Source organism: Neptunomonas japonica JAMM 1380, from assembly GCF_016592555.1.
GTDB classification, from domain to species: Bacteria; Pseudomonadota; Gammaproteobacteria; order Pseudomonadales; family Balneatricaceae; genus Neptunomonas; species Neptunomonas japonica_A.
Window position 1 is genome coordinate 2,601,720 of the sequence record NZ_AP014546.1, and the last position, 922,746, is coordinate 3,524,465.

The 922,746-nt window shown below is 43.8% G+C and carries 867 protein-coding genes, 19 tRNA genes, 3 rRNA genes, 3 pseudogenes and 3 riboswitches (2 of these 895 running past the window's edge); of the genes and pseudogenes, 315 read left to right on the plus strand and 577 right to left on the minus strand.

From position 1 onward, the window contains the following. The 12 genes from NEJAP_RS12165 to NEJAP_RS12220 form a co-directional block, all read right to left on the minus strand. Nucleotides 1–470, minus strand: the 5' portion of a protein-coding gene (locus NEJAP_RS12165; RefSeq protein WP_236590917.1) for a DUF3833 domain-containing protein. It extends 82 nt beyond the left edge of the window; the window shows 470 of its 552 coding nt (coding positions 1–470); the start codon lies at nt 468–470; its stop codon lies beyond the left edge, outside the window. Then, a complete protein-coding gene (locus tag NEJAP_RS12170; RefSeq protein ID WP_201347498.1) occupies nt 433–1,035 on the minus strand; it encodes a DUF2878 domain-containing protein in 603 nt (200 codons plus the stop codon). The genes NEJAP_RS12165 and NEJAP_RS12170 overlap by 38 nt, the downstream gene beginning before the upstream one ends. 81 nt (nt 1,036–1,116) lie before the next feature. Beyond that, the gene (locus NEJAP_RS12175; RefSeq protein ID WP_201347499.1) at nt 1,117–3,489 is read right to left on the minus strand and encodes an MFS transporter; all 2,373 of its coding nucleotides are present in this window, start codon (nt 3,487–3,489) and stop codon (nt 1,117–1,119) included. A gap of 26 nt (nt 3,490–3,515) precedes the next feature. Continuing rightward, nucleotides 3,516–3,776 (minus strand): hypothetical protein, encoded by a 261-nt coding sequence (locus NEJAP_RS12180; RefSeq protein ID WP_201347500.1) that lies wholly within the window; start codon nt 3,774–3,776, stop codon nt 3,516–3,518. Between the two features lie 102 nt (nt 3,777–3,878). After that, nucleotides 3,879–5,468, minus strand: coding sequence for a BCCT family transporter (locus NEJAP_RS12185; protein ID WP_201347501.1), 1,590 nt, complete (start codon nt 5,466–5,468; stop codon nt 3,879–3,881). Nucleotides 5,469–5,697: 229 nt separating this feature from the next. Next, nucleotides 5,698–6,507, minus strand: a complete 810-nt coding sequence (locus NEJAP_RS12190) for an electron transfer flavoprotein subunit beta (protein ID WP_201347502.1) — start codon at nt 6,505–6,507, stop codon at nt 5,698–5,700. Further along, on the minus strand, nt 6,497–7,789 hold the full coding sequence (locus NEJAP_RS12195; RefSeq protein ID WP_201347503.1) for an electron transfer flavoprotein subunit alpha/FixB family protein: 1,293 nt from the start codon (nt 7,787–7,789) through the stop codon (nt 6,497–6,499). The genes NEJAP_RS12190 and NEJAP_RS12195 overlap by 11 nt, the downstream gene beginning before the upstream one ends. Beyond that, nucleotides 7,789–9,735, minus strand: a complete 1,947-nt coding sequence (locus NEJAP_RS12200; protein WP_201347504.1) for a (Fe-S)-binding protein — start codon at nt 9,733–9,735, stop codon at nt 7,789–7,791. The genes NEJAP_RS12195 and NEJAP_RS12200 overlap by 1 nt, the downstream gene beginning before the upstream one ends. A 195-nt stretch (nt 9,736–9,930) precedes the next feature. Further along, on the minus strand, nt 9,931–12,006 hold the full coding sequence (dgcA, locus tag NEJAP_RS12205) for a dimethylglycine demethylation protein DgcA (protein ID WP_201347505.1): 2,076 nt from the start codon (nt 12,004–12,006) through the stop codon (nt 9,931–9,933). A 172-nt stretch (nt 12,007–12,178) separates the two neighbouring features. Continuing rightward, on the minus strand, nt 12,179–12,709 hold the full coding sequence (locus NEJAP_RS12210; RefSeq protein ID WP_201347506.1) for a 4-vinyl reductase: 531 nt from the start codon (nt 12,707–12,709) through the stop codon (nt 12,179–12,181). 98 nt (nt 12,710–12,807) lie between these two features. After that, entirely contained in the window at nt 12,808–13,785 is a 978-nt protein-coding gene (locus tag NEJAP_RS12215; RefSeq protein WP_201347507.1) for a dipeptidase, read from the minus strand. Between the two features lie 270 nt (nt 13,786–14,055). Next, nucleotides 14,056–15,291: a GlxA family transcriptional regulator gene (locus tag NEJAP_RS12220; RefSeq protein ID WP_201347508.1), complete on the minus strand. Its 1,236-nt coding sequence runs from the start codon at nt 15,289–15,291 to the stop codon at nt 14,056–14,058. A gap of 490 nt (nt 15,292–15,781) precedes the next feature. Between NEJAP_RS12220 and NEJAP_RS12225 the strand changes: the two genes are divergently transcribed. Continuing rightward, the gene (locus NEJAP_RS12225) at nt 15,782–16,012 is read left to right on the plus strand and encodes a VF530 family DNA-binding protein (protein ID WP_201347509.1); all 231 of its coding nucleotides are present in this window, start codon (nt 15,782–15,784) and stop codon (nt 16,010–16,012) included. Between the two features lie 55 nt (nt 16,013–16,067). Here NEJAP_RS12225 and NEJAP_RS12230 read toward each other — a convergent pair whose 3' ends face one another. The 5 genes from NEJAP_RS12230 to NEJAP_RS12250 form a co-directional block, all read right to left on the minus strand. Next, the gene (locus NEJAP_RS12230; RefSeq protein ID WP_201347510.1) at nt 16,068–16,520 is read right to left on the minus strand and encodes a c-type cytochrome; all 453 of its coding nucleotides are present in this window, start codon (nt 16,518–16,520) and stop codon (nt 16,068–16,070) included. Between the two features lie 228 nt (nt 16,521–16,748). Next, the gene (htpG, locus tag NEJAP_RS12235; RefSeq protein WP_201347511.1) at nt 16,749–18,689 is read right to left on the minus strand and encodes a molecular chaperone HtpG; all 1,941 of its coding nucleotides are present in this window, start codon (nt 18,687–18,689) and stop codon (nt 16,749–16,751) included. Between the two features lie 90 nt (nt 18,690–18,779). Continuing rightward, nucleotides 18,780–19,232: a PaaI family thioesterase gene (locus NEJAP_RS12240; protein WP_201347512.1), complete on the minus strand. Its 453-nt coding sequence runs from the start codon at nt 19,230–19,232 to the stop codon at nt 18,780–18,782. Continuing rightward, nucleotides 19,232–19,708, minus strand: a complete 477-nt coding sequence (locus NEJAP_RS12245; RefSeq protein WP_201347513.1) for a PaaI family thioesterase — start codon at nt 19,706–19,708, stop codon at nt 19,232–19,234. Before NEJAP_RS12245 ends, NEJAP_RS12240 begins: the two co-directional genes overlap by 1 nt. Further along, nucleotides 19,705–20,430, minus strand: a complete 726-nt coding sequence (locus tag NEJAP_RS12250; protein WP_201347514.1) for a DUF599 domain-containing protein — start codon at nt 20,428–20,430, stop codon at nt 19,705–19,707. The genes NEJAP_RS12245 and NEJAP_RS12250 overlap by 4 nt, the downstream gene beginning before the upstream one ends. Before the next feature lie 58 nt (nt 20,431–20,488). Here NEJAP_RS12250 and NEJAP_RS12255 point away from each other — a divergent pair, with 58 nt between their 5' ends. Continuing rightward, on the plus strand, nt 20,489–21,400 hold the full coding sequence (locus NEJAP_RS12255; protein ID WP_236590918.1) for a DMT family transporter: 912 nt from the start codon (nt 20,489–20,491) through the stop codon (nt 21,398–21,400). Nucleotides 21,401–21,475: 75 nt separating this feature from the next. On the opposite strand, the gene luxS is transcribed toward NEJAP_RS12255, so the two are convergent. Then, nucleotides 21,476–21,988 carry an S-ribosylhomocysteine lyase gene (luxS, locus tag NEJAP_RS12260; RefSeq protein WP_201347515.1) on the minus strand — a complete coding sequence of 171 codons (513 nt, stop codon included), beginning with the start codon at nt 21,986–21,988 and terminating at the stop codon, nt 21,476–21,478. 160 nt (nt 21,989–22,148) lie between these two features. After that, nucleotides 22,149–23,654, minus strand: coding sequence for a protein adenylyltransferase SelO (locus NEJAP_RS12265; protein WP_236590919.1), 1,506 nt, complete (start codon nt 23,652–23,654; stop codon nt 22,149–22,151). Between the two features lie 177 nt (nt 23,655–23,831). Between NEJAP_RS12265 and NEJAP_RS12270 the strand changes: the two genes are divergently transcribed. After that, nucleotides 23,832–24,155, plus strand: a complete 324-nt coding sequence (locus tag NEJAP_RS12270; RefSeq protein ID WP_201347516.1) for a DUF3301 domain-containing protein — start codon at nt 23,832–23,834, stop codon at nt 24,153–24,155. 34 nt (nt 24,156–24,189) lie between these two features. On the opposite strand, the gene NEJAP_RS12275 is transcribed toward NEJAP_RS12270, so the two are convergent. Next, on the minus strand, nt 24,190–24,723 hold the full coding sequence (locus tag NEJAP_RS12275; protein ID WP_201347517.1) for an immunity 22 family protein: 534 nt from the start codon (nt 24,721–24,723) through the stop codon (nt 24,190–24,192). Nucleotides 24,724–24,783: 60 nt separating this feature from the next. Then, a complete protein-coding gene (locus NEJAP_RS12280; protein WP_329610958.1) occupies nt 24,784–25,383 on the minus strand; it encodes a paraquat-inducible protein A in 600 nt (199 codons plus the stop codon). A gap of 153 nt (nt 25,384–25,536) precedes the next feature. On the opposite strand from NEJAP_RS12280, the gene NEJAP_RS12285 reads away from it, so the two are divergent. The 3 genes from NEJAP_RS12285 (at nt 25,537) to glpD (ending at nt 29,036) form a co-directional block, all read left to right on the plus strand. After that, nucleotides 25,537–26,754: an AAA family ATPase gene (locus NEJAP_RS12285; protein WP_201347518.1), complete on the plus strand. Its 1,218-nt coding sequence runs from the start codon at nt 25,537–25,539 to the stop codon at nt 26,752–26,754. A gap of 16 nt (nt 26,755–26,770) precedes the next feature. Further along, a complete protein-coding gene (locus NEJAP_RS12290) occupies nt 26,771–27,442 on the plus strand; it encodes a hypothetical protein (protein WP_201347519.1) in 672 nt (223 codons plus the stop codon). 67 nt (nt 27,443–27,509) lie between these two features. Continuing rightward, nucleotides 27,510–29,036, plus strand: a complete 1,527-nt coding sequence (glpD, locus tag NEJAP_RS12295; protein ID WP_201347520.1) for a glycerol-3-phosphate dehydrogenase — start codon at nt 27,510–27,512, stop codon at nt 29,034–29,036. A 28-nt stretch (nt 29,037–29,064) separates the two neighbouring features. On the opposite strand, the gene NEJAP_RS12300 is transcribed toward glpD, so the two are convergent. Further along, nucleotides 29,065–30,537 (minus strand): AAA family ATPase, encoded by a 1,473-nt coding sequence (locus NEJAP_RS12300; protein ID WP_201347521.1) that lies wholly within the window; start codon nt 30,535–30,537, stop codon nt 29,065–29,067. Nucleotides 30,538–30,593: 56 nt separating this feature from the next. Further along, nucleotides 30,594–31,508: a YiiX/YebB-like N1pC/P60 family cysteine hydrolase gene (locus tag NEJAP_RS12305; RefSeq protein WP_236590921.1), complete on the minus strand. Its 915-nt coding sequence runs from the start codon at nt 31,506–31,508 to the stop codon at nt 30,594–30,596. A gap of 148 nt (nt 31,509–31,656) precedes the next feature. On the opposite strand from NEJAP_RS12305, the gene NEJAP_RS12310 reads away from it, so the two are divergent. Next, nucleotides 31,657–32,136: a retropepsin-like aspartic protease family protein gene (locus NEJAP_RS12310; RefSeq protein ID WP_201347522.1), complete on the plus strand. Its 480-nt coding sequence runs from the start codon at nt 31,657–31,659 to the stop codon at nt 32,134–32,136. A 48-nt stretch (nt 32,137–32,184) separates the two neighbouring features. Here NEJAP_RS12310 and NEJAP_RS12315 read toward each other — a convergent pair whose 3' ends face one another. The 10 genes from NEJAP_RS12315 to sdhC form a co-directional block, all read right to left on the minus strand. Next, the gene (locus NEJAP_RS12315; protein ID WP_329610902.1) at nt 32,185–33,354 is read right to left on the minus strand and encodes an MFS transporter; all 1,170 of its coding nucleotides are present in this window, start codon (nt 33,352–33,354) and stop codon (nt 32,185–32,187) included. Nucleotides 33,355–33,441: 87 nt separating this feature from the next. Then, nucleotides 33,442–34,314: a succinate--CoA ligase subunit alpha gene (gene sucD, locus NEJAP_RS12320; protein WP_201347523.1), complete on the minus strand. Its 873-nt coding sequence runs from the start codon at nt 34,312–34,314 to the stop codon at nt 33,442–33,444. Between the two features lie 2 nt (nt 34,315–34,316). After that, entirely contained in the window at nt 34,317–35,483 is a 1,167-nt protein-coding gene (gene sucC / locus NEJAP_RS12325; RefSeq protein ID WP_201347524.1) for an ADP-forming succinate--CoA ligase subunit beta, read from the minus strand. A gap of 143 nt (nt 35,484–35,626) precedes the next feature. Further along, entirely contained in the window at nt 35,627–37,066 is a 1,440-nt protein-coding gene (gene lpdA / locus NEJAP_RS12330) for a dihydrolipoyl dehydrogenase (RefSeq protein WP_201347525.1), read from the minus strand. Nucleotides 37,067–37,104: 38 nt separating this feature from the next. Next, nucleotides 37,105–38,307: a 2-oxoglutarate dehydrogenase complex dihydrolipoyllysine-residue succinyltransferase gene (odhB, locus tag NEJAP_RS12335; protein ID WP_201347526.1), complete on the minus strand. Its 1,203-nt coding sequence runs from the start codon at nt 38,305–38,307 to the stop codon at nt 37,105–37,107. A gap of 52 nt (nt 38,308–38,359) precedes the next feature. Further along, on the minus strand, nt 38,360–41,191 hold the full coding sequence (locus NEJAP_RS12340) for a 2-oxoglutarate dehydrogenase E1 component (protein WP_201347527.1): 2,832 nt from the start codon (nt 41,189–41,191) through the stop codon (nt 38,360–38,362). A gap of 271 nt (nt 41,192–41,462) precedes the next feature. After that, complete coding sequence (locus NEJAP_RS12345; RefSeq protein WP_028469193.1) at nt 41,463–42,167, minus strand: succinate dehydrogenase iron-sulfur subunit; 705 nt, start codon at nt 42,165–42,167, stop codon at nt 41,463–41,465. A gap of 12 nt (nt 42,168–42,179) precedes the next feature. Next, entirely contained in the window at nt 42,180–43,952 is a 1,773-nt protein-coding gene (sdhA, locus tag NEJAP_RS12350; protein ID WP_201347528.1) for a succinate dehydrogenase flavoprotein subunit, read from the minus strand. Between the two features lie 3 nt (nt 43,953–43,955). After that, on the minus strand, nt 43,956–44,303 hold the full coding sequence (sdhD, locus tag NEJAP_RS12355; RefSeq protein WP_201347529.1) for a succinate dehydrogenase, hydrophobic membrane anchor protein: 348 nt from the start codon (nt 44,301–44,303) through the stop codon (nt 43,956–43,958). After that, nucleotides 44,297–44,674, minus strand: a complete 378-nt coding sequence (gene sdhC / locus NEJAP_RS12360; protein WP_201347530.1) for a succinate dehydrogenase, cytochrome b556 subunit — start codon at nt 44,672–44,674, stop codon at nt 44,297–44,299. The genes sdhD and sdhC overlap by 7 nt, the downstream gene beginning before the upstream one ends. A gap of 438 nt (nt 44,675–45,112) precedes the next feature. On the opposite strand from sdhC, the gene gltA reads away from it, so the two are divergent. Then, a complete protein-coding gene (gene gltA / locus NEJAP_RS12365; protein WP_201347531.1) occupies nt 45,113–46,390 on the plus strand; it encodes a citrate synthase in 1,278 nt (425 codons plus the stop codon). A 72-nt stretch (nt 46,391–46,462) separates the two neighbouring features. On the opposite strand, the gene NEJAP_RS12370 is transcribed toward gltA, so the two are convergent. The 3 genes from NEJAP_RS12370 to recQ are packed head-to-tail and all read right to left on the minus strand — an operon-like array spanning nt 46,463 to nt 49,806. Then, nucleotides 46,463–47,236 (minus strand): hypothetical protein, encoded by a 774-nt coding sequence (locus NEJAP_RS12370; protein WP_236590922.1) that lies wholly within the window; start codon nt 47,234–47,236, stop codon nt 46,463–46,465. 33 nt (nt 47,237–47,269) lie between these two features. Further along, a complete protein-coding gene (locus NEJAP_RS12375) occupies nt 47,270–47,686 on the minus strand; it encodes a YqaA family protein (RefSeq protein WP_201347533.1) in 417 nt (138 codons plus the stop codon). Then, on the minus strand, nt 47,686–49,806 hold the full coding sequence (gene recQ / locus NEJAP_RS12380) for a DNA helicase RecQ (RefSeq protein ID WP_201347534.1): 2,121 nt from the start codon (nt 49,804–49,806) through the stop codon (nt 47,686–47,688). The genes NEJAP_RS12375 and recQ overlap by 1 nt, the downstream gene beginning before the upstream one ends. Nucleotides 49,807–49,916: 110 nt before the next feature. Between recQ and NEJAP_RS12385 the strand changes: the two genes are divergently transcribed. Further along, entirely contained in the window at nt 49,917–50,504 is a 588-nt protein-coding gene (locus NEJAP_RS12385; protein WP_201347535.1) for a YecA family protein, read from the plus strand. A 66-nt stretch (nt 50,505–50,570) separates the two neighbouring features. Here the strand turns inward: NEJAP_RS12385 and alr are convergent, their stop codons facing one another. From alr to NEJAP_RS12400, 3 genes are all read right to left on the minus strand, one after another. After that, nucleotides 50,571–51,647, minus strand: a complete 1,077-nt coding sequence (alr, locus tag NEJAP_RS12390; RefSeq protein WP_201347536.1) for an alanine racemase — start codon at nt 51,645–51,647, stop codon at nt 50,571–50,573. Nucleotides 51,648–51,682: 35 nt separating this feature from the next. After that, nucleotides 51,683–52,069: a RidA family protein gene (locus tag NEJAP_RS12395; protein WP_201347537.1), complete on the minus strand. Its 387-nt coding sequence runs from the start codon at nt 52,067–52,069 to the stop codon at nt 51,683–51,685. Nucleotides 52,070–52,144: 75 nt separating this feature from the next. Next, nucleotides 52,145–53,398: a D-amino acid dehydrogenase gene (locus tag NEJAP_RS12400; protein WP_201347538.1), complete on the minus strand. Its 1,254-nt coding sequence runs from the start codon at nt 53,396–53,398 to the stop codon at nt 52,145–52,147. Nucleotides 53,399–53,526: 128 nt separating this feature from the next. Between NEJAP_RS12400 and NEJAP_RS12405 the strand changes: the two genes are divergently transcribed. Beyond that, entirely contained in the window at nt 53,527–53,994 is a 468-nt protein-coding gene (locus NEJAP_RS12405; RefSeq protein WP_201347539.1) for an Lrp/AsnC ligand binding domain-containing protein, read from the plus strand. A 109-nt stretch (nt 53,995–54,103) separates the two neighbouring features. Here NEJAP_RS12405 and NEJAP_RS12410 read toward each other — a convergent pair whose 3' ends face one another. Further along, nucleotides 54,104–56,083, minus strand: coding sequence for a methyl-accepting chemotaxis protein (locus NEJAP_RS12410; RefSeq protein WP_201347540.1), 1,980 nt, complete (start codon nt 56,081–56,083; stop codon nt 54,104–54,106). A gap of 267 nt (nt 56,084–56,350) precedes the next feature. On the opposite strand from NEJAP_RS12410, the gene folX reads away from it, so the two are divergent. Both folX and folM read left to right on the plus strand, forming a co-directional pair. Continuing rightward, nucleotides 56,351–56,716, plus strand: a complete 366-nt coding sequence (gene folX, locus NEJAP_RS12415) for a dihydroneopterin triphosphate 2'-epimerase (protein WP_028469179.1) — start codon at nt 56,351–56,353, stop codon at nt 56,714–56,716. 10 nt (nt 56,717–56,726) lie between these two features. After that, complete coding sequence (gene folM / locus NEJAP_RS12420; RefSeq protein WP_201347541.1) at nt 56,727–57,452, plus strand: dihydromonapterin reductase; 726 nt, start codon at nt 56,727–56,729, stop codon at nt 57,450–57,452. A gap of 17 nt (nt 57,453–57,469) precedes the next feature. Here folM and NEJAP_RS12425 read toward each other — a convergent pair whose 3' ends face one another. After that, complete coding sequence (locus NEJAP_RS12425; RefSeq protein ID WP_201347542.1) at nt 57,470–58,072, minus strand: MBL fold metallo-hydrolase; 603 nt, start codon at nt 58,070–58,072, stop codon at nt 57,470–57,472. A gap of 230 nt (nt 58,073–58,302) precedes the next feature. Here NEJAP_RS12425 and NEJAP_RS12430 point away from each other — a divergent pair, with 230 nt between their 5' ends. The 3 genes from NEJAP_RS12430 to NEJAP_RS12440 all read left to right on the plus strand — a co-directional run bounded on the left by NEJAP_RS12430 (nt 58,303) and on the right by NEJAP_RS12440 (nt 61,192). After that, the gene (locus NEJAP_RS12430; RefSeq protein WP_201347543.1) at nt 58,303–59,019 is read left to right on the plus strand and encodes a YebC/PmpR family DNA-binding transcriptional regulator; all 717 of its coding nucleotides are present in this window, start codon (nt 58,303–58,305) and stop codon (nt 59,017–59,019) included. 312 nt (nt 59,020–59,331) lie between these two features. Continuing rightward, the gene (locus NEJAP_RS12435) at nt 59,332–60,528 is read left to right on the plus strand and encodes a L,D-transpeptidase family protein (protein WP_201347544.1); all 1,197 of its coding nucleotides are present in this window, start codon (nt 59,332–59,334) and stop codon (nt 60,526–60,528) included. Nucleotides 60,529–60,619: 91 nt separating this feature from the next. Beyond that, nucleotides 60,620–61,192, plus strand: a complete 573-nt coding sequence (locus tag NEJAP_RS12440) for a YcbK family protein (RefSeq protein ID WP_201347545.1) — start codon at nt 60,620–60,622, stop codon at nt 61,190–61,192. A gap of 209 nt (nt 61,193–61,401) precedes the next feature. Here the strand turns inward: NEJAP_RS12440 and NEJAP_RS12445 are convergent, their stop codons facing one another. From NEJAP_RS12445 to NEJAP_RS12480, 8 genes are all read right to left on the minus strand, one after another. Then, nucleotides 61,402–61,872, minus strand: coding sequence for a hypothetical protein (locus NEJAP_RS12445; protein ID WP_201347546.1), 471 nt, complete (start codon nt 61,870–61,872; stop codon nt 61,402–61,404). 262 nt (nt 61,873–62,134) lie between these two features. Next, the gene (locus NEJAP_RS12450; RefSeq protein ID WP_201347547.1) at nt 62,135–62,809 is read right to left on the minus strand and encodes a DUF2161 family putative PD-(D/E)XK-type phosphodiesterase; all 675 of its coding nucleotides are present in this window, start codon (nt 62,807–62,809) and stop codon (nt 62,135–62,137) included. Nucleotides 62,810–62,897: 88 nt separating this feature from the next. Continuing rightward, the gene (locus NEJAP_RS12455; RefSeq protein WP_201347548.1) at nt 62,898–63,296 is read right to left on the minus strand and encodes a VOC family protein; all 399 of its coding nucleotides are present in this window, start codon (nt 63,294–63,296) and stop codon (nt 62,898–62,900) included. A gap of 90 nt (nt 63,297–63,386) precedes the next feature. Beyond that, complete coding sequence (locus tag NEJAP_RS12460; RefSeq protein ID WP_201347549.1) at nt 63,387–64,547, minus strand: sterol desaturase family protein; 1,161 nt, start codon at nt 64,545–64,547, stop codon at nt 63,387–63,389. A 28-nt stretch (nt 64,548–64,575) separates the two neighbouring features. Further along, on the minus strand, nt 64,576–65,571 hold the full coding sequence (locus NEJAP_RS12465; RefSeq protein ID WP_201347550.1) for a hypothetical protein: 996 nt from the start codon (nt 65,569–65,571) through the stop codon (nt 64,576–64,578). Between the two features lie 79 nt (nt 65,572–65,650). Next, entirely contained in the window at nt 65,651–66,061 is a 411-nt protein-coding gene (locus NEJAP_RS12470; RefSeq protein ID WP_201347551.1) for a hypothetical protein, read from the minus strand. Between the two features lie 225 nt (nt 66,062–66,286). Next, complete coding sequence (locus tag NEJAP_RS12475) at nt 66,287–66,523, minus strand: hexameric tyrosine-coordinated heme protein (RefSeq protein ID WP_201347552.1); 237 nt, start codon at nt 66,521–66,523, stop codon at nt 66,287–66,289. Nucleotides 66,524–66,601: 78 nt separating this feature from the next. Then, nucleotides 66,602–67,015, minus strand: a complete 414-nt coding sequence (locus NEJAP_RS12480) for a GFA family protein (RefSeq protein WP_201347553.1) — start codon at nt 67,013–67,015, stop codon at nt 66,602–66,604. 144 nt (nt 67,016–67,159) lie between these two features. On the opposite strand from NEJAP_RS12480, the pseudogene NEJAP_RS12485 reads away from it, so the two are divergent. Then, nucleotides 67,160–68,310 (plus strand): annotated as a pseudogene (locus tag NEJAP_RS12485) (IS110 family transposase). Nucleotides 68,311–68,746: 436 nt separating this feature from the next. Here the strand turns inward: NEJAP_RS12485 and NEJAP_RS12490 are convergent. Further along, nucleotides 68,747–69,181: a hypothetical protein gene (locus NEJAP_RS12490; RefSeq protein WP_201347554.1), complete on the minus strand. Its 435-nt coding sequence runs from the start codon at nt 69,179–69,181 to the stop codon at nt 68,747–68,749. Between the two features lie 50 nt (nt 69,182–69,231). On the opposite strand from NEJAP_RS12490, the gene NEJAP_RS12495 reads away from it, so the two are divergent. After that, a complete protein-coding gene (locus NEJAP_RS12495; protein WP_201347555.1) occupies nt 69,232–70,275 on the plus strand; it encodes an IS110 family transposase in 1,044 nt (347 codons plus the stop codon). A 462-nt stretch (nt 70,276–70,737) separates the two neighbouring features. On the opposite strand, the gene NEJAP_RS12500 is transcribed toward NEJAP_RS12495, so the two are convergent. The 6 genes from NEJAP_RS12500 to NEJAP_RS12525 form a co-directional block, all read right to left on the minus strand. Continuing rightward, the gene (locus NEJAP_RS12500; RefSeq protein WP_201347556.1) at nt 70,738–71,631 is read right to left on the minus strand and encodes a hypothetical protein; all 894 of its coding nucleotides are present in this window, start codon (nt 71,629–71,631) and stop codon (nt 70,738–70,740) included. A 78-nt stretch (nt 71,632–71,709) separates the two neighbouring features. After that, nucleotides 71,710–72,414 carry a hypothetical protein gene (locus tag NEJAP_RS12505; RefSeq protein WP_201347557.1) on the minus strand — a complete coding sequence of 235 codons (705 nt, stop codon included), beginning with the start codon at nt 72,412–72,414 and terminating at the stop codon, nt 71,710–71,712. 103 nt (nt 72,415–72,517) lie between these two features. Next, entirely contained in the window at nt 72,518–73,174 is a 657-nt protein-coding gene (locus NEJAP_RS12510; protein ID WP_201347558.1) for a hypothetical protein, read from the minus strand. A gap of 347 nt (nt 73,175–73,521) precedes the next feature. Then, complete coding sequence (locus tag NEJAP_RS12515) at nt 73,522–74,541, minus strand: LLM class flavin-dependent oxidoreductase (RefSeq protein WP_201347559.1); 1,020 nt, start codon at nt 74,539–74,541, stop codon at nt 73,522–73,524. Nucleotides 74,542–74,582: 41 nt separating this feature from the next. Further along, on the minus strand, nt 74,583–75,164 hold the full coding sequence (locus NEJAP_RS12520) for an ACP phosphodiesterase (protein ID WP_201347560.1): 582 nt from the start codon (nt 75,162–75,164) through the stop codon (nt 74,583–74,585). A gap of 14 nt (nt 75,165–75,178) precedes the next feature. Then, nucleotides 75,179–76,570, minus strand: a complete 1,392-nt coding sequence (locus NEJAP_RS12525) for a PLP-dependent aminotransferase family protein (RefSeq protein WP_201347561.1) — start codon at nt 76,568–76,570, stop codon at nt 75,179–75,181. Nucleotides 76,571–76,694: 124 nt separating this feature from the next. Here NEJAP_RS12525 and NEJAP_RS12530 point away from each other — a divergent pair, with 124 nt between their 5' ends. The 5 genes from NEJAP_RS12530 to NEJAP_RS12550 all read left to right on the plus strand — a co-directional run bounded on the left by NEJAP_RS12530 (nt 76,695) and on the right by NEJAP_RS12550 (nt 83,105). After that, nucleotides 76,695–77,408, plus strand: coding sequence for an alanyl-tRNA editing protein (locus NEJAP_RS12530; protein WP_201347562.1), 714 nt, complete (start codon nt 76,695–76,697; stop codon nt 77,406–77,408). Next, on the plus strand, nt 77,405–78,016 hold the full coding sequence (locus NEJAP_RS12535) for a LysE family translocator (protein ID WP_201347563.1): 612 nt from the start codon (nt 77,405–77,407) through the stop codon (nt 78,014–78,016). Before NEJAP_RS12530 ends, NEJAP_RS12535 begins: the two co-directional genes overlap by 4 nt. Before the next feature lie 203 nt (nt 78,017–78,219). After that, nucleotides 78,220–79,239, plus strand: a complete 1,020-nt coding sequence (gene mtnA, locus NEJAP_RS12540; RefSeq protein ID WP_201347564.1) for an S-methyl-5-thioribose-1-phosphate isomerase — start codon at nt 78,220–78,222, stop codon at nt 79,237–79,239. Between the two features lie 81 nt (nt 79,240–79,320). Next, on the plus strand, nt 79,321–82,188 hold the full coding sequence (gene rapA / locus NEJAP_RS12545; RefSeq protein ID WP_201347565.1) for an RNA polymerase-associated protein RapA: 2,868 nt from the start codon (nt 79,321–79,323) through the stop codon (nt 82,186–82,188). A 35-nt stretch (nt 82,189–82,223) separates the two neighbouring features. After that, entirely contained in the window at nt 82,224–83,105 is an 882-nt protein-coding gene (locus NEJAP_RS12550) for an EamA family transporter (protein WP_201347566.1), read from the plus strand. Between the two features lie 73 nt (nt 83,106–83,178). Here the strand turns inward: NEJAP_RS12550 and NEJAP_RS12555 are convergent, their stop codons facing one another. From NEJAP_RS12555 to NEJAP_RS12585, 7 genes are all read right to left on the minus strand, one after another. Beyond that, entirely contained in the window at nt 83,179–83,847 is a 669-nt protein-coding gene (locus NEJAP_RS12555; protein ID WP_201347567.1) for a hypothetical protein, read from the minus strand. Between the two features lie 88 nt (nt 83,848–83,935). Next, complete coding sequence (locus tag NEJAP_RS12560; protein WP_201347568.1) at nt 83,936–84,346, minus strand: phnA protein; 411 nt, start codon at nt 84,344–84,346, stop codon at nt 83,936–83,938. Between the two features lie 8 nt (nt 84,347–84,354). After that, the gene (locus NEJAP_RS12565) at nt 84,355–84,900 is read right to left on the minus strand and encodes a 1,2-dihydroxy-3-keto-5-methylthiopentene dioxygenase (protein ID WP_201347569.1); all 546 of its coding nucleotides are present in this window, start codon (nt 84,898–84,900) and stop codon (nt 84,355–84,357) included. Nucleotides 84,901–84,934: 34 nt separating this feature from the next. Further along, entirely contained in the window at nt 84,935–85,612 is a 678-nt protein-coding gene (gene mtnC, locus NEJAP_RS12570; protein ID WP_201347570.1) for an acireductone synthase, read from the minus strand. A 76-nt stretch (nt 85,613–85,688) separates the two neighbouring features. After that, the gene (locus NEJAP_RS12575; protein ID WP_201347571.1) at nt 85,689–86,297 is read right to left on the minus strand and encodes a methylthioribulose 1-phosphate dehydratase; all 609 of its coding nucleotides are present in this window, start codon (nt 86,295–86,297) and stop codon (nt 85,689–85,691) included. A gap of 558 nt (nt 86,298–86,855) precedes the next feature. After that, nucleotides 86,856–87,104, minus strand: a complete 249-nt coding sequence (locus NEJAP_RS12580) for a DUF1059 domain-containing protein (protein ID WP_201347572.1) — start codon at nt 87,102–87,104, stop codon at nt 86,856–86,858. A 94-nt stretch (nt 87,105–87,198) separates the two neighbouring features. Next, on the minus strand, nt 87,199–87,984 hold the full coding sequence (locus NEJAP_RS12585) for a phosphotransferase (RefSeq protein WP_201347573.1): 786 nt from the start codon (nt 87,982–87,984) through the stop codon (nt 87,199–87,201). Nucleotides 87,985–88,030: 46 nt separating this feature from the next. After that, a riboswitch (TPP riboswitch) is annotated at nt 88,031–88,129 on the plus strand. On the opposite strand from NEJAP_RS12585, the gene thiB reads away from it, so the two are divergent. The 3 genes from thiB (at nt 88,125) to NEJAP_RS12600 (ending at nt 91,316) form a co-directional block, all read left to right on the plus strand. Then, nucleotides 88,125–89,099 carry a thiamine ABC transporter substrate binding subunit gene (gene thiB / locus NEJAP_RS12590; RefSeq protein WP_201347574.1) on the plus strand — a complete coding sequence of 325 codons (975 nt, stop codon included), beginning with the start codon at nt 88,125–88,127 and terminating at the stop codon, nt 89,097–89,099. Its footprint overlaps the riboswitch before it by 5 nt. Then, nucleotides 89,099–90,724 (plus strand): ABC transporter permease subunit, encoded by a 1,626-nt coding sequence (locus tag NEJAP_RS12595; protein ID WP_201347575.1) that lies wholly within the window; start codon nt 89,099–89,101, stop codon nt 90,722–90,724. The genes thiB and NEJAP_RS12595 overlap by 1 nt, the downstream gene beginning before the upstream one ends. Then, entirely contained in the window at nt 90,717–91,316 is a 600-nt protein-coding gene (locus NEJAP_RS12600) for an ATP-binding cassette domain-containing protein (protein WP_201347576.1), read from the plus strand. Before NEJAP_RS12595 ends, NEJAP_RS12600 begins: the two co-directional genes overlap by 8 nt. A 56-nt stretch (nt 91,317–91,372) precedes the next feature. Here NEJAP_RS12600 and pyrC read toward each other — a convergent pair whose 3' ends face one another. Beyond that, a complete protein-coding gene (gene pyrC / locus NEJAP_RS12605) occupies nt 91,373–92,413 on the minus strand; it encodes a dihydroorotase (RefSeq protein ID WP_201347577.1) in 1,041 nt (346 codons plus the stop codon). Nucleotides 92,414–92,600: 187 nt separating this feature from the next. Between pyrC and NEJAP_RS12610 the strand changes: the two genes are divergently transcribed. Then, the gene (locus NEJAP_RS12610; protein WP_201347578.1) at nt 92,601–93,710 is read left to right on the plus strand and encodes an HD-GYP domain-containing protein; all 1,110 of its coding nucleotides are present in this window, start codon (nt 92,601–92,603) and stop codon (nt 93,708–93,710) included. Nucleotides 93,711–93,787: 77 nt separating this feature from the next. On the opposite strand, the gene NEJAP_RS12615 is transcribed toward NEJAP_RS12610, so the two are convergent. The 4 genes from NEJAP_RS12615 to NEJAP_RS12630 all read right to left on the minus strand — a co-directional run bounded on the left by NEJAP_RS12615 (nt 93,788) and on the right by NEJAP_RS12630 (nt 98,417). After that, a complete protein-coding gene (locus tag NEJAP_RS12615; RefSeq protein WP_201347579.1) occupies nt 93,788–95,374 on the minus strand; it encodes an ABC-F family ATPase in 1,587 nt (528 codons plus the stop codon). A gap of 280 nt (nt 95,375–95,654) precedes the next feature. Next, nucleotides 95,655–95,861 carry a cold-shock protein gene (locus NEJAP_RS12620; protein ID WP_028469444.1) on the minus strand — a complete coding sequence of 69 codons (207 nt, stop codon included), beginning with the start codon at nt 95,859–95,861 and terminating at the stop codon, nt 95,655–95,657. 320 nt (nt 95,862–96,181) lie between these two features. Then, nucleotides 96,182–97,288: an adenosylhomocysteinase gene (locus NEJAP_RS12625; protein WP_201347580.1), complete on the minus strand. Its 1,107-nt coding sequence runs from the start codon at nt 97,286–97,288 to the stop codon at nt 96,182–96,184. A gap of 214 nt (nt 97,289–97,502) precedes the next feature. Then, nucleotides 97,503–98,417, minus strand: coding sequence for a LysR family transcriptional regulator (locus NEJAP_RS12630; protein WP_201347581.1), 915 nt, complete (start codon nt 98,415–98,417; stop codon nt 97,503–97,505). Between the two features lie 110 nt (nt 98,418–98,527). Between NEJAP_RS12630 and NEJAP_RS12635 the strand changes: the two genes are divergently transcribed. From NEJAP_RS12635 to ubiT, 3 genes are all read left to right on the plus strand, one after another. Next, a complete protein-coding gene (locus tag NEJAP_RS12635; protein ID WP_201347582.1) occupies nt 98,528–98,965 on the plus strand; it encodes a VOC family protein in 438 nt (145 codons plus the stop codon). Nucleotides 98,966–99,025: 60 nt separating this feature from the next. After that, entirely contained in the window at nt 99,026–100,135 is a 1,110-nt protein-coding gene (locus NEJAP_RS12640; RefSeq protein ID WP_201347583.1) for an alkene reductase, read from the plus strand. A 90-nt stretch (nt 100,136–100,225) separates the two neighbouring features. Beyond that, on the plus strand, nt 100,226–100,726 hold the full coding sequence (gene ubiT / locus NEJAP_RS12645) for a ubiquinone anaerobic biosynthesis accessory factor UbiT (RefSeq protein ID WP_201347584.1): 501 nt from the start codon (nt 100,226–100,228) through the stop codon (nt 100,724–100,726). 82 nt (nt 100,727–100,808) lie between these two features. Here ubiT and NEJAP_RS12650 read toward each other — a convergent pair whose 3' ends face one another. From NEJAP_RS12650 to NEJAP_RS12695, 9 genes and pseudogenes are all read right to left on the minus strand, one after another. Continuing rightward, a complete protein-coding gene (locus tag NEJAP_RS12650; protein ID WP_201347585.1) occupies nt 100,809–101,768 on the minus strand; it encodes a U32 family peptidase in 960 nt (319 codons plus the stop codon). Between the two features lie 11 nt (nt 101,769–101,779). Then, nucleotides 101,780–102,775: a ubiquinone anaerobic biosynthesis protein UbiU gene (gene ubiU, locus NEJAP_RS12655; protein ID WP_201347586.1), complete on the minus strand. Its 996-nt coding sequence runs from the start codon at nt 102,773–102,775 to the stop codon at nt 101,780–101,782. Nucleotides 102,776–102,889: 114 nt separating this feature from the next. Then, complete coding sequence (gene zapE, locus NEJAP_RS12660) at nt 102,890–104,095, minus strand: cell division protein ZapE (protein WP_201347587.1); 1,206 nt, start codon at nt 104,093–104,095, stop codon at nt 102,890–102,892. Nucleotides 104,096–104,190: 95 nt separating this feature from the next. Beyond that, nucleotides 104,191–105,627, minus strand: coding sequence for an aldehyde dehydrogenase family protein (locus NEJAP_RS12665; RefSeq protein ID WP_201347588.1), 1,437 nt, complete (start codon nt 105,625–105,627; stop codon nt 104,191–104,193). A gap of 68 nt (nt 105,628–105,695) precedes the next feature. After that, nucleotides 105,696–107,315: an ATP-binding protein gene (locus tag NEJAP_RS12670; protein WP_201347589.1), complete on the minus strand. Its 1,620-nt coding sequence runs from the start codon at nt 107,313–107,315 to the stop codon at nt 105,696–105,698. Nucleotides 107,316–107,346: 31 nt separating this feature from the next. Continuing rightward, the gene (locus tag NEJAP_RS12675) at nt 107,347–108,156 is read right to left on the minus strand and encodes a phosphate/phosphite/phosphonate ABC transporter substrate-binding protein (protein WP_201350612.1); all 810 of its coding nucleotides are present in this window, start codon (nt 108,154–108,156) and stop codon (nt 107,347–107,349) included. 24 nt (nt 108,157–108,180) lie between these two features. Then, a complete protein-coding gene (locus NEJAP_RS12680) occupies nt 108,181–109,326 on the minus strand; it encodes an HDOD domain-containing protein (RefSeq protein ID WP_201347590.1) in 1,146 nt (381 codons plus the stop codon). A gap of 5 nt (nt 109,327–109,331) precedes the next feature. Next, nucleotides 109,332–111,046: pseudogene (locus NEJAP_RS12690) on the minus strand (EAL domain-containing protein). Between the two features lie 83 nt (nt 111,047–111,129). Further along, nucleotides 111,130–111,693, minus strand: coding sequence for a response regulator (locus tag NEJAP_RS12695; protein ID WP_201347592.1), 564 nt, complete (start codon nt 111,691–111,693; stop codon nt 111,130–111,132). 174 nt (nt 111,694–111,867) lie between these two features. Between NEJAP_RS12695 and NEJAP_RS12700 the strand changes: the two genes are divergently transcribed. From NEJAP_RS12700 to NEJAP_RS12710, 3 genes are all read left to right on the plus strand, one after another. Beyond that, complete coding sequence (locus NEJAP_RS12700) at nt 111,868–112,380, plus strand: response regulator (RefSeq protein ID WP_201347593.1); 513 nt, start codon at nt 111,868–111,870, stop codon at nt 112,378–112,380. A 97-nt stretch (nt 112,381–112,477) separates the two neighbouring features. Further along, complete coding sequence (locus NEJAP_RS12705; protein WP_201347594.1) at nt 112,478–113,020, plus strand: heme NO-binding domain-containing protein; 543 nt, start codon at nt 112,478–112,480, stop codon at nt 113,018–113,020. Continuing rightward, nucleotides 113,017–113,976 (plus strand): sensor histidine kinase, encoded by a 960-nt coding sequence (locus NEJAP_RS12710; protein WP_201347595.1) that lies wholly within the window; start codon nt 113,017–113,019, stop codon nt 113,974–113,976. The genes NEJAP_RS12705 and NEJAP_RS12710 overlap by 4 nt, the downstream gene beginning before the upstream one ends. An 84-nt stretch (nt 113,977–114,060) precedes the next feature. Here NEJAP_RS12710 and NEJAP_RS12715 read toward each other — a convergent pair whose 3' ends face one another. Beyond that, nucleotides 114,061–115,215 (minus strand): response regulator, encoded by a 1,155-nt coding sequence (locus tag NEJAP_RS12715; RefSeq protein WP_201347596.1) that lies wholly within the window; start codon nt 115,213–115,215, stop codon nt 114,061–114,063. 264 nt (nt 115,216–115,479) lie between these two features. Then, entirely contained in the window at nt 115,480–116,472 is a 993-nt protein-coding gene (locus tag NEJAP_RS12720; protein ID WP_201347597.1) for a GlxA family transcriptional regulator, read from the minus strand. Nucleotides 116,473–116,580: 108 nt separating this feature from the next. Here NEJAP_RS12720 and NEJAP_RS12725 point away from each other — a divergent pair, with 108 nt between their 5' ends. Then, the gene (locus NEJAP_RS12725; protein WP_201347598.1) at nt 116,581–117,165 is read left to right on the plus strand and encodes a peroxidase-related enzyme; all 585 of its coding nucleotides are present in this window, start codon (nt 116,581–116,583) and stop codon (nt 117,163–117,165) included. A 47-nt stretch (nt 117,166–117,212) separates the two neighbouring features. Here the strand turns inward: NEJAP_RS12725 and lhgO are convergent, their stop codons facing one another. Both lhgO and glaH read right to left on the minus strand, forming a co-directional pair. After that, nucleotides 117,213–118,421 (minus strand): L-2-hydroxyglutarate oxidase, encoded by a 1,209-nt coding sequence (gene lhgO, locus NEJAP_RS12730; RefSeq protein ID WP_201347599.1) that lies wholly within the window; start codon nt 118,419–118,421, stop codon nt 117,213–117,215. Nucleotides 118,422–118,607: 186 nt separating this feature from the next. Next, entirely contained in the window at nt 118,608–119,561 is a 954-nt protein-coding gene (gene glaH, locus NEJAP_RS12735; RefSeq protein ID WP_201347600.1) for a glutarate dioxygenase GlaH, read from the minus strand. A 236-nt stretch (nt 119,562–119,797) separates the two neighbouring features. Between glaH and csiR the strand changes: the two genes are divergently transcribed. After that, on the plus strand, nt 119,798–120,487 hold the full coding sequence (gene csiR, locus NEJAP_RS12740; protein ID WP_201347601.1) for a DNA-binding transcriptional regulator CsiR: 690 nt from the start codon (nt 119,798–119,800) through the stop codon (nt 120,485–120,487). Nucleotides 120,488–120,497: 10 nt separating this feature from the next. On the opposite strand, the gene NEJAP_RS12745 is transcribed toward csiR, so the two are convergent. From NEJAP_RS12745 to NEJAP_RS12785, 9 genes are all read right to left on the minus strand, one after another. Beyond that, on the minus strand, nt 120,498–120,959 hold the full coding sequence (locus NEJAP_RS12745) for a flavodoxin family protein (RefSeq protein ID WP_201347602.1): 462 nt from the start codon (nt 120,957–120,959) through the stop codon (nt 120,498–120,500). A gap of 156 nt (nt 120,960–121,115) precedes the next feature. Then, entirely contained in the window at nt 121,116–121,994 is an 879-nt protein-coding gene (locus tag NEJAP_RS12750; RefSeq protein ID WP_201347603.1) for a LysR family transcriptional regulator, read from the minus strand. 9 nt (nt 121,995–122,003) lie between these two features. Beyond that, nucleotides 122,004–123,788 (minus strand): dipeptide ABC transporter ATP-binding protein, encoded by a 1,785-nt coding sequence (locus NEJAP_RS12755; RefSeq protein ID WP_236590924.1) that lies wholly within the window; start codon nt 123,786–123,788, stop codon nt 122,004–122,006. Further along, entirely contained in the window at nt 123,788–125,032 is a 1,245-nt protein-coding gene (locus NEJAP_RS12760) for an ABC transporter permease (protein ID WP_236590925.1), read from the minus strand. Before NEJAP_RS12760 ends, NEJAP_RS12755 begins: the two co-directional genes overlap by 1 nt. A 6-nt stretch (nt 125,033–125,038) precedes the next feature. Beyond that, on the minus strand, nt 125,039–126,220 hold the full coding sequence (locus NEJAP_RS12765; protein ID WP_236590926.1) for an ABC transporter permease: 1,182 nt from the start codon (nt 126,218–126,220) through the stop codon (nt 125,039–125,041). A gap of 161 nt (nt 126,221–126,381) precedes the next feature. Further along, nucleotides 126,382–128,439 carry an ABC transporter substrate-binding protein gene (locus tag NEJAP_RS12770; RefSeq protein WP_201347604.1) on the minus strand — a complete coding sequence of 686 codons (2,058 nt, stop codon included), beginning with the start codon at nt 128,437–128,439 and terminating at the stop codon, nt 126,382–126,384. Further along, a complete protein-coding gene (locus NEJAP_RS12775; RefSeq protein WP_201347605.1) occupies nt 128,432–129,202 on the minus strand; it encodes an HAD family hydrolase in 771 nt (256 codons plus the stop codon). Before NEJAP_RS12775 ends, NEJAP_RS12770 begins: the two co-directional genes overlap by 8 nt. Continuing rightward, the gene (locus NEJAP_RS12780; RefSeq protein ID WP_201347606.1) at nt 129,202–130,038 is read right to left on the minus strand and encodes an alkaline phosphatase family protein; all 837 of its coding nucleotides are present in this window, start codon (nt 130,036–130,038) and stop codon (nt 129,202–129,204) included. Before NEJAP_RS12780 ends, NEJAP_RS12775 begins: the two co-directional genes overlap by 1 nt. 289 nt (nt 130,039–130,327) lie before the next feature. Next, nucleotides 130,328–131,239, minus strand: a complete 912-nt coding sequence (locus NEJAP_RS12785) for a permease (protein ID WP_236590927.1) — start codon at nt 131,237–131,239, stop codon at nt 130,328–130,330. Nucleotides 131,240–131,344: 105 nt separating this feature from the next. Here NEJAP_RS12785 and NEJAP_RS12790 point away from each other — a divergent pair, with 105 nt between their 5' ends. Then, nucleotides 131,345–131,638, plus strand: coding sequence for an ArsR/SmtB family transcription factor (locus tag NEJAP_RS12790; protein ID WP_201347607.1), 294 nt, complete (start codon nt 131,345–131,347; stop codon nt 131,636–131,638). 23 nt (nt 131,639–131,661) lie between these two features. On the opposite strand, the gene NEJAP_RS12795 is transcribed toward NEJAP_RS12790, so the two are convergent. The 11 genes from NEJAP_RS12795 to peaA form a co-directional block, all read right to left on the minus strand. Then, entirely contained in the window at nt 131,662–131,943 is a 282-nt protein-coding gene (locus NEJAP_RS12795; protein ID WP_201347608.1) for a hypothetical protein, read from the minus strand. A gap of 18 nt (nt 131,944–131,961) precedes the next feature. Beyond that, on the minus strand, nt 131,962–132,543 hold the full coding sequence (locus NEJAP_RS12800) for a restriction endonuclease (RefSeq protein ID WP_201347609.1): 582 nt from the start codon (nt 132,541–132,543) through the stop codon (nt 131,962–131,964). A 567-nt stretch (nt 132,544–133,110) separates the two neighbouring features. Then, a complete protein-coding gene (locus NEJAP_RS12805) occupies nt 133,111–134,946 on the minus strand; it encodes an ATP-dependent nuclease (RefSeq protein WP_201347610.1) in 1,836 nt (611 codons plus the stop codon). Next, nucleotides 134,943–136,595 (minus strand): ATP-binding protein, encoded by a 1,653-nt coding sequence (locus NEJAP_RS12810; RefSeq protein ID WP_201347611.1) that lies wholly within the window; start codon nt 136,593–136,595, stop codon nt 134,943–134,945. The genes NEJAP_RS12805 and NEJAP_RS12810 overlap by 4 nt, the downstream gene beginning before the upstream one ends. A 420-nt stretch (nt 136,596–137,015) precedes the next feature. Beyond that, on the minus strand, nt 137,016–138,422 hold the full coding sequence (locus tag NEJAP_RS12815; RefSeq protein WP_201347612.1) for an NAD(P)/FAD-dependent oxidoreductase: 1,407 nt from the start codon (nt 138,420–138,422) through the stop codon (nt 137,016–137,018). 77 nt (nt 138,423–138,499) lie between these two features. Beyond that, entirely contained in the window at nt 138,500–139,204 is a 705-nt protein-coding gene (locus NEJAP_RS12820) for a S8 family serine peptidase (RefSeq protein WP_236590928.1), read from the minus strand. Continuing rightward, nucleotides 139,201–140,925: an ABC transporter ATP-binding protein gene (locus tag NEJAP_RS12825; RefSeq protein ID WP_201347613.1), complete on the minus strand. Its 1,725-nt coding sequence runs from the start codon at nt 140,923–140,925 to the stop codon at nt 139,201–139,203. Before NEJAP_RS12825 ends, NEJAP_RS12820 begins: the two co-directional genes overlap by 4 nt. A 157-nt stretch (nt 140,926–141,082) precedes the next feature. Beyond that, the gene (gene peaD, locus NEJAP_RS12830; RefSeq protein WP_201347614.1) at nt 141,083–142,219 is read right to left on the minus strand and encodes a quinohemoprotein amine dehydrogenase subunit beta; all 1,137 of its coding nucleotides are present in this window, start codon (nt 142,217–142,219) and stop codon (nt 141,083–141,085) included. Nucleotides 142,220–142,230: 11 nt separating this feature from the next. Beyond that, the gene (gene qhpC, locus NEJAP_RS12835; protein WP_201347615.1) at nt 142,231–142,557 is read right to left on the minus strand and encodes a quinohemoprotein amine dehydrogenase subunit gamma; all 327 of its coding nucleotides are present in this window, start codon (nt 142,555–142,557) and stop codon (nt 142,231–142,233) included. Continuing rightward, entirely contained in the window at nt 142,558–144,003 is a 1,446-nt protein-coding gene (gene peaB, locus NEJAP_RS12840; RefSeq protein WP_201347616.1) for a quinohemoprotein amine dehydrogenase maturation protein, read from the minus strand. It lies immediately after the preceding gene. Nucleotides 144,004–144,081: 78 nt separating this feature from the next. Further along, on the minus strand, nt 144,082–145,677 hold the full coding sequence (gene peaA / locus NEJAP_RS12845) for a quinohemoprotein amine dehydrogenase subunit alpha (RefSeq protein WP_419197824.1): 1,596 nt from the start codon (nt 145,675–145,677) through the stop codon (nt 144,082–144,084). Nucleotides 145,678–145,960: 283 nt separating this feature from the next. On the opposite strand from peaA, the gene NEJAP_RS12850 reads away from it, so the two are divergent. Together NEJAP_RS12850 and NEJAP_RS12855 are read left to right on the plus strand one after the other, a co-directional pair. Beyond that, entirely contained in the window at nt 145,961–146,686 is a 726-nt protein-coding gene (locus NEJAP_RS12850; protein WP_201347617.1) for a response regulator, read from the plus strand. Between the two features lie 2 nt (nt 146,687–146,688). Continuing rightward, nucleotides 146,689–153,042 carry an AAA family ATPase gene (locus NEJAP_RS12855; protein ID WP_201347618.1) on the plus strand — a complete coding sequence of 2,118 codons (6,354 nt, stop codon included), beginning with the start codon at nt 146,689–146,691 and terminating at the stop codon, nt 153,040–153,042. Nucleotides 153,043–153,148: 106 nt separating this feature from the next. On the opposite strand, the gene NEJAP_RS12860 is transcribed toward NEJAP_RS12855, so the two are convergent. Together NEJAP_RS12860 and NEJAP_RS12865 are read right to left on the minus strand one after the other, a co-directional pair. Continuing rightward, nucleotides 153,149–154,561 carry an aldehyde dehydrogenase family protein gene (locus NEJAP_RS12860; protein WP_201347619.1) on the minus strand — a complete coding sequence of 471 codons (1,413 nt, stop codon included), beginning with the start codon at nt 154,559–154,561 and terminating at the stop codon, nt 153,149–153,151. 81 nt (nt 154,562–154,642) lie between these two features. Continuing rightward, nucleotides 154,643–155,962, minus strand: coding sequence for a hypothetical protein (locus tag NEJAP_RS12865; protein WP_201347620.1), 1,320 nt, complete (start codon nt 155,960–155,962; stop codon nt 154,643–154,645). 196 nt (nt 155,963–156,158) lie between these two features. On the opposite strand from NEJAP_RS12865, the gene NEJAP_RS12870 reads away from it, so the two are divergent. After that, nucleotides 156,159–156,278 carry an aldehyde dehydrogenase family protein gene (locus NEJAP_RS12870; protein ID WP_201347621.1) on the plus strand — a complete coding sequence of 40 codons (120 nt, stop codon included), beginning with the start codon at nt 156,159–156,161 and terminating at the stop codon, nt 156,276–156,278. Nucleotides 156,279–156,351: 73 nt separating this feature from the next. Here NEJAP_RS12870 and glcF read toward each other — a convergent pair whose 3' ends face one another. From glcF to NEJAP_RS12885, 3 genes are read right to left on the minus strand one after another with little or no spacing between them, the layout of a single operon-like run. Next, nucleotides 156,352–157,569 carry a glycolate oxidase subunit GlcF gene (glcF, locus tag NEJAP_RS12875; RefSeq protein WP_201347622.1) on the minus strand — a complete coding sequence of 406 codons (1,218 nt, stop codon included), beginning with the start codon at nt 157,567–157,569 and terminating at the stop codon, nt 156,352–156,354. Between the two features lie 11 nt (nt 157,570–157,580). After that, the gene (gene glcE / locus NEJAP_RS12880) at nt 157,581–158,666 is read right to left on the minus strand and encodes a glycolate oxidase subunit GlcE (protein WP_201347623.1); all 1,086 of its coding nucleotides are present in this window, start codon (nt 158,664–158,666) and stop codon (nt 157,581–157,583) included. Beyond that, nucleotides 158,659–160,125 (minus strand): FAD-linked oxidase C-terminal domain-containing protein, encoded by a 1,467-nt coding sequence (locus NEJAP_RS12885; protein ID WP_419197851.1) that lies wholly within the window; start codon nt 160,123–160,125, stop codon nt 158,659–158,661. Before NEJAP_RS12885 ends, glcE begins: the two co-directional genes overlap by 8 nt. Before the next feature lie 236 nt (nt 160,126–160,361). Between NEJAP_RS12885 and NEJAP_RS12890 the strand changes: the two genes are divergently transcribed. Further along, entirely contained in the window at nt 160,362–160,754 is a 393-nt protein-coding gene (locus NEJAP_RS12890; protein WP_236590930.1) for a YbaN family protein, read from the plus strand. 17 nt (nt 160,755–160,771) lie between these two features. On the opposite strand, the gene NEJAP_RS12895 is transcribed toward NEJAP_RS12890, so the two are convergent. Continuing rightward, nucleotides 160,772–161,215, minus strand: coding sequence for a hypothetical protein (locus tag NEJAP_RS12895; RefSeq protein WP_201347625.1), 444 nt, complete (start codon nt 161,213–161,215; stop codon nt 160,772–160,774). Nucleotides 161,216–161,405: 190 nt separating this feature from the next. Beyond that, on the minus strand, nt 161,406–161,804 hold the full coding sequence (locus NEJAP_RS12900) for a GFA family protein (RefSeq protein WP_201347626.1): 399 nt from the start codon (nt 161,802–161,804) through the stop codon (nt 161,406–161,408). 378 nt (nt 161,805–162,182) lie between these two features. Between NEJAP_RS12900 and NEJAP_RS12905 the strand changes: the two genes are divergently transcribed. Genes NEJAP_RS12905 through NEJAP_RS12915 form a run of 3 tightly spaced genes read left to right on the plus strand, consistent with a single transcriptional unit; the run spans nt 162,183 to nt 164,603 of the window. Next, complete coding sequence (locus NEJAP_RS12905; RefSeq protein WP_201347627.1) at nt 162,183–163,178, plus strand: ABC transporter substrate-binding protein; 996 nt, start codon at nt 162,183–162,185, stop codon at nt 163,176–163,178. Continuing rightward, the gene (locus NEJAP_RS12910) at nt 163,175–163,936 is read left to right on the plus strand and encodes an ABC transporter permease (RefSeq protein WP_201347628.1); all 762 of its coding nucleotides are present in this window, start codon (nt 163,175–163,177) and stop codon (nt 163,934–163,936) included. Before NEJAP_RS12905 ends, NEJAP_RS12910 begins: the two co-directional genes overlap by 4 nt. Further along, complete coding sequence (locus tag NEJAP_RS12915; RefSeq protein WP_201347629.1) at nt 163,929–164,603, plus strand: ABC transporter ATP-binding protein; 675 nt, start codon at nt 163,929–163,931, stop codon at nt 164,601–164,603. Before NEJAP_RS12910 ends, NEJAP_RS12915 begins: the two co-directional genes overlap by 8 nt. Nucleotides 164,604–164,640: 37 nt before the next feature. On the opposite strand, the gene NEJAP_RS12920 is transcribed toward NEJAP_RS12915, so the two are convergent. The 4 genes from NEJAP_RS12920 to NEJAP_RS12935 form a co-directional block, all read right to left on the minus strand. Beyond that, nucleotides 164,641–164,991 carry a RidA family protein gene (locus NEJAP_RS12920; protein ID WP_201347630.1) on the minus strand — a complete coding sequence of 117 codons (351 nt, stop codon included), beginning with the start codon at nt 164,989–164,991 and terminating at the stop codon, nt 164,641–164,643. 184 nt (nt 164,992–165,175) lie between these two features. Next, nucleotides 165,176–165,685 (minus strand): hypothetical protein, encoded by a 510-nt coding sequence (locus tag NEJAP_RS12925; RefSeq protein WP_201347631.1) that lies wholly within the window; start codon nt 165,683–165,685, stop codon nt 165,176–165,178. 92 nt (nt 165,686–165,777) lie between these two features. After that, nucleotides 165,778–166,143 (minus strand): VOC family protein, encoded by a 366-nt coding sequence (locus NEJAP_RS12930; RefSeq protein ID WP_236590931.1) that lies wholly within the window; start codon nt 166,141–166,143, stop codon nt 165,778–165,780. A 164-nt stretch (nt 166,144–166,307) separates the two neighbouring features. After that, on the minus strand, nt 166,308–166,664 hold the full coding sequence (locus NEJAP_RS12935) for an FTR1 family protein (RefSeq protein WP_236590932.1): 357 nt from the start codon (nt 166,662–166,664) through the stop codon (nt 166,308–166,310). Nucleotides 166,665–166,902: 238 nt separating this feature from the next. Here NEJAP_RS12935 and NEJAP_RS12940 point away from each other — a divergent pair, with 238 nt between their 5' ends. Both NEJAP_RS12940 and NEJAP_RS12945 read left to right on the plus strand, forming a co-directional pair. Then, on the plus strand, nt 166,903–167,574 hold the full coding sequence (locus NEJAP_RS12940; RefSeq protein ID WP_268927855.1) for a helix-turn-helix transcriptional regulator: 672 nt from the start codon (nt 166,903–166,905) through the stop codon (nt 167,572–167,574). Between the two features lie 99 nt (nt 167,575–167,673). Then, complete coding sequence (locus NEJAP_RS12945) at nt 167,674–168,063, plus strand: DUF6858 family protein (protein ID WP_201347634.1); 390 nt, start codon at nt 167,674–167,676, stop codon at nt 168,061–168,063. Nucleotide 168,064: 1 nt separating this feature from the next. On the opposite strand, the gene NEJAP_RS12950 is transcribed toward NEJAP_RS12945, so the two are convergent. Beyond that, nucleotides 168,065–168,637, minus strand: coding sequence for a TetR/AcrR family transcriptional regulator (locus NEJAP_RS12950; protein ID WP_201347635.1), 573 nt, complete (start codon nt 168,635–168,637; stop codon nt 168,065–168,067). A gap of 105 nt (nt 168,638–168,742) precedes the next feature. Here NEJAP_RS12950 and NEJAP_RS12955 point away from each other — a divergent pair, with 105 nt between their 5' ends. Beyond that, nucleotides 168,743–169,252, plus strand: coding sequence for an HPP family protein (locus NEJAP_RS12955; RefSeq protein ID WP_201347636.1), 510 nt, complete (start codon nt 168,743–168,745; stop codon nt 169,250–169,252). A 187-nt stretch (nt 169,253–169,439) separates the two neighbouring features. Here NEJAP_RS12955 and NEJAP_RS12960 read toward each other — a convergent pair whose 3' ends face one another. Then, nucleotides 169,440–170,186 carry a sulfite exporter TauE/SafE family protein gene (locus NEJAP_RS12960; RefSeq protein WP_201347637.1) on the minus strand — a complete coding sequence of 249 codons (747 nt, stop codon included), beginning with the start codon at nt 170,184–170,186 and terminating at the stop codon, nt 169,440–169,442. A 111-nt stretch (nt 170,187–170,297) separates the two neighbouring features. Here NEJAP_RS12960 and NEJAP_RS12965 point away from each other — a divergent pair, with 111 nt between their 5' ends. After that, nucleotides 170,298–172,052, plus strand: a complete 1,755-nt coding sequence (locus NEJAP_RS12965; RefSeq protein ID WP_201347638.1) for an ABC transporter transmembrane domain-containing protein — start codon at nt 170,298–170,300, stop codon at nt 172,050–172,052. 29 nt (nt 172,053–172,081) lie between these two features. Then, entirely contained in the window at nt 172,082–172,435 is a 354-nt protein-coding gene (locus tag NEJAP_RS12970) for a YkgJ family cysteine cluster protein (protein WP_201347639.1), read from the plus strand. A 13-nt stretch (nt 172,436–172,448) separates the two neighbouring features. Here NEJAP_RS12970 and NEJAP_RS12975 read toward each other — a convergent pair whose 3' ends face one another. The 3 genes from NEJAP_RS12975 to NEJAP_RS12985 all read right to left on the minus strand — a co-directional run bounded on the left by NEJAP_RS12975 (nt 172,449) and on the right by NEJAP_RS12985 (nt 176,444). Further along, complete coding sequence (locus NEJAP_RS12975; RefSeq protein ID WP_201347640.1) at nt 172,449–173,108, minus strand: glutathione S-transferase family protein; 660 nt, start codon at nt 173,106–173,108, stop codon at nt 172,449–172,451. A 117-nt stretch (nt 173,109–173,225) separates the two neighbouring features. Next, the gene (locus NEJAP_RS12980) at nt 173,226–175,643 is read right to left on the minus strand and encodes a putative bifunctional diguanylate cyclase/phosphodiesterase (protein WP_201347641.1); all 2,418 of its coding nucleotides are present in this window, start codon (nt 175,641–175,643) and stop codon (nt 173,226–173,228) included. A gap of 54 nt (nt 175,644–175,697) precedes the next feature. Beyond that, complete coding sequence (locus NEJAP_RS12985) at nt 175,698–176,444, minus strand: transporter substrate-binding domain-containing protein (protein ID WP_201347642.1); 747 nt, start codon at nt 176,442–176,444, stop codon at nt 175,698–175,700. Nucleotides 176,445–176,911: 467 nt separating this feature from the next. On the opposite strand from NEJAP_RS12985, the gene NEJAP_RS12990 reads away from it, so the two are divergent. The 3 genes from NEJAP_RS12990 (at nt 176,912) to NEJAP_RS13000 (ending at nt 178,822) form a co-directional block, all read left to right on the plus strand. Beyond that, entirely contained in the window at nt 176,912–177,460 is a 549-nt protein-coding gene (locus tag NEJAP_RS12990) for an HD domain-containing protein (RefSeq protein WP_201347643.1), read from the plus strand. Between the two features lie 33 nt (nt 177,461–177,493). Further along, nucleotides 177,494–178,366, plus strand: a complete 873-nt coding sequence (locus NEJAP_RS12995; protein WP_201347644.1) for a phytanoyl-CoA dioxygenase family protein — start codon at nt 177,494–177,496, stop codon at nt 178,364–178,366. A gap of 165 nt (nt 178,367–178,531) precedes the next feature. After that, complete coding sequence (locus NEJAP_RS13000) at nt 178,532–178,822, plus strand: hypothetical protein (RefSeq protein ID WP_201347645.1); 291 nt, start codon at nt 178,532–178,534, stop codon at nt 178,820–178,822. Nucleotides 178,823–178,936: 114 nt separating this feature from the next. Here the strand turns inward: NEJAP_RS13000 and NEJAP_RS13005 are convergent, their stop codons facing one another. The 8 genes from NEJAP_RS13005 to NEJAP_RS13040 all read right to left on the minus strand — a co-directional run bounded on the left by NEJAP_RS13005 (nt 178,937) and on the right by NEJAP_RS13040 (nt 187,202). After that, nucleotides 178,937–179,665 carry an EamA family transporter gene (locus NEJAP_RS13005; RefSeq protein ID WP_236590935.1) on the minus strand — a complete coding sequence of 243 codons (729 nt, stop codon included), beginning with the start codon at nt 179,663–179,665 and terminating at the stop codon, nt 178,937–178,939. Between the two features lie 240 nt (nt 179,666–179,905). Beyond that, complete coding sequence (locus tag NEJAP_RS13010) at nt 179,906–180,625, minus strand: UTRA domain-containing protein (protein ID WP_201347646.1); 720 nt, start codon at nt 180,623–180,625, stop codon at nt 179,906–179,908. 136 nt (nt 180,626–180,761) lie between these two features. Next, nucleotides 180,762–181,448 (minus strand): response regulator transcription factor, encoded by a 687-nt coding sequence (locus tag NEJAP_RS13015; protein ID WP_201347647.1) that lies wholly within the window; start codon nt 181,446–181,448, stop codon nt 180,762–180,764. 12 nt (nt 181,449–181,460) lie between these two features. Continuing rightward, nucleotides 181,461–183,254 (minus strand): sensor histidine kinase, encoded by a 1,794-nt coding sequence (locus tag NEJAP_RS13020; RefSeq protein WP_201347648.1) that lies wholly within the window; start codon nt 183,252–183,254, stop codon nt 181,461–181,463. A gap of 22 nt (nt 183,255–183,276) precedes the next feature. Beyond that, the gene (locus tag NEJAP_RS13025) at nt 183,277–184,623 is read right to left on the minus strand and encodes a vWA domain-containing protein (RefSeq protein WP_201347649.1); all 1,347 of its coding nucleotides are present in this window, start codon (nt 184,621–184,623) and stop codon (nt 183,277–183,279) included. A gap of 132 nt (nt 184,624–184,755) precedes the next feature. After that, entirely contained in the window at nt 184,756–185,340 is a 585-nt protein-coding gene (locus NEJAP_RS13030; protein WP_201347650.1) for a class I SAM-dependent methyltransferase, read from the minus strand. Nucleotide 185,341: 1 nt separating this feature from the next. Next, complete coding sequence (locus NEJAP_RS13035; protein ID WP_201347651.1) at nt 185,342–185,896, minus strand: GNAT family N-acetyltransferase; 555 nt, start codon at nt 185,894–185,896, stop codon at nt 185,342–185,344. 244 nt (nt 185,897–186,140) lie between these two features. Continuing rightward, a complete protein-coding gene (locus NEJAP_RS13040) occupies nt 186,141–187,202 on the minus strand; it encodes a TRAP transporter substrate-binding protein (protein ID WP_201347652.1) in 1,062 nt (353 codons plus the stop codon). Nucleotides 187,203–187,387: 185 nt separating this feature from the next. On the opposite strand from NEJAP_RS13040, the gene NEJAP_RS13045 reads away from it, so the two are divergent. From NEJAP_RS13045 to NEJAP_RS13075, 7 genes are all read left to right on the plus strand, one after another. Further along, nucleotides 187,388–189,331, plus strand: coding sequence for an ATP-binding protein (locus NEJAP_RS13045; RefSeq protein ID WP_201347653.1), 1,944 nt, complete (start codon nt 187,388–187,390; stop codon nt 189,329–189,331). Continuing rightward, complete coding sequence (locus NEJAP_RS13050; RefSeq protein ID WP_201347654.1) at nt 189,328–190,701, plus strand: sigma-54-dependent transcriptional regulator; 1,374 nt, start codon at nt 189,328–189,330, stop codon at nt 190,699–190,701. The genes NEJAP_RS13045 and NEJAP_RS13050 overlap by 4 nt, the downstream gene beginning before the upstream one ends. A 199-nt stretch (nt 190,702–190,900) precedes the next feature. Further along, nucleotides 190,901–191,881 (plus strand): TRAP transporter substrate-binding protein, encoded by a 981-nt coding sequence (locus tag NEJAP_RS13055; RefSeq protein WP_201347655.1) that lies wholly within the window; start codon nt 190,901–190,903, stop codon nt 191,879–191,881. 57 nt (nt 191,882–191,938) lie between these two features. Next, a complete protein-coding gene (locus NEJAP_RS13060; RefSeq protein ID WP_201347656.1) occupies nt 191,939–192,457 on the plus strand; it encodes a TRAP transporter small permease in 519 nt (172 codons plus the stop codon). Then, on the plus strand, nt 192,457–193,764 hold the full coding sequence (locus NEJAP_RS13065) for a TRAP transporter large permease (RefSeq protein WP_201347657.1): 1,308 nt from the start codon (nt 192,457–192,459) through the stop codon (nt 193,762–193,764). The genes NEJAP_RS13060 and NEJAP_RS13065 overlap by 1 nt, the downstream gene beginning before the upstream one ends. A 75-nt stretch (nt 193,765–193,839) precedes the next feature. Beyond that, nucleotides 193,840–194,394: a hypothetical protein gene (locus NEJAP_RS13070; RefSeq protein WP_201347658.1), complete on the plus strand. Its 555-nt coding sequence runs from the start codon at nt 193,840–193,842 to the stop codon at nt 194,392–194,394. A 23-nt stretch (nt 194,395–194,417) separates the two neighbouring features. Then, nucleotides 194,418–195,095 (plus strand): SDR family oxidoreductase, encoded by a 678-nt coding sequence (locus NEJAP_RS13075; RefSeq protein ID WP_201347659.1) that lies wholly within the window; start codon nt 194,418–194,420, stop codon nt 195,093–195,095. Between the two features lie 58 nt (nt 195,096–195,153). Here NEJAP_RS13075 and NEJAP_RS13080 read toward each other — a convergent pair whose 3' ends face one another. After that, entirely contained in the window at nt 195,154–196,332 is a 1,179-nt protein-coding gene (locus NEJAP_RS13080) for a CaiB/BaiF CoA transferase family protein (protein WP_201347660.1), read from the minus strand. Between the two features lie 233 nt (nt 196,333–196,565). On the opposite strand from NEJAP_RS13080, the gene NEJAP_RS13085 reads away from it, so the two are divergent. Next, nucleotides 196,566–197,348, plus strand: a complete 783-nt coding sequence (locus tag NEJAP_RS13085; protein WP_201347661.1) for an enoyl-CoA hydratase/isomerase family protein — start codon at nt 196,566–196,568, stop codon at nt 197,346–197,348. A gap of 50 nt (nt 197,349–197,398) precedes the next feature. On the opposite strand, the gene NEJAP_RS13090 is transcribed toward NEJAP_RS13085, so the two are convergent. The 11 genes from NEJAP_RS13090 to NEJAP_RS13140 form a co-directional block, all read right to left on the minus strand. After that, on the minus strand, nt 197,399–198,406 hold the full coding sequence (locus NEJAP_RS13090; protein WP_201347662.1) for an AraC family transcriptional regulator: 1,008 nt from the start codon (nt 198,404–198,406) through the stop codon (nt 197,399–197,401). A 77-nt stretch (nt 198,407–198,483) separates the two neighbouring features. Beyond that, nucleotides 198,484–199,683 (minus strand): iron-containing alcohol dehydrogenase, encoded by a 1,200-nt coding sequence (locus NEJAP_RS13095; RefSeq protein ID WP_201347663.1) that lies wholly within the window; start codon nt 199,681–199,683, stop codon nt 198,484–198,486. Nucleotides 199,684–199,764: 81 nt separating this feature from the next. After that, on the minus strand, nt 199,765–201,291 hold the full coding sequence (locus NEJAP_RS13100; protein WP_201347664.1) for an aldehyde dehydrogenase family protein: 1,527 nt from the start codon (nt 201,289–201,291) through the stop codon (nt 199,765–199,767). Between the two features lie 335 nt (nt 201,292–201,626). Then, the gene (locus NEJAP_RS13105; protein WP_201347665.1) at nt 201,627–202,778 is read right to left on the minus strand and encodes an acyl-CoA dehydrogenase family protein; all 1,152 of its coding nucleotides are present in this window, start codon (nt 202,776–202,778) and stop codon (nt 201,627–201,629) included. A 58-nt stretch (nt 202,779–202,836) separates the two neighbouring features. Beyond that, nucleotides 202,837–203,238, minus strand: coding sequence for a MaoC family dehydratase (locus NEJAP_RS13110; RefSeq protein ID WP_201347666.1), 402 nt, complete (start codon nt 203,236–203,238; stop codon nt 202,837–202,839). Between the two features lie 12 nt (nt 203,239–203,250). After that, entirely contained in the window at nt 203,251–203,697 is a 447-nt protein-coding gene (locus NEJAP_RS13115; RefSeq protein ID WP_201347667.1) for a MaoC family dehydratase N-terminal domain-containing protein, read from the minus strand. Nucleotides 203,698–203,726: 29 nt separating this feature from the next. Beyond that, nucleotides 203,727–204,908: a lipid-transfer protein gene (locus NEJAP_RS13120; RefSeq protein WP_201347668.1), complete on the minus strand. Its 1,182-nt coding sequence runs from the start codon at nt 204,906–204,908 to the stop codon at nt 203,727–203,729. 25 nt (nt 204,909–204,933) lie between these two features. Then, nucleotides 204,934–205,863 carry an SDR family oxidoreductase gene (locus tag NEJAP_RS13125; RefSeq protein ID WP_201347669.1) on the minus strand — a complete coding sequence of 310 codons (930 nt, stop codon included), beginning with the start codon at nt 205,861–205,863 and terminating at the stop codon, nt 204,934–204,936. A gap of 248 nt (nt 205,864–206,111) precedes the next feature. Beyond that, nucleotides 206,112–207,683 carry an acyl-CoA synthetase gene (locus NEJAP_RS13130; RefSeq protein WP_201347670.1) on the minus strand — a complete coding sequence of 524 codons (1,572 nt, stop codon included), beginning with the start codon at nt 207,681–207,683 and terminating at the stop codon, nt 206,112–206,114. Nucleotides 207,684–207,917: 234 nt separating this feature from the next. Then, nucleotides 207,918–209,318 carry a DUF1329 domain-containing protein gene (locus NEJAP_RS13135; RefSeq protein WP_201347671.1) on the minus strand — a complete coding sequence of 467 codons (1,401 nt, stop codon included), beginning with the start codon at nt 209,316–209,318 and terminating at the stop codon, nt 207,918–207,920. Between the two features lie 29 nt (nt 209,319–209,347). Further along, nucleotides 209,348–211,060 (minus strand): DUF1302 domain-containing protein, encoded by a 1,713-nt coding sequence (locus NEJAP_RS13140; RefSeq protein ID WP_201347672.1) that lies wholly within the window; start codon nt 211,058–211,060, stop codon nt 209,348–209,350. Nucleotides 211,061–211,390: 330 nt separating this feature from the next. Here NEJAP_RS13140 and NEJAP_RS13145 point away from each other — a divergent pair, with 330 nt between their 5' ends. From NEJAP_RS13145 to NEJAP_RS13155, 3 genes are all read left to right on the plus strand, one after another. After that, nucleotides 211,391–212,629 carry a WD40/YVTN/BNR-like repeat-containing protein gene (locus NEJAP_RS13145; RefSeq protein WP_201347673.1) on the plus strand — a complete coding sequence of 413 codons (1,239 nt, stop codon included), beginning with the start codon at nt 211,391–211,393 and terminating at the stop codon, nt 212,627–212,629. Continuing rightward, the gene (locus NEJAP_RS13150) at nt 212,629–215,022 is read left to right on the plus strand and encodes an efflux RND transporter permease subunit (protein WP_201347674.1); all 2,394 of its coding nucleotides are present in this window, start codon (nt 212,629–212,631) and stop codon (nt 215,020–215,022) included. Before NEJAP_RS13145 ends, NEJAP_RS13150 begins: the two co-directional genes overlap by 1 nt. A gap of 112 nt (nt 215,023–215,134) precedes the next feature. After that, nucleotides 215,135–216,145, plus strand: coding sequence for an AraC family transcriptional regulator (locus NEJAP_RS13155; RefSeq protein WP_201347675.1), 1,011 nt, complete (start codon nt 215,135–215,137; stop codon nt 216,143–216,145). Nucleotides 216,146–216,276: 131 nt separating this feature from the next. On the opposite strand, the gene NEJAP_RS13160 is transcribed toward NEJAP_RS13155, so the two are convergent. The 14 genes from NEJAP_RS13160 to NEJAP_RS13225 form a co-directional block, all read right to left on the minus strand. Beyond that, nucleotides 216,277–218,496: an ammonia-forming cytochrome c nitrite reductase subunit c552 gene (locus NEJAP_RS13160; RefSeq protein ID WP_201347676.1), complete on the minus strand. Its 2,220-nt coding sequence runs from the start codon at nt 218,494–218,496 to the stop codon at nt 216,277–216,279. A gap of 5 nt (nt 218,497–218,501) precedes the next feature. Further along, nucleotides 218,502–219,809 carry a BatD family protein gene (locus NEJAP_RS13165; RefSeq protein ID WP_201347677.1) on the minus strand — a complete coding sequence of 436 codons (1,308 nt, stop codon included), beginning with the start codon at nt 219,807–219,809 and terminating at the stop codon, nt 218,502–218,504. Further along, nucleotides 219,809–220,462 carry a hypothetical protein gene (locus NEJAP_RS13170; RefSeq protein ID WP_201347678.1) on the minus strand — a complete coding sequence of 218 codons (654 nt, stop codon included), beginning with the start codon at nt 220,460–220,462 and terminating at the stop codon, nt 219,809–219,811. Before NEJAP_RS13170 ends, NEJAP_RS13165 begins: the two co-directional genes overlap by 1 nt. Continuing rightward, nucleotides 220,456–221,388 (minus strand): hypothetical protein, encoded by a 933-nt coding sequence (locus NEJAP_RS13175; protein ID WP_201347679.1) that lies wholly within the window; start codon nt 221,386–221,388, stop codon nt 220,456–220,458. Before NEJAP_RS13175 ends, NEJAP_RS13170 begins: the two co-directional genes overlap by 7 nt. Next, the gene (locus tag NEJAP_RS13180; RefSeq protein WP_201347680.1) at nt 221,385–222,359 is read right to left on the minus strand and encodes a VWA domain-containing protein; all 975 of its coding nucleotides are present in this window, start codon (nt 222,357–222,359) and stop codon (nt 221,385–221,387) included. Before NEJAP_RS13180 ends, NEJAP_RS13175 begins: the two co-directional genes overlap by 4 nt. Then, nucleotides 222,352–222,897, minus strand: a complete 546-nt coding sequence (locus NEJAP_RS13185; protein ID WP_201347681.1) for a DUF4381 domain-containing protein — start codon at nt 222,895–222,897, stop codon at nt 222,352–222,354. Before NEJAP_RS13185 ends, NEJAP_RS13180 begins: the two co-directional genes overlap by 8 nt. Beyond that, nucleotides 222,894–223,850 carry a DUF58 domain-containing protein gene (locus NEJAP_RS13190; protein WP_201347682.1) on the minus strand — a complete coding sequence of 319 codons (957 nt, stop codon included), beginning with the start codon at nt 223,848–223,850 and terminating at the stop codon, nt 222,894–222,896. Before NEJAP_RS13190 ends, NEJAP_RS13185 begins: the two co-directional genes overlap by 4 nt. A 23-nt stretch (nt 223,851–223,873) precedes the next feature. Further along, nucleotides 223,874–224,836 (minus strand): AAA family ATPase, encoded by a 963-nt coding sequence (locus NEJAP_RS13195; protein ID WP_201350633.1) that lies wholly within the window; start codon nt 224,834–224,836, stop codon nt 223,874–223,876. A 133-nt stretch (nt 224,837–224,969) separates the two neighbouring features. Continuing rightward, nucleotides 224,970–226,553, minus strand: coding sequence for an arylsulfatase (locus NEJAP_RS13200; protein WP_201347683.1), 1,584 nt, complete (start codon nt 226,551–226,553; stop codon nt 224,970–224,972). A gap of 203 nt (nt 226,554–226,756) precedes the next feature. After that, entirely contained in the window at nt 226,757–227,791 is a 1,035-nt protein-coding gene (locus NEJAP_RS13205) for an AraC family transcriptional regulator (protein ID WP_201347684.1), read from the minus strand. Nucleotides 227,792–228,154: 363 nt separating this feature from the next. After that, nucleotides 228,155–228,230, minus strand: a tRNA-Thr gene (locus NEJAP_RS13210). A gap of 108 nt (nt 228,231–228,338) precedes the next feature. Further along, a tRNA-Val gene (locus tag NEJAP_RS13215) sits at nt 228,339–228,415 on the minus strand. A 70-nt stretch (nt 228,416–228,485) separates the two neighbouring features. Beyond that, nucleotides 228,486–229,127 (minus strand): response regulator, encoded by a 642-nt coding sequence (locus NEJAP_RS13220; RefSeq protein WP_236590937.1) that lies wholly within the window; start codon nt 229,125–229,127, stop codon nt 228,486–228,488. 18 nt (nt 229,128–229,145) lie between these two features. Further along, the gene (locus NEJAP_RS13225) at nt 229,146–230,492 is read right to left on the minus strand and encodes a cache domain-containing protein (RefSeq protein ID WP_201347686.1); all 1,347 of its coding nucleotides are present in this window, start codon (nt 230,490–230,492) and stop codon (nt 229,146–229,148) included. A gap of 307 nt (nt 230,493–230,799) precedes the next feature. On the opposite strand from NEJAP_RS13225, the gene NEJAP_RS13230 reads away from it, so the two are divergent. Then, nucleotides 230,800–231,246 carry a PilZ domain-containing protein gene (locus NEJAP_RS13230; protein WP_201347687.1) on the plus strand — a complete coding sequence of 149 codons (447 nt, stop codon included), beginning with the start codon at nt 230,800–230,802 and terminating at the stop codon, nt 231,244–231,246. A 27-nt stretch (nt 231,247–231,273) separates the two neighbouring features. On the opposite strand, the gene uvrB is transcribed toward NEJAP_RS13230, so the two are convergent. Then, a complete protein-coding gene (uvrB, locus tag NEJAP_RS13235; protein ID WP_201347688.1) occupies nt 231,274–233,289 on the minus strand; it encodes an excinuclease ABC subunit UvrB in 2,016 nt (671 codons plus the stop codon). Nucleotides 233,290–233,554: 265 nt separating this feature from the next. Between uvrB and NEJAP_RS13240 the strand changes: the two genes are divergently transcribed. The 5 genes from NEJAP_RS13240 to NEJAP_RS13260 all read left to right on the plus strand — a co-directional run bounded on the left by NEJAP_RS13240 (nt 233,555) and on the right by NEJAP_RS13260 (nt 240,975). Beyond that, nucleotides 233,555–234,742, plus strand: a complete 1,188-nt coding sequence (locus tag NEJAP_RS13240) for a pyridoxal phosphate-dependent aminotransferase (RefSeq protein ID WP_201347689.1) — start codon at nt 233,555–233,557, stop codon at nt 234,740–234,742. A gap of 176 nt (nt 234,743–234,918) precedes the next feature. Next, nucleotides 234,919–235,539 carry a TetR/AcrR family transcriptional regulator gene (locus NEJAP_RS13245; RefSeq protein ID WP_201347690.1) on the plus strand — a complete coding sequence of 207 codons (621 nt, stop codon included), beginning with the start codon at nt 234,919–234,921 and terminating at the stop codon, nt 235,537–235,539. Beyond that, on the plus strand, nt 235,532–236,593 hold the full coding sequence (locus NEJAP_RS13250) for an efflux RND transporter periplasmic adaptor subunit (protein WP_201347691.1): 1,062 nt from the start codon (nt 235,532–235,534) through the stop codon (nt 236,591–236,593). Before NEJAP_RS13245 ends, NEJAP_RS13250 begins: the two co-directional genes overlap by 8 nt. 6 nt (nt 236,594–236,599) lie before the next feature. Next, entirely contained in the window at nt 236,600–239,662 is a 3,063-nt protein-coding gene (locus NEJAP_RS13255) for an efflux RND transporter permease subunit (protein WP_201347692.1), read from the plus strand. Nucleotides 239,663–239,673: 11 nt separating this feature from the next. Beyond that, on the plus strand, nt 239,674–240,975 hold the full coding sequence (locus NEJAP_RS13260; RefSeq protein WP_201347693.1) for a TolC family outer membrane protein: 1,302 nt from the start codon (nt 239,674–239,676) through the stop codon (nt 240,973–240,975). Nucleotides 240,976–241,081: 106 nt separating this feature from the next. Here the strand turns inward: NEJAP_RS13260 and NEJAP_RS13265 are convergent, their stop codons facing one another. The 7 genes from NEJAP_RS13265 to NEJAP_RS13295 form a co-directional block, all read right to left on the minus strand. Then, complete coding sequence (locus NEJAP_RS13265) at nt 241,082–241,882, minus strand: hypothetical protein (RefSeq protein WP_201347694.1); 801 nt, start codon at nt 241,880–241,882, stop codon at nt 241,082–241,084. A gap of 112 nt (nt 241,883–241,994) precedes the next feature. Continuing rightward, a complete protein-coding gene (locus NEJAP_RS13270) occupies nt 241,995–242,639 on the minus strand; it encodes a hypothetical protein (RefSeq protein WP_329610903.1) in 645 nt (214 codons plus the stop codon). Further along, a complete protein-coding gene (gene dcd, locus NEJAP_RS13275; RefSeq protein ID WP_201347695.1) occupies nt 242,639–243,205 on the minus strand; it encodes a dCTP deaminase in 567 nt (188 codons plus the stop codon). Before dcd ends, NEJAP_RS13270 begins: the two co-directional genes overlap by 1 nt. A gap of 114 nt (nt 243,206–243,319) precedes the next feature. Next, nucleotides 243,320–244,159 (minus strand): iron-sulfur cluster carrier protein ApbC, encoded by an 840-nt coding sequence (apbC, locus tag NEJAP_RS13280; RefSeq protein ID WP_201347696.1) that lies wholly within the window; start codon nt 244,157–244,159, stop codon nt 243,320–243,322. A 194-nt stretch (nt 244,160–244,353) separates the two neighbouring features. After that, on the minus strand, nt 244,354–245,616 hold the full coding sequence (locus tag NEJAP_RS13285) for an MFS transporter (protein ID WP_201347697.1): 1,263 nt from the start codon (nt 245,614–245,616) through the stop codon (nt 244,354–244,356). A gap of 115 nt (nt 245,617–245,731) precedes the next feature. Further along, nucleotides 245,732–246,820, minus strand: coding sequence for a tRNA (uridine(54)-C5)-methyltransferase TrmA (gene trmA / locus NEJAP_RS13290; protein ID WP_201347698.1), 1,089 nt, complete (start codon nt 246,818–246,820; stop codon nt 245,732–245,734). A 131-nt stretch (nt 246,821–246,951) separates the two neighbouring features. Next, nucleotides 246,952–248,187: a response regulator gene (locus NEJAP_RS13295; protein WP_201347699.1), complete on the minus strand. Its 1,236-nt coding sequence runs from the start codon at nt 248,185–248,187 to the stop codon at nt 246,952–246,954. Nucleotides 248,188–248,349: 162 nt separating this feature from the next. On the opposite strand from NEJAP_RS13295, the gene metG reads away from it, so the two are divergent. The 6 genes and pseudogenes from metG (at nt 248,350) to NEJAP_RS13325 (ending at nt 255,532) form a co-directional block, all read left to right on the plus strand. Beyond that, entirely contained in the window at nt 248,350–250,386 is a 2,037-nt protein-coding gene (metG, locus tag NEJAP_RS13300; protein WP_201347700.1) for a methionine--tRNA ligase, read from the plus strand. 426 nt (nt 250,387–250,812) lie between these two features. After that, nucleotides 250,813–251,826, plus strand: a pseudogene (locus NEJAP_RS13305) (amino acid ABC transporter substrate-binding protein). Nucleotides 251,827–251,931: 105 nt separating this feature from the next. Continuing rightward, the gene (locus tag NEJAP_RS13310; protein ID WP_201347701.1) at nt 251,932–253,134 is read left to right on the plus strand and encodes an amino acid ABC transporter permease; all 1,203 of its coding nucleotides are present in this window, start codon (nt 251,932–251,934) and stop codon (nt 253,132–253,134) included. 13 nt (nt 253,135–253,147) lie between these two features. Next, complete coding sequence (locus tag NEJAP_RS13315; protein ID WP_201347702.1) at nt 253,148–254,245, plus strand: amino acid ABC transporter permease; 1,098 nt, start codon at nt 253,148–253,150, stop codon at nt 254,243–254,245. A 17-nt stretch (nt 254,246–254,262) separates the two neighbouring features. Then, nucleotides 254,263–255,033: an amino acid ABC transporter ATP-binding protein gene (locus tag NEJAP_RS13320; RefSeq protein ID WP_329610904.1), complete on the plus strand. Its 771-nt coding sequence runs from the start codon at nt 254,263–254,265 to the stop codon at nt 255,031–255,033. Between the two features lie 136 nt (nt 255,034–255,169). After that, the gene (locus NEJAP_RS13325) at nt 255,170–255,532 is read left to right on the plus strand and encodes a HopJ type III effector protein (RefSeq protein ID WP_201347703.1); all 363 of its coding nucleotides are present in this window, start codon (nt 255,170–255,172) and stop codon (nt 255,530–255,532) included. A gap of 30 nt (nt 255,533–255,562) precedes the next feature. Here the strand turns inward: NEJAP_RS13325 and NEJAP_RS13330 are convergent, their stop codons facing one another. The 3 genes from NEJAP_RS13330 to dinB form a co-directional block, all read right to left on the minus strand. Next, nucleotides 255,563–257,122 (minus strand): SulP family inorganic anion transporter, encoded by a 1,560-nt coding sequence (locus tag NEJAP_RS13330; protein ID WP_201347704.1) that lies wholly within the window; start codon nt 257,120–257,122, stop codon nt 255,563–255,565. Between the two features lie 197 nt (nt 257,123–257,319). Next, nucleotides 257,320–257,877 carry a nucleoside deaminase gene (locus NEJAP_RS13335; protein WP_201347705.1) on the minus strand — a complete coding sequence of 186 codons (558 nt, stop codon included), beginning with the start codon at nt 257,875–257,877 and terminating at the stop codon, nt 257,320–257,322. Between the two features lie 60 nt (nt 257,878–257,937). Then, entirely contained in the window at nt 257,938–258,993 is a 1,056-nt protein-coding gene (dinB, locus tag NEJAP_RS13340) for a DNA polymerase IV (RefSeq protein WP_201347706.1), read from the minus strand. Between the two features lie 194 nt (nt 258,994–259,187). Between dinB and NEJAP_RS13345 the strand changes: the two genes are divergently transcribed. Continuing rightward, complete coding sequence (locus NEJAP_RS13345; protein WP_201347707.1) at nt 259,188–260,921, plus strand: GNAT family N-acyltransferase; 1,734 nt, start codon at nt 259,188–259,190, stop codon at nt 260,919–260,921. 75 nt (nt 260,922–260,996) lie between these two features. Continuing rightward, nucleotides 260,997–261,467, plus strand: a complete 471-nt coding sequence (locus tag NEJAP_RS13350) for a DnaJ domain-containing protein (RefSeq protein WP_201347708.1) — start codon at nt 260,997–260,999, stop codon at nt 261,465–261,467. On the opposite strand, the gene NEJAP_RS13355 is transcribed toward NEJAP_RS13350, so the two are convergent. Beyond that, nucleotides 261,468–262,283, minus strand: coding sequence for a hypothetical protein (locus NEJAP_RS13355; protein WP_201347709.1), 816 nt, complete (start codon nt 262,281–262,283; stop codon nt 261,468–261,470). Nucleotides 262,284–262,509: 226 nt separating this feature from the next. Between NEJAP_RS13355 and NEJAP_RS13360 the strand changes: the two genes are divergently transcribed. From NEJAP_RS13360 to NEJAP_RS13380, 5 genes are all read left to right on the plus strand, one after another. Continuing rightward, a complete protein-coding gene (locus NEJAP_RS13360) occupies nt 262,510–263,103 on the plus strand; it encodes a TetR/AcrR family transcriptional regulator (RefSeq protein WP_201347710.1) in 594 nt (197 codons plus the stop codon). 229 nt (nt 263,104–263,332) lie between these two features. Further along, a complete protein-coding gene (locus tag NEJAP_RS13365; protein ID WP_201347711.1) occupies nt 263,333–263,647 on the plus strand; it encodes an EF-hand domain-containing protein in 315 nt (104 codons plus the stop codon). Between the two features lie 105 nt (nt 263,648–263,752). Then, nucleotides 263,753–265,021, plus strand: coding sequence for a sensor histidine kinase (locus NEJAP_RS13370; protein WP_201347712.1), 1,269 nt, complete (start codon nt 263,753–263,755; stop codon nt 265,019–265,021). A gap of 158 nt (nt 265,022–265,179) precedes the next feature. After that, nucleotides 265,180–265,677: a hypothetical protein gene (locus NEJAP_RS13375; RefSeq protein WP_201347713.1), complete on the plus strand. Its 498-nt coding sequence runs from the start codon at nt 265,180–265,182 to the stop codon at nt 265,675–265,677. A gap of 3 nt (nt 265,678–265,680) precedes the next feature. After that, nucleotides 265,681–267,069, plus strand: a complete 1,389-nt coding sequence (locus NEJAP_RS13380) for a sigma 54-interacting transcriptional regulator (protein ID WP_329610905.1) — start codon at nt 265,681–265,683, stop codon at nt 267,067–267,069. A gap of 2 nt (nt 267,070–267,071) precedes the next feature. On the opposite strand, the gene ybaK is transcribed toward NEJAP_RS13380, so the two are convergent. Further along, on the minus strand, nt 267,072–267,545 hold the full coding sequence (gene ybaK / locus NEJAP_RS13385) for a Cys-tRNA(Pro) deacylase (RefSeq protein ID WP_201347714.1): 474 nt from the start codon (nt 267,543–267,545) through the stop codon (nt 267,072–267,074). Beyond that, entirely contained in the window at nt 267,542–267,802 is a 261-nt protein-coding gene (locus NEJAP_RS13390; protein WP_329610906.1) for a DUF3820 family protein, read from the minus strand. Before NEJAP_RS13390 ends, ybaK begins: the two co-directional genes overlap by 4 nt. A 70-nt stretch (nt 267,803–267,872) precedes the next feature. On the opposite strand from NEJAP_RS13390, the gene NEJAP_RS13395 reads away from it, so the two are divergent. Beyond that, a complete protein-coding gene (locus tag NEJAP_RS13395) occupies nt 267,873–269,249 on the plus strand; it encodes a methyltransferase domain-containing protein (protein WP_201347715.1) in 1,377 nt (458 codons plus the stop codon). Nucleotides 269,250–269,261: 12 nt separating this feature from the next. Here the strand turns inward: NEJAP_RS13395 and NEJAP_RS13400 are convergent, their stop codons facing one another. The 3 genes from NEJAP_RS13400 to NEJAP_RS13410 all read right to left on the minus strand — a co-directional run bounded on the left by NEJAP_RS13400 (nt 269,262) and on the right by NEJAP_RS13410 (nt 272,894). Then, complete coding sequence (locus tag NEJAP_RS13400) at nt 269,262–271,451, minus strand: tRNA(Met) cytidine acetyltransferase TmcA (protein ID WP_201347716.1); 2,190 nt, start codon at nt 271,449–271,451, stop codon at nt 269,262–269,264. Nucleotides 271,452–271,456: 5 nt separating this feature from the next. After that, complete coding sequence (locus NEJAP_RS13405; protein ID WP_236591144.1) at nt 271,457–272,200, minus strand: GGDEF domain-containing protein; 744 nt, start codon at nt 272,198–272,200, stop codon at nt 271,457–271,459. Nucleotides 272,201–272,288: 88 nt separating this feature from the next. Further along, nucleotides 272,289–272,894 (minus strand): DUF924 family protein, encoded by a 606-nt coding sequence (locus tag NEJAP_RS13410; RefSeq protein WP_201347718.1) that lies wholly within the window; start codon nt 272,892–272,894, stop codon nt 272,289–272,291. Nucleotides 272,895–273,136: 242 nt separating this feature from the next. On the opposite strand from NEJAP_RS13410, the gene NEJAP_RS13415 reads away from it, so the two are divergent. From NEJAP_RS13415 to NEJAP_RS13425, 3 genes are read left to right on the plus strand one after another with little or no spacing between them, the layout of a single operon-like run. Further along, nucleotides 273,137–273,979, plus strand: a complete 843-nt coding sequence (locus NEJAP_RS13415; RefSeq protein ID WP_201347719.1) for a hypothetical protein — start codon at nt 273,137–273,139, stop codon at nt 273,977–273,979. Beyond that, nucleotides 273,976–274,599 carry a glutathione binding-like protein gene (locus tag NEJAP_RS13420; protein WP_201347720.1) on the plus strand — a complete coding sequence of 208 codons (624 nt, stop codon included), beginning with the start codon at nt 273,976–273,978 and terminating at the stop codon, nt 274,597–274,599. Before NEJAP_RS13415 ends, NEJAP_RS13420 begins: the two co-directional genes overlap by 4 nt. Before the next feature lie 15 nt (nt 274,600–274,614). Further along, on the plus strand, nt 274,615–275,061 hold the full coding sequence (locus tag NEJAP_RS13425) for a YaiI/YqxD family protein (protein ID WP_201347721.1): 447 nt from the start codon (nt 274,615–274,617) through the stop codon (nt 275,059–275,061). A 39-nt stretch (nt 275,062–275,100) separates the two neighbouring features. Here the strand turns inward: NEJAP_RS13425 and NEJAP_RS13430 are convergent, their stop codons facing one another. Beyond that, complete coding sequence (locus tag NEJAP_RS13430; protein ID WP_201347722.1) at nt 275,101–275,676, minus strand: DUF1285 domain-containing protein; 576 nt, start codon at nt 275,674–275,676, stop codon at nt 275,101–275,103. A 158-nt stretch (nt 275,677–275,834) separates the two neighbouring features. Here NEJAP_RS13430 and NEJAP_RS13435 point away from each other — a divergent pair, with 158 nt between their 5' ends. Beyond that, nucleotides 275,835–276,788, plus strand: a complete 954-nt coding sequence (locus NEJAP_RS13435) for a hypothetical protein (protein WP_201347723.1) — start codon at nt 275,835–275,837, stop codon at nt 276,786–276,788. Between the two features lie 16 nt (nt 276,789–276,804). Here the strand turns inward: NEJAP_RS13435 and NEJAP_RS13440 are convergent, their stop codons facing one another. From NEJAP_RS13440 to NEJAP_RS13455, 4 genes are all read right to left on the minus strand, one after another. Next, nucleotides 276,805–277,554, minus strand: a complete 750-nt coding sequence (locus NEJAP_RS13440; protein ID WP_201347724.1) for a retropepsin-like aspartic protease family protein — start codon at nt 277,552–277,554, stop codon at nt 276,805–276,807. Beyond that, nucleotides 277,555–277,929 carry a translation initiation factor Sui1 gene (locus NEJAP_RS13445; protein WP_201347725.1) on the minus strand — a complete coding sequence of 125 codons (375 nt, stop codon included), beginning with the start codon at nt 277,927–277,929 and terminating at the stop codon, nt 277,555–277,557. Between the two features lie 10 nt (nt 277,930–277,939). Further along, complete coding sequence (locus NEJAP_RS13450) at nt 277,940–279,262, minus strand: deoxyguanosinetriphosphate triphosphohydrolase (RefSeq protein WP_201347726.1); 1,323 nt, start codon at nt 279,260–279,262, stop codon at nt 277,940–277,942. A 98-nt stretch (nt 279,263–279,360) separates the two neighbouring features. Next, nucleotides 279,361–281,052, minus strand: coding sequence for a methyl-accepting chemotaxis protein (locus NEJAP_RS13455; RefSeq protein ID WP_201347727.1), 1,692 nt, complete (start codon nt 281,050–281,052; stop codon nt 279,361–279,363). Between the two features lie 302 nt (nt 281,053–281,354). Here NEJAP_RS13455 and NEJAP_RS13460 point away from each other — a divergent pair, with 302 nt between their 5' ends. Then, nucleotides 281,355–281,927 carry a peptidylprolyl isomerase gene (locus NEJAP_RS13460; protein WP_201347728.1) on the plus strand — a complete coding sequence of 191 codons (573 nt, stop codon included), beginning with the start codon at nt 281,355–281,357 and terminating at the stop codon, nt 281,925–281,927. Between the two features lie 78 nt (nt 281,928–282,005). On the opposite strand, the gene NEJAP_RS13465 is transcribed toward NEJAP_RS13460, so the two are convergent. From NEJAP_RS13465 to NEJAP_RS13485, 5 genes are read right to left on the minus strand one after another with little or no spacing between them, the layout of a single operon-like run. Beyond that, entirely contained in the window at nt 282,006–282,461 is a 456-nt protein-coding gene (locus NEJAP_RS13465; protein WP_201347729.1) for a YiiD C-terminal domain-containing protein, read from the minus strand. Then, a complete protein-coding gene (locus NEJAP_RS13470; RefSeq protein ID WP_201347730.1) occupies nt 282,461–283,024 on the minus strand; it encodes a nitroreductase family protein in 564 nt (187 codons plus the stop codon). The genes NEJAP_RS13465 and NEJAP_RS13470 overlap by 1 nt, the downstream gene beginning before the upstream one ends. A gap of 9 nt (nt 283,025–283,033) precedes the next feature. Continuing rightward, nucleotides 283,034–283,858, minus strand: coding sequence for an NADPH-dependent 7-cyano-7-deazaguanine reductase QueF (queF, locus tag NEJAP_RS13475; protein WP_201347731.1), 825 nt, complete (start codon nt 283,856–283,858; stop codon nt 283,034–283,036). Further along, entirely contained in the window at nt 283,858–284,631 is a 774-nt protein-coding gene (locus NEJAP_RS13480) for an ABC transporter permease (RefSeq protein ID WP_201347732.1), read from the minus strand. Before NEJAP_RS13480 ends, queF begins: the two co-directional genes overlap by 1 nt. Next, nucleotides 284,628–285,560 carry an ABC transporter ATP-binding protein gene (locus NEJAP_RS13485; RefSeq protein WP_201347733.1) on the minus strand — a complete coding sequence of 311 codons (933 nt, stop codon included), beginning with the start codon at nt 285,558–285,560 and terminating at the stop codon, nt 284,628–284,630. The genes NEJAP_RS13480 and NEJAP_RS13485 overlap by 4 nt, the downstream gene beginning before the upstream one ends. Before the next feature lie 411 nt (nt 285,561–285,971). Between NEJAP_RS13485 and NEJAP_RS13490 the strand changes: the two genes are divergently transcribed. Continuing rightward, the gene (locus NEJAP_RS13490) at nt 285,972–286,367 is read left to right on the plus strand and encodes a PA2817 family protein (protein ID WP_201347734.1); all 396 of its coding nucleotides are present in this window, start codon (nt 285,972–285,974) and stop codon (nt 286,365–286,367) included. 130 nt (nt 286,368–286,497) lie between these two features. Here NEJAP_RS13490 and NEJAP_RS13495 read toward each other — a convergent pair whose 3' ends face one another. The 11 genes from NEJAP_RS13495 to NEJAP_RS13545 all read right to left on the minus strand — a co-directional run bounded on the left by NEJAP_RS13495 (nt 286,498) and on the right by NEJAP_RS13545 (nt 296,345). Beyond that, nucleotides 286,498–288,528, minus strand: a complete 2,031-nt coding sequence (locus tag NEJAP_RS13495) for a diguanylate cyclase domain-containing protein (RefSeq protein WP_201347735.1) — start codon at nt 288,526–288,528, stop codon at nt 286,498–286,500. A gap of 18 nt (nt 288,529–288,546) precedes the next feature. Next, nucleotides 288,547–289,737 carry a TonB-dependent receptor gene (locus NEJAP_RS13500; RefSeq protein WP_201347736.1) on the minus strand — a complete coding sequence of 397 codons (1,191 nt, stop codon included), beginning with the start codon at nt 289,735–289,737 and terminating at the stop codon, nt 288,547–288,549. Next, nucleotides 289,724–290,149 (minus strand): hypothetical protein, encoded by a 426-nt coding sequence (locus tag NEJAP_RS13505; RefSeq protein ID WP_201347737.1) that lies wholly within the window; start codon nt 290,147–290,149, stop codon nt 289,724–289,726. Before NEJAP_RS13505 ends, NEJAP_RS13500 begins: the two co-directional genes overlap by 14 nt. A gap of 102 nt (nt 290,150–290,251) precedes the next feature. Continuing rightward, nucleotides 290,252–290,327, minus strand: a tRNA-Glu gene (locus NEJAP_RS13510). Between the two features lie 48 nt (nt 290,328–290,375). Further along, nucleotides 290,376–290,451, minus strand: a tRNA-Gly gene (locus NEJAP_RS13515). A gap of 33 nt (nt 290,452–290,484) precedes the next feature. After that, nucleotides 290,485–290,560, minus strand: a tRNA-Glu gene (locus NEJAP_RS13520). Between the two features lie 75 nt (nt 290,561–290,635). Next, nucleotides 290,636–295,714 carry a DUF6701 domain-containing protein gene (locus tag NEJAP_RS13525; protein ID WP_201347738.1) on the minus strand — a complete coding sequence of 1,693 codons (5,079 nt, stop codon included), beginning with the start codon at nt 295,712–295,714 and terminating at the stop codon, nt 290,636–290,638. A 215-nt stretch (nt 295,715–295,929) separates the two neighbouring features. Beyond that, nucleotides 295,930–296,005, minus strand: a tRNA-Gly gene (locus tag NEJAP_RS13530). A 25-nt stretch (nt 296,006–296,030) separates the two neighbouring features. Further along, nucleotides 296,031–296,106: transfer RNA gene (locus NEJAP_RS13535), tRNA-Glu, on the minus strand. Between the two features lie 52 nt (nt 296,107–296,158). Then, nucleotides 296,159–296,234 (minus strand) — tRNA-Gly (locus tag NEJAP_RS13540). Between the two features lie 35 nt (nt 296,235–296,269). Next, nucleotides 296,270–296,345: transfer RNA gene (locus NEJAP_RS13545), tRNA-Glu, on the minus strand. A gap of 131 nt (nt 296,346–296,476) precedes the next feature. Between NEJAP_RS13545 and NEJAP_RS13550 the strand changes: the two genes are divergently transcribed. Both NEJAP_RS13550 and NEJAP_RS13555 read left to right on the plus strand, forming a co-directional pair. Beyond that, nucleotides 296,477–297,196 carry a hypothetical protein gene (locus tag NEJAP_RS13550; RefSeq protein WP_201347739.1) on the plus strand — a complete coding sequence of 240 codons (720 nt, stop codon included), beginning with the start codon at nt 296,477–296,479 and terminating at the stop codon, nt 297,194–297,196. A 61-nt stretch (nt 297,197–297,257) separates the two neighbouring features. Further along, nucleotides 297,258–297,911, plus strand: a complete 654-nt coding sequence (locus NEJAP_RS13555) for a glutathione S-transferase family protein (RefSeq protein WP_201347740.1) — start codon at nt 297,258–297,260, stop codon at nt 297,909–297,911. A 123-nt stretch (nt 297,912–298,034) separates the two neighbouring features. Here the strand turns inward: NEJAP_RS13555 and NEJAP_RS13560 are convergent, their stop codons facing one another. From NEJAP_RS13560 to NEJAP_RS13620, 13 genes are all read right to left on the minus strand, one after another. Beyond that, nucleotides 298,035–298,307, minus strand: coding sequence for a hypothetical protein (locus NEJAP_RS13560; RefSeq protein ID WP_028471378.1), 273 nt, complete (start codon nt 298,305–298,307; stop codon nt 298,035–298,037). 98 nt (nt 298,308–298,405) lie between these two features. After that, nucleotides 298,406–299,512, minus strand: coding sequence for a YeeE/YedE family protein (locus NEJAP_RS13565; protein ID WP_201347741.1), 1,107 nt, complete (start codon nt 299,510–299,512; stop codon nt 298,406–298,408). Nucleotides 299,513–299,690: 178 nt separating this feature from the next. Beyond that, nucleotides 299,691–301,412 (minus strand): sensor histidine kinase, encoded by a 1,722-nt coding sequence (locus NEJAP_RS13570; protein ID WP_201347742.1) that lies wholly within the window; start codon nt 301,410–301,412, stop codon nt 299,691–299,693. Continuing rightward, on the minus strand, nt 301,409–302,494 hold the full coding sequence (locus tag NEJAP_RS13575) for a substrate-binding domain-containing protein (protein ID WP_201347743.1): 1,086 nt from the start codon (nt 302,492–302,494) through the stop codon (nt 301,409–301,411). Before NEJAP_RS13575 ends, NEJAP_RS13570 begins: the two co-directional genes overlap by 4 nt. Before the next feature lie 77 nt (nt 302,495–302,571). Next, nucleotides 302,572–303,198, minus strand: coding sequence for a TIGR04282 family arsenosugar biosynthesis glycosyltransferase (locus NEJAP_RS13580; RefSeq protein WP_201347744.1), 627 nt, complete (start codon nt 303,196–303,198; stop codon nt 302,572–302,574). Between the two features lie 142 nt (nt 303,199–303,340). Continuing rightward, nucleotides 303,341–303,901 (minus strand): TIGR04283 family arsenosugar biosynthesis glycosyltransferase, encoded by a 561-nt coding sequence (locus tag NEJAP_RS13585; RefSeq protein ID WP_329610907.1) that lies wholly within the window; start codon nt 303,899–303,901, stop codon nt 303,341–303,343. 2 nt (nt 303,902–303,903) lie between these two features. Next, the gene (locus NEJAP_RS13590) at nt 303,904–304,713 is read right to left on the minus strand and encodes a sterol desaturase family protein (RefSeq protein ID WP_201347745.1); all 810 of its coding nucleotides are present in this window, start codon (nt 304,711–304,713) and stop codon (nt 303,904–303,906) included. 2 nt (nt 304,714–304,715) lie between these two features. Further along, nucleotides 304,716–306,860: an FAD-dependent oxidoreductase gene (locus NEJAP_RS13595; protein WP_201347746.1), complete on the minus strand. Its 2,145-nt coding sequence runs from the start codon at nt 306,858–306,860 to the stop codon at nt 304,716–304,718. A 102-nt stretch (nt 306,861–306,962) separates the two neighbouring features. Continuing rightward, on the minus strand, nt 306,963–307,922 hold the full coding sequence (gene arsS / locus NEJAP_RS13600) for an arsenosugar biosynthesis radical SAM (seleno)protein ArsS (RefSeq protein WP_201347747.1): 960 nt from the start codon (nt 307,920–307,922) through the stop codon (nt 306,963–306,965). Nucleotides 307,923–308,062: 140 nt separating this feature from the next. Beyond that, on the minus strand, nt 308,063–309,289 hold the full coding sequence (arsJ, locus tag NEJAP_RS13605; protein ID WP_201347748.1) for an organoarsenical effux MFS transporter ArsJ: 1,227 nt from the start codon (nt 309,287–309,289) through the stop codon (nt 308,063–308,065). Nucleotides 309,290–309,296: 7 nt separating this feature from the next. After that, the gene (locus NEJAP_RS13610; protein ID WP_201347749.1) at nt 309,297–310,307 is read right to left on the minus strand and encodes an ArsJ-associated glyceraldehyde-3-phosphate dehydrogenase; all 1,011 of its coding nucleotides are present in this window, start codon (nt 310,305–310,307) and stop codon (nt 309,297–309,299) included. 39 nt (nt 310,308–310,346) lie between these two features. Next, nucleotides 310,347–310,586 (minus strand): thioredoxin family protein, encoded by a 240-nt coding sequence (locus NEJAP_RS13615; protein ID WP_201347750.1) that lies wholly within the window; start codon nt 310,584–310,586, stop codon nt 310,347–310,349. 50 nt (nt 310,587–310,636) lie between these two features. Beyond that, complete coding sequence (locus NEJAP_RS13620) at nt 310,637–311,629, minus strand: permease (protein ID WP_201347751.1); 993 nt, start codon at nt 311,627–311,629, stop codon at nt 310,637–310,639. A gap of 380 nt (nt 311,630–312,009) precedes the next feature. Between NEJAP_RS13620 and speD the strand changes: the two genes are divergently transcribed. The 4 genes from speD to NEJAP_RS13640 all read left to right on the plus strand — a co-directional run bounded on the left by speD (nt 312,010) and on the right by NEJAP_RS13640 (nt 318,058). Further along, nucleotides 312,010–312,825, plus strand: a complete 816-nt coding sequence (gene speD, locus NEJAP_RS13625) for an adenosylmethionine decarboxylase (RefSeq protein WP_201347752.1) — start codon at nt 312,010–312,012, stop codon at nt 312,823–312,825. 249 nt (nt 312,826–313,074) lie between these two features. Further along, entirely contained in the window at nt 313,075–313,941 is an 867-nt protein-coding gene (locus NEJAP_RS13630; RefSeq protein ID WP_201350639.1) for an MBL fold metallo-hydrolase, read from the plus strand. 43 nt (nt 313,942–313,984) lie between these two features. Continuing rightward, nucleotides 313,985–315,706, plus strand: coding sequence for a SulP family inorganic anion transporter (locus tag NEJAP_RS13635; protein ID WP_201347753.1), 1,722 nt, complete (start codon nt 313,985–313,987; stop codon nt 315,704–315,706). A gap of 183 nt (nt 315,707–315,889) precedes the next feature. Continuing rightward, nucleotides 315,890–318,058 carry a 4Fe-4S binding protein gene (locus NEJAP_RS13640; RefSeq protein ID WP_201347754.1) on the plus strand — a complete coding sequence of 723 codons (2,169 nt, stop codon included), beginning with the start codon at nt 315,890–315,892 and terminating at the stop codon, nt 318,056–318,058. Nucleotides 318,059–318,156: 98 nt separating this feature from the next. Here the strand turns inward: NEJAP_RS13640 and NEJAP_RS13645 are convergent. The 10 genes from NEJAP_RS13645 to NEJAP_RS13690 form a co-directional block, all read right to left on the minus strand. Next, nucleotides 318,157–318,233: transfer RNA gene (locus NEJAP_RS13645), tRNA-Pro, on the minus strand. Between the two features lie 106 nt (nt 318,234–318,339). Further along, nucleotides 318,340–318,702 carry a MerR family transcriptional regulator gene (locus tag NEJAP_RS13650; protein WP_201347755.1) on the minus strand — a complete coding sequence of 121 codons (363 nt, stop codon included), beginning with the start codon at nt 318,700–318,702 and terminating at the stop codon, nt 318,340–318,342. Further along, on the minus strand, nt 318,674–318,985 hold the full coding sequence (gene ihfA, locus NEJAP_RS13655; protein WP_028471397.1) for an integration host factor subunit alpha: 312 nt from the start codon (nt 318,983–318,985) through the stop codon (nt 318,674–318,676). Before ihfA ends, NEJAP_RS13650 begins: the two co-directional genes overlap by 29 nt. Nucleotides 318,986–319,003: 18 nt before the next feature. Continuing rightward, complete coding sequence (gene pheT, locus NEJAP_RS13660; RefSeq protein WP_201347756.1) at nt 319,004–321,394, minus strand: phenylalanine--tRNA ligase subunit beta; 2,391 nt, start codon at nt 321,392–321,394, stop codon at nt 319,004–319,006. A gap of 57 nt (nt 321,395–321,451) precedes the next feature. Further along, on the minus strand, nt 321,452–322,435 hold the full coding sequence (pheS, locus tag NEJAP_RS13665; protein ID WP_201347757.1) for a phenylalanine--tRNA ligase subunit alpha: 984 nt from the start codon (nt 322,433–322,435) through the stop codon (nt 321,452–321,454). 201 nt (nt 322,436–322,636) lie between these two features. Further along, entirely contained in the window at nt 322,637–322,993 is a 357-nt protein-coding gene (gene rplT, locus NEJAP_RS13670; RefSeq protein ID WP_028471400.1) for a 50S ribosomal protein L20, read from the minus strand. Nucleotides 322,994–323,035: 42 nt separating this feature from the next. Next, entirely contained in the window at nt 323,036–323,230 is a 195-nt protein-coding gene (gene rpmI, locus NEJAP_RS13675) for a 50S ribosomal protein L35 (protein ID WP_028471401.1), read from the minus strand. A 96-nt stretch (nt 323,231–323,326) separates the two neighbouring features. Next, nucleotides 323,327–323,869, minus strand: a complete 543-nt coding sequence (gene infC / locus NEJAP_RS13680; protein WP_236591145.1) for a translation initiation factor IF-3 — start codon at nt 323,867–323,869, stop codon at nt 323,327–323,329. Nucleotides 323,870–323,887: 18 nt separating this feature from the next. Next, complete coding sequence (thrS, locus tag NEJAP_RS13685) at nt 323,888–325,801, minus strand: threonine--tRNA ligase (RefSeq protein WP_201347758.1); 1,914 nt, start codon at nt 325,799–325,801, stop codon at nt 323,888–323,890. Nucleotides 325,802–325,952: 151 nt separating this feature from the next. Further along, nucleotides 325,953–326,681, minus strand: coding sequence for a FadR/GntR family transcriptional regulator (locus tag NEJAP_RS13690; protein ID WP_201347759.1), 729 nt, complete (start codon nt 326,679–326,681; stop codon nt 325,953–325,955). A 150-nt stretch (nt 326,682–326,831) separates the two neighbouring features. On the opposite strand from NEJAP_RS13690, the gene NEJAP_RS13695 reads away from it, so the two are divergent. The 3 genes from NEJAP_RS13695 to NEJAP_RS13705 are packed head-to-tail and all read left to right on the plus strand — an operon-like array spanning nt 326,832 to nt 329,717. Next, nucleotides 326,832–327,620 carry a (Fe-S)-binding protein gene (locus tag NEJAP_RS13695; RefSeq protein WP_201347760.1) on the plus strand — a complete coding sequence of 263 codons (789 nt, stop codon included), beginning with the start codon at nt 326,832–326,834 and terminating at the stop codon, nt 327,618–327,620. Nucleotides 327,621–327,631: 11 nt separating this feature from the next. After that, nucleotides 327,632–329,038, plus strand: coding sequence for a LutB/LldF family L-lactate oxidation iron-sulfur protein (locus tag NEJAP_RS13700; protein WP_201347761.1), 1,407 nt, complete (start codon nt 327,632–327,634; stop codon nt 329,036–329,038). A 13-nt stretch (nt 329,039–329,051) separates the two neighbouring features. Next, nucleotides 329,052–329,717, plus strand: a complete 666-nt coding sequence (locus tag NEJAP_RS13705) for a LutC/YkgG family protein (protein WP_201347762.1) — start codon at nt 329,052–329,054, stop codon at nt 329,715–329,717. Nucleotides 329,718–329,797: 80 nt separating this feature from the next. On the opposite strand, the gene NEJAP_RS13710 is transcribed toward NEJAP_RS13705, so the two are convergent. Further along, nucleotides 329,798–329,929 carry an entericidin A/B family lipoprotein gene (locus NEJAP_RS13710; RefSeq protein WP_201347763.1) on the minus strand — a complete coding sequence of 44 codons (132 nt, stop codon included), beginning with the start codon at nt 329,927–329,929 and terminating at the stop codon, nt 329,798–329,800. 89 nt (nt 329,930–330,018) lie between these two features. Continuing rightward, entirely contained in the window at nt 330,019–330,255 is a 237-nt protein-coding gene (locus NEJAP_RS13715) for a DUF2789 domain-containing protein (protein ID WP_201347764.1), read from the minus strand. Nucleotides 330,256–330,470: 215 nt separating this feature from the next. On the opposite strand from NEJAP_RS13715, the gene NEJAP_RS13720 reads away from it, so the two are divergent. Next, nucleotides 330,471–331,085, plus strand: a complete 615-nt coding sequence (locus NEJAP_RS13720) for a YigZ family protein (protein ID WP_201347765.1) — start codon at nt 330,471–330,473, stop codon at nt 331,083–331,085. Nucleotides 331,086–331,266: 181 nt separating this feature from the next. Beyond that, nucleotides 331,267–331,488 (plus strand): hypothetical protein, encoded by a 222-nt coding sequence (locus tag NEJAP_RS13725; protein ID WP_201347766.1) that lies wholly within the window; start codon nt 331,267–331,269, stop codon nt 331,486–331,488. An 88-nt stretch (nt 331,489–331,576) separates the two neighbouring features. On the opposite strand, the gene NEJAP_RS13730 is transcribed toward NEJAP_RS13725, so the two are convergent. Further along, nucleotides 331,577–332,503 carry a LysR family transcriptional regulator gene (locus NEJAP_RS13730; protein WP_236590938.1) on the minus strand — a complete coding sequence of 309 codons (927 nt, stop codon included), beginning with the start codon at nt 332,501–332,503 and terminating at the stop codon, nt 331,577–331,579. A 131-nt stretch (nt 332,504–332,634) separates the two neighbouring features. Here NEJAP_RS13730 and NEJAP_RS13735 point away from each other — a divergent pair, with 131 nt between their 5' ends. Beyond that, a complete protein-coding gene (locus tag NEJAP_RS13735; RefSeq protein ID WP_201347767.1) occupies nt 332,635–333,495 on the plus strand; it encodes an SDR family oxidoreductase in 861 nt (286 codons plus the stop codon). A gap of 80 nt (nt 333,496–333,575) precedes the next feature. Here the strand turns inward: NEJAP_RS13735 and NEJAP_RS13740 are convergent, their stop codons facing one another. Then, nucleotides 333,576–334,052 (minus strand): YHS domain-containing (seleno)protein, encoded by a 477-nt coding sequence (locus NEJAP_RS13740; RefSeq protein WP_201347768.1) that lies wholly within the window; start codon nt 334,050–334,052, stop codon nt 333,576–333,578. 135 nt (nt 334,053–334,187) lie between these two features. Here NEJAP_RS13740 and NEJAP_RS13745 point away from each other — a divergent pair, with 135 nt between their 5' ends. Beyond that, entirely contained in the window at nt 334,188–335,057 is an 870-nt protein-coding gene (locus NEJAP_RS13745; RefSeq protein ID WP_201347769.1) for an AraC family transcriptional regulator, read from the plus strand. 20 nt (nt 335,058–335,077) lie between these two features. On the opposite strand, the gene NEJAP_RS13750 is transcribed toward NEJAP_RS13745, so the two are convergent. Beyond that, nucleotides 335,078–336,430, minus strand: a complete 1,353-nt coding sequence (locus NEJAP_RS13750; protein ID WP_201347770.1) for a PLP-dependent aminotransferase family protein — start codon at nt 336,428–336,430, stop codon at nt 335,078–335,080. A 112-nt stretch (nt 336,431–336,542) separates the two neighbouring features. On the opposite strand from NEJAP_RS13750, the gene NEJAP_RS13755 reads away from it, so the two are divergent. Next, nucleotides 336,543–337,160, plus strand: a complete 618-nt coding sequence (locus NEJAP_RS13755) for a DJ-1/PfpI family protein (protein ID WP_201347771.1) — start codon at nt 336,543–336,545, stop codon at nt 337,158–337,160. A gap of 147 nt (nt 337,161–337,307) precedes the next feature. On the opposite strand, the gene gcvP is transcribed toward NEJAP_RS13755, so the two are convergent. The 4 genes from gcvP to NEJAP_RS13775 form a co-directional block, all read right to left on the minus strand. Continuing rightward, nucleotides 337,308–340,190, minus strand: a complete 2,883-nt coding sequence (gcvP, locus tag NEJAP_RS13760) for an aminomethyl-transferring glycine dehydrogenase (RefSeq protein WP_201347772.1) — start codon at nt 340,188–340,190, stop codon at nt 337,308–337,310. Nucleotides 340,191–340,197: 7 nt separating this feature from the next. Then, on the minus strand, nt 340,198–340,590 hold the full coding sequence (gene gcvH, locus NEJAP_RS13765; protein ID WP_201347773.1) for a glycine cleavage system protein GcvH: 393 nt from the start codon (nt 340,588–340,590) through the stop codon (nt 340,198–340,200). Nucleotides 340,591–340,675: 85 nt separating this feature from the next. After that, nucleotides 340,676–341,977: a serine hydroxymethyltransferase gene (locus NEJAP_RS13770; protein ID WP_201347774.1), complete on the minus strand. Its 1,302-nt coding sequence runs from the start codon at nt 341,975–341,977 to the stop codon at nt 340,676–340,678. Nucleotides 341,978–342,006: 29 nt separating this feature from the next. Continuing rightward, on the minus strand, nt 342,007–343,392 hold the full coding sequence (locus tag NEJAP_RS13775) for an L-serine ammonia-lyase (RefSeq protein WP_201347775.1): 1,386 nt from the start codon (nt 343,390–343,392) through the stop codon (nt 342,007–342,009). A 365-nt stretch (nt 343,393–343,757) separates the two neighbouring features. Here NEJAP_RS13775 and NEJAP_RS13780 point away from each other — a divergent pair, with 365 nt between their 5' ends. The 3 genes from NEJAP_RS13780 (at nt 343,758) to NEJAP_RS13790 (ending at nt 347,146) form a co-directional block, all read left to right on the plus strand. Continuing rightward, a complete protein-coding gene (locus NEJAP_RS13780; RefSeq protein ID WP_201347776.1) occupies nt 343,758–345,125 on the plus strand; it encodes an alanine/glycine:cation symporter family protein in 1,368 nt (455 codons plus the stop codon). A gap of 163 nt (nt 345,126–345,288) precedes the next feature. Beyond that, nucleotides 345,289–346,419, plus strand: coding sequence for a glycine cleavage system aminomethyltransferase GcvT (gcvT, locus tag NEJAP_RS13785; RefSeq protein ID WP_201347777.1), 1,131 nt, complete (start codon nt 345,289–345,291; stop codon nt 346,417–346,419). A gap of 148 nt (nt 346,420–346,567) precedes the next feature. Next, nucleotides 346,568–347,146 (plus strand): sarcosine oxidase subunit gamma family protein, encoded by a 579-nt coding sequence (locus NEJAP_RS13790; protein ID WP_201347778.1) that lies wholly within the window; start codon nt 346,568–346,570, stop codon nt 347,144–347,146. Here NEJAP_RS13790 and NEJAP_RS13795 read toward each other — a convergent pair. The 11 genes from NEJAP_RS13795 to NEJAP_RS13845 all read right to left on the minus strand — a co-directional run bounded on the left by NEJAP_RS13795 (nt 347,139) and on the right by NEJAP_RS13845 (nt 361,479). After that, nucleotides 347,139–349,496: a DNA polymerase II gene (locus tag NEJAP_RS13795; RefSeq protein WP_201347779.1), complete on the minus strand. Its 2,358-nt coding sequence runs from the start codon at nt 349,494–349,496 to the stop codon at nt 347,139–347,141. The genes NEJAP_RS13790 and NEJAP_RS13795 overlap by 8 nt on opposite strands. A gap of 8 nt (nt 349,497–349,504) precedes the next feature. After that, nucleotides 349,505–350,557, minus strand: a complete 1,053-nt coding sequence (gene mvaD / locus NEJAP_RS13800; protein ID WP_201347780.1) for a diphosphomevalonate decarboxylase — start codon at nt 350,555–350,557, stop codon at nt 349,505–349,507. After that, the gene (gene mvk, locus NEJAP_RS13805; RefSeq protein ID WP_236590939.1) at nt 350,547–351,482 is read right to left on the minus strand and encodes a mevalonate kinase; all 936 of its coding nucleotides are present in this window, start codon (nt 351,480–351,482) and stop codon (nt 350,547–350,549) included. Before mvk ends, mvaD begins: the two co-directional genes overlap by 11 nt. Further along, a complete protein-coding gene (locus NEJAP_RS13810; protein WP_201347781.1) occupies nt 351,460–352,503 on the minus strand; it encodes a mevalonate kinase in 1,044 nt (347 codons plus the stop codon). The genes mvk and NEJAP_RS13810 overlap by 23 nt, the downstream gene beginning before the upstream one ends. Further along, entirely contained in the window at nt 352,503–353,672 is a 1,170-nt protein-coding gene (locus tag NEJAP_RS13815; RefSeq protein WP_201347782.1) for a hydroxymethylglutaryl-CoA synthase, read from the minus strand. Before NEJAP_RS13815 ends, NEJAP_RS13810 begins: the two co-directional genes overlap by 1 nt. 15 nt (nt 353,673–353,687) lie before the next feature. Further along, nucleotides 353,688–354,719: a type 2 isopentenyl-diphosphate Delta-isomerase gene (gene fni, locus NEJAP_RS13820; RefSeq protein ID WP_201347783.1), complete on the minus strand. Its 1,032-nt coding sequence runs from the start codon at nt 354,717–354,719 to the stop codon at nt 353,688–353,690. After that, the gene (locus NEJAP_RS13825) at nt 354,719–355,753 is read right to left on the minus strand and encodes a hydroxymethylglutaryl-CoA reductase (RefSeq protein ID WP_201347784.1); all 1,035 of its coding nucleotides are present in this window, start codon (nt 355,751–355,753) and stop codon (nt 354,719–354,721) included. Before NEJAP_RS13825 ends, fni begins: the two co-directional genes overlap by 1 nt. A gap of 123 nt (nt 355,754–355,876) precedes the next feature. Next, nucleotides 355,877–357,256 (minus strand): TolC family outer membrane protein, encoded by a 1,380-nt coding sequence (locus NEJAP_RS13830; protein WP_201347785.1) that lies wholly within the window; start codon nt 357,254–357,256, stop codon nt 355,877–355,879. Between the two features lie 21 nt (nt 357,257–357,277). Continuing rightward, nucleotides 357,278–357,901: a response regulator transcription factor gene (locus tag NEJAP_RS13835; protein ID WP_201347786.1), complete on the minus strand. Its 624-nt coding sequence runs from the start codon at nt 357,899–357,901 to the stop codon at nt 357,278–357,280. Between the two features lie 122 nt (nt 357,902–358,023). Further along, a complete protein-coding gene (locus tag NEJAP_RS13840) occupies nt 358,024–359,349 on the minus strand; it encodes an HlyD family type I secretion periplasmic adaptor subunit (RefSeq protein WP_201347787.1) in 1,326 nt (441 codons plus the stop codon). Nucleotides 359,350–359,358: 9 nt separating this feature from the next. Further along, on the minus strand, nt 359,359–361,479 hold the full coding sequence (locus NEJAP_RS13845) for a type I secretion system permease/ATPase (protein ID WP_201347788.1): 2,121 nt from the start codon (nt 361,477–361,479) through the stop codon (nt 359,359–359,361). A 69-nt stretch (nt 361,480–361,548) separates the two neighbouring features. Between NEJAP_RS13845 and NEJAP_RS13850 the strand changes: the two genes are divergently transcribed. Next, entirely contained in the window at nt 361,549–361,911 is a 363-nt protein-coding gene (locus NEJAP_RS13850; protein ID WP_201347789.1) for a hypothetical protein, read from the plus strand. Here NEJAP_RS13850 and NEJAP_RS13855 read toward each other — a convergent pair. The 3 genes from NEJAP_RS13855 to NEJAP_RS13865 form a co-directional block, all read right to left on the minus strand. Then, the gene (locus NEJAP_RS13855) at nt 361,908–363,491 is read right to left on the minus strand and encodes a tetratricopeptide repeat protein (RefSeq protein ID WP_201347790.1); all 1,584 of its coding nucleotides are present in this window, start codon (nt 363,489–363,491) and stop codon (nt 361,908–361,910) included. The two genes, NEJAP_RS13850 and NEJAP_RS13855, sit on opposite strands and share 4 nt — an antisense overlap. A 113-nt stretch (nt 363,492–363,604) precedes the next feature. Further along, nucleotides 363,605–364,831 (minus strand): argininosuccinate synthase, encoded by a 1,227-nt coding sequence (locus NEJAP_RS13860; protein ID WP_201347791.1) that lies wholly within the window; start codon nt 364,829–364,831, stop codon nt 363,605–363,607. Nucleotides 364,832–364,940: 109 nt separating this feature from the next. Beyond that, a complete protein-coding gene (locus NEJAP_RS13865; RefSeq protein ID WP_201347792.1) occupies nt 364,941–365,801 on the minus strand; it encodes a flagellar protein MotY in 861 nt (286 codons plus the stop codon). Nucleotides 365,802–365,987: 186 nt separating this feature from the next. Between NEJAP_RS13865 and rnt the strand changes: the two genes are divergently transcribed. Continuing rightward, a complete protein-coding gene (rnt, locus tag NEJAP_RS13870; RefSeq protein ID WP_028471436.1) occupies nt 365,988–366,617 on the plus strand; it encodes a ribonuclease T in 630 nt (209 codons plus the stop codon). Nucleotides 366,618–366,690: 73 nt separating this feature from the next. Here the strand turns inward: rnt and NEJAP_RS13875 are convergent, their stop codons facing one another. Further along, nucleotides 366,691–367,293 carry a peroxiredoxin gene (locus NEJAP_RS13875; RefSeq protein ID WP_201347793.1) on the minus strand — a complete coding sequence of 201 codons (603 nt, stop codon included), beginning with the start codon at nt 367,291–367,293 and terminating at the stop codon, nt 366,691–366,693. Between the two features lie 71 nt (nt 367,294–367,364). Then, nucleotides 367,365–367,703 carry a Grx4 family monothiol glutaredoxin gene (grxD, locus tag NEJAP_RS13880; RefSeq protein WP_028471438.1) on the minus strand — a complete coding sequence of 113 codons (339 nt, stop codon included), beginning with the start codon at nt 367,701–367,703 and terminating at the stop codon, nt 367,365–367,367. Between the two features lie 276 nt (nt 367,704–367,979). Here grxD and NEJAP_RS13885 point away from each other — a divergent pair, with 276 nt between their 5' ends. From NEJAP_RS13885 to NEJAP_RS13895, 3 genes are all read left to right on the plus strand, one after another. After that, nucleotides 367,980–369,182, plus strand: coding sequence for an aspartate aminotransferase family protein (locus NEJAP_RS13885; RefSeq protein ID WP_201347794.1), 1,203 nt, complete (start codon nt 367,980–367,982; stop codon nt 369,180–369,182). A 50-nt stretch (nt 369,183–369,232) separates the two neighbouring features. Then, a complete protein-coding gene (gene argF / locus NEJAP_RS13890) occupies nt 369,233–370,138 on the plus strand; it encodes an ornithine carbamoyltransferase (RefSeq protein ID WP_201347795.1) in 906 nt (301 codons plus the stop codon). A gap of 101 nt (nt 370,139–370,239) precedes the next feature. Beyond that, on the plus strand, nt 370,240–371,154 hold the full coding sequence (locus NEJAP_RS13895; protein WP_201347796.1) for a LysR family transcriptional regulator: 915 nt from the start codon (nt 370,240–370,242) through the stop codon (nt 371,152–371,154). Nucleotides 371,155–371,245: 91 nt separating this feature from the next. Here the strand turns inward: NEJAP_RS13895 and NEJAP_RS13900 are convergent, their stop codons facing one another. Further along, entirely contained in the window at nt 371,246–371,632 is a 387-nt protein-coding gene (locus NEJAP_RS13900; RefSeq protein ID WP_201347797.1) for a carboxymuconolactone decarboxylase family protein, read from the minus strand. 213 nt (nt 371,633–371,845) lie between these two features. Between NEJAP_RS13900 and NEJAP_RS13905 the strand changes: the two genes are divergently transcribed. Beyond that, a complete protein-coding gene (locus NEJAP_RS13905; RefSeq protein WP_201347798.1) occupies nt 371,846–373,204 on the plus strand; it encodes a class II 3-deoxy-7-phosphoheptulonate synthase in 1,359 nt (452 codons plus the stop codon). Beyond that, a complete protein-coding gene (locus tag NEJAP_RS13910; protein ID WP_201347799.1) occupies nt 373,201–373,527 on the plus strand; it encodes a YqcC family protein in 327 nt (108 codons plus the stop codon). The genes NEJAP_RS13905 and NEJAP_RS13910 overlap by 4 nt, the downstream gene beginning before the upstream one ends. An 84-nt stretch (nt 373,528–373,611) precedes the next feature. On the opposite strand, the gene NEJAP_RS13915 is transcribed toward NEJAP_RS13910, so the two are convergent. Genes NEJAP_RS13915 through NEJAP_RS13930 form a run of 4 tightly spaced genes read right to left on the minus strand, consistent with a single transcriptional unit; the run spans nt 373,612 to nt 375,896 of the window. Then, nucleotides 373,612–374,013, minus strand: coding sequence for a CBS domain-containing protein (locus tag NEJAP_RS13915; RefSeq protein WP_201347800.1), 402 nt, complete (start codon nt 374,011–374,013; stop codon nt 373,612–373,614). Beyond that, complete coding sequence (locus NEJAP_RS13920) at nt 374,010–374,360, minus strand: P-II family nitrogen regulator (RefSeq protein WP_028471445.1); 351 nt, start codon at nt 374,358–374,360, stop codon at nt 374,010–374,012. The genes NEJAP_RS13915 and NEJAP_RS13920 overlap by 4 nt, the downstream gene beginning before the upstream one ends. Before the next feature lie 4 nt (nt 374,361–374,364). Further along, a complete protein-coding gene (locus NEJAP_RS13925; protein WP_201347801.1) occupies nt 374,365–375,174 on the minus strand; it encodes a DUF1538 domain-containing protein in 810 nt (269 codons plus the stop codon). Further along, nucleotides 375,174–375,896 (minus strand): DUF1538 domain-containing protein, encoded by a 723-nt coding sequence (locus NEJAP_RS13930; RefSeq protein ID WP_236590940.1) that lies wholly within the window; start codon nt 375,894–375,896, stop codon nt 375,174–375,176. The genes NEJAP_RS13925 and NEJAP_RS13930 overlap by 1 nt, the downstream gene beginning before the upstream one ends. 456 nt (nt 375,897–376,352) lie before the next feature. On the opposite strand from NEJAP_RS13930, the gene NEJAP_RS13935 reads away from it, so the two are divergent. After that, a complete protein-coding gene (locus NEJAP_RS13935) occupies nt 376,353–377,432 on the plus strand; it encodes a DUF3549 family protein (protein WP_201347802.1) in 1,080 nt (359 codons plus the stop codon). A 1-nt stretch (nt 377,433) separates the two neighbouring features. On the opposite strand, the gene NEJAP_RS13940 is transcribed toward NEJAP_RS13935, so the two are convergent. The 4 genes from NEJAP_RS13940 to purU (NEJAP_RS13955) all read right to left on the minus strand — a co-directional run bounded on the left by NEJAP_RS13940 (nt 377,434) and on the right by purU (NEJAP_RS13955) (nt 380,561). After that, a complete protein-coding gene (locus NEJAP_RS13940) occupies nt 377,434–378,255 on the minus strand; it encodes a replication protein P (protein WP_236590941.1) in 822 nt (273 codons plus the stop codon). After that, a complete protein-coding gene (locus NEJAP_RS13945) occupies nt 378,173–379,144 on the minus strand; it encodes a DnaT-like ssDNA-binding domain-containing protein (RefSeq protein WP_201347803.1) in 972 nt (323 codons plus the stop codon). The genes NEJAP_RS13940 and NEJAP_RS13945 overlap by 83 nt, the downstream gene beginning before the upstream one ends. A 61-nt stretch (nt 379,145–379,205) precedes the next feature. Next, the gene (locus NEJAP_RS13950) at nt 379,206–379,613 is read right to left on the minus strand and encodes a CBS domain-containing protein (protein ID WP_201347804.1); all 408 of its coding nucleotides are present in this window, start codon (nt 379,611–379,613) and stop codon (nt 379,206–379,208) included. A 93-nt stretch (nt 379,614–379,706) separates the two neighbouring features. Then, nucleotides 379,707–380,561, minus strand: coding sequence for a formyltetrahydrofolate deformylase (gene purU, locus NEJAP_RS13955; protein ID WP_201347805.1), 855 nt, complete (start codon nt 380,559–380,561; stop codon nt 379,707–379,709). A 180-nt stretch (nt 380,562–380,741) separates the two neighbouring features. On the opposite strand from purU (NEJAP_RS13955), the gene NEJAP_RS13960 reads away from it, so the two are divergent. The 4 genes from NEJAP_RS13960 to NEJAP_RS13975 all read left to right on the plus strand — a co-directional run bounded on the left by NEJAP_RS13960 (nt 380,742) and on the right by NEJAP_RS13975 (nt 386,743). Then, nucleotides 380,742–382,274 carry a thymidine phosphorylase family protein gene (locus NEJAP_RS13960; protein WP_201347806.1) on the plus strand — a complete coding sequence of 511 codons (1,533 nt, stop codon included), beginning with the start codon at nt 380,742–380,744 and terminating at the stop codon, nt 382,272–382,274. Further along, on the plus strand, nt 382,265–383,164 hold the full coding sequence (locus tag NEJAP_RS13965) for a ribose-phosphate pyrophosphokinase (RefSeq protein ID WP_201347807.1): 900 nt from the start codon (nt 382,265–382,267) through the stop codon (nt 383,162–383,164). Before NEJAP_RS13960 ends, NEJAP_RS13965 begins: the two co-directional genes overlap by 10 nt. Nucleotides 383,165–383,265: 101 nt before the next feature. Further along, a complete protein-coding gene (gene nfsA / locus NEJAP_RS13970; RefSeq protein ID WP_201347808.1) occupies nt 383,266–384,003 on the plus strand; it encodes an oxygen-insensitive NADPH nitroreductase in 738 nt (245 codons plus the stop codon). A 76-nt stretch (nt 384,004–384,079) separates the two neighbouring features. Then, nucleotides 384,080–386,743 carry an EAL domain-containing protein gene (locus tag NEJAP_RS13975; RefSeq protein WP_201347809.1) on the plus strand — a complete coding sequence of 888 codons (2,664 nt, stop codon included), beginning with the start codon at nt 384,080–384,082 and terminating at the stop codon, nt 386,741–386,743. On the opposite strand, the gene NEJAP_RS13980 is transcribed toward NEJAP_RS13975, so the two are convergent. After that, entirely contained in the window at nt 386,740–387,186 is a 447-nt protein-coding gene (locus tag NEJAP_RS13980; RefSeq protein WP_201347810.1) for a flavodoxin domain-containing protein, read from the minus strand. The genes NEJAP_RS13975 and NEJAP_RS13980 overlap by 4 nt on opposite strands. A 158-nt stretch (nt 387,187–387,344) precedes the next feature. On the opposite strand from NEJAP_RS13980, the gene NEJAP_RS13985 reads away from it, so the two are divergent. The 4 genes from NEJAP_RS13985 to NEJAP_RS14000 all read left to right on the plus strand — a co-directional run bounded on the left by NEJAP_RS13985 (nt 387,345) and on the right by NEJAP_RS14000 (nt 392,140). Beyond that, nucleotides 387,345–387,662, plus strand: coding sequence for a hypothetical protein (locus NEJAP_RS13985; RefSeq protein WP_201347811.1), 318 nt, complete (start codon nt 387,345–387,347; stop codon nt 387,660–387,662). A 76-nt stretch (nt 387,663–387,738) separates the two neighbouring features. Next, the gene (locus NEJAP_RS13990; protein ID WP_201347812.1) at nt 387,739–388,737 is read left to right on the plus strand and encodes a CobW family GTP-binding protein; all 999 of its coding nucleotides are present in this window, start codon (nt 387,739–387,741) and stop codon (nt 388,735–388,737) included. Nucleotides 388,738–388,823: 86 nt separating this feature from the next. After that, nucleotides 388,824–390,482, plus strand: a complete 1,659-nt coding sequence (locus tag NEJAP_RS13995; RefSeq protein ID WP_201347813.1) for a FecR domain-containing protein — start codon at nt 388,824–388,826, stop codon at nt 390,480–390,482. 17 nt (nt 390,483–390,499) lie between these two features. Beyond that, a complete protein-coding gene (locus tag NEJAP_RS14000) occupies nt 390,500–392,140 on the plus strand; it encodes a CHASE2 domain-containing protein (protein ID WP_201347814.1) in 1,641 nt (546 codons plus the stop codon). A 55-nt stretch (nt 392,141–392,195) separates the two neighbouring features. On the opposite strand, the gene NEJAP_RS14005 is transcribed toward NEJAP_RS14000, so the two are convergent. Continuing rightward, the gene (locus NEJAP_RS14005; RefSeq protein WP_201347815.1) at nt 392,196–393,701 is read right to left on the minus strand and encodes a fumarate hydratase; all 1,506 of its coding nucleotides are present in this window, start codon (nt 393,699–393,701) and stop codon (nt 392,196–392,198) included. Nucleotides 393,702–393,863: 162 nt separating this feature from the next. Next, on the minus strand, nt 393,864–394,778 hold the full coding sequence (locus tag NEJAP_RS14010; RefSeq protein ID WP_201347816.1) for a GGDEF domain-containing protein: 915 nt from the start codon (nt 394,776–394,778) through the stop codon (nt 393,864–393,866). 477 nt (nt 394,779–395,255) lie between these two features. On the opposite strand from NEJAP_RS14010, the gene NEJAP_RS14015 reads away from it, so the two are divergent. From NEJAP_RS14015 to ggt, 3 genes are all read left to right on the plus strand, one after another. Then, complete coding sequence (locus NEJAP_RS14015; protein ID WP_236590942.1) at nt 395,256–396,443, plus strand: GAK system CofD-like protein; 1,188 nt, start codon at nt 395,256–395,258, stop codon at nt 396,441–396,443. A gap of 49 nt (nt 396,444–396,492) precedes the next feature. Beyond that, the gene (locus NEJAP_RS14020) at nt 396,493–396,801 is read left to right on the plus strand and encodes an Lrp/AsnC ligand binding domain-containing protein (protein WP_201347817.1); all 309 of its coding nucleotides are present in this window, start codon (nt 396,493–396,495) and stop codon (nt 396,799–396,801) included. A gap of 132 nt (nt 396,802–396,933) precedes the next feature. Further along, on the plus strand, nt 396,934–398,697 hold the full coding sequence (gene ggt, locus NEJAP_RS14025) for a gamma-glutamyltransferase (protein ID WP_201347818.1): 1,764 nt from the start codon (nt 396,934–396,936) through the stop codon (nt 398,695–398,697). A gap of 245 nt (nt 398,698–398,942) precedes the next feature. On the opposite strand, the gene NEJAP_RS14030 is transcribed toward ggt, so the two are convergent. From NEJAP_RS14030 to NEJAP_RS14045, 4 genes are all read right to left on the minus strand, one after another. Further along, nucleotides 398,943–399,407, minus strand: coding sequence for a DUF2846 domain-containing protein (locus NEJAP_RS14030; protein WP_201347819.1), 465 nt, complete (start codon nt 399,405–399,407; stop codon nt 398,943–398,945). A gap of 114 nt (nt 399,408–399,521) precedes the next feature. Continuing rightward, nucleotides 399,522–399,923, minus strand: coding sequence for a hypothetical protein (locus tag NEJAP_RS14035; protein ID WP_201347820.1), 402 nt, complete (start codon nt 399,921–399,923; stop codon nt 399,522–399,524). A gap of 543 nt (nt 399,924–400,466) precedes the next feature. Continuing rightward, the gene (locus tag NEJAP_RS14040) at nt 400,467–402,491 is read right to left on the minus strand and encodes an FAD-dependent oxidoreductase (RefSeq protein WP_201347821.1); all 2,025 of its coding nucleotides are present in this window, start codon (nt 402,489–402,491) and stop codon (nt 400,467–400,469) included. Between the two features lie 42 nt (nt 402,492–402,533). Continuing rightward, nucleotides 402,534–403,376, minus strand: a complete 843-nt coding sequence (locus NEJAP_RS14045) for a crotonase/enoyl-CoA hydratase family protein (RefSeq protein ID WP_201347822.1) — start codon at nt 403,374–403,376, stop codon at nt 402,534–402,536. A 98-nt stretch (nt 403,377–403,474) separates the two neighbouring features. Between NEJAP_RS14045 and NEJAP_RS14050 the strand changes: the two genes are divergently transcribed. Beyond that, a complete protein-coding gene (locus NEJAP_RS14050; protein ID WP_201347823.1) occupies nt 403,475–404,110 on the plus strand; it encodes a TetR/AcrR family transcriptional regulator in 636 nt (211 codons plus the stop codon). Here the strand turns inward: NEJAP_RS14050 and NEJAP_RS14055 are convergent. The 16 genes from NEJAP_RS14055 to NEJAP_RS14130 form a co-directional block, all read right to left on the minus strand. Then, a complete protein-coding gene (locus NEJAP_RS14055) occupies nt 404,068–404,940 on the minus strand; it encodes a prenyltransferase (RefSeq protein WP_201347824.1) in 873 nt (290 codons plus the stop codon). The genes NEJAP_RS14050 and NEJAP_RS14055 overlap by 43 nt on opposite strands. Nucleotides 404,941–404,996: 56 nt before the next feature. Continuing rightward, nucleotides 404,997–406,358 (minus strand): tRNA 5-hydroxyuridine modification protein YegQ, encoded by a 1,362-nt coding sequence (gene yegQ / locus NEJAP_RS14060; RefSeq protein WP_201347825.1) that lies wholly within the window; start codon nt 406,356–406,358, stop codon nt 404,997–404,999. 71 nt (nt 406,359–406,429) lie between these two features. Beyond that, nucleotides 406,430–406,990: an RNA 2',3'-cyclic phosphodiesterase gene (gene thpR / locus NEJAP_RS14065; protein WP_201347826.1), complete on the minus strand. Its 561-nt coding sequence runs from the start codon at nt 406,988–406,990 to the stop codon at nt 406,430–406,432. 130 nt (nt 406,991–407,120) lie between these two features. After that, entirely contained in the window at nt 407,121–407,726 is a 606-nt protein-coding gene (locus NEJAP_RS14070; protein ID WP_201347827.1) for a glutathione S-transferase family protein, read from the minus strand. A gap of 65 nt (nt 407,727–407,791) precedes the next feature. Further along, nucleotides 407,792–408,811, minus strand: a complete 1,020-nt coding sequence (locus tag NEJAP_RS14075) for a hypothetical protein (RefSeq protein ID WP_201347828.1) — start codon at nt 408,809–408,811, stop codon at nt 407,792–407,794. Between the two features lie 86 nt (nt 408,812–408,897). Next, a complete protein-coding gene (gene pepQ / locus NEJAP_RS14080) occupies nt 408,898–410,217 on the minus strand; it encodes a Xaa-Pro dipeptidase (protein WP_201347829.1) in 1,320 nt (439 codons plus the stop codon). Between the two features lie 2 nt (nt 410,218–410,219). Next, entirely contained in the window at nt 410,220–411,167 is a 948-nt protein-coding gene (locus tag NEJAP_RS14085) for a LysR family transcriptional regulator (RefSeq protein ID WP_201347830.1), read from the minus strand. 54 nt (nt 411,168–411,221) lie between these two features. Continuing rightward, nucleotides 411,222–412,358, minus strand: coding sequence for a M14 family metallopeptidase (locus tag NEJAP_RS14090; protein ID WP_201347831.1), 1,137 nt, complete (start codon nt 412,356–412,358; stop codon nt 411,222–411,224). A gap of 119 nt (nt 412,359–412,477) precedes the next feature. Beyond that, entirely contained in the window at nt 412,478–413,497 is a 1,020-nt protein-coding gene (locus tag NEJAP_RS14095; RefSeq protein ID WP_201347832.1) for an ABC transporter ATP-binding protein, read from the minus strand. A 1-nt stretch (nt 413,498) separates the two neighbouring features. Next, nucleotides 413,499–414,491, minus strand: coding sequence for an ABC transporter ATP-binding protein (locus NEJAP_RS14100; protein WP_201347833.1), 993 nt, complete (start codon nt 414,489–414,491; stop codon nt 413,499–413,501). Nucleotides 414,492–414,494: 3 nt separating this feature from the next. Continuing rightward, on the minus strand, nt 414,495–415,445 hold the full coding sequence (locus NEJAP_RS14105) for an ABC transporter permease (RefSeq protein ID WP_201347834.1): 951 nt from the start codon (nt 415,443–415,445) through the stop codon (nt 414,495–414,497). Beyond that, nucleotides 415,445–416,422 carry an ABC transporter permease gene (locus NEJAP_RS14110; protein WP_201347835.1) on the minus strand — a complete coding sequence of 326 codons (978 nt, stop codon included), beginning with the start codon at nt 416,420–416,422 and terminating at the stop codon, nt 415,445–415,447. Before NEJAP_RS14110 ends, NEJAP_RS14105 begins: the two co-directional genes overlap by 1 nt. Before the next feature lie 161 nt (nt 416,423–416,583). Continuing rightward, the gene (locus NEJAP_RS14115; RefSeq protein WP_201347836.1) at nt 416,584–418,137 is read right to left on the minus strand and encodes an ABC transporter substrate-binding protein; all 1,554 of its coding nucleotides are present in this window, start codon (nt 418,135–418,137) and stop codon (nt 416,584–416,586) included. A gap of 211 nt (nt 418,138–418,348) precedes the next feature. Then, complete coding sequence (groL, locus tag NEJAP_RS14120; RefSeq protein WP_201347837.1) at nt 418,349–420,001, minus strand: chaperonin GroEL; 1,653 nt, start codon at nt 419,999–420,001, stop codon at nt 418,349–418,351. A gap of 68 nt (nt 420,002–420,069) precedes the next feature. Continuing rightward, nucleotides 420,070–420,363: a co-chaperone GroES gene (locus NEJAP_RS14125; protein ID WP_028470489.1), complete on the minus strand. Its 294-nt coding sequence runs from the start codon at nt 420,361–420,363 to the stop codon at nt 420,070–420,072. A gap of 151 nt (nt 420,364–420,514) precedes the next feature. Next, nucleotides 420,515–421,009 carry an FxsA family protein gene (locus NEJAP_RS14130; protein WP_201347838.1) on the minus strand — a complete coding sequence of 165 codons (495 nt, stop codon included), beginning with the start codon at nt 421,007–421,009 and terminating at the stop codon, nt 420,515–420,517. 314 nt (nt 421,010–421,323) lie between these two features. Between NEJAP_RS14130 and NEJAP_RS14135 the strand changes: the two genes are divergently transcribed. The 4 genes from NEJAP_RS14135 to NEJAP_RS14150 all read left to right on the plus strand — a co-directional run bounded on the left by NEJAP_RS14135 (nt 421,324) and on the right by NEJAP_RS14150 (nt 424,228). Beyond that, nucleotides 421,324–422,085, plus strand: coding sequence for an SDR family oxidoreductase (locus NEJAP_RS14135; RefSeq protein ID WP_028470487.1), 762 nt, complete (start codon nt 421,324–421,326; stop codon nt 422,083–422,085). 109 nt (nt 422,086–422,194) lie between these two features. Further along, on the plus strand, nt 422,195–423,583 hold the full coding sequence (locus NEJAP_RS14140) for an AmpG family muropeptide MFS transporter (protein WP_201347839.1): 1,389 nt from the start codon (nt 422,195–422,197) through the stop codon (nt 423,581–423,583). Nucleotides 423,584–423,687: 104 nt separating this feature from the next. Beyond that, nucleotides 423,688–423,915: a hypothetical protein gene (locus tag NEJAP_RS14145; protein ID WP_201347840.1), complete on the plus strand. Its 228-nt coding sequence runs from the start codon at nt 423,688–423,690 to the stop codon at nt 423,913–423,915. 142 nt (nt 423,916–424,057) lie between these two features. Beyond that, complete coding sequence (locus tag NEJAP_RS14150) at nt 424,058–424,228, plus strand: hypothetical protein (RefSeq protein WP_201347841.1); 171 nt, start codon at nt 424,058–424,060, stop codon at nt 424,226–424,228. A gap of 264 nt (nt 424,229–424,492) precedes the next feature. On the opposite strand, the gene NEJAP_RS14155 is transcribed toward NEJAP_RS14150, so the two are convergent. Next, entirely contained in the window at nt 424,493–424,975 is a 483-nt protein-coding gene (locus NEJAP_RS14155) for a YajQ family cyclic di-GMP-binding protein (RefSeq protein WP_201347842.1), read from the minus strand. A gap of 132 nt (nt 424,976–425,107) precedes the next feature. Here NEJAP_RS14155 and NEJAP_RS14160 point away from each other — a divergent pair, with 132 nt between their 5' ends. Then, on the plus strand, nt 425,108–426,031 hold the full coding sequence (locus NEJAP_RS14160) for a ketopantoate reductase family protein (RefSeq protein WP_201347843.1): 924 nt from the start codon (nt 425,108–425,110) through the stop codon (nt 426,029–426,031). Between the two features lie 104 nt (nt 426,032–426,135). Here NEJAP_RS14160 and NEJAP_RS14165 read toward each other — a convergent pair whose 3' ends face one another. The 4 genes from NEJAP_RS14165 to NEJAP_RS14180 all read right to left on the minus strand — a co-directional run bounded on the left by NEJAP_RS14165 (nt 426,136) and on the right by NEJAP_RS14180 (nt 434,418). After that, entirely contained in the window at nt 426,136–430,557 is a 4,422-nt protein-coding gene (locus NEJAP_RS14165; RefSeq protein ID WP_201347844.1) for an SdrD B-like domain-containing protein, read from the minus strand. Nucleotides 430,558–430,719: 162 nt separating this feature from the next. Next, nucleotides 430,720–430,872: a PEP-CTERM sorting domain-containing protein gene (locus NEJAP_RS14170; RefSeq protein WP_201347845.1), complete on the minus strand. Its 153-nt coding sequence runs from the start codon at nt 430,870–430,872 to the stop codon at nt 430,720–430,722. Nucleotides 430,873–431,317: 445 nt separating this feature from the next. Next, nucleotides 431,318–432,661: an HlyD family type I secretion periplasmic adaptor subunit gene (locus tag NEJAP_RS14175; protein WP_201347846.1), complete on the minus strand. Its 1,344-nt coding sequence runs from the start codon at nt 432,659–432,661 to the stop codon at nt 431,318–431,320. A gap of 2 nt (nt 432,662–432,663) precedes the next feature. Beyond that, entirely contained in the window at nt 432,664–434,418 is a 1,755-nt protein-coding gene (locus tag NEJAP_RS14180) for a type I secretion system permease/ATPase (protein ID WP_201347847.1), read from the minus strand. Between the two features lie 273 nt (nt 434,419–434,691). Between NEJAP_RS14180 and ppk2 the strand changes: the two genes are divergently transcribed. The 4 genes from ppk2 (at nt 434,692) to NEJAP_RS14200 (ending at nt 438,662) form a co-directional block, all read left to right on the plus strand. After that, nucleotides 434,692–435,588, plus strand: a complete 897-nt coding sequence (ppk2, locus tag NEJAP_RS14185) for a polyphosphate kinase 2 (protein ID WP_236590943.1) — start codon at nt 434,692–434,694, stop codon at nt 435,586–435,588. A gap of 15 nt (nt 435,589–435,603) precedes the next feature. Next, nucleotides 435,604–435,831 (plus strand): phosphatase, encoded by a 228-nt coding sequence (locus NEJAP_RS14190; protein ID WP_201347849.1) that lies wholly within the window; start codon nt 435,604–435,606, stop codon nt 435,829–435,831. 88 nt (nt 435,832–435,919) lie between these two features. Beyond that, nucleotides 435,920–436,082: riboswitch (cobalamin riboswitch) on the plus strand. A 32-nt stretch (nt 436,083–436,114) separates the two neighbouring features. Beyond that, the gene (locus NEJAP_RS14195) at nt 436,115–438,040 is read left to right on the plus strand and encodes a TonB-dependent receptor family protein (RefSeq protein WP_201347850.1); all 1,926 of its coding nucleotides are present in this window, start codon (nt 436,115–436,117) and stop codon (nt 438,038–438,040) included. A gap of 52 nt (nt 438,041–438,092) precedes the next feature. Then, nucleotides 438,093–438,662, plus strand: a complete 570-nt coding sequence (locus NEJAP_RS14200; protein ID WP_201347851.1) for a cob(I)yrinic acid a,c-diamide adenosyltransferase — start codon at nt 438,093–438,095, stop codon at nt 438,660–438,662. A 30-nt stretch (nt 438,663–438,692) separates the two neighbouring features. Here NEJAP_RS14200 and NEJAP_RS14205 read toward each other — a convergent pair whose 3' ends face one another. The 11 genes from NEJAP_RS14205 to NEJAP_RS14250 all read right to left on the minus strand — a co-directional run bounded on the left by NEJAP_RS14205 (nt 438,693) and on the right by NEJAP_RS14250 (nt 447,979). Then, nucleotides 438,693–440,207, minus strand: a complete 1,515-nt coding sequence (locus NEJAP_RS14205) for an HDOD domain-containing protein (RefSeq protein ID WP_201347852.1) — start codon at nt 440,205–440,207, stop codon at nt 438,693–438,695. 77 nt (nt 440,208–440,284) lie between these two features. Further along, nucleotides 440,285–441,151, minus strand: coding sequence for a cobalamin-binding protein (locus NEJAP_RS14210; RefSeq protein ID WP_236590944.1), 867 nt, complete (start codon nt 441,149–441,151; stop codon nt 440,285–440,287). A gap of 167 nt (nt 441,152–441,318) precedes the next feature. Then, on the minus strand, nt 441,319–442,302 hold the full coding sequence (locus NEJAP_RS14215) for an MDR family oxidoreductase (RefSeq protein WP_201347854.1): 984 nt from the start codon (nt 442,300–442,302) through the stop codon (nt 441,319–441,321). Between the two features lie 78 nt (nt 442,303–442,380). Continuing rightward, the gene (gene msrA / locus NEJAP_RS14220; protein WP_201347855.1) at nt 442,381–442,884 is read right to left on the minus strand and encodes a peptide-methionine (S)-S-oxide reductase MsrA; all 504 of its coding nucleotides are present in this window, start codon (nt 442,882–442,884) and stop codon (nt 442,381–442,383) included. A 123-nt stretch (nt 442,885–443,007) separates the two neighbouring features. Further along, nucleotides 443,008–443,583, minus strand: coding sequence for a hypothetical protein (locus tag NEJAP_RS14225; RefSeq protein WP_201347856.1), 576 nt, complete (start codon nt 443,581–443,583; stop codon nt 443,008–443,010). After that, nucleotides 443,583–443,714, minus strand: a complete 132-nt coding sequence (locus NEJAP_RS19380; protein ID WP_236590945.1) for a YgdI/YgdR family lipoprotein — start codon at nt 443,712–443,714, stop codon at nt 443,583–443,585. Before NEJAP_RS19380 ends, NEJAP_RS14225 begins: the two co-directional genes overlap by 1 nt. A gap of 61 nt (nt 443,715–443,775) precedes the next feature. Continuing rightward, a complete protein-coding gene (locus tag NEJAP_RS14230; RefSeq protein WP_201347857.1) occupies nt 443,776–444,126 on the minus strand; it encodes a hypothetical protein in 351 nt (116 codons plus the stop codon). Nucleotides 444,127–444,243: 117 nt separating this feature from the next. After that, nucleotides 444,244–444,549, minus strand: a complete 306-nt coding sequence (locus tag NEJAP_RS14235) for an MTH1187 family thiamine-binding protein (protein ID WP_201347858.1) — start codon at nt 444,547–444,549, stop codon at nt 444,244–444,246. Nucleotides 444,550–444,709: 160 nt separating this feature from the next. Beyond that, a complete protein-coding gene (locus NEJAP_RS14240; RefSeq protein WP_201347859.1) occupies nt 444,710–446,317 on the minus strand; it encodes an NAD(P)/FAD-dependent oxidoreductase in 1,608 nt (535 codons plus the stop codon). Between the two features lie 173 nt (nt 446,318–446,490). After that, nucleotides 446,491–447,204 carry a pseudouridine synthase gene (locus tag NEJAP_RS14245; protein WP_201347860.1) on the minus strand — a complete coding sequence of 238 codons (714 nt, stop codon included), beginning with the start codon at nt 447,202–447,204 and terminating at the stop codon, nt 446,491–446,493. Nucleotides 447,205–447,343: 139 nt separating this feature from the next. Beyond that, nucleotides 447,344–447,979, minus strand: a complete 636-nt coding sequence (locus tag NEJAP_RS14250; protein ID WP_201347861.1) for a PEP-CTERM sorting domain-containing protein — start codon at nt 447,977–447,979, stop codon at nt 447,344–447,346. A gap of 413 nt (nt 447,980–448,392) precedes the next feature. On the opposite strand from NEJAP_RS14250, the gene NEJAP_RS14255 reads away from it, so the two are divergent. Next, nucleotides 448,393–449,130 carry a FadR/GntR family transcriptional regulator gene (locus tag NEJAP_RS14255; RefSeq protein ID WP_201347862.1) on the plus strand — a complete coding sequence of 246 codons (738 nt, stop codon included), beginning with the start codon at nt 448,393–448,395 and terminating at the stop codon, nt 449,128–449,130. A gap of 122 nt (nt 449,131–449,252) precedes the next feature. Beyond that, a complete protein-coding gene (locus tag NEJAP_RS14260; RefSeq protein WP_201347863.1) occupies nt 449,253–449,783 on the plus strand; it encodes a YhcB family protein in 531 nt (176 codons plus the stop codon). Between the two features lie 83 nt (nt 449,784–449,866). Here the strand turns inward: NEJAP_RS14260 and NEJAP_RS14265 are convergent, their stop codons facing one another. Then, nucleotides 449,867–450,628 (minus strand): Nif3-like dinuclear metal center hexameric protein, encoded by a 762-nt coding sequence (locus tag NEJAP_RS14265; RefSeq protein WP_201347864.1) that lies wholly within the window; start codon nt 450,626–450,628, stop codon nt 449,867–449,869. A 91-nt stretch (nt 450,629–450,719) separates the two neighbouring features. Between NEJAP_RS14265 and NEJAP_RS14270 the strand changes: the two genes are divergently transcribed. Further along, nucleotides 450,720–451,868: a trypsin-like peptidase domain-containing protein gene (locus NEJAP_RS14270; protein ID WP_201347865.1), complete on the plus strand. Its 1,149-nt coding sequence runs from the start codon at nt 450,720–450,722 to the stop codon at nt 451,866–451,868. 74 nt (nt 451,869–451,942) lie between these two features. On the opposite strand, the gene hisD is transcribed toward NEJAP_RS14270, so the two are convergent. The 9 genes from hisD to NEJAP_RS14315 form a co-directional block, all read right to left on the minus strand. Beyond that, nucleotides 451,943–453,250 carry a histidinol dehydrogenase gene (gene hisD, locus NEJAP_RS14275; protein WP_201347866.1) on the minus strand — a complete coding sequence of 436 codons (1,308 nt, stop codon included), beginning with the start codon at nt 453,248–453,250 and terminating at the stop codon, nt 451,943–451,945. A 1-nt stretch (nt 453,251) separates the two neighbouring features. Beyond that, on the minus strand, nt 453,252–453,899 hold the full coding sequence (gene hisG, locus NEJAP_RS14280) for an ATP phosphoribosyltransferase (RefSeq protein ID WP_201350646.1): 648 nt from the start codon (nt 453,897–453,899) through the stop codon (nt 453,252–453,254). A gap of 12 nt (nt 453,900–453,911) precedes the next feature. Then, nucleotides 453,912–455,174, minus strand: coding sequence for a UDP-N-acetylglucosamine 1-carboxyvinyltransferase (gene murA / locus NEJAP_RS14285; RefSeq protein ID WP_201347867.1), 1,263 nt, complete (start codon nt 455,172–455,174; stop codon nt 453,912–453,914). A 21-nt stretch (nt 455,175–455,195) separates the two neighbouring features. Next, nucleotides 455,196–455,438, minus strand: coding sequence for a BolA family protein (locus NEJAP_RS14290; RefSeq protein ID WP_028468537.1), 243 nt, complete (start codon nt 455,436–455,438; stop codon nt 455,196–455,198). Between the two features lie 84 nt (nt 455,439–455,522). Further along, nucleotides 455,523–455,849 carry an STAS domain-containing protein gene (locus NEJAP_RS14295; RefSeq protein WP_201347868.1) on the minus strand — a complete coding sequence of 109 codons (327 nt, stop codon included), beginning with the start codon at nt 455,847–455,849 and terminating at the stop codon, nt 455,523–455,525. A 3-nt stretch (nt 455,850–455,852) separates the two neighbouring features. Next, the gene (locus NEJAP_RS14300; RefSeq protein WP_201347869.1) at nt 455,853–456,482 is read right to left on the minus strand and encodes an MlaC/ttg2D family ABC transporter substrate-binding protein; all 630 of its coding nucleotides are present in this window, start codon (nt 456,480–456,482) and stop codon (nt 455,853–455,855) included. 14 nt (nt 456,483–456,496) lie between these two features. Next, nucleotides 456,497–456,955, minus strand: coding sequence for an outer membrane lipid asymmetry maintenance protein MlaD (mlaD, locus tag NEJAP_RS14305; RefSeq protein ID WP_201347870.1), 459 nt, complete (start codon nt 456,953–456,955; stop codon nt 456,497–456,499). A gap of 3 nt (nt 456,956–456,958) precedes the next feature. Next, nucleotides 456,959–457,741: a lipid asymmetry maintenance ABC transporter permease subunit MlaE gene (mlaE, locus tag NEJAP_RS14310; RefSeq protein WP_201347871.1), complete on the minus strand. Its 783-nt coding sequence runs from the start codon at nt 457,739–457,741 to the stop codon at nt 456,959–456,961. After that, a complete protein-coding gene (locus tag NEJAP_RS14315; protein ID WP_201347872.1) occupies nt 457,741–458,562 on the minus strand; it encodes an ABC transporter ATP-binding protein in 822 nt (273 codons plus the stop codon). The genes mlaE and NEJAP_RS14315 overlap by 1 nt, the downstream gene beginning before the upstream one ends. Nucleotides 458,563–458,744: 182 nt before the next feature. Between NEJAP_RS14315 and NEJAP_RS14320 the strand changes: the two genes are divergently transcribed. From NEJAP_RS14320 to yjgA, 12 genes are all read left to right on the plus strand, one after another. Next, nucleotides 458,745–459,701, plus strand: a complete 957-nt coding sequence (locus NEJAP_RS14320) for a calcium/sodium antiporter (RefSeq protein ID WP_201347873.1) — start codon at nt 458,745–458,747, stop codon at nt 459,699–459,701. A gap of 16 nt (nt 459,702–459,717) precedes the next feature. Next, nucleotides 459,718–460,704: a KpsF/GutQ family sugar-phosphate isomerase gene (locus NEJAP_RS14325; RefSeq protein WP_201347874.1), complete on the plus strand. Its 987-nt coding sequence runs from the start codon at nt 459,718–459,720 to the stop codon at nt 460,702–460,704. 194 nt (nt 460,705–460,898) lie between these two features. After that, the gene (lptC, locus tag NEJAP_RS14330) at nt 460,899–461,435 is read left to right on the plus strand and encodes an LPS export ABC transporter periplasmic protein LptC (protein WP_201347875.1); all 537 of its coding nucleotides are present in this window, start codon (nt 460,899–460,901) and stop codon (nt 461,433–461,435) included. Continuing rightward, entirely contained in the window at nt 461,425–461,931 is a 507-nt protein-coding gene (lptA, locus tag NEJAP_RS14335; RefSeq protein ID WP_201347876.1) for a lipopolysaccharide transport periplasmic protein LptA, read from the plus strand. The genes lptC and lptA overlap by 11 nt, the downstream gene beginning before the upstream one ends. A 5-nt stretch (nt 461,932–461,936) precedes the next feature. Beyond that, nucleotides 461,937–462,665, plus strand: coding sequence for an LPS export ABC transporter ATP-binding protein (lptB, locus tag NEJAP_RS14340; RefSeq protein ID WP_201347877.1), 729 nt, complete (start codon nt 461,937–461,939; stop codon nt 462,663–462,665). A 67-nt stretch (nt 462,666–462,732) separates the two neighbouring features. Beyond that, nucleotides 462,733–464,232, plus strand: coding sequence for an RNA polymerase factor sigma-54 (locus tag NEJAP_RS14345; protein ID WP_201347878.1), 1,500 nt, complete (start codon nt 462,733–462,735; stop codon nt 464,230–464,232). Between the two features lie 43 nt (nt 464,233–464,275). After that, nucleotides 464,276–464,572: a ribosome hibernation promoting factor gene (gene hpf / locus NEJAP_RS14350; RefSeq protein WP_201347879.1), complete on the plus strand. Its 297-nt coding sequence runs from the start codon at nt 464,276–464,278 to the stop codon at nt 464,570–464,572. A 12-nt stretch (nt 464,573–464,584) separates the two neighbouring features. Next, nucleotides 464,585–465,043, plus strand: coding sequence for a PTS IIA-like nitrogen regulatory protein PtsN (ptsN, locus tag NEJAP_RS14355; protein ID WP_201347880.1), 459 nt, complete (start codon nt 464,585–464,587; stop codon nt 465,041–465,043). 10 nt (nt 465,044–465,053) lie between these two features. Further along, entirely contained in the window at nt 465,054–465,911 is an 858-nt protein-coding gene (gene rapZ, locus NEJAP_RS14360) for an RNase adapter RapZ (RefSeq protein ID WP_201347881.1), read from the plus strand. 36 nt (nt 465,912–465,947) lie between these two features. Next, on the plus strand, nt 465,948–466,217 hold the full coding sequence (locus NEJAP_RS14365; RefSeq protein WP_201347882.1) for an HPr family phosphocarrier protein: 270 nt from the start codon (nt 465,948–465,950) through the stop codon (nt 466,215–466,217). A 101-nt stretch (nt 466,218–466,318) separates the two neighbouring features. Beyond that, entirely contained in the window at nt 466,319–467,671 is a 1,353-nt protein-coding gene (gene mgtE, locus NEJAP_RS14370) for a magnesium transporter (protein WP_201347883.1), read from the plus strand. Between the two features lie 3 nt (nt 467,672–467,674). Continuing rightward, complete coding sequence (yjgA, locus tag NEJAP_RS14375) at nt 467,675–468,202, plus strand: ribosome biogenesis factor YjgA (RefSeq protein WP_201347884.1); 528 nt, start codon at nt 467,675–467,677, stop codon at nt 468,200–468,202. A 45-nt stretch (nt 468,203–468,247) separates the two neighbouring features. Here the strand turns inward: yjgA and NEJAP_RS19490 are convergent, their stop codons facing one another. From NEJAP_RS19490 to NEJAP_RS14410, 8 genes are all read right to left on the minus strand, one after another. Continuing rightward, on the minus strand, nt 468,248–468,382 hold the full coding sequence (locus tag NEJAP_RS19490) for a hypothetical protein (protein WP_329610908.1): 135 nt from the start codon (nt 468,380–468,382) through the stop codon (nt 468,248–468,250). A gap of 28 nt (nt 468,383–468,410) precedes the next feature. Next, on the minus strand, nt 468,411–469,061 hold the full coding sequence (locus tag NEJAP_RS14380) for a carbon-nitrogen hydrolase family protein (protein ID WP_329610909.1): 651 nt from the start codon (nt 469,059–469,061) through the stop codon (nt 468,411–468,413). Then, a complete protein-coding gene (locus NEJAP_RS14385; protein WP_201347885.1) occupies nt 469,058–472,939 on the minus strand; it encodes a YhdP family protein in 3,882 nt (1,293 codons plus the stop codon). The genes NEJAP_RS14380 and NEJAP_RS14385 overlap by 4 nt, the downstream gene beginning before the upstream one ends. Nucleotides 472,940–473,054: 115 nt before the next feature. After that, nucleotides 473,055–474,533, minus strand: a complete 1,479-nt coding sequence (gene rng, locus NEJAP_RS14390; protein ID WP_201347886.1) for a ribonuclease G — start codon at nt 474,531–474,533, stop codon at nt 473,055–473,057. Between the two features lie 30 nt (nt 474,534–474,563). Beyond that, nucleotides 474,564–475,142, minus strand: a complete 579-nt coding sequence (locus NEJAP_RS14395; protein ID WP_201347887.1) for a Maf family protein — start codon at nt 475,140–475,142, stop codon at nt 474,564–474,566. A 19-nt stretch (nt 475,143–475,161) separates the two neighbouring features. Beyond that, nucleotides 475,162–475,650 (minus strand): rod shape-determining protein MreD, encoded by a 489-nt coding sequence (gene mreD, locus NEJAP_RS14400; protein ID WP_201347888.1) that lies wholly within the window; start codon nt 475,648–475,650, stop codon nt 475,162–475,164. Beyond that, nucleotides 475,643–476,470: a rod shape-determining protein MreC gene (mreC, locus tag NEJAP_RS14405; protein ID WP_201347889.1), complete on the minus strand. Its 828-nt coding sequence runs from the start codon at nt 476,468–476,470 to the stop codon at nt 475,643–475,645. The genes mreD and mreC overlap by 8 nt, the downstream gene beginning before the upstream one ends. Nucleotides 476,471–476,601: 131 nt before the next feature. Then, a complete protein-coding gene (locus NEJAP_RS14410) occupies nt 476,602–477,639 on the minus strand; it encodes a rod shape-determining protein (protein WP_028468559.1) in 1,038 nt (345 codons plus the stop codon). Between the two features lie 148 nt (nt 477,640–477,787). Between NEJAP_RS14410 and gatC the strand changes: the two genes are divergently transcribed. Genes gatC through gatB form a run of 3 tightly spaced genes read left to right on the plus strand, consistent with a single transcriptional unit; the run spans nt 477,788 to nt 481,024 of the window. Continuing rightward, nucleotides 477,788–478,075 (plus strand): Asp-tRNA(Asn)/Glu-tRNA(Gln) amidotransferase subunit GatC, encoded by a 288-nt coding sequence (gatC, locus tag NEJAP_RS14415; protein WP_201347890.1) that lies wholly within the window; start codon nt 477,788–477,790, stop codon nt 478,073–478,075. A 33-nt stretch (nt 478,076–478,108) separates the two neighbouring features. Next, nucleotides 478,109–479,560, plus strand: a complete 1,452-nt coding sequence (gatA, locus tag NEJAP_RS14420) for an Asp-tRNA(Asn)/Glu-tRNA(Gln) amidotransferase subunit GatA (protein WP_201347891.1) — start codon at nt 478,109–478,111, stop codon at nt 479,558–479,560. Nucleotides 479,561–479,575: 15 nt separating this feature from the next. Then, on the plus strand, nt 479,576–481,024 hold the full coding sequence (gatB, locus tag NEJAP_RS14425; protein WP_201347892.1) for an Asp-tRNA(Asn)/Glu-tRNA(Gln) amidotransferase subunit GatB: 1,449 nt from the start codon (nt 479,576–479,578) through the stop codon (nt 481,022–481,024). An 81-nt stretch (nt 481,025–481,105) separates the two neighbouring features. On the opposite strand, the gene NEJAP_RS14430 is transcribed toward gatB, so the two are convergent. Continuing rightward, the gene (locus tag NEJAP_RS14430) at nt 481,106–481,429 is read right to left on the minus strand and encodes a hypothetical protein (protein WP_201347893.1); all 324 of its coding nucleotides are present in this window, start codon (nt 481,427–481,429) and stop codon (nt 481,106–481,108) included. A gap of 165 nt (nt 481,430–481,594) precedes the next feature. Here NEJAP_RS14430 and NEJAP_RS14435 point away from each other — a divergent pair, with 165 nt between their 5' ends. Further along, nucleotides 481,595–481,807 carry a hypothetical protein gene (locus NEJAP_RS14435; RefSeq protein ID WP_201347894.1) on the plus strand — a complete coding sequence of 71 codons (213 nt, stop codon included), beginning with the start codon at nt 481,595–481,597 and terminating at the stop codon, nt 481,805–481,807. 454 nt (nt 481,808–482,261) lie between these two features. Here the strand turns inward: NEJAP_RS14435 and NEJAP_RS14440 are convergent, their stop codons facing one another. Together NEJAP_RS14440 and NEJAP_RS14445 are read right to left on the minus strand one after the other, a co-directional pair. Then, the gene (locus NEJAP_RS14440; protein ID WP_201347895.1) at nt 482,262–482,669 is read right to left on the minus strand and encodes a hypothetical protein; all 408 of its coding nucleotides are present in this window, start codon (nt 482,667–482,669) and stop codon (nt 482,262–482,264) included. A 112-nt stretch (nt 482,670–482,781) separates the two neighbouring features. Further along, nucleotides 482,782–483,108, minus strand: a complete 327-nt coding sequence (locus NEJAP_RS14445; RefSeq protein ID WP_201347896.1) for a hypothetical protein — start codon at nt 483,106–483,108, stop codon at nt 482,782–482,784. Nucleotides 483,109–483,512: 404 nt separating this feature from the next. Here NEJAP_RS14445 and NEJAP_RS14450 point away from each other — a divergent pair, with 404 nt between their 5' ends. The 5 genes from NEJAP_RS14450 to NEJAP_RS19495 all read left to right on the plus strand — a co-directional run bounded on the left by NEJAP_RS14450 (nt 483,513) and on the right by NEJAP_RS19495 (nt 486,528). Then, entirely contained in the window at nt 483,513–484,508 is a 996-nt protein-coding gene (locus tag NEJAP_RS14450) for a GTP-binding protein (RefSeq protein WP_201347897.1), read from the plus strand. Further along, nucleotides 484,483–484,869, plus strand: coding sequence for a hypothetical protein (locus tag NEJAP_RS14455; protein WP_201347898.1), 387 nt, complete (start codon nt 484,483–484,485; stop codon nt 484,867–484,869). The genes NEJAP_RS14450 and NEJAP_RS14455 overlap by 26 nt, the downstream gene beginning before the upstream one ends. Nucleotides 484,870–484,884: 15 nt before the next feature. Next, nucleotides 484,885–485,412: a DNA-deoxyinosine glycosylase gene (locus NEJAP_RS14460; RefSeq protein ID WP_201347899.1), complete on the plus strand. Its 528-nt coding sequence runs from the start codon at nt 484,885–484,887 to the stop codon at nt 485,410–485,412. Next, nucleotides 485,409–485,870 carry a peptide-methionine (S)-S-oxide reductase MsrA gene (gene msrA, locus NEJAP_RS14465; RefSeq protein ID WP_201347900.1) on the plus strand — a complete coding sequence of 154 codons (462 nt, stop codon included), beginning with the start codon at nt 485,409–485,411 and terminating at the stop codon, nt 485,868–485,870. The genes NEJAP_RS14460 and msrA (NEJAP_RS14465) overlap by 4 nt, the downstream gene beginning before the upstream one ends. A 148-nt stretch (nt 485,871–486,018) precedes the next feature. Then, nucleotides 486,019–486,528, plus strand: a complete 510-nt coding sequence (locus NEJAP_RS19495; RefSeq protein WP_201347901.1) for a type II secretion system protein — start codon at nt 486,019–486,021, stop codon at nt 486,526–486,528. A gap of 31 nt (nt 486,529–486,559) precedes the next feature. On the opposite strand, the gene NEJAP_RS14475 is transcribed toward NEJAP_RS19495, so the two are convergent. Both NEJAP_RS14475 and NEJAP_RS14480 read right to left on the minus strand, forming a co-directional pair. Further along, a complete protein-coding gene (locus tag NEJAP_RS14475; protein ID WP_329610910.1) occupies nt 486,560–486,940 on the minus strand; it encodes a VOC family protein in 381 nt (126 codons plus the stop codon). 17 nt (nt 486,941–486,957) lie between these two features. Next, entirely contained in the window at nt 486,958–487,989 is a 1,032-nt protein-coding gene (locus NEJAP_RS14480; protein WP_236590946.1) for a GlxA family transcriptional regulator, read from the minus strand. Nucleotides 487,990–488,258: 269 nt separating this feature from the next. On the opposite strand from NEJAP_RS14480, the gene NEJAP_RS14485 reads away from it, so the two are divergent. Continuing rightward, nucleotides 488,259–489,488 carry an aspartate aminotransferase family protein gene (locus tag NEJAP_RS14485; RefSeq protein ID WP_201347902.1) on the plus strand — a complete coding sequence of 410 codons (1,230 nt, stop codon included), beginning with the start codon at nt 488,259–488,261 and terminating at the stop codon, nt 489,486–489,488. 279 nt (nt 489,489–489,767) lie between these two features. Here NEJAP_RS14485 and NEJAP_RS14490 read toward each other — a convergent pair whose 3' ends face one another. Further along, nucleotides 489,768–489,944, minus strand: coding sequence for a hypothetical protein (locus tag NEJAP_RS14490; RefSeq protein ID WP_090729403.1), 177 nt, complete (start codon nt 489,942–489,944; stop codon nt 489,768–489,770). A 320-nt stretch (nt 489,945–490,264) separates the two neighbouring features. Here NEJAP_RS14490 and NEJAP_RS14495 point away from each other — a divergent pair, with 320 nt between their 5' ends. Next, complete coding sequence (locus NEJAP_RS14495; RefSeq protein WP_028468567.1) at nt 490,265–490,474, plus strand: cold-shock protein; 210 nt, start codon at nt 490,265–490,267, stop codon at nt 490,472–490,474. 183 nt (nt 490,475–490,657) lie between these two features. Here NEJAP_RS14495 and NEJAP_RS14500 read toward each other — a convergent pair whose 3' ends face one another. Then, nucleotides 490,658–491,224, minus strand: coding sequence for an elongation factor P-like protein YeiP (locus NEJAP_RS14500; protein WP_201347903.1), 567 nt, complete (start codon nt 491,222–491,224; stop codon nt 490,658–490,660). 148 nt (nt 491,225–491,372) lie between these two features. Here NEJAP_RS14500 and NEJAP_RS14505 point away from each other — a divergent pair, with 148 nt between their 5' ends. The 7 genes from NEJAP_RS14505 to NEJAP_RS14535 all read left to right on the plus strand — a co-directional run bounded on the left by NEJAP_RS14505 (nt 491,373) and on the right by NEJAP_RS14535 (nt 499,045). Next, nucleotides 491,373–492,008, plus strand: coding sequence for a glutathione S-transferase family protein (locus NEJAP_RS14505; RefSeq protein WP_268927857.1), 636 nt, complete (start codon nt 491,373–491,375; stop codon nt 492,006–492,008). Between the two features lie 315 nt (nt 492,009–492,323). Further along, entirely contained in the window at nt 492,324–493,553 is a 1,230-nt protein-coding gene (locus NEJAP_RS14510) for a hydrolase (protein ID WP_201347905.1), read from the plus strand. Then, nucleotides 493,554–494,567 (plus strand): arginine N-succinyltransferase, encoded by a 1,014-nt coding sequence (astA, locus tag NEJAP_RS14515; protein WP_201347906.1) that lies wholly within the window; start codon nt 493,554–493,556, stop codon nt 494,565–494,567. A gap of 23 nt (nt 494,568–494,590) precedes the next feature. Next, nucleotides 494,591–495,619 carry an arginine N-succinyltransferase gene (astA, locus tag NEJAP_RS14520; RefSeq protein ID WP_201347907.1) on the plus strand — a complete coding sequence of 343 codons (1,029 nt, stop codon included), beginning with the start codon at nt 494,591–494,593 and terminating at the stop codon, nt 495,617–495,619. A 1-nt stretch (nt 495,620) separates the two neighbouring features. Continuing rightward, nucleotides 495,621–497,090, plus strand: a complete 1,470-nt coding sequence (astD, locus tag NEJAP_RS14525; protein WP_201347908.1) for a succinylglutamate-semialdehyde dehydrogenase — start codon at nt 495,621–495,623, stop codon at nt 497,088–497,090. A 17-nt stretch (nt 497,091–497,107) separates the two neighbouring features. Further along, entirely contained in the window at nt 497,108–498,454 is a 1,347-nt protein-coding gene (gene astB, locus NEJAP_RS14530; protein WP_201347909.1) for an N-succinylarginine dihydrolase, read from the plus strand. 258 nt (nt 498,455–498,712) lie between these two features. Next, nucleotides 498,713–499,045: a TfoX/Sxy family protein gene (locus tag NEJAP_RS14535; RefSeq protein WP_201350649.1), complete on the plus strand. Its 333-nt coding sequence runs from the start codon at nt 498,713–498,715 to the stop codon at nt 499,043–499,045. 75 nt (nt 499,046–499,120) lie between these two features. On the opposite strand, the gene NEJAP_RS14540 is transcribed toward NEJAP_RS14535, so the two are convergent. The 4 genes from NEJAP_RS14540 to NEJAP_RS14555 form a co-directional block, all read right to left on the minus strand. Next, entirely contained in the window at nt 499,121–499,615 is a 495-nt protein-coding gene (locus NEJAP_RS14540) for an Lrp/AsnC family transcriptional regulator (RefSeq protein ID WP_201347910.1), read from the minus strand. A 153-nt stretch (nt 499,616–499,768) separates the two neighbouring features. Next, the gene (hisI, locus tag NEJAP_RS14545; RefSeq protein WP_201347911.1) at nt 499,769–500,176 is read right to left on the minus strand and encodes a phosphoribosyl-AMP cyclohydrolase; all 408 of its coding nucleotides are present in this window, start codon (nt 500,174–500,176) and stop codon (nt 499,769–499,771) included. Nucleotides 500,177–500,216: 40 nt separating this feature from the next. After that, a complete protein-coding gene (gene folE2, locus NEJAP_RS14550; protein ID WP_201347912.1) occupies nt 500,217–501,122 on the minus strand; it encodes a GTP cyclohydrolase FolE2 in 906 nt (301 codons plus the stop codon). Between the two features lie 95 nt (nt 501,123–501,217). Beyond that, a complete protein-coding gene (locus NEJAP_RS14555; RefSeq protein ID WP_201347913.1) occupies nt 501,218–502,099 on the minus strand; it encodes a LysR family transcriptional regulator in 882 nt (293 codons plus the stop codon). 131 nt (nt 502,100–502,230) lie between these two features. On the opposite strand from NEJAP_RS14555, the gene metE reads away from it, so the two are divergent. From metE to purU (NEJAP_RS14575), 4 genes are all read left to right on the plus strand, one after another. Further along, entirely contained in the window at nt 502,231–504,531 is a 2,301-nt protein-coding gene (metE, locus tag NEJAP_RS14560; protein WP_201347914.1) for a 5-methyltetrahydropteroyltriglutamate--homocysteine S-methyltransferase, read from the plus strand. Nucleotides 504,532–504,786: 255 nt separating this feature from the next. Then, entirely contained in the window at nt 504,787–504,987 is a 201-nt protein-coding gene (locus NEJAP_RS14565; RefSeq protein ID WP_201347915.1) for a (2Fe-2S)-binding protein, read from the plus strand. A 318-nt stretch (nt 504,988–505,305) separates the two neighbouring features. Further along, entirely contained in the window at nt 505,306–506,364 is a 1,059-nt protein-coding gene (locus NEJAP_RS14570; RefSeq protein WP_201347916.1) for an arginine N-succinyltransferase, read from the plus strand. A gap of 61 nt (nt 506,365–506,425) precedes the next feature. Beyond that, on the plus strand, nt 506,426–507,283 hold the full coding sequence (purU, locus tag NEJAP_RS14575) for a formyltetrahydrofolate deformylase (RefSeq protein ID WP_201347917.1): 858 nt from the start codon (nt 506,426–506,428) through the stop codon (nt 507,281–507,283). 47 nt (nt 507,284–507,330) lie between these two features. On the opposite strand, the gene NEJAP_RS14580 is transcribed toward purU (NEJAP_RS14575), so the two are convergent. Beyond that, nucleotides 507,331–508,005 (minus strand): tRNA (adenine(22)-N(1))-methyltransferase, encoded by a 675-nt coding sequence (locus tag NEJAP_RS14580; protein ID WP_201347918.1) that lies wholly within the window; start codon nt 508,003–508,005, stop codon nt 507,331–507,333. A 291-nt stretch (nt 508,006–508,296) separates the two neighbouring features. On the opposite strand from NEJAP_RS14580, the gene NEJAP_RS14585 reads away from it, so the two are divergent. From NEJAP_RS14585 to NEJAP_RS14615, 7 genes are all read left to right on the plus strand, one after another. Further along, nucleotides 508,297–509,913 carry an ABC-F family ATPase gene (locus NEJAP_RS14585; RefSeq protein ID WP_201347919.1) on the plus strand — a complete coding sequence of 539 codons (1,617 nt, stop codon included), beginning with the start codon at nt 508,297–508,299 and terminating at the stop codon, nt 509,911–509,913. Between the two features lie 138 nt (nt 509,914–510,051). Next, nucleotides 510,052–510,711 carry a hypothetical protein gene (locus NEJAP_RS14590; protein ID WP_201347920.1) on the plus strand — a complete coding sequence of 220 codons (660 nt, stop codon included), beginning with the start codon at nt 510,052–510,054 and terminating at the stop codon, nt 510,709–510,711. A gap of 363 nt (nt 510,712–511,074) precedes the next feature. Next, nucleotides 511,075–511,434 (plus strand): hypothetical protein, encoded by a 360-nt coding sequence (locus tag NEJAP_RS14595; protein WP_201347921.1) that lies wholly within the window; start codon nt 511,075–511,077, stop codon nt 511,432–511,434. A 257-nt stretch (nt 511,435–511,691) separates the two neighbouring features. Then, a complete protein-coding gene (locus NEJAP_RS14600; RefSeq protein WP_201347922.1) occupies nt 511,692–512,393 on the plus strand; it encodes a tellurite resistance TerB family protein in 702 nt (233 codons plus the stop codon). Between the two features lie 191 nt (nt 512,394–512,584). Further along, on the plus strand, nt 512,585–512,872 hold the full coding sequence (locus tag NEJAP_RS14605) for a hypothetical protein (RefSeq protein ID WP_201347923.1): 288 nt from the start codon (nt 512,585–512,587) through the stop codon (nt 512,870–512,872). A gap of 293 nt (nt 512,873–513,165) precedes the next feature. Further along, nucleotides 513,166–514,377 carry an NO-inducible flavohemoprotein gene (gene hmpA, locus NEJAP_RS14610; RefSeq protein ID WP_201347924.1) on the plus strand — a complete coding sequence of 404 codons (1,212 nt, stop codon included), beginning with the start codon at nt 513,166–513,168 and terminating at the stop codon, nt 514,375–514,377. 251 nt (nt 514,378–514,628) lie between these two features. Then, nucleotides 514,629–514,916: a hypothetical protein gene (locus NEJAP_RS14615; protein ID WP_201347925.1), complete on the plus strand. Its 288-nt coding sequence runs from the start codon at nt 514,629–514,631 to the stop codon at nt 514,914–514,916. A 66-nt stretch (nt 514,917–514,982) separates the two neighbouring features. Here the strand turns inward: NEJAP_RS14615 and NEJAP_RS14620 are convergent, their stop codons facing one another. After that, nucleotides 514,983–515,366: a VOC family protein gene (locus tag NEJAP_RS14620; RefSeq protein WP_201347926.1), complete on the minus strand. Its 384-nt coding sequence runs from the start codon at nt 515,364–515,366 to the stop codon at nt 514,983–514,985. A gap of 137 nt (nt 515,367–515,503) precedes the next feature. Here NEJAP_RS14620 and NEJAP_RS14625 point away from each other — a divergent pair, with 137 nt between their 5' ends. Next, nucleotides 515,504–515,791: a hypothetical protein gene (locus tag NEJAP_RS14625; protein WP_201347927.1), complete on the plus strand. Its 288-nt coding sequence runs from the start codon at nt 515,504–515,506 to the stop codon at nt 515,789–515,791. A 65-nt stretch (nt 515,792–515,856) separates the two neighbouring features. On the opposite strand, the gene NEJAP_RS14630 is transcribed toward NEJAP_RS14625, so the two are convergent. After that, a complete protein-coding gene (locus NEJAP_RS14630) occupies nt 515,857–516,186 on the minus strand; it encodes a DHCW motif cupin fold protein (RefSeq protein WP_201347928.1) in 330 nt (109 codons plus the stop codon). 214 nt (nt 516,187–516,400) lie between these two features. On the opposite strand from NEJAP_RS14630, the gene NEJAP_RS14635 reads away from it, so the two are divergent. Then, complete coding sequence (locus tag NEJAP_RS14635) at nt 516,401–517,111, plus strand: DUF445 family protein (protein ID WP_201347929.1); 711 nt, start codon at nt 516,401–516,403, stop codon at nt 517,109–517,111. An 81-nt stretch (nt 517,112–517,192) separates the two neighbouring features. Here NEJAP_RS14635 and NEJAP_RS14640 read toward each other — a convergent pair whose 3' ends face one another. From NEJAP_RS14640 to NEJAP_RS14660, 5 genes are all read right to left on the minus strand, one after another. Continuing rightward, nucleotides 517,193–517,738 carry a DinB family protein gene (locus tag NEJAP_RS14640; RefSeq protein WP_201347930.1) on the minus strand — a complete coding sequence of 182 codons (546 nt, stop codon included), beginning with the start codon at nt 517,736–517,738 and terminating at the stop codon, nt 517,193–517,195. A gap of 149 nt (nt 517,739–517,887) precedes the next feature. Next, on the minus strand, nt 517,888–518,682 hold the full coding sequence (locus NEJAP_RS14645) for a DUF1338 domain-containing protein (protein ID WP_201347931.1): 795 nt from the start codon (nt 518,680–518,682) through the stop codon (nt 517,888–517,890). A 123-nt stretch (nt 518,683–518,805) separates the two neighbouring features. Beyond that, nucleotides 518,806–519,984 carry a lipid-transfer protein gene (locus NEJAP_RS14650; RefSeq protein WP_201347932.1) on the minus strand — a complete coding sequence of 393 codons (1,179 nt, stop codon included), beginning with the start codon at nt 519,982–519,984 and terminating at the stop codon, nt 518,806–518,808. Next, nucleotides 519,981–521,129, minus strand: a complete 1,149-nt coding sequence (locus tag NEJAP_RS14655) for an acyl-CoA dehydrogenase family protein (RefSeq protein ID WP_201347933.1) — start codon at nt 521,127–521,129, stop codon at nt 519,981–519,983. The genes NEJAP_RS14650 and NEJAP_RS14655 overlap by 4 nt, the downstream gene beginning before the upstream one ends. Further along, nucleotides 521,129–521,899, minus strand: a complete 771-nt coding sequence (locus NEJAP_RS14660; protein ID WP_201347934.1) for a 3-hydroxyacyl-CoA dehydrogenase — start codon at nt 521,897–521,899, stop codon at nt 521,129–521,131. Before NEJAP_RS14660 ends, NEJAP_RS14655 begins: the two co-directional genes overlap by 1 nt. A gap of 233 nt (nt 521,900–522,132) precedes the next feature. On the opposite strand from NEJAP_RS14660, the gene NEJAP_RS14665 reads away from it, so the two are divergent. Further along, nucleotides 522,133–523,137, plus strand: coding sequence for an AraC family transcriptional regulator (locus NEJAP_RS14665; RefSeq protein WP_201347935.1), 1,005 nt, complete (start codon nt 522,133–522,135; stop codon nt 523,135–523,137). 26 nt (nt 523,138–523,163) lie between these two features. On the opposite strand, the gene NEJAP_RS14670 is transcribed toward NEJAP_RS14665, so the two are convergent. Together NEJAP_RS14670 and NEJAP_RS14675 are read right to left on the minus strand one after the other, a co-directional pair. Next, the gene (locus NEJAP_RS14670) at nt 523,164–524,018 is read right to left on the minus strand and encodes an acyltransferase family protein (protein WP_268927812.1); all 855 of its coding nucleotides are present in this window, start codon (nt 524,016–524,018) and stop codon (nt 523,164–523,166) included. Nucleotides 524,019–524,440: 422 nt separating this feature from the next. After that, the gene (locus tag NEJAP_RS14675) at nt 524,441–524,917 is read right to left on the minus strand and encodes a hypothetical protein (protein WP_201347937.1); all 477 of its coding nucleotides are present in this window, start codon (nt 524,915–524,917) and stop codon (nt 524,441–524,443) included. A 240-nt stretch (nt 524,918–525,157) separates the two neighbouring features. Here NEJAP_RS14675 and NEJAP_RS14680 point away from each other — a divergent pair, with 240 nt between their 5' ends. Then, the gene (locus NEJAP_RS14680; protein WP_201347938.1) at nt 525,158–526,750 is read left to right on the plus strand and encodes a fatty acyl-CoA synthetase; all 1,593 of its coding nucleotides are present in this window, start codon (nt 525,158–525,160) and stop codon (nt 526,748–526,750) included. Between the two features lie 14 nt (nt 526,751–526,764). Here the strand turns inward: NEJAP_RS14680 and NEJAP_RS14685 are convergent, their stop codons facing one another. The 3 genes from NEJAP_RS14685 to NEJAP_RS14695 are packed head-to-tail and all read right to left on the minus strand — an operon-like array spanning nt 526,765 to nt 531,991. Further along, nucleotides 526,765–527,697 carry a LysR substrate-binding domain-containing protein gene (locus NEJAP_RS14685; protein WP_201347939.1) on the minus strand — a complete coding sequence of 311 codons (933 nt, stop codon included), beginning with the start codon at nt 527,695–527,697 and terminating at the stop codon, nt 526,765–526,767. A gap of 25 nt (nt 527,698–527,722) precedes the next feature. Then, complete coding sequence (locus NEJAP_RS14690) at nt 527,723–530,845, minus strand: efflux RND transporter permease subunit (protein WP_201347940.1); 3,123 nt, start codon at nt 530,843–530,845, stop codon at nt 527,723–527,725. Between the two features lie 21 nt (nt 530,846–530,866). Further along, the gene (locus NEJAP_RS14695; protein WP_201347941.1) at nt 530,867–531,991 is read right to left on the minus strand and encodes an efflux RND transporter periplasmic adaptor subunit; all 1,125 of its coding nucleotides are present in this window, start codon (nt 531,989–531,991) and stop codon (nt 530,867–530,869) included. Between the two features lie 292 nt (nt 531,992–532,283). Between NEJAP_RS14695 and NEJAP_RS14700 the strand changes: the two genes are divergently transcribed. Genes NEJAP_RS14700 through NEJAP_RS14710 form a run of 3 tightly spaced genes read left to right on the plus strand, consistent with a single transcriptional unit; the run spans nt 532,284 to nt 534,345 of the window. Beyond that, nucleotides 532,284–533,318 carry an AraC family transcriptional regulator gene (locus NEJAP_RS14700; RefSeq protein WP_201347942.1) on the plus strand — a complete coding sequence of 345 codons (1,035 nt, stop codon included), beginning with the start codon at nt 532,284–532,286 and terminating at the stop codon, nt 533,316–533,318. Between the two features lie 59 nt (nt 533,319–533,377). Continuing rightward, nucleotides 533,378–534,100 (plus strand): DUF3313 domain-containing protein, encoded by a 723-nt coding sequence (locus NEJAP_RS14705; RefSeq protein ID WP_201347943.1) that lies wholly within the window; start codon nt 533,378–533,380, stop codon nt 534,098–534,100. Between the two features lie 8 nt (nt 534,101–534,108). Then, complete coding sequence (locus NEJAP_RS14710; RefSeq protein ID WP_201347944.1) at nt 534,109–534,345, plus strand: hypothetical protein; 237 nt, start codon at nt 534,109–534,111, stop codon at nt 534,343–534,345. Nucleotides 534,346–534,434: 89 nt separating this feature from the next. Here the strand turns inward: NEJAP_RS14710 and NEJAP_RS14715 are convergent, their stop codons facing one another. The 5 genes from NEJAP_RS14715 to moaA all read right to left on the minus strand — a co-directional run bounded on the left by NEJAP_RS14715 (nt 534,435) and on the right by moaA (nt 538,555). Further along, nucleotides 534,435–534,908 (minus strand): HPP family protein, encoded by a 474-nt coding sequence (locus NEJAP_RS14715; protein WP_201347945.1) that lies wholly within the window; start codon nt 534,906–534,908, stop codon nt 534,435–534,437. Between the two features lie 58 nt (nt 534,909–534,966). Further along, nucleotides 534,967–536,196, minus strand: coding sequence for a gephyrin-like molybdotransferase Glp (gene glp, locus NEJAP_RS14720; protein WP_201347946.1), 1,230 nt, complete (start codon nt 536,194–536,196; stop codon nt 534,967–534,969). Then, on the minus strand, nt 536,193–536,741 hold the full coding sequence (moaB, locus tag NEJAP_RS14725) for a molybdenum cofactor biosynthesis protein B (protein WP_201347947.1): 549 nt from the start codon (nt 536,739–536,741) through the stop codon (nt 536,193–536,195). The genes glp and moaB overlap by 4 nt, the downstream gene beginning before the upstream one ends. An 87-nt stretch (nt 536,742–536,828) precedes the next feature. Further along, nucleotides 536,829–537,521 (minus strand): Crp/Fnr family transcriptional regulator, encoded by a 693-nt coding sequence (locus tag NEJAP_RS14730; RefSeq protein ID WP_201347948.1) that lies wholly within the window; start codon nt 537,519–537,521, stop codon nt 536,829–536,831. 2 nt (nt 537,522–537,523) lie between these two features. Then, entirely contained in the window at nt 537,524–538,555 is a 1,032-nt protein-coding gene (gene moaA / locus NEJAP_RS14735; protein ID WP_201347949.1) for a GTP 3',8-cyclase MoaA, read from the minus strand. Between the two features lie 370 nt (nt 538,556–538,925). Here moaA and NEJAP_RS14740 point away from each other — a divergent pair, with 370 nt between their 5' ends. Next, on the plus strand, nt 538,926–539,363 hold the full coding sequence (locus tag NEJAP_RS14740; protein WP_201347950.1) for a universal stress protein: 438 nt from the start codon (nt 538,926–538,928) through the stop codon (nt 539,361–539,363). A 9-nt stretch (nt 539,364–539,372) separates the two neighbouring features. Then, nucleotides 539,373–540,926, plus strand: coding sequence for an alanine/glycine:cation symporter family protein (locus NEJAP_RS14745; protein WP_201347951.1), 1,554 nt, complete (start codon nt 539,373–539,375; stop codon nt 540,924–540,926). Nucleotides 540,927–541,213: 287 nt separating this feature from the next. On the opposite strand, the gene NEJAP_RS14750 is transcribed toward NEJAP_RS14745, so the two are convergent. From NEJAP_RS14750 to NEJAP_RS14795, 10 genes are all read right to left on the minus strand, one after another. Beyond that, entirely contained in the window at nt 541,214–549,613 is an 8,400-nt protein-coding gene (locus NEJAP_RS14750) for a hemagglutinin repeat-containing protein (protein WP_201347952.1), read from the minus strand. Between the two features lie 9 nt (nt 549,614–549,622). Further along, nucleotides 549,623–551,299: a ShlB/FhaC/HecB family hemolysin secretion/activation protein gene (locus NEJAP_RS14755; protein ID WP_201347953.1), complete on the minus strand. Its 1,677-nt coding sequence runs from the start codon at nt 551,297–551,299 to the stop codon at nt 549,623–549,625. Between the two features lie 758 nt (nt 551,300–552,057). Further along, nucleotides 552,058–552,687, minus strand: coding sequence for a carbonate dehydratase (gene can / locus NEJAP_RS14760; protein WP_201347954.1), 630 nt, complete (start codon nt 552,685–552,687; stop codon nt 552,058–552,060). A gap of 12 nt (nt 552,688–552,699) precedes the next feature. Next, entirely contained in the window at nt 552,700–553,521 is an 822-nt protein-coding gene (locus NEJAP_RS14765) for a peptidylprolyl isomerase (RefSeq protein ID WP_201347955.1), read from the minus strand. 56 nt (nt 553,522–553,577) lie between these two features. Next, nucleotides 553,578–554,252 carry a respiratory nitrate reductase subunit gamma gene (narI, locus tag NEJAP_RS14770; protein ID WP_201347956.1) on the minus strand — a complete coding sequence of 225 codons (675 nt, stop codon included), beginning with the start codon at nt 554,250–554,252 and terminating at the stop codon, nt 553,578–553,580. Between the two features lie 19 nt (nt 554,253–554,271). Next, entirely contained in the window at nt 554,272–555,006 is a 735-nt protein-coding gene (gene narJ, locus NEJAP_RS14775) for a nitrate reductase molybdenum cofactor assembly chaperone (protein ID WP_201347957.1), read from the minus strand. A gap of 1 nt (nt 555,007) precedes the next feature. Further along, nucleotides 555,008–556,576, minus strand: coding sequence for a nitrate reductase subunit beta (gene narH / locus NEJAP_RS14780; protein ID WP_201347958.1), 1,569 nt, complete (start codon nt 556,574–556,576; stop codon nt 555,008–555,010). After that, a complete protein-coding gene (locus tag NEJAP_RS14785; RefSeq protein WP_201347959.1) occupies nt 556,573–560,322 on the minus strand; it encodes a nitrate reductase subunit alpha in 3,750 nt (1,249 codons plus the stop codon). The genes narH and NEJAP_RS14785 overlap by 4 nt, the downstream gene beginning before the upstream one ends. Nucleotides 560,323–560,767: 445 nt before the next feature. Then, nucleotides 560,768–562,372 carry an MFS transporter gene (locus NEJAP_RS14790; protein ID WP_201347960.1) on the minus strand — a complete coding sequence of 535 codons (1,605 nt, stop codon included), beginning with the start codon at nt 562,370–562,372 and terminating at the stop codon, nt 560,768–560,770. A gap of 96 nt (nt 562,373–562,468) precedes the next feature. Beyond that, nucleotides 562,469–563,767: a nitrate/nitrite transporter gene (locus NEJAP_RS14795; protein WP_201347961.1), complete on the minus strand. Its 1,299-nt coding sequence runs from the start codon at nt 563,765–563,767 to the stop codon at nt 562,469–562,471. A gap of 258 nt (nt 563,768–564,025) precedes the next feature. Here NEJAP_RS14795 and NEJAP_RS14800 point away from each other — a divergent pair, with 258 nt between their 5' ends. From NEJAP_RS14800 to NEJAP_RS14840, 9 genes are all read left to right on the plus strand, one after another. After that, a complete protein-coding gene (locus tag NEJAP_RS14800) occupies nt 564,026–565,843 on the plus strand; it encodes an ATP-binding protein (protein WP_201347962.1) in 1,818 nt (605 codons plus the stop codon). A 27-nt stretch (nt 565,844–565,870) separates the two neighbouring features. Further along, a complete protein-coding gene (gene narL, locus NEJAP_RS14805; protein ID WP_201347963.1) occupies nt 565,871–566,521 on the plus strand; it encodes a two-component system response regulator NarL in 651 nt (216 codons plus the stop codon). 63 nt (nt 566,522–566,584) lie between these two features. Continuing rightward, nucleotides 566,585–567,319 (plus strand): tRNA1(Val) (adenine(37)-N6)-methyltransferase, encoded by a 735-nt coding sequence (locus tag NEJAP_RS14810; RefSeq protein WP_201347964.1) that lies wholly within the window; start codon nt 566,585–566,587, stop codon nt 567,317–567,319. A 196-nt stretch (nt 567,320–567,515) separates the two neighbouring features. Then, entirely contained in the window at nt 567,516–568,928 is a 1,413-nt protein-coding gene (locus NEJAP_RS14815; protein ID WP_201347965.1) for an efflux RND transporter periplasmic adaptor subunit, read from the plus strand. Continuing rightward, a complete protein-coding gene (locus NEJAP_RS14820) occupies nt 568,925–572,044 on the plus strand; it encodes an efflux RND transporter permease subunit (protein WP_201347966.1) in 3,120 nt (1,039 codons plus the stop codon). Before NEJAP_RS14815 ends, NEJAP_RS14820 begins: the two co-directional genes overlap by 4 nt. A gap of 143 nt (nt 572,045–572,187) precedes the next feature. Next, nucleotides 572,188–572,985, plus strand: coding sequence for an ABC transporter substrate-binding protein (locus NEJAP_RS14825; protein ID WP_201347967.1), 798 nt, complete (start codon nt 572,188–572,190; stop codon nt 572,983–572,985). Further along, entirely contained in the window at nt 572,982–576,386 is a 3,405-nt protein-coding gene (locus NEJAP_RS14830; protein ID WP_201347968.1) for an EAL domain-containing protein, read from the plus strand. The genes NEJAP_RS14825 and NEJAP_RS14830 overlap by 4 nt, the downstream gene beginning before the upstream one ends. A 375-nt stretch (nt 576,387–576,761) precedes the next feature. Next, nucleotides 576,762–578,234, plus strand: coding sequence for a NarK family nitrate/nitrite MFS transporter (locus tag NEJAP_RS14835; protein WP_201347969.1), 1,473 nt, complete (start codon nt 576,762–576,764; stop codon nt 578,232–578,234). A gap of 90 nt (nt 578,235–578,324) precedes the next feature. Further along, a complete protein-coding gene (locus NEJAP_RS14840; RefSeq protein ID WP_201347970.1) occupies nt 578,325–580,052 on the plus strand; it encodes a bifunctional protein-serine/threonine kinase/phosphatase in 1,728 nt (575 codons plus the stop codon). Nucleotides 580,053–580,079: 27 nt separating this feature from the next. Here NEJAP_RS14840 and NEJAP_RS14845 read toward each other — a convergent pair whose 3' ends face one another. Both NEJAP_RS14845 and NEJAP_RS14850 read right to left on the minus strand, forming a co-directional pair. Beyond that, nucleotides 580,080–581,225: an ABC transporter substrate-binding protein gene (locus NEJAP_RS14845; RefSeq protein ID WP_201347971.1), complete on the minus strand. Its 1,146-nt coding sequence runs from the start codon at nt 581,223–581,225 to the stop codon at nt 580,080–580,082. Between the two features lie 160 nt (nt 581,226–581,385). Then, nucleotides 581,386–581,811 (minus strand): ribonucleotide reductase subunit alpha, encoded by a 426-nt coding sequence (locus tag NEJAP_RS14850; protein WP_236590948.1) that lies wholly within the window; start codon nt 581,809–581,811, stop codon nt 581,386–581,388. A gap of 180 nt (nt 581,812–581,991) precedes the next feature. Between NEJAP_RS14850 and NEJAP_RS14855 the strand changes: the two genes are divergently transcribed. Continuing rightward, entirely contained in the window at nt 581,992–583,368 is a 1,377-nt protein-coding gene (locus tag NEJAP_RS14855) for a class II fumarate hydratase (RefSeq protein WP_201347972.1), read from the plus strand. Nucleotides 583,369–583,473: 105 nt separating this feature from the next. Here NEJAP_RS14855 and NEJAP_RS14860 read toward each other — a convergent pair. From NEJAP_RS14860 to NEJAP_RS14885, 6 genes are all read right to left on the minus strand, one after another. Further along, nucleotides 583,474–583,550 (minus strand) — tRNA-Met (locus tag NEJAP_RS14860). A gap of 29 nt (nt 583,551–583,579) precedes the next feature. After that, a tRNA-Met gene (locus tag NEJAP_RS14865) sits at nt 583,580–583,656 on the minus strand. Between the two features lie 63 nt (nt 583,657–583,719). After that, a tRNA-Met gene (locus NEJAP_RS14870) sits at nt 583,720–583,796 on the minus strand. A gap of 53 nt (nt 583,797–583,849) precedes the next feature. Continuing rightward, nucleotides 583,850–584,236, minus strand: a complete 387-nt coding sequence (locus tag NEJAP_RS14875) for a PilZ domain-containing protein (RefSeq protein ID WP_201347973.1) — start codon at nt 584,234–584,236, stop codon at nt 583,850–583,852. Beyond that, complete coding sequence (locus tag NEJAP_RS14880) at nt 584,233–585,036, minus strand: flagellar motor protein MotB (protein ID WP_201347974.1); 804 nt, start codon at nt 585,034–585,036, stop codon at nt 584,233–584,235. Before NEJAP_RS14880 ends, NEJAP_RS14875 begins: the two co-directional genes overlap by 4 nt. After that, nucleotides 585,033–585,824: a motility protein A gene (locus tag NEJAP_RS14885; RefSeq protein WP_201347975.1), complete on the minus strand. Its 792-nt coding sequence runs from the start codon at nt 585,822–585,824 to the stop codon at nt 585,033–585,035. The genes NEJAP_RS14880 and NEJAP_RS14885 overlap by 4 nt, the downstream gene beginning before the upstream one ends. A gap of 74 nt (nt 585,825–585,898) precedes the next feature. Here NEJAP_RS14885 and NEJAP_RS14890 point away from each other — a divergent pair, with 74 nt between their 5' ends. Both NEJAP_RS14890 and NEJAP_RS14895 read left to right on the plus strand, forming a co-directional pair. Continuing rightward, nucleotides 585,899–586,768 (plus strand): DUF72 domain-containing protein, encoded by an 870-nt coding sequence (locus NEJAP_RS14890; RefSeq protein WP_201347976.1) that lies wholly within the window; start codon nt 585,899–585,901, stop codon nt 586,766–586,768. Then, nucleotides 586,768–587,385 carry a DsbA family protein gene (locus tag NEJAP_RS14895; protein WP_201347977.1) on the plus strand — a complete coding sequence of 206 codons (618 nt, stop codon included), beginning with the start codon at nt 586,768–586,770 and terminating at the stop codon, nt 587,383–587,385. The genes NEJAP_RS14890 and NEJAP_RS14895 overlap by 1 nt, the downstream gene beginning before the upstream one ends. 63 nt (nt 587,386–587,448) lie before the next feature. Here the strand turns inward: NEJAP_RS14895 and NEJAP_RS19500 are convergent, their stop codons facing one another. Continuing rightward, nucleotides 587,449–587,904, minus strand: coding sequence for a cold-shock protein (locus NEJAP_RS19500; protein WP_201347978.1), 456 nt, complete (start codon nt 587,902–587,904; stop codon nt 587,449–587,451). A 192-nt stretch (nt 587,905–588,096) separates the two neighbouring features. On the opposite strand from NEJAP_RS19500, the gene NEJAP_RS14905 reads away from it, so the two are divergent. Both NEJAP_RS14905 and plsB read left to right on the plus strand, forming a co-directional pair. Further along, nucleotides 588,097–588,306 (plus strand): SlyX family protein, encoded by a 210-nt coding sequence (locus NEJAP_RS14905; protein WP_201347979.1) that lies wholly within the window; start codon nt 588,097–588,099, stop codon nt 588,304–588,306. Between the two features lie 21 nt (nt 588,307–588,327). Next, nucleotides 588,328–590,652: a glycerol-3-phosphate 1-O-acyltransferase PlsB gene (plsB, locus tag NEJAP_RS14910; protein ID WP_201347980.1), complete on the plus strand. Its 2,325-nt coding sequence runs from the start codon at nt 588,328–588,330 to the stop codon at nt 590,650–590,652. 37 nt (nt 590,653–590,689) lie between these two features. Here plsB and NEJAP_RS14915 read toward each other — a convergent pair whose 3' ends face one another. Genes NEJAP_RS14915 through mpl form a run of 5 tightly spaced genes read right to left on the minus strand, consistent with a single transcriptional unit; the run spans nt 590,690 to nt 595,071 of the window. Next, entirely contained in the window at nt 590,690–591,478 is a 789-nt protein-coding gene (locus tag NEJAP_RS14915; RefSeq protein WP_201347981.1) for a class I SAM-dependent methyltransferase, read from the minus strand. After that, nucleotides 591,471–592,283: an undecaprenyl-diphosphate phosphatase gene (locus tag NEJAP_RS14920; protein WP_201347982.1), complete on the minus strand. Its 813-nt coding sequence runs from the start codon at nt 592,281–592,283 to the stop codon at nt 591,471–591,473. The genes NEJAP_RS14915 and NEJAP_RS14920 overlap by 8 nt, the downstream gene beginning before the upstream one ends. After that, a complete protein-coding gene (tsaB, locus tag NEJAP_RS14925; protein WP_201347983.1) occupies nt 592,284–593,009 on the minus strand; it encodes a tRNA (adenosine(37)-N6)-threonylcarbamoyltransferase complex dimerization subunit type 1 TsaB in 726 nt (241 codons plus the stop codon). It lies immediately after the preceding gene. Between the two features lie 33 nt (nt 593,010–593,042). Continuing rightward, entirely contained in the window at nt 593,043–593,693 is a 651-nt protein-coding gene (locus NEJAP_RS14930; protein ID WP_201347984.1) for a flavin prenyltransferase UbiX, read from the minus strand. Continuing rightward, on the minus strand, nt 593,686–595,071 hold the full coding sequence (mpl, locus tag NEJAP_RS14935) for a UDP-N-acetylmuramate:L-alanyl-gamma-D-glutamyl-meso-diaminopimelate ligase (protein ID WP_201347985.1): 1,386 nt from the start codon (nt 595,069–595,071) through the stop codon (nt 593,686–593,688). The genes NEJAP_RS14930 and mpl overlap by 8 nt, the downstream gene beginning before the upstream one ends. 184 nt (nt 595,072–595,255) lie before the next feature. On the opposite strand from mpl, the gene NEJAP_RS14940 reads away from it, so the two are divergent. The 3 genes from NEJAP_RS14940 (at nt 595,256) to NEJAP_RS14950 (ending at nt 597,318) form a co-directional block, all read left to right on the plus strand. Continuing rightward, complete coding sequence (locus NEJAP_RS14940) at nt 595,256–596,245, plus strand: class 1 fructose-bisphosphatase (protein ID WP_201347986.1); 990 nt, start codon at nt 595,256–595,258, stop codon at nt 596,243–596,245. A gap of 91 nt (nt 596,246–596,336) precedes the next feature. After that, the gene (gene ppa / locus NEJAP_RS14945; RefSeq protein ID WP_028468662.1) at nt 596,337–596,870 is read left to right on the plus strand and encodes an inorganic diphosphatase; all 534 of its coding nucleotides are present in this window, start codon (nt 596,337–596,339) and stop codon (nt 596,868–596,870) included. Nucleotides 596,871–596,970: 100 nt separating this feature from the next. Next, complete coding sequence (locus NEJAP_RS14950; RefSeq protein ID WP_201347987.1) at nt 596,971–597,318, plus strand: putative quinol monooxygenase; 348 nt, start codon at nt 596,971–596,973, stop codon at nt 597,316–597,318. 20 nt (nt 597,319–597,338) lie between these two features. On the opposite strand, the gene NEJAP_RS14955 is transcribed toward NEJAP_RS14950, so the two are convergent. Next, entirely contained in the window at nt 597,339–597,545 is a 207-nt protein-coding gene (locus NEJAP_RS14955; RefSeq protein ID WP_201347988.1) for a hypothetical protein, read from the minus strand. 144 nt (nt 597,546–597,689) lie between these two features. Beyond that, nucleotides 597,690–598,514 (minus strand): TSUP family transporter, encoded by an 825-nt coding sequence (locus tag NEJAP_RS14960; RefSeq protein ID WP_236590949.1) that lies wholly within the window; start codon nt 598,512–598,514, stop codon nt 597,690–597,692. A 390-nt stretch (nt 598,515–598,904) separates the two neighbouring features. Between NEJAP_RS14960 and NEJAP_RS14965 the strand changes: the two genes are divergently transcribed. Beyond that, nucleotides 598,905–599,309, plus strand: coding sequence for a lipocalin-like domain-containing protein (locus NEJAP_RS14965; protein ID WP_201347989.1), 405 nt, complete (start codon nt 598,905–598,907; stop codon nt 599,307–599,309). Nucleotides 599,310–599,418: 109 nt separating this feature from the next. On the opposite strand, the gene NEJAP_RS14970 is transcribed toward NEJAP_RS14965, so the two are convergent. The 10 genes from NEJAP_RS14970 to NEJAP_RS15015 form a co-directional block, all read right to left on the minus strand. Beyond that, nucleotides 599,419–600,138, minus strand: a complete 720-nt coding sequence (locus NEJAP_RS14970; RefSeq protein WP_201347990.1) for an SIMPL domain-containing protein — start codon at nt 600,136–600,138, stop codon at nt 599,419–599,421. An 80-nt stretch (nt 600,139–600,218) separates the two neighbouring features. After that, nucleotides 600,219–600,800, minus strand: a complete 582-nt coding sequence (locus tag NEJAP_RS14975; protein WP_201347991.1) for a uracil-DNA glycosylase family protein — start codon at nt 600,798–600,800, stop codon at nt 600,219–600,221. 47 nt (nt 600,801–600,847) lie between these two features. Beyond that, nucleotides 600,848–601,564, minus strand: a complete 717-nt coding sequence (locus NEJAP_RS14980) for a glutathione S-transferase N-terminal domain-containing protein (RefSeq protein WP_201347992.1) — start codon at nt 601,562–601,564, stop codon at nt 600,848–600,850. A gap of 39 nt (nt 601,565–601,603) precedes the next feature. Continuing rightward, the gene (locus tag NEJAP_RS14985; RefSeq protein ID WP_201347993.1) at nt 601,604–601,894 is read right to left on the minus strand and encodes a hypothetical protein; all 291 of its coding nucleotides are present in this window, start codon (nt 601,892–601,894) and stop codon (nt 601,604–601,606) included. Beyond that, nucleotides 601,895–602,326, minus strand: coding sequence for a hypothetical protein (locus NEJAP_RS14990; RefSeq protein ID WP_236590950.1), 432 nt, complete (start codon nt 602,324–602,326; stop codon nt 601,895–601,897). It lies immediately after the preceding gene. Nucleotides 602,327–602,373: 47 nt separating this feature from the next. Continuing rightward, the gene (locus tag NEJAP_RS14995) at nt 602,374–603,141 is read right to left on the minus strand and encodes a metallophosphoesterase (RefSeq protein ID WP_201347994.1); all 768 of its coding nucleotides are present in this window, start codon (nt 603,139–603,141) and stop codon (nt 602,374–602,376) included. Between the two features lie 91 nt (nt 603,142–603,232). After that, nucleotides 603,233–603,766, minus strand: a complete 534-nt coding sequence (locus NEJAP_RS15000; protein ID WP_201347995.1) for a hypothetical protein — start codon at nt 603,764–603,766, stop codon at nt 603,233–603,235. A 31-nt stretch (nt 603,767–603,797) separates the two neighbouring features. After that, a complete protein-coding gene (locus NEJAP_RS15005) occupies nt 603,798–604,133 on the minus strand; it encodes a glutaredoxin family protein (RefSeq protein WP_201347996.1) in 336 nt (111 codons plus the stop codon). A gap of 10 nt (nt 604,134–604,143) precedes the next feature. Continuing rightward, the gene (locus tag NEJAP_RS15010) at nt 604,144–604,833 is read right to left on the minus strand and encodes a pseudouridine synthase (protein ID WP_201347997.1); all 690 of its coding nucleotides are present in this window, start codon (nt 604,831–604,833) and stop codon (nt 604,144–604,146) included. Then, nucleotides 604,820–605,491, minus strand: a complete 672-nt coding sequence (locus NEJAP_RS15015) for a hypothetical protein (RefSeq protein WP_201347998.1) — start codon at nt 605,489–605,491, stop codon at nt 604,820–604,822. The genes NEJAP_RS15010 and NEJAP_RS15015 overlap by 14 nt, the downstream gene beginning before the upstream one ends. A gap of 32 nt (nt 605,492–605,523) precedes the next feature. On the opposite strand from NEJAP_RS15015, the gene NEJAP_RS15020 reads away from it, so the two are divergent. After that, nucleotides 605,524–605,865: a thiamine-binding protein gene (locus NEJAP_RS15020; protein ID WP_201347999.1), complete on the plus strand. Its 342-nt coding sequence runs from the start codon at nt 605,524–605,526 to the stop codon at nt 605,863–605,865. A gap of 80 nt (nt 605,866–605,945) precedes the next feature. On the opposite strand, the gene NEJAP_RS15025 is transcribed toward NEJAP_RS15020, so the two are convergent. The 4 genes from NEJAP_RS15025 to NEJAP_RS15040 all read right to left on the minus strand — a co-directional run bounded on the left by NEJAP_RS15025 (nt 605,946) and on the right by NEJAP_RS15040 (nt 610,006). Then, complete coding sequence (locus tag NEJAP_RS15025; RefSeq protein ID WP_201348000.1) at nt 605,946–606,269, minus strand: hypothetical protein; 324 nt, start codon at nt 606,267–606,269, stop codon at nt 605,946–605,948. 44 nt (nt 606,270–606,313) lie between these two features. After that, the gene (locus NEJAP_RS15030; protein ID WP_201348001.1) at nt 606,314–606,745 is read right to left on the minus strand and encodes a hypothetical protein; all 432 of its coding nucleotides are present in this window, start codon (nt 606,743–606,745) and stop codon (nt 606,314–606,316) included. 140 nt (nt 606,746–606,885) lie between these two features. Next, nucleotides 606,886–608,919: a methyl-accepting chemotaxis protein gene (locus tag NEJAP_RS15035; RefSeq protein ID WP_201348002.1), complete on the minus strand. Its 2,034-nt coding sequence runs from the start codon at nt 608,917–608,919 to the stop codon at nt 606,886–606,888. A 202-nt stretch (nt 608,920–609,121) separates the two neighbouring features. After that, complete coding sequence (locus tag NEJAP_RS15040) at nt 609,122–610,006, minus strand: LysR family transcriptional regulator (RefSeq protein ID WP_201348003.1); 885 nt, start codon at nt 610,004–610,006, stop codon at nt 609,122–609,124. A 163-nt stretch (nt 610,007–610,169) separates the two neighbouring features. On the opposite strand from NEJAP_RS15040, the gene NEJAP_RS15045 reads away from it, so the two are divergent. Beyond that, a complete protein-coding gene (locus NEJAP_RS15045; protein WP_201348004.1) occupies nt 610,170–610,655 on the plus strand; it encodes a PACE efflux transporter in 486 nt (161 codons plus the stop codon). A 352-nt stretch (nt 610,656–611,007) separates the two neighbouring features. On the opposite strand, the gene NEJAP_RS15050 is transcribed toward NEJAP_RS15045, so the two are convergent. Beyond that, entirely contained in the window at nt 611,008–611,841 is an 834-nt protein-coding gene (locus NEJAP_RS15050; RefSeq protein ID WP_201348005.1) for a LysR family transcriptional regulator, read from the minus strand. Nucleotides 611,842–611,945: 104 nt separating this feature from the next. On the opposite strand from NEJAP_RS15050, the gene NEJAP_RS15055 reads away from it, so the two are divergent. From NEJAP_RS15055 to NEJAP_RS15065, 3 genes are all read left to right on the plus strand, one after another. Continuing rightward, on the plus strand, nt 611,946–613,157 hold the full coding sequence (locus tag NEJAP_RS15055; protein WP_201348006.1) for a YbfB/YjiJ family MFS transporter: 1,212 nt from the start codon (nt 611,946–611,948) through the stop codon (nt 613,155–613,157). Nucleotides 613,158–613,264: 107 nt separating this feature from the next. After that, a complete protein-coding gene (locus NEJAP_RS15060; protein ID WP_419197852.1) occupies nt 613,265–614,203 on the plus strand; it encodes an AAA family ATPase in 939 nt (312 codons plus the stop codon). A gap of 25 nt (nt 614,204–614,228) precedes the next feature. Then, nucleotides 614,229–615,623, plus strand: coding sequence for a vWA domain-containing protein (locus NEJAP_RS15065; protein ID WP_201348008.1), 1,395 nt, complete (start codon nt 614,229–614,231; stop codon nt 615,621–615,623). 38 nt (nt 615,624–615,661) lie between these two features. On the opposite strand, the gene NEJAP_RS15070 is transcribed toward NEJAP_RS15065, so the two are convergent. Continuing rightward, a complete protein-coding gene (locus NEJAP_RS15070; protein WP_201348009.1) occupies nt 615,662–616,057 on the minus strand; it encodes a rhodanese-like domain-containing protein in 396 nt (131 codons plus the stop codon). A gap of 129 nt (nt 616,058–616,186) precedes the next feature. Here NEJAP_RS15070 and NEJAP_RS15075 point away from each other — a divergent pair, with 129 nt between their 5' ends. After that, on the plus strand, nt 616,187–616,993 hold the full coding sequence (locus NEJAP_RS15075; RefSeq protein WP_236590951.1) for an AraC family transcriptional regulator: 807 nt from the start codon (nt 616,187–616,189) through the stop codon (nt 616,991–616,993). A gap of 127 nt (nt 616,994–617,120) precedes the next feature. Here NEJAP_RS15075 and NEJAP_RS15080 read toward each other — a convergent pair whose 3' ends face one another. Next, on the minus strand, nt 617,121–617,714 hold the full coding sequence (locus NEJAP_RS15080; protein WP_201348010.1) for a glutathione S-transferase family protein: 594 nt from the start codon (nt 617,712–617,714) through the stop codon (nt 617,121–617,123). 48 nt (nt 617,715–617,762) lie between these two features. Next, on the minus strand, nt 617,763–618,188 hold the full coding sequence (locus NEJAP_RS15085) for a VOC family protein (RefSeq protein ID WP_236590952.1): 426 nt from the start codon (nt 618,186–618,188) through the stop codon (nt 617,763–617,765). Nucleotides 618,189–618,294: 106 nt separating this feature from the next. Between NEJAP_RS15085 and NEJAP_RS15090 the strand changes: the two genes are divergently transcribed. The 3 genes from NEJAP_RS15090 (at nt 618,295) to NEJAP_RS15100 (ending at nt 620,958) form a co-directional block, all read left to right on the plus strand. Next, entirely contained in the window at nt 618,295–619,185 is an 891-nt protein-coding gene (locus NEJAP_RS15090) for a LysR family transcriptional regulator (RefSeq protein WP_201348012.1), read from the plus strand. A 188-nt stretch (nt 619,186–619,373) separates the two neighbouring features. Then, nucleotides 619,374–620,246, plus strand: a complete 873-nt coding sequence (locus NEJAP_RS15095; protein ID WP_201348013.1) for a DMT family transporter — start codon at nt 619,374–619,376, stop codon at nt 620,244–620,246. Between the two features lie 22 nt (nt 620,247–620,268). Beyond that, nucleotides 620,269–620,958 carry a 2-hydroxychromene-2-carboxylate isomerase gene (locus NEJAP_RS15100; protein ID WP_201348014.1) on the plus strand — a complete coding sequence of 230 codons (690 nt, stop codon included), beginning with the start codon at nt 620,269–620,271 and terminating at the stop codon, nt 620,956–620,958. Between the two features lie 132 nt (nt 620,959–621,090). Here the strand turns inward: NEJAP_RS15100 and NEJAP_RS15105 are convergent, their stop codons facing one another. Next, the gene (locus tag NEJAP_RS15105; RefSeq protein ID WP_201348015.1) at nt 621,091–621,486 is read right to left on the minus strand and encodes a hypothetical protein; all 396 of its coding nucleotides are present in this window, start codon (nt 621,484–621,486) and stop codon (nt 621,091–621,093) included. Nucleotides 621,487–621,805: 319 nt separating this feature from the next. Beyond that, nucleotides 621,806–622,369 carry a MarR family winged helix-turn-helix transcriptional regulator gene (locus NEJAP_RS15110; RefSeq protein ID WP_201348016.1) on the minus strand — a complete coding sequence of 188 codons (564 nt, stop codon included), beginning with the start codon at nt 622,367–622,369 and terminating at the stop codon, nt 621,806–621,808. Between the two features lie 95 nt (nt 622,370–622,464). Between NEJAP_RS15110 and NEJAP_RS15115 the strand changes: the two genes are divergently transcribed. From NEJAP_RS15115 to NEJAP_RS15125, 3 genes are all read left to right on the plus strand, one after another. Continuing rightward, nucleotides 622,465–623,238, plus strand: coding sequence for a hypothetical protein (locus tag NEJAP_RS15115; protein WP_201348017.1), 774 nt, complete (start codon nt 622,465–622,467; stop codon nt 623,236–623,238). Between the two features lie 61 nt (nt 623,239–623,299). Beyond that, entirely contained in the window at nt 623,300–623,779 is a 480-nt protein-coding gene (locus NEJAP_RS15120) for a redoxin family protein (RefSeq protein ID WP_201348018.1), read from the plus strand. A gap of 111 nt (nt 623,780–623,890) precedes the next feature. Beyond that, on the plus strand, nt 623,891–624,181 hold the full coding sequence (locus NEJAP_RS15125; protein WP_201348019.1) for a hypothetical protein: 291 nt from the start codon (nt 623,891–623,893) through the stop codon (nt 624,179–624,181). Nucleotides 624,182–624,397: 216 nt separating this feature from the next. On the opposite strand, the gene NEJAP_RS15130 is transcribed toward NEJAP_RS15125, so the two are convergent. From NEJAP_RS15130 to NEJAP_RS15155, 6 genes are all read right to left on the minus strand, one after another. Next, on the minus strand, nt 624,398–624,730 hold the full coding sequence (locus NEJAP_RS15130) for a DUF2149 domain-containing protein (RefSeq protein WP_201348020.1): 333 nt from the start codon (nt 624,728–624,730) through the stop codon (nt 624,398–624,400). Then, nucleotides 624,717–625,172 carry a MotA/TolQ/ExbB proton channel family protein gene (locus tag NEJAP_RS15135; protein ID WP_201348021.1) on the minus strand — a complete coding sequence of 152 codons (456 nt, stop codon included), beginning with the start codon at nt 625,170–625,172 and terminating at the stop codon, nt 624,717–624,719. Before NEJAP_RS15135 ends, NEJAP_RS15130 begins: the two co-directional genes overlap by 14 nt. 4 nt (nt 625,173–625,176) lie before the next feature. Further along, nucleotides 625,177–629,610: a cobaltochelatase subunit CobN gene (locus tag NEJAP_RS15140; protein WP_201348022.1), complete on the minus strand. Its 4,434-nt coding sequence runs from the start codon at nt 629,608–629,610 to the stop codon at nt 625,177–625,179. A 97-nt stretch (nt 629,611–629,707) separates the two neighbouring features. Next, nucleotides 629,708–629,841, minus strand: a riboswitch (cobalamin riboswitch). A gap of 159 nt (nt 629,842–630,000) precedes the next feature. Next, nucleotides 630,001–630,306 carry an NIPSNAP family protein gene (locus tag NEJAP_RS15145; RefSeq protein WP_201348023.1) on the minus strand — a complete coding sequence of 102 codons (306 nt, stop codon included), beginning with the start codon at nt 630,304–630,306 and terminating at the stop codon, nt 630,001–630,003. A 57-nt stretch (nt 630,307–630,363) separates the two neighbouring features. After that, complete coding sequence (locus NEJAP_RS15150; RefSeq protein WP_201348024.1) at nt 630,364–630,693, minus strand: AzlD domain-containing protein; 330 nt, start codon at nt 630,691–630,693, stop codon at nt 630,364–630,366. Further along, on the minus strand, nt 630,686–631,363 hold the full coding sequence (locus NEJAP_RS15155) for an AzlC family ABC transporter permease (RefSeq protein ID WP_201348025.1): 678 nt from the start codon (nt 631,361–631,363) through the stop codon (nt 630,686–630,688). Before NEJAP_RS15155 ends, NEJAP_RS15150 begins: the two co-directional genes overlap by 8 nt. 384 nt (nt 631,364–631,747) lie before the next feature. Here NEJAP_RS15155 and NEJAP_RS15160 point away from each other — a divergent pair, with 384 nt between their 5' ends. Then, nucleotides 631,748–632,044, plus strand: coding sequence for a DUF3144 domain-containing protein (locus NEJAP_RS15160; RefSeq protein WP_236590953.1), 297 nt, complete (start codon nt 631,748–631,750; stop codon nt 632,042–632,044). 49 nt (nt 632,045–632,093) lie between these two features. On the opposite strand, the gene NEJAP_RS15165 is transcribed toward NEJAP_RS15160, so the two are convergent. From NEJAP_RS15165 to NEJAP_RS19460, 6 genes are all read right to left on the minus strand, one after another. After that, nucleotides 632,094–633,089 (minus strand): hypothetical protein, encoded by a 996-nt coding sequence (locus NEJAP_RS15165; RefSeq protein ID WP_201348026.1) that lies wholly within the window; start codon nt 633,087–633,089, stop codon nt 632,094–632,096. A 91-nt stretch (nt 633,090–633,180) separates the two neighbouring features. Next, complete coding sequence (locus NEJAP_RS15170) at nt 633,181–633,681, minus strand: GNAT family N-acetyltransferase (RefSeq protein ID WP_201348027.1); 501 nt, start codon at nt 633,679–633,681, stop codon at nt 633,181–633,183. Nucleotides 633,682–633,853: 172 nt separating this feature from the next. Further along, nucleotides 633,854–634,855: an alpha/beta hydrolase family protein gene (locus tag NEJAP_RS15175; protein WP_201348028.1), complete on the minus strand. Its 1,002-nt coding sequence runs from the start codon at nt 634,853–634,855 to the stop codon at nt 633,854–633,856. Between the two features lie 48 nt (nt 634,856–634,903). Further along, nucleotides 634,904–635,122 (minus strand): DUF6500 family protein, encoded by a 219-nt coding sequence (locus tag NEJAP_RS15180; protein WP_201348029.1) that lies wholly within the window; start codon nt 635,120–635,122, stop codon nt 634,904–634,906. A gap of 114 nt (nt 635,123–635,236) precedes the next feature. After that, nucleotides 635,237–635,701, minus strand: coding sequence for an AraC family transcriptional regulator (locus NEJAP_RS15185; protein ID WP_201348030.1), 465 nt, complete (start codon nt 635,699–635,701; stop codon nt 635,237–635,239). Nucleotides 635,702–635,822: 121 nt separating this feature from the next. Continuing rightward, entirely contained in the window at nt 635,823–635,957 is a 135-nt protein-coding gene (locus tag NEJAP_RS19460; RefSeq protein WP_268927813.1) for a hypothetical protein, read from the minus strand. A 372-nt stretch (nt 635,958–636,329) separates the two neighbouring features. On the opposite strand from NEJAP_RS19460, the gene NEJAP_RS15190 reads away from it, so the two are divergent. After that, nucleotides 636,330–636,587, plus strand: a complete 258-nt coding sequence (locus tag NEJAP_RS15190; protein ID WP_201348031.1) for a response regulator — start codon at nt 636,330–636,332, stop codon at nt 636,585–636,587. 40 nt (nt 636,588–636,627) lie between these two features. On the opposite strand, the gene NEJAP_RS15195 is transcribed toward NEJAP_RS15190, so the two are convergent. The 3 genes from NEJAP_RS15195 to NEJAP_RS15205 form a co-directional block, all read right to left on the minus strand. After that, a complete protein-coding gene (locus tag NEJAP_RS15195; RefSeq protein WP_201348032.1) occupies nt 636,628–637,263 on the minus strand; it encodes a LysE family translocator in 636 nt (211 codons plus the stop codon). 89 nt (nt 637,264–637,352) lie between these two features. Continuing rightward, nucleotides 637,353–637,703, minus strand: a complete 351-nt coding sequence (locus NEJAP_RS15200) for a DUF1330 domain-containing protein (RefSeq protein WP_236590954.1) — start codon at nt 637,701–637,703, stop codon at nt 637,353–637,355. A 24-nt stretch (nt 637,704–637,727) separates the two neighbouring features. Further along, nucleotides 637,728–638,894, minus strand: a complete 1,167-nt coding sequence (locus NEJAP_RS15205) for an FAD-dependent monooxygenase (protein WP_201348033.1) — start codon at nt 638,892–638,894, stop codon at nt 637,728–637,730. Nucleotides 638,895–639,092: 198 nt separating this feature from the next. Between NEJAP_RS15205 and NEJAP_RS15210 the strand changes: the two genes are divergently transcribed. After that, complete coding sequence (locus NEJAP_RS15210; protein ID WP_201348034.1) at nt 639,093–640,295, plus strand: DEAD/DEAH box helicase; 1,203 nt, start codon at nt 639,093–639,095, stop codon at nt 640,293–640,295. 10 nt (nt 640,296–640,305) lie between these two features. Further along, on the plus strand, nt 640,306–640,695 hold the full coding sequence (locus NEJAP_RS15215; RefSeq protein ID WP_201348035.1) for a YkgJ family cysteine cluster protein: 390 nt from the start codon (nt 640,306–640,308) through the stop codon (nt 640,693–640,695). A 26-nt stretch (nt 640,696–640,721) separates the two neighbouring features. On the opposite strand, the gene NEJAP_RS15220 is transcribed toward NEJAP_RS15215, so the two are convergent. From NEJAP_RS15220 to NEJAP_RS15235, 4 genes are all read right to left on the minus strand, one after another. Beyond that, nucleotides 640,722–641,957, minus strand: coding sequence for a lipocalin-like domain-containing protein (locus tag NEJAP_RS15220; RefSeq protein ID WP_201348036.1), 1,236 nt, complete (start codon nt 641,955–641,957; stop codon nt 640,722–640,724). After that, entirely contained in the window at nt 641,957–644,476 is a 2,520-nt protein-coding gene (locus NEJAP_RS15225) for an ABC transporter permease (protein WP_201348037.1), read from the minus strand. Before NEJAP_RS15225 ends, NEJAP_RS15220 begins: the two co-directional genes overlap by 1 nt. Then, nucleotides 644,467–645,153, minus strand: a complete 687-nt coding sequence (locus NEJAP_RS15230; protein ID WP_201348038.1) for an ABC transporter ATP-binding protein — start codon at nt 645,151–645,153, stop codon at nt 644,467–644,469. Before NEJAP_RS15230 ends, NEJAP_RS15225 begins: the two co-directional genes overlap by 10 nt. A gap of 68 nt (nt 645,154–645,221) precedes the next feature. Further along, nucleotides 645,222–645,659 (minus strand): nucleoside deaminase, encoded by a 438-nt coding sequence (locus NEJAP_RS15235; protein WP_201348039.1) that lies wholly within the window; start codon nt 645,657–645,659, stop codon nt 645,222–645,224. A gap of 158 nt (nt 645,660–645,817) precedes the next feature. On the opposite strand from NEJAP_RS15235, the gene NEJAP_RS15240 reads away from it, so the two are divergent. Both NEJAP_RS15240 and NEJAP_RS15245 read left to right on the plus strand, forming a co-directional pair. Next, nucleotides 645,818–646,276, plus strand: a complete 459-nt coding sequence (locus NEJAP_RS15240) for a response regulator (protein WP_201348040.1) — start codon at nt 645,818–645,820, stop codon at nt 646,274–646,276. A gap of 251 nt (nt 646,277–646,527) precedes the next feature. Continuing rightward, complete coding sequence (locus NEJAP_RS15245; protein ID WP_236590955.1) at nt 646,528–647,688, plus strand: leucine-rich repeat-containing protein kinase family protein; 1,161 nt, start codon at nt 646,528–646,530, stop codon at nt 647,686–647,688. Between the two features lie 33 nt (nt 647,689–647,721). Here the strand turns inward: NEJAP_RS15245 and NEJAP_RS15250 are convergent, their stop codons facing one another. The 9 genes from NEJAP_RS15250 to NEJAP_RS15290 form a co-directional block, all read right to left on the minus strand. Continuing rightward, nucleotides 647,722–647,937, minus strand: a complete 216-nt coding sequence (locus NEJAP_RS15250) for a hypothetical protein (RefSeq protein WP_236590956.1) — start codon at nt 647,935–647,937, stop codon at nt 647,722–647,724. Between the two features lie 91 nt (nt 647,938–648,028). Then, nucleotides 648,029–648,997, minus strand: a complete 969-nt coding sequence (locus tag NEJAP_RS15255; protein ID WP_201348041.1) for a hydrolase — start codon at nt 648,995–648,997, stop codon at nt 648,029–648,031. Continuing rightward, on the minus strand, nt 648,994–649,242 hold the full coding sequence (locus tag NEJAP_RS15260; protein ID WP_201348042.1) for a hypothetical protein: 249 nt from the start codon (nt 649,240–649,242) through the stop codon (nt 648,994–648,996). The genes NEJAP_RS15255 and NEJAP_RS15260 overlap by 4 nt, the downstream gene beginning before the upstream one ends. A gap of 103 nt (nt 649,243–649,345) precedes the next feature. After that, entirely contained in the window at nt 649,346–649,639 is a 294-nt protein-coding gene (locus NEJAP_RS15265) for a DUF1840 domain-containing protein (protein ID WP_201348043.1), read from the minus strand. A gap of 483 nt (nt 649,640–650,122) precedes the next feature. Beyond that, nucleotides 650,123–650,371, minus strand: coding sequence for a hypothetical protein (locus NEJAP_RS15270; RefSeq protein WP_201348044.1), 249 nt, complete (start codon nt 650,369–650,371; stop codon nt 650,123–650,125). A gap of 47 nt (nt 650,372–650,418) precedes the next feature. After that, nucleotides 650,419–650,922 carry a hypothetical protein gene (locus NEJAP_RS15275; protein WP_201348045.1) on the minus strand — a complete coding sequence of 168 codons (504 nt, stop codon included), beginning with the start codon at nt 650,920–650,922 and terminating at the stop codon, nt 650,419–650,421. A gap of 135 nt (nt 650,923–651,057) precedes the next feature. Then, on the minus strand, nt 651,058–651,621 hold the full coding sequence (locus NEJAP_RS15280; RefSeq protein ID WP_201348046.1) for a discoidin domain-containing protein: 564 nt from the start codon (nt 651,619–651,621) through the stop codon (nt 651,058–651,060). Between the two features lie 69 nt (nt 651,622–651,690). Beyond that, the gene (locus tag NEJAP_RS15285; protein WP_201348047.1) at nt 651,691–651,951 is read right to left on the minus strand and encodes a hypothetical protein; all 261 of its coding nucleotides are present in this window, start codon (nt 651,949–651,951) and stop codon (nt 651,691–651,693) included. Between the two features lie 58 nt (nt 651,952–652,009). Next, complete coding sequence (locus NEJAP_RS15290; RefSeq protein WP_201348048.1) at nt 652,010–652,381, minus strand: hypothetical protein; 372 nt, start codon at nt 652,379–652,381, stop codon at nt 652,010–652,012. A 338-nt stretch (nt 652,382–652,719) separates the two neighbouring features. On the opposite strand from NEJAP_RS15290, the gene NEJAP_RS15295 reads away from it, so the two are divergent. Continuing rightward, entirely contained in the window at nt 652,720–653,709 is a 990-nt protein-coding gene (locus NEJAP_RS15295) for an integron integrase (RefSeq protein ID WP_201348049.1), read from the plus strand. Nucleotides 653,710–653,795: 86 nt separating this feature from the next. Here NEJAP_RS15295 and NEJAP_RS15300 read toward each other — a convergent pair whose 3' ends face one another. Continuing rightward, nucleotides 653,796–654,644 (minus strand): LysR substrate-binding domain-containing protein, encoded by an 849-nt coding sequence (locus NEJAP_RS15300; protein ID WP_201348050.1) that lies wholly within the window; start codon nt 654,642–654,644, stop codon nt 653,796–653,798. 140 nt (nt 654,645–654,784) lie between these two features. On the opposite strand from NEJAP_RS15300, the gene NEJAP_RS15305 reads away from it, so the two are divergent. Continuing rightward, complete coding sequence (locus NEJAP_RS15305) at nt 654,785–655,450, plus strand: glutathione S-transferase family protein (protein WP_236590957.1); 666 nt, start codon at nt 654,785–654,787, stop codon at nt 655,448–655,450. Here NEJAP_RS15305 and NEJAP_RS15310 read toward each other — a convergent pair. Continuing rightward, on the minus strand, nt 655,445–655,885 hold the full coding sequence (locus NEJAP_RS15310; RefSeq protein ID WP_201348051.1) for a hypothetical protein: 441 nt from the start codon (nt 655,883–655,885) through the stop codon (nt 655,445–655,447). The two genes, NEJAP_RS15305 and NEJAP_RS15310, sit on opposite strands and share 6 nt — an antisense overlap. Nucleotides 655,886–656,046: 161 nt before the next feature. On the opposite strand from NEJAP_RS15310, the gene NEJAP_RS15315 reads away from it, so the two are divergent. Further along, nucleotides 656,047–656,892, plus strand: a complete 846-nt coding sequence (locus NEJAP_RS15315; protein ID WP_201348052.1) for an AAA family ATPase — start codon at nt 656,047–656,049, stop codon at nt 656,890–656,892. Continuing rightward, nucleotides 656,892–658,067 (plus strand): vWA domain-containing protein, encoded by a 1,176-nt coding sequence (locus NEJAP_RS15320; protein WP_201348053.1) that lies wholly within the window; start codon nt 656,892–656,894, stop codon nt 658,065–658,067. Before NEJAP_RS15315 ends, NEJAP_RS15320 begins: the two co-directional genes overlap by 1 nt. A 6-nt stretch (nt 658,068–658,073) precedes the next feature. Here the strand turns inward: NEJAP_RS15320 and hutH are convergent, their stop codons facing one another. The 8 genes from hutH to upp all read right to left on the minus strand — a co-directional run bounded on the left by hutH (nt 658,074) and on the right by upp (nt 667,254). Next, entirely contained in the window at nt 658,074–659,612 is a 1,539-nt protein-coding gene (gene hutH, locus NEJAP_RS15325; RefSeq protein ID WP_201348054.1) for a histidine ammonia-lyase, read from the minus strand. Between the two features lie 37 nt (nt 659,613–659,649). Beyond that, nucleotides 659,650–661,326 carry a urocanate hydratase gene (hutU, locus tag NEJAP_RS15330; RefSeq protein WP_201348055.1) on the minus strand — a complete coding sequence of 559 codons (1,677 nt, stop codon included), beginning with the start codon at nt 661,324–661,326 and terminating at the stop codon, nt 659,650–659,652. 27 nt (nt 661,327–661,353) lie between these two features. After that, nucleotides 661,354–662,295: a formimidoylglutamase gene (hutG, locus tag NEJAP_RS15335; protein WP_201348056.1), complete on the minus strand. Its 942-nt coding sequence runs from the start codon at nt 662,293–662,295 to the stop codon at nt 661,354–661,356. Continuing rightward, a complete protein-coding gene (gene hutI, locus NEJAP_RS15340) occupies nt 662,288–663,565 on the minus strand; it encodes an imidazolonepropionase (RefSeq protein ID WP_236590958.1) in 1,278 nt (425 codons plus the stop codon). The genes hutG and hutI overlap by 8 nt, the downstream gene beginning before the upstream one ends. A 183-nt stretch (nt 663,566–663,748) precedes the next feature. Then, nucleotides 663,749–664,456, minus strand: coding sequence for a histidine utilization repressor (gene hutC, locus NEJAP_RS15345; protein ID WP_201348057.1), 708 nt, complete (start codon nt 664,454–664,456; stop codon nt 663,749–663,751). Between the two features lie 128 nt (nt 664,457–664,584). Continuing rightward, nucleotides 664,585–665,181: a hypothetical protein gene (locus NEJAP_RS15350; protein WP_201348058.1), complete on the minus strand. Its 597-nt coding sequence runs from the start codon at nt 665,179–665,181 to the stop codon at nt 664,585–664,587. 160 nt (nt 665,182–665,341) lie between these two features. Continuing rightward, nucleotides 665,342–666,628 (minus strand): uracil-xanthine permease family protein, encoded by a 1,287-nt coding sequence (locus NEJAP_RS15355; protein WP_201348059.1) that lies wholly within the window; start codon nt 666,626–666,628, stop codon nt 665,342–665,344. After that, nucleotides 666,628–667,254 (minus strand): uracil phosphoribosyltransferase, encoded by a 627-nt coding sequence (gene upp, locus NEJAP_RS15360; RefSeq protein ID WP_201348060.1) that lies wholly within the window; start codon nt 667,252–667,254, stop codon nt 666,628–666,630. The genes NEJAP_RS15355 and upp overlap by 1 nt, the downstream gene beginning before the upstream one ends. Nucleotides 667,255–667,460: 206 nt before the next feature. On the opposite strand from upp, the gene NEJAP_RS15365 reads away from it, so the two are divergent. Continuing rightward, nucleotides 667,461–668,021, plus strand: a complete 561-nt coding sequence (locus NEJAP_RS15365) for a hypoxanthine-guanine phosphoribosyltransferase (protein ID WP_201348061.1) — start codon at nt 667,461–667,463, stop codon at nt 668,019–668,021. Nucleotides 668,022–668,092: 71 nt separating this feature from the next. Here the strand turns inward: NEJAP_RS15365 and NEJAP_RS15370 are convergent, their stop codons facing one another. Both NEJAP_RS15370 and NEJAP_RS15375 read right to left on the minus strand, forming a co-directional pair. Next, nucleotides 668,093–668,857 carry a ParA family protein gene (locus NEJAP_RS15370; protein ID WP_201348062.1) on the minus strand — a complete coding sequence of 255 codons (765 nt, stop codon included), beginning with the start codon at nt 668,855–668,857 and terminating at the stop codon, nt 668,093–668,095. A 16-nt stretch (nt 668,858–668,873) separates the two neighbouring features. Further along, a complete protein-coding gene (locus NEJAP_RS15375; protein WP_201348063.1) occupies nt 668,874–669,899 on the minus strand; it encodes a DUF2333 family protein in 1,026 nt (341 codons plus the stop codon). Between the two features lie 298 nt (nt 669,900–670,197). Here NEJAP_RS15375 and aroQ point away from each other — a divergent pair, with 298 nt between their 5' ends. The 11 genes from aroQ to NEJAP_RS15430 all read left to right on the plus strand — a co-directional run bounded on the left by aroQ (nt 670,198) and on the right by NEJAP_RS15430 (nt 680,446). Beyond that, entirely contained in the window at nt 670,198–670,641 is a 444-nt protein-coding gene (aroQ, locus tag NEJAP_RS15380; protein ID WP_201348064.1) for a type II 3-dehydroquinate dehydratase, read from the plus strand. 55 nt (nt 670,642–670,696) lie between these two features. Then, on the plus strand, nt 670,697–671,155 hold the full coding sequence (gene accB, locus NEJAP_RS15385) for an acetyl-CoA carboxylase biotin carboxyl carrier protein (RefSeq protein ID WP_201348065.1): 459 nt from the start codon (nt 670,697–670,699) through the stop codon (nt 671,153–671,155). 32 nt (nt 671,156–671,187) lie between these two features. Further along, nucleotides 671,188–672,528 carry an acetyl-CoA carboxylase biotin carboxylase subunit gene (accC, locus tag NEJAP_RS15390; RefSeq protein WP_201348066.1) on the plus strand — a complete coding sequence of 447 codons (1,341 nt, stop codon included), beginning with the start codon at nt 671,188–671,190 and terminating at the stop codon, nt 672,526–672,528. A gap of 106 nt (nt 672,529–672,634) precedes the next feature. Beyond that, entirely contained in the window at nt 672,635–673,528 is an 894-nt protein-coding gene (gene prmA / locus NEJAP_RS15395; RefSeq protein WP_201348067.1) for a 50S ribosomal protein L11 methyltransferase, read from the plus strand. Further along, a complete protein-coding gene (locus NEJAP_RS15400) occupies nt 673,525–673,872 on the plus strand; it encodes an MJ0042-type zinc finger domain-containing protein (RefSeq protein WP_201348068.1) in 348 nt (115 codons plus the stop codon). Before prmA ends, NEJAP_RS15400 begins: the two co-directional genes overlap by 4 nt. Nucleotides 673,873–673,997: 125 nt before the next feature. Continuing rightward, nucleotides 673,998–674,432 (plus strand): DUF3426 domain-containing protein, encoded by a 435-nt coding sequence (locus NEJAP_RS15405; RefSeq protein ID WP_268927858.1) that lies wholly within the window; start codon nt 673,998–674,000, stop codon nt 674,430–674,432. A 161-nt stretch (nt 674,433–674,593) separates the two neighbouring features. After that, entirely contained in the window at nt 674,594–675,580 is a 987-nt protein-coding gene (gene dusB, locus NEJAP_RS15410; protein ID WP_201348069.1) for a tRNA dihydrouridine synthase DusB, read from the plus strand. 38 nt (nt 675,581–675,618) lie between these two features. After that, nucleotides 675,619–675,906 carry a DNA-binding transcriptional regulator Fis gene (gene fis / locus NEJAP_RS15415; protein WP_419197853.1) on the plus strand — a complete coding sequence of 96 codons (288 nt, stop codon included), beginning with the start codon at nt 675,619–675,621 and terminating at the stop codon, nt 675,904–675,906. Between the two features lie 33 nt (nt 675,907–675,939). Further along, on the plus strand, nt 675,940–677,526 hold the full coding sequence (gene purH, locus NEJAP_RS15420) for a bifunctional phosphoribosylaminoimidazolecarboxamide formyltransferase/IMP cyclohydrolase (RefSeq protein WP_201348070.1): 1,587 nt from the start codon (nt 675,940–675,942) through the stop codon (nt 677,524–677,526). Nucleotides 677,527–677,580: 54 nt separating this feature from the next. After that, nucleotides 677,581–678,864 carry a phosphoribosylamine--glycine ligase gene (gene purD, locus NEJAP_RS15425; protein WP_201348071.1) on the plus strand — a complete coding sequence of 428 codons (1,284 nt, stop codon included), beginning with the start codon at nt 677,581–677,583 and terminating at the stop codon, nt 678,862–678,864. Between the two features lie 217 nt (nt 678,865–679,081). Then, nucleotides 679,082–680,446, plus strand: a complete 1,365-nt coding sequence (locus NEJAP_RS15430) for a tetratricopeptide repeat protein (protein ID WP_201348072.1) — start codon at nt 679,082–679,084, stop codon at nt 680,444–680,446. A gap of 3 nt (nt 680,447–680,449) precedes the next feature. On the opposite strand, the gene NEJAP_RS15435 is transcribed toward NEJAP_RS15430, so the two are convergent. Then, nucleotides 680,450–681,559, minus strand: coding sequence for a hypothetical protein (locus tag NEJAP_RS15435; protein WP_201348073.1), 1,110 nt, complete (start codon nt 681,557–681,559; stop codon nt 680,450–680,452). A 46-nt stretch (nt 681,560–681,605) separates the two neighbouring features. After that, complete coding sequence (locus NEJAP_RS15440) at nt 681,606–682,817, minus strand: L,D-transpeptidase family protein (protein WP_236590959.1); 1,212 nt, start codon at nt 682,815–682,817, stop codon at nt 681,606–681,608. A gap of 409 nt (nt 682,818–683,226) precedes the next feature. On the opposite strand from NEJAP_RS15440, the gene NEJAP_RS15445 reads away from it, so the two are divergent. The 9 genes from NEJAP_RS15445 (at nt 683,227) to NEJAP_RS15485 (ending at nt 694,035) form a co-directional block, all read left to right on the plus strand. Continuing rightward, on the plus strand, nt 683,227–684,285 hold the full coding sequence (locus NEJAP_RS15445; protein ID WP_201348074.1) for a Leu/Phe/Val dehydrogenase: 1,059 nt from the start codon (nt 683,227–683,229) through the stop codon (nt 684,283–684,285). Continuing rightward, nucleotides 684,282–685,364 (plus strand): pyruvate dehydrogenase (acetyl-transferring) E1 component subunit alpha, encoded by a 1,083-nt coding sequence (pdhA, locus tag NEJAP_RS15450; protein WP_201348075.1) that lies wholly within the window; start codon nt 684,282–684,284, stop codon nt 685,362–685,364. Before NEJAP_RS15445 ends, pdhA begins: the two co-directional genes overlap by 4 nt. Further along, nucleotides 685,361–686,350 (plus strand): alpha-ketoacid dehydrogenase subunit beta, encoded by a 990-nt coding sequence (locus tag NEJAP_RS15455; RefSeq protein ID WP_201348076.1) that lies wholly within the window; start codon nt 685,361–685,363, stop codon nt 686,348–686,350. Before pdhA ends, NEJAP_RS15455 begins: the two co-directional genes overlap by 4 nt. A gap of 1 nt (nt 686,351) precedes the next feature. After that, nucleotides 686,352–687,473: a dihydrolipoamide acetyltransferase family protein gene (locus tag NEJAP_RS15460; protein ID WP_201348077.1), complete on the plus strand. Its 1,122-nt coding sequence runs from the start codon at nt 686,352–686,354 to the stop codon at nt 687,471–687,473. A 148-nt stretch (nt 687,474–687,621) separates the two neighbouring features. Further along, entirely contained in the window at nt 687,622–689,544 is a 1,923-nt protein-coding gene (locus NEJAP_RS15465) for a PrkA family serine protein kinase (RefSeq protein ID WP_201348078.1), read from the plus strand. 36 nt (nt 689,545–689,580) lie between these two features. Beyond that, the gene (locus NEJAP_RS15470; RefSeq protein ID WP_201348079.1) at nt 689,581–690,867 is read left to right on the plus strand and encodes a YeaH/YhbH family protein; all 1,287 of its coding nucleotides are present in this window, start codon (nt 689,581–689,583) and stop codon (nt 690,865–690,867) included. Next, nucleotides 690,864–692,378 carry a SpoVR family protein gene (locus tag NEJAP_RS15475; protein WP_201348080.1) on the plus strand — a complete coding sequence of 505 codons (1,515 nt, stop codon included), beginning with the start codon at nt 690,864–690,866 and terminating at the stop codon, nt 692,376–692,378. The genes NEJAP_RS15470 and NEJAP_RS15475 overlap by 4 nt, the downstream gene beginning before the upstream one ends. Nucleotides 692,379–692,472: 94 nt before the next feature. Further along, the gene (locus tag NEJAP_RS15480) at nt 692,473–692,838 is read left to right on the plus strand and encodes a histidine triad nucleotide-binding protein (protein WP_201348081.1); all 366 of its coding nucleotides are present in this window, start codon (nt 692,473–692,475) and stop codon (nt 692,836–692,838) included. Between the two features lie 114 nt (nt 692,839–692,952). Then, nucleotides 692,953–694,035, plus strand: coding sequence for a peptidoglycan-binding domain-containing protein (locus tag NEJAP_RS15485; protein ID WP_201348082.1), 1,083 nt, complete (start codon nt 692,953–692,955; stop codon nt 694,033–694,035). Between the two features lie 89 nt (nt 694,036–694,124). On the opposite strand, the gene NEJAP_RS15490 is transcribed toward NEJAP_RS15485, so the two are convergent. Next, entirely contained in the window at nt 694,125–694,733 is a 609-nt protein-coding gene (locus tag NEJAP_RS15490) for a LysE/ArgO family amino acid transporter (RefSeq protein ID WP_201348083.1), read from the minus strand. 91 nt (nt 694,734–694,824) lie between these two features. Here NEJAP_RS15490 and NEJAP_RS15495 point away from each other — a divergent pair, with 91 nt between their 5' ends. The 3 genes from NEJAP_RS15495 (at nt 694,825) to NEJAP_RS15505 (ending at nt 698,018) form a co-directional block, all read left to right on the plus strand. Beyond that, nucleotides 694,825–695,745, plus strand: a complete 921-nt coding sequence (locus tag NEJAP_RS15495) for a LysR family transcriptional regulator ArgP (RefSeq protein ID WP_201348084.1) — start codon at nt 694,825–694,827, stop codon at nt 695,743–695,745. A 140-nt stretch (nt 695,746–695,885) separates the two neighbouring features. Further along, nucleotides 695,886–696,821 (plus strand): bifunctional enoyl-CoA hydratase/phosphate acetyltransferase, encoded by a 936-nt coding sequence (locus NEJAP_RS15500; protein WP_028470306.1) that lies wholly within the window; start codon nt 695,886–695,888, stop codon nt 696,819–696,821. 9 nt (nt 696,822–696,830) lie between these two features. After that, nucleotides 696,831–698,018: an acetate/propionate family kinase gene (locus NEJAP_RS15505; protein ID WP_201348085.1), complete on the plus strand. Its 1,188-nt coding sequence runs from the start codon at nt 696,831–696,833 to the stop codon at nt 698,016–698,018. A 66-nt stretch (nt 698,019–698,084) separates the two neighbouring features. On the opposite strand, the gene NEJAP_RS15510 is transcribed toward NEJAP_RS15505, so the two are convergent. The 17 genes from NEJAP_RS15510 to NEJAP_RS15590 all read right to left on the minus strand — a co-directional run bounded on the left by NEJAP_RS15510 (nt 698,085) and on the right by NEJAP_RS15590 (nt 715,171). Further along, complete coding sequence (locus NEJAP_RS15510; RefSeq protein ID WP_236590960.1) at nt 698,085–698,489, minus strand: GNAT family N-acetyltransferase; 405 nt, start codon at nt 698,487–698,489, stop codon at nt 698,085–698,087. Between the two features lie 9 nt (nt 698,490–698,498). After that, nucleotides 698,499–699,146, minus strand: coding sequence for an SGNH/GDSL hydrolase family protein (locus tag NEJAP_RS15515; RefSeq protein ID WP_201348086.1), 648 nt, complete (start codon nt 699,144–699,146; stop codon nt 698,499–698,501). A gap of 53 nt (nt 699,147–699,199) precedes the next feature. Further along, nucleotides 699,200–699,934 (minus strand): 23S rRNA (guanosine(2251)-2'-O)-methyltransferase RlmB, encoded by a 735-nt coding sequence (gene rlmB / locus NEJAP_RS15520; protein ID WP_201348087.1) that lies wholly within the window; start codon nt 699,932–699,934, stop codon nt 699,200–699,202. After that, the gene (gene hemH / locus NEJAP_RS15525; protein ID WP_201348088.1) at nt 699,924–700,961 is read right to left on the minus strand and encodes a ferrochelatase; all 1,038 of its coding nucleotides are present in this window, start codon (nt 700,959–700,961) and stop codon (nt 699,924–699,926) included. Before hemH ends, rlmB begins: the two co-directional genes overlap by 11 nt. A gap of 144 nt (nt 700,962–701,105) precedes the next feature. Next, entirely contained in the window at nt 701,106–701,759 is a 654-nt protein-coding gene (adk, locus tag NEJAP_RS15530) for an adenylate kinase (protein WP_201348089.1), read from the minus strand. Nucleotides 701,760–702,050: 291 nt separating this feature from the next. Continuing rightward, entirely contained in the window at nt 702,051–704,663 is a 2,613-nt protein-coding gene (gene ppc, locus NEJAP_RS15535; RefSeq protein ID WP_201348090.1) for a phosphoenolpyruvate carboxylase, read from the minus strand. A 143-nt stretch (nt 704,664–704,806) separates the two neighbouring features. Next, the gene (locus NEJAP_RS15540; protein WP_201348091.1) at nt 704,807–705,043 is read right to left on the minus strand and encodes a hypothetical protein; all 237 of its coding nucleotides are present in this window, start codon (nt 705,041–705,043) and stop codon (nt 704,807–704,809) included. 141 nt (nt 705,044–705,184) lie between these two features. Then, nucleotides 705,185–705,997, minus strand: a complete 813-nt coding sequence (gene mazG / locus NEJAP_RS15545; protein WP_201348092.1) for a nucleoside triphosphate pyrophosphohydrolase — start codon at nt 705,995–705,997, stop codon at nt 705,185–705,187. After that, nucleotides 705,994–708,246: a GTP diphosphokinase gene (relA, locus tag NEJAP_RS15550; RefSeq protein ID WP_201348093.1), complete on the minus strand. Its 2,253-nt coding sequence runs from the start codon at nt 708,244–708,246 to the stop codon at nt 705,994–705,996. The genes mazG and relA overlap by 4 nt, the downstream gene beginning before the upstream one ends. Nucleotides 708,247–708,474: 228 nt before the next feature. Next, entirely contained in the window at nt 708,475–709,377 is a 903-nt protein-coding gene (gene cysM, locus NEJAP_RS15555; protein WP_201348094.1) for a cysteine synthase CysM, read from the minus strand. A gap of 242 nt (nt 709,378–709,619) precedes the next feature. Then, nucleotides 709,620–710,018, minus strand: coding sequence for a hypothetical protein (locus tag NEJAP_RS15560; protein WP_201348095.1), 399 nt, complete (start codon nt 710,016–710,018; stop codon nt 709,620–709,622). Between the two features lie 256 nt (nt 710,019–710,274). After that, on the minus strand, nt 710,275–711,015 hold the full coding sequence (locus tag NEJAP_RS15565) for a spermidine synthase (protein WP_201348096.1): 741 nt from the start codon (nt 711,013–711,015) through the stop codon (nt 710,275–710,277). A gap of 52 nt (nt 711,016–711,067) precedes the next feature. Beyond that, nucleotides 711,068–711,406, minus strand: a complete 339-nt coding sequence (locus tag NEJAP_RS15570) for a 4a-hydroxytetrahydrobiopterin dehydratase (RefSeq protein WP_201348097.1) — start codon at nt 711,404–711,406, stop codon at nt 711,068–711,070. A gap of 35 nt (nt 711,407–711,441) precedes the next feature. Further along, nucleotides 711,442–711,867, minus strand: coding sequence for a TlpA disulfide reductase family protein (locus NEJAP_RS15575; protein WP_201348098.1), 426 nt, complete (start codon nt 711,865–711,867; stop codon nt 711,442–711,444). A 128-nt stretch (nt 711,868–711,995) separates the two neighbouring features. Then, nucleotides 711,996–713,204, minus strand: coding sequence for a quaternary amine ABC transporter ATP-binding protein (locus NEJAP_RS15580; RefSeq protein WP_201348099.1), 1,209 nt, complete (start codon nt 713,202–713,204; stop codon nt 711,996–711,998). Then, on the minus strand, nt 713,197–714,096 hold the full coding sequence (locus tag NEJAP_RS15585; RefSeq protein WP_201348100.1) for an ABC transporter permease: 900 nt from the start codon (nt 714,094–714,096) through the stop codon (nt 713,197–713,199). Before NEJAP_RS15585 ends, NEJAP_RS15580 begins: the two co-directional genes overlap by 8 nt. Before the next feature lie 67 nt (nt 714,097–714,163). After that, entirely contained in the window at nt 714,164–715,171 is a 1,008-nt protein-coding gene (locus NEJAP_RS15590) for an ABC transporter substrate-binding protein (protein ID WP_201348101.1), read from the minus strand. A gap of 133 nt (nt 715,172–715,304) precedes the next feature. Here NEJAP_RS15590 and NEJAP_RS15595 point away from each other — a divergent pair, with 133 nt between their 5' ends. Further along, nucleotides 715,305–715,805, plus strand: a complete 501-nt coding sequence (locus tag NEJAP_RS15595) for a MarR family winged helix-turn-helix transcriptional regulator (RefSeq protein WP_028470289.1) — start codon at nt 715,305–715,307, stop codon at nt 715,803–715,805. Between the two features lie 7 nt (nt 715,806–715,812). On the opposite strand, the gene acpS is transcribed toward NEJAP_RS15595, so the two are convergent. The 12 genes from acpS to rpoE form a co-directional block, all read right to left on the minus strand. After that, the gene (acpS, locus tag NEJAP_RS15600; protein WP_329610911.1) at nt 715,813–716,217 is read right to left on the minus strand and encodes a holo-ACP synthase; all 405 of its coding nucleotides are present in this window, start codon (nt 716,215–716,217) and stop codon (nt 715,813–715,815) included. Then, complete coding sequence (pdxJ, locus tag NEJAP_RS15605; protein ID WP_201348102.1) at nt 716,201–716,974, minus strand: pyridoxine 5'-phosphate synthase; 774 nt, start codon at nt 716,972–716,974, stop codon at nt 716,201–716,203. Before pdxJ ends, acpS begins: the two co-directional genes overlap by 17 nt. Nucleotides 716,975–716,983: 9 nt before the next feature. Then, a complete protein-coding gene (gene recO, locus NEJAP_RS15610; RefSeq protein ID WP_201348103.1) occupies nt 716,984–717,679 on the minus strand; it encodes a DNA repair protein RecO in 696 nt (231 codons plus the stop codon). Then, nucleotides 717,679–718,620, minus strand: coding sequence for a GTPase Era (era, locus tag NEJAP_RS15615; RefSeq protein ID WP_201348104.1), 942 nt, complete (start codon nt 718,618–718,620; stop codon nt 717,679–717,681). Before era ends, recO begins: the two co-directional genes overlap by 1 nt. Then, complete coding sequence (rnc, locus tag NEJAP_RS15620; protein WP_201348105.1) at nt 718,617–719,300, minus strand: ribonuclease III; 684 nt, start codon at nt 719,298–719,300, stop codon at nt 718,617–718,619. Before rnc ends, era begins: the two co-directional genes overlap by 4 nt. Continuing rightward, nucleotides 719,297–719,665 carry a DUF4845 domain-containing protein gene (locus NEJAP_RS15625; protein WP_201348106.1) on the minus strand — a complete coding sequence of 123 codons (369 nt, stop codon included), beginning with the start codon at nt 719,663–719,665 and terminating at the stop codon, nt 719,297–719,299. The genes rnc and NEJAP_RS15625 overlap by 4 nt, the downstream gene beginning before the upstream one ends. A 23-nt stretch (nt 719,666–719,688) precedes the next feature. Then, a complete protein-coding gene (lepB, locus tag NEJAP_RS15630) occupies nt 719,689–720,501 on the minus strand; it encodes a signal peptidase I (RefSeq protein ID WP_201348107.1) in 813 nt (270 codons plus the stop codon). A gap of 9 nt (nt 720,502–720,510) precedes the next feature. Beyond that, nucleotides 720,511–722,301: a translation elongation factor 4 gene (gene lepA, locus NEJAP_RS15635; RefSeq protein ID WP_419197854.1), complete on the minus strand. Its 1,791-nt coding sequence runs from the start codon at nt 722,299–722,301 to the stop codon at nt 720,511–720,513. A 174-nt stretch (nt 722,302–722,475) separates the two neighbouring features. Beyond that, complete coding sequence (locus NEJAP_RS15640; RefSeq protein WP_201348109.1) at nt 722,476–723,888, minus strand: DegQ family serine endoprotease; 1,413 nt, start codon at nt 723,886–723,888, stop codon at nt 722,476–722,478. Then, nucleotides 723,885–724,346 carry a SoxR reducing system RseC family protein gene (locus NEJAP_RS15645; RefSeq protein ID WP_201348110.1) on the minus strand — a complete coding sequence of 154 codons (462 nt, stop codon included), beginning with the start codon at nt 724,344–724,346 and terminating at the stop codon, nt 723,885–723,887. Before NEJAP_RS15645 ends, NEJAP_RS15640 begins: the two co-directional genes overlap by 4 nt. 2 nt (nt 724,347–724,348) lie before the next feature. Continuing rightward, entirely contained in the window at nt 724,349–725,206 is an 858-nt protein-coding gene (locus NEJAP_RS15650) for a MucB/RseB C-terminal domain-containing protein (protein ID WP_201348111.1), read from the minus strand. A gap of 46 nt (nt 725,207–725,252) precedes the next feature. Next, entirely contained in the window at nt 725,253–725,837 is a 585-nt protein-coding gene (gene rpoE / locus NEJAP_RS15655; protein ID WP_201348112.1) for an RNA polymerase sigma factor RpoE, read from the minus strand. 238 nt (nt 725,838–726,075) lie between these two features. Here rpoE and nadB point away from each other — a divergent pair, with 238 nt between their 5' ends. Next, a complete protein-coding gene (nadB, locus tag NEJAP_RS15660; protein WP_236590961.1) occupies nt 726,076–727,668 on the plus strand; it encodes an L-aspartate oxidase in 1,593 nt (530 codons plus the stop codon). Here the strand turns inward: nadB and NEJAP_RS19560 are convergent. The 24 genes from NEJAP_RS19560 to NEJAP_RS15775 form a co-directional block, all read right to left on the minus strand. Then, nucleotides 727,646–728,086, minus strand: a complete 441-nt coding sequence (locus tag NEJAP_RS19560; RefSeq protein WP_419197825.1) for a protein YgfX — start codon at nt 728,084–728,086, stop codon at nt 727,646–727,648. The two genes, nadB and NEJAP_RS19560, sit on opposite strands and share 23 nt — an antisense overlap. Continuing rightward, nucleotides 728,070–728,324, minus strand: a complete 255-nt coding sequence (locus tag NEJAP_RS15665; RefSeq protein WP_201348113.1) for a succinate dehydrogenase assembly factor 2 — start codon at nt 728,322–728,324, stop codon at nt 728,070–728,072. Before NEJAP_RS15665 ends, NEJAP_RS19560 begins: the two co-directional genes overlap by 17 nt. Nucleotides 728,325–728,509: 185 nt before the next feature. Next, nucleotides 728,510–728,625: ribosomal RNA gene (gene rrf / locus NEJAP_RS15670) — 5S ribosomal RNA — on the minus strand. A 115-nt stretch (nt 728,626–728,740) separates the two neighbouring features. Continuing rightward, nucleotides 728,741–731,632: ribosomal RNA gene (locus tag NEJAP_RS15675) — 23S ribosomal RNA — on the minus strand. Between the two features lie 192 nt (nt 731,633–731,824). Continuing rightward, a tRNA-Ala gene (locus tag NEJAP_RS15680) sits at nt 731,825–731,900 on the minus strand. Between the two features lie 49 nt (nt 731,901–731,949). Further along, a tRNA-Ile gene (locus tag NEJAP_RS15685) sits at nt 731,950–732,026 on the minus strand. A gap of 100 nt (nt 732,027–732,126) precedes the next feature. Beyond that, nucleotides 732,127–733,669, minus strand: a 16S ribosomal RNA gene (locus NEJAP_RS15690). Together the 16S, 23S and 5S rRNA genes with 2 tRNA genes alongside form the textbook arrangement of a ribosomal RNA operon. Before the next feature lie 608 nt (nt 733,670–734,277). Continuing rightward, complete coding sequence (der, locus tag NEJAP_RS15695; protein WP_201348114.1) at nt 734,278–735,684, minus strand: ribosome biogenesis GTPase Der; 1,407 nt, start codon at nt 735,682–735,684, stop codon at nt 734,278–734,280. A gap of 71 nt (nt 735,685–735,755) precedes the next feature. Then, nucleotides 735,756–736,895 carry an outer membrane protein assembly factor BamB gene (bamB, locus tag NEJAP_RS15700; protein WP_201348115.1) on the minus strand — a complete coding sequence of 380 codons (1,140 nt, stop codon included), beginning with the start codon at nt 736,893–736,895 and terminating at the stop codon, nt 735,756–735,758. A 3-nt stretch (nt 736,896–736,898) separates the two neighbouring features. Next, entirely contained in the window at nt 736,899–737,549 is a 651-nt protein-coding gene (locus NEJAP_RS15705) for a YfgM family protein (RefSeq protein WP_201350671.1), read from the minus strand. Between the two features lie 37 nt (nt 737,550–737,586). Beyond that, entirely contained in the window at nt 737,587–738,837 is a 1,251-nt protein-coding gene (gene hisS / locus NEJAP_RS15710; protein WP_236591151.1) for a histidine--tRNA ligase, read from the minus strand. A gap of 52 nt (nt 738,838–738,889) precedes the next feature. Beyond that, the gene (locus tag NEJAP_RS15715) at nt 738,890–739,867 is read right to left on the minus strand and encodes a RodZ domain-containing protein (protein ID WP_201348117.1); all 978 of its coding nucleotides are present in this window, start codon (nt 739,865–739,867) and stop codon (nt 738,890–738,892) included. Next, nucleotides 739,864–740,649 carry a type IV pilus biogenesis/stability protein PilW gene (gene pilW, locus NEJAP_RS15720; RefSeq protein ID WP_236590962.1) on the minus strand — a complete coding sequence of 262 codons (786 nt, stop codon included), beginning with the start codon at nt 740,647–740,649 and terminating at the stop codon, nt 739,864–739,866. Before pilW ends, NEJAP_RS15715 begins: the two co-directional genes overlap by 4 nt. Nucleotides 740,650–740,683: 34 nt before the next feature. Then, nucleotides 740,684–741,799 carry a 23S rRNA (adenine(2503)-C(2))-methyltransferase RlmN gene (gene rlmN, locus NEJAP_RS15725; protein WP_201348118.1) on the minus strand — a complete coding sequence of 372 codons (1,116 nt, stop codon included), beginning with the start codon at nt 741,797–741,799 and terminating at the stop codon, nt 740,684–740,686. Between the two features lie 62 nt (nt 741,800–741,861). Continuing rightward, nucleotides 741,862–742,269 (minus strand): nucleoside-diphosphate kinase, encoded by a 408-nt coding sequence (gene ndk, locus NEJAP_RS15730; RefSeq protein WP_028469910.1) that lies wholly within the window; start codon nt 742,267–742,269, stop codon nt 741,862–741,864. A gap of 114 nt (nt 742,270–742,383) precedes the next feature. After that, nucleotides 742,384–742,584, minus strand: coding sequence for a Fe-S cluster assembly protein IscX (iscX, locus tag NEJAP_RS15735; protein WP_028469909.1), 201 nt, complete (start codon nt 742,582–742,584; stop codon nt 742,384–742,386). 12 nt (nt 742,585–742,596) lie between these two features. Continuing rightward, the gene (gene fdx / locus NEJAP_RS15740; protein ID WP_201348119.1) at nt 742,597–742,935 is read right to left on the minus strand and encodes an ISC system 2Fe-2S type ferredoxin; all 339 of its coding nucleotides are present in this window, start codon (nt 742,933–742,935) and stop codon (nt 742,597–742,599) included. Next, complete coding sequence (hscA, locus tag NEJAP_RS15745; protein WP_201348120.1) at nt 742,936–744,816, minus strand: Fe-S protein assembly chaperone HscA; 1,881 nt, start codon at nt 744,814–744,816, stop codon at nt 742,936–742,938. A gap of 17 nt (nt 744,817–744,833) precedes the next feature. Next, nucleotides 744,834–745,367: a Fe-S protein assembly co-chaperone HscB gene (gene hscB / locus NEJAP_RS15750; RefSeq protein WP_201348121.1), complete on the minus strand. Its 534-nt coding sequence runs from the start codon at nt 745,365–745,367 to the stop codon at nt 744,834–744,836. Between the two features lie 20 nt (nt 745,368–745,387). After that, nucleotides 745,388–745,714: an iron-sulfur cluster assembly protein IscA gene (iscA, locus tag NEJAP_RS15755; RefSeq protein WP_028469905.1), complete on the minus strand. Its 327-nt coding sequence runs from the start codon at nt 745,712–745,714 to the stop codon at nt 745,388–745,390. 51 nt (nt 745,715–745,765) lie between these two features. After that, complete coding sequence (gene iscU, locus NEJAP_RS15760; RefSeq protein ID WP_028469904.1) at nt 745,766–746,149, minus strand: Fe-S cluster assembly scaffold IscU; 384 nt, start codon at nt 746,147–746,149, stop codon at nt 745,766–745,768. Nucleotides 746,150–746,176: 27 nt separating this feature from the next. Next, a complete protein-coding gene (locus NEJAP_RS15765) occupies nt 746,177–747,391 on the minus strand; it encodes an IscS subfamily cysteine desulfurase (protein ID WP_201348122.1) in 1,215 nt (404 codons plus the stop codon). Nucleotides 747,392–747,410: 19 nt separating this feature from the next. After that, nucleotides 747,411–747,908 (minus strand): Fe-S cluster assembly transcriptional regulator IscR, encoded by a 498-nt coding sequence (iscR, locus tag NEJAP_RS15770; RefSeq protein WP_028469902.1) that lies wholly within the window; start codon nt 747,906–747,908, stop codon nt 747,411–747,413. A gap of 168 nt (nt 747,909–748,076) precedes the next feature. Beyond that, nucleotides 748,077–748,823: an RNA methyltransferase gene (locus NEJAP_RS15775; RefSeq protein ID WP_201348123.1), complete on the minus strand. Its 747-nt coding sequence runs from the start codon at nt 748,821–748,823 to the stop codon at nt 748,077–748,079. A gap of 116 nt (nt 748,824–748,939) precedes the next feature. Between NEJAP_RS15775 and NEJAP_RS15780 the strand changes: the two genes are divergently transcribed. Continuing rightward, on the plus strand, nt 748,940–749,743 hold the full coding sequence (locus NEJAP_RS15780) for an inositol monophosphatase family protein (RefSeq protein ID WP_236590963.1): 804 nt from the start codon (nt 748,940–748,942) through the stop codon (nt 749,741–749,743). Between the two features lie 60 nt (nt 749,744–749,803). Here NEJAP_RS15780 and NEJAP_RS15785 read toward each other — a convergent pair whose 3' ends face one another. The 12 genes from NEJAP_RS15785 to NEJAP_RS15840 form a co-directional block, all read right to left on the minus strand. Continuing rightward, nucleotides 749,804–751,099, minus strand: coding sequence for an adenylosuccinate synthase (locus NEJAP_RS15785; protein WP_201348124.1), 1,296 nt, complete (start codon nt 751,097–751,099; stop codon nt 749,804–749,806). 36 nt (nt 751,100–751,135) lie between these two features. Continuing rightward, entirely contained in the window at nt 751,136–752,320 is a 1,185-nt protein-coding gene (locus NEJAP_RS15790; protein WP_201348125.1) for an ATP phosphoribosyltransferase regulatory subunit, read from the minus strand. Nucleotides 752,321–752,340: 20 nt separating this feature from the next. Continuing rightward, nucleotides 752,341–752,538 carry a DUF2065 domain-containing protein gene (locus NEJAP_RS15795; protein ID WP_201348126.1) on the minus strand — a complete coding sequence of 66 codons (198 nt, stop codon included), beginning with the start codon at nt 752,536–752,538 and terminating at the stop codon, nt 752,341–752,343. Nucleotides 752,539–752,652: 114 nt separating this feature from the next. Next, nucleotides 752,653–753,531 (minus strand): protease modulator HflC, encoded by an 879-nt coding sequence (hflC, locus tag NEJAP_RS15800; protein ID WP_201348127.1) that lies wholly within the window; start codon nt 753,529–753,531, stop codon nt 752,653–752,655. After that, nucleotides 753,528–754,733, minus strand: coding sequence for an FtsH protease activity modulator HflK (gene hflK, locus NEJAP_RS15805; protein WP_201348128.1), 1,206 nt, complete (start codon nt 754,731–754,733; stop codon nt 753,528–753,530). Before hflK ends, hflC begins: the two co-directional genes overlap by 4 nt. 50 nt (nt 754,734–754,783) lie before the next feature. After that, nucleotides 754,784–756,082: a ribosome rescue GTPase HflX gene (gene hflX, locus NEJAP_RS15810; RefSeq protein ID WP_201348129.1), complete on the minus strand. Its 1,299-nt coding sequence runs from the start codon at nt 756,080–756,082 to the stop codon at nt 754,784–754,786. Between the two features lie 12 nt (nt 756,083–756,094). Beyond that, nucleotides 756,095–756,334 carry an RNA chaperone Hfq gene (gene hfq, locus NEJAP_RS15815; protein ID WP_028469893.1) on the minus strand — a complete coding sequence of 80 codons (240 nt, stop codon included), beginning with the start codon at nt 756,332–756,334 and terminating at the stop codon, nt 756,095–756,097. A gap of 106 nt (nt 756,335–756,440) precedes the next feature. Beyond that, nucleotides 756,441–757,382, minus strand: a complete 942-nt coding sequence (gene miaA / locus NEJAP_RS15820; RefSeq protein WP_201348130.1) for a tRNA (adenosine(37)-N6)-dimethylallyltransferase MiaA — start codon at nt 757,380–757,382, stop codon at nt 756,441–756,443. Beyond that, on the minus strand, nt 757,382–759,211 hold the full coding sequence (gene mutL / locus NEJAP_RS15825; RefSeq protein WP_201348131.1) for a DNA mismatch repair endonuclease MutL: 1,830 nt from the start codon (nt 759,209–759,211) through the stop codon (nt 757,382–757,384). Before mutL ends, miaA begins: the two co-directional genes overlap by 1 nt. 38 nt (nt 759,212–759,249) lie before the next feature. After that, entirely contained in the window at nt 759,250–760,593 is a 1,344-nt protein-coding gene (locus NEJAP_RS15830; RefSeq protein ID WP_201350675.1) for an N-acetylmuramoyl-L-alanine amidase, read from the minus strand. A 41-nt stretch (nt 760,594–760,634) separates the two neighbouring features. Next, the gene (gene tsaE / locus NEJAP_RS15835; RefSeq protein ID WP_201348132.1) at nt 760,635–761,117 is read right to left on the minus strand and encodes a tRNA (adenosine(37)-N6)-threonylcarbamoyltransferase complex ATPase subunit type 1 TsaE; all 483 of its coding nucleotides are present in this window, start codon (nt 761,115–761,117) and stop codon (nt 760,635–760,637) included. Nucleotides 761,118–761,122: 5 nt separating this feature from the next. Further along, nucleotides 761,123–762,628 (minus strand): NAD(P)H-hydrate dehydratase, encoded by a 1,506-nt coding sequence (locus tag NEJAP_RS15840; protein ID WP_201348133.1) that lies wholly within the window; start codon nt 762,626–762,628, stop codon nt 761,123–761,125. A gap of 75 nt (nt 762,629–762,703) precedes the next feature. Between NEJAP_RS15840 and queG the strand changes: the two genes are divergently transcribed. Continuing rightward, complete coding sequence (queG, locus tag NEJAP_RS15845) at nt 762,704–763,849, plus strand: tRNA epoxyqueuosine(34) reductase QueG (RefSeq protein WP_329610912.1); 1,146 nt, start codon at nt 762,704–762,706, stop codon at nt 763,847–763,849. Between the two features lie 30 nt (nt 763,850–763,879). On the opposite strand, the gene NEJAP_RS15850 is transcribed toward queG, so the two are convergent. The 5 genes from NEJAP_RS15850 to NEJAP_RS15870 form a co-directional block, all read right to left on the minus strand. Then, nucleotides 763,880–765,721 (minus strand): nitric oxide reductase activation protein NorD, encoded by a 1,842-nt coding sequence (locus NEJAP_RS15850; protein ID WP_201348134.1) that lies wholly within the window; start codon nt 765,719–765,721, stop codon nt 763,880–763,882. 75 nt (nt 765,722–765,796) lie between these two features. Further along, nucleotides 765,797–766,615, minus strand: coding sequence for a CbbQ/NirQ/NorQ/GpvN family protein (locus tag NEJAP_RS15855; protein ID WP_201348135.1), 819 nt, complete (start codon nt 766,613–766,615; stop codon nt 765,797–765,799). 68 nt (nt 766,616–766,683) lie between these two features. After that, on the minus strand, nt 766,684–768,132 hold the full coding sequence (locus NEJAP_RS15860; RefSeq protein ID WP_329610913.1) for a cbb3-type cytochrome c oxidase subunit I: 1,449 nt from the start codon (nt 768,130–768,132) through the stop codon (nt 766,684–766,686). Nucleotides 768,133–768,149: 17 nt separating this feature from the next. Next, on the minus strand, nt 768,150–768,584 hold the full coding sequence (locus NEJAP_RS15865) for a c-type cytochrome (RefSeq protein WP_201348137.1): 435 nt from the start codon (nt 768,582–768,584) through the stop codon (nt 768,150–768,152). A 184-nt stretch (nt 768,585–768,768) separates the two neighbouring features. Beyond that, on the minus strand, nt 768,769–769,671 hold the full coding sequence (locus NEJAP_RS15870; RefSeq protein WP_201348138.1) for a LysR family transcriptional regulator: 903 nt from the start codon (nt 769,669–769,671) through the stop codon (nt 768,769–768,771). Nucleotides 769,672–769,745: 74 nt separating this feature from the next. On the opposite strand from NEJAP_RS15870, the gene NEJAP_RS15875 reads away from it, so the two are divergent. Next, a complete protein-coding gene (locus NEJAP_RS15875) occupies nt 769,746–770,669 on the plus strand; it encodes a DMT family transporter (RefSeq protein ID WP_201348139.1) in 924 nt (307 codons plus the stop codon). A gap of 34 nt (nt 770,670–770,703) precedes the next feature. Here the strand turns inward: NEJAP_RS15875 and NEJAP_RS15880 are convergent, their stop codons facing one another. From NEJAP_RS15880 to orn, 3 genes are read right to left on the minus strand one after another with little or no spacing between them, the layout of a single operon-like run. After that, the gene (locus NEJAP_RS15880) at nt 770,704–770,943 is read right to left on the minus strand and encodes a cytochrome C oxidase subunit IV family protein (protein ID WP_201348140.1); all 240 of its coding nucleotides are present in this window, start codon (nt 770,941–770,943) and stop codon (nt 770,704–770,706) included. Beyond that, the gene (locus NEJAP_RS15885) at nt 770,943–771,554 is read right to left on the minus strand and encodes a cytochrome c oxidase subunit 3 family protein (RefSeq protein WP_201348141.1); all 612 of its coding nucleotides are present in this window, start codon (nt 771,552–771,554) and stop codon (nt 770,943–770,945) included. Before NEJAP_RS15885 ends, NEJAP_RS15880 begins: the two co-directional genes overlap by 1 nt. Beyond that, nucleotides 771,554–772,096: an oligoribonuclease gene (gene orn, locus NEJAP_RS15890; protein WP_201348142.1), complete on the minus strand. Its 543-nt coding sequence runs from the start codon at nt 772,094–772,096 to the stop codon at nt 771,554–771,556. The genes NEJAP_RS15885 and orn overlap by 1 nt, the downstream gene beginning before the upstream one ends. A 107-nt stretch (nt 772,097–772,203) precedes the next feature. Between orn and rsgA the strand changes: the two genes are divergently transcribed. The 7 genes from rsgA to NEJAP_RS15920 all read left to right on the plus strand — a co-directional run bounded on the left by rsgA (nt 772,204) and on the right by NEJAP_RS15920 (nt 780,333). Next, entirely contained in the window at nt 772,204–773,229 is a 1,026-nt protein-coding gene (gene rsgA, locus NEJAP_RS15895) for a small ribosomal subunit biogenesis GTPase RsgA (RefSeq protein WP_201348143.1), read from the plus strand. Between the two features lie 66 nt (nt 773,230–773,295). Further along, nucleotides 773,296–774,954 (plus strand): HDOD domain-containing protein, encoded by a 1,659-nt coding sequence (locus tag NEJAP_RS15900; protein WP_201348144.1) that lies wholly within the window; start codon nt 773,296–773,298, stop codon nt 774,952–774,954. Nucleotides 774,955–775,028: 74 nt separating this feature from the next. Beyond that, the gene (locus NEJAP_RS15905; RefSeq protein ID WP_201348145.1) at nt 775,029–775,841 is read left to right on the plus strand and encodes a sulfurtransferase; all 813 of its coding nucleotides are present in this window, start codon (nt 775,029–775,031) and stop codon (nt 775,839–775,841) included. Between the two features lie 32 nt (nt 775,842–775,873). Beyond that, nucleotides 775,874–776,731, plus strand: a complete 858-nt coding sequence (asd, locus tag NEJAP_RS15910) for an archaetidylserine decarboxylase (RefSeq protein ID WP_201348146.1) — start codon at nt 775,874–775,876, stop codon at nt 776,729–776,731. A gap of 27 nt (nt 776,732–776,758) precedes the next feature. Next, the gene (locus NEJAP_RS19400; RefSeq protein ID WP_236590964.1) at nt 776,759–777,163 is read left to right on the plus strand and encodes a hypothetical protein; all 405 of its coding nucleotides are present in this window, start codon (nt 776,759–776,761) and stop codon (nt 777,161–777,163) included. Beyond that, nucleotides 777,103–777,789 (plus strand): YgfZ/GcvT domain-containing protein, encoded by a 687-nt coding sequence (locus NEJAP_RS15915; protein WP_236590965.1) that lies wholly within the window; start codon nt 777,103–777,105, stop codon nt 777,787–777,789. The genes NEJAP_RS19400 and NEJAP_RS15915 overlap by 61 nt, the downstream gene beginning before the upstream one ends. Before the next feature lie 861 nt (nt 777,790–778,650). Further along, on the plus strand, nt 778,651–780,333 hold the full coding sequence (locus NEJAP_RS15920) for a methyl-accepting chemotaxis protein (RefSeq protein ID WP_201348147.1): 1,683 nt from the start codon (nt 778,651–778,653) through the stop codon (nt 780,331–780,333). A 141-nt stretch (nt 780,334–780,474) separates the two neighbouring features. On the opposite strand, the gene ung is transcribed toward NEJAP_RS15920, so the two are convergent. The 4 genes from ung to prfB all read right to left on the minus strand — a co-directional run bounded on the left by ung (nt 780,475) and on the right by prfB (nt 784,347). Next, nucleotides 780,475–781,161, minus strand: coding sequence for a uracil-DNA glycosylase (ung, locus tag NEJAP_RS15925; protein ID WP_201348148.1), 687 nt, complete (start codon nt 781,159–781,161; stop codon nt 780,475–780,477). Nucleotides 781,162–781,176: 15 nt separating this feature from the next. Further along, on the minus strand, nt 781,177–781,611 hold the full coding sequence (locus NEJAP_RS15930) for a hypothetical protein (protein WP_201348149.1): 435 nt from the start codon (nt 781,609–781,611) through the stop codon (nt 781,177–781,179). Between the two features lie 96 nt (nt 781,612–781,707). Beyond that, nucleotides 781,708–783,222, minus strand: coding sequence for a lysine--tRNA ligase (gene lysS, locus NEJAP_RS15935; protein ID WP_201348150.1), 1,515 nt, complete (start codon nt 783,220–783,222; stop codon nt 781,708–781,710). Between the two features lie 30 nt (nt 783,223–783,252). Then, nucleotides 783,253–784,347 (minus strand): peptide chain release factor 2, encoded by a 1,095-nt coding sequence (gene prfB / locus NEJAP_RS15940; protein ID WP_201348151.1) that lies wholly within the window; start codon nt 784,345–784,347, stop codon nt 783,253–783,255. 149 nt (nt 784,348–784,496) lie between these two features. Between prfB and nhaD the strand changes: the two genes are divergently transcribed. Together nhaD and NEJAP_RS15950 are read left to right on the plus strand one after the other, a co-directional pair. Further along, nucleotides 784,497–785,987 carry a sodium:proton antiporter NhaD gene (gene nhaD, locus NEJAP_RS15945; protein ID WP_236590966.1) on the plus strand — a complete coding sequence of 497 codons (1,491 nt, stop codon included), beginning with the start codon at nt 784,497–784,499 and terminating at the stop codon, nt 785,985–785,987. 25 nt (nt 785,988–786,012) lie between these two features. Next, entirely contained in the window at nt 786,013–786,684 is a 672-nt protein-coding gene (locus NEJAP_RS15950; RefSeq protein WP_201348152.1) for a cytochrome b/b6 domain-containing protein, read from the plus strand. A 6-nt stretch (nt 786,685–786,690) separates the two neighbouring features. Here the strand turns inward: NEJAP_RS15950 and NEJAP_RS15955 are convergent, their stop codons facing one another. From NEJAP_RS15955 to NEJAP_RS15970, 4 genes are all read right to left on the minus strand, one after another. Continuing rightward, entirely contained in the window at nt 786,691–787,179 is a 489-nt protein-coding gene (locus NEJAP_RS15955; protein ID WP_236590967.1) for an HD domain-containing protein, read from the minus strand. Between the two features lie 145 nt (nt 787,180–787,324). Then, the gene (locus NEJAP_RS15960) at nt 787,325–787,774 is read right to left on the minus strand and encodes a c-type cytochrome (RefSeq protein WP_201348154.1); all 450 of its coding nucleotides are present in this window, start codon (nt 787,772–787,774) and stop codon (nt 787,325–787,327) included. Nucleotides 787,775–787,837: 63 nt separating this feature from the next. Next, on the minus strand, nt 787,838–788,353 hold the full coding sequence (gene fldB, locus NEJAP_RS15965; protein ID WP_201348155.1) for a flavodoxin FldB: 516 nt from the start codon (nt 788,351–788,353) through the stop codon (nt 787,838–787,840). A 104-nt stretch (nt 788,354–788,457) separates the two neighbouring features. Then, nucleotides 788,458–788,784 (minus strand): phasin family protein, encoded by a 327-nt coding sequence (locus tag NEJAP_RS15970; RefSeq protein ID WP_201348156.1) that lies wholly within the window; start codon nt 788,782–788,784, stop codon nt 788,458–788,460. A 127-nt stretch (nt 788,785–788,911) separates the two neighbouring features. Here NEJAP_RS15970 and gloA point away from each other — a divergent pair, with 127 nt between their 5' ends. The 4 genes from gloA to NEJAP_RS15990 all read left to right on the plus strand — a co-directional run bounded on the left by gloA (nt 788,912) and on the right by NEJAP_RS15990 (nt 792,226). Continuing rightward, a complete protein-coding gene (gloA, locus tag NEJAP_RS15975; protein WP_201348157.1) occupies nt 788,912–789,310 on the plus strand; it encodes a lactoylglutathione lyase in 399 nt (132 codons plus the stop codon). Between the two features lie 221 nt (nt 789,311–789,531). Continuing rightward, the gene (locus NEJAP_RS15980) at nt 789,532–790,341 is read left to right on the plus strand and encodes a tetratricopeptide repeat protein (RefSeq protein WP_201348158.1); all 810 of its coding nucleotides are present in this window, start codon (nt 789,532–789,534) and stop codon (nt 790,339–790,341) included. A gap of 158 nt (nt 790,342–790,499) precedes the next feature. Continuing rightward, the gene (locus tag NEJAP_RS15985) at nt 790,500–791,747 is read left to right on the plus strand and encodes a YeeE/YedE family protein (protein WP_201348159.1); all 1,248 of its coding nucleotides are present in this window, start codon (nt 790,500–790,502) and stop codon (nt 791,745–791,747) included. A 23-nt stretch (nt 791,748–791,770) separates the two neighbouring features. Beyond that, nucleotides 791,771–792,226: an RDD family protein gene (locus tag NEJAP_RS15990; RefSeq protein ID WP_201348160.1), complete on the plus strand. Its 456-nt coding sequence runs from the start codon at nt 791,771–791,773 to the stop codon at nt 792,224–792,226. On the opposite strand, the gene lptG is transcribed toward NEJAP_RS15990, so the two are convergent. Both lptG and lptF read right to left on the minus strand, forming a co-directional pair. Then, nucleotides 792,223–793,284: an LPS export ABC transporter permease LptG gene (gene lptG, locus NEJAP_RS15995; RefSeq protein WP_201348161.1), complete on the minus strand. Its 1,062-nt coding sequence runs from the start codon at nt 793,282–793,284 to the stop codon at nt 792,223–792,225. The two genes, NEJAP_RS15990 and lptG, sit on opposite strands and share 4 nt — an antisense overlap. Continuing rightward, nucleotides 793,284–794,399, minus strand: a complete 1,116-nt coding sequence (lptF, locus tag NEJAP_RS16000; protein ID WP_201348162.1) for an LPS export ABC transporter permease LptF — start codon at nt 794,397–794,399, stop codon at nt 793,284–793,286. The genes lptG and lptF overlap by 1 nt, the downstream gene beginning before the upstream one ends. Nucleotides 794,400–794,533: 134 nt before the next feature. Between lptF and NEJAP_RS16005 the strand changes: the two genes are divergently transcribed. From NEJAP_RS16005 to NEJAP_RS16020, 4 genes are all read left to right on the plus strand, one after another. Beyond that, on the plus strand, nt 794,534–796,042 hold the full coding sequence (locus tag NEJAP_RS16005; protein WP_201348163.1) for a leucyl aminopeptidase: 1,509 nt from the start codon (nt 794,534–794,536) through the stop codon (nt 796,040–796,042). Then, complete coding sequence (locus NEJAP_RS16010; protein WP_201348164.1) at nt 796,042–796,479, plus strand: DNA polymerase III subunit chi; 438 nt, start codon at nt 796,042–796,044, stop codon at nt 796,477–796,479. The genes NEJAP_RS16005 and NEJAP_RS16010 overlap by 1 nt, the downstream gene beginning before the upstream one ends. Before the next feature lie 173 nt (nt 796,480–796,652). After that, nucleotides 796,653–799,523 carry a valine--tRNA ligase gene (locus NEJAP_RS16015; protein ID WP_201348165.1) on the plus strand — a complete coding sequence of 957 codons (2,871 nt, stop codon included), beginning with the start codon at nt 796,653–796,655 and terminating at the stop codon, nt 799,521–799,523. A 430-nt stretch (nt 799,524–799,953) separates the two neighbouring features. Then, entirely contained in the window at nt 799,954–801,672 is a 1,719-nt protein-coding gene (locus NEJAP_RS16020; RefSeq protein ID WP_201348166.1) for a sensor domain-containing diguanylate cyclase, read from the plus strand. Here NEJAP_RS16020 and NEJAP_RS16025 read toward each other — a convergent pair. Beyond that, nucleotides 801,656–802,396 carry a sulfite exporter TauE/SafE family protein gene (locus tag NEJAP_RS16025; protein WP_201348167.1) on the minus strand — a complete coding sequence of 247 codons (741 nt, stop codon included), beginning with the start codon at nt 802,394–802,396 and terminating at the stop codon, nt 801,656–801,658. The genes NEJAP_RS16020 and NEJAP_RS16025 overlap by 17 nt on opposite strands. A gap of 171 nt (nt 802,397–802,567) precedes the next feature. Continuing rightward, the gene (locus tag NEJAP_RS16030) at nt 802,568–803,161 is read right to left on the minus strand and encodes a TetR/AcrR family transcriptional regulator (RefSeq protein WP_201348168.1); all 594 of its coding nucleotides are present in this window, start codon (nt 803,159–803,161) and stop codon (nt 802,568–802,570) included. Between the two features lie 99 nt (nt 803,162–803,260). On the opposite strand from NEJAP_RS16030, the gene NEJAP_RS16035 reads away from it, so the two are divergent. After that, nucleotides 803,261–803,800 carry a carboxymuconolactone decarboxylase family protein gene (locus NEJAP_RS16035; RefSeq protein WP_201348169.1) on the plus strand — a complete coding sequence of 180 codons (540 nt, stop codon included), beginning with the start codon at nt 803,261–803,263 and terminating at the stop codon, nt 803,798–803,800. 62 nt (nt 803,801–803,862) lie between these two features. On the opposite strand, the gene NEJAP_RS16040 is transcribed toward NEJAP_RS16035, so the two are convergent. Continuing rightward, entirely contained in the window at nt 803,863–804,825 is a 963-nt protein-coding gene (locus NEJAP_RS16040) for a GlxA family transcriptional regulator (RefSeq protein ID WP_201348170.1), read from the minus strand. Nucleotides 804,826–804,933: 108 nt separating this feature from the next. On the opposite strand from NEJAP_RS16040, the gene NEJAP_RS16045 reads away from it, so the two are divergent. Further along, the gene (locus NEJAP_RS16045) at nt 804,934–805,491 is read left to right on the plus strand and encodes a cysteine hydrolase family protein (RefSeq protein ID WP_201348171.1); all 558 of its coding nucleotides are present in this window, start codon (nt 804,934–804,936) and stop codon (nt 805,489–805,491) included. Between the two features lie 459 nt (nt 805,492–805,950). Here the strand turns inward: NEJAP_RS16045 and NEJAP_RS16050 are convergent, their stop codons facing one another. Continuing rightward, nucleotides 805,951–807,294: a S1 family peptidase gene (locus tag NEJAP_RS16050; RefSeq protein ID WP_201348172.1), complete on the minus strand. Its 1,344-nt coding sequence runs from the start codon at nt 807,292–807,294 to the stop codon at nt 805,951–805,953. An 89-nt stretch (nt 807,295–807,383) separates the two neighbouring features. Next, nucleotides 807,384–808,034 (minus strand): hypothetical protein, encoded by a 651-nt coding sequence (locus NEJAP_RS16055; RefSeq protein WP_201348173.1) that lies wholly within the window; start codon nt 808,032–808,034, stop codon nt 807,384–807,386. 506 nt (nt 808,035–808,540) lie between these two features. Between NEJAP_RS16055 and NEJAP_RS16060 the strand changes: the two genes are divergently transcribed. Beyond that, the gene (locus NEJAP_RS16060) at nt 808,541–809,239 is read left to right on the plus strand and encodes a hypothetical protein (RefSeq protein ID WP_201348174.1); all 699 of its coding nucleotides are present in this window, start codon (nt 808,541–808,543) and stop codon (nt 809,237–809,239) included. A 30-nt stretch (nt 809,240–809,269) separates the two neighbouring features. Here NEJAP_RS16060 and NEJAP_RS16065 read toward each other — a convergent pair whose 3' ends face one another. The 11 genes from NEJAP_RS16065 to NEJAP_RS16110 all read right to left on the minus strand — a co-directional run bounded on the left by NEJAP_RS16065 (nt 809,270) and on the right by NEJAP_RS16110 (nt 819,377). Continuing rightward, the gene (locus NEJAP_RS16065; protein ID WP_201348175.1) at nt 809,270–809,689 is read right to left on the minus strand and encodes a GNAT family N-acetyltransferase; all 420 of its coding nucleotides are present in this window, start codon (nt 809,687–809,689) and stop codon (nt 809,270–809,272) included. Nucleotides 809,690–809,869: 180 nt separating this feature from the next. Further along, on the minus strand, nt 809,870–810,004 hold the full coding sequence (locus tag NEJAP_RS19465) for a hypothetical protein (protein ID WP_268927814.1): 135 nt from the start codon (nt 810,002–810,004) through the stop codon (nt 809,870–809,872). 265 nt (nt 810,005–810,269) lie between these two features. Continuing rightward, nucleotides 810,270–811,010, minus strand: coding sequence for a hypothetical protein (locus NEJAP_RS16070; protein ID WP_236590968.1), 741 nt, complete (start codon nt 811,008–811,010; stop codon nt 810,270–810,272). Between the two features lie 25 nt (nt 811,011–811,035). Continuing rightward, nucleotides 811,036–812,094, minus strand: a complete 1,059-nt coding sequence (locus tag NEJAP_RS16075; RefSeq protein WP_201348177.1) for a protein-glutamate methylesterase/protein-glutamine glutaminase — start codon at nt 812,092–812,094, stop codon at nt 811,036–811,038. Nucleotides 812,095–812,116: 22 nt separating this feature from the next. Next, nucleotides 812,117–812,743, minus strand: a complete 627-nt coding sequence (gene cheD / locus NEJAP_RS16080) for a chemoreceptor glutamine deamidase CheD (RefSeq protein WP_201348178.1) — start codon at nt 812,741–812,743, stop codon at nt 812,117–812,119. Between the two features lies 1 nt (nt 812,744). Then, nucleotides 812,745–813,617 carry a CheR family methyltransferase gene (locus NEJAP_RS16085; RefSeq protein ID WP_236590969.1) on the minus strand — a complete coding sequence of 291 codons (873 nt, stop codon included), beginning with the start codon at nt 813,615–813,617 and terminating at the stop codon, nt 812,745–812,747. Between the two features lie 15 nt (nt 813,618–813,632). Then, nucleotides 813,633–815,990: a methyl-accepting chemotaxis protein gene (locus tag NEJAP_RS16090; protein ID WP_201348179.1), complete on the minus strand. Its 2,358-nt coding sequence runs from the start codon at nt 815,988–815,990 to the stop codon at nt 813,633–813,635. Nucleotides 815,991–816,066: 76 nt separating this feature from the next. Continuing rightward, the gene (locus NEJAP_RS16095) at nt 816,067–816,555 is read right to left on the minus strand and encodes a chemotaxis protein CheW (protein WP_201348180.1); all 489 of its coding nucleotides are present in this window, start codon (nt 816,553–816,555) and stop codon (nt 816,067–816,069) included. Then, on the minus strand, nt 816,552–818,726 hold the full coding sequence (locus NEJAP_RS16100; RefSeq protein ID WP_201348181.1) for a chemotaxis protein CheA: 2,175 nt from the start codon (nt 818,724–818,726) through the stop codon (nt 816,552–816,554). The genes NEJAP_RS16095 and NEJAP_RS16100 overlap by 4 nt, the downstream gene beginning before the upstream one ends. A 6-nt stretch (nt 818,727–818,732) precedes the next feature. Further along, the gene (locus NEJAP_RS16105; protein WP_201348182.1) at nt 818,733–819,095 is read right to left on the minus strand and encodes a response regulator; all 363 of its coding nucleotides are present in this window, start codon (nt 819,093–819,095) and stop codon (nt 818,733–818,735) included. A gap of 18 nt (nt 819,096–819,113) precedes the next feature. Beyond that, a complete protein-coding gene (locus NEJAP_RS16110) occupies nt 819,114–819,377 on the minus strand; it encodes an STAS domain-containing protein (protein WP_201348183.1) in 264 nt (87 codons plus the stop codon). A 447-nt stretch (nt 819,378–819,824) separates the two neighbouring features. Here NEJAP_RS16110 and NEJAP_RS16115 point away from each other — a divergent pair, with 447 nt between their 5' ends. Continuing rightward, nucleotides 819,825–820,082, plus strand: coding sequence for a hypothetical protein (locus tag NEJAP_RS16115; protein ID WP_028469839.1), 258 nt, complete (start codon nt 819,825–819,827; stop codon nt 820,080–820,082). A 40-nt stretch (nt 820,083–820,122) separates the two neighbouring features. Here NEJAP_RS16115 and NEJAP_RS16120 read toward each other — a convergent pair whose 3' ends face one another. From NEJAP_RS16120 to pdxH, 3 genes are read right to left on the minus strand one after another with little or no spacing between them, the layout of a single operon-like run. Then, nucleotides 820,123–820,596: an FKBP-type peptidyl-prolyl cis-trans isomerase gene (locus NEJAP_RS16120; RefSeq protein ID WP_201348184.1), complete on the minus strand. Its 474-nt coding sequence runs from the start codon at nt 820,594–820,596 to the stop codon at nt 820,123–820,125. An 11-nt stretch (nt 820,597–820,607) separates the two neighbouring features. Next, the gene (locus NEJAP_RS16125) at nt 820,608–821,270 is read right to left on the minus strand and encodes an alpha/beta hydrolase (protein WP_201348185.1); all 663 of its coding nucleotides are present in this window, start codon (nt 821,268–821,270) and stop codon (nt 820,608–820,610) included. After that, the gene (gene pdxH / locus NEJAP_RS16130) at nt 821,267–821,917 is read right to left on the minus strand and encodes a pyridoxamine 5'-phosphate oxidase (RefSeq protein WP_201348186.1); all 651 of its coding nucleotides are present in this window, start codon (nt 821,915–821,917) and stop codon (nt 821,267–821,269) included. Before pdxH ends, NEJAP_RS16125 begins: the two co-directional genes overlap by 4 nt. Before the next feature lie 140 nt (nt 821,918–822,057). On the opposite strand from pdxH, the gene NEJAP_RS16135 reads away from it, so the two are divergent. The 4 genes from NEJAP_RS16135 to NEJAP_RS16150 are packed head-to-tail and all read left to right on the plus strand — an operon-like array spanning nt 822,058 to nt 826,642. Beyond that, a complete protein-coding gene (locus NEJAP_RS16135; RefSeq protein ID WP_201348187.1) occupies nt 822,058–822,696 on the plus strand; it encodes a paraquat-inducible protein A in 639 nt (212 codons plus the stop codon). Beyond that, nucleotides 822,696–823,322 (plus strand): paraquat-inducible protein A, encoded by a 627-nt coding sequence (locus tag NEJAP_RS16140; protein WP_201348188.1) that lies wholly within the window; start codon nt 822,696–822,698, stop codon nt 823,320–823,322. Before NEJAP_RS16135 ends, NEJAP_RS16140 begins: the two co-directional genes overlap by 1 nt. Continuing rightward, a complete protein-coding gene (locus NEJAP_RS16145) occupies nt 823,319–825,925 on the plus strand; it encodes a PqiB family protein (protein WP_201348189.1) in 2,607 nt (868 codons plus the stop codon). The genes NEJAP_RS16140 and NEJAP_RS16145 overlap by 4 nt, the downstream gene beginning before the upstream one ends. A 15-nt stretch (nt 825,926–825,940) precedes the next feature. After that, nucleotides 825,941–826,642: a hypothetical protein gene (locus NEJAP_RS16150; RefSeq protein WP_236590970.1), complete on the plus strand. Its 702-nt coding sequence runs from the start codon at nt 825,941–825,943 to the stop codon at nt 826,640–826,642. A gap of 40 nt (nt 826,643–826,682) precedes the next feature. Here the strand turns inward: NEJAP_RS16150 and NEJAP_RS16155 are convergent, their stop codons facing one another. Genes NEJAP_RS16155 through NEJAP_RS16165 form a run of 3 tightly spaced genes read right to left on the minus strand, consistent with a single transcriptional unit; the run spans nt 826,683 to nt 829,265 of the window. Further along, entirely contained in the window at nt 826,683–827,324 is a 642-nt protein-coding gene (locus NEJAP_RS16155; RefSeq protein ID WP_201348190.1) for a DUF2959 domain-containing protein, read from the minus strand. Between the two features lie 53 nt (nt 827,325–827,377). Continuing rightward, nucleotides 827,378–828,382 carry a hypothetical protein gene (locus NEJAP_RS16160; RefSeq protein WP_201348191.1) on the minus strand — a complete coding sequence of 335 codons (1,005 nt, stop codon included), beginning with the start codon at nt 828,380–828,382 and terminating at the stop codon, nt 827,378–827,380. A 43-nt stretch (nt 828,383–828,425) separates the two neighbouring features. Next, nucleotides 828,426–829,265, minus strand: a complete 840-nt coding sequence (locus NEJAP_RS16165) for an alpha/beta fold hydrolase (protein ID WP_201348192.1) — start codon at nt 829,263–829,265, stop codon at nt 828,426–828,428. A gap of 229 nt (nt 829,266–829,494) precedes the next feature. Between NEJAP_RS16165 and NEJAP_RS16170 the strand changes: the two genes are divergently transcribed. The 9 genes from NEJAP_RS16170 (at nt 829,495) to NEJAP_RS16210 (ending at nt 839,730) form a co-directional block, all read left to right on the plus strand. Then, a complete protein-coding gene (locus tag NEJAP_RS16170; RefSeq protein WP_201348193.1) occupies nt 829,495–830,757 on the plus strand; it encodes an efflux RND transporter periplasmic adaptor subunit in 1,263 nt (420 codons plus the stop codon). Nucleotides 830,758–830,763: 6 nt separating this feature from the next. Continuing rightward, nucleotides 830,764–833,916, plus strand: coding sequence for an efflux RND transporter permease subunit (locus NEJAP_RS16175; protein ID WP_201348194.1), 3,153 nt, complete (start codon nt 830,764–830,766; stop codon nt 833,914–833,916). Nucleotides 833,917–834,208: 292 nt separating this feature from the next. Next, nucleotides 834,209–834,439, plus strand: a complete 231-nt coding sequence (locus tag NEJAP_RS16180; RefSeq protein WP_201348195.1) for a hypothetical protein — start codon at nt 834,209–834,211, stop codon at nt 834,437–834,439. 238 nt (nt 834,440–834,677) lie between these two features. Next, nucleotides 834,678–835,877: a succinyldiaminopimelate transaminase gene (gene dapC / locus NEJAP_RS16185; protein ID WP_201348196.1), complete on the plus strand. Its 1,200-nt coding sequence runs from the start codon at nt 834,678–834,680 to the stop codon at nt 835,875–835,877. Between the two features lie 24 nt (nt 835,878–835,901). After that, entirely contained in the window at nt 835,902–836,267 is a 366-nt protein-coding gene (locus tag NEJAP_RS16190) for an ArsC family reductase (protein ID WP_201348197.1), read from the plus strand. A 20-nt stretch (nt 836,268–836,287) separates the two neighbouring features. Continuing rightward, nucleotides 836,288–837,319 carry a 2,3,4,5-tetrahydropyridine-2,6-dicarboxylate N-succinyltransferase gene (dapD, locus tag NEJAP_RS16195; protein ID WP_201348198.1) on the plus strand — a complete coding sequence of 344 codons (1,032 nt, stop codon included), beginning with the start codon at nt 836,288–836,290 and terminating at the stop codon, nt 837,317–837,319. 126 nt (nt 837,320–837,445) lie between these two features. After that, a complete protein-coding gene (gene dapE / locus NEJAP_RS16200; RefSeq protein ID WP_201348199.1) occupies nt 837,446–838,591 on the plus strand; it encodes a succinyl-diaminopimelate desuccinylase in 1,146 nt (381 codons plus the stop codon). Nucleotides 838,592–838,603: 12 nt separating this feature from the next. Continuing rightward, nucleotides 838,604–839,443 carry a putative RNA methyltransferase gene (locus tag NEJAP_RS16205; RefSeq protein WP_201348200.1) on the plus strand — a complete coding sequence of 280 codons (840 nt, stop codon included), beginning with the start codon at nt 838,604–838,606 and terminating at the stop codon, nt 839,441–839,443. Further along, nucleotides 839,440–839,730: a hypothetical protein gene (locus NEJAP_RS16210; protein ID WP_201348201.1), complete on the plus strand. Its 291-nt coding sequence runs from the start codon at nt 839,440–839,442 to the stop codon at nt 839,728–839,730. The genes NEJAP_RS16205 and NEJAP_RS16210 overlap by 4 nt, the downstream gene beginning before the upstream one ends. Before the next feature lie 42 nt (nt 839,731–839,772). Here the strand turns inward: NEJAP_RS16210 and NEJAP_RS16215 are convergent, their stop codons facing one another. Further along, a complete protein-coding gene (locus tag NEJAP_RS16215; RefSeq protein ID WP_201348202.1) occupies nt 839,773–841,083 on the minus strand; it encodes a DUF945 family protein in 1,311 nt (436 codons plus the stop codon). A 152-nt stretch (nt 841,084–841,235) separates the two neighbouring features. On the opposite strand from NEJAP_RS16215, the gene NEJAP_RS16220 reads away from it, so the two are divergent. Beyond that, nucleotides 841,236–841,628 (plus strand): hypothetical protein, encoded by a 393-nt coding sequence (locus NEJAP_RS16220; protein WP_201348203.1) that lies wholly within the window; start codon nt 841,236–841,238, stop codon nt 841,626–841,628. 6 nt (nt 841,629–841,634) lie between these two features. Here NEJAP_RS16220 and NEJAP_RS16225 read toward each other — a convergent pair whose 3' ends face one another. From NEJAP_RS16225 to NEJAP_RS16270, 10 genes are all read right to left on the minus strand, one after another. Then, nucleotides 841,635–842,534: a DMT family transporter gene (locus NEJAP_RS16225; RefSeq protein WP_201348204.1), complete on the minus strand. Its 900-nt coding sequence runs from the start codon at nt 842,532–842,534 to the stop codon at nt 841,635–841,637. Nucleotides 842,535–842,705: 171 nt separating this feature from the next. After that, complete coding sequence (locus tag NEJAP_RS16230) at nt 842,706–843,149, minus strand: hypothetical protein (RefSeq protein ID WP_201348205.1); 444 nt, start codon at nt 843,147–843,149, stop codon at nt 842,706–842,708. A 97-nt stretch (nt 843,150–843,246) separates the two neighbouring features. After that, nucleotides 843,247–846,876 carry a translocation/assembly module TamB domain-containing protein gene (locus tag NEJAP_RS16235; protein WP_201348206.1) on the minus strand — a complete coding sequence of 1,210 codons (3,630 nt, stop codon included), beginning with the start codon at nt 846,874–846,876 and terminating at the stop codon, nt 843,247–843,249. Continuing rightward, complete coding sequence (locus tag NEJAP_RS16240; RefSeq protein ID WP_236591152.1) at nt 846,873–848,627, minus strand: autotransporter assembly complex protein TamA; 1,755 nt, start codon at nt 848,625–848,627, stop codon at nt 846,873–846,875. Before NEJAP_RS16240 ends, NEJAP_RS16235 begins: the two co-directional genes overlap by 4 nt. Before the next feature lie 114 nt (nt 848,628–848,741). Further along, nucleotides 848,742–849,224 carry a transcription elongation factor GreB gene (gene greB / locus NEJAP_RS16245; RefSeq protein ID WP_201348208.1) on the minus strand — a complete coding sequence of 161 codons (483 nt, stop codon included), beginning with the start codon at nt 849,222–849,224 and terminating at the stop codon, nt 848,742–848,744. Between the two features lie 261 nt (nt 849,225–849,485). After that, nucleotides 849,486–849,561, minus strand: a tRNA-Lys gene (locus tag NEJAP_RS16250). Between the two features lie 24 nt (nt 849,562–849,585). Next, a tRNA-Lys gene (locus NEJAP_RS16255) sits at nt 849,586–849,661 on the minus strand. 7 nt (nt 849,662–849,668) lie between these two features. Beyond that, a tRNA-Asn gene (locus tag NEJAP_RS16260) sits at nt 849,669–849,744 on the minus strand. A 14-nt stretch (nt 849,745–849,758) separates the two neighbouring features. Then, nucleotides 849,759–849,846, minus strand: a tRNA-Ser gene (locus NEJAP_RS16265). Between the two features lie 119 nt (nt 849,847–849,965). Then, a complete protein-coding gene (locus NEJAP_RS16270; protein ID WP_201348209.1) occupies nt 849,966–850,859 on the minus strand; it encodes a LysR family transcriptional regulator in 894 nt (297 codons plus the stop codon). Nucleotides 850,860–851,002: 143 nt separating this feature from the next. Here NEJAP_RS16270 and NEJAP_RS16275 point away from each other — a divergent pair, with 143 nt between their 5' ends. Both NEJAP_RS16275 and NEJAP_RS16280 read left to right on the plus strand, forming a co-directional pair. Continuing rightward, nucleotides 851,003–851,776 carry a ferredoxin--NADP reductase gene (locus NEJAP_RS16275; protein ID WP_201348210.1) on the plus strand — a complete coding sequence of 258 codons (774 nt, stop codon included), beginning with the start codon at nt 851,003–851,005 and terminating at the stop codon, nt 851,774–851,776. 160 nt (nt 851,777–851,936) lie between these two features. Then, entirely contained in the window at nt 851,937–853,130 is a 1,194-nt protein-coding gene (locus NEJAP_RS16280; RefSeq protein WP_201348211.1) for an MFS transporter, read from the plus strand. A 2-nt stretch (nt 853,131–853,132) separates the two neighbouring features. Here the strand turns inward: NEJAP_RS16280 and NEJAP_RS16285 are convergent, their stop codons facing one another. The 4 genes from NEJAP_RS16285 to NEJAP_RS16300 form a co-directional block, all read right to left on the minus strand. Further along, the gene (locus NEJAP_RS16285; RefSeq protein ID WP_236590972.1) at nt 853,133–853,732 is read right to left on the minus strand and encodes a MarC family protein; all 600 of its coding nucleotides are present in this window, start codon (nt 853,730–853,732) and stop codon (nt 853,133–853,135) included. Nucleotides 853,733–853,957: 225 nt separating this feature from the next. Further along, nucleotides 853,958–855,613: an electron transfer flavoprotein-ubiquinone oxidoreductase gene (locus tag NEJAP_RS16290; RefSeq protein ID WP_201348212.1), complete on the minus strand. Its 1,656-nt coding sequence runs from the start codon at nt 855,611–855,613 to the stop codon at nt 853,958–853,960. Between the two features lie 13 nt (nt 855,614–855,626). Next, nucleotides 855,627–857,402 (minus strand): acyl-CoA dehydrogenase, encoded by a 1,776-nt coding sequence (locus tag NEJAP_RS16295; RefSeq protein WP_201348213.1) that lies wholly within the window; start codon nt 857,400–857,402, stop codon nt 855,627–855,629. A 205-nt stretch (nt 857,403–857,607) separates the two neighbouring features. Then, entirely contained in the window at nt 857,608–858,669 is a 1,062-nt protein-coding gene (locus NEJAP_RS16300) for an AraC family transcriptional regulator (RefSeq protein ID WP_201348214.1), read from the minus strand. 326 nt (nt 858,670–858,995) lie between these two features. Here NEJAP_RS16300 and NEJAP_RS16305 point away from each other — a divergent pair, with 326 nt between their 5' ends. Then, a complete protein-coding gene (locus tag NEJAP_RS16305; RefSeq protein WP_201348215.1) occupies nt 858,996–860,786 on the plus strand; it encodes a DUF1302 domain-containing protein in 1,791 nt (596 codons plus the stop codon). A 28-nt stretch (nt 860,787–860,814) separates the two neighbouring features. Continuing rightward, nucleotides 860,815–862,164: a DUF1329 domain-containing protein gene (locus tag NEJAP_RS16310; protein ID WP_201348216.1), complete on the plus strand. Its 1,350-nt coding sequence runs from the start codon at nt 860,815–860,817 to the stop codon at nt 862,162–862,164. 68 nt (nt 862,165–862,232) lie between these two features. Here NEJAP_RS16310 and NEJAP_RS16315 read toward each other — a convergent pair whose 3' ends face one another. After that, on the minus strand, nt 862,233–862,832 hold the full coding sequence (locus NEJAP_RS16315) for a class I SAM-dependent methyltransferase (protein ID WP_201348217.1): 600 nt from the start codon (nt 862,830–862,832) through the stop codon (nt 862,233–862,235). A 543-nt stretch (nt 862,833–863,375) separates the two neighbouring features. On the opposite strand from NEJAP_RS16315, the gene NEJAP_RS16320 reads away from it, so the two are divergent. Next, a complete protein-coding gene (locus NEJAP_RS16320; RefSeq protein ID WP_201348218.1) occupies nt 863,376–863,813 on the plus strand; it encodes a hypothetical protein in 438 nt (145 codons plus the stop codon). Nucleotides 863,814–863,990: 177 nt separating this feature from the next. On the opposite strand, the gene NEJAP_RS16325 is transcribed toward NEJAP_RS16320, so the two are convergent. Further along, a complete protein-coding gene (locus tag NEJAP_RS16325; protein ID WP_201348219.1) occupies nt 863,991–864,503 on the minus strand; it encodes an NlpC/P60 family protein in 513 nt (170 codons plus the stop codon). 77 nt (nt 864,504–864,580) lie between these two features. Between NEJAP_RS16325 and NEJAP_RS16330 the strand changes: the two genes are divergently transcribed. The 3 genes from NEJAP_RS16330 (at nt 864,581) to NEJAP_RS16340 (ending at nt 867,224) form a co-directional block, all read left to right on the plus strand. Further along, a complete protein-coding gene (locus tag NEJAP_RS16330; RefSeq protein WP_201348220.1) occupies nt 864,581–865,237 on the plus strand; it encodes a 2OG-Fe(II) oxygenase in 657 nt (218 codons plus the stop codon). A gap of 144 nt (nt 865,238–865,381) precedes the next feature. Further along, nucleotides 865,382–865,786 carry a DUF4332 domain-containing protein gene (locus NEJAP_RS16335; protein WP_201348221.1) on the plus strand — a complete coding sequence of 135 codons (405 nt, stop codon included), beginning with the start codon at nt 865,382–865,384 and terminating at the stop codon, nt 865,784–865,786. Between the two features lie 127 nt (nt 865,787–865,913). Continuing rightward, nucleotides 865,914–867,224, plus strand: a complete 1,311-nt coding sequence (locus NEJAP_RS16340; protein ID WP_236590973.1) for a DEAD/DEAH box helicase — start codon at nt 865,914–865,916, stop codon at nt 867,222–867,224. 35 nt (nt 867,225–867,259) lie between these two features. On the opposite strand, the gene NEJAP_RS16345 is transcribed toward NEJAP_RS16340, so the two are convergent. The 8 genes from NEJAP_RS16345 to NEJAP_RS16380 form a co-directional block, all read right to left on the minus strand. Further along, on the minus strand, nt 867,260–869,473 hold the full coding sequence (locus tag NEJAP_RS16345; RefSeq protein WP_201348222.1) for a putative bifunctional diguanylate cyclase/phosphodiesterase: 2,214 nt from the start codon (nt 869,471–869,473) through the stop codon (nt 867,260–867,262). A gap of 175 nt (nt 869,474–869,648) precedes the next feature. Beyond that, entirely contained in the window at nt 869,649–871,028 is a 1,380-nt protein-coding gene (locus NEJAP_RS16350; protein WP_201348223.1) for an FAD-binding oxidoreductase, read from the minus strand. Between the two features lie 130 nt (nt 871,029–871,158). After that, on the minus strand, nt 871,159–871,899 hold the full coding sequence (locus NEJAP_RS16355; RefSeq protein ID WP_201348224.1) for a glutathione peroxidase: 741 nt from the start codon (nt 871,897–871,899) through the stop codon (nt 871,159–871,161). A 169-nt stretch (nt 871,900–872,068) separates the two neighbouring features. Next, nucleotides 872,069–872,305 carry a DUF1289 domain-containing protein gene (locus NEJAP_RS16360; RefSeq protein ID WP_236590974.1) on the minus strand — a complete coding sequence of 79 codons (237 nt, stop codon included), beginning with the start codon at nt 872,303–872,305 and terminating at the stop codon, nt 872,069–872,071. 85 nt (nt 872,306–872,390) lie between these two features. After that, nucleotides 872,391–872,801 carry a large-conductance mechanosensitive channel protein MscL gene (gene mscL, locus NEJAP_RS16365; protein ID WP_201348225.1) on the minus strand — a complete coding sequence of 137 codons (411 nt, stop codon included), beginning with the start codon at nt 872,799–872,801 and terminating at the stop codon, nt 872,391–872,393. 114 nt (nt 872,802–872,915) lie between these two features. Next, on the minus strand, nt 872,916–873,770 hold the full coding sequence (locus NEJAP_RS16370; protein ID WP_028469663.1) for an SPFH domain-containing protein: 855 nt from the start codon (nt 873,768–873,770) through the stop codon (nt 872,916–872,918). A gap of 27 nt (nt 873,771–873,797) precedes the next feature. Then, the gene (locus NEJAP_RS16375; RefSeq protein ID WP_201348226.1) at nt 873,798–874,250 is read right to left on the minus strand and encodes an NfeD family protein; all 453 of its coding nucleotides are present in this window, start codon (nt 874,248–874,250) and stop codon (nt 873,798–873,800) included. Nucleotides 874,251–874,467: 217 nt separating this feature from the next. Next, nucleotides 874,468–874,737, minus strand: a complete 270-nt coding sequence (locus NEJAP_RS16380) for a hypothetical protein (protein WP_201348227.1) — start codon at nt 874,735–874,737, stop codon at nt 874,468–874,470. 379 nt (nt 874,738–875,116) lie between these two features. Here NEJAP_RS16380 and NEJAP_RS16385 point away from each other — a divergent pair, with 379 nt between their 5' ends. Together NEJAP_RS16385 and NEJAP_RS16390 are read left to right on the plus strand one after the other, a co-directional pair. Continuing rightward, nucleotides 875,117–876,403, plus strand: a complete 1,287-nt coding sequence (locus NEJAP_RS16385; protein WP_201348228.1) for a DEAD/DEAH box helicase — start codon at nt 875,117–875,119, stop codon at nt 876,401–876,403. Nucleotides 876,404–876,439: 36 nt separating this feature from the next. Beyond that, a complete protein-coding gene (locus tag NEJAP_RS16390; RefSeq protein ID WP_201348229.1) occupies nt 876,440–877,318 on the plus strand; it encodes a DMT family transporter in 879 nt (292 codons plus the stop codon). On the opposite strand, the gene NEJAP_RS16395 is transcribed toward NEJAP_RS16390, so the two are convergent. After that, entirely contained in the window at nt 877,315–877,773 is a 459-nt protein-coding gene (locus NEJAP_RS16395; protein WP_201348230.1) for a DUF4442 domain-containing protein, read from the minus strand. The two genes, NEJAP_RS16390 and NEJAP_RS16395, sit on opposite strands and share 4 nt — an antisense overlap. A gap of 24 nt (nt 877,774–877,797) precedes the next feature. Beyond that, nucleotides 877,798–878,451, minus strand: coding sequence for a glutathione S-transferase family protein (locus tag NEJAP_RS16400; protein ID WP_201348231.1), 654 nt, complete (start codon nt 878,449–878,451; stop codon nt 877,798–877,800). A 113-nt stretch (nt 878,452–878,564) separates the two neighbouring features. Here NEJAP_RS16400 and NEJAP_RS16405 point away from each other — a divergent pair, with 113 nt between their 5' ends. Next, nucleotides 878,565–879,134: a TetR/AcrR family transcriptional regulator gene (locus NEJAP_RS16405; RefSeq protein ID WP_201348232.1), complete on the plus strand. Its 570-nt coding sequence runs from the start codon at nt 878,565–878,567 to the stop codon at nt 879,132–879,134. Nucleotides 879,135–879,322: 188 nt separating this feature from the next. Beyond that, the gene (gene phaZ, locus NEJAP_RS16410; protein ID WP_201348233.1) at nt 879,323–880,870 is read left to right on the plus strand and encodes a polyhydroxyalkanoate depolymerase; all 1,548 of its coding nucleotides are present in this window, start codon (nt 879,323–879,325) and stop codon (nt 880,868–880,870) included. A gap of 69 nt (nt 880,871–880,939) precedes the next feature. On the opposite strand, the gene NEJAP_RS16415 is transcribed toward phaZ, so the two are convergent. The 3 genes from NEJAP_RS16415 to NEJAP_RS16425 all read right to left on the minus strand — a co-directional run bounded on the left by NEJAP_RS16415 (nt 880,940) and on the right by NEJAP_RS16425 (nt 883,282). Then, nucleotides 880,940–881,785, minus strand: coding sequence for an AraC family transcriptional regulator (locus NEJAP_RS16415; protein ID WP_236590975.1), 846 nt, complete (start codon nt 881,783–881,785; stop codon nt 880,940–880,942). Between the two features lie 13 nt (nt 881,786–881,798). Further along, nucleotides 881,799–882,401 (minus strand): LysE family translocator, encoded by a 603-nt coding sequence (locus NEJAP_RS16420; protein ID WP_236590976.1) that lies wholly within the window; start codon nt 882,399–882,401, stop codon nt 881,799–881,801. 98 nt (nt 882,402–882,499) lie between these two features. Next, on the minus strand, nt 882,500–883,282 hold the full coding sequence (locus tag NEJAP_RS16425) for a helix-turn-helix domain-containing protein (protein ID WP_201348234.1): 783 nt from the start codon (nt 883,280–883,282) through the stop codon (nt 882,500–882,502). 113 nt (nt 883,283–883,395) lie between these two features. Between NEJAP_RS16425 and NEJAP_RS16430 the strand changes: the two genes are divergently transcribed. The 4 genes from NEJAP_RS16430 to NEJAP_RS16445 all read left to right on the plus strand — a co-directional run bounded on the left by NEJAP_RS16430 (nt 883,396) and on the right by NEJAP_RS16445 (nt 887,003). Continuing rightward, on the plus strand, nt 883,396–884,283 hold the full coding sequence (locus tag NEJAP_RS16430) for a hypothetical protein (RefSeq protein ID WP_201348235.1): 888 nt from the start codon (nt 883,396–883,398) through the stop codon (nt 884,281–884,283). A gap of 109 nt (nt 884,284–884,392) precedes the next feature. Then, entirely contained in the window at nt 884,393–885,226 is an 834-nt protein-coding gene (locus tag NEJAP_RS16435; protein WP_201348236.1) for an MOSC domain-containing protein, read from the plus strand. Next, entirely contained in the window at nt 885,223–885,957 is a 735-nt protein-coding gene (locus NEJAP_RS16440; protein WP_201348237.1) for an AraC family transcriptional regulator, read from the plus strand. Before NEJAP_RS16435 ends, NEJAP_RS16440 begins: the two co-directional genes overlap by 4 nt. A gap of 131 nt (nt 885,958–886,088) precedes the next feature. Next, complete coding sequence (locus tag NEJAP_RS16445; RefSeq protein ID WP_201348238.1) at nt 886,089–887,003, plus strand: DMT family transporter; 915 nt, start codon at nt 886,089–886,091, stop codon at nt 887,001–887,003. A gap of 512 nt (nt 887,004–887,515) precedes the next feature. On the opposite strand, the gene NEJAP_RS16450 is transcribed toward NEJAP_RS16445, so the two are convergent. Further along, nucleotides 887,516–888,430 (minus strand): LysR family transcriptional regulator, encoded by a 915-nt coding sequence (locus NEJAP_RS16450; RefSeq protein WP_201348239.1) that lies wholly within the window; start codon nt 888,428–888,430, stop codon nt 887,516–887,518. Nucleotides 888,431–888,526: 96 nt separating this feature from the next. Between NEJAP_RS16450 and NEJAP_RS16455 the strand changes: the two genes are divergently transcribed. From NEJAP_RS16455 to ald, 5 genes are all read left to right on the plus strand, one after another. Beyond that, nucleotides 888,527–888,898 carry a DoxX family protein gene (locus tag NEJAP_RS16455; protein ID WP_201348240.1) on the plus strand — a complete coding sequence of 124 codons (372 nt, stop codon included), beginning with the start codon at nt 888,527–888,529 and terminating at the stop codon, nt 888,896–888,898. A 208-nt stretch (nt 888,899–889,106) separates the two neighbouring features. Beyond that, nucleotides 889,107–890,081 carry a bifunctional helix-turn-helix transcriptional regulator/GNAT family N-acetyltransferase gene (locus tag NEJAP_RS16460; RefSeq protein WP_236590977.1) on the plus strand — a complete coding sequence of 325 codons (975 nt, stop codon included), beginning with the start codon at nt 889,107–889,109 and terminating at the stop codon, nt 890,079–890,081. A gap of 16 nt (nt 890,082–890,097) precedes the next feature. Next, the gene (locus NEJAP_RS16465) at nt 890,098–890,871 is read left to right on the plus strand and encodes an AzlC family ABC transporter permease (RefSeq protein WP_201348241.1); all 774 of its coding nucleotides are present in this window, start codon (nt 890,098–890,100) and stop codon (nt 890,869–890,871) included. Beyond that, nucleotides 890,868–891,188, plus strand: coding sequence for an AzlD domain-containing protein (locus NEJAP_RS16470; RefSeq protein WP_201348242.1), 321 nt, complete (start codon nt 890,868–890,870; stop codon nt 891,186–891,188). Before NEJAP_RS16465 ends, NEJAP_RS16470 begins: the two co-directional genes overlap by 4 nt. A 221-nt stretch (nt 891,189–891,409) precedes the next feature. After that, nucleotides 891,410–892,525, plus strand: a complete 1,116-nt coding sequence (gene ald / locus NEJAP_RS16475) for an alanine dehydrogenase (protein ID WP_201348243.1) — start codon at nt 891,410–891,412, stop codon at nt 892,523–892,525. Nucleotides 892,526–892,618: 93 nt separating this feature from the next. On the opposite strand, the gene fadA is transcribed toward ald, so the two are convergent. Both fadA and fadB read right to left on the minus strand, forming a co-directional pair. Next, entirely contained in the window at nt 892,619–893,797 is a 1,179-nt protein-coding gene (gene fadA / locus NEJAP_RS16480) for an acetyl-CoA C-acyltransferase FadA (RefSeq protein ID WP_201348244.1), read from the minus strand. Nucleotides 893,798–893,799: 2 nt separating this feature from the next. Continuing rightward, nucleotides 893,800–895,956 carry a fatty acid oxidation complex subunit alpha FadB gene (fadB, locus tag NEJAP_RS16485; RefSeq protein ID WP_201348245.1) on the minus strand — a complete coding sequence of 719 codons (2,157 nt, stop codon included), beginning with the start codon at nt 895,954–895,956 and terminating at the stop codon, nt 893,800–893,802. A gap of 476 nt (nt 895,957–896,432) precedes the next feature. Here fadB and NEJAP_RS16490 point away from each other — a divergent pair, with 476 nt between their 5' ends. Next, nucleotides 896,433–898,043, plus strand: coding sequence for a methyl-accepting chemotaxis protein (locus NEJAP_RS16490; protein WP_201348246.1), 1,611 nt, complete (start codon nt 896,433–896,435; stop codon nt 898,041–898,043). 71 nt (nt 898,044–898,114) lie between these two features. On the opposite strand, the gene NEJAP_RS16495 is transcribed toward NEJAP_RS16490, so the two are convergent. From NEJAP_RS16495 to NEJAP_RS16530, 8 genes are all read right to left on the minus strand, one after another. Beyond that, nucleotides 898,115–899,044 (minus strand): electron transfer flavoprotein subunit alpha/FixB family protein, encoded by a 930-nt coding sequence (locus NEJAP_RS16495; RefSeq protein ID WP_201348247.1) that lies wholly within the window; start codon nt 899,042–899,044, stop codon nt 898,115–898,117. Next, entirely contained in the window at nt 899,041–899,793 is a 753-nt protein-coding gene (locus NEJAP_RS16500) for an electron transfer flavoprotein subunit beta/FixA family protein (protein WP_028469642.1), read from the minus strand. The genes NEJAP_RS16495 and NEJAP_RS16500 overlap by 4 nt, the downstream gene beginning before the upstream one ends. A 274-nt stretch (nt 899,794–900,067) precedes the next feature. Then, nucleotides 900,068–900,832 carry an enoyl-CoA hydratase-related protein gene (locus tag NEJAP_RS16505; RefSeq protein ID WP_201348248.1) on the minus strand — a complete coding sequence of 255 codons (765 nt, stop codon included), beginning with the start codon at nt 900,830–900,832 and terminating at the stop codon, nt 900,068–900,070. A 13-nt stretch (nt 900,833–900,845) separates the two neighbouring features. Beyond that, the gene (locus NEJAP_RS16510; RefSeq protein WP_201348249.1) at nt 900,846–901,868 is read right to left on the minus strand and encodes an NAD(P)H-dependent flavin oxidoreductase; all 1,023 of its coding nucleotides are present in this window, start codon (nt 901,866–901,868) and stop codon (nt 900,846–900,848) included. 18 nt (nt 901,869–901,886) lie between these two features. Beyond that, entirely contained in the window at nt 901,887–902,441 is a 555-nt protein-coding gene (locus tag NEJAP_RS16515) for a DUF2889 domain-containing protein (protein ID WP_201348250.1), read from the minus strand. 9 nt (nt 902,442–902,450) lie between these two features. Next, a complete protein-coding gene (locus tag NEJAP_RS16520) occupies nt 902,451–904,121 on the minus strand; it encodes an AMP-binding protein (protein WP_201348251.1) in 1,671 nt (556 codons plus the stop codon). 139 nt (nt 904,122–904,260) lie between these two features. Next, the gene (locus NEJAP_RS16525; RefSeq protein ID WP_201348252.1) at nt 904,261–904,578 is read right to left on the minus strand and encodes an SCP2 sterol-binding domain-containing protein; all 318 of its coding nucleotides are present in this window, start codon (nt 904,576–904,578) and stop codon (nt 904,261–904,263) included. A 198-nt stretch (nt 904,579–904,776) separates the two neighbouring features. Beyond that, entirely contained in the window at nt 904,777–906,570 is a 1,794-nt protein-coding gene (locus NEJAP_RS16530) for an acyl-CoA dehydrogenase C-terminal domain-containing protein (RefSeq protein WP_201348253.1), read from the minus strand. A 261-nt stretch (nt 906,571–906,831) separates the two neighbouring features. Here NEJAP_RS16530 and NEJAP_RS16535 point away from each other — a divergent pair, with 261 nt between their 5' ends. Continuing rightward, nucleotides 906,832–908,139, plus strand: a complete 1,308-nt coding sequence (locus NEJAP_RS16535; protein ID WP_201348254.1) for a glycosyltransferase — start codon at nt 906,832–906,834, stop codon at nt 908,137–908,139. Between the two features lie 34 nt (nt 908,140–908,173). Here the strand turns inward: NEJAP_RS16535 and NEJAP_RS16540 are convergent, their stop codons facing one another. The 7 genes from NEJAP_RS16540 to NEJAP_RS16570 form a co-directional block, all read right to left on the minus strand. After that, complete coding sequence (locus tag NEJAP_RS16540; protein ID WP_201348255.1) at nt 908,174–910,156, minus strand: HAMP domain-containing methyl-accepting chemotaxis protein; 1,983 nt, start codon at nt 910,154–910,156, stop codon at nt 908,174–908,176. A 234-nt stretch (nt 910,157–910,390) separates the two neighbouring features. Further along, a complete protein-coding gene (locus NEJAP_RS16545) occupies nt 910,391–911,827 on the minus strand; it encodes a catalase (RefSeq protein ID WP_201348256.1) in 1,437 nt (478 codons plus the stop codon). 156 nt (nt 911,828–911,983) lie between these two features. Then, complete coding sequence (locus NEJAP_RS16550) at nt 911,984–912,430, minus strand: hypothetical protein (protein ID WP_201348257.1); 447 nt, start codon at nt 912,428–912,430, stop codon at nt 911,984–911,986. After that, nucleotides 912,423–913,154: a matrixin family metalloprotease gene (locus NEJAP_RS16555; RefSeq protein ID WP_201348258.1), complete on the minus strand. Its 732-nt coding sequence runs from the start codon at nt 913,152–913,154 to the stop codon at nt 912,423–912,425. The genes NEJAP_RS16550 and NEJAP_RS16555 overlap by 8 nt, the downstream gene beginning before the upstream one ends. Nucleotides 913,155–913,747: 593 nt before the next feature. Next, nucleotides 913,748–914,203: a BLUF domain-containing protein gene (locus NEJAP_RS16560; protein ID WP_201348259.1), complete on the minus strand. Its 456-nt coding sequence runs from the start codon at nt 914,201–914,203 to the stop codon at nt 913,748–913,750. 173 nt (nt 914,204–914,376) lie between these two features. Continuing rightward, nucleotides 914,377–914,655, minus strand: coding sequence for a putative quinol monooxygenase (locus tag NEJAP_RS16565; RefSeq protein ID WP_201348260.1), 279 nt, complete (start codon nt 914,653–914,655; stop codon nt 914,377–914,379). A 346-nt stretch (nt 914,656–915,001) separates the two neighbouring features. Further along, nucleotides 915,002–915,820: a mechanosensitive ion channel family protein gene (locus NEJAP_RS16570; RefSeq protein WP_201348261.1), complete on the minus strand. Its 819-nt coding sequence runs from the start codon at nt 915,818–915,820 to the stop codon at nt 915,002–915,004. Nucleotides 915,821–916,183: 363 nt separating this feature from the next. Between NEJAP_RS16570 and NEJAP_RS16575 the strand changes: the two genes are divergently transcribed. Beyond that, nucleotides 916,184–917,515, plus strand: coding sequence for an esterase-like activity of phytase family protein (locus NEJAP_RS16575; RefSeq protein WP_201348262.1), 1,332 nt, complete (start codon nt 916,184–916,186; stop codon nt 917,513–917,515). Nucleotides 917,516–917,762: 247 nt separating this feature from the next. On the opposite strand, the gene NEJAP_RS16580 is transcribed toward NEJAP_RS16575, so the two are convergent. From NEJAP_RS16580 to NEJAP_RS16590, 3 genes are read right to left on the minus strand one after another with little or no spacing between them, the layout of a single operon-like run. After that, nucleotides 917,763–918,605 (minus strand): universal stress protein, encoded by an 843-nt coding sequence (locus tag NEJAP_RS16580; protein ID WP_201348263.1) that lies wholly within the window; start codon nt 918,603–918,605, stop codon nt 917,763–917,765. Next, nucleotides 918,595–921,009 carry an efflux RND transporter permease subunit gene (locus NEJAP_RS16585; protein WP_201348264.1) on the minus strand — a complete coding sequence of 805 codons (2,415 nt, stop codon included), beginning with the start codon at nt 921,007–921,009 and terminating at the stop codon, nt 918,595–918,597. The genes NEJAP_RS16580 and NEJAP_RS16585 overlap by 11 nt, the downstream gene beginning before the upstream one ends. After that, complete coding sequence (locus tag NEJAP_RS16590; protein WP_201348265.1) at nt 921,002–922,147, minus strand: WD40/YVTN/BNR-like repeat-containing protein; 1,146 nt, start codon at nt 922,145–922,147, stop codon at nt 921,002–921,004. Before NEJAP_RS16590 ends, NEJAP_RS16585 begins: the two co-directional genes overlap by 8 nt. A gap of 316 nt (nt 922,148–922,463) precedes the next feature. Between NEJAP_RS16590 and NEJAP_RS16595 the strand changes: the two genes are divergently transcribed. Further along, nucleotides 922,464–922,746, plus strand: partial view of a branched-chain amino acid ABC transporter substrate-binding protein gene (locus tag NEJAP_RS16595; RefSeq protein ID WP_201348266.1) — the beginning only. It continues 830 nt past the right edge of the window; the window shows 283 of its 1,113 coding nt (coding positions 1–283); it begins with the start codon at nt 922,464–922,466; its stop codon lies off the right edge, out of view.

Sequence of the window (922,746 nt, forward strand, 5' to 3'; positions counted from 1 at the left end):
TGCCCAACTTCTAAGCCGAACTTGCTCATTTTCGCCCGATTAATCAGGTTGTTTTCATCCACCAAGTACATCCAATCGTTCAAGCTAATATCCCAATACTTACCCTCGACAGGAACAGATAACACATAAGACCAATTCAGCGCATTACCTGCCACCTTTCCTTTCGCTTCTCCTACCACATCACCCGCTGTACCCGTGTAGTTTTTCCCTGATTTATTGAGGTTCCAGCAGCGGTGTTGTATCTCTCCATCAGCAAAGATAAATTGCTCATCCAGTACACCTTTATCACCGTTCCACTGTCCCAGAATATCCGCTGTAAAGCGCCGGCTTACCTTCCCTTTAAAATCCTGAACAATACCGTAAGCCTCAAGATGACCATTAAAAAATTCACTAAGATCCAGCTCAGGCTTAACCTCACTGTAATCATCAATATTAGCACTGCAAGCCGCTATAAAAGGAATAGAAACCATAAGAGTCACCTTTGCCAGAAACGTCATTAGTTAACACTCCCTCTGAGTTTTTTGCCAAATCGGGATAGCTACTCTTGTCGGAAAGCCACAACAATGCAGGGAATAAAGCAGCCCATACACTTGCCAAAACAACAACATTAATAACAGGAGAAAGCAGCAGCTCCACCGCACCAAAGTGTGCAGCCGAAAGGTAAGTAAAACTACCGGCAATAGCGCCAGCGAATGAAGCGGTAAGATATTTTTGTGAAAAGAAGTTCAAGCTATGTCTAAGGGTTGAGCAAAAGCCAACCCACAGGAGAATTAGCCAAATAGGCGTAATACCTTGAACCTGCTCAAATTTGAACACACCCAGAAGCGTCAATAAGCAATCAATGCTATAGCCCAACAAAGCGGTGGCCAATACAACCAACAGCTCAACCAAAGGCTTTGTAATAATCAGAAAATGCAGCACTAACAGCAACAATACCCAAAGCATTGCTTCATTGCCGCTAAAAATACTCAATGCCCAGATCAGATTAAAACCCCAAAAATTGATCCAGATTTTCCAAGATAAACCGAACAACATAGACACCTCAAGAGGGTTACCTACACTATGTCATTACATACGGTTGAGCTCGTAAACTAGATCAATCGGGTTAAAATTTCATCAAACGGGCTCAGCTGGCTTATGGTCTACAGAATTAATCCACTCACCTTCTGTAGACTCATCACCTTGGCTTATGGCATCAACAACCTCAGAAGCCGATTCAGGAACGGCTTCTACTACGGCAACAGCAACATTCATCGCCTGTTCTGGTGAGGCATCAGACAAACGCTGCACGAGCTCTACCGCGTCTTCATAGTCGAGCGGTTTTGCTTCCTGCTCTTCATCTACTTCAATTGCAGGCTCATCTGTCTCGTCAGGCTTACTCTCATAAAAATTACCCGCCATTTCAGAAGCGACTTCGGCTGCACTGCCTGGCACCGCTTCTACTACAGCCACGGCCATATCTATTGCTTGCTCTGGCGCTACTTCTGCAAGCCTTGCCACCAATTCAACCGTGTTGTGATAATCATCGGTTGATTCTTGTGTCCACTCTTGGCTCCACACCTCTTCGCCTTCTTGGTACTCTACTATCGCTTGGCCAGCTTCTGCTATATCGGGGCTCCCTGCAGCGCTAGCTTCTTCGTCAGTTTCTGCAATATTACTGGCGAGGTACTCTTCAGCCACCAGAACAGCAGATTCAGGTAGGGCATCAACCATTGCCACAGCAACATCCAATGCTTGCTCTGGGGCCGCTTGCCACAACTCAGACGCAATACTGGCGGCATCTTCTTCACTGGTATCATCTTCACGATCCGCTGGACGCACAGCTTCATGTTCTTCAGCCAACACCTGCGCATAATACTCTGCTACTTCAGCTACCGACTCAGGCGCATACTCAACAGCTACTTTCGCCATCTCGATACGTTGTTCAGGTAAAGCACGGCCAATTTCAGCAGCAACCGAAACTACCTGCTCTGGATACCATTCCGCGAGCTTAGAAACAAGTTCATAAGCGAGCTCAGGACGAACCGTTACCACAGCACGCGTCACAGTCAATATCTGATCGGGTACCGCTTCTTTCATCACTTCATACAAGCGTAAAACATCGATGCCATGCACAGTAGCAACAGCGGCAGCGACCTCTACACCCAATACCGGATTTGCCATGGCTATCGCACGCGCCATTTTTACAGCAGCGGCTGGATCAGTTTCTGCAATGCTCACTGCCGTTTCGGCCTCAGAGCTTAATTCTGGTTGCTGTTCTATATATTCAGTACGTGGATCAAGCTCAACTGATGCGGTAATAGAGGCGCCTTGCATGACAAAGTGCTCTTGATCTTCTACTGGTAATGCTTCACGAACCGCCATGCGATACATGACAAAGCCTGCCAGTAGTAATTGTATCAATGCTACAGAGTAGAACAGAGCCGCATTGCCATAATAGTCCATCGCGATAGACGCAGTATAAGGCCCTAACACGCCACCAATCGAGAAGGCTAATATCATACTTCCCATTGCCGCCACCATTTCACTTTGGCGCAGTTTATCGAACGCTTCTGAAATACTCAGTGGATAGGTACAAGAAATAATCCCGCAGGTGATAGCTGTGCCTAAAAACACGGCCCATAAAATATTCTGAGACGCGAGCACCGGAACTGAAAAATCAGCCACGGCTGAAATAAATAACAAAATAGCTAACACCGTACGTCGGTCAAACCGGTCTGATAAATACCCCACAGGAAATTGCAATAAAAAGGCGCCCAAAATAGCGGCCCCCACATAAAGTGACAGTTGAAAATCAACAATGCCGTAGTCTTTAGCAAACACAGGTAACAAGTTAAACGTTGCCGAATAAATCACGCCAGAAACCAAGCAACTAACGACGCCAAGTGGAGAAACTTTATACAGTGCGAGTAGTGACATCGAGCTGACTTCAGATATCGCCGGCCCACTATTACGGCTTAACACCATAGGAATCACCGCCGCACAGAGCAATATCCCGCTAAATACGAATAATGTAGAGCCTTCTGGGCTTGCGATGTTCATGAAGAACTGGCCAAAAAACAAGCCACTTAAAACAACAGCAGTATAGGCAGCTAACACCTTGCCACGTGTTTCTTTGGTGGAGCTTTCACTCAACCAACTTTCCATAGCGGTAAATGCACAGGCATTACAAAAACCGATAACAATGCGCATCCCCCCCCAAAGTATGGGGTCTGAGAACAAGCTGCAAATAAGAATGCTAACGGCACTCAGTGAAACGCACCCGGCAAACACACGAATATGTGCCGCACGTTTAATCAGGTATTTACTATAGATAGCCCCTAGCAACATGCCGACAAAATACAAAGACAATACCGTACCAATAGTATTGGTATCCATACCGTCTAACCCCATCCTTACAGGTATCAGGACATTAATCAGGCCGTTACCTAGCAGCAGAATAAAACAGCTGATAAAGAGGGGAATAAGTGACACAAGGGTTGTTCGCACGTGCAAAGCTCTCTAATCTAAAATAGTTACTTAATCACTACAGGCTGCACCAGTATTTGCAGTGCAGCTTTTACTTCGGGCAATAGCAGCAGCTCTTTCTGCTTTAACTCGCCAATGATTCGGTCAAGCTCAGCCACCGTATCCGCATTACTCTCATTATTATCAATACGCCACTTAAGTGCCACCTGTGCACATTGCTCTGGTGTCCAATGGCTCTCAACAGGGATACCAACAGATTGTAATAACTGATAAAAATCATCTTGATCAACCAGCTCAGCAATCATCATAAAAAATACCTTTTACCGTGTTAAGTTAGGCTTTAATACATAAAAAGCCGGCAAAAATGCCGGCTTTTTTTGAGATGCAAAATCGTATCAATTACATGCTAATTAATACACTTCACTTTTAAGGCCTTTATACAAGCTAACACACATAAATAGCAAGATAATCGTGAACGGTAAGCCGACAGTAATCGCACCCGCTTGCAATGCTGTTAGTGCTTGAGCACCACCACCGTATAGCAATACGGCAGCAATTAAGCCTTCTAACACAGCCCAAAAAACACGTTGTTGTACTGGAGAATCAACCTTACCGCCTGCAGTAATAGAATCAATTACCAATGACCCTGAATCGGAAGAAGTAATAAAGAATACCAATACGAGGATAATTGCCAAGAATGAAGATATTTCAGCAAGAGGCAAGTTTTCCAGCATATGGAACATGGCTAAAGAGACATCTCCCACACCTTTAGTCAGTTCACCAACATTGTTCTGGATCTGATCAAGAGCGCTTCCACCGAACGCGGCCATCCACACTGCAGATACGAGTGTTGGTATAAGCAGAACCGCTATCATAAACTCACGTACCGTACGGCCTTTAGAGACACGGGCGATAAACATACCAACAAATGGAGACCAAGAAACCCACCAAGCCCAATAGAAAACAGTCCAACCGTGATACCAAGTTTCATCTTCACGACCAACCCAGTTACTTAATGGAACGATGTTTTCTGCATAACTTGTCAGTACACCAGCAAAATTACCTACAAAGTTACTAAAAGAAGCTGTGACAATCACAAACAGCAACAACATAGCAGCAATCATCATGTTGATATTACTCAACAGTTTGACACCGCCATCCAGCCCGCGCATTACAGAGAAGATAGTAATCGCCGTTACCACCGCAATAATAATTATCTGCACAACAACGGTATTATCAATACCAAATAAAAAGTTAAGACCACCCGCTGCCTGAGATGCGCCCAAGCCAAGTGATGTAGCCAAACCAAAAATGGTTGCAAGCACGGCAACAATATCGATTACATTACCAATCGGTCCCCAAACTCTCTCGCCTAGCAAAGGGTAAAAAGCCGAGCGAATAGTTAACGGTAAACCTTTGTTATAAGTAAAAAACGCCAGCGCTAAAGCAACAACACCGTAGATTGCCCATGGGTGTAGTCCCCAATGGAACATCGTAGCACCCATAGCTGCAGAGGCGCCTTCGGGTGTATTAGCAGCAGCGTTAAGTGGTGTACCATACCAGTCAGTATAATAAGCCACTGGCTCAGCAACACTCCAGAACATCAAGCCGATACCCATACCGGCAGCAAACAGCATAGAAAGCCAAGAAATACGGCTAAACTCGGGTTTTGCCGTCGTTCCGCCTAGTCTAATTTTACCAACAGGCAAAAAGATCAGCGCTAAACAGAATAGAACAAAGACGTTCCCTCCGATCATAAATAACCAGTCAAAAGTTTCAATTGACCAGGTACGTGCCCCAACCAATGTCTCTTTTGCTTCAGCCGGAAAAACAATGGCCAAAACGATAAATAACAGAATGATAAATGCGCTGGTTCCAAACACCGGGTTATGGATATCCATACCCATAAACTTCACATTATCTTGTCCTGCTTTGTAATCAGAGGTGTATTCAGCCCCTTTGTCCGCATATGCTGCGGCACTTCGAGTGCTTTCGTTCATAGTACTACTCCGCTTTTTTTTATTATGTGCCATTCAGTAATGACTTTGTGTTCACATCTATCTTACGAAGAGTTCTGGGGCGTAGTGTTGCAATTTACGACAGATCTCAACATTGGATTGACGCTTTTTGACAAGGCTCACACATAATATTATAAATTTTGTGAGCAAATATAACGATATAATGACTTTTTAGCGACCACAAGTGGCCGCTAATTATCAGTAAAGACGATTAACGCAACACGCCTTCTTCCAATAAAAGGTCAAATATAGCCTGTGCTTGTTCTGTTACTGGTTCATCTTTTAAAATCTTTCCTCCGCTCCCCTGTGGTTTTGCCGTCGCTGCCTTAAAGCGGTCAGCGGCCGTTTTCGCTTTAACAACTTTTAACCGCTTAGGCCGCTTACGTGCGGGTAACTCACTCCATTCACTTCGTACACCATCCGTTTCACTACTGGCCTGTTGTTGCTCCATTAGTGCACGACTAGCAGGACCAAATGCGCTTTGGCGAGGTTCTGCTGCGGCATTATCTACACTGGCAATAAACGGCAAGCGCACTGTCAAGGCACGGCGCTGCCCTCGCGGAAGAGCCTGTAGCACTTCGGCTACACCCTCTTTAATAGATACAATATTGGCGATACGCGGCACCACGGGCCAGCCCAACTTTTCAGCCAATAAATAAGGTACCATCCCTGAAGACTCACCACTTTCAGCACGCACGCCCGTTAAGATAATATCGGGAGCATGCTTGTGTAGATATTCGGTTAAGGGACTAACCGCATCAGCGCTCTCACGTAGCTGTATGACCCTTATAGACTCCAGCCCCATACCCGCGTAACTGCGCAATGCAGATTGCTGAGAGTCCCCGGCATGCAATACCGTTAAGTTTTGTTTTCCACGGCCCGCTTCAGCCAAAGACAAACCCAGCTCAACGGCTCTGCCGTCCTGTTCGGCACGACGGGCACGTCCTGATGTAGGATGCTTACCCACAGAAATTAACGAGACTATTTTTAAATCCATCGAGGTATTGGCATCAAGCTGCATCTTTGGCTCCCTCTTTTTCAGCGCTCTGGTTATGCGAAGCTTGTTGGCGATACGCATCAACTAAGCTTACTAGCTCAGCTAAAACTGTTTCAGCATCCCCAATCGTGCTTAAGTCAGCGCGTTTTACCATGTCACAACCGGCATCGGTATTGATTGTCACAACCTTGTCACACTGGCCAATCCCTTGCATGTGCTGTATTGCACCCGAAATACCTACTGCTAAGTATACGCGAGCAGTTACCCATGTTCCGGAGGCGCCGACTTGGCGAAAACGTGGCATATTGCCATCATCTACGGCTACACGGCTTGCACCTTCTGTTGCTCCAAGCACTTTCGCTGTTGCATGGAATTGATCCCAATTTGTAATGCCATTACCTGCCGCCAAAATAAACTCGGCCTCAGCCAACACAATAGCGTTAGGGTCAACCGCCACCTGCCCTAAATCATGCAACTCAGGCAACACCGCTTGAACGGGTGTCCACTCAACTAGCAAAGCTTCATGTCGAGTTTCATCGATAGGGTTAGCGCACTCTTGTGCCAACATCAGTAAACGAGGTGTATCACGCGTGATATCTATTGAGCCACCTGCACCACGGCAGATGGTTGTTTCAGCACTCACCTGCCACGCTTGTGTAGCAGGTCGCTCACCCAAACGTGCGGCTAAACGCGACCCTAAATCAGTGCCACCATGAACACTATCAGGGAACAACCAGTACTGGGGTTTAATACGTGCTTCTACTTGCTCTAGTGCAGCGACTTGTTGCTCAGGGCAATAACCTCCATATTCGGCGCCATCAAGTAATAACAAGCGATCAACACCGGCTTTATCAAAGCTATCTTCTTTACTAGCGCCAAAGACAACCGCCATTACAGCACCCTCTCCTGCAACACCAGCTTCCATCGATCTAGCCAGTTGATGCGCTTGCCCTAAGATATCTTTATCATGCGCAGTCAATCGGCCACCGACCATGTCAGGCACCACCACAATGGTGAAAGCAGGCTCACTGACTTGATGTAATGGTAATATCACCTCTTGCCTACTTTGTGCGTTACGCCGGCCAGTAATAGCAACTGCATTACCTTTGAGTCTATCGATACGTTTAATGCCATTAGGGCCAATAAAGCCCACTGAGTGAGGGTTCTTGCGTAATAAACCAGAAGGACCACGCACTTCAACGGTCTGCACAGCAACCGTGCTATGCAGTGGGTGCAAACGGTTACGTGCAATTCTTTCGGCGCGCGGGTCTCTACGAAGAAGTTGCAAATTATCAGAATCAGACATCAGAACGCCTCCTCAAGCTGATTTTCCACGTCACTTCCCGCTTCATCCTCAAGCAGTACGCCAGCCAAGATCTCAGCGATATCTTTTACTTGGGGACGTGGCTCAACAACCCCTTCGAGCATGGCTGTACATTGCTGGCAACCGACGGCTATTAATTCTGCTCCCGTGGATTGCACATCCTCCATGCGCATATCGGCAATACGGCGCTCTCCCGGTATATCCGTAATCGGAGCACCGCCACCACCACCGCAACAGCGTGAACGAAAACCTGAACGTTCCATCTCAGCAATTTCGATACCCAGTGCTCGTAATAACTCACGCGGGGCTTCATATTCGCCGTTATAACGTCCTAGGTAACAAGGATCATGGTAGGTAACTTTTCCACCTTTGAAGCTACTCAGCTTAAGCTTGCCCGCCTGCACGAGCTCATTTAGATAAGTGGTGTGATGCAAGATTTCAACATTATCGAATAAGCCGTCGGCAAAATCTGCGTACTCATTCCGTAAGCAGTGATAAGCATGCGGGTCGGTTGTCACGATACGCTTAAATTTATATTGACCCAAGGCCGCAATATTACGCTTAGCGAGACTTTGAAAAGTTGCATCATCACCTAAACGACGCGCCACATCACCGCTGTCTAGTTCCTCATCACCCAGTACGGCAAAGTCCACATTCGCGGCTTTAAGCAAGCTAACAAACGCACGTAAAATACGCTGGCTACGCATATCAAAGGCGCCATCAGAAACCCAAAAAACAACATCGGTTTCTTTAACATCTCGCAATAACGGCAGGTTTTGATCAGCGGCCCAGTTGGTGCGGCTCGCAGGCGCATTACCGTTAGGGTTATCGGTAGCGATAAGGTTATCCAGCACTTGTGCGCCCTTATTAGGCGTGCTGCCTGTTTCCATGGTAAGAAAACGGCGCATATCAACAATCGCATCAACATGCTCAATCATCATTGGGCACTCTTCAACACAAGCACGGCAAGTAGTACAAGACCACAAGGTGTCTGGATCAATTAAGCCTTCGGTGATTGTGAGTAGCGGGCCTCCGTTAGCCAGCCCAACCTCTTTACCTGGATAAGGGCTTCCGGCATAGTGAGCATCACTGCCACCTGCCATACCAACAACCATATCTTGAATTAATTTTTTAGGATTTAGCGGCTGCCCTGCGGCAAATGCCGGGCATACGGCCTCACACTTACCGCACTGTACACAAGCATCAAAACCTAAAAGCTGATTCCATTTAAAGTCTTCGGGCTTTTGTACGCCCAATACTCGCTGATCCAGCGCTACGGGTTTAAGTCCCGTTGAGCGTCCGCCACCAAAGCGTTCAGGACGGCGATGAAATGCTAGGTGAAGTGCTCCCGCAAAAGCGTGCTTCATTGGCCCACCCCACGTCATGCCAAGCAACATCTCTGACAACCCCATAGCAATAAAAACGCTGAGAACAACGGTCAGTAGCAAGCCACCCGCACCTTCAGGTAAAACACCCGCCATCGGCAGTGTCAGAATAAAAAAGGCGCTAGAAAAGGCGAGTAAACTTTTAGGTAGCCGCATCCACGGGCCTTTTGACAAGCGGCTCGGTGGGTTCAAACGACGTTTAAAGACAAAAACAGCACCAACAAACATCAATGCTAAAGAAGCAAGCAGCGCCCAGGCTAAAATCTGGCTCTGAATACCGAATAAATGGACCAACACAACTAATAACAGCGATAGCACAAAACCGCCACCAGTAGCCGCATGCGTTTTAGACATATATTTATCGCGCTCTACAATATCGTGCAGATCATGTAGATAACGGCCAGGCATCGCCATTAAGCCAGCAACAAAATCTACTGATTCAGGTTGCCCAGCTCGCCATAAATTCACTCGGCGTACAGCACCCACCACGGCTAGCAATAACGCTGTCGCGATAAGAAAGGGGTGTAACCACTCAAAAGTCATAATTCACCCTCATCAAACAGGTGGATGGGCAGTGGAATCTGCCCTGTTATTTTTATCAGCTCCAGTGTTGGAGCTATCTTTTTAAAACACGTCTGTTACCAGATAATGCCCAGAGCGTAATGAACGCCGATAGTGCAAGGCAAGAGCACCGCGAACCGGCTATTAACACAGCAATATCAAGTGCAATAGCTCTGATCAGAGATCCTTGCACAGGCGTAACGCATCATAAATAGCCGCATGAGCATTGCGTTGTGAAACACAATCACCCAGACGCCACAAGATCATATTGCCCTGTTTCTCTTCAGCAGAGAGGGCTAAAACAGGCTGTGGTGCAGCATCAAACAGCGCTTCGTTATCCAGCTGCCCCTTATTGCAAGAATCCTGCTTGAGTGCGTAATACAACTCTTCGTTTGGACGGATACCGTTTTCAACAACGACCTGGTCAACCACACGCTCCTCTTTCTGCCCGGTATATTCGTTCTCAAGTACCGCTACTAGGTTGTCACCTTCGCGGTAAACATTCATGAGCAACATGTCAGAGGTCATAACCACCTCTTTTTCATACAAGTTGCGATAGTAAGTAGGGAACGTAGTACCACCAATACCGACACCCGGCTTGATATCATCAGTCACTAACTCAACTAGTGAGCCTTTAGACGCCAGATAATCTGCTGCCGACATACCAGAGAATTCACAAATGGTGTCGTAGATCAGCACATTCTTACCCGGCTCGACCTTGCCCGTTAGAATATCCCAGCTAGAAACACACAGTCCTTCTGCTGCTCCCCATCCCGCTTCTTGATCAATAAACGGACGGCCACCCGTTGCTAAAATACATACATCCGGTTTTAGCTCATGGATCAGCTCAGTATCAGCACCCGTCCCTAATCGAACATCAACACCCAGACGTTCTATCTCCATGGCTAACCAACGAGTAATACCTGCCATCTGATCACGTTGCGGTGCTTTAGCAGCAATCACAACCTGGCCACCCAACTCTTCCTGTTTTTCAATTAGCGTTACATCATGACCGCGCTCGGCAGCAACACGCGCAGCTTCTAAGCCGCCAGGGCCACCACCAACAATCACCACTTTGCGCTTAACACCGGTGGTTTTCTCGATGATGTGCGGCATCCCCATATGTTCACGCGAGGTAGCAGCATTTTGAATACATAGAACATCTAGCCCCATGTATTGGCGGTCGATACAGTAGTTAGCACCGACACACTGGCGAATTTGGTCGACCTGATCATTCTTTATTTTTGCAATGATATGCGGATCAGCAATATGCGCACGCGTCATACCGACAAAATCAACATATCCTGCTTCCAATATACGTTTTGCCTGATTTGGATCTTTGATGTTTTGCGCATGAATAACCGGCACATCCACTACTTCTTTAATGCCAGCAGCAAGATGCAGGAAAGGCTCTGGTGGGTAGCTCATATTTGGAATAACGTTCGCCAGCGTGTTGTGGGTATCACAACCCGAACCCACGACACCGAAGAAATCTAATAAACCGGTATCATTGTAGTACTTCGCAATCTGCTTAAGGTCTTCGTGACTGAGACCGTCTGGGTGGAATTCATCACCACACATACGAATACCAACAACAAAGTCACGACCAACTTCTTCGCGTACCGCTTTTAGTACTTCAATACCAAAGCGCATGCGATTCTCTAAACTACCACCCCACTGGTCGGTACGCTTATTCACACGCGGTGACCAAAACTGATCGATCATGTGCTGATGTACAGCAGATAACTCAACACCGTCTAAGCCACCTTCTTTGGCACGACGTGCGGCTTGCGCAAAATCACCAATAATGCGCCAGATATCTTCTTCTTCAATCGTTTTACACGTAGCGCGATGAACAGGCTCACGAATACCCGATGGGGACATCAAGTTCGGCCAATCACCACCATCCCAACGGGAGCGACGCCCCATGTGGGTAATCTGAATCATTATCTTACCGCCGTGCTTATGCACCGCATCAGCAAGATTTTGAAAATGAGGAATAATACGATCAGTCGATAGGTTAACTGAGCTCCACCAGCTTTGTGGGCTATCTATCGATACCACACTGGAACCACCACAGATCGACAAGCCACAACCACCTTTGGCTTTCTCTTCGTAATACTTAACATAGCGTTCAGTCGTCATTCCGCCATCGGTTGCATAAACTTCGGCGTGCGCGGTACTCACTATACGGTTACGAATAGTCAGGTTATTAATTTTTAGCGGTTCAAACAGGAGGTCAAACTGGGACATGATCGTACCCCACCTTTACAGATTAACAGGTCACACAAAGCTAACGATATTAGCCTGATGACTCGTTTCGATTTTATTATTGGCGCAGACGGTTCTTGGCTGCGTTAACTCTTTTGAAACTTAACGGCAGTTGAAAACATGAGTGATGCTTTCAACGCCCTTTTAGCGCTGGTTATAAAGGCGTTACTTCAAAGTACCCGACATCACAACCTTCTTCTGCTGCACACTGAGTCTGAATGGCTTTAGTACGCACTTCATAACCCAAGCTTTCTGCGATCTGATCCATTGCTCCGGCAAACCAGCCCGTAAACATATAATCAACTTTACGGTTCACTTTTCCGTACTGATAAACGAAGGCCGAATTTTCCAAGCGTACTTTGGCCGTACCTTTTTCAAGATCAAGTTCTTCTGTGATAAAGAAGCCCCAACCGCGCTGCGATAAACGCTTCATGTAGTGTTCAAACACATCAGCACCCGACATACCGTGTTCAGCGGCTTCTTTCTCGCACCAGTAATGCGCTGATTTATAGCCCGCTTTATAGAGAATATCGGCGTACTTCTCAGCACCAATTTCTTCTTCAATACCCATATGATTGTTCACAAAAAAGTGACGCGGCACATATAACATCGGCAGCGCATCCGTCGTCCATACTCCGGTTTCATCATTAACATCAATTGGCATTTCTGGTGCATGTACGCTCATTTCTTCTGACCTCAAAATTCTTTTTGTTTTAATTATTTATGTTAATTTTTAATGCTAACGCCACATCGCTAAGCAATGCAGCGCCAGTGTTCAGGTAATCAGGCGCCCCAAACATCCTTAAGAAGCGTGATCCAGTTTTCGCCCATAATTTTGCGCACCTGTGATTCAGAGAAACCACGACGTAACAATGCTTCGGTCAGGTTAGGAAATTCACCCACCGTGCGAATACCTTCTGGATTGATAATCTTGCCAAAACGCGTCAAACGGCGTGCATAACCTTTATCGTGAGTCAGATATTCAAAAAAGTTCTGATCTTGGCCTTGAGTAAAGTCTGTACCGATACCAATGCTGTCTTCACCAACGATGTTGTAGATATACTCAATCGCTTCCACGTAATCTTCGATGGTCGAATCAATACCGTTTTTAAGGAAAGGTGCGAACATGGTGACACCAACAAAACCACCGTGATCTGCTATAAACTTCAGTTCAGCATCTGACTTATTACGAGGATGATCTTTTAAGCCGGTAGGTAAGCAGTGCGAATACGCCACACGCTTCTTCGATTCGAGGATAACTTCTTCAGAGGTTTTAGCACCCACGTGAGACAGATCACACAAGACGCCAACACGATTCATTTCAGCAACAATTTCACGACCAAAACCAGACAGACCACCATCACGTTCATAGCAACCAGTACCTACCAGATTCTGCGTGTTGTAACACATCTGAACGATACCAACGCCGAGGTCTTTGAATACCTGCACATAGCCAATTTGATCTTCATAGGCATTCGCATTCTGAAAGCCCATCATGACGCCGGTTTTACCTTCCTGTTTAGCGCGATGAATATCTGCTGTGGTATGCACTTTAATAAGCAGGTCACTGCTGGCTTCAATCAGCTGATTCATCTCAACAACATTGTTAACCGTATTCTGGAAATTCTCCCAGAAGGAAACAGTACAGTTAGCGGCAGTCAACCCACCTTTTGACATGTCTTCGAAAAGCTCACGATTCCATTTCGCGCAAATCAGACCATCAATAACAATGGCGTCTTGGTGTAGTTCAGCAGCGTTCATTTTTTTCTATCCTTCTATCCCGGGCTTTTCGCTTATGACTCAGCCCTGATTCAATAACACCTCAACAGATACGTTTGTTGAAGTGAGGGACAGACCGAATAAATCAATCTCCCCAACATTCAGGCCAGTGTAAAATTTCACAGGGATCATCATGACGCTGGAAGCGACTCTCTTGTTACCAAAACCGTCACTTGTGATTTGTTGTGAAATAAATGCAGTTGGATTCGGGATAGATGAGAACGAGATACAACTAAGTATGAGCAGGCTTAATTATTTTTTAATGCGGACACTGCCAAAAGTGGATTCTGAGCGCGCTTGCGCTAATGCATCACTCGCCGTCGAGTCACGCTTTCCTTCCTGCTGTTGAATATTTTTCCCGTTCTCTAAGGAAGGAACAGGCTCTTCTTTGTGGGCGCCCGACAACTCGCTGTCTTGCACTTTTAATTGCCTTCTTTGCGGCAGTTCTTCCGGTGGAGCGCGCTCTATTTCAGGCGGCACATTTTGCTTCACACTTTTAGCACGCGAATTACCCGAGCGCTCTTCACTCGGAGGAACCCCCATCTGCTCTCGATAGCATTTACTAAAATGAGGAGTAGAGACAAAACCACACGCGGTAGAGACTTCAATAATAGGTAAGTTACTTTGTTTTAGTAATTGACGTGCCCGTAGTAAGCGTAATTTCAAATAGTACTTTGAAGGCGAGCACTGTAAGTATTTTAAAAACAATCGCTCTAATTGTCGTCGAGAAAGGCAGGCATAGTGTGCCAGCTCATCCATATCGATTAACTCTTCTAAATTGGCCTCCATTAAGCCCACCACTTCAACCAACTTAGGCTGTGTCGTACCAGAAACATACTGTAACGGGACTTTTTGTTTATCTGTTTCACTGCGAATACGATCGCAAATGAACATTTCCGAAATCGCTGTACACAACAAGGTTCCATGTTCTTGCTTGATCATATGCAACATCATATCAAGCGGCGCGGTTCCTCCCGTGGACGTCATCCGGTCACGATCAATACTAAAAAGACGATTAGAACAACTGACGCGTGGGAAAGCTTCTTGTAATGCAGCGATATACTCCCAATGAGTGCTGCAATCATAACCATCTAATAACCCAGCTTCTGCAAGAACATAGGCTCCGGTGCAAATCCCTCCTAATCGACAACCTTTACGGGCCTGCATCTTGAGCCAATTAAGCTGAATTTTAGAAAAAGCACGCGTAACATTAATCCCGCCAGCGACAATAACAACATCCAGTGATGCCGTATTAAGTAGACTAGAATCAGGTGTTATTCGAATGCCATCGCTGGCACTAACCGGCAGGCCTTCTTCCGTAAGAGTAAACCACTCATACAGTGTTTCCCCACTCAACTGGTTAGCCATACGTAAAGGCTCAACAGCGGAGGCTAGTGATATCATCGTAAAATTATTGAGTAACATAAACCCAATTTTTTTCGTTATGAAGGCACTACCACCTTGATTATCAGTACTCGACTCACTCATTACTAAACCCAAGCCACACCGTTAATAAGCCTACATTACGCTATCAAGAAGCTCGAATAAATGGCCCAAAGACACATAGAGCGACAAGTCAACCACACACCACTCGTTACCTAAGCTTTGCTGAAGGCTTAACTCACAAAGCACCTAGATAAAGGCAATAGAAAAGCCAGAAGCCCGAAATCCCTGGGTGAGGTTCTCTGAGTATGACGTCTCAGATCAAAAATAACCTAGGCTTCTGGTAAAAAGGGTTAAGAACCAGATAATAGCGGTCACACAGATAAGAGCCATGACTGGCGACGCCGAGACAAAGCCCATTTACGACAGGTAAAATTTAGCTACGAAGCTAAAGCGGGTTAATGCAAGATAGCACAGCAATCGCTTATCCAATTGCGTATAATCGGCGTCAACTTTCTACCAGCCAGCCTATTGTTGGAGAGTTTTAAATAAATTTTTTGTGATAAAACCAATCACCCCAGGACAGATACTATCAATGAGTGATCAACAAAATGAGCCCCAAAAGAACAACCCTCTACACGGATTGTCTCTTGAGAAAATAGTCACCGCTTTGGAAGCGCACTATGGGTGGGAGCATCTCGGACAACTGATCAACATTCGTTGTTTTCAGAGTGATCCGAGCATTAAATCAAGCTTAAAATTTCTACGAAAAACGCCTTGGGCACGCAGCAAAGTTGAAGATTTATATATAAAAACGCGTTTTTAACAGGCGAATGTTTACATTCACACGCGCTCTATAAAACTGACAACTTGTTAGCAAATCAGCTGCTTTCGCGAAAACGGTCGTGGCAACTTTTGCACTGCCTAGCGGTGTTCCCATAAGTAGACCTGAGATCATCTTTATCTTCAGCCCCTGCTTTTGATGCCAGTTCAGCCGTTGCCTTTATCAAGTTCTGCATATACTGATCAAAGCGCTCTTGCTGATACCACATTTCAGATTTCAGCCTTGTGGGTAGTTCAGTATTTTTTGTTTCGTCTATAAAGCCTTCGCCAGGCAGTTTAGATAACACAGAAACTGCCGTCGCACGGCGCTTAAACTCTGCTGCATCATAAGGGATTCGCCCCTGAATCATGGCACCCATTTTTTTAAAGTGCCAGCCCATCGCATTAAAAGCCGCTTGGCGATATTCCACGTAATCATCTGAACGCTGTTCTTGAGCATTACTCAACATAGGCAATAACAATAAACCTGCACACATTATCAATTTTTTCATTTTAGCATCGTCAATTTGTGTTAAATCTGCATACAGCTGCCTGCTAAGCAGCAATACAAAAAAAGTAAACATGAGTTGAAGCAAACGATTGAAGCATATTTGCTAGCGATTAAAAAGCCACCCTTTTAATCGCCTACTGTCATTAGCTAAATAAATAGCCTAACAACGGCCGCTATTCAGGCACAAAAAAGCGGGCATATAGCCCGCTTTTAAATACCCATCATAAATTTACTGGCTTAATTCCAGTAGTAGTTTATTCAGGCGCGCAACATAGGCTGCAGGGTCAGACAAATGCCCACCTGCGGCTAAATCTGCTTGGTCAAAGATAATAAATGCCAATTCACCAAAACGATCTTCATCAGGCTCTTGATCCAACTTCTGAATCAGAGGGTGCTCTGGGTTTACTTCAAATACGGGCTTAGAATCGGGAACAGCTTGACCCGCTGCTTCCATAATCTGGCGCATTTGAGCACCCATGTCGTAGGCATTCAATACCAAGCATGCAGGAGACTCAGTTAAACGATGTGTTACACGTACATCCGATACCTTATCTGAAAGACGTGTTTTCAAACGCTCTACAAGACCTTCTGCTTCTTTAGCGGCTTCTTCTTGTGCTTTTTTATCTTCTTCAGTTTCAGTTTCGCCCAGTTCTAATTCACCTTTAGTGACATCCTGAAGCGACTTACCATCGAAGTCGAACAAGTGGCTCATCATCCACTCATCAACACGCTCAGTCATCAATAATACTTCGATACCTTTCTTACGGAAGATCTCTAAGTGCGGGCTGTTTTTAGCTGTGTTGTAGTTTTCTGCGACAACGTAGTAGATCTTAGTTTGGCCTTCTTGCATGCGGCTAATGTATTCATCCAGTGATGTTGTTGGCTCTTCACTGTCTGTATTAGTGGATGCAAAACGCAATAGCTTCATGATTTTTTCACGGTTAGTGTAATCTTCAGCTGGCCCTTCTTTGATGACGCTACCAAACGCTTTCCAGAAAGTAGCATATTTTTCTGGCTCATTTTTAGCCAGCTTAGTTAGCATATCCAGTACGCGTTTTGTCAGTGCTGAGCGCAACTTATCAACGTTTGGATCTTTCTGTAAAATTTCACGAGATACGTTCAGTGATAGGTTATTTGAATCAACCACACCTTTAATAAAGCGCAAGTACAATGGTAGGAAAGAGTCGGCCTGATCCATTACGAAAACGCGCTGGATGTATAATTTCAGACCGCGTGGTGCATCACGATTCCACAAGTCATAAGGCGCAGTTTCTGGCACATACAACAAGCTCGTGTATTCTAGATTACCTTCTACACGGTTATGGCCAACGGTTAGCGGGTTACCAAAGTCATGCGAAATATGCTTATAGAATTCGTTATATTCCTCTTCAGAAATATCACCTTTGTTCAATGTCCACAAAGCCGTTGCGCTGTTAACTGTTTCCAGCTCCAACGGAGCAGCTACTTCTTTCTCTTCGCCTTCAGCGACCTCATCTGCAGCGCTTTCTTCACCTAAAGGTGCTTCTTGCATCATCATGACTGGCATAGCGATATGGTCTGAATATTTACGTACAAGGTTACGTAAACGCGAGCCATCAGCGAACTCTTCTTCGCCTTCTTTCAAATGCAATACGATTTGTGTACCACGTGTTTCTTTTTCAATCGTCGCAATACTGAACTCACCTTCACCAGCCGAGTTCCAATGCACACCTTCAGTGCTAGGCGTACCAGCAGCACGTGTATACACATCCACTTGCTCAGCAACAATAAATGCAGAATAGAAACCTACACCAAACTGTCCGATTAACTGGCTATCTTGCGCTTGGTCACCCGTTAGCTGGCCTAAAAAGCTCGCTGTACCCGATTTAGCAATCGTACCGAGATGTTCAACAACGTCATCGCGGCTCATGCCCACGCCGTTATCTTCGATTGTGACGGTTTTTGCTTCTGGATCAAAACTAACCGTAATTTTTAGATCACCGTCATTTTCGTAAAGATCACCATTTGAAAGTGCTTTAAAACGTAATTTTTCAGCCGCGTCTGATGCATTGGAGATCAGCTCGCGCAGGAAGATCTCTTTGTTAGAGTACAAAGAATGGATCATCAGATTAAGGAGTTGTTTTACTTCCGTCTGAAAACCAAGCGTTTCTTTCTGCGTTTCTGTGCTCATAGATACAGTACCTTATTCTCTTAGAAAAATGATTTTTTCACTTTCTGAGAGATGGGGGCACTGTTTCGCTTTTCAAGGGTATTTTTTAGATTATGTCAGCGATGAGAATGAATCGAGTAGAAAGTGCCCACGTGCAGACGCTATCGGTTGGCTTTTACGCTCTTGCCAGGCAATGATTGAGCAATTGGCTACCCGGCGCCCCTGCCGCTCCACAGTACACATAGCAAAAGTGTCTCGCTCCAACCCTGCACGCATATAATCGACCGAGAAATCTATAATTTTTGGCAGCGCTGGATGTTCCAGCTGAAGCGTCAACTGAAAGGCAGCGGTCAACTCCATAAACGACGCTATCACCCCACCATGAATCGCAGGGATAGTTGGATTTCCGATATTATCCAAGTTACGCGGTAAGCGAAAAATCATCTCTTCACCAAAACGCTCACACTGCACGCCCAAAACACCAGCATAAGGAATAAGATCAATAACAGGCTGATAATCACCGCTAGCATGCGCTTGGTTGACTCGTTTCTGTAACAGCTCCATTAAATAGTACCCTCTACACCATCAACAAGTGCTTTAAAAGCAAGATCAGTATTGCCAGCGCCAGGACGCATAAAGGTAGATATAGCATACGCGACGGGCTTACTCGGGTTTTCCTGATACACAGTCGCCCGTGTAAATAACACATTACGTGTGACGCGATAGCATTCGGCATGTGCATACATCGGCTGGCTAGTCACCGGAGCGGACATATGATCAATTCTTAAATCCAACGTTGGGCAGAGTTCGTACTCCTTTAATGCCGGAATCGTTGATAAGCTAGTGGCCGTATCCACCAGCGTTGTTAACACACCGCCATGCATATAAGTGTCTAATTCAGGACTCAGGAGCTGATCCTGTACCGGTAGAACAACGGTGACACTTTTTTCATCCGCTTTTATTACCTGCATTTGCAACTTGCGCATATGCGCCAATGAGCCAAGAAAGCGACGACATTTGCCGAGAATTTTCTCACTCATAACTTACTCTCCGTCTCGGAAGACATCATTAATATATGCAAGGTAGATGAGTTAAACTCACGACGATAGAGTATGTAAGCGATAAAGGTTGCTAAGCCCATAAAGAGTATTGGGTTAATAAACCAGCCCAAAACAGCCTGGCTAAAATAAAATGTTCTCAGACCCGTATTAAAGTTATTCGCTGCCTTAGAGGTCATCTTTGCTATTCGCTCAGCAGTGGCTTGCTTTACCTGCTGTGATGCATTCTCTTCTGGTGAAGGCGCCCCACCAATCATGACAGAAGCAAACCCGTATTGGCGTAAGCTCCATGTGAACTTAAAAAACGCATAGACAAACAGCACAATTAACAACAAGATTTTAAGTTCCCATTCTTGTCTTGTTGCCAATACCGCAAAAGGAATATCGGCAACTATACCTATCGCTTTTTCAGTTGAACCCAACACTGTCATTAAACCTGCTAAAATTAGCATGGTGGTTGATGCGAAAAAAGATACACTACGCTCAAGATTGGCGATGGCTGATGTATCAGCAATACGGTTATCACGCTCCATGACACGTAACATCCATTCTTGACGATACAGATGTAAAACGCTGGCAAGACACGGCGTTGTGAAACTTTTACTTTTAGCGTAATACATATAGCCACGAAAACAGAGTAAAAACCACGCGAGCGCCGTGAGGTTTAACCAGTTTTGTAATAAAAATGCGGAAACTTCTTCCATTTATCTCTTCCAGCGGGTGTGTAAGCACCCATTGTAGTTGAAGTGTCAGGATTCTCAATTGATCTCATCACCAACTGAAAATATCGGCCTTGGTGCCTTTTATGCCATAGCAACAGCCTTGGTCATGAGCATTGCTGCCGCTTTGATTAAATACACCGCTACACTGATCACTATCGAGATCATTGTGGCAGTACAGTATGCGATTTGCGTGGTATTTATGCTGCCTTGGCTTTTACAAAAGGGCCTTCGAGGTGTCAAAACAGACAAGCTCGGTTTGCATATTATTCGGGCACTGTGTGGCTGGGCATGTTTTTATACATATTACCTAGCCATCGCACACGTACCACTGGTTGAAGCAGCCTTACTGCGTAACGCAGCTCCTTTATGCGTTCCCTTTTTCGTATTGATAATACATAAAGTGAGCTTTGCCTGGGTCCGTTGGATTCCTATCGCTATCGGTTTTTTAGGCATTGGGCTCATCCTAAAACCCGACGGTAACTCTCTGAATATTTGGCACTTAGTAGGCTTTGGCTCTGCCATCACATTGGCAGGGTCAATTATCACAACGCGCATGCTGACGCGCACTGAGCCAACTAACCGCGTATTGTTTTACTATTTTGCTCTATCCGCAGTGGCCAGTTTGCCTTTAGCACTGCTTAATTGGCAACCCATTCCGGCAAAAGCATTATTACCAATGGCACTGATAGGCTTATCAATTTGGTTAACCATGTGGTTATACACACAAGCCTACGTTTATGCGAAAGCCTCTATTATCTCTCCGCTGAGCTATACAGGTGTGGTGTTTGCGGGGTTTTGGGGCTGGTATTTTTGGGATCAAATACCGGACTGGCTATCTTTTGCAGGTGTCGTGCTTGTAGTTGGCGGTGGAATTGGTTCTGTTGTACTAGGGTCACAAGCGGATAAGCGTCATGCGCTATCAAGTAATCTAGTCAATAAGCAACCACATTAATCACTAACCTTACACAACAAAAAAGCCCGGCTTTATCTTAAAAAACCAGGCTTTATTTTAAACGCTATCACCGACTTAAGAATGTGCTTTTAGAAACTCAGGGTCTAGTTTCAATTCATCATTGCTATTGACTGAAATACCACGCGACTTAATATCAGCAGCAATCAACTTAGCTTCATCTAAAGAGTGCATCGCTTCTGTTCCACACTGATATTCGTTTAGCTCTGGAATATCACTCTGAACTTGAACTTTTTCTACATCATCCATGGCTGCCAACCAAGCATCACCTACTTGCTTCTCGTCAGGCTGGCCAATTAAGCTCATATAAAAACCAGTACGACATCCCATTGGGGAGATATCAATAATTTCTACATTATCGCCATTAAGGTGGTCACGCATAAAGCCTGCAAAAAGATGCTCCAAGGTATGAATCCCACGCTCACTGAGAATCTCTTTATTTGGCAAGCAAAAACGCAAATCAAACACAGTGATGGTATCACCGCTCGGCGTTTGCATTGTTTTAGCTACCCGTACAGCCGGAGCGTGCATACGAGTATGGTCAACAGTAAAGCTATCAAGCAATGGCATGAACTTTCCTCAAAAAACGCTATTAGTCACTCACAATGAAACAATTATCCCAATGGAATGACTGTTTAATCAACTTATTTAATTAACTTAAAACAACATCTCGCATCACAAAAAATAGAACTAGTCTTTTGTGACACATATTTTCAAGCTTAGAAAGTCATTACGAAGAACAACTAAGGCTGATACCACCAGCCCACTCAGGCGGCTGCCCAGCATAACGAGCGTACTCATCCTTCGCATCAAAAGGGTATCGGACCACGCTCTGCAAGGTGTTTACCAAACGATAATCTCCATTGTTAGCCTCACGTATCGCCTCTTCAAGCATATAGCTACGTAATAGATAACATGGGTTTACACTACGCATCTGTTGCTGGCGATGGGTAAAACCTGTGCCTTCCTGCTCAGTACGCTGTGTATAAGCCAGCAGCCAGTCAGTCGCCGCTACAGGGTCACTAAAATGACTCAAGCACTGCTGTAGTGTTACATCATTATCAGGTTGTAAGTCACATAGATCACGTAAGAATCGATTAAGATCAATACGCTGTACGGTTGCTAAGCGAATGAACTGGTCAATCAACGCCTCATCTTCTTCTTGTTCACTCAACCAGCCTAAACGTAGACGCATTTGTTGCGTGTACGCTTTTAAATACAGGTCTTTGTATCCATCTAAAACAGCAACGAGTTCATCACGCTTAACTAGGGGTAACAAGGCTTGTGCCAAGCAAGATAAATTCCACAGCATAATATCTGGTTGGCGTTTAAAGGCGTATCGGCCCTCATAATCAGTATGGTTACTGACAAAATCCGGTTGATACTGATCCATAAATACATAGGGGCCATAATCAAAAGTCTCACCCAAGATAGACATGTTATCGGTATTCATAACGCCATGAACAAAACCGTACGCTTGCCACTTGGCAACCATCAGAATTGACCGGTCACGAATCTCTTTAAACATGCCAAGGTAAGCTGAGGCTGAATCATCAGCCTGCTTTTTACATTCAGGGAAGTAACGATCCAAACAATAGTCCGCTAACGTTTTAAGACTGTCATGCTGTTGGGTGTAGTAAAAGTGCTCAAAATGCCCAAAACGAATATGACTTTGGGTAACACGCAATACGTTAGCGCAAGGTTCCATCCCTTCACGCATGGTGTACTCTTCGCTACCGACAAGACACAGCGCTTGTGTTGTGGGAATACCCAGCCCCTGCATTGCAGCACTAATCAAATATTCACGGATACTTGAACGCAACACTGCACGACCGTCGCCAAAACGAGAGTAAGCGGTTTTACCTGCGCCTTTAAGATGCAGATCCCAACGCTCACCTTTGCTGTTGAGCACCTCGCCTAATAACAAGCCACGACCATCACCTAAGTTTGGATTATATTGGCCAAACTGGTGCCCCCCATACTTCATCGCGAGAGGCTCACTGCCCTGTAAAACATCACCGCCACCAAAGAAACGCGCTAAATCAAATGGCTGTACTGAACACGAGTCTAAGTCCAGTATTGTGGCTACATCAGGATTAAAACTAATGAGATGCGCGTTCTTTAATCCGCTAGGATTTACGCGATGATAGAAATTATCAGGAAAATCAAGATAAGCATTCTCCAGTGTTAATTCGCTTATTGTTTTTAACATGCCTCGCTTCATAGCAGCCTTCATTCTTAACGCCATCGTCTGTCTACATCTTTTACTGGACATACCATAGCATTTTACTCAACTACTAGCATCACAGATTCTTGCTAACGCCTAAGTACAATAAAACGATTCAGTTAACAGCCTTTATTTTCAAAGGCTTTTACCTCAAACTGATAGAAAGTCCATTGAAGTATTATTGCTATGTTTATAGAGTTTTCCGATCTGTTCTGGTTCACCCTGATTTGCCTTTGCCTCTGGTATTGGTGGTCAGCACAACAAGTGAGAGAAATTGCACTCAATGCAGCTCGAAAACGCTGTAAAGAGATGTCATTACAGTTATTGGATGAAAGTGTCAGTTTAAGAGCGCTCTGGTTAAAGCGAGATGACAATGGACAAATTAGAGTATGGCGGCGCTATATATTTGAATTTTCCTCAACAGGTGAGGACCGCTACCAAGGTAAAGTGATTATGCTAAGCCTGCGTATTACACATGTAGAACTCGAACCGCATCGCCTCAGCGAGTGATGCGGTATTCAACTAACGCTCTTGCCGACAAGTACTAACTAGGTTCAATAGGGTTATTTTCAGCATCTTCTTGATCATAACCCTCTTCATCTTCTTCTAAATCTTCGACTTCATAGACATTTTCTGCGGCATCATCGTAATCAAATGCACCTAAAAAAGTCATATACTGATCTTTTTCTACACCCGAAATTTTGAGGCTATATTCAACCTCAAACAACATGATGATCCAGCTAACTTCTTCAAGCTTTTTCTTTCTTGCCTTACTCATCAAGGTTTCTATATATGAAGTAGAAAACGAGCACTCGCCTGCCGCCACTTCAATACTAACTCGCCCCTCTTCAGCACCATTAGTTTCTAAGTTTTCAGGCATGAAATTTTTAAGATTGAAGTTTTTAGACCACGTATTAACCGCTCGGGTATTATTTTTACTAAATGTCTCTTCAAAATAATCATCAGGGACATCTGCATAAGGATGTTGTGATGCCCATACTGACACTTTATATTTCTTAGTAAAGTCGTGGCCTTTATCAGCTTTAACCGGTTTTTTTCTTGCCTGTTTATCTGTCACATTACCTTCCTAAATAGCTAACAAAAGGGCTCACTATAGCCCCTGCCAAAGTGTATTCATCTACTGCTTACTTATATGTATCTCTTGCTGCGTTGCGGGCAAGTTATCCATCAAACTTACCACTCTTGCCGTTATATACATAGTTAGCACTACCGCTGCCGTAAAAGCATACAGGCCAAAGCGCATCTCTACACTCGCTATCGCCCCCAGTTTAACGGCCACCACCAATATCGCCACAACAAAAACATCTAACATCGACCACTTCCCAAACAGATGCATCCAGTGCAAATACCTATCTAGATGCACCCCACTCTGCTGCCTGGCACTCAACAACTTATACAGAACCCCCATCTTTAACAGCGGTAATACAACGCTAAACCCCGTAATCACCATAAATAAGAAGTACTGCTGTTCTTGTAATAAACCCAAAGCACCACTTAGCACTGAGAAGGTGTTTTCCAACAATAAAAACTTCGTCATTGTAATAATTGGCGTTACCAGTCCCGCAATAAAAACAACCAGCGTAATGGCTAATAATATTCGTAGTCGGCGGGTTTCAACTGAAAAAAGGGTCGCTATGTTGATGTTGATGCTTCCTGTAAGTAAATAAATAATTGAGAAGAATAGAAAGTTTCTCTTGGCGTGATCATTTTTTGATATTTTAACGGGTTATGGAGATACGAACCAGAAAGTGCTAGGAATAACCTAACGCAAGAAACGTTACATGATAGAACTACTGATAAATTTTCATCTCTGGATTGAATGGTATATTCTTATGCTAACTACCATGAAAAATCATAGGTTTATTGTTGAATGCTGACCTCTATAGAGATCAAAAACTACAAATCTGCCCAAGACCTAAAACTAAATTTAGGCCGAGTGAATGTATTTATCGGTGAAAACGGCTCAGGGAAGAGTAATATCCTTGAAGCAATTGGGTTAGCCTCTGCAGCCAGTGCATATAAATTAGATAATGAATTTTTATCAAGCAGAGGCATCAGAGTTACATCAGCTGACTTAATGAAGTCATGTTTTGAGGCAAATCAATCGAGTGATCCCATTACATTAACAGTATTTTTTGACCGACTCAAAAATGACGAGTGGACAAAGTATATTCTTACAAATGATCTGAAGGCCTATTCAAAATGGGAATGCGAAATTGAGTCGAATACTCTTGAGATAGATTCTGACGACCCAATATCAGAGTTTAATTCTTATTTTAAAGAACTCCTAAGCTTTCAAAAGAAACGAGATACACTGAAAATACATGGCTCTATTGACGATAAGGGTTTAGAGAAAGAGATAAAACAGTCTCGTAATGTTATGCAAAACTACCTCGTTAAACTAAGAAAGTCACAAGAAAAAAACAACTTTGCCAACAATTACGTTATTTATTCACCCGAGAACTCTGCATTAAGGAATTTTTACAAAGAAGGTCAAATTGAACCGTTAGGCATTAATGGTGAAGGCTTGCTAAAGCTTCTTAAAGTGCTGCATGAAACAGACCCCGAAGTATTTTCAATAATCGAAGAGAAACTCAAGCTTTTTGGTTGGTTTGAATCTATTAAAGTACCAACATCACTATCTAATGACGATGACAAAATTGAAATTAAAGATCGTCATATCAATAAAGTATTTGACCAGAGAAGTGCAAATGAAGGCTTCCTTTTTGTTCTTTTTTATACTGCCCTTTTTGTATCAACGGACACACCATCTATATTTGCGATTGATAATATTGACGCGTCACTAAACCCCAAGCTATGTACGAAAATCATAAAAGATATTTCCGAATTAGCTAAGCGCTTCGACAAGCAAGTATTACTTACCACACACAACCCAGCGATTCTTGACGGATTAGACCTAAATGACCGTGAGCAAAAACTCTTTGTAGTGAACCGCTCTAAAGTAGGCGCCACTCGCTGTAAAGAAATATCTATAGAAAATAAACCAAAGTCAGCTTCTGACGAACCTTTGAAGATGTCTGAGGCGTTCTTGCGTGGTTATCTCGGCGGCCTCCCTAAAAGTTTTTAGATGAGAGTTAATAAATATGGATTTCGGGTTAGCCTGTGAAGGAATTACAGATCACGTCGTAATTGAAAACATTTTATGTGGTTTTTTCGAAGAAGATATCACTGATAATATTGCTTACCTACAACCTCCGCTGGACGAAACTGATAGTAAGCAGCTTGATTTCGGAGGTTGGAATCAGCTAATAAGTTATCTATCAGGCCAAACGTTTCGAGAAGACGTACTGAACCAAAAATATATAATCATCCAAATAGATACTGATATATCACAAGAAAAAGGCTTTGACGTACCCTTTTATGATGAAGATAACAAAGAGCTGGCAGTCGATGAATTAATTAACCGTGTCATTATCAGGCTTGAACAAGCTATCGATTTTGGCGAAGCAAGGTTTTCTGATTTACATCGCGACAAAATCATCTATTGTATCTGTGTTCATTCTCTGGAATGTTGGATATTAGCCCACTATTTAAAAGCGAGACCCAGTAGCACAAAAACAAAAGGCTGTTTTAACAAGCTCAAACGTGAGTTGGCCAAAAGCAAACGCAACCCTGTTTTGACAAAAGATAAAGACACCTACGACCACATAAGTATGCCTTTTTATAACTCTAAAAAAGCAATCGAAAGTGCGGCAAGCAATGATATAAGTATGGACATTTTCATTCGAAAATTAGAAGCCATTACCTACCCATAGGATATGTTCCAAATTACATTCATTAATAACCTGCTCAATTAATTCAACCTTCGAGAGGGCAGCTATAATGAATCACCAATATCCGACCTACGACCTGTTAGTCATAGGTGGTGGTATCAACGGCGCGGGGATCGCCGCTGATGCATCAGGCCGCGGTTTAAAGGTAATGTTATGCGAGATGAATGACCTAGCCTCGGCAACGTCTTCTAGCAGCAGCAAACTCATTCATGGCGGCTTACGTTATCTTGAGCACTATGAGTTTCGACTCGTAAAAGAGGCGCTTGCCGAGCGTGAAGTATTGCTAAAAAAAGCACCTCATATTATCTGGCCACTGCGCTTTTTATTGCCACACCAACCACACTTGCGCCCAGCATGGATGATTAAAGCGGGGCTTTTTCTGTATGACCATCTAGCCACTCGTACCACATTAGGCGCTTCTGAAAGCGTTGATTTTGGAACTGACAGCCCTCTCAACTCAGAAATGAGGCATGGTTTCGAATATTCTGATGGCTGGGTAGATGATGCACGCTTAGTGGTTTTAAATGCGGTAGCGGCACACGATGCTGGTGCTTGCATTAAAACTCGTACTCGCTGCATAAAAGCTAAGCGTAGAGCTGATCACTGGGTAGTCACGTTACAAAACACGCTTAACTTAGAGCGATACACCGTTGCAGTAAAAGCCCTTGTTAATGCCACAGGACCTTGGGTAAGCGAGCTGCTTACAAATGATGTTATACAACTACCCCCTTCAACTGACTCTGCATCAAAAAAAATTCGCTTAGTAAAAGGCAGCCACATTATTGTTCCCAGGATACACGATGCTCCTGAAGCATTTATTCTACAAAACAAAGATGAGCGCATAATTTTTGTAATCCCTTTTGAGGATAAGTATTCACTTATTGGCACAACCGATGTCGAGTACGAGGGGGATCCTTCAAAGGTTTCTATTAGCAAGGCAGAAATTGATTACCTCATCACAGTGACAAATGAATACTTCAAAACCCCGATAAGTGCTAACGATATAACGTGGAGCTACTCCGGCGTACGGCCTCTTTTAGACGATGATGAATCTGATTCAGCCCAAGCCGTTAGCCGTGATTACAGCTTTGAGATCGATACCACAGGAGGTGGTGCACCTTTACTCTGTGTATTTGGAGGGAAAATCACTACCTATCGAAAACTGGCTGAAGCTGCCGTCAATACACTCAGTGATTTTTTCAATGCGGTAGGCCCAGCCTGGACAGAAAACGCACACCTACCTGGCGGTGGCTTTGAGGATCATACTTCGCTTTCAAATGAGATGCAGCGACAATACACTTGGCTACCTGATGAGCTGCGCAATCGCTATGTGCGTACCTACGGCACACTTGCCTATACTTTTTTAAGTAACACGACTTCATTAGAAAATTTAGGTGAGTGCTTTGGCGCAAATTTATATGCCGCAGAGGTCGATTACCTCATCAAGTATGAATGGGCATTATCTACTGAAGATATACTTTGGCGTAGAACTAAACTGGGGTTGAGCCTCAGTGAAATAGAGGTAAACCGCCTCGGCGAATACTTAAAAGTACGGCATAGTCATAAAGAGTCTTAGCCATAAAAATCTCCAATCGTAAAAAGCTTCAATCACAAGGGACCGTGCGGTCTTTCGCCCAGTGACGTAATGAGGCTATCTGCTCAGACATTACGATAGATAATGGCCGCGTTTTACGAAGCTCATTCATCAACAATTCCTGTGAAAATGGAACGCCTTGAGCATGTGCAGAGTAATATGCCGAGATCACTGACTGCTCAATTTCAGCACCCGAAAAGCCTTCACTAATCTCAACTAAACGCGCAAAATCAAACAACTCAGGCGATTGCTTTTGGCGCTTCAAATGAATATCAAAAATGGAAAAGCGCACTTCAGCAGTGGGTAAATCAACAAAGAAGATCTCATCAAAACGGCCTTTACGTACCAACTCAGGAGGAAGCGCCGTAATATCATTCGCCGTTGCCACTAGAAATACAGGTGCTTTTTTCTCGGCCATCCATGTTAATAAGGTAGCCAAAACCCGCTTAGCAGGGCCACTATCATCACCCCCGCTAACAATGCCTTTTTCTATTTCATCCAGCCATAAAACACAGGGGGACATCACTTCTGCTGTTTTTAAGGCATGTCTGATATTTTTCTCTGTTTCACCATAATATTTGTTATATAAGGAGCCAAAGTCTAAACGTAGTAGTGGTGCCTGCCATACTCCAGCGACTGCTTTTGCCGCCAAGCTTTTACCGCAACCCTGTACCCCCAGCAATAGAACGCCCTTAGGGGCAGGCATATGCGCGACCTGAGCATCGCCTGTGAAAAATGCCTTACGCTCACTCAACCATGTTTTGAGACGAGCAAAACCTGCGACATCTGAAAACTTGGCGGTATCATATTCAAAATTCAAATTCCCATCATCGCTAAGCAGCTCATATTTAGCTTGCGTCACGCTCGGTATATCACTGTGTGTAATCGCACCATCATCATAGATTGCGTTGCGCGCTAATCGCCTGGCATCCATGTGTGATAATCCTGTGAGATTGCTAACTAATAATCCCAAAGTTTGATTATCAGTCTGTACTCTTTGGCCACTTTGTTGCGTCCATTGACGCGCCTCTTCCCTAACAATTTGCTCTAATTCAATTTTATTCGGTAATGACATTTCCAGTTTTGCACTGAGTTTTCGAAGCTCTACTGGGATTTCAAATGCATGACTAATGAGAATTAATGTATGACCTAGACGCTCAAAATTAAGTGCTATATCTTTGAGTAAACGCACATGCAAGGGGTCATCAATAAAAGGATGAAAGTCAGCCAATACATACACGCCTGATACACGAACAGACTTAATATGCCCCAGAGCATCGGTCGGCTTAGAAAAAAGCTTTTGTGCGGCCATCGGCTGATCAAGGCGTTCAAACCCTTCTGTTAAACTCCATTTAAAGATAGGTCGCTGCAATACTGCACGCATTCCTGTAATCATCGAAAGCGCTTGGTTCTCTTCATCTGTTTCAATAACGATCAAAGGTGTACGCGATTTAACAAGAAGCTCGATCTGGTGCTGGCTCATTAATAAAGTCTCAATTATCAACTGAACAGGTTATTTGTTAGGCTTTCTTTGACAAACTATTCATTAATAGAACGGATCGGTTTAACACGGCGGCTTTCTACAACTTCAACTTCCTCATTTTCAATCAACTCATTCTCATTGTTTTCCTGCGTTACTTGAATGCTTCCCAACGCTTCATCAAGCGGCTCTAAAGGCTCAGTAAGTATCGTATTACTTCCCGGTAACGGATCACCCCAGCAAACAATGTTGTGATAATTAAAGCCCTTTTCCAGCATCGGCTTGATCACCTTGAAATAAGGTGACACATCAAAATCTCTTGGTGTAAATAAACTAGAATGGCGACTGTAGAGCATTCGCTCTCTCTGGCCGATCTCCTCGCCAGTGATGACCGATGGAAGTATAGGATAGTGCACAGACTGAAAAGCTTCCGCTATTAGTGAAGAACAAATAGCGCGCGTTGGGTCTCCACTGCCCAACTGGAGTAACTTTCTGCGCCACCGAGTGGGAACTGGAGGAGTAGGAAAAAGGTAGCGGGCTAAATCAAAGATATTTTTGCGATCGTATTGATCACCTAAACGCGAAATCAAATACGTAATAACATCATCAATTTCATGCGCTGAAAGGCCTGATGGCCGACAAATACGGGTATGTTGGTCATAATAGACACTTAAAGGGATAGCTCTTACGCCTTCAATAATATCGGCTTCAATTAAGGTTCTGGCTTCATCAGGCTGATCCATTAAATCCATACTATCGCCAATGTATACCGCCGCATGAGACCACGTCGACTGCGTAAGATACTTAATCGCTGTACTCACACGGCTGGTGCCCTCTACCAGCAACACATCACCTTTCTTAATGCTCGATGCCAATCTTTCAGGTGAACTGGTAGCTACAAATGTATTGTCGTCTCGTGGAGCCGATAAATACTCAGCCAGCATAGATCCAACATTTTCCAACATAGGCCGCATAATATCTCCGTATATAGTATTACCCGATACTTATTAGAGTATAGACTCTAGCCCCCTGTTCAATGAACTTTACTAACAGATAGTTTTCTAATAATGCAGACCAAAAGAGGACAGATAAATTACTACTATAGATAAGATGTCTAGCATTATGCGCTACTTAACCTGGTTAATTGCACTAGCCCTGCTGACCATGCTGTTTAATAATTGGTTAGATAAACAACAAAACCCTAATGCGGCGCTCGCCTCGGTTAATGTTGATATAGACACTCCAGTTATCCTTAAAAGAAACAGACAAGGGCACTATATTGCATCAGGGCTTGTGAATGAGCAGCCCGTGGTTTTTTTGCTAGATACTGGCGCTACCGTCATTAGTATTCCTGAAAATATAGCAGCGCAGATGGGGCTAAAAAAAGGACCTGAAGTACAGGTTGGTACAGCCAACGGGTCAATTAAAGTTTACTCAACTCTATTAGACAGCGTACAGCTCGGACACATCGTACTAAAAAATGTAAGAGGCCATATAAACCCTTATATGAACGGTCAAACAGCCTTATTAGGAATGAGCTTCCTTAAACACCTTGAATTACAACAGTCGGGTGACACATTGAAATTAAATATTCCAAACTAGCTCTCTTCCCCACAAAAAACCTACAAAATGAAAGCGAGTACCTAAACATCATTTTGTAGGGTCTGAAGATAGCAGTAGTCGCATGGTCCACAGGCCGACAAGTGGTCCAGGAAGCATCAGCCAGGCAACATAATTACCTATATAGGAGTACAGCATCGTCGTTAATGAGATAGAGAAAATAGTCATCAAAAACCCAATGCTATTCATCAAAGATAAAGCGCTACCCAAATACTCCTTAGGACAAGTCGCTGCCGCCAACGCCGAGTACTGAGCTGAATCTGCAATCACTGTAGCCCCCCATATCAATAACAAAGCCAGAACAACAAAAAGGCTAAATTCAGCAAAAAACGGCCAAATAAAACAGATTAAACCTGAAATAAATAACATCAAATAAGCCGTTTTAGCACTACCCCACTCACGACTTAAGAGCCCAGCGATTAAACAGCCCGGCATACCTATAGCGACGATAATGAAAGAGACCCACGGCGCGTAGTATAAAGAAAAATCAGCTTGCTCAAGTGTTGCTAAAACAATCACAGGAAGCAATGTCCAAAAAGCATAGAGCTCCCAACAGTGTCCGAAATAAGCCAATGCAGCTGCCCGGAACTCAGGCACTTTAAAAGCCGCCAGTGCTTTGCCTTTCATCACTAATGCTGAACTTGCAGGAAGATGTTGTCCTTCACCTAGACGATAAATCATAACAGCAGAAACAAGTGCCAATAATGATGCCCCTAACACAACCCACTGCCAATCAAAACCACTACTCATGCCTCGCATAGCATGAGGCAAACTTGTGCCTAACGTCAGCATTCCCACGAGCCACGCAAGCGCATGACCCGTTTTATTCGGCACCCAGCTAACGACTAATTTCATACCCAAAGGATAAATACCCGCAAGGCAAACACCGGTTAAGAACCGCCATAACAACGCAGAAGAAAAACTGCCTTCAGAGACAATAAAAAGCGCATTAAATACAGCCCCTAATACAGCGCTAATAGTAAAAATACGACTGGCACGGTAGCGATCAGCCAGGCCACTAAAAGCAACAAACAGTGTGCCTATAATAAAACCCAATTGCACTGCACTTGTTAGATAGCCCAGTTGATCAAGCGAAAGTGCCCAATCGAGCATAAGAGCGCTGGCTACACCATTTGGCGTAAACCACAAAGAAGTACCCAATAGCTGAGCAATAACGATAATACTTAAAGGAGAGTTCACGTACAGGGCCTGAAAAACAGCAAATAATAATCAGCTCACAATAACGCAAAAAGGCAGCCGAAGCTGCCTTTTATATGCAAGACGAACTTACCAGCCAGTAACGTCAGATAGCGCTTTGCCGATATCAGCTAAAGAGCGAACTGTTTTAACGCCAGCATCTTCAAGTGCTGCAAATTTCTCATCAGCAGTACCTTTACCGCCAGAGATAATTGCACCAGCATGACCCATGCGCTTACCTACAGGCGCAGTAACACCGGCAATGTAAGAAACAACAGGCTTAGTCACGTTTGCTTTAATATAAGCAGCCGCTTCTTCTTCAGCAGAACCACCGATCTCACCGATCATAACGATCGCTTCAGTCTGTGGGTCATTCTGGAACATTTCCAGAATATCAATGAAGTTAGCGCCAGGAATAGGGTCACCACCAATACCTACACAAGTAGATTGGCCGAAACCTGCATCAGTAGTCTGCTTAACAGCTTCATACGTCAATGTACCAGAGCGAGAAACGATACCCACTTTACCTGGCAAGTGAATATGGCCAGGCATGATACCGATCTTACATTCACCCGGAGTGATAACACCTGGGCAGTTAGGACCGATTAGACGAACGCCTAGTTCATCACACTTCACTTTGCACTGCAGCATATCCATAACTGGAATATGTTCAGTAATACAAACGATCAGCTTGATACCAGAAGTAGCCGCTTCAAGAATTGAATCTTTACAAAATGCAGCAGGAACGTAGATAACGGATGCATCAGCACCTGTCACGTCAACTGCTTCTTGAACTGTATTAAATACAGGAAGACCTAAATGCTCAGTACCGCCTTTACCCGGTGTAACACCACCGACCATTTTAGTACCGTAAGCAATCGCTTGCTCAGAGTGGAAAGTACCCTGACCACCGGTGAAACCCTGACAGATAACCTTAGTATCTTTATTAATCAGAATGGACATTATTACTTACCCCCCGCAGCTTTAACTGCTTGCTGAGCAGCATCTGTCAGACTGGTAGCAGCAATGATATCCAAACCAGACTCAGCTAGGCGCTGTGCACCCAACTCAGCATTGTTACCTTCTAAACGTACAACAACTGGTACGGTTACACCTACTTCTTTAACAGCACCGATGATACCTTCAGCAATCAGGTCACAACGTACGATACCACCAAAGATGTTAACCAAAACGGCTTTAACTTTATCGTCAGCCAGAATGATTTTGAACGCTTCAGTAACACGTTCTTTCGTTGCACCACCGCCAACATCAAGGAAGTTAGCTGGGAAACCACCGTGTGTCGCTACGATATCCATTGTACCCATAGCCAAACCAGCACCGTTCACCATGCAACCGATAGTACCATCGAGTGCAACATAGTTAAGGTCCCAAGTAGCAGCGTGAGCTTCACGAGCATCTTCCTGTGAAGGATCGTGCATTTCCTGAAGATCTTTATGACGGTAAACAGCGTTGCCATCGATAGCAATTTTAGCATCTAGACAATGCAGATTACCGGCATCAGTAATAACAAGAGGGTTGATCTCAAGTAACGCTAGATCTTTCTCTTCAAACATTTTAGCCAGACCTAGGAAGATCTTGGTAAACTGCTTAATCTGGTCACCCTTCAAGCCTAGTTTGAAAGCCAGTTCGCGTGCCTGGTATGGCTGCGCACCAGTCAAAGGATCAACCGTAGCTTTTAAGATTTTTTCTGGTGTTTCTTCAGCCACTTTCTCGATTTCAACACCACCTTCAGTAGAGGCCATGAAAACGATACGACGTGAAGAACGATCAACAACAGCACCCAAATATAGCTCTTCAGCGATATCAGTACATGTTTCAACCAGTATTTTAGTGACAGGCTGACCATTAGCATCAGTCTGGTAAGTTACTAGGTTTTTACCTAGCCAATGAGCAGCGAATTCTTTTGCAGCTTCTGGTGTTTCAACCAGTTTAACTCCGCCCGCTTTACCACGGCCACCTGCGTGAACCTGAGCTTTTACAACCCATTTGTCACCGCCGATTTTGTTAGCTGCTTCTACTGCAGCTTCTGGAGTGTCTACCGCGTAACCTTTGGATACAGGCAGACCGTATTGAGCAAACAATTGTTTGCCTTGGTACTCGTGAAGATTCATGCTCTAGTCCGTTGTGTTGTCTCTGATTATTCTGGGTCAGCCAAAACTGACCCAGCCCACAGGTCTTACGACAAGTTCTCGCTAATTTAGCCGGGTACATCACCCGGCCAAAACTTTAAAAACGTTTTTAATAGTGTACTAAATTAGCGCTTTTTACGATTAGCAATATGTATTGCATGGTTGTCTACTGCCAATGCGGCTTCATGCACAGCTTCACTCACGGTTGGGTGAGCAAATACCATTAACTGTAGATCTTCTGCACTTGAGCAGAATTCCATTGCAATACCACCCTGAGCAATAAGCTCAGATGCAATCGCGCCGACCATATGAACGCCTAAAATACGATCAGTTTCTTCATCTGCAATGATTTTAACAAAACCATCTGTCGCATTAGAAGCCATTGCACGACCAGAAGCCGCAAATGGGAATTTACCAACCTTAATTTTAACGCCTTCGGCTTTAAGTTCTTGTTCTGTTTTACCAACCCACGCTAATTCAGGGTAAGTGTAAATAATGTTAGGGATCACATCGTAGTTCATAGCCGCTTTGTGACCAGCAATGATATCTGCAACCATAACACCTTCTTCAGAAGCTTTATGTGCCAGCATAGGGCCACGTACAGAGTCACCTATCGCATAAACGCCAGGGACACCTGTATGGCAAGATTCATCAACAAAGATGAAACCACGCTCGTCCAGCTTCACACCGCTATCACCCGCCAGTAGACCTGAAGTCTGCGGACGACGACCTACCGCAACAATCAACTTATCAACAACAAGCTCTTGTTCACCGTTAGCGTCTGTGTACTTAACTTTGACTTCTTTACCGTCAATGATCTCTGTGCCAGTACAACGAGCATTCAGCTTAATATCTAAGCCTTGTTTACCCAGCAACTTCTTAGCTTCTTTAGAAACATCTTTATCAGCAAGAGACAAGAACCCATCCATTGCTTCAAGCACTGTCACTTCAGAACCAAGACGAGCCCAGATTGAGCCCATTTCTAGACCAATAACACCTGCGCCAATAACACCCAAACGCTTAGGTGTTTCATTGATATCCAATGCACCGGCATTATCAAGAATCAGACCTTCCGTAAGTGGTGCTGGCGGAATCTCTACAGGAACGGAACCTGATGCCAAAATAACATTTTCAGCATCATAAACAGATACAGAACCATCAGCAGCAGTGACTTCTACCTGCTTGTTAGCTAACAACTTACCCATACCAGAAAGTGTTGTTACACCATTGGCTTTAAACAGCCCCGTAATACCACCGGTTAAGTTTTTAACGATAGTATCTTTGCGAGATACCATTTTCTTAACATCCATTTGAACATCAGATGTTTGAATTCCGTGAACATCGAAGTCATGTGAAGCTTCATGGAATTTATGCGTAGACTCCAACAATGCTTTTGAAGGAATACAACCAACATTCAAGCAAGTACCACCTAATAAAGTCGCACCTTTATCATCAACCCACTTCTCAACGCACGCAGTATTCAGACCTAGCTGTGCAGCACGAATGGCAGCAACATATCCACCAGGACCGGCACCAATTACGATAACATCAAATTTTTGTGACATGTGTCTTTCCTATTCTCACGTTGGTTACAGGGTTGAAATTACACATCAAGGAGAATGCGAGCAGGATCTTCCAGCAGACTCTTAACAGTAACAAGGAATTGTACCGCCTCTTTGCCATCAATCATACGATGGTCGTATGACAATGCCAGATACATCATTGGAAGAATGACAACTTCACCGTTCACAGCCATAGGGCGATCCTGGATTTTGTGCATTCCCAGAATGGCAGTCTGTGGTGGATTAAGAATAGGAGTAGACATAAGTGAGCCGAATGTTCCGCCATTAGTGATAGTAAAAGTACCACCTTGCATATCGTTCAGACCCAATTTTCCGTCACGGCCGCGCTTACCGAAATCAGCAATGGTTGCTTCAATATCAGAAAGCCCCATACCGTCAGTATCACGAAGAACAGGAACCATCAGACCACGATCAGTTGATACAGCTACACCGATATCTTGGTAGCCATGATAAACCATATCGTTACCGTCAATAGACGCGTTTACAGCAGGGAAACGTTTTAGCGCTTCAGTGACAGCTTTCACGAAGAAAGACATAAAACCAAGACGTGTTCCGTTATGAGTTTTTTCAAACAACTCTTTATATTGCTTACGCAGATCCATAACAGGTTTCATGTTAACTTCATTGTAAGTAGTCAACATCGCCGCTGTTTGCTGCGCTTCAACCAAACGCTTAGCGATAGTGGCGCGTAAACGTGTCATAGGAACACGCTTCTCTACACGCTCACCTGGAGCAACGTTTACTGCAACAGGTGCTGGTGCAGCGGCTTTCGTTGCTGCGGGTGCAGCAGCAGCGGGTGCGCCAGATTTCATGAAGTTCAAAACATCTTCTTTTGTAATGCCACCATTTTTACCCGTTCCTGGGATTTGGTTTGCATCAAGATTGTTTTCATCAATCAACTTACGTGCAGCAGGACCCACTTTATCTGAATCACCGGCTTCAGTAGAAGCAGCTTCAGCGGTAGGCGCGGCAGCAGATGCAGCAGCACCGGCTTCAAAAACCGCAATAACTTCATCGCTAAGAACGGTATCGCCTTCGCCTTTAAGAATTTCTTTAATAACACCGTCTTGTGGTGCTACAACTTCCAAAACTACTTTATCTGTTTCAATATCTACAATCAGGTCATCAGCAGAACATGCTTCACCTGGTTGTTTATGCCAAGTCGCAACAGTACCGTCGGCAACCGATTCAGGAAATGTAGGGGCTTTAATTTCGATGGACATTTCTATTCCTTATATGCTCAAAAAGCTGCCCCTATTTTGGGCAGCTTAGTCATTAACCGTTGATTGCTTTATTTACTAGTGTTTCTTGCTGCTCAACATGCACAGAGATATAACCAACCGCTGGTGCTGCAGATGCTGGGCGACCAACACCTTCCAATGTGAGAGAAGAATCATGCTTATGAAGAACATGGCGCATATGGTGTTGCGTGCAATACCATGCTCCTTGGTTCATAGGCTCTTCCTGACACCAGACTACCGAATCTAGATTGGTATATTCTTTGATTGTTTCAGCCAGATCTTTTTCAGGGAACGGGTAAAGTTGCTCAATACGAACAATCGCAACATTATCGTTCTCAAGTTCAGCACGACGATTGTAAAGGTCATAATAAACTTTACCTCCACACAGAACCAAACGTTTCACATTTTTCGGTTCCTGTGCATCCACTTCTCCAATCACTGGAAGGAATGTACCTTCTGCCAGCTCTTCTAAAGTAGATGTAGCCTGTTTATGGCGCAGCAAGCTCTTCGGTGACATAACCACCAACGGCTTACGCAGAGGACGCACAACCTGACGACGCAACAGATGATAAATCTGTGCAGGAGTAGTCGGTGTACAAACCTGGATATTATGTTCAGCCGATAGCTGCAAGAAGCGCTCTAAACGTGCAGATGAGTGCTCCGGCCCCTGCCCTTCAAAACCATGTGGCAATAGTAACGTCAAACCACATAGACGCTGCCATTTATGCTCACCACTGGTAATAAACTGATCAATTACAACCTGGGCACCGTTGGCGAAATCACCAAACTGAGCTTCCCAAATAACCAATGCGTTTGGCATGGTAGTCGAGTAACCGTATTCAAATGCCAATACAGCTTCTTCTGACAAGTAAGAATCATGCAAGGTAAGACGCGGCTGGTCAGATGATAAGTTCTCTAACGGCAAGTATGTTTCCTGCGTCTTCTGGTCATGCAATACAGCATGACGATGCGAGAACGTTCCACGACCAACATCCTGACCGGTTATACGTACAGGGTGCCCTTCAGCAAGAATAGTGGCATAAGCAAGTGACTCTGCCATACCCCAGTTCAGCTCCATTGCGCCCGCTGCCATTCGCTTACGGTCATCATAGATTTTCTGAACCTGGCGCTGCACAGAGAAACCTTCAGGAGTTTCACAAATCTGTGCACCAATTTCTTGAAGCAACTTGATATCCACACGAGTATCACACTCGAAGGACCATTGGTGCCCCAAATATGGCTGCCAATCAACAAACAACTCAGAGTTAGGCTGCTGCACTAAAGACTGAACAACATGCTCACCGTTTTCTAGCAATTTACGGTACTCAACTTCTTGTAACTTGCTTTCTTCAGCAGTGATGACACCTTCGCTGATAAGCTGAGTGGCGTATAAATCACGCGTTGTTTTCTGCTTTTTAATCTGCGCATACATTAACGGCTGAGTACCAGATGGCTCATCAGCTTCGTTATGGCCACGACGGCGATAACAGAACAGATCAATTACAACATCTTTCTTAAATTCGTTACGGTAATCCAATGCAACCTGCGTCACAAAACGCACAGCTTCAGGATCATCACCGTTAACATGGAAGATAGGTGCCTGAATCATTTTTGCAACATCGGTTGCATATTCAGTCGAACGCGAATCTTCTTTTTTGTTCGTAGTAAAACCCACTTGGTTATTAATCACAAGATGGATGGTACCACCGGTTTTATAGGCGCGAGTTTGAGACATCTGGAATGTCTCCATCACAACACCTTGGCCGGCAAACGCTTGATCACCATGAATATTGACAGGAACAACCGACGTTCCTATAGGGTCACTACGGCGATCCTGACGAGCACGAACAGAGCCTTCAACTACAGGCGCAGAAATCTCTAAGTGAGATGGGTTAAATGCCATCGCAATATGAACTTCACCACCGGCAGTCATGACATTAGAAGAAAAACCTTGGTGGTATTTAACATCACCCGATGTTTCTAGCGTCTTCTTACCTTCAAACTCACTAAACAACTCAGCTGGATTTTTACCAAAAATATTAACCAGCGTATTCAAGCGCCCACGGTGAGCCATACCAATGACTACTTCTTTGGCACCCTGCTTACCCGCGCGTTGAATCAACGTATTTAATGAAACAATCAGTGATTCACCACCCTCTACACCAAAACGCTTAGCGCCGGCATAACGTGAACCTAGATATTTTTCCAGACCTTCTGCAGCCGTCAAACGCTCCAGAATCATCTTTTTCTTGCCAACTTCCACCTGCGGATGAGAACGCACAGGCTCAAGACGTGACTGAATCCAACGCTTTTCTTGCGTATCGACGATATGCATGTACTCAGCACCTACTGTCGCACAGTAAGTTTTTTTAAGATCAGCAAGAATATCTTTAAGCGGTGCTTCATCAGGACCGAAGAACAAAGAACCTAACTGGAATTTTGTATCAAAATCAGCTTCTGACAATTCATGGTAACGCAGCTCTAAATCGGGCACATCTTCACGTTCCATCAACCCTAGCGGGTCAATTTTCGCTACCTGATGACCACGAACGCGGTAAGCATTGATCATTCGCAACACGCGAATCTGCTTTTGTTCATGTTCCGAAGAAACACTGCTCACAGCGCTTGGCTGGCTACGCTTCTGATTTTTAGATAAATGAAGGAAGTGCTCACGCACTGGAGAATGAGGGACATCCAGAGAAATGCTTTCTCCCACTTTTGGCAAGCGGTCAAACTCTTCTCGCCATTCCTGAGGAACAGCATTGGGGTCCATAAGGTAAGTTTCATATAGTTGCTCGATGTAAGAAAGGTTGCCACCATAAAGGTGAGCATTTTTCCACAGCAACTCCATTACGCCTTCTTGCATTAGTTGTTCACCCTGGCTCGAGGGACTGTCTACGGAGACGGCGTATAGAATACCGACGTTGACCCGTGCAGATGCCCCTTCTTGTGTTTCCGTTGTCTTAACCCTGCACTACCACGATGTGGCATGGAAATGCGGGCAATATTGTACGCCTTTTATATCAGGCTTTATATATCAAACAATGTTCAATTCTACAGAAAGTTACAGCTTTGAAGCATAAGCCTTTCGGCTAAACAGACAAAAAAAACGGCACCCAAGGTGCCGTTTATTGTTTCTATGTTGCTTGCTGGATCAGCATGTTGCGAATTTTTCCGATTGCCTTAGTAGGATTCAAACCTTTCGGGCAAACGCTTACGCAGTTCATGATGCCATGACAGCGGAAGACACTAAACGGATCATCCAGCTCTGCTAGACGCTCACGCGTAGCAGTATCTCGACTATCCGCAAGGAAACGATATGCTTGCAACAGACCCGAAGGCCCAACAAACTTATCTGGATTCCACCAGAATGAAGGGCAAGCCGTTGTACAACATGCACATAAGATACACTCATACAAACCATCTAACTCTTCACGCTCTTCTGGAGACTGTAAACGCTCCATCGGCGGTGCCGGCGTGTCGTTAATTAAGAACGGTTTAATTTTCTCGTACTGCTTGTAGAACTGCGACATATCAACGACCAAGTCGCGGATAACTGGCAGCCCAGGAAGAGGACGAAGAACCAGCTTATCATCTACAACCACCTGAGAAAGCGCAGTAATACAAGCCAGTCCATTCTTACCATTCATATTCATACCATCAGAACCACACACACCTTCACGGCATGAACGACGGTAACCCAGTGATGTATCTTTGTCCTTCAATAGCTGAAGGAGATCCAAAACCATGATGTCTTTTCCACCAGGGATATCAATATGGATATCCTGCATGTAAGGAGCATCATCAGTCTCAGGATTGTAACGATATACGCTTACTAACACTGTAATTACCCCTTAGTATGTACGAACTTTTGGTGGGAAAGCTTCAACAGTTTTTGGCGAGAAGTTAACTGCACGCTTACCAACTGTTTTATCCTGCGGGAAGAAAACTGAATGGCACAACCAGTTTTCATCATCACGTTCTGTGAAGTCGTTACGAGCATGCGCACCACGAGATTCTTTACGAACTTCCGCGGCAATCGCTGTTGCTTCTGCAACTTCCATTAGGTTTTCAAGCTCTAATGCTTCTAAACGTGCTGTGTTGAATGCATTACTTTTATCTTCAAGATACAGGTTACCGACTTTAGCACGGATTTCACCCAATAACTCAAGACCCTTCTGCATGCTTTCGCCATCGCGGAAAACACCGAAGTAAAGCTGCATCGTTGCCTGAAGCTCTTTACGAACATCAGCAACACTCTCACCTGAAGTAGATTTATTCAAGCGATTCAAGCGCGCCATAGCACGATCAAGATCAGCCGCAGTTGCTTCTTTGGCTTCATAGCCTTCGCGCATCTGCTTCTCAATCTGGATACCCGCCGCACGGCCGAATACAACCAAATCAAGCAATGAATTACCACCTAGACGGTTTGCACCATGAACTGACACACAAGCCACTTCACCACAAGCAAACAGACCATCAATAATTGCATGATCGCCATCCTTGTTAGGAGCCAAGGCTTGCCCACCAATATTGGTAGCAACACCACCCATCTGATAGTGACAAGTCGGAACAACTGGAACCGGCTCTTTCACTGGATCAGCATGAGCAAATGTTTTAGAAAGCTCACAGATACCTGGCAAACGAGATAGCAGTACGTCTTCACCCAAATGATCGAGCTTCAGATATACATGATCGCCATCAGGACCACAGCCACGGCCATCTAGAATTTCTAGAATCATTGAACGCGCAACCACATCACGACCAGCAAGGTCTTTTGCGTTTGGCGCATAACGCTCCATGAAACGCTCGCCGTCTTTGTTGATCAGGTAACCACCTTCACCACGACAGCCTTCAGTAACAAGCACACCCGCCCCAGCAATACCGGTTGGGTGGAACTGCCACATTTCCATATCCTGCGCCGGAACACCCGCACGCAAAGACATGCCCATACCGTCACCAGTATTGATCAAAGCATTAGTAGTCGAAGCAAAGATACGGCCAGCACCACCAGTAGCAAGTACTGTTGCTTTGGCCTTAATGTAAACTGTTTCGCCTGTTTCTATACAGATGGCAATACAGCCGACAACAGCACCGTCTTCATTTTTAACTAGATCTACAGCAAACCATTCGTTAAGAAAAGTTGTACCGGCTTTCAAGTTAGCCTGATAAAGAGTATGCAACAAGGCATGACCAGTACGGTCAGCAGCAGCACAAGTACGCGCTGCCTGAGTTGGATTATCTGGGCCTTTAGACTGACCACCAAAAGGACGCTGATAAATTCGTCCAATCTCTGTACGAGAAAACGGCATACCCATATGATCAAGCTCAAACACAGCCTGAGGACCTACAGAGCACATATACTCGATAGCATCCTGGTCTCCAATATAATCAGACCCCTTAACTGTGTCATACATATGCCAGCGCCAATCGTCATTCGGATCAGCACTTGCGATTGCACAGGTAATACCGCCCTGAGCAGATACAGTATGTGAGCGTGTTGGAAACACTTTAGTCACACAGGCTGTATTTAACCCAGATTGCGCCAGCTGTAGTGCGGCTCGCATACCTGCACCACCACCACCGACTACGATCGCATCAAAAGTTAACGTACGCAGTTCATTCATCTCTTAGACACCCCATAGAATCTGAATACCCCAAACGACGTAGATAAACGTCAACAAACCACAACCAGCCTGGACAATAAAACGCAGCCCAGTATGTTTAATGTAATCTGTACTTACTGACCATAAACCGATCCAGGCATGTGCAGCCATAGATAGTAAAGCCAATAGGGTGAAGATGCGCATCGAAGTGCACTCAAATAATGATTTCCACTGGTTGTAATCCAAATCTGAACCAAACAGCAGATAACCCATCATGAAAATCGTATAGGCCAGCAATACTACTGCTGTGACTCGCTGGACCATCCAGTCGTATAAGCCACTTCGGCCAAAGCTAGTGATACTTGTTACCATACCCAGACTCCTGCCAGTAGAATTGCGACTGCACCAGCGATCAAGGTAGCTTTTGCCGCCATTGTTCCGCTCTCCAACTCCTCAAAATGTCCCGCATCCATAATAAGATGCTTTACACCAGCAAGTAGGTGATACAGTAATGCAGATACTAATCCCCATGTAATCAGCCTCGCGAAGAAGCCCTCTTCTAACATGGTAGTTGCTTCGTTAAAGCCAGCTTCTGATTCGAGAGACAATCCTAATGCATATGTCATGAAGAGCGTGCCGAAAAACAACACTACTCCAGTTGCACGGTGCAATATGGATGAAATCGCCGGAAGTGGCTGCTTGATAGTTCTTAGGTCTAAATTTACAGGTCTTTTTTTGTTCACGGCTCTTATTCACACTTTGCTGCCCATCAAGGGGCAAGGTTGCTAGGTAGTGTTCAGAGAGTAGATACTCAGACTAAAATACGTGTCAACACTTACCATACACGTACTTCGGAACGAGATTATAGACAGTTCAAAATTAGAATACAACGCGCCAGATCAAGCTATAAGCCTAACGTCTAGTGAAGACAAACCCTAGCCATCAACTACTTATGCGTACCTTATACAACTAAAAGAGTATTCTTCCCAAGGCCTATTATTGGTAAAAATTGCCCTCGATTGCTGCAATGCAGAAAAAGCACTTAGTGTCCAGATTGACAATCCTGAATCAATCTTTATATTGGGCATATCCCAAGCGGACTAAGACTCTGTATATAACTTTGGCTACAACCCATATATTACAGCAGTCTAATATAATGAATAAAATGATAGGAGCCTATAATGGCTGATAAAAAAGCACGTTTGACAATCGATGGTGTTGAAGAAGTAATTGAACTATCTGTTTATTCCGGCACTGAAGGACAGGACGTTATTGACGTACGCCCTCTAACCGGCCTTGGTCTTTTTACCTATGACCCGGGTTTTGTATCTACCGCAGCTTGCGAATCCAGCATTACTTATATCGACGGTGATAAAGGTATCTTGCTACACGGTGGTTACCCGATAGAACAACTTGCTAAACACTCTGATTATCTGGAAACGTGTTATTTGCTGTTAAACGGCGAGTTACCTACTCCAGAACAGAAAGCAAAATTTGTTGGAACCATTAAAAACCACACAATGGTTCACGAACAGATGAACCACTTCTTTAACGGCTTCCGTCGTGACGCACACCCAATGGCTATCATGGTAGGTGTAGTGGGTGCTTTATCTGCCTTTTATCATGATTCTTTGGATATTGATGATCCGCACCATCGTGAAGTATGTGCATACCGCCTTATTGCCAAAATGCCTACTATTGCATCAATGTGCTACAAATACAGCATGGGTCAGCCATTCCAATACCCACGCAATGATTTAGACTATGCAGACAACTTCCTGCATATGATGTTTGGTACGCCTTGCGAAACATATGTTCCTAATCCAATCCTTGCAAAAGCTATGGACCGCATCTTCTTACTACATGCAGACCATGAGCAAAATGCTTCTACCTCCACTGTACGTTTAGCGGGCTCTTCTGGCGCCAACCCATTTGCATGTATTGCATCTGGCGTTGCTGCACTTTGGGGACCTGCTCACGGTGGTGCAAACGAAGCCGTATTGCAGATGCTGGAAGAGATTGGTGATGAAGCAAACATCCCAGAGTTCATCGATCGCGCTAAAGACCCAGAAGATAACTTCCGTCTAATGGGCTTCGGTCACCGTGTATATCGCAACTTTGACCCTCGCGCCAAAGTGATGAAGCAAACATGTGACGAAGTACTCGCCGAACTAGGTATTGAGAACGATCCTCTACTTAAAATCGCTAAACGCCTTGAACAAATCGCACTTGAAGACGAGTACTTTGTAAGCCGTAAACTGTACCCGAACGTTGATTTCTACTCAGGTATTATTTTGAAGGCCATTGGCATCCCAACCAATATGTTCACGGTAATCTTTGCCCTATCACGCACGATTGGCTGGATTTCTCATTGGAGCGAGTTCCACAGCAGCCCGAATAAAATCGGCCGCCCTCGTCAGCTTTATATGGGCCCAAGCAAGCGCGATTACCCAGAGTAATTGCAACGCTATAAAAAACCCGCTTTATGCGGGTTTTTTTTGATTTAAAGAAAAGTCATTGCGCATAAGAAACTATTCCCCTGACTGCCAATTAACCTCTATTGCAGTCGCAGCCCCCACCACCACATGCTCCAAGCTTGGCGGTATTAATGCGATGGAAGGCGATATTTGCACTCGCCCTCCCATAATTTCCGCTTTAGTTTGCGGCAACAATGGCTCTTGTGTGGGGGCTGCATACCCATCAGGCCATACAGGCCAATTGGTGGCGGGGTCGTATTTATCTGAAGCACCTAAGGTATGCAGCAATTCATGCGCTGCAATTAAATTATTCTGCCCCTGATACTCAACATCAGCATAACCATTGACTATACCAATCAAACCTTTCTGCAAACCTAACGAATGGCGTAACCGTTTGGGATTATCAGGCGAAAAAAAACGCATATATATTTTCACATCAGAATCAGGACCCTGCCAGCTATCTTGTCGCCAAGACCAGTAGCGCATATGCAAACTCCAAAGCACATTACCTATAATGCTTGGATTCTCTGGCGGCTCCGGTAGCTGCTCTTTAAGCTGAGGTGCTAACATCACCTGCACAGGGGCTTCTGCGTTTAGCTGATAACGCTTAGACTCCTTAGTAAAAAAACGCTCAATATCATCAAACTGAGACTCCTTTAATGAATCAATATAATGCTGCGTATCCTCCCTACCGTCAGCATTAAGCGGATATACAACAACCCATAAAGAGGTATTCCAATCTGTCGTGCGAATTTGCGATAGTACAGCATTTAAACTAACCACCACTAGCACAGCAATAAGCAATATCAAACGTAATTTTCGAAACATACCAGAAACCAGCAATATGCCAGCGACCTCCTGCTATACAAATAGACCTGCTATCAGCATATACCGGATTGCCTTCCCTAAGGCAATAAAGAAGATTCCCATGACAGCATTAACCCTTAGCCAACCGGCAACAAAACACAACGGATCTCCCACTACCGGCAACCAGGATAACAACAACACACTACTGCCAACCTTCTCAAACCAGCGCTTTGCTCTTTGATGCTTATTTTTGTCCAGCAACTTAAAGGGGTAACGCATAGCAACAAGCCTCCCCATGCCATAGGTAATCACCCCCCCCAGGGTGTTACCTAGCGTTGCCACCGCTATCAACACCCACGCAGAGATTTCACCATCAGAGACTAACCAAGCAAGATAAGCTTCCGAGCCTCCCGGCAGCAAGGTAGAGGATACTAAGCTACTAAAAAACAAACCAAGGAGACTAGCATCCATTAACGCTCTAACCCCTGACGGATACAGCTCAGCACACCAATTTCGTAGACACCCGCTAATGCTTCATGAACCGGTTTTAACGCCTGCCCAAAACGCTCCTGACAATCCAAAATCACTTGCTGAATATGCTGCAACTCAGCCTCTGGCAGCTCAACCACCTCTTCAACTGATAGCTCACCCTTTTTAATGCCAGCAGATAAGTGAATAAAAATAACTTTCTCTGAAAGCTTTTGCATTTTAGCAACTTGAGCAATAGTCATACCTGCTTTAAAAAGCGCGATCGACTCCTGTGTCTGACCGCCCTTATCTTGCTCAACAGATGGCTCCTGACAAATAGCTTCTAAAAACTCTTCACCGTACAGCTCTAATTTACGCTCACCTACGCCACTAATTTTATGCAGTTGCGCATTAGTCGCCGGGCGATACATCACCATCTCCATCAAGGTTGCATCATGAAAAATTACATACGGAGGCACATCTTGCTCATCCGCCAAGCGTTTACGCAACTTCTTTAACAACTCCCAAAGCTTATGATCCGCAGCGTCTAGCTGCTGCTGAGGCCCTCTATTTTTCTGGTAACCACTACTGCGCTCTCGCTTATCTTCTCGAAGCAGCAACGTCTCATTGCCTTTAAGTAAAGATCGACACCGATCACTCAGATGAAGGACTCCATAGCCATCAGGGTCTACATTAAGATAACCTCGCGCGACTAGTTGACGAAAGACAGAGCGCCACTGATTTCGATTAAGGCCGACACCAATCCCCCATGTAGATACCTTTTCATGGTGTTCAGATTTTACTTTATCGGTTAAATTGCCCAAGAGAACATCAATGACATGATTAACACCATAGCGCTGCCCTGTCCGGTATACAGATGACAACGCTTTACGCGCCGCCTCAGTACCATCCCATTGCGGAACAGGCTCTAAGCAGGTATCACAATTACCACATGGCGCATGATCATTCTCACCAAAATAACCCAACAACACCTGCCGCCTACAAGTAGTAATTTCACAAAACCCCATCATTGCTTCAAGCTTCTGTCGTTCAATTTGCTTGAACTGCTCCGCCGCTTGCGAGCCTTCTAACATTTGCCTCAAAAAGATCACATCTTGCAGACCATAAACCATCCAGGCATCAGCAGGCATACCATCACGCCCTGCCCGTCCTGTTTCTTGGTAATAAGCCTCGATACTTTTAGGTAAATCCAAATGTGCTACAAACCTCACATTAGGCTTATCAATCCCCATACCGAATGCAATAGTGGCAACGATGATGATCGACTCTTCCGTAAGAAACCTATGCTGATTATGATTTTTCAAATCAGTTGAAAGCCCTGCATGATAAGGCAACGCATTAAAGCCTCGCTCTGTCAGCCATGCCGCCGTTTCTTCAACACTTTTACGTGACAAACAGTAAACAATACCTGCATCACTGGGGTGCTCTTGCTTCAGAAAAGAGAGTAATTGCTCACGCGCACGGTTTTTCTGACCTATACGATAACGAATGTTAGGACGATCAAAACCTTGAATAAAGATACGCGCGTTATGTAACCCTAGCCGATCAACAATCTCTTGCTGTGTTCGCGGGTCAGCCGTGGCAGTTAATGCTATACGTGGCACATCTGGAAACGTATCAGCCAATGATGCCAGCTTTAAATATTCAGGCCTAAAGTCATGACCCCACTGCGAAACACAATGGGCTTCATCAATAGCAAAAAGGGCAATCTCACACTGCTGCAACAGAGCGAGTGTTTTTGGCTGCGTCAACCGCTCTGGCGCAATATACAACAGATCCAACTGACCACTTAATAGCGCCTGTTCAACCTCTGTTTGAATCACATAATCCAGCGATGAGTTAAGGCAAGCCGCTCGAACACCCAATTGCGATAACGCCGTAACTTGGTCATACATCAAAGCAATGAGTGGTGATACAACCAAGGCAGTACCAGAGCGCAACAAGGCTGGCAATTGATAGCAGAGCGACTTCCCCCCACCTGTTGGCATAATCACTAACGTATCTCGGTTATCCAACAAGCTCTGAATCACCTCGTCTTGAGGTGCTCGGAACTGGTCATAACCAAATATTTCTTTTAACACATGGAGGGTTTTATTCGTCATCCGTTGATTATCCGTAAAGGCTAGACCACTGTCATCTCAAATTATCACTGACTACGCATTCGTCTAGGAGTAGAATAGCGAAAACTGCCTTTCTTTTAGGAAACCCGAATATGCAAAGTACATTAAATAGTGCTCCTTTATCCGATGATGAACTCGATCGTCTAGAAAATTTCATCTTTTCAGATGTTGTATCAGAAGATTCTCTTGATCTTATCGGCATTCATGGTTTCCTATGCGCGCTCAATATTAGTCCTGTTCCTGCCGCTGAAGAGGAATGGATGGACGTTTTGTTTGACGGAGTACCTAAATGGACTTCTGCAGAACAAGAAAAAGAGATCACTAGTACACTGAACCGCTGGAAAAGCTCAATTTACAGCGACCTGAGCAACGACAGTGAACTCGGTATGCCTTGCGAACTTACACTAGAAACAAAAAATGAAGAATCTGAGCTTGAGATTTGGGCACAGGCCTTCATGGAAGGTGTCTTTCTTAACGAAGATGAGTGGTTCTCAGAAGGCACATCTAAAGAAGAAACTGTTGCTGAGTTGATGCTGCCTATCATGGTTGTTTCAAATCTATTTGATGAAAAAGAATTCAAAGAGATCCGCAAAAATAGCGCTGTAGCAGAGCAAATGGCTAACGAAATACCTGATATTTTAGTTGATCTATTTTTACTATTTCACGCGCCTGAAAAGTAGGTAGCCATTGCGTGTAAAAAAACCCCGATGAATTATCGGGGCTTTACCTAAATCTATTATACTCGATTAAATGTAGTGCCTTGGGACCCTTCTAGTAATACCGGTAAACAAAGTATAAGGAATAGTGCCACAGTGGCGCGCTACTTCATTAACGCTTAACTGCGCTCCCCATAACTCTACTTTTGATCCAACATCCACATTTTCTAGGCCTGTTAGGTCTATTGCGCACATATCCATTGATACACGACCAATAATTTTGGTTCGCTGACCGTTCACAATAACAGGCGTTCCAGTGCCTGCATGGCGCGAATAGCCGTCACCATAACCAATAGCCACCGTTCCTACGCGTGTATTTTCTTCACACACATAAGAAGCTGCATAGCCAACCGCTTCTCCTGCTTTTAAGTCATGTACCGCAATCACTTCACTCTCAAGTGTCATTGCCGCCAACAGCTTGTCTGCATTAAGTTGGGGCTCTTCAAATGGAGATGCTCCATAGAGCATTAAACCAGGGCGAATCCAGTCGCGATGCAAATCCGGCCACGCCAGAGTTGCAGGAGAATTAGCTATACTATGAGGTGCTGATATGCCCTCTACAGTTTGATCAAATAGCGCTGCCTGTTGCACGGTATGAGGCTTATCCAACTCATCCGCACATGCCAAATGGCTCATTAAGACGATATCAGAAACATTCTTACATGCCTGCAAGCGCTCATATGCTTGCCTGTAGTCCGGAGCATCCAAGCCTAAACGATGCATACCCGAATCTAGCTTCAGCCAAACGTTAACAGGTGTAACCAGCTGAGCCTCTTCTAGCATTGCGATCTGCTCTACACGATGAATCGCTGTCCAGAAATTTTTCTCTGCAATAGTAGCCAACTCATCAGCCGTAAAGAAACCTTCTAACAGTAAGATAGGTTTCTGCACACCTGCGTCACGTATTTCAATGGCTTCTTCTATACAAGCCACCCCAAACGCAGGCACTTCAGGCTCCATAGATAAAGCAACACGTACAGCACCATGACCGTATGCATCAGCCTTAATCACAGCGACAGCATCAGCACCCGCCGTTAATGATTTTGCCAAACGATAATTCTGACAGATAGCCGATAAATCAATAATCGCCCGTGTTGCCCGCCCCATAGGTATCCCCTTTTCAATATTGAGCTAAACCAGAATTACTCTGGGATAACCATGATGGATTCAACTTCGATATCAGCATCTTTAGGCAATGCTTTTACGGCAAAGGCTGCTCGTGCTGGGTATGGTTCAGAGAAATAACGGGCCATAACTTCGTTAACCTGAGCAAAATACTTAAGGTCAGAAAGTAAAATAGTGAGTTTAACCACATCTGAAAAAGAACCACCTGAAGCTTCTGCAATGGCCTTCATATTTTCAAATACACGAACAGCCTGTGCTTCAAAAGACTCCGTCACCATTTCCATAGTTTCAGGATCAAGTGGAATCTGACCAGAGATATAAACTGTATTACCCGCTTTAACAGCCTGAGAATACGTTCCGATAGCTGCTGGCGCCTTGTCTGTAGAAATAATGCTGCGATTCATAATAAGCTCTCTTTAAAATAATTATGTTGGGTCATGTGATTCAAAAGTATAACAATAATGGGTCAGGCACTTTTTTTAAACATATCTTTCTATACCAAGCCCTGATGGATCAATATCCGTCTTACGACCAATGATTGTATCAGTCACAAAACGAGCAGAACCAACAGCCATCGTCCAGCCAAGGGTACCGTGTCCAGTATTGAGATAAAGATTTGAATACTTAGTAGCTCCTAACACAGGCGTACCATCGGGTGTCATTGGACGCAGACCTGTCCAAAATTCAGCCTTAGACAAGTCGCCACCACCCGAGAACAGATCACTCACAACAAAATCGACATTATTTCTGCGCTTTTCTTTCAAGCTCAGGTCATAACCTGTTAATTCTGCAGTACCGCCTACACGAATGCGATTATCAAAACGAGTCACTGCAATTTTGTACGTTTCATCCATAATGGTAGAAACTGGTGCGCGACTTTCATCAATAATAGGCAGCGTTAATGAGTAACCTTTTACAGGGTATACCGGTATTTTAATGCCCACTTTTGCCAATATAATTGGACTATAGCTACCCAATGCCATGACATAACGGTCAGCTGTAAGTACTTCATTTTCTAGCTGTACACCCTGAATCTCGCCAGCCTCTTTAACAAGCCCTTTCACTTCAGTGTTATATCTAAAAGTCACACCTAGTTTTTCACACTCAGCAACTAAACCTTGAGTAAACTTATAGCAATCACCAGTACCATCACCTGGCAAACGTAAACCACCAATGATTTTCTCTTTGACATGCGCTAAAGCAGGCTCTTTTTCAATACATGCTTCACGGTTTAGCACTTCGTATTTAACACCGCACTCATCTAAAATAGCTATATCCGCCTTAGAAGAAGCAACCTGCTTCTCTGTACGGAACACCTGTAATGTCCCGCCAAAACGCTGGTCGTAATCAATAGCGACATCATTGTTCAACTCATTCATACTATCGCGGCTATACTCAGCAATACGCAGCATACGAGACTTGTTCACTCGATACGCAGCTTCTGTGCAGTTACCGAGCATTTTGGTCATCCATTTGAATAACACAGGGTCTAATGCTGGCTGTATACGTAGCGGAGCAAGATCTTGCATCATCCATTTAACCGCTTTAAGCGGTACACCAGGAGCAGACCAAGGAGAGGAGTAACCCGGAGAGATCTGGCCAGCATTTGCATAACTAGTCTCCAACGCAGCAGCAGGCTGACGATCAATTACGATCACTTCATGGCCAGCCTTCGCTAAATAATACGCATTTGTAACACCGATAACACCGCTACCCAACACTAATATTTTCATTTTTATTCTCAGAGTCTATACAAGATATACGGCTAGAATAAATGAAAATAACAATAAAATTTTATTGTTTTATTTGTTAAAAATAGTTATTTTTACCAGCTATTTAAAAATAAACAGAATTTTATATAATGAAGAAATTAGACAGAATCGATAAAAACATCTTAACAAAGCTGCAAAAAGATGGCCGCATATCGTACACCGACCTTGCAGACAAAGTAGGGCTATCGACTACACCTTGCATTGAGCGGGTTAAACGTCTAGAAAAAGACGGCTTTATACAAGGTTATCATGCCAGGTTAAATCCTGAAGCCCTAGGGTACAGCATGTTAGTTTTTGTCGAAATTTCTTTGTCTTACCAATCACCGGATGCTTTCGAGCGCTTTAACTTAGCCGTTAATCAGTTGCCCTACATTATGGAATGCCATCTAGTATCTGGGGATTCAGATTTCCTACTAAAAGCACGTATAAAAGACATGTCAGAATATCGTGCATTATTAGGGGATATGTTACTTACACTACCGGGAGTGAAAAACTCAAAAAGCTATATCGTCATGGAAGAAGTAAAAGAATCATTTAGCATTCCTGTACCCGTTTAATAAACGTTGTCATCTAACAGTAAACATACTGGCAAGTTGTGAGTGTGAGCCATAAGAAAGGCAAAGCAGGCATTAGCAATGCCTACTTTTTATCTAACTCGCATAATGGTTATACTTTAAAGCCATGCACTAGCTCTTTTAACTCATGTGCCATTTTTGCAAGGCTTTGTGCAGAGTTGGATATCTGACCCGCAGCCGTTGCTACCTCATCAGAATTACCATCAATCACTGCTAAGTTGTGGCTAACATCCTGAATAACAGCCGACTGCTCCTCAGAAGCAGTCGCTATTTGTCCCGACATATCCATAATGCCAGCAACCGCACTCACAATGGTATCCAAAGAGCTTTCAACATTATGTGTGCTATCAACAGTTTCTAACATTTTGGCGTGATTTGCTTCAACCAAGGTAAATGCCTGCTCTACTTCACTTTGCAGTTCTTGAATAATGGCTGCAATTTCTGCTGTCGATTTTTGCGTTCTTTGAGCCAACGTCCTCACTTCATCGGCAACAACCGCAAAGCCTCGCCCTTGCTCTCCTGCACGTGCTGCTTCAATTGCCGCGTTTAGAGCAAGCAAACCTGTTTGATCCGATACATGATGAATCACTTCAACTACATTAGAAATATTAGTACTACTGGCATGTAGCTTATTAACCAACTGACTTAATGAACTAACATCATCTGCCAACTGATTAACCGAAGCAACAGACGTCTGAACCACGACATGCCCGTCATTAGCCATCTGGCTTGCAGTATTCGCTTGCTCTGCCGTATTAGCGGTATTACCAGCAACTTCTTGAACTGCTGCAGACATCTCTTCAACCGCCGCCGCCACTTGTGTGGTGCGCTCTCTCTGCTCCTGTAATTTCTGTACGCTATGCCCTACAACATCAGATGTTTCGTCTGCAATAACCACTAATGTATCGCAACTACCCGATAGTTGATGTATTGCCTTTGAGAAGTTGGCAAGCGTATCATTTAAGCCTTCAGCAACATGGCCTAGTTCATCCTGACTGAACACTTCAACCCGTAAGCGTAAGTCGTGTTCATGGCGCACTTTACTCATCACAGAAGATAACGACGCCACTTGACGGTTTAAACCGCGAATAATACTAAAGGCAATAAATGCAACGACTAAGAGAGATGCAAATAACAACACAATGTAAAAAACAAGCGCGGAATACGCCTGATCTTGCGCAGAATTAGCATCATAAATAACATCTTCAGCCAAGGTATCTTCTAATTTTTTGAGTAGGTTTATACGCTTTGTCGCTTCGCCAAACCAATGCTTAGAATCAATATTAAACCCTCCTGCCATAGCCTTATCTGAAGCAATAGATCTTAATCTTTCTACTTCCTTTACAGCACCGGAGTTTGAAAGCTCACGAAATAAAGCGGTATGCTTCTCTGATGCCAAAGTATTAAAGATACGACTATAGGTATCTTGCTCCGTCACTAGCGTAATGTATTTTTCGTACATTCCTGCTGCAAAGGTATCGCCCGCAAATGAATTACTTAAAACAGCGCGCTCAATTCCTGCACGCTCTTTTGCCTGCAAAAAGTTGTAATAGGCTAGCGATGCGCGTGTAAGGTTTACATCTTGACTTAAGTTAGCGGTAATAGAGCCTGCCGATAGCAGTTTTGTATTTAACCCTGTGTAATACTTTAGCGCTTCAGAAAGTGGGATATCCAAAGCAGTCACTCGCGTTCTTACAGATTCAAGGTTATTGAGCTTTTGCTTAATATCCCTCATTAACGCTTGCAGTGATGCATTATTAATATCGTTGGTACCAACAAAGTCTTGCCAGTTCTTTAAAAGCTTCTGCGTTGTCGATCTTTGCTGCATCAACACATCTGAAAACTGCTCTCCCGATGAGCCAAGAAAACCCGCGGTTGCTCCCCTTTCTTTTTGTATCTCATGCACCAGCGCACTATTAACTGTTGTCAGTTGCGTATAAAGCGCTAACTCACCGCTTTGCTGACTTATAGAGTAACTATTAAATACCTGTTGCAGTAGCATCACTGTACTAATAAGTACCGGAAGAGCTATCAACAGCAACAACTTATATTTAAAACTCAAATTCTTCATGGAAAAACTTCCTGATCCTATATTTTGCGGCCACTTTCAGCGCTATGTGTAAATAAAAGCTATCTATAAACCTGAACGAAAAATGAATACAAAACCAAGTGTAGTTCATTTTAAAATAATCATGACGCTGAACTGAACAAAACAACCCGCCTACCTCTAAATTTCTAATAGGCAGTATAGGGAGTACGAGGGATAGCCTACTGCGCGGCATAACGCTCATGTATACTTAAAAATTCATATAGGAAGACATAACATACGGATAACGCAATGAATATAAGTGATGCAATCATTCGAATTACCAATTTAAGGCTACGCACTTATATAGGTTTCAACCAAGATGAAATGGAGAAGCAGCAGGACGTCATCATCAATATCAAGATTCATTATCCGGCAGAAAAAGCCTATCAAACTGACAATGTAGAAGAAGCGCTCAACTACAAAGTAATCACTAAGCAAGTGATTCACCACGTTGAAGAGGGGCGTTTCTTATTGTTAGAAAAATTGGTCGCTGATGTTCTCGATATCTGTACGCAACACGTCTGGGTTAAATACGCCTCTGTCACGGTGGATAAGCCCCACGCACTGCGCTTTGCCGATTCTGTTTCACTAACATTAGAAAAATACTGCGACTAAGGAAGCCTCTATGAGCGCCCCCATTATCATTACAGGTATCGGTAAACGGATTGGTTATGCATTAGCAAAATACCTACTCAACTCAGGATACCTTGTAATAGGCACCTACCGAACAGAATACGAGTCCATCGAAGAGCTGCGTCAACTCGGTGCAGAGCTACATTGCTGTGACTTTTATGATAATGCGCAGGTCACAGCATTCATCCACTCCATAAAAACTAATCACCCACGATTACGTGCGGTTATTCATAACGCATCCGACTGGCTACCTGACAGCAATTCTTTATCGCCTGCAACAACACTCGAAAGAATGATGCAAATTCACGTCAATACGCCTTACCAAATCAACTTAGCATTGATGGATAAGTTACAAGCCTACGCTGAGGACTCTTCTCTTAAAGAGTCTAGCGACATTATTCATTTTACCGATTATGTCGTTGATAAAGGTAGTAAAAAGCACATCGCTTATGCCGCAAGTAAAGCGGCCTTAGCAAATATGACTTTATCCTTTTCAGCACTATTAGCGCCTAAAGTAAAAGTTAACGCCATTGCACCGGCTATGATTATATTCAACACTGATGATAATGCCGAGTATCGAATAAAAACACTGAAAAAATCGCTAATGGAAATTGAACCCGGCGTACAAGAGATTATTGAAGCCGTTAACTACCTGCTACATAGCCGCTACGTAACAGGCAGAACACTGCATGTTGATGGCGGGCGCCATCTTAAATAGGAGCTGGGCCTGCTATCTTAAGATAAAGAAGCTACAAGCTCAGCCAAAGCCACATCACCGCCTCTGAAAATCGGCCAGCCATCTCCCGGTAACACCGCCGTTATCCCGCTGATAGTTGCCAACTGTTTTACCGAAGAAACAGCTTGGCTCTTATCCTGTAATTTTCCGTCCGGAAGAATACACAACGCCCCCCCTGAATGAGCTCTCACCAAATCACCCGTAATCAAGGTATCGCCTTCAACGACAAACGCCAACTCACCCTCTGTTTTTGAGCCTGAAACACTATAAATATCCAAGCCATCCAACAGCGTGCTTCCGGCACTCATCCATTGAGCACATTCAATAGGAAAGCTATCTTTCTCCGCTTCTGGTCCACATATCAGGGCTCCCGTTTTCGCAGCTAAAGCTTGCGCATCCCTAACATGGTCAGAGTTAGAGATGAGGATATGACTTATCTCACCCAACGACAGCAAATGCTGCTTATCATGTTCTGTTTGAGGTAGAGGATCAAAAACGATATTTCCCTGCGGCCGAACCCATAGATAACTGTGAAAATCGATATTTCGATCTTCATCAAAGACACTCCAGCAATAGAAGTTATTTTTATGAAGTGTTTTCATGATGTGTCTCCAAAAAGAGGGCTAATATCAATAATCCGAATAGTTCTACCATACTCTTATCTGTTATTTACTGACAATGAGCCATCAAAGATTAGCCTAATAGCGCTTTCCAGCCATGAATTAGCAGATAATGCTGACAACCTTATCTCATCTTTATCCTGATTCGCGGTTCCCTATATAATTACTTATCTGTAATATTTGTTTTTTAATACTTTTAATGGAACAGCGTAATGGGCAGAGCCTACCAAAACCGCAAAGAATCCATGGCTAAGACGTCAGATAATAAAGCCAAGATTTATAGTAAATATGGTCGTGAAATTTATGTATGTGCTAAAGCCGGTGGTACTGATCCGGACGGTAACCTAACACTACGTGGATTAATTGAACGCGCTAAAAAAGACCAAGTCCCAAGCCATGTAATTGACAAGGCTATCGACAAAGCAAAAGGCGGTGGTGGTGAAGACTTCTCCTCTGCTCGCTACGAAGGCTTTGGACCAGGTAACTGCATGGTTATTGTTGACTGCCTTACTGATAACCCAAACCGCACCTTTGGCGATGTGCGCAACTGCTTCACTAAAACCAAGAGCAAAATCGGCACATCGGGTAGTGTCAGCCACATGTTTGACCACAGTGCTATCTTGGTATTTAAAGGTGATGATGAAGAAGCAGCGCTAGAAGCACTCATGATGGCCGATGTTGATGTCTCTGACATCGAGTGCGAAGACGGAATTATTTCTGTATTTGCACCCCATACGGACTACTTCAAAGCCAAAAACGCACTGGCTGATGCCTTTGGTGAAATTGACTTTGACGTTGCTGAGATTCAGTTTGTACCTCAAAATACAGCGCCTATCGCTGAAGATGATATCCCCATGTTTGAGAAGTTCTTAGAGATGTTGAATGACTTAGACGATGTTCAGAATATTTTCCACAGCGCAGAACTGTAAACGCACTATCAACCCATGCTCTAACAGAGTATGGGTTACTCTCCCCCTTCTTCAGTCACGCTAGTTAAGCCCTGCCGTAAAACCATCTATCGACAAATGGAACGTATCAACACCTCCAGCACTCAAAGTTATTAAACCTTTAAAAATAAAAGCGATTAGTAAAAGAGCACAGAGGCAATTTTAGAGGGAAGTTAAAAATATTTAAGTAGGCTGTCGGTCTGGCAAAGTGTGCATCTCATCTAATCGGGTCTATCCTGAGTACTGTGTACAACGGGTATAGGGTCAAAACCCCTAAAGCAGATGGAAACAGCTATGTCGCAACACAAGCTTGTCGTAATTATATTATCGTTATCACTTATGAGCTGGCCCTTCATGGCCACAGCTAAGTCTTTTACTCACTTATCTGATGCATTGAGCTTTTATACAGACTTAGAAAACTCAGACCAGTGGAAGAAAATACCCAAAGGGCCTTCTATACGTGTGAATGACACCCATCCAAGTATCCCTTTACTACGCCAAAAACTGCAATTACTCGGCGATTTAGAGCCCGCTCTCGATACACCAGAGCACCCGGAACTATTTGACCAAGTGCTTGCTCAAGCTCTAACTAACTTCCAATCTCGACACGGCGCCGAAGCTGATGGCATTTTAGGCCCCCATACTCGGCGCTTGCTGAACACCTCGCCCGCTTTTCGCATCAAGCAACTGCAAATCAATGCCTCTCGCCAACAAAGCTTTGGTACGCCCGCGGCGCAACATTATATTCGGGTGAATATTCCAGAATTCAAACTGAGACTATATGACCAAGAACAAGTAACCCTAGAAATGAAAACGGTTGTGGGCCGCAAAAAAAGACAAACACCCGTATTTGATACCACCATAAGAACATTAGTCATCAACCCCTCTTGGAATGTCCCTAAAAGTATCGCCTTTAAAGATATATTGCCAAAATGGGAGCAAGACGATAATTTTTTGGACAGCCACAATCTACAAATTCGCTCCGGCTGGGGGCCTAATAGCAACGTTATTCCAGCAGAAAATGTTGTACCGTCGAGCATGTACCAAGGTGCTAATTATCTACGTTTTTTTGAACCACCCAGTAAACAAAACACACTAGGGCAGTTCAAGTTTCTATCACAAAGCCGCTATGCAATTTACCTTCATGACACCCCTGCCAAACACTTATTTAATCGAACACGACGCGATTACAGTTCTGGCTGCGTGCGCTTGGAGAGAGCACAGGATCTTGCTAGTGCACTTTTGTCACTTGCAAACCGTCCTGAAAAAACACGATTAAAGCAACTCGCTAAAACAGATAAGACACGTAATATAAACTTCGCTGAGCCTGTTCCTCTTTATGTTGTTTATTGGACAGCATGGTTGGATAAAGAAGGAACTCTGCACTTTAGAGATGACATCTATAAGCGTGATTTAAATGATCTTGCCAAGTTAAAAAGTGAAGAAAATCAATTAAGTGCCATCGACCAGCACATCGAACAACAAAACTAAAACAAAACAAATGGTCAATTAATATACAGATCGGCCGATATTAGGCATAATTGCGGCTTTTAAATTCAATAATGACCAGTTGAAGCGAAATATGCCAAATAAACACCAGCGCTCACATCATCAGTCTCGCCGATCCTTTTTACGCCAAATGGGCGGTCTTGGTGCCGGCCTAGCCATTTCTTCAACGGCACTGGGAAACATCCAAACACCACTATTTGATAAAACATTGAGGTTCCAGAACCTCCATACTGGTGAAGCACTCAAAACCACCTTCTACACAGGTGGTGACTATGTAACCGAGAGCCTAGACAATATTAATTACCTATTACGCGACCATCGTAATAACCAAATAGGCAACATGGATCCACAGCTGTTAACCCTATTACATGACTTAAAAAATATGCTGGGTACAGCAGATCCTTTTCACGTTATTTCTGGTTATCGCTCGGCCGAAACTAACGCGATGCTCAGCCAGCGCAGCAATAAAGTAGCCAAAAAGAGCTTACATATGCAGGGCAAAGCAATTGATATTCGCCTACCAGGCGTTGACACAAAACACCTACACCAAGCAGCTTTAGCACTACAAGGAGGCGGAGTTGGCCTTTATACTCGTAGCGATTTTGTCCACCTTGATGTAGGCCGCGTACGACAGTGGGGAAAATAAGCAGCAGGCGTTCGAGTTTACTCCATTAATTCCAACGCTGCTGTATGGCTTAATATTTATGACAACACCTTATTTGAAGAAACCAACTCAGCGTTAATTAAACACACCTACACCAAGTTGCTTTAACGCCAAAAGAGGCTGCGCAGGCCATTGGGCCCGCAGCAACTTTGCACACCTTGATATAGGCAAAGTAGTAACAACGTAAATGATTAACACTTGTCACTTGCCAACGTGCACATGTATTTAGTGGTCTTTTTCACTAGGCTGCACCACTTACCCGTTTTTTTCTTGCAGTAATCATCCTTAAAAGGGTCATCAACTTGGTGGCAACACTTGTTATTACTCAACGTCAAAAAACCAATCATTTTAGCCTGAGTAATCGCATTAGATGCAGCTAAGCCCACATCCTCACTAGTACGTGTGAATAGATCCCTGATAGTTATATCACCGGCATCGGTCACTAAGCATTTAAGAATTTCAAAGGTTTTTTCATCTGGCGATGCATTGCTAAGGCTTTCAAACAGTTCTTCATCTGAAACAATAGGCTTATTACACAAAGAACTACAACAGCCATCTTTTGTAAAAGCGTTTTTGACGTGATTACTCGCGGACTTTTCTTCGAGAATATTAACCCGAGCAAACAAGTTACCAATATCTCTGCCTATCTTATAGTTACTCATAATAACTCTCCCTTTTCTTACCCTTATGCATCGTAAGATAAGCAAAGGGTATAGATGCTGATTGAGCCTTTATCATCACTAGCATCGCCAGTTGAAAGGTACTCAAACCCATAAAGAGAAAGGCCCGATAACCTCTAGAGTACTCCCATCATTTCGTTTGTAAAATCACACCTCCCCCCCTGCGCAAGCTACAAGAGAGAGACTATCGTGTTATAACGGGGCGCTAACAAGGGAAGATGGCGTATAAAGCTAGGTTTGCCGTTCAGGATTGATTTGATTTTTTCTCCCAAAAAGGGATTTCTTGCTCCCCACGAGGAGAGAGTGCGTAAATACCTTGCGACTCCCTATCAAACCAACCATAAACATTTTTGTATAAAATATCTCGCGCTTTAGGTTCCTGAATACGCTGGGAAATTAGCGCAGCTTTTGTTGACCCGTGCTCCCTTAAAAATTGAGCAATGAGTAAAGCCTTTTGCCGATAAGCCGTTACGAGGCCTTTTCTTCTGTCTACGCCACCGAGGTTAGGATCACCTACTCGTCTTGAGAACTCACCTAACAAGCAGACTTTTCGCCGCTCTGACTTACGGGGCTTGTACTCACCTGGGTCAAGGAGCACCTTCACATAGCCCTCCTTTACTGGCTCTATCACCATAAGCCCTAAACCAAGCATACGCAGTAACTTAATAATTTTCTTACGTTTACGCTCTAGGCTACTACAACGATTAGGCACACCGATATAAACACTAGATGTTAACGAAAGCCGCTCAACGGCTTGGAGAATTACGCTAAGATTAAGCGATAACTTAAGCTCAACAATAACCGGAGGCTCTTCAGCACGTACGGCTAAGACATCGCAGTCGTGAACTTCCCCCTTCACTTCATAATTCTGAGAGGTTAAAAAGTGTTTTAATGGAAGGTAAAGATCCGACTCTTTCATACAATTCCTTATAAATTAACAGCACTATATTCAAGCCACTTCTTTAAGCTAATTACTAGCCTAAATTAACGAATCAAATAATCCTTTGCTATGATGCGGGCTGGTGAAACTCAATCACATTGTCATCTGGGTCACGTATAAAAATGAACGAGGCTCCCTCTGGGGTGACAATAGGCCCCTCTGTAATCGTGTAACTTATTGATTCCAAGTACGCCTGCGCTGTCGCAAGGTCTGTAACCTCCAACGCTATATGCGTAAAACCCGTATGTTTATCGGGCACATCCATCAGTACATTTTGTTTTTTTCCAGCAGAGGCATTTAAAATAAAGTTAATATTAACCCCCGAAGGATGCTCCATCACTGCAACAGGCTCAGGCCCTATTGGGCCAACGATAAACTCAAACCCAAGCTTTTCATAAAACCCACGAGCCACCTCTAAACTTGTTACCCTGAGCCCAACATGATTGATTCTTGTGATCTCTTTCATCGTAAAAACCTCTACGTTAATGAAGCGTAACAGCGAATTAAACTACTTTTAGTACTTAATAGATCAGTTGTTCAAAAAAAATTAACTCTATTATTGATGCGTTTCGCTTTTTCTTTTTTGAAACTGGCTAGTAACAGGGTATAGCGTTTGGCCAATAAAAGACTCCGGCAGCTTTTTAGTTGTACCATATTCTGCAGGCCAATGTTTCTTTGGCAAGTGCATCGTATTAAACAGCCAATCAAAAAGAATAGTGTGCGCTGAATAATTGGTATCAATAGCCGGTTTCTCCGAACTGTGGTGCCAATGATGGAATTGAGGCGTCACAATAATGTACTTCAAATAGCCAAATGGCAGGTTAGTATTACAGTGAATAAGCACGGCTTGTAATGCCGCAAAGGCTACATAAATATTCAACGCGGTTTCATCAACACCTAGCAAGTAAAGCGGTACCATCACCATGGCTCGCTCTGAAAACACTTGGATAAAATGCCCACGAGAACCTGCCAACCAGTCTAAATTTTCAACTGAATGGTGCACGGCATGAATTGGCCACAACCATTTAACCTCATGATACAAGCGGTGCTCCCAATACAGTACAAAATCAGCACTCAATACCACCAGCAAGAACTGAAGCAGTATCGGCATTGACTGTATGCTTTCTTGAAGCGAAGTACTCAAGGCCCAATCAAAATGGCTGACATGGTAGTTTGCATAAACCAACACCGCCGAAATGGCTAAATGATTAAAGCAAAAATAGAAAAGATCTAAGCCCCAACCGCTGCGCAGAATCACTTGGTTCTTATACTTGGGCCATAGTTTTTCAAGCGCCAGGAATATAAAAACAGAGCCTAGGAATGCCAGTATTAGCCAGTCCACACCTAACGATAAACGCTTAGCTTCTACCGGGCCAACAGGTACAGTGTAACCCCCGAGCAAAAACGCACAGCTTGTTAAAGCGATCCCAACAGCCCCCATAAGGCGGTATCTCTTGAGATAAAAAGTGATAAACCCAAATAACAAAGAAAAGTACATTCCATACTTCAATACATTTTGCAGTACAGCAGCATCATATACATTGCGTAATTCGTTAGTGGTTAAATAAGAAGGAAATAGATAAGCAATAACCGCTAAAAGACTCAATGCCCCAAGAAACACCGAGCAGTAGCCGCTGATCTTTCCTTCGCCAAGTCGAAACTGCTTATCGGCATCGAGCTCAACGTGACGGTCTCGATAGGTATAATTTTTATCCATGGTATATCCAGTTTAATCTCTGTTGATGCTAGTGAGTCTTAGGAACATAGCGCTGCACACTCAAAGGCAGGAGCCCTAATAACCCCTCTCGAATTAAGTGCCAATATACTGACAAGACCAATAGCGCACTGCCTATAAAAATGCCGGTTAGTGCGAAGCTTAGACCAACGCCCCCAATTTCGTTAAAAATAGCAGTAATCGCGTATATAACATAAGCCAATGACGACACCATGAAGGCACGACGATCTACTATTATAGATAACAATGTCATGAAGATATAAAGCGCTACCACAACCAGCATATTGCTGAGGTCTTCATTACCTTCAAATATATCTAGCCCTGTAAAAACAGGGTGAATAATCAAAGGCGCTGCTAATAAATGCAGCCAAAACGCCACATCCGATTTACGTGTAGTACGCGTAATATCAGAAGAGTCCCAATACATCGCAAAGCTAAAAATAACGATGCCACATAAAAAGAAGGCAAATAACATATATGCCTTAGTATCGGGGAACAAACTCAGCACGATAGAAACAATGAGCGTTGTTAACGCTGCCGTAGTTGCCGCAATAGTGATGGGCACACCAAAACGCTTCCAATGTAACCATGCGGCAAAGGCCGACACGGTAGAAGCAATAATGAACGCAAGCTCAGCGGGATCATCAAACAAGCTCAAGCAGAAGCTAAATACACCGCCAATAAATGACAACAGCAAAGCAATTGAAGGCAAAGCCATCTTTCTTTTGAGGGTAAAAACCTCAGCTAGCAGCCACGATAGCAAAGCAAAAATAAGGCCACCTACCCCATCGCTGATACCTTCACCAACCCATAGCGAAGAAAATAACAGCAAGGCGCAAGCAATCACGACAAAGATATCGTTAAAACTACTCACTAAACGAAAATTTTCTTCATCCACAAAGTGCGTCTTTTTAGCGCTTTCTAGCTGTGCCCTAAACTCGTCAACCGCATCTGTTGTAAATATTCCCTTTTTAACTGCAAAATTAAGATCTTCGTTTGTATACATACCTACCCTTAAAAGCGAGCTCTGAAAAAGAGCATCCTAGCAAAACAATGGCCATAGATAACATCCGTAGCCACAATATTTAATCATGATTTTTATAGTCATTTTTCATAGCCTTTATCTGCTTTTTTTCGGCTGCCGTTAACGCTTTGTATAAGCGAGGATATGACCAGCCATACCCCCATCTAAATGATGCAGGAAAGTAAGGGCTTCCTCCAACACGAACACCCGCTAACATCAGGTTTGCGATTTTCGGCTTACCTACTTTAGCAACACACTGCTGCAACTGCTGATCTGCGATGCGCCTTTCATCGTACGAGCCCCCTTGCCAATAAGAATAATCATGCGCAGTACAGCAAGATAACCATAATTCATTTTGTGCAAACGTCCCGTCTGGGAAGGCACTGCACCCGTCAGAAGTGAAAGGCTTTATATTCTCAGCACTCGCTACGGCTGAAACAAGCAGAAGGAAACAGACAATAACTACACGCATAATTTATATATCACCGATAGAGTTCTTATCTCAGCAGCACATTTAGTGCATGCAGTAAAGATTCACCAGAACCAGCGGCGTTGCTTATTAGAACTATTAAGCAAATTGTTGCCAGAATATAATATGATTCAAAAAAACAGGGCAACATAGATATACTATGCCCCCATTTTTAACCTCACCAATCGATGGGGTAGATATTCATAAAGCACGCAGCTTTAGGTGGCTCTATTTACGCCAATAGTTATTGGCAGCAGCGATGGTAGCAAACTCAGTTGCTACAACCTGGCCAATGCTAATAAGCATGGCTGGGTCATTGGCATAAACACCGCGCATTTTATTGCGAGCCTCTTCGTCGGGTTGCGTCGCTTTAATAATGAGCCTTGACAATTTTACTGCCAAAGCACGGCCCTCTTCAGGCGTTTCAGTCATTAATGTGTTATTAGGAATTAGAGTAGTGGTCATAGCTGTCCTTTGATCAAAGTAAATTTTGTAAATGATAGTTGAATATTCTGATGCCTGACGCAATGCTCAGTTAGCTACTTACTCACCACCTTCAAAATGCGCAAAGACTTCGGGCCCCGTCATATTTTGAGTTTCATTTTTAAAATCGTAATAGTCGGGTTTTTCATCGATGAATATTTGATGAGTTAGTTTGTAGGTGTCTTCGCTGGACAGTAAGCCAACAGGAAGGTGGTACTGGTTATTCGGCTTCAGATAGTAAAACAGGTGCGTCCCGCATTTACCGCAAAATCCCCTTTCAGCCCATTCTGATGATGGATACCTAACAACACTTGTTTCATCTGAAATTTTTACCGAATCAGCGCAGTCAATGGCTAACATCGGGCCACCCGACCAATTTCTGCACATACTGCAATGACAAGCTGCTAATTCGCTACTAGCGTACTCTACTTCCAATTCAACAGAGCCACACAAGCACTTACCTTTACCCTTCATAGATCCTCCGATTTATGTAACGTACGTACAACTCAATATCAGCTAGACATAATGACTCCCACGAGGTGCTGACCTCCATTTTCGTGGGTTAGCTGTAAGCCAGAGCCATACTGTATCTGTTACCAATACACGCTGGAGGTCAGCATGATTAACAGTAGCATAATTTTTATTGGCTTAGACACTCACAAAGAATTTGTGGAGGTCGCCTATATTGAAGATGATCGCAACGCTAAGGTCACTCATTTAGGTCAGGTTCCTAACAGCAAACTGTCTATTAAAAAAATGGTGCGCCAATTTCAATCTAAATACCCTAAAGACACACTTCATTTTGTTTATGAAGCCGGCCCCTGCGGTTACTGGGTCTATCGATTACTCACGAGTCTCGGCCACCCTTGTTATGTGGTGGCACCCTCGCTTATTCCCAAGAAGCCGGGTGAACGGATTAAAACAGATAAGCGTGATGCGATGAAGCTCGCTCAGCTCCTACGTTCTGGGGATGATCCTATTTATGTGCCCGAACCCGAAGATGAAGCAATACGTGATTTATCCCGGGCACGCGAAACCGCGATGAAGGACCTTAAAGATGCTAAATACCAACTCAAAGCGTTATTACTGCGTAACAATATCAAACCGACAGTCACAGATAATTGGTCGCAAAAACATCTGCGTTGGTTAACAGAATTAGTGTTGCCCTATCCCAGCCAACAGATTGTTCTGCAAGAGTACATACAGACAGTCAATGAGCGAGTTAAACGCTTAGAGCGACTCGATAATGAGTTGATTCATCATGTAAAAACTGGCGCTATTACCCCGTTGTTAAAGCGGTACAAACAATGCGAGGGGTTCGGTTATTAGTGGCGGTTGGAGTCATTGCCGAACTAGGAGACCTCACCCGTTTTGATCATCCCCGTAAACTCATGAGCTACCTTGGTTTAGTGCCTAGCGAACATTCCAGTGGCGGGCATAAACGCCAAGACAATATTACTAAATGCGGGAATGGACGAGCCAGGCGTTTGTTGATTGAAGGCGCTCATAGTTACCACTATAGCGCGAACATATCGACGGAACTACAAAAGCGGCAAGAGTCGCTGAGTAAAGAAATCGTTGATATAGGTTGGCAAGCACAGTTACGTTTATGTAGACGCTACCAGCGATTGATGAAACGAGGTAAACACTACAATGTCGTGGTCACGGCCATTGCGCGAGAGATGATTGCATATATCTGGGTTATTGCCAGAGAAGCCGTGCTCTCACCGGTTAACCCAAGTAATCGTTTATCACGGGTGCCTGCATAATGATCAGTTTTGAGTTAGTGCATCGGATCGGGCCACGGCAGTGGCATAAGCTCCGACGGCGTTAGGCAGGCAACTACGTGAGTCGTTGATCCTCGAACATAGACTGAAGATCGGTGCCACGACGCCTCCTCATTCAAGAAAGTAGTAAGGTAGGCGCTGCTCATTGCAGAATGAGTAATCCACGAATACCAGCATGAAAACCGACGACATTACCGGCCTCATTCGATTTGCTAACTCATCCTATTTTGAGAAAAAGGCTTTAAATAAAAAGCAGATATTAGTGTGGGTGAACTTGACAGTGGGAGTCATACCAACGCCTCGTTAAGAGGCGAATAATATGTTGGCTAAAATAAGCGACGCAGGAGCAAAAGCCAACTGTTATTTGTCCTGCTTTAACGACTTGTTAGGCTTTTGTAAAACACCTAGCCTGATTGGTTTAGTTGCTTACCTTATAAAAAGAAAACAACAAAAAGACTAGAAGATAGCATACAAAAAAGGTTAAAAGCTCTTGAGTATATGAAAAGACATTAAGCAGAGCACTACCCCGATGACCATTAGGTTTCCCCATAGTTGATAGTGCTGAGTAAGCAAAGTAAAAATATAAAGTAGCGATAATTGTTGAAACACCAGCACCAATATATAAATATTTGAATGTAAGAAGAAAAGAGCCTACGAGAATCACTAATGGTATTATTATAAAAATAAAAACAATTATCATGTGCCAACCTATCCTTGGTAAAATAAAAAAGCCTAACGCCCAATTAACAGGCAAAAAATAGTTGGTTAAAATAAGCGACGAAGGAGCAAAAACCAACTGTTTTTTGTCCTTGTTGAATTGCTTGATACTTATTGAGCCTTCTCCCCCAGCCACCGCAGTCGCGATAAGCTGGAAGGCAACCAAACCAAAAAAGGAGAAGACCCATGAATTTCTACAATACCACTCATCTCCATTATTGTGGAATCGATTTACATGCCCGATCTCTTTACGTCTGTATCATTGACCAAGAGGGTAAAACGCTGCTGCATAAAGAGATAGCCGCCAACCCCGAAACACTTTACCAGCTGATTCAACCCTATCTTGACGACCTCGTTATAGGTGTCGAATGTATGCATTGCTGGTATTGGCTGGCCGACTTTTGTGAAGATCACGGTATTCACTTTATTCTGGGTCATGCGTTATATATGAAAGCCATACATGGCGGTAAAACCAAGAATGATCGGATCGATTCTTACAAAATTGCCAAATTAATGCGGGGCGGTAACTTTCCGTTAGCTTATGTATATCCACGAGCGATGCGGGCTACACGTGATTTACTAAGACGACGCACACATATTGTTCGCCATGGCGCTGACCTAAAAGCCCATATCGTGAATACGACGAGCCAATACAACCTACCACCGAATAAAGTTAACTTGAAAAATGTGTGTGCGCGTGAACAACTCAAATCGACGTTTGAGAATCCTGAAGCACAACGCAACATCGATTTAGACCTCAATATACTGGAATGCTATCACCGCGAACTCAGCAAGCTCGAATGGCATCTGGAACAACAGGCTAAACATCATAACCCGGTCTGTTTCACCTTACTCAGAAGCATACCGGGTGTAGGCCGTATTTTGGCGCTAACCATCTTGTATGAGATTGGTGAGATTCAACGCTTTGAGTCGGTACAAAACTTTGCGTCGTACTCTCGACTGGTAAAATGCAAAGCCGAGTCTGCGGGAAAAACCTATGGTACGCAGGGTAATAAGATAGGTAATGCGCATTTAAAATGGGCTTTCTCTGAAGCCGCCGTTCTCTTTTTACGCGGTAACCCAGACGCTCAAAAATACTTACAACGGCTCCAGAAACGGATGAGTAAAGCCAAAGCCTTATCGGCACTAGCCCATAAACTTGGGAGTGCGGTGTATTTTATGCTGAAGCAGGAGAAAGTCTTCGATGAGCATCGGTTTTTAGTGGGTTAGTCACGCAACAAGGTGAGCTGAACGTCTAACTGGATCGCACCGGAGAGTGCTGAGTATCTACGTGTGTTAACTGATGCTCGACATCTAAAAAGATACTCTACTCCTACTCATGAAGCTCCTTTGCCTTGATTAGACACCTTGTTGGCGTGCATTAGTGTCATTAGCAAATGCGCTTACACCTGAGCTGAGCCTGAAACTAACTGGAGTTACAGCCCGTCTTTTGAATAGGACAGCCACAGGTTAACCGATGAATGTCTAGTGCCCCTGAATTGCTAAAGGACTGGTAATCAGGCAGCGGTAAACGCCGCAATAAGAGAGCCTCTATATGTGTTTGCTGTAAGTGTATTTAACAGCCGACAAAGACAGATGAAGTGAACGGTCTTGCTAATGGTTTTATAATTGGCCACTAACGCGGCCGATAAGAACTACTTCGACCTATTTACTTGAGAAGGCTCATATGTGTTAGGGCACAATTGCCGCCAACGCAGGTAAAAACGGCGCTACAACAGGCCCGTAGACTTGAAAATGATCTGATAATACCGACATAAATTTATTGTAATTTTCTTTAAAGCCAACACTCCCTTGAGTGTCTCTCATTTCTTCAACTGCACCAACAATTTCGTCTTTAGACTCTTTTGAATCATTTACTTGCACAAGTGCATGCAGTAGTTCATTTAATACTTCATTGTGTTCATTATTTATCGCGTGCTGTTTTACATTGGTACTACCCGTTGCAAGATTCTGAACGTTACCAGAGATATGCATGTGAAAAATCTGTTGAACTTTATCTTCTGCCACAGGCTTTGAATTAAGTGGAGCATCTCCAGCTGCAGGGTCTTCTGATTCTATTTCTAACACAAAGTTTAATATCCTATTTCTAATTACATCGAGCACACCAACAAGTGCATTTACAGGGATAACTTTCCACGCTTGCATGCAGTTATAGCCTTGATACATTTTAGTACCAAAGTGTGCGGTAACATTAGCAGGCCAAGGCTCTTGGACTGTACCCCCATCTGAATCATTTATTAGAGATTCAAGAGAAGATATAGGTTGCACCATATAGGTGGTATAAAGGTTTTCTCGATATTCTTTAGGTATGCAGTTACTTGGTATTTCAGCATTGTTAATTGCGGCACCAAAACCACCTGAGAAATGACCTTTACAGCTAACCGACATAATCCTGTACTCAGGCATATCCTTTACATCAGCGTAACCATTTAATTCAGAATCAACCCAAGATTTAAACTCTGAACTTCCTAACCTTGCAGCTAGTATCTTACACTTTCTAAGTAATGTACCAATTGACTCATTTGCATCAACAGCCGAATCCTGAATTTCTCTCAAAAGTGACATACTTACTCCATGTGCCCTAACGTTTAAGCTAACCGGCCGCGCTTTAGCGCGGTCGGGTTTAGTGAATTGTTATGCAACTTATTGCAAATAATAATCTAAAGACCTTATACACTTCAGTAGATTACAGCCGTAAATTTCATTTTTTTCGGTGCAGCCTCCACTTACAAGGCTTACAACTTTACCGTCCTCTCCAATAATTGGAGCGCCACTACACCCCTGAAACATTTTATGTCCAGGATGATCTTCTGGTAATTTAAAAACTAGCATGTCATTTTCCACTCTATCGAACTTCAATCCATGATAAATGTGTTGAGTGGCTTCAAAAGCGTTTTGATCAGGAATAGCTGTTGGGAGGATATCTCCAGAAAAACCATAATATATATCTTTGTTTGGCTCGCTAATGTCATCCATCGCAAATATAGGCCTTTCTCTGGACTCTAAAATTTCACCTTTCCAATTAATATTTTGATAGGAACTTGTAAAATCTAGGCGAACCGGGTGAAAAGAAAACTCCACATTTTCTATTTCTGTTTTATCTGAAGAATAGTCAGCAAAATAACTAAACTCATTTAAGAATAGGGCCTCAAATTTTTGTACTTCTTCGTTGTATTTTATTTGAGCACTCCAGTTAGATGAATTTTGAGTAACATGGAATACGGTTAATAAAAAGCGTTGGCCTTTCAAATCAAGAAGACAGCCAGAACCGATACCGCAAGGCATGTCGTTATCTTCATGTTTTCTGAGTTGAACGCTAGAGTATTTTATTAGATCTTGCCAGTTCATAATTTTGGTGCATAACGCCGCATTAAGCGGACTAAAATTGTTGGTTATAATGTGAAGCGAAGCGGAATCTAACCAACTGTTTTAGTTCCGTTTAAATGCCTTGTTAGGGCCTATTACCTGGCTTATTATCTCTTTTTTTTCTTGGCTTAGGTGTCGGAGTATATTCAAGTCCATTTACATCAACAGTAAGCCCGCTTAATTTACTGCTAGCTACGCCTTTAATAAAGTCAGAACGCCTGTCTCCATGCTTACAAGATAAGACTAATTCAAGGAAATAATCATCAAGCCTCATTCTTGTTTTTCCCCAAGTTTTGGTGCTTGGAGTACCTACTCTTATAGTTGGTACCGCACCTGCTATCTGAGGAGCTTCTAGTACTATATAATCGTTTGTATAGCGAGACATCTTCTCACATTGCTCACGAAGTCGTGTTATTTCTGTTTTTGGCATCCCATCAACAGTATCATTTTTGGCTTGTGATAATATGGCTTTGCTAATTGGTTCATCTACATTTTCACTTTTAAAAACAATTGCGAAATCTGCACCATATAAGCTTTCAGCACTCCCTGGTCCACGGTCAGCTACAATAGTAGACGAAAAATCTATAGAGCCATTACCATCACCAAAATCCAACACTCCATCTAAGCGTCCAATAAGCGCATCAACATATGCACTTTCATGTGCATATCTAACCCTATTTAATCGACTACAAGCATCTGAAAAATATTGTTTAACTCTTTTTTCTACTTCTGCATTATCCATAATATTCCATTGAGCCCTAACAGCCCGTTTAAGAGGCCGTTGGCCTCATAACAGTTATTAGAGGGCCGGCACGAAAAAATGAACTATTTAAAAAAAGAGAATTAACGTTATGATTTGAAGACATTTTTAGTTTCCTTGTCATAAAGCATAAATCCATTAGTGTTGCCATTGGCCTCATAACATATGAAAAAAGGGCAAACATTGCCATACTGTATATAAAAACAGTATCAACTCTCATACTTTCAGGCACTCATTTGCTGTAAACAGGCCGTGATATTCGTACCACTCAAATCTATACGCATGTTATCGGTCAGCATTTTGCGGGCACTTTCAGCCCGCTCGATGAATTAGCCCAATAATGCTTTTGCCAACAGCTCAAAGCTACGCTTTCTTGATTCAAAATCGTGCGTCACCGTGACTAAACCTATCTCATCTGTTTGCCAATATTCAGAGATTTGCTCAAGCTGGCTGGCGCATTCTTGTGGGGAGCCAAGGGCTACAGAGTTAATTAGGCTCTGGTAATAGCTCTGGTCTGATACGGGCAACTGTTTTAACTTGTTTATTGCTTCTTCTGGGCTTAACCAAGGGTTACGCATACCATGGCGAAAGGCCATGACTTTCCAATAGGCTTGTGGTGCGGCAAGGTAGAGTGCCTCTTCTCGTGTGGGAGCACATAATGCCGAGATGGTAATCATGGTGCGTGGTGTTCCGTCATGCCCGGATTGTCGATAAGCGTTTTTATATTCATCCATAATCGCGATGGTTTGGTCATCTGGGCTGATAAACAACCCAAGTGACATACTAAAACCCATCTGCCCGGCAAAGGCGGCACTGCCACCACTGGTGCCTAGCATCCAGAGCTCTGGGCACGGCTCATCGCTTGGCATCACTTTTAGATCATTAAACGCATGGTTTGTAGGAAAGTCGCCTCGCAAAAAGCTGCTCAACAGTTGCGTTTGTTCTGCGTAGCGCTCACCGTGTGTTGGCTTATAAGGGTACGCCAGTGCTTGGCTGGCTATGCCATCTCCGCCGGGGGCTCGGCCAATGCCTAGATCAATCCTTCCTGGGAAGAGTGTTTCTAGCATTCTAAATTGCTCAGCCACCTTGTAAGGGTTATGGTTAGCCAGCATAACCCCCCCGCTACCCACCCGAATATTTTTGGTAATGCTGGCAATATGGCTGATTAATACTTCAGGGCATGGTCCGGCAAAACTGTTGCTGTTGTGGTGCTCTGCTAGCCAGTATCGGTGATAGCCTAACTGGTCACACGCTTGTGCTAACTGCGCTGATAGATGCGGGGCGAGCTCAGGCCCACCTGTCCCAAGCTGTACGGGAGATTGATCTACAACGGTGAGTTTAAAAGTCATCTATTTATGCCCGATTCTTTGAAAATAATGAGTAAAAGTAATTACTCTAATCTGAGTTCTTCCACATGCTGTTGCAGCTCAGGGAAAAATGCTAAAAATCCGTTTTCTATCTCATTTTGGTGCGCGGTTAACTCTTCGATAGATCCATAAAATGCATGATCAAAGCGTATTCTGCCTGCAATCCGGTCCAGCGCAAAACCAATCCCTTGCAATGTTTGATATGAGTCAAACCATCGCTGCGATACGACCCGCTGGGTAACACGCTGCATTGGCTCTGGCATAAGCGCCTGCCCTTGCGTAAGTGATTGATAATACACAAGGCTGCTATCTGCAAAGCTATGATGACTAAACGTGTACCAGTGTTTTATAAGGTAGTGATCAAACACCACATCTAACATAATGCCTGCAAAGCGCTTTCGCTCGGCACTCATCAGCCCTTTAAGCTGCTTAACAATGGCATGGTTATCGGTATAGCGATCCACAGCACGGTGATTTAACAAACCGTTTTTTACGGGTTCAGGTAACGGGGCAACGGCTACACCCTTGGCAAAATCTCCCAAGAGATTTCCAACGCGTGACTCCACCGTAGGCTGAGCCAAAAATAGATGAGCTAGGTAGTTCATCGTGTTTTCATCGTTTAAAAGGTTTCAATTTTTTCATCTACCTCAGAAAGCGCTAACTGCTGAATCATTCTTAAACCCTCTTCCAGCGAAGCAAGATCTTTAGCTGCACTGATGCAAATTCTTACGGCTTGCGGTGCTGGGTAGTTGCCAACAGCAAAGCTTTCTGCAGCAGTAATCAAGACTTTTTTCTCTTCGGCGGCTTTTACAAAAGCACTGGCTCGCCAATGTTCAGGCAACACTAACCAGACAAAAAAACTATCGGCTCTGGCCGAAAAATCCAGCGAACGAAATATATCGCTCACCAATGCAAAACGTACCTGTAACGCTTCGCGCTGCTTCGCGAGTAACTGAGTCGCCGCGCCTTGCTGAATCCACCGACACGCTATCTCAACCATTAACGGTGGAGCCATCCAACAACTAGCGCGCAGGGCCGAGGCCGCTCTGTCTCGATACGCCTGCGGTGATACAAGAAAGCCTACCCGTAAACCACCCGCTAACCCCTTTGAGCAACTACTGATATAAAAAACTCGCTCGGGCGCCATAGATGCCAAAGGCTCTGGCCGGTTTTGCACTAACGACGCCGAGACATCATCTTCGATAATCAACAACTGGCACTCATTAGCCACAGAAATCAGTTGCCGCCTTCGCTGCAACGTCATTTGTACATTGGTCGGGTTATGCTGAGTCGGCGTGCAATAGATCAAACGAGGGTTATATTGACGACATAGATCAGCAATAGAATCTAATAAAATACCCTGCTCATCCATCGGTATGGGAATAACTTTAAGACTAAGTTGCCTCGCTATGGATTTTAACCCAGGATATGCCAGCCCTTCGGCAAGAATGGTATCACCCGGGCGGCATGCGGCTATTAAAGCCAGCTGTATGGCATGCTGGCCACCATTACACAAAGTAATACTATCCGGGGGCGAGGCAAAATTACCGTAACTTATCCACTTAGCTATAACTTGGCGATGGTGCTCAAAACCTCCATCGGGATGATATTCCAGCATATGCGCAAGTGTGTCGGGGTCGTGCTGCAATTCCCCGAGCGTTTCTGCAAGCAACGCCTGCTGGCCGAGCCTTACCGGCAAGCTCACCGTCAGATCGATAAAACCCTCGCGCGGATCAGGGATCAAAAACTCATCCCGTACTTTTGCACCCTTCTCATTTACATAGGTTCCACTACCCACACGGGCTGATACTAAACCACGACGCTCAGCCTCGGCATATCCTCGTGTCACTGTGCCTAATGTCACACCTAACGCATCGGCTAGCTGTCGTTGGGGCGGCAATTTTTGCTGCGCGATTAGCTCACCAGCATCAATGCCTAAAGCAATGGCTGTTGCTAAGGCTTTATAACGCGGCCCTGCATATTCAGTTAAATCTGGAATCCAAATTGTCATGGTAACAATAAACCGATTGACTCATAAATTATGAAATATATGATGTAAAAACAATACAAAAGAAACGATCAATAACATTTATTTACAATTGTACCCATACAATTTAATATTTCAAGGATTTCTCATGACAACAGCACTGTTCAATATCGATAGCTATCAAACGCAAGCAAGTGCTGTCATCACTGCAGTCACAGAAAACCACCTTGAGCTTAATCAAACACTTTTTTACCCCCAAGGCGGTGGCCAACCCGGTGACCAAGGCTGGATAACAACGTCATCCGCTAGGCTTGAGGTAATTGATACGATTAAAGGCAATACGCCTAACCGTATTTTGCATTGCATTGATGGAGATACTCAGCAGCTTAGTGTGGGCGATCATGTACAACTAGAAATCAATTGGCCGCGCCGTTATCAGTTGATGCGTATGCACTCATGCTTGCACTTGCTCTGCTCTCTTATCCCTAAAGGTGTCACTGGCGGCTCTATCGGGCTAGAAAAAAGCCGTCTTGATTTTGATTTAGGCGAAGCAAAGCTCGATAAAGAGCTACTTACCCAACAACTCAATGCGCTCATTCAATCAAGCGCAGCCATCACCACCATGGTGATAAGCGATGCAGAGCTAACACAACAACCTGAGCTAGTACGTACATTATCAGTGCAACCGCCAGCAGGAACAGGCTCTGTACGTATGGTGAAGATTGATGGCGTAGACCTTCAGCCTTGTGGCGGTACTCATGTCGCTAACATCAAAGAAATCGGCACAGCCAAGATCAGCAAGATCGAAAACAAAGGCAAACACAACCGGCGCATACACCTACTATTGGAACCACAGTCATGATCATTGAATTATTATTAGCCAACATACTTTCATTAATAACCTTTGCCTTTACGACCTCTGTCACGCCGGGCCCCAATAACTTGATGCTGACAGCCTCGGGCGCTAATTTTGGTTTTAAGCGGACGATTCCTCATATGCTGGGGATTGGCAGTGGCTTGTTTGCTCTGAATATGTCGGTGGCACTAGGGTTTGGTGTTATTTTTGCTCAATATCCTGAGCTACACAGCTGGTTACGCTGGGTCGGCGCTTGTTACCTTGTTTATTTGGCATGGAAAATAGGCTCGGCTAACGGGCCAGGGAAAAACAACACAGCAGGCAATACTCCTTTTAGCTTTGCTCAAGCCGCCGCCTTTCAATTTGTAAACCCTAAAGCATGGATCATGTCTATTAGCGCGATGACCACATTCACACTGCCGGGCGATGCATACTTTCAATCTGCCTTTTATGTTGCGCTCGTCTTTGGGATTGTTAACCTGCCCACTATTAGTCTCTGGGCTAGCTTTGGCATGGCTATTGGGCGCTATCTATCAACGGCGGTGGCTTATCGGCGGTTTAATGTGTCGATGGGAGTTCTCACAGCCAGCTCTGTTGTTTTACTGTTTATCTAAGCATTTTTATACGCGGCTTTTATAAGCTTCTTATGTAAACTCTTTATGTAAGAGAGTTATTATATAAGCCGCTACATTTTCACCTCTTAAAATACCCTTCTTTAAAGGGTAATATCAGCAGTACCCAGATAATAAGTGCGTTATAATCTCATACATAATTCATCGGGCCTGTATTCATATAGAGGCTTACTTGAGAGCCTGTCATGCACGACCTTCAAGCGACCAGTATTAAATACCAACGCAACACCCTCTATGTGCTTGATCAGCACCAACTCCCCCATGTTGAGAACTGGCTTCCTTGCGAGTCCGTAGACGCAATGGTCGCTATGATTCAAAAACTACAAATTCGTGGAGCACCGCTCATCGGTATTGGTGCGAGCTTGCTGCTGGGACATTTAGCCGCCAACGGAGCATGCACTACAACATTACAACGTAATGCAGAAGTTTTACGCGCGGCACGCCCTACTGCCGTTAACTTGATGAACAATATGGACAGTATGCTAGCAGTACTGCAAACATCAGGTCCTAGCGCACTACCAACAGAAGCAGAACGGCTATTTCATGAAGATGTCGCCTTGTGTAATAGCCTAGCTAACCTGGGGGCAGAACTTATTCCTGCCAATGCCAATATTTTAACTCACTGCAATACCGGAAGCTTAGCAACCGCTGGCGTAGGCACGGCTATTGGTGTGATTAATGCCGCCCACCAGCAGGGCAAGAATATCCATGTGTATGTAGATGAAACCCGCCCGCTACTACAAGGTGGCCGGCTAACCGCCTGGGAAATGAAACAGCTCGGCGTAGCCCATACATTGATCTGCGATAACATGGCCGCAATTCTGATGCGCGATAAGAAAGTCGATTGTATTTTAGTCGGTGCCGATAGAATCGCTGTAAATGGCGACTTTGCAAATAAAGTGGGCACCTATTCCTTAGCGGTAAATGCATATCACCATAATGTGCCTTTTTATGTGGTTGCCCCCAACACGACAGTCGATATTGAATGTATGAGCGGTGAGAAGATCCCTATTGAAGAACGCGACGCGGCTGAAGTACGCGGCGTAAGCGGTAGCTTTGGCGATGTTTGCTGGAGTCCAAATCAAACACCTGTTTACAATCCAGCGTTTGATGTCACACCTGCAGCCCTTATTAGCGGCTGGATTTTAGATAAAGGCGTGTTTAACCAAGAGCAGATTAAGAAAGGCGTGTTAAAAACACTTTAATTGTTGCCTGCATCTTTAAACATTTGAGTTAAACTCATATCATGCATGGCTTTTTAAACAAGCAAAACGAGAGTAATCAGTTTGGCAGTCACAGATTTTATTCCCGGCCAGCGCTGGATCAGTAATACCGAAGCAGAGCTTGGCTTAGGTATGGTTACAACTAACGCAGATCGTCGCGTCACCATTGTTTATCCTGCTGCTGAAGACGAGCGCACATACGCCACCGATAATGCCCCTGTTAGCCGGGTCGAATACCCTGTTGGCGACACAGTAAGTAACAGTGCCGGCATACAGATCGAAATTACCGAGCGTATCGAGAAAAACGGCTGCTTCATCTATATCGGCAACGATGCTGATGGTGAAGAGCATATCGTGCCGGAAATTGATCTCGACAGCCACGTGCAGTTTAATCGTCCTCAGGATCGTCTTTTTGCCGGCCAAGTAGATAAACTAAGCCGTTATAAGCTGCGCCTTAACACTCTCGAGCATCAACACGCGCAACAAAAGTCAGAGACTTATGGTTTATCCGGCGGCCGTGTGCAGCTATTACCACACCAGTTTTATATTGCTCACGAAGTAGCCAATCGCTATGCACCGCGTGTTTTACTTGCCGATGAAGTTGGCTTGGGTAAAACCATTGAAGCGGGTTTAATTTTACATCAACAGCTTATCAGCGGTCGTGCTAAGCGTGTATTGATTACTGTTCCTGACAGCCTTGTTTATCAGTGGCTGATCGAAATGATGCGCCGCTTCAATCTGCACTTCAGCATTATGGATGATCTGCGCTGTACTGCACTGGAGATGTCTGGGTCAGAAAACCCATTCGACTCTGCTCAGTTAATTTTATGTGGCCAATCGTTTATCAACAATAACGCTACACGCGTTGAGCAAATTCTCGCGTGTGAATGGGATATGCTGATTGTTGATGAAGCACACCATTTAGTGTGGAGCGAGGATGCTCCTAGCCCGCTATACACCACGATAGAAATGCTAGCGAATGTTATCCCTAGCTTGTTATTGTTAACAGCTACACCGGAGCAACTCGGCTTAGAAAGCCACTTTGCTCGTTTACGTTTACTTGACCCAGACCGTTACAGCTCGTTGGAGCAGTTCCGTGAAGAACAAGAGCATTACACTGAAGTAAACGCACTGGTACAAAAGCTACTTGCCGAAAACGGTATTGCACAACTAAGCTCAGATGCGCAATTCCAAGCGGAGTTAAACAGCTTCTTGGGCGAAGAAACCGCCACCAAACTTATTGCGGATGCTCAGGAAGAAAATGCTGAAGAAGCGATTCAACAGTGCATTAATCATCTGCTGGATCGCCATGGTACAGGCCGCGTATTATTCCGTAATACACGTGACGCCGTACATGGCTTCCCACAAAGAATTCTGATTCCGCATCCACTGCCTATGCCTGATGAACTGTCATCAGAAATGGTCGACTTTTCTTTGGATGAGATTCTTAAACCAGAATCTGTACTCGGTGATGACTGGCTGGAATTTGACTCTCGTGTTGAATGGCTCGATGGTTGGCTTAAAGCTCACCGTCACGAAAAAACACTGCTAATTTGCGCAAAAGCTGAAACAGCACAAGCACTAGAAGAACACCTACGCTTACGCAAAGGCGTTCGCTCTGCCATGTTCCACGAGAAGATGACACTCATCAACCGCGACCGTGCTGCCGCTTATTTTGCCGACACTGAAGAATACGCTCAGGTATTAATCTGCTCGGAGATTGGTAGTGAAGGCCGTAACTTCCAGTTTGCACAACATTTGATTATGTTTGACCTGCCACTAAACCCTGACCTTCTAGAGCAGCGTATTGGTCGTTTAGACCGTATTGGTCAGAAAAACGATGTGCAGATTCATATCCCTTATTACGAAGACAGCGCACAGGCTATTTTGCTACGCTGGTTTGACGAAGGCATAAACGCTTTTCGCCATACCTGCCCCGCTGGCCAAGCACTGTTTACACAGTTCGAAGACACCCTAGTAGGCCTGTTACTTGATGGTGCTGACGAAGAAACTTTTGAAACGCTTATTGTCGAATCGCAGCAAGCATCGCAGAAGATTCTTCTTGAAATGCAGCAAGGCCGTGACCGCTTATTGGAAATGAGTTCATGCCGTCCTGAGCAAGCTGCTCAGCTCATAGAGTCCGTTGAAGATACCGAAAACCGCCACCAGCTAGTCGAGTACATGGAACACGTCTTCGATCAGTTTGGTGTTGACCAGCAAACTAATGGTTTGCACTCTGTGATCCTGCAACCTACTGACCAGATGATCTATCATCGCGTACCAGGGCTACCCGATGAAGGCTGTACAGCAACCTTCTCACGCGAAGAAGCTCTGAGCCGTGAAGATATGCAGTTCCTCAACTGGGAACACCCCATGGTGACCGGTGCTATGGAAATGATTACCGGCAGCGAGTTTGGTAATACAGCCATCTGTACCGTCAAACTTCCTCCACTAGCGCCTGGCACACTATTAGTTGAAGCGGTGTTTGTTCTCTACTGTGCAGCACCTCGCCACCTCAACTTGCAGCGTTACCAGCCGCAAGCGACGGTTCGCGTCGTGTTAGATAACAACGGCAACAACCTCAGCGCTATTATTACACCTAACCACTTAAACAAATTAGGTGAGCGCGTTAAGCGCCATGCAGCCCAGAACCTGATTCGTCATGGTCGAGAGCAGATCAGTGGTGTCTTGAGCAAGGCTGAAAATGTAGCCCAAGCTCAGCAGGAAAAACTGATAGAAAGCGCCGTCAGCAAAGCGACTACAATCCTCAATGAAGAAGTTGAACGACTAGAAGCGCTAAGCAAGGTAAACCCTTCTATCCGAGCGGAAGAGATCACACAGTTACGTGCTGATCGTGCCAGCATCCTAGAGCTACTCGGTGCTGCTAAGCTGAAGATGGATGCGGTACGTGTGGCTGTCGTCAGCGACTAATTCGCCACCATCAAGTAAACCGCCAGGAGAGCACAATGAGTCTAAAGGACTGGGGTCTTGCATTACTCGTTGTGCTGGCTTGGGGGGTTAACTTTGTTGTTATCAAGTGGGGGCTGGATGAGCTTCCTCCCCTACTGCTAGGTGCTTTGCGGTTTATGCTAGTTGCCTTTCCTGCCATTCTCTTTATTAAAGCCCCAAAACTACCGCTTAAATGGCTACTCGCCTATGGTGTAACCATTAGCTTTGGCCAATTCGCACTGCTCTTTAGCGCCATGCACTTAGGCATGCCTGCAGGCCTAGCCTCGCTGGTACTCCAAGCACAAATGCTATTCACCATGATATTCGCCTTTATGTTTTTAGGTGAACGCTGGCAACTACCACAAGTGCTCTCCCTGATTATTGCCGCAACCGGCTTGACCCTACTGGCAACCCAAACACCCGCCAGCCAGATGACATTTATCGGTTTTGCTTTAACCATTGCAGCAGCCGCCAGTTGGGGCATGGGAAACATTATTAATCGCAAGATCGGCCAACTAGGTAATGTTAACTTGATGGGCCTAGTTGTGTGGAGCGCGCTCATTCCTCCAATCCCTTTTCTACTGCTCTCCTACCGCTTTGAAGGGCCAGATCTCATACTCTCAAGCCTAGAGAACATCGGCTTTAAATCTATTGCTAGCGTCTTTTATTTAGCAGCTATTGCCACCATTTTTGGCTACAGTAGCTGGGCACACCTGCTTAAGCAGTATCCTGCATCTCAGGTTGCTCCACTGACATTACTCGTCCCTGTGATTGGCCTTGTAACGGCATGGCTAGTATTAGATGAAACGCTGAGTATTATTCAGATATTTGGGATTACTCTGATTATGGCCGGCTTACTGGTTAATGTATTTGGCCACACACTATTACCTAAAAAGTAAGCCGAGCAATATAGCTCGGCTTACTTAAAATAATCGCTTATCGGGCTTATTTTAATAGTCGCTTCTCAGCCGGCTACTCTTTCAATTTAACCACAAGCTGATTGTCATCAATCCTGACAAAAGCCACACCATCAGCAAAGCTTTTCCAGAAACCTTCCCCACCACCATATTGCTCGACTAAATCAATATTTTTCAAGCTACCCATCCAGGCATTGGGCAAAGGTACTCCCCACAGGCTCACGCCACGCAGTTTAACGCTCGGTCGGTCATTATTAAATGCTACCTCGACACCCGCATTGATCCTGACGGTTTCTCCACCCAAAATTGGAAAGTCCGGATCCACAGGAATAAGTAACTTAGCACTGGCTAAATTATCTGAAAGGTCGATCGCAAAACGGCTGGCCAAGTCAGGATTTTTAGCAATTAAACTATTCAGCTCTTTCTCTGAAAATTTAACTTCACGACTCGCACCGGTCTCAGAATATGCCTCAGGCTGAAGTGGCTTGTTAGGGTCCGATACAGCCGACCCATCCTCTAACTGAATACCAAAGAAGCTTAGTTTTTTATCAAGCTGCTGCTGCTCACCCGAAGAAAGGCTAACCGGACTAAATGAAGAGGGGAAATATACCCACTTAACAAAGAGACCACCCAGAATAATCGCCAAAAACACAGCCAAAAAGACTGTTAAAAAAAGCGGAAATCTACGTTTTGGTGTTGCAGCAGGTTGGATATCACTTTCCATAAAGACGCCTGTATTTTTCATTATCACAATCAAAATACAATAATGCCTCCACGGTGAACACAGCCTGTATCAACTCGTCTTGCTTAACTTACTTAACACCGAGCGTCCACTGCTCTACCCATTCAGCTTCTTCAGGCTCAAGGTAGGCTTGTTCAAGCAACTCCTGTGCCCATGGCTCTTTTATAGCCAAATGATTAAGGATAACAATAGCTGAAACCTTAGCAGCCGCTACTTCACTCCACATGGTTGTTCCTAAACAGCGCCAATGGTTAGGATCTATTCGCTTAGGGCGCTCGACCTGCTCTTTGCAGGTTTCACACACCATTAAGCAATGCTCGTACGAAGGGTCATTAGCAACAGGGGGCACTTCATAAATGCTCAGCGACTCTCCACTAGCATCACACAACTCACAGTGCGCCCCACAACGGCGCACCAAATCTTTACCAAACATAGTTAGGTTGTGGTGACGCTCCTGATGTTTATCACGTCCTTTTGACATGGTCTTAGTTACTCATCAAATAGCGGGAAACGCGAGGCAATATCATCACCTGTAAAATCTGCGATCCAGCCATCGGGGTTATTAAAAAAACGAATCGCGGTAAAATGCGGTTCAGGGCCCATATCGAACCAATGTTTAGTCTGATTAGGCACTGACAGTAAATCATCTTTACAGCAATGAATCATATAGACTTTATCTTCTATATGAAGGTAAAACATACCTTCGCCTGCAACAAAAAATCGCACTTCATCTTCTGAGTGAGTATGCTCATTCAAAAACTTCTGACGAAACTCATCTTTTTGCGGGTTATCCGGCGTAATAGCTGCGATATCGACGGTTTTGTAACCTTCTTCTTTTACCAACTCGCCGATTTCTTGATCATAAGCCTGCAGAACTTCTTCATGAGACATTTCAGGTGTAATCGGGCAATTTATCATCCAACGCTCAAAACGAATACCAACAGCAGCCATCGTACTTTTAATAACATCGCCATCATCACTGTGCAGCATTGGCTGGCGGGTATCATTATCTTGATATACGGTTATAGCACTCATTACTCACTCCTAGCCTACAGCTGTCTACTCTAGATTAAACACTTATACTTTCAAAAGAACTCACTGCATTATGCGTGGCGTTTTCTGGCAACTCTTCACGTGCTAACAAGCAGGTTTTCATGCCCGCCGATTGTGCCGCATCCAGCTCTTCAACGATATCCGACAAAAAGAGGATATTCTCAGGCAGCTGCTGCAACGCACTAGCGATTGATACGTACGCCGCCTTCTCTCTTTTATGGCCTGTGGTTGTATCAAAATAATGGCTAAAAAGAGGTGTTAAGTCACCAAAATCACTATGACCAAACAATAATTGCTGGGCTTTCACCGATCCCGACGAAAACACACTTAATTCAATACCTTGCTCATTCCAACGCTGCAAATATTCATAAGCATCTTGGTATAAATGCCCAGTAAAATCACCATTCTTATAGCCCTGCACCCAAATCAAACCCTGCAATGTCTTTAAGGCAGTGACCTTTTTATCCTGATCGATCCAATTAATAAACGCTTGAATCAATGTTGTTTGATCTGCATCAGGCGCCTCTAATACAAGCTTGGCTTCGGCCATAATGCTCTGCACCACAGCATCATTCCAGTGGCCTTTTACAAACGCTGGCAAAGCCTGTCGTGCATAAGGAAAAAGCACGTCATGGACAAACCGGATATCCGTGGTGGTGCCTTCTATATCTGTCAAAATCACTTTAATAGTCATGTTATTTCTCGGTTTATATCTCTACTTCTAGCGCTTGATAAACACAAATAGCCCCTACATCACTCAATGATGCACGCTACCTTTTAAGCAACATCATGTCGCGCTCACAGGCAAACAAAAACTCTAGTCCCTCAAGGTGCCTTCTAGCCTCAACCATATCTTTACCCCATGCATAGAGGCCATGCCCTCTCACCAAAAACCCCCACTGCAAAGGAGACTTTGCCCATGTATTTTTCAGCTGCTGTGCAAGTGCTTGCATATCCTGAGTATTATTAAAAATATGAATCGCTACAGTCGCATCATGCGTGTTATTTCCTGATAAGGACTTCTGCATTTCATAACCATGTAAAACTAGGGTATTTGATGCTTCTAGACGAGACAGCACTGTGGAAGCCACCGAGTGCGTATGTAGCACCGCACCAATATTAACATCCAACGCATAAAGCGCCGTATGCAGTAATGTTTCAGCTGACGGCTTTAATTTAGAATTAATAACCTGGCCATGCGAATCGACCCGTAGCAGGTCGTATGGAGTGAGCTCACCTTTGTGACGCCCTGATGCAGTCACCCACGCAGACGAGGCATCAATACGGGCTGAAAAATTACCACCCGTAGCTGGGCACCAACCTTGTGAATCAATCCAGCGGCCCGCTTCAACAATAGAGTGTGTCAATACGTCAGACATCAATAGTAGCCATTAATCATTCTATAAAAAGCGTTAGTTTACGAGAAGATACTGAATTATCGAAGAAAAACCGAAGGATATTTTCAAGAGCAAGCATAGAAAAGGGGCGGTCAGTCAGACAGCCCCTCAGAACCGAAATGATTTCGGTTATAAAAGCCCGAAGGCAAAAAAATACGCATGAAACTTCTTATATAGGCGCTTATCAAATATTGACGTTTCTTAATTAAAGATTTTACTTAATAAAGTAAATGAACGACTCAAGTGAAGCGACTATTATAAGCTAAACAGTGTTTTCTCCTCTTCAGCGTTTACGATCAACTGAATTCAGTATATCTAAATTTTCACAAAGTCATAGGTCTGATTTTTCCAGTAAAATCCTATAATCCGTGAATGAATTTCATCTTGAAAAATGGCTCTCATGGCACCCTTCTTGCCCCTCTTGACTAGTGCAATAATACGAGCCCAACAAGGGTTTTTCATAAGTTAAGAGAACATGCTGGCCATACCCAAAAAACCTGGCGCCTATAAACAGGCGAACCGCTAATTTCTGAGCGGTAATCAAACAGGTCCTACTCTCTCAGGCAGAGCTTCGAACTCTCTTCTTTTTCCCTCAAACCACGCCACCATTTCGTCTGGCTTTTGCATTAACTGCATCATCTCATCCATCGCTTTAAGATGAGCAGCGTCTTTTTGATGAAGCATTTCGGTACCGTGCTGCTTACTCAGCTCAGCAATCTCTTCAAATGAATTAGCATGAAACTCTTCATCACAAGCACCACCTAACTGCTTACAACTCATAGTCTTCATAACTATTCTCCTTATTAGTGTGATTCTAATACAGATAACACTTCACAAGACTGCCAGCAAGAAAATGCTCATATAGCGCTTTTTGAAAGAGTCATCACTGATCACTATGCCCACTAAGCTCATACCAAAGCAGGCTCAACTGCCGGTTAACCTGTAACGCAATATTGATTGCGCATTCAAATGCTTTCGAATCGACATCCCTAAAAGCAGGCAGTGAAGCTATCTCTAGATGCGGTATTGAAAACTCTGTCACCAGTGCTGCGGCATCCAGCCAAGGATTCCCTAGCCCGGCATACTCCCAATCAATAACCACCAACTGCCCTACATTATTCAAAAGGTTTCTCTTATGCAGGTCATGATGCACAAGACATAATTCAACCTTGGCGGTTATATTTAGCTCTAGCATTAGCGCGCAAACCGAACTCAGTAACGCTTGAGCTTGCAAGGTATTGTCTAGATCATTTATTTTTTGCTGATATGCATCCCATAATGCTTGGTAATCATATGTCGGCATGCTTCTTATCTGCTGCCAATCAGACACACAGGCTAATATCTGAGCGTGCAAATCAGCTATAGGCGCATCATCTAATGTCGTGTAACGCTTCATCAAAAGCCATCCCGACTGGGTTTCATCTGGCAACTTTTGCTGAAAAACTTCCGGCGCCCATGCTTTAGTGCCGAGTAGGCTCAGTACTTTTTCTTCTCGCTGCCGACAAACACCCAATACTTGCCTTGTTGTATCGAGGCGCAAAACAACGGCTTGCCCTTGATAATTGCCAGTATAAAGCTGGTTGGTCGTACCTGCATGCAACAAAGGCTGCCATTGCACATCTACAGACAATTGAATATTTATATTTTCAAGTAGCTGGCTCTGTTTCAAAAGTCACCTTGGTCATTAGCGAGAGGTTATAGATATGCTATATTAGCGCCTGTTATCGGGGCGTTGGCCTAGCAGCCTGACTGAGAGTGTACCCGTCGAACCTGATCCAGTTAATACTGGCGTAGGGAATAAAGGAAAAAATGAAAAAACTATTTTCGATACTCGCTGCCTGTGGGCTGGCAACATCAGTACATGCTGCGGATCTGACCATATACACCTATGACTCTTTTGTTTCTGAGTGGGGTCCAGGCCCACAACTGGAAGCAGCATTTGAAGAGTCTTGCCAGTGTGATCTAGCATTTATTGCAGTCGATGATGGCGTTAGTATTTTAAACCGTTTGCGAATCGAGAAAGATAAAACCAAGGCAGATGTTCTACTTGGCTTGGATGATTCACTCACAGAAGTTACCCGCCGTGAATCGCTTGTCCAGCCACATGGCATAGCACTTAATGGATTAAAATCCGAGCTGCAATGGCAGGATCAGGACTTTATTCCCTATGATTATGGTTTTTTCTCTTTCGTTTATAATACAAATAAAGTCGAACAGCCGGCTACTTCATTAAAGGCATTAATCGATTCAGACGCATCAGTGATTTATCAAGACCCACGCACCAGCACGCCAGGGCAAGGACTCATGCTTTGGGTCAAAGCTGTTTATGGTGACGACTCAGCCAACGCTTGGAAACAACTCGCGTCACATACGGTGACTGTCACCAAAGGTTGGTGGGAAGCCTACAGCATGTTTCTTGAAGGTGATGCCGACTATGTTCTAAGTTACAACACGTCTCCCGCCTACCATGTCGTTACTGAAGAAAAAATACAGTACAAGGCCGCCGCTTTTTCCGAAGGGCATGTTGCACAAATTGAAGTGGCCGCGATATCAAGGTATGCAAAAAATCCTGAGCTCGCCAAGCAGTTCCTTAACTTTCTCATTTCACCTCAAGCACAATCCATAATCCCCACGGCTAACTGGATGCTTCCGGTTGTCGATCAAATTGAATTGCCCGAGATTTTTGATGAGCTAATTCAACCCAAACGCATCGGTTTTACGCCACAGCAGATAGCAACACAGCGTAAATCTTGGATTCGTGAATGGCGCTCTACTGCTAACTGATGCGTTTATATTGGTTGGCTTATGCGGCTATTTTCGCACTGACTATTCTGTCTTTTTATGGACTCATCAATTTTGGTGACGAAGGGCTTGATACCTCCCTTCTGCAAGATAGTTATTTTTATACGATTCTTGGTTTTACATTAAAGCAGGCGTTACTGAGCGCCCTACTCTCTGTGGGGATAGCCATACCAATTGCGCGGGCTTTATATTTTTTGCCAGCGCTGCGTTTTAAAAAACTATTCCTAACGTTTTGTTTACTCTGCTTCGTTACGCCAACGCTCATTGTTATTACTGGACTAGTTGCATTGTTAGGTCGTTCAGGCTTTCTTACTCAATCAATTAATACGGCATTGAGTAGCTTTAGCGAGAACACATGGAACCTTTACGGGTTATCAGGCATTTTAATTGCTCATATTTTCATGAACATGCCGCTCGCCGTTAGAATTATCTACCTACAACTACAGACAATCCCTGACAATAGCTGGAAACTTGCCTCTCAACTAAAACTGAGTAAACGGCAATGTTTTAGGGTTGTTGAATGGCCGGTACTAAGAAGCAGTAGTGTTTTATTACTCTGCTTTATCTTTGTACTTTGCTTTAACAGTTTTGCTGTTGTTCTTGCATTAGGTGGCGGCCCTCAATCGACAACCTTAGAAGTCGCCATTTATCAGGCACTTAAATATGATTTCAATATCCCTGAAGCACTTACGCTAGCCTGGACACAACTTATTGTAGCCGGAGGGCTTTATTGGCTCATTACACGATCCGGCGGCGTCTCCTGGCAAAGCATAGAATCTAGCCAATACAACTGGCGACCCAACCAGAGTTCTAGTGCACGTTTTTGGTTTACATCACTTTATAGCACTGCATGGCTGATACTACTTTTGCCTTATTTATCGCTGCTACCCGGTTTATTTGACAGCGATCTGTCCAACAAAGACTTTAAGGCCATAGGCTATTCAGCACTTGTCAGTATTGGCTTAGCCGCTATCGCAACATGCTTAGCGATGATATTGGCTTTTGCACTGCTTCGCCCGGTACGTGAAGCCGCATTAAAAGCTCAAAACAAGCGCGTTTGGTTATATGAAAGCTTAGCAACACACACGCTGGTTGCACCCGCTATGGTGCTATCGGTGGGCCTATTTGTTTATCTACTACCGCTTATTGATCTCGACCGTTGGGGCATTATCTTTGTTGTGCTACTAAACACCGCTCTAGTTATCCCTTTTGCCGTTCAAAAGCTCAAACCTCGATTACTACAGTTTGATCAACAATATGATCGCTTAGCTCACTCGCTCAAGCTAACACAGCAAACCCGCTGGAAAATTGAATGGCCTTTTATCAAAGAGATCTACCTAGCAACGACGGGTTTAGTCCTTGTTCTAGCGATGGGTGATGTGGCTATTTTTTCAATTTTTGGCAGCCCTGATTGGACCACCTTACCCTGGCTAATTTACGGTTATGCAAGTAGCTACCGCATCGCCGAAGCAAGTGCCGCATCGTTTCTTTTACTGATGCTTTGTGCTCTTTTCCTCTTTTTTCTGGAAAAACTATCTTCGCGCAGCGCTCTTCGCAAACAACCCCTAGAATACAGCCAAGCGCATAAAGGCGAAACTCATGCTTAGCATACAAAATCTTCTCCTTGAATTAGACGGCTGGCCACTGCGTTATAATATGCAGATTGAGACAGGTGAAATAGTCGCTATACAAGGTGTAAGCGGCGTTGGGAAAACCACCCTACTCAATCTAATTGGTGGGTACCAAACACCTGATAGTGGCAGTATTGAATGGAATAGAACAACACTAAACCACTTGCCAGTTGAAAAGCGTCCGGTCAGTATTTTATTTCAAGATCACAACCTCTTTGAGCATATCAGTGTTATGCATAACCTTTGTCTTGGCTTTAAAGATGAAGCGCCCTTAGCTGCGATAAAAAATGCCACACACTTTTTAGAAGTATCACAACACCTTGATAAAAAACCTGCGGCTCTTTCCGGAGGGCAACGCCAGCGTATTGCGCTAATCAGAACACTATTACGACCTGAGCCCATTGTTTTGCTTGATGAACCCTTCGCAGAGCTCGATCCTATGACGCGCGAAAAATCAGCCCTGTGGTGCAAAGAACAAGCGAAATCTAGTGGAAAAACGGTCTTGCTGGTTACACATCAAGACGAAGATGTAGAACGGATGGCAGATAGGCGTATTGTGCTTTCTTAGCTCTACAAAAGCACCTAAAAACGCAATGTTCTTAGGCGCCTAATAACCGTAACTCTTTATATAGAGCCTTGCACTTTCCAGTGCACCGTTTCACCTGCGAAAAACGGTACAATTGGTTTACCGTCAGGCAAAATAATTTCAGAAGGAATAGTCCAATCTTCACGCACTAGCGTTAATGTACCGCTGTTACGCTGCAATCCATAAAAGTCCGCGCCAAAATGGCTCGCAAAACCTTCTAACTTATCTAATGCATCTAGCTCTTCAAATACATGAGCATATAACTCAATTGCACTCCAAGCACTGTAGCAACCAGCACAACCACATGCATTTTCTTTGGCCTCTTTTGCATGTGGTGCTGAGTCTGTCCCTAGAAAGAATTTAGGCGAGCCTGTTTTTACAACATTACGTAATGCTTGTTGGTGTGTATTACGCTTTAGTACAGGCAAACAAAAGTTATGCGGTCGAACACCACCCACCAATAAATCATTACGGTTTAATAGCAAATGCTGAGGGGTAATCGTGGCAGCAACATTATCTGATGCATCTAAAACAAACTGAGCAGCATCAGAAGTAGTGATATGCTCAAAAACCACTTTTAAATTAGGAAAACGCTTAACAATATGCACCATCTTTTGATCAATAAATTCTTTTTCACGATCAAAAATATCAATATGGTGATCCGTTACTTCACCATGCACTAAAAGCAACATGCCTTGTTCTTGCATCACTTCAAATACGGGGTACAGAGCTTCTAGCTGACTAACCGCTGCAGCAGAGTTCGTCGTAGCCCCTGCAGGATACATTTTAGCTGCCACAGCACCAGCAGCTTTCGCCGCGGTAATGTCTTCAGCAGATGTTTGGTTAGTAAGGAAAAGAGTCATTAATGGTTCAAAATGACTTCCTTCAGGACGCGCTGCCAAAATACGTTGCTGATAGCCCAGTAGCGCCTCAGCATTAATAACTGGCGGAACCAAATTAGGCATTACAATCGCCCGATGAAAACAACGAGCAGTTGCTGCTACTGTTTCAACCAGCATATCACCATCACGAAGATGTAAGTGCCAGTCGTCCGGAGTTTGTATCGTTAACGTTGTCATACCTTACCTGCTCATTGATTCGACTTAATTTTAAATTATACCGCACATTGCACACATGATGGAGCCGTCTATACACAAGACTTTAAGACAACCCAGACCAAATAAACGTGTGAGACACATAGAATTCAGGTAGTATTCAGTTTTAGATCACGGAAGCGGATGTCCGCTAGCTACACAAGGAATTTACGTGAAAAACATCCTTATCATCAGCCAGAACGCAGTCGGCAATCAGACGATTCAGGATATCCTATGCGACTACAATGTCTGTATTCACGAGTACTTTAACCCTGCTGATTTAACGACTGATACTGCAATGCTGATTGTAGATTCATCTTTACTTGAAAGCAGTCGTGAGCTGATTAAACAATGTAATTGCAATCACTTAAAAATACCTAGTATTCTTCTCTCAACAGATAGTATTGATAATATTAGATTAATTACTCAAGCTACTGGGTTTTCAGATTTCTTAAAGGCTCCACTGCAGCCATCAACAACTCTATCCAAGTTAAAAACGCACATTAACTTAGCCGAAATGGTTCGCTCCTTCGATACAAAAGTTACGGTGCCTGATACCCACGAAAACGACCTACTCGCAGCACAAGATGCTGCTATTTTATGTCTTGCCGCTGTCGCCAGGGTTCGCGATCACTCCACCGGAAATCACATTCTTCGCACACAACATTACGTTAAAGCTTTAGCCGAACATTTACGTTATCACCCAGATTATGCTCACGAACTCGATAATGATGAAACCATAGAGGTTTTTTATAAAACAGCATCGCTGCACGATATAGGAAAAGTAGGTATTCCGGATGCCATTTTACAAAAGCCGGGAAAACTAGACTCTGATGAATATGAAATCATGAAAAGACACCCTGTCCATGGTTATAATGCTATTCGCACAGCAGAGCACTTACTTGCCAGAGAACTAAAAGGCAAAGCGGCCAGTTTTATTAAAATTGCACAGCAAGTAACACTAAGCCATCACGAAAAATGGGATGGAAGCGGCTACCCTCAAGGCTTAAAAAACAACGAAATTCCTATTGTCGCTCGCTTAATGGCCGTTGCGGATGTGTACGATGCCATTATTTCCAAACGCCCCTATAAAAAGGCACTTGAACACTACACAGCAAGCTCCATTATTCAAAAAGGTCGCGGCAGCTTCTTCGACCCTAATGTTGTAGATGCTTTTTTGGATTTAGAAGACACCTTTGACAAAATATCTTACATTCTAGAAGACTACTTCCCTTCCAAGTCCGACTTCTCTCCGCATTCCTGCGATGAACTGATGTTCTAATCATAAAAAACCCGCTACTAGCGGGTTTTTTATCAATGCATAAACATTAGGACTGTGATGATAGTAGCAATCAATATTTACACTTCTTGGCTACGCAAGTAATCATCATATGTACCGCGAAAATCAACAATACCTGTCGGCGTTAATTCCAGAATACGCGTTGCCAATGAAGAAACAAACTCACGGTCATGACTCACAAACACTAATGTTCCAGGATAGTTTTCAAGCGCCAAGTTTAATGACTCAATTGATTCCATATCCAAATGGTTCGTAGGTTCATCCATCAGCATAATATTAGGACGCGTCAACATAAGCTTACCGAAAAGCATACGCCCCTGCTCACCACCTGAGATAACCTTTACAGACTTGTTAATCTCTTTTTGCGAGAACAACAAACGGCCTAATGTGCCACGGATAACTTGCTCATCATCACCTTCTTGACTCCAATCACCCATCCAATCAATTAAAGATTTCTCGTCTTTAAAATCGGATGAATGATCTTGAGCATAGTAACCAAGATCAGCATTTTCAGACCACTTAATTTCACCTGCCGTAGGCTCCAAGTCACCCACAAGGCATCTTAAAAGGGAGGTTTTACCGATACCGTTTGGCCCAATGATGGCAATTCGCTCACCTACCTCAATCATCAAATCAAGATCTTTAAACAGCTCACTATCAAAACTTTTTGATAAGCCTTCTACTTCTACGGCCAAACGGTGTAATTTCTTATCCTGCTCAAAACGAATAAACGGGTTTTGGCGACTTGAGGGCTTAACTTCTTCAAGTTGAATTTTATCAATTTGCTTAGCACGAGAAGTCGCTTGTTTGGATTTAGATGCGTTAGCAGAGAAACGACTAACAAATGACTTAAGGTCAGAAATTTGAGCCTTTTTCTTAGCGTTATCAGACAACAAGCGATCTCTTGCTTGAGTGGCTGCTGTCATATATTCATCGTAAGAACCTGGGTATAAGCGCAGTGTTCCATAATCCAAGTCCGCCATGTGAGTACACACACTATTCAAAAAGTGACGATCATGAGAAATAATAATCATGGTGCAGTTACGCTCATTCAATACCTCTTCCAACCAGCGGATAGTGTTAATATCCAAGTTGTTGGTTGGCTCATCGAGTAGCATAATATCCGGCTCAGAAAACAGCACTTGAGCCAACAACACTCGCAACTTCCAACCCGGAGCAACTTCACTCATTAGACCATAATGCTGCTCAATAGGAATATCGACACCTAACAGTAACTCACCTGCACGAGACTCTGCCGTGTAACCATCCATCTCAGCGAACTCAGACTCAAGCTCACCCGCGCGCATACCGTCTTCTTCGCTCATGTCTGGGTTTGCATAAATAGCATCACGCTCAGACTTAATCTTCCACAGTTCTTGGTGCCCCATGATGACAGTGTCAATAACGCTGTATTCTTCATAAGCGAACTGGTCTTGAGAAAGTTTACCGATACGCTCACTCGGCTCTTTTGAAACTGTTCCTGATGAAGGCTCTAAGTCGTTACCCAGAATTTTCATAAAGGTGGACTTACCACAACCATTGGCACCAATTAAACCGTAACGGTTACCTTCGCCAAACTTTACAGAGATATCTTCAAAAAGAGGCTTAGCGCCAAATTGTATGGTGATGTTAGCGGTTGTAAGCAATGTTCTATTCCGAGTTCAAAAAAGATAAAAAGACCGACCTCGACGCATGCACGAAGGGCTCGAAACGCAGATGAAAAAGAGAGTCTATTATGCCACATATCGTGTTACAGCAAAAACCATTCCAGACTTTCTGCAACATCTAAAACGTAGATCGATCAGACATTCAAAATTCAGATATTAAAAAAGGGCGAAATCGTTAGATTTCACCCTTTTTGTAATTCCTTCAAGAGGAATTAAGGAGTGATTTACTCAATAATAGAGTAAATCAACGCAGCTCTATTTATAGAGGTACGATGTTTTCAGCCTGAGGACCTTTCTGACCCTGAGTAACTGTGAACTCAACTTTCTGGCCTTCAGCCAAAGTTTTGAAACCAGAGCTGTTGATAGCGCTGAAGTGAGCGAAAACGTCTGGACCAGATTCTTGCTCGATAAAGCCAAAACCTTTAGATTCGTTGAACCATTTTACTGTACCAGTAGTAGTAGACATATTAATATCCTATTAAATCAAGAGTAATTAAAGCCTTAAAAATTAAGGCGGGTTTTGCTGGAAGTGTTGCTATTACTTATGAAAACAGGACGTAAATTTAAAAATCTAACATCGAATTGGCATGCATAAATATAGGACGTACTTTCAAGCTGCAATCATTATATACCCCTCTACCGCGCTGTCAACTTATATCCAACAAGTATTTTATCTAGTCTAAATATACATCCATACCCGAGTATCGCAGTCAGATATTTACTTTAAAAAGAAACAATTGGATATGTTTCTATCCAATCATTTCTGGTGAGTCTAAAGACTCTTTATTAACCAAAATGGCTTAGCCATCTTCGCGCCAAATCTTTACGCAAACTTGTAGGTAATTGCACAATTTTATTCTCTACTGAGTTTTCACACAGATAATTAATTGCCGCTATCACCTCTCCTTGCACTAAATATATGTAGGGACCTACCTCTGCATTATGAATAAAGTTAATCGCATCTCCTCTGTTAGCCAAATGGAAATATTGCCCCAACCGCTCATAACGTGAAACATGATCAGTAATCCGGCTTACTGAAAAATTGCTACTGGCTTGCACCAAGTCTAATTCGTCATCTGAAGAGGTGACTGAAAAGATAAAAGCACCATTCTTTACTCGATTGAAGTCATGATTATTGAGCGACTGATTTCCCGTTGCGCAAAAAATAACATCACTTGTTTGCAGTGCTTCTTCTTTGTTAATCAGATCAAACCCTCGAGAACGTGCCTCAATTGCCCGAACCGGATCTATTTCAACTACCTTGGTATTAATGTTTTTAGCATGTAGCGCCTTAGCTATAGAGCGCCCAATTTTTCCGTAACCGAACACCACCGCAGTCCCACCATTCATAATGTGATGACACTCACGCATTAGTGCTTCAGCGGAATACACAATCGACTGGCCCGTTAAGTAATCTTCTGGGCCTTTTAAAGGGCTTCTTGCTAATGAAACAACAGGAACAGGAAGCTCAGGTAGCGCGGCATAACGTTGATGGCCATTCTCTGTTACTTCCACTACCCCTTTAAGACGGGATTTAAGGCGCGGAATTAACTCCGGTAAAGAAGTGGCAAAATATCCTCCGATATCAACCAACACTAACTCATCACTTGGCACAAAATCATTAAGGATAGCTGCCATCACTTCGACAGATGCTATTTGCTGACGGCTTTTAATAACAACCTGGAAACGCTTTTCAACCTGCTCTAATGTTGCTCGGCAAATACTCTTCGGCTTGGGGAGTATCATTGCCAAAGCCCCCATACGCTGCAAACAATCCAAGTATATTTGAGGGTTATCGAGCAAATGAGTTACAACAACCAAATGCAACTCTGATTTATTTTCTGGTTGAATGTCTTCAAAAAAATGTGCGCCCTTTATAAACAGCGGATTCATAGCTGTACTCCTTTTAAGCACGTTAAGAATGAGTTCCGTTGTTTGTGTAGAAGATTGGCGGCAGAAGTACAAATGTTTGTTTTCGCAGACACTAGCAACTAGACAGTAATGTGATAACACAATCAACCATGTACTCATCTCATTTGAGTAGATAATTTAGCTGAAAGGTTCTTATCAGCACTTGTCTACTGATCATTTTCACAGCGCATTGCCCTTACTTCAACGCGGCCATGTAAGTTTTAAAAAACTCAATAAAAGCAGTGACTTGCAAAGGAGTATATTGCCGACTTGGGTAAACCATTTGCAAGCCGACTTCATCCTGATCAGTCACCTGAAAGCCTTTAACACAACTGTCTAACAGAGTGACTAACGCACCACGCTCAATATCGTTTTTTATATCCCACCAGGACTTTAAAGCAATACCTGCACCCGCAAGAGCCCACTCACGGATAACCCCTCCATCATTACTCATCTGCGCCGGGTGTACTTTTATCAAGTGACTTCCTTCTGGCTGAGTAAAGCGCCATTCATTTAACGGTTCACCTAAACGCTCCATCACTAAACAACGATGTTGCTTTAACTCTTCAGGCGTTTTCGGCGTGCCATTACGGCGCAAGTACTTAGGCGCAGCACACAGTACTCGATGGTTTTCAATTAGCTGTCGCACAACCAGATTACTGTCCGGTAAATTACCAAAGCGAACACCCAAATCGAAGCCTTGGTTGACTAAATTAACAATACCGTCTGCTAAATTTAAATAAGGTTGCACTTCCTTATGCTCTTCAACAAATTCTGCCAGAGCCGGGGCCACATATTGGCGACCAAAGTCAGACGGAGCAGTCACTCTTAACACTCCGCAGAAGCTAGTTTTCCCTTGTTGCAGGCGTATCTCAAGTGTTTCCATTTCGGCAAGAACACGCAGACTCGCTTCATAAAAATGCTGCCCTGCAGAGGTAAGCGTAATACTTCGTGTGGTACGGTGAAGCAGCCGGGTTCCATAGCGCTCTTCCAAGCCTTTAATACGTGCCGTCATGCTCGCTGCAGATATCCCTAATTGTCTGCCCGCAACCGCTAGCCCGCCTTCTTTAACGACCCTAACAAAAAGCGCCATATCATCAGCTTTAGTCATATTATTCATTTTTTCTAAATAATGTTTTAAGAAATTAACCAATTATCAAAATAAATACCAACATTTATAGTTCACCTAGACCTTAATAAACAACAAAGAAGAGGCCTGTAATGAGGCATGACCATATATTACTACGCACTCAAGACCTTGATCGCATGATTCAGTTTTTCACTGAAATACTAAAACTTGAAGAAGGCACTCGCCCTGCATTTTCGTTCCCCGGGGCCTGGCTATATAGCGGTAACCAGCCATTAATTCACTTGGCCCTCAGCAATGAAGTGCTTGATAGCTCGGCACATAAAGCGCAAGAACAATACTTAGGAAAACGCAGCGCTACATCACAACAAGGAATTGTCGACCACATTGCTTTTCAGGGAGACGATTACACCTCTTTAATTTCACGTCTAAAAGGCAGCACTACCGCTTACTTTGAGCGCAGCGTTCCCGTTTCTAGTGAGCACCAGTTTTTTGTAACGGGACCAGAAGGGTTGCTCCTTGAGATTCTTTTCAACCAAGACAAGTTAGCTCTCACACGCACCGTTAACTAATACCTCTAACTAGCACCTAGCACCTAGCACCTAGCACCTAGCACCTCATTAGGAGATCATATGAAAACTAGCGCTTTATTTACACCACACCAAATAGGCTCTACTGGTATAACGAACCGAGTACTAATGGCCCCGATGACACGTTCACGTACCGCTCAGCCCGGTGATATTCCAACAGAGCTAATGGCTGATTACTACGCTCAACGTGCCGGTGCAGGTTTAATTATTAGTGAAGCCACACAAATATCAGCACAAGGAAAGGGATACTCATTTACTCCAGGGATTTACACAAAAGAGCAGATTTCAGGCTGGAAAAAAGTCACCCGTAAGGTCCATGCCGCTCAAGGTAAAATTTTCTCACAGCTTTGGCATGTTGGAAGAATGTCGCACGCGGTGTTTCATGAAGATGGTCTCCCTGTAGCTCCTTCCGCCATTGCTCCTGATGCACAAGTTTGGATTGTTGGAGAAGACAGTGAAGGCACAATGCTTGATTGCCCAACACCTAGAGAGCTTAGACATGCAGAAATCAAATCGATTGTTGAGGATTATCAGCAGGCAGCAAAAAATGCCATGTTAGCGGGGTTTGATGGCATAGAAATTCATGGCGGTAACGGCTATCTGATTGATCAATTTTTGAGACGTAGCTCCAACCATCGAGATGATGAGTTTGGCGGTAGCATTGATAATCGCATCCGCTTTGCCATTGATGTAGTTGAAGCAATCTGCACTGAGATTGGCGCTGATAAGGTCGGTATTCGTTTAGCACCTTTTATTACTCAGCGTGGGATGCAAGATGAAGAAACGACAGATGCTATTCTCGCTGTTGCTCGAAAATTAAAGCAACTCGGTGTCGCTTATATTCACTTATCTGAAGCTGACTGGGATGATGCGCCTGTTGTTCCTGACCAGTTTCGCCACGATTTACGAGCAGCATTCGATGGCACAATCATCGTAGCCGGAAACTACACTGCAGAATCTGGCGCTAAGCTTATAGAAGAAGGGTTAGCAGATGGCATTGCTTTTGGACGTAAGTTTATTGCTAACCCAGACTTGCCAGAACGTTTTGCTAATAATTGGCCATTAGATGATATATCAGATACCGGCACATTATTTGGAGGCAATGAGGAGGGCTATACCGACTATACAAATTATACGCCGGCCAATGTGTAACATATTAAAAGCAGACACAGCGACTTGATAGATATCAAAGGGGAAAAGGGAGCTTTCCTCTACTATCAAGCCTCGATTAAGGAGCCCCTCATGACCTCGCTACCCCTGCCTAACTTGGCACCACCTCAGTTGCTAAAATCATTGCCAACCCCTAGCTTCTCCAAATTTATTCAATTTACAGAACCCAAAGTCCCCTTTTCCATCAGAAAAAAAGTGGCTGAACAATTATTAAACTATCTCTTCAAAGAGCAGCTTCAAGATGATGAGTTCTATTTTCTAGAAGGACAAGAGCTAGGTTTAGAGGTACGAAATCTAAATATTCAGATTGCTTTCACCTACCAGAGCGAGAAACTTATCGTGCTGCAAGCTCAACAGCCTGATGCATGGATCAGAGGAGATGCCGTCGACTTAATTCAGATGGCCTCTCAAGAAATTGACCCTGATACTTTGTTTTTTCAACGCAGGCTAGTAATTGAAGGCAATACCGAACTTAGCTTAGCCATTAAAAACTTAATGGACAGCGTGGACTGGAGTGAGATGCCCGCGTTGTTTCAACGTAGTATTAAATTAGCGCAACGCTCAATAAAGTAACCTTAATAGAATAAGCTGAATGTAATGTTTCAGCTTATTCCCGTGTGCTCACACACAGCCACATAACATCCATTGAAGCGTACTAGTAAGCAGCCTCATCTACCCACTTCATGCCAGGTTCCCCATACCAATAACCATTACATTGCGACTGATTTAACAGAGGAATACTCGTTGATGAAGGTTCATGCAAATGCTTTGCAAAACGTTGCACGACTTCAGCCATGCCTTCGCGCTGCGGGCTTAGCCGTACGATATCAACGCCTATTTCACGCATCCGCTGCAATTCATTTTCAAGATTATAATGCTCGCCCGATAATGTCTGAATGCCATTAATGACAAACAAGCTATCCTGCTCTTGTGACTTCATCACGATACCATCGGGATATTCTATACAACAAAAATTGCAGTTATCTTTAGGAAGGTTCTTAAAGCGCGCGGTAAAGCAACGTGCTGCATAAGCCAGCGGCAAACAACCGTAAGCAAACACCTCTGTTTCAAGTTCAGGTAAACCACCATCATCACTCGCTTGTTGTAATAATTCTTCAAGTGTTTGAGCCCCTAACTCCACCGGCATGACCCAACGGCGCATACCACTGCTATAGAGTTGCTTCAACACCGGCAAATTGTAAATATTAATAGAAGGGCCTGTAACAAAAGGAATATCTTGCTGGCTTAGCAACTGCACGGCGGCCATATCATTCGCTTCGACCATTAGGTCGCCATTTGTACAAATGCGCCTTAGCATTTTCAACTCAGATTCTGCCTCTAATAAAGCCAATGTAGAGAGCACCACTTTTTTGCCACATTGTGATAACTCCTGCGCTAACCCCAGCCAATTCGACAGTTTTAATTCACGCCGCTTAGAGCAAACCGTTTCACCTAGATAGATAGTATCGACTGGTTGCTCAGCCATTTCAGCATAGAAATTAAAAACATCTTGTTTTGGCCAAAAATACAAATTAGGCCCCAGTGAAAGCTGCATTACCTTACCTACTTTTTGGCTCTCTTTTTGTTGTTCTTGCTTATCAGTCTGATTCATCATGCTATCTCCTGCTACTGCCAGCTACGGTGATAAGCACCGATGGTCGTTGTTGAGCCTTCTGAGAGTTCTAACAAGCCGCTATTCCACTCAGGGTTAATATCAAAGTGATCAGGGTTACGCGCTGCCGTATCTAGTGCTTCTCGCCAGATACGCACGACCTTAGCAACATACGCAGGGCTTCTCTGACGTCCCTCAATCTTCAACGCCTTAATACCCATACGTTTTAACTCAGGAATTAAATTCAAAGTATTTAAACTGGTCGGCTCTTCCATCGCGTGATAAATCGCCCCTTCTACCTCGAAGCGACCTTTGCACAACGTGGGATAACCCGCTTTTTCATCTTTTCTATATCGATCAATCAACACATCATTTAATCGAGATTCAAGACCAGATGCAGTCTCCTGCCAACGCACCGCTTTCGCCGGTGAGCACGCACCGCAAGTATTAGGGGACTCATCAGTAAGATACGAAGAAAGGTAACATCGCCCCTCAACCATGATGCAAAGGCTACCAAAGGCAAAGACTTCTAATTCTACTGGGCTATGCTGAGCCAAATGTTCAACTTGAGCTAATGACAGCACTCGCGGTAATACAGCGCGCTTAATACCAAACTGCTGTTGGTAATAAGCCAGTGCCTCATAATTAGTCGCTGAACCTTGAACAGAGAGATGCAGATTAAGAGCCGAGTGCGTATCTGAAGCGTAACCTAGCACCCCCATATCGGCGGCTATTAAGGCATCAACGCCCATATCAGCGGCTAGATCAACTGCGCCCTGCCAGGCTTTCCAACCAGAAGGCTGCGGGTAAGTATTAACCGCACACAGCACTTTAACACCATGACTGCGGGCATAATCGATACCTTTCTCAGCCTTACGGCGGTCAAAATTAAGGCCCGCAAAATGGCGAGCATTAGTCGCATCTTTAAAACCGAAATAGACAGCACTGGCGCCATTATCGACTGCCGCTTTTAAGGCAGGATAACTTCCCGCAGGACAAACCAACTCCACGATAGCATCTCCAACATGTTTCAGAGACGCTAGCCTAACAATGGCAATAGGAGATGTACTTGATAGTCATCAAGCTGAAAAAGAGAGGAGCTACAGGCAATAAGCCTTATTTATTCAAACGCTTTGATGCTCAGAACCTATGTATTCGCTGGACTGCATTTCAACCAAACGGCTATGCGTGCGCTTAAATTCAAAGCTAAGTGACCCACCGCTATAGAGGTATTCCAACGGCACATCTGCAGATAGATACAGATTTACTCGACGATCATAAAGCTCATCTACAAGGCTAATAAAACGTCTAGCGGGATCATCTTGGCGAGCATAAGAGAGCTTCCGCTCACCGGTTTCGGTTGTCTCAAAGCTTCCATCTTCAGTACCACGCGCCTTAATCCAACCACGACACTCTCCTCCTAAAAGAGGAATATCACTCACCAAAATACTACTAAAACGACTCGCCAACTCGATGTAATCCAGCTGTGAACGTGGGCCATTACAGAGCGCATCAAAGTTAAACCACACAACATGAGAGCTTAACGCGATCACATCTATCGGCCTCTTACATACTAATAGTAGCTGTGAAGATTGAGCACCTTCCGGACAACGCTCTTGAGTAATCGGTGATGCAGCTACTTGTTTTGCTAGCGGCAGAGCTAATTGCTGGAACAAGGTTTTAAATTGAGCATCTGATGACAAAAAATAGGTCTGCTGGTGCTGTAAATGGCGAAGACGATGATCTTCCTCTCCATTTAAGTGAATCGCTTGAGTATGCTTTAGCAACAATTGAATGGCAGGCTCAAATCGTTGCCGCTGCAAACCATTCCAGTACAAACGCTCGATAGGAATATTTGATGTAGTAACTAAGGTTAATCCGTTTTCAAAAAGGGCTGTAAACAACCGCCCAAGGATCATTGCATCTCCAATATCGGAGACAAAAAATTCATCAAAGCAGAGTACTTTGCATTCTTTCGCTAAACGCTTAGCGATTAACTTTAAAGGATCAGCATGCCCTGACTCGGCATTTAGCTCTTTATGTATACGTGCCATAAAACGGTGAAAGTGCAAACGTAATTTACGTTCATCAGGCAAGCTTTCATAAAAAATATCCATCAAAAAAGTCTTACCACGGCCTACATCCCCCCAAAGATACAGCCCTTTAATAGGCGCTTTTGGAGAGTACAGTTTTCCTTTCCAAGCGGATGCTGGCTGCTGTAGCTGTCTATAAAGAAGATCTAACTGTTCAATGGCTTGCTGTTGCGCTACGTCAGCTACATAACCTTGCTGTTCGAGTTGCTTATGATAGCGATCAAGAGGTGATAGCATCTGGGGTGATGTCCGTTTATCAGAGAACGCTATGGTAATAGATTTTCAAAAGAAAAGAAGCCTGCCAATGCTTGTGGCAGGCTTTACTTAAAACCTTATTTAGAGGCTGCCTCATAGCCAAACAGTGCTTTGGTTTCGAGGAACTCTTCTAAGCCATAAGCCCCCCACTCACGACCAATACCCGACTGCTTATAACCGCCAAAGGGCGCTTTAGAGTCAGCCGTTGCGCCATTAATATGCACCATTCCTGTTCGTAAGCGAGCAGCAACGGAGCGAGCTCTGGCTGCATCTGCAGACCAAACACTACCTGATAAACCATATGGTGAATCATTAGCGATAGCGACAGCTTCATCCTCATCTTGATAAGCAATAATACTCAAAACTGGCCCAAACACCTCTTCACGAGCAATCGTCATATCATTGGTTACATGAGAAAAAATAGTCGGTTTTACATAATAACCACGCTCTAAACCTTCTGGCTTACCTACGCCACCGCATACTAGCTGCGCACCCTCAGCAACACCTTTACCAATCAAGTCTTGAATCTTGCCCCATTGAATATCGCTTACAACAGGGCCTATTGTTGTTGCGCTATCGTTTGGATCACCAGCAATGATTGATGCCCCCGTACGGCGGGCAATCTCTATAGTTTCATCCAGCTTATCCGCTGGAACTAGCATACGTGTTAAGGCATTACAGGACTGCCCGCTGTTACTCATAACGCTTTTTACACCACGGCTAACGGCTTTATCTAAATCAGCATCATCAAGAATAATATTGGCTGACTTGCCACCTAGCTCTAACGATACTCGCTTAACTGTTTCGGCTGCTGCTTTTGATACCAAGGTACCGGCTCGTGTTGAACCCGTAAAAGAGACCATATCGACATCAGCGTGATGAGTGAGAGCTGTTCCCACACCGACGCCATCACCATCGACTAGGTTAAAAACGCCCGCAGGCACACCTGCTTCATTCATAATATCTGCAAAAATATGAGCCGATAGTGGGGCGACTTCGCTCGGCTTTAACACCATTGTGCACCCTGTTGCTAATGCAGGTGCAACTTTACAAGCGATCTGGTTTAACGGCCAATTCCACGGCGTGATTAATGCACACACACCAATAGGCTCTTTGACTACATTGGTAGTGCCAACCATTTCGCTGAATTGATAATCTTTAAGCACTTTCAAAGCAACAAAGAAGTGCCCTAATCCAGCAGCCACTTGCGCTTTGCGCGCTAATTGATCTGGAGCACCCATTTCACTGGTAATCGCTTCAGCCAATGCATCACTATGCTTTTTATACACAGTGATAATATTCTCTAATAGCGCGATGCGTTCTTCTCGGCTGGTCTGGCTATAGTCGGGAAAGGCTTTGTGAGCAGCAGCGACCGCGATATCTACATCATCGTGATTACCTAGCCTAATATTCGCAATAGCTTCTTCTGTCGCGGGGTTAATAACCGATAACGTTGCTTGGCCCTGCGGCTCAAGCCATTGACCATCAATGTAGAATTTCTGTAAATCACGCATACAAAAGCCTGCCTTTCTTATTACTCAACCATTAGGAAGTACAGGTTTACCACTACTCGGTAAGGGTTTCAATCATGATCATTCGTTATCGGGATACACAGAGTAAAACGGCTTCCTTTGCCTGGGGCACTAGCAACACGAATCTCTCCTTGGTGATCCTTAGCAATACCATAGGAGATCGACAAACCTAAGCCGGTGCCCTCGCCAACAGGCTTAGTAGTATAGAAAGGGTCAAACAGCTTATCGAGTTGGTCAGCAGGTATACCTTTACCCGTATCCGTCACGCTTATTTCTAGCCACTCCCCTTGCTGTTGAGACTTAACTTTTATGATGCCTTGCTCTTCGATGGCGTGACTCGCATTGATCATTAAATTCAACAGCACTTGGTTAATTTGACCGGAACAACAATAGGTTAGCGGTAATTCATTGAGTTCTGTTCTAATGTCACAGTGGTACTTCAACTCGCTATTCACAACTTTAAGTGTGGATTGAATACATTCATTTAAATCACACATAGCAAACTGAGTCACGCTATCAACATGAGAAAAATCTTTTAAGCCTTTAACAATATCTTTAACGCGCTCCGTTCCCTCAATGGAATCCCGTAACAAGGCATCCAAGTCCTCATTCATAAATTCAAGGTCATATTGTTCGATTAGCTGATTAATTTTTAGCAGTTGTGCTTCTTTTTCATCTGCACTGACTAGTGTCGCCAAAGCGGCATACTCGTTAACCAAGTTACGGTAGTTCTGACTATATGCTTCTAATGTATGCAAATTACTCATCACAAAACCGATGGGGTTATTTATCTCATGAGCAACCCCAGCAGCCAGTACGCCTACGGATGCCATCTTCTCTGACTGTAGTAATTTCGCTTGTGCTTCTTGAATTTCTTGATTAGCTTGAGTTAATTGAGTGTTCTTGCTCTTAATTTGCTGAGTACGCAACTCAACTCGATCTTCCAATGAGCGGTTAAGTTCTTTAAGCTCACCCTCAAACTGATCACGACGTGTACTTGCCTCACGTAAATTTGACGCCATTGAATTAAAGGCTACTGCCACATCTGAGACCTCATCCCGCCCTTTGACCGGCAATTTAAAATCGAAATTACCCTTAGATATCTTCTGAGCAGCAACACTTAATACTTTCAACTGGCGGGTAAGGTAGCCACCTAACAGAAAAGAAAACAACGCAACAAGCCCCATCTCAACAACAGCAATAATTGCACTACGGTTCTGGGCTTCTGCAATAGTCGTATTGATACTACTGATATCAAGACCTATCTCTACACGACCATAAATCACACCTCCCTCTCGAATAACAGCAAATGTATCAAAAACACCATCAGAAACCATCTCAACAGAAGTATCAGCCAAGAACTCATATCTGAGGTGTTCTTCTTTTCCTCCTTCAGCAAATAATTGTTTATCAGGACCTAAAACACGGGCATAAACCAGATCAGGATTAACCAATACGTCTTTCACAAACGCGTCAAGTGATGCTAGATCGTATGAAAGCACCCCATCCTTAGTGGTTGTTGCAAACAAGGTAGCCGTTGTTGCTGCGCGTTTAATCAGAGCGTCGTAATTGGTGCTACGAAGATAATCTAGTGTCATCGATACCAATAACAATAGAAGAACAGCCTCAATTAAGGCCACACCCATGATCGTTTTTAATCTAAGAGACAAGAGCAGCCCTCCCTATCACTGATCTGTCGGCTTACTTAAGAAGGTCATTCAATAATGTAATATTAAGCGCTCTAACATCATCCCAATCAGCATTTTCAGCTAATTCGATACCTTTGAAATTAATTGTTTTTAATAATGATCGGCCTTCTGGGTCATCATTCATGGTTAATAGTGCTTGTTTTAGTTTTTCAACAACATCAGGCGCAACACGAGGGTGAACCGCAATAGCATGAGGCGTATAAGGAGGGGTTGTCCATAAAACTCGCAATTGTTCTCTAACCTCAGGCGTAGTGTTATTGAAAGTTCGCATAACGCCACCACCACCCGCAAAAAAACCTCGAGCGACGCCGAGATATACAGAGTCATGTGATGATACATACTGAGGTGTTATCTGCATTCCTTTTAAATCCATTTGAGCTCTAGGAACAACACTGGCGGCAAATGCAGCGGGAGATGGAAATGCCAGTTTTTCCTCGTCCAACTCAGTCAGTTCGTTTAAAACACTATCTTTACGCACAACCACAATACCTTTAATGCGCTTGTCTTTTTGTCGAGCTACCGCCTCATATCCAGGAACTTGATGAAAAACCGTATAGTGGTATGGGTTCATATAGGCGATGTCATATTCGCCAGCGGCTACACGTTTTTCAAATGTGGGGATATCATTAGCCGTACTAAAGCGAATATCCTCACCTGTTTTAGCACTCAAATAAGCAAAGATAGGTGTCCAGAGCCTGGCTAACTTTTTGGCTGACTGTTGCGGAACAATGCCAAAGCTCAGACTATTAGCATTAGAAACAGGGGCTACGAAAAAAACGAAAAAGCTAACCAACAAGTACATATCAATTTCATCATTCACATCCTTTTAATGTTTTGATTCATATTCATTAATCCATACCAACACGTCATCTAATAATCCCTCAGCCTGTAGCATGGATTGATTTAAAGCGGGTTGAGTCTCTAGCGCACTAACGCCCTGTTTTTGTGCCTGGCTAACAATTTTTGCTACATGTAACCAACAAGAAAGCGATGTTACGACTTCAGAGCATTCGGGCTTATTCTGATATAACACAGCATTAGTAAACTCATTATCAAACTCCCAAAGAGATAATAGATAAGCACCAATAACACTCTGCTCATAAAGGTTAGGCACACCATGGGGGTCTGCATGTTCAGCCGGTATGATAGGCACTAACATCCCAATATTGTGTAATAAACCAAGGACGAAAGAATTCTCTAACTCCGCGCTGTTACAACCACAGGCATCACTCACTTGCCGTGTAATAACGGCGACTTCCAATGCTTCGGCAAAAAGTTTTCCCCGCAACGGCTCGTTATCTGTTTTATTCTGTTTATAGATACCTAGACAAAGCACAACATTTTTGGTCAGCTCAAAACCAAGCCTAATAACAGCATCATTTGCACTATAAACATTCTGAGAAAAGCCCAAAAAAGCAGAGTTCGCTAATTGCATCAACTTTGCCAATATAGCGGGGTCTTGGCTTATTATTTTGGCGACCTCTTGAGAAGAGGTTCCTTCATGCTGCATAGACTCAACTATTTTCTGATATACCTTAGGCAATACAGAAACCTGCCCCATACAACCCATTCGTTGACGAATGATGTCAAAAGCAGGAAACATTCGTAAATATTGGACGCGCTGTAACTTTTGTATAAGTGTTTCAAATTCAAAAGGTTTTGGAATTAGCATATGAGCAGTATTAGTGACCTCAATTGCAACATCAGGAGAAGTATCACCCGTCAGCAGCACCCTAATGACACCCGGTGAGTTCTGACTAACTTGATGTAGAAACTCAGCACCATCCATTTCAGTCATGCGCTTATCACTCACAACGACCCATGGATCAAATGTGGAAATCAAGAGCAGTGCCTCTTTAGGTGAGCTACAGTATTCAGCCTTCCAATCCTTGCAGTGCAGCCGCATACTGCGCCTTAACGAGCGAAGCACCTTATTCTCGTCATCCACAAACAGTACTTTTGGTTCGCTCATACTCTTCACGCCCCCTCTTTAGCCATATTTTTTTTCGTAGGTTTAAACTCAGTACCAATTAGTGGCTGATTGATTAATAACGAACGAAACTCTTCTGCAGCGACAGGAGGGCTAAAATAAAAACCTTGGATTTCGTCACAATTGAAACCTCGCAAAATATCCAGCTGCGCTTTGGTTTCCACACCCTCCGCTACCACTGACATTCCTAAATCATGCGACATCTGTATTACATTTCTAACAAGCCCAACTCGGTCTTCAGATATGGCAAGTTTTTTAACAAATGACCGGTCAATTTTCAGAGTATCTGCGGGCAGACTACTGAGGTAGTTCAATGAGGAATAGCCTGTACCAAAATCATCTATAGATAACCGAATGCCAAGTTCTTTTAACTCATGCAACAACTTCAAACTATTATCTATATCCTGCATTAGGAAAGTTTCGGTGATTTCAAGTTCCAACAGCGAGGGGGAGGCTCCCGATACTTGTAAAATATTTTTAATTTTTTTGCTAGCGTATTACGCTGTAATTGTCGGCCCGATACATTGACGGAAATTAATAGCTCAGGAAGCCCTTCTAAGCTCCAAGCCTTGCTTTGCGAGCTAGCCATAGACAGAACCCATTCTCCAATAGGCTCGATCAAGCCGCTAGACTCTGCTAAAGGGATAAACGTCGCAGGAGAAACCATCCCCAATGCATGATGATTCCAACGTAATAAAGATTCTGCACCAACGATGTTCCCTGTTTTCAAACAGACTTTCGGTTGATAAACGACCGACAATGTATCTTTTTCCAAAGCCCTATACAGATCACTATTCAGATCAACCAGTTCACGGCATTTCTCATTCATTGTTATTTGATAACGAAGAACGCAACCAGGCCCTAAGTGCTTAGCACGATTTGCAGCAACCTGAGCATTTCGTACAAGAAGCTCTGGTGTTTTACCGTCTTGAGGTGCAACTCCGTACCCCACACTGAAGGAAAGGTGCAATTCACGCCCAGCAATACTCACTAACTCATTGAAAGGCTGTAAAAACCTTCCAATCAAGCGCTGACTTTCCTCTAGTGAACAAGCATGGGGGAGCAGCAACACAAATTCATCACCGCTCATCTGACCCAGTACGCCAGTATCAGGTATATTTTGCATCAAAGTATGAGCAACTGAAGCCAGTAACTCATCCGCAACTTCATACCCAAGACTGTCGTTAAACGTGTGGAATTTTTTAATATCTAAATAAAATACTGTCACTGGAGCCTTACTATCCATCCAAGTACTCAGATTTTCTAGTAATTTGCTACGTGACAACAATTGATCAACGCCCAACACAATATTACTTTCAGATTCTTCGCTAACGCTCCTCTGAAAAGCTAAACCAACAGTATCTAATAGGCTATTTTCATCCCACGGCTTAGTCAAAAACTTAAACACAGCACCACTATTTAATGCTTCGAGGACAGAATCAAGGTCAGCATAACCACTTAATATCAGTCCAATGACTCTCGGGTAGCGCTGCTTTATTTCAACTAACAACTCCCCACCAGTCATCACTGGCATTCGAAAATCTGAAAGAACCACACGAATATCAGGATTATCCTGCAGCACTTGAAGAGCCTCTGCTCCACTTGTCGCTAGCAAAGTCTTATAACCTGCTCTATACAGCATTCGCTTTAAAGAGCTTAAAATCGCCGGCTCATCATCAACGATCAACAACGTTTTCTGCATACTATCTCCTTATACTCCCTTCACCGGTAACTTTGCGCACATAGATTCACTAAAGAACCTAATCCTTGTGGATGAGCTAGGTATTATTCGACGCCCAATAAGCCTTCAATCGTTGTTAACAACTGTTCATTATCAAAAGGTTTACTTAATACGGCATCTGCTCCACATATTAGTGCCTTTTTTAAGCTTTGATCGTCTAGAGCCGATATGACTATAATTTTAATATTGGATATTTCTTTCGTAGAGCGCACATATGCTAGGACATCATAGCCATCCAAGCCTGGCATACTTAAATCTAAAGTCATCAAAGCTGGCATATCCGTCAATAACTTACTGCCTGCTCGAAAGCCATCTATTGCGATAGAGGTCTCATAGCCTGCGCGAACTAATATACGTTGAATAGCTTTTGCAATAGGTAGTTCATCATCAACAATGAGTACTTTTCTACTATCTTGTCTTTGAAATTCAATGGGTACAGGCATCCCATGCTCTTTCAAAAAAGCAATGAAATCTTCCTCTTTAACACGGTTATTACCTCGACCGGGAAGCTTATACCCCTTCAACGCACCTCGCTCAATCCAGCGAATAGCTGTGCGCAAATTCACATCACAAAATTTTGCTATCTCACCTGTCGTTAAAGTCTTCATCGATAGCTCTCTCAAGTGCCTCTTACTATTATTAATTAAACATTAGTAGATATTACTAGTATGTCAAATATGACATTTGTGACATCTAGTGCTTTACTGTAAATATCACAATAACTCAAAACGCTTAGAAGACAGGTCAATATCGGGTCACACCAACCAAAGGAGTAACGTGCCATGAGCAGAATAATGTTGATTGACGACGAGCAACCCATTCTCGATGCACTCCAACGTCTAATATCACGCGCAGGGTGGCAAGTAAGCACTTTTACTGACCCTGTTTTAGCGTTGAATTGCGCCCGTAAGACCCCTTTTTCGCTAGTTATTTCAGACTACCGGATGGCGACAATGAATGGTGCCGAATTTCTCAACAAGCTCAATAAAATCCAGCCTGATATATATAAAATAATGCTCAGCGGGCAGGCCAATCAGGAAGGTATTATTAGCGCAATAAACGAAGGAAGTATCCATCATTTTATGAATAAGCCCTGGAATAATGATCAGCTGTTATCTTTGATAAATAAAGGGGTTAATCACTTCGAAGGGCGTCAAAAGGAACTAAGTAAACTGAATAAAACAACACTCTCAAAACAAGAAGTAAATGATTGGTATGAAGAAGCTTTAGAAAAAAGCTCACCCGGCATAACCAAAGTTCGCAAGAACCCAATGGGCTGGATTGAATTAGATTGAATATAAATACTTTCTCGCACTAATCATAAAAGCCGCTAACCTATAGTGAGTAATAATCTTTACTACTTAGGGAATGGACACTATTAAGGAGTTAAATATGAAAGGGGTTATTTTTAATATTTTAGAAGAGATGGTAGAAGAGCATTGTGGGATGGCAGTATGGAATGAAATCCTTAATGAAAATTTGTCTGATGATGGGGTTTATACCGCAAGTGAAAGTTATCCTGACGAAAAGCTATTTAGTTTAGTGGGAGCTGTTTGCGATCGTACTAAACTGCCTATGGAAAAAGTTGTTGGTGATTTTGGTGAGTTTCTTTTCACAGGTTTAGCCTCACGCCACCCTACTTTTTTAGAAAATCCAACTGACTTAAAAAGCTTTCTTAAAAGCATACATTCGGTCATACACGTTGAGGTAAGGAAGCTGTATGACAATCCAAACTTGCCATCATTCGAGTATAATGAGCCAGATTCTGATGTATTAGTAATGACATATCGCTCACCTCGCAAACTTTGCATATTGGCAGAAGGCTTAGTTAGAGGGGCCGCTGCACACTACAAAACAAACATTGAGATAAATCATCCAGTTTGTATGCATAAAGGTGCGGATTGCTGCGAACTTCACGTTAGGTTTCTGCCATGAGCGACGACGTAAATCCTTACCAACAAGCGCATGCTCGCGAGAAAGCAGCTCGGCTAAAAGCTGAGCTGCTACTCGAAGATAAGTCTCGTAAACTGTATATCCAAAAACAAAAGCTTGAAGAAAGTTATGTGAAATTACGCCAACAAGAATCAGCCATGCTTCAAAATGAAAAGCTAGCAACACTTGGGACGCTTTCGGCAGGTGTTGCACATGAAATTAACAACCCTCTTGCTTTCGTGCTGAGTAACATGGAAAGCTTAAATAACTACGCGCTTTCTTTTCAAAAACTATTGCTACTCAACCAAAACTTACTACAAACAGACCTAGTATCTGCTGAAGCACGCAGTAGCCTTACAACACTCATTGACGAAGAAGATCTAACTTTTGTAAATGAAGATATGTCCGAGCTATTAAAAGACACTGGAGACGGGCTATGTCGAGTTCGAGATATTGTTAACAACTTACGCAGTTTTTCACGTACACAAAATACAGACCAAGTAGAGACTGACCTACTTGAGGGGCTTAAGGGCACATTAAAACTGCTAGACAGTGAGCTTAAAGGCAATGTGAATCTACAACTATCTTTGCAAGAACTACCAAAAACAATTTGTAATCCTAACGAAATAAACCAAGTACTTCTTAACTTAATCATTAACGCCAAACAAGCCACCGAACACGCTAAAGAAGCGACGCTCAAAATTAGTAGCCGCTGCAAAAATGATATTATTCGCATTCGCATTCAAGACAACGGTTGTGGCATGTCTGATGAAGTGAAAAAGCAAATATTTGTGCCCTTTTTTACGACAAAACCAGTAGGACAAGGAACTGGGATGGGCATGGCAGTTGCTTACGGCATCATTGCAGATCATCAAGGAAAAATAGTTGTACAAAGTAAAGAAGGCATAGGAACCGTCTTTGAAGTTCAATTACCTGTTGTTGCAAAGACGCTGACCTAACTAATATAAGGAAGTAACTTTGTTAGCGCTAAACAGCACAACCGCCATGAACAAATCTATCAGTTGAACCTAAATTACTCTAGATTAGGCATGTTGTGCTTTTTTAAGCTCTTTAAGGTTGTAGTCTATTTTATAAATCAACATATCTCGATCTACAGGTTTACGCATAACTTCATGTACACCTAATTTCATTGCTTCTTGAGCGCTTTCTTTATCTCCTACCTTCGCCAAAACTAGGATCCTTGAATTTTTTAGTTCAGGATCATTCTTTATAGTATTAATAACATACAATGGGCTCATATCTGGTAACCTAAGATCAATCATAATGATATCGGGCTTCCATGTACGCATCAGTTGAATGGCATGTGTTGCACTGGCAGACACTTGTGCACTATAACCCGCAGAACTAAGCGTATCCTTGATATTATCTCTAGTCGATGAGTCATCTTCAATAAGTAAGATATTGCTATCCGTAAAGGATACTGGCGCAGGACTTTCTAGTTTCTTTTTCTTCAGTTGAGCAATTTCAGCTACATCTTTGACTACATTATGTAGCTGCTGCTGTGTTTCTTTTTGATGATCAGAGACGCCTTTAATCAAGTTACTTTCTGTATGCTTATCAATTAAAGATCCAATTTCGTTTTGTTGGCCCAGTGGTAAAGATCCCTCTTCAAAGATACGTTCTTTCATTTTCTCCATCGAAAAAGAAACGATAGATAAGAGCTTCTCATAACTGTCTTTATTTAATTCACCCAAAGCATCTTGGCAATTAACCACTTGATCAAAGTAATTACACAGGTCATCTAAACTAAACGAACTTATATCAGTAGGATCACGGTTATCACGCACACGGCGAATAAACCTTAAACGCAGTAAAATATGGTAAGGGTCATATAATGGGCGGATTATAAAATAGTCATCAAACACATCTTTATTGCATATTGAAAAAGCTTCTTTGAGCTCTTCACGACTACATAAAACAATCTTTCGGTATATAATATTGGCAACGAATTGCTTAGAACTGAGTAAGTGTAAATAACAGACTTCATTAGCTTGTAGCGTTTTAAGCCCCATTAAAAGCACATCAATTTTTTTATCAACAATAATTTTTAAAGCTTCTTCTTCGCTTTTAGCGATATAAAACTGAGGAAAATGACGTTTTATCAGATTACATACTGACCTGATCTCCTCAACATCATCAGTGACCAGTAATACTGAAAACCGGCATGAGCTTCCCATAGCAACTCCTGATATTCCCTTACGTGATTAAAGAGCACTCACGCGATTAGCAATAATATATTCCTAACCTTAGCTTAAAATTCTAAAACCACACACTTGTGTTATGAAACAACGACACTAAAGTCTAGGCATTGTCTTTTATTTAATAATTATTTCAAAGTAAATAGCCCGCAACTGATATCAACGTATCTCATTATCAGGCTGATAACATGGATTTAAATCAAGTTTTGCAAGCGAGTCATGCAGATATTGACAATGCACACCTCATACTTGCGTACGTTGCTGATACGCTTTGCGATATCGACTAGGAGATAACCCTAGGCGCTGCTTAAATAGTCTCAATAGTGAACTCTGGCTACTGTAACCAACGCGTTCAACCACCTGCTCAATACTTAAGCTGGTTGTCTCTAGAAGCAACTTTGTATACTCAAGACGAAGATGCTGGAAGTAGTCAGAGATACTCATATCATTGGCCTTTTTAAAACGCCGCGATAATGTTCTCACACTGACCGAATGTAATCCCGCTAAGCGCTCTACATCTAGCGGTAACGCAATCTCTTGCTGTAACCGGCTCTCCACAGCTAATATCAAGCTATCTTGATGGTCCGACTGATTTTGCATAAAGAAGTATGGCGATGCAAAGTTTTGGCCGGCATCAATCAACATAGTGCGCGCACAACTCTGAGCCAACTGCCGTCCAACTTGTTGCTCAACAATTTGCAGCATCACTCCTAAGTTTGCCGTCATGGAGCCTGTTGTAAAAGTATTAGCACTTTTAACCAGCAACTGATCACCACGTAGCTTAACTGAAGGGTAGCGCTTGCTAAACAACTCAGTTAGCCACCACGCTGTTGTCGCCTCATATTCATTCAGCATACCCGTTTGCGCCAAAACAAAAACACCACTACAGTTAGCCGTAATTGTGACGCCCTTCTCTGCCTGCAGCTTTAACCAAGCGCATTCTTTATCAAGCGCTTTTAGCTTGTTGAGCAAGGTATCTACATCATAGTGGTGAATGCCAGGGATAATAATTAAGTCCGCATCAGTCACTTCCGCAAGAGTGGCATCTGACATCACACGCATTCCGTTAGAACAAGTAATGGACTCACCTGAAACAGACACCAAACGACACTGATAGAGATCTGCCTCACCGCACTGCTGTTTCCATAATGTATTGATGACATTAAACACATCAAATGGAGAGGTAATTCCTGAGGCTTGGCAGCCATCAAAGCCTAATCCGATTATTTTGTACATATTGGCCGACTCTGCATGTTTTATGACTACTTTATGACTGATTTTTAATGATCTTACAGGATAGACTAATCAACTCATCCAATAGAATAAAGTCAGTGGAGACAAAACATGAAAGATTTATCCATCAGCCGATACCCTGTACCGAGTTTGGATAGCTTACCTGATGATATTCGGGAACGTATCTTAGCAGTACAAGAAAAAGCTCGCTTTATTCCTAATGTATTCCTAACGCTGGCACATCGCCCTGCAGAATTTAGAGCATTCTTTGCCTATCACGATGCGATTATGGAAAGAGAAGGGAGTACGCTAAGCCCTGCTGAAAAAGAGATGATTATTGTTGCGACCAGCGCGGCTAATGGCTGCCAATACTGTGTTGTCGCACACGGTGCTTTATTACGAGTGTTTGCAAAAGAGCCTTTATTAGCTGATCAGATAGCCGTTAACTACTTGCATGCACCCATTAGTGAGCGCCAAAAAGCCATGCTAGCATTTTCACTCAAGCTGTCTCGTACCCCAGAGCTAGTACAAGACTCAGACTATGAAGCACTTAACGCACAAGGATTTGACGACGAAGATATTCTAGATATCACCGGGATTACTGCATTTTTCGGTTTATCGAACAGAATGGCGATTGTTACAAATATGCAGGCAAATACTGAATTTTACACAATGGCACGTGAACCAAGAGCCTAGCTGTTTGTTTGCGAATCCTGATGTAGTTCAGGATTCGCATGCCGCTCTTATACTGTGCGCTCAAGTATTTTATCGCAGATATAACCACCAATAGGTATCGCTGATGTAGCCGCAGGCGAAGGTGCATTACAAACATGCAAACTACGCGGGCTTTCAGCAAATAAGAAATCATGGACTAACGAGCCATCTTTCATTACCGCTTGAGCACGAATGCCTGCTGGATAAGGCTGAAGGTCAGACACTTCTAGTGTAGGGCAGTATTTTTGAACCAGCTTAAGGTAACCGGGTTTCCAAAGAGAATTCTTCGTTTCAACAATACCTGTTTTGATATGGCTTTTCAGCACACGCCAAAAACCAGCAAACGTCACCATATCCCAAATATCACGCGGGCTAATATTAATACGCCCATAGCCTTCACGCTTCCAACCTTGAACAGCATTAGGCCCAACAGTGACACTGCCATCAATCATTCGCGTTAAATGAACGCCTAAAAATGGAAGGTCTGGGTCAGGTATAGGGTAAATAAGATGGTTAACGATCTTATTGTGTTTAGCCGGTAACTGGTAATATTCGCCTCTAAAGGGAATAATTTGAAAGTCTGTAGGGATACCCAACATCTTAGTCGTTCGGTCGGCCATTAACCCAGAACAAGTAATGAGAAATTTACCTTTAAAGGTTACTTTCTCATCATTATGTATCGCTTCAACGCTAATCTCATCAGCGCTTTCATTCAACCCCACAACTTTGTGGTTCAAACGTGCATCACCACCCATTTCGATAAAACGTTCAGCCATTTTGGTCGTAACTTGCTGATAATTAACGATGGCAGTGTCTTTAACCAGTATGCCGCCAACGCCCACTATGTTGGGCTCGCGAGTTTTAAGCTGCTCAGCATCGAGTAACTCAACCGCTATATCATTTTGCTGACAACGTTCGAACAATGCATTCATTCGCTCTAGCTCTAATGCATTTGTTGCAACTAACAACTTACCGCACTGATCATAAGGAACGTCATTCTGCTGACAAAACTCCATCGTTGCGGCTACACCCGCTTTACAGAACTTTGCTTTAAGGCTACCCGGTGCATAATACACACCCGCATGAATAACACCGCTGTTATGACCTGTTTGGTGTTTTGAATATACCGATTCTTTTTCCAGTAGTAACACTTTTTTGTCTGGGAAGCGCTGCTGCATCTGCCATGCGGTAGACATACCAACAATGCCTCCACCGATAATAATATAATCGTATGTCATCACAATTACCCTGTTACTACTGAAGTTATTTTCTTTAAAAAAAGACGGGCTAACATACGCTAGCCCGCCAAAGTATACCAGTGCCTATGTCACACGGTACTTACGAAACTCGGTTCTTAAAGTACTGCCCTCCACATAGGGCGGTACTTTACAAGAGAGGGTGAACTCCCATTAAATCAACAATGCTTATCGCGTAAAATGACCACGCTGACGTAGCAATTCTCGGCTCAACTGAGGATGTGCAGTAAACTTATCACGACCATGCAACCAGCAATGGTTCTGTACAACGAGCATTGAACCAACCGGTAAAGGTACTGCAATGTAGTTAGGATCAGCTTCAATAGACTCGCCCATCTGATACAGGTACAAACCTTCAGACATATTTTGTGGTTCAACAAACTGATCGATGAAAGACATATGAGGCTTGCCGTTTTTATCTTCTTCAAAGAAGATCGGATGAGTAATTTTAGACCCTACATTTTTAGATTTTGGAGCGCCCCAAACTAGGTCTTTTTTAGCCAATGGGTGGTTGTAGAATTTTTCTAAATCCGCCCAGTCATCCAAATGAAGTAGCAAAGACGCACCGCCTTCCATATGGGCTTCACCCAGCTTTTGCATCAATACAAAGTCAGTACGCTCATTTACATAAGTACCATCGGTATGCAGCTCCATACGGCGGTGAGCTTGACGCAAGTAGCTATCTGAGTTGTCTTCATTAAGCACAGTAAAACGAGCGTAATACTTGCCATACATGGAATCATGATTTGGCATGCCGATAAGGTGAGAGATCGCTGTAGATAGCTTAACTTCAAACTCTGTGCGCAGCTCACCTGCTTCAATATCAGGCTCACCTTCGTACTGTAGTAAAAAAGCTGCCGTTTCACGATTTTGCATGATCGCATTGAGGTAACGACCCAGCGTATTCTCAGTCAATACATCCAACTTATCTGCAGTGGCATATCGTAGGAAAGGCTTATATTCCAATGCCTGCACAGGCCATTCAGCCATTGCCTCAGCAAACCCGTGAATAACTTCACTACTTAACGTAACAACTTGCAGACGTGGACTAACTGCATGCGGCTTAACCGTAAAGCCAGCGGGGACCAATGGGGATTCAACTGCACGCAATAGAGCTGTCATCTGCTTTTCTCCAAACTATGTATTATTTTATGCTACGACTTAATGTCGACGAATTACAATAATGTCGACATTTTATAATTTCGTCAACATTTATTTGTATCATCTCGCTTAACTATTTTGATGTCTTCACTTAAAATATGCATGCAACTCTATAAATTCAGCCACTTAGGCGCCATTGAAACATTACAGAGATAGCAGACAAAAACAGGCTAGCGCTCTAGGAGACGCAACACATTATGCAAGAAGTAGCCAATAGCACCGCTGACAGCAAAGATAATTTTGCATCTCAAGTAATGGGGCAGCTAAAGCAAGATATTTTAACGGGCTATTTCAAACCAGGTGAAAAGTTACGGATGGCGCGATTAAAAGAGCGCTATCAAGTAGGTATAAGCCCCCTGCGCGAAGCCCTCTCCCAGCTTTTAATAGAGCAACTCGTTATTGTCGAAAACCAGCGCGGTTTTCGGGTACATCCTATATCAAAAGAAGAGATGCTAGATATCTATGAAACTCGTGCTTACATTGAGGCGCTCTGTATCAATCTAGCAATAGAACGAGGCGATGACGAGTGGGAAGCAGGTATTTTAGCCGCCGCCCATAAAATGCGAAAATTCAGTACTTTACTAGAAAAAGAACCTCACGAGTGGGAACGTCGTCACCAAGCATTTCACTCTGCTATTGCTGAAGGTTGCCAATCCCCAACGTTGTTACACGTACGCCGATCACTCTACGAAAAAGCGTCTCGTTACCGTAACCTTTGGCTAAAGAAAAACATGTTGGACAATCAGATTTTTGATGCAAACCAAAAAGAGCACGATAGCTTGATCGAAGCATTACTTAACCATGATGCGAGTATGGCAAGAGAGCTTATTAGAGAGCACTTACTAAGTCCAAGCCGCACTCTGCTTACAACGGAAGGCTTCGAATAACGTTTAAGCCTCAATAAATACCAACATCAAGACCAGCCGCCATGGTCATTCCTAGCTCTTCACACTGATCTAAAAATGATGTTTTCCAATCACCGCGGCACACAAGTGGTGATTGAATCCAAGTCCAGCGTAACCCCGTACAAATAGTTTCGACTGCTCGACAAGTGCCCGTGCCATCATTCCCTGCCCGCACATATAGTGCACATGGCAATCCCTGCTTTACGTCTAAACAAGGGTAATAACAGCGATCAAAGAAATCTTTTAAAGCTCCGCTCATGTAAGCCAGATTTTCTGTGGTTCCTAAAATAATAGCATCACACGTCAGAACATCTTCAGGTGTGGCTTCCAACGGTGGAACCCAACGAGTTTGTACCTGCTCAATATCTGGATGCTGCGCACCTTTTAAAACGGCTTCAACCATTAAGCGCGTATTTTCAGAGGGAGCATGTGCAACGATCAGTAGTGTTTTCATGTTTCTTTTGGCTTCATTAAAAAGCCTCTTTGCTCAATTAACCATGTTCACTTTAGCATATACTTATTTTTGGGCTTATAACAAACGCGAAGAACCTATCAAATACGTGATGCACTACCCTTTCAATAACTCTTCAACTTAAAGCATACCTCATTACTACGTGTCATTACTGCTCTCTAACGTTAATTGAATGAAGTCTCTAATTCCTGGTAAAGCGCTGCGATTTTTTTGCCAAACAACATGCTCTAACACATGCTCGGACGCCTCCGTTACCGCTACTGTACAAAGGCGATGGTCAGGACGAATATCTTGCTCTAGTGCAAAACCGATACCCAACCCGAAAGCCACGGCTTCACACATATCAAGACGGCCATCGACCGTCACATTAGCGCTAACATTCACATTAGAACGATAGAACAGATCATTTAGTAACTGTTGAGTACAGGCTTCAGGCTTATAAAAAATGAGTGACTCACTTTCTAACTGCGCCACACTAAGGCTCTTTTGCATCGCTAAAGGATGGTTAGATTTCACAATAGCCATAAGGCGATGAGACGAATAAGCAAATCGAGAAAGCCCTGCCTCCAAATCATCGGAAGGAAAGAGACCAATATCGACTTCGCGATTGAGCACCATTTTTTTACAATGCTGTGTAGTAACAGAGGTTATTTTTAAGGTCACCTCAGGGAATCGCTGATTAAACTGCGCGATTAATGGCATAAACACTAATGGCGAGGCGGTAGCCACACGTAAAGTCATTTTACCAGGCATCGTTTCAGGATTAGCAAGCGCCTCTATCGCGCCTTGTAAATCACTGTACTGACAGGTAATTTGATAAAGGCGCTTACCCAGTTCAGTCGGCCTCAAGCCACGGCTAAAACGCTCAAGCAAAGGCGCTTCAAAACGAGATTCTAACTTACGAATTTGCGCTGTAATAGCCGGTTGGCTAACGGATAGCTGTTGTGCTGCCCGCGTGAAATTCCCACATTGAATTGCCGCATTGAAAGCACGCACTTCTGCTAATGAATAATCCATACAAGCGCCTTAACAGCGTAACTCTTCAGTGTGCGATTTTATTGAAGCCTTTGTTATGTGGCCCCTTATAGGCCCTCTTATTAAAGGCTCCTGCTGAACTGCAACTACCTCTGTAGATTCCAGCAAGCGCTCAACCTGCGGTTGCGGCGGCTCTAACAATGGAATAGAAGCGATTAGCTTTTGAGTATACGGCTGCTCAGGTTGAAGGAATATCTTCCGGACTGTACCTTGCTCAACCAAAGAGCCACCTCTCATTACACACACCCAATCACATAAATTAGCGATTACGCTAAGATCATGCGAGATAAACAAAATGGTGAGACCTAGCTCGGCCCTTAGCTCTTTTAATAACGCGAGGATTTCGGCCTGAATCGAAACATCCAGTGCCGCTACTGACTCATCAGCCACAATAAATTTTGGTTTACACACCAGTGCCCGAGCAATGCTAATCCGCTGTCTTTGCCCACCGGAAAAGGCATGAGGAAAACGCCGTAAGTGTTCGACTTCAATATGGCAACGTTTAGCTATCTCTATCACGCGTTGGTCGGTTTCTTCTCTGCTGGAGGTTAACTTCATCGCTTCCAACGGCTCTGCGATAATATCCCGAATGGTCATTCTTGGATTTAACGAGCTGTGAGGGTCTTGGAACACCATCTGTGCCGTTTTAGATAAACGTTTTCGCTTGAGCTGCTTGCTTGCGCCAAAATGTACTTTCTTTTTAGTACCGTGATATTTCACACTTCCCTCACTAATCGGCGCAGCTCCCAAGAGCGCCTTACCCAAAGAGGTCTTGCCCGAACCACTCTCACCCACTAAACCAATAATTTGCCCTTCAGGCAGATCCAACGAGATATTTTTGACCGCAGTGAACATCTCTTGTTTACGGCGGTTTCCTGCTACGGGGTAGCTGACCGAAAGATCGTTAATACTCAGGAGCGACTTTGGCGTCTTCTTTGGTGCTTCAGGTAAGTTATCCAGGTTCGGTAAAGCGGCTAGCAAGCGCTGGGTATAATGGTGCACAGGCTTAAATAACACCTGATCGGCATTGCCCGCCTCTACCACTTCGCCTTTACGCATTACCGTCACGTTATCGGCAATTTTAGAAATAACACCCAGATCATGCGTAATAAATAGCATTGCCATGCCCATCTGCTCACGCAGCTCTAGCATTAGCTCCAACACTTGCGCTTGAATCGTTACATCCAAAGCGGTTGTCGGCTCATCCGCGATCAGCAACTTAGGTTTTGTTGATAACGCCATAGCAATCATGGCGCGCTGTCGCATCCCCCCTGATAATTCAAACACGTACTGATCAAACCGCCGAGCAGGATCAACAATACCAACGCGATCAAACAAGGCGATGCCTTCTCGGCGAGCCTGTTCACGGCTGTAACCCAAATGAATTTGCATGGTTTCGACGATCTGATCACCCAAGCGAATCGCTGGGGCAAAGCTGGCCATCGGTTCTTGGAATATCATTGAAACCATATCACCACGCACTTTGCGTAAGTCACGGCCACGCAGCTTTAAAATATCAATGTCAGTGTTGTCGTGGCGAAGCCGTAACTGGCTCTGAGGTTGAATAATGGCGTTACCCGGCAGGAGCTGCATAATACTTTTCGCGGTAATCGACTTACCCGAGCCGCTTTCACCCACCAGCCCCATCACCTCACCCGGACGAATACTAAGGCTAATATTATCAACAGCATGAACTAAGCCTTCATCGGTATTAAAGTCGATACTTAGATCACGAATTTCAAGCAAATTAGTGTGCATGCTTTTATTAAGCATCATTATTTCTTCTCCGAATAAGGATCAGCGGCATCACGTAGAGCATCGCCAACAAAAACAAACGCCATAATTAACACCACAAAAATGAGTACCGGAAAGAACTGCCAGATCATATTTTGCTGGATATCTGGATCTTGGGCTTTTTGCAGCAAAACACCTAAGCTATTCACCGGCTCAGTTAAGCCTAACCCCAAAAAGCTAAGGCTGGTTTCTGCCAAGATGACGTAAGGAAAGTTGATCAAGGTATCGACGATAATATAACTCGTGAAGCTCGGTATCAGGTGGCGCCAGATGATCCGCCAGCTACTAGAACCGCAAAGCTGCGCGGCTAATACATAGTCCTGATTACGCTCAGTTAGAATATGTGTACGTAAACGCCGCCCTAAGGTAGCAAAATCCAAAGCCCCGATAACCACAGCAATCGCAAAATAACGCTGCACAGCAGTAAGATCCATACTTGATAAAGCAACAGCACATGCTAGGTAAACGGGGATCGACGGAATAACCCGAACCGCTTCAGTGAAGCTCATTAGCACCGCATCAACTCGCCCACCAAAATAACCACTAACACCACCAACCAGTAAGGATGTAAACAGCTTAACGACCAAAGCAACCACAGCAATGCTCACCGTTACCCACACTGCATGTAAGGTACGACTAAATACATCTTTACCATCTTCATCCGTGCCCATCAGATGAATATCGCCCTGCTCAACACCAAACAAGTGTCGATCCCATCGAAGGTCTAAATCTAAACCTGCCATACTGAAATCAATCAGGCTGTACTCCCAGCCTTTAACAAAGAACTGTACGTAACGACGTTTATCTCTATCGACGTTATATTTGTTCTGCGAGGAGGAGCTCAGCGCACCGCTGGAGGTTAGTGCATCAAGGGCATCCAAACCGCCACTTGCGGCCAATGCTTTAAAATCAATTTTGGGTTTATTTTTGCTATATGTGTAAGTAAATGGGCGTAAAGAAACACCCTGCTCATCCCAAAAGAAAAAGGCTTGCGGCGCTCCTCGCCGGTACTCAGCATCCGCACCACGAATAGTTGGATCTACCGGAGAGAAAAACGGAGCAAAGAAACCCATCAAAACGATAGATACCAATATCCAACCCGCAACAACTCCACTGGCTTTGCGCGTAAAGCGTGCTTTAATCAGCGCTAACTGGCCCGCTGTATAATAAGACTCATCTTGCGATGTTTTAGTTTTTTGCCCAAAACGGGCCAATACACTGCTCATCATAATCTATCCAAGTACACTCTTACGGACTCGCGGATCGATCGCCGCCAGAACAATATCAGTCATAAAATTCATTGAGATAACAACCAGAGCCACCAGAAAGAGAATTGCTGCGGCCATCTCCTGATCATTCGTCATGGCCAGTGCTTCAATCAATAATGCTGCTGAGTCAGTAAGGCCGATAACCACCGCTACGATGGGTAGATCATTAAACACTCGCTGAAAATCGAAGCCGATACTGTTAAACAGCGGGCTAATGGAATGACGCACCGGGTAACCCGCCCATAAACTCATACCATGCACACCGCGAGCACGAGCAGCATCGACATAAAGCTTATTGGATTCATCGACGACTAAAGCGCGTACTGTTTGTAATTGCAGCGCGGTAGCGGCCCAACCAATAACAAAAATAGGTAGCCAGATGTGGCTCAAAAAATCAGTTAACTTAGCGTATTGAAAGCCACTCGCACCAAACCAAGGTTCATTACTCCATTGATCGGAGAACAACCCCGTAGGTACGGGTTCACCTGCAAATACGTAAAGCAGAATGATGCTTAGCGCTAATAAGAAATTAGGCAATGCCAATCCTAGGTAACTGATCACGCGTAGCTTAAGGTCCAGCAACTTGTTAAAGCTCAAGCCAAGAGAGTTAATCAGACGTTGTTTTTGGCTATGCTGCGGGTTCGTATCTAGCCATGGTTTATTGATCATATAAGCCGAGAGAATGCCAAAAGGAACCGCAATTAAATAAGCAAAAACTAAACCGGCAATACAAAACCCAAAGCTCATCCAAAAGCGATCACCCAGCGCTATATTGACTGACTGGCGCTTGGCACAGCTAAACCCAAGATCACCTCTTAATGTTAGATCGGTAATCCAGCTACTCCAGCGAACCACTAATGAACGATCCAAACCCATACGTGATCTTTCAGCAGCAATATCGGCTTGCGTGATAATTTCGCCCTGAGTGTTTTTGTAAGCAATGTACTTTTCAGCACAATCACCAGGTAAAACTTCCATCAGTGAAAAAACAATACCGCTCACAATCAGTAACGTCATTAACGCCAACAGGTAACGGTTAAGCACATAATGGAAGTACTGGCTGCTACGGCTACGCCAAAACAAAAAAGCAGCCACACTGAGTAAAACCCACAACAACCAAGTGTTGGTAAAAAAATCGGCAATCACAACCGGACTCCATAAACAGAACTTGTTAACCCTATGCCACTGATAGCCCTAGTCTGGCGGACATACCCCTAGAATGGGGTTAGCAAACTCGGATAACTAAAATAGCCTCATTTCCTAAAAGGGAGAGGCAACGCCTCTCCCTTTTCTAATCTTTGAAACGATTAGTTATTAGCCATGTCTTCGTTACCTAAGAACCACTGAGTAGCAAGATATGGGTACATGCGATAGAACTCATATGAAGAGGTTTTAGGTACGGCAAAGTTGCCCAGAGAGCGGCTACGGTAAACCGGAGATACGGCTTTAACCGTACCGATAATGAACAAGTCATCAACCACACGCTGAGCAATCTCTGTACCTAGCTCGTTAGACTCCGGCGTACCCGCTTTGAGTGTCACAAAACGAGCGGCCAACTTTTGCATCTGAGCAACAGTTGCTGGCGGTGCAACACCTTCAGCACCATTAGTATCAAGGAACTGTGACCACAACATGCCTGTACGCAAATCGAAGAAACCACCGTAAGGAGGAACCAGCGTTTCAATGTTGCTGGCAATATTTGACAACGGACGCCCCATTACCCAGCTAAGCACACTCAGATCGTTAGCTGTTTGCGAGTTACGATACTCATCAGAGGTCACTTCTTTGATGGTGGTTTTTACACCCACATCTGTCCAATTATTGGCAATGATTTCGGCCAGTTCAGTCGGCGTGCCCTGAGTTGCATATTGAATATTTAACTCAAGTTTTTTACCTGAAGGAAGATCACGCACACCGTCGTTGTCTTTATCAACAACACCGGCTTTATCCAGCAATTCAGCGGCCATTTTTGGATCAAACTGTGTCCAGCTTTTCTGTAACTCGTCAGTCACAAACGGCGTAGTATCCGCATCAAAACCGGTGTATTGCATGGGTTTACCCAAACCGAAGTAAGCCACTTCGTTAATCTGGCCACGGTTCATCGCTACCGACATGGCACGGCGGAAATTGATATCGTTAAATACCGCGCGCTTCTCTTCATCTTTATCGGTCAGGTTGAAAGCAAATGTTGTCTGAGCAATCGTTGGACGTAGTGCAATTTCATACTTACCCTGCCCTTTATTTTCTAGCAATACAGGGGCCTGCGGCAAGTTAACGGCCTGCGCTTTATAATCCACTTCACCTGCAATGAGCTTAGCGGTTTGAATATCTTCATCACCGATGAAAACTTCTTTGATCTCGTTAATATAAGGCAGCTGGTTACCCGCCGTATCGACTTGGAAGAAGTATGGATTAGCCACTAGACTGCGCCCTTCCAATGACTCTTCCACAACCAAGTGAGACTCTAGAGATGGCATAATGGCCGTTAAACCGGCGTTAACTAAGCGATCCGAAGCGGCTTTGTCTTTTAACAAAGGCGTTGGAATATCTTTCCAATCAGACTGGCCGTAGTAAAAGTTAATAACCGCATAACCATTATCAAAGCCTAATTCTTGGGCTTTTTTATCAGCGTCTTTATTCAACTTAGGGTGGAATTGAGCTAACAAATGCTTAGGCTGGAACGGTTGCGCGTAGTCTTGAGCAAAGTTATCTAAAAAGCCCGGTGCAGGTTTGTTCATAGTGAACTGCACGGTTGTTTCATCCAGCACATCAACTTTTATCGCTTTACCCGCAGACAAGAAACGATCTTTTGGCTTCTCGATAATATTACTATCCATCAGCATGTTGTTGTACCAGAAAGCAATATCTTCAGCCGTGAAGGGACTACCGTCTGACCACTTATGGCCCTTACGCAGGTTAACCTTAAGTACTGTGAAATCGCTGTTCCATTTCCAAGACTTCGCCACGTTTGGCACGACCGTTGCCAAATCATCGCTAAAACGTACTAGGTTCACATGGCGAACCGATAATAGATCAGATGTGCCCGACTCTGTCGCTTTAGAAATACCATCCAGCACACCACCATACAGACCAATACTCTGGTACGGCGCAATCACTAATGGCTCTTCGGGTAAGCGCTTAGCGAGCGAAAGCAACTCTGCATTACCGGCTATACGGCTATTAAGCGCTTTTATAACCGGGTTCTCATTAAAGCTCATTTGGCAGCCATGTAGACTTTCAAATTCCGCTTTTTCAAATATATGAGGGTAAGTTCCACCTGCATCAGCACCGACTACAGTCGGACACGCCGCTACTGCATTACCTGAGATAAGTGCTACTGCACTGGCGATCAGAAATTTAGACATGAGTTACTTCCTGAATGGTTGAGTGTTGAACGGATTGGTCATTAAATGAGTCGCTACATGAATTACTCGCTTTAAACGCAGTAATGTCAGTTTGCGGGGGTAATAAGTGATGAGATGACCAGTTAAGAACTGGCCAGTTGCGTTGCGTGGCTATCTGCAAAAGCTGTTTGTCTGGGTTTGTTGCAACTGGGTAATCAACCAGCTCTAGCAAGGGAAGATCATTAATAGAGTCGCTGTAGAACTGAGCGCCTTGTAAGGTTTCATCATGCTCGACTAACCAGCTATGCAGCCGGGTCACCTTGCCCTTCCTAAAGGTTGGAACACCCTCAATCTTGCCCGTGTAGAAACCCTGCTCACTCGCCAAGCGAATGGCTAAAACATCTGATACGCCCAAGCGGCGCGCCACCGCATTAACAATAAACTCAGCGGTTGCCGACACAATCAGTAAGCGATTCCCGAGCGCTGCTTGGCTCTCTAAAATTTGATGTGCTTCAGAATAAATACGTGGGGCAATATACTGCTCAACAAAGCGCGGCATCATCTCGTTGATGGTAACTATGCTTAAATGGCGCAGTGGCTCAGTAAAAAAGCTGATGTACTCATCTAACACGAGTGCCTCTGCGTTATACAAAGCCATCATTTGCTGATCACGTTCAACAAATTCACTGTCCACCACACCTTCTGCTAGCAAAAACTGACAAAATAGCGAGCAACTATCTCCTGCCACTAGCGTTTCATCTAAGTCAAAAATAGCTAACGCCATTATGCAGCTCCTTTATAAGAGAACTGTTCACATAACAGACCGTTTGCTACAGGCTTAGCGTGGTTTTGTATGCCTAAAAGGTCACACACCACACCGCAGATCTCTGTTTGTGCAGGAGAGCAACCCGCGCTGTGAGAGAAGCGCTCACCGATAACAAATAGAGGAATATCGCGCTCTTCGGGTAAGGTTCCACCATGGCTTTTATCACTGTTCATACCATGATCAGCAGTAATTAAAATCTGATAACCCGCGGCTATCCACTCAGGCAGATGATAAGACAGTGACATATCAGAATGACGAACGGTATTGCGGTAATGTGCACTATCAAACCCAGCACGATGCCCTGCATCATCAATATTCATGGGGTGTACTAACAGGAAGTCTGGATCGTATTTACGGCGCAGCCATTCAGCATCGAGGTATAAATGACTATCGGGATAATGGTCTTGGTGGTAAAAACAACCATACTGAATAAGCTGCTCAGGCGCTTCTGTATAACGGTCCCTTGCCGCATCATACGGAGCACAATTATAGAGTTCACTAAACCAGTGATACGCGGCAGCTGCCGTTGTTAAGCTGTTTTCCCGCGCCAAACTAAACACACTTGTTTGAGTAGAATTGCGCACTACATGGTTATGCACAATGCCGCTGTCGATAGGCAACGCGCCCGTAAGAATGGTCTCGTATAATGGCCGAGACATCGACGGCAGCTCACACTGTAATTTATACAGTGTTGCCTTGCCCTGTTCTTTTAACGCATGCAAAAAACCCATGCACTGTGCAGCCGTGTTGTACTCAAGCCCATCAAGAACGACCAGTATTACTTTATCAGACATATCATTCCGCCAGATCAGTTACCGGCACTGTCGTACCGGTAAAGCATTTTTCAAATCATTGGCGAAAAGGATAAAAAGAGAATATGAACGAACGAAGACAACTAAAAGATATTTTTATGACAATCCTTCATTGAGAGTTAGATACATAACTATTGGTTATATTTTGTAATAAACACGAAACGCTAAATAGACAAGGCAATGGCCCTTGCTCATGACAAGTTAAATGCCGTCTCATTCATATGAACGGCATCTGATTTAGAGTGAAATAGAAATTAAAAACAGGCTCGACTCAAAAAACATACCCATAAAGATATCCAGAGCTGATCGCCATAGTAATAATCACCGTTAAAAAAGCAGCAATCATCTGGTTCTTAAAGATCGATTTCAGCAGGATTACTTCAGTAAGACTCGCGCCTGCACTGCCTATAATAAGAGCCATCACAGCACCTAAGCTCATTCCTTTGGCGGCTAAAGCAGCACTTAATGGAATGACAGCTTCGGCCCGAATATATAAAGGAATACCAATGACTGCCGCAACAGGTACAGCAAAAGGGTTGTCATCACTGGCCATAGCAGACACAAACTCAGTCGGCATAAAGCCATATATCAGAGAACCTAAGGCAATACCTCCCATCAGATAAGGTAAGACTTTCTTAAAATCAGCCCACGTTACATACCCAATAGACTTCCACTTATTAACGGATACTTTCCCCCCACAAACACTGCCACAACCTGTTGCTTTTGGTTCGATATAAGCCTCAGCTTTAATAAAGCGCTCAAACCCAAGTTTTTCTAGGCTATAACCGGCAACCACAGAAACCCCCATGGCCATTACAAAATAGAACACAGTGACCTGCAGACCGAAAGTAACAGCAAATAAACCGATGATGATGGGGTTCAATAACGGACTGGCGAATAGAAACACCATCATAGTGCCGAACCCTGCTTTAGCTCGTAATAAGCCCTTCAAGAATGGAATTGTTGAGCATGAACAAAAAGGAGTGATAGCCCCTAATAAACCGGCAACAAAGTATCCCTTACCATTCTTGCCGCTCAATATTGCCTGTATCTTTGCAGGTGGGATGTATTCTTGCAGTACACCGACCATGTAGCTTATTAATAAAAAGAGTATTGTCAGCTCGACTGCCAGGAAGGCAAACATACCTAGACTTTCTTGCACCATTTCAAAGGTAATAGTCATTGTCTTATCTCTATATTTCCGGAATAGTCGAAATATAAAAGATATGAACTTTACTATCAATATATTTCTAGTAATATGGAAATATATTTTATAAGAGACCAATATATGAATATTGACCAAGCAGCAAAAGCGCTAAAAGAATTAGGCCACCCCACTCGCCTGGCCGTTTATAGGCAGCTGATTAAATCAGGGAGAAAAGGTATTGCCGTTGGTGAGGTACAAGAAAAACTGGAGATACCCGGATCAACACTTTCACATCACTTAAAAGGTTTGGAGTCAGCGGGCTTAATTACCCAACGTAGAGAAGGCCGAACACTGTTTTGTGTTGCTCAATATGAACAGTTAAATTCGGTTATCAGCTTTTTACAGGCAGAATGCTGTGTGGATGAAGACTGTTAAATTTTTGTGGTTTGTTATCTTTTTTAAAACCACTGCTCGAACCTAATTATTCCATGCCAAACTTTTTCCAAAAGGTCAGGAAAAAGCCTAGGTAAGAAAATAGAAACACATGCGAATAAAGCAATAATAAGCCAAAATCCGGTTGAGCCAATAAAAGCACCCGCTCCCCAGATAGCGAGATATTTATTGGTTGCAAACCACAATAAAGCGGCCGTTGGAACAGCAAAAAAAGCAGCCGCTAACTGGCCCATAAGGAAACCTGTGAGCGGACCTTCAGAGCGGTCATTCCGTTGATACTTTCTCATTACTTTTCATCCTGATCTTCAGTCAATTTTCGCTTTGCCATCAAACAACACAGCGAGTCTATTCGACTCAATTATCTCGATATTATTCTCTTGAGCATAATTGTGTGCAGAGGCTGAGACTTCACCCAGCGTCAAATAAAGGTAGCCCCTTGCCTCAATTGCTTCACCAGCTGCCACTAACCGTTTCAACGGTTCTATTCCCGTATTCGCCGCTTTAAATCGCTTACTGCACAACAACAGCTTTTGGTGACCACGGACAAGTTCTAGATCAGCATCTTTACCATTAAACGCACTCGACTGGTAACCGCTTTTTATATAGTTAGCCGCTATTTTTTCAGAGATACTCACTGCCGACATTTGTTTCGCTTGTTCAGAGACTTCCAGCACCCGTTTTTGTGAAGGTTGCTGCCATTGCTTAAATCCAGCATAGCCGCCTATTAAAAAAAACGGCATTGACGCGCTAATACTCAAAATCACATATTTCGCATCTGTCACAGCCACACTGATCAATAGAGTGAACAGACCAATGAGTACGCTATACCACCACGTGGATCGCAATAACACGGCGAACAACGACCCTTTAGCCATCTTAAACTTCATAAATTAATCACCTGTTGAAATACTGTTCTTGATAAAGCAGAGAATATAAAGCTTAACTATACGAGCGTATACTACTTATTCATAACTAAACACGCCGTATGCTCAGCTACACAAATCATCTTCACAAAAGCTCTATCTCAAATGTCTTAGAGCTGACCTCATCAATACCACCTAAAGCCGCTTCTACCATGCGGTAGCCTTTCCTTTGGGCTGAGCTCTACTGTCGCTCAATTGTTGAGGGAAACGCATCAATAGAAATATGAACGAATGAAGGCAACTAGATAAGTAGTTGATCCTCGAACATAGGCTGAAGGTCGTTGCTACAAATACCAGCATGAAAACCGACGACATTACCGACCTCATTCGATGTGTTAACTCATCCTATTTTGAGAAAAAAGCTTTAAAGAAAAAGCATATATGAGTGCGGGTGAACTTGACAGTGGGAGTCATACCAACGCCGCCATAAGCGGTGAGTAATAGCTTGCTAAAATGTGAAACGAAGTGGAACCGAGCAAGCTGTTACGAATCCGACTTAATGGCCTTGTTAAATAGCCGATACCAACCAAACTATTTCCGAATAAACTCAACTAAATCTTTAATTTTATTCTCCAAGTCAAACATCGAACAATGTGTTTTATCGAGTTTATCGACTACCGCTTTGGCAATAGGTACTTTTTTGCTTGCATAACTTAAAGAAATATTACTCAATGAAGATTCTTCTAGCTGGGTAGCATCTTGATATTGATAACAATCGGAAATAGCTTTATCGAATGAATCAAATTTTTCAAATATAAAATCAGAAGCTTGAGTTGATTTTAACTCCAGCCCCTTACGACTATCTCCCTTGCCAATTGATTCACGTTTGAAACCTTGGCTCGTCAAAATTTCAAAGAATAGATTTTTGCAAATATAATTCTCAATTTCACGACCTTCCGTAATCCACACTTTGACATAGTCTTCTACAGTTGAATCTAAACCGGCATTATCAGCATTAGCTGCTTGAAGCCTACCTAACATAGAACCTAGATAAGCTTTAAAAGCTCCATCATCTCGGTTTGTTTGTGAAGAACAATCAGAATCGGCTATCAAATATGCCTTCCTACTGGTACTCAAAATGTTAATTAGATTCTCATCAATATCATCTAGTGCTGTGAAAGAAGCTAAGTTTGTACCGCCAAAGTATAAGAAGGAATAGTCTTTTCCTTCTTTCAGTTCTCCGTCAGAATATATATCAATCAGTTTTTTCAAGTAAATCCTATCACTAGGCCCTTCAACCCATAAAACAGTATTGGCTTGAAGTATTTGAGAAGCTTTTACGCCCAGTGAATCTAATGTTTCATAATGCTTGATTACATTATCATTCGGAGTAATTGAGCTTGCGCCATTGGATGATTTTAAAGTTCTGTACACAGCCCAGTTTTCATTTAGGCAGTCAATAAGGGATGGAGAATGAGTAGTGATAAAGAATCTATGGTTAACTAACTCTTTCTCGAAAATACTGACAAGTTTAACTACTGATTCTGGGTGTAAATTAGCTTCTGGCTCTTCTAGAAAGACGTTTAAATTAACATCCTTGTTGATCCAAAGGTGTGATAGCAACATCACTATTTGAGAGACACCAGTGCCCAACTGATCTAAAGAAAAAGATAGGCCTGATTCAAACTCAAGATTTAAATCCTTCTTTACAACATCAATATTAGTTACCTGCTCAGATAAAATATCGGTTAGCCACTGCTTAATTTGCTTTTTATATCCAGCCCAGTTTGATGGAGTTGCTCTGTCGAGTCTTAACTTATCAAGTTCTTCAATAATTTTTGCGCCATCAAAATAGTAGCTTTGCTCATTGTTTGAATTACGCGAGTGGTGTCGAATAGGGTCAACAAATACCAATGAATTTAAGAAGCTACTCCAGTAGAATTCATTATCACTAAATCCAGCCACATCATCAGTCGGGTCTATCCATTTATCTGTTTCCAAATCAGAACAGATTAAATTACTATCATTGAAAATCGGCTTGCCATTAACCTTCATGTTTAAAATAGATGTGTTAGAGCTAACATCATGGCAGCAATCTAGCGTAACTTTATTCTCATCTACCGTATAAGAAACTTTATCATCCTTCGTAAAGACATTATCGTTTGAAAGTGATATTTCGCAGTTAATTTTTTCCTTTCCCCAATCCCATGTTTGGCTTTCATCAAGTTCAGTGGCAACTGAAATCGCAGTTCCAGTAGACAGCTTTTCACTAGCTATACTTTTTAAGTAATTAAAATATTTTGCTAGATTAGATTTCCCTGAGTTATTTGGTCCAATTATTAGGTTAATTGACTTTAAGCCACTTATATAGACGCCATTTAAATCATATGAGCGCCAACCACAAAGCTTTATAGAGTCAATTTTCATTTGGATTTATCCTGTTTATGCCAAGAATCTACCAATGACTTTAGTGAATAACCAGATGGCTTACCCAACTTCCAAGATTTATGGTACCTAACATCATTACTCCTAGGCATTGGGTTAGGCTCTCTAAATTGAACTTTTCTTGGTAAATTAATTGAGTCTCCAGAAACAAATGCCTCACCGTCTCTAAGGCTAGGTAAGAAGTCGACTTGACCAGCTAATGTATCTGGCAACAACCTTTTAATCTTGTTTTGGTCTAGATCATTGGTAAGTCGAAGAGCAATGTATGTACCACATTGCGATAAAACTGTCGTAGAAACATTTGATGGGCGTTGAGTAACAACTGTCAAACCAATACCGTACTTCCTACCTTCTTTAGCAATTCTTTCAACCCGTTCTTTTGCTATGTTGAACTTTGAATCGCTTTCTTCTGGAATATAAGTGTGAGCTTCTTCTAACACTAAATTAAGAGGAATGTTTTCAGGGTCTAAATCCCAATATTTAAAGTCGAAACACAATCTTGAAATAACACCAACACATACAGCTCTTACTTCTGCTGGCAAGCCACTTAAATCTAATATGTTTAAGTATGCTTCAGATTCAGCTAAGCCTAATATAAATTCAAAGTATTCGACTATTGAGGTTTCATTATCAATTTGTCTATGAAGAAATGAGTAACGAGTATCATGTCGAATAGCTTGGAGCTTTAGGATAATACTCTCATATGGTTTCTTGGCAGTGGCATTACCTTGAGAGTCCTTTTCAGTTACTATTTCATCTAAAAGAGTATCAATATTGAAAAATATTGGTGTGTCTGCAGAAACTACTACACCATCAATATTTTGCTTTTTAGCTTCTTTTTCTTTTTGTTTCGTAATAAGCCTTTTTATTATAGCTTTCTGATTAGATCCAGGCTCAAGATTATAAACTCCAAAGAACTCTTCTAAATCTAAAAACCAATATGGGAGTGTAAACTCATTCCAAGGAATTGCATTTGTCCTATTTTTAAAGCTATCGCCTGGTGCTTCAGTGTTATAGCCAAATGCCGAAGGGTACTCATTATGAATATCAAAAAACAATATTCTAGGGCACTCATAGCTTGATAATATCGACTGAACTATCGATGCGACAGTGCAACTTTTACCACTACCTGTTGTACCTAATATGGCAGTATGTCGCCCCATTAACTTATCTAGGTTTAAATATGTTTGATCGTCATCGTTTGCATCGGTAACACAAAAGTGCTCTTTGTCTTCTTCTAGGTCTATGCCTATTAATTGGTTTACTTGGTCACTGCTAAGAAAGTATGTATCGCAATTTATTGTAGGAAGTCGTTTGGTACCTCGATTAAACTTACCATTGATAGCACAACCCAATATTGAAAGCGTTACTACTTTCCTCTCTTCCCTAACTATTTCAAACCCATCTATCGCTCTTTTTGTTTTCTCTATTTCAGTGATCTGAACCTTGCTTATAGTACAAATTGTATTACCGTGCGCTCCGCCACAGTTAACATAAGCACCAACCTCAGCGCAGTGCTTTATACTTTGAAACTCGCGCTCTAGAACATCTGCATGAAGTATAATTGCGGCACCGTCAACTTCTTTAATTTTACCGAATTTTAAAGCATCTTCTCTTAATGTTGTTGTCAATTTATAACTTCCTTATTAGTTAGTGTATTTCTCCGCAGTTTGAAGCTGAGGTTATGCAAGGCCATTTAACATTTGTATATACGGGGGTCCGTGTATCTACCCACAACGTTATTAATTAAAAGTAGATGTAATTGTTTGAAAAGGAAGGAAAATATTTAGAGATATAGAAGCGCCTTCCGTGGCAAACCGCGCATGCGTATTAACAATTGATATACAGAAGCTTTTAAAAGTGCTCCGTATATCTACCCATGCAAAACATCCATCTATCTGATTTACTTATATTTTTAACTCAGCACATAGAGCAATACAAGCACTTTGCCCGGTACATTTTATCTAAAACAGGCATAAATACCGCTCGTGCCTAAATACACTGTATATTTGAGCAAAAAATACTCGATAGTTTTTCAAGATTTCAGAGCACTATTTGATCACCGTATTTCGTTCGTTGAGGCTGTGATCGAGATGCTTAAAACTCGCGCCCTGCCCCACTAACCATTGCAGCACCTGCCTTTGTTGCTGCTCATTTAATTGCATAGCTAAGCATTGTTCTTGTATGACGGCTAGCTCATCAGGGCTGCTTTGGTATGCCAGTATGATAGGAGCAAGCGGAACGCCATTAAGATGCCACACGCCTAATGGCTGATCTGGCGAGGTGACTACATCTACTGCCTCAATCAAACCTTGATTAACCACGGGCAATGTTTTTACGCGCAACTGGGTTATATCAGATGACTGATGCATGGGCTGTTTGTCCGGCCATTGGGCACGTATTTCCCAAAAAGGCTGCTCCTGCCACTGCTCTTCCATGGCATAAAAGTCGCGCCCAATACGAGCAAAACGAAAAAAGAGTTCTGTTATACGTAATTGGTGAAACCGCTGAGCTAACAGCGCTTTTTCAGGTTCACGTAGCAGTGTATTGATTACGGCAGGCGCTTGCAGTGATGATGACAGCGCTTGGAAAATACCATTACCGGATAGCGGATCAACAGCCATGGCCGCATCGCCTACTCTGATCCAGTTATCACCTACCGCTTCTTGGCATAATATAGGTGTGCTGGTGCGCGCATGTATCTCGCCGGTAGAAGTCGCATTAGCAAGGTAAGGTTGTGCTTGCTCTAAGGTGTTTAGTTTTTCAATGCAAAACTCAGCTAAACGGGATTTTTCAGGCAGTATGGATGAGGCCACATCAAACGTCAGTTGCAAATAGCGTCTGCCTTTTTCATCAGCCGCCATCCATGCCCAGCCATCTTCAAAGCTTTGTACCGCCGACTGGCGCTCTCCCGGTTCACCTTCCCAATACTGTAAAATTGAAACCGTTTCAGCACCACGCAAGCGCTTAAGTTTAGCAGCAGGGGCTGCTCTACCTCTAGCTTCTACTAAAAAGTCGGCATCCAGTTGTATGCTTTGTCCTGAAGATTCAACACTGATGTTATGCCCTGTGGATGTAGATATTACTTCTCCTGCACGGCCTTGGATAACATGAATGCCTTGCATCGCAAGGTCCATTAATATGGCCGCATCAAATGCCGCACGGTCAATCAAGCGCTCGGTATTGGCTTGGCTGGTAACACCATTCCAAGTAACAAAACGCGCTGATGCTGGCGGAAGTTTCTCTAAGGCATGGCTAAAGCCAGCACCACGCAAGCCATCGACTACACGCTCAGAAACGCCTTCCATCGCACAAAATTGGCGTGGTTCACCTACTATGGTGATGTTTGTATAACCCAGTTTTTTTAAACCCAGAGCAACCGCACCACCCGCAGGCCCTGCACCAAGAATAACAATGGAAGTGTCTTCTACATTATAGGTGGCTTCTACCGCTGCCATATAAACATGACTCCAAATGAATAAGGATATTGAAAATCAGACTGTCTGTTAACTTAGCAGCTTTTACACTAAACGCCTCACGATAGCCTGCGTTCTGGGCCTTTATAATTCGCTTGCTGTTGCAGGGCTTTAATCACAGCCTCTGAGTTCGCATCCGGTAAAGCCTGTAATAACCGAGTAATATGGCCTGTCATATGTGCGCATCCAAGGCTCGCCCCTGCTGTTTGCTGTTGCTGATCAAAGCCTAAAACATGTCCACCAAAATCGGCATACTGGGTATTAAGCCATGATATCTCATCCAAAGCACAGCGCGCATCTCCGGTCATTCTTATTACACCCTCATAAGCCGATGGATATACCGGCTCGCCCCTAGCTGGTGATGATGCGCATAAAATAACACCTGCGGATAACGCTTTATTAACCGCTTCTTTTAAAACGGGGCGGTCATCACGTAAGCCTAAGCTCAAATTTATCACGCGTACCTGTTGGCTCACTAACCAGTCAATCGCCGCCGCAACCTGTGCTGCTGTGGTGGTATTACGTTGATTAAACACCTGTGCAACATAAAAAAGTGCTTCTGGTGCATGGTGATGAATAATATCTAATAGGCGCGCCCCATGGTTGATTGGGTCTTCACTGGGCTCATCCATCCACAATGCACCTTCGTGCAGTATAAATGCGGCGCCATCTTCAACCCAGTCTTGTTGGTCCACACGAAATCCGCTATCAACTATACCGACGCGAATGCTTGCTTGCATACTGCCATCAATAGATTCGCTCATGCTGTGAAGCCCTCACCGGCAATGAGCTTTCCATTTTCCAGAGTTATACGTTGTTCAGCACCCGCGAGTGTTGAAGCACGATGGCTAATTAAGATGCGTGTACGACCAGCAAACAACTTATCCACTGCATCAATCACTTGGGCTTCGGTTGCTTCATCAACAGCCGCTGTAGCTTCATCTAATACCAAAATAGCGGGGTTTTGTAGCAAGGCTCTGGCAATAGCAATACGTTGTCGCTGCCCACCAGAGAGCTGCTGCCCTCTCTCACCAATAATACTGTCGATGCCTTGTGGCAACTCAGCAATTAAGCTCTGTAGTTGGGCTTGTTCAGCTGCCGCTTCAACTTGTTGCTCACTGGCTTGAGGGCTGGCATAACGAATGTTTTCACGTAGTGTGCCTCTGAACAGAACAATATCTTGGCTCACTACCGCTATTGTTTTACGTAGCTCTAGCGGATTAATGGTACGAATATCAATACCGTCTAACAAAACACTGCCGGATTGGGGGTCGTAGTAGCGCTGCATTAGGTCGATTAATGTTGATTTTCCTACACCGGATCGGCCACTGAGTGCCACCTTGCTGCCTGCCGGTAAGCTCGCCGACGCTTGGGATAAAATCAGCTGCTCACGGCCAGGGTATGAGAAGCTAAGGTTATTAAACTGTAACTCCCCTTTGATGTTATTCGGTAGTGGTTGCCAATTCGCATCAAACGGGATTTCTGGCTGCTCTATTCGCAGCTCATTTACACGCCCTAAGCTAACGCTCATTCGCTGAATCGCTACATACAAGCCTAATAAACTGTTTACCGGGCCAACAGCCATGCCTAGATAGGTAGAAAAAGCGATCAACGAGCCTAGTTGCCAGCTACCTTCTATCACCCAATAGCCACCGATTAAAAAAGCAGATGCACGCGTTAGCGATGTTAACGTACCGGGTATCGCCTGAGTAAAGAATTCTGTCACCTGCAATTTTAGCAAGTCACTCAGATAGTTTTCATTAAGATTGCTCAGTCGTTCCCGCTCACGATGCTCTTGGCCGACCGACTGGATAAATTTCATGGCGGGTAGTGTTTCTATCAAAAAGCTCGACAAATCAGCTGAGCGTTCACGAATAGTACGCACCCTTACTTCAACCTTGCGGCGCATCCAACGTAACCACAGCACCTCTAACGGAATCATAATCACGACTAATAGCGACAGTTTCCACGATAATGCTAACAGCATGACAACAGAACCGACCAAACCTAAAACACTGCTCACAGCAGAAAACATACTGTCCACGGCAAAGCGCTGGATTTCGGCTACATCACCGTCAAGTCTTGAAAGAAGATCGCCAATTCGGCGCTTGCCATAAAAGGTAGGCGATAGTGTTTGCAAGTGATGGTAAAGATTATCGCGCAATGCAAAAAGAATGCGGCCCGATAAACGCGTATGTAAGTAGCGAGTCACACCTGATAACGCCGTACTAACAATACCCACCGAGATCATTAATAAAGCAACGCTGACTAGCGTGCCGTAATCTTTGGCAATTAAACCATCATCGATGAGTGTTTTTGTAAGCCAAGGTTGAAACAGCACCATGCCTGATGCTAATACCGACAATAGCATTAAGCCCATTATTGCTCTGGATTGAGGCTTAACAAACGTATAAAGCCAGCGAAACGCCTCTTCTAAACGGTCGCCACCCTTACCGTCAATTGCGGCACTCAACCATCTGAACATGATATCTCCACTTTTTTGCAGATTTAAACAGCCATCTCATCACACCAATACTGCAATAAAATACAAAAGGGCTGTCATCAGACAGCCCTTATTACACTCGTCTAGTAAACCCAGACTTACTTCTAAAAGAAGGGGTTAACCCGCGACGTTACACGCCCTACAATAAGCGCGCAATACGCAGATCAGACGTTGTCATATCACCGGGTAACTGAATCGAGCCAATCTTCTCTAACGTATCAGGGTTATGCACTGAGATATCGCTAGAAGTCCCACCGATATAGATAGTACGATCACGATCCATATTGATGCTATAGAAGGTATGGTCCAAATCTTTAACCGCTATGGTCTTCTTTTTACTGATATCGTGCTTGGATAGCTGGTTGAATGAGCCATACAGAATATTGCTGTCTGCTGGGTCAGTGATCCAGTTAAACACTATAAACTCAAACGGCACGGTTTCTCGCTCATCCACTTCACCGGTAGCCACATCTATGCGGCTCATGCCCCACCAGAACTCAGCTTTTGCCATGTCACCGGGATCACCGTTCCACTTGATAGTGAAGTACGGCATGATGTATTCACCTACATGCTCACCTTGAGTAAACATGGCAAAAGCATCCGGTGGTATCCAGTCAGCACCACGCGCCCAGTTTTGCAACGCGCTTAGCACTCGGGTTTCACCATTGGCAGGATTAATCGCTTTGATATCGGCACCACCCAAAATCACTTCACCATTTTTCATGGTCATGATTTTGGTAATACGGCGATCAACGGGGAAGGTACGTACTGATTTAGCATCCAGTCCGTCTTCTGTATTAAACACCGCCAAGCGAGGCGCGAGCACTTCATAACGGTCATTTAGTTTGCGCGTCGGGTTTTGTACTGTGTACAGCTCTTTACCATCACCACTAATGGCTAAAGATACGAAGGTTTTAACCCGCTCACCGTTCTGAGATTGCTTAGCAGAGAACACCATTTTGCAATCGGTAATATCAAAACCGTAAACATCTTCTACTTTATTCGAGAGTACATAAGCGATGCGGCCATCCGGCGAAGGCAAAACGGCTCCCGCACCAAAAGTACCAGGTACATCACAACTACGTATCAGCTTTTTTGTTTCAGTATCAATGACATGTAATTGGTTAGGGCGGCTCATCGTCAACAGATATTCATGGCCACCGGCCTTCATACCATTCACTTGTGCTGTGTCGCCTACGGCATAACCAGACAACAATGCGCTACTACCTGCAGCACCTAGCAACGCTGCCGCTTTTAACATCTTTAAAAATTTCATCTGCGCCTCCGTTACTTCTGTTCTTCTGGGAAAATGCCGTCCAGCTTGCGCCAGTCTTCATTAGCTTTAGATACATCTTGTGACCAATCCGGATATTGGCTAATCGTATCTGGCACCTGAGCTGGCCACCAGCAAGCATCAGCACAACCATACAGATCAGATTCCATGGGCTGGCACAATGAGCCCAAACCGCCAAAAGGGTCAACTTCCCAACCCGGGTCATTGGTAGACGTACAGCCCACCACAGACTGCATCGCTACAACCTCTTCAACTTCATCAGGTGACGTTGTTCGGTCGAGCATTTTCGCTTTCTTATTGAAAGATTTAAGGTGTTTCATTTAAGCACTCCTTCTTGGAGAGACATGGGCTTCAAAAAACCCTGGATTCTCTAGCATGATGCGTGTGTACGCTTCTACACCGAAGTCGACCCAATCGCGTAACAGGTCACAGTAGTGGTAAGAAGGTACGGTCGCATCACCGTATTTTGCGTAACTTTCGTGATAGCAACCGCCAGAACAAATATTGCGGATACGACAGGTTTCACAGCCTGTTTCAGTACGATCTAGCCGGGTTTCAATAAACTCTGCTAATGCAGGTTTATCCAGCCCTTCACTCACATCACCAAATAACGCCTGATCAGAGCCGGTAAAGCGGTGACAAAGATTTACACCGCCTTTAGTATCGACTGCTAATAAACCAACACCGGCACCACAAGGCAGCTGTTTCTTATTGCCTTCATGAATATCGGTCATCAGCATATGCATATTGCCAAATCCCATATTCTTGCCGTCAAGCGCGGCTGCCAGATACTTTTTACCTAAGCGTTTCATGCCTTCAAACACTTCAACCATCTCGTCGCCAGTCAGGTTGAACGAGGATATATCGCCTGATGTTACGGGGCCAAAACCAACTTCAGAGAAACCCAACTCGCTATACAGATGATCAAAAATCGCTTCAACATCAGTAATACCGCGAGTTAACGTCACTCGACAGCCCACAGGACGGGCGTTATAACGAGAAAGCAGCATTTGTGCTTTCTGTTTAACGACCTCATAAGTGCCCTGACCACCGACAGTGATGCGGTTTTTATCGTGCATCGCTTTTGGTCCGTCCATCGAGATAGTCAAGCCAAAGCGGTGCTCGTTCAACCAGTCCACCAGCTTCTCATTGAGCAAGGTGGCATTGGTCGTCATGGTGAAACTGACATCGGCTTCTAAGCTGGCAAAGCGCTCTTCACAGTACGCCACCACATTGCGAATTAATGGCAGATTGCTCAGTGGCTCACCACCGAAAAACACCACGTTATACTGGCGCTGGTCAGGAGATTCCTTGAGCATCATCTCTACCGATTGCACGGCTGTTTCATAGCTCATCTTGTCACCCTTAGATGGGGTGGTCAGATCTTCTTTGTAACAGTAAGTGCAGCTCAGGTTACAGCCTGTATTGGTGTTCAATACGATGGTGGTCAATGGAAACTGAGTCACCGGCTGTGGCTCGATATTTATCTGCGCCTGATTGGCAGAAACCGTATCGGCATCCGCAACGATTTTAAGCGTCTTAAATTCTTCCAACGTATCGACAACATCAGCAGCACTAAAGCGGCCATCAAAGCGTTCTCGAAGTTGTGGGGCAGAAACCTCCTTCTGATCTGAGAATAGTTCGATCATCTCCCTACTCAAATCATCCAGTTCAAACAGGCCACTGGTAGGTACATGGAACAGCATGCGCCGCGCCTCTACATCTACCAGATGTAAGTTTGGTTTTACCAGCGTTAAAGATCCCATGTCAGCCTCGCTTCTTTTTATTGGTTATAGCTGTTATTGGCAGTCGATTTGTTTCAACCGTTGCTATCACTAGATCAATTACTGAATGGCGCGTTTGATAAAAGTAGGCACTGTAACTAACAGATGCGCTTCGCCTTCAACCTTGTTATCTCCATCAGCAACCTGAGCAATCACTTTCAGATTTCCCACGTTGTTTGTAGAGAATTTACGTTCAGGGTTCAGGCCAGCATCACCGGGGGTAAAGATACCGTTACCGTCAATTGTTCCGGCATATTTCAGGTCATTATCATGCTCAGCCACTTCATCAAATGGCAGTAGTGACCATTGAGCGGGCATGTAACCCAAACGCATATCATCTTCGGTACCGGGCTTTCCATCGCTACCCGCACTAAACGCTAAAGCGCGGTAAGTCGATTGTACTTTTGCTAAGTTACCGCCGTTGCCACCAATACGCGCAATGGACTCATTAGGTGTTACCTGAATGGCAGCAATACTGTCATACACAGCGAGTTGTGCGTTTGCTTTAGTTGCACCAACGGCAACATCACGTAAGCCCACAGAAGCGCTAGATGATGCTTTTGCCAAAACAACAACGCGGTCAGCATCACGCGACAACACCTTCACAACCTGAACACCGTTACCCAAAGAAATATCACCTTTGAGGCCACTACCGATGATAGTGACTTCTTGTTGTCCGCCTTGCTTAATAGCTGAAGGAGACAATGCAACAATGGCTTTACCACTCACCGCGCTCAGTTCACCACCAATCTCATCATGCGCTGCTTGGTACATGCGGCCGGTTAGCGTAGCGCCGTCTTCTGAGGCTGCCATTACTTGGCGCATTTTCACACCATCAAGCGTTAAGCTAGCGCGCCACTCGTACCCAGAAAAGACCTTCGCTTGGCCACTTCCTTTCAGGGGACTACCGTCAGCATAATGCCCGGTCATCACGAGCGAGAAGTTATCTTTGGACACGTTAGTAATGTTCAATGTAGCGCTGTAGTTACCCTTGCCAGCTATAAAGCCTGCAACACTCCAGCTGCCTGCCAACTTTGGCTTTGACATCTGCTGCCATTTTTTCCAAGCCGGATCATTAAAGGCATAGTCCGCTGCTAACTTAGGCGTAACATCGTTATAAGCAATGTCGTACCAAGAGCGATCTCGTGCCAACGCATGCAACTCAGTGGTCGGGTTTATCGCCATATGAGTATTTACATGTAGCTTCCACTCATCTTCGGTACGGCGCTGTAAACCAAAACGTGCATTAGAGTGACAACGCGCGCACATCTCGGCATAAGCAGGATCGACGTTCTCTACCACATTCGGCTTTTGTTCCAACACGTAGCGGTGCGGTGCTGATTCCGAGGGAGCCAAACCTTGCGTATCAGACAGGAACTTAATCACGGCCCGCTCTTCATCTGACGAAATAACTAAACCGTTCAGACGTTGCATACGGTTAATGGTCATCTGCCAGCCTTCAGGTGTTTTTCGCTGCTGACTTATGCGTGAATATGGCGCTTCAGGGTTGCCTGTCTGGGTATGACACAGCAAACATTTTTCTTGTATAACACTCTCACCATCCACCGCTACAACCGCGTTGGAAAGACCCATAAAAGCTATAGCGCCACTAACATATAGTGCTCGCTTCATCATTGGTTTTTTCAAGACTATCACTCCTGACTTTCGGTGATATTTTTATAGTTATCCATTCATACAGCTCAAGCTTTAAGCTATCAAGGATGGGGTCTAGATAAAGTACGCTTCCCATGTAAATAAAGTACCGGCTATATGTAGTCTTTTGTTGTTAAATGTAACGGGATGTAACAAGCAGCCAAAATACAAATATAACTAATTGATATAAAAGAATTATAATAATAATCAACAAGAAAAGAGCTCGCTTTTCTTTACTCATCTGCATTGCTAGACTCAAACAAAGCCTCCGGATGAACTCTGCTCTATGACTAGTCACACAAACCATAAATATAGAATACTGATTGTTGAAGATGATTTTGCCTCACGATCGCTTCTTTCTAGCTATCTAGAAAAAGAAGGCTACTTCGTCAGCGAGACAGAACAAGCAGATAACCTGTGTGAGCGAGTACAACAGGAGCAGATTGACCTTGTGCTACTGGATATCAACCTGCCCGGTAAAGATGGACTAACCCTCACTCGAGAACTGCGTTCAGTCTCCAGCGTCGGCATTATTCTGGTAACCAGTAAAGGCGATGAAATTGACCGGATCGTCGGTTTAGAGCTAGGAGCTGACGATTACGTCACTAAACCTTTTAACCCACGCGAGTTGCTAGTACGAGCAAAAAATTTACTATGGCGTGTCAAAGACAGCCAACAGGCTCGCCAGCAAGAGAGCACTCAAAAGTGGACATTTGAAGGTTGGGTGTTAGATGCAAATAAACGCTTGCTCACCTCTCCCACCAGTATTGAGGAGCGACTACCTGAAGGCGAGTTTAAGTTACTGAGCGCACTGCTTTACGCACCTGGCGCTATCCTTTCACGTGACCAGCTAATGGATGCAATTCATGATCGTGAATGGACACCCAATGACCGCTCCGTGGACGTTATGGTCGGGCGCCTGCGACGAAAACTAGGTGACAATCCCTCTAATCCGCACTTTATTTTGACTGCACACGGTGCCGGTTATGTATTTGCCGGCGAGGTACGTTAAGTATGCACTCAAAAGGAATCTCTCTTGTACAGGAGCTGATTCATCAGGGTAAACGCAGCCGAGTTTCACGCGGTGTATCCGACAGTAATCAAGCGATCATCATTAAACAACCCGGCCATCATGCCAACCCGCTTTCAGCAAACCGGCGCTTACTCCATGAAGCGGATATTTTAAGCGAACTCAACATTAACGGAGTGATTCCGTTACTCGAGTGCCTAAAATCTGAAACAGACCACAGCCTAGTCTTTTTAGATAACGCAGCCATTAGCCTACGTGAGTGGTTGTTAGTAAAACGGCCTGACCTTATAACACGATTAACCGTAGCGCTAAGCCTTAGCAAAACTCTGGGACAAATACATGAAGCGCGGATTACTCACAAACAGATAACACCCGATAATATTCTTATTAACCCTTCAACACAGCAAGCCTATATTATCGACTTCTCAATGAGTAGCCGCCTCAGCCGGGAACACCCATCATCAAGCGCGCCACAAGCCAATTCAGATAATCTATCGTACATAGCACCTGAACAAACGGGGCGTATTAATCGTTACATTGATTACCGTACCGATTATTACAGCTGGGGTATCACACTGTATGAGGTGTTTACGGGCTGCCTACCCTTTACACAACAAAATAACCAAGAACTCTTGCACTGTCACATCGCTCGCCAACCTAAAGTACCGCACCTTATTAACCCAAAGCTACCCATCGTATTATCCAATATTATCTTAAAGCTAATGGCAAAAGATGCAGCACAGCGCTACCAATCCAGCTACGGCCTCTGCCACGATATAAATACTTGTTTAGAGCAAATACACGCTAAAAACCCACAAGATTTCGCCGTCGGCTCTCAAGATGTTTCGGAGCGGTTTGAGCTGCCACAAACGCTGTACGGCCGTGCTTCCACCGTTACTCAGCTAAAAACCTGCTTTGATAATGTCAGTGCTGGCATGCAATCAATGGCTTTACTCACTGGTTATGCTGGCGTCGGAAAATCCAGTGTTGTACATGAGTTACGTCATTATATTTCACAACAGCACGGCCTTTTCGCCAGTGGGAAGTTCGATCAATACCATCGAAACCGCCCTTATACTGCTATTTATCAGGCAATGCAGACACTTATCCGCCAGTTATTAACTGAGCCTGACGAGCGCATTAAGCACTGGCGATCAAATCTTCAAGATGCCTTTGGCAGCAATGCCGAGGTTCTACTTAAGCTGATTCCTGAACTTGAGCTCATTATTGGCGAACAACCACAAGCGCCTCGTTTATCGCCATCTGAAGAACAGCACCGCTTCTCGCATATTTTTCGCCAAATGTTGAAAGTATTTGCTACAGCAGAACACCCCTTAGTACTTTTCTTTGATGATTTACATTGGGCCGACTTATCGTCATTAACACTCTTAGAAAAGCTGGCGCATCACCCGCAACATCCTCACCTTTTTATTATTGGAAGTTACCGGGATAACGAGTTCAACAAGCATCATCCGTTTCAACTATCACTCCAGCGCCTTAAAAGCTCACCGCTTGAGTTGTCTTTGTTTGAAATCAAAGCCTTAACGCTTGAGGATATTCAGCTGTTAATTGCCGATACACTGAGCCATTCAGTGGCGCAGAGCAAACCTCTAGCTGAAATATGTTTTGAAAAAACTCAAGGCAACCCTTTCTTTTTAAATCAGTTTTTACTCGATTTATATGAGAAACGCCTTATCCATTTTCAAGGAAGCCTATGGTCATGGAATGAAGAAGATATTCGTGACTGTGAAATAACCGATAACGTTATTAGCTTTATGGTGGATAAAATCCGCCGCTTATCACCACAAACACAATCGGTCGTACAGATAGCGGCATGTATTGGAAACCCCGTTGCTTTACCTATTCTTGCTGCGGTATGTGAGCAATCACCTGAACAAACCGCTACGGATCTATGGCAGGCTATTTCTGAAGGTTTGATCTTCCCATTAGAAGCAAACCATCATGCCAAGCATAAAGAGCAGGTAGAACAGCTACGCTATCGCTTTGTACATGACCGTGTTCAGCAAGCGGCCTACTCTCTCATTCCTGATGATGGCATTACTAATCTTCACTACCGTATAGGCCAAATACTACAAACAAAAACACCTCGCCACGAACAGGGCCGTCGTATTTTTGATGTGACTAATCACCTGAACCAGGCACAAGCATTAATTGAAACAGCAGCAGAAAGAGTAGAACTCACCCGCCTTAATTTGCAGGCGGGCTTACAGGCAAAAGAGGCCGCCGCGTTTGAATCAGCCTTTGATTATTTTCGTAAAGGGATTGAGCTCTTAACAGAGGACTGCTGGGAGAATCAGCCATCCATTGCTTTATCGCTATACCAACATGCAGCAGAAGCGGCCTATATCAAAGCGGACTTCGCTACACTGCACCAGCTTGTTGATACAGCGCTTCCTCATTGTCATCAAATGGCCGATAAGGTACTGCTTCAGGAATTACAAATTCAGGCGCTGGTATCGACCAACCACTTTGATGATGCGCTAACCGTTGCCTTACATTTATTGAAACAACTCAATTTTCCGCTCCCTAATGCCCCCGGAGCATTCGCTATTAATCGTGCGAGGCTCAGTTCATTGGTTAGGCTTTACCGCTATTCGGATGAGAAAATCCTGAGCTTACCGAAGATGGAACAGCCAGAAGCCCTAGCGGCTATGCCTATTCTGACCAGCATGTTTGGCGTGGTTAAATTTTCAAGCTCGGGTCTGCGCCCCTTAGTGATGGCGAAAGAAGTTGAGTTAACGTTACGCTATGGCCTAAGCACGGAATCAGCCATGGCCTTTGCCGGTTATGGTGGTGTGCTTTGTGGTAAATACCAACAAATAAAACAGGGGTTCCGCTTAGGAGCGCTGGCTATTAAGCTCGCACAACAAACAGATAACAACCGGATAGAACATAAAGTCCAATCCCTGTTTAACACCTATATACGCCATTATAAAGAACCACTGACACTGTGTTCCGAAGCATTGTTAGAGGCACACAATAGTGGCTTAGAGACTGGAGATGTAGAGTGGAGCGCTTATTCTTTAGCGGCACATATCCAGTTCAGCCTGCCACTGAGTGATAACTTCGATCAACTGGCCATTAAGTTGCAAGAGTACATTCTGCAGTTACAAGAAACCGGACAAAAACAGTCACTACAATACTCATTAATGGCACTGCAGTTTATAGAAGTACTTAGAGATCCCATTGCGCCAATAACACTGAATGGCGAATATTACGATGCTGAATTAATGCTGATTGAGCATCATGATAATAATCACAAGACAGCTATCTGTTTACATTTTTTCTATCAATCCTTGCTCGCATTTATTTTCAAGAAGCACCAACAAGCAGACGATTACGGCCAACAAGCACTGCAATTTAGCCCTTACATCAGCGGCACCTATACTGAGTCTTTTTTAAATTACATTTATGTCATTAACACCATATTGTTGCTGCCGTCTTTACGTGAAGCTCAACAAATGCAGCGCATTAAAGAGATCAATACTTACCTTAAATCCAGCAGCAAACTGGTAGAACAGTGCCCACAGAATCATGAACACCGTCAACTGCTCGTTAAAGCAGCATTGCTAACTTACGAGCAATCATACAGCGAAGCTATTGACCTATTTGACCAAGCTCTTGCGTTATTGCAGCAAAACTCTTTTCATCTGGATTTTGCCATTGCTAACGAATTAGCGAGCCAATGCTACCGTAGCTGGGGAAAGCACAGCATTGCTCACCACTACATAACGCAGGCTTATCAAGCTTATGAGCGCTTAGGCGCAAACAGCAAGTTACGGCACCTAAAAGCGGAATTTAATGATCTCAACTCAGTGCCCTATGAGCATAAGCAAACTGATTTTTCTGACTCAGCATTTTCTAACGAGCCAATAGAGCAACCAAGCCGTGCGTACGATGTCTCATCGGTTATTAAAGCATCACAAGCCATATCGGATGAGATAGTGCTTGAACCACTTCTTAGCCGCCTTATTAAGCTCGCTATTGAAAACGCGGGGGCACAGCGCGCTGTACTGTTACTCAACCGACAAACATTAGTTATTGAAGCAGAAGCAGGTATTGATGGTCCAACACAGCATTATGATGCTATGCCTTTAGATGATGGGGCTCACTTGCTGCCAACCAGCATCATTCATTATGTCGCACGCACAAAAGAAAATGTGGTGTTAGGCCACGCCAGCCAACATGAAATGTTCCAACAAGACGCTTACATTCAAGAGAAGCAACCTCTCTCATTGCTCTGTATGCCTATCATGTATCACGGAGCACTCACCGCCATTCTCTATTTGGAGAACAGCCAAAGTCGTGATGTTTTTGACAGAAACCGCTTAGAGGCACTACAAATATTATCGGCACAAGCCGCTATCTCGATAGAAAATGCCAAGCTATACCAAAGTTTGGAGAAATCCGAATATAACTATAAATCGTTGTTTATGAACGCAGTAGAGGGAATTTTTAGAGCGGCTCCTGAGGGACGATTCATCTCAGCAAACCCTGCGCTTGCTACTTTACTGGGCTACCCTACACCCGATGCTTTTCTTGATGAAATCACCGATATCGCCAGCCAATGTTTTATTGATGATACTGATCTTCGCTCTTTTATAGATACATTGAGTTCTCAACAAAAAATTATAAACTTTGAAACTCGCTGGCAAACAAAGTCTGGTTTTCCTATTTATGTCGCCATTTCTGCTCGCATTGTGCATAACTCACTAGGTGACCTTGAATACTACGAAGGCTCTTTAACAGATATTAGTGAGCGCAAAGCAAAAGAGGCAGCAGAACAAGCACGTAGTAAAGCAGAAGCCGAAAATGAAGAAAAATCACGCTTTCTTGCGACCATGAGCCATGAAATTCGCACCCCTATGAATGGCATCTTGGGCATGACACAGTTACTCAAAAAAACTAATTTAGACGCCACCCAAATTGAGCAAGTCGATACTATCTTTAAAGCGGGACGATCTCTTTTAACCATTTTGAACGATATTCTCGACTTCTCTAAAGCAGAATCAGGCCAACTAGCGCTAGAGACTAACCCTTTCAAAATCGAAGATGTGCTTGATGAGGTATATTGTTTGTTCATGCCTCTGGCACAAGAAAAGTCACTACAAATTGTGCCTCAAATTGACCGCATGTTACCAACCGTTGTAGGTGATCGACGTGCCCTCACACAAATACTCATGAACCTCTGCTCCAATGCATTGAAATTCACACATGAGGGCTACATTACCTTAAAAACCATAAATCTAAAGCAAACCGACAACGATATTAGCGTGCGAATTGAGGTAAAAGATACGGGTATTGGTATTGCTGAAGCATCACAAAGTAAAATATTTCAGCACTTCATCCAAGCTGACAGCACTATCACCCGTCGCTATGGCGGAACCGGACTAGGTCTGGCAATTACCAAGCGAATGGTAGAGCAACAAGGAGGAAATGTCGGCTTTTCAAGTACACAGAGCCAAGGCTCTACATTCTGGCTTGAGCTGTCCTACCCTCTCTGTAGTGATGCAACGCTACCCGACATTGAAAAGAAAACAGCGGCAACCCCAACAGTACCAATGGATATTCTTCTCGTTGAAGATACGCCTATTAACCAGCAAGTCGCTAAAGGGTTACTCGAAAGTGATGGGCATCATGTCAGCATTGCTGAAGATGGTTTCACAGCACTTTCTATGCATAACGATCATCTTTATGATCTTATCCTGATGGATATCCACCTGCCCGATATGGATGGTATTACCACCACAGAAAAAATTCGCTCCCACCCAAACCCTAAATATGCCGCCATTAAGATCATTGCGCTAACCGCATCTGTATCCCAACATGAAATAGAGAAATACAAGCAAGCAGGCATGGATGGAGTGCTCGCAAAACCTATTCAATTTGAAGCGATGCAGCAACTCTTAAACGACAAGATGGCAATAGACTCTGATCATATGCAAACCAAGCAAGGCAAATACCTAAACACCACACTACTCGATCAACATCAACAGCTACTAGGCACAGAGCGTATTCACAAACTTATTGAACAGTTTTATCAAATGGCGAGCACATTACTGCCAGAGATAGAAAAAGCGGCAAAACAAAATCAACTAACACCACTGAGCACTGCTGCACACACGCTTGCTGGCGCTGCTGCAAACTTTGGCTTTGAAGCATTGCATGCACACTGTCAAAAACTAGAGCGCGCCGCTCAAGCCGACTTACTAAGCGAGGCGTCTGCTCTAGCAAAACACACCAAGCGTTTATATAACGACAGTCAAACAGAGCTTGCTCTCTATTTTGAACAACAAAAGGAAAGCGATGCAATGTAGGTATATAGATAAAGGGGATGGGGGAGATAAAAAAACCAAATGCCACGGAGAGAATACTAATGGCATTTGGTAAAGGTAAAGCTAAGGAATCACTTATAACGAGCGACTAGCGATTAATATTCAAAAGCTGGGGAACGGTATATTCCAACAACCCTTCCTGTCCAAATTCAACCCCAAAACCAGACATTTTACAGCCACCAAATGGCGCATGAGGTAGCACTTCTGCATGGCCATTTATCCACGCGGTGCCGCATTCAAGCTGTGAAGCAATCTCTTGAGCTTGATTAATGTCGGCTCCCCATACTGAACCACCCAAACCATTTTCACTAGCATTAGCACGGGCAACAGCATCATCAATATCACTGTATTTAATCAGCGGCAGAACCGGACCAAATTGCTCCTCATCTACAACACGCATACCATCTGTCACATTAGTTACGATCGTTGGCGCAATAAAGTACCCAGCACCTTCAGGAACAACCGCACTAGGGTGAACGACTCCACCACTGGCTTTTGCATCAGCAATCAACTCATTAACTAAATCGTATTGATCTTTGTTTTGAACAGGACCAAAGGTAACGCCCGGTGTAGCGCCATCACCCACCGTTTGCTGCTGCGCAATCGCTATTAGCTCCTGACTTAGTTCATCATAAATGGATTCATGTACATAGAGACGTTTAAGTGCTGCACACGTTTGCCCCATGTTCAAAAATGCCGTTTGAAAAACACCTTGAGCAATCGATTTCACATCGGTACCGGGTAAAACAATCGCCGCGTCGTTGCCACCTAACTCAAGCGTTAAGCGCTTCAAGTTATCAGCAGCATTACGCATAATATTTTGGCCTGTTGGCGTAGAGCCTGTAAAAACAATCTTACGAATTTTTTTATGGCCACTCATCGCACGCCCTAAACCACCTTCACCTGTCACGATATTAGCAACACCCGCTGGAACCACTTCATTAATAAGTTCAACCAATCGCATGGTGTTAAAGGGTGTCATTGAAGAGGGCTTAACAACAATGGTATTCCCAGAACGCAGAGCCGGCATAATATGCCAAACAGCAATCATCAACGGCCAGTTCCATGGCAAGATCGACCCCACCACACCTAATGGTTTACGGTGAAGTTCAATACGCTTGTTCGGGCTGTCTTCAATCACTTCAACAGGGATCTCCAAATCAGCAGTATAACGCGTCCAAGCAACAGCACCGCCTACTTCCATCTGCGCTAGCGCCTGAGGCTTACCCTGCTCACTGGTAATAATATTTGCCAACTCTGCTGCATGCTCTTCAAGCTTATCTGCAATTTTATGCAGCATGGCCTGGCGATCAGTATGACTCGTTTTCTGCCATGTGATAAACGCCTTTTCAGCGGCGTCCACTGCCAGATCAAGTTGCTCTAGCGACGCAGCAGGGCATTCTGCAAGCGCCTCTGCTGTCGCTGGGTTTATCACAGAAAAAGGTGTGTTTTCACCGGCTACTGCGTGCCCGTCAATCATCATTGAATAGTCATTTTTCATAGAAGAACCTGCTTATCAAAATAAATATAACCGGGCTCATTGAGCCCGTCATTTAGCAACGACAGCTTTCTTGTTACAGCGTTAGAAAGGTACGATTGCTATCATCTGGAAATAAGTATTCGTATCAGAGTTTCCAATTTGAACACCGGCATTGTCTGGTGTGTAGAAACCTAAAAGAGGGCTGATTATCAAATGTTCATTCACCACCCACTCAGCATAAAGGTCAACCTCCTGCCCATCTAAAGAGCCATTACCCGCGGTATCACCAAAGTCAAAGAATAGAGCACCAAAGGATAGAGTCTCACTTGGGCTGGCTTTCAAGGCTAGATGATGGATATCGGTTTCGCTGTTAAAAGGGCCGGCATAATTAGATGCCACTTCACCTTGGAACCATGTCCCATAGCCACGGTTAAAGCCGAAGAACAGTGGGTCAAAGCCTTCTTCAAATGTACTATAACGATAGTTCACACTAGGTGACCAAGGCACTTGTGCAAAGGTCCAACCTGCTTCGACATACCATGCATTAGCATCTTTTCGCGTATCATCACCCTGTTTCTGAGTTACAAACTCAGATGATAAGAAGAGATTTTCAACACCGGCATTACCCTGGAACCGCACGCTTAATGTATCTTGGCCATCACGGTGGGTGTTACCAAAGTCTTCGTTTACATCAAGACCTTTTAAATACATCGCCCCAAACGTGCCTTTTTCCGTGCTGTATTCAACATTAATACCGGCTAATTCAGTTTCTGACTGTGCCTTGTTATCTGAAGCAATCCAGAAAATATCAGAGCGCAATCCCTTGCCATTAGCAATTTTCAATACAGCGGTTTGATCAAACGCTTTACGCGCTGCTAACCAGTATGCGCCACCTCGATTTAACTCTTTACCCAAAGCATCACCAAAGTTTAGCGCATCGCCATTGATGAGAAATCCATCACCAAATGACAAATTCTGACGTCCAAAAGAAAACTCTAATCCATTCTCGCCCAGAGATGAGATCATATTTCCTGAACGCCAACCTAGGTAGGCATCCTCAACCTTGGTTTTACGCTCATCTCCGCTGGTAAACCCACCCGCATCACCATCACCGAATGTTCCTGAGCTCAGCAGATTGAATGCGCCATATAGGGTTGCTCCCTGCTTCAGGTTACGTGTAGCACTAAGACCATACTTAATATATGCCTCCTGCCAGTTCGAGCTTCCCTCATCGTTAACTGAAGCACCCGTTACATCATAACTTTCTTGGCTACTAAACGTTCCTAAAATGGCTTCTATATCAAGGTTCACTTCACCTGCATCACTGGTATGCAGATTATAGGCATGAGCAGGAAAAGCCATTACTGCAGCTACGGCAGCACCCAGCAGATACGGTTTACGAATTTTGAAGGGGGTCTTCATCAGGATAGTTCCTCCACGGAAACAGTCGCTATTCTTATTAGTTATTGATGATTCCAGTTAATGAATCACTTTATAACGCTAAGCATACTGTCGTGGTGTAAACCAGCTTTGAGCTAAATGTTTGAAGTTGTTCTCAAATGTAATTAGATGTAACAGGCAGACGTATTAGGCCTCACATTCTCTTAACTTACGGTAAATGATTGCTCAGCCTTTTGATGACATTGAAGAAGTAATTAAAGCAGCTAACGATTCGCCCTATGGACTAGGTGCGAGTGTCTGCTCAATTAACCTGCCATTAGCCTTAATACATATTTAAAACTAATAACACTATAGGGGCCGACATGCCCCTGTACTGATACTTGAAATTCCCTTTAGTTCCTCAAAGTCTTTTAGCGATCCAGCAACTCAATCCAGTGTTGCACTGGCACTTTGGATTTTGACTCTAAGTGCAATTGACAACCTACATTTGAGGTTACGATAAGACTTGGCTGCTCTCCTGTTAGCGCATCTAACTTATTGCTTAACAATTTTTGGCTCATTTCAGGCTGTAAGATTGAATAAGTTCCCGCCGAACCACAGCACAGGTGTTTGTCTTTGGTGCGAGCCAGCTCAATACCTGCCTGCTGAAGAATACTCTCAACTACACCACCTTGCTGCATGGCATGTTGCAACGTACAAGGGCAATGCACTGCTACTTTTTCTGAAGACTTATCTGCTCTAAAAAAAAGCTGAGTGAGGTCTTCAGCTTGCAATACTTCGCTAATATCCTTAGTCAATTCACTAATTTTTGCTGCTTTATCGGCATATCCAGCATCATGCCTTAGCGCATAACCGTAATCTTGCAGCATCGCTCCGCAGCCAGATGCCGTCATCACGATAGCTTCAACGCCGCCCTCTACTGCGGGCCACCAGGCATCAATATTACGCCGCATAAAATCTAAACCTTCATCATGCGCACCAAGGTGATAACTTACCGCACCACAACAACCCGCTTTAGGCTCCTCTATCAGTGTAATGCCCAATTTATCGAGAACACGCGCGGTGGATATATTGGTATTTGGAGTTGTGCTGGGTTGCGCACAGCCTGCTAATGCCAGCATTACTCGGGCGTGGCGCTTCAAAGGCCAAGGGCTATTAACCTCTCGCTTAGGCGGCATTTTGGTTTTAATAGCTTCGGGCAGGATTGGTCGAAGAACCTGCCCTACTTTTAGTAATGGCCCAAATCGTTGTGAGTAAGGCAATACTTGGCGAAGTGCCCAACGCATGAGTTTTTGATTAAACGGACGCTCGAGCTTTTTTTCGATTTCTGCACGTCCAAAATCAATCAGTCGTCCATATTGAACACCTGAAGGACAGGTTGTTTCACAACTACGACACGTTAAGCAGCGGTCTAAGTGGGTGCGGGTTTTTTCAGTAACCTCGCCACCTTCAAGCAGTTGTTTGATCAGATAAATACGTCCACGCGGGCCATCCCTCTCATCATTGAGTTCTTGGTAAGTCGGGCAGGTCGCATTGCAAAAGCCGCAGTGCACACAACTTCTGAGAATCTTTTCAGCGTCTTGTCCCTGCGGGAAATCTTGGTAATGTGGAATTAGGTCCGTTTTCATAAAAGCCTGCTCTACATCCAGTGATACAAACGTCCGGGATTAAAAATACCATCAGGGTCAAACGATGCTTTAATCCGTTTCTGGATTACCTGAAGAGCGTCTGGTGTCGTATGCATCACTTCAGCGCAGCGGTCTCCACCTGCATAAACACTGACTTGACCTCCGGCACTTGCTGCTAATGACTCCATATACAGTTTATCTTGCTCACCAGAGAACCAGCGCTGTGATCCACCCCAATCAATGATGGAATACTCATCAAGCGATGGAATACTGGCTGCTGAATTAACAGAAAAACGCCATAACGGCATATCAGCATGTTTTGTAGAAGCATCCTTATCAAAAAACGATAACTCTTGCTGACCTAGTTGCCGCCAAAACTCATCAGCCTGCATCTGCTCTAACTCAGTACCTTTCCACTCTTTTACAGTGGCCTCGACCGCTGAAAGCGCACCGGATAAACGTACATGCAAACGCCCCTTTAACCAGCAGGCAGCAGACAGTGGTTTAGGGCGTGCGGCAAGTTGATTCATAAAGCTGATAGCATCCCTCGCATCCATATCCCAGACTACGGTGCGACTTACCGCCGGTTTTGGCAGTACTTTTAAGCTGACTTCAGTAATAACACCTAGCGAGCCCATCGCACCAGCTTGTAAGCGTGAGACATCATAACCGGCTACATTTTTCATCACTTGGCCACCAAATTTTAAATGCTCTCCTAGACCATTAATTAAGCGAACACCTAATACATGATCGCGTACTGAACCCGCCCAAGGTCGTCCCGGACCTGATTGATTACAGGCCAAGGTACCACCTATCGTCGCTTTACCCGAAAAACCTGGCGGCTCAAACGCCAACATTTGGTTGCTCTCAGCTAGCGCCGCTTCTATCTCTGTTAATGGTGTTCCTGCTCTGGCAGTTAGTACTAGTTCGACAGGCTGGTAATTCACGATCCCACTATGCCCGGAGACATCCAGCCGCTCACCAATCACCTTGCGGCCCATAAATGATTTACTGCCACCACCCATTATATTCAGCGCCTGCTTATCATTACGGGCAGCAAGGACCTGCTGTTGTAACTCAGTAGAAATATCATCCATGAGCAGTGCCCTCCTTCTTGTTATTCATTTCCTTAGGCTCAATCGAGCGGTATTCTTGGCAGCGACGTAAGGTAGGTATCCCCTTGCCTGGGTTCAATGTACCCACAGGATCAAAAGCATCTTTAATAGCGTTGAATTGAAGTAACTCTAGCTCAGTAAATTGCACCGACATCTGGCGTATTTTCTCGATACCAACACCATGCTCACCGGTAATACAGCCACCGACGGCAACACAGAGCTCGAGTATCTTGCCACCGAACTCTTCAGTCTTTTCAAACTCACCGGGAATGTTTGCATCAAACAAAATTAACGGGTGCAAATTGCCATCACCAGCATGAAAGACATTCGCTACACGTAATTGATAGTGCTCAGATAAGCGCTGCATCTGGGTTAATACGTGTGCTAATTGGCCACGTGGAATCGTGCCATCCATACAATAATAATCAGGAGAAATACGCCCAACCGCCGGAAAAGCTGATTTTCGGCCTTTCCATAAAAGGGCACGTTCAGCTTCTGTTTGTGACGTTCTAACAGAGGTTGCGCCAAAGGAGTGGAACAGTTTTTCAACTTGCTCAATATGCTCTTGGACCTCTTCTGCGGTGCCATCAACTTCACATAGTAATAACGCTTTAGCCTCTTTGGGGTAACCTGCTTTAGCAAAACCCTCTGCGGCTGAAATCGCATAAGCATCCATCATCTCTAACCCGGCAGGGATAATACCGCTGGCAATAATGCCACCGACTGAATCACCTGCTTGCTGGACGTTATCAAACCCTGCCATCACCACGCGGGCTTTTTCAGGTATGGGCAATAACTTAACTTGAATCTCGGTAATCACACCGAGTAAACCTTCGGAACCATTAATCAGTGCTAACAAGTCTAAGCCACAGCTATCGAGCCCATCGCTACCTAATGTGACCTTCTCACCCTCTACGGTAAGCATTTCTACACTCAGAACATTGTGTACCGTAAGGCCATATTTAAGGCAATGCACGCCGCCTGAATTTTCAGCAACATTGCCACCAATCGTACACGCAATTTGGGAAGAAGGATCAGGCCCGTAATACAAACCATATTCAGCCGCTGCCTCACTAATAGCTAAATTACGCACACCAGGCTGTAATCTAGCCGTGCGTGTTTGCGGGTTAATCTCGATAATGTTCTTAAACTTAGCTAACGAGAGGACAACCCCCTCAGTATTTGGCATTGCGCCAGCACACAGGCCAGTACCTGCACCGCGCGCAACCACAGGAACAGCGTATCTATGGCAAATACGTAGTGTTTCTTGCACCTGCGCTACTGTTTCTGGTAATACAACAATCAGTGGCATCTCACAATACATCGACAAGCCATCACACTCATAAGGCTTGAGTGTTTCTTCATCAACAATGACATTTTGAGGTGCAATAAAGCCACAAAATAACTGATACAACTCATCTTTACTCAGCTTGTTTGTCATACTCATCTAACAGCTCCGGCATCTGTGTAGTACTACATATACACCATAAACGATTGGCTTTTACTAAATCTTATAACGTGATGGAGCTCGATGGCATTTTATTTTAGGGGATGAGAGCGTCATCTTTAGCTATGAAGCAAAAATCGAAAGCAAACAATAGCTTCTCAATAAAGCAGGCATTAACTGTGCTAGGCTTTAGCATTATTAAAAATAAAAATTGATACAGGCTTGATGAGTTGAACAAAATAACCCGTGTTGGAGTAAAAAAAGGCTTAATGATTGGCTGCGGTTGGTTTTTTATCGCGCTAGGTGCCATCGGCGTTGTCTTGCCTATTTTACCCACTACACCATTTCTTATCTTAGCGCTTGGCTGCTTTGCCAAAAGCTCGCCGCGCTTTCATCAGATGTTATTGAATAACCGTTGGTTTGGCCCTGCGTTAAAAGAGTGGGAATCCACTCATCGGATGTCGCGCCAAACCAAAAAACGTTCCACGCTCATGATTATTGCTACTTTTTCAATATCGATACTTATATTGTCTGACCGTCCTTATTTACAGCTGATGTTGGTGAGCTGTGCCAGCATATTATTATTCTTTCTATGGCGTATTAAAGAAGCCCCCCCCTCATAACTCACACCTAGCCAACACTACAGCCGTTGCCACCAAGGGATCTCTTTTCGTAACATCACGCTCTTGCTTAAGGTATCAAATAACTCATTCATATGCTGATAGTACTCAAACTTAACGCCATCGTTTTCACTCATTAGCACAAAAACAGTAATCGCCTTAGCACGCTTTTTATATAGCATGATCTTAAAGTCATCTAGCTGATACTCTGTATCACCCTGTTTAGTTGTAATAGTGAGTGTATCTTTATTAAGGGTTAGCTGCGTATAGCTAAACTCATCGAAACCTTTCTTAACACTCGGAAGCCTAATAATTAAAACCGCGACAAAAAAAGTTATGGCTACGGTGCTGGTTAATATATTTTCGATAACAGTAACCACTAGAATTAAACCTAGCCCCAACGCCATTTCTAAACGTTTACCTAAATAGCGAAATACTGCGGTACGACTACGCTGGAAAACCATAATGAACCCTCAAAAAATCTTCACTACAGATTACTACCTCGATAATTTTAAAAAAGTACCAAAAAGCTTATAAATAACAACCAACTCTCACATTAAAACTGGCGAGCTTATTTATATCCATCAAAAGTAAAATACCTCCTGTTAAAAAAGCTTTATGCCTTAGATGCCTTACTGGTTAGTGACTCGCTTCTCAATCAGGCCTCCCCTCTATATATTGCGCCCCCCCCTCGGGAACCTTTTCCCATGATGCTTTTGATCCGACATAAATATGCATGCCAAGCTCAATGTCTGGGTCACCATTAACACAACCTAACGTAACACCGTGAACTTCACCGTTATAGATTCCGCAGATAGTAGAGCCACATACTTTGCAAAACTGCAGGCCAAAACCATGTTGACCAACATAGGAAGTCAGGAGTTCTTTTCCAGACATCCAGCTGAACTGGCTAGGTTCTACTAGCGCATACGCAGACGCTTGTGAGCTAAACGCTTTTCTACACCTAGAGCAATGGCAAGATCGTGCATCGCGTAGCTTTCCATTAATTTGATACTTTACTTCACCACAAAAGCACTCACCTGTAATCGACAAAAAGACCTCCTAGGTGCTTAATCCACTCATTACAAAGACGTACGGGGTAGCAAATTTTGAATATCTACCATAGCACTCACATACACCATTGTGGAGTCGATCCAGCTTCTCAGCGCTTTTTCTAACACCAGCATTAAAAAGTGAACTTGCTCTTGTACCAAGCCCTACAATAGCTAAAACATGAACCCCGTTGATTACAATCTTGATGGACTCTGTTTATCCGCTCACTTAAATCTATGACAACCGATGACACTCTTGGCCTAAAGACCACTGCTAGGCCATAAAAAAGGCACCAAAGTACCATGTTGACTGATGTATCAGCAGCTTATGTTGGTATAGGGCTTTACCACATCTACTATTTGAAATAATGAGTGCCTAATGCAAACCTTCTTATCACTTTTCTTTTCGAGCTTATTGTTCTTATTCTCTGCTCAGCTAAGCGCTCAAGAAGACCTGCAAACCCAACTACCCAAACTGAAAGTTACCGTTATTGCATGGGGAACCGTTAACTGGGAACTGCAGCACATTAAACAAAGGCAGCTTGATCATAAAAATGGCTACGATTTAGTGATCGACCGTGTCGCAAGCTTATCGGCTGCACGCATTGCGATTACAGCGGACAATACAGATTTTATCGTCTCGGATTGGCTTTGGGCTTCTGAACGCAACCACAAGGGAGCCAATCTACGCTTTATACCTTTTTCAAAACAAGTTGGTAGCATTATCGCATCGCCAGGCAACAGTATTAGTAGTTATGCTAGCTTAAAAGGCAAACGGATAGGCGTTGCAGGAGGCCCTATGAATAAGGGCTGGGCTCTGATGCGCGCAGCAGCAAATAAAGAAGGAATTGACCTTAAAAATGAGGCGAAAATCCAGTTCGGAGCCCCGCCTTTATTAACCCAAGCCATAAAAAATGGTCAGATCGATATACTAGCCACCTTTTGGCATTACGGTGCCCGTCTTGAAGCAGAGGGATATAAAAAACTCTATAGCCTTAAAACTATCATGCGAGACCTTGGCCTAAAAAGTAATGTGCCAATGCTAGGCTATTTATATAAAGCTAAGTTGGGAGATCAACACCCACACCTTGTTGCAGCCTTCTATAAATCTATTAATGAAGCTAAAGCACAACTAGCCGTAGACGATACTGCTTGGCAAGCATTACGTCCATTTATGAAATCTGAAAACAATAAAATCTATCACGCCCTGATAACAGGTTACAGATCTGGCATCCCTGATGAGTTTAGTCAGCAGCACATAGAAGATGCAGCTAACTTCTACACAATCATTGATGACCTTAAACCTTACCCAACAGGCTTGCAGCTTAACCCTGAACTTTTTCATAATGCACTCTTTGATAAAGGTAGCAGATGACAATAAGCAAAATGGGCGATCAAGTAATAGCATTTGTTTGCTTGTTATCTCTCTGGTGGGTGGTCTCGACAATTGTATCCAATCCTTTATTACCAACCCCCGCCGAAGTGTTTTCAGCACTCAGTAAAGAGTGGCATGAACAACGCCTGCTCGAAAGTTTAATAGTTACTCTTAGGCGTGTTCTGATCAGTTTTATTTTTGCTATGACCTTAGGTGGTTTGCTTGGCGTATTGATGGGGCGGTTTCGGTTAGTCAACCGTGTGTTAGACCCCTTGCTCATTATATTGCTAAATATTCCCGCGCTCGTCGTTATTATCCTGCTCTATATTTGGTTCGGCCTTATTGAGGTCGCAGCTGTTACAGCGGTTATTATTAATAAACTACCCAATGTTGCTGTAACTCTACGTGAGGGAGGTCGCATGTTTGATCATGAGCTGGAAGAGATGTCGTTAATGTACAGGTTTAGCTTTCGCCAGAAGCTACTGCATTTATGGTGGCCTCAATTATTCCCATACATAATGATTGCTACCCGTAGCGGCTTAGCACTAATTTGGAAAATAGTCCTTGTTGTTGAGTTGCTGGGCCGGTCTGATGGGGTAGGTTTTCAATTACATTTGGCTTTTCAGTTGTTTGATGTAGCCACCATCCTCGCTTATAGTTTTGCTTTTATCCTTGTTGTGCAATTAATTGAGTGGTTCATATTGCAACCATTAGATCGTAACGCATCTCGTTGGCAAAAAGGGGGTGGCAATGTTTGAATTTACTGTCGAAGGGCTAGAACTTTCCGATAAGAAAATTCTTGCTGCACTTAACATAAAGCTTAACCCAGGCGAGACCCACTGCTTGTTAGGCCCCTCGGGTAGCGGCAAAACCTCACTACTTAACGTGATGGCCGGCTTACAACAAGAAAGCATAGTGAAAAATGTTAAAGGCGAAAGCCAAAACCTATGGTCACAACGCAAACCCGACATAGGCTATCTTTTTCAGCAACCACGACTTTTGCCTTGGCGCACTATTACTCAGAACTTACTGTTAGTTGAGCCGAACAAAGAGATTGTAATGCACAGGTTAAGCGAGGTTAGGCTACAAGATTATGCTGACTATTACCCCGCTAAAATATCATTAGGTATGGCAAGACGCGTGGCGTTGGCCCGCTGCTTATTACTTAAGCCTGAACTGGTATTAATGGATGAGCCCCTAACCTCCTTAGATTTACCAACAGCCAGAGAGATGAGAAAGCTAATTAAACGTTTAGTCTGCGGCCATCCAACTCGCAGCATGATCTACGTTACTCATAATCTGGATGAAGCGCTTGAACTAGGAGATACGGTATCAGTATTAGGCAATGCGCCTGCTGAAGTTATCTACAGTAATTCAATAAACAGTCTATCTCGTGAGGAACTTGAGACCTTGCTGAAGCACTAGCTACACTACACAAATAACCTAACAGTTTTCAGCACGTTTACTTCCGCACTGCTGTAACAGTAACTTCAATTAAAACAGCGCCTTCAAGATGTACACCTAAGCAAGCTCGTTGAGGCCAATGTTCAGGGTTAGTGCCTAACCAATTTATCCACACTGAATCCATTCGTTGTTTATCCGCCATATTAGCAATATATACTTGAGCTGAAACTATTCTGGTTTTGTCTGAGTTAAGCTCAACTAAATTAGTTTGAATTGTATCTAAAGTAAGCTGCGTCTGTTGCTCAATACCTACAGAGGTATCCGAGGATGTAGCAACGGTCCAAACTAAATCTTTGTATGCTGATGATTTGCTACGGCCATCATAAATTCCAGTTTTTCTCTCAATCATCACTGTTACTCCTGTATTGCTGGCTTCCTGTTAAAAATAGTAGAGCGAATTTTCACGGCCGGTGGTAAAAAGCGGATAAAAAAACACGCATTAATAGGTGAATAGAGGTGAAGCTAAGTAAGCCCTATTTACAGACTTTAATTTGTAGATCTAGGGCCTACAAGATTAACCTATAACGATTCATTTAGTGGTTATAGAAATAGGCATCATGTACTGCTTTTCCAGTCATGTTTTGCTGCCCTTTATAAAATTGCACAAACTCTGTATCGAACAGCTCAAGATGTATCCAGCCCTCTTTAAGTCTAAACCAATTTCCACCTGCGGCTTCATACACGTGCGGGAATACTCCCCAACCTGATTCAGAAATATTCAGTTCAGAAAATCGATTAATTATTTGGCTAGTAGAACTTAAAGTTGGAAATTTGTAGATCAGAATTTCTCGATCTCTTAAGCGTGTTTCATCAGTTGGCTTAAATCGATAACAACTGATTGAGGTTAATTGTCTGTCGTACCATAGGTACTTTTCTGAACCACTAAATTCATGTTCAGAGCAGTCATTAAATTGAATAGCCCACGGATTGTTATCATGAAATCCGATGTACCCTATCGGCGTATTGTTTAGAGGCGCCTTTGAAACACAACCGATTAATAACAATGACATAAGTAAAATAAGTGGCTGATACAGTTGTTTCATCTAAAAACCTAGCGGGTTATGGACAATTAAATTTTGTACTTATAAAAACTAATTACAAAAACCTAGGCGCGTTGCAAATCACTTATTAATGATTATATATTTTCGCCAAAACGCCACAGTACTCCACTAGGGTCATGCAGTGTAAAATCTAACATGCCCCATGGCTGCTCAACAATATCTGACACTTTAACATCATATTTTTTAGCAACTCCTGATACCTCAACTTGCTTGTGCCAAGAATGGATATCTTCTACCAATAAATGCATCATAAAATTTTCTGCATATACCTTCTCATAAAAATCTTGTAACAAAAAACTACAACGCCCTTTATGAAAATATGCAACCCCATCAGAATCAGAGGCCTTAGTAAAACCTAACTCTGAATAAAACTGCTTGGATATTTCAAAATCTTTTGCGGGCACAAACGCCTTAATTTCTAGAGTCTTTAAATTATTCAACACGTATTCCCTATCCATATAATACTTTAACGCTAAGCAAATATATTCGCAGTATGGCCCCATTAAACATTTGCGTATATTAATGTGTCATTCCAAACGCTATAGCGTGCATGCTCAACGTCCAACTACGACACGGCCAAAGGAGCCTTAAACGTTAACTTCTTTTACACTAGCAACCCCATAATAGGTATCAAAATAAACAACAACTGCAACCCAACAGACTCCACAGTAGGAAATAATCCCAACCAAGAGATAAAAGGTACATAACTGACAGCCGCGGCAGAAATAAATCCAGCTACTTGCAGCTCCAATGCAGCTTTACCCACAAAAATCGCAGATAAACGCTTTTGATCCAGCGCTTGTCCCATTTTATTATGGATAAAACCTTGCCACTGCTGCATCTCTCGACGTGCAATTAACCAGACACTCATATAACTCAATAAGACGGCGGCAATCAGTAAGCTAAAGCCTTCTATAAACTCACGGGAAGATCCACTATTTTTAAGTAACGATTGGCACAACCATGCAGTTAAAAAGCTTGCGATAATAGCACTACCCGCTCCAGCCCAAATCAGCGGTATATAGCGATTTCCAATCAGCCTTACGTATACCTGACTTCTCCATTAGCTCAACTTGCCGCTCAGGGTTGTAATTGAGTATCCAGTTTTCCATTCCTTGATTCAGTGTTTTTAACCAACTAAAACCAGAAATAGGCTGCTGTTCCTCAGCAGCGGCTTCTGGCGACTCTTTAGCTGCTTTATCAGTGATTTTGCCGCTGTTGATGTAGCAGATTTTTCGCTTTCAGGCTCTGGAGGAAGTACAAAATATTCTGCAACCATCTTGTTATGTGGCTCATTTAGCTACGATTCTTCGATGGATCACCCTTTTGTAAAAGGCCTACCCTGCTTTATTCATATCAAGGCATCCGAAACGCCCCAGCTCGCATGGTTAAGATCTTTAGTGACTGTTCTTGCGAACGAATCGCGCCAACCATCCCCGGGCTCTACCGTGATAGTCGACCGGCTAACAGAAGTACTGTTCATTCAATTAATGCGCACTTACATGGAAAATTCATCCAATAGCGAGGGGTATATTATCGCCCTAGCAGACTTGCAAATTGGCTCAGCATTAAACCTAATTCACTCAGAGACAAAAGCCCACTGGAGCGTTGAGCAGCTCGGTGATGCGGTTTCTTTATCAAGAACGGCGTTTACAGAAAAGCTTTCTCGCATGGTCGGTATGCCACCTAAAACATACCTCATCAATTGGCGTATGCAAAAAGCCAAAACCCAACTTGAGCACACTGACACAGCCATGATTGATATTGCACAAGGCGCGGGTTACTCATCAGAAGCGGCTTTTAGCAAAGCATTTAAGCATTATTATGACCAGCCTCCTGGGCAGGTTCGTCGTAATAGCAACCCGCACTAGAAGCGCTTAATAAAAATACTCCGTTATAAGTGTTGTTTGTTATCACTAAAGTATAATAACATTAGATAATTCTAATATTATACTTTAAGGCGATGCTACATGAAGCAAACAATGTTCCAAGAAAAGTACCCTGTCTTTTTTCTTGAAGTAAGCAAAGAAGAGTGCCGCTTTGACCAGTTCGAAAAAGTGATTAGTTACTTTGAAAACTGCATAAAACAGCACCCAAAAGCGAGTTACATTGCTACTTTTGATCACTATGCACATACCGATTCACTGGAAGAAGGTGAAATAGCTGAAGGCATTTTGGCGGCTAAAAATGTCGTATTTTGCTTTGGTCTTAAATTACCGAATGCATTGGTAATGGCGGTACGCCCTCGCTCATTTGGCATTACGGAATACGCTGATAAATATGTCATTAGCTTTCTTGAAGCACCAATGCCTGTTGCAAATCAAGCTATGGAAGAGTGGTCACGCGCATTGCGTAAATAGACTACATAGATCGAATAAGCAGCTTGGCTGATTCTTTTGCTTTTAGGGCTGCTTTTCGATCACCCTGAACATGCGCCAATGTAATGGCACCTTCTTTTAATAAGCACAACGCATCTGTAGCCATGTTGATACAAGCGGCATCGATGCTGGTACTCCTAACTAACGACTCGATCAAGATAGCCACGCTTTGCTTATGCGCTGCACACTGCTTATGTAAAGGGTGTGTTAGATCGCCAAACTCGGCACTCACATTGATAAACAAACAACCATGAAAGGCAAATAACGCATCAACCCGATTATTAAACCAATCGTCCAGTGCATCAAATAGCGCCTCCACTTTTGCCATGCCAGGTTTGGCCAAATCTAACCTTTCTTTAAGCCAATCACAAAAGCACTCATCACGATAAACGAGCACAGCAAGTACTAGCGCCTCTTTTCCACTGAAGTGGTGGTACAAGGTTTTTTTAGCGATACCAGACTCAGCCAATATCTCGTTAATACCCACCGCATGGACACCCTTTTGGTAAAAAAGATTAAAAGCGGAGCTAATAAGGTGAAGACGTTTACTCGACATAAAAAATATTTCCTCAAAAAAAGAATATTGACATGAGTAGACCGACTTGTCTACCATGCAAAAATAGACAGATTGGTCTACCTCAATAATCACCTGGAGAACGCTATGTCTGCTTTACTTAAAAAAATCAAAGGTGATGGTGCGGCGCGGCCTCCCAAGCATCCGATGAAAAATATTATGCTGGCAGGACTCGGTGGCTTTATAGCAATTGGTGTATTAGCAGGCCTTGCTGAAAGCTTAGAAGCCGCTCTGGTGTTAGGCTCGTTTGGTGCCTCTTGTGTGCTGGTGTTTGGTTTTCCTGATGCGCCCTTTTCACAACCGCGAAATATTATTGGCGGGCACTTTTTAAGCACATTGATAGGTCTGATTTCCCTGACACTTTGCGGGCCAACATGGTGGTCTGTCGCACTCGCGGCAGGCACTGCCATTGCTTTAATGATGGCAACCAGAACGGTTCATCCTCCCGCAGGTTCTAACCCTGTGATCGTCTTTTTACTACAACCCAACTGGGACTTTTTATTACTGCCAACCTTAAGTGGTGCTCTCATCCTTGTAGCGGTTGCTTTGCTTTATAACAACCTTAGCAGAGAAGAAAACTACCCTAAGTATTGGTAGCTACTGCCTCCTTCCCATAAATGCATTTTTACCGGCACAGGATCTTAGCGCACCCAACACAAACAGCATTTAAGGAATAACAGCTGCTAATAAGGCAATACCCAATATTGAGAGTAATCTCGTGAGCGAAGCGGGCACCTTCTAATTCTACAACAAGAACATTATCAAAAAGGCTGGCCGAGTGGTTTTAGCGAATGACAGCACTAATCGTTATGTAAGCACCTAAAAGCAACAGAGAGATAAATAGAAGTCGTTTAAACAGCTGCTCAGATAATTTTTTGCGAAGCTTCTGACCCAAGACCATTCCAATGATGGCAGGTATTAATGCTAAGGCTGAATACTGACCCAACTCAGCCGATAACAGATGATTCTCCTGTAATGATACAGCTAGAGCAATAGTTGATGTCGTGAACAACATTCCCATTGCTTGAATCAATACGTCTCGCGTTAAGCCAATCGCTTGCAAATACATAACACCAGGAATAACAAAAGAGCCCGTCATACCTGTAAATATACCGTTTAAAGCTCCCAATAAAGGACCTGCCCACACCTCATGCTGTCTACTCAATGTAAATCCAAACCCTGATAGATTTATCACAGAGTATGCGATCAACAACCCACCGAGTAACATTGATAAAAGTACCAGGGCTGCCTGGCTCATCAACAGCCCACCCAACCACACCATTACAGTTGCCATAAGCAAAAATGGCCATACTCTAAACATCGCCTCTTTAGCGTACCCACCAACAAAGGCCTGCCATACATTGGTAACAATTGAGGGAATCAATAATAGTGCCATGGCCGTCGGCATATCAATAGCAACGGTTAGCAGTGCAAGGCTTACCGTAGGAAGGCCTAAACCCGTCACGCCTTTAACTGCACCGGCCAAAAGGAACGTGACAAGAATGATACAAATAGTGAAAACATCAAACATTTTGCAACTCTAGTAATCTGAAAATGAAAATTCACAATGGAAAAGTAAGATGAGCTATCGGCCAGACTTATGCATTAAAATAACCACATAGCCACCTGTTTGCCATAAGGAATGCCATTGAACCCTGTTAAAAAATTCTCAACTCTCGTACAACTTGTGCAGTTCATGCGGCCCTACCGCAAGTATTGGGTCGGTGCCATGATCGCTCTCTTATGTACTGCTGGTGTGACACTGGCGATTGGTCAGGGAGTAAAGCTTGTTATAGATAACGGCTTTATTGCAGGCTCAATCGAGCAATTAAACCATTCCATTTTTATTTTAATTGGCATGTCGTTATTGATGGCCACTGGCACCTTTATCCGTTTTTATCTCGTTTCATGGTTAGGCGAGCGCGTAACCGCCGATATCCGTCAAGCGGTATTTGATAACATCATCAATTTACATACGAGTTACTTTGAAAAAAACCGCAGTGGCGAGATCATGTCGCGGCTAACTACCGACACCACACTACTCCAGTCCATCATCGGTAGCTCTTTTTCAATGGCTTTACGCAGCATCGTCACTACCAGTGGCGCTTTAGTGATGCTTTTTATTACTAATGTAAAACTTAGCCTGATTATCGTAGCCGGTGTTCCTCTTATTTTATTACCAATACTGCTATTTGGGCGTCGTGTTAGGCAACTCGCTAGAAAGAGCCAAGATTCAATCGCTGACGTTGGCACCTATGCTGGCGAAGCTATTCAACAGATAAAAACCGTACAAAGCTATAACCAAGAAAGTTACGAAAGCACCAGTTTTGCTAAAGAAGTAGATAACGCCTTTACTATTGCGAAACACCGTATTAGCCAGCGCGCACTGCTAATGGCAACCGTCATACTATTAGTATTCGGCGCATTATCTGGCATGTTATGGGTGGGCGGATACGATGTTATTTCTGGCGTAATGACCGGCGGTGAATTAGGCGCATTTGTTTTTTATGCGCTCATTGTTGCTATGGGCACAGGCACATTATCCGAAGTTTACGGGGAGCTACAAAGAGCTGTCGGTGCTACCGAGCGATTAATGGAATTGTTGCATGCTAAAAATGAAATACTAGCCCCCGAAAATCCACAAGATGCACAACACTTAAAAGCCAGCCTAGACTTACAAAACGTCACCTTTAACTATCCTTCTCGTCCAGAAAAGGCCGCCTTATCCAACTTCAATCTAACGATACCAGAAGGGAAAGTCACCGCGTTAGTTGGGCCATCGGGTGCAGGTAAATCGACTGTATTCGAATTACTGTTGCGCTTTTACGATCCTAACCTTGGCAAGATTAGTTTTGATACAACTGACCTTCGCCAGCTCGACCCACATCAATTACGCCAACAAATGGCAGTGGTTGCACAACAGCCTGCTCTATTTACCAGTAATGTGTTGGAGAACATCCGCTACGGTAAGCAAGATGCCTCTGAGCAAGACGTTATCGCTGCGGCTAAAGCGGCTCATATTCACGATTTTATCGAGCAACTACCCAACCAATACTATAGCGATTTAGGTGAAAAAGGCGTGCGCTTATCTGGAGGGCAAAAACAGCGCATCACGATTGCCCGAGCGATCTTAAACAACCCCCGCGTTTTATTGCTTGATGAGGCCACCAGCGCACTCGATTCAGAAAGCGAAGGCGCGATCCAAATGGCGTTAAACAACTTGATGCAGGGACGTACTACCGTGATTATTGCCCACCGTTTATCTACTATTATCCATGCCGATAACATTGCGGTAATGGATAATGGGCAAGTTGTTGCTCAAGGAAATCACACCGAGTTATTAGTGCAATCAAAACTTTATTCAAAATTAGCAGCACGACAGTTTAAAGAGCTATAAAATATATCTGAATAACCGCAGGATTAACAATGCTAGACAATAGCCAAAAAATTAAGATTCTTCGTGAAGCCATTCCATCATTTTCCTGTAAACCGGGATGCCATGATTGCTGTGGGCCCGTGACGGCGTCGTCTGAAGAAGTATCCCGACTACCGATGAAAAGCGACGCTGAACATGATGAGGCACTGGCCGAATTCAATTGCCCTTATTTGGGCGAAAATGGCTGTGAAGTTTACGACGAGCGCCCTTTGATTTGCAGACTATTTGGAACAACACCCAGCTTACCATGCCCAAACTCTTGCGCCCCAGCTCAGATGACTGACCCCAAAATAGAGCGCCAAGTGCTTAGGTTTCATAAAGAAACGCGCCAGGTTCTGCTTTAGTGCTACAGCGCGGTCACTCTGTAAGCCAGTAGTTTTGCTGGGTGTAAATTTTATGCTCAGCATCCATGGCAGGAAGTGACTGTTTAAATGCCTCTCTACTTGATAACCGTTGATAATAAGCTGCTACGTTAGGGTAGGCTTCGATATCGGTAAATAAACGCCCTACATGTAAGCTGTAGCCAACACCCACATCTGCGGCAGAAAACCCACTAGCTAACAAATAATCACGATCTTGAAGCTGACTTTCCAAAACTTCGATAGCCTTTCCTAATCGCCTCGTTTCTAGCTTCTGTACTGTTGGGGACCGTAAGGCTGGATCACTAATAACAATCGCCTGCTGGGTTAAGTTCGCCGCATGCACCGTCATTGTTTCAGCATAGTGGATCCATTGAAGCCACTCAGGACGTTCCTTATGTCCTGGTGCACGCCATAACACACCATCGTCGTAGATTTCGCAAAGGTACTCGGCAATAGCCCCACTCTCAAATAATGTGAGTTCACCATCTTCCAAACAAGGCACGCGACCAAGCGGATGGCGGCTTAAATAATCATCGCTGCGCAAAGCACGGCCAAACGAGAATAATACAACGTCAACATCGAGCTTGAGCTCGTTGATTAACCATAAAGAGCGCATCGAGCGCGCTTCATGACAATGAAAAAGCTTCAGCGCCATTTTATTATCCTTTTTATAAACACAAAGAAGTTCATCACCTTAGTATCACAAGACAGTCAGGGGGCCTATGGATCACCAACCTAAATACGCCTGGAACAAAAATGCAGAGAGAGTCTACTAACATTCAACCATTTTTATTTTTTGCTGAAGAAAGCGATATAAATCGGCGGCAGGCACCGGTTTAGAATACAGATACCCTTGAAAGACGTGGCAACCAAGCGCTAGTAAGGTATCTCTTTGGGCATAGGTTTCTACCCCCTCAGCAACTACAACTAAATCCAATCTATCAGCTGTGGCAATGATTACTTGAACAATGGCGGCATCTTCTGATGAAGGGCGAAGATTAGTAACAAACGAGCGATCAATTTTCAGGATATCCAGTGGCAAATTTCGTAAATATTTAAGTGACGAATAACCGGTGCCAAAATCGTCAATCGCAAACGAGATCCCTCTTTGCTTAAGTAACTTCATTTTGCTACTAGCAATTTCAAAGTTATTGAGCAGCATATTCTCAGTGATCTCCAGCTCTAACATATGACCGGGGAGTTGAGCCGTATCCATCAGATCGAATATTCGATCAACAAAATCAACCTGCATAAACTGCAATGGGCTGATATTAATTGCCATACGCCTAAATGATTCGGGTAGCCCTTGTTCAATCCAACTTGAAAGTTGCTGAATGCCCTGCGCAAGCACCCAGTTACCTATCTCAACGATCTGCCCACTATCTTCTGCAATACTAATAAAGTCACCGGGAAAGACTATTCCTTTGCTCGGATGACACCAACGCAATAAAGCTTCTGCGCCAATGACCTCGTCTCCAGCACCAACTTGAGGCTGGAACCAAAGCTCGAACTCATTATTTTCAATCGCTTGATGCAAACCTTTTTCAATCTCCAGTCTTTCCTGTGCAGAAGATTGCATCTCCGGATCATAGAACTGAAAAGCGTTTCGTCCTAGAGCCTTTGCGCGATAAAGTGCGGTATCAGCATGACGCAAAATATCCAGTGCGCCATTGGAGTTATCAGGAAATACAGCTATTCCGATACTAGCAGTGCAATAAAGAAGATGGTTATAAATCTCAAACGGGATTGCCATGTGCTCAAGCAATTTGAGTGCAATGCTAGCTACCATTTCAGCACACGCATCTGATGAATCACTAGTACTAGGCAATAAAACGACAAACTCATCACCCCCAAAACGAGCACATGTACTCTCGCCTGGCAGTATTTCTACTAAACGTTGAGAGACCTCACATAACAACTTATCTCCGATACCGTGCCCAAGAGAGTCATTGATTGTTTTAAATCGATCTAAATCCAAATACAGTACTGCACCATAGTTTTTATTGACCTGGTGAAGCTCAATAGAAGATGTTAAACGATCCAAAAATAAACGCCTGTTAGCAAGGCCGGTGAGAGTATCAAAGAATGCCAGGTCATAAATTTGCCGCTCGGCTTCTTTACGTATAGTTATATCCCGGGCAAGTACCAAAATATAACTCGTATCTTGGAGCGTTAACTTTATGCCACGAGCCTCAATGGGAAATCGGTGCTTCTCACCAACCTGAATATCCTCAAACGTTTGGGCTTGTTTAGCATCAATACCACCAAATAGGCTCTGTAGTTGGTCCGGTGAATAATCTTGGCTGAAATCAGCTAGTTTTTTTCCTTCTAGAATATCACGTGCCACACCAAGGGTTTCAACCGCCTGATTGTTGACTTGTATAATGGTCGTGTCAGGAAGGCAAAGAAACATCGCATCCCCGGCATTTTCCATGAGTGAACGAGAAAAGTGCTCACTTTTGGATAGATCTTGAATAGTGTCATGCAACTGATCGGCGACTTGCTTTCGCTCCTGCCATAGCTTATCGAAGCTAAAAACTAGGTCACCGATCTCATCTAGTTCAGTATAAGGAAGCCTCGTATAATCATTACTATTGCGGAGTTGATTAACCCACTTAGCTATTTTCAACACCGGCTGAGACAGGTAACGATAAATCAGAAGCAGGAACAAACAAGCCAATACAACATCATGAATTACCCCCAAACCCAAACTAACCGCAGCCCGATGCGCAAAGTTTTCAGCAATGAAGGTTGCATCAAGATCAATAACAAGTTGTGCAGGATACCCTTTTTGCATTCCTACTGTTAGCGGAGTGCTAATATGAGTTTTCACACGAAAAAAGTAACGACCAATCGTCGCTAAAGTGGTTTGCTCAGCGGGTTCTCGGATATGTTTGCTAAGCACATCACCAAAATCATCAATAAGGCTAGCTCGATAGATCATGGGGTTGGCTATTAGTGCTTTGGTAATATCACTTGCTTGCTCTGTATCTAAGTTATAAACAACACGAGTCGCATTCTCCCTATGCAAGACTATTATTCGCTCAATCCTGCCTTGTAAACTGTCTTCTTCCAGTTCTAAATCAAAATAAATTTGCCAACAGGTTGAAATTAACCCTAATAACAACGAGATGAGAAGAACCGAGCGAGCTTGCTTAAACGCAATTCGGTGTCTAAATTTAAAAGCCATCACTAGTGTCCTTACAGGCTTGTCTCAATCTAACAAGAGTTCGAAAGAAACTCTTTATAAGTACTTGTCATAGATCGCATCGAATTTTCCGGATGCTTTAATACGTTCTAGACCAGTATTAAACTTGTTGAGTAACTCAGCGTTATCGGGGTAGTGCTTACTCAAACACAGATAAAATGCAGAACCTTGCTTATCAGCAAGTCGCTTTATCTTGATCTTATCTTGCAGGTTTAGCTGTTGAGCTCTATAGAGGGTTGATAACTCACCGTTATAGAGTATATCGATATCACGAAATACCACAGAGCGGATACCACTATCTATATCTGAAGCCTTTACATGCTCAATACCTTTTATTGCTAATTCTTTCTGAACAGACCAACTGTCAACTGCAGTGACTTTATAATGCTGTAGGTCCATCAAGTTAAATAACTTACTACCATCGGCCTCAACCGACATTACCGCAACTTGATTTGCTTCACTGACCTTATCACTATAGAAAATATAGGCTTCGCGCTCTGGCCTTCGTGCGCAACTGGTGTAGCCTGCAATATAACCATGTTCCAGATTCTTCCTAATTCTTTTCCAAGGAGCCGTACTAAATACAACCTCAACACCGACACTTGCAAAGGCTGCTATGACGACATCAACATCAATACCGCTAATCTGTGAATGATCATTTACGATGCTATAAGGTGGATAATCGATGGTAAATAGCTCAACGGGCTTTGTTTCAGCAAAGGTGGGAAAAGCCCATAACATCAGAAAAGCTAAAACAGAACATCTTGGTGTAAGTAAAAACATATCTGATCCTTCAAATAAAGTGTCAGTAGCTTCAGAACGCTTTAGCAGCAAACGTGCAACCGACAGTAATGATTACTACTGAGATACCATTCTTTACTTCTTACATATAGATCAACTGCTATTTTGGTTATTTTACAACCAATTTCAACCGCAGAGTAATACTAGTACAGTTAATGCGGCTTTGACATATTAACGACTGTCACTGTACAAAACTTTACTAAAATCTTAAAAAACATGCCTAAATACGGTGCAAGCACTCTATAAAGATGGCGAACTATAAATAATAGGCAGCTCTGACTACTCACTCTAAAAGGGCTTCTTTGAAAGCCTCAGTCTTGTCGGTCTTTTAATACTAGGTCTATAGCAATGGTAAAATGACTTGTTTTCTTAATCAAAATGAAACAATTATATCGCACTATAATCTGGTATATACCAATTATGATTAGTTAATTAACGAGAACGAGAACATGCATCCTTTTATTCATCAGATCAGCCAGCTTTTTGCTACGCAAGGCAATAATTCCTACGGCGAGGATATCACCCAAACTGAGCATGCAGTGCAATGCGCTGAATTAGCGATTCTGACGAATGAATCAGATGAGTTAATTAGTGCTGCACTCTTGCATGATATCGGCCACTTAATCGCAACCACTGATATAGCTTACGGCAACTATAAACACGATTCCGTAGGTGCTGACTTTCTTAGTAAACACTTTGGCCCAAGCGTTACTGAACCCATTCGCCTTCATGCACAAGCAAAACGCTATCTATGCAGTGTAGAGCCTGGCTACCTAGAAGGTTTATCTGCCGCATCATTGAATTCTTTTAATCACCAAGGTGGCCTGATGAGCGATATTGAACAGCAGAAATTTATGGCAGAAAGCTATGCAAAACAAGCTATCAAACTACGCCGCTGGGACGATGAAGGTAAAGTTCAAGAACTAAGTCAGCAGCCATTTGATCATTACCTAGCTCACCTCACGGCCTCTGTTATTAAGGCGTCTACTACTGTCTAACTTACAAGTGCTAACCAGGATACCGACAAAATTATGAAAAACAGCCAGATCAATGAGCTAAAAAGCAGCTTTATTCAGCAAGGCTATATTGTGCTTCCACAAGCCTTAGGTGATGCTGATAAAGCCACTTTGGAGCACGTCAGCCAAGAACTAAGCAAACGCTCTCAAGAGTTGTTAACAACAGTAAAGAGCAATAACCAAAACCTAAGTGATTTCTACCGAGAAAACCTGTCTGAACTGATTGCCGTCCCTGAGTTTGATAATGATGAGAAAGTTTGCCGGTACGAATATCTGAAGGGTTATAGCCAGCCGATTAAGACATTAATTGTTCCTAAACTGCAGCAGTTAATTCGCCAATTAACAGATACCGACTTTGTTTTGTTCAAAGATAAATGTAATGCTAAAAATCCTGGAGGCGGTGCATTTGAACCACACCAAGATATTATTGCTTACGATCAATTTAAGCCGGCATATCATGTAACGGCGGCGATCTTCTTAGATGATGCAACATTAGAAAATGGCTGTTTGTATTTCCCCCAAAATTATCAACAAGATTTGGCTAACTTAGAAACCCATAGAGTGCCTACGCCAGTCGGCGACTTACCTGTATTACAAAGCTATGAAGGTGGAACAACTCACGGCAACATCCGACAAGAAATTTGCGACCAAATGAATTGGATTCCCATCACAGCAAAAGCCGGTGATGTGGTTCTGTTTGACTCATACGTGCCTCATTACTCTAAAAAGAATAAGTCCCAACTCACGCGCAGAGCGATGTTTTTCACCTTTAATCCACATAGTGATGGAGACTTCTATGAAGCCTATTACGATATGAAACACCGGGAGTTTGATAACCCTAAGTTTCACGTTGCTACTCCTACCGCTCATAGTAAACGGGGATTATAAATACGCTATTCGACAGAGCTGAAATTAAGCACTGTTAATAGAAAGAACAGCGGAATAAATATTTTTAAAAATAAGTTTTCTTATTTCAGTTTGGTTTCAGCTACGGCTTTTAAAGTAGCACCATCAAACAGCGACAAACGCTAACGAACTTAAGGAAACGACATTATGAAAACGTTACTAACAACTGCTATTCTTTCTTCTGCTCTTTTCGCTTCACAAGCGTTTGCCGGTGGTTTAAGCCACTTTGATACGCAATCTGTTGAAGCCAATCTTGCGGCAGGTCATGTAGTAACAGCACAGGGTTTTGCATCTGTTAGCAGCCCACTATCTGACTTAGGTACTTCAGTTCAAGCGCATTTGGGTGATGCTAACCACAGCCTAGCCAGCACATATAACAATACCGTTGCTTCAACAGGTTTAGTCGTACCAACAGGTTCAACAGAAGCACAGCTTTAACTACTGTTAGGGAAGTATCTCCGTAAATTTACCTTATTTATTCTACCCTATAGCAAACACCTTTAGCCGCTAATCTTCTTATTGGTTTAGCGGTTTTTTTATCTAAGGTTATTGTTAAAGAGCAACCAGCACCAGACCCGCTAGCATAACCAGAACGCCTTGAATACGCGGTAAAGAAAATGACTCCTTGAGCCACAACACGCCAATAATCACGCCAAGTGGAATACTCACTTGGCGTAGCGCCACAACATAACTCACCTCAGTCACCAGCGACATACTCACCAACACAAGCATGTAGGTAGTGATAACAAAAATCCCGGCAAGTAAGGCCCAGCGTTTATCGGGCAAACCCACCAACACCCAGCCCATCGATACATTAAAATAGTCATGTATTTTTATGTTTCGCCAATGTTGTAGTGGTACCAAAACTGCTCCCAAAACAATCAGTACCATACCTACCAAGTCATCAACTTTTAACTGGCTTTCCTTATAGATAAAGAAAACTAATATTGGTACAAGAAACACAGGTAGTGCACGTGCTAGAGGATATACAAGGCTTAGATTGCCAGTACGATAAGCTCTGGCTAGGCCAATCATATACAATGTTTGGTATAGCCCCGAAGCAAACAAAAGCACCCAGAATCGTTCGGGTAATATTATGAGCAAGTTTTCACTTAGCAGTAGTAAAGGACTGAATAATAGTCCCCCACAAGCCGTTGTCCATGCATAAAAAAGAACTGATTGTGAACTCTTTTTACCTATTACATTCCAGCTAATATGTAGTACTGCTGAAATCATAACCAGAACAAACGCTGTTGTTGTCATAATGACATAAGCATCCATAGAAAATGCACCTAGGAATCAGTCGTGCATTCATTCATAGAAAAGTAATACAGTATAAAGAAAGGCTACTATCTGGCATATACCAAAATCAATATCAGTAGAATAATACTCTATTCTATAAGCAAAGGTTAATACGATTGACTAGCATATGAGTTGAATACAACACAGTAGAAATTAAGCGTAGATAATGAGTTATCTTCAGGTTTGAACAGAACGCTTAAAATAGAGAAGCCAACACCATCAGTTATTATTCACCTGAACAGCAACCTTAAGCGCATCATGTATCCAGTACTCCCTATCATATTCAAGAAACGTACCGCTCTTGTCCAAGGTTAAACGCTGCATATAAAGGCCAGCACTACCTGAATTTACACCGAGGGCTTCAGCCTCCACACCGGTTAAAGCCTGAGGAAATATTTCGATGTTTCGCTGCCCAGGAAGAAGGTCATATTGCTCACGTAACAACTTCCAGATAGAAAGATCCATATCTTGGTCGAGTAGCCCAGGGCAACCCAGAGGATTAATGTAATTATGTTCAACAACAACACAGCGAAGATCCACAGAGCGGCGGCGTACAATATGATAGATAGGAGCTCCTTTTTCCATGCCACTAATATCAGCTAACCAATTAGGTGTTTCTATAAGGCGTTTACTGAGAGTTTCTGTTCTAGGAGTAAGCCCCTGCTCAATGACTGTTTTATAGAAGCCGATATCTACGCTTGGGTCATAGATGAGACGTTGTGGTGTTATATACCAGCCGCGCCTGTTGGAGCGAAAAATCACACCTTCTGCTTCTAATTGCCCCAAAGCTTGGCGAACCGTTACCCGAGTCGTATTAAAGCGTGCCGCCAGCTCGCGCTCAGCGGGCAAACGTTCTTGACTACCTAACTGTTGCTTCTGAACCCATTGCCAAAGCTGATTCCGAACCTGCACATAAACAGGTATATCACTGCGTTGCATTGGTTCGTATCCTAGCTGATAGATTTGAATTCAGAATCCTACCTGCTCCCCTAACTAATGAAAAGAGAACAACCCCAGAAGACAAAAATTAACGAAAATGTAGTTAAAAAACGCACGGGGGTTAGCTTTTTAAACACTAGTTATCAAATCGATAACCTATGCCATGTACAGTACTGATAATACGGGGTTCTTTGGCATTTCGCTCAACAGCCTTGCGCAATTTAGATATGTGCTGATCTAACGTCCTGCTGTTGGCAAAATAGTCTCGCCCCCAACAATGGTTAAACAATGCATCGCGATCCACCACTTTGCCGCGCTGCTCAAAGAGCAAACGTAGTATTTTCAAATCTCTCAGACTTAACTCAATCACCTGATCAGCTCTCAGAGCACGCAGTTCTGATGGCCTGATCTGAAGATCATCCATAACAAAACTATCGTTGCCTGTTGTACCCGCAACGGGCCGCAAAGCTCTTCTTGCTACCGCCCTAATTCTGGCGATAACTTCACGACTCCCAAAAGGCTTTTTAATGTAATCATCAGCACCCAGTTCAAGACCTAACACTTGATCGACCTCTTCTGATTTCGCGGTAATAAAAATCACCGGCAGCTGCTCATTGTGCTGGCGAATACGCCGACAAACCGCATAGCCGTCTTGTTTGGGCATCATGATATCTAATAGCACCAGATCAGGCTCATGTTGCAGGTACAACTGCCATGCCTGATCACCATCCGCTGCTGCTATACACTCATAGCCTTCAGACTCTAATAACGTCTCCAGCCCTTGGCGGATATGTAAATCATCTTCAGCAATCAACAGCTTCATAACGCTTCCCGTTTAATCATCAGGTTTATCATTCATCATTGTTGGCACGGTTACAGGCGTAACTAAACTCAGTAGAAAACTGGCCCCCGATACAGCCTCATCTGCAGGTTGTTGTTCGATTATCAAATCACCTTGATGAGCTCTGGCCAGATCACGAGCCAGACCCAACCCGATCCCCGTACCGCTTACGCCGTCTGTCAGCTTGTTACTACCACGACAAAATGGCTCAAATAACTTTTCAGGCTCATTTGCAGATACTCCAGGGCCAAAATCACGGACACGAATATAACTATATAAAATACCTGAGATCTCTTTTTGCCAGCTTCGGATATCCACAAATTGTCCATCACCGGCATACTTTTCACAGTTACTCAGCAGGTTATTTAAAACCTGTTCCAACGCTTCACCATCAAAATAGCATACGTGATTGGCATCACCGCTAAAGCGTACCGTTAAATTTCGCGTACTTAATACGGGTGTAAACAGCTCAACCACTTGCGCTACACACTGATCAACAATCCCTTGCTGATACCTAATACTGACACCTTCACGCTTGGAGCGTGAAAAACTCAGCACATTTTCAATCAAGCGTGACAACCGCCCCGCCTCACTGCCAATCACTCCCAGATAACGTTGCGCAACCACTTCATCCTCTGCCAGTTCCTGCTCAAGCATCTCTGTATATAAACGCACATTGGTCAGCGGTGTTTTAAGCTCATGGGAGACCTGATTAACAAAGTTCACTCGCTGCTCTGCCACTTTCAACTCTTGGCTATGCTCACGATATAGCCAGTAAGCCAAAGTAGACAAACCCACGGCTAATAAAAGTAATAATGCGAACAAGCCCAACCAGCCAGTGATCACGGCCGGTTGAGCCGCTGCATAATAATCAAGATGCCAACTCGCTAAAGGGTGGCCCAAAGACAATGTCTGTAGTGGTTTATTGCCGGCACCCGCAACAGACTCACTACTATCACTCCCCCAGCTATAGGCCAACTCTCCTCGATCGTTCGTCAGTCGCATTTCAATGCCAGCTTCCTGCTCTGTGACTATATCGGCTTCCGTAGCAGAACTGGACGGCAACAGGTTAATTAGGTCTGATAAAAGCCTGGGTGAGTTCAAGGCAAAACCGACTGTATTACCGCCACTATCTTGTAGCCAGAAGATCTGTTGCAAACCCGCCTCTGCATACCAAGCAATCCAACCATGAGGCCTTTCTACTGCACGCTCTTGGGCAAGCTCTGGTAACGCCAAAACTGAAGCATCTGCACTGTAACGCGCTTTGCTAGATACCGATTCACTCAATCTGGCGCTTCGTAACTCGTCACTATTCGTCTTTGAAAATCGCTGGCTAGTAACACTGCTTGGAGTGATCGGATCCATCGTCGGCACGGTAAAACGCTCGGGGGTACTCAACAGGTTACGCGTTAGCACTACGAAGTCTTGCTCATGCTGATTCAACGCTTGATCTTGCGGGGGAAAGCGCCTTTCGCCAGCCTTAGACAATACAAAAATTTGCTTTACAACAGCCGACTGACCAATAAAACGGCGCACACTTTCAACATTATATTGGCCCTGTGTTTCTTCCTGTAAAGCTTGTGCTTGAAGGATAAAACGTTGCTGCAGTAAGAAAAAATGCTCCTGAAACTGCCGATCAATACTCTGCAATCGACTGGTGACTAGATTGCTTAACTGATGTGCCGCAACCTGCTGTTGGTCCAATTGAAAACGAACGCCAAACCAAACCAGTAACAAGAGTGGCAGTGCAATAATGACAGCGAGTATGAGTGGCGCTCGTTTTTTCACAAGTTAAGTCCAATGATGTGTATTAGTACGTTTGTTGAGTGGCTCTTTTATACTGTCGTGCTTTTAACTCTTTACGTTGTTTGTTCCAGTCTTGCTCAGTTTCTAGCGCATCTGCATCTTTCAAGGCTTCTTCTTTCTGCTCTTGTAAGCGAGGAGAGCTGAGCGACTGTGCCTGAGAACCTAAATAGGATGCACTATCCTGAAGAATCTTCTTGGCGCCTTTCAAGTCTCCACTATCGCGGGCCTCAATAGCATTTTTGCTAAATTCATTTGCGACCTGTTCAACTGCCGCCTCAAGTGCCTTATCATCACGAGCAGCTTTGACTTCTTGTTGCGAGAGACTAAACCGAGCAACACTTTGGCCTGATAAGCTTTCTTGATTCTGAGTAAATAAATTATTGTAGTTAACGTTAACAGCCACCAGCTCAAGCTCTGTTTCAGCCTGCTGCTTGGGAACCTCTACCTCAAGAATAACGAACTTCTCCTGTTCGCTATACAGCTGATTGAGGCGAGTCGTTACCCGGTTACCAATAATCTCGCTCTTACGCCCCAACAGGCGTATTGGCTTCACACCATTACGGCAACGAATCTCAATATTAACGCCCTGCGCTACCACGGAAAGCACATCGCCAAACTCATATTGAAAAACAGAGGCCAAATCTTCTGCATTTTCAACAAACGCATGGTTACCATCGCTAAAACCAGCTAAACGGGTCATTAAGTCTTCGTTATAACCCAGCCCTAAACCGATAGTGGTGACACTAATACCCTCTTTCGCCAACGAAGCACCCAGTTCGCCCAGTTCAGAAGCAGACTGAGGGCCAACATTGGCCAAACCGTCAGACATCAAGATAACCCGGTTTACTTTATTACGGCTTAAAAACTTACGTAGCTCATTAGCCCCCTTGCTCACACCGGCAAACAGCGCGGTATTGCCATTGGCATGAACATTACGAATGGCGTTAAAAATTGACTGTTGGTTACGTACTTGAGTCGCAGGTACAACCACCTGTACTTTAGAGTCGTAGCTAACCACGGAAACTATATCCCGCTCATCAAGGCGTTTAATCGCCATAATGGCCGCTTCACGAGCGTACTTAATTTTATCTCCCCCCATTGAACCAGACTTATCTAAGACAATGGCAACATTGGCAGGTATACGTGCTTGCTTGTCTTGCTGCTTAAAGCCTTCCAGAGACACTTTTATAAAAGCTCTGTGACTTTGCTCCGCCTCCATCACTGGGGTTGCCAAATTGATATTCAAGTTCACCTGATTAGCCTGAGCCAAAACTGGCAACAAACTGAGTAAAGCAAACCCAAACGGCCGTACAAATCGCTTTAGCATAGAGATATCTAATTGAGTGTTCATGATGAAGTTCCTGAATAGTGAGTATAGTGGATCAATGCCACCGCTGTATTAACTCTACGTTTAACTGGACAGGAAGAAGTCAGATAAAGTTATCTGTTATGTAAGAAATTTGTAAAACATTAGGCTCATGGGTTAGAAGCACTCCTCAGCCAATATCAACTGGCTAGGTGTTGTTGTAGAACATGGACGCCAATGATAGACGTAAACCGGAGTCTGATAGATATCTTTAAGCTTAGTGACGTTTACCGGCTCGCACGAAGGCAGTGCAAACGTGTTACTCACAATGCGAATCTCATGAAACAGTTCACGTTTCAACTTTTTATGCAAAGCATCCATACCTCCAGGAAAAAGATAACAGAATAAAACAGAGGCATTACCTAGGTCTGCTTTTGTAAAATCTTTGCGATAAATCGTCAGGTTATCCAGCCGTAAGCTGTATTTACGAATGATTGAAACTAACCATGGAAACCATGAGAGCTCATAGCCTATCACTTGATGATGTGGATATTCTCGGGCAAGAGCGACAACCAGCGTTCCCCAACCAGAACCAAGATCAATCAAAGGGCCATTTGCAGGCGGGCTAGTTGAAGCAAGCATCGCTTGGCAAGCCTTACCTGAACTCATCATGGGCGAAATACCTGTTTGCAGCGTGCTCCAAACAATGGATAAAGCAATCAGAAAAGCGAAAAGTACTAGTATCAACTCAACAAAAAACATATCAACGAGGATCTATGATTTGTTGGGGTTTCATTGTTTTACTTGCACCTAACGCTGCCATCATCCGGTACAAGCGTACCGATCTGCCATGAAATTCAAGATTCGTGTAGCTGCTAAACCCTGCTTTTTCGCTCACTCTAATTGAAGCCTTATGCTCAGGCTCAATAATGGCAACAACAGACCTCATAGACTTCTGCATGAAGGCGTAATTAATAACATCTTTGACTGCTTCACTCGCAAACCCCTGGTTCCAGAACTTTTGTGCTAGACGATAGCCCAAATTCATTTCCTCGATGCCATCGACCATTTCTGGGCTAACACCACAAAAACCAACAAGACCCCCAGAGCTTTTTTCAACTAACGCCCACGGCCCTACTCCATGAGATGAGTAGCACTCCTGACACCAGTCGATAAACTTACGAGTGGCATTCTCATCACAAACTCCGTGAACCGAGTGCTTCATCACATCAGGATCACTCAAAATCTCTGTAAGCGCAGGGAGGTCTTGCCGCGACAGCTGCCGCCCGATTAACCTCGACGTTTCAAACAAGATCACAGATAGTTCCTTATAAGTAGCGCCCTATTAAGGTGTGAGACACGCAATAAAAAGCCTCATAAACCACTTCAAACACTAAATGTAACGCATTGTATAAATGCCAAACATTACGAACCGCTCTCAACAGTTTGTTATTTATTCCTTTAACTCGACCATAAACCACTAGTTAAAGATCAATGAGTTATCACCGCTTTCCTCCTTATTAATGGAAAGGGGACCACTGAACAAGCCCTAAACTGAACACTTATCTCGCTTTTGCTTCTGCTCTTAAGTCGAGTATTTTTCCTACGGTTCGATTCCAGTTAGCGGCGCATTCTGGGCCGCAACGCTCAGCCCAGCGAGGCAAGATAACATCCGTAGCAATTTTATTACGCACGACAAGATCAGCTTTAGAAGGCTCTACCAGTACCATGTTACCGGCTTCACCAATATTACAAGGCCCTTCAGATAAGCAAGCTAAAGCTACGGCATCTTCCTTTGCTGTTTCTTGCCACATGCTTTCTGTAAGTACTGCAATTTCATTTTTCAGAAGTGTTTTTTGCTCACTGCTTAGCACATTCCACTTACTCATATTCATTGCCCCAAATGCCAGCCCCCAGCCTACACGTAAGGTAAAACCATGCGAAGCCACCTTATACAACTTACTCGTATAAGCAGACATGGTTCCGGTAATGACGCAATCAACAATCCCTTTTTCAAGCGCTTCAGGTACATCGTTATAGGGAACACTCACCGGAATAGCCCCGACACCTTCGACAAAGTCTCCGAGTGTTGTCAGAAAAACACGTATGCGCTTTCCTTTCAGATCCTCGATACTGCTAACCTTTCGGCTACACCACAGCATTTGGCTTGGGAATGGGTAGAGCATCATCAACTTTGCATTATATTTTTCCGCAAAAGCACGCTCCAATGTTGGAAAATAAGCATGCGCTACCTGTTTCTGTACATCAATATTTTGCACCAGAGACGATAGATCGGCTCCTTCAAATATTTCACTTTCAGGTACCACATACCCGGGTAAACCAAAGGCAAAATCAAACACGCCATTTTTTACCAAGCGCATGATCTCGTAACCCTGCAAGCCTAATTCAGTATGGGGTTTTATCTCACCAATAATCTGGCCGTCGCTCACCTGTGCAATACGTTTATTCCAGAAGGGCCCTTCATGCTTTTGGTAGTTGGTGAAATAGTCCCAGGTACCCACTGCTTTGATGATAACTGTGTCGTTTGCCGCTAAAAAGTTGCTAAATCCTGCGATTATCAAACAGAAAAGAAATGGCGCTGAGTACTTTTTTATTATTTTCATAAACACCGATTGTTACGCGTATTTGAGAAATGTATTAATAGATTTTTAAGGCTAGCCTTATTTATACTGCTGCCTATAAGCGGTGATAGCAACCAAATTATAACGACGACTCCCCTATTGCATAATTTCTCATTAATCTCTCAAATAGCTATGATGTAACATAAACTCACCAAGGCTCCCGTTATATGAAAAGTAAGTATCGGTTAGGAATTCGCGGTCGATTTTTCTTAGCATTTGGAGCATTAAGCGCCCTAACCTTACTCGCCAGTATCATTAGCTGGATGTCGTATAACCGCCTTGGAGATGGGCTAAATCAGGTCGTTGAAGGGAATATACATACCCTTAGTTTGATGGCCGATTTAAAAGAAAAGGGCACTAAAATAACTCTAATAGCCCCAACTTTACTCGCTGTAAAGAATGAAGCTAACCGCCAAAACATTCGCCAAGATTTGAACCTCAACATATCCATTATGGCCTATTTACTGCCGCAAATTTCTGCGGCAACACAAGACCATCAAGCGCAAAAAAATCTTTCTGCACAGATAGAAACGTTAAAAACCACATTAGTAGAACTAGATAATAATGTATTTGAAAAACTCAAAATACAGCAACAAAAAAGATCAGAAAACCAGCGCCTAAGATGGGTGGCATCCAGCTTTTTAAGTGATATCAATCGGCTCACAGAAAACGAGCAGCGCTACCTGTACAGCCTCTTAAATCAAGAGTCACCCGACTCCTGGCTGACGATGAACAACGTCAGAAAAGACGCAGCCAGTACTATAAATGCCGACTTACAAAGACTCTATCGTATAAAAGCGGATGTAAACCTGCTCATTAATTTAGTCGATAGAGCCCAGCACCTACCCGACCTGAACTCTCTAATTGCTACACAAGCGCATTCTGATGAGATCATTCAGCGGATTAAACAAGATATTGAAGCGGTCGGGAACATACAGGGTGTTAAAGCCCTTAAGCAGACCATCGTCAATATCGTTTTTCTTACCCGCGGCGAACACAATATGTTTACTATCCGCAGTAGAGAACGAGCTATTCTACAATCCGGTGAATTACTACTTAGCCGTATCAGAGAGGAGCTTGGCAACTTAAACCAAGAAGTGGCCATCCAAACGGATAATACCGAAGCGGCCGCTCAAGTCTCTGCACAAAATGCCCGAGAAACCATTAAAAAAGGGCGTATCTGGATGCTACTCATGGTGGCCGCTAGTTTACTGTTCTCGATTTTGATTGTCTGGCTCTATGTGGGTAAAAACATGGTGGGAAGAATCACCAGCCTAGATGCCAGCATGCGCTCGATTGCCAATGGTAATCTCGACGAAGACGTACAAGTAAAAGGCAGCGATGAGATTGGCACTATGGCACGCTCACTGGTCAGTTTTCGCGACCAACTAGCCACCTTACAAGAAGATTTAGTACAAGCAGGTAAACTGGCAGCACTTGGCCAGTTATCGGCCGGTATCGCCCATGAGATTAACCAGCCACTATCAGCGATTGGGCATTACTCGCATAACGGTTTACGCTTGATAAAGTCCGGTCGGCTCGACGAAACAGAAAAAAACCTTAATCAGATATCCAATCTAACTAAGCGCGCGACCACTATTATTACGCGTCTTAAATCATTAGCTCGTAAGCAACAAGATAATTTAGTTAAAGTTGATCTGCGCTTAGTAATAGATAATGTACTGTCGATGCTTGAAGGAGATGAGGTCAGAAAACTCACCTCAATAGACGTTAATTTTGATCATGATCGTAACCTAGTTAATGCCGATTCTGTGCAACTCGAACAAGTCGTACTTAATCTAGTTACCAATGCTCTGGATGCCATTAATGACCAGCCAGAAAAACACATAACCATTGACTGCTTGCACCAGCATGACCGGTTTGAAATTTATGTACGTGACAACGGCCCCGGAATTAGTAAAGAATTACGCGAGCAGATTTTTGAGCCATTTTTTACAACAAAACGCCGTGGCCAGAGTTTAGGGCTCGGTTTATCTATTTCATATAACATAATAAAAAGTTTTGGTGGCAAGCTAACGGTCGATGATGGATCGGGCAACGGCGCATCATTTTGTATCCAATTACCTGAGTATCGGAGAAGTAAGCCATGAGCTCAGCCATATCTAATGGCCAAGTAATAATCATTGATGATGAAGAGATCGTCCGTGAGTCAATGATTCAAACACTGCAGCTTGAAGGCTATCACGCCAGTGCGTATGAAAACCCACAACGTGCCATAGAGCAGTGCTCAATGAACTGGCAAGGGGTGATTATTTGCGATGTGCGAATGGACATCATGGGTGGGCTTGAGGTCTTACAGCTGATTATTGAAGTTGATCCAGAGATTCCTGTCATCATGTTCAGCGGGCACTCTGATATCGCCATCGCGATTCAGGCAATACGCTTGGGCGCTTACGACTTTCTCGAAAAAACCGATGACCCTCAGCAGCATATAAATACAGTACAAAGGGCTTGGAAAAAACGCCAGTTAGTACTCGAAAACCGCAGCTTACGCCAAGCGATCCAAGGCCAGCACGAAATTGATAACCGCTTGATAGGCCAGACCAAGGAAATCATTCGCCTACGAGAAACGACCTTACAACTAGCGCATGTCGATGTGGATCTGATCATCAACGGAGCAACAGGTACCGGCAAAGAAGTAGTTGCCAATTGTTTACATGATTTTAGCCCGCGCGCTAAAAAGCCTTTTGTTGCGCTTAACTGTGGTGCAGTAACAGAATCGATCATAGAAAGTGAGCTGTTTGGCCATGAAGTTGGTGCTTTTACAGGAGCAAATAAGAAGCGTATTGGTAAAATAGAGTATGCCAGCGGAGGGACTCTATTTCTGGATGAAATAGAAAGCATGCCGGCTTCGCTTCAGGTAAGGCTGTTACGCGTTCTCCAGGAAAGAACCCTACAACGGTTAGGCGGAAATGCCGATATTGATGTGGACATCCGTGTTATTGCCGCATCAAAAGTCAACCTACGTGACGCTGCTGATCAAGGGCAATTTCGGGAAGACCTTTATTATCGGCTCAATGTGGCAAGTATCGAGATCCCCAATCTTGATCAACGTAAGGAAGATATTCCTGTTCTTTTTAGCCATTTTGTTGATCAGGCCACTCAACGCTTTGATCGTGAGAGTCGCCCCCTGCCTAAGTCGTTATTACAACAGCTACGTGCGCAAAGCTGGCCCGGTAATGTACGCGAACTACGTAACGCCGCAGAGCGTTGGACTTTGGGGCTTTCAATCGAAGCTGAAGCTGACACACATACTTACGCCCATACGACACAAACAACTAAAGGCGCTAATTTAGATGAGCTTGTCGATCATTACGAGCGCGAGGTTATCGCTGCAGCACTAAGAGCGAACAACGGCCAAGCCGAACTTACCGCAGAAGCGCTGGGAATTCCGCGAAAGAAACTTTATCTGCGAATGAAAAAACATGGGCTCGAGCGGAATGACTTTATAGACGATTGAGTTAAAATTGACTCATAAAAATCACTAGATTTGAGTCAATATTGACCCGCCGATCGCTAACCAACTTATACAATAAAAACTAAGCTGCTGTTTTATAAGATATTATTTATATTTTTCGGGTCTGGTACAAGGTTTGCAAATTACTAAGGTAGCAAATGCCATTGGTATCGCTAACAAACCATTGTCCCGGAGAATAATAATGAAATTTGTACCTAAGAAAACCGCTATCTTGCTTGCGTCCTTACTCACACTCGGCTCAGCAGGCAGCGCTTCTGCAGAGACTCAGTGGCATATGCCAACCCCTTATGGCGATGCTAACCTTCCTACCCAGATCGCTCATCAGTTTGCTGAAGAGATCAAAAACAAAACAGCAGGCGATCTCGATATTATTGTTCACTCCGGCGCTTCACTGATCAAACACCCTGAAATCCCTCGTGCTGTAAAAACCGGCCAGGTGCAGCTAGGAGAAGTTTTTATCGGCATTATGGGTAACACCCACCCAGTCTTTAAGCACGATAACATTCCCTTCTTAGCAACCACTTACGATAGCGCTGAAAAACTCTGGAATGCAGCAAAGCCTGAAGTTGAAAAACAACTCAACAAAGAAGGAATGATGTTGCTATACACAGTCGCATGGCCTGCTCAAAGCCTGTATACCAAGTCTCCCGTTAACTCTTTAGCAGACCTAAAGGGATCTAAGATGCGCGCTTACAGCCCTTCGACTTCTCGTCTGGCTGATCTGATGAATACGTCACCAACAACGGTTCAGGTACCAGAAATTCCTCAGGCATTCAGCACCGGTATTATCGATGCGATGATTACCTCCCCTTCTACCGGCGTTAATGGTCAGGCATGGGATTACCTAAGCCATTACACCGATGTGCGCGCATGGATTCCTAAGAACGTTGTTGTTGTTAACAAAAGATCTTTCAAACGACTTGATAAGAAAACTCAACAAGTGATTCTTGCAGCAGCAGCAAACGCAGAACTTAAAGGTTGGGCAGGTGTTCGAGGCAAAGCACTAGAAGATACTAAAACGCTAGCAGATAAAGGGATTATTGTGTCTGATCCTTCGGCAGAGCTAATGGCTGAGCTCAATAAAATTGGCGCAACCATGATTGAAGAATGGAAAGCAGAAGCACCTGAGGTTGAAGCAATACTGTCTAACTTTAACCAGTAATTTTCGTCGCCAACAGGCCCTGCTAATCCCGCAGGGCCCATTACAGAGGTTATTACTATGCGTGCTCTACTCGATAAGCTTTATCTAGCATCCGGGTACTTATCGGGGTTTTGTATTGTCCTGATTACCTTAATTATTACTGCACAAATTGTCGGTAGGATGTTCGGTTTTATTGTGCCTTCTGCAGAAGACTTTTCTGGCTATGCACTGGCCGCGGCTACATTTTTCGGCCTTGCCTACACCTTTCGTGAAGGCGGGCACATCCGTGTCACTCTGGTTATCCAGCATTGGAGAGAAGGCTCACGCTACATTCAAGAATTACTCGTGCTGTTTTTTGCACTGCTACTGGTTAGCTTTATGTCTTTCTATTCTATCCACATGGTGTGGGAGTCATACATTTTTGAAGAGGTCTCTTCAGGATACGTCTCTATTCCAATTTGGATACCTCAAGTACCTGTCGCTTTAGGTATTGTCGTGCTGAACATCGCCATATTGGACGATGTTATCGCCTTACTAAGACGCCACACTCCTTCGTACAAAGCTCACGAAGGTGAAATTCATCTGGAGGATACCTAATGGATATTGCAATCATAGGAGCCTCGCTGGCGATATTCATGTTACTCATGTTAGCGCTAGGGGTTTGGGTGTCATTAGCGCTATTTGGTGTAGGTGTGCTGGGCTTGTACTTATCAGGCAACAGCCAGATAGGCTTACTCTTTGCGACATCAACCTGGGGAGCTAGTACTTCTTGGTCACTGACCGCATTACCATTATTTATCTGGATGGGAGAGATACTTTTTCGCACCCGCCTTTCTGAAGATCTTTTCAAAGGCCTATCGCCTTGGTTAAGTGGACTTCCGGGCAAGCTGCTTCATGTAAACGTACTCAGTTGCGGTATTTTTGCGGCTGTTTCTGGCTCTTCCGCCGCCACAGCCGCTACCATCGGGCGAATGACACTGCCAGAGCTAAAAGCTCAAGGCTACAGCGACCGCATGGCGGTTGGTACACTTGCAGGATCAGGTACGCTGGGGTTACTGATTCCACCATCAATTATCCTGATTGTTTACGGTGTTGCTGCTGAGGTATCAATTGGTCGTCTGTTTATCGCTGGCGCACTTCCCGGTTTGTTATTGGTGAGTTTGTTCATGGGCTACACCATCATCTGGGCATTGCTAAATAAAGACGAATTACCAACACACAATAAAGAACACGTTTCTTTTGCAGCGAAAATTAAAGCATTACGGTTATTGCTACCCATTATGGGCCTGATCGGTTTTGTACTCGGGTCAATTTATGGCGGCTTAACCACTCCTACCGAAGCAGCTGCGTTAGGTGTTGTCGGTGCGCTGTTTCTAGCAGCAGTGACCGGCTCGCTGGATATGAGCAGCTTTGGAGGAAGCCTCACAGGAGCGGTTAAGAGTTCTTGTATGATCGGAATGATTCTAGCCGGTGCTCACTTTCTTACCTTAGCGATGGGCTTTCTTGGAATCCCACGAGCATTGGCAGAATGGATTGGGCATATGTCTTTGTCTCCAGGAGTACTGTTGATTTATTTAACCGTGTTGTTTGTTGCTCTGGGCTGCTTCCTCGATGGTATTTCAGTAGTGGTATTAACGGTTGCTGTGGTGCTGCCAATGGTGCAACAGGCTGGCATCGACCTACTCTGGTTCGGTATCTATATCGTTCTTGTGGTCGAGATGTCACAGATCACGCCACCGGTTGGCTTCAATCTGTTTGTCATTCAGTCCTTAACCGGTAAAAATATTCTGTACGTGGCCCGTGCCGCGCTGCCGTTTTTCTTACTCATACTTTTTGCTGTGGTATTAATCTATCTATTCCCTGAGATAGTCACTTACCTTCCAACATCCATGAGCCAACGATGATCTACAGAGGGCCGCTACTAAGATGTTCCGGCCCTCTGATTAACTTCCAATAACAAATACAGTTGAGCCGTATCGATGAATACACGATTTAAAAGCCTGATTAGCCAATACATAAAAGCGAAAGATAACAATAAACCTCACTTAATGAATGGTGTGTTTGCAGAACAAGCTACATTAAAAATGCTTGTACAAACAGACAACATATCATTTCCAGCAGAGGTTGAAGGCCTAGGGAACATAACCCATACACTGGTTAGCGAGTTCAACAACAAGTACGAGAACATCTACACCCTTTGCCTCATCGATACCGTGCAACAGCAACAAAGAAGCCTTAACTGTCGTTGGGTTGTTTGCATGACGGAAAAAGCCTCCGGCTCATTGCGTTTAGGCTACGGTGATTATCTTTGGAGCTTTACAGATGACACCCCGACCCTGATTAATGATTTAACAATTACTATTGAGAATATGACTCTTTTACCTCCAGAGTTGCAGCCTCAAGCATTATCTTGGTTTGATAAACTCCCATACCCGTGGGCTCTCTCATCAGACCTACAGACAACAGTGCCTGACATCGAGCTACTCATCACGACTCTAAAGCCTCTTTATCAGACCAAAGACAGCCCTAAATAGAAAACTGAAAAGGAACAGATCAAATGCCTACTATATTAATTACCGGTGCTAACCGAGGCATCGGCCGGGCTTTAGCTCAGTCTTATCTACAAGATGGTTGGCGGGTTTTTGCGGCCAGCCGTAATCCAAGCGAGTCTTTAATTGAAGGAGTGGAAGCAATAACTCTGGACTTAAGCAACCCGGAGTCCATCCAAGAACTGAAGCGAACACTGGCGGGGATCCCCATCGATATTGTCTGGAATAATGCGGGTGTCTACCTGGATAAAAACCAGCCCTTAGAACAGATCGATAACAACGACTGGCTACGTTCGTTCGAAATCAACTGCATCGCGCCTATCCGTATCGCACAAGCTCTGGCAGAAAACGTGAGTATGTCAGAGCGAAAAGTGATTGCCTTCACCACGAGCAAGATGGCGTCACTCACCGTCAATGGAGCCAGAGCCTACGCATACCGTTCATCAAAGACCGCACTCAATATGGCGGTGCGCTGCTTTGCAAAAGACCAAGAAGCTCAAGGGATCAGCTGCCTTCTGTTACACCCCGGGCATGTAAAAACAGATATGGGAGGGCCAGAAGGAGAAATCGACATAGCAACCAGCATTGCCGGTATGCGATCTGTAGTCGACCAGATTAGCCCAGCCTATAAAGCCAATATGGATGAAGGCTACTTTGATTACGACGGCAGCAGAATCCCATGGTAAAGATGGCGATTTGGCCCAACAACTTTATGACAGTTGTTTGAACAATAAGAACTTACTCTTACAGTGTGACACCCTGCTCACAAAGTACTTTAATCTGCTCATCACTGTATCCTATTGAAGCTAATACACTACGGCCATCCGCGCCGACTTCTCGGCCAATATGCTTATACTGCACTGTTGAACCTGAAAGCTTTATCGGTTGGGCTATTTGAGTTTGCGTTTCGCCTCCCTGAACTGGCACTTCTATAAGCATTTCACGGCCTAATATCTGTGGATGTTCCAATGCTTCCTTCATACTCAATACCGGTTCAACACAGGCTTCAACTTCAGCGAAAACTTCACTCCAATGCGCAAAATCTTTTTCGCCAATATCCTTTTTAAGTCGACTTTTGAGTAATTGTTGATCTTCAGGCTTGGGACTTAAGCCATAAGGCACTAGCTCAGGGCAACCTAACACCTCGCAAAGCTTTTTCATAAATTGGGGCTCTAACCCACCCACCGACATATAACGCCCGTCAGATGTTTGGTAGTAGTCATAAAATGAACCACCGTTTAAGAGTTCTGATTCATACTTAGGTTCATGTCCTGCTGCGGCTACGGCTGAACCAACCATACCATTTAGTGCAAATGCAGCATCCGTCATACTAATATCTATATGCTGGCCTTCACCTGTAACTTGCCTTTGGATCACGGCGCTTAAGATACCAACCACACTGTGCATTGACCCACCAGCCACATCTGCTAGCTGCACCCCTAAAGGTAACGGACCTTCTTTTTTACGACCGGTATAACTACTAACCCCGGCAATGGCTAGATAGTTAATATCGTGACCCGGTCTATCTTTGTATGGACCTGTTTGCCCAAACCCTGTGATCGAGCAATAAATAAGGCGAGGATTTAGTTCTTTTAGGTCTTGGTAGCCTAACCCCAACCTATCCATAACACCTGGCCGAAACTGCTCAAGAATGATGTCATATTCAACAATAATTTTTTTGATGACTTCGATGGCTTGTTGCTGTTTAAGATCAAGAGCAATAGAGCTTTTTGAGCGGTTCAAATAGGCTTGTGCCGTTGAAACCCCATCGGCAAAGGGAGGTAAATTGCGGCATAGATCAACACGCGTTGGCGATTCCACTCTTAATACTTCGGCGCCAAGATCGGCCATCATCATCGAGGCATAAGGGCCCGGCAGTAAAGTTGAAAAATCCAATACTTTTAGTGATTCCAATGGCGACATTTTTTCTTCCCCTTAGTGATATCAAACATGCGGCTCGTGATTACAACGCTATTTTCTTACTCGAATAGCACGTAAACAATGACCCTTTGAACCATATTGATGTACGAAAAAAGACAAACCACATTTTTGACTAGTCAATTTTTTTGTCTTTTTTGATCATTGATCATCACAACTATCTATTTCAAAGTGGTATCAATTTTCATATACCTACAGTTCACTGAAAGGAGCACTTTATGCCTGAACCAGCTGACATTCTTTACCAAGTCGAAGGGGCTATCGCCACCATCACGTTAAACCGAGTAAATCAAGCCAATGCTATTAATACTGTTTTTGCGCAATTACTCCTCAAATACTGCAAACAGGCTGCTGAAGACGATAATGTACTAATCGTAATTATTAATGCGAATGGCAAAAATTTCTGCGCAGGCGCAGAGCTTTCTAACGAAGTATTAACCATTAATATTGAAGACTTTATAAACGATGTTTGTAAACCGATCGTGCTGTTAATATCAGAGATGAACAAACCCGTTATTTCTGTAGTTAACGGATCAGCTGCCGGTATTGGTGCGGCTTTTGCGCTCGCTGCGGATTTGTGTGTCATGGCAGATGACGCCCACTTTTATCTCGCCTTTAGTGATATTAGCCTTGTTCCTGATGGCGGAATGTCTTGGATGCTAACCCAGCAATTAGGCAAGAAGCGGGCTTATCAACTGCTTATCGAAGGCGCGCGCATTAGCGCAACAGAGGCACTTACATTAGGGCTATGTAACAAGGTATTCTCCGCCTCGCAATTACAAACAGATACCCTAACATGGGCTATTAGATTATCAGAACGCGCCCCATTGTCACTGTCTTTAACTAAGCACGCCGTCAATACAGCATCACAAGGAAGTGGGTTGAATCAATCCATTAGTACTGAAGCTAAATTACAACGGCTTTGCCAGCTCAGTGAAGATTTTCAAGAAGCTTTAGCCGCATTTAAAGAAAAGCGCTCCCCTCAATACAAAGGTTGCTAGTATTGATTATTAACAAGGACGGACAACACAACCATGTCCGTCCATTTCATCTACCCATTAGCACTTCTATAATGCCCGGGCGTAATACCGGTCCAGCCTTTAAATGCACGTATAAACGCACCAGGTTCAGTAAAGCCGACACGGTAGGCAATATCAGTAATTGATAACCCCGCCGCTTGCATATGGTGAATCGCTAAATCTCTTCTTAATAAATCTTTAATCTGTTGGTAAGAGCTACCTTCACTTTTAAGCTTACGCCTTAATGTCGAAGGTGTGAGGTTTACCTTCAAGGCTACCTCCTCAAAATCAAACATGTCATTAGGAAATTCTGGGGTTTGCTTAACAATAATACGCACCTTACCTGTATAACTATTATCAACCGTAGGGGGTACTAGCACACTAAACGGAAAGTTCTTTAAAAAAACCGCAAGTTCAACTGGCTCACGTGTTATGGGTTGCTCCAAGTAGTCTGTGCTAAAGCACAATGCACTCTCTTTTTGTTCAAAATAATGCGGGCCAGGTAGCATGTATTTATATTCATGTAGGTGTTCGGGCGGTGCAAAATTTAGCATCACTTTAGAGAGCACCACTTGCGTCCCTATTAGCCAACTAATAAAACGGTGCCATGTGGTTAAAAGAAAATCGATAAGTATATGGTCTGGATCATTTTCCGGCGCACCACAGGCAACGCTAAGGCAAACCTCTTTGTCTTTTATGGACGTTTGAATTTTGAGGTTGGTAAACAAACTATAAAAATCACCTGCTTTTTTTAGCACCTCCTTTACGTTGCGACAAGAAACACACTGTTCAGCAAGAAAAGCAAAAGTGCCCGGTTTACAAGCCTGCCCACTTAATCCAAAAAACTCATCGTCCATTACCGACCATGCACCACGGCAATAGCTCACAAATGCTTTTAAAGGAACCCGGCGATTGGGGGTTTGCAAAATGAGGGGGCTTACGCTTGCTTGTTTAAGCAAACTATTATTTGAGTACCCTGCACGCTCAACAGCCCTGCTAATTGACGTGAGGAAATGATTGTGAAGCGTTACGTGTTCCATCATCCGTTCCTTATTGTTGTTTTCAGATGTGGGAAAAACTGATAACAACGACTGGTGCCGCTGTTATCACTAAAACGTTACCCCATAGCTTTCGTAGCTATCGCAACAATTTTTTCAGGAGGGATAGGCAAAAATAGTCCGACAGGATCAGATGCCACAGCGATCACAATACTTTCCATTGCATCAGCTGGAATTTTAAAGCGTGCAAAGTTTTGAGCTTGACCTGTTTCTTTTAACAAGCCACGTAACCTTGCGATAACTGCATCAAGCTGCTCATCTGCAGATAACCCTATAACATTGAGATTTAGAGCCTGAGACAACCTTTCAGCATTTGGTAAGTAAAAATCTCTTAGCTCTTCCATAACAATGGGCAATAAAACTGCATTGGCATCACCATGGGGAATATGAAACATAGCGCCAAATGCATGAGCGCAGTTGTGCACGGGCATTGCATTAAGCGCATTTATAAACGCATTACATGCCATGGTGCTGGCTTGCAGCATACTTGAACGCGCCGCAACATTTTGGCCATCGTTGACGGCCGTCGGTAAATTTCGTTCAATTAGCTGCGCTGACATGAACGCATGCGCATCAGTAAAATGATCCGAGTTAGGAGACGCCACCGTTTCAAGCGCATGTGTTAATGCATCCATCCCGGTTGATGCAGTAATGTGTGCAGGTAAACCTAAGGTTAAATTTGGATCTAATACGGCAATATCGGCTTCAATAAAAGGTACCGCTAAATTTCCCTTAATACCTGCCTCTTCGTTATACAGTACCGCACCTGGTGTTACTTCAGCTCCGGTACCCGCAGTTGTCGGCACAGCGATGTGGGGAATATCCATTGGGGTAGCATTGGGCCAAGATTCAATCTTAATACCCACTTGAATCGCATCACGTACATCAGTTAAGTTATGATGCAGTGCGTATTTAACGCCTTTGGCGGCATCCATTACACTGCCGCCGCCCAAAGCCAAAATGGCATCCGCTGATATTTCTCGTGCGTATCGCAAAGCTTCATTCACTGTGTCGCAAGCCGCATCTGGCGCAATACCCGTAAACACACCTGCCAATGCAGGTCGCGAACTAAAACCTGTCGTGCCAAAGACTCGTACAACTTGATCCACGATACCTGCCTGTTCAAGGCCAGCATCACTCATCAGTAATATACGTTTTGCGCCGAGCCCATCAAACAACGCTGGAATGCGAACAATCGAACCTGCTGCACAGTGCACAACAGTTCTCATAGTGTATTGTAAGTAACCGGTAGAAGACATAATGTAGACCTCATTCTCGCGCTCTTTGTTTATATAAACAAAAAGCGGCTATCATTCTGAATTAACTGTTTTGATTAAACTTTATGAAAAGCGCTTATGTAGAATCGAATAAAGTGACTTTTTACGATAGTCGCTTTCAAATGCGATATTTACCGCTTTTGTTTCGACGTAAGAATCGATACTGTATTTGCCAAATTCGCGACCATAACCACTTTGTTTATAACCACCAAACGGCGCATCAGTTCTCATCATGTGCCAATCGTTAATCCAGATAGATCCCGCTTGTAATTCTCGTGCTATTTCTTGAGCTTTGACTAAATCATTGCTCCATACACCGGCAGACAAGCCATAGATACTATCGTTTGCCATCTCAATGGCTTCTTCGGTTGTGCTGTATTTAATGACCGATAATACCGGCCCAAATATCTCTTCCTGTGCCACTTTCATATCATTAGTAACATCAGCCAAGATTGTCGGCTCAACAAAGAAACCTCCTTCACAGCCTGCTATCTCAGCACGGTTACCACCACAAGCAATACGTGCTCCCTGCTCAACACCCGACTTAATATAAGACAAGACAGACTCGCCATGAGATGCGCTCGTCATCGGCCCCATACTCGTACCAGGATCATTCGGATTGCCCAATACCATTTGCCCAGACACTTTCACCAATTTTTCAATGACTGTGTCATATATACTTTCATGCACTAACAAGCGTGTACCAGACTCACACGCTTGGCCTGAGTTGATATACACACCAAACAAAGCACCATATGCTACTAAATCAAGGTTAGCGTCAGGCATAACAATCGCGGGGCCTTTACCACCTAGCTCAACGGTCACGCGTTTTAACGTTTCAGCAGCATTGCGCTGAACACGCTTACCCATATCTGTAGAGCCAGTAAAAGATATTTTGTCGATTCCTTTATGTAAGCTCATTGCCTCACCGATGATCGAGCCACGACCAGTGATGATGTTCATCACACCTTTAGGCACGACTTCTGAAATCAGCTCGGCTAACCTTACGGATGACGTCGGTGTAGATTCTGCAGGCTTAACAATGACTGCGTTACCTGCGGCAAGTGCTGGCGCTACTTTCATACAGAACAAAAGAATCGGAAAGTTCCAAGCAGTGATTAAACCACACACACCAATAGGCTCTTTCCACACCTGGGTATGGCACATTTCAGGGATAGGGCGCGGAGATAAGCTTGTCACAAATGGATAAGATTTAACCTCTTCAGCAAGTGTCATGAAAAGGTCTGCCACCGCCGGTATATCTAGTGCCATTACGCGGCTAATCGTACCACCAGAGCACGCTACCTCCAGTGCGGCAAGCTCTGGAGCATGGGCCAATATTTTATTGGCAATCGCATAAAGTACTTTTGAGCGCTCAAGAGGCTCCATATTACGCCATGCGGGATCATTAAAGGCAGCGCGCGCAGCCGCTACCGCATTATCAACATCGTCAGGGTCAGCAGAAGCTACGCGTGCGACTGCATCACCTGTTGCTGGATTAATGACATCAGTATAAAGACCCGCCACAGGATCGATACGCTCACCGTTAATGATCAACGGAAACTTTTGCATTGGAGATTGCTCAGCCATGTTGTCCTCTCTATTTATTATTGTTCAGCCAAATAGGTTTCAAAATTTATAGACGCTAAACTTCAAGCGTAGGCTTCATAGATCTTTTTTAGCGTTATAAGAATAAAAATGAACTGTTAATTAATTTCTTATAGTTTTCACTATATGCTGGTATCCCTACTTCGCTGTTTCCCCTAGCCGCCGTTACGTTATCCGTAGAGACAGTAAATAAAGACTAAACGCGGAAAAAAACCGGCTATCTCAGGGGAGTTAAAAAATCTTTGATAGCCGGAAAAAGCTCACTTAAGGTAAGCACAGGGATGTAAAACTTAATAAGGGGTATAATAATTTTGTCTTTATGATTTCAATATATCTCTGGAAATCAGCTCTTTCATGATTTCAGAAGTACCGCCATAAATACGCTGAACTCGTGCATCAACAAAAGCCCGGGCGATAGGATATTCAACCATATAGCCGTAACCACCAAACAACTGTAAGCACCCATCTACCACACGGCCTTGCATCTCAGTTGATGCCAGCTTTGCCATACTGACCGAAGCCACATCAAGTTCGTCCGTCTCAAAACGATTTACACACTCGTTTACAAAAGCTTTATTGATACGCAAATCAGTTTGCATTTCTGCTAATTTGAATCGGGTATTTTGAAAATCAGCTATCGCTTTACCAAACGCTCTTCTCTCTTTGACATAATCAACAGTCATGGCAATCGCGCCTTCCGCTGCGGCTACACCACATACAGCAAGACTCAATCGCTCACGACGTAACTCGTTCATCAACACGCCAAAACCACCATTAAGTGGGCCTAATAATGCAGACGTTGGAACACGAACATCTTGAAAGAACATCTCAGAAGTATCAGCAGCATGACAGCCTATCTTTTCAAGGTTACGACCACGTTCAAAACCAGGAAGGTCACAATCAACAATAAATAAAGATATACCTCGAGAACCAGGAGCATCAGGATCCGTGCGTGCAACTACCACTACTAGATCACAATGCTGACCGTTTGAAATAAAGGTTTTCGAGCCATTTATCACATACTCATCGCCGTCTAACTTTGCATGGGTACGCACCCCCTGTAAATCAGAGCCCGTTCCAGGTTCGGTCATCGCGATCGCACCTACCTGCACTCCACTCACCATTTTAGGTAGATAATGATGTTTCTGCTCTTCTGTTCCTGCGTGTAAAATATAATGGGCCACAATATCTGAATGCACCGCCATACCACCGCCAAGCCCCATACAGTTAGCTCGCGCGAACTCTTCAGCCACTATCATTGAAAAACGGAACGGCACACCGCAGCCGCCATATTCCTCAGGAATATCAACACATAGAAAGCCTTGATCACCCAGTTGGTTCCAGACTTCTCGCGGGATAATGGCATCTTTGTCCCATTGCTCATATTTTGGGACAACTTCTGTCTCTACATAACGACGGACATTATCTCGAAAAAGATCCAAATCACTCTGTTCGTATACTTGGCTCATTTCAACATCTCACTTGTCTGAGTTATAGCTGCGTTAAAGGCAACCATAAGTAATTGATTTACAAAGCCACAATAGCTTCGCCAATTAATGTTTGATCACCCTTTTGTGTCGCTGCAACAATACTTAAACGCGCTAAGGTTTCACCGTTATCTTCATATATTTCAACAACTTTCCCACCGCAACTAATGACATCACGCAGGTGAGTAATGGCCGCAAAGCGGCTCGAAAACTTGCGTAACTGACTCTGTGATTTCCAGTTCGTCAGCATTCGCCCAAGATAAGCCATCGATAGCATCCCATGGGCAAATACATCAGACATACCCGCTTTAAGCGCGAAGTCCGAATCGACATGAATCGGATTGTGGTCCCCGGATGCTCCACAATAGAGTGCTAAGGTATGGCGGCTAATAGGTGGTAATTTCAAACTTGGGATTTCAGTGCCCACTTTTATATCTGTCATGATCTTCACTCCCTAAGCGTTTCGATACACTAATGTGCAACGGGCCTTTGCTAATAACTGGTGCTCTTGATTCGTATAACTCGTTTCTGTCACAACGAACTCTAAGGCCCCATTTTTTTTATCAAAGACATCCACTAGCTTACGGCTCACAGAAATGTCATCACCAGCGTACACTTGCCCGAAATATTCAAACTCCTGAGAGCCATGAAGAATACGGCCCACATCCATTTTTAATACTTCAACCTCTGGTGGTAAATCAGAATCAGACTCCATATCCAGTACCATTGGAAAGGTAGGCGGAGCAGGGAGCGCTTTATACCCTGCGTCACGCGCAGCCGATTCGTCCGTATAGATAGGATTTTTCTCACCAATCGATTTGGCAAAAAACCTTAACCGCCCTGTCTCAACAGGTACGACAAATGTTGGAAACACTTCACCTATTTTGGCTCGATCTAACATATTAAATCTCCTATCCACACCTTTTTAGGTCACGCTTTACGGTACATCGTGACGACAACAGCACCACCGAGACCAAGATTGTGCTGAAGTGCCACATTGGCATTCTCTACTTGACGCTCGCCTGCCGTACCACGCAGATGCCACGTTAATTCAGTACATTGTGCTAAACCTGTTGCGCCAATGGGGTGCCCTTTAGACATCAATCCTCCTGATGGGTTAACTACAAATTGACCTCCATAAGTGTTATCACCATCATTAATGAATTTCTCAGCACCACCTTCTGGGCAAAGCCCAAGGCCTTCATAGGTAATCACTTCATTAGGTGTAAAGCAGTCATGCAGCTCAATAACATCAATTGATTCAGGGCCAAACCCTGCTTGCTCATAGACTTCTTGAGCCGCTTTTTTAGTCATTTTTGCACCGATCAAATCAATCGGGTTATCCCAAGTATTAGCAATATCTGTTGCCATAGATTGCCCAATAATTTCAACCCCCGCCGAAATACCATGTTTACGGGCAAATGAGGCACTACAAACAACAACCGCTGCCGCACCACATGTTGGAGGGCATGCCATCAAGCGTGTTAAATAAGGCGCATAAATTGAAGGTGCCGACATGACTTCTTCGACAGTCAATTCATTGGTAAATAATGAGAGTGGATTCTTAACAGCGTGGCTACGTGTTTTTACAGAAACCTTGGCAAAAATATCTGGATTAGCATTGTATTTATCAATATAAGCTGTTCCTGCTGAACCAAACATTCTTAATGCAAGCGGGCCCGCGGGTGCATCAGGTGCTGATTTTTCCAATGCTGAAAGCATAAAATCAAAAGGAGACTCTCGATCTTCCCAGTTTGAACCTAAGGCTCCGGGCTGCATCTCCTCAAAACCAAAAGCAAGTGCACACTCAACCGCACCGGATTGAACAGCCTGACGCGCTAAAAACAGTGCCGTAGACCCAGAAGAGCAGTTATTATTCACATTCACAACCGGAATACCGGTCTGACCTACTTCGTAAAGCGCATGCTGGCCACACGTACTATCACCGTAGATATAACTTGCGTATGCCTGCTGAACTTCTTTAAGCTCAATACCTGCATCTTTTAAAGCTTCACGAATGGCTTTAGCCGCCATGACTCGATACGGTTCTTGCTGACCCGGTTTACAAAACTTAACCATGCCGACACCGGCTACTTGTGCAAAGTTACTCATTACTCGTCCTCTTATTATTATATTATTAGGCTTTTTGTGGCTCTGGTTTTGCCTGGTCCATGCCTATACGGCTCATGACCGGCTTAAATGTATCTTCGATAGAGGCAGGATGATCCGCACCCTCAAAATCACCAATACGGGCTAAGCTATCAGCCACTTTATCCGCATCAACGGCATCCTCACCTTCCAAGACAACCCCTTGACTACGTTCCCAACGTATTTTGGCTGTCCAGCCTGCGCCGGTTTCAAATAGTGAGCCATTCTCTTCACATTCTTGAGCACACAAGCTCACAACCAGCGCCGCTACGGCTTCAGGTTTAAGCGCTTCAACAACCGCTGGCGACATAATAGTTTCGGTTAAACGAGACCCGGCGATAGGAGCGATACAATTGGCTCGAATATTATTTTTTGCCCCTTCAATAGCAAGTGTTTGGGTTAAGCCATACAAGCCCAATTTAGCTGCACTGTAATTTGCTTGGCCAAAGTTGCCATAAATACCAGCAGCTGATGCTGTGAAAATAATGCGACCAAAATTTTGCTTACGCATTATTGGCCACGCAGCTTTTGTCACTGAATACGCGCCTTTAAGGTGCACACGCTGAATAAGATCCCAGTCCTGATCAGACATTTTGGCAAATGAACTATCGCGTAAAATGCCTGCGTTATTAATCACAACATCAACACGCCCAAAATTATCCATAGCAGTCTGAATAATTTTTTCGCCCTCTTCGACTGAATCGTAGTTAGCAACCGCTTCTCCACCTAGTGCTTTGATCTCTTCAACAACCGCATCAGCTGCGGCTGAACTTTGCCCATCACCGCTACCTGAACCACCTAAATCATTCACTACAACACGAGCACCACGGCGAGCAAACTCGATAGCATATGCACGACCTAACCCACCACCTGCACCAGTAATAACCACTGTTTTCTGATCAAAACGAATTGAACTCATAATAATTACCTTGTCGTCCTGTAAGTGCCCATTGGGCTATATTTTCTGATACCAGTGTCTAAAAATGAGGCACTTTGAACAATGACGTAAAAATACGATAAAGTTATTCAAAACTACCAAAGCGGGGCTCGAATTTAAGGCAAAAAAAACGCCCATAAATGGGCGCTATAAAGTAAGAGGCCTAATCAAAGCCTCTCAAGCAAGATGTAATGGAAGGCCCTCAAAACCATCCCATTACCAACGACAACTTAGTTTACTGCACGGTCATAGGCTTCCCAGTAAGGTTTACGTAAATCCATTTTTCTGAGTTTACCCGCCCCCGTCATGGGGAACGGCTCTTCTCGAAACTCAACGCTTCGAGGGCATTTATAACTTGCAATCTGCCCCCGACACTCCTCAATAATAGCGGCTTCCAACTCATCAGATGCCTCATAATCTTGTTTGAGTCTCACGATAGCGTGCACGGCCTCCCCCCATTCGACGTTAGGAATTCCCACCACAGCGACCTCTAATACTGCCGGATGTATCGTCACTGCGCTTTCCACTTCAGCAGAGAAAATATTTTCCCCTCCTGAAACAATCATGTCTTTTACACGGTCTACTAAAAATAGGAATCCTTCTTCATCTAAAAATCCAGCATCTCCGGTATGCACCCAGCCATCGATTAATGTGCTAGCAGTTTGCTCTGGACGATTCCAGTACCCTAACATCGCGTTAGGACCTGTGATTACGACTTCACCCACCTGACCAATAGGAAGCCTGTTTCCTTGATCATCTACAATTTTTATATCGACAATATACCCAGCTTGTCCTGCCGAGCGTAACTTACCCGCCATAGGCCCTTCAAAAACATGATATTCAGGACGTAATATAGTTGCCATCGGCGCCAACTCTGTTTGGCCATAAGCTTGATAAAAATCAACATTAGGTAATTTCGCAATGGCTGCCCGCAAAGTGCCTTCCGGCATAGGAGAAGCGCCATAAATGGCTTTTCTCAAAGAGCTGACATCCGCACCTGAAAATACATCTTTCTCGAGCATCATCGAAATCATAGTGGGTACCAACAACAAATCTGTTACCTGGTGAGCAGAAATGGCATCAGCCACAGCTTGCGGTTGGAATGCAGGTATAAACACATGCGTATTACCCGCTATAGCGTTCGCACATGACACCGCAGCATCAGCCATATGAAACATCGGCGCAGCATGCATATAACGAATATCTTGCTGGTTACAATCGAGCCCAGCCAATGCAGCGATAGAGCTCGTATAAAAGTTCTGGTGGCTTATCATCACCCCTTTAGGGAAACCTGTTGTACCGCCAGTATAAAAAATACCCAGCAGGTCATTGTAGCCCCGCATAGCATCCCCAATAGGATCGGCTTCTTCGAGAATATCTTCGTATGTCAGCATCCCTTCGGGTGCAATCCCATCGCCCATATAGATACAGGTTTTAAGCTGGCTGCAGCCCGCCAATATCTCTTTACCGATTTCAAGAAATGTATCATCAATAAAAAGCACACTTGAACCCGAGTCCTCTAATGAATATACATTTTCTGCCACTGACCAACGAATGTTCAACGGAACCAATACGGCGCCCACCCAAGGCACTGCAAAATAATATTCAAAGTAACGATCAGAATTTAACGCGAGAATCGCAACGCGGTCTCCCTCTTTAACACCTGCCTTGCGCAAAGCACCGGCCAAACGAGCAACACGCTCAACCAATTGAGAAAAAGTCTGTTCTCTTTTAGCAAAGACTGTTGCTGTCTTGTTAGGAGAAACCTGTGCGCTACGTCGGATCGTTTGAGTAAGGTTCATCTTCGTACCTCATTTTTTTATTCTTGTTTATCATCACAGTGATAAGCTTTTAATTGATGCTACGGTGATTATCAAAAACAACCAATGGCAGCTAATACCAATAAAATTGATCATTTCTTTCATCTATTCACGTTGTGAGAGGGGGGAGACGAGGAAAAATATTCAATAAAAAAAAGCGCCGAAGCAAGCTACGGCGCAAATTATGAAGGGATGGAGCAGTAACGAGTTAGCTAATTAACGCTTACCCGAACGACGAATAGCAGCAGGGGTAAAGTCACGATGTTTAGCACGATGCGCAAAGTCAAAGCCAATTTTTTCTTCGTTTGTTAAGCCTATCGCCATATAACGACCAGAGTTCAAATCATGCAATGTTTCTAAGCTCAACCAAGGTGCCGTCACTTCGTAAAATTGCATATTATGACCTTCTGATACTCTCCAAAGCTCATTACGGCCATCGTACTGATCAACCACAGCCGCCTGCCAAGAGTCCTCATCTAAATATACGCTACGACGAGAATATATATGTCGCTCTCCATCCTTAAGTGTGCCCTCTATTTCCCATACACGATGTAACTCGTAACGCGAATGATCAGGGTTTACATGGCCCGCTTTAAGAATATCTTTATATTTCAGTTTTTTAGACGCCAACTTAAACGAATTATAAGGAATATAGACCTCTTTTTTACCAACCAACTTCCAATTATATTTATCCGGAGCACCGTTAAACATGTCTAAGTTATCAGAAGTGCGCTGCCCATCAGAAGCAAAACCTGGTCCATCATAAGCAACCTGCGGCGCGCGACGCACGCGACGCTGACCCGCATTATAAACCCACGCTAATCGCGGCTCTTTCACCTGATCCAATGTTTCATGCACTAACAAAACATTACCCGTCAAGCGCGTAGGTTCGAGTACTTTTTGAATATAGTAAAATAAGATATTGTTATCTTTTTTAGCATCATACCCTTCAACTAAATACTCAGGAAAAATCAACTGATCCTTAATACGCACTAATGTGTAGTCACCATTTCGTTGAACAGGTACCGAAGCTATAGTGCGCTCAACACTACCGCCACGATATCGGGTGATATGATTCCACATGGCTTCAATGCCCGTTTGCGGAATTGGAAACGGAACAGAGACTGCAAAATCTACGATGCCATTACCACCGGAAACCAATGTAGCGCTCGTTGCATTTTTCTTTGCGGCATCATACACCTTCTGCGGGTATGCAGCGCTTCGACGTGTAGGATATACATGCATCTTATGGGTATCGGGATAACGCTTGAGTAACGCAATCTGCCCAGGTGTTAGATTATCTTTATACTGATCTAAGTTAGCAGCCGTTATTGTAAATAACGGCTTATCATCACCATAAGGATCAATTCGCTCACCGGTTACCTTAAAACCTTTCGGTGCCGTTTTTATGCCACCATCCCATGCTGGAATAGTCCCTGCAGCGTTACCCGCTGTTTCCGCGCCAACCGGCGTCAAACTATCTCCCAGTTTTGCAGCTTGATCTGGGGAGACAGCAGCCGTTACTGCACCCGCTAACAATGTCATTACCAAACCACTTCCTATCAACCACTGTCGACTAATAGAAGCTCTCACTTTTTGTTGAGTTATCTTATTCATAATACACCTTTCCTAACTCCGCTCTGCGGTTAAAAGGACATCCCGAAGTTAATAGAAATAAAATCACGGTCATTGGTGTCGTGGAAGTCGCCACCAAAGAAGCTGTTATAAGAGATACCACCTGTGTACTTGCTCAAATAATCTGCATTTAAACTAAGACCCAGTGCTTTACGCCCTTCTCGAAAATTAGCATTAGGCGAAAAACCACTTACATCATGAGACCAAGCTATTGTTGGCTTTAAATTAATACCATAGAGTGCATTAGGGTAATCAAATACGGCTCGCGCACGATAACCCCAAGAGGTTGAGGTCACATAACCATCACTGCCTTTTTCGGCTCCTCCAAATACAGGTGAACGGCCATATGCTCGTTCAGACGCATCAGGAAGGTCATGCACATAATTAGCACCGGCCTCACCTATTAAAGTTACTCGGCTGGCTCCCGCTACTTGATCAAGAAATTTAACCACCGTCACTTGTGCCTGAGACACACCTACCGTGTCATGGCCATTAACCCGCCCCGGTGCAGCAGCATTAAACGTTGATGAGTAGGTTGTTGGCACACCAAACCCTGCCCGTAAAATATCAATCGTATTAACTTGCAACGGCTGATCCGGACGATAGCTGTATTCACCCGATACAGACCACGTTCCGACATTAGTGTTAAAACTCACTCCGTATTGAGATACATCTTCTGGATAATCAATGAAGTACCCCCCTAACCCACCAGAGACCGTCTTAATTGGCGCAATAATAGGTATACGGCTATGGAGGTTTTGGTAGTAAATACCAAACTCTGTTTCGTTAAGCTCTTCGGAAACATAGCGTAGTGCCACCCCATATTGACCATTAGAATCTGGCTCTCTATTTCCAAATCGTGGGAGTGAAGCCGCAGGTACTGCTAACTGTGTTTTATCTGGCAATGCCACGCTTAATGTACCGACATTACACCCTGCCGCTACGATATCCGCATTGGAGAAGTAAGTACCGCAGCCATCAATAACAAATGGCTGCCAATCTAATTGATAGAAAGCTTCAACACTAAGAGCATCACTAACACCAAGGTTTCCATACAATAAGCTCACAGGTAGCAAGCCTTCTTTTACTTCGGCACCCGGCCTTCTGAACGCTGAAACATCAATAGGGTTAATAGAGTTGACACCGTTTTGGATAAAGGTACTTTCCCCCCAACTGACCACTTGACGACCTAAGCGTAAGTCAAGCGGCATATCACCCAACTCTAGATTTCCATACACAAAGGCATCCAGCAGCTCTATTCCCGAGAACTTAGCAAAATCAGCAAAGCCCGAATCGTCTAATTCTGCACCCGCGGTATAACCATTAGGCGAATGACCATGAGGTTTACCATTATTGGCCAACTCATAGTCATACCAATATTTACCGCGAAAGAAAGCACCGTAATTTTGATAGGTCAGTTCAAGATCATGTATGCCTTTAAAGATTTTCGAAAAAGCATCACCTTTCTTGAAGTTAAGGTTCCCATCATCCGTCACACTGGAAGAGCCCGTCGCACCCGCCACATTACCCGGGCTAATTAAAGCCTTATCGGGATCTTCGGCACGCCAACTCGCCCCAATGGACAGCTGAGACGAAAAATTACCCTCCACTTCACCTAAATTGAATTCCACCGCATGCGTTGGGTTTATCACCAAGCCAGCCAATAAACCGGCCTGTGCTCCTTTTACCAATGCAGCGCGATAGCCCTTATTTATTCTTATCATCGGGTCAACCTCGCATTAAAAGTTTAAAGCGTTTAACGATCCAACAGACTTCACAGTTTTAACCGTAAAGAGATCTGTTGCTTTATGTTTTAACTCCGAGGACTCCCTTTCAACAATGATAAGAACGCTCAATCCAATCAACAAAAAGCATCAACACGCCCTCTAGCCCCCATACAGCGGGCCCTTTCAACATGTCATATTATTTAACACCAGCGACTCTGACACTTTTCGCCAATTATTTTGAGCTATGTGGCCATCCCTTTCTAAAGACTTAAGATCTAGTCTGTAAGTAACACTAAACCTCATAAATAAAAATTACAGAGGCCGGCTATGGTTATTTCAACTTCACCAAAACAAGGTGCTCTTCGCGCTCTTTATTTGTCACGAAGAACATCACTCACGCTAGGCAGCCTCATTTTAGGCTGCATATTGGCGACTCACAGCTTGGCACGCGACGCTACAAAAGATCGGCTTTGGATGCCACCATTAACAAGCCAGATTGCCCAACAGTCCCTCATGTTAGATATCACACAAGCGGGAGACCGTCTGGTTGCTGTAGGCGATCGGGGTTATATATTATTTTCTGATGATCTTGGAGAAACATGGCAACAGGCTAATAGCCCAAGTAGTTCAACCCTAACAGCCATCACTTTTGCAAATAACAAACAAGGGTGGACAATAGGCCACGATGGCATAGTCCTGACCAGTAACGATGGCGGAACAAACTGGAAAAAGCAGCTCGATGGTAACCAAATCAATGAGATACTCCTGATCAGTGCGCAAATTAATTTTTTAAAAGCCCAAGAATTAGCTAAAGACACAACTAAGAACGCCGATCCAGAAATCGATACTTCGCTCATACTTGAAGAAGCCGAAATATCTTTAGAAGATCTTCAAATAGCCCAAGAAGAGGGCCCCACAACCCCCTTACTGGACCTTTGGTTTAAGGATGCTAACTATGGCATTATTGTAGGTGCTTACGGCACACTCCTTATCACCGAAGACGCTGGGGAAAACTGGTCTACTCCGACTGCGCCTCCTATCAACCCAGATCGTTTCCACCTAAATGCAATTACCTATGTCGGCAATAACACACTGATATTAGCAGGCGAAGCCGGCAGCTTGTATCGCTCACAAGACAATGGCCAACACTGGGAAACTATCGAATCCCCTTATAATGGCTCCTTTTTTGGCGTTGCCCAGCAACCGGACAGATCGATTATTTTATTTGGTCTTCGCGGCAACACTTTTGTTTCAAATGACCAAGGCATGAGTTGGAAAACACAAAAATCAAATACACAGGCCTCGTTATTTGCCAGCACACAATTACCTAACGGGACAACACTATTAGGCGCCGCAAATGGCCAACTCATTTCCAGCCAAGGTAACCATCAGCCTCTTAGCATACTAAAACAAAAAGAATCTCGGCCAATCAGCGCGATGATCGCAATGCAAAACCAGCTATTTATCGTGGGAGCTGGAGGTATCAGCACTCAGCAATTACCGCACGATACAAACGTTGTTGCAGCTACAAAAACACTCTATAAACTAGAACAGGAGGCGTTGTAATGAAACATGAATGCACCTCAGCCGAGCATCACATTTTACACCCTCTAGAGGATTCCGAACCCGTTTTAGAGCGCGCTGTTTTCCGCTTTCGTCCAGCACTCATTTTCCTTTTTATCATGGCAACCCTGTTTCTTGGCTACAAAGCGATAGACCTTCGCCCTGACGCCAGTTTTGAGAAAATGATCCCAACCTTTCACCCCTATATAGCCAACTATCTTGAACATAAAGAAGACTTATCAGGCCTAGGTAACGCTGTACGTATTTCGATTGAATCCACCAACGGCGATATTTTTAATGCGGATTTTCTTGAAACCCTCAAAAAAATCAATGATGAAGTGTTCTTTATTTCAGGTGTTGACCGCTCTGGCCTAAAATCTATCTGGACACCCAATGTTCGCTGGTCAGAAGTTACCGAAGAGGGCCTCGCCGGAGGTGCTGTTATTCCTGACGGTTATGATGGATCAGAAGCATCTCTGAGCAAACTACGCGTGAATATTACGAAGTCAGGCCAAGTGGGGACATTGATCTCCAATAACTATAAGTCTGCACTGGTTTACGCACCTCTTTATGATACAGACCCACAAACCGGTGAGCGCTTAGACTACCAAGCTTTTTCACGCAACTTAGAACAGCTCATTCGTGATAAATACGAAACTGACCATGTGAAAATCCACATCACCGGCTTTGCAAAAGTCGTAGGGGATTTAATTGATGGAGCCAGCCAAGTTATTATTTTCTTTATTCTGGCCATTGGTATTACCTTAGTCCTTATTTACCTTTATTCACGCTGTATAAAAAGCACCTTAGTGCCGCTAGCCTGCTCAATCATTGCGGTAATTTGGCAACTAGGCTTACTCAGAACCTTTGGTTACGGCTTAGACCCTTATTCAATGCTGGTACCATTTTTGGTATTCGCTATCGCGGTATCTCATGGGGTACAGGTTATCAACGCCATTGGCATAAACGCTTCTGAAGGTAATAGCCCTGAGGTTGCTGCACGTAAAGCGTTTCGTGTCCTTTACATTCCGGGGTTAACAGCACTAATCAGTGATGGCATCGGCTTTATCACTCTAATGGTCATTAAGATTGAGGTAATCCAAGATTTAGCAGTAGCCGCCAGTTTAGGCGTTGCCGCTATCATCTTAACTAATCTCGTATTGCTGCCCATTCTGATGTCTTATTTGGGGGTAAGCCAAAAAGGCATAAAGCACTTAAACAAACCAGCCACGGGCTTTTCGGTATGGTCTATATTTGTAAAATTCACACAACCAAAAATAGCACTTATCACCATTACATTAGCGGTCACAACGCTAGGCTTATCAGTCTATGAAAGCCGCAACCTTAAAGTCGGCGATTTGGATGCCGGTGCACCAGAGCTTCGTCAAGACTCGCGCTACAATCTTGATAATAAATTCATGGTGGATAACTACTCATCAAGCACCGATATTTTTGTCACCTTAGTTAAAACATCTGACAATGAGTGCATTACCTTTGAAACGCTCGATACCGTCGATCGCTTTCAATGGAGAATGCAACAAATCGAAGGAGTACAAACCACTCGTTCGGTTGTGAACGCTGCAAAAAGAGGCATTGTCGGTCTTAACGAAGGTAATCTGAAATGGGCTACTCTCTCACGAAACCAGTTTGTACTTAACGCTGCGACCAGTGGCAAGCATGTACCGCCTGGCATGATCAACGGAGCTTGTAACCTTATTCCAGTGGTTGTTTATTTGAACGACCACCGAGCAGAAACCCTCAACCGAGTGGTGGCTGAAGTAGAAAGCTTTGCCGCTGAAAACAACCACGAAGGACTTAAATTCTTAATGGCAGCCGGTAATGCAGGGATTGAAGCCGCCACCAACATCGTAATAGATAAATCTCAATATGAGATGCTGATGTGGGTATATGGCGTCGTCAGCTTACTCTGCTTACTTACCTTTCGTTCGCTGCGTACTGTTATCTGTATTATTACACCCTTGGCGTTAACTTCCGCCTTATGCCAAGCCCTCATGACTCACTTAGGCATTGGTGTAAAAGTCGCCACTCTACCTGTTATAGCATTAGGTGTGGGTATCGGTGTGGATTACGGTATCTACATTTATACCAAGCTAGAAACCTATTTAAAAAGTGGCCAATCGTTAGAAGAAGCGTACCTCAACACTCTTAAAACAACCGGTAAAGCGGTGGCCTTTACAGGTTTAACTTTAGCGATTGGTGTAGGTACCTGGGCATGGTCCCCTATTAAGTTCCAGGCCGACATGGGTATTTTGCTTACCTTTATGTTTATTCTAAATATGTTGGGTGCTCTTATTTTGCTGCCGGCACTGGCCCGCTGGTTAATTCGTGTCGAGCCCAAGGCTCCGAGCATTTCAACGGCCATCAGTACCATATAAATAAAGGCAAACTTCTTTAACCTCCTTGCCGTGTTGACAGCCTGTCACACGGCTTGCGAGCCCCTCCTTCTGCTGTTATAACTGAGATAATTACTTGATTTGGAAAATGTCTATGGGGCAATCGGAGCGTTTTACTGCATCCTGTCACTTCGTACGAGTGCTACTGCAACAGGCTGAATCAAAAGGGATTAGCTCTCAAATGCTACTGGACAGCGCAGGGCTCACACCGGAACTAGTCGAAGGAGCACAAGCACGCTTAACTACAGAAAAGCTCGCAAAAATCGTTCAACTTATGTGGTCAAACCTTAACGATGAGACCATGGGGTTTTACCCTAGCCCAACAAAACTAGGGACTTTCCAAATGATGGGCCAACTCAGCATTAATTCACCCTCATTATATAAAGCGCTTAAACGTGCGACCCGTTTTTACTCTTTAGTCACTGATGACTACAGCTTTCGTTTAGTACGAAAGGGTGATGAGTGCACCTTTATCTATACACCGAAAGACAATGAGGCTGACAAAGAGCATCTCATCATCGAGTTTACCCTCATTGTATGGCACCGCTTTGCCAGCTGGTTAGTTGGTAAACATATCCCCCTGAGTAGCACGAGTTTTAGCTATCCAAGTCCTGCTCATGTGGATGAATATAAATTCATGTACCCTAGCCCCCATAAGTTTAACCAAGACCAAAATAGCTTTAGCTTTAGCAGCCAATATTTAAACCTACCCATCATTCAAAACGAAGAAAGTTTACACGCGTTTATTAATCGCTCACCGGTTGATATCTTTTTGAAGCCCAGAAACGATGAAAGTTTTAGCACACGCATCCGCCTTTATATTGAGCCTTTAGTCTTTGATGGCTTTCCCGACTTTGACACCGTTGCAGAAAAACTCTGCATGGCCAACCAAACACTACGACGTAAGCTTAAAGCAGAAGGCACTTCTTACCAGCAAATAAAAGATCTGGTTCGACGAGATATCGCCATCTATCACCTTACCCAGCAGTCCCTCAGTATTTCTGAAATCTCATGTTTGGTAGGTTTTACCGAACCCGGGGCCTTTATCCGTGCTTTTAAAAATTGGACCGGGGTAACCCCTGGTGATTATCGAAAAGAAAGCTGAGGTAATACCTTCCTGCCACGACTCCCCTTCACTACAAAGTCGATTGCAACGGTTAGAGCTGATTAGGCAAACTCTAAAAGATGAACTACCAAAATGAGTAAACCCAGCTTTATGAACACGGCACTAAGGTACTAACGTTCCTCAGCACTCTGTTTTTGTTTATAACTGCTAAGGGCTTGCTCTATTCGTGTATCTTGAGGAAAGCGCCGCTTCAACACAGTTAATAATTCGATTGCTTCTTGAATATTTCCACTGGCTTCTAAAGCTACGGCAGCAACGAACCCGTACTGCATATTATGTGGGGCAAGCACGGAGGCCTGTTTCAACGTGCTGGCTGCACTTTGATAATCTTTTTGACGTACTTTTAATAAACCTAAGGCGTAGTACAAAGCGCCATCGTTTGGTGAATTTATTATTGCTGAGTTTAATAAAGGCAGAGCCTCTAAATCTTTATCTTGTCGGCGATAAAGTTCAGCTAAGTTAACCATCGCAGGAACAAACTGTGCGTTATATTCAAGCGCTTTTTTATAATGGATTTCCGCTTGTCGATACTCTTTTTTTGCGCTTTTTAAATTACCATATCTGAGTTGCCCATCAGGCGTGTCGGCATGTAAACCTAGCCAAGCACTGTACTCTTGGCCCACTGCTTCATATTGCTTACGGCTAGGCTTAGGGAGCTGGGAGGCCTCAAGCTCAAACAATAATTGATAGGCCATGAATCTAACAGCGGCAACTTCATCATAGAGCGACTCTACGGCTGTTGCGACCTTGTAACGCAAAGGATAACTTTGCAGTGCCATTAACGCCGCACGGCGAACTAATGGGTCAGGATTAGCACGCTGCGCTTCTATCACTTTTAGTGTTCCAGCCTCCACAAAAGCCCCTAATCGACTCAATGCACTCGCTTTTACTATCGCAGGCACAGGACCTTGCAGTAATGAGGTTAACAACGCTTGTGAGTTTTCTGTCTCCTCTGCTAGCGCCACTAAAATATCCGAATAATGCTCGGGTTGTGTTTTCCCTTTTTCCTTTAACCAGCGTGCAAGCACATCAGCAGCCCATGCTGGACTTTTATCATCATGACATTGGTTACAGGCATTTGGCACACCTGTTTTTTGGCTAAGGTCAGGTCTTGGAATACGCAAACTATGATCTCGGCGAGGATCTATTTGCATATAGGTCGTAGCTGGCATGTGGCAGTTAACGCACTGCGCACCTGTTGAACCTTGTTGATGACGCGAATGTTGCGGTTGATCAAACACCGCGGTGGCATGGCACTGGCTACACAGCTGATTTCCTTGTGCTTTTAAGGCTAAACTGTGAGGTTCATGGCAGTTACTGCACTCCACACCTTTCGCATACATTTTACTTTGCAAAAACGAACCATATACAAAGACCTCGTCGTTAATTTGCCCATCCGCGTGGTACAAAGGAGGCTCCAATAGCCGTAACTGGTAGGCATCTTCAAGGCGCGAGCTGCTCTCTTCGTTTAACAATGTTCTGCGCGCATGGCAGCCTGCACATTGCTCTAGCTGCTCAAGGTTACTTTCACCTTTGTTAATGGCGGTGTTTTGCGTTCCTACTTGCCACTGACTTTGGCTTTTTAGCCATCGCGTTAGCGCAAATTGAGTGCTAATTTGTTGCGTAGTTTGAGATGCTTGTGCCCATGTTTGGTGTTGCTTTCCCGGTCCATGGCAGGCCTCGCAAGCCACGTTTACCTCGGCCCAGCTTGAAGTATAGGTTTCGGTACGCGGATCAAAATTTTTCTTGAAATTTGTAGAATGACAATGCGCACATCGGCTGTTCCAACGCTGATATGGTCCTGTCCAGTGCAGCGGGCTATCGTATAGTAGGGGCTTTTCAGGGAAGAGATGAAACCACTTTTGTCCGCCCTCTTCAAGCGTACGGCTATCCCAAGCGATATTCAAAATTTGGTAGCGCCCTTTCGGAAAACTCACCAAATACTGCTGTAATGGATAGGTCCCAAAGGTATAAATAACCTCATAATGCGCTTGTTCGCCACTTTCATTCTGGGTTTCTAACCAAAAGGATTCCCCTTTTTTATAGAATTTTGTTATCCGCCCAAAGTATTCAAATGAGGCGTCGTTAAAGTCACCTTTAACACTTTCGTGACTTGCCTCGCGCATAGACCAAGCATGATCAGAGGTTTGCCACGCATTATATTCAGCTGCATGGCAACCTTTGCAAGTGAGTGAGCCGATATATCGTTCATTTTCATGAGCGGTGGCCCATGCAGTCGCGTTTGTGAGAACCCCAATTAAAAGCCCCAAGCAGACACACAACTGAAGCAGCGCAATACGTGAAACATGGTTTAAAAAGCGCCTACTCATCGGCCTCAATCCTTTATGTAAAGTGGTGGCAAAGCATGGTTATCTTTAAGGTCGCTTTGACCCGCTCGGATTTTTATCTCTTTATTAATTTGTCGCGTTAAAGATCGAAAATCAACTGCGGGCATACAGTTTTTGTTATTCGGTTTGGCATACTGAGCGAATATAACCTGGGCTAAAACATCAGGCTTAGCTACTGACCTTCTTGTGAAATTATTAGCTATAACCGTGCGAGAGCTTGGCTGGGCACCTAACCATACATAAAAGTTTTTAATGATCTCAGCCAAGCTCTGTTGCTTAATTGCTCGTTTGATTTGTGCTCTAAGAGCTCTCTCACTATGTACTTTTTTTTGTACTAATAAGCTTGCTCTTTGATTGCGTTTTTTAAACCAAAGCAAGCTTCCTAAAAGTAAACAAATAAATAACCCAGCGCCAATTAACATATTAAACCTGCCCCATAAAGACCACTTATCAAGTGCTGCTGAACTATACCCAGCGCTCGGCAAAACCTGCAATGTTTTTGCAGGCAAGCTAGCCACATGCCATGCGTTATCGGTGGCGTTCCACCAACGTATATTCAAGGCGGGTAAAGTTACCTCTCCAGACTCGGATAACAGATAGGTGTACTGCTCTTTTCGATGGCCTATAAACCCTTCCCGATCAGATTGGTCAAATAGCTTCGGTTCGCTTTGATAAACACCATACTTCTGCGACGTTAGTCGCTCGCTATATAAGTCGGGGAACAGACTCCCTGGTACATTGTGGCTACTAACATGAACATCCCTCGTTATACCGCTGCCGCTTAATAAATCGCCTTGTGGATAATGATACGCCTCCGTAAGTTTTACCTTATCAGTCACCAAAATTAAGCTATTAATCGCGGCATTAGGTATAACATCAGTCTGGAAAACGATAGATGAACTCTCCAATGATTGTCCGTGGCTACTCCCTGCTGGCCAAGCTAATACATTAAAGGGAGGGATCACAACCAATCCAGCGTATTGTGGATAAAGCCAGTATTCATAACGCTGGGCGGTAAACTGTTGTCCACCTCGTTTCAGCGTAAAGTTGGTAGCAAATGAATGGGGTTGTATCACAACAACATTAGGTATCTTTAATACTGGTAACTGCGGAGCGCGACTAAACCAAGTGGGTGTTAAGATATCCACCTGAAGAACTTGTAGCTCCCCTTGATAAGTACTGATGCCTTTACTTAGAGTGACTTCTAAAAGCACCTGCTTATTCGCGCCAATGGCTAATTCATTAACAAAAACATATAAGATAAAGTACCGAAAAAAGGACATAATAGTGTTCACTACTGCTCTCCCTTTATTTGCTCGCGCTGCCATTGGTAGGCAAATTTCAGGCGCAAAAAATCTGCCGGATCAACATTCAATCGCTTAAGCCAAAGTTGCTCTATTTGGTCTTTACTCAACCCGCCGTAAATATCATCTGGCTGAAACTCTTCTGCTTTCTTCGCTTGCTCTTTATCAAGATCAAACACTAATTTATCGGCTTCCAGTCTCGCCTTCTCACCTGCTTTGCGCTCTTGGTCCGATTGAGGCTTATGTGCCAACACCAGCACCAAAGCAAGATTTTCTTGCGCTTGATGCCAATCAGGCTTTAATACTAACGCTTTTCGATAGGCCAAAGCAGACACCTCATAGTACGCCATTTGTGCTAAGGCATTACCTTGATTATAGAAACCATCGGCGCTATTCATACGTCCATAGATCATAGCTGCACGTTCATATTGCCCCGCAGCGTAGTGTGATGCCGCACGCCAGTCTCTGCTGTTAAAACGACTCGCAGATGTTAAAAACTCTTGTTTCTCATAATAATAAGCGCCTTGCTGGTCGGCTGTACCTACTAAATTGAGGCCTAACGGAGCTCCCTCAGCCAGCCATAATAGCGCCAACACAAGGAGGCATACTCCCCAATATTTTTGCATCGGTTTTAGCTTCACCATCTTAGAAGCACTCCGCGCCTAAACCAAAATAAGCAAAGCATTGCCATGGGGTATACGGCGTAATAACCCAGATCGATGCCCTCTTGCGCAGAGCCCTGAGTACGCTTTTGCACTGCAACCTTTGATCTTGAGTGTTGTGCCAAACTTGGTAATGCACTATTAGGTAAGTAAATACGCGCCATACGCATGCCCACCGGTGCTTCTATATTTTGCGGAGCGTCACCAACCAGCCAGATATCAATGGGGTGTGTAATAGTCGGATTTAAGGTTATGAACGATGACCAGTTAGGGTGGAATGGAGTGATCAGCAGCTGAGTGCCTTGCCCTTTGGGCAATATTTCTTCCCCCTGAAGCAGAGCTTTTTCTGGCTGCCATCCCTCTACAGGCATAATGCTAGGGTTTAAATGTTTTACATACCAAATAAGGCTATTGGTATCATTAGTAAGCGGTAATACCCAGTGAGTGCTACCTGCAAAGACTTGAATCGCGACAAGTGTACCGCGATTTTTTTCAAGCAATTCAATTGTTTTAAACTTAATAAGCGATAGCCAAACAGGCTCGTTCTTTGCCTGCTGACTCTCACTCAAACCCTCAGAAGAAAGAGATAAACTAATGACCAGCGGAGCTCTCTCTCTGTGGATTCTTTCACTCGCCCCCCATTGGGGACCAGCTAACGCGACGCTCCAACACAATAGCGTAAAGAAAGCTAACCAAGAGAGGTTTAGCTTTTGCGGAGATTTTTGCTGTACTCGCAATGCTTGCAACAAAGATGGCGCGATAAAGCGTTGCCACTGTGACGCATCGATACTCTGTTTACGCTGCCACAGAATCAATACTAATCCGGGTAGCATCGCCCATAACCACAACGGCCTTTGCCAGTCGAGCCCTGTAAGCATATCCACGTCTAGAGCTAACCACTCATTCATTGTGTACTCCAGCGCTGTAGCGCTAGCCAAGAATGAGTCAATAAGGTCACAAACAGCGCCAACGCTAATGGCCAGTGATATAAAGCCAGAAAAGGTTGGTAGCTGCTGAGCTTTTGGTTATCGGGTTCTAACTCTTCAATTTTCCCCATAAGCGTGCCAAGCTCGTTCCGGCTATCGGCTTGAAAAGCCTCTCCTTGCGTGAGTTGCGCTATCTGCTTTAACAGACCAAGATCTAGTGCAGGCTCGCCTAAAGTTTCAGGATTGCCAATCGCAATGGTATATACCTTTATATCCGCTCTTTTTGCAAACTCTGCGGCCTCTAATGGAGAGACTTTACTACCTGAATCATTTCCGTCTGTGAACAACAGCAGGGCTTTTTGCTCTGTTTGGCTACTTTTAAAGTGCTTCACCGCTAAACCAATTGCATCACCTAACATAGTTTTAGGGCCGGCCATAGGCACTTGGCTTTCATTTAATAGTTGGATAAATATTTGTTTATCCTGACTAAAAGGTACTTGTAAATAAGGCGCGCTACCAAACAAAATAAGCCCAAACCGATCACTTTCTCTGCTCATAACTAGGTGCTTCAAGAGTGTTTTCAAGACATCTAAACGACTCACCGGCGTTCCTTGTACTGAAACCATATCTTCAGTCGCCATACTGCCCGATATATCTACAGCAATCATCAAGTCCCTTGTGGGTTCTGTAAATTTGACCACATCTAAAAGCCACACAGGTCGCGCCATCGAAAAAACAACCATTATCCAAATAAACCCCATCAACCAACGTTGAATAGGTCGACGTTGATGCACAGAAACCACTTGAAGAGGTAAGCCAGATGCATCCGATAAACGCTGTGTGAAAGGGGCATGTATCGCATCAATATCAGCAGCATGCGGCTGAAAAAATGATTTCACTAACCAAGGAAGAGGCAACAGCAATAAAGCCCACGCAAACGTCAGTTCAAACATCGCTATCAGCCCTCTTATGTTCATTCTTTGGGGCTGTATTATGCTCAATGATCCACATTCGGATAGCCGTGATCAGCCAAGCCATATCATCATTTGTCATCAATACTATTTGGCTAGGAGGGGCATAAGCTAAACGCTTTAGCATTTCACACATCCTGTATTGAGAATGCCTATTATTCTTTGAAGCATCTGAATTTTTCCAGATCTCTTTATCTGCTATAACGTCGCTGGCCGGCAATCCAGCACACACGCATACTCGCTTAACCAAAACTGGAAGTTGCCTAATTGCTGCTTCATCAAACTCTCTACTTACAATACGCTTCTCTAACTGAGTGAGCTCTTTGAGTGCTTCCCTTCTATAAGCATTAGCCCGCCAACTGTTAATACGCTTACGCAGCACCGATATGCACCAAAAAATTGCAATCACAACAAGCCACTGCCACATAATACCCACTGGCCAAAAAGCCACAGGCTCAGGAAGCTGTATGGGGTTAAGGGTATCTAACCAAGGGTTTTGGTATACATCAGTCGCTTTCATGAGCGAAACCTTCGCTCGGAAGGTGTCATACCAGTGAAGACCTGTTCACGTAAAGTCAGTGCGGTAGTCAGTTCCAGAAATGAGGTATTGGGGGCAAGAATTAATGATTGAATACGTTGTTTTGCAGACAAAAACTGCTCAGCGTATTTATTCCTTAGCTCGCGGGAATGGGTATTTAACTCAATAAACTGGCCTGCTTGGCTAAAGCTCCATCGGTGGCAAGCAGGCATACTCTCTTCAAGTGGATCAGTGACCATTAACATTCGTAGATTGTTTTTCTGAAGCAGCGGGTTAAGATAATCAGACCTTAGCCCCGAAAGTCCCTCTAGATCGCTGATAATCCAAATATCTTCTGCGCCACAAGCCAAACGCCCTAGCTTATTAACCGCGTCATTAAGGCTGTCGCCATTGACAGAATTTGTTGCACTCAATGCATGGTTAAGCTGCTCTACTTTTTTCAGTACGCTTAGTAAATTTCTTTCACTACGCTGAGGCTTATATAAACCGGTACTTTCTGAACATAAAAAAGCCCCAACCCTGTCCCCAGCCTTAAGCGTTTGCCACGCGACTAGAGCAAACAGTTCTGCTGCCAATACCGATTTCATCTGCCGTTGGGAGCCAAAAAAAAGACTAGACCTCTGATCAAGCACAATATAAGTGGGTTTTTCTCGCTCTTCAGTGAACACACGGATATGTGGCTGACCGGTACGCTTTGTTGTTTTCCAGTCTAATAGGCGGATATCATCTCCTGGCTGATAATGCCTTAACTCTTCAAACATCAGACCACGGCCACGTCGATGAGTATTCATCTGGCCTGGTTGTTGCTGGTTAGCCATCAAGTTTATTAGGGGATAAGAAAACTTGGTTTGGCTTTTCAATAAGAGGAGTTCAGGCAAACTAACATAAATGCCTTGCGTATTTGAATGAGGTATACAATCTGAAGTAAGCGCCATATGTGTTACCTCCGGCACAATAACTATACAACAGGCACCAGTGAAACCAATTTAGCAATCACTTGATCTGCATCGACATTGTTAGCTTGAGCTTCGTAACTAAGAATAAGTCGGTGGCGTAGTACATCGGTCACCACCGCTCGAACGTCGTCAGGCTCTACGTAATCACGCCCTTGAAGCCACGCATGAGCGCGCGAGCAACGATCCAAAGCAATGCTCGCTCTAGAACTCGCCCCTACTTCAATCTGGTTGGCCAGCTCTTCACTATAACGGCTTGGTTTTCGGCTCGTCATGATCAAAGCAATAATGTAATCATCAATGGCCGAAGACATATAGATTTGGCTAATTTTCTCTCGTGCAGCAAAAATTTTCTGCTGTGAGATTGTCTCGACTACATGACCGCTACCCCCCTCCTCCTGACGCATCAAATGCATGATCTCCCGCTCAGCATCATCATTTGGAAAAGCCATTCTGACTTTCATCAAAAAACGATCTATTTGTGCCTCAGGAAGAGGGTAAGTGCCTTCTTGCTCTATCGGATTTTGTGTCGCTAACACCATAAAAAGCTGCGGTAGTTTATGAGTGCACCCAGCCACCGTAACTTGCCTTTCCTCCATAGATTCTAATAAAGCAGCCTGAACTTTAGCTGGTGCACGGTTAATTTCATCTGCTAAAACAAGGTTATTAAAAAGAGGGCCCGGCTGAAAAACCAATTCATCGCGCCCTTTTTCATGATGATAAACCTCAGTACCGGTCACATCGCTAGGAAGCAAGTCCGGTGTAAACTGGATACGACCTAAGGAAGCATCAAGCTGTTGAGCAAGTGATTTAATGACCCGTGTTTTTGCTGTTCCTGGTAAACCTTCGACCAATAAATTCCCATCGCATAACAAGCTAATAAGAACTCTTTCAATAACTAAATCTTGACCAAGAACCTGTCGACACAGCTGTTTCTTAAGATGCTGAACGGCATCAAAAGGACGCATACTTTCATCGATGTCAGTCTTTTCAAAGTCCATGGTCAACCCTTGAATGCTTTTATCTCAAAGATATTTCTCTTAGCCATTATTTAGCTTCTCATAATACGATTCTGAAAAACGCATAGGGCTAAGAGACATTTTATTTATCGTACTGCATAAATTTTTCAACGATTTGATCAACACTAAAACTAGCCGGGCGCTGACGAGGAGGGTACTCTTTAAAGGTTGATAAGAAGCCAGCTGTTGTTGCCTGCGCCTTATATAAGTACGGAAGACGGTCAGCAAACCAACGCTCGTAACAGCAAGACTCAATATCGGCTCTTTCAAACGGATCACGTCGCAAATTAAATATTTTAGGTAAACGCAGTGGAATTAAAGGGTCTCGCCACACTTCTAAGCCGTGCGCACGCTGCTCAGAGAACATCACTTTCCAATCGCCCATACGTACCGCTGACAACTTTCCATCATCGGTAAAGTAAAAGAACTCTTCGCGGGCTCCCTTCTCCGACTCACCTGTTAAATACGGCAACTGGTTATAGCCATCCAAATGTACTTTAAAGTTTTTTGTACCTGCCGTATGACCTTCTTTTAATTTTTCTTTAATCTTTGGTTCACCCACTGCTGCCATTAAAGTAGGTACCCAATCTTGGTGAGAAATAATTTCGTTTGATACCGCTCCAGGCTTTATATGGTCAGGCCAACGCACCATGGCGGGAACACGGAAACCACCCTCCCATGTTGTGTTTTTCTCACCGCGAAATGGAATGGTTCCGCCATCCGGCCAAGAGAACACTTCTGCTCCATTATCTGTAGAGTAAAAGACAATCGTATTCTCAGTAATACCAAGTTCATCCATTTTACTTAATAGCTGGCCGACTTGATCATCATGTTCAGCCATACCGTCAGCATAAATTCCTTGGCCTGTTTTACCTTCCCATTTTTCACTCAAGCGAGTCCAGACATGCATACGTGTGGCGTTAAACCAAAGGAAGAAGGGTTTTTCTGCTTTATGAGCTTTATCCATAAAACCTAGTGCACCCTCTAAGAACTCGTTATCCACTGTTTCCATACGTTTTTTAGTTAAAGGGCCCGTATCTTCGATACGACCATCGGCGTAGGAGTGAATAACTCCCCGTGGGCCAAAGCGCTTCTTAAAAGCCTCGCCTTTAGGGTAATCTGGATGCTCCGGCTCCTCTTCCGCATTTAAGTGGTAAAGATTGCCATAAAATTCATCAAACCCGTGATTAGTCGGTAAAAACTCATCAAGGTCACCTAAGTGGTTTTTACCAAACTGGCCATTCATATACCCCAGCGGTTTTAACAATTCAGCCAAGGTTGGGTCTTCACCTTTCAATCCACGAGCAGCACCTGGCATGCCTACTTTTGTTAATCCCGTTCGAATAGGATGCTGTCCTGTAATAAATGCCGAACGGCCTGCTGTACAGCTCTGCTCACCGTATGCATCCGTAAAGAGCATTCCTTCATTAGCAATTCGATCAATGTTGGGGGTTTTATACCCCATCATTCCGCGGTTATAAGCACTGATGTTAAACCAGCCGACGTCATCACCCCATATCACTACAATATTAGGCCGCTTAGCGTCTTGGGTAGCTTCTACATTTAAAGAAACACTTATAAGTATGGCTGCTGAGAGGCTCAGCAACCGTTGGGTAACACTCCGGCGTCCTGAGCCCACCGAACGAGAACTATAGATATGATGCATAACCTGACCTTCATTTTGTTTTTGTTATCTAAATGAGCAAAATGATGAGCTAGGTTTGACCTATCTCACCTATGCCATTAGAAGAAGAGGTGATACTTCGATTCTACTGCAGAGCAAAATAACGTCTATTACGGAGCACGCCAAAAGTTTGACCAATCGCACACTCACATGAAATATTAAATAAAAACTAAGGGGGAAAGCGCTTATTCTTTGTTTGATTTTTGTGCGCGATATTGGCCAGGCGCCATGCCTGTCCAGCGCTTAAAAGCTCGACAAAAGGAGCTAAGGTTAGCAAACCCTAACATGTAACATATTTCATTAATCGTAATATGAGATTGCTCTAAATACTGTCTCGCTAAATCACGACGCACATCTTCCACCACCTGGGTGTAATGCGTACCTTCTTGCTGCAGTTTGCGTTGTAAATTACGTAAACTGAGGTTTAAGGATTTTGCGACTTTCTCTTGAGAAGGCTCACCTAGGGGGAGCATTTCAATCACTTTCGCCTGCACTTGCGTAACAATATCATTCCACTCTAAACGAGCGAGGTAATCGATAACAACTTGATCACTTTTCGATGCCAACTCAGCATTTGCAGTTAACAAGGTTCCTTCGAGTACTGTTGAGTCAAACTCAATTATTGTTTGTGCCGCGCCAAACTCAATTGGACAATTAAAAAACGCGTTGAAGGCCGCCATACTTTTTAAATCTGTAGGCTCAGACCTTTCTAAGAACATGGCTTTTGGGGAGAATGCAGCACCACTTAACTCTCTACAGATAGCAACCATTGATGCAATAAACGCATCTAAAGCTTGATCTGCAACTAACTTGTAACCATGTTCATCTTGGTTCACTTGAAAACGAATACTGTACACATCTCCATAACACACCAACTCAAGCGTTCCTGCATTACTCACCATCCGCCCATAATTAACCAGCCGCTGTAGAGCATCCTTTAATGTTTCACTCGCCCAAATAGAGTATCCCAGAGCATGAAAAGTAGTGGGTTTAATATAAGAGGCAACACTAAGCCCAATAGCTTCATTACCTGTTTGAGTCGTAACAATATCCCACAACTGTCCCATCTTTTTAACATCAAATCGGCTGTTTGGATCTGTGGCGTGATGTAGGTCGAGTCCTACCTGGGAAAACAACTCATTGCTATCACACCCGGCGTCATCTAGCGCCCGAGAAATAGCAATAATCCAACCACCAGAAGAGGTTGCTTTTCGCATCATGGGATATGTAATCCGTGTTTATTATTATAGTAGATCCATTTTACTATAACTAAAACATACTCACCTCTCAATGAGTTATCCTAGAACAATGATGACTGATTCGAACGTTATCGCACTCAAAAACACACTGAATCATGGTATGAATACGTACAACCCTTTGCCTGATCTATTACTCTACGTTCAGGCTAAACCCACTACTTGCTTACAATGCCTATATAACAGGCCGTAGTGTTAATGATGAACTAGGCTAATTTAGGATGCATTCGGCGAGCCTCAGGAATCACTTATCAGGAATACTTTGCTGAAAGGATTAGATTGCTAAAAGCTACATATAGAGATTAGATTACGTGAAAAATATAAAGATGGTGCCGGCACCAAGAGTCGAACTCGGGACCTACTGATTACAAGTCAGTTGCTCTACCAGCTGAGCTATACCGGCGTATGATCATAAAAGACCACTTGATCCCAAGCATAGATAATGCGAAGAATCATAAATAAGAACAACTACTTTATACAATTCGTAAGCAGCTGTTTTCATTGTAGAATCTGGTAGGACTAGGCAGATTCGAACTGCCGACCTCTACCATGTCAAGGTAGCGCTCTAACCAACTGAGCTATAGTCCTAAAGTGTGGTGCGTATTATAGTGATGCGGGAGGCGGACGCAAGTGCTTCTTTTCACTTTTCATCTTTTTTTTATACGATCTCATTTTCAATGGCATATTTCGCCAAACCTGCGGCAGTTTGTATATTCAATTTCTGTTTTATATTCTGGCGATGCGTTTCAACCGTACGCACTGAAATATCAAGCTGGCGCGCTATATCTTTATTACTGCCACCTTCTGCTAATAGCTTGAGTACTGTTTCTTCTCGCTTTGTCAGGTTCGGGCGCGAGTCATCTATAACTGCGTGGCGGCGCCCTGAATCAAAATGTTTTACCAGCGTTTCTGATGCACGTGAGCTAAAATAGGTTCCACCTTGGTGCACCACTTCAATCGCTTTTACGAGCTCTTCAGAGGATACATCTTTTAAGACATAACCTGCTGCACCGGACTGAATCAGCTGCAGAATATATTCACGGTTTTCATGCATTGATAATATCAACACTCGAAAATCGGGGAAGCGTATTTTAAGCTCTTTAGTCGCTTCTAAGCCGTTCATTACAGGCATAGAAACATCCATCAAGACAACGTCTGGTATGAGTGCTTCTGCAAGCTCCAATGCTTCAAGACCATTATTTGCTTGCCCGACAACTTCTATACCCTCTTGGCTGGATAAACAAGCATTTATACCATCCAGAACTAAAGGGTGATCATCTACCAGTAAAACCCGTATCATCCTATTCCCCATACATCTTTACACTAAAGGTAGCTTTACCCGCAGTTGAGTGCCTTGACCTACCTCAGAGGTTAGTACAAATTCACCACTTAACAATTCTATTCTGTCATGCATGTTACGTAACCCAATACCTTCTTTAAGCACCGCGCTTTTGATATCAAACCCATCTCCATTATCTTTTAGCGATACCCACACGTACTTTCCTTGTACCCATGTCTTCAAACGCACTTCATCTGCACCGGAGTGTTTATCTATATTACACAGCGCTTCCTGAATAACTCTGTACAAAGTGATCTCTATATCATCAGGCAAGCGCGTTTTCGGGAAGTCCAAGTCCGTTTCTACCATAATCCCTGTTCGTGATTCATACTCATCGAGTAAGCTTTTAAGCGCTGAGGTTAGTCCCATATCATCAAGCAGGCTGGGGCGCAGATCATGAGAGATCAAACGCACTTCTTGTATCGCTTGATTGAGCACATCCATCCCTTTTGAAAGATCTTGAATGGCACTCTCATCACCCTTTTTTATTTTATTAATACCCAACTCTACTCGGAATTTAACCGAGACCATTAACTGGTTAATACCGTCGTGAAGTTCTCTGGCAAAACGGCGCCGCTGGCTAACTTGGAATTGCACTGATTTATGCGCGAGATGACGCAAACGAGCATCAGCTAACCGACTTTCATGCACGTTAATAGCAATACCTATCATCACGATAATAATTGCCGTTGCTGCCGTGATAACCAACACAGTAAAAAAAGTATTACGTATGTTTAATGTCACTTCTTGCCGGGCTCTGGCTACTTCTTTGGCGATATCATCGACGTATAAACCCGTACCTACCATCCAGCCCCATTCAGGCAACAAAACTACATAACTTAGCTTATCTTCATTGCCACCTTTTGAGGGCTTACGCCATACATAACGATGAAAACCGCCGCCTCTCTTGGCAACGGCAAATAGATCTCGAAAAACGTAGGTGTCATTATCATCTTGAAGGTCGAACAAGTTTTGTCCAACCAACTCAGGTTGCGCTGGATGAACTAAGTTAACGCCATCAGCATCGTAAACAAAAAAGTAACCATCTTCGCCGTAGGTTAAACTATCAAGAATACGTTTTACTTCTTCCTGCGCCTCAAAGTCATGTAGCCAAGATGCATTCAAAACATGATCAATAGAGGTTAACGCTAACCCAACGTAGTTTTGTAATTCACTTCGTTTAGAAGCCAACAAATTTTGTTCAAATGTTTTTATTTCAAGTTCAGAGAGAGATTGCGACTGCTTAACGCTCATCAAAGTGATGATGCCCGTAACCAATAATAGCGGTAATAAAGCCAGCGTAAGTATTTTGAGTTTAAGTGGCATAATGAACGCCTTATGTTTAAAACTCAGCGTATCCTGCCTGACCTTAGATTGTTGTTCCACTTTTGTACCCAGTTTTACGTAGTAATCAGGAGGGGGCCTACGTAGTTACCGCAACATTAACGTCTATAATACGCTGTATTTTAGACTATAGTGCGCTGCTCATCATTCGTTAAGCTGGTGTATTATATTTTGTATTAAAGTTGAATGAAAAATAGCCGATTTACTATGTGTGGTCATTGTTTCAAACGTTTGGTGTCAAACACCAAGCCAATTTTAGCCCACATCTAAGTGCATATAGGTGCATATTATGGCTTCTGATCTAACGCACGGTTACATTCGTCATCCTAATGACATCCCCGCTCAGATCTCACTCTGCTCTAAGAACATCCTTTCTCCAAATACAGCGAGTCACTCCGGAAGGATAGGCATCAGCCTCTCTACTGAGGATTTTTACGCTATCGGCACAGCCCTTGAGATTGAAATTGCCATTAAGGACCCTGCTTTCAAAGCGTCTGGACACGTCGCATGGTGCATCCCTGAAAGAGATGGAAACTTTCGTACCGGGTTAGTGTTTGATGATCCGGCAACCGCTTATGCTGTAAGAATGATTGAGCAGATTTGTCATATCGAGCAATACCGTCAAGAAATAAAGCATGACGAAGGCAGAACATTAAGTAGCGAAGATGCGGCTCACGAATGGATTATAAGATTTGCTAAAGACTTTCCTGAACTAAACTCAGCGGTCCATTCGTAAGCATTACCTGCCTTTCTTTAATAAGCATCAAATAGCGGCATGTTTTAATTGCTCTAGCTGATCTCTGTAATGACCGGCCAGTTCAAATTCAAGATTTTTAGATGCTTCATACATTTTATCCTCTAGTTGACTCATCGCTTTAACCAGCTGCTTGGTAGTCATTGTGCTTGGATCAAACTCAAAATCACCGGCCTTATCTGCCACTTTCTTCGCCGTACGCGCCGCTTTTCGGCCTGGAATGGTAGAAGCACCTTCCATAATATCTGCAACAGATTTAGTAATCCCTTTGGGTGTAATCCCATGTCGCTCATTATGTGCGACTTGCTTCTCACGGCGCCTGTCCGTCTCTGCAATAGCGCGTTCCATCGAGCCTGTAATTCGATCAGCGTAAAGGATTGCACGTCCATTAATGTTACGGGCTGCTCGCCCTATGGTCTGAATCAAAGCAGTATCTGAACGCAAGAAGCCTTCTTTATCAGCATCAAGAATCGTCACCAGCCCAACCTCGGGCATATCAATCCCTTCCCTTAATAAGTTAATACCTACCAACACATCAAATTCACCGATACGCAAATCACGAATAATCTCTACACGCTCAACGGTATCTATATCTGAATGTACATAACGCACCCTAACACCATGTTCTGCTAGATACTCTGTTAAGTCTTCTGCCATGCGTTTAGTTAATACGGTCACAATAACTCTGCAGTTATCGACAACAACCTTGTTTATCTCTTCTAACAGATCATCGACCTGAGTAGAGGCAGGACGTATCTCAACAACGGGGTCTATTAAGCCTGTTGGGCGTACCACTTGCTCGACAATTTGCCCAGCATTTGCCGCTTCATATCTACTTGGAGTAGCAGAAACAAAAATCATTTGCGGTGCTAGGCTTTCCCACTCTTCAAAGCGTAGAGGACGGTTATCTAATGCAGAAGGTAAACGAAATCCATATTCCACGAGAGTCTCTTTACGTGAGCGGTCACCTTTATACATCGCTCCAAGCTGTGGAATAGTGACATGTGACTCATCAATAACCACCAGCGCATTATCAGGCAGATAATCAAACAGAGTAGGTGGCGCTCCACCTGGCTCACGTCCCGATAAATACCGCGAATAGTTTTCAATGCCTGAGCAGTAGCCAAGCTCCATGATCATTTCCATATCGTACATGGTGCGCTGCTCTAAGCGCTGCAGCTCAACCAATTTATCGATCTCTTTTAAAAACGTGAGGCGCTCATGCAGCTCAACTTTTATTTTTTCAACCGCTTCTACTAAGATTTCACGCGGCGTAACGTAATGCGATTTAGGATAAACCGTGGCGCGTGGAACCTTACGCAGCACTTCTCCTGTTAAAGGGTCGAAGTAGCTTAAGTTCTCAACTTCATCATCAAACAGCTCAATACGTAGCGCGTCTCTTTCCGACTCTGCAGGAAAAACGTCAATAACATCACCACGTACGCGATATGTCCCACGGTGTAATTCCACATCATTGCGCTTGTATTGCAGCTCAGCTAAGCGACGCAAAATCTTACGCTGATCAGCCACATCACCGCGATCTAGATGCAACATCATCGATAAATATGATTCGGGATCACCCAGACCATAAATAGAAGATACCGTTGCTACGATAATAACATCGCTACGCTCCAGCAGCGCCTTAGTAGCTGACAAGCGCATCTGCTCAATATGCTCGTTAATCGATGCATCTTTATCTATAAATGTATCTGAAGAAGGGACATAGGCCTCTGGCTGATAGTAGTCGTAGTAAGATACAAAATACTCTACGGCATTATCAGGAAAGAACTCTTTAAACTCACCGTATAACTGTGCCGCCAATGTTTTATTGTGCGCTAAAACAATTGTAGGTCGCTGCACTTCTGAAACTACATTGGCGATCGTAAATGTCTTACCAGAACCAGTCACACCTAACAGGGTTTGTGCAGCCAATCCGTCATTGATCCCTTGTACAAGCCCTTTAATGGCTTCTGGCTGATCGCCAGCGGGTGAAAAAGGTGAGTTAACTTTGAAACGTTCTTTCATAATACCCTGCTATCTGTTGATCGCGTGCGCCAAAGAATCGAACGCGCTAGTATACCCACTCAAATCCTTAACGTCTTGGTTATTGGATCTATAACAAACACCCCTTCTCAGCATCCCTCACGGATCATTATCTTTTCTAAATTAAAACCTGAGGATTTTTACGACTAAATATTAGGTTTTTTGATGTTTTGCATATGCCTAATCCTGTATAATTTTTCCGCTTTATTTAGCGACTTTCCTTAATTTTTTCATAGAGGACTATGAATTGGACGTCCAACTTTCAGATCGTGTTAACAGCATTAAACCTTCTCCTACATTAGCTGTAACCAACCGTGCAGCTGAACTGCGCGCTGCAGGCAAAGATATTATTGGCCTAGGCGCTGGCGAGCCGGATTTCGACACTCCCGAGCATATTAAAGATGCTGCTATTGAAGCCCTCCATAATGGCTTCACTAAGTACACGGCTGTTGATGGTACACCAAGTCTGAAAAATGCAATTATTAACAAGTTTAAGAATGATAATGGCTTAAACTATGAAGCTAATCAGATCTTGGTTTCTTGCGGTGGAAAACAAAGCTTCTTCAACCTGTCTCTAGCACTACTCAACGACGGTGATGAAGTTATTATCCCTGCACCATACTGGGTTTCATACCCTGACATGGTACTGGTTGCTAACGGTAAACCCGTCGTCATTACTACGACTCAAGCGCAGCGCTTCAAAATCACGGCAGCTCAGCTGGAAGAAGCGATTACTCATCGCACCCGTCTAGTCGTATTAAACAGCCCATCTAACCCAACAGGGGTTGCGTATACGCTGGAAGAACTAAAAGAGCTTGGCGAAGTACTTAAACGATTCCCTAACATACTCGTTGCTACTGACGATATGTATGAGCATATTCGTTTTAACGACTTACCATTTTGCAACATTCTAAATGCTTGCCCAGAGCTTTATGACCGCACCATCGTGCTAAACGGTGTTTCAAAAGCTTATTCGATGACTGGCTGGCGTATTGGTTATGCGGCAGGTCCAGCTAAACTGATAGGCGCCATGAAAAAAGTGCAATCACAAAGCACATCCAACCCATCATCTATCTCCCAAGTAGCATCGCAAGCGGCTCTTGAAGGCGGCAATGCCTGTGTTGATACAATGGTAGTTGCCTTTAGAGAACGCCATGAATATGTAGTGTCTGCATTAAACGAGATCGAAGGTGTTGAGTGCATCCCTGCCGATGGTACCTTCTACGCTTTCCCAAGTTTTCAGCAAATAATCGATAACGACGATCGCTTTAATAATGACATAGAGCTTGCCGAATTTTTGCTGAACGATGCTGGTGTTGCTCTGGTACCTGGCTCTGCTTTTGGTGCCCCCGGCAACATGCGTCTTTCTTTTGCTACGAGCATGAGTATTTTAGAAGATGCCATTGGCCGTATAAAAGCAGCACTAAAAGCCTAATACGCTTTCTTAAATAGTTAATCATCTTCAACGCCGGATTTTTCCGGCGTTTTTAATCCTGCAACAATCAACAGTCTGTTGCTAAAAAACAACAATTTACATCCCCCATCTGCTTGAGTCTCATTCCTATCCGCGTACAATACAATTTAAATTTAGAACGACCGGTCTAGTTAAATATGAATCAAGGTAGACGCCCCGAACATAGTCGCCAACAAGTATTAGAAAAAGGCATGGAACTCTTTAACCAACAGGGCTATCACGGAACTGGGTTAACCGCCATTCTGAAAGCATGCCAGGTATCTAAGGGCTCCTTCTATAATTTTTTTGGTAGCAAAGAAGAGTTTGCTGTTGAGATTATCGATCATTATCACTCAATAGAGTGCGAACGCTGGGAAGTTGAGTTCTCCAAATTGAATTGCCCACAGTTTGAAAAAATGCGCGTAATGCTCGAAAGGGAAATTCAAGAATTTGAGTCTGAAAAAGAGCATTTTGGTTGTTTAATTGCCAATCTATCAGGTGAACTAGGCAATGCTTCGCATGCATTTAAAGAAGCGATTCGCCGCTCAACATCTGATGTTTTACAAGCGATAGAAAAGGATTTTCAACAATGCCAAGTAGATGGAGACCTCCGCAACGATCTTAGTGCTCAACAGCTAGCACACCTTTTTTGGGATAGCTGGCAAGGCGCACTACTGCGCATGAAAGTAGAAAGTTCGACAGCACCATTACGAGAACTACTAGACCTTTATTGGAATCATATTTTACCGCCACTAAATGGAAAGAAAACACATGTTTAATCATAAAAGAAAGTGGTTAATCACCACACTACTACTGATTTCCACAACCCCCATGTTAGTCACGGCGGCAGAAAAACCAGGCGGTTTACCAGCAGAAGTGGTCAAAGTACAAACCGAAACACTTCGTCATGAGCTTAAAGCAGTCGGGACGCTAGAAGCATGGGAAAGCGTCGTCATTCGCCCAGAACAAAACGGCCTCATTACAAAAATTTTGTTTAAAGAGAGCCATGCGGTAAAACAAGGCGACACCTTATTCGAGCTTAATGCAGACTCTTATCGTGCCGAGGTTTCTCAAGCCAAAGCACGCGTTAGCCTCAGCCTTAATGAGTTTAAGCGAGCTGAAAAACTACTCAAAAAACGCGTAGGTTCTGTCAATGATAGAGATACGACACTGGCACAATTGCGTGTTGATGAAGCACAACTAGAGGTTGCCAGAACACTCTTAAAGAAAATGACTATCAAAACACCTTTTAATGGCGTCATCGGATTAAGAAATGTAAGCCCCGGCGATTATGTAACCTCAGGCCAAGATCTCGTTCAACTGACAGACATTAGCAAAATGAAAGTTGAATTCAGCCTACCTGAAACAGCATTGAGCCAAATAAAAACCGGCCAAACTGTTTCTCTGAATGTAGCGGCCTACCCGCAGGCAAGCTTCAGTGGTGAGATATATGCTATTTCTCCTGTTGCTGATGCCCGCAGTCATAACATTAAGATCAAGGCTATTGTTAATAATGAGTCTGGCCAATTACGCCCTGGGTTGTTCAGTAAAATTAGCGTCTTATTAAGTGCAGATAACAACGCCCTCCTCGTTCCCGAAGAAGCTATTATTCCAAACAACGGTGCTTTCCTTGTTATGCGTATGGATGAAAACAATAGCGTTGCCATGGTTCCTGTCACTCTAGGCGTGCGACAAAGCGACCAGGTACAAATACTGAACGGCTTAAATGCAGACGATGTCATCGTCACTGCAGGACATTTAAAACTACGCCCGGGAATGCCAATCACGCCTATATTCCCACAATCCAAGAATACTCCTAAACAGGAAGGCTAAACGCTCATGGTTTTATCCGATATCAGTATAAAACGCCCGGTACTCGCAATGGTCATGAGCCTGATGCTGCTTTTAGTCGGCGTCATTTCTTATGACAAGCTTACCGTTCGTGAATACCCAAAAATTGATGTGCCTGTCATTACCGTAGAAACGAACTACTCCGGTGCCAGCGCCTCTATTATTGAAACTCAGGTCACACAAATTATTGAAGACTCTCTCTCAGGTATTGAGGGGATCGATTTTATGACGTCGATCAGCCGCTCACAAAAGAGCCAGATCACGATCAACTTTAAACTTGATCGTGATCCGGATGCCGCAGCCAGCGATGTACGCGACCGTGTCGGCCGAGTCCGTGGTGCACTACCTGATGATATAGACGAGCCCATCGTTGCTAAATCTGAAGCAGATGCACAGCCCATTATCTGGCTGGCATTTTCATCTGATCGTCACACACCAATGGAAGTATCCTCTTTCGCTGATAAGCGCGTCAAAGACCCCTTGCAAACTGTACCTGGTGTTGCCAGCATCCTTATTGCCGGTGAGCGTCGCTACTCTATGCGTGTTTGGCTGGATCCTGATCGCTTGACCTCTTATAGCATGACTCCGGTTGATGTTGAGTCAGCATTGCGAGCACAAAACCTTGAAGTACCCGCAGGTAGAATAGAAAGCGCTGAACGTGAGTTTAGCGTCCTAACTAACAGCGACTTAAATACGGTTGAGCAGTTCGAACAGGTTATCGTTCGCAATGATGCCAACTACCCCATTCGTATTCAAGATGTTGCGACTGTAGAAATCGCACCTGAATCAGAGCGTATTATCGGCCGTTACAATAGTAAAAATGCTGTTGCGATGGGTATCGTTAAGCAATCCACAGCCAATCCTTTAGATGTATCCAATGGCATTAAAGCTGAGATGGAGCGCATTAAGCAGATCTTGCCTGAAGGCATGCAAGTTAATGTCGCTTATGACTCATCTATCTTTATCCAAGCATCAATTGACTCCGTATTTACCACACTGATTGAAGCCGGCATTCTCGTTGTTATCGTTATATTTTTCTTCTTACGTAACTTACGCGCCACCTTAATTCCCGTAGTTACTATTCCACTCTCGTTAGTGGGTGCGTTTGCTGTCATGTATGTATTGGATTACTCCATCAATACACTTACATTACTAGCGATGGTGTTAGCTATAGGGCTAGTAGTGGATGATGCCATCGTCATGCTTGAGAACATTTTTCGGCATGTCGAAAATGGAATGTCGCCTGTTAAAGCGGCATTTGTGGGAAGCCGTGAAGTCGGGTTTGCCGTTATTGCTACTACATTAACATTGGTTGCTGTCTATGTACCCGTAGCACTCACCCCAGGAAGAACTGGAAAGCTATTTACTGAGTTTGCTTTAACCTTGGCCGGCGCCGTGCTCATATCCGGATTCATTGCTTTGACGCTTTCGCCCATGATGGGTTCAAAAATGCTTAAACATGAGAAAAAGCACTCATTCATCTTTAATTTTATTGAGCGGTTGCTCAACAACATTACTAATGGCTATCAAGCACTGCTTAACAAGTTATTACGTAACGGCTTTTTAGCCGCCATCATCATGGTAGCCAGCGCTTCAGGTGCTTGGTATTACTATGATTTATTACCCAAGGAACTCGCACCAGTAGAAGATCGCGGTACTATCATGTCATTTTCAATCAACCCTGATGGTGCATCTGTTGATTATGTAAACCGGTACTCCAAAGGTGTTGAAGGTATTATATCGACGGTACCAGAACACAACCGCTACTTCACCGTGGTTGGCTTTCCATCTGAAACTAACTCTCTTGCATTCCTTGGCTTAAAACCATGGGATGAACGCGAAAGGAAACAGCAAGATATCGCTGCAGAGCTTACCCCTAAACTGTTCGGTGGCGTTACCGGTAATATGTCATTTGCGATGAACTTACCCTCATTAGGACAGAGCATTATCTCTCGCCCTGTTGAGTTCATTATCAAATCCAATGGCACTTACGACGAATTGAAAGCCATCACAGACAAAGTGCTCGCCAAAGTTTATCAAAGCCCAATGTTTGTTCAGCCAGATACCGACCTGAAGCTTAACAAACCAGAGCTTCATATTGATATCGACCGTAATAAAGCGTCCGAAGTCGGGGTTCCAATTGAGCGTATAGGTCGCACGTTAGAAAGCTATATAGCGGGCCGTGATGTTACTCGCTTCAAAAAAGAAGGTGATCAGTACGATGTCATTGTGCAGGTTCAAAAACAGCAACGTGATAACCCTGCTGATTTATCAAACCTGTATGTACGCAGTGATCGAGGAGACATGATTCAGATGTCTAACCTGACAAGTGTCACTGAAACAGTAGCACCTCGGGAACTAAACCACTTTGATAAGGTGAAAGCCGTTAAACTACAAGCCATGCTAGCACCAGGCTTTAGTATTGGCGAAGCACTCGAATTCTTGGAAAAAACCTTACAGGAAGTAGCACCTGAAGCATCACAAGACTTTGGTGGACAATCACGAGAATTTAAAGATTCTAGTAATAGCCTACAGATGACTTTTGTATTAGCTCTTACTTTTATTTTCTTAGTGATGGCCGCTCAATTTGAAAGCTTTAGGAACCCATTCATTATTTTACTTTCAGTTCCACCCGCCATATTCGGCGCCCTCTTTGCTTTGTACTACACTGGAGGAAGCATGAGTATTTATAGCCAAATTGGTCTCATTACGTTGATTGGTTTGATCGCTAAACATGGTATTCTGATTGTTGAGTTTGCGAACCAACTTCAGGAACAAGGACACAATGTACGCGAAGCCATAATGGAAGCCGCCACATTGCGTTTACGCCCTATATTAATGACGACCGGCGCTACCGTTTTAGGTGCATTACCGTTAGCATGGGCCGTTGGTGCTGGTGCCGAATCTCGGCAACAGATCGGCTGGGTTATTGTCGGAGGAATGCTATTTGGCACCTTGATGACATTATTTGTTATCCCAACAGTTTATAGCTTCCTAGGGAAACGCGCCCCAAATACAACTGAACAAGCATACGCAGAAACGATACAGTAAGGATTAGCTCAATGAAATTTGTCTCATATGCCATTCGTGCAGCCATGTTTGCCAGCCTTTGCAGCTCAGCAACACTAGCAAATGCCGCTGCTCTAGAAGATATCTACTTAAAAGCACTGAGTAACGATGCTCAGTTAAAAGTTGCAGAAGCTACGTTTCGTGCGAATAAAGAAGCGCTTCCGCAAGCCCGTGCCGGATTGCTACCTAACATTAACGCAACAGCGAACACTAGCTATACGGATTCTGACCTAGCCTCTTTTAACAACCATGGTTACACCGTCAGCTTGGTTCAACCTGTTTTTTCTGCATCACGATGGTTTACTTACCAGCAAGGAAAAACACTGGATGAGCAGGCTCAATTACGTTTCGATCTAGCGCAACAAAACTTGATCCTTCAGTCCGTAGAAACATACCTAAATGTGCTGCGCGCCAAAAGCAACCTAGAAACTGCTGAATCCCAAGAGCGCGCCATTAAGCGTCGTCTTGATCAGGTCAACGCACAATTTGAAGTCGGGTTAATTGCCATTACTGACGTACACGAAGCTCAGGCATCTTATGATAATGCTCGTGTTAATCTGATCGAAGCTGAAGGCGCACTGGATAATAGCTACGAAGCGATAGAACGTCTGACAGGTGAAACCATCACTAGAACAGACCTGCTGAGCGAAGAATACCCTATCCAGGAGTTAGCGCCTGCTGCTCCAGAAGAGTGGCTGACAAAGGCACTTTCTAGCAATATATCGCTGAGAGTAGTCAAAGCTGATATTGATGTAAGTCGCAAGAGTGCACAAATAGCCAAAGCTGGCCATTACCCAACGCTGGATCTTAATGCCACCTACGATCGAGATAAAGGTACTGCCAACAGCAATAACTGGAATGACGGCCACGTTGTTGGTTTAACATTTAGCGTACCTCTTTACCAAGGTGGTGCAACAAGCTCACGTTCGCGCCAAGCTTACGCTCAATTGGATGCGGCCACCCAAACCTTTGACGATACAGCTCGTGGTGTTAAACAGTCGACACGCAGTCTGCTCCGTAACATTAAAACCAATGTACAGAGTGTTTACGCGCGCCAACAAAGCATCATTTCTAGCCAAGCAGCACTTGATGCTACTAGTGAAGGGTTTTCAGTTGGTACGCGTAACGTTGTTGATGTGTTAGCAGCAGAACAAGCACTCTATACAGCCAAACGAGACTATGCGACCGCACGGTTTGACTATGTTTTAAACCTATTCACCTTTAAGCAACAGGTAGGTACTCTCAACCCTGAAGATCTATCTGGCTTAGATAACTGGCTTATCATTGAAGGTTAAATTTAAAGACTAACTTCTGACTAGAGAAATACATTCTCTCACACAAAAAAAGCCCGCTATACCGGGCTTTTTTATATCTATAATGCGTTTATCATTAAAGCTAATGTCAGTGAATAACGGGGCTATCATCATCGCCTTCTGGCAAAATAATATGACCTGCGCCATCTCGCGCTAATGCTCCTTTACTTTCTGCTAGCTCTAACAGCTGATCCAGTAGAATATGCGTCAAGTGTCCACTGATGATAATCCCCGCGGGAGGGTCTCCCTCAAACAGCTCTTCATCAACCATATCGTCAGGCCTTAACCCTAGCAATAGAGGGTTCTCAGCGACTAGCGGCGCGATATCTTCAGGTGCAAAAATTGCGTAGTTACCTGATACCTGCAGTGCTAACTGATAAGCATCATGTACTTCGCTTTCCAACAGCTCCATAAACTCATTTTCTGCTGCCTGAAGCAACAAACTTAATCGGCTAGCACCTTTTTTAGTCAAGTTTTTCGTCGCGGTATCTGACTGGCTATAATCAGCCAAAACCTTATATTCACGATGAGGATTAAGCTCCGCCTCTTCGACTAAAATATGCCCTTCAGCATCTACATCTAACCACTTATTACTAACCGCTAACGCTAACAAGCTTTCTAAAGCCGCCATCACAATATTACTACTGATGATCGCCCCAACAGCCGGATTCTCTCTCTCGCTTGAGTCTGCAATCAGATCACTAGCGCGGGTCGCCAACAAGGTAGGGTCTTGTTCAACAATTTTCGCTAAAACGTCTGTTTCTAGATACAGCTTCTCATGACAAAGCTTTTCAGCGGCCAAAAATGGCTGCTTACGCTCGTTCGCATCCATTAGTTGCAGATATTCTTTTCGAATATTTTCAAGAATATCGCTCAGTATCTGGCTCATGTGGTTTTCTCAGAATAATAAACGTACATACTGTTATTGAAGCACAACAACGCCATGAAGTTTAGTGTGGCTTTCGCCGTGGTTAGTTTAATAATCTATCGCTGCAGAAAAATCAGTGGACGGTAATGCCAATCGGTGTGGCCGCATGCTTAAGCTGATCGAAGCCTTCTCGCAATTCTGATAAAGGCTTCAGGTGAAAGTCTACTGGATCAGTAGGCAATTCCAACCAATCCAATGACCAGACACGAGTCATAAGCTCATACTCACCAATCAACGCGTCTAGAAAGATCATGACAGCCTCAACTCTTGGATCTATATCCAGCATATAAGAAACATCATGCATATAGATACTCAGGTGGAGTTTATTCTCGATAGTGTGAAGCGAATACCAATAATCTGAAAGCTCACAAACTTCATCAGCAACATTGATATAATTTGGAATAGGGTCGTAACGGTGGTTGAACGCCGTAAAGCGAATGCCACTAAGATCAGGCGCAGCCCCGACAAGGCTTAATACTGAATGGATAGATTCAGGATAGCCATCACAGCCAAAAATCATCTCTACTGGCCCGTCATCCTCATCTCGTTCGAAATGAAATGTTAGGTTTTCATCAATTTTCTGCAATGTATCTCGATAGTCTGACAACAAACCATCCGCATCAAATTGATTATCTTGCCGACTACTCAACAATTGATCAATTGTCAGCTCTAACTGCTGCCAGAAATCTTGAATTCTTTTAATGTCTTGCTGCATCATCAAGTACGTGGCACTACGACACCAGTCTGGCCCTGATATTTACCACTGCGATCACGGTAAGATGTTTCACACACTTCATCAGCACCCAGAAATAACATTTGAGCGACGCCTTCATGTGCATAAATTTTTGCAGGAAGCGGCGTCGTGTTAGAGAATTCAAGTGTAACGTGACCTTCCCATTCAGGTTCCAGTGGTGTTACGTTTACAATGATACCGCAACGCGCATAGGTGCTCTTACCCAAACAAATAGTCAATACATCACGAGGAATCTTAAAATACTCAACAGTACGTGCTAACGCAAAAGAGTTCGGCGGAATGATACAAATATCCGAGTGCACATCAACAAAGCTGCCAGCATCAAAGTCTTTCGGATCAACAATCGTAGAGTTGATATTAGTAAAGACTTTAAACTCACTTGCACAACGAACATCATACCCATAGCTTGAAGTACCATAGGAGACAATAGGTCCGTTCTCAGTCGTGCGAACCTGATTAGACTCAAACGGAGAGATCATCTCGTGATCCTGCGCCATACGACGAATCCAGCTATCTGATTTAATGCCCATCACACCTTCCGCAAACTAAAAATTAAAAGCACGCAATTATAGTGTTTTTTATAAAAAAAACCGCATTTATCTAATAGAAAATGCGGTTTAGGTGATCAGGCTGTTATCAGTTGGCTAATCTTCAACAATATTGATCTGCGGTATTTTAGAAACACCATCAGCTTGGCTCTGTACTTTTGCCATCAATTTTTTTGCAACATCGCGATATATAAGAGAAACAGCACTTTCAGGCTCGGCTGCGACAGTAGGGGTACCTGAATCAGCCTGCTGACAAATTTCCATGGTTAATGGCAACGAGCCTAGCAATTCAGTATCGTAGTCACGCGCTATCCGCTGCCCACCTCCTGCACCAAATACATGCTCTTCATGCCCACACGCACTACAAATATGTGTACTCATGTTTTCAACAACACCCAATACAGGAATATTCACTTTATTGAACATTTCAATGCCCTTTTTCGCATCCAGCAAAGCAATATCCTGAGGCGTTGTAACAACAACAGCTCCATCTACAGCAATTTTTTGCGAAAGAGTTAACTGAATATCGCCCGTGCCTGGTGGCATGTCTATCAAGAGATAATCAAGATTTTCCCACTGCGTTTGCGTTATTAACTGCTGCAAAGCACCACTGGCCATTGGTCCACGCCACACCATCGGTGTATTCTCATCGATCAACAAGCTAATCGACATCGCCTGCAACCCATGAATAGAGACTGGCTTCATGGCGTTTTCGCCTATTGGCTGGGGCCGAGTCCCTGAAGGTATGCCGAGCATCATCCCTTGGCTTGGACCATAAATATCAGCATCCAAAACACCAACATTTTGACCTTCTGCCATCAAGGCTAAAGCTAGGTTTGCAGTCGTTGTTGACTTGCCTACGCCACCTTTTCCGGACGCTATAGCTATAACGTATTTAACCCCTGGCAAACCAGAAGCTTTTGCGGGTGCTTGCATTATTTTCTCCACTTGAAGACGACATCGCCGCCAATAACCTAGTATTACAGTTGGTTATTATGCATAGATTTTGATTGAATGCCAATGACCAACCAGCATTCACAATAGAACCAGACAACTACTAAGTTTTGTATAAAAGAGGCATTCTGCGCACTCCGAACACAGAGATATTTCATAACTAACTAAGAGCACTACTAAACAGTATTACGCTTCATCGATATTGTATGAAAAGCACCGACCATAGCGAGCACGCCAATAGCATATAACAACCACGTTTCATCCAGTTTTAATAATGAGAACATGACGGTCAGTACTAAACCACACAGCATGGAAATATTTTGAATGAAGTTGCTTCCTGCTAGTACCTTACCCATATTATCAACGGGTGCATGAAACTGGACCAAAGCATTTAAAGGTATCGTCATTAAAGCGCCGCTAATGCCGATCAACAAAAAAACAACGCTAGCCCATTGTAATGAACTCACCAAAGGTAAACTAAACACCCCAAGCATCACACCAACAGCACCTAAAGGAATCAGCCCTTGGTTAATACTATGTTTTGACCAGCGTCCCACTAGCAATGAACCAAACATTATACCGACACCCGCTAACGCCATCGCTCCTTGAATAACAAAAGTATTCTGCTCTGATAGCGCCTCTTCTGCAAAAGAGGGAAATACAGCAAGCATCACTTGACTGATTGTCCAAAAAATCGATAGGCCAAGAACAGACTTAAAAATCAACTTATGCTCAATAATGGCGTTCATGTTGCGCTTCAATAAAGCAGCTCGCCGATAAGCTAACCAATCAAACGCAAGCGAAGACTTCTCGTAAGGTGTAACGGGTAAGCGTTGCGCTAATCCAGCCTCCATTACTGTTGCCAACACTAAAGCCCAGCCTAATGGCGCTATATGCTGAAGAATAATGGCAGGATCTTCGCTGGTTACATATAAGTCAGTCAATAATATTTCAAAAAGTAATGAAAAAACCACAATACCTGACAATATAGCCACCATGGTTGCTGATTGTATCCATGCATTGCCTTTGGAGAGATTGTCTGTTCCGACTAACTCTCGAATAAAACCATATTTAGCCGGAGAATATAGCGCACTCTGCAAGGCTAAAAATAACGTCATAGTAAACGCTAATCCAAACCACCCCTGATAATAACTTAACGTAATAATGAGCGTGAGCATTACCGCTACCCGCGCAGACCAACGCATGACTATCGGCTTTGAAAATCGATCACTAATGAACCCTGCCGGAGAAAGCAATAGAATAAATGGCAATAAAATCAAACTATTAACAATCGCCGTTAAGATAATCTGCTCAGGTCCTTCATAAGACTTAAACAAGGTGTTCTGAACAATAATCTTATGGCCAAGGTCAACAAAAGCATTGATAAATGCGACACCTATAAATGCTAAAAAGCCTTTAACTCTTAAAAGTGCTAGCACACATGCTCCTACCTAAAAAAACCACTCACCTGAGAAGCCATTTATAAATGGTGAAGCACTTAGCAACAAAACCAAGCGCCCAAACCCACACTCAATATAAGCGCCTGAATCAATTTTATTTTCGTGTTAAGTAAACACCACACTCAAGATGGTGGGTATAAGGGAATTGATCAAATACAGCGAAACGTTCAATCTTATGAGTATTAGTGATCGACATTAGATTGTCATGCAGCGTGTCTGGATTACAGCTAATATAAACAATATTTTCATATTCAGTAATCTGCGCAACCGTTTCATCGTCGAGCCCTGAACGCGGCGGATCTACGAGGACTGTTGAAAACTCACACGTTTCTAATTCAAGCCCGTGCACTTTACGTGTTTCTTTTTTCCCTTGAAGCACTAACGTTAAGTCTTCTGAGGGCATTCTCAGCACATCCAGATTAGTTATTCCATTAGCTTCAATATTGTACTCAGCGGCCCGAACCGAGGTCTTAGATATTTCCGTTGCGACCACCCGTCTAAAGTTTTGAGCTAAAGGCAAAGTAAAATTACCGCTACCACAATAAAATTCAACTAAATCACCACCGGCATCTTTAGTCACATCCAAAGCCCAACGAATCATGTCTTTGCATACTTCCCCGTTAGGCTGTGTGAAGCTATTCTCGACCTGTTTAAATTCGTAAGTTCTGCCATTAATATTGAGATTTTCGATAACAAAATCACGCTCAACAATCAGCTTTTTCTTACGTGAACGGCCAACTATGTCAATATTAAACTGCTGACGAAGCCCTTGCACTTCCTCAGCCCAGCTATCATCAATTGGGCGGTGATATAGCAAACTAACTAACAGCTCACCAGATAAGGTGCTAAGAAAGTCAACTTGGAATAACTTAAAGCGTAACGAAGAGTTTGCGCGAATGACATCTAATAAATCAAACATCACTTCGTGAATGCGTGGAGCCACCATCGCACACTCATCAACACGAATAGGGTTACGATTATCACCTGGCTCAAACATCACATAATAGAGGTCATCTTCATCATGCCACACACGAAACTCCGCACGAAGTCGATAATGAGTTTTAGGTGATGCAAAAGTTTCTATATTGGGAAGTTCAAAAGCAGCAAAGCTATCGCGCACTCCTGCAACCTTTTCAGCCAATAATTCATCATAGCGTTCGGGCTGGATGTCAGATAGTGCCATTGAAAACCTCTAAACTTTAAAAATAGGAAGGTGAAAAATAAGAAGGCCGCATTTTATCAGCCATCACACCTAGGTCAATCGAAAAAAAAGAGGCTAAAAGCCTCTTTATTTATAGAAAGAAGAGATCAACGCTAATCAGACACTTTGACTGCGTACTCATTAGCCATCATTTCCCACTGACTCAAATGATTTTTCAAACCTAACCGCTCAACATACTTTAGCGCTAGCTGGCTCGACACAGAACAACCTATTCCATTACCAACGGAAGGTAACAAGGCATCAGCAATATGTACTGCCGTAAGGGGTTGGAAATCATTGGACGGGCTACTACCCGGAAAGTGATGAAACAATACAGCTTCAATCACCTTAGGCGGCAAATTCCATAAACCCAACATATATGCCCCCGCTTCTGCATGAGATACGCCGATATTCATTTTCTCAACCACATACAATGGCTGAGATAACTCGGTCGCTTTACTCATTACAATTCTATACTTCTCAGGGTCATGTGACGCCAAAACAATCATACCAAAATCGTGTAACAAGCCAGCAAGGAACGCCTGCCCTTGTAAATGACGATCAGCTTTAACCGAGCGACAAATATCTTGTGCGAACCGTGCGACTAACATTGAGCGACTGTGTATTTCAGAAAAAGAAAAACTCGTCCAGGCAGAGCTTTGCGGGAATGCTTCAAAAAGATGAGACGCTAAGGTCAAATCACGAATAAGCCGAACACCTAAGATAGTAACAGCTTCATTCAAACGATAGATTTGCCTTTCCAAACCAAAAAAAGCCGAGTTAACCAGCTGCAATACTTTGGCCGACATAACGGGATCACGCTCGACAATTTGAGCGATCTCACGAGCACTGGAGTGACCAGACATCAGCGCTCTATTTAAGGCTTCATATATATCAGGCAAAGATGGCAAACGTTCAATACGGCCGATAAAATCCCTAATCTCTGGTTTGTGAATCAGACCAGCAACTTTTAAAGCCTGCTCTACCGACAAAGAAAGTTGAACGTCAGTACAGTTTTCAGGTAATGAAGAGTGCGCAACTTCCGAAATACGGGCAGCAATAGTCGGAGATAAATTTCCCGATACTACTATACGTATTGAATTTGGACTTGCTTGGATAACCAGCATTAATGCAGCCAGCATCTGTTCAGGGTTATCAGACACCCCAACGATAATAATATCAAAATGCTGCTGCTGAATGCGCTCAAGCATTTTTTCAGCGGAATCTACACGACACACTGACCAATTATTAAGGTCAGCTACGGTATTGATGTCCTCATCCTTGAGCGAAGCTGAGCGACAGACCAATATATTTTTGTCATGCAGCGTAAGCTTCACTTTTGCATCCATATGCATAACCCCTTAACTCAATATTAACCACTTATTGGTATAAGGTTTAGTCAAGCATAAGGAAACTGTCCACTAATTTTATACAAATTAGGTTCATTAACCTCACTTAACACCGTAAACTATCCTTTTTATATTCACTCACGTAGCTACGTCTTTAAAATCATGCCAGATACTCAGCGAAAAATACTCGTTACAAGCGCCCTACCGTATGCCAACGGCCCTATTCATCTAGGCCATTTGGTTGAATATATTCAGACCGATATATGGGTACGATTCCAGAAACAACGCGGCCATAATTGCACGTATGTTTGTGCTGATGATGCGCACGGCACGCCCATTATGCTGAAAGCCGACCAGCTAGGCATTACCCCTGAAGAGCTAATCCAAAAAGTAAGCCAAGACCACCAAAAGGACTTTTCAGGTTTTATGGTGGGGTTTGATAATTACTATTCGACTCATTCAGAGGAAAATAAGCATTTTGCATCGCTGGTTTACACGCGACTACGTGATAAAGGTCATATATCTAAAAAGACCATCACACAAGCTTACGACCCTGAAAAAGAGATGTTTTTACCCGATCGCTTTGTAAAAGGCGACTGCCCTAAATGTGGCGCTCTTGATCAGTATGGTGACTCATGTGAAAAATGTGGTGCGACATATAGTCCGGTAGACCTAAAAAATGCTTACTCTGCTGTCTCTGGTGCTAAACCAATAGAAAAAGAGTCTGAACACTACTTTTTTAAACTCGGTGACTTTGAAGAGTTTCTACGCAACTGGGTTGATAAGCATGTTCAATCTCAGATGGTTCATAAACTGAATGAATGGTTTGAGTCTGGCTTACAAAATTGGGACATTTCCCGTGACGCTCCTTATTGGGGATTTGAAATTCCAGACGCACCCGGTAAGTATTTCTACGTTTGGTTAGATGCCCCTATTGGCTACATGGCTAGCTTCAAAAACTGGTGCGATAAAACAGGCGTAGAGTTCGATGAATACTGGGATGAAGCGTCAAACACCGAGCTGTATCACTTTATTGGTAAAGATATCGCTTACTTCCATACATTATTCTGGCCAGCCATGCTGGAAGGCGCGGGCTTTAAAAAGCCAGATGGAGTGTTCTGTCATGGCTTTTTGACCGTTGACGGCCAAAAGATGTCGAAGTCACGTGGCACCTTCATCATGGCGGAAACGTACCTTAACCACCTTCGCCCAGAATACCTTCGTTATTATTTTGCAGCCAAGCTTGGTTCAGGCATTGACGATATTGACCTAAACCTTGAAGACTTCCGCATGCGTGTTAATGCGGACTTAGTTAATAAGGTGGTCAACATAGCCTCTCGATGTGCTGGCTTTATTCACAAGAAATTTGACGGAAAACTTTCGGCAGAGCTTTCATCTCCCAAGCTCTACCAAGAAGCAGTCACTGCCGGCGACTCCATTGCTGATGCTTATGAGAAACGTGAATTCGGGCGAGCCATGCGTGAAATCATGGCGATCGCTGATAAAGCCAATCAATACATTGATACAGCTGAACCTTGGGTACTCGCCAAACAGGAAGACAAACAACAGGAGGTTCAAGACTGCTGTTCAATGGGTATCAACCTCTTCCGCGTTATCTGCACCTACTTAGCACCAGTACTTCCTCTGGTTACTGAGGATGTAAAAGCATTCCTAAACTTGGAGTCACTTGCTTGGGATACCGTCAAACAGCCACTAACCAATCATACTGTTAATAAATTCAAACCGCTGATGCAGCGTGTAGATGAAGATAAAATAGCGGCACTGATTGAAGATAGCCGTCAGACAATGGAAGCAACTGCTGCCATACAAGCCCCTATAGAATCATCACCGCTAAGTGATGACCCTATCAGCGATACAATTTCTTTTGACGACTTTGCAAAAGTTGATCTTCGAGTAGCACTGATAGCCAAAGCTGAGCACGTAGACGGTGCGAAGAAGCTACTGCGGCTGACACTTGATCTAGGTGGAGAGACCCGAAATGTCTTTGCTGGCATAAAATCAGCCTATTCACCTGAAGATCTACAAGGCAAGCTAACTGTTATGGTTGCCAACCTAGCACCTCGTAAAATGAAGTTTGGCATGTCTGAAGGCATGGTCTTAGCAGCAGGTCCTGGTGGCGAAGAGCTGTGGATTTTAGAGCCTCATGCAGGAGCTCAACCTGGTATGCGCATTAAATAGCTACCTAATACTCCAATAAAAAGGCCCATACGGGTCTTTTTTTTGCCTAAAGCCTTATTACTACACACTTTTAAACGACTTATTTATGCGCTAATCCAGTGCAGCGCACCTAATTTACTCACCCAAAAAGCCTCTATAAACAAATTCAAACACGCTTTCAGAACAAGTAAGCAATAACCCCTACGTAGTATAAGCGTTGTATTGAGTGTTCATTTTTGGAAATATAATTCACTAGATAAAACAAAAAGCCTCATGCGGGGAATTTATCAAATATCTACTACACTGAAATTGACAACAATAAAACCAACAATAATAAAAATAGGTACGGCCTTTGCATTATTCTCCAATGGGTGTTGCATCTAAACGCAGCACACCGCAGACCACTATAAAAATAACTTCCCTGATCCTAGGAGGATTACTCTAATGATGAAAACGAGTTTAATTACAGCAGCAATTCTTACAGTAAGCTTTGCTGGCCACGCTATGGCAGAAGGAACTTTAGATGCAGTTAAAGCCAGAGGTGTTGTTCAGTGTGGTGTTACCACTGGGCTAGCAGGCTTTTCTAATCCGGATGAAAAGGGTAACTAGAATGGTTTAGATGTTGACCTATGCCGTGCAGTTGCAGCAGCAGCGTTAGGTGATGCCAGTAAAGTTAAATTTATTCCTCTAACCGCTAAGGAACGCTTTACCGCTCTACAATCTGGTGAAATCGATGTTCTATCTCGTAACACTACGTGGACGCAGACTCGTGATACTCAACTAGGCCTTAACTTTGCCGGCGTGAATTACTATGACGGCCAAGGCTTTATGGTAGCTAAATCTCTAGGTGTAAAAAGTGCAAAAGAGCTTGATGGTGCAGCCTTCTGTATTCAGGCAGGCACGACAACAGAGCTAAACTTAGCTGATTATTTCCGCCAAAACGGTATGACATACTCTCCTGTTGTATTCGATACATCTGACCAGACGGCTAAAGGCTTCGATGCAGGACGTTGTGACGTCCTAACCTCTGACCAATCTCAGTTATATGCTATTCGTATCAAACTAGAAAAACCTGATGATGCAATGGTATTACCAGAAGTTATTTCAAAAGAGCCACTTGGCCCCGTTGTGCGTCAAGGTGATGACCAGTGGTTTAACGTTGTGAAATGGACTCACAATGCCATGCTAAACGCAGAAGAGCTGGGTATTACTTCAGCAAATGCGGATGAAATGATGAAGTCTTCAAATCCAAATGTACGTCGCCTACTTGGCCTTGAAGGACCAAAAGGAACAGGTCTTGGACTTAATGATGACTGGGCTTACCAAATTGTTAAGCAAGTAGGTAACTACGGAGAAGCATTTGACAACAATGTCGGCGCTAACTCACCACTGAAAGTAAGTCGCGGTATTAATGCACTGTGGACAAATGGTGGCTTACAGTACGCACCACCTATGCGTTAATCATTTTTAGTTGGCTATGGAACTCAGGTTCCATAGCCCTCTATAGTTGATTCCAGATAGGGGTTCTTTTTAAGACCCCTTTCTATCTGTTCCGTGGAGAATTCGATGTCGACACTTGATCGATCAAACCAAAAGAATTCTGCAACTCAACCAAGCAGTGGTCGTTTCTGGAACGACCCGGATAAACGCGCCCTGTTTTTCCAAGTATTACTTGTCTTGGGGCTTGCAGCCTTCTTCCTCTATATTATAAACAATACGCTAAGCAACCTTGAGCAACGCGGTATTACTACGGGCTTTGCTTTCCTAGATGTGGAAGCAGGTTTCGGTATTTTACAATCTCTCATTCCTTATACTGAAACAGACAGTTATGGTCGTACTTTCTTAGTTGGCTTGTTAAACACTGTTCTAGTATCTGTAATGGGTATCATTGCCGCCACACTCTTAGGTTTTTTCTTAGGTGTGGGTCGTCTATCAAAAAATTGGCTAGTTTCAAAAATTTGTACTGTCTATATTGAAATTTTTCGTAATATCCCTCTATTACTACAAATATTTTTCTGGTACTTCGCTGTTCTTCGAACACTACCCAGCCCAAGGCAAAGTATTGAGTTCCTTGGAAGCTTTATTAACGTTCGCGGTATCTATATGCCTGAACCCGTCGGAACTGATGGGTTTAATTATGTATGGATAGCCTTTTTCTTAGGCATAGTGGCCACATGGCTACTTAAACGCTGGGCAGATAAACGCCAAGACGATACTGGACAGGATTTTCCTACTTTATATGCAGGTTTAGGGCTTATCTTAGGCTTACCTTTTGTTGTGTTCCTTATTATGGGAATGCCATTAGAGATTGATCAACCAGCACTTAAAGGCTTTAATTTTGTAGGTGGCATGGTATTGATTCCCGAGCTAATGGCTTTGTGGTTGGCACTCACAATTTACACAGCGGCTTTTATCGCAGAAATAGTGCGTGGTGGTATTCTTTCTGTGCCAAACGGCCAGTTAGAAGCGGCAAGTGCTTTAGGCCTTCCTCGCGGAAGAACATTAAGATTTATTATTCTTCCTCAAGCATTGCGCGTCATAATACCCCCACTTACTAGCCAATACCTTAACCTCACAAAAAACTCATCTCTAGCAACCGCTATTGGTTACCCTGATCTGGTATCAGTATTTGCAGGCACAACACTGAACCAAACGGGACAAGCCATTGAGGTTATTTTCATGACCATGGCCGTATACCTGACGTTAAGCATTCTGACGTCAATATTTATGAACTGGTATAACAGCCGTAAAGCTTTGATTGAGCGATAGGTGGAGAGAAAATATGAAATATGATTTAGAACCCACCCTACCAGCACCTCCCAGTACAACAGGAGTATTAGGCTGGCTAAGAAGAAACCTATTTAGTAATGCGACTAACTCAATTGCCACACTCGTTATTGGCTACTTTTTAGTCACATTACTGGGTCCAGCCTTACAATGGACGTTTATAGACTCAGACTGGTTTGGTGATTCTCCTGCAGCCTGCACCAGTGGAGGTGCCTGTTGGGCGTTTATCACTTACCGCATGGACCAATTCATGTACGGGTTTTACCCTGATACTGAATACTGGCGCATAAATGCTACCTTCCTCATCTTTGCTGTTGCTATTGTCTGGCTGGTTGTTGATAAAACACCTTACAAAGGCTATGTCTCAGTATTTGTTCTTTTCATCTACCCTATCATTGCTTTTTACCTGCTTTATGGAGGAAGCTTTGGTTTAGATATTGTTGAGACCCACAAGTGGGGAGGCCTCAGCCTCACACTAGTACTTGCCGTTATAGGTATTGTTGCTGCCATGCCCTTCGGCATACTGCTGGCGCTAGGTCGACGCTCTAACATGCCAATCGTAAAGTCCTTTTCAGTGATTTACATTGAATTTTGGCGCGGCGTTCCGTTGATCACGGTTCTGTTTATGGCTTCAGTCATGCTACCCCTGTTTGTCCCTGAAGAGATCACCTTTGACAAACTATTACGTGCCTTGATCGGCATCATACTTTTCCAATCAGCCTATATGGCAGAGGTTATTCGTGGGGGCCTTCAAGCAATACCTAAAGGCCAATATGAAGCGGCTGACGCATTAGGTTTAGGTTATTGGAAATCGATGTCATTAATCATTCTTCCGCAAGCACTTAAACTGATGATTCCGGGCATCGTGAACACCTTCATTGCTCTGTTCAAAGATACCAGCCTAGTTCTTATCATTGGCTTGTTCGATATCCTAGCGATTGTCCAAGCAGCAAATAGTGACTCTGCTTGGCTAGGATTCTCAACGGAAGGCTATATTTTTGTTGCTTTTGTTTTCTGGGTCTTTTGTTTTGGTATGTCTCGTTATAGCCAAAACCTTGAAAAACGCCTACAAACCGGACACAACACGCGCTAAAAGACGTGGAGATTATTATGAGTACACAAGAAACACACGAAGCATCAGACCAGTTGATGATAGAACTAAAAGAAATGAACAAGTGGTATGGCGATTTTCACGTCTTAAAGAATATAAACCTTCAAGTTAAAAAAGGTGAGCGTATTGTTATCTGCGGCCCTTCTGGCTCAGGAAAATCAACAATGATCCGGTGTATTAACCGACTAGAAGAACACCAAAAAGGTGACATCATTGTTAATGGAATGGAGCTTACGAACGACTTAAAAAACATTGAAAGCATACGTAAAGATGTCGGTATGGTGTTCCAGCATTTCAACCTTTTCCCACACCTCACTGTGCTTGAAAACTGCTGCCTAGCTCCTATCTGGGTCAGGAAGGAGCCGCGTAAACAGGCAGAAGCGGCGGCAATGAAATATTTAGAGCGTGTAAAAATACCGGAACAAGCCTTAAAATACCCTGGGCAATTATCCGGTGGGCAGCAGCAACGTGTTGCCATAGCACGCTCTCTTTGCATGAACCCTGACGTAATGCTTTTTGATGAACCTACATCAGCACTTGATCCAGAAATGATCAAGGAAGTGCTCGATGTAATGATCGAACTGGCAGATGAAGGCGGTATGACTATGTTATGCGTGACTCATGAAATGGGCTTTGCAAAAACAGTTGCCGACCGTGTTATTTTCATGGATGCAGGACAAATTATTGAAGAAAATGAACCTCATGAGTTCTTCAACAACCCGCAACATGAACGCACACAACTATTCCTGAGCCAGATAATCCAGCACTAACCGGGCAACCTTTTTTAAAGGCGACCGTTCGGTCGCTTTTTTTATACCTGTTAACCGTGATTAACAAATCTATCCATGTTACAAACAGCCTTTATTTTCATACAGATAGTTATTAATCATTAACAGTGGAGTTCCTATGACACCTGAAATTTTCATTTCACAACTCATGTCTCAATCTAGCACATCAGAAAAGGGGGGTTTCGAAGACACCATGGCAGTCATCAAGGAGCATTTTGACTATGTGCCCACCGCTTTTACTAACGGTCTAAGTGACAAAAAAGTAGCTAATGATGCAGGTATGAATGAAGGCTCATGCAAAATATTTGCTTTTGGGCAACTATTAGAACTTAGTGAAGAGCAAACATTACGCTGCTTTGGTAGATTTTATCAGGATGTTCTTAACAGCCCTGAAGGTAATGATCACGGTAATATTCGGAACTTTATGTGTGATGGTTGGAAAGGTATTCACTTTGAAGGACAAGCACTCACTCGAAAGTAAGCGCCTGCCTTTAACACAACCGGCTTACAACTATGCGAGTCGGTCGTCTGCAATTTTATAATCGGGGTCTTCTATCAAGTTAATCTCAACCAGACTCCCTGCCTTCTCAAGCAACACAACACATTCTGAACTCAAATGACGTAAGTGCAACGTTTTCCCTGCCGCCATATAACGCTCAGCTACTGCATCAATAGCCTCAATACCCGAATGATCCATTACCTGCGAGTCTTTGAAGTCAATAATAACATCATCAGGATCGCTTTTCGGTTTAAAGTTATCTCTAAAGCTTTGAGCTGACGCAAAAAACAGCGGCCCGTGAGAAAGGTAAACTTTTGTTTTCCCTTCACTTTCAGTCCATGTTTCAAACTCAACATGTTTAGCATGCTTCCAAGCGAACATAAGAGCCGACATGATAACGCCCACCACAACGGCGATAGCCAGATCACTCATGACAGTGACCACTGTAACAGTTAACACGACCAGTAAGTCTGCTTTAGGCACTTTGCCCCACAAACGAAAGCTAGCCCACTCAAACGTTGCTATTACAACAATAAACATCACGCCAACTAATGCAGCGACGGGAATCATCTCGATAAGAGATGCACCTACGACAATAAAAGCAAGCAAGAAGAGGGCTGCGGAAATACCTGATGCGCGACCTCGCCCACCAGAATTAATATTGATCATACTTTGACCAATCATAGCGCAACCACCCATACCGCCAAAGAAACCTGTGACGATATTCGCAACACCCTGGCCCACACACTCTTTATTACCACGCCCACGAGTTTCAGTTACTTCATCAATCAAGGTCAATGTTAGTAAAGATTCAATCAAACCAATCGCAGCTAAAATCACAGCATAAGGTAAGATGATATAAAACGTTTCAAACGTCATTGGTACGCTTGGAATACTAAAAGTAGGTAAACCACCTGCTATCGTAGCATCGGCATTACCTGTCATGTTGGCCAGTACATCCTGGACAGTCCGCGTGTCTAAATCGAGGAAAATGACCAGCAAAGAAACCACTAAAATAGCGGCTAGTGATGATGGAATAGCACGTGTTAATTTTGGTAGAAAATGAATGATCGCCATGGTTAAAGCAACGAGCCCTAACATCATGCCCATTTCACTGCCCTGCAGCCATTGAAACGCTCCTGTTTCATCAGCAAACTTAAACTGCTTCATCTGCGCTAAGAAGATAACGATGGCAAGACCGTTTACAAAACCCAGCATAACGGGGTGAGGTACTAAGCGGATAAACTTCCCTAACCGGAACGCCCCTGCAAGCATTTGTAAAATACCCATTAACACCACAGTAGCAAACAGATACTCAACGCCATGCTGAGCAACCAAACTTACCATAACAACAGCAAGAGCCCCTGTGGCACCCGAAATCATCCCTGGGCGGCCACCGATAGTTGCAGTAATTAAACCAATAAGAAATGCTGCATATAGCCCCACCAAAGGCTCGACGCCGGCAACAAAGGCAAAGGCAACGGCTTCAGGCACCAACGCCAGAGACACAGTTAACCCAGAAAGCACATCGTTTTTCATACTTTGAGTTTTAGATACGAGCAGTTGAAACATTCATAGCCCCGATTGAATTTTGAAGGGATGTTTGAAATTAAAAATAATTTCTAGGGAAATTTAAAAGGCGCAAATTTTAACAGAAATGCACAGCACTGTCAGAAAAGACTCAGCCATATACAGCATCTAAAAGCATTAGACTTACATAAAATCATGACAACTTAATGGCAACCACTTAACGTTGCTGCAAAGTAGAGTTACGCATCGCTACCGCGTTGTTGTAATAGAGCCGCGCGCAAATAGACAAGGTTATGCTGAGAAAGCTTCTTCGCTAACTGGCGTAACTCAGAGCTCACATGCGCATGGTAAAACGACTGCAGGCTTGCTAAGTTTTGCCAGGCAGGAGGCATACGGCTCATGTGGCTCACCATACCGCCTGCAGCGTCCTCTACTAGGTACTTAACTACACCAATACCACTCAGCAATATCCGGGATAGGCACATAGGACAAGGCTCCAAAGATACGACTAACTTCAGTAAAGCCGGTGGGTGCTCTTTTATAAAATAGGCCTCATACTGATCAAGCACTCTCATCTCTGCATGCGCGGAAGAGCAAAACTGAGTAGAAAAGACAACATTCTTTTCTTCTACCAAGACCTGACCATCAGCATCTAACAACACAGCACCCACGCCGTAATTTCCTGATTGCAGTGCAGCCAACGCTAATTCACAACAACGAAAGCCAGCTTCTTCATCACGAAACTGTGGATTAATCTGATATTCTTTTACAAGTTTAATCAGTTCATCAAACTCCATTATCTCTACCTTACTTCTTAGTCATCCCCACTCTAAATGTCACAACGCGCATATGAGAACTTAAGACCAGAGATCTAGCTGCTGTAGCGACTCGTCTTCTTGATCTTTTAAGCGAAAACCAACACCGAGTAGCCTGACAGGTTTATTCACCCGTTGGTAGCCTTGGCTCATAAGAGCTGACCATAGCTCTTCATTATGTATTAAAGAACGATGTTCAATGGTTGTTTGGCTAAAATCATTAAATTTAAGTTTAACGAACAAGCCTTGCATTGACCTTTGCTGCTTAAGCTTACCGAAGCGCTGCAGTAATTCATCACTTAAAGCAGGTATATGAGATAAACACTCATCCAAGGAAAGAAGGTCACTTGCAAAAGTATGTTCAACACTAATAGACTTCCTTACCCTGTCTGTAATGATCTCACGCTCGTCAATACCGCGACTCAATTCATAAAGCCTTTGTCCGAAACGACCAAAACTTTCAGTTAACTGGGCGATTGAAAGCTCTCTCAAATCACCACACGTTTGCACATTAATTGATTTGAGTTTCTCAGCAGTTTTGCGCCCTACCCCAAAAAGCTTTCCAACCGGTAAAGCCTGCACAAAACGGTCTACCTCGCTGGGTGTTATGACGAATATACCATTGGGTTTATTCCAATCACTGGCTATTTTAGCTAGAAACTTATTAGGGGCAACACCTGCTGAAATAGTGATGCCCGTTTCATTAACGACTCTTTCGCGTAACATCTGCGCTATACGCGTCGCACTCCCTTGGTGCTCTTTACTGTCAGTCACATCCAAATACGCTTCGTCTAAAGATAAGGGCTCAATACAACTTGAGACGTCACGATAAATGGCCATAATTTGGGCCGATACGTGTCGGTATTTTTCCATCCGCCCAGGAATAACCGTCAATGCGGGGCAAAGTTTAAGCGCATGAGCAGTGGCCATAGCAGAACGAACACCGTACGCACGTGCAGGGTAGTTACATGTCGCTATTACCCCTCGCCTATCCGCACGTCCACCAATCGCTAGTGGAATATCTGTATATTCAGGATTGTCGCGCATTTCGACAGCTGCAAAAAAGCAGTCACAATCACAGTGAATAATTTTTCTCATATATTTTCACACAATGCCGCACATAAGCTGTATATAAAAACAGTATAACTAAAACATTACATACAGCCTAGTACCCGCTATATGAACTAGGTCAACATGGCTCTTACGTCACACTTTTGTCATTATCTCGTCAAATAATTGCCACATAACTGCCATATTATTTTCTACATATTGTTTATTGACAGGATCACAATGTGATTAATGTAGAACGAGTATTGACTCATAAATACCCTGCTTTCTCTGAAAAGCCTGCACCCTTTCGCCGTTCAGCAGTTTATTGCTTACGTCGTTTAGTTCATGAAGATGAAATCAATACTTTCTTAACTCAAAACCAAGGAGCTACAGGTTTTGAATTTGTTGACAAAGTGTTAGATTATTTTAATTTCAGCTACAGCCTCAGTCATGCCGATAGGATGAACATCCCATCGTCAGGCCGCGTCGTTATTGTTGCTAACCATCCTTTAGGTGCTTTAGATGGCTTAGCCCTACTGAAGCTTATTGGTGAAATTCGTCGTGATGTGCGCATTGTTGCTAATGATGTATTGAGTAATTTTGAACAACTCAATTCGCTATTCTTGCCCGTTGATAATTTAGGTAAAAGCACTCGAAAAAATGATATTGAACGTATTACCGATTCGCTGCAAAACGAAGAAGCAGTGATTGTCTTTCCTGCGGGGGAAGTGTCTAGAGCCGGTATGACAGGTATTAAAGACGGAAAATGGAATAGTGGCTTTTTACGCTTTGCACGTAAAGCAAACGCGCCCGTTTTACCTGTTTATTTAGGTGGTAAAAACTCCCCTCTCTTTTACGGCATGTCGTATATTAACAAGTCATTATCAGCGTTGCTTTTACCCAGAGAGATGTTCAATAAACAATCGGTCATCATTCCGATTCGTATAGGCCAAGCAATTCCATATAGCCACATAGATGCCGTTCCTTTATCTACCGCCGAAAAAACCAAACTTTTACGTAAACACTTATACCGCATCGCAAAACGAAAAAGCCCTCTATTTATCACAGAAAAAACCATTGCTCACCCACAAGACAGGCGCGTACTAAAACAAGAGCTCAGATCATCAGAGCTTTTGGGTGAAACGGCTGATGGAAAAAAAATATACCTATTTGACTACCGCCCTGACTCAGCTGTTATGCAAGAAGTAGGAAGATTACGAGAAATATCTTTTCGCTGTGTAGGCGAAGGCACTGGAGAGAACAAAGACTTAGATAAGTATGATCGCTACTACCGACACCTAATTTTATGGGACGAGGAAGATCTTGAAATCGCAGGAGCATACCGGTTGGCAGAAGCACACAAACTCATTCATGACTCTGGGAGCCCCCTCTATAGTGAAACGCTGTTTCAGTACAATCACACGATGACACCCTATTTTGAGCAAGGAATAGAGCTAGGGCGTAGCTTTGTACAACCTCGTTACTGGGGAAGACGAAGTTTAGATTACCTATGGTACGGTATCGGCGCATACTTAAAGAAACACCCTGAGGTACGCTATATGTTTGGCCCAGTAAGCCTAAGTAATAGCTACCCAAAACCCGCAAAAGATATGCTGGTCTGGTTTTACCAGCATTATTTTGGCGCCAGTGAGCAGCTGGCAAAAGCAAACATGCCTTATAAGTTATCAGACGAAGAAACAGACAACTTACATACCCTGTTTTCTGGTAACGACTACAAGTCTGATTTTAAAATTCTCAAAGAGCAACTGGATTATTTAGGTGTATCAGTCCCCACACTTTATAAACAGTACAGTGAGCTTTGTTCTGCTGGCGGTGTTTGCTTTATGGATTTTGGAATTGATGCTGATTTTAACTATTGCGTCGATGGCTTAGTAATGGTCGATATGCATTTTGTTAAAGATAAAAAATACCAACGCTATGTAGGCGGCCAACTACCTGCACATGAAAACCATTAACTACATCAGCAAAAACTTCCCTAAGCGAGCACTGCGCGATATTCTGTAATAACTATTCGAATCACTGAGTGCATAATGAGCCCTGTAGTTATTATCATTTTAGGAACAATTCTGATCACAGGAATGCTCTGGATAAGAGCATTACCTGCACAGCGACGCAGTTTTGCTCTTTTTAAATTAGTAGTTTTGCTCTTAATAGCCATCATTGTGATTTTAACAATCACAGGACGTCTTCCTTGGATGGGCGCATTACTGGCCAGTTTTTTTCTTCTCTTCAAAAAATACAACCTGATCTTCAGGGCAATACCTTTTCTACAACACTTCTTCAAAAAAACCAATCAACACCAAAATGGGAGTCCAAAAAGCCGTTCAAAGATGACTCGCCAGGATGCACTAAACATTCTCGGATTAATTGAAGGCTGTACTAAGGAAGATATTATTAAGGCGCACAGAAAACTCATGCAAAAACTTCACCCCGATCAAGGTGGCAACGACTATCTAGCAGCTCAAATTAATGAGGCTAGAAGCTTACTCCTAGAGAAGTAATTACTCTGAGCGTTTAAGTGAAAGACCCGCTCGTCCAAACGTAGCCGAGAAACCTTCTTGCACAAATTCACCAGAGCGCGCTCTTCTCAACAACAAAACTGATTCCTGCTTATGGCCGTCCTGCTGTGTAAAATGAAGCATTAACTTGTCACTGCTTTTCCATTGCCATGTTCCCTGCATAACAATAAGTGATTGGCCATTACGATAATCCAGCAGCATAGATGCAGCATTATCAGGAAGTAAGTCCAATACAACAAATGCTTCATTATCAGTCAAAACATTACTATAGCGGCCCAATAAAGCTCGATTAGTTAAATTCCCCTGCCGAGCACAACCTTGAAAAGACTTATCATCCAACAACATACTTGCGCTCCAACGATACCAAATATTCAGAGCATCAGTACATGATTGATCATGTAGCTCTAAACGAAAAGAGTGAGACTGACCGTTAGTATTTTCAAGTGAACTTTCCCAAAGGCCTTGAATACCTGCGTATGCATCTATGGGGAAATTTAATGTTTGTAATGTCTCATAAGACTGAACACGAACACGATCAGGTAAAATATCTGCTAGCCATGGAGGGTTCACCCCTTGCGCGCGAAAGCGAATTGTAGATAAATTAACATGGCACATTTTGCTGCCACCACCGGCAATCATCACATCATCAACTCGCCATACTAAATCAACACCCTGCTCAGCTTTTACTTCCATATAGACAGGAAGTTCCACACTTGATGACTGGGCAGTAAATCGTTTAGCTAATAACCCTCGAGAGTCATTTAAGCGACGGCGTTCTTGGCTATAACAAGGCGTCATTATAAATCCACCAGGGCCTTTACTAACTACTCCTCTTACAAACTCGACCTCAGTGTTTTTAGGCTTTATACCAAGGGAATCTATACAGCCTGACAAAAAAGCAGTAAAAATACATAAAGCAGCAAACTTATTTATTCCATGCATGGTTGACGGAACCCTTTCTATGTACCATAACTTAGTATTAAGGATTTTTTCTAACACGCTACTAACTCAGGGACCATGATAAATGGCAAGACCAGCAGAGTTTGATAGAAGCGAAGTACTCAATAAAGCCATGGAGGTTTTTTGGCGCACAGGGTATAACGCCACATCGGTTACTGATCTTGTGCATGCTACGAGTCTTAAACCAGGATCTCTATATGGGGCATTCAATAGTAAACGTGGACTCTTCCTTGAAGTTATCGATAATTACGCGAACCGCAGCTTAACACGCATCAGCGAGTGCATGGAACAATCGGATTCTGCCATCGATGCTATTGCACATTTTTTTTCCCGCATATGCAAAGAAATAGAGTGCGATGAAATAGGTAGAGGTTGTCTAATGGTAAATACTCTTCTAGAACTCGCCACAGAAGACGACGACATTAGAATTAAGATCACTGAGTACTTAAACCGTATAGAGCACTACTTTTATCTTTCACTTGAAAATGCCCGGCTACAAGGTGAAATAAAATCAGATACCGACTGTGATAGCTTAGCCAAAATGTTAATGACTGGAATTTGGGGCCTACGCGTCATGAGCACCACACGACCAGATCCTGTTATCTACACAGGTATCATTGGCCATTTGCTCGCCTCACTTGAAAGAGCTAAGTACTAAAAAATTAAAACGTCCTTTTTAAGAGACAATATAAGTTATTGTTATATATAGACATTTAAACACACTGCCCGCAAAAGACTCTTATTGGAGACACTTTTAACCATACAGCTTTAAGATTTTTCTTTAAACCCACCAAAAACACTGCTAAGAGATTGATAAATAACAACTAACTAACATCAGGCATAATATCTGCTATCTCTGCTATAACTTTACAGGCGGAGATCCTTCTATGCGTTTAATTATTGCCCTTATCATCTCGTTCATGACAACCTTGCCACTCTTAGCTGAATCTTCGCAAGTACACCGAACACCTCCACAAGAGTACCTAAACCCGGATGTGCTTTTGAAAAGCCTAGATAGTAATAATGATGGTCGCTTAAATTATCTAGAAGCGATGGCTGATAGCGAAATTTCTGATCGTTTTCTTCAAATGGATACAAATAAAAATGGCTTTCTGAGCCTTAATGAGTTGTCAGTACCAAAGAAAATGGATGCTAACCAACTGAAAGTATTACTTACTTTCGCCTCGCTTCAATGCATTTAGAGAAAGAGAAAGCACATAGATAACACTATTAAACGCCTACTTACTTAACCTAGGACTAAAAATTAAGGATAATCAGAACATCAATAGTACAGAGAACAAGGTAATATGACGCTCCTCACACGAGCCTTGCAGCTTCGCTCACTAAAACAATGGGTGTTTATTGCCTTCTTTCTGGTTAATGTGCCTATCGGCTTCATGCTGTATAAAAGTAGCATGGTTCTAGAAAGCCAACTACAACAGAGTTATAGGCTAGCGCAAATCTCGCTCGAGCTCAGTCAGCAAAATAACTCACTCGAACGTTTAGCTGAAGACATTGTTCGTGCTGCAACGCAATTTCGTATTATCAAGAAACCAGAGATACAAGAGCGTTTAACTGAACAGGTTGAAAGGTTCAATAATCATCTATCAATTCAAATGTTCATTACCGAACAAAATCAAAGGCAACAGAAGTTTCAAAGTCTATTTACGGCTATCCAAAAAGACCCTTTAGATGAAACAATTAACGAGTTACCACAACTTACTCGCGAGCTGGCTGAAGAGAGCTTTAACAAAGCAGGTATTGAGTTAGCCAACCTGCAAGAACAAGCACGCATAACAAGAGAAAACCTTTGGCTGCAAACCGCTTTCTTAGCTGTGGCAACATTCTTGCTTATGCTGTTTTTTTCAAGCGCCATTACTCGACCAATAACAAAGCTTACAAGTCGCATAGAAGCTATAGGACGCAGGGAAAACTTACCCAAAAACCCAATAAGTGGGCCAAAAGAAATTGTTCAATTAAATAATCAACTCCTTTGGCTAGATCAACATTTACTGCAACTAGAACGATTAAAAAGAGAATTTATTCAACATATTTCCCATGAGCTAAAAACACCACTAACAACATTGCGTGAGGGTGCAGACTTGCTCGCTGAAGAGGTGCCAGGCACACTCAATGATCGTCAGCATCATGTTGTATCACTTCTTCAAAGTAGCAGTATTAACTTACAAAAGTTAATTGAACAACTACTGGATTACAACAAGTTACAACAAGCTCACACTTTAAAAATTCAGCATGTGGATATTCGCAGCATAATAATGAAAGCGATTACTCCGTTACAGCTGCTCATCTCTGAGAAGTCGATAACACTGACGCTCCCAAAGACATCTCTAGTTGTGCAACTCGACCCTGATATGCTGCACCGAGTACTAGGCAACTTAGTTTCTAATGCTATTTACTATACCGACAAGGATGGACATGTCACAATTGACGCTTATGCATCTGAAAAGCAGTTAATCATTGATGTCGAGAATAATGGTTCTGAAATTTCTGCAACCGATGCAAAAAATATTTTTGAGCCTTTTTATCAAGGAAAAAGAAACGCTCAGGTCCATTAAAAGGTTCCGGTATAGGGTTAAGTATTGCCATGGAGGCAAGTAAAGCCATGCATGGCGAACTCAACCTAAGAACAAACAGAGAAGGTGAAATAGTTTTTCGCCTAGAACTACCTTTAAAACCCGTATAATTTCATTATCGTTTTGAACAAGTTACCTATATGACTAAGCACTTTTTATTAACATTTTCTCTACTTTTTTTAGGTGGCTGTCATCCATTGACTAAACTTGCTCAGCCAACCCAAGCACCTCAACCTAACTGTTTTTTACCAGAAACCGCGCTAAACCAGTTTTTGGAAGATGAACACCAATTCATCACAGCGAATACGGCACAACAGAAATTAATTTTAGATGCATCTAAAGACTCTCTTGAACGACAAGCAAATATACTCAGCATTACAAGGAATAAAGCAACATTAGAACAGTCACTTCCCCTGTTCGCACAAATCCCACTACTACCTAATAAATCTTGCACTGCAGACCGTTATCTTTATCTAAGGTTCAGGCAGGTTCAGGCAAACTTAGCCGCACTTGAAGAGAAAGACTTTATTACTGCTCGGTTAAACACTGCAAAGCTCACTATAGAAAAGCAACAGCAGCAAATTGATGCTCTCACTCAGATTGAACAAGCCATTACCCGTCAACGTGAGGAACCTTAAATCATGACGCAACTTTCACGAGTCCTTTTAGTCGATGACGACAATGGTGTGCTATCTCTACTAACCATGCGCCTAGAAGCATCGGGTTATCAGGTGCTTTCAGCCTCAAGCGGCGAAGAAGCATTGCGTCTATTGCCTACTGAACGTATAGATTTAGTTCTGACTGACCTATGCATGGATGAAATGAATGGTCTTGACCTTTTTAAGCATGTGCAACAAAACTGGCCTGGACTACCTGTCATTATCATTACTGCCCACGGTTCTATTCCAGAAGCGGTAGCGGCAACTCAACAAGGTGTGTTTGGCTTTTTAACTAAACCTATCGATAAGACACAGTTACTCGATACAGTAAAAGCGGCACTTGTTTCGGCTGAGCGGCGCCGAAATACCAAATGGCGCGATGATATAATCACCAAAAGCCCAGTCATGCTTCAGCTACTAGACCAAGCACACCGAGTTGCCGAATCTGATGTGAGCGTCCTTATCACAGGCCCCAGTGGTAGCGGAAAAGAATTAATGGCCCGGGCTATCCACCAAGCGAGCCAGCGAGCCAATAATAAGTTTATAGCAATAAACTGTGGTGCCTTACCTGAACAATTACTTGAATCTGAGCTTTTTGGACATACAAAAGGCTCCTTTACTGGTGCTATTTCAAACCACCAAGGCCTCTTCCAAGCAGCTGATGGCGGCACGCTTTTTCTTGATGAAATAGGTGATATGCCACAGCCGTTGCAGGTAAAACTACTCAGGGTATTACAAGAAAGAGTTATTCGCCCAGTAGGGTCAGTCGATAATATCAAAATTGATGTGCGTATTATCTCCGCAACTCATCGTAACTTGGATCAAGCGATGCAGAGTGAAGATTTTCGAGAGGATTTATACTACCGCTTGAATGTCGTTAACATCGAGCTACCGCCTTTAAGAGACCGACCAGAAGATATTCCTGTATTAGCAAGACACTTTCTTGCTAAAGCAACACACCAACACAACCGTAAAGTACGAAATATTTCACCAGGAGCCCTACATTTATTGGCCCAAGCAGCTTGGCCTGGTAATGTAAGGCAGCTTCAAAATGTTATGGAAAAAGTGGTTGCTCTAAGTGCGAGCCCAGTCATATCAGAGGGCCTAGTTGCAAATGCTCTGTCTAATCAAGACCTTGTCATACCATCTTTCAACGAAGCTCGGGCTGATTTTGAAAAGCGCTACTTAATTAAGTTAATGCAAGTTACTGAAGGTAATGTGACACACGCGGCTCGTATTGCTCAACGAAATAGAACCGACTTTTATAAACTTCTTCATAGACATAACATCGAAGCAGCGGAATATAAACCAGCAGCTATTGCCGCCGTTCAAGCCCAAGCTGATTTAATCAAGTCTCGTCAAGCCAGTTAATTTTAACGACTGATATTAGCAAACCTAGCAGATGTCAGGATGGCAAGATCGCCTGCTGACATCTCAATCTCTAGGCCTCTTCTTCCAGCACTCATAAATATACTTTCATAACTATTTGCCGACTCATCAATCACCGTCGGTAGCACTCTTTTTTGCCCCAGTGGGCTGATACCTCCTGCTATATAACCCGTAATACGTTCAGCAGCCACAACCTCAGCCATCACAACCTTCTTCACTTTCAAAGCGGCGGCCATTGCTTTTATATTAAGTTGCCCACTCACAGGAACAACAGCTACCGCGAGCTTCTTCTGATCCCCTTCTACTGCTACCAACAAAGTCTTAAACACTTGAGCTGAGTCCTGATTCAATAGCTCAGCCGCTTCTTCACCATAGGAGCTACTTGAAGGATTATGCTGATATTCATGCAGTTTATAAAAAACCTTTGCTTTTTTTACAATATTAATCGCAGGCGTCATAATTTTTTCTCAGATGAGAAACCCTCATGCCTTGATGACGGCTCTTTCAATGGCTGCAATAAATACTCCAGTCCATTGAGCTTAATTTCATATAATGTACGTAACAAGTCACCTAGTTCCCCAGATGGAAACCCTTTCTTTTCAAACCAACATATATAAGGTTCGGGAAGGTCGACTAAGATTCGTCCAGCATATTTCCCGAAGGGCATTTTCATTGTTGCCAGCTTTTTAAGCTGTTGAGGTTGAAAAGACATCATAAGTTGTATCGTTGCCATCCATTAATTTTGAGTACAAAATGCATCCCAAATTCACTTTTGATAATGCGCGATGAAACAGACCGACCAAACTATCAGTAAAGCGATGACGTTACTCAATCAAGGCAAGTACGAGTCAGCACAGATAATTTGTAAAAGAATTATTGCGCGTGCACCACTGCATTATCAAGCAAATTTACTGCTAGGTGTCATCGCTCTCAACACTCATAAACTCAACATTGCAGAAAAGCACTTACAACTTGCCCAGAAAAGTGCAAAAAGTAATCACGACAAGGCACAAGCGCTTAGTAACTTATCACTGTCCTTGAGCTACCAGCAGCGATTTATTGAAGCTTTAGAATATATTAATCAAGCGCTAGGCCTTAAACAACAAGCTATTTTCTACTGCAACCGTGCAAATATTTTTGAGCAGCTTTCACGCTGGTCAAAAATGCAGGAAGACCTGATAAGCGCTATTTCTATCGATCCAAATATTCCAGAGGCTTATATTAGTTTAGCGCTAGCTAAACGACACCTGAATGATTCAGTTACAGCCTTGGAGCTATTAGAGCAATGCCCTGAATATACAGAACAAGACTGGCTCAATGAGTGGGCTTTATTAAACGGCATTAATAACCGTATAGATAAAGTAGGGGAACAACTTAGTGTGTTAAGCCTTAGCGATGATGCCATGATTTCGCTCGGAGACTACGCACTAGAGCAGAACTATCCTGACATCGCACGTGCGCTCTATTTGTTAATGCTTAAAAAATGCCCTAATCATGCCACTCTTAATCACCAACTCAATGCATTACAAGGTATTCCTTCCACACAAGCACCACTGGAGTATGTTAAATCTTTGTTTAACAGTTGTGCTGACCAATTCGAAGACCGCCTAGTAAACCAGCTCCAGTACACTTTACCAGATCTGCTAGTCACACAATTAAGCGACTTTTTACCAACCACGGCTATATCTGTGGTTGACCTTGGTTGTGGCACCGGATTACTCGGTAAAGCTTTATCATCTAAAGTATCAATCTCTTCACTCACAGGTGTTGATATATCAGAAGCCATGCTTGAGCATGCGGGTAAGAAAAAACTTTATCATCAGCTTGTTCACGATGATGTTCTGAGTAGTCTGCAAGCCACTAAAAACACTGATCTTATTATGGCCGCCGATGTGCTGATCTATATAGGTGAGCTTACCTCACTCTTTAACCATGCCAACCATGCACTAAAAGATAACGGCATCTTTGCGTTTAGTATTGAGTCTTGCTCAACGTCTTGGCGGCTAGACCAATCCGGGCGATACCAGCACAGCGCTGATTATATTCGCGCTTTATTAAATGAAAGTAATTTTTCGCTAGAACACTCAGCTATATGCGATCTTCGCTTAGAAAAAAACCAATCCGTTGCAGGAGAAATTTTCATTTTGAAAAAGCATGGATAACTATATGAATGGCTATCTAAATAACTCATTAAGCAGGCCTTCTTGCTGAGCTTGCTGATAAAGTAACCCTGCCGCCAAACGCAGCGAGCTCAGTAATACTTTACGATTTTGTAGACCGGTATGATCAATTATTTGCTGTTCACTTTTTTGCTGAATAACGCGCTCTTCGATCAAGCATTTAATCTGCTCATCAGTTGAATCGATATCCCAAAGATATCGATATTGCTCGGCCAAGCGAGCAAAAATGTAAGCACTGCTTTCATAAGCTCGATAGTGAAATGCAAAACCGGATAAGTCATGCCACTCTTCATGCGCTAAGCGGGTAAATTCAACAAGCACGGGACGCTGAACACGGGCTAAAATATTGCTATCTAGCGTCTGAAGCCAATCACCCTGCAAATACAGTAAGCGTTTTTGAAACTCACTTTGCCATGCACATATCGCCTGATTAGCATCAGTTGACAGCCCCTTAAGCACAAGAGTCGCATAAGAACCACTAACAGGATCACACTGAGTGCCAACTCTAGTCACTTGATACCCCTCAGCATGCCAAAAATCAAGCAGTGGGGCTGTTACGGCAAACGAGGCCCCAATCATATGGTATTGGCTATTTTCTACCGAGCGTTCAATTGCATGTAATAATCCAGCAGCTATCCTACTACGCCGGTATTTATCACATACAGCAATTCGAACAACTCGCAGCATAGTGAACTCAGCTGCGTTTAGATAGCCCTCTTGAGCAACCAATAACTGGGGAAGCAAGTGCCCTCTCGGCCTGCGCCGTCCTTCCCATATATGTTGTATAAGCTCTTCTTCAAGCCCTCCTTCCTCAGCGACAAGACAAGCCCCAACAATTTGTTCAGCTGATTCCGCAATCCAGATTTGTAAATTAGGACTATCCAGCATAATTCTTAGGTCGCCAGGAGTTGTCCGATAATGCGCGTTGATCATTAAACCAAACAACGCCTGAAGCTGGTCTGGATTATCAACAAGCCATTTGGGATCAATAGATCGATACTCCACTAATGGCCGGCTTTGTCTTGCTACTTCTTCTGGTATTTTGCTACTCAGGGAACCTGCATCCAAAAACAGGAGCTTGTTAATAAAAGGCTCTAACGGATCGCACTCAGACCAACGAATGGGCTTCTCAAGCGTAAAACAATGTAATGCTTTGGCTTGGTGTTGAAGAATAGGAAAAAACCGCAGAACAAAGCCTTGCCCGGTTCCTTCATAACCTTGAGTCGTCGTGGCAAAAATTATTTTTGAATATGTCTCTAAAAAGCCAGTTAATAAGTGCACGGGAATTCCGGCAGCTTCATCCACCAACAAAATATTCGCTTCATTGTGTGCACTAATAACATCCACGGGTTGCTGGAATGTTAAAGACGCTCGCTGCTTTTCTTCAATCACTTGATAACGCGCCCGATGAAAGCCCTTAGCAGACGCGGCATGTTCAAATAAGCTATCAAGCGCATCAGCAGAAGGCGCTGTCACAACCACACTACGGCCTTGGCCTAGCAACTGGCGCGCTATTATCCCCAACGCAGCAGACTTACCTCTCCCCCTTGCAGCAGTTAATACACAACACTGCTGTCCAGAAAGCGCAAAATACTGAGCAATTTGATCAATAACCTTATGTTGATCAAGCAGCCCCACATCTGCTGAAACATGAGATAATGAAGGCGGTAACCGCGACAATAAACCATCGACTTGATCAAAGCGTGAGAGGAAACGCTCTTCATTAAAACAGCGCTTCATATGCTCAAGAAAGTAATTCCCCACCTGTAAACTTGTATAGGGCTCAACACGTAATCGTTGTTTCTCGGGATCATCAAAAAAATCAGATGATTCAGGAGGTGAACTCAAAAAAACAAATAGGCCACCGCCTTTTAGCAAACCCGAAACCTGGCCTAACGTATCAGGATTAATACCACTAAAGCCATCATAGATCAGTAGATCTACTTCCTGTCCTAATAAACGATGTGCTTGATGAACAGGGCAAGTAACCAAGCCTTCCCATTCACGAGATGAGATAACAATACAGCACAGGGAATTATTGCTTTGAATAAATGTAAGCGCTTGTTCTGCTGTCCATTCGGGGGAGCCTGTTAACCAACAGGGATAACGAACATTTCCTTGCTCTGCCTGAAGCATCAGCCGAGCAAGAAGCGCATGAACACTATCTGGTGCTGAGCAATACATATAGCTCAGTAAGAATAAGTTACTGAAGGATTAACATGCTGTTCTGCATCTGCGCAAACTTGGTTTCCACCGCGCGTCTTGGCATTAATCAATAGCTGTTGAACGCAAGCAGTTGCTGCTTCACTGTTTAAATCAGATGTTGGTTGAAACGTGCATAAACCGATACTCACCGGGTGCTTAATGTCTAACTGTTGGAGCCCTTTCAAACACCGGTCAGCTAACTGTAAAACTAACTCATTAGTGGCAGGTAAAATAAGACCGAAGGTCGTTACATCCACTTTCGCAACCATATCACCAGGGCGGCAAACAGCATGAATAAGATTCTGTGCCACTTTAACGGCATCATCTTCTTCCAGCTCCTCAATATCAAAGCCGACATACATTAATGTCAAAGGAGTGAACTCTCTTACACTGCGACGACACTCGATATCAACTCTCATTGTAAACTCATGAGGGTCAGGTAAGCCTGTTACTAAATCCTTTCCGCTACTAATAAGATCAAGACGCACCTGAAGCTCTTTATACTTCTTTAAAAATCTTATTAATAAAAAAACCAAAACACAAGAAGCAGCTGATAACCCCCAAAAAAGCCATAATAGCGCTTGAGACGATACTAATGCCAACTGAAGAGTGAGCACTGTCAGTAATAGACAAACCGTAATACACACGGCTAGCAGCAGCGGCTTAATTACACCACTTTGGCTTTTCTGTTGATGAGCATCAATTTCATGAAGCTTTATATTCTGCACTTTTGGCAATTCAGTTCCCGCTGTTTTGCAATTCAATAGGGGGTAAGTATAACGCAGATATTCTTACTTCATAACTAGTGCAAAATGCTTATTGCCCCCAACGGTTATGAGACTGGTGTAAATATGCTAACTCTTCTGCTGTCGACTCCCGCCCCAATACTTGGTTGCGGTGTGGGAAACGGCCAAAACGTACAATCATATCGCGATGCTGTGATGCAAAATCAATGGCAGAATCAACCCTATGGCGCTCTTTTAGCGGCACCTCCGTCAATAAATTTTCTAACCGACTAATGCATAAATCCTGATCTTGTAGTGATTCGCTATGCTCCAACGGCATATAGAAAAACATACGTTCAGCAAACTCTAATGCATCATCATGTCCACAGCTAAGACTCTCAAGAACGATAGCTCTAGTAATATGATCTCCTTTAAAAGCTTCAGCCATACCCCGATACATATTACGTGTAAATTGATCGAGTAAAATAACTAAAGCAAGTCTTCCCCTTGGGGTGCCTTTCCAGCCATCTAATTCACCTCGTAGTGCAGCATTAACCTTAGCGCCAAAGAGTCCATCAATTTCTCTATCAAGCTCCGCACCACCTTGCCACCAAATGGATTCCCTATTTGTTAGAGGAAACCCGTTTTCAAGATCGCCAAACCAAAACTGTAACACCTCATCAATGTCGACTCTCATGCCCCTTCCCCGATGAAAAACGATGAATAGTGTGTACGTTTTTCAAAATAAGCGTTTACCAAATAAAAAGTATATTACTAAGCAAAATATACATGCACTTATGTTATATATTTACCTTATTAAGGTTTCATCAACAATACAGCTAAAATAACTATTCTGTGTTTCCACTCTTTATTCAAGATCGAAACTGATTTAGAGTCATGTAATACAATGGATTTTTACATCTATGAGGAATAGGAAAAATGACTCGTATAGTACTAATTTTAGTTCTTTTAGGTCTCATCATAGCAGGCTATTTCTATTTACCTCCTACAGTACCCAGTACGACCGATAGCACCTTAAATACTGAGACACAATCAGCACAAAATGCCAAACCAAGCAAAACCGTCAGTAACAAAGAACGCTCTCAAGCACTCACTCACATTAAAAAAATTACTGATCATTCTGAAAAATCTATCGACGCATCAACAGCCAGCCATTTTGTCACCGAAGACCAATTAATAAAGTTACCAGACACAGCAGACGCTCGCCTTTTAGTTGGAAAAAATGGCGACATCAGTAACAATAAAACGGTACAGACCTTTGGTGTTAGCATTCCCGTGTTCAACCCAAAAAATAATACGCTGACAGACAAAGAGCAACCCACATCTATAACGGATGCTGCATCCATTGGCACTCAGGTTAAATTAAAAGAGCTTTTGGACCAATCAGATAGCAACGGTAAAAAAGTATTTTATATACATGCAGTTAACCAAAAAGACGAACAAGGTATTTGGGGCATCATGCAAGACGGATTAACAGAAACGTTTGCAAAAGGGATAACATTATCGGATAACAAAACTCTCATTCAAGCGACTATTCCAGAAGAAGCAGACGAGACCCTAACAAATAAGAAGAGTTCTTTTCTTGGCAAATTACTTCATGAGAAAGTAGCGACTACTCACATCTATAATTTTCAGCAAGGCCTACTAGGGCAAAACCCAGACTTGATTACACCAGGGCAACAATTGATTATTGTGACCTTTACTGAAGATGAGCTACTCAACGTATATAAACACTACAGCCAACAAGGCCAATCAGAATGATCGACCTGTATACATGGGGAACACCTAACGGCAGAAAAGTGTCTATTATGCTTGAAGCCATCGGTGCAAAATATCAGGCTTTCACTGTTAATATATTAAAAGATGAACAGTTCTTACCCGATTTTATTAAAATCAGCCCCAACAATAAGATTCCTGCCATTGTTGATTCAGAAGGCCCAAACGGCGAACCCATATCACTTTTCGAGACGGGAGCCATCCTGCTTTACCTAGGTGAGAAATCGGGAAAATTCATCCCTACAGAACTCATCAAAAGATATGAGATGATGGAGTGGTTGATGTGGCAAATGGGCGGCTTTGGCCCCTTTCTTGGCCAAGCGCATCACTTTAATCGCTTTGCCCCAAAAGAAGTGCCTTATGCTCTAGAGCGTTACAACAGCGAAGCACAAAGATTATGGCGCGTACTCGATAAACGCTTAGCTAATAGGGAGTATGTCGTCGACCAACTGAGCATCGCTGATTTCGCAATTTACCCGTGGGCAGCACGTTATGAATGGCAAAAAATCACTCTGAAAGATTACCCTAATGTGAAGAGCTGGATGGAAAGAATGCTAACATTAGAGGCTGTTCAAAAAGGAATGATGGTTCCTGATAATAATTAAATTAACGGAGTAATTATGCACATTTGGGTTGATGCAGACGCCTGCCCACGCGTCATTAAAGATATTCTATTTAGAGCTGCAGAACGCACTAGTACAACAATGACATTGGTGGCGAACCAACTCATTAGCACCCCACCCTCACCATTAATTAATGCTATTCGTGTACCTGCAGGCTTTGATGTGGCCGATAATTACATTGTGCAAAAGCTATCGGCTGGCGATTTAGTTATTACCGCCGATATCCCCTTGGCTGCCGAAGTAGTTGAGGGTAAAGGTATAGCCTTAAACCCACGAGGAGAGCTCTATACACTCGAGAATATTCGACAGCTGCTTTCTATGCGTGACTTTATGGACACATTGCGTAACACCGGCGTTGAAACAGGTGGGCCGAAGTCATTTAATGAACAGGATCGTAGAACATTTGCTAATCAGCTAGATAGCTTACTCGCTAAAGTCCGATAGGAAACTGATCTTTTAAGGCCTTAGCTTAGGGCACGAAAATTACTCAGCATTGCCTAAAACGTAAGTCTCCCCTGCGCTATTAACCACAATCTGTGTAACACCCTCACATAGCTCCTCATGAGCCTTTTCCACGAGAGTGTAAAAAACTGAACGACTGATCAGGCCCTCCATACCAAATCTAACATAGAGATACGGAGACGGCTCTCCAGTTATAGGGTCTGTCTCCACTCGAATAGGGTTACCTGCACTGGCTATAACTCTATCTCCTGTAAGACTGATAAAGCATAACGCCTCACCAAGCGCATGAGCGACCGTCTCTACATGAATAAAGTGAAAAGGAACATCATCAACTTGAATGCCTATTTTTTCGACGGGTGTTTTAAGAAAATAGGCCTCATTTTCTTTCCATAATACTGTCGCAAATAATTTAACCATTGCAGGACGACCAATGGGCGAACCGTTATACAACCACTGGCCATCGCGTAATATGCGTATATCTATATCGCCACAAAAATCTGGATGCCATTTATCCACTGGTGGCGCTCCCTTTCCCGACGCTGTATCAATTTGTCGACTGACTTCTGCAAAGTCAAAAGTTGGTTTGGTTACATCCATTATTCGCTATTCCTACTTTGTGCATATAAGCCATCATCTATCCTCCATTAAATTATCTCAACTTATATCGAAAAAATTTCATCTATTCATACAAACACATGAATCCTATTCACTGTTAAACTAGCTTCATATTAACGATTCTCACGCGCTAGGCACTTATGAACCCATCATTGAAAGACCGTTTCTCAGATCCACAGCGTGGTGTTTACTTTATTGGTACAACACCACCTAGGGGCAACACACCCTCTGATCAAGTTAGCGATATCGCCGACAAACTACTGGGGCGCCTTTCTGCTATCGACTTTGATGGTGTTATTGTCTATGACATACAAGATGAAAGTAGTCGAATTGATAAACCCCGCCCATTTCCTTTTATGCAAACACATGACCCCCGAGATTACTCGCGGCTGATTCGTGAAAAGTCGCAACACCCTGTTATTACCTATAAAAGCGTTTCTCAACGAGACCGACACGATTTTGAGCAATGGTTAGAAGAGGCATGGAACGACTACGGAATACGCGATATTGTCATGGTGGGCAGCCCATCTTCAGAAGGTAAAGTCCAACTATCACTGAATGATGCGTATGACGCCCTCCAAGAACACCAGTTAGACTATAATCTTGGCGGCGTCACTATTGCAGAAAGACATGCTAAAAAAGGTGATGAGCACCAGAGACTATTGAAAAAAAGCGCTCAGGGGTGTTCATTTTTTGTGTCGCAGGCTGTCTACAACCCACAAGCAACGGTTGATATGTTGAGCCGCTATGCTCGTGAATGCAAAGAAAAAGGCATTTCACCTCAGCGAGTGATTCTGACGTTTACACCTTGCGGTAGCGCTAAAACATTAGAGTTTATGGAGTGGCTCGGTATATCCGTACCAGAGGCAACTAGTTACCGCATTCTGGATGCTCATAACCCGTTAGCAGAGTCTATTCGGATCTGTCGCAGTAACTTAGAACAGATTATTGAGGCATGCATCCCTTTAGGCATTCCCTTAGGATTAAATATTGAGAGTCTAACTAACCGTAAAGATGAGATCGATGCCGCCATTCGTCTCTTCAAATTGCTCAAGGCCACACTTGATTTGAAACTAGCAGAGAATTCACTCTAAGCCAAAGAAGAAAAATTCAAGGCGTGGACTGTGCTTCTTTTAGCAGCACTTCCATTGCCTTGTAACGAATGGGGTCCCATATAATAACTTTCCTATCAAAATCTACTTCATATTTAACATTCATTAGAAAGTCCATTCCTAATAGACCGTCAAATTTACCTCCGGGCGACTTATTATCAATGACAAAAGAGCGGATATTTTTTGCTTTGAAAGGCCCGACTTTTATTCGATCAAACTCTATACTACTAACTTTAATAACTCCCCCTCCAGCAACACGAGCATAACCGGCTGCTTCACTCATTGCATCAAGGCGCGCTAATGCATCACGATGAAATACGGTGCCACTGGCCCCTGTGTCCATCAGCATATGAACCTTGGCCTCCTTACCGTGATACGTCACAGAAACAGGTATCAATACCTGATTCTTCTGTATTTTCACTGGTGTTTCCATCTGCGCTAGCATTCTTTCAAGTCTACGAATTTCTGAACGCACTTTTATTGAAGCAGACACTTTCTTGTTTTTTTCTGAGAAGCGGCCTGTATTATTAACTTCATCAGAAGGCGTCTGGAGTTGTATTTGGGTTTTATATTTTTGAGGAACCTGACTAAGGCTACCAACATAAACGCGTTTGCCACTGTCATCTGTGTATTTATAGATTTCAGCTTGTGACTTACCCATCATCATAAGGAGTAAAATAGCTATCATACTTAGTAAGATAGCTACCATTCTTATTTGCTGACAGCGCCTGCATTTTTTCTTAGGCATTTAACCTCCGGCAAGTTTCACTGTGTAATTCAGCTGTTCAAGTAAAGACTTTATGCTCTCTCGGTGGTCACCCTGAATTTCGATAATACCGTCCTTCAACGCCCCACCTGTTCCGCAATGTTGCTTGAGACGCTTCGTGAGCTTTTTCAACTCAGCATCAACTAGCGGAACACCTGATACAGTTGTTACACCTTTTCCTTTTCGCCCTGATGTTTCGCGCCTAATACGAACAATACCATCTAAAGAAGAAATGCGATCATTATCGGTATTTTCTTGGCAACAGCACGCATCTTTAGATTTTCTGCAATCTGGGCAAACATCGCCGGCTTCCGTTGAGTAAACCAATCGACTTAGTTGATTTTGTAATGAGGCCATATTTTTGATCCTAACGGGATAAACCACCTATTTGTCTAGCCAAATAAGCAGCGTAGTTGTCAGTCATTCCACTGATAAAATCCAGTGCCCTAATATAAGCATGATACAACGACCAACTTGGATCCGGAGCATGAATCCCCATTAAACTCATAATTTTTTCACTTCGGTAGCTTAAGTTCTCCGCACTTCCTTTCTGGTACTGCTCATAAACAGCATGGCAAAAAGCATCTAGTAGAATCCCTAAGCAACTATAAGCACCTACTTCAAGCTCAGTTTTTCTTGTGTCAGGAAACACTTTATTTTTTGCTAACGCTTTAGCTGCACTTAGCCCTTCTTTTACACCCACATCACCATCAAGTAATAGCTCTCCTTGATACTGGCCTGCCATAATTTGTGCATAATTATTCATAAAAGCATCAACAGCAGAATTAACCATATTTTCCATGGCCTTTCCACGTAATGCTGATACCTTACGCCGTGCAGATGCCTGGCTATAAAATATCCCATCCTCAAATTCTAAATCACCACACAACTGTAATAAGATAGGCTTAATCGCATCGAAAGTCAGAATGTTAAGCTCAATAGCATCTTCTAAATCTAATATTGCATAACAAATATCATCAGCAGCTTCCATTAAATAAGCAAGTGGATGACGACACCAACGATTTTTTCCTAAAGACACTAGGCCTAACTCATTACCTAGTTTATTAAGTGTTTCGCTTTCAGTTAGGTAGCAGCTGAATTTCCCTTTTCCTGTTGCATGTTCAGCTGTCCAAGGGTATTTAAGTAAAGTACCTAGCGTAGGGTAAGTTAAACGCAACCCACCATCATAAAGATGATTCTCTATACAGGTAACCACTCTAAACCCTTGAGCATTTCCCTCAAAGGTTTCAAGGTCAAGGCATTCTATCGATGATAAGGGTTGTAAAAACTCGGCTCCTTTTGACTGTTTAAACCAGTCTCTAATGGCATACTCACCTGCATGACCAAAAGGTGGGTTACCAATATCATGGGCCAAACATGCAGACTGAACAATCATTCCAATATCGTGAGAGCTCACCCATTCAGGCAAGCTAGATGTTAGTAACTCACCGACTCTGATACCTAGTGTACGACCAACACTTCCGACTTCAATCGAATGAGTTAAGCGTGTATGAATGTGGTCGTTTAATACTAACGGGTGTACTTGGGTTTTACGTCCTAACCGTCTAAACGCACTGGAGAACACCACACGATCGTGGTCTTTATGGAAGTGACTACGCCCTACCTCTGGCGAAGCTATAGACTCATGACCATAACGCTTTACTGTTAGCAGTTTATCCCAGCGCATCATTTCATTATTCCTTGTCTGTAGCTATCGATGACTTATATTGACATAAAAAACCGGTAACGTGAAATCACACTACCGGCATCGTCTTTCTTAAGTAAAACTTATACTTTAAACTGATTTACTATTCTCATTAAGCGCTGCTCCAGTGCAGACATCTCTTTGGTTGTTGCTGACAAGGCATCAGCATTACTAGCTGAATGCTCTGCTATATCGGCCACTTGTTGGACATTCTGGCTGATTTCATCTGCGACTGCCGTCTGCTCCTCAGCAGCACTAGCTATCTGCGTATTCATCTGTGTGATAGTGCTGACAGAACCCGTTATAACACTTAACGACCCGCTGGCTTGTGCTGCTCTTTCTACTGTTGCAATACTTTGAGCTTTACTGGTATCCATCACGCCAACAGCTTCTCTTGCTCCTGTCTGCAAACGTTCAATCATGCTTTGAATCTCTTGTGTACTCTGTTGAGTTCGGTTTGCTAATGTTCGAACTTCATCAGCTACAACAGAGAAACCACGCCCATACTCACCTGCACGAGCAGCCTCAATAGCGGCATTTAACGCAAGTAGATTAGTTTGGCCTGCAATCTCTTTAATAACATTCACAACAGTGCCGATTTTATCGGCATCAACATCTAGCTGCCCAATAACATCCGATGCTTTATTCACATCATCTGATAAAGCCTGAATAGCAACGATAGTGTCTTCAACTATTTTTTGCCCGCTCAGTGTTTCATTATCCGCTTCTTGCGCCGCAGACGCTGCGCCAACAGCATTTCCAGCCACTTCTTGTGCAGCAGCGGCCATTTCGTGCACTGCAGCAGCGGCTTGTGCCGTTTCATGTCTCTGCTTTTGAACATCAGTATGTGTTTTAGTAACGACATTATTCATTTGCACTGTCGATTTTGAAAGGTCCGCTATTCCACCTTTTAAATCAATCACCAAGCCTTGAATTTTATCTGCAAAGTCATTGAAGCCCTGCGATACTTGTCCCACTTCATCCTCGGACATAACTTTCAAGCGACGAGTTAAATCTCCCTCACCTTGGCTAATGTCTGTCAGCGCTTCTGCAGTATCGCGTAGCGGCTGAGTTACCTTGCCTGCGATATACAAAGCAACGAACACGAAGAAAATGAGTAACACGATACCTGTTCCAGCAATAAATACTTGAGTTTTCGCCATATTAGAATCAATACCCTGCTGAGCCGCAGCGACTGCATCATCGATATCATCGATATAAAAGCCTGTTCCTAGCATCCAACCAAATTTTGAGATGCCTAATGCATAACTCAGTTTTTCTACATCCATATTTTTCGAAGGCTTACTCCAGAAATAAGTAACATAGCCACCACCTTGTTTAGCCTTATCAATTAGCTCTTTAATAATATAAATACCATTTGGATCTTTAAGGCCCATTAGATTCTTACCTTCTAAAGAGGGCTTTGGCCTCATAGCAATAGCGGTCCCTGAATAGTCATAAACAAATACATAGCCATCATTTTTCTCCCCATAAGTGATTGATCTAAGTATTTCTGCTACTTTATTCTTGGCCTCAACATCATCTGCTCCAGAAGCTTTATCAGTAATTGATTTAACCGCTGTATACGCCATATCCATATAGGCTTTAGCTGTTTCTTGCTTTGAATCCATCATGGTTGAACGAATAGCAGCAACCTCATGCACACCCATTTCTTCTAATTTCACTTTTACTACTAACATGACGACAAGAATAGCCACTACCAGTGGGATAATCGTTAGCAATAGCATTTTATGTTTGAGCTTTAATGCACTCATAGTAGGAAGCCTCAACTCGCATTGTTATTTTAGTTAAGATTGTAAAAATCACACAAAGGCGCAAATGCTCTAATAACCAAGATGTAGGAGAAATCCATCTAAAAATGCTCCCTATACCAGACCTTTGTTTAATACATAAGTCGTGCTTTCACAATTCTTATCAATAGTTTAGTCAACAATATTCAAAACACATAAAACAGATTAGACTTTATAGTGACTTAGATCGCATCTTCACTATTCGACACCACTCATTTATTTTAAACTGGCTTTTTTATTCATATCTGAAAGGACAAATTGACGCCATGCTCACTCAGCTCAATAAGTTACTATTAATTACTTTTATCTTTCTATTCAGCCACTTTTCATACGCTCAAAACACATCGACCAACCCTAAGGTTGTACTTGAAACAACCGCTGGCAGCATTACGATCGAACTATTCTCGAACGAAGCTCCTGTGACGGTAGAAAATTTCTTGCGCTATATTGATGAAGGCTTATATGTTGATACGCAGTTTCATAGAGTTATCAGCGGATTTATGATTCAAGGAGGGGGGTTCACCAAGGACCTGAAAAAAAAGCCAAACCATGCACCAATAAAGAATGAATCATCAAACGGGTTAAGTAATAAACGCGGCACGATTGCAATGGCGAGAACTCAAGACCCTAACAGTGCAACCAACCAATTTTTTATCAATTTAGTCGATAACCTCAACCTTAATCAGGTTGGAAATCGTGCGGGATATACAGTTTTTGGTGAAGTGAGTCAGGGAGTAGAAGTGATAGACAAGATAGGAAAAGTAAAAACAACCACACGCTCACGTTACCGTAACGTACCTGTTGAGCCCATATTGATTTTAAGTGCCAAGCGTCTTTAATTTTTTCCTGTTCGATATAAGAATTAATGTACCTATTGATCACCTTTGTTAGAAAACTAGGTGATCAATAGCCACCTGCTAGTCACGAATAACGGCAACATAGTTACCTTTCATGCTTAACGCTGTAACCCCATCCTGAATAATAAACACGTCAAGTGCTAAACGGGCACGCCCTTTTTCCTTTAAACGTGAAAGGAAGCTATCAAGTTCAAGTGCAGAAGGAGTATCTACTTGTGCATGAAAATCACCTGTGACGGGGGCAAGGTAACGCATTTCACAGTCACGAATCATGACATCACAATCCAATGCTTGTTCTTTCAACAATAAGGTTGTTAAGCACCACCCAGAAATCGTTGCCAATGTGGCTAACGATCCACCAAAGCCCGTTCCTTTATCATTAACATTTGGCGCTAACTCAGCCGGTAACACTAGCTGCTTACCGTCATACGTAAGCTGGCCTAATCCCATATGGTTTAACAACGGTATTTGCGTTTTAAGCCATTCTAGAAATCCTTCTGAATGCTGGGTAGGCATTAGCTTTTCCCACTCCAAGTAGAGAAAACATGCTCTACATTATTTTGGCTAACTTCACGCATTCTTTTTGCTGTCCCAAGATAAAGAAAGCCAATAACTTGCTCATGAGCCTGCAACCCCAACCCCGCTTTTACAACAGGGTCAAAAGCCATCTCACCGGTTCTCCACATAGCACCTAAACCCTGAGCGTAAGCTGCTAATATCAAGCTATGAGTAGCGCATCCGGCCGTTATCACCTGCTCAACTTCAGGAACTTTAAGATGCTGCTGTATATTAGCTATCGCCACTACAATCATTGGAGCACGCATTGGCTTTTTTTGAAGCTTAGCCGCTTTGTCCTCTGCAAGAGCATTTCCTTTAGTACGTATAGCTTTTACAAAAAGTTCACCTAAATCATTTCTAGCATCGCCTTCAATTACCAGAAATCGCCATGGCTGAAGCCCAGCATGGTCCGGTGCTCTTAGTGCTGCATTAAACATCACATTTAACTGCTCCTTAGAAGGAGCAGGTTCAAACAATACCGGCGCAGATACTCGGTTATGCAACAGTTCAATAGCGTCCATATTCGTTCCTTATTGACGACTTAATCTAAGGTTGAGAGGTTTAACAGGCTCACTACTACGCACAGGATTAATGTCTAACCCACCACGACGCACATACCTAGCGTAAACCGTTAACGACTCAGGCTGACAACGCTGCCAAATATCCATAAAGATATTTTCAACGCATTGCTCATGAAAATCACCGTGCTCACGATAAGAAATAAAGTACTTCAGTAGTCCTTCCCGATCAATTTCTAAACCCGTATATTGCACTTGAATAGATGCCCAGTCCGGTTGCCCTGTTACAGGACAATTTGACTTAAGCAGATGACTATACAGCGCTTGTGTTACCTTGTTTTTACCAACGCTCAGCAAATGGGGCGCCGGCTGGTAATCATCAACCGTAATATCCAACTCATCCAGACACTCTCCTTCAAAACGGCTTAAATCTGGCATTTGATCGGGATGATATAACTCCACCCTTACAGACCCTCCAGCAGATGCTGATAAATCCTTCTGCATCTGATTTATAACACTGTCATCACTATCAAATCGACTTAAATTGAAAGAGTTCAAATACAACTTGAATGATTTTGATTCAACGATACTTTGAGAGTTTGCCGGAATAAAAAAGCTCGCGATCCTAACAACAGGCTTCCCTTTGAGATTCAACCAAGAAACTTCATAACCGTTCCATATATCTTCACCTACAAAGGGCAACGAAGCCCTCTCAATTCCGCGATTTTTCCAGTTCAAATCACGCTGAATGGGAAACAAAAGGTCTGGCGTATATTCGTTAATATAAACAGTACCACTACCTAACGGCGACTGGTCAAGAACATCTTGCTCACTCATTATTGACGAATCCCCTTACCCATATTCAACAATTTTAATGCCACTAAAAACAGCACTACATTAAATAGAACTATGACGGCAAACGCGAACCCCACATTAATATCACTAACCCCTAGGATCCCATAACGGAATGTATTAACCATATAGAGAATAGGGTTTAACTGAGAAACGCCCTGCCAAAACTCTGGCAATAACTGTATAGAATAAAACACCCCTCCCAAATAAGTTAGCGGCGTTAATATGAAAGTAGGAATAATTGAGATATCATCAAATGAGTTAGCAAAAACCGCATTGATAAAGCCCCCCAATGAAAACAAAATAGATGTCATTAGCACCGTTGCTATAGTCACACCCAAGCTATGGACCTGTAACTTGGTGAAAAACAGGGACAGCAACGTAACAATAAAGCCAACAGCAAGGCCTCGCGAAACCCCGCCTAATACATAACCCGATAAGATCACCCAATTAGGAGTAGGCGACACTAATAACTCTTCAATGTTTCTCTGAAACTTAGTACTGAAAAATGAAGAAACGACATTCCCATATGAGTTAGTTATAACCGACATCATAATTAGTCCGGGAACGATAAACTCCATATAGTTGAAACCTCCCATTTCACCGATTCGACTACCAATCAAGTTCCCAAAGATAATAAAATATAAAGTCATTGTGATAGCTGGAGGAAGCAACGTCTGTGCCCATATACGTGTAAAACGCCTAATCTCTTTTCTAACAATAGTACTAAAAGCAATCCATAACTCTTGATGACTCATACGCCTTTCTTCTCCAGATTTTTTTCAACCATGGAAACAAATAACTCTTCCAGACGGTTCGATTTATTACGCATACTCGTCACCTCGATATTTTGGCTTTTTAGCTGAGCAAATAAACCGTTCAAACCTTGCCCCTTGTTGACCTGAACAACCAGTGTATGCGGGTCTTCAAGACGAGCTAAGTAGCCGTCAATCACAACGTTTTCTGCCTGATCAGGCTGTACGTCTAAAATAAAGGTTTCTGTATTCAACTGCTGAAGAAGCGATTTGATAGACGTATTATGAACAATTGATCCATGATCAATAATGGCAATATTTCGGCACAAGCTTTCCGCCTCTTCCAAATAATGCGTTGTTAAAATAATGGTCGTACCAGCCTCGTTTATTTCCTGCAAAAATGCCCACATGGAACGGCGCAACTCAATATCAACACCTGCGGTAGGTTCATCCAAAATTAGCAACTTAGGTTCATGTACAAGCGCACGAGCAATCATCAAGCGTCTCTTCATGCCACCAGAAAGCATCTGAGCGCGACTATCGCGTTTATCCCATAAACCAAGCTTCTTTAGATAAAATTCAGCTCGTTGTTTTGCAAGATCAACTGGAATACCATAATACCCTGCTTGAGTACGTACAATATCGCCAACTTTTTCAAACATATTAAAATTAAATTCTTGCGGAACCACACCTAGACTACGCTTGGCTGCTGCTTTATCTTTCTCAAGATCAAACCCAAAAATTTCAACCTGCCCACTGGTTTTATTGACTAAAGACGAAACGATACCCAACGTTGTTGACTTACCTGCGCCATTTGGTCCAAGCAATGCAAAAAAATCACCTTGTTGAACATCAAATGAAATTCCTTTAAGAGCTTCAAAGCCATTACCATAGACTTTACGCAAATCTTTAATTGATAGCGCTATTGTCATTTTTCATAATCCTAGTTATTAAATCAGCACGGGAGGGTAAATAAGATACTTTCAGCATATCTGATATTATATCAGGTAAAAACAGCAGTTTGAAAAACGCAACAGAGTTATCCCAACGGCAAAGCAGCTATCTCTTACCCCTATAGCGCCCTACTAAAAAAACAATATTATATATTGAAATCCCTACTTTTTATGATGAAACCTCAATCAAGGTAGCAAGCTCTGCAGCTGTTTAGCGAATAAAGATTACAAACCCATTAATTTCAGTCAGAACATCTCAGCAATAACCAACATGAATAACTCGCTAAATTCTCTTTAGCCTAACTAGCTATATAAGATAGCGAAATACTACCTCTAGCTGCTTAACCTCTCTCCCGCTACAATGCCCCTCTGAATTTACCGGAGACACGAATGACAGCGTATCAATTTCATCACCTTAACTTCTTGAAGATTGCTTATAACAACTTTATTAAGCAAGAGCCATTCACGCTAGAAAACATCTCTAAAGAAGATGAACAGTTCATACTGGATTTTCAGCAACTCGTTAAAGACTTTGAAGAGGGTTCTGAAGAGGTATACACCAACGGTGAAGCAGCCCTTGAACGCGCCTTTAGGATGTATCCTGAGATAGCACACTTGATCGCTCGTGATTTGCTGTGGTACTTCGGAGGAAGTTGTCTTCACAACATGCCGGACCATGAGATTGAGAACTTCCAACGCCTTGATGAACTTCGCTTTGAAGCAGAAGAGAAAGGCGAAGAGTTCGACTATCTCAATAAAAGAGCAAGTGTTTTCGGCCAAAACTAATAGCGCTTAGGTAAAAGCCTGCTTAGGTTTCAGGCAGCAAATGGGAGTCGATTTACTCCCTTTTCTTAACTAACTCTTTGACTTTAACTTCAAACGAAGTATTTCGGATACCCCTTCGCACAGGCACACGCTAGTGTTGTGCTAATGAAGCCTCTTCTACAGAGTATTCAAAGTTATTTATACCTTCTTCTTTTGATAAATACATTGACATCTCTGCACTTTGGACCAACCCAGCCACATCGCTAGACTGGTTTGGAAAGGTGCTAATACCAATATTAATACTCACTTTGAAATAGCAACCGTTAATGAAGAAGGGCTCCTCAAAAGCGGTTATGAGTTTCTCAGCAACACTCCCAGCATTGCCTTTAGTTTTAATGTTGTTAAGAACGATCATAAACAGATCATCACTAAAACGAGCCACCAGATCATCGCCGCGCAGGCAACTAGAAACACGCTCTGAAACGACAGAGAACAACGTCACATTGCCATCTGCAGGGTCCATCAATAGATGACTATCAGTGGATTTTTTCACTTCACAACACATTACAGCTAATGAGCTTCCATTTTCCAAATTGCTTGCCATCATTTCAGGCAGCAACTGTAAGAAAAGATGTTTATTAGCCACTTCAGTTACCGGATCATGAAAGGCTAGCCAGGCCAGTCGCTCTTCAGCTTTTTTATTCGAAGTGATATCAATACCAATAGAAAGAATGACGGGGTGATCCACGTTACTTTCCATATTCGTATGAATCCAGTATAAATGGCACGTTTCTCCTTTAATATCTGTGCATCTAGCTTCAAAACAAACTAAGTTTTCACGCCCTATGTAAAGCTTATTAATACCATCTAACGCCGTTCTGTTATGACTTCCAACCAAGAAATGATCAGAGAAAATATGCTCCGGGCGGTCTTTAAGCTCACCGAATAACTGCTTGGCAAGCTCATTCATAGTCAACACTCGCCCATTCAGGCACTGAGTTAACACAATACTATTAGCGTTCCCCATCAAATTAGCGACGGTATCTTTTTCATAAACCTGGGCAGAGACACTAGCTTTAGAAGGAGGTATCACTTGTAGCTCTTGATTACTCAAAGAAACCCGCTCCTCATTTCTTACCATACATAGCTGGCGTATTTTGTCGATCTCATCAGAAAAAGCAGACTTAGCAAGTACGTTCTGAGGATGTATCAAAGACCTTGAAGGTGCTTGTTTCAAGATAAATCTTAACCGCTTAACAACACACTCAACTAACATTCCTATTATCAAAATAAGAATTGTACTGGCAACAATCATTCCTGCTTTATACTTAAATTGGACTTTTTGTAATCGATCTACATTTTGTGTTTTATCGGCTATAAGTACCCATACGGTTTCATCGGATTGAATGCTACTAGGCACGGTAAAAAAAACATCATAACTATGGCCAAACGCACGTACCGAATACAAAGTATCAAGAACAAATTTAGGCTCAGTCTGGCTTAATAAATTTAACAACTGGATATTTTGGTTTTTTTGCGTCATTTGAGTAAAAAGTAATGGCCAATTGGTCACTGCAGGCTCACTTTCTTTAATCTTTTTAGCAATACCGATATCTACACCGGTTAACTGCTTAAAATCTAAAACCGTTCCTTGTATCACTCGCCCAACGACAAGAACACCACTGACACTGCCATTACTTAACAACGGTATCGCTATATAGTGCGAGCACTGCTCTCGACAAATCAAATCCCGAACTGGGTATTCCTGAGCAATCGCTTTTTCTACTATAGTATCAAAAGAGGAATGAACTACTCCCCATGTCATGATTAACTCACCCTTTGGGCTAAACAATACAGCGCTATCCAATACCCCTTGAGCTTCTAATTGCGCAAAATCATAATCAAATACTATCTGAACATATTGATTTTGATCTGAGCCAGACGTTTGGGTTAGCGCTGTAATCGTTTGCGCGACTTCTAATAACTTGTGGTAGGACGTGGTCAATGAGCCATTCAGTGCTTTAAGGTTTGCGGCATGAGACTCACTACGCGTTGCTTCATGTTGGTGTAGTAGCTGTTGATTAATATAACCATAAAGCAGCACATTAATTACAATAACTAAAAATGCTAACGGAACGAGTATTTTCCAACGCAGGCTTACAAAAGCAGGTCGCAGAATCATCCTTGCTTAACTCCTTTCTTAAAAACGATAAGCTGCCTGCAAAAGGTAAAGGTTCCAGTCTTTTTCAAGCTTGCTAGCATCCAAGTTATCCTGTATTGCCAACCAGCCGGCCCCCTTAATACTATGCCATTCAGCACGGAAGCTCATATTAGGTGAGGCCTGCCACCCAATACCTAACGTATAATCTTTTGTCCATTGAGAATAAGCTGGCCGACTAGAACGCTGTTCAGCCTTAAAACCGTTCCGATCATTTTTATTAAGAAAAAACACATCATAACGCAGCATAAAATCCCAATTTTTTGCGAAGCGATACTCTGCTTGTAAATAATAAGACTCCGAGGTACTTTTTCCATTTTTCTCAAAAGCCCCGCCTAAATCACTTCTATCTACGCTTAAAAGCATATATTCCGCAGTAAAGGATAAGCTTTCGGTATTATACTGCCCACCCAAAATGGCAACATCAATACTCACCTTCCCATCGTTAAGCCCCAATTCACCGATGGGACCAGGGTGATATATTAGGTCAAACTGGCCTAAGGTAACCCCCATGACCCAGGCATCAGCACCATCTACGAGGGAAACCCGTGATAGAACCCCTAGATCATCTTCAAATTTTCCGGAAAAATCAGCTCGAAAATATCCGTATTCAGTATTAACACTTTCTCTTGGGCGGCCTATAAGAAAATCTATATCTATACGCATACCCGCAATGGGAAAATTGCCATAAAGCATCATTCCATCAGCTGAAAGTTGTAACTCTCTTGTCGTATTAAAATATATTGATTGAGGTAAGGCGATAGATGGCCTTGTAAAAGCTACATCCCGCGTTTCATTATAAAAACCATAAGGTAATTTCACCCTACCAATACGTACGCCATATTCACGAGAAACATCAGAAGATAAGCCAAAGTCTGCAAGCAAATAATCTAACTGCAGCTCACCATTATCCACTGCCCCAAATTTTCGAGACATCACTTGACCCGCAAGATGTAGCTGACTCGTAGCACGCCATGTTGCATGCACTGCCAACTCTCGAAAATCAGAACTTACTCTCTCGCTACTCTTGCCGGAAAAGTTATTATTATCTGTTCGCGAAAGCCCCTGAGTTAGAACCCCCCCCCAATACCAATCAGACAAACCCTCTTGCGCTAACGTATTGCAGGAGACAAATAAGAACATCCATAAAAATAACCACCTACTGTATTTCAATGATCTTTACCCCTTTCAACAAAGGCAAGCTATTGTCATCCATATAACCTACAGCGCCTTTGGTACTTTGAACACGTAACAGCATCTCCTGAGGCGAAGAAACCAATATAGGAGGAAAACCAGCACCACTGAAAACAGAACGATCCCAGATCATCCGTAACTGATACGGAAACATACCGAGATTAGATTTCACAAAGGAACGATGAAGTGGGTGCTTGTCTGTTAATACAAAAACGCGTATTGGCTTTTGATCAGGCCAACGAGAGGAGCGCATAGAAAAAACTGAGCGCAATCCTTGCGAAGAGATACTGCTAATAGCTACGTCTGGATGCGCAATAACGATACCTGCTTGCGATACCTGTGGTAGCGCCAGTAATATTATAGCCAGGTGTTTTCGTAAATTGCGCGTCACTACGGTCCCTCGTAAGGCGACAAAATAAATAGAAGTGCCATATAAGCGGCTGATTATATACGAAAAATATAAAAACTGTGAGCGTTTCAAGAAGAAAAAAGATGGCGTCCCATAGGGGGTTCGAACCCCTGTTACCGCCGTGAAAGGGCGGTGTCCTAGACCACTAGACGAATGGGACATATCATAAGTACTTTTAGAAAAATACTTTTAAAACATACTGTAAATATGGAGCGGGAAACGAGATTCGAACTCGCGACCCCGACCTTGGCAAGGTCGTGCTCTACCAACTGAGCTATTCCCGCAACATTATTTTAGCCAATAGTACGGCCAAAATATGGCGTCCCATAGGGGGTTCGAACCCCTGTTACCGCCGTGAAAGGGCGGTGTCCTAGACCACTAGACGAATGGGACATTCTTCTTAAAGGCAGTACCCTTTAAAGAGGCGCAAATCTTAGTGATTCCAAGGATCGATGTCAAGGGTTAATATCACCATTGACGCTGAAATATTACTTTATCATTACTTCGGAATTGCCCGAAGACAATATGAGCAGAAGGCTCCTCTTCAAAACGCCCATCACCATCCCAATCAAATTTAAAGTAAGGAGCCTCAGTCAAGTTAACAGACACATTCACACTCCCTGTATTAGATGCCCCCGGAGCACTCATCACTACTCCAGCATCGCCCTTATCCACTCTAAAATCAGTTGCTAAAAACGCATAACTAGGCACTGTCAATCCTGATGATATTAACGAGCCGTCAGCATCAGTATAAGTTACGCTAGACGTTAACCAAGCACTGCAACTATCATCCGAATTGGTTATAAAATTAGCGCCATCATAATACTCAGCAAGCCAGGGCAAAGGCAAAGCTTCAGTTTCAGGCCCATACGCATTCACTACATTAAGGCGGCCAAAGCGAAGCTCCTTAGCAGAAATATTTTCTATACTAAAACCACTACAGACCTCCTCTAACAAGTCACCATCACTATCAGAATCAATGCGGTAACACACGTCATCAGCGTCAGTAAAATCAGCCGCAGTAAAAGACAGATCAACAAGCCCCTCAAAGGGCGCCTCTAACGCAACACGATCAAACAAAATCGAATCACCACTTAGAGTATTAGTTGCCTCTCCATCGTAATTCTTTTCAGAATCCCCCCACGTTCCTGCAGACAGATCAATATCTTCCACTAATGTTGTTGATACAGCCATACTCACATCTGCATATGAGCGTCCTGATTGCCTCTCAGATAACTTCCAAAGATCTTTACCATAGTTTTTAACAGCCTGGCCTGCCACATTGAAAGCACTCACAGTAACCTCTGGCGCTTCTTTATACCTAATCTCCTCACCCATATAAGAGAAAATATCTGAAGAGCAATGCGTATCCCATTCCGGCGTATTAGCTACCACCTTAAAGTAACCTGGAATAAAACGCCCTACTGGCGTCGTGGCTAGCCCTAAATCATGCCCATAATAATTAGTATCTCGCGCATACAAATCTATAATACCCACTTCCGAGTAACGCGCCGCAACATCTTCAAAAACACCCGTACTAAAACCCGACGATATGCCAATCCAGCTTTGCACTTGACCTGCTGCATCAAGATCACTGGCAACCAAGTTAGCTATAGAACCACCTAGAGAAACCGATAAAGCACCACCAGCACCACCTTCCACAGCGGTTGGCGTATTCAAGCTAATACCAAGTTCTGCATTGGATGGCTGATAATTAGGCGTCACATCACCATTTGCACACTGCCCAGACACGCGTAAAGTAAAGGGCCTTGCTGCAGCCCAGACAGCACCTCCAGAAACATTACCATTATTGAGCAGAGTGGCAGCTCTAGGTGGCCCAACGTCAACAAACTCTGCCATAGGAAGCAAGCGTGAGGGGTAAGCAATAAAGGAATCCGATCCATTTAAGGCTTTAGCCCCAATGGTAAGCTCAGCATTTAACTCCACCTCGCCCGCATCAGAATACTGGACAGTCATCTCTGCCTCTCCCTGAGCATTAAAATTCATCGAGACTGGCGTCCCGGAAGCGCTAGTCGCCAACGAATAAGCGCTACCGGCCGTACTCAACAGCACAGTTTTAGTGCCTGCTGTAGGGGCCATATAGCGACTATAAAAATTAACGCTTTGATTACCCGCAACGGCACTTTCACAACTAGCAGAACTATCGGACTTTTTCACCGCACGTACGACAACAGTTGTTGAAGCGTTACACGATTGCGTATCAGGGATAGAAAATACCAACCCTGCATCCGACACTGACAAGTTTTTATCTTCTGGATGGGATGCATCGCCCTTATCAGAAGAAGCACCATCCGTTACATTAAAATTCAGCACATCAGGATCTGAAACCAAATCCGGATAAGAAAAACGCAGAGTCACACTCGTTTCACCATTATCCGGAAACTGATAAGTCGCCTGCCCACCGCCTGAATTGCTTAGTACTCCGGACCCAACAGCTACAGACAGCCAATCACCTTTTCCTGTTGAAGTCGATATTTGCAATAACGCATCCTTAGCATCAACGGCTACATCTGCATTATCATGAGCGGTAAAGGTAATCTCTTCTGCCAAACAGCTAACCATCGACTCATCATGCGAGATCTCATAATGGTTTACCGTTACCGGCTCAATACAATTACAAGAGCGCAATGCCCCATCATAATTTCTCTCAGCTATTTCATTACTAACAATGCTTTCAATTTCAAAAGTCGTTAGATCAACATCAAAAATCTTCACCTCATCAATATCACCATCAAAAAATCTGGCAGTAACATTTTGATCCTGGCCAATCTGCAAGGCATTACTATTTGTTATCAACTGCCCTGTGTGAGTTTGACGAGCCGCTTCCTGCCCATCTATATAAATAACTTGGAGACCATCTTTGTAGGTAACAGCAACATGATGCCACTGACCTAAGTTAACAGTACTCCCAGATGTAAAGCTGCGCGTCACATTATTTGAATCCTGCCACCACCAATACACTTGACGGTTACTATCAATATGCACTTCATAATTACTATCTTTTGATATAAAGGTCTTTAATTCAGTAGGCGTATTATCCAGACGAATCCAAGCCATCACTGTCATTGCTGTCGGCAAGTCCACAAAATTTGAATCCGGCAGGTTGACGTAATCATCCTCACTATCAAACTGAGCCAAACCACATATTTGCCCATCAACAGTAGAGAGCACACCATTAACCGCATAAGCATCTAAGCCATTAGGGCCGCTATCAACAACATCTTGCCCATCAGACCAATTACAACTATCAAATCGATAATTAACTACAGGGGAAGGCAGCTCACAACGCCGCTCCGTACCGTCATAGTTTTTACCGGCTAGTTGGTTATCATATAAAGTGGAGACTTGTGCATAGTTTAGCTGCGAGGAAAAAATCATAGGCTCGTCTACCAAGCCCTCCCAGTCCTGAGAAGGCTCAAAACCACTCCCCACAGCATCTTGCTCCTGACCGATTATCAACCCACGAGTATCAACATCAATCACACCAGTATAAGTGCTGTTTTGACAACCTTGTGCCACACCATCACGATACAGGCAATGCTGCCCTGCACTGCGTGCCCACACATAATGATGCCATTGATCATCGTTAATAGCTGGCAGGGAATATGACGCTACTATTGAATTCCTAAAATACAATTGCAAACTACTTGTACTAGAGAAAAACATCAGCACACCATTTGTATGCGTACTAGATGCTGCAGAAAAAATAGCTTGAGCTCCACTTCGCGTAGAGTCCAGCTTCCCCCAAACAGAGATAGAAAAGTCATTTGAATTATCAAGAGCCGCATTATCCAACGATATATAATCGCTTATACCATCACGGCTAAGATCTGCTGCACGACACACAACACCATCACTACTCGTTGCCATAGCCTGGCTAGCCACCCCATGAAACGCGTTAGTGCTATAGTCTTTTATTTCGCCAGCCACTCCCTCCCAAACAGCCTCATCAAGATGCCAATCAGCATTAGGCAACGGGAGAGTGCCATCCGGCGGGAGTGGTGGATCTGGACAGACTCTTGAAGAACCATCCCAATTGCTTCCCGCCAATTGGTTGGTATAAATTGAATGCACACTCGACGCAGAAAGCTCACCGCTAAAAATCATGGGCTCATCGACCAAACCCTCCCAATCTTGATTAGCAGCAAATCCACCACCCACAGAGTCTTGCTCTTGACCAATAACCAAACCATTAGGAGATACTGATATAGCCCCGGTATAGGTGTCGATCTGACACCCCTTGCTCACACCATCCACAAACAGACAGTGCTGCCCTTCATTACGCGTCCATACATAGTGATGCCAACGGTCATCACTAATGGCTGGCAATGAGTATGTTGCGACTATCTCATCTCGAAAGAAAAAATTTAAAGAGCTAGTGTTAGCAAAAAACATCAACACACCATTGGTATGTGAACTAGAGGCTGCAGAAAAAAGGGTTTGGGCTTCACTACGGGTAGAATCCAACTTCCCCCAAACAGAAATAGAAAAATCATCAAGACCATCAAGAGCAGAGCTACCCAAAGATACATAATCATTATCACCACTTTCGCGAAGATCCGCAGCATTACAGACAACACCATCCGTAGAATTTGCAATATGCTTATTTGCAACGCCGTGATAACCATTTCCACCCGAATCTAACACTTCACCAGCAAGAGCCGCCCATTCATATTCATCAAAATACCATGCGGCATGCACTTCAGGCTCACAAACTGGCTGGTAACGAATACTGATGTCATCAATATACATACCAATCACAGCCCGATTACCTGATGCCAAAAAGCGAATTTGTGTATTGCTGCTAGCGTAAGCAGAAATATCAAAAGAAGCAGAGACCGCGGAAGTATTACTCCTATCGATATAGTAGCTTTGCAAATTGGTCCAACTGCTGCCGCCGTTATTAGATACCGAGAGCACTACGGTCTGATTACCTTGATTTACCCCTCTGCGATAGACAAATGATAGCGTTGCACTCGTCGCTCCACTTAAATCAGCCTCTCGATAAACACCCCGATCACTATAGGTTTGCGCGCTACTTCCTGACGGAACACCTAAACGCAGGCAGTTCCCGCTACTACATAAATCACTACGCACTCTGGCAATGCCCGCGCTAATACCATCAGATTCACCTATTTCAACCCAGCTCCCGGCCCAATTGGCACTACCACTACTTTGGCTGTAAGAAACGCGAGGGAAACTATCACCTACGCTTTGCGCTGCACAACTACTGGTCTCTGCCGCCCAGGTTGCCGAAAATCCACGATCAGTAACAGAACTATCACTTATAAAGCGAACTAACATAGCTCCAGAGCTGGCAGTATAGGTTCCTGCGGTTGAACCACTTAAGCTCGCTATCTGAGATGAAGACGTACTGGTACCGTCATATAAATAGATATAGTCGTAACTGTTCTCAAGAGCAAAATCAGAAAACGTAAGCGTTACACTAGAAGCCCCTGAAGGCTGAATCAAAAAAAGTGCAATCTTCTCTGTTTGAGTACTGACCACCGCCACCTCCCGAGTCAAACAAACTGCCTGACGCCGCTGACGAAGAAACGGAAGAACACATACTTTCAGCATTTGCGTTTAATGATAAAAAAACAAAAAACTAAGGAGGCCCCAAATGAGACTTTTCATGAACTGCACACTTACTCCATTTTTGATACCCAAAAAGGTAAAATATCGACTTCAATGGCCGAATATCAAAGATGTGAACAAGTATAGATGAAGGATATGATTTTTGGAGCGGGAAACGAGATTCGAACTCGCGACCCCGACCTTGGCAAGGTCGTGCTCTACCAACTGAGCTATTCCCGCTGATTCTTTCTGTTAAGAAAGTTGGTGGCGTCCCATAGGGGGTTCGAACCCCTGTTACCGCCGTGAAAGGGCGGTGTCCTAGACCACTAGACGAATGGGACATATCATAAGCACTTTTAGAAAAAGCACTGTTGAAACTTTTACCTACAAACTTGGAGCGGGAAACGAGATTCGAACTCGCGACCCCGACCTTGGCAAGGTCGTGCTCTACCAACTGAGCTATTCCCGCAACATTATTTCAGCTAAATTAACGGCTAAAATAATTGGCGTCCCATAGGGGGTTCGAACCCCTGTTACCGCCGTGAAAGGGCGGTGTCCTAGACCACTAGACGAATGGGACGCTAAAACACTCAAAGCTTTCCCTCAAATGCGGGGCGTATATTATGCTTGAGATAAGATTACGTCAAGCATTATTTTTAAATGATTTTCCTATAAAATCAATTACTTCATTATTTGAGAAATAACGTACTTATGTCTTCTACTGGAACCGCTATTATCATCGTCATCGTGATTGGTGTTTTGATAGGCGTCACTATTATTATTCAAAGCATTGAAAATCAACGTCAACAAAAACGCACACGCATGCAAGCCATTCGTAACAACATTCGCAACGTTGAACAACTCTACGACACGCTTCCTAGCGGCTTGGTATCAGAGCAACTAAATCACCTTGTCAGCCAACATATTAACTTTCAATGGAAAAATTTATTGCTGCTGGATAACACTTCAGCCTCACAAAAAGCGGCCCAAGAAAGCCTTCAAAGGTTATCAGGCTTTTCACCCGATAATACTTATCCAGCAGGCTCATTAACGTTATTGAATGATAAAAACGAGGCACAAAAAGCAACACTTGCAGCACGAGAATTATCTCAATGGTTACAAACTCTGAAAAAAAACAGCACTGCAGCACACACTATTAACGACCTTCTGACCCACCTTCAGTACTGCCATGCTCAAGCCAACATAGATTGTATGATATTTGATGCCATAGAGTGCGAGCAGATGAAAGGGAGAAAAGTATCTATTCATCAGTATAAAAACTGTCTGAACTCATTAAATAATATGCACCACTTCCAGAAACATGACAGACAAGTATTCGAGTTGAGCAGTCATATTGAAGCACTATCGAATCAAGCAGATGAAGCTGACCAAGAAGCAGCCAGCAAAGACGCTAAGGAAACAAGTCACTAGCACAAACCAAGGGACTTCCCTTATGATAATCTATCATTTTTCTTAATTAAGGAAAGCGTTTATGAAGCCAGTACTCTATGGAGCCCCATTATCACCTTTCGTGCGCAAAGTTAGGTTATTACTTGATTTTAAAGAAGTTGATTACGATTCAAAGATGATCGTGCCTTACGCCACACCTAAAGGATACGAAGCTCTAAATCCTTTAAAAAAAGTCCCAGCACTTGTTTTGGGAGATAATGTGCTAGCTGACTCTGCCGTTATTGCTCATTTTCTGGACGCCTACTATCCAGAAAAGAAACTAGTTCCCGATGACCTATTACTGAAAGCTCGCTGCGAGTGGCTTGAAAAGTACGCAGATTATGAACTCTCGCCGCATACAACCTTTACCGTATTTAGCCAAAGGATTTTAAACTGTATCGCAGGCAAACAGCCTAACGAAGAACTTGTTCAAAAAGCCATCCACGAAAAGCTCCCTCCCCTCTTTGATTATTTAGAGTCACAACTTAACGGCCTATACTTCATTGCTGATGAGTTAACGCTTGCCGATATTAGCGTAGCCAGCCAGCTAATCTCTTATGAACATGCCAACGAAACAGTACCTGAAGACAGGTGGCCAAAACTTACGCAGTTCTACCAACACTTCAAACAACAAACAATTGTTGAGCAGGTTATATCATCTGAAAAAGCCACGCTGACGAAAATACTAGATGTTTAGTAGAAGAATTCAAAAAGATGAGTCATCCACTATTGCCTGGCTGACTCACTGATATCTCACCTGCCTATTAAATACAGCACCTACCAAAACTGACAAACCGAGCATAACTTAACGACACGCTTACTAGCGATAGGTCCACTCAATATTGACTACCTGACCACTTTTCATATCAATAAACCATTTACGGCCATCAAAGCGATAAACCATACGGGTTACTGAGCAGGTACGACCAGACCCACATCGAGTTTTAGCTTTGTATTTTGCAATAGGCTTGCCGAGATTTTCATAGACTTTGGACAACTCATCTCCAGAGGATAGTAGCTGCCCATTAGATAACCGCAAAGCAGATGCCTGACTACTAACAAGCAACGCGAGCAAAACAAGTAATTTACGCATAAACACTCCATCTTCCTTGATGTAAGGCGTTTGATATAGTCAGGCCACTTGACCCTAACTGTTTTTTCTTCACTCCATAACAAGAGGAGACGACTATTTTAAGATAGCGCAGCCTGCTCTTTAACGCCAACAAGCGACACGTCCTCTTTTCTCGATGTCCATTCACGATCAACCGCCGCATCGGTCAATGCAGCACCGGCCCACATAGACGCTAAAGCTACCCACGCGGTGATTGAAAAAGCAGATCCTCCAGTCAACCCAGCACCTACAGCACAACCACCCGCTAACATCCCTCCCATTCCCATAAAAGAAGCCCCTACAATATAACGAATCATACTGCGGCCTTCTTGGAACCCCTGTAGTTTTAGCTCACGAGATAAAAAAGCGGCTAGAAAGGACCCTAAAAACACGCCGGGGACTAGACCCACATCAAAATCCAATGCCACATTATCAGGTGTTAATAAATACATAAGCGTATCGGCAGACGGGCCAGTAAAAGTCATGCTTTCAACTTGGGTGGGGTCAAACGTTTGATAAGATAAATGATAAGTAAACCACCAGCCTCCAACCACCATTGCCCCTACGCCTACCGAGCCAATCCATGCCCAAGGAGTTAGTTTATTTTTTATACCGTAAAAAATAGCGATGATCATACAAACTACACCTAAATAGATACCGGTGTATGACCCCCACCCTAAAAAAGAAATCAGCTCCAAACCACCATCATTATGCAGCAACCACGCTCCGGCAATACTATCCCGAACCGGTGCCAAGACCCCTTTTAACGAAGCTTGTGCAACTGCTGCAAACAATAAACCTGAAAATAGCGCCCTTAAGTTTCCTGTAGCTGCCAATACTAAAAGCCGAGACCCACACCCTCGAGCTAGAATCATACCCGCACCAAATAACAAACCACCGACAATAGCACCAGACAGACTGCCATAGCTGGCTAGCATTCTGGAATCAGTGATATCCAGCTCACCCAGCGTAATAAGAACCTGAGTCCCTCCTACAGCAGCAGAGAATGTCAGCAACCAGATAGCCACTTTTTTGCCAATAGTGCCTCGAGCAAACTCGACCACCGCTGCACGTAAACAAAACTGGCTTCTTTGCGCAAACACACCAAACATACAACCCAATAACAAGCCGCCAATAGCATTGGTACCTGACTCGCCAAACAAAGAAATAAGAAATTCAAAATCCATCATCACACCCAATAAAACTAAGCATTAGGAATTTATATATAACAATAACTTATATAAAATTTCGCTTATAAAAAAGACCTCTCATAACCCGAGAAGCCTTATATTAGGCAATTATCATAGAGCTTTATCTGTTCTTTAGCGTTGCCACAGATCAAAAAACAACCAATACAGGCAATATTCAAAACGAATCATCAAACCTCTCTAAGGGCACAACAACCCGCAAACTGACGCCATCATCGGATAAAATTGATAATTTAGCCCCGATATATTCACACCGCTCTTTTATTCCTAGTAAGCCAAACCCCGCATGCTCTTTCTTATAATGTTGGGATTCATCCAACCCCTGCCCATTATCGATGATACTCAGCAGTATTTGGTTGTCATCGCTATATAAAGAAATAGAGACTTCCGTTGCTAATGCGTGCTTCATGATATTGGTCAAGGCTTCCTGAATAATTCGATATAAATGAATATCAGTACCAGATGGCATTTTTATCTCATCAATATCAAGCGCTACTTTAACGCCAGTCTGCCTTAAGCTATTCAACGTAGGGATCTGCTGTATAGATTGGCTCAAACCTAATGTATCTAACTCTACCGGCCTAAGTGACATAATCCGATCATAAACCGTAGAGTACATATCTGAGACTAGCTGCTTAATTTTGGAACTATGATCTAACGATGGACTGTTAAGCGGAATCTGATGCTCAAGCAACACAGTCTCAACTCTAACCGCCGTCAGTAATTGTCCTAGCTCATCATGTAGTTCCTGTGCGAGATGACTTCTTTCTTGTTCTTGGCTCTGAATTAACTGATATAAAATAGTGCGTTTTTCCTGCAACGTTGTCTCAAGCTTTGCATTGGTATCCTTGAGCTCGAAACGCCGTTCAAATAACTCTTTCACAATGAGATCGATCTCTTCTCCAATCCGATTGAACTCATGAATACCGCCAGCATCCCAGCCTACATCTTTACCCTTACTAGCCAAATCACGAATATACAGAATTAACTTTTGAAGCTGCTTATCAAGTGCCAATGATAGTAGAAAGGCCACAGCAGCACTCACTAACAAGCCAATGAGTGCCCCGCTACCCAACAGCTTAACAAACTGGACAGCAAGAGAGCGTGTATCTTGTTGTGAAGCGGTTAACTCTAATTCTAAACCTGCACCAAACTGCCCAAAATCTTCGGTATACTTCTCTAGTGTATTATCTTCTAACCATTTCTTTTCATTAACCGTCAAACCCTTCCCTAAAGGTCTATATGAGTTAATAGCTTTACCAGCAAGCTTTAACTGAGCGCCATCAAGGTCAACCACCGACCGGTTAACCAATTGGCTTAATAACAAGGTGTTACTCGATAATTTAATACCACCAATCATCCGACCAATAACTTTTTGCTCGCTATTAGTCACTAAATAATCTTTAGCAAGCAATATCTGTGGCCCGTTACGATAAATATTCCACTCCTGAGTCATTACCCGTGTATAGCTTTGATAAAGGTCACGACAAATTTCGGTTCCGATATTAATTAAGCGACTTTTAATCAAATAACACTGTTTACTGTCTAATGAACTCAATATGATGAACTGATAACGCTGCATGGAAGAAGGGCGCTCTCCTTCCATTATGAGCTGGCGTAACTCAATTTCGCCCCCTTCCTCCATCGCCATCTGTAGCTCAGGCATTGACTTTAAATTATGTAGTTCTTGATCAATCAACCGCAAATAAGTATTAAGCTCGTGACGAATGGCGCCCGCACTTTGCGATAAAGATGCCAGCGTCTCTTCTTTTAGGACTTTCTCAGTTGCATGATAAGCATTGAAAGCAAAGACAGATAAAAAGCCTGATAGGGTAATTAAGAAAAGTAAAAAAGTGAGGGTGCGAAACCGTAAAATCATTTACGCACATCTCCAGAATAAACAAAAGCTTCCTTGATATATCGATCAACCAATCTTAAATCCATCCCTTGAGTAAGTACTCTAAAATCACCGGCATAAACACTAGGTACTGGCTGATTCAACATATCTAACCTTATCGCTTCAGCCATGGCTATACCATTTTGATCGTTCACACGCATGAGCACTACATCCAACAAACCTTCTTGAAAAGCATCTAACTCTGCTTGCCCTCCCCCCCAGCCATTAATTGCCACATCGGATCGCTGTAAGTCTTTAAGCGCATCCACTGCACCCAACGCAGCATCTGTTGAGCAAACATAAATATATTTTAGCTCAGGGTTGTTCTTAAGCATAAGGAGTGTTGAGCGCTTCGCTTCTGCTCTACTTTGCGTGTAGTAACTCGCTTTTAACTTATGATAGCTGCCTACTTTGTGCTCAAACGTTAACCCGCGCTGATCACTGAGGACACCTTTCCCCCAAAAAATAATACCGTACTCACTACCTTTCGAAAAACGCTTTGTAAAATATTGCGCTAATTTATTCGCACCTTCAACATGATCAAACCCGATATATATTAACGGCTGAATGTCATACCAATCAGCGATCGGGCGAGTCAGATTTTGTATGATCAGCTTAGGCTCTTCTCTTTGCAGTAAGGCTTCGACCATCCGTTGTTGACGGAGTGAGTTAATGGTATAAACCAAGTAATCCGGTTCATGATCTAACATTTCAAGAATATGCGCTTCTTGAAGGCCTTGCTGAGTATGGGGTTGAGAAAAGCGAATATCGAGCTTGTATAGAATGCCTAAATCGTCAAGCCTACCTCTGAGTGCAGACAAGCTACGCTGCCAATAATCAGATGCCTGCAGTCCAGGATAAACAACCGCAATTTTGATCTCTTCTTTTTGCCTTACAAGGGGAAGTAAATACACCTGGTCGATGAGGTATTTAAATTCATTACGCCCCCCTTCCTTTACATCTGCCTCAACATTCCCAAAGAACCCCAAAGAGCATATAAAAAAGAGGTATGCTAACCCTTTTTTATAATCAACACCCTTACTTACATCTGGCCTTAAATCCATATTAAGCCCTACCCATCATTATTTATATAATGAAGAATAGAGCAGATATAAAGAATTTTCAGTACCCATTATGAAATTTAATATAACGAAGGAAACTGCTGTTTAAGCCTATCCAGATCTTCGGGGCGATCAACATCCCATAAGCAAGCAGGCTCACACCATTTTGCATCGAGCCGACTTAGCTTATCTCGGGTTTGCTGCATGACTTTTTCAGAGCCCCACTCAACATTTGAAAAGACATGACTCAGTGCCTCGTGCTTTTCTTGAAAACCCACTAGCGTATAGCCACCATCTTCAGCGGGTAAAAACACGGCATCATTACTCTCCAGTGCGCGACTACATTCTTCTAACAAGACTACGTCTATAGAGGGGCAATCGCTACCAATCAGCAATGCACCTCCATAATTTATGGTCAACACGCTAGAAAGCGCATTTCTCATACGCTCACCAAGATCTACGCCGTCCTGAAGCTTATGTACCAAAGGGTAAGTAGCCAATAAGTAATCAATAAAAGGGTGGTCACTATCTACAGGGGTGAAGAGATAAATAGGAAAACATGCAGAAGCGGCTGCACGCTTTACTGTGTGCTCCAATAAGCGCGAGTGCAGTTGTGCGGCGCCCTCTGCACCTAATGCAGGTATTAAACGTGTTTTAGCAACGCCCGCTACTGGAGCCTTAGCAAAAATAATTAATGCGATACTCATTTACTTTGATTCTCTACGTAATAGCCATAGCGCTGGGCTAGCTTTACAGGTGTTTCTCCGCGCCAATATGCCCACCTTAACGACCACATTAACCAAATTGTCTTAAAAGCACCCTTCTCATCCCAACGCCGGCCAGAAGTGCTTACTCTGTATTTAATACAATACGGTTTTTTTCTTGAAGAAGCCTTCGGGAAATCTCGATATCTTCCATCAATGGCTGATCAGGAAAGCCTCCCACTTTATCGAACAGGGAGCGGCTAATAAACATCCCCTGATCACCGGTCGCTATGCCGGTTACTCTGGAGCGAGCATTCATAAAAAAAGCCACAATAGGCAGCACCCAATGCGTACCGACAATGTTCACATCAAAGCGCCCCCAATAGTCATAACCATTACAGTTAGCAGGTAGAAGCTCCAAAAATTTGAACGGCACGTCAGTATCTAGATGCAGAAAAAACAACAACTCAGCGGATGCGGACTTAGCTCCCACATTCATCTGTTTAGCGCGGCCAGCCGGTGACTCCACCAGTTTATCGACCCATTCTCGCGCCAAACCTACACTGCCATCTTGACTCCCCCCATCCACAAGAATAAGTTCACACTGCGGCCTTAAATATTGCAACGATTGCAGCTTAGCAACAATAATTGCAGACTCATTCAAAATAGGAATGATGATTGAAACAACCGGGCTATTCAAAGGCACTATTAAGGCACCTGACGAGAAGAGAGCAACTTTTGCCCAGGCAACTTAAGTAGTGCAAAGAAACCTAACGCCGGTTGCTGCCGGTGCTCAGACAAGCCCAGCTTCATCTGCTGGTGATTATCCTTAGGTTCAACTGTATAGGTTGAAAAAAGGCGATCCCAAATAGACAGAAAAAAACCATAGTTGCTGTCTGTTTCTTCTTGGTAGACAGAATGATGGATACGGTGCATATCAGGAGTACAGACGACCCAACGAAGAGCGCTATCTAGCCTCGAAGGTAAGCGGATATTGGCATGCGTAAAAATGGCTGAAGCATTGAGTACAATTTCAAAAGTGATAACAACCAAGGGATCGATTCCCAATACTACGATTATCATCGCTTTATAGATCAGAGATAATACGATCTCTACCGGATGAAACCGCAAAGCAGACGTCACATCTAGATCGAGATCCGTATGGTGCACTTGATGTAGGCGCCACAGCACAGACCACTTATGTGTAATCCAGTGCTGGCACCAAATTGCCATATCTAATAGCAAAAAACCGACTGCCGACGAGATAACCCCCGATAGCTGCAACCAATAAAACAGGCCGATTTGTTCTTGCTGAGCCCACACGGCGGCGGTTACCGCAATAGCCCCAACAGTCAATCGCACAATAAGGGTGTTCATCAAAATAATCGCTAAATTGATGCGCCAACGAGTCAGCCTAGACTCTCGCCAAGCGCGCTTTGGGCGCAACCATTCAATACCGGCACACACCACAAAAGCGCCCAGAAAAAAAACCAGCCTAAATGTTGCTTCATCTTGCACGTTTAGCTCCTACGCCATGTATGAAAGCGCGCCAGCCATACCATGATTTTTGGTGATACATGCGCGCGCTTCCATTCACCAGCAGCGTATTTATTGGCCTCTGAAAAAGTGGGATAAGTATGGATGGTCCCTAGTAGTTTATTCATGCCTAAACCGTACTTCATCGCCAAGACAAACTCAGCGAGTAACTCAGCACTGTGCTTACCCACAATGGTTACACCTAATATTTTATCTTTGCCGGCAACGGTTATTACTTTAACAAAGCCGTGATCATCTCCATCAGCAATTGCACGGTCAAGATCATCAATGCCATATCGTGTCACTTCATAAGCCACACCTTGCGCCTTCGCTTCGCTTTCACTCAAGCCAACACGTGCCACTTCAGGATCAGTAAATGTCACCCACGGGATAACACGATAATCCACTTTAAAGCGTTTAAAACCACTAAACAGCGCATTAACTGCTGCAAACCATGCTTGATGTGCTGCAACGTGAGTAAACTGGAAAGGCCCGGTAACATCGCCACACACATATACATTTGGAAAACGCGTTTGCATAAAACCATTACAGTCCAATGTTCCGTTCCCACGTGTTTCTATGCCTAGATTTTCAAGACCAAACCCACCGGTGTTGGCTTCGCGCCCTAGTGCTAACAACAACTTATCAAAGGCTAGTTCGACAGTTTTTCCTGCCTGTTCAACAAGTAGATAAGCCTGCCCTTCTCGTACAACCACTTCTTTAGCCGTACTCGACAAATGCAGAGCAATACCTTCATCTGCAAACTGCTGTTCGACTAACACTTGCGCATCTTCGTCTTCTCTTGGCATCAAGTGAGGTGCGCGTTGCACAATACTCACGTCACTGCCTAACCGGGAAAATGCTTGGGATAATTCACACCCTATTGGCCCGCCACCTAATACAATAAAACGCTTCGGTAATGCTTCAAGTCCCCACAAAGTATCAGACGTCAGATAATCAACCTGATCTAACCCTGGAATATTAGGCACGCGTGGACGAGCGCCCGTCGCAATGATGACTGATTTTGCTGATAAGGTTTGCTGCTCACCGTTCTCTTTCGTGACCGATACTTCCCAAGGAGAGATAATACTGGCAGTACCTTGGATAACATCCACACCTAGGTTGGTATAACGCTCAATGGAGTCATGCGGTTCTATCTGTTCGATAACATTTTTTACACGCCCCATAACGGCAGAGAAGTCTACTTGGGGTTCAACCGACTGAATGCCAAACTGATCGGCTTTTCGCATTTCATACGCTTGCCTAGCCGAGCGGATGATTGCTTTAGAAGGTACACAGCCCGTATTCAAGCAGTCCCCGCCCATCTGGTGTTTTTCAATTAGTGTTACTTTAGCCTTTACCGCCGCAGCGATATAAGCACTCACTAGTCCACCACTACCCGCGCCAATTACAATCAAATTAGTATCGAATTTCTTTGGCTTATTCCAGCCTTCATACACCTTACGGGCTTGGACAAGCTCGACAATTTTCCTAGCAATGAGAGGGAATATTCCCAGCAAAGCGAATGCACCAATAATCTCGATCGTCAAAATACCTGACAAAGAATCAATTTTGGCCAATTGAGTACCAGCATTAACGAACACCAAAGTACCCGCCAACATTCCTAACTGGCTCACCCACCAAAATGTTTTGGCAGGCATACGTGTAAGCCCCATCAACAAGTTGATCATAAAGAAAGGGAAAATAGGAATTAGGCGTAACGTAAACAGATAGAAAGGGCCGTCTTTTTCAACGCCCTCATCAATCGGAGCGATAGAAGAAGCAAACTTACCACGTACCCAATCACTAATCAGATACCGAGAAGCTAGCATTGACAAGGTAGCTCCTAGCGTTGAAGCGAAAGAGATTAAAATACCTCCCCATAACAACCCAAAAAGTGCACCACCCGCTAGCGTCATAATAACGGCACCGGGGATCGACAGAGCCGTTACCAAAACGTAAATAAGGAAAAAGGTAACACTAGCAACAACAGGGTTAAGATCCCGCCACGATGCCAACTCTGCCTGTTGAAATTTGAGGTTTTCCAACGTCAACAATGAAAAACCACCGGACTGCCAAGTAATCAGCAACATAATAATAATGGCTAATACGACTAACAAACGCTTCATCGGTTACTCCCGATAATAATGATTTAGGCTAGAGCCTGACCTAACTACACTGTTTTAGTAGGCTCAACGCTATTCACTAAATACTTAAGAAAATATGCAGGCTTAACTCAGTGCACCACCACAGCTTGACCCCTGGCCTGCTGTGCAACCGTAACAGTGGTCGCCAATCCGAATTACGCTTTCTTGCAGCCCTTCTTCGAGCAAAGCCTCTAAATGAACAGGTTCACGGCTACTACCTAAAGGCATTTTTAGCTGTTGATTAAAATCACAATCATGCACAAAGCCTTGCCAATCAACCGAAACTAACGAACGGCACATAAGACTATCCAACGTTGCCTTATTAAAAGAAGCACGCAACAGATCCATATAAGGAAGAAAAGTCTTTTTAGAAATAAGCATGCTGCCAAAACGTTGAATAGGCATATTTGCTAACGTAAATAAATTAGAAAACTGCACACCGTAGCGGGCATCTAACTCAGATTTGTAAGAAGTTTCTAAAGCTACCTGCTCCGGTGGCAAAACAGGACCTTGCGGGTTATAAACAAGGTTGAGCACCTTGCTTGAGCCTTTTTGTCCATACCCAAGTGCGTTGAGCTGTTTTAACCCTGCAATACTCGCCAAGAAAACACCATCACCGCGTTGAGCGTCAACATTATCTTCTAGATAACAAGGCAGTGATGCCACGACTTCAACATCATGCTCAGCTAAAAACTCCGCGAAGTCTTCGTAGCCAGGCTCACAAAGAATGGTCAGGTTACAACGATCTATGACTTTTACACCTAACTTACGCGCCTCAATAACTAAACGCTTAAAATGCTGATTCATCTCCGGCGCACCACCCGTTAAATCGAGTGTAGTGATACCGTACTTTTCAATAAAGTCCAACATCAACTGCATCGTTTCCCAGTCCATCTCTTCGGTGCGCTTTGGGCTAGCCGCCACATGACAATGGAGACAAGTTTGATTGCAGCGATAGCCCAAATTTGCCTGTAACGTATCTAATTTAGTACGTGTAATAGAGGGGAAATCTGTCTGAATCAGGTGTGGCAGCATTTCATGCATATGAGGTTCTCTTTTATTTTTGATTTATTAAGGTTAGCCGAATGAAATACCTAAACCTTACATTTCTTTTAATTAATATTTTATCTATTAAAAAACAACGAAGACTATCCTGACATCACAAGCTGAAACGAAAATGAAATTTAAGTTGTTTGAGGCAATTTAAATGAGATAAGCCACGCTAAAAACAGGAATAGCGACGATATCCACAAACATGCCTCCAACCCGTAGAGTTGATACACTCCCCCTGAAAGTATAGTCCCCACTAACCGGCCCATTGCATTTGCCATGTAGTAAAAACCAACATCGAGCGACACACCATCTTCTTTGGCATAGCTCACGATAAGATAGCTATGTAATGATGAGTTCACGGCAAAAAAAGCCCCAAACATCATCAACCCGCCAATCAAACAGACTTCTAACCAATCACTGGAAAACGGCATATCCATACCCGCATTCAGAACAGCAGCCATCCCTGCGGGTATCATTAATAGCGGAAATAACCAGAAAACAGCCACCCGGCCATCCGGCAACACACCTGAACGCTTACCTGTTACATAAGGCGCCAATGACTGAATAACACCATAACCAATAACCCAGCAGGCCATAAAACCACCAACAGTCCAATGATCCCAACCCAGCGTATCTGCAAAAAACACAGGAATAGCCACCACAAACCACACATCCCTTGCCGCAAAAAGAAATAGTCGTGCAGCGGACAAAACGTTTACGGCTTGGCTTTTTGAGAATACGTCTTTAAATTTAGGCTTAGTTTTGGTTTTACCTAAGGATTCCTTTAGATTCAAAATCGACATTATCCAGACGATAAATAAACCCGCCGCCATCATTAAAACAGACGAAGTAAAACCGAACAGTGTCAGCAATACGCCGCCCAGAAAAAAACCAACGCCTTTCAGAGTGTTTTTAGATCCAGTTAATAGCGCTACCCACTGATACAATTTTCCCTGAGCATCTTCTGGAACGAGTAACTTAATAGCACTCTTAGCGCTCATTTTATTGAGGTCTTTCGCTATACCCGATAATGCCTGCGCAGCCATTACCCATGGAACCGTTAACCACGCAGCAGGGGCGGCTAACATAATAAGCGCCCCTACTTGTAATATTAGCCCAATGTTCATCGTCTTATTCAAGCCAAGACGAGCACCCAACCAGCCGCCAACTAAGTTGGTAACAACACCGAAGACTTCGTAAAAGAGGAACAAAAATGCGATATCTAACGGAGAATAACCCAAAGCATGAAAATGGAGCACTACCAGCATGCGTAGCGCCCCATCCGTCAATGTAAAGGCCCAGTAATTGGCGGTAATAAGCAAGTACTGACGAATACCAGAAGAGATTGATGCAAACATGGAGTAATTACTTCTGATCGATCAATCCAACCTTTTTGACCAGTTCAGCCGTTCGATTGGCATAACCCCACTCATTGTCATACCAGATGTACACTTTTACCTGTGTGCCATTCACTACCATAGTGGATAAGGCATCAATAATACCTGAGCGAGGATCTGTCTTGTAATCAATAGAAACCAGTGGCCGTTCTTCATAGCCAAGAATCCCTTGTAGCTCACCTTCTGCTGCGTCTTTAAATAGCTGGTTTACTTCTGCTTCTGTGGTTGTTTTTTCAACTTCAAACACACAGTCAGTCAATGAAGCATTGGCCAGTGGTACACGCACAGCATGCCCATTTAAGCGACCTTTTAGTTCAGGGAATATATGAGTAATAGCTGTTGCTGAACCCGTTGTTGTTGGGATCAAACTCATTCCACAGGCACGTGCCCTACGTAAATCTTTATGGGGCGCATCCAAAATAGTTTGTGTATTTGTCACATCATGAATAGTCGTCATCGAACCATGGCGAATTCTTAGATTCTCATGAATCACCTTAACGACAGGAGCCAAACAGTTGGTAGTACAAGAAGCCGCTGTCACAATACTATGAAGCTCAGGATCATAAAGATCGTCATTCACCCCTAGCACCACATTAAGCACACCCGCTTCTTTAACAGGAGCACTCACCACCACGCGCTTTATTCCTTGATCTAAATAGCCCTTCAACAAAGCTTTGGTCTTCATTTTCCCTGATGCTTCAATAACAATATCGCAGCCTGACCAATCAGTGTCTGAGATCGCTCGGTTATGGCTCACGGTGAAAGACTTGTCACCCACCAAGATACGATAACCTTCGGCCTGTGCATCATGCTGCCAGCGCCCATGTACAGAATCAAAATTCAATAAGTGGGCAAGTGTTGGCGCATCACCACCCGGGTCATTAATATGCACGAACTCAACTTCAGGCCAGTCCCATGCCACACGCATCGCCAGACGCCCGATACGCCCAAAACCATTAATACCCACTTTAATCGTCATTTTGTAATCCTTAGTACTTTTGTAAACACTGGTATAACATTATGCGCTTGCTAACCAGGCCTCAACATCTGCCCTGTGCGGAATAGACCCGGAATGTACCAGTTGTTCATCAATAACAACAGCCGGAGTACTCATTACGCCATACCCCATAATAGCAGCCGGATCTGTCTCTTTCATGACAGTCACTTCGACGCCCACTTCTGCTGCCAAACGTGTCATAATTTCTGCTGTTTTTTCGCACTTAGTGCAACCAGAGCCTAGTACTTTAATAATTTTCATATCGAGATCCTCTTCAATCATGATTTGTAGCCATGTTTAAAGGCATGACTTCAAGCAGCGAGTAAAAATAACCCTACTCCATTAAAAATCCAGCCTACCAATGTAAAAGCAAAGAGCAGTAAACAAAATAAAATAGCTAACAGCTTCCACTGCATTACCTGTTTTAGCAAAATAAACTCAGGAAAGCTTGCTGCAACAGTGCTCATACAAAACGCTAACGTAGTCCCAATCGGCAAGCCTTTAGTGATGAGGCTCTCCATCACAGGAATAACACCGGTTGCATTTGAATATAAAGGAATACCTAAGCCAACTGCCGCAGGAACAGACCACCACTGACCTTGCCCCAAGTTCTGAGCAAACCAACCTTCAGGCACAAACCCATGTAGTGCAGCCCCTAGCCCAACACCAACAATAACCCACTTCCAGACTCTGCTAAAAATATCGACCAGCTCATCTTTTGCAAACTGATGCCGTTGAGCCAGATTTAAGCGCCGGCGTTCTCCCTTAACGGCAGCCTGTTTTGCTTCAATATAAGCTTTTGCGGCAAAAGGTTGCAGCATTTTTTCTGCCTTAATCAGATCCAGAAAAATACCACCGATAACGCCAACAGATATGCCTACCGCTATATATATCAGTGTAAACTTCCAACCCAATAAGCTTCCCAACAATACGATGGCGACTTCATTAATCAACGGAGAAGTCAGTAAAAATGACATGGTGATCCCGACAGGGATACCTGCCGATGTAAAGCCCAGAAAAAGAGGGATACTAGAACAAGAGCAAAAGGGAGTGACCGCACCAAAAACTGACCCCATAAGATAACCAACAAATCGGCTTTTACCCACCAGCCATGCACGTACGGATTCAACATTCATAGAGGCTCGCAGTAAAGCGATCAGGTAAATCATCACCACCAATAGTGCAAATATCTTAGTGGTATCCTCAATAAAAAAATGTAGCGCATCGCCCCACTTAGTCGAAGCACTCAAGCCAAATAAGTCGTATACCAACCAATCTGCCAATAATCTGAAACTATCTAACATAATACACCTGCCTGTTTGCTTAGCACTGCTATTGCAATATTTAGCATGGCTATAACAGTACTAATAGAATAGCGTGATCTTTAGCATTACAGCATTGATTTAGGCGGGTATATTCTCCGATAACCAACCGACATTTACAGCTGATAACGCAGCACAAAAAACAGCCAATATATATCAACACTTAAAAAAAGAGCCTTATAAATAGAAAATAAATAGATGCACCCTCAATTTATTTCTTCAGAAATACCGACGAAGCACAAATTATTCTTTGTGTTTTGGCTAGCCTCGAATAAAATAAAGTTCGCCTTCAATCCATACTGGGTTGAACTATCATTCAGTGCGTTATTTACGCGGTCTGCAACGGTTGGAGACTTACGACGTTGTCATCGAACGGTAAAATTACATTACAAGGGTTTAACAACCTAACCAAGAGCTTAAGCTTCTGCATCTACGATGTTTGCTATGCACAAACGGCCGAACAAAAAGCCGAGTATATTGAATATATCGATGAGCAGTACAATGCTGACAGGCTTACAGAAATTTTAAGTGAAGTTTGCGATATCATTGGCGCGAACATCCTTAACGTAGCTCGTCAAGACTATGAGCCCCAAGGTGCCAGCGTTACTATATTGGTTGCCGAAGAGCCTTTAAAAGACTCTGATGATGTTGATAAGACGGAGCAACCCGGTCCACTACCTGACTCAGTCGTTGCTCACTTAGATAAGAGCCATATCTGTGTCCATACGTATCCAGAAAGCCACCCAGATGATGGTATTTGTACCTTTAGAGCAGATATCGAAGTGTCTACCTGTGGCATTATCTCTCCACTAAAAGCACTCAACTATCTGATACACAAATTAGAGTCAGATATCGTTACAATCGATTATCGAGTACGCGGCTTTACCCGCGACATAAAAGGTGTCAAACACTATATCGATCACGACATTAACTCTATTCAGAACTTTATTAGCCAAGATATTCACGACCAGTACCGTATGCTGGATGTTAACGTGTACCAGGAAAATATTTTCCATACCAAAATGATGCTAAATGATTACGATCTAGACCAATACCTCTTCGGAACTACGGTGAATGATCTGAAAGATAATGAAGCAGAAGAAGTATCAGAGCGTCTTTTCAAAGAGATGAACGAGATTTTCTACGGCCGCAATATGCCGGACATGAAAAACAACTAATACAGTTTAACGCGATGTAAGATCTACTAAATAAGGCCAGCTATCATAGACTGGCCTTTTTTTTAACAAGCGAGTGACATCCCTCTTCACAATACAAAAATTTATAGCTGTCTTACTTGAATATTGCGATATGGCATATGACCTTACTTCTAATAGACACATGATCCACAAGCCCTCATAAAAAAACTAAAACAAAGCATATTCCAAAAAAATATATTATTATAATCAAAATCACATTTTGGGGTTTTGATCATGTCTCCAGTGGTCACATCTTTCTTTGATGAAGATACATTCACCTTCAGCTATGTCGTTCATGCTACTGACTCTACGCACTGCGCAATTATCGACTCAGTTCTTAATTTTGATTATCCAAGTGGGCGCACATTTACTCGTTCAGCAGACGCCATGCTTAAATTCATAACAGAAAACGCACTAATAGTTGACTGGATACTAGAGACACATGTCCATGCAGACCATCTATCTGCCAGCGCTTATCTACAGAAAAAAACAGGGGGGCGTACCGGCATTGGAGCCCATACTCCACTGGTACAACGTACTTTTGGTGACATATTTAATGCTGGTAAAGCGTTCGCAAGAGACGCTAGTCAGTTTGACCAGATTTTTAATGACCAAGACACTATCACGATAGGCTCATTAGAAGGCAAAGCGATTCATACACCCGGCCACACACCGGCTTGCATCACCTATTTATTTGGCGATGCTGCTTTTGTCGGTGATACCTTATTTATGCCTGACTATGGTACAGCACGTTGTGACTTTCCAGGTGGGGATGCAACCCATTTATATCAATCAATTCAAAAAATATATGCTCTACCCGATACCACTCGCTTGTTCATGTGCCACGACTATAAAGCACCAGGGCGAAATAACTACGCTAATCAAAGCAGCGTAAGCGAAGAGCGCCTTAACAACATTCATATACATGTAGGCACCAGCGAAGCCGATTTTACGGCTATGCGTACCGAGCGAGATAAAAGCTTGGGGACACCTCAGTTAATGATACCGTCCGTTCAAGTCAACATGCGCGCAGGTAAGATGCCAGCAGAAGAAGATAATGGGCAAGCTTATCTGAAAGTGCCGATTAATCTTTTGTAATATTGATCAAAATCATTGACGTACTAGCATAAGGATAATCAGCATGTTCAAACGTTATTTGCCGATTTTAGAGTGGATGAAAATTTACGATCGACAAATGTTTAGCAGTGATGCCATTGCTGCTGTCATTGTAACGATTATGCTGATCCCACAATCCCTTGCTTACGCTTTACTGGCAGGACTGCCTGCTGAAGTAGGCTTGTATGCCAGTATTTTACCATTAATTGCCTATACCATTTTTGGCACCAGCCGCACCTTAGCTGTAGGACCGGTTGCTGTGGTTTCACTCATGACAGCGGCGGCTATTGGCAATATAGCTGTACAAGGAACAGAACAGTATTTAACCGCAGCAATAGCATTAGCCTTTATTTCAGGGGCCATGTTAATTTTAATGGGTATTTTTAAACTGGGCTTATTTGCCAACTTTCTTAGCCATCCAGTTATTTCTGGCTTTATTACCGCGTCAGGGCTAATCATTGCGGCCAGCCAGTTAAAACATATTCTCGGTATTGAGGCGAGCGGGCATAATTTACTCGATATACTATTAGCCCTCTGCAACCACATAACACAGACTAATCTAGCCACAGTAGTCATCGGTATAGGCGCCATAGCCTTCCTGTTCTGGGCAAGAAAGAACCTTAAGAACTTACTACTACGCGGCGGGTTAAACGCTCGACTTTCAGACCTTATCGCTAAAGCAGGCCCCGTTTTTGTTGTAATCATTACAACACTCATTACCTGGGGAGGAAACTTACAAAACCAAGGCGTTAAAGTCATTGGCGTTATCCCTCAAGGCTTACCCTCACTAGCACTTCCCCCATTTGATCCTGACCTGTGGCAACAGCTCTTTGTATCAGCCTTACTGATTAGCGTTGTTGGTTTTGTAGAATCTGTTTCGGTAGCACAGACACTCGCGGCAAAACGTCGTCAGCGGATATCTCCTGACCAAGAGCTTATAGGCCTAGGAACCTCTAACCTCGCCTCATCATTTTCTGGCGGTTTTCCTGTTACTGGAGGGTTTTCTCGCTCTGTCGTAAATTTTGATGCGGGCGCAGAAACACCCGCTGCCGGTGCATTTACCGCCATTGGCATTGCCATTGCAACACTGTTGCTCACACCTTTAATCTTTTTCTTACCTAAGGCTACACTCGCAGCCACCATTATCGTTGCCGTGTTGTCACTGGTCGATATTGCTGCACTAAAGCGTACGTGGACATACTCACGCAGTGACTTTTCAGCCATGTTGGTCACAATAATAGTCACACTAGTGCAAGGTGTTGAACTAGGCATTATTGCCGGAGTAGGACTCTCCATATTTTTACATCTGCACCGTACCAGTAAGCCCCACAGTGCTTTAGTCGGCCAAGTACCGGGAACGGAACATTTCAGAAATATCGATCGCCACGAAGTAAAAACCGACAAGCATATTCTTACACTGCGTATAGATGAGAGCCTGTATTTTGCTAATGCGCGCTACCTAGAAGACAGAGTCTATGAATTAGTGGCCCTCACCCCAACCGTAAAGCACCTGATACTGATGTGCCCCGCCGTAAACCTCATTGATGCGTCTGCTTTAGAAAGTTTAGAGGCCATTAATGCACGCCTTAAAGATAGCGGTGTTATTTTTCATCTTTCAGAAGTAAAAGGGCCAGTCATGGATAAACTTAAACGCAGCCACTTTTTAGATGATCTAACAGGGCAAGTATTTCTCAGCCAATATACGGCATGGGAAGCGTTACGCACGCCAGAAAAAGCACCACTTTAGACCTATAAAAACACATCTACAGAAGGATTGTTCACAAACAGACAAACCGTCAAATTAATCTGTATTATCCTGACTCATCGAGTGCACCGAATGAGGCTTATCAGTCCGATACAGAACAACATATATTCAGCATCCCAGCTAAATGTATATGCTTGGCTCCTAACGATATTGCCTGCTGCGTTAATGGCAATACGATTAGCAACGCTATTACTCTCATTATTACTTGTGCTCTACCCTGTCAGTACTTATGCAGACTTCCAAGAACAAAAAAGTAGTCTAGTACAAAGCTCACAGAAATTATCACTCACTCCCCCTCTTCACATTCGTACCATTTTTCCTAAAGCTACACGTGTTGGCGAAAAACAAACAGGCCTACCCGTATACCCTGTCTACCAACTAAACCAGTTACTCGGTTACGCTTGGCTATCCCATGAAATCAACAACCTACCAGGGTTCTCTGGCCAGCCAATTAAATTACTAATAGGGCTACAAGCTAATGGGGTATTCAGCAAAGTAAAAGTAATGGAACACCATGAACCAGTATTCTTACATGGCTTAGGAAACGAAGCATTAGATCAATTTACAGATCAGTACACCGGGCACTCAATTAAAAAACAGGTCATTATATCCAGTACTAAAAAAAGTAAAGCAAGCTCTGATGCCGCTGGCGCTGTTTTCTTTGATGGTGTTACAAAAGCCACTATATCGGTCATGATTGTCAACGATGTAGTATTAGCAACGGCATTACAGGTAGCACGTGACAAGCTTGAAGGTTTCTCTCTTCCATCCCAATCAGCTTTGCGCAAAAAACGCACAGACTCAGTAGAAAGCATGGATTGGCCAGCACTTATTGCTAACGGATTGGTTCATCAATGGAATATTAGCAGTGAAGATGTATTTAATTCATTAGGAAGACAATACTCAGATTATAGTCACCTCTTTGATCTTAATGATGACTCTAATAACAGCCCCAGTACTTTCACAGAGCTTTATTACGCTTATTTAAATGCACCTGATATCGGCAGCAACTTATTAGGTAAAACAACATATGAAAAGCTAATGAAGGAGCTACAGCCGGGAGATCACCTTGTCTGGATAGGCTCCAATGGCTTGTATAGACACCTGGCTGACGATTTTATACCGGGAACCGTTCCTTCTCGATTATCAATTCATCAAGGGGGCCTCAATATCGAAATTAAAGATATAAACGCGCCTGATGAAGAGACGTTGCTCGTCAGTACGAATACACCCCAAATTACTCAAAGTGCAATCTTTAAAATTAGAGATATAGCCAATTTCGACTTAGGCGGTAAAATTCACATAGGAATGCATATTAACCTCCCTCGCAACCACCTCATCACTGATTCTTTATCCCTCACCAATACGGCCCAGCTCCCCAACTCCCAATGGATACCTGTCGAAGTTAAGCAGCACACCCAAACGCCTCTATGGATAAGGATCTGGCAAGATCGAATACCACAAATTGTTATTTTATTAACATCATTGATCATCTTATTCGTAGCCTTTATCAAGCAAGATAAAATCAGCCGTAATACGGTAAGGTTTCATCAGTTTCGCTGGGGCTACCTCTGGTTTACGCTTTTATTTACTGGCTACTACGCTCAGGGGCAACTGTCTGTCGTCAATATATTCACACTACTTCATGCCATTGCTGATGACTTTGATATAACCATTTTCTTACTCGACCCCATCATTTTTATTCTTTGGGTCGTTACTTTCATCAGCCTATTTGTTATTGGACGTGGTTTATTTTGTGGCTGGCTGTGCCCTTTTGGGGCGCTTCAGGAGATGGCATCTTGGTGCGGCAAAAAGATGGGTATTAAACAAATTCGGCTATCAGAAAACAAGCACAGAAAATTAATCTACCTTAAATACCCAATACTGATTGGGTTAGTCGCCGTTTCCTTTTATGAGCTAAGCCTGGCTGAAAGGCTCGCTGAAGTGGAACCCTTCAAAACCAGTATTACGTTAGTCTTTGTCAGGCACTGGCCATTTGTATTATATGCGCTTGCACTACTGGTTGGTGGAATGTTTATTCACAAGTTCTATTGTCGCTATCTTTGCGCACTTGGAGCAGGATTGGCAATACTAGGAGCATTACGGCGCTTTGAGTGGCTAAAACGCATTCCCTTCTGCGGAACACCTTGCCAAACATGTCATAACCGCTGCGAGATAAAAGCCATTAAGCGGAACGGTAAGATTGACTACAACGAATGTGTACAGTGTTTGGAATGTATTGCGATCTTAAACAGTGATGACCAATGTGCAGATACATTATTAAAACGAAAAAAGCAAAAGAAGATTAGTTGCGTAAATATAGACGCATCTTAACAATATGCACGTATTAAAAAAGTGAGGCGTTAGAAGTAATTATATGGAATTGGAATTACAGCAACATAAAAGCAGAAAATAGAAATTCGTTAGTATAATGGTCGGAATGATAGGATTCGAACCTACGACCCCTTCACCCCCAGCGAAGTGCGCTACCAGGCTGCGCTACATTCCGAAAACTATACTAACTCTTTTCAGCAGGGTGGAACCTGCAACCTCTTCTAGTTACGCTTTGAAGAGGACCGATATACTACCCTAAGGTGATGATTCTGTGAAGTTTTTTAACGACTCGATTTCAGAGTTTTCAAAATATCTTCAAGGCCACTAATAGTCTGCCTTAACAGTTGTTTGTAGCGAAGATTTTCATCATTCCCTTGCTGGCTTCCAAACCACTGCTTGGCACCACTAATAGTATATCCCTGCTCATGCAGTAAGCTCTTAATTTGGCGAATCAACAACACATCCTGTTGCTGATAATAACGCCGGTTATTACGCTTCACTGGATTTATCTGCTCAAACTCCTGCTCCCAATATCTCAGCACATGCGCTTTTACATCACATAGCACTGATACTTCACCAATAGTGAAGTATCGTTTACTGGGTATTGCAGGCAGATCAGGCTGGTTCGGACCTGGTGTCTGCATAGGCGTCTACACGGTCCTTAAGTTTTTGTCCTGGACGAAAAGTAACAACCCGACGCGCCGAAATAGGCACTTCATCACCCGTTTTAGGGTTACGACCGGGACGCTGGCGCTTGTCGCGCAGATCAAAATTACCAAAGCCTGATAACTTAACCTGCTCGTTCGTTGCGAGGCTTTCACGTATTTCATCAAAAAAGGATTCAACCATATCCTTGGCTTCACGCTTGTTAAGACCTAACTCATCACACAAACGTTCTGCCATGTCTGCCTTCGTTAAAGAACTCATGAACTCTACCTTTGCTATTTAATCTCTTAGTGTCGCTCCGGCACCGCTATCCAGTGCTGCAAGCACAGATTGTACAGCTGTACTAATTTCTTCTTCATTAAGAGTGCGCGATGGATGCTGCCAGGTCAAGCCCAAAGCAATACTTTTTCGTCCTGCTTCAATACCTTGGCCCTGGTATACGTCAAACAAGGTGATCTGTTTTAGGTACTCACCAGCATTCTCTTCCGCTATTTTGCGTATGCTTTCATACGCGACAGCTTCATCAACAATCAGCGCTAAATCACGTCTGGACTCTGGGAATTTTGACAACTCAGAGAAACGCGCAATGTGTCCCTGCAGCAGGCTTTCCAAGCTAATCTCAAATAGATAAACCGGCCCACTTACATCTAATTTCTTAGCCAGTGACGGGTGTAGCGCCCCAACAATACCAACAACCTCACCGCCACGCTCAATACGAGCAGTCTGACCAGGGTGCAATGCAACATGCTTATCTGCAACAAAGGTAAAGTGATCACCTGCACCGCCAAGATTAAGCACGGCTTCAATGTCGCGTTTAATATCGTAGAAATCTACAGGCTGTGATTTACCTGTCCAAGACTCCGGATCACGCGTACCCGACAACAAACCCGCCAATACATTTTCTTGCACAAGTTCGTCATTGATTGGTAAAAATCTTTGGCCCGTTTCGAACAAACGTACACGAGACTGCTGACGATTCTGATTGTATTGCAAGGCTTTAACCAAACCAGGCCAGATCGTAGTTCGCATGACGGCCATCTCAGCAGAGATAGGATTTGCTAGTGCCAATGCTTCGTATTGATTATCAAAGAGTTTTTGCAGACCGGTTTCAATAAAGCTATAAGTGATCGCCTCTTGGTAGCCAAACGAAATCAAGGTACGACGCACATCATGGATCGCTACTTTTGATTCATCATTGGACGTAAAAGGTAGGGCTGCCGTTGGCAGTTTTACCGGTAAATTATTGTACCCATAAACTCTGGCTAGCTCTTCTATCAAATCTACTTCGATACTAATATCAAAACGATACGATGGAATAGCGACTTGCCAGCTAGCATCTGCAGTCGTTTCAATCTGCATACCTAAACGAGTAAGAATCTCTTCAATTTCATCTGCGGGCATTTCGAATGCCAACATAGCATTTACTTTACTATGACGTAATTTAACTGAACGCGCTTTAGGTAAATGCTCTTCGCTAATCGCTTCAGAAATAGGTCCTGCATCGCCGCCTACGATATCAAGTAATAGCTGCGTCGTACGCTCAACCGCTTCATGCTGAAGCTGCCAATCAACGCCACGTTCATAGCGATGCGATGCGTCTGTATGCAAACCATAAGCACGCGCTTTACCGGCAATAGCGATTTGGTCAAAGAAAGCACATTCCAAGAAAATATCCTTAGATTCTGATGTAACACCTGTACTTTCACCGCCAAAGATTCCAGCCATAGCAACAGGGCCGTTGTTATCCGCGATAACCAAGGTATCCGTGTTTAATTCAACTTCGTTACCATCAAGCAATGTCAGCTTTTCACCCGCTTCAGGCATACGCACTTGAATGCTGCCCTCTAGCTTATTAAGATCAAACGCATGTAGCGGCTGGCCTAGCTCAAGCAAAACATAGTTAGTAACATCAACCACAGGGTCGATAGAACGAATACCCGAACGACGCAGCTTTTCAACCATCCATAGAGGTGTTGGCGCAGCCATATTCACATGACGAATCACACGCCCAAGATAACGAGGACAAGCAGCTGGCGCTTCCAAAGTTACTGAGAATGTATCATCGATCGTCGGCACTACAGGCTGTATGTCAACAAAGGTAACTGGTGCTTTATTCAACACTCCCACTTCACGCGCTAGCCCTTTAATGCTCAGGCAATCACCGCGGTTGGGTGTCAAATCAACATCAATAATTTTGTCGTCTAGGTTCAAATATTCGCGCAGACAAACACCGCTAGGCGCATCAGCAGCCAACTCCATGATGCCAGCATGATCTTCAGACATGCCTAGTTCATCTTCAGCACACAACATACCAAAAGATTCAACCTGGCGAAGTTTCGCTTTTTTGATTTTAAACTCACCACCTTCAGGTGTTGGCAATAATGCACCCACTTGAGCATAAGCAGTTTTAAGGCCTGCACGCGCATTCGGTGCACCACATACAACTTGATGCACTTCAGTACCATCACTCACCGTACAGACTTGAAGCTTATCGGCATTAGGGTGTGGCTCAGCGGTCAATATTTCGGCCACTATGACATTAGAGAAATCGTGAGCAACTGATGCCACTTCATCGACTTCAAGCCCCGCCATGGTAATTTGATCTACCAACGCTTGCGTTTGAATGGCTGGATTTACCAGCTCACGTAACCATTTTTCACTGAATTTCATGCTGCTATCCTGAAAGTCTTTAGTTCACTGCTCAATAATTTAATTAACCCGCTTGAATCAATTAAACTGATTCAAGAAACGCAGGTCATTTTCAAAGAAAAGACGTAAGTCATTCACGCCATATCGCAGCATTGCCAATCGTTCTACACCCATACCGAATGCGAATCCGGTATATTCCTCAGGGTCGATACCAGACATTTCAAATACTTTAGGATGCACCATTCCACATCCGAGTACTTCCAGCCATTTACCATCACCGCGATCAATATCGACTTCAATCGAAGGCTCTGTAAACGGGAAGTAAGAAGGACGGAAGCGAACTTTTACATCTTCCTCAAAGAACTCACGCAAAAACTGCTCTAGCGTGCCTTTAAGGTCAGCAAAGCTAATATTCTTATCAATCAACAAACCTTCTACCTGATGAAACATAGGCGAATGCGTTTGATCGTAATCACAACGGTAAACACGCCCAGGACAGATAATACGGATAGGCGGCTGTTGAGTCTCCATGGTACGCACCTGTACACCCGAAGTGTGTGTGCGCAACAGGGTATTAGCGTTGAAATAGAAAGTATCGTGCATTGCACGTGCCGGATGGTGCGAAGGAATGTTCAGTGCTTCGAAGTTATGGTAATCATCTTCGATCTCTGGCCCTTCTGCGACGCTGTAACCAATACCCGCAAAGAAGGACTCAATACGTTCCATCGTTTTAGTAACGGGGTGCAGTCCGCCTAAACTTTGACCACGACCAGGCATAGTGACATCGATAGTTTCAGATGCCAGCTTTAACTCTAGTGCAGCACTTTCAAGAAGCTCTTTACGCGCATTTATTTGCTCAGTGACCTGCTGTACCAATTCATTAATTTTGGCACCTGCAATTGGACGTTCTTCAGCTGTTAGCTTGCCCAAACCTTTACGCAATGCGGTAAGTGGACCTTTTTTACCCAGGTAATCAACACGTACCTGATCTAGCTCCTGAACACTATTCGCTGCGGCAACGGCGGCACTAGCTTGTTCCAGAAGGCTTGTCATGTTTTCCATTTCCGGCTCCAATTGATTGGGAGGAATATGAGAGTGTAATACTCGAAAATACAGTTATTCTGCTGAATTATCCTGAAGCGAATCAGCGACCAAAACTCAGCACAATAACCGAAAAAATAGGGGAAGAGTTTGCACCCGTCCCCTATTTAAAATATTGCGGCTATTTCAATGAATAGCTACCTCTCGAAAGAGGCGGGTGCCTTATGCTAGAGCAGCTTTCGCTTGCTCAACAACAGCAGTAAATGCAGCCTGTTCGTGAACAGCAAGATCAGCAAGTACTTTACGGTCGATCTCAACGCTAGCTTTTTTCATACCAGCGATCAAACGGCTGTAAGACAAACCATTCAAGCGTGCCGCAGCATTGATACGTGCAATCCACAAAGCGCGGAACTGACGTTTTCTTTGACGACGGTCACGGTATGCATATTGACCAGCTTTAATAACAGCCTGTTTAGCTACGCGGAATACACGGCTACGTGCTCCGTAATAACCTTTAGCCTGCTTTAATATTTTCTTGTGACGGCGACGAGCCTGAACACCACGTTTTACACGAGCCATTCTTTACCTTCCTATATTCAATTCTGTTAGTGAAAAAACGACTTAGATGTACGGCAACATACGACGGACCAAAGCGCGGTCTGCTGCATGAACCTGTAGCATCGGGCGAAGCTGACGCTTACGCTTAGTGCTTTTCTTGGTCAGAATGTGACTTTTGAAGGCCTGCTTGTGCTTGAAGCCATTTGCAGTCTTTTTGAAACGCTTTGCCGCACCGCGGCAAGATTTAATCTTAGGCATTACAAATCTCCACGCATTCGTTAGTTTTTTTCATTTGAGAAACGACAAAACCCGTTCCTACCTAAAAGGCAGATACGGGTTAAGCTGCTTTACAAATTACTTCTTTTTCTTCGGGGCGATCACCATGATCATTTGACGGCCTTCCATCTTAGGACGCTGTTCAACAACCCCTTGCTCTTCCAGATCTTTTTCGATCCGTAATAGCAAGTTCATTCCCAGTTCCTGATGAGCCATCTCACGGCCGCGGAAACGTAAAGTCACCTTAGCCTTATCCCCTGCTTCTAGGAAACGTACCAGGTTGCGTAGTTTTACCTGATAATCTCCATCTTCCGTCGCAGGACGGAATTTCATTTCCTTAACCTGAGTCTGATGCTGTTTCTTTTTAGCTTCAGCCTGCTGTTTCTTAACTTCGTATTGGTGTTTACCAAAATCCATCAATTTACAAACAATTGGATCCGAGTCAGAAATCTGTACCAGGTCAAGTTCAGCCTCTTGCGCCATGTCAAGAGCCTGATTAATTGATACGACACCTACTTGCTCACCATCAGCACCGATTAGGCGTAGTTCATGAGCTTTAATATGTTCGTTAATGGGTGTGCGATTATCACGACGCGCACCTCTTTTATTATCGCGCTTAATTGTTATATCTCCTAAAAATTATTCGTAACCCTTCTGATCCACATCTTTTGCCAGAAAGTTGGTGAATGCTTCGATACTCATTGAGCCAAGATCTTCACCTGTGCGTGTTCTTACTGCAACACAGCCCGTCTCGACCTCTTTGTCACCAACTACCAAAAGGAAAGGAACCTTCTGAAGAGTTCGCTCACGAATTTTAAAGCCGATCTTCTCGTTTCTCAAGTCCGAAATGGCTCTAAATCCATTATTTTGCAGTGTTTTTACTACATCCTGACAATAATCAGCCTGTTTGTCCGTGATATTCATCACAACAGCCTGTACTGGAGAAAGCCAAGCCGGTAATGCACCTGCATAGTTTTCAATCAGAATACCAATAAACCGCTCAAAAGATCCTAGAATTGCACGATGTAACATTACCGGTGTTTCACGCTCATTAGCTTCATTTACAAACTGAGCTTCTAAACGACCCGGCATTGAGAAATCGACCTGAATTGTACCACACTGCCAGACACGTCCGAGGCAATCTTTCAAAGAAAACTCAATTTTAGGACCGTAAAAAGCACCTTCGCCGGGTAGCTCTTGCCAGTCAAGCTCAGCAGCATCAAGCGCATCAGCCAGTGCTCTCTCAGCTTTATCCCATACTTCATCAGAACCTACGCGCTGTTCAGGACGAGTAGAAAGCTTATAAATAATCTCTGTGAAACCAAAGTCAGCATAAACCTCATGCAAAAATTCGATAAAGCTAGCCACTTCAGACTGGATTGCGTTTTCAGCACAGAAGATATGTGCATCATCCTGTACAAACCCACGTACACGCATAATGCCATGCAAAGCACCTGACGGTTCATTACGGTGGCACGAGCCAAACTCAGCCAAACGCAAAGGAAGGTCGCGATAAGAGCGCAGCCCTTGGTTAAATACCTGTATATGGCATGGGCAGTTCATTGGTTTAATAGCAAAGTCTTTGCTTTCAGAGTGTGTTGTAAACATCTGATCAGAGAATTTATCCCAATGGCCTGACTTTTCCCACAAGCTACGCTCGACGACTTGCGGTGTTTTAATCTCTTGGTAGCCATGCTTAATCTGCTTATCACGCATGTACTGTTCGATCTGCTGATATAGCGTCCAACCATGCGGATGCCAGAACACCATACCTGGTGCTTCTTCCTGCAAATGGAACAAGTTAAGCTGTTTACCTAGTTTACGGTGATCACGCTTCTCTGCTTCTTCTAAACGGTGCAAATAAGCTTTAAGTTCTTTTTTATCGCCCCACGCCGTGCCGTAGATACGCTGCAACATCGCATTGCTTGAATCACCACGCCAGTATGCACCTGCAACCTTCATCAACTTAAAGGCTTTAATGTGACCTGTTGAAGGGACATGAGGGCCACGGCATAGATCGATAAAGTCGCCTTGCGAGTAAAAAGAAAGATCTTGGTCAGCTGGAATAGCACTCAACAGCTCAACCTTATAAGTCTCACCCATTTTCTCAAACATGGCGATACTTTCATCACGATTCATCACAGAACGGCTAATTGGCAGATTTTGCTTGGTTAGCTCGCTCATTTTCTTTTCGATCTTTTCTAGATCTTCAGAGGTAAATGGGCGCTCATATGCAAAGTCGTAATAAAAACCGTTTTCAATAACTGGGCCAATTGTCACCTGTGCGCCAGGAAACAAAGCCTGCACTGCCATCGCCATCAAATGTGCGCAAGAATGGCGGATTACTTCTACACCTTCTTCGTCGCGTGCGGTAATAATAGCTAAGTCTGAATCCTCATTAATGACAAATGAGCTATCAACAGGTTGACCATTTACCTTACCAGCCAAAGCCGCTTTAGCGAGCCCAGCACCGATATCGGCAGCAACGTCAAATACAGAAACAGGGTTAGCAAACTCGCGTTTGCTTCCATCAGGGAGAGTAATAACAGGCATCTTTTTTCCTTGTTTATCAGTGGTGACCCCTACGACAGGTCACTTCTATATCAATGTGTTAAACGTATCGTACAAACTAGGTACGCAACGCTGGACGCGCATTTTATCAAACTCAACTAATATTGCTATGCACAAACGCTTAAAAACCCTACTAATCAGTACTTTCAAGTAAGTTTCGCGTGTAAAGGACATGCTCAGAAGCCATTTTTTTAGCTTGCTCGGCGTCTCTTTTATACAGGGCCTGATAAATAAGCTCATGCTGCAGGCGAATCCCATCTGGGTAACGACCAAATTTGATTAAGGTTCGATTGAGCACCCCATAAATGGCATTAAAATAGCGGTTATAAAATAGCTGACTAAAGGATGTAATTAATACATGGTGACTGGACTCAGCAATCATCGTATGAAAACGCAAATCCGCCTTAGCTTTATCCAGCGTAGTGAGCCCCTTACTACGAACCTGCATTCTTTCAAATTCTCGGGCAATACCCTCTAACTGCTGATCAGTGGCTCGTAGCGCTGCAAAGTATGCCGCCTCTCCTTCTAGAAAAGCGCGCGCCTCCATTACCTGAAGCTGAAAAGCGAGGTTATCCCCCACCCCTTCCACTGGCATATCTATATATTGCGCCATCACATTTTGGCAAATGCTTCTACCGCCATGTGCCGTCGAAATTAAACCATCTAACTCCAACTGCTGAACGACCTCTCTAACGCTGGAGCGAGCCAAGGAAAACTCATCCACTAACCGGCGCTGAGATGGCAACATCTGACCCGGGATAATACTGCCCGAGACAATTTCATGCCGCAGAAAGCGGTCGAGTTGCTGCTTTTTAGTGAGCACAGTTATTAGCGACTCCTTGCTAGCTAGTTCTTCGCCCATCCCTACCTCTTTTTATACACTAATCATATTCTTGGTCAGACCAGTTCATAACGTAGCATATATTTCGCTCAGCACTTTGCCTATCTTTGTAGGCATACAAGCACCGTATTAAATATAAAAATTAACGAATAAGAACCTCAGGTAAACACCATGCACGCATCCGAAAAGCCAATTAAGGTTGGTCTGTTTGTCACTTGTCTGGTCGACATGTTTCGCCCTAGCATCGGTTTTGCAACCATTAAGCTTCTCGAAAACGCAGGCTGCACAGTCTCTGTTCCAGAAGCACAAACCTGCTGCGGACAACCCGCGTTTAATTCCGGCGACAAGAAATCAACACAAGACATTGCCCGCCAGACGATTCAAGCCTTTGATGGATATGAATATGTTGTCGGTCCATCGGGATCGTGCATTGGTATGCTGCATCATTACACTGAACTCTTTGAAGAGAACGACCCTTGGAAAGCCCGGGCTGAAGATCTAAAAAGGCGTGCATTTGAGATCACCTCGTTTCTTACGGATGTACTGGACTTCAACACAATTCTTAGCAAATACGATGCAAAAGCCACCTATCACGATTCTTGTGCAGGTTTACGTGAACTGGGCGTTAAACAGCAACCGCGTAAATTACTCGCTAAGGTTGCTAATTTAACGCTTAGCGAGATGGAAGAGTCCGAAACCTGCTGTGGTTTTGGCGGTACGTTTTGCGTTAAATACCCTGATATATCCAATCGCATGGTAGAAAACAAAACATCGAACATTGTAGATTCTGGTGCTACCACCTTATTAGGCGGTGACTTAGGCTGCTTGCTCAACATGGCGGGTAAGCTCAAACGCCAAGGCCACAAAATTGAAACACGTCATATCGTAGAAGTCCTTGCAGGCATGACTGATGAACCCGCTATTGGCGATACCGATTACGAACTTGGCCAACCGGCATAGGAGATACAGTCATGCAAATTACTAGCCCCGCATTCAAAGAAAACGCTCGCATCGCCTTACATGATGCTGGCTTACAAAAAGCACTGGGTAACCTTAAGGAAGGCTTTCCTGTTAAACGCTCGACTGCCGTTGCCCGCATGCCTGAGTTTGAACAGCTCCGTGATGAAGGTACGACGCTTAAAAACCACATACTTGAAAACCTAGATATCTACTTAGAACAATTTGAAGCGAACGTCATCAAAAACGGTGGACATGTACATTGGTGTCGCACGCCCGAAGATGCCTGCAAAAAGATTTTAGATATCTGTAAAGAAGTCGACGCAAAAACAGTCACCAAAGGCAAGTCGATGGTCTCTGAAGAGATCAACCTTAACGACTACTTAGAAAAGAACGGCGTAGAGCCGATCGAGACAGATTTAGGCGAATATATTTTACAGCTACGTGGCGACCACCCCAGTCACATTATCGCCCCAGCCATTCACCTGAATTTGGAAGATGTATCTGAAATCTTTCATGAAAAGCACAAGCGCCCTAAATCAAGCGATCCTAAAGTGCTGATGCAAGAAGCGCGCGAAATGCTTCGCGAGAAGTTTGCCGGTGCCGATGTCGGTATTACCGGTGCTAACTTTTTAGTCGCTGAAACTGGTTCCAGCATCATTGTCACCAATGAAGGTAACGGCGACTTAACGCAAACATTACCTAAAACACACATTGTTGTGACCTCGATTGAAAAAGTAGTGCCAACACTTGAAGACATGACACTCTTCCTGCGCTTGCTGGCTCGCTCAGCAACCGGGCAAGAATTTACCGTGTACAACACCTTATCGACAGGACCACGTAGAGCAGGAGATCAGGACGGACCCGAAAACTTCCACGTGGTCCTAGTCGATAACGGCCGTAGTGAAATGGTAGGTAGTGAGTTCCAAGAGATGCTGCGCTGCATTCGCTGCTCAGCTTGTATGAACCACTGCCCGGTTTACGGTGCTATTGGTGGGCACAGCTACGGATGGGTTTACCCTGGCCCAATGGGTTCAGTGCTAACCCCAAAAATGATTGGTATTGAAGAGGCAGGGTTACTGCCTAACGCCTCAACATTTTGCGGAAAATGCGAATCGGTATGCCCGGTACGTATCCCTTTGCCTAAGCTGATGCGCCATTGGCGTGAAGATGAGTTCTCCAAGCATTTGAGCCCTAAAGCAGTACGCTGGGGTATTGGCGGCTGGGCCTTCTTTGCTAAACGCCCGACCTTGTATCGCTTACTCTCTATCAGCTCCAACTTGTTTTTGCGTGTGATGGCGGGAAAAAAAGGCCATATCAAGAAGATCCCTCTGGCAGGCGGCTGGACCGATGGCCGAGATATGCCAGCACCCAGAGGCAAAACCTTTATGTCTCAATATAAATCACGTAAACAGCGCTAACGGAGGATATGTTATGAGTAAAGCAGAAATTCTTGGCAACATTCGCCGTGGCCTAAAACGTGGTGAAGCCACACAAGACCAAAGACAAGCCGTAACTAACCGGATCAACAAGCATGCGCGTAATATAGTGCCACAACGCACACAGCTACCACACGACCAACAGGTAGCGCTCTTTATTGAAATGGCGACAGAAGCCGCCGCCCAGATATATCAATTAGAGAGCATTAACGACGTTCCTAAAACCTGTGCTAATTGGTTAAAAGATCAGCAGATCAACACGCTAGTAACCGCCAGCGATGAAGAAATCACTTCACTTGACTGGAGCAGTGCTACCAATCTTACTTGCGTGCAGCGCGTTGCAGAAATAGGCGATGTTGCCAGCTTAACCACAAGCTTTGCTGGCATCGCAGAAACAGGTACACTCATGCTGCATTCGGGAGCAACCAGCCCAACCACACTGAATTTTTTGCCTGACAACCACTTTGTCATTTTGAAAAGGTCTGACATTGTTGGGCCCTACGAAGACGCGTGGCAAAAACTGCGTGATAAAACCAAAGGCGACCTACCACGTACCGTTAATATGATTACAGGCCCTTCACGCAGTGCGGATATTGAACAAACACTACAAATGGGCGCACACGGACCTAAAGATCTAATCATCTTATTAATTAATGACTAAGCTTTAAGTTGTAAATATGAGCCTTGAGTTTTCTACAAAAAAAGGGTGCCTATTGGCACCCTTTTTATTAACAATACTGGCTAGCTTTTAGAAGCTTTCTCGATTGCGGCACCGCCTTTTTTGAGATCCTTACCAATCCCTTCAACCGTGCTACAACCCGACACTGCAGCCGTTAAAACGATAGCCACTAGAGCGATATATATTTTTTTCATTCACTGTCCTAATATTTAAAACTGTATTCCAAGCGATATTTCATACAACTTTCTAAACAATCATGCGTAACTCAACAAACCTTAACCTGCTACTTGTCTTCACGCAACAATGTATCAAGCTCATCAACCATATCTGACCAATCAGCATCATTTTCCCGGCTCTCTTTTATAAACTGAGCCTGCCCTTGTGTCCAGAAAACAGCCTCTTCAAGGGGGATACCTTCATCAACAGAGTGGCTACCAATGAAGGATTCAATATCATTTTCTTCTGCAGCCAAACCTAGCTGAAGAAACAGATTAGTAAGATTATGCTTTACCGTATCCATGCTTCGCTCCTTATCCAGCTCTTCATAAAACCTTTACAAATGTTTTTCAAACATCGTGTAACACCAAGGATGCAAAATTAGACCGTAGCAAGGCGCATAAATTCATTTAAAAGGAGCGTCATATACCAAGCAACATGACAGACTCTGATATCATTAACCCGACGTTTAAACGCTTACTTCTATAACCTTAGTTATCAAGCAGATGGAACCCCGCATTGGCCGACGCTTTTTACTTAAAACCCATAGCAATTACTGAAACGCTATATGAAATTAAAAAGAGCCGTTTTTATGTCTCTATCACACCACTATCGACTATTGAAGCAGCGCGCAGCTGTATACAGCAGGCAAAAGCGACAACCCCATCTGCCAACCACCACTGCAGCGCATTTATTACCAGCACACCCCACGCAGAAGATGGCTTTGGTTACAGTGATGATGGCGAGCCTTCCGGCACGGCAGGCAAGCCGATGTTTAATGTCCTGCAAGGTAATAATGTGGGCGAAGCCTGTGTAATCGTCACACGCTTTTTTGGTGGTATAAAACTGGGCACCGGCGGCTTAGTACGCGCTTACTCCACCAGCGTAAAAGAAGCGATAGCACAGGCACAATTTGAAGAAGTTCACCCTAGAGCGACCGTAGAACTAACCTACCCTTATACGCTTTCATCAACAGTGGATGCCATATTGCATAGCTTTGATACACAAATAATCGACAGCCAATATGCGGAATCCGTAACACTTAAAATCAGCATAACGGCAACGGCGGTTCACGAGCTCACACAGCAAGTGCAAGAGCGTGGTAGAGGGTTGTTACAGATAGAGGCTGTTTAAATATATTTCATGTCCTACTAAAAGCTTTTATTCAAAGTTTTTCAGAAAGCCTTCACAACACTCTTTTTATTAGGCTTGCTGCACAGTAGAGATTAAAGATGATAATCAAGACTCCAAAAATAGAGTAGTAAATAACATATAAGTGATACATTATTTACGACTACAATAAATGGAAACCACCATGACCGATAAAATAAACGACGATGCTTTAATAGCTCTCAAAATCGCTTTTACCTATATGCCTAAAGCGATTGAAGTGACTAAATATGAATACGGTGATCGCTATGAAGCGGTGCTGGAGCATATTGAAAAAGTAAGAGAGGCGCTGCTGATCAACGATGTTGATCCTGAAGAGGTGTATGGCGAAATCGACCCTGATAACACACCTAATTCTTCCTATTAAAAAACGGCACACAACTTTTTCGTATACCGCTTTGTTTCTTTAGAGCTTCAGACACACCTTACGTGAGTTTGAAGCAGTACCTCTTACATTAGTTAACCTTGATCTCGGATTTCTGGGCAGAGCTGAACATATCTGCGGCCAATAGATAATCAATCAAGCAACGCACTCTGGCTGGTACTTGCCGCCTTGACGGGTACACTAAAGTAAAGACGGCACTAATTGAGCTAGCTCCCAGCAGCAAGGGAACTAACAAGCCCGCTTCACATTCCTTTTGTACTGTTACCGGTAACAAGAAACCAATGCCATAGCCTGCCAACGTTAAACTTTGGGCAACTAAAGGCGAGTTAGTTTTGTGATAATAATCGGGGCTTATATGAATGTGTTTTCCTTTATATAGCAGGTTCTGCCCACCTCCCTGTGTTATTTGATTGAGGGCAATCCAGCGGTGACTAGATAAATCATCCATGCTCACAGGCAACCCGTATTGAGCAATATAAGCAGGGCTGGCATACAAGGCCGAGCGCTCCTCATACATAACCCGACCAATGAGCGAGTCGTCTGAAGGTAGACCAATGCGAATCGCCATATCTACCTGACCGGCGATTAAATCTATTTTTTCATCACTAATAATAAGATCAACCAGCACCTTAGGAAAGCGTAACTGAAACTCACCCAACACAGGAATCAAATGCTTAATAGCAATATCGTTAGTAGTACTTATAGCCACTCGGCCACTCGGCTCGGATGGGCGAGTAATACTTTCAATATCATTCAATAACTGCGGAAGCATCTTCGCCTTAGCAAACACTTTCTCCCCCTCAACTGTGAGAGCAAGCTGACGAGTCGACCTATGTAATAAACGCACATCCAAAACAGATTCTAATAAAGCTACTTGCTCACTAATACGCGAGCGACTGGTGTTTAATTTACGTGCAGCGGCGGCAAAGCTGCCAGCCTCAACCACCGACACAAAAATCGCCATATGCTTAAAATGCGAAAACCCAATTGTACTCAAAAAACGAACACTCCATTACAAATCGAACCACTAGTGCGTCCAATCATTATTCCTCATACTTTCCCCTATTGATAGCACAGCACACATTTGCCAGCGCTGTCTCTTTTAATAAATTTATTTTGGGGAAGATTATGATTGCAGTAACTGGTGCAAACGGACAACTCGGCCAATTGGTCATTAACGAGCTTTTAAAGCGTACAAGTAAAGAGAATATCATCGCTTTAGTGCGCAACCCTGAAAATGCAGGCACCTTTAGCGAGCAAGGCATTCAGGTTCGCCACGCGGACTATAATCGGACAGATACCTTAAAGAGCGCCTTAAAAGGCGTAGAAAAATTGCTGTTAATTTCAGGCAGTGAAATTGGCCAACGTACCGCCCAACACAAAGCAGTTATCTCAGCAGCAAAACAGGCAGGGGTGGCACTACTCGCCTATACAAGCCTACTAAACACTGATACTTCTAGCATGCTATTAAGTGCTGAACACAAAGAAACTGAAGCAGCCATTAGAGCATCCGGCTTACCTGCGGTTATCTTGAGAAATGGCTGGTATAACGAGAACTACACAGGCAACTTAGATGCGGTACTAGCCAACAAAGCAGTCGTTGGCGCGGGCGGCAAAGGAAAAATCACTCCAGCAGCCCGTCTTGATTACGCAGAAGCCGCCGCTGTCGTCCTGACAAGTGAATCATCCCATGCGGGTAAGGTTTATGAACTCGCTGGCGATCACGCCTTTACCCAAGCAGACTATGCCACAGAAATTGCCAATCAAACGAAACAAGATATTGCCTATAAAGTTCTAAACAAAACTGACTACCAAGGACTACTGGTACAAATTGGATTACCTGAAGGCTTTGCTCAAATGCTAGCAGACTCTGATGCACAAATGATCAAAGGCGATCTATTCGATGACAGCCACACTCTGAGCCAGTTGATTGGCCGCCCGACGACTTCTATAAAAACGTCGATTAAGCAGGCTTTAACTAGAGCCTAATTCTTCCTATTAAAAATGCGGCACACGATTAATACCGTATGCCGCTTCCGTTCTAGCTGATCTATAAAGGTGCTGTAAGCTTATAGTGCATTAGCTGCTACGTTTTTTATTTTTGGCCAGTTTTTGTTAGCGGCTGCCAAGTTAGCATTGGTGTTTTCAGACCAAACCTCTTGTACAACTTCACTTTTCTGCACGTACAATTTACCGTCAATCAACTCAAACGCTTTACCATCAATCGCGAACTTTTTACCTAGTGATGTACCATATGCGCAGTAACCACCAAACTGTGGAGCATATTTCTCTGGGTTAGCGTTAAACGTATCGCGGTTTGCTACTGATGAGAAATGGTAGATAGCGCCATTGTGGATTGAGCTAATGTTTGAGTTACCTTCAACAGGTGCATTTTCTGTAAAATAGGCAACAGCATCGTGCCCTGCTAGCGTTACGTTGTTTTCGTCGGTTTGCACTTCGACACCTGCAAAACTGATGCTGCTGATAGAAAAAGCAGCTAGCAATGCTAGGGTTTTGAGTGGAGCTAGGATAGATGAGATTTTCATTGTTGTAGTCCTATTTTGCGATGTAAGTTAGAGTTAGTTTTTGCTAAACAAGCACACAGTCTTGATGAAATGAATTTTAAAGAATCCTGCATCAATCAATAGGTTCGATTTACCAAGAGTTATGTCCGATCGTCTATGAATGCTATAAACCAATTACTTGATACCTTAAAAATTGAAGCCAATGTGCATCACAATGGCCAGTACTGCGGCAACTGGGCGGTAGATACCTCGGGATCACAGAAAATGACATTTCATGTGATTTCTAAAGGAAAGTGCTTCTTTAAGTTTGATGGCGAGGCCATTGAACTAAACGAAGGCGATGTCGTCTTTATGCCTTCTGATGCGCAGCACTGTGTTACGAACCTACTCAGCAGCAACCTTACCGTAAATGCAAGCCAAGCTTTGCCCATGACGCAAGCCGTAGAGGAAGAGTCGACTGGCTTGGTCTGCGGAAACTTTGCACATCAGCACCCTGTATTTGAAAAGCTAGTGACGCAAATGCCCAGGTTGATTGTGGTACGACACAATGACAACGATACCGTTGGCCGCATTGTTGAATTAATTCTGGAAGAGGCACGCGGATCAAACCAGCACACTAATGTGCTTTTAAATCGCCTAGCTGACTGCCTGTTTTATTTATTGGTGAGAAGTCACCTTGATGTTAGCAACGGTGTATTTGCAGCTTTTGCTCATCCACAGCTTAATATCGCTATGGAATTAATGCACCAGCAAGACTGCAACCAACGCTTAAGTTTGGATGAACTCGCCAGTGCCGCCTCTATGTCGCGTTCGGCCTTTTCTAATCTGTTCAAAGAGGTTGTTGAACAATCACCGATGGACTACTTAACACAGTGGCGTATGACTCAAGCCTATCGCTGGCTGGCTGATGATCGCATCACCACCTTGGATGCCGCTTTACGCTGCGGCTATGAAAGCGAGTCATCTTTTTCCAAAGCCTTTAAACGTGTAATGGGTATTGGCCCGGGACAAGCACGCCGAGACTGAATCGCTTGTGCTTACAGCACTCAATACGCGTAACCATCAATCACCTGACGTACTTTCATTAATGCCACTTGCAGCACCTCCAGATCAACGGAACCAAGAGCTAAGCGTATTGCATGTGGCACATGCTCTGACGTAGCAAACGGCTCTGCCGTAGAAACAGAGATATTTGATCGCAGTAACTCCATCACTATTTGATCTGCCCTCACCTCTTCAGGCAGTGGCAGCCAGATAAAGTAAGACGCCGGGTGGCTGACGTAATCCATTCCTTGCAGAATTTCTCTGGCCATTGCCTGCCTAAGCATTGCATCTTGGCGCTTTTCTGATTCTAAACGCATGACTGTACCGTCGGTTATCCAACCACAGGCTAGAGCTGTCATCAGCCCTGGAGTATTCCAGGTGGTTGCTCGAATAGTGCGTTCAATCTTAGACACCCATTTTAGGGGTGCTGCCACAAAGCCGACGCGTAAACCGGTAGCAATACTTTTAGAAATCCCAGAAACATAAACACTGATATCGGGAGCCAGTGCAGCTAAAGGCGCGGGCGGTTTCTCAGCCAAAAAAGCATAAGCGGCATCTTCGATGATGAGCAGATCGTACTGGCGGGCAATAGAGATCAACCTCTTGCGCTGTGCTAAGCTCATCACCCATCCAAGAGGATTATGTAGTGTTGGCATAGCATAGACAGCCCGGACTCGTCGGCTCCGGCAAAGCTGTTCTAATGCTTCCAGATCAGGAGCATAGCCTAGACCCTGCTCTGTACTAGCCACAGGAATAGACAGAAGCTCTAAGCAGTGCACATCTGCCAATACTTTAAAACCGGGGTAAATAAGTGCATCTGTAGCAACCACATCGCCAGGATTTAACAATGTCATGACCGTTGCCGCCAACCCATGTTGCGCTCCGCTGACAATCAGCACCTGCTCGGCATCAACCGACAGCCCTCGACACGCCAAATGACGTGCTACAGTAGCACGCTCATGCTTGCGTCCAGCATGTGGCTGATAGTGCAATAGTGCTTCCAGATCACCGGATGATGCCAACTGGCGCAAGGCACCACGCAATAGCTCTGTCTGGCTGGGTAATGATGCAGAATTGAAATTAAGATCGATCATACCTTCTGCTGAGGACGGCTGATCTATGCCATTACTCAGCGCTAATGCTGTTTCTCTCACAAAAGTCCCACGGCCTGTTTCACCACTTACCAAGCCCATACTTTCAAGCTCGGCATACACCCGTGAAGCTGTCACTAAGGCGATGCTCTCTTTGGCGGCAAGCTGGCGATGAGTCGGTAAGCGCGAGCCAGGTGGCAGGTCACCGGTTCGGATATCAGCAGCAAAAGCATCCACCAAACGTTTATATTTTGCGTTAGCCATTAACAATGTATCCATGACAATAATTTTATTGTCATGATTCTAGGCGATACAATGCCTCATCGCTACTTGCTCATAATAATAAATAACTATCGTTAAACGAGGTAACCACACTATGCATATCGCAATTCTAACGTTTGATGGCTATAACGAGCTCGACTCCCTGATTGCTCTGAGTATTCTGAACCGCATTAAAAAACCAGACTGGCGCGTATCTATCGCCAGCCCAACGCCGCACGTTGAATCAATGAATGGCGTAATTATTGAGCGCCATGTATCGCTGAGTGAGGCAAGCTCTGCTGATGCCGTTATTATTGGCAGCGGCATGAAAACACGTGATGTTGCTGCTGATGAATCACTCATGGCACAACTACAACTAGACCCATCAAGACAGCTGTTAGGAGCACAATGCTCTGGCACTTTGCTACTCGCCAAGCTAGGTCTGTTAAATGAGATACCCGCCTGTACCGACCTAACCACTAAACCCTGGGTACAAGAAGCGGGCATTGAGGTGCTAAATCAGGCGTTTTTTGCAAAAGATAATTTAGCGACGGCAGGCGGCTGCCTTGCCTCCCAATACCTTGCGGTGTGGATGATCGCGCGTTTAGAAGGGCTCGAAGCCGCAAAAGAGGCGATTCACTATGTAGCACCCGTAGGTGAGAAAGAGGAATACGTAGAGCGTGCTATAAAAAATATTGCGCCTTACCTACTTGATACACACGCTGTTGTTTAAGCTTTTTTTAGAATATCTGATAAAACTTACGCAAAAAAACGGCGATCATCAAAGATGATCGCCGCTAAAGGTCTTTTGCTTTATAAGTGTTTTTCATCGCTCCCGATGGTTACTTGAAATGGAACAAAACAAGTAATCGGTTTGCACTTAGTCCTGGTATGTTTCAATACCTGGGCAAGAGCAAATAAAGTTACGATCGCCGTATACGTTATCCACACGGTTTACAGCAGGCCAGAACTTGTTCTGGCGTGTTGATGCCGTTGGGAATACAGCCTCTTCGCGAGAGTATGCGCGGCCCCACTCAGCAGCTGTGATATCAGCCATTGTATGTGGTGCGTTGTGCAATGGGTTATCTTCTAACGTCCACTCACCGCTTTGTACTTTTGCAACTTCCTGACGAATCATGACCATGGCTTCAATGAAGCGATCTAGCTCAGCTTTTGATTCGGATTCAGTTGGTTCAATCATCAAGGTGCCTGCCACTGGGAAAGACATCGTTGGCGCATGGAAACCATAGTCCATCAAACGCTTAGCGATATCTTCTTCTGTGATACCAGACGCTTCTTTGATTGGGCGAATATCAACGATACATTCGTGTGCAACTTTGTTGTTACGGCCACGGAAAAGAATTGGATAATGCTCAGCCAGTTTCTCGGTCATATAGTTTGCACCCAGAATTGCATTCTGTGTGGACGCTTTAAGACCTGATTTACCCAGCATACGGTTGTACATATAGCTGATTGGCAATATGGCACCTGAACCATACGGGGAACCAGAAACTGCACCCACGTTAGATTTAGAATTCTGTACAGCGGTTACCTTATGGTTTGGCAGGAAAGGCGCCAAATGGCTTTTAACACCAATTGGCCCCATACCAGGACCACCACCGCCGTGGGGAATAGCAAAAGTTTTATGCAAATTAAGATGTGATACATCCGAGCCGATAACACCAGGTTTAGAAATACCTACCTGCGCGTTCATGTTGGCACCGTCCATGTATACCTGACCACCAAACTTATGAATGAGTGAGCAGATCTCAACGATATCTTCTTCATAGATACCGTGAGTCGATGGGTATGTAATCATCAGAGTAGACAGGTTTTCTGCATGCAGCTCAGCTTTTTCGGCTAGATCTGCAACATCAACGTTACCTTTTTCATCACACTTAGTGACGACGATTTTCATATCCATCATGGCAGCAGATGCAGGGTTAGTACCGTGAGCTGATGATGGGATTAGGCAAACATTACGATGCCCTTCACCAATAGACTCGTGATACTTACGGATAGCGAGTAAACCAGCGTATTCGCCTGATGCACCTGAGTTAGGCTGTAAAGAAACTTTATCGTAGCCCGTCACTTCTTCTAGCTGCTCTTCAAGTTCCTGCAACATTGCATGATAGCCTTGAACCTGGTCATCAGGTGCGAACGGATGAATGTTCGCAAACTCAGGCCATGTAATCGGTAGCATCTCAGCGGTTGCGTTTAGTTTCATGGTACAAGAACCCAGTGGGATCATACCGTGAACCAATGAGTAGTCTTTGTTTTCTAGCTTTTTCAAGTAACGCAGCATATCTGTTTCAGAGTGATAGCTGTTAAATACCGGATGCGTCAGGATGGCATCTTCACGACGCTGTCCATCTGTAATACCTGTATCGCCCGCGGCAACACCTGTATCAATAGCAGCAACCTCTAGACCGTGGCCATCACCAAGGAAGATATCAAACAACTCAGCTACATCAGCAGCCGTCGTTGTTTCGTCCAAGCTAACGCCTAACTTATCAGTACCGATACGGCGTAAGTTACAGCCTTTATCTAGCGCTGACTGATAAATAGCATCCTGTTTATCCGCAACGTTCAGCGTTAATGTATCAAAGTAGCTGTCGTTACCCTGAACACCTTTATCTTTTAAGCCAGTGGCCAAAATAGCTGTTAAACGATGGATGCGCTCTGCAATGGTTTTCAAGCCATCTGGACCATGATAAACCGTGTAGAAGCTTGCCATGTTGGCTAGCAATGCTTGTGCTGTACAGATGTTTGACGTCGCCTTGTCACGACGAATGTGCTGCTCACGTGTTTGCATCGCCATACGTAGTGCTTGGTTACCACGTGCATCAACGGAGACACCAATAATACGACCAGGTACAGAACGCTTTAGCTTATCGCTAGAGGCAAAGAATGCAGCGTGCGGACCACCAAAGCCCATTGGCACACCAAAGCGTTGAGTAGAACCCAACACAACATCTGCACCTAACTCGCCAGGTGACTTAAGCAAAACCAAGGCCATTGGATCAGCGGCAACCGCTACCATCGCTTTTTGCTCTTTCGCTTTTGCGATCAGTGACTGGATATCTGTAATGTCACCAAACGTACCGGGGTACTGTAGTTGAGCACCAAATACATCATGCTCTGATAGTTCAGAATGTGGTGCAACTACCACATCAAAACCAAAGTATTCAGCACGTGTTTTGATAACGTCAATCGTTTGCGGATGAACATCGTCAGCCACAAAGTAGGTATTTGTCTTTTTACGGTTAGAGCGTTTGCACAGCGCCATTGCTTCAGCGGCAGCAGTAGCTTCATCAAGCATAGAGGCATTTGCCAAGTCCATACCCGTCAAATCCATGACTACTTGCTGGAAGTTAAGCAATGATTCCAAACGGCCCTGAGCGATCTCTGGCTGATAAGGCGTATAAGCCGTGTACCAACCTGGATTTTCCAACACATTACGCAGAATAACATTCGGTACTAGCGTATTGTGATAGCCCATACCAATGTAAGATTTATTAACCTTATTCTGCACCGCTAATGACTTCAGGTAAGCCAGTGCTTCTACTTCTGTTTCAGAATCTGCCATATCGAGCGCATCATCTAGACGAATTGAATCAGGCACGGTTTGCATGATCAACTCTTCCAGAGAAGAGACACCAAGACTTTCCAGCATCGCTTGCTGGTCTTCACCTTGAAGGCCAATATGACGGCGTGTAAAATCATTTTTTTGTTCAAGTTCACTCAGAGTACGTTTTTCCACGTGCGTCTTACCCCTCTTCGCCTACATTAGCTTCATACGCTACAGCATCTAGCATATCGTCTAGTTCTGCTGTGTCAGAAAGCTTAACTTTAGCTATCCAACCATCTTCAAATGCAGATTCGTTGATTGTTTCAGGTGCATCTTCAAGCGACTCATTGACTGCTACGACTTCACCCGTTACTGGAGAATAAATATCAGATGCAGCTTTTACTGACTCAACCAAAGAGAACTCTTCGCCTTTTTCAACAGCACGACCAACTTCAGGAACTTCAACAAAAACTACATCACCTAGTAGTTCTTGAGCATGGTCAGTAATACCGATAGTAACGGTACCATCACCATTATCCAGAACCCATTCGTGTGAAGCTGTATATTTCAAGTTTGCTGGAACACTACTCATGATGATATTTCCTATCTTAATAATCAGTATCAGATGAGCTGCCTATCCAGCTCACCTGCGTCTTAAATATTTTATGCTTACTGCTTTAACGGTAAAGCGGGAAACGCTGGCACAACTCAGTAACCTGAGCACACACCGCCGCTTCTACTTCTGCATTACCTTCTGGGTTGGCAACAAGGCCATCCAGCACGTCGTTGATCAGGTTACCAATCAGACGAAATTCTTCTACACCAAAACCACGTGTAGTACCTGCGGGTGTTCCTAGACGAATACCCGATGTCACCATCGGCTTTTCAGAATCAAATGGAATACCATTTTTGTTACAGGTAATACCTGCACGCTCTAGCGCATCCTCAACCTGGTTACCTTTCAAACCTTTAGGGCGTAGGTCAACCAACATCAAGTGAGTATCTGTTCCGCCAGTAACAACAGCGCAACCACGTTCAATCATCACTTGTGCCAACACTTTAGCGTTCGCTACGACACGATCGATATAAGCAGAAAACTCAGGCTGCAAAGCTTCACCAAAAGCAACCGCTTTAGCAGCGATTACGTGCATTAGTGGCCCACCCTGTAAACCAGGGAAAACAGCTGAATTAATTTTCTTACCTAAATCTAAGTCGTTCGATAACACCATACCACCACGCGGACCACGCAAGGTTTTATGCGTCGTCGTGGTTACCACATGTGCATGTGGCAGTGGGCTAGGATGAGCGCCACTCGCTACTAAACCCGCAATGTGAGCCATGTCAACCATCAAGTATGCGCCGACTTTATCAGCTATTTCACGGAAGCGAGCAAAGTCGATTTCACGTGGAATAGCAGAGCCACCAGCAACGATAAGCTTTGGCTGACACTCAACTGCTAATTTTTCAACCGCATCATAATCGATTCGCAGAGTATTTTCAGCAACACCGTACTGAACCGCATTAAACCATTTACCAGATTGAGCTGGACGCGCACCGTGTGTTAGGTGTCCACCAGCATCCAAAGACATACCTAAAATAGTATCGCCTGGCTGTAATAGCGCCATAAAGACCGCGCCATTAGCCTGTGCGCCTGAGTGAGGTTGCACATTAATGTATTCACAGTTGAATAATTGCTTTGCACGATCAATTGCCAATGACTCTGCTTTATCAACAAACTCACAACCACCGTAGTAACGACGGCCCGGGTAGCCTTCAGCATATTTATTAGTTAGCACGGTACCTTGTGCCTGCATCACTGCTTTGGAAACGATATTTTCTGAAGCAATCAATTCAATCTGGTTATCTTGACGATCGAACTCTTCATCGACTGCTGCCGTAATAGCGCTATCGCTCTGTGCAAGATCGCGAGTAAAAAAGTCAGCATGTACAGCATCGCTGTACAAATCAGTAAGGCTCATATTTTTATTCTCTTGTTTGAAGTTTTTAATTAACACGCTACGACATTGACAGCTAAACCACCTGTCGATGTTTCTTTGTATTTATCCTGCATATCTACCCCGGTTTGACGCATCGTTTCGATAACGCTATCCAAAGAGACATGCTGTTCACCGGTACCACGAAGCGCTAAACGCGATGCGTTTACCGCCTTAAGTGCTCCCATGGTATTACGCTCAATACAAGGTACTTGTACTAAGCCGCCAATCGGGTCACACGTTAATCCGAGGTTATGCTCCATGCCAATTTCAGCGGCATTTTCTACCTGGTGATTATTGCCTCCCATGACTGCACATAAAGCACCCGCAGCCATAGAACAAGCAACACCGATTTCACCTTGGCAACCCACTTCTGCTGCAGAGATAGAAGCGTTTTTCTTGTAAAGCATACCGATAGCGGCAGCCGTGGCTAAAAACTTCTTGATGCCTTCATCATTGCTACCCGGCACAAAACGCACGTAGTAAGCCAACACTGCTGGGATCACTCCTGCCGCACCATTCGTTGGCGCTGTGACTACTCGGCCACCGGCAGCATTTTCTTCATTAACAGCCATGGCATACAGGTTGATCCAATCAATAACAGTGAGCTGATCTTTTAAGCTATTTTCTGGGTTCTCTACAAGCTCTTGACGCATACCGTGAGCACGGCGTTTAATGCCTAAGCCTCCGGGTAACTCACCGGTTTGCTCACACCCCCGTTGAATGCAATCATTCATTACTTGCCACAGGCGCATCAACCCATCATGGATCTCCTGTTCGGTGTGCCATGCGGCCTCGTTTTGAATGACAACATCCGCAATTGTTATACCCGCTTCTTCGGCATAGCTAACAAGCTGCGAGCTGTTCTCAAATGGGTACTTTAAGTCAACGGTAACGGCAGCACTTCCTTTACCATTTTCGTCTGTTTCAGCATCGCTTAAAACAAAACCACCACCCACTGAGTAGAAGATACCTTCATGTAGAATAATGCCGGCAGCATCAAATGCCTGAAAACGCATACCATTAGGGTGCTTAGGCAGTGAAGCACCAAAATGAAAAGGAATATGTTGTTCTTTATCAAAAGGAATGATTTTTTGGCCTGCTAGCTTGAGCACACCAGAAGTACGAATCTCTTCTATGTAGTCGGGTACTTTATTTGGGTCAACCAAATCTGGCTTCTCACCCATCAAGCCAACCATCACCGCGATATCTGTCGCATGCCCCTTGCCAGTCATTGCTAACGAGCCATACAAGCCGACTTTAACAGAGCTAACCTGATCTAGCTGCGCACGCTCTTGCAACTCTGCGAGAAACCGATTAGCCGCAACCACCGGACCTACCGTATGAGAAGAAGATGGCCCGATACCAATTTTAAACAGATCAAAAATACTCAACGCCATCGTGCTGTCTCCACTTTTATTTTTATCGTTATACGAACAACAAGGGGTTCTGAACCACTGATTTCAATTTAGATTAGCAATTTTGTTTCCTGAAATCAAAATAAATTTCCTATTGGAAACTTGTGTTTTTTTCTTATATAGCATCTATATGATTTATCTAAGTTTTTCGCACTTATCTCCGCAAATAGGTAAATCAAGGTCGCAATCAAACACACGCGTTTGCTATTTGAGTGTTGCATGCATGATCACGATAAGATAAATTCGTTTCTTATTGGAAACTTATTTCACTTAATAGAGATATGTTTCCAAATAAAGAACTGGACTCACCAGTCGACTATAAAAATAAATTGTGAGGTGACAAATCAATGGAAATACTAAAGTCCTTTATAGGTGATATTAATAGCATCGTGTGGGGGCCAATGATGTTGGTTCTTATCCTGGGTGTCGGATTATTTCTGATGCTTGGATTGCGTTTAATGCCTATCTTAAAACTCGGAACTGGCTTCAAGCTGCTTTTCGAGGGGCGTAGTACTAAGAAAGGCGAAGAGAAAGAAGGTGAGATATCGCCCTTCCAAGCTCTTATGACCGCCCTTTCAGCAACCGTAGGGACAGGTAATATCGCAGGTGTAGCAACAGCCGTATTCCTTGGTGGTCCTGGTGCTCTATTCTGGATGTGGTGTACCGCACTTGTTGGTATGGCTACTAAATACTCCGAAGCTGTTCTCGCTGTTAAATACCGTGAAGTAGATGAAGAAGGCCGTCACGTTGGGGGGCCGATGTACTACATAAAAAACGGTTTAGGAGCCAAATGGGCTTGGTTAGGTACGATGTTTGCTATCTTTGGTGCTGTTGCGGCCTTTGGTATTGGAAACACGGTACAGTCCAACTCTGTTGCCGACGTATTACATGCCAACTTCGGTGTTAATATCTGGGTAACAGGCCTCATTATGATGGTACTGGTAGGCGCAGTACTGGTGGGTGGTATCAAGCGTATTGGTAGTGTTGCCGGTGCTTTAGTACCTTTAATGGCTATCGCTTATCTAGGTGCTGGCTTGGTTGTTTTGGCTATTAATGCTGACGCAATCCCGGCTGCTCTTGACCTAGTATTCACTCATGCGTTTACAGGCACTGCCGCTGAAGGTGGTTTTGCAGGTGCTGCTGTTTGGATGGCTATCCGTTTTGGTGTGGCTCGCGGTATCTTCTCTAACGAAGCAGGTTTGGGTTCTGCCCCTATCGCTCACGCAGCAGCGCAAACAAAAGACCCAGTACGCCAGGGTTTGGTAGCAATGCTGGGTACGTTTATTGATACACTTATCATCTGTTCTATCACTGGTTTGGTCATTATCACATCAGGTGAGTGGACTTCTGGTATATCAGGGGCCGCATTAACCTCCGCAGCATTCGCTCAAGCTCTACCAGGTTTAGGTAACTACTTAGTTGCTATTGCTCTGGCTATTTTTGCTTTCACTACCATTATCGGTTGGTCTTTCTATGGCGAGCGCTGTATTGAGTTCCTATTTGGTGTTAAAGCAATTACTCCATACCGTGTTCTTTGGATCCTTGCTGTACCAATTGGTGCAGGTGTAAGCCTAGATTTTATCTGGCTACTAGCCGATACATTGAATGCCATGATGGCTATCCCGAACTTAATTGCGCTAGCACTGCTTAGCCCAGTTGTGTTCAAGCTGACTCGTGAGTTTTTTAACCGCGGTAAAGCAGCTAACTCGCTTTAAATGCCACATAGAGGGAGTACACACTCCCTCTACTTTCCTGCCAAACAATGGCAGAAGCTCAAAGGGCAGCTAGCTACTTTTAAAATGACAACTTAAATGACGACTTAGCAATACCCTTATATAAACCCAATATTGTTTACTAAAAGATTTGTGGAGAAATAAAATGGCTGAGATTCAATCAGGTGATCTAAATAAAACGGCTCTGTTTGACCTACATGTTGAACTCGGCGCAAAAATGGTGCCATTTGCAGGCTACGAAATGCCAGTTCAATACCCGCTGGGCGTCAAAAAAGAACATCTCCACACACGTACTCAAGCAGGTTTATTTGATGTTTCTCACATGGGCCAGGTAAAACTGACCGGCGCTAATGCAGCGGCGGCCTTAGAAACACTCGTTCCTGTTGATATTATTGATTTGCCAATAGGTAAACAACGTTACGCCCTGTTCACCAATACCGATGGCGGCATCATGGATGACCTCATGGTTGCCAACTACGGCGACTGGATTTATGTCGTTGTTAACGCGGCTTGTAAAGAGCAAGATATTGCTCATATGCGAGACAACCTAGGCGATGATATCGAGCTAGAAGTACTAGATGATCGCGAACTTATTGCTATTCAGGGCCCTACAGCTGCTGCTGCATTGGCACGTATTCAGCCAGAAGTTGCTAACATGGTATTTATGGATTCTCGCGAAATAAGCATCGATGGCGCTGACTGCATTATTTCACGCTCAGGCTATACCGGTGAAGATGGCTACGAAATTTCCATCCCTTCTGCTGACGCTGAGCGCTTAGTACGCTTATTTTTAGATCAACCGGAAATCGAAGCTATTGGCTTAGGCGCTCGTGATTCATTACGTTTAGAGTCTGGTCTTTGCTTGTACGGCCACGATTTAGACAACTCAACAACGCCATTAGAAGGTAGCTTGATTTGGGCTATCTCACCTTGTCGTCGCGCTGCTGGTGAGCGTGCCGGTGGTTTCCCTGGGGCCGATAAAATTTTGGATCAGATTACTCATAAAAACTGGGCGCGCAAACGTGTTGGCTTATTAGGTGAAGGCCGCGCCCCCATTCGTGAAGGTGCTGAGCTGTTTGACGCTGAAGGCAACAAGATCGGTGTTGTTACCAGTGGGACTTACGGCCCTACGATCGAAGCTCCGGTTGCTATGGGTTATGTAGAAACAGCATTTAGCAAGCTCGATACCCAGATCTTTGCCGAAGTACGTGGTAAAAAACTACCCATGACTGTTTCACGCATGCCGTTTATAGAACAGCGCTACTTCCGCGGATAAGCTTTAATAACGTAACTCTTTATAACCGTTAACCTTTTAACCGTTATAAAAACAGGTCGCGGTAAGTTCTACCGCGACTCTTTTCAGCACGCCTTGCATAAATAAAGCGTATCAACAAAGCCAAATAAGCATCTTCCTGGAGAGCAACATGCATGAGAGCACGAGCCTTACGCCAATGAATCCTTTAGTGCATATCACCATAGGAACACACGTTAATCAGGAAAACCTCTTACAAAGCATTGTTGTACATGAACGCTCATTTATTGGCGAACTACAATTAGATTCAGATCCTGATAATACCGCGTTATTAATTGCTGTCGGCGATATGCTAGGCGTTAAACAACCCTTAAGCGCATGCCGTATCAGCTGCCTTGGTAAACTGATTATTTTATGGCTAGATCACAACCGCTGGTTAATCTTACGCTCCCCAGACGAACACACTTCTCTTGAGCAGTTGTTAGTTCAAATGTGGGGACAAGACATAACACTCGGCGAGCATGATAAGAAGCTAACAGCACGCCTTAGCGAGGCCGCACTTATCCATTTACTCAACTCTAGTAATACCCAGGAGTTTCGCACCGATAGCACTGACTACCGCCAAGCAAGTTTAGAGCATCTTCAGCAAGGAGAGATTCAAATTCAATCAGTGGAATCCGCTGATAATTATGAAATATTGGTACGAAAAAGTTGTGCTGATGCCTTATTAAAATGCTTAAACGTCAGCTAAATAAATCTCGCTGCGTATCAATTAAGGCACCAAGGGATTCTTCTTTAAAGCACAAAATAGCATCGACTACCGGCATTAACTGCTTCTCAACATAGTGTTCATAATCAATTGGCGAACGCACCTGCTCAACGGGCTCAGGCCCGCTAACTGTCATCACATAACTAACGTGATGCCCCGGCTGATACGGGCTTTTAAGATCGCGCTGCAGCCAGTACTTTTCAGCCTTTAGAGCGGCTTGCACATGCGGTGGCTTCATTCGCACATAAGCATCTAAGGGCTGGCGCAAGCGACGCCGATACACCAACTGATCATCTAAGCACCCTTCCCGCAAATCAACGACTAACTGCTTCAAAAAGCATTGATAAGGCTGATCACGAAAGACCGCTTCATATAAACGTTGCTGTATGTCACGTGCCAAAGGTGTCCAGTCAGAGCGCACATTTTCTAACCCTTTAAACACCAATAGCGACTCGCCATCAGGCCGTTGCTGTAAACCCGCATAGCGCTTCTTGCTACCCTTTTCTGAATGCCTCATTCTCGGCATAAGAAAACGGCTAAAATGGGTTTCGTATTCCAACTCAAGATAGTTTTCTGTATTAAAACGCTGCTGTACTTGTTCCGACCACCAATTATTTAAATACTCAGCCAACGCTTTACCTTTTACATCGGCATCTGAGCAACCCTCGCCCAGCAAAACAAATACAGAATCAGTATCGCCGTAAATCACTCGATATCCAAACACACGCTCAATTTCATCACGTGTTTGTTGCAATATTTGATGACCGCGCAATGTAATGGAGCCTGCTAAACGCTGATCAAAAAACCGACAAACGTTAGATCCCAATACACCATAAAAAGAATTCATAATGATTTTTATAGCTTGAGACAACGACTGGTTATTATTCTTTTTTGCCTGATCACGAGCAGCCCATAACTCTTCAATAATCGTTGGCAAAATTGCACTACCTTTGCTGAAGATAGCACCGTTAAACCCCGGAATAAGATCATCACCATTCACCTGCGACTTAAACCCTTCAGCCAAGCCTGCTGGATCAATCTTGAAGGTACGAATAATGCTCGGGTACAGGCTTTTAAAATCCAATACTAAAACATGCTGATATAAACCCGGCTGTGAATCCATCACATAACCACCAGGCACATCCATACCACGAGCGCCCGAAGCGTATTCAGGTGCCACATAGCCTCGCCTGTGCAGTCTAGGCAGGTATTGAAAGTCAAAAGCCGCCGCAGAGCCACCGACCTTATCTAAAGACAGGCCCGTTAAGCGCGTCCGCTCTATCAGGTACTCCATGAGTCTTGTTTCGTCAAAAATGTCCTGAACCAACTTACAATCTTCTAAGTTGTAACGCGCTAACGCAGGCTTATCTTCACGATAAAGGCGCTGAATTTCAGCCCCTCTATCATTGGCCTGATGAATCAATTTACCACGCTTAAATAACTTCTGTGATACATACTCAAGGGAGTAACTTTCAAAGTGGTACGTAGCCCCTTTAAGTGTATCGATGCCATCAATCACCAAACGCCCTTCCAACCTGACATACCACTTGCCCAGCTCAGACTGAACTACTCGCAACGATTGCTCATCACGCCCTAAACGCAAAGGCACCTTAAGCTTACCGGCACGCTCTGACAGCACGCGAAAATCAAACCCCACCACATTCCAACCGATAAAAATATCTGGGTCGTATCGCGCTACTTGTCGGACAAATGCCTGTAGCAGCGTTCTTTCATCCGGATAAAATCGCAGCGTGTCAGTATCCTCACCCTTCCCTCGCATCAGCACTAAAGACAGATCGGCGCCATATAAGCCAATGGAATGAATACAGTCTGCTTGCATCGTGGTTTCAAGATCGACTGACAAAACCTTTAATTGAACGGGAAAGTCATAAGGTTTTAAACGAGGCACTGAAGATGAAGGAGGTAAAAACGTGGAAGCTGAATTGTGGATAACTTCTACACCACCGAAGATAAAACGCTCCATCAGGAAGCGATCCACCGGGCGAATATCCTCTTCCATCATAGGAATAGACGTCAGCGTTAAGCGTTCAATCACTTCGCGTTGTATTTTTAAAGAAAGACAATAAAGACCATGCACACCACGTTGCTCAAGGTCAGTTAATTTAACTTTCTCAAGTCGCCAACCAACCAACCCGATGAGGCAGTCGTTAATTACCTCAATGGATTCATCATGCACAAAGAAGACTGACTCTTGTGCAGGAATAGTAACAAGAGAAGTTCCTTGCGTAGTTTTAACCCAGTATCTGAGCTCAATACCGCTGGGCTGGTCTTGTTGATGACGCGTTAAAACGAAACCAGAAAAAGAGCTCATCTATTAAGCTACGAAGGCTCTTTAACCGTTGTTGTAGATGAATTTAAAGACTCACTCGCTTCAAAAGGAGCAACAACTTCAAGCCCAGGGAATTCAGTTTCAAGCAGTGCTTGGTTTTTCTCTTGGAAAAGCAATTTTAAATTCGGTCCAGCATCCATAGTGAAATACACCTCAACGCCCGCCTCACGCAAAGCCCATATTTTCTGCATCGCCACAACTGAATCGGGCTGCCAATAAAGCAATGGAGGCCATGAAGCAATCATCGTGGCATGCATCGACATTGCGTTATGCTCTGCTACAGCACCTAGCTCCGAGAAGTTTCCATCACTTAATGCCTGATGTATTTTTTCTAAATCCTGAGCGGCCTGCGCAGGCCAACTCTGGTACAAACTAGCAGTTTCTACCGTCCTCTTCATTCCAGAACGAGAGTCCACGGCCTTTACAGCAGTGCTGACTTTAACTAAACCCACCCTCAAATCGGGCCAAATAATATCTAAAGGATACGCATGGCTATCCATACCATCTTCTTGAAGCCCCATCCGCCATTCAACAAAACCGCTATAAATGGAGCGGGAGGCACTACCACTGCCCATACGTGCAAATGCTGAAAGCACAGCATCAGGGAGCTGTAACTGAAAATACTGATTAATTGCCTGAGTCAAAGCAGCAAACCCCGAAGCAGACGAGGCTAAACCTGCCGCTGTCGGTATATTGTTGCGTGTATCGACAATCAACGGATAAGACCGACCCCTTCGAAATAAATCCACAAAGGAGATCACTTTACAGGCAAAAGAAGACTCAACAGGCAACAACTGACCATTGAGAACAACCTGATCTTCACCTGTCTGAGACGGGCGTATTTGGGTGCGCGTTCCCAAATGCGCCAATGAAATTGATAAGCTCGAATTGACCGGCAGGTTTAGCTCACTCTGCCTTTTCCCCCAATACTTACATAAGGCAATATTGCTAGGTGCAAATGCTTCTGCTTGATCGGTGGCTATCAATTTTTCAGGCAAATAACGAGCGACGATATCAGCTTTTGTAAAGTTCTCAGTCAACATAACACTCAACTCCTACGCCACTGACAGCAACGGGTATCATTTCGTACGGCAAGGTTAAGGCATCGTCTGAACCTAATGCAATTACACAATCCCCCAAACCCGAGCCTGAAATTTTTGTGCCAAGGATGGCCTCCGATTTACGCAACGAATAGATAATGTCGGACAACGCCAAATCGTTTACACCTAGTGCGTCCATCAGCCCTTGATACATATCCATTAACAAACCGAGTTCTTCCCAGTTTTGTTTCTGAATCGCATCCTCTGCCTTAATGGTAGTTTCATTCATAAGCTGATAAATCGCATTATAAAGCTCAGGCAAGGCTTCTGTTTTTTGTGCCACAATCGCTAATACGTCTGGCGTCTTAGTTTTATAGCCAGAATAAAACAACGAAATTGGAGGCAAACCATTAAGCGCAGAGATATGTCGCGGTTCAACCGTGTAGCCGATAAGGCCCCCATATACGCTTGCCGCCAAGTCAGTACCCGATCCGCGCCCTTGTACGCCGTGAACAACCGCTAAAGCACGATCAAACAACTGTCGCTTTGTTAGGTTCTCTTGGCCATATTCAGAAACGGCCTTCACAACCGCCGTGGTAACTGCAGCAGAAGAACCCAAACCCACCGTGTGTGAGAACTCAGAGTGAATATCCAACTCAAAACCACATAGCAGCCCTTCAGCAACCTGCTCAATAGCAAATAGCACAAAGCTTAGCCTTGAATCCGCTTCCAAAGCATCTAGAGTAGAACAGTAATCAGCAAGGCTAGAACGTACCAACACCGCCCTATCTGATCGAGGAGTTAGTGTAACCTGTATACGCTTATCAACTGCACACGCGATTGCTCTATGGCCAAACAGCACCGCATGCTCCCCCATCAGCATAATACTGCCAGGCGCTGTTACTTTAATCACCGATGTAGCGTGCACCTAACTTATCCTCCTCAACGTTCCCCCAAAGGTATTGAGGAAAGTCATTCATCAACGTATTTACCACCTGACTAGGAAGGAAAGCCAGCACTAAACCACCAGCTACCCCTTTATGTGCTCCCGCCCCACTTATTTTTGCAGCTCCACCGCTCGCCTCTATACGCTCAACCAGTGCTTTTGCTGAATCGGGAACAACGCCTATTTGACACAACAAACGATGATTTTCTTTAACACAATCTATTACTCTAGGCGGCTCGGCAAGATGCTTAATCAAGGTAGACGTCACTTGTGAAAAATCATTCCACAGCTGATTATCATCCTCAAATCGGCTTCTTACATATTGAACACACTCACCGGTACTGACTTGAGGTTTTCCTGTAAATATCCAGTACCAACCATCACCTAAACTAGCATCAAGCCGGTTTACATTACCGTGGTGAATATGATTCATGCCACCATAAGTAACCGCAGCGGCATCAATAGCACTACCACGCCCATGCTGCAATCTCTCACAAAACCTTACCATTTCAAAGCGTTGATCTATGCCTAATGGCTTTTCAAGCAAACGCTCAAAAAGCACCAGGGTTGCCGCTATTGCTGAAGCAGAAGACCCCATACCAGACCCCAACGGCAACTCGGTTGTACTAGACAAACGCCCCGGCAACGGCAGATAGCTTTGAGTGGAAGCGCGCCCTGGAACAGGCAAATGATGTACCAATGAAGACAAGGTATACATCAGCAGATCATCAGGTTTTGTCAGAATATTCTGAATAGGCAGTAGGCCCTGAGCAAAAGACTCAAAACGAGAGTCGAGCTTTTCTTTTAACGAACCAAGTGCATGCAAAGGGTAGTGAACACCTGAAGAGATACCTGCAAATAGCGTATTAATGGTGTTACTTTCTGTTAAAGGTTTAAAACTAACGGTGGTGTGTTTTTGAATGGCAACGGCAACCGCCTGTGCTCCGTAGACAACAGAGTGTTCACCACTCAGTATGATTTTCCCCGGAGCACAAGCACGCATTAAATAGCTACATATTCACGCTTATGGTGAGAAATAGCGGCAAGACGAAAACGCCCTTGTGTATCCGCCGCTATAGTATGAACTTCACCATCTCTAGGATCCGGGGCTTTATAAAGGTTTAGATATTCGTCATAACTCACCTCTTGACGCTTATCCAGCATGTCTCGGTGTAGATCTGTAAACAAGAACTGTTGATAACCTTCAGCAACTTTCCCTGAGAAGAACTCAGAGACACACCCAGAACCATAGCTAAAAAAACCGACTCGTTTACCGGCTAAGTCTTGTTGGCAATTCTCCAGCAAAGATGTCAAACCAATATACATAGAGGCAGTATAACTATTACCAATAATGCGATTATAAGACAAAGTATCAGCTATTTGCTGCTCTAGGCCATTAGCATCTAACTCACTTTTATTTGCTTTAGCCAAATGTTGATGCGCTTTTTGCGCCATACGACTAAAAGGAAGGTGATAACAGAAATGCGTAAAGTCATTGAACGTTAAAGAACTACTTTCTCGAAAGTCTTCCCACGCTTTTTTCAATGCTTTGAGATAAATTTTTGTCGAGTACTTACCATCTACCAATGCAGTTTTACGGTAGTTTGGTCGCCAGAAATCCATGACATCTTCAGCATAATTTCCCACTTCAGGGTCAATTTCCAATACACGCGGCTGAGCTGTCACCATCATAGCAACGGCGCCACACCCTTGCGTTGCTTCGCCCGGCGTATTCAGATCATAGCGCGCAATATCTGACGCAATCACCAAAACTTTCTTTTCAGGTTGCCTAGCAACAAGTGCGCATGCCATTTGGATAGCTGCAGTCGCGCTATAGCATGCTTGCTTTAACTCAACTACACGACAATTATTATTCAACCCTAAAAGGCGATGAACATAAATACCTGCCGCTTTAGACTGATCTATGCCGGTTTCAGTTGCAAATAACAAGGTAGAAACCTGCTCCGCTTCACCATTTTCTACAAGCGGGTAAGCAGCGTTTGCAGCCATGGTCACGATATCTTCATCGTGAGCAGCCATACTCATTTTCTCTTGGCCAATGCCCTGATAATACTTATCAGGGTCAGTCTCTTGGACCTTAGCCAGCGTTCTCAAATCAAGAAAATAATTTGACGTATAAAAACTAATTTGATCGATACCAACAGATGACATATTTGAATATGTTCCTCAGCGCTCTTCAAGAATAAGAGACTCGTTCCTGAATAACGACGCCACATCAGGCATTCCCAGTAAAAACATCGCTGTTACAAATTCGCGGCGTAAACGCTCGATCACATTTATAACAGCTTCTGCCGACTCCATGGCGGGATGTAATAACGGAGCCGCCACTCCACAAATTGAGGCGCCGAGTATAACAGATTTCACCATATCAATCCCATCCCTTACGCCGCCACTCGATACAAAAGTAGCCTGCGCTTGATATGGAGCCATTAACTTAAGTGCTAATGGCGTTGGAATCCCCCAATCTTGAAAGGTAATCCCAAGGTCATCCTGTTTATTTAACCGACGCTGATGTTCAATACGGCTCCACGAAGTACCACCACTACCCGCAATATCAAAATACTCAATACCCGCTTGCAAGCCCAGCTGCACATCAGCAGGAGACAGCCCAGCACCAACTTCTTTAAGCATGATGGGAACCGAAACACCCGCACGTACTTTAACGATTTTAGCCGCTAGATCTTTGAAATTAGTATCACCTTCAGGCTGCACTGCTTCTTGCAAAGGGTTCAAATGCAGATATAACGCATCCGCATCTAAAACATCAACGGCCTGCTGACACTCTTTCACAGCAAAGCCATAATTAAGCTGCACTGCACCAACATTGCTAATCAATACGGTTGTCGGTGCATGTTGGCGTAATTCAAAACTACTGCGCGCCTGCTCATCAACAAACATCACGCGCTGAGATCCTACCGCGAGCGCAACACCACAATGCTCTGCGGCAATGGCCAAATTGGTATTAATTTTTCTAACAAGATCATGATTACCTCCGGTCATGGAGGATATCAGCAATGGAAAACTTAACGTTTTCCCGAACATCTGTACCGATGAATCAACATCAGCCAGGTCTATTTCAGGCAAAGCCCGATGCAACAAATGAATTCGATCAAAATAGCGCGCATTTCGCTCTATCGCAGGGTCACGATCAAACGCACGAATATGCTCAATTTTCCTATCATTCGTTGAATCAGTCATCACCGCTCCAACTTCAGATGCGCTTCCATCAACTCACCAGGATTGGTTTGGGCTGCTAACAATGACAGCTCGCCACACAACACAGTTGCGGCACAAATAGCGGCTAAGCGACGTGCATTTTCACCGGCTTCACGAGAGTCTTTGCAACCCAGCTTTGTGAGGTTTTCCTCAACAAATTCCAATCCTTTACCATTACCGACGCTACCCACAATTATATTGGGCAGTGTGCAGGAGAAATACAGATCACCGTCACGCACTTCGGCATGAACAATCCCCTGAGAGCCTTCAATAATATTCGCTGCATCCTGCCCTGTTGCCAGATAAAAGCCCAACAACATATTAGCAAAATGGGCATTTGCACTGCGCAAGCCACCAGCGATCATTGTACCGATCAGGTTCTTTTTAATATTCAGATCAACAATTTTTTCTGGCGTTGTTAATAAACGACGCTCGCACAATTCCCGCGAGATAATGATTTCGCTTACAACATACTTACCACGCCCAAGAATACCGTTAACCGCCGTGGCTTTTTTATCGGAGCAGTAATTCCCAGAAATCGAAGAGTAACGTAATTGAGGGTATTCACTCAGTAACCAAGGAATAATCTTGTCCGCCGCATTGGTCACCATGTTATGGCCCGATGCATCACCGGTGTTAAACTCGAGGCGCAGATAAATTAAATTACCGACTATCTGGCTATGCATATCTATTAGTTTTGCAAAGCGACTCGATGTAGAGACCACTGAATTGAGATCATCACGTCTGGATTTAATCGACTCTACAGCCAAGTGTGCGGCTAACGCATCGTCTGCTTCTAACAATACTGAACGGGTCATACGTTCATCAATCACTGTCGTTTTAATGCCTTCTGTCAACACAGATACCCGCGCACCACGGCCAACAGAGTGCCACAATGGAGTTTCATAAGTTGCTAGAGGTATAGATAACTTCTCATTTAAGACATGCCCTGATATTTTCAGAGGCCCAACCCAGCGCATTGGTACAGGCGCCTGTAAAATTTTATGTGATTTCATAATGACCCATATAAACGAAAAAGGGTTGCTTCGCAGCAACCCTTCCAAAGACTTCAAGCACGCGCGATTTTATCGACGATACCCTTATATTGCAAACGCACTTAATGATGAAGCGTGAGCTTCTTACCTATATAGAAGCTTTTTTTCAGCATCGCGTGGGGGGATAACCCTTGTATCATCCCCTTCCAAAGAAGTTGACGCTAAAGGCTCTAGATCAACTTTAAGCAACTCTAACATTTCGCCCATACCATTGAGTAAACGGTATTGCGCAATTAAGTAATCATATTTCGCCGCGATCATTGAATTCTTAGAGGAGAACACTTCATTTTCTGTATCAAGAAGATCAAGTAATGAGCGCTGACCAATATTAAACTGCTTTAAATATGAATCACGTGTTTGAGTGCTTGAATCAACATGCTGCCTAAAAAAGACCAACTGACGTCCCAGAATCTCATAAGCGTTCCAAGAAAGCCCAACGCTCTCGACCGCTTGACGCTCAGCGTTACTCTGGATATCTTTTGCTTCATTGATCTGATGGCGTGTCTGGCGAATTCTCGCTTTATCACTACCACCATTGTAAAGATTATAACGTACCCGAAACATTGCTGTTAAATCTTCATTATCGCCTTCAACACCATCTATATTACTGTTCCAATTACGATCTACTTCAAAGTTCAACTTTGGATACAACAAGCTACGCGCAGAACCATATTGTGCCTCTGCGGCCTGCACGTCGGCCTGCGCTAGCTTTAACGTAGGATGATTAGCGATAGCCCTTTTGATGCTAGTTTCTTCATTTTCAGGCAAAGACTCAATATTAAACTCAGGCACTTCAAGCTCTTCAGGTGCTTTTTGACCCACGACACGCAGATAAGACGCCTGAGCATCGCGCATGTTGTTTTCAGCAGAGAGCACATTAACTTCGGCCAAAGCGAGACGGCCTTTTGCTTGCTGCAAAGACGCCCTTGTACCTAACCCTGACTCTGAGCGTTTACGAATTTGCTCATATACTTTGACATGGTTAAACAATGTCACATTTGCCTGATTGCGTAACTCATTACGCTTGATAACTTCAATATAAGCCCGAGTGGTTGCCAAAGCTTTCTCTTCAGCTACCTCTCTCAATCGATGGTTACCGGCCTCAAGACGAAAAGCATGACGATCGACTTCATTACCCGTCAAAAAACCATCAAATAGCATTTGTCGTAGGCTAATGCTTGCTTCTCGCCTTTTTAACTCCACATCACCGCCGATGGCGTTTATCGTCGCCGTATTTTTTGTCCACTCATACCCCACACCAGCAGCAATATCAATTTTGGGATAAAAACCACCTCTTGCCTGGCGCACCTCTTCAAAAACAGCGTTGCGTGCATCCATGCTCCGTTTAACTTCAGGGCTAGACAATACAGCACCGGTCACCACTTCTTCTAACTGGTTCGCATAGACATTCTGCACTGAACCGATTACAACAGCGAAAGCAAGCAAGGTCCTTTTTAGTATCACACTACTCTCCAGAATAATTATTTATGCTACTTGGTGCGTTAACTTTAAAACAAGCAACAAACGATCCTTTGTTCCAGTTTTATTTAAAAGCGCTGCTACATGTGCTTTTACGGTTCGCTCTGTAATGCCTAATACACGAGCTATTTCTTTATTTGATGCACCAGTAACCAAGCTATTAAGTACTTCTTCTTCTCGGTCGGTGAAGCCGTAGCTTACAGCGCTATTTACATTAGAGACAGGCTTTGGTTTGGCAGCATTACCTAAATATTGTTTAAGCAAAATTTGTGTTATTGAGGGGCCCGCCCAAATATCATTATTTGCAACAACATTCAGCAACTCACTAAACAACGACTGCGACACATAAGTGTTAATATAGCCGCGAAAACCTTTTTCTAAACATTGAAGCCCTTCAGCATCACACGGATAGTCACTCATTGCGACCCATTTAATATGCGGGTGCAGTACACATAACTGTTCAACAGAATCAGCATTTAAAGCCCCAATGTGCACAAGACCGCAACCTGGCTGACTAACCTTGTGCAATAGTAATTGATCTAACTCAATTACTTCAACACTGTTCTCCCCTGCATATGCAGTCCAACGAGCCACGACTTCCTTATTGGCGGAAACAATATACAGTTTCATCTTAATATTCCATTAACTACGACTATCTCAAAATAATAGCTGAAAAACTGATATTCACCATTTTTTATATACCTTTGAATATAAGACTATTGAATAAAACGAGTGATATTAACCCAGTAAAATTAACGCTCGGTTAATGCACGGCTTTTACCTTTTAGAATAGGCTTGAGTAGATAATCCATTACCGTTTTCTTGCCTGTCATAATATCAACACTTACTGTCATCCCACTAATAAGTGGCAGTAAGGCTTCATTTTGTCCAATATAAGGCTTATCCGTTTTTAAGCGCACTATATAATGCGGCTTACCATCTTCATCTAATATAGTACTCGGAGATACAAAGCTTACTTCTGCATCAACGCCTCCATATATACTAAAATCATATGCCGATACTTTAATAACAGCGCTTTGCCCTGCATTTACCTTAGCAATATCAGAAGGCTTTAATTTAGCTTCAACTAAAAGAGTGTCTTCCCATGGAATAATATTAATGAGTTCATCACCCGGCTGAATAACCCCTTCAATTGTATTTACTAATAACTGTTTAACCGTTCCTTTAACCGGCGCGCGCACTTCAGTACGTGTAATTTTATCCTGCATACCGCCCAGCGATTCTTTTAAACGCGCCACTTCAGATAACACTTCGTTAAGCTCCGCTCTAGCGACACTAATAAACTGCAACTCAGCCTCATTCAGCTTTTTCTTGGTTTCATTTAACGATGACTTAATACGCGGAATACTAAGGCGGATACCATCTAGCTCACCACGCAAGTCATTAACCTGACGCCTTAAACGCAAAAACTCAACTTCCGAAATAACACCTTCTGCGACCAATGGCTGGGTAATTTTCACTTCTTTATTCAACAACCCATAACTACGGGATAACTGAGTTTTCTTTGATTCAGCTTGACGTAACTCCTGACGCTTTTGGTCGACCTGCTGCCCTAAAATACCTAATGTCGCTTTTAGTTCGTTATTTCTTGCCACATAAAGAGTCTGCTCTTGAGTGATTAAAGAGTTATATTCAGGCAGAAAGCCCGTAGGAACAGCAAATGGTTGAGAGGCCGCTTCAGCTTTTAATCTCGCCGCCTTTGCCAATAGTTCTAGTTCACGCACTTTATTCTCTTTAAAGGAACTAGCAAAGCGCGTGTCATCAATACGTAATAGAACCTGCCCTTTCTCTACAAGATCACCTTCTGACACAAGAATTTCAGAAATAATCCCACCCTCTAAGTTCTGTACCACTTGCAACTGTTGAGAAGGGATAATTTCACCCTCACCTCTGCTGATTTCATCCAGCGTAGCCCAACTAGCCCAAGCAATAGAAATACAGACAAAAGCCAGCATACTCCAAAGCAGCAACCGAGCACCTTTAGGCGTTTGCTCCAGCATGGCTTCGCTCACACTGGGCATATACAATAAATCATCTGTGGATAATTTTTGACTCATGACATTTCCTTAACGCTGAATGTGCAGGCGCCCTTGCTTAAGAGCATCCAAAACTACTGCTTTAGGGCCATCAGCCACCACTAAGCCACCATCCATTACAATAATTCTATCCACTAACGACAACAGCGACATTTTATGTGTCACCAAAATAACCGAACGCCCTTTACCGTATGTCTCTAATTGGCCTCGGATATACTCTTCTGAGGCGTTATCCATTGAGTTTGTAGGCTCGTCCAAAATAAGAATAGACGGCTTATGGATAAGTGCCCTAGCTATTGCAACGGCCTGGCGCTGTCCACCTGAAAGCGCAGCACCTCTCTCACCTACAGGTAGATCAAAGCCTAAAGGGTGACGATGTACAAAGCTATCGACGCCAGCTAGTGCAGCAGCTTCTACCAGCACCTCATCATCTACTTCAGGAGAACCCATAACAATATTATCTCTGACCGTTCCATCAAAAAGCATAATATCTTGTGGGACATAACCAACATGACGGCGCAGATCAATTGGATCGATTTGGTTTAAATCAATATCATCCAAGCGAATCGAACCACTATCAGGCTTATATAACCCCATAATGAGCTTCTCGATGGTTGTTTTACCGGAGCCAATGCGTCCAATCAAAGCAACTTTTTCGCCCGGATTTAGTGTGAATGAAGCCTTTTCTAAGGATGCCTGTTCGGTACCTGGGTATTTAAAATGCACATCTTTAAATTCAATTTTCCCTGCTAATTCAGGGCGGTGTACAAACTGTCGATCCTTATCCCTCTCATCAGGCAACTGCATAATACTGTCTAATGTTTCTAGCGCCGTTCGAGATTGGTGAAAGTTGGTTATCAAACTAGCAACTTGCGCCATTGGTTGAAGCACCCGTCCTGCCAATATGACACAAGCAATAAGAGCCCCCATTGACAGTTCACGCTCTGATATCAGATAAACACCGTAAATGACCAATGACACGGAGCATAATTGAGTCACTAAACCGGCAAAGTTCATTACCGAGTTAGATAACATTTTGGCCTGCATGCCCCACTTCGCAATGTATCCGACAGCTTGCTCCCAACGCAGCTGCAATGAGGATGCGGCTCGTTGCGTCTTGACTGTCTCCATCGCCGTCAAGCACTCCACCAAAGTCGAGTTTTTTTGCGCTGAAGATTCAAATGTTTTTTCTACTGCGGCTTTAAGCTTGCCACTAATAAACAGTGAATAAATAATAATAACAGGGACGCCGACCAACGGAACAACAACTAATGGCCCACCAATCATGCCAATAACAATAAGAAAAATAACGGCAAACGGCAGGTCAATTAAAATAGAATTAGTAGTAGAGCTTAAAAAGCCACGAATGCTTTCAAACTCACGTAAGTTATTTGAAAAGGCGCCAACTGAGCGCGGCATAACAGCATATTGTAATGACATCACTTTTTCAAAAAGCATCGAAGATAATAATATATCCGTCTTTTTACCTGCTAGCTCAATAAAATAAGCGCGCAACATCTTTAAGCCAAAATCAAACAGATAAACAATGAAGACACCAATAGCGAGCACCCACAATGTCTCTATTGCATTATTGGGTACTACACGGTCATACACATTCATAACAAATAAAGGGTTTGCTAAGACAAATAAATTAATTAGAAACGAAGCAATTAATACGTCTCTATAAATTTTTGCAGAGCGCCAAATGGTTCCCCAAAACCAGTGGCCTTCCTGCTGATCTAAAACCCGAGAGACACGCTCGGTAAAGCGATACTCCAAGCGCACAAAGATTGCATGACCAGAGTAACTGCTCTCTAAGTCCTTCAAGGATAACCGATGAGCACCACCGCTTTCAGGCTGGATAATAACAGCCTCACCTGTTTGGGTATCAATTTCTTGAAAAATACAGGCTTGATCATCATTAAGAATAAGCACTACAGGCAAAGTTAACGCAGATATACCCGAGAGACCTCGTTTAACAATCCGTGAGGAGAAACCAGCTCTTTTCGCTGCCCTGACAAACAGTTTAGGAGTGAGCCTATGATTAATAAGCGGCAACCCTTCTCGAAGAACATCTGCCGACATAGGACGATGGTTCTGCTGGGTTAAATGCACTAAACAATTAAGAAGAGGGTCTTGTACTACATCCATTTTCTTGACCAATATCCACTAAAGCCTACATACTAGCATGTATCTAAGTAACTGAAAGAAGAATGGTTTATGTTATACGCCCTACGTAACACTGAAGGCCGCATTACAGGCTTATCAGAGACTCTACAAGACGGTGCAGAAGCTGTTGATCTGAAAAATCCAGACGTTCTAGCTTTCCTATCGCTCAACAATGACGAAATGACACCCGACGCTTACCTAGATAGCTCAGACACGGGAATAGCCCGTATCGTGGAGGATTTAGTAGAGCTTATGGTGTCTCGTAATCTTATTATTTTCACTGATTTACCTGATGCAGCTCAACGGAAATTACTAACAAGAAAACTAGCAAGGAAGTTAATCAATCAAGGTGATGAAACAGAAGAAAGTAGTGAAAGCACATCAATTTTATCTGATGACGAATCGTGGCTCTAATCCGCTCCTTCCATTTTAATCTGAATACCAGAGTAGCGCTGCAATAATGCTTTAAAGCGCTTATGTTGTTTTATTGATAAAGCGCCAAAATTCAACTGATTCAATCGTAACAAACAATCAACCCAATGCTTTAAAGAGAGCTCCTTGTGAGCTTGCAACTTCAACTCAATTTCCATTTGAGCTAGATTCAAAACAATAGCCACGCTTTGTGCACCCGCTGACTCAGCTTGTCTAAAGAGCACTGCAGCACTCACTACATCACCTTTTTTATACTTTTGTAAGCCACTCTTCATAAACGTAACCCATGAAGGCACCGGCTCGGCTTGTAGCAGTTGCGATCGAATCAGCTTAACTTTATCTGCTACAGGATTGCCTTCGGTGGCATCAATAACCCAGTCCATCCATCGCCATTGTTCAGAAACACTCATCCGGCTAAAAAGCTCTACCGCTTGCTGTAACTCAGCCTCTACTAGCTCATTATTGCCAAGCACTTTTCTCAGCTCTGAAATAATTACGTGAGCCCGAAACTGCACCGAGATATCGTCTGAAAAATCTCTCATAACATCTTCCATTGTCCGGATCGCTTCAAGCTCAAGCTCTTCTTGTTTTTCTTTCTTCACTTGGTATGAAGCAATAAGGCAACGTACCAATGAGAAGTAGTGATCAGGATCTTGAAACACCGAGTAACGTGAATATTTCAGTACCGCACGAAATGCGTCAATAGCCAAACCCCATTCTTGCGCGCAGACAGCCAAATTACCCATTTCCGACTGCAACTGCGGAACAGCAGGCTGTAGCATCACAGCTTTACGCATAAGAATAATAGACTGCGACAAGTCACCACAAACATGCATGCTTCTCGCCAACCATGAAAACGCTTCAACAGAAATATGTTGCTGATCAACAACCTGCTGCAAAATCTTAATCGCATCCTGATGACGCCCCAAGAAATAAAAGGACATTCCCTGCCCGACTTGCGCCCAGACCTGCTTTCTAGAAGCGACTAACTGGCCGAACAATACTTCAGCTTCCTGGTAGCGTTTAGACTCAAGCAAACAAACCCCCTGAAGACGCTCCAAGTAAATTTTAAGTCCGGGATAAACATCAATCAAACGCGCACAATACTCTAGTGCATCACTCCACTTACCGTTATCCATCGCTTCTTCCACACGATAGACTGCGTTTTTAACTCGCTGCAGCTTTTCTAGGAGGTTTTGAATTTTTGCACGATCATACGGACGAGTAATATAAGCATCAGGCGCACTTTCTAATGAACCAACAAGCAAAGAGGACGAAGCAGAATCAATAATAAGCAAAAAGCGTGTTTGAAAGAGGCGTAGTTTTTCAGCGAATGCCTCCTGCACAACTTGCAGGCCATTTTTCTCCGCTTTGCCCATATCATAAGCAACAAGCACAATATCAAATTCCATCTCACGCAGATAACTTACAGCCATATTTACCGATGATGCCGCTTCAACTTGCTCAAAACCTAAACCCGATACGATATCTCTAAGCCTGGATAATTCATCCAACTTATAATCGACAATCAGGACTGATTTTCCGAAACGGCTATTTGACATGCACTCGCATCTTAAAAAACATAAACCAATATAAATCAGCCTATTAGAAAAACACTCGTTATACAAAAAAACCCGCTAATAAGCGGGTTTTTTTCGTATTTTACATTTGAAAATTAATCTTCAAGTAAATTACGACCTTTACCTGCAGCAATACGCATGCGTAAAGCATTTAACTTAATGAAACCTTCTGCATCTTTCTGATCATACGAACCAGCATCATCTTCAAATGTTGCAATGCTTTCATCAAACAAGCTGTCATCCGAGCGACGCCCAACAACAACGACGTTACCTTTATAAAGCTTCAGACGAACATCACCGTTTACATTACGCTGACTGTAATCGATCATCTGCTGAAGCATCTTACGCTCTTCAGACCACCAGAAACCGTTATAGATAAGCTTAGCGTAACGAGGCATTAACTCGTCTTTCAGATGTGCAGCTTCGCGGTCTAGGGTAATAGACTCAATAGCACGATGAGCTTTCAACATAATTGTGCCGCCCGGTGTTTCGTAGCAACCACGTGCTTTCATACCCACAAAGCGATTTTCTACGATATCCAAACGACCAATGCCGTTTGCACCACCGATTGTGTTCAGGTTCTCTAGTATAGTTGCTGGAGAAAGCTCTACACCATCAATCGCTGTAATATCACCATTAGTGTAGGTCAATTCAATATATGTCGGCTCATCCGGCGCAGTTTCAGGAGAAACAGACCAACGCCACATGTCATCTTCAGCTTCAGCCCACGGCTCTTCAAGAACGCCACCTTCATAGGAGATATGAAGCAAGTTAGCATCCATTGAATACGGCGATTTTTTCTTGCTCGTTGAAAAATCAACAGGGATATCATGTTCTTCACAATACGCCATCAGCGTTTCACGTGAAGTCAGATCCCACTCACGCCAAGGAGCAATAACAGTAACTCCAGGCTTCAGCGCATAAGCACCCAGTTCGAAACGAACCTGGTCATTACCTTTACCAGTAGCACCGTGAGAAATAGCATCAGCGCCGGTCTCATTAGCAATTTCAATCAAGCGCTTAGAAATAAGAGGCCTAGCGATTGATGTACCTAACAGGTACTCACCTTCGTAAACAGTATTGGCACGGAACATTGGGAAAACGAAATCACGTACAAACTCTTCACGCAGGTCATCAATATAGATCTCTTTAACACCTAACGCCTCAGCTTTTGCACGAGCAGGCTCTACTTCTTCGCCTTGCCCCAAGTCTGCCGTAAATGTAACCACTTCACAGTTGTAAGTTTCCTGTAACCAGCGGACGATAACCGATGTATCCAATCCACCAGAATAAGCCAGTACTACTTTTTTAATATCGGACATCAACAAAGAGCTCCACTGAATAACAGCTGTGCAAAACCACAACTATGAGAATATGTATTTTAAAGCGCGATATTATAGCAGCTCTTAAACAGAAGAAACACTTCCATCATTAGCGCTCAAGACGAATTGTTACACGACGATTACGGGCACGATTCTTGGCAGAGGAATTTGCAACAACAGGATAACGCTCACCATGGTAACGCGTGGTAAGTATTTTTTCATCCACCCCTTTAGAGACCAAATAACGCGTTACTTCTTCTGCACGCTGCTTTGACAAGTCACGGTTTAAAAGTCTGCGCCCAGCATTATCCGAATGACCATCTACATAAACAGACGAGACACGCTCATCTGCGTTAATGTATTCAACGATCAGATCCATACGCGCCTTTGTTGAATCAGACAGACGCCATTGCGCTGGCGGAAAAAGCACAGCCGTTCTTGCTACTTGTCGGTAGTTAACCGGTAATAACTGATCAACACATTCGACATAGTTATTATAAGATTTTTGAAAGTTTGCGGCAGACAAACCAACACGCAACACCTCATTCGAACCCATCCAACCTGGCATGGTAAAAGTGGGCGACATGCCCCGGTACAGAGCAACCAGCATCTCACCAGCATAGTCAGAGTTAACATTAACCTGACGATCACCGGCTCTGACTTTAACAACGCCAATCATCTCAGGCGCGACACCAGGCTGCCATGCCGACGCCTCAGCAACCAATTTAACCTTCCCTGATAGGGCTCCCTTTTGTGTAGGCAGCAGCTGAAAAACCGCTTTCTCTCCCGCCTCATGAAAAAAACGAGCAATACCGTAAGAGGGAACCGCTTGCTCCAATCGGCAAGAAAATTGAGATGCCTCTACATCCCAGCTTGACTGATCGATAGCAACCATAAAAGTCACTGCATGCACTACCTGTAGCGGCAGCATAAAGAGCATTAAAAAGAACAGCTTAATTATTAGCGTCATAATCCAGGCAACAATTTAAGAGAAAACTTCCAACAGCACTAGAACAACTATAAGCTCTAATGCTAATTCAAGACACTTCTGTTTGGCTAACATCAATTCTGGCTGCTAGAATGTCCCGAATGAAAGAACATTTCAAGCAGTCATTATTAAGGATACCTTTTGAGTAATAATACAATCTCTCAGTTAATGTCTGAGCGCTTTCGCGGTTATCTACCTGTAGTCATTGATGTAGAAACAGCAGGTTTTAATGCTCGCACAGATGCGCTACTGGAAATTGCGGCAGTAACCCTAACTATGGATGAACAGGGATACTTGATCATTGATCAAAGCTTTGTCGCTGAGGTTGAGCCTTTTGAAGGCGCCAATCTAGAGCAAGCAGCTTTAGACTTTACAGGTATTGACCCTTACGACCCTAACCGCGAATCAATTCCAGAGATCCAAGCGATGGAACAGATTTTCAAGCCTATAAGGCGTGCGGTCAAAGCACACGGATGCAAGCGAGCAATTTTAGTCGGCCACAACGCCTCTTTTGATCATGGATTTGTTAGTGCTGCGGCCTCCCGAGTAGATATGAAGCGCAACCCTTTCCATCCCTTCTCCACATTTGATACTGCGGCGCTATCAGGGCTTGCTTACGGCCAAACTGTTTTAGCTAAAGCATGCGATGTTGCTGGCATTCCTTTTGATGGAAAACTAGCGCATTCCGCATTATATGATACAGAAAAAACAGCTGAATTATTCTGCGGGATTGTAAACCGCTGGAAAGACCTTGGCGGCTGGGACATGGTATTAGCTTTACAAGACCACGACGACTAACCAAAACACAAAGTCTAGACATAAAAAAACCCGCCGCTTTAACAGCGCGGGTTTTTTATTGCCTCTAACTTAATTACAGCTTGTCAGACTCTGCTGTTAGATATGCAGCAACACCATCTGGAGAAGCATTCATACCTTTATCGCCTTTGTTCCAACCTGCAGGGCAAACTTCACCGTGCTCTTCATGGAACTGCAACGCATCAACTAAACGGATCAACTCATCCATGTTACGTCCTAATGGCAGATCGTTAACGATCTGCGAACGAACATTACCTTCTTTATCGATCAAGAATACGCCACGAAATGCAACACCTGCATCATGCTCAACATCGTAAGCTTTGCAGATTTCATGCTTAACATCAGCTACCAACGTGTACTTAACAGGACCAATCCCGCCATCGTTGATAGGTGTGTTACGCCATGCGTTATGCGTGAACTGAGAGTCGATTGAAACACCGATAACCTCAACGCCACGCTCTGTGAACGCGTCCATACGATGATCAAGTGCGATCAACTCTGAAGGACAAACGAAAGTAAAATCCAGTGGGTAAAAGAATAGCAGACCACATTTTCCATTGATCGCTTCTTTAAGATTGAAACCATCTACAATCTCACCATTACCCAGTACTGCTGCAGCAGTAAAGTCAGGAGCCTGTTTTCCTACAAGTACGCCCATTGTTATCTCCGATATCGTCCGGTTTAATATTCAAAAATAAGGATAGCAAAAATTACTACCCTTAAAAATTCTTATTCGCTTGCAGCACTATCATCAGCTTCAGCAGCAGCTTTCACTAGAGTATCTAGCTCACCTGACTCAGCTAGCTCACAAATGATATCGCATCCGCCTACTAATTCACCGTTAATCCACAGCTGAGGAAAAGTAGGCCAATTAGCATATTTTGGTAACTCAGAACGAATCTCCTGGTTTTCCAAAATATTTACAAATGCAAATTTCTCGCCGCATGCCATCAGCGCTTCTGATGATTTGGATGAGAACCCGCACTGAGGGAAACGAGGCGTCCCCTTCATGTATAACAGGATTGCATTGCTCTCGATCTGTTCTTTAATGGTATCAATTACGCTCATCTGGCTACCTTCTGAAGACGCTGGTGTTATTAAGACTAATCACTATAAAATTTGTAAAATCTTACCACATACCCAACCAAATTACTCGGATAAGATGGTACAAAACGACGCCTAATATGCGACTTTTTTTCTACTCTTAGACCTTTTATGGTGCTTACCTCAATGGATTTCAAGCTGATCATCCTGCATAGTTGCGAAAAAAGACTACTATCAATAGAATGTTGTTCTTTAAACGGCAGCCATGGCTGCCTTTTTTCGTTGTAGGGAGTAAATAATATGGCACAACAGCCTTTAATGAATACTTACAAACGACTCTCCGTAAGTTTTGAGCGCGGGGAAGGCTGCTGGCTTTTCGATACTGATGGCAATAAATATCTAGATGCTCTGTCTGGTATAGCTGTTTGTGGATTAGGGCATGCACACCCAGCTGTCACTCACGCGATTTGTGAGCAGGCCGGTCAGTTAGTTCACACCTCTAACCTGTATAATATTCCACTTCAGGAAGAGCTTGCTTCACGATTAACCAATATTTCAGGCATGGATAAAGTTTTCTTTTGCAACTCAGGTGCTGAAGCAAACGAAGCAGCTATCAAAATAGCTCGTAAATTTGGCCACGAAAAAGGCATCGACAAACCATCTATTATCGTAATGGAAAGCTCTTTCCACGGCCGTACCGTTGCAACATTAAGCGCAACAGGCAACCGAGCTGCACAAGCCGGTTTCGAGCCGCTGCTTAACGGCTTTGTTCGTGCACCTTACGATGATGCAGAAGCAATTCGCTCCATCGCTGCCAACAACAAAGATGTTGTTGCCATACTCGTTGAACCTATTCTTGGTGAAGGCGGCGTACAGATTCCTGCTGACGACTATCTTGCAGAATTAAGAGCTATTTGTGACGACAACGACTGGCTATTAATGCTCGACGAGGTACAAACAGGTAATGGACGTACAGGGCGCTATTTCGCCTATCAACACACTTACATTATTCCTGATGTTGTCACAACAGCGAAAGGCTTAGGAAATGGCTTCCCAATTGGCGCCTGCCTTGCAAAAGGTCGCGCGGCAACAACCTTCCAACCAGGTTCTCACGGCTCAACATTTGGCGGCTCACCTCTGGCGTGCGCGGTAGGCTTAGCGGTCACCGATACCATCATGAATGAGAACTTATGCGAGCGTGCAGCAACACTCGGCAAGCGCATACTGGACGGCTTTCAAGAACAATTAGGTGGCACGAATTACATTAAAGAAATTCGCGGCAAAGGCCTAATGATTGCTATCGAATTGAATGAAGCAGGTTCTGAACTCGCTATTTTAGCCAAAGTAAAAGGCATCTTACTGAATATCACAGGCGGTGGGCATGTGGTTCGCTTACTACCGCCACTGGTAATGACAGATACAGAAGCTGATTTAATGGTTAACACCCTGTCTAAGCTAATCAAAATTTACGCTGCTGATGAGCGCTCTAAACCAAGAAACTAAAGGTTAGCGCTATTACAACATGGAAAGCCGCTTCGGCGGCATTACGGTATATGAATACAAGACATTTTTTAACACTTCAGGACCTTTCTTCTGAAGAGCTAAAGCAGATAATGCATCGTGCTATAGAACTAAAAGCCATGCGCAATAGAGGTGAAGTTTACGCACCTCTTAATAACAAAGTCATGGCTATGATTTTTGAGAAATCTTCGACACGTACCCGCGTTTCTTTCGAAGCCGGCATGTCTCAATTAGGTGGGCACGCGATGTTTCTATCTTCACGAGACACTCAGCTGGGCCGTGGAGAGCCGATAGAGGATTCAGCTCGTGTGATTTCAAGCATGGTCGATATAGTGATGATCCGTACATTTGGTCATGACACCATTGAAACCTTTGCCAAGCATTCAAAAGTGCCTGTTATCAACGCACTGACTGATGATTACCACCCCTGCCAGCTACTCGCTGACATGCAGTGCTTCCTTGAGCATCGCGGTGATATCAAAGGCAAAACGGTGACGTGGATTGGCGATGGTAACAACATGTGCCACTCCTACATTAACGCCGCGGCATTATTGGACTTTACTCTAAATATTGCCTGCCCTGAAGGGTTTGACCCTGACATGGCCTTGGTTGCGAAACACCAAGACAGAGTCAACATTTTCAGGGACCCTAAAGAAGCCGTGAAAGGCTCACATCTTTTAGTCACTGATGTTTGGGCATCTATGGGACAAGAAGATGAGCAAGAAGCTCGCATGAAAAGCTTCGAGGGCTACCAAGTCAACTCCGCATTGATGGATACCGCACACGAAGACGCCATCTTCATGCACTGCCTGCCCGCTCATAGGGGCGAAGAAGTCAGTCACGAGATGATGGATGATCCAAGATCTGTTGTATTTGATGAAGCTGAGAACCGTCTACATGCTCAAAAAGCGCTCATAGAGTTCTTATTAGTTAAGTAAAAATGGACGGCCAACCTTCACGAAGATTGGCCGCGCCCCCCCTTTTCCGTCTACACTGTAAATATCTGGCGCTTCGTACAGCTCTATTTCAGGACTGATGCATGATTGAATTAAGACATCTCAAAACACTTTCCGCTTTAAGGGATGCTGGCAGCTTAGTAGAAGCCGCCGAACGTGTTCACCTCACACAATCGGCTTTATCTCACCAAATCAAAGATCTTGAAGACCGGCTAAATTGCTCGCTGTTCATTCGTAAAACAAAACCCATTTGTTTTACTTCTGCCGGTCAGCGGCTACTCACACTGGCTGACGAAGTATTGCCAATGATACGCAATTCAGAACGCGATATAGCCAGACTTGCTGGCGGTGAAACAGGGCGACTTAATATAAGTATTGACTGCCATAGTTGTTTTGATTGGTTAATGCCGACTATAGATCGTTTCCGCCAAAACTGGCCAGAAGTAGAAATGGATCTTTCAAGCGGGTTCACATTTCAACCATTACCGGCACTAGCACGTGGCGACCTCGATCTAGTTATTACCTCTGACCCTGAAAAGCGCAGTGGGATCACCTATATCCCTCTTTTCAGCTACGAGTCAGTATTAGCACTTAGCAAACGTCACAAACTGAATGCCCGCAAATACATACAAGCACAAGACTTAGCTCAAGAAACTGTCATCACCTATCCCGTTGACCAAAATCGGCTAGATCTGTTTACTCGCTTTCTTGATCCCGCCTCCATTGAGCCTTACGCTATTCGCACAGCCGAGCTTACTCTTATGATTTTACAACTAGTGGCTAGCGGTCGTGGTGTTGCTGCCTTACCTAACTGGGCACTGCATGAGTACTTACAACGCGAGTACGTTACGGCAAGACCACTAGGCGAGAAAGGCGTGTGGTGTACGCTTTATGCAGCCATTCGAGAGGATCAGAAAAATGCCGAGTTTATGGTGGATTTCTTAAGTACGGCAAAAGAGGTATCTTTTAGCACATTAACGGGCATCAAATCAGCCTGAACCCGCTTTTCTACCCCCCCCCCATCTTGACACCCCAATAACTCTGCATTTTTTTCTGTAGAGTTATTGGAAACCAATCAACTCAACAATCTTATTTACTCTTTGCAAGATGCTCTTCTATGACATCTTTTGCCGCTCGAAAAGCCTCTTGAGCTGCAGGTGCACCACAATAGACGATAGAGTGCAATAACACCTCTTGGATCTCTTCGGGTGTACAGCCGTTATTTAATGCGCCTCGCACATGCCCTTTTAATTCTGCCGGTGCCTTTAACGCTGCCAACATCCCGATAGTGACGAGAGAACGCGTACCGCGCGACAATCCATCACGCTGCCATGTGGAACCCCAAGCATGCTCATTGATCCAATCTTGGACGGGTTGTGTTAATTCTGTGGTATTGTCGATAGCACGCTGAACAAACTCCTCACCCATCACTTCTGTACGTACTTTTAGTCCGTTCTCGTAGTCTTCTCTCGACATATTGCTACCCTCGTTACACTATTGTTAATTTGCAAAGTACTTTATAAGTCATCCTATAGCAGCCCTTAAAATACACTTTATGCTCCTACAAACACTGACTATTCACACTATCCACTGACCACAAACACATTTCATGACTTCAACACTTGTTTATTAGTGATGATTCCTTACACTGTGATGCTCTTATAAACACTGATATATAGACGGATCACCATGACTATCTGGACCCCAAACAGCTGGAGAAACAAACCTATTGTACAACAACCTGCTTACGCTGACGCCGATAAGGTACGTCAGGTTGAACAGCAGTTGTCTGACTTTCCTCCTTTGGTGTTTGCGGGTGAAATCCGCTCATTACACAAAAAGCTTGAACAGGTATCGCAAGGTAAAGCCTTTTTACTTCAAGGTGGTGATTGCGCCGAAACATTTACAGAGTTCAATGCCAATAAAATTCGTGATACGTTTAAAGTACTATTGCAAATGGCTGTCGTAATGACTTTCGCAGGCAGCGTACCTGTCATTAAAGTCGGTCGTATGGCTGGGCAATTTGCCAAACCTCGCTCTTCAGATACCGAGACAAAAGATGGCGTCACACTGCCAACTTACCGCGGCGATATCATCAACGACAATGCATTTACATCTGAAGCACGCGTCCCAGATCCTGAGCGCTTATTAAAAGCGTATAACCAGTCTGCAGCTACGCTAAACCTGCTACGCGCTTTTGCACAAGGCGGCTTTGCAGACCTACACCAGGTGCATCGTTGGAACTTAGGCTTTGTAGAACAAAGCCCTCTGGGGGAAAAATACCAACACATGGCTGATCAAATAGATCAGACACTTGCCTTTATGGAAGCATGCGGTATTCATGCAGAAAATACTTCGCAGATTAACGAAACAGCCGTCTACACATCTCATGAAGCTCTCTTACTTGGCTATGAACAAGCACTCACGCGCCAAGATAGCATTAGCCAAGACTGGTATGACTGCTCAGCCCATATGCTATGGATTGGAGACAGAACACGCCAAGCAGATCATGCTCACGTTGAGTTCCTGCGTGGCGTCCAGAACCCAATCGGCATAAAAGTAGGCCCAACAACTGCTCCGGATGACCTTATACACTTATTAGATATATTGAATCCGAATAATCTACCTGGGCGCATAACATTAATTGCCCGTATGGGTGCTAAGCAGATCACTGAAAAGCTAGCGCCGCTGGTGCGCACAGTTAAAAGTGAGGGCAGACATGTGGTATGGAGCTCTGATCCAATGCACGGCAACACTATAACTGCCACCAGCGGTTATAAGACTCGCAGCGTAGATGCCATTTTGGCTGAAATTCAAGGGTTCTTTGCGGTTCATCGTGCAGAAGGCACACACGCAGGCGGCGTTCACTTAGAGATGACGGGCAATAATGTTACTGAGTGCATCGGTGGAGCATTCCAGATTACAGAGGAAGGCCTAGCTCATCAGTATGATACTTTTTGTGACCCTCGACTCAATGGCGAACAAGCATTGGAACTCGCTTTCATGATTACCGACACAATGAAAGCAGCAAGAAACCAAGCATCATGAGCCCGCACAACAAACTCTTAGAGATACTTAACGCTATCTCAAAAGAGATGACATTAAAGGGACTTTGGCAGTCGACGGCACCGTCTAATGAAGCGCTCAGCAGCACTCAACCCTTTTGTGTTGATACGCTAACTTTTTGTGAGTGGATGCAATGGATCATGCTTCCTAAATTAGAAAAAATGGCGAAATCAGGAGCTGCGCTACCAAGTAAAAGTGATATGTTTTCGATGGCCGAAGAGGCGTTCAAACGTGTCGAGGTCGATACAAAAATGTTACTTAGCTTAGTATTAAAACTGGATCATTGCTTGCGTGTAACTCATTAACACGAAGACGATTACAGCGGACAGCCAACTAACGCTTGCCCGCTGTAATTTTTAAGCTTACATCAACAATACATTTTGCATGAATTACCAGCGCAAACCTTCCAAAACAATTTCGTTGTAACTAATCACACCCATCACAGCACCATCTTGAATAACTGGGGCCGTAGACAAGCCAAAGCTCTCAAATAGCCTCGCGCAATATTTTACATCCATCTGTGGATCTACCGCCACAACAGGCTTTGCCATCACTTCGTATACGTTAACACGCTCAGGGGCACGGTCTTGTGCCACAACCTTCTTAGCAATATCGGATATCAATAAAATTCCATATTCATCATCATCATGACGCTTATTAATAATGAGGACCGAAGCATCTCGAGCCTTAAAAATATCTAATGCCTCGCGAATAGTTGTCAAACCATCAACCATTCCGTAATCTTGCGTCATAACATCACGTACGCGCACAATGGCCTGCTCACGACTCATAGCTCTTCCTCCACCGCGTCGGTTAATGCTTCTATTTGATGCGCCACGCCCACTGCATCTTCAACATCTAGCTGAATCGCAATACCTCGCCCTGGCGCTTCATCAAAACCTGCCACATCAGAAATAGTTTCGAGAATCTTACGACTCAAGTGCTCCTCAACAATAAACAACAACACATCACGCTGAGTTTCTAGCGACAAGCCAAAAAAAGTTTTGGTCTTAACAACCCCCTCTCCTCTGGCATTATTAATGATTGTTGCTCCCGTCGCGCCGGCTTCACGTGCAGCCTTCATCACAGTATCGGTTTTACTATCTTCTACAAACACCAACAACAGTTTGAAATGCATTTACTTACTCCTTGCTGCCAGCCAAACTAGCAGACTCATTTTTCTTCGCACGTTTTTCTATCCATTCAATTATTTGCGCGTAACCCATTACGGTAATAATAGGAAACAAACTAGCAAAAGCAATTAAACCAAAACCATCAATTAAAGCACTACGTCCCGGTACAGTTTCGGCCAAACCAAGACCCAATGCAGCGACCAAAGGTACAGTGACCGTAGAGGTTGTTACGCCACCAGAATCATAAGCTAGCGGAATAATTAACTTAGGAGCAAACAGAGTTTGCAACACTACGACAATGTAACCGCAGATAATAAACCAATGAATGGGATAACCCGTGACAATCCGCCAAGAACCCAATGAGATTCCTATAGCCACACCCAGTGCCACAGCTAAGCGCAAACCCCAAACGCCAATTGCGCCACCTGACACTTCATTAGCTTTAATCGCAACTGCAATTAAGGAAGGCTCAGCTATCGTTGTACTCGCGCCAATAGCAAAGGCAAAAATGTACACCCAGTAATAATCGCTCCAATGCAGAACATCTCCCACTGATGACCCCCATTGGCGTAGAAAATCTGGGTTTGTAAGCTGCTCAGCCATAAGGCGACCGATAGGAAACAACGCTTTTTCGAGCCCTAATAAGAACAAAGCCAAGCCAACCAATACGTAGGCAAAACCAATAATGACTTTTTTAAGGTTAGGAATACGGCGGCGAATAACTAAAAACTGAAAGCCAAACAGTATCACTGCAATTGGGATAACATCCCTAACAGTCGACTGAAGTACAATCCAAAACTCATTTAATAAGCTCAACATCAAATCACCATGCCGTAAGCCATGACAAAGATCATCGGCGTTAATGAAGCAAATGCGATCAAACCAAAGCCATCAATCATTGGATTACGCCCTTCAATAGCAGACGCTAATCCAACCCCCAAGGCGGTTACCAAAGGCACAGTAATAGTCGAGGTCGTTACACCTCCAGAGTCATAGGCAATACCAATAATTTCTTTGGGCGCTAAACCAGTCATAATAACAACTAACAGGTAACCTCCAATAATCATCCATTGGATAGACCAGCCTTTCAGTATTCTGAGAACCCCTAAAACAATCGCCAGCCCCACAGAAAAGGCAACTGTTAAGCGCAAACCTGATGCATAACTTTCTTGGGAAGCATCATCAGTTGCTATCATTCCACCGTTTGCAGCAACTGTAGCCGCCTCAGCGGCCACGGCTATTAACGCAGGTTCTGCGATGGTAGTACCAAACCCCAACGAAAAAGCAAAAGCCAGTAGCCAAAAAACGCTGCCTTTACGAGCAAAAGCATGAGCCATTGTTTCACCAATCGGAAACAACCCCATTTCTAAGCCAAAAATAAAGAATGTCAGCCCTAACACTACACATAACAGACCAATCACTAATCCTAAAAAATCAGGTATAGGTTGTTGCAGCACAAATAGCTGAAAAAAGGCAATAACAAGAATAATAGGCAGTAAGTCTCTTAAACTACCTAACATTGAGCGAAAAAGTGCAACCATTCCTACTTTCAATTTCCTTAACTCGTCCTTAATACTAATACATTGTTTAGTTTAGCTTTTTTTTATCAGTCCGTATCAGTTCAATAGAAAAAACCACACAAATCATTCTGTAGCTCTATTCCTTGCACGATTCACATTATAGCAATGAAAGCGCAGCTATGATGTTTCTGACTAGGGCCATTAGTAACGGGGCACATCTTTTCAGGATGATTTTTAATCACCTTGCTCACCGAGATCATAACGATTACTTGTTTAAAGGCTTTCAACATCTTCATTAAGCTTATACACCATAAATGAAGCTAATATAACAACCTGAGAAAAACACCAAACATCAGATAGATCAGCATTAATCACACAAATCAACAATAACCCTTAAAAGGTAAACCATTAGGCGGCTGACCAACCTTCTTGTTACTGATAAAATAGCGTTTTTTTATTATCTATGACGAGGCTAGCATGTCCCAATTCAATAGCATCAGTGATCTCCTGCGTAATAGCGGAGCACAATTTCGCATTTTTGATATGGGTCGTCGTATTTCAAAAATCAGCAGCGGACAATTTGAAAAGCTAGAACAAGGAATGATTCCTTACCCAACACCTTACCTACACCATGCCTGGCTAGCACTGATGCTTTGGAACACCAAGGATAAGCAACAAAACGTTGTTTGGTTTCTAAAATTCCCATTAGATGAGCAAGGCTTTTTAGTACAAGCCGTTCGCGATGACTTTTTAAATCGTTTAATGCAAAACATCAGTCAGATGCTACAAAAAGAAAACCTAGACCAAACCAATGACGCATTAAAAGACAACCCATTTTCTTTTACGCCAGAGCAAGAGAAAATGGCAATGTTCCATGCGCAATCAGCTGTCATCATTAACCAACCTCCTAGCCAATTTTACAAGGATACAAAAGCTTATTTCAGTGGCGATCTAGGTTGGGATAATTGGTCTTCCATTGGTTATCAAGGTGTTGCGGATTTAACAGCTCGTATAGAAGACGGTAACAACAACTCCTATATACTCAATGCCATACCTGAACTACCTGTAGAACCTCTCAGTGCCCTTTGCACCTGCCTTGAGCACATTGAGATAGACCATCGAGTTGCACAGGCATTATCAAAACGCATAGAGCAACTATTGCAACAAGAGCAAGACGGTAACGTTAATTTGTTAGCCTCGTTATTGCGCGGCCTATCTAACAGCCACAGCGAAGAGCTTAAAAAAGCGGCCATTCAAAAAACGCTCTCTTCACCCTATGCCCATAAAGCAGAAGTACTTGTTGCCATCGCTACGCGGTGCAACTTATCACTACAATATCCAGAGCTACTAAGTTTATATCTTGAAAAGCTAGCCATTTCTGAAGCAGGCCAAACTGGATTTTCACGCATACTGGCAGACCTAATGTTTATTCCAGTGATGCGAGTACTGATTCTACAAGCTTTCAGAAATCCAGAGCGCAGCGACAGCTTGGCAAAAGCTATTGGGGAAATGTTTGGGACTTCATTTGAGAGCGATACTAATAGCTCGCCTAAATAGGTTAGCCTTTAATATCGCCACTCTCAGGCAAGGTCATATCTAAGCCTTCATCTTTAATTTTTTGCTCGGCTTTCTTTTTATAGAAAACCCGGGCACGAGAGCCCTCAGGTTTAGTCAAATAGTACAGCAATGAAGATGCCTTCTCTTCACTGACAGATTGAGACTGGCTCCATTCTTTAATGAAAGCATATAAAGTCGCATCGCGGTTATCCGTAATTCCTTGGGCATGAGGCTGATCAAGTACCTCCCCCTCTCTAAACCGACGTGCAACCATTTCATAATGATAAGCAAACACAGGATAAACGACTCGCTCCTCTTCTGAGCGTAAACGAAACCACTCAGTCTCCCGTCCAGCATGATACACAACCGGATGGCTCCAAGCATGCTGTGTTGGCTGACTCGCATAACGACACGCCTCCATATAGGCCTGCCTAACACTCGGCACTCCATCTCCGGCACCAATGGTTTCGAGAATTTTAAGAAACTCTGAGATGGTAGGCATCCACGCCAGTGTTTCTTTACAGCGATCAACGGCAGCTACCAACTGAGGCTCAGTGAAAGCAGCAATACTCAGTGCCCACTCTCTTTTCGCTATTCTGATTTCATCTTGGGTTTCAAAACAGCTCTTAAATTTATGTCCGTAAATCGCCATAAATCGAGCAAATATCATATTCACTAACGCTTTAGTTTCAACACCGATAGGGTCTGCTGCTTTTGTCTGCTTCGCTGACGATTGCAACTCACCAGTCGGTGTCTTTGATGTCCATGATGGCTGCTGTAACCCGTTTGCGTTTTTCCCTAGTATCTGTGCGGGTGTTTTCATCATTTTTACCTGAACCTGAAGTATATCGTTGCTGTTCGTTACGTTGCTGTGCGTTACGCTGCTCTCTGGCGTCTCGCGTCTGCTTTTGAACCCATTCGCGTTTTATCCATGCCAAAAACTTCTGATCCCAATTACTCTCTTTACGCTCTTTATCGATGTAATAAAGAATAAACTCATCTAAACACGTTTCAACAAACTCACGCGGGATTTGATGTCGGGGAAGAATAGAAAAGAACATTTCAGAAGGAGTCCAGCCCAACTGCATCATATGCAATTGCTGGTTTCTTTCTTCATGGCGATCAAATAATTGCTCTAGTTCATCTTTCTGCTTTTTCCACCCGATACTACCACCAAAAGCTGGCGCTGGCCCACGATCTCGCATGGTATTGCGTGAAGGCAAAGGACGTCTTGGGTATGGAGGAGGCGTTTCCAATACAGGCAATGTCGATGTCGAGGGGCTTTTTTCCTGATTATTGGACGAGCTATTTTGTGAATACTCTTTCGCTTCAGGTGCTGTCACACTAGGCATAGACATATTTGCTTGAATAGTCTGCTCGGGAACATCAATAATAGGAGGAGCCGCACGCCTTCCATGAGCTGGAGCTTGCGTAACGCGAACTGAGCCAGTTTTATTCTTAATCACTTGAATGGGAGTTTGTGCTGATAAAACAGCCAGCAATTCATCTGTTTTTTCTACCGACCAAAATTCAGTAACGCGCCGCCATTGCTGAGTAGAAAGAACAACCGAAGTGTTACCCGTCTGATCTGTGATACCTGCAACGCTGAGCTGCTCATGACAAACATAAAACAATAAAGCAGCTTCTACACCAAGCTGTCGCGCTAGCGATGGGTAAATAAACAACGGTTTTTCAGGGATCGTAATCGACATTCAAGTACCAAAAAGGGTTGCTGCTGAACTACAACCCTTATCGGTGGTGTTCAGCGTATCATTAACTGTTTTGCGCGAACTCTTCTACGGCTCGCAAAATATCACTGCGACTAATCTGCCCCACCAACTTACCTTCTCGTATAACAGGTAAGCGACGACGCCCTTTGTCGATGAAAATTCGTGCTACTTCGATGATATTTGCATCGTAATTGACTGTTTCTACATTTTTCGCCATACAATCAGCAACACTCCCACCAACCTCTTCTTCGTGATAGGTAAGCGTCAAAATAGCTTTCAAGCAATCAACCTCTGAGATCAGGCCTACAAGCTCACCTTGAGCATTGGTAACCGGTGCACCAGATATCTTATATCTTAACAAACTATTGATCGCTTCAAAAAGATCGGTCTCAGGCTGAAAAGTCACCAACCCTGTTGCCATATAATCCTGAACTTTCACAGATTTTAACATGCTATATCCTCCAACCTGATATCAATCTTCCCTTACCGGCATTACTTTACCTGTTTATATAGTAATGCAGCTAGCAGACAACAAGTATTGATTTCAGTTAAAAACTACAGTTTTATTTCCACGCACTAATATCCGGTCTTCCAGATGCCAGCGCAAACCACGTGACAATACATTCTTTTCTACATCGCGCCCCAGCCTAACCATCTCTTCTGGTTGGTCTTGATGACTTATACGAATAACATCTTGATCAATAATAGGGCCTTCATCGAGGTCCTGAGTAACGTAATGACATGTTGCACCTATTAATTTAACTCCACGATCATGCGCTTGGTGATAAGGCTTCGCCCCAGCAAACGATGGCAAAAAGCTATGGTGAATATTGATGATCTGATGAGTGTATGTATCACATAATTCATGCGGCAAAATCTGCATATAGCGTGCTAATACAATCACGTCAGCGTTATATTCATCGATAAGAGATTTGACCCCATCAAAGTGATTTTGTTTGTTATCTTTATCCACCGGAACATGATGGTATGGAATATCGTGCCACTCAACCATTGTTCTTAAGTCATTATGATTCGAAATCACGCAGGGAATATCACAAAACAATTCTTTGGAATGAAAGCGATATAATAGGTCTGCTAAACAGTGTGATTCTCGACTAGCCATCAATATGACACGCTTAGGAACAGCCGAATCGGTAATACGCCACTCCATCTGAAAAGATTGAGCAATAGGTGAGAACGCCTCTCTTAATTCATCTAATTCAAAAGGCAGAGAGCTCGCAACAATTTCGACCCGCATAAAAAACCAACCAATTGAAGGGTCTGAATGCTGATTTGCATCAGTAATTGAACCGCCATGACTAGAGATGAAATTACTCACCATCGCGACAACACCCACTCTATCGGGACAAGCCAGCACCAATCGATATCGACGTTCCATTGTTTTTACATTCCAATTAAATTAAAAAAATAATAACAATAATAGCAGCTTAACTACCTTGCAGGCATCCACTCTTGGTTGAATCTAAGATCAATACAAGCGAACTATTAGAGTAGCTCTGCTTTTTTTAGTTTTTCTAGCTATGATAAGAATATACATATGTACTGGAGCTTGTATCTAATGCACTTCACCCCCGAGCGTATGACACCCTTAAAAGCCCTACGTCTGGGTATTGATACCCACCATGAGTTAATTATTTATCTTCGCGCAGACTGCCCAGTATGTCGCTCTGAAGGCTTCTCTGCGATGTCACGAGTACTGGTATCATCAGAAGAGCACCATGCAATTGCCACACTTAATATCGTTACCGGTGATCTATTAAAAAAAGGACAAATTGGATTTTCAGAACCCGCTTGGCAACGTTTATATTTACAAAACGATAATCCAATATGGCTATCTCATCCAAAACCCGTTCAGTCGATGTCCTACGTCAGAGCCAAAGTATATGGCCACACACTCGACGAAATAGCTTTTCAAAGTATTATCAACGACATTGTTGATGGCCGATATGCCGATGTTCATGTCGCCGCATTTGTGACGGCATGCGGTGATAAAAATCTTAGCAATGATGAAATAACGTCCTTAACTCATGCCATGATCAAGGCAGGAAGTACTATTGATTGGAACCTCCCTCTAGTCGTAGATAAGCATTGCGTAGGCGGGCTACCAGGAAACAGAACCACCCCTATTATCGTCCCTATTCTAGCTGCATGTGGACTAACAATGCCCAAAACATCATCACGTGCAATTACCTCACCCGCAGGCACAGCAGATACGATGGAAACGCTCACCAATGTCTGTTTATCCCAAGATATGATGCGCAACGTAGTAAATCAACAAGGTGCTTGTTTAGCATGGGGAGGCTCGATGCGACTCAGTCCAGCTGACGACTTACTCATTCAAGTGGAGCGTGCGCTTGATATCGACAGTGAAGGACAATTAATAGCCTCCGTTCTTTCTAAAAAAATTGCTGCCGGAGCTACTCATGTATTAATTGATATTCCCGTTGGAACTACAGCCAAAATACGTACATCAGAAGCAGCGGAGCAACTAGCAGAAAGCTTTAAGAGCGTGGCAAAAAATCTTGGACTATCACTGCAAGTATTACTATCAGATGGCTCCCAACCCGTTGGAAAAGGCATCGGCCCAGCCTTAGAAGCTTATGACATTCTTGCCGTCTTACAAAATAGACCAGATACACCCCAAGATTTAAAAAAACGTGCCTGTACGCTTGCTGGTGCCATGCTGGAGATGATTGGGTACGTTAAACCTGGCAAAGGACTCGCTAAGGCCCTACACGTTTTGGAAAACGGAGAAGCTTGGCGTAAATTTCAAGCAATCTGCCACGCTCAAGGCGGATTTCACACTCCCCCCATTGCGCCATACCGTTATAATATTGTATGCCATACATCAGGGACCGTTTTATCCATAAATAATAGAAAACTGGCCCAAACAGCCAAACTAGCAGGAGCCCCTGCGGATCCTGAAGCGGGCGTTGAGTTGTTTGTTAAAATAGGTCAAAAAGTTAGCATTAACCAAATTCTATTAACCATTCATGCTGCCAATATTGGTGAATTAAACTACGCCGTTGAGTTTCTTGAAGAACACAAAGATATGATCCTGATAGATCATGGAGAAGAGACATGCCATTGATAATTTTCAACTTAGATTCTGACCCGTCTCTTTTTGATGAACTGACTCAAGCGCTGTCAGCCACGAAAGGTGAATTAGAACAACGGAAATTTCCTGATGGCGAGTCTTACCTTCGTGTTCACACTGATTGCAACCATCAAGATGTCATTATTTTTTGCAACCTTTACCAACCAGACCTTAAAATTTTACGCCTCCTCTTTTTAACATCGACCTTAAAAGAGATGGGCGCAAAACAGGTTGGGCTCATCACACCATACCTTCCTTACATGCGACAAGATAAACAGTTTAATCGCGGAGAGTGTGTTAGCTCACGTCCATTTGCCAAACTCTTATCAGCCTCACTAGACTTCTTGGTAACAATGGATCCTCATTTACATCGATATAACTCGCTTGATGATATATACACGTTAAGGTCTCGCGTGGTATCTGCCGCGCCTTTAATAGCACATTGGATTCAACAACATATTCCTGCACCCTTGTTAATTGGTCCAGACATGGAGAGCGAACAATGGGTTTCAGAAGTTGCCCGCTTAGCTGGTGCGCCTTTTCAAATACTAGAAAAAATACGCCATGGAGATACTCTCGTTGAAATATCACCTCCGAAACTAGCGCCTTATACAAATAAAACGCCCGTTCTTATCGACGATATTATTTCAAGTGGCAACACCATGTTAGAAACTATTAACCATCTCACTTTAGCCACTATGAAACGCCCTGTATGCATAGGAGTTCATGGTATTTTTGCAGAAGGAGCGTTCTCACAACTACAACAATTTGCCGACGTGATAACCACTCAATGCATACCTCATTCAAGTAACGATATTAATATAGCTTCCGCATTAGCCGAAGCGACGTTTTTCTTAATCAATAAAAATACCACTCATACGTAGACGTACTTTTAACAACACACTGTTCCTCTTTATACTTATGTTAATACAGAATAAATAAACTTAACTTTTCAGCATATATCTAAAAAATAGAGCACTATTATATGAACCCGACCATCGACCTACTTAACAACCACCGATCTATTCGCGCTTTCAAAGAACAACCTATCAGCCAAGAAGTAATCAACACCTTAGTATCGTTCGGACAGGCAGCCGCAACTTCTAGTTTTATCCAGGCATGCACTGTCATCCAAGTCGAAGACTCATCAAAAAGAGAAAAACTGGCAGAGTACGCTGGCAACCAAAAGTATGTTCAAACTGCTCCTACTTTCTTGGTTTTTTGTGCAGATATGAAACGTCATGAAATGGCTTGCAACCTACATAATGAACAAATGCAAAGTGGCTTTACCGAGCAATTTATCACTGCTACTGTTGACTGTGCTCTATTTGCGCAAAATGTGGCTATTGCAGCTGAGTCTTTGGATCTAGGGGTTGTCTATATCGGCGGCATTCGTAACAAGGTGAATGACGTGAGTGACCTGCTAGATCTTCCAGAGCTTGTTTATCCTGTCTTTGGCATGTGCATTGGTTACCCCGATCAGTCACCCGAAGTTAAACCTCGTCTACCGCTACCTATCGTATTAAAAAAAGATTCTTATTCAAACGTTCAAGATTCTGAACTCTTGGCCGATTACGATAAAGTCATTCGTGATTATTATCTTTCGCGAACGGGCGGCAATAAAGATATGAGTTGGAGCGAACAGATTGCAGGGATGCTGGTAAAAGAAGCTCGACCACATATGCTTGATTTTTTAAAAGCTCGTGGTTACCTACTTAAATAAATTACAGTATTCCTTAGCAGGTAGGATTCCAGACTATACTGCATTGGTATAAGGGTACTTTTATCAGTGAGCATTAATGGACGCATTTAACAATCTGAAGATTAATTATTCTCCAGAGCCAACAATAGCAAACAGCGATTCGCAACCTACTGTTCAAGACTTGAATCGCTTACTTGTTTTGCAGCGAGATTTGCTTGAGAAGATCACGCTGAATCTACCACTGAAAACAGTGTTAGATGGCCTTTGCCTGGAAATAGAACAGATTGTGGGCTCATGCCATGTGTTCATTATGCTGCTGAATAACCGCGGCTACCTAGACTTACTCAGCGCACCTAACGTATCACCAGAGCAAGCCCTGCTTTATAACCACTTACAACCGGGTCCTGAGGCTCACTCTAGTGGCACTGCTGTTTTCTCTGACCAGCCTGTCTTTGTAATAAATACACTCACCGATACCCGTTGGGCAAAACACCAAACATTGGCCAACTCACAAAACATTGGCGCCTGCTGGTCTTACCCGTTACATGAGTCGGCACACAAGCCAATAGGCAGTATTTCTATTGCTAGCCCATCACCAAGAAGCCCTTCTACTTTCCATGCACGCTTACTTGAAAGCGCTGCTCATATTGCTGGTATCGCTATTTCACGTCACATTAGCCATGCCAACCTAAAAAATTCTGAGCAACGCTTTTCACATATAGTTTCGTCAATCCCTGGGGTTGTTCTACAAACTGAGTTCGACCTAAAGAACAACCCATATTTTACTTATGTTAGCGAGGGAATAGAAAACCTTTGCGGGGTCACCTCTAAAGAAGCAATGCTGCATTTTAGTGGGGTATGGAAATGTCTTCATGAAGATGATCGCGCTAATGTCGCTAAGTGCTTAACCAGCCGTTGCGCGGATGATTCATTGTGGACAACGGAGTGTCGAATACTTGATCAGCAAGGCCAAATGAAATGGATACACTTAGCTTCGACACCGGAATGGGATCAACACAAACAATTAAAACGCATTAATAGTATCGTTTTAGATATCAGTAGTGAGAAAGAAGCGAACGCACAACTAGAGTTAGCTGGGATTGCCTTTGCATCAACCAATGAAGGAATAATGGTTGCAGATAATAACAACCATATTGTTGACGTTAACCGCGCATACTGCGAGATGACAGGCTTCTCCAGAGAAGAACTACTCGGAAAAACACCATCCCTACTTAACTCGGGCCGCCATGAAACTCAGTTCTTTGAAAACATTTACGAGACAATTGAAAAACAAGGCTTTTGGCAGGGAGAGCTTTGGAATCGCCGAAGTAACGGTGCTGTATATCCTCAGTGGTTAAATATTAACGCCGTTCATAACATTCAAGGTGAGCTCACACACTATGTAAGTGTCGCGGCTGATGTAACAAATATTAAAGAATCAGAAGCAAAGCTGCGCCACATGAGCCAGCATGATGCACTTACAGATTTACCCAATAGGCAGCTATTTAAGATACTCCTAGACCATGCTATTGAACACACTAAAGATGAGCAGCATACAGCAGTGCTCATGATAGACCTTGATCGCTTTAAATACGTAAATGAAACCATGGGGCACCAAGCAGGAGACCAATTACTCATTCAAGTTGCCCGCCGTTTACGAAATGTATTAGCAGATAACAATTTGTTAGCCCGTGTAGGGGGGGATGAGTTCGCCATTATGATCGAAAACTGCTCCCATCAAGGGGAAGTAGAAAGAATAGCGATGCGTATCGTTAGCGCCTTAGAAGGCGCTGTGGATCTTGATGGACATAACTTTTTCACTACCGCTAGTATTGGCATTTCGCTGTACCCCGAACACGGCTTTGACAGTGAAACCTTGATTAAGAATGCAGATACAGCAGTCCATCAAGCTAAAGATGACGGACGTAATAACTATGCATTCTATCAACCAGAACAATCACAATTTATTGAGCAGTGGGTTCGTTTAGAACCCGAGCTTAGAAGAGCACTGGCATTAGACCAATTTAGAGTTTTTTATCAGCCACAAATCAACGCTGAAACCGGCAAGATCTCTGGCGTTGAAGCTCTGCTACGCTGGCAACATCCAAAAGAAGGGCTAATTCCACCCGGTATGTTTCTTCCTATTGTTGAAGAGATAGGTCTGATGAATCAGGTCGGCAACTGGGTCCTAGAACAAGCTTGTGCACAAGCTGAAAAATGGAAAAAATCAGGATATCCAAATTTTCGTATTGCGGTGAACATTGCTGGACAACAAATTTTAAGCCACCGGTTAGTTGATATTGTCAAAGAACTACTTGAAAAATATGATATACACCCCGACCAACTAGAATTAGAAATTGTTGAAAACATCGTCATGAAGCATGCCGATGCTGCTCAACCCGTGCTTAATGAATTGCGCAACCTCGGCGTTCGCTTAGCATTAGATGACTTTGGGACAGGCTATTCATCCCTCAGTTATCTGAAGATGTTACCCGTCCAAAAAGTTAAAATTGACCAGTCTTTGGTCAGAGATATTCCCGATGACCCTAACGATGAAGCTATTGCTAGGGCCATTATCGCACTTAGCCATAGCTTAAATTTGAGCGTCTGCGCAGAAGGCGTTGAAACAGAAGAACAAAGAAAGTTCTTGAGCGGTGAGCACTGTGATCAATTACAGGGCTACCTAATCAGCAAACCTATACCAGCAAACGAACTCAACTTATGGCTAGACCAGCAAGAGAGGCAAGTTGAAGTGCGTTAAATTTTTTGGTGCAATAGGCTCATCCATTCAATAACAGCTTCTTCCGGATCGGGTGTTTCGCAGGCATCGATTATTAACATATCTTGCACGGCAACAGCCTTTAGCTCAGTCATCAGCTCATCCATTTGGCGGCCACCGTCCGCAAAATTATCATAGGAGCTGTCACCTAAAGCTATTACCCCATATTTTATATGTGAAAGTAGCGGAAACTGATCGCTCAACTGGCTATGAAAAGGTAATAAACTATCAGGGATCTCCCCTTCACCGATCGTAGCCGAGCAGATAATAACTACTTCAGTATCTGAGGCCAAAATATCATCAATCGTTGGACGACTAATCACTTTAACAAGGTGTCCTAAATCAGCAAATTGATCAGAGGCGTCTTCAGCCACTTGTTGTGCATTTCCATATGTCGATCCCACTAAAAACTTAACACTTGCCATTTATCAACACCTGTTACTTATATACTTTTTCGACACACTATAAATAAAATAGGTAGGACTAAACACCCGTATTTTATGAGGAAACTTATTTTTAGCATTAGCGATACCACTAGATAACGCTATACTAATTTTACATTCACCGTCTGTCGGAGCATTACATGGGAAGCCAAAGCCTGTCCAAACTTCTTAAATCTTGGGAAGACCACGCATCCAAAGTCAGCCAACAAACAGAGGTCAGCGTTTCCATAAACCAAAGTGATGTTGTTAGGTTAGCCGCACTTGCTGAAGTTTATAAGCTTCCTGAAAATGACATCATTGCTACACTCATCCACGAAGCGCTCAATGAGCTTGAAGCAAAAATGCCTTATATACCCGGGAAAAAAGTTATTCGAATAGAAGATGGTGATGAAATTTTTCAGGACACCGGCCCAATGCCTGAATATTTAGCCGCCCAAAAACGCCTCTTACAAAAATAGTTTATAAGTTTAAGTATTGTATTAATGGGCATGATCATCGAAAACTGTTACTTTATAACATTTCGGTCTATTTTTCATGCTCACAAACATTCCTACCAATATTATTACAGGCTTCTTAGGTGTTGGTAAAACAACAGCGCTTAATCAACTTATAGCTCAAAAGCCAGCAGATGAAACGTGGGCCATTGTCGTTAACGAATTTGGGCAAGTAGGCGTCGATCAAACATTACTGCCTGAAAAGTCGGGCTTACAGATTAAAGAGATAGCAGGTGGCTGTGTCTGTTGTGCCCTAGGTCCAGCACTAACCATCAGCTTAGCGATGCTGATCCGGCGTACCCAGCCTGATCGTATCATTATAGAACCGACCGGATTAGGACACCCTGAAGGCTTAATCGACATATTGCAAAGCGAGTCATTTAAGGACGTCCTTTCACTGCGTAGTATTATTTGTTTATTAGATCCACGGGTCTTAGAGCAACCTGAAGTGTTACGCCATCAAGCTTTTATTGATCAATTAAATCTTGCCGATGTCGTTGTATTAAATAAATGCGACCTTGCTACATCAGAACAAGTAAATGAAGCACAACAACTCTCTGAACAGATGTTCCCGCCAAAACAGCAGGTTGTTCAAGCAACTCAAAGCTCATTTGATATCCAATTACTCGATCTTGCACGCAATACATCGCTGAAATCAAGCCACCCTGATGCACACAAGCACAACACAACAAACACAGCGCTTCCCTCACTATTTCTTGCTCAACCAGGAAAGCCGATAAAAAAAACGGGGTCCAATAAAGATGCATTTAGCTGTGGTTGGGTTTTTCATCCTGATGATCAATTTGAACATGATCGCTTACTAGAACTTCTGAACTCACTAAACAATGTTTGGCGCTTAAAAGGTGTCTTTAGAATCGGACACGCACGAGTCTTATATAACCGAGTACTTGATGAAACGACCACTCAACCGATTGCATGGCGACGAGATTCAAGGCTAGAGCTTATTACACAAACTCAACTCGACTGGGATGAGATTGAAAGCAAGCTAATCAGCATCATTAAAAAGCAGCCATCTTAATGCCTAATGAATAATCAACCTCTCGGCTGCCCCCTATCAGAAAAGGCTGATATAATTCGCGTCTAATATGTTAACGGGTTGAAAAAATGCCACATCTTGCTGCTAACAAGCGACGTATTCCAAAACTAATCACTATCATGACATTACTCATTCTATTATTGAGTAACGTGTCACGTGCTGAAGAGTCTGTATGGGAATATGAGATGCAGCCCGGAGACAATATTTGGAAGATTGCGCATGAATTGCTCACTGATTGGCGCAGCTGGCAAGAAGTAGAACGTTTAAATAATGTAAACAATGATCGTTTGATGGCTGCAGGTACCATTTTACGCATCCCGACATCAATGATTCAGCGTCGCCAAGCACGCATTCAACTGATTGAAGTATCAGGTCCTGTAACCTTAATCAGCGCAGCTGACAAATCTGAGAAATCACTTACAGACCAAACCCTTCAGGAGGGTGATTTAATAAAAACAGGAAGCAATGCCAGTGCTTTATTAAAGTTTGAAGATAATACTCAAATTTTACTGAACGCTGAAAGTGAGTTCGTTATCAACCAAGCAAGCATCATTGGCTCTAATCGAAATGTTATTGATATCAACGTACTCCTAAAGGCCGGCGAAGCTGAAATTCGAGCTAACCCTGCTCAATCGCCAGGTTCTCGCTTTGTCATTGAAACACCTTCCGCTTTCGCAACCACTCGTGGCACGGTATATCGTATTCGAGCTGATAAAACTCAAACAGCAGCCGAGGTAACACAAGGCAGAATCGATGTTGCTAATACCTTAGGCAGCACGAAAGTACGTCAAAAATTTGGAACGTTAACTACGAAAAATTCTGCACCACAAAAGCCAAAACGGTTATTAGTGGCACCGGCCGTTCCTACAATTAAAACTATTCATTATTTACCCGCTCGCCTTAGCTGGAATGAAATTACGGGCGCCGTTTCCTACCGTAGTCAACTATCAGACCAAGAAGAGTTTTCGCGTATAATTTTGGATAACTTAGGTAAGCCTGCAAAACTAAACATCCCAGCTTCGCTAAAAGATGGTCAGTACTGGCTTCGCGTAAAAGCCGCTGATGCAAATGGACTACAGGGTTTAGAGTCATTACAAAGCTTTACTATTGACGCAAGACCATTTCCACCAAGCATTCAATCACCGCGCCCTAAAGATCCTGTATACACGGGAAAAACAACGTTTGTTTGGACTCAGCCAGAAGAAGCCAAAGAGTACCGTTTTGAGCTTTCTTCCGAGGACGATTTCACCAGTTTAACCCATCCCGCCAGCATACTGAACGATCAGCAGCTCACCACCAGCATTGCAAAAGCGGGAGTGTACTTCTGGCGAGTGACCAGCATTAATGCAGAGGGAAAAGTAGGCCCTCGTGGTCATATCAATCAAATAACCGTCAGGCCTACACCCGCTACGCCGGACCTTAGAGAGCCGACAACAAGCAAAACAGAACTGGGATTTTCTTGGAAAGAGGATGAAACTGCTACTCACTACCAGATTCAACTAGCGAATAATAAAGACTTTAGTAAGATTATTGCTGATAAAGAAGTCAGTACGGCTGAGGCAACGTTAAAGAAACCTGCTTCAGGCACTTACTTCATGCGCGTTCGCGGTTTTGATAGTGACAATTATGCGGGAAGTTGGTCAAGTACACAGAAAATAGAAGTACCAGTTGATAGCTATATGCCTGCTATTATCTGGAGCACTCTTGCTCTTATTATTCTGTTGTAAGTGAACACTGCTACTACATGAATCTTTTCCGCCAAAAAGATATAGGTTTTCTACTCTGCCAGGCATTTGTGCTCATCATTGCATTTATGCCTGTACAGACCACATTTGAAAACTTTCTCTACGATTTATTCAGCCAAAAAGACCTAAACCATGCCTCTGATGAGCTCGTCATCATTGATATTGATGATAAAAGTCTTGAAGCATTAGGACGCTGGCCTTGGCCTCGTTACTTGCACGCTGAAATGATCCAAAAGTTAGACATGGAAGGCGCCGCTGTTATCGGTTATAACATCGCCTTTGTTGAGCCCGATAACACGCCTAACTCTCACGACCCAATACTCAAGCAAGCTATTGCTGATCACGGCAATGTAGTTTTGCCAGTTTTTGCTGAGCGCGGTTCTCTTATCTATCCCTTCAGAGGAAAAGTAGCTATCCCTGGTAGTTCGTTAGGGCATGTGGATGTAGAAGTGGATAACGATGGCTATGTACGACGAACTTACCTAAAAGCAGGTATAGACACACCACAGTGGCCTGCATTTGGATTAGCAGCTTTACATGGCCTCACGCCCTACTCTGGCTTTTTACCTGGCACCCGCAGCCCTTCTTCACGTGTCGGTATTAATAGCAAGTGGATGCGAGATTTAGAAGTTTTAGTACCTTTTCACCGCAATCCAAAATCGTATCAGCATTTTAGTTTTATCGACGTTCTAGAAGGCAGCGATTACAAAAAGACCTTTACTAACAAAACAGTGTTAGTTGGTATTGAAGCAACAGGTTTGGAACCGACATTTTTAGTACCAATCAAAAATAACCGAGAAATGTTATCGGGAACCGCGTTACAAGCAAACTTATATACAGCACTTAATAACAGCTCGTTACTAACTCCGATTCTACCAATCTGGGGAGTATCTTACGCCGTCCTAATTACCGCATTAAGCTACAGTATTCTTTTCTTTTTAACACGCTTCCCCGTCATCCGATACATAGCGATTGTAGTAGGTATAGGCTTACTCATGTTACCGGTAGTAGCAGTCAATTATGGCTACTGGTTACCACTAGCACCTGCTGTTGGCGGTGTAACCTTGGTTATTGTCATGCTGATTTCAAGGATGCTAAATAGTGCAGGTATACAGCGACGCAACGATAATATTACAGACCTATCTAACCACCGGATGTTTGAAGAAACCTTAAAGTTAGAATGGGAGCAAAGCCTGCGAAAACACACACCGCTATCCTTAATACTGCTCGAAGTGGATTACTTTAAACGTTTCGTTGACACTTTTGGTCCCGAACGTGGCGATTGGCTACTTGCCCGCATAAGCCCGATATTACAAAGCCATAAACGCAAAACACGCGATTTTGTTGCCCGTTACGATGAAGACACATTTGCAATTTTACTGCCTATAACACCCAATAACATTGCGTTATCAATAGCAGAGAAAATTCGTAAAGACATAGAAGAGCTACAAATTGAGCACACTGGATCAGAGTCAGCAAAAATAATAACGGCAAGTATTGGCATTGCCACAACCCATACACCGACCCAAGCAGCAGGAAGCGATACCAATAGGGACGCCTTTGTTCTTAAGAGCTTAAAAGCGGTATCTAAAGCACACTTACAAGGTGGTAACCGCCTTCACAACACCGAAACCGTCTAGTAAAAGTAAGTATAAAAAAAGCGGCCTAAGCCGCTTTTTATTTATTGCTTAAACACTATGCTTGCGTGGCAATAATATCTTTCCATTTTGCAGGGCCGGTATTGTGAACAGACTCGCCATTCACATCTACGGCAACCGTTACTGGCATATCTTTCACTTCGAATTCATAAATAGCTTCCATACCCATTTCTGGGAATGCCAACACCTTAGAACCAACAATAGCCTTAGAAACCAGATAAGCAGCGCCACCAACAGCCATCAGATATACAGCTTGATTATCCTTAATCGCTTCTATCGCCGTAGGACCACGTTCAGATTTGCCGATCATACCTAGTAATCCAGTACTTTCTAAAATCTGGCGTGTAAATTTATCCATACGTGTTGACGTTGTCGGACCTGCAGGACCAACGACTTCATCGCCTACTGGATCAACGGGGCCAACGTAGTAAATAAATCGGCCTTTAAGATCAACAGGAAGCTCTTCACCGTTATTGAGCATTTCAATCATGCGCTTATGTGCAGCATCACGACCAGTAAGCATTTTACCGTTAAGTAAAACAGTCTCGCCTACTTTCCAGTCTTTGACATCTTCTGGCGTAATCTCATCCAAATTCACACGACGAGTACTAGCACCTACCTCAAAAGTAACTTCTGGCCAATCATCCAAGTTCGGAGGTGTAAGAACCGCAGGACCATTTCCATCAAGCGTAAAGTGAGTATGTCGTGTTGCTGCACAGTTAGGAATCATAGCAACCGGCAAAGAAGCAGCATGAGTTGGGTAATCCATAATTTTCACATCAAGGATTGTAGTAAGACCACCTAGACCCTGAGCACCAATGCCCAACGCATTGACTGCATCCATAATTTCAAGACGCAGCTCTTCTATGCGATTCTGAGGCCCACGTTCACGCAGTTCGTGAATATCGATAGAGCCCATCAATGATTCTTTAGCCAACACAGCTGCTTTTTCAGCCGTACCACCAATACCTATACCCAACATACCTGGAGGACACCAACCAGCGCCCATTGTAGGAACCGTTTTAACAACCCAATCAACAATACTGTCGGATGGGTTTAGCATCACCATTTTAGATTTGTTCTCAGAACCACCGCCTTTTGCTGCGATATGTACTTCAACTTCTGCCCCATCCACTATTTCATAATGGATAACTGCAGGAGTGTTATCTTTGGTATTTTGACGTTTTCCGGCAGGATCAGCCAAAATAGAAGCACGCAATACGTTATCTGGGTGCATATAAGCACGACGTACGCCTTCATTCACCATCTCGGTAACACCGATTTTGGCATCCCACTGAACATCCATACCGATTTTAAGGAACACGGTAACAATACCAGTATCCTGGCAAATAGGACGGTGCCCTTCTGCGCACATACGTGAATTAATCAAAATCTGAGCCATCGCATCCTTAGACGCTTGGTTCTCTTCTTTCAAGTATGCTTCGTGCACCCCTTTGATAAAATCAAGTGGGTGATAATAGGAGATAAACTGTAACGCATCTGCGATGCTATCGACGAAATCGTCTTGGCGAATAACGCTCATTCGAGGCTCTCCACTGCTCTGGTTCTTTATCATGATTGGCTCTCATGAGCCTATGTGTGGCAGGATTATACACCAAATCAATCACTATGCGGGGTTGGGCGTTAGTCTTAACTTGGAATAAGCAGGGACCAATATCTTCGTTAATATTAGGAGGTTAATGATCTAATTTTTTGAAAGCGTTACTTTATTCCGACCCTGTTCTTTACTTAAATACAATGCCTCATCAGCACGCTTGAGACATTCCCCAAATGTAACACCCGGAGTGCATTCAACCACCCCAAAGCTCATTTGAGCAACATAGCTAGTATCACTTTCGAGCCGCACTTCTTTTTCAAAAAATTGACAAATTTTGTTAATTTTAGAATACGCAGCCTCACCATCTACACCGGGTAAAACAATAAGAAACTCTTCCCCTCCCCAGCGAGAAATAATATCGGCTTCACGCAACCGGGATCTGAAAAACAATGCGACTTCACATAAAACATGATCACCTTCAGCGTGACCAAAGCTATCATTAATTTTTTTGAAGTAATCAATATCACCTAATGCCATACTGACAGGCTCACCGCTTCTTGAAGCTTGCTGAAGTATTTTAAGCGATATTTCTGTCGCCATTCTGCGGTTATAGAGCCCAGTCAAACTATCTAACGATGCCAACTTAGCCATAGCATCTTCTTGAGTAACTGAAATGAAACGAATAACCATCATAGAAATGATAAAAGGAATACCTGCTACCATGATATTTATAAAATGAACGGCCTCAACATACTCACTATATTTATACTGATAAGAGACATCTGCACAGAGCAGATAAAGAAGAGCAAAAGTAAGAATAAACGACAGGCTGTAAAACGAAGCATATAAATAATTAAGTCGCGTATTCAAAATGGCTAATGCAGAAATAGCCCATAAATAATGCTGAAAACCAACCTCCAAACCAAGAAAAATAGCCGCACATACCGAGTGAACCCACACTTCAGTGCATATCACTAATATGGCATCAGCTTGCCTTCCTTTACCATTGAGAAATAAACCATACCCCCATGCAATAACGCTGGCGATATTAATTAATGCCATTTCAATGGCCCCGATACTAAAAAAAACAGGAATCAGAGCGAAGTGAACACAGCCTGCAAACCCCCCCTATAACCGTGATGATCACGAATCGTCGAAAGTCTTTCTCTTCTATACAAGAAGGGCGTCCTGAAAGAGTGAGGTAATTCGCAAAATTTCTCAAATTACATCCTTATGCTTGTAGGTAACAATCAGTTCACTCATGCTAAATTACTAATAGTATTAAGATAGTTGTACACCTAAAGAAAGTAAAATGCCGTAACTATAGATCCTACAAACATAATTACTTAGCTAGCCATTTTGTCGAATCTGAATAGAGGCTTTTGGTCAGTACTATATTAAGAATAGATGTTTTATTTCTTGGCATTTAGGACCTTTATGTGAATATCTACTGAGAATTCAGCAGTGTTAGCCTATCATATAGGTATCCATTTATTTTTTGTTTAACACGACGCTGAAGCTTTATATAAGGTTACAAATATGAATAAAATCCTCATTCAACGCCAAGCAGCATTGCCGGACCCAATGAGGATCAGTCGTTACTATAAGAGCCCTGAACTAGGCCCAAGGATATTGTTTTTTTCAGGCGGCAGCGCACTTAAACAAACCAGTAGAATGCTCAAACACTATACGCACAACTCTGTGCACCTTGTGACTGCATTTGACTCTGGTGGTAGTTCCGCCAAATTACGCACCGCATTTGATATGCCGGCTATTGGTGATTTACGTAATCGCTTGCTTGCTTTAGCGGATGAAACCGTAAAAGGAAGCCCTGCTATTTATGCACTGTTCAATTATCGTTTACCCGAATGCTCCACAGATGCCGAATTAACAACGCAGTTATCAAGTATTGCAGAGGGCACAGACCCATTAATAGTCGCTATCCAACAACCCATGCGGGACTTGGTTAGAAACTTACTCACCTTCTTTATCAACGTCATGCCTGAAAACTTTAACTTACGCGGGGCAAGTATCGGTAATCTTTTAATCTCAGGAGGATACTTAACACATAATCGACAACTTGAGCCAGTCATATATCTGCTCAGTAAACTTATTAATACGCTAGGTAAAGTGCACGCTATCACGGAAGAAAGTCTTCATCTGACCGCCCATTTAGAAGATGGGCAGCGCATTGTCGGACAACACAGAATCACGGGGAAAGAAGCACCGCCGCTAGAGTCCCGTATTAAAGATATCAGCTTGAGCAGTGATCCTGATTATTATCAAAAAACGCAATGCCAGCTAAGCACTTCACTTAGGTCTTTAATTAAAGAAGCCGATTTAATTTGCTACCCTCCTGGTAGCTTTTACAGCAGTATTCTTACTAACCTATTACCGGTTGGCGTGTCAGAGTCCATCCAAGAAAATATATGCCCAAAAGTTTATATACCGAGTCTAGGAAAAGACCCTGAGCTATATAGAACAACAATTTCGCAAGCGATCCAGCAGTTATTGAAATATCTAAAAGCGGAGGACATAAAAAAAGAAAACGACCAATTCCTCAATGTTATTTTGCTAGACTCCCGCTTTACTGATATTGATACACAGACTCAACAACACTTAGCATCTTATAATATTCAGATCATTGATACCCCACTAGTAACACCAAAAAGCGCTCCCTACTACTGCCCTGAAAAGCTAGTTCATGCACTTCTTTCATTAACATAACACACGCTTTTCGTGGACAAAAAAGAGTGGTCGATAGGACCACAACAATATGTACATAATCTTTATAGATAATTTTCTCACCATCTTCATCCAAGCAAGCCTTGAAAAGCAGCTCCCGAAAACACTGAATCACTTCGAGCGGAGCATTTCAACTTATAACGAAGTATTGGAGTGCTCATTGATCACTGGCAGCGATGCCGACTACCTGTTAAAAGTAGTCATGCCCGATATGTCTTATTACGAAATGTTTTTATTGAAAGAGCTCAATCAAATAGAAGGCGTATCGAGTATCCGAACGAGCTTTGTGATGCGCCAGGTATTAAATAGAATGGCCCTGCCTCTTTCGCACATCAAATAAAAGAATCAAAATTTATGGCACAAAAGGAGGTAATAATGGCACAGGAAAGTGCACCAATGCGCACTTCACTTTATACACTGATGCATAGACTGAACAACGGCTCTAACAATAAAAAATTAAAGGACGCTGACAATGTTAAAACATAACACTCTCGCTATTTTAATCAGTGTGGCGCTTGCCTCAACACCTGCACTGGCCACCTCTCAAGTGGCGGATTCCGTGGCTCCGGAAGTTGCAAGTGGCACTAGCAGCAAAACTAGCGTATCCGCTAAAGACTATATGGTTGCTGCAGCAAACCCACTGGCGGCAAAGGCGGGTTATGAGGTACTAAAAGCAGGAGGCTCCGCTGCTGATGCGCTGGTCGCCGTGCAAGTCATGCTTGGCCTTGTTGAGCCACAATCATCAGGGCTCGGCGGTGGTGCATTTCTCGTTTATTACGACGCCAAAACTAAGCAGGTCACGACCTTTGATGGCCGTGAAACAGCACCGCTAGCAGCAACACCTGCGCTATTTCAAAACGCTGACGGCAGCACCATGAAGTTTTATGATGCGGTAGTTGGCGGGCGCTCTGTCGGTACACCCGGTACCGTCAAGCTATTAGAAAGCGTCCATAAACGCTATGGAAAACAATCATGGGAGTCTTTACTAAAGCCTGCCATTAGCCAGGCACAGCAGGGCTTTATTGTTTCACCACGTTTAGCGGGCTCAATTGCCGCAGATGCTGAGCGCCTAAGCCGCTATCCAGATACTAAGGCATATTTTTTCAATGAAGATGGCTCACCGCTCTCTGCGGGGCAACGCCTCAAAAACCAAAAATATGCTGACACGCTAACAACATTAGCCGGTAATGGCGCCGATGCTTTCTACAATGGAAAAATAGCGCAGGATATCGTCTCCAGAGTGCGTTCAGCAGCCGACAACCCCGGCGTTTTATCCACCCGAGATTTTGCGGCTTACCAAGTAAAAGAACGTCCTGCTACGTGTGCGCCTTACCATCAATATGATGTATGCGGCATGGGGCCACCAAGCTCAGGTGCCCTTACCGTTGGGCAAATTCTGGGCATATCGAGTCACTTTGATCTAAAAAGCTTAGGGAAAGACAACCCACAATCTTGGCAAGTTATTGGTGACGCATCCCGTTTAGCCTTTGCTGACCGAGGACGCTATATGGCTGATAGTGATTATGTGCCTATGCCCCAAGGGCTGCTTGATCCAAGCTACTTAGCAGAACGCGCCAAACTGATAACACTGGGAACAGCCCTTAGCAAAGAGCAGGTAACAGCAGGAGAACCAGCATGGGGGAGCACGCAAAAAGTGGCGCTTGCAGATGACGAGTCAATTGAGCTTCCATCGACCAGCCACTTTGTAATAGCGGATAAAGAGGGCAATATTGTTTCCATGACCACCACTATCGAAAACGGTTTTGGCTCCCGCTTAATGAGTAACGGTTTTTTACTCAACAACGAGTTAACTGACTTCTCATTTGCTTCACATAAAAATGGCTACCCAATCGCCAACCGCCTAGAACCTGGCAAGCGCCCACGCTCGTCTATGTCGCCCAGCATTGTAATGAAAGATGATGCACCCTATATGGCTATCGGCTCACCCGGTGGCTCACGCATTATCGGTTACGTAGCTAACACCCTAATTGCCCACTTTGATTGGGATATGACGATTCAAGACGCCATCAACCTACCCCACCTTGTAAACCGCTTTGGCACCTACGACCTAGAAAAAGGCACCAGTGCCGAGCAGTTCAAAACACCACTAGAAACGATGGGCTATAAAGTTAATGTACGGGACTTAAACTCGGGCATTCACGCTATTTTATTGAAAGATAATAAACTTACCGGAGCAGCTGACCCACGCAGAGAGGGAGAGGTATACGGGGACTAACCTTTAGACTCTGCGTGATAGGGTTTCATCGGAACTCATGTTCCGCATGAATCATTTACCCAAAGTGAGCCTGAGTTATCAGGCTTGCTTTTTACTCTACAGAATTAGCTTAACCAGAATCTAAGACACAACAAACCTGCTTTCGCCCCCAAGTAGACATTAACGTCAAGTATTAGTGGCGGATAGACGGCAACCGACTAGCCGTCCAACTGCATGCGTTTGTTGGGCGTTGATAGCCCATGCGGTTATTGTGGCGCACTACACTTGCCCGGCTTTGCCATTTCGAGCTTGGCCACATCTTTTTTGCCCTGCTCTTCAGTTATTTGCTCTAACCCAGCGCCACCAACGAACACGCCCAACTTGATGAACTGCCGAATGAAGTAATTTTTGCCGGACTCGACCATTAACTCAAGGGCGTTTGATGAAAACTCAGATTCTGTATCGACTTTGTGCGTTTCACCACCCTCAACTTCCGTATAGAAAAACACATCTGGCGCACTCTCGCCGATGCACTTTCCATCAATCCAAATATCTTTCTTGAGGGCTTTGCCAACGAAACTGTCACGATAAATGTATACACCAGCGTTACCTTGGCTAGGTGGATTGAATTCTTTTGCTTTTGCTGATTCAGCCTTTGACGCCATTTCTACAGATGCACACCCTGAAATAAGCAGTGCGGCTGTAAGTGTCAAGAGTGAGGCGATCTTCATGGAGGTAACTCCTTAGTTAGTGTTTAAAAAATGCGTTGGTCTACGCTGGTACGCACCGAAAGGGTGAACAACGCTTAGGGCGCGCAGCGGTGCAGCGTCCCAACGACCCACTTGTTAGTGCTCTCTGGGCACTGCATATTGTAGTGAAATATTTGATGTGAAAATTTCATATACATCTCTAGTGCGAAAAAAGCACATTCTAGTTTTTATATAATTCATATCTGAAATAGGTATTTTTAGTGGCTGAAACAGCCAGCCGCATGAAAGCTCGCTGCCCCATATATATATAAACTCTTGTTGTTTGCAAACACTAATAAGGTTGGTATTACTCCAATCGTTATTAATTGCGTAGAAAATTCTGCCTGGTTTCGTTTCTGATTCAATACGCTTAATTTCATTTCTTGTGAATGAATACTTTTTGCGAATTTCAGCCCATTTCATCTTGTGCTTATTTATAAATGTTGCTGTCAGCATAAACAAATAAAAAACGATGAAGAGGCCTACAATAATTTCCATTTATCCGGCTTAACTCCAATATTCTGAGGGCACTAACATTTTAATACTGCGCATGCGCGTTTACGCGCAAACTGCCTAAAGCGCATTACTGTGGAGAGGATTGATAAATAGAGATTTTTTGACTGCATCTGTTATTTTCCTCCGTTGAAAACAAGCATGCGCGTTTTGATGACATTAACTTGCACAGTATCTTACCTGCGCTTTTCCTTATCTACTTGATAACGCATAACTTTCTAATTAAATACCATAACAAACCGTGCACAATGGGCAATCCATTTGTGGCAAAACGCGCACGTAACCTGAGAAAATGAAAATATACTGTATAGATGCGCATAAAATAGAGCTTACTTATCAACAGGAAGGTTCGCTCACGTTTCATCTGTTGTTGGCTGTCGGTTCAGTCGACCAAAGCAGAGGCGCTAACAAACCTATGTCCACCTGAATACTCCAGCAGCTTTTACCTTCCTGCATGGCTCACAAAAAAAAGCCGCTTCACATTAGTGAAACGGCATTTCTTGTTTCAACATAGCGGATGTCGATCCGCTACATTTTCGCTGCTAACCTCGTCCCCTGATCAATGGCACGCTTTGCGTCCAGCTCAGCTGCGACATCAGCACCGCCAATCAAATGAACAGTTTTGGTTTTAATCTGATCAGCCAGCTCACGGCATGGATCTTGGCCTGCGCAGATAATCACGTTATCCACAGCCAGCAGTTGCGGCTCCCCTTTAACCAATATATGGAGACCTTGATCATCAATTTTTTGGTATTCGCAGTTGTTGAGCATTTTCACGCCTTTATTCACCAGATCTGCGCGGTGAATCCAACCGGTGGTTTTACCTAGGCCTGCGCCTACTTTGGTCTTTTTACGCTGCAACAAGGTGACTTCTCGTGCGGCGGGTGCAAAGTTTTGTTCTATCTGCTCTACTCCACCACGAGCAGACATACTCATATCAACACCCCACTGCTTCATAAAAGCAGGGATATTCTGGCTGGTCGCTACGCCTTGATGCACCAAGGCTTCACTGATATCAAAGCCTATACCACCGGCACCAATCACCGCGACTTTATGGCCGACATCCTTGCCATTCATTACATCTAGATAGTTAAGTACCTTGGGGTGAGTGATGCCGTCAATCTCAGGTAACCGCGGTGTAATGCCGGTGGCTATCACGACTTCATCAAAGTCACTACTTTCAAGCATATCAGCTGTCACACGTGTGTTTAGCTGTAAATTTACATTGCTCAGTTCTATCTGCTTAGCAAAGTAACGGATGGTTTCGTAAAACTCTTCTTTACCCGGAATGCGTTTAGCAATATTGAATTGCCCTCCCACTTCACTGGCTGCATCAAACAATGTGACTTGGTGGCCTCTTTTAGCGGCAGTGGTAGCAAAGGCTAAACCTGCGGGGCCCGCGCCGACAACGGCTACCTTTTTACTCTGGGAAGCCATCTCGATCACTAATTCTGTTTCGTGGCACGCTCGCGGATTGACCAAACAGCTCGTTAGCTTGCCTACAAAAATATGGTCTAAACAGGCTTGGTTACAACCAATACAGGTATTGATTTCATCTGCACGATTTTCAGCCGATTTTAGTACAAACTCAGGGTCAGCCAAGAACGGACGCGCCATCGAGACCATATCGGCATCGCCACGCGCCAGCACATCTTCAGCTACATCGGGTGTATTAATACGGTTAGAGGTAATTACAGGGACCGATAAGGCTTTGCGTATTGCAGCAGTCACCCAAGTAAACGCTGCTCGCGGCACCTTAGTGGCAATCGTCGGGATGCGCGCCTCATGCCAACCAACACCCGTGTTGATGATAGTCACACCGGCTTTTTCTATCGCTTTACCCAACTGCACCACTTCTTCTTGCGAGCTTCCGCCTTCAACTAGGTCGAGCATAGATAAGCGGTAGATAATGATAAAGTCCGCTCCTACCGCTTCACGTACACGGCGAACAACCTCTACCGGAAAGCGAATACGCTGCTCATATTCACCACCCCATTCGTCTTCACGTTGATTGGTGCGCGAAACGATAAACTGGTTGAGTAGGTAACCTTCAGAGCCCATGATTTCGACACCATCATAACCCGCTTCTTTAGCGAGCGAGGCACAGTTCACAAAGTCCTGAATTTGTTGTTCGATCTCATCTTGCGTCAACGGATGCGGCGGAAACGGATTAATAGGCGCTTGTACAGCAGACGGAGCCACCAGCTTCGGGTTATACGCATAACGGCCGGTATGCAGGATTTGCATACAAATTTTTGCATCTTCAGCATGCACGGCATCAGTCACGATACGATGATGCGTAACATCTTCTGGCGTCGTCATTAACGCGGCAGCTGAATGCACAGCACCTTCAGAGTTAGGGCCGATGCCTCCTGTCACAATCATGGCAACGCCACCACGCGCACGTTCTGCATAAAATGCAGCCATACGCTCAAAACCATTGGGTGCCTCTTCCAACCCTAAGTGCATAGACCCCATCAAAACGCGGTTCTTTAATGTGGTAAACCCTAGGTCCAACGGCGTTAGCAAATTTGGATATTGTGAATGGCTCATGTCGGCTCTCTCTGTAGATTCTGTTATTTTATTTTTGTTTTCTTATTCTGTGAAGGCAGCTTTTATGGGTCTTAGCCCTTCAAAATCAGGTTGTTTACCTGACATCTTCGCCGCAAATGTTTGCATCATATCCGCGGGCTGAAACATACCGGCCTGCCACGTCGCCATATAACTCAAACTATCAGCCGTGCTGTGATCGCGTGCGTAATTGATCATCTGCTTGCAACCGGTTACCGCTAACGGCGATCTTTGTGAAATCAATTCAGCAATTTGCATAACACCAGTGAGCATTTGGTCTGGATCATCAAACACTTCATTTACAAAACCTGAGGTAAGCGCTTCTGCAGCTAACATCTTCCGTCCCGTATAGGCCAGCTCTCGCGCTAAACCTGGAGCAATGAGCTGCGGTAAACGTTGTAACGTACCTAAATCGGCCGTCATCCCCAGCTCTGTCTCTTTAACAGTGAAGAAGGCATCTTGGGTGCAATAACGCATATCACTCGCACACACCAGATCTAAGGCTCCGCCAATACATCCGCCTTGTACTGCTATGAGTACGGGCATACGAACCTCTTCCAGTACAGAAAAGCAGGCCTGTAACTGCTGCACTAAACGGCGCATCCCTTCTGCGCGCCGCCCTGCCTCTCCTTGAAACATATCAGGGTCTGGTTGAGTAAAAACCGCTAAATCCATTCCTGCGCAAAAATGCTTACCCGTTGATGAAATAACCAGTACGCGAGCTTCTGCCGTTGTATCCAGAGCTCTTATAGCGTCTGGAAATTCACGCCAAAACTCTCGGCTCATAGAATTATATGCCTCTGGCCGATTCAATTGCAGGTGTGCAATTTTCTCATTTACCATCAGATCAAAGGTTTGGTAGCTCATCTGAATTCCCTTAACTTATTATCATTTTCTCAATCTAGACAGTGTCAAGATAATATTCTATTTTGACAGTGTCAAGATTGCTTGATAAATTTCGCCCCATGACTAAAGATAAAAAGACGTATCACCATGGTGACCTGCGCAAAACACTACTGGACACAGCTACGAAAATTATTCGTGAAGGCGGCGTTGAGACACTTTCTATACGAAAGCTTGCCGACCAAGTCGGCGTATCCAGAACCGCCCCTTATCATCATTTTAAAGATAAAAACGAACTGCTATGCGCTATCGCTGAACAAGGTTTTTTACTGCAAGATCAAGCAGTAAAGAAAATACCTGCCCAATACCCAAAACTGGCACCCGCGGCTTTATTTAAGCAATACGTACTCGCCTATATTCGCTTTGCCAATGAGCAGCCAGAAACTTACGATCTCATGTTCGGTCGTGAAATATGGAAGACAGGCACACCCACTGAATCACTAAAAGTGATATCAAAAAGCAGCTTTAGAATTTGGGTAGAATGGGTAGAAGAACTCAAAGAAAAGAATTTATTTAATCAAGAAGAGCCAACGCTGCGCATCGCACAAGCCAGCTGGGCCGCACTGCATGGACTGTGTAGACTGTTTAACGATGGCATCTATGTAAATCGCGATGACCTAGAAGCCATTGCCACAACAACCGTTCATATGTTGATTCAAACGAGTGGAGACGTGACAAAGAGCAAAGAGAAATTATAAAGCACCCCGAAGGCCATCAAAAAACGCCCACTCCCCTTAGTCAATGCCACTCGTTCTGGGGCATTGGCTTTAAGTAAAACAAGTAGCTTTGGTAAAAAAGCAAATGCGATTAGCCCAGATAACAACCAAGCATGATTAAACCACCATGCTAGCAATACCACGCTTAATGCCACGCAGACAATAATCATCTTATAAATAAAGCTACCTGCTGAGTAACCAATCCGCACCACCAATGTTTGTATGTTGGCTTGCTTATCGGCCTCAAAATCTCTTAGCTCGTTACTTAGCAGCAATAGAGATACCAATAAACTAATAGGAATACTGAAGAGAATAATGGAAACGCTCCATTGCCCCATAACGGCTAGATAGCTGCCAACCACCATTAACACGCCCATCAACCAAAACACCAAGACGACACCCAACCCTCTACTTTTATAGTTAACCGGTCGTAATGTGTAGCCCAGAGCACCAACTAAGCCAACGAGGCATAAATATAAGAAATCCACACCTATCTGGTAGACAAACCATAAGCCTATCAAGGTCGCTAGCGCAAAGCAGCACAAGCCTATTCGAAAGTTTTGTTTTATCGCCGCTGCCTGATCAACCTCTAAATTATAGTGATCACTGATATCTGAATAGTCATTAATCAAGTTAACACCAGCTTGCAACAAAACCCCACCCAGTAGCACTAATAAGATATTGGGCAGGTTCTGCCCACCATCAGCCCACGCAAGTGAAACACCGGCACCACAAGCAATTAGTGCTACGGCAAATGAAAAAGGCCGCAATGCTTGACTGAATTTATATTTATCTTTTCTAATGTGATTCATAAGCCGTTAAAAAAGGCGCCCTTGAGCACCTTTAATAGATCAGTGGTTGTTAGCGGTTACACAGCACCTGGTGCATTGGGTAAATCGCGCATCAATAAAGCATAGCTCATATCAATACCCGCTTCGAAATCCATGGGTATTTGCATAACATGACCAGAACCTGGTGCAACATCCACAGATTCACCGCGTTTGTTGATCATAGTACCCAATGTGAATTTTCGGTTACCTGTTGGTGTCATCAGCTCAAGCGTATCACCCTGCTTAAAGTGATTTTTCACTTCAATGGTCATCATGCCTGCTTCTGCATCGTAGTTCGACACTTCACCAACAAACTGCTGATGCACACCGATAGAGTGCCCTGTTTCATAGTTTTGATACTCATCATGCACATGACGACGATAAAAGCCTTCCGTAAAGCCACGGCTTGCTAAGTTTTCCAACTCATCCATTAGGCCCATATCAAACGGTCGTCCAGCGACAGCATCATCAATTGCTTTACGATAAGACTGAGCGGTGCGGGCTGCATAATAATGCGACTTAGTACGCCCTTCAATTTTTAGCGAGTCTACGCCCATCTCTGCTAATTTATGTACATGCTGAATAGCGCGCAGGTCTTTTGAATTCATGATATATGTGCCATGTTCATCTTCAAAAGCAGGCATATATTCACCCGGACGAGTCTCTTCCTGAAGCAGGAAAATCTTATCTGTGTGCTCACCTTCACCTAAAGCGGGTGCATTTTTAACTTGCGCAGGATCAAAAGACTGCACTGGAATGATATCACCTGAATCATCCTGCTTAGCTTCATGAGCATCGTACTTCCAACGGCATGTATTAGTGCAAGTACCCTGATTAGGGTCACGCTTATTAATATAACCAGAAAGCAAACAACGGCCAGAATAAGCAATACACAAAGCACCATGTACGAAAACTTCAATTTCCATTTCTGGGCAGCGCTGACGAATCTCAGCAATTTCGTCTAACGACAACTCACGAGACAGTATTACTCGCTCAACACCGGCCTGATGCCAAAACTTAACGGCAGCCCAGTTCATCGTGTTCGCTTGTACTGACAAGTGAATCGGTATGTCTGGGAAGTTTTCTTTCACCAGCATGATTAAACCTGGGTCCGACATAATAATGGCATCGGGTCCCATCGCAATAACAGGGCGAAGGTCATCGATATATGTCGTCAGCTTGCTATTGTGAGGCAAGATATTACTGGCCAGAAAGAACTTTTTATTTAACTGGTGAGCGTAATCAATACCCTCAGCAAGATTCGCCATAGTAAAGTCGTTATTACGCACCCGTAGACTATATCGAGGCTGTCCGGCATAAACAGCATCTGCACCATAGGCAAATGCATATTTCATGTTTTTTAATGTTCCCGCAGGAGACAATAATTCTGGGCTTCGCATACTTAATACTTACTCGTTTTCATGCTTGAGGGTTATTGATCTTCTTACCTAATATTTGGATTACGTAAACGTTAGGCAAGATCTTGCAGGTCGATTTCAAACAACGGTGTATAAACAGAACCATGCTCGCCAGGTTTACTCTGCAGTAAAACCACGGAGTCAGCCAAACTATATAAGTTTAATTCTGGCCACTGTTTGGGGTGTTTAAGCTTATTTTTATTAGGCAGCTTCCCTAGTGTAATATGTGGTTTAAAATCAGCTAAGTCACTTTTTATGCCAGCCTCTTTAACCATGCTAGCTACACTTTTTTGCAAAGAACGTAACGCTGTATTCTCTGAAGGCAGTGCCGCTATTAATGAAAGCTTTTTACTAATTTCGTAATAATTAACTTTTTCCAAACACACTTGAAACGATAGCTCATCTTTCAATTGTTGCTTTGCTAATTGTTCTAGCAATTCAACTTGATCAAGAGCCGTGTCACCAAGAAAGCAAAGGGTTAAATGGTATTGGTCTGAATCAACCCAGTCCACTTCGAGCTTGCGGTCATATTCACACAAGCCATCGGCATGATCAGCCAACTGCCTTACAACGGAGTCATGCAGCCGTAGGGCAAAAAACGTTCGAATCCTCATCGGTTCGTGTTTACAACCTTTGCTATTTTAAGAGCGAGTATTTTGCCTTGCTGCTCTAGATTGCGCAAATTTTTTACTCTCTTGTTTAATGCTATTGTTCATAGATATGCTGTAGCGCATACATTTCTATTTACATTCTTGCAGCAGTAGCCACTTTTTTATTTTCAGGTGATGAAAGAATTCTACGAACCCAAGCCGCTACATTAGGATAAAGAGCATAATCAAAGCCGGCTAGTTTTGGCCAGCTAAGGACCATAGCTCCATGAATATCAGCGATGGTTTTATCCCCTACTAAGTACTCTTTCCCTTCAAGCTGCGCTTCTAAAACAGGCAAGAAGCGCTCTAAAGTAGCATTTGCCTTATCAAACGCACTAGCGTCCTGCAGAACACCTTTGAACTGCAACAGCATATCCAGTGCGCAGGCTTCCAATTGATTACTGATAAACAATGACCAACGTAATATGTCTGCTTCAGTTTCTGGCGAGTCAGCCCATAGACGCCCTTCGCCATACTTCCGGACTAAGTAATACAAGATGGCCTGTGTTTCGAACAGGACAAAGTCTCCATCTTGCAATGTTGGCACTTTGCCTGTTGGGTTTATCTGCCGATACTCAGCTGACTGGGAAGCCTCACTACGTGTACCTATGCTAATAAGCTCATACTCTAACCCTAGCGTCTCAAGTGTGACCATAACCATACCCGCTCGAGATAACACGCTGCCGTATACTTTCAACATAGAGAACTTCCTAACCCAGCTGTTTTCATAAAAACATTAATTTTACTTTTAACGTTAATAAACCTTTAAAGCTTATTAATACGCACGCTCAACGCATTTACTTTTCGCTGTAGCGACATCATATCTCTATTCATTTGACGACGCGTACCATCGATCGCGCTGATTGCCTGCTCATTCACGCGTACCCGCGATGCGACATTGCCTGCAGAGCTACGAGGCCTTTTTTCCAACGTACTTAATCGACTGGTTAATTTCTTAAGAGAAGACAATTGGCGTGACTGCTCATCTCCTAAGGTTTCTTCAACAATAGCAATATGTGTCTGTAAGGTTGCTAGGTTCTGTTTCAGTGAGGCAAGATTCTTCTTTGATGCTGCAAGTGTTTGCGCAGTACTGGCCTTTAATTTTGTTTGCTCTTTAGCGACAAGTTCTTGAGTTTTAGATCGTTGGCCGTCTACTTTTACCAACTCATTTAACTGCTTATCAACAGCCGTCACTTTCGTGGTTAACAAACTCACTTGAGCAATCTCTTTAGCAAAACCAGTAACTTGTTTTGCTTGTTCTGTCTGGAGTTTAACTAGCTCGTTGCCAGATTGCTCTGTTTTATCAACACGAGTGGACAAGCTTTTCAGATCCGCTGTTAATGCATCTAAACTCGCTTTATTACGCTTATTAGCAACGTCCCATAACTTAGCTATTTCAGTGTCATAGTGTGTGTATTTTGCTATCGCGTCTTGATTCACCGCTACTAAGCGTTGTTCTAACGTTGCGCCGGTCTGCACGGCACTATCATTAGCAACATTGAGCAATTTTTCGAGTTCATTAATACGTTCTGATGCACTGTTTAATGACTGCTGTTGCTGAACCAACGTTTGCTGCATACCAAACCCGACATAGCCTAATCCACTACACGCAGCCGTCAATAACACTAGGATTAATGTCGTCGTCCAACCGCCATTGTTGTTTCCGGCTGCAACAGAGTGTTCAGAATGCATTTTCTTGCCAGATTGATCGGCGTTAAGCGGTGCGGGGCTTCGATCTGCAGGCCCTAAATTGGGTACCTGTAGATCGTTATTATCATGACTCATCAGGACTTTTTGCCTTATTTAGAAACACTGCCCACAAATTACCAGCTTTAAACAAGCAACAAAAGTCCTGCCCTATAGATTGTCTGCTAATTCAATCCATTAAGTGCATCACGAGTATAGTTCTGTACGCCTGTGGAGGTAACACATACATTATCTTCAATACGAATACCTCCCCATGGTGTTAGTTCGTTCACTAATCCCCAGTTAATATGGCAAGCTAGGGGTGTCGACTTCAATTGATCCAGTAGTAACGGAATAAAATATAAACCTGGCTCAACAGTAACCACCATATTTTCTGTCAATGTACGCGTTAAACGTAAGAATGGATGTTGCTCCGGCGGTGCTTGCATGAGGCCTTTACTGTTTTGCTGCCAGCCACCAATATCATGCACCTGTATGCCGAGCAAATGCCCTAAGCCATGTGGGTAAAAAGCACGTGTAATCGATAGCCTCTCTACAGGAGAGAGAACCACTTCACGTTTAATGATTTCTGCATTAGACAATATAGAAAACAATTTTTGGTGCATATCTTCATGAAGAGTAAGAAAAGAGATACCCGGTTTAATTGTTTCAACCAAGGCTAATTGCGCTTGATCCATCGCGGCCAACAAAGCCTGAAAATCCTGATTACCTTGGCTTACCGTACGTGTAATATCCGCTACATATCCATGGCATACAGCGCCGGCATCCACCAGTAAAGTGTGGTGCTGCGAAGGGGCAATACGATCCTTATGCTGATAATGCAAAACAGCGGCATGCTCATTAAGACCAACAATATTACTGTAAGGCAATTCACGTTCAAGATGAGTCGTGGCACTCAGGTAGCCTTGATGCAGCTCAAACTCACTTAAACCTTCAAAAAACCCACGTCGAGTAAAGCGATGGCCTTTAATTGCAATGCGATTAGCTTCACGTATGCAGCGTTGCTCCCATGCCGTTTTTTCTGCACGCTGGTAATGCAAAGCATGCATCAACGACTCTGGATTATGCTTGATTTTTAATTGTGGAAGCTCAATATTATTTTCCGAGATCAATGCAATATCACCATTGACATTGATCTGCTTTAGCCGATTTGCTTGATCTGTATATAGATGGATATCAAATAGCTCACTCCAAAAATCAGTGGGCTCTGTCGCTGTCATATGCCAAAAATCATCAGGCGAGTAGATATATAAGCTTGGTTTACAGCCAGGTTTTATCAACACCCAGCATTCTGGGTGCTCTGTTAGAAATGGCATCCATTGTACAAAGTGTGGATTAGGCTTAAATGCCGGCGCATAGTCATCGAGAAAGTAATTTTTAGTACTTCCTGAGTGAATTAACATAGCATCCAATTGCTCTTGCTCAAACAAAGCAGCACAACGTTGCACAAGGATGGCTAGGTGATCTTTAAATAGAGCTTCCATAATTAAGTCTGCACCTCAATAAGTCCGTCAGTGTGTAGTTCTTCACGCATTTTTTCCCAAAAAGGATCAAGCGTTGCACGGTGGCTATCTTTCAGACGGTATAAACGAATTTGTAGCGGAATATTCCATTGTTCATCCCCCGCTAGCGAGAGGCTATTATAAGTAAGGCTTTCGCTCACCAAACGCTTTGGCAACCAACCCACACCAAACCCCTCTTTAATCATGGCCTTGACACTCACCGAGTGCATATTTTCATTGATAGTAACTAGATCTGGGGGTTGCGCTACTTTAAGCAATGAGTGATCAACCAGCGGCCTTAAGAATGAACTTGCGTGATAGCTAATATAGGGAAGAGGGTTACGAGGGCTCCCAGGAAGCTGATAGAGAGGCTGATTATCTTCCCCTAACGCAGTAACAGGAACTAGCTCTTCCTCGCACACCACCAAGTATTCAAACTCTGGGCCCTCAAGCTCTTGTATAAAATTAATCAGCGGATGCCAGTAACACAACACTAGGTCGCACTGCCCTTGTGTTAACGCGGCAACAAAGTCGCTGGCAGCCCAGGATGTTGAGTTCAGGTTTAGATCAATCGGAATACTGTGTCGCTCAGAAGCTGGCATTAACCAGTTCCGATAAAACAGCAAGTAGAGTGTTTGCGTGGTAGCAAAACGTAAACGACTTTCTACTTGCTTGCGAATTTCACGACATTGAGATTTTGTATCGCGAGCGATGCGCGACATGTTCTCTGCCCCAGAAAGAAAAACCTCTCCGGCAGGCGTTAAGCTTAACGGCAGAGTATTTCGGTCAATCAGCGTCACCCCCATCTCATCTTCAAGCAGTTTGATGCGACGACTCAGCGTAGGCTGAGTAACATTGCGCTCTTCTGCTGCTCGAGAGAAATGGCGAGTACCAGCCAAGGCGATGAAATCATCTAACCACCTTAACTCCATACGCTATATGCTCCGCACGTTATAAGCCCCATACAAGCCTCTAAAACTGACAAATTAGCGAGTCGCCAACCAGTCTTTGATTGGATTCAGAATAGACGCCCCAAGTTTTCGGGAGCGCTCTGGCGACCAACCATAAGCAGGATCCGGACGCTCATCATGATCCTTAAACGGCATTTCTAAGGTCATTGCGGGGCACTTAAAATGATCACCCACCCAAAACGAGCCTACCGTTAGGGTTTCAGGCCCAAACTTACCTGGCTCATACCCTCTTTCCAGCTGAAAGTCAGGATTAACACGACGAAGATCTTCTTCAAACTGCGCTTCTTCAGCCAAGATCTTATCAGTGACATCAGGTGCTCCCGCCTGTCCGGCAATAAAATTACACGGTAACGCTTCATCGCCATGGATATCAAGGAACAGATCAACCCCATTCGCCATCATCTGATCTCTGACATATAAAACTTCAGGGCTTTTTTCTAATGTCGGTGTTTGCCATTCGCGATTAAGGTTTGTACCTACAGCATTGGTTCGAAGATGCCCTCGGACTGAACCATCAGGGTTCATATTTGGCACGACCCAAAATATACAGCGCTCTAAAAGCAAACTTGCTAATGCGTCTTCTTCATCAAGAAGCCGCTCTAACATCCCTTCGACAAACCATTCAGCCATGGTTTCTCCCGGATGCTGGCGTGCCGTCACCCACACATTAATCTTGCGTGTAGTGTCAGCCTCATCAGAAGCAATACGTAAGAGGTTAATATCTCGGCCATCTAATGAGCTACCAACATCTTGAACTTCACATAACTCAGATTGTTGAGCACCAGCAACCAAGTCAAGGTGCTGCTCAAAGCTATATGGCGCAAAATAAGCGTAATAAATACTACCTTGCTCAGGCATGTGTTCAATAATCAACTCACCATTTTCATAGCATGACGGTACTCGAAACCACTCTTGCCGGTCATAAGAGGCAACAGCCTTATAATCATCCCAACCATCAGGGTAAGCCGCGTCTTTTGCATTAAGCAAACGCATACGCAATGCTTCACCTGCACCACCTTGAACTCGAAAATAGAACCACTGAAAAAAGTCTGAACCTTGATCTTTACGGATCTTTAACTGAATATTTTGTACCGAGGATGATTCAATAACCTCGATATTGCCCGCATCAAACTGGCTGCTAATTTTAAGCATGCTAGTACCTATATTTGAAGACCTATACAAAAAATCTATATAAATTTAGAACTCACTGCATCTAAGCTATAGGCCTAAACTATAGACCCAAGCTCTAGACCTAAGCTACCAACCTTAAACTACAGGCGATTCTCTTCCACACCGTGACAAGCAACTTGAGTACCATCATCGAGAAGAGTTAACACAGGAATTTCTTGCTTACAGCGCTCGTTAGCATGAGGGCAACGGCCATGGAACACGCAACCAGAAGGCAAGTTAACGGGTGTGGGGACTTCACCACTAAGCTTAATATAATCAGGCCTGTCGTCTTCTAAACGAGGAATTGCCGACATCAACGCTTGCGTATAAGGGTGGCGAGGGCTCGAAAACAGCTGCTTAGTTGGTGCCAATTCACACAAGGTGCCCAAATACATAACCGCTACACGTGTACCAAAGTGTTCAACAACAGAAAGGTCATGTGTAATAAACAGATACGTTAAATTACGCTGCTCTTGTGCATCCATCATCAGATTCAAGACTTGCGCCTGAATTGACACATCCAACGCTGAAATAGGCTCATCTGCCACGATGAACTCAGGATCAACCGCGAGTGCACGCGCAATACTAATACGCTGCCTCTGCCCACCAGAAAACTCATGTGAATAGCGCTCTCCCCAACTGGGATCAACACCTACCGACAACATAACTTCTGCTATTATGTCGTTAATTTCCGCCGATGCCATCGACGGATTATGAAAACGAATGGGTTCTTTCAACGTTTCCATAATGGTCATACGTGGGTTTAAAGATGCATAGGGATTCTGGAAGATCATCTGCATTTTTTTACGATAAGGCAGCATCTGCTTATCGCTCAAATTATCAATACGTTCGCCACGATAAGAGACTTGCCCCGCCGTTGGGGTTAGCAACCCCATCACCGTTCTAGCCACAGTTGATTTACCACAACCCGACTCACCTACCACGCACAGCGCTTCCCCTTTCATTACATCTAGAGAGACACCATTAATGGCGTGCACATACTCTTGATGACGCGTTAGCTTGCCACCTTTAAACTGCAGCTGATCTAGCAAATCGCCGGAGATAGAAAAACGTTTATACAAGTCTCTGACTTGTACCAATGAATTATTTTGTTCTGCCATCTTACACCTCTTTGATCAGCAATTTATCTTGCTTTGATTCAGCCACCATATGACAAGCAACCTGACAGTTACCCGACTCAGTGAAAGACGGCAGTTTCTGTTTACATACATCCATGACATATTCACAACGCGGGTTAAACGAACACCCCTTAGGAATACGCTGCAAAGGTGGCATAGTGCCTTTAATTTGATTCAGTTTCTGACCTGGAATTGCCATCTGAGGCAAGGCATTCATTAACCCTTGTGTATATGGGTGCTGGGCATCGTTAATGACTTCTTTAGTCGGGCCTTGCTCAATAATGCGCCCGGCATACATCACCAACATGCGCTGCGTCACCTGCGAGACAACGCCTAGGTCGTGGGTAATCAGAATCAATGCCACATTATTTTGCTCACAAAGATTGAGCATCAAATCCATGATCTCAGCTTGGATGGTTACATCCAGTGCCGTTGTTGGCTCATCAGCAATTATGATGTCGGGATCAAGTAACAGACCAATAGCAATAACAATACGCTGGCGCATACCGCCAGAGAGTTCATGCGGATATTGATCCAAACGTTTTTCGGGCGACGGAATCTGTACTTGCTGTAATTTTTTCAAGGAAATACGCTTGGCATCCGCCTTAGAAATCTTGCGATGCGCTAATAGACACTCCACCATCTGCACACCAATGGTCAGTACAGGGTTCAAGGTCATCATCGGATCTTGGAAAATCATCGATATACGATTACCGCGAATCGAGCGCAACTCGCCAGGCGCTAAGCTTGCCAGGTCATTCCCTTCAAAATGAACACTTCCTGATGAAATCTGGCCGGGGCGTGATAAGAGATTAATAATCGAGAAACCTAATACTGATTTACCCGCACCCGATTCGCCAACTACACCAAGGCGCTCACCGCGCTCCAGTGTAAAGCTGACATCACGCAATGCTTTAACCGCGCCACTGCGAAGGCCAAAGCACACTTCTAAGTTGTTAACTTCTAACAAAGGCATGCGTTACCCCTTATACAGTTTTGGGTTAAGAACATCGCGCATCCAGTCACCGAGCAAGTTCATCACCAGGACTAGCACAACAAGAACAACGCCAGGTATAACCGTTATCCACCATGCGCCAGAAAAAATATACTCAAAACCACTAGAAATTAGCGACCCAAGCGATGGTTGTGAAACCGGCATACCTAGCCCCAAAAAGGACAATGAGGCTTCAGATATAATGGCATTCGCGATCTGTACTGTAGAGATAACAAGAATGGGTGATAGCGTATTAGGTAAGATGTGACGGAACATGATTCTTAACCGCCCAAACCCCATCACTCTGGCTGCATCAACATACTCTTTCTTTTTTTCAGCCAACACTGAGGCACGAATAGTACGTGCATATTGTGGCCATTCAGCAATACCTATCACCAAAATCAACATAATCATGGCCAGCTGTTGATACAGCTCGGTACCAAAGGTTGCTTGAAATACAGCCAAGACAATAATAGCAACCATTAGCGTCGAGAAAGACAGCTGAATATCTGCTATACGCATCAAAAAACTATCTACTCGTCCACCGATATAACCCGCCGTTAAGCCAATGACGATACCTAATAGCGCCTGCAAAGCCACTGCACACAGCCCGATCACCAGAGACACGCGTGTACCATAGAGGATCGTCGACAGCATATCGCGTCCTTGTGCATCCGTGCCCAGTAGAAACCCTTCTTCACCCTCTTCCTGCCAGCTAGGTGGGATCTCAGAGTTCATAATATCAATTTGGGATGCATCGTAAGGATCAAACGGTGCGATAAACGAAGCTGATATAGCCAGCACTGCATATGTCAAAAAAATCAAAAAACTAAGTTGTGCGACACGATCAATTTTAAAGCTATGCCAAAAGTGCGATGCTTTAAAACGTTGTAAAGCCGTAGGGGGCTGTTCCATTTTTAGCGTAGGTTCAGACATTATTTTTTACCTGCCAGATTTACTGTCGGATTAACCAAACCATAGATCAAATCAACTAAGGTATTGGTAACAACAAAGATTGCACCCACCACAATCAGATAAGCCACAATCAACGGCGTATCGACGCGGTTAACCGCTTCAAGAAACAGAAAACCCATACCAGGCCATTGGAAAACGGTTTCCGTCAAAATGGTATAAGCCACCATGGTGCCTATCTGCACGCCGCCTACGGTAATCACGGGCAACATAGTATTTTTGAGTGCGTGTACAAAGTAGATGCGTCGAGGGGAAATACCCTTTGCCCAAGCAAACTTCACATACTCAGACTGCAGTACCTCCATCATTTCAGCTCGAATCAGTCGAATAAACAGCGGCAACATAATGGATGCTAATGTAAAGCTAGGTAATATCAGGTGCTTTAAACCATCTGCCGATAGCAAACCAGTCTCCCAGAAACCCATAACATTAGAGGTTTCTCCACGTCCGTAGGAAGGCAGCCAGTTCAACTCAATTGCAAACAGATAAATAAGCCCTATCGCCGTCAAAAACACGGGGATGGATATTCCGACGATACTTAACCCCATCACGGTTTTTGAAAACCAACTCTGAGGATTAATCGCGGAGTACACACCTATAGGCACTGAAAAAAGAATGATAATAATAGTAGCGCCAAACACCAGTTCCAAGGTTGCTGGCAATTTTTTCATGATAACTTCAAAAGCAGGTTTCTTGAAAAAGTAGGAGTTACCAAGATCACCGTGCACTGCTTTTTTGGCAAAGCGCACATATTGCACAAGAAACGGATCATTTAACCCCATCTCTTCACGTAATGCCTGACGCTCCTCTTCTGACACTGCTTGCCCTACTAGCTCCCTTAGAGGATCACCTAAGTTATCCTGAATAGAGAAACTAATAAGGCTAATGACAAACATCACTACAACCGCTTGAAAAAATCGTTTTACAAAAAACGCAATCATGATTATCAGCCTTAGGGTTTGGCGATGTAATTCACAAAGCCAGGGGTTATCTGCTTTTTATTCTAGGTGGGGAGCAATACTCCCCAAAGGCTATGTGTAATACCTGAATACATAATGACGTACTCAGGTATTACAAAACGCGGGGCTTAACTCAAAGAGGACTACTCCTTGATAATAAGGTCGCCGATATACGGGAAGTTCATACCGTTAACAATCGGTGAAATTTCAACACCTTTGCGTGCTCCCCAGCTTAGGTTCTGCCAATGAAGTGGAACAAACCCAGCATCGTCATACACAGCTTTTTCCATCGCTTGCATAATGCTGGCACGCTTTTCAGGATCAGTCGTGGCATTTGCTTCGATCATCATGGCATCAACCGTAGGATTACAGTAGTTACCACTGTTGTATTGCCCTGCACCAGTATCTTTATTGGCGCATGCTGACAAAAATTCAAAGAAGTTGTTGGTATCTTCAGTATCTGAATGCCAACCAATCATCATCATATCAGCTGCACGTTCATCAAATGCAGGCCAGTACTGCGCTTTTGGCATGGTTTTCAAATCAACTTTGATGTTGATTTTTGCTAACATAGACACAACGGCTTGAGCAATTTTTTCATCATTCACATAACGGTTATTAGGCGCCATCATTGTGACGGTGAAACCTTCGCTGTATCCAGCTTCTTTCATTAACTCTTTCGCTTTTTTCAGATCATAACGTGGCGTTAATGCTGGGTTATGGCCTAAATAGCCTTTTGGCGAGAACTGAGCACCAGGCGTCGCAAAGCCTTTCATGATTTTCTTAACGATACCTTCTTGGTTTATCGCATAGTTAATCGCTGTACGTACGCGCGCATCTTTAAAGGCTTCATTACGTTCCTGGTTCATCTGGAATGTAATAATGCGAGTACCACTCATCGTTACCAATTCAACATTATCACTGCTTTTAATACGCTTATGATCTGTTGGTGGAACCGGAGCAATAAAGTCCACATCACCGGCCAACAACGCCGCTACACGAGTCGGTGCTTCTTTGATCGGTGTGAATACGATTTTATCAACGTTACCAGGAGAATTTTTATCCCAATAGTCAGCGTTACGAGCAAATTCAACTTTAACGCCCTGTTCACGATAAGAAACAGTGTAAGGTCCCGTGCCAGAAATGGTACGTGATGCAAAAGAGTCACCATGCTTTACGAGCATGTCTTTTGGCTTACCGTTAGCGTCATCCCCTGAAAAGAAAGCACTATCCATCGGAAAAAGGTAAGTCATGTTATTAAGGATCAGAGGAAACGGCTCAGCCGTGACTAAATCAAACGTGTGATCATCGATAACATTTAATGCTTTGAACGGAGCAAACACACCTTTAAAGTCGGGCGAGTCCTGCAAGCGTTTAAAGGTAAAAGCGACATCTTTTGTAGAGAGCTCATTACCACTATGGAACTTTACGCCTTTACGTAAATGAAAACGCATAGTGTTATCGTCAATACGTTCCCACTTTTCAGCTAAACGGGGCTCAAAACCTAAATTCCTATCCCAACGTACTAGTGGGTCATAGGTCATATGAGATAACTGCAATGTACCGCCGGAAAGCTGCTCATATGGATCAAGAGAAACAGGGTCGGCATCATAAGCCATTCGTAAGGTAGCAGCTTGTGCACTGGCTATATTTAACGCAAGTGCTGCACCTGCGAATAGCAAAGCGGTCTTTTTCATCTCGGTATCCCTTTTTAATTTTTTTGTTAGGGTATTTTGTAGTCATGAGGACTAAAACCAGACTACCGGAACGCTGCCAACATACCAATCGAGATTACGAGTGAGCCTATACAGAAACTAAATAACAAAATAAGTGCTTATTTTACAATGGGATAAAAACAAAAAACCCGACCAAAGGTCGGGTTCTTTTAAAAGCTATGAGCTAAATGAATTACATCATTCCGCCCATTCCGCCCATTCCACCCATGCCGCCCATATCAGGCATACCAGCAGCAGCGCCAGCTTCCTGAGGCTTATCAGCAACCATGGCTTCAGTTGTGATCATTAGACCCGCAACAGAAGAAGCTGCCTGCAAAGCAGAACGTGTAACTTTAGCTGGATCAAGGATACCCATTTCAAGCATATCGCCGTAAGTATCGTTACCCGCGTTATAACCGAAAGAACCTTTACCTTCACGTACTTTAGAAACAACAACTGAACCTTCACCGCCAGCATTGCTAACGATTTGGCGCAAAGGAGCTTCCATTGCACGACAAGCCAACTGAATACCGATAGTCTGGTCGTGGTTCTCACCTTCCATACCTTCGATAGCCTGTAGAGCACGAACCAAAGCAACACCACCGCCAGGAACAACGCCTTCCTCTACAGCTGCACGTGTTGCATTCAATGCATCTTCAACACGCGCTTTTTTCTCTTTCATTTCAACTTCAGTTGCTGCGCCTACTTTAATAACCGCAACACCGCCAGCTAGCTTAGCAACACGCTCTTGCAGCTTTTCACGGTCGTAATCTGAAGAAGTATCTTCGATCTGAGCACGAATCTGGTTAACACGTGCTTCGATAGCGTCAGCATTACCTGCACCATCAACAACAATCGTATTTTCTTTAGTAACAGTAACGCGCTTAGCCTGACCCAAGTGCTCTAGAGTCGCTGTTTCCAGGCTCAGACCTACTTCTTCAGAAATAACAGTACCGCCAGTCAATACAGCGATATCTTCAAGCATTGCTTTACGACGATCACCAAAACCAGGTGCTTTAACAGCAGCTACTTTAACGATTCCGCGCATGTTGTTAACAACCAAAGTTGCTAACGCTTCGCCTTCAACATCTTCTGAAACGATCAACAATGGACGTGAAGACTTAGCTACTTGCTCTAAAGTTGGAAGCAGATCACGAATGCTAGAGATTTTCTTATCAACCAATAGGATATAAGGCTGTTCTAGTTCAACAGTCATGCTTTCTTGGTTATTAATGAAGTAAGGAGACAGGTAACCACGGTCAAACTGCATACCTTCAACAACATTTAGCTCATTGTCTAATCCAGTGCCTTCTTCAACAGTAATAACGCCTTCTTTGCCTACTTTTTCCATTGCTTCAGCAATTAGCTGACCAACAACTTCATCAGAGTTTGCAGAGATAGTACCTACTTGAGCAATCGCTTTAGTATCAGCGCAAGGAACAGCCATTTCTTTAAGCTGTGCAACAACGGCTGCTGAAGCTTTATCAATACCGCGTTTCAGATCCATTGGGTTCATACCCGCAGCAACTGATTTTAGACCTTCACATACGATAGCCTGAGCCAGTACAGTTGCAGTCGTTGTTCCGTCACCCGCTACGTCGTTAGCTTGTGAAGCAACTTCTTTAACCATCTGTGCGCCCATGTTCTCGAACTTATCTTCTAGTTCGATCTCTTTAGCTACAGATACACCATCTTTAGTGACAGTAGGTGCGCCAAACGCTTTATCCAATACAACATTACGACCTTTAGGGCCTAGTGTTGTTTTAACAGCGTTAGCTAGAACATTTACACCTTCCAGCATTCGCTGGCGAGCATCATTACCAAAACGTACGTCTTTAGCAGCCATTGTTTCTAAATCCTGTTTCTTATTAATTCGTTAATAATAAAATGACGATAGCAGTAAAAGTGTTGGAATTAGTTTTCCAAAACACCGTAAATTTCGCTTTCGTTCATAATCAACAATTCTTCACCGTCGATCTTAACCATGTTAGAGCCTGCATACTGTCCAAATAGGATCTTGTCACCTACTTTGACTGACAATGGCTGTACTTCACCATTCTTAAGCACGCGACCCTCACCCACAGCAAGAACTTCACCTTCATTCGGCTTTTCTGCAGCCGAACCTGGTAGCAAGATACCGCCTGCTGTTGTTTTTTCTTCTTCACTGCGACGAACTACTACACGATCGTGAAGCGGACGAATTTTCATCTAATTTCTCTCCTGATGGTTTAATCAAAACGCGATAAGGCTATTGATAAGTCAAAGACCGTAACCATCTGGTTACCGGTTGTTATCTTAAGTGGGGGCACACGGGTGCATTTCAACACCCGCTAGGAATATTTTTAGATATATTTACAGATTAATCATCACGACGAAACTCACCATCGATGATATCACCCTGGCGAGGCGGCTTTGAAGGATCTTTAAAGGAAGGTTTGTGATCAAACTTAGACTCATCAAATGTATCGTTTTGGCCAAACGGCTGTTGCTTTGACATAGACACAACCTTAAAGCGTTTCATCAAACCTTTAACAAATGCTTGTCGTGTAAAAGGTATTAAACAGCAAAAGCCTATAAAATCAGTCACAAAGCCTGGTGTTATCAATAATGCTCCACCGACAGCAAGCACTAACCCTTCAACCATTTCCTGTGCTGGCATTTCACCAGAGCTAATCCGTTGCTGTGCGCGGGCCAAGGTAGATATGCCTTGATATCTCAGCATATTTACACCGATAAAAGCCGATAATAAAACTAAACCTACTGTGTACCAGGTACCAATAGTTTGCCCGACATTAATGAGAACTGTGATTTCAACAATGGGTATCAAAATAAAAAGCAAAAACAGAACTGGCATAGTAAGAACCTATATAATTTCGTTTATCAGACCAGATGATAGAAAAATTTTCAATAATTAGACCATAGTCTAAGAATATTGTTTTTCGTAGAAAAGGACTTATTAAATATTTTTTTTAAAAACTTAATAATCAAACACTTATAGAGTATCAGCTGTCTTAAAAATGTCACACTAAATACATACATTCCCGTATCAAAGACAAATTGCTGATAGACTTTTTAGAAACCACCCTCTATGTTTGTTGCACTGCAATATTTTGCGGTGCACAATAACAAATTAAGATAAGTAGCAATCATAGAACAGGGCACCCTACGATGGAATTGAAAGATAAAGTTATCGTTATTACTGGTGGCGGCCGCGGACTAGGTCGTTCAATGGCTTTAGAACTAGCAGGACACGGTGCTAAATTAGCACTGGCTGACCTGAACGCAGAAGACTTGGATGTTACTGTTGGTCTTTGCATGGAAAAAGGCGTTGAAGCTCGCGGATACATCGCTAACGTTGCTGACGAAGCAAGCGTTGAAAAGCTTTTCGATGACGTCGTAGCTGACTTCGGTACACTGCACGGGTTAGTAAATAATGCAGGTATCACACGTGATGGTCTGTTCATTAAAGTAAAAGATGGCAAAGTCGTTAAGAAAATGTCTATGGACCAATGGAACTTGGTTATGGATGTAAACCTAACAGGTACTTTCCTTTGTGGTCGTGAAGCGGCTATTAAAATGATCGAAACAGGCTCACAAGGATGTATCGTTAACATCTCTTCTGTTTCACGTTCAGGCAACATGGGCCAGACTAACTACACTGCTACAAAAGCAGGCGTTCAGGCTATGGCAGTAACATGGGCTAAAGAGCTAGCGCGTTACGGTGTACGTGCAGCATCTATTGCTCCAGGTTACATCGGTACTGAGATGGTACTTAGCATGAAGCCAGAAGCGCTAGAAAAAATTGCTGCAGGTATCCCTGCAAAACGTCTGGGAACACCAGAAGAAATTGCAAAAACAGTGACATTCATTCTTGAGAATGACTATGTTAACGGTCGTTGCATTGAAGTAGATGGTGCACTGCGCATCTAATGCCAGCCACTGTTTAAAAAAGCCGACTTCATGTCGGCTTTTTTGATGGCGTTTACATATTCCCCCAAGCCGGACACAATAGCGCGCATCGATTACCAAGGTTTTATCCATGTCATCAGTAGATTCGCTATCCAATAGCTGGCTAGACTCACTAAAAATTTATCTTCACCCGCGTGCTATTGCGTTATTGTTTCTTGGTTTTTCTTCAGGGCTACCAATATTACTGGTTTTTGGAACACTATCTTTCTGGTTACGAGAAGCAGGGGTCGAGCGCAGTGTTATAACTTACTTCTCTTGGGTTGGGCTTGCTTATGGATTTAAATGGCTCTGGGCTCCCCTTATTGACCGACTATCCCTACCCTTTCTTTCTCGCTGGTTAGGCAGACGTAGAAGCTGGCTATTGCTTTCACAATGCTTATTAATTGCTAGCTTGTCAGGGTTGGCATTCTCTGACCCATTACTGCACTTGGAATACATGGCATTACTGGCTGTTGCGGTCGCCTTTAGTTCAGCTACTCAGGATATCGTCATTGATGCATACCGCATTGAATCAGCCGGTGAGCGTTTGCAAGCAGCAATGGCAGCGACCTATATGGCAGGTTACCGGTTAGCGATGATCGTTGCTGGTGCCGGTGTCTTAGCACTAGCAGCATGGATTGAGATAGATCCTATGGTCTACTCTCAACATTCTTGGCAAGTAGCCTACCTTTGCATGGCAGCACTCATGGGAACAGGGCTAATAACCACTCTAGTGATTGCTGAGCCTCCTGCGGTTGAAATGGACCAAGAAACACTACAACAGCAACGAGATATCACGGAGAAAGCGGAGCAAATGGCACATTTACCTGTGTGGTTATCACGCTTTTTAGGGTGGAGTTATATTGCCATACTTTGCCCATTTTCAGACTTTATTAAACGCTACGGAAAACAAGCCATTATCATTTTAGCCCTCATCGGAACTTACCGTATTTCAGACGTCATTCTTGGAATTATTGCCAATGTATTCTATGTAGACATGGGATTCAGCAAGCAAGAAGTCGCTAAGATCATTAAGATTTATGGCGTTATTATGACCATTATTGGGGCTGGCTTAGGCGGGATTTTAGTCAGCCGCTTTGGCGTAATGAAGATTCTTTTCACTGGGGCTTTACTGGCAGCTGGCACTAACCTTCTGTTTGCTTGGTTAGCCACGTTAGGCCACGACACTGCCATGCTTACCGTCGTCATCTCCTTAGATAATCTCAGCGGAGGCATTGCAACAGCCGCCTTTGTTGCTTACCTATCAAGCCTTACTAATATTCAATACTCTGCTACTCAATATGCACTCTTTAGTTCTGTCATGCTGCTTTTCCCTAAATTTTTAGGTGGTTTTTCAGGTGGTATTGTCGATAGTTTTAATTACACGTGGTTTTTCACAGGAACGGCCATACTTGGGCTTCCTGTATTAATCTTGGTATGGATGGCTGCACGTATTACCCCTATTCAAACCAAACTGTGATGAGCCAAGCACTTCAATCACAATAAACACGAATGATAATGATTACTATTTACAAGCAAGAATAATTACCCTATTCTTTCTCCATACCACACGGAGGATAAATCATGACCTATCAAATAAACGCTTGGTTGGAACGAGCCGATCCATATATCAAAGTTATCCATAAAGCTCGTAAGATACCGGTCATTCAATGGAATGGTGATCAAGTAAAAGAGATGATAGCCACTGGATCTCTTTGCCCTTCTGACTTCTCTGATTCGAGAACGAATGAACAGGAACTTATTAAAGAACTCTTTCTTTTATCGTTCTTAGTTGAAGACAGCCCAATATGAATTTTTTATGACATTGTTGACTTCATGTCACTTAAACGGGATTATGCATCACAACGTATATACATAAGATGTACTTTTAATATGCATACAAGCACGCTTTTCTGATGTATTTTTCTCACATTACCTACTGAGGTCCTAGGAGATGGGTACAAAAAAGAAACCAAAAAATAGCCAGCTTGTGATTCGTATCAATGAAGAGGAACGTAATGATTTTGTATCATTATGTGATGAACTGGATACGAGTGCAGCCAGAGAGTTACGCCGGTTTATACGTAGTTTTATTGCAGAGCAAGGACAAGAGCCTAAAAATTAAGGCTGTTTAACCAGCAACGCAATATTTATGGAATATTAAATGGAGAAGTTCAAATGTCTAAAGTAACGACAAAAGAAGTAAAAAGCGAAATCAAAACACGTACAGCTAAAATCGAAAAGCAAGAAGGTAAAATCAAGAAGCTGAAAAAGCAGCTTAAAAAAAGCAAGTAATACTGCTTTTAGCGACTGCTCAAGGGGCGGCTTGTTCGAATGCCGACCCCTTGTGTACTTACCCACTAGATAGACGGGCAATATCTACTTAGTATTAATCTCGGAAATTATTGTATTGCAACGGCATCTCAATATCTGAGTCCTTCAATAATGCCATCGCTTGCTGAAGGTCGTCACGCTTCTTCCCCGTCACTCGTACTTTCTCTCCCTGAATCTGTGTTTGTACTTTTAACTTAGCATCTTTTATTACTTTAATGATTTTCTTCGCTACTGGCTGATCAAGCCCTTGTTTTACCACTAACTCTTGGCGTGCTTTAACACCTGATCTATCAGGATCTTTTTCTTCCAGACATTTAGTATCAATGCCACGAGCTACCAATTTAGAGCGCAACATGTCCAACATTTGTTGGAGCTGAAAATCAACCTCCGCTTCCATGTTCACACTATCACCATTTAACGCGAAACTTGCGGCAACACCTTTAAAATCAAAACGCGTCTGTAGCTCTCTACTAGCCTGATCCACCGCATTGGTGAGTTCATGTTTGTCCAGCTCAGAAACAATATCGAATGATGGCATACTCGTTTTCCTCAATGACTTTTATTACAGTATTAGCTGCGTTATTTTAACCAAGCACGCGAGGCTTTTCATCTTATGCATCAAGTTGAAAAGCAACTTTCGTTTTTATGATGCGTTACTCTATGGATATTTATGCATTGGCATATTCTAGGCGCTGGCGCCATCGGCTGTACGTGGGCAGCACAGCTTTGTAAATCAAACCACGATGTTACTTTAATTCTACGCACTAAAGAACGCCTCCAGCAATTAAGTAAAAGCCAAGGCATTATTTATCAAGCTACTAATGGTGAAGCCTGCACATATAATGTTGGTGCTGAGCTGACAAAAAGCAAAGCACCCATCAAAAATTTGTTGATCTGCACCAAAGCCTATTCAACCATCAGTGCATTACAGTCAGTCGCAGATAGACTAAGTAGTGATGCTAATGTGGTCTTACTGCAAAACGGTTTAGGGCCTCAACAAGAAGCCGTTAAACTCTTTTCTGAGCTATCCATCTGGGCAGCCACCACAACCGACGGCGCCTACCTTAATGCTCCTTATCATGTGATTCGAGCTGGACATGGAGAGACGCTCATAGGCGCTATATCCAACAAAGCACAACAGTCTTTGGATAATATAATTCCCGCTCCTTGTGGTGATTTAAAAATTTATATGAGCGCAGACATAACCCACAAACTATGGTGCAAGGTTGCTATTAATGCAGCAATTAACCCACTGACTGCATTAAATAATTGTAAAAATGGAATGCTCGTATCAAATGCAGTGCTTTCGATGAAAATGCAGAACATATGTGAAGAGGTTGAAAAAATCGCTACCGCCTGTGGACAGAACTTATTTGATAAACCTTTATATGAAATGGCTAAATCAATAGCGAGCACAACTGCAGAAAACTACTCTTCGATGTTGCAAGATATTAAACAAAACAGACCAACAGAGATTGAAGAAATTACCGGATTTTTATGTCAACAAGCAGATAAATTTGGATGCCATGCGCCTGAAAACCGTATGTTGTTACAACAAATCAAACAACTCTCATCGGCAATTCCACTAACTTAGCGGCGAACAATCAAAAGCCTGCGCGACCCAACCTAAACCTTCAGTTCCAGAAACAAAAAAGACTCAGCGTAAACGCTGAGCCTTTTTAACTTACTCGTTGATATTTACACTATTTGATGCTCATCAGCAGTGCCTAAGATAGCCATATCTGGGATATCCAGGGCGTCAAATGCATTCGATACAGCACCATCATAAGCAAACTCATTCTGATCCATTCCAAGATCCAACGAGCTTAGGCTAGTCTGACTTGTAACAGCTGACTCAAGGCTTTCTACATTGCTCAAATCAATGCCATCGCCTTTAGCAAAGTACACATCAACCAGATCAACTTTCGAGCCATCAGCCTGTTCAGCCGTAGACCAATCTAGTAAGCGGTTACCGTTTTGCTCTGTTTCAGCGCCTTCAGTGCGTGTTTCAAATTGCACATCCAATTCCGCCAAACCGGCATCAGTCAGTGAGCTTAATTCACCCACATCAGTAATACCGTTCTCGTTTGCATCCTGCCAAACTTGTAGTTGAGCGAATGCATCATCAGAAAGATCAATAACACCATCACCATTAGTATCAAATGCCGCTAACTTACGGAATCCGTCACCGGTATTATCGCCACCAAACATCTCACTACGGTTATCAATTACACCGTTACCGTTTACATCGTGAACAATGAAAGCATCCGAACCAGAAATCCAACCCGTGCTATCAGCTGACCCATCGTTATTCATATCGAAACGAGTACCAGCGTCAACACTTAGTGTTTGCACGCCGTTACCATCCAAATCAACAACGATAGGGCAATAATAAGCACCAACATCCCAGTTGTTATCCTGTTCACCTTCATCCAACCAGATCCAAGACGTGTAACCACTGTTATTCACATCAGAATCTGAACTATCGCTTGCCCAATCCTTACCGGTAAACTCATAGCCATATGGCAATGTGCTCTTATCAGCGCGGATATAATAGTAACCTTCGTCTAGGTTATTGAATGAGTAATCACCATTAGAGTCGGTATAAGTTTTAGCAGCCCAAACTGTTGTGCTTCCAGTCCACTTATAAAGATCTAAACGAACATTGTTTATACCGCTTTCAGAAGAGTCTTGATAACCATCTTGATCTCTATCATGCCAAACACGATCACCCAAAGAAGCTTTCTGTGCGCCTTCGCCGTTTACGACCACTTTATACGTTGATTGGTTCTCACCGCCGTTGCCGTCACTTACTACATATGTGAAAGAAGTCGCCGCTGTTTCGCCTGTATTCAGAGCATCAAACTCGCCGTTTGTGTCAAACTCAACCGTACCATCAGCATAGATATAGAGTAGCCCTCCGTTGTCACCAACAGCCACATCCCAATCATCACCACCGTTTGTTAAGTCTTCACCTTCCAACGATTTCACAAAGACAGAATCACCGTCAGCATCCGAAGCATTGGTAAGCGCGTTAGTAGCCAGTGTCTGGCGACCATCGCTTTCAGAAACAGTAACGCATTCGTCACCATCTACAGGCGCTTCATTTGTAGGCACAGGAGTTGTATCACAATTCTTCAGTACGATACTGTCGATACGTGCATATTCACAACCTTCGAACCAGCCCACTACTTTAATGACATCCCCTTTATTTAGTTGAAGGTCATCGATTGTCACTGAAGCAAAGCCGTTGGTATGATCGCCAACCTGTTGATCAAGATTAATAGTTTTAACAGTTGTGCCATTAACCTTAATTTTCAACATGCCATAACCATCATTCTCGTCAATATAGTTCAACGTGAAATCATAGTTACCACTTGGACCATCGAAGGTAGTTTTCACATAGCCATCGTAGTCAGTCAATTTAACAACGGCCCCACCAGATGCATCACTGTTGGACTCAATCCGGTAGTCACAACGCTGCATATCTTCAGCTTCGATGACGATAGGAGCGCAATCACCACTTTCACAAACAGATTCTTTAACCTGTACGTTCAAATGCTGAATTTTAAAGTAGTCATTAGAGCTAGTAGTTTTAGCTGCAATAATCAGTACATTACCCGCAAGCTCGTCAGCGTTAAGATCAGCTAAGCGTGTGCTGCTGCTACCGTTACTTACTTCACTAAAGCCCATATCGGCAAGAACAGAGTCGCTTAGTGTTAAGTGGTTATCAAATGCACCATCAACTGTGCCAACCCAAACACTCATATCGCTATCGTTAACAACATAGCCCAAGAAAGCACTATCGATAGTTACCGTATCACTGAACTCGAACAGCACGTAATCATCAGCACCATTATTATCAACGGTATGACTGCTACCAGAGCCACTTTCGCCACGGTTAGTAACACCCAGCCCACCTGAGAAAGTTCCTAGATATGCTGTATCCCACTGACCAGATGAATCGTTCCTGCTGAAAGCACTCGCATTAACAGTTACGCCATTTTCTGTGTAGCTACGGATGTTGCCGTAAGTACCAGAACCCGAAGAGCTGCCATTAAAGTTAAACGAAACATCCGTAGTCGTATACTCAACAAGACCGGCATCTACTGTTAGGTTATTGTCACCTGCTGCTAATACGTACTGGCCCGTCATGCCATTAGCATCCGCGTCTGAATCGACATCATCTGCGGCGGCGTCTTGATGCGTGAAGATGTAGCCATTTGGTGCTGCAAAAGACACGCTATAAGTACCAGGAACCAAATCAGTAAACAGATACTCTCCGGCGGCATCAGTAGAAGTCGTTCCTACTGTAGCGCCTGATGCATCCAACAAGTTAACAGTAACACCTGCTAAGCCTGCTTCATCTGCATCTTGGATACCATCACAGTCTTTATCGAGCCATACTTTATCGCCCAAAGAAGCATTCTGTACTTCTGCTACTAGACCCGCATCCCAGCTCAGGTCGTTCTCGCCTGAGGTCAGTGTCGTCGTTACGGTACGGCCTGTCGCTGTGTTGGCATCAGAGTCAGAGGCATCGTTGCCTTGATCCTGCTGTGTGAAGTTATAGCCATTCGGTGCTACGAACTCAACGCTGTAGTCGCCCGGTGTTAGGTTATCAAACAGGTAGTAGCCGGCGTTGCCTGCATTATCCGCTGTAACCGTTGTGGCGATAACGTTGCCGTTACCATCCAACAGATTAACCGTGACACCGTTAAGGCCTGTGCCTGCTTCGTCTTGCTGGCCGTCACCGTTGGTATCAACCCATACGTAGTCGCCCAAGCTCGCGGTCTGGTAAAGACCCGCATCAACCGTGGTGTCGTTCTCGCCGGATTCTAGGTTGTAGCAACCCGTCAGACCGTTGCTGTCTGCATCCGAGTCAGCGCTGTCATCAACAGTCGCATCCTGTGTGCTGAAGATGTAACCGTCAGCGGCTACGAATTCAACTTTGTAGTCACCCGGGTTTAGGCCTGTGAAGTCGTAGTTACCATTCGCATCCGTCGTGGTGGTACCGACCAATGCGCCGGTGCTGCCATCGGGGTTGCACGTGTAGAGGTTAACGGTCAGGTTCTCAATGCCGGTCTCGCCTGCATCTTGAATGCCGTTTGCATTGCTGTCTTCAAAGACTTTATCGCCAATGCTGGCTAGCGCTACGAGGCCAGCATCAACACTTTGATTTGATTCACCTTCCGCCAAGGTAATTGTTGCAGTCATACCGGTAACAGTATTGGCATCACTATCAGAATTATCTTGAGAATTTGCAGCGGCATCGGCAGCTGTTAGTACCATATTTGCAGGTGTTATAAATTTAACCGAGTAGTCACCTGCGTTAAGACCTGTAAATTGGTAATAGCCCGTTTCAACTTCTGCGGTGCTGTAATCGTCACCCGTAACAGTACTTGAAATAAGAGTGCCGGCAGCATCGTAAAGCTCAACAACAACGCCATCAACACCCAGCTCACTAGCATCCTGAATACCATCTAAATCTTCATCCAACCAAACATAATCGCCTAACTTTGCAGACTGTAATTGAATGATAAGTGGTTGCTGTATTCCATCCGGATCAACAACCATAGAAAAGAAAGTATCAGAAGGGACAACATTAATGCCGCTATCTACTGCTGACTGAGATTGAGCAACAAGAAAAGCTACATCGCTTTGCTCAACTACTTGACGACCATTATCGGACAACACACCTGGGTTAATACCGACATTATATTCGGCAGGAGTAAACCCCATAACTTCCCAGATTGCTGCTTGCATTTCACCATAGTTAAATTGGCCAGCATATTTCGAATCTGAGGTGAAGTTCTGCGATAATAGCCAGTTTATTTGCGCTATCTGAGTATCAGTTATGCTACTAGTAACATCTGCAGCTAGATAATTATTTACATCTTGTCCATCGCTAGCATCACCTTGATATTCAGTAGGTGAAAAAGCAATAGGCAGCTCAGGATGCAAGCAATAACCGTCATAAGTCCCATTAGCTAAATTTGGGTTCGTGCTATCTGTAATAATCACATCCCAGAAACTGGGAGCTCCCAAATCCGGCTGATCACCAAAACCAGTCCCTGCTTCATTTACAGCTGAAGAGGTTACTCTGATTGTCATAGTAGACATAACAAAATTCCTTATCTTTAAAGTTTTAGCAAGTCCGATTGGTGTTAGCGCTAATTGAGTACTATTGCTTCACAAGCCAGTCGCATGCTCTCTGGTGCAGACATCGCCATACCAGAGCTAAATAATAAAGCGAGGCCAAAAGGCCCCGCTTTGTGGTGTACTTTATTTTTTCAAGCGACGAGCAATAACCATTGCTGCTACACCAGCACCTAACAAAGGCAACATGCCTGGCTCAGGAACCTGATTAAAAACAGGAGCAGCAATGACAGAAACAGAAGTAAGCATTAGAGCAGAACCAGCGATCAATTTTTTCATGTTAAAACACCTTTATTAAGTTGAGTATTTATCACCTACAGTCAAACGGCTGCAAGGTTTGTATCCAAGGTTCAATTTGGTATGAACTTGGCTCCTGAAAGTGAACCACCACAAACAAGAATTAAACTATGCTGACTAAAGCAAATTTTATACCAAACAATATAACCAACCTTAACACAACATAAATATGCATTATTAACACAATATTAATCTTTAAAAACAATAAGTTAATAAAAAAACGAACGTTTTATTGAAAAGTTTCTTCAAACAAAAAATAAAAGGTATTCATTGCTTTATCGCAAAAACCACAGATGTAAAAAAACCTGACAGAACAGTCAAGCATTCTCAAGGAAGGCCAAATCAGAATAATGTTTAAAACATATGTTTTATTTATAGGCCTGATTCAGGATGAATATTCAGGCCCTTTTAACGAAGGGAAAGCAGCCTACTCTTCTATAAATGAGCGCGCCACCGTGTCTACAAGAGGATCAGATAAGTACTGAAATAAAGTTCGTTCGCCGGTTTGCACAAAAACCTCGGCAGGCATTCCAGCAATGAGCTTCAAGTCATTACCTATTAAATGCTGCAAGCCTTCATCCGTTAACTCAATAATGGCAAGATAATAAGGCGCCTGAGTCGAATCATTTGGATCTAAAATACTATCCGCTGAAATATTAATTAACTTCCCATCAATTCGCGGCGTCTCCCTCATCTTGAAAGCTGAGAAGCGAACATCGACAACTTGCCCAATAGACAATCTATCAATATCGACCGGAGAAACTCTAGCTTCTATTATCAGCCTAACCCCTTCAGGCACAATATCCATAAGCTTTTCACCTTCGCCAATGACACCACCTACCGTGTGAACAGCGAGCTCTAAAACAGTCCCTGTTTGAGGAGAACGTATTTGCGTACGCGACAACGTATCCTCTAAGGCTTGGCGCTGCTCAATCAGCTGAAATAGACGCTCTTGCACTTCATCAACCTCTGAAGCAACTTCTCTTTGCAATTCTTTTTGTAACTGTAGAGCCTGCAGCTTAGAAGCCACCACTTCAGATTTTGTTGAGGCAATACTTGCAAGCAATTCACCTAGCTCACCACGGCTTTGCGCCACTTCGCGATAAATTTCACGCTCCCTACCTTTTTCAGCAAAGCCTTTCTTCTCTAATGACTTTAAATCTTTCAACTGGTTTGAATAAGAGTACACCAAACGTTGACGGCTTTTTTTCTGGGCTTCAAGACCTGTTAGCTGCGACTCTAGCTGCTCAGCCTGCTGAGCATACAGCGCGAGTTCATTTTCATAGGACTCTTTACGTACGTTGAAAATTTGCCGCTGCACCTCTACCGCTTCTTGAGCACGACGATCGTCTTGAAGATCCATCAAATCTTGAGGAAATATAACTTCACTCAACTGATCACGCTGAGCAATCAAGCGAGCTTCACGCGCACGCGAAAGAATGTACTGCCCTTGAACCACCTCTAACTGAGCCTTTGCCTGAGTATCATCAAGCACCATCAAGACCTGCCCCTTCTCAACATAATCTCCATCACGCACCAAGACAGACTTAACAATACCGCCTTGCAAATGCTGAACTATCTTCTTGTTATTCTCTACCCGGACTTTTCCTTGTGCATGCGCCGCACTGGCAATTGGCGCAACAGAAGCCCATGTACCCATACCAACAAACACGACTGCAATGATAAGGAATCCAATGAAAAGAAAGCGGCTATCATCAACAGCTTTTTCTAAATACTGTGTTGTTGCTTCTGTTTGTTTTACATCATTCATAATTAATTCTCGAGTGCAGCATTTTCAGAAACAGGCTTAGCCAAAACTTTAGCTGCAGGCTGAGGCGTACTGAGCTTTTCCATAACAACAGCAGCATTATCAAACGCAACCAAGCTACCGCTTGAAAGCACCATCACCTTATCCACCAGCTGTAATAAGTTATTACGATGCGTCACCACAACTAATGTTGAACCAATAGCTTTAAGACTACGAACAGCATTTGCCAAGGCCAAATCACCTTCGGTATCAAGGTTCGAGTTAGGTTCATCCAACACAACTAATTTTGGCTCTCCATACAATGCCCTCGCTAATGCGATACGTTGACGCTGCCCTGCCGATAATAAATGTGCTGTTATTTTTGTGGCATAACCATCAGCCAGCTGCAAAACCATTTGATGCACACCCGCAGCCATAGCAGCGGCAACTACTTTGTCAGGGTCAACCTGACCAAAACGAGCAATATTTTCACTCACAGTACCTTCAAGCAATTCTATATCTTGAGGAAGGTAACCAATGTGCTCACCTAAAACTTCACGATCCCACTGCTTCATCTCGGCACCATCAAGACGAATAGCGCCTCTTGTTGTTGGGTATATACCCAGCATGGCGCGGATCAATGTCGACTTACCAGCCGCACTAGGACCAATAACAGCAACCGACGTCCCCGGCTCAATTTTGAAGCTAATATCCTGTAAAACAGGCTCTGTACTACCTCCCAGCGCAACAACAACCTTCTTAAACTCAACCAACCCCTGAGGAGGAGGAAGCGGCATCGGAGGCTCTGTCACTTTAGAGTTCTCAAGCAGACTCGTTAAACGCGTATATGCACTTCTAGCACCCAAAAAGCTTTTCCACGAATTGATAAGCTGATCTATCGGTGCCAGAGCTCGCCCTAACAAGATAGAACCTGCAATCACTGTCCCGCCAGATATGTCTCCTTGAATAGCCAAATACGCACCCAAACCAAGCATTAACGACTGCATAGTGGTACGAAAGGTCTTTGATACTGTTGTAATCAACCCGCCCTGACGGCTCGCCCTCGTTTGTAATTCAAGTAGCTGATCCTGCTTTTGCTGCCAGCGGGCGCGCAAGCGCGGCAACATCCCCATAGCCTCAATAACTTCTGAATTACGTAAGTTAAGCTGCGTTTCTTGAGTATTCTCAATATTGAGTTTATTCGCATCTTGAATATCTCTACGTGTGATTCGCTCATTAACGACAGCAAGAATAATCAAAAATATAGCGGCAGCCAGCGCGATGCTTCCCATTAAAGGATGGAAAAGATAAACAACACCTAGGTAGATAGGCAACCATGGCGCATCAAACAGTGTTAAAAGACTAGCACCACCCAAAAACTGGCGCAGCGTCAATAAATCTGACAAAGGCTGCGCAGTAGCAACACTGCCGCCAGAAGTCAGCGCCTGATGAAACAGAGAATCAAATACGCGTGGCCCTAGAGTTTTTTCCAACCTGTTACCCGTCACTATTAACACCTGTGACCTAACCCACTCTAACGTTCCCATCACCAAAAATAGAAAGACCAATAACAGCGTTAGCATTAACAGCGTTGATTCACTGCTGCTCGTTAAAACACGATCATAAACTTCGAGCATGTAGATAACAGGTGCCAGCATCAAAATATTGATGCAAAAGCTAAAAACCCCAGTTGATACAAAGGAAGTACGCGAAGCCGATAATGCCTGATATAACTCAGATTTTTCCACAGATTCTTTTGGGTTGTGTGACTGTGATTTCATAGTTTAACTGGATTCCATACGTTAATCAGGTGAGTGCACATTACTATAAACCTATATTTATTCAGTACTTTTTTATCAACAGCTTAGCGCCAAAAAAATAACAAACTATATCGAGACTAGAACTGAATACAAAATATTTCTATATTTACCTATCAAAAATGACATTTCGTAACATTTACATCAAATATCACTAATTAAGTGACTCGGATCAAAGGATTTGTCCCTAGAGAGAGGATAATTATTAATCATAAACAATCTTCAAAGGAGACAATGATGGATGATCTGGTAAAAGCCCCCGCGCAAGAAGCTATTGAAACACTTGAGGCTGCATCTGAGCTGAATGACTCAGCATCAGCAGAACAACAAGAAGAAAATAACACCAATACTCAAAAGCGAATCTCCCGCAAAGAGTACGAAGCCACTAAAAAAGATCTGCAAATTGAGCTACTCAAAATGCAGAGCTGGGCGCGTGAAACCGGAGAGAGAATTGTCATCCTATTTGAAGGTCGTGATGCCGCAGGTAAAGGGGGAACGATCAAGCGCTTTATGGAACACCTAAACCCTCGTGGCGCTAGAGTTATCGCTTTAGAAAAACCTACCGAAGAAGAAAAAGGTCAATGGTACTACCAGCGTTACGTCAAACACCTTCCAACCAAAGGGGAAATTCTGCTGTTTGACCGCTCTTGGTATAACCGAGCCGGTGTTGAAAGAGTTATGAATTTCTGCTCTCCAGCAGAATATCTTGAATTTATGCGCCAAACACCTGACTTTGAACGCATGCTGGTTCGTAGCGGTATTAGACTTTATAAATTCTGGTTTTCAGTTAGCCGTGATGAGCAGTTTGAACGATTCCAAGCACGCAAAGTGGCACCACTGAAGCAATGGAAATTATCCCCAATTGATCTTGCATCACTTGATAAGTGGGATGCATACACAGAAGCAAAAGAAGCGATGTTCTTTTATTCTGATACAGCAGATGCTCCTTGGACGGTTATCAAATCAGACGATAAGAAACGTGCACGTATTAATGCCATGCGCTTTGTCTTGAGCTCTCTTCCTTATCCCAATAAAAATCCGGATATCGACCTAACACCCGATCCACTTATTGTTGGTAATGCACGCGACATTCATGAGCAAGATGAACATATTTTCTTGCCTGACAATACATAACACGGAGGTAGAACCATGTCTCAGAAGCAAACGCAGCACTCACATAATGTTGTTGAGTCCTTTAAAGGGAAATTATCAACAGAACTGCAAAGCCAGATTGGCGACTCGAATTTTTCAGCATTAGAATTGATTGTAGAATCAGCTATCAGCACTGCCGTGCTTGAAGAACTCGAAAAAGCAGCCGACCGTATCGAGAAACTATCGCATGACATCCGTAATTTTGCCGAAAGTTATGATAGCTAGACGATAAAAAAGTGGCTGTTCACAAACCATTTGTGCACAGCCTACATCCCTCCCCCTTACATTGCATCACGAAAAACCTCCCTGTAAACTTCGCCCCAGCCATCCAGGTGCCTCTAATAAGGTTAAACGGGAAGAACGGTGCGTATGACGCTAGCCATAAAGCCAATACAAAGCCGACACTGCCCCCGCAACGGTAATCGATCCATACAAGATTGAGAGTCCGGATACCGGCCTGCTTCTCATCCAACTCAATGCGCGGCGGGTGCATACCCTGAGGTTTTACATGTATCGATTAACACCTATGCTAGCAGTAGTAGCGTTAGCTAATATGCCATCTATTTCTTTTGCCTCTTCAATAACCAACCAACCCCTTCATATAACGGTATCAGGTACACGTTCATTATTATCAGAAGAGATGTCGGGAAAATCAGTCAACGTCATTACGCACCAACAAATCAGCGCGAGTGGTGCTGCCAATATCTTTGAAGCACTGCGCAGTAGCGGCGCAGTCCAGATCACACAAAACTATACAGGTAATAGTAATGATGGCGTCGTTTCCATGCGTGGCTTTGGAGAAAATACTAGTCAAAACGTATTGATTTTGGTGAATGGCAGACCACTTAACAACCCTACACTAGAAGCCCCCGACCTCAGTATTATTTCTCTAAATAATGTAGATAGAATTGAAGTACTGCAAGGCAGTGCGGGGGTATTATATGGGCAGAATGCCGTCGGCGGCGTAATTAATATCATTACTCGCTCTATTGAAGGCTCAAACGCTCAGATTCAGCTTTCAATGGGCTCATATGACACAGCCAAGTTTTCTGTAGGTTTTGATCAACGTTATGATAATGGCCTGGGAGTACGCGTCAACGCGAACAGGAATACAAGTCATGGCTATCGTGATAACAGTGACACTGAGTATGGGCGTGTAAACGCTGGATTATCATATCGCTATAACACAGGTGAAATCGGCATATCACATCAGGTTATCCATGATAATCAACGCTTGCCGGGTTCCTTAAGTGATTATCAAGCTCTTACTAAACCCCAAGCAACAAACACACCTAACGACTTCTTTAACGCAGACGTTATTGTGAATGAAATAACATTATCTCAATCAGCATCTGAACACTTTTCATTAAATGCAGAACTCAGCCAAAGAGATAGCAACGGCAAGGGCTACCTCTATGGCAGCAACTCTCGTCAGGACACCCGGGTAAATTCATTTACTCCTCGTATTTCCGCCCACTTGCCTACACTTCATGGCGATACAATTCTGACAACAGGATATGACTATCGCGGCAGTGATTTCCAAGCTAATAATGCACTAGGAACAACAAATAGCCGGCAAGTTTCGCACGCGTTATATGCGCAAGTCATCCACCCTATAAGTGCTCAGGTTTTTGCAACTTTCGGCGCACGAGACACTCGTATAAAAGATAGCAACCGTGTCTCCAACAGCGATCACTCAGATTCAGCCTTTGTGAAAGAATTCGCCATTAATTGGAGACCAAAATCTAACCACCAGTTTTTTCTAAGACGTGATGAGAATGTTCGTTTCGCAGCAATTGAAGAAAATGGTTATACCCTCCCTAACATTAGCTTCCTGAAACCACAAAAAGGAACATCATGGGAGCTCGGCTGGAAAGGGCGCTATCAACAAACCAAATTAATGCTGAACTTGTACAGATTAGAGTTAAATAATGAGATTTTGTTTGATTCAGCAGCCAATGGCGGTTGGGGAGCGAACTTAAACTTAGATCGCTCACTTCGCAGAGGTGTTATCCTCAGCGTAGAGCACGCCTTGATGCAGAATATCAACATAGGTGGCACCTACACCTATACCGACTCGGAATTATTAGCCGGCTCGTTTAAAGGGAATGAAGTGCCTTTTGTTGCACAACATACACTTAATCTATTTGTGAATTATCGCTTTAATCAGCAATGGAATCTCTACCTCGATGGGCAATATACTGGCGAACGTTATTTAGCAGGCGATGATGCCAATACATTAAGCAAAACCGACAGTATCGTCCTTATGAATGCCTCATTAAAATGGCAGCATAACCACTGGACAAGCCAGCTAACTGTTAACAATTTATTCAATGAAAAATATGACGCATATGTAGGTTCCTCTTTTGGCTCTGCGTACCATTACCCAGCGCCCGAGCGAAACCTACTCTTTAATGTAGGCTATTCTTTTTAAATAGCGGCACATAGGGCTGGAAATACCAGCCCTGATTACTCGGGATAAAAAAATGGCCAATCGACTCACCAAAATCTATACCCGTACCGGCGACAAAGGCGAGACAGGCCTTGCTGATGGCCGGCGTGTATCGAAAACCTCTGAGCGTATTGAAACGCTGGGAGACATTGACGAACTCAATTCTGTTTTAGGCGTACTGCGAGCGGAATTAACCGCAGAGGACCCAATATCAGCTATCTTTTTTCAATTGCAGAATGATCTCTTTGACTTAGGTGGTGAGATGGCCATGGCTAATCCCGATTATCATGCGATAACACCTGAAATGATCAGCGAACTAGAGAATCACCTTGACGACTTAAATGAGCAATTACCGCCATTAACAGAGTTTATACTACCAGGCGGTAGCCGTAGCGCAGCTTACTGCCACCAAGCAAGAAGCATCTGCCGCCGCGCAGAACGCCAAATGATTCGCTTATGCAATGCTGAAGAGCAAAACTCAACAGGAGCAATCTACCTAAACCGCTTATCTGACCTACTCTTTGTCTGCGCCAGAGTCTTAGCTCGCAGAGCGGGAGCAACGGAAGTATTTTGGCAGCCAAGAAACCAGCCTAAACCAGCCTAAGACTCTATTATTCAAAGCTTTCTAGTAACGCTATGCCTTATGGGAAAGCGCTATTTTGGATTGAATCACAAACTGGTTAAAACAAGTAAAATCCTTGTCTTCAAGAGGCTTGTCTACGCGGTCTGCATAAAATAAACCAATAGCTTTGCCGCGTATCACCACAGGAGCAATGACCATTCCACTCGGCCCGACCTCTTTAATAAACGCCGCCGGCAGGCGCTCTTTCCAGCCCGGTTCATTTAAATCTGACACCAGTAATGTCATCTCTTTTTTAATCACATGATAAAACAAACGCAAGTCTGATTCTTTTCTCTGTGGAGTAAAAAACTGCTCTAATGATTCCAGAGAATCACCTTCGGCAATTTTCATACCTAACATAAGGGGTGACTGGCGGTATAAACAAAACATAACACGCTCATAAGAAGTACAAGCCTTAATCCCTTCAACTACGAGCGATAAGATATCGTGGGCCGACCCTTTTTCTGCGGTTAATTCAGCCAAACGGTTTAAGAAGTACAACTGCTTACCCGGGCTCTCATCTCTTTTCTTAGGCGCCTTCACACCAGTACTTTCTGACTCAACCAACTGATTACGCGAATGAAAGAAATAAGCCGTACGACGAATACACTCATCTAAACGAGGCTCACCGGTTTCTTGCATGGCAGGAACAAGCCCTTTTAAATCAATACCATACTCTTCAACCATATTTGCAGAGAGCTTACAGGCATCTTCAAAACAGCTTTCAACATCCTGATCCTGCAATGAAAAATCATCTCTTAACGCAGAACTTAAATGCTCCATGCTTTGTTCATGATTCAATTCACCGTATATTTTTTCAATTAGGGTGTGGCTGAAAGAAACCAGTAAATGCTGCTTATGTACTAGATGATCAGACTCTTCAGCTGTCATCTCATCCATCGTTTTCACTACAGAAGGAGGAAAGCCCCAACTTTGAGCAAGATCTTGCCCAATATCGCTAAACTGTCCACCCAGCGTTGCTAACTGGATACTGCTCCATGATTTATCGCCAGCAATCCTGGCCAAACACATCTCTTGATAAACAGCCGGCATCGTACTAGCAATAATGATTTCACCGAGATTGAACAGCAATCCACACAGAAAGGTCTCTTCTATATCTCGTACGCCTGCTTTAGCCGCTAGCTCTCTTGCCATCGATGCATTAAGGAAAGCACGTAACAATAGTTTTTCTATATTTGAATCAGGATACGCCTCTGTAAAGCTCTCGATGAGCTTAAGAGAGATACACAGGTTTTTAATTCGATTAAAACCCAGAAGCACTACAGCACGGGAGATAACCGTTACGTTTCCCATACCCCGGTTAAACTCCGGCGTGTTAGCAATACGTAGTAATTTGGCAGACAAGTTGGCATCTTTCATCACTGCCATAGCCAACACCATCGCATCACTTTCAGGTGAACGACTGAGTTCTTGAATACGGTTCAGTGTTGCACTGAATACAGGTAGGTCTCCTCCATGGCCTAACTGTGTATGGATGTTCTTTAATGTTTCTTGATATTTAATCACAATAACCCTACTACGAGTGATGTATTAATAGAGTAGTCAATAACAGCGGGTAAGGGAAATCTACACAGCAAAACCCGCTAATGAGAGCGCACTTTATCTAACAAGTAACATATCTGCCGCAACCCTTGAACGCTTCGCAATGTAGGGCGATTAACTAGGTCAGCATTGAGTGTATACAAATGCTGATGACGAACAGCTGAAATTTCTGGCCACACCTTCCATCGTTCTTGCCAATTAATCGGTGTCCCCTGCTCTGGCACTAAAATAACCTCGGGGCTCAATACAACAATACTCTCAACACTCGTTTGTGGGACAACCTCCGTTTGGTTAGCAAAAAGATTGCGGCCACCACACAAAGTGATCATTTCATTAATCATCTGCTGCTTATTGGCTGTCATCAATGGTTCGTACCACAACTGATAGAAAACAGAGACAGTGCGCTTATTCCGATAAAGCGAAGTCGCTTTCTCAACATCTGCGTTAAATGCAGCAATGAGCGGAGCGGCCACCTCCGACTGCTGCGTTAAAACCGCTAAATCAGACAGCGTCTTACTCACACCCAACAATGACTGGCTAGACGCCCGATAAACCACCACACCTAAAGACTCCAACAAAGCGAGAACTTCGATAGGGCTCCCACTATCCCACGCCACGACTAAATCAGGCTGAAGTGCCAAAATAACTTCAGCACTAATCTCCTCAGCGCCACCAATACGAGGAATGGATAGCGCTTCTTTAGGGTAGTCGCTGTATTCAACCGTTGCGATAATCCGCCTACCGACACCGAGCGAAAACAGCTGCTCTGTTAAATGAGGTGCTAGCGTAACAATTCGCCTAGCAGGCTGCTCTAGCGATACTTGTCGCCCCGCATCATCCTCTACAGACAAGGCTTGCGCAGTAAGCGAAACGAGAATTAACACAAGCGCAGCAAATGGATAAAACACGGTGGTCAACTCATAGAGGATTGAAATATAAGAATAACCTAGAACTGACAAAGCCGCCTAGCGCTACTCCAGTTATAACTATCAACAAAGATAATTATCAACCGACATCACGATAAACGGCTTTCATTAGTACACGATATTACAGCCGCGCTATAAGTTGCTCAGCTCTACTTATTAAGATCAACAATCGTTCGGCCTTGAATCTTACCATTCACAATTTTCTCGGCGTATTCAGGCACATCATCCAAGCCAATAACCTGACTGATTTCACCCAACGCTACAGCGGGTAAATCTGTTTGTAAGCGATTCCATGCTTGTGTTCTACGCTCGATAGGACACATCACTGAATCGACACCTTGCAAGCGTACGTTACGCAAAATAAATGGCATGACGGTTGTTGGCAGTTTAAAGCCTCCCGCTAAGCCACAAGCGGCAACCGTAGCGTTATAATCAGCTTCAGCCAGTATTCTTGCCAGCATTGCATCACCGACCGTATCAATACCACCCGCCCAACGTTGACGCTCAAGTGGACGGGCTTTTTCACTCATCTCTTCACGCGTTAAAATAGTCGTTGCACCCAAGCCACGCAGGTAACCTTCAGTTTCTGCTCGGCCCGTAATCGCAGCCACTTCGTAACCCAGCTTTGCCAAAATAGCCACAGCAACTGAGCCCACACCACCCGCGGCACCTGACACAACAACCGGCCCTTTATCTGGCGTAACACCGCCTTCTTCGAGTGCCATTACACACAACATCGCCGTAAGGCCCGCCGTTCCTATAGACATAGATACTTCAGGCGCCATACCTGTTGGTAGCGGTACTAACCATTCAGATTTAAGGCGTGCTTTTTGTGACAAACCACCCCAGAAACGCTCACCCACGCTCCAACCAGTGAGTACAACTTGATCACCCGCTTTATAAGTATCGCTATTACTTTCTGCCACTGTGCCGACTAGATCGATACCCGGCACCATCGGGAATTTGCTAACAATTTTGCCTGTTCCGGTAATCGCCAAACCATCTTTGAAGTTAATGGATGAATAATCAACATCAACTAATACATCTTCATCAGGCAGATCGCTGACATCCAACGTTTTAATCTCGGCAACCGTTTTACCGTCTACTTGATCCAGAACCAGTGCTTTAAACATCACAAACCCCTATTTGTCTTACAATTTAACAAATAATAACATCGCTGCTTATAAAAATACTACACCGTTGTTCAATTTTTAAACAGAGGGCTTTGGCAGCACCCAATTAGGGCGTGGAAAATGACAGGTATAACCATTAGGAAAATGCTCCAAGTAATCCTGATGCTCAGGCTCAGCATCCCAGAAATCACTCACCGGCTCTAGCTCAGTAACCACTTTACCCGGCCATAAACCTGACGCGTCCACATCAGCGATGGTATCTAACGCCATCTGTTTTTGAGCATCGCTGACATAATAGATCGCCGAACGATAAGACATTCCCTGATCATTACCCTGTCGATTAGGTGTTGTGGGGTCATGAATCTGAAAAAAAAGTTCAAGAATACGACGATAAGACAGTTGAGCAGGGTCAAACAGAATCTCGATACCTTCAGCATGTGTTCCATGATTACGGTAGGTGGCATTGGGTACATCACCACCGGTATACCCAACCCGCGTAGCAACAACACCCGGCAACTTACGAATTAGATCCTGCATACCCCAAAAACAACCACCTGCCAGCACTGCGCGCTCTTGTGACATGTCGGTATCTCCATTAAAACTAATATTTAAAGGCTTAAGCCTAACAGCATTCGGCTTAGAGGCTAAAGAGGTGTCATTGGTTCATCGCCACTAAAAAATCTTTGATAGGTGCACAAATAAATATTAGTGATCTTGCCACCATTTCTGGGCTCTATTCCTATCAAAAGATGGGAGAAGCGCTTTTTTAACTTCAACATTCGCTAGCGCGGTAAATCTAGATCTGAATACTTCCTCATCTTTATCCCATTGATCCGTAATTTCAATATCAAAAGTACCACCAGAGGCACCAGCAAAAGCTTGATCAATTAATGGTATAGAAGGCCCTGCTTTAAACTCGTCTCCCTGACGCTCTCGCACAGTCGCATTAATATGGCCTAAGTAAAACACCCCCTTGCCATTAGCCACTATGTTCTCATGTACAGGAGTAAAGAAAAATCCATGGATAGGAAAGGAGGAACTCATACTTGATAGCCCCCTCAATACATATTTGCCATTTTCTAATTCCATCCTTAGGTAGTAATAATTTCCTAAGACGGGGTCGTCAGTTTCTTTTTTTGCTTTATCATCCATTGTAAAATTTATATGATCTTTTGCCTCTTTTGCCTCTTTTGCTTCTGCCGCATCCGTCCTTTCAACATGCACAACAATCAGCTCTGGCTGGTGTGAGTGACGATATTGATTACTAATTTTTGCTGTCATTAAAAATACTGGATTTGTTTTTTTTCAACAACCTCTGATTCATCATTAAATGCCATCTTTTGCGGTGAGGCACAGCCCGTCATCAATAAAGCGAACCCAAGTGAAGCACTCAATAAAATACGTTTTATCACTTTAAAAATCCTTCTAAAATCACTAATTAATACAATAATATAGAGCCTTTTAAAGACTCAACTACAACCCACTCTCTACATAGTGGTGATAGATAGCACACTGTCTTTTGCTTTCTTTTTCGGTTGTATAAGTTTGCTTTTTTTGATGCATGGCCGACCAATCCATACATGAGCGCCACATCGCCTTTCCTTTCTCACTGCGTGCTCGTTGTTTTCTAGCTGTATTTTGCCTTATCACAGCATCAGCTTGTTTTTGATCTATTAACTGCTCTCGTGTTAAATCCATAATTGCGTTCACTTCACGCAATTCAGATGCAACAAACTGCGCGCTAATATAAGTGGATAAGAGGTTTCCGCAAGTGACTGCCAGCGCGATAACAAAAAAGAGTGTTATAAAATGGGGTGTTTTCACTGTGTTGAAATATCCATATTTCAAAGCAAATTGTGAAGGCCTGTGGATAACAGGCCTGATGATCCATAGAGCGAGCGGGTCTATAAAACCAGTCGGTCTTTGTAAAAAGTATAGCAGTTATTTAGCAATCATTTTTTCTTGTACGCTGGTGACTTTATCAGCCATGGTCTGATCTTTATCTATGCGTGTGCCTAATTTCATATGGCTGGTAATACGAACCGCGCCCTTCTCATGAAGCACTTCGTGGCAACGCTTGACTGCTGCCATGACATCTTCCCACTCACCTTCTACGTTAGTGCCGTAGCCATGCATGGTATGCGTTAAGCCAGCATCTTCAAAAATCTTTTGGCACATAGCTATATAAGGTGATACTGAAGTACCTACGCCGCCAGGTGAAACCATAATATCCATCAATACGTACATTGTGCTTATCCTCAATTTTGACTGTTATATGGCTGTATTCCACCGCCCTTAGTGCAATGTATCAAGGGCCAATCAGCTCTTTTAGATTGGCCAGCCCTTTTCACAAAGAGATCAATTGAGTTGATATTGATGCGGGCTATACTGCACCCGACTAACCCTTCTACTTGTTACTGTGATTAATACTCAATGCCATCGCTTCAGCAACCTTGATACCATCAATCGCTGCCGACATAATTCCACCCGCGTAACCCGCACCTTCACCTGCCGGGAACAAGCCTTGAGTATTAATGCTTTGGAAGTCTTTACCACGTTTTATACAGATAGGCGCCGAGGTTCTAGTTTCAACACCTGTGAGCAGTGCATCTTCTAAAGCAAAGCCATTAATCTTTCTGTTAAAAGCAGGTATCGCTTCCCTAATAGCCTCAATACAGAAATCGGGCAGCGCTTTAGAAAGATCCGTAAGTTTAATGCCCGGTTTAAATGATGGCTCTACACTACCGATAGTCTCGGAGGAGACTCCTTTTAAGAAGTCACCCACCTTTTGCGCAGGTGCATCGTAGTTTTCGCCCCCTAACAGGTAAGCATTGCTTTCGAGTTCTCGCTGAAAATCAATGCCAGCCAATGGGCCACCCGGGTAATCTGTTGGATCAATGCCTACGACAATTGCACTATTGGCGTTACGCTCTGCTCGTGAATATTGGCTCATGCCATTAGTAACGACACGGTGCTCTTCAGACGTTGCAGCGACTACGGTGCCTCCCGGACACATACAGAAGCTGTAAACAGAACGGCCACCTTTACAGTGATGAACGAGCTTGTAGTCAGCAGCACCTAGGATTTCGTTACCCGCATTTGCACCAAAGCGCGCTTCATCAATCAGTGATTGTTGATGTTCGATTCTAAAACCAACAGAAAAGGGTTTCGCTTCGATGTATACGTTTTTATCGTAAAGCATCTCGAAGGTATCACGAGCACTATGGCCAATCGCTAAAGCGATATGCTTAGACTTGATCACTTCGCCATCTGCCAAAGCAACACCGGTAATTTGCCCTGCTTCTATTTGTACATCATCTACGCGCGCACTAAAGCGAATTTCACCGCCCAGCTCTATGATTTTCGCACGCATCTTTTCTACCATCGATACCAAACGGAATGTACCAATATGCGGCTTGCTCACAAACATAATTTCATCGGGCGCGCCCGCTTCGACAAACTCGGTAAGTACTTTACGACCATAGTGGTGCGGATCTTTCACTTGGCTATACAACTTACCATCGGAGAATGTACCTGCTCCGCCTTCACCAAACTGCACGTTAGACTCAGTATTTAATATTTTTTTACGCCAGAAACCAAACGTATCTTTAGTACGCTCACGCACTTCTTTACCCCGATCAAGGATAATCGGCTTATAGCCCATTTGTGCCAAGACGAGTCCCGTTAACAAGCCGCAAGGGCCAAAACCAATAACAACAGGGCGTTCCTGTAAATCTACAGGCGCTTGTGCCACAAATTTATAGCTCATATCAGGAGTAGCTTTAATGAGCTGCTCATCTGCAAACTTTTCGAGAAGCGCTTTATTATTTTTTGTCTCAACATCCAATGTATAGATAAGAACGATGTTAGCTTTTTTTCGGGCATCATATCCGCGCCGATGTACGTGGTAGCTAACAAGATCAGCAGCCTTAATAGATAAGCGAGCTACAACGGCATTGGCAATAGCCTGATCATCATGATCTAGCGGTAATTGGATATTCGTAAGGCGTATCATGTGAGGATTCCAGAAAACCGAGGGCACTAATAAAAATAAAAAAAGCCGTCGAGGGTTACTTAGTTATAGTAAAGAGTGCAGTTTACGCGCTTATTTAAGATGTGTCGCAGAATTGCTCATTAGGCTCTAGTATTTTTATGTTTATTACGACTTAGTCCATTACTCAAACGGTGTTAACGATAAATACACTCAAGCTCATGAGGCGTTAAGTTACGATTCTCACCAGGCAACAACGCTGAATCAAGAGATAGATTCCCAATAGACATACGGTGCAGTTGCAGTACAGGATTACGAAACCGGCCAAACATCCGTTTTATCTGGTGATAACGCCCTTCCGTCAGGTCCACATGTGCAACATACTCAGAGACAATTTCAAGCACTGCTGGTTCCGTAGTAATGTCTTCATAGGAAAAATACATGCCCTGTGCAAAGGCCTTTATATATTCTTCTCTAAGGCTATTTTTCAAAGTAACTTTATACGACTTTGTTACCTTGTTTTCAGGCGATGTGAGTTGGCGAGACCAACGACCATCATTGGTTAATAAAAGTAGACCCGATGTATTCAAATCTAAGCGCCCTACTATGTGCAGTGTTGCCTTATCTGGTCTATCTAGCAGATCAATCACTGTACGATGCTTATCATCCTTAGTTGCACTTACTACACCAATGGGTTTATGCATCATAATATAAACAGGTTTATTCGCCTGTAATACCCGATCATTATCCAAAACAATATGAGAAAACTCATCAACAGACAAGTCAATATTCAGAGCAATCACACCATCGACACTTACACGTTTTTGAGCCAGAAAAAGCCTGACATCTTTACGCTTCATATTTAAATGACTACTTAGAAAGCGATCCAAGCGACCGCGCTTTGACTGCATGACTGAACTCCTCAACTACCCAGAAAATGATTATACAATGAAGTCCTAGTATTGCCGCTTCGTTAAGACAAACAGCAGATCGATCAAACCACAGACATAAAAAAACCACTCGAAAGTGGTTTTATTTTATCACTAGGATCTAGGCTCGGCGACGAGCAGCTCCGGCCCCTAATAAACCTAAGACAAACAAAGCAATAGTTGAAGGCTCAGGAACACTGTGAGCAATAGGGCTATCATACAATAAACCAATCACATCGAGCTGCAAATCCCAACCTGGATCACCATTAATGACTAATCCAAGTGTGCCATCATGAGAAAGCACTGAATTGGAAATGCTAAAAACAACATCTTGATTGAGAGTGTTTCCCGGTATATCAAAGTTAGCAAATGACAAACCATCATAGAAAAATTCTAGATCAGTAGCATTTCCATCTGACTCAATAACCTTAATTAGAAATTCATAGTGAGAGGAGCCTACCGGCAATAAATCAGCATCAAATCCCCAAGAGACTCGTACCTCTGAGTCTTCGGCAGAGCCATTCGAAATCGTTAAAAAGCCAAAGCTTACTTCAACACTACTTTGTACAGGGTTAGAGAAAGCCAAAAGCTCGGCACTTAAGGTACGCACCGCATTGGTTTCTACTACATACGTATCTGTACCACTCAAAGCAATCATCTGCTCCGAGCCAACATTAAACCCATCAATTTCGATCAAACCAGCCTGCGCACTAAATGATAGAAGTACTGCAAATAGACTCCCAGCAAGTCTAAGCATTAAACTCTTCAGCACACACTCCCTTTTAAACAAAATTGTATTTATAAATTTTACAGATCGCATCATCAACTCCTTGATTTAGCTAATTTTTTAATAACATAAATTTCTCGCTGCCATACTATAAGGCGACGAATCATTTTTGCTCACCATGCAAACCTTACGCCGATTAATACAAACGTTTAAAAAACATGAGCTTAAGAGAGATCTAATATTAAAAAAAATATGAAGTGTAAGATTTACTGACAAAAAACATTTTAAAATCAATCAATTAGCACAACACGCTGTTAAGCCAAAGTTCATTTATCTATTTTAAAAACAACCCCACATCAAAAAAACATTCGATGCGCACGACAATTTAACAATAAACCCAATATATGAAATACTCACACTCTATTTATTGTGAGTAATAGTGCGTGAAATCTATAGATTTTGAACCCGTCAGCCAGAAAAGCCTGTCTCGTCAGATCGCGGATCAAATTCGCCAAGCTATTATCGACGGGTCTTTAGCTGCCGATGATCGCTTACCCACTGAGGATGAACTTGCAGCCCGCTTCAGCGTTTCACGCCCCACTATCCGCGAGGCACTTAAACGATTAGCCGCACAAAATCTTGTTCGCTCAAAACGTGGGCCCACTGGTGGCACTTTTGTAAATCGTCCCAGTGTTAGCGATTTAAGCGACTCTTTAGCTGGCGCTACTACTCTTTTGATGGGTTTAAACGCCTTTTCATTAGAAGAGATAACGCAAACCCGCCTTGAGCTTGAAACCATCTGCTGTAAACTTGCTTCCCAGAACCGCTCTAAAGAAGATCTAGAGGCATTGCTCTGCGAGCTAAAAACTCAAGAGAACCCTAACCTCTCTGCAGAAGAGTTTTGTGCATCAGATGTTAATTTTCATCGTTTAATCGCCAATGCAACCGGTAATCGCATGCTCGCCTTTGTCATGCATACCGTAATAGAGGCCTTACAACCTGTGGCTAATATGGTAGCTCACCGCTACCGTGAAAAGGCCGTCATCTATAACCAGCATAAGCGGTTATTTTCTGCGCTATCTGATCAAGACGCTGAGCTTTGCATCCAAATATTATCTGAGCAAGTTCATTACCTTAATGAACAGCACAATGCCGCCAAGTCAGATAAAGAATCGTGTTAAACAAAAACTAAATGCATGTTATGTTGTCTCTTATTGATTATGGTTAATAGGCTTTGAAGTAAGTTTCTATTATCCTAGGGCGATATCAAAAAATAATGTGATTTATGCAGTGAGGACTAACTGTGGAAGAGAGTAATATTTGGATCATTGGTGTTGTAGCATTAGCAATTGGTGGATTGATTGGCTTCCTAATGGGCCGCTCTGGCGGTAGCTCAGACGAGCAAGAAAAACTGGAAGACGCTAAAAAAGAGCTCGAAAACTACAAAACTCAAGTAGCTGGTCATTTTGAAGAGACTGCCGACCTTGTTAATAAAATGACTGAATCTTACCGCGGTGTTTACCAACACTTAGCGACGGGAGCACAAGCGCTATGTGATGCGGATACAGCACGCTCTATTGAGTCTAGCATGACCCCACAACTGATCGCCCAGAAAGAAGTTGAAGTCGACAAGACTGAAACAACTGAGAGCGAGACTACCGATGATGCTGATGCTAAGACAATATCAGCCGTTGAGCCACCACGTGATTACGCTCCAAAGCAACCAGATGAAGAAGGCACTCTGTCTGAATCATATGGATTAAAAGAAGCACCTGATGACATCGGCAAAGCTGATGCTGAACCAAGCACAGAAGAAAACACCAGAAAAGCATAGCTTTTATATTTGAAAAAGGCCTCTTCATGGGGCCTTTTTAGTTTCAATACGTGTATTTTTCTCAGATACTCACACCTAAGTACCTAAACCGGATTGTCTATCTCAACATAATGATGCTCAATACCAAAACGAGTCGCCAAATGCTCCCCTAATGCTTGTACCCCATAACGCTCAGTCGCGTGATGCCCCGCAGCAAAGTAGTCAATACCCGCTTCTCGCGCAATATGAACTGTTTGCTCAGATATCTCACCCGATACATAAGCATCAACCCCTGCTTCAAGTGCTTTCTCAATGTAACCCTGCGCGCCTCCAGTGCACCATGCGATCTTCTTAATAGGGCGATTGATACCTTGGATATGCTGTGCAGGCCGGCCAAGTACCTGTAAAAATGCTGCCGACAGCTGCTCAGCGCTTTGCGGCTCAGGCAACTCCCCAACCATTCCAATTGCGCGTCCCAGATCCCCATCAAGTCCAGATACAACCTTCCAGTTCATTTTTGCAGCCAACTGTGCATTATTACCTAACTCTGGATGGGCATCTAAAGGTAAATGAAATGCAAGCAAGCTAATATCATTTCTGAGTAGTGTACTCAGGCGGCGCTTCTTTATGCCTGTTATTCTCTCGTTTTCGCCTTTCCAAAAATAACCATGATGTACCAATATAAGATCAGCCTGCATTTCCACAGCTGCATCTAATAAAGCTTGAGATGCAGTCACTCCTGATATAATTTTCTTAACAGCCGGCCTCCCCTCTACCTGCAAGCCATTAGGAGAATAATCTTTAAACACATCTACACTTAACAAATCTTTGCAATATTGAACCAGCTTTGGCAATAAAACAGACATATAATTAGATCCTCATTAGTAACCATGTGGCACAAATCGTATAATTCTACGGTGAGATTTTGTTTTCACTAGTATTTCGGAATTTATTTTAATGCGCAAACTCAGCTTTCTTGGTTGGCCAATTATTACAGGTGTGCTTATAGCAATTATCCTGTTGCAGTTTTTCCCCCAACTACTGGCACCGCCTGTGACAACTGTCGAAATTAGAGAAACCCAATTACCGACTCATGTCCCAGGGAAAAGCGGCCCAGTTTCCTATTCCGAGGCCGTCAAAAAAGCAGCTCCTGCTGTTGTTAACATATATACGCGAACGCTTATTGAAGAAAAAAAACACCCCGTAATAAAAGACCCTTTGTTCAAAAAGTTTTATGAACTAGGAGATATGCCTCAACGAGAGCGTATTCAATCAAGCCTAGGCTCGGGTGTCATTCTTAATGCTCAAGGCTACATCATTACCAACAATCATGTCATCGCGGGTGCTGACAGTATCGTGATTGTTCTAAAAGATGGTCGCGAAGCATCCGCCGAAATTATAGGAACGGACCCTGAAACCGACCTAGCCATCCTCAAAACTAACATGGATAACTTACCAAGCGTTACACTATCACCCTCTGATTCACTACTCGTGGGTGATGTCGTACTGGCTATTGGCAACCCTTTTGGTGTTGGCCAGACAGTAACAATGGGTATTGTGAGTGCGACAGGAAGAAACAGCTTGGGCCTAAACACCTATGAAGATTTTTTACAAACGGACGCTGCGATTAATCCGGGGAACTCCGGCGGTGCTTTAGTAGATGCTCACGGCAACCTGATTGGTATCAACTCTGCTATTTTTTCAAAGTCAGGCGGGTCCCAAGGAATAGGTTTTGCCATCCCCTCTAACCTTGCCAAAAAAGTCATGACTGATCTCATTACTAAAGGCCGTGTAGTTCGTGGATGGATGGGTGTTGAGATTCAAGAGCTAACAGCTAATCTAGCTGAATCTTTTGGACTTAAGGAGATGAGTGGTTTAATTATTGCTGGCATCTACCGAGATGGACCTGCGCATAAGGCCGGCTTACAACCCGGCGACATTATGCTTTCTTTAAATGGCAAACCGGTTGAAGGACGACTCTCAATGATTGGTATTGCTGACTTCACTCCAGGTGAACCATTACAAGTCGAGTATTTGCGGGAAGGAAAACAGTTTACTTCAGAAGTAACCGTGGGAGAAAGACCATTAACTCGCCCAAGCTCTTAAGTCTAAATTTTTAACACTTGAAAACAAACTTACAAAAAAGGCCTCTCAAGAGGCCTTTTTTACAACAAATATGCTTAGTTCTTAATGCGGTACTCTGCAGAGCGCGCATGAGCAGTAAGTCCTTCACCTCTTGCCAACACTGAAGCGACACCTCCAATATCAGAAGCGCCGTCGGCGGAAAACATAATAAGCGAAGAGCGCTTTTGAAAATCGTAAACACCTAACGGAGAAGAAAAACGTGCAGTACCTGATGTTGGTAAAACATGGTTAGGACCTGCACAATAATCACCCAGCGCTTCTGCAGTATGGCGCCCCATAAAGATAGCACCGGCATGGCGAACCAAGGGCAATAGAACTTCAGGGTCTTCTACTGAAAGTTCTAAATGCTCAGGAGCTATACGATTACTAATTTCAAGCGCCTGCTGCATATCTTCAACGAGAATGAGCGCTGCTCGCGTTCGTAAAGAAACTTCAATAATTTCCTTACGCTCCATGGTTGGTAATAGCTTACGAATACTCTCTTCGACCTGATCAATAAAACCTGCATCAGGTGTTACCAATATTGGCTGCGCATCTTCATCATGTTCTGCTTGTGAGAATAGGTCCATAGCAACCCAGTCAGGATCTGTTTGACCATCACAAACAACCAAAATCTCTGAAGGCCCTGCTATCATATCGATACCGACTGCACCAAACACTGCGCGTTTAGCAGTGGCCACAAAAATATTACCCGGCCCCACTATTTTATCCACTTTAGGTACAGTTTCAGTACCATAAGCCAATGCAGCAACAGCTTGCGCCCCGCCGATAGTAAACACTCGATCAACACCCGCTAAAGAGGCAGCAGCGAGTACTAACTGATTTAGCTCGCCACGCGGCGTGGGTACAACCATTATAATTTCAGCCACACCTGCTACTTTTGCAGGGATGGCATTCATCAACACAGAAGAAGGATAAGCCGCCTTCCCACCCGGGACATACAAACCTACGCGGTCTAGTGGAGTCACTTTCTGGCCCAGCATAGTGCCATCTTCTTCAGTGTACTGCCACGAGTCAGATTTTTGCTTTTCGTGATAATGACGAATACGCTGCGCCGCTTTTTCAAGCGCACTACGCTGAACCTCAGGAAGCCCTGCAAATGCTTGTGCAAGATGTTCAGAGCTCAACTCCAACTCTTGCATAGTATCAGCCGAGGTCAAATCGAAGCGATTGGTGTAAGTAACGACAGCTGCATCACCCTGCTGCTTAACTTCAGACAAGATATCATCAACTATTTGATTAACTTTCACATCGGAAACACTTTCCCATGCAAGTAGTTTCTCTAATTGGAGATCGAAGTCTTCCTGAGTGCTACTTAAACGAGTAATTGACAACTCAGTCATACTACCCCTCCCTTCTTTTTACAACGGCTTCAGACATCATGTCGATAATAGGCTGAATTTGGCGGTGTTTCATTTTTAATGCAGGCTGGCCAACGACTAACCGCGAACTAATGTTAGCGATAAAATCCATCGGCTCCAAGCCATTCGCACGCAAGGTATTACCCGTGTCGACAATATCAACTATACGATCAGCCAAACCCATAATAGGAGCCAGCTCCATAGCGCCATACAGTTTAACGATATCAACCTGACAACCCTGCTGAGCAAAATACTGCTTAGCAATATTGACAAATTTAGTAGCGATACGCATACGCCCTTCAACAGGCGGGGCTCCTGTAAGCCCCGCCACCATGAGCTTGCATTTAGCAATCTCGAGATCTAATGGCTCATAGAGGCCCTTGCCTCCGTGCTCCATTAAGACATCTTTGCCAGCAATACCCATATCCGCACCACCATACTCAACATACGTTGGCACGTCAGTCGCGCGTATCACAACAAATTTAATATTGTCATGATTAGTGTCGAAGATCAGCTTACGACTTTTAAATATATTCTCAGCGGGCATTATATTCGCCGCTTCTAATAAAGGCAGCGTTTCTTCAAGGATACGACCTTTAGACAGCGCAATCGTAAGCTGTTGTTTCTTCATCATTTTATTCACTTAACCTGGGATGCGGCGAATTTTCGCACCCATCATCTGCAGTTTCTCTTCAATACACTCATAACCACGATCAATATGATAAATACGATCAATTGTGGTTTCACCACTCGCTACTAATCCAGCAATGACTAAGCTAGCAGAAGCTCTTAAATCTGTTGCCATCACTTCCGCCCCCTTAAGATGCTCACCGCCTTCAATGCTAGCAGAGTTACCATCAATTAGAATGTTAGCTCCTAATCGAATCATCTCTTGCATATGCATAAACCGATTTTCGAAAATCGTTTCTTTAATATGCCCAACACCTTCAGCGACTGCATTTAGTGCAGCAAATTGCGCTTGCATATCGGTAGGAAAAGCAGGATATGGAGCGGTTGTAATATTGACAGCTTTAGGACGGCGCCCCTCCATGTCAAGAGAGATCCAGCCGTCACCTGTTTCAATCTTTGCTCCTGCTTCTGTCAATTTCAATAACACAGCATCCAAAATATCTGCACGTGTATTTTTAGTCTTAACATAACCACGAGTCGCAGCGGCAGCTACTAAATAGGTACCCGTTTCAATACGGTCAGGCATAACTGAGTAACGACAACCTTTGAGTGACTCAACACCATTTACAGTAATGGTATCAGTACCAGCGCCTTGGATATCAGCACCCATCGCAATAAGACAATTTGCCAGATCAATAATTTCAGGCTCACGAGCAGCATTTTCAATAATACTTTGCCCTTCAGCGAGAGCCGCAGCCATTAAAATATTTTCAGTACCAGTCACTGTCACGATATCAAATAATATTTTTGCGCCTTTCAAACGGCCATCACTACGTGCATGAATGTAGCCCGCATCGACAGTAATTTCGGCACCCATAGCTTCTAGACCACGAATGTGTAAATCGACGGGCCGACTACCAATAGCACACCCTCCAGGGAGCGATACTTCTGCTTCTCCATAATGAGCCAATAATGGCCCCAGCACCAAGATTGATGCGCGCATGGTTTTTACTAGCTCATATGGCGCATGAAAATTTTTGATAGTGCTCGTATCAACTTCAACGCTTAACTTTTCATCTACCGTCAGCTCTACACCTGTACGACGAATCAATTCAAGCATTGTTGTAATATCGTGCAAATGCGGTAAGTTGCAGATAGTTACTGGCTCATCAGCCAAGAGTGTTGCTGCAAGAATAGGCAGAGCCGAATTTTTAGCGCCTGATATACGAACTTCTCCGTTCAGACACGCACCACCTTCAATAATGAGTTTATCCATTCAAAAATTTCCAACCGTTGGTTAGCTTTGCAGTGCAGCCCACTGTTCAGGAGTATAGGTTTTAATAGTTAACGCATGAATAGTGCCATCAGCAATATATTCATTCAGGCACTGATATACCAACTGCTGCTTTTTAACTGGCATCAAACCGGCAAACTTGTCATTAATAACAGTAACTTCGAAGGAGCAACCCTCCCCTCCAGTGATCACTTGTGAGCCTTGCAGCTGCGATTCAATAATTTGTTTTACTTCTTCAGCGGTCATGAAGCGCTCCGGGGTAAGTTACGTTTGTAATAGAGGGGCGCAATGATAACGAATTAGCGCTTAAAAGGCGAAATTAATACCCGACTAACTGCCTTCAGGAGAGTGCCCTATAACACTCAAGCCTACAAGATCAGCAATCGCTAACATATCCTTTGGTAAGTTTATAAATGTCATTTTCTTATTTTGTTTTTTAGCTAGTCTTAAAAAACATAAACACAGAGACAAAGATGAACTATCCACTTTTTTCACATTTGAAAAATCCAGAACACAATCTCCAGCCTTAGCCGAAATTTCTGCTTCCACGACTCTTCTAACACTCTCAATGCGAGGAAAAACCAAATCACCCATTAATAGAATTTGGTTTAGCTCATTACTCATTTCTTTATTTAGTGGATTCTTCTGCTCAGTCACAGGCTAACTCTTTGTCTGCTTGTCATCGATTTTTGCTTCCCAAGAATCAACAACACGGCCCACGTCGTATCTTGAGCGCTGCATCATTTCATAAAACTGATTTTGGAATGTAATTCTCAAATTGATGCCATTCAACATCACATTCACTAGTTTCCAATGCCCATCAGACTTAACCATATAGTTAACCAAGGTATACCCAACACCAGCCTTAGACACTACATTCACAGAAACAATTTGCTTACTATCAACAGGGCTCACACTATTCGCTTTAACTAAGTCATATGTGTCCACATCAAACTCAAGCAATGATTTTGCATAGGTTCTTATCAATGTCTGCTTAAAGACAACTGCAAACTTATTACGTTGTACATCACTAGCTTGGCGGTAATACTTGCCCATCACCCACTTCGAGATGTAACCAAAATCTACATCCCTATCAACTATCGTTTCTATATCTTGAGTCACTGACTGAAGGTCAACTGGCTCTTGAGCACGATGCTCGTCGATAACAACAATCATATCTTCAATTGTTTGACGAACCTGAACACTCGCTTCTTGCCAAGTAGCCTGAGCTGTCAAAGGCTGAAAAGCCAAGCTCATCCCGAGCAAAAAAGTTAGAAAAAAGCGTTGCATTGAGAATTTCTCTCCTAGTTATTCACTTTATTAAATAAAAATTTACCAATCAGATCTTCTAGAACAAGTGCTGATTGGGTGTCATGGATATAATCACCATCTTTAAGAGTATCTTCCTCAAAACCCACGGAGATACCTATATACTGCTCTCCCAATAACCCTGCGGTCAGAATTTTGGCTGAGCTATCGATAGACAAATAATCAATATCAGAATAAATATCCATAGTAACAAGGGCAACTAAGCGCTGCGTATCAATTTTAATGCTTTTAACTTCACCAATTTGTACGCCTGATAGCGTGACTTTAGCCCGCGAAGTCAGCCCACCTATATTTTCAAACCGTGCAAGAACTGTGTAATTATCCTGCTGAGCTGATAACTTCAAACCACTTACATTCAGAGCGAGCCCCAACAGTGCAAGCATACCCAGCACCATAAAAAACCCAACCATTATTTCTACCCATCGCATACGCATTTCTTATAAATCTCCAAACATCAATGCGGTTAAAATAAAGTCCAGCGCTAGCACCGCTAAAGACGAATAAACAACAGTACGAGTCGTTGCCTGACTAATCCCTTCAGACGTTGGAACACAATCATAACCCTGAAAAACAGCAATCCAAGTTACCACTATGCCAAAAACAATAGCCTTGATCACACCATTGAGTACATCTTCAGTAAAATCTACAGAATTTTGCATGTTTGACCAAAAAGATCCTTCAAAGATCCCAAGCCATTCAATACTGACTAAAGCACCTCCCCAGATTCCAACCATAGCAAAAATAATTGCTAAGACTGGCATGCAGATAAAACCAGCCCACAAGCGAGGAGCCACAATCCTACGCAAAGGGTCCACACCTATCATTTCAAGGCTGGACAACTGTTCAGTAGCCTTCATCAAGCCTATCTCAGCCGTTAGCGCCGACCCAGCTCGCCCTGCAAACAATAACGCCGTGACAACAGGCGCTAACTCGCGAACCAAACTAAGCGCCACCATCTGACCAACCGCTTGCTCTGACCCATAATCAACAAGAATAGTATAGCCCTGTAAGCCTAGTACCATGCCAATAAATAAGCCGGAAACAATAATAATAATCAGTGATAAAACGCCCACAAAGTAGATTTGCTTAAGCAATAAAGGCAGCATCACAACTGGCGTGGGCTTTGCAACTAACGACTGCCAAACAACACCTCCCGCACGTCCTATGCCAGCCAAGCGATCCAACATAGCACGCCCCAGCGAGCCAAATTGATTAAGCATTACCGCTTCTCCTGCGCACAAAGGTCTTCCAACATATCATCACCAGAAAAATGAAAGGGTACAGGGCCGTCGGGCAACCCTTGCATAAATTGTTGGACTTGATCGGTCTTATTACTTAACAAAGCTTGCGGTGTTCCTGATGCAATTACTTGCCCATCTGATAGTAAATAAATGTAATCGGCTATACTCATCGTTTCTTGGATATCATGTGAAACAATAATACTGGTATGCCCCAACGCCTGATTTATCTTTCGAATAAGATTAACAAGAACACCTTTGGCAATAGGATCCTGCCCTGTAAAGGGCTCATCGTACATAACAATATCAGGATCCAAAGCTATTGCTCGTGCTAAAGCTACACGCCTCGCCATTCCCCCTGATAACTCACTCGGCATTAAATCTCTGGCACCACGCAACCCGACAGCCTGTAGCTTCATTAATACGACATCTCGTACCATGTCCTCTGCTAACTGAGTATGTACCTTTATCGGAAATGCCACGTTTTCGTAGACGCTCATATCTGTAAATAACGCACCACTTTGAAACAGCATTCCCATGCGTTCACGCAAAGCAAACAACTGCTGGCGAGAAATCCGATGCACATCTAATCCATCTATCTTTACATGTCCACTATCTGGACGTAGCTGACCGCCAATCAATTTAAGAAGCGTTGTTTTACCCGTCCCTGATGGCCCCATGATAGCTGTAATTTTCCCACGCGGAATTTGCATATCCACATGCCGGAAAATTTGACGAGCTCCACGACTAAAACTCAACCCACGAATATCGATAATTGATTTTAGACTGTTATTCACCGACATATTATCAAAGCCTTTTCCCTGCCATATTAGAAGGGGTTAATGATCCGATTTCCCGCATAGAAATACCGCGCGAGACTATACCATTTACTGCACAAAACATGAACAGACCATCCTTTTAACTTGCACCAAATTTTGGTTCTGATTTAATAGGCCGCTTTTAACTATTGAGCACAACAAATACTATGTTATTTCCGATTTTATCTATCATCGCTGGGCTGATCATTTTAGTCTGGAGTGCTGATCGCTTTGTAATAGGAGCAGCAGCAACGGCAAAGAACTCGGGAATGTCTCCTATGCTAATCGGCCTTACGATCGTTTCATTTGGCACATCAGCACCTGAAATACTCGTCTCAATTATGGCATCTATTAACGGATCAGGCAGTTTAGCCGTTGGTAACGCGCTAGGATCCAATATTGCCAACATCGGTCTAGTACTAGGCATCACCGCCATTATCGCTCCTCTTCCTGTAAAATCAGCGGTTCTTCGCAAAGAAATGCCACTACTATTGTGCATTACACTCTTAGCTGGCGCTGTGCTTTATAACTTAAACATCACATTATTTGACGGCATTTTATTGCTCGCATCATTAGCAATCTGCCTTGTAATGTTCGCTAAATTCCAAAAAAACAGCGACCCTGCGGACCACATTTCTGACGAAGCCGAAGAGATTCCTGAAATGAGCACAGGAAGAGCATTGTTCTGGCTTATACTCGGCTTAAGCTTACTCGTAGCCAGCTCTCGCATGCTGGTATGGGGAGCAGTAGAAATAGCAACGTATATGGGGGTTTCAGAACTGGTGATTGGCCTGACGATTGTTGCTATAGGCACCAGTCTTCCGGAACTTGCCGCATCTGTTGCCAGCGCGCTGAAAAACCATCACGATATAGCACTCGGGAATATTGTCGGTTCTAACATATTTAATATTGCAGCTGTCATGGCAATTCCAGGGTTAGTTAGCCCTATTACACTTGATGCGATAGCCTTTAATCGCGATTATATGGTAATGCTAGGTTTAACTGTATTACTGCTAGTGTTTTGCCTTCTACAACGACCAGCTAAAATTAATCGAGTAGAAGGCGGTCTATTAACCGCAGCATATGCTGGATATATGTTTGTGTTATACACTATGTCAACCTGATTAGAAGCCGAATACAATGAATAATACGAATGACGACATCAAACCATTTATTGCATCTGCTATGCGTACCATTAAACTGGAAGCCGAAGCCGTAAATGATTTATTGAGCTATCTCGATAGCAATTTTGAAAGTGCATGCCGCCTCATGATGGAATGCACTGGCCGAATTATTATTACTGGCATGGGAAAATCTGGACATATAGGCAATAAGATTGCTGCAACCCTAGCCAGCACAGGATCGCCATCTTTTTACGTACACCCTGGTGAGGCTAGCCATGGCGACATGGGCATGTTCACCTCTAACGACGTCGTATTGGCACTTTCAAACTCAGGCGAAACATCTGAAATTGTAACTATATTGCCATTAATCAAGCGCATGGGTGCGCCGCTTATTAGTATTACGGCTAATCCACAATCCACGCTATCTCAAGCCGCTAATGCAAATTTACATATTGGTGTAGAAAAAGAGGCCTGCCCACTAGGACTAGCTCCTACATCAAGCACGACGGCACAATTAGTATTAGGCGATGCGTTAGCTATTGCGCTACTAGAAGCAAAAGGCTTTAGTGCCGAGGACTTTGCATTTTCACACCCCGGCGGAAGCCTAGGCAGAAAGCTATTACTGAAAGCCAAAGATATAATGCACTCAGGTACGGATATTCCTATTGTTCAGCATGGCACTACCATCAATAACACGCTTATTGAGGTAACTGAAAAACGCTTAGGCATGACAACTGTGGTAAATGAATTGGGAGCACTAATAGGCATATTTACAGACGGTGACTTACGACGCACACTTGATCAAGAATTAAATCTCAAAACAACAGCCATTGAAGAAGTGATGACACATCAGTGCACCACTATTTCTGGTGACTTGCTCGCCGCCGAAGCGTTAAAAATCATGCAGGACAAAAAAATCAACGCATTAATCATATGCGATGACAAGAATCGCCCAACCGGCGCATTAAATATGCACGACATGCTTAAAGCAGGGGTTATTTAATGCAAAAAAATGAAGAGCCCTACACTAAAAGCATCAATTGAAATTCAGGAAGCGACTGCCCACTCTACTTCAATGACGGCTTGCGTGGCTCGTGAATTTTGCAAAACAACTCTTGAGGCTAAAAGCCAATTAGAGTGTGCTTATGAGAGGTTCTTGTAAGCATGTTACTGACGCGCAGCAAAACCAGGATATTTTTGGCAATATTGCTGCTGTTCCCTCTCTTTCTTTATTGGATTATTAGCTCCGATTCGAATATAGAAGACGCCTCTGAAGCGGAAATAATCAGTGGCGTTGATTACTTTATGAAATCCGCTTCAAGTAAAGAATTCAATAAAGATGGAGAGCTTCTACGTACGCTTAAGGCAAACGAGCTTAACCACTTCCCAAGAGCAAAACGCACTACACTCAAACAACCCCACATTACTTTAATGGCTGAGAATAGCCCTCGCTTAACTAGCGAAAGCCTTTCAGGCATTGCTTATGATAATATCGATCGCTTCGACCTTGTTGAACAAGTTATCGTCACGCATAATCCAACAAGCCCGATACCAAGTGTGTTAAGAACATCAAGCCTGAGTCTCTACCAAGCTCAAGGAACGGCAAAGACTAACGCGCCCGTGGAGATCACCCAGCAATCCAATATCACAACAGCTACGGGCATGATTATTAACTATAAAATGAATACATCGGAACTACTTTCTGATGTAAAAGGCACTTTCCATGCTAAATAACAGATCATTAATACAGCTCTTTCTGCTTATAAGTGCATTGTTCAGCTCATTTTGCTTTGCGCTCCCGACTGATCGAAAGCAGCCTATTCATATAAGTGCAGACAGTGCTCGCATTGACGACAACACAGGTACAACAACATACAAAGGCAATGTCCTGATGACCCAAGGCAGCATGGAGATTCGAGCAGCCAAGGTCGACCTATATCGAAAAAAGGATGATATTAACCTAATCATCGCCACGGGAAGCCCTGCCAACTTTCGCCAAAGGCCCTCAAAAGATCAGCCGATTACTAACGCATTTGGCGAAAAATTAGAATATAAAATTGCTGAACAAACCGTCACTATAACGGGCCAAGCACGCGTAGAACAAGATAGAGACACATTTAGCGGCGAGCGTATCGTTTACCAAATGAAAAAAGCCATCGTCAACGCATATAGTGGATCTGGGTCCTCGGGACAACGCGTTAAAATGATTATTCAGCCTAAGGCCAATTAGTACAGATGAACACTCTTCTTCAGGCTTTACATCTAGCAAAATCATACAAAAAGAGACAGGTAGTTCGCGATGTCTCCCTGGAAGTTAACAGCGGTGAAATCGTTGGACTTCTAGGTCCAAACGGTGCGGGAAAAACCACCTGTTTTTATATGATTGTGGGGTTAGTTAATACCGACAAAGGCGCTATACGTATCAATAGCGATGACGTCACACAACTACCGATGCATGAACGCGCCCGAAAAGGAATAGGCTACCTCCCACAGGAAGCATCCATTTTCCGCAAACTTAGCGTACAAGATAACCTGCTCGGCATACTAGAGATGCGAAAAGAACTCTCGACAGCGCAGCGTAACGAGAAGCTAGAAAGCCTCCTAAGCGAATTCCACATCACACACTTACGCGACAGCTTAGGCATGAGCCTATCTGGCGGCGAACGCCGGCGTGTAGAAATAGCCCGAGCGTTGGCCTCCGAACCTACCTTTATTCTATTAGACGAACCATTTGCCGGCGTTGATCCCATCTCTGTAAATGACATAAAACACACTATAAAACACCTACAATCCAAAGGTATTGGTATTTTAATTACTGACCATAATGTGAGAGAAACACTCGATATTTGTGAAAAAGCCTATATTGTTAGTGAAGGCGTTATTCTTGCTCAAGGAACACCAGAAGAGATACTTTCAAATGAACAAGTAAAAGCAGCCTACTTAGGACATACATTTACACTTTGAACATCACATTGTAAATTTCACATTCTAAGTTATATGAACTGCCCTATTGGAGTAACCTTGTAGTTATATGAAGCAATCATTGCAACTCAAAATGGGTCAGCACCTGACAATGACCCCTCAACTACAACAAGCTATTCGTTTGTTGCAGCTGTCGACACTCGACCTCCAACATGAAATACAGGAGGCACTGGACAGTAACCCGATGCTCGAAACGAGTGATGATTTCGATGAAACGCATCAACCCGAAGTACAGCAAGAAATAACCACTCCAAGTGAAGATAACAACCTCGCCCAATCCAGCACATCAAGCAACGAGAGCATAGAGAACTCAGCTGAAGATCAGTGGAGCGACAACATTCCCTCTGAACTCAGCACAGACTCCTCTTGGGAAGACACGTATCAAACAGGAACAAGCAGTAGCCAGCGAGATGATGATTCTTTTTTTGAATCTAACGACACGGCAGAAGAAACACTGCAAGACCACCTTAACTGGCAGTTAAATTTAACGCCAATGAGCCCGGCAGACCGCTTAATTGCTGAAGCAATTATTGACGGCATCGATAACGAAGGGTATTTGCGCTCCTCTACAGAAGAAATTCTTGAACACTTTAAAGAGAGCGAACCTACATTATTTGCCGAGTCTGAACTCGATGAAGTAGACGCAGTATTACACAGGATTCAACAGTTTGACCCTCCAGGCGTTGCCTCTCGTGATTTGGGTGAGTGCTTAAGCATTCAGTTGCGCCAATTACCACCAGACACGCCGCTGCTTCAACAAGCGCTTACATTATGCAAACAATACATACACTTGTTAGGAACACGGGATTATAAGCAGCTACTACGAAAACTGCGATTAAAAGAGCCTCAACTACAAGCTATTATTCTCTTAATACAATCACTAAACCCCTATCCCGGTTCTCATATTTCTAGCTCAAAAGCTGAATACGTTACCCCCGATGTATATGTAGAGAAATTCCAAGGGGTTTGGACGGTACGACTAAATCAAGACGCATCTCCCAACCTAAAAATTAACACGAGTTATGCCGACCTCATTCGTCGAGCTGACAGCAGCGCTGATAACACCTATCTTAAAAACCACTTACAAGAAGCTCGCTGGTTTATAAAAAGCCTACAAAGCCGTAATGAGACTCTACTAAAAGTATCTAGTCAGATTATTGAGCGCCAATCAGCGTTCTTGGAGCATGGTGATGAAGCCATGAAGCCAATGGTGTTACATGACATTGCAGAAGCAGTAGAAATGCATGAATCGACTATTTCTCGTGTTACCACACAAAAATATATGCACACTCCGCGCGGAATTTTTGAGTTAAAATATTTTTTTTCTAGTCATGTAAGCACCAATGACGGTGGCGCTGCGTCCTCTACAGCTATTCGCGCCGTCATTAAAAAAATGATTTCTGCTGAAAATACTGCAAAGCCGTTGAGTGATAACAAAATTGCCCAACTGTTAGACCAAGAAGGAATTAAAGTTGCAAGAAGGACTGTTGCAAAATACCGAGAAGCAATGGGCATTGCTCCTTCTAATGAAAGGAAGTGTCTGGTTTAATATTAAGTTATAACGACATGCGTCGTTTTAAAAGGAGATACCTATGCAAATCAATATTACAGGTCATCATGTAGAGCTTACTGAACCGCTTTCTGAGTATGTACATACTAAATTTGAGAAGCTTGAACGACATTTCGATAACATTACTAATGTACAAGTTACACTAAGCATAGACAAACAACGTCAAAAAGCTGAAGCGGATATGCACATCGCCGGCGGTGAAATTTTTGCCACAAGCGAACAAGATGATATGTATGCTGCTATTGATGGATTGATCGATAAACTAGATCGTCAGGTCATCAAACATAAAGAAAAACTAAAAGCCATAAGTAACTTTTAAAACTGAAATCACATGCCCATTCTGTCACTATTATCACCAGAGCGAGTTCTTCAAAATATTGAAGGAGGAAGCAAAAAACGTATCATTGAGCTTGTCAGTAAAATCATTGCTGAATCAAACAGTGATCTCTCAGCAGAAGCAGTATTTAGCGGCCTCATCGGCAGAGAACGCTTGGGCAGTACGGGCATAGGTGAAGGTGTGGCCATTCCACACTGTCGCCTTGCCAACGTCCAAACGGCCACTGGCGCACTTATATACTTATCCAAGCCCATTGATTTTGATGCGATCGATAATCGTCCTGTCGATTTATTATTTTTTCTATTAGTTCCCGAAGAAGCATGTGACGACCACTTAAGCACGCTCGGAAAGCTGGCCGAAGTATTCAGTCAGGAGGAGTTCCGGGACACATTAAGAAATACACATTCAAATGAGCAACTTTTAGACGTTGCTACTCAACTGTTTCGCATTTAGAGATGGATCTATGAAATTAGTGATCATTAGTGGGCGATCAGGCTCAGGAAAAAGTACAGCTCTACAAGCCCTCGAAGATGTTGGCTTCTATTGTATTGATAACCTTCCGGCCAAATTACTGCCAAACTTAATTGATCATATGTTAGAGGATGACGCACAGCTCAACCGTATTGCCGTGTGCATAGATGCTCGCAACCTATCAAGCAATCTCGAGAAATTGCCGAGCATCTGGCGAGATTTTAAAAAGCACCCTAAAATCACAGTTGAACTACTTTATGTTGATGCCTCTCACGACACACTATTAAAAAGATACAGCTCAACAAGACGACGCCACCCGATGGCAGAGTTAGTCAGTAACCTTCCTGACTCTATTGACTATGAACGCACATTATTAGAACCGATTGCTGATCTTGCTGATCTGCGAATAGACACAACACTACTATCTATTTACGAACTACGTGACATCATAAAACTCAGAATTTCTGAACGTAAAGAGCAGTCACTTTCTTTACAGTTTGAATCATTTGGTTTTAAACATGGCGTCCCTATGGATGTCGATATTGTTTTTGATATGCGTATTTTACCCAACCCATATTGGGTAGCTGAACTTAGAAAACACACAGGGCTCGACCAGCCGGTAATCGATTTTCTTAGCCAAGAAAGTGACGTAAACGCAATGATAAAGGATCTTCAAGAATACTTAGATAAATGGCTACCGCACTTCATGCAAAACAATCGTAGCTATGTCACCGTAGGGATCGGCTGCACCGGCGGCCAACATCGCTCAGTTTATGTCACTGAACAACTAGCTAGCCACTTTAAATCTTATATGGATAGTGTGAACATCAGGCATCGAGAGCTGCGCTGAGCGCTCGACACCATTACACAGAGGAAATAAAGCGCTATGCTTGAACTAAAAATCACCATCATTAACAAGCTCGGTTTACATGCGCGTGCTGCCGCCAAGCTCATTAATACGACTTCTAGGTTTTCTTCTGACGTACGTTTAGTTAAAGAAGGCCGCGAGGTTGATGGCAAGAGCATTATGTCAGTCATGATGCTGGCTGCTAGTAAGGGAACAGAACTCACTGTCATTGCCACGGGTAGCGACCAAGATGATGCGATTTCTGCCATTGAAGCTCTCATTAACAATCGCTTTGATGAAGATGAATAACCTCTGATTCACGCATAGCAACTACTGAATACAACTCATCTATCCGCTATACTACAGCAACATAAAATATTGTACCGTGCGTTTTCGCAGTTAAGGGTATTATGACTACTAATGACGAAACTACAGCACTGGACAAACTCAACCGGGCCCTGGACAGTGGCGCCTTTCAACAGGTGCGTTTTACTCTAAACAATTCGCTTCGCCCTGCCGAAGTCGCACACCTACTAGAGCAGTCCCCGCCGAAAGAGCGCGAAATTTTATGGAATCTAATTCATACCGATAACGAAGGAAAAGTACTCCAGTATCTTGCTGATGATATTCAAGCAGACATTCTCAGCAAAATGGATACCGACCGCGTTTTGGCTATTACAGAGTCACTAGATACCGATGATGTAGCAGACGTTTTACAGCAACTACCGGAGCGAGTAACGCGAGAGCTGCTGAAGATCATGGATCAGCAGAATCGTGAACGCTTAGAAGTTGTTTTGGCCTACCCGGAAGATACCGCCGGCGGGTTAATGAATACAGACACGGTGACGATTCGCCCAGACATTACTGTTGAAACGGTATTGCGTTATATTCGCCGCCATAATGAAATACCTGAAATGACAGACAGCTTATTTGTCGTCAGCCGCAGAAAAGAATCCTACATAGGGATTCTGCCACTCACTAAGCTTCTCGTATCGGATCCCAATATTACTGTTCGTGAAATAATGAACACTGATATTAAGCCGATTCCAGCAGAGATGCCTGATGATGAAGTTGCTTCGCTCTTTGCTAAACATGATTTAGTATCCGCACCTGTTGTAAACAAAAAAGGTAAACTCCTCGGCCGAATCACTATCGATGATGTTGTCGATGTTATTCGTGAAGACGCAGACCACTCCATGATGAGCATGGCAGGTCTTGACGATGATGAAGATACCTTTGCACCATTGATGAAAACAACCCGACGAAGAGCTGTATGGTTAGGCATCAACTTGATTACGGCACTGACCGCATCTGCTGTTATCGGCATTTTTCAAAACACGATTGATAAAGTAGTCGCTCTCGCCGTCCTTATGCCGATAGTCGCCTCTATGGGTGGTATTGCAGGAAGCCAAACATTAACGCTTATGATTCGTGGACAAGCTCTAGGGCATGTTGAGCGCTCAAATGCTGGCTGGTTACTCAATCGTGAACTGTTAGTCGGCGGCTTAAACGGTGTACTTTGGGCACTGGTTGTATCGGCGGTATCGATTTACTGGTTCGAAGACACTACCATCGGCTTAGTCATTGGTTTAGCGATCATCATCAACTTAATTGCTGGAGCACTGGCAGGGACTGTACTCCCACTGGCTCTAAAATCTTGGGGCATTGACCCCGCCTTAGCTGGAAGTGTACTCCTCACCACCATTACTGATGTGGTGGGTTTTTTTGCATTTCTAGGATTGGCAACCTACTTCTACGGATAAAAAATGAACGAAGATAATTTCGATGATATAGATAATGATGATGAAGACTTTATTAGTCGCTCTCAGATCAAGCGCGAAGCAGAAGCTCTACAGAAGTTAGGCGAGCGCTTAGTAGACCTAAAACCAGGGCAACTTGATAAACTTCCTATTGATGAAACGCTTCGCCATGCAATCGATGAAGCTAAAAAGTTACCACACCGCAGCGCCTTACGCCGACAAATGCAATACATCGGCAAGCTAATGCGCTACGAAGATGGTGAGGCAATAGCAAACGCGATCGAACGCTTTGACGTTACAAAAGAAGCTCACAACAAAGTTTTTCATAAACTTGAAAAATGGCGTGACCGCTTAATTGAAAACAACAAAGATAATTCAATGCTAGACGTCATTATCTCTGAATACCCTCACACGGATATCCAGCACTTACGACAACTGGTAAGAAACGCTCAAAAAGAAGTATCGCAAAACAAACCACCGGCCGCTGCACGTAAACTATTTAAATACTTACGAGAGCTAGAAGAAAACCCATAGTCATTGTTAACGTATTAGGCTGTTAACACCTAACAGCCTATATATTTACGAACGTTGCTGAAATAGCACCGGCATACGCTTACGCACACGGCCCAAGAGACTAAAATCTAATTTAGCAAGCACTACGCCCTCCCCCATTTCACATCGAGAAATAACCGTACCCCATGGGTCTACGATCATAGAGTCGCCCGAAGTTTTACGAGAGGGGCTATGCTGCCCCCCCCTGATTTGCCCCAAGAATATAGCATTGCGTCTCAACAGCGCGGGCTCTTAATAGAACCTCCCAATGGGCTTTGCCCGTGACTTCAGTAAAAGCAGAAGGCACAACAATAATATCCGCACCCAGCTCTCTCAATTTCCAAAAATGCTTAGGAAAACGTAAGTCATAACAGATACTCAATCCAACCTTTCCTACTTCTGTTTCAACTACAACGAACTCATCTCCAGCCTCAACAAATGCTGACTCTAGGTATACACCCTGATTATCACTGACATCAACATCAAACAGATGACGCTTATCATAACGCGCAACACACCTACCGGCAGGGTCAAAAACTTGCAAAGCAGAACGTACTTTTCGATTAGCTGCGTTGCTACCAAGCAGAGGAAAACTCCCTGCAAACAGCCAAATTCCCAGAGATTTTGAAAGGCCACTTAACCAACAAGCGCCCCTGTTATACGCTTTCTCATCCTCAGCCAACGAGTAAAGCTGCTGACTATCAAAAAGTGCAAAATTTTCTGGCAACAATACGAGCTTGGCGCCTTCAGATACAGCTTCACGTATAAGAACTTCAGCTCTATTCAAGTTTATTTCAACATCAGAACCAGACACCATTTGCACAACTGCTACATGGGTCATTTTTTATCCCCTTCTTGCCCTGAGGTGTCATTAGAAGATTTAGCAGCTAAAGGGGTAATTGATTTAACATCTGGCTCAACCCATGGACCTGATAATTGGTACTTTATTGTGGACACTCTCTCAAACTTATCACCGATAAGCTTATCCAGTAAAAATACAGCACCCGCAATTTGAGGAGCTCCCAGCAACACTGCCGCAACAGGCAAGTTACTTGTTACAGGTAAGACTACATCAACTTCGCTATCCAACGTCTGATCCACAATATTGATACTTCCTTGCATATTCACATTAGCGGAAGGCCCATCAAGAGAAAATGGTTCCTGACTATAGGCGATACCACTGTTAAGCAAGTAGTGTGCGCTTACACGATCAAACGCTACGCCCGCTTTTACCAAGTCAGTAAAATTAAGTTGCAACCTTCGAACCACAGTATTGAGATTTAGAATGCCAAATAAACGTAATATATTACTGTGCTGCCCTGTTTCAATAATTCGCCCTTTCTTCAGTAACATCTTAAAATTTCCGTTTAAGTTTCTAGTTTCAAAACCCCACGGATACCCTGACCATGAAACATCACTGGTGATATTTGTTGACTGCGACTCAATGACACCTTCATAGCCAAAGTTATTCAAAAGCGTACCTAGGTCCCCTCCTTGTAACGCTATATTCATATAACTAGCGGGCTGGCCACCTTTTAAGCGCCACCCTGCATCACCTGTTAGTGAGAATTTACCGAAACGCCCAGCAATGTTTTTAACTGTTAGCTGGCCAGCAGGGTCTGGCTCAATTTCCATACGCCACTGCCCTACTGGTTTAGAGTCAAGATACAACTTATTAATAGAAAGCTGCACTAACGGCCATTCACTAGTATCAAAAATCTCTTGTTTAAGTGCATTATCACCTTTTGAGGGTTCTTGGTTTTTATCCAAATACCAGTGGTCTAAATTCACAATATAAGCAGTGCTACCCTCTTTAGGAAAAAGTATCTCACCGGCAACTTTAGGGCTTACAAAACCAATAGCAGTTTGGTTGCTACCTTCAGCATTGACAACTAGATCAACATTACCGACTTGCACATCCCCTGCCGATAAGCGCCCGATATGTAACGCCAACTGCTTCAAACCACCTTGTGAATCGGAAAGGCTTTCGCTACTCCACCAGTTATTTTGAACCATAAAAGCCTTCAGCTGAGCAAGGTCAACCTGATCAATAGCGCCATCTACCCATATGCCTGCTTCAACGGGTTCCTGAGGGCGCTCTCCACCAAAGCTAAGACGCGTTCTTGAAGCGCTCTCAATAGACTTTGTAACACCACGCAGCTGGCTACCTAGCTTATATCGCCAAACAGGACTATCACTCCCTAACTGACCTACAATCTGCAACGGCATCATAGCATCAGCGGTTTTCCCAAACGGAGCGGGGGCTTGTAGTTCAACCCCCTTCAAGCTGGAGTCAACGACTAACTTGTTACATGTAGCTACGCCGGAACATAGGTCCAAACGAGCATTAATAACAGCAGCTCCTTTAGCACTGTTTAATAAAGATAATTCTGTTTGCTTTTTTAACGCGTCTATAGAAATTTTTCCAGAAAGATACACCCGAGTCACTTCAGGAAGCTGCTGCGTTTTTTCTACAGGTTCAATCCGCACAGCAACAGGTGCATTCATAAAAGATGCCTTAACGTTGTTGCTAGAGAGGCCTTTCTCAGTCGAAAAATCGAGATCTCCAGAAACGTCATTAAAAACTAACTTTTCTGATACGCTTTCAAAACGCCCCTTATCAAAACGCGAAGAAACCTTAACAATTGGAACTCCCTTTTCGGATAGAGGTAGCAGCACAGCAACTTCTGTTTTATGCTTGCCTGACAATGACCATGAATCAAGACCATCACCTACTAAGTCATGCAGTGATGTAGTTTTAAGCAAAGTAAAAATATCTTTAGCATCACCCAGCACCGACGTTTTAACACTCAGCTGATCCGACCTAGCAGGTAAGTGCACTTGAATCTTGCTTGCACGGCTATTTAATAACACTCCCGTACTGGCAGTAATATCTAATGCCTCTCCATCCAAACTGATCGTCATATCGGCCTGCTTAACAACAGGCCAATCTGGTTGAAACTTCACCGTAGCACGCTCAACATCAAAGTAGAGTTGTACGGTAGGAGGTAAACGCCCTTCTAAGCTGCGAGTACCTGCGCGTAAAAGCAACATACCATCTTTGACAGTGCCCTCTTTAATCGCCGCTGATACCCAGCGGTGCAAAGACTCTCCCACTTCCGCAGGAGGTATATATAAAGGTGCTTGTTTGGCGTCTGCATTCTTCAGCGCAATCAGCAACGTCAGCTCAGTTTGATGCATACGGTCTAATGGTAGATACATGCTAAACCGACCAGACGCACTCAATGATTCATTTTCCAGGTTCAATAAACTGCTATTTACCGTAACGACAGGACTCGAATGCCCCTCTCTTTCTTCAATAATCCAACTAACGCGACCACTCGCTTCACGGTACTCCCAGTTTTCAGAAAATATCCCAGGAAACCCCATTACAAATGACTCAGTATCTAAATCAATATCGCCAGAGATTTCAGTAAAAGCGATGCGCCCTGTCACATTTTTTAAAACTGGAGCGCCATAATAGTCATCAACACTCACTCCACGAAGATCACCCTCACCTTGCAGCTTTGCTAGGTTATGCGGGTCGGCCCAAACTACCGTTACGTTCTTAATACTCCCCTGAGGCTGTAACTTAAGTAACGCATCATCTAAGCTCTCAGGCATATAAGGCTTACCAAGAAACCATTGCGACCACATGGCTAAATCTAACTCTTTAAGGTTCGCTTGATGCAGTAATACTTTTCCTTTATTCAAGCTAATATCAGTTGATATAAAAGGCATTTCTATTCTTGCTTGGCTGTTTTGTACTAACAGGTCGGAAATCACAAGCTTAAACTTTTCTGCAGAAGTGGGCTGAAGCGCAAAGGTAACGGCACTATCAATAATATTCTCCAATGACTCCTGCTCAAAAGATAAACGCTTGATACTCAATTGCCCTTGTAAAGCTTCAACACGCTGATTACTCCAGCGTCCCCAAAGCTCAGTGCCCATATCTAGGTCTTTTATATCAAATGGTAAATCCACTAAATCAAGGTTCAGTAGTTGCTGCCCAAAATTACTAACTTTTGCATAAAGCTTATAATCACCCAACAAAGGATCAACAGGAAGATTCTCTGTTTCAATAGCAAATTCAACATTCGATGAATTACTATCAGCGAGTGCTAACGTTAAAGACCCATATAGATAATGCTGATCACCTGCATTATTTAATAAGAAGGTAATAGGGGATATTTTCTGGACAGCTCCCTGCTGAGGATGCAAAGATAAACGCGCATTAGTAAAAGAGACTTCAGGCTGCTGAACCAGCATATTAATAACGTGCCTAACAAGACCATCACTACTCACCGAAGAAGAGCTCGTGCCTAACGTTCCCCATCGTCCATCACGCTGGCGAAGAGATACAGACGTTTGATCAATATTTAAGATAGAAAATATAGGAAAGCGAGCAAATATTGAGGCAAAAAGATCAATCTCAGCATCTACCCGATGAATGCTAAAATCAACCTCAGGCCCTGTAGCAGAATCACTATAGGTACGAATATTTTGTAAATGAAAAGTGGGGTACTTCCCATCCCAATGTGCAGAGACCTCCTGTATGGTAATAGGTGTACCTGCTTTATCTGAAATATATTCTTCTATCGCAGTTTTGTGTTCGGCGATGGATGGTAGGAACTGTCGAGTAAGGGCCACTGCGATTGCGACTAACAGCAAAACCACCAACAATACCCAACCTACCCAGTGAAAGAGACGATTCAGCATTTAACTTCACCTACTCGGCCGATCAGCAGAGTATTTTTGACGCTTAAATTTTCAGCAGAGCATAACTAGGCTCTGTCACCATAGAACTATAACTATAAATAAGCGCAGTAGTATATTACCTTAACACAACATCAAACTGCTCTGGGCTATACATTGCTTCGACTTGAAAACGAATCGTTTTATTAATAAAGGCTTCAAGCTCGGCAACATGATCTGAAGCATCATCGGTTAAATACTCAACCACGCCAGCTGACGCTAGAACTAGATACGCTTCGGTGTCATAGGCACGATGTTGGCGTAAAATTTCGCGGAAAATCTCATAACACACCGTCACAGGTGTTTTGATAGAACCTCGGCCTTGGCACTGACTGCATGGTTCACACAGAATATGCTCTAAGCTTTCTCGAGTGCGCTTGCGTGTCATTTCTACGAGCCCTAGCTCTGAAACACCCGTAACTTTACATTTAGCATGATCGCGGTCCAATACTCGCTCAAGCGTTCTTAGCACTTGCTGCTGATGCTCAACCATCTCCATATCAATAAAGTCGATGATAATAATACCGCCAAGATTTCTTAAACGCAGCTGTCTGCCGATAGCGGTTGCTGCTTCAAGATTCGTCTTGAAAATAGTTTCTTCCAAATTACGGTGGCCAACAAAGCCTCCAGTATTTACATCAACGGTTGTCATCGCCTCTGTCTGATCAAAAATCAAATACCCACCAGATTTCAGATCAACTTTGCGCCCAAGCGCTCTTTGCATCTCATCTTCTACGTTATAGAGATCGAAGATCGGCCTTTCCCCGGGATAATACTCAAGGTGGTCATATATCTCTGGGACTAAAGCTTTCGAGAAGGATTGGGCTTTTTGAAAAGTCTCTCGGGAATCTATTCTGATACGTTCAATACCCGCATGTGCCATATCCCTCAAGGCACGCATATTCAACGGCAAATCTTCATAAACAATAGAGGGAACAGAAGCGGTAACAGCTCCAGCTTCTATCGCCTTCCACAAACGCTTTAAAAACTGAACATCTGCAACCAGTTCGGTTTCCGAAGCGCCTTCTGCAACTGTACGTAAAATATATCCAGCCGTATCTGATTCATCCAAGGCAACGCATTTTTGTAATGCACTGCGTAAACGTTCACGCTCTTCAACATCTTCAATACGTTGGGAAACACCGATATGACTATTTCCAGGCATATACACTAAATAACGAGAAGGAATGGATATATGCGTTGTTAAACGCGCCCCTTTAGTACCAATAGGGTCTTTAGTAACCTGCACAACTAGCGCTTGGCCTTCTCTTAGGACGTGAGAAATAGAAATACTATTTTTCTCTTCACCACTACTCTGCTGAGGCAACACATCTTCAACATGAATAAAAGCGGCTCGTTCCAAGCCTATTTCAATAAAAGCAGCTTGCATGCCTGGTAGCACTCGAACTACTTTTCCTTTATAAATATTTCCGACAATACCGCGCTTTGTTGAACGCTCTACATAGATTTCCTGAGGCATCCCGTTTTCGATAACAGCAACACGGGTTTCCATCGGGGTGAAATTAATCAGTATTTCTTCTCCAACGTTTGTTGCCACAGGAGCCTTCCTAACTAAAAAATGAAATGGTTAATATTGCCAAACTTTGATTCCGACCTTATTTAAGAGTTCCGACGTTTCTGCCAAAGGCAAACCAACAACGTTTGAATAACTCCCTTCTATCTTTTCAACAAAAATTGCCCCAAAACCTTGAATACCATAACCACCTGCTTTGTCGCATGGCTCTTTGGTTTTCCAATAGCGATGGCATAATTCAGCATCTAATGTTTTAAAAGTAACATGGGTAACAACAACCTGGCTATCGGTAAAGCCGTTATTCGTCAATGCGATACCCGTCATAACTTGATGCGTCCGACCAGAGAGTTGCTGCAACATTACGACGGCTTGATCTTCAGATTCAGGTTTACCTAATATATATCCATCAATAACGACCGTGGTATCTGCACCTAATACCGCACACTGCTGCCCATTTCGAAGAAAGCCTTCCTTTGATTTTTCACACGCTAAACGCTGCACATAATCTGCGGGCAACTCACCGGGCAAAACATCCTCATTGATATCAACACTACTCTGCTTAAAAACGACACCTATCTGTGCCAATAACTCTTTTCGGCGCGGGGAGGCCGAAGCCAAAATAAGCTCACACATAATAAACTCAAAACAGTAATCAGTTAACGTGGAATGTACGCCTTATACCCCTGAGCACAACAAACACCCATGGCCATAAAATGGCACTAACCAAGGCAGGTAACAAGAAAACAAGGCTATCGCCAGTACTACCCGATAAAGACTGTATCCAATGAAAAATCAACTGGTTAATCCCAACTAGCACTAACACCATCATCGCTTGTTGCCACAAAGGGTACATCCTTAGTCGCTTATGCAGTATCAATGTGATAAATGCCACCATCGTTAATGAAAGTGCATTCATACCAAGCAAGCTACCTTTCAATACATCTAAGGCCAACCCCGATATCCAGGCCATACCTATACCAAAACGATGTGGCAAAGCCATGACCCAATAAATAACGATCATGGCCACCCATTCAGGCCTCCACCAGACAAACATGGCGGGTAACGGCATCTGGCTGAGAATAAAGCCAACAATTAACGTACCGATAACAATCAATACACCGCCATTACGTCGCTCACTCATGTGGTTCTTTCACCTCAGAAGATCCCACTTCATTAGGCCCCTCATTAGATTGACTGACAGGCTCTTGTCGATTTTCAATAATCGGCTCCACCAGCAACAGATGCCTGCTTTTATCCAAACGAGCGGCCGGTGTCGCTTTAACAATGGAGAATGGACGTCCTGGATCACGAACTACGCTGGTTACTTTCGCCACTGGGTATCCATATGGAAAGCGCCCCCCTAGTCCAGAAGTAACCAACAAATCACCTATGCGAACATCGGCAGTATCGGGCACATGTTCTAATTCCAATTCACCCAATGTGCCTTTACCTAAAGCAATAGCACGAAATCCATTACGATTAATCTCAACAGGAAGAGCGTGGCGTGCATCTGTGATCAGCATAACTCGGCAAGTATAGTGCGACACATCGACCACTTGGCCAAGAACCCCTCTCGCATCTAGCACTGGCTGACCAAGAAAAACACCATCTTCTTGGCCTTTTCCTAAAATAATCTGATGCTGAAATGGGTCCGGGTTTACGCCAATCAATTCGGCAAGTTGCACATCATTTTTAATACGCTGACGACCACTTAATAGCTCTCGGAGACGTAAGTTCTCGGTTGTCAGAGAAGCCATCTGCTGCACCTGTTGATCTAGTAAAATAACTTCAGATCGCAACTGAATATTATCTTTAACAAGAGAGCGCCTACTGACCAAAACATCAGAGAGGTCATCGGCTATTCTCGTGGGCATATCGACCAACCACTGAATAGGCGTCATCACAAGAGAAAGCACACTGCGCGCTTCACGCGTGCGAGATGGATTCAGATCACTCACCATAAAAATAATAGCAAGTATGACAAGTACAAGGAAAAAAGACGGGGTATGCCGCCTTTAAATATAGGTTTCACGCAGGCGCCTCCTCAATCTAAAAGAAGGCGATTGACAACTATTCATAACAACAACCGCTGTTATTCGAAGGTTAGCAGCTCAAACGCGTGCTTATCTAGCAACTCCAGCGCTCGACCACCACCACGGGCTACACATGTAAGAGGATCTTCAGCTAAAATAACAGGCAGCCCTGTCTCTTCACTGATCAAACGATCAATATGGCGCAACATTGAGCCACCACCGGTCAAGACAATGCCTTGCTCAGCAATATCAGACGCCAGCTCAGGAGGACACTGTTCAAGAGCACTCTTAACAGCCTGAACGATAGCAGACAGCGGGTCTTGCAATGCTTCAAGGATTTCATTGCTATTGAGTGTAAAGCTACGCGGAATACCTTCTGCAAGGTTGCGGCCTCGAACGTCAATTTCAAGCACTTCCTTGCTTGGATAAGCAGAACCGATCTCTTGCTTGATACGTTCAGCTGTTGCTTCACCAATCAAGCTACCGTAGTTACGGCGCACATAAGTCACAACCGCTTCATCAAAGCGATCTCCACCAATGCGCACAGATTCAGCATAAACGATACCGTTCAGAGAAATCACAGCGATCTCAGTAGTACCACCGCCGATATCTACAACCATAGAACCACTGGCTTCTTCAACGGGCAAGCCTGCACCAATTGCAGCGGCCATTGGCTCTTCAATCAGATAGACTTCACGTGCTCCAGCACCTAAAGCAGATTCTTTAATAGCACGGCGCTCTACCTGCGTTGATTTGCAGGGAACACAAACAAGCACTCGCGGACTTGGCGAGAAAAAACTGTTGTCATGTACTTTGCTAATAAAATATTGCAGCATTTTTTCAGTAACATGAAAGTCTGCAATAACACCGTCTTTCATTGGACGGATCGCGGTAATATTACCCGGCGTACGGCCCAGCATGCGTTTAGCATCTTTACCTACAGCAGCGACAGACTTCTGATTACCGCTTTGCCTAATGGCAACAACCGACGGTTCGTTAAGAACAATGCCTTTATCGCGCACAAAAATCAGCGTATTTGCTGTACCCAGATCGATTGATAGGTCGCTCGAAAACAGACCCCGTATTTTTTTGAACATGTCGAATGGAAACCTTAAAGAGTTACAGGTATAGCTGAAGTATTTTAAAAACACGTAACTCTAGCAACGGCAGGGATTTAGAGCAAGGAGCAAATATGTTAAGTTAGTCTTTTTTTCGCCAAATCCGAGACAGTTAGCGAGATCACCCATGGCTCTAAACAGAACCGATGTAGAAAAAATTGCACATCTGGCACGTCTGCAAATAGACGAAAACGATGTGCCTGAGTATGCGACAAACTTATCAAACATACTGGATCTAATCAGCCAGATGCAGAGTATCGACACAGCAGATGTTGAGCCACTCGCACATCCACTTGATGCCGTACAACGCTTAAGGGCAGACAGTATCACTGAGCAAAACCAGCGTGAGCATCTACAAAGTGTAGCTCCGTCTGTGGAAAACGGCCTATTTCTTGTACCTAAGGTCATTGACTAACAGCGCCGGCATAACGATTAGGACTAAATAAAGATGTTGAATAAAACACTGGCCGAATTGGCCAAAGGGCTTGAACAAGGCGAATTCAGTAGCGTTGAACTAACTCAGTCATACCTTGAGCGTATTAAACGCGAAGACAGTAAATACAATAGCTACATTACTGTCACAGAAGAGCTTGCGCTAACACAAGCCACTGCCGCTGATGAAACTCGCTCAGCAGGCAACGCTACTAGCATGACCGGCTTGCCCATCGCTCATAAGGATATTTTTTGTACTCAAGGCGTACGCACCAGTGCTGGCTCTAAAATGCTGGATAACTTCGTCTCTCCTTACGATGCGACTGTAGTTCGCCAATTTAATGCAGCGGGTGCAGTCACACTGGGCAAAACCAACATGGATGAGTTCGCCATGGGCTCATCCAATGAATCTAGCTTTTACGGCCCTTCTCGCAACCCTTGGAACACTGACCATGTACCTGGTGGCTCATCGGGCGGCTCCGCAGCTGCTATTGCCGCAGGCCTAGCACCAGCAGCAACCGGTACAGATACGGGTGGATCCATTCGCCAGCCCGCTGCCTTTTGTAACCTAACCGGCCTTAAACCTACTTATGGCCGCGTCTCTCGTTACGGAATGATTGCCTATGCATCATCATTAGACCAAGGCGGCCCAATGGCGCAAACGGCTGAAGATGCCGCCATGATGATGAATGTCATGGCAGGTCTTGACCCTCTAGACTCCACCAGTGCAGACCGTCAGGTTCCTGACTACACGGCTAACCTAGATGCACCACTAGCAGGCTTAAAAATAGGCTTACCAAAAGAGTTTTTCTCTGCCAGCCTTAATCCTGAAATGGCCACGCTGATTCATAACGCTGTCAAAGAATATGAAGCATTAGGCGCGACGGTTAAAGAAGTCAGCCTACCCAATACAGCATTATCTGTTCCTGCCTATTACATCATTGCACCGGCAGAAGCATCGTCTAACTTATCTCGTTTTGATGGTGTGCGTTACGGCTATCGCTGCGAAGACCCTACAGATCTCGAAGATATGTACAAACGTACGCGCGGAGAAGGGTTTGGCACAGAGGTTAAGCGCCGCATCATGGTAGGCACCTATGCCCTATCTGAAGGATTTTATGATGCTTACTACAAAAAAGCACAACAGATCCGCCGTCTGATCCAAGAAGATTTTATACGCGTACTGTCTGAAGTCGATGTCATCATGGGGCCAACAACCCCAACTCCTGCTTTTAAGCTGGGCGAAAAAACATCCGACCCTGTCGAAATGTATATGGAAGATATCTTCACGCTATCGCTAAACCTTGCAGGCTTACCGGGCATGTCTATCCCTTGCGGCATGAATAACGGTCTACCTGTGGGCTTACAGATTATTGGCAACTACTTTGCCGAAGAAAAACTTCTCAACGTCGCCCACAAATTCCAGCAGGCAACTGACTGGCACACCCAAAAGCCTGCAGGTCTTTAAGAGGAATAACGAATAATGGAATGGGAAACAGTGATAGGGCTAGAAATTCATGCCCAACTCGCAACAAACACTAAAATTTTCTCGGGTGCCAGCACTGCTTTTGGAGCCGAGGCAAATACCCAAGCCTGCGCTGTCGATTTAGCACTACCAGGCACACTGCCCGTTTTCAACGAAAGCGCATTACGCATGGCCGTCATGTTTGGTACAGCTATTGATGCCGAGATTGGCAAAGTCTCTGTCTTTGATCGTAAAAATTATTTTTACCCGGATTTACCAAAAGGCTACCAAACCAGCCAACTCTTTTACCCTATCGTTGGTGAAGGGCACATTGATATTGAACTAGAAGATGGTTCCACAAAGCGCATCGGTGTTACACGCGCTCATCTTGAAGAAGATGCAGGCAAGTCACTACACGAAGAGTTTGCTAGCCAAACAGGTATCGATTTAAACCGCGCAGGCACACCCTTGCTAGAGATCGTATCTGAGCCAGATATGCGCTCTGCTGAAGAAGCAGTTGCCTACGTGAAAAAAATCCATGCGCTAGTGACCAACTTAGGCATTTGTGACGGTAACATGGCCGAAGGATCTTTTCGCTGTGACTGTAACGTGTCTGTTCGTTACAAAGGTGAAGAACTAGGAAACCGCACAGAAACTAAAAACATCAACTCTTTCCGCTTTATCGAAAAAGCGATTAAGGGTGAAGTTATACGTCAGATCGACATTCTTGAAGATGGCGGCCGCATCACTCAGGAAACACGCCTGTATGATGCCGATAAAGATGAAACGCGCTCGATGCGTAGCAAAGAGGAAGCCAACGACTACCGCTACTTCCCTTGCCCTGACCTGCTACCGATTGTTATTGATGACGAATACATCGATACCATCCGTAAAGCATTACCTGAGCTTCCTGACGTTCGCAGAACGCGCTTTGTAGACACTTACCAGCTGTCTGCTTACGATGCCGGTGTATTATCTGCTTATAAGCCACTCTCAGACTTTTTTGAAACTGTTGCTACTATTTCAACTGACGCAAAATTATCCGTTAACTGGGTGATGGGCGAGCTGTCTAAGCACTTAAACCAACACGATACGGACATCAAAAACAGCCCTGTTTCTGCCCAGCAGTTGGGTGGCCTATTACAACGCATTAAAGACAACACCATTTCAGGAAACATTGCCAAGAAAGTATTTGAAGCGATGTGGAATGAAGGTGGCACAGCTGATGAGATAATCGAAGCCAAAGGGCTTAAGCAGGTGACCGATACCGGCGCTATCGAGAAAATAGTCGACGAAGTCATCGCTAACAACCAAAAACAAGTTGACCAATACACCGCAGCTGAACCCGACAAGCGCGGAAAAATGATTGGCTTCTTTATGGGACAAGTCATGAAAGCATCCGGCGGTAAAGCTAACCCAGGCCAGGTACAAGGCATGATGAAGCAAAAGCTGGACGCTCTCTGCTAAGCAACTCACAAAACAGCTAGCACCCATATAACCGGAAACATAAATATGTTTTCGGTTATATTTATTACATCTTGTAGATGCTTAAGTGATAGGCAAGCCAGCTTTCAGCTTTAACCAGCCGTACTTCTTACCTATGGCTTTGCAAAAACTATCGAACCTCCCTCTCCTGCTCGTCTTTCTTAAATGCTGCCCGTGATGTTGCCACCATAGCTCTATGATCTCTGATAACTTACGGTGATCTTTTGATTGAGGGTTCCAAGGGTTGTGAATCGCCTTGTTACGCTCGAACGCCTCAAAGCGCTGTGCTTCGCCCTTCGTGGCTAAGGTTTTACGAATTCTTGGCCCTACCGATCCATAGGGTCGTAAGTCGACAAGATAGCCTTTATCTGTTTTCTTAATCGACATAGCAAAGAGTCTGTTCACCGATGTATATGATCAACACCATAGTGACAGAGTCATTTTATGTCTAAGAATTTCAATACAAAATACAGTATTAAATGTAAACTATATCCGTTACTTGCCATTGCTGCTTATTAAAATAATTAGCAGACTTTTTTATTGAGAAAAGAAATGAAATCTCTAGGTAGTTTAATCGCTCTGTTGATGGGCGTAGGGTTAATAGTAAGTGGAATAATAACTTTGTATACGGGTGAGTACCTTGATGGAAAATACTCGAAAGCAGCAGAGATTGGAGATATGAAGCACATAATTGGCTTTGGCCAAATTGGCATGGGTATTTATATTTTGAGTGCTATTAAAGATTATTTAAAAGGAGGAAAATAACAAAAGACCTAAGTACGTCATATATTTAGTTCGCTAAGATTTTGTAAGATAGTCTCTTGGTGAAAAAATAAAAAGGAATACCTAGAATAATCATCCAAAAATATTCTACTTTATAAAAAAATATCACCCAGAATCCAATCATAAAACCTATAATCAAAATATAATCAAAATATAATCAAGAAAATATATTTTTTTAAATTTAAGAGTCGAACCAAAATCCTTAATTATTATAAATACAACAAATGGCAAAGAACCGCCATATACTAAAGCTGTTTGATACCATTCTTCATATATAGAGCGTATACATAATATAGTAGATAGGAAAAGCATTGAAACCAGCGCATGAAACTTTTGCTTTTTTTTTAAGATCTTTTGGGGTCATATTACTCACTACTTGCACCATTTTTTATCTGAAAAAGTTCCAACCGTACTAAGTCTATTATAAACAGTAAATTCACATACCATCACGGGTGACAGCTATAGATCTAGAGTCAATATCAATTTTTTTCACTTTTAGCACAATACGTTTATTAAAATAGTATCTCTTGTAACCATCTTGAAACAAATCATTTCGTGGTATTTTCACTGGCCTGATAAAAAAATCTAATACAAATCCTGTTCCCATATAAATATTGTCTTCATCAACTTTAGTCTCTATATTGCCAGTGCTGTACCATTTTCCACATACGCTATAAACAAATCGACACGTTCGATCTTGAGGCCATTTGGCTGCTTTATACTCTGAAACTGAACATGCATAATTTTGACGTAACCCTTTCCAAAAGGAGGATCTAGCAAATAATAAACCAAAAATATTATAAACAAATAAACAAAACAACATAAAACCAATTAAAAATTCCATTACTCCCTTCCTTTTTGTTCAACGGCGTATCAACAGACTAGTTTTCACTTAAAAAGTATAAGTCTGAGTTATAGCTCTCTAATTATTTATTGTAGGTATTCAAAGATAGTAATTAAAACTCATCCTTAAGCCCATTTTTAAATCGTGTCCACTTCGTATCAACAATCATGCTGCCTTTGTATTGAACCATCCAGTAAAGATCATCCCTCTTCCAGACAAATCTCCAGCTTGAGCAGTAGCTCGATTTCTTTATTTTGATATATTTACAGGTTCTTTCGCTTCTTATATCCATATCTGGGCTTCCCCATGCATGGATGATTCGGTTTACGCTTGTGCCAGGTTGTGCAAGCTGTCCATCAGGTAGACGAATGATGGCCGATGAAGCGAATGTGTTCAGTGAGAGTGCTGATAGAACTATAGCGGTGATTGTGCTTTTCATTACATGCATCCTTGCTATGCGGATTTCCCTGCTTATTTCCGATACCGGCGCTCCCTGATCTTCTGGGCTATTAGGCATCCGTTTGTAGATATCTACTCAGGCCAGAAAAGTCTTGGGGCTTCGCACTCTCGTTAGTCTCCTCATTCACTAAAGCTATCAATATTTATCTAGCTTGTTTTAGTGGCAACTGACAACAAAGATTACAACGGCTTGGAATAAAATAACACGACTTTACCCAATGCTCTATTGGCGGCTAATGGCACGAGTTTCAAACTATAGGCTATAATTCAGTGTCAGTTCACCCATTTTCCCGATAATGTCTGCTTTATTTAGTGGGCTGTTCACATAATCTAATGCTTGGTCTCAAGCCCAAAGCTTAGAAATGGAATTTAACAAGGAGTTTCATGAAGTCATATAAAGTGCTTTTTGTTGGTTCTCCTGGTTCGGGAAAAACCACCGCCATCAGAACCATTAGCGATGTGGAGGTAGTCGACACTGATACCAAGGTGTCTGATTCAACGATAAAGCGCAAAAGAACAACAACCGTAGGCATGGATTACGGCAAGCTTTCACTCGGTGAAGACAAGGTGCTTCACCTCTATGGGACCCCTGGACAAGAACGTTTTAAATTCATGTGGGATCTCATGGTTAGCGATTTAGCTAATGATGCATCCGCACTGATTTTACTTGTGGATAACACGCGAAATTATCCGTTTCGTGATATCGATTATTACCTCAGCGAGTTTTGGGATTTCATCGTTAAACGGCATTTTATTATTGCTGTTACTCGCTCAGATTTATCTGCCGAGCCCACAGAGGCCGATTACCAAAACCGCTTAAAAGAAAAAGGCATCTTTGCACCCATTATTTTTATTGATGCCCGCAAATCAATGGATGTTATGGATCTCGTCGTCTCTGCACTGAACCAAGAAGATGATATAGATTGGGCCGAGATCTCACATAGAGTTGCCGTTACCGAACTTAAAAACCGCAACCCTGATCCAAACTCACCTCAATTTGAGTGGCTTAGAAAAACCCGAGACGTTCCAAAAATCTCGATAATAGAAGCCGCTATGCAAGTACGTGGCATTAGTGGTGCTACTCATCTAGACAACAATCAAAAACTGCTAGATACATCAAGTAGTACGTTAGAATGCAATGAACTATTCTCTTCTTTAGCTAAGCTAGCTGCCGCTATTGAGAGTAAAGCACCACAGCTAGAGCAAGTGCGCAACATTTCTTTACACGCACCGCAAAAGGATTCTATTTCAGTGTTTCTAGAGCCAGACCAAGCTTTAGGGTTATTGACACTACCAGCGCTCACGCATAAACAAATCCGTCAGCAAGCGGAAGACCTGCTGCAATGGAGCGACAATGTCGAAAATACTCAAGAAGCTTGAGGGTATGGCTGGAACAGATTCCAGCGCGATCATGAGCAACAAACGTCCGATTGCTTCAACTTTCGACAAGGATGAAGCCGTCATCCTAAAACTCGCTCAACAAGCTTTTACTCATATATTCAAGCAAGCTGACAAAGCAGATGCATTAAAGCCAGCGGATAGTGAGAATATACAGGCATATGATGAAGCTCACTTACAGCTAGGACAGCGCCGATTATTATGCTTTCGCATTGAGGAGAATACATTTTATATTTGTATACTCCCGCAAAACAGTGACATCCACAAAGCCCAAAAAATCATTCGTGGGGCTTTAGCTATCCTCAAAAAAATTGCAGACACGTCAACCGTACCAACACCTTAGGATTAAACAAGCATCGTGCCTACACCTGTCATCAGCTTTCATTCAATTGCCCCACCCGATGCTCAATTACTAATTTTAGGCTCAATACCCGGTGTTAAGTCGCTTCAGGAGCAGCAATACTACGCGCACCCTCGTAATAGCTTCTGGAAAATAATGAGTGAATTATGGGCACTCCCACATGAGCTGAGTTACCAATCACGCCTTTCAAAGATTCAAACTCACGGTATCGCGCTTTGGGATGTTGCTCAGCAATGTATTAGACCTGGCAGCCTGGATAGTAAAATTGATCAACACAGCGTTATACCCAATGCAATACCCGCGCTTTTAACAGAGCATCCACAAATTCATACTATTTGTTTTAATGGTCAAGCTGCGGCCAAACTATTTAAGCAGCACTTCCCTGATTTGCTCGCAGTGCCTCATATAACCTACATTACTCTCCCCTCAACCAGCCCCGCTCACGCATCAATGATATTTGCAGACAAGCTCAAAGCATGGCATATAGTGAAGGAGAGTATTGAAAGCAAAGGGAATATCATATGAATCAGTTAGCTACTTTTGCTGCTGGGTGTTTTTGGACGGCTGAGGAAAAATTCTCCTCACTAGATGGTATACAAGAGACCATTGTCGGCTATATGGGAGGCACCGTAAGAGAACCTACCTATCAAGACGTATGTAATCATACAACGGGGCATGCAGAAGTTGTTCAAATTACTTATGACCCAGAAAAAATAAGTTACGAGCAACTACTCAGTACATTTTGGGAAATACACAACCCAATATCAAACAATCAATTAGAGCAAGACAAAAGCCCACAACACCGCTCTATTATCTTTTTTCACAGTGATAATCAGAAGATTGAAGCAGAACAAAGCAAACGCCTAATGGAAGAAAGCAGAGCATCATCTATCATTAGCAAAATAATACCAGTCACTACGTTTTGGAATGCAGAGGAAGAACACCAACAGTACTTAGCCAAGCACAGTATCAAAAACGAATAACTTGAATACAATTACTTTTATACGCACAACTCCTCGTTTACCCTTATTCACGATAAGAGCACTTAAAAACAAGGCACTATTTCGTTTCAAATACCCCAAACCTGTTCTATCATATTAATATTTATTTCTTGATAATCAGGTACTAAGAATGAAACAAGGTGGTTTCACACTGATAGAGCTAGTCACTGTTATTGCCTTATTGGGAATTCTATCTGCAGTTGCCCTACCAAGGTTTATTGATGTAACAGATGACGCAAGAGAAGCTGTTAGTAGCGCAACACTCGGCTCATTTAACACATCACTCTCTTTAGCAAGAAGCGCATGGTTTGCCAAAGGTGCAAACCTTACCTCTCTGACGATGGATGGCACTACCTATGACTATTCTGCTCAAGGCTGGCCAACAGGCTCAATATTAAACTCTGCAGGCTGCAGTGAAGTGTGGCGAGATTTGCTGCAAAGCGCGCCCTCAATAGGGGAATGGGGCAGTATTACGATAGGAGACACTGACTGGATTTCATTCGGAAATACCAACCTTTGCCTTTTTCTACAACCTCAAGGCAACACAATTAATGCTGCTATTGATCCATACATTATCTATTACTTTACAAATGTAGGCACCCTCTCTGCTGGTACCGTTACAACTGTAAATTTCCCTTAAGCGCTTCTCCTACGAAAAGAGAAAAATCACTCTAAAGATAGTTAGAGACTTCAATTAGATTCATGTCTGGGTCGCGAAAATACAACGACATAATAGGGCCCAGTGCTCCCGTGCGCCTAACCGGTCCTTCAAGCACTTCAACATTGCAATTTTGTAAATGAATAACCGCCTCTGACAGCGGCGCTTCAATAATAAAGCACAAATCAGCACTGCCCACCTGAACCATTCCAGCTTTAGGTTCAAACTCACGTCCAGATTCATGTAAATTTATTTTCTGATCACCAAAAGAAAGCGCAATACGTCCCGTAGAAAAAAGCTCTTTTTTCATACCTAAGACACGTTGATAAAAATCTACACTGATTTCGACATTTTGGACCGTCAATACCAAGTGATCCAATCTGTTAACTATCATAAAGACCACCTCGAATATTAACTCATCAGGGAAGAGCGCCCCAAAGAGCTCGAATCAGGGCTGTCTGATTCTCTTTTTCGCTCCTCTCGCGGTGTTACACCATAGTGATTACGGTAGGCTGTACTAAAGTAAGATGCGCTGGAAAACCCACAGGCCAAGCCTATTTGCAAAATAGTTTTATCGCTTTGGCGTAACAACTGTCGGGCATGCTCAAGTCGCAAATCTAAATAGTATTTTGATGGGACTGTTTGCAAATGCTTTTTAAAAAGCCGCTCCAGATGCCGTCGTGACACCCCCACATGATGAGCTAAATCATCTGTCGACAGTGGCTCTTCAATGTTCATCTCCATTAATGTAACCGCTTCTATCAACTTCGGCTGGCTGGCACCAATACGGGCTTTTAGTGGAATACGCTGCTGCTCCTCTGACGTTCGCATTCGCTCATAAACAAACTGTTCAGATATCGAAGCAGCAAGTTCCATTCCATGCTCTTTAGCAATAAGAAACAACATCATATCCATTGCAGCGGTACCACCACTGCAGGTATAGCGAGCGCCATCGATCTCAAAAAGATTGTTAGTGACCAGCGTATTAGGGAACTCTTCTTTAAGGCTTGCAATATCCCACCAATGAATAGTGGCACGGTAATTATTTAAGAGCCCTGCGCAGGCAAGCAAATATGAGCCTGTACCCACGCCACCTAATGCCATACTACTGCGGCTTTGGCGACGCAACCAACCAATCACGGCCTCATTCCCTGTTCTTGCGATAGGGCTTGCTCCGCAAACAAAAACAGCATCCAACGCAGGGATCTCATTGAGACTACAATCAACTAAAAGCTCGACGCCTAAGCTGCTCGCAACTGCCTCCCCGTCATGACTAACCAATACCGTTTCATAATGCTCCCCACCACCAACCCAGTTTGCCATCCGCAACGGTTCTATTGCCGACGAGAAAGCAATCAGTGAAAAATTAGGCAGCAATAAAAAACCAAACCTTTTAGGCCCCGTTGTTTTTTTATCTTGCGTACCTTGATTCCATATTGCCAAAGGGTCTGCCTCTACATAAGCTTATTAGTCATGAAGTCCGGGACTCACAATAATGATCTTTACGGTCTAATTCCTTATCCTTTTAGCTAAATGTCAGCTTAGCGCAACTTCATGTCGCACTACAGAAATTAAAGGCCTGTTTTAAAAAACGTTTTTTCCTGATACTGAATATAGACAATACAACAGTTTTTTATTAGCTAACAATAATCCTGATTTATGGCTGACCGGACGCCTAAATAAGATCCGTATTAATAAGAGGAAAAACACCCATGTCACAACAACCCGTTAATCGCGCACTTTTTGATGAAGTAATGGTTCCAAACTACAACCCTCAACAGATGGTACCGGTACGCGGCCGCGGTTCACGAGTATGGGATCAAGAAGATAATGAATATATCGACTTTGCTGGCGGTATCGCCGTTAATGCTCTTGGGCATGCGCACCCAGAACTAGTCTCTACCTTAAAAGAGCAGGCCAACTCACTTTGGCACCTGAGTAACACCTTCACCAATGAACCGGCGTTACGTTTGGCACAAAGACTGACGGATGCAACATTTGCCGACAAAGTGTTTTTCTGTAATTCAGGAGCTGAAGCAAACGAAGCCGCGTTTAAACTTGCTCGTAAATATTCATACGACAACTTCGGCCCAGAGAAACACGAGATCATCGCATTTTATCAAGGCTTTCACGGGCGTACGCTCTTTACTGTTTCTGTTGGTGGACAAGCCAAATATCGCGAAGGCTTTGAGCCTGCACCAGGCGGGATAACACATGTAGCATTTAACGACTTAGAAGCATTAAAAGCCGCTATTTCTGATAAGACCTGCGCAGTAGTGATGGAGCCAATCCAAGGTGAAGGCGGTGTAATTCCTGCTGACCCTGAGTTCATGAAAGGTGTGCGTGAACTTTGTGACCAGCACAATGCATTACTTGTTCTAGATGAGATACAAACAGGTGTAGGACGTACAGGACAGCTTTATGCCTACATGGGTATGGGCGTAAAGCCTGATATTTTAACCAGCGCAAAAGCACTGGGCGGCGGCTTCCCTATTGGCGCAATGCTCACCACTGATAAAGTAGCGCCTAGTTTTGGCTTTGGCACTCACGGTAGTACCTATGGCGGCAATCCATTAGCATGTGCTGTTGCTGACAAGGCATTAGAACTCATCAACCAACCTGAGCTATTACGCAATGTGGCACATAAACGTGCTGTATTTATAGAAGAGTTAGAAAAAATTAATGCGAGACACGAAATTTTCAAAGAGATTCGTGGAGACGGCTTATTGATAGGAGTTGAACTTATCGACAGCATGCATGGTAAAGCGGCAGCATTTTTAGCTAAAGCACGCGAAGAAGGCTTAATGATCTTAATGGCAGGCCCCAATGTGTTGCGTATGACACCTTCATTGATTATCCCTGATGAAGATATCCGTGACGGCATGAAGCTATTAGATAGCGCCATTGCAAAAGTTGTTGCGGCTGAAAAAGCGGTAGCTTAACGCTCAATTCTAAGGTCGATAGTTACTTAATAACACTCTGACCTATCCAAGCAAGCTCATACTCTGTATGGGCTTTTTTTGTTTTGCTCATAGCTAAAAACACTCTGCTAGATTTAGCCGAGTTAAACAAGCTGTTTTTTTTACACTCCAGTTATAGAGGATGTATAGATAAGAATTAAAACAGAAGGGATATTTTCAAGAGGTAATGAGAGGATAAAGGTACGGGCCGCACGCCATTGGAGATAAAGCTTCTTTAGAAGCGTAACGAGCCCATCATTATTACTTGTCTGCAGGTTTTCCTAAAACAATTTGACGAGGTCCGGCAAGATTCTGCTGCCCGGTAACACCGCTAGCGATTTGCTGAATCTGACCACCAGCCCGAAGGAAAGCAGCTGTTTGTTCTTCAATAGAGTCATGTGTTTCTGTTGCTGCTTTTTTCTTAGGCTTGGCTGCCATAGTAGAGAGTCCTGTTGAAATTATATGTATAACGAGTATATCAGTTTTACACACAATAAGCTTTGGCCAAACTCGTGCAGAAGAACATAGTCGCTTTTTGTGGTGTGATTTGCCCTCAATTTAATTGCTTGTAAGTTGCTTGTATCTATAACACTAGTTGTGTATTGTGAAACTAATGTGGTTGATTTAGTAGCCCTTAAATTTTTTCCTTATGGGGATTTTTTAACGGTGATTTTAATTAATTGCATGCAAGAATAACCGGCTTTGAAGACATGATGTTTTCCCGGTTTTTAACTTACTTTTTATGAGAAATATTGAATATGTCCGACAAGCAGACGGGAACAGTTAAGTGGTTCAACGATGAGAAAGGTTTTGGTTTCATTGAGCGTGAAAATGGCAAAGATCTTTTTGCTCACTTCCGTTCGATCATCGGAGAAGGCCGCAAAACTCTTCACGAAGGACAGACTGTTCGTTTCGTAGAAGTACAGGGCGAAAAAGGCCCACAAGCTGACCAGATCGAAGCTGTATAAAGAACTTCTTCGGCATTGTTCAATAACTTAGGTTATATAACAGTGCTGAGGCTATATTGAGAGCAGTAAATTAACATTACTGCTTTCAATTTGCTGATCTGAGTAAAGCCCGAAAAGCCTGCATTTATGTAGGCTTTCGTCGTTCTAGGGCTCAACGATATGAATTAACTCTTACCGCCAACATCAAGCACGCGAAACAAATTTCCCCGTTTCCGTATTAACCTTTATTTGCTCACCTTCTTTTATATATTCTGGCACCTGTAACTCATACCCATTAACACATTTTGCAGGCTTGGTTCTCCCCGTAACGCTGGCAGCTTGTGCTCCTGGCATGCACTGCGCAACCAACAACTCCACCATTATTGGTATTTCAATTGCAATCAACTGCTCATCTACCAACATGCCATTAATTCCGACCAAACCATCACTGAGAAAAGGTAACTGCTCGCTAACCGTCTCTTTATCTACGCTATATTGGCTATAATCCTCCTGATCCATAAAGGTATAAATATTATCTTCTCGATAGAGTAATGATACTTGACGCCTTTCAAGAGCCACGGAAGTAACAACATCATCTCCGATGAACGTTTCTTCACGCTTACCGCCCTGAGGCAACTGATTAAAGCGGACTTTATACAGTGTCTGAGCACCTCTGGATGATGGACTACGCACATCAATATGTAGAACTCGATATAGCGTTCCACTGATATCTACGACATGACCTTTTCGAAGCTCTGAAGCTCTCGGCATAATTATAACCAGCTCATAAAAAACTGTTATTGTAGGGGAACAAAAGCATACTGCACAGACCGAAGAACCAGTAACCAGGTATACACAAGCCAGGAAAAATTTTTTTATATCTCATATTTACTAATAGGAAATCGACAGGAGACAACTTATCTATACACTTTATTGGGATCGCGGCGGCGCTAATATGGCGACTCATGCTCTTTTAGAAGAACTTGGTGTTGACTACCAGCTTGTAGAGATTGACCTCGCTCTCCAAATGCAAAAAACACCTGAATACCTAGCCATTAATCCAAATGGAAAGGTACCGACCCTACTGCATAATGACAATATCGTTTATGAATCAGCTGCCATCCTTATATACCTACTAGACCAACATCCTGAATCGAATCTAGCCCCTGTTACAACATCACCTCAGCGAGGCCGCTATTACCAATCACTCCTATGGATGTCGAATACACTGCAAGAAGCGGCTAACCGCTGGGCACATCCAGAGCAGTATTGTGATAACCAAGCAGGCCAAGACTCCCTAAAAGCAAAAGCATCTCAAGTGCTTGAGCATTGCTGGAAGGTTATAGAGAAAGACTTAGACAAAGCAGGCCCTTGGATACTCGGAGACACTTTAAGCGGTGCTGACTTTCATTTATTCATGATTGCCTACTGGAGCAGGCGTTACGAGAGCCGGGCACAAGATTTCCCAAAGCTTCAGCAACTACTGAGAAACCTTCTAACACGTAGTTCTATTCAAGCAATGCTGAAACAAGAAGACCTCTCTTTTGATCTCTGAGGGATAATAAAAACACTGTAAACACCAAACGCCACTGCTGTTAATCAGCCACCCGATACTGTTTCACCTCCTTATTCTTATATGAACTCTACAGCAGTAACCGCCCTTTCATTCCTTACATCTGCTCTACACTTCACAGCGTTTGTAGTCATTTTCTACACATCATCCTTTAGATTTACTGGCGAGTTTCTTTGCCATACAGCCTTATTAAAAAAGTGAATATCCCTTTAAAAATCTGAAAATTAGGTCGCATACTCAACAGATTCTTTTAAAGTTTTCACCAATAATGGTCAAATCAGATAAAAGGACTCACGCATGGCTCACGATTACGCACAATGGCTGGATTGGCTCGACTCACAACAAGATGAAATGCTACATAAGACCATTGAACTCGCCCTCATTAACTCTGGCTCACTCAATACTGCTGGCGTGAATCGTGTTCGTGAGAAACTAGCTCAATACTTTGGCACCCTTGGTGGGGAAGCCGAAGTTATTCCGGTTAACCCTTTTGAGTTCGTTAATGCTGCCGGAGAGGTATCCCAAGCACCATTAGGAGATGCTCTGCGCATTAGAAAACGTCCTGAAGCACCACTTCAGATTTTTTTCTGCGGCCATATGGATACGGTGTTCCCTGCTGATTCCCCTTTTCAAGATATTACTTGGCTAGATGACAATACGCTCAACGGCCCTGGTGTCGCTGATTTAAAAGGCGGCTTAATCGTGATGCTCAAAGCTATCGAAGCATTGGAGCGCAGCCCATGGGCAAATAATATTGGCTGGGAGATTCTATTCAACCCAGATGAAGAGATAGGCTCACCAGGTTCTGCTCCCTTAATTGCTGATGCAGCAACGCGTGTTGACCTCGGTATGATCTACGAGCCTTGTATGCCTGACGGGACACTCGCCGGTGCTCGTAAAGGTAGCGGTAATTTCAGTATTGTTGTACGTGGAAGAGCGGCCCATGCAGGACGTGAACATCACCTTGGACGCAATGCGATCCGAGCTATGTGTGATTTCATATCAAGCTTAGATGAACTCAATGGACAACGGGAAGGCGTAACAATTAACCCCGGTTTTATTGAAGGCGGCGGTGCCGTCAATGTGGTTCCGGACCTATGCTTGTCACGTTTCAATATACGCTTAGAGCGTCCAGAAGATGAAGCATGGTGCACACACCACATAGAACAACTGCTAATAGACCTCAACCAACGCGACGGTATTAATGCCACACTGCACGGCGGCTTTGGTCGCAAGCCAAAAGTTCTCAGTGGCGCTAACCAAAAACTCTTTGAACTCGCTAAAGAGTGCGGTGCAGATTTAGGCATGCGCATTAATTGGGTTGCTACTGGCGGTTGTTGTGATGGTAACAACTTGGCAGCAGCAGGTATTCCTAATATCGATACCTTGGGTGTTCAGGGCGGAAACATCCATTCGAGTGATGAATATATGTTTGCAAGTAGCTTATCTGAGCGCGCCCGCTTGAGCGCCTTGATATTAATGAAGCTAGCTAACTCTGATGACCTTAGCTGGCTGAAGGAGCAATAGATGCTGTTAATCCGCCCTCTGACATTTGCTGATCTACAAGGCTTAGAACGTTTAGCGGTTATTTCTGGTGGCCGCATGACAACATTGCCAGCCAATCGTGATCATCTAAATGAGCTAATCAACCGTACTCGACAGTCATTACGTAAAGAGGTAACTCAATACTCTGATGAGAGTTACCACTTTGTCTTGGAAGACCAAACCAATGGTGAAATAGTTGGCGTATGTGGCATTGATGCCAGCGTGGGTATAAATACACCCTTTTATAGTTACCGCGTTGACGAAGTCGTACATGCCTCTAGCGAATTACAGATCCACAATCGTATTCCTGCGCTGCACTTGTGCCAAGATTACACAGGTTCAGCTAGGCTCTGCACATTGTTTCTTGATAAGGATCATCGTACTAAAGAGAACCTAAACTTACTCTCCCGCTCACGCATGTTGTTCATGGCCCAACACCCTGAACGTTTTGCAAACAAGTTAATTGCCGAACTACAAGGCGTTGCTGACAGTGCCAACCGCTCTCCTTTTTGGGAATGTCTGGGCCGGCACTTTTTCAATATGGATTTCACTAAAGCGAACTACCTCACCGGCATTAACTCTAAAGGCTTTATTGCTGATCTCATGCCTCATTACCCAGTGTATGTGCCGTTGCTCAGTGATGAAGCACAAGCATCATTAGGACAACCTCGCCCAGATATGATTGATGTTAAAAACCTCTTGGAAGAGGAGGGTTTTAATTACCGACGCTATGTCGATATTTTTGATGCAGGCCCAACACTCGAGGCCCGCACTCAAGATATCCGCACGATGACTCAAAGCAAAAAATGCACTATCAACATTGGTAGTGGCTCGTCATCAGAGAAACAAGTCAACGTATTAATTAGCAATACAGAGCGGGAAAACTTTCGTTGCTTAATAGTAAAACTTGACCCTCAGCAACCCGAAATAGCGGCTGAAGTAGCGAGCTTATTGCACCTCAACAATGGCGATAATATTCGCATTATTAGCCTTTAACCCGCACAGGAGATGGTTTAGTTATGATGGTAGTCCGCCCTATTCAGGCAAATGATCATGAGGCACTGCGCGAGCTAGGACGCAAAACTGGGCCAGGCTTCACATCATTACAAGATAATGATGAGCAAGTCGCCACAAAGCTTGAGGCTGGCTTGGCTGCATTTACGGCAGGGAGCGTCCCTGTCGAAGCTCTCTATCTGTTTGTGATGGAAGACACTGAAACGCAAGAAGTTGTTGGTATCTGTGGCATAGAGTCAGCCGTAGGCTTATCTGATCCTTGGTATAATTACAGAGTCGGTACTCTCGTACATGCCTCACGAGAACTGGATGTCTATAATCAAATTAGCACGCTGACAATTACCAACGACCATACAGGCTACTCTGAGCTGTGTACGCTATTTCTAACGCCAGAAGCGCGTCATAGCAAGCAAGGCTCACTGCTATCTAAATCTCGCTTTATGTTTTTGGCAGAATTTCCACAACGCTTTAACGAGCACCTCATTGCCGAGATGCGTGGTTACTCAGATGAGAGTGGCGTATCTCCTTTTTGGGAAGGTCTAGGGCGACATTTCTTTTCTCTGGATTTTGCAGAAGCCGATAAGATCTCTTCAATGGACAAAGTTTTCATTGCGGAGCTAATGCCAAAAAACACCATTTATACGAATCTTTTATCCAAAGGTGCACAAGACTCCATTGGTAAAACCCATGAAGCGACTACACCAGCACGTCGACTTTTAGAAAATGAAGGGCTGCGATACACAGGCTATATCGATATTTTTGATGGTGGCCCAACGCTTGAAGCACGTGTTAACGATATTCGTGCAATCCAAGAAAGCCAATACGTAAAAGTTCATATCGCTGACATCCCACCCGATGGCGAAACATACCTGATTAGCACTACTGAGTTTTCACAGTTTCGCTGTTGTATGTCACCTATCAGCCGTGCTGGTAAAAACGTAATAACTATAACGCCCGACGTGGCCTCTGCACTGAATGTTATTGAGAGCTCCACCGTTCGCATTGTTCCGCTGTCCTCAGGAAGGAGATTTTAATATGAGCACATCACTTTTTATCAATGGTCAATGGCTAGCAGGCCAAGGCATAAGCATTAATTCAGTTAATCCGGCTAACGGAGAAACTATCTGGTCTGGCTCTTCTGCTAATCCCGAACAAGTGATCTCTGCTGTCGCAGCCGCTCGTGCCGCAAGTACTGAATGGGCAAACCTAAGTTTTGATAAGCGCTGCGAACAAGTACGCCGTTACGCAGAACAACTTAGCGAAAATAAAATGCTATTGGCTCGCACCATTGCAGAAGAAACCGGCAAACCATTTTGGGAAACCCAAACTGAAGCCGCCGCTGTCATTGGTAAAGTAGAAATTTCTATCAAGGCAGCCCTTGAGCGTACCGGAGAGCGCAGTAGTGATATGGCGGGAGCAACAGCTGTACTGCGCCACAAACCACACGGCGTGGTGGCTATTTTTGGCCCCTATAATTTCCCCGCACATTTACCCAATGGCCATATTGTTCCAGCGTTACTGGCAGGCAACACTGTTGTTTTCAAGCCAAGTGAACTCACCCCAAAAGTTGCCGAACTGATGGTATCTCTATGGGAGAAATCAGGTTTACCTAACGGTGTAATCAACCTAGTTCAAGGGGAAAAGGAAACAGGTATCGCGCTAGCAGCCAATCCTGAAATTGACGGCCTTTTCTTCACTGGTAGCTCTCGTACTGGTCACCTACTACATGAGCAATTTGCAGGCCATCCAGGTAAAATTTTAGCTCTTGAAATGGGTGGCAACAATCCCCTCATCATTGACGAAATCAGTGATATTAAAGCCGCCGTACACGAAACCATCCAATCAGCGTATATCACCTCTGGGCAACGCTGCACTTGCGCACGCCGCTTATTTGTACCGCTGAACGACACAGGGGATCAGTTCCTAGAGCAGCTAAAAGCCGCCGTCAGCCAAATTAAAGTGGGTGGCCAGTTTGATGAACCAGCCCCCTTCATGGGCAGTCTGATCTCTGAAGCAGCTGCCGATGGTATGGTTGCAGCACAGCAACAACTGCTTGATATGGGCGCGACATCTTTGCTTAAACTAGAAAAACTCAAAGCAGGTACTGGTTTGGTTTCTCCAGGATTAATTGATGTTACTGACGTTACAGACATGCCAGATGAAGAGCACTTTGGCCCCTTGTTAAAAGTTATTCGCTACACAGACTTTGATGATGCTATCCGTCAAGCCAATGCTACTCAGTTTGGTTTATCTGCGGGCCTATTCAGCGACAACCAAGCCAATTTCGATCACTTTTACCGACATATTCGTGCCGGTATCGTGAACTGGAACAAACAGTTAACAGGTGCCAGTAGTGCTGCACCTTTTGGTGGAATCGGCGCCAGTGGTAACCACCGAGCAAGTGCTTACTATGCCGCAGATTATTGTGCTTATCCGGTTGCAGGCATTGAGGCAGAACAATTATCGATGCCAGCCACACTATCCCCTGGCCTAACACTCAACTAAGCCGCTTGGAGATTGAGATGACATCCACTAGAAACGCGGTAGAAGCTAATTTTGATGGGCTGGTTGGCCCTACTCACAACTACGCAGGTCTGTCATTTGGTAATGTTGCTTCACAGAGCCACTCTGCGCAAGCATCAAATCCCAAACAAGCAGCACTGCAGGGTTTAGCCAAAATGAAGGCCCTGCACGATGCTGGCATGACTCAGGGTGTACTTGCACCGCAAGAGCGCCCTGACCTTAATACACTACGCCGCCTTGGCTTTACCGGCAGCGATGCTAATGTTCTGCAAGCCGCCGGTAAACAAGCGCCTAAAATTTTGGCAGCGTGCTGCTCAGCTTCTAGCATGTGGACTGCCAATGCTGCCACCGTTTCGCCCAGTGCCGATACGGCTGATGGCAAAGTACATTTCACACCCGCAAACCTAACCAATAAATTCCATCGATCGATTGAGCATGAAGTAACAGGGCGAATCCTTAAAGCGACTTTCAGTGATGAACGTTATTTTGCTCATCACCAAGCATTGCCAGGTGTTGAGCATTTCGGCGATGAAGGTGCCGCAAATCATACACGCTTCTGTCATGAGTATGGTCAAGCCGGTGTTGAATTCTTTGTCTATGGTCGTTATGCATTTGATAGCAGAAAACCCGCACCAACTCGCTACCCTGCCCGCCATACCTACGAGGCATCTGAAGCCGTAGCTCGTTTACACGGCTTGCAAGATAAAGGGGTAGTTTATGCACAACAAAACCCGGATGTGATTGATAAAGGCGTATTTCATAACGATGTTATCGCTGTAGGCAACCGCAACCTCATGTTCTGCCATCAGGAAGCATTCCTAAATCAGCACGAAGTACTTAAGCAGCTTACGGCGTCAATGAACAACCAGTTCAATGTTATCGAAGTCCCAAGTGCACGTGTTTCTGTTGAGGATGCTGTAAAAAGCTACCTATTTAACAGTCAATTACTTTCAATCGATGGTAAAACTGTGATTGTTATTCCTGAAGAATGCCAAAAAACACCAGCCGTTTGGGACTACCTAACTGAGTTGCGTGACGGTAACTCAGTGATCAATGAATTAAAAGTCTTCGACCTAAAACAAAGCATGAGCAATGGTGGCGGGCCAGCATGCTTGCGTTTGCGTGTCGTGTTGAATGAGCAGGAGCAAACTGCCTGCAATCCAAACACACTGATGAGTGAAGCACTTTATAGCCGCTTAACTCAATGGGTTAATTTGCATTATCGCGACCGTATATCTGAGATCGACTTAGCAGACCCTCAGTTGTTGTTAGAATCCCGCAGTGCTCTTGATGAGCTCACTCAAATACTCAGCCTCGGCTCTGTTTATCCCTTCCAGCAAACCTAATGCTGTAAAGGCCTCTTTATTAATTACCGCTCTTCTGTCCCGGGTGAAAGCCCGGTTTTTTTATTCACCCTCAAACCACTATCCATCAATACCACGCCCACAAGGTGTTCTAAAAAGTCCCACTAAATACATACGAAAGATTTAGACTAGCTCTTTAATGCTTAGCTGAATACTTAATGGCTTTTCTAAAACCAACGCGCGTCACAATAAGATATGATGACATACATAAACACAAACAACGCATACTTTTAACTGAATATAAAAACGCTAAAAGACCCCCAAGGTTTAGGCCCTAAGTCCGAGAGCATGCTTAAAGATGCGGGGATTAACTCAATAGAGGCACTGCTCTCTTTAGGCGCTATACGAGCTTTTATTCAAGTCAGCAAAACGAGTAAGAACAAACCTAGTTTAAATCTTTTATATGCACTGGCCGGCGCGCTAGAAGACAAGCATTGGCTCACCATTGCCAAGCAACAAAAGTCACAACTGATTATGCAATTAGATGATTTTCAAGAGCTAGAAAAGCTTTTTGAAGATGATAAAACAATAGAAAGTACCGGTAAGAGCGTGCGTGAAAGCACGTATGGCTAGCCCTAAATGACTGATCGGGATATCCGTTATTGCCGCAATAAGCGAAGCATAAAACAACAGATAAGGAGAAGCCAGTTACGCTTTAACAGACTTTATCTCATCTAATAATTGCGTTAATGGATAGCCCTTAAAAGGCTTACCCGTTTCCAAAACAACATGACTACTGATATTAACCTGACCAGGCAACAGATCCAGTAAACGGTCATTAATAGCATTATAACGCTGCATATCAGGTGCGATGATACGTAAAAAGAAATCAAATGCGCCACTCACGGTATAACACTCCACCACTTCTGGGATGTCATCTGCGGCATGACGGAATAGCTTAAAGGCTTCAGTACTTTGGTCTTTTAAACTGACTGTTGCGATAACCGTCACACTGCGACATAAAGAAGGCAGGTCTAAAACAGCCATATAGGCATCAATTAAGCCCTCCTCTTCCAGCTTTTTAACACGATTTAAGCAAGAACTAGGAGATAAACCAACACGATCAGCTAAATCTTGATTAGTAATACGTGCACTTTGCTGTAGCACCGAAAGAATCTTCCGATTAATACGATCAAGAGTCATGAGCTAGCCTAGTTCTTCTTATTGATGCTGGAGATACAGACCATGATAGCGGCTAGTTAAGGGATATTCACTAATTAGTATTACTGAGCCTTTGAATGCCAATGCAAGGATTGAGTGAGTACTAATGGATACTTAGCTCACTCAATACATACGTCATTGTGGCATGCTGATAACTTGTACTCGCCCCTTGTGAATAGCGTTGTAGAAACAATTTGGTCGGCCGGTGTGGCAAGCAGGCCCTTGCTGCTCAATAAGCAATAAAATAGCATCCCCATCACAATCTAAACGAGCTTCGATCAAGCGTTGGTTATGGCCGCTAGTTTCACCTTTACGCCATAACTTCTGGCGTGAACGAGACCAATAACACACCCTATTTGTTGCAAGCGTTTCTTCAAGTGCGGTACGGTTCATCCAGGCCAACATCAGCACTTCACCAGTGTCATGCTGTTGAGCAATAGCTGCAACTAAACCATCACTATTCCATGGTATAGCATCCAGCACAGCAGCTAATGAACGAGTTTGACCTATCTCAGCCTGTTCCAATTGCAACCAAATATTCATCGATTAAGCCCAGCCATGAGTGCCTCAATTCTGTACTTGATCATTTCTGGTTCCCCCAATTCCAGGCACTTTCAGCAACAGCATCATGAGCATGCAGGCTTTCCATATGCGCAATACGCAAATGAAAACCTTGAACACAGATTTCCTCTAGTAAAGCTTGATGAATGCGGCGAGCAGCATCTTCACAGAACATGGTATTTTGTCCATTAGCCAAAGCAAACGCCTGCTCATCAACTCGCTTCACTGCTGTTTGCAGCGCAGTTCCAAGGGCTGATTCAACGCGTTCAAGCAGTACAAGCAAGGGAAATTCTTTATTATATTGCTCAGCTAAATGTACTGTCAGCGTAGCTGTACTACGCTGGCTATGGGGGGTCGCCACAATACCTTGTGAACTTCCGAGCCAGTCGTGCAACTCTGCATGCTGCAAATCTTTTCCAGCAAAATCCTTATTAAATTGTTTTTGTATCAACTGACGAGCAAGCGCCGCTGAACAAGGGCATGTTGAAGAATAACCAATATCTAACTTCACGGTTATGCGGGTTTCTTGACCACTGCGAATTGCGTTCACTTCAAAGGGATAAGCCTTCCAGCCAGCAAGTTGACTCAGCAATGCCGGGCGTTTAAATAATACGTCACCTTTAATACTTAGATGTGCAGTTGTGGATAAATCGGAATGACTATCGAGAAAACAATCAAGCACCTCATTAAGTAGCGGGACGGTTAACTCTTGATCTTCAAGTGCTTCTAATGCCAAGTAGAGGCGTGACATATGAATACCCCGAGCCTTTGACTTGTCAAGACTGACACCGGCATCTACATATGCATTTAACGGCTGCCCAGCGAGCCTAATTGGTAAAGCAATTCCTTGCATACCAACCAACTTAAGCGGGGTGTCTTGATAAGAATTAAGCTGGCTGGCAACATCAGGTAATGCGAGGGAATTCATTTAAAATACAACCTTTTATATAAACGTTATAACATAACATTTATATAAAACTTGCCTTACTTTGTCAATAACATGCATTGGTACGTGGATGCTTTTCAGCACCTTGACTTTGCTAATTCAATGAAGGATGCCAAGTAATCAGTTTGTAAATCGGTAGAGCGCTGCCCCAGAAAAATCTGTTTTTGCATACCCTTGCCTAAACGCACCGGCGTAATCGGCATACGACTTTGATACTCCGCTACCAACCATCTAGGCAAGGCGGCAACGCCTCGCCCAGCAGCGACCATTTGCAGCATAATATCCGTGGTTTCTATGGTTTTATGCTTCTTTGGACTGCAACTAGCCGGGAGTAAAAACTGACTAAAGATATCTAAGCGTTGTGGCTCTACAGGATAAGTAATTAAGACTTCAGAGATTAACTGCTCTGGGCTTATCATTTTTTGTTTTGCTAAAGGATGCGTATCAGCCACCACCAATACTTGTTCATAATCAAATACGGGTTCATAAGTCAGTCCGGTACGAAATAACGGATCAGGTGTTACCAGCAAATCTATTTCATACGCATATAAAGCGCCAATACCGCCAAACTGAAAGCGTTGCTTAACATCAACATCCACATCAGGCCAAGCCGCTAAATAGGGACTGACCACCTTCAGCAACCATTGATAACAAGGGTGGCATTCCATCCCAATGCGCAACCTTCCTCGCTGACCGCTGGCAATCTCACTGACGACTTCTTCGGCTAATTCTAACTGCGGCAAAATACGTTCCGCTAATTTAAGTAAATACAAGCCAGACTGCGTCAAGCGGAGCTGCCTTCCGTCTTTCTGCCACAGAGCTGTGCCCAACCTTTGCTCTAGCTTTTTAATGCTATGACTTAATGCAGGCTGTGTAACACAGAGAAACTCTGCCGCCGCCGTCAATGAACCCTGCTGATCTACTGCTCTTAAAATTGCTAAATGGTTACGCTCTAGCATTTGCCAACTCACACGCCAATACATGAATGAAATTTATGGATAGATAAAATAATAGCATTATTTTTTATAATCCACGATCTCTACTATGGATAACAGAATGCAAAGTTACTGATTAAAAAGGAAAAATCATCATGGCCATCACACACAATTTAGGCTTCCCGCGTATCGGCGCACAACGAGAACTAAAGTTTGCACAAGAAAAATACTGGCGGGGAGAAATAGACTCAACAGAGCTAGCAACATGCGGGAAACAGCTTCGCAGCAAACACTGGCAACAACAGTCGCCATTAGACTTTCTGCCTGTAGGAGACTTCTCTTTCTACGACCAAGTACTCGATATGAGCTTTGCGCTTGGCAACATCCCTTCCCGAGCAGTTAACCAAAACAATGCTAATAACACCGAACTGGATACTTATTTTCGTGTTGCCCGCGGCCGTTCCAGTAAGGATACCGACAACAGCTGTATTCACGCTGGTGAAATGACTAAATGGTTTGATACTAACTATCATTATATTGTGCCTGAATTCACACAAGATTCGACTTTTAGTCTTCACTCAGAAAAACTACTCCTGCAGATATCTGAAGCTAAAAGTCATGGCGCTAATGTTAAACCTGTTATTATTGGCCCCGTGACTTATCTCCACCTTGGTAAAGAGAAAGACACCTCGAACAAACTCGCACTGCTCGATCGTTTATTACCGGTTTATCAGCAACTATTAGCTGAACTTGCTAATGCGGGCGTTGAATGGGTTCAAGTCGATGAGCCAATTTTAGTCACGGAACTAGATCAAGAATGGAAACAGGCACTAGAACACAGCTATCAGTTTTTAAAAAATAGCCCGGTAAAACTACTCTTGGCCACTTACTTCGGCCCATTGCAAGACAACCTAGCAGTCATCAGCCAGTTGCCCGTATCCGGTGTTCACCTAGATGCTATTAATGCCAAGCATGAAGTAGCGGATCTAATTAAAAGCTTACCTGCTAGCAGCGTTGTTTCTTTAGGCGTTATCAACGGCCGTAATATCTGGAAAACAGATCTAAGCACCACTCTTAATTGGTTAGAGCCTATCGCCAATGAATTACAAGAACGCTTATGGATCGCACCGTCGTGTTCACTACTTCACGTACCTGTTGATTTAGAATCAGAAGAACAACTCGACCCTGAAATTAAATCATGGCTGGCTTTTGCTCACCAAAAACTCGATGAATTAACGACATTACAAACGGCACTGAACGAAGGTAGAAACAAAGTTTCTTCAGAATTAGAAGCAAATCAAACAGCCATTAACAGCCGACACCAATCAACACGCGTTAACAACCCTGTCGTACAGCAAGCGGTTGCCAACATCACACCATCGCTAGGGCAACGTCAAAGCAACTTTAATACGCGTAGTAAGCTTCAAAAAGAGCACATCAAGCTACCACTTTATCCAACCACAAGCATTGGCTCCTTCCCTCAAACAGCGCAAATTCGTGCCGCTCGCCTACGCTACAAAAAAGACCAAATCAGCGAATCTGACTACACACTACTGATGCAACAAGAGATTCAATACGCTGTAGACCAGCAAGAAGCTCTGGGGCTGGATGTCCTAGTGCATGGTGAAGCCGAACGTAATGATATGGTGGAGTACTTTGGTGAACAGCTTCAAGGATATGCTTTCAGTCAATTCGGCTGGGTACAGTCTTATGGTTCTCGCTGTGTAAAACCACCCATTCTATTTGGTGATATAAGCAGGCCAAAAGCCATGACTGTTAAGTGGACTCAGTATGCCCAGTCATTAACAGAGAAACCCATGAAAGGTATGCTAACCGGACCTGTTACCATACTTAACTGGTCATTTGTAAGAGATGATCAACCACGCTCACTCTCTTGCTACCAGTTAGCACTAGCGATACGCGAAGAAGTTCAGGACCTTGAAAAAGCCGGTGTAAACATCATTCAAATTGATGAAGCAGCACTACGTGAAGGGCTTCCTTTACGTCAATCCCAATGGCAAGAGTACTTGCAATGGGCCATTGAGAGTTTTCGTATCAGTGCCAACGGTGTCGAGGATAATACTCAGATCCATACTCACATGTGTTATTCCGAGTTTAACGACATTATCTCCGCCATTGCCGATATGGACGCGGATGTTATTACGATTGAAACATCACGCTCAGATATGGAATTACTAGATGTATTTGATCATTTCAACTACCCCAATGACATTGGACCAGGTGTATATGATATCCATACACCGAACACGCCAACACAGGCCCACATAGTTGAATTAATAGAGAAAGCAGCTCAACGAATTCCTGCTGAACGTCTTTGGATAAACCCCGACTGTGGTTTAAAAACTCGACAGTGGGAAGAGGTAATTCCGGCTTTGCAAAACATGGTGTCGGCAGCACAAACATTGCGCCAACAAAAATTAAAAGCCGCAAGTTGATAGATATAGATTAAAAGACCAATAAAAAGCGGCGCCTTTATTTAAAAAGGAGGCCGCTTTTATTGTCTATCGGTTAAAAGAGAAGCAAATTACATCTGTGATTGGAGGTAACTCTCTAATCCAATCATCTTAATAAGACGTAATTGCTGTGCAAGCCAATAAGCATGGTCAACCTCGGTATCTTCCAGTAGTTTCTCAAGAACCTATCGCAACCGGTACTCCTGTTTTTCTTCACATATTTTAGGTTCTCTAATTATGTACATATGTATCTGCAACGCAGTAACAGACTCACAAATTAGAGAAGCACTGGACGACGGTGCTACGAGTATCGCTGATCTCAACAAAACGCTATCAGTGGGTAGCTGCTGTGGTAAGCCCACTCGCTCAGCTAGACAGATCATCAAACAATATAGATCTGGGATGAAGATCGATGAGCTTTCTTATAATGCTATGTGATTTTATGCATTCAACACTTTATGATAACTTTTTATATTAAGTAGAGAGTTTGTCTCTCTTACTTCAGTTACAAAAGAATATTTCGTCTAATTACGTATAAAACGCCCTAACGCTCGCCCTTCTTATAGACGATTGCATTTAAGCATCTACCCAGCCATAAGAAATCGCTAGTACAGCGCTTTGCTAACTAGCCGAATAATATTCGGTATGCATTATTATTTCCGTATTTTATTGCTAACTAAGCAAGTATTTAGACAGCTCATTTTGAAAGGCTACACGTAAAATATCAGTTAATAATGATAACTAAGTGAGCCCAACATGCTGATTATTCGCCCTTGTAAAGAAAGTGATCTGGATGATTTGATGAACATTTCTCATGCCGTCGGTAAAGGGATGACATCAATGCCTGCAGATGAAGCCGCCTGGTTAGAAAAGATCAGTGCATCGGCAGAAGCTTTTAACTCTACTCAGCCCGCTGCACAGAGTAATACTTACTTTATGGTGTTGGAAGATACGACCACGGGTCATCTCGCCGGTACGACAGCTATTTATACGGGTGTAGGCCTTAGTCGCCCTTTCTATTCTTACAAAATATCCACACTGGTTAGCAGCAGTAGTGACCTTGATATGATTCGCAAAACCCAAGTACTCAATATCGTCAATGACTACACGGGTTCGACCGAGGTGGGTTCTATTTATTTACTGCCAGAATATCGCAAACCTGGTGTCGGGCAATTTTTATCACGCGCACGCTTTCTAACAATGGCCGACTTTCCCGAACGTTTTGGTGATCAAGTCATTGCAGAACTACGTGGCTGGCAAGATGAAAATGGCCGCTCTCCACTATGGGATAACCTTGGGAAACCCTTCTTTGGTATTGAGTTCCAAGATGCGGTAAACACAGCAGCACTCAAGGGTTCACAGTTTATTTCTGACCTCATGCCTAAATACCCCATCTACATAAGCCTTCTACCGCACGAGGCACAAGAAGTAATAGGTAAGCCGCATGATTTCTCAGCGCCTGCGTTATTCATGCTGAAAAAAGAAGGTTTTCAGTTTTCAGGCTATGTAGATTTATTTGATGGGGGCCCTTCTGTACAAGCCGATACTAAAGAGATTCGCAGTGTTAAAGATAGCTGTAGCAGTCACTTTCAAGTGGTAAGCGATCTACCCGCTTCATCACAGATGTATTTGGTAAGCAATGAGAACCTTGATGATTACCGTGTTGCTTTAGCTCCGGGTAACGTGACTGAAAATGGTGATTTCATTATTGATCAAGCAACTTTCCAAGCATTACAACTTGCTGTGGGAGGCCTAGTCCGCTTTATCACAATGAATAAATCGTCAGTTCAAAAAACACACTCACAAGCGGCCTAACAGTTATTAAAAAGTAACACCTTCTAGACTGGCTTTTTATCGTACCCTTTGGAGGCAATTAATGGACAATAATCATTGGATTCTTACCGCACAATGCCCAAGCCGCTTAGGGACTATCGATGCTGTTACTGGGCTACTTTATAACAACCAACATTACATCACTGAGTTACACTCGTTTGATGATTCCCATAGCAACCAATTCTTTATTCGGGCACAGTTTCGTGCCAATGCTTCTTTTGATGAAGTAGCCTTTCGCCAAGAGTTCTCAGTGAAAGCAGAACAGTTTGATATGCAGTGGCAACTACGCGCCACTGCCGACAAACCTAAAATCGTGATTATGGTGTCCAAATTTGATCACTGCCTGAATGACTTGCTTTACAAACATCGTATTGGCCAGCTCTCAATCGAGATACCGGCCATTATTTCCAACCACCCGGACCTTGAATCATTAGCTCAATGGCATGGAATTCCTTATTATCACCTACCGGTGAGCGCAGAGACCAAACCTGCACAAGAAGCAAAAGTTATGCAGATCATCAAAGATGTAGACGCTGAGTTAGTCGTTCTGGCTCGATACATGCAGGTACTATCCCCACAACTATGCCAGCACCTAGAAGGCTGGGCAATCAATATCCATCACTCATTGCTACCTGGTTTTAAAGGCGCCAAGCCCTACCACCAAGCGTATGAAAAAGGCGTTAAAACAGTGGGAGCAACAGCCCACTATATTAATGATGACCTTGATGAAGGTCCTATTATTGCTCAAGGTATTGACTCAGTAGACCATGCCTACTACCCAGAGGATTTAGTCGCCAAAGGCCGAGACATAGAACGCGTCACACTTTCACGAGCAGTACGTTATCATGTAGAACAACGGGTTTTCTTAAACGGACAGCGCACCGTGGTATTTGCTGACTAAAGCACTTAAGCTACTGTACTTGGAGTTATGAGCCAACTACTTGGTACTCAGTTTAACGCCTGATAAGCTTCTATAACCTGCTGAACCTCTCTATCCATATTTTGAGACACTCGCTGATAATGGCTTATAGTTTTTGTTAAATAAGCCTGATCAGCCGTCCTAGATAGATCCCACATAATAGAGCCTACCGGTGAGATAGGCTGTGTTGCGTGTAAGCTAACATGTAGGACTTCATAAAATCGGTTATTTTCCTGTACCAGACACTCATCAATTAATGAAAACCCCATTTCTATCAGCGCATTACGTACTTTATAAGTATGTAGAACTGGGCATAGTAGAAACTCCATTTTCTGTTGAGGATTCTCAACAAGTAACCCGGCTACTAATTCAATGAGTAAATCACCACCGACACCCGCAATTACCATTAAATGACAACTCGATTCATTTACATTGCTGGCTGATGACAACTGTAATTTTGCTACATCAGCTACGTGTGTCTGCCAACTGTTATCTTTTGCTTTCTCAGGGAAAAAACGCTGTAACTTAGTCGTAACCTCTGTCACCAAAGGCTCAGCAACATCAACAAAATGAATCGTTTTTGCAGCATTACGTTGCAACAATAAAAAACCTAATAAACCATGATCACAGCAACAGTCCCAAATATGTTCATACCTAGGCACCACCATGCTATCGATCTGCTGTAAGCGCCGACTAACTTTCATGCTCTTATCTCTCAATATCAGTTCTCTGTCAGTGCTTTTTAAGCAATTAACGCCAGGCATTCTACGCCAGAGCCCGCCAATCAACTACTTTTTAGAAAGTAGCTGACTCTGTTCAAACTTATCATTAATTGCCCACCGATATAAAAAGCTCAGCCGGACTTAACTCACGATTAAATTGCACAAATTTCACTCATAATATGCATCCCCCCTTTGAATCGCTGCACAATCCTTTATAGTACCGTACCGCTCATGCAGCATTTCTAAACGCTTCCCAGATTCAGGAATAATCCATTGATCTCTACCGCAAACATCACCATGCAATTTGGCACTACGCCATTGTTCGAAAACATCTCTGTAAAGTTTGGTAACGGAAATCGTTATGGCCTGATTGGCGCAAATGGCTGCGGTAAAACAACGTTCATGAAAATTCTGGATGGCACCCTAGCACCGACTTCTGGTAACGTCTCGATCTCCCCTAACCAACGTGTTGGTAAGCTACATCAGGATCAGTTCGCCTTCGAACAGTTCAGTGTCGTTAATACTGTTATCATGGGCCATAAAGAACTATGGGAGATAAAACAGGAGCGAGATCGCATCTATTCTTTACCTGAAATGTCTGAAGAAGAAGGGATGAAAGTTGCTGAACTTGAAGTCATCTTTGCGGAGATGGACGGCTATAGCGCAGAAAGCCGAGCAGAAGAAATATTGCTAGGTGCCGGTATTGATCAGTCTCTTTTTTATGGGCCGATGAGCGGTGTTGCTCCGGGTTGGAAATTACGTGTTTTACTAGCTCAAGCACTGTTCTCAGATCCAGACATTTTATTATTGGATGAGCCTACCAACAACTTAGATATCAACACAATCCGCTGGCTCGAAACACTATTAAACGAGCGAAAAAGCACAATGGTAATCATCTCGCATGACCGCCACTTCCTCAACTCCGTATGTACTCATATGGCTGATATCGATTATCGAGAGCTACGTGTCTACCCCGGAAACTATGACGATTTCATGATGGCTTCAACCGAAGTTCAGGAACGTCTGCTATCAGAAAATGCGAAAAAGAGTGCTCAAATTGCTGACCTGCAACAGTTTGTGAGCCGCTTCTCAGCTAACGCATCTAAAGCTAAACAGGCTAGCTCACGCGCTAAGAAGATTGATAAAATCAAACTTGATGAAGTCAAACCCTCAAGCCGTATTAACCCTTTTATCCGTTTCACTCAAGATAAAAAACTATTTCGCCAGGCGCTGATTCTGGAAAATTTAGGACACGGGTTTGAAGGAGCCCCCCTATTTACAGGGGGCAACATCATCCTTGATGCAGGTAGTCGCTTGGCTATTATAGGCGAGAATGGCGCAGGTAAAACCACGCTATTACGTTGCTTGCTAGACCAGTTAAGTGCAAAAGAAGGCACTGTTAAATGGTCTGAAAACACATCTTTTGGCTACTGCCCACAAGATAGCACCGCTGATTTTAACTCTGATATCAACGTATTTGATTGGATGAGCCAATGGCGCAAACCCAAACATGGCGACCAAGTTGTTCGCTCCATACTTGGTCAGCTGTTGTTTTCTGCCGATGACTACAACAAAAAAGCAAGGGTCTGCTCCGGCGGTGAGAAAAACCGTCTGTTATTCGGCAAATTAATGATGTCTAACCCTAACGTCCTAATTATGGACGAGCCAACTAACCATCTCGATATGGAAGCAATCGAAGCGTTAAACTTGGCATTAGAAAACTACCCTGGCACACTTATTTTTGTCAGCCATGACCGCGAATTTGTTTCATCACTGGCTACGCGGGTCATCGAAATAAAAGACAAAAAACTTGTCGATTTCCAAGGCACCTACGAAGAATACCTAGCCGACCAACTAGCCCAAGAAAAGAAACTCGCAAAGCGAAAATAAGGGCGACTTGTAAGCGGTAGAGACAGGATGTTTATGCCGCTTTTTTTGACTGTTTATTACCCTTGAATTGGCTGTCTTACAAGAAGAAAAACCATGTTATAGTTTGCCATAAATATACGGACTTAATTGAGGCCAACCTTGATCACACTCCACAGCAACCCACTCGTATCTAGCCCGGCTAAAACAGATCAAGCGAAAGCAGAAGATGTCACACCAGTTTCAAATACTGATGCCTCGATAGCTAAAGAAACAGAATCACAAAGTGCTCAGCCAGAATTTAGCTCACGAGCAGAAATGTTGGCCCAGATGAACAAAGAGTTTGATATTACCGGGACTGATTTCCATATTTCGCAACAGTTTATTAATCGCCTGTCCGAAATAGGGTTATTAAGCAAAAGTGAAGCAACAGAATTGAATCAAGGCTTACCGCTGACCAGTGACGGAAGTAAATCTACACAAAGCCTCACAACACTGAAGTCTGCTTTGGACAACATATTTGAGCGTGTAAAAGATGAAGGGGGTGCCTCTGGCCTGTTATCTGTAATTGATAAATCAAGAAAAATACTCGATAACCTTGATGGATCAAAATCAAAAACATTTCCTATTGACCCAGCAACAGCTGCGGCCGAACTTGATCACTACTTAAAGAGCGATGACTCTAGCATTCTCGCAGAAGACGAAAAACAATCCTTAAATGATTTAAAAACAGCACTAACTATCGCTGACAAACTCAGCCCTGAGCAACGTACCTCAGCGCAAGTGAGTAAGTACATGGAGATCCTCAAGCGTTACGGTTAAGTGCTTCCAAATAACACCATACCCATATTTACAGCGCACATGACATAGGAAATGATATTTGTATCAACTCCTGTCATTGCGTTTATCTGCTTATCATTTTATCTAAAAATATAATTTTTATTTTTTCCTATGAATACAAGCAATTAATTAGCAGTAGCATAAGAAGTGAAAATTTGCACTCGACTCGCATAAAAAAACATTGCATTATCGAAATGAAGAGACGTTTTCAATACAAATGACTCCTTAACCGAAAGCTCCTCTTTTTTGCACACTTGTCCTATTAGCTGTATTACAAGTAGTTAACCGTTCAACATCTGAGCACCCTGATGCAGAACGGCCGACAACTGGGTGCAGGATGGTTATATGAAAAAATCGCTACTTCTCACTTTATCTATCTTATGTACATCAACCGCTCACGCTGATCCTGCCATCATGTTTGGATTAAGCTACTCCTTTAATGGAGAGTTTGGTGTCACTGTTAAAGCACTATCAAGTGACGATGAAGATGAATTCGTCGCAGCAGTAGGCGCAACTTTTTACCCTTATACCAGTAAGTCATTAGGTCTTGATGCAGGCATCGGTTATACATTTGATGATGCGGCCGCCGTACTCAGTTGGGACTTCTTGCAAGAAGCCGCTCAAGCGAGCATCGGCTACGCCAATACCGACTCCAATAAGTCCAGTTCTCCAGTATCCACTCCTGCACCATCACCAGGCGCTTAAATTTATATTATTACTGAGCCAGCGTACCTGGCTCATTTTCTTTTCTCATTAGACACAAAATTATTCACTGAAAACACTGTTATCAATAAAAACCTACAGCATTAAAGATGAGTTTCAGGTGAGATGTTTCAACAGCATAAAACTATCTACAACCGAAATACATATACAGATAAATGAGAATAAATTACGCAATACTCAGTAATTTTTTTGTGTAGCCGATGTCGAATAGCCATATCAACAACCTTTAGGGACATTTTATGGATACGCGTAACTTACTAGACCAACTCCTTAAATCAGGAACAGATTTTTTACAGAACAAAAATACCGATAACACTAATAACACGGCTAAATCACAAGAAAACTCTACGCTAGGAAACCTGCTATCAGGTACCAGCGGTGGTTTACTCGCTGGCGGGGTTCTTGGATTACTTCTGGGTAGTAAAAAAGGACGCAAAATAGGCGGAAAAGTACTAACTTACGGCAGTCTTGCTGCTTTAGGTACTGTTGCATACAAAGCTTACAATAACTGGCAAGAGCAACAAGGCAACCCGTCATCCCCTGACTCGCATTCAATAAATACCCTACCAGAACAAGAAGCCGAGCATCATAGCCGTGCTGTTTTATGTGCAATGATTGGTGCAGCAAAAGCAGACGGTCATATTGATGAGCATGAGCGTCAGTTAATTGATCAAGGGATTGCAGGGATAACCAATGACCCTGAATTGCAACACTGGTTTGAGCAAGAACTACACAAGCCTTTAGACCCTGCCGATATTGCCCGTAATGCAAACTCCCCTGAGATGGCAGCAGAGATGTATCTGGCTAGTTTATTAGTTATTGATGAAGATAGTTTTATGGAAAAAGCTTATCTAGAAGAACTCGCTCGACAATTAAAATTTGAGCCTGCTTTAAAAGCAGAACTCGAAGCACAAGCACATCATGCAGCGCAAACAAGCTAACGCCAGCAGCACCCAACTTATAGCTACACTTTATAAAGTGGAGCTATAAGTTTAACAAATGATATTGGTTGCTAATAAGGCCTATTAGCGCACTTGAAATTTATTTTACAACTACCTTATGGTTTTCAGTTCCATTTCAGTAATGAGTTTTAAAGTACTCACATCAACTTAGATTACTGGAGTAACGCAACATGAAAACTTTACTTAACGCTGCACTGATCACTTCCGCCCTTTTCACTTCACAGGCTTTTGCTGGTGTTTTGAATGATTTTTCTACTCAATCAGTAGAGCATAACTTAGCGGCCGACGTTACGACCCAAGCTCAAGGATTTACTGCAGTGATTAGCCCTCTTTCTTCTTTAGGCGCATCAACTGAAGCACACTTTGCAACGGGCTCACAGACAACCAATGTTGTTAGCAGTGCAGTCGCAAGTTTTGGTTTAGAAGCACCGGCAAACTCCACTGAAGTACTTCTATAAGTGTTTTCACACAGTAATGGGAGGCTAAGCCTCCCATAGCTTTTGAATAAGAATGCCACCCTTACAACACACACTTGCCCAGAGTACCCCAAAGTATTTAAAAATCCTGATCGTCTGCAAAACCACTGATTTAACTCCTTAAGTAACCCGATCTGCAAAAACCGTTTATTTTTTCACTTACCGTATAAGAGTAGGCAACTTCATTCAGCATACAATTAAAAATGTATTTTATTGACATTTTAATGCGCATCCATTTTAATGCATCCAAAATACATCTATTAATGAGACATTCTATGCTAGCGTCAAATATCGACATAATTAAACAAACCGTACCTATTATTCAAGAGCGTGGGGAAGAGATCACTCAGCATTTCTATCACCTATTATTTGAAGAAAATCCTGAACTCAAGGATATATTCAATATGGCAAGTCAAAAGAATGGCCGCCAGCCTGCCTCATTAGCTAACGCCATTCTTGGGTATGCAGCACATATTGATCGATTAGAAGCGCTTGGGGATGCCGTCGGTAGCATTGCAGCAAAACATTTCAGTTTGGACATTCAACCCGAACAATATCCTATTGTTGGTCGAAACTTGTTAAAAGCTATTCGGGAAGTATTAGGAGCAGACGTTGCAACTGACGCTGTAATCAACGCATGGGCAGAAGCTTACGGGCAATTAACAAACATTCTCGTGGGTGCAGAAAAGAAACTATATGACGATGCACAAAATGCCCTAGGTGGTTGGTCTGGTTTTAAACCTTTTCGTGTCGTTCAAAAAATTGCTCAAAGCAGCGAGATCACATCCTTCTATTTACAACCCGTTGATGGACAACCATTACCTCATTATAAACCTGGCCAATATATCAGCTTAAAAATTACTGATGCTAGTTTGGAGAATACAGAACTGCGCCAATACAGCTTGTCTGATGCACATAATGGCGAACACTACCGTATCTCTGTCAAGCGAGAACCAACACTACAAGATGATATTCCTGCTGGCGTCGCTTCTAATTTCCTTCACGATAAAGTCAATGTAGAAGACACTATTTTAGTCCACGCGCCTGGCGGAAATTTTTATTTAGATGAATCAGATAAGCCTCTTGTCCTTATCAGTGGAGGTGTAGGCATCACTCCATTGCTTAGCATGCTAAATGACTTGACCCTACAAAGTTCAACACGAAAAATCACATGGTTGCATGGCACCCGTAATCGTCAAACCCATGCGTTTCGTGAACATATCAATGCCTTAAATAACGACTTACCTAACCTGACAAAAGTTGTTTTTTATGATGACGTGACAGATGCTATAAAAGAAACTGACTATAATCATGAAGGTTATATGACAGCTCAGCTACTAAAAGAAAGCTGCCCATTAGATGCCGAATTCTATTTCTGCGGACCGCTACCTTTTATGCAAGCAATATACACGACGCTACGCCAATTAGGCGTTGCCGAAACACAGTTAAACTTTGAAATTTTTGGCCCGAGTGAGTCACTAAACTAATTTAAACCTCCTCTTAAAAGGCTCTTTATTCTCGTGATAAAGAGCCTTTTCAATAGAAACGATAAGCAAACATATAAGATATTAAAGTCTACAGTAAGATTAACACGGCCATATAAAAACTTTTTCTAGCATTATTAAACATTATAATTAAAAACAGTCTGATTTTTTATAATTTATAATTTTTTTCAGTTTCATTTCAGTAACGAGTTATAAAGTACACACACCAACTTACATTACTGGAGTAACACAACATGAAAACTTTACTTAATGCCGCACTAATCACTTCAGCCCTTTTCGCTTCACAGGCTTTTGCTGGTGGATTAAATGATTTATCTACTCAATCTGTAGAGCACAACTTAGCCTCAGGTGTTACTTCACAGACTCAAGGCTTTACAGCAGTCACTAGCCCTTTATCTAACTTAGGTGCATCAACAGAAACACATTTCGCAACAGACACACACGCCACAAACACTGTTAGCAGCACAGTCGCAAGTTTTGGCTTAGAAGTACCAACAAGCTCAACTGAAGCACTGCTATAATGCTACCCATATAAAAACGGGAGGCTAAACCTCCCAGAAGCACATATATATCAAATAGTTATCTACCTACAAAGAACGACATAACTTCGGGATATCTCTAATACCGACTCGGTTTCCATCTGGATCTGAAATATTAATCGTTCTTCCCCACTCATATGTCTCTATTTTTGCCGCAATACCGTATTGAATAACTTCTTCTAGAGCCCTTTCAATATCAGTGACATTAAAACGAATCTTTGTTGAGTTTTCAGATATTGACTTCTGTTTATCTTTAGCTAAACCTCCAGTTTCTACCAGCAAGTAAGCGCCACCAAATTCGAAGCTAGTCAGCTTAAAGTCTCCTTCATCTTTTTTAAAAAGAACTTCAAGCGAAAATAGGTTCTTATAAAAGGAAACACACTCATCATATTTTTCTGTATTAATAATGATCCCTGTTTTATTGATATCCATACAGCATTCCTTTTAAAAAGCACTCGCAATAAAAATTCAATTAATAAAATAATCATATTTTATATTATTTTTCAGTTTCGTTTCAGTAATGATCGTTAAAGTACACACATCAACTTACATTACTGGAGTAACAGAACATGAAAACTTTACTTAACACTGCACTAATCACGTCAGCCCTTTTCGCTTCACAGGCTTTTGCTAGTGGATTAAATGACTTCTCAACTCAGTCTGTAGAACATAACGTAGCAACAGGTGTAACTTCACAAGCTCAAGGCTTTGCAGCAGTCACTAGCCCGTTATCTTACTTAGGCGCATCATCAGAAGCACATTTTTCAACCGGCATACACACAACAAACACAGCTAGCAGCTCAGTCGCAAGTTTTGGCTTAGAAGTACCAACAAACTCAAGCGAAGCGCTACTATAAACTCAAAAAATACAGCAATGGGAGGCGAGGCCTCCCAAAAGCTTACAAGTAATAAAAATACTCAATCAATCAACAACAAAAAGTTTAGCCCCCACTTCCGTAGATGACCTATGAGCCTCAGCATTATCAGCCACCTGATAACTCATACCGGGCTTCAAAACGAATTGACGACCATCATCTAGCTCTGTATTCAATTCACCTTCAAGACAAAGCAAAATATGCCCTTTCAAGCACCAATGATCAGCAAGATAGCCAGCTGAATATTCAACCATACGAACGCGAATATCTCCGAACTGGCTTGTACGCCATAGGGCAAAACCTTTTTCGCCGGGGTGTTGAGTAGGTTTAACTTCTGACCAGTCGGTGGTACCAAATGGGATGGCTTTCATATCCATGAATAATGCTCCGAATCCTGTTTACTTATAATAAAAAAACATAAACCAACCATTAGTAATGGCATCGAAACCGGTAGTGTATCAACCAACAATGACTGACAAATAGATGCTCTACAGTTAAGAAGGTAAGTTTTCATCAAATACCCTCTTCAATCAGCCAATAATGTACTAAAATCTTTCTCCCAAACTCTAACAGTAAAATCAGCTTCATATTATGAACAAAAGCCTTATCACCAACCTCGTTGCCATCTTGCTCGTTTTTGCTGGCTTCTTTTCGCCTATGTATTCACAGACCTTATTATCTATCGGCTTATTTGCTCTCTCTGGTGCCATCACCAATTGGTTAGCCATTCATATGCTCTTTGAGAAAGTACCTTTCTTGTATGGATCAGGCGTTATTCCAAACCAATTCGAAGATTTTAAAAGCGGCATTAAAAACATCATCATGTTGCAGTTTTTCACCACAGATAACATTAAACGCTTCATTCAATCTGAAGAAGAGTCTGTCAAAAAGGATTTAGACTTCACACCTGTTCTGGATGCTGTCGATTACGATAACATCTTTCAAAAGTTGATTGATGCAATCACTACCTCGCCTCTAGGCGCTATGCTGAACATGATGGGTGGAGCAGAAGCACTCGAGCCTTTACGCCAACCCGTATCTGAAAAAATGCGCATTGCTTTGCAAGAGATGGCGCAAAGCGAGCGCTTTCAGGCAGCCATTCACCAAAGCCTAAGTACCGACAAACTCGGGGCCGATATTAGCGAGCATATTGAACAGATTGTTGACGCGCGCTTAAATGAACTAACGCCAGACATGGTCAAGAATATTATTCAACATATGATCAAAAAACATCTAGGTTGGTTGGTCGTCTGGGGAGGCGTATTTGGCGGTCTAATTGGCTTAATTGCTAGCTATATCTAATAAAAAACAAAGAGCTAACGGGTTTTTTAACTAAGAAAAGCCCGCTTTTATAATGATTTTCACTCTTTTCAATAAGTGCAACTAACTGTGTACGGCGTCTGGTATATCTATCAAAAAATCAGTCACGCCTATATCGACACCCTTCTGGTAAAGTAAGGCACTAACTTGCCCTCTATGATGTGTCTGGTGATTAAAAAGATGTGAAACTAGCTCAGAAAAATTTCGTTTACTGACAATACCTTTACTATTGCTATAGGTAAGGAGTCTCTCAAAATCCGTTTCTAAAACCTCACTCGACAACCACTCATGAACCCTGTCATCTATATCTTTACGCACAAGCCAGTACGCATCTAAATTATCATACAGCTGCTCATCCAATGAGGAGGGTTTGGGGTGCGTTGCCAAACATGCTAAAGATTGATAGCGACTCGAATGCGTTGCAAAACGTGATAACCACAACAAATCCCCGACGACTATATGATTCAAAGCCCCTAAAATGGACTTAAAAAAAGCACCGACATCTTCTTCCAGTTCAGCCGAAGATAAGTTCGTTGAGGCTTGGTAGATCTGCTTATTCAGCCGCCGATTATAGATAGCCATGAGCTGAAAGTGATGACAGCAATTCATTAAATGATTCCTCCTTGTGATAGCAAAACGACTATAGGTGGTATCAGCTTTAAAATATATGTGTAAAATCAACAAGGCCCGCGCTGAACAACCGTTAGGTTAAAGAGGCAGGCCTATATGTATAGCTAAATGCGTTATAAAAAGAAAAGCTAACCGTTTGTCGATTCAAAAATTTTATCAGCATTCGCTTCAATAAAACCCTGATAAACAACACCTTGGTTATCAGCATGGCGCTTAGCAAATTCATAAAAGCACGTTGGGATCTCGTGTTGATCACCACCTGTAAATTCAAAAACCTGACGATCGGCCATTGTCGAGCTTTGCTCTAATAAGGACTCTGGCGTCCCTTTGACTTCGCCCCCTACCGTGTTCACTTTATACCCTGCGCTCTTCACGCGCTCTAACACATCACGGATCGCGCTCGTCGTGGTTAGATGATTAATACTGACGGTAAAATGATTAACCCGTACACCAATAGCCAGCAACCAAGCACCGTATTCGCTTTCAGCCATGAGCGTGTTGTAATCATCCCAGCTAGGCATTTCCCAGTGACGGCCAGACCAGAAAACTGATTGATCGAGCAATTTTCCTGTTACCTGTGCTGTGTATTTCTCGATAATTTTCTGAGCAGAGTCACTCAACTGGTCCACAAGCAGTTCAGAACAAAAAATTTTTGGTACCAGAGGGTTGGGATGAATAAAGCTGTGAGCGCGTAGTTTTTTTGCTTTGAACTCATAACTATCTTGGCGCTCATGCCCCATCGCTAGAATCAGGGGCTCAAGTAGATCAAGTCGTAACGCTGTATTAGCAAACGTACGAAACGCAACATGATCATTTATCACTTCGCCATCCGTTGCTGCAAACAGATCATGAATTTTCTGAGCCTGTGGAGCAATGCTGACGTAATCAGTCCACAGTTCATTAAAAAAGGTTTCAGCTTGCATGAGACGCTCCAAGAAAAGGATTATTTTTTCTAAGTTTGACTGTGAACACACGACAGAGCAAACAATAAAACTTACCACCAAGGGCAAGTTTTACTATCTACTCACATTTCCCCCTGATGACCATTAACAGGCTTTATAGATAGTGACGACAGCAGCGCCCCCTAAACCCAAATTATGCTGTAGAGCAACACTTGCATTAGGTACTTGTCGTGCACCTGCTTGACCACGCAAGTGCCAAACCAACTCAGTGCATTGCGCTAAGCCTGTCGCACCAATAGGATGACCTTTAGACATTAGCCCCCCTGATGGATTCACAACAAATCGTCCCCCGTATGTATTATCTGCATCACTGATAAACTGCTCAGCATGCCCTTCGCCACACATCCCAAGGGCTTCATAGGTAATCACTTCGTTCGGTGTAAAACAGTCATGTAGCTCAACTAGGTCAACGTCATCAATACCAATACCGGATTTTTGGTAGGCTTCATTTGCTGCTTTTTGCGTCATTTTCGCACCTATCAAATCCATTGGGTTATCCCAACTATTGGCTAGGTCAGTCGCCATTGCTTGGCCAGCAATTTCAACATCAGCTTTAATGCCATGCCGACGTGCGAACGCTTCACTGCACACAATCGCGGCAGCCGCACCACAAGTAGGTGGGCATGCCATTAATCGTGTTAAATAAGGTGCATAAATTTGCGGCGCAGACATCACCTCTTCAATGCTTAATTCATTACTGAAAAGGGAAAATGGATTTTTTACTGCATGCTGGCGTGATTTAACAGCAACCTTAGCGAAGATATTCGGATTTGCAGCATATTTATCGATGTACGCCGTACCCGCTGAGCCAAACATACGTAAAGCTAATGGCCCCGCTGGTGCTTCAGGGGCAATATCATCCAGTTGCTGTAACATCGCATCAAACGGCGATTCCCTATCTGTCCAATGAGAAGATAATGCACCACGTTGCATCTCCTCAAAACCAAACGCTAATGCACATTCCACCGCTCCTGATGCAACAGCCTGACGCGCTAAAAATAACGCCGTTGATCCAGAAGAGCAGTTATTATTCACATTAATCACCGGAATACCGGTCATTCCCACCGTGTAGAGCGCATTTTGTCCACACGTACTGTCACCATAAATATAACTGGCATAGGCCTGCTGGATATCCGTAAAGTTAATGCCAGCATCTTTTAATGCGGTTTCTACCGCCTGTTTTACCATCACGCTATATGGTTGGTGCTGTCCAGGTTTGCTAAATTTAACCATACCGACACCCGCAATTTTTGCATTACTCATTTTGCCTCTCTCTTATTGATCATTCCACGGGAAATCACTTCTTTCATGATTTCAGATGTACCGGCATATAAAGTTTGCACACGTGCATCAAGATAAAAACGTGAAATGGGGTACTCCTGCATATAACCGTAACCACCGAATAACTGTAAGCATTGATCTACCACCCAACACTGCATCTGGGTCGAACTCAATTTTAAAATAGATGCCTCTTGACTAGTCATATCTCCTGCCTGATATAACCGCATACACTGGTTCAAATAGGCTTTGCAGACCTCTATTCGGGTTTTGATTTCAGCCAGTTTAAAACGGGTATTTTGAAAGTCAGCAATGCGTTGTCCAAAAGCTTTACGTTGCTGGACATAATCAATCGTTAGTGCCAATGCCCCTTCAGCGGAGCCGACCGCCTGAGTTGCCACTCCTAGTCGCTCCCGCGGTAGCTCTTGCATCAAATAAGTAAAGCCTTGTTTTTCTTCACCTAGCAAGGCTGCATGTGGAATGACTAGATCATCAAAAAAAAGCTCAGCCGTATCACTCGCATGCTGACCTATTTTTTTAATTCCGGGGCCACGAGAAAACCCCACTAAAGAGGTATCTACTAGAAACAATGAGATACCTTTCGCACCTACTTGTAGCTCAGTTTTAGCGCAAACAATCACTACATCGGCATGCAGCCCGTTAGTGATAAATATTTTTGACCCATTAAGAACCCAGTTATCACCCTTGCGTACTGCGCGAGTTTGAATAGCGGCTAAATCACTGCCAGTGCTAGGCTCCGTCATGGCTATTGCACCTACCGCCTCTCCTGTAATTAATTTAGGCAACCAATGCTGTTTTTGCTTCTCATTGCCATACCCCAGAATATAAGGCATAACGATATTGGCATGTATATTCAGCCCACTCGCCAGCCCACCAAATCCCATTCGTGACATCTCTTCCAAAATCATCTGAGATACATCAAACGGAGCTTGTGCCGCACCATAACGCTCAGGCATATCAACACCTAACAACCCCGCAGCTCCTAAAGTGTTCCAAAGAGAGCGTGGTACTTGACCTGCACTTTCCCACGCCTCATAAAAAGGCGCGACCTCTTGCTCTAGCATACGAATGGTCATATCACGGTAGAGGCTCATTTCTTCATTGAACATTAGCGAGGCTCCATACGAATAGCGGCATCCAAGCGGATCACTTCACCATTGAGGTAGTTGTTTTCAATAATATGGCAGCACAAAGAGGCAAACTCATTCGGTTCACCAAAACGACTAGGTGACTGAACCATATTAATCAATGGCTCACGTACCTCCTGTGGTAAAGACTTCATCATAGGGGTATCAAACAGCCCAGGGGCTATTGTCATTACACGAATACCGATATCCGCCAAATCTCGTGCCAATGGAAGCGTCATACCAACAATGCCAGCCTTGCTCGCACTATAAGCCGCTTGCCCTGTCTGCCCATCAAAAGCAGCCACTGATGCCGTATTAATGATGACACCACGCTGACCATCAGTATCAGGGGAGTTGAGCGCCATCTTTTCAGCAGCGACACGTAATACGTTAAACACTCCAATTAAGTTAACCTGTATTGCTTGGCTAAAACGACTTAAGGGCTGCGCTTTACCTTCACGATTAAGCACTTTTCCTGCAGAAACAATACCCGCGCAATTAACACAAATATCAATCTTTCCCCAGCGTGTCACTACATCACTAAGGGCACCCTCAATAGTTTCATCTTGCGTGACATCAGCGCGATAGAAAGCAACCTGTTGTGGATACTCCTTCTGTAACGCTTCACCCGATTCAGAATTCAAGTCTAAAACAGCAACCTTAGCGCCCTGCTCAATTAAACGTAAGCTAGTGGCCAAGCCCAAACCCGATGCCCCTCCGCTCACCACCGCTACTTTATTATCAACATCCATACTAGGAACACTCCGCTAATAACTGCAAGGGGAAGCACTAATCTCTTCATGTGCTTTTGCATATCAGTATTAACGGTGAGTGCACATGCTGACCATGATGATTACAGACGATTTATTTGACCAAAGTGTCCATGTGCGTCTTTAACAGAAACTATTCAAAGCTCTCATTCCAGACTGGCGGGCTAACGGCAATAGCGTTATGCTCTTAAACTAGGGTTTTCACGTAGAATAAAATGAAGAAGAAACTGGTATCCAACCACTACATACACGCTACCATCAGCGGGGCGCTTCAGGCGGGTTTCTCAAAACAGAAGCTTTTAACTCAAGCGGCTATTCCCCTGGAATTACTAAACAAACCACGCGCTCGCATTACTGAGATCCAACTCGCTAACTTAATACGCAGTGTATGGCGTGAAACAGGTGATGAGTTCATGGGGCTTACAGCAACCCCTTGTCGCCTTGGTGTATTTGAATTAATGGCTGAATCAGTACTACAGTCCAAAACACTGGGTGGCATGCTTCAGCAAAGCGCGCGATTCTATAGTCGTGTACAAAACGACATTGAATTTAGCATCGAGCAACAAGGTGACATCGTCAATTTTTCAATTACATTGCGCCACCCAGAACATGACCCTAACCATCTTTTCCAAGAATTTTTACTATTAATGTGGCAGCGTTTTAGTTGCTGGCTAGTTAATGAGCAAGTGCCTTTTTTAGATACCCGTTTCAACTATCCCGAGCCTTTTCATAATAATGAATACGCGCCTATGTTTAGTGGGAAGCTATTATTTAAACAACCCACATCGGGATTTACATTACACTCAAAACTACTCAACCTTCCTATTATCAGAGACCATAGCGAACTTACTACATTCTTAAAGCAATCTCCGTTAGAAATACTACGACGCATTGGACAAGACAGTTCTTTGCACTCCCAGGTCAGGCGCTTATTGCTTCAACAGGGGCTTGAGCAATTACCCACGTTAGAGAAAATAGCAGAGCTATTGCACATGACAGCAAGAACACTGCGCCGCAAGCTAAAAGATGAGGGGATAAGTTATCAACAGATTAAAGACCGATTACGTTGCGATACAGCCATTCGTTTACTCACAGCTGAGTCACTATCCATTGCTGATATCAGCCAACTCATAGGATTTACCGAACAAGCCGCTTTTTGTAGAGCTTTTAAAAACTGGACCGGCGTAGCTCCCAGTGCTTACCTGCAATCAAATACTTAATTCAGGTTCAGAAATAAACCAACTGATCACCAATTATTATTTAGATATTTTCTCACCGGGTTTTCTATTAAATAAAAAGACATTGCCCCTAAAATAATACTTAGTATAAATAGAACCGGGCCTGCCATATAAAAAGCATCCCCACCTTTTGTTCCCCAGTAATACAAGGGTTGTTGCCAAAGGTAAATTGAGAAAGACCAAAGTCCAACAAGCCTCAAAGCAGGTACACAAAGCAAACGTTTGAAGAAAGGAGAAAGCGAGTTGAGATGGTTCACAGTAAAGGCCAACAGAATAGGAGCAATAAGCCATTGTGCAGACCAATGAAGGGGGAAGTCACTGTAGCAAATTAATGCAATCAAGAAAGTTATTACAGGCAGCCATGACGGAACAAACTGTTCCACCCTTTCCTTCACCAATAAATATCCCGCCGAAATCAATATAAAACTTGCTGCAACTTCTGTCCTAAACGAATAGTTTTCCGATGTTAAGTGTGGAAACTTCACATATAGCACTTGAAGAAATATAGAAGCTCCTCCCAACGTCAAGAGTATCAAGCAAAGGCGGTTTTTATAAAACGAGCACAATGTCATTAAACTTAATAATATATAGACATGTTCTTCAACATTGAGTGACCAAAGATGCCCTAATGGTAAGCCAGAATTTAATATTCCAGGCTCAACTGGATAATAGGATCGAAGAAAGAACACATTATAAAAATAATTAAAATGTTCAGAGGAAAGATTAAAAATTAAACTCATCAAACTTATTAAAGACAAAAAAACAATAAAAGCGGGAATAATTCTACTAATGCGTCTTTTATAAAAAGTGCCCAGTGGGGTTCGTTTGATAAATAAAATATTAGACATGAGCATGCCCGACAAGACAAAAAAACATCGACTCCCATTCGACCTAAGTCAATTTCGACGACATGAAAAAAATGGCTCAGTAAGACAAGTGAAATAGCGACGCCTCTCCATCCATCTAAGTAGTCAATTCTCTCAAGCTCAGATCTGCCATGTGATGAGGCACTTTTTACTGTATCAAAAAGATGCACACGCCCCTCCATACTCTCTGAGCACCAAACAACCAAAGGGGCATGGTTATTCATTAGCTCTTTAGAATATAAACGTCTGATTTCTCAGCCGTGAGAGTACAGCATACTTAAAAAAACGATAGTTTTCCTTTTCTATTTGACATAGTAGAAAAATCAGCTATGAGGAGCCATTGCAGATCCTCTCTCTTTTTTGTGAAAAAGAGCGGATGCTCAATAGCAACACCGCTCACTTAACCACATTTTTGGGTATTAGCTTTGTTCGGTTTCTAACAAATTAAGCATGGCAATTTTCACTTGTTCCTTACTAGGAAAATCATGGTACTCCACAGCACCATCAGCACCTTGTTGGTACACTTTTTTTAACTCATCTGCTTTCATCGAACGCACACCTTTAGGCCCGACCTTGGCTGCACTTAAGTAATCTAAAGGAACAACACCGCTCCCTAGTGCTTCAGGCAATTTAAGTTCACCCACCGCAATTTGACGCACGATTAATGACCCACCGTCCATCAATGCTTCTAAAAAAGCCATCCGATAACGCTCAAAGTCACTCTCATTTCCTGTGACTGGACCTTGTTCACCACAACGGTTTACTTCACCACTGTTGGACACATAAAAACGCTCTTGTAGGGCCCCAAAACTAATGATGATAACCTTATCTCCATCTAGAGACATCAAGGCACCATCTAGGTATGCAGTACTTTTTTGGAAATTTTCTGTATTCACACCAACTCCGATACGTAGTGGCCATGTTAACTAGCTGTTTAATATTAACTGATCAGTATTGAGCATATCGGCTAAAGTCCTCCCTTCTTTAAGGTAGACATCAAACATCTTACTGGCCTTAATCGTTAAACGCTTTGGACATATTAGTCATTGTTTACCTAACAGCACTCACCGAAACTATGAGACAACTCGATAAAAGCCCATATAGAAAACAACAATAAATTTTAGAGGCCATTAGCGATGCAAACTGACTTTCTACCTATTATCCAAGCTGCGACCAGTAATACCATCGGCAATGGACTAACTCGCTCAGCTATGCGATTTTCTAATAAAGAAGCCATCATCTTCGAACAGCGTCGTTGGACTTACCAACAACTGGATTTAGCGGTTAATCGCGTGGCTAACTGTCTGATGACCTTTGGTCTACAACAAGGAGACAGGGTCGCCGCTTATGGTAAAAACTCAGATGCTTACTTAATACTCTGGCTTGCCTGCACACGTGCAGGGCTGATTCACGTGCCAATTAACTTCGCGCTTATTCAAGACGAGCTCAGTTACCTGCTAAAGCAATCAGGTGCCAAAGCTATTTTTGTGGATGATGCATTAGCGGAGCATATCTCAAACGTTAAAAATTCAACGTCACTTTCACTTATTGGTCGCTTACGTTCAAAAGCAACACCAGATCATGAGTTAGATATCCTCAATATTGCTCTATCAGAGGGTAACGACCAGCTTCCAAGTATAAAGATTAACGATACTGATGTAGTACAGATTTTATATACATCAGGAACGACCTCACACCCTAAAGGCGCTATGCATACGCACCGCTCTTTCATGAGTGAATACAACAGCTGTATTCACCATTTAAATCTTAAAGGCACGGACCGATCATTAGCAGCACTACCTCTTTACCATTCAGCACAAATGCATGTATTTACTATGCCTGCATTGATGATTGGCAGCCTAACTTATTTAATGGAAGCCCCTCTACCTGAGTCAGTATTTGACATTATTAGTCGCGAAAAGATAAATTCATTTTTTGCTCCGCCAACCGTATGGATTGGCCTTTTACGCCACCCTGCATTTGATCAACACGACCTTAGTTCTCTACAAAACATTTATTATGGCGCCTCTATTATGCCTGAGCCGATTGTCGCTGAACTCACCAAACGTTTAGCCGGCAGTCGTTTATATAACTGCTATGGGCAAAGCGAAATAGCGCCTTTAGCCACGGTATTAGGCCCCGATGAACATGCGGGAAGGCTTTCATCTGCAGGGAAACCGGTAATGTCAGTGACTACTCGTATTGTTGACCCGTTAACTATGCTCGATTGCGCCACAGGAGAGCGTGGTGAAATAGTCCACCGATCACCGCACTTGATGATTGGTTACTGGAATAAACCTGATGAAACCCGTGAAGCTTTTGAAGGAGGCTGGTTTCATTCAGGTGATTTAGCCTATGCGGATAAAGAAGGGTTTATCTATATCGTCGATAGAATTAAGGATGTCGTCAATACGGGGGGCGTATTGGTTGCCAGCCGCGATGTAGAGGAAGCGCTTTATTTGCACCCATCCGTGGCTGAAGTTGCCGTAATAGGCACGCCTCACGAGCGGTGGATTGAAGCCATTACAGCAATCGTAGTTCTCAAGCCTGACGGTGAAGCAACAGCACAAATGCTGATCGATCATTGCCAAGAACATCTAGCCAGCTTTAAAGTACCCAAAGCGATTATTTTTGCTGAGGGCTTGCCCAAAAATACCGCCGGAAAACTGTTAAAACGTACGTTACGAGAACAGTATTCTGAAGCCCAACTGGACGAGCTATTGAATTAAAATAACTTAACTGATTAAAACCCGGCGAATCTAGCATCATCTTTCAGCGTATTGAAAAGCCATTTTTTAAATGCCAACGTCAGCTCATCTTGCTGGCGTTCTTCCCCCACCACCAACCAATAGCCCGGTAATAGCGAAGGGTTAAGCACACTCACGGGCGTTTCCCATAATGGCATTACCAACCGCCCCCCCTTACAAGCCTCTAGCGCCAAAGCATCTGAAATCAATGCCACACCTAATCCTTTTTCTGTTGCCTCTACCTGGCTGGCCTGACTATCAAGAATAAGCGTTTGCCGTTCCAATAACAGGTCAAGACTTAGCGTATTAGATAGCTGTTGCCACAAAGCCACTGATAGCTCAGTACACAATAAACGATGATATTTAAGGTCTTTTGGAATGCCTAAGGGTTTTTGAGTGCTTATGAGTGAAGGTGCGCAAACCAATCTTTTGTCATCTTTCAATAACAGTTGTTTAGCACTACTGGGCCACTGCCCCCACCCCCACTGTATCGCGCAATCTAATCGCTGCGATACAAAGTCGGGAAAACCAACCGCAGTGGTTATCTTTACATCCACATCTGGGTGCTGTTGCTCAAACTGTTCCAGCACGGGGAGCAGACGGTGAATAGCGAACCATGGAGAGGCATTAATACGGAACTGGCGGCGCTGCTGGCACGATTGCGCTTCACGAATACCCTGTTCTAATAGCTGCAAACTACGCTCAGTATACTCATATAAACGCTCCCCTGCAGGCGTAAGCCCAACCCCTGCAGCAAAACGTTGGAATAAGGAAATACCTAGCGCACTTTCCAACGAGCGAACTTGTAAGCTCACCGCTTGCGAGGTTACACACAACTCTTCTGCCGCTTGTTTAAAACTATTGAGCCTCGCTACCACACGAAAAACATTGAGGCTCTTTAACGGCAAACGCCCAACCAGATCAGCCAAAACTGGCTCCTATCTACAGAGTCTATCAAGCACTCGTTTTCGTATTAGACCCGGACGATCGATCACGCCCTTTTTGAATCACATAATAGAGCACAGGAATCATAAAGGTACCAATCAAGGTCGCTGCAAGCATACCCCCAAATACCGCTAAACCAATAGAAACTCGACTCACCGCACCAGCACCAGTTGCCAATACCAAAGGCAACACACCTAACACAAAAGAGATTGCTGTCATCATCACGGCACGAAAGCGCAATCGTGCTGATTTTTCAGCAGCAGCCATTGTCTCTTCGCCTTTTTCCCGCAGCTCTTTAGCAAACTCAACAATCAAAATAGCATTTTTGGCGGCAAGACCAATCAACATAACCAGCCCTACTTGCGTATAAATATTCACAGGCATTCCAACAAAGCCCACCAGCCCCAAAGCGCCTAATATTGCAACGGGAACTGACAACAATACAGCTAACGGAATCGTCCAGCTTTCATACTGAGCTACCAAGAACAGGTATACAAACAGCAAAGAGAGCATAAAAATCAGTGTCGTCTGGCCTGCAGATTTTAGCTCTTGATACGACATTCCCGACCACTCAAAGCCCATACCTTCAGGTAAATTTTGTTCGGCCAATAATGCCATTTCAGACATAGCATCCCCTGAGCTAAATCCTTGAGCGGCATTACCGCTGATAGTTGTCGAGCGGAACATGTTATAACGACTAATAACATCAGGGCCAGTCCTCATACCAACAGTCACGAGTGTTGATAACGGCACCATATTTCCAGCATTACTCTTCACGAAAAGACGGCTTATATCGTCAGGCTCGTCCCTATATTGTGCATCCGCTTGGACTAAAACACGATAAATACGCCCAAACTTAGGGAAGTCATTCACATAATAGCCTCCTAGTTGCGTCTGTAAGGTTGTGAATATTTCATTCAGCGGTACATCTAGAGCCTTGGCTTTCTGTTTATCAATATCAACCCATACACGCGGTACATTGGCACGGTATTGCGAGTATACGCGGCTCAATTTCTCATCAGTATTGGCGGCCACTAAAAGCCCATTCATGACCGACTCAAGCTCCTGCGGTGTTGAACCTGACTTATCTTGAAGTATAAATTCAAAGCCATCACTACTCCCTAAACCAGGAATAGCCGGAGGCATAAAGGCAATAATATTGGCTTCAGGTATGGCCGACATCTCTCCCCAAATGCGCCCCATTAAACCACGCAGCTGCACCTCTGGTGTGGTACGGTTACTCCAGTCATCCAGCATAACAATAGCAAAAGCGGTATTGGAAGCAACAGTACCGGACATCAAGCTAAAACCGGTCACACCAATCACATCTGTTACTCCAGGGACTTCTAACAGCTTTTGTTCAACCTTAGCTAAAACAGCTGTGGTTCTTTCAAGTGAAGCAGCATCTGGCAAGCGTACATCGATCATCAATGCACCTTGGTCCTCAGGTAATAAAAAAGCAGTCGGCAGCGTATCAAACAGCTTCCAAACGCCAGCAATCATGACAACTAATACCAACATCACCATAAAAGAGCGGCGTAACAAGAAACTAACCGTTGATGAATAACCGTTAGTGAGCTTTGTCACGGCACGATTAAAGAAGCCTAGCACCCCAGTGGATGCTTGTGCTTTAGGGCGCAATAATATGCTGCATAGTGCAGGGCTCAGCGTTAGGGCTGCCACAGATGACAGTGTTACTGAAGCAGCAATAGTGACAGCAAACTGTTTATACAGCTCACCCGTGATGCCCGGTATCATCGCTACTGGTACAAACACCGCTAACAAAACTAATGTGGTCGCAACAACAGGTGTTGATACTTCTTTCATCGCCTGAATCGTGGCATCTTTGGGTGATAGTCCTTCATCGATATGCCGCTGGGTGTTTTCCACCACTACAATGGCATCATCCACCACTATCCCAATAGCTAATATCAGCGCAAACAAAACCACCGTATTCAGCGAGAATCCCATCAACGATAGGACAGCAAAGGTGCCTATCAATGATACGGGGATGGCAATAGCTGGGACCAGCGTCGCACGCCAATCTCCCAAAAACACAAACACCACCAAGATAACTAGCGCCAATGCCTGGAAGAGTGTTATCACGACTTCAGTCATTGATATACGCACATAATTAGTGGTGTCATAAAGAATGTCGTAGGTGACGCCCGTAGGGAAACTCTCAGCTAAACGGTCTAATTCTGTCCTGATATTATCGGCAACATCTAACGCATTAGCCCCCGGCAGTTGGTATACCGCCATGGCTACTGCGGGCTTACCATTTAAACGCCCGAACGACCCGTAAGATGCGGCACCCAGCTCTACTCTAGCCAAGTCTTTAATTCTTACTTGTGAGCCATCCGAGTTAACCCGTACCATAATATCGCCAAACTCTTCAGGGTCGCTTAAGCGCCCTTGCGTCGTGACGGTATATTGAAACTGCTGCCCTGAAGCAACAGGAGGTGCTCCAATCTGGCCTGCAGGGATCTGTACATTTTGCTCTTTAAGCGCGTTAACCACATCCGAAGCGCTAATGTTTAAACTCGCCATACGATTGGGGTCTAACCAAATCCGCATACTGTAATCTTGAGACCCGAATAGCATTGCATTACCCACACCCTCAACTCGCGCTAACGCATCCCGAATATTGATCGACGCATAATTGGACAGGAAAATACCGTCACGCGAATTATCAGGAGAAAACAAGTTGATCAACAGCACCATGTCGGTAGCACTTTTCTTGGTAACAACTCCCTGGCGTTTAACATCTTCTGGCAATTTGGATAACGCTGCAGACACACGGTTTTGCACATTGACTGCGGCAATATCTGAATCAGTGCCAATTTCAAAAGTCACCGTTAGCGTCATGCTGCCATCATTTGATGATTTTGAAGAGATGTAGAGCATATTCTCTACACCATTTATTTCAGCCTCTAATGGCTGGGCTACTGCTTGCTCCACGACTTCAGCACTCGCACCAGGATAAACCGCTGTCACCTGTACGGTCGGTGGTGTTACTTGTGGAAACTGTGAAACAGGCAGACCCGGAAACGCCAAAAGCCCTGCAAGGGTAATCAGAATAGAGAGTACAAATGCAAACTTAGGTCGAGATATAAAAAAACCGCTAAACATAGTCGTGTCCTTTTAGTGACGTTACAGAGAAACAGGGTTTACTGTTCTTCCGGGTTTAGCCTTTTGTAGACCTTCGACAATGATCCTTTCACCCATCTTTAGCCCTGCAACGACAATCCAATCGTTTCCTGTTCGCTCACCCAGCTGTATCACTCTTTGCTCAACTTTATTTTCTGCGCCTACCACCAATACAGAATAGCCTCCTTGACCTGTTTGAACTGACGACTGCGGCACCGTTAGCAAGGCTTCTGTTTCTGCACTGCTCATATTAACCGTTACAAATAACCCGGGACGTAACAACTGTGTTGGGTTAGGGAAGCGAATAGTCAGGGGGATTGTCCCTGTAGCAGCTTCTACCTCATTGCCAATAAAACGCACTACGCCTTTCTGAGCATATTCAGAGCCGTCCGCTAAAATGAGCTTTGGGACTATATTAAGTTCAGCCTTACCTTCTTCAGCCCTTTGTGCTGTTAACTTTGTAAATGCAAGATACTGGGTATCACTGATGTTGATAGTGACGTCCATCTCTGACAGATCAATAATGGTTGCCAGCACACCCGACTCAGGCCCGACTAAATTGCCTACATCCACTGCCGCCGCACCAATTTGCCCAGAAAATGGTGCTATAATTTTTGTGTAGGAAAGATTTAACTCTGTATCTTGCAGCTTCGCTTTGCTTTCTTGCACTCCGGCTTTGGCCGCTTGTTCGCTAGCAACAGCTGCATCCAAATCTTGTCGGCTTGCTAGCCTTTTCTTACTCAGTGCGCGCAACCTTTTGAGTTGCAGCGATGCTTCTGTCTGTTTAGCTCTATCTGCCGCCACTTTAGCCTTGGATTGCGCCACTAGAGCATCGTAACGTTCGGTTTCAACTTCATATAAAACATCGCCTTTTTTTACAGAGCTACCTTCGGCAAAGTGTTTTGCTTTAAGAAAACCTTGAACACGTGCAATAAGATCTACTTTTTCCGTCGCATGAGTACGCCCGATAAACACTGTACCACCCGCTATTTGCTGAGAGATAACATCAGCCACTATCACTGACGGTGGAGGAGTTTTTACAGCAGGTGCAGCAGCGTCGTTTTGATTACATCCTGTAATCGCCAACGCTACAGATGACATCAGTAATAAATAGATAAGTGGCTTCATTAAATGGTTCCCTCACATAAAGTAGATATAAAGCGATTCTAACAACACAAAAAGAAAAATGCGTCCGTTAAATCAACACTTTTATTAAGCGACACATCCATATTAATGCCACCAAGTTATAGGCTAATTATCATTATATGCCGACCCGTTGTCCTTTTATGCCAGCCTGTTATACAAAGATTACATCTAGGTTACGCTCCCTACCCATAAACAATGCACACCTTTAACCGTATCAACTTGTACCTTGGGCAAAATGCTCTTACATTAGCATTTTAAGTATGGGTTTCAGGTTATGGCACAAGTACCGCTATCCGATGCGACTAAAGGAACAACAATTGCCAGCATAGTATTGATGATTAAGCAGGCTATTGAGTCTCATGGGTGTGATAGTCAACCAATATTCAAAGCAGCAGGTATCGATGTGACCCAAGCAAGAAACCCTGAAGCTCGTTTTCCGGCTATTGCCATGCAAAATGTCTGGAACCTTGCGATAGAGGAAACAGGTAATGAAGGCTTAGGGCTTACGGTTGCACGACAGCTTTCTCCTATTGCATTCAATGGGTTAGGGTTTTCTTGGCTGGCTAGCGACACTTTATTCGACGCGTTACAACGGCTCTCCCGCTACTTCAAGATCATCAATAATGGAACAACGCTTGAGTTAAATAGGTATGAGAATGAGTCTTGTCTTTGGCTGATCATTCCCGCAGAAGCAGTACATGTTATTAATGCATCAATTGATTCAGCCTTAGCCTTGTTTATTCAGGTATGTAGGATGACGGCAGATCAAGAAATAACGCCTTTAAGAGTCGAAATGAGGCGCGCTAAACCATTAGACATCACACCATTTGATGCATTCTTTAAATGCCCAATTGAATACTCAAGTAAAGAAAACCGTATCTATTTTGATAACGACACACTCGATCAAGCGCTACCTACAGCAAACACAGTGCTCGCCAGAGTCAACGACCTAGTTGTCATTGATTACCTCGCAAGGTTTGATAAGGACAACACTATAGCGCAGGTCAGAGCAATTATTATTGGGTCACTACCTAGCGGTCGCGTAACTCAACAAGTTGTCGCTAAAGAGCTAAACTGCAGTTTAAGAAACTTACAACGCAAATTACAGCACGAAGGCTGTAGCTTCAAAGCGTTACTAGAAGATACCCGTAAAGACCTTGCTGAGCAGTATCTAAAGGGAGCACCGAAGAGCCATGCCGAAATCACCTATTTATTAGGCTTTTCTGAGCCAAGTAATTTTACTCGTGCTTTTAAACGCTGGTTCCAATGCAACCCTCAGGAATATAGGCAACAACGGTTACAAAGTTAGTGCGCTACCACTTAGCACCAAGCTTATTACCTCTTAATTTTGATGAGATAAGAACTTCCATGAAAAAATTACAGATATTACTTATATCTTGTATGTGCTCCTTATTAGCATTTTCACCCGTACAGGCCGCTGCGACACACTCCGGATTCTTAGATAACTACGATCAAATGAAGCAAAGCTCTTTTGGCGGAGCCAATATCTGGGTTAGCCCCGATGTTGAAAAACAACCCATTAAACGCTATAAAAGAATCATGTTGGACCCAGCTGAAGTATGGTTTCATCCAGACTCGCCGGTTCACGGCATGAGAGTAGAAGACCTACAATCCGTTGTGGATTATCTAGAAAGCACGTTTAGTAAAAACCTTGGTGAGCACTTCACTATCGTTGATGAACCAGGCCTTGATGTTCTGCGCATCAGGCTCGCTATCACCAACATTAAACGAAAAGCTCCCAGCAAAAATGCACTGGACTATATTCCTTTTCGCTTAGTGCTCAATACCGCCAAAGATGTTGTGCGTAATACACAAAATAGTGAACTGATTGTATTAGAAATGACACTTGAATCTGAATACTTGGATAGTGTTACGAACAAACGCCTAGCAACAGCTATCGATACACGAGAAGGGACCAGTAAAACAATTGGTAAAAATGAGCCCGCACCTTGGGGATTAGTAAAAGAGACACTAGATGATTGGGCCCAAACCCTCGCGAAACGTTTAATTGCCTCAACAAAAAGGCCTGCACAAAATGATGGCTTTCAAAACACTTTGAATGAAAACTAGAGAAACTGATGAAACTAGTAAAAATTGCTGTTATTTCTACTTTGCTGACACTAACAATCAGCAGTGTGGCCACCGCTGAACCTCAACCATTGATGGAAGCCGCACTCAAAAGCCTAGAAAAAGCAAAATGGGAACTAAAACACGCCTCAAACAACAAAGGCGGCCATAAAATTGCAGCTATCATCAATATTGATAAAGCCATAAAGGCAACACGAAAAGGTATTCGTTACGATAATAAACATTAAACAGTCGTAGTGAGTACAACGCAATAAAGAAGGCGCTAAAGCGCCTTCTTAAATTAAAGAAAAGTGCTAAAAGTGAGCGAAATGACTCCTCACGCCACTCTTTTTAAAATATCTAATGTGGATAACACACCATTTAACTCGTTATCCGAAGTAACAAACACACGATGAATTTTTTTCCTGCACATCAAGGCTGCTACATCTGATAATGAGACGGATACATCAACTGAAACAATATGCGCAGTCATGATTTCACTCACTTGATGTAGCGTATGACTATCACCGCCAACCAACCCTAACTGCTCTGGTGATGCCCCATCTAGATTGTTGTAATAATACTGAGTTGATGGGTTTTCGGTAATAGAGTGCGCACGACTGTCGAACTTTAAAATATCACTAATACTAACAACACCGACTAAGCTGCCATTATCACCCATCACAGGAGCACCATTAATATTCTGTTGATCAAAAAACTCTATTAATTGCTTCAACGACCAGTTTTGAGGAACTGTCAGCACGCTGGGAGACATTATTTCACCGGCTGTTAACATTGTCAGATCACTCATTGCCCATCCTCTGCATAGTATTTATCTAGTATTGTGCTTATCTCTGCCGACTACTTATCTAAACAGCTCCAATTTCTGAAAACGGAATGAAGTCTAATATGTCTCCACATTTAACCTGATGCTGCTCAGGCACCACTAGCAAACCATCAGCCATTACTGCCGAGCTAAGCACGCCCGAACTCTGACTATGTGCAGGTGTTGCCAATAATCGTCCGTTTTCATTCATCACTACGACTCTTAAAAACTCTTTTCGAGAGATACCCTTGCTGCGCTCAAACCCTGCACATACCTGATAGAGACGAGGTTCAACATTTTTCGAACCCTGCATTTTCAAAATGTACGGACGCGCCAGCATTAAGAATGTTACGAGGACCGCAGAAGGGTTACCTGGCAAACCAATAAAAGGCGTTCCCTTTACGTCACCAAACGCTAATGGCTTACCTGGTTTAATGGCCAAGCGCCAAAGATCTAACGAGCCAAGCGCTTCTACCGCTGATTTTACGTGGTCCTCCTCACCCACAGACACACCACCGCTACTGATAATAACATCGGCAGTACTCGCGGCTTGCGCAAGTGCCTGCTGTGTCGCTTCAGGGGTGTCCTTAACGATACCTGGCGTCCACACATCACAACCAAGACGTGTTAATAAACCGCTTAATGTGAAAAAATTTGAGTTATATATTTTTCCTTCGGAACAAGGCATCCCAGGCATGACGAGTTCATCACCGGTATTTAATACGGCGACCCGTAAACGTCGATATACAGTCACATCGGCCACACCAACAGAGGCCAAAACCCCTAAGTGCTGAGGAGCCAATAGGGTTCCTTGGGTAATAACGTGATCACCGATATTGATATCTTGCCCTGCGCGACGAATATGATCGCCTTTGACCGGTTTTCCAATAAAACGAACACCTTCGCCCTCAAGCAAGGCTTCTTCCTGCATGATGACTGTATCAGCGCCTTTAGGTATTTCTGAACCGGTAAATAATCGAACGGCTGTACCACGCTCAAGAGCGGCTGCTTGGTGGCCTGCAGCAACACGCTGCGATATGTAAAAAACCTTCCCATCTTCTAAGTCTTTAGCACACACCGCATACCCGTCCATTGCACTATTGTCTGCTGGAGGAACGGATAACGTTGAGCGAATATCTCTTGCTAACACTCTGCCAAGTGCTTCTTGTAACTCAACAACCTCGGTTTCTTGAACGCTACTCGCCGCATTAACTAATTGCGCCAAACCACTTTCAAAGGGCTGCAACCTACCATTATCACATGAGCAACTCATGAGCGGCTCCCGCAAGCAGTTTGTGCGTGAGGTAAGACCATCTCTACAAAGTTACAAGGACGGTGACGCGCATCTAACTGCTCTTCAATAATGCGCGTCCAAGCAGTTTTACAGGCTTTAGGAGAACCCGGCATACAAAAAATAACTTTACGGTTAGCAATACCCGCAACAGCACGAGACTGAATCGTCGAGGTCCCAATTTCTTCATAAGAGAGGGTTCTAAACAACTCGCCATATCCTTCAACATGTTTATCAAACAAAGGGGTTAGCGCCTCTGGCGTACTATCACGTGTCGTAAAGCCAGTACCGCCAGTGACTAAAATAATTTGTGTAGACTCACATGCAATCCAATGAGAAACTGCCGCCCTTAACTGGTAGATATCATCAGGAACAATTTTACGTTCTGTGCAGTGATGACCGACGGCTGTTAACAACGTTTCTAATGTATCGCCTGAGGTATCTGTTTCAAATGTGCGTGTATCGGAAACAGTTAATACAGCGATATTTAGTGGCGCAAAGGCCACTCCTTCTTTTGCGTGTCCCATTGATCTACTCCACTAGTTACGCACTTAAGCTGTTTCTATCTCAGTATATTTTGAGCACACATATCCGCATAAAGTGCTCATAAATAACTAATCAACTGCTTTAAGCCGCTCAAGACTGTTAATAGTTACATCTCTACCGTTTACGATGATGATCTCTTCTTTAATTAGCTCTCTTAAAATACGAGACAAGGTTTCAGGCTGCATCGCTAACCTCGCGGCAATGAGTTGTTTTGCGACGGGCAGGTGAATCTCCTGCCCTGACAACGCATCTTTTCCTGCAAGATCAAGCAAATACCGGCAAGCACGATGCCTCGCATTTTTTAACGTCAGCGTTTCAATTTCATTTAGACGGGTGTGTAAACGGCGTGAAAGTGTACCAAGAATTTTAAAACAACTCTGCGGTGATGACTCTAAAATCTGTAAATACAAACTACTATTAAAACCAACCACTGTCGTTTTTTCCAAGGCCTCAGCGTTCACTGGATAACAACTGAGCTCTTCCATAAACATGATCGCTTCTGCCATAGAGTGTCCTTCCTCGATCACCTCTATGACTTTCTCCTGCCCATCTTTGGAAAACCTAAAAAGCTTAACGCTTCCTGATACTACGATATAAAAACGATCTGCTTTTTCGCCTTGTGAAAAAAGTTTCTCATGTGCCACTAAATCAATAGGACGTGCCCGCTCAAATAGTTGAGCCAAATCTTCATCTTTAAGTGAGGAAAATAATGGATGTACTCGTACTCGATCCAGTACTTTTACTCGAATAATTGGATTCATAACTACCCCCCTGTCATGTTCATAAAACGAACGACCTGAGGCTGGTCATCCTGGTAAAAAGTATGCTCTTTGGGTTTATATTGCATAGCATCAATAACCGTCTGCTTTAAACGCTCCGTATCCCCTGGATAACGCCTGACTACTGCTCGTAAATCCACAGCATTATCACGTCCCAAACATAACAACAGTTGCCCCTCAACCGTTAGACGAATACGGTTGCAGGTCTCACAGAAATTATGACTATGTGGCGATATAAAACCGATACGAGTATCACTCTCTTGCATGCGATAGTAGCGTGATGGGCCACCTGTTTTTTCATCACTTGCAATCAATGCATAACGTGTTTGAATGCGCTCAAGCACTTCATCACTGGAACAAAATGCTTCTTGGCGGTTATGCGAACTAACCACGCCTAATGGCATCTCTTCAATAAAACTAATATCAATATTTAACTCTCTTGCAAAATCTACTAGGTCAATAACTTCATCATCATTGCGACCTTTCAAGACAACCGCATTCAACTTGATTCGCTCAAAACCTGCAGCAGCGGCTACACGTATTCCATCGAGTACCTGATCAAGCTTTTCTCGTCGAGTTAATGCAGCAAAACGCAGAGGGTTTAAAGAATCCAAACTAATATTTAAGCGCTTAATGCCAGCTTTTAGCAAAGGCTCTGCATAACGCACTAATTGAGAACCATTAGTTGTCATAGTAACTTCATCAAGGCCAGGTAAAGCCCCTAATTTTTTTGCTAAAGAGATGATGTCGTGACGTACTAGCGGCTCACCACCCGTTAAACGGATCTTTTTAACGCCTAGCTCACTAAACGCTTGACCTATAGTCGCTAGCTCTTCTAAAGAAAGAACCTGCGCACGTGGAAGAAACTTAACATCTTCAGACATGCAATAAACACAGCGAAAATCACAACGATCAGTCACTGACATACGCAGATATTCAATGCGACGACCAAAACCATCGACCAACTGTGTATCCGATAAACTAGCAATGCTGTCGTTAATTGTGTTGCCCGTCATAATAGTTCTCGCCCTTTTCAGCTAACTTATATTATGGGGGGCGAGCCTCTAGCGAAATATACCTAACAGGTGGTAACTAAACGGATTAAAAGGGATAGAGAAATAACGTCCTAACGCCTAACTAGGCCAACTAGATTAGCAAGCAATAAAAATATGGAATGCCATTCGAGCCACTAACAACGCCATGATCAATCCGAAGATATAGGCATACGCTGTCACTTCTGCTTACTAAAACCATATTGACTCAAAAGAGCGCAATAATCGAAAAGTTTAAATACTGGGACACCTACCTCTTAAATATCGACCTCCCCCTTGACCCTTACCGCATACATAGACTTACTAGTTAGATAATAAAAAAAGGAGTGATCAAATGACAACGAAACTAATCGTAGGCTTGGATGGTAGTGAGCCGGGAGATAGAGCGCTCGAACACGCTAAACGCTTATCAAAACTTATTGGCGATTGCACAATTGAATTGGTGTATATCATTGAGTGGTCTCCATATAGTTTTCAAACACCCGAAGAAAATGCCATGCGCCACAAACGTAGAGAGCAAGAAATAAAAACAGCGACTGAGCGTGTTATAGCTCCCGCATTAGGCGCTCTTAAAAAGGAAGGATTCACCGCAAAGGGTCGTGTTTTACATGGTGATGCGGCAGAGTTATTGAACTCAGTTGCCTCTAAAGAAAAAGCCGAGCAAATTATTGTAGCCAGATCTAAGGAAAGTGGCTTTGCGGCAAAACTGTTTGGCAGCGTCACGGCAAAATTGGTGATGAGCGCCAACGTTCCCGTCACCGTCGTAAACTGAGGTTTTATTATGCAAACTAAAAAAATAATAAGTTGCGCAATCATCTCCCTTATTTCGTTTTTTCAAAGTTCAGTTGCACTAGCACAAAGCAGTATTGATCAAACGGTAAATGAAGCCTTTTCATGGGCCACTGGCTGGTTTGTTAACCTGATTTTTGCACCACTACCGGGTACCAGCTTTCCATGGATAGTTTTATGGTTAGTAACAGGTGCTACCGTATTCACACTCTACTTCGGATTTATCCAGTTCCGTGCCATTCGTCATTCTGTTGCCCTTGTGAAGGGCGATTATTCTGACCCTAATGATGCAGGTGAGGTATCTCACTTTCAAGCACTCGCTACAGCCTTATCTGGCACTGTCGGTTTAGGTAATATCGCCGGTGTTGCCGTAGCCGTAAGCATTGGTGGCCCGGGTGCTACTTTTTGGATGATTCTGGCTGGTTTAATGGGCATGGCATCAAAATTCACAGAGTGTACTCTGGGGGTAAAGTACCGCAATGAATATGCAGACGGTACGGTATCAGGTGGCCCTATGTATTATATCTCTAAAGGTTTTAAGGAACGCGGTGTCCCAGGTGGGAAACCCCTTGCAGGTCTATTTGCGATATTTTGTATTCTAGGCTCACTAGGTGGCGGAAACATGTTCCAAGCGAACCAGGCACATGCGCAGATTAGCAGTATTGTGGGTAGTTACCCCGGCTGGATCACAGGTGTTATTTTTGCACTGATCGTTTTTGCTGTCATTGTTGGTGGAATTAAATCAATCGCCAATGTTACTGAAAAAATTGTTCCATTCATGGGGCTAATGTACGTTGCAGCCGCATTAGTCATTATTTTAATGAACGCTGATAAAATTGGCTGGGCTTTTGGACAAATTTTCGAAGGCGCTTTCACAGGGTTGGGAATTGCCGGTGGTTTTGTCGGAGCCCTAATTCAAGGCTTTAAGCGCGCCGCATTCTCTAACGAGGCCGGAGTGGGTTCTGCCGCTATTGCTCACTCTGCTGTACGAACTAAAGAGCCAATCACAGAAGGCTTAGTCTCTCTGCTTGAACCATTTATTGATACAGTTGTGATCTGTACCATGACGGCATTGGTTATCATTATTACAGGGCAGCTAACGACTGACCCCACTTCAGGGCTGTATCTGATTGGTGAAAATGGTCGAATTATTACGGCAGATGGCTCCTCTGGTGTTGCTTTGACATCTGCTGCCTTCTCATCCGCATTCAGCTGGTTCCCGTTCGTACTGGCTATTGCCGTTGTCCTGTTCGCCTTCTCAACGATGATTAGCTGGTCTTACTATGGCTTAAAAGCGTGGACCTACCTGTTCGGTGAAGGAAAAACGACAGAGCTAGTTTTTAAAATAATCTTCTGTATTTTTGTAGTGATTGGTGCCGCCGCCAACCTTGGCCCTGTCATCGATTTCTCCGATGCGGCCATTTTTGCCATGGCCGTTGCCAACATCATCGGGCTTTACTTCTTAATGCCAGTCGTTAAGAAAGAGTTGACTTCATACATGTCACGTCTGAAATCAGGTGAAATTAAGAAGTTCGATAATCACTAAAAAAACAAAATGCCACCTTCTTTTGAAGGTGGCATTTACATTGATTAACACACGTTATTCAGTTTATAACGTGTTCATGCAGTAGATATCAGGGATATCATCCAAGCCACTGATATCAACATTAAGTTCTTTAATAATGCCATCATCAATGCTGTAGATCCAACCATGTACTGTCAGTTCATGGCCATTTTTCCAAGCTCTTTAAGTACAAACAATTAGAAAGAACCATAACGCAGATATTCTAACTATATATTGCTTAGCAGCTTCAGTAATTGGGAGTTTGTCTATCATTCTCCCGCTTTCTTTTCAGTAGACTTTTCTGTTTCACTTTCATCAGAAACTGCCGCTTCAATTCCTATTGAAATATCGGACTTTTCAGCCTTAATTTTGACTTCCTTCCCAATGATTTCCTTCTCATCTTTAGCGATTATATTAGCTTCCTGATTAACAACGTTTTTACCCTTTATGCTCACTTTGCCACCTGAATCAATGGATGTCGCATCCGAATCAATTTTATTGGCGTAAGCTGCATTGCCACTGATAGAACCTTCTTTTTTACTACCTTCACTGCCCTTTTCAGCATCTATGCTCCCTTCAACGCCAAAGGATGTCGTGGTCGCAGTACTCTTAGCCGCTTTAAGATTGACATTGCCGCCAGCATCAACCGTAGTATCACCATCGGACTTCAACTTAGTTCCTTCAAAACTAGCATCCTTACCCGCACTGATGTTAATACCGCCGCTACCCGCTTTTATACTGCCCGCTTGAGCCGTACTACTGGAGCTATCCTCTTGTGAATACCCTCCACTTGCTGCTGCACCTTTACTCCCTTTGCTGCTACTCAGCTCCACACTAGCATCGATAGTAGACTTGCTGCTTTCAGCTGTATCACGTGCAGCTTTGAAATCAACATTACCGCCAGCAGCAATATCAGCCTTACCACCGGCCTCTATATTGGTTCCTTCAAAGCTTGCATCATCTTTGGTCTTAATAGTAAGGTTTCCACCTGCATTAATACTTCCGGTGCGCGCAGTACTTGTACTGCCACTTTCACCTTCATTACCGTATGAGGCTTCAAGGCTACCACCGGCTTTACCGACGACATCTACTTTAAGCGCTGCATCAATCTTGTTGGCATCTGAAGACATGCTAGTTGTGTCTTTAGCAGCCTTATACTCCAAGGAACCTGCTTCAATATTGATATCACCGCCAGACTCAAACTGCGTACCTATCAGCGTGGTTTTTTCTTTCGACTTGGAATTAATACTGCCACCTGACTTGTATTTAGTAGTGACGGCAGTGGTCGAGCCTTCACTTTCGCTATCGATACTTCCTTCATATTTAGCACGCAAGCCTGCACCTGCGCCGGCATCTGATTCGGTTTCACCTTTTGCATTACCACTCGCTTCAGCAGAAGCACTGGCACCCACACCAATTTTTGCATCATGACTAGACGAGCCTTTACTGGAGAAGGTTGAGTCATTTGCCTCTATCTCCTTGATCTCACGCGCCGATTGAATAATATCGCCTCCCGCTTCAATCTGCGTGCCCTGATCCACAATGGTATTTTCTGCGTTACGTGTAAAATCACCGCCAGACTTGAAGCTGGTCGTAACGTTAGTCACCGAACCTTCTATACTGGATTCTTTCTCATTTTTAAAACGAAGACCAGCACTCGCATCGGCCGATACCTTACCACCAGCCTCTCCATTGGCTGGATCACCACCTACATGAATCTTGCCTGCATCCGCCTCAGCGCCTGCTTCAGCACTCACTTCCCCATCGATATAAAGCCCAGCAGTATTAGTTTCCTTCGATGAAGTTTTCAGTGTTATATCTTCTGCCGCCTTATTGACAATATCAGTAGCTTCAATATTCATGTCACCACCGGATTCAACCTCTGCCCCCACAAACACAGCCGTCTCTTTTGCCTTAATCGACATGCTACCGCCAGACTTCAACGTGGAACTTGAATTAGTAAGGGAGTAGTCCGTCGTCTCTTCATTCTCAGTTCTAGCACCGATGGTTGTGGTACCACTTGCTTCAGCAGAAGCGTTCGCGCTAGCGCTTGCATTTGTGCCCACCGTCCCTGCTTTGGCCTGTGCATCTGCACCGGCTTCTGTATTAGCTTCACCTTCGTTATAAATACCGACTGAGGTACGCACAGTTTGAGTATTAGTCCACTCTTCATTGCGCCCTGTCAGTACTTCTACGTTTTTAGCATCCAGCTCCATATCCCCACCAGACTCAACATTTGAGCCTTGAACTTTAATCGTCCCTTCCGTTGTAGCCTTTAAATTACCGCCGACTTTAAAGTTTGAAGAAACACTCGTGTTAGTACCTGCTTGGGTAGAGGTTTTAGTCGTTTCTGCAAACTTGATGTCTGACGTACCAGATGCTTCCGCACTGGCTTCGGCACTTGCTGTAGCATTCGCACGCCCTGGCCCACTCTGCGAGTCACTACTTGAATCAGAGCCAGAATCAGACTCACCAGCACTACCGATTTTCATGTAAGTTGTTGTTTCTGTAACGGTGTTGGTACGCGTCTCATCTAAACCATCCAGAATATTAATTCCTTCCTTGGCATTGATGTCCGCATCCCCAGCAATAGTTACATCTGAGCCCTGCACCGTCATGGATTTATCAGCTTTGACGGTAGCGTTGCCACCCACTGTCAACGTCGACCCAGAGTTTGTACCTTTGAAATCATCAGTAGTTATTTTTTCGGTACCGGCTACTCCACCACCTACGCCCAAACCAGAGGTTTCCGTCACTGTTTTACTGGTAGTTTTGTCTTGACGGGATAAGACATTGAAATCGCCACCCGCATCCACACTGAGGTCACCACCAACAGTGGCATTGCTACCCGCAATCGTTGTGTCACCTCCGCTTTTAATCTTGAGATTGCCACCGGATACCAACGTAGAGCCAATATTCTTCTCGGTAGTCGTTGTGTTGCTGGTTGTTGTGGTCTGAAGCCCATTACTGGAAGATGAGTGTTTGGTATCTGTCGTCTTATCAATAATCGTGTCAAAGGTCACATTACCACCTGCCGCTAACGACGCATCACCACCTGCCTTAACTTCCGCTCCTAGTACGGTAATATCTTTCTTAGCATCCAGATCTAAATCGCCTGTCGCTTCAATGCCTGCGGTCTTACCGATAGACGTCGCATAATTCTCAGCACCACCGCTACCGCTAACCAATGTCTTATTCTCGATGCTGCCCTCAATCGACTTAATCGAAACATCACCACCTTTTATCGTGCCACTGGTATTAGTAATGTCTCCTTGAGCAGTAATGTTGAGCGAGTTTACCCCGCTAATCGTTCCGCCCGTATTACTCACGGTGGTCAAATTCATTTCAACATTGTTGCCAGCAATGACTGCACCCGTCTCTATCGAATCACGAGTAGCCGCAGAGAGATAAACGACCGGAGCCAATACTTTCTGTCCTGCCACGGTAGTTTCCACCATCCACACAACATCACTTTCGAGGTTGGCAATCTGTGAAGATGTTAATGCTTCACCAAAGACGAAGCCTGCACTTTCCCCCTCAGTGACCGCTTGATCCATTAAGCGCTTCATCTGATCCGCTTCATTACCGTAGCCTTTGATAATGTTGTTGCCAGTTTGGCTGATCAACTGCTGTTGAATCAGATAGGCCTCATAATTGGAATCACCTAAGCGCTTGATAACTGTATCAGGGTTATAGCCATAGCGATTCGCCATATAATCAGAACCAACAAAATTTGAACCCACAGCAAATAGCGGATTAGCTTCTATCAGGTAGGTAGAATTAGAGTCCTGGCTAATTACGAAGTAGCCATTAGGGTTTGTTGGCAAAGCAATTACCAAGCCACTAAAGCTGACAGCCGGCGCGCCGTCAGTCGTCGTAATACCACTAGCAGCCGATCCGCCCGAAGTACCAGAAGAGGCTCCTGTCATTGAAGAGCCGGTAACACCACCTGTACCATCAGTGCTATTGGTTAAGCTGGTACTAGCACTACCTGATGCGGTTAGGGTCGTGGTTGAAGTAGCCCAAGGTGAGCCTCTGTTAACCAAGCCAAAGCCTGTAGCAACTAAAGTATTGGCATAAATGCCTGCAGTATATGGGTTAGGTTGCGCAGAAGATGCACTTGCAGGGTCGTCATAGGTAATCACCCCTGCATCACAACTGACTAAACCACAGTCTTGATACTGAGTGGCGGTTTGAGTCCAGGCTTTGGATTCAAGAGAAAGATCGTCATTGGTAAAGGTGCCTGTTCCCGCAATAGTCAAGGTTCCGGAATTAGCTGCTAGCACCCCCCCGCCATTGACAGCAGAAGTGAAGCCAGAAATTGTCATATTTCTGTTTGCAATAATCTGAGGCTTAGTCGGGGGTATCGAGCTACTAAAAGATTGGGTTTGAGATCCCCATTTTTTATAATATTGCCAAGCGTCATTGGGCCACCCAAATGAGCCAGTTGTACTCGTGATTGTCCAGCTACCATTACAACTACCTGTGCAAGGATCCCAGGAAACCACACCCCAAGAACGCGAAGGAACTCCACCCGTGATCACGTTATTAAAGCTCGTCGACACAATAGTGATATCTTGCAACGCATTGATACGGTTGTTATTGGTAAACGTCGTACCCGCTATCAGGTTCAAGCTACCATTAGAATCGATTGTACCAGTGCTATAGTTGGTAAAGGTGCCTGTTGCGCTAGCATTAAGCTGAATGCCGGCATATAGCGCACCACTGTTATCAACAGGCCCACCGGTAGCGTTCAGGTTAAGCGTATCTAGAGCGGAAAAGCCGCCTGTAGGCGTGTTGTATATCCAAGGGGCGTTGAAATCAAGTATGCCACCAGAGTGAATTGCTCCAGTATTATTAAAGCCATTTGCCAACGTGATAGATGTTGTTGCCCCCCCAGAGGTGTTACCTACAATTTTAGAAGAACTGCCTCCAAAAGTTAATGTATCCGAGCCCACCCTCATTGCACCTAAACTGGTGAGCATAGCGCCATTGTTAATGTTAAGGTTATTTGCAGTAATACCTACGGTATTGCCCAGCATGACGCCACTACTTCCCACCGTAATATCAACACCGCTGCCACCACCCAACCCTTTTACATCTAACAATCCGCCCGATTGTATGCGGCCCGTGTTACTCACAGTATAATAGCTATCGGTGCCACGTACAGAAAGGCCACTGCCTGTTAATAACTGGCCAGAATTGTGCACAGAAGTTGCCACGTTAAGAGCCGCGTCGCCTTGTGACTGTAATGTTCCGGTGTTATTGATACTATTTGCTGTAATCGTACCGCTACCGGTGTTTGTATCCGCAAGCGTCAGAGTTCCACTGTTAACAACGTTGCCACTCACATTGATCGTACTTGTTGCCGCTCCGCCTTGAATCACCCCAGCATTACTGAGGCTTGCCAGCGTAAATGCCAATTCATCACCCAGGATATAGCTGCCGCTGAGGGTAGTTAGTGCGACATTATTCCCACCAATTGTCAGCGTATCTCCGATAGCGCTGCCTGCTTGTAAATACCCCCCCGACTGGTCAGTCACTGCTAAGCCACTACCAGTCGACATTAACATAAGATCATTATTGGCAATAATTTTACTAGCATTAGTAAGGCGAGCACCGGAAAGGTTTACTACTAAATTTTGAGCCGACTGAATAACACCGCCACCCGTATTACTCAATGTCGACACGTTTAATGTCCCAGTTTGGCTGGAGGAGCCCGAGGCAATTAATTGGCCACTATTGGCAAGTGCGCCAGTCGTTATCGTCGCACTCTGGTTTGTTTGCAGTGTTCCCGAGTTGGTCAAACTACCCGAATTAGTGGTCAAGTCTTCAGTCGAAAACAAGGTTCCTAAGTTATTGATCAAGTTAGAGATTACCAGAGCGATCTCTGCTGCCGACTGCAGCGTACCACTGTTATCTAGGCTGTTAGCCGTAATGTTGCTAGTTCCAGTGCCACCGGTGGCTAATGTTAAAGTACCTGAGTTATCAACTGCGCCGCTGGCAACAAGGGTGCTAAGCCCTGCCCCACCCTGAATTAATCCTGCGTTAGTTAGACTAGACAAAGATAAAACAAGTTGGTCGGCCAAGATATTTGCACCGCTGTTATTATTTAGTGAAACTGCTGTACCGCCAATAATCAGCGTATCACCATTGGTGCTTCCCGCTTGAATAAAGCCGCCATTCTGATTGGTGACAGTCGCTCCTGCACCGGTAGAGGTGAGCGACAGGTCGCGTGCTGCAATAATGGTGTTGGCGTTAGTTAGCGAGCTGCCAGATACATTGATAGCCAGATTCTGAGCCGACTGAATAACACCCGCGCCTGTATTGCTTAACGTGGCAACATTCAGTATCGCTCCAGCACTGGATGAATCCGAGGCGATAATCCCCCCTGTATTGGACAGTGCACTAGTACCAATCGTACTACCTTGGTTGGCTTGCAATGTGCCTGAGTTGGTGAGGCTACCCGAGTTACTGCTCAACGTAGTTTTAGCAAGCAACGTCCCCGAGTTTACCAGCCCATTGCCAATTGCCAATGCCATATTAGCATTGGATTGTAACGTGCCGCTGTTATCCAGCCTGGAAAGGATGATATCAGTCGTATTGCCAAGAACCGTACCCGACTGCGTACCAAATGTAGCATTAGCACCGGCGATGGAGAGCCTACCACCTGCTTGAATGATCCCAGAATTCGTATTGCTGATAGCAAGTGCGGACGTCCCAGCATTAACCGACAAGTCCTGGGTTGCCAGTAACTTACCCGTATTATCAAGCGTATCTATTACATTAAGCACTAAGTCTTCTTTGGACTGTAAAGTACCACTATTATTGAGTGAGGAGAGTGTGAAATTACCGGACTGACCGGCTGTATCTGAGGCAATGAATGTGCCCGCGTTAATGAGCTCGGTTGCTGTTACAGTTGTGCCTGTCGTGCCCTGAACCGTTGCACCTATCTGGTTGTTAACACTGGCGGCGTTGACTGAAATATTACCATCAGCAATCAACGTACCGCTGTTAGTAATATTTCCTGTTCCTGTATTTACCTTATCCGTAATATCTAACGTAGTTTTGGCATGCAACTCGCCGCTGTTGTTAAGCGTTCCATCAATACGTGCAGTGACACTGCCTGTATCAGAGGTGATTTTACCCGCGTTATTCAGGCCATTACCTGCCGTCAGGCTCAGGTTTCCGTTCGTGGTCTGAATACCTTGATCAACACCAGAGGTAGAGCTAATAGTGCCAGCACTTGAAGCTAAGGCCATATCACCCGTCGAACGTACTGCGGCGTTAGCCAATGCAAGGACATTAGTCGTGTTAAGATCGACCGTCGTTCCTGCATGGATCGTCGCCCCATTCGCCCCAACCGAAAGACTGTCAAACGTTCCTGATAATGCCTTGCCTGCACCCCAGACACTGTCATCAATGCTCGCCTCCCCAGACGCAACTAAAGTATTATCAGCTTCTGCATAACGGGCTTTATCAGTCGTCGATACATCACTCAAAGTGTCAGCCGTAACAGCTATGTTGTTAGCAGCGTATAGCTCGCCTTCTGATAGCTTTACCTGGCCACTAGTAGCTGAGATATCTAAATCATGACCTGCGGATATTTTGGCATCCAAACCCTTAACAAAAACATCACCACTACCGCTAGTCGAGGTTGACGAGATAGCGACATCACGGGCAGCACTGATAGCCGATTGTATTTCTACTTTCCCGGCACTGCTTATCGTAAAGTCATCGGCACTGGCTGCCGCTTCTCCCAACATACGTACACCAACACCCGCTTCGGTAGCAATAATGCGAATACGACCGGCATACATGCCGCCAAGGGCGGTAGAATCAATAGCATATGAGGGTGCGGCACCATCAGCGGCCACGGTGCCTGTTGTATTACGACTATCATAGTTCCAACTATTATTACCGGTTGTGATGCCAAGCTTGCCCGTCGGGTTGGTATTAATATTACCTTCGACTTTGACTGAACGAGTCACAATATCCAGTATTTGTTGTGCAGTGGCATTGGCACCCTTGGCACCAATCAAGACATCCCCACTCTTGACGTTAAACCCGGTGAGACTGCCATCTGCACCGATACTCGATGTACCCGTGGTCAACGTAGCTCGATCGGTGTTTATAAACCCACAACCATCACAGGTAATACCATAAGGGTTCGCTACGATGACATCAGCCTTACCCCCCAGTACCTCTGTGAAACCCGCCAGTGTGCTGCGATTAACCGATACCACTTCATTCAGAATAACTGCGGCTTCTTTCACCAAGTTTAGGTTAGACGTGACCTGCCCTGCCAGTTGAGACTGGCGGGCAATTTGACTGTTGTTACCGTTGTTCAGTACTAATCCATTTGCCTCGACATCATAGCGGGTATAACGGTTATGGGAGAGACCTGAAGTATTCGCTGTATCGATATTAACAACTGGCACGCCGTTCGCTGATATATAAGCCTTCGTTTTACCGCTGGCAGGTATCACTGTCGTGGCGGGCTGATCCGCCAATGCTGACTCAATCCCCAAACCGGATGATATCAATGCAACAAGCAGCGCTTTACCCACAGCTCGCCCCCCTCCCTTTCCGCGAGAATGTGTTGTTTCTGCCACAACAACCCACGTTCCTGTACGAACATTCCAGATAACACGGTGAATTTTATTCATAACAATATCCTAAAATGAGTAAGCCGCACGGAACCACGTTTTATTGGACTCTTTCTTCATCGAGCCCGGCAGAGTTAGTGGTCTGGTATTAATAAGTTCCAACGATGCACCGCGCCAGTTAGTCGAAATACCGACGACCATGCCCGACAATCGCCCCTGTGGAACATCATCTGCACGGCTACTCACTTCACCGAGGTCATATCCCGCATAGAAACGGGCAGAGACAACTTCATCACCCATTGTGACGGGTTTACGAATGGAGACCTCATTGCGCCAGAAGTAACCGTTATCACCTGATATCGTGCTATCTACGAACCCTCGCACTGAATAGAGGCCACCAATGGATATTTGCTCAGAGCCATAGAGAGCACCCGGAGATTTTTGGGCAGTTAGCTGACTCGTAAAACTGACATGCTCATCAAACAATCGAAATGGGCGCATATAGTTAAACCCAGCCTTAATCTTTCTAAACTGAGCTTGCGGTGCCCATTCAGGCAAGTTACTAGGGTCTTTTAAGGCCCCTGCTATACTCAACCCTTGAGCATAACCAAGGTTAAGTGAAAGAATACCACCAGCAAAATCTGTGCTGAGGTTAGCGTCGATATCAAGCACGGTTAACCGTCGACTACTCACGCCTAAGAATTGATTATCAAGATAGTTTCTTGCATTTTTACCGGTCAGTGAACCCGACAGTAAAACACGCGTAGATTGATCACGATACATCACTCGATCAATATTCAAACTATCTGTTCTATTATTGCCGCTTGCGGAAAGACTAAGTCCACTAGGCACACTGATCATACTGTCATAGCGCGAATAACTGGTTGCTAAAGAAACCGTGGTGTAACCAAAAGGAATACTCAGATTAAAACTATCACTTCCAGAAAATTTACGACCCGAGTCGCCCGGTGTCGACTCGCGGTGTGTAGCAGAAAACGAATCATTAAAACCCAAAAGATTATCAACAGTGAAGGTCAGGCCTGTTTGCAACTCGCCTGTTGATTTTGAACCCTGATTATCTGTGGATATATAATAATGAAACCTAGAGCTGGGCTGATTATATACAATCACCTGACTTGCCCCGGCAGTCTCACCCGGTTGAATATCAAGTTGTGCGTTGTTGGAGGCCAGCCGGTTTATCTGGTCAATACCTTGCTCCAAATCACGCAGGTTCAACAGATCACCCTCCGAACTTGGAAATACATTTCTGACAGAGATACTATGAGTGTCTCCGTCTTTAATCATGATTGTTTCCACAACGCCTTCGATCACTAAAATTTCCAAAATACCGGTACTTAAATCTTGTGCTGGCAAATAGGCGCGCGTAGTGACGTAACCTCTATCGATATAATCCTTCGTTATCGTTCCAAGAATTTTTTCGATATCAACGACGTTGAGGCATCGACCATTATATTCATCGGCAATATGCTGACGTGCAGTCTCAGAAAGATGAAGTGCACCACTGATAACAACCGTTTGAATTTTACGACAATCCGCACCAAGAGACGGCACGGTTATTTTCGGCATAAGCTGTTTGGTATCCATGCCATCCACACCTTCAATACGGCGCCTGGCAGCGTCTTGGTCCTTTTGAACACGGTCCTGTGCTTGGCGCTGGATAATCTCTAATTGACGTTGTGCGGCTTCAATATCTGCTGGAGTTGCTGCAAATGTCACGCTGCTCATCAATACACTCATTACAAGCCAAAAACAAAGCCTTATATGCATTGATGCCGTATTCCCCTTCAACATAAAAAAATATTTTAAATAACTGTACATGTATGGCACCCAGCTCTCCTTTTTATAATTATCTGCATATTTATAATATTTTAGCCGTCAACTTTTACTTAAATAATCCCTTACTAAAAATGAGCTAAAATAAACATTTACTGATTTATTTAAGCTTTTAAGACAACTATTCATCCATATAATATCGAGCAACTCCAGCTATTACTTATAGGAACACAGCGTGTCATCGACGCTAATTCATATGATTTTAAATAAAATCGTATATAACGAACTTTCTGATTTGTGTCCCGGAAGGAAAGGTGAATAAAATTCATCTAAAGTTAAGCTAACACAAAAAATAACGAATAAGTACTTCTCATTAGCCGTGCTTACTGAAGATTCATATGATTTTTTTATTTTAAGTGGATTTTTATCAGTACAAACCTGAATTAAATTTTATTGGGAATAAATATTTCTATTAATATTTTCCGTAAAAAGCCACGTAAATTCATCTTTACGTAAAATAAATCTTCTATAGGTCTTAATCGTTAAACAGTTGTTATGAATTATGAAGGTTACTTTTTTATTTGAGGCCCTACACCATTATAAAAATAAATAACTCTCTTTCAAAACGGAAGTAACCAATAAATCAGCTCTGAATTGGTAGCGGCCAATAAAACTTAGCCACTACACATTTAGTCACTTAAGGGGGGGGGTTATAGCGTGTTCATGCAGTAAATATCAGGGATATCATCCAAGCCACTGATATCAACATTAAGTTCTTTAATAATGCCATCATCAATGCTGTAGATCCAACCATGTACTGTCAGTTCATGGCCATTTTTCCAAGCTCTTTGTACCACTTTACTATGGCAAATATTGGTAACTTGTTTTTGTATACTTAACTCACATAAGCGGTCAACACGCTTATCTTCATCGGGTTCAGCATTCAATATATCTCTGTACTCAAAGCCGATATCTTTTAAATGCCTCAGCCAGTTATCGATCAAGCCAAGATCCTGATTACCCAATGCAGCTTTAACACCACCGCAACCATAATGCCCACACACAATGATATGTTTCACTTGAAGTACTTCAACCGCATAGTGAAGTACCGACATACAGTTTAGGTCAGTGTGCAGAACCAAATTAGCAATGTTACGGTGTACAAAGAGTTCACCCGGCAGCATACCTACAATTTCATTCGCAGGGACACGGCTATCAGAGCAGCCTATCCACAAGTACTCAGGCTTTTGCTGCTCCGACAACTCTTTAAAAAAGCCTGGGCACTGCACTTCCATAAAGCGTGCCCACTGCTTATTGTTATCTAACAAATCTCGCAACATCTGCGGTACCTATTATTGCATTAACAGAGAATCAGCACCCTGAATGTCTATGCCTTCGATAGAAGCCTGCCCTGCCAAGAGTGAAACATATTGACTAATACTGCGACGATAAACTTGGTCTTTAAGATAAGTAGCAATACGATCTGCCACCATGTTATACGGTAATGGTTCACCTTCTACACGCTTATCTAAACGTACAATATGATACCCATAGCGGCTTTCAACAGCATGCAGAGCAAGCCCTTCTTGCATCTTAAAAACCTGACGCTCAAACTCCGCAACGGTTTGGCCTTTTTCCAACTGGCCTAATTCACCATTAACTTCTTTAGACGGACAATCAGAATACTGTTTCGCTAAATCAGCAAAGCTATCTGGATCTTTTACCAGTGTAGCAATGATAGATTCTGCTTGTTGTGCTGCAAATTCACGCGCTTCCTGATCTTGAGGGTCTGCACCTAGCAATATATGGCTTGCAGCAATAAGAGTAGGCGTTGTGAACTTCTCTTGATTTGCAAGAAAATAGCGCTCACACGCCTCTTCATCAGGCGCTGGTTGCTTTACTTCTTCTACTAGTAGCGTGCGAATAAGTGCTTCTTCTTGGTTTTCACCTGTTAGCACTTGTGCTGTTAACTCAAGCTCTTTTGCCCGCTGTAACATTAATTCTTTTACCACTAAAGCTGAGGCCGCTTTTTGATGCGCCGCTTCAACCGTCTCTGCAGAGTGGTATTGCATCTCTTGCAAGATCTCCGCTTCATCAATCGCTGCACCATTAACGCTTACCGGTACGAAGTCATTAACAATATCCGACACCGTAATTGAATCGATAAGTTCCATAAGAGTCTCCTGAAAGAAGGGGCGGCGTACCGCCCCTTATAAGCTTTACGTGATAATTAACGCTGACGAACGATCTGGTAACTACGTGCTAGGTACTTCATAGGAGCACTCCAAACGTGTACCAATCGCGTAAACGGGAACAGTAGGAAGATCGTCATACCTAAGAAGATATGTAGCTTATAAATAAAGCTCACATTTAATAGGTAATCTGCTGCACCACCATTGAACGTCACAATACCTTGCGCCCAGCCAGCCAGCAGTAGCATTACGCTGCCATCCAGATGCCCTAACGATGCAAAGATTGTAAACAAGCCTAGCGTAACCTGAACCATCAAGATCACTAAGATCAGGATATCGGCAGTTGTGCTGGTAGCCCGAATACGTGGGTTAAATAGACGACGTTGTAGTAACAACGCTGCACCTATCAAACATGCAACACCTGCTACACCACCAATCATGATAGCGATTAGCTGCTTAGTACCTGAAGACATAAAAGGCTCATAGAACGCATGCGGCGTTAACAAACCTACTAAGTGTCCAAAGAAAATAGCAAGTACGCCCACATGGAATAGATTACTAGCGCGGCGCATTCCTGCGCTGCTCAGCATCTGGCTTGAACCCGTTTTCCAGGTGTATTGCTCACGGTCATAACGTACCCAGCTCCCTACCAGAAATACAGCGCCGGCAAGGTATGGGTAAATGCCAAAGAGCAAGTCATTTAGATAAGACATTTTTGTTCTCCTCGGCCCCTCAAGAGCCAGATGGTCCAGTAGGGGTGATATGTTTAACAGCATCACTGATATGCAACTGCTGCACCTGATCAAGCTCGCGACGGCGCTGCGTGACAGCATCATTACCACAGTCTTGAGTGGAGGGTTCAGTAAAGCGAACCATCTCCTCTTCCCACACTTTATCAAGCGCTTCAGGTGTGTCATCAGCAGCTTCAGTAGCAACCTTAGCGACCAGGTCTTCCCGCTCTACTTCTACACCTGAGATATCGATAAGCGCGGTACAAAGTACTGCATAAAAGCTCTTGCGCTGATCCAATCGAGTCTCTAGCAGCGCTAGGATATGACTCACATCACCCAACCACTGTTGCACTTCTTCCAACGGACGCTTAGAGAGGTACTCCAAAAACAGCGGGATATAATCCGGCAGTTCTTTGGCATCAATTTGAAAGCCGTTGTCTTCATACACTGCCATCAGATCTACCATCGCCTGACCACGATCACGGGACTCACCGTGGACGTGTTCAAACAACAATAATGACAGTGAACGACCACGATCAAACAGGCCGACATAATTATCCTGAGCATCCAACAGGTCTGTGGTACACAGCTGATCGATAAACTCGATCAGCGGTGCACGCTGCCCTTCAGGCAGCGCTCCATCAGCCCTGATCTCTTCGATCAGTTCCTGTTGTATTTCAAATAATTCATTACTGGGGTAATCCAGCAACAAAGAGATCACTTTAAGACTACGCATCTTATCGCTCCCCATCGTTCAGCAACGCAGGGTCTACCTGCTGCACACCACTGATTTTTTTAACCATGGTGACTGTCTGCTTTTTAGCGCCAAACATGTTGGTTTCTTCTTCACCGCCGCCACAACCATTACCGAATGTGAAACCACAACCGCCTCTTTCAGGGAAAGCATCGTTAGCAAGCTCACGATGGCTGGTTGGAATAACAAAACGATCTTCATAGTTAGCGATAGCTAAGTAGCGGTACATTTCTTGTACCTGTGTCTCTGTCAGACCAACATCTTCTAACACATCAAGATTGACCTTACCTTCAACCTGCTCATCACGTTTGTAAGCACGCATTGCTAGCAGACGTTTAAGCGCAAGACGGACTGGTTTCTCATCGCCCGCAGTCAACAGGTTAGCTAGGTATTTAACCGGGATACGTAGTGAATCCACATCCGGGATCGCACCATTCATACCAATTGAACCAGCATCAGCAGCAGACTGAATTGGGCTTAGTGGTGGTACATACCAAACCATTGGCAATGTGCGATATTCAGGATGCAGTGGCAAAGCCAGCTTCCAATCGACCGCCATTTTGTAAACAGGAGACTTCTGAGCCGCACTAATCACGTTATCAGTGACGCCATCCAGTTTTGCCTGAGCAATAACTTTTGGATCAAACGGATCAAGGAAGATCTCAAGCTGCTTCTCGTATAGGTCCTGCTCACTACCACTAGCAGCCACTTCTTCAATACGATCTGCATCATATAAAAGCACGCCAAGGTAACGAATACGGCCTACGCACGTTTCAGAGCAGACAGTCGGCATACCTGATTCAATACGTGGGTAACAGAAGATACACTTCTCAGATTTACCACTTTTCCAGTTGTAGTAGATCTTTTTGTAAGGGCAGCCACTGACACACATACGCCAGCCACGACACTTATCTTGATCGATCAGTACAATACCGTCCTCATCACGCTTGTAGATCGCACCACTTGGGCAAGATGCTACACAGGCAGGGTTCAGGCAGTGCTCGCACAAACGCGGCAAGTACATCATGAAGGTATTCTCGAACTGGCCGTAGATCTCCTTCTGTACATTATCGAAGTTTTTATCTTTCGAGCGTTTAGTGAACTCAGTACCAAGAATCTCTTCCCAGTTTGGACCCCACTCGATTTTCTTCATTCGTTGACCAGTGATCAATGAACGAGGACGTGCGACTGGCTGATGCTTACCTTCAGGTGCGTTATGCAGATGCTGGTAATCAAAATCAAACGGCTCATAGTAATCATCGATTTCTGGAAGATCAGGGTTAGCGAAGATATTCGCCAACACACGCCACTTACCACCGATACGCGGCTCTATACTGCCATCGACTTTACGTACCCAACCACCTTTCCATTTTTCTTGGTTTTCCCACTCTTTCGGGTAACCGATACCTGGCTTGGTTTCAACATTGTTAAACCAGGCATACTCAGTCCCTTCACGAGAGGTCCAGACGTTTTTACAAGTAATTGAACAGGTGTGACAACCGATACATTTATCAAGGTTAAGCACCATACCTACTTGGGAGCGGATTTTCATTTGGCTGCCTCCTGAGTGTAATCGTTGTCTTCGTCATCTAACCAGTCGATGTTTTTCATTTTACGAACAACAACAAATTCATCGCGGTTAGAACCCACAGTACCGTAGTAGTTAAAGCCATAAGCTTGCTGTGCATAACCACCAATCATGTGTGTCGGTTTAGGACATACACGCGTAACCGAGTTATGAATACCGCCACGAGTTCCGGTTGTTTCAGCACCCGGTACGTTTACGATACGTTCCTGTGCGTGATACATCATCGCCATTCCATCAGGTACACGCTGCGATACAACAACACGACAAGCGATAGCACCGTTGGCGTTGAATACTTCTACCCAGTCGTTATCTTCGATACCCGTACTGGTCGCATCACCTTCACTCATCCAGATAATCGGGCCACCACGTGATAACGTCAGCATTAGCAAGTTATCGCTATAGGTTGAATGGATACCCCATTTTTGGTGAGGCGTAATCCAGTTCAACGCAATCTCTGGGTTACCGTTTGGCTTCTTGTTCATCAACGGCGCAACAGATCGTGTATTGATTGGCGGACGATAAGAGACAAAACCTTCACCGAAGTCGCGCATCCACTCATGATCTTGGTAGAACTGCTGACGACCTGTCACAGTACGCCAAGGAATCAACTCATGAACATTGGTGTAACAAGCATTGTAAGATACGTGTTCATCTTCTAGGCCCGACCAAGTCGGTGAAGAGATGATCTTACGCGGCTGAGCTTGCACATCACGGAAGCGAATTTTCTCTTCCTGTTTAGGTTTAGCTAAATGCGTGTGATCAAGACCGGTCATTTCACCCAGTGCTTCCCACGCTTTCACTGCTACTTGACCGTTAGTTTCTGGTGCTAGACTTAAAATCATCTCGCAGGCATCAATTGCCGAATCCAGTTTCGCTTTACCTTTATGAGCCCCTTCTTCGGTATGCGTCCAGTTAAGCTCTTTGAGGAATTTAACTTCGTCTTTTGTATCCCAAGCAATCCCTTTACCACCATTACCAACATTTTCAAGCAAAGGACCAATCGAGGTGAAGCGCTTATAGGTATTTGGATAATCACGTTCAACCACCATCAGATGTGGCATAGAGATACCCGGTACAGGATCACACTCGCCTTTTTTCCAATCCATAACGCCCAGCGGTTGTGCTAGCTCACCCGGAGAGTCATGCTGCATTGGCAGAGTGACGAGGTCTTGTTCTACACCAAGATGGCCTACACACACTTCGGAGAACTTCTCAGCGATACCTTTATAGATATCCCAGTCAGAACGCGCTTCCCAAGCAGGATCAGTCGCTGCAGACAGCGGATGGATGAACGGATGCATATCTGATGTATTCAGGTCATCTTTCTCATACCATGTTGCTGTTGGCAGAACGATATCTGAGTACAAGCAGGTAGTAGACATACGGAAGTCTAGCGTCACTAGCAGATCAACCTTGCCTTCAGCGCCTTCATCGTGCCATACCACATCTTCTGGCTTTTTAGTGCCCGCTTCGCCCAGATCTTTGTTCATCACACCATGATTAGTACCGAGTAGGTATTTCAGCAGGTATTCATGCCCCTTACCGGACGAACCTAGTAAGTTAGAACGCCAGATAAACATGTTACGCGGGAAGTTTTTAGGGTTATCAGGGTCTTCACAGGCAAAGTTTATAGCGCCTGATTTTAGCTGATCAACTGTATATTCCTGAGGTGTTTTGCCGGCAGCTTCAGCCGCTTTACCAATGTGTAACGGGTTAAGATCCAACTGAGGAGCTGATGGCAACCAACCCATGCGTTCTGCACGGATATTGTAATCAATCAAGCTACCTGTCCATTTTGACTGATCAGCCAATGGCGATAAAATCTCAGTAACATCTAGTTTCTCATAGCGCCACTGGCTCGAGTGGTTATAGAAGAAAGACGTACCGTTCATATGACGTGGTGGACGCTGCCAATCAAGACCGAAGGCAAGTGGAGTCCAACCTGTCTGAGGACGTAGTTTTTCTTGGCCCACATAATGAGCCCAACCACCACCAGACTGACCGACACAACCACACATGATTAACATGTTCATCAGGCCACGGTAGTTCATGTCCATGTGATACCAGTGATTCATACCGGCACCCACGATGATCATGGATTTACCTTTAGTTTTACTGGCGTTATCAGCAAACTCACGTGCAATTTGGATAGCAACATTACGGTCTACACCGGTAATTTGCTCCTGCCATGCAGGCGTATACGGTGCGTTATCATCATAGCTAGTCGCTACAAAATCACCACCTAGACCACGATCAATGCCGTAGTTAGCCATCATCAAGTCATAAACGGTTACCAGTAAAGACTCTGAACCATCAGCTAGCTTAACGCGCTTAGCCGGAAGGTTGTGATGAATAATGTCAGAGAAGGTATTGTGCGTGAAATGCTCGTTCTCTACACCACCGAAGTATGGGAAACCAACAGAAGCGACTTCGTCATGACTATCTAGCAAGCTCATTTTCAATGAAGTAGAACGGCCTTCAAGCCCTTCTTTTTGCTCGATGTTCCACTTACCTTTCTCACCCCAACGGAAACCAATAGAACCATTTGGCACGACATAGCTATCCGTTGCTTCATCATAAGCAACAGTTTTCCATTCTGGGTTGTTATCCTGACCCATGTTGCCATCAAAGTCAGACGCACGGATAAAGCGGCCAGCAGCATACGAACCATCGTCGCGTTGCTCTAGCTGAACCAAAAATGGCATATCCGTATAGTCGCGACAGTAATCTGTGAAGTATTCAGTTGGGTTATCAACATGGAACTCTTTCAGAATGACATGACCAAAAGCCATCGCCAAGGCAGCATCAGTACCCTGTTTAGGGTTCAACCACTGATCACACAGCTTTGAAACTTCGGCGTAATCTGGAGTAATCGATACTGTTTTAGCACCTTTATAGCGCACTTCTGTGAAGAAATGAGCATCAGGTGTACGTGTTTGAGGAACGTTAGATCCCCAAGCAATAATATAGTTAGAGTTATACCAGTCAGCTGACTCTGGAACGTCAGTCTGCTCCCCCCAAGTCATAGGAGACGCGGGTGGTAAGTCACAATACCAATCATAAAAGCTCAGGCAAACACCACCAATCAACGATAGGTAACGCGCACCAGCAGCATAAGAAACCATCGACATCGCTGGGATTGGCGAGAAGCCAATAACGCGGTCTGGGCCATATTCTTTAATTGTATAGGTATTTGAAGCAGCAATGATTTCGTTTACTTCATCCCAAGTTGAACGTACAAAACCACCTTGTCCACGCATTGACTTATAAGATGTTGCCTTTGCAGGATCTTCAACAATAGAAGCCCACGCTGCGACAGGATCTTTGGTCGCACGTGCTTCACGCCACAACTTAATTAAGCGCTTACGTACGGTTGGGTATTTAAGACGGTTAGCACTGTAGATGTACCAAGAGTAACTTGCGCCGCGAGGACAACCACGAGGCTCATGGTTTGGCAGGTCAGGACGCGTACGAGGATAATCTGTTTGCTGGGTTTCCCAAGTGATCAGACCATTCTTAACGTAGATTTTCCAACTACAAGAACCCGTACAGTTAACACCATGAGTGGAACGAACAATTTTGTCATGCTGCCAGCGCTGACGATATCCATCTTCCCATTCACGACTTTCTTTAACAGTCTCCCCGTGCCCATTGGCAAAGGTGCCCTGCTTTTTCTTTAAAAATCTCAATCTATCGAGCAAATGACTCATTTTATTCTCTCCTGAAACCGCTAGGTCAGGACGGGGCTATAACCCCGAGCCGTTTTATTAATACGCCGACAAGGTCAATTGTCTTGAGCGCTTACCGATTCATCCGGTCATAAGGCCGTTCAACCATCCCTGAAGAACAAACCCTATTGCTTACTGTTGAGCCCACAATAACTGCTTTAATGCTCAAAACTTGTTGATCTGTATCAACATACAAACCATGAAAACAAACCCCAACAGGGAGAAATACCACTTTGGTGATACATCGAAAAAACAACTTAAACACATGTTTTATATGAATAAAAAATAATTACACCAACAGAACTCTACGTAAAATAACGACAGAGGAGTATTTGTAGGTAGTCAGTCAAAATAGGAATAGCAGCCATAAAAAAAGAGCCCTTGAAGGGCTCTTTTAAATAGAAAATCATCATGCTTAATTTTGCATTTATGGATTCTTAAACTCTGCTTTAGGGCCTAGGTAATACCACCAGTTCAACGCCAAGCACAGCAAGTAGAAGACAGCGAAGCCATAGAGTGCCATTTCAGGTGTAGCCAGTTTAATCTGCTCACCAAATACCTTTGGTATAACAAACGCACCGTAAGCAGCCACAGCAGAAGTCCAGCCGAGTGCAGGACCCGCTTGCTCTTTAGGAAAGACCATAGCAATAGTACGGAAAGTAGAGCCGTTACCAATACCTGTTGCAGCAAACAACACTAAAAACAATCCAATGAAAGGTACAAAATACTCTTCAGGCGTCGCTGACTGGTAAGCCGCTTTAAGGTAGTAAGCAACCCCTAGAGCACTTGCAATCATCACGATAGAAACATAGTGAGTTACACGTGCGCCACCCATTTTATCTGCCATCCAGCCTCCGATAGGACGGATGAAAGCACCAATAAATGGTCCCATCCAAGCATACATTAGAGCAGAAGGCCCATTAGCGTTAACAATGTTATGAGTCATCACGCCATCAACCATTAAATGCTGATAACCAAATACAACTTTGATTGCTAATGCAAAACCGGCAGAGTAACCAATGAAGCTACCAAAAGTCATGGTGTAGATAACGCTCATCACCCAAGTATGCTTATTTTCAAAGATTTTAAACTGACGCTGTAAATTAGGTTTAATGTCACCAGGTATCATCTTCATCAACATAATTGTGAAGAAAAGAATACCAACAATCACAGGCCACTTAGCCCAGCCTGGAGCGCCCAGGCCTGTTGGGTCTGGTAAGATAATGAACAAACCAGCAGCGGCTGTCATAAAACCAATAAGCAATAAGCCTACAATTTTAGACATCGCACCGACAGGTGAGCCTATATCTGGAGAAACGTCATCCGTACGAAGGTTGTTCATTCCAAACCAACCAACAATCGCCAGCGGAATTAAAAACAACAACCATACAAAACCAGCGTTGTGGATATAAGTTTCAGATCCAGCAGGAATCTTACCAATCAAGGTACCTGAAGTGTTTTCTAGGATCATCGGCGCACCACCGAAGATACCCATAGTCATGACTAATGGCACAAGGATTTGCATAGTAGTTACACCAGCATTCCCTAAACCCGCATTTAGTCCCAGCGCCAAACCCTGCTGCTTCTTAGGAAAGAAGAAGCTGATGTTAGACATCGAAGATGCGAAGTTACCACCACCAATCCCTGACAAGAAGGCCAGCAATTGGAAAACCCACAACGGCGTATTTTGATCTTGCAAAGCAAAACCAGCACCAATGGCAGGAATCATAAGCAACGCGGTAGTAAAGACAATAGTATTTCGGCCACCGGCGATACGAATAAAGAAGCTACTCGGTATTCGCAAGGTTGCCCCTGTTAGCCCCGCTATCGCTGCCAATGTAAAGAGTTCAGCCTTCTCAAATGGAAAGCCTAAGTTAAGCATCTGTACCGCAATGATGCCCCAGTACAACCAGACGGCAAAACCACACAATAAACTAGGAATCGAGATCCACAAGTTGCGCGTAGCAACTCGCTTACCTTCTGACTCCCAGAATTGTTCGTTTTCTACGTCCCATTTTTTTATATCAGACATACTTTTTCTCCAAAGTGAATGCACCGCCGCCTAATGACAATCTCTGCACTCGACCTACATAATCTGAACAGCGTGATACACGCATAATTACTGCCATTATCTGCTGCTGGTAATATCAGAATCTTCTTTCAGAAAGTTATTGCGGATCGCTTCTTGCAATCGAGAACGCCGCTCTTCAACAGAGATGCCGTAGTACATTACGCACATACAGACAGCCAAAACGCCGTAGAGCAACATAAAGCAAGAGCTGCGAACCCCCATCGTATCGGCCACCAGACCAAAAAGGATTGGCAAGACAAACCCACCAATCGCACCCAACATGCCCACCATTCCCCCGACTACACCCATTCTTTCCGGATAGTAGTCATAGACAAGACGAAACACGCTGGCCTTCCCAAAGCCCATTGCCACACCCATCACCATGACCAAAACAGTAAACAACCAGACCGGCATATCGATCACGAACGTCGTATCCTCACGAATTCCATGAACCGTCATAGTGGTGGGGGGATAGGAAAGGAAAAACAAGCACACGAGGCAAACCCAGAAGACACTCCAATTAACATGGCGAGCCCCTAATTGATCTGCACTCCAACCTCCCAAGATGCGTGTTAGCGCACCTGGAAGCGTAAACATTAATGTCAGGAATGATGCAGTCTGAATATCCAAATCATAATGACTGACATAGTAATCAGGCAGCCATAAAGCAAGCGCTATATACCCCCCGAACACGAAGAAGTAATACAAGCCAAAACGCCATACACGGGCATCCGCGAGTGGTTTAAGCTGTTCAGATAGACGGTATACTCGACGCGGCTTACCAATACTTTTCTGATCTTCATCAGTGAGTATCCAAAACAAAAAAGCCAGCAACAACAGTACAACACCATAAACGGTTGGCGCCATTCGCCAGCCATAAGCAATAATTATTAACGGTGCGATTAAATTTGTGACTGCCGCTCCCAAGTTACCTGCACCAAAAATACCCATGGCCATGCCTTGCGAACGCTCACTAGAACGAGAAGAAACAAAGTGAATACCGATACTAAACATGCTACCGGAGACACCTACACACAAACCCAATAACAAGTAATGATTAAAAGTTGATGCATAAGAAAACAAAAACAACGGCACACTGACAAACATAAGTAAGGCGACAATAAGAATTCGGCTTCCCCAACGCTCAGCAAGAATTCCCATCGGTAACCGAAGTAACGCACCAGTAAGAATTGGTGTAGCCACCAACACACCAAATTGAGTCTCAGAAAGACCTAATTCATGCTTTATTTGAAGGCCAATAACAGAGACCAATGTCCAGACCGCGAAACACGCAGAAAAGGCCAATGTGGCCATCGCGATCGCAGATATCTGCTGCTGGTTGCTGTTAACTATCATCGAACACCCGTTCAAAGTGATATGAATGGGTGTAAAGGTAAGCCCGTAGCTATTTATTTTTGTTGATCGAAATCAAGACCTAACCTTATGATTAAAGTGATTTTTTACCAAAATACCTCTTTATGAGTACCTCTTTTTATCTTTGTAAGCACATGATTTTACTGATATTTTAAACATAGATTAGATCAATCATTCAGAAAGCCTTTTCTCACAATTTCTTTGTGAGTATTTGGCAATGCTAGAGGCACAATTAAGCCAATGCACTTTTTTAAACAATCAATCATCGCGCGCTTAGGTGCTGCCATGTTAGCTATCAGCATCATGGCGGTAGTCAGCATGATTGGGTCTGTTATTGTAGCGGAAAGTACTCAAGGTGATGCGGCAGGTATTAACCTAGCAGGCTCCCTGCGGATGCTCTCTTATAGAGTCATCGCAGAAACAGGCCAATACACGCAATCCCCTTCTGAAGAAAATCATAGTAAAGTCAAACTCTCTATTTCAGAATTTGAAAAGCGTATTAATAGCCCTATCCTCAAAACCGTTATCCCTCAGGACGGCGACCATGACCTCTACCGCCTCCACAACAACCTTGTTAATGATTGGAATGAACACATCATCCCATCCCTTAACAAAGCACTGATCGACACCCAACCTTCACATAAATATATTGATCTAATTGAAAAATTTGTTCATAGAATCGATCAGATGGTATTACTGTTAGAGCGCAGTACTGAATCTAAAATCAAGCTGCTCAGCTTGGTTCAGGCTATCAGTCTCTTTATGACGGTACTGATCATCTTTATTGCCATGTTGGACATAAAAAACAACGTAGTTCTCCCACTACAAGAACTTGTACACATGGCCCGTCGCGCCAGCCGAGGTGACCTAGCGGCGAGAGTTGAATATGAAAGCCAAGATGAACTAGGTGTGCTCGGCGACTCTTTTAACCATATGGCTGAAGAGCTTTCGAAAATTTATACGGATCTAGAACAGCGCGTTGAACGTAAAACCGCTCTATTACAGCAATCAAATGAATCTTTACAACTCTTATACGACACCACTCGATGCTTTAACCGTAAAGAAGATATCTGTCGCCGCTTAATGCCCGTCATGCAGCAACTGGAAACGGTCAGCCCGTTTGGCCCAATAGAAGTAACCCTTTGCGAACCCAACAATAAAAAAAGCTATCGAGAGCTCACGACACAAACCATAGAAAGGCCTGAGAACTGTCGCGTACTCAGTTGTAATAGCTGTATCGTTCAAGAGCTTGATCACCGACCACACAAAACATTATCTTTACCTATTCAGACGAGAGAAACGTATTTTGGGGAGTTTAATGCACAGTTTCTTCCTCATGTACCTCCTAATCAGTCAGAGATAAAACTGATAGAAACCATAGTAGAAAATTTAGCTACATCGATGTCTCTTGAGTTAAAAGCAGAACAAGAACAGCAACTATCACTGATAGAAGAGCGCGCCGTTATTGCTCGCGAGCTTCATGACTCGCTCGCTCAGTCACTTTCTTATTTAAAAATACAGGTCACTCGCCTACAAATTCTGCGTAAAAAAGAATCCAGTACAGAGAGTATTGATGATGTTGTAGATGAGCTAAAAGAAGGACTTAACAATGCTTACCGCCAATTACGTGAGTTACTCACCACTTTTCGTCTCAAATTGGATGAGCCAGGGTTAGCACATGCGCTTGAAACCACCATCAATGAATTTTCGGAACGTTTAGGCATCCCGATAAAATATCACTACGGAATCCACCACTTAACATTAACGCCTAACGAAGAGATTCACGTACTTCAATTACTGCGAGAAGCGCTGGCAAATGTCGTCAAACATTCACAAGCCAGCAAGGTTAGTGTCTCGATCAGCGCAGAGAAAGATGAAATCACAGTCTCAATACAGGATAACGGTGTGGGCCTTCCTCAAAACCAGGAACTGACTAACCACTATGGTTTAGTCATAATGCAAGACAGAGCAGCTACCATTAATGGCCAACTGAGTATTGCAAACCAGCCAAGCGGCGGCACACGAGTTCTGTTAACATTTAAATCAAAACATCATTGAGAATAAAATAATAAGGACTCAATTTATATGAGTGACACTACATCAGCTTCTATCCTACTCATTGATGACCATCCGCTACTGCGTAAAGGCGTGAAACAACTGATCGAACTCGATGACGAATTAATCGTTATTGCAGAAGCCAGCAATGCCATTGATGGCATAAAAGCGGCTAAAGAAACCGAACCTGATCTCATTTTACTTGATCTCAACATGCCAAATATCAACGGTATAGAGACACTCAAAATGCTACGCGATGAAGAAGTAGCATCACGCGTTATCGTATTTACGGTGTCTGATAACGAAGAAGACGTAGTAGCAGCATTAAAAGCGGGGGCTGACGGCTACCTGTTAAAAGACATGGAACCAGAAGAACTCCTTGAGAGCTTGCGCCAAGCAGCACTGGGCAAGGTAGTGATCAGTGATAAGCTGACAACGCTATTAGCACAAGCACTTCAGTCTGGCCGTAGCAGTAACAAATCAGATATTAGCAGCCTTACACCTCGGGAAAAGCAGATCATCAAATTAATTGCTGGCGGACTACCTAACAAGCTAATCGCACGAAAGCTCAACATCACTGAAGGTACAGTAAAAGTACACGTAAAACATCTGCTTAAAAAATTACGTTTACGCTCGCGTGTTGAAGTTGCCGTATGGGCGGTACAAGAAGGGTTGGGCTAATATTTAACTTCACGTATTTAGCGATAAAAACTCCTACACCCTTTAATATTCTTAGAGCTCTTTATGACCCGGCGTAAACGCAATAGCTATTTTGAGTGTAAGCAGTTTAAGATTGAGCAAGGCGATTGCGCCATGAAAGTCACCACTGACGCATCACTTTTAGGTGCTTACGCCAACGTAGAAAATGCCCAGCGGATACTCGATATTGGTACGGGGACAGGCTTGCTAAGTTTGTTCGCAGCACAACGAACATCCGCCTATATAGATGCCGTAGAACTCGATGCGCAAGCTGCAACACAAGCCAGAATAAACTTTCACAATAGCCCCTGGCCAGAACGCTTATCATTAATAGAGACAGATATTCGTGACTACGCTGACAAACAGCCTCAACGTTACGATTGCATTCTAACTAATCCACCTTTTTTTACTGACTCCACCCCCAATGCTTGTGATAGGGCATCGTTGGCACGTCACAATAGCCAACTCCCCCTAATTGATTTAATCAAAGTAATCGATCAGCTACTAACAACAAACGGCAAAGTATGGATACTACTACCGCTACAAGAGTCTGAAACCTTAGTAAAACTCGCAGAGCCATTAAGCCTTTATCCACAGGAACGCATGCTGGTACGTAATAGCAACCAACATGAAGCACACCGAGAAATCATGACTCTGGGCCGTGAGCCAACCGATATTAAACAAAATATTTTTACGCTCTATAAAGAGCACCCGTATCATACACATGCAGCTGCCGCATTATTCGACCCTTATTACACACGTATGAAAGTTGAAAGCTAATACCAAAAGTATCTAGGAAAATTATTGCCCACTCGCGTACACGAGTTCGTAAAAAAGCAACGTTCCTGCTCGGCTAGATCAAGCCAGCAGTGTAAATCTCTGTAAAGTTGGCTGTATCATTGACAAATCTTCTATATATTAGTGACTGTATATGTAAAGTTTATTCTTTCCCTGTCCTGCTGCTCTGGAAAATTTGATGAAAGCTCTGTTTCAAAAGCCGTTTATGTTTTTTGTCATACTACTTATCGGAGCAGCGGTGGCTGCTTTTATGATAAAAAGTAAACCTGCCATTAAACACTCAGGTACAGAAATCCCAGCCAAAGCCGTTGATACTATAACCGTTAGGCCTATAACAATTAGCCCACACGTGACAGCCTATGGCACGGTTGAGCCTGCAATAGCACTCAAAACCAAAGCACAAGTCAGCGGTAAAATCAGTTACCTACACCCCGACCTACAATCAGGTGGAAGTATTTTACAAGGTACATTGGTCGCAAAGATTGACCCTGAAGACTCTCAAATATCGCTTAGCCAAAGCGAAGCAGATTTACGAGCGAACTTATCATCTTTAGCACAGCTAAACGAAGAAGAAAAAACCACACGCCGCTCGTTACAATATGCCCGAGAAAACTTACGTGTCGGAGAAAAGGAATTAGCCAGAATCAGGGACATCTGGAACAAACAGCTTATCTCCCGTTCAACACTCGATGCTGAAGAACAAAAAGTATTACAGCTACGCCAAAGCACCACCGATTTACAAGGGCAGCTCAATACATACGCTAGCCGTAAAGACTCAACAAAAGCACAGATAGAACGTGCTACTCAGCAAGTCAAAGGACAGACAACTACGCTAGGAAGAACCGAGATATACATGCCTTTTGATGCTCGAGTTGGCGAGGTATTAATCGAGGAAGGTGAGTATGTCACCGTCGGCACTTATCTGTTTGAATCATTAGCTATTAATCGCATTGAAATAAACGCACAATTACCTGTGCAAAAAATGCGCACCTTGATCAGTTCAGGGTTATCACAAGGTGAAACCGACACTCTTGGCTTTGATTTGAGCCACATTATGGAACAGTTGAATTTTTCAGCTAATGTCAGCCTTGTCGGCGCAAGCTCAGAAGCCAACTGGGAGGCAAAACTATTACGTTTCAGCGAATCAGTTGACCCCGTTCGCCGCACTTTAGGCATCGTTGTCGCTGTAGATAACCCTTATCAGAACATCATTCCTGGAAAACGCCCTCCTCTCATAAAAGGAATGTACACGGCGGTGGATCTATATGCACCAGCATATACAGCCATTGTCATTCCCAGAAGCGCGCTACATGAAGGACGAGTTTACCTTTCAAACACACAGCAAAAACTGGAAATACGACCGGTAAATGTGCTGTTTCATCAAGATAATCTAGTCATTATTGAATCTGGCTTAGAAGCAGGAGAACAGATCATTATCAATGACCTGATTCCAGTTATTGAAGGAATGCCTTTACAGCCCACACTCAATATTGAAAGTGAAACAGCGTTGCAAATAGCGGCTAAAAAACCAGCGCAGCTAACCTCCACCATTATCGATAACACAAGCAATACTAGTGGAGCAGCTCAATGATCCGCTACTTTGCAGGGCATCCAACTGCTGCCAACATTCTAATGGTCGTCATTATTCTGCTTGGGTTGGTCGCTTTACCTCAATTAAACAAAGAAACATTTCCAGAGATTAAGCTCAATAAAGTCAGTGTTACTGTGGCTTACCCTGGCGCCAGTCCAGCCGATGTTGAAGAAGGATTGTGTAACCGTTTAGAGGATGCTACCGATGGTCTGAGCTTTTTAGACGAGCAAATGTGTGAAGCGCGCGATAGCCTAGCAACGCTCACATTAGAGATGCAAGAAGCTGGGGATATAAAGCAATTCGTCGATGATGTTAACGCTGCCATTGATGGTATTAATGATTTTCCTGATAAAGCAGAAGATCCAGTAGTAAAAGAATTAGGGCGCACAGAAGCTGTTTTAAGCATTGCGGTGACGGCTAATAACACCATGCCAGAACTCAAAGCTTTGGCTGAATATTACCGTAACCGCCTACTGGCGTTACCCGAAATCCCTATTGTTACTGTCACTGATTTCTCGGAGCACGAACTTAGTGTACGCGTAAAACCAGATGCCATGCGTCAATACCAACTTAGCATTCAAGATGTAGCTAACCTTATCTCAGCACAAGCTGTCGATCTACCCGCTGGAGTTCTTGAAGGAAGCCAAAACTCCTACCAAATCCGTGTTGAAAACACCCGTCGTACTGTTACAGAACTGGAAGACCTTGTTATTCTCGATAACGATAAAGGCGGCCAGATCACACTGGGCGATATAGCAACAATCCAAGATGATTTTGCTGTTGAAGAGCAACGCACAGAATTAAACGGTATCCCTGCGGCACTTATACAGATCAGTAAAAACAAGACCGATGATACACTCAGAATTTACAACGCAGCAAAGAAGTTCATTGACCAAGAGAATGCCCGCTTACCAGAGGGCACCTCGTTAATTATTACGCAAGACTCGGCCTCAATTGTTCAAGACAGGCTGAGCCTGTTAATGAAAAATGGCTGGCAAGGTTTATTACTCGCAACCCTCGCGTTATTTATGTTCTTTAGCTGGCGTTACACCTTTTGGGTCGCCTTAGGTTTGCCCATTTCGTTTTTAGGTGGGCTTGTCATCATGTCAACACTGGGGGTCAGCATTAATATGATTTCCATGGTGGCGTTATTAATGGCCATCGGCATATTGATGGATGACGCCATTGTTCTGTCAGAAAGCATCGACCATGAATACCGCAAAGGAAAGTCACCCTTTCAGGCCAGTATTGATGGTGTTAAAAAAGTTGCAAGAGGTGTTTTCTCGTCCTTTGTCACATCAGCCATGTTATTTGGAAGCTTATTATTTCTAAAAGGTGATATGGGGCAGGTTCTTGGTGTATTACCTGTTGTCCTGCTCGCCGTACTATCCATTAGCCTCATTGAGGCATTCCTCATTCTACCTCACCATTTACAACACTCTTTAGCTCATCACAGTGAACGCCAACCATCACAATGGCGTAACCGTTTTGAAGCAAAGTTTGAGAAGCTAAGAGCACGCGTAGGAACTATGGCAGATACAGCGATCCGTTATCGCTACCTTACTGTTGGCTTTGCCATTGTCATGTTAATCATATCGATCAGTTTAATTATATCTGGCACGCTGAAATTTAAGGGCTTCCCTGACATAGAAGGAAACCGCTTAGAAGTGCGTGTTTTAATGCCACAAGGCACGCCGTTTAGCCGCACTCAAGAAGTCGTCTCTATTCTGACGCAAAGCCTAAATAAAACCTTGCAGCAGCTCCCTGCTGAAACTGAAGGAAAATTAGTTAAGAACACTGCCATTTTATACAGTCGCAATGATGATGCCCATGAAAGTGGCGCACACCTTGCCACCATTAGTCTTGATTTACTGGATGCAGAAAAACGTAATACCTCGCTCGTAGAACTTAAACGACGTTGGCGTGAACTCACACCACAAATAAGGGATGCTATATCCATTCAATTTAAAGAGCCTAAATTTGGCCCTTCCGGGCAAGCGATTTCTATTCGCTTACAAGGCAACAACTTGGATACCCTCTATACCGCCTCTTGGGAGTTACAAAACTGGCTCAAAGGTTATTCTGGCACTAGCAACATCATGTCTGATATTCGTCCGGGAAAAACAGAGTTCAAGGTTCAACTACAAGCAGGCGCTATTAGCTCAGGTATTGATGTTCAAGGACTATCATCGCAACTCAGAGCTGCTTACCAAGGTGTCAAAGTGAGCGACATATATCGCGGCAGCGAAGCTTACGAAATTAACGTAATGCTCGATAGCCAGCCTGAAAACGCATTGAATGATTTTGAAAATATTACCCTTTTTTCTAAAAACGGTGTTGATATCCCACTTAAGTCGATCGCCGATATTGAAGAAGGCCGTCAATACTCACGTATCGTGCGTATAAACCACCAACGCACCGTAACTGTCAGTGGTGACGTTAATACTCAAATAGCAAATACCAATGAAATTATCGGCCATACCCGCAATGAATTTTTGCCGCAGCTCAAAGCACGTTATCCCGATTTGGTTTTTAGTTTAGAAGGCGAAGTTAAAAACGACTCCGAAACCAGCGGCTCAGTATTAACCGGGTTCATTCTTGGCATAGCCGGAGTCTACCTACTACTGAGCCTACAGTTTGCCAACTTTAAAGAGCCTATTATTGTTCTACTCAATATTCCGTTGGCATTGATTGGTGTTATCTGGGGTCATTTTTTAATGGGCTTAGATTTGAGCTTACCAAGCATGATAGGTTTTGTGTCATTAGCAGGCGTTGTCGTTAATGATTCAATACTCTTGGTTGAGTTTGTAAAAGCACGCAGTATGGAAGGTATGAACTTACACGATGCAGCAGGGCAAGCTGTCCGAGATCGTTTCAGGGCTATTTTCCTGACATCTATCACCACCGTGGCAGGAATGATTCCTTTATTGTCAGAAACCAGCTTACAGGCTCAGGTGTTAGTGCCACTCGTTGCCAGTGTGGTTTTTGGTATGCTATCCGCTACATTGTTATTGCTACTAGTACTACCGGCCTCTTATGCAATACTCGAAGACCTTGGTTTTACTGAACTAGATAGCGTAGGTGATGATAAACCTACTTTAGCCATTCCTGCATGAATACCAAATAATTGTAATATGAGAAAGCTGTGACCTAGTGATTCACAATCCCAGCCTATCATTAACGCACATGCTAATAGCTAGTCTATACTTTTATCCAACATTGGCTGTTTGGTCAAAAAAAGGGAAAAAAAGAGACTGCGATGCGATTACTATGCTCTTTATTGCTAGTAATCTTTGGCTTTTCTTTTCAGGCGTCAGCATCCGAAAACAGTGATACAAGCCGGTTAACAAAGATCACTGCTCAGAAGATGATTCGCGTTTGTATTTGGCCAGAGTATTACAACATCACTTACCGAAACCCGAAAACACTACAGCTTTCGGGCCTTGATTTTGATATGGCCAACGAACTCGGTAAAGACTTGGGGGCATCAGTACAATTTGTAAACAGCTCTTTTTCAAAAGTAACAGAAGATATTGCGCATGACCGATGTGATATTGCCATGTTCGCTATTGGTATCACTCCTCACCGAAAAGAAAAGCTGCGTTTTAGCCAGCCTCACCTGAGCAGTGATATTTATGCGATCACATCCAAAAGTAATCCACGTTTACAAAATTGGCACGATATAGACCAACCTTCCTCAGTCGTGGCTGTCAGTAAGGGATCCTTGCACGAATTTTTCATGAAGAAATCCCTAAAGTCTGCAAAGCTATTAATACTCAACCAGCCTTTTGCCCGTGAGTTAGAGGTTCGTTCAGGCAGGGCGGATGTTTTTATGACTGATTATCCATATAGCCGACGCTTTTTAGAGACCGATGATTGGGCTAAGCTGATATCCCCCCCCGCCAACTACCATAGAACATCCTATGCATATGCGATGAAACACGGGGATGACATCTGGTATGAACGTGTTGAAAGCTTCATGAGGGACATTAAACAAGATGGTCGGTTAATGCTGTCTGCTAAACATCACAAATTATCAAGCATCCTCTTACCATGAACTCGCAATCCAAGCAGTTGCGTAACGCATATATCACTGCGGTTGTATTTTTCGTGACGGTAATTATTGTCATTACTTGGTATTCCTTATGGAGACTACGTGAAGAAACAGCTGCCGGGATGCAAGAAGTATCAACGATGCACACTCGAAGTTTTGAAGACTTTCTCACCCAAAATTTGCGTTTAGCCGAATTAGCCACAACCAATATCGCTAATATGGACAGCAGGAAAAAGAATTTTTTCAATATAGAAAGATCTCTGCGGGCAACGCTTAAAAACAACCCTGCGCAACGCTCAATTTCACTTTTGAACGAGCAAAACCGTATCATTGTGAGCTCTAACCGAGCAAATGTTGGCGTTATCATCAATACAGATGCTTTTTTACCCAACCTTACAAGCGAACAAGATATTCTAAGCATTGGAATGCCGTGGGCTGGCCGAGATTTTATAAGCGGAACCTCAACTTCTCACCAAAAACCCACCCGATCAGAACAGTTAAACTTTATACCGGTGGTACATACGCTCTCCTTTGAGACAAGAAAAGTCACATTACTCATAGCCATCAATCCTGATTTCTTTATTAACCATATATCCCAAGTTCTCGATAACGAAAGCGGTATTGTCGATATTATTCGCTATGATGGCACCTTACTGATGAGTACCGATGCCTCTGCCAAAATAGGTTCTTTATATCAAAAGATCGAATACCCATTATCACTAGAGGCAGCTGAATCAGGCCAGTTTTTAACGCCGGCACTTGAAAATAACAAGCCAGCCTTTAGCTCCTTTAGAGCATCCCGCCTCTACCCATTTTTAGTCATAACCCGCATTGATCGTCAACGCGCAATGCAAAGCTGGAAAGCTGAAGCCAAGACATTTCTTGGTGTCATTATTGCTATCGCTTTCACATTAGCAGGACTCATCATTGTATTTTATCGACGCCAGTTACAAATTGAACGTGAGCGAGATAACTCAGAGCGACTTCAACGGATTAATGCGACCGTTTTTGGTAGTAGTGCTGATTCCATCGTAATTACAGATATCAATGCCAATATTATTTCTGTCAACCCAGCTTTTCACCAGATAACAGGCTACCGACCTGAAGAGGTTATTGGCCAAAACCCTCGGATACTCTCTTCCGGATTGCAGGACAATAGTTTTTACCAAGAGATGTGGAAATGTATTCATGCAAAAGGAGTATGGCGGGGAGAACTACAGAATCGGTGTAAAAATGGCCACCTTTATGATGTTCAAACAACTATAACTGCGTTTTATGATAACAATGGACACTTACAGCATTTTATCGGCGTTAGTACCGATATCACAGAGCGGAAAAAATCAGAAACCAGACAGCGTCAAGCCGCCAGTGTTTTTACTAATAGCCAAGAAGGCATTATGGTCACAGATGAAAACAATCTCATCATTGACGTAAATCCAGCGTTTTCTCGCATTACAGGTTATAGCTATAACGACGTTATCGGTAAAGATCCAAGCTTGCTGGCTTCAGGCAGGCAACCTCCAGAATTCTATGCTCAAATGAAGAGCACGCTTAGTGAAACAGGCTCTTGGCAAGGCGAAATTTGGAACAAGAAAAAGTCAGGTGAGATTTACGCTGAACGTCTGTCAATAGACACCGTCCATAAAGAAAACGGAGATATTAGCCAACATGTCGCTGTTTTTTCTGACATTAGTCGCTTAAAAATACACGAAGCGGAGCTACACCGTAGTGCTCATTACGATCCATTGACCAGTATCCCTAACCGTCGTCTCTTAGGAGACCGCCTCGTTCAGACAATCGAAAGATCAAAACGTAGCAACCGATCTATTGCCGTATGTTATTTAGACCTAGATGGGTTTAAGCCTGTTAATGATCAATATGGGCACGCCGCTGGAGACTTACTACTCATAGAAATAACTAAACGGCTACTAAAAATATTGCGAGGAGAAGATACCTTAGCGCGCCTAGGTGGAGATGAGTTTGTTATCTTATTTGCCGAGATAGAAAAGCCTGAAGAAATAGATGTCGCCCTACAAAGAGTATTAAAATCTATCAGCGAACCCATCAAGGTTGAGAGTAATACTGTTAGTATTTCTGCGAGTATCGGCGTCACAATATTCCCTGAAGATACAGCAGATGCCGATACACTCTTGAGACACGCCGACCAAGCTATGTATAGAGCAAAGGATGCTGGAAAAAATCGCTATCACCTCTTTGATCCAGAGCTAGATTTAGAAGTTCAAGCTCGACGCTCTAAACTTAAAAATATTGAAAAAGCACTGAGAAATGATGAATTCATTCTCTATTATCAACCCAAAGTAAACTTAGTAAGTGGTAAGGTGATAGGTGCTGAAGCGTTAATCCGTTGGCAGCACCCTGTGAAAGGCATTCTTCCTCCTGCTGCATTTTTAGACCTCATTGATGGGCACGACCTAGAAATTGATATAGGTGAATGGGTAATAGAATCTGTCATAAAACAGATCGTAAAGTGGAACAAGGCAGGGCTATTTTTTCAAGTTAGCGCAAACCTAAGCGCTAACCATTTATTAAAAGAAGGTTTCTCTGAACGTTTAAGAGAGATGTTAAACCGCTACCCTGCAGTTCGCCATGAAGATTTAGAATTAGAAATTCTTGAAACAAGCACTCTCAACGATTTAGATCAAGCAAATAATGTACTGGCACAATGCCGTAATATGGGCGTCCGGTTTGCCTTAGATGACTTTGGAACGGGTTATTCATCACTGACTTATTTTCAACGCTTACCTGTAGATATTCTTAAAATTGATCAAAGCTTTGTAAGGGACATGCTAGATGACCCCAATGATTTAGATATTGTTGAAAGTATCCTACGACTCGCTCAAACCTTTAATCGTCCCGTCATTGCGGAAGGAGTTGAAACGTTAGAACTAGGGGCTATGCTCGTACAGCTAGGCTGTCAACAAGCCCAGGGATATGGCATAGCACGCCCAATGCCAGCTGAGAGCATTCCTAGTTGGACATCACAATGGCAAGAGACAAAACCCTGGCTAGCCATTAGCAAACCTGTTGGAAAAGATACTAACCTAAGCCTTAAAGTGGCCATGCAAAGCCATATCAACTGGCTGGACTCTCTAGAAACATTCACGAAGAACCCAAGCTCTCCTCATCCAAGAAAAATCAACAACCATGGCCAATTTAGACGTTGGTACCGCAGTAGTGGATTTGCTCGTTATGGCACCTTAGAAGAGTTTCAAAATATAGCACCTCTATATGATGCAACATGCGTACTGAGTACTGAATTAATCGAACTCGTTAGTAATGGAAATAGCACGTTAGCATGCGATCGTTTAGCTGAGCTTCACCAGCAGCGAAGTATGTTAATTACCCAAATTAATGTCCTTATTAAGACATTAGAGAAGCAATAAAAACAAATATAATTTAAATATTGAGGCAAGTTTTTTTACTGCACAAACTAGCTACCTCCTATGAATCGGCAGCTACCTGTTTTTTAGCAAAGAAAAAAAACAAAAAACAACTCATATAATTCAATAACTTAATACGAAAAAACAAATACCTCTTAATAGGTACAAGCTCAAATCTCTATTTACAACACCGACATAAGCCTTGATTCATATCAACACGCCCTCCTCAAAACTCCCCTATTTTTACCTTATATGGATAACACGTTATCTGCTGAAGACTCGCTCAGATAACTGAATTTACCCAAAAGATAAACACAACGATTCAAACGATGCCTTCAAAAACGTAGCGACGACCTTACCCGCTACAGGAGTAGCCCAATGTCCAATGACAAAATCCAATTACTAAACTTTAGTGATCCAAAGATAAAAACTTTGCATATCACTTGGTTTGCATTTTTCCTGACCTTCATGGTCTGGTTTAGCCATGCTCCCCTAATGGCTATAATCAAAGAAGCTTTTGACCTTACTACCCCTGAAGTCAAAGCACTGTTAATTCTTAACGTTGCGCTAACCATCCCTTCCCGCATTGTCATTGGCACTTTAGTAGATAAATACGGCCCTCGTACTATTTACAGTATGCTATTGATGGTGGGGGGTATAATTTGCGTTGGGTTCGCTTCAGCACAAACTTATGAGCAACTAGCAATACTACGTTTTCTTAGCGGTTTCATCGGTGCTGGTTTTGTTATCGGTATCCGTATGGTCTCTGAGTGGTTTCCTGCCAAGCAAGTAGGGATTGCTGAAGGGATTTATGGTGGTTGGGGTAACTTTGGTTCTGCAGCAGCAGCTATGAGCCTCCCCTCTCTTGCACTTATGTTCGGCGGTGAAGATGGCTGGCGCTATGCGCTTGGAATGACAGGCGTGTTAGCTTTTGTATACGGTCTCATTTATCGAAAAATTGCACGTGATACACCAAAAGGATCTACTTACTTCAAACCCAAAAAACACGGTGGTCTTGAAGTTACTAGCAAAGGTGATTTCTATTTTTACCTGCTAATGAATGTTCCTATGTATTTAGCACTTGCCGTACTGACATGGAAACTGTCACCTTCAAATCTAGGTTTATTAAACGAGATAGGCACATATGGCATCTATGCAGTACTTGCAACATTGTTCGTCGTTCAAGTGCGAGCCATCTATCATGTAAACGAAGAAAACCTGAAACATGGTGTTCCTGAAATTCAGCGTTATAAGTTCAAACAAGTTGCTGTACTGGACATAGCTTATTTCGTTACTTTCGGATCTGAGTTGGCCGTTGTTTCAATGCTTCCGCTATTCTTCCTCGATACATTTGAAGGTCTAAGCGCAGTCCAAGCAGGGTTACTTGCATCAGGTTTCGCCTTTATGAATTTAGTTGCTCGTCCGACAGGCGGCCACTTCAGCGATAAATATGGTCGCCGTAAAGCGCTGTCCATATTCATTGCCGGCCTAGCTGTAGGATATTTTGTACTCAGCCAAATTGACGCTAACTGGTTCATCCCTGTTGCCGTTATTGCCACAATGGGCTGCTCTTTCTTCGTACAAGCAGGTGAAGGTGCCGTATTTGCAGCAGTACCTCTAATTCAGCGTCGAATGACTGGACAAATTGCAGGTATGGCAGGCGCATACGGTAACGTCGGTGCAGTTTGTTACTTAACAGTGCTATCGTTTGTAGACTACTCAACATTCTTTTTGGTGATTGGTGCATCTGCCGCTGTAGCCTTCTTGTTCGTCCAATTTATGGATGAGCCTTCAGGACAGATGGCTGAAATATTACCCGATGGCACAGTTCAGCTGATCGACGTTGAATAAGTCACTTTATTCAGAGAGCCTTCGGGCTCTCTTTTATATTGCGTAATACAAGCTAAACCGTTTATTCAGGTTCTGCGATAAGGATCCATTATGCACCTTAACAGTGAAATTAGATTATCGACTGCCCAGCAAAGCATTACCGGACGAAAGGCCCGTAATGAGGATTGTCTGGGCTTTTTTATGCCTGTCGGTAATCTACTCACGACGAAAGGTGCCTGCGGAATGATTGCTGATGGCGTCAGCACTGCTGAAGCTGGCGCAGAGGCCGCCGAGCACTGTGTACGTGAATTTATAAATGACTATTTCGATACTCCCGATATCTGGACAGTAAAAAAATCTGCACAAAAAGTACTCACTTCTATTAACCGTGCACTTTACTCCCGTAGTCATGAATACCTTAGCAGCACCCGCGGTTATGTTTGTACATTTTCAGTTTTAGTCATCAAGTCACATACTGCACATATATTCCATATAGGCGACAGCCGTATTTATCGTATTCGCGATGACCACATGGAGTGCTTAACCACTGATCATACGACTCCATTAAGCCAAAGTACCAGCTGCTTAGCCCGCGCCATGGGCATGGATACGCATTTAGACATTGATTATCGGACAATTTCGATAGAGCCTAATGATATTTTCTTTCTTAGTACTGACGGTGTTCATGACACTTTGTCGCCACAAGAGATACAAGCACTCATCTATGAAAGTAAATCTCTAGACTCGGCATGTGAGCAATTAGTCAGTCAGTCTTACGAAAAAGGCAGCACCGATAACATAAGCTGCCAATTAATACGTGTTGACCAAATCATCCGAGAAAGTGTTGATGACTTAACAGATAAACTAACTGAACTACCTTTCCCTCCAGACCTAGAACCTGGCATGCGCATAGATGATTACGAAGTCATTTCTGAGCTCTACGCTAGTAGTCGCAGCCAGCTCTATATCGTTAAGGACCCTCTTAACGGTAAACAACGAATAATGAAAACACCTTCACAAAACTTTAATGACGACCCTGCTTATATTGAGCGTTTCATTATGGAGGAGTGGGTTGGCAGCCGTATTGATAGTCCGTATGTAGTTAAAGTCTGTAATGCTAATCGCCCAAAGACGTTCCTCTACTATTTAATGGAGAAAGTTGAAGGTGTCTCATTAGAACAATGGATCGAAGATAACCCATACCCTAAACCCTCAGAAGCAATCAAACTGATAAAACAGATAGCAAAAGGGCTACAAGCCTTTCATCAACGCGAAACGTTGCACCAAGACTTAAAACCCAGCAACATCATGATTTCCTCAGACCATCATATTACGCTAGTCGATTTCGGTTCTGTCTATGTTTCTGGCATCAACGAGATTTTCATCCCCATAGAAAGAGACCGTGTGCTTGGTACCGTTAATTACTCTGATCCATTACTCAGATTAGGACAGAATACGGGCATAAAAGGAGATCTTTTTTCTTTAGCCTGCATTACTTACGAAATATTTACTCACCATTTACCCTACGGAGAAGGGCTCGAGCGATGTGAAACACCTCAGCAACTTGAGAAATTGAAATATATCCCTTCCGAACGCTATAACCCTGTATTACCGCTATGGTTTGATCGCGCGTTAATGAAGGGAGTGTCTATAAAATCAGAAGATAGGTATGACACTATTGAGCAGTTTTTACAGGATGCTACCCATCCTAACCCTGAGTTTTTATTGCCAAAAGAGGTAGAAAAGAAAACCCAAAGCGTTATTTTATGGCAGATGATGTCGCTAGTCTGGTTTATAACATCCATGTTTTTAATGGCTGCTCTTTGGTTGCAAGGCTAAATGCTAAAAACATACATCAAGAGCAGCTTAATAATGCTTTGCTAAAAAAGGAGTTTTTCTCAACGCCAACTGGCGCATTACAATCTCTTTTCTTAGCCACTTATAATGCATTAAGCATACCCAAAAGAGCACCACTAACAACGCAATATTAAAAAGCAAAACAAGGTACCTTGGCTTTTCAGCATAATACTCTTGATAATCTATCCCTGCTATTTCACCCGTTAACGGGGCAAAACCCAATTGCTTATATATTTCGGCAATACCAAGAAATTTGTTCGCATTAAACGAACCTAAATCAATAGTTTTTGGCTGAATTAAGCGCACTGTTTTCTTAGCTTCATAAAGTAAATGCGCTCTAGTTTTATCTGTGTTCAAGTTCGCTAGTATCCACTCAACCATTACTTGTTGATGATCAATGGCATACTTCCACCCCTTTAAACTAGCACGACGAAACGCAAGTACTTTTTCTTTATTCTTTCTCAGAAAACCCTCTTCTACAAAAAGCATATCTCCATAAAAATCTATACCGTAATCAATCGGTGCAATAATATTAACGGGGATATGTTTCTCTTGATATATGTAAGGTTGGTCTGTGGCATAAGCCGACATTGCATCCACATTACCACTAACCAGCACGTCATCACGAAAATTATGCGCCACATGTGTATGGTCATATTCTGTTAAACCCAGTTTGGTAAACATCGCCAACAAGGCCGCATCATCTGTATTTCGTTGATACATGACACGTTTATTTTTTAACTCTAAAGGGCTAAAAATTTCTGAGGAATCTAACGCCAACAAAACCATAGGTGAGTGCTGAAAAATAGCCGCAACCACGACCAAAGGCTGTCCTTCTAATCGCGCTAATACAACACTAGAATCAGTGATACCAAACTGCGCGTCACCACTGAGCACTACTTCTGTCGCACTTCTATGCTTATCAACTTCTCGAATAGTGACATTCAAGCCCTCGTCTGCGAAATACCCCTCTTTGAGAGCCGCGTAAAAGCCCGCAAATTGAAATTGATGCTTCCACTTCAACTGCAAGACGATAGCGTCTTCTGCGGGTGGGCTCGCAGCATTGCAAACACTACACATAAGCAATATTAAAAGAGAAAAAGCTATTCTCAAACGAGGAAAAATCTGTTCAAAAAACAAGCAGCTTTTATGCACTGTAGAAACACCTAACAATATTTAAAATAAAGTATAGATGAATAAAACAAGAAAGAGCGTCCTTAACAGTATATTAATATATACAGAAGGTAGAAATAAAAGAATGACTACCTCTTTTACAAACTAGATAGCCAAACGGGATAGAAAAACCATTAAAAAATTAGTTAGCCTGTAAGATTACCGGACTTTGCTGGCGATCAAGAATAGTGTAACCCGACAAGTCCTGCCCCATCATCAAATCGTTCGCCATTTGATTTAGATACTGATCAGCCGCCTCAGTTGGGGGCGCTTCACCATCAATACCACCTAAACCTGCAATTAGTACAAAACTCCAATTACTCTCAATCGCATCTGCTTCTTTTACAAGAGCTTCAAAGCTATCAATTTCTTCTGGTAACTTATCAACACACATTAATGGAGTAACCGTACCTGTCTCATGAGATCCATTGCTTGCCTTTTCCTCATCACCTTCAGCACGAGCAAAAAGCATAAGCAGTCGTTGAGGCTGATCCTGCTGCTTGGCAGCCTCAAGCAGTTTGGTAAATTCTCCTGACACATTGCCCTTAAACATTGTAAGTACCTCCATAAAAAGATACCCCTATTTTGTCACAGCAAAGCTGAACTGTTTATTCCTCTGAAGGAGTATATAGCGGCCTATAAATCTCATTAATTCAAAGTACGAAACTATCAAAGAGGCAAGTAATCTAATAATTATTAGTACCTTTTACACTCCTGAAAAACAGCACTCGGACACAGGAGAAAAATCATGCTTGATCAACATAAAAAACGAATTGAACGTGACAGCTTGGGTGATATACCTCTACCCAAACATGCACTATATGGGGCACAAACACAACGCGCTATCAACAACTTCCCTGTTAGCGGGCAAACAATGCCCGAAGCATTCATACGAGCCCTGCTACAATCGAAAGCCACCGCCGCTACTGTAAACGCCTTACTCCAAGTGTTACCCCAAGAGATAGGAAAAGCCATTCACCAAGCAGTAGATACTCTATTAGCTGATAAAAATCTGATGCAACACTTTCCATTAGACATCTTTCAAACAGGCTCAGGCACTAGCACCAATATGAACGCCAATGAAGTCATTGCAACGCTAGCAATGCAGCAATCAAACTTACCCATTCACCCTAACGATCATGTGAACCTTGGCCAAAGCAGCAATGACAGTATCCCTTCTACTATCCATATTAGTGCCGCTGTTGCTCTATCAGAACAGTTACTGCCCGCCCTTTATCACCTCACTGAGGCCCTTCAACAAAAAGCCAACTCGGTAAATCACATTATAAAAACAGGGCGTACTCATTTAATGGATGCAATGCCGATAAGGCTTAGCCAGAGCCTGAACGCCTGGGCTGCACAAATCCTGATCAACATAGAAAACATTAAACAACTACAACCCAATCTACAGCGACTAGCACAAGGCGGGACAGCGGTAGGCACAGGCGTTAACGCCCACCCTGACTTTGCAAAACTCTTCTGTAAAGAACTAAGCGCAGCTACAGGCGTGTTATTTGTCCCTGCAGATAACGTCTTTTCTTACATTAGCTCGCAAGACACGGCAGTAGCGCTATCAGGTCAGCTAAAAACGACAGCGGTGTCTTTAATGAAAATAGCAAACGATCTACGCTGGATGAACTCAGGTCCCTTAGCTGGACTGGGCGAAATAGAGCTAGAAACGCTGCAACCGGGATCCTCTATTATGCCAGGCAAAGTAAACCCGGTTATTCCTGAATCAACCGCAATGGTAGCCGCACAAGTCATAGGTAATGACACAAGTATTACAATTGCTGGTCAATCTGGAAATTTTGAATTAAACGTAATGCTGCCACTCATTGCTTACAATCTACTTAACAGCATCCAACTGTTATCGAATACCTGTACTCTGTTAGCCGATAAAGCGATCGCTACATTTAAGGTAAACGAAAAAAGCCTCGCACAATCCTTAGCGCTCAACCCTATATTAGCCACTGCTCTAAACCCAATTATTGGATATGAAAAAGCCGCAGAAATTGCTAAACAAGCCTATAAGGAAAGAAGACCAATTATTAGTGTTGCTGCAGAACAAACAGAGTTATCTCTTGAAGAACTAACAACACTGCTTGATCCAAAATCCTTAGTATAGATTCCGATAAAGAATCTCAAAGTCATAGGGGATAGCTTTTAAGAGGAATAAAACGCAAAAATCCAAATCAATAATTATATTGATTTGGCTTCTTATAAGAAGTGTTGGTAGCGGGGGCCGGATTTGAACCAACGACCTTCGGGTTATGAGCCCGACGAGCTACCATACTGCTCCACCCCGCAACACTATAAATGAATAAGTAAACTAAGATTGGTAGCGGGGGCCGGATTTGAACCAACGACCTTCGGGTTATGAGCCCGACGAGCTACCATACTGCTCCACCCCGCAACAACTTTACTTATTTCATTTCGAAGCGATCAAAACTAACTCTTTGATATACTTCTACAAAATTGGTAGCGGGGGCTGGATTTGAACCAACGACCTTCGGGTTATGAGCCCGACGAGCTACCATACTGCTCCACCCCGCATCAAATTGTGGAGCGAATACTATAGTGATTATTTCGCTTGTGCAACATTAATCTCAAGTTATTTCTCTACGCGGTGCATCTAACAACTTTTCACGACGAATGTCGCGCTTTTGACACTCAATAACCAGCCCAGTGATCCGTGTGACATCTTTCTCATCGATATCGATATACTCAGCACTATATTCAGGGTTACTTCTACGAAGGATCTTTAAATTACATACCACTTCATACACTTTGTCCGTCTCAAATCTTAACAACATTGGATAGACCTCTTTTGTGGCATCACCCTGATAGCGAAACGCAACGCCTTTTGCTGATATATCAATAATATCCACAGCAACGCCAGCAACACTCAAACTTACAGGGTCATCTTGGTGTAACTTCACCCTATACGTAAGACGCTTTGAGTCATCATTATCAATTTCAATTACAGGTTTCATGGCTCAAGCACCTTTTCTAAGACAAACTCAATCCGACGATTGGCAGCCCTTTGTTCTACTGTTTCATTAGGGGCAATAGGCAGCGCATCACCATACCCTGTTGCTGTCACTCTCTCAGGGTCTATTCCGCCCCGCACTAGGTAACGTAAAACAGTAGTTGCGCGGATAGCAGACAGCTCCCAATTAGAGGGAAACTTGGCCGTTTCAATCGGAATGTTATCCGTATGCCCTTGGATACCCATCTTAAATTCTGGATTCTTTTCTAGCTTCTCTAATAAACCATCTAAAATAGGCATCATTTGGCGATTAAACTCAGCATCTCCAGATTTAAACAGTACCGACCCTTTAACTCTAATACGTATTTTTCCATCACGCGGCTCTCCCACATCTACCGCATCTGTAACGCCCATTGAAGCAAAGACATCTCTTAAACTGTTCGACATATAGGAGAGATCTTCTTCCTCTTCAGCCTCTGGCATTTCAGGAAGTCTAATCTCTTCTTGTTCTACCTCTTGAACCACTACTATGGGTGGCGTTATCTGATCTGCATTATTTTGCTCTAATGAATCAGGGATCTCAATGGCTGGCGCTCTCAACTCTTCCGGTAAAGGAATAAGACTCCCACCGGTATCACCTATCGCTAATTGAAAAGAGCGAATGGTCGATGCAAACTGCTCTTTCTTTACCGTTGATATAGAAAAGAGCAATACAAAAAACACTAGTAAAAGCGTCATCAGATCTGCATAAGTAACCATCCAACTAGGCTCTGCCTCATCAATAATGGCGCGCCGAGCACTCACTTTTTAGCCTCTTTAGGTGCGGTTTTTTTCTGATTAAATATAGGTTTACGTACCCTTTCAGGAAGGTAAGACGAAAGCTGCTCATATACATGTGCATAATGATCATTGGTCAAAATGCTAATACTACCTTCTCGGATAATTTCTAAGTTAGTTACTTCCAATAAAGTCCGCGCTTTTAATTTACCTGCGATAGGCAGAAAAACCATTGTTGCTAATAATGATCCATAAAACGTGGTTAACAAAGCAACCGCCATGGCAGGACCAATCGTGTCTGGATTATCTAGCTCACTTAGCATTTGAATCAAGCCTATCAAGGTTCCTAACATGCCAAATGCCGGCGCATAAGCTGCCATTTTTTTGAAAACATCTTGCACAGAGAAGTGTCGGGCCATGAGAGAATCAATCTCATTCTGCAATGTATTACGAATCACCTGTTCAGAAGCAGCTTCAGCTAATAAGGCACAAGCACGACGCAATACCGCAGAGTCAGTTTTCACGTCACCTAATTTCAAAAGCCCATGTCGATGACTAATTTTGCTTAAATTAATCATGGTGTCGATCATTTCAGAAGGATTAGTTTTGTCTTTAGTAAACACCATGTACGCTCCCTTAAAAGCGTTCATAACGTCACGAAATTGAACGGTTAATAGGGTAGCGGCCATCGTTCCACCGACAACAATCATCATGCCGGGCACATTTACAAAAATGTCCGCATTACCGCCAATCAAGATGGCTGAAACAATTAATGCCAGTCCGGACAAGATTCCTATAAGTGATGCAAAATCCATCTCCTAAGACACTCCGAGTATTTATTAATAATCAATTACTTGAGTATAGCAGCTGTTCAGTACACCATAAGTGTATGCACAACGATTACCCCCAAAACATTCCAAGCTATTATATTGGCCTAGCTCAATGGCACCATCCTGATTGGCACATAGATCAAAGTGCCGCTAATCAGGCCCTGCCTGAGTACTCAAAGCATTTCTCGAGCGTAGAAGGCAACAGTAGCTTTTATGGCCTTCCCAGTACGTCATCCATAGAAAACTGGAAGCAACAGAGCGGCCAGCATTTTAAGTTTTGCTTTAAATTTCCACAAACCATCACACACCATGCAAAGCTTCAACATTGTGATCGGCAAGTCAGTGAATTTCTTAATAGAGTTGCACCCTTAGAAAACAAATTAGGCACACTCTGGTTACAACTGAACGCCTCATTCTCACCAAAAGACTTCGATAAACTATCGCGGTTTATTCAAAGCCTACCCCCAGATTTTAATTACGGTATTGAAGTCAGGCATACGGGATTCTTTTTAAAGGATGACACGGAAAAACGCTTTAACCAGTTACTCATGCAACACACGATTGATCGTATAACATTCGATACACGCGCCTTATTTGCTCACCCAAGTAAGGATGCAATTACACAAGAAGCCTTACGCGCCAAACCTCGAATGCCCGTACATGCAATTGCAACAGGAATGAGCCCCTTTGTACGCATCATTACCCCATTGAAAATCAACGATGGCTACGCATACTTAATGCCTTGGGTTAAAAAAACGCTGCAATGGATAGATGAAGAACGCACACCGTACCTGTTTTTTCATACGCCCGATAACAAAGAGGCACCTGAAGTCGCTCGTTTTTTCAGTGGAGAAATTCATAAACATCGGCCCGATATTCCCGTACAGAGTATTTGGGATAAAGCCCTCCCTCAACCGGAACTATTCTGATGCAACTACTTTATGTCATGGACCCTATGTGCAGCTGGTGCTGGGCATTTTCGCCAACAATACAGGCGATAAAAGAACACTTCCCCACACTTACTATTCAATACGTTATGGGAGGCCTTGCGGCCGATTCAGACGCGACAATGCCCTTAGAGCAACAAAGCGCTATCCATTCTATTTGGCATCAGATTGAAGCTAAAACAGGAACACAGTTTAATTACGATTTCTGGACGCACTGCACGCCTAGAAGAAGTACTTGGCGAGCATGCCGAGCCATTATTGTTGCCGAGCAATTACAACCGGGTAGCGCCTCGACAATGGCTCAAGCGATACAACAAGCGTATTACTTAGAAGCAAAGAACCCTTCAGACCGCTCAACACTGATTACATTAGCAGCATCAATCGGTATTGATAGTACTGAATTTTCAATACTGCTAGATGTAAAAGACACCCACCAGCAGCTAAAAAATCACATGATGATATCTCAGCAACTCGATGTGTCGGGATTTCCTGCACTACGAGTAGCAAAAGACCAACAAGCGATACGAATTAGTGATGGTTATTGTAGTTCTGAGGAAGTCATTAAACGTTTACAGGGAGTTATCGAACAAGCGGAATAATATACAGAAGATATATAAAGCAGAAAAAGAAAGCGGAAGCCTAGGCTTCCGCTATTGAAGTGATTAGCCGCGCATCACGGAAACATCTTCCGCTTGCAAACCTTTATCACTCTCACGAGCATTGAAACGAACACGCTGACCTTCACTCAAAGAACGATGCCCACGCCCACGAATGTTACGAAAATGAACAAAAACATCATCGCCATTTTCGCGCGTAATGAATCCAAAGCCCTTGGAAACATTAAACCATTTCACTGTTCCCAGTTCACGATCATCATTTTCATCATCTTCTTCCTCTTCCATGTCTTCATCAGCAATCTGATCAAGAGCTGGAACCGAAGAAGTACTTCCACCCATAGCAGAAATCAAGCTGCTAATTAGAACCACAATAAATGTTACTGCGATGACCGGGCCTGTTAACCCTACTTCAACACCAGCTACAGCTTTAAGCAGCACAGGAATCAACGCTGCTGCAATAATACTTACAATTACACTACGAACTATTTGGTTACCACTCATGTATCTATCTCTTGTCTTATCATGATAATTACTATTATTTTAGCCACCCATACTTAATTTAAAGCAGCAACCGCAAAGGTATACACAAGAAAACTCAAAATTTCAATAGCTTACCGGCTTACAACTGAATTTACTTTCACTATGCCACTCCGTTATGCTTAATACATTGAACTTTATGTCACAGGCACTGTAATGAATCACGACGAACGTATAACCGAACTTGAAAGCCGAGTAGCCTTCCAAGAAGATGCGCTAGACAAACTAAACGACGTAATAGCTCAGCAAGATAAAACTATTTCTGAACTCAAAAAATTAATCACAGCGTTTAATCAACAGCTCAAAACAGTGGGACAAGAAAATCAAGGTATATCCTTTAATGACGCCCCACCACCACACTATTAATAAGAGATAAGGCCTGAAAATATGCGAGGATTAAACCGCATTAGCCGGTTCTTATTGCGGCTGATCATAAACTCGAGAGTTGAAGGTAGGCAGCATTTAAAGCCCACACCTAATACATTGTTTGTTATCGAGACAGCTCGCTACTCGCATAGGCTATTGCTGATTGAACAGCTACGTCGTCAGGGCAATACTCTGCCTGAACAAAAGATTTTATGCGCTGCACATGATCATCAGGATGATTTACGTAACCGCATTGAAGCTCAAATTGATAAATTAAGCTTCCTTAACCCAGAACAAGACATCAAAATTGTTCCTATCTCTGTCTATCACGGACGAATGCCACAACGAGAAACCTCCTACCTAAACTTACTGTATGCCGAAAGCTGGAGCAAAGCCGGGATTGTTGGGCGCTTTATGCAACTGTTAGTGAACGGGCGGCAAACTCTCATGCAGGTTGATCCTGCTCTATCCTTAAGGCAACTCAAAAAAGAATCACCTCATCAACCCGCGGGGGTTGTTGCTCATAAAGCCATGCGCGTTTTTCATCATCATTTTTATCGTCGCCGACTCGCTATTATCGGCCCTAACCTATCCCACCGTAACACTTTATTTACGCTCATTTTACGAGAACCTGCGGTCAAAGAAGCTATTTACCAGACGGCATTAAAACAAAACCAAACAGTCGAGCAGGTTAATAACGACGCTAAGGTTCTACTCAAAGGTATGGCTGCAAATTTCAGCCCAACAACCACGCGTATTCTGGCGTCTTTACTGAATATTTTTTGGAAAAAAATCTATAAAAAAATCCATATAAATGGTATGGAACGAATACAACTTTGTGCACCTGAAAATCAGCTTGTGTACCTTCCTTGCCATCGCAGCCATATGGATTATGTCATGCTATCGTCACACTTATATAGGCATGGATTAATGGTTCCTCACATAGCGGCAGGTGATAACTTAAACGCCCCTGTTTTAGGCAGCATCCTCAAACGCGGCGGTGCTATTTTCATGCGTCGCAGTTTTCGCGACGACCCATTATACGCCCAGCTATTTCAAAGCTACTTATCTGTCATGTCTAATAAAGGCCACTCTCTAGAATACTTTATTGAGGGGGGACGCAGCCGTACAGGACGCTTGTTACCGGCTAAAACAGGCTTACTAGCCATGACGCTGGAGAATCACTTAAACCATCCAGAAAAGCCTGTCGCTTTGATACCGGTTTGGATTAGTTATGACAAACTTGTTGAAAGCAAAAGCTATCAACAAGAACTATCTGGTGGAGAAAAACGCAAAGAGTCCTTTTTAGGACTCATTAAGTCATTAAAGGAATTTCGTCACCAGTTCGGCGATGCGGCTCTGAGTTTTGGTGAGCCTATTCTATTACAACAGGCAATCAAGGAAATGCCTGAAAGTACAGAGCAAACGCCAGCTAATGCAAAGCTTGAGTTAACTCAGCGTATCAGCCAACAGGTGCTGCAATGTATTAATCAATCAGCCTATGCAAACCAAACAGCAATACTAGCGACACTCATGCTCGCCAACCCAAAGAAACAGCGCGGTATTTATGAATTAACTGAACAAGCCGAAGAACTAATCGCTTTACTTAACGTATTGCCTAACCCTCCGATTGCTACTGCAAACGGTCCTGTCAAAAAGTGGATAAAGCAAGCCTGCAAACGTCGACAACTAAGCCGCGCTGAAGACCATGTATTCCTGAGCAGTACTCAAGCTCAGGAGATGACGTTTTATCGCAACCAACTTCACCATATGACACTGCTTCCAGGGGTCTTTTTACTGTTAGCTAAGCGTTACCCTAAACCACTACCACAAACCCTGCCGCGGCTTCTAAGCACGCTTTACCCCTACTTAAAAGCAGAGTTATTCCTACCGTGGGATGCAATAGAACTAAAAACAGCATTAAAGCAGTTGCGCCTACGTATGGAAAAGCGCGGTTTGATTAAGCACGAAGGCAACATAATCCGTGCTATAGAAACACCGCTGTCTATTGCTCTCATGCAAACAGCAGAGCCCATACTGGTACGCTATTATATTGTCTTTCGCTTATTGTCTGACGGTACAGTTATGCCAATTACAGATTTAGTAAGTGAAAGCCAGCGTATTGCAGCTCACTTGCATCAAAAATTTGCTTTTAACTCGCCAGAATATGCTGACGCGCGCGTGCTCAATGTTTTTATAAAAACACTGATTCAGCAAAACGTTTTTGCAGAAAAAGATGACCAAGTTCATTGCCAGATAGAGAGTAAAGCCTTACTAAAACGGGCCTCTCAAATATTGAATCCACACTATGTGAGTGCAATAGAGCATAACCTACACCCGCGCTAAAAAGCGCGGAACAGTAATCCGCTTTTAGTTAAGTTTGTTATGCTAACTTAGCCAGTGCATAAATATCGTAGCGGCTGGACTTTCCTTCTAACTGATAGCTAGGTGCGCGCCCCTCAATCAGTGGCGCTTTGCGTGCACGTTTAACAACGACACGCGCTGAAGCCACATCTAGCGCAGCCTCTAGCAAAGCAGAAGAGTCTTCATCATCACCGACAACCTCTCTAAAAATACGCATCTCTTTTTTCACTAATGCGGACTTTTCTGCATGTGGAAACATAGGATCAACATAAACGACCTGAGGAGGCTCAATCGAGTGCAACAACTCAATAGAATTACCCTGTAGCAATGTCATTTTTGAGCAGACATCATAGACTTCATCATCCGCCATCGCGCGCGACAACCCATCTTCTAACAAGGTATGGATAATCGGAGAACGTTCTATCATAGAAACTTGGCAACCCAACGTTGCTAGTACAAAGCTATCACGCCCCAGCCCTGCCGTCGCATCTAACACCGTCGGGCGAATACTCCCTTTAGCTCCCACAGCTTTGGCTATCATTTGCCCTGCACCACCGCCAAACTTTCTACGGTGTGCTACTGCGCCACTAAGAAAGTCTACCCAAACAGGGCCCGGGGCTTTCTTTCCTGTCGTTTGCAATTTCACACCATCATAAGTGACATAAAGCAGCAAAGGATAAGCGCAACGAGAAATATCAGAGATCACCAACGCCGGTGCTAAACCAAGCTTATTAGCCAATAATGCAGCCTGATCGAATAAAGGTTTATCACTGGCAGCGACTTGAATACCATCCGCTAAATCAAGCATTTACAGGCACATAAAAATAAACACCAAGCAAGAAAATACCTAAGCACAAGCGGTAGATAACAAAAGGCAACATGCCGGTCCGATCAAGCAGTTTTAAGAAGTAATGAATACACGCCAGGGCACTCAGTGCTGACACGATTACTCCCCCTATTACCATCTCCCACTGTGTCGCTGTTGCGGTTTGGAATAACTCCAAACTTTTATAACTACCGGCGGCCAATATCACAGGAATCGACATCAAAAATGAGAAACGTGCCGCGGCTTGTCGTGTAAAACCTAACATGAGTGCTGCTGTAATAGTGATACCAGAACGTGAAGTCCCCGGAATTAACGCCACTGCTTGCGCTAAACCAATAGTAATCGCATCACGTAGCGTTATTTCTTCTAGGGGTTTAACCTCTTTCCTGCTGATATCAGCCCACCACAACAGAGCACCAAAAATTAGTGTAGTAGCGGCAATAACTAATATAGAGCGGCCATATTGGTCGACAATATCATTTAGCATGAAGCCAAAAACCAAAGCCGGGATCGTTGCAAAAACAACAAACCAAGCGATACGTCCATCAACCGATTTAGAACCTTTAAAGGAGGCAAAAAAGGCGACCAGCATATTGGCAATATCTTGACGAAAGTAGGTCATAACTGCCGCTAGTGTTCCCATATGTACACCAACATCAAAAGCTAACCCCTGATCTTCCCAACCCAATAACTGAGAAGGCAGGATGAGGTGGGCAGAGCTTGATACCGGTAAAAATTCTGTTAAGCCTTGTATTAACGCAAGTACAACCGTTTGAACCCAATCCATTTATTGCTGATCCTTTTTTTTCCATGCGACGTTATCGCGTAAATACACAGGCAAAGCCAGTTCTGGCGATACCGATTTTCCTTCCTGATAATCCTGAATAGCCAAGCGCGCAATATTTGCCGCTGTGGGGTAAGTAATATTCTCAGCAGCATCCTGAACGTCTACGCCTTGTGGCTCTACTTCTAGCGTAGTGACCCATTGTTTCACTTGATCAGACATGCCTTGCAAATAACGCCATCCCGAACCCACTCCAGCCCACTCACTGGCATCAGGCAAACAAACATTAACAGGCGCATCAACACGCTCCTCACCGATCAAAACAGGGAGCCCATTTTCAAAACGATATGCAGCCCAATAAACTTCATCCATGCGCGCATCCAAAGCAGCAACTACTTGCTGATCACCCGTTTCAAGATGATGCGCTAGTGCAACAGCAGCCAATGTAGAGATAGGTAACAAGTTCAGCTCTGCTGAAAACGCCAAACCTTGAGCAACACCGGTAGCAATACGAATACCGGCGAAAGACCCGGGCCCTCGTCCAAAAGCAATGGCATCTAGATCTTTTACTTTAAGGCCGGCATCATCCAGCATCGCTTGGATCATCGGTAATAGCTGCTTAGTATGCTGTCTGGGGATAACTCTGAAATCCTCACGAATATCACCCGCCACATGTAAAGCCACTGAACAGGCGTCAGTAGAGGTATCCAAGGCAAGAATTTTAGGCATTAACCCGCTCCAGTTATACAAAAGGGGCCTATTCTAATCGTGCGACGACGGATTTTCATCACTTTGCAGCAAAGCATCGCCCCAACGCGGCATAAAAGATTGCTCAACCCCTATTTGGGAGAGGATTCGAGCCACCACAAAATCGATCATATCGTTGATTGTTTCAGGTTTATGGTAAAAACCAGGACTCGCCGGCAAAATTACCGCACCCATACGAGTCAACTTCAGCATGTTTTCTAAATGAATTTCAGAGTACGGTGCCTCACGGGGTACTAACAACAATTGACGACGTTCTTTTAAAGCGACGTCAGCCGCACGCTCAATTAAATTATTACTCGCACCTGTCGCTATAGCTGACAAGGTCCCAGTGCTACAAGGGCAAACTATCATTGTCGCTGGTGCACCTGAACCGGAGGCAACCGGTGCCATCCACTGCTCACGCGAAAACACTTTAATTTGACCCGCTTTAGCGTTAAGCAGCTGAGTGAAATATTCTTGTTGTGCGTTGGTGGCACCAGGAATTGTCAATTCGGTTTCTGTTGCTGCCACCACTTGTGCTGCACGCGATATCATCAATAATACTTGTACATCAGCAGCGACCAAGCACTCCATTAAACGCACCGCATATTGCACACCCGATGCACCGGTAATCGCTAATGTAATTCTTTGTGTAAATTCAGCCATGATTATTACCCTCTGAAAAGCGTTCTTCTAAGGCACTAATCAAACGCTGATGAACACCTTCAAAGCCACCATTGCTCATCACCACTACATGCGTGCCTTGGGTAACAGAAGCTTTTACAGAGGTGATAATATTCTCAATACTGGTTGCTACACGCATTTTGTCTTCATGACCATTAACTATATCATCCAGCGACCAGTCCAAGCCGCTAGGCTGATACCAAATGACTTCATCTGCTGTTTCTGCTGAATCAGCTAATGCAGCGCGATGTGCACCTAACCTCATAGTGTTTGAGCGTGGCTCAATAATTGCCACAATGGTATCGCTTCCGACTTGCGCCCGCAGTCCCTGTAGCGTTGTTGCTATCGCTGTTGGGTGATGAGCAAAGTCGTCATAAACAGTCACACCTGCTATTTCAGCTAGTTTTTCCATACGGCGTTTAACACCGCCAAAAGCAGATAATGCTTCAATAGCATGATGCGGTTGCACACCTACGTGGCGAGCCGCAATTAACGCCATCAAACCATTTTCAACATTATGTTGCCCTGTCATCCCCCAACAGATTTGACCAAGATTCTTACCTTCGTGCAAAATATCAAAGGTGCTGCCATCTTCGCTAACCAGTTGAGCAGACCATTCACCACCATCACCCACCGATGCACCGACAACGGGTGTCCAGCAGCCCATATCGATTACTTCTCTAATAGCTTCATTTTGTTGCGGAATAATCACTTGCCCATTAGCAGGAACAGTACGCACTACATGATGAAATTGTCGCTGGATAGCGGCTAGATCAGGAAAGATATCAGCGTGGTCAAATTCAAGATTATTCAGCACCAACGTGCGGGGGCGATAATGGACAAACTTTGAGCGCTTATCAAAAAAAGCAGTATCATATTCATCTGCTTCAATAACAAAGAAAGGAGAGCCACCCAAGCGTGCCGACACCTCAAAGTTATTCGGTACACCACCGATCAAATAACCCGGCTCCATACCAGCGTATTCTAAAATCCAAGCCAGCATCGAAGACGTAGTCGTCTTACCATGCGTACCCGCGATAGCCAGTACCCAGCGTTCTTGGAGCACATGCTCACATAGCCACTGCGGCCCAGAAATATAACGTAAGCCTTTATCCAAGACATATTCTACAGCGGGATTACCGCGGGACATTGCATTACCGATAATCACTAAATCAGGTTCAGGGTTTAGGTGCTCCGATGAATACCCCTCCATTAGCTCGATACCTTGAGCTTCTAACTGAGTGCTCATGGGGGGGTAAACATTGGCATCAGAACCCGTTACTCGATAACCCAACTCGCGTGCCAATATAGCCAACGAACCCATAAAGGTTCCGCAGATACCCAGAACATGAATATGCAAAGTGTCACTCCTAAGAAACAGCCAATAAAACAATTCAGATAATAATACCGGCAATTATGAAAAAAGGGCGCGATTTATAAGCATTTTTTGAACTTCATCACATGATTTTCCCGTCTTAATCACGTAAAATTACTACAAAATTTGTTTCGCCCTTTTTTTCACACACTCAAAGGTATTATCCCCCATGCAACTGCTGAGCCAGTTTCTGAGACGCAACGACACTGACGAACAATTAATGGACCTGATTGCTACACTCATGGTCGCCTGCAAAGAGATCGCGTTACAACTGCGGGAAGGTGCATTAGCGGGAGTGCTCGGAACGACCGATATCACTAACGTTCAGGGCGAAACCCAGAAAAAATTGGACGTGATTTCCAATGAGATAATGAAAACCGTCTTGCTTAATCATTCACTGGTAGCAGGCGTCGCTTCTGAAGAAGAAAGCGAGTCAGTACCCGGCAACCCAGACGGTCGTTTCTTGGTCGTTTTTGATCCCCTTGATGGCTCTTCAAATATCGACATCAATGTCTCTGTTGGTACTATTTTTTCTATTCTTGAAGCACCAAAAGACCAAGACTACAGCACTGAACATCCGTACCTTCAAAGCGGCCGTAAACAGATCGCTGCAGGTTATGTTTTGTATGGCCCTTCCGCAGTATTAGTATTAACAACGGGTAAAGGCGTTAACATGTTTACCATGTCGCATACCGGTGATTTTTTACTAACACGCGAAAACGTTATGATTCCTGAAGAAACGCGTGAGTTTGCTATCAATATGTCAAACCACCGCTTCTGGGAACCAGCCATGCGCAACTACGTGGATGACCTACTACTCGGTGCTGATGGCCCGCGTGAGAAAAACTACAACATGCGCTGGGTTGCTGCCATGGTAGCTGAAGTTCACCGCGTGCTTACTCGCGGCGGTATCTTCACTTACCCTTGGGACGCTCGCTCACCGAAGAAACCGGGTAAATTGCGCCTGATGTATGAAGGCAACCCAATGAGCATGCTGATTGAACAAGCTGGCGGATTAGCGACTAACTGCTACTCCGACATCATGGATGTAGAACCCGATGACATTCATGAACGTGTTTCTGTTTCATTAGGTTCGCGCAAAGAAGTTGAAGCGCTAATGGAATATCACGCACGAGTCGAAAGCACAAAAGAGGCATAAATCGTCTGATAGTCGTATACAAACTAACGTGTACGACTCTTATAATGTCTGAATCCAAATTTTTTTATTCTTCAGAACAGGAAGGAAACGCATGAGCTTTGCAAAAGTGCCTGCTGGTAAAGATCTACCGAACGACATCTACGTGATCATCGAGATCCCGGCGGAAAGCTCCCCGGTAAAGTACGAGATCGAGAAAGAAGAAGACGCGATCTTCGTTGACCGTTTCATGGCAGCACCTATGTTTTACCCTGCTAACTACGGTTACATCAACAACACACTTGCTGATGATGGCGATGCTGTTGACGTACTCGTACTGACACCTTACCCAGTTATTCCGGGTTCTGTGATCCGTTGTCGTCCAATTGGTATCCTAAACATGACTGATGAAGCCGGTCAGGATGCTAAATTGCTAGCAGTACCACACGACAAGCTAACTAAAATGTACAAAGATGTTAACGACATTAGCGACCTGCCTGAAATGACACTGGCTCGTATCAAGCATTTCTTCGAGAACTATAAAGGTCTGGAAGAAGGTAAGTGGGTTAAGCTAGATGGTTGGGAAGGTGCTGACGCAGCACGCGCAGCTATCGTTGATGGCGTAAAAATGTACGAAGCAGCTAAATAAAAAGTAGTTACTTTTTAAATAGCGCCACTGAAAAGCCTCCTTATTAATAATGGAGGCTTTTTTGTTTTCAGTGTTATAGAAAAGAAATAAGAGAAAGCATATGTCTAAGAAGGTTTATTGTACTGCCCAGTTTTTGCCAAAAGCAGGCAAAGAAGCAGAGGTTTTTGCAACACTACAAGCGCTGGAACCCAACGCACAGCGCGAAGACGGCTGTATCCAATATACGGTCACCCGCCATATTGCCAGCCCATTTGCTGAAGGTGAAAGCTACCCTATCGCTTTTCACGAAATCTGGAGCGATACAGCAGCCTTTGAAGCGCATTGTCAGCGTAAAGAAATTGTAGCGTTTTTCGAAACCAACTGTGTCGCCGAAAATGGCCCTGTTGAAAAATGGAACGTCTGTGTTTACAGCGACGAGCCTGTCGATTTCGATGCTCCCGTACTATAAGCATTGGCTAGAACAACGGATCACTCAAACAAACGCCTGAGTGCTCCGTTACTCGTCTGATTTAAATTCTGGCGTGACTCTGCGCACATACCACCAAACACGACAACCGTTAACGCATATACCAAGCCATTGGTAGCCATCTCTTCTGTTGTATCTGACGTAAGGTAATGAGCGGGACGTACATGCACTTCATCGGCAATCTGTCGACGTTGCGGATGGGACTTCACCAAAAATATCCTAAAACGTAATACTTATCAGCTAAAGAACACTTTTAACGCGTTCCAAAAAATAAGAGAAAAACCTACGCTCATTATTCATTTTCTAGTGTAAACATCTCAATAAACTTAGCAACGTCTTGCAAAAAAGTGATCCTACAAGAACTGGTCACTTAATAACTTAGCAGACATCACCAGTGTTACGACAACAATCAAGGGGCGCACTAAGCTTACGCCTTTACTAACAACTAAGCGCGCGCCTAACTGACCACCCACCAGCTGCCCTGCTGCCATAATAAACCCAGCTAACCAGATAATATTGCCACCCATGGCAAAGAAAATCAGCGAAGCGATATTTGATGTGAAATTCAATATTTTTGTATGTGCTGTAGCACGCGCCATGCTAAATCCCAGCAAAGAGACAAAAGCCACTGCAAAAAAAGTACCCGTACCTGGGCCAAAAAAACCATCGTAAAAACCTATCGCAAAGGTAAATGCAAAAGCAAAAATCGCATTTCCAACTTTTCTATCCCGGTCTTCATCTCCAATACGTTTAGAAAACATAAAATACAAAGCTATCAACACTAACAAAATAGGCATCACCGCTGACAACACACTGGCATCCAGTTGCTGTACGAGTAGCGTCCCCACCACCGCCCCAACAAAGGTACAGGCGATCATTAATTTCATTTGTGAAAGATCAACTAATTTTCTTCGTACAAAGTAAACCGATGCTGCAAAAGTACCAAAGCTCCCTTGTAGCTTATTCGTCGCCAATGCTTCTACTGGGCTCATACCTGTCGCCAATAACACGGGTAGTGTAATAAGACCGCCTCCTCCGGCAATCGCATCAATCATCCCTGCGCCAAAGCCCGTTAAGACCAATATAATAATGAGCGTAATATCTAGTTCCATCGTCATTCCCTTATGCGTGAACCCGCACTCTACCAGCCAAGCACCTGTCATTAATAGAGAGCCCATGTAAACAATCTGTAACCATTCGGAGCAGGTTAACTTCGTGCACACGGTTATAAAGTATATTTTAATTTTTGCAGATTACATGCGTGTTTTGTCTCTAATGGATCGCCTGTTGTAGACGACTTACTCTGGTATTTGGTAAGTAAATTATGCACTATCAAGTAAATAAGAAGATGCGCTAGTAAGCTACTGCGCAAGCCAATATCATCAAAACACGTATGCTTGCTGTCAATGAGGAAAATAACAGATGCAGTCAAAAAATTCTTATTTATCAATATTCTTCTAAGCGATTCACTCTAATCAGTCAGCGCGTAAGCGCGCATGCGCAGTATTAAAAATGTTATAAGCCTTATAACTTATCTTTGAGTCCACAAGAAATATTTGAGTAAAAGTATGAATGAAAATAAATTTGTAGGTGCCTGGTCATTGTTTTCTTCGGTTCAATCTCGAAACGGTCTTTTATCTAAAACATTTGGAGATCCGCCGTCAGGCCAAATTCAATATACGAATGAGGGGCGCATGTCCGCATTTTTAATGGATCCACGCTGGGAAAAAGTGGGCGTAAACGCATCAAAACAAGCTGATTTGTTCTTTTCTTATGGTGGCCGATGGGAGTTAAAGGGAGATGAGATACATCATTTTATCGAGTTTTGTTCTGCACCGTCAAAGATAGGGGCGACTTTAGTTCGGAGTTTTCGATTCATCAATGAAGATGAGATTGAGCTTTCTACAGCACCTGAAACATCCCCGTCTGGGAATGTTTATGAAACAAAACTCATCTGGAAAAGGTTCTCATAAATATTGTCTCTGGACACTTATAACAAGGCGTTCAAACCGCCTGCTAATAGTTACTTGGGGCAGAAAACGGACCTTATCTACTAAACGGTTTTTGCTCAACGGCCCCCACCTAATCAGACAAGTAATATTCCACTGTTGAAACCACACGCACCCGTTTTATATGTGGGTTATTCTTATCCCTAGCACTAATACTGAACTGTCCTTGGGAAGCACGTTTAATTTTTCCTAAGGCGCTTTGTGAGTCGCTGGCAAACTTTTGAGCGACTTCTCGCGCTTCTCGTGTCGCTTCTTCAACCATCTCAGGCTTTATTTCATTCAAGCGTGTAAAAATGTACTCAGTTTGTGATTCGTAGTCATTCGTATTGAAGACAATACCTTGCTTGCCTAGCTGCGATAATGAGCTCATAACGGCACGTGCCGCTCCGATATTTTGAGAATAAACAGTGACGGTTTGAAAAGCGGTATACCGAAATGGAGCCCTGTCGTTATTACCGTATTGCTGTGCGGATTTATCCGTAATATCAGGTGTTGCTACCGTTATTTCATTGGGGGCAATATTATTTTGTTCTAAAAATGTACGGATGCTCTGTGTTTTAGCATCAATATCTTTGTACAAACTGCCAAGATCATTATCAGCAACATTAAATTGTATAGGCCAAATAACAATATCGGCAGGATACTCTCTCTCAGAAAGCCCTTTAACCGTTACGCTACGGTCGTACAACTTATATTGAATAGCAGCGTTGCCAAGCGTATAGCCAAGAACAGTTAACCCTAAAAAGATAAAAATGCCTAACAACGCCGCACCACTTTTACTATTTACTGACATACATTATCCCCAATAACACTCATCACCCTAAGGGCGACTTCTATAGATGAATTAACTTTATTCGACGGCTGGGTTTTCATTCAGCAGCCTAATACTTCGGCTATTCGCAAACGTAAACGAGGAACTAGCATCTCTTCAAACCATCGATTTTTACTCAGCCAAATATTATTTCTTGGACTTGGATGAGGGAGAGGCACCACCGCTGGCCAGTATGATTGCCATGCTTGGACAGTAGCGGTTAACGAGGCAGGTTTCTTTTCAAGGTGGTATTTTTGAGCATATTGCCCCACCAAAAGAGTGACCTCAATATCTGGTAGATGCGCCAGTAGCTTTTCTCTCCATGCAGGTGCACATTCAGCACGAGGGGCAAGATCACCCGACTTACCCGTACCAGGAAAGCAAAAGCCCATGGGCAAAATGGCTACCTTCTCAGAATCATAAAAAACATCTTTAGTGATCCCTAACCACTCTCGTAGCCGATCGCCACTAGCATCATCAAAAGGGACACCCGACTCATGCACTTTTCTGCCGGGCGCTTGGCCAACAATTAATACCTTCGCTTGAGGGCTTATCTGTAAGACGGGGCGAACGCCGTGCGCTAAATGTTCCGCACAAAGCCTACATGAGCGTACTTGCGTTAATAAAGACTCAAATGATGTCATGCGCCGCTCCCTCTATAAACAGCTCTAAGTCATGCGTCTAATCTAGATCACTCTTCAGGAATAAGCAGGCCGCGCTGCACAGCTGGACGTTCCAAGAAAGCAGCTAAGGCTCGGTTAACATGTGGAAAATCATTAATCCCTACGAGGTCACCGGTATCGTAAAAGCTAACTAAGTTACGTACCCAAGGGAAAGTAGCTATATCCACAACCGAATATTCATCCCCCAGTATCCAAGCATTATCCACTAGCCTTTGGTTAAGCACGCCAAGTAAACGTCGTGACTCACTTATATAACGGTCACGCGGGCGTTTATCTTCAAAATCTTTACCTGCAAACTTGTTAAAAAAACCTACCTGCCCAAACATCGGGCCAATGCCACCGACCTGAAACATTAGCCACTGCATCGCCTCTGCCCGCTCATGAGGGTTGTCAGGCATTAATTGCCCTGACTTATCAGCGAGGTAAATCAAGATAGCGACCGATTCAAACAGCGCCAGAGGCTTATCAGATGGGCCATTAGGATCAATGATTGCCGGGATCTTATTATTAGGATTGAGTGATAAAAATTCAGGTGAGTTTTGATCATTACTAGAGAAGTTCACACGATGCGCTTCATACGGCTCGCCGATCTCTTCAAGCATAATGGATACTTTTACCCCATTGGGCGTGGGTAGCGAGTAAAGCTGTAAACGTTCAGGATAACGCGCTGGCCATTTAGCCGTAATGGCAAAGCGGTTGAGATCTGCTACAAGTAAATCGGACATTACTTAACCCTTGTTCGTTGATCAAGAATAGAAAAAGCATTATTTATCGAATAAAGCGGTTTTGGAGCCAGCTAACAAACCAAGCCCTTCGGGCGAGGGTATAGGGCAATACCTAGCGCGAATAACTTCAGCTACCTCACGAGTTGCGGGCGTAAAATATACTTTAACGTCGCAATGCAGCCGCCCTTCTGCTTCATGGCGAACATAAATAGCCATATCATCAGGAGAACCAGCTTTTTTATAAGCGGCTAAAAATAGCACCTGAATATGCTCTAGCGCCTCAGTAGCTAACATGGCATCACCTAGGTTTTTTACTCGCCAAGCAGGCATTTATTGATTCATACCTTGAGCTTTAACGCGAATATGCCCACCTTTAGCTTTACCTAAGTCAACTTTCAAGCGTTTCTCAGTCCAACCATGAACCTTATCATGCGCTTCTATATACACAGTGGTAACGCCCTTTGGAACAAGTACGCTATTTATTCCACGTGTAAACGGCTGCTCATCAACATGGGGATGAAATAGCACGCGATCACCCAGAACATTGCCACTTACATCGACCACACGCCAGTTATCTGCATAATGGTCCCAACCAGAGTCACCATGTTTTAGCGTGACATTAACCGCCCAATGGTTGCTACCCGCACTGCGAAAATCCGCCATAAGAATGCTAACGTCACCGGCAGCAGCAAAATTCATAACAGTGAATAGAACGCAACCAATCAGGCTAGCCAACCATTTCGTGTAATTTATCCTTAACATACAACGCCTCAGACTGTTTTTGAGTATCTAGCTTACTCATGTTTTACCTAGACTAACTCTGCAATAAAGTTAGGATCAAAGTGGAGGTTCTCGTTGATTCCTGCTTCTGCATAACCACGAGGATTACAAACAACGCGTGTCCCTTTAATTGAGTAGTCAAAACTATCATGAGTATGTCCGTGTACCCATAATGTTACACGCTCGCCACCGAGCAACCATTCCGCCTCAGAAACAAAACAAGCATTCAACGGTGAATCAGCAAAGCGCGGATGAATACTCCTAGGCGAAGGTGAGTGATGTGTAATTACGACCGTAGATCCCAAAAATGGTTCTGCTAACTGACTTTCAAGCCAGCGGGAGTGATCGCTAAATTGAGATACAGAGTCTTGCGGTGTAAATAACTCCCCGCTCTTATCATCACCCGTTATTCGGCTAAAATCCCTGATAATCTGCATAGCCGAATCAATAGCAAGGTCACGCTGTTTTCCTGTCTCACCGAACAACAAAAAATCGGTCCATAACGTTGTTCCAAGAAAACGCACCCCCTCAATTTCTAAAGCATCGTCGCATAAAACATGGACATTGCTATGCCGAGATAGCTGTTTAAGCTCATGAATTGTAGCCGCAATACTACTGCCATAAAACTCATGATTACCTGGCACGTAGATAACAGGTTTGGGAATTTGCTTAGCCCACTGTATAGCCTCTTTAGGACGAGCAATATCTCCGGCAAGCACCACTACATCAGCCGCCGTCATAGGGACGTCAAATGGACTGGCACTTAAATGTAGGTCCGAAAGAATATGCAGTTTCATAGCTATGACTCTCTAAGCATAATTACACTACCACTCACAGTCTGCTCATTTGTTGCCCCAAAAATAGACCACCCCGTAGCTTGAATGTCTGCTAGCGGAAAATCTCCTCAATAACATCAACTACAATCTTCGTGCCTATTGTCACTAAAAGAACATCACCGGCAATACGAATATATTCGTGGTTAATCGGTGGCACAGGTAAGCGAATGAGCAGTTCATTAGGCAAACCGTAGTACCGAGCATCATGATTAATTTGCCGTCCCTTTTGCCATTTTTTCGCCTGCCCTGGTGGTAAACAACCGTTATTTTTTTTCGCGAGCCCAGGAGGACAATGTCCTTGTCGGGACTGCTGTCCATAATAATCCCTAACCGTGCGATGCTCTATATCCCCAAAACCTAAAGTTAGAGAGAATCTTTGGCTGTCACTTTCTTTCCCACGTCTAGCATGATCTTTATCGGCATAATCGCTACGAGACTGTTTATGTGTTTTCTCTTTATGCTCTTTATGCTCTTTATGCTTCCCACCACCGGCCCATTCAGGCTTACCAGCAAAAGCGCCACTTGCCATCAATACCAATGAAAAACCAACCATAATCCAACGTGATATTCTAGAAAATACGATCATAATCTAACCTCATTGCTACAACTTAGGAGCGCTATTCTTGAGTCACTAACGCTAAAATCGTCGAACGGTTAAAACCTTTTAACACTTCACCATTGATGAGAATGATAGGCACACCACCACCGCCTAACCGCTGGTACTGAGCATTCCCCTCCTCTGATTTTTCAATGTCATACTCAAAGTAAGAGATCCCTTTTTCATCAAATAGTTCGCGTGTTTTTTTGCAGAACGGGCACCATTGTGTCGAATACAACACAGCGGTTTCTTCATGCGCAGATGAAAAATCAGGAGGAGGGCTAAAAACATTTCGAATATCACGCCACTCATTTACAACAATAATGGCTAAAACAACAATTAAAAACTTCTTCATATTTCACATTTCATTTTGAAAAACTCTGTATTTCATGAGCTGTTAAAAAACGCCATGTGCCGAGATCAATATCTAGGCTTACATCACCAATTTTTTCTCGATGAAGCCCTACAACCCGATTACCAACAGCTGCAAACATACGCTTAACTTGATGAAACTTACCTTCTGTAATGGTTAATAGCACCTCTCTAGGATTCACAATATCGAGTATCGCAGGCAAGGTTAACGACACCTCGCCTTGCAACTGCACTCCGTGAAAAAAGCGGCTGGTCACGTCATCAGTAACATCATCACGCAACTGAACCCGGTATACTTTCGCACACTGTTTTTTTGGCGTAATAATATTGTAGGACCAACGCCCATCATCTGTTACCAATACTAACCCGGTGGTATCAGCATCTAAACGCCCGACAAAATGAAGATCGCTAGACTTTTCGACATCCAAATAATTCAATAGGGAGGGGTAAGTTTCATCTACATTAGAGCAAATTGTGTCTAATGGTTTGTGCATCATAATATAGCGTGAAGCGCGTGCCGTTAAGGTCTTTCCATGTAAGGTAATTCTATTATTTTCATGGACTTGAGTTACCTCATTTCTAATAACTTCGCCATTCACTGCAACAGCACCAGAACGTAGTAAGCTTGTGATTTCAGGCTTAGATAAATCAGTGCTTTTAATAATAAATTTATCGAGGCGCATAGATTTCCTTTCCATCGCGGGCTTTGACCACTCTAATTTTCGGATTAGAGGTTAAGATTTTCTGTGCCGTTTGAATCGGGATATTAGCCTCTCTTGCTACACCGGATACTGTACGATATTTGTATTTGGGGTTGGCTAGCGCCACATTAATAACCTTATCTATATCTTGATTAGTCGGCTCAGGTTCTTCACTACTAGAGAGCTCTACTGGCAAATCATCCGCTGTTATCTTCGCCAATCTTTCCTCAAGTAGGTCAATACGCTCTTTTATGGGATCCATATCCTGATCAACATTATCCGCTAGATCATTTAGCTCGATCGAACGGTCACCCCACGTTATTTTCACGTTCGAGCGATCCACCAGCGCCTTTAACTGGTCCTTCATCATAAAGATTAGAAAAACAGCGATCAGAAATAACAAAAATGGCCAATCAATAAGCTTTAACACCAACTGATCCCAAGGAAAGGAGGATTGAGCTTGTGCAACGTTTTCCATGATTACCTCCACTTTCTGGCCTACCCAGAAAAAGCAGTCAATCTGCATAGTGCTTAATGTATTTATATCTTTAACTGTAACCCAGACAATGCTTGATGTCAGGAAGACTTCCAACACAACTGTTAGTGGATATTGAGACGAGCGCAAAAATCCTTTATACATAGGCGCAGCCAATTCACTATAAGAAAACACATATGTCAGAATCTAATACACCATACGATGAAGTATTTTTAGCTTTTCAAGTTATCCCGCGGTTAAAAGAGGGAAATAACTTTGAGGTAGTCGACAAAGCAATAGCCGTAGTCAAAGCCGCAGGCGTGTCTTTTCAAGTAGGAGCAATGGAAACAACAATGAAGGGCGAATTGAATCAACTATTGGATATTGTAAAAGCGGCACAGCAAGCCTGTTATGATGCGGGAGCTTTAGAGGTTATTACCAACATAAAAATTCACAGTAAAACGCCTGCAGCTACAGACACTTTTTGTACCTATGATCGAGGTGTTACAGCAGCAAATCACATGTTTGTGGATAAATAAGCCTAGTTTTCTGAGGTGCGAAGGCAGCCCACAAGCAGCCAATACACACCTGCTTGTTTTCACTGTATTAGAATAGCTATTTACGAGAAATAGCTTTCCATCCAATCGTATAATTTATCGGCTGACAGTTCAGCCAATGGAGTTTGTTCAAATTGCTCAGCAGGGTCTTGCGCTTTGAAAGTAAATTGATAACTAACGATATTAGGCTGCTGGTCATGCAATATAATAATTATGCGTTTGCCGCTTCGCAAACAATCAATAGTCATTACATCAGCGGCAATACCGCTGTCGCGCATTTTCTGACTTACACCAACAACAGGATCAATTTCTTTAAAGTCTTGCTTAATGCGTGAATGAGCGTCAGTGACATTATCACATAACTGTTTTAAGTACTTATCAATCAAGAATACTTCCTATAATCAAGAGCCGTTCGTATTTAATCATTAGTTTAGAAATCTAGGCCAGAAATCATATTTTTAGCAACAATAATGGTAGATAAAGTCATGACTACCATGACGGTACTAATGATCCCTGTTCGATTTGATTTTAACCAACCCAGAACCCCTATCGATAACACAAACAAAAGAAAAGCAGAGGTTGCTGCGCCAGTACTAAAGTTTCTTATTTTTTCAATTTGAAGAAGAGCATCATCAGAAAAATGCTCCACACCAACTAGCCGTAAACTAATAGAGACATCAACATACAAAGCAATTAAAAACAGCAAAGTAGTAACGATAAACAACAGATAGTTAACCGTCGCAACCAAGCGTTGATCTTTGCCACGGATAATTTGTACAGCGATAGACAAAGAAAAGCCGGCCATTAAACTACTAATATAAGCAACTTGCCCGGACCTAAGTTCAAGAATTTCATTTATCATAATGAGCTATCTTTAAAAAGTTCAGTGACATGGTATAACGTTTGGGCTCACATAAGACCTAATTGACTAATAAAAAAAGAGCCCTCACACGAGCGCTCTTATACAGTTCATAACAAGAAAACTAATGTAAAAACGTACTTTTATACCTTAAATGTTGAAACCAAACTTTGCAAAGCCTCTGCTTGTTTCGACATCTCTTCACCAGCTTGGACCGTTTCGCTAGCGCCAACAGACGTTTGCTGAGCAACACTACTGATTTGATGCACATTTTGACTAATATCTCTTGTAACACTCGCTTGCTCTTCCGATGCCACTGCAATTTGACTCACCATATCTTGGATTCTCTGCACCGAATTCGCGATAAGATTGAGAGACTCTCCCGAGGTATGAGCCTGCTCAAGAGTGTCTTGTGCTTTTTGCTGGCTTTGCTGCATAACACTCACAGCCTCATTCGAACTATTTTGCAATGTCTCGATAATACTATTAATGCTGGCTATAGACTCTTGTGTCTTAGAAGCCAAGGAGCGAACTTCATCAGCAACCACAGCAAAGCCTCGGCCCTGATCACCGGCACGAGCAGCTTCAATTGCAGCATTTAGTGCTAATAAATTGGTTTGCTCTGCAATACCTGCAATCACTTCGGAAATAGACCCTATCGACTGGCTTTTCTCTTGTACGGAGACAATCACTTTTGATGCTTGATTAATCTCTTCAGAAAGCTGCTCTATTGTCACTATCGTTTTTTGCACATTGCCCTTTCCCTTGATAGTAATCTCGCCAGATTCTTCAGTTAAAAGTGCACAATTAGCTGCATTTTCAGCAACTTCACTCACTGTTGCTGTCATTTCTTCGACGGCAGTCGCCACTAGTTCAGTTTGTTCATATTGGGCTTGAACGTTGTTATTGGTTTGTTCTGCTATGGATGCCGTTTCTGTAGAAGTGCTCGCTAAAGCCTGAGAAAGCATATGAATATCATTTACTAAGCCCTGTAATTTGGTATTCATATTAATCATAGAGAGGTATAACCCTTGCGCTTTACCACTGTTATCAAAGTCTGTGGTTAGATCTCCATTAGCAATACAGTCCGCTAACAATGCCATATCTTGTGGCTCACCACCTAAGGGCTTAGTGACAGACCGGCTAATCGTATAAGCCAATAGACAACCCAGGACCACCGTTAATAGCAAACTAATGAGAAGCACTAGCTCGAGTGTATCAACCGCACTAACTAGTTTTGCCTTATCAGACTTGAGTAACGACTTTTGAGATTGGCTCATCTCTAAGAGTATTTCCTTAATTCTTTTAGCTTTCGGAGCGGCTTTTGTCCCGAGCCAAGCATTAGCCTTATTCCAATCTGAACTACTGCGTGAGGCAAACATTTCATCAACGTATGGGCGAAATTCAGCGCGATGTTTTTTATATTCATTCCACTGGTTCTTTTGATTAAATGCGAACAATGCACTGCTGGCCTTTAATGTTTTAAACTGCAATTCATTCTTATCCCAAAGCGCTAAAAATTTTGCTTGAAACTTTTCATCGCCAGATAACAAATAAGCTCGAATATTGGCAAGACCAAGCGCAAAAGATGCTCGGCTATCTGCAAGTGTTTTAAGAAGTTGTTTACGCTCGTAGCTGGAGGTATTTTCCACCTCTTTTTCTATCAGTGCCGTTAAAGCAGCAACGGTTTTGGAAGCTCTTGGGGCTGCTTTTGTTAGCAGTATGTCAAACGATGGGATATTGGCACTCGTATGAGCAATACCCTCTATTTCTTGTTGCGATATTCGAAATTCATCGATTAACTGCTGCATTTCATTAAGTTTGGTAATATTGTTAGGTACTGTCCACTGTTGAGAAAAAGTGTTCAACTCACTCAGTGCAGCATCTAACTTATGCCAACCTAAAGCTCGTTCGTTCCTAAATATACCCGCTTTGACAGGGTCATCACCCAGAATAAGATAACCTCTCAAACCAGACAGTGTTTGGCTAATAGCCCCTGATAAGCGTTCACCGGCCTCAACCGTGGGATACCTTACATCGAGTAATAGCTTTTGCTTATCTAACGTTTTTTCTAACTGGCTAAAAACCAATAAAGAACTTAAGAAAGAGATGGCTATTAGCAATCCAAAGCCCAAGAAAAGCTTTGCTTTTATTGTCATTTTAGAAAATAAGGACATTCGTGAAGCTCCATAAAACTTTAAACTAAAAGTTTCAGCTAGCACTTATAAACTGAACTTATACCTCACTGAGTGTGGTATAGAATTGACCAAAGTCAATTTTAAATTATGGTAAATTTCACGGACAATACACAAGTATGTAAAACGCTCTTAATTTTGCAGCTTGTGGCCTAGCGCTGCTGTAAACCTTCTCTCTTAACGCTTATTCTGAATGTGAATTTTGCAGCTGTTCTAATAACCATTGTCCCGCTTGACCCAAAGCACGGTTTTCTGTCCACACTAAGTCAATCCCTTGCAGAATATCAGCTTGTTGGTAAACCAAATCAAGTACGACTAACTCTCCTGACTGCAGTTTTTCATCGACTACTGCTTCATGTATAAATGCCCAACCGATATTGGCAACTAACAACTCTAAAATGACGAATGGGCTTTCTGACAACCATACTTGTGGGCTTATCGTGTAACGTTCATGCGTTTGGTTATCGGGATCTAAACTACGCCCGACAATTTGCCGATACTGTCTAAGATCAGCATGCGTTACCTGTTTCTTTTGTGCTAACGCAAAGCTGGGAGCCGATACAGGGATTACACGTGAATGTCCGATTCCCCGAAAACTAAAACCTTGCGGGTAATATTCTTGCTCAATCATTAAACCTATATCAGCTCGATTACTGCGTACTAATTCAGCAACATCACCACTGCCTGGATCAAGCAATTCCAATGTAATGTAGGGAAAGATGTCAGCAAAACGTTCTAACACAGTTACCACAACGGTTGAGGCCACATTTTGCTCGATAGCGATACACAATGATGTTTCATCACTGCTGCTCAATGAGGCCGCGTGAGCATTAAACTCATGATGACTATGCAAAACAGTTCTTGCAGAGCTAAGTAGAACTTGGCCAGCATCTGTAAGCACGGGATTACGACTACTTCGATCAAACAGCTCAACGTTTGCATCAACTTCTAGGTTATTAATAGCAGTACTCACTGCAGACTGCACCTTACCAAGCTGACGAGCTGCTCCAGAGAATGAGCCTACTTCAGCGGCAACAACAAAACATGTTAACTGCTCAATACTTGGCATATTACTCACACTCCTTTTTTCTCGTACAAAAACACAGACTAAAAACCGCATACCCAAAGCTATCTATCTAAATAATAGATATATACCAACTACAAAGCATCAATAATATCTTTAATATAGTGGTCAGCTAAATACAAGCAAATTAAAAACTCAGGAGAACAGTATGTCGTTGCAGGTGTCAGAAAAAATAACAGCAGATATCGTTACCCGTAGCGGCCTCGACAGGCTACGTTACACCCTGTTGTTTGAAGCTATTTTGGTCGCCAGCTCAACGGCTGTTATCGCCTTTATTCTTGAACGCGATTTACTGGAAGTCAGTTATCTTGCTCTTGTTCTCAGTGCTATCGCCATGGCTACAAATTTTTTCTATAACTCTGCATATGACTATATAGATGTATCTTTCGGGCACATTCCAACAGAACGCTCCTTAAAACATAGGGTTTATCATGCTGTGGGGTTTGAGATTATTCTACTCTTTTTCACCTTGCCATTAATCATCTGGTGGTTAGAGCTAAGCTTAGTTAATGCACTGCTATTAGATATCGGCATGATGGCAACTGTCGTCATTTACACATTTTTATTTGGGTTAGGATACGATCGGGCATTCCCGATTAAGCAACCAGAACCACTAATAATAAGCGCGACTTAAAAATAGGCTATTAAAGCAACAACTCCCCAGACCCCTTATATACCGGGCTCTAGAAGAGATGTGCATATGTAATGCATAGACTTATCCACAGCTTGCGTGCATAACTATTTTTCTATTTTTTCTTGCTTTTCTTAACTACGTGACAATATGCCACATTCCTAGCCGCTTAAAAGCTCATTAGTATGCCCTTGCAAAAATAATCCATTCGTTTGTGAGGGCCGTACTGTTTCCTGCTTTTGGTATAAGCCTAGTAGCATTGTGCTGGCAAATCAGTTAAACCTCTCTAACCCGATACAAAGCACGGATAAAGCCCTCATCAAGACCCTTAAAAATGATTAAGGCTGAGGTGTAATTACTTCGTTAACAGTTTGGCAAGAGTCAGGGTTCCTGACTCTAGCGGGCTTCCTTTGCGATAGACGATTGATAACTGAACATATTCCGGGCCGTGGCTAACCGGCGTCATAACAAGGGACTTCTCATACCGACTGCCCACCACCATATTCTTACCCATAATGGTGTAGCCTAAACCAGCAGAAACACAGCCTAAAATACCATCAGCACTACTCATTATCATTAATTCATCTGTGTTTCGGCCTGCTTCCTGCTGCCAGACAAGCGCGTGTTTTCTATAACCGCAACCTTCCTCTCGTACAAACAGTACGGGATCATGATCACTCTCCAGAGGCGTCACCATCACCAATTCTTCTTGAACAATGGGGATAACCACAAGGTTTTCATGCTTAGGGGCATTACCTAGAGCAGCGCAGTCAACTTTATTGTTCAAAACCGCAAACACGAGCCTGTCACTGGTATCCGTATAAATTTTGGTTCGGATCTCTGCATGGTTCTGCTTGAGTTGCTTAAGAGCTAAAGGCATATGAACGGCGGCAAATGTTTCTGGCATGCCCACTCTTAATTCATAACTGCCCTTATTACGCGAAATCGCAGAGGTAGCCTGGTATTCTAATTGTAAGATCTGATTAGCATATTCACAAAGCTGTTGGCCGCTTGGCGTTAGCTGTAACTTCCTACCAACCAAATGAAACAGCTTTGTATCTAATTCCCTTTCTAGTTTTTGAATTCGGTTAGTAATGTTGGATTGGACCGTATGCAGTTTATCAGCAGCCCCTTTAATCCCCCCTTCATCCACAACCGCCTGAAAGGTCTTGAGCGTTAGAATTTCCATAAGATTCTCTTTATAAGAATATTAAGTTCTAAATAATTCAATTTTTAAGATTATCAGAAGAGAGTAATGTTTGTGAATGATCTTTCAATAATAAGGTAAATAGCATGTTAACGGAGCTAACAAAAAGCCGTGTTTATTTTGCAGGCATTTGTAGTTTAATTGTGACCGTTGGTGTGGCGCGCTTCTCTTATAGCCTATTGCTGCCAATAATGCAGGATAGCACTGGCCTGACTGAATCTGGCGGTGGCTGGTTAGCTACCACTAATTTTATGGGCTACATGCTTGGAGTCCTGATTGCTGCCAGCTTGCACAACCTAAACCACAAGTACAGCTTACACCGGATTTATCTGATATTGAGTGTTGTCACCTCAGCAGCCATGGTGCTAACGACAGATGTAGCCACCTGGGCTGTGTTACGGTTTATTGCCGGGGTCTGTGCTTCAGGAGGCCTCATTATTGCTTCGGGCCTGATATTAAAATGGTTGGTTAAAAATAATCATCGTGCAGAATTAGGTATTCACTTCACTGGTGCTGGGCTGAGCATCATTGTGACATCTCTACTGGTAGAAGCGATGCTAGCGATGTCTGCCGACTGGCAACAACAGTGGCTCGCTTTAGCTGTTATGGCTGTAATAATCGCCATTCCAGCATGGTTATGGATGCCACACCCTTCTACAGAAGGCCAAGCGGGCGTTACAGCTAAAGATAACCCTCCCGGTAAAGCCTTTACATCAATGATGATGTTGGCCTACTTTTGTGCAGGTTATGGTTATGTGGTTAGCTCCACCTTTATTGTGGATATTGTTGAAGGTATTGAAGGCTTACAAGGACAAGGGGGTTTTGCTTTTATATTGGTTGGATTAGCAGCCACTCCAGCAGCCTTGGTGTGGGACAGAATTGCCAGAAACGTCGGCTACCTCAAAGCCTTATTAGCTGCCTACATCTTGCAGGCGATAGGGATTGTTCTTCCTGCCATTAATGACTCATTATTTATGGTTATATTAAGCGCACTGCTGTTTGGTGGAACGTTTATCGCTTGTGTTAGCTTAGTACTAACCATGGCAGGTAAATTTTATCCAAGTAACCCTGCTAAGTTTATGGGTACTATGACCTTAGCGTATGGTTGCGCACAAATCATTGCTCCCGTATGCACGGGATACCTTGCTGAAGCTTTTGGAAACTATGATCTTGGGCTCTACCTCTCTGCCGCTGTAATGATGACTGGCACTCTATTTTTGTTTGGTCTGTTACGTATTGAAAAAAACGCCGAGAAACAGAAAAATCTCAGAACATCGTCCAATATCAGCGTTCACTAATGTATATTATCAATTCCATAAAGGGCCAATAGTCTACAAGCCCTTTCATCCGGCTTTAGTCGGTCATACAATCGTGTAAATGGACAAATAAGAGGCCGCCGGTGATCATCCGTAACAAGGACAAAATCAACTCACCCGAGACAATCAAACAACACTTTGAAACCTTGGGCTATATCTGCAGTGACGCTATTGCCACTTCGGTTTATCTGGCGTGTCATCTACAAAAACCTATTTTAGTTGAAGGTCCTCCGGGTGTAGGTAAAACCGAGCTCGCCAAGAAAGCATCTGAATTATTATCCGCGCCACTTATTCGCATGCAATGCTATGAAGGGCTGGATGAAGCGAAGGCGCTTTACGAATGGAAATACGGAAAGCAGCTACTCTATACTCAGCTGTTAAAAGACCAGTTGGGTGATGTGATGCGCGGCGCCAAAGGCCTTGATGAGTCGGTTTCTCGGCTGCATCAATTTGGCGATATTTTCTATTCCGATGAATTTCTCGAGCCTCGCCCGCTTCTGCAAGCCTTAAGATCAGAAGATGGCGCAGTTCTTCTAATTGATGAAATTGATAAAGCAGATCAAGAGTTTGAAGCATTTCTCTTAGAGCTTCTCTCTGATTTTCAAATATCAATCCCTGAACTGGGAACGGTTAAAGCAAAGTCTAAACCCATCGTATTTTTAACCAGTAACAATACTCGGGAACTGGGCGATGCGCTAAAACGACGCTGCTTGCACCTGTATATCCCCTTCCCTTCAAAAGTGATTGAACAGAAGATCATTACAGCCCAAGTCCCTGAACTCAACGACGAGCTTAAACAACAACTCGTTGCTTTTATCGGCGAGTTACGGGAGATGGCACTCAAAAAAGTGCCTGCGGTGAGTGAGACCATTGATTGGGCACGTGCTCTTTTACTCCTCAATGTTGAAAACTTGGATCATGAGTGGATAAAAACCACACTCAATCTACTGCTTAAATTCCAAGACGACATAGAAGCCGTCGAGCCTGAAATTGATAACCTTTTAAAAGCAGCCACTAAGGAAGGTTAATCGGCCTAAAAAGCTGAGAATAATCATGCAAAAAGTACTGGGCGATTTTATTCACGCATTGAGACATGCCGGATTACCGATTTCATCAGCGGAAACGTTAGATGCACTAAAAGCTGCTCAATTAGTAGGGATAGACAATGCCCCCTTACTTAAGCACTCACTTGGAATGACGTTAACCAAACGCTTAGAACATCGCCTCACCTATGAGCAAACCTTTGATCAGTACTTTACTAGCCATAACCAATTTAAAGAGGGTTATCAAGAAGCACCTCTTCAAAACGCCACTGAAGGTTTAGAAAAGCACGCTCAAACAGAGGTAGATAGCCTTAAGCAAGCACCGTTGAACAAACCCGAAACCAACCTAAACTCACCTTTAGCACAGCAGTTAATGAACAATGACATGTCCGCCATACAAGTCATGATGACCAGTGCAGCAACGGCTTCTGGCGCCCAGGATATTTCATTTATTACCCAAGTCCCCATGGTTACCTATCGGGTGATGCAGGCCTTGGGCGATACTGAGCTCCAGCAAGAGCTAGTTGCATTAGCCAACAGTGATGAGAGCAGTGCTACTGTACAACTGCTACGCCAGCGAAGGTCACAACTGCAGCAACAAGTACGAGATTACGTTGAGCAACAGTATCTGATATTTAATCAAAATGAGCCCAACAAACTACGAGAAAGCAACCTTCAAAAAGTTAACTTAACTAGCATCGACCACCGAAACTACAAACTTATGGGTGAGCTAGTTCGTAAAGCAGCTAAACGACTTGCTAGCATGCACAGCCGCAGACGACGCATTACCAAGCGCGGCCTATTGGATGTTAGGCGAACGATTGCTGCTAACGCCGCTTATGATGGATTCTTGTTTCACACAAAGTGGAAATCAACGCGGGTAGATCGCCCCAAAGTGATGGTGGTGTGTGATGTCAGTGGCTCAGTGAGTGAGGTTGCTAGATTTTTGCTGCTGTTTTTATATTGCTTACAGGATGTATTACCCAAGGTTCGCTCTTTTGTATTTTCATCTGATATGGCTGAAGTCACCCAACTTTTCGAGCAGCGAGACATGGACCAAGCCTTGGCAGAAGTCATGCAAAAATGGGCCAACTTACCCAGTGATTATGGCAAAGCGCTAACAGACTTCGAACAAATAGCGCTTGCTGATATCGATAACCGCACAACCGTCATCATGCTCGGGGATGCCAGAAACAATAATGAAGATGGCAATATCTCTGTTTGGGAAGAGGTGTATCGTCGCAGCCAGCGAGTCATATGGCTAAACCCCGAAGGCGAATTCAGTTGGGATAGCGCAGACTCTATTATGAGTAAGTACGCTCCCTTTTGCTCACATGTTGAAACCTGTAACTCACTACAAGACCTTAATAGAATATTAGGGTCTGTATTAAAACGAGCAAACTAACACCCCTATCCCAAATAGACTTATATCAACCAAGATCACTATGATGTCGAGATAAAACCTTCAGCGGCTACCCAAGCCGAAAAACCACCATGCATGTGTACGACATTGTGTAAACCCATTTCAATCGCCGCTTTACCGGCAAGCGCAGACCTCAAACCACCGCCACAAAATAAGACAAATTTAAGATCTTGTTGAAAAATATTTTTTGCATACGGGCTTTGCGGATCAATCCAAAACTCCAACATGCCTCTAGGGCAGTGATAGGCACCTGGGATTCTTCCTTCTCGATTCAGCTCCCTAATATCTCTCAAATCAACAAACTGCACACCCTCTTCTTGATAAAGTGACAGAGCTTTAGAAATAGAAACTTCTTCAACGACCTTATTAGCTTCTTCAACTAACTGATAAATACCTTTCTTAATGATGAGTGGCATTTAGCCTCCTTTATAAAGATGACTCAAAAAAATTGATGATCTTGAGGTTATCTGACAATACGCCATATTTCTCTATACACTATGACAATATATATAGACAAAGCGTCAAAGCAGGAAATAAACAAGCCAATGGAAAAAAACAAACTGGCTCTACTGGAAATGGAGTCTTTACCGCGTGAAGTTTTTGTTCGCCAGCAATATATGCCGGCTCAACACTTCTTCCCAGCTCATACCCATAACTGGCACCAACTACTGTATGCCACCTCTGGAGTATTAACTGTTGATGTTGTTAACGAGCGTCTATTTATATCACCCGAAAAAGCCGTATGGCTTCCAAAAGGGTGTGAACACAGCGTATCAACTGCATTCGGCGCAGAGCTAAAGAGCCTTTATATCAACGCTAACTACCAGCAACTAGACACAACAAAAAGCTCCGTTTTAGAAATAACAACATTAGTTAAATCATTAGTAATTGAAGCCTCTCACTTTGAAACCAATTACTCTAAAACAGGTTACGAGCAACAGGTAATTGCTTTAATTTTGAGTTCACTGCCACGCTTAAAACAAGACAAAACACACCTTCCTTGGCCAACATCCTCTGCGTTATATCATTTATGTACTCAGCTTTATAATCACCCAGAAGCAAGGCATTCAACGGCCGTATTGGCTAAAGAGATCAATGTTTCAAAGCGAACATTGGAAAGACGTTTCCTCAAAGAAACCGGCATGTCACTACAAGCATGGAGCCTGCGCTTACGTTTTTTAAAAGCGATCGAGCTACTCAATACAAACCAAAATATAACCCGTATAGCACTAGAGTTAGGTTATAGCTCGCCCTCCCCTTTTATCTATATGTTCCGTGCCCAAAGTGGCTTCAGCCCTAGGCAGTATCTGGCAGCATGCAAAAAACAAAACCCATTCACAAAGAGCAACTAAACAAGACTAATAAAAAACACCATAGCAATTTGCTGTAGACAATGCCCCGTTATCTCGTTGTTGCTTTAACTAGCAGGATCAAGCTAGATCCTGCGTATATATAACTAAGCTTTACTTTGTTTGCCTTCTAAATTCCCGACATTGGGATAAAATTATCCAGCCCTTTAATACGCTCAAACCAACTCAAAATTGAGGTATAAGAAGAGAGATCTATTCCACCTTCATGCGCTAAAGCAACATATGGAAACACAGCAATATCGGCAATAGTTGGGCGCCCTAGGGCTAACCAATCATGTTGAGAAAGGTGCGCCTCCAATAAAGGCAAAATACCATCATTCACCGCCAACGCTTGCGGCTTATTAAGTGGGGCGGAGAATTTATCGACTAAACGCGCCGCACCGGGGCCATTTTGGACTTCATTGGCAGCCGTAGATAACCACTGCATTACTTCGCCTTGCTGAGCCGCACCTTCTGGCCACCATGCATGACCGCCATACTGGCGAGCCAAGTAAACAAGAATCGCCTGTGAGTCACGTAATACAACCTCACCATCGACCAACACAGGGACTTGTCCCCACGGATTAAGATCAATAACCGGAGAGCGTTTATGCGCCCCCTCTAAAAAATCGACGGCCTCAAGCTCCACATCTATTTGCATTAACGAGGCAAGCAATCGAACTTTATAGCAATTGCCTGAAGGTTCTAAATCGTAAAGTTTCATGCCTAATTATCCTTTTATTAATAATGAAAGTTATTAGTGTGAAATAGCTTAAGTGAGTTGATTAAATTCGAGCACATTACCGTCTGGGTCACGAAAGAAAAGCGCGACACGACGCGAACCAATGGGATGAATATCTTCTGTAATAGTAATCCCTTCCTCCAAGAGCCAATCCCGCAGCCGATGCAGGTCATCCACAACAAATGCAGGGTGAGTCACGCCAGGATATTTAATCGGTAAATCTAACAATGCATTACGAGACTCAGGCTGCCTAGCGGCATTAAAGATTAAGTTAATTCTTATACCGTCGCCGGCTACCATTTCATTAGCCTCATAGGCTGCAAAGTAAGCGGTCTCTACAAACCCAAGCCGTGCATAAAACGCCATCGCTTGCTGCCGATCACTGACACGAATACCGATATGGTCAAATGCACGAATCATCTCAGGCATGGGCCGCATCGCTTGAGTGCTTTTCATCATTTACTCCTGATAGAAAGAGACAACAGTATCTTTTATTCACCAGCCGCAATAAATGCTTATATACTGACAAGTTCTTTGCATAAAACGCATAAGTGAGATGACCATGGATAAGCTTAAAGCGATGGCGACCTTTGTAGAGATCGTTGATAGAGGAAGCCTTTCTGCTGCCGCTGAAGCGATAAATCGCTCTCCTGCCTCGGTTGTACGGGCACTCGCGGATTTAGAAAACCACTTAAATGTGCGCTTGCTTAACCGCAGTACCCGACGTATTTCCCTCACTGATGAAGGACGAGACTACCTTTTGCGCTGCCGGCGTATTCTGGCGGATATCAATGACGCAGAGTTTTTGCTGGATGCCCGCCGTGGAGCACCCGAGGGCAAGTTATCCATCACGGCCCCTATGATGTTTGGCCGTTTGCATATTGTCCCTTTACTCAACCGTTACTTGAGTGAGCACCCCGGGTTACGGGTTGAGCTCACCTTAATTGACCGTATTGTTGATATCATTGATGAGGGTTTTGATCTAGCCATACGTATAGGCCACCTTGCAGATTCGTCCCTTATCTCTATGCCTTTAGGCCTCAACCGCCATATCATTTGCGCCAGCCCATCCTTAGTAAAAACAATGGGAAAACCAAACACGCCTGAGGAGTTACGCCATTGGCCTCTTGTGGTTTTTAATCCGCAGAGTAGCCAATGGACGTTTAATAACGGCCAAACACTCAACACCTATGACATGAATACCGTCATGTCTTCCAACCAAGTTGATAGCACTCTTTCCTCCGCCATCAGCGGCTTGGGAGCCACTCGCTTACTCCACTATCAAGTAGATGAAGCGTTAAGCAAAGGCCAGCTAATCCGTCTGCTCCCTGAGTATGAAAAAACATCTATTCCTATACAGTTTGTTTACCCGCATAACCGCTTGCTCTCGATCAGAGTGAGAGCTTTTTTAGACTGGGCGGCGCCCCAATTAAGAGAGGTTTTAGGCAGGTAACGTTATACGTGTCTTTTAATAACGCAGGTATCCACATAAATACGTACCTTATGGTGATATATAAAAAACAGCCAGAGGTGCTTATTTCTCGCTATTAGCGTAAACCTCTCGATTTATACCGACTAACCCCTTAGATTGTCTGCTTCTTTAAATTACTTATATGCCAACAAAGCGGATGAATTTTTAACATGAGTGCTCAACACAAGCCAATGCTACTGGCGATGATACTACTGGGGATGAGCTTAATTCCCGTAGGTGACTCAGCCGGCAAACTGCTCACAGAAATGGATGTTTCTCCGGTGTTTGTTGCTTGGAGCCGGCTGCTAGTAGGCTTTTTGTTTATTCTTCCCTTTAGTGGCTTAGTGCGCAGCGAGATAAAGCAGCTCTATAACTGGCGTATGCTGCTACGTGCAGGACTCTTTACCAGCGCCATATTTTGTATGATATCCGCACTTAAAACGGAGCCTATCGCCAACGTCTTTGGTATCTTTTTTATCGGGCCCATTGTTGCCTATTTTTTAGCCGCCGCTGTACTTAAAGAACGGATAACATTATTGCGCTCGGTGCTACTGTTTATTGGCTTTGCTGGTGTGCTACTCGTTGTAAAACCCGGTGTTGGTATAACCTCAGGTATGCTGTTCGCCCTCGTGGCGGGTGTTTGTTATGGCTGCATGTTGGTAGCTAACCGCTGGCTTGCCGGCTTCTTTAGGCCACGTTTAATCTTACTATCAACGCTACTGGCCGGAAGTATCGCACTAACACCCGCCGGTATTGAGTCTATCCCGCAAACAATCGATAGCCGTATTATTTGGTTAGTGCTGGTCTCTTCTATTGCCTCTGCGTTGGGTAACCTCATTATTATTGAAGCTAACCGCCGCTTAGATGCCAACATTGTAGCGCCGTTCGTATATTCCCAGCTGGTCGCCGCCGCTATTTTAGGCGTCTTCCTATTTAATGAATGGCCAGATGCATACAGCCTCATAGGCTTGGCAATCATTTTCACATCTGGCATCTTGTCGTTTGTGCTTTCAAATAGAAAAACAAAAATAGCACTGAAATAAACAGCACTAAAAAGGAATGCTTATGAAAAGGCGACAACTGGATTTTTACTTCGACTACCTGTCTCCGTATGCCTATTTTAGCTGGCGCTGGGTACAACCGCTGTGTGAAAAATATGGACTCACGCTAAATGCGCACCCCGTTGTATTTGGAAAGCTACTAGATCACTGGGGGCAACTAGGGCCTGCAGAAGTACCGCCTAAAAAAACAGCACTTTATAAATACTGTTATCGCTACGCACAGCTCAATGGTTTTGATTTTGATCCACCCCGCAACCACCCATACAATCCATTACCGGCATTACGCTTATCACTGCCCAGCGTTGCAGGAGATGCCCAGCACCCGATTATTAGCGCTATCTTTGAAGCAGGATGGTCCCGCGGAATCGACCTTGCCTCTGAAGAAGACCTTGCCAAGGTACTAGACTCACTCGGTTTAAACAGCACAAAAATGCTCAGAGCCGTTAAAACTGACGATGTAAAAAACCAACTCCAGCAAGAAACTACACAAGCTATTGCGCAAGGTGTTTTTGGTGTACCCACCTTCATTGTGGACGACGAGCTTTTCTGGGGAAATGATCAACAAGAGCACTTAGAAATCTACCTACAAGGCAATGATCCCCTCAACCCTGCAAAGGTTGACGAGATGCTCGCTCGACATCGAGGCATTGATCGCAAAACGTTTGTGCAACGCTGTAAACCTTCAAAAAATTAGCTGTGGTGCTAATCTTTATTTCTAGTAGATCAGACTAGCACTTGGATATATCCGTACCAGATTAAATCTGACAGCTATCGACCCATAGCAGACATCGTCTTACATGATACTAACTAGGTGTAAAAGGCTACTTTAAAGTACTGCCGAAGCTATTTTTTTCTTGTCTTTTTTTATCCATTGAACCAATATTGGCTTGATTAGATAATTTACAGCTTCAAAGATGCTTTCTTCTTCATTGTTTTCACAATAGGTATTTAAATCTGAGGACAAGCGGCCTTCATTAAAGTACATTAAGAAATCATTACTTTTAGTTACTATATGCCCAAAAGAGGTCGCATAACCAGCAGCCCAAGATGCATATAAGTATCTATTATCGCTGTCTAAGCTTGACAGGTACTGACGACATTTATGACTTCCAACTCCAATCACAGCCATCCCTGCTTCATCTTCATAGCTAAGGCTTTCACTTGAAAATCCAAATATTGGAATAATAAATAGGGCAGTGAAAACAAAACTCTTAATGCGCATTTTTCCTTCCCTTGAGAATGCTACTTACTACATCATACAACTGTAAAAAACAGCCTAATTAAACCTTAAGCCGCGCTCTAAATACAAGTATTTACTACGTCCACTTCTGGCACTTAGTTGACTACCAGGCCTAGCTAAACTCTTCTAGACGAGACTGTCAGCTCAAGCTTCTGCTCACTAGATTCGTTTGCCTCTGTAGACATTGCTTTAAGCAGCTCCTGCCTACTCTATAATATAAGCGTTGAACATAGTCATCATCCCTCCTTGGATAACTATGACTAACTGCAATCTAGACTGAGCTTTCTTAAAGCTTTATCACTTAAGAATATTGATGCTCACGACAAATCAGCTGGACATCATTTGGCGTAAGCAGTTCTTGAGTTAGGCCGCACAAGTACTCACCAGACGCTTGATTAGTATTATGGACACAGCTGGCGCATTGGCCGAAAGGTTTAAAATCATTAGCGTTCTGTAGCTGATACAGCAAGGTCTGTAAGGATGAGTTGATCATGGCAACCTCATCAGTACTCATAAGATCACTGGCTGTTTTCAAGATAGGAGAAGGCAACATCTGTTGTGTTATCGCTCTCCCCACTTCAGTTATTTTCAGGTGCGTTACACGTTTATCTTTTTCATCTGTGAGCTTTTCTATCAATGCTTTTTTCTCAAGCACTTTAAGTGTTTGCGATACCGTACCTTTGGTTTGCCCCAAGAATTCAGTCACTGCCATCGGCGTATCTGAATAGCGGTTACAGTTGGCGATATATTGTAATGCTTCAAACTGTACGGGCTGCAAACCGTGCTCTAGGAGCATTCCCCTGCTTTCACTTCGCAGTAAACTCGCCAACCTTTCCAGTAATTGTTGATTAATCAATTTATTCATAAGCAAATAGTATCGAATCAATACATTATTGACAAGCAAAGAAAACCACCGCATTATAATATTGTTTCGAGTCAATACCAAAAAGGATATTAATCATGAAGGTTCAGCATTTACTCACCCACCCCGTACTAACAACAGCTACATTGGCAACAGCTCTACTCACTAGCTCAGCAAGCTTTGCCGAGGGTTCACACACCAGTGGCATACATTCAAAGCTAAGCACATCTCAAAATATTGAGCCTACCTTTGACATTGTTCACACCAAAGTGACTACAAAAAATAGTATCGCCACCTTTCATATGTCAGTCGCTTCACAAGCAGGTACCAGTAAACCCAGTGCGAGTGGGAAGTTAGCGGGGAGCTCGGTTTACTCATACGTATGGCCCACCAGCCTTGATAGCGCTAGCGTAGGGTTTGAAAGTAACGCAGGTATTTTGGCGCTGGCGGTAACCGCACACCCTGATTTTGACGATACGCCACTCTATGATGAAAACGCAGACAATAATCCAGGTAATGATGGCAATATTTGGCACAGCCACTGGGTGGTTCTGCAACCCAATGAGCAGTGTGGTAAAGGAGCACTCGGCGTTGTTGATATCCCCGAAGGCACTACACCAAAATTACCTAAAACCTGGCCAGGACTGCCTATCCTATTAGATAGCCCCGGTTGGGATCCTGTATTTAATGGTGATATTGTAGAAGTTAACGTCGCCTTTGATGACATTACGGTCTTTGATAAGACCTCATTTGATGGCGTCACTGCAGGCTTACGTGTTAACCAAAGTGTGCACGCTCCCCTGTTATGTGTAGTTAATGTCATCGATATTGCCTCAGGCGATTTAAGTCTTCCAGGCAAAACAAACCAATAAACAGCAACCCTAGCGACAAGGATGTTTCTTTCTTCGAGGCAATAAAAAAAGGAGAAACAGCATGCAAAATGTTATTACCTACGGGCAAGCACCTGAGTTAGAAATCCTGACCTGGCTTAACACAGAAACGCCACTCTGCTTATCCAACTTAAGAGGAAAAGTTGTCGTCATTCATGCTTTTCAAATGCTATGCCCGGCGTGTGTCGTGCATGGCATTCCGCAAGCTAGCGCTATACACGAGCTTTATTCACATGATGATGTGCAACTCATTGGCTTACATACTGTTTTTGAACACCATGACATAATGACGGTAGAAGCACTCGAGGTTTTTGCATCTGAGTATCAGCTCACATTTCCCATAGCGGTAGATGCCCCGTCAAACACAGGGGCTATTCCAAAAACGATGGCCGCTTATTATATGCAAGGCACGCCTACGCTTATTGTCATCGATCAACAGGGGCAAATAAGACTCAACCACTTTGGCCGTTTAAGCGATATGCAGGTAGGAAACTTTATTGGCCAGATCATCTGTGAAGAGTAAATATTATGTATATTTAAATAGTTTTTCCTATTTCAGTTTGGTTTCAGTTACGGGTTTTAAAGTAGCACCATCACAGCGAAACACGCTGAACCAACTAAAGGAAATAACATTATGAAAACTCTACTTACGGCTACTCTTCTTTCTTCTGCTCTTTTCGCTTCGCAGGCATTTGCTGCTGGCCTAAGTGATTTTTCTGAACACTCGGTTGAAGCTAACCTAGCCGCTGGTCATGTTGCTTCAGCACAAGGTTTTGCATCCATTGATAGCCCTCTGTCTAATTTAGGCGCATCAACAGAAGCACAGCTAGATAACGATAGCCAGGACATTGCCAGCACTTATGGCAACACCCTTGTATTTGCAGCCTTAACTGCGCCGGCTGGATCAACAGAAGCACAGCTTTAATGACTCTGAGGGAGGCTAAGCCTTCCTCATTAAGCTCTAACCAATATTGTTAGGAATAGTTATAGGTTCAGATTTACAGGTTCAAAACTCAGGTCCAACACTTTTTATACTCTCGTCATCTACAGACTTTTAGCCGCTAACTCTCTTATGGTTTAGCGGCTTTTTTTGTTGTGAACTAAACGGCCCCTAGAGTTAATAAGATAAACGGCGTTTGTGTTACTGGCCTCCCACAAGAATAAGTTTCCCTGTCTTGGGATCACGGTAAACCTGCCCTAGTGACTCCATACCATTTGCCTTTCCGTTAATCATCTCCTCAATCGCATCGGGCGCCTCAACCAGTTCACGCCCTTCAGTGACTTCCGTTTTACCGTCTAGCTTAAAATGCTGGCGCATCTCTTTGCTTTGCGAGACCAGTGCCAGCATCAGCCCAAGAGCAAACACCAACATAACATCCATAATATTAGCGAAACCTGTTAGCGGGTCATTATCACCTTCACTAAAGCGACCACTTTGCCAAGGTAACGGCTTTTTGTTCTCAGGCTGCTTCATGATGACTGCTCTGAGTTAGTTGAGCCCAAGTATGCTCATACCAGCGCCGTCGAATCCGGCTAATGCAATAAGCGAACAGCCCTACTAATAGCCCCACCACTGTCGTATCAAAAGCAACGGTCAGTGCCGTTGCTAGGATATCGATATCTCCTGCACTTAGTGCTGTGAGGCCCGGCCCCAAAGGAATCAATGTTCCCATCAAACCGAGGATAGGGCCACCACGAGCCAATAGGTCAGTGCGCTCAAGCCGACGATTAGCATAATGGCCAAAACGCTGATCACAGCCTTTAGCGTAAAGAGACAAGGTGATAAAGCGCTCCGCTATCATTAGCCCCAACTCCCATAACGTCATCATAACGGCCAACGCTAAAGCGGCGAGTACTGGATATAACAATAGATCAACAAACTGATGCAAAGCACCAAGAACAATACCGTGAACCATATAACTAAGCTCCTTTTACGTGATGTTTAGCATGACGAATACCGCGATAAAAACCTGCGCTGATAATCGTTAATAACAACGCTAGCGCCAGCCATTGCCAATAAGACTCGTCTGCAACCGACTGCTGCTCAGCCTCTTTTGTTGTAGCCGCTTTTTGACCACTATCCGGCTTACCTTGTGGCTCGGAAGATTTGCTTTGCTGTTTTGATGTCTGAACAGACTGTTCTTGCAGCGGCTGTATCTCTGTCAGGCGATAGATCTCCACTGCTTTTTTAGCTTGCTCTTCAGGCTCACCCTTGGCAACCTTGATCGTCTGCTCCAAAGCTTGCCAAGCTTCAGCACTTAGGTGTTGCTCTAACCAAGGGAGCATTGGGTGATCCGGGTCAGTATGGCCACTTCCAGGCAAGCCATTCTTGGTCACTAACTCAGCAAACTTAGCCGCTAGCTCAGCGATCGTTTGCTTATCTGCCTGCCAAAACTCTTTATGCACAGCCACCAACATCACGGCCAGCATATTGCTTTTCACATGCACGTTATGGCCCTTCTCCAGAAACTCATCGAGTTGCAAATCGTAGCGGTCATCCATATAAACAGCTTTAACCTCTTCCCATGCCCAGTCACCAACTAAGCTTGGATTAGTCACCTGCCAGCCCCACAGATATTCAAGAAACTCACTCCCCATCGTGCGAGCGCCTGCATAATCGTGTTGCATCAGGCCTTGCAGCCACTCTGGGTTAAGAAAACGGCCTCTCAATTCTTGTCGCAACGCCACGCTTAAAGGTTGAGTACGGATCTGTTCTGGGTTGGAGTGATCCAATACAAAATTATTGGGCGTTTGGCCGGTAAGGGTCTCAATTGATAAGCTCAACCCACCAAAGTAATCGAAGGCATCATTATTATCAATGAGCCCATAGAGGTTACTGGAACGACCAAAATAGGTATTTTCTACATCAGATAATGCCGTTCGAAATGCTTGTGCTGCGGGCTTACCAAAGCCCTCGGCACCATAGCTATGTCCAAGGCGTCGCAAATATACATCCGCTAATTCAGAACGCTGCTCCCACGCCCCCGAACGCTCAACAAGGCGATTAATACCGGCGCCATAGCTGCCGGGAGCATCACCAAACACACGAAAACTGGCTATAACACCGGCCTGCTCAGCAGATCTCCCTTGCAGAAGTAAGGCTTGCGCCTGCTTAACCCAGTGCTTAGCTACTTGGTTTTGTTGTAAACTTTCATTACCGCCAACGGCGAGTTTCCCCAATGGGGATAATGCCTGCTGCAGAGCCAATGTGAGCGCTGGGTAGTCTTTAATAATCGTATCTGCACTGGTATCCAGCGCCATCAGGGTGGCACGATTCAGCAACATCATTTGCTGGCCATAAAGGTCACGAAACAAGCCCGACGTAGTGAAGACGGTATCGCGCCTAACACGCCCATTATCAAGTACTTGAGGCTTCAGCCCTTTTACCAAGCCACGGCTGTTCCACACCGGCTCAATACCCAGCATATCCAGCCCAAAAGCGATCATCACTCCCTCATCTCGTACTACATCAGATGCCCACAGTACCAATGCTTCACTTTTATCTGGATTTTGCTGATTACTTTGCAGGTTACGGCTACGTGCATCTTCGGCCATCTGTTTTCCTAGCTGCCAGGCAACTCGACTAGGAATAAGACTGCTATCCAGCGCATAGAAATTTCGCCCGGTTGGTAAACTGTTCGGGCTTCTAATCGGATCATTACCCTGCCCTGGTGTAATAAACCCTCCACTTAGGCCATTGAGTAGCGACTGCGTCTCTGCCGCAGGTGATAGCTGTAGTTTTTTCTGCCACTCCAGTTTCTGCTCTTCATCGTTGGACGCCATCGAGCTCAACATCATATCAACGGCTTGGTCAGTCCAGTCTTTGCCGTAGATATGTAACCCTAGTGGCATGAACTTTTCTTGCAAGCTAGTCAGGTAGTGGCCTACCTCATGCACTAACATATCGTCGTCTACTTCATCGAAACTGATTCCCATAATCGACAACTCGGCAGACATTGACTCGGCCAACTCATCTTTAAGTTCTAACTGCTCCACCTTGTCACGAATTTGCTGCACCAGCCGGTTGGAAATCGCTTGATTACCACTGCCGTGGCTGGTTTCAAAACTCTCGATAAGTTGGCGCAATTGCAGTAACTCATCATACAAGGGCGTGCTCTTAAGTGGTGGTGTTAGATGATCGACCATCACCGCCAACCCGCGCCGTTTCGCTTGAATACCTTCACCTACACCATCGACAATATAAGGATAAATACCGGGAATATCAGCGGCAACAATACGCGAATAATCATCTTCTGCGACCCCAACCGAGCGACGCGGCAAGAACTCATACGTGGAGTGGCGGCCCAGATGTACCAATGCATCCGCTTTAAAGCTGTCACGTAGATACTGATAAAAAGCCAAATACTGATGAGGCGGTGGAAATGCCAAATTAGCGTGCAGTAACTCTTCGTTAATCTCCCAACCACGCGGTGGTTGCGGCCCAATAAAAATTTTGCCAAACGTCAGGCCCGGTAACAGCAGCTGGTTTTGATAAGTCATTACATTGCCCGGTGCTTTACCCCAGCCACCCAGGCCTTCAATACCTGTTTGTTGCAAGGCTTTAATGATAGATAGCGCATCATCCATACAGAGTTTGTTATCACTGGAATTATTCGAACTATTGAGCGCTTTGGCAGGACTAAGGCTTTGCTGATAACAGGACTTTAATTGCCCCAGTAAGATTAATGCGCGTTGACGCGCCTTATGATCAACGCCCTCCAGCAGGTGATACATCTCTTCCATGGTATGTTGCAATGCGTTTTCAGCAAGTTCGGGCTTGCCCGCTTTTATTGCGGCTTCAAGCTGCTCGTGCAGTAAGCCAAAGGGACCAAACTCCATCTCTCGCTGCACGCTCGCGGGAAGTTGCTTAAACCACTGCTGATAATCTTTTGCCATCACTTTAGTGATTTTCTGGCTCATCGTTTTGAGTGCATGAACATCCCGAGGAAGATTAACTCCGCGCTCCTGCATCATATCCAGCAATATTTTCTGGGATGCCGGTAACTCGCCTGTGTCGTATCCATCAGCCTTAAGTTGCTGCAGAATCTGCCAGAGCGACGCGGGAACATCGAGGTTATCCGCACCAATATTGTGGCGTCCAGGAGGATGGTTGTAATAAATAATAGCGATACGCTTATCGTTGTTAGCCTTAGTTTGCAAGGCTTGCCAACGCTTGGCACGCGCTAATAGAGTATCAATACCCTCTGCCAATGGAGCAATTGCCTGCACTCGGATACCGGAGATTGGATCATCGATGTTATCTCCAGCGGTTGCGATAACCAAAGGTTGGCTGGCCCCCTGTAATTCGGGCATTGCTACCTGATAGTAAACCTTCTCTTGCGCGAGTCCATCCGAAGATAAGTGGCGCTCCAGCGCGGTACGGTCTCGCAGTTTAATGGCTTTAATCACCGGCACATTTAGCTGCTTAAGAACCTCAGTAACGGCTCCGCGCCCCTCACCTCCACCAATAACAAAGTCTTGTAGCATAACAATAGCGCTTAGCTGCTTACTGTAAGGCTTTAGCTGCTCTACAGCATCAACACCGGCCTCTCCCCAGTAAGCTAGAGCAGTCAAACAGTCGCTACCGTTTCGCTCTCGTGCCTGCTCACACAAACCGCGCAACATCGCGGCATCAGCAGGACGCCCGCCCCCCGCATGGTCAATAACCACCAGCAGTGGTTTAACGCTTACAGCAGGCATTTCAGTACTGAGTTGCCCTTTATATAACCACCTTAACCGAGGAACGGGAGAGGGAGTTTCAATGTGAGTCGCGGCGCCCAGACGGTGATAAACCCAGCTAAAAAGTAGGCTAGTGTTTTCACTACCCCCTGCCTGCCAGTAACTACGTGCTCTAATCCACTGGGCTTGATTTGGGTACTGCTGTAACTGCTGATTCAACCAACCATCAAAGTCATTATCAGGATGGGCTTTGCTTATCTCACGTAACTGTTGGTCATTATCAAACACAGATCTGTGTTCGAGTTGGCTAAGCTTTACTAGACGGTGATCACTATTGAGCACGAGTAATGGTTTTTGTACCTGGCGTAATAGTGGCTGTAATTCAGCGACACTGGGACCATAGAGGCCCATCGCTAATATGGCGAGGCTGTTGTTAATCAAATCGGCGGTTTGCTGTTCAGGCAACTGGCGCAATTGAGCATCTGTACGCGCTTTGATAACCAGTTGAGGATAACGCTGGATAAACTGGCGAGCGGCCTCCGCAACCGTCTCGGCATTGCGCTGGGAAACCAACACCAGTAAATAGTCTTGTTTGTTTTGCGTAGGCTCAGCAGCCCAAACAACGTGAGTTGTTGTCTGCATGAGAAGTAGAAGCGTCAGTATTAACAAACGCATAAATGTTAATCTCCAGGTGATGGCGTAAAAGGAGACGAACGTATGCCACTGATAATACTTATCAGAACATGTCATACCGCGTTTTCCCGCCCGGTGCATAGTTTAAGATTACTGATTCATGTATCTGGCTTTTGCATTAGCAAAGAACTAAGCAATTACAGTTGCGGGAACAGCCCCGGATTCACACCGGGTTCCATGAGAGCGTCGATTGAATCAACAGCTCAGTAACGCGGGTGTTTGTACAGGTCATGTAAAATTAAGTCAATTAGGGCAATCCTGATGAATGCCCGGTCAGAGTTCAAACAAGGGAGGTGATCGGCGCCCCAAAGAGCGCTGAGGGGATATTCTGGTAGGCTTCTTTTCTATGAAGTGTATAGATTCTGCCTCTTATCACTCAAATACTGGCTTAAAGAAACTACGCTCAAAGCTCAAAATGCATCGAGTACTTTTCGCATAATCAAAAGCGGCAAGACATTCAGGGTCATTGAACGAATCAATACGATATTGCTCATATTCGGCCAAGCTTGGAAACGTAAATAATGCCAGCGCTATATTGTTTGCCCCCTCTGACGGCAGAAAATATCCATTGTGAACGCCGCCAAACTTATTAACCAAAGGGATCCACATTTTTGCGTATTTTTCGAACTCAACAAGCTTGTACGGGTCAACCACATAGCGTAAATAACAGGTTACCATTTAAATCTCCTTATTTAGGTATTAAGCACTTCACTATCAGTGGTTTCTATTTTCGTTTTAACCGATTAACCAGCGATAGCCCCATAAAAAAGTCATACCGCCCAAAATAGGCCAAAGCAAACTTTTAAAATAGCTAGCCAAAACAACAGCCACACAGCCCGCAAGAATTTGCGCCAACTCCACTTGTAAGCCATCAACTTGTTTACTAAAAACAATCGGAGGAATACATAAAGCGGCTAAAATCGCTGGAGGTAACAATAAGAGTACCGGCTGACAGCGGGCAAGTAGTGGCCCTAGCTTGCCATGTAGCTGAATAAAAGAAAGGCGTATTAAGAAGGTAGCTAGGCCACATATAAAAAACAGTCCCCACAAACTCCACTCATTCATGTGGGCGCCCCATCACTGAATTAAAAGAACGACCAGCGATACGCGGTAATATCAATCCCGCAACAACCCCAGCAACAATCGCCAAAATAAAGCCTAAGTTATAAGGAAGTCCCTGTAAAAATATAGCGGCTAGCCCTGAAACCACAGCAACAATTAACAACAAACGATTAGTAATCGTCGACATTAGCATCGCCAAAAACGCCAACGGAATAGTAAAACCAAGCATCCATTGCGGCGGGATACTGGCTCCCACTGCAATACCGAGTATTACCGACAACACCCAACTAACCCACAATGCCACCGCAGTGCCTAAGTAATAACTAATACGTTCTGCATCCGTACGTTGTTGCTGATCAGGTGTGATACACAAGCCATAGGCCTGATCGCATAAGAGATACGCAAAGGGTAACCGGAAGCGTTTCTTTAGCGGATAAAATAGCGGCGCAAATGTCGCACTATAAATGGCAAAACGTAAATTAATCACGACTGTGGTTAAGACAATGACCACAAATGCTGCATTTTCTTGAATAAGCTGCATCGCGGCTAACTGTGCTGATCCAGCAAAAAACAACACTGTCATTCCCATGATTAACTCGGGGCTCATATCCAAAGCCACACCGTTAGCACCCACAATTAAACCAAACGGCAACACGCCTGACACCAACGGCATCAGATCTCTTACCCCTTGCCAAAATTGTGATCGACAATCCCGCACCTGCATAACTAACTATTACCCTTTAAAAAGTTAAACAACATTGGGGAAGATTACGCTGACTCACTAGCGCACTCAATAACTTAACAGCGCCTTAGATTATTTTTCTAGGCAAAACACTTTTGCGTAAAAGAGTCAGATATGATGAGCCTAACTCCAAAAGCAAAAGCCTTGCATGATGATATTGCCGCCATCCAAAAAGAAGTTGCTCATCTCTAACACGGTACTCGAACTTTCAAGCACAATTGCACCGCCCTAATACCCACTGTAAAGTACACCAAAAATAAGTAGGAGGTTGTTTTGCCTCTTAATAACAACCCAACTTAGTTAGGTAGTCACAGAATGATTGATAAAGAAGCTGCTGCAAACTTGTTTAAAATGGCCGATGAATTTATTGATGTAGCCAACCGCCTAGTGACATCAGACAATAAGGACTTGGAAGATGTAGGGGCTGCATTACGCTATGCAGCAGCACGTTTTAGTGCTCATGAAACTGCGTATAAATCGAAGGATTTAGCGGCAGAACGCAATGATGCTTTATCATGGTTCACAAATCAGTACTCTGAAATGCTGGAAGAAAATTTAGACCAGCATATCGAACATTTTAAGTCACTTAAAAATAAGGCAGAAAGCCACTAATAGCGGCTCAAATCTTATGTAAAGGTCTGGCAGGACGTCAGATCTTCACCTACTTTTGTGACGACGTTTTTAGCTCGTTTTGTTCTATTGGTAACGTCGTTTTTGCAGCCGGAGCATTAATCAGTTTTCCAGATTTCTGAATCAATTTTTTCTTAACTTTGTCTAATCTAATGACATAACCATTACCACCAATTCCGCTAAATACTTCATCGGCAAAAACAATAATATTGTCCGTATAAAAGGCAACAGCCTCTTTTTGAGTCACGATACCAAGATCAATTTGGTACACGTCCCCAGAGAAAAAATCATCTCCCTGCCAGTTCTCAAACAACCATAAGCGCTCTGAATCAAGCAGCACTAATTTACTTCTATCGGGGCTTAGCGCTGCCGATGTAACCCAGCATAGTTCTTTAATGGTAGCGCATGTCGAAAATTCATTGATGTATTGCGCGGTAAAATTTGCCGCATAATCACCTATTCGATAAAGCCGCGTTTTACCATCAAACGGGCTAGAACGGTTTTTAGTGAAAAGATAAAGACTGCGCTTATAGTAGATAAACGCTTCCACATCATAATGTGCATTCTTACGCACTTTCTCATCTAACCCTACCTTAAATTCTGGGTTAGTGAACTTTATGATTTCCGCACGGGTGCTAGTAGATTTGATATCCGTAGGGTTTTCAATTTTGTAGATGGTCAACCATTCACGATCATTATCATTATTGCCAAAGTCACCAATAAAGAAGTGCCCAAAATCGTCTTGGGTCATGTCTTCCCAGTCCCAGTTTTTAGCATTTTCTATTTGGATACTGCGCTCAATTTTGCCAACACCATCTAACTGGTAAAGTCTGGGTGAGTCACCCCCATCATTAATGGCCCAAAGCTGCTGTTTTTTATCAAACTCAATCCCTGATATCTCTTCTAGCTGCTTATCAAAACTAATGAATTTAGTGCTATTAAGCAGCCACGTTCTGTAACCGAGTAAACTCAGGAAAGCGACAAAGCAGATAAGCACAAGGCGAGTGATTGATTTTTTAGTTAACATTAAGATTACTACATATAAATCTTAGAACTGAGCTTTCTATTATAGCTCAAAAAGGGAACGGATAGCGTTCCCTAGGCATGCAGGCACTGAGTTATGCGTTTTTTAGTGAGAGTGACATCTCATGCCAGCTCAGCCCACCGTGGTCAGAATCTGATTCGCCGAGGTGAACAAAACCATGCTTCGCATACATCTCAATTAACTCGGTTTGGCAAATTAAATATATTTCAGTTTTGGAGAGTTCTCTCATAGTACCAATGAAGCTACTCATTAGCTTATCAGCCATGCCTTTGCCTTGGTATTTGGGGTGAACGACAACAGACATAATGACAATATGCTCGCCGCTTGGGTCATGACCCACTAACTCTTTAAACTCTTCATCGGACAACACCACTTTATGAGTGGCTCCAGAGTTGATAAAGCCAATGATCTCTTCTTGGTTCTCTAAAACAATAAAACCCTGAGGATATATTTTAATTCGCTTTAGTATTTTTTCTTTTGTAGCAGCCTCATCACCAGCATAAGACACAGACTCTATTTCAAAACATCTATCAAGATCTTCTTCTCTTGCAGAGCGAATAATTAACCCAGACATACGCTAATAATACTCCTAACCCATACTTAAAATGCATGATGGTACAACCGAAAAAAACGACCTCGTACACAACATGCTTGATATAACCGGGCCTTATTATACAAATGCTTAAAACCCGTAAATGACTAGCGCCGAGGCACGAGGGAGCATTGTAAGTTTTTTATTATATTTTTCAATGGAGTACGCTATCAAGGTAGCTAGCAATCTGTTTGCCTAGAGCCTCATGAAACGCCTTGCGATCAACCCCCTCTGGATCTTGTGCCACAATACCAATTTCACTTTTAATAGCATCAGGAAACGGGGTTATGAACGAAAAGTGTCCAGCATTTTCGATTGTTTGATAACTCAGTTTTTCTTTATTTTTAAAGTTTTGAGCTATCACATCTGACTGATAAGGCTCAATCAATTCGCTATCCTTCTCTGCTCTTAAAAGCAACGTTGGAATGCTAACCGCTGCTAAAGCCTCTTTTGACTTGAACAGTATTCCCACAGGCGCCATTAACACCAAGGCTTTAACGCGCTTATCACGCTGGTTTTCAATCTTTACTGACATTAGCTGCTGGCCTTTCACTAAACCACAAAAAGGCGCACTCACTTGGGGGCTACTTTCACACAACTCAATAATATGCCTCGTATCGGCAACACCTCCCGCTACGGCTAGCGCAGTATAGCCACCCGCTGAATGGCCTATAACAGCGACTTTATCAACATCAATACTCGGTGCTAATGCAGGGTTCAACAATAATGAATCAATGGCTGATCTAATATGCTGCGGCCGATTTTTCCAGTTGTTAACACTACCCTGCGCAGAGTTGTTTTTATAATTATCCTCAGGGTGCAGTGGCATCGCGACGATAAACCCTTGCTTAACCAGCGCAAAAGCAATGCTTCGGTGGCCAAGGTTAGAGCCACTAGAACCATGGGAAATAATAACCAACGGAAAAGTACCTTCTGCAATAATGCTCCCGATAGAGAGCTCCATCCTAAACGGCCCAAAATTTACGGGTTCGGCTGGAATATGAGTGGGATAAACAACCGCCACAGGGAAGCGAGTATTGGTTTCGTTAGAAGTTACTTCTATTTTACGAAAGCCCACCGAAAACTCATCGCTGGCCAATACAGGCAAAGCACTCAATAAAATAAAGGCAATAAACACGTACACGAGTCTAAACACAGGTAATCCCTCACCATAAGATATTGTTAAAGAATCAGAAAAATCACACTATTTGCCTGACTCAATCATTTCGATAATTTTTTTAGCTTTTTCAAAGTGGTCAAGCTCATGTGTTTGTATCCACCAAGTAGCGGCTTCTATCAGTAACTCGGGAGTATCGTTTTTATTAGCAAAGAACGCATAGAAAGAAACTCCAACGTTATCACCTTTTTGTTCTATCTTCTTAGTACATACTTTGATGACTTTTTCTCTTAATAAATTACGCATCTGATTCCTTTTATACAGAGTAAAAATAACAATCAATATTTTATAAGGCTGCAATTACAAACGATAAAAACGGTATTTATAGGCAGCATTTATACCCGTACAGCGTTATCACACCTAAAGGATTGGCAGGTAGACATCAGTGATCATCTCCTGCTCCTGAGTTTGAGGCCCAACATTGACATAATGAAAGAATATTGGAAATTCTGCGAGTTGCTCACCGCTAGTAGGAAGCCACTGCTCATATAGGTATCGAGCGGTCGTAACATTCGAGCGAGAACCGTAATGACGTACTTTCGCACAACGAAGAGCGGGAATAACTTTATTTAACACTCCAGCCTCATTAATGGAGATCTCTTGCTCTACAGAAACACACAGATCTACTCGATACTCTGGAGGCGCAACTTTTTGAGGATCATTATAATGGATACCATAACTGCGATGAATGTCGGAAGGTGGCAGTTTATTTTCAATACGCCACGCCACGAGATTTTTCACCGATTCATGTTCAAACTGAGCTGGCCCACGATGCTCAATAACTGCAATTTTAGTTTCCGGGAAATTTACTATTTCAACGTCCATATTTTATGAGCTCAACTGAAATCTAACGCCAAATTAAAAGGCTTATTAGTGTCGATAGACAAAGAAGCCTCCATGCTCTTACTGTTACTCATCTCCTTATGTAGAGCATAAATCACTTACTTTAAAGATCACGATGAGGTGTGACCGGACTGGGCTCGACCACTTGCGCTCGAGCATACAGATTTTCAAGGCTAATCGACTCAATACCTATATTACCGGCTTTTTGAAAATTGAAGGCGATTTCAGGAAAATCCATGATGGTTAATTCCATTACTTAAAAGGTGAGAGTAGATTTACCAATGAGCTTTTTCTCAAGCAACCCTTTTAAATCTCTGCAATAGGGTAAGGCTTGAATAAAAAAACAGAGCTCGTATAGGATAAGTAGAAGTTTGTTGAATGCTTGTAGCTTGAATACAATGCAGATAGCGATATTGGGTTTTTAGACGTTTAAGCATGCCTTAAAAAGGCAGCTTAGGACTTACAGCCAAGGAATGGGGATGCATAAAGTAATTATTCTTGATGATGAAGAGATGATGTTAAACAGCCTTAAGCGCCGCTTTAGATTAGAGTCTTCGCCGTATGAGCCCGTTTTTTTAGTTCTATAAAAGATGCCTTAGCCGAGTTGGATGTGGGTGACTGCTATGCCTTTGTCACTGATGTAAAAATGCCATTGCTATCTGGAGACCAAGTAGTGACCTATATTAGCCAAAAGTACCCTGAACAGGCGTGCTTAGTGATTACAGGGCAAGCAGAAAAAGAAAAGATACAAAGAATTGCTAAAGCAGGCAATGTACGCAGTATCTTATTAAAACCACTAGATTTTGATAAGCTTATTGAGGCTTTAGATAACATTAATAGTAGCTATGAGCTCTCATCAGATTTATAACCGTCAATACACTGTACTAACTTTCTATTTAACAAACGCCTTATCTTTCAGCCTTAATAAAGAAAATACTTGTTCCCATTCCAACAAACAAACCACCACTTATACGATGGAACCACTTCACATTATTTACATTTGATAGAAAGCCTTTTGCCCGTTGTGCTACATACCCATAAGTTGACAGTGATAAAAAAGAAAACGCCATAAAGATAAACGTCATCAGCATGAACTGCGGAATAATTGGATTAGACGTATCTAAAAATTGCGGGAATAGTGCAGCAAAGAAAAGTATAGGTTTTGGATTGGTTGCCGCAACGAATAGCCCCTCTTTAAAATAAGAGAGTAGAGTACGATCTGTATCAGATATTTTTTGACTCTTGTTTGGTGACGTTTTATTACTTGAAAAGAGCTGGCGTATACCCAAATAAATCAGATAAGAAGCACCTATAATTTTCACTACTGCAAACAGCGTTGAAGATGCCAACAACACAGCGCTTAGGCCACTAATCGATAACGTTGATAAGAACATTAAGCCGATAATGTTCCCCAAAGCAGAAACCATCACTACTTTATGCCCATTCATTGCACCATTATAGATAGCCAGTAAAATAGCAGGGCCAGGGCTAATCACATAAAAAAATGAAACAACAACATAGATTAATAGAGTATCGATATTCATAAACCCCTCACAAAGAAAGCTATCGCCGCATACTGCAGGTGATTATTAGCATCCGTAAACAACTACTCAAGCCGGTTTACGTATTATGGTCATTTAGAGAAGTACCCGGAATCTACAATTTTTTGGGTTTCAGAATCCCCCGGAATTATTGTTGTCCAGCCTTCTGTAATACTACGCCTAAGCTTAGTGAGCTCTTGATTTTCAGGAGAATAATAAAAGGTTTCTGCCGCTTCAAAGCTTTCAAACTCTAATATGACCATATGAGTGGACATCTCACCCTCAAGGGCTTTAGTAGGGCTGCCAACTATGACTTTGGCTCCATACTTCTCATTGATAGGTATCGATAATTGCGTGAGCTCATCAATTTTACTGCGATCTGTGATCTTGTAATGATGTATAACATATCCAGCCATATTCACCTCTGCCGTGAGTTGTGTCACTCTTAACGCCCGTATTACTGCTTATTAAGCACTGATAGGTAACCCACTGGCCCAACCTTTAGCCATACCAACAACCGTCGCTTTATAATCTGTATTTTTACTCGCTAGGTTTCTTTGCTGACAAAACGCTTCATTTTCATTAAATATTGATGATGCTAGTTGGCGTCCGCCCATTGTAATACCTGATGTTTTAGGCAGCCTCCGTTCTGTAAATAACGTAAAAGCTTTAGGTATATCATCTCTACTTTCTTTAATGCACTTTACAAGATGCCAAGCATCCTCTAACGCTTGGCAGGCTCCTTGGCCAGAAGTAGGCAAAGGAGAGTGGGCAGCATCGCCTAGTAAAACCACATTACTTTTATGCCAGTTTTTTATAGGGTCATGGTCATGAACATAAATTTTATTGATGCTAGCTAAAGGAGTGCCATTAATCACTTTGCCGATAATTGTAGGCCAACCACTAAACACTGTATTAAGTTCAGACTTATAAGCGTCAGGGCTTATCCTATCGATACTCTTTGAAGCAACGCCACCAGCCCAATACGCCTTTGTTTTTGAAACAGGCACAATGCCAAAGCGCTCCCCAACACCCCAATAATCAGAAACAGAAAGCTCTGTAAAAATATCAGATTGGCTTTCAAATACACCTATCCAATTAATAAACCCTTGATAGATAGGCGCGTTATCCTCATTGACATATTTTCTGGCAATGGAGTTCATCCGGCCATCAGCGCCGATAATTATATCGGGAGCAATACGAGTACCATTACTAAATTGAACGCTGGTTTTTCCATCATCATTCGATAACCAACTAACATTATGCTGGTAGTGGACATGGATGCTTAAATCGAGCGCACGTTGTGTCAGTATGTCCATCAAGTCTTTGCGTATAATGGAGTAACTCGGGTACCTCATTAAGCGGCTTAACTCATTGATGTCTAACGAGCCTATAGACTCACCGCTACTAGAAAAACGATTCATATAACTTAGCGCGCCAGAGACTCTAGCAACTTTATCTAAAACACCGAGCTGCTCTAAAACAAAAGAAGCGTTAGGCCAGCAAACAATACCCGCGCCTATTTCTGTTGGGCAGCTATGGCGCTCATAAACATCTACATCGAAACCTTCTTGTTTCAGTGCAATAGCAGTACTTAAACCGCCAATACCACCACCTAAAATAGCAATTTCCAAACGTGACTCCTTGCCTTGAGCTGATGCCGCATTAGCATTACAGAAACATTCATATCATAGCGTTTGCCTTTTGAGTAGGCCGCTGGTCTATTGGTGCCTTGCAGCCCCAGACATTTAGCAATAATCAACGTACCGCAAGCTAAACCCTTACTGTTATACTGCACCCTACTTTCCTTATGACGACCTACCCGAGCCTCTATGCCATTTTCAAACCTTGGATTGTGTAAATCTATTGTACAAGCGATTGAAGAACTGGGTTATACAGCCCCTACTCCGATTCAGAAACAAGCCATTCCTATTATTCTTTCTGGAAAAGATCTCATCGCGACAGCGCAAACCGGTACAGGTAAAACCGCCGCGTTTGTTCTGCCAATATTAGAGGCATTTAACAAAGAGCGCACATTACGGGGTAAACGCATACGCGCACTTATTCTTACCCCTACACGCGAATTAGCAGTTCAGGTTGCAGCTAGTGTTGCGCAGTACAGTAAGCATCTAAATCTTAGCTCTTTGGCTGTTTATGGTGGTGTTGATTCGGAAGCACAAAAGCAGCGTTTAATCGAAGGCGTTGATATTTTAGTCGCTACGCCAGGTAGATTGCTTGATTTGGCTCATCAGCGTGCGCTGCACTTTGATGAACTTGAGGTGCTGGTATTAGATGAAGCCGATAGAATGGTAGATATGGGCTTTGTTGATGATATCTATAAAATCATTGATCGCTTACCCAACGCCCGCCAGAACCTATTGTTTTCAGCCACAATGACTGACGATGTTCGCGCCATCGCCTATGATTTTTCTGATAGCAAAATAAGTAACCCCGCTGTCGAAATCTCGACGTCACCCAAAGCTACAACAGCACCCAATATAAACCAGTGGTTGATCACGGTAGACAAAGACACAAAGTCCGCATTGTTAAGTCATTTAATTAATGATCAACAATGGGATCAGGCGCTCATTTTTATCGAGAAAAAACACGGCGCTGCCAAATTGGTCGCACAGCTGGCAAAACGCGGCATCGAAGCCGATGCCATTCATGGTGATAAAAGCCAAGCCATGCGTGAAAAGATTTTGGCCGACTTTACATCAGGCGAACTAAAGTATTTAGTCGCGACAGGTGTTGCCGCCCGCGGTTTAGATATTGGTGAGCTTAGTCGTGTTGTTAATTACGACCTCCCCTTTAAACCAGAAGAATACATCCACCGCATTGGTCGCACTGGCCGTGCTGGCGCTACGGGCGAAGCTATTTCGTTTGTCGCCATGGGCGATTTTAAAAACCTATGCGCCATTGAGAGCCGTTTAAATCACATCATTGAGCGAAAAGAAATTGAAGGGTTTCCGGTTAGAAAAGTGGTTCCCGTTTCAATTTTGAATTATGTACGTAAAAGCAAAGCACCCAACTAATTAGCGAAAGATGAAAGACTGCAATCAATGTGGTAAATGCTGCATCAAGTATGGCGATGGTGATATAGCAACGAACAAAGAAGAAATTGAGCAATGGGAGTTATATAACCCAGATATCTTTGCGTTCGTTAAAAATAACGAAATATGGTTTGACCCGGAATCAGGAGAACAACTGAAAAGATGTCCGTTTCTCGAACTGGTTCCAAAAACCACCTCCCTATCACCTGACAAATACACCTGCAGCATTTACTTAAATCGACCGGAAGACTGTCGCCATTATCCAAGCCTAATCGATGAAATGGTTCGGGATGAATGTGAAATGCTTGAAGTAGTTGATCTCAAAAACCCTAAAAGAGCCCAAAATAAACTAGATTTCTTGATGAAAGATAGCCGATCTTAAGCTTCTCATAGGGTAAATTAGCAACATCAATACCCTGTCATTTCCAGATAGCCTTCGCCACGCGGTACACCACTTGAGGCGTCGCTCACGTTGACCGCTCCTTCCCAGTAGGGCACAGAGGTACTCATCCATCGGTTCGCATGGCGAGCCGTTATTTCTAGATCAAGGTTCTGTTCCGGCAGCGTCAGACGCCAGCGCACCGGCACCCGATAACCGGCAGCATCTGCGCTCGCCAACGGCACAAGTGTTAGCGTCGAGGCTTCCAGCGGCGTCACCTCTCCATCGGCGGTGATCCAGCTACCGGAAAGATAGTCGTCGTGATTAGTGCCCCCGCCGCGCAGGCGAAACGCCATCAATCTAGCGCCGCTGTCTAGGTGCAACGAAAACCAGTCCCAACCGGTTTGGCTGGCTCCCAGTAGTTGGCTGCTCCATTCCCGATCCAACCAGGCCCGACCGCTAACCGCCACACGCTCGCCGTCCTGCATTACCTCACCACTGACCCGATAAAAGGGCTGGCTGTAATACATAGAACCCTGCCCATCGGCCGATTTCTGGCTGAAACCACGGATACCATGGCGCACCAGCGGGCCTTCGGCCTTGAGTTCGAGGCGATAGCCAAAGGTACCGTTTTCATCCTCAGCTTGAGCGGTCAAACGAAGGTGATCCAGAGCGTCGCCTTCGGGATGTGTGGTGAGACTTTCAAGCCTCCAGTCATCCAACCAAGCGATAAAGGGCTGGGCCGTGACACCGGCCTGATGCACGACACTAGGGAGTGGCACGCTAGCTCCTCGTGCGAAACGTTCGGCGACACGATGGCTCTCGCCGTGGGACAGTGCCATGTGCGCCATCCACAGTTGATCCGTGGCCCAAGGCTCAGCTTTAGACTCAACCCCAATTTCGGCACGCGCACTGTTTGCATCAAGAGCTTCGGGCTGCTGAGCTTGGCGGAACAGCGTCCACTGTATTCCCATGGGCTCATGGTTCTCGTTTTCCAGGTTGGCAGTGAGATACCACCACTCAATACGAAAATCTGGGTGCGGGCCGTGATCCTCAGGGAAACTAATAGAGGTAATGGAGCTTGCATGGGCATAGTCTTGGCTCGAAGTGCCCAAGCCTGCAAAGCCGGCCCTGTCACCACTCACGTCTGTACCGCTTTTCTCACTATTGGCAGGTTCAGAAGCCGGGCCGCAGGCCCCGAGCAACAGCAGACATAGCAAGGACAAACCACATCTCAGTGAATTCAAGCGCCATTGTTTGATCATCAGGTTTCCTCCTCGGCTAGCAGTGACCGGGGCGGAGTACGCCACAGCTTAAACATTGGAAGACCCGCCGCCAGCAAGGCAACCAGCACCGCGGTGATTAGGGTCAGGCTGATCTCGCCGGGAAAAATATGCAGCGGCAACCGCCAGCCAAAGGCCGCCACATTGATACCCCACACCAGACAGGCGGTAATAGCGATGCCTAAGGGAATTGCCAGCAGGCCCGTGACCAGCGCAGCTCCGGCCAGCTGAGCCAGCACAATGCCAAGCAGGCGACGCAGTGGCACGCCAATCGCCCACAGTGCAGCCAGCCGTCGGCGCCGCTCTTGAGCTTGGGCCAGCAGCGTTGCCAGCAATGCCAATGCCGCCACACCGAGGGTCAGGCCATTCAACGCTCGGGTAATAGCAAAGGTACGCTCGAAGATAGCAGTTGCCGTAGCCTTGACCTCGCGCTGATCTCGCAAACTGTGTGGTGTCAGGTTGAAGCGCTCGATCAGCTGCTGGCGTAACAAATCTGCATCCTCGCTAGGCTGCATCACGATGCCGATGGAGGCCGGCGGTACTTTAAATAACCGCAGCACGCGGTCCGTAGCCATCACCACCTCGCCGCGCGGGTTGCCATAATCAGGGTAGATGCCCACCACCGTTACCGATTCACCACCACCGGGCGTGACCAAACGTAATCGGTCGCCCAATGCGATGCCTTCGCCCCGGGCCAACTGTTCATTGACAAAGGCCCCTCCATGCTGGAGCACTTGCCATGCAGCATCTCGGTTGCCAAGGGTAGAGAGTAGCGGCCAATCAGCCATTAGCGTTTGCCCCGGCGTGATGCCAAATACCGATAACGGCAGGCCCGGACGGCGGAGGGTATTGCCTGTTGCGATCTCGAGCAGCTGCGATTTGGCGTCGGCGGTGATCAGGCGCTCGTGGACCACATCGCGCTGAGCAAGCCAAGCATCAATAACGGCGAACTGCGCTGTTGGCGGTTTGAGATATAGATCCGCCATCAACCGTTGGTCGAGCCAGTCGAGAAAGGTCAGACGAAAACCGCCGACCATACTGCTGACGCCGAGGTTGGCCGAAAGCGCAATCAGCAGTGCCATCATGGCCAACGACAGCCGAGGCAGCTGCAGTTGCAAGTCGGCTAATGCCCATTGGGTGAGTGGCCAACTGCGAGCCAAGTGTGTTAAACGTGATAGCCCTCTGAGTGACAAGGATAGTACCAAGGCCAGTAGCGCTGGTAGCCACAATGCAGCGGCCAATATAATGGCCGCGACCAGTCCAAAACCTACGACTAACTCAAAACCTGAACCCAACGCTTCGTCGCTAGACCAAGTGCTAAGCCATAGCAGCGCTAAAGCGGATAGCGCAGCCACGCCACCCAGCCATGTTTGCAGCCGCAGCTGGCGTTGAAAACCGGCGCGCCACGCTTGAGCCTGACCTAACCCCAGTAAACGGATACGATTTGCCCGCCACAACACGCCGCTGCCAGCAATAAACAGGCCGCCCAACGTCACTCCAACACCCCCCAACCAGTAATGCCAAGGCAGGCTGAGCTTAGTGCTAACGTCGGCACCGTAAAGGCTTTGCAGGGTGGCGGCAACGTCTGGTAATAGCGTTTTAGCCAACCACAGCCCACTGATCAGGCCTACCAGTGCGCCCAACAGCCCCAGAAAAACAAGCTCTAGAGCCAGCAAGGCAACCAAGGTGCGGCCCGACACGCCAAGGGCACGTAGTGTACGCAATAGCCCTAGCCGCTGCTCAAGCGCCAGCCCCAGCGCCGCCTGAACAATAAATAGTCCGACAATCAGTGCCAGCAACGCCATGGCCGTCAGGTTGAGATGAAAGCTTTGAGTTAGCTCACCGGGGCTACTCCGCGTATCGGCGCGTACCAGCGTGAATCCGCTGGGAGGGGCGGGCAGTGTATCTGCGGCGCTAACCAGTGCGGTGATCGAGTCGCCGGCACGCAGCAGCTGTGCGGCAATGGCGATATCCATCACCAAAGTATTTGGTGGCAGTTCAGGCGCATCGATCATTGGCGGAAAAGGCCTGCCACTATTCAGTGTCGGATTGGTACCCAACTGGGAGCGGGTATCCGGTGCCAGACGGGTCTGCCAGGGCGGTATGATAAAGCCCTGCAGCCCACCAAACGCTTGGCCACGGGCCAGCGTACTATCACCGGGTAAGGTGAGCGGATCGATACCGATGAGGGTGAGCTTCTCATCCCTGTCGGTAATAAGCTCTCCTTCGAGCAGCGGCGACACCATTACACCTACCCGGCGCATCTGGATGAAATCATTTCGGGTCAATGTCTGGCCGTCCTCACGCTCAAGACGATCAAAACCACTGCCGAGCAACGCTTCAGCCCGCGCATAGTTGTCACGCGCCGAGGCGTTGATGGCCTGTACACCACTCCATAGCGCTCCCGCGACCCATAATCCTAATAGCAACATGGCCAGCTGGCCAGGATGCCGACGATAGTGTGATAACAGCGTCGCCAACACCACGCCGATCAAACGCATGGCAAGTGGCTCTCCCTGGAGTCGGCCAGCAGCTGACCACGGCGTAAGATCAAACGACGATCCAGCGGGGCAGCCACTTTGTGGCTGTGTGTCACCATCAGCAGGCTGCTGCCGCTTTCGGCGACCAGTTCCAGTAGCAGTTCGAGGACTGTCTCCGCAGTATTTTCGTCAAGATTTCCGGTGGGCTCATCGGCCAGCAACAACGCTGGGCGAGACGCCAGCGCGCGACCAATGGCTAAACGCTGTTGCTGCCCCCCCGACAGCTGCTCGGGATAGTGGCTCTCGCGTCCTGCCAAGCCCAGCCGTTCTAATAGCCTCATCGACCAGACCGGATCTTCGCGCCCCGCCAGTCGTGCCTGCAGGCGCAAGTTGTCGGCCACATTGAGACTCGCTACCAAGTGAAACTGCTGAAACACTAGGCCGAGAGTTTCGCGTCTGACGCGCGCCCGGCCGGGTTCATCCAAACCGGCTAGCGACTGGTTGTGGATGCATACCTCACCCCGTTCAGGTAGGTCGAGCCCTGCGGCCAAGTGCAATAGCGTCGACTTACCGCTACCCGATTCGCCCATCAGCGCCACGCTTTCACCGGCTCCCAGGTGCAGATCCACACCTGACAACACACTTAGCGGCCCTTGGGGTGTCGTGTAGGTCTTGTGGACATGGCGAAAATCGAGCATAGCGGACTCCGTGTTACGTAAAGCCACGATAGTGGCATAAATTCCCGACCTGCCCCTAGGGCATTGTTTTATTCACCAATATCTTCATTCCATAACTCAGGATTTTTTTGAATAAATGACGCCATAATCTGACGACATTCGTGGTCATCATGAATAACTAACTCAACACCTCTAGACCTGAGGTATTCTTCAGGCCCACAAAAGGTTTTATTTTCACCAACAACCACCTTTTTAACACCGTAAAGAAGGATAGCCCCACTGCACATATCGCAAGGAGATAATGTTGAGTATAACGTTGCGCGGCGATAATCTGATGCCTTTAGCCTTCCTGCGTTTTCTAAACAATCCATTTCAGCATGTAGCACTGAGCTGTCTTTTTGTATGCGTTGGTTATGCCCTCGTCCAACAATATGTCCATCAAGAACAAGAACAGAGCCAATGGGGATCCCTCCATTATTCAAACCTTTCTTTGCTTCCTCAATGGCGGCTTGCAAAAACTTATCCATAATTCACCTTATCGACTAAGCTATTAACTATATTACATTTTTATTATAGGCTGCTTTAAGCGCACTGGGTTGCTGGAGAAACAAGCCACTTTGATTAACAAGATACTGTGCAGGGTAATACTCTATGGCCACAAAAAATTAGAGAGGAATTTATTATTATGCAGATAGTCGAAAATGCCGATTCTAAAGTGGTTCTAATTGCTGATGACACTCAAACCATACGCGCTATTGTGCGCGCTAGCCTCAAGGCAATTGGCTTTAAAGAGTTTCATGAGGTGCCAAACGGCGTCGAAGCAAAGCAGTTACTGGAGGCAAAATCGATTGATTTGGTCGTCTGTGATTGGGAGATGCCAGAAATGAACGGCCTAGAGGTACTCAAAGAGATGCGAGGCATGGAGAGGCATAAAGAGACGCCCTTTGTAATGCTAACCGGTAACGCTAACGCAGACCTCGTCAATCAAAGTATTCAATTAGGCATATCAGGCTTTGTGGTGAAACCTTTTCAGCCGCAAGCATTGTGTGAAAAAATTGCCCATATTTTCGCCTCCCCAGCGCCGACAAAAGAGAACCAAGAAAAACCAGCACCTGTACGCCAATCCCACTTAAACCCTCGCTGATCACAACTTTTCATCAAAAAATAAACGACTTCCCCACTCCTCTTTCCTGAGCAATAGGTTGTGAAACGCTCCATATATCCTCAACTCAAAAAGGTAAAACCCTCGCATTAAGTTTTCTAGTAAACTAGCCAGCTTTTAGTCTTCATACTAAGCCGGAGCTCATCATTTTACACACACTGTCCCAACTTAAATCTGGCGAGCTATCAGGTATTCGTCGCTTAGCATTATCAGAAAATCTAACGTCATTTCCTTTGGAAATTTTAACATTAGCTGACAGCTTAGAAATTCTAGATTTATCCAACAACCAATTAACTTCACTGCCAAAAGAACTTATACAGTTAAAAAATCTCAAAATATTTTTTGCCTCAAACAACCATTTTGAGACAGTACCAGAAGTACTTGGCCAATGCCTCAACTTAGAGATGGTTGGTTTTAAATCAAACAAGATTAACCATGTCCCAGAGAGATCACTGCCAGCAAAATTACGTTGGCTCATTTTAACTGACAATCAGATTAGCACGCTGCCTGACTCTTTAGGTGAGCGGCCCAGACTACAAAAATTAGCATTAGCAGGTAATTGCTTAACGCACCTACCTAAAACCTTAGCGCAATCGACAAACCTTGAGTTAGTACGTATTTCAGCCAACCAACTGGCTGAATGTCCTGATCAATTGCTCGGCTTACCTAAACTTGCTTGGTTTGCGTTTTCTGGTAACCCATTTAGCCAGTCCGATATAAACATTCGGTCAGTTCCTGAGATGCCATCATCCAGTTACACATTACAGCGGGTACTAGGGCAAGGGGCCTCTGGTGTTATCTCAAAGGCGCATTGGAACCAACATCAAGCTCTATTTCCTGATGATATTGCCGTGAAAGTATTTAAGGGCGAAGTCACTAGCGATGGATATCCAAAAGACGAGCTACAAGCGTGTTTAAAAGTAGGCCACCACCCAAATCTAGTAAAGTCGCTGGCTCAAGTGAATGAAGATGGGTATTTAGCGTTAATCATGAGTTTGATACCTCCTCACTATACTAACTTAGGCCTACCACCCAACTTTAAAAGCTGTACTCGCGACACCTTTGCACTGGGTTTTACGCTCTCAATTGAGCACATTGAAAAAGTCATTACCCAGATGGAAGATGTGTTTGCTCATTTACATGCAAACCAAGTATGTCATGGCGACTTATACGCGCATAACGCCCTGTTTGATGATGAAGCTAACCTCATTGTTGGCGACTTTGGTGCAGCAACGATGTACCACATGCTTAATGAAGAGCAACAAGCAAAAATAAAACAAATTGAACATCGAGCACTGCATCATTTTATTGATGACTTATTAAGCATTTGCAAAGAAGAAGATAGATCCAGCAAAACGTTTATACGTCTCAAGCAGCACATTACACAGCGCTAAAAATAATGAGGGCCGATGAAAGCATCGCAGACATCACCCTCTTTTTATGCGTACGACTTTCATCACCTCAAAGTTCATACCAGCGACAGTTTCCTGTTCTGGGTAATAGGTAATATTCACTCTGGCACCTTTTAAGCTTTGGTAATTACCTTTGCGCTTAAATTTAAAAGGCACATCACAACCCTCAACCATTAGGCTATGTAAAATCCAGTCGCCTTGCTCTCGTTGCACATGTGAGGTGACCTTCATGAGCTCGGAATGGGTTAGGTTTTTGTTTTTTCTACTAGTTTTTTAGGGTCTGATTGCATGTTAAATATTATATGATTTTTCCATTATAAATTTAACCAATCGTCATCAGAAAATGGAGTATACGTTGCTCTAAATAGAAGCGCGGTTTAAAGGGAGAACCGCCATCGATAAAACCGACATGGCCACCATACTGATGCAGTTCATACGTCACATCTGTGGAGCACTGATGAGTTAAGGGGATCACATCGGCATTCATAAACGGATCATCAACGGCATGCATCACCAACGTTGGTCGCTTAATGTTTGCCAAATAACTAAACCCACTGGCTTTAGTGTAATAATCATCAACCCCCTCAAAACCATGCAGTGGTGCAGTAACTTGATGGTCAAATTGATAAAAGGTTTTCAGCGTACCGACTTGTTCTGGTGTAATTGATGCCTCATTAACAATAGTGCGATCATTAAATTTATCGGTTAGCTTCTCACGGAGCTGCTTAATCAGATGCCATTGGTAAAGAGTCGAAAATCCTTTTTCAAGCCGTTTGGCACAAGCGGATAATTGCAGAGGAGCCGAAACAACAACGGCGCGTTCTATAGCACTATTATCTTGTAGCTCTCCAAGATACTTAGCCAATACATTACCCCCTAAGCTATAACCGACAGCGCACAGCTGTGCTTGCGGGAAATGCTGTTGGAGATACTGCAAGGTATGGCTAATATCTTGCGTATCTCCACTATGATAGCTGCGTGCCAAACGGTTAGCTTCACCAGAACAACCACGGTGATGATGCACAACCGCGCATAAACCTAATCGATGACAATCTCGCAGTAAGCGGCGTATATAATGGGAATCAGAACTACCTTCCAATCCATGCAAAATAACAATAATACTACTGGCGTTAGAGGGGTCACCGACCCAATCAAGATCGATAAAATCACCATCGCTTAATTCCAGACGCTGGCGTGATAACACTGGGGGCTTGATCTTGGTAAACACAGGTAAAATCGTTTGCACATGTGGATTTTTTGCCCACCAAGGGGGTAAAAAAGATCGAATCATCTCTTATTCGCAGACTTATTAGCGTGGTAATAGCTTAGAGACAACACAGCTTTAAGAATTAACAAAAATGGAAATAGGCCATGCAGAAAAAGATCAAAGAAGTCTATACCACGAGATAACTCCCCATTGATGAGCATGTGCACTTTTTCAAACAGGTGTGGTTGAGGGAAAAAAGGAGCCAGGCCCAGTGTTAACGACCCAAAAATCAACACAATCCATGGCAACCTTCTCATCAAGCTTGTCATCGCTGTTTTTCCTTTTTATAAGAATAGCTGGTCCCATTTATCAAAACGCTTGCTCCTGCGCAATTAAGCGGCGTAAAAGAACAGAACAAGCCCGCATTTCACGTTATTCCCACATGACGTTAGATTTTGCCTTTGCAGCGGCAGTAAAAAGATCAATCAACGGTAAAGCTCGCGTCGCCAAACTCACCTCAACCTCCTCATCGTCATCCATAGCAGGTGGTGGCGCTGTACCCGCTTCAATCGCGGCGGTTAACTTACCCAACGCAACAGGCACATCTGCCGCCAGAATAGCACCGGGCACGGAGCCGCTGTGGTCCATCATTTTAAGCATAGCCAGTGCTACATCACCAAACATCGTAATACTGCCATAAGCATCAGTTGTAAAAGTCACCAGCATGAAATACTCCTCGAATAAATTAACGAGTCTCGGGATAAAGAGAGGCAGAATATATTTTCTTAAGTCTCCTCTTTATACCTTCCTTTAACCTTCAATTACAAAGTGCATCATGTTTTTTGCCCTTCACCAAAAATATTGTGACATCTGTTTAGTTTTTTTATTGTAGATAGAACAAAGGTTAAAGCCTTTCTTCAATTAACTGCCACACTAGCGACAGTTTTCTAAAGTAGGTATGACACTTCCTTTTGTGCATAACGCCAGCACAGGGCCGCTAAGCGTAGTTGTACTTTATGTTAATGGAGCGACAGCGAAATGCATAAATTGTAAAACGTAGCTTAGTGGCTCCTTGTGACTCGCCTTGTTAAGTGATGCTACCTGCACCGTAACCATAACTGACCACCCATGAATTTTCCTGACAATGCGCCCAAACCAAGAACCGCATATATTGCTATATTTGCCCAAGGTTGCAGCGGGCCCAATGACTCACTCAATTTCAAGGGGAGAGCAATAAGCCCAATAAAAACAAAAACAAAAAACCATAAGTACAAAATATATTAGATTTTGAATGGTCGTGCGATCTTTTGGTGCCGTGATGAAAAAGCGCATAATTGCGTTGCGAGGATAAAATTCACGACCTTCCATAATTTGACTGTGGCCAGTAATAGCAAAGCCAAATACCGACCCCAGAATAAGCCCCGAAAATGCAGATGCTAAAATTGCGATGAATTCCATGAGCATATTCACTTAACGCCTCATTATGTGCATTTCAAGGTGCTGCACTAACTTACCCTCCATGTACTTATTTTCTTAATACACTGGTTTCTTGGTCTGAAATGTAACCAGATAGGTAATAAACCAAATAGACTGTACTTTGGAATAAAAAGAACAGTCCTTTGTGGAACATGTATTAAACCAAAGCTGAAGCCAAAGATTATCAGTTCACAAACATATTTTATATCGCCTTTGCTAAATTCATCACCGCCAACTTTAAGTTTTCCCAAAGTCTTATCGATAGAAACATCCTGGGCATTATTTCGAACAAAGTTTATGAGCCAAAATAACAAAAAATTGCAGGCTAGTGCGACAAGCATATTTATGAAGTCATTAAATGTATTGAGCTCTATCTCTGGTGCCACCCCAGTAATTACTAATACATTCCCTATTAGCATGACACCAATAACGCAGAGAATGGCTGTTAAAACTACTATTGCTAGATAGTAGCAATATGTAGTGAGATAGAACTTGGAAACACTAGAGCTTAATACTTCAATTGAACGACTCATCTCAACACGTACTCACTTCCTGTCACATAGGGGGCTGACTTGGAGCTGCGAAGCAGCGGAAAGGCAGTCCCAGTCCCGAAGGGGCGGCAAAAACCGCGACGACTTACGGAATCCGTTGTAGCAACTTGTTATGTTTTAATTTCCAAAAACTTCAAAAGAACGCACACAAACTGTTTTGTTACTCCATGAGTTTGGTGCTGAAAAGTTATTTATTACAAGTTTTATTCGGCCAGTAACAACCGAAGGAAATGATTTTTTATAGTTTAATTTATTTTTATTTATCGTATGAAAATATACATACTCATTTCCGTCGAAATAGTAGAGTTTTGCATTTTTAATGAAACCACCTGCTTCAGCAATACGAATACGAGAAATATTATATTTTTTTCTAAAGATGATATTTAGTGTTTGCGGGGTGTTTCCTTCAATACCACACCAAAAAGTTTTTTCATTGCCATCAATTACTCTCGAACTGGATTGATTATCACCTCCATACGTGTAACTTCCATTATCAGTAGCAATAGCTCCCTTTGATGCTAGGGCTACATTATGAATTTCTTTTTTAGACACGTAAGTTATTTTTTTTATATCATTAATATTGAATTTTGATATTTGACCGTTTTTTAAATGGATGTTCATTATTTGTTCTGCACTTGCAAGTGAACTAAACAGTAAACAGAAAAAAATAAAAGTTTTCATAGCTTTCTCCTTAAAACATAACGCCAAGCAAAGCGGCGCAGCTTGCTGCGTCCTTACTTGTGCGTCTTGTTATATGTGGTGACTATTATGAAAAGGCCCATTTTTAACGATAGCCTCATCAGCCCCTCTTAAATAACTACCACAAGGGGTATCATATTTGAATTTCCACTGCTCACCATCCCATATAAAATCATCTTTAATTGCCTTGAAATTATTCTGGTGATATCCAGCAGCTACCTCTGTAGGGGACCAAACATGAAATACATATGCATTGATGCGGTTTGGTCCAACAGATATCCAGTCACCAACCTTAACTGTTCCGTCATTCATCGGTTTCTCTCCAGATAAAAAGCCATATAACGCTTACAGCAGTGGCGCGCAAAGCGCGTCAACTGCCTGTTATTGTTATTGGTCGGGCAAAGTCACCTAACCTGAAACAAGTTTTATCTTGAAGATATTTTTCAAGTTCTTCGAGTTTTCCAAACGTCCGATAGTCCTTTTGAAAACCATCTTCTATGAATTCAAATTCAAGCCTGCGCTCTTGCTTTCGGATGATACCAATTCGCTCAATTCTCTCGTTCTCCTTCGTAACTAACTGTTTAGTCTCGATAGAGTCTGAACCAGAAAACAATATATCTAGGCGATTCCTAAGTGCTTTTTTCCTAGCTTTCAAAGCAGCTGCTGAAATCCAACCTACAATCAAAGCTCCTACAGCCTGAACTACATGCAACCAAAATCTTACTTCGTCATCTGAAGTCATGGTTTCCATTTACCTATAACAGCTAATTATAAAGACCGGGGCTCTATAACTCTTTGGCCCCCTTAACAAGGGAGAAAAATTAAAGATCACGGCACATAATTTTATAAATCAATAACTTAAAGAGTTTATGGAAGTGGCGTTGATAGACAAAAGAAGCCTCCATGCTCTTACTGTTATTCATTTCCTTTTGTAAGAGCATAAACCACTAACTTTAAATATCAATGAGTTATGATTGCTTTTTTCCTTGTTAAGGGGAAAGGGGTCCACTGAACAAGGGGCTTGACAGAAGCATGAATCACAAATACTGTATATAAACACATGTACCGAGACGAAATATCATGGACGATATTCAACACCGTATCCCTAGCAAACCCACTCGTTTTCTGGACCAGTTGCGTCTTCACATCCGCAAGAACGGCCTAGCGTATCGGACTGAGCAAACGTATATCCACTGGATCAAACGATACATCTTTTTCCATGAAAAAAAGCACCCCAAAGATTTAGGGATACCAGATATTGAGGCTTTCCTTACGCACTTATCTGTTGACCGCCATTGTTCACTAAGCACACAGAAACTTGCACTTAATGCTCTCATTTATCTCTACAGACGTTTTCTGGAGGTTGACACACAGGATTTAAACTTCATACCTGCGGTGCGTCATAAACGCCTACCTGTTGTTTATAGCCGAGAAGAGATAACCGCAATTTTGGGACAACTTAAAGGAGTCCATAAGCTTCAAGTTGAGCTAATGTATGGCACAGGGTTGAGAAAAGCAGAACTCCTATCACTTCGTATCAAAGATATTGATTTTGGGAATAATAATATTATTGTACGAAGCGGCAAGGGCAATAAAGATAGAACAACCATGCTACCTCAGACCCTCATACCAGCTCTACGACGGCAAATTGAAAAGGTAAAAAACATACACCAGCAAGACATTGAAGACGGCTATGGCGATGTTTATCTACCGGACGCGTTAAACCGAAAATATCCTCGAGCAGCCAAAGAGACAGGCTGGCAATTTCTTTTCCCTTCGAGCAAAATTGGCCGAGATCCACGATCAGGGGTTTTAAGGCGCCATCACCTTCACCCAACAGCCCTTAGCAAGCAGATACGACAAGCGGTAAGAGCAGCTGATATCCACAAGCCAGCCAGATCACATAGCTTTCGACATAGCTTCGCAACACATTTACTTGAAGCAGGCTATGACCTTCGAACGATTCAGGAATTACTTGGCCATACTGATGTTTCTACAACCGAAATTTATACACATGTACTGAACCGTGGTGGCAAAGGTGTTCGAAGCCCTGCGGATGCTCTTATTTGATTTCCTGTTGATATTTAATACAGCCAGAATTGAAGGTATTGAACGGCTGAATACCAAGCCTCTATTTTAATCATACTATACGCTTTCTATTCAACAGGCCTAAACTCCGCACATAACTTGGCCGCCATCGCAGCCCCCATCATAGGATGCGGTATAGGCGCTACCGCCACAACAATATCAACGGCGGGTAGCTCTGGTAAGTTAGCCGTTTGGTCAACCACCACCAGCCCCGGTGATACGCTGGAGCGAGCCATAGCACTGATGCCTACTCCCCGTTTGAGCAGGCTTTTTATAGCCGTGGCGCTGGAGGTAGTGCACACCAAATGATAGTTTTTGGCTTGTTTTTCTAACCCATCAATTGCGCTGCTGTGGAACTTGCAGTCTGCTTCGTACATCACCAGTGGCAGTGTTTGTTTTGCGAGTAGCTCTGGGTAGCCACCGTGTACCCATACACCGGTATCATGTTTGAGCAGGTAGCCCTCCTCTTTTTCGGGTGCGCGGGTGAGGATGGCGATGTCGATCTCGCCGTTATCCAGCATTAGTCTTAACTGCGTGCTGCAATCACAGTGGATACGTATACTTTGCTGGGGTAGCTGCTGTATGAGCAGCTCTGTGAGTTGTGGCAATACAGATTCGGCGTAGTCGTCTGGGCAGCCGATACGTATAGGTGGATGGATTGCATGGCTGGCAAGTGACCCAAGTACTTCATCATGCATAGCCACAATGCGCCGCGCATAACTGACGAGTGATTGCCCTTGGTCTGTTAGCGTAAGGTAGCGGCCATTTTTTTTGAACAATACTTGTCCGGCTTCTTCCTCTAGTTTTTTCATCTGCATGCTAACAGCACCCTGGGTGCGGCATACTTGTTTTGCGGCACGCGTAAAGCTACCTGTATCAACAAAAGCGATAAAGCTTCGTAATGCTTCTATATCCATACAGCCAGCTCCTTATTCATCCATTAGTAATTCAAATAGGTGCTATAAAAACTATTCGATAGTCAGTTATAAAGCAAGATTGCACAATGAATCCACAAGTTAAAACAACTGATTCACTCGGCTATTGAATGGAGCGCTATATGAAGAACAACATGGAATTGATCATCGGCAATAAGAATTACTCTTCTTGGTCGCTACGCGGCTGGTTAATGTTAAAAGCGTTTGATATCCCTTTTACTGAAACGCGCTTGGCATTATTTGAAGCCGATTTTTATTCATCACTGGCGAACTACTCTCCTGCGGGAAAAGTACCTGTATTGATTGATAACGGTATCACCGTGTGGGATTCACTCGCTATTTGTGAGTATGTTAGCGAAACTCATTTGGGCAATAAAGGCTGGCCAGCAGATGCCGCAGAGCGTGCCTTAGCTCGTGCCATTAGCTGCGAGATGCATTCTGGATTCTTTGGTTTACGCCATGAGTTACCGATGAACTGCCGCGCTAAACGCGCTGTGACTCTTACAGAAGCAGCACTTAAAGATGTGCAGAGAATCGATACTATCTGGACAGAGCTTTTGCAAAAAAATAGCGCACAGGGGCCGTGGTTGTTTGGCGAGTTTAGTATTGCTGATGTGATGTTTGCACCGGTGGCACTGCGTTTTGATACCTACAATTCAGAGGTATCTAACCATAGCCGTGCTTATGTAAAAACAGTACTCGCCCACCCAGCGGTACAAGCGTGGGTAGCGGATGCGAAACAAGAGTCCGAAACCATTGAAGAAGAGGAAGTCGGGCTGCCGCTATAAGTGGCAGTTCACTTTTAGCTTTTTACTCTTGATCTTGCCGTTCTCATTTTTAGTGCCTGTTACACGACAGTGCACTAAATCACCACTGATGGTCATCGCGTAAGCGGATATTACACCAGCGTCTTCATTGTGTACGGCTTGCACACTCGTAAAACGAAACCCCTTTGGGTTATCTTGCTGATAACACTGGATCAGCGGTTTCCCTCTCACTTCACTACGGCAATATTCTATGGCGCTGCTAGTACGTATCACCCAAGTATCGTCAGCGGAGCCTGTAGAAAAAGACTGAATCGGGAAAGCGGGCAACGCTCTTTTCTTTTCAACCTTATTAGTTGCGGCTGCATACGGCACAATAGCGATACAGCCACTCAAACCAATAACCATTAATGCCTTAAATGTTAACGGCGTCTTTTGGCTAATTATCCCTATGCTCATCTGCTGCCTCCTTCTTATTTAAGTTTTATGACCTTTATAAATACGCGCTTTTTTTCACAGAGTAAATCTCAAATAAATTTGCTAACATTAGGGCATTCACTTAGCACAAACCAAATTAAGTGGTGCACATACACTGCTACTTTTAATAATGGGATTTCACTATGGCTTTTAACGGCTCCGAGCGCTATGTAGCTACCGACGAACTGCAAATGGCAGTCAAAGCATCTATCACTATGCAGCGCCCTCTTTTGATTAAAGGCGAACCGGGTACGGGTAAAACCATGCTGGCCGAAGAGGTCGCGCTTTCATTGGGTAAAAAGCTGTTTCGCTGGCACATTAAATCGACCACAAAAGCGCAACAAGGCTTATATGAATACGATGCTGTATCGCGCTTACGTGACTCTCAGCTTGGCGACGAAAAAGTCTACGACATTGCTAACTACATCAAACAAGGTTTGCTGTGGCAGGCGTTTGATGCTGATGAGCAAGTGGTCCTGCTTATCGATGAGATCGATAAAGCCGATATAGAGTTCCCTAACGATCTACTGGTCGAACTCGATAAAATGGAGTTCTTTGTTTACGAAACAGGGGAGCGTGTTGTTGCTAAGCATCGCCCGATTATTATCATCACGTCGAACAATGAAAAAGAGCTGCCAGATGCTTTCTTGCGTCGTTGCTTCTTCCATTACATTACCTTCCCTGACCGTGACACCATGCAACAGATTGTTGATGTGCATTATCCGGGTATTCAGCAGGAACTGGTAAACGAAGCGTTAGAAGTGTTCTTCAAAATCCGTGAGATGAATAACCTGAAGAAAAAGCCGTCTACTTCGGAACTGATCGACTGGTTAAAACTACTCATTGCAGATGACATCCCTGTTGATCTGTTGCAAAACAAAGATATCGCTCAGGCCATGCCCCCGCTTTATGGTGCACTGCTCAAAAATGAGCAAGATGTACATATGTTGCAACGCTTGGCATTTATGGCAAGACGAGAAAACCGCTAATGTTGATCGACTTTTTCAACACGCTGAAACGGGCGGATATTCCCGTTTCTCTGAACGAGTTGCTGGTGTTGCTCGATGCGCTTAAAAAGGGTGTCGCGTTTGCCAGCCTCGATGATTTTTATCTACTCAGCCGTGTTTGCCTGATCAAAGATGAGAAGCATTTTGATCGATTTGATCGCGCTTTTGGTCACTATTTTAAGGGCCTCGACGCACTTAACCTGTTTCCTGATAACGAGATCCCTGAAGACTGGTTACGTTCTGAGTTTTTGAAGAACCTTTCTGAAGAAGAAAAAGCCAAGATTGAAGCCATGGGCGGCTTGGATAAACTGCTTGAAACGCTTAATGAGCGCTTAGAAGATCAGCACGATCGCCACGCCGGTGGTAACAAGTGGATTGGTACGGGCGGCACTTCGCCTTTTGGCCACAGTGGTTACAACCCTGAAGGCATCCGTATTGGTGGCGAGAGCAAACACAAACGCGCCGTTAAAGTATGGGAAAAACGCGAGTTTAAAAACTTGGATGACCAAGTTGAGCTTGGCACGCGTAACATGAAAGTGGCTTTACGTAAGCTGCGAAAGTTTGCTCGTACAGGGTCTAATGAAGAGTTAGACCTAAACGATACGATTCGCTCTACTGCTGCGAACGCAGGGCTGTTAGATATTAAGATGGTGCCAGAGCGACATAACGCCGCTAAAGTGCTGATATTTCTTGATATCGGTGGTTCGATGGACCCTTACATCCATCTTTGTGAACAGCTATTTTCTGCTGCCCGCACCGAGTTTAAGCACCTCGAATACTTTTACTTTCATAACTGTGTGTATGAGAAAGTTTGGAAAGATAACAATCGCCGTTACCATGAAACGCTCTCAACAATGGATGTTATCCACACCTACGGTAAAGACTATCGCGTTATCTTTATTGGTGATGCGGCCATGTCACCGTATGAGTTGATACAGCGCTACGGCAGTGTTGAGCATATGAACGAGGAAGCGGGCCAAGTATGGCTGCAACGAATTCTTGATACCTGGGATAAAGCGATCTGGCTGAATCCCACTCAAGAAAGATTCTGGGGATACACTCATTCAACCGATGCAATACAGCAGCTTTTTGATGGGCACATGTACCCGCTGACCCTTGCGGGCCTTGAAGCGGGTATCAAGCACCTATCAAAATAGAGTGAACTAGCTTTGCAAGCTAGGTAAGAGATCAGCGGGTACTAAGGCGTTATAGTCGCCCCGCTGAATTAGCGCCTGCGCCCGCTCGATGTCGGGCGAAAAATAACGGTCTTTATCATAAAACGCGACTTCTGCTCTTAACTGACTATGCGCCTGCTGTAACCCTACGGTTGTTTTTAGCGGTGCTCTGAAGTCGATTCCTTGGCACGCCCCCAGCAACTCAACAGCTAAAATGCCTGCCGTGTTGTCTGACATGTCTCGTAAACGCCGTGCTGCAAACGTTGCCATGGAAACATGATCTTCTTGGTTGGCAGAGGTCGGCAAACTATCCACAGATGCAGGGTGTGCCAATGATTTATTCTCAGAAGCCAGCGCAGCTCCTGTGACTTGAGCAATCATAAACCCTGAATTTACGCCGCCATTGTCGACCAAAAAAGGCGGTAATTTAGAGAGGTTAGTATCAATTAACAGCGCCATACGCCGCTCAGATAAAGAACCAATCTCAGCAATAGCCAATGCTAGGTTGTCTGCCACCATGGCAATAGGCTCTGCATGGAAGTTACCACCCGAGATAATATCGTTGTCATCCGCAAACACCAGCGGGTTATCTGATACCGCATTAGACTCCACCAGCAATACTTGCGCGGCTTGTCTGATTTGCTGCAAACAAGCACCCATCACTTGCGGCTGGCAACGTAACGAATAGGGATCTTGTACCTTTTCACATTGTTGATGTGAGTTACCAATCTCTGAGTCATCCTGCAGCAAATGACGATACGCAGCAGCCGCATCAATTTGTGTTTGGTGACCACGTACTTGATGAACCCGGTCATCAAATGGACGGCGACTACCCAACGCCGCCTCGACGGATAAAGCACCCGTTACGGTGGCTGCTGCATACAGATCTTCAGCAGCAAACAGCCCTTGTAATGCAAAGGCCGCGGAGGCCTGTGTACCATTTAACAATGCCAAGCCTTCTTTGGGGCCTAACGCTATCGGTTCTAACCCAGCCACCTTCAAACCGGCTGCGCCACTAATACGCTCACCGTTATACAGCGCTTCACCTTCGCCTAACAACACGGTACTCATATGAGCTAAAGGCGCCAAATCACCCGACGCGCCTACTGATCCTTTTTCGGGGATACATGGATACACCTCAGCATTGAGCAAAGTGATGAGTGCTTCAATCACTTGCAAACGAATACCCGAGTAGCCACGTGCTAAAGAGTTAATCTTTAAAACCATCAGTAAACGCACTGTCGATGGCTGCATAAACTGCCCAACACCCGCCGCATGAGATAACACAATGCTGCGCTGTAGTAGGTCGAGGTCATCAGTTGAGATACGTGTATTAGCCAGCATACCAAACCCCGTATTGATGCCATAAACTACTCGGTCTTCTGCCAATACTTGTTGTACGGTAGCAGCACTTTTGGCAATGCCATCGTGGCAACCCGCATCAAGTACTAGCTTGACTGGCTCTTGGTTAATACGGCGCAAGTCAGCTAGCCCTAACTGACCCGGTGTTAACGTTAATTCATACATATTTTTGATTCCGGTATCCGTTTTATCAGTTATCTAGCTATTCGTTATCAAGCATTGGTAGGTCAAGTGATTGCTCACGGGCACACTGCTTCGCTAAAGGATAACCTGCATCGGCATGTCGCATAACTCCCGTACCCGGATCATTACGTAAGACTCGACCTAAGCGCATCGCCGCCGCCTCTGTTCCATCCGCCACTATCACCATACCGGCATGCTGACTAAAGCCCATACCCACACCACCACCATGATGTAGCGATACCCACGTTGCACCCCCTGAGGTACTCAGCAATGCATTGAGCAACGGCCAGTCAGATACCGCATCCGAGCCATCCATCATCGCTTCTGTTTCACGGTTAGGGCTGGCAACGGAGCCAGAATCCAAATGATCACGGCCAATCACGATAGGCGCTTTTAGCTCACCATTGCTAACCATTTCATTAAAAGCTAACGCTAAACGCGCACGATCTTTTAACCCAACCCAACAAATACGTGCCGGTAATCCCTGAAATGCAATACGCTCGCGCGCCATATCCAACCAGTTGTGCAAGTGCGGATCATCAGGAATGAGTTCTTTAACTTTAGCATCTGTTTTATAGATATCTTCAGGGTCACCCGAAAGCGCCACCCACCGAAACGGGCCAATACCTTCACAAAACAGTGGCCTTACATAAGCAGGTACAAAACCTGGGAAATCAAACGCATTGGTTATGCCTTCTTCCAGCGCCATCTGGCGAATGTTATTACCATAATCCAGTGTCGCGGCACCGTTTGCTTGTAACGTCAGCATGGCGGCAACCTGCACAGCCATTGACTGTTTTGCCGCTTTTACAACAGCCGCTTCATCTTTTTGGCGCATAGCAACAGCATGCTCCATGCTCCAATTCTGCGGCAGGTAGCCATTGAGTGGATCATGCGCTGAGGTTTGGTCCGTCACGACGTCTGGTGTAATGCCACGCTCAACAAGCTCGGCAAAAATATCGGCGGCATTGCCTAACAAACCAACAGAAACAGCCTTACCTTCAGCTTTAGCCTGCTCAAGCATCGCTAACGCGCTGTCGAGTGTGTCTGCTTTTTTGTCTAGGTAAGCCGTACGCAAACGAAAGTCGATTCGGGTTTCGTCGCATTCAACCGCTAACATTGAAAAACCCGCCATGGTAGCTGCTAGCGGCTGCGCGCCCCCCATGCCACCTAAACCGCCGGTTAAAATCCATCGTCCAGCAGCCACACCTTTAAAGTGCTGCTTCGCTACCGCCACAAATGTTTCGTAAGTGCCCTGCACTATCCCTTGGGAGCCAATATAGATCCACGAGCCCGCCGTCATCTGGCCATACATAGCCAAACCTTGTTTATCTAATTCGTTAAAGTGCTCCCAATTTGCCCAGTGCGGCACAAGATTAGAGTTAGCAATAAGGACTCTCGGTGCATCAGCATGGGTTTGAAAAACACCCACAGGCTTACCCGACTGAATAAGCAATGTTTGGTCTTCTTCAAGACGCTGTAAGACCTCAATAATCTTATCAAAACACTCCCAACTACGTGCTGCACGGCCAATGCCACCATAGACCACCAGCGACTGAGGATGCTCCGCTACTTCTGGATCTAGATTATTCATCAACATACGCATAGCGGCTTCAGTCAACCAACTTTTGCAACGTAACTGGCTACCATGCGGCGCACGAATCACACGGGATTCATCGAGGCGGGTAAAACTCATATAGGATTCCTTTTATTATTTAATCGTTTAGCGGGCGATCAAACCCAGCAAACGTGCAGCGGTTCGCGCTGTATGCTGATCAATATCGAGTTGGGGGTTAAGTTCGGCGATGTCAGCCAGCTTCAACTTGCCACTGGCTTTTATGTCGATTATCAATGCTTCAATCACTTCTAACTCAACACCTCGGGCCGCCGGGGCACTGACCCCTGGTGCTACTGCCGCAGGCAATACATCAAGATCAATGGTCAAATACAGCCAGTCGCACTCTTTGATAAAGGCTGCGAGTTGCTGTTTAGCTTCTGTTAAACAGGCAACACCCATCTGCTCATCCAAGCGATAGCTCACATCAAGCGCATCGGCACGTTTAAACAATGCCTGTGTATTAGCACTTTGCGCAACACCAAAGCAGCAGTAATGAAACGGCGTATTTTGTGCTGAGCATTGGTCCGCTATCTGCTTGAAGGGCGTTCCTGAGCTGCCCACTTGTTCATAAGCGCGCAGATCAAAATGCGCATCAAAGTTGATAATGCCAATAACAGGGAGCTTTACTTGCTCACGTGCAAAAAGGTTGAGTCCTTGCCAACTGCCATAGGCCACTTCATGCCCACCACCCATCACTACTGGGAATTGCTGCTCTTCTAACAAGCGCTTTACACAATCACCTAACTGCTGTTGTGCCGATTCCAAATCACAATCATCACAACGAATATCCCCGGCATCATAAACAGGCTTTGTCATGTGCCATGCATGGGATGCCAAGGCTCGTCGGATCGCCAGCGGACCTACTTTGGCACCGATACGCCCCAAGTTACGCGCTACACCTTGCTCGCAAGGAAAACCAAACAGAGCCACACCGGGCTCTGCTCCTTCATGCCAAGCACTCACTTGCTGGTGCCAACGCGCACCTAAATCGCCTTCAAGGGAATCTTCGCGGCCAATCCAAACACTCATATCGGGTACTTTAAACATAAGAAGTTTCTCCCTGATAAATACGCTGTCTAAGGGCGGGCACGCCTATTTGATACGCTAACTCTGAGGGGTGTTTTATATCCCACAGCAGCATGTCAGCCGGAGCGCCTACCACTAGCCGCCCGCTGTCGTCAGACAACCCCAGTGCTTTTGCTGCATGGAAGGTTACGCCGGCCAAGGCTTCTTCTGGTGTCAAACGAAACAAGGTACACGCCATGTTCATCATTAATCGCAAAGAGGCTAAAGGAGAGGTACCGGGGTTAAAGTCGGTCGCAACAGCCATAGGAATACCGGCATCACGTAATGCTTGAATAGGCGGTAATTTTGTTTCGTGTAGAAAATAGAAAGCCCCCGGCAACAACACAGCAACCGTGCCATTCTCCACTATAGGTTGTAATGCATTGGCATCAAGGTATTCCAAATGATCTACCGATAATGCACCGTAGCTGGCCGCTAATTGCGAGCCTTTTAAATCTGACAACTGTTCGGTATGACCTTTAATCGCAAGGTCATAATTTTTAGCCGCTTTGAATACCCGCCCACACTGCGCAGGCGAAAAACCGATCCCTTCGCAGAAAACATCTACAGCATCGGCAAGCTTTTGCTCAGCCGCCGCCGGTATCATCTGCTCACACACCAGATCAATATAAGCATCGCTATTAGTTGCAAACTCGGGCGCAAGCGCATGAGCTCCCAGTAATGTGGTACGCACCTGTATAGGGAAAGCCTCACCTAGCTGGCGTGCAACCCGTAACATTTTGAGCTCATCTTTAAGCGTTAAGCCATAACCCGATTTAATCTCTAACGTCGTAACACCTTCACTCATCAAGGCGCGCAAGCGCGGTGCAGCTAAATCAAATAGCTGCTGTTCAGACGCCTCACGAGTAGCGCGAACCGTAGAGAGAATCCCTCCACCGTCCCTTGCTATCTGCTCATACGGCACACCTTGCAAGCGCTGTTCAAACTCCTGAGCACGACTACCTGCAAAAACTAAGTGCGTATGGCAATCGATCAAGCCGGGTGTCATCCAGCCTCCGCGTCCTGCAATGTTGGCTGTGGGCAATAACGCCTCATCTATATCAACCATTGGCGCAATCGCGCTGATACGGCCATTTTTAACCGCCAACGCCATACCCTGCCGCACCCCATATCCTTGAGAGTAACCAACAAAGCTGGTAGCAAGGTTAGAGCTAGCGGTGCTGTTCGACATCGTCGCTAGATCAAGATCAAGCCAAATTTTATCGGCATCACGAAAGTCATTCATTATCATTGTTAGTCACAAAAGATCATTTGTATATACAAATACAGCAGATAAACCTCAGCGTCAAATGAGAAGATACTTAAAAATGATGAAAAAATGGACATAAACTGGCCTAAATCTCTATGTATTATCAGAGAAATAAAGGGCTAGATTTACATTTGTATATACAAATAATTGTTTTATAAATAAGGTCTATAGGTGGGCTTGAGAGCGCAACTTATAACGGCTACCCGGGTGGGTTAACTGCGCAAAACTAATCAAGTGTTGTTTAGACCAAGTTCGGCGTTGTAATAACAAACAAGGTTCTGTTTGTTTCATCTCTAACAACTCAGCTACAGTGGCATCGGGCATAATAGCTTCAACAATATGTTCAACATCGGTCAGCGGGCAATTTTGGTTTAGGTACTCGTTTGGTGTGCACTGAGTAAAATCCTGTGCAAGGTACTCTGGAGCCCAGTCTGGATTAATATAACGCTCTTCTAATTGCAGCGGCATCTTATCTTCGTAATGAACAATCAACGAATGAAAAACAGAGGTTCCAACCCTCACTCCCAGTTGCACGGCTACCCACTCATGAGCCGTTTGCTCTTCTAAGCGAATCACCACACTGTGGTATTGGCGTCCTCGGCTACGCACCTCATCAGCAATATTGTTAATATTTTGTAGCGGAGACTCCGCTTTTAGATCTGTGACATAAGTGCCTTGTCCAGCAGTACGAATTAACAAGCCGACTTGCACCAAATCACGAATGGCCTTGTTAACGGTCATCCTGCTAACAGCAAACTGATCGGCCAACGCATGCTCAGTTGGGATCTGGCTATGTGGGAGGTAATCCCCTTTCTCGATCGCATCAAGAATGAAGTTTTTAATTTGCTGATAACGAGGAATTTTGCTGCTCAAACGAAAAGCTCTTTGTAAGGGTACGAAATATTTTATTAACAATAGCGTAAAATCATACTCTTACGAGGAAAGAAGATGCAAGGGAGTCGCACCTTCTGTAAACATCTATTCGTGTAATACGGCGCTAATTAACGAATTTCAATCATCGGCAACCAGCGCTTATCTCTATCAACTTCATCAAGCTCTGCTTCACCTACCGGAGGTACGCTAAGATCATCTGGTGGAGATGCGAGAACGTTTAGATCAACAGCCTGTGCTTCACCTGTAATAATCCCATTCTCAACCTGCATGTTGTAGTAGATGCCATTCCAAAAATTTGCCCCAAACTCTTTAGGAGTCTTAAACATAAAGAGCAAGTCATGTTCCAACCAACGAAGGTTATCCACAGTCACCTTATGCGGCTGCTGATAGGGATAAGCCAAATGGCACCAAAGCTCAGGGCCTTCTAGGCATTTCATCTCTTTCATAGAAAGAAAGTAATCACGAAACTGCTCACGCTCAAGCGTTAATTGGTATTCGCTACCGTCCTCTTTTTGAGTAAAGGTTATAGAGCCAATAACAGTACGTTGGCCGTTTTTGTCCAGCAACGATACTGACTTAACACCCTGTAACGCTGCCGCTGACATTATTTTTTGGGGTTCAGCCTGCAGCGTATTCGCGGTAAAACCGCTTAAGAAAATGGACAATGAAACAAGTACTTTATTACTCACCGTTAAGCCAAACATAGCCTACCACCTTGCTTAGAAACGTTTTGATATGCTGCTAAAAACGGTAACCCCTTTGCACAAGCCTGACTATGGTACTTGAGTACTGATTTATTATTGCCAATAAAAAACCCTGCATAGGCAGGGTTTTAAAGAGTTACTGCAAAGCTAATAGATAAGCTTAACGAGCATGGTCAATCAGATCATCTACAACCGCTTTCTCTTCATGTAGATCATCACTTTCTGGCTGCTCTTTAGGCAAGATCAAGTTTAGAAGAATCGCTACAACACCGCACAAACTAATGCCCTGCAAGCTGAAATCATTTCCTCCAATCGCCATTCCACCAATACCAAATACCAGTACAGTAGCCACAATCACTAGGTTACGCTGCTGGGTTAGATCCACACGTGCTTTAATAAGTGTATTCAAACCCACAGCCGCAATCGAGCCAAATAGTAAGATAAGAATACCACCCATAACGGGCGCAGGGATGGTCTGCAACGCAGCACCAAACTTAGCAACAAGCGCCATCAAAATAGCGATCACAGCCGCCCATGTCATAACAACAGGGTTAAAGGTCTTCGTCAGCATCACGGCACCGGTTACTTCTGAGTAGGTCGTGTTTGGTGGCCCACCCAACATAGCGGCAGCAGATGTTGCCAAACCATCACCAAATAAGGTGCGGTGTAAACCAGGCTTTTTAACGTAATCTTTACCTGTCACATTACTGATAGCCAGCACATCACCAACATGCTCAATAGCAGGCGCAATGGATACCGGTATCATAAACAGAATAGTGGCCCAATTAAGCGTAGGGAAAACAAACTCAGGAACGGCCAACAAAGGCGCCGCATTAACAGCATCAAGATTCACCATGCCCATAAAAGCGGCAACGCTATAACCCACTAGCACACCAAATAGAATGGGAATAAGGCGAAAGAGACCTTTGGCGTAAGACGCCACAATCAGCGTTGTAAACAAAGCGCTCATGGAAACGATCATCGCATCCACATAGGGAAACAGCTCGATAGCGCCATCACCGGTTTTCCCCATCGCCATATTCACTGCAACCGGTGCTAAGCCAAGCCCAATCACCATGATAACCGGACCCGTTACTACAGGCGGCATTAAGCGATGCAAGAAACCCACACCTCTTAGCTTAACCAGTGCACCTAACAGCATGTAAACAATACCCGCCGCTAGCAAACCACCGAGTGTGTCCGACATACCCCAAGTTTGTACGCTGTAGAGAATCGGTGCAATAAAGGCAAAAGAAGACGCCAAAAATATAGGGATACTGCGCTTGGTAACAAATTGGAACAGCAAGGTACCTAAGCCAGCAGTAAACAATGCCACACTAGGATCCATGCCAGTTAACAATGGCATTAATACAAGAGCACCAAAAGCCACAAATAACATTTGAGAACCCGCTAGGGCACTCTTCCACATCGGTTCATTTGAGTTCATTATTTTGTACCAAATATTTTATCGCCAGCATCGCCCAAGCCCGGAATGATGTAGCCGTTCTCATTCAAATGACTATCAATGGAAGCGGTATAAATATCGACATCAGGATGCGCAGCTTGTACCTTTGCTATGCCCTCTGGCGCAGCCACCAAAATAAGTGCCCGAATGCTGGTGCATCCTGCTGCTTTAAGCATATCGATGGTTGCGATCATCGAACCGCCTGTCGCCAGCATAGGGTCAACAATCAGTGCCATACGCTCTTCAATATCATGCGCAAGCTTTTCAAAATAAGGCACAGGCTCTAGTGTTTCTTCATCACGATACAAACCCACTACGCTAATCTTTGCACTAGGCACAAGATCCAAAACGCCATCTAGCATTCCAATACCTGCACGTAGGATAGGCACTACTGTGAACTTCTTCCCTTTAATCTGCTCTCCTTTAATCGGGCCACACCAACCGTCAATATCATGCTCCTCAAGCTCGAGGTCTTTGGTTGCTTCATAGGTCAAAAGAGCGCCCACTTCTGCCGCTAACTGTCGAAAACTTCTAGTACTAACGGATGCAACGCGCATTAAACTTAATTTGTGACGCACTAACGGGTGTTTTATCTCGAGGACGCTCATAATTTCTTCTCACTGTTCGGTGCGCTTCCAGGCACCTTGATCTATTCGTTATCCATAGGTCGAAAGAGTAACGAAACCTGACTCTAATGTCATGATTTGATGACTGGAACTTGCCCTTTTTCGCTTTGATCAGTATCGTTTGAACAGAATTTCCTATTATTCCATTCAAAATGCTTATTTATGAGTAGCCGATAGTGATCACCAGTATGCCTAAGACAGATATTGACCATATTAAAAAAATCTATAGTGAAGCCGACCTTCTCTTCAGCGAAGACGCGGTTGAAACTGCTATAAGCAACATGGCCGAAGCGATCACTTCATCCTTAGCCGAGCGTAATCCGGTAGTATTTACAGTAATGAATGGCGGCCTAGTTATTGGCGGCAAACTCATCACAAAATTAGACTTTCCCTTAGAGGCAAGTTACATGCACGCGACTCGCTACCGCAATGGAACATCAGGGCACGAACTAGAATGGAAAGTCGCTCCCATGATCGACTTTAATGGCCGCCCCGTTTTAATTCTTGATGATATTCTTGATGAAGGTCACACCTTGGCAGAGATTATTGATTACTGTCATAAAAATGGTGCGACTGAAGTCCACTCTGCTGTACTGGTTAATAAACTCCATGACCGTAAAGCACGCGAAAATTTAAAGGCAGACTTTGTCGGCTTAGAAGTCGAAGACAGATACATCTTTGGTTACGGCATGGATTACCACGGTTACTGGCGTAACGCCCCCGGCATCTTTGCTGTGAGAGGTATGTAACGCCTAGAAAAATACACATCATAAAAAAACGGAGCCTAGTGCTCCGTTTTTTTATTTAGCTGTGAATAAGCTTAAGGATGTAGCTCGTTAAACAAACCTACAAATTCCTGAGTTAACTTATGCTTAGGCGCATAATGAACCAAAGGTATGGATACGTTATGCGACTCTCGCATTTTCACAGATGATGATATTTTAGCATTTAGCACCGGTAAGTCTTCAGCCTGTAGTTCCGCTACCATTTTGCTTGGCAAAGATGCTCTTGGCTGAAACTGATTAACCACAATACCTTCAACTTCTAAGGCTTCGTTGTGATCCATACGCGTTTCATTCACATTATCCAACAGTGAATAAAGTGCATGGCGAGCAAACTCATCACAGTCAAACGGGATTAAGCAACGCTCAGCAGCCACTAGTGCCGACAAGGTAAAGAAGTTAAAAGCCGGTGGAGTATCGATATAGACTGCATCGAAATCGTCCAGTTTTTCAAGCGCTTCCTTTAACTTATAGATTTTATGTTTAGTTTCTAGTTTAGTTTGAAGGTCAGCAACATCGGGGTTAGCCGGAATAAGAAACAAATTTTCATAAGGTGTTGCATGAATAAACGCTTCTGCTCCCTGAGGCTTTAATTGAAAAGTTAATGTTTGTTCAAAAAAGGCTTTCACGTCCTGCGTTAACTCATCACTCCCAGCACCATAAATATACTGAGTAGAATTACACTGAGGGTCTAGGTCAATCACCAACGTTTTCAAACCTTTAGCAGCACTTATAGCTGCTAAATTAGATGTAATACTGGATTTACCTACACCACCTTTCTGATTAAAAACAACGCGTATCATTAACTTTTCCTTATTATTATCCCTGAGACAGCAATTCACGAAGATCAATAATAGCGGCGTTTGCACGTGAAATATAAGACGCCATTACCAATGAGTGATTTGCCAGAAACCCAAACTCATTACCATTTAGAATCATAGGACTCCAAATAGCTCCCTGTGTTGACTCAAGCTCACGGACAATCTGCAGCAAGCTTACGCGTGCATTCTTCTTATCCAGTGCAGGCCCAAAGTCTTGCTCGATACCTTTCAATAATTGAATAAGCGCCCATGAAGTGCCGCGCGCTTCATAAAAAACATCATCCAGCTCAAACCAAGATGTCTTAATTTCTATATCCTGATCTGAAGAAGTCGATTGTTGAGCCGACTCATCGCCTGCTAAATCAGTGTTCAAACGTTTTTGGCCAACACTGGCACTTAAACGTTGAGACAAACTACCTAGGCGCGTACTAACATCACCCAACCAGTTATTTAAGTTATCAGCACGTGCATAGAACTGTGCATCTTGCTGCTGAGGGTCTTGCAAGCGCGCGTAATAGCTATTTAAGCCCGTTAACGCTTTTTTGTATTCGGCTTCTGTTGATGGGAACAACCAACTATTGTTATTGAAGTTCAACATCGGTTCTGCAGAAGCCAGATCAGTATCTTCTGTCGACTGTGACTGCGAACGGCTGAAGTCTTTACGCATTGCTCTGGCCATATCACGCGCCTGAACCAATACACCAAACTCCCAATTATGCATATTATCTAACCATACACCTGGAGGTGTTCGGTCATTACTCAGGTAGCCACCTGGTTTTTCTAATAGCGTTTGCACAACACCCACCAAAGCACCGGTTGTACCTACACCCGTTACTGGGCTCTCTGTGCTGATGGCTTGCACTTCTATTGAATCTGGCTCCCAGCTCCAATAAATCCCTACCGCTGCGGCAATGAAGAGATAAATAACGACGAATGACAAAAAACCTTTGAAAATTCGGCCACCGCCAACTTTTTCGCTTAAAGCATCCCAAAAGGTTAACCAGATCTGCTGTAACTTATCCAAAACCACCTCTCATTTAACCTGAAACCGTAATCTTTCTGTGCTGCACCGCACTATCACTCATTTAGACACTATAATCAATAAGGCTAATGAGGTAAGAACACTCTCCAAACTTAATATTAATACCCCCTGAATTAGTCAGGCATTAGCAGTCACTACAAATAAAATAGCAACGAACGTCGTCTAACGGCTGCAATCCTGCAAATAAACAACCAATTTCTGGACACTCATTCAGCTTTCATGCAAACTACCTAACCAGTTTACAAACATCATGAACTCACTGCAGATAAGGCATTAATCAATGTCCAAATTTCTACTTCTAAACGGCCCTAATCTTAATTTATTGGGCACCCGCGAACCTGAAGTCTATGGTTCAACGACGCTACAGGAGATAGAGATAGATTTGCGACAGAGGGCATTACTTGCGGGCCATGAGCTTGATTACTATCAAAGCAATGCCGAATCAGCACTCATTGATAGAATTCATCAAGCACGCGAAGACAAGGTGAACTTCATCATTATTAATCCGGCCGCTTATACTCATACGAGTGTAGCGATCAGAGATGCGTTATTAGGGGTCGATATCCCTTTTATCGAAGTTCATTTATCAAACGTACATGCTCGTGAAACCTTTCGACACCACTCCTACCTATCCGATGTCGCCCAAGGCGTCATTTGTGGTTTAGGCGTTGATGGCTATAATTATGCGTTGAGTTCTGCAATAAAACTGACAGAAATCACCTGAACCCGAACACAAAGCGAATTTGTATCCCGCTTTATATTGAGAGAATGAGATTAGAATGGACATCCGCAAAGTAAAAAAGCTGATTGAACTTCTGGAAGAATCCGATATTAACGAAATCGAAATCAAAGAAGGCGAAGAGTCGGTACGTATCAGCCGAGCCTCTAGCGTTCAGCCACAATATGCAATGCCTGTGGCTCCTCAAGGCTATGCTCCAGCACCCGCTGCTGCACCTGTAGCTACGGCACCTGCTGCCGCACCTGTTGCAGAAGCTAAGCAAAACGGTCACGTCGTCTGTTCGCCAATGGTCGGAACTTTCTACCGTTCAGCATCTCCTAGCTCACCTGCATTCATCGAAGTCGGCCAGCACGTTAAAGCCGGTGAAGTTATCTGTATCGTCGAAGCTATGAAAATGATGAATCAGATTGAAGCTGATAAATCAGGTATTGTTGAAGCTATTTTGATCGAAGATGGCCAGCCAGTAGAGTTTGATCAGCCATTGGTCACTATTGTTTAATTGCCCGAATATAGCTAAAGGAACTTAACCAGATGCTGGAAAAAGTTGTTATTGCCAACCGTGGCGAGATTGCTCTGCGCATTCTGAGAGCCTGTAAAGAGCTCGGCATAAAAACCGTTGCCATCCATTCTCAGCCAGACCGCGACCTTATGCATGTACGACTGGCCGATCAGGCTGTTTGTATTGGCCCTGCGTCCTCAGCAAAGAGCTACCTAAATATCCCTGCAATTATAAGCGCAGCAGAAGTGACTGATGCTACCGCTATCCACCCAGGGTATGGCTTCTTAGCTGAAAACGCTGCATTTGCAGACCAAGTAGAGCAGTCAGGCTTTGTATTTATCGGCCCTACTGGCGATGTTATTCGCAAAATGGGTGACAAAGTCTCTGCTATTGCCGCTATGAGAGAAGCGGGTGTACCTACGGTGCCAGGTTCTGACGGCGAGCTGCCAACTGATCCTGACAAGATTCACGCTATTGCTAAACGTATTGGCTACCCAGTCATTATCAAAGCAGCATCAGGCGGCGGTGGTCGCGGCATGCGCGTGGTTCATTCTGAAGCCTCACTTATTAGTTCTATTCACGTGACGCAATCTGAAGCCGCAGCGGCATTTGGCGACCCAACTGTCTACATGGAAAAATTCCTTGAAAATCCACGTCACGTGGAGATTCAGGTATTAGCAGACGGCCAAGGTAATGCGATTCACCTATATGATCGCGACTGTTCAATGCAGCGCCGTCATCAAAAAGTCGTTGAAGAAGCACCAGCACCACAAATTGATCCTGAAGCACGTCGTCAGGTTTTACAGTCTTGCGTAGATGCTTGTATCAAGATTGGTTATCGTGGCGCCGGCACTTTTGAGTTCTTGTACGAGAACGGTGGTTTTTACTTCATCGAAATGAACACGCGTGTTCAGGTAGAGCACCCAGTAACAGAAATGATTACTGGTGTTGATATCGTAAAAGAACAGCTACGTATTGCGGCAGGCCTTCCGCTTTCTTATAAGCAAGAAGACATTGTTGCCCGTGGACATTCATTTGAATGTCGTATCAATGCTGAAGATGCTAAAACATTCTTACCAAGCCCAGGCAAAGTTGTTCATTTTCATGCGCCTGGTGGTAACGGCGTACGTGTTGATTCACACTTATATGATGGCTACACAGTGCCACCACATTACGATTCACTCATCGCTAAGCTCATCACTTACGGAGAAGACCGCGAAACGGCTCTTACCCGTATGAAAAATGCATTAGATGAAATGTTGGTTGAAGGTATTCGTACCAATATCGGCCTGCATCAAGAGATTGTTCGTGACGCCCACTTTATTGAAGGCGGAATGAATATTCATTATCTTGAAAAGAAACTAGATATGTAAATATCCATTTTCACTTTTAAAGCCCGCACCGCGGGCTTTTTTGTTCTCACAAGGGAATTTTTGCGCAATACTTTACTTAACTGTTCGAATGAGGATTTTATATACTATGCCTTGGCTTCAACTCAAAATGGAAATCAAACCCGAATTATCAGAACAATTCGAAGATATTCTCCTAGCTGCAGGATGCGCCGCCGTTACTTACGAAGACAGCGCAGACCAGCCTATTTTTGAGCCAGACTTAGGCACTACCCCTCTATGGCAACACACCACTATTACGGGTTTATTTGCAGCTGAACACGACGTTCAAATAACCGAAGATTTTATTAGACAAGCACATAAGCAAATTTTTGATAACTCGCCCTTCCCTCCTTTCAAGGCTGAAATTTTGGAAGACAAGGATTGGGAACGTGAGTGGATGAAAAACTATCATCCCATGCAGTTTGGTAAGCGCCTATGGATCTGCCCAAGCTGGAGAGATGTACCCGATCCTCAAGCAGTCAACCTTATGCTCGATCCTGGCTTAGCCTTCGGTACTGGCACACACCCAACTACCGCGCTGTGCCTTGAGTGGCTAGATAGCCAAGAACTTAATAATAAAACAGTGACTGATTACGGCTGTGGTTCAGGAATTTTAGGTATAGCATCTCTTTTACTTGGTGCAACACACGTGACCTCTGTTGATATTGACCCACAAGCATTGCAAGCCACCCGCGATAACTTACTGCGTAACAAATTGCCCAATAAGCTTATGGATGTCTATTTCCCTGAAAACGCACCACAAGTTGAAACTGATGTTTTGGTCGCTAATATTTTAGCAGGACCACTCACCGCACTAGCCCCGACTCTTGCTGAACGTGTTCGCAAAGGCGGGCTCATCGCATTATCCGGCTTATTAAACCAACAAGCTGAAGAGATTCAAAACACCTACGGTGAGTGGTTCGACCTAGACCCTGTTGTTGAACGAGAAGAGTGGATCCGCATTACCGGCAGGAAGCGATGAATGAAAGCTCTATAAATACTTGCTGCCCAGCCTGCAAAACCCATTTCAACGTTACTACAGGGCAGCTTAAAGTAGCTGCCGGAATGGTTCGTTGCGGCAGCTGCTTACACGTTTTTAATGCAACACCTATTGATGCTGCTAGCAAACCATCCGCAGCAAAGCCATCGTCAACTAAGTCACCGGTAGTTAATCAACCAACACAAGCGAATGAAACTACCGTTCAAAAATTCCGCAAAATTGACAGTAAAAAAACACACGCCCAAACAAAAAAACCGGCTCCTGCCAGCATTCCTATACAGCCACAAGCATCATTACATTCAAGCATACGCCAAAATAAAACTTAAAAACAGCAACACCGCATGCCGCGTCGCTTAACATCCCTCACATCGACATTGAGCAACATGAAGAAGTCGTTGTTGCAACCCCCTCCCCTTTTCGATATATAACCAACCTTTGCATCGCTGCACTGATAGCGCTACTGATCAGCCAAATACTTTGGTTCAAGCAGGACCAGTGGACCCAACAAGATTTATTAAGACCTGTGTACAAAACTCTTTATGCGCTTGTTGAGTTACCCTTACCCGCTAAAAAAGCATCTCAACTTATTCTTAATAAAAAATTAATTATCCAGCCGCACGAAGAGCTTCGCGACGCAATCCGGGTCTCCGTGATACTTGAAAACACTGCCAATTTTTCGCAACCCTTTCCTACATTACAATTACTCTTTACTGATATAAAAGGCCGCACAACATCTCAGCGCACCCTAGCGGTCGAGGAGTATATAAATACCTCTCTTTTCCCCGAGCAACTCATGCCCAGCAAACAGCCCATTCAAATTCAGATCGACCTAATGGCTCCCGGCCGTCGAGCTGTTGGCTATCAATTAAATATGATTTTCAACTAAAATCCTGCTTACCCACAAAAACAAGAATGATCAAAAAATCATCAAAACGTCGTGGAGCCTCAGCCGCAAATGGAGTATCATTACGCCCTTCCCTTGAATAAACATTTCACTGTCCTTTATGGAGAGTGGTTAACTATTGTTTCTGACAACTAAGGCATGTCATGTTCCAAATCGGTCCCTACAACATCGACAGCCAAGTGATCCTTGCTCCTATGGCTGGCGTTACTGACCAACCCTTTCGGCAGCTATGTCGTCGCTTAGGTGCAGGTCTTGTTGTATCCGAAATGGTGACCTCTGATACTCGTTTATGGAATAGCCGCAAATCAGCTCACCGGCTTAACCATACTGGCGAAGATGAACCTCGTTCGGTACAAATTGCCGGTGGCGACCCTCTCATGATGGCACAAGCTGCTCGCATGAACGCAGAACGAGGCGCTCAGATTATTGATATCAATATGGGCTGCCCGGCAAAAAAAGTCTGCAACAAAGCAGCAGGCTCCGCTTTATTAAAAGATGAACCTTTGGTGCTGTCCATTTTGCAAGCAGTCGTTAGTGCGGTGGATATCCCAGTGACTCTTAAAATACGCACGGGGTGGTCAACCGACCAAAAAAATGCCGAAACGGTCGCTCGTATGGCTGAAGATTCAGGCATTCAAGCACTCGCCATTCATGGAAGAACCAGAGCTTGCGGCTACAAAGGCGAAGCCGAGTACGACACGATCGCGAATGTTAGAAAAATTATTGAAATACCTCTGTTTGCCAATGGCGACATTTCCTCTCCTGAAAAAGCAAAAGAAGTATTAAATCATACCGGCGCAAATGCCGTTATGATTGGCAGAACAGCACAAGGGAACCCATGGATTTTTAAGGAGATCGATCATTATCTCCGCCATAACGAACGATTAGAGAAGCCAGCATTAAAAGAAGTTAAAGATACTCTTCTTTCGCATGTAGCCGCTTTACATCAATTCTATGGTGAATATTTAGGCGTTAGGATAGCCCGCAAACATGTTGGTTGGTACTTGCATCACCAGCCAAAAGGCGTATCTTTTCGCGCTCACTTCAACCAACTGGAATCAGCAATCGAACAGGTAGCCGCTATCGAGCAATATTTTAAACAGGCTCATGTGACAATTGCAGCTGCCTGATTCAAGTAAATGGGTATAGGTATATAAGTACTGTGGATATTAAAGAAAACTCAACAATAGCTTTTACCAGAGCAACTGGATCTCAGGAAGAGACACAACACCAAACGTTACGCGACAGTGTTCATACATCGCTGGGACATTACTTTAAACAGTTAGATGGCCAGCCTGTTACTGATGTTTACCAAATGGTATTAGCAGAAATCGAAGCTCCATTATTTGAAACAGTGATGGCATATACCAAAGACAATCAGACCAAAGCCTCCGAGTTACTCGGTCTTAACCGCGGTACTCTGCGCAAGAAGCTGAAACAATACGGCTTACTGTAATTTTTTTCATTTCCAACGATAGTGACATTACCAATGGCTGAGCAAAACTACACTCCTATTCGTCGAGCACTTATTAGTGTCTCAGATAAAACCGGAATCATTGAGTTCGCACGTGCACTACAAGCACAAGGCGTTGAAATTCTTTCAACAGGTGGAACTTACAAACTTCTGTGTGACAACCAAGTTCCTGCAGTTGAAGTGTCCGACTACACCGGCTTTCCTGAAATGATGGATGGGCGTGTAAAAACTCTGCATCCCAAAGTTCACGGCGGCATTTTAGGTCGTCGCGGTAAAGATGATGCCATCATGAACGAGCACGGTATCAATCCAATTGATATGGTAATCGTCAATCTTTACCCGTTTCAAGAAACCATTGCACGACCTGATTGCGATCTAGCGATGGCTATCGAGAACATTGATATTGGCGGCCCTACTATGGTTCGTTCTGCGGCCAAAAACCACAAAGATGTGGCTATTGTCGTTAACGCTAGTAGCTATGATGTAGTTCTCGAAGAGCTTACTGCTAACCAGGGCCTTTCTCATAAGACTCGCTTTGACTTAGCAGTACAAGCATTTGAGCACACGGCGGCATACGATGGCATGATTGCTAACTATTTAGGCGCTATTGTTGAAAGTGACGATATTGAAGAACCTGCCACTTTCCCAAGAACGTTTAACACACAGTTCATAAAAGCGCAGGACATGCGATACGGTGAAAATCCTCACCAGCGCGCCGCCTTCTACATTGAAAGCAACCCCGTCGAAGCCTCTGTAGCCACGGCTCGCCAGTTACAAGGTAAAGCACTTTCTTACAATAACGTTGCTGATACTGATGCAGCCCTAGAATGTGTGAAACCATTTAGAGAACCGGCGTGCGTTATTGTTAAACATGCTAACCCTTGCGGTGTTGCTGTTGGTAACGATCTTCTGAGCGCATACAACCTTGCTTTCCAGACAGACCCTACTTCGGCATTCGGCGGCATTATTGCCTTCAACCGTGAGCTTGATGCAACCACGGCTCAAGCCATTGTTGATCGTCAGTTTGTTGAAGTGATCATTGCTCCAAAAGTAACACAGGCAGCATCAGATATCATTGCAGCTAAGCCGAATGTTCGCTTACTAGAATGCGGCGAATGGGATTCTGAACGTTCACATGGTTTTGACTACAAACGCGTTAATGGCGGCCTACTTGTCCAAGACCGTGACATGGGTATGGTTAACGCTTCTGAATTAAAAATTGTTACTAAAGTTACGCCTACTGAGCAAGAGATTCGCGATCTATTATTCTGCTGGGAAGTTGCTAAGTTTGTTAAATCGAACGCCATCGTTTACGCCAAAAACGGCCAAACCATAGGTATAGGCGCAGGCCAAATGAGCCGTGTATATAGCGCCAAGATTGCAGGCATTAAAGCAGCAGATGAAGGCTTGGAAGTCAAAGGTTCCGTTATGGCATCCGATGCATTCTTCCCATTCAGAGACGGTATCGATGCCGCTGCCGCTGCGGGTATTAAAGCGGTTATTCAACCAGGTGGGTCAATGCGCGACCAAGAAGTTATTGATGCTGCCAATGAAGCAGGCATGGCAATGGTCTTTACTGGCATGCGTCACTTCCGCCATTAATCATTAACGTCAGTGCAGCTTTCGGGCTGCACAAGTAAACAAGAGTAGATTCAGATGAAAGTATTGATTATTGGTTCTGGCGGACGTGAACATGCACTGGCTTGGTCTGCGGCAAAAGACAACCGTGTGAGCAATGTTTTTATTGCTCCAGGTAACGCGGCAACCGCTCTAGAAGACAAAATGAACAATGTCGCTATTGATGTTATGGACATCGATGGTTTGATCGAGTTTGCTAAAAGCAATGCGATTGATCTCACCATTGTTGGGCCTGAAGCCCCCTTGGTTGCAGGCGTTGTTGATAGCTTCCGTAATGCTGGCTTAGCTATTTTTGGCCCAACGGCAGGCGCGGCTCAACTTGAAGGCTCTAAAGCTTTCACCAAGGACTTTTTAGCCCGTCACAGCATCCCTACTGGCTGGTATCAGAACTTTACTGAAATCGAGCCAGCTCTTGCTTATGTTCGTGAAAAAGGCGCTCCGATTGTTATTAAAGCTGACGGATTAGCCGCGGGGAAAGGTGTCATCGTTGCAATGACATTAGATGAAGCAGAAGCCGCTATTCGCGATATGCTAGCCGATAACGTTTTCGGCGATGCGGGTAGCCGCGTTGTTATTGAAGAATTTCTTGATGGCGAAGAAGCTTCTTTCATCGTTATGGTTGATGGCGACAACGTACTGAGTATGGCCACCAGCCAAGACCATAAACGTGTTGGCAACGCTGACACTGGGCCAAATACAGGCGGCATGGGTGCTTACTCACCTGCTCCAGTAGTTACACCAGATATCCATCAACGCATTATGGATGAGGTTATCATGCCAACGGTTAACGGCATGAAATCAGAAGGTAATGAGTATACTGGGTTTCTTTACGCTGGCCTGATGATCATGGCAGATGGTACACCTAAGGTCATTGAGTATAACTGTCGCTTTGGTGACCCTGAAACTCAACCTATCATGCTTCGATTAAAAAGCAGTATTGTTGACTTATGCCAAGCCGCTTTAGCTAAAAAGCTCGACATAACAACGGCAGACTGGGATCCAAGAAGTGCAGTAGGCGTTGTAATGGCAGCCGGTGGTTACCCTGGTGACTACCCAAAAGGTGACATTATTTCACTCCCCTCTTCTACGCCTGAAGGCACTAAAGTATTCCACGCAGGTACTAAAGAAGTTGACGGCAATGTTGTTACTGCAGGCGGGCGTGTACTATGCGTTACCGCACTGGGTGACAGCGTCACACAAGCTCAACAACGAGCTTATCAGCTTCTAGAAAAAGTCAGCTGGAAAGATGCTTATTTTAGAACAGATATTGCTTATCGGGCTATTGCCAGAGAACAGTCATAATCTGATCGATTAAAAGCCACTTTCGAGTGGCTTTTTTACAGTTAGTTTTTACTAAATTAACAACCCATTAAGCAAAATTGACTATACTTTCAGACGCTACTCATCACCTGAATATTCAGGTTATAATCGACACAACACACGGTATGCCAGTTATTTACATTTTTCGATAATGGCACAAACATCAAGCGATCACTTCAGCGGACTAAGACAGCGATTCATGGATATTAAACGCACACATATTGCTCTATTTATTGCTGCCACTATGGCCACTACTGGTTGCAGCGCAGACAGCCAAGATGCAAGTACCAGTGAATACTGTCGTAACGGTGGCTTTAGCACTGATTATACCTGTGATCAGGATAAGCAAGTCCCTGATAGAAAGATGATTGATGTTAAAGCGCTACCATCAACTGATGAAGCCTGGATGGAAGGTAAACTTGCCGAAATAAAAGCATGGCTTCAACAAGAACAAGAACCAACAGGTACTGCAAATAATATCTCTAACCCACCCTCTGCAGTAATCCCTCAGGGTATTGCCGTTAGAAACCCATCAGCGACTGATCCTGAATTGATGCGTATTGAAGCAATGTCGCGTGAGAAGAACCACCGTGCTGCTATGTCTGCCGTTAACAGCTTTTTAGCCTCTCATCCAGACAGTCTTGAGGGTAAGCTAACAAAGAGCCTTGTATTAAATAATATGGGGCAATTCAAGGAAGCAGAAGCACTGCTAAAAAATACCATTGCCCGTTACCCTAGCTCACCAGAGGTCTACAACAACCTGGCTGTTCTTTATGCAGGACAAGGCGACTATGGCCGCGCTATTGAGACATTACTAAAAGCATTCAGTACTCATCCGACATATGCTCAGGTACATCAAAACTTGCGTGAGCTATATGCTACTGTTGCCTCACAAGCTTATAACCGCGCATTGGATTTAAATGAGAAAAGCAGCGCACCTCAATTAGTCATGTTACGACGAACCACAGGCAACAGCGCATCGGCCTTAAACTACCAACCCAGCGCCATAGTATCTAACGATAAATTAGCAGCAATAAAAGCAGTATCTGCGACGCAGCCAATTATCGCAGCAGCACAACCCGCCCCCCCCAAAACCATGGCTACTAAACCTGCTATCATAAAGCCTGTAGCTAAAGAGCCTGTCGTAGCTAAAGTAGTAACCAAGGTTCAAGCCCCTGTCATCGTTGAAGCATCAACACCAATTAAACCGGTTAATACACAGCAGCTAGCACAAGAAGCGGTAAGCCACATTAACAGCTGGGCTTCGGCATGGTCTAAGCAGAATGTATCGGGCTATTTAAGTGCTTATACAGCAGGCTTTCGCCCTTTAAATGGATTATCAAATAATGCATGGCAAACACAGCGCAACCAACGCTTAACAAAGCCCACATTTATCAAGGTTAAGCTAAATAATATCCGTACCAGAATAATCAACGCCGACACGGCTAAAGTGACATTTAACCAAACATATCAATCCAATACTTTTAAAGACACATCTAAAAAGCAGATCCTGCTGACTCGTGTTAACAACGCATGGCGTATCAAGGAAGAGCGCTCTCTTTAACGCTCACTCTTTTGATAATAGGCGAACCTCTTGATTAGTTTCGTCTATTATTTTCAAAGCACCTCCCTCTTCTCTTAGCGACAATACCTTTAACGTGTCATCTTGATAGCTATCTGAGCGATACAACTGCCAGAATGAGGCACGATACTCAGCCTTGCTTACGCGCACAAGGTCGATAGGCCCAATCTCAATACTAATCCAAGTGGGTTTCTTCAACCTTTCTTGACGCCACAATCTCCACTCGTCTGGCAACATATAACTGTATGCAGAGTAGCCTTGTGCGTACATAGAGAAGTACTTATCAATACTCTGCGCCTGCCATGCACTTGACCATTGCTTAATAAATTCAGATACCTTAAGGACTTCATTTTTTGAAATGGGCTCCAAAATAGCCATAGGCTTCTGCTCTTCCAAAAGCTCAACACTCCCTGCGTCTAGAACCATTTCAGTAGCTATTCTCTGTACAGACACAGGTTTATTTTGCGTTGCAAAGAGGATTCCTACCGCAATAACCGTCACGCCACAAAACCACAATGCTGTAGCTCTATAGCGTGAAAGTACTGAAGGCTGATGTAGTTGCCCAGACGAGCTCAGGGAGGTATGAAGGTGAGACAACTCAGGCCAAGCCACACGTTCGTGAATAACACTTAAGAGTGGTTTAAATGCTCTAGAATGGAGCTTTTGATCAGATATTCTAAGCAATATACGAATCGCAAACTGCCCTTTCTTTGATAAGGGAGCATACTCTTTTATTTGCATTAAAAGCTCATGTGAAAGAGCTTCTCCATCAACAACCAACCACAGCACACCATCGTTTTCTGCCCACTTTCGCAGGCAATGCTGGAGATAGGCATGATCAGTAGTTGATATACTTAATGTATCGGCTAACAACTCGGCAAAACAGGAAAACAGCTCCGAAGAATGCCAATAAAGGACTGAATCTCCAAGCGCACGCTCAAATTCTGCCTGTATATTATCCGCCCTGCTACCTGTTAACTGAACGATGCCAAAATCAGGCAATGCCTGCATCAACCAATGAGCTTTTAAGGCTTCTTTAGTTGATGAATCCTGTGAACATAAAGGGCTGGAATTAAAAACTAGACCACGTGTCATTCATCTCTCTAAGCACAATGATAATTGAAACAAAACGCAGTACGTCTTATGGCTTACCTTTGGAAGGCTTACCTTCGTAAGCGATTTTCCACTGCCCCTCTTCTTTAACCCAATACTGGCGCTTTACAGACTCGCCCGCATAATTATTGGATTCATAGTTCTGATTGAAGGTGACCACCATCAGGTTAGGGTCATTTGGGTAACGGAAAAGACTCACGTCCTTCAAGCCTACTTTAATAAACTCTTTGCTAGCGTTAATACGTTTCTTGTAGTCAGAATACGCTTGGTAGTTACGAACACCATCGCTGTATTTTTTAGAGTAATGAGTAATGTAGCGGCTATGCTCTTGGCTTTCCCAATCAACACGCCACTGTTCTATATACTGCTGAATCTCATTTTGCTGAGCGATCCAGTTTTTTTGGTCAATCCATTTAAAATCGCTACCAATCAAAACAGGCGTGTTTTTTATATCAATCCGTTTATCAAGATCAATAAAGTCTGGGTTTGTCAGCGAAATACAACCTTCACTCGCTTTTGGTGGGCGGCTATACGTATCCACAGGAGATCCATGCACCCATATTCCACTACCCGTACGCCCCTTACGTGAATCCCATACATTTGGATAGTTGATAGGTAATGCTCCAGAGCCATACCGTTCTGGAAGGCGAGAATCAAAAAATCGATCCGTTACAAAATAAACACCCAGTGGTGTTTTTAAATCGCCCCTTTTGGTTTTTTCCGTACCACCACGCCCATAAGATGCGTAATAATCTTTTATCAGTGTTGGTACACCCCGGCGATTTTCAAACACAAATAACCGAGAGAATTTTGTATCAATGCCAAGTAGGTATTTTTGATCGTCACTCATTTTTATCAAGCTACTAGGAATCAATCCAGCTCTTGGTTTATCTTTATTAATCAACAACCGAGCACGTGCTTCATCTATAAGGCCGTTTATCTCTTTCTTTTGTTGAAGTCTTTCACTGCCAATTTGCCCTAGAGGATTAGCTTGGGACGCCATTAAATCTGCATAAACCAACTGCGCCAAACGAAAGTCAGGACGCTTGACCGTTAACTCTTTAAACTGCGATAGCGCTGTATCAAACTGCTGAGAAGCCAAGGACTCCAAGCCTTTTAACAATAGCTCTTCATTTCCTTCAGAGATGCCGTAATCCGATGCAGCATGCAACGGCAAAGAGCTCAATAAAAAAGAGCTACAGAGAAGAGAGTTAAGTACCATTGTTTTAAGCTTGCGCATGAATAACCCGAATAACGTTGATCTAAAATAATTAATAACCCGTAATGTACCATTTATATTCTAGTACAACCGATCATCTTTACTTTTTTATTACTAACAATTGTACTTTATCAACCACCATACTCAAACATTCGAAGTCACTAGTTTCTTTTAATTTTCTAATATTTATTTAAATTTGCTTCAACGCACAATATTTTAGCTAAATATCTCTTACCACTGTGAGCTAGCTTATCTAAGCCGCTCATTTGTATATTTTTGCGACGCAAAATAAACATCAATTTAGAAACATAATAATTAAATACTGGCGGAACTTTCCTGCAAATTGTGCTATCCAGATAGTAAGCATTATAAAAAGCGGACGTATTAAACAACCTAATTTCCACAGTTAACAACAACGGAGGATCCCGTTATGTTTGCCCAGATGGAATACGTAGGCACTTCGGATCTGCACTTATATCACGATGCGGCAACTAGCTTACAAGCGATCATTGCCATTCATTCAACCACTCTTGGCCCTGCTATTGGTGGATGTCGCTTCATTCCATATTCCAGTAGTGATGATGCGATAAAAGATGCCCTCACCCTAGCCAAAGGCATGAGCTACAAAGCGGCATTAGCGGGTTTGCCGCATGGCGGTGGAAAGTCAGTCATTATGCTCCCCAATAAAGCGTTTGATCGTCAGGCATTAATGCGCTCATTTGGCCAATGCATAGAACAACTACAAGGCCGCTATATCACTGCTATGGATAGCGGCACCTTAACCTCAGATATGGACGCGATTGCACAAAGCACTCACTGGGTCACCTGCACAAACAATTCAGGTGACCCTTCGCCCTACACAGCCTTGGGTGTAATCCAAAGCATGAAAGCTGCCGTTAAATATCTGTTTGGTAAGGATGATCTAGAAGGCACTCGCGTTTCTATTCAAGGGTTAGGGCATGTCGGTATGGCTGTCGCTTCTCATTTGTCACTTGAAGGAGCGCATCTAACTGTTACCGATATTAATAATGATTTGATAAAAGCCGCTGTACAAGAGTTCCATGCAACGGCGGTAGCCCCAGATGATATATATACCGCTGATGTCGATATTTTCTGCCCTTGTGGTTTAGGAGCAATACTCAATGAACAAACCATCGGCACAATCAAAGCACAAATTATTGTGGGCTCCGCCAACAACCAGCTAAACAGTTCTAAAGATGGTTATTCACTTCATCAGCAAAACATTCTCTACCTACCAGACTATATCGTTAATAGTGGAGGCCTGATCTTTGTTGCTCTCACTCATGCCGGTGAAAACACGCAAACAATCCATCACCAAGTAACAACGATCGGCTCCACTCTGACTGACCTTTTGTTAATGTCTCACTCTAGTTCAATTCCACCTTTCGCCCTAGCCAACCAAAAAGCGGAAGCTATTTTAAACCATGCAAGCGCTGCGAAAAAAACAGATAAGAGGGCTAACTTATGAGTATTTCCTTTGAAGGACAGGTTCCTTTTTATCAGTATATTAACGAACAGAGCGAGGTTGTTAATACGCTTCCTGAGTGGGCCCTCGATGATGAAACACTGGTACGTTATTACCAACAAATGGTCATTGCTCGACAGTTCGATAATAAAGCCATCGCTTTACAACGAACCGGACAGCTCGGCACCTATGCCTCATCTGCCGGCTGTGAAGCTATCGACGTGGTCACTGCATCTTTAATGAATAAAGAAGATGTATTAGTGCCTTACTATCGCAACCACGCCATGCAGATGGTCCGCGGTATGAAACTATCTGAGGTTTTACTCTACTGGGGCGGCGATGAAAGAGGCAATAGCTCATCCGCACAGGGAGAAGACTTTCCAAATTGTGTGCCCATAGCCACCCAATGCCTGCACGCTTGCGGTGTCGCTAGTGCTATAAAAATCCGTGACCAACAACGCGCAACTGTTTCAATGCTAGGTGATGGAGCCACTTCCAAGGGTGACTTCATGGAAGCATTAAACGTTGCTGGCGTCTGGCAGCTGCCCGTTGTATTTATCATTAATAACAATCAATGGGCTATTTCAGTACCCCGCGCATTACAGTCTATTGCCCCAACGCTTGCCCAAAAAGCGCTCGGGGCGGGCATTCGAGGCGAGCAGGTAGATGGCAATGATGTTATCGCTCTTCACCAAAGTGTAGAACAAGCACTGATACGAGCACGAGAAGGAAAAGGCCCAACACTCATCGAAGCGGTTAGTTATCGTTTATCTGATCATACCACCGCTGACGACGCGACCCGTTATCGTCACCCGGACGCGTTAAAAACAGGCTGGGACAAAGAACCTATCAAACGTTTACGTGATTACTTACATGCACAAGGATGGTGGAATGAAAGCAATGAAACACAGTGGTTACAACACACCGCAACACTCATACAAGAAGCTGTGGATCAGTACTTAGAAACGCCTCCTCAACCTGCAAGCGCCATGTTTGACTATCTGTATGCTGAACTACCATTGCAGCTCAAGAAACAAAGAAAAATCGCCATTGCTAGGAGCGATAAGGGGGTGTCATCATGAGTACTCAACAAGCCATTTGCATGGTAGAAGCCATCAATTTAGCGTTGCATCATGCCATGAGAAATGATGATACCGTGGTACTTTTGGGCGAAGATGTCGGTACAAATGGTGGTGTTTTTCGTGCCACTATTGGTCTAAAAGAAAGCTTTGGTATAAAGCGCGTGATGGACACACCTCTCGCCGAGAATATGATTGCTGGATTATCCATTGGTATGGCTGCCCAAGGCTTAAAACCAATAGCAGAAATTCAGTTTCTGGGTTTTATTTTTCCCGCAATGGAACACATCATTTGTCATGCAGCCCGATTACGCAACAGAACTCGTGGCCGCCTCAGCTGCCCTCTTGTTATTCGTGCACCTTATGGCGGCGGCATTCATGCACCTGAACACCACTCCGAAAGCACCGAAGCCATCTTTGCTCAAATACCAGGCCTAAGAGTTGTCATTCCCTCTTCACCACAGCGTGCCTATGGCTTGCTGTTATCAGCCATACAAAACCCTGATCCTGTCATATTCCTCGAACCCAAACGTATCTACAGAAGTCAGAATCAGATCGTCGAAGATAACGGCCAAGCCTTGCCTTTAGATACCTGCTTCACCTTACGCGAAGGCAGTGATATTAGCTTAATCAGCTGGGGATCGATGGTCAAAGAAACACTCGAAGCGGCAGACCAATTAGCTGATGAAGGCATCCAATGCGAAGTCATCGATGTGGCTTCTATGAACCCGCTTGATCGAGAAACCATTTTAGCCTCTGTCGGTAAAACTGGCCGGTGCGTTATTATTCAGGAGGCTCCTTTAAGCTGCTCTGTGGGTTCGGAAATTGCCAGTATATTAGCAAGCAAGGCGCTGATGGATTTACGCGCACCTGTCACCCGTGTCGGAGGTTACGACACTGTCATGCCTTATTTTCGACTAGAAGATCAATACATGCCCCAAACAACACAGATTATCGACGCTGCAAAACGCACGATGGAGTTCGCATAATATGAAATACTTTAAATTACCGGACCTAGGCGAAGGGCTACCAGAAGCTGATATTCTCGAATGGCATGTAAGCGAGGGTGAGCATGTTAATGAAGATCAGCTATTGGTTTCTGTTGAAACAGCAAAGGCAGTCATTGATGTTCCCTCTCCTCAAACAGGAGTTATTGCTCACCTTTTTGGTGCTGAAGGCGACACAGTCCATACAGGAGAGCCTTTGGTCGAGTTTATTAGCGATGACAAGGAAGAAGATACAGGCACCGTTGTTGGCTCTCTCGTGACCGCAGAGACCGCCAGTCAGGAAGACAGCTTTATTATTGGAGCATCGCCCAGCTCTCTTGCTCATAGACAACAACGAGCGACCCCTGTAATACGAGCATTAGCTAACCGCTTAGATATTGATCTTGAAACCATTAAAGGCTCAGGCCAGCAAGGCACGATAAGTACCCACGATGTTGAGCACGCTGCTCGCTTTAACAAAGCTTTTGGGGCGCCAGAACGCTTAAAGGGTGTTCGTAAACATATGGCCATCAATATGAGCCAAGCGCACGCTCAAATAGTACCCGTTTCTCTTTTTGAAGATGCACACATTAGTCACTGGTCAGCTGAATCCGATATTACCATGCGCCTTATCCAAGCGATTGCAGCTGCGTGCCAGCAAGAACCTATTCTTAATAGCTGGTTTGATGGTCAGCAACTGACACTACGTCAGCACCAGCATATTGACCTCGGCGTGGCTGTTGATACTGATAAAGGCCTATTTGTACCTGTATTAAGGAATATTGCAGGACGCTCAGAAACAGCACTACGCGAAGGCCTTGATCAATTACGTAGTGATGTAGTCGCCAGGACTATTCCTGCTGCAGAACTACAGGGGGCAACAATCACATTAACCAACTTTGGCACCATGGCAGGTCGGTACGCTACTCCCATTATTGTACCGCCACAGGTAGCTATTATTGGTGCAGGTGTAATCCGAAATGAGGCCGTTGTACGTAACGGAAAAATAGACATTGGAAAAGTATTACCAATCTCTCTAACTTTTGATCATCGAGTTGCTACAGGGGGCGAAGCAGCTCGTTTTTTAAGTGTTTTCATACGTTCGTTAGAAGATAACTTAAAGTAAAATGAAACCAAGAGCTTAGACAAAAGGTCTAAAAATTAGCGAATATAAATGTAAAGTGTGAGCTACACTGAAAATATAGGTGCTTCAAAATAAAGCTTTTCTATTCAGCGCCTTGACCAGCTCGCCAGCAAACATAAGGGTGAATGTAATGGGTATCTTTGAGAATTATAAATCGCGCTATACCGCTACAATACAGGAAGAAATGTCTCTCACGGAGTATCTTGAGCTCTGCAAAACTGACCCTATGACATACGCCAGTGCCGCAGAAAGGATGCTAAAAGCGATAGGGGAACCTGAGCTAATTGATACCGCGAAAGACCCTCGTCTAAGCCGTATTTTTTCCAATAAGGTAATGAAACTCTATCCAGCATTTCATGAGTTTTATGGTACAGAAGACGCCATAGAAAATATTGTGTCTTACTTCCGTCATGCCGCTCAAGGACTTGAAGAGCGCAAACAGATTCTTTATCTATTAGGCCCTGTTGGTGGCGGTAAATCTTCACTTGCCGAACGCCTGAAACACCTAATGGAAAAGATTCCTTTCTATGCTATCAAAGGATCACCGGTATTTGAGTCACCGCTAGGGTTATTCAACCCTGAAGAAGATGCTGGGATTCTTGAAGAAGAATTTAATATCCCACACCGCTACTTAAAAGGCATCATGTCGCCTTGGGCGGTAAAACGATTACATGAGTATGGTGGGGATATATCAAAGTTCAAAGTAGTAAAACTATATCCATCTATTTTGAACCAGATTGCTATTGCGAAAACAGAGCCCGGTGATGAAAACAATCAAGATATTTCCTGCCTTGTGGGTAAAGTTGATATTCGTAAGCTAGAAGAGTTTCCACAACATGATCCAGATGCCTATAGCTTCTCGGGTGCACTTTGCCATGCAAACCAAGGGGTCATGGAGTTTGTTGAGATGTTTAAAGCACCCATAAAAGTGCTTCACCCACTCTTAACAGCGACTCAAGAAGGTAACTACAACAGTACTGAAGGAATGGGAGCCATCCCTTATGACGGTATTATCCTAGCCCACTCCAACGAATCCGAGTGGCAAACATTTAAAAATAATAAAACCAATGAGGCCTTTATTGACCGTGTTTATATTGTCAAAGTACCTTATTGCACTCGTATTTCTGAAGAGATAAAAATATACGAAAAGCTCTTAGAAAACAGTTCTCTACATGCAGCGCCTTGCGCTCCAGACACGTTAAATATGCTAGCGCAGTTTTCTGTACTGTCACGCATGAAAGAACCAGAGAACTCTAACCTTTATTCTAAAATGCGTGTTTATAACGGTGAAAACCTGAAAGACACTGACCCCAAAGCAAAATCAATGCAGGAATATAAAGACCTTGCGGGTGTCGATGAAGGAATGAAAGGCTTGTCTACCCGTTTTGCCTTCAAAATTCTTTCAAAAGTCTTCAACTTTGACCCTTCAGAAGTGGCCGCTAACCCGGTTCATCTAATGTATGTATTAGAGCGTGAGATAGAGCAACAGCAGTTTGCTCCTGAAGTTCAAGAAAAATATATTGGTTTCATTAAAGAATACATTGCACCCAAATATATCGAGCTTTTGGGTAAAGAGATTCAAACGGCCTACCTAGAGTCATACTCTGAGTACGGCCAAAATATTTTTGATCGATACGTCACCTATGCAGATTTCTGGATTCAGGACCAGGAATACCGCGACCCTGAAACAGGCGATATTCTTAACCGTCAGGCCATCAGCGAAGAACTAGAGAAGATAGAGAAACCTGCGGGCATTAGTAACCCGAAAGATTTCCGTCATGAGATTGTTAACTTCGTATTACGTGCTCGTGCCAGCAACGATGGTAACAACCCATCGTGGTCAAGCTATGAAAAAATGCGCTCCGTTATTGAGAAGAAAATGTTCTCCAATACTGAGGACTTACTACCCGTCATCTCTTTCAATGCGAAAGGCTCAAGTGATGAGCAGAACAAGCATGGCGAATTTGTGCAACGGATGACTGAACGAGGCTATACAGAGAAACAAGTACGCTTGTTATCTGAATGGTATATCCGCGTTAGAAAATCCCAGTAACAGAATTCGGTTTCTCGCCGAGAAGGAGTACGGAACATGAGTTACATCATTGATCGCCGTCTCAATAGTAAGAAGAAAAGTGCTGTCAATCGACAGCGCTTTCTTCGCCGATATAAAAAACAGATCAAGCACGCTGTTGAAGAATCGATCAAAAAACGTTCTATTCAAGACATGGATCGTGGGGGAGAAATTACTATCCCCCGCAAAGGCACCTCTGAACCCATGCTTCATCATGGACAAGGAGGCAAACAAACACGCGTCTATCCCGGTAATAAAGAATTCGACACCGGTGATGAGTTTCAACGCCCTCAAGGAGGCGGCGGGGGTGGCGCTGGCCAAGGGCAAGCCAGTAATCAAGGTGAAGGGGAAGATGACTTTTCTTTCTCTATCAACCAAGAAGAGTTTCTCGACTTTATGTTCGACGGGTTAGAACTCCCCTACTTGGTAAAAAAACAACTGATGGATACCACTCAGTTTGAAACCCACCGAGCAGGCTTCACACAAGCAGGTTCACCCGATAAGCTCAACATTGTCCGCTCTCTCAGAGCAGCACATGCACGACGCATTGCCCTTTCGGGCTCAGACAGAGATGAAATAAGAGAATTAAAAAAGCAATTATGGGCACTGGAAAAAGAATCTATCAGTGATGACAACAGTCAAAAAATACATGCTTTGCAAGAACAGATTAAAGCCCTGGACATCAATAAAAAGCGTATCCCGTTTATCGATGATTTTGATCTGCGCTACAACAATATTGTAAAAACACCTGTTCCTTCGAGCAAAGCCGTGATGTTTTGTATCATGGATGTTTCAGGTTCAATGACACAATCTATCAAAGAGATTGCTAAACGTTTCTTTATTCTTTTGTATCTATTTTTAACACGAAATTACAAGCAGATCGAAGTAGTTTTTGTACGACATCACACGCACGCGAAAGAAGTCGATGAAGAAGAGTTTTTCTACTCACGTGAAACCGGCGGTACGATTGTTTCTAGCGCTCTGGAACTCACCGCTGATATTCTTCAAGAACGCTACCCTCGTAGTGATTGGAATATTTACGTGGCTCAAGCCTCTGATGGTGATAACTGGGATGGCGACTCACAACGATGTAGCAAGCTTCTTAGCGAAAAAATATTACCACTGGTTCAATATTACGCCTATGTAGAAATAACCAATGGGCCACACCAGAACCTGTGGAATGAGTACCAAGAAATCCACCAGCAGCATCCTGAACAATTTGCCATGCAACATATTGAAGATGTAGCTGATATCTTTCCCGTTTTCCGTCGACTATTTGAGCGTAAAACGAAGGGGGCCGCATGAAAAAACAGCCTATTTCAACGGGTGCAGAATGGACCTTCGAACTTATTGAAGCATACGATCGAGAGATTAGCCGTATTGCAGCGGACTTCGGCTTAGATACCTACCCAAACCAAATTGAAGTGATTACATCTGAGCAGATGATGGACGCCTATGCCTCTGTTGGGATGCCTCTTAATTACCACCACTGGTCATATGGAAAGCAGTTTGTTGAAACCGAACAACGCTATAAACGTGGCCAGATGGGATTAGCATACGAAATTGTCATCAACTCCAACCCCTGCATCGCTTATTTGATGGAAGAGAACACCATGACTATGCAGGCGCTCGTTATTGCACACGCCTGTTACGGGCATAACTCTTTCTTTAAAGGTAACTATTTATTTCAAACATGGACTGACGCTTCAGCCATTGTAGACTATTTGGTATTTGCCAAGCGTTACATCGCACAATGCGAGGAACGCCATGGCATTGATGAAGTAGAATCACTTCTTGATGCCAGCCATGCCTTAATGAATTACGGCGTTAATCGTTACCTGCGCCCAAAACCATTAACAGCTGAAGAAGAAAAAGAACGCGTCAACGCTCGCGAAGAATATAACCAACGCCATATAAACCAGTTGTGGAATACCATCCCTAAAAAAGATGAAGACGATACTGCCACTCAACAAACACGTTACCCATCAGAGCCAGAAGAAAACATTCTCTACTTCATTGAAAAAAATGCTCCATTACTCGAACCCTGGCAACGGGAGATTGTGCGTATTGTACGCAAGATCGCACAATATTTTTACCCACAAAAACAAACCCAAGTAATGAATGAGGGTTGGGCCTGCTTTTGGCATCACACACTGCTACACCAGCTATATGATGAAGGCTTGGTAAATGATGGCTTTATGATGGAGTTCCTCCACTCTCATAGCAGTGTGGTCTACCAACCTTCCTTCGATAGCCCGCACTTCTCGGGAATAAACCCTTATACACTTGGCTATAATATGATGCAGGATATAAGGAGGATCTGCGAAACACCAACACCTGAAGACTATGAATGGTTTCCAGATATTGCCGGTAGTGACTGGAAAGTAACTCTCGACCATGCCATGCGTAACTTCAAAGATGAAAGTTTCATACAACAATTTTTATCGCCTCACCTTATCAGGGAACTAAAGCTTTTTTCCATCGTTGATGATTCAGAGCAACCCGTACTAAAAGTCTCTGCTATTCATAATGAAACGGGCTATCGAAAAATCCGTGAAGAACTTGCAGCGCAATACAACTTAGGAAATAGAGAGCCTAACATTCAAATATATGACGTTGATGTGCGTGGTAACCGCTCACTCACATTGCGACATTTCATACATAATAAACAACCACTCGGAGAAGACACTGAGGAGGTACTAAAGCATATCCATACGCTATGGGGGTTTGATGTCCACCTTGAATCAGTAACGCCCGAAAAAGGAACGGCAGCCAGTTTTCATTGTCCACCCAAAGAGAAGCTTGAGCTCTACTAACCCACCTCGCTATACTCAATTTATAAAGCACGTCCAAATACGGTAGCAGTACTCCTGCTACCGCTTACATTAACGTAAAAACAGAGAATAGATAATGGATTGCCTTTTTTGTAAAATAACTAATAAAGAAATTCCTGCAAAAATCATTTATGAAGATGAGCACGTTATTGCTTTTAATGATATTAACCCACAAGCTCCACTGCATTTTTTAGTCATTCCTAAAAAACATATCAGCACCCTAAATGACATCGAAGAAGCTGATCGCGAGCTGGTCGGACACATGTTAATGAGCGCCAGTAAAATTGCTAAAGATCAAGGTGTTGCAGAGGACGGCTATCGAACTGTGTTTAACTGTAATAGTCATGGCGGACAAACTGTTTATCATATTCATCTACATGTTCTCGCGGGAAAAGCTCTAGGCTGGCCTCCTTATCAAGCAGCCCTAAAACAACCTATTTAAATGTTTTCAAAGAAAAAAGTGAACAAAATATGAACAATTTCATTCATATTTCCTTCATTAAAATATGTATAGACTTCTCCTACCCCAAAAAATTAATGCGCAGGGAAGTCTGTCATGAAAAAGCAAATTTTTACTTTCACCGTTTCAGCTCTAGCTCTTGCAGTACTATCAGGCTGCTCGGCTACTAACAACTCTACTCAGGTGGATATTAAAGATTCTTCTGAGTACAAATCTCTTCAACAAGAACTAGCTTCAGTAAGAAACGCACAGGGCGATACTTCTCAGCTAGAATCTGAAATTGCACGCCTTACTCGTGAAAGCCAGACAACTAGTTTGCTACCACCAAATCCTAAAGCGGGTGAGTGTTATGCTCGTGTTGTTATCCCTGCTAAATACACTATGGCATCAGAAACTGTTCAAGTTCGTGCAGCAGGCCAGCGTATTGAAACAACAGCTCCTCAATACGGTTATGTTGAGCAGCGCGTCTTAGTAAAAGATGCTTACGAACGCCTTGAAGTTATTCCAGCGACTTACAAAAATGTAACAGAGACAATTGAAGTTGCTGAAGCATCAGAACAGTTAGTTCGTGTCCCTGCAAAATACAAAACAGTAACAGAAAAAATTCTTGTGCGTCCTGCGCACACTGAATGGAAAAAAGGCACAGGTCCTATCCAGAAAGTTGATGCTGGAACCGGCGAAATTATGTGTTTAGTTGAAGTACCAGCCGTATACAAAACAGTTACAAAAACAGTCATGATTGCACCTGAATCTGTTAAAACAGTTGCGGTACCTGGTAAAAGCCAGACAATTAGCCGTCGTGTAGTTGACCAGCCTGCAGCGACTCGTAAAATCGTTGTTCCAGCGGTATACAAGACTATTAAGGTTCGTAAACTAGCTAAAGCAGCACAGCAAACAGCTATTGCTATTCCTGCTGAGTACAAAACAGTTGAGAAACGCGCAAAAGTTAGCGATGCATATCTAGAATGGCGTTCTATTCTTTGCGAAACAAACACTCAGCCTAGCCTAATCCGTGACCTTCAGCGTGCTCTAAAAACTAAAGGTTATAACCCAGGTAAGATCGATGGTGTATTAGGCCGCGATACCATGGCTGCTGTTAACTCTTACCAAAAAGCTAAAGGCATGGCTTCTGGTCAGCTAACAATCAACACATTGAAATCATTAGGCGTTGCTATCTAAGCACGCTTAAGACTCCCCTTTTTAAAGCCCACATTAGTGGGCTTTTTTTATACACCGCTTATAAAACCCATCATATGTCATAGCTAATATCACTCCAATAATTCACTAAGTAGCCAAGCAGCAATCGTCCACATCATAACGCCCACCAACGCCTCCACCCAACGCCATACCGCGGGCTTTGCGAGCCAAGGAGACAACGCTTTTGCTAACAGTGTTAACAAAACAAACCACGAAAACGAAGCTAATATCGCTCCTATCCAAAAGCTATACTTTTCGCTTCCGGTAAATTGATTACCTAAGCTACCGAGCAGAACCACAGTATCCAAATACACATGTGGATTTAAGCAACTAACGGCCAGTGTTGTTATCAAGGCCGATTTCAAGCTACCTTTTGCTTGGCTTGCGGTTAACGCTGCTGGCATCAAAAATGCTTTAAAAGCGCAAAATCCATAACCAAACAAGAAAATAAAACCTCCTATCTGGATTACGGTAAGAGCATTGGGCCAATGTTGAATGACAACACCAGCACCCACCATTCCTAGGCTAATTAAGATCGCATCAACAAGAAAGCATGTAGCTGCCACAGGCCAATGGTGCTGGCGCTTTACGCCTTGAGCTAGCACAAAAGCATTCTGTGCTCCTAACGCGATGATTAATGCAGCTGCTGCCATATAACCTTTAGCTATGAAAAAAATCATGTTTTCACCCTGAACTAAGACTGGTAGATATGATGCGTGAGGAATAGAATCAATAAAAACTAATGATTTTAATATTTGATTAGAAATTCTTATGATTGATTATAAACAGCTTAAAGCGCTTTCTACTGTTATTGAAGAGCAAAACTTCGATAGAGCAGCATTACGCCTTCATATTACACAGTCAGCTGTTTCCCAACGTATTAAACAGTTAGAAGAAATGGTTGGGCAAACATTACTCGTTCGTTCGCATCCCATCACCCCTACACAAGCAGGGCAAGCATTACTAAAGCATTATCGTCAAATAGAAATATTGCAAAATGAAGTGATGTCAGAGCTTAATCCAGTATTACAGTCAGGGCACATTCGACTAGCCATTGCTGTTAATGCTGATAGCCTAGCCACTTGGTTTTTGCCCGCTGTTGACCCTATTTTAAAACAACATAATGTTCTACTTGACCTTAAAGTTGACGACCAAGACCAAACTCAACAATTGTTGCGTAGCGGAGAGGTCATGGGATGTATTACCTCTAGCTCATCGCCCTTACAAGGTTGTCACTGTATCCCTTTAGGTATTGCGGTGTACCGCTGTCTCGCCTCACCTGAATATACCAAACGCTACTTACCCAATGGCTGTGATAGAAGCAGCTTAATGCATGCACCTATTGTAGAATACAATCATAAAGACGCACTGCAACATCGTTATTTAAATCGTTTTTTTGATCTATCATCTGGTGACTACCCTACGCATCGAGTACCTTCATATAGCGCTTTTGTCGATATGACAATTAGAGGGTTTGCAGCAGGAATGATACCTGACCAACAAGCTACTCCTTATATAAAATCAGGCCAACTTATTGATATTAATCCAGGATATTATTTATCTGTGCCACTTTATTGGCATACCTGGAATCTTAAAACGCCTTTAGAGAACGAACTAACCAGCGCTCTATTAAAGCAAGGGACAATAGACTTAGACGCTTTTTCAAAACACCCAATACTAACATCACCATAATAATCATTAGACTTTATGATATAAGTCACCAAAACATTTGTTGCACCGCGTCATATTCATGACATTGTACTAAACTACACTACAAATACATTCTAGTACGTTACAACACTAGATAATCCTTGAGTTTAGGTAAATTGATCATGATTCTTAAAGAAAAGCCTCCTGTACATAACCAGCTTGAGTTTTTTATTGAGGAGGCTGTTAAAGCTCGCCCCATTCGCACCGCTGTTGTTCACCCGGTGGACCATAATGGCTTAATGGGAGCTATTGAAGCGGCCGAGCACAACTTAATTGTCCCCGTTTTAATTGGTCCTAAAAGTAAAATTTTAGCTGCCGCAGAAAAAGATAATTTAAACATTGCAGATTATGAAATTATTGATGTAGAGCACAGTCATGCCGCTGCAGAAAAAGCCTGTGAGCTTGCAAGACAAGCTAACGTCGAAGCGATTATGAAGGGTGACTTAGGGAGCTCAGAACTTATCAGCGCCGTTATTCACAAAACGAAGGGAATTCGTACTGAACGCCGCCTTAGTCATGTTTTTGTCTTTGATATCCCCAACTACCATAAGCCCTTAGTCATTACTGATGCGGCTATTAATGTGGTACCGAACTTAATGACCAAACGCGATATTGTGCAAAACTCTGTCGATTTTTGTCGTGCTCTGGGAATAACAGAACCTAAAGTAGCCCTGTTGGCCGCGGTAGAAAAAGTTAAAGCCTACATGCCAAGCACTATCGATGCCGCATGCCTTTGTAAAATGGCTGATCGAGGACAAATAACCAACGCTCTATTAGATGGACCATTGGCGTTTGATAATGCAATTTCCTTACAAGCAGCTATCGATAAGCACATCACATCTTCAGTTTCAGGTGATGCTGATATCCTCCTTGCTCCTGATCTAGAATCTGCCAATATGATTGCTAAACAGTTAATCTATCTGGCAGATGCAAAGTCAGCAGGTATTGCCTTGGGCGCCAAAGTGCCCATTATTTTGACTAGCCGTGCAGAGACTCCTTTAGGCCGTATGGCTTCCTGTGCATTGGCATCTCACATGGTTCATCATCCAGTATCGTAAGAATATAATATGCAAACAATTCTGACTATTAACGGCGGCTCCTCTAGCCTCAAGTGCTCTCTCTTCAAATCAGGAGAACATCAGGTCACCCCTATTTACCAGTTTAAACTGGGCAATATTATGGGTGAGCCTCGAATTACATTAACAGATGGCGGTGGTAATAAAATCACACCTCCAAAAGTTGATTTTAGTGATATAGAGAAAACCCAACGACATAAAGCATCACTCAGCGTCGTCTTAGATTGGCTTACGCAACAGGTACCCCATTTAAAGCTCACTGCTTTTGGGCACCGTGTGGTCCACGGTGGCGAGCAATATAGCACCCCTATTTTAATTGATAAGTATAAAGTAAATCAGTTAAAAGCTTTTATTCCACTTGCTCCCCTACACCAACCTTATAACTTATTACTCATTGAAGCGTGCCACACACTGGCTCCAGAACTACCACAAGTAGCTTGTTTCGATACCATGTTTCACGTAGGCCAGCCTGCCGTTGAGCGCCAATATGCGATTCCTCGTAAATTCACGCAGGAAGGCATACAGCGATACGGCTTTCATGGTTTGTCTTATGAGTATATTCAGATGAGTTTGGGCAACCTTTCTGAAGAAGCAAGAATAGCCAAAACTATTATTTGCCACCTTGGCGCGGGTGCCAGTATGTGTGCAGTCAAGCAGGGAAAAAGCATCGCCTCAACTATGGGCTTTACTGCTGTTGATGGTTTACCTATGGGTAGCCGGTGCGGAAACCTTGATCCAGGTGTTCTTCTATATCTGCAACGCCATCATAACATGGACACAGATGCACTCGAAAAGATGATTTATCAAGAAAGCGGCTGGCTGGGCGTCTCTGGCGTCTCTTCAGACATGCTAGCACTACATAATGCTCATACACCTGAAGCAGAAGAAGCGATTGATATGCTGGCTTATCGTATCGCACTAGAATTGGGCCGTCTTTCAGCTGCTCTAGAAGGGCTAGATCAAATCGTCTTTACCGGTGGTGTGGGCGAAAACGATGCGGATTTGCGTAAACGGATTTTAGATCGCAGCCAATGGTTAGGCGTTCAGCTAAATGATAAAGCCAATATCAACAACCTATCTACTATTAACGAAGAGTCCAGCAACGTTGTCGTTAGAGTTATACCGACAAATGAAGAAGCTATGATTGCTATTCACACAACTGAAGTCATCGGTAGCTAAAGCTAATAACGCAGTAACTAAAAATCAGCCCCCCTCTAGATTAAAGGAATAATCAGGGGGAGGTTATCAATGCTCATTGCCACCATAAATCCACATCGCTTCTGCCATTCCCGCCTTTTCAAAACCTAAGCTTTTATAAAAGCCTACTGCACTACAATCAGCTGTTAACATTTGCTGATGAAAACCTGCATACTTTGTTTGCATCGCTTCCATTAATTTTCGCCCAATTCCGCGGCCGTGATAAGTAGGATGAACCAACATATGAGGGTAATAAACAACCAAACAGCCATCTGAAATAGCATTAGCTAATCCAACTAACTTGCCATCAAGACGCGCTGTCACTAAAGCATCAGATTTACGTAACGCACGCATCAATAGATCAGGTTTTTCAGCAGAGGACCAATGATTCTCGCAGTACAGCTCCAGTACTTCATCTTGCCCAATCACATCATCCATACTTACATTAATCACCTTAACCTATCACTCCTGTAATTCAAGAATACATTTGAGTACATCAGCCAATGCTTTTCCCAGCACTTGGTGCTGATCTTCATCAAGATGTATTCCATCCACCCGACTCGCATCTGTTACATCTGCAGAATCATAGAAATAGACCTGCTGCTCTTCAGCAACAGCTTTTAAAGCCTTAGCCAAGCCAACACACTTAAGTTCGGCACCTTCAAACTTTGCTGAAACAGGCCCTTTAGGGACAAGCATTTTTGGTGGGGCAACTACTAAGATCTCAGGCACAGACATTCCAGGCTCTAACGGAGCCTGACGAATAATACTAATTAGCTTCGACATGCCTTGTGCAGACATCCAAGCATTATTGGTATGCATGACTTGAAAATCATTTGTACCCAGCACCAGCACAACCAATGACAAAGGAGCACTTATTTCAATAAGCTGAGCCAACCCTTCTGAGCCATCACGGCCTGCTTTAAAAGGATCACTCCATACAGTACGACGCCCATTAAGGCAGTTTTCGGTGACTCTAACGGCTACTCCATGGTCTTGAAGTTGATTTTCAAGCACGCCAGGCCAGCGCTTATCAAAAGAGAAACGCTTTCTGCTGTTAGGAATAATTCCCCAAGAAAGAGAATCACCATACACTAAAATATGCTTCATCATGCCACCCTTAACAGGTTAGCCAGTTCAGAGCTGTTATCGTTGCTTATCGGCTAAACTTGGCGCTGTCTTGCCGCTTCAAATAAACACACACCGGTTGCCACTGATACATTCAAGCTACTAACTTCACCCGCCATAGGGATTTTAACTAAAAAATCACATCCGTCACGCGTCAGCCGACGCATGCCCTTCCCTTCAGCGCCCATAACAAGTGCCATAGGCCCTGTCAGGTTTGCTTGATATACCATCTGCTTAGCTTCACCCGCCGTGCCTGTGATCCAAATACCTCTTTTCTGAAGCTCCTGTAAGGTGCGAGCAAGGTTAGTCACTTGAACATAAGGCATTACTTCAGCCGCACCGCACGCTACTTTTGAAACAGTTGCATTCAGCGGTGCCGATTTATCTTTAGGGGCGATAACCGCATGCACCCCCGCAGCATCCGCAGTACGTAAACAAGCACCCAAATTATGTGGGTCAGTTACGCCATCAAGCACCAATAAAAAGGGAGCCTCATCGAGCTTATCTAACAATTGATAAAGAAAACGCTCAGTCTTGGATTCAATAGGCTTACAAAAAGCAATAACGCCTTGATGGACACCTCCTTGAGCTAATTCATCGAGTTTGGGCCTTGATACACGCTCGACACTGATGTCCCCAGCGTCCTCAAGTAATTGGTTAAGGCGCTCATCTTCGCGCCCTTTAAGCAGCATGATGCGTTGGACTCGAAAAGCATCATATTTGAGTGTGGTCTTTACTGCATGAAAACCAAATACTAATTCAGACTGCATTATTTTTCTCATCTGCTTGATTATCTAATTTAAGCCAGTCAGCTGACTGCTCTTGAACCAAGGTCATTAGGGCCGCAATGAACGCCGGCGAGCTGTTTACTGCCGGAATATATTGGTATGACTCGCCGCCGGCCTTGTGAAAGACTTCTTTGTTTTCTTCAGCTATCTCTTCTAGTGTTTCAAGACAGTCTGCTGTAAAAGCAGGACAAACAACATCAACCGCTTTTACTTGTTTCTGAGCAAGGCTTTCCAAGGTTTTGTCAGTATATGGCTGTAACCATTGCGCCGGACCAAAGCGTGACTGAAAAGTTGTTACCCATTCGTTTTCAGAAAGACCTAGTGCTTTCGCTACCAATACAGATGTTTGGTGACATTGCTGCGGATAAGGGTCTCCTTTATCTGCATATTCCTTTGGAATACCATGATAAGACAGCATTAACTTTTCAGCGGGCTGCGCCGATTGACGAAATAAGCGAATACTTTGAGCCAAAGAATTGATGTATGCCGGATGATTATAGAATGACTTTACTATACGAATATCAAGTACTTCACGGCGACCTAACTGAAAGCGAGCCACCTGATCATAAATCGGTGCGGTAGTTGTTGCAGAATATTGTGGGTACATTGGAATAATTAACACCCGCTGGTAGCCATGGCCGGCCAATGATTCCAAACGCTCCTTTAAGCTTGGTGAGCCATAGGTCATTCCCGCAAATACGCAAGGTGCTGTTTCATAATTCTGTTGTAAGAGTAATTGCAGCTCGGTCACTTGCTCATTCAGAATCTTTCGCATTGGGGAATCATCTTCCCATATAGAGCGATATAACTTTGCTACCTTACGTGGCCGCAAGTTTAAAATAATAAAATTCAGAACAGCTAACCATGCAATACGTCTTAAGCCTTTCCCTTCGACAACACGAGAATCCGAAAGAAACTCACGAAGATAACGTTTTACCGCACTCGCTTCTGGTTTATCTGGCGTACCTAGGTTTGTCAGTATAACCGCTGTTTTTATTGAATCCGACATGTGGATTATCTGCTTAAAATTAAAAGCATCTATTATCCAGAAGAAGCGTCCAAAAACCCAGCACTGCTTTCACTGAACAGACTAAAATAAAAAAGCCGCATAAAGCGGCTTTTTTTTGAAAATTTGTAAGCTCATCTTGTACGACTATGCTAAGCCTGCAAATACACCGTCACGAATATCATCTACACTACCTACACCAGCAACATAAACATACTTAGGTGCGTTAGCTTCCTTCGCTTCAACCCAACCTTGATAGTATGAAATTAATGGTGCTGTCTGATCATGGTAAATTCGCAAACGATCACGCACTATGCTTTCAACATCATCAGCACGTTGTACTAGATCTTCTCCAGTAACGTCATCCTTACCTTCCACTTTTGGAGCGTTAAATACAAGGTGGTAAGTACGCCCTGATCCAGGATGAACACGACGACCGCTCATACGCTTAATAATTTCTTCATCAGCCACATCAATTTCCACAACAGCATCAATAATCACGCCAGCATCTTTCAATGCATCTGCTTGAGGAATAGTGCGTGGGAAACCATCAAACAAGAAACCGTTTTCACAATCCGCTTCACTAATACGCTCTTTTACCAGCCCAATGATCAGGTCATCAGAAACTAGCTCACCGGCATCCATTACTGCTTTGGCTTTAATACCTAAAGGCGTTCCTGCTTTTACAGCCGCCCGCAGCATGTCGCCAGTTGAGATCTGAGGAATACCGTACTTCTCGGTTATGTACTGCGCTTGAGTGCCTTTACCAGCGCCTGGTGCGCCAAGAAGAATAATACGCATTAAGGATGTCCCCTGCTCTAACTATTAAAAATGAATTTGTTTAGTGTATTCGATCAAACCATTTATAAGCGGTCTGCTTCGCTCTGTACGTTTTAAGCCCAACGCAACTTACACAATATTGGATATGAACCATACTGGGGCATAAGAATGCCGACAATTCGACATTAGCACTAGCACCGCTTCCAACTAATGGTGTAAACCGGCAATCATCTTGCTAAAAAACGTATATATTTCAAATACCGACACGCGAGAGTAAGCCAAAGTTGCCTTTGGCTCAAGCCCACATAAAAATTAACCCGTATTACGCATACCTGCAGATATACCCGCCATTGTTACCATCAAAGCATGCTCAAGGCGCTGATCTGGATGATTTCGATCACGATAAAGCAGCTCAGCCTGCAAAAAATGTAATGGGTCTATATAAGGATTTCGAACATCAATTGATTGCTGAATAACGGGGTTAGCTGCTAACAAACCTTCACTCTGTTTAATATCCAGTACCTTTTCGACTGCCACATTCATGCGATTTCGTAGGCTAGAACCTAACACTTTAAGCTCTTCAGAGACTAATCGAGATTCATAATACTCTGTCAATCGCGTATCACTTTTTGCCAACACCATTTCCAGCATATCGACGTAGGAACGAAAGAATGGCCATTTTTCATACATATCATGCAATAAAGGCAACTCATTATTACGCACCGCTGTTTCCAATGCTGTATCTGAACCTAACCACGCGGGTAACATAAGGCGAATCTGCGTCCAAGCAAAAATCCATGGAATAGCACGTAAGCTTTCAACACCGCCATCCGCTTTCCGTTTCGCCGGACGAGACCCCAAAGGTAACTTACTAAGCTCCTGCTCTGGTGTTACTGCGCGAAAGTAAGGTACGAATTGCGAATCATGGCGTACCACTGATCGATAGGCTTGTAGGCCTGTTTCAGCCATCTTCTCCATCTGATCACGCCAAACATTTTGCGGCAACGGCGCAGGAGAAAGCGTTGCAGCCAACACCGCTCCCGTATAAAGCTCCAAATTTCGAACCGCTAATTCTGGTACGCCAAACTTAAAACGAATCATCTCCCCTTGTTCAGTAACACGCAGGCTCCGATCTACAGAACCCGGAGGTTGTGCAAGTATCGCAGTGTGGCTAGGGCCACCACCACGCCCTACGGTACCTCCACGTCCATGAAAAAGTGTGAGGTGCACATCATGCTCTTGGCAAAGCTGTGTCAACGCTTCTTGCGCTTTAAACTGCCCCCAAGCAGCTGCCAGTTGCCCAGCATCTTTTGATGAGTCAGAGTAACCAATCATGACCTCTTGATGACCGTTCGTGTATTGTTTATACCAAGGCACAGATAACAAGGCATCGATACAGTCACGCGCGTTATCAAGATCATCTAATGTTTCAAACAATGGCACTACACGCATATCATGGCTAATACCCATTTCACGCAGTAACAAAATAACTGACAGTACATCCGAAGGCTGGCTTGCCATTGAAATCACATAAGAGCCTAACGAAGCTGGATCAGCTTCGGCAACAACTTTACAGGTATCTAAGACTTCACGTACTTCAAGAGATGGCTGCCAACCGTGAGGGATAAGAGGCCGTTTGCTCTGCAACTCTTTTAATAGAAATGCCTGTCGCCCTTCTTCTGTCCAATTGTTATATGAACCCAATCCATAAAACTGAGATATCTCTTCAAACACTTGAGCATGACGGTCTGAACTTTGTCGAATATCTAATCGAACAAGCGTCATACCAAAGCAGCCAATGCGCCTGATAATATCTTCAAGCGGCCCTTCAGCTATGATCTCCATTCCACATTCTACTAAAGAGCGGTGGCACAGCATTAAAGGATCAAGTAGTTGATCTGATGTGAGCATCGGACAGGTGTCATGACTATCAACACTGGGTTTGCCTAAGCGCTCTTTTATCCAATTTTTAGTGCACTCTAAAGAGTCCCGCACTGAACTCAACAAATGACGATACGGTTCAGCAGCATCGCCCACTTGTTCGCGTAACTCTTGATTACAGTTGTGCATTGATAATTCAGCACGCAGAGCATCTATATCTCTTATGTATAGGTCTGCAGCCATCCAACGAGAGAGCATCAGCACCTCTTCGGTCACAACGGCCGTAACATTAGGGTTACCGTCCCGGTCACCTCCCATCCAAGAAGAAAAACGTACAGGGGAGCAATCCAACGGCAAACCCTGCCCAAGAATAGCGCGGGTTTGACCATCTAAGCGCTTCAAAAATGTTGGGACTGCTTCCCATAACGAGTTTTCTATAACGGCGAACCCCCACTTAGCTTCATCTATGGGTGTAGGTCGAATTTTTCGAATTTCATCAGTGTGCCAAATCTGGCTAATCAATTCATTTAAACGATGCTGTTGAGATTCGCCGCGATCTAACCCTTGCAAGCAATCCGTAATGGAATCATATTTTTGAATTAAGGTACGGCGATTAACTTCAGTAGGGTGCGCGGTAAGCACTAAATCGACATGCATCTCTTGTAGTGTCTGCAAGATCTGCTTTTTGGGTAGGCCTTCTTTCTTTAATTTTTTAAGTAACTGTACATAAGAGTCAGTCGCTTCTAAATCACATATTTCCTGATGACGACGCACCCGGTGATGCTCTTCAGCGATATTTGCCAAATTAAGGAATTGTGTAAAAGCACGCGCAACAGGGAGCATTTCATCTTCACTCAGCCCCTTTAGTTCTGTCAGTAGATTTTCTCGATCACTTTCAGCACCGCTACGGCCTGCTTTAGCAAGCTTTCGAACGCGTTCAACTTTCTCAAGAAAGCCCTTACCGAGATGCTTCTCGATTGTCTGTCCAAGACTGCCACCCAGCATCCTAACATCATCGCGTAAGGCTTCATGCAGATCATTCATACCTAACTCCTTAGTGAAAATCCAATCACAGTCATCAGAGCATAGATATTATTTTAGCTTTGCACAAATCAGGCTTTAGTCGTCAGAGATGCGTTAATAAGAACTGCATAGATTATCTAATGTCATGATTGTTATACACTGGCCTAGCGAATAGCCTTATGCAACGAATCTAAAGCGGCTCTTGCTAACGCCTCATTCTCATACATAATAGGCACTACAACGCCCTCAGAAGGCGCTAACTGCAATTCAATACGAAAGTTCTCATCCATTTGAACACCCCTATCATAAAGAACTTCACTAGAAGTAATAGTTTGCATCGGGATGACGCGGTAATTATTAGCACTAACCAAGGCGACACTCTTGTTTGTTCTATCAACCACCAAACGCGGATCTCCTTTAAGATCTTCAGTGATATCAAAACCGCTGCTTTTTAAAATTCTGAGCTGTTCCTGACCTTTTTTGCCAATTCCAGTACCCTAAACCTGCCATCACAATGACAGCTAATACAACCCATGTCATTTTCATAGTCCTTTCTGCTTTGCCTCGTCCCAAAACTGATCCAGTTCATCCAAAGCATACTCATCCCAGGCTTTACCTGAGCTTTCTACACACGCCTCAACATGACTAAAGCGCCGCTCAAACTTCTGATTAGTCGAACGTAACGCTATTTCAGCTTTAACACCTAGGTGACGGGCCAAGTTAACCTGAGCAAAAATAACATCACCCATTTCATCAAGAATTTCATCTTGGTTACCTTGCTGAATCGCTTCACGTAGCTCAGCAATTTCTTCCTCTATTTTATCCAATACCAATAACGGATCATTCCAATCAAAACCTACCTGTGAAGCACGCTTTTGAAGCTTATCAGCGCGACTTAACGCCGGCAGCCCTTTAGGAACATCATCCAAAATGCGGGCTTTCTTTTTCCCAATACGTTCTTGCTGCTTAATATGCTCCCATGCAGCATTAACTTCTTCACCTGAAAGCGAGACTGAACCGGGCAGTGTGGTTAACTGCCCATCAGGAAACACATGTGGATGACGGCGGATAAGCTTAGTAACTAACTGATTAACCACTGAGTTAAACTCAAATAAGGACTGCTCTTTACCAAGCTGGCTATAAAAGATAACTTGGAATAATAGATCACCTAATTCATCTTCTAAATGCGCCCAGTCTTTACGCTCAATGGTGTCAGCTACCTCATACGCTTCTTCCAACGTATGAGGAACAATCGAGCCAAAATCTTGCTTAAGATCCCAGGGACAACCATGCTTTGGATCACGAAGCCGCTCCATTAAATAGATCAAGTCCGGCAATGCATAAGTGTGATTCATTGAGAAAAGCCATTTCGTTGACGGTGTACATCAACCACATTAGGTAACTGGTTAATTTTATCCATAAGACGTCCCAACAATTCCAAGCGTGAGATCTCAACAGTAAGCGAAAGGCGTGCAACATTACTGTTTTTATCCGTTAAGGTATTAGCCGATAATATATTGAGATTTTCATTCGCTAATACCATCATAACGTCGTGCAGTAAGCCCGAACGATCATAGGCTTCAATGTTAATATCAACGGGGTAGGTCGTTTCATTACCTTCATCCCAATCAACAGCTACCACACGCTCAGCTTCGTTCTCTCGTAAGCTTAGAAGATTTGTACAATCCTCACGGTGAATTGACACACCTCTTCCTTGGGTAATAAAACCGACAATCAAGTCGCCAGGCACGGGCTTACAGCATGAAGCGATCGTCGTTAGCAGGTTACCTACACCGAGAATACGTATCCCTGCTTCGGTTGTTCTCTTTTGCTTTTCTCTAGAAGTAGCTGGCAATGCTAAATCTAATTGTTCATCATGAGAGCTTGTTTCTACCTGCCTCTGAGCTGCGTTCAATATTTGAGATAAACGAATATCTCCTGCACCGAGCGCAGAAAAAACATCTTCTGATGACTTATAATTCACTTCCTGAGCAAGGAGCCTCATATCAACTTCATTCATTGAAATGGCCAAACGCTTGAACTCCCGCTCAACCATATGGCGACCGGCTTCCTCATTCTTATCTCTATCTTGCAGCTTAAACCAGTGTGCTACTTTGGCGCGTGCTCTAGATGTTGTTAAATAACCAATATTGGTGTTCAGCCAGTCTCGTCGTGGCTGCTCTTCTTTACCAGTCAATATCTCTACTTGATCTCCCGTTTTCAAAGGCTTATTCAAGGAGATAATACGGCCATTTACCTTTGCACCACGACAACGATGCCCTATTTCAGTATGTACCCGATAAGCAAAATCCAAGGGGGTTGAGCCCAACGGCATATCAATCACATGCCCTCCAGGCGTGAACACATAGAGCCGATCTTGAACAACATCACCTCGTAAAATATCACCAAAACCTTCAGTATCACCAAGATCCTCATGCCACTCTAATACCTGCCTTAGCCATGCAATCTTATCTTCATAAGCATCACTTTTAGAGTGCGTATCTGTACCTTTATAAAGATGATGAGCACACACGCCTAATTCAGCCTCTTCATGCATCTCAGGAGTGCGAATTTGTATTTCCAGCACCTTACCTTCGGGTCCAAATACCGCGGTATGCAAAGACCTATAACCATTAGGCTTTGGCGATGCTATATAATCATCAAACTCATGCGGTATATTTCGCCATAAACCATGCACAATACCCAGTGCGGTATAACAGTCTCTAATTTCAGGCACTAATATACGAACAGCACGCACATCATAGACTTGGCTAAACTCAATATTCTTGCGCTGCATCTTTCTCCAGATGCTATAGATGTGTTTAGCTCGCCCATTTACATCTGCATCAATTTTCTGAGCACCAAGATCTCTTTTTAAAGTACTCACAACGGTCTCGATGAAGTCCTGGCGATCCAGACGCTTCTCATCAAGAAGCTGAGCAACATGCTTATAGTCATTTGGTTTTAAATAACGAAAGGAGAGATCTTCCAATTCCCATTTGATATGCCCAATGCCCAAGCGATGAGCAAGAGGTGCGTAGATATCAAATACTTCACGAGCAACAAGGAAACGTTTTCTACGTGAAGATTCTTTAACGCCACGAATAGCACTCGTACGTTCGGCAATCTTAATAAGTGCAACACGCACATCATCAATCATAGCCACCAGCATCTTACGCACGGTGTCAATTTGGCGTGCATTAGCGCCTAAAACAGTATGCTCTACACGCGGGTTAGCTCGGCTACCAATAGCCGCCATCTGTAAAACGCCATGAATTAATGAGCCGATAACAGGGCCAAATTGATTCTTAACCGTATCGAGCTTTAGTTTGTCCTCACGAACACTTCGATACAAAATTGCAGCAATAATAGATTCTTCATCTTGCTGCAATTCAGCCATGATTTGAGCCATTTCAAGGCCCGTAAGATAACTATTATTGGATGTTATTTCTGCCTGATCATGAACTTGTTTTGCAATATCGCAGGCAAGTCTCACCTGCTCCATATCTTCAATTTCTACTTGCTGCTCCAAACGCCACAGCCACAAATCAAGATCAACAGTTCCATCATCATGAATGGGATGATCATCACGCACTTTAACCATGGCTAATTGCCACTCCTCTAGTCACGACTCTGCCGCCTTGAGTGCGGTTCTTTTTCTTATTTCACAGTACGGAAAAACAAAACTCGATAGCACACGGGTTTTCTGTCACTGTGAAGAGTCGAATATTCTATTCATAAGACATAAAATAATAAGCAAGTTCCATGCTTTTTCAGCTTGCTCTATACACGATTATGAAAAAAGCCGCTGTTGCGGCTCTTTCATTATAGGTTATATGGGGTCAAACACCCCGGTTGACAAGTACCTATCACCACGATCGCAAATTATACAAACAATAACCGCATTTTCGACCTGTTCGCTGAGCTGTATTGCACCAGCGACCGCACCACCGGATGAGACTCCACAAAAAATACCTTCTTGAGTCGCTAAATCTCGCATCGTGACTTCAGCATCTTGCTGTGAAATATCCAATACTTGATCAACGCGTGTTTCATCATAAATGCTCGGTAAATACTCTTTAGGCCAGCGACGAATGCCTGGAATTTGAGAGCCATCCTCAGGCTGTAAACCAACGATATTCACTAAAGAATTTTTCTCTTTTAGAAAACGTGAAGTACCCATGATTGTGCCGGTGGTGCCCATTGAGCTTACAAAGTGAGTAATACGTCCTTGAGTTTGCTCCCACAGCTCGGGCCCTGTCCCTGTATAATGCGCTACTGGATTATCCTGATTTGCAAACTGATCTAATACCGTACCTTGTCCATTTTTCTGCATATCCAAAGCGAGATCACGGGCAAACTCCATGCCTTGCTCTTTTGTTACTGATATAAGCTCAGCACCATATGCTGTCATCGCCGTTTTGCGCTCCATGCTCATATTATCGGGCATGATAAGCACCATTTTATAGCCCTTAATAGCAGCGGCCATCGCTAAAGCAATGCCGGTATTACCCGACGTAGCTTCAATTAGCGTATCACCCGGCTTAATATCGCCGCGCTGCTCTGCAAGCTCAATCATACTTAACGCGGGACGGTCTTTAACCGAGCCTGCGGGGTTATTACCTTCGAGCTTACAAAGAATCACATTACCACGCGAATTACCGCCAAGGCGTTGTAAACGAACCAATGGGGTTTTTCCTACATAGTCAGCTATTGTGGGAAACTCTGTACTCATTTTAATTTACCTGCCCGCGTCTTAAAACAAAATGGACTAAAAACCCAAGAAATTATTACTTAAAATTCTACTAAGGAATAATAAAGCCGGCTAAAACAGGAGTCAAATAATTGAATTCTAATACAACAGTAGATGATAGAAACAGAAGCTGTACTTACATCAAAGGTAGCTTCAATTAATTTATATTAGCAGGCATAAAAAAGCAGCGTACAACGCTGCTCAGTTTACATATATCTATAACGTTAGTGAATAACAACCCCATCTCCTTCGTATATGCCATTTACATCATAGTAATTATATTTACCCGGAGCTACTTCAACTAAGCGAAAACATTTCTCACGCCCTTCTCTCACCCCTTCCCATTGGGTGCAAACAGTATTACCGGATATTCTCCACTGCCCTGCATGATCCCCCTTTCCCCACTCAACAATGCCCGTTCCATTTGGCTCATATTCCGATGTTCCAGTATATCCTTTAGGCGTGCTCCAGCGCATTTCCAAACTTTGACTGTATAGATTGATTAGTTGTTGATTTGTTAAGGCGGGTTGGATCATTTCGCTTTGCTTTTTAGGTTGGGTTTGACAGCCAATTACTACAAAAGCAGTGGCCACCATTAATATTGCTATCCCTATTTTTTTCATCGTCCTACCCTCAACTGATACTAATAGAAGGTTCAATATCCTGACGCACTCCATCAGAATGTATGAATTGATTGATTTTATTCTGATAACGGATTGCCAATACTGGTCACACAAATCGTCCTCCTTACACAAGCGCGACCGAATACGTTTACTGAATCAACCTCATTAGTAGACACCCATGTAAATGCTTAATCACTATAAAACAACTTAAAAACAACTTAAAAAATAGAAACATTTGTAGGAATGAGAGCCATTGTTAATGGGTTTCTAACTTATTCAAAGCGCGAGATAAAGAAAAACCCAACGGCTGACTAAGTTCTCGCGCTCGCACTTTAAGCTGTTTGGCTGACTGAGTATCAATACTCGTACCCGCGAAAATCAACCAATTACCACTTTGAGTTGCACAACTACGTATATCAGGAAACAATTCACGTAACGTATCGATAGTGGCTTCGCCTTGATGATCACGCCAGCAATTTAACACCAACCAGCCACCGGATTTTAATCGATAATAGCACTCATGTATAAAATCAGGCCGCAGCTGCTGTTCATCCAACCCATCAGCGCCATAAATATCACTAAAAATGATATCTGCTTTTTTACTTTCAACGCATTGCAAAAAGTCTTGTGCATCCATCTGATGCAAAAGCAGTCTTTTACTCCGTGGTAATTGGAAGTACTTATAAGCAGCGTCTATGACACCTGCACGCAGCTCAACGACCTCTTGCTTTAACGAGGGGAAATTAAAATGTAGGCAGCTATTCAAACTTCCTGCACCTAACCCAAGACTTATACACCGCTTGGGCTCACAGAATAATAAAACTAACAGCATCGCACGTACATATTCGTGCTGCGGGATATGGGGCTCGCTTTTTAGCCAGCAGCTTTGCTCATCAACATCGCCAAAAGAAAGGTAACGCTTATTGCCGTCATCTAAAACCCGTATAACACCAAATTCATCGTAGCCACGATAAATCTCTTTTCCGGGAATCGACATGAAACATCCTTAAATAAGTTAAAAAGTAGAAACAATGCTGGGGGGTGTTATTTCAAGAAACAAGCAAGTCTGTTTTTGCTGCACAAATCAGATCATTGCGGTGTAAACCCTTAATTTTATGTGTCCACCATGTCACCGTCACTTTTCCCCACTCAGTTAAAACAGCAGGATGGTGTGATTCTGCTTCTGCAAGGTCAGCTATTTTTTGCGAGAACGCCATCGCATCAACAAAATTTCCAAATGCAAAACTTCGCTCCAATTGAAGGATGTTGTTACGTGTTTCTATGCACCATTCAGGTATTTGCGGCATAAACTCTTGCAACTCTTCTTGTGTAACCAAAGGAGCTCCGGCACGACAAGCCTCACAATGTAAACTAGCCAGCTTACTCATATCATGCATCCTTAAAATCACTTAGGAGATCAAAGTTACAAGCTAGCTCTGATCTTCAAACCAAGTTCAGTGCTATAACCCATGCTCGACATCTCTATTTTACCTTCAGCGTTAATAATATAGTAAGTAGGAAAAGCCTTAATTTTATAAGCGCGGGCAATCTCAACATTCCCTAATAGTACGGGAATATCGATATCCAACCCCTTAACAAAGTCTGCAACTTCCTGCTCATCTCTATAATCCAAAGCAACAGCAACAACTGGCAACTCGCCTTCAAGGTGAGCGAGGTTGCCCATACTAAATTTGCAGATAGAGCACCAAGGTGCAAAAAAATAAATTAAGGAACGCTGGCCCTGTAAATAAATAGAACGTGTAGGAAGAGCTGCTAAAGGAGATGGCGCTAGAGACAATGCATCAGCATCATCTGCAAATGATGAATGAAGCGGCAACAATTCAAACATTGGAGCCGCTTCTTGTGTCGCTAAAAGATCTCTCTCTCGCCAAAGGGAGATACCAAAAAAATGGCAACGGCCACTAGTATCTCTATGCTCCAGCGGCCTATTTTTTTGATTATCTTACGCCTTACCTTTTAGACCCGATCTTCAGACTTTTTCTCTGCGCCGCCCAAGACTTCAGCCAAATTACTTTTAGACAGTTCACCTTTGAGGTTTCCTTCTTCATCAACTACTGGCAGTGAATAATCAGCATCCAATGTTTCCGGAATAACACTTTCCAACATAGCATCAGGTGAAATACTAGGTAGGTCTTCCCAGACGGTGTCATCCATCTCTTGAGAGGTCGAGGCATCATCACAACAAGCTTCAAGCGCATCCTGCGTAACTACACCTTGATATCCATCATCATTGACATAATAGCCATAGTCACCTTTGATCGCCTTCATTTGTATAAGCGCTTCTTCAATGGTATCTGCAGTAATACGTCGAGATGGCGGTTTCATAACGGTCTCAACCGTTAACGCTCTTGCCCGGTTAACATCTTTAACGAAAGCTTCTACATAGTCATTGGCAGGGTTAAGCAGAATTTCATCTGGTGTTCCTTGCTGGACCATTTCACCATCTTTTAAGATGGCAATACGGTCACCAATGCGTAAAGCCTCATCAAGGTCATGTGTAATAAAGATAATAGTTTTGTGCAGTGTATCCTGCAGCTCGATCAACTGATCCTGCATCTCACTACGAATGAGGGGATCTAAGGCAGAGAAAGCCTCATCCATTAACAGTATTTCAGCATCTGTACACAGAGCACGCGCTAACCCAACACGCTGCTGTTGCCCACCAGACAGTTGTGCAGGGTATTGTGCTTCATATCCAGCTAAACCAACCGTGTCTAACCACTCTTTAGCTTTAGCTGACCAAACAGCCTTGCTTTGCCCTTGAATAGACAAACCATAGCCAACATTTTCAAGCACTGTCCGGTGCGGCATTAAACCAAAGCGCTGAAATACCATCGACATTTTATGTCTTCTGAAATTCTCCAGCTCTTTAGGCTGAAGCTTCATGACATCGGTATTTTCTACTTTAATTACGCCTTCAGTAGGGTCAATCAAGCGATTGAAGTGACGAATGAGAGTCGATTTTCCTGAGCCTGACAAGCCCATGATGACAAAAATTTCACCTTTATTAATCGTCAAATTGATATCTTTTAAGCCTAACGTATGCCCCGTTTCAGCAAGAATATCGTCTTTTGAGCGCCCTTCATGCACCATTGGCATGACTGACTCTGGATTTTTACCAAAGACTTTATAAAGGCCTTCAATTGTAATTAGTGGTTCAGGCATTATCTATACCCTGCATATGTCGTTGGGTTCGTTTTGCATAAGCTTGTGAAACACGGTCAAAAATAATAGCAAGAGCAACAATTGCCAAGCCGTTAAACAAACCTAACGTAAAATATTGATTAGTGATCGATTTCAATACAGGCTGCCCTAAGCCTTTGACACCTATCATAGAGGCAATAACAACCATAGAAAGCGCCATCATAATCGTCTGATTAATACCTGCCATGATCGTGGGCATTGCTAAGGGTAGCTGAACACCAAACAATCGTTGAGTGGGATTTGCACCGTAAGCCGTAGCAGCTTCCATTACCTCAGAATCAACCAAACGTATTCCAAGATTAGTTAAACGAATAACAGGAGGGATTGCATAAATAATAACGGCGATAACACCCGGTATTTTTCCGATTCCCAGCAGCATAACCACGGGTATCAAATATACGAAAGCAGGCATCGTTTGCATGATATCTAACATAGGTGTAATAACACTACGAGCCTTATCGGAGCGTGCCATAACAATTCCTATAGGAATTCCTAAGCCAATAGCCATCAAGGTACAGACCGTGATGATGCTCAAAGTCCTCATGGTGTTATCCCACATCCCAAAATAACCAATAGCCAGGAATGAAACAACTACACCTAATGACAGCTTCCATGAACGACTTACTAAATAGACTAAACCGGCCACTGCGGCAACGACAATTATCCAAGGAGTTGTCAGAAGAAGCTTTTCAAACCAAACTAGAAAGGCAAGTAAAGGGTCAAACAAAGACTCAATAACTTCCCCGTACTCTCTGGAGAATTCACGATAAGCTGAATCCAACCCTTTACGAATTTCAAGTAGGTCTACACGGTCCATCTGGGGAAATTTTGTTAACCATGACGACTCAGCCATGCGGGCACCTCGGGGTTTCAAGCAGGAAGGACAAAGGCCAGCAAAAAGCTGGCCTGAATTTTAAGTTTTACAGGCTATCCAGTGCTTTTTGCACTTTGCCTGCAACATTCGCAGGAACCCATTTCATCCAATCATCTTTGTTATTGGTCAGGTAATACTCCATCGCCACATCACCATCTGCTTGGTTATCTTCCATCCAAGCAAGCAGTTCGTTCATCTTGTCATTCTTAAATGAACGCTTTGATAGGTAATCGTAAGCCGCAGGAGATTTAGCTGCAAAACTCTCTGTAGTGACGGTTTGTACTAGCGAAGGCGGGTACATTGTAACTTTAGGCTCAAGGCAATCTATATTTGATGAACAGTTAATAAACTCTTCTTTATCTACGCCTGATCCAAAGTCAACTTTAACCATTTTGTACTTACCAAGTACGGCGGTAGGTGCCCAATAATATCCAAACCATGGTTCCTGACGCGCGAAGGCTTTAGCTATTGAACCGGACAAACCAGCACCTGAACCTGGATCAATCAGATCAAACCCTGCATCTTTCAGTTTTAGAGCAGAAAATATATTTCCTGAAGAAATCTGGCAATTCCACCCAGCTGGACAGCCATAAAACGCGGATTGGTCCGGGTCTTCTGGGTGCTTAAACATCGCGGCACTTTTAATAACACCTTCGATTGTTGCCAAGCTCGGATCTTTATCTACCATATACTGAGGAACCCAAAAACCTTCCTCACCGCCATCAGATAACGAATTACCCGCAAAACGTAAACGCTTCTCAGCCACACCTTTATCTAAGGCGTCCTTCATAGAGTTACTCCACATTTCTGGAGCAATATCTGGTTCACCTTTTTCGATCATGGCGGTACCTGTTGGCATGGTATCGCCAGGAACAAGCTCGGCTTCACAACCATAGCCATTCTCAAGGATAAAACGGTCAATATTGGCGATCAAACTGGCAGAGCTCCAGTTCATATCTGCAATGGTGACTTTTCCACAACTAGTATCAGCTTGCGTAAAAGCACTCGCAAGCAACAGCGGCACTGCCATTAACATCGGCTTCATTGATTTCATATATTTATTATTCCCTGAATTTGACCTCTAAGACAATATACTTTACACATCTAATGATTACATCTCAAATTATTATTCTTGTCATAATCCAGTATTTTTATATAATGCAACCTCTGACTTCTTGGGATTAACTATGAATACCACTCCGTACTGGCAAGAAGTCTTAGTATCACTTCGCAGGATTATTCGCGCCACTGACATGCAGTCTAAACGCATCATGAAAACCTGCGGGTTAACTATTCCTCAGGTCATGGTATTGCGCGCTATTGCTACACTAGGCGACGTTACTGTTAAAAGAATTTCTGATGATGTTTCGCTAAGCCAAGCAACAGTGACAACGATTCTTAATCGTCTTGAAGACCGCAAGTTCGTTGAACGTGTAAGAAGCATAAAAGATAGACGAATTGTCAATGCACGGCTAACAGAGTCAGGCAAAGCAACACTGACATCAGCTCCGCCTCTTCTGCACGAAGAGTTTATAAATCGCTTTGAAAGTTTGGATGATCAAGGAAAGATTAAAATTCTCTCTTCCTTGCAACAGGTAGCAACAATGATGGATGCAGAATCTATCGATGCAGCGCCCCTACTTGATATAGCAGCTCCGGCAAAAGATTCTATTCCAGAAGAAAAGTAAGGTAGCTTTAAGCGGACTCGGCTACTGCAAAAGCGACTACGTAATCTTGCTCATCACTATAGGAAATATGCATAGTCGCAATACCTTGGCGCTTTGCATGTTCTTGAGCCCCCGCTGACAGCGTAACTTCAGGCTTACCTAGATCATTATTAATAATCTCAATATGCTGCCAACTAACACCACGCCCTATACCGGTACCCAAGGCTTTGACAATGGCCTCTTTTGCTGCAAAACGCTTTGCAAAAAATGATACGCCAACACTTGATTGCTCGTAAGAATCTAACTCTGATGGTGTTAGTACCCGCTTAGCCAAGCCCGGCGTACGCTTAAGCGCATTGCGGGCTCGTTCAAGTTGCAAGATATCGGTACCTATACCGCGAATCATTTTACTAATATCATTTAAGTAAGGCATCTCGCTGATGCTGCACACGCGCTTGTGTGCTTTGCATTAACTTACGCATTTCAGATACGGCTTCTTTTAAACCAACGAAAACAGCTCGAGCAATAATCCCATGCCCTATATTGAGCTCATTAAGTTGAGGAATCTCGGCAATCTGCTCAACGTTATGATAGTGCAAACCATGGCCTGCGTTTACGATTAGGCCTTTTTCGTAAGCATAAGCGGCTGCTTTTTGAATACGCTCAAGCTCAAACTTCTGGGCTTGAGAGTTATCAGCATCGGCATAAGCACCAGTATGCAATTCAATCACTGGAGCGCCACAAGCTATCGTCGCATCAATCTGAGCATTGTCAGGGTCAATAAAAAGCGACACTTCAATTTGATTAGCGGCTAAGCGCTGTGTCGCTGATTTAATCTTTTCTAACTGCCCTACAACATCCAAACCGCCTTCTGTCGTTAGCTCTTCACGCTTTTCTGGCACTAAGCAGCAGTGCGATGGCTTTACTTCAGATGCGATAGCAATCATCTCTTCCGTCACAGCCATTTCAAAATTCATACGCGTTTGCAGCGTATCTTTGAGCATGTAGATATCACGATCCTGAATGTGGCGTCTATCTTCGCGCAAATGAACGGTAATACCATCTGCACCGGCTTCTTCTGCTAAGGCGGCAGCCAATACGGTATCGGGGTAACGTGTCCCTCTTGCTTGTCGCAGAGTCGCCACATGATCAATGTTTATACCTAAAAGCAAACGGCTTGGCTCAACCACAATTTTTCCTCATTGTTTCTTAAAGAGTGTTCGGCTATGTAAAGGCCGACCCGCGAGTAAATGATCTATCGCTAAACGCATCAAGCGTTTAGCTGATTGCCGAACTTCAGGCCCATCATAACAATCCTCATCGATAGCCAGAAGATCTTTTCCATGAAAACAGCGGTTACGATCGCCTTCAGCTATTTTTTTAACTACTTTAAACTGCCATGTAGTCACATCAAACAAGTAAACCTGGTCAGCAGAAATAGCAGCCATAGATAACCCGTAACCGGTTTCTGCTAATAAACGATGCTCAAAAGTACGTAAAGCACCTTCAATATCTTGACCTGAAACTAACTCATTTAGAACATACTGGTAATAAACATAAAGACGGGGATGGGAGTCGAAAGGTAATAATAGACGCTGCATCATTTCATTGACATAGATGCCGCACATCAAAGCACTACCCTGAAGTATCCCATTCATACCGACAGGTTCTGCTTGTGTCAGTGTTTTAAGCTCTTGTCGCCCACGCAAAGCAATTTGAAGAGGAACAAAAGGTTGCAAAACACCGCGTAATTTAGAGCCTGGGCGGCGTGCTCCTTTTACGACAGCACTAATTCGCCCCTGCTCCAACGTAAAAAGATCGACTAAAGCGCTCGTTTCAAGATAGGGGCGAGAATGAAGTACATAGGCCGCTTGCGCATCAACCTTGTGATTCATTATTCGCCATGGTCATAACCAAGACTACGTAACGCACGCTCATCATCCGCCCAACCACGGCGAACTTTCACCCAGAGTTTCAACATGACTTTGCAGTCAAACAAGCTTTCAATATCAAGACGAGCATCTCGGCCGATCGTTTTCATTCGATCACCTTTATCGCCGATAATGATTTTCTTCTGGCCATCTCTCTCAACTAAAACAAGTGCACTAATCGTTAATAAAGAGCCGTCATGTTCAAATTGCTCAATTTCAACAGTAGCGCCATAAGGTACTTCATCACCTACATTACGCATCAGTTTTTCACGAACAATTTCAGCGACCATGAAACGAGAACTTCGATTCGTCAGCTGGTCTTCAGGGTAATGATGTATACCTTCAGGCATATAGCTGCAGATGATTTCTTCAAGCTTATCTACATTAGTACCGCTTTTCGCCGATATAGGGATAATATCAGCAAAGCTCATCTTCTCAGATAACACGCCCAATTGAGGTAGCAATGAAGACTTATCAGCGAGCTGATCGACTTTGTTAACGACTAAGACAACTGGACACTTCGCATGCTTCACCTTATCAAGTACGATCTGATCTTCTTCAGTCCAAGCCGTCCTATCAACGAGAAACAATACTAAATCAACACCACGTAAAGCTTCTGACGCCGTCTTATTCATATAGCGATTGAGTGCTTTATTCTGCTCTTTGTGCAATCCCGGTGTGTCAACAAACATAATCTGAAGATCATCAATAGTCTTGATACCGAGTATTTGATGACGTGTTGTCTGAGGTTTTTTCGAGGTAATGCTAAGCTTTTGACCTAACATAAAGTTCATTAGTGTTGATTTACCCATATTAGGGCGACCAACAATCGCAACAAAACCACAACGTTGCTCATCAGCACTATCATTTTTAGGCTGAATCCAGCTTTGCATATCTTCACTCATTTTCCCACCTCTTCTAGTTGAAGAAGGGCTGACTTAGCAGCTTCTTGCTCCGCTTGTCGTCGACTATTTCCTACACCCTCAGTTGGATTCTCCAACGGTTCTATATTACAAAGAATGTAAAAAGTTTGCGCATGAGCCTCACCGTCCACATTTGTCAGTTGGTAATCTGGTAAGGGTAAACGCCGAGATTGCAGGTATTCTTGCAAGCGTGTTTTTGAATCTTTAAGCGCTTCATCAATATCAAGCTTGTTTAGACGCTCTTCAAACCAGCCTAAAATAAACCCTCGAACAATTTCAAGGTCACTATCTAAGTAAATAGCACCAATCAAAGCTTCTACACCATCAGCTAAAATTGAGTCACGACGAAAGCCACCGCTTTTGAGCTCACCAGGGCCAAGTCGCAAATAATCGCCGAGCTTAAGCTCACGAGCAATTTCAGCAAGTGTTTCACCCTTAACCATACTGGCGCGCAAACGGCTTAACTGTCCTTCGCGTGCATTAGGAAAGCGCTGAAAAAGGTCATCGGCTATGACAAAATTAACAATAGAGTCACCAAGAAATTCAAGGCGTTCATTGTTCTTTTTTCCACAGCTTCGATGTGTTAATGCTAACTCACAATAAGCTATATCGTTAAAGGTATAACCGAGTCGGCGTGTAAGGTCTGGTATTGGCTTAATCAAGGTATTACTGCTTCATAAGATTCTGAGAATTTAACAACGGCATCAACATTAAAAAACATTGGTAGCCGAGTTTCATACTGTAAATTAAAGGTTAAGACGCCTTTATCATTCACAATGGTTAATGCTTCTTGCGTTGGCAAACTGACTTGGTTGATATACAAGCGTTTATTAACATCATTTTTAATAGTCGCTATCGGCTTACGCAACACATCATAATCCTGTGTAATGTTCTCAACCACAGACTTAATTGTCATATGGTCCAGATAAGGTTGGTAGATTTTGAATGCTGTTGCCAACAAACTACCGGCCATCATCAGTACTATTAACATACCAAAAAACGAGGCACCTTTTTCTTGTTTACACATTATGTCCACCATTTCGTCGGATATTAACGGATAGCACGCATCGCCGTAACATCAGGAACACTGAAGAAAGTAGGCCAATGCATCCAAACAGCGAAGGCTTTACCCACCAATAACTCATCTGGGACAAATCCCCAATAACGGCTATCATTGCTGTTATCTCGGTTATCTCCCATCACAAAATATTGGCCTTCAGGAACCGTCCATTCACCACTTCTGTTGGGTGCTTTAATATCAGTATAGATTTCATGTGCAACATCGCCCAACTTTTCATTATAAAGTAGGATTTCAGGTGCTCTAGGTGGTAATTGAGCCAATAAATCCTGCATTTGAGGCTCGCCATTTACATAAATGATCTTATCCTGGTAGCGAATAACATCACCTGGCAAGCCAACAACTCGCTTAATGTAATTAACGGCAGGATCATTCGGATATTTAAAAACAACCACATCACCACGAACAGGGTCATTGATAGGAACAACTTTTGCGTTCACTACCGGCAAACGTAAACCATAGTGGTATTTATTCACAAGAATAAAGTCACCAATTTGTAGCGTTGGTAACATTGAACCTGAAGGAATTTGAAAAGGCTCTACCAAGAAAGACCTAACCACCAAAACCACAGCAAGCACAGGAAACATTGATTTAGAAAAGTCGGCCCACCATGACAACCTAGTCACAGTTTCTTTCACATCTTCAGGCAACTCCCCTCCAGCCGCTTGCTCTGCGGCCAGCAAAGTAGACTTTCTACCCCCGGCAAACAGTAATGTATCTAACAGCCATAAAACACCTGTCACAAAAGTGGCCAGTACCAAAATTAGCGCAAAATCAAAATTCATGGTTCTTCCTTAACTATCCATTTTCAATACAGCGAGGAATGCTTCCTGTGGAATATCCACACTACCAACCCGCTTCATGCGCTTTTTACCTTCTTTCTGTTTCTGAAGAAGTTTCTTCTTACGACTTACATCTCCGCCATAGCATTTTGCAATAACGTTTTTACGTAACGCTTTAACTGAAGTTCGAGCTATGATCTTCCCACCTAGTGCTGCCTGAATAGCTACATCAAACATTTGTCGAGGTATAAGCTCTTTCATTTTTTCGCATAATATACGGCCTCGGTACTGTGCATTGTCTTTGTGTAGGATCAACGCAAGAGCATCAACTTTTTCACTGTTGATTAGCACATCCATACGTACTAAACCGGCAGGTTCAAAGCGAACGAAGTTATATTCGAGAGAAGCATATCCACGACTCACTGACTTCAAGCGATCAAAAAAATCCAAAACCACTTCAGCCATCGGAAGCTCATAAGTTACTTGAACTTGCTGACCAATAAATTGCAGGTTTTTTTGCACACCACGCTTCTCTACACACAAACCAATCACTTGACCAAGGTAGGTGCTAGGCACCAGGATATTAGCTAGAACAATGGGTTCACGCATTTCTTGGACACGTGCAGGATCTGGCAACTTAGATGGGCTATCAATGTGTATAACATCGCCAGTATTCAGGACTATTTCATAAATAACAGTCGGTGCAGTCGTAATTAAATCTAGGTCATACTCTCGCTCCAGACGCTCTTGAATGATCTCCATATGAAGCATTCCAAGAAACCCACAACGAAAACCAAAACCTAATGCATCAGATGTTTCCGGTTCAAAAAATAGAGAAGCGTCGTTCAAAGTTAGCTTATCAAGCGCATCTCTGAAATCTTCATAGTCATCTGAGCTGGTTGGGAAAAGTCCAGCATATACCTGTGGTTGTACTTTCTTAAATCCAGGTAGTACAGATACGTCAGGTGTTTTCACATGGGTAATCGTGTCCCCAACTGGAGCACCATGAATATCTTTAATTCCCGCTACAACATAGCCAACTTCACCCGCTTTGAGTATTCCTGTTTCTTTACGTTTTGGTGTGAAAATACCAACAGAGTCAACCTGCTGAGTTTGCCCTGTAGATTTAAGCAGGATTTTATCTTTTTTCCGCAAGGTTCCATTTTTGACACGAACCAGCGATACAACACCTAAGTAGTTATCAAACCATGAATCAATAATCAGAGCCTGAAGAGGCGCATCAACATCACCTTCAGGGGCTGGAATAGTTTCTACTAATGCTTCAAGTACATCATCAATACCCATGCCGCTTTTAGCAGAGCAAGCAATTGCATCCGTGGCGTCAATACCTATAACTTCTTCAATCTCATGACGAACACGTTCTGGTTCAGCTTGAGGCAGATCCATCTTGTTCAAAATAGGCAACACTTCTAGACCTTGCTCTAATGCGGTGTAGCAATTTGCAACAGACTGAGCTTCCACCCCTTGAGCTGCATCCACAACTAAAAGAGCACCTTCGCAAGCCGCTAATGATCGCGATACTTCATACGAGAAGTCTACGTGCCCTGGCGTGTCAATGAAATTCAACTGATAAGTGATACCATCTTTGGCCGTGTAATCTAAGGTTACACTTTGCGCTTTGATAGTAATGCCGCGCTCTTTTTCTAGCTCCATTGAGTCAAGAACTTGCGCAGCCATCTCTCGTGATGACAGACCACCACATGTTTGGATGAAGCGGTCAGCTAAGGTGGACTTACCATGATCAATATGGGCAATAATAGAAAAATTGCGAATGTGCTCGATGTTACTCACGATATATAATTCTCAGGCGCTTGAAACGATTAGCGAAGCTTGCGAAAAAGGCGCAAGTTTAACGTATTTATGGAGTTTCGGCTATCTTAACAACCCGAATAGTGCAATCACTTGTAGATACAAAAACACCCCATACGGGGTGTTTTATAGTGAATTTATTTTTCTTCAGTGCTTGCCCAGCTTAAGAGGTATAAATAAAGGGCTACCTCTACGAACTATTCTCATGGGAACAGAGCGCCCTTCGGGCAAATCATTTACTAATGAAACGAAATGTTTGACTGACTCAACACGCTTACCATTTAAAATGGTAATAATATCACCAGCAACAAGCCCTGCGTTAGCACCTGCCCCGTTCAAAACCTTATCTATGGCAATACCATTTCGAATATTCCACTTATTTTTTTGCTGTTCGGTTAGCTCAGTTACGACCACATTTAAACGGTTACTTTCTGGTTCAGAAGAAATACGGTTAGAAGCTTTTAACGGGGCTTCGCCATCAGACAAAGTACCAATTTTTGTAGGTATCGTTTTACTCTTACCAGCCCTGATAATGCCCAGTTTAACATTACTTCCTGGCACAACCCTTCCCACCTGATGAGGCAGGTCAGAAGATAAGTTAATCACTTTGCCGTTAAATTTCAGAATAATATCGCCATCCTGTAAACCAGCCGCTTCAGCGGGGCTGCCGGGTAGTACTTTAGCCACTAATGCCCCTGCGGGTTTATCTAAGCCAAAAGATTCAGCCAAATCTTTGTTAACTTCTTGAATCACAACACCTAACCAACCTCTTGTAACAAAACCGTCTGACTTTAACTGCGTTGAAACATTCATCGCAACATCAATTGGAATAGCAAAAGACAGCCCCATAAACCCACCAGAACGTGTATATATCTGTGAGTTAATACCCACGACTTCACCATCCAGGTTAAACAAGGGCCCACCTGAATTACCCGGGTTAATTGCAACATCAGTTTGAATAAATGGTACATAGGTCTCGTTTTCTAATGCCCGACCTGTCGCGCTTACTATTCCGGCTGTAACAGTATGATCAAAGCCAAATGGAGAACCAATAGCCAACACCCACTCTCCTGCTTCCAGTTTTGAGGAGTCTCCAAACTTAGCAACAGGTAGGTTTTTTGCGTCAATTTTCAAAAGAGCCACATCAGAGCGCTCATCAGATCCAACAACCTCAGCTTCTAGCTCACGACGATCGTTAAGCCTAACAAGAACTTGATCAGCTCCTTTAATCACGTGGTGATTTGTCAATATATATCCATCGGTACTGATAATAAAACCAGAGCCCAAGGATTGAGGCGCTTTTTGAGAAGGTGAGTCAGGTGCTTGATTTGGGTTTGGAAAGCGAAAAAAGTGACGAAATATTTCAGGAATTTCTTCGCCATTAGGCCCCTGAAAATCAAAGCTAGGCCCCCCTTGTCGTGACCTTTTTTGAATAGTGCTGATATTAACGACTGCTGGAGCAGCCTTCTTTACCAAATTTTTAAAGTCAGGTAACTCAGCCTGTACAGGCATTATAACGAGCGACAAAAAAAAGAAAGACGCAATCACAAAACGTTTCATGACTCTACTACCCTTGTATCATTAAGCAATATTCGAAGTAAAACAGGCTTATACTGGCAACTTTTTTCAAGCTGTCGACCCAACAGGCGAGCTCCTATAAAACCAACAACAAGTCCTACGAATGAAAAAATTATGGTCGAGACCTCCGTGCCGATCCAACGATTCGCCAAGCCTCCCAATAGCAGCATCACAACCAACGGTAATAAATACATTAAAGCTGACGCTTTCAAAAAGCTACCTTCATCAATTCCGACAACAACCTTATCGCCAATACCTACATCAAGACCATGAGGGTTATCTATTTCTAATTGTGTCATCTTAGAAGATGCCCACTCTGAAATAGCTTTTTGACCGCAACTATGTCGAGCTTGGCACTGCCCACAAGCCGAGCTCCGAAAAGACTCTATTAATACCCGACCTGCGGTTGTGCTTACAACCGTTGCATTCTCTTCAATCATAATTACCGTACAGCTTTCACTGATTCAGCAATACGATCTGCTATCATCAGCGGAACATCTCCTACTACAGTAATAAAACCATCCGCCTTTACTCGCCCTACAGCGACAATGTTATTTGCTTGTACAACACCTGCCGGCACACTTTGACGCCCAAGCGGTTCAACACTAATCGACACTGAATGTTTTCCATCAGAAAAAACCATCACTTCTGCATGAGGCATAACTTCATGGCGTACTTGCGCAAAACCTTCTGGCAACCAATGTGTTTGCCATGCAGGCTGGCTTGAACTCAACAGATGACGGTGCTGGTCAATATAACGGTTAAGCCCTTGCGAAAGCCTGATAACTTCCGGCTCACCACCATCAACCGCCGCACTTTGCTGTCTAGGGTAATTACTACTATATTGAGCCCTAACAAAATCCTTTGAAGCCTGCATGCTAGGAATGGTGTAGGCCTGTCGCAACGAAGTATCCACCGTACCATCCGGCATAAATTGCTGCCCGCCTAAAATAACCACCGCCGTCACTGACGCTGCCATTGCCATACTAGCAACAGGTTTCCACCAAGCATGAGATACACTATGTTCTTCAACTTCCGGGACGTCCAAATCTAGCTGAAGGTCTTCACCATCTAATGCAGCACTCACTCTTGAAACTAAATCAACATTGATAGTTTCTTGAAAGACTTTTCCACCATGCATCACTTGCTGTGCAAGATGGTAACGCTGCCATTTATCCACAGAGGGCCCATTGGTAGGGTTTTGCCCATCCTGGATTCGGGCCAGCATCCGACGTAATTCAAAAGACGATACTTCGCCATCCATTGCCGCCGAAAGCGACTCGCAAGACTCATCGCTCATTTTATTACCCTCATCATTTGAACATCATGTATAAGCACCCGACACATCAATCCATCAGTGGCGCTATCTCTTTATCAATTGCTTCTCTTGCTCTAAAGATACGAGACCGAACGGTCCCCACAGGACAATCCATCACAGCTGCAATATCTTCGTAGCTCATACCGTCAAACTCACGCAATGTTAACGCTGCACGTAAATCTTGAGGCAACTGATCCAACGCTTTTTTAAGGACAGACTCTAACTCGTCTCTAAATAGACTGTTTTCAGGGTTCTCAAGTTCCCTTAATTCATCACCACCATCAAAATATTCTGCATCAGCAACATCCACATCCACATCAGGTGTCCGCCGGCTTCTAGAAACCAAATGATTTTTTGCAGTATTGATGGCAATTCTGTACAGCCATGTATAAAAAGCACTGTCGCCTCTGAAGCGCGGCAACGCACGATAAGCTTTAATAAAAGCTTCTTGTGCTATATCCATAGCCTCGTGATGGTCGTAAACATACCGACTCACTAAGCCAATTATTTTATGTTGATATTTACCAACCAAAAGATCAAAGGCACGCTTATCTCCTGCCTGAACTCTCTCCACAAGCTGCTGGTCAATATCCGTCTGGCTTTCACTCGACACTACAAATCCTTATCACCAATAAGAACAAAAACCTACCCGAAAACTACGGACACTAGAAACAGCTCAGTATGTAACTGGATACTATTTAAATGCAACCTAATGACACTTTAAACGTTCAACAATAAGACTTAGCAGCTTTTGAAAAGTTCATTAAAAAACAGCAGATAAAATATATGACGAATTCATAAAGAAAGCTGCATAATAGGCTGCTCGATGAATCGGTATAAATGTGATTAGCATGCAACAAGAATTTGATGTCCTAATAATAGGAAGTGGCGCTGCAGGTTTATCTTTAGCTTTACGCTTAGCAGATACAGCCAAAGTAGCCGTACTTAGCAAAGGTAGCTTAACGAGCGGGTCTACATGGTTAGCACAAGGTGGTATAGCCGCAGTTCTCGATGAGAGCGACCTTATCCAAGACCATGTCTCTGACACTCTTACGGCCGGAGCCCACTTAAGCCACAATGATGCCGTTGAGTTCACTGTCAAAAACGGCAAGCGATCCATCGAGTGGCTAATCAACCAAGGTGTCCCTTTCACACGAGATGGTCCAAGCTACCACCTAACAAAAGAGGGAGGGCACTCTCACAGACGAATAATTCATGCGGCTGATGCAACAGGAAGAGCGGTGCAAGAAACACTCGTCAAGCGAGCTCAGGAACACGAATCAATTCACCTATTTGAGTACTGTACTGCAGTAGATTTAATTACCAGACGTAAATTAAAACATGCACACAACCGCTGCTTAGGCGCCTATGTTCTCGATTCGTCTACGGGGCATGTCAATGTATTCAAAGCAAAATATGTTGTTTTAGCGACAGGGGGGGCATCCAAAGCTTACTTATATACCAGTAATTCTGATGGTTCTAGCGGGGATGGAATAGCGATGGCTTGGCGCTCAGGCTGTCGAGTTGCCAATATGGAATTCAACCAATTCCATCCTACTTGCTTATACCACCCCCAAGCGAAATCTTTCCTCATTACCGAAGCCGTTCGCGGGGAAGGAGGAAAACTGTTACTGCCTGACGGAACTCCCTTTATGGAGCAGTTCGACGAACGGGCAGAACTAGCGCCGCGCGATATCGTAGCCAGAGCAATTGATCATGAAATGAAACGCCTCGGATCAGATTGTTTGTACCTTGATATATCCCATAAACCTCAAGCTTTTATTCTTGAGCATTTCCCCACGATTTATGACCGTTGTTTAAAATTAGGCATTGATATATCCAAAGACCCTATCCCTGTAGTACCCGCCGCTCATTATACATGCGGAGGCGTAATGACCAACCAACAGGGACATACGGACTTAAATGCACTTTACGCTATTGGAGAAACGTCTTTTACCGGTTTACACGGGGCTAATAGATTAGCATCAAACTCATTACTTGAATGCTTAGTTTTTGCTGAATCAGCCGCTAATGACATACTAGCAAGGTTTGAAGAAAAACTTGATACCGTAGATGTTCCTGACTGGGATGAATCCCAAGTAACCGATTCAGATGAAGATGTTATTATTTCTCACAATTGGGACGAACTCAGGCGCTTCATGTGGGATTATGTAGGAATAGTCAGAACAAACAAAAGACTCCGCAGAGCTAAACACCGCGTCGACCTATTACAACAGGAAATTACTGAATACTATTCAAATTATAAAATCAGTAAAGACCTATTAGAACTACGTAATCTAGCATCCGTTTCTGATTTGATTATACGCTCTGCTGCGCTTCGCAAAGAAAGCCGTGGATTACATTACACTTTGGACTACCCGAAACAAGGACCCGAAGCACGAGACACTATACTTACGCCCATCAATTTTGAATGGCCTCAGTAGCGTTTAAGGACATCTTCCCTAAACGCAGTGCGACTCTCAAACGCCTATATTCTCCGCTCGATACTGAGTCTGGAAAAACGCATACATATATAGACTTTCCAGATACAGGTTTTACTTTAAAGAAGCATAACCCCGGAAGCAGGTGAACTTGTTCTATTTGTTCACCCGCTACCCAACCCCTGCTTTTACACAACAACTTCATCACAGAGCGATCCAAATCCCAAACTACTCGCAGAACAGATACCGAGTGAAATAACAGAGATAACGTTAAAGCAGCCCAGAGGGCAAGCACAGAAACTTGCAGCAACCCTCTAGCACCTGAGTAGAGTACAGCAAGCAATGCAACCACACTGCAGAAACCACAAAAAAAATAGAAGTTTCGTGATGGCGTTATATCTAGACTAAGAGGGCTGAACACGATCTAAAATAATGCGTACGATTCGGTGCAAATCAGGATCTTCTGGCACCTCTCTTTCCATTAACCATAAAAATAGATCTTGATCCTCGCAGGCCAACAACCTTACAAAATGATCTTTGTCTTCTTCAGATAGACCTCGGAATGCATCTTTAACAAACGGTACAAATAAAACATCAAGCTCCAACATACCGCGACGGCTTTGCCAGGCTAAGCGGCGAATATCTTCTTCAGAATACATATCAACTCAAATCTATCTATTTAGGGTGTGGCTATTTAACACCAATATAAAGTACTTAAATAGTCCGTTTCGTCATTTTCTACAATTTTCTGATCACACATTCCCGATTAAACCTATCTTAGCCTCCTTAAATCGCAGGCATAAAAAAACCCTGATCACGAAGTGATCAGGGTTCTCTATTAAAAGCTTGGCGATGACCTACTCTCACATGGGGAGACCCCACACTACCATCGGCGCTAAAACGTTTCACTTCTGAGTTCGGGATGGGATCAGGTGGTTCCATTTCGCTATGGTCGCCAAGCATAAACTGTCACAACATGGATTTGATGAAGGCTTTTCTTTGTCTTGGTCTATTCACAAGCACTACTCTGTAATCTTATCTTTACTACATGCTTCCCACACGCCTTTGGCGTTATATGGTCAAGCCTCACGAGCAATTAGTACTGGTTAGCTCAACGCCTCGCAGCGCTTCCACACCCAGCCTATCAACGTCTTAGTCTTAAACGGCTCTTTAGGGGAATCAAGTTCCCAGCGAGATCTCATCTTGAAGGGGGCTTCCCGCTTAGATGCTTTCAGCGGTTATCCCGTCCGAACGTAGCTACCCGGCAATGCCACTGGCGTGACAACCGGAACACCAGAGGTTCGTTCACTCCGGTCCTCTCGTACTAGGAGCAACTCTTCTCAAATCTCAAACGCCCACGGCAGATAGGGACCGAACTGTCTCACGACGTTCTAAACCCAGCTCGCGTACCACTTTAAATGGCGAACAGCCATACCCTTGGGACCGGCTTCAGCCCCAGGATGTGATGAGCCGACATCGAGGTGCCAAACTCCCCCGTCGATGTGAACTCTTGGGAGGAATCAGCCTGTTATCCCCGGAGTACCTTTTATCCGTTGAGCGATGGCCCTTCCATACAGAACCACCGGATCACTAGCACCTACTTTCGTACCTGCTCGACGTGTCTGTCTCGCAGTTAAGCACCCTTATGCGCTTGCACTCAATGCATGATTTCCGACCATGCTGAGGGTACCTTCGTGCTCCTCCGTTACTCTTTGGGAGGAGACCGCCCCAGTCAAACTACCCACCACACAATGTCCTCGATCCCGATTAGGGAACAGAGTTAGAACCTCAACAGTACCAGGCTGGTATTTCAAGATTGGCTCCACACGATCTAGCGACCATGCTTCAAAGCCTCCCAGCTATCCTACACAAGTAATGTCAAAGTCCACTGTGAAGCTATAGTAAAGGTTCACGGGGTCTTTCCGTCTAGCCGCGGGTACGCTGCATCTTCACAGCGATTTCAATTTCACTGAGTCTCGGGTGGAGACAGTGTGGCCATCGTTACGCCATTCGTGCAGGTCGGAACTTACCCGACAAGGAATTTCGCTACCTTAGGACCGTTATAGTTACGGCCGCCGTTTACCGGGGCTTCGATCAAGAGCTTCGCCGAAGCTAACCCCATCAATTAACCTTCCGGCACCGGGCAGGCGTCACACCCTATACGTCCACTTTCGTGTTTGCAGAGTGCTATGTTTTTAATAAACAGTCGCAGCCACCTGGTATCTTCGACTGCCAGCAGCTTAGAGCGTAAAGCTCATCACCGCCAGCAGCGTGCCTTCTCCCGAAGTTACGGCACCATTTTGCCTAGTTCCTTCACCCGAGTTCTCTCATGCGCCTTAGTATTCTCTACCTGACCACCTGTGTCGGTTTGGGGTACGGTTCGTTATAACCTGAAGCTTAGAAGCTTTTCCTGGAAGCATGGCATCAACAACTTCAGTCCTCAAGGGACCTCGTCATCGGTTCTCAGTCTTATAAGAGCCCGGATTTACCTAAGCTCTAAACCTACTACCTTAAACGCGGACAACCAACGCCGCGCTTGCCTAGCCTTCTCCGTCCCTCCATCGCAGTTATAACCAGTACGGGAATATTAACCCGTTTCCCATCGACTACGCATCTCTGCCTCGCCTTAGGGGCCGACTCACCCTGCCTCGAATAGCGTTGGACAGGAACCCTTGGTCTTCCGGCGGGGAGGTTTTTCACCTCCCTTATCGTTACTCATGTCAGCATTCGCACTTCTGATACCTCCACGGTGCCTCCCGGCTTCCGCTTCAACGGCTTACAGAACGCTCCTCTACCATGCCATAAATGGCATCCGCAGCTTCGGTGTCTAGTTTTAGCCCCGTTATATCTTCCGCGCAGGCCGACTCGACTAGTGAGCTATTACGCTTTCTTTAAAGGGTGGCTGCTTCTAAGCCAACCTCCTAGCTGTCTAAGCCTTCCCACATCGTTTCCCACTTAACTAGAACTTTGGGACCTTAGCTGGCGGTCTGGGTTGTTTCCCTTTTCACGACGGACGTTAGCACCCGCCGTGTGTCTCCCGTGATTGCACTCATTGGTATTCGGAGTTTGCATCGGGTTGGTAAGTCGGGATGACCCCCTAGCCGAAACAGTGCTCTACCCCCAATGGTGAGACACGAGGCGCTACCTAAATAGCTTTCGAGGAGAACCAGCTATCTCCGAGCTTGATTAGCCTTTCACTCCGATCCACAGGTCATCCGCTGGCTTTTCAACGACAGTCGGTTCGGTCCTCCAGTTGATGTTACTCAACCTTCAACCTGCCCATGGATAGATCGCTCGGTTTCGGGTCTAATCCCAGCAACTATACGCCCTATTAAGACTCGGTTTCCCTACGCCTCCCCTAAACGGTTAAGCTTGCTACTGAAATTAAGTCGCTGACCCATTATACAAAAGGTACGCAGTCACGGTCTCAAGGACCGCTCCCACTGCTTGTACGTACACGGTTTCAGGATCTATTTCACTCCCCTCACAGGGGTTCTTTTCGCCTTTCCCTCACGGTACTGGTTCACTATCGGTCAGTCAGGAGTATTTAGCCTTGGAGGATGGTCCCCCCATATTCAGACAGGATATCACGTGTCCCGTCCTACTCGATTTCATTGAAAATAGGTTTTCGCATACGGGGCTATCACCCACTACGGCCACACTTTCCAGTGTGTTCTGCTAACCACATCTCAACTTAAGGGCTGTTCCCCGTTCGCTCGCCGCTACTTAGGGAATCTCGGTTGATTTCTTTTCCTCCGGGTACTTAGATGTTTCAGTTCCCCGGGTTCGCCTCTAAACACCTATGTATTCAGTGTAAAGATACTCTATAAATAGAGTGGGTTTCCCCATTCAGAAATGTGAGGATCAAAGCTTGTTTACCAGCTCCCCTCACCTTATCGCAGGTTACAACGTCTTTCATCGCCTCTGACTGCCAAGGCATCCACCGTGCACGCTTTGTCACTTGACCATATAACCCGAAGGCGTCTGGCAAGAAACATGTTCTCGTAACGATAAAATTACTTTTGGCGCTTGTGTTTAAACAAGACTTTCTTTCATCAAATCCACATTGTTAAAGAGCGTTTAAAGCAAAAAGCTTTAAATGCTACACTCAAAAGATAATAAAACTCTCTTAAATATAATATTTAAAACTTTGTAGTAATGGTGGAGCTATGCGGGATCGAACCGCAGACCTCCTGCGTGCAAGGCAGGCGCTCTCCCAGCTGAGCTATAGCCCCATTATTGTGAGTATTGACACACTATCGATTTCTTGACCAATCGTGAAATTGGTAGGCCTGAGTGGACTTGAACCACCGACCTCACCCTTATCAGGGGTGCGCTCTAACCAGCTGAGCTACAAGCCTATCGCAGCGGTCACTTGGCAGACACCAAGTCACTCGTTTGCTCTCTTTACTTCGGTCAGATAATTCGTGTGAACGCTGTGCCAGAACTCGGCTTATCGTTTAAGGAGGTGATCCAGCCGCAGGTTCCCCTACGGCTACCTTGTTACGACTTCACCCCAGTCATGAACCACACCGTGGTAAACGTCCCCCCGAAGGTTAGACTATCTACTTCTGGTGCAATCCACTCCCATGGTGTGACGGGCGGTGTGTACAAGGCCCGGGAACGTATTCACCGTGGCATTCTGATCCACGATTACTAGCGATTCCGACTTCACGGAGTCGAGTTGCAGACTCCGATCCGGACTACGACCGGTTTTGTGAGATTAGCTTACCTTCGCAGGTTTGCAGCCCTCTGTACCGGCCATTGTAGCACGTGTGTAGCCCTACTCGTAAGGGCCATGATGACTTGACGTCGTCCCCACCTTCCTCCGGTTTGTCACCGGCAGTCTCCTTAGAGTTCCCACCATTACGTGCTGGCAAATAAGGACAAGGGTTGCGCTCGTTACGGGACTTAACCCAACATTTCACAACACGAGCTGACGACAGCCATGCAGCACCTGTCTCAGAGTTCCCGAAGGCACCAAGCTATCTCTAGCGAGTTCTCTGGATGTCAAGAGTAGGTAAGGTTCTTCGCGTTGCTTCGAATTAAACCACATGCTCCACCGCTTGTGCGGGCCCCCGTCAATTCATTTGAGTTTTAATCTTGCGACCGTACTCCCCAGGCGGTCAACTTATCGCGTTAGCTGCGCCACTAAAGAATCAAGTTCCCCAACGGCTAGTTGACATCGTTTACGGCGTGGACTACCAGGGTATCTAATCCTGTTTGCTCCCCACGCTTTCGCACCTCAGCGTCAGTATCAGACCAGGTGGCCGCCTTCGCCACTGATGTTCCTTCCTATATCTACGCATTTCACCGCTACACAGGAAATTCCACCACCCTCTTCTGTACTCTAGCTTGGCAGTATCAGGTGCAATTCCCAGGTTGAGCCCGGGGCTTTCACATCTGACTGACCAAGCCGCCTACGCGCGCTTTACGCCCAGTAATTCCGATTAACGCTCGGACCCTCCGTATTACCGCGGCTGCTGGCACGGAGTTAGCCGGTCCTTCTTCTGTTGCTAACGTCACAGATGTTACGTATTAAGTAACACCCTTTCCTCACAACTGAAAGTGCTTTACAACCCGAAGGCCTTCTTCACACACGCGGCATGGCTGCATCAGGGTTTCCCCCATTGTGCAATATTCCCCACTGCTGCCTCCCGTAGGAGTCTGGGCCGTGTCTCAGTCCCAGTGTGGCTGATCATCCTCTCAGACCAGCTAGAGATCGTCGCCTTGGTGAGCCTTTACCTCACCAACAAGCTAATCTCACGCAGGCTCATCTGATAGCGAAAGGTCCGAAGATCCCCTCCTTTCCCCCGTAGGGCGTATGCGGTATTAATCCAAATTTCTCTGGGCTATCCCCCACTACCAGGCAGATTCCTACGCGTTACTCACCCGTCCGCCGCTCGTCAGCAAAGTAGCAAGCTACTCTCTGTTACCGCTCGACTTGCATGTGTTAAGCCTGCCGCCAGCGTTCAATCTGAGCCATGATCAAACTCTTCAGTTTAAAATCATTGGTAATTTATCAATACCGGAGTATTAACAACTACCTAAATCTAGCTCAGGTTTTGCTAACTAAAAAACTTTATAAAACGTATGTTTCATTCTGTTCGTTAGGTTGCTTATCCTGATAAAGCTTTTGTAGCTTCGTCCTGACAAGCGCCCACACGAATTATCTGACCAATCTGTTAAAGAGCGCTTGAACGTGTCGTTCAAGTGAGGCGCATATTCTACCGAACGCCTCGCTGGTGTCAACCTTTATTTTGCAACTTTCTGAAACTCATTTGGCTGCAAAGCTCGACTCCAACTACTGACCTGAAATCTTTGAAAAGATGTTAATTATCAAAGCGTTAAAAACCAGTATCTTCTCATCTCAACCCGCCTTTTTGGCGGCATCCTTGGGAAGAGGTGCGCATTCTACAGACACCCCAAAAGGAGTCAACACCCTAGCCTAAAAAAAGTCATTTATTTGTCATAAAAGCCCTAAAACAACAAAGACGCCACGAGGGCGCCTTTATTATGATTTTTTTTACCGCGAATACATATTATAAATGCTGCCAAGCAACCTCATCTCAACAAGCGTTATGACTGCAGCTTCTAATCAGAATAACGAGATTATTTCTTACGCCCTTTCTTTATTTCTTTTACATGCTTTTGAAAACGCACTTTTTTTCTCTGCTGCCTTGGCGTCAGAGTGTTACGCTTTCCTGCAAACGGATTTTCACCTGTTTTAAACTCAAATCTCACGGGCGTCCCGTGTATGCGAAGCACTTTTATAAACTTATTTTTCAAATAGCGCTTATAAGACTCAGGCAAATGCTCTGTACGATTACCGTGCACAACAATAATGGGCGGGTTTGAGCCACCTTGGTGAGCATAACGCAACTTTATACGACGACCAGCGACTTGAGGAGGCTGGTGATCCGCAACAATATCCTCAAGCAAAAGAGTTAAGCGATGCGTCGCCCATTTAGCCATTGCACTTTCATATGCCTCATTAATAGATGCATACATCTCGCCTACGCCACTGCCGTATAATGCCGAGATAAAGTGAAAACGTGCAAACTCAGCAAATCCAAGTCGGCGGTGAATTTGCTCTTTTACTTCTTTCTTATCTTCATCAGTCATACCATCCCATTTATTGAGAGCTATCACTAAAGCACGCCCCGTCTCCAGAACAAAACCAAGCATGTGCAAATCCTGATCACTTAAACCTTGGCGCGCATCAATTACCAAGACAACCACATTGGCATCTTTTATAGCCTGCAATGTTTTAATGATTGAGAACTTTTCCACTACCTCTTTAATATTTTTCCTGCGCCTTACACCTGCCGTGTCAATCAGCGTATAGGCCTGGCCATCACGCTCATAGGGAATATAAATACTATCACGCGTCGTTCCTGCCTCATCGAAAACAATAACACGGTCTTCGCCCAAGAGACGGTTGACCAATGTTGACTTACCCACATTAGGTCGCCCTACAATGGCTATACGCACACTATCATCACGGCCATCGAATGGCATATCGACATCTTCAAAACTCGACAAGCACTCTTCAGTTAATACTGTGACCCCACGGTTATGTGCTGCAGCAATAGGTAAAGGCTCTCCCATACCGACGGTATGAAAATCAGACATAGCAATATCAGGATCGAGCCCATCGGTTTTATTAACAACCAGATAAACTCTCTTTTCAGTTCTTCGTAAGTGCTCAGCAATCATTGAGTCTGCGGGCATCAACCCTGCCCGACCATCAACCATAAAGAAAATTACGTCAGCTTCTTCAATAGCCTGCAAAGATTGCTGCGCCATTTCATGATCAATACCTTGTTCATCACCGGTAATCCCCCCGGTATCAATAACAATGTATGCCTGCTCACCGATCTGCCCCTCACCGTATTTACGATCACGGGTCACACCTGGCATATCTGCAACAAGTGCATCCCGACTCTTAGTCATTCGGTTAAATAAAGTAGACTTTCCAACGTTGGGACGACCAACCAGTGCAATAACAGGTAGCATTAAGTATTACCAAAAAATTAAATAGCAGCCACCTTGAATTTCAAAGTAACTGTTTGAATTAAAACATCTGATCAATTCAGTATCAGCGCTAACAAACGACCCGCATCTGTGAGTGCATAAAGCGTATCTCCTTTGACCTTCATATCACCCACTAAACGAGAGCCAGTATCGTAACGCGCAACAAAATGACCATCGATTTGAGAGATAAAATGTACGTATCCCTCAACATCACCTACCGCCACTGCATTCCCAATAACAGCAGGCGCTGTAATCTGACGGTTTTCTAACTGATCTTGCTTCCATACACTCGCAGCACTACGTGCATCAAGCGCTTGAACATGGTCGCCCGACTCACTCACATAAATATTGCCAAACCCCGCAGCAAGACTATGGTAGCTCGACATCTTTTTAGCCCATAATGTTTGTGCATTAAAAGGGTTAATAGCAACGACATTACCTTGAAAACCCGGGATATAAACAACATTTTCAAACAACAATGGACGACCATCGATATCGGTCATTCTCTCTAGTTCAGAACGCCCCTGCGCTAAAGAAATGGTTTGCTCCCACAGTACCGCACCCGTTTCATTATCTAGGGCAATAAATTTACCGTTATCTAATCCAGCCAATGTCACATCTGATGCAACCAAAGGAGAGCTAGTGCCGCGCAGCGTCAAACGTGGAGCAAGACTATCGTAAGTCCAACTTTCACTTCCCTCTAATGCATCAAGAGCAACGATCTTTCCGTTAATCAACTGCACAACAACGAGTTTTTTATTAAGCTGAGGCTCTGCAACAACTTCAGCTGAAAGCTGCTTTCGCCACAACTCAGCACCCGTTTTTGCATGCAAACAAATTACTTCAGCCGATTCAGTTACAACAACAAGTTTATCACCGCCAGCACCAATACCCGCAAGCAAGGGCACATCCAGATCCACAAACCACTGTCGCGCTCCGGTTTCTACATTAAAAGAAGATATATCCCCTTCAGCTGAAGAAGCATAAATATAATCACCGCTAATCGCCGGAACTAATTGATGAAACTTATCACCCAAGTCTCCACCAATATCTGCAGACCAGCGCACAACAACCTTCTTTTCTGCAGCAAAGTCTACGAGCTTATTTGGCTCAACTTCATCCGAACCACCCCACAAGCCACAACCAGACAAAGCAAGAGAAACCAATGACACAAAAGCTATCCGACGAAACATGTTTTATCCCTCTTCAGACACAGCTAAATCTTCAAGTTTCATATTAAGCAAAGGATTGCTCCCAGCATTTTCTGATGCTTTCAGTGCTTGCTGATAAGCATCACGTGCGCCAGAACTTTTCCCACTAGCAAGCAATAAGTCTCCTTTAAGCTCATAAACACTACCGCTAAACTCTTTGGAACTTAGCCCTTTGATTGTGTCCAATCCCTTTTCGAACTCACCCATTGCTTGATAAATTCGTGCTTTACGCAACAATGTAATATTACGCATTTCTGGACCTGGCTCATGTACCAAAACCCATTCAAGTTCACCAAGCGCTTTCGAGTAATCTTTTTGATCAACAGCGACTTTGGCAACTAATAAAGCAGCAAATCTCGCATACTCCGTTTTTTCATAATCGGCTTTGAGTTGCTGAGCAAGATGCTGGCTAGTAGCAATTTGCCCCTCATCTTGAGAGCGAACCGCCCCAGAAACAGCATCTAAAAGATTCTGATATGTTATAGAAGCATTCTCAGCATCAGTAAGCTGCTTTTGCTGCCATGTTTTCCAAGCAAAAACAGCACTCAAAGAAAGAGCAATCATGAACAGAAGCGACTTACCGTTTTCTTTCCACCACCCTTTTAGCGCTTCTACTTGCTCTTCTTCTGTTCGCATTTCAGCCACAACAAATCTCCAAATCAATAATCAAGGTTTAGCCCTGCTTAACAATTGCCCACTGCTGAGCCACTACCGCTGGTAATTCTTTTAAAGGAATTTGAGCACTAGACTCTGTCCCATTCCACAACACACCAACAACACCAGACTCACTCTGCTGTATCAACAAAATTAATCGAGCACCGGTTTGTCGGGCTTTATTATTTATATTTTTCAGACCCGCACAATGCGTTCTAATACGCAGATCAGAAATACCATCACGCAGCATTTCAGCGCAGCGAATGACATCGCCTTGCACTTCTTTTGATTGCGCTGCGATATATAAATCAAACGAATTTTTTTCTGATTCAGGAACCGCATCTAACGTTTCCAGCAACAGAACCAACCTCTCCACTCCCATTGCAAAGCCAACAGCAGGTGTCGCCTTACCACCCAACTGCTGCACCAAACCATCGTAGCGACCGCCAGCACAAACAGTTCCTTGCGCACCTAGCTTATCAGTCACCCACTCAAAGACCGTTTTACAGTAATAATCTAAACCACGTACAAGACGAGTATTTATTTCATACTTTATACCGGCTTGATCTAACAACTCAGTTAGACGTGAAAAATGCGCCTTTGAGTCATCGTCTAGATAATCAGACAACACCGGGGCATCCTGCAAAATCAATTGTGTAGACTCGCTCTTACTATCAAGAATCCGCAAAGGGTTACTCTTAAGTCGGCGTTGGCTATCCTCATCAAGTTGTTCAACATACTTATTCAAGTAAGTAACAAGATCTTCTTTATATTGCTGCCGGCTTTCATTACTACCGAGAGAGTTCAGCTGTAGAGTAACAGCGTCTAGAATTCCTAGATTTTCCCATAAGCGAGCACTCAACATAATAACTTCAGCATCGATATCTGCCGAAGACATTCCAAATGTTTCAACGCCTATTTGATGGAATTGGCGATAGCGGCCTTTTTGAGGTTTCTCATAGCGAAACATTGCACCTTGGTACCATAAGCGCTGAGTTTGATTAAATAACAACCCATGCTCTTCACCTGCACGCACACACCCTGCGGTTCCCTCTGGACGCAAGGTTAAACTTTCACCATTACGATCATCAAAAGTGTACATCTCTTTTTCTACAATATCGGTTACTTCACCAATCGAGCGCTTAAAGAGCTCCGTTTGCTCAACAATAGGCATACGTATCTCATCATATCCATAGCTGGATAAAACGGCTTTAACCTGGCGTTCCAAATACTGCCAAATAGGCGTTGCACCTGGAAGAATATCGTTCATCCCACGGATGGCTTTAACTTTTGCCAAACTATGCACTCTCTTTCTTAAAACTTTAATTCAATGGCAGCGTAAACTTCGCTACATTCTTACTACTAAAAGGCTTCAGATCAATAACAGCCTTATTGTAAATCACCTGATCGATAGCAGACACTCGGCCAATCAACACTCTTAAAGGCTCTTTGCCTGATAGCTTTAAAGACTGCCCTTTTTTGCGCAAATTGTTAAATATAGTCTTACCATCAGCATCTTTTACAGTAAGCCAACAGTCCGCTGTAAAAGTCATCTGCAATTTATCAAGAGCAAGCGGCAATGCAACAGCACTTTCTAAAGGCAATTTTTCTACAGCCTCCACAATCTCTACAGTCGTTGCCACAACACTAATTTCAGGCGATACAGCAACGCCCGAGTCAAGCTCACTTTGCAGTTTTGAGATATCAGCTGCCGATAAGTTCACTGGCTCTTCAACACCAACCTGCTCCTCAACTGTTTGAGCAACAGCATCCAACTCTTCTGAAGCAACAGCATCGTCTAATGTGGGCAGTTTCAGCGTATTATCGCCTGTTGTTTCTGTTACAACCGAAACAACAGGAGCCAATCCATCAACGGGCGCCAAACTATATTGAGTTTTCCACCACCAACCAACAGCAGCCACAATCATCAATAAAAATAGCCAACCAGACCAGCGCATGACCGGATCACCCAGCTTAACTTGCTGCTGAACCTTAGATACCGAGCGAATAGGATCTTTTTTGGCAGCACCACCCTCTGCCTGATCAAACATTTCAATCAATGCTGTTCCGTCGATGCCAACAATTTTGGCATAAGCACGAATATACCCTCGAGCAAAAACAAGACTCGGAAGTTTTTCATACGCACTTTCTTCAATCCACTGTATATAACGTACCGGTAAGTGCAGCTCATCAGCTATTGCTTGCTGACTGCATCCTTGCGATTCTCTCGCTACCAGTAAACTCTCACCAGGAAGCTGAATACCGCTTTCTACTATACTTTCATCTGGGACACTACTCACCTAGCTGACTCCTTATATTTTTTATATTCGTCAGATTCTGGATAAAGATTCTTCAACAAAAGAGTATAAGTTGTTGCCAAGGATACCTTAGCGTTTTCCCGTGCCAATCGAATCCCAACCCACAAACTTTTCGCAGAGTGATTTACTTTCTTAGCGTTAATAAGGCCCGTAAACTGCGAGTAATATTTCTCTGCATTAGGGATATTTTGGTTCATTAAATAAAGATCTGCCAACTCAACCAATGCCAATGGTCGTATACCACCAGTTTTAAGAGATCTTTCAAATGAATGAATGGCAACATCCGTTCGTCCAATTTTCAAATAACAACGACCTAAATTTTCAAACGTTTGCGGTCGATTATTATAAAAAGGGTCTTCTGTCGCTTTAGATAATTCAACACATGCTTCTTGATAGCGCTGTTCAGAAAACAAGAATGCACCATAGTTATTATGAAACATTGCACTATCAGGTTTTAAAGAAATTGCTTTCTTATAATATTGCTCGGCCAGAGCAATCTCATCTTCCACCTGAAAAATCAAACCCAAGGCATTGTATGAAGGTGCGTAATCCGAATTAATATCCAGCGCTTTTTGTACCGCAGACTTTGCATTAACAGAATCGCCAGATTGAAGATACTGCAAACCCAGCGTTGTATAAGCCTGCAATGCCCCTTCAGACGAAACAGTATTTTTATTAATAGCAACAGATTCTGACTGTAGCCCCGTACACCCCGATAGCAGCGCCCCTATAAGCACAGCCACCAACACACGAGCTTTCTTCACGTACGGCAACTCCTTTTACATCATCAATAAATGGCTAAACAGTACTTTCTTGAACAATCGGTATATATTTTTGGCTACGGCGTGTTCTGTCTTCAACCTGACCTACTAGCTGCCCGCACGCCGCATCAATTTCAGCACCTCGCGTACGCCGAACTGTGGTCATAATACCCGCTTTTAGCATTACTTGTTTAAATGCCGCAATAGCGTCTTCCGAAGGTCTATCGTACCCTGAATTAGGGAACGGATTAAAAGGTATCAGATTTAACTTACAAGGCAAGCGCTTAAGTAAACGCCCCAACTCTCTTGCATGGACTGGCTGATCATTAATACCAGCCATTAATGTGTATTCTACTGTTATCACCCGCCTATCATTCAGTCTTTCAAGATAGCGGTTACACGCAGCAAATAACTCTTCAATTGGATAGCGCTTATTGATAGGCACCAACTGATTTCTCAATTCATCATTAGGCGCATGCAAAGATATCGCCAAAGAGACATCAGTTTCTTCTATTAACTTATCAATACCCGGCACCATACCCGCCGTACTTAATGTCACTCGGCGCTTAGACAGACCGTAAGCATTATCTTCCATCATTAATTTAATAGCGCTGACAACATTATCAAAATTCATCAACGGCTCACCCATACCCATAAACACAACGTTCGTCACACGCCTAGGCTGAGCTGGATCCATAGGACCAAAAGACTTAATAGCAATACGTACTTGCCCGATGATTTCGGATGCAGTCAGGTTCCGATTAAACCCCTGTTTACCCGTCGAACAGAAGCTACAATCAAGAGCACAGCCGACCTGCGATGAGATACACAATGTTGCTCTATCCCCTTCAGGAATCAAGACACTCTCAACACAAGAACCACCATCAACGCGAATAACCCACTTGCGCGTGCCATCCTTAGATACATCATGCATAACAACTTCGGGTTCACGAATTTCGGCAACCTGATTCAGTTTCACGCGTAACGATTTACTGATATTTGTCATATCATCAAAAGTTTCAGCGCCAAGCTGATGCATCCATTTTAGTACCTGAGTTGCACGAAAACGTTTTTCACCCAGTTCAGCGAAGAAAGCTTCCAGCTTTTCAGGAGACATCCCTAATAGATTAGTTTTGGGAATGGATTCAGTCATTATTACACCTATAAATTTAAATACATGCAGAAGAGAACTCCCCCTCTGCATGCTAGCAATAATTACTTACCGAAGAAGTAAGCAATTTCGCGTGCTGCAGAAGCAGCAGAATCAGAACCGTGTACAGCATTCGCATCGATAGACTCAGCGAAATCAGCACGAATAGTTCCTGCAGCTGCTTCTTTAGGATTAGTAGCACCCATCAGATCACGATTTGTCAAAATTGCATTTTCACCTTCCAGCGCCTGAACAACAACAGGACCAGAAATCATGAAGCTAACCAAGTCACCAAAGAAAGGGCGTTCTTTATGCTCAGCATAAAAACCTTCCGCTTCTTCTTTGCTTAATTGCTTAAGCTGCATTTCTACAATTTTAAGACCCGCATTTTCAAAACGAGATTCAATTTGACCAATTACATTTTTAGCCACGGCATCAGGCTTGATAATTGATAGTGTGCGTTCGATAGCCATTTGTACTTTCCCCTAAAGAGATTTCTGAAAAACGCGCCATTATACGCGAAGCTGATGACAGGTCACAACAGACTACAAAAGAAACAGCCCGGTATAAACCGGGCTGTTTTATAATTAGTCCTGTTCTTCTATCCAGGCCATCTGTATCGCCTCTAGGATTTTCTCTCCGCAGCGATCAGGATCATCATCAAACTCATCAAGATCCATAACTTTTTGGTAAAGATCCGGAAAACTAATTTTCAACGGATCAACATCTGAATGCTTTTCTACCAACTCAATTGCAATGTCGAGTACATCAACCCACTTAAGACTCATACACCCTCTCTTTTAATGACGCTCAGATACCTGATTAATTGTATAACGAGGAATCTCCACCACTAAATCTTTATCTCCGACACTTGCCTGGCAACTCAAGCGTGATTCCGGCTCCAGCCCCCAAGCCTTATCAAGCATATCGTCTTCAAGCTCATCAGATTCTTCAAGAGAGCCAAAACCCTCCCTAATCAAGACATGACATGTCGTACAAGCACAAGATTTTTCGCACGCATGCTCAATCTCAATACCATTAGCTAATGCCGCATCACAAACCGTCACACCTGGATCTACATCAATAACTTTACCATCGGGACACAAATCTTCATGGGGTAGAAAAATTATTTGCGGCACTTATGTAATCTCCTCAATTTCTTGAATACTATGCCCCTGCAATGCACGCTGAATATTCAAATCCATTCTGCGTGATGCAAATTCATCACTCGCTTTAGCTAAATGCTCAACACCTAGTTCAATCTCGCGTGCGTCCGAACCATCGCGCACATCTTTTAAGACAAGAATTTCAGCCTCTAGGCTTTTACGCTCATCTTCCGTCAACAAAGCTTGCCCATCTATTTGGATCGCTTGCTCAAGTGCAGATATCAATCTATCCGCATCTACTTTTTGCTCACGCAACAAACGCTTTTGCTTATCTTCTTCAGCGGAAGAGTAAGACGCTTTTAACATGTCAGCAATCTGTGTATCGCTTAAGCCATATGAAGGCTTAACCTGAATACTACTTTCAACACCCGTAGATAGTTCTTTAGCCTCAACACTTAACAGACCATCAGCATCCACCTGAAACGTCACCCTAATTTTAGCAGCACCAGCCACCATAGGCGGAATACCCTGCAACACAAAACGCGCAAGCGAGCGACAGTCTTCAACCAATTCACGCTCACCCTGCAAAATATGAACAGCCATGGCGGTTTGACCATCTTGGTAGGTCGTAAATTCTTGAGCTCTTGCAACGGGAATCGCCGTATTTCGATGAATCACTTTTTCAACAAGACCACCCATGGTTTCCAAACCAAGTGAAAGCGGTATAACATCTAACAGCAGCATTTCTGAATCGGGCTTATTACCTGCCAAAACATCGGCTTGAATCGCTGCACCAATGGCAACCACCCTATCAGGATCGATATCAACATGTAGTGGACGCCCAAACAATGAGGCTACACGTTCACGCACCAAAGGCACTCGGGTTGAACCACCCACCATGACAATGTCATTCACATCATCTAAAGCGATACCCGCATCTCTTACTACACGCTTACAAGCGCGCACTGTTTTATCTACAAGCTTGGAAATCAACTCCTCAAACTGTGCCCTAGAAATGGTCACAGAGACTTCTTTTCCAGCAATTTGCAAATTCACCCAAGCCTGCTCATTTAACGTAAGCTGCTCTTTAGCCTCACGCGCTTGTTCCATAAGTTGGCGGGAAAGGCTCGCTGTCATAGTCATGGTTACATCTGCTTGAATCGCTAGCCACTCAGCTAAAGCCCTATCCAAATCATCGCCACCCAAAGCACTATCGCCTCCAGTAGCTAACACTTCGAAAACACCTTTATTTAAGCGAAGAACAGATACATCAAAGGTGCCACCACCTAAATCATAAACAAGAATGACACCTTCATCTTTTTGGTCAAGCCCGTAAGCAACAGCAGCAGCTGTAGGCTCACTTAACAAGCGCAGCACTTTAATATTGGCTAAGGTTGCCGCATCTTTTGTTGCTTGACGCTGAGCATCATCAAAATAGGCCGGCACAGTAATCACGGCACCTGTCAATTCACCCTGAAGCGTCTCTTCCGCACGCTGAACCAACACTCGCAGAATATCTGCAGATACTTCAACAGGACTTTTAGACCCAGCCACCGTTTTAATAAACGGCATTCCACCCTGATCTTCTTCAAACTCGTAAGGAAGCACTTCACCAAAGGCAGCGACGTCTTTGATTCCACGCCCCATCAACCGTTTTACTGATACTACTGTGTTGTAAGCGTCTGAGGATGCAAACTCTCTTGCACTAGAACCAACGACGACCTCACCAGACTCCAAGTAACGAACAACAGAAGGCAAGAGGTGCCCACCGTCATGATCAGGCAATGTTGTAGACTCGCCGCTACGCACAGAAGCGACTAATGAATTTGTCGTGCCCAAATCTATACCGACAGCCAATCGATGCTGATGCGGCAAAGAACTCTGGCCAGGCTCGGCTATTTGTAATAGTGCCATAATTTATTTATCACCTGTTAATCGAGCTCACTTTCAACCAGCTCGATCTCTTTCTGCAATTTAACCATGAACTGCATTTTACGAACGACGGCCGCCGCTCGCTCGAGCGACTCTGAATCGCCTACAGCATAACATTCAGCAAATGCCCTTTGATATTCAGACAACTGCTGAGCTACACCATCCATAAACTTATCAAGTGCAGCTTCAGGCGATGACATTACTTTAATGTCTTCTAGATCATCTCTAAGCGCCATTTGTTCAAACAAAAAAGCGGGCTCTAGCTGGACAGAAGCCTCGCTAATTGTATCAATACCCTGTAAATGCAACAGATATTGTGCACGCCCCAGCGGTAACTTTAGCGTAGTGACCGCCTCATTCAGGTAAGCCGTATATTGAACCGACAACCTCTTTTCACGCTCAGATAGATGAGCAAAGCGATCTGGGTGTAGTGTTTTTTGCAGCTCATGAGAGCGCGCTGCAAGTGCTTTAAGATCAATATCATAACTTTCTGGCAAGCCAAGGAAAGCAAAATAATTTTGTTGGATATCCATGATATTTAAAATATAGGTATCTAGACGTTAAAACTTTCACCGCAGCCACATTCACTACGAACATTGGGGTTATTAAATGCAAAGCCTTCGTTCAGGCCCTCTTTAACGAAATCAAGCTCAGTACCATCAAGATAGGCTAAGCTTTTTGGATCAATAACAATATTAACGCCAGCATCCATTTCAAAAACCTGGTCGTCAGAATCCTGATGATCAACGAACTCAAGCACATAAGCCATACCTGAGCATCCTGATGTTCTCACACCAACACGAATACCAAAACCGCCACCACGTTTTTCTAGGTAGCCAGCTACATGTTTAATTGCCGCTGCTGTCATTGTAATTGCCATAATACCTTCCTACTGGTTATACCCGTGTATAACCAGTTAATTCAACAAATCTTAAACAGACTGTTTTTTCTTATAGTCCTCAACTGCCGCTTTAATGGCATCTTCAGCCAATACTGAGCAGTGAATTTTCACAGGAGGCAGAGCTAGCTGATCTGCAATTTGCGTATTCTTCAGCTCAGCTGCTTGCTCAAGAGTCATCCCCTTAACCCACTCAGTAACAAGCGAGCTGGAAGCAATTGCAGACCCACAACCATAAGTCTTGAATTTAGCATCTTCGATAACGCCTTCATCATTCACTTTGATTTGCAAACGCATCACATCACCACAAGCAGGTGCACCCACCATACCTGTACCTACATGACTATCGCTGTCATCCATTTTACCGACGTTACGCGGATTCTCGTAATGTTCGAGTACTTCTTCACTATAAGCCATATCAACCTCCAATTAGCGCAACAATTCTTAGTGGTGAACCCACTCAACTTTGCTTAAGTCCACACCGTCTTTAAACATATCCCACAGAGGCGACAGCTCACGAAGCTTACCTACTGCGGTCTTGAGCTGCCCAATCGCATGATCGATCTCTTCATTGGTAGTAAAGCGACCAAATGAAAAACGAATAGAACTGTGCGCCAACTCATCGCTCAAGCCCAGCGCACGCAATACGTACGAAGGCTCAAGACTCGCCGATGTACAAGCAGAACCTGAAGAGACCGCCAAATCTTTTAACGACATCAACAAAGACTCACCTTCCACAAAGGCAAAACTAATATTTAGGTTAGCAGGAACACGCTGAGAAAAGGATCCATTGATATGAACTTCTTCCATATCTTTCAAACCTTCCCACAAACGGTCTCGAAGAGCCAACATATGTGCATTATCAGCCGCTAACTCTTCTTTAGCTAAACGAAATGCCTCACCCATGCCTACAATCTGATGTGTCGGCAATGTTCCTGAACGCATTCCTCGCTCATGACCACCGCCGTGCATAATTGCTTCAAGGCGAATACGTGGTTTACGGCGCACATACAGCGCACCAATACCTTTAGGACCATAAATTTTATGCGCGCTAAAAGACATAAGATCAACTTTCAGCTTTGTTAAATCAATTTCTACTTTGCCGGCACTCTGAGCAGCATCCACATGAAAAATTATGCCTTTTTCACGTGTAATTTCGCCAATAGCAGCGATATCAGTAATGGTGCCAATTTCATTATTAACATGCATCAAAGAAACGAGAATAGTGTCTTCACGAATAGCCGCTGCAACCGTTTCAGGATGAATCAAGCCATCAGAGTCAGGGTCAAGATAAGTAACCTCAAAACCTTCTCTTTCTAACTGCCGACAAGTATCTAGAACCGCTTTATGCTCGATTCGAGATGTAATAATGTGTTTACCTTTCTTATGATAAAAATGAGCAACACCCTTAATTGCCAAGTTGTCTGATTCAGTCGCACCAGAAGTCCAAACAATTTCACGTGGATCTGCACTCAAAAGGTCAGCAACTTGCTTACGCGCCGTTTCAACCGCGTCTTCTGCTTTCCACCCAAATAAATGAGAACGAGAAGCAGGGTTACCAAAATTACCGTCCAATGTGAGGCATGCAACCATTTTTTCTGCCACACGAGGATCAACAGGTGTTGTTGCCGAGTAATCAAAATAGATAGGAAACTTCATTCTTTAGCTCCAGCGCATTTTATACAGTGGCTTTATCAGCCAGTAAAGAGTCAGTAGCAGTCAGAAAAACCTGACTACTGTGGCGGCGATCCTGCCTGTCAGCCACATCTTTTACATCTTTTCTTACCACCAGATCCGCCAATGAAATACCATTTAGAAAAGAGTGAATCTGGTTACTTAAATCACACCACAAGTGATGTGTCAGACACGTTTCGCCGTTCTGACAATCACCTTGACGACCGCAGCCGGTTGCTTCTACAGACTCATTAACAGCATCAACCACTTGCGCAACACTTATTGCTTGCTTCTCATGATTTAGCTGATAACCTCCGCCCGGACCTCTCACGCTTTTTACCAGACTATTTCTGCGTAATTTTGCAAAGAGCTGCTCTAAATAAGACAAAGAAATACCCTGTCTTTCAGAGATATCCGCCAAACTAATAGGGCCTTGCCCTTCATGCAGCGCTAAATCAAGCATTGCGGTAACAGCATATCGCCCTTTTGTTGTTAGTCGCATAAACAACCGCCCTTCATTCTTAATCTTGGGTAGCAGTATGTTTTAACCTACGAAAATAGTCAAGTATTAGTCCGAGCATTTAAGTAGGTTATTACTAATTCTGGCGCTACAATTTACCACTTTTAAAAGCAGATGTCCGTAACGATAAAAATACACGCTATTTAGAGGTCAATTAAGATCATTTTTTTTCTGAATATGACTCAACATGCCACGCAGAATATTGACCTCAACTTTATCTGGCACCGCTCTTTGAAATAAACGCCTCAAACGCGGCATTAGGTGCCGAGGACTCTCAGGATCAAGAAAATCAACGTCAATTAACACTTTTTCCAAATGATCGAATAGCAATTCAAGCTCGCGATGCTCTGCAAGTTCAACATCCCAGTCAGTCCCCCATTTAGGGGCCTGCAACTCCCCCTGAGACTCTTTAAGCTGAACCATACGCAACTCATAGGCAATAACCTGCACCGCTGCCGCAAGATTCAAAGAACTAAATCCTTCGACAGAGGGTATGTGCACATGAAGGTGACAAAGCTGCAACTCTTCATTTGTTAGGCCGCGATCTTCTCGACCAAAAACAATGGCTATTTTCTGCTCTTCTTGCAATGAAACAGCCACACCAGCCAATTCATGAGGATCCATAACTGGCCAAGGAATGTTTCTACCCCGAGCACTTGCCCCGACCACTACATGCGCATCAGCAACAGCCTCTTCCAAAGACCCAACTACCGATGCAGTTTGCAAGATATCTGACGCCCCTGCGGCGCGCGCATCGGCATCCCCAGAAGGAAAAACACGAGGAACAACGAGAGAAAGGTCGGCGAGCCCCATGTTTTTCATGGCACGCGCCACCCCCCCAATATTGCCAGGATGTGTTGTATTTACGAGAACAATACGAATATTTTCTAATTTCATAACCAACTTCACATAAAAATCGACTAATAGTTTAACAGAATGTCACTCAGGTGTTCTGTCCGAGCCTTAGCTTTTGTATAATCATGCTTTGCTATCCAAACTGAGCACCAATACTAATGCAACCCATGCTAAACATTGCCCTTCGAGCGGCACGCATCGCTGGCGAACAGATTGCTCGCTCTGCCGAGCGAATTGACCTGATAAAATCAGAACAATCCAGCATCAGCGATTTCCTGAACGAAACTGCCACCAAAGCAGAGCAAACGATCGCTTACTCTATTCAGAAGGCTTACCCAAGCCACTCAATAGTGGGTGAATTCTCTGGTGTACACAAATCACTAGAAGAAAACACTGACGTCACCTGGCACGTCAACCCAATCGATAGCATCTCCAATTTCACCAATGGGTTGCCTGTATTTGCTATTTGCATGTCAGCAGAGCTTAAAGGCCGCACAGAGCACGCCCTTATTCTCAACCCAATCACTGGCGAAGAGTTTACCGCCAGCCGTGGTAACGGTGCTCATTTAAACGGCAAACGACTTCGCGTTAGCAACAAGCGTACACTAGAACAAACCATTATTGGCTCTAGCTTTTTGAACAGCGCAGCAGAAAAAGCACAGTTTGATACGTTTAAACAGATCACATGCCAACTCCAGAGCGCTGATGCCATCCTTCACAATACAGGATCCGCTGCACTTAACATGGCGTATATGGCAGCAGGGCGCTTAGATGGTTTTATTCAAATAAAACTTAGTCAAGGCACACTAACTACCGGAGCGCTGATCATTCAAGAAGCCGGCGGTTTGCTAGGCGACTTCAAAGGCGGAAATGACTTTCGCAAGAATGGCAACACAGTATCTGCCAACCCTAAACTATTCAAAGCACTATTAAAGGCCATCCGCCCAGCAATAGAAGCATAAGCGTAGTTCTAGACATAAAAAAACCGGCTCTCGCCGGTTTTTTTATATCCTTGCTACCTTTTAAGCTTCAAAAGGATCACGCAAGACAATCGTTTCGATACGATCTGGACCTGTAGAAATAATATCTACCGGCGTTTCCAGCAACTCTTCTAAACGAGTGATATAACTCTTCGCAGCCGCAGGCAGCTCAGCTAGCGTTTGAGCACCTACAGTTGAATCAGTCCATCCTGGCAACTCTTCATAAATTGGTTCAACCGCATCATAGTCTTCACTACCTGTCAGCGTCTCAACCAAGTTACCCTCAGAGTCACGATAACCAACACAAACCTTAATCACCTCAAGCCCATCCAGAACATCTAACTTAGTCAGACAGATACCAGATACTGAGTTAACCTGAATTGCATGTTTAAGTGCGACAGCATCAAACCAACCACAACGACGCTCACGACCCGTGGTAGCACCAAATTCATGACCTCTTTCACCTAAATACTGACCGATTTCACAGCCAAGCTCAGTAGGGAACGGTCCACTACCCACTCTCGTAGTGTAGGCCTTGGTAATACCTAGAATATAATCCAGATATAAAGGACCAAAACCAGAACCTGTGGAAGCACCACCGGCTGTCGTGTTAGATGAGGTTACGAATGGGTAGGTACCATGATCAATATCTAACAATGATCCCTGCGCACCTTCAAACATGATGCTTTCACCATTCTTGCGCATCTTATGAAGTATCGCCGTGACATCAGCCACCATAGGACGCAACTGCTCAGCCATCTCAAGCGCTTCTGCCAACATACTATCAACATCAACTTCTTCAGCTTGATAATAGTTTTTCAGAACAAAATTATGATACTTCATCACTTCGCGAAGCTTGGCTTCAAAGCGCTCAGCATTCATCAGGTCAGATAGACGCAAACCACGGCGCGCTACCTTATCCTCATAAGCAGGACCAATACCTCGACCAGTAGTACCGATTTTAGCTTCGCCTCGAGCCGCCTCACGCGCCTGATCCAATGCCACATGGTATGGCAAAATCAGCGGACAAGCAGGACTCAGCCTTAAACGCTCACGTACTGGCACTCCAGCCTCTTCCAGACCGCGCATCTCTTTCAATAAAGCCTCAGGAGAAAGCACTACGCCATTACCAATAAGGCAGAGAACTTTTTCACGCAAAATACCTGACGGTATTAAATGCAAAACAGTTTTCTTACCATCGATAACCAATGTATGCCCAGCATTATGGCCACCCTGAAAACGAGCAACTGCTGATACCTGCTCAGTTAGCAAATCGACAATTTTACCCTTGCCTTCATCGCCCCACTGAGTGCCTAAAACAACTACGTTCTTACCCATTGTTGTCTCTAGTTTATTTACGTTAATCGTATGTGATTACAGAGCCGCTAAGACCCACTCTTCACCCTGCTTAACCAATTTCTGGCTAAAAACCGCTGCATCAGTAGCCGTATCTCCAGGCAACTGTTGCATTACTCTAATTCCTTGAGATCGCAAATCAGCAATTTTTTGCATCAAACGAGTGTCACCACCCTCTGGTGCTAAAATGCCTTTTACAATATTGTCATCCACACCAGCAGCAAGGTCTGCTAATGTTTTCAGATCAGCACTAAAACCCGTCGCAGGACGTGCTCGACCAAAATCTTTACCGATCGCATCATAACGACCACCTTTTGCAACCGCCTGGCCAAAAACAGGTGTTAATGCAGAAAAAACCACGCCCGTATGGTAATTATATCCACGTAACTCACCCAGGTCGAAATACAAGTCCACTGCTGGGTAACGCTGCTGAATAATGCCAGAAAGGCGCTCTAAATATGCAATAGCCTCTAAAATCGAAGCATTCGTACCTGCAAATATATCTTTAGCTTTTGCTAGCACTTCCAAACCGCCATTCAACTTAGGCAACTCCGCTAACATCGTAATATAACTTGCGTCGATATCCAGCGAGCCCAAGAACTCCGACAGTTCAGGCAAAGCCTTACGCTGCAACAGCTCCATATACTGAGTAACGACAGAGGCATCTAGATCAGCTTCAACAACTACCCCCTGAAAGATCCCTACATGCCCAAGATCCAAACTTAATTCGTCTTGCAATCCTGAGGCATATAGCGTCTCAAGCATCAAAGAAATGACTTCTATATCACTTTCTATCCCTGCATGCCCATAAAGTTCAGCACCTACTTGCAAAGGATTGCGTGACGCTAACATATTGGCAGAGTGCGTATGTAATACAGAACCACAATAACAAAGTCGGTTTGCACCTTCGACATGCATCCGATGGGCATCAATTCTTGCAACCTGCGGCGTAATATCTGCACGAATACCTAATGTCTGGCCCGTCAATTGATCAACCAACTTAAAGGTATTTAGCTCAAGATCTTTACCCACACCCGTCAAAAGCGAGTCAAAATGCTCCATCAAAGGCGGCATCACTAAGTCATAGCCCCAGCTATCATAAAGATCGAGCATCTTACGGCGCAAAACTTCAACCTGACGCGCATTTGGCGGCAGCATTTCTTTAACGCCATCAGGAAGCAACCAGCGATCAGCCAATGCCATGTATCACTCCAAACCTATTATCAATGAATCAGATAAAGACCCAGCACGCCCGCAAGCATACTAAGTAAACCAATAATTCGCAGCGTGCGATCATCTATATTAGCCAGCTGCTCTACCATTCTCCGCCAACGATGTGGATAAAGAAAAGGCAAAACACCCTCCAGAATCATCACCAGACAAAAAGCTATTGCTATTTCATACCAAAACTCTGATGACATTCACTACCAGCCGCACTTCACATAAAAAACCGGGACTAGGCCCGGTTTTGACGATTTTAACATGGAATCACTCACAAAGTGCAGTCGATTCCTACTTTCTATTACGACTTTATACTATTTTTCAGCACCAGCTGAATTCGACAAGTATTTGAAGAACTCACTATCAGGCTTTAGCAACATTACGTCACCATTACCTGAGAAGGCTTCTGTATAAGCTTTTAAGCTACGCGTAAAAGAGTAAAATTCCGAATCTTTACTGTACGCATTAGCATAAATAGCAGCGGCCGACGCATCACCTTCACCTCGTAAACCCTCTGATTCACGATAAGCTTCAGCAACCAACACTGTTTTTTGGCGGTCTGCATCAGCTCGAATACCTTCCGCTAACTCAAAACCACGCGAACGTAATTCGCGTGCTTCACGCTCACGCTCGGTACGCATACGCTCATAAACAGAGTTTGAAACCTCGGGAGGAAGCTCCACACGCTTTACACGTACATCAATGATGCTTACGCCCAACTCTTTAGAAGCCACTTCATTCAAGCGTCGAATAACTTCCGTCATTACTTCATCACGCTCTCCTGATACCACTTCGTTCAGAGTACGCGCACCAAACTGATTACGCAGTTCGTTCTCTACACGAGCAGAAAGAAGATCAGCAGCCCTGAATTCATCACCAGACGTTGCCGTATAGTAAGTTTCAACACTGTTAATTTTCCACTTCAAAAAAGCATCAACAATCAGACGCTTTTTCTCGATAGTTAAGAACGCTTGTGGGCGACTATCCAGTGTTAAAACACGGCCATCGAATTTACGAATAGTGTTAACGAACGGAATCTTGAAACTCAGACCCGGCTTAATATCCGGCTCCACAATTTCACCAAACTGCAGCTTAACAGCGCGCTCTGTTTCTTTAACAATATAAACAGACTTAGATGCTACCAGTATAATTACGCCCGCTAGGATGATTGAAAATAGTGCTTTCGTACTCATTGTCTACCCTCCCTACGAGTTGTCGCTTGGCTTTGTCTAATCTGATCAACTACCTGATTAGTTACACTTCTTAAAGACTGGTCATCTAAACGTAAGTTACCTGAAGTAACTGCAGGCTGACGACTGCCGTTGTTCTGGATAAGTTTATCCACAGGCAGATACATCATGTTATTACCGCCTTCTACATCAATCAGCACTTTAGCATTTTTAGCTAAGACTTCTTGCATGGTATCAAGATAGAGACGCTCACGCGTAACATCAGGCGCTTTTTCATACTCAGTCAAAAGAGCTGTAAAACGTTTCGATTCACCCTCTGCTTTTGAAACGACCTGCTCACGATAAGCACTTGCCTCTTCCAGCATACGTTGTGCTTTACCGCGCGCTTCAGGAACCACTCCGTTAGCATAAGATTGCGCTTCGTTTTTAACTCGCTGCTCATCTTCACGTGCTTTGATTACATCATCAAATGCATCTTGAACTTGGCTAGGCGCCTGAGCATTTTTAATGTTTACCTGAGTAATAGAGATACCCGTGTTGTAATCAGACATATAGCGCTGTAAACGCTCTTGCACCTGAATAGCCAACGTTTCACGACCTTCCGTCAAGATTGAGTGCATCTCAGATGACCCAACCACATGACGTAAAGCAGATTCAGCCGCATTAGAAAGACTGCCATCAGGATCACGTACACTTAGCTCATAAGCCTTAGGATCAGCAACGACATATTGAGCAGTCACGGCAACATCTACGATGTTTTCATCTTCTGTTAGCATCAATGCCTGATGATCATGACTACGAACTCGCGTTGTATTAACGATACTCACTTCATCAATAAGCGGCGGATTCCACTGCAAACCAGGATTTACCGTTTCGCTATACTTACCTAAGGTAAGTACGACACCACGCTCCTGCTGATCGACGGTATAGAAACCCATACCACCCCACGCAAGAACCGCAACAGCAAGTACGACCCAGATAAAAGCACTGCTACCACCTGCAGGAGAACTACCACCACCGCCACCACCACTCTTCTTACCAGACCCACCAAAAAGATCATTCAGTCGGTCTTGCAATTTACGTAGCGCCTCATCTAAATCTGGTGGGCCTTGATCATTACCACGGTTGCCCTTGTCGTTGCGTTTATCACCGCCACCCCAAGGGTCCTGGCCATTACCATTGCCGCCAGGCTCGTTCCAAGCCATATAGTTCTCCGTTAAAAATCTAATATTTAATAAAATCAGTGCAGAAGATGTTAGTAGACCTCTTCTATACGATATTGTTCAGTTGCCATACCCAATCGACTTAGCATTTGCAATAAGTCTTTGCGCTGCAAGCGAACCTCCAGCTGCATATCGCCATGCTCGTCAATAACTTCATTCAAAACGGCACTTTGGGCATAAAGGTGAGCACGTAATTGCCCATCTTTCGGCTTTAAGCTGATTGTATCGTGAAATACATCATCAGACAGCCGCTCATTGACAGCATTCAATAATAAATCAATACCATCGCCGGATACTGCTGAAAGCCAAACACGTACCGGCTCACCATCACTATTTCGATCAATTCGCGCTTTCTGGCCAGGCATCAAGTCAATTTTATTATAGACCTGAAGCAATGGCACATCATCAGCACCGATCTCTTTTAGCACACGCTCCACTTCATCAATATGACCTTGCCGCTCATCATCACACGCATCAATCAGATGCAATAACAAAGTTGCATCTGTTGTTTCTTGAAGTGTTGCACGAAAAGACTCAACCAATTTGTGCGGTAAGTGACGGATAAACCCAACCGTATCAGCAAGAATTGCCGGGCCAACATCATCCAACTCTATTTTGCGCAACGTAGGATCAAGCGTGGCGAACAACTGGTCAGCCACATACACTTCTGCGTCTGTCATTTTATTAAATAATGATGACTTACCCGCATTGGTGTATCCCACTAGCGAAATAGTTGGCACTTCAGCGCGCTGCCTTGAGCGACGCCCTTGCTCTCGCTGCTTCTGAACTTTATCTAGACGAGCAAGAATAGTTTGAATACGCGCTCTCAATAACCGCCTGTCTGTCTCAAGCTGACTTTCACCCGGACCACGCAGACCGATACCACCTTTTTGGCGCTCAAGGTGAGTCCAGCCTCGCACCAAGCGAGTAGACATATGCTCCAATTGTGCAAGCTCTACTTGCAACTTACCTTCATGGGTTCTAGCTCGTTGCGCAAAAATATCTAATATAAGCCCTGTACGATCCAGTACACGACATTGGATCACACGCTCAACATTTCTTTCTTGAGCAGGAGACAGAGCATGATTAAAAATAACCAATTCAGCTTCATGCAACTGAGTAAGCTGTCTTAGCTCTTCAAGTTTTCCAGTACCAATAAAGAACTTTGCAGTAGGCCTTTGACGGCTGCCCGTTAGTATTTCAACAGGATCAGCCCCGGCAGACAGTGCGAGCTCTTCGAGCTCGCGCGGGGATTCTTGGATAGCCTTAGCAGACATCTCCATATGAACGAGTATGGCTTTTTCGCCTGACTCAGGACGCTCAAAAAACAATCAGTTTATACCTCAGTCGGGTTGTACTTCATCAGGCTGTGGCAATTTCACCGGGCGTGATGGGACAACCGTAGAAATGGCGTGTTTATACACCATCTGGCTTACCGTATTTTTAAGCAAAATAACAAATTGATCGAAAGATTCAATCTGCCCCTGCAGCTTAATACCGTTTACCAAGAAAATTGAAACGGGAACACGTTCCTTGCGTAGAACGTTCAGATAAGGGTCTTGTAGAGACTGCCCTTTTGACATTGGAAACTCCTTCCTGATGAATACTTCATTTATTATGTTAGGTCATTTATCTAAAAATGATAATAAAACCTTTTGTGCACAGCACCAAAACCATATAACTACAGCATTATATAATGGCTGAACCAAACAATTTCAAGCTGTGATTGAGAATATCTTTATCTTCGCTCTTCAACCAGTGTAAGTTTTCCCAGCTTCTGAGCCATGTTATCTGCCTTTTAGCCAGTTGGCGTGTCGCTATAATACCTTTTTCGACCATAGTGTCATGGTCCCATTCACCATCAAGGTATGACCATACTTGGCGATAACCAACACAGCGTACAGATGGCATTTGCGTATGAAGATCACCACGCTGATGCAACGCTTTAACTTCATCAACAAAACCATCTTTCAGCATTATTTTATAACGCAGTGCAATACGTTCATGTAAGGTTTTACGCTCTTCCGGCATTACCGCTAAATTAAGAACATCATACCCGAAACTCTGGTTTTTCTGTTCAGCCCACAATTGCGTTAACGTGCGACCCGTTAGTTCATAGACTTCTAAGGCTCGCTGCAAGCGCTGAGAGTCGTTAGGCGCTAAGCGCTTAGCGGATTCAGGATCAATAATAGACAACTGCGCATGTAATGCAGGCCAGCCTTCACGCTCACCCTTTTCTAATAAGCGCTGACGCACCTCTGAATTAGCTTCAGGTAAAGACGCCAACCCTTTTATCAGAGCGTTGTAATACATCATAGTACCGCCTACCAATAGCGGAATACGACCTTTTGCGGTTATTTCAGCCATTTCACGCAACGCATCAGCTCTAAACTCAGCAGCAGAGTAACTTTGTGAAGGATCTATAATGTCGACTAAGCGATGCGGATATTTTTTCAACATCTGCGCATCGGGTTTGGCTGTACCGATATCCATACCCTTATAAATCAAGGCAGAATCAACACTAATAATATCGCAAGGCAGCTCTTCAGTAAGGCGCATTGCTAAATCAGTTTTACCTGCGGCGGTCGGCCCCATCAAAAAAATTGCTGGGGGTAAGTTAGTCTTAACCATTACTGCCCCCTCATAAACAATTTATCCAGTTCGGCCATACTTAACTGAGTCCATGTTGGACGCCCATGATTGCACTGTCCACTACGCTCTGTCGCCTCCATGTCCCGCAGTAAGCTATTCATTTCAGGAAGAGTCAACTGACGGTTAGCACGAACGGCACCATGACATGCCATCGTGGCTAGTAGCTCATTCATATGCTCTTCTAAACGACGACTACTACCAAACATCAGCATATCGGACAACACATCTCGCAGTAATTGCTCTACATTAGCTTTGGCAAGTGATACGGGTACTTGGCGAATCACTATCGTCTCTTCGCCCATTCGTGCTAATTCAAACCCTAACTTTTCAAACAGCGCATCGAACTCTTCTGCCGCATCTGCCTCGCGCACGCTTAGCGCCACACTTACAGGCACTAGTAGAGGTTGACTTCTAACACCCTCTGCTTCACAAGCTAACTTTAAGCGCTCATAGACGATACGCTCATGGGCGGCATGCATATCCACCAGCACCAAACCTTCTTTATTCTGGGACAATACGTAGATCCCATGCAGTTGCGCTACAGCATATCCCAGCGGCGGGACTTCAGCCATTTCATCAGATTCAAACGGCATCACAGGCGGACTCATAGAAAAACCACCCGCTGAAGGTTGTGAAAAAGTACGATTCTGATGCAACTGCCCGTAAGAGGCTACCTGCTCATTAACACCGGACACCTCACGCGGCTGATGCAGCGGCATATATTGCTGATCAAACTTTTGTTCAGTGGTTGCCTCTACTGCGGTTAATTCCTGTAAAGCAGGCACATTCGAAGCATCAGGGCGAATTTCGCCAATCACTCGATGGATAGATCTAAAAATAAAATCATGAACCAGCCGGCCTTCACGAAAGCGCACCTCGTGCTTCGTTGGATGCACATTTACATCAACCAAGGCGGGGTCTAGCTCCAAATACAGTACATAAGCAGGGTGGCGCCCATGAAATAATACATCGGCATAGGCTTGTCGAACCGCATGCGTAACCAACTTATCCCGAATCATTCGTCCATTAACAAAGAAGTACTGCAAATCAGCCTGACTACGAGAAAATGTCGGTAGCCCAATCCAGCCTCGAAGACTCAAACCAGAAGCTTCCGCGTTCATATCAACGTGTAGCGACTGATCAATAAATGCGGGCCCACAAACCGCAGCAACACGACGCTCTTGTTCTGCTTTAACGCTGGCAGGCTTTAACTGATGGATGATACGGCCATTGTGTTTTAGCTGAAAAGCCACATCAAAACGGCTCAACGCTAAACGCTTTACCACTTCCTCGAGGTGTTTAAATTCGGTGTTTTCAGTTTTTAAAAATTTGCGGCGCGCCGGCGTATTAAAGAACAGGTCACGCATTTCCACCGTAGTCCCCTGCGGGTGTGCTGCAGGGGACAACTGCGCCGACATATCGCGTCCTTCAGTCTGTACCTGCCAAGCATGCTCACTGTCTATACGCCGTGATGTTAACGTCAGGCGCGACACAGAACTGATACTGGCTAGCGCCTCTCCCCGAAAGCCTAAACTGGCTACTGCTTCCAAATCTTCAAGTTCATAAATTTTGGAAGTTGCATGGCGACTCAATGCTAATGGCAGATCATCTTTTTCAATACCATCTCCATCATCACGGATACGAATCAATTTGATTCCCGCTTGCTCAACATCGACTTCCAGACGAGCAGCACCAGCATCCAGACTATTTTCTAGTAATTCTTTTACAACAGAAGCAGGCCGTTCGACCACCTCTCCTGCTGCTATTTGGTTGGCCAGACGAGGAGACAATAAATGAATTTGTGACATGAAAACTCTAATTAATACTCGAATTAAAACTAAAAAAACTAACTGGTGGGAATACGTAAAACCTGACCAATACGGATTTTATCGCCTTTGATGTCATTTGTTTTACGTAAAACATTTAACTTAACACCATGACGCGATGCAATCACTGACAGTGTATCACCGCTGACCACTTGATAACGACGCTGACCAGACTGCTTATAGCCACCATTCTTTTTATAAGCAATGTAAGTATAGGCAGGAGGCTTATTCCAGAAGTGGGATTTAATGCCTGCGTAAATCGCCTTAGCCATTTTACGCTGGTAAGCTGCCGTTTTAAGCAGACGGGCTTCTCCCGGGTTTGAAATAAAACCTGTCTCCACCAAAATTGACGGAATATCAGGTGATTTCAACACCATAAAACCTGCACTTTCTACTCGAGATTTATGCATTTTAGCGAACTTACCAACATTCCCATGAATTTTGCTGGCGATTTGCAGGCTGTCTGAACGGCTAGCCGTCATTGACATATCTAACAGAACCCCCGCCAACACATCATCTTTATCTTCAAGGCTGACACTACCAACACCGCCAATCAGATCAGCACTGTTCTCTTTTCGTGCCAACCAACGCCCCACTTCACTGGTCGCCCCTCTACTGGACAATACCCACACTGAGGCACCACGCGCTCTAGAATCTTTAAACGCATCAGCATGAATAGAAACAAATAAGTCAGCGTTCTTATTACGTGCTTTTTTTGTACGCCCACGTAAGCTGATGTAATAGTCGCCGGAACGAATAAGCTCTGCTTTAAATCCTTTTTCTTTATCAATCAGACGCTTAACTTCTTTTGATATACCTAAAACCACATCTTTTTCACGTACTCGACCCGCACCAATTGCTCCAGGATCTTCACCACCGTGCCCTGCATCTATCGCAATAACGATATCGCGCAACTTACCTTTTGCGTCACTAGGAGTCGCCTTCTTAACGACTGTCTCTTTTGCTGTGTTAAAAAGATCAAGCACCAAACGATGCCCATATTGATCATTGGGTTTTAAGTCAAAACTTCTGGGGCGAATACTTTTATTGAGATCCAACACCACACGTAAATTCTTGCCCTTAGTGCTGGTACGCACTTGCTTGATAGGGCTTCCTTTGAGGTTTAACTTTGAAAGACGGGTTTTGACAGCCGCGTTGTTAATATCTAACACCAAGCGGTCTGGCTTATTCAACGTGAAGATCTTATGTGTCACTGGACCACTTAGGTCGAATACAAGACGAGTATTATCGGGTGCCAACCACATACGAACATTTTTGATGTCTGCAGCATATACAAAGCCTACTGACAGTACACAACTTAACAGTATTGAAGTGCGTACTATGTATTTAATCAAACAAGTCATCATGTCAGGTTAGTCGACGCTCTGTGTTATTAGTTCAGTGATTAGTTTAATGCTTGGTTATCAAGCTGTTGAGACAAGCTATCGGCCGCAGCCTTACCTTTTTGAGTTTTAGCTTTCCAGCGAATAGAACGCCCCTCTCCTGAGAGATCCAATAATATCTCTAAATCGGCTTTAGGTAATAAGCCTTCGCCTTTATCTGGCCACTCAATCAAGCATAACGAACTATCAGTAAAGTAGTCTCGAATACCCATATATTCCAGCTCTTCAGGATCCATCAAACGATACAAGTCAAAATGATAAATAGTACCGCTACCCTGCTCATAAGGCTCCACAAGCGTATAAGTCGGACTTTTAACCGTTCCTTGATGGCCTGCGGCTCGAATAACCCCACGACTTAGTGTTGTTTTCCCCATGCCCAAATCGCCAACTAGGTTAACCACACCCTGATGCTGCATTGCACGTAATAGCTCAGCACCAAACTGTTCCATCGCTGCTTCATCTTTTGCAAAAAATTCTTGTTGCATTTAGCTTACACTTTTCTGTTTAAAATCAATCTAACATAAGGGAAAAGGTCTGTCGCTTTCAAGCCTCGTTCCCCACTTTGCCGCACACACAAATCTGCGGCCGCCGAGTGAGCATATACGCCAATTCTAGCCGCATCAACTGGACTAAGCTTTTGCGCTAATAAGCCACCAATAATGCCTGACAAAACATCTCCCATCCCCCCCGATGCCATGCCTGGATTTCCGGCACTGCACAAATGCACTACATCACCATCGGTAATCAGTGACCCCGCCCCTTTAAGTACAACGGTACCACCCGCTGTGCGTTGCAGCTCCATCACACTAGCAATGCGGTCTTTTTGCAATACATCGATCTCGTTCCTCAACAAACGAGCAGCCTCTCCCGGATGAGGCGTTAAGATCCAATTTTTACGTGATAACTGATTAAATTTACCTTTCTTCAATAAACTATTTAAACCATCAGCATCAATAACCGCAGGTAGATTGCTTTTCCATACTGCCTGAAGCATCTGATCGGCCCATGCCTGCTGCCCTAGCCCGGGGCCGAATACGATGACATCAGCCTGTTCAAGTAAAGGCAATAGCTCTAGTCCAGACTCGACAGCACGCACCATGACCTCTGGACACCGGCATAGTGCCGCTGTTATATGCTCAGTTCTTGTTGCTAAAGTAACTTTTCCCGCGCCACTATACAGCGCCGCTTCAGCAGCCATAATAGCAGCGCCTCCCATACCTTGATCACCTCCAATAACGAGTACATGACCAAAAGCCCCCTTATGAGCCGCTCTTGAACGCACCGGCAAACACTCAGCCACATCATCAGATCCTAAGCGAAAAGCGCTGACAGAAACCTGCTCATACACTGATTCAGGTATATGCAAACCGTCAAATAACAGCTCACCTACATGCTCCACGGCTTGGTGCATGAAAAGCCCGAGTTTTAGGCCGATAAAAGTAACAGTAACATCAGCTTTAACCGCACAACCTAAAACTCGACCAGTATCCGCGCATAGCCCTGAAGGAATATCAACAGAGATCACCGGGCACATCCCTCGATTCAACTTATTGATTGCTAATTGAAACTTCCCTCTAACATTACCCGTTAAGCCAGTACCCAATAATGCATCAACAATTACCTCACCTACAAATGCTTGGTCAACCTGAACAGCATCGAACTTAACACCTTCACTGCTTGCCCATAACCACGCTTCTCTAGCTTCTCCTCTAAGCTCGCTAGCAAAATCATCATTGCCAACGTAAAGCGCTTGTACTGAAAAGCCTTTTTGCCGTGCCAATGCCGCAACAATAAAACCATCACCGCCATTATTTCCACCCCCACATAGCACCGTAAGGCTTTTCATATCTGGCCAACGCTTTTGAATTTCTAAAAAAACAGCGCGCCCAGCCCGCTTCATTAATGTAAAGCCAGGTATGCCGGCTTCTTCAATAGCGGTTTTATCCAGTAAACGAGTTTGCTCAGCTGTGTATAATGTACCAGGTAGCTCTTTCATAACCTTACGCTTCCAAACACTGGGTGACTTTATTCATTATAGTTGAAGCGATAGCTAAACAGGCAAGTATTGATCGTGACTGATTCTGTTTCATCCACACCTATTCAACCCGCACAGCCAACTGCTCCAGAGCTGTCTGATAAAAAATTAACGGCATTAGCAAAACAAGTCCATCTTTGGGCGGCTGAAGCGGGCTTTCAAGAATGTGGCATTGTGGATCCAGATCTTGAAGAAGACGCCAATCAATTACACCAATGGCTAGAAAAACACTATCACGGAGAAATGAGCTACCTTGCTACAAATACTGACAAACGCCGTGCCCCTTACTTACTCGTCCCAGGAAGCTGCCGCATTATCAGCGTAAGAATGGACTATACACCGCCTGCTTTTTCTTCTTTAAAGGTGCTTAATTCCCCAGAAAAAGCCTATATAGCACGCTATACGCTAGGCCGGGATTATCACAAGATGATGCGTAAACGTCTAACACAGCTAGGAAAACGCATTGCAGAAGCCGCCGGCAATATGGGCTATCGCGCCTTTGTCGATAGCGCCCCTGTGATGGAACGCCCCATTGCACAACAAGCAGGCATTGGCTGGACAGGAAAACATACTCTCATTCTGAACCGACATGCAGGCTCATGGTTTTTCCTGGGTGAACTATTTATCGATTTACCACTGCCGACAGATCCTCCTGTAGAAAAGCAACACTGCGGCTCCTGCACAGCCTGCCTCGATATCTGCCCAACTAAGGCTTTTACCGGGCCCTATGAATTAGACGCTACACGTTGCATCTCTTATCTAACGATCGAGAAAAAAGGCGCCATTCCAGAAGAGCTAAGACCCCTAATGGGTAACCGAATTTTTGGCTGTGATGATTGCCAATTGGTATGCCCATGGAACCGCTTTGCTAAACAGACGGAAGAAACAGACTTTCATCCGCGTCACCAGCTGGATGATGTCTCTTTGATTGATCTATTCAACTGGAATGAAGCAGCATTTTTGAAACGCACTGAAGGCTCCGCTATTCGCCGCACAGGGTATGATGGCTGGCTACGTAACATCGCCGTTGCGTTGGGTAATAGTGGTGGCGGAAAAGAAGTAATCGACGCCTTAGAAGCCAAACGCCCGCACTGTTCAGAGATGGTAACAGAACACATTGATTGGGCTATCAAACGCTTATCCGACGGCGAAACACTGCTATCGCCTATTCAGCTAAAGTGACTTGAATTAGCCCGGCCAGTCAAAGCCTTGTTAAGAAGTAAGGCGCGCATAGAGCTGCGGTAGCTTAGCGGGCAATTCTGCTGCTCGCCTAATCAAGGTGTAATGACCACGACCAAACAGATAAGGTAAATAGTCTTCTGCTTCTTCATCGATAGTGATACAGAAAGGAATCAGGCCAGCTTTACGCGCTTCAATAATCGCCATTCGCGTATCTTCAATACCGTAGCGGCCCTCATAATAGTCTAAATCGTTCGGCTTACCATCGGTCAAAATCAGCAGCAGCTTTTGCTTTTGTGGCTGCAAGTTCAATAATTCAGTAGAACGACGTATGGCAGCCCCCATACGCGTGTAATAACCCGGTTTAATCGCTTCAATTTGCTGACGCGCCTGACGACCATACGCTTGATTAAAACCTTTCAGCATATGAAAACGTACATGATTACGATAACGCGAAGAGAAGCCACATATTGAGAACTGATCACCCGTTTGCTGTAACGCTTCACTAAACAGGTACAAGCTATCCCGGATAATATCGATGACTCTTGCCTGATCACCCACCCAAGCATCGGTAGAAAGCGACAAATCAGCCAATAACAAGCACGCCAGGTCTCTATCTTTTTTCTCTAGAGCAGAATACAAACGTGGCTCTTCAACCTGTTGGCCAGCAGCACGCTGCCCCCGAAATTTAAGATACGCCTCAAGATCCAGTTCACTACCCTCTTCCTGATGCTTAACCCAAGTAGACTGGGGGCGTAATGCCATAAATTGACGACGCAAACGCCGTGCTGCTGGCCTGAGTCTTTCGGGCAGTTCTCCTGCATCTGTTACTGCGGCTTTAATGGTCAAAAGACTACAGTGATCCTTCACTAATATTTGTTTTCTAAAATCCCACTCTGGTAATAAGTGCCCCTCACCTAGAATGACCTCCTCCTCTTCAGCTGAGGGTAGGTCTAAATCAAAGCGAACGCTTTTAGCCGTCGTATTATTATCACGAGTGATGGTAAGTTCATCCATCTCATTGGCATTATTTTCAGCGTCTTGCAGATCATCGTCTTCATCTTCGGAACGATCAAGATTGGCCATTTCAGCGACACTAAACAAACTAGTTTCATGACGTAACGTCAGTAAGCCACCTTTGTTATTATCCGCCTTTTTCCGCTTCGCTTTTCGCTTACGCTGCTGCTCAGACTGCTTAGTCTCTCCTTGCGAGGAAGGCTCTTGCTGACTAGCCGACTGGCAAACTTCACTAGCAATAGCGCTTTGAGGAGGTGATGGATGCAACCACAAGAGCACTGGCAACGGGTCACGTGGACATTCACTCAAATGCGCCACGGTACCAGGAGAGTACAAAGCTTTTTGAATGTCTCGTTCTTGAGCACTTTCTTCTGCATTCAACTTGTCCACATTTGGCCGTAAGCTAATAGCCGCTGTCACTAAACGATGATAACGATCAACCAAACCTGGGTAACGTTGCAGGATAAACAACACTTGTTGCTGGCTACGGGAAATCCAACCGAGGTCATCAAAAGCGGGGGCTGTCGCCATTGCGGCTAACCAGTAATAAAGTTCTCTATTGAGGTCAGCCTTAGGAAATAAATTAATACGATCGGGAAGGTGTAACGTCTCAGCGCTACGCCACGCCAGTGAGATACGTTTACCGCTACCGGCTACTCGTTGTAACCAGTGACGCCGCTGTGAGGACTCTGTTTGCACAGAAGCACGAATACTCAACCCGCCATCGCCGCCTAAAGTACGAAAGAAAATGGAGAGCGGCTTGCGAACACTATCGAGGGTAACCGCTTCATGCTCCCAGGCAGGATCAGCCATTCGCCTAATCAACCGATCCCAATACTTACCAACCTGCTCTTCCATCGGATGACCTCATTAATAATACTCACAGCGCAATAAAAGAAGCCGCTGCCAAAAAAAGTGCTTATCAGCAATCATTTAAAAGTTAGCTTTTACCACTTCCATCAACGCAGTAATGGTATCTTCATCATCAGTGAGCGATTCAACCAAGCCTGCTCTACATGCCTCTACAGGATCAAATCCTGCTTTTATTAAGGTAGCGGCATACACCAAAAGACGTGTACTAGCGCCCTCCTCTAAATCCATATCTTTTAAGCCACGCAAGCCGGTAGCTAAGTTAATAAGCCGCTGTGCATTGGCTGAATCCAAACCCGTTTCGGCTTCAAGAACGCGTCTCTCTTCTTCAGGTTTTAAATAATTAAAACTCATTGAAATAAAACGCTGTCGCGTGCTGGGTTTAAGGCCTTTCATCAGGTTTTGATAACCCGGGTTATAAGAAACCACTAACATGAAATTTTTAGGTGCATGCAGCAGCTCATTAGTACGGTCTATTGGTAAAATTCGTCGATCATCCGTGAGTGGGTGAATAACCACAGTCGTATCTTTACGTGCTTCAACCACTTCATCCAAATAGCAGATACCACCCTCACGAACAGCCCTCGTTAAAGGACCATCATGCCACTGGGTCATACCATCACCGATAAGGTAACGACCCACTAGATCAGAGGCAGTTAAGTCGTCATGACAGGAAACCGTATGTAAGGGCAGCCCCAAACGCTCGGCCATATGACTAATGAAACGAGTTTTACCACAGCCTGTTGGGCCTTTAATCAAGACTGGTAACTGGTTCTCATAGGCATGAGTAAACAGCTCTACTTCGTTATGTTGTGGCAGGTAAAAAGGCGCGGCTTCATTGTCGACACCAAGATTCAGCTCAACTGTATTAGCAGTAGACATAAGAATCTCCGTAAGAATTTTTAAAAAAAGAAGCGCTTTGGCTTTATCAGCCAAAGCGCCATATGAGCTTACGCTCGAGCGGTTTCTTGAGTACTTTCTTCAGTCGCTTTTGAGTTTACTTTTGCTAATACTTTTGCGTTGTCACGTGCAGCTTCTGCATCAGTTCCAATGAAGAAACTCCACAGATACACACCTAAACCACCTAGGAAGAACACCCCAGCCAATTCACGCAACCAAAAGAAGATAGCAATCTTGTCCTGCACAACCATAAATGGCATCGGCGTATCGGTATAGCGCTGTAGCCATACTTGAACAACACCGGCAGCGGTCAAGAACAAGGTAATAAATACCATGGATACCGTCATCAACCAGAAGCCCCACATTTCAGCAACCTGAGAACGGTTACTGTTAGCAATACGACCACGCATTAACGGCATGGCATAAGAGATAATGCACATTACCACCATTGCATAAGCACCATAGAAAGCCATATGACCATGAGCAGCAGTCAACTGTGTACCGTGCGTGTAGTAGTTAACCGGTGCTAATGTGTGTAGGAAGCCCCATACACCTGCTCCCAAGAAAGCCATTACACCCGTACCCATAGCCCAGAGGATAGCAGCTCTATTTGGATGCTCACGGCGACGTTTATTCACCATATTGAAAGCAAACAATGTCATCATAAAGAATGGAATTGGTTCCATCGCAGAGAACACAGACCCCAACCACTGCCAGTATTCAGGCGCACCAATCCAGAAGTAATGATGCCCTGTACCCAAAATTCCGGTAATCAGTGCCATAGCAACGATCATGTACAACCATTTTTCAATCACTTCGCGGTCAACACCGGTTACTTTAATCAACACGAATGCCAACAATGAACCGAGAATCAGTTCCCACACACCCTCTACCCACAGATGGACAACCCACCACCAGTAGAACTTGTCACGTACCAAGTTTTCAGGATTGTAGAAAGAAAAAAGGAACATCACAGCCAAACCGATTAAACCAATCATCAAAATGCTGCTGATCACTGTTTTACGGCCACGCAGTACTGTCATTCCTACATTGAACACAAAACCCAACGCAACAATCACGATACCAATTTTAGTCAGCAGTGGCTGCTCTAGAAACTCACGTCCCATCGTAGGCAACAGGTCGTTACCTGTCATTTCAGCTAGGCGGGCATACGGCACTAGTAAATAACCAAGAATCGTTAATGCGCCTGCAACCAAAAAGACCCAAAAAAGCACGATGGCCAGTTTTGGGCTCCACAGCTCAGTTTCTGATTCCTCTGGAATCAAGTAGTAAGCTGCACCCATAAAGCCAAACAACAGCCACACGATTAAGAGATTAGTGTGCACCATACGTGCAACGTTGAATGGGATTGCCGGAAACATAAAGTCTCCGATAACGTACTGCAGCCCCATGATCAAACCAAACAAGATTTGCCCCGTAAAGAGGCCCAGTGCAGCGATAAAATACAGTCGCGCAACCTTTTGAGATTCATACTTCATATTGATGCTCCTTCGCCTCAACCCTGAATATTAGGCGGCCAGTTACTGGTGTTAATTTCTGAAGTCCATTTAAGGAATTCAGCCAGCGCTTCCAGCTCTTCATCTGAAAGGTTGAACTGAGGCATACTCCGACGCCCTTCAATACCATCTACTGGACGATATTTGATAAATGCCATAATCGCCTCTTTGCTGCCGCCAAAGCGCTTATAGACATTACCCAGCTCCGGCGCAAAGTAAGCACCTTCACCTAATAAGGTATGGCAACCGATACAGTTGTTTTCTTCCCAGACTTTTTTGCCTAGAGTAACTTGCTCGGTAATATTTTCGCGATGATCCCGCTCGGGAAGCACCTTTTCAGTGTGATAAGTCAAGCCAAGGAATACCAATATGAAGAACAGACTCCCTCCATAAAAAATATTTCTTGCCATGGCTTTTGTGAATGTTTCATTCATAGAAAGCTCCGTCACCCAAGAGAGGGCCAGATTGCACAGTTAAGATTCAGGTGTGGCTATTATGGAAAGTTGTGAGCAGGAAACAATTGATCAATATCAAGTAAAACCAAAAAATATATTAAAAATACATCTTATTGATTAAAGAGCTCCATTTTCTCATTTAAATAGTCATTTATCGTGGACGTTATCTCTGTGATTGAAGCTTGCTTAGATCCATTTTCTTCGCAACTTGAATAAATGCCAACGCCGCTGGGGAAGCTCTCTTTTTACTATGAATAGCTAACCCTACATGCCTAAAAGCAGGTGGAGATAATGGTTTTACTAAATATGCTTGCTCCGCCTTTAACTGCTCACCCTCGGGCAAAGCAAGTTCGGCTAATATAGTGACGCCCTCACCTCTGCCCACCAACGCGAGAGTACTCATCACTTGGGCACTGCGAAAATGTACATTGGGAAGTAGATTTTTGGCATGAAACAAGGATGTGACAATTTCTGCTGAGCCCGCCTCTGTCATAATAAACGGATCACTACATAATTCACCTAAGCGAATGCTCACCTGTCTTGCTAACAAATGCTTTGGAGGCAGTAACGCCACCATCTGATCTTTTACAAGCTCATATGTTTCAAAGCGCTCTTCAGGCAAAACAACGAAACCGATATCAATACGTCTATCAAGAATCCATTGTTTTACGTCCTGGTCAGGCCCTTCATCAATATGCACTTCTATCATTGGGTATTGACGACGATATTCATGGAGTAACGCGGGCAACAACCTTAAAGAGGAGCTCGGCCCAAAAGAACCAATACGCAATGTTCCTGTTTTTAAACCCTGCGCATCTGCTGCCTCTTGACGGATAGTTTCGTATAAACCCATCATTTCTCGCGCACGCAGCAATAATCGAGCGCCTACTTCAGTCAACTCAGCATCCGCTTTTAAACGTATGAATAGCTGTACACCTAGTTCTTTTTCAAGCGAACGAATTGCATGAGACACTGCAGACTGACTTATACCAAGATGCAATGCGGCCGCTGTAAACCCACGATAATCAGCAACCATCACAAACGCTTCTAACTGGTTATTAGTCATGAGTAATCGCTCATTTTACTATGAAATCACATGAAGTAGATTATGCAGCTTATTTCATCTCAGGATACTTTTCCATGTCAACAGCTCTATCAGCCGAGCTAACAACGCCGCCATTAATAGGTATTTATCTGAAGCTAACAGCCGTCGCTTTTGTATGGGGAGGTACATTTGTTGCTGGGCACTCTTTGATGCAAACACTACCACCTATTACTGCTGCTACAGCAAGATTTTTTGTAGCTGTTATATTACTTATCGCTTGGGCTTACAAAACAGAAGGCGGGCTACCTAAGCTAACGGCTCAACAACTATTAGTGACTTTCTGCTTAGGTGCTACCGGTGTATTTCTCTACAACTTATGCTTTTTTGCAGCACTCTCAACACTTCCTGCAGGGCGAACAGCCTTACTTGTTTCACTTAATCCAATTACCACCGCATTAATTCTCGGCCTCCTATTTGGTGAACGTCTAGGAATAACTCGCTGGCTGGGAATCACACTCGCTTTCATAGGAGCCGCTATTATTGTCACTCAAGGAGACCTTTCTGGCGCAGCGCATGACTTGTCGAGCGCCTTTGGCCAAGGAGAGATTTATATGTTGTGTGCTGTCATGAGTTGGGCAACATATACCATCATTGGTCGTTACGCCCTTAAAGGCCTTAGCGCTCTTGTAGCGACTACGTATGCGGCTCTCTGGGGATTACTTCTGCTAACTGCTGCGATGCTATTTAACCCTCCTCAAATAAATTTCGCTCAACTCTCTTGGCTATCTATTGGGGCGATCATTTATTTGGGAGCATTTGGCACTGTCATCTGTTTTGTCTGGTATTACCAAGGCGTCAAAGCCATTGGTGCTTCAAGAACAGTAGTCTTTACCAATCTAGTGCCCGTTTTTGGTGTGTTACTGGCCATGTTGCTATTAGGCGAGCCAATATTAATATCTATGTTACTAGGGGGGGCATTGGTGATTGGCGGCGTTACGCTCACCAATCGGTCGCCATAAATGGATACATGGCTACCAAGAACACTCAATACTTTTATAACAATAAAAGTGCTATCAAAAGAACAAGTACTGGTGAATAAAGCATCAAGCCTCGCTGAATCAGGTGCTTCACACCAGCTAACTCCATAAATCCTGCAACAATCAGCAAGCCCTTTATGGCGGATATCATTAATACCAACATGATAACTTCTGAACTTGGCTGTACTTCACCTAACATAAACATAGTTAAGGTCAGGAGAATTAATATCAACCAGATCGTGAAAGGATGTTTCATCAGTGAATCACATAAATCAGTGGAAAAAGGATAACCCAAACTAGATCAACCATATGCCAGTAACACGCACCACTTTCCAAACCGCTCATGTTCTCTGGTGAATATGCGCCACGCCATAAACGTACCGACATAAATGCCAAAATCACGATACCCAAAACAACATGCAACAAGTGAAAACCTGTTAACAAAAAGTACCCTGTATAGAAATGGTTGGTATCAAGGTCGTAACCTTGCTGTGCTAACTGCTGGTATTCCCATAATTTAACGACAATATAAATGGAGCCTACAGGAATACTTAGCAATAACCACCACAGCGCACTAGCTTGGCGTTGGCGAATGACATGCACAGCCTGAGCAACACACGCACTCGACGTGAGTAGCGCTAGCGTATTCAGCAAACCAGCTTGAGGGTGTAGTGTTTGCTGCCCTGCTAGAAAAAGATCTGCATTACTGCTTCGCATATAGCTAAACAATAGAAACAACAGTGCAAATACAGAAAGCTCAGCAATGATAAAAATCCACATCGCTAGGTCGCCGGGCATATACGGGCCACGAACGTTATCTAATGGCGCGTTCACTGGCACAACAGAGTCTGAAGGAAGTAAGGACATTATTCTTTAAAAAAGTTAGCTCTATAGTGTTGTAGTTCGGCAATTGAATCACGGATATCATCCATGGCCAAGTGCGACCCTTGTTTAGTGAAATGGCTTAATAATTCGGGTTTCCAACGACGCGCTAACTCTTTTATGGTACTGACATCTAAGTTGCGATAATGGAAGTAATTTTCCAGTTCAGGCATATAACGGTTTAAAAAACGTCTGTCTTGACCAATACTGTTACCGCAAATCGGAGATGCACCTTTATCCACATACTCAGCAATAAAAGCGATGGTTTGTTGCTCAGCTTCACGCTCACTAACATTGCTTTGGTGTACTCGCTGAGTCAAACCAGATTTACCATGCTGCTTAACGCACCACTCATTCATATTATCCATTACCGCTTCCGGCTGATGAATAACCAACGAAGGCCCCTCAGCCAGAACATTTAGATTAGCATCCGTCACAATCGTTGCTATCTCGATAATATAATCAGTATCAGGATCCAAACCGGTCATTTCCAGATCGATCCAGATGAGATTATCTTTACGCGACATATATATTCCTCTTAATTAAATTGATAGCACTCTATAATGGTTCACAATTCAGAATACCTTACCACGAAGCACTATATTTCGGTGAGATGACTAGGTAGTTATTTTTAATGGCAAAACGTAAAGTTAATCGCCGTCAGGCATGGCGTATAGAAAAAGTACAACAAGAACGTGCCGACCGTGCAGCACGGAAAGACAGCAAGGTAGAAAAACAACTAGAAGGGGGGGATCTGGGCCCAGAAGAAGAAGGGCTGATTATTTCCCACTTCGGTAAACAGGTTGATGTAGAAGCTCGTGATGGCGATAAAGCCGGCCAGATCTATCGCTGTCACCTACGGACCCACTTAGGCCAACTCGTCACAGGTGATAGAGTTGTCTGGAGAGCAGGGCTTGAACACGGCGTTGTTGTTGCCGCCCTCCCCCGTAGCAGTGAACTAATTCGCCCGACCAACCACGGAGAACTTAAACCTGTAGCGGCTAATATCGATCGACTTATTATCACTTTTGCGGTGGAACCAACACCCTTCGCTAACCTGATCGACCGCTATTTAGTTGCTGCTGAGCTCAGTGAGATAGAACCCGTTTTGTTATTAAACAAAGCTGATTTAATTACTGATGAAAATAAACAGGAAATGGATGATCTCTTAGCTAGGTACCGTAAAATTGGTTACAGGGTACTCATGGCGTCTACAACGCTTGAGCAAGGACTCGATCCCTTACTCGCCGAACTAGATGGGAAAACCAGCGTATTTGTTGGCCAATCAGGGGTAGGAAAATCATCTTTAATTAATGTATTACTACCAGGTGTCGACATAAAGGTAGGTGAATTGTCAGAACTATCCCGTAAAGGAAAGCATACGACAACCACAGCACGCTTATTCCACTTCCCTAAAGGGGGGGACCTTATTGATTCTCCTGGAATAAGAGAGTTTGCACTGTGGCACATTAAGCCCGAAAAACTGCTCGATGGCTTTGTCGAGTTTCGTCCTTTCATAGGGCACTGCAAATTCAGAGACTGTAAACATGACCAAGAGCCGGGATGCGCTATACTGGGAGCTATTGAGAACGGTGACGTCAGTGCTAGCCGTATGGAAAGTTACCAACGTATTTTAGGGTCGCTGTTGGAGCAGGGGTAAATGCTGCCGATCTTGAAGCATCATTTTAAGTAGCACTATATTTAAGTACCAACAAAGAGAGTTGTAATGGAAGAGCAGGCACAGATTCAGGAAACTGAAGAAGGGAGCAATATCCTCTATGGCGTTGATGCTTGGGTAGACTACCTCAAAGACAAACCCTTCCCTGTGCGTGCCAGCAGCCTCAAACGCTTAAAAATACTGCTTAGCAAAGATTCGACCATGATCAGCCATCTAACAGCACTGGTGCGATCTGACCCTGTATTATGCCTACATGTGGTAAGGGCTGCTGAAAAAAAACATGCGGCAAAAGGCTCTCATGTAACCAGTATCGAACATGCTGTTTCCTCTCTTGGTATGGATCCTTTAACTCAACTAGCCAAAACTCTCCAGCCGGTTAAACTGAACCCGTCAAGTGTGCAGCAAAAGCAATATTTACGTACCGTCGCTAACAGCCACCATGCAGCAGTGCAAGCACGTACTTGGCAACAAATGAAGCAACTTCCGTTTACCGAAGAGGTCTATCTAGCCTCTCTATTTTATAGCATCGGCTTGTGGGCTTTATGGCTAAATGCCCCGCTACACATGCACAAAGTACGTGTGAAAATATGGGAAGAGAATATTGATCCAACCTTAGCCGAGCACGATATTTTGGGTTGCACCATGCAGCAGATATCCATGGGTTTATCTGAACACTGGGGGTTTTCTGAGCTTACATTACAAGCACAAGACCCAGATACCTCACCCTCTAAAGGCCTACTGAACAAGCTACATCAAAGAGCCTTAAGTGACCCACGCCTTAGCGAAGAAGAGCTGCGTGAGCTTAACCACTTGACGCAAGAACGTCACTTTCCAATAAAGCTCGCTAACTGGCTTTCCTTAATCGTTAGTCGGGGCTGGCGCACGACTCGTAATATCAAAACAACAGATATCATAAGCGATTACCTTGGCTTAGATACTGATAAAACGTTGGCACTGCTACATACCTTGTGTGCAGAAGCATCAAGAGAGTACCACGCACCAGGAACACTTGCCCCTGCCGCTGAAATGTTGATGATTTCATCGTCATACCCAAACAACTACAAACTGGGTAAACGTGAACTTGAACTTCTTACACCTAAGTACCCAATACCTGAAAAGCCAAAGCCAAAACCTAAAAAGAAAAAAACACCAACCCTAGCAAAACCTAAAGAACAAGTACTCACACACATACCTGAGACATTGCTGGATGAAGTTATCTACAAGCAAATTGTTGAACGCTTTGTGAAGGACTACCACTTGTATACAAAGCCTGCACATATTATTCAAGGGCTGATGCAAGGTTTGGTGCAAGGCTTAGGTTTACAACGTATCGCACTCAACTTAGTGAATACTAAAAGTCATAAAATGAAAGCCGCACAAGTTGTTGGTATAGAGAAAGATCATCCTTTTGCTAGCTACCAAATAGATTTGCAAATCCCGAGTATCTTTAAAAAGCTATGTGACAAACCTGCATGTACCTGGATCACAAACGAAAACAAACAACAATATACAAAGTTAATGCCAGATGCCTATAGCAGCCAACTTCCTGAAAATGATTGTCTAATGATGTCAATTTTCCGTGACAAGGTGCCCGTCGCCATTATATATGCTGATGCAGGTGAAACCGGTTTACCCTTTACTGCCTTTCATCATCAACGCTTTCGTTACCTATGCTCTGCGGCAACACTGGCATTAAAACGCATGTAAAAGAAGCTTTTCAGATTGAGCCATCACTCACAAATCGTTATGATCGATTTCCGGCATTCATGTGAGAGACAAACATGCTTCTCCCTCTGGTTATTAATCCAACCCAGCTTTTTTCCGTTATTAGCGAAGAAGATCTGATTATTCTTGATCTTTCTTCGCCAGATAACTACACGCAACAACACATCTGCGGTGCTATTTGGGCTGATGCTAACCGCTTGTTATGCGGTACAGCACCTGTTGCCAACAAACTGCCTAATAACCAACAGCTATCCCAACTTTTTTCTGATATTGGTATCACACCCGATAGCCATGTCGCTGTATATGATGATCAAAATGGAGCGTTAGCTGGGCGCTTTATCTGGACAATGCACTGTGTGGGACTAAAAAATGCCTCGTTTCTCAATGGGCACTTACCTGCATGGACTGATGCGGGCTATCTAACAGAACAAACCCACAATACGCCTACCCCCTCTACACTGGCAGTATCAGCTTCTGGCGAGCTTATTGCTGATAAAGACTATTTATTAGCGCATATAAAGACGAGCGACATCTCCATTTGGGATGCAAGGTCACATGCGGAATATACCGGAGAGAGAGTTGTTAACGCCGTTAAAGGGGGGCATATCCCTGGTGCGCACTGGTTAGAGTGGACCGACACATTAGCGCAGCAACAGCCTCCATTATTAGCTTCTCCCGAAGTACTAATGAAAATGATCACAACCGCAGGTATTAACCCTGAAAAAACAGTTATCACTCATTGCCAAACTCACCGCCGCTCAGGCCTCACCTACATTGCTGCGCTCCATGCCGGGCTTAGTAAGGTGAAATGCTATGACGGCTCTTGGTTTGAATGGGGAAATGCACAAGACACGCCCGTCGAAACATAAATACATACTTTCGTTACTTTTTGGAGTTTTTGGTGAAGCAGCAACTTTTTATTCTTTTTCAACACGTGGTTCCACAACACTTACTTTCTCGCTTGGCTGGCCGCCTTGCTGACTGCACAAACCCTTGGGTTAAAAATCGCTTTATCAGCTGGTTTGCGAAAAAGTATCGTATCAATATGACAGAAGCCTTAGTAGAAGAGCCAACAGCATACCCCTCTTTCAATGCCTTCTTTACCCGTGAATTAAAACCAGGAATCCGCGAGATCGATCAAGATGCTGCTGCCATTGTATCTCCGGCAGATGGTGCTATCAGCCAAATGGGCGCCATTGAACACGGTAGAATTTTTCAAGCAAAAGGACGAGGTTATGGCCTAACAACATTACTAGGCGGCTATGAAGAACTCGCTACCCCCTTTAAAAACGGTTATTTTGCCACCATATACCTATCACCAAGAGACTACCACCGAGTACATATGCCATGTAAAGGCACACTACGTGAAACCGTTTATGTACCCGGCGACCTATTCTCAGTAAACCAAACAACCGCGGAAAATGTAGATCAGTTGTTCGCCCGTAATGAACGCCTAGTAGCTATATTTGATACAGAGGCCGGACCAATGGCGATGATATTAGTCGGCGCAATGATTGTCGCTGGTATCGAAACAGTATGGGATGGACAAGTAGCACCCGTATTAAGACAAACGGTGCGAACCCCCTACTCCTCTGAGCCTAAAGCCCCTATCACACTCGAAAAAGGTGAAGAGATGGGACGTTTCAAACTAGGCTCTACTGTTGTTTTATTATTTGGCCCTAATGCCATTGAATGGATAGATACATTAAAAGCTGAGTCTGCAGTAAAACTTGGCGAAAAGATGGCTACTCACCAATAGCGCACCCGATTACACAGGATAGATACAATGAGCCAATGGCAAACACTATTGCACACATATCAAGCCACACTTTCTGAGCAGGGCGACGAAGTAATCACGGTTGCAGAGCATGATAGTCAAACATGCATAGTCCCACTTGTTCATAACAAAGCCATCAGTATTTTAGGCCCCGAAGCAGAAAAATTTCTCCAAGGCCAGCTAAGCTGCGACATGAAAGATGTTAGTGATTTAGGAAGCCGCTTAGGCGCCCACTGTAATATTAAAGGCGGCATGTTAGCGTTGTACCGCGTCATTTCTACAGAAGGTGGTTTCTGGCTACGCACGCATCAAGATATGCTAGAAGGCGGACTAAAAACCTTAAAAAGTACATCATGTTCTCTAAGGCTGAAGCCGAAGATCAAAGCGAGAGCATCATTGGATTTGGGCTTATAGGACCAGGCGCTAGTAGCTTAGTTGAGAAGCTATTCGATAAAGTGCCTTCTGAAACCGACAAAGCCATTCACGCCGGTAATATGATCGCCATCAAAGTACCTGGCGACCGTTACGAACTTTGGCTTCCCGCAGCAGAGGCAGAAGAAGCATTAACACAGCTCACACGTCTTGCTCCCCTGGGCACCACTCAAAAATGGGTTCTTGCAGAGATTCAGGCAGGCATTCCTGATTTGCGTAGCGCTACATTAGAAGCTTTCATCCCACAAATGACTAACCTACAGGCACTGAAAGGAGTTAGCTTTACAAAAGGATGCTACACCGGTCAGGAGATAGTTACGCGCCTACAACATCGCGGAAAGCTAACCAAACCCATGTACCTCGCACAGGTAAAAACAGACAAATTACCCAACGCAGGTGATCAGCTTCATAGTATTAATAAGAACAATGTTGGGCAGGTTGTTTTAGCCAGCTGGTCTGATGAAGGCGAAGCAACCTTATTAGCTGTTATCAATAAGGCGCAAGCTGATGAGCTCGCTATTCACCTTACCGACACTCTAGGTCCTGAATTGCAGCTACAACCCCTACCTTATAAGCTAGACCCCGAGCTATTCGAATCTAAGCGATAAAAAACACAAGCCGCTTCTAGCGGCTTTTCCCTTCCCCGCATTCACGATTTTTAAAACAAATAATAATTTAAACTTATCAAACATACCAAAGACCAACGTTTAATTATTAATAATTGATATTTATCAATGACAAAAAAATAAACCTTATAAATTTCTTTAATTGCTAATTTAAATATAAGTAAATAACGAATAAGCCTGTATAAAAAAAGCATTATGCAATATTTACGGCTATAGTTTTTCTTATACACCATATTAGAAACATGATTTTTCTAATTAATAATTAAGCGTAAGGAATACGGAGCACCGATTTCATAAGGCCACTCTAATGAATATTGTGAAAAGGTTTAGTTGTTGTATTATCTACCCTTCCCTCATGCCCCCTTTAATGCCTATAACATCTGTGAATGCCCAAACCGCTCAACCTACTCCAGACAAAAACAACACAAAATACTTCTCATATTCCGATGCTGGATCTCCTGAGAAGTGGGGGATTATTTCAAAATACTTAGCCCTCTTCCCAAACGCAAAACCAGCTACTATTGATACTAAACTTGATAATAATCAAATAATTAAAGACTACCAAATAATACATCTTGTAGTAAAAATAAGGCAGTGCTTGCATTATATACACGTCTCAATGCTTCAATCTTTTTACTGCGAACTATGCAGTACCACAGAGATTCATACACCGCGCCTTCTTAGAGCGCAAATATAAAACAGATAATTATGACCGTCACACCCGAAGCATTCAATAAGTAGTAAAACGTTTTCCCTAATTAATTGGTAAAACGCAGACAATTACATGGAATCAATTGGCGTGCCATTAATACTTTTCAATAACGCCAGATAAAGGGTAATCAAATGAATCAATTTTTCAGAAATTTATCACTAAAGACAAAGATAATGGGTAATGCCATTATTCTAATTTTACTTTTGTCATTATGCGCAGGGTATGCAATTTACTCGATGTATATTATCGGCAAAGAATTACATGAGATTGCTACTGAAGATATTGTTTTAATAGACCATCTCACTCGTATTGGAGCCCTCCATTCTGAACAAGCCATTGATTTTGAGCGAATCATACATACGGGTACAAGGCTTAACTCAAAAGACAGCGATTTAGAACAATTTAATCAAGGAATTAAAAAATTTGATGCCGAATCTCCTAATATTGAGGAGGAAATTCTAGCAGCTAAAACCCTAACTAGAGAAACAATAAATCTAGTTAACGATAACGATACAAAAACAAAATTTGAGAGCGTTCTTAATCAACTTAAAATAATCGACAGTGGACATAAAGCATTTATAGAGCATGCTCATTCAACGTTTATCTCATTTACCGGAGGTGATTTCCATATTGCTGAAGCATCGGCACTAAAAGTAGAGCATGAAGCGTTCGCAATAAAACACCAGTTAGAATCACTTTCACAAGAGATTACAACCTTTACCCGCAATAGCGCACTCGCTGCTGAAGAGCATGAACATCACGCCTTAATTGTTCTCAGCATTATTGTAATTATTAGCATAGTGTTGGGATTGCTCATCAGTTGGCTTATAGCGAATTCGATACTTGTCTCATTAAGAAAAGCCATCGTTACCGCATCGGGCGACCTAACCCAAGCTATTGAAACCAACAGCACTGATGAAGTTGGCGAATTACTCGTTGCAACTGAAAATTTAAGAAAACGCTTAATAGAAATGCTCTCGAAAATATCTGGCACAACGGTGCAACTATCTGCTGCGGCAGAAGAGATGTCAGTAATTACAGCACAAACTAGCTTAATTACCGAAGAGCAGTCGGCAGAAACTCAGCAAGCATCTATTGCCATGAATGAAATGGCATCAGCATCACACGAAGTAGCCATTAACATAGCGGAAACAGCACAACTTGCCACAGGAGCGAATGAACAAACAAGCAGTGGTAATCAGGTCGTTCATCAAGCAATTAAACAAATCAACAAACTCGCAAACCAAATTGAGAACTCCTCCAAAACAGTAAACGAAGTTCAACAGAACAGCGACACCATCAGCTCAGTACTAGACGTCATTAAAACCATCGCTGAGCAAACAAACTTGTTAGCGCTCAATGCAGCCATAGAAGCTGCAAGAGCGGGTGATCAAGGGCGCGGGTTTGCCGTGGTTGCCGACGAAGTACGCACACTTGCTCAACGTACGCAGACCTCAACCAGTGAAATTAACCAAATGATTGAAAAGCTACAAACCGGAGCCAGTCAGGCAGTGAAAGTAATGGAATTAAGTAAAGAGGAAGCTAATATCGCTGTTAACTACGCTGTAGGAGCGGGAGAAGCTCTGGAAAGCATATCGGAATCTGTAGATAAGATAAGCGGTAAAGCAACACAGATCTCCAGCGCTGCAGAAGAGCAAGGTTCCGTTATAGAAGAGATCAATGCCAACATCTCAAGAATTAATGAAATGTCTAATCAAACAGCAGTTGGAGCTGAAGAAACAGCAACCTCTAGCCAAGCCCTCACACGTATGGCGACTGAACTTCAGTCAATTGTTTACGAGTTTAAAACGTAAATCAAACTCCACGCCAATGTTAATTCAAACACAGGAGTAAAGTGGAGAAGTCATAAAAATAGGTTGCTTAAGCTAACAAAGAAAGAGCTGCGAGCACTCGCAGCTCTTTCAACGCGCTCCTACAAACGCCTTTAACCCAACTCATATCTTTTCATCGGGTAAAGACCAATTTATTTCTCCTCGGCCTTCCTTCAATAAATAAGTATTAGCCAGGCTGAAGTGATGGCACCCAAAAAAACCTCGATACGCGGCCAGTGGTGATGGATGAGGCGCTCTTAAAACTAAATGGCGCTCCTCATCAATCACTGCTCCTTTTTTCTGGGCATAACTGCCCCAAAGCAGAAACACAACCTGCTCGCACTCCTTATTGACCACCTCAATCACTTTGTCAGTAAACTCCTCCCAGCCTTTCCCTTGATGAGAAGCAGCACTAGATTTTTCGACGGTTAGCACCGCATTGAGCAGCAAAACCCCTTGCTGCGCCCAACTTTCTAAACAGCCGTGGTTAGCACGAGGAATTGCCAAATCACTCTCTAACTCTTTATAGATATTGAGCAACGAAGGCGGTATTTTGACACCGGATTTAACCGAAAAGCTGAGCCCATGCGCCTGTCCCGGCTGATGGTAGGGATCCTGCCCAAGAATCACGACTTTTACGCTATCTAAAGGTGTCGCTTGCAGTGCATGAAACCACTGCTCTTCTGGCGGGAAAATATCTTTGTGGTTCATTTTTTCTTGCTTCAAAAACAGCTGTAACGCTTTCATATATGGCGCTTCAAACTCGCCAGCCAAATACGCTTGCCAACTGTTTGCGGCGTCTAAGTTCATACCATTTCCACCTATTTATTTATGACTATTATCAATATCAGCATTTCTTAACATCTCATGCGTTATAACGCCACGATGCCAAAGCGAATAATAGCGTAGCTTGCCTGGCGCATGCGCAATAATGCCAGAAGCCACTATGATGACTAAAAAAATTAACGGGTCCAGCTCAGGAAAATAAACTGCTGCCAAACCTAATAACGCGATTTTTAATAGAATCACTTGCCCACGCAACTGCAACAGCCAGATGCCATCAAGGTAAACCGCTTTCAACACCATCAAACCGCCACTCACCAGTGTTACCAACAGGTATCCGTACCACTCAGATTCAGGTAGGGAAAACAGGTAGCCACCCGAAAGGCCGCAAATACCAATCAAGTGCAGACACCTAAGCCCAATACCTAACCAACGTTTGCCAGGGAGGCTACGTTGTTGAATGAAAAAACTATGCATGGATGTTCCCGAATAGCTGATACAACACAATAGCATTTTTCAAAATAACGCTCATAAAAAAAGCTGCCAAGGCAGCTTTTTTAAGATCAATGCTTCCTAAGCACGCGGACGCATAGCTGGGAAGAAAATGACATCACGAATAGAAGGTGAGTCAGTAAATAGCATTACTAAACGGTCAATACCAATACCTTCACCGGCTGTTGGCGGCAAGCCATATTCGAGCGCGTTTATGTAGTCCGCATCGTAATGCATGGCTTCATCATCACCCGCTTCCATCTCCGCTACCTGCGCTTTAAAACGTTCGGCCTGGTCTTCAGAATCATTTAACTCCGAGAAACCATTCGCTAGCTCACGTCCTGCTACGAAGAACTCAAAACGGTCCGTCACAAATGGGTTGTTATCACTACGACGTGCCAGCGGAGAAACTTCTGTTGGATACTCAGTGATAAACGTTGGCTGCTGCAACAAGTGCTCAACCGTTTTCTCAAAGATTTCGATCTGCACTTTACCTAAGCCCCAACCATCTTTGACATCAATATCCAAACGCTGTGCAATCTGACGCGCAGCATGATCATCCGCCAACGCTTCAGCTGTGATATCTGGGTTGTACTGCAAAATTGAATCAAAAACACTTAAACGCGCAAACGGCTGTGATAAGTCGTACTCGAAAGTCTCAAGTACTTCGCCCTCGTCGTTACGCACCGTATTTACGATGGTCGTAGTACCCAACACATCTTGAGCTACTTGGCGCAACATGTTTTCTGTCAAATCCATCAGATCTTTGTAATCAGAATACGCCTGATAAAACTCGATCATGGTAAATTCAGGGTTATGGCGCGTTGAAAGGCCTTCGTTACGAAAGCTACGGTTAATTTCGAAAACACTCTCAAAACCACCCACAACCAAGCGCTTTAGATAAAGCTCAGGAGCGATACGCAGATACATATCACGATCCAGCGCATTATGATGCGTTATAAACGGACGTGCCGTCGCACCACCAGGAATAACCTGTAGCATCGGTGTTTCCACTTCGATAAAGCGACGTTCAGTCAGAAATTTACGAATACCTGAGACAATTTTAGAACGTGCTTCGAACACTTTACGAGACTGCTCATTCGTGATCAGATCAACATAACGCTGACGGTAACGCATCTCAGTATCCTGTAGGCCTTTGTGCTTATCAGGTAACGGACGCAAATTTTTTGTCAGTAGTTGATACTCACCCAAGTCTACATACAAGTCGCCTTTGCCTGACTTGTGAAGAACACCGGTTACACCAATGATGTCACCTAGATCCAGACTTTTGGCAAAAGGACGTGCGGCTTTATTGACGTAAAACTGGATACGTCCACTCACATCCTGAATAACACCAAACGCTCCACGGTTAAGCACAACACGCCCGGCAATACTAACGGTATGGCCTGCGGCTTCTAGCTCTTCTTTCGTCTGCTCACCGTACTGCTCTTGCAGGTCTTGTGCGTAGCTGTCTCGGCGGAAGCTATTTGGAAAAGCATTTCCCGCTTCACGCAAGGCATTCAGTTTTTCCCGACGCTCTGCAACCAGTCGGTTTTCATCTTGTTTCTGATCTTGCTTCTGATTGTTGTCAGACATGGGTGTGGTGAACCTTTAAGTTAATAGTTTTTACAAACCAGCTTTTAAGCTAGCTTCAATAAATAGATCGAGATCGCCGTCCAGTACCTTGTCACAATTGGAAGACTGCACATTGGTACGTAGATCTTTAATACGCTGATCATCCAGAACGTAAGAGCGAATCTGGCTTCCCCAGCCGATATCCGCTTTGGAGTCTTCTAGCTCTTGTGCCGCTTCGCTACGCTTGAGCATTTCCATCTCGTACAATTTGGCCCGTAGCTGCTTCATACAGGTATCTTTGTTCTGATGCTGTGAACGCTGACTTTGACTCTGCACCACAACCCCAGAAGGTCCGTGGGTAATACGTACGGCGGATTCAGTACGGTTAACGTGCTGACCGCCCGCCCCCGAAGCACGGTAAACATCAACGCGTAAGTCCGCTGGGTTAATATCGACTTCGATGTTATCGTCAATCTCAGGCGATACAAATACCGAGCAAAATGAGGTATGACGACGGCCGCCAGAATCAAAGGGAGATTTACGCACAAGGCGATGCACGCCTGTTTCGGTACGCAGCCAACCAAAAGCATATTCACCTTCAAAGCGAATAGTCGCTGATTTAATACCCGCAACATCACCATCAGAGGCTTCAACCAGCTCGGTTTTAAAGCCTTTATCCTCACCCCACCGCAGGTACATTCGCAGCACCATATTGGCCCAATCCTGCGCTTCTGTACCGCCAGAACCCGATTGAATATCCAAAAAGGCATTATTCGGGTCAACTTCACCCGAAAACATACGGCGAAACTCAAGTGTTTCGAGCTTCGCCATTAAACCACTGACTTCGATGATGACCTCTTCGACTGTTTCTTCATCGTCTTCTTCAACCGCCATATCCAACAACTCGCGAGTATCGGTTGCGCCATGCTTTAGCGCATCCAGAGTACTGACGATAGCATCTAATGCCGAGCGCTCTTTACCGAGCTTCTGAGCATTGTCAGGGTCATTCCAGACGGCCGGGTCTTCAAGCTCTCGTTCTACTTCTTCCAGGCGCTCTTTGGTTCCTGGATAATCCAGATAGCTATAAAGCGATGCCGTTCGCTCACCGATATCCTTCAAGTCATTTATGATCGGATTGACTTCCATCGTTAATGCCCAACACTCGCAAATTCAAAAGGGGAAGTATTTTAACCGATACGCGCCCGGCTTTAAATCTTTGTAACAGTTATCTGTTAATTGTATTTTTTTGCAGCGCACAATTCGACTTTTTAACTGATATATATGAAAATAATTTGATGAAAAAACTTCTAACCCAACATAACTACATCTCTCTACTCGTACTAGCTCTCATGCTAGTTCTGTTGGCATCAATGCTGTATACACCTGCATGGGCTTTTACTGTCAATAAAGAGCAACAGGATATAGACCTTACTGGTTCAATATTTGGCTATTTATCACTACTTATTTTTTTCGTGGGTTATCTATTTGTATTAGGTGAAGAGTTTACGCGCCTGCGAAAATCAAAACCGATCATCATTGCGGCAGGGCTCATATGGCTTATTGTAGGTATTGGCTATGCGGTGCATGGAGACACCGAAACCGCGGGTATTGCCGTTCGTCACAACATCCTTGAATACGCCGAACTATTTTTATTTTTGCTCGCTGCGATGACATTTATCAACATGATGGAGGAGCGCAATGTTTTTGCTGCATTACGCAGTTGGCTTGTGCTTAAAAACTTCTCTATTTTGCAAATTTACTGGATTACCGGCACGCTGGCATTTTTTATCTCACCACTAGCGGACAATCTATCCACAGCCTTATTAATGGGCGCTGTCGTCTTAGCGGTAGGTAACAATTACACTAAGTTTGTAACCGTCGGTTGTATCAATGTTGTCGTCGCCGCTAATGCTGGCGGTGCGTTTAGCCCTTTTGGTGACATCACCACACTAATGGTGTGGCAAAAAGGCACTGTACAATTTGAGGAGTTCTTTAACTTATTTATCCCCTCCTTGGTTAACTGGCTTGTCCCTGCACTCATTATGTCATTTGTGATTGAAAAAGCTCCGCCAGCACTTAACAAAGAACAGCAACAAAATATGAAACGCGGCGGCAGTACTGTTATTTTACTCTTTCTTATGACAATTGCCGTGTCGGTAAGCGCTCATAGCATCTTAAATTTACCGCCGGTGCTGGGCATGATGACAGGGTTAGGTGTACTAAAACTCTATGGGTATTATTTATGCCAGCATGAGTCACCAATCATTGACCATGGTCACATACACCATCATCACAAAGACAATATCCAAGACATGCGCAACGTACGTGGTGACCATACCGATGTTATACGCCGTTTTGATATTTTTAATGTCGTAGAGCGAGCTTCATGGGATACCTTGATGTTTTTCTATGGCGTTGTTTTATGTGTTGGCGGGCTCTCGACACTAGGGTACCTTGCATTATTATCTGACAAGCTATACGGCTCATTAGGTACACTCTGGGCTAACTCTTTGATAGGTGTTCTCTCTGCTGTTATCGACAATATACCCGTGATGTTTGCCGTACTTACCATGAATCCTGTGATGAACACTAATGAGTGGCTTTTGGTAACACTCACCACTGGCGTTGGCGGCTCTTTGCTTTCAGTAGGTTCTGCAGCGGGAATCGCCTTAATGGGCCAAGCCCAAGGAACTTATACCTTTATAAGCCATCTGAAATGGAGCTGGGCCATTGCCTTAGGTTATGTACTCAGCATCTTCACTCATTTATGGATAAATGGAACATAGCATGCTCAACCTTCTTAGCGCCCACATGAGTACCACAAAAAAACACGCCATTAAGGTATGGGATATTTCCATTCGTATTTTTCACTGGTCGCTGGTCGCTGGTATTGGTTTCTTATGGTTTTCAGGGGAAGAAGGCGGCAATATCATGACCTGGCACATCTATATCGGCTGCGCCATGCTGGGACTCATTGTATATCGACTTTTTTGGGGGGTTATCGGAAGCCCTTATGCACGCTTCTCAGAGTTTATAAAAGGGCCATCCCACACCTTTGCTTACTTAAAAAGCATCCTAAAAGGAGAGAAAACAGATTACCTAGGGCACAATCCGCTTGGTGGCTGGATGGTCATCATACTTATGGTTTTGATATTTATTCAAGCATTCAGCGGATTATTCAGCAGTGATGACATTTTTACAGAGGGACCTTTTTATGCTCTCGTTAGCAGCAAAACCAGTGAGCTATTTACATCCATTCATCACCTTACCTTTAACATCCTTCTTGCGGCCATCGCTCTACACATTAGTGCTGTTGCTTATCATGTAGTTATCAAGAAAGAAGTATTAATTAAAAGTATGCTAACAGGAAAAAAGCATGCTCTTCAGCCAAGTCGTGTTAATACACGCCCTAACTACTTTTTTATGCTACTTTGCGCTAGTGTTGCAGCAACCGGGGTTTATCTACTGATCAGCCAGGCCTAACCCTTCCTAGCTATCATGTATTTTTTGCAACTCCAACCAAATCTCTTCGCACATATTCTCACGATAAGCTGACTGCTTAAAAATAGGAAACTCAGACTTATATACCCCCATCAAGCGATGGTTTTTCCCCGCAACGCAAGACCTTACATTGGCTAAACGATCTGCGGCCTTAACCAGTAAAGCAAGCTCCTCTGCTCCGTGGACATGAGCCATCTTTTCATATGTTTTAGCTTTTCGCTCTTTTCTTGTTTTGCCAGGCTCGTCCGTCACAATCGCTACGCATTCCGAGACAAAAGCACCGAATTCACTAGTAATGATATCTAATGCCACATCTGTATCTTCAACAACATCGTGTAAGTAAGCGATAACTTCAGCAGTTTCTCCGTGCTGCTTCACTAAAGATGCAACAGCGTCAAGATGCACTGAGTACGGCTTCTCACCATACATTTGTGTGCCATGAGCATTAATCGCAAAATTACGCGCTTTCTCTTTCATATCACCACCTGCCAAACCTATATAACCATGACAGTTCATAACAAGCCTTAGTTCGATAATACTCCTGAGGGTATATCTAAGCAAAAAGTGTCAACCCATAAAAAAACGAAGCTAAGTGCTTCGTTTTTTTGTATCAAGATTCGCGTTACTCTTTCTCACGAAAATCATCATGACACCCTTTACAGGTTTTGCCTAGTTGACCAAATGCCGGTTTAATAACACTCATATCACCAGATTGTGCCGCCACAGCCAGTGCTGCAGCATTTTCTGCTAAAGCGTCCATTCCTTTATCAAACTCAGCTTTGTTTTCCCATATTTCAGATTTAGCATCAGTATCGCCCATATCTGAACCCTCAATAAAACCTTCGCCGGGCATTTTTGCCAAAACAGCCACTAAGTCAGCTCGACGAGAAAAATCAGCTGCATCAAAGTCAATCTTTCCTTTGACCATGCCAACCATCGGCCCAAAGTTCCACTTTATCGTTTTGAAAACACCTTGGCGGTATTCAATAGCATCTTCGACTTTGTCGGCCACCGCTAGGTTACTTCCCATTAAGACTGCTGCGGCCAAACCAATTGCATAAATCTTTTTCATTACGACCTTCCTTTGATTGCTCAGTAATATTAGTTGGAACTAATTTATACTATCAGCGGATTTTTACAATTCAAACACAGGTTTTAACTGCTCCAACCATATGCTAATACGCTCATCTGTTTCTGAAAATTGGCAATCATCATCCAACGCTAGGCCTACAAAAAACTTCCCATCTTCGGTTAACGCTTTAGAAGCCTCAAACTTATAGCCTTCTATTGACCACTGCCCATGTACGTTGGCACCTGCTTGTTTCAATAGGTCATGAAGTAAGCCCATCGCATCTAGAAACCATTCCCCGTAACCAATCTGATCCCCTAAACCAAACAAGGCACACGGCTTCCCTTGTAAGTTTAAGTGGGCAACCTCATCCCAAACATCTTGCCAATCTTCCTGTAGCTCACCAAAATCCCATGTAGGCATGCCAAAAATACAAATATCATAATCTGTAACACCTTCTAGGCCTAAATCTACAATGTTGTGCAATACAGCCTGCGACCCTAGTTGCTCAACTATTAACTCTGCAGCACGCTCAGTATTGCCTGTTGTCGATCCATAAATAACGCCGACCTGCTTATTCATAACTACCCCACATTCAACACAGACACCTATTATAAGGGTGATAACCGTTTTATATAGGCATTAAAAAAGCAGCCAAAGCTGCTTTTATCTATAAAACTTAAAAACTATTCAGTAGCAAAAGCGTTAAATGCGTCTTTAGTTATCTTCTCTATCTCATCGCGGGCATCGTGCAGTGACTTTAGGTTTTCATCACTGGCTTCTTTCAATGTATCTTCTAATTCTTGTGCATAAGATTGCTGTAGAACCAATAAGTCATTAGCTGATTTACACTGTTGAAGTTGCTTAGTTTGCGCAAGGGTCGCATTGATACAGGACTTAGTACACTCCATTTGTTGGCGGGTCAGGTCTTCGAGCATACGTGTTTGAATATTGACTAACTCTTTAAAAGGCTCAATAGATTCATTCATTTTTTTTGTCATATCTTGAAACATTGGCTTGTCCTTCCGTAAAGCACATGACATTGATAACTGTGCATAGGATATACTTACATTCTAAAAGGCTTTCAGCAACTTTGTTAGGTCCAATTTCTGAGATTTAGCGGCCACCCGGGAGAGGTTTATGCGCCTGTTACACACCATGTTACGTGTAACTGATTTAAACAAATCAGTCGACTTTTACACAAAGACACTAGAGATGAAACTATTACGCCAACAAGACTATCCACAAGGGCGATTCACATTAGCCTTTCTGGGGTATGGCGATGAGTCTCAGCATACCGCACTTGAACTAACTCATAACTGGGATACCGACCACTACGAATTAGGTAATGCCTATGGTCATATTGCCATTGAAGTAGAGGATGTTTATCAAGCATGTGAAACGATTAAAGTAAAAGGTGGCGAAGTTGTACGCGAAGCTGGGCCAATGAAAAGTAGCACTTCCGGTACTATTTTAGCTTTTGTAAAGGACCCCGATGGCTACATGATTGAACTTCTCAGCCCAAAACGCTTAGACTAAAATCATTAACCTTCTTCAGAAAATTAATCGATATCAAAATTTCAGCGTTTTTTTTGCTGCAGCACAGCATATGATCCGTTAAAATATCCAATATTAGAAACTTCTAATCCATTATCGTTCTTATTCTAAGTGCTAACGGATTAGCAATTTCATATAGCGACCGTGCATCTGTATAATGATGGCACTTTTAATCCCATAAAACCGTTGGGGCATGACCAGATATGAGCAAGAAAATGTTATTGGCCGCTGCAGGCCTTATTTTGGGGCTGCAATCTATGAGTATTATGGCAGCAAGTATATCCGCTGCTAATGAGGCTATTCAAAAACAGGACTATGCGACTGCACTGGATAACCTTAAAGACTTAGCAAAAGAAGGCAATGCTGATGCTACCAATCTCTTAGGCCAGCTCTATGAAAATGGTTGGGGTGTTGACCAAGACATCAAAAAAGCACAATCCCTTTATGACCAAGGCGCCCGACAGGGGAACCTCAATAGCGTTAATAGCCTTAGAAAGCTAAAAAACAAAAAATACAAAGTCGAACTAGATGCACTATTACCAAAAGCAAAAGCAGGTGATGCTTCTGCACAAAACCGTGCTGGAGAGATGTATGAATTTGGTTATGGCGCAGAACGCAATGGTAGTTTAGCTTTTGAGCTATACCAACAGGCAGCTGACCAAGGCTTAGTTGCCGCTCAACATAACGTAGGCCGTAGCTATAATTTTGGTACCGGTGTAGAACAAAACTTTGAAGAAGCCGAGCGCTGGTATCGTATGGCAGCCAAGCAAGGTTATACCAATTCCATGTTTTTCTTAGGCACCTTGTACTCAAACGGTTATGGTCAAGACAATAGCCACCCCGCTGATGTCATCGCTTATGCATGGATGCACAATGCTGCAGCTTTAGGTAATGGTACTGCCTCATCTATTGAAAGCCGCCTTCTAATGAAGCTTCAAGACAATCAGATGGATGAAGCTAAATCACTGGCTTCTGATTACGAAGAAAGCTATGTGAAGCCTTTCAAAAACTAATCAGTTTAATGAAAAACATATAATAGTCTGGCGTACTGTCGTCAGACTATTTTCCTAACGCTTCCTCCTCTCCTCTCGCAGTTATCACTTAACGAAGTCATCAACTGGTGATATATTAGCCAACTTTTTTAGTTCCTGCATTTATCTGGCTTTCAACTATGTCCACCCATATCCGCTATAACACTGACACTAACACTGTTACATCAAAGCTGACTGCACGCTATATTATTCCTCTGACTGCAACGATATTGCTTTTCATTGGTGGTGTTTTTTGGCTTGCTAATATTGAATCATGGCATGAAGCAAACTTATTAATACTAGGCGCAGCTCTTGGTCTTGCGCTCTACCATGCTGCTTTTGGCTTCACGACCGCATGGCGAACCTTTATTACTCATGGGTATGGCAAAGGTCTTAGAGCACAGATGCTGATGCTGGCTGTGGCTGTCTGCTTATTTTTTCCTGCATTAGCATCAGGGGATCTCTTTGGGTCACCGGTTTCAGGCTTTGTCCGTCCGCTAGGGTGGTCTATCGTGGTAGGTGCTTTTATTTTTGGTATAGGTATGCAGCTAGGAAATGGTTGCGCATCGGGTAACCTTTACCATGCAGGAGGCGGGCAATTTCGTGCGATCCCAAGCATGATCGGTTTTACTATCGGCGCACTCTGGGCAACAAAAGACTACGAGTGGTGGACTACGCTTCCTCAGTTAGCACCCTACTCTTTCATCGAAGAGTTTGGTGTCATGCCAGCTCTGATGATTAATTTAACCGTATTTGCATTAATTACGCTAACCACACTGATTATAGAGAAACGTCGACACGGCTATATTGATAAAGATACTCACAATACATCTCTGCCGCTTTCTCAGCAGCTAATTTCAGGCCCTTGGCCGTTTATCTGGGGAGCCGTGGCATTAGCAATACTTAACTTTGTAACTCTTGCCATGATTGGCCGTCCATGGGCAGTCGCTCTTGCGTACCCTTTATGGGGGGCTAAAGCAGCCGAGTGGCTAAATCTCGATCTTGAATTAGATTTTTGGACTTATTGGTTGCAACCAGCACGTGAGTCCGCATTAATGGAGCCGCTGACATCAGATTCTGGCACTTTGATGAACATAGGTATTATCATGGGCGCTTTATTAGCGGCGGCAGTAGCAGGCAAACTCACTATACAGTGGCGTATGCCATGGCAGCACGGGGTTGCAGCTATTATTGGCGGTCTAATGCTAGGATACGGCGCGACCATCGCTTTTGGCTGTAATATCGGAGCTTATTTTAGCGGCATAGCATCAGGCAGCTTACACGGCTGGTTATGGCTCGTTGCCGCTTTTATAGGCACTATAATTGGCACATGGATCCGGCCACTCTTCAAATTGAGCAACCTAACTGCCACCAATACTCACTGTTAAGATTTTTCAAACAAAGGACCACTATGCCAAAAGTTTATGACCAAACTCAAGTTCTACAGACCTCCCTATTACGCAGGCTTGCAGCACTGGTTTATGACGTCCTTATTGTGATTGCTATCTTATTTATAGTGAGCGGAGTAGGTGTCGCCATGAATGACGGTGAGCCTGTATCTGGCCCGCTCTACAAGTCACTTTTATTAGTTGCTATGTTTCTATTTTTTGGGTATTTCTGGACACGTTCAGGCCAAACAATTGGCATGATGGCATGGCGAATTAGAGTACAAACGGCGGAGGGGTACAGCCTGAGCTGGGTCCACTCACTGATCCGCTTCTTTATGGCAGGCGTGTCTATTGCGTGTCTTGGGTTAGGCTATTTATGGATGCTATTTTCAGACCAAAAACTTACCTGGCACGATCAAGTTTCTGGTACACGAGTCGTTCAGTTACCTGCGAAAAAGAAACAGAAAAAAGCCAACTAAGCGGCTTTTCTCAATAAGAACAGTCCGGCAATTAAACAGATAACAATAGGAATAGCGGTTGCCAGTAGCGGTGTAAAGCCTATCACTGTACTGGCGGGCCCCAGCAGATCTTGAGAGAACTTAAAGACTAGGCCAACTATCACTCCGGCAATAATTCGTTGCCCTACAGTAACGCTCCTTAATGGTCCAAAAATAAAAGAGATAGCCACCAGTACCAAAGCAAAAATACCAGCAGGCTGTAAAACTTTACTCCAAAAAGCCAATAAATACTGATTAGAGTCCAGTCCCTGCTCCCCGAGATAGCTTGAATAAGACCATAAACCACTGATTGAAAGATCCATTGGGTCAACCACAATAACCGATAACAAAGTAGGCGTTAAACCAGACTTCCAGCTTTCTTGGTCAGCCTGCTCCGTTTGTGTACGGTCACCCAAAAACAGGGTACTCACCACGTCTTCAAGCAGCCAACCGTCAGTACTATACACACCACTTTTTGCGAAGCTCGATGCCACCATCTGACGTTGATCATTAAATGAATAACGGGTCACCCCGTGTATTTTTCCGCCGGGTTCTACCGCATTAATATGGATAAATTGATTATTCTCACGGTGCCATACACCATGCTTAGAGCGTAGAGCCTGCCCTGCCGACTGCGCTAAAGCACGCGAGCTTTGTGCTTTTTGCTCTGTCACAGGAACAACATACTCTCCCAGAATCAGCGCACATACAGCCAACAACATAGCCGGTTTCATAACCGCTAATACAATCCGCTGTATAGAGATACCTGCTGCACGCATGACTGTTAGCTCGCTATTACTTGCCAGCATTCCTAACCCAACCAAGCAGCCAACTAAGCTTGCCAAAGGCAAAAACTCATATAAACGGCTAGGTATTCTGAGCATTAAATAGCTCAATACATCAACAAAACGGTAGCGATCATTAATTTCACCGGTTTGTTCGACAAACTCAAAAACCAGGTCTAGGCCAACAACAACTAATAAAATAACAAAAACAGCACCGAGCACCTGATAAGCGATATACCGATCTAAACATTTCATCACGCACTACCTCGCTTAGGAATAGACGGCAACACACTGAACAGCCGCTCCCAAACACCGGAGGAAAATATCAAACTTATGGCCAGTAAAAAGAAGCCCGCATGAATCATCCACAATAGACCAACTGAAGCATCCCCATCATCAATCATGCCTTTAGCACTAGTGAGAAGCGTGAGATACAACATATAAAGCAGTATGGATGGAATAAGTTTGGCATAGCGCCCCTGGCGAGGGTTAGTTTTACTCATTGGCACGGCAATTAAAGTAATAATGAGGGCCAAAAGGGGCATAGATAAACGCCAATGCAGCTCAGCTTTAAAGCGCGGCTCTGAACGACCAAGAAGTTCGGTTAGAGTCATTGCTTCAATTTCAGGGCCTCGTAAGTTAGCGCCTGATCTAGGCATCAAGAAGCCATATTCCGCATATTTTATCTCTTGATAGTCCGCTTGCCCTGGCACACCTGAGTAGCGGTACCCATTTCTCAGCACTACAAAGCGCTCACCGGTTCTAGGATCTGTAATTACCTGTTTACCTGACTCTGCCAATACAACTCGTAACTCTCCGGTCTTGCTGTCGCGCTCTGAAACAAAAATAAGATCTAGCTCTTTACCACCCTCTTTTACTCCATTGATATAAGTAGTGCGCCCCCCGCCTTTACCAAGGTTCTGAAACCTACCAGGAGTCAGGCTATCTAGCTCACTCTTTGCACTTTGCTTATCATAAATTATTTCCACCTGTTTCCAGCACAAAGGTGATATATACAAGCTCAATAATGCCACTAGCAAAGCCACGCCAGCAGCAGGCCCTAAAGCAAACGCGGCTAATCGCCGGCCGCTTACACCACTGGAATTAAGAACGACCATTTCGCTTTCTAAATACATTCGTCCGTAGGCTAATAACACCCCCAAAAATAAGCCTAATGGGATAATCAACACCAACATACCCGGGATACGATACATGACTGATTGAAATACAAATTCTGGTGATAGCTTTCCTGCCGCCGCATAAGAGAGGTACTTAACAAAGCGACCGCTGACAATTAACAGCGTAAGTACAGTACTAACAGCCAGCGTACTCATCATTATCTGACGAGACAGGTAGCGAAAAATAATCAAAGTAAACCAACCTAGAAGCTAAAGGGTTTATGTATATCAAAGAAAAATAGTTTATAGTGCCAAACAATTATAGATGTCGGAAACTACACGGCATTATCTATCAAACCAGCTTTAATGTCTTGTTTGGAGCCATCATGGATTTTGAAATTGTAAACGGTGCCGTTGCATCTCTAGAAACTGAATGCCTAGTTATTGGCATAGAAGATGGGGCAACGCTTAGCCCGTCAGCACTCGCATTGGATCAGGCCTCACAAGGCTACATTAGCAACCTTATTAATAGCGGCGATATCAAAGGTAAAACCGCTGAATCATTATTGTTACAGAAAATTAACGGTGTTGCTGCTAAACGTATTTTATTGATTGGCCTAGGTAAAGCAGATAGCCGCCATGACCGTAATTACAAAAAAATCGTCACTACGATTAGCACTGCGATTAAATCGGGTAATTTATCAGAGGCGACCATTGCTCTTGATGGCCTTGCTTCAAAAACAGCCGATACCTACCGCCAAGTCCGCCACCTAACTGAGTGGGTTACTGCCGATCTTTATCAGTACGACCAAACCAAAAGCAAAAAGGCAGATCCTCACCCTATCAAGAAACTCAGTGTCCATTTGCAAGAAGCTGACACTGAAGAAGGCGAAGGTGCTTTGGTTGACGGTACTGCCATTGCCAATGGTATGAATGTCGCCCGTGATCTAGGCAACCTTCCAGGAAATATTTGTACCCCTAGCTACCTAGCAGAGCAAGCCATAGAACTTGCCAACGAATACGACTCTGTCACGTGCGAAATTCTCGATGAAGACGCAATGGAACAGCTCGGCATGGGCTCATTACTATCAGTGGGTCGTGGCAGTGAACAGCCTTCACGCTTAATCGTTATGAAATACAACGGTGGCGAAACAGATGCACAACCACATGTCATTGTTGGTAAGGGCGTAACGTTTGATACTGGCGGCATATCTCTCAAGCCCGGCGCTAAAATGGACGAGATGAAATTCGACATGTGTGGTTCAGCGTCCGTTATGGGCACCATGCACGCTGTCGCTGAAATGGACCTACCGATCAATGTTATTGGGGTTATAGCTGCTGCAGAGAATATGCCCGGCAGTAAAGCGACTAAACCGGGTGATATTGTTACAACACTCTCGGGACAAACCGTTGAAATACTCAACACGGATGCCGAAGGTCGTTTAGTACTCTGTGATGCACTCACCTACGTCGAACGTTTCAACCCTAAAACCGTAGTCGATATTGCAACCTTAACGGGAGCCGTTATCGTCGCCCTGGGTAATAGCGTTTGTGGTCTACTTACCAACGACGAAGAGCTCGCTGGCGAATTAAGCATCGCGGGTGATTACGCGAATGATCGTGCATGGCGCTTACCATTATGGGATGACTATCAAGAACTACTCGATAGCAACTTTGCAGATATCGCCAATATTGGTGGACCCGCCGCTGGAACCATTACAGCTGCCTGCTTCTTGTCTCGTTTTACCAAGTCATATCGCTGGGCACATTTAGATATCGCAGGGACGGCTTGGAACAGTGCAGGAAAAGCCAAAGGCGCTACTGGCCGTTGTGTACCTCTACTCACTCAATACCTGCTTAACCAAGCAGCCGACGAGATGCTAGACGACGAGTAATGCCTCAAGCCGACTTTTACATTCTGCCTAGTGCAGATGAGGACAGCCGCTACCAGTTTCTAGGTAAACTGGCGACCCGTGCGATCAGCGCGGGTCACTGGCTGTACATTCACACAGATTCTGAGCATCTAGCAGAGCGTATCAGCGAGCGTTTGTGGCAATCGTCACCCGAAAGCTTTTTAGCCAACAGCTTACCTACAGAAAAACTGCATGCACCTATTTTGATCGGCTGGCAGCCAGATCACATCCCTAACACACCCGATATGCTGGTCAACCTTTCGACTATTTTCCCGAGTCAAACAGTAGAGTTTAGCCGCATCGCCGAAATTGTTATTCAATCTGATGAGATACTCGCACTCACACGAGGACGCTTTAAAGAATACCAAGGCGCCGGAATCCAGCCCCGCATGCACGATATGCGTAAACGATCCTCCTAAACGCCTTCATTGATACCGTCTCTACAGGTATAATTCTCTGCTTTACTGGCTACACTTGTATCTATTTGCACCGCACGTACTTCTTAAAGAACGTCCGGTATGCCGCCAGTCCTTAACTAAGCAGCCCTAAACACGCAGCCTTACACAAACAGTGCCAAGAGACGCAGACCACGATGGATAAGACCTACCAGCCACACGAGATTGAAAAATCCTGGTACAAAACCTGGGAAGACAACGGTTACTTCGCCCCCGCAGGCGAAGGCGAATCATATAGCATCATGATTCCACCGCCGAATGTTACCGGCAGCCTGCACATGGGCCACGCATTCCAGCACACCATCATGGACGCACTCACTCGCTACCATCGAATGAAAGGTAAAAATACCTTATGGCAAGTAGGTACCGACCACGCCGGTATCGCAACCCAAATGGTAGTAGAGCGTAAACTGGCAGCAGAAGAGCAAAAGACCCGTCACGATTTAGGCCGTGAAGCCTTCATCGAAAAAATCTGGGAATGGAAAGAAGAGTCTGGCGATACTATTACACGCCAAATGCGCCGTCTAGGCGATTCTGTTGACTGGCCAACTGAACGCTTCACTATGGATGCAGGTTTTTACAGTGCCGTACAAGAAGCTTTTATCAGCATGTACGACGATAAACTCATCTATCGTGGTAAGCGCTTGGTCAACTGGGACCCTAAACTACATACGGCTATATCTGATCTTGAAGTAGAGAATCGCGAAGTCCAAGGTAAGATGTGGTACTTACGCTACCCTCTCGCCGATGGCGTTACTACAGCCGAGGGTAAAAACTATTTAGTCGTGGGTACGACACGCCCTGAGACGATGCTTGGTGATACGGCTGTAGCCATAAATCCAGAAGATGAGCGCTTTCAAAGCATCGTTGGTAAGTTTATTGAACTGCCTTTGGTAGGCCGCCGTATTCCTATTATCAGCGATGAGTACGCTGATATGGAGAAAGGTACGGGTTGTGTAAAAATAACACCTGCTCACGATTTTAACGATAACGAAGTCGGTAAACGCTGCAAACTACCGATGATCAATATATTCACACTCAACGGCGACATTCGAGACGAAGCACAAACGTTTACTTCTGATGGGCGTGAAAGCAACGACCTCGATAAAACACTACCCGAAAAATACCGCGGTATGGAACGCTTTGCGGCACGCAAGGCTATTGTTGCAGACTTTGAAGCTCTTGGGTTACTCGTTAAAGTAGAAGAAAACGCCATGACCGTGCCTTACGGTGACCGTGGCGGTGTTGTCATTGAGCCGATGCTAACAGATCAATGGTTTGCTGATGCGAAAACATTAGCAAAACCTGCCATTGAAGCTGTTGAGAATGGCGATATTAAATTTGTCCCTAAACAGTACGAAAATATGTACTTTGCTTGGATGAACGATATTCAGGACTGGTGTATCTCTCGTCAGCTATGGTGGGGCCACCGTATCCCGGCGTTTTATGATAACCAAGGCAATGTTTACGTCGCTAAAGATGCCGACGCAGCACGTGCGAAGTATGGTTTAGATCTTGAGACAGAACTACGCCAAGACGATGATGTTTTGGATACATGGTTTAGCTCAGGCCTATGGACATTCGCCACACTTGGCTGGCCTGAAAACACCGAACGTCTGAAAACATTCCACCCAACGGATGTTCTCGTCACAGGCTTTGATATCATCTTCTTCTGGGTTGCCCGTATGATGATGATGACGATGCACCTGGTCAAAGATGACGATGGAAAACCACAAATACCATTCAAAACCGTTTATGTCACGGGCCTTATTCGTGACGAAAATGGCGACAAAATGTCAAAATCTAAGGGGAACGTCCTTGATCCTCTAGATATGATCGACGGAATAGAACTTAAAGACTTACTGGAAAAGCGCACCGGTAACATGATGCAGCCACAACTGGCTGAGAAGATTGGTAAGCGTACTGAGAAGCAGTTCCCAGAAGGCATCGCCGCACATGGTACTGATGCACTGCGCTTTACACTGGCAGCATTGGCCTCTACTGGCCGTGATATCAACTGGGATGTAAAACGCTTAGAAGGTTACCGCAACTTTTGTAATAAAATCTGGAACGCTGCACGTTACGTACAGATGAATACTGAAGGCGAAGATTGCGGCCAAATTCTAGTTAATGGCAAGACAGGCGATGTAGAGCTGTCTCTGGCTGATCGATGGATCGCTAGCCGCTTGCAGCAAGTGGAAACTGACGTCAGTAAGCACTTTGAAGAGTATCGCTTCGATCTAGCGTCACAAACCCTATATGACTTCATCTGGAACGAGTACTGTGGTTGGTACCTAGAACTATCCAAGCCTGTGCTATGGGACGAAAACGCATCTGCACAAGCCAAGCGTGGTACGCGTCGCACACTAGTACGTGCACTCGAAGTGATCCTACGATTGACTCACCCAATCATGCCGTACATCACCGAAGAGATTTGGCAGTCTATCAAGACTGAAGCAGGTGTTGAAGGAGACACCATCATGCTACAGGGCTTCCCTATTGCCAATGAAGCTAAAATCGATACAGCAGCAGAAACTGATATCGAATGGCTAAAAGGTGTTATTTCAGGGGTACGTAACATCCGTGGTGAGATGGGTATATCTCCTGCTAAAGAGCTAGATATCCTGCTACAAAACGGCAGCGATGAAGATAAAGCACGTTTGGATGCAAACCAAACTTTCCTATCAAAACTCGCCTCTCTTGCTTCTATCACTTGGCTTAAAGAAGGCGATAAAGCACCGATGTCGGCAACGCAGCTAGTTGGAGACATGCAGGTATTGGTGCCAATGGCAGGCTTAATCGATAAAGATGCGGAACTAGGACGTCTCAAAAAAGAGATGGATAAGCTGCAAAAAGAGATTAGCCGTGTAGAAGGTAAACTAGGAAACGAAAAATTCGTCTCCAACGCGCCTGATGCTGTTATCACTAAAGAGAAAGAAAAACTCGATACTGCCAAGTCAGCACAAAGCCAGCTGACAGAACAGTATGGGAAAATCGAAGCGCTTTAAATCGCGCTTCCAGTTTTGCTTAAGTAGAAATAAAAATCCCGACATTCGTCGGGATTTTTACGTGAGAGATTAAAAGTTAGAACCTTACTAATGTGAAAGATAGACTTCTGATAATACTGATCAAACAGCACCCAAGTGAGCTACTTACAAATGCCATCCAAGCTTAGAAATAATGGCCTTGAGGCTATCACAATAAGCGCAAGCTCTCTTACTAACGTTATCTCACCACTCAGCCAGAAACAAAATTCCACCATTAAAAAATGGCCTAATTCTTTCTATCCGAAAAGTTCCCATTTATTCGCATTGATAGCATTCGCTTGAAATGACTTATTTAGATACATAGTTAAAAAATGTCTTAATACAGCAACGATACAAGATATAATAACCCAGATTATATCTATCGCTAGCTCGCATTATTGGAACAAATAAGATGTCTGCAACCAAAACAAGTTTCCGGTCGCTGAAAGCAACACTGATTTTTCCATATGTCTTTCTGATCACTCTTCTTACAATCACCATTGGCCTTCTTTCCTATTGGGCTGGTAGCAATACCGTTTCACGCCTTTCAGAACGCCTTTCTTTAGAAATGGTAGAGCGCATTGGCCAAGCAGTAGATCATCACATGTACGGCTCTAGCGCTGTTTTAGAAGCAGCCTTCCCCGTTGGTTTAGCCGCTTCCGATGATATTAGTACTGAGCTCGATGCAATGCGGACCCGCTTTTGGACAGCCACGACATTACACACCGACCCAAACGACTATGTTTATTATGGCAATATTGCAGGCCAATCTTATGGGCTGAAACGACTAAATAATGAAGAAGCAGAAATTCGTATTAAGACAGACCCTATGGAGCCTCGCCGCTATTTACGTTTAAGTAGTATCAATGGAGAAACAACTCAAGTTTCAACTGAAAGCGGCATTTTTGACCCGCGCACACGCCCATGGTTCAGCTCTAGAGAGAAAAGCACCAACCGACATATTTGGACATCTGTTTATGTGGACTTTTCGACCCAAGACTTAGTCGTGACGCGTGCCCGTCAAGTGCTCTCACCTGAAGACAGCTTTACTGGTGTAGTGGCCACCGATGTTTCATTATTAAAGCTAAACCGCTTTATTTCTGACTTAGAAGTAAGTGAACATGGGTTAGCATTTCTGGTAGAGAGCAATGGTGACCTGCTCGCTGCGTCCAATGTGCCTAATGTGCAAAAAACTAATGACGGGCAGATGACCCGAATGGATGTAAATGACTCAGGTAATGCCATGATCAAATCCACTTACCAAGTACTCATCCCAGAAATAGCTAAAAAAGAGAATCGTTCATCAGTGGGCACCCTTACGTTTACAGATGAGTTTAACGAAAAAATTAATGTGGCTTATAAGCACATTACAGATAATGCCGGATTAGACTGGATCGCAGTGATTGCAGTCCCTAATAGCGATATTCTCACCGGCGTTACACAGCAGGTTTACATGGTATTGATACTAGGCACAGTCGCCGTGGTACTAGCTATGTTACTCGGGCTAATGATTCTGATGAGGTTTACTCGTGATATAACCTCCATGGCTCATGCCGTCATGGAAAGAGGAGAACCTGAGCTATCCAGTATCACATTACAACGGACTGATGAAATTGGTGTATTGGCACGCTCCCTAATGGAAATGCGCCGTGATCTACTCACTGATTCATTAACAAATACTGCTAACCGTGCGGCCCTTGAGTTATTTGTTTCAAAGTTGCTCAAGCCAGATGATCAGTGTCCAGCGCCTTCTTTCGCATTGCTGTTTATTGATTTGGATAATTTTAAGCAACTTAATGACAAACACGGCCATGATAAAGGTGATGAGGCACTAATAGAAGTGGCACAACGCTTTGCAATGCTGATGAGACCACACGACTTATTAGCGCGCATTGGCGGTGATGAGTTTGTTGTTGTTTTAACCGATAATATTAACCTATCTTCAGCAGAAATTATTAAAGACCGCTTTGAAGCATCACTAACTCAACCTCTAAATTGCTTACTCCCTAATAATACTCTGCAGTTAAATGCCTCTGTTGGGGTCGCTATTTACCCAGAGGATGGGCGTAATCTTAAGTCATTAATCAAAGCTGCTGACATGCAGATGTACAAAGCTAAAAGTGACCGATAGCAGCACGTATTAGACCTATCAGTGACAGCAGTATCAGCAAGCAAATAACCCCGGATCTCAAACGTTGCTCGGGAACGATTGTAAATAGTTTCCCTCCAAAATGAACACCCAACGTCATAGGGATTATCATCAAAGCACTCATCATTAGTAACGATTGAGAGAACAACCCGTGACCCGATGCACTGAGTATAAAAACAATATCTGTTCCAAAAAAGAACAACACCAATGTAGCGCGCAAAGACGCCATACTCAAATTCATCGCTGTTAGAAAAGTCGCAACAGGCAGGCCCCCTACTGCCGCCGCACCGTTACAAACACCTGACAGCAAACCAAGAGAAAAAAACGTTACTGGTCCACGTCGGCCACGGTACTGCCAGCCGCGGGCTAACAAGCCGCTTAGTATTAATATCATAAGTGACAGTAATAGGCGTATGCTGTCAGCGGGTAGTATAACGAGTGCATAAACACCTAGCGGCGTGGCCATTGTTGCGCCAATCATGAGATAGATAAGTATCTTACGTTCTGCATCACGCCATGTTGTGATAGCCATATGAATACTAGCTACGATCTCAAGTATTGCCAACATAGGGACGACGATTGCTGGATCAAGAAATAGTGTCGATGAGGCAACCACTAAAGCAGAAAAACCAAATCCAATACAACCACGAACTACCCCAGCAATAGCAATAATTACTGTCAGCAACAGCCATTCTACCGGCGTCATAAAGGCTACTCCAGATCCCAGAAAGTATGTGTCTACTCTTCTGTTTTTATTGTTATTTTTTGATCAGTGTTAACAATATAAGGATGAGGAGGAAGATCCAGCCAAGCTCGAGATATAGAGCCACATTTTGGCCAAGATTAAAGTGAGAAATTTATTAGCGACCGCAACGAGTTAGTGAGGTGCTTTTAACATTTGAAAGGTATTTTCAATCAACTGTTCTACCGCAACAACATCATTACTAGTACGTAAATAAGTACGCAAGCCTATAAGTTGAACCTGTATATATTTAGCCAAGGACTGTGGGTCTGCACTAAGAGAAAGTTCACCCTGAACCTGCGCTTCTTGTAGCACCCTAGCAAAACTTAGCTCTCCTTTTTTCATCAAGCTTTGGCTTTCTTGTAATAGCTCTGGGTTGCTATCAGTTAGCTCCGCCACCGCTTTAACTAGCATGCACATATCGCTGGGTGCAGAGCTACGGTTGCGAACCACTACGCAGTGAATAAATGCCTGCAGCCCAGATAAAGGAGAACCTTGCTGCTGAATTTTTTCCTGCAGTAATGCGTGTGTATTGGTTGAATAGCAACGCAGTGCTTCTTTAAACAAACCGTCTTTGCTGCCAAATGCACTATAAATACTACCCGGGCGAAGATCCACGGCCTGCTGAAGATCACGCGTGGAGGTGCCATTAAAGCCTTTTTCCCAGAAAAGTAGCATCGCTTTTTTTATTACATCATCACGATCGTATTTAGCAACATTAGCCATCATTAGTTCCAACCTGAGCAGTTGTTCAATTTTAACTTGAACAACTGCTCAAAATCAAATAACCTTTAATTATTGAACAGTTGATCAAAATAGGAAATACTCATGAACAACCTGACCGTACACACACGCGAAACCGCTCCAGAACAAAGTAAACCTCTACTAGATAACTCGGTTAAAGCATTTGGCTCTATTCCCAGCCTACACGGTGTTATGGCGGAATCACCTGAAGCGCTGGAAGCCTACCAGTTGCTGCACAAGCTTTTTCAATCAACTTCTTTAAATGCAGAAGAACTTACTGTCGTATGGCAAACGATTAACGTTGAACACGGCTGCCATTATTGTGTACCTGCTCATGCTGCCATTGCAAAAATGATGAAGGTAGATGATGCACTTACTGCTGCGCTGCGTAACTGTGGCCCGATGCCTACTCCTAAGCTACAGGCTTTGCATGACACAACCCTAGCCATCGTTCGCAACCGTGGTTTAATTTCTCAAGCACAAGTACAAAGCTTCTACGATGCGGGTTATACCCAGAAGCAGTTACTAGAAATCGTTCTAGGTTTAGCTCAGAAGATTATGAGCAACTACATTAATCACTTGGCAGATACGCCAATTGATGAGCGCTTTGCTGCTTTTCTATAATCTTTAAAGCATATACAACAACACATAATAAAAACCGGTAATTTCAGCCGGTTTTTTTATGCTCAGTGCGCAAAGCGATGTCTAAACTCACGCGGAGTTAGTCCCATTGTTTTAATAAAGACCTTACGGAACGCACTCACATCTTCATAACCCACTTTTGTAGCGATAAGTTCTACACTGTCGTGACTGCTTTCAATCCGGTCACAGGCTTTTTGTATACGTAATTGCTGTAAGTATTGGCTGGGTTTTAGCTCTGTTGCTTTAACAAAACGTCGTAAAAAAGTACGTTCACCTAAACAACTTAATGCCGCTAAATCACGCATCGAAATATTTTTAGCAAAGTTAACCTGCAAGTGATGCTGCACAGTAAGTACAGCTTGATCACCATGGTTTAACGCTGGCACAAAACTGCGATAATAGCGCTGCTCGCGTGAGCCTGTATCAACAATCAAATACTTCCCTAGTAATCGCATTATGCGCGCTTGGGTAAACTGAGCCACCAGCTCCAGACCCAAATCCAACCACGCCATCAACCCACCGGCTGTCATAAGGTCAGTATCATTTATCAATATTTTATTGCTGTCTAAATGTACCTTGGGATAAGTCTTATTAAAGCGCTCCGTCAAACCCCAATGTGTCGTCGCCGGACGATGATCCAATAACCCACAAGCAGCCAGAATAAAAGCCCCTGCGCATACTGAACAAAGTATCACTCCTTGCGAGCGCTGCTCTAATAACCACGCTTTAAGGTGCTGATCTGGACAAATGTAATACTCGCCCTCCAGACAAGGGGGAAGGATAACAACATGTAATGAGTTACTTTGCTGTTTATCCTTTAAAAATGTCTTATTTGAAAATGTTGCGACCTGTTCAACATTGTATATCTCTATATCAAAAGCAATATTCAGGTTTTGTTGTACACAGATACGGTTTGCCGCAACAAACATCTCCCTAAGACCTTGAACCGCAGATTGCAGTGCACCTGGGTAATCAATAATTCCTATGAAAATCCGACTAATTGTCATTTTTAACCTTTTATATGCCTATTATGACTCCAGTATATCAACCTGCTTTTTAAGACAATAGTCACAACACCTCAAGACAAACCTGACAAAAGAATAGGAAGAGTACTTATGTCCCAAACAGCATTATTATTAATCGACTTTCAAAACGACTATTTTTCAGAGGGAAAATGGCCACTCAGTGGCACTGAAGCAGCAGCAGGGCAAGGCGCAAAACTACTGGCAGCATTTCGTAACCAAGGTTTGCCTATCGTGCATGTTCGCCATGAATTTTTAACAGCTGACGCACCATTTTTTTTACAGGGCTCAGAGGGTGCGAAAATTCATCACTCAGTAACCCCACTAAAAAATGAGGCCATTATTCTCAAGCATAAACCTAATAGCTTTCGTGACACCGAGCTTCAAGAGGTACTTAAAAAACTAAAAGTAGAGAAACTAATTATTGTTGGTGCGATGAGCCATATGTGTATCGATGCAGGCGTTCGTGCTGCCGTAGACTTAGGCTATGAGGTATCGGTGGCACATGATGCTTGTGCTGCACGTGATCTGGAATTTAATGGAACAACGGTACCAGCGACTCATGTACACGCAGCATTTATGGCGGCTCTTAGCCCATCATATGCCAATGTAAGCAGCACAACAGAGCTATTAGAAAACCTCAATATGTAATATCGCAAACACGTACTCATTTAACTAACCTCAATTAAGCAGATGAGTATTAAAAGACATGGTTGGGCAAAAAACTCCAACCATGCATTCATCACGATTAGCAGCCTATTTTTCTTCTGTACGACTTAGGCAATACAAACGCTTATATATAGGATACAACCAATCGTTCTTATTGAGATGATTTGTAAGTTGCCTACAGGTTTCTTTAAACAAGCGTCACATTTGATATTAGTAACTTACAGGCTGGCCTTTCCTTTGACAGGGGGGGCTAAAAACATAATTTATTATTTGATGAAGATACTCACATTTCTTGTGGATAAGTAAGTAGGTTTCAGCTTAACATCTCACTTAAAGCCCCGTATCAATGGGCCTCAAACCATGCCTGTTTTTTGATCAATTAATATCAGGCTCTTAATTTAGAGCCTGTTTAGGATACTACCCCCTCCCTCCATCTAATAATTACTGCATTTGATGTTGAGGAAAACTAGCAAACTGCACACCTAAAACCATTTGTGCCCATAATTTTCTTGATGCAGCAACTTGTTCACATTCATTATGAAAACCGCCTTGGCTGCACCACATTTCAAGCTGAACCATTTCAGGGCTGTTATCATGATTAACAGCCGCAACCGCAAGTAAAGTTGAGCCGTTGGTTGCCAACGTTTCGAAGTAGTATTTATCTGTTTGCCACATCATGCCATTAAAAACATTGCGATAAATAGCTTTGCGATTTACCGTTACCCCAAACTGAGATATTGGAGTTAAATAACTCCAATATGGATCCGGAAATACTTGCGAATAGTGATCTAACTCCGTCAATGTATTTTCAAATTCGATAGAATAATATTGTGCTTCATTTAAGTTCTGAACGCGCCAAATATCAAATACCATTTCCATACGCTCATCGCCAAATTCAATAATCGTCAGTTCATCCTCTTCACTGATTTCGGCTCCCATAGGAACAACGATCATCGCCCCTGAGTCCATATCCTGATAAATATCATAGTTAAAGGCATACGGGTTAAATCCATTAAATAACGTAGCAAGCTGATTAAGGCCTAATTTATCATCCGCGGTTTCAGCTAGCTGCTGAAAAGAACGGCTTCGTAACTTAGTTAAACGAATATCCCCCACCAGCTGCGTCTGCCCTACATTGGCGTCCAAATCAGCAGCGAACAGCTCAGTAATACCTGAAGCATTAGGTACTTTTCTATCTGTTGACTGAGCCAGCAGTTGTAATTCACTCGCAGGTATTCCCCAACTTATACCTATGGCGCCACTCTCTAAGCCTCCATCAACAATACCCACCACTTGGCCTTTATTATCAACAATAGGGCCACCTGATAGCCCAGGCACCAAATTACCTTCTAGATTTAATATTTTTAGCGTGATGCTTGGGTACTCGCCTATCTTTTGTAATACTTTGGAGGGCAAGATGGATCGCAGCTGGTCTCCCCCAAAGCGTACCTTAACTTCAGTGCTACTATATCCCGCAATATTGAGAGGAAACCCCACTGCATCAAGGGACTGTTTAATTTTTAAGGGAGATAAACCAACCTTTAATACTGGCCTATTTAGTGGGTTATCAAGACGCAACATAACCAAATCAGATTTTTTCAACACTCGCTCAACAGTCGCCGCAGAAGAGGCAACAATCTGCCCATTCGCGTTAACATAGTTCGCTGTAATATTCTGCTGCCCATCGACCACATGCAAAGAAGTCACAACAAACTGAGTATCTTGCCAAATAAATCCGGTAGCAGATGATGTTCCTGTTTCTATCTTAACAACCGATTGACTCACTCGCTCTAGTACCTGTCGAGCTGGCTGTGCCATAGCGTCAGATGAACATATTAATATAAAGAAAAACACATAGCCCCTAAGAAAGTGAGCTATGCAGGTACACATATACCAGCCAGTGTGGATTTCATAATAGCCATCCTTGTATCGTCATCACTTACATGCTGATTAATTGCTACCGCCATCGCTGAAAGTTCGTTTAACTCTAATGAGTGATAAAAGCTCATCAAGGCAGCAAAGCTTTCAAAACGGTCAACGGCAATCTTTGCACATAACGTAGAATCAGTTGCGAACAGTACTGTTTTCTCCAACGATTGCATTGTGGCTGAACCTTCACCTTCCTGTGCAGTACTGTTATTACCAAATCTTGTGATAACCAATAAGTCTCTCGCTTCTTTTGGGCTAAAGCCAATTTGAGTCAACTCATTAAACTGAATTTCAAGAGTCGGCTCTACTGGCGAAAGCACATTATGCGTTCGCATATAAATACCAACGACAATACCCAGTACACAGGCAAGTCCGAAGGAGCCCGTACGTATACCCGCTAATTTAAGTTGAGAGCTTGTTAAAACCTGAGAAGCTGAATCATCATCTGTTGCGGGAGTTTTTAAGCCAATTAAAGATGCTAGTAGTGCTGTAATGGAACCAACGACCAAGCCAACAACAGGCGAGCTAGACAAGCCCAATAGAATACCTATCAAAGAACCAATGCCAACGCTCGAGAAAATTTGCGATGCTATCATCGTAACGACCTCCCTTCGTGTGTAGCTTCTTTAATATTGCACCTTGTTTGTTTTTTGTACAAGTGCTCAAAAAAAGCATTCAACAAATAACGTACAAAACTAGGTCTCAATAACTAATGAGGCCTTACTAAAAATCCGATAAATAGCACTGAACCTAGAGAGTCCCTCGCTCATTAAAATGCACACACTTTCTGTGGATAAGCATGTCAGTTTCAATTGCACATCTATCCTAAAGCCCATTATTTAGGGGCCTGAAACAACAGAGTGTTTTTTAATCAAAAAAATCCAGCCTGCATGCTCAACTCTATATATTCACACCACCGCCTTCACTTTTACTGCAAGCTAGGGAGCCTATTACTCTATATAGATCAGGCTTTTACTTGTTTCCAGCCTATATAACTTGCTACATTCTGATCATAACGAAAGTTAAGAATACAAACGCATGTAACATAAAGCTGCTAGAAATAAATTATGGTGTGCATCGACATACAGCAACGGAGGATACAATGGCTTTTAAAAAACGCTTTTGGATAACCCTATCATCACTCATCATTCTGCCTGCTATTGTCATCATTATGGGTATCTACCAATTCAATTACAGCAACGCAGATATTTATATCGAGTTAGCCGATGGTGAAATAGTGCAGTACGATAAGTTGATGCGCGAAGCGGAAACCAAGGGTTATTCAAAAGTAATGCTGTCATTGTTCAGCATCCGTACCTTAGAAGACTTTACAATATTTCTTCCAGAGCAAAATAGTACGCCAATTTCTGTAGCATTAAGGGAGATAAAAAAACAGGAGATGCAACGCTGGGCTACAGGCCAATATTCTATCGGCGAAGAGTACGGTAGCATTTCTCTTAATTTCGATACGATCAGAACGATTAATGCAGAGACTAAGGACAAGCAGATAATTTTCGCGGCCCCCTTTAGCGTTTCCAACCAAGGGTCTGGAGTATTTTTTTATTTGGGGCTATTTTTACAAGATACTCAAAAAAATACGATCAAGCACATCGATAGTACTTTCATTGGCGATAGGATAAAAATCATCAGTATTGAACCTAATAACCAAGGCCGATTCATTGCTATTAATTACACGGAGCGCGCTACAGACAGCGAAACCAAACAAGCAACAGCGTTGCCGCTTACTGTTGAGTTTTCTCTAAATACTGAGCCTGTAAGTTTTTCACCTAAGCCTAAATAACAGCTCTTCAAATAAGCATTATTTGTATAACTATGCCTGTTGAAGCATTAGTAGAACTTGTGCGTTTTTTCGGTTATAGCGCTCTAATGTTGACTTTAATACAGCAGGCGCCGACTTCACTTTCTTGAAGCCATATCTGGAATAGAATGTTTCGAGGTGAAGATAGGGAAAACAATAACAATCATCGAGTTCACCTTTACATTGTAAGTGATGTAATAGCTGATGCCCCAAACCGCGGCTGCGTAGCTCTCTTTCAATCCAAACACCACGTAATACCCTACAACCCGCTTGCTGACAAAAGCGTGCGGCTCCCACGACTTTACCCGGTTGAGCCATGACCCAAACCCTATCAGTCTCTTTTAATTTACCTTTGTATTGATTCCGCTTATAGAACTTAGAAAGCGCTATTTTTTGCGCTGGACACAGCAGTTGTATTTGATAATCTTCCATTTTCCCTCTAATAACCCATATCGATCACAAGAAGAAAAGTGAATTTTCACTATGATACATTTCACATCTAGCCTAGTTAATATACGTACATTATACCTAGTGCCTTAATAAGAAGAGCTAAAAAGGTGTAAAGATAAAATAAAAAAACCCGCAAAGGCGGGTTTTTTTAGAAGACTCAAACTATTTTCCAGATTGGTCATCGTTCATCAGATGACGAATTTTGATGAAACCCCATACCATTGCACCTGCCATTGCAGCTACACCCACTAAGCTGGGTATAAGAGTTTCCATAACATAGGGATCAATACCAAACATAACCATCACCTCATAGAGAATGCTTTATCATTAATGATAGGTTACACGGCTACACATTAGAAAAAATTGATATAGCTCAATCTTTGTGTTCAGATCTATTATAATAATCCTAGCTTATTGATATTCATCAATATTTAAAATCATCAAGTTTTACGTCAAACGATAAACACTGATCTAGATCAATAGTTTCAAGTACTCTTGCATCACTTCATGCATTTCAAGGATTAATCGCGGTCCTCATTAAGGATACCCTGCTAAATTTTGCTTAGAAAATTTCAACGTCCCCCGCTTGCATCCCCACTTGGGTAACTGGGCGCTTAACGGCTATCGACTGCTGTAGCTTTATTGCACGGCAGCTGTGTAATAAATTATCTAGCTGTGTTTGTATTTGTGTAGCATCATGAAATGATATCAACTTTAGCTGTTCAGCGACTTGAGTCAGTAAATGAGTATTCTGATTTAGTGCAGTTAATGCCTGTGAAGATAAGTCCTCAAACTGTAACGAGCTAACAGCATCACTCAGTGCACCTTCGAGTTGCTCTCCTAAAGCGTCTATTACCTGAGCATGTTCGCTAACATACCTATAATTGGTAGCAGCTATAGAAGGATTATTGGCTTTATTAAAGAGTTCAATTGAAAGCTCTCTGTGCTGACTAGAAAGTAAATTGACGGCTTTAAAGCTGTCGCCTAATACCTGAACAGCTTCTTTAATAATCCCATCAGTACGTGCCACTTCCTGTTTAATAATCAATGCTTCATGGGTTATTATCTGCTCTATTTGATCAAATATAGGGGCCAAAACCTCTTTTTCCAGTACTGATGGCGGTTGCTGAGCAGCACCAGAAGGCGACTTGTTACCTCTAATACCCGGTAACCCCACCAGCAAAATCCCAAAAAACAAACCCATTTCAGCAGCCCAACGAACACTAGAGGTTGTCATACTTTCGGCGACAATAAGTGCTAAGAATGAAATAACTAAAATAATGATCCCTATGTCTTTATTCATCATTAACATCCGTTCTTTAGCACTATTATGTTTTTAGTTTTTTAACTAATGCTTGAGATACTTTATCGAGTGGCAAGATATCTACCGCTGCTCCCAATTTTACAGCCGAACCAGGCATCCCCCATATCAAACTACTTTCTTCATTTTGGGCAATTGTATAAGCCCCCTCCTTCTTTAAGCGAAGCATTGCCTCAGCACCATCACTCCCCATGCCGGTTAATAAGACAGCGATAGCTACCTCTACGTTTACTGCATTCAGTGAGTCAAACAACACATCAACAGAAGGTTTATGCCGATTTACTAAAGCACTATCTTCCACTCTACATATTAACCTTGTGCCATGGCGCTCTATTTTAAGGTGACGTCCTCCCGGTGCAAAATAAGCAACACCTTGCTCTAACGCTAAACCGTCAGTCGCTTCGACGACAGAGATCACACTTTTTAGGTCGATACGTTTTGCCAGACGAGCACTAAATGAAGCTGAGATGTGCTGAGCTATAACAATAGGAGGAATATCCTTAGGTAAAACAGAGAGAATTTCCTGTAATGCTTCTGTTCCTCCCGTTGATGCGCCAATAGCAATGACGCTCTGCCCTATATTATTTTCTAAGTTCAGCGGTTTAAGTACGGGCGAAGAGTGTTGACGCGATGCAGGTGGAAGACTCATTACTATTTTATTTTTTACACTGGCCGCCGCTTTTAATTTTCCTTTTAACTCTTCAGCAAAGTCACTCATCGCCATATCTTGCGCACCCGATCGAGGTTTGGGCATATAATCAATCGCGCCAATGGCTAATGCCGTCAAAGTTTCATCAGTACCTTTTGCAGTAAAAGTCGATAACATAATGACTGGTAAAGGGTGTAGCCTCATCAAGTTACGTAAAAAAGTAATGCCATCCATTTTGGGCATTTCAATATCAAGGGTAAGCACATCGGGTTTAAGCTCTTTTATCATTGCCCTCGCTTCATAAGGGTCATGGGCAGCCCCCACAACCTCAAAAGCACTATCTGCAGATAAAACTTCTGTTATCACATGACATATCAGAGTGGAGTCATCAATAATCAATACCTTAATACGTTCCATGTACTACTCCTCCTTATCTCGCTCAAAACAACTCAACATCGCCACCTATTGGCTCAGCAGCCAATCTATTTTTAAAGTTGCTTTCTGCTGCCAACAATTTCTTATTATGTAAAGTAGCTAGTTTTTTTACTAACATGCGCCCTTGCTGAGGCAAATAAACAACATTACGCGGTTGATCACCACCTATATCCGCTGAGAGCATATCTAACCCTTCATCCAGTAAGTATTGAGTAACAAACCTCGTATTCTGCCCTCCAATATCACTCATTCCTTGGACCATGCGACCACCGCCTGTAATTTTTATCTCTAAGCGTTCTTTAACACCACCAAATTTCATAACGGCATTAATCAATGTCTCCATGGCATAGGCTCCATACCGTGAAGAATCAGACCAGTCGGTTGCTCGACTACTTTCAGCGAAGGGTAAAATAAAATGATTCATTCCGCCAACGCCTATAACAGGATCTCTCACACAGGCGGCAACACACGAACCGAGAGTAGTAGTAATAGCTTCATTATTTTGAGTAACATAGAACTCACCAGGTTTGATTTTTACGGCGAAACAACCTCGTGACTCAAGCCAATATTGATTGAAATTTTCGAAGCCAGGCAATACGCGTTGTGGCGGATCCAAGCAACTTACGACCATATCAATAGTCCTTTTGATAAATCGTATTACCGATCAATTTAAACCTGTCCGTTAACCGAAAGGGGGATTCTGAATGCCCTACAAAAAGAAACCCACCTGGTTTTAATAAATCCGCCATACGATTTAACAGTAGCTTTTGGGTTTCTTTGTCGAAATAGATCATAACGTTACGACAAAAAATCGCATCTAAGGGCCCTTTCATTGGCCAGGAATGCATTAAATTCAGCTCTTTGAACGTAATCATTTCCTTAAGCTCATCTGCAATTTTAACCATGCCTGAATACTGACCTCGCCCTTTTCTAAAGAAACGCGTTTTAAATACCGGCGGCATAGCATCAATGCGATCTACCCCATACATGCCTGTTTGAGCAATTTCTAGCACATCAGAATCAATATCAGTCGCTAATATTTTGATATCCCATTCACGCAAATCAATATCCGTCGTTCTAAGGGCCATCGCCAAACTGTATGGCTCTTCTCCCATAGAGCAGCCTGCTGACCAAATTCGAATTCGCTGTAAACCACCGGCGTCAACATCAGGTATCACTACTTGTTTTAGAAATTCAAAATGATGGCTTTCTCTAAAAAACGCAGTCAAATTAGTCGTCAATGCGTTTATAAAAAGTGGAAACTCTCCTACATTGCTGGCCAAATAAGAAAAATAAGCGCTAAAGCTACCCAATGATAATACTCTGATACGCCGCACTAGGCGGTTATAAACCATATCTTTTTTATAATCAGACAAGGCAATACCGGCATGTTTATATAACTGACTTCGTATGGTTTCAAAATCCTGGTCAGTAAAAACAAATTCCCGCTCTGGAGATACGTTCATTCCAATCACAGCCATTTTTTCAAGATTCTTATGAATCAAACTACAGCACTCTCACTAAAACTCTTCCCACTCAGTATCATCAGGAGTTTCCTTCATAAGAATGGTTTCACTTTTATATGAACCTGTTGCAGGAATTCGCGCTGCTTGCTCCGAATTTAAGTGCTTTGTTTTCCATCCGTGATTCTTAATATTGATAGCCGGCAGATGAGTAACATTTGATGGTGTAATAATGCTCACCTTGAATACATTTACTAGATGTTGCAGCTGCTGAGCTTGCTCATCCATCGATTCAGAAGCGGCGGCAACTTCTTCGACAAGCGCAGCATTTTGTTGTGTACCTTCATCCATCGCCGTGACAGCTGAGTTAACTTGCTCAATACCATTGGCCTGCTCTCGGCTAGCTTCTGCAATCTCGTTAATAATCGAAGATACCTTGGAGACTCCTTGCATTATTTCATTCAATGCACGCCCTGATTCATCGACATAGTGGCCACCTTCTTCCACTTTTTCTACACTATCGCTAATCAGGTGCTTAATCTCTTTTGCGGCACTAGCACTTCGCTGTGCAAGGTTACGAACCTCAGCAGCGACTACTGCAAATCCTCGGCCTTGCTCTCCCGCTCTTGCTGCTTCAACTGCGGCATTGAGCGCTAATAAGTTAGTCTGAAAAGCAATTTCATCAATCACACCAATAATTTCTGCGATCTTTTTAGAACTCTTGCTGATATCACCCATAGAGCTAACAACTTTCTCAGATATCACACGACCATCATCCGCTAACACCTTGGCTTGCTCTGCCAACCGGCTAGCTTCTTGAGCACTCACCGCATTTTGCTTCACTGTTCCTGTCATCTCTTCCATGCTCGCAGATGTTTCCTGCAAGCTAGTAGCTTGGCTTTCAGTTCTCTGACTCAGTGTTGCATTGCCATGAGCAATTTCAGATGCCCCCGTAGTAATGTTGGAGCCAGCTGAGCGGATTTCACTCACCATATCTTGAAGCTTATTCATCGAAGTGTTCAATGCATCATTTAACTCTGCGTACTCACCAGAGAAATTCCCCTGCATATTCTGTGTTAAATCGCCATCTGCCAAAGCCACTAATACGCGCTTAGCTTCTCGTACCGGCTCAACAACAGCATCCAGCATCTCATTAACTCCCGATGCTATATTTTTCATAAAACCGTCATAAACAGTATCGTCTAAGCGCTGGCTCAGATTGCCGTTAGATGCATCCTGAATTAGTCTTTCTACGGCCTTCTCTGCTTGCAACTGATCCGTCAAATCTTTCCACTCAACTACCGTGCCTAAACGCTCTTTATCAGGTGAAAATACTGGGTTAGCTAATAGAATAAAAGTGCGACCGCCTATACAAACCTGACTCTCTAAGCCCGACTTTAATGCATCCTTTAACTCTTCTTTATAAGCAATATCAGTATGAAATTCATCGATATTGCTTCCCAGTAATAGCTTATTATCAAACGTTGGCAAATCGGTACAAATATCATCCTGAGCAATACTAAACATTTTCAGGATGGCACCATTCACATAAATAATTCGACCCATGGGGTCTACCATCATCACGCTGGATGAAACACTATCGAGCGCTTGTGTGATTCGGCTTGAACGCAGTGCTTCCAAATGAGATTCATTAATTTCGAAACCGAGCTTAATGGCTAATGATTTCGCAGCACGATTAAGGCTGCCAATTTCACCCTCTTGCTCTACCTCTATATCTGTATGGTAATCTCCTTCACTGACACGTTTAAGTGTGGCAATAGTTTCAAATAATGGTTGCTTCACATATGTCCTGATACAACTTACTGCTCCAAAAAGCATAATAAGAAAAGCAGCAAATGGAGCAAGCGCAATAAGTGAGGTCTGCCCTGAACTATAGAGCCCGCTGGCAACTAACAGCATCACAATTAAAGCTATTGCGGCCCAGTTATATAGTTTTTTATCAAGTATTTGTGTGGGGATTTTGGACGGATCAGATAACCGAGCTTCTTTATTACGTAACTGTGTATAAAAAATTTCAGCAGACTGTCTTTCAGCATCAGTGGGGGCGGTCCGTACTGACATATAACCAACAATTTGTCCTTTTTTATATACCGGTGTTACATTCGCTTTTACCCAATAAAAATCACCATTATTACAGCGATTTTTTACCATTTTGCACCAAGGCCGATCAAGTTTTAATGTTGACCACAAATCTTCAAACGCTTCCTGAGGCATATCGGGGTGTCGGACAACATTATGATTCTGCCCGACCAGCTCCTCTTCACTAAAACCGCTAACCTGAATAAAGGCCGGGTTTACATAAGTTATCCGCCCCTTAAGATCCGTTTGAGTCACTAACTCCTGTCCAGGTGTTACGTGTCTTTCGTGATCAGTCACTGGCATGTTAACTTTCATTTAACTTTCTCCTCAGACAGGCTATTGCTTGACCAATTCCTGCCTGATAAATATTCAAATTAATTCACTATTGCAATCAGTCGAGATCAGCACCGCTTTGCTCACCCGAGTTCATCAAATAATCCAAATCTAATAGAACAACCATTTTTTCGTTCATTGTTGCCAACGCTTCAAAGTACTGTGGATCTATACCGTTTCTTATCAAAGGAGCAGACTGGATATCATCACTAGATACGTCATAGGTATCGGCTACCGCATCGACGACAACGCCCATGCAATGTTCACTTTCAGGACCATGTACCCATACAACGATCACCACTGTTGTAGCTCCATACTCTAGGCTAGGGAAGCCAAAGCGAATGCGTAAATCTATAATTGGAATTATTTCCCCGCGTAAGTTGAGCACGCCTTTCATGTAATCAGGCGAATTGGGTATGCGCGTCACAGGAACCCACCCACGAATTTCCTGTACACGTAAAATATCTACCCCGTATTCTTCATCAGCTAAAATAAAGGTGAGAAATTGACGCATTTTTAAGAGTAAAGGCTCTACTATTTCCGTCATATGTTCGCCTTTGCCAATAGGTGGCCATTATCCTTAGTTGCCGCATGTGGATACCGACTTGTTGATGAGTCCAACCCCATTTTAATGACACCTGCCACATCAAGAATCAAAGCCACTTGCCCTGTACCTAAAATCGTTGCGCCAGAAAAACCTTCTACTCGCTTATAATTTGTTTCTAAGCTCTTAATCACTACCTGCTGCTGACCTTGCAGCTCATCTACAATTAAGCCAGCCCTTTTACCTCCTCCCTCAACAATCACCATCAAACTATTAGTAAAGTTTTTAGGCGTTTCACTCAAACCAAAAACATCGCTGAGGCTAATAACTGGAATGTACTCATCTCTAAATGAAAATAAACACCCGCGACCTACAACAGCATTAAGGGATCCGGTCGATACCCAAATGGATTCGATAATAGACAGTAACGGGATGATATAAATTTCGTGATGCGCTTGTATTAGCTGCCCATCAAGAATAGCTAACGTCAACGGCAAACTAACAGTAAAAGTAGAGCCTTCACCCTCCTCAGATACCACCGCAACATATCCACCTAAGGCTTCAATATTTCGACGCACCACATCCATACCAACGCCTCTACCAGAAAGATCATTAACTTCGGCTACAGTGGAAAAACCAGGTACGAATATTAAGTCATGGATATCTGTATCGTTAAGTAATTGATCAGTAGTAATGAGGCCGCTGGACAAAGCTTTTTCTCGTATTTTATCGGTGTCTAATCCTCGCCCATCATCCTTAATTTGGATGATAATAAAACCACCTTGATGAGAAGCATTTAGGTGGACAGTCCCGCTCTCCGTTTTTCCCGCAGCAATACGTTCTTGTGGTGTTTCCAAACCATGATCTAGAGCGTTGCGTATTAAATGTAATAATGGATCCCCTATTTTCTCCATCACTGTTTTATCCAGCTCGGTTTGCTCTCCAGACAGCTTCAACTCAACCAGTTTCCCCAGCTTGCTGCTAATATCATGCACCATTCTTGGAAAACGATTAAAGACAAAACTTATCGGTAACATTCTAATTCTCATGACCTCCTCTTGAAGGTCACGAGTGTTTCTTTCTAATTGAACTAAACCGTCATTTAAGCGCTCAACCCCAGGGTGATCACAGTCAGACATTTCTAAACCAACCTGTCCCAACATAGACTGTGTAATAACGAGTTCACCGACCCTATTAATGAGCCCATCAATTTTATCAATACCGACACGAATAGAGCCTTGGTCAGCTTGATTTTTTCTTGAATTTTGCGCTGGAGCAGCAGGAGAGTCACTACTAATTTTAGGGCTGAGTGTTTCAAAACTGGCACTGGCTGGCTCTACACTTTCGGCATTAGCAGGCTGCTCCGTTGCTTTCTCAAAAGTCATCTCAGGAGCAACTGGATCATTCGTCACACTCTCTTCAGAAGTCACATCTGCCGACTTCTGCAAAGGGAAAACGGATAATGAGCAATCACCCTCGACCCATTCAAAGATCTCACGTACAGCAAGTTCACTGCAGTCACTATAAAGGTTAATTTTCCAATGTAGGAATAACTCCTCAGGATTCAACTCATCCAGACTAGGCACCAGACCTATCGCTGCATTAGTAACTAGTTGTCCTAGGTCCGCTAGTGCAGACATCAATAAGATAGGCTCATTTCCTGTCATCAGTAAATGAGGAGCCGGAGCAAAATCAATCACCCAACCTAGAGTCTCCATGACTGGAACATGAGAAGAAGACAGATCTATTATCTCAAGCTCATTTGAGACTATTGCTACCTTATCTTCATTATCACAAGATAACTCTGCTTCTAATTGCTGAAGTACCTGCTTTATTTGAGGTTCATCACATGCAGTACCATCTCTTGCCGCTTCTAGTAATAAACGTATGCAATCGACAGATGATAGTAAGACACTTTTTAACGAATCGCTGCATGACCTACGCCCTGCACGTAGTTCATCCATGAGTGTTTCAACTACATGGGTAAAATCTGTAATATTCGAAAAACCAAAAGTCCCTGCTCCGCCTTTAATTGAATGCGCGGCTCGAAAAATAGCATTGATGGCTTCAGCATCATTTTCTTCAAGATTTAAAAGACCAGACTCCATTACCTCAAGCCCTTCAAAGCTTTCTTCAAGAAAAACCGGAATAAACTGGGATAGATCAATGCTCATATGAGATTACCGCACAACACGCTTTAAAGTGGACAACAACGTTTCGGGGTTAAACGGCTTTACCAACCACCCCGTAGCACCAGCAGCTTTACCTTTATACTTCATTTCCTGAGAGTTCTCAGTGGTCAAAATTAAGATTGGCGTAAATTTAAACGACTCTAATTTACGCAATTCAGTACATAAAGAAATACCGTCCATTTTTGGCATATTGACGTCAGTTAAAACTAGATCGCATACAATATGTTTGGCTTTATTAAAGGCGTCTTCCCCATCTTCAGCCTCAACAACATCGTAGCCTTGTTTTGTTAATGTAAAAGTCACCATACTGCGTAACGATACTGAGTCATCAACAACTAAAACTGTTGCCATTTACAATCTCCAAAGAACCTACCAAGTGATACCTAAGGCATCGCTCATACCTAACCATTGTGCACTTTTTGACAAAACAGCCGAATTACCCGACCAGTGTATATCTCCCTCTTTTGCTTTAAGCGCTTGTTTCACAGCAAACAATAGCTGAATACCCGCCGAGTCAATTTTCTTAAGAGTAGATGTATCGATATAAAGGACAGAAGCCTCGCTGATTTGAGAGATAAATTCCTCTTTCCACTGCGCAATTTCAATGATGGTCAGGTGTTCAGGCAAAACCATAGTGGAACATCTCCTTAGCAAACTAATTACAAGATAGTCTAAATACTGTCCTGTAGAGAGATTCATCGGCATTTATTATTAAAACCTTTGTTTTTTCTTAATTGAAAATGCTTCCAACCCCAATGTCAGCAATAGTCCTGCACTTTGACAACATACTTTCTGGATATGATTCAAATAATCAAAAACTAAAAAAGAAAAGTCGTATATTAATTTTGATTATTTATTTCTCCATAATATCCTCATAAAATTAATGTCAAAAAAATCCTTTATAATCAGATACTTAAATAATAAAACTGGCAATCGAAATATCAAGAAAATATTTATTAAAAACTCTTTAAAAACAAAGACTTACAGAGGGTTTTTTATTGATATTTATTTGCGATAAATCAATATATATTTTATACTTATCATAAGTTATTAAAGACTAATCATTAAGAGAATAAGACAATGCAAGAGAAAGAAATTAAGCTTCTTTTTAATGCCGGTGTATTTGAATCTTGTCAGGCAACACCTATTGCTATGTCACGAGGATGGACACTTAAATTCATCGCAAAAGACAACAATGTCATTACGTTGGACCTACAGCGCAGCAAGAAAGAAAGGGAATTTAAAAGTTTGGACGGCGCAGCGGCTGTCGCAAGAAAGATTGGCTTCGAGTGGTTAAATGTGCATATCGGAGAACTGGAATGGCGGGAAAAAGTCTAACGGCGCTTGAGACATCAAACGCCGTAGGTAATCGAGGTTGTTACACAGGATTAGCAGCCTGGCCAGCTTGAATTTCTTGTGCTGTTGCCTCTCGTATTGATACGATTTCGACATCAAATGTAAGGCTTTCGCCAGCGTATGGATGATTAGCATCTACAGTAACGACGTCGTCCTCGATTTCAATAACGCTGACAACTTCATCTTCGCCTGACTCGTTAGTCATATGGCACATCAACCCGACGGCCAATTCTGGCATATCGGCAAATAGTGCTCGCTCAACGTCGTAGATTTTTTCTTCATCTATTTCGCCATAAGCTTCTAATGGCGTCAGTGATACACGAAAGTGATCGTTAACAGATCGACCAGCCATCGCTTTTTCCAGACCGGGTACAATATTATGATACCCATGAAGATAGGGAATAGCGTCCCCTCCCTTAGAGCCATCTAACACTTCGCCCTGATCATTGATCAATGCGTAATGAAAACAAACCACAGCATTATCAGTTATTTGCATTAAAAAACCCTCTATTTACTTAATCGTTCAGTTATCCAGCGCCCTAAAACCGTCAGCGACTCTATGGATACTTCATGAGCCATCGAGAATGTCTGCCAATCTGGATGGTAACCTTTCATTTGTAACTGCTTAACCGCGTTTTCGCCCAAGCTCAATGGAACGACATCATCTTGCTTTCCGTGAATCGACAAAATCGGCATCGTGCTCTCTGCAGCAGTATTTATATCTTCAATAGGACGCGGCAAGTACGTAGACATAGCAGCAACACCGCCAAGTTTCGCTATATAACTCAACCCCGTCTCATAAGCGACAGCACCGCCTTGTGAAAAACCTATCAACAGAATTCTTCCTGGCGCTATACCTGACTCAACCTGCTTAGTGATCAGGGCCGATATACGCTCAATTGAGACATCTAGCTGTGCTTCATTGATCTCACGACCATTTCCCATGCTTAAAATATCGTACCAAGAGCGCATTACGAAGCCACCATTAATGGTGACAGCCTGCTCCTTAGCATTAGGGAACATAAAACGAACAGCAAGCTCTTCTGGCAGCTTTAGATAAGGGATAGTTGGAGGAAAATCAGAGCCATCAGCTCCCAACCCGTGCATCCAAATAATAGCGGCATCGCATTCGGATTTTGTTTCAACAACTATCATGTCATTGTCTATCATGGTTGCAACCTCTTAATTTCCCAAGAGTTTCCATCTAAAGAGTAAGTGAAGCGATCATGCAAACGACTTTCTCGACCTTGCCAAAATTCAAATTTAGTAGGAATTAAACGATACCCCCCCCATCGCTCAGGACAAGGCACTTCTTGATTTTTATATTGGGATTGCAACTGCTCTACACGTGCCTCTAGTTCGTCACGCGAAGCTATAGGCTGGCTTTGCTGTGATGCAACAGCGCTCAGCTGACTTCCTATAGGGCGCTGATGGAAGTAATTATCCGCTTGCTCAGATGTTAGCTTTTCGACACGCCCCTGAATACGAACCTGTCTTTCTAACCCGTACCAATAAAACATAATTTCAGCTTGTGGATTTTCTTCAAGTTCGCAGCCTTTCTGGCTTTGGTAATCGGTATACCAAGCGAAACCCTCAACATCGAAATGTTTCAACAATACAATTCTTGCCGATGGCATCCCCTGCTTATTGGCAGTGGCGAGTGTCATAGAAGACGCATCATCGGGGCGAACCTTACAAGCCACATCAAACCATTCTGTAAACTGTACGAACGGATCGGAGGCGATAGTATCGCGAGTAATCCCCGAAGAGACATACTCACGACGTAAATGGGTAACATCACCCGCATTATCTGACATCTTTAATCTCCTATATAAGCGGCCTACTATAACGAAAACCAGCACCCCATACATCTGTCCTGATACGGTTTAGTGTGGATAGCCATAACATGGCCCTTTCTGGCATACTGCGTTTTGATAAAACAGATCTATAGAGGCTTATGACTGACAGGGGTTTAGCATCGACACAACCGGGTAAATTCTGGGTATGCCCAGAGTGTGATCTATTAATGAACCGTCGCGCCATACCCCACCAGCACGAAGCGCACTGCCCTCGCTGCCAGTCTTTAATCGTGTCCAGCAAACGTCACTCTATTGAATGGACACTCGCTCTTGGTATTGCTGGCTTGATCTTATTTTTCCCTGCTAACTTATTTCCTATTCTGACGCTCACAACACTGGGGCTTTCTCAATCAGAAACCATCTTTATGTCAGTAACAGCACTTTACGATAGCCATCTGTATGCTGTTTCAGCTCTCGTCTTAATGTCAGCAATTGTTGTCCCTCTGATGAAATTGTTACTCATGACCTATTTAAGTGGCTGCCTTTTATTCCATAAACCAGCGCCGCTGCTTTCGTGGGCGATGCGTAGCTACCAGCAGCTGGATAGTTGGGGGATGCTAGAAATCTATATGTTGGGCATTCTAGTTTCTATTGTGAAACTCGTTGATGTTGCTGATGTCACTCCAGGCATTGGTTTATATAGTTTAACTGGGCTCATTATTGTGACCTTACTTACATCCACACAACTTGATCGCCATCGTTTTTGGCGGCGTATAGAACAACTGGAGAGGCGTTAATGCAACACTCAGCACTGACGCGCGGTATTATTATTTGCCATTGCTGCGAAAAGCCCGCCTCGATAAAACAAGATGGGCAGACTTGTCCCCGTTGTGGTACACATATCCACCGTCGAAAACGACATTCAATAGCTTATACTTGGGCTTTACTGCTTGCATCAATGATCATGCTGATTCCTGCTAACTTACTCCCTATAATGACTTTTAAATCGTTAGGAAAGGGAGACCCTGCGACTATTATGCAAGGTGTTTTACAGCTTCTTGAGCACGACATGCTAGGCATCGCACTGGTTGTACTGACAGCATCTATTATTATTCCTGTCTTGAAGGTAGTCGGTTTGATCATCCTTCTGTTAACCGTGCAGCTAGGTTGGACCACTAATATGCGTCAAAAAATGCTGATGTATCATTTTGTTGAGTGGATCGGCCGCTGGTCTATGCTTGATATTTTTGTTGTTGCCATCCTTGCTGCCATTGTTCAACTAGGAAGCCTTGCCAGCGTCACAGGCAACACCGGCGCTACCGCCTTTGCCGCTGCCGTTATTTTTACCATGTTAGCCGCCAACTGTTTTGATACCCGCTTAATATGGGACAAACATCTGGAAAAACTTGAGGTCTTCCCATGAGCGATCATGACCCTATTCTTACCCGCCGTCATCTACCTTCAGCTATCTGGTTTTTACCATTACTAGCAGCCATTATTGCAGGCTGGCTGGTCTACAAAAACTATGACAACAAAGGCGTTTTAATTGAAGTTATTTTTGACTCTGCGGCGGGACTCGAAGCAAAAAAAACTAAGGTATTTTATCGCGGATTACCCGCAGGAGTAGTCAAAGAACTTAAGATTGATGATGACCTTAGGCGGATTAAAGCGCTAATTGAGATGGTGCCACAAACAGAGAAAACACTCACCGAAAATGCACAATTTTGGCTAGTAGAACCACAAGTCTCCCTCTCCGGTGTTCGCGGCCTAGAAACATTACTTTCTGGGAGCTACATCAGCTATCAACCTGGCCTTGAAGGAGAGCCTAAACGTGCATTTGAAGCGCTTGACCAGCCCCCTCCGCCAATTAAAAACTCCGATGGCCTTTACATCACGTTAACCGCCGATAACGCACGTTCTGTTTATCAAGGTGCTAAGGTTTACTTCCGTGATATTGAAGTGGGAGAAGTGCTCAGCCATGCACTCAGTAGCGACGGAAAAAAGGTACTGATAGAGACCTATATAGAGCCTCGCTTCACTTATCTCATTAAGGAAAACACACGCTTTTGGAATGCTAGTGGCATTAAAGTAAAAGCTGATTTTTCAAAAATAGATATCCAGATCGGCTCTCTCGCTTCTATCATTGCTGGCGGCATTCACTTTTCAACACCCGATGAATCTTCCCCAGAAGCCAACAACAGCCAAATTCTGCCTCTCTATGATGACTATGAAGCCGCACAAGATGGCATCGAGATTACGTTAAGATTCCCCGGCGCTACAGAGCTACGTGAAGGAGCAACCGTACAGAGCCGAGGCATTCAAATTGGCCGTGTAAAACAGGTCACTCTCACAGATGATTTCAAACACCTAGATAGTATTTTATTGATTGACCCTCGCGCTCAAGACCTTCTCAAAGAGGGGTCACAATTTTGGCTGCAAAAACCCGAAATATCTTTGGAGAACCTAGGCAATATTAGCTCGCTACTACGTGGCAGTCACATTGAACTAGAAGCGGGTCAAGGTGCTGACAAGAGGTCATATAACGCACTTGAAATCGCCCCCATTAAACGCCAGCTCAGTATGGGGAAAGCCATTGAATTACGTACAGAGCAACTGGGCTCTATTTCCAAAGGCGCCCCCGTTCTTTACCGTCAACTACCCGTAGGTGAAGTGATTAACTACGAACTGGATGGCGAAGGAAAACAAGTTATTATTCATGCGGCAATAGAGCAGCGTTACAGCCATCTGATCAAGAATAACAGCCGTTTTTGGAATGCCAGCGGCATCGACCTAACCGCCAACATTGACGGTCTCGAGTTGCGTACTGAGTCAGCAGCAGCGCTCCTACGCGGTGGCATTGCATTTTTTAATCCTCCCCAAACAAGCAAGACTAAAAAATCTACTTCTGTGTATCAGCTTTACCGTGATTATCATCAGGCATCTGAGAAAGGCATCTTAACTGACAAGCGCTTTCAAAAAGCTTTAAAAATCCGCTTGCATAGCAAAAGTTCAGGTGCACTTAGTGCAGGAGACCCTATTCTCTACAAGCAGATTCCTGTTGGAGAGATAGCACAGACTGTGCTTAACAAAGATGGCAACAGCGTTACTATTTATGCTTTTATTGATCCCACCTATGATCACCTTATCAATGAAGGCAGCCGTTTTTGGATAGCCAGTGGCATTAAAGCTGATATTTCCTTAAAACAGCTAACGATACGTTCTGAATCAATTAAAACCTTAGTGCAAGGCGGTATTGCTTTTGAAACAGAGCATGTTGGCAAAGCAATCAAGCCAAACCACCTATTTGCACTTTACCCTGACCACACAACCAGCCTACAACAGCCTCTTGGTATACAAATAACATTCCCGGCGGGAAAAAGTGTCCAACCAAATACAGACCTTCGCTTCAAAGGACAAATCATAGGAAAAGTTACAAAAGTAGCTGTTATCAATGAAGGCAATGAATTGCTGGTTGATTTGAACCTATTTCGTGATGGCCATTTCTTAGCCCGTAAGCGCAGCTTATTTTGGGTCGTTGAACCGGCTATTCGCTTAAGCGGTGTTGACCATCCTGAAGGTATTCTAACCGGTAACTTTATCGAAGCATCATCAGGTGAAGGACCTGCCACATTCTCTTTTAAAGGCGTAACTAAAGCACCCGCATTTGAAAATAAAGAGGGGCTTAACCTAATTGTGCACGCTCCCACATTAGGATCACTCTTTAAGGGCAGTCCAATATTTTATCGTCAGGTGCCTGTTGGCTCAGTCACAGGTTATGACCTAACACGTAACGGAAAAAACGTAGAGATATTTATCAATATAAAACCTGAGTACGCCCTTTTTGTGCGTAAAAATAGTGAGTTCAGAAATGCCAGCGGTGTGAGGATCGACTTCTCATTATTTGGCGGAATCGACTTTCGTGCTGATAGCTTAGAAACCATGATTGGCGGTGGCCTGAATTTCACCTCTCCACCTGAAAGCCAGCCAGCAAGCTCAGGTGAAATTTTTGTTATTGATGAGATGTAATTCTGGAGTTAAATAATGCCCGTAGCTTTACGAGTCGTCATATTAGGCATGATTATCAGTTTATTGGTAGGTTGTCAGCAAGGAAAAGTCCGCTCTTTTAATGTTAAAAACTTAGCTAAATCAGATATCGATATGGTAACAGACGCTCATTTACAAGAGCTTAGTAAACTAGCGCGTGAACTCTTAGTAAAGATGTACAAGCTCAATCCCAGAGAGCTCGCTAAAGCCCCTGCGGGAATGACAGTCGACAAGCGCATTTCTCAGCTGTTTAGTATGCCGCGAATTATTCAGTTTGCAGAATTAGGAAAGCCTTATGGAACCACAGCTGTACCCGTCGCTTTTAACCCTACTTTTTCAGGAGATCGAGTCTTTGCACTGATGGTAGGTATTGCGGGCATGATTCACGGCTCATACAATTATCAGGACGAGTTTTTTATGCTGGATGAAATAGACCAGCAAAAGCTCTACCACTGTGCACGAAATTTAGAATCTATTGCATGGCAGTTACACCATCGGCGTGATGCTCACGGAGAGCTATTACTTGTCAGCAACAGTATTAATAGTGTGACAGGAGAGACAAACCTAAGCACGGAACGTCTCTTGGCAAAAATGATATCGTTACAGGATATGATGGCACGCATCCTTTCAGATAAGAATAACCGTGCCATCAACAAAGTTTTGCATGGTGTCGCATCGACCACCTTATTACCAATCTAGGCTGTTATGCTTAACCACAAGCAGCCTATCGCCCAAAAGACTATTGTGTTTCCATTGCGCGAATAAAGGTATCAGACTCTTGAATCGAGCGCTGCATTTCATTAATTAGACGATCAATGTTTTGTTGAATGCCTGCAAACTCACCTTTTAACGCACCAACAGCCCGAGCATTTAAGTTATGCTTAAGATATAAAACATTATCATTAAGCGCCGAAAGTACTGGTTGCATGCGTTGTTCAGCGCGCTTCATTATGCGTAAAAGAGCCGTATAACGATTTTTTGTATCCTTCAGCTGCTTAGCACTTTGAGCACGTAAGTTAGCACTTTGATACTGCTCCAGCTCTTCTTCCCATTCTTCAAAAAGCGCTTGCGCTACCTGCTCAACACCCTTGATACGCTCTGATACATTGTCTGCCGCTTCAACACTATCATCATATTCCGCCTGTAATCGGTCATAGAGTGTTTCCAACTTACCGCCATCAAACTGCACGACCGCGCGATACTGCTCTAACGCATCTTTAAACTGCTCTTGTGCTTCACCTTGAGCATCGCGCGCATTTTCAACTCGATCAACTAGGATCTCGCGCTTATGCACCCCGACCTGCTCCATCGCGGAATAATACGCACTCTGGCAGCCTGTCAGTAAAACCATACAAGACAACAACAATAATTTTTTTAACATCCTTCCTATTCTCCTTTCGTCTTTGGATGGACCCTAGATTATCTAAACAAAACTTAACGACACAGTGTCATCGGCTTATTAATCTGTATATCACTGATCTTATGATTTTCATTAAGCATTAACGTCACATCAGCACGCTTAGGCATTTCATCTAGCATGGTTCTTGTTAAACGCTCATAATGCTGGATAAAACGTAAAATCTCTTCTTCATTCATAATCCGCAGATGATCAGCAGGCTGTTGCGTATCAAAGTTATATTTAACTCTCTCAGCTAATTTTTTTTCTTGCAAGGAACGCCAACTATAAACCGCTTCCATGCTAGGTACTTTTAACATCACCAACGAATCGATCATGCTAAACAGTTCCTGATATTTCTCTTCTAGCTGGCGATTTACATAACGCCGCCAATCGCCATTAGCGTCTTCTACCCTCTCTAGCGCGTTAACCGGAGAGTTAAGGTTTTCTTCACTCTCAGATAAAGCACCAACACACCACCCCTCAAAGACAATCACATCGGCAGGACCAACCCATTCTTGCCATACCGACGTAGGGCAACGGTCATCAATCGATTTGTCAAAAACGGGGATCTTAGTCGGGTTTTCTGGGTCACCTTCTTTTAAAGATTTTATGATATCGATACCCAACTGAACATCATGTGTACCGGGCACACCTCGAGTAATAAGTAGTGGATGCACAATTTCAGCCAAGCGCTCCCGTTCATGGCGCGTTTTATACAGATCATCTATCGAAAAACCGACGACTTTCTGCCCGAAGCCTTCACTAAGAATGACCTCTATTAAATTAAATAGCGTCGATTTACCCGCCCCCTGAGCGCCATTAATGCCCACCACTAGTGGGCCATTTTGCTGTCGTTTTCGACACAACAGCCATGCTCCCAAAGGTACATAAAGGGACTCAAACATCTCTTTAAGACCGATATCAACTTTTAATGACGCAAGCGCAGTAGCGAACGCCTGCTCTACTGCTTTGACAGCTTCTTTGCGCTCATTATGAGACAAACAAAGCTGTTCGGTAGGCCAAGGGGACAACAAGCTCATTCAGCTTCCTTTTAATGCTAAAAAATTAATAATGACGTACCCGCTAGTGTGTGCGTAACCATTGGCTTATTTCATGGATATGCGCGTCTTCCATTAGAGAGGGAACGTGTGGAATTCCGGGCAAGCTGTATAGCGACATCGCAGAGTTCTCCTGCTGCATTTGCTCGACAGTGGAGCGGCTCAATACATCAGAATCCTCCCCCCAAATCAACATCTGCGGGCATTGTATGGCACGCCATACAGGCCAAAGATCTATATCTTGGTTGGCAGTAGCACGCGTGACATCACCAATAGCAGGATCATAATGTTGCGTCCAACCTTGTGGTTCTTGCTTAAAGCCATGCTTGGTCAAACTCTGCCACTGAGTATTGGTTAAATTGCGCAATCCAGAATATGTTGCTTGCATAAAGGCTTGCGCCTCATCAAGCGTTGCAAAATACTTCGGTACTAGGTAGTCACCTATTCGCTCCAAAGCATCCTGTGAAACAAACGCGCCGATATCATTTAATATCAGTTTTCTAATAGGGGACTTAGGCATAGACGCCAGCAACATACCGATAATGCCACCCATGGACGTTCCCAGCCAATCAACTTCTTTCACATTCAAACGTGCCAGTAACACCATAATATCGGACAGATACTGAGGCATACCGTAGTCGGCAGGGTTTAATAGCCTATCACTCTCTCCGCGGCCAACAATATCAGGGCAAATGACTCGGTACTCGCGTGACAGTGCTTTTGCTATTTCATCAAAGTCGCGGCTATTTCTGGCTAAACCATGAACACAGACCAGCACTCGCTCATTGTCTTGGCTACCCCACTCATGATAAACCATCCGATGAAGCCCAGAAGAACTTAATCCCATTACTGATTCAGTGCGCACGTGAAGTATTCCTTTTGAATTAAAGTATGAAGCATGCTGATCTATTCAGCATATCGGAGCGTACTTACTAACGTAACTTATCATTCCTAAAAGAATTGTAAAGTTGCGTAAACAAACCCCCATATCGGTTCGAAACCAGATAAACTATTCCATCATAAAGCGCTAATACATAACAGATTATTTATTGTAACCCTTTTTTAAAGACCAATGACTCTAGATTGAGGTTGATATGTCGACTGCGGTTAATCAAAAAAAAACGCGTCACCTCACGTGGATTTTACCACTACTGGTAATGGCCGTAGCCATTGGAGCTTTTCTAGCGCTCAAGTCTAGTAAACCACAAACACCTTCTCGCCCGGCGCTAGAAAAAAGCTGGAGTGTGCAAACACAAACGGTAAGCTTTTCAACTATTCGTCCTGAGGTTGTTTTGTATGGGCAAGTAGAATCTGTACAAATGACGCAGTTATCTGCTTCCGTTACTGCTTTTGTCGAGTCAGTTATTAGCAAAGAGGGACAACAAGTTGAGAAAGGCGACCTGCTGGTTAAACTAGATCCTCGTGATACTCAGCTGATCGTACGCCAGCGCGAAGCCGACTTACAAAGCGTAGATGCCAAATTAAGTGCGGCTAGAACCCAGAATAGCGCTGATAAAAAAGCTTTAAACATAGAGAAAAAGCTCTATGCCTTAGCCAGTAAATCAGTATCCCGTTACAAAGACTTGAGTAAGCGAAAAGTAGGTTCGGACGATCAGCTTGATACCGCCAGAAAGAACCTCCAACAACAAGCCCTCGCTTTAAATAATCGTGAACAAGCCATCAACGCTTATCCATCTCAGCTTGCACAACTCAAAGCCGAGCAGGAAAAAATTAAAGCGCTACGTGATAGCGCTTTACTGGATCTAGAAAGGACATCAATCACCGCACCTTTTAAAGCACGCATATCCAGTATAAAAACAGCCACAGGTGATCGCGTAAAAAGTGGAGACCCGTTAATTACGCTATACGATCCTACACAATTACAGTTGCGCTCCCAAATCCCATCAAAAACCTTACCCTGGGTACGCCAAGGACTGCTAGAAAGCGAGGACTTGAAAGCAACAGCCGTTATCGACAAACAAACGATCACGTTAAATTTGTCTCACTTAGCAAGCTCAGTAAGTAACGGTAACACAGGCGTAGATGCGCTTCTGCAGTTCACACCGGAGCAGTTCATTCCAGAGCCTGGGCGCACACTATCACTAACGCTGTTTTTACCTGAAATTGATAACGTCATTACCATTCCTCCTTCGGCACTCTATGGAACTGACCGGGTATATCGCGTCCGTGATGCAAAGCTGGAGTCAGTTATCGTCAGTAAAGTGGGCGATGCGCATGATGACAACGGCTCACCTCTCATTCTTATTCAGCCTGGAGACCTTCAAGCAGGCGACTCCCTCATTATCACCCAGCTCCCTAACGCCATCTCGGGCTTGCCTGTCAAAGCCACGGAGTAACAACCCATGCGTACTTATAGCGGCCCACTACAAAACCTGACAGCGCTTTTTACAGAGCATCGCGTTGCTGCAAATCTGTTAATGATTTTAATGCTTCTGGCAGGGGTTTGGGGTGTGAAAAAACTTAACACTCAGTTTTTTCCCTCTTTTGAACTAGACATTATCATTGTCAGTGTCGCTTGGAGTGGCGCCGCAGCCGAAGATGTTGAAAGGTCTATTGTCTTACCTATTGAGGAAGAGATTCGCTCAATTAATGGCATCGATACGCTTTACTCTACCAGTAGCCAAAGTCGCGCTTCAATTCGGCTTGAGTTAACCGAAAACTCTGATGTGCAGTACACCTTGGATGAGGTGAAACAGAAAATAGCCAATATTCGCAGCTCTCTCCCCTCTGATTCAGAAGAGCCTGTCGTGCAGCGTATCATTCGCTATGAAAATATCGCATCAATGCTCATCACCTCAGAAAATGCTGCCATCAGTGAGTTACGCGTTTTAGCACGTCGCTTTGAAAGAGAGTTGCTAGACAAGGGCATACGCAAGATCGATTTTACGGGGATGCCTGCAGAAGAAATTGCTATTCAGGTACCGACTGAACAGCTTCACTCGCTAGGCATGTCACTGTCTGATATCGCCACCAATATAAGCCAACGCAGTGTCGACCTACCTGCTGGAACAGCCGCTAAAAGTGACGGTTCCAGGCAGATACGCAGTTTAAGCCAGCAACGCGATGTCGAAGGCTTTAAACAACTCCCTATCATCTCTGATAACACTGGGCGTCTAGTGCGCTTAGGTGATATAGCAGAGATTGATTGGCGCACTAAAGACAGCCAGATAGAACTCAGCTATCGCGGCCAGCCTGCTATCTTAATGGTACTAAAACGCACCGAAAGCGATGATACATTACAGTCCGCTAGCATCATGGAAAACTGGATAGATTCTGCTCGCGAGCAATTACCTCAAGGTATCGAGTTGGTTACCTACGATGAACGCTGGATGCAGGTTCAAGCACGTATCGACCTCTTATTGAAAAACGGCTTAGGCGGATTAGTACTCATCATCGCCATCCTATTTTTATTCCTAAATGCGCGGGTGGCTTTCTGGGTAACGGTGGGTATTCCAATCTCCTTTATGGCAACCCTAGCTGTGCTGTATATGATTGGCGGCTCAATCAACATGATCAGCTTATTTGGCCTCATCATGGCATTGGGAATTATCGTCGACGATGCAATTGTGGTTGGTGAAGATACTCTGACACATTTACAGATGGGTGAAAGTGGTTTACAAGCGGCGATAGGCGGTGCACACCGAATGCTGTCACCGGTTATCGCCTCCTCCCTTACGACTATTGCTGCTTTTTTGCCGCTACTGATTATCGGCGGAACCATTGGCAATATCCTTGTTGATATCCCCACGGTAGTTATTTGCGTGATACTGGCTTCATTGGTTGAATGTTTCCTGATACTACCTGGGCATCTACATCACAGCTTTCGCAGCAAAGCAGATTTACACGCCTCTAAAACTCGCCTAGCTCTTGAAGCACGTATCAACCATTTTCGTGACCATACTTTTCGTCGCTTTGTCAGAGCAGCGATCACCTTTCGCTGGACAACCCTAGCCAGTGCGATCGGTATTTTCATTATTGCTATCGGATTAATAATGGGGGGAAGAGTCAAGTTCACATTCTTCCCGTCAGTCGAACGAGAAGTCTTCACGGCTAACGTGCAGTTTGCCGCCGGTACACATAATTCACAGGTAAAACAGTTCTTAGCGCACTTAGATAGCACTATTCAACTAACGGAAGAAGAACTAGGTAATAACCTAATTAAAGTCGCTTTTCGTGAATACGGTATCGCTAACTTTACTCGCACCAGCTCAGCATCCACCAACGGTGACGAGTTTGGCTCTTTGTACGTCGAGATGAATCCAGCCGACACACGTGACATTACTAACCGCGAATTTATTAAAGAGTGGCGTAAGAAGATCAATATACCTGCCGGAGTTGAAAAGTTCTCCATTGACCAATCAACGAGCGGACCAAGAGGAAAGCCGATAGAAATAAAACTATCGAGTAATAACGTAAGCACTTTGAAGCAAGCATCCATCGAAGTTCAAAGCGTGCTCAAACAATACTCTGGCTTATCGAATGTCGACGATGACCTTCCGTTCGGCAAGTCCCAACTGATTTATGAATTAACACCAGCCGGTAAAGCTTCGGGTTTAAAGCTACAGCAAGTTGGCAGGCAACTACGTGCGGCATTTGATGGCATTGAAGCCCAAACCTTTTATAACGGCCAAGATGAAGTTGCGGTACGCGTGGTGCTTCCTAACTCGGAGCGTAACCGCTTAAGCGCATTAGAGTATCTTCCCATTATCCTTCCAGATGGTTCTAGCGCACCCTTGTCTAATATTGTGCAGTTTTCACCTCAGCGAGGCTTAGACACCTTACAACGAATCAATGGACAACTCGCTATTAATGTCACGGCAGATTTGGACGAATCTGCAGCCAATGCCAATGATATTATTAGTGACCTGGAAACAGGTAAGCTAGACAGTGTGCTCAGTAAATATGGCGTCGAAGCCAGTTTTGAAGGTAAAAATAAAAACCAAAGGGAAACACTTGCTGATATGAAGTTAGGGCTTATCCTCGCCTTATGCCTTATCTATATCATTCTTGCGTGGGTATTTGCGTCATACAGCTGGCCAATCACTGTCATGCTCGCTATCCCGCTAGGATTAACCGGCGCTATTCTCGGACACTTTATAACGGGTCTTGACCTCACCATTCTTTCTTTATTTGGTTTTTTTGGGTTATCAGGCATCGTTATCAATGACTCTATCGTCCTGATTACCTTTTATAAAAAGCTAAGAGCTAGCGGTATGGCAGTAGAAGATGCTATCGAAGAAGCGGCTTGCCAGCGCTTACGCGCAGTACTGCTGACCTCTTTAACAACCATCGCCGGGTTAACACCGATTCTTTTTGAAACCTCACTCCAGGCCCAATTCCTTATTCCGATGGCTACCTCGATCGTTTTCGGTTTAGCCTACGGCACGCTACTCATTCTCTTATTTATTCCCGCAATATTAACTGTCCTAGAACACAGTAAAGCGCGCCTAGGACTGAGAGTACACCACGGTCAATTATCAGAAGATGCTTCCTAAGACTTACTTCTACTCCTGATCACGGCGACTGAAATAATTCTTCAGTCGCCGTTCTACAACATTTTAAACTATTGAATTTAAAGAAATAAAAAAACAACAACAGATAACTGTTAGCAAAAAGCAACAGTTATACTCAGCACGTCCTCACTAATAATGGTTTCGATACTCCCTTTGCTCTAAAACAACGCCCCAATAATATCTAAACAACTGTTTTAAAAGAAAAAAATAAAGAGTGGCACATTTTAAGCAATACACCGGGTATCCAATCACGAAATAAAGAGAGAGATAACCCATGAAAAAATTAATGACTATCGCTGCTTTCACTTTTGCTTCAGCTACTGCCATCGCTCAACCAGCAGGTGGAACTGATTTATTCGTTTTATTAGATGTGGATGCAAACCAGATGATTAGCGCTGAAGAAGCAAAAATACATGAACCTGTATTAGCACAGTTTGAAACATTGGATTTAAACAAAGACGGGCAGCTAAGTGCTGATGAATTCAGCCTGCTAGCTAAAGGTTAATTTTCCCTGCACCCAACGCTCCGGCATGTTCCCTACAATTTACGCCGGAGCGTTTTTTTTATTTTATCTAAAAAACTTTGAAAAACACCATCCAACCAGCCCGATAAAGCATATTTAGTCCCACAACAGGCCTTCACAACCACATATCAAAGAGGAAACACTTAATAGACACCGCCGCATCCGGTATAATTTCCAGCCTATTTTTGATAACAGCCTCACCCCAGAGCAGGAAATATTTATGAACCGGGATTTAGCGCGTCTTCAACCCTACCCTTTTGAAAAGCTGGCAGAACTGAAAGCGCAGGTCACACCTCCCGCCGAATTGCCACATATCGCATTCTCCATCGGCGAGCCTAAACATAAATCTCCTGCTTTTGTTGTTCAAACACTGACCGACAATCTTAATGCACTATCAAACTACCCAACCACCAAGGGTATTCCTGAATTACGTAAAACTATTGCCGACTGGTGTACTAGTCGCTTTCATTTGACGGCCGATACATTAACAGCAGATCAGCATGTGCTACCGGTTAACGGTACACGAGAAGCTATATTTGCCTTTACTCAAGCCGCAGTTGAGCGCAAAGAAGGGGCATTGGTGATTTCACCCAATCCTTTTTATCAAATCTATGAAGGCGCGGCTTACTTAGCAGGTGCAGAGCCTTATTATCTGAGCTGCTTAAGTGAGAACGGTTTTATTCCCGACTATGATGCTGTCCCTAGTGATGTATGGGAACACTGCCAGATTCTATTTCTCTGCTCACCAAGTAACCCAACGGGAGCGGTGACTGATTTTGACACCCTGAAAAAGCTCATTGCTTTAGCTGACCAATACCACTTCATTATTGCCTCAGATGAGTGCTACTCCGAAATATATTTAGATGAAGCAAGCCCACCGGTTGGCTTGCTTGAAGCATGTGCTCGTTTAGGTCGCAACGACTTTGATAAGTGCGTTGTCATGCATAGCTTATCTAAGCGCTCTAATTTGCCTGGTTTACGCTCAGGCTTTATTGCCGGAGACGCTAAATTAATGAAGCCTTTTCTGGAATACCGCACCTACCATGGCTGCTCTATGCCAGTACAACACCAGATTGCATCAATCGCTGCATGGCAGGATGAAGCGCACGTTAAAGAGAACCGCGACCAATACCGCGAAAAATTCGCACGCGTTGTTGAAATTCTTTCGCCAGTTATGGATGTACAACAACCAGAAGCCAGCTTCTATTTATGGGCAAAAACACCGATAGCAGATGATCTATTTGCACAACAACTCTTTGCCGAGCAAAACATGACAGTGCTACCAGGCAGCTACCTATCACGTGACGTAGAAGGCTGTGTGCCCGGTGCGGGCTACGTACGCATGGCCTTAGTGGCAACACTTGAAGAGTGTGTTGAAGGTGCGCAACGTATTAGGCGTTTCGTTGAAGGTTTACGCTAAAAAGCAATTAAAGAGAGTAGCAATATGAGCATTACGCTTTTTGGCATAAAGAATTGCGATACAATTAAGAAAGCACGTAAATGGCTGGATGCTCATAATATTGAGTTCCAGTTTCACGACTTTCGTAAAGACGGACTCACTGAAGCGCAACTAGACCTACTTATTGAATCGTTAGGGTGGGAAATATTGTTGAATAAGCGTGGTACTACATGGCGCCAGTTATCCGATGCTATTAAAGAGAATATTGATGCAGCATCAGCCCGTTCGCTGATGCTGGAAAATCCGGCGATCATTAAACGTCCGGTATTGGAGATCGGCTCAACAGAGACCTCTCCACAACGGTTTGTCGGCTTTAAAGAAAACGAATACAGCGAAATTTTTCAAATTTGACGTCTAGGCGGAATAAACACATGAGCTACTTTGCATTTGGTCTGGGTATTGGTACCCAATCCTCTAACGGTGACTGGTTAGAAATCTACTATAACGCACCTATTCTGAACCCATCTGATGCGCTAATTAGCGCCGTTGCTGAAAAGCTGAATTACGAAGGTGGTGATGCTGCTATCGAAATCTGTGAAGCACAGCTAAAAGATCTAGAAGCGGCTTTCCTAAGCGTGGATGCTGAAGATCAGGCAGAAGTGGTTGAAGTACTTAAAGGTACACAACAATCAATGGTCATCACTATCTTGGAAACAGATAGCTCTCCTGCATCAACGCCCGAGGTTTATCTAAAACTCGCTCTACTTTCACATCGTTTTGTTAAGCCTCACGGTATTGATCTATCAGGCATGTTTGGTTTGCTGCCAAACGTTGCTTGGACAAACGAAGGCGCTGTTTCACTTGCTGACCTGCCTCGTCGCCAGTTATCTGCACGTGCTCAAGGGCGCGTACTCGATGTTCATTCTGTAGACAAGTTCCCTAAAATGGCTAACTACGTGGTCCCTGAAGGCGTCCGTGTAGCAGCAACGTCACGTGTACGTTTAGGTGCCTATGTAGGCGAAGGTACAACAGTTATGCATGAAGGTTTCATCAACTTCAATGCCGGTACTATGGGTGTCAGCATGGTTGAAGGGCGTATTTCTGCCGGTGTTGTGGTAGGTAATGGTTCTGATCTAGGTGGCGGCTGCTCTACTATGGGTACACTATCTGGCGGTAACAATGTGATTATCTCTGTTGGTGATAACTGTCTACTCGGTGCGAATGCAGGCTTAGGTTTACCACTAGGTGACCGTTGTACTGTTGAAGCAGGCTTGTATGTCACTGGTGGTTCAAAAGTAACCTTGCTAGATGATCAGAACAACGAAGTCAGCACCGTTAAAGCGGGCGAACTAGCCGGCAAATCTGATTTACTGTTCCGCCGTAATTCACAAAACGGTCGTATTGAAGTTAAAACCAATAAATCAGCCATCGAGCTGAATGCGGAACTTCATAAGCATAACTAAGATTGCTTATGTAGACTTGGAGTAACCGATGTTTTTATATCCAGACCTCCAAGTCTGCACCTTCTGATCACACCTATTGCAAACTATATTGCATTCTATCTTATCTAGTACCCCCGGAGCCCTGATATGCCGATCCTGTCACCGACAGTCGAACTCACTAAAGAGCTAATCTCACGCCCTTCAGTCACACCAGAAGATGCTGGTTGTCAGGAGCTATTAATTGAAAAGCTAGAAGCATTAGGTTTTGTAATTGAACGCTTACCTTTTGAGGATGTTAGCAACTTTTGGGCACGCCGTGGCACACAAAGCCCGCTATTTTGCTTTGCTGGGCATACGGATGTGGTTCCGACTGGTCCTGTTGAAAATTGGTCTCACCCTCCATTTGAGCCTACTATTGTAGAAGGCTACTTATATGGTCGCGGTACGGCAGATATGAAAGGTAGCATTGCCGCTTTCATCACATCACTGGAACGCTTTATTGAACACCACCCTGACCATGAAGGCTCTATCGCATTACTAATTACTAGCGATGAAGAAGGCCCGTTTATTAATGGTACAACACGCGTTATTGATCATTTAGAAGCTCGCCAAGAAAAAATAGATTGGTGCATCGTGGGCGAACCTTCAAGCACTGAAAAAACCGGCGATATTATTAAAAACGGTCGCCGTGGTTCCCTCAGTGGCAAGCTTAAAGTCGCCGGTATACAAGGGCATGTTGCTTATCCGCACCTAGTGCGCAACCCTATTCACGAAGCAGTGCCGGCATTAACTGAACTGGCGGCTACGGTATGGGATGAAGGGAATGACTTTTTCCCACCAACAAGCTTCCAGATTTCAAATATCCATGCAGGTACGGGCGCAAACAATGTTGTTCCAGGTGAGGTTGAGATCGATTTCAACTTCCGTTTCTCAACAGAAGTAACAGCGGAGCAGCTAAAAGAGAGCGTCAGAGACACGCTTGATCGTCATAACCTTGAATGGGATATCGACTGGATCTTATCAGGCAACCCTTTCCTGACCGCAGAAGGCAGCTTAGTAGAAGCCGCACAGCAAGCAATCAAAGCGGTTACCGGTATGGACACTGAGCTATCAACAGCAGGCGGTACATCTGACGGACGCTTTATTGCGCCTACTGGCGCACAAGTTCTTGAACTAGGGCCTGTTAATGCCACCATTCACCAAATTGATGAGCGCGTAAAAGTAAAAGACCTAGATATACTCAGCGACCTGTATGAAAACATTCTGGCTCGCCTACTGTCTTCTACTAAATAAGCGACCTGAATAATGAATGTTACTAGTGGCCACCTAATCTGCCCTGTTTGCTCCCTTGCTTTAACGCAAAAGGAGCGTTCTTTGTCATGTGAACAAAACCACAGTTACGACCAAGCTAAGCAGGGTTATTGGAATCTATTATTGGTACAACGCAAGCGTTCCAAAGACCCAGGTGACAACCCTCAGATGGTGGCAGCTAGGACACACTTTCTTGATCAGCACTACTATCAACCATTAGCTGATAAAATCAGCGCAAGCGTTCAGCTAGAGCTTACAAACAACTCCAATTCTCGCCTCTTAGATATGGGCTGTGGTGAAGGCTACTACACAGCTCAAGTAGAGAAAGCGCTGAGCAACACAAATGTTGAGATTATCGGTCTCGACATTTCAAAGCATGCGGTTAAAGCGGCTTGCAGACGTAGTAAATCTATTCACTGGTTAGTCGCATCCGGTGCACAAATGCCGGTACCCGAGCAAAGCCAAGACTTGTTACTAGTGATGTTCAGCCGACTAATGCCAGCAGCATTTGCCAAAGTTGTTAAACCTGATGGTTTATTACTACTAGCGTGGCCAGCACAGGAACACTTACTGGAACTACGCCAGAGCATCTACAAAGAGATAAAAATCTCTGAGTACGACCCAACAACAGAGTTAGCAGAACAATTTAGCTGTGAAAAGGTAGATACATTACGCTTTGAATTCTCCCTGCAATCTGAGCAAGATATTCAAGCACTTCTAGATATGACCCCTCATAGCCAACGCATCAATGACGACAGCATGGCTGTATTACTTGCCTCTGCACCGCTTCATTTAACATTTCATGTCAATTTAGGTTTTTTCCGCCGTTTATGAGATGGAGAGCAACGAAGCGCCGCTTGATAAAGCAGGCTGATAACTACCAACAAAACCTAATACTACTGATCAGTGGTTTTGGTTTATGCATGCTTGGCATACTGCTGATTACCATCGCAGAATTCTTATTTGGCCAATCACTACAACAGGAACTGGTCGCACTCTTAGGAATGGCGCTCATTGCTATAGGTGTTTTACTAGCCCTTGCAGGCTACATAAGCCTGAGCATTCTACGGGTATTTCGCTTTTTGATTAGTGATGAAGAAAAAAGTAAAAATAAAACTTAATATCAGCATAATTCAAGCGCACCCGTAAGTGCGCTTTCTCACTTACATCGGCACAGTTTGTCCATTCAGTGTGACTTCACCCTGCTTTAGCTGAAGCTCTACTTTGTAACTATCACCTTGCTTTTGCACAAAGCCCATCTGTACGAACATGCTTATTTGCTGCGGGTTGTAATCCGGCATAGCCTCCAGCATAGCTACTGGTACAGTAAACTGTGCATTCAAGGTTAGGTACTGTCTAATTTTATCGGGTTGCATCATTATTTCTGATGCCTGAAAAGGTGCGATATCAAGCTCGGCATCACCCTGCGCTTTATAACCCTCCCAGCCGACTGATAAGTCATTAATATCTGCACCTATGCCTTTTTCAGTAACACTATCAGCAACAGCTAAGATGCTTTCCATTTGCTGATGCATAGCATCAGGCTCACCTTGCATATCCTGTAACATGATTGCCAACTCACGTGTTGATGCAAAATCCAGATCAAAGGTCAGATTTAGGTTTGGGTCAATGAAAGCAGGGGCTGTTTTGCCGGCCTCCACAACTTGAAAAGAGTCTGCTGCATAACCAATAGAGGTAAGCATCCGACCATCATTAAGAGCCTGCTGCACATCTAAACGCAAGCCTTTAGCATCAACGTTGTACTTATCACTCTCAACGAGAACCTGCTCAATATTAAACAGTGCCTCTAAGGTTTCAGCCATCACTGCCTGCATAGGGTCATCATGATCTAGACGACCACTCTCCGTACCCTCAATCCCTTTAACAGATAGTTTATAATCTTGGGTATCAATACCACTGTCTTGCATTACCAAATCAAGCGTAAAATCGCGCCCTTGTTGATCAAAATCCATCTGCATAGCGCCGACTGTTGCTGTGCCCTCTTCTGATTGAACAACAAACTGGTCTGTTTCAAATTCGCCACTCACTGCCAGTTGCTTAGAAAATGGATTAAAGCGCTGCTGAGTCTGCATAACAAACGGCTCACTCGAAGCGTTTGCCTGAAATGTTTTCAGCTTAGTTAATAAGCTTCCTTCAGCCAATACCAGTGTTGATTCTGCACCCAAAAAGCCATGTTTCACGTCAAGATTAAACGGAATGTCACGGCCGCCCATCCACTCTTCAGCGCTTTCAGGTAGCTCTGTTGGGGTATAAACAACTTGATAACTCGACGTATAAAAACCTGGCTTTGCCTCAACATGAATAAAGGCCTTTCCACTGGATTGAACCTGAGCTTGCTCAACTGCCTGCTGTATAAATTTATTGGCTTCTTGTCCCGAGTAATACACACCGGCCAAATAAATAGCTGAGAGCCCCAATACAGATACACATCCTATGACTGCTTTTTTGTTCATTCCAAACCCTTCATAAATAAGATACTACAAGGAAGGATACATGATCTTTGCTTAAAAGGAATGTCTATCCAGAAGGTACTCACCTCTTGATCATCCATGCTAAGAACCGCATACTGGCCGCCTCCCTCACCTAACTGTATTGATAAATCACAATGAATGAACAGCGCCACCCGGATATTGAAATCTACATCAAAAACCGCTCAATTAGCTCCATCCAGAGTTGGTTATCAACACTCGGGGACGACAGCGAAATCTCGACTTCACAAGATGCAGCAGAGAAGCACACGCATGAGTTCTCACTGACCATTGCGGGTACTGTTATTCCAGTTTTTATTCATGAGCGCGCCGCAGGCAAAGCTTGGATCAGCGTGTGGTTTCAATCAGACAAAACCCCTTGGGTGAAAGATCTCGACTGCGCTCGTGTCGCATCAGCCGCCCTAGAAACACAAGTGAGATGTATCGCTAGCGGCTGGCAAAACGGAGACGACCCGGATGAATGGTGGAAAGTCGAAGACACTATCGAAGAACTGATTCAATGGATCTGAACGCCATCAACTCTGCGGCTTAGTTTTATAAGCCGCATATTGCTGATAGGCCACCGCTGAAACAATCATTACCAAACCTATATAAGTAGCCCCGCCAATCTCCTCTCCTAAGATACTGTGAATTAAAATTAACGACAGGAAAGGGGATAAAAAGATCAGGTTACTAACTCGGCTAGTATGGGTTGCTAGTTTCATCGCATTCATCCACAACATGAATGTTATGCCCATCTCAAAAAAACCAACATAAACTGCGCTTAACACACCTTCCATGCCACTAGGCATACCATCCACCAGTAATGTGGCTAGTAACACCAATGGCGTTCCGTTTAAGAAGCACAACAATAGAGATATTTCTGAAGGCGTAGCATTTTTTGCATTGATCAACCAATACAGCGCCCACAAAACCGTGCTAATCAGCGCTAACGCAACACCCAAGCCACTATCAAACTCCATGCCTAATAAGTCGCCTCGCGTGGAAATCACCAAGACACCAAAATAGCCTAGGACAAGTGCAACAATATCGGAACGCTGCAATGATTGTCCCAATATCGGCACCGCTAACAACGACAATACTAACGCCCACGTATAGTTAAGCGGTTGCGCTTGCTGCGCTGGTAATAAGTCATACGCCTGAAAGAGAATCACATAATATAGAAAGGGGTTGAGTGCCCCCAGCACCGCGAATTTCAGAGGAGCCTTTTTCCAATAAGCCACCACGTCACACCACGGGTGCTTTCTAATAACAGCCAACAACAAAACAGCAACCGAAGTAACACTCGCAATTGAGAGTAACTGCAGTGGCGTTAAATCCTGTAGCGCCAACTTAAATGCAGTGGCTACGGTGGACCAGAGTAATACAGCGCTGACTCCCAATAGCATTGCTCGCTTTTGGTTTTTACCATCCATGCTATCTAGTATCCAAAAATAAAAAATCCAGTGTAATGTGCTGCGCTTAAAAAGCAAAAGTGCCACCGCATATCAAAAAATATATCGTCAGAAAGTCATTCAATTTTGAAGAATACTAGGGCGAAATTTTAAGCGGTTATTTGATCATATTCGTTAGATTTATACTTACATCTAAGCTTGCACAGAGACAGAAGGCACTGATGTTTGCGCTTTTCCGATCTGATCCAGCATTAATCGCCCTGACGATAACAACGCCATTTTAGCGAACTCATCAGCAGCTTCACGACGCACTCTCGCTATATTAGAACGCGCATCGATATGGCTATTAATATAGGCAAAGTCACCTGGTAATTTATCATTAACTGAGTGATTTAAACGCTCAATAAGGTAAGGCGTATGCAACTCATCAACCGATGGATAACGCTCTTCCGGAAGAGTAAAACCTTCTCCACGCTCTTGCTGAACCGTTTGAGGAGAGTATTCATAACTGTTTGATTGATTAGTTGATATGAGGCTTAGTAGCATCGCAAACTGGGCACCATGAGACGCCGTCACTGCCTGTGGCAATGACGAAGTATACGTCTCTATTCGCGCCTGTATTCTTTCAGTTTGCATACTTGTTTAGTATCTCATCAGTGACTATCCGATATGTCGGCAGGTTACTGATATTCTTTATATTTTTTAGCCAATAAGCACATTATCTTTATACGAGTCAGTGCTCAAAGGTGTAAATAATGTCACCGCCACTACTATTAGTGCCCGTTTGTGACTCGATGCTCCAACGCTTGCTCAATAGGTAACGCATGAAAAAAGTACTGGTGGGTTCAAGAATCCCCACTCCATACTTCACATACAGCTTAGGCGATAAATATTTACCAATATAGAATGAGGTATCATTAAGTGAATCTCCTTCAAGCCCTAATTCATTGACATCAAAAAGGTTTGAGAGTTTTTCAGCTACAACGTTGCCACCCTTCAGAGTAAGTGCTGATGCAGCTCTAAACAGTAACTCTTGCTCAGAAGCAGTTGCATTCGCAGCACCTGGGGCTCTCCCAAAAAGAAGGTAAGAAAGCAAACTACTTTCTGGCATGCTAGGCTCAGAAAACAACGTCAATCGCGGTTCTTTCAATGTACCGCCGACCTTCGCTCCTGCCGTTACCTCTTCAACGATACGTGACACGCGAAGATCTAAACCTGGGTTATCAACAGGGCCTCCACTAAACACGAGGCTACCCCGTTCAATATTAAGATCTTGCCCATAGAGGCGATATTTACCGGCAGCCACAGCCATACTACCGGTCGCACGTGTTGCACGACGACCATCGTCTTCCACTAGAACACTACCCTCTAAACGCCCTTGAAAACCAACCGCATCAACTTCAACCTTATCACCTAACGTGATACGTACTTGGGCATCCAATGCCTGCTTGACCGGTATTGTTGCTGAACGTTCCGAGTTAGAATCGACAATAACAACATCTGAAGATAGCGGCGTGATAGATGCCACTTTCGGTGGTGACAATTGAGCTTTAGGAATTTTAATTTCACCACGCACTGACACTAACGCGGGCGTAATCGACAAGCTAAGATCAGGTGAAACCCACGCCTGAATTTCATTAGTTGCTGCCAACTGAAAGTCTTTGCCCTTAAGCTTTATCTGGCCAGAATACTTCAGAGGGTCAAGCACTCCTGATAACGCAAGCAACCCTTTTCCTGAATATAGTGAGCCAGTTAGCCCCAACTGATCCGTTGTTGGCTGATCATGAATTTCTAGGTTAATGGCCTCCAATGCAATACCTAATGCCGGTAACTCAGCTTGAGCTTCTTGAAGCTTTAAAAAGCCTTTCACCTGCGGTTTTTTCAAAGAACCACGCAGTACCAGCTTTGACTCAACCTGACCTTTAACCGCTTGTAGTTCAGGCGAAAATAGAGAAACAAACTCCAGATCACTCAGAGCCGCTTGCAAGGAACCTGTTAACCTACCCTCACCATAAGCGTCATCTATCACGATCGACGCTTCTACCTGCCCGACAGGCTGAACCAGAGGCAGCTGCAAATCTGCTTTGATCCGTGATTGCTTACCACTTAATAACAAACGTAGATCATCAGCTTTAACACTCAGGTCAGTGTTTTCCAATTGCAATTGGCTAGCAACAACATTAATACTGGCAGAGAAATCTGGTTTTTCGCCATTTATTTGCTGAAAAGTACCCTGCCCATGCATTTTACCTTCCACCTGCGTACTCGCAGGCAATAACGGCTCAAACTGGTTCAAGGCTAGTTGAGATACGTTAAAACGCCCCTGGCTTCCGCTCTTTTTCGACCAAGCCGTTGTCACACATATTTGTCCACTACCAACAACACTGACAGGAACACGTTGCAAACAAAAATCATCCAGTGCCGCTTTATCAGCACTGCCTGTTACACTCACTGTATGCAAAAGCTGCCACGTTCCCATTATCTCATTTTGTAGGTCGGTTTGAGTTAAAAACCCGCTCCACTGTGAGCTTTCCCACTGGCCTCTTGCTTGTAATTTCACATCTACTGGCCCCTGCTCCAACGCCATCGTTAGCTGATGCTGCAAAGGCGTGCCCCCCCCCTCTATGAGTAAAGATTGCCAACGCTGCCCAGCTAAACTCAAGTTAGCGGCTTTCACACGTACATTGGAGCGCCGCTGTGCACTAAGGTCGATATCCAAGCCTGCATCAAGTTTGCCGAGTTGATAATCTTCAAATTGAAGTCCATTCCCTTTTAAATCAGCAACAAGTTGAAGCTGATCTAAAGGACCATGTAAAGTACCGTTACCCGTTAGATCGCCCGCAGCATTAGGAAGAACACTTGCCAGTGAAGGAGCTTTTAGTAGCCACTCTAGATTCATCTTCTGCCCGGCAGTACCTGTCGCTTGTAGCTGAGCATTAGCCACATTAAGCCGCAGCTGTTTAATTGTCAGTTCAGAACCCGCTAACGAGACTTCCGCGACTCCCTCAATGGGCTGATTACGTAATGTCCCCTGCAGCGAGCTTAAACCAGCTTGCAGCTGTAACCCTCTACTCGCTTGTAGCGATCCAGAACTACTCAAAAGAAAGTCTAACTTTGCCGGCCACTCCTCCCACTGGCTGCCAGGGTTAATTTGCTTCCCTTTTATAGCTAATTGCCAATTTAAAGAGGGCTGCCAGGCCACATTACCATTACCCAGCAACTGCCCTTCTAATGTATCGCCCTGTAGAGTAAATGCACTAAAACCTTGTTTATCGCCGTCTGCCTCAAGAACCCAGCGCCCATCAGGAATACTCGCCCCAGCTAACTCACTATCTAACATCAGATGGTAGTTTTCAATATCGCCCGAAAGCTTAACCTTGCCACGCTTACTACTATAAACAGCATCACCTTGAAGTGGGTAATTTACGTTTTCCCAGCGTCCATCAAGAGTAATTTTTGCTGTTTTTTGTAAATCCGAAACTTCTCCGCTTAAAGATAATCCTGCACCAGCTTGCTCCCCCGCCTGTATTATCTTCAGCTCGTCTACAAATAAAGTATCAGCCGACAACCTCAACAACAGACTCAATGCACCATCGAATATGCCTGATAACTGCTGCTGTACTATTAGCTTTGTAAGCCCTCCTGACAGGATTCCTTTTCCCTTTAGAGCCTTCGTCTCTGGTTGCTGGACTTCCCACTGCGTTGACAATGAAAATAGGTAATCACCTTGAGGATGCACCTTACCAGAGACTTGGGCATCTAGTTGCGACAGCCCTTGCTGAGCTATAAGCTGCAACTCATCCACTATCACTGCCTTTTCTTGCGAGTGCATTTTCAACTTGAGATAGTCGATTAATACAGGGGCAGATTCAGATTGATCAATCTGTTTTGCCTGATTCAACACCAGCCGCTTCAATTGAAGGTCTTCAATGCGTAGCTGTAACGGTAGTGCAATATCGGGCATTGAAAGAGGCAACAGCGACCTTGTAGGGGGCTCTACAGAAGCGGCCTCAGCCGTACTGGCATGCAGAGTAATAACCGGTTGTTCTAATAAAATACTTTGGACATCGATAAGCCCGTTCAACAGTTCATTAGGAGACCAAGCCCACTGCAGCTGCTTGAAGCTAACATCGATGCTTTTATCTTGATAACTCACGCTCTGCAATGAAACTTGACCCAGCAGAGTGCCTTCAACATGCTCAACTTGCAGCTCCCCAGGAGCCCAACGCTGCCCAAGTGATACGAGTTGCTGCAACCCATGCGTAGTCGCAGCAAAGTAAATAACAGCCGTCAGTAAAAGCGCGAACAACACAGCAAAAGTAGCTAACACACACCAGGCCAGGCGTTTATAAATAAGCTTCACAAATCTGGTCCCAAATTCAAATGCAAGCGGATATCATTCTTCTCACCGCTTTGCGGTACAGCAATATCTATACGTACCGGCCCTATCGGTGAGAACCAACGTAAGCCGACCCCTACACCAGTGCTCAAATTTGCTTGAATATCTTTAAAGGCACTACCTGAATCGATGAAAGCAGCCACACCCCAATTACCTTTAAAGCGGTAATCAACTTCAACACTTCCCACAAATAGGTTTTGCCCACCCATGATCTCATCATCCGCATCTTTAGGGCTAAGGCTCTGATACTCATACCCTCGCACACTGCTATCCCCTCCCGCAAAGAAGCGCTGCGATACAGGTAATTTATCAAAGTCATCCACAAAGGTTGTGCCTACATCTACTCGCCCTAACACTCGCCACTGCGGGGCAAAGCTATGCACAGCTTTAGCGCCAAATTTCAACTGTATAAAGTTGGTATCAGAGAGTAGTTGATCAGCGCCTCCTAGCGCCTGCAATGTTAAACGGTAGCCATTTTTAACATTCAAGCGGTCTTGAGTAGATACGGTAGTAAAACTAATCCGTGGAATAAGAAAAGTACTCTGCGTAGTTTCATTACCTATCTTAAACTCTTCCTGCTGCCAACCAAGCGCCGCCACCTGCCGCCAACGCCCTTGCTGTTTTTGCCAAGAAGCCCCCAAGTACAGGTTGCTGTTATCAACATTATCAGAATGCTCTTCATTCAAGCTAAGGTTCACTGCGTACCTATCCTCTTGAGGCCGTAGCCCAGGAATCACATATTCTGCCGCCAAATTAGAGCGGATCTGAGACGCTCTTAATTGCGTCTTGAACTGATGCCCCCGTTTATTCACCCAACGGCGTGCCATACCAAGCGTAGTCCTAACCCCGGTATCCGTTCCATAACCAAAACCCGCGGTGTATTTTGTACGCTTCTTTGCATGTAGCATCACTTCGATAGGTACATCAGCCTCTGTGGCCTTACTCCAAAGTGGGCGCACCTCAACCAGCTGAAAATAATCACTATCAACGAGGGCCTCCTGTAAATTAAGCAGATTCTTATTCTGCACAGGATCACCGCGCTTAAACGGTACATACCGCATCAGAAAGTCATCAGCTAAAGGGCTATCAGTAAAAACAATATCACCGATACGAAATCGCGGACCGCTATCATAATGCAAAATAATACGAGCCTGATAGCTGAGTAGATCAACCTCCACCCGGTGCTCAGTAAACTCCCCTTGATAATAACCACGTTCCGCTGCAAGCGAGCGTAACTGCTTTTTTAAATCTTCATAAACACCATGCACTAAAGGGGAGCCAGTACGTAAGGAAGAACTTAACAGGATCGAATTAAAAGCATCATCTTGTAGTGCTTCACCCTTTAATTGAATATCCAAATAACCTATTGGTAAAAGCTCACCTGGCTCAACCTTAAAGCGAGCGAGCCAGTAATCGTTTTTTTCAACGAATTGGGCGCTGATTTTAGGGCGATACAAGCCAAATGGCTGAAGCGCTTTGTGAATCTCGTCATCAGCTTTAGCATATAGATACCTTACCCGGCTCAGGCTAACAATCTCTTTTCCTTCTAAAGGAACAAGACTCAACATAGAACGGATATTTGCTACTTGGTCTTTACTGGCACCTTCAATTTTAATCACCAAGGTAGCCGCAGCAAGGCTTAACGAAAGACTCATCAACACCAACAGCGTTACAATATTCAACGCCCATCGTTTAAACATCAAATTACCTTTCATCACTAGTGGACCACCTTACAGAGCAGTACGGAGGGTCCTTATTCTATGATAATTACAACAACATGAGCCTAAGTACTGTCATATACACGAGAAAAATAGGACTAATGCACTCATTCAACTAGAGTGCTCAAGATACGAAATACTGTTCACAAACCAAAGCTTTTCTCCCTTCGGGGTGCGAACAACGACTTCATCATCGACCCCCTTTTTGAGTAAAGCTCTCGCCATAGGCGAATCAATCGAGATATAGTCATTGCGACCATAGATCTCGTCACCTCCCACGATTCGGATTTTCTTTATTTCATCATCTTCATTGGCAATTTCAACCCAAGCACCAAAAAATATTTTGCCATCCTGCTGGGGTGAATAATCAACAATTTTTAGCTGGTCAAGGCATTTTCTAACGTATCTAACTCGCCTATCAATTTCCCGTAAAATTTTCTTGTTATATTGATAATCTGCATTTTCACTACGATCCCCTAAGCTAGCAGCCCACGTGACTTTTTTGGTTATTTCAGGACGATACTCAAGCCACAGGTACTTCAGCTCTTTTTGCAGAGCCTCATAGCCTTCACGCGTAATTAAATTCGTTTTCATAACGTTGTAACCATATTTTACATACTATCAACGCGCAAAAAGGTAATGAGCCTTCTTTCACTGTTCGTTTTAGATGAATACTAACACAGAGCAAAGCTCCTCTTAGGAAGCAGCCAGCTAAATCGAAACTAATACAGGTTACATAAAGCGAAGCAGAAGCAACAAATAACGAAGAAAACGTTAGAAATAGGGGGATAACAAAAAAAAGTGTAGTTGAGCAATAAAGAAGGGTTTTAAGATATGTTACAAATCACACCAGGATGGTGGGGCGTATAGGATTTGAACCTATGACCAATTGGTTAAAAGCCAACTGCTCTACCAACTGAGCTAACGCCCCGTCCTGAGGTAGATCTGTAAAAATTGGTGGGGCGTATAGGATTTGAACCTATGACCAATTGGTTAAAAGCCAACTGCTCTACCAACTGAGCTAACGCCCCTCTGAAGTGGCTCCTCGAGCTGGACTCGAACCAGCGACCAATAGATTAACAGTCTACTGCTCTACCAACTGAGCTATCGAGGAACTTCAGTATCCAATGGCGGAGGGGCAGGGATTCGAACCCTGGGAGCCTCGCGACTCGTCGGTTTTCAAGACCGGTGCTTTCGACCACTCAGCCACCCCTCCTCTTGGATGGGCGCAGATTCTATAGTGTTGAGAAAAAGTGTCAAGCATCTTATTGTATGTTTTCACATAAAATGTAAAAAAAGCCGCTTTTTCCTCTATTTTGATTAGTTATTGAGCAGCTACTCTCTAAATTGATTACGATTCATACACATCTGTAACCAATACCTGATACCCGCACTTCTAAACTTTTGTTTATGCAACACCAGATAAAACTGCCGATGCATATCTCGGCCCGCTACATTTAGCTCAACCAAACTGTTATTTTCAAAAGATTCTCGTAACGTAATACGCGATAGACAAGATATCCCGACGCCAGCTTTTACTGAGCGCTTAATCGCTTCTGTATGCTGTAACTCCAACAACACATTTAGGCTGGGCAGCAACCCACGCATTGCCCAATCGAATGTCTGGCGGGTACCGGATCCCTGCTCTCGCAAAATCCAACCAGCACTCTGCAAGTCTTGATCGGATAATACCGACTTCTGTGCTAATGGATGCGTTGGAGAACAAAAGACGACAAGCTCATCTTCAAGCCAGGGAATAAATTCCAAGTTAGCATCATTGGACTCCCCTTCAATTAAACCAATATCCAATTCATAGTTAGCTACTTTCTCTACGATCGCTGATGTATTCGCCACATCTAAAGTTACTTTCCGACCACGGTGGTTAGACATATAAGCAGCCATTAGCTCAACGGCTAGGTAATTACCGATAGTGAGCGTCGCTCCTAATTTAAGATGGCCCGGTGTTTGATGCTGTTTTAGTTCGTTTTCAAGGCTTCTGGCACGTTCAAGTAATGCCTCTACCCGAGGACGTACCAAACGTCCCAACTCATTAATCTGCAGTCGCTTACCGACTCTATCAAAGAGCTGTATGTCAAAATGATCCTCGAGATCTCTTAATGCACTGCTTGCAGCTGATTGCGACATAGAAAGGCTAGCCGCCGCACGTGTAATATTACTGTGATGAGCTACCGCTAAAAAAACTTCCAATTGACGCAGTGAGTACTTCATTATCGATATTTCCGATTATATATATATAAATATCCCGCTTTACCGATAACCTACTCTCTTATATCATTATCAACAATATTTAACCGCACTTAGAACAAAAAGTGCTTAGTGCCAATATACTTAAAACACAGAGAGATATACACATGTCATCAATCGGTCAGGAACAGGTCACCAGCGTACACCACTGGAACGACACGCTTTTCAGCTTTAAAACTACCCGTGATGCTGGTTTTCGTTTTAAGAATGGTTACTTCACTATGATAGGCCTAGAACACGAAGGACGCCCTCTGATGCGTGCCTACAGCATTGCTAGCGCCAACCACGAAGAAGAACTAGAGTTCTTTAGCATAAAAGTACAAGACGGCCCTCTTACATCCAAGCTACAACAGATAAAAGTAGGCGATAATATTTTGATCAGCAAAAAACCAACAGGCACGCTGATCAACGATCACTTATTGCCAGGTAAGCATTTGTACCTCATCAGCACAGGCACAGGGCTTGCGCCTTTCATGAGCATTATCAAAGACCCTGAAATCTACGAAGCTTACGATAAGGTCATTCTAACCCACGGAGTCCGCTTCAAGTCTGAACTCGCCTATGCGGACATGATTGTTAATGAACTGCCAAAAAATGAATATTTGGGTGAGCTTATCAGCGAAAAGCTGATGTACTATCCTACGGTTACACGTGAAAAATATCGTAATAATGGACGCCTGACAGACTTGATGGCAACTGGAAAGCTATCCAAAGATCTTGGTTTACCTGCGCTTAACCCAGACACAGACCGATTTATGATCTGCGGGAGCCCGAGCATGCTGAAAGATACTTGCACGCTGCTAGATAAGATGGGATTTTCTGAGCACCGCCGTAACGATTTGGGTCATTACGTTATAGAGCGAGCATTTGTAGAAAGCTAGTCAGCACCATGACTAGCTACCTCTTTTACCAGTTAGCCCTGCTGACTGGTTTTTTTATAGCACTTCGTTGCATTTAACGGCCCCGCTGTTCCCATAATCCAACTACCCTCCTCAGGTATAACGCGCTAAAGTTATAAAATGAACCTGCAGGACTTTATCTATGGATGCACAAGACCACCAGCCGAGATGGCGAAAACCAACTGTATTACTGTTTGTGATGGCGGCTGCTATGCCTTTCTCCATGGGCACATGGATGGCGCTTATCAACAACTTCTCAATTGAGTATGCACAGTTTGACGGCTCGGACATGGGCATCCTGCAAAGTGTGCGTGAGGTTCCTGGGTTCCTCTCATTTGCCGTAATTTTTTTACTACTGATCATCAAAGAGCAAACACTGGCCGTTGTTGCACTCGCTTTACTAGGCCTAGGCACAGCATTAACCGGTTTATTACCTAGCTTTATGGGACTGTGTTTTACCACCGTTCTTATGTCTGTTGGCTTTCACTATTTTGAAACGGTAAACCAGTCACTGCAACTACAATGGCTCACCAAGGAAGAGGCCCCTAAAATCATGGGCAAGCTCATTGCAATGGGTTCTGCTTGCGCGCTAACAGCCTATGGCATTGTCTATATCGGGCTAGAGTACTTTGGCTTATCCATGGTCTGGATTTACTTAGTCGGTGGTGGCATTACTTTTCTATTAGCAATGGTCGCTTGGGGTTTTTTCCCTCATTTTCCAGAAAAAGTAGAACAGCGTAAAAAGCTATTCTTAAAACAACGTTATTGGCTTTACTACGCATTAGTATTTATGAGCGGAGCCCGTCGACAAATTTTCGTTGTTTTTGCCGGCTTTTTGATGGTAGAAAAATTCGGCTTTAGCGCTGCAGAAATCACACTCATGTTTTTGGCTAATATGGCCATCAACATTGTGTTAGCCCCTCTTATTGGCAAACTGATTGCTCACTGGGGAGAAAGACGCGCCTTAACATTTGAATATATCGGATTAATCGGCGTATTTAGTGCTTACGCACTGGTCGACAGCGCCCTCTGGGGAGCTACGCTGTATATTATCGACCATCTATTTTTTGCCATGGCGATTGCCATTAAGACCTACTTTCAGAAGATAGCATCACCAGAAGATATTGCACCTACGGCTGGCGTCTCGTTCACTATTAATCATATTGCAGCTGTCATCATACCTGCTAGCTTCGGGTTGCTATGGTTAATATCACCCTCAATTGTATTCTATGCAGGTGCCACTATGGCAGGTATCTCGCTAATACTGGCTCAGCTAGTTCCCGACAGCCCAGTTGATGGGGCAGAAACGCGTATTACTCAGCCAGCGTCAGCGTAAATTTATACGTGTGCCATATTGATAATACCGTCATGTATAAACTGTATCGCTAATGCAGCGAGTACCACACCAAGAAAGCGGCGCAAGATATCATCACCCGTCCGGCCAATGATTTTCTTAACATAGCGGGACAGTATCATCATCACCAATGTACCCAAGCTGATGGTCAAAATAGCCAGGGTGATAGATAACGTACCTTGGTAATCAGATGCTTTTGAAAACAGAAGAATCGCTAGCGTTAAAGAACCGGGTCCCGCCAACATAGGAATAGACATCGGAAACACCGCAATATCTTTTCTTTCGGTGGTACTGGTGTGCTCTGTATCTTTGGTAATCATATGAAAGGCTGTATAGAACAACAAAATCCCACCCGAAATACGTAATGCATCGATACTAATTCCCAGCTTATGCAACAGAGGCTCACCAAAGTTACCAAACAGTATTAAAAGCGTCGAAGAGATAACTGCTGCTTTTATCGCCATTTTGACGCGATGGCGCATATCGTCGACAGGGACTAGCGAGTGGAAAATAAGCGCCGCGCCAATCGGATCAATAATAACAAACAGCGCAATCATCGCATTGAGATAAACAGCTATATCCACACATTACTCCTACACAAAAACAATAACTCGACTAAGGTCTAAACAATGAGCGCATAGTAATACTTCACAGGTGATAAATCATCCATTGCCGCAGCGTTCTAGTAAATAGACAAACTCTACATCCAAACCATCCCGCTTACATAAAAAAAGCACCCGAAGGTGCTTTAAAGCTAATGCTAGATCTGTATATGCAATATCGACATATCTGAACTTATATATTCGACCTTACATATTAGGATAGTTAGGACCGCCACCGCCTTCAGGCGTCACCCAAGTGATATTCTGAGACGGATCTTTAATATCACAGGTTTTACAATGCACGCAGTTCTGAGAGTTGACCTGGAAGCTGGTTTCACCGGCCTCATCTTCAACTACTTCATAAACCCCTGCCGGGCAATAACGCTGTGCAGGCTCTGCATATAAGGGAAGGTTCTTCGCTAACGGTACACTGCTGTCTTTGAGTGCTAAGTGGCACGGCTGATTCTCTTCATGATTGGTATTGGAGAGAAATACCGACGTCAGTTTATCAAAGCTCAGCACACCATCGGGCTTCGGATAGTCGATAGGTGTGAACTCTTTGGCCGGACGCATTTGTGCATAATCTTCATGATTATCACGCAGTGTAATGGGCAGCTTACCACCGAAGATGTTCTGGTCAATAAAGTTGAACGCACCACCGAGGTAGGGGCCAAACTTATGCATGGCTGGGCCAAAGTTGCGTGAGCGATATAGCTCATCGTGCAACCACGAGGCCTTAAAGGCCGTATTGAAACTTTCGAGCTGTTTACCACCCGTGCAGCCAGCTTTGAGGGCTTCAAAGACACTTTCGGCGGCAATCATGCCGGACTTCATGGCCGTATGAGTACCTTTGATCTTGGCAAAGTTCAATGTGCCGGCATTACAACCGATCACGAGACCACCAGGGAAGGTCATCTCGGGCAAGGCATTGAAGCCACCTTTAGCAATGGCACGCGCACCGTAAGAAACACGCTTACCCCCTTCTAAATACTGTTTGAGTACCGGGTGGTGCTTGAGGCGTTGGAACTCATCAAACGGGCTCACATAGGGATTCGCATAGTTAAGATCAACAATTAACCCAGCAACCACTTGGTTGTTTTCAGCATGGTAAAGGAAGAAACCACCGCTGGTGCCGCCTTCTAGCGGCCAGCCCGAGCCATGAAGCACCAGACCAGGTTTATGCTTGGCAGGATCAATATCCCACAGCTCTTTAATACCGATACCGTAATGCTGTGCATCCGCGTCTTTATCCAAACCAAAGGTTTGGTAAAGCTGTTTACCCAGATGGCCACGACAACCTTCAGCAAACAAGGTGTATTTAGCGTGCAGTTCCATGCCAGGCATGTAACCATCTTTTTCAGAACCATCTTCAGCCACGCCCATATCGCCGGTGGCAATTCCTTTCACGCTACCATCGTCATTAAACAGGACTTCAGATGCAGCAAATCCTGGGAAGATCTCAACGCCTAGCTGTTCTGCTTGCTCACCTAACCAGCGTGTCAGATTACCCAAGCTAACAATGTAGTTACCGTGGTTATGCATGGTTTTGGGAATAAAAGCATTCGGCAGCTTGGTCGCTTTTTCATTATCTTTTAGCAGGTACAGCTCGTCGTCTGTGACAGCGGTATTAAGCGGGGCGCCACGCTCTTTCCAATCCGGGAAAAGTTCATCCAAAGCGCGCGATTCAACGACAGCACCGGACAGGATATGGGCGCCAACTTCAGAGCCTTTCTCAACGACACATACAGTGAGTTCTTGTTCTTGCTCATTTGCCATCTGCATAAAACGACAGGCTGCGGATAATCCAGCGGGCCCAGCGCCTACGATGACAACATCAAATTCCATCGATTCGCGTTCTGACATCTTTACGTTCTCCTCAGAACTGTTCTATCTCAAGTGCCATCATAGAAGCACTTCCGGCTTTCATCGTTTGTAGGTGCATTTTCACACGCGGTAAAAAGTGTTCACAATAAAAACGTGCGCTCACCTGCTTACTTTCCAAAAACAGTGGATCTGTATCTGTATTACCGCTTAGTGCCTGTGCTTTTCCAGCACTGCGCAACATTAGCCAAGCGCCACATAGGTACCCAAGCGACATCATCAAGTTCACCCCTATCGCAGGGGCCTCTTCTTTATGGGAAAGCAGCCAGTCTACCCCATCTCGCACTGACTGTTCAGCTTCAATAGCATTACTTAGCTCCTGAGTGAATATTTCACCAACTTCAAGCGAAGCTAGCTCACAGCTGATTTCATCTAGTAACGCGAATAATGATTGCCCATTATCTGCCAAGGTTTTACGACCAACAAGGTCCAGCCCCTGAATACCGGTAGTGCCCTCATAGATAGGCAAAATACGAGCATCCCGAAAATGCTGAGCAGCGCCGGTTTCTTCAATAAAGCCCATACCACCATGAATCTGCACCCCCAGAGAGGTTAGCTCCTGAGCGAACTCCGTTATCCAACCTTTTACAATCGGGGTATATAGGTCTAATCGCGCCTGGCATATAGCCGCATCACTAACAGAACCTGTTGTTTTTAATACTTCGAGATTATCAGCTTGAGATGCAGCAACATAGGTTAGTGCACGCATGGCTTGTGTACCTGATTTCATTAACATCAGCATACGACGCACATCAGGGTGATTGATAATCGCAAGGCGGCTGCCGTCACGTAGCGTTCCTTGTAGGCGTTCTTTTGCATATGCCAAAGCATGCTGATAAGCCCGTTCTGAAACAGCTAGCCCCTGAAGCCCAACACCTTGTCGCGCATCATTCATCATAGTGAACATACAAGCTAATCCGGTATGAGGCTCTCCTACTAGGTACCCCACTGCACCATCGCTATCGCCAAAACTCATGACACACGTTGGACTCGCGTGGATACCCAACTTGTGCTCCAAGGAAACTGCCTTTACATCATTACGTGCACCTAATGAGCCATCAGCGTTAACTAAAAACTTAGGAACAATAAATAAAGAGATACCACGCACACCTGCAGGTGCATCCGGTAACCTCGCTAACACCAAATGCACCACATTATCGGTCATTTGATGGTCACCCCAGGTAATAAAGATCTTCTGCCCAAAAATTTTATAATTTCCAGCTTCTGGAACTGCTTTTGCTTTAATTGCTGCCAAATCAGACCCGGCATCAGGCTCGGTCAAATTCATAGTGGCAGTCCATTCACCGCTTATCATTTTTTCTAGATAAGTCTTTTTAAGTGCATCACTTGCATGCTCACTGACAGCTTCAACGGCACCCTGCGTTAACAAAGGACACAAGGAGAACGCCATATTAGATGACTGCCAAATCTCCATCACGGCTGTAGATAATGTTTTAGGTAGCCCCTGTCCACCATATGCAGGATCCCCCGCCAATGATGGCCAACCATTCTCCACAAACTGCTGATAAGCCGCTTTAAACCCAGCAGCCTCCTGCACGCCGCACTCAACCATTTGTGCACCCGCTTGGTCGCCAATTTTATTTAATGGCGCCAATACTTCACTACCTAAACGCGCTGCTTCCTCAAGAATGGCGTCGTTCAAACCCGAATTTAACTCTTCTTGCCCGAGGCGATCACATATCAGAGGAAACTCAACAATATGGTCCAATACAAATTGGGCATCCTGACGGGGAAAGTGGTATTCGCTCATAATGATCACTCCTGAACCCTGCTTCATTTAACCAAGGTTATTATTGTTCTTTAAGAATGCAGAAATGATCACTTAGATCAGGAGCAGCAGCAATGACAATAACAGCCTATTGCTTTGACAAAATTGATCATGATAAATATGAGTATTACCAATAAACTTACTGTAGCAAGCAAAAACGCCTAACAAAAACTGTTTCTAACCTACACTAACTCTTATCAAATTGATGACAATAAACGGCACTCTTACGATATTCACCCGGTGTCATTTGTGTCCACTTCTTAAAAGAGCGAAAGAAAGCAGAAGGCTCATCAAACCCCATTAAACTCGCCACATCATTGATAGACAATTGTGGGGAGTTCATATAGTTGATAGCACCCTCTTTGCGACAGTCATCCTTAATTTTTTGGTAAGAAGTACCTTCTTCCAATAGTCGCCTGCGTAATGTAGATACAGACATGTGTAATACATGGGCTACCTCATCCGCACTGGGCAAATCCCGACTAAAATCTTTACCAATGATAGCCATTACTTGAGATTTTAAACTCTTATCATCATCCACCATTACATGTAATTGAAACGGGGCCGTTTTTAAAAAGCCCTTTAAGGTATCTTCAGTTTGAACAATCGGGTAATCCAGAAAGCGTGCAGGAAAAACCAACGCGTTAGCATGTTGGTTAAAACGAATCTCTGAACGAAATAAGGTACGATAATAATCAGCATCTTCGGGCTCTGGAAAACTAAAATAGGCGGCCTTTATCTCTAAACGCGTTCCAATAAGCCAACTAGTAAAATGTTGCCAAACAGATAATGAGGTACGAATACTATGCGGAGGCTCGTTTTCTAATAATGTCTGAAACTCCGTATTATCCAACTCTTGCGTTGGAGCAAATGAAATCTTTGCATAGCGCCCTCTTCGCAACAAGACCGGTTTAATTCTAGAACCTCGGCAAATTTCATAAAAATCACTACAGCGCCACATAACACGCTCCAGTGTTTTGCAATGCAAAATCGCATGGCACATCATTCTAAATGTTCCGTTTGGCACTTTACCGCCACTAATCATGCCAAAGGATTCATCTTGAGTAATCCAGATAATGCGTTGGTAAAGTTGCCAAAATTTTTGTGCGGGGAACTCAGTCTGATCTTCAATTTCATCAGGGCTAATACCGACATGTTCAAGCAAACTACTGACTTGATACCCCTGTGATTCGGCATGTCCAAGCAGGTGCTTTACATACCCATTTGGCACCGTTATTTTGCGCTCCATGATAGCTCCCTGAAAAATATGTCTCTTATTGTTATCGTTTTTGTCACTATTTTTTGATACTAAAAGCACTGCTGCTTTAAGTCATGCCTTCTTTTGTCAGTCAATCTGGCGTGAATTGTTATTGTCGTACTGAGTTACAGTGTAGATTATTCTAATACAAGCAACACTTGCAAAAATGTCGCTTAAGCTCAACATGTAAATGATATAAAAAATGACTATCTCAGATTACTTAGTATTCGCATTTATAGGAAATGCATCCATACTGGTATATAAGATTTAGCATATATAAGCCGCTGCTAAAAAAATAACAATGCAAGGTGAACGAAATGGCAATAAATACCACCGGAGTGACAAAAGGTCCTCTGCTGAACCCTCAATTACTAAACCGTAAAATACTACCCGCTTTATTAGCAGCCACCCTTGCAGGTCAGGCTTATGGTGTTGAATTCCAACTAGGCGAAGTCGAGGGACGTATTGACTCCCAACTGTCGGTTGGTGCTAGCTGGCGGGTCAATGATCCGGATACTGACTTAATTTCAGAACCAAACGGCGGTAGAGGTTTAGGTTCAGGAAGTTTTGATGACGGAAATCAAAACTTCAAACAAGGGGAGACATTCTCTAAAATCCTCAAAGGCTCACACGAGCTTTCATTAAGCTATAAGAATGTAGGGGCTTTTGTACGAGGTAAATATTGGTCAGACTTCGAACTAGAAGACGGTAAGCGAGGTCACGGTCATACTGAAAATGGCTATGCCGCTGATGACCAGCTTAACGATGATAGTTTTAATGACTTTGCTAAGTTTTCCGGTGCTGAAATTTTAGATGCCTACATCTACGGATACTTCGACATAGGCAATATGCCACTTGATGTACGCTTAGGCCGCCAAGTCGTCAACTGGGGTGAAAGCACCTTTATTCAAGGTGGCATTAACGTCATCAACCCATTTGATGTTAGCGCATTTCGCCGCCCAGGATCTGAAATAAAAGAAGGTTTATTGCCTGTTAATATGGCGTTTGCATCCTTAGGTGTAACCGACAACTTAAGTCTAGAGGCTTTCTATCAAATTAGTTGGGAGCCTACGGTTGAAGATGGTTGCGGTACTTATTTTTCTGCAAACGACTTTGCCGCAGAAGGCTGTAATGGTATTCGTGTCGATGCCGGCGCACTCAATGGCGTTGCCGACAGCACATACTACAACGCTCTCTCTACAAGGGTTATAACCCGTAATAGTGATGGTAAGCGAGATGCCAAAGATTCAGGGCAGTTCGGGTTTGCATTACGCTATTTAGCAGAAGACCTAAATGATACTGAGTTTGGCTTATTCTTTGCCAGATATCACAGCCGTTTGCCTGTGATTAGTGGTGTCAAAACCCCTAATGGCGACCCCTTCGCATCTGAGTATTTTGTCGAATATCCAGAAGATATAAAAATGCTGGGTGTAAGCTGGAACACCAATGTTGGTGAATTAGCTTGGTCAGGCGAAATCAGCCACAAACGTGATGTACCTATTCAGTTGAATGGCCCCATGCTAGTTGCCTCTATGCTGACACTGGGAACAGCAGCAGGTAACCCAGCTAATGGGACGGTTGTTCCCATCGGTCCTGCTGGTTTAGGCACAGAGATCCAAGGTTACACCGCTTTTGATGTGACACAGGCACAAACAACCCTCATCAAAACAGTCAACAACGTCATGGGGGCTAGCCGTTTAGCACTGATCGGTGAGCTTGGCTGGACACACATCCATGACTTTGATGAAAGCGCTTCTGCTCTAAAATATGGTCGCAGTGGTGTATTTGGCTATACGCCAAGCGATGATGATGGCTTTGTCACACAAGACTCTGTTGGCTATGTAGCTCGCGCATCGTTAAGTTACCCGAATGCCATTTCAGGTGTTAGCTTAACGCCACAAGTGAGCTTCAAGCACGGTATCAGTGGCTACGGCCCACAACCTGGCGCTGCGTTTAATGAAGGACAGAAGTCTATAAACCTAAGCTTACAAGCCGACTACTTGGAGCGATACAGAGCACAGATCTCTTACACTAACTTCTTTGGTGGTGATTACAACGAGTTAGCAGATCGAGACTTTATCTCGCTAAGCACTTCTGTATCCTTTTAATAAATCAGCGTGACTATGGAGTAACCACATGATATCGCATCCAAAAGCACTGCTGATCACATCAGCACTCGCTCTTTCCATCAGCAGCATTGTACAAGCTGGCGTTTCTTCTCAGGAGGCGGCTCGTCTCGGCCAAGATTTAACACCCATAGGAGCAGAAAAAGCAGGTAATGCTGCGGGCACTATTCCTGCTTGGACAGGCGGACTAAGCACCTCGACTGATCGCCACACCAACCCATATGCTAATGAAAAACCATCATTTACCATCACAGCAAGCAACGCAAACCAGTATAAAGACTCTCTATCACCTGGGCAGCTAGCAATGCTGGCAAAATACCCTGACACATTCAAAATGAATGTTTACCCGACCCACCGCTCAGCAGCACTACCACAGAGCATTTATAGCAGCATCACGAAAAATGCCACCGATGCCGAGTTAACTCAACAAGGTAACGGTATTTCAGGGGCTACTGAAGCTATCCCTTTTCCGATTCCTAGTGACGGCTTAGAAGTAATCTGGAACCACATGACACGCTTTCGTGGCGGTTCTTTAGAACGAACCTTTGTGCAAGTTCCTGTCCAAGCAAACGGGAGTTTCACAGCGGTAAAGATCAATGAAAAAATGGCCTGGCCTACTTATCTTTCAGAACCATACGATCCTAAAAGTGATGACAACATTTTGTTTTACTTTGTGCAAAAAGTTGAAGCACCTTCACGCTTAACCGGCAATGTCTTATTGGTCCATGAAACAATGAACCAAATTACCCAGCCACGCCAAGCATGGACTTATAATGCAGGGCAGCGACGCGTAAGACGTGCGCCGCAGGTTGCTTATGATGCGCCAGGTACAGCAACTGATGGACAGCGCACCACCGATAACCTAGATATGTTTAACGGTGCACCTGACCGATATGATTGGAATCTAGTGGGTAAGCAAGAGCTATATATTCCATATAACAGCTTCAAGCTGGCTGATAGGGGCCTAAAATATAATCAGATCTTACAGGCCGGACATCTAAACCCTGAGTTAACCCGTTATGAGTTACATCGTGTATGGAAAGTTGAAGCTACCTTAAAAGAAGGTGCTCGCCATATTTATGCAAAACGCACCTTCTACATTGATGAAGATACTTGGCAAGCAGCCATTGTCGATCATTACGATGGACGTGGTGAGCTTTGGCGCGTCGCTGAAGAGCACGAGTTCCAATACCGAGATGCTAACGTGCCTTGGACAGTCGCTGAAATGCTATATGATTTACAATCCGGACGCTACCTTGCAGGAAGCTTAACTAATGAAGAAGGTATTGGTTTTGACTTCACCAAGCGCTTCAGACACAAAGACTTTACCCCACAGGCCATACGCCGACTGGGCAAATAAGTAACACCTGAGCCCCGATAATACCGGGGCTTTTTTATATCTAAATTTTACTAATTATTTAAAGAACATCATGACTTTTGCAGGATAAAATACGCATGTAATTCTGGATATTGGTCATATTCAAAATGCCTACAAATACAACCTAAACTAATAAAAAGCTTTAAGAATCCATTAATACCTAGTGATGAGTAATATACTTCAGGCCCCATAAAATCATCTTTGTGGTCTCCTTTTTCATCTGTACCACCGCAAGAAAATATCAGCACTCCGTTGCTATTAAGAGCAGAAATCAGTTTTGTTAGTACCTTTTCTTGCTGCTCAAGCGGTATGTGCCAAATACTATCCCAAGCACTGATAAAGTCATACTTGTGAGGCAGCTCCCATTCACATATATCTTCTTGATAAAACGTTATGTCAGCATGTCGTTTGCAAGCCAAATTAATCATCTCTTCGGAGACATCAACACCTTCTGGGCTGAAGCCCTTACCTATAAGAAGATCAATAAAGCGCCCAGTACAACCACAGCCAACATCGAGCGCTTTTTCCTTATTTTTTACAAATGCTATAGCTCGTTCATGTTGTTCAATACCATTGCTGCTATTAAAACTACCCTCCTCCCACAGGTGAGTGATTTGATTATAAGCTTTGCCAATATCAACTGGTTTCATAGTTTATTCTCGTGCCTAACATTTCCATCAACGCTGAAGTGATACAAAGCAGCGGCCTAAAATACTGGCCAGCCCATTACCCTAACAAGCTTACAGCCAGAATATCTACCCAAATAATGCGAACCTTTCCTCACCCAGTGCCCCCCCTAATGCTCTCATCTCATCTCAAGCTCTGGCAACGACCTCGTTTGTGGAACCCAATCTAGCCGCAATTTCTTGTTTCTTCATCGATAAAAGATTTTCATCTGGATTCTTTCCTGCAATAGCTAGTACCTGAATGCTATTACAGATACGCCTCCCTCTCTGTAACAAATGCTACAGATGGAAAAATAAAAAAAGCCACCTAACTTTTTATTATCAACTAATATAATAAAGAGCGACCATTGATAATGTTGTATCAATGCAGCAGCAAGAAAACTGTCATTCCTCTAGCTTAATCGCAGGCTAGCGGTTCAACTAATTCAACTGAGGTTCATTTAGCTTAGATTTAAATGTTTCTGCGGAAGGAACTCGCAAACACATCACTTTAATAGGAAAAACAACATGCCTACACTCACTCTCCAGTACTTCATTCGCACACTCATCATCACTTTTGCCCTTTTAACAGGATCTCAAGCATTCGCGGCATCAGCCTGTAAGGGGCAATCAAACACAGCCTGCAACCAGAATAGTTCGTGTTACTGGGTATCTGGATACAAACGCTCTGATGGAGCTAATGTAAAAAGCCACTGCCGTGCCAAACCGAAGTCTTCTTTAAAAGACTCAGCTCAAAAAACGACTAAGAAAACATCATCAAGCGTCGTTAAAAAAACGACGACTGATTCTGCAAAAAACAAAGCCGCTTTGACAACTAAGAAAGAATCTAAAAAGGCAGCCAAAAAGAAGATTAAAAATTCAGAGAAAAAAGTGGTGAAGAAGCTATCTAAGAAAGATAAAAAAAGCACTACTAAAAAAGACACTAAGAAATCAACTAACAGCTAAAAGCCAGCTTATTTTCTGTATATCCAGAGGACCAAGTATTACCGGTCCTCTTAGCTTTATATTTATCGACATTTTCTATGCATAAATGTTACTAGAAACTGTGGATAACCTCTGAGTATGTTGCCCAAGACGAGGTATGACACATTCTCGCAAACTTGATTGTTTTTTATACAACAATTAGTTTTGTAATAGATTTGATGGCCGAACGATTTTCCAGTACTTATCATTCCAGTATGGGTTATCCAACCTTGATTGGGTCACACCTTTACTAGCAGAAGCATGCATAAAGTACTGATTACCTAGGTATATGCCAACATGCCTATCGAACAGGCCTGTTTTAAATAACACTAAGTCGCCTGGTCGCGCTGAACGCCGTGATATCTCTTCGCCAACAACGGCTTGAGCTCTGGTAGTACGAGGCAAATAAAGATCGAATACGTCTTTATAAGTCCTTGCGACAAAAGCAGAGCAATCAATCCCCCTTCTAGAGTTCCCGCCGTACTTATAAGGCGTTCCATTCCACCTTAAATAATGCGCTTGCAACTGACTTTTAACAGGTGAATATGCTGTTTCTGCCTGCTGGTAACTTTGCCCAGCACACCCTGAAAGAACTGCACAGACGAGTATATAACTTAGGCCCGCACACCTTTTACGTAAAGACTGAGTGTATAGTGCTAATAGTTTCGTCATTAATAACTAACCGTTGTGTAATTAATTCAATTACCCTGTAAGCCTACCTAATACGATAACCATGGAAATTCGCATCTTTGAGTACTTCATCCGTTCAGTATAGCTCTACATTAACAGAAGAAACGTTCGATCTCATCGCGACAGCACTTTCTCAGCACGGCTATATCATATTAGAAAATGCCTTACCCCCTAAATTAGTGAGTAACCTTTTAGTTACCGCTACCGAAAAAGTAGCAGAATTTAAACCGGCAGGCATCGGTCGAGCTAACCAGCATCAAGTAAATAACGTCATTAGAACCGATAACATCCTCTGGCTGACAACACAAAACCCTGTCGAATCTGCTTATTTGATCGAAATGGATGCACTGCGTGAAGCCATGAATAAAAGACTTTTCATGGGACTTTTTGATTATGAAGCTAGCTTTGCACACTACCCTAGCGGAGCATTTTATAAAAAGCATCTCGATGCCTTTAAAGGGCAAACTAATCGAGTATTAACGACTGTTTTTTATCTCAATGAAAACTGGCAAGAAGAGCAAGGTGGCAACTTAGTTATTTATAATACAAAGAACAACTCGACGCTCCAGGTCAAACCTGAAGCAGGCACATTAGTCATATTTTTAAGCGATGAGTTCCCCCATGAAGTTAAGCAAGCAACCAAAGATCGCTATAGTATCGCAGGATGGTTCAGGATTAATAACTCTTCGCTAAACCGGGTTGATCCTGCACATTAATTTAACTGGCACATTTCAATTTGCAGCCTTATTATTAAATAATAGGTTAATTACTCTTGGTGGTAGCAATATTTCGCTACTGTTCAGGTGGCACACTTACAATGACTCAATAACTGCTGAATAAAATACTGAGGAAATGAAGGCATGGCTAAACTGACTGATATCAAAGGCATTGACGAAGCTTCTGCAGAAAAACTAAAAGCAGCCGGAGCGACTACACAGGAAAGTTTCCTGACAGCCTGCGGTGATAAAAAAGGACGCAAAGAAGTTGCCAATAATACCGGAATCGACGAAAAAGAGATTCTTGGTTGGTTAAACCGTGCTGACTTGGCCCGTGTTAAAGGCGTAAGCACCGTATATGCAGACCTTCTAGAGCTTGCTGGTGTTGATACTGTTCCTGAGCTTGCTCAGCGTAACGCTGCAAACCTGCATACAAAAATGGAAGAGTGCAACACTGAGCAAAGCTTAGCTGACAAAATGCCGACCACCGCTCAAGTAGAAGAGTGGGTTGCTCAAGCTAAAGAATTACCACGCGCTATTCATTACTAAGCTAGTAATTTAATTACTACCTCAAACGACAAGCAAACCTGCTTGTCGTTTCGCTTTTCCTCTCTCCTAGATAACGCATTTCTGCTAAGATGCACTCTGACTATGAATTTTCAGAGAGTAGCACACGGTGTTCACAGACTTTTCACTTGATACTCGTTTGCTAAAAGCACTCGACGCACTATCTTTTACAAAGCCAACTGACGTCCAAAATGCAACGATGCCAGCAGCTACTGCGGGTAAAGACATATTGGTAACAGCTGAAACCGGTAGTGGTAAAACCGCCGCTTTCGCTTTACCTGTATTACATGCATTACTAGATTCTCCAGCGCCGCAAAGCGGTGCGCGCGTACTGATCCTTACACCAACGCGTGAACTAGCTCAGCAGTTAGCTAAACACATTAACGCTTTGGCTCAATTTACTTTCATCAAAACAGATACGGTCTGCGGTGGTGAAACATTTAAACCGCAAGCGGCGAGACTTAGAAAGAACCCTGAAATATTAGTTGCCACACCAGGGCGCCTTATTGATCACCTCGATAAAAGAACAATCTCTTTAGATGACATCGAGTACTTAATACTTGATGAAGCTGACCGAATGTTGGATATGGGCTTTCAAGAAGATGTTGAGCGTATTTGTAGCACCTGCCCTGACACTCGTCAGACGATGCTATTTTCAGCTACTTTAGCCCATGCAGGTATGCGCTCAGTCATCACCGCCTCCATGAAAGAGCCGGTATCTATTAAGTTAAATAGTCACCGCGAAGCACACACCAACATTCGCCAACAAATTATTCTGGCCAACGATGTCGCTCTTAAAGATAAACAACTCGTTTGGTTGCTGAAAAACGACTCGTTTGAAAAAGCGATTGTATTTACTAATACAAAAGTTAATGCGACACGTTTAAATGGCTACCTTAGATATAACGACATCCGTGCTGGCGTGATCCATGGCGATTTAACGCAAGAACAACGTACACACGCGATGGGGTTGCTTGCCAGCGGGAAAATCAATGTCTTAGTAGCAACAGATGTTGTTGCTAGAGGCATCGATGTTAAAGGAATAGATCTAGTCATCAATGTAGAGATGTCGCGTAGTGGTGACGACCACACTCACCGTGTTGGCCGAACAGGACGTGCAGGCGAACAAGGCGTAGCCATTTCTTTGATTGGCCCAACTGAATGGAACTTGATGTCTAGTATTGAACGATACTTGAAGACACAGTTTGAGCGGCGGGTAATTAAAGGCCTCGAAGGTAGCTATGCCGGCCCTAAAAAGCTAAAAGCATCAGGTAAAGCTGCTGGTACGAAAAAGAAAAAACTGGATAAGAAAATAACTAACGGAAAAGCAAAAGCAGCGAAAAAGAAACCTAATGCTCGCACAAGCGAACCTAAAAATCGCGTTATTGTCGATGGCTTTGCACCACTAAAACGAAAATAAGTAGCGCTAGTTTCTAATGACCACCTATTACCATGTTAGGTAATAGGTGCATCATATTGGCCATCCGTATGCTCATGGCACAAGGCAATAATATGATGAAGCGACTGCGGTTTAGATAGCCAAAAACCCTGAATATAATCACACTCGAATTGTTTCAGCACCTCTAGTTGAGCTAGTTCTTCAACACCTTCAGCAATGACGACGATACCCAACGCCCTTCCCATTTTAATAATAACTTCAACGAGTGTTTTATCCTGCTCGTCTATCAATAAGTCCTGAATGAAACTCTTATCAATTTTTAAATAATCGACTGGGTAGTTACGCAAGTAATTAATAGCAGAATAACCCGTACCAAAATCATCAATTGCAAACTGCACACCAATATCCCGCAATGAAGTAATAACACTCATGCGAGCAGAATTTTGCTCCATAAACAGCGACTCAGTAATCTCAAATACAAACCGGTGACTATCCACACCATTTTCTTTGAAAATAGCCTTCCATGTGTCGTACGCTTTTGTAGAATAAAACTCACTGACTGAACGGTTAACTGAAATTTTAATATCAATATCGGCCTCTAAAAAGACTCGCATATCCTTGCAAGCCTGCTGCAAAACCCAATTCCCAATATTTACAATTGATCCTGTTCGCTCTGCTACAGGTATAAAAGAATCAGGCATCACTCTGCCTTTATCAGGATGATTCCAACGAATAAGCGCTTCACATTTTTCTATTTTATTTGTATTTACATTCAATACTGGCTGGTAGTAAAGCTCAAACTCGTTAGCATTGAGTCCTCGCAAAATATCAGAATGCACTAGCAAGTGCTGTTCCGCCTCTTCGCGCATTCCCTCATTAAAGAAAAAGTGTGTATTTCGCCCAGCACGTTTTGCCGTATACATTGCCTGATCAGAATGCAGTAACAACCCCGTAACATCCTTCCCATCAATAGGGTACATCGCAATGCCAATGCTCGCTGTTACTAAAAAAGGCCGCCCCCCTATTATGAAGGGCTGTTGAATCTTCTTTTGCAACTTCTCTGCAAGCAGATCAGCCTGTATTACATCACTGACATTACGCAATACAAGTACGAACTCATCTCCACCAAGACGAGCAATAATGTCAGAATCACGAGCAGAGTGTTGTAGACGCATAGCAAAATCAGTCAATAAATGATCGCCAGCGCTATGCCCAACACTGTCATTTACTTGCTTAAAGTGGTCTATATCAATAAAGAAAACTGCGAAATCTAGCTTTTCACGACGCATCTCTTTAATCAGGCTTTCTAACCTCTGACTAAAAAAGTAACGATTAGGTAAGCCCGTTAATGCATCAAAATTGGCTCTATAGTTTGCTGTTGTTATCGCTTGTGCTTTTTGCTGATAAATAAGTACTAACAAAAAGCCAGCTACGCCCATCACTAGTGCGAGGAAAGATGCGCCACCCCACAAAAAATACATTCTTTTAGACGGTGCAGCCCAACCATTTTCAGGCAGAATAGCCAGTTGCCACTCACCATGTGGTAACGTGATATTTGTCATTACAGCATCGAGACCAAAAGCACGCTTGGAGCCAAAAAATAATTCTCCATCTGAACCTGTGCCGTCTTTTCCTCGAATGCCTAACATCAATCCGTAATAGTCTTTTCTAATATCAGCAGCATCAAGTAACTTCTCGTATTCCAAAACAGCAGAGATGATTCCCCACAAAGTGGGTCCTGTATGATGCTGAAGATAAACAGGTAGGCGCGCTATTAACGCTTCTCCTCCTTGAACCAATTCTAGAGGGCCAGATAACACCATTTTATTCAGCTGGATAGCATCAAGCACCGAACGAACTTGATCTTTATTGGCGGTATAATTTAACCCAATGACCTGCTCATTACCTTCCAGAGGGTAAATGGATTGAACGGTCAGATCAGGAGCCAGCGCAACATGACGAATATGTAAATCATCAGACAAAAGCGCTTCCATTAATTGAGAAAATCTCGATTGATCCATTTCAGGGTTGATCGTTATTTCTGCTTGTAAAGCCTTCAACACAGAAAGGTTCGCATTAATTTCGCCTTCCAAGCGGGCACGTATAATACCTACTTGGCTTGCTGCCCTAAACAATGCTTCACTTTTAAGCCTTTCAGCTTCACTCTGAATAAATAGAGAAGAAACCAGCAATACAGAAAGGCTGATCGCTACAGCAGGCCAAATGGGGCTGCGCGCTAGAATTTTTTTGAGGAAAGCGACGAAATCCATTATTCCTAATCCCTGAAATAATACGTAGATACAGTCAAATGAAAATAGCTTTTATTTTTAGGTTTCATTCTATCGTTTCTTTCTTCTCAGTCTATAGGTTAGACAGTTGATTAAGTATAGAGTACGCCCACCAAATATGACTAAAGTCGTACAATGAAAGCAATATAACAGCAAATTAGTTTATATCCACGACTTTACCGGGGTTCATGAGGTTGTCAGGATCCAGTGCGTGTTTAATTGTTTTCATGATGTCCACTCCTGCCGGTAGCTCTTCTGCAAGAAAAGCTTTTTTACCCTGACCAATACCATGTTCACCAGTGCAAGTGCCACCAGCACTGAGTGCACGATGAATAAGCCGAGTATGAAACGAATCAATTAGCAGCATTTCTGCTTCATTTTCAGGGTCAACTGCAGGCACAACGTGAAAGTTCCCATCTCCCACATGGCCAACTATAGGCATAGACATAGGCATACTTTTGATATCAGTAATTGTTTCAAGTATGCACTGTGCCAGCTGCGAGATAGGTACACAAACATCGGTTGAAAAAATTCGGGCATTTGGACGCGTGGCTCGAGCCGCATAAGCAAAATCATGCCTTGCCTGCCATAGAGCGGTTCGGTCTTCAGTGTTCGATGCCCACTGAAACTCGCTTCCCTGATTTTCAACGGCTAATTCTTTAACAATAGATGCCTGTTCAGCCACCCACGCTTGAGTACCATGAAACTCTAAAAAAAGATGAGGTAAAAATGGATAATCAGTACCACTGTATTGGTTAACAGCATTAATGGCAGCCGCATCCAAAAGCTCTATACGAGCAATAGGCACGCCCATCTGGATGGTTTCTATTACCGTATTAATGGCGCCTTCCACAGAGCCAAAAGCACATACAGCGGCAGAGATAGCCTCAGGAATAGCATGTAAACGCAGGCTTATTTCACAGATAATACCCAGCGTACCTTCCGAACCAATAAACAGGCGCGTTAGATCATAGCCCGCAGCAGACTTACGAGCACGGCTGCTAGTTTTTACAATCTTGCCATCAGCCATGACAACCGTTAAGGCTAAGACAGCGTCACGCATTGTTCCATAACGTACAGCATTGGTACCCGAAGCACGCGTCGCGGCCATACCTCCGACAGAAGCATCAGCCCCAGGGTCGATAGGAAAAAACATACCTTGATCACGCAAGTGCTCATTGAGTTGCTTGCGAGTAACACCGGCTTGCACAGTACAGTCCATGTCTTCACTGGTAACACTCAAGATATTGTTCATCAAAGACATATCGATACTCAGCCCACCATGGCTTGCATTTACCCCCCCCTCCATAGCCGTACCGGTACCAAAAGGCAGCATTGGCATATGATGGCGCATACAAATACGAGCGATTTCAGAAACTTCAGAGGTACTTTTAGGAAATGCAACGGCCTCAGGAGATGCGGGAAGGTGAAAAGATTCATCATGAGCATGATGCTGTCGAACACTACTGGAAGTTTCTAAACGCTCCCCCAACAGTTCTTGTAATTCTTGGATAGCAACCGTAAAAGCCCCTGGCATCTTTTCACCTCATAATGACATTCAATCTAAGCAGCTTAGCAGAGGCAAGATAAGAACTAAAATGACGCATAACAGAAACAAAAACGCCTATCAGAACTGATAGGCGTTAGTCTTAGCTGTGCATAAAAGTTCAGCTATTTTTAGTTAACCATGCTTCTAAATCATCAGCACTACCGACATGCTCACCATCAATAAAGACTTGAGGCGTCGTTCCTTGACCCGTTAAAGCATTTAGGCTGGAAAAGCTAACACCGTGCTGGCCAAGCTCTATTTCCTCATACTTATACCCTTTAGCCTGCAGTACTTTTTTAGCGCGCGTGCAGTGTGAGCATCCAGGCTTCGTTAATAAAGTAACGCGCTTAGGTTGCTCAGCATTTGGGTTAATGTAATTCAACATAGTGTCACCGTCAGATACTTCAAACGGGTCACCTGGTAAATCAGGCTCAATGAACATTTTGTCGATTATGCCATCTTTAACCAGCATAGAATAACGCCAGCTACGCTTGCCAAAACCGATATCACTTTTATCTACTAACATATCCATGCCGGCGCTAAACTCACCGTTTCCATCAGGAATAAAAGTAATATTTTCTGCTTTCTGATCTTCTGCCCAGCTATTCATAACAAATGTATCATTCACCGATATACACACAATATCATCGATTCCGTTCGCTTTGAAAACAGGCGCTAGCTCGTTATAACGTGGCAGATGAGTACTAGAACAAGTTGGCGTGAAAGCGCCGGGTAATGCAAAAACAATAACATTTTTACCTTTGAACAATTGCTCAGTACTGATACTTACCCAATCATTGCCCACTCGAGCGGGAAAAGTAACATTAGGCACAGCCTGACCTTCACGGTTATCCAACATCTATAATCTCCTAATTCGCTAATAGCTAATTTGTTAATACCAACTATAGCTACACTGAAAACATTACAAAAATTAATTTTTTCAACCCAGCCAATAGTTAAAAACTATAAAAAAAATTAATAGCCAGCAATCAATTTATTACCATTCACTGATTGAAGCGTATCTGAAATTATTTGAATTTAGGTTCAAGCATCTGATTACGCTGCTTTTTTCGTGACTGAGCACGCACCAACACAGCAGCTCTTTCTGTTTCTGTAACTTTCGTCCAGTCCAGAATTTCCTGTAACGAACGGCCGCACCCCAAACAAACATCTTGCTCATCAAGACAACACTGTCTTATACAGGGTGATTTCACTTTATCTACATCATTCATAATGTCAGTATAAAACATAAAAAAGGCGCGCATTAGCGCACCTTTATATATAAAAATTAAACTCAGTACCTAGTAGTATTCACCCTATACAATAGACACTAGCTTACTTAACAGCCTTTTAGTTTCGTGTTTTTAACAAATCACGAATCTCACCCAGCAAAACTTCTTCCTTGGAAGGTTCTGGTTCTGCTTCAGGTTCTGCTGGAGCTTCTTCAACCTTCTTCATCGAGTTGATTGTTTTTACAGCAACAAAAACAGCGCCTGCTACAATCACGAAATCAATAATAGTTTGTAAAAACTTACCGTAGTTAATGGCAACTGCCTTGGTTTCACCCACCGCCTCTTGCAGAACATACGCTAAATCAGTGAAGTTCACACCACCTAACATCACACCAATCGGTGGCATAACAACATCACCAACAAATGACGATACAATTTTACCAAAGGCAGCACCAACGATAATACCAACGGCCATATCCATCACATTGCCTTTAACAGCAAACTCTTTAAACTCCTTTAACATTCCCACAGCATATTCCTCAAATTCTAGTTTTAGTAATACTAATACCATTGTCTTATTAAGCGATGAATACAGTATTAACTTACTATTTGAGGGGCTACTTACCCGAATAGCGTCACTGAGCTACTTTTTAAGGCCGCCCATCATGCCTTGAATAGCGGCAGGTATATCAGCCGGCAGAATAACTGTCTTAGCATTGTCTGACTTAGCCAGCGCAGCCATTGCATCTACATATTTTTCACCCAGAATATACATCACTGGCAACTCATTACCTTGAATAGCTTCTGTCACACGCTGAATAGCCACTTGGCTGGCTTTAGCCAATACAACTTGTGCTTCGGCATCGCGCTTAGAAGCCTCCAAACGCCCTTCAGCTTCAAGGATAGCGGCTGATTTCTCACCGTCTGCACGAGTCACGGTTGCACGTCGCTGACGCTCTGCAGCTGCCTGCTCTTCCATTGCGCTTTGCATCGTGTCAGAAGGAGTAATATCTTGAATTTCTACGGTCTTGAGCGTAATTCCCCAATCGGAAATGTCGTCAGAAATAGCGGCTTTGAGTTTTGCTTTAATCTGGTCACGCGAAGAAAGTGCATCATCTAATCCCATTTCACCAACAATAGAACGCAGAGATGTTTGCACTAGATTCTGGATAGCCAAACTATAATTTTCAACACCATACACCGCTTTCTCAGGCGCCACTATATTGATGTAAGCCACAGCATTAGCGATGATCACAGCATTATCTTTAGTGATAACTTCTTGAGAGGGAATGTCCATAACAATATCTTTTGTTGTCACTTTATAAGCGACCTGGTCTATATAAGGCATAATTATATTCAAGCCAGGCCCTAACGTAGTATGAAACTTACCCAAACGCTGCACTACATGCTTACTTCCTTGCGGAACTGTTTTAACGCCCATCGCCAGAGTCAGTATCACCAAAAACAGCAACACACCCGCAATCATTAATCCATCCATTACAAAAACTCCTTCCACCATTAATAGTTAACGTTTACCAACCAGCAATGTATTACCGGATAACTCTGTTATAAATACCCGGTCACCCAAAACAACATCTGTACTACAAATAAACTCCCATTCATCATCACCTAATACCGGTGTAGTAAATCGAACAACACCTCGTGAATGTTCAGTAGGAACTTTTATGACTTGACCCACTTCACCTGCAACTGCCTCGCGAGCAATGCCTGCTTTAGTACGGTCAGTCATTTTAGGCCTCAACAACTTAAACCATAATAGTGCAAATACAGAAGATGCCACGGCCCAACTAAATAATTGCCAACTTACGGCAATATCTGGATTAATTCCCAACAGCCCTGCGACTACTATACCGCCCAGACCAAACCAGAAAATTGTAAAGCTTGGGATAAACATTTCTGCTGCCATTAACAACATCCCAAACACCAGCCAATGCCAGTAAAGTAGAGTCACCTCCATTGCGCAAAAACTCCTATAGTTTTCTAATATAAATAAGCAAATAAAATGCCTAAAACACCATGCCTCTTATGCACCGTACCACTAATACTAGACTATAGTGGATGTTCATAAGTTCCTAGCGAAGTATTCGTTTTATCTTCGCTAACATAAGCAGGCTCGTATCCTGTTTCGCCCGCTTAAAAAAATACCATAGCAACAGCCTGTCACTATGGCTTAGCTACCCCCCACTCTCTTGCAGTAAGCAACATTGGCCAGCGTGCTCAGCACAACCGGTTTGCTCAATAGGCGTACTCTGAACCTGTTTTTTATCAGATGATGCAGCGACTTCTTCTTTTGGCAAAGCAATAATGGTGTTGCCTTTTCGACATACCCCTACATCAACCAATAAGCGCTCGTCTAAGTGCTCCATAGATTGATAGGTATATTGTTCATCCAATCGCTTTTGCAGAGTTTTGTATCCGGCTACCAATAAGCTTAATAATGTCATGATTTATCTCCTCAGTTAAAAACTGCCAGAGATATCTTCGAGGGGAGGTAGTAGGGGAATCACTATCGGCCGCGAAGATATCCGCGGCCAAAAAATTTAGAACAGAGCCAACGGACAAACGAAAATTCGCTTCCAATGAATATTGGAGGCGGGAATTCGTACGACCGGGCACATCTTAATTAGGTTCATCAGATCCTGTTCTGTCAAAATAAAAAATTACTACTTGATCACATATTAACCACCACAAGGTGGCCGTCTATTAAAGCAGCCTTGCAAGTGATGTCAACCCTTATCAACAGCTGTCGCTCAATTTAAGCATTTCCTGTAAACTCAGCGTTCATCATTTGCTTCTTATCTTGCGCTTCTACCCGGACGACTCATGCCCGCTTTCTCTGAATTAAACCTTTGCCCTGAACTACTTTTCACGCTGGATGAATTAGGACACCACACGCCTACTCCCATTCAAGCACAAGCCATTCCTGCAATTCTTCAAGGGCATGATCTCATGGCTGAAGCACAAACAGGGACGGGTAAAACGGCCAGCTTTGCTGTACCCATGATCGAGAAATTTGGTAGTGCTCCACAAGGGACCGAATATCACCACATCAGAGGGTTAATACTCACACCTACCCGCGAACTTGCCATGCAAGTCGGTGACCACACACTGGCATACGGGCGTGCACTGGGGGTTCGCGTGATATCCATCTATGGCGGTGTGCGTTTTGACAATCAGATTCGCAAGATGAAACGCGGCACAGATATTTTGGTCGCAACACCTGGCCGGTTATTGGATATGCTGGTGCAGAAGAAATTTTCACTCGAACAACTCGAAGTACTTGTTCTGGACGAAGCTGACCGCATGCTTGATTTAGGGTTTATCCATGATATTCAAAAACTCCTAAAGTTCATTCCAAAAAATAAACAAACACTGCTATTTTCTGCCACATTTAACAGCAACATAGAAGCACTGGCAGAGTCATTACTACATGAGCCTAAGCGCATCAGCGTTTCCACAAGGAACTCAACCACCAGCCAAGTCAAACAAGTGGCTTATGCAGTGGATAATCAAGATAAATCCGAGATTTTGAGTTACTTAATTAAGGGTGGAAAATGGACGCAAACCTTGGTTTTCACACGTACTAAAAAACGTGCTGATTTAGTCACTGAGTTCCTACAAGCTGAAGAAATTAGCGCCTTAGCTATCCATGGTGACAAATTACAACGCGAGCGTACGCATGCACTAAAAGCCTTTGCTACGGGCGAGATACGCGTACTGGTCGCAACCGACGTTGCTGCACGTGGTATTGATATTGAATCGCTCCCTCGTGTTGTGAATTATGACTTACCGAATCAACCAGAAGCTTATGTTCACCGTATCGGTCGTACTGGGCGCGCTGGCCTTTCTGGGCAGGCAGTCTCTTTAGTGGCACCCGATGAAAGATGCTACCTCACTGAAATAGAAGCGTTAATCAATAAAAGAGTACCACTACAACCCGTTCCTTTTATCGAAAACGGCAAGATCATTGAAGGCAAACCCCTGCGACCTAAGTCTTCAAAAAATAAAGGACAGAAAAAAATAAATAGTAAACCTAAGCATCAGTATCAGGCTCCTGAGGCAGAAAAACCAACAACGCCAGCGTTACGACGCTCACTTTTTAAAAAGTAACCACTCACTCAATATCAATGTAGGGATAGATCGTTAATGGGACTGTGGATTCCTTTTACTATTTTCGCTGCTTTTATGCAGTCTTTGCGTAATGCGTTTCAAAATAAGCTCAGTAAAGAGGTCAGTACTGCGGGGGTCACGCTGGCGCGTTTTCTATATGCCAGCCCATTAGCTGCACTGTATCTCTGGACACTTTACCAAATAGAGCCTGCTGCCCTTCCATCAGTGAGTAGTAATTTTTTGATCACTGTGGTGCTGGCATCTGTTTCGCAAATTATTGCGACGGCGTTGATGGTAAAGCTATTTCGTCTCAGAAATTATGCCATTGGTGTTGGCCTAGCAAAAAGTGAAGCGGTGATTGCCGCCACACTCGGTGCTTTATTCTTTGCTGCACCTTTGTCTTGGCTTGCTTGGAGTGGCGTCACTGTTGGTGCAATAGCCATTTGGTTAATGAGCAATACAGGCTCATTAAAAGAACTTTCCTTAAAAACGGTCTCATTAGGGCTAGGCAGTGGTCTAACCTTTGCTTTAACCACACTCTGGGTAAGGGAAGCCAGCTTGATGCTAGATCTGCCGTTCCCCTATAGCGCCGCTTGGGTTTTGCTCTGTGTCATATCAACGCAGACTGCAATTCTCATCGCATGGCTACTATTTAAAGAGCCAGCCACACTCAACGCTCTATGGCGGCGTCCTAAACTCACGCTAACCATCAGTTTGTTCAGCTGCCTAGGTTCACTCGGTTGGTTTACTGCTATGAGTTTAGAAACAGTTGCACTGGTTAAAACCCTAGGCCAAATTGAAGTTCTATTTACACTCTTCATTTCGGCCCGCTGGTTTAAAGAAAAACTTAGCCAAAGGGATCTATTAGGGTTAGCGTTAATTGTGCTGGGAGCTGCTTGTGTGATCCTTGCTTAGGCTTGAGGACTTTTACGTTTCACATACAGTACTTTTTTAACCTTACTGACAACATTCCCCTCAAGATCACAGATAGCTATATCAAACGAGGGGCGATACGCTGCCCCACCCGCTGCTTTACTTTTAATATCCTCCAATTGAGCATCCGATAAACTTAAGTGAGATTCAACGGTCCCCCTCGCAGGTTTAACATACTCAATTTCTGCTGCCTGATCCCACACGATATATTCTTTTCCCAAGCGATTCATCAACATGAGCATCATTTGAGGGTCGACCATGGCATATAAGCTTCCACCAAAATGAGTGCCCATAATATTACGGTTATACCAACGTAATTTCATACGTACATGCATCTCGCGCCACTCAGGGTCAATGTGCATAATACGAATACCAGCACCTAGATATGGGCCATAAATATTCAGTGCAAATTTCAACGCACGAGGTGACCACTTCATGTACTACTTCCCTATTTACTTACCTTAAGATTTACCAGCAGGTATTAAAACAAGCTTGCCCGATGGACGCTCACGCATTCTAGCAACATATGCCAATAATGATGAGCCACTCGTAAACAGTGAGTCAGCATGAGGCAGAGACGCCAGATAATCTAGCATAGGCGTTAGCAACGCATCTGCAATGCTGTATTGCGTCCCACAAATATATGCCTGATCAGCTAATTGCTTTTCTAGTTGCTCTAACGTGCTCATCACTTCTGGTTGAGCATCGGCCACCTTATCCAAACGAATAGAACCGTTATCTCCTTTAGGAAAAGCAAATTCAAGTAAATACTGTCGCACTAACGCTTGATCCACATAGCATGAAATAGCTTGCGACCATTGATCCACTAATGCTCGCTGATAAGCATCTGTTGGTTGAAGCGCTGGGCCATCAAAGGCCGCATCAAGATACCGACAGATAGGCGCCGTTTCAAAAATGTGGTTTTCACCATGTATTAACACGGGAATTTTTCCAAAAGGATGCAGTGCCAGATGGCTACTCTCCTTAAACTGAATGTCATTGCCATCAATCTGCATACCTATTTGGTAAGTGATGCCTTTTTCTTCGCAACACAGCATAACGGTACGTACCATCGTACTGTACTGCGGACCCAGAATTTGTACTTGAGTGTTCATTTCATATTCTCGTTAATCATTGATATACCATCAATGTAAAACCATTCACAATATGTTCAAGAACATATTTTATTAATCATGCATACTGGTTAAAAAACAAGAGGCGACAAACAATGGCCTGGAATAATGAACATAAGAAGAAAACCCGAGAGAAAATTCTCACCAGTGCCGCCAGATTATTTGCACAGAATGGCTTTGATCATATCGGTATTAATGACGTCATGAAGGATGCAGGGCTGACACGTGGAGCTTTCTACGCACATTTTAGCTCTAAAGCTGAACTCTATGCCGAGTCTATTATCACAGCGGCTATGAGCACCGGCCGAAAAACTGATCCACTCAATCCTGAAGCACCGTCGTTCGACGGACTGCTCAAAACCTATCTGAGTATGGAACACAGACAAGGGAATCTTTTTCGCTGCCCTTTAGCATTTTTAACAACCGATATTACCCAGCGGGATGATCAAGTGCGTGATGCTTATACTCGTGTCTTTAAAGGCTTTGTTAATAACCTAGACAAGCACTCGGTACAGCAAAACGGAACGAAAGACACAATACGCAGTATGCAACAGGCCGTCATGTTGATTGGTGGCTTAGCCATTGCCCGAGCAATCAATGATGATGAATTAGCAAAAGAGCTACTATCATCTTGCCATGCAGCATTGGCGACACCCACTATTTAGATAATCATTACAAACACCTACATACCCAACAGCCTATTTGCTGCGAAGCAGCACATCACCAATAGAGATATTAGTCTTGCAACATAAGAACAATCACCTATACTCTAGACAATAAATGCTGCGCTGCAATATACGTTTTTGCAGTTAAATATTGAATCAATCAAAATAGATTGATAAGGAATTATTCTATGCTGTACCACCTACATCACACGCTAAACCAATCTGTTCAGCCGCTACATCTGTTAGCACAAGCGTGGAAGAAACAGCTAAAACTATCTTGGATGCAGCCTTTTTTAGAAGGCTCAATGACACGTACAATGCTCGCGCAATTGGAATTAGTTATACGTTGCACCGATAACTACGAAAAGCCTGAGTTTGGTTTAACACAAACAACCATCAACGGAGAGCAGATTCGTATCAGAGAAGAGGTGCCCCATGCGCTTCCTTTTTGCGACCTGTTACATTTTCGCCGTACCGGAACATACAACCACCCTAAAGTGTTACTTGTAGCACCTATGTCTGGCCATTACGCAACCTTGCTGCGTGGCACTGTTGAGCACTTCATACCCGATCATGAAGTCTATATTACGGACTGGCAAAATGCGCGAGATGTACCTTTCAATGAAGGTAGTTTTACCTTTGATGATTATGTCCGTTATTTAATCGAATTCCTTGAATTTTTAGGTCCCGATACTCATGTAATTGCTGTTTGCCAACCGAGCGTACCGGCTATCGTTGCTGCAACTATCATGGCAGAGCGCAATAACCCGAATATTCCTCGTTCGCTAACGCTAATGGGCGGACCTATCGATACACGAGTAAACCCAACCGAAGTTAATGATTACGCATCAGGCAAAGATTTCGAGTGGTTTGAAAATAACGTTATTAATACAGTCCCTGCTGATTTCGCAGGTGCTGGCCAAAAGGTTTACCCTGGCTTTATCCAGCTTTCAGGCTTTATGAGCATGAACTGGAACAGCCATATCAAAAAGCACTTTAAGTTCTTTGATGATCTGGTTAAAGGTGATGGTGACAGTGCTGAAGCGCATCGTGATTTTTATAACGAATACTTAGCGGTTATGGACCTGCCCGCTGACTTCTATCTGGAAACCATTCGTAAAGTATTCCTGGAACACCGCTTGCCACGTGGTGAAATGCTTTTTGAGGACAAAGTAATTGATACTTTGGCTGTCAAAAAAACGGCTTTGTTAACTATTGAAGGTGAAAACGATGACATCACCGGCAAAGGCCAAACAAAAGCCGCTCATGACATATTGAGCAACATACCAGACAGCATGCGTGAACATTACGTACAGCCGGAAGTCGGCCATTACGGAATCTTTAACGGACGTCGTTTCCGTGAAGAGGTTGGCCCCAAAATTAAGGCATTTATTCAGGCCCAAGCACTGACTCAAGAGCAGCCTAAAGCAGAGCCAACAGCTCAACCTAAGGTGCAGACTCAAAAGCAGCCTGAAGCAGAACCCAAAGCTCAACCTAAGGTTCAGACTCAAGAGAAACCTAAAACACAGCCAAAAGCTCAACCTAAGGCGCAGGCTCCAGAGTCACCTAAAGCACAGCCAAAAGCTCAACCTAAGGCGCAGGCTCCAGAGTCACCTAAAGCACAGCCAAAAGCTCAACTTAAGGCGCAATCTAAAGCTCCTGCTCCGGCTCAAGCAAAACCGCAGCTAAATAAAGTATCTAACGCCGTGCTTGAAGCAATAAAAAACAAGCAATAAGTTAGTTAGCCAGACCCAAAAAAAACCGATCGTTATGATCGGTTTTTTTTCGACTAGAAACGGCTTACCTCAAATAAAGAACGCTTGATATTGTCTAGGGGTTATTGCCATTCGCTGTTTAAAATGTCGCTGAAAATGGCTTTGATCTGCAAAACCCAGCACACCCGAAATTTCAACCAAACTATGCCCTTCTTGTAGTAACAGCTTAGCTTTTTTTATACGCGTATCTAGCTGAAAAGCGTGCGGTGCCTGACCATGCACCTGCTTAAAACTACGAATTAAGTGAAAGCGACTCATGCCTGCTTGCTCTGAAAACTCATCTAGCGTCAGGTTTTCACCTAGTTGATCTTGAATAAGCTCCTGCACACGCTTCACAGAAACACTATCTGACTTAGCGCTACTAGACTGCTTTACTGCCAAACTAGCACCAAGATATTCTAATAATAAAGACTCAGCCTGCAACTTACTTTCACTGGATAGCAAGCAGTTAAAAAGCTGATCAAAATCCGAAAAGCATTGTGGGTTGCTATTGTATGAGGTTCTAAAAGGAAGATAGTCAGCCTCTTGGTCACACGCTAAGTCTTGCTGCAAGCGCTTAACCCATAACTGATCAACAAATAACATGCGATAAGACCAATCCCCTTCTAGTGCATTACAAGAATGCGCATCCGCAGGATTAATCGTTACTGTGTCACCTGTGCCAATGCAGTATTTACTCTTTCCGTTATGGTAGGTTGCGACACCTCGATCAATCACCCCAAAAGAATACTCGTCGTGGGAGTGCGTGGCATAACACGCAGTTGAAGCCTGTGCACGGCGTAATTCTATGCCAGGAAGCAACCTGCTTTTCTCAAAAAACAAAGTACTATCCAAACGTTTGCCTTGGCTCCTGCTTTGAGCAGTTTTTTGATCCACTAAAGCCACCTTATCAACCCTGTAAAAACATCGTCACCACAGTACTGCTCAACAATACTCCCATAATCCGATTAAACATAACCTGATGCCTATCATCCGATAAATATTTGCCTATAAAGTGCCCCAAGACCGCCCACGTTCCAACACCAAGCAAGCACATACAAAATGACACTAAGCAAAAAACCAGTAAATAGAAAAACGCCAGATGTTGTGCCGATACAAACAAACTGACACCCGACATTGAAACTAGCCAAGCCTTAGGATTTAACCCCTGCGCTAATGCGCCCTCAATAAAGCGTGGCGGAATTATTTGGCTAGCTATGTCAATATCGACAGGGCTCGCCGTCGCAATTTTAAACGACATATATAAAAGAAATGCCCCACCGATGTACTGCAAAATATCCGTTATTTGCGGAAAGCGTAGCAACACTTCATTCAGCCCAACACCCACAAGAAACACAATCAATGCATAAGCGACTGTCGCTCCAAGTACATGCGGTAGCGCTTTAACAAAGCCAAAATTAGCACCTGCCCCAGTGGCTATAATATTCACAGGGCCAGGAGATATTGCACCTACCAGCGCAAAAACGATCATCGACAATACAACAGCTGCCATTACTAAACTCTCTTTCGTGAATACAAAAGCAAAGACTAGCCATTATCACAACAGACTTATTGAACGTTCTTGCTGTGTTAGTAAATAACATTAGCTAGCTACGTTGCCTCCCCCTTACGCTGGGGGCGGTCCGCAAACGCTGGCACCAAAAAATAACGACTTATTTCAAATGGCATCATGGTAGCTACGAGCTTGTAGGGTTTTAACTCAGTTAATGAGTAATATAATTGATCTAATGTCGCCTGTTTTTGAAAGCGCTGGTACAGCTCATCAACCTCTTGATTTAGACGAGTAATGCTCTGTGTGCTCAAGAGGCGACTGGTGGAATAAAATACACCCTCGCCTTCTTTGGCACTTATCGCTTGCTGGATAAAGCGTTGATTAACCTTCACCAACGTTTGATGCAACGGGCCACCCAGCCGCCACTTAATAGGGCGGCTCACCCGTAAATGAACTTGATCATTCTTCCCTAAACGAATCAGTTCTAATTTTTCTAATTCACGCAGGTACAAGTAAGCGTCACTAGAAGATAACTGGTTCTTTTGTGCGATAGTTGCTACATCAAACTGGCTTACCAGCAACATAAAAAATGACGTCAACCCGGGATCATCTGCCAAGGCTTGTTCAGTCTCAATAGATAACTGGGTGGGGTCCGTTGTTCTTTTGGCATCCAGCTCTACTAACTCATTAATGCTTAAGCCAACTAAATCACAAATCTCAATAAGACGACTCACCTTACAATCTTGTTCTTGAAACATCCGCTTAACGGTTGGCTCAGACAAATTCATCATCTCAGCCAATTCACGATAATGAACGCCCTGCGCTTTTAGCACCCGCTTCAACACTGCAAATAAACCCGAACGTTGCTTCTGCCCTTCCATCACACTGTCCTAAATTGCAGAAAAAGAATCATATTTTAATACCTAACGAGTAATAAATTGATAATAAAGATCAAATAGATATTCTCACCCCAACATAACACGAGGATAAATAAATGCATACTTTACTTAAATCAACACTCCTGACTTCTCTTTTGATTAGCAGCCCACTTTTATTTAGCGGTTCACTATGGGCACATGACACGCTCACACAACGTTGGAGCATTGATAACCTAAATCAACCAGAGTCAGTAGTTGCTGATACGCACAGTGATTTTCTCTATATCTCTAATATTAATGGCGCCCCCACTGAGCTTAACGGCCAAGGCTATATCAGCAAGGTAACAGTACAAGGGGAGATGCTTGAGCAACATTGGGTAACAGGACTCAACGCTCCAAAGGGGATGGCTATCGTGGGCAAACACCTGTTCGTTGCCGATATGCAAACCGTGCACATGATCGATATTGAGCAAGGCAAGGTGATCAAACAGTTCGCCGCACCCAAGGCAAAAATGCTAAATGATATTACGGCATCCCCGGATGGCGTACTGTATATCTCTGACTTTTTAGGTGGCAAGATTTACCAAATGCATGATAACCAGTTAACCGCTTGGTTCAGTAACGAGAAAATCCCCTACCCTAACGGCTTACTATGGCACCAAAACCAGCTATTAATTGGTAACTGGGGCAAAGCTATTAATCCGGATTTCACAACGCAAACACCAGGCTCCCTGTATCAGCTTGCCCCAAGCACAATGGAATTATCTAGCGTCGCATCGGGTACTGAACTGGGTAACTTAGACGGCATTGTGGCAATTGGCAGTAGCTTGTATATCAGTGACTGGATTTCTGGAGAGTTATTCGAGCTAAACGGCAAAGAGCGAAAACTCGCCCTCACACTCCCTAAAGGACTGGCTGATATTGGCGCAACGGCAACATCACTTTATACACCCCTGATGATGGACAATCAGGTCATTGCGTGGGAGGTAAAAACCCAACCATAAAATACTAATATTGGTTTAAAAAACTCCACTCTCTTGTTTACAACCCTGCTGCTGTACGATTAATCTTCGATTTCATTCATGTTTTTCGTACACAACAGGGAACCAAACCATGAGCCAGATCCACTTGCACAGCATTCACCAGCACCCCGTAAAATCCTGCGCTCCCATCGAGCTCAGCCGTGGCTGGATTGATGAATTGGGCTTAAGTGGAGACCGCCGTTACATGGTTGCTGATGAAAACGGCCTGTTCATGACAGCGCGCAAGTACCCTAAACTCACCCGATTAATGGCAACGCCGTTTAATGGCGGTTTAATTTTAGCCGCCCATGGCGCGCCAACTCTGGCATTGCATGAAGCTGATTATCGGGATGATTACCGAAAAACAGAAGTCTGGAAGCAGCCATTACAAGCACAGCATTGTGGTGTAGATGCTCAACAATGGATAAGCGCATTTTTAGACACCCCTTGCCAGCTGTTGTTTTATGGCGAGAAAACAGAGCGCCCTATTAAAGACTTCACCGAGCAACAAGTCAGCTTTGCCGATGGCTACCCACTGTTATTAACCAGCACGACATCACTGGACTGGCTACAAGAACGATGCCCTGACTTTATCGCCATGCAGCAGTTTAGGCCTAACTTGGTCGCCAATGGTAACCTGCCTTTTGCTGAGGATAACTGGCAAGAGATTCAAATTGGTGAGGTACGCTTTACTGTTCATTCGCCTTGTGAGCGCTGTAAGCTCACGACCTTGCCACCTAACTCTATAGAGTTTAACTCGCACCAAGAACCACTACGCACCATGCTCAAATACCGTCGTGCGCACAAAGGCGGTGCGTTGTTTGGGCAGAACTTGATTGCACAGAACCGCGGTGTGATTGCAGCAGGTATGCCCATAGAAGTTATTAAACAAGCACCTGCTGACCTTATTCGCGATATTGAATGAAACACACCAACCTGACATTAGACCTGCGCAGCTATAGTCATGAGGCTAAATCCCACCAGCACGACTACCACCAGCTGGTGCTTCCTATCGCTGGGCACCTTGCCATGAATATCGGCAACCACGAAGGTCATGCTTCCCCCCAGCAAGCCGCTGTCATTAGTGCAGGGCAAAATCATGAGTTTGCGGCTTCTGACTTAAACAGCTTTGTGGTTGCCGATGTGCCAGCCGCGCTTGCGCCTGAACTAGAAAAGCTGCCCGCTTTCATTCCTCTTGACGCTGCACTGGCACATTACGTCACTTTTCTGCACCAAAACCTGTTGCTCAAACAGACACAGAGTACGAGTAGCGAACGCCAGATGCTCTTGCTGCTTATTCAATTATTACAAGAGCGCTTTGGTACAGCAGTACAAACAGACCGGCGTATTACAGCAGCGATAAGCTACCTTGATCATCATTTTAACGAGCCTATATCAGCAGCAAGACTAGCAGGCGTTGCTAACCTTAGCCAACGCCAACTCAATGAACTGTTTCGTCGCCAACTCGGAATGACACCGCAGCAATACCTAATTGAGAAGCGCATGCAGCAAGCATGGCAGCTACTAGAAACAACCGCATTGAGCATTCAAAATGTGGCCGAGAGTGTCGGGTATAGCAGCCTTTCAGCATTTAGCGATCGATTCAAAAAGCACTTTGGACACTCTCCGCGCCACTTTCGCCAGAGCAATAGATAACTAATAAAGAGTTTAGCTGTATTAATAAAGAACTCAGCCAGATCAACAAAGAGTTCAGCGGTATGAGCAAAGACGCTCCTCTGCTCAGCTCATACACTAATAACCCTCATAAGCTTGATTATTGGTGAAGCATGTCCCCCGAACTCTCTCAAGCGCTATCTCAAGTGCAACGTGCCACCTACATAGGCTGCATATCTATTATTCTGTGGGGAGCTCTCGCATTTTTTACCCGCCTTACTGAAGGAGTAATACCTGCGTTTCAAATGATGGCGATGACCTTCGGTATCGCTTTTATCCTGATGAGTTTGCGATGGTGGTACCAAGGGCATTTAGGTTTGCGCCATCTCCGACAACCCAAACTCGCGTGGTTATTAGGTGTAGGTGGCTACTTTGGTTATCACTTTTGCTACTTCGTTGCGATGACAAAAGCCCCTGCGGTTGAGGTCAGCTTGCTGGCTTACCTTTGGCCACTCTTAATTGTGCTATTCGCGGCTTTGCTGCCAGGAGAACACTTTAAGCTGAAATACTTGATCGGGGCACTGCTTGCTTTATGCGGCTGCGGGATACTGATCGGCAAAGGAGGTGTTGATTTCCAAAGCGAATACCTCACAGGCTACTTATTAGCACTTACCTGCGCTTTTATCTGGTCGAGTTACTCTGTTGCTAGCCGCTTAGTCAGCGCCGTCCCTACCGATGCCGTCGGCTGGTTTTGTGCCGCAACCGCTCTATTGGCACTGTTATGTCATCTGGCTTGGGAGACAACCGTCTGGCCGAGTACTGGTGCGCAATGGATGGGAATACTAGGGCTGGGCCTTGGCCCAGTAGGCATCGCCTTTTTCACATGGGACTACGGCGTAAAACACGGCAACTTACCGCTACTCGGCATACTCGCTTATGCGGCACCACTCATATCCGTGTTGTTATTAATAGCCGCCGGAGAAGCGTCACTAAGCTGGTCATTACTCTTAGCTTGCACCGCTATTGTAAGCGGCTCTTTAGTAGCAGGCATCAACTGGAAAAACCGAAGCTCATTTCGCTTTAAATAGACAGGTGTAAAAAGTGACCTGCTTTAATCTATTTATAACCGACGACATGACTGGCCTTATTCGATCGCGGATGTATTAACTCGTCCTATTTTAAGAAAAAGCTTCAAAGAAAAAGCAGGTATGTGAGCGTTTAAACTTAACAGTGAGAGTAATACCAACGCCGTGCTCTGCCGCTTGTCTGCTGCAATATTTTGTTAAATACGATCTATAGATACCGTGAGGTTATTCAACAAGCACCTGTTGATATTATTCGCAACATTGAATGAACCACAAAAATCTATCATTAGATCTGCGCTGAAAAAGCCATGAATACGCAGACTCTGATCTAAATGGCTTTGCGGCACTTGTCCCCCTGTTTGAGAGACCTCCCCCTTAAGAATTGGCGCAAAACGAAGCGCTCCTTCACCTGAATTTGTTACACAAGCGTGTGCTTTTAATTTTACCTAACTCGATAATGTTAAGGTCGCGAGTAAATCATTACCTGCCTGTACTCCCTCAATCAGTCGCTGGCATTATAAAATGTGTTCAATTAACTCCCCACAAGTGTCCTTGATTAACTGTCGAAACCAAATATGAGCCGGGTCCATGTTGTTGCGGCGGTGCCAGACCATATAGACCGGAAATTTGCGGGTTTTAAAAGGGAGGGGAGCGCGATCAAGCCCCGACAAACTGCCTTGAGCCATTTGAGCTAATTGCACAGTAATCAAATCGGTGCCCAGAATAAAATCCGATAGTGCATCAAAGTTGGGTACTGAAATTTGCGGCTTCGGCATCTCGACAAGCTCTTTCCCTGAAAGCACCGATTTCATAACGGAATTATGATCTTCAAAAATGACATCTAAGTAATTGGAATGAAGTAGCTCAGGCTTTGTTTTCGGGGCTTCGCGTATCTTCCCATCGTAAAAACACATCAGTGTGTCGGAGAAAAGCCGTACCTGAAAGATATCTGCTCCCTCAGGCGGAAACGGAGTGATAGCTAGGTCATAATGAGAGCCGCGTAACCCTGTAAGGTCAGGAACACCTGCCGGGGTGAATGCTATGCGGGCGCTAATTGACAGCTCATACAACGCCCTCGTTATCCTAGGAAAAATTAAAGATCGAGTAAAGTCATTAGCGGCGACCTTAAACGCCATTTCCCCAACTGATGGATCAAAATATCTCTGATCCGTCAGTCCCTTTAGTCCGTCAAGAATGGCTTCCGCCCTGCCCAGTAGCTCATGTGCTTGCTCTGTTGGGACGATGCTTCTTCCAGAGCGAACGAATAGCTGATCACCCAACGCGGAACGCAATTTGTCGAGCGTGTGACTGACCGCCGACTGGGTGACACCCAAACGGATGGCCGACTTAGTGACGGATAGTTCTTCCATCACAGTAATAAAAACCAACAGGTTATTCCCATCGATAGACATATAATCGTTTTTTTTCATATATATTATGAAAATACCCCTGTTGTTCTAATGAATACTATTCTCTATTGTTAGTTAAATCGCCACAAGATAATAGGATAAGTAGGAATCAACAGCATGAATATTCAATTAATAGGCCTTGGGCTTCTTAGCACGTTTTTTTTATTTGCCAGCTCGATAAAGATCTTTGGCTGGCTGAAGCCGATCTTTGAGCCTCAACTTGCCATGTTCATTAAATACGGCCTAAACCGTCAGATTATGACATTGACGGGACTTATTGAGTTGTTCGGGTCGATTACGATCTGGTTCCAAGGATCATGGGTCGGAGTGTTTGGGGCATTGGCGCTATTAGGCACATCAGTCGGTGCGTTAGCCTGCCATTTGTACTTTGACACATGGAAGGATGGGGTTCCAGCCATGATCACTGGGTTGCTATCTGCTTATATCATTTGGACCAACCACTCATTCTTGCTGACGTCGCTTGGCTAGACAGGACCAACAGTAGTGCAGATAATGGCCGTGCCTTTACCTAAAACATGTAGAACGCGGAACAAGTGTGTCCAGACTTGAAAATAGATTTTTTCGATAATACTCCTCTTTTTAATATTTACTTTTACTCTGTAAGCTTTTAAATTACGTAACAAGTTACGTAATTTATATCGAAACATAACCCGATAGCATCAGAGCCCAACCAATTATGCCTGCACCCTCTACCGACTTAATGAAAACCTTTGGCAGCTTGTCTTTGGGGAGCCGTTTAAAAAGGCTATCGGATCGGCTGATTCAGGATGTTGTCGAGATTTATCAAACACAGGGCATTCAGCTTAACCCCACTTTTTTCCCATTGTTTAATTTACTGCATCAACAGGGTGCGCAAGCAGTCACCGAGGCGGCGGAGCAGTTAGGCGTTAGCCATCCCGCTATCAGTAAAATTGCGCGTAACATGCTTAACGAGGGTTGGATCAGTAAAACACCCGACCCAAAAGATGAGCGGCGCCAGCTATTAACACTAACACCACAAAGTGATGCGCTAGTTGAAGAGATAGCGCCTATTTGGCATGAGATAAAACACTACTTAGATCAAGTCATAGCAGAGCAGCAGCATCCATTATTAGCAGCATTGGATGATTTCGAACAACGTATACAGCAGCAAGGGTTTGTTCAACCTGTGCTGGCGAATTTACAACATCGCATCAGCGAATCCGACATAGAGATTATCGGTTGGGACGCATCGTTAAGAGAGCACTTTTGTCAGCTTAACCTTCAATGGCTGCAAGAGTTTTTCAATGGAGAACTCACTGATCATGATGAACGCGCCTTATTTACTCCCGAAAGCTACTATCTAGCAAAAGGTGGTTACATCTGGTTTGCCCGTTGTAACCAGGAAATTGTTGGCTGTGTTGCTTTAGCAAACCAAGGTAACGGCCTATTTGAAATATCTAAAATGGGCGTGGGCCCAACTATGCAAGGCTTCGGTATAGGCCGAAAACTACTGCTCACCGCCTTAAACAAGGCGCGTGAAATTCAAGCTCATGGAGTTTACCTAGAGAGTTCAACAAAGCTTAGCCGCGCAATTCGCCTCTATCGTAATCTTGGTTTTCGTGAAGTGTCGCATCCAAATGGGCAGTCGATATACCCACGCTCCGATATCTACATGACGTTAACCCTATGATGAATGGCAAACAATCATGACGAACACAACACCCTCAGATTCAACGCTTCCTTCATCAAGAGAGCAGCGCCGCCATGAGTTTATGGGCGGTGCAAAAGCGACCTTTCCTTTAATTGTGGGAGCCATCCCCTTCGGGATTATTTTTGGAACACTGGCAGAGCCTAGCGGGCTTTCGATCATTGGTGCGCTTGCTATGTCGATTATTGTGTTTGCAGGCGCCAGCCAGTTCATCGTATTGGGGTTGCTTGCCGCAGGCGCAGCGCTACCGATTATTATTGCGACAACCTTCGTCGTTAACTTGCGTCACATTCTATACGCCGCCAATCTCGTACCCAAAGTCCGTCACCTACCGCAACGTTGGCGCATATTAATGGCGTTTGGGCTCACCGATGAAACCTTTGCAGCGGTGAGTAACCGCTATCTACAACAAGAGGATATCCGTGATGCTCATTGGTTCTACCTAGGCTCTTTTTGCGCCATGTACGGTAATTGGGTGCTATGTACGGCGATAGGTGTCGCATTAGGAGAACTCTTCCCCGACATGACCCAATGGGGATTAGATTTTGCCATGTCGGTGACCTTTATTGGCATGGTTGTTCCTTACCTTAAGAGTAAACCCATGTGGGCTTGCGTTATTGTTGCCGCCGCCATGGCCATCGCAACAGCAACAATGCCGCACAAGCTAGGGCTATTAGTTGCCGCGATAGCAGGTATTGCTGTGGGTTTATCTTTTCACATGATGCTGCAACGACAGTATACGCAAACTAACGAAAACAAGGAGCCATCATGAATGAAGCTCTATTAATTCTAGGTATGTTTATTGTTACGTTTGGCGTGCGCTATGTTCTGTTTGCGATTGCGGGACGCGTACACTTTCCTGCGTGGCTCAGCACAGGCCTTGGGTTTGTACCACCTGCCGTATTAACAGCCATCATCGTACCTGCCGTGTTAATTCCACAAGGGCAGTTGTGGATAAGCCCTAGTAACCCTTGGTTATTAGCGTCATTGATCGCTGTCATCACCGCATTTATCCGTAAAGACTTGTTAACCACCATTGTTGTTGGGATGCTTGCTTTTAGCTTATTTCGTTTCGGTTTTGGGCTTTAAGAGCAGAACACCCCCCAAAACATCGACAATAAATACCGCCATATTTGTGCAACGCCACAGTATTTACAACCACAAACAAAACATAAAGCAGTGATTATTATCAAAAAATAGACAAAAAACGTAAAAATATCTCCATGATCAAATGCTAGTCTGAATAAAGATTGATCAACAATAATAAAGCGACTGCTTCCGGTCACTATTCAGATAATTGGAGATTCGACATGCTTATCGGCGTCCCTAAAGAGATCAAAAACCATGAATACCGCATTGGCATGACGCCAGCGGGAGTTCGCGAATTAGTAGCAGCAGGACATCAAGTCATTGTACAACGTGATGGCGGAACCGCTATTGGCTTAACCAATGAGCGTTATGAAGCCGCGGGTGCAACTCTCATCGATACGGCTGAAGAGATCTTCGCGACAGCAGAGATGATCGTCAAAGTGAAAGAGCCACAGCCTAACGAATGTAAAATGCTGCGCTCTGGCCAAATCTTGTTTACCTACCTACACCTTGCACCAGACCCGGAGCAAACAAAGTTACTGGTTGATTCCGACGCTGTTGCCATTGCTTATGAAACAGTGACTGACAACAATGGTGGTTTACCTCTGCTGGCGCCAATGAGCGAAGTAGCTGGACGCATGGCAATCCAAGCAGGTGCTCATTCATTAGAAAAAGCACAAGGCGGATTAGGCACCTTACTGGGCGGTGTTCCTGGTGTTGCTCCAGCTAAAGTTGTTGTCATTGGTGGCGGTGTAGTTGGTATTAATGCTGCACGCATGGCGATGGGCTTAGGTGCAGACGTTACTATTTTGGATCGCTCGCTACCTCGCCTTAAACAGTTGGACGAAGTATATGGGCCGCAGCTAAAAACACTTTACTCAAATGTTGAGTCTATCGAAGAAGAGGTCGTTGCTGCTGATTTGGTCGTCGGCGCAGTACTTATACCCGGCGCTGCTGCACCAAAACTTGTCACACGTGAGCATTTGAAAAAAATGAAAACAGGTGCTGTGGTAGTCGATGTTGCCATTGACCAAGGCGGTTGCTTTGAAACATCTCACGCAACAACTCACCAAGAGCCAACCTACACGGTAGAAGATGTTGTGCACTATTGTGTTGCTAACATGCCAGGCGGTGTTGCTCGTACCTCTACTTTTGCCTTAACAAACGCCACACTGCCGTTTGTTCAAGCACTCGCTAACAAAGGCTATAAGCAAGCATTAAAAGATGATGCACATTTGCTCAATGGCTTAAACGTACACCGCGGTAATATCACCTATAAAGCCGTGGCTGATGTGTTAGGTTATGCATACCAAGCACCTGCGGATGCCGTTAGCTAAATAACGATTATCACAGGTCTGTTATTAGTCACTATCAAAAAAGGGCAACGGGTTATACCCGTTGCCCTTTTTATTATCACGAACAAAGATGTATTAGTTCAAACGTTCAAACACAGTAGCCACACCTTGTCCCATACCAATACACATGGTCGCCAAGCCTAACGTACCATCTTTCTGATCTAATACATTAAGCAAGGTCGTAGAGATACGCGTACCCGAGCAACCCAAAGGATGCCCCAGAGCAATAGCGCCACCGTTAAGGTTAACGTTGTCTTCCATACGATCCAGCAGCTTCAGACCTTTTAATACTGACAAACCTTGCGCAGCAAAAGCCTCATTCAGTTCGATGTAGTCAATATCATCCATCTTTAAACCAGCACGTTTCAATGCTTTTTGCGTGGCAGGTACTGGGCCATAGCCCATAATAGAAGGGTCACAGCCAGCCACGGCCATGGAACGAATCACCGCGCGTGGTTTCAGCCCTAGTGCTTGAGCCTTTTCAGCAGACATCACCAACATACCAGATGCGCCGTCAGAAAATGCTGATGAAGTACCGGCTGTTACGGTACCGACTTTAGGCACAAAGACAGGCTTCAAGCCTTGTAAGACTTCAAACGTCGTTTCTGGACGAATAACTTCATCTTGCTCTAGTAAGCTCTTAAAGCCGTTTTCGTCATGACCTTCGATAGGGATGATCTCGTTATCAAAGCGGCCAGTTTCACGTGCTTCATGTGCTAAACGGTGTGAACGTGCGCCAAACTGATCTTGCATTTCGCGTGATATGCCATTCATCTTACCGAGCATTTCAGCGGTAACACCCATCATCATGGCCGCTTTAGCGACATGCTTAGACATCTCTGAATTGATATCAATACCATGCAGAATATCTAAGTGCCCCATATGCTCCACACCACCGACGATGAAAGTATCACCATTACCGGTCATGATAGATTGCGCCGCATTATGTAATGCCGACATAGAAGAGCCACACAAACGGTTAATTGTTTGTCCACCAACCGTATGTGGCAAACCCGCTAACACCAGAGCGTTACGTGCAATGTTAAAGCCTTGCTCTTTGGTTTGGTTAACACAACCCCACACTACATCCTCTATGTCAGCCGGATTAAGATTAGGATTACGCACCAATAAGCCATTCATAACAGCAGCAGATAATGCTTCAGCACGAACATTACGGAAAGAGCCACCCTTAGACTTACCCATTGGGGTACGGATGCCATCTACGATCACTACGTCATTTGGTTTCAGACTCATGATTATTTCTCCCCGCCAAAATAGGTTTCGCCAGCGGCGGCCATCTGTTTCATACGTTCCGTTGGCTGGTACAAACCGCCAAGGTGTTTATATTGCTCAGCAAGTTCACAGAACTCAGCTAGTCCCATTTGATCTAGGTAGTACAAAGCACCACCACGGAACGGTGGAAAACCAATACCATAGATCAAGCCCATATCAGCTTCGGCTGGCGAAGCCACAATGCCATCTTCCAGACAACGCACTGTCTCTATACATAGCGGGATCATCATACGGGCAATAATCTCTTCATCTGAGAAGTCACGCGCATCACCCAAGACACCCTCTAATAACGTGAAGACCTCTTCATCAGCAAGTTTCTTAGGCTTGCCTCTTCGGTCCATCTCATATTGGTAGAAGCCTTTACTGTTTTTCTGACCAAAACGTTCTAGCTTAAACATCCGATCAATCGCATTCTCACCTTCGTGCTGCATACGATCAGGGAAACCTTCAGCCATAACAGCGTCTGCATGATAAGCCGTATCAATACCCACAACATCTAGCAGATAGGCAGGCCCCATTGGCCAACCGAAACCTTCCATGACTTTATCGATTTTACGAAAATCAGCGCCATCGTTGAGTAAGGCAGAAAAACCACCAAAGTAAGGAAATAAAATACGGTTAACCAAAAAGCCTGGGCAGTCATTCACTACGATCGGCGTTTTACCCATCGCTTTAGCGTACGAGACAGTACGTGCAATTGCGGCTTCACTACTCTTTTCACCACGAATAACTTCTACTAGAGGCATTAGCGCAACGGGGTTAAAGAAATGCATACCACAGAAGTTTTCCGGGCGTTTAAGAGACTTAGCTAACTCAGTAATAGAAATGGTCGATGTATTAGACGTTAGAATAGCATCTTCAGGCATGTGCCCTTCAACTTCAGCCAATACAGACTTTTTAACATTGATGTTTTCTACAACGGCTTCAACGACTAAATCAACACGGTTGAAATCACCATAGCTCAAAGTAGGTGTTATGCGATTGATCGTTTTCGCCATTTTTGCCGCATCTAAACGACCGCGTTTAAGCTGCTTACCTAATAGCTTATTCGCTTCATCTAAACCCAGCTGCAGTGCACCTTGATTGATATCTTTCATCAAGATAGGCGTGCCTTTAACCGCCGACTGATAAGCAACACCGCCCCCCATGATACCAGCACCCAATACAGCGGCCTGTTTCACTGGGGAACCCTGCGCTTCATATTTCTTACTGACTTTTTTGACGTACTGGTCTTTCATAAACAGACCAACCAAGGCCGGAGTTACCGCATTTTTTGCTAACTTAACAAAATTTTTGGCTTCAACTTCCATGGCTTGTTCACGCTGCATCGTGCACGATTTCTGAATCGTCTTCAGCACCTGCATAGGCGCTGGATAATGCGGCCCAGCTTTTGCTCCAATCAAACCTTTAGCGGTTTCAAATGCCATCATCTGTTCGATAGTATTCAATTTAACCGGTGATTTTTTCTCGTCACGGCGCGCCTGATAATCAAACTTACCGGCGATGCACTGCTTAACAAGATCAATAGCAGCAGTTCTTACTTGATCCGTTGCAACAACTGCATCTACAGCACCATCTTTCAGGGCTACTGCAGGACGTTTCTCAGCGCCTGCACAGATCCACTCATTGGCATTATCAATACCAATCAGGCGAGGTAAACGCACTGTGCCACCCCAGCCAGGATAGATACCCAATTTAACTTCAGGCAGACCTACTTTGGCTTTATCACCCATGACACGGTAATCAGTCGCCAAGGACAATTCAAAACCACCCCCTAAAGCGATACCATTAATCGCTGTCACTGTAGGAAACGGTAAATCTTCAATCTCACTGAACAGACCTTGTAAGCGAATCAGGTTCGATATGATGGTCTCTTCATCATGATCAAACATCTGCTTAAATTCGGTGATATCAGCGCCAACTATAAAGCTGTCTTTCGCGCTGGTAAAAATAACGCCTGTTACGCCGTCTGTTTGCTGTAGCTGAGTAACTGCTTCTCGTAGCTCTTGCATCGCCAGTTGACTGAGGGTGTTTACGGCTTCATTTTTGAGGTCAAATACCACCTCATGAATACCCTCTTCAACTGCTTGCAAGCGAATCGCTTGACCTTCCATTAACATGGGATGACTCCATACGTCAGGTTATATACTGTTATTTTGTGACTTATGTCGCTTAGTAAGTTTAGTCTAGCTATTAGTGACTTTGTTACAATGACAGTTTCAATCAGCATCACTGACTTTACACTTCATATTGCTTACAAGTACCGTCACACCAATGGATTACCCTCTTATAAAAGTAACAAATTAATTCAAAACATTGCTATTAACCCAACTATAAAGCGCATTCGGCTTCTGTCTGGATAATTAAGTTATCCCAGAATACTGTGGATAACTCACTTTATAAGCATGGGGTAATCAATTATTCCCCTGATACACGCCCTCTAAAACAAGAATGTACAAAAATTGATCAGCATCAATCGCTTGAAATCTTTGTGAGAAAACCCAGCGCTTCAACTGTCGTTTTTCAACGACGTCACCTATATTTAGCCCACTTCTACATTTAGCTAACTTCTGGACAATACTTTAGGGATATCTACATGCATCTAACACTTAAACACCGATTTTTTGTGTTAATCATCTGCACCATTATTGCTTGTGCATCAATGTTTTTTGTACAAAGTTGGATGTCATCCTCTAGTGACGCTAGCTGGAATAAACTTCAGCAGCAGGCACAGGCAAGACAAACACTGCTTTTACAAATCAGACAACAGGTTGGCTACGGTGCCTTGATTCATAATTTCAAAAACTATGTATTACGCGGCACCCCCAAATACTATTCTCGCGTTGTCAGCAACTACGACGCGATTAGCGCACTCATTAACCAATACAGATCAGTGCCAGTGCTCAACAGCATAGAAACAAGCGCATTGAATGATATAGCAATGACGCTCAAGCAATACCGCCAAGCTGCTGATCAAGTACAAGGGTTATTTGCTAGAAATACGACCATCAAAGAGGTCGATAACACAGTAAAAATATCAGACTCTCCTGCGATCAAAGGTTTTACAACCCTTGAAGAGCAATACCAGCTGATTATCAGCAAAACAACCAACGAGTTTGAAGCAGTACAAGAAAACAGTACGCTTTATATGCTTATCGTTATCCTGTTGGCGCTATGCGGCGGATTAATACTTGTGTTCTGGCTTAACCGCTTTATTGTTGAGCGCCTCTCTGAGCTGCACCAGGCTATTCACGGGCTTGCAACCGGTGAGACAAACCTCAATAAGCGTCTGGACGTAAAAGGGAATGACGAGTTTGCAAAACTAGCAGCAGAGCTCAACACCTTCATGAGCCATATGGTGACATTAATAGAAGATATTCGCGGTGTATCCAACGACTTAGAAGATGGCCTTAGCCATATTAACCACAATGCGCAAGGCAACGCCGCCAGAACAGACCAGCAGAAAAATGAAACAGAGTTATTAGCAACGGCCGTAGAAGAGCTTGCCAATACCGCCCATGTTGTTGCCGATAATACCTCTGATGCAGTCACTGCTGTAGAGCATGCTCAAACTGAATTCACTAATGGTGTCCAAGCACTTTCAAGCTCAGCCAGCAGCATGCAAAAACTTGCCAGTGAAGTTGAACAAGGCTCAAACGTCATAACCAAGCTAAAAAGCCAATCAGATCGTATTGGTGAAATTATTAGCGTGATTGGTGATATAGCAGAACAAACTAACCTGCTCGCATTGAATGCAGCCATTGAAGCAGCACGTGCGGGTGACCAAGGACGCGGCTTTGCCGTTGTAGCTGATGAAGTGCGCACATTAGCAGGCAGAACTCAGCAAAGCACGATAGAAATACGCAAGATGATAGAGGAACTGCAAACAGGTTCAGAAGAAGCCGTGAGCGTTATGTCATCCAGTAAAGAGCGCAGTAATGAATCGGTCAGCTTAATATCTGAAGCTGAAAATGCACTCAAAGTAATTGCTGACGAGATGGAAACTATTTCCAGATTGAATTTGCAGATTGCAGAAGCTTCGACCCAGCAGTCAGCAGTGACAAGCGAAACGAGTGAAAATATTCAACGTATCTTTAATCTTTCAGAAGATACATCGTCTGCGGTTAAAGAAAACCAACATGCAATTAGTTCTCTCGAAAACAAGAGTGAAGTGCTCAACGGACTGGTATCTCGCTTTAATCTTTAATACAGATGCTCAGACAAAAAAAGGGCTGCAAACGCAGCCCTTTTTCACATTCTATTGCCGCTTGTTGTCACTTACAAGGCAGCTTCCAATTCAGGAACTACATCAAACAGATCAGCAACTAAGCCATAATCAGCCACCTGGAAAATAGGCGCTTCTTCATCTTTATTGATCGCAACAATGATTTTTGAGTCTTTCATACCGGCCAAATGCTGAATCGCACCAGAAATACCAACCGCAATATAAAGGTCTGGGGCCACCATTTTACCGGTTTGACCAACCTGCATATCGTTAGGTACAAAGCCAGCATCAACAGCGGCACGTGATGCACCAACAGCCGCACCTAGCTTATCTGCAAGCGTGTATAGCAGTTCAAAGTTTTCGCCATTACCCATACCACGACCACCTGATACAACGATCGAAGCAGATGTTAGTTCAGGGCGATCAGATTTAGCCAGCTCAGCACTTACGTAACGTGAGTTATCTGATGAAATCACTTCACCGATAGCATCAATGGTTGCGCTACCACCGTCAGCAGCAACAGGATCAAATGCTGTACCACGCACAGTAGCTACTTTGACAGCATCTGCAGACTTAACGGTAGCAATAGCATTACCCGCATAAATTGGACGTTGGAAAGTATCAGCACTCACAACAGCCGAAATATCAGATAACTGATTTACATCTAACAATGCAGCTACACGGGGTAAAATATTTTTACCATCTGATGTAGAAGATGCAAAGATATGTGTATAGCCTTCAGCGATAGACACCATCAATTTACTGGTGTTCTCTGCTAGGTGGTTCTCATAAGCAGCATTGTCTGCAACACGTACACTGCGTACACCTGCGACTTTAGACGCTTGCTCAGCGACAGCCTGACAACCACTTCCAGTTACCAGAATATCAATGTCTCCACCCACTTTAACAGCAGCTGCAACTGTGTTTAACGTTGCCGGTTTCAGCTCCTGGTTATCATGTTCTGCAAGAACTAGAATACTCATGACAATACCTTCGCTTCATTTTTCAGTTTATCGACCAGCTCAGCAACAGAGCCCACTATAATGCCTGCTTTGCGTTCAGCAGGTGGCTCAACCGAAACCAATGTAATATTGCTACCAACGGCAACACCCAAGTCAGCAGGGGTTTTAACATCCAGTGGCTTTTTCTTGGCTTTCATGATGTTTGGCAATGAAGCATAACGCGGTTCATTCAAACGTAGGTCAGTGGTAACAATGGCTGGCAAGTCCAGCTCAAGCGTCTGCAAACCGCCATCGATTTCACGCTTCACACTTACCTTATCGCCATCAACAACGACTTCAGAAGCAAAGGTTGCCTGTGGGCGATCCAGTAAGGCTGCTAGCATCTGTCCCGTTTGGTTGTTATCTGAGTCAATTGCTTGTTTGCCAAGAATAACCAATCCAGGTTGCTCTTCTTCAACAATTTTAGCCATCAACTTAGCAACACTTAAAGAATCTGGAGCTGTGTCAGTTTCTACGTGGATACCACGATCAGCACCAAGTGCTAACGCTGTACGAATCTGTTCTTGGCACTGTTTAGCACCAATAGAGATGACAACAACTTCAGTGGCAACACCTTTTTCTTTTAGGCGAACTGCTTCTTCAACCGCAATTTCACAGAACGGGTTCATAGCCATTTTTACGTTAGCTAGATCCACATCCGTTTTATCCGCTTTAACACGTACTTTGACGTTATAATCAATGACGCGCTTTACAGCGACAAGTATCTTCATACAAGCCTCGCTTTTGTTGTTCTTTTGATGGTCTGAACGCCAGACCTTACGTATTAATTATTAATTCTAAACCGCCAAGCCACAATAACAAAAAATACCTGTTTTACTGACGACTAGAACTATTCTCGCAAAACACCCCATAAATACAAGGGAAACCACCTAGTCTTTTAGCAGTTATTTATATTACCTTAACGTAAACGTAAAGCAAGGTCATATAACGCCCCCTGACAATACCTTTAGCGATAAAGATAAATCAGACGCTTTTCCCCGTCGATTAATTGAAGTTTGGCTGACGCTTTTCAATAAAGGCACTGAAGGCTTCTTTAGCTTCAGCTGAAGCCAATCGCTCTTTAAACTGCTCAACCTCATCCACTAATACTGTTTGCAGCGTTGCTTGTTGATGGCTTTTCATCATATTTTTACTGAGCTTAACTGCCTGAGGTGCCATGTCTGCCAATTGAGCCGCAGCGGCTTTGGCTTCACTCAAAGGGCTATCTACCGCACCATTAACCAACCCAAGCTCAGCAGCACGAACACCGCTAACACGGCTTCCTAATACTAATAGTTCAAATGCAAGCCTGTGCCCCAGCTGCTGTGGCAATAATAAGCTTGTACCTCCTTCTGGCACTAAACCTAAACGGGCAAACGGTAACTGAAAGCGCGCATCTTTAGTACAATAAACCAGATCGCAATGTAAAAGCATAGAGGTGCCAATACCGACAGCATCTCCCGCCACGGCGGCAATCACAGGTTTACTAAAGGTCGATATCGTCTGCAAAAATTTAAGGGGTAATGCCGCTTTATTTGAGCCAACCGCAGCAGCCATAAAATCTAGAATATCATTACCCGAGGTAAAGCAATCATTGCTACCTGATATCAACACACATCGAATAGAATCTTCATCAGTAGCAAACAGCAAGCCATCTATCAATGCCTGATACATATCTAATGTCAGTGCATTTTTCTTATCAGGACGATTAATCTGTAAAACCAGTACAGCTCCATCTTGCTGTTGCAGCACATGCTCAACCTTACTCATACTTAAACCCTCCTTATATTTTCAATGCGTATTCACGGCTTCGCTGAGCGTAATCCACGGTCGCATCGATATATTCATCATGCAGCGTTACCAATAATTCTGCTACGCTAGGCACACTGTTAACCGAGCCGACTCCCTGCCCGGCTGACCAGATACTTTTCCAAGCAGTAGCACCCTCTTTAGGTGCTGTTAGTTCTTCACCAAGGTTCAGCTCTTTGCTGCCTGAACCACTTACTGCACCATCAGTTTCCTGCGGTTTTCCAGTCTCTGGATTTAACCCAGCTGCTTGTAAACTTGGTTTTAAAAAATTAGCGGGGATGCCAGATATTTCGGGCGTATAAACGATATCTTTGGCATTACTATCAACAATCATCTGCTTATACTCTGTCACCGCTAAGCTCTCTTGCGTGTTGATAAAACGCGTACCCATATAAGCTAAGTCTGCCCCGAGCGTTTGTGCCGTAGCAATATCTCTACCTGTTGATAAGCAACCTGACAAGATAACGCTGCCTTGAAAGAAGGTACGAATTTCATTCACGAAAGCAAAAGGACTCAGTACACCGGCATGTCCACCGGCACCCGCACAAACAGCGATCAAGCCATCGACACCTGCCTGAGCCGCTTTTTCTGCATGGCGAATTGTCGCCACATCATGAAATACCAAACCACCATAAGAATGGACTGTCTCAACAACATCAGGAACAGCACCCAAAGATGTGATAATCAGTGGCACTTGGTGCCGCTTACAAATCTCTAGATCAGCCTGTAAGCGCGGGTTACTTTTATGCACGATTAAATTGACGCCAAATGGCGCCGCTTGTTTACCGGTTTCTGCTGTATATGCCTCTAGTGCTGTTATTATTTCGATCAGCCAAGATTCAAACTCCTCACTGGTGCGTCGATTTAAAGCAGGAAAAGTACCGACAACACCCGCTTTGCATGCCTCTATTACGAGATCAGGTCCTGATACCAAAAACATCGGCGCACAAATCAGAGGCAAGGATAAACGTCCTTGCAACAAAGTAGGAAGGCTCATGTGTTTTCTCCCGAAAAATTAAGCGATATAGGGCTCTTCATTATAGTGGTCAGGCAAATAACGCTTAATAACATCACTATCTTGTGCCCATGTTCGGCACGTGTTCAGCATTACTTTGGCTCCCGCATCCATAACATCATCTTCCATGCTCGGCCATAAGCTTTGGATTGCGGTTGTCGCTAGAATTGGCAATAGCTCATGTAAGTGCGTACACCCCTTTGCTCCACCGACCACTTCTTTAGCTTTGCGATGCCAACCCGGTCCAATGCGAGTACCTTCCAACTGTTTAAAAACCCCTGCAGCGCCAGGACACATTTTGAACGGTGATTGATCAATTGCCGCTTCTACATGATGAATGAATAAGGTACGGTCTAACGTAAAGCGAATCGCCATATCATGAAACGCTTCGCCAGCAGCAACAAAACCACCTCGTTCGGGATTTTCGACTGTTTCAGCTTTTATATCACTCATTTGAGCTTCTATATCCCACAAACCATCTTCTCGCTCGTAACCATTACAAGTAATGGCACGGCGATGTGCGTGTTTGCGACGTACGGGTTTTGTTAAAGGCATAATGTCCTCTTAGGCCACATCAGCCTTTGCATTACCGCTGTTATCTTTTAGCATCCTGCGCAGCACCTTCCCTACATTAGACTTTGGCAAGTCTTCAACAAAAACTACTGACTTAGGCACCTTGTAGTTCGTTAAATTCTCTTTACTCCATTTCAGCACTTCTTTCTCGGTTAGTTCCATATTTTTTCTAACGACAAACAGCTTAGGCACTTCACCGCTACGCTCATCTTTAACACCAATCGCTGCACATTCAAGTACATCGGGATGCAAGGTAACAACGTCCTCTATTTCATTCGGATAAACATTAAACCCAGAAACAATAATCATATCCTTAGCACGATCAACAATTCGCAGCCGACCATCGTCTTCCTTAATAGCAACATCACCCGTAATAAAGTAACCTTCACTGGTAAAACACGCCTCAGTCTCTCGCTCTCTTTGCCAATAACCTTTCATTACCTGAGGGCCTTTTACACAAAGTTCACCGGCTATACCCACGCCAGCTTCAACACCCTTGGCATCAATGATACGCACATCAGTTTCTTTTAAAGGCCAGCCGATTGTGCCAATACCCACTTTACCCGGAGGATTTATAGCAACCGCAGGGGACGTCTCGGTTAACCCGTAACCCTCCATAATGTCGCAGCCAGTAACATTCTTCCATTGATCTGCAGCGGCTTTAGTCAGTGCCATACCACCAGAAATAGTCACTTTTAATTGACTAAAATCTAACGATTTAAAATCATCGTTATTGCACAGAGCAACAAATAAAGTATTCAACCCCATGAAGCTGGTAAGGTTCCAACGCTTCATCTCTTTAACAAACCCTGGAATATCTCGTGGGTTGGCAATCAATACGCTATGACCACCCGCTTCCATAACAATTTGTGAAAGTGTGAATGCATAAATATGGTACAGCGGCAAAGGCGCGATAGACGTATCAGACCAACGACTATCAGCTTGGCTAATTAACTCACTACCCTGAAGCATATTAGAAACTAAGTTTGCATGTGTTAATACAGCTCCCTTAGACACGCCTGTCGTCCCGCCGGTATACTGAAGCACTGCAATATCTTCTGTTTGTACGCTAACTACCTGCGGTTTTTTCCCGATACGGCTTAATAAGGCGCTCCGCAAAGAAATTTCCATCGGCAAGTTATAATCAGGCTCCATTTTTTTGATGTACTTAATTGCTTTGTTTAATAACGTACGCTTAATAAAGCCATGCAAGTCACCAACCTGAGTTACAAACACATGCTTAACTTGTGTTTTATCAATAATCTTTTCAGCGTTGTGCGCCATGCTGGCGTGAATTACCAGCGCCTTAGCACCCGAATCATTAAACTGATGTTCCAACTCACGCGGTGTATATAAAGGGTTAGTATTAACCACGACTAAACCCGCACGTAATGCGCCGAACAACACAATAGGGTATTGGATAAGATTAGGCAGCTGAATGGCAAGCCGGTCACCTGGCTTCAGGTCGGTCTCTTCCTGAAGATAAACAGCAAAAGCATCTGCTAACATATCCATCTCTGCATACGTGAGCGTTCGTCCAAAGCTAGTAAAAGCAGGGCGTTCAGCGTAGCGCTGACACACACTAGCCACTACATCGAGTATGGTGTTGTAACCTTGCGGATTGAGTTCAGCAGGAATCCAAGTCCCTCGCGCATTGTCCATTAGTTGCCCCTAATCTTATTGTTATTGGTAGGCGGAATTACGTCCGATCACCACTGTATTTTCACAAATAGAGTTAATTTGCTCAGCATTGGCCTAGCAGGCTATGCAATCTACCCATAGCCTCGCCCATCTTTACGTTTTATGCCACCGGAAAAAGCGCTGTCAGGCGCGTTGCGAGCATAATATCGCCATCTGCACGAATGCGACCCGTCATAAACGCCTGCATTCCATCAGTTTCACCAGAAATAACTTCCTGTAACGTCTGTGTATCCATCGACAATGTTACAGAAGGCTCATCATGCTCCCCTTGAGCAACAACGCAGCTATCATCTGCGATTGTCACATGGTACGGCTCGCCATCATCAATCTGGTACTGGAAGACAACATCCATCCCTGCTGCCGCTGCACTATTAAAACGGCTCTTCATCTCGTCAAAAACTTTATTCAGATCAGACATGCTCATTCCCTCTGCTAGATTAGACATAGCACCATAGCTATTGGTTTGGCTGCTCACTTTTGGAGCACTTATTTTACTTTTTTATAACGCTTAGTATTAAAACTTAATAGTTTTTGAACTAACCAACGGCCCACTCGGTATTTCAAAATCCACACAACACCCACTCTCTTTTGATGAAGCGATCTTAAGAGCAACTACTTAAAAAATAAAATGCTCTTCATCCATTTCCATCAGACTCTCAGCACCTGACTTCATAATTTCGGCATGAGAGCGTGTACGAGGTAATAAACGTGCAAAATAAAAACGCGCGGTGGTCAGTTTTGCTTTATAGAAATTTTCTTCGTCAGTACCTTGGTCAAGTACCTCTTGTGCCTTATGAGCCATACGTGCCCAAAAATATGCCAGCGTCACATAACCTGAATACATCAGATAATCTACCGCCGCAGCACCTACTTCTTCACGATCTTGCATCGCCTTTGCACCAATAACCATAGTGAGTTCACCCCACTCTTTATTGAGCGCGACAAGCGGCTCAATGAATGGCTTCATAGCATCATTATCGGCATTCTCTTTACAAAAGATGTGAATCATTTTAGTAAAGCCTTTAAGCGAATCACCTTGGGTCATCAGCACTTTTCGTCCTAATAAATCAAGCGCTTGGATCTGTGTCGTGCCTTCATAAAGCATTGAGATACGTGCATCACGGACATTTTGTTCCATACCCCATTCTGCGATAAAGCCATGCCCTCCATACACCTGTACCCCATGGTTAGCGGACTCAAAACCTACCTCTGTAAGGAAGGCTTTTGCAATTGGCGTTAAGAAAGCAAGCAATGCATCGGCTTCTGCTTTTTCTTTTGTATCAGCCAGTTTTGTTTTATCCACGAGTTGAGCACAGAAATAGATCAGCCCACGTCCACCTTCGGCAAAAGCTTTTTGTGTCAATAGCATATTACGTACTGCTGGATGCACGATAATAGGATCTGCAGCACCTTCGGGGTTCTTTTTGCCCGTCAATGAGCGCATCTGCAACCGGTCTTTTGCATAAGGAAGTGAGTTTTGAAAGCCCCACTCAGCATGGGCTAAACCCTGTAAAGCAGTACCCAAGCGTGCGGTATTCATAAAGGTAAACATACAGTTGAGACCTTTATTTGCAGGTCCTATGAGATAACCTGTGGCTCCATCAAAATTCATGACACAAGTAGAGTTACCATGAATACCCATCTTATGTTCTAGCGAACCGCAAGCAACGCCATTACGTGAGCCGACAGCACCATTTTCAGGCATAAACTTAGGAACGATAAATAAAGATATACCTTTAGTGCCTGCTGGCGCATCAGGTAAGCGCGCCAAAACAATATGAATGATATTGTCTGCCATGTCATGTTCACCGGCAGAAATAAAAATTTTGGTTCCCGAGACTTTATAGCTACCATCCGCCTGCGGCTCTGCTTTAGTACGTAACAAACCTAAATCTGTACCACAATGCGGTTCGGTTAAGCACATTGTACCTGTCCACTCACCACTCACTAACTTGGTAAGATAGATTTCTTTCTGCTCATCAGTACCGTGCTCTTGCAAGGTATTCATAGCACCATGGCTTAAACCAGGATACATACCCCAAGACCAGTTCGCCGTCCCAACCATTTCGCTGATAACCGTTCCGATCGACTCTGGCAACCCTTGCCCACCATGCGCTGGATCATGAGCCAGTGATGGCCATCCACCTTCAACATATTGCTGGTAAGCTTCCTTAAAACCAGTCGGTGTTGTCACTTCACCATCATTAAACTGACAGCCTTCTTGGTCACCTATCTGGTTTAGCGGTGATAAAACACGCTCAGAGAATTTAGCCCCTTCTTCTATAATGGCGCTAATCATATCCGGTGTAGCATCTTCACAACCGGGCAAATTGGCATAGTGCTTTTCAGATTCAAGCACCTCATTCATTACGAACTGTATTTCACGTATTGGTGCTTTATATTCTGGCATATTCAATCCCTCTGTTCTTTTTTTATGCGCCCGGATAACACGATGTAGTAGGCAAGCATGAATGTCATGATTTAAGTAAGAATGGACGAAAATCCAACACCCACCAATAACAAAAGGTGCCAACATCACTAACAAATAGTGTCAATACGCTCATAACCAGCATAAATACGTACATTGTGCACTGCAAAAATCTGACAAATTAATTCAATACAGCTTCTTTAAATATGACTGATAACTGCCTATTTAGTTTAAAATAGCCTCATGAAGACACTATTAATCATTGGCTACGTTTGGCCTGAACCCCGCTCATCAGCAGCGGGATATCACATGCTCTCCTTTATTGAGCTGTTTCTAACGCATAACTGGAAAATCACCTTTGCGAGCCCTGCAGCGTTAAGTGAACACCGAGCTGACCTCGTTTCATTAGGTGTAGATGAAGTTGCCATCGAGCTTAACTCATCATGTTTTGATAAGTGGGTTGGTCAGCTACAACCAGACATAGTGTTATTTGACCGTTTTATGATGGAAGAACAATTTGGTTGGCGAGTCGAGCAATGCTGCCCAAATGCATTGCGCATACTCGACACAGAAGACCTGCATAGCTTGCGCGAAGCGCGTCACCAATGGGTAAAGCAACAACTACGTGCTGATAACCTAGATATCTCACAGTTATCATCCCCACAAGAGCTTTACCAAAGAATGGCTAAACAGGATCAGTGCAAGAGAGAAATTGCAGCGGTTTATCGCTCTGACCTAACCCTTATGGTGTCAGAGTTTGAAATTAATCTACTCAAACAGCATTTTGGCATACCCAATAACCTGCTTACCCACTGTCCTTTTATGTTGCCCACCGCTCAGGAAAACACCCCGCTCTTTAGTGAGCGCCAGCACTTTATCAGCATTGGTAATTTTCGCCACGCGCCTAATTGGGATGCTGTACTCTGGCTAAAACAACAGCTATGGCCACTTATCAAGCAACACTTACCTGATGCAGAACTCCATATATATGGCGCTTACCCACCACCCAAAGCAACGGCACTGCATAACGAAAAAGAAGGTTTTTTGGTTAAAGGCTGGGTTGAAGATGCACACCTTGTCATGCGCCAAGCCAAAGTGCTGTTAGCACCATTGCGTTTTGGTGCAGGAATCAAAGGTAAACTAGTTGATGCCATGAGAAATGGTACGCCTTCTGTAACCACAACAATTGGCACAGAGGGAATGATCGAGAGCGAGGCATCCTGGAGTGGAGAACAAACAAATACGCCCGAAAAATTTGCACAAGCAGCTATCAATTTATACTCAAACGATGAGCAGTGGCAGGTAGCACAAACACGAGGCTACCAGATACTCACTGATCACTTTTGTCAGGCAAAGATTCAAACAAATCTACTTTCGTGTGTAGAAGCGCTCCTTGAGGCGGAACAGCTAACCCAGCATAGGCTCGCTAACTTCACAGGCCAAATGCTATTACATCACCAGCATAAGAGTACCAAGTATATGGCGCAGTGGATTGAGGCAAAAAACCAGCTAGCGCCTGCCAATGAGGAACCAACAGAACCCACTAGCTAACTGTGTTTTTTACAAAGTAAATAGCCACAAAAAGCTAAGCAGTTTTAAACTGGCTAATCAACTGCTTCTGTTCCTGTGCAATAGTTAGCAATCCTTGACTGCTCTCTGCTACATTTTGAGCGCCTGATGCAATCTCTGTAGCGGCTTCGTTAATGGTCACCAATGTACGACTCACCTCTTCAACCGCACCATTTTGCTGCCCCGTAGCTTCGGTAATCTGCGTGCTCATTTCACGAATGTTGGCAATGGAACTATTCATGTTTTGCAGAGCCGTTTGCGAGGTTCCTGCATGCAATACACATTGCTGAGATTGCTCAACACTGTGATGCATCACCTGCACAACCTGCTGAGTACTGCGCTGCATGTTCACCACCATGTTCTGGATCTCTTGGGTGGAGTTTTGCGTTCGGCTAGCGAGACTTCGAACTTCATCAGCAACGACAGCAAAGCCACGCCCTTGATCTCCAGCTCTTGCCGCTTCGATAGCAGCATTAAGTGCTAATAGATTCGTTTGTTCAGCAATCTCTCCAATCGTGTCCAAAATGCTGCCAATTTGCTGGCTATATTTATCAAGCTGATCACTCTGTTTCACTGCTTCTTTGATATCGAACGATTGTTGCTCAATACTGGCCAACGTCTGCTGTACACAACGCTCTGCATCGGTACTCAAATGTTCACACTGCTGCACAGCCTCTAAGGTTGCACGAGCATGATTGGCAACTTCTGTTACTGTAGACTCAAGCTGATTCGCCGCTGACGATGTGCTTTCCAACTGTAAGCTTTGCCCCGCCATTGCCGTGGTTGTTTGATCGCTGATAACGGCATTTTGCTCTGCAACACCGGTCAATTGTTGAGAAGCACTACCAATACGAGACAACAAACCACACAAGCGCTCAACAACTTCATTTAATGCACTACCCAGCTGGCCAAACTCATCTCGGTTATTATGATTAAAAGCAATTCGCATATCACCTTCAGCAACCGCTGACAATTTTTGCAGCATTTCTTGTAATGGCCGAGAAATAGAACGCACCACCAAACCACTAATCAAAATAGCGATAAGGGTTGCACCCACTAGCAAAGCAATAATAACACGTTGACTGAGCGAGCTCGCTTCGTCTGCTTCTACACGCTGAATACCTGCACGCTCTTGAGTAAGACGGCTGAACGTTTCAGCGGACTCTCGTGCCTGCTTAAGGAACAGATTAACCTTCTGCAGCTGTGCGTCTTGTTGAGTATTCACATGATCTAACTCTCGATACAGCTGCACCACACCTTTATCGCTATACATCTGCTCGACTAAATCTTTAATCAAGACTTTAATGCGGCCTGCTTTAGGGTCAGCCTTTGCCAAAGCGGCCAAACTTTTATTAAGAGCGCCTTCGGTTTCCTTAAGTGCAATATCTAACGCTTTAAAATCATTATTCTGTTTAAAATTAATAATCTGAGATTTATGAGTATTAGCGCTACGCATAAATACACGTGCTTCAGAGCCGCCGCTATTATTTTTAGATAGGTATTGTTGTCCCCAGGTATTTAAGGTGTCCATTTGACGCTGAAAACGACTTTCCTTTTGGCGAGTACGTGTCAACAGAGCCAAGCTCTCTTCATGCAGCGCCATCACTTTTAAAGCAGCCTTGGAGAAAGCTATTTCGGTTTTCTCCGTTTCATCAAACATTTCGAGCAACTCTACATCATCAGCTAACAAGGGCGCCAACACTGTATGTGCTTCAGTAAACAGTACCATTTGCCGCTCAAATGATTTTTCATATTCCTGTCGCGATGCAGGATCGGCATCATCATTTGTTAACACTCTAAGCAAAGCAATGTTAGCTTCTTGTAAAGCCAATAGCTGATGGTAACTTCCGCTAGAAACAGGTAGCGACACGTCCGTTATTTTATGTAACCGAGCATTAATATCGGAGGTTCCCCACAGTCCCCCACCACCGACAATCATGATAAAAACAACGAGCAGTGCAAAACCAAGAGCAATCCGGTGCGTGACTTTCAAAAACATGGAGGATACCTGCAAAAGAAGAGCCGTGATCTGCTATGGATAGACATCCGGTCTTCAAATATTTTTATTATTACTATTTTTAAAAAGTAGTGTGCTTTTTTTAGATTTTCAATAAATGACGCTATAAAATTTTCAAATGGCCCTTACACATAGATTAACTGGCCTCACTCCAAACGATAAAAAGGAGGCATAACAGCCCCCTTCTTAGTAAAACCACAATACAAAATTGAGCTTTTACAAAGCCTCTCGAACTCCCTTTTCATAATCCGAATGAACCTGCTTAAACAGGGCCAGCTGACGCTCTATAATCTCTTGCGGCACACCCTGCATCGCTGCAGCAATATTACTAAAGAGGCGTTGCTTCTGGCCATCATCAAACAAATCAAACAGTGCACGAGGCTGGCTAAAATCATCATTACCTTCGCGATGATCATAACGATCTACCTCTCCACTAAGCTTTAGCGGAGGCTCTTTTACATCAGGTTTCGCAACGGCCCCATCAAATGAATTTGGCTCGTAATAGGCATCAACATTCCCCGTTTTTTGTCCCATGAAATTCATAGCACCATCCTTGTGATAATGATGTACTGGGCATTTCGGTGTATTTACTGGCAACCCTTCGTAATGTGTACCTATACGGTAACGATGTGCATCTGCATAACTAAATAAGCGTGCCTGCAACATCTTATCAGGTGAAAAACCGATTCCCGGCACTGCATTAGAAGGTGAGAATGCTGCCTGCTCTACCTCAGCAAAGTAGTTATCTGGGTTACGGTTGAGCTCCATAACTCCCGCTTCAATTAATGGATACTCTGCGTGCGGCCACACCTTGGTTAGATCAAAAGGGTTATAGCTGGTTTTATCCGCATCGGCTTCAGGCATGATTTGTACATACACAGTCCATTTAGGAAAATCGCCTTTATCAATACAACCGTAAAGATCTTCTTGTGTAGATTCACGTGTTTTGCCGACGACCCCTTCTGCTTCTTCATTCGTCCAATGGCGATGCCCCTGCTGCGTTTTAAAGTGAAATTTCACCCAGAAGCGCTCTCCCGCATCATTCCAGAACGAATATGTATGCGAACCATAGCCATTAATATGACGCACATCCGTGGGCAAGCCACGGTCACTCATCAAAATAGTCACCTGATGCAACGATTCAGGAGAAAGGGACCAAAAATCCCACATCGCAGTAGGCGAGCGCATATTCGTTTTAGGGTGGCGCTTTTGTGTGTGAATAAAATCAGGAAACTTAAGCGGATCGCGAATAAAGAATACCGGGGTGTTATTACCGACCATATCCCAGTTACCTTCATCGGTATAAAACTTAAGCGCAAAGCCACGTACATCGCGCTCGGCATCTGCGGCACCAGCTTCACCTGCCACCGTAGAAAAGCGTGCCAGCAACTGGGTTTGTTTACCCACTTGTTCAAAGATTTTTGCGCGTGTATAGCGAGAAATATCCTGCGTGACAGTAAAGGTGCCGAATGCCCCCCAACCTTTTGCATGAACGACTCGCTCAGGTATACGCTCACGGTTCTGGTGAGCTAGTTTTTCAATGAGTTGCCAGTCCTGCATTAATACAGGACCACGTGGGCCGGCAGTTTGGCTGTTCTGATTATCCGCAACCGGACTACCTGCGGTTGTTGTATGGTAAGGACACTTACTCATGACACACCTCTACTTGTTGTTGTGGGCTATTTGTTGCTCTAAGAACAATCTATCCCTTTAACAAGCAGTTTCTAAATTGAATGATTTAAGCGAGGCGATTAGAAAAAACTATGACGTCTATTTTTCGTCTTTGACTATCACTACAAAAATGCAGTGTTACGGACTCGCGGAGCCGCCAAGCAATGCTTTCCAATGCTCTAGAACCGGGCTGGATTCATCCATTTCAATAAAGCGTGCAGGGTCCAAGGCCTGATATAAACCCTCCACACTAGGTGTTTTTTGCAAAAACCACAGGCCAAGTTGCCCTACTTCAAAATTATAGGTATCACTCACAACACCCGTGCGTGGATATTGTCGAATAAGCATTACATTAACGTGAGAAGAACCTTTTAATACTTGCTGTACACGCAAAACCCCTACACTCAGCCTGAGGTTTTGGCTTTCTATTTGTAGCTCAGATGCTCCAATAAATTCAGCGAACACTATCGCTACAGATGTGTCGCTTAAATCTTGTTCTGTGATTTTAGCCAATGAAGCATTACTCACTGTTGCTGTTAACAGGCAGGTTAACGCCCACACAGCAACAAAGGTAGCTTTAAGCATCAGAAACTACCTTGTGCCGTTTTCTAACCGCTATCAAGCCTAAAAGACCAATCATCAATAAGAAAACTGAAGCAGGTTCAGGGACCTCATTACCTGCAGCGGGAAGCCCATAAAGATACTGAATCCCGGCAAAGTCATCTGCCTGAGGACCAGAGAAAGCCTGCGTGTAATAAGGGTTCATCAGTGAGCGAGGAACATTAGTATGATCTAAGCCTAAGGCATGACCTAGCTCATGAGTAAATACTTGGAAAATATCAAACCCAGGTGTACCAAAGCTGGTCGTCCATAAGTCACCAGAATCAAAATGGATATCACCCGCTGCCGAACTACCTGGCTGTGGAAGATAACCATGCGCCAAAATACCACCGGGCCCATCAAAAGAGTGTCCACCTAGGCGAATATCTCCCGAAGACCCATGCGCATTAAATGCATCACCACTATCGGGTACTTGTATAAAAGTTAGGCCGGCTATGTCAGACCACGCATCGAAGGAGCGTTCAATTTCATTTTCAAAACCCAACGGCATAAAATCAGCTAATGACGTCACACTACATCCGATAGACTCATAGGTTCCATTGCAGCTAAGCCCTGTATCCATATAGCTCCAACTAACAATAGCCCCCGAACCAAACTCAGGATCTCCCCACTTCTCTCCGCTAATAACATAAGCGTTTGAGAACATTGATATTGAAAACAGCAATAAAAATGATATTCCCTTTAACATATCCGCCCTTTGATTTTCATTCAGTTAATCAGGTTACGTGGCCAATCGCATTGAGAGCCATTGACAGATAACACTATCGCCCGATTAATAGGAAACTTGAGAGCAGAAAACGAGGACGTAAATACCGACTATTGGCTCTTACTTCTTATGTATTGCTCGGCGGATTGAATCTTGTCATCTGTAGCTCTATACAGGTCGTTGGGTAGGGAGTTTCTAGGATTTGTTGCAACAACAAGTTGGCTTTTACCAAACGGCTATTCTCAGCCTTCAAATCACTCTTTATATCTCTAACTTGTGAAATAGCCGAAGACAGCGCTTATGAATAAACATTACAAGGCACATGCCAATGAAAATTCTTTATTTATCAAGCAGAGAAATGGAAACGCTATAAGCAGGTGGGTTTACATAAACCCAAGATCTAATTAACACACAGGGGATATTTTATTAACTCCCCTGAGTTTAACAACATAAACATAGGCTTGTACAAGTAGGGATTCATCTTACATATGGTTTCTTTAATATCCATAAAATACATTGTAAAAACGAATAAAAGAGAGGCCATACGTATTCACTGTTAATATGCTTATTCACTCTTAACTAAGAGATGATCGCCATTTACCTTCCTTAAATGCTTTAAGCAATGTTTTAGCTCTGCCTTCATCAAGGTCGGTATATTGGTTAGTCGTATGAAAAAAGTCATTTAAACCTTCTATACTTTTCAAGTCCTCTCTAGTAACGCCTGAATACCCCATAGTCCACTCTGAAAAATCTCGAACTTCGATACTCTCATATATCACTTTAACAACTCGGTCGTGGCGCTTATCTCTTTGTATTACCGTAAGTAATGACATTACTGCCTCTGGCGTTCCTTCCAATATTTGAAAGAAAGAACCACTATCGCAAAGCAGCATACCTGTCACTCCCAGTGCAGAGTTCTTTATCCTAGCTTTCTCAAGCAGCGCAACGATATCATCCTGCGAGAACTCAATCGTTTGGGCACTTGTATAAACACAGTGAACCAAGTCTTCCTTATTATCTTCAGTGTCCATATACTTCCCCCGATAGTGATAACGCTTACAGAAACGAGTTCCCTGAACGCTTATGCTTGTTAACATTGAATAAATATTATGCAGCCATCACATGTTATCTACACTACTATTATGGCTGTGATTTTCTGATATGCATCTAAGTCACCAATAATTTTTATAGCTAATACAGATATTCATTTACACAATATTTCGTAATGTCTTTCAACATTCTCTGATACTTCACCCCAGAGAGAACTTCTAACTCTTTCTTGGTGCATATCAAATGCCGCTTTATCAATGAACTCTTCATAGACATCAAACCGGCAAGGATTCTCTTTGGCTTGAGTTACCTCAAATACCAAACACCCTGACTCTTTAAGAGTCAGCCTCTTGTGATTAACAATCTCACTTTGTATCGCAGATAAGTCTTTTAATGGGACAAGGATAAAACCTTTTAATACTATTTTTTGCACGATAGCTCCAATAATTATTCAATTTAATAACCCGATGAAGCCACTAGAGCAATACCACTCAACATATACATATACATAAAAAAAATAAGATACTTAAGAAGAAAAATTAAGCATCTGGTATAAATTATGCTGCTAACAAACCCTGTTTATAAACCAGGAATACCAATCGGGCCAGGTAGGTCAGGAACAAGTGAACAACCTGCAAAAAACACTGCAAAAATAACCATTAATACATATTTAAATCGCATAATTCCCTCTAATTATTTCATTTTAAAACGCTCTATTACAAAAAATAAAAAGGCGGTGGGATAACCGCCTTTTTAGAAACATTTAAGCTCTTAAGTATTTATCTGTCTTGATAAAGATGCACATCGCGCTGCGGAAATGGGATGCTACAACCCACTTTTTCTACCGCTGTTTTCAAGCGAGGTAGGATATCAAAATAAAAACTCCAATAATCATCTGTTTTCACAAAAGCGCGCACCATAAAGTCAATGGAGCTATCACCAAGATTAACCACAGCAACGACGTTGTCCTCGCTCTGTAAGACACGATCATCTTGTTGAATCACAGCTTCCAAAGCCGCTTTAGCTTTATAGATATCATCACTGTATGCCACACCAATACTGGATTCGACAGCACGAATATCACTGGCCGTATGATTAATCAAATTTCCATTGGCTAAAGGACCATTAGGAATAACCACAATACGCTTATCAAAGGTTTCAAGTGTTGTTACAAAAATACCAATATCTTTTACAAACCCCTGTAACGATTGGGCTTCTAGATAATCACCTACTTTGAAGGGACGGAAAATTAGCACCATGACGCCGCCAGCAAAGTTGGACAAGCTCCCTTGCAGTGCCAAACCAACGGCTAAACCTGCCGCCCCTAGAATAGCTACAAAAGAGGTTGTTTCAATACCCACCATTGAGGCAACACTAATGACCAACAACACTTTAAGAACAATATTAATGCCACTGGCTAAGAAACTACCCAATGTTTGGTCTGGGAGCTTATTAAACATAGAGGCTTGTAAAAAGCGCGTAAAACGAGTGATTACCCAAAGACCAATGAGCAAAACAGCCAAAGCCATCAAAAACTGTGTGCCATACACCAGCACCAACTCTTTGGCTTGTTCGATATAGGTTTCTAATTGTTCCATGATAAGCGCCACTCATTTAGTTTTTAAGGTGCATTATTATGGCCTGAAGTGATGAAGAGTAGGTGAATATTATTGACCTACTCTTCTATTTCCCTAGTTAATTTCACATAAAAAAGGGAGGCTATAGAGTGCTTGATATTGCAGAAAAATCAGAGTTATCAGAGAACCCCTCGCGCAGTACTAATAAGCAGTTGCCACTATAGCAACGCATACGGATATCTTCTGAAGGTGTCAGAATTTCATGTGTGCCAGTGATATAGAAACGCTACATTCTTGTAAACGTCACGTCACATATTATTTTTATTCTTGAACCTCCTAGCCTTCTGGCGTTATCACGCCTCCTAAATTTCACAGGAGTTATCGATGTCACGTTTAGCCATCATTCTGACCTTAGCAGCGTTAAGCACTTCTTCAGCAATCTTTGCTGGCAACGCTACCCAAGCGGTACCTGAATATGACGCCACCCTAAAAACGCATGCTCAACTACCCGCCCAGTCATTCGTATTACCGCCAAAAAATGCCCCTCTCTACTTTAACCAGTCTGGACGCTTTACCGCAAAAGACAACCACCGCATGAGCACTGCTTACGGAATCTATGATGATGTAACAAAACTTGCTCGCCCTTTCCCTGGCCAGCCTTTACAAGGGTTTTCCGGAATCCGATCACTCGGCAATAACCAATTTCTCGTACTCACAGACAACGGTTTTGGCACTAAAGCAAACTCTCCGGATGCTATGCTGATGTTTCATGAAATCACAGCCGATTGGAAAAGCGGCCGTGTGATCATTGATAAAACAACCTTCCTGTCTGATCCTAATAACAAAGTGCCTTTTCCTATCATTGATGAGACAGGTAAACAGCGCTACCTGACTGGTGCTGATTTTGACATCGAGTCAATTCAGCCGGTTAGCGACGGGTACTGGTTTGGAGACGAGTTTGGCCCTTGGCTGTTAAAGACTAATAAGAATGGTGTCATCCAAAACGTAATCGCCACACAAATCGACGAGACACTCTATACCTCTCCCGATAACGCCTTTGTAAAGCTAGCCAACCCTGGTAAGGACGCTCCCCCAATCATAACTAAACGTTCCGGCGGCTATGAAGGAATGGCGATATCTCGTGACGGTAAAACACTATATCCACTGTTAGAAAAACCAGTTTACGATGCCAACACGGCCGCTTCTGAAACCATCAACGGCCAGCCAGTGCTACGCATTTTGGCATTTGATAATGTAAAACAACAATGGAAGGATAGTATCCGCTACTACCCGTTAGCCGCTGCCAGTCATGCCATTGGTGATTTCAATATGATTGATGCACACCGCGCACTGATTATTGAACGCGACAGTGGCCAAGGGGATCCACGTGAAGGCTGGGCGCCTAACCCTGCTCAGTTTAAACGAATCTACTTGATCGACTTGCGTGAGGTGGATGAGAAAAATGTTCTACGCAAGATTGCTTATATCGATTTGATGAAAATCAAAGACCCAGACGGCATTGCACCCCGTGGCACTCAAGATGGTATTTTCAGCTTCCCATTTGTTACGATCGAAGATGTCGATCGTGTGGATGAAGAAACAATTATCGTCGCTAACGATAACAACTACCCCTTCTCCGTTGGTCGTCAGCAAGGACGTGCTGATGACAACGAATTCATCCTGCTAAACGTTGCGAACTTTCTGAAAGCAAAATAATCAAAACACCTTAACTGGGCTCAGTGTTAACCTTGAGTCCAGTTTTTTAACTATGCCCCTCTCGCTAAATAATCAGCCCATCATTCGAATGAACATTACAACTTCAGCCTGACTACTGCTAGGTGCTAAGAGTTATTATACAAATCATTTATCGACCGAATTACGAGTAATGCTTGTATACCTTTAGTTTTATTGTGAAGTGCATGCAGAGGCTTAAATTAATGCCAATTATACGTATTTTTTGTGTTTACACATTATTCAAAAGCTCATCGAAATCTCCTGACAAGCCTTCACGTAATACCAGAACATCACAGCTAAGCCTATCGAGTATACGCTCTGCCGTATTGCCTAAAAGAGCACCTTTTATACCACCTCGACCATGTGTACCAATGACCACCAATGCAGCGTGTTGCTCCTCTGCCACATTAGGGATCCAGTATTCCGGTGGACCTTCTCCGATATGGTAAGTACCAGCCGTGACCTTCATAGCATCTAACAAAGCATGTGCGGCACGGCTAACGTTGTCAGCTAACATATCAGCTGACTGGCTTTCTGCATCGGCGCCCAACATCGGTGGTGCATATGAGACAATCACCTGTAAGTCTGCTTTAGTTTCTTGGCTTATCACACCCGCCATCATCAGCACACTCTGGTTTAACTGCAAACAGCTTTTTTTACACGAAAGTGGGTCAACAGCAGCCATAATTTTACCGCCCTCCCACAAGCTATCACGCTTCACCAATAGCACAGGGCATGGAGCCTGACGCAACAGCTGCCAATCAAGCGGAGCTAGTAAACCTTTATGTGAGATGTCGCAACTTTTAATGAGCAATGAAAAGTGATCATTTCTCCAACGCGCCAGCACATCTTTCAAAAAGCTCTTCTCTTGGTGGTAGTGCTGCTTAATCTGCATACCATCCGCGCTGAGTAACGCCATAAAGCGCATAATGGCGTGACCCGGTAACGGAGTAATCAACCACAACACTTCAAGCTCGCAACCCATCCGGTCTGCGATTAACACTCCACGTTTAAACGCTTTTTCAGCAGCATCACTGGCATCCAATGCCACTAGCACCTTTTTAGTAAACATGCGTGTTCTCCCCCGTTTTAGCGACATTATGCTTATGTAATAAACACGCCAGCGCCGGCAGCAGTATGAGTGCACCTAACATGTTCCAAAGAAACATAAAGGTGAGCAGCACGCCCATATCGGCCTGAAATTTAATGGGTGAAAATAACCACAGTACCACGCCAATGGCTAGTGTAAGCCCGGTAAAAGCCACTGATGATCCCGTAGTCTTTAATGTTGCCAAATAAGCCTCTGGCAAACCCTTGCCCTGCAATAGATAACTATTTAAGCGAGAGTATATATAGATGCCATAATCCACCCCGATGCCCACACCTAAAGCGATGACGGGCAAGGTGGCTACTTTCACACCAATCCCTAGGTACGCCATTAACGCTTGGCACAACACCGAAGTGAGCGCTAGTGGTGCAATAATACAGATCACGGTTTTTATCGAACGAAATGTTAACAAGCATAGAATACTAACCACACCATACACCCACGCCAACATCTCGTATTGCGCGATACCAATGACGTCATTAGTGGCAGCTTCAAAGCCGCTGTTCCCAGCAGCCATTTCAAACTTAAGGTCATCACTATTATGCTGTTTTGCAAACCCTTCGATGGCAGTTGAAACTCTCTCAAGGGTTTCTGCCTTATGGTCATCCAAGAAAATAATCACCGGCAGTAATGAGCAACTACCGTTCATAAAGCCTGAAGGAACATAAGCCAATGAAGCGTTAATCACATACTGATTACGGCTAACACTGCGCCATTTGAGATTGCCTTCGTTTAATCCAGCAGTCACACGCTTAGATACATTCACCAGTGACACACTGTTTTGAATACCTGGCACGTTAGTTAAAAACGCTTGGAAACTGTCCACCAACGCCAGTGTCGCATAGCTAGTACACTGGTCTGCTTGTGTTGTCGCCATCACTACAAATATATCGCTTGAGGTGGAATAGTGATCCGTGACAAAAGCATTATCGAGATTGTAGCGCGAGTCAGCACGCAGCTCTGGTGCACCTTTATCCAAGTCACCAATTTTGAGATTTTGACTACCATAAAGGCCAACACCTAAAGCAAATAATGCAAAGATAACAGCAGTCACAGCCCCACGAGGTTTAGCAAACACGATAAACAGCTGCCAATGTGAGCTTTCTTTATTTTGGCTCGCATGCATCTTAGCAATCGCTTTCTTACCCACACCCACATACGACATCAAGAGCGGCAGTAATAATAGGTTAGTCAGAACAATCACTGCCACACCGATTGATGCAGCTACGGCCAAATCTTGGATAACCTGAATATCAATCACCATTAGGGTGACAAAGCCTAAGCCATCCGATAAAAGTGCTGTTAAGCCTGGAATATAAATAGCACGAAAAGCACGCCGTGCTGCTAACCACGGATCAGCACCTTCTGACTGCTCTAATCGAATGGTGTTTACCACCTGAACACCATGACTTACACCAATAGCGAACACCAAAAAAGGCACCAGCATTGAATACGGGTCCAACCCATAACCCAAAGTTTTTAATAAACCCATCTGCCAAATCACAGCGACTAATGAGCAGCCTATTGGAATGAGTGTGCCAGTTATGCTGCCAGAGTAGAGATAAAGCAACACCAGCGTAATTCCAATCGCAATAGCGAAGAAGAGTGCAACTGACTTAGCCCCATCAATTAAGTCACCAACGATTTTTGCAAACCCTGTAATACGGATTTGAATATCTGCGGTTTCATACTTATTACGGATTAACTCCTCTACTTTGCTCGAAAAAGCTTGGTAGTTAAGCTTTTCGCCGGTGGATGGGTCTTTATCGAACAGCGGCATCTGAATAATGGCGGATTTAAAGTCATTCGCAACAAGAATGCCCACCTGCCCTGAACGCAACACATTAGTACGCAGTTGCTCTAAACTGGCAGTACTGCCATCGTACTCAGGAGAGATTACCGGCCCTCCTTCAAAACCCTCTTCGGTGACCTCAGTCCAACGGACGTTGGGTGTCCAGATAGATTTAAGCGCTGAACGATCCACACCCGGAATAAAGAACGCTTCATCGGTGACTTGCTTTAGAGTGTCTTGAAATTTTGCGGTAAAAATATCACCATCTTTGGCTTGTACAACAACCCGCAGACTATTACCTAAACCTGAAAGGTCACTACGATATTTTAAATAGTTTTCAACATAAGGATGGCTCGTGGGAATCATCTTCACAAAGCTGGCATCAGGACGAATCTGCACCGCTTGAAAACCGAGCCAGAGCGTGAGTAGAACAAAAATAAGCAACACCGGCATGCGCTTGTGAAACAGGACTCTTTCAATTAGTTGTTCGGAGAGCTTAATGGGACCTAACAGCGCAGACGTTAGCTTTGATGCCGTTTTTGATGTTTGCCCTGATGTGGACGATGAATTACTCATAACTAGCCTCCAACGCCTTATCAGATATACGTTTTATACCTTTTTCACCCACCACTACCCAGCCATCACCAACACGTACAACAGAGCTCCAAGCACGACGATCATGTTGTTCAAAAGATTTAAAGCTACCCACTAGATCATCATTAACAGACGTATGTAATACCAACCCACCCAGCCCGACTAACATCAGCTCATTGCCATAAGCAGACGCACTGGTTAAGGAAGATGAGCTATGTAATTCAATCTGTTGCCAAGAGTCTCCTGTATTGCCACTTGTAAATAGATGCCCACGTAAGCCCAGTGCCAACAACTGTGATTGCCCTTGTTGCTCAAAACTTGATAAACCAAAAAATGAACCTTCATAAGGAGAGTCGAGCGCTACCCAGCTTTCGCCAAGATCATTAGAACGAAACAGTAACCCTGCTTCTCCTGCAATAATTAAGACTTGACGGCTATCCTGTGACACGAGTGAAAGCGCATTCAAGTGAAAGCGATCGGGGTTAGGTAAGCGATGAGATAATACTGACCAATGCTCACCTCCATCTTCTGTTTTTAAAAATGAACCATACGAGCCCAATAAAAAGCCTTGCTGATTATTAATAAAGAAAACATCTAACAGCGGTTGAGTTGGCCCCTCTTCTTCGGCTAGTGCCGCATCTTCTAAATAAAATTCCAACTCATCCACGGGTAAGTCTTGCGCTAGTGGGTCACCGCCAGCATCAACCAACGCCTGATACGTTTTAAATTGCAATGCATTCAATTGCCGACCATCGAGCTGCTTAACCCAGGTTTCTCCGGCATCTTTTGTGTGTATCAATACGCCATCGTGGCCAACGGCCCAACCATGTTTTACATCGGAAAAAAATACAGCCGTTAGTAGCACACTGACCGGTGATTGAACTTGGCGCCATTGTTTACCCTGATCATCAGAAATCAGTACTCGACCTTGATCACCTACAGCAACAAGACGCTCACCCGCTTTGGCAACATCAAGTAACAAACCATCACTAGCCCTATAAGATATGAGACTGGCTGTATCAATTCTATCAACCATCGCAAAGCTAAATGGAGTCACGGTTATCAACAACAAAAATAGATACCGGCAAGCTCGTTGGCCGGTTGTTTTAGCTCTGAGCATATAGCCCCCACTTTTTATGATTATTTGGGGATAAAAACAGGAACAACATCATATCATCTTACTAAATATTCTTACTTATGGGTGCTGAGGTCCCTAAACCAGATATCAGCATCGTTTGTTAATCTCTTTTGCTCAATAACAGAAGTTATCAATATAAATGACATTATCGATCAGGGATGTTTTTTGGCAAGCGTGTTTCCTATAGTAAACATTGATTTTTTGTTTATTTTATAGTTTATTCATCCTGTCTAACAAAATAACTATAGGGTCCAGGCATCGACATATCGTGCCAAAGGACGGAGAGGGTATATTTCCCATGAAGAAATTTACACGTACGCTGCTATCTGTAGGTACTGCAATTTGCTTATACGGCGCAGTAGCACAGGCTGACACTATCAAAATCGGCCTAGCTGGTCCTGCAACAGGTCCTGTTGCTCAATACGGTGACATGCAAAAAATTGGCGTACTCGCTGCGATTGAACAGATCAACAAAGCAGGCGGCATTAATGGTATGCAGCTTGAAGGCGTAATTTATGATGACGCATGCGACCCTAAGCAAGCCGTCGCTATTGCTAACAAAATCGTTAACGATGGTATCC

Bases quoted from the DNA above. Each gene is read 5' to 3' on its own strand.
- NEJAP_RS12170 (WP_201347498.1), bottom strand. From the start codon at position 1,035: ATGTTGTTCGGTTTATCTTGGAAAATCTGGATCAATTTTTGGGGTTTT.
- NEJAP_RS12180 (WP_201347500.1), bottom strand. From the start codon at position 3,776: ATGATGATTGCTGAGCTGGTTGATCAAGATGATTTTTATCAGTTATTA.
- NEJAP_RS12185 (WP_201347501.1), bottom strand. From the start codon at position 5,468: ATGAACGAAAGCACTCGAAGTGCCGCAGCATATGCGGACAAAGGGGCT.
- NEJAP_RS12190 (WP_201347502.1), bottom strand. From the start codon at position 6,507: ATGCAGCTTGATGCCAATACCTCGATGGATTTAAAAATAGTCTCGTTA.
- NEJAP_RS12195 (WP_201347503.1), bottom strand. From the start codon at position 7,789: ATGTCTGATTCTGATAATTTGCAACTTCTTCGTAGAGACCCGCGCGCC.
- NEJAP_RS12200 (WP_201347504.1), bottom strand. From the start codon at position 9,735: ATGACTTTTGAGTGGTTACACCCCTTTCTTATCGCGACAGCGTTATTG.
- dgcA (WP_201347505.1), bottom strand. From the start codon at position 12,006: ATGTCCCAGTTTGACCTCCTGTTTGAACCGCTAAAAATTAATAACCTG.
- NEJAP_RS12210 (WP_201347506.1), bottom strand. From the start codon at position 12,709: ATGAGCGTACATGCACCAGAAATGCCAATTGATGTTAATGATGAAACC.
- NEJAP_RS12215 (WP_201347507.1), bottom strand. From the start codon at position 13,785: ATGAACGCTGCTGAACTACACCAAGACGCCATTGTTATTGATGGTCTG.
- NEJAP_RS12220 (WP_201347508.1), bottom strand. From the start codon at position 15,291: ATGAGTGAGTCGAGTACTGATAATCAAGGTGGTAGTGCCTTCATAACG.
- NEJAP_RS12225 (WP_201347509.1), top strand. From the start codon at position 15,782: ATGAGTGATCAACAAAATGAGCCCCAAAAGAACAACCCTCTACACGGA.
- NEJAP_RS12230 (WP_201347510.1), bottom strand. From the start codon at position 16,520: ATGAAAAAATTGATAATGTGTGCAGGTTTATTGTTATTGCCTATGTTG.
- htpG (WP_201347511.1), bottom strand. From the start codon at position 18,689: ATGAGCACAGAAACGCAGAAAGAAACGCTTGGTTTTCAGACGGAAGTA.
- NEJAP_RS12240 (WP_201347512.1), bottom strand. From the start codon at position 19,232: ATGGAGCTGTTACAGAAACGAGTCAACCAAGCGCATGCTAGCGGTGAT.
- NEJAP_RS12245 (WP_201347513.1), bottom strand. From the start codon at position 19,708: ATGAGTGAGAAAATTCTCGGCAAATGTCGTCGCTTTCTTGGCTCATTG.
- NEJAP_RS12250 (WP_201347514.1), bottom strand. From the start codon at position 20,430: ATGGAAGAAGTTTCCGCATTTTTATTACAAAACTGGTTAAACCTCACG.
- luxS (WP_201347515.1), bottom strand. From the start codon at position 21,988: ATGCCATTGCTTGATAGCTTTACTGTTGACCATACTCGTATGCACGCT.
- NEJAP_RS12265 (WP_236590919.1), bottom strand. From the start codon at position 23,654: ATGAAGGCTGCTATGAAGCGAGGCATGTTAAAAACAATAAGCGAATTA.
- NEJAP_RS12270 (WP_201347516.1), top strand. From the start codon at position 23,832: ATGTTTATAGAGTTTTCCGATCTGTTCTGGTTCACCCTGATTTGCCTT.
- NEJAP_RS12285 (WP_201347518.1), top strand. From the start codon at position 25,537: ATGCTGACCTCTATAGAGATCAAAAACTACAAATCTGCCCAAGACCTA.
- NEJAP_RS12290 (WP_201347519.1), top strand. From the start codon at position 26,771: ATGGATTTCGGGTTAGCCTGTGAAGGAATTACAGATCACGTCGTAATT.
- glpD (WP_201347520.1), top strand. From the start codon at position 27,510: ATGAATCACCAATATCCGACCTACGACCTGTTAGTCATAGGTGGTGGT.
- NEJAP_RS12300 (WP_201347521.1), bottom strand. From the start codon at position 30,537: ATGAGCCAGCACCAGATCGAGCTTCTTGTTAAATCGCGTACACCTTTG.
- NEJAP_RS12305 (WP_236590921.1), bottom strand. From the start codon at position 31,508: ATGCGGCCTATGTTGGAAAATGTTGGATCTATGCTGGCTGAGTATTTA.
- NEJAP_RS12310 (WP_201347522.1), top strand. From the start codon at position 31,657: ATGCGCTACTTAACCTGGTTAATTGCACTAGCCCTGCTGACCATGCTG.
- sucD (WP_201347523.1), bottom strand. From the start codon at position 34,314: ATGTCCATTCTGATTAATAAAGATACTAAGGTTATCTGTCAGGGTTTC.
- sucC (WP_201347524.1), bottom strand. From the start codon at position 35,483: ATGAATCTTCACGAGTACCAAGGCAAACAATTGTTTGCTCAATACGGT.
- lpdA (WP_201347525.1), bottom strand. From the start codon at position 37,066: ATGTCACAAAAATTTGATGTTATCGTAATTGGTGCCGGTCCTGGTGGA.
- odhB (WP_201347526.1), bottom strand. From the start codon at position 38,307: ATGTCCATCGAAATTAAAGCCCCTACATTTCCTGAATCGGTTGCCGAC.
- NEJAP_RS12340 (WP_201347527.1), bottom strand. From the start codon at position 41,191: ATGCAAGAAGGCGTAATGGAGTTGCTGTGGAAAAATGCTCACCTTTAT.
- sdhA (WP_201347528.1), bottom strand. From the start codon at position 43,952: ATGAATGAACTGCGTACGTTAACTTTTGATGCGATCGTAGTCGGTGGT.
- sdhD (WP_201347529.1), bottom strand. From the start codon at position 44,303: ATGGTAACAAGTATCACTAGCTTTGGCCGAAGTGGCTTATACGACTGG.
- gltA (WP_201347531.1), top strand. From the start codon at position 45,113: ATGGCTGATAAAAAAGCACGTTTGACAATCGATGGTGTTGAAGAAGTA.
- NEJAP_RS12370 (WP_236590922.1), bottom strand. From the start codon at position 47,236: ATGTTTCGAAAATTACGTTTGATATTGCTTATTGCTGTGCTAGTGGTG.
- NEJAP_RS12375 (WP_201347533.1), bottom strand. From the start codon at position 47,686: ATGGATGCTAGTCTCCTTGGTTTGTTTTTTAGTAGCTTAGTATCCTCT.
- recQ (WP_201347534.1), bottom strand. From the start codon at position 49,806: ATGACGAATAAAACCCTCCATGTGTTAAAAGAAATATTTGGTTATGAC.
- NEJAP_RS12385 (WP_201347535.1), top strand. From the start codon at position 49,917: ATGCAAAGTACATTAAATAGTGCTCCTTTATCCGATGATGAACTCGAT.
- alr (WP_201347536.1), bottom strand. From the start codon at position 51,647: ATGGGGCGGGCAACACGGGCGATTATTGATTTATCGGCTATCTGTCAG.
- NEJAP_RS12395 (WP_201347537.1), bottom strand. From the start codon at position 52,069: ATGAATCGCAGCATTATTTCTACAGACAAGGCGCCAGCAGCTATCGGA.
- NEJAP_RS12400 (WP_201347538.1), bottom strand. From the start codon at position 53,398: ATGAAAATATTAGTGTTGGGTAGCGGTGTTATCGGTGTTACAAATGCG.
- NEJAP_RS12405 (WP_201347539.1), top strand. From the start codon at position 53,527: ATGAAGAAATTAGACAGAATCGATAAAAACATCTTAACAAAGCTGCAA.
- NEJAP_RS12410 (WP_201347540.1), bottom strand. From the start codon at position 56,083: ATGAAGAATTTGAGTTTTAAATATAAGTTGTTGCTGTTGATAGCTCTT.
- folX (WP_028469179.1), top strand. From the start codon at position 56,351: ATGAATATAAGTGATGCAATCATTCGAATTACCAATTTAAGGCTACGC.
- folM (WP_201347541.1), top strand. From the start codon at position 56,727: ATGAGCGCCCCCATTATCATTACAGGTATCGGTAAACGGATTGGTTAT.
- NEJAP_RS12425 (WP_201347542.1), bottom strand. From the start codon at position 58,072: ATGAAAACACTTCATAAAAATAACTTCTATTGCTGGAGTGTCTTTGAT.
- NEJAP_RS12430 (WP_201347543.1), top strand. From the start codon at position 58,303: ATGGGCAGAGCCTACCAAAACCGCAAAGAATCCATGGCTAAGACGTCA.
- NEJAP_RS12435 (WP_201347544.1), top strand. From the start codon at position 59,332: ATGTCGCAACACAAGCTTGTCGTAATTATATTATCGTTATCACTTATG.
- NEJAP_RS12440 (WP_201347545.1), top strand. From the start codon at position 60,620: ATGCCAAATAAACACCAGCGCTCACATCATCAGTCTCGCCGATCCTTT.
- NEJAP_RS12445 (WP_201347546.1), bottom strand. From the start codon at position 61,872: ATGAGTAACTATAAGATAGGCAGAGATATTGGTAACTTGTTTGCTCGG.
- NEJAP_RS12450 (WP_201347547.1), bottom strand. From the start codon at position 62,809: ATGAAAGAGTCGGATCTTTACCTTCCATTAAAACACTTTTTAACCTCT.
- NEJAP_RS12455 (WP_201347548.1), bottom strand. From the start codon at position 63,296: ATGAAAGAGATCACAAGAATCAATCATGTTGGGCTCAGGGTAACAAGT.
- NEJAP_RS12460 (WP_201347549.1), bottom strand. From the start codon at position 64,547: ATGGATAAAAATTATACCTATCGAGACCGTCACGTTGAGCTCGATGCC.
- NEJAP_RS12465 (WP_201347550.1), bottom strand. From the start codon at position 65,571: ATGTATACAAACGAAGATCTTAATTTTGCAGTTAAAAAGGGAATATTT.
- NEJAP_RS12470 (WP_201347551.1), bottom strand. From the start codon at position 66,061: ATGCGTGTAGTTATTGTCTGTTTCCTTCTGCTTGTTTCAGCCGTAGCG.
- NEJAP_RS12475 (WP_201347552.1), bottom strand. From the start codon at position 66,523: ATGACCACTACTCTAATTCCTAATAACACATTAATGACTGAAACGCCT.
- NEJAP_RS12480 (WP_201347553.1), bottom strand. From the start codon at position 67,015: ATGAAGGGTAAAGGTAAGTGCTTGTGTGGCTCTGTTGAATTGGAAGTA.
- NEJAP_RS12495 (WP_201347555.1), top strand. From the start codon at position 69,232: ATGAATTTCTACAATACCACTCATCTCCATTATTGTGGAATCGATTTA.
- NEJAP_RS12500 (WP_201347556.1), bottom strand. From the start codon at position 71,631: ATGTCACTTTTGAGAGAAATTCAGGATTCGGCTGTTGATGCAAATGAG.
- NEJAP_RS12505 (WP_201347557.1), bottom strand. From the start codon at position 72,414: ATGAACTGGCAAGATCTAATAAAATACTCTAGCGTTCAACTCAGAAAA.
- NEJAP_RS12510 (WP_201347558.1), bottom strand. From the start codon at position 73,174: ATGGATAATGCAGAAGTAGAAAAAAGAGTTAAACAATATTTTTCAGAT.
- NEJAP_RS12515 (WP_201347559.1), bottom strand. From the start codon at position 74,541: ATGACTTTTAAACTCACCGTTGTAGATCAATCTCCCGTACAGCTTGGG.
- NEJAP_RS12520 (WP_201347560.1), bottom strand. From the start codon at position 75,164: ATGAACTACCTAGCTCATCTATTTTTGGCTCAGCCTACGGTGGAGTCA.
- NEJAP_RS12525 (WP_201347561.1), bottom strand. From the start codon at position 76,570: ATGACAATTTGGATTCCAGATTTAACTGAATATGCAGGGCCGCGTTAT.
- NEJAP_RS12530 (WP_201347562.1), top strand. From the start codon at position 76,695: ATGACAACAGCACTGTTCAATATCGATAGCTATCAAACGCAAGCAAGT.
- NEJAP_RS12535 (WP_201347563.1), top strand. From the start codon at position 77,405: ATGATCATTGAATTATTATTAGCCAACATACTTTCATTAATAACCTTT.
- mtnA (WP_201347564.1), top strand. From the start codon at position 78,220: ATGCACGACCTTCAAGCGACCAGTATTAAATACCAACGCAACACCCTC.
- NEJAP_RS12550 (WP_201347566.1), top strand. From the start codon at position 82,224: ATGAGTCTAAAGGACTGGGGTCTTGCATTACTCGTTGTGCTGGCTTGG.
- NEJAP_RS12555 (WP_201347567.1), bottom strand. From the start codon at position 83,847: ATGGAAAGTGATATCCAACCTGCTGCAACACCAAAACGTAGATTTCCG.
- NEJAP_RS12560 (WP_201347568.1), bottom strand. From the start codon at position 84,346: ATGTCAAAAGGACGTGATAAACATCAGGAGCGTCACCACAACCTAACT.
- NEJAP_RS12565 (WP_201347569.1), bottom strand. From the start codon at position 84,900: ATGAGTGCTATAACCGTATATCAAGATAATGATACCCGCCAGCCAATG.
- mtnC (WP_201347570.1), bottom strand. From the start codon at position 85,612: ATGACTATTAAAGTGATTTTGACAGATATAGAAGGCACCACCACGGAT.
- NEJAP_RS12575 (WP_201347571.1), bottom strand. From the start codon at position 86,297: ATGTCTGACGTATTGACACACTCTATTGTTGAAGCGGGCCGCTGGATT.
- NEJAP_RS12580 (WP_201347572.1), bottom strand. From the start codon at position 87,104: ATGAAGACTATGAGTTGTAAGCAGTTAGGTGGTGCTTGTGATGAAGAG.
- thiB (WP_201347574.1), top strand. From the start codon at position 88,125: ATGAAAAAACTATTTTCGATACTCGCTGCCTGTGGGCTGGCAACATCA.
- NEJAP_RS12595 (WP_201347575.1), top strand. From the start codon at position 89,099: ATGCGTTTATATTGGTTGGCTTATGCGGCTATTTTCGCACTGACTATT.
- NEJAP_RS12600 (WP_201347576.1), top strand. From the start codon at position 90,717: ATGCTTAGCATACAAAATCTTCTCCTTGAATTAGACGGCTGGCCACTG.
- pyrC (WP_201347577.1), bottom strand. From the start codon at position 92,413: ATGACAACGTTAACGATACAAACTCCGGACGACTGGCACTTACATCTT.
- NEJAP_RS12620 (WP_028469444.1), bottom strand. From the start codon at position 95,861: ATGTCTACTACTACTGGTACAGTAAAATGGTTCAACGAATCTAAAGGT.
- NEJAP_RS12625 (WP_201347580.1), bottom strand. From the start codon at position 97,288: ATGAATCCGCTGTTTATAAAGGGCGCACATTTTTTTGAAGACATTCAA.
- NEJAP_RS12630 (WP_201347581.1), bottom strand. From the start codon at position 98,417: ATGACTAAAGCTGATGATATGGCGCTTTTTGTTAGGGTCGTTAAAGAA.
- NEJAP_RS12635 (WP_201347582.1), top strand. From the start codon at position 98,528: ATGAGGCATGACCATATATTACTACGCACTCAAGACCTTGATCGCATG.
- NEJAP_RS12640 (WP_201347583.1), top strand. From the start codon at position 99,026: ATGAAAACTAGCGCTTTATTTACACCACACCAAATAGGCTCTACTGGT.
- ubiT (WP_201347584.1), top strand. From the start codon at position 100,226: ATGACCTCGCTACCCCTGCCTAACTTGGCACCACCTCAGTTGCTAAAA.
- NEJAP_RS12650 (WP_201347585.1), bottom strand. From the start codon at position 101,768: ATGATGAATCAGACTGATAAGCAAGAACAACAAAAAGAGAGCCAAAAA.
- zapE (WP_201347587.1), bottom strand. From the start codon at position 104,095: ATGCTATCACCTCTTGATCGCTATCATAAGCAACTCGAACAGCAAGGT.
- NEJAP_RS12665 (WP_201347588.1), bottom strand. From the start codon at position 105,627: ATGCGTGATTTACAGAAATTCTACATTGATGGTCAATGGCTTGAGCCG.
- NEJAP_RS12675 (WP_201350612.1), bottom strand. From the start codon at position 108,156: ATGTACTTGTTGGTTAGCTTTTTCGTTTTTTTCGTAGCCCCTGTTTCT.
- NEJAP_RS12680 (WP_201347590.1), bottom strand. From the start codon at position 109,326: ATGAGCGAACCAAAAGTACTGTTTGTGGATGACGAGAATAAGGTGCTT.
- NEJAP_RS12695 (WP_201347592.1), bottom strand. From the start codon at position 111,693: ATGAAGACTTTAACGACAGGTGAGATAGCAAAATTTTGTGATGTGAAT.
- NEJAP_RS12700 (WP_201347593.1), top strand. From the start codon at position 111,868: ATGAGCAGAATAATGTTGATTGACGACGAGCAACCCATTCTCGATGCA.
- NEJAP_RS12705 (WP_201347594.1), top strand. From the start codon at position 112,478: ATGAAAGGGGTTATTTTTAATATTTTAGAAGAGATGGTAGAAGAGCAT.
- NEJAP_RS12710 (WP_201347595.1), top strand. From the start codon at position 113,017: ATGAGCGACGACGTAAATCCTTACCAACAAGCGCATGCTCGCGAGAAA.
- NEJAP_RS12715 (WP_201347596.1), bottom strand. From the start codon at position 115,215: ATGGGAAGCTCATGCCGGTTTTCAGTATTACTGGTCACTGATGATGTT.
- NEJAP_RS12720 (WP_201347597.1), bottom strand. From the start codon at position 116,472: ATGTACAAAATAATCGGATTAGGCTTTGATGGCTGCCAAGCCTCAGGA.
- NEJAP_RS12725 (WP_201347598.1), top strand. From the start codon at position 116,581: ATGAAAGATTTATCCATCAGCCGATACCCTGTACCGAGTTTGGATAGC.
- lhgO (WP_201347599.1), bottom strand. From the start codon at position 118,421: ATGACATACGATTATATTATTATCGGTGGAGGCATTGTTGGTATGTCT.
- glaH (WP_201347600.1), bottom strand. From the start codon at position 119,561: ATGACAGCTCTATTGCGTGCAGTTGAATCCCCATTGGTCCCCGCTGGC.
- csiR (WP_201347601.1), top strand. From the start codon at position 119,798: ATGCAAGAAGTAGCCAATAGCACCGCTGACAGCAAAGATAATTTTGCA.
- NEJAP_RS12745 (WP_201347602.1), bottom strand. From the start codon at position 120,959: ATGAAAACACTACTGATCGTTGCACATGCTCCCTCTGAAAATACGCGC.
- NEJAP_RS12750 (WP_201347603.1), bottom strand. From the start codon at position 121,994: ATGGATTATTCATTAGCAGAAGTGCGTGCTTTCAATGCGGCAATTCAA.
- NEJAP_RS12755 (WP_236590924.1), bottom strand. From the start codon at position 123,788: ATGATGCTTAATAAAAGCATGCACACTAATTTGCTTGAAATTCGTGAT.
- NEJAP_RS12760 (WP_236590925.1), bottom strand. From the start codon at position 125,032: ATGAGCAGTGTATTGGCCCGTTTTGGGCAAAAAACTAAAACATCGCAA.
- NEJAP_RS12770 (WP_201347604.1), bottom strand. From the start codon at position 128,439: ATGTCTAAATTTCTGATCGCCAGTGCAGTAGCACTTATCTCAGGTAAT.
- NEJAP_RS12775 (WP_201347605.1), bottom strand. From the start codon at position 129,202: ATGGCGTTAGCTATTTTTGACTTAGATGAAACGCTAGTGGCAGGAGAT.
- NEJAP_RS12780 (WP_201347606.1), bottom strand. From the start codon at position 130,038: ATGTCTGATAAAGTAATACTGGTCGTTCTTGATGGGCTTGAGTACAAC.
- NEJAP_RS12785 (WP_236590927.1), bottom strand. From the start codon at position 131,239: ATGACTATTACCTTTGAAATGGTGCAAGAAAGTCTAGGTATGTTTGCC.
- NEJAP_RS12790 (WP_201347607.1), top strand. From the start codon at position 131,345: ATGAATATTGACCAAGCAGCAAAAGCGCTAAAAGAATTAGGCCACCCC.
- NEJAP_RS12795 (WP_201347608.1), bottom strand. From the start codon at position 131,943: ATGAGAAAGTATCAACGGAATGACCGCTCTGAAGGTCCGCTCACAGGT.
- NEJAP_RS12800 (WP_201347609.1), bottom strand. From the start codon at position 132,543: ATGAAGTTTAAGATGGCTAAAGGGTCGTTGTTCGCCGTGTTATTGCGA.
- NEJAP_RS12805 (WP_201347610.1), bottom strand. From the start codon at position 134,946: ATGAAAATTGACTCTATAAAGCTTTGTGGTTGGCGCTCATATGATTTA.
- NEJAP_RS12815 (WP_201347612.1), bottom strand. From the start codon at position 138,422: ATGGCAGCGGTAGAAGCCACCTATAATGTAGAAGACACTTCCATTGTT.
- NEJAP_RS12820 (WP_236590928.1), bottom strand. From the start codon at position 139,204: ATGAGCGAATCTATTGATGGCAGTATGCAAGCAAGCATTCGCGTCGGT.
- NEJAP_RS12825 (WP_201347613.1), bottom strand. From the start codon at position 140,925: ATGTTCAGATGGTTGAGTGCCGCAATTGACGGTAAGGGTGGCGACCGT.
- peaD (WP_201347614.1), bottom strand. From the start codon at position 142,219: ATGAAATTTTTAAAGATGTTAAAAGCGGCAGCGTTGCTAGGTGCTGCA.
- qhpC (WP_201347615.1), bottom strand. From the start codon at position 142,557: ATGAAACACCTTAAATCTTTCAATAAGAAAGCGAAAATGCTCGACCGA.
- peaB (WP_201347616.1), bottom strand. From the start codon at position 144,003: ATGGGATCTTTAACGCTGGTAAAACCAAACTTACATCTGGTAGATGTA.
- NEJAP_RS12850 (WP_201347617.1), top strand. From the start codon at position 145,961: ATGACTAGTCACACAAACCATAAATATAGAATACTGATTGTTGAAGAT.
- NEJAP_RS12855 (WP_201347618.1), top strand. From the start codon at position 146,689: ATGCACTCAAAAGGAATCTCTCTTGTACAGGAGCTGATTCATCAGGGT.
- NEJAP_RS12860 (WP_201347619.1), bottom strand. From the start codon at position 154,561: ATGAAAAATGACTATTCAATGATGATTGACGGGCACGCAGTAGCCGGT.
- NEJAP_RS12865 (WP_201347620.1), bottom strand. From the start codon at position 155,962: ATGAAGACCCCCTTCAAAATTCGTAAACCGTATCTGCTGGGTGCTGCC.
- NEJAP_RS12870 (WP_201347621.1), top strand. From the start codon at position 156,159: ATGATTGCTCAGCCTTTTGATGACATTGAAGAAGTAATTAAAGCAGCT.
- glcF (WP_201347622.1), bottom strand. From the start codon at position 157,569: ATGAAAACGGACCTAATTCCACATTACCAAGATTTCCCGCAGGGACAA.
- glcE (WP_201347623.1), bottom strand. From the start codon at position 158,666: ATGGATGATATTTCTACTGAGTTACAACAGCAGGTCCTTGCTGCCCGT.
- NEJAP_RS12885 (WP_419197851.1), bottom strand. From the start codon at position 160,125: ATGACAAACAAGCTGAGTAAAGATGAGTTGTATCAGTTATTTTGTGGC.
- NEJAP_RS12895 (WP_201347625.1), bottom strand. From the start codon at position 161,215: ATGGTTTTCCAGCGTAGTCGTACCGCAGTATTTCGCTATTTAGGTAAA.
- NEJAP_RS12905 (WP_201347627.1), top strand. From the start codon at position 162,183: ATGCAAACCTTCTTATCACTTTTCTTTTCGAGCTTATTGTTCTTATTC.
- NEJAP_RS12910 (WP_201347628.1), top strand. From the start codon at position 163,175: ATGACAATAAGCAAAATGGGCGATCAAGTAATAGCATTTGTTTGCTTG.
- NEJAP_RS12915 (WP_201347629.1), top strand. From the start codon at position 163,929: ATGTTTGAATTTACTGTCGAAGGGCTAGAACTTTCCGATAAGAAAATT.
- NEJAP_RS12920 (WP_201347630.1), bottom strand. From the start codon at position 164,991: ATGATTGAGAGAAAAACTGGAATTTATGATGGCCGTAGCAAATCATCA.
- NEJAP_RS12925 (WP_201347631.1), bottom strand. From the start codon at position 165,685: ATGAAACAACTGTATCAGCCACTTATTTTACTTATGTCATTGTTATTA.
- NEJAP_RS12945 (WP_201347634.1), top strand. From the start codon at position 167,674: ATGAAGCAAACAATGTTCCAAGAAAAGTACCCTGTCTTTTTTCTTGAA.
- NEJAP_RS12950 (WP_201347635.1), bottom strand. From the start codon at position 168,637: ATGTCGAGTAAACGTCTTCACCTTATTAGCTCCGCTTTTAATCTTTTT.
- NEJAP_RS12955 (WP_201347636.1), top strand. From the start codon at position 168,743: ATGTCTGCTTTACTTAAAAAAATCAAAGGTGATGGTGCGGCGCGGCCT.
- NEJAP_RS12960 (WP_201347637.1), bottom strand. From the start codon at position 170,186: ATGTTTGATGTTTTCACTATTTGTATCATTCTTGTCACGTTCCTTTTG.
- NEJAP_RS12965 (WP_201347638.1), top strand. From the start codon at position 170,298: ATGCCATTGAACCCTGTTAAAAAATTCTCAACTCTCGTACAACTTGTG.
- NEJAP_RS12970 (WP_201347639.1), top strand. From the start codon at position 172,082: ATGCTAGACAATAGCCAAAAAATTAAGATTCTTCGTGAAGCCATTCCA.
- NEJAP_RS12975 (WP_201347640.1), bottom strand. From the start codon at position 173,108: ATGGCGCTGAAGCTTTTTCATTGTCATGAAGCGCGCTCGATGCGCTCT.
- NEJAP_RS12980 (WP_201347641.1), bottom strand. From the start codon at position 175,643: ATGGCTTTTAAATTTAGACACCGAATTGCGTTTAAGCAAGCTCGCTCG.
- NEJAP_RS12985 (WP_201347642.1), bottom strand. From the start codon at position 176,444: ATGTTTTTACTTACACCAAGATGTTCTGTTTTAGCTTTTCTGATGTTA.
- NEJAP_RS12990 (WP_201347643.1), top strand. From the start codon at position 176,912: ATGCATCCTTTTATTCATCAGATCAGCCAGCTTTTTGCTACGCAAGGC.
- NEJAP_RS12995 (WP_201347644.1), top strand. From the start codon at position 177,494: ATGAAAAACAGCCAGATCAATGAGCTAAAAAGCAGCTTTATTCAGCAA.
- NEJAP_RS13000 (WP_201347645.1), top strand. From the start codon at position 178,532: ATGAAAACGTTACTAACAACTGCTATTCTTTCTTCTGCTCTTTTCGCT.
- NEJAP_RS13005 (WP_236590935.1), bottom strand. From the start codon at position 179,665: ATGGATGCTTATGTCATTATGACAACAACAGCGTTTGTTCTGGTTATG.
- NEJAP_RS13010 (WP_201347646.1), bottom strand. From the start codon at position 180,625: ATGCAACGCAGTGATATACCTGTTTATGTGCAGGTTCGGAATCAGCTT.
- NEJAP_RS13015 (WP_201347647.1), bottom strand. From the start codon at position 181,448: ATGAAGCTGTTGATTGCTGAAGATGATTTACATATCCGCCAAGGGCTG.
- NEJAP_RS13025 (WP_201347649.1), bottom strand. From the start codon at position 184,623: ATGAACACTCAATTAGATATCTCTATGCTAAAGCGATTTGTACGGCCG.
- NEJAP_RS13030 (WP_201347650.1), bottom strand. From the start codon at position 185,340: ATGTTTTTTGTTGAGTTGATACTAGTACTTTTCGCTTTTCTGATTGCT.
- NEJAP_RS13040 (WP_201347652.1), bottom strand. From the start codon at position 187,202: ATGAAAATAATAAAAAAGTACTCAGCGCCATTTCTTTTCTGTTTGATA.
- NEJAP_RS13045 (WP_201347653.1), top strand. From the start codon at position 187,388: ATGAAAAGTAAGTATCGGTTAGGAATTCGCGGTCGATTTTTCTTAGCA.
- NEJAP_RS13050 (WP_201347654.1), top strand. From the start codon at position 189,328: ATGAGCTCAGCCATATCTAATGGCCAAGTAATAATCATTGATGATGAA.
- NEJAP_RS13055 (WP_201347655.1), top strand. From the start codon at position 190,901: ATGAAATTTGTACCTAAGAAAACCGCTATCTTGCTTGCGTCCTTACTC.
- NEJAP_RS13060 (WP_201347656.1), top strand. From the start codon at position 191,939: ATGCGTGCTCTACTCGATAAGCTTTATCTAGCATCCGGGTACTTATCG.
- NEJAP_RS13065 (WP_201347657.1), top strand. From the start codon at position 192,457: ATGGATATTGCAATCATAGGAGCCTCGCTGGCGATATTCATGTTACTC.
- NEJAP_RS13070 (WP_201347658.1), top strand. From the start codon at position 193,840: ATGAATACACGATTTAAAAGCCTGATTAGCCAATACATAAAAGCGAAA.
- NEJAP_RS13075 (WP_201347659.1), top strand. From the start codon at position 194,418: ATGCCTACTATATTAATTACCGGTGCTAACCGAGGCATCGGCCGGGCT.
- NEJAP_RS13080 (WP_201347660.1), bottom strand. From the start codon at position 196,332: ATGTCGCCATTGGAATCACTAAAAGTATTGGATTTTTCAACTTTACTG.
- NEJAP_RS13085 (WP_201347661.1), top strand. From the start codon at position 196,566: ATGCCTGAACCAGCTGACATTCTTTACCAAGTCGAAGGGGCTATCGCC.
- NEJAP_RS13090 (WP_201347662.1), bottom strand. From the start codon at position 198,406: ATGGAACACGTAACGCTTCACAATCATTTCCTCACGTCAATTAGCAGG.
- NEJAP_RS13095 (WP_201347663.1), bottom strand. From the start codon at position 199,683: ATGTCTTCTACCGGTTACTTACAATACACTATGAGAACTGTTGTGCAC.
- NEJAP_RS13100 (WP_201347664.1), bottom strand. From the start codon at position 201,291: ATGGCTGAGCAATCTCCAATGCAAAAGTTTCCGTTGATCATTAACGGT.
- NEJAP_RS13105 (WP_201347665.1), bottom strand. From the start codon at position 202,778: ATGAGCCAAGTATACGAACAGAGTGATTTGGATCTTTTTCGAGATAAT.
- NEJAP_RS13110 (WP_201347666.1), bottom strand. From the start codon at position 203,238: ATGACAGATATAAAAGTGGGCACTGAAATCCCAAGTTTGAAATTACCA.
- NEJAP_RS13115 (WP_201347667.1), bottom strand. From the start codon at position 203,697: ATGTTAGATCGAGCCAAAATAGGTGAAGTGTTTCCAACATTTGTCGTA.
- NEJAP_RS13120 (WP_201347668.1), bottom strand. From the start codon at position 204,908: ATGAGTAACTTTGCACAAGTAGCCGGTGTCGGCATGGTTAAGTTTTGT.
- NEJAP_RS13125 (WP_201347669.1), bottom strand. From the start codon at position 205,863: ATGAGTTCAATTCGTTTTGATCAGAAAACAGTGGTTATTACTGGTGCA.
- NEJAP_RS13130 (WP_201347670.1), bottom strand. From the start codon at position 207,683: ATGAACCTTACTCAAACGATCCGACGTAGCGCACAGGTTTCTCCTAAC.
- NEJAP_RS13135 (WP_201347671.1), bottom strand. From the start codon at position 209,318: ATGAATAAGATAACTCAACAAAAAGTGAGAGCTTCTATTAGTCGACAG.
- NEJAP_RS13140 (WP_201347672.1), bottom strand. From the start codon at position 211,060: ATGATAAGAATAAATAAGGGCTATCGCGCTGCATTGGTAAAAGGAGCA.
- NEJAP_RS13145 (WP_201347673.1), top strand. From the start codon at position 211,391: ATGGTTATTTCAACTTCACCAAAACAAGGTGCTCTTCGCGCTCTTTAT.
- NEJAP_RS13150 (WP_201347674.1), top strand. From the start codon at position 212,629: ATGAAACATGAATGCACCTCAGCCGAGCATCACATTTTACACCCTCTA.
- NEJAP_RS13155 (WP_201347675.1), top strand. From the start codon at position 215,135: ATGGGGCAATCGGAGCGTTTTACTGCATCCTGTCACTTCGTACGAGTG.
- NEJAP_RS13160 (WP_201347676.1), bottom strand. From the start codon at position 218,496: ATGAGTAGGCGCTTTTTAAACCATGTTTCACGTATTGCGCTGCTTCAG.
- NEJAP_RS13170 (WP_201347678.1), bottom strand. From the start codon at position 220,462: ATGGTGAAGCTAAAACCGATGCAAAAATATTGGGGAGTATGCCTCCTT.
- NEJAP_RS13175 (WP_201347679.1), bottom strand. From the start codon at position 221,388: ATGAATGAGTGGTTAGCTCTAGACGTGGATATGCTTACAGGGCTCGAC.
- NEJAP_RS13180 (WP_201347680.1), bottom strand. From the start codon at position 222,359: ATGTTTGAACTGACGTTTGCGTGGGCTTTATTGCTGTTGCCTCTTCCT.
- NEJAP_RS13185 (WP_201347681.1), bottom strand. From the start codon at position 222,897: ATGAAAGCGACTGATGTATACCAAAACCCTTGGTTAGATACCCTTAAC.
- NEJAP_RS13190 (WP_201347682.1), bottom strand. From the start codon at position 223,850: ATGGCGCTTACTTCAGATTGTATACCTCATTCAAATACGCAAGGCATT.
- NEJAP_RS13195 (WP_201350633.1), bottom strand. From the start codon at position 224,836: ATGCGTCCTTTTGATGCCGTTCAGCATCTTAAGAAACAGCTGTGTCGA.
- NEJAP_RS13200 (WP_201347683.1), bottom strand. From the start codon at position 226,553: ATGCATCATATCTATAGTTCTCGTTCGGTGGGCTCAGGACGCCGGAGT.
- NEJAP_RS13205 (WP_201347684.1), bottom strand. From the start codon at position 227,791: ATGATGCGAAAAGCAACCTCTTCTGGTGGTTGGATTATTGCTATTTCT.
- NEJAP_RS13220 (WP_236590937.1), bottom strand. From the start codon at position 229,127: ATGATACGGGTTTTACTGGTAGATGATCACCCTTTAGTTCTGGATGGT.
- NEJAP_RS13225 (WP_201347686.1), bottom strand. From the start codon at position 230,492: ATGCCACTTAAACTCAAAATACTTACGCTGGCTTTATTACCGCTATTA.
- NEJAP_RS13230 (WP_201347687.1), top strand. From the start codon at position 230,800: ATGGCTTCTGATCTAACGCACGGTTACATTCGTCATCCTAATGACATC.
- uvrB (WP_201347688.1), bottom strand. From the start codon at position 233,289: ATGAAAGAACGTTTCAAAGTTAACTCACCTTTTTCACCCGCTGGCGAT.
- NEJAP_RS13245 (WP_201347690.1), top strand. From the start codon at position 234,919: ATGAATCAAGGTAGACGCCCCGAACATAGTCGCCAACAAGTATTAGAA.
- NEJAP_RS13250 (WP_201347691.1), top strand. From the start codon at position 235,532: ATGTTTAATCATAAAAGAAAGTGGTTAATCACCACACTACTACTGATT.
- NEJAP_RS13255 (WP_201347692.1), top strand. From the start codon at position 236,600: ATGGTTTTATCCGATATCAGTATAAAACGCCCGGTACTCGCAATGGTC.
- NEJAP_RS13260 (WP_201347693.1), top strand. From the start codon at position 239,674: ATGAAATTTGTCTCATATGCCATTCGTGCAGCCATGTTTGCCAGCCTT.
- NEJAP_RS13265 (WP_201347694.1), bottom strand. From the start codon at position 241,882: ATGAGCCAGATACTGAGCGATATTCTTGAAAATATTCGAAAAGAATAT.
- NEJAP_RS13270 (WP_329610903.1), bottom strand. From the start codon at position 242,639: ATGATGCAGCAAGACATTAAAAGAATTCAAGATTTCTGGCAGCAGTTA.
- dcd (WP_201347695.1), bottom strand. From the start codon at position 243,205: ATGGGCATTAAATCAGATAGCTGGATTCGTCGTATGGCGCAGGATCAC.
- apbC (WP_201347696.1), bottom strand. From the start codon at position 244,159: ATGCAAGCACCCGCAAAAGCTTCTGGTTTGCCAGGGGTTAAATACGTT.
- trmA (WP_201347698.1), bottom strand. From the start codon at position 246,820: ATGGCACTATCTGACATCCAGCCCGAACGCTATGATGAATTATTGGCT.
- NEJAP_RS13295 (WP_201347699.1), bottom strand. From the start codon at position 248,187: ATGGATGCAAAAGTGAAGCTTACGCTGCATGACAAAAATATATTGGTC.
- metG (WP_201347700.1), top strand. From the start codon at position 248,350: ATGCCAGATACTCAGCGAAAAATACTCGTTACAAGCGCCCTACCGTAT.
- NEJAP_RS13310 (WP_201347701.1), top strand. From the start codon at position 251,932: ATGTCGACACTTGATCGATCAAACCAAAAGAATTCTGCAACTCAACCA.
- NEJAP_RS13315 (WP_201347702.1), top strand. From the start codon at position 253,148: ATGAAATATGATTTAGAACCCACCCTACCAGCACCTCCCAGTACAACA.
- NEJAP_RS13320 (WP_329610904.1), top strand. From the start codon at position 254,263: ATGAGTACACAAGAAACACACGAAGCATCAGACCAGTTGATGATAGAA.
- NEJAP_RS13325 (WP_201347703.1), top strand. From the start codon at position 255,170: ATGACACCTGAAATTTTCATTTCACAACTCATGTCTCAATCTAGCACA.
- NEJAP_RS13330 (WP_201347704.1), bottom strand. From the start codon at position 257,122: ATGTTTCAACTGCTCGTATCTAAAACTCAAAGTATGAAAAACGATGTG.
- NEJAP_RS13335 (WP_201347705.1), bottom strand. From the start codon at position 257,877: ATGGAGTTTGATGAACTGATTAAACTTGTAAAAGAATATCAGATTAAT.
- dinB (WP_201347706.1), bottom strand. From the start codon at position 258,993: ATGAGAAAAATTATTCACTGTGATTGTGACTGCTTTTTTGCAGCTGTC.
- NEJAP_RS13350 (WP_201347708.1), top strand. From the start codon at position 260,997: ATGAGCCCTGTAGTTATTATCATTTTAGGAACAATTCTGATCACAGGA.
- NEJAP_RS13355 (WP_201347709.1), bottom strand. From the start codon at position 262,283: ATGACGCCTTGTTATAGCCAAGAACGCCGTCGCTTAAATGACTCTCGA.
- NEJAP_RS13360 (WP_201347710.1), top strand. From the start codon at position 262,510: ATGGCAAGACCAGCAGAGTTTGATAGAAGCGAAGTACTCAATAAAGCC.
- NEJAP_RS13365 (WP_201347711.1), top strand. From the start codon at position 263,333: ATGCGTTTAATTATTGCCCTTATCATCTCGTTCATGACAACCTTGCCA.
- NEJAP_RS13370 (WP_201347712.1), top strand. From the start codon at position 263,753: ATGACGCTCCTCACACGAGCCTTGCAGCTTCGCTCACTAAAACAATGG.
- NEJAP_RS13375 (WP_201347713.1), top strand. From the start codon at position 265,180: ATGACTAAGCACTTTTTATTAACATTTTCTCTACTTTTTTTAGGTGGC.
- NEJAP_RS13380 (WP_329610905.1), top strand. From the start codon at position 265,681: ATGACGCAACTTTCACGAGTCCTTTTAGTCGATGACGACAATGGTGTG.
- ybaK (WP_201347714.1), bottom strand. From the start codon at position 267,545: ATGACGCCTGCGATTAATATTGTAAAAAAAGCAAAGGTTTTTTATAAA.
- NEJAP_RS13390 (WP_329610906.1), bottom strand. From the start codon at position 267,802: ATGATGTCTTTTCAACCTCAACAGCTTAAAAAGCTGGCAACAATGAAA.
- NEJAP_RS13395 (WP_201347715.1), top strand. From the start codon at position 267,873: ATGAAACAGACCGACCAAACTATCAGTAAAGCGATGACGTTACTCAAT.
- NEJAP_RS13400 (WP_201347716.1), bottom strand. From the start codon at position 271,451: ATGTATTGCTCAGCACCAGATAGTGTTCATGCGCTTCTTGCTCGGCTG.
- NEJAP_RS13410 (WP_201347718.1), bottom strand. From the start codon at position 272,894: ATGAGAGTCGACATTGATGAGGTGTTACAGTTTTGGTTTGGCGATCTT.
- NEJAP_RS13415 (WP_201347719.1), top strand. From the start codon at position 273,137: ATGACTCGTATAGTACTAATTTTAGTTCTTTTAGGTCTCATCATAGCA.
- NEJAP_RS13420 (WP_201347720.1), top strand. From the start codon at position 273,976: ATGATCGACCTGTATACATGGGGAACACCTAACGGCAGAAAAGTGTCT.
- NEJAP_RS13425 (WP_201347721.1), top strand. From the start codon at position 274,615: ATGCACATTTGGGTTGATGCAGACGCCTGCCCACGCGTCATTAAAGAT.
- NEJAP_RS13430 (WP_201347722.1), bottom strand. From the start codon at position 275,676: ATGGATGTAACCAAACCAACTTTTGACTTTGCAGAAGTCAGTCGACAA.
- NEJAP_RS13435 (WP_201347723.1), top strand. From the start codon at position 275,835: ATGAACCCATCATTGAAAGACCGTTTCTCAGATCCACAGCGTGGTGTT.
- NEJAP_RS13440 (WP_201347724.1), bottom strand. From the start codon at position 277,554: ATGCCTAAGAAAAAATGCAGGCGCTGTCAGCAAATAAGAATGGTAGCT.
- NEJAP_RS13445 (WP_201347725.1), bottom strand. From the start codon at position 277,929: ATGGCCTCATTACAAAATCAACTAAGTCGATTGGTTTACTCAACGGAA.
- NEJAP_RS13450 (WP_201347726.1), bottom strand. From the start codon at position 279,262: ATGATGCGCTGGGATAAACTGCTAACAGTAAAGCGTTATGGTCATGAG.
- NEJAP_RS13455 (WP_201347727.1), bottom strand. From the start codon at position 281,052: ATGAGTGCATTAAAGCTCAAACATAAAATGCTATTGCTAACGATTATC.
- NEJAP_RS13460 (WP_201347728.1), top strand. From the start codon at position 281,355: ATGCTCACTCAGCTCAATAAGTTACTATTAATTACTTTTATCTTTCTA.
- NEJAP_RS13465 (WP_201347729.1), bottom strand. From the start codon at position 282,461: ATGCCTACCCAGCATTCAGAAGGATTTCTAGAATGGCTTAAAACGCAA.
- NEJAP_RS13470 (WP_201347730.1), bottom strand. From the start codon at position 283,024: ATGGACGCTATTGAACTGTTGCATAACCGAGTATCTGCGCCGGTATTG.
- queF (WP_201347731.1), bottom strand. From the start codon at position 283,858: ATGAGTGAGCAAGATGTTCTTGACCAGTCGCCGTTAGGTAGTGGTACT.
- NEJAP_RS13480 (WP_201347732.1), bottom strand. From the start codon at position 284,631: ATGAGTCATCAAGAGTTATGGATTGCTTTTAGTACTATTGTTAGAAAA.
- NEJAP_RS13485 (WP_201347733.1), bottom strand. From the start codon at position 285,560: ATGACAATAGCGCTATCAATTAAAGATTTGCGTAAAGTCTATGGTAAT.
- NEJAP_RS13490 (WP_201347734.1), top strand. From the start codon at position 285,972: ATGACAGCGTATCAATTTCATCACCTTAACTTCTTGAAGATTGCTTAT.
- NEJAP_RS13495 (WP_201347735.1), bottom strand. From the start codon at position 288,528: ATGATTCTGCGACCTGCTTTTGTAAGCCTGCGTTGGAAAATACTCGTT.
- NEJAP_RS13550 (WP_201347739.1), top strand. From the start codon at position 296,477: ATGTCTTCTACTGGAACCGCTATTATCATCGTCATCGTGATTGGTGTT.
- NEJAP_RS13555 (WP_201347740.1), top strand. From the start codon at position 297,258: ATGAAGCCAGTACTCTATGGAGCCCCATTATCACCTTTCGTGCGCAAA.
- NEJAP_RS13560 (WP_028471378.1), bottom strand. From the start codon at position 298,307: ATGCGTAAATTACTTGTTTTGCTCGCGTTGCTTGTTAGTAGTCAGGCA.
- NEJAP_RS13565 (WP_201347741.1), bottom strand. From the start codon at position 299,512: ATGGATTTTGAATTTCTTATTTCTTTGTTTGGCGAGTCAGGTACCAAT.
- NEJAP_RS13570 (WP_201347742.1), bottom strand. From the start codon at position 301,412: ATGATTTTACGGTTTCGCACCCTCACTTTTTTACTTTTCTTAATTACC.
- NEJAP_RS13575 (WP_201347743.1), bottom strand. From the start codon at position 302,494: ATGGATTTAAGGCCAGATGTAAGTAAGGGTGTTGATTATAAAAAAGGG.
- NEJAP_RS13580 (WP_201347744.1), bottom strand. From the start codon at position 303,198: ATGAGTATCGCATTAATTATTTTTGCTAAGGCTCCAGTAGCGGGCGTT.
- NEJAP_RS13595 (WP_201347746.1), bottom strand. From the start codon at position 306,860: ATGAAGCGTTTGTTAGTCGTATTAGCCATTATTATTATGTTGCTGATT.
- arsS (WP_201347747.1), bottom strand. From the start codon at position 307,922: ATGCATGAAATGCTGCCACACCTGATTCAGACAGATTTCCCCTCTATT.
- arsJ (WP_201347748.1), bottom strand. From the start codon at position 309,289: ATGTTTGCATCAATCTCTTCTGGTATTCGTCAGTACTTGCTTATTACC.
- NEJAP_RS13610 (WP_201347749.1), bottom strand. From the start codon at position 310,307: ATGACGATTAAAGTGGGTATTAATGGTTTTGGGCGTATCGGGCGTCTG.
- NEJAP_RS13615 (WP_201347750.1), bottom strand. From the start codon at position 310,586: ATGAAAATTATTAAAGTACTAGGCTCTGGTTGCACTAAGTGCGAAAAA.
- NEJAP_RS13620 (WP_201347751.1), bottom strand. From the start codon at position 311,629: ATGTTAGATAGTTTCAGATTATTGGCAGATTGGTTGGTATACGACTTA.
- NEJAP_RS13635 (WP_201347753.1), top strand. From the start codon at position 313,985: ATGTTCAAACGTTATTTGCCGATTTTAGAGTGGATGAAAATTTACGAT.
- NEJAP_RS13640 (WP_201347754.1), top strand. From the start codon at position 315,890: ATGGCAATACGATTAGCAACGCTATTACTCTCATTATTACTTGTGCTC.
- NEJAP_RS13650 (WP_201347755.1), bottom strand. From the start codon at position 318,702: ATGCAGACACCAGGTCCGAACCAGCCTGATCTGCCTGCAATACCCAGT.
- ihfA (WP_028471397.1), bottom strand. From the start codon at position 318,985: ATGAGTTCTTTAACGAAGGCAGACATGGCAGAACGTTTGTGTGATGAG.
- pheT (WP_201347756.1), bottom strand. From the start codon at position 321,394: ATGAAATTCAGTGAAAAATGGTTACGTGAGCTGGTAAATCCAGCCATT.
- pheS (WP_201347757.1), bottom strand. From the start codon at position 322,435: ATGGAAAACATGACAAGCCTTCTGGAACAAGCTAGTGCCGCCGTTGCC.
- rplT (WP_028471400.1), bottom strand. From the start codon at position 322,993: ATGGCTCGTGTAAAACGTGGTGTTCAGGCTCGTCGCCGTCACAAGAAA.
- rpmI (WP_028471401.1), bottom strand. From the start codon at position 323,230: ATGCCTAAGATTAAATCTTGCCGCGGTGCGGCAAAGCGTTTCAAAAAG.
- thrS (WP_201347758.1), bottom strand. From the start codon at position 325,801: ATGCCTGTTATTACTCTCCCTGATGGAAGCAAACGCGAGTTTGCTAAC.
- NEJAP_RS13690 (WP_201347759.1), bottom strand. From the start codon at position 326,681: ATGGGCGAAGAACTAGCTAGCAAGGAGTCGCTAATAACTGTGCTCACT.
- NEJAP_RS13695 (WP_201347760.1), top strand. From the start codon at position 326,832: ATGCACGCATCCGAAAAGCCAATTAAGGTTGGTCTGTTTGTCACTTGT.
- NEJAP_RS13700 (WP_201347761.1), top strand. From the start codon at position 327,632: ATGCAAATTACTAGCCCCGCATTCAAAGAAAACGCTCGCATCGCCTTA.
- NEJAP_RS13705 (WP_201347762.1), top strand. From the start codon at position 329,052: ATGAGTAAAGCAGAAATTCTTGGCAACATTCGCCGTGGCCTAAAACGT.
- NEJAP_RS13710 (WP_201347763.1), bottom strand. From the start codon at position 329,929: ATGAAAAAAATATATATCGCTCTAGTGGCTATCGTTTTAACGGCTGCA.
- NEJAP_RS13715 (WP_201347764.1), bottom strand. From the start codon at position 330,255: ATGGATACGGTAAAGCATAATCTTACTAATCTGTTTCTTCAGCTAGGT.
- NEJAP_RS13725 (WP_201347766.1), top strand. From the start codon at position 331,267: ATGACCGATAAAATAAACGACGATGCTTTAATAGCTCTCAAAATCGCT.
- NEJAP_RS13735 (WP_201347767.1), top strand. From the start codon at position 332,635: ATGATTGCAGTAACTGGTGCAAACGGACAACTCGGCCAATTGGTCATT.
- NEJAP_RS13740 (WP_201347768.1), bottom strand. From the start codon at position 334,052: ATGAAAATCTCATCTATCCTAGCTCCACTCAAAACCCTAGCATTGCTA.
- NEJAP_RS13745 (WP_201347769.1), top strand. From the start codon at position 334,188: ATGAATGCTATAAACCAATTACTTGATACCTTAAAAATTGAAGCCAAT.
- NEJAP_RS13750 (WP_201347770.1), bottom strand. From the start codon at position 336,430: ATGGCTAACGCAAAATATAAACGTTTGGTGGATGCTTTTGCTGCTGAT.
- NEJAP_RS13755 (WP_201347771.1), top strand. From the start codon at position 336,543: ATGCATATCGCAATTCTAACGTTTGATGGCTATAACGAGCTCGACTCC.
- gcvH (WP_201347773.1), bottom strand. From the start codon at position 340,590: ATGAGTAGTGTTCCAGCAAACTTGAAATATACAGCTTCACACGAATGG.
- NEJAP_RS13770 (WP_201347774.1), bottom strand. From the start codon at position 341,977: ATGAGCCTTACTGATTTGTACAGCGATGCTGTACATGCTGACTTTTTT.
- NEJAP_RS13775 (WP_201347775.1), bottom strand. From the start codon at position 343,392: ATGGCGTTGAGTATTTTTGATCTGTTTAAAATTGGTATCGGGCCATCT.
- NEJAP_RS13780 (WP_201347776.1), top strand. From the start codon at position 343,758: ATGGAAATACTAAAGTCCTTTATAGGTGATATTAATAGCATCGTGTGG.
- gcvT (WP_201347777.1), top strand. From the start codon at position 345,289: ATGGCTGAGATTCAATCAGGTGATCTAAATAAAACGGCTCTGTTTGAC.
- NEJAP_RS13790 (WP_201347778.1), top strand. From the start codon at position 346,568: ATGCATGAGAGCACGAGCCTTACGCCAATGAATCCTTTAGTGCATATC.
- NEJAP_RS13795 (WP_201347779.1), bottom strand. From the start codon at position 349,496: ATGAGCTCTTTTTCTGGTTTCGTTTTAACGCGTCATCAACAAGACCAG.
- mvaD (WP_201347780.1), bottom strand. From the start codon at position 350,557: ATGTTGACTGAGAACTTTACAAAAGCTGATATCGTCGCTCGTTATTTG.
- NEJAP_RS13810 (WP_201347781.1), bottom strand. From the start codon at position 352,503: ATGCGTGCTTGTGCTCCGGGGAAAATCATACTGAGTGGTGAACACTCT.
- NEJAP_RS13815 (WP_201347782.1), bottom strand. From the start codon at position 353,672: ATGTCATCTGTTGGTATCGATCAAATTAGTTTTTATACGTCAAATTAT.
- fni (WP_201347783.1), bottom strand. From the start codon at position 354,719: ATGACTGATTCAACGAATGATAGGAAAATTGAGCATATTCGTGCGTTT.
- NEJAP_RS13825 (WP_201347784.1), bottom strand. From the start codon at position 355,753: ATGAAATCACATAAAATTTTACAGGCGCCTGTACCAATGCGCTGGGTT.
- NEJAP_RS13835 (WP_201347786.1), bottom strand. From the start codon at position 357,901: ATGAAACTGTATATTGTTTCCGCCAATAAGGAAGTCGTGGCTCGTTGG.
- NEJAP_RS13840 (WP_201347787.1), bottom strand. From the start codon at position 359,349: ATGAGTCAAAAATTATCCACAGATGATTTATTGTATATGCCCAGTGTG.
- NEJAP_RS13845 (WP_201347788.1), bottom strand. From the start codon at position 361,479: ATGGATGTAGTACAAGACCCTCTTCTTAATTGTTTAGTGCATTTAACC.
- NEJAP_RS13850 (WP_201347789.1), top strand. From the start codon at position 361,549: ATGTTATACGCCCTACGTAACACTGAAGGCCGCATTACAGGCTTATCA.
- NEJAP_RS13855 (WP_201347790.1), bottom strand. From the start codon at position 363,491: ATGTCAAATAGCCGTTTCGGAAAATCAGTCCTGATTGTCGATTATAAG.
- NEJAP_RS13860 (WP_201347791.1), bottom strand. From the start codon at position 364,831: ATGTCCGATATTAAAAAAGTAGTACTGGCTTATTCTGGTGGATTGGAT.
- NEJAP_RS13865 (WP_201347792.1), bottom strand. From the start codon at position 365,801: ATGACGCTAATAATTAAGCTGTTCTTTTTAATGCTCTTTATGCTGCCG.
- rnt (WP_028471436.1), top strand. From the start codon at position 365,988: ATGTCTGAGCGCTTTCGCGGTTATCTACCTGTAGTCATTGATGTAGAA.
- NEJAP_RS13875 (WP_201347793.1), bottom strand. From the start codon at position 367,293: ATGGGCGTACTTGTAGGAAAACAGGCTCCTGACTTTACTGCTGCAGCA.
- grxD (WP_028471438.1), bottom strand. From the start codon at position 367,703: ATGAGCGTAATTGATACCATTAAAGAACAGATCGAGAGCAATGCAATC.
- NEJAP_RS13885 (WP_201347794.1), top strand. From the start codon at position 367,980: ATGGCACAACAGCCTTTAATGAATACTTACAAACGACTCTCCGTAAGT.
- argF (WP_201347795.1), top strand. From the start codon at position 369,233: ATGAATACAAGACATTTTTTAACACTTCAGGACCTTTCTTCTGAAGAG.
- NEJAP_RS13895 (WP_201347796.1), top strand. From the start codon at position 370,240: ATGATTGAATTAAGACATCTCAAAACACTTTCCGCTTTAAGGGATGCT.
- NEJAP_RS13900 (WP_201347797.1), bottom strand. From the start codon at position 371,632: ATGTCGAGAGAAGACTACGAGAACGGACTAAAAGTACGTACAGAAGTG.
- NEJAP_RS13905 (WP_201347798.1), top strand. From the start codon at position 371,846: ATGACTATCTGGACCCCAAACAGCTGGAGAAACAAACCTATTGTACAA.
- NEJAP_RS13910 (WP_201347799.1), top strand. From the start codon at position 373,201: ATGAGCCCGCACAACAAACTCTTAGAGATACTTAACGCTATCTCAAAA.
- NEJAP_RS13915 (WP_201347800.1), bottom strand. From the start codon at position 374,013: ATGAGTCGTGAGCAGGCCATTGTGCGCGTACGTGATGTTATGACGCAA.
- NEJAP_RS13920 (WP_028471445.1), bottom strand. From the start codon at position 374,360: ATGCATTTCAAACTGTTGTTGGTGTTTGTAGAAGATAGTAAAACCGAT.
- NEJAP_RS13925 (WP_201347801.1), bottom strand. From the start codon at position 375,174: ATGTTGAGCTTATTAAATGAGTTTTGGATTGTACTTCAGTCGACTGTT.
- NEJAP_RS13930 (WP_236590940.1), bottom strand. From the start codon at position 375,896: ATGGTTGCACTTTTTCGCTCAATGTTAGGTAGTTTAAGAGACTTACTG.
- NEJAP_RS13935 (WP_201347802.1), top strand. From the start codon at position 376,353: ATGTCCCAATTCAATAGCATCAGTGATCTCCTGCGTAATAGCGGAGCA.
- NEJAP_RS13940 (WP_236590941.1), bottom strand. From the start codon at position 378,255: ATGAAAACACCCGCACAGATACTAGGGAAAAACGCAAACGGGTTACAG.
- NEJAP_RS13945 (WP_201347803.1), bottom strand. From the start codon at position 379,144: ATGTCGATTACGATCCCTGAAAAACCGTTGTTTATTTACCCATCGCTA.
- NEJAP_RS13950 (WP_201347804.1), bottom strand. From the start codon at position 379,613: ATGTTAAAATCTGTGAAAGTTCAGGATTATATGGCAACAGGGTTGGTG.
- purU (WP_201347805.1), bottom strand. From the start codon at position 380,561: ATGGAACGTCGATATCGATTGGTGCTGGCTTGTCCCGATAGAGTGGGT.
- NEJAP_RS13960 (WP_201347806.1), top strand. From the start codon at position 380,742: ATGCACTTCACCCCCGAGCGTATGACACCCTTAAAAGCCCTACGTCTG.
- NEJAP_RS13965 (WP_201347807.1), top strand. From the start codon at position 382,265: ATGCCATTGATAATTTTCAACTTAGATTCTGACCCGTCTCTTTTTGAT.
- nfsA (WP_201347808.1), top strand. From the start codon at position 383,266: ATGAACCCGACCATCGACCTACTTAACAACCACCGATCTATTCGCGCT.
- NEJAP_RS13975 (WP_201347809.1), top strand. From the start codon at position 384,080: ATGGACGCATTTAACAATCTGAAGATTAATTATTCTCCAGAGCCAACA.
- NEJAP_RS13980 (WP_201347810.1), bottom strand. From the start codon at position 387,186: ATGGCAAGTGTTAAGTTTTTAGTGGGATCGACATATGGAAATGCACAA.
- NEJAP_RS13985 (WP_201347811.1), top strand. From the start codon at position 387,345: ATGGGAAGCCAAAGCCTGTCCAAACTTCTTAAATCTTGGGAAGACCAC.
- NEJAP_RS13990 (WP_201347812.1), top strand. From the start codon at position 387,739: ATGCTCACAAACATTCCTACCAATATTATTACAGGCTTCTTAGGTGTT.
- NEJAP_RS13995 (WP_201347813.1), top strand. From the start codon at position 388,824: ATGCCACATCTTGCTGCTAACAAGCGACGTATTCCAAAACTAATCACT.
- NEJAP_RS14000 (WP_201347814.1), top strand. From the start codon at position 390,500: ATGAATCTTTTCCGCCAAAAAGATATAGGTTTTCTACTCTGCCAGGCA.
- NEJAP_RS14005 (WP_201347815.1), bottom strand. From the start codon at position 393,701: ATGAGCGTTATTCGCCAAGACGATTTCGTCGATAGCATCGCAGATGCG.
- NEJAP_RS14010 (WP_201347816.1), bottom strand. From the start codon at position 394,778: ATGGCATTAATTAATATCGCCAGCGTTATTGCATGGGGGTATGGTTTA.
- NEJAP_RS14015 (WP_236590942.1), top strand. From the start codon at position 395,256: ATGAATAAAATCCTCATTCAACGCCAAGCAGCATTGCCGGACCCAATG.
- NEJAP_RS14020 (WP_201347817.1), top strand. From the start codon at position 396,493: ATGTACATAATCTTTATAGATAATTTTCTCACCATCTTCATCCAAGCA.
- ggt (WP_201347818.1), top strand. From the start codon at position 396,934: ATGTTAAAACATAACACTCTCGCTATTTTAATCAGTGTGGCGCTTGCC.
- NEJAP_RS14030 (WP_201347819.1), bottom strand. From the start codon at position 399,407: ATGAAGATCGCCTCACTCTTGACACTTACAGCCGCACTGCTTATTTCA.
- NEJAP_RS14035 (WP_201347820.1), bottom strand. From the start codon at position 399,923: ATGGAAATTATTGTAGGCCTCTTCATCGTTTTTTATTTGTTTATGCTG.
- NEJAP_RS14040 (WP_201347821.1), bottom strand. From the start codon at position 402,491: ATGAGCCATTCACAATATCCAAATTTGCTAACGCCGTTGGACCTAGGG.
- NEJAP_RS14045 (WP_201347822.1), bottom strand. From the start codon at position 403,376: ATGAGCTACCAAACCTTTGATCTGATGGTAAATGAGAAAATTGCACAC.
- NEJAP_RS14050 (WP_201347823.1), top strand. From the start codon at position 403,475: ATGACTAAAGATAAAAAGACGTATCACCATGGTGACCTGCGCAAAACA.
- NEJAP_RS14055 (WP_201347824.1), bottom strand. From the start codon at position 404,940: ATGAATCACATTAGAAAAGATAAATATAAATTCAGTCAAGCATTGCGG.
- yegQ (WP_201347825.1), bottom strand. From the start codon at position 406,358: ATGCGAAGCCCAGAATTATTGTCTCCTGCGGGAACATTAAAAAACATG.
- thpR (WP_201347826.1), bottom strand. From the start codon at position 406,990: ATGAGGATTCGAACGTTTTTTGCCCTACGGCTGCATGACTCCGTTGTA.
- NEJAP_RS14070 (WP_201347827.1), bottom strand. From the start codon at position 407,726: ATGTTGAAAGTATACGGCAGCGTGTTATCTCGAGCGGGTATGGTTATG.
- NEJAP_RS14075 (WP_201347828.1), bottom strand. From the start codon at position 408,811: ATGAGTCATGATAATAACGATCTACAGGTACCCAATTTAGGGCCTGCA.
- pepQ (WP_201347829.1), bottom strand. From the start codon at position 410,217: ATGGAAGCTCTATTTAAAGATCACCTAGCCATCCTTGTGCAACGTTGT.
- NEJAP_RS14085 (WP_201347830.1), bottom strand. From the start codon at position 411,167: ATGGAGTTAAGGTGGTTAGATGATTTCATCGCCTTGGCTGGTACTCGC.
- NEJAP_RS14090 (WP_201347831.1), bottom strand. From the start codon at position 412,358: ATGCTTAAAATTAGCAGCCAGTTTGATGCGGGCAATATCGAGGTTATT.
- NEJAP_RS14095 (WP_201347832.1), bottom strand. From the start codon at position 413,497: ATGGCAGAACAAAATAATTCATTGGTACAAGTCAGAGACTTGTATAAA.
- NEJAP_RS14100 (WP_201347833.1), bottom strand. From the start codon at position 414,491: ATGCCTTTGTTAGAAGTTAACAACTTAGAAGTGTGCTTTGGCCTTCGC.
- NEJAP_RS14105 (WP_201347834.1), bottom strand. From the start codon at position 415,445: ATGTCTGAACCTACGCTAAAAATGGAACAGCCCCCTACGGCTTTACAA.
- NEJAP_RS14110 (WP_201347835.1), bottom strand. From the start codon at position 416,422: ATGATTGCGTTTTTTGTAAAACGATTTTTTCAAGCGGTTGTAGTGATG.
- NEJAP_RS14115 (WP_201347836.1), bottom strand. From the start codon at position 418,137: ATGAAAAAGACCGCTTTGCTATTCGCAGGTGCAGCACTTGCGTTAAAT.
- groL (WP_201347837.1), bottom strand. From the start codon at position 420,001: ATGGCTGCTAAAGACGTACGTTTTGGTAATGATGCTCGCCAGCGAATG.
- NEJAP_RS14125 (WP_028470489.1), bottom strand. From the start codon at position 420,363: ATGAAAATTCGTCCGCTTCACGATCGTGTAGTAGTTCGTCGCAGTGAA.
- NEJAP_RS14130 (WP_201347838.1), bottom strand. From the start codon at position 421,009: ATGCCAGTTCTGTTTTTGCTTTTTATTTTGATACCCATTGTTGAAATC.
- NEJAP_RS14135 (WP_028470487.1), top strand. From the start codon at position 421,324: ATGGAATTGAAAGATAAAGTTATCGTTATTACTGGTGGCGGCCGCGGA.
- NEJAP_RS14140 (WP_201347839.1), top strand. From the start codon at position 422,195: ATGTCATCAGTAGATTCGCTATCCAATAGCTGGCTAGACTCACTAAAA.
- NEJAP_RS14145 (WP_201347840.1), top strand. From the start codon at position 423,688: ATGACCTATCAAATAAACGCTTGGTTGGAACGAGCCGATCCATATATC.
- NEJAP_RS14150 (WP_201347841.1), top strand. From the start codon at position 424,058: ATGGGTACAAAAAAGAAACCAAAAAATAGCCAGCTTGTGATTCGTATC.
- NEJAP_RS14155 (WP_201347842.1), bottom strand. From the start codon at position 424,975: ATGCCATCATTCGATATTGTTTCTGAGCTGGACAAACATGAACTCACC.
- NEJAP_RS14160 (WP_201347843.1), top strand. From the start codon at position 425,108: ATGCATTGGCATATTCTAGGCGCTGGCGCCATCGGCTGTACGTGGGCA.
- NEJAP_RS14165 (WP_201347844.1), bottom strand. From the start codon at position 430,557: ATGTCTACTATGACAATCAGAGTAACCTCTTCAGCTGTAAATGAAGCA.
- NEJAP_RS14170 (WP_201347845.1), bottom strand. From the start codon at position 430,872: ATGAAAAAATTGATCGCTGGTTCTGCTCTAATGCTTACTTCTGTTTCT.
- NEJAP_RS14175 (WP_201347846.1), bottom strand. From the start codon at position 432,661: ATGAATGATGTAAAACAAACAGAAGCAACAACACAGTATTTAGAAAAA.
- NEJAP_RS14180 (WP_201347847.1), bottom strand. From the start codon at position 434,418: ATGAAATCACAGTCACACAACCCAAAAGAATCTGTGGAAAAATCTGAG.
- ppk2 (WP_236590943.1), top strand. From the start codon at position 434,692: ATGGATGATCTGGTAAAAGCCCCCGCGCAAGAAGCTATTGAAACACTT.
- NEJAP_RS14190 (WP_201347849.1), top strand. From the start codon at position 435,604: ATGTCTCAGAAGCAAACGCAGCACTCACATAATGTTGTTGAGTCCTTT.
- NEJAP_RS14195 (WP_201347850.1), top strand. From the start codon at position 436,115: ATGTATCGATTAACACCTATGCTAGCAGTAGTAGCGTTAGCTAATATG.
- NEJAP_RS14200 (WP_201347851.1), top strand. From the start codon at position 438,093: ATGGCCAATCGACTCACCAAAATCTATACCCGTACCGGCGACAAAGGC.
- NEJAP_RS14215 (WP_201347854.1), bottom strand. From the start codon at position 442,302: ATGTTTAAAGCACTGGTTCTGGATCAAGTAGACGGTAAAACGGTTGCC.
- msrA (WP_201347855.1), bottom strand. From the start codon at position 442,884: ATGTCACAAGAGCGCGCAGTGCTGGCAGGTGGTTGTTTTTGGGGTATG.
- NEJAP_RS14225 (WP_201347856.1), bottom strand. From the start codon at position 443,583: ATGACAGCAAAAATTAGTAATCAATATCGTCACTCACACCAGCCAGAG.
- NEJAP_RS14235 (WP_201347858.1), bottom strand. From the start codon at position 444,549: ATGTACGTATTGATGGATATTATGGTTTCACCTGGCGGCGTAGGTACT.
- NEJAP_RS14240 (WP_201347859.1), bottom strand. From the start codon at position 446,317: ATGATACGCCTTACGAATATCCAATTACCGCTAGATCATGATGATCAG.
- NEJAP_RS14245 (WP_201347860.1), bottom strand. From the start codon at position 447,204: ATGCAGTCAAAGCGCGGTCGCTTGGATCGCTTTCTAAGTAGTCATTTA.
- NEJAP_RS14250 (WP_201347861.1), bottom strand. From the start codon at position 447,979: ATGCTTAGACTTGCTGGGAGTCTATTTGCAGTACTTCTATCATTTAGT.
- NEJAP_RS14265 (WP_201347864.1), bottom strand. From the start codon at position 450,628: ATGTCTGTTTTATTGCCAAAGCTGGTTCAATATTGCAAAGATTTGTTA.
- NEJAP_RS14270 (WP_201347865.1), top strand. From the start codon at position 450,720: ATGCGCAAACTCAGCTTTCTTGGTTGGCCAATTATTACAGGTGTGCTT.
- hisD (WP_201347866.1), bottom strand. From the start codon at position 453,250: ATGACTGAGTTGTCAATTACTCGTTTAAGTAGCACTCAGGAAGACTTC.
- hisG (WP_201350646.1), bottom strand. From the start codon at position 453,899: ATGAAGAAACAACAGCTTACGATTGCGCTGTCTAAAGGTCGTATCCTT.
- murA (WP_201347867.1), bottom strand. From the start codon at position 455,174: ATGGATAAACTCATTATTGAAGGTGGTGCGTGTCTGAACGGAGAAGTT.
- NEJAP_RS14290 (WP_028468537.1), bottom strand. From the start codon at position 455,438: ATGACCGCTGAAGAAGTAAAACAAATTATTGAATCGCAGCTGCAAGGC.
- NEJAP_RS14300 (WP_201347869.1), bottom strand. From the start codon at position 456,482: ATGCAACGCTTTTTTCTAACTTTTTTGCTCGGGATGAGCTTGGCTTTT.
- mlaD (WP_201347870.1), bottom strand. From the start codon at position 456,955: ATGCGTATGCGATGGGTAGAAATAATGGTTGGGTTTTTTATGGTGCTG.
- mlaE (WP_201347871.1), bottom strand. From the start codon at position 457,741: ATGCTTAATCAATTTGGCTCGCTGGGGCGTGCTATGTTGGATCGCTTG.
- NEJAP_RS14315 (WP_201347872.1), bottom strand. From the start codon at position 458,562: ATGTCGGTGAATAACAGTCTAAAATCAATTATCGATATTCGTGGGTTG.
- NEJAP_RS14320 (WP_201347873.1), top strand. From the start codon at position 458,745: ATGTTATTTCCGATTTTATCTATCATCGCTGGGCTGATCATTTTAGTC.
- NEJAP_RS14325 (WP_201347874.1), top strand. From the start codon at position 459,718: ATGAATAATACGAATGACGACATCAAACCATTTATTGCATCTGCTATG.
- lptA (WP_201347876.1), top strand. From the start codon at position 461,425: ATGCTAAATAACAGATCATTAATACAGCTCTTTCTGCTTATAAGTGCA.
- lptB (WP_201347877.1), top strand. From the start codon at position 461,937: ATGAACACTCTTCTTCAGGCTTTACATCTAGCAAAATCATACAAAAAG.
- NEJAP_RS14345 (WP_201347878.1), top strand. From the start codon at position 462,733: ATGAAGCAATCATTGCAACTCAAAATGGGTCAGCACCTGACAATGACC.
- hpf (WP_201347879.1), top strand. From the start codon at position 464,276: ATGCAAATCAATATTACAGGTCATCATGTAGAGCTTACTGAACCGCTT.
- ptsN (WP_201347880.1), top strand. From the start codon at position 464,585: ATGCCCATTCTGTCACTATTATCACCAGAGCGAGTTCTTCAAAATATT.
- rapZ (WP_201347881.1), top strand. From the start codon at position 465,054: ATGAAATTAGTGATCATTAGTGGGCGATCAGGCTCAGGAAAAAGTACA.
- NEJAP_RS14365 (WP_201347882.1), top strand. From the start codon at position 465,948: ATGCTTGAACTAAAAATCACCATCATTAACAAGCTCGGTTTACATGCG.
- mgtE (WP_201347883.1), top strand. From the start codon at position 466,319: ATGACTACTAATGACGAAACTACAGCACTGGACAAACTCAACCGGGCC.
- yjgA (WP_201347884.1), top strand. From the start codon at position 467,675: ATGAACGAAGATAATTTCGATGATATAGATAATGATGATGAAGACTTT.
- NEJAP_RS19490 (WP_329610908.1), bottom strand. From the start codon at position 468,382: ATGATCGTAGACCCATGGGGTACGGTTATTTCTCGATGTGAAATGGGG.
- NEJAP_RS14380 (WP_329610909.1), bottom strand. From the start codon at position 469,061: ATGACCCATGTAGCAGTTGTGCAAATGGTGTCTGGTTCTGATGTTGAA.
- NEJAP_RS14385 (WP_201347885.1), bottom strand. From the start codon at position 472,939: ATGCTGAATCGTCTCTTTCACTGGGTAGGTTGGGTATTGTTGGTGGTT.
- NEJAP_RS14395 (WP_201347887.1), bottom strand. From the start codon at position 475,142: ATGTGTGAGCTTATTTTGGCTTCGGCCTCCCCGCGCCGAAAAGAGTTA.
- mreD (WP_201347888.1), bottom strand. From the start codon at position 475,650: ATGAGTGAGCGACGTAATGGCGGTGTATTGATTGTTATCGGTACGTTA.
- mreC (WP_201347889.1), bottom strand. From the start codon at position 476,470: ATGGTGAGTGATCTGAATCCATCTCGCACGCGTGAAGCGCGCAGTGTG.
- NEJAP_RS14410 (WP_028468559.1), bottom strand. From the start codon at position 477,639: ATGTTCAAAAAAATACGGGGTCTGTTTTCGAGCGACCTATCAATCGAT.
- gatC (WP_201347890.1), top strand. From the start codon at position 477,788: ATGGCTCTAAACAGAACCGATGTAGAAAAAATTGCACATCTGGCACGT.
- gatA (WP_201347891.1), top strand. From the start codon at position 478,109: ATGTTGAATAAAACACTGGCCGAATTGGCCAAAGGGCTTGAACAAGGC.
- gatB (WP_201347892.1), top strand. From the start codon at position 479,576: ATGGAATGGGAAACAGTGATAGGGCTAGAAATTCATGCCCAACTCGCA.
- NEJAP_RS14430 (WP_201347893.1), bottom strand. From the start codon at position 481,429: ATGTCGATTAAGAAAACAGATAAAGGCTATCTTGTCGACTTACGACCC.
- NEJAP_RS14435 (WP_201347894.1), top strand. From the start codon at position 481,595: ATGAAATCTCTAGGTAGTTTAATCGCTCTGTTGATGGGCGTAGGGTTA.
- NEJAP_RS14440 (WP_201347895.1), bottom strand. From the start codon at position 482,669: ATGGAATTTTTAATTGGTTTTATGTTGTTTTGTTTATTTGTTTATAAT.
- NEJAP_RS14445 (WP_201347896.1), bottom strand. From the start codon at position 483,108: ATGAAAAGCACAATCACCGCTATAGTTCTATCAGCACTCTCACTGAAC.
- NEJAP_RS14450 (WP_201347897.1), top strand. From the start codon at position 483,513: ATGAAGTCATATAAAGTGCTTTTTGTTGGTTCTCCTGGTTCGGGAAAA.
- NEJAP_RS14455 (WP_201347898.1), top strand. From the start codon at position 484,483: ATGTCGAAAATACTCAAGAAGCTTGAGGGTATGGCTGGAACAGATTCC.
- msrA (WP_201347900.1), top strand. From the start codon at position 485,409: ATGAATCAGTTAGCTACTTTTGCTGCTGGGTGTTTTTGGACGGCTGAG.
- NEJAP_RS19495 (WP_201347901.1), top strand. From the start codon at position 486,019: ATGAAACAAGGTGGTTTCACACTGATAGAGCTAGTCACTGTTATTGCC.
- NEJAP_RS14475 (WP_329610910.1), bottom strand. From the start codon at position 486,940: ATGATAGTTAACAGATTGGATCACTTGGTATTGACGGTCCAAAATGTC.
- NEJAP_RS14485 (WP_201347902.1), top strand. From the start codon at position 488,259: ATGTCACAACAACCCGTTAATCGCGCACTTTTTGATGAAGTAATGGTT.
- NEJAP_RS14490 (WP_090729403.1), bottom strand. From the start codon at position 489,944: ATGGCAGCCAAGCCTAAGAAAAAAGCAGCAACAGAAACACATGACTCT.
- NEJAP_RS14495 (WP_028468567.1), top strand. From the start codon at position 490,265: ATGTCCGACAAGCAGACGGGAACAGTTAAGTGGTTCAACGATGAGAAA.
- NEJAP_RS14500 (WP_201347903.1), bottom strand. From the start codon at position 491,224: ATGCCGAGAGCTTCAGAGCTTCGAAAAGGTCATGTCGTAGATATCAGT.
- NEJAP_RS14510 (WP_201347905.1), top strand. From the start codon at position 492,324: ATGGCTCACGATTACGCACAATGGCTGGATTGGCTCGACTCACAACAA.
- astA (WP_201347906.1), top strand. From the start codon at position 493,554: ATGCTGTTAATCCGCCCTCTGACATTTGCTGATCTACAAGGCTTAGAA.
- astA (WP_201347907.1), top strand. From the start codon at position 494,591: ATGATGGTAGTCCGCCCTATTCAGGCAAATGATCATGAGGCACTGCGC.
- astD (WP_201347908.1), top strand. From the start codon at position 495,621: ATGAGCACATCACTTTTTATCAATGGTCAATGGCTAGCAGGCCAAGGC.
- astB (WP_201347909.1), top strand. From the start codon at position 497,108: ATGACATCCACTAGAAACGCGGTAGAAGCTAATTTTGATGGGCTGGTT.
- NEJAP_RS14540 (WP_201347910.1), bottom strand. From the start codon at position 499,615: ATGACTCTTGATCGTATTAATCGGAAGATTCTTTCGGTGCTACAGCAA.
- hisI (WP_201347911.1), bottom strand. From the start codon at position 500,176: ATGAATATTTGGTTGCAATTGGAACAGGCTGAGATAGGTCAAACTCGT.
- folE2 (WP_201347912.1), bottom strand. From the start codon at position 501,122: ATGAATTCCCTCGCATTACCTGATGTTGCCAGCCAGCTTAATTCTTAT.
- NEJAP_RS14555 (WP_201347913.1), bottom strand. From the start codon at position 502,099: ATGCTAGAGCGTAACCATTTAGCAATTTTAAGAGCAGTAGATCAGCAG.
- metE (WP_201347914.1), top strand. From the start codon at position 502,231: ATGGCCATCACACACAATTTAGGCTTCCCGCGTATCGGCGCACAACGA.
- NEJAP_RS14565 (WP_201347915.1), top strand. From the start codon at position 504,787: ATGTACATATGTATCTGCAACGCAGTAACAGACTCACAAATTAGAGAA.
- NEJAP_RS14570 (WP_201347916.1), top strand. From the start codon at position 505,306: ATGCTGATTATTCGCCCTTGTAAAGAAAGTGATCTGGATGATTTGATG.
- purU (WP_201347917.1), top strand. From the start codon at position 506,426: ATGGACAATAATCATTGGATTCTTACCGCACAATGCCCAAGCCGCTTA.
- NEJAP_RS14580 (WP_201347918.1), bottom strand. From the start codon at position 508,005: ATGAAAGTTAGTCGGCGCTTACAGCAGATCGATAGCATGGTGGTGCCT.
- NEJAP_RS14595 (WP_201347921.1), top strand. From the start codon at position 511,075: ATGAAAAAATCGCTACTTCTCACTTTATCTATCTTATGTACATCAACC.
- NEJAP_RS14600 (WP_201347922.1), top strand. From the start codon at position 511,692: ATGGATACGCGTAACTTACTAGACCAACTCCTTAAATCAGGAACAGAT.
- NEJAP_RS14605 (WP_201347923.1), top strand. From the start codon at position 512,585: ATGAAAACTTTACTTAACGCTGCACTGATCACTTCCGCCCTTTTCACT.
- hmpA (WP_201347924.1), top strand. From the start codon at position 513,166: ATGCTAGCGTCAAATATCGACATAATTAAACAAACCGTACCTATTATT.
- NEJAP_RS14615 (WP_201347925.1), top strand. From the start codon at position 514,629: ATGAAAACTTTACTTAATGCCGCACTAATCACTTCAGCCCTTTTCGCT.
- NEJAP_RS14620 (WP_201347926.1), bottom strand. From the start codon at position 515,366: ATGGATATCAATAAAACAGGGATCATTATTAATACAGAAAAATATGAT.
- NEJAP_RS14625 (WP_201347927.1), top strand. From the start codon at position 515,504: ATGAAAACTTTACTTAACACTGCACTAATCACGTCAGCCCTTTTCGCT.
- NEJAP_RS14630 (WP_201347928.1), bottom strand. From the start codon at position 516,186: ATGGATATGAAAGCCATCCCATTTGGTACCACCGACTGGTCAGAAGTT.
- NEJAP_RS14635 (WP_201347929.1), top strand. From the start codon at position 516,401: ATGAACAAAAGCCTTATCACCAACCTCGTTGCCATCTTGCTCGTTTTT.
- NEJAP_RS14640 (WP_201347930.1), bottom strand. From the start codon at position 517,738: ATGAATTGCTGTCATCACTTTCAGCTCATGGCTATCTATAATCGGCGG.
- NEJAP_RS14645 (WP_201347931.1), bottom strand. From the start codon at position 518,682: ATGCAAGCTGAAACCTTTTTTAATGAACTGTGGACTGATTACGTCAGC.
- NEJAP_RS14650 (WP_201347932.1), bottom strand. From the start codon at position 519,984: ATGAGTAATGCAAAAATTGCGGGTGTCGGTATGGTTAAATTTAGCAAA.
- NEJAP_RS14655 (WP_201347933.1), bottom strand. From the start codon at position 521,129: ATGTTCAATGAAGAAATGAGCCTCTACCGTGATATGACCATTCGTATG.
- NEJAP_RS14660 (WP_201347934.1), bottom strand. From the start codon at position 521,899: ATGGATGTTGATAATAAAGTAGCGGTGGTGAGCGGAGGGGCATCGGGT.
- NEJAP_RS14665 (WP_201347935.1), top strand. From the start codon at position 522,133: ATGAAGAAGAAACTGGTATCCAACCACTACATACACGCTACCATCAGC.
- NEJAP_RS14680 (WP_201347938.1), top strand. From the start codon at position 525,158: ATGCAAACTGACTTTCTACCTATTATCCAAGCTGCGACCAGTAATACC.
- NEJAP_RS14690 (WP_201347940.1), bottom strand. From the start codon at position 530,845: ATGTTTAGCGGTTTTTTTATATCTCGACCTAAGTTTGCATTTGTACTC.
- NEJAP_RS14695 (WP_201347941.1), bottom strand. From the start codon at position 531,991: ATGAAGCCACTTATCTATTTATTACTGATGTCATCTGTAGCGTTGGCG.
- NEJAP_RS14700 (WP_201347942.1), top strand. From the start codon at position 532,284: ATGGCACAAGTACCGCTATCCGATGCGACTAAAGGAACAACAATTGCC.
- NEJAP_RS14705 (WP_201347943.1), top strand. From the start codon at position 533,378: ATGAAAAAATTACAGATATTACTTATATCTTGTATGTGCTCCTTATTA.
- NEJAP_RS14710 (WP_201347944.1), top strand. From the start codon at position 534,109: ATGAAACTAGTAAAAATTGCTGTTATTTCTACTTTGCTGACACTAACA.
- NEJAP_RS14715 (WP_201347945.1), bottom strand. From the start codon at position 534,908: ATGAGTGATCTGACAATGTTAACAGCCGGTGAAATAATGTCTCCCAGC.
- glp (WP_201347946.1), bottom strand. From the start codon at position 536,196: ATGAGTTGCTCATGTGATAATGGTAGGTTGCAGCCCTTTGAAAGTGGT.
- moaB (WP_201347947.1), bottom strand. From the start codon at position 536,741: ATGGGACACGCAAAAGAAGGAGTGGCCTTTGCGCCACTAAATATCGCT.
- NEJAP_RS14730 (WP_201347948.1), bottom strand. From the start codon at position 537,521: ATGAATCCAATTATTCGAGTAAAAGTACTGGATCGAGTACGAGTACAT.
- moaA (WP_201347949.1), bottom strand. From the start codon at position 538,555: ATGACGGGCAACACAATTAACGACAGCATTGCTAGTTTATCGGATACA.
- NEJAP_RS14740 (WP_201347950.1), top strand. From the start codon at position 538,926: ATGACAACGAAACTAATCGTAGGCTTGGATGGTAGTGAGCCGGGAGAT.
- NEJAP_RS14745 (WP_201347951.1), top strand. From the start codon at position 539,373: ATGCAAACTAAAAAAATAATAAGTTGCGCAATCATCTCCCTTATTTCG.
- NEJAP_RS14750 (WP_201347952.1), bottom strand. From the start codon at position 549,613: ATGAATAAAATTCACCGTGTTATCTGGAATGTTCGTACAGGAACGTGG.
- NEJAP_RS14755 (WP_201347953.1), bottom strand. From the start codon at position 551,299: ATGAGCAGCGTGACATTTGCAGCAACTCCAGCAGATATTGAAGCCGCA.
- can (WP_201347954.1), bottom strand. From the start codon at position 552,687: ATGTTGCGAGATTTGTTAGATAACAATAAGCAGTGGGCACGCTTTATG.
- NEJAP_RS14765 (WP_201347955.1), bottom strand. From the start codon at position 553,521: ATGGAACTTATCGATTCAATTACGGTGTCGGATATTGTTAATGACTTC.
- narI (WP_201347956.1), bottom strand. From the start codon at position 554,252: ATGTCTTATCTAAATGACTTGCTCTTTGGCATTTACCCATACCTTGCC.
- narJ (WP_201347957.1), bottom strand. From the start codon at position 555,006: ATGCGTAGTCTTAAAGTGATCTCTTTGTTGCTGGATTACCCCAGTAAT.
- narH (WP_201347958.1), bottom strand. From the start codon at position 556,576: ATGAAAATCCGCTCCCAAGTAGGTATGGTGCTTAACCTTGATAAATGT.
- NEJAP_RS14785 (WP_201347959.1), bottom strand. From the start codon at position 560,322: ATGAGTCATTTGCTCGATAGATTGAGATTTTTAAAGAAAAAGCAGGGC.
- NEJAP_RS14790 (WP_201347960.1), bottom strand. From the start codon at position 562,372: ATGTCTGATATAAAAAAATGGGACGTAGAAAACGAACAATTCTGGGAG.
- NEJAP_RS14795 (WP_201347961.1), bottom strand. From the start codon at position 563,767: ATGATAGTTAACAGCAACCAGCAGCAGATATCTGCGATCGCGATGGCC.
- NEJAP_RS14800 (WP_201347962.1), top strand. From the start codon at position 564,026: ATGCACTTTTTTAAACAATCAATCATCGCGCGCTTAGGTGCTGCCATG.
- narL (WP_201347963.1), top strand. From the start codon at position 565,871: ATGAGTGACACTACATCAGCTTCTATCCTACTCATTGATGACCATCCG.
- NEJAP_RS14810 (WP_201347964.1), top strand. From the start codon at position 566,585: ATGACCCGGCGTAAACGCAATAGCTATTTTGAGTGTAAGCAGTTTAAG.
- NEJAP_RS14815 (WP_201347965.1), top strand. From the start codon at position 567,516: ATGAAAGCTCTGTTTCAAAAGCCGTTTATGTTTTTTGTCATACTACTT.
- NEJAP_RS14820 (WP_201347966.1), top strand. From the start codon at position 568,925: ATGATCCGCTACTTTGCAGGGCATCCAACTGCTGCCAACATTCTAATG.
- NEJAP_RS14825 (WP_201347967.1), top strand. From the start codon at position 572,188: ATGCGATTACTATGCTCTTTATTGCTAGTAATCTTTGGCTTTTCTTTT.
- NEJAP_RS14830 (WP_201347968.1), top strand. From the start codon at position 572,982: ATGAACTCGCAATCCAAGCAGTTGCGTAACGCATATATCACTGCGGTT.
- NEJAP_RS14835 (WP_201347969.1), top strand. From the start codon at position 576,762: ATGTCCAATGACAAAATCCAATTACTAAACTTTAGTGATCCAAAGATA.
- NEJAP_RS14840 (WP_201347970.1), top strand. From the start codon at position 578,325: ATGCACCTTAACAGTGAAATTAGATTATCGACTGCCCAGCAAAGCATT.
- NEJAP_RS14850 (WP_236590948.1), bottom strand. From the start codon at position 581,811: ATGGAGGTACTTACAATGTTTAAGGGCAATGTGTCAGGAGAATTTACC.
- NEJAP_RS14855 (WP_201347972.1), top strand. From the start codon at position 581,992: ATGCTTGATCAACATAAAAAACGAATTGAACGTGACAGCTTGGGTGAT.
- NEJAP_RS14875 (WP_201347973.1), bottom strand. From the start codon at position 584,236: ATGAAACCTGTAATTGAAATTGATAATGATGACTCAAAGCGTCTTACG.
- NEJAP_RS14885 (WP_201347975.1), bottom strand. From the start codon at position 585,824: ATGGATTTTGCATCACTTATAGGAATCTTGTCCGGACTGGCATTAATT.
- NEJAP_RS14890 (WP_201347976.1), top strand. From the start codon at position 585,899: ATGCACAACGATTACCCCCAAAACATTCCAAGCTATTATATTGGCCTA.
- NEJAP_RS14895 (WP_201347977.1), top strand. From the start codon at position 586,768: ATGCAACTACTTTATGTCATGGACCCTATGTGCAGCTGGTGCTGGGCA.
- NEJAP_RS19500 (WP_201347978.1), bottom strand. From the start codon at position 587,904: ATGAGTGGTAACCAAATAGTTCGTAGTGTAATTGTAAGTATTATTGCA.
- NEJAP_RS14905 (WP_201347979.1), top strand. From the start codon at position 588,097: ATGAATCACGACGAACGTATAACCGAACTTGAAAGCCGAGTAGCCTTC.
- plsB (WP_201347980.1), top strand. From the start codon at position 588,328: ATGCGAGGATTAAACCGCATTAGCCGGTTCTTATTGCGGCTGATCATA.
- NEJAP_RS14915 (WP_201347981.1), bottom strand. From the start codon at position 591,478: ATGCTTGATTTAGCGGATGGTATTCAAGTCGCTGCCAGTGATAAACCT.
- NEJAP_RS14920 (WP_201347982.1), bottom strand. From the start codon at position 592,283: ATGGATTGGGTTCAAACGGTTGTACTTGCGTTAATACAAGGCTTAACA.
- tsaB (WP_201347983.1), bottom strand. From the start codon at position 593,009: ATGCCTAAAATTCTTGCCTTGGATACCTCTACTGACGCCTGTTCAGTG.
- NEJAP_RS14930 (WP_201347984.1), bottom strand. From the start codon at position 593,693: ATGGCTGAATTTACACAAAGAATTACATTAGCGATTACCGGTGCATCG.
- NEJAP_RS14940 (WP_201347986.1), top strand. From the start codon at position 595,256: ATGCAACTGCTGAGCCAGTTTCTGAGACGCAACGACACTGACGAACAA.
- ppa (WP_028468662.1), top strand. From the start codon at position 596,337: ATGAGCTTTGCAAAAGTGCCTGCTGGTAAAGATCTACCGAACGACATC.
- NEJAP_RS14950 (WP_201347987.1), top strand. From the start codon at position 596,971: ATGTCTAAGAAGGTTTATTGTACTGCCCAGTTTTTGCCAAAAGCAGGC.
- NEJAP_RS14960 (WP_236590949.1), bottom strand. From the start codon at position 598,514: ATGGGCTCTCTATTAATGACAGGTGCTTGGCTGGTAGAGTGCGGGTTC.
- NEJAP_RS14965 (WP_201347989.1), top strand. From the start codon at position 598,905: ATGAATGAAAATAAATTTGTAGGTGCCTGGTCATTGTTTTCTTCGGTT.
- NEJAP_RS14970 (WP_201347990.1), bottom strand. From the start codon at position 600,138: ATGTCAGTAAATAGTAAAAGTGGTGCGGCGTTGTTAGGCATTTTTATC.
- NEJAP_RS14975 (WP_201347991.1), bottom strand. From the start codon at position 600,800: ATGACATCATTTGAGTCTTTATTAACGCAAGTACGCTCATGTAGGCTT.
- NEJAP_RS14980 (WP_201347992.1), bottom strand. From the start codon at position 601,564: ATGTCCGATTTACTTGTAGCAGATCTCAACCGCTTTGCCATTACGGCT.
- NEJAP_RS14985 (WP_201347993.1), bottom strand. From the start codon at position 601,894: ATGCCTGCTTGGCGAGTAAAAAACCTAGGTGATGCCATGTTAGCTACT.
- NEJAP_RS14990 (WP_236590950.1), bottom strand. From the start codon at position 602,326: ATGTTAAGGATAAATTACACGAAATGGTTGGCTAGCCTGATTGGTTGC.
- NEJAP_RS14995 (WP_201347994.1), bottom strand. From the start codon at position 603,141: ATGAAACTGCATATTCTTTCGGACCTACATTTAAGTGCCAGTCCATTT.
- NEJAP_RS15000 (WP_201347995.1), bottom strand. From the start codon at position 603,766: ATGATCGTATTTTCTAGAATATCACGTTGGATTATGGTTGGTTTTTCA.
- NEJAP_RS15005 (WP_201347996.1), bottom strand. From the start codon at position 604,133: ATGAAGAAGTTTTTAATTGTTGTTTTAGCCATTATTGTTGTAAATGAG.
- NEJAP_RS15010 (WP_201347997.1), bottom strand. From the start codon at position 604,833: ATGCGCCTCGATAAATTTATTATTAAAAGCACTGATTTATCTAAGCCT.
- NEJAP_RS15015 (WP_201347998.1), bottom strand. From the start codon at position 605,491: ATGTATAAAGGATTTTTGCGCTCGTCTCAATATCCACTAACAGTTGTG.
- NEJAP_RS15020 (WP_201347999.1), top strand. From the start codon at position 605,524: ATGTCAGAATCTAATACACCATACGATGAAGTATTTTTAGCTTTTCAA.
- NEJAP_RS15030 (WP_201348001.1), bottom strand. From the start codon at position 606,745: ATGATAAATGAAATTCTTGAACTTAGGTCCGGGCAAGTTGCTTATATT.
- NEJAP_RS15035 (WP_201348002.1), bottom strand. From the start codon at position 608,919: ATGTCCTTATTTTCTAAAATGACAATAAAAGCAAAGCTTTTCTTGGGC.
- NEJAP_RS15040 (WP_201348003.1), bottom strand. From the start codon at position 610,006: ATGCCAAGTATTGAGCAGTTAACATGTTTTGTTGTTGCCGCTGAAGTA.
- NEJAP_RS15045 (WP_201348004.1), top strand. From the start codon at position 610,170: ATGTCGTTGCAGGTGTCAGAAAAAATAACAGCAGATATCGTTACCCGT.
- NEJAP_RS15050 (WP_201348005.1), bottom strand. From the start codon at position 611,841: ATGGAAATTCTAACGCTCAAGACCTTTCAGGCGGTTGTGGATGAAGGG.
- NEJAP_RS15055 (WP_201348006.1), top strand. From the start codon at position 611,946: ATGTTAACGGAGCTAACAAAAAGCCGTGTTTATTTTGCAGGCATTTGT.
- NEJAP_RS15065 (WP_201348008.1), top strand. From the start codon at position 614,229: ATGCAAAAAGTACTGGGCGATTTTATTCACGCATTGAGACATGCCGGA.
- NEJAP_RS15070 (WP_201348009.1), bottom strand. From the start codon at position 616,057: ATGCCACTCATCATTAAGAAAGGTATTTATCAGTTAGTTGAAGAAGCT.
- NEJAP_RS15075 (WP_236590951.1), top strand. From the start codon at position 616,187: ATGGAAAAAAACAAACTGGCTCTACTGGAAATGGAGTCTTTACCGCGT.
- NEJAP_RS15080 (WP_201348010.1), bottom strand. From the start codon at position 617,714: ATGAAACTTTACGATTTAGAACCTTCAGGCAATTGCTATAAAGTTCGA.
- NEJAP_RS15085 (WP_236590952.1), bottom strand. From the start codon at position 618,188: ATGAAAAGCACTCAAGCGATGCGGCCCATGCCTGAGATGATTCGTGCA.
- NEJAP_RS15090 (WP_201348012.1), top strand. From the start codon at position 618,295: ATGGATAAGCTTAAAGCGATGGCGACCTTTGTAGAGATCGTTGATAGA.
- NEJAP_RS15095 (WP_201348013.1), top strand. From the start codon at position 619,374: ATGAGTGCTCAACACAAGCCAATGCTACTGGCGATGATACTACTGGGG.
- NEJAP_RS15100 (WP_201348014.1), top strand. From the start codon at position 620,269: ATGAAAAGGCGACAACTGGATTTTTACTTCGACTACCTGTCTCCGTAT.
- NEJAP_RS15105 (WP_201348015.1), bottom strand. From the start codon at position 621,486: ATGCGCATTAAGAGTTTTGTTTTCACTGCCCTATTTATTATTCCAATA.
- NEJAP_RS15110 (WP_201348016.1), bottom strand. From the start codon at position 622,369: ATGAATAAATTGATTAATCAACAATTACTGGAAAGGTTGGCGAGTTTA.
- NEJAP_RS15115 (WP_201348017.1), top strand. From the start codon at position 622,465: ATGAAGGTTCAGCATTTACTCACCCACCCCGTACTAACAACAGCTACA.
- NEJAP_RS15120 (WP_201348018.1), top strand. From the start codon at position 623,300: ATGCAAAATGTTATTACCTACGGGCAAGCACCTGAGTTAGAAATCCTG.
- NEJAP_RS15125 (WP_201348019.1), top strand. From the start codon at position 623,891: ATGAAAACTCTACTTACGGCTACTCTTCTTTCTTCTGCTCTTTTCGCT.
- NEJAP_RS15130 (WP_201348020.1), bottom strand. From the start codon at position 624,730: ATGAAGCAGCCTGAGAACAAAAAGCCGTTACCTTGGCAAAGTGGTCGC.
- NEJAP_RS15135 (WP_201348021.1), bottom strand. From the start codon at position 625,172: ATGGTTCACGGTATTGTTCTTGGTGCTTTGCATCAGTTTGTTGATCTA.
- NEJAP_RS15140 (WP_201348022.1), bottom strand. From the start codon at position 629,610: ATGCGTTTGTTAATACTGACGCTTCTACTTCTCATGCAGACAACAACT.
- NEJAP_RS15145 (WP_201348023.1), bottom strand. From the start codon at position 630,306: ATGGTAACCTGTTATTTACGCTATGTGGTTGACCCGTACAAGCTTGTT.
- NEJAP_RS15150 (WP_201348024.1), bottom strand. From the start codon at position 630,693: ATGAATGAGTGGAGTTTGTGGGGACTGTTTTTTATATGTGGCCTAGCT.
- NEJAP_RS15155 (WP_201348025.1), bottom strand. From the start codon at position 631,363: ATGCCGTTGGTGTCAGGCGTGTTGCCGTTTGGTTTAATTGTGGGTGCT.
- NEJAP_RS15160 (WP_236590953.1), top strand. From the start codon at position 631,748: ATGATTGATAAAGAAGCTGCTGCAAACTTGTTTAAAATGGCCGATGAA.
- NEJAP_RS15165 (WP_201348026.1), bottom strand. From the start codon at position 633,089: ATGTTAACTAAAAAATCAATCACTCGCCTTGTGCTTATCTGCTTTGTC.
- NEJAP_RS15170 (WP_201348027.1), bottom strand. From the start codon at position 633,681: ATGTCTGGGTTAATTATTCGCTCTGCAAGAGAAGAAGATCTTGATAGA.
- NEJAP_RS15180 (WP_201348029.1), bottom strand. From the start codon at position 635,122: ATGCGTAATTTATTAAGAGAAAAAGTCATCAAAGTATGTACTAAGAAG.
- NEJAP_RS15185 (WP_201348030.1), bottom strand. From the start codon at position 635,701: ATGGACGTTGAAATAGTAAATTTCCCGGAAACTAAAATTGCAGTTATT.
- NEJAP_RS19460 (WP_268927813.1), bottom strand. From the start codon at position 635,957: ATGGATTTTCCTGAAATCGCCTTCAATTTTCAAAAAGCCGGTAATATA.
- NEJAP_RS15195 (WP_201348032.1), bottom strand. From the start codon at position 637,263: ATGAATATCGATACTCTATTAATCTATGTTGTTGTTTCATTTTTTTAT.
- NEJAP_RS15210 (WP_201348034.1), top strand. From the start codon at position 639,093: ATGCCATTTTCAAACCTTGGATTGTGTAAATCTATTGTACAAGCGATT.
- NEJAP_RS15215 (WP_201348035.1), top strand. From the start codon at position 640,306: ATGAAAGACTGCAATCAATGTGGTAAATGCTGCATCAAGTATGGCGAT.
- NEJAP_RS15220 (WP_201348036.1), bottom strand. From the start codon at position 641,957: ATGATCAAACAATGGCGCTTGAATTCACTGAGATGTGGTTTGTCCTTG.
- NEJAP_RS15225 (WP_201348037.1), bottom strand. From the start codon at position 644,476: ATGCGTTTGATCGGCGTGGTGTTGGCGACGCTGTTATCACACTATCGT.
- NEJAP_RS15230 (WP_201348038.1), bottom strand. From the start codon at position 645,153: ATGCTCGATTTTCGCCATGTCCACAAGACCTACACGACACCCCAAGGG.
- NEJAP_RS15235 (WP_201348039.1), bottom strand. From the start codon at position 645,659: ATGGATAAGTTTTTGCAAGCCGCCATTGAGGAAGCAAAGAAAGGTTTG.
- NEJAP_RS15240 (WP_201348040.1), top strand. From the start codon at position 645,818: ATGCAGATAGTCGAAAATGCCGATTCTAAAGTGGTTCTAATTGCTGAT.
- NEJAP_RS15250 (WP_236590956.1), bottom strand. From the start codon at position 647,937: ATGAAGGTCACCTCACATGTGCAACGAGAGCAAGGCGACTGGATTTTA.
- NEJAP_RS15255 (WP_201348041.1), bottom strand. From the start codon at position 648,997: ATGATTCGATCTTTTTTACCCCCTTGGTGGGCAAAAAATCCACATGTG.
- NEJAP_RS15260 (WP_201348042.1), bottom strand. From the start codon at position 649,242: ATGACAAGCTTGATGAGAAGGTTGCCATGGATTGTGTTGATTTTTGGG.
- NEJAP_RS15265 (WP_201348043.1), bottom strand. From the start codon at position 649,639: ATGCTGGTGACTTTTACAACTGATGCTTATGGCAGTATTACGATGTTT.
- NEJAP_RS15270 (WP_201348044.1), bottom strand. From the start codon at position 650,371: ATGGAATTCATCGCAATTTTAGCATCTGCATTTTCGGGGCTTATTCTG.
- NEJAP_RS15275 (WP_201348045.1), bottom strand. From the start codon at position 650,922: ATGAGTCGTTCAATTGAAGTATTAAGCTCTAGTGTTTCCAAGTTCTAT.
- NEJAP_RS15280 (WP_201348046.1), bottom strand. From the start codon at position 651,621: ATGAAAACTTTTATTTTTTTCTGTTTACTGTTTAGTTCACTTGCAAGT.
- NEJAP_RS15285 (WP_201348047.1), bottom strand. From the start codon at position 651,951: ATGAATGACGGAACAGTTAAGGTTGGTGACTGGATATCTGTTGGACCA.
- NEJAP_RS15290 (WP_201348048.1), bottom strand. From the start codon at position 652,381: ATGACTTCAGATGACGAAGTAAGATTTTGGTTGCATGTAGTTCAGGCT.
- NEJAP_RS15295 (WP_201348049.1), top strand. From the start codon at position 652,720: ATGGACGATATTCAACACCGTATCCCTAGCAAACCCACTCGTTTTCTG.
- NEJAP_RS15300 (WP_201348050.1), bottom strand. From the start codon at position 654,644: ATGGATATAGAAGCATTACGAAGCTTTATCGCTTTTGTTGATACAGGT.
- NEJAP_RS15305 (WP_236590957.1), top strand. From the start codon at position 654,785: ATGAAGAACAACATGGAATTGATCATCGGCAATAAGAATTACTCTTCT.
- NEJAP_RS15310 (WP_201348051.1), bottom strand. From the start codon at position 655,885: ATGAGCATAGGGATAATTAGCCAAAAGACGCCGTTAACATTTAAGGCA.
- NEJAP_RS15315 (WP_201348052.1), top strand. From the start codon at position 656,047: ATGGCTTTTAACGGCTCCGAGCGCTATGTAGCTACCGACGAACTGCAA.
- NEJAP_RS15320 (WP_201348053.1), top strand. From the start codon at position 656,892: ATGTTGATCGACTTTTTCAACACGCTGAAACGGGCGGATATTCCCGTT.
- hutH (WP_201348054.1), bottom strand. From the start codon at position 659,612: ATGTATGAATTAACGTTAACACCGGGTCAGTTAGGGCTAGCTGACTTG.
- hutU (WP_201348055.1), bottom strand. From the start codon at position 661,326: ATGAGTTTTACCCGCCTCGATGAATCCCGTGTGATTCGTGCGCCGCAT.
- hutG (WP_201348056.1), bottom strand. From the start codon at position 662,295: ATGTTTAAAGTACCCGATATGAGTGTTTGGATTGGCCGCGAAGATTCC.
- hutI (WP_236590958.1), bottom strand. From the start codon at position 663,565: ATGATAATGAATGACTTTCGTGATGCCGATAAAATTTGGCTTGATCTT.
- NEJAP_RS15350 (WP_201348058.1), bottom strand. From the start codon at position 665,181: ATGTTTGGCTTAACGGTGAGTAATAAAGTACTTGTTTCATTGTCCATT.
- NEJAP_RS15355 (WP_201348059.1), bottom strand. From the start codon at position 666,628: ATGAACTCAAATGAACCGATGTGGAAGAGTGCCCTAGCGGGTTCTCAA.
- upp (WP_201348060.1), bottom strand. From the start codon at position 667,254: ATGAGCGTCCTCGAGATAAAACACCCGTTAGTGCGTCACAAATTAAGT.
- NEJAP_RS15365 (WP_201348061.1), top strand. From the start codon at position 667,461: ATGCCTAAGACAGATATTGACCATATTAAAAAAATCTATAGTGAAGCC.
- NEJAP_RS15370 (WP_201348062.1), bottom strand. From the start codon at position 668,857: ATGATACGCGTTGTTTTTAATCAGAAAGGTGGTGTAGGTAAATCCAGT.
- aroQ (WP_201348064.1), top strand. From the start codon at position 670,198: ATGTCCAAATTTCTACTTCTAAACGGCCCTAATCTTAATTTATTGGGC.
- accB (WP_201348065.1), top strand. From the start codon at position 670,697: ATGGACATCCGCAAAGTAAAAAAGCTGATTGAACTTCTGGAAGAATCC.
- accC (WP_201348066.1), top strand. From the start codon at position 671,188: ATGCTGGAAAAAGTTGTTATTGCCAACCGTGGCGAGATTGCTCTGCGC.
- prmA (WP_201348067.1), top strand. From the start codon at position 672,635: ATGCCTTGGCTTCAACTCAAAATGGAAATCAAACCCGAATTATCAGAA.
- NEJAP_RS15400 (WP_201348068.1), top strand. From the start codon at position 673,525: ATGAATGAAAGCTCTATAAATACTTGCTGCCCAGCCTGCAAAACCCAT.
- dusB (WP_201348069.1), top strand. From the start codon at position 674,594: ATGTTCCAAATCGGTCCCTACAACATCGACAGCCAAGTGATCCTTGCT.
- purH (WP_201348070.1), top strand. From the start codon at position 675,940: ATGGCTGAGCAAAACTACACTCCTATTCGTCGAGCACTTATTAGTGTC.
- purD (WP_201348071.1), top strand. From the start codon at position 677,581: ATGAAAGTATTGATTATTGGTTCTGGCGGACGTGAACATGCACTGGCT.
- NEJAP_RS15430 (WP_201348072.1), top strand. From the start codon at position 679,082: ATGGATATTAAACGCACACATATTGCTCTATTTATTGCTGCCACTATG.
- NEJAP_RS15435 (WP_201348073.1), bottom strand. From the start codon at position 681,559: ATGACACGTGGTCTAGTTTTTAATTCCAGCCCTTTATGTTCACAGGAT.
- NEJAP_RS15440 (WP_236590959.1), bottom strand. From the start codon at position 682,817: ATGCGCAAGCTTAAAACAATGGTACTTAACTCTCTTCTCTGTAGCTCT.
- NEJAP_RS15445 (WP_201348074.1), top strand. From the start codon at position 683,227: ATGTTTGCCCAGATGGAATACGTAGGCACTTCGGATCTGCACTTATAT.
- pdhA (WP_201348075.1), top strand. From the start codon at position 684,282: ATGAGTATTTCCTTTGAAGGACAGGTTCCTTTTTATCAGTATATTAAC.
- NEJAP_RS15455 (WP_201348076.1), top strand. From the start codon at position 685,361: ATGAGTACTCAACAAGCCATTTGCATGGTAGAAGCCATCAATTTAGCG.
- NEJAP_RS15460 (WP_201348077.1), top strand. From the start codon at position 686,352: ATGAAATACTTTAAATTACCGGACCTAGGCGAAGGGCTACCAGAAGCT.
- NEJAP_RS15465 (WP_201348078.1), top strand. From the start codon at position 687,622: ATGGGTATCTTTGAGAATTATAAATCGCGCTATACCGCTACAATACAG.
- NEJAP_RS15470 (WP_201348079.1), top strand. From the start codon at position 689,581: ATGAGTTACATCATTGATCGCCGTCTCAATAGTAAGAAGAAAAGTGCT.
- NEJAP_RS15475 (WP_201348080.1), top strand. From the start codon at position 690,864: ATGAAAAAACAGCCTATTTCAACGGGTGCAGAATGGACCTTCGAACTT.
- NEJAP_RS15480 (WP_201348081.1), top strand. From the start codon at position 692,473: ATGGATTGCCTTTTTTGTAAAATAACTAATAAAGAAATTCCTGCAAAA.
- NEJAP_RS15485 (WP_201348082.1), top strand. From the start codon at position 692,953: ATGAAAAAGCAAATTTTTACTTTCACCGTTTCAGCTCTAGCTCTTGCA.
- NEJAP_RS15490 (WP_201348083.1), bottom strand. From the start codon at position 694,733: ATGATTTTTTTCATAGCTAAAGGTTATATGGCAGCAGCTGCATTAATC.
- NEJAP_RS15495 (WP_201348084.1), top strand. From the start codon at position 694,825: ATGATTGATTATAAACAGCTTAAAGCGCTTTCTACTGTTATTGAAGAG.
- NEJAP_RS15500 (WP_028470306.1), top strand. From the start codon at position 695,886: ATGATTCTTAAAGAAAAGCCTCCTGTACATAACCAGCTTGAGTTTTTT.
- NEJAP_RS15505 (WP_201348085.1), top strand. From the start codon at position 696,831: ATGCAAACAATTCTGACTATTAACGGCGGCTCCTCTAGCCTCAAGTGC.
- NEJAP_RS15515 (WP_201348086.1), bottom strand. From the start codon at position 699,146: ATGAAGCATATTTTAGTGTATGGTGATTCTCTTTCTTGGGGAATTATT.
- rlmB (WP_201348087.1), bottom strand. From the start codon at position 699,934: ATGCAGTCTGAATTAGTATTTGGTTTTCATGCAGTAAAGACCACACTC.
- hemH (WP_201348088.1), bottom strand. From the start codon at position 700,961: ATGTCGGATTCAATAAAAACAGCGGTTATACTGACAAACCTAGGTACG.
- adk (WP_201348089.1), bottom strand. From the start codon at position 701,759: ATGCGTATTATTCTTCTTGGCGCACCAGGCGCTGGTAAAGGCACTCAA.
- ppc (WP_201348090.1), bottom strand. From the start codon at position 704,663: ATGAATGATCTGCATGAAGCCTTACGCGATGATGTTAGGATGCTGGGT.
- mazG (WP_201348092.1), bottom strand. From the start codon at position 705,997: ATGAATCACACTTATGCATTGCCGGACTTGATCTATTTAATGGAGCGG.
- relA (WP_201348093.1), bottom strand. From the start codon at position 708,246: ATGGTTAAAGTGCGTGATGATCATCCCATTCATGATGATGGAACTGTT.
- cysM (WP_201348094.1), bottom strand. From the start codon at position 709,377: ATGAGTACAGAGTTTCCCACAATAGCTGACTATGTAGGAAAAACCCCA.
- NEJAP_RS15560 (WP_201348095.1), bottom strand. From the start codon at position 710,018: ATGAAAAAAATAGGGATAGCAATATTAATGGTGGCCACTGCTTTTGTA.
- NEJAP_RS15565 (WP_201348096.1), bottom strand. From the start codon at position 711,015: ATGTCGATTCCCGGAAAAGAGATTTATCGTGGCTACGATGAATTTGGT.
- NEJAP_RS15570 (WP_201348097.1), bottom strand. From the start codon at position 711,406: ATGAGTAAGCTGGCTAGTTTACATTGTGAGGCTTGTCGTGCCGGAGCT.
- NEJAP_RS15575 (WP_201348098.1), bottom strand. From the start codon at position 711,867: ATGTTTGAATTGTTGCCGCTTCATTCATCATTTGCAGATGATGCTGAT.
- NEJAP_RS15580 (WP_201348099.1), bottom strand. From the start codon at position 713,204: ATGCCTGAACCACTAATTACAATTGAAGGCCTTTATAAAGTCTTTGGT.
- NEJAP_RS15585 (WP_201348100.1), bottom strand. From the start codon at position 714,096: ATGGCTGAGTCGTCATGGTTAACAAAATTTCCCCAGATGGACCGTGTA.
- NEJAP_RS15590 (WP_201348101.1), bottom strand. From the start codon at position 715,171: ATGAAATCAATGAAGCCGATGTTAATGGCAGTGCCGCTGTTGCTTGCG.
- NEJAP_RS15595 (WP_028470289.1), top strand. From the start codon at position 715,305: ATGAATACCACTCCGTACTGGCAAGAAGTCTTAGTATCACTTCGCAGG.
- acpS (WP_329610911.1), bottom strand. From the start codon at position 716,217: ATGCCTTACTTAAATGATATTAGTAAAATGATTCGCGGTATAGGTACC.
- recO (WP_201348103.1), bottom strand. From the start codon at position 717,679: ATGAATCACAAGGTTGATGCGCAAGCGGCCTATGTACTTCATTCTCGC.
- era (WP_201348104.1), bottom strand. From the start codon at position 718,620: ATGAGTGAAGATATGCAAAGCTGGATTCAGCCTAAAAATGATAGTGCT.
- NEJAP_RS15625 (WP_201348106.1), bottom strand. From the start codon at position 719,665: ATGTGTAAACAAGAAAAAGGTGCCTCGTTTTTTGGTATGTTAATAGTA.
- lepB (WP_201348107.1), bottom strand. From the start codon at position 720,501: ATGAATTTTGATTTTGCGCTAATTTTGGTACTGGCCACTTTTGTGACA.
- NEJAP_RS15640 (WP_201348109.1), bottom strand. From the start codon at position 723,888: ATGAAACGTTTTGTGATTGCGTCTTTCTTTTTTTTGTCGCTCGTTATA.
- NEJAP_RS15645 (WP_201348110.1), bottom strand. From the start codon at position 724,346: ATGATTGAAGAGAATGCAACGGTTGTAAGCACAACCGCAGGTCGGGTA.
- NEJAP_RS15650 (WP_201348111.1), bottom strand. From the start codon at position 725,206: ATGAGCGATGAGTCTTGCGAGTCGCTTTCGGCGGCAATGGATGGCGAA.
- nadB (WP_236590961.1), top strand. From the start codon at position 726,076: ATGCAACAAGAATTTGATGTCCTAATAATAGGAAGTGGCGCTGCAGGT.
- NEJAP_RS15665 (WP_201348113.1), bottom strand. From the start codon at position 728,324: ATGTATTCTGAAGAAGATATTCGCCGCTTAGCCTGGCAAAGCCGTCGC.
- der (WP_201348114.1), bottom strand. From the start codon at position 735,684: ATGCTACCTGTTATTGCACTGGTTGGTCGTCCCAACGTTGGAAAGTCT.
- bamB (WP_201348115.1), bottom strand. From the start codon at position 736,895: ATGTTTCGTCGGATAGCTTTTGTGTCATTGGTTTCTCTTGCTTTGTCT.
- NEJAP_RS15705 (WP_201350671.1), bottom strand. From the start codon at position 737,549: ATGCGAACAGAAGAAGAGCAAGTAGAAGCGCTAAAAGGGTGGTGGAAA.
- hisS (WP_236591151.1), bottom strand. From the start codon at position 738,837: ATGAACGATATTCTTCCAGGTGCAACGCCTATTTGGCAGTATTTGGAA.
- rlmN (WP_201348118.1), bottom strand. From the start codon at position 741,799: ATGACTGAATCCATTCCCAAAACTAATCTATTAGGGATGTCTCCTGAA.
- ndk (WP_028469910.1), bottom strand. From the start codon at position 742,269: ATGGCTATCGAACGCACACTATCAATTATCAAGCCTGATGCCGTGGCT.
- iscX (WP_028469909.1), bottom strand. From the start codon at position 742,584: ATGAGTCTTAAGTGGGTTGATGTACTCGACATTGCAATTGAGTTGGTA.
- hscA (WP_201348120.1), bottom strand. From the start codon at position 744,816: ATGGCACTATTACAAATAGCCGAGCCTGGCCAGAGTTCTTTGCCGCAT.
- hscB (WP_201348121.1), bottom strand. From the start codon at position 745,367: ATGGATATCCAACAAAATTATTTTGCTTTCCTTGGCTTGCCAGAAAGT.
- iscA (WP_028469905.1), bottom strand. From the start codon at position 745,714: ATGGCAATTACAATGACAGCAGCGGCAATTAAACATGTAGCTGGCTAC.
- iscU (WP_028469904.1), bottom strand. From the start codon at position 746,149: ATGGCTTATAGTGAAGAAGTACTCGAACATTACGAGAATCCGCGTAAC.
- NEJAP_RS15765 (WP_201348122.1), bottom strand. From the start codon at position 747,391: ATGAAGTTTCCTATCTATTTTGATTACTCGGCAACAACACCTGTTGAT.
- iscR (WP_028469902.1), bottom strand. From the start codon at position 747,908: ATGCGACTAACAACAAAAGGGCGATATGCTGTTACCGCAATGCTTGAT.
- NEJAP_RS15775 (WP_201348123.1), bottom strand. From the start codon at position 748,823: ATGAAATTAGAAAATATTCGTATTGTTCTCGTAAATACAACACATCCT.
- NEJAP_RS15780 (WP_236590963.1), top strand. From the start codon at position 748,940: ATGCAACCCATGCTAAACATTGCCCTTCGAGCGGCACGCATCGCTGGC.
- NEJAP_RS15785 (WP_201348124.1), bottom strand. From the start codon at position 751,099: ATGGGTAAGAACGTAGTTGTTTTAGGCACTCAGTGGGGCGATGAAGGC.
- NEJAP_RS15790 (WP_201348125.1), bottom strand. From the start codon at position 752,320: ATGGCATTGGCTGATCGCTGGTTGCTTCCTGATGGCGTTAAAGAAATG.
- NEJAP_RS15795 (WP_201348126.1), bottom strand. From the start codon at position 752,538: ATGTCATCAGAGTTTTGGTATGAAATAGCAATAGCTTTTTGTCTGGTG.
- hflC (WP_201348127.1), bottom strand. From the start codon at position 753,531: ATGAGTACGAAAGCACTATTTTCAATCATCCTAGCGGGCGTAATTATA.
- hflK (WP_201348128.1), bottom strand. From the start codon at position 754,733: ATGGCTTGGAACGAGCCTGGCGGCAATGGTAATGGCCAGGACCCTTGG.
- hfq (WP_028469893.1), bottom strand. From the start codon at position 756,334: ATGTCAAAAGGGCAGTCTCTACAAGACCCTTATCTGAACGTTCTACGC.
- miaA (WP_201348130.1), bottom strand. From the start codon at position 757,382: ATGGTTAAGACTAACTTACCCCCAGCAATTTTTTTGATGGGGCCGACC.
- mutL (WP_201348131.1), bottom strand. From the start codon at position 759,211: ATGTCACAAATTCATTTATTGTCTCCTCGTCTGGCCAACCAAATAGCA.
- NEJAP_RS15830 (WP_201350675.1), bottom strand. From the start codon at position 760,593: ATGACTTGTTTGATTAAATACATAGTACGCACTTCAATACTGTTAAGT.
- tsaE (WP_201348132.1), bottom strand. From the start codon at position 761,117: ATGCAACAAGAATTTTTTGCAAAAGATGAAGCAGCGATGGAACAGTTT.
- NEJAP_RS15840 (WP_201348133.1), bottom strand. From the start codon at position 762,628: ATGAAAGAGCTACCTGGTACATTATACACAGCTGAGCAAACTCGTTTA.
- NEJAP_RS15850 (WP_201348134.1), bottom strand. From the start codon at position 765,721: ATGGAAGAGCAGGTTGGTAAGTATTGGGATCGGTTGATTAGGCGAATG.
- NEJAP_RS15855 (WP_201348135.1), bottom strand. From the start codon at position 766,615: ATGTCTACTGCTAATACAGTTGAGCTGAATCTTGGTGTCGACAATGAA.
- NEJAP_RS15860 (WP_329610913.1), bottom strand. From the start codon at position 768,132: ATGAAGTATGAATCTCAAAAGGTTGCGCGACTGTATTTTATCGCTGCA.
- NEJAP_RS15865 (WP_201348137.1), bottom strand. From the start codon at position 768,584: ATGAATGAAACATTCACAAAAGCCATGGCAAGAAATATTTTTTATGGA.
- NEJAP_RS15870 (WP_201348138.1), bottom strand. From the start codon at position 769,671: ATGACTAATAACCAGTTAGAAGCGTTTGTGATGGTTGCTGATTATCGT.
- NEJAP_RS15875 (WP_201348139.1), top strand. From the start codon at position 769,746: ATGTCAACAGCTCTATCAGCCGAGCTAACAACGCCGCCATTAATAGGT.
- NEJAP_RS15880 (WP_201348140.1), bottom strand. From the start codon at position 770,943: ATGAAACATCCTTTCACGATCTGGTTGATATTAATTCTCCTGACCTTA.
- NEJAP_RS15885 (WP_201348141.1), bottom strand. From the start codon at position 771,554: ATGTCCTTACTTCCTTCAGACTCTGTTGTGCCAGTGAACGCGCCATTA.
- orn (WP_201348142.1), bottom strand. From the start codon at position 772,096: ATGTCGCGTAAAGATAATCTCATCTGGATCGATCTGGAAATGACCGGT.
- rsgA (WP_201348143.1), top strand. From the start codon at position 772,204: ATGGCAAAACGTAAAGTTAATCGCCGTCAGGCATGGCGTATAGAAAAA.
- NEJAP_RS15900 (WP_201348144.1), top strand. From the start codon at position 773,296: ATGGAAGAGCAGGCACAGATTCAGGAAACTGAAGAAGGGAGCAATATC.
- NEJAP_RS15905 (WP_201348145.1), top strand. From the start codon at position 775,029: ATGCTTCTCCCTCTGGTTATTAATCCAACCCAGCTTTTTTCCGTTATT.
- NEJAP_RS19400 (WP_236590964.1), top strand. From the start codon at position 776,759: ATGAGCCAATGGCAAACACTATTGCACACATATCAAGCCACACTTTCT.
- NEJAP_RS15915 (WP_236590965.1), top strand. From the start codon at position 777,103: ATGTTCTCTAAGGCTGAAGCCGAAGATCAAAGCGAGAGCATCATTGGA.
- NEJAP_RS15920 (WP_201348147.1), top strand. From the start codon at position 778,651: ATGAATCAATTTTTCAGAAATTTATCACTAAAGACAAAGATAATGGGT.
- ung (WP_201348148.1), bottom strand. From the start codon at position 781,161: ATGAACTTAGACGCCGCAAACAGTTGGCAAGCGTATTTGGCTGGCGAG.
- NEJAP_RS15930 (WP_201348149.1), bottom strand. From the start codon at position 781,611: ATGCATAGTTTTTTCATTCAACAACGTAGCCTCCCTGGCAAACGTTGG.
- lysS (WP_201348150.1), bottom strand. From the start codon at position 783,222: ATGTCTGACAACAATCAGAAGCAAGATCAGAAACAAGATGAAAACCGA.
- prfB (WP_201348151.1), bottom strand. From the start codon at position 784,347: ATGGAAGTCAATCCGATCATAAATGACTTGAAGGATATCGGTGAGCGA.
- nhaD (WP_236590966.1), top strand. From the start codon at position 784,497: ATGAAAAAACTTCTAACCCAACATAACTACATCTCTCTACTCGTACTA.
- NEJAP_RS15950 (WP_201348152.1), top strand. From the start codon at position 786,013: ATGAGTACCACAAAAAAACACGCCATTAAGGTATGGGATATTTCCATT.
- NEJAP_RS15955 (WP_236590967.1), bottom strand. From the start codon at position 787,179: ATGAAAGAGAAAGCGCGTAATTTTGCGATTAATGCTCATGGCACACAA.
- NEJAP_RS15960 (WP_201348154.1), bottom strand. From the start codon at position 787,774: ATGAAAAAGATTTATGCAATTGGTTTGGCCGCAGCAGTCTTAATGGGA.
- fldB (WP_201348155.1), bottom strand. From the start codon at position 788,353: ATGAATAAGCAGGTCGGCGTTATTTATGGATCGACAACAGGCAATACT.
- NEJAP_RS15970 (WP_201348156.1), bottom strand. From the start codon at position 788,784: ATGTTTCAAGATATGACAAAAAAAATGAATGAATCTATTGAGCCTTTT.
- gloA (WP_201348157.1), top strand. From the start codon at position 788,912: ATGCGCCTGTTACACACCATGTTACGTGTAACTGATTTAAACAAATCA.
- NEJAP_RS15980 (WP_201348158.1), top strand. From the start codon at position 789,532: ATGAGCAAGAAAATGTTATTGGCCGCTGCAGGCCTTATTTTGGGGCTG.
- NEJAP_RS15985 (WP_201348159.1), top strand. From the start codon at position 790,500: ATGTCCACCCATATCCGCTATAACACTGACACTAACACTGTTACATCA.
- NEJAP_RS15990 (WP_201348160.1), top strand. From the start codon at position 791,771: ATGCCAAAAGTTTATGACCAAACTCAAGTTCTACAGACCTCCCTATTA.
- lptG (WP_201348161.1), bottom strand. From the start codon at position 793,284: ATGAAATGTTTAGATCGGTATATCGCTTATCAGGTGCTCGGTGCTGTT.
- NEJAP_RS16005 (WP_201348163.1), top strand. From the start codon at position 794,534: ATGGATTTTGAAATTGTAAACGGTGCCGTTGCATCTCTAGAAACTGAA.
- NEJAP_RS16010 (WP_201348164.1), top strand. From the start codon at position 796,042: ATGCCTCAAGCCGACTTTTACATTCTGCCTAGTGCAGATGAGGACAGC.
- NEJAP_RS16015 (WP_201348165.1), top strand. From the start codon at position 796,653: ATGGATAAGACCTACCAGCCACACGAGATTGAAAAATCCTGGTACAAA.
- NEJAP_RS16020 (WP_201348166.1), top strand. From the start codon at position 799,954: ATGTCTGCAACCAAAACAAGTTTCCGGTCGCTGAAAGCAACACTGATT.
- NEJAP_RS16025 (WP_201348167.1), bottom strand. From the start codon at position 802,396: ATGACGCCGGTAGAATGGCTGTTGCTGACAGTAATTATTGCTATTGCT.
- NEJAP_RS16030 (WP_201348168.1), bottom strand. From the start codon at position 803,161: ATGATGGCTAATGTTGCTAAATACGATCGTGATGATGTAATAAAAAAA.
- NEJAP_RS16035 (WP_201348169.1), top strand. From the start codon at position 803,261: ATGAACAACCTGACCGTACACACACGCGAAACCGCTCCAGAACAAAGT.
- NEJAP_RS16040 (WP_201348170.1), bottom strand. From the start codon at position 804,825: ATGACAATTAGTCGGATTTTCATAGGAATTATTGATTACCCAGGTGCA.
- NEJAP_RS16045 (WP_201348171.1), top strand. From the start codon at position 804,934: ATGTCCCAAACAGCATTATTATTAATCGACTTTCAAAACGACTATTTT.
- NEJAP_RS16055 (WP_201348173.1), bottom strand. From the start codon at position 808,034: ATGATAGCATCGCAAATTTTCTCGAGCGTTGGCATTGGTTCTTTGATA.
- NEJAP_RS16060 (WP_201348174.1), top strand. From the start codon at position 808,541: ATGGCTTTTAAAAAACGCTTTTGGATAACCCTATCATCACTCATCATT.
- NEJAP_RS16065 (WP_201348175.1), bottom strand. From the start codon at position 809,689: ATGGAAGATTATCAAATACAACTGCTGTGTCCAGCGCAAAAAATAGCG.
- NEJAP_RS19465 (WP_268927814.1), bottom strand. From the start codon at position 810,004: ATGTTTGGTATTGATCCCTATGTTATGGAAACTCTTATACCCAGCTTA.
- NEJAP_RS16070 (WP_236590968.1), bottom strand. From the start codon at position 811,010: ATGAATAAAGACATAGGGATCATTATTTTAGTTATTTCATTCTTAGCA.
- NEJAP_RS16075 (WP_201348177.1), bottom strand. From the start codon at position 812,094: ATGGAACGTATTAAGGTATTGATTATTGATGACTCCACTCTGATATGT.
- cheD (WP_201348178.1), bottom strand. From the start codon at position 812,743: ATGGTCGTAAGTTGCTTGGATCCGCCACAACGCGTATTGCCTGGCTTC.
- NEJAP_RS16090 (WP_201348179.1), bottom strand. From the start codon at position 815,990: ATGAAAGTTAACATGCCAGTGACTGATCACGAAAGACACGTAACACCT.
- NEJAP_RS16095 (WP_201348180.1), bottom strand. From the start codon at position 816,555: ATGACGGAAATAGTAGAGCCTTTACTCTTAAAAATGCGTCAATTTCTC.
- NEJAP_RS16100 (WP_201348181.1), bottom strand. From the start codon at position 818,726: ATGAGCATTGATCTATCCCAGTTTATTCCGGTTTTTCTTGAAGAAAGC.
- NEJAP_RS16105 (WP_201348182.1), bottom strand. From the start codon at position 819,095: ATGGCAACAGTTTTAGTTGTTGATGACTCAGTATCGTTACGCAGTATG.
- NEJAP_RS16110 (WP_201348183.1), bottom strand. From the start codon at position 819,377: ATGGTTTTGCCTGAACACCTGACCATCATTGAAATTGCGCAGTGGAAA.
- NEJAP_RS16115 (WP_028469839.1), top strand. From the start codon at position 819,825: ATGCAAGAGAAAGAAATTAAGCTTCTTTTTAATGCCGGTGTATTTGAA.
- NEJAP_RS16120 (WP_201348184.1), bottom strand. From the start codon at position 820,596: ATGCAAATAACTGATAATGCTGTGGTTTGTTTTCATTACGCATTGATC.
- NEJAP_RS16125 (WP_201348185.1), bottom strand. From the start codon at position 821,270: ATGATAGACAATGACATGATAGTTGTTGAAACAAAATCCGAATGCGAT.
- pdxH (WP_201348186.1), bottom strand. From the start codon at position 821,917: ATGTCAGATAATGCGGGTGATGTTACCCATTTACGTCGTGAGTATGTC.
- NEJAP_RS16135 (WP_201348187.1), top strand. From the start codon at position 822,058: ATGACTGACAGGGGTTTAGCATCGACACAACCGGGTAAATTCTGGGTA.
- NEJAP_RS16140 (WP_201348188.1), top strand. From the start codon at position 822,696: ATGCAACACTCAGCACTGACGCGCGGTATTATTATTTGCCATTGCTGC.
- NEJAP_RS16145 (WP_201348189.1), top strand. From the start codon at position 823,319: ATGAGCGATCATGACCCTATTCTTACCCGCCGTCATCTACCTTCAGCT.
- NEJAP_RS16150 (WP_236590970.1), top strand. From the start codon at position 825,941: ATGCCCGTAGCTTTACGAGTCGTCATATTAGGCATGATTATCAGTTTA.
- NEJAP_RS16155 (WP_201348190.1), bottom strand. From the start codon at position 827,324: ATGTTAAAAAAATTATTGTTGTTGTCTTGTATGGTTTTACTGACAGGC.
- NEJAP_RS16160 (WP_201348191.1), bottom strand. From the start codon at position 828,382: ATGAGCTTGTTGTCCCCTTGGCCTACCGAACAGCTTTGTTTGTCTCAT.
- NEJAP_RS16170 (WP_201348193.1), top strand. From the start codon at position 829,495: ATGTCGACTGCGGTTAATCAAAAAAAAACGCGTCACCTCACGTGGATT.
- NEJAP_RS16175 (WP_201348194.1), top strand. From the start codon at position 830,764: ATGCGTACTTATAGCGGCCCACTACAAAACCTGACAGCGCTTTTTACA.
- NEJAP_RS16180 (WP_201348195.1), top strand. From the start codon at position 834,209: ATGAAAAAATTAATGACTATCGCTGCTTTCACTTTTGCTTCAGCTACT.
- dapC (WP_201348196.1), top strand. From the start codon at position 834,678: ATGAACCGGGATTTAGCGCGTCTTCAACCCTACCCTTTTGAAAAGCTG.
- NEJAP_RS16190 (WP_201348197.1), top strand. From the start codon at position 835,902: ATGAGCATTACGCTTTTTGGCATAAAGAATTGCGATACAATTAAGAAA.
- dapD (WP_201348198.1), top strand. From the start codon at position 836,288: ATGAGCTACTTTGCATTTGGTCTGGGTATTGGTACCCAATCCTCTAAC.
- dapE (WP_201348199.1), top strand. From the start codon at position 837,446: ATGCCGATCCTGTCACCGACAGTCGAACTCACTAAAGAGCTAATCTCA.
- NEJAP_RS16205 (WP_201348200.1), top strand. From the start codon at position 838,604: ATGAATGTTACTAGTGGCCACCTAATCTGCCCTGTTTGCTCCCTTGCT.
- NEJAP_RS16210 (WP_201348201.1), top strand. From the start codon at position 839,440: ATGAGATGGAGAGCAACGAAGCGCCGCTTGATAAAGCAGGCTGATAAC.
- NEJAP_RS16215 (WP_201348202.1), bottom strand. From the start codon at position 841,083: ATGAACAAAAAAGCAGTCATAGGATGTGTATCTGTATTGGGGCTCTCA.
- NEJAP_RS16220 (WP_201348203.1), top strand. From the start codon at position 841,236: ATGAATGAACAGCGCCACCCGGATATTGAAATCTACATCAAAAACCGC.
- NEJAP_RS16225 (WP_201348204.1), bottom strand. From the start codon at position 842,534: ATGGATGGTAAAAACCAAAAGCGAGCAATGCTATTGGGAGTCAGCGCT.
- NEJAP_RS16230 (WP_201348205.1), bottom strand. From the start codon at position 843,149: ATGCAAACTGAAAGAATACAGGCGCGAATAGAGACGTATACTTCGTCA.
- NEJAP_RS16240 (WP_236591152.1), bottom strand. From the start codon at position 848,627: ATGAAAGGTAATTTGATGTTTAAACGATGGGCGTTGAATATTGTAACG.
- greB (WP_201348208.1), bottom strand. From the start codon at position 849,224: ATGAAAACGAATTTAATTACGCGTGAAGGCTATGAGGCTCTGCAAAAA.
- NEJAP_RS16270 (WP_201348209.1), bottom strand. From the start codon at position 850,859: ATGAAGTACTCACTGCGTCAATTGGAAGTTTTTTTAGCGGTAGCTCAT.
- NEJAP_RS16275 (WP_201348210.1), top strand. From the start codon at position 851,003: ATGTCATCAATCGGTCAGGAACAGGTCACCAGCGTACACCACTGGAAC.
- NEJAP_RS16280 (WP_201348211.1), top strand. From the start codon at position 851,937: ATGGATGCACAAGACCACCAGCCGAGATGGCGAAAACCAACTGTATTA.
- NEJAP_RS16290 (WP_201348212.1), bottom strand. From the start codon at position 855,613: ATGTCAGAACGCGAATCGATGGAATTTGATGTTGTCATCGTAGGCGCT.
- NEJAP_RS16295 (WP_201348213.1), bottom strand. From the start codon at position 857,402: ATGAGCGAATACCACTTTCCCCGTCAGGATGCCCAATTTGTATTGGAC.
- NEJAP_RS16300 (WP_201348214.1), bottom strand. From the start codon at position 858,669: ATGGAGCGCAAAATAACGGTGCCAAATGGGTATGTAAAGCACCTGCTT.
- NEJAP_RS16305 (WP_201348215.1), top strand. From the start codon at position 858,996: ATGGCAATAAATACCACCGGAGTGACAAAAGGTCCTCTGCTGAACCCT.
- NEJAP_RS16310 (WP_201348216.1), top strand. From the start codon at position 860,815: ATGATATCGCATCCAAAAGCACTGCTGATCACATCAGCACTCGCTCTT.
- NEJAP_RS16315 (WP_201348217.1), bottom strand. From the start codon at position 862,832: ATGAAACCAGTTGATATTGGCAAAGCTTATAATCAAATCACTCACCTG.
- NEJAP_RS16320 (WP_201348218.1), top strand. From the start codon at position 863,376: ATGCCTACACTCACTCTCCAGTACTTCATTCGCACACTCATCATCACT.
- NEJAP_RS16325 (WP_201348219.1), bottom strand. From the start codon at position 864,503: ATGACGAAACTATTAGCACTATACACTCAGTCTTTACGTAAAAGGTGT.
- NEJAP_RS16335 (WP_201348221.1), top strand. From the start codon at position 865,382: ATGGCTAAACTGACTGATATCAAAGGCATTGACGAAGCTTCTGCAGAA.
- NEJAP_RS16345 (WP_201348222.1), bottom strand. From the start codon at position 869,473: ATGGATTTCGTCGCTTTCCTCAAAAAAATTCTAGCGCGCAGCCCCATT.
- NEJAP_RS16350 (WP_201348223.1), bottom strand. From the start codon at position 871,028: ATGCCAGGGGCTTTTACGGTTGCTATCCAAGAATTACAAGAACTGTTG.
- NEJAP_RS16355 (WP_201348224.1), bottom strand. From the start codon at position 871,899: ATGTTGGATAACCGTGAAGGTCAGGCTGTGCCTAATGTTACTTTTCCC.
- NEJAP_RS16360 (WP_236590974.1), bottom strand. From the start codon at position 872,305: ATGCGCGCCTTTTTTATGTTTTATACTGACATTATGAATGATGTAGAT.
- NEJAP_RS16370 (WP_028469663.1), bottom strand. From the start codon at position 873,770: ATGGATGGATTAATGATTGCGGGTGTGTTGCTGTTTTTGGTGATACTG.
- NEJAP_RS16375 (WP_201348226.1), bottom strand. From the start codon at position 874,250: ATGGAGGTGACTCTACTTTACTGGCATTGGCTGGTGTTTGGGATGTTG.
- NEJAP_RS16380 (WP_201348227.1), bottom strand. From the start codon at position 874,737: ATGACATTATTAAGCTTATTGGTAGCCGGATACAAAACTCTGCAAAAG.
- NEJAP_RS16385 (WP_201348228.1), top strand. From the start codon at position 875,117: ATGCCCGCTTTCTCTGAATTAAACCTTTGCCCTGAACTACTTTTCACG.
- NEJAP_RS16390 (WP_201348229.1), top strand. From the start codon at position 876,440: ATGGGACTGTGGATTCCTTTTACTATTTTCGCTGCTTTTATGCAGTCT.
- NEJAP_RS16395 (WP_201348230.1), bottom strand. From the start codon at position 877,773: ATGAAGTGGTCACCTCGTGCGTTGAAATTTGCACTGAATATTTATGGC.
- NEJAP_RS16400 (WP_201348231.1), bottom strand. From the start codon at position 878,451: ATGAACACTCAAGTACAAATTCTGGGTCCGCAGTACAGTACGATGGTA.
- NEJAP_RS16405 (WP_201348232.1), top strand. From the start codon at position 878,565: ATGGCCTGGAATAATGAACATAAGAAGAAAACCCGAGAGAAAATTCTC.
- phaZ (WP_201348233.1), top strand. From the start codon at position 879,323: ATGCTGTACCACCTACATCACACGCTAAACCAATCTGTTCAGCCGCTA.
- NEJAP_RS16420 (WP_236590976.1), bottom strand. From the start codon at position 882,401: ATGGCAGCTGTTGTATTGTCGATGATCGTTTTTGCGCTGGTAGGTGCA.
- NEJAP_RS16425 (WP_201348234.1), bottom strand. From the start codon at position 883,282: ATGGAAGGGCAGAAGCAACGTTCGGGTTTATTTGCAGTGTTGAAGCGG.
- NEJAP_RS16430 (WP_201348235.1), top strand. From the start codon at position 883,396: ATGCATACTTTACTTAAATCAACACTCCTGACTTCTCTTTTGATTAGC.
- NEJAP_RS16435 (WP_201348236.1), top strand. From the start codon at position 884,393: ATGAGCCAGATCCACTTGCACAGCATTCACCAGCACCCCGTAAAATCC.
- NEJAP_RS16440 (WP_201348237.1), top strand. From the start codon at position 885,223: ATGAAACACACCAACCTGACATTAGACCTGCGCAGCTATAGTCATGAG.
- NEJAP_RS16445 (WP_201348238.1), top strand. From the start codon at position 886,089: ATGTCCCCCGAACTCTCTCAAGCGCTATCTCAAGTGCAACGTGCCACC.
- NEJAP_RS16450 (WP_201348239.1), bottom strand. From the start codon at position 888,430: ATGAAAAAAAACGATTATATGTCTATCGATGGGAATAACCTGTTGGTT.
- NEJAP_RS16455 (WP_201348240.1), top strand. From the start codon at position 888,527: ATGAATATTCAATTAATAGGCCTTGGGCTTCTTAGCACGTTTTTTTTA.
- NEJAP_RS16460 (WP_236590977.1), top strand. From the start codon at position 889,107: ATGCCTGCACCCTCTACCGACTTAATGAAAACCTTTGGCAGCTTGTCT.
- NEJAP_RS16465 (WP_201348241.1), top strand. From the start codon at position 890,098: ATGACGAACACAACACCCTCAGATTCAACGCTTCCTTCATCAAGAGAG.
- NEJAP_RS16470 (WP_201348242.1), top strand. From the start codon at position 890,868: ATGAATGAAGCTCTATTAATTCTAGGTATGTTTATTGTTACGTTTGGC.
- ald (WP_201348243.1), top strand. From the start codon at position 891,410: ATGCTTATCGGCGTCCCTAAAGAGATCAAAAACCATGAATACCGCATT.
- fadA (WP_201348244.1), bottom strand. From the start codon at position 893,797: ATGAGTCTGAAACCAAATGACGTAGTGATCGTAGATGGCATCCGTACC.
- fadB (WP_201348245.1), bottom strand. From the start codon at position 895,956: ATGTTAATGGAAGGTCAAGCGATTCGCTTGCAAGCAGTTGAAGAGGGT.
- NEJAP_RS16490 (WP_201348246.1), top strand. From the start codon at position 896,433: ATGCATCTAACACTTAAACACCGATTTTTTGTGTTAATCATCTGCACC.
- NEJAP_RS16495 (WP_201348247.1), bottom strand. From the start codon at position 899,044: ATGAGTATTCTAGTTCTTGCAGAACATGATAACCAGGAGCTGAAACCG.
- NEJAP_RS16500 (WP_028469642.1), bottom strand. From the start codon at position 899,793: ATGAAGATACTTGTCGCTGTAAAGCGCGTCATTGATTATAACGTCAAA.
- NEJAP_RS16505 (WP_201348248.1), bottom strand. From the start codon at position 900,832: ATGAGTAAGGTTGAGCATGTGCTGCAACAGCAAGATGGAGCTGTACTG.
- NEJAP_RS16510 (WP_201348249.1), bottom strand. From the start codon at position 901,868: ATGAGCCTTCCTACTTTGTTGCAAGGACGTTTATCCTTGCCTCTGATT.
- NEJAP_RS16515 (WP_201348250.1), bottom strand. From the start codon at position 902,441: ATGCCTTTAACAAAACCCGTACGTCGCAAACACGCACATCGCCGTGCC.
- NEJAP_RS16520 (WP_201348251.1), bottom strand. From the start codon at position 904,121: ATGGACAATGCGCGAGGGACTTGGATTCCTGCTGAACTCAATCCGCAA.
- NEJAP_RS16525 (WP_201348252.1), bottom strand. From the start codon at position 904,578: ATGTCTGATCTGAATAAAGTTTTTGACGAGATGAAGAGCCGTTTTAAT.
- NEJAP_RS16530 (WP_201348253.1), bottom strand. From the start codon at position 906,570: ATGCCAGAATATAAAGCACCAATACGTGAAATACAGTTCGTAATGAAT.
- NEJAP_RS16535 (WP_201348254.1), top strand. From the start codon at position 906,832: ATGAAGACACTATTAATCATTGGCTACGTTTGGCCTGAACCCCGCTCA.
- NEJAP_RS16540 (WP_201348255.1), bottom strand. From the start codon at position 910,156: ATGTTTTTGAAAGTCACGCACCGGATTGCTCTTGGTTTTGCACTGCTC.
- NEJAP_RS16545 (WP_201348256.1), bottom strand. From the start codon at position 911,827: ATGAGTAAGTGTCCTTACCATACAACAACCGCAGGTAGTCCGGTTGCG.
- NEJAP_RS16550 (WP_201348257.1), bottom strand. From the start codon at position 912,430: ATGCTTAAAGCTACCTTTGTTGCTGTGTGGGCGTTAACCTGCCTGTTA.
- NEJAP_RS16555 (WP_201348258.1), bottom strand. From the start codon at position 913,154: ATGTTAAAGGGAATATCATTTTTATTGCTGTTTTCAATATCAATGTTC.
- NEJAP_RS16560 (WP_201348259.1), bottom strand. From the start codon at position 914,203: ATGGACACTGAAGATAATAAGGAAGACTTGGTTCACTGTGTTTATACA.
- NEJAP_RS16570 (WP_201348261.1), bottom strand. From the start codon at position 915,820: ATGGAACAATTAGAAACCTATATCGAACAAGCCAAAGAGTTGGTGCTG.
- NEJAP_RS16575 (WP_201348262.1), top strand. From the start codon at position 916,184: ATGTCACGTTTAGCCATCATTCTGACCTTAGCAGCGTTAAGCACTTCT.
- NEJAP_RS16580 (WP_201348263.1), bottom strand. From the start codon at position 918,605: ATGTTTACTAAAAAGGTGCTAGTGGCATTGGATGCCAGTGATGCTGCT.
- NEJAP_RS16585 (WP_201348264.1), bottom strand. From the start codon at position 921,009: ATGAGTAATTCATCGTCCACATCAGGGCAAACATCAAAAACGGCATCA.
- NEJAP_RS16590 (WP_201348265.1), bottom strand. From the start codon at position 922,147: ATGCTCAGAGCTAAAACAACCGGCCAACGAGCTTGCCGGTATCTATTT.